Raw genomic sequence first — 922,746 nt, forward strand, 5'->3', positions numbered from 1 at the left:
ATCCTTGTACCACATTCCATAACCTGTAGCAGGGTCTACTCCAGCCCATTCTTGGATATAGTATTCATATAATGAGCGACCAACTTCCCATCTTTTATTTCCGCTAGTGAACGATTCTTGAGTAAGTTCAGAAATTTCATTTGTATCAAAAGTGAAATTCAAGCCAGTAGTCCATAAAAAGTTAGCAGTAGCAACGTTTCTCGTACTCAATGAGAATTCCCAACCATAATTCTTAATGGATCCTACATTTGTTGTAATACCAGTATTACCAGTAGAACCAGGAAGTGGTTTATTGTAAATCAAATCAATTGTCTCTTTACTATAATAATCTACAGTACCAAAAATTCTGTTATTAAACAATCCAAACTCTAAACCAGCATTTGAAGAAGCTGTTTTCTCCCAAGTAATATTTGGGTCAACAGCTGATCCTAATACAACTCCAGTATTATCTAACTCATTCCAACCAGTAGAAAACAACTGTAAATAAGGGAAGTAAGAGGTTAGTCTATTATTTCCTAGTTCTCCATAAGATCCTTTCAATTTCAAGAAGTTAATAACATTATTATCTTTTAAGAAATTCTCTTCAGAAAGCAACCATGAACCACCCACAGCGAAGAAATCTCCCCATCTAACATCACTGTTAAAACGAGACGAACCATCTTTACGATACGAACCTTCAAGGAAATATTTCTCTTTGTAGTTATAACTTAAACGACCTAAATAACTTGAAATTCTTTCCTCAGTAGTCGATCCAGAAACCGACGAAGGAGTTGTACTACCATCTAGAACATATACACCCGGTAAAAAACCTTCACCTTGTGCACCTAGAGCATCAATCTCAAATTTATAAGCTTCTTGAATCAAATTAGCCTCAAAATTATGATCACCAAATGATTTAGTATAGCTCAAACTGTTAATTAAATTTGTAGAAGTTGTAATATCTCTATTTTGAGTAACTCTACCGTCTACGCTTGATGCATACCCAACTTCGTTACTTGCATAGTTATAAGAATCAAACAAATACTTGTCATACGCTAAGTTAGTTTTGAAAAGTAAATCCTTAGCTAAAGTAACTTGCAAATATGCATTTGCAGTAAAATTATCTCTCTTGTTTTTAATTTTGTAATTGAATAAAGAACCATATGCATTCTCATTATTCAATTGAGGACGATTTCCGTTTAAAAGCTGTGCTGAATTTGCACCATAATCAAAAATATTGTTACCGTTACCATCAACAATTAAATCTCCATTTCCATTTCTTTGGTATAAAGGATAGATTGACGGTATAGTATAAATCCATTGAACAGCACTTTGAAAACTGTTCCCACTTTGAGTTGGGAAATTTTGACTAGATGTAGAGTAGAACGAAGTAATTCCGGCAGTCAACCAATCATTAACTTTAGAATCAATACTTAAACGAGTTGTTACACGATCAAAATTCGATGTAACTACATTTCCCTCTTGAGACAAATAGTTTGTTGAAAATGCATAAGAAGTATTATCACTACCACCACTTACAGCAAATGAGTGCTCTGATCTAATAGCCGAATCATTCAACATTAAGTCAGCCCAATTTGTTTCCCATTTTTTTTCTGAAGAAACTAATTTACCGTTAGCATTAACTGGCACAGCTGTCGTGTATGGATTGTAACCTAATGAAGATACTAACGAATTTGACGCGTTTAATCCTGCAGTAGCTGCTGGTTGATTAGCCACATACTGATTCGCATTTCTTATTCCTTCCCAAGTGTATTCCATATATGTATCAGAACTAACCAAGTCATGAAGTTTAACAGCACTTCCTGCAAAACCAACTAAAGTTGAAAAAGTCACTTTTGGAGCTGTCCCTAATTTACCTCTTTTTGTTGTGATAACAATAACACCATTTGAACCTCTAGAACCATACAATGCAGTTGAAGACGCATCTTTCAATACACTCATTGACTCAATTTGATCAGAGCTGATTGAATTAAGGTTACCGCTAAAAGGAGCACCATCCAAAATAATTAATGGCTCAGAAGAAGCATTAATAGAGCCTGTTCCACGAATACGGATCACTGGGTTCTCCCCTGGTTGTCCACCTGCCGAAATGATATTAACACCAGCAACACTACCTTGTAACGCAGTTAATACACTCGTTGCTTGTTGCTTTTCTAAAACTTCTTTACCTACAGTAACAACCGACCCCACGATTGATTTAGCTTTCTGCTTACCGTAAGCAACAACAACAACTTCTTCTAAAGATTTAGCCGTTGATTGCAACTTTACATTTACAGAACTTGAAGCGCCAACTGTAACTGACACATCATTCATACCAATAAAGGAAAACATTAAAACCTCTCCGGAACTTGCTCTCACCGCATATTTTCCATCAAAATCAGTTTGGGCTGACCTATTTGTCCCCTTCACTACAACGTTCACACCAGGAACTGGTCCTGATTGATCTGAAACAATTCCACTAACGGTTTTCTCTTGAGCAAAAGAAAACTGCATAGATAACGCTATCAATAGCGTAAAAATCCATTTGAATTTTAATCTCATATTAATTAATTTGAATTAGTTATTTTACAAATATGTAGAATAAATCCTTAAAAAGAAAGCAAAATCATAAAGTTTTGCCAAAAAACTATAGCCAAAACGTATTTACAGTGTTAATAGAGTCCATCAATGTAGCAAATAACAACATATTAACCAACTGTATAAAACCAATAAAAAAAAATCAATAACTTAATTATCAATTCTTTAACGACACAAAACATCCGACAAACAGTCCCAAATTCAACGATGATCAACCCTAAATATTAGACATTACCAAAAATGTTAAATTTTCACATTAATTAACAGGTTTATCGAAAAAGAAACTTCTATACGGGTTACTAATTGTAGATAACCTTTAAAATTTAATACAAAAAAATAGATACAGCAAAAAAAAACAGCTGCAAGAAATAAATCTTGCAGCTGTTTAGAAAGTAATCCATTTTAAATATGAAGCTTGTTTATAGCTGATAAACTTACCAATCTTTGTTCAAGCTCCTAAAACATTAAATTTAGTAACCAGGGTTTTGTTGTGGTCTTAACGTTGGATTTGCATCTAGTTCCAACTGTGGTAATGGCCAAACAAATTTAAAGTTATCATAAGTAAAGGCATTAACTCCTAATGCTCCTGTATATGGAGTTCCTAAAGCGTAAGCAACCAAAGCCGGTGCCGCAGTAGCAAAACCAGCGTTAGCGATTTTTCCAGGAATACCAGCAATAGGGAAATAAGGATCACTTTGCAATCTAGTGATATCTGCCCAACGGCGGCCTTCGCAAATAAACTCTATTCTTCTCTCTTTTAGAATAGCACCTAATAAATCAATATTATTAGCGAAACTTGCTGCTGTATAAGTTTGAGTTAATGGGTCTGCCAATGAACGATTTCTAACAGCGTTTAACCTAGCCAGACCATTTACAACATCTGTACTTCTCGCATACGCCTCTGCCATGTTTAAAGATACTTCAGCATACCTGATAATTGGAGCGGCATCTGTTTTATTGACAGCATCTTTGTACTTGTTAGTAAACTTTGTATTTGGATAATACCCAGCATTACCTGTAGTGATCATCGTTCCCTCAGTTCTTCTTTTATCATCAGCTAACCAACTTGGATCTCTCCAGATAATTGGACTAATAGCAATTAATCCACGTCCATTTGCAGCAGCTGGAATTGGTGGGTGATACATGCTAGGCAAAGATCCATTAACACCTGGATTGTTTGTAGCTCCATTTGCAATAGAGAAAATAGATTCGCTATTTGAGTTGTTACTTGCAAAAGGAGTATCAGGATTTGCTGTCATAGTGTATTTACCATCTAGTTTAATACCTTCTGAAATTACTTTATCCCATTTACGCATGTGTAAATAAACTCTGGTTTTATAAGCAATAGCTGCCTCTTTAGAAATTCTTTCTATTTGAGCTGCACCTGCTCTTTTCGTTTTAGAATAAAGCAATGTCTCAGCATCATCTAAATCGCTTAAGATTTTAGTATAACAATCAGCAACCGTATTTCTACCTTGAGCTAATCCTAATTCAATATTTGCTGGATTTGTATAAGGGATTTCTCTGTAAGGAACTCCTAAGTTTGCTCCATTATTATCCTGAATTGGTCTTGCAAAGTGAATCAACAATTCGTTATGGGTAATCGCTCTAAAAAACTTAGCTTGACCAATGTAGTCATTTGCTAATTCTTGAGATATAACTCCTGCTGCAGCCGCCTTTGCAACCCCGTCAATTACGATGTTAGCTCTATTGATCAAACGGTAACCATCTGCCCAGTAATATACGTTATTGGCTGATGTAGCATCATAAGTACCTGAATAAGTAAGTTGATAAAATGCAGCTAAGTTAACCACATCTTCACCCCTGTTATCACCCTGTTGAATAAATGCTGAGCCAAAGATATATCCTCTAGCTCCAGCTCCATTATAATTACCCAATTCAGCAGCATTATACATACCCGTAACAGATAAATCGATTAATGCTGGAGTTTGAAACGCAACATTTTCAGAAACACTATTAAAAGGAACTAACTCTATTACACTTTCTTCACTACAAGAAGTAAACAAAAGTGACACCATTACAAACGGAACTACTAACTTAGTAATCGAGTATAATTTAAATTTATTTTTATTTTTCATTTTTTAATTATTTAAAATTAGAAACCTACGTTAAGACCAATACTGAATATTCTAGATCTTGGAGTCCCATTATAATCATTACCCAAAACTTCCATTTCAGGATCTAATCCTTTAAAGTCTGTAATAATCAATAAGTTTTGCCCTTGTACGAAAAGTCTAAATTTCTCTAATCCTACTTTGTCTAAAACTGTTTTTGGCAAATTATAACCTAAAGTGATGTTGTCTAATTTGATGTAATCGCCTTTTTCTACAAAACGGCTAGAAGCTTGATTAATATTAATGGTAGTTTCTCTATCATCTCTTAATCTTGGAGTCCATCCGTCACCAGGATTATCAACACTTTGCCATCTTCCTAAAATTTCTGTACCGTTATTATTGAAACCTTGAGATAAAAGCTCACGTCTTGTTAAGTTATTAATTTTATTTCCACCACTAAAACGGAACATAAAACCTAAATCAAAGTTTTTGTAAGCCATATTAGAGTTGAATGCTCCAAAATAAGTTGGTAATACATTTCCTAAAACCTTTTTATCAGCTGCACCTAAAGAAGAAGCTATAGATACATCAGTTGGATTAGCCGGATCAAACTTTCTATACGCTTGACTATTAATATCTCCTTGAACCAATGTACCATCTCCTTTATTAAAAACAGGATTACCGTTAGCTGGGTTTACTCCCCAATAACTAAAGCCGTATAAAACATAAGGTGATTCCCCTTCTCTCAACAAGTTATTTCCTGTATTGTAAGAATCTGAATCAACAAAATTAATATCCTGTCCATTCACTAACTTCTCAACTTTACTTTTCACTAGAGATAAGTTAGCACTTAACGTCCATTCAAAGTTTTCATTTTTAAAAGCAGAAGCCTCAACTGAAAATTCATGACCTGAATTTTTCAAAGACCCAACGTTTTTAGAAATATAGTTCTCTGGAATACCAAGAGATAAAGGTTGAGGAACTTGTAATATCAACCCGTTTTGATTATTAATGAAGTAATCATATGTAAATTTCAAACGATTGTTCAATAAAGACAAATCAGCTCCGTAGTCATACTTTACTGAAGTTTCCCATTTTAATTGATCATTACCTGCTTGAGAATATCCAATACCATTATACTCCGCATATTTAGCATTGTTATACAAACCTAAGTAAGGATAATTTCCAATACTTGTATTACCAACTTCAGCATAAGAAGCTCTTAATTTAAAATCAGACACTACATCTTCTAAAGAACTCATAAAAGATTCTTTACTTACAGTCCAACCCGCAGAAACTCCTGGGAAAGTTCCCCATTTATTAGCTGTAGGCAAAGATGAAAGACCATCTTTACGAATAGACCCTTGAAGGAAATATTTTCCAGCATAATTATAATTCAATCTTCCTGCATAAGACATAATTCCATTCTCAGTTATACTTCCTCCAGACAATTGGGTAGCATAAGATCCTGTAATTAAACCTTTATTGAAAAAAATATCAGATAAACCATTACCTCCTCCATAAAAACTATTAATTTTTTGCTTTTGAACCTCATATATTGCTACTGCGCTTACATTATGTGATTCCCCAAATGTTTTATTATAAGACAATACATTTTGAGTATTCCAACGTGTTAAATTTGCAAAGTTATTTCTAACTGCTCCAGCAACACTTGCACCATCACCATTAACAGGATTTAAATAATTAAATCCTTCAGTACCAATGGCGTCAACACTTCCTTGTGTTTTAAAACTTAAACTTGGAGCAATTTTGAAATCAGCAAATAAACTTACTAATGATCTATCCACTTTAGATTTATAAATATTATGATCTAATACATAAACAATGTTCGGTAAATTATTCGCAATTACAGATAAGTTCTGTCCTTGCCCCACCGTTGAGCCAGTAATATTATATCCTGTTGGGTTATTAGCATCGTATATTGGCGTGTTTGGCAATTGACGCATTGAATTGAACATAATACCAGACAATCCTCCTGCATTATTATTCAAACCTGTATTTTCTGTCCTAGATAAAGCCATGTTCACACCAACATTTAACCAACTTTTAACTTTTTGATCTACATTTCCTCTAACATTATATCGCGTTTGACTATTAGATTTAGCAATACCGTCTTGTGTATTGTAACCCGTAGAAAAATAATAGTTAGTCTTTTCTGTTGATCCAGAAAGAGATAAATTATGATCTGTTTGAACGGCAGCTTGTCGTAGAACCGCTTTTTGCCAGTTTGTATCAAACTCAGTTCCAACCGCTAAAATTGAAGCTCCTCTATTGGTTCTTTTTTCATTTTGAATTGTAATAAAATCTTTCGTTTTCAACAAATCCAAATAATCAATTGGCTGAGCAATACCAGTATAAGTATTGTAGTTAACTCTGAATTTACCACCTTTTCCTTTTTTGGTTGTAATTAAAATCACTCCATTTGCTGCTCTAGAACCATAAATTGCAGTTGCAGAACCATCTTTTAAAACTTCTGTAGATTCAATATCCGCTGGATTGATATCTCCTAAAGCATTTGTACTGGCATAACCTCCAACATCTCCAGTAAAAATTGGGACTCCATCAACAACAATTAATGGGTAACTACCTGAAGTAATAGAACCAATACCTCTAATTCTAATTCTAGGAGCTTGACCTATAACACCCGAATTAGTTGTTACTTGAACACCAGCAGCTCTACCAGCTAATTGTGACTCAAAACTTGGTGTTGCAAGATTTGCAATAGCATCCCCTTTGATTTGGGAAATCGAACCCGTGACCTCTCTCTTTTTTTGAGTCCCATAACCTACAACAACCACTTCTTCAAGAGACTGTGAACTCGATGTCAATTTAACATTTACAGCATTAGAAGCTCCTACTGTAACAGATGAATTGTTCATCCCTATAAAAGAGAATACTAAAACATCGCCTTGCTTTGCTTTAACAGCATACTTTCCATCAAAATCTGTTTGAACCCCATTATTAGTTCCCTTCACAATAACGTTAGCTCCTGGAATTGGTCCACTAGCATCCGAAACTACACCCGAAACAGTTTTCTCTTGTGCAAAAGAAGACTGCATAGATAGCACTAATATCAGCGCAAAAATCCATTTAAATTTTAATCTCATATACAATTTTGTATTAGTTAGTTAATGGCGCAAACATATTAGTATAATGTTAACAAACCAATATGTTTTTTAACAAAAGCATGCTAGTAATTAAAAAAGATTTTATTATAGAAAATTACAATTTCATAAAAAAACTACCAAATTATCACTATTTCTCAACTACAAACCTTAATTTCGTCAGAAATACTACCAAGTGTTAAAATTATTCTTTTCATCATCTATTTTAGAAGCTGGCACTGATGAGGCCGGGCGGGGTTGCCTTGCCGGTCCTGTTACGGCCGCTGCAGTAATCCTTCCAGTCGACTTTGAGAATACAATATTAAATGACAGCAAGCAATTGTCTGAGAAAGCCAGAGAAAAATTGCGTCCTGTTATAGAGCAACAAGCCATTACATATATAGTCACCCATCTCGAACCATTAGAAATTGACGATATTAATATTTTGAACGCTTCGATAAAAGCAATGCAGGAATGTGTTTTGAAACTAAATCCGCAACCTGAATATATTATAGTAGATGGAAATAGCCCTTTTATTCGAAAAAAAGGAATTAAAAATAATAGTGGCAAAATTTTCACTCCCAAAGAAATTGAAATTTTAACATCTATTCCGAGCAGCAGTATTGTAAAAGGAGACTCTAAATTCATGAGTATTGCTGCGGCATCAGTCTTGGCAAAAACATATAGAGACGAATATATGAATAGGATCCATGAGGAATTCCCAATGTATAATTGGAAAAAAAATAAAGGTTACCCAACAAAAGAGCATCGAGAAGCAATAAGAAAATACGGCGTGACTAAATACCACCGAATGAGTTTTAGATTATTACCCGAACAAACGGCTTTAGCTTTTGAAGGCACAGATTAACTCTTTCTAATAAATTAATAAGCCTTTATTAGACATAAAAAAAGAGGATACTCTTCAGTATCCTCTCTTTTCAAACTAAATTTAATATTTAATTTCTTTATAATAAAACTTCTCTAGTACCCTAATAGTACTCGTTACCCTAAATTATTTTTTAGCCCAAATCAACTTAGTAGTTAATAGATCGCCTCCAATATTTGATGACGCAGCCTTAACACTTTCACCATTTAACTGTTGTAAGTTTACGGGATATGTAAATCTTGCAGGCATAGAAGTTAAACCTCTTAATGCTTCAAAAGTATAAGTAGTCGCAGCTGTTTCTGGATGCGGAGCATTTAAATCATACGATCCTCCTGGCTGAAGTAGCGTGTTAGGAAAACCAGTTCTTCTGTATTCAGCAAAAGCCTCATACGGCTGCATGAAAAGAGCAATATATTTCTGATTTAAAACATTAGCTTGATTTGCTGGCGCTAAATTAGCTAAATAAACACCAATTTTTGCAGCAGAAACTTCCCAACGTTCCATAGAGGCTTTTACCCCTTTTTGGTAATTAGTATTATCCCAGCCATTATTCTCAGACAATAGGAACTCTACTTCAGCGTACTCCATTAAGATTTCAGTGTAATCTTGCTTTAATACATTTGAACTCCAAAATGAAGTGTTTGGCCTTTGTGATGCAGTCAAAGAACTTGGAACACCGTAAGGCATACCAACATACTTAGTCAAATCGTCAGTCTCAGTATAAGAAAAAGTTTTCACATCAGTCTTAGAAGCTGTAGTAGGTGCAGCATACTTTTGCAATCTTGGATCAACCCCAAAGACACCTAATTTCCCTTTTAACAAATCAACAAATGTATTTGCTATAGCAAAATCTGTTCTGTTACCTAAATAAAAATCTCTATAGAAAGGACTTGGGTTGACATCATCTTTTTGATAAGTAAGACCAACGTTATCTTCATTCGATGTCATCACTCCTTCGGCTATCGCTTCAGCAACATGTGCTTCGGCGCCAGGTACGACACCTTTAACTCTGGTAGCAATACGCAATCTTAAAGAGTTTGCGAATTTTTTAAGTTTTATTGCACTCTTGAAAAGATTATCTCCTTTCGTGAAAACTGACTCAGAGGTAACAATCATAGCCGAAGCTTCTTTTAGCTCCTTCATAAGATCTGCATAAATTTTTTGCTGTGAAGCAAATTTAGGCTTGATATATTTAGTTAACTGCAATGCCTGAAAGTCAGCATCTTGATTACCATAAGAATAGTAAGGCACATCTCCGTAAACATCTACTAATTGTAAAAAAGTATAAGCTAACATTACTCTGGCAGCTGCGATCTGGTTGTCATTATTTCCATAAACTGCATTCACAGCTTTGGTTGCAGGATTTGTATTTAAATCAATAATGGTTTTAAAATCCACCGCTGCTAAATAATAGTCCGTATACAAACTTTGGTTTGTACCTTCTCTAAATTGAAATCTATCTTCTTCAGTATAGTTTCTTTGTGCTGAATATTGAATCCATGGCAAAGCCATTCTTCCAGAAGAAAAACTTCCTCTTGATTGCGTCATTAAAAAAGTAACCGCTCCATTAAATACTCCGTAAGCCGGAACCTTTAAAATCTCAGGTTGATTAGGGTTAACATTAATTTCGTCTAATTGATCAGTACAACTTACAGTTGTTGCCAGTAGCGCTACTATTGATATTATTGATATGAATATTTTTTTCATCTTATTTTATTTTTAGAATTTAAATTCTAGATTCATCCCATATGTTCTAGTTGATGGTAGTGAACCACCTTCAAGACCTTGAGTATTTCCGCTACCATAAGAAGCCATCTCTGGATCCATTCCATTCCAATCTATTCCCCAAGTAAATAAATTTCTTGCAAAAAGTGAAAATCTAATAGTAGAAAACAAGGGTCCAATCACTTTTTTAGGCATGCTATATCCAAAAGTAACTTCTCTTAATTTAATATAACCTGCGTCAAAAACATTCAATGCATCAACACCAGCATAGTGTTGTTGAGACCATTCTTGTCCTGAAAGCGTTGAAGTATTTTTTGTACCGTCTTCATAGACTGCATCTACAATAATACCATTTTCTCTGATTCCGTTAGCAGCAGTAGCTTCTAACATACCTGAGTACGTACCCCACATGTGTGAAGTAGAAAAGTAACTACCTCCTTTTTGCATATCAATTAAGAAACCAAAATTGAAGTCTTTGTATTTGAATGCATTTCTTATACCCATATTGTAATCAGGAGTAATGGTACCTAATGATTTTTGTGCACTTGGAATGTAGTATCCATCAGCATCAACAACTTTGCTTCCATTTGCATCATACGTAAAGTCAGTACCAAAAATTTGACCATATGGCTGTCCTGTGATAGCTAATAATCTAGCTTGAAAAGGAGCAGTACCAATTGTTAATTCGTTAACACCATCAATTAATTCAATTAATTTATTGTTGTTTTTAGCAAAATTCCAAGTGATATCCCATCTAAAATCTTCTGTTCTTACAGGATTAAGCATTACTGTTGACTCAATACCTTTATTTTGCATTTTTCCTGCATTGACTAATGTAAAATTATAACCTGTTGATGGATCAACCTGAACAGGAGTTATCAAATCAGTTGTAGTTGCATCGTAGTAAGTGACATCGATACCAACTCTTCTGTTGAACAAGCTTAACTCTAAACCTACCTCTTTTGTCGTTTTTAATTCAGGAACGATAAAAGGATTGTTTAATGTACCTGGCTGGCTATACCTCGGAGCGCCTTGAAAAGGACCTTGAAAAGCAGTACTTGTATCAGTGTAATTAGCTAAGCTGTATGCTGAAGTACTGTTTCCAGCTTGAGCCCAACCTCCTCTAATTTTACCATAATTCAACCATGAAAGATCTGTTAATTCTGAGAAGATAAAACTTCCTGTAGCAGAAGCATAATTAACAGATTTGTAGACAGTACTAAACCAGTCACTTCTATCTGTAACTTCTAAAAACAACATATCTTTATATCCTAACGATACAAAACCATAGATACTATTCGTTCTTGTTTTTTCGTCAAAATTTGTAGCCAATGCAGGGCTAGAACTATTAGATAAATTATAAATATTTGGAAGTACTAATCCACCTACAGTCTGACCAGTTACCCTTGAAAAGCTATAACTTCTTCTATTTGCTCCAGCAAAAGCGTTTAAGCTAAAATCACTGAATTTTTTATCATAATGCAAACGACCTTCATAATTAAAATCAGTCAATGTTCTTGCATTTGTAGAAAAACTTGAAGTTGCTTGAGAACCTATAGCAACTCTTTCATTGATATTAAATGAATAAGTATCTCCATAAACATTACCAACAGCATATAAATCCGGAGTAATATTATAGGTGATTTTTCCATTACCATATACTCTGTTTCTTGTATCAGAAGAAGTATTTTCATTAATAATCCAATAAGGGTTATCAGAGTAGTTAGGAGTTCCATCATCCCAAGCAACTCTATTCCAAGATCTTTGTTGACCATTAGCCAATTTATAATCTTTTAGATCATTGAAATCCAACTGTCTTTGTCCCCATTGAAAGAATTTCTGAGCCAAACCATTATCACCGTATCCTACCTCTGGTCTATTAAAACCTCTTGTTTGAACGTAAGTTGCAGAACCTTCCACTTTAAGCTTATCGCTCAACTGAGCATTAGCATTAAGCGAGAACGTGTTTTTTGTCAAAGTTGAATTAGGAACAATCCCCTCCGTTTTTTGATTAGCATAAGAAAATCTCACACCTGAATCTTTATTAGATCTTGTAAAAGACAAAGAGTTATTTCTTGTAACTCCTGTTCTAAAAAATGAATCAACATCATTTTCAGACGCAATCCATGATTTTTCTTTTAAATAGTCATTAGAAAACTCTGGATCAAAAGCATTCCATGGCAAATATTTTAAGTTAGCATCAAATTTAGGCCCCCAGCTTTCATCTGTTGCATAATCAGCAATATTATATGTTTGACCGTTTATAACTTGTTGCTGAAAAGTCGATGCGCTTCCACCACCGTATTGTCTTTGTAATTTTGGCATGATATAAACAGATTCGAATGTAATACCACTATTAAATGATATCTCCGATCTACCTTCCCCATTTTTACCAGATTTTGTAGTATACAAAATAGCTCCATTACCAGCTCTACTTCCATAAAGCGCCGCAGCTGGACCACCTTTTAATACTGTCACAGATTCTACATCGTCAGGATTAATATCTGCTGATGCATCACCATAATCTCTACCTCCTGCACCTCTTTGAGTAGCACTTGAGTTGTAATTTCCATTATCTAAAGGAATTCCATCAATTACAATTAATGGTCTATTTTCTCCTGTTACGGATCCAATTCCTCTAATAACTACTCTTGTTGAACCTCCCATTGTAGAAGGAGATGTTACTTGCAAACCTGCAACATTCCCAGACAAAGCAGAAACAGCATTATTTGTTCCTCCTTCACTTAGAACACTACCTTTTACATCTTGAGCGGCATAACTAAGAGATTTCTTCTCTCTTTTAATACCCAATGCCGTAACAACGACTTCATTTAACTCATTAGCGGAGTCTTTCATCACTACATTAATTGTAGTCGAAGCACCAACAGTAGCTACGAAATCTTGCATACCTACAAAGGAGAAAACTAAAACGTCACCAGCTTTAGCCTGAATAGCGTATCCTCCATCAAGGTCAGTTTGAGCACTTTTACCACTCCCTTTTACGACTACATTTACTCCAGGAATTGATCCTATCGCATCCGAAACAACACCTTTAATCGTTTGCTCTTGTGCAAAAGCAAGCTGAATTGACAACACCAGTATCAGCGTATAAATCCATTTAAATTTTAATCTCATTATATGTCTTTTTGAATTAATTAATTGACAAAAATCCCAATAAAACCTCAAATAAATCCTAACTCGCTATCATAAAAAACAAAGTTTAACTTTAGCATTCAAAAAAATCACACAATTTGTTAAAAAAAAGAGTTTATCTAATTTTATTATAATAAAAAAGATAGTTAATTAAATTAAATTTTTCACAGCAAACCTCAATTTGCTGGGGATTGCGCATCTATAAGGGTTATTATTATGTTAATTTAACAACATATTTGTGTTAGGTATTTGCGAAAAAAACCAACATTAAGCACTCCACAGATCACAGATAAAAGCGCGAATTTTATTAAATTCGAAAAAAATAGAAGGCATAAAAAAAATAGATTGAAACGGACATGCCGTCGCAATCTATTTTTTCAAAAAGTTAAGCTAACTCTTAGATATACTTTTACTTTTTTATCAATTAATTGAGAAACTCACTTTCAAAAAGTGTCGAAAAATGCTTTACTATTTTTGATTTAATTTCCTCTTCATCCACTTTATCCACACCAAGTTCTACATTTAAAGAAGTTACGGCTTTCCCGCGAATACCACAGGGAATGATATTATCAAAGTAACCCAAGTCAGCATTTACATTTAATGCAAACCCATGCATGGTAACCCAACGCGATGCGCGAACGCCCATCGCACAAATTTTCCTAGCAAATGGAGTCCCTACTCCTAGCCAAACTCCTGTCTCACCTTCGCTGCGAGAACATTCGATTCCATACTCTTGTAAAGTAAGAATAATAGCTTCTTCTAAAAAACGTAAGTATTTATGAATATCAGTAAAGAAGTTTTCTAAGTCGATAATAGGATAACCTACAATTTGCCCCGGACCGTGATAGGTAATATCACCACCGCGATTGATCTTGTAGAAAGTAGCTCCTTTTTCTTCCAATTGTTTTTCTGACAACAGCAAGTTAGTCAAATCACCGCTTTTTCCTAATGTGTAAACATGTGGGTGTTCCACAAACAAGAAATAATTTGGAGTCTCTAAAGTAAGCTCCTCTCGCCTATTCCTGATTTTAAGATCAACAATTCCTTTAAATAGTTCTTCTTGGTATTCCCAAGTTTCTTTGTAGTCTTTCTTTCCTAAATCTTGAAGTTGGATGGTTTTATTCATTTGTCATTGCTAGGAACAAGGCAATCTCTTTTCGTTCCCTTATTTGTTAGCTGCAAAGGTAATACTAATTCTTGTTTTAGGCCAAGAAGACATAAAATCACAATGGATAACTACAGAACAATTCTAAAACTATATTTACTCCAAAACCACTTCTAGCGCTGTACTTTCAGGGTTTTGCAAACAATCGCTTAAAAGAAATTCTACTTTTAAAGCTTTTCTATCTTCACTTATTTTAGCATTGGGATTTGAAACCGACTTAATTTTTCTCGGAAAATGGTAGTTCAAAACATAAGATTGACTGATTTTCACTTTAGAAAATTGCTCCTTTATTTCTGAAAGTTTAGTCTGTTGTTTTTGCAGTTCTACTGAATCAGAAATAGCCACTATTCTCCTGAAAATAATTCCATCAAAAAAATAACTCACCTCATAATAATGTTCTTCAGCAGATAAAGCGTAGTTGTGTGCCAAATCAGAAGCATAGTTCTCTGTTTTATATAAGTCCGGAACCGCTTCGATTGTCTCGAATTTCTGCGAAATAACGGTGCGAAATTCTTTTTCGTAAGAACTTTTTTTGATATGAACTTTTATGTCCTTGAATTTATTAAAAATAGCTTTTTCAAATGCCGGAAGACGAGAATAATTATCAGAATATTTTGTGATATAATCCTTGAAAGCATAAGTAGTCTCGACAAATTTTTCTTCTCGGGAATAATTTCCACCCACTAATTGCATATAACTGTGTTCGTCACGAAGTTGGACTACTTCTATGGTTCCGCTTCCGTCCTCGTTGAGATAAATGGTCTCATTAACTTGGCAACTACTTGTAATAATTAGCACTATTAAAAAGTAAAATATTTTTTTCATTTGTTTTTTAGTCAGTATATGCGGGTTGCGGCTTGGATAAATTTTTTATAAATGTAATTAATTTCCGATGATTTATCGTTTTTGATTTTTGAAAAAGTTTTTAAAATCTTAATCGTCTAGCATAGCCCTGATCGAGTCGATATCCTCCCAGTCCCGACGCTTTGGGACTGGGAGATTAAGGGGAGAGCAGGACAAAATACAATTGAAAAAATACAAATTTATGCTCCTAAATAGAGAACTATTAAGAATGCGATTTTAAGACTTTATGATTTTGCAATTTTAAGACATAAAGACTATCTTTGCGCTCTTAAAAAACAGCACAAAATGGCCTTATCAGAACAAGAAATCATTCGAAGAGAAAAACTTCAAACCTTACGCAACTTAGGAATCAATCCTTATCCTGCCAATCTTTTCCCAGTAAATCATACTTCGAAGCAGATAAAACAGGAGTTTGAAGAAGGTAAGAAGGTAATTGTTGCCGGGCGTTTGATGAGTGTGAGAGATCAAGGAAAAGCTTGTTTTGCCGAATTGCAAGATAGTGACGGCCGTATTCAATTGTACGTCAACCGTGATGTTTTGTGTGAAGGTGATGATAAAACTTTGTACAATCAGGTATTTAAAAAATTAACTGATTTAGGTGATTTTATTGGTATCGAAGGAGAATTATTTACTACGAAAGTGGGAGCACAATGCATTCGCGTGGATGGATTTACTTTTTTGAGTAAAACATTGCGTCCGTTGCCATTGCCAAAAGTGGATGAGGACGGAAAAGTACACGATGCCTTTAACGACGCTGAATTGCGTTACAGAATGCGTTATGTAGATTTAACGGTTAATGAGCATGTGAAAGAAACATTTATCAAGAGAACAAAAATGTTCAACGCGATGCGTTCTTTCTTTAACGATAGAGGATATCTTGAAGTAGAAACTCCAGTTTTGCAACCTATTCCCGGTGGTGCTGCGGCACGTCCGTTTATCACGCACCACAATTCACTAGACATGCCATTATACATGCGTATTGCTAATGAGTTGTATTTAAAAAGATTGATTGTTGGTGGTTTTGAAGGAGTTTATGAGTTTTCTAAAAATTTCCGTAACGAAGGAATGGACAGAACGCACAACCCAGAATTTACCGCTATGGAAATTTATGTAGCCTACAAAGACTACAACTGGATGATGGAATTTGCCGAAGACCTTCTAGAGCATTGCGCGATTGCCGTTAACGGTACAAGCGAAGCTACTTTTGGCGAGCATAAAATCAACTTCAAAGCTCCATATGCACGTGTAACGATGACTGATTCTATCAAGCATTTTACTGGTTTTGATATTTCAGGAAAATCGGAAGCAGAGCTTTTTGATGCCGCAAGAGGCATGGGAATTGATGTGGATGCAACAATGGGTAAAGGAAAATTGATTGATGAGATTTTTGGCGCTAAATGTGAAGGAAATTATATTCAGCCAACATTCATTACTGATTATCCGAAGGAGATGTCACCCTTGTGTAAAGAACACAGAGACAATCCAGAATTGACGGAGCGTTTTGAATTAATGGTTTGTGGTAAGGAAGTAGCAAATGCTTACTCTGAGCTTAACGACCCAATTGATCAACGCGAACGTTTTGAAGAGCAAATGCGATTATCTGAAAAAGGAGATGATGAAGCGACAGGAATAATCGATGAAGACTTCCTTAGAGCATTAGAATACGGAATGCCCCCAACATCTGGTATGGGAATAGGAATGGATCGTTTGATTATGTATTTGACTAATAATGCTTCTATTCAAGAAGTTTTGTTGTTTCCTCAAATGAGACCAGAGAAAAAACAAGTTCAACTAGAAGAAGACGAAAAATTAATTGTTTCTTTATTACAGTCGAATGAGAACCAAATGGAATTTGGATTACTAAAAATAAAATCGGAATTGAGCGGTAAAAAATGGGATAAAGCCATGAAAAACTTATCTGCACTTGGAATGACTGAAGTCGTAGTTGATGGAGAAGGTAAAGCGTGTCGTTTGAAAGCGTAATTCATATTTAACCCGAAAGTTTTTTAAAACCTGCCGGTTTAAAAACATTTAGAAAAGGAACTTCGTAATGGAGTTCCTTTTTTTTATACGATTCGACTTATTCTCACGGTTCCTTGTTACCAAATTCTACCAAATGATTATCTAAATCATTATTCAACGAGTCAAGAGCAACGTATAAAAAACACTTACAAACTGGTAGGTGCTGTATTGAAATCTCTCTCCAAAATCGTATTATTGTGGCTAATTTTTAGTATCTAAAATTCGTTCTTGAATACATTTAGATTAATAAAAACATTTAAATTGATTATGAGTCAAATAGAATTAATTGAAGGGGAAATCTTCAATGATTATCGCGGTCAGATTTCGTCTATGAACAATTTTAAATTTGGTGAAGTAGAACGTTATTACTTTATTCATCATCCCGATCCTTCGATAATTAGAGGCTGGCACGCCCACCAATATGAAAAAAAATGGTTTCAATGTGTAAAAGGATCCTTTACTTTAGCTTTTGTAAAAATTGACGACTGGGACAATCCTTCAAAAGATTTACAGCCTGAAATTTTTGAACTATCAGAAGCAAAAAGCGAAATAATATGCTTGCCTGAAGGATATGCTAATTGCATAAAAGCACATGAAAAAGAAAGCGTTTTAATGGTTTTTTCTGGAAAACGAATTCCAGAAGCTTATGACGATTCTTGGCGTTATGAAGCAAACACCTGGGTAGACTGGTCAAAATATTAAGTTATTTATTCGAAAGTAAAAAAAGACTGAACTAATCATTTAGCACAGTCTTTTTTTCCGAATTAATTACCCTTGAATGTATTTATTTAATCCCAAATAATCTTGGATTGATGTTGACCATGACCCAAACCCAGTTGTTTGTATTGTCAGCATTTCCTCCTTTTAGTCTTTCTAAGGTTGATGAACCAAACATTTGAGAATATCCCGCCGAAGCCACGATGTCTTTTTGCAGCGCATAACTTGTAGTAAAATCGACTTCCGTACCTAAATAGCTGTCCATTTTAGTATTGGAGGCATCCAAAACAGTATTTGGAGCCGAGAAAACATGCGGAATTAAAGCAAACTGCCATTTGTTTTGGGCGTAAGTTAATTTCAAATATGCATCACTTAATCCAACACTATTCTGATGATTTCCTACGTAGAAATAATCCATAAATCCATTAAATCCGTGATTGGTTCCAAAAAGAGGTGCGAAGGATTTAAAATCAGTACTTATGTCGTTTTGGTCTTTTCCAGATAGGAATTCATAGCCTAATGCCGCTTTAAACTTGGATGTAACGGCATATCCTACATTGGCAGCAGCATAAAAAGCATTTACATCATTACCGCTGCTTTTTCCTCTTTGCATATATAAACCCAGATTAGTATCCCAGTTCTTTTCCTTGTAGGAAAGATAGGTTCCAAAAGTTTGCTTATAATCTACCTTCACATCGGTGATGGTTTTTGCATATTCATAACCGGTATTCAACAGCAACAAACTTATGTTCACTTCACTAAATTGAGTATGATACCAAGCATATTGCATGGATTTATAATTAGTAGTGTAAGGAGTCGTGGGCGCTACCAGATTTTCGGCATTTGCATTTAATGCGAAACCCAAATCCAGCTTGTCGCTATTTTTTTGAAAAGAGATGACTGCAGCATCGTGGCTTTGTCCTTGTTGCGCCCAGTCAATTTCTCCTAAGATGCGCTGGTTATCATACGAAATCACTTGCCGCCCTATGCGTGCACTCCAGTTAGAATCAAAATTATATTGTGCCCAAGCTTCAAATACAGCAATTCCATTTTTATCAGAAGTGCTAGTTGTAGCAACGTCTCCCCAAGTGCGTATGTTTTGAAAAGTCAATTTGGCTTTCAGTTTTTCCTGTGCGTAGTTCAAGTTCAAACGGGAACGCTGGGATACAAATGAGGCCGCATCTACTCCGTTTGGCATCAGGTTTTTAAATCCATTTCTATACTCATATCTTGGTCTAAGCTGTAGACTTGCGTCAAATTCTTGGGCATAACTACCTATACTTACCATTCCTAAAAATGATAAACCTATTGTTTTTAATAATTTCATGATTGATTTAATTTAGCTTTTCAGCTTCTAAGGTAATTTTGTTGATAGTTTCATCTGAATTTACTCCTAAACCTTCTTGTTGATAGGCCAGCTCCCCTTCCGCGTTAAAAACGCTAATAATATTAGAATGAGAAAAATCTAAAGGAGATATTTTCTTGTAGTTTACTGCTAAAACCGCCGCAAACTCACGAGTATTCTCTTCGCTAGAACGCAGGAAAACCCATTGATCGCCCTCCATTTTATTTTCGATAGCAAATGATTTTAGCCTTTTTGGAGTATCGACGCTAGGATCAATACTTACTAAAACGAATTTTACATTGTCTTTTATTTTTGCAGGGATGCGCTGTTCAATATTTCTCATATCAGCAACTAATCTTGGACAAGCCGCTTTACAAGAAGTATAAATCATAACCATCACAAGAACTTTCCCTCGTAAATCGACCATTTCAATGTCTGTATTATTTTGGTCTGTCCATTGAGAAGGTAAATTGTAAATCGATAAGTCTGAAATAGATTTCACGGCAGCTTTTTCTGCTTTCTTTTCGTCTAACTTATCTTCTGCTTTTACTTTATTACAAGATTGAAATGATACCAGAAGTAGGGCTAAACCTAAAAACAGTCTGATACTCCTATCACTGTAAAATTTTATATTTTCATTTGATTTCATTACTTTGAATTTTATTAATTTTTCAGTGCTATTTTTTATCTTTTGCACATCTAAAACCAAGGTTTTTAGTAGTGTAACTTGCTTTTAGACTTCCTCTAAAAGCATAACGCATAAAAGCGGCATAATTCATCAAATCGGTTGCATTTACAGATGCGCTTCCGCAAAATAGATTCTTATCTGAATCTTTGTCTTTCCTGGATTCTCCAGAAAGAAAAATACTGTTGAAGTCTGAAGTCCATTCCCAAACTAATCCATGCATATCATAAACACCCCAATAGTTTTTGAATGTTTTCCCTACAGGATAAGCATAAGTATTTGGTTTTTCATACCAAGACATTATATATTTATTGAAGCTTTCTTTGGTACGTGCATCGATTCGTTTTTCATCTGCCATAGCCACATATTCCCATTCGTCCATAGTAGGCAATCGACCACCTTGACATTCGCAATATTTTTTAGCGGCAAACCAGGAAACATTTGTTACTGCTGCATTGCTTAAGTTCTTTTTACCGTAATTAAAATCACTTTCCCATTGCGATAGGTAGCTTTTGTCAGCATAGATTCCTTTTATTTTAGAACGACTGTTCTCTGGGTATTTTTTTAAAAATGCTAAAAATTGAGCATTAGTTACTGGGTAAGCATCAAGATAAAAAGCTTTAACTTCTACTGGTTCTTTAGTTGTGGCACCATAGAGGGGAACAAAAGCTCCCCTTTCTATAGTAACCATTTTAGACTCTTGAGCCCATAGCGATGCTGCTATTAGTGATAGAAATAATGGCAAAACTATTTTCCTTTTTAACATGGCTATTTTTTTATTGGTTTTAAATGTATTATTTTCTTTGGGTTTTAACCATTGCTGGTGTTACAACAGTTTTATTATTTCCCCAGCTTGCATAAACATAGGTCATTACATCAGCCGCTTGTTGATCACTTAAAGTTTGAATTGGCATTTCACCATTAAATTTTTTGCCATTTACTGTAATTGGTCCCTTAAGTCCTTTTACAACTCCTTTAATTGCTCTATTTACATCTTTGTTTAGGTAATCTGACTTAGCCAAGGGAGGAAAAGCACTAGGAATTCCTTGCCCTGTAGTTTGATGACAAGCGATACAAACTTGACTATAGATTTTTTTTCCTTTTTCAGCACTTTGACTGTATCCTTGGACGGCTAGTGCCAACATTGCGATTGAAAAAATATACTTTTTCATGTTTTAATTATTTTAGTATTAGTAATCTTGATTTATTATTCGTGAATATCTTTCACTTTTGGAGTAGGTTTTGCTCTAAGCGCTTTTACTTTTGCAGGGCTTACAACTGTTTTATTATTTCCCCAACTGTTATATACATAAGTGATAACATCAGCTACTTCTTCATCAGTCAGGTTTTGACTTGTCATCACATTATTATACTTTTTACCATTCACCGTAATTTCTCCGCTTAATCCGTGTAATACAGCATTCACTGCTCGATCAGCATTAGCATTTAGGTAATCTGACTTCGCTAGTGGTGGGAAAGCGTTTGGAACTCCTTGTCCTTCTCCTTGGTGACAAGCAAAACAAGTTCTTCCATACAATTCTTTACCAGAACTAATTTGCTGTGCAACTGTTTTTGCTACAGTAGGTTTTGATGTGCCATTCACTTTTGGCATATTTTGAATTGTTCCTCCTTCAGGCAAATAAATTCCTTCTTGAATAGTTCCAGAATATACTTTTTTGTTATCGTCTCCTTCGACTTTTAACATACCCAAAGCTCCTTTATTGAAAGCTCTAAAGATAGAGTGATCTACCAGAATAAATGTACCTGGAACATCTACTTTAAACTCAACTATTGCAGCACCACCAGCGGGAATCAATGTTGTTTGAACATTTGTATTAATCAAATCTCCACCTTCAATGTGCACTTTGTCGAATATCTCACCAATTGCGTGAAAAGAAGACACCAAGTTAGGACCACCATTACCCATATAAATACGCACTGTTTCTCCTTTTTTGGCAGTCAATGACTTATCACCTGTTAAAGCTCCTACACTACCGTTAAAGACTACATAATCTGGTTGTTCTTTAATGGCTTTATTCATGTCGAATGGCTGATTTCCTGGTTCTCCATAAGCACCTTTAGTATAGAAATCTCCTTGCATTACGTAGTATTCCTTATCAACAGGAGGTAAACCACCTTCTGGCTCCACTAGAATCAAACCATACATTCCATTTGCGATGTGCATTCCTACCGGCGCTGTCGCACAATGGTAAACATACAAACCTGGATTTAATGTTTTAAAATTAAATACTTTTTCGTGTCCCGGTGCTACAAGTGAGGAAGTCGCTCCTCCTCCTGGTCCAGTCACCGCATGTAAATCGATGTTGTGCGGCATTTTATTATCCGGATGGTTTTTCAAATGAAATTCTACTTCATCACCAACGCGTGTTCTAATGAAACTTCCAGGAACTGATCCGCCAAATGTCCAATAGGTATATTTCACACCATCTACCATTTCGCCTTCTTGTTCTTTAATTTCCATATTTACCACCAGTTTCATCGCAGCACGATCTCCAACTGGTTTCGGTACAAAGGGCGGAGCTGTAAGCTCTGCCGTCTGTTGCCCTTCCACTTTAATATTTTCATAATATTTTGCATCTTTATCATCTTTCTTAGCACAGGAAAACACTCCGAATGCGAAAAGAAATACAACAGCAATTAGCTTACTTTTTTGGGTAAAATTGAATTGAGTCCTCATAATAATTAGGTTTGAATTTATCTTGATTTATAGCGTAAATTTAAAGGATGTTTTTATCCTTTATTATGACATTTATCATGTTCTTAACTTTATTTTAAGAATTTTATTTCAACAGAATTAAAAGCGCAATAATCAAAAGTAAGGTGGAAATTAAACTCACTTTCCAAAAAGAATTCGCCTTCTTTAATTCCATAAAATCAAAGGCAACTAATAAGAATTTAATTCCTCAAATTCCTATAAAAATTAAAAAAATGACCAGGGTTCTTCCCAAAAAGAATGCTCTTGCTTGTGATTTTGAAAGCATAATTGTCAGTTTTTGTTAGTTAATAATAAGTTGTTTATTTTTAATAAAGGATTAATGTATCTTTTATTAGGCTAGTGCAAATTAATGGCATAAAATAAATTCATAATATGATTGAAATCATATTCGATCTATTCTTTATCTAAAACCTTCTATTATAAAAAATAGAGAAAAAAATTTTTTATAATACTCTGTAAATCACCAATTTATTAGTTAAAAGTTATTTATAATTTTATTAAGGATAAATTTGTCTTTTATTCGAAAATTAGATTACATTTGTATAAATATTTATAATATAAAAATGATAATTATGGAAACTTTAGAGAAAATAACAATTGGAGAATATGTAGCAAAAGATTTTAGAACCGCAGCAATATTTTCAAAATACGGTATTGATTTTTGTTGCAAAGGAAACAGGACGATTGAAGAAGCATGCGATAAAAAAGCTATAGATACAAATGAAATAATGCAACAATTAGATACTGTTTTAGCAACTAAAAATGATAACGCTATTGATTTTAAATCTTGGCCATTAGATTTACTAGCAGATTATATTGAGAAAACGCATCACCGTTATGTAGAAGAAAAAACACAAATTCTACTACCATTTTTAGATAAACTATGTAAAGTACATGGAGCGAGTCATCCTGAACTATTTGAAGTCAACGAATTGTTCCTGGGTTGCGCTGGAGAAATGGCAAAACACATGAAAAAAGAAGAGTTGATATTATTCCCTTTCATCAAAAAAATGGTACAAGCATCACTTACTGATGAACTTATTGCAGCGCCTCATTTTGGAACTGTAAAAAATCCTATTGCGATGATGATGGCCGAACATGAAGCGGAAGGGGATCGTTTTGACAAAATTATTTCATTAACAAATAATTACACACCGCCAGCTGATGCTTGTAGTACATATAAAGTGACTTTTGCAATGTTGTCTGATTTCGAACAAGATTTACACAAGCATATTCACCTTGAAAACAATATTTTGTTCCCAGCTGCTGCACTTTTAGAAAAGAAATTCGCTGCTCAAGAATAAATATACAGTCCCGATAATACATACCCGAAGACTAACCAAAATAATAAGTGGATAATACCTTTTTTACCACATAGAAAAATAGTAAAACAATATAATTTAAGGCATCTAGAGGAATCATTTAATCATAACTATTGGGCTTCCTGACTTAAAAACAATGCCTTTCATTTATTGCTTCAGCTTTATGATTCTATGTGGTTTTTTTTCAAAAATCACAGAATAAAACCTTTTTCAGCTTCGCTCCACTTACTGCGGCAGTAAAGATGGAGACAAAAAAACGAACTAACCAAAAACAACCACTGCTATGGAGAAATACGTTATCAAAAGAAACGGCGAATACAAACCCTTCGAACCCTTTAAAATTAAGGATGCTATTGAAAAAAGTTTTCAAAGTGTTTCCATAGCAATTGATGAAAACATTTTTGAAAATGTTCTTTTTGAATTAGCGTCTAAAGAAACCTGGGCTGTTGAGGAAATTCAAGACTTAATAGAGAAAATACTTTTCGAAAAAAGCTATTTTCAAGTGATGCGTTCCTTTATGCTATTCAGACATACTCGCAAATTACAACGTGAGCACTTGCATGGATTAAATGCAGATACAACCTATGTAGACAGTACTCAAACGATCAAAGAGTATATTGAACAAACAGATTGGCGCATTAATGCTAATGCCAATACCTCCTATTCTAATGCGGGTTTGGTCAACAATGTTGCTGGAAAAATTATTGCTAATTACTGGCTGGATCAAGTATATACTAAGGAAGAAGGTTATGCACACCGAAATGGAGATATTCACATTCATGATTTAGATTGCTTGACTGGCTATTGTGCCGGCTGGAGTTTGCGTGTTTTACTAAACGAAGGTTTTAATGGCGTTCGCGGACGTGTAGAAAGTAAAGCGCCCTCACATTTCAGAGAGGCTTTAGGCCAAATGGCAAATTTTCTTGGGATTTTGCAAAGCGAATGGGCCGGAGCTCAAGCCTTCAGTTCCTTTGATACTTATTTAGCTCCTTATGTATTCAAAGATAATTTGCAGTTTGATGATGTACTGAAAGCCGTTCGCAACTTTGTTTACAACTTAAATGTTCCGGCGCGTTGGGGACAATCCCCTTTCACGAATATCACTTTAGATTGGGTTGTGCCCGATGATCTGAAAATTCAAATCCCAACGAAAAATGATTTGCATTTTTTCGAAAATAATACTAATCAATCCATTTTGGCTAGAGCCAAAGAACGAGGCGTTACAAAATTGACCCATTTGCGCTATGAGCATTTTCAGAAGGAAATGAACCTCATCAATAAAGCTTATTATACAGTGATGACCGAAGGTGATGCTAATGGCCAACCTTTTACTTTCCCCATTCCCACAGTAAACATTACAGAAGAATTTGATTGGAACGGTGAAAACACCGATTTGCTATTCGAAAATACAGCCAAAATTGGTTCTTCTTATTTCCAAAATTTCATTGGTAGCCAATACAACTTAGATGAAAATGGTAATAAAGTCGAAAACCCCAATGCCTATAAACCCAATGCTGTTCGCAGTATGTGTTGCCGATTGCAATTAGACCTCCGCGAATTATTAAAACGTGGAAATGGACTTTTTGGTAGCGCCGAAATGACGGGAAGTATTGGCGTTGTAACTATTAATATGGCACGTTTGGGTTATTTGTTCAAAGGAAACAAAGCCGAGTTATTCCAACAATTAGATCGACTATTATATATTTCGAAATCTACTTTAGAGAAAAAGAGAGTCTTTATCCAAGAAATGTACGACCGAGGTTTGTATCCCTATACCAAACGTTATTTGCAGCATTTTAGAAATCACTTTTCAACCATTGGCGTCAACGGAATGAACGAAATGATATTAAATTTCACTGCTAATAATGATAATATAACCTCTCCTACTGGAATTGAATTTGCTTCTGAAATATTAGAACACATTCGGGGTCGAATGAAAGAATTCCAGGAAGAAACTGGCAATCTATACAATCTGGAAGCAACGCCAGCAGAAGGCACGACCTATCGTTTTGCCAAAGAAGACAAAAAGCGTTTCCCAAATATTTTTCAAGCGGGACAAGAAGAAAACATCTATTATACAAACAGCTCACAGATTCCAGTAAATCACACCGAAGATCCTTTTGAAGCCTTGTTTTTGCAAGATGAATTGCAATGTAAATATACAGGCGGCACCGTCTTACACTTGTATATGAGCGAGAAAATCAGTTCGCCTGAGGCTTGCAAGCAGTTTGTTAAGAAAGTTTTATCCAATTTCAAATTGCCTTATATTACCGTAACTCCAGTATTTAGCGTTTGTCCAGTTCATGGATATTTGAACGGAGAACATGAATATTGTCCAAAATGTGATGAAATTATTATTGTGAAACAGAAAAGTTTAATGGTTTAATCATTTATGGTGGTTTCCTGCAAGTTTTTTTTCAAACCTTGTAGGTATTAGTCATGCATAATTAAGATAGCCTTCTTTTTCAAACCGTAGCCTAAACTCTTTAAAAAATTCATACCTACAAGGTCGAAAAAGACCTTGCAGGATATCAAAGAAACACCAAGTAGCACCTTTAACCTTTTAATCTTATAAACCAAAATAACCATGAAAACAATCACCAATCCAATTTTAGAAGAAAACCAAAATTCTAGAACTAAATGTCTAGTGTACACTCGCGTAATGGGTTATCACAGACCTGTAGAGAGTTTCAATATTGGGAAAAAAGGCGAACATAAACAGCGAACTCATTTCAATGAAGGAAAGTGTAGCTAATCCCATTTATAGCCTAAATCCCTTTACTCTGCTGGATTACCCGCATAAGTCAGCCTGCATTCTCTGGTTTGCAGGCTGTAATATGCGCTGTCTTTATTGCTACAACCCTGAAATCGTACTAGGAAAAGGAACTATTTCATTCGAAAAAGCGCTTTCTTTTCTAAAATCACGTAAACATCTGCTGGATGCCGTAGTTTTTAGTGGTGGAGAATGCCTGTTACATAAAGACATTCTTAAATTGATTACGCAAGTAAAAGAGATGGGCTTTTTAGTAAAAATTGACACTAATGGTTCTCGACCAGAAATTGTGCAAAAATTACTTACGAACCAACTAATCGATTATGTCGCTTTGGACTTTAAAGCGATGCCTGCTCATTTTGAAAAAATAACCCAGTCCAAGTTATTTTCCCCGTTTGAAAAAACTTTACATTTATTGGTAAACGGCAAAATCCAGTTTGAAGTTCGCACCACAGTACATTCTGACTTGATAAATGAAGTCCAACTTCAAGCCATGATCGCTTATTTAGGACAGAAGAACTACACCGGGAATTATTATATTCAGTATTTTGTAAACGATGTGACAACATTAGAGAAACTAGATTATTCCTATCGGGAATTAGATCACAAAAACCTTTCTACTACAAGTATTAATGTACATATTAGAGGCTGATTCCGGAGAAAAATCATGGAGAACGCGTATCTTTAAAAAAAAATAAAATTCAACATGAACCATCATTTATTATTAATTATTCATCTTTTAAGCGCGACAATTTGGGTAGGCGGACATTTGATACTAACATTTGGACATTTACCTCAAGCGCTTAAAGCGAAAGATCAAAATATCATTTTAAATTATGAAAAAAAGTATGAGCCTGTAGGTATGTCAGCATTGGTTTTACTGGTAATTACGGGTATTTTAATGGCATATAAATACGGTGTTAGCCTAGATTATTGGTTTCAATTTTCCAGTCCGATTGAGAAAGTAATTTCTACTAAATTACTTTTATTGTTCCTGACTGTAGCCTTTGCATTGAGCGCACAATTTAGGGTAATACCCAAACTTAAAAGTAATCCCGAAAAGTTAGCTGAAATGGCTTTTCACATAATATCAGTTACCATAATTGGTGTATTGATGTTGGTTTACGGTTCTTTCATCCGTTTTGGCGGAATTTAAATTTTATATTATGATATCAAAAACACCTCTAAAAAGAGCTCCAGAATTACGACCTTTAAGCCATGATCACCATCATGGACTACAATTGTGCTGGAAAATAAGAACCGCTTTTGCAAAGAAAGTGGATCCCATTCGCTTAAAAACATATACAAACTGGTTTTATAACACCCATTTAAAACCCCATTTTGCCTTGGAGGAAAATTATGTTTTTACAGTTTTGGAAAAAGACCATAAACTTGTAATTCGTGCCCTCGAGGAACACCGCCAGCTGGAACATTTATTCTCCCAAACAGATGATCTGGAACCAACATTGCTACTGATTGAAAAAGAGTTAGAGGCTCACATTCGCTTTGAAGAAAGAATTCTATTTGTGGAGATTCAAAAAATAGCCACGGCAGCTCAATTAGCTAAAATTAAGGAAATCCATACCGCAGAGGCATTTGTTGAAAAGGATGATGACCCTTTTTGGATTTAATACTGAATGAATTATTCCAAAGAAAACAAGAATTCAAGGATAATAAATTAATTTGTTTAAATTTGAAAAAAACTAATTATGTTTTCTAAAACATGTGAATACGCGATTCGGGCTACAATTTTTATAGCATCAGAATCGTATCAAAACAAGAGAGTTGGATTAAAAGACATTGCAAAGAGAATCGATTCACCAGAGGCTTTTACAGCGAAGATTTTGCAAATTCTTTCTAAAAATAATATCATCAAATCCATCAAAGGAGTTGGTGGAGGATTTGACATTCCAAAAGAAAGCATGAATCAGATCACTTTGACCCACATTGTCACTGCAATCGACGGCGACTCCGTTTTTACGGGTTGCGGCCTGGGATTAAGTCATTGTTCGGAAATACATCCTTGTCCCGTTCATGATAAATTCAAGGCCATCCGAAATGAATTGGCATCCATGCTAGATAACACTAATCTGGAAGAATTGGCATTGGGCATCAAATCTGGTGATACTTTTTTGAGGTATTAAAATCATATAGAAATAAAAAAATCGGCTTGAAATTTTTCAAACCGATTTTTCATTTTAAGCAAGTTCTGGAATTTTAATCCCAAATAACTCCTCTTTGTAAAAATGCAACAGAGATTGAATCCTGTCATTTTCAACAGCGGCTGCCGGTATAAACAAGGATTGATAATATCCAATTCCCTCTATTAGATTATTTTTAAATGAGTTCCATTTTTTAATTTGTCCCTTAGTAATTTCTTCTGAAACGCCACAAATTTCACTCTGTAAATAATCAATATACATTTTCAATTCTTTGACAAACATGTTTGGACGATTTGCGGTATTCATCACAGAGGCATTTCCATAAATGTGTTGAACCATCTTAGAAAGAGATACTTCTTGGTCAAAATAAGCCATATTTGGACCAGGGCAAATAACTACGCCCTGCGCCTGTCCTTTTATTTTAATATCATTTTCTAAATAAGAAGCATTAGCCAAACCTACACAAAGACAAGATTTCTCAGTGATTTTGTTTTTTGCATTTTCAAACATCGCTGCTGTCAAAGTATCTTTCTTCTCTTCGAGTTCTTCCAATTTAAAATCTTGAAATTTCTTAGAAGCAGAACAAATTCCCTTAGCGCCATATTCTTTGCTTAGCGCCAAAAATTTCTTTGGACATGAACTTCCAGCGTTATTTTCTTGGATTCTTTTTTGCTTCAACTTTTCATTTGTTGTGCCTCTCAATGTATTAAAAGGAATTCCCAAAGGAGAAATATGACTCAAATACAAGTCTTCTTCTTTGGCTTTAGCCAATAATTTACGCGTATCATCATCTACCGAAGTTGCTTCAGGAACTAATAAAAATGGAGTTCCCCAACCCACCGAATCTACTTGATAATGCTCCACTAAAAAGTCATGTTCTGCTGCAGTACCTACTCCACCTTGCACAGTAATTTTTAATTCTAAAGGTATTTCTGGTACGTACTTCCCTTTTATACTTAAGGCTTTTACCATTAATTCATGTGCTGATTGGACCAATTCCTCTTTCTTTTGTTTAAACTCTTCTAAAATAGGCCCTAAAAGGAAGCCTTCAGTAGCAAAAGCATGTCCTCCACAGTTCAGTCCAGATTCAATTCGGTATTCAGAAACCCAAAGTCCTTTTTTTGCCAAAAAATTTCCTTGAATCATCGCCGATCGGAAATCACTCACTTTCAAGATTATTTTCTTGCTTAATTTATTCTTTGAATTTGGAAAAAAAACATCAAAATTTTCAAAATAGCTATACAGCCTTGGGTTCATTCCTGCAGAAAGAACTACGGAAGAAGTCAATGTACTGTTAGCAAAACCGCGAAGTGAAGCATGAGCGTCATTAAATTCAGTAGACAATTGCTCGTTTTTATCAAAATTATCCTTGTCAATTTTAGTCATGATGTTGACGTCAATCTCACCAGCAGTAAGATTGTTTTCCAGAAAATTTTTAATGTTGTCTTTAAAAGCAACACCTTCATCTATTAAATGTTGCAAGCCTATTTTTATCTCAGACTTGTTTGGCAACATATCAATATAATTTTCTAAAGCCAATTTACTCTCGGCTAATTCATTTTTAAAATTATCGAACTTCTCTTTTACAATTTTGTCCACCAAATTCAAATAAGAGGTAATACGTTCTGCACGATAATCGTGAATTTTTTGAGTTATCTCCTGATAAGGTAAATTAAACTTGCTGCTGTAAAAGGCATTCATTTTTTCGATTAAATCATCATCTATAATAGAAATCACAGAGGAAATACCATATTTTGCTACTCTAATGGGACTGTCAATCGTGTATGCCAATCCCATTACAGGGATGTGGAATGTGTGTACCGGTTTAGTTGTTGTCATTCGTTCAATTTATTAATTCTAAATAGTTTACAAAGTTCGAAAAATCAAACTATTTAAAAACTGATAAATATCATACCTTTTTATCCTTTATTAAAATACTTATGCTAAGAAGAATATTGTATCTGAAACGTATTTAGATAAAACAGAATATCTTCTATCTGGTTATGTCATTTAAAAAGTGCAGCATTCTCTTAAAAGAATGGATAATCGTGGTGGTTTTAGAAAAGTTTAATAACTGATAGTAACATTCAAAAAGAAATTTCTTCCCATTCTAGGAATATTATTCCAGTCTGCAAAAGTTGAATAATAAGTGTCTAAAATGTTCTCGACACCTGCTCTTAGATTCCACTTACTGCTATCTAAATGAAAGGAATAACTCGAGGCCAGATTTAAAATAGCGTAGTCAGCGGTGCGGTCTTCGCCATAAAACGGATTGTATTGCGACTGAACTGCATTTCCTTGCACAGAAATTTCCGATGAGAAATGCTGCGTTTTATAGTTCAAGGCAGTTGAATACCTGAGCGGACTTATGAAAGGCAGATTTTCCTTTTTATTGTCTTTTCCGTAGCTGTACACTAGTTGGCCATTCCACTTTAGTTGGCTGGAAATGGCGTATTCTAAATTTAAATCGGAGTTGAAAATAGTGCCATAATCGAGTGCAGTATAAATTTTAACTCCACTTCCACCGATGGTCATCGGACTCAAAGTGGCATCCGGTTTCCCAACAATATAATCGGAAATATGGAAATAAGAAGCCGAAATTCTAGCACTTTTTTTATTAGTAGCATAACTTAAAGAAACATTGGCTTCGGCTGATTTTTCATTTTTCAATCCTGGATTTCCAATGTAATCGTAGCGATCAAAACTATTGAACAAATAGAACCCATAACCTTCAGAAACCGATGGTGCACGCTCGCCATAAGCTAATCCAAAGCCGTACTCAAAACTATTGTGGTTACGAAGATAATTAGAGGATACACTTTTCAAAAGTCTGTTTTTGCTTTTTTCCATATCTGGATAAAAAATCTGCAAACTTTCTAATCCTAATTCACTAGCCACTTCATTGAATTGATTGGCTATACTCGCGGTAAATTTCAAACTAGAGTGTTTTTTTAAAATAATATTGTCTTCAAGAAATATGCCGTTGTATAGAGTACGAACATCTGGCCAAGTGTACATGAACATTAAACTCTCGTTCGGGTCTGTAGGATACATTGTCATTTCGGCAACAGAACTGTTGTAAAAAGAGTTCAAATCAGCAACAAAATGATGGTTTTCGAATATTCCTTTTACTTTCGAATAAAACCCATAAGTATCACTCCAGCCCGGCATATCCATGTGAATGGGAACCGAAGGACGTTTTGTATCATCCATTCTATGCGTAATAGTATTGTAGTATACTTTAGTTTCCCAGTTTTTTATGCTAGAATCCTGTGGTACATATTCATATTTCAAGGAAGTAATTAGGGCTTTCGCCAAAGAAACATCCATTGGAAGCGCAGGATAACCCACATTGATGGCTTTGTCATAGATAATTGAGGCTTCTACTAATTTATTTTCATTGAATTTAAAACCAGAAGTGGCGGAGAAATTAAACTTCGTAAATTGAGAAAACAAAACCTCTTGATTGTTTCCAGCAGTATAATTTCCAACATCGCGATACATCAAATCAGTATCAATATAAAAAGACTGACCTACGTAGTTTATAGCTGTTCCTAGTACTTTTTGATTGGCATTCGTTTCATAACCGATATTTAAAGAAGTATCCCAACCCGGACTCTCAAACCCGCTGCGGTTTCTTTTTAAATCGATGGCACCGCCAATTGTGGATCCATGATTTCCTCCCTGTTGTCCTGAAACAATAGTTGCTTCGGACAGATTAGAAACCTCTACATAAGAAGTAATAGGATCCATTTTATCAGTACATGCTCCAAAAATACGCATGCCGTCTATAGTAATCAAAGTTCTTTCGGTAGCCATGCTGTTGATCATAGGTTCCCAGGCATAGCCTCCTCTTTTAATCATTTCTACTTTGCCAGATTGCTGCAAGTACTCGTCAATGGTGGCCAGCGGTTTTAGCTGCTTTTGATATAGCTGCGATTTTTTGCCAATAACAATCACTTCATTTAAGTTTTTTGGAACAAGAGAATCGTTAGCTTGTTCTTGTGCAAAAAGTAGTGTGCTAGTTTGAAATAATAGCAGCAGCAGAAAAATAATATTTTTCATAGGAATAAGTTTAAAAGATCAGAAAAGCAACTTGTTTTTCTGATCTTTTGTAATTAAGAAAAAGAGATAACGTTAGAATTCTATTTCGAAATAAATACTACTTGCTGTAACATCATCTGTAATTGTTTCTCCTTTTAAAACTTCGTTTGAAGCATTTAAAAGCTGTAGATTAATTTTCCAATATCCTGTCATCGTTAACGACAACTTCCCATGGTACAATTCATCAGAAGCTGATTGTACCAAGTCAACATTATTTGGTGAACTATGATTTCCCATACTTGGCATTCTTGGATCAATTTTCACTTTAAAATTATCGACAACAGGAAACAGCATCATACTTTCCATTCTAAAAACAGCCACCGAGATATCATTTAGAGCTACTTTTGGAGTCACAGGATCAATTAGAGCCATTACATACTTCTTGCCGTCAGTTCCTGTAAAAGAAATCACTCTCCTTTTGGCGGAAGCCGGAACTCTAATTTGGCTATTTGCAGAATAAGCAACGCCGTCAATTGTATAATTTATAGTTAATGTCCAATGCTCCATATCATTTTCAGCCATTTGAAAAACAATGTAGCCGTTGTATAGACTTTCTTTCGCTGCTGTTTTCATAACGTCAGAATACGGACTAGCATGTTGCATCGAAGTCATATTCATCAAGGGAGACCAAGTAATGACAGCATTTTTTACATAGTCATTTGTGGATTTGCTTTTAATGCGTAACGAAAGAGCATTATGTCCTTGCTCTAAAGTTCCCGTCGCAGAAAACAATTCTATAGTATGCGTGTCATTTGTAATTTCTTGTATTTTAGTTAAACCGTCTAACTCATTAGCGGTGGGAACATCGACGTCAGACGAACAGGATGCAAAAACGGATAGGACAACTAGTGTAATTATTCTTAAATATTTCATTTTGTTAATTTTAAATTAGGACAATACGCACCGTCTCGATAAAGAACTTATCGGGGAAAAGCAACGTTAAAAATTGAAAAATTAAGATAAAAAATTGGGCGGATGAAATAAAGAAAAACTACTATTATAAGCATATAGATTGGTATAGCAGTTGCTTAAATCTAACTTATTAAGCTTATTAGCAAAGCCTACTTGAAAGGAGGTTGTCGTTTGAAAAAACAGAATTTCAAATTCTGATGTTGTATTTTTTTTATGAGAAGAAATGGGCGTTTCATGATCAGAAGCTTTTGCCAATTCTTTCATCAAATGGCATTTTCCATTACAACTGAGTTTTGGTTTTTCTTTGTTGATACAAAGCACTTTTGAAATGTAATCGTAATTAACAACGTAGTCCACAACCGGAAATATCGGTTTTAGAAGTAGGAATAATGCCAATAGAATTACTGTAGTTTTCACCTTGCAAAATTAAACATATTAAGCACATATTTTCATGATTTATATCATATTTTCATTCGGACTAAAACCTTTACTTTGAACCTAATTATTTGCCACATTATTAGCAAAAAAAGTTACTTATTTTATGCAGATAGATTTAGATTTACTGATCTCCTGGGGTGCAGTTGCCAAGAAATATAAAAAAAATGAGGTCGTTTTCGACGAAGCTCAAGACGCTCATTTTTATTATCAAATTATGGATGGATCCGTGAGGATGTACCATTCAAATGAGGAAGGTAAAGAGTTCACACAAGGACTATTTTGCAAAGGAGAAAGTTTTGGATCACCTCCGCTATTCATTGACCAGCAATATCCTGCAAAAGCAGTTTGTATTAAAGATTGTATTATCCTAAAATTGTCAAAGGATAAGTTTTTAAAAATTCTTGACGAATATCCTTTAATCTTAAAATCATTTCTGATTTTGCTTGCTAATAAAATTTATTCAAAAGCCACTACATCGAAGGCTATTATCAATCAGAAACCGGAATTCAGGATTCTCGCCTTTATGGACAATCATAAAATAAAATCAGATTTTTGCCCTGTCGAAAAGGTTTTGATTCCATATACTCGGCAACAAATAGCAAATTTCACTGGCTTGAGAGTAGAAACAGTCATTAGGACCTTTATTAAAATGAATGCCTGTAACAAAGTCGAAATCATAAATCACAAAATATTCTATTAAATGAAGTTAGACATAAAATTTTGGCTAAAGTTTTCATTAATAAACCTATGTATCGTTGCCTTTCTTGGTGTTGTGATGCGTTATAAAATAGGCTTTGAATTTCCTTATTTCAATCAAAAAAACATTTTACATTCGCATTCTCATTTCGCTTTTTCCGGCTGGATCACGCATACTTTAATGACTTTGATGGTATATTACCTCCAAGATAAAATAACAAATTTTCAAATACATAAATACAAAACAATACTTATCGTTAATTTGATTTGTTCTTATGGCATGCTTATTTTCTTTGTTCTTCAGGGTTATGCAATGATTTCCATATTTTTCTCTACGACTTCGATTCTGGCTTCCTATGCCTTTGGTTATTTTTATATCAAGGATTTGAAAAAACTAGATTCAGATTTAGCAGCAATAAACTGGTTTCAAGCCGCAGCGATTTTTAATATCATTTCTTCTTTTGGGACCTTCTATTTGGCTTATATGATGGCGAGTAAAAATGTCATTCAGGATTTATATTTGTCATCCATTTATTATTTTCTTCATTTTCAATATAATGGCTGGTTTTTCTTTGCATGTATGGGCTTATTTTTTGCCTTTTTGAAGCTTAAAAAATCAGATCATTCTTTTTACAATACTTCATTCAAACTATTTACTATCGCTTGTGTTCCCGCTTATATTTTATCTATTCTTTGGTTAAAGATTCCAATTTGGGTTTACGCCATTACAGCAATGGCAGCAATAGTACAAGTTTTTGCCTGGTTTAAACTCCTACTAATTTTAATTCGAAGCAAAAAAGACTTTATTAAAAATTTCGCTCCTTTATTACGCTGTATTTTAGTATTTGTTTGCGTTGCATTAAGTATCAAGTTTATCCTTCAATTAGGTTCGACCGCACCGTTTTTAAGCCAACTGGCATTTGGTTTCAGACCAATTGTAATTGCCTATTTACACTTGGTTTTACTAGCTGTAATCAGTTTATTTCTATTATTTTACATCTATGCAAATCATTTACTACTTATCAGTAAAAATATCAAAATAGGTCTACTTCTATTTACTATTGGTGTTTTCTTAAATGAATCAGTTTTGGCTCTTCAAGGAATTGCGGCGTTTAGTTACACTCTTATTCCCTATGTAAACGAACTTCTATTTTTTGTCGCTCTGCTCTTACTTTTCGGGATAGGATTAACTACCTATTTTTCGATCAAAAAGGTCAAAATTAATCCGCCATTGTAATTGATAATAAAGCACTTTGACTTACAAAAACTACATTCTATTGTTAATTGTTGTAGATTTCCTAATCATTATTAAACATAAACAAAACAATAAAATTACAAGTCACATGGCTTACATGATTTCATAAACGATGACTTGTCATAGTAAGTTTAAACGATAGAAAAAAAGCGCAACCTGAGTGAGGTTGCGCTTTTTTACGTTGGTTTTTTATCCTAAAAAGTATTCGAATCTGCAATGACGATTACTGCTTTAACTGAGCCTACTATTTAATGATTCTAATCTAATTTAGGCCATCATTTTTACGCATAAACTCTAGAATTTCACGTGCTTCTTGCTCGTTTAATTTCTGGTCAGGCATTCTTACTAAGCAAAGCTCTAATTGTGACTGAAGTTGTGGATCTTTATCAATCATCGGGTCAGGATTAGTGATGAAATTCATCAGCCATTCTGGTTTATGTTTTGAAGTTACCCCTTTCCATCCTGGTCCTACTAATCTCTCATCAGTAAGTTTGTGACAAGAAGTACATTTCACTCCTGAAATTATTTCTCCTGTCTCGGCCATAGCAACATCAAGCTTATCGTCTAATTGCATGTCTGAAAATTTTCCCTCTCCTCGTTTAGGATCATAAGCAGCGCCGTCTGTAGTCTCAGCAGCAACTCCTTCTTCCACAGCAGTATTTGGCGAAAAATCTTCAGTTGAATCAGCTTTTTTACCACATGAAGTTAACAATGCTAAGGCAACTATAAATAAGGATAATTTGTACATCATAATTTATTTTTAAAATTTCATTTACAAATATCCCATTCTAGTTACAGAAAACTTATGATTAAAATCATAAACTAAAATGTTTAGTAGTGAAATGTTTGAATCGAAAATAGAAAGTGGTAAAGTTTCGTTAATGATTAAACTTTTTTAAAATACTCGCGTCTTACCACTGTAACATAAAAACATTAAAAATGAAAAAATTATTTATTATGGCATTATTGGTTGTGGGAATGACAACAGTTGCCCAAGACAGAAAAGAAAGACCAAACAGAGAAAAAATGGAGAGATTTACTCCTGAGCAAAGAAATCAGCTGATGTTAAAAAAAATGACATTGGAATTAGACTTGAGTGCAAAACAACAAGACCAAATGAAAAGTGTGATTGCTGAAAAATCTGCTAAACAAGAATCCCGAATGAAAGATAGGAAAGCTAACAAAGATAAGGACTCAAAACTTTCAGCAGACGAACGTTTCAACAGACAGAATATGATGATGGATGAGAAAATTGCGATGAAATCCAAAATGAAAAGTATTTTATCTGATAGCCAATTTGAAAAATGGGATGCTATGAAGGCTAAACACCACAAACAAAGATCTCACAGAATGCATAAAAAAATGGGTGATGGAATGAATCATAAAGAAGATGTAAAGAAATAAACACAAGCATCTTCACTAAAAAAAGAGCTACTAGTATATTAAAATGCAAAAAGCTATTGGGAAATTCTGCAGATTGTAGTTTTTACAATACAAGCATTGAACTAGTGTAAATCAAAAAAAGTATAGCATTCGCCTGCTAACGAATTCTATACTTTTGGTGTTTTATGATTTTACTGATAGAAAATAAAGTCTATCAAATCTAAACTTCATAAACCGCAGCGTTCCCTTTTAACAGACAATTTTCCAAAGCTTTAGGAATTAAAAATGCATTTTATTTTTTATTGTCGAATGTTGAATTATTATATTCGATTACAAAATTGCCTTCGATACACCTATATACCGTTAAGTATTAAACCTTTTTTAAATAATAGCATCTTACCTCTAATAACTTTAAAACTATAGACATGAAAAAACTAATTATTGCAGCTTTATTGGTTGTTGGAATGACAGCTTTTGCGCAAGAAAAAAAAGAAAAAACAAATAGAGCAAACACGGAGAGAATGACTCCAGAGGAACGTCAAGAAAGACAATTAAAGAAACTGACTTCTGAATTAAGCTTAAATACCGCACAGCAAGAACAAATAAAAGTACTCTTAACCGCGCAAGCTGCAGGTCGAGAAAAGAGGGTGGATAGAAATGAGGGGACTAAAGAGGAAATGAAAGCAAAGCGCGAAGCATCAATGAACAAAATGCAGAACGATAGAAAAATAATGGAAGATAAAATGAAAGCTATTTTGACTGCTGAACAATTTGGCACTTATAAAAGCAATCAGGATAAAATGAGAGAAAGAGCCGAAGCCCAAAGGAAAGAAAGAATGGGCGATAGAATGAAAAATGAAAATGAAAATTAAAAAAAAAGCTTCGGGAACTCCGAAGCTTTTTTTAGTTTATCTAAAAACCTACAATGTTTTCGACACTTTATCGACAGCCTGTATGGTAAAATCTAAATCTTCATAGCTAAGCGCATCAGTAATAAACCAGGTTTCATAAGCTGATGGTGCAATGTAAATTCCCTCTTGCAATAATCCATGAAAGAACTTTTTAAAGGATTCATTGTCTCCATTTGCAGCCGATTTAAAATCAACTACAGGAGCTGCATCAAAATGCACTGAAATCATAGATCCAATTCTATTGATCGTAAAAACAACATTGTTAGCTTTTAAAACTCTTTCGATACCTTCATGCAAATAAGCTGTTTTCGCTGCAAGTCTATCAAATATTGCAGCATCATTATTTAAAGCTTGCAACATCGCTAATCCTGCGGCCATAGCCAATGGATTTCCTGACAAGGTACCTGCTTGATAAACGGGACCAAGAGGTGCTAGGTAATTCATTATTTCGTTACGTGCTGCAAAAGCGCCCACTGGTAATCCACCACCAATTACTTTTCCGAAACAAACAATATCTGCTTTGATATTAAATAATTCTTGAACGCCACCTTTAGCCAATCTAAAACCAGTCATCACCTCATCAAATATCAATAAGATTCCGTTAGCGGTACACATTTCTCTTAAACCTTCTAAGAACCCTTCATTTGGAGGGATACACCCCATATTTCCAGCTACTGGTTCAACAATAATGGCAGCAATTTGCTCTTTATTAGCTTCAATTAAAGTCTTTACATTCTCTAAATCATTATAAATAGCTAACAAAGTATCCTTAGCCGTTCCTTCAGTCACTCCAGGGCTACTTGGCGAACCAAAAGTAACCGCTCCGCTTCCTGCTTGAATCAAAAAGGAGTCTGAATGACCATGATAACAACCAGCAAATTTTATAATTTTATCTCTCTTAGTAAATCCACGAGCTAAACGAACCGCACTCATACAAGCTTCGGTTCCTGAATTTACAAACCTTATTTTATCAATATTTGGCACCATAGAAACAGCCAAAGCGGCAATTTGTGTTTCTAATTCTGTAGGCATACCAAAAGAAGTACCCAACTTCGCTTTCTCAATTACGGCTTGCACCACTGGTTCAAAAGCATGACCTAAAATCATAGGCCCCCAGGAATTAATATAATCTATTAAACGATTTCCATCTTCATCATACATGTAAGCACCTTTGGCACGTTGCACAAAAATTGGTGTTCCTCCTACTGCTTTAAATGCTCTTACTGGCGAGTTTACACCACCAGGTATTACTTTTTCCGCTTCCGCAAAAAGCTGACTGCTTCTTTTATATATCATTACTTAATTTTAATTGGAATATACTGGATTAAATTTGTAGATCTTTTACTCTAATTTACTATTAGCCTTTGCCCAATAGAAATCGTATTATCTGAAAGATTATTTTTTACTTTTAAGTCGTCTATCATTACATTGTATTTTTTCGAAATAGAATATAAGGTATCTCCTTTTTGAACTTCGTAAAAAGGTCCGTTGTAAGTAGAATTAACACTTGCGATTCTTATTGACTTATTTTCAATTGGAGTATATTTTGTTCCTAATACTTGGGCATCAAATTGACCAAGATTATAGCGTTCGATATAAGAAATCAACTTATCTGGATATTTAGGATCTGTTGCATAACCGGCTGATCTTAATCCTTTTGCCCAAGCTTGATAATCATCTTTTGGTAAATTAAACAACCTAGAATACCTACTTCTACCTGTTAAAAACAAGGCATGATCTTTATAAGATTCAGAAGGATCATTATATTTTCTAAAACATTCTTGTTCAGCATCATCATCGTGTCTTACACTTTCTCCTTCCCAACCTGTATGGCATTTAATACCAAAATGATTATTGGATCTTGAAGCTAAGTCTCCGCGTCCTGCTCCCGATTCTAATATTCCTTGTGCCAAGATTATACTTGCCGGAATCCCATATACTTTCATGTTGTTCATGGCAACGTCTTTGTAGTCATAAACATAACGACCTATTACATCAGTAGGAACAACAGTTCTTGAGGTCGACTCGATCACCTCATTTTCATCAGTTCTTTGTGATTTTACTCTATTATTTATTACAGTGGTTTTTTCGGTCTTAGTATAATTCTTCTTTTTAACTACCGCCTTACTATTCTTTGCCGAAGCTGGTTTTGCAGTAACAATTGGAGATTTTGTTACATTACAACTTATCAGTGTTAATACCGTGAGAATTACTATAATTTTTTTATACATCTATATCAATTGTTGGTAATTGTTTATTTTTTAATTTCATATTCATTCCCTGGATACCTTGAATACCTCCAGTATGAATAAGTAATACATTAGATTTTGGAGGGAATTTACTAGCTCTTATCATATCTATAACGCCAAAAGCCATCTTTCCAGTATAAATTGGGTCTAAAAGAATTTTATTTTCGACATTAAACAAATTGATAAAAGCGATTAACTCTTGACTCACTTTCGCATAACCTCCAAAATGGTAATCCGTTATTAAATCCCAGTTCGTATTGTTTTGCACAAAAGTACTAATTTCATCTTTTAAAAAGTCCCCTTTTAGTGCTGGAAATCCCAAAATTTTTTGATGCGGCAAAGCCGAATTTATTATTCCCGCAATGGTTCCGCCAGTGCCTACTGCGCAACAAACATAATCAAAATGATTGTCTTTCTCTGTTAAAATTTCCTGACAACCTTTGACTGCCAATTCATTAGTACCACCTTCCGGAATCAAGAAAAAACTTCCGAACTTTTGTTTTAAACTATCTAAAAAGGAAATGTCATTTTTTAATCTGTAGTCTTCTCTACTAACAAATTCGAATTCCATACCGCAGCTTTGAGCAAAATCTAAGGTTGGATTTTCAGAAATCTTAGCTCGCAATTCATCCCCACGAATAATTCCGATCGTTTTAAACCCTTTTTCTTTTCCGGCAAAAGCGACTGCAGCAATATGATTAGAGTAAGCACCACCAAAAGTGAGTAGTGTTTTTTGATTTTCGGTAGCTGCCTGAAGTAAATTGTATTTTAGTTTTCTAAACTTATTTCCAGACACAAAGGGATGAATCAAATCTTCCCGTTTTACCGTTACAGAAATTGAATTTGGAAATGATATTTGCAGCGGTTGATTCAAATGTTATACTTTTTTGACAAAGTTAAAATAAATCACTAATGAAAAAAGGCAATCGGAGGATGATTCCATTTTTTAACACTATGAGAATTTGGATTATTTATTATTAATAATCAAACAACTACAAAAATAAATTCGATATAAAGTCTAGTTTTTTTCCAATTTCAAATAACTGGCGAATTTAAAAACAGGTCTCTTTTTAAGATAACCAAGTTCGGATTCTTTACTATAAGCTTCTCGCTCAAAACTAATATTCCTATAAGCCAAATTTCGATTCTTATACTGAATCAACCGAAATAGAAACTCCAAGAAATACCAAACAAAAAACGGAAGTATTAATAATTCTAATTGTTGGCGCAAATGAATTTTTTCGTGATTTATAAAAGTACGATTTTCTTTATCAGCGGGATATCTTATAAAGATGAATGGAAAAGTAGTTAATCCACGAAAGCCTTTCGGAATTAAATATTTAGTGATAATAAGAAACATTCGTTATAAAAATTATAAATTTGCAGTACTAAAATAGTTCTTTTTAATCAAATACTCAATTGTTTGCGTGTTCTAATTAATAGAATTTTTACACATCTTTTTCCAATAGAATAGGCTCGAATATGATTAATGAGAATGACCCAAATAAATTAATCGAAGGCGAAGATTTTTATTACACGCCAGAAGGTTACAAATGCTTTACTGAAAAACACCACTTAAAAAGAGGCTACTGTTGCAAAAGCGGATGCCGCCATTGTCCCTATGGATATGACAAAAAAACAGGGACAATCAAAAAGTAGTTTTCACTAAAAGATCAGCCTTCACAACTATTACTCCGGCCAGTTTCAAAAATAATAACTGCTATCGAAATTTTTACTAAGAAATGTATTCTGTTGAAACTTCGGCTTTACTTGTAAAAGCTTGGTTAATTTTCGATAAAAAGAGGATAGATTGTAATGCTATAGAATCAAAACTATTTTCTGTTTCCAAAGATGCAATTAGACGAAAAGTCCCAATCATTCTGTTTTCATAAAATATTTCAAATAAAAACCGAATAATTGGTACTTCTGCTACTTTTAAACTTCTTTTCGCAACACCTCCAATGGTGGACTATTTAAAACTGATTTTAAATTGCTTAAGCCAATGAGAACCACCAAAAATGTAATTCCAGGCAGGAAAACTAAAAACGGAATTACTGAGGGCACAAAGGGTTCCTTAAACAAAAATAGCGCTAATAATTGACTGCCAATTAAGGACAATAAGACACCTGTCAAACTTCCCAAAATTCCTAAATAGACGTATTCTAATGCGGTTATTTCTAAAATTTGTTTGCTTTTTGCACCCAAAGTTCTCAATAAAACACTTTCTTTTATGCGTTGGTATTTGCTATTTCTAACAGAACCTACAAGCACAATTAAACCTGTCAAAATACTAAAGAATGCCATGAAATTAATGATCCATGAAATTTTATCTAAAATATCTTCTACAATAGTAAACACTTGTCGTAAATCTAAAATGGTCACATTTGGATATTGTTGAACCAAATCTCGTTGTAAGGCAGCAGAACTTTCTTTAGTCGCTACATAAGTAGTCATTACATTAAACTGAGGCGCATTTTCTAAAACGCCTGTCGGAAATAAAATAGTGAAATTTATTTGCATACTCGTCCAGTCTACTTTTCGAATACTACTTACAACAGTTTCCATTAAAACCCCTTGCACATTAAAAACAGCCTTATCTCCAACTTTTAAATTGGCATCATCAGCCATATTATCTGTAATCGATATTGGGATGGGTTTTCCAGGAGTTGCTGTTCCTATCCACTCTCCTCCTATTAACTCTTCGGTTTCTTTTAATGAATCTCTGTAAGTAACTCTAAATTCATGATTCAAAACCCATTTTCGCATGGTAAGCGTGCTGTCTTGACGCATGTCACTTACTGATCTGCCACGAATACTTTCCATACGCATGGTGATAATTGGGACGTTATCAATCACCTCTAAATCTTTACTTTTAAAGGTTTTTAACAGCGCTGTTTCTTGTTCGGTTTGTACATCGAGTAAAATGATATTGGCATCATTCTTTTTATTCTCTAAAGATGTTTTTGCTAATAAAATATCTTTTGTAAAATATAACGTACTTATTAAAAAAGTACCCAAACCAATCGCTAAAACGAGTACCATAGTTTGGTTATTAGGTCGAAATAAGTTGAGTAAACTTTGTCGTTTCGTATAACCCCAAGAACTTGGAAAATAGTTTTTAATCAATTGAATGAATAAATGGGCAACTCCAGCCATTATAGCAATAGTGACGAAAATACCAGCGGTAAAAATCAATCCATCTACGGCATCTTTCAGCATCCAAAAAGAAAATAGAAATATAAAAACTGCAATCGTTACAAAGACTACTATTCGTGCATATTTCGGTTTTTGTAAATTGTCTTCAGCTCCTCTTAAAACTTCTAATGGTGATACATACCAAGTACCTAATAACGGCAATAATGCAAATAAAACCGACATTAAAGCACCTAATGCAACACCCATAATTATGGGTTGAATGGATATAATTATTTCGACATTAAAGGGCAAAAAGTCCTGTAAAATATAAGGAAACGCATATTGTAAACCCGTCCCAATGACTGAACCAATTATCCCACCTATAAGACCAATGCTAATAATTTGTATTAAATAAATTAAAAACGATTGCTTTCTTGAGGCGCCTAAACATTTTAAAACCGCCGCGCTTTTTAGTTTCTCTTTAATATAAATGTGTACAGAACTTGCGATACCAATGCATCCGAGTAAAAGCGCAATAAAAGCCACCAAATTTAAAAAACGACTCACATTATCATATCGTTTTCCTAAACGTTCGCTTGTGCTAATATGCGTATCTAAATCAGCGTTTTCGGCATCGAGAATAGGATTTAGTTTTTCGCTTAAAGCGTCTAAATTTACTTCTGGTGCTTTAAAAAAATATTGGTATTCTTTTCGGCTCCCCAATTGCAACAAGTCGGTTTTTTCTATTAAAGAAAATGGAATCAAGACGGTTGGTGCTACCGACGATGAAATGGCTGTGCTACCAGGAATCGATTGTAAAGCACCAATAATAGGAAGCGTTAATTCCCCTATTTTTATGGAATCGCCTGCAGTCATATTGTATTGCAATAATAAAGTCGCGTCTACCAAGGCTCCGCCTAAACGCTGATAAGTTGCACCAGCGGCAGCAGGTTCAGTGGTGATATCACCATAAAAAGGAAATTGTCCTTCCATAGCCCTCACTTTTAATAATTTCGTTCCGCCACTTTTAGGAAAGGCAGCCATCGAAACAAAGTTAATTTCGGAAGCATCGACACCTAAAGAGTCTACAATAGCTAATACTTTTTCAGACGGTTCTTGTTTGCTATCAATAATAAAATCGGCGCCCATTAAGGCTTTTGATTGTTTTTGAATGTTTTGCTTTAAGTTATCACTAAACAATTGGATGGAAACCACCGCAGCAATACCCAATATGATGGATGCCATAAAAAGCATCAGTCGAGAAAGACTCGCTTTACCGTCTCTCCAAGCCATTTTTAAAAGCCATTGAAAATTCAATTTCGAATTGATATTGCCCATTAAATCGTTCTTGTTTTTTCGTTTGAAATAATCTTCCCGCCTTTTAATCGTAGAATTTGCTGTGTCCGATTTGCTAAATCTAAATCGTGCGTGATAATAACCAAAGTAGTTCCTGCTTCTTTATTTAATTCGAAAAGCAATTGAATAACCTTTTCTCCGGTTTCTTCATCTAAATTCCCCGTAGGTTCATCTGCAAATAAAATAGAGGGTTTGTTAGAAAAGGCTCTTGCTAGTGCTACTCTTTGTTGTTCACCTCCTGATAATTGGGAAGGATAATGGTGCAAACGATCGCCTAAACCAACTTTTTCTAATAAGGCTATACCAAATTTTGCTGCATTTTTCTCACCTTGTAATTCCAAAGGAACAATCACATTCTCTAATGCTGTTAATGTGGGCAAAAGTTGAAAATTCTGAAAAATAAACCCCACTTCTTTGTTCCGCAACGCAGCGCGTTCATCTTCATTTAAATCTTCTAAACGTGTACCGCACAATTCAATAGTTCCAGAACTGGGGTAATCTAAACCTGCACAAAGACCTAATAAAGTTGTTTTTCCACTTCCAGAAGGTCCTACAATTGAGAAAATACAGCCCTTTTCGACTTCAAATGAGATATTGCTAATTACTGTTAATTTTTTAGAACCACTGGTATAAGTTTTCTCTAAATCATTAATCTTTAATATATTTGACATTATTTTTTTTTAATTTTTTTTTATAATATGCTAATGCCGAAAAATAGACAATTGATACTAAATAGCATCAGGACAAATCTAAAGGTTTTCATAAAGTTTTCTCGCATTCTTGTACTGCTCTTGTTAGTCGCCTGTAAATCTGATAACGCTATCAAAGAAAGCAAGTCAGAAACAACCTCAACTGCAGCTAAAACAGAACAGGCTGAAACTAGTAGTTCTAAAAAAATTGTTGTTTTTGGCGATAGTTTGACCGCAGGCTATGGTTTAGAGGATGTTAACGACGCTTTTCCTGGAATAATCCAAGATAAAATAGACGCTTTGCAATTAGATTATACTATTGTTAATTCAGGTGTAAGTGGCGAAACAACTTCTGGTGGAATAAACAGAATTGACTGGGTTTTAAATGAAGAACCAAGCATTTTTATTTTGGAGTTGGGTGCAAATGATGGTTTAAGAGGTGTACCGTTACAACAAACTAAAGAGAATTTACAAGGAATTATTGATGCTGTTAAGAAAAAATATCCATCGACTAAAATTATTTTGGCAGGGATGCAACTGCCTCCTAATATGGGACAAACCTATACCACAGAATTCAAAAATTTATTTCCTTCATTGTCTAAAAAAAACGATCTCTATTTGATCCCTTTTTTATTGGACAATGTTGGTGGTGTCGCTGCTTTAAATCAATCAGATGGTATTCATCCAACAAAAGAAGGCCATGAAATACTGGCAACAAATGTTTGGAATGTTCTAAAACCTATCCTGAAATAAATATAATTATTCCGATAAAAGCACTGATAATTAATAAAAAATCTTTACCAATAATGATTTTCAATAACGTAAACCCCTTTATTTAAGCTGCTTTTTGCTACATTAATATTTTTATTTAATAAAAAAACATCTATTCTACAATAACGAATTAAAACAAAATGACTTTTCAAGACCAAATCCAACAAGGAATCCCTACTATATTACCTCAACCTAAACCGTATGAAATTGACATCAACCATGCGCCTAAAAGAAAAGAAATCCTTTCGGCTGAGGAAAAAAAATTAGCGCTTCGCAATGCACTTCGCTATTTCGAACCGCAGCATCATGCCGAATTACTTCAAGAATTTAGGGACGAATTAGAAACTTATGGTCGCATTTATATGTACCGTTTCCGCCCTGAATATGAAATGAAAGCCCGGCCAATTAACACTTATCCGGGAAAATGCGAGCAGGCTAAAGCAATCATGTTAATGATTCAGAATAACTTAGACTACGCCGTTGCTCAGCATCCTCATGAATTAATTACTTATGGCGGAAACGGAGCGGTCTTTCAAAACTGGGCTCAGTACCTGTTGACCATGAAATACCTGGCAGAAATGACCGAGAACCAAACATTAACCATGTATTCTGGTCATCCCATGGGATTATTCCCTTCTCATAAAGAAGCTCCAAGAGTGGTTGTGACTAACGGAATGGTAATCCCTAATTATTCTAAACCGGATGATTGGGAGAAAATGAATGCCTTAGGCGTTTCTCAATACGGCCAAATGACTGCCGGTAGCTATATGTACATTGGGCCACAAGGAATTGTACACGGAACTACTATTACGGTTCTAAATGCTTTTCGAAAAATAAACCGCAGTCCTTCCGGAGGAGTATTCGTTACTTCTGGATTAGGCGGAATGAGTGGTGCTCAACCAAAAGCAGGAAACATCGCAGGTTGCATCACCGTTTGTGCCGAAGTCAATGCTAAAATCACTCACATTCGCCATAGTCAAGGCTGGATCAATGAAATTGTAGAAGATATTGACGAATTAGTAAAAAGAGTTACTTTGGCAAAAGCCAACAAAGAAATTATATCCATCGCCTACCTCGGAAACGTTGTTGACGTTTGGGAAAAATTTGACCAAGAAAATATTCATATCGATTTAGGAAGTGACCAAACCTCGCTTCACAATCCATGGGCGGGAGGGTATTACCCCGTTGGTATTTCTTTCGAAGAATCGAATGAAATGATGGCAAACAATCCTGATCTTTTCAAAGAAAAAGTACAAAAAACATTACGCCGTCACGCGGCTGCTATAAATAAACACACTGCCAAAGGAACTTATTTCTTTGATTATGGAAACGCTTTCCTACTAGAAGCTTCTCGCGCAGGAGCGGCAGTAATGGCTGATAATAATATCGATTTTAAGTATCCAAGCTATGTACAAGACATCATGGGACCAATGTGTTTTGATTATGGTTTTGGTCCTTTCCGTTGGGTTTGTGCCTCAGGTAAACCAGAAGATCTACAGAAAACAGACAGCATTGCTTGCGAAGTACTTGAAGAAATGGCAAAAACAGCACCTTTCGAAATTCAGCAGCAAATGCAGGATAATATTCAATGGATAAAAGGAGCGCAGGAAAATAAATTGGTTGTAGGATCACAAGCGAGAATCCTTTATGCTGATGCCGAAGGTCGCGTGCAAATTGCCGAAGCTTTTAATCAGGCTATTGCCAAAGGAGAAATTGGAACGGTTGTTCTAGGTAGAGACCACCATGACGTTTCTGGAACGGATTCTCCTTATAGAGAAACTTCAAACATCTACGATGGTTCCCGTTTCACAGCAGATATGGCTATTCAAAATGTAATTGGAGACAGCTTTAGAGGAGCTACTTGGGTATCAATTCACAATGGTGGAGGTGTTGGCTGGGGTGAGGTTATAAACGGAGGTTTTGGTATGGTTCTTGATGGATCTAAAGAAGCATCAAGACGCTTAGAATCAATGCTCTTCTGGGATGTAAACAACGGAATCTCAAGAAGAAGTTGGGCTCGAAATGAAGGAGCTGTTTTTGCTATTAAAAGAGCAATGGAGACGCAACCTTTACTAAAAGTCACACTCCCTAATATAGTAGCAGACGATCTATTGAATTTTTAAAATTTTGAGCGTAACTTTAGTGAACCATTAGCAATTAAATACTATCACCATGAAAGCAATTAAACTTCTTCCGATCTTCTTACTTTTCTTTATTGCGTCATGCAGTTCTGTACAAGTATATTCAGATTATGACTCAAAAGCCGATTTCAATCAATACAAAACCTATGCTTTCCACAAAGCAGGTATTGATAAACTACAAGTTTCAGAATTAGACAAGAAAAGGTTACTTTATGCTATTGATAACGAACTCAGTAAAAAAGGAATGACTAAAAGTGAAAATCCTGATTTACTAATCAATATCCTAACTAAAGAAAGAGAACGTATCGATGTGAATCAGTATCAGGCTGGATGGGGTTATGGCTGGGGATACGGCTGGAACCCTTATCTTTGGGGAGGACGTAATTATGTCTCTAGTTCGACAGAAGGAACGTTATACATTGATTTAATCGATGCTAAGAAAAAAGAACTAGTATGGGAAGGTGAAGGAATTGGTAATTTGACCGAGAGTCGCGATCAAAAAGAAAAACAAATCAATGAATTTGTAGCCAAAATTTTAGCCCAATATCCTCCATCAAATGTAAAAAAATAATTTTTTTTTATTCGAACTAGCCAAATAATCTATACATTTGCACTTGAAAGTCAAAAAAATGACAAATTTAACTAATATTATTATCGCTAAAATTATTATTATTCAACAATAATAGCGGAGCGTTATATAAATTAGCAAAACAAATATATTTATGAAACCTCCTATAACGGGAGGTTTTTTTTATGCCTAAAACAACAATCATGACTATATTCGAACAAGTAGTAAACGCACAAAAACAACTAGAAGGAGTTGTTGCTCCTACGCCGCTTACACAAAGCCTAAATTTATCAGACGAATTCGAATCTAATATTTTATTAAAAAGAGAGGATCTACAAATCGTTCGTTCCTACAAAATAAGAGGTGCTTACAACAAAATCAGCACTTTGACAGAGGCTGAAAAAAGCAAAGGAATAGTATGTGCTAGTGCTGGAAATCACGCTCAAGGAGTCGCTTATTCTTGTAATTTACTAAAAATAAAAGGCAAGATTTACATGCCAAAAACGACACCCAAACAAAAGATAAAGCAAGTACAATTATTTGGGAAATCCTTTGTCGAAATTGTACTTATAGGAGATACATTTGACGATGCCAATGCAAAAGCAGCAGAAGACTCTAAACAAAATAACATCACATTCGTCCATCCCTTTGACGACATACAAGTAATTGCAGGACAAGGCACTGTGGGTTTAGAGATTTTAGAATCTTTCAAAGAGACTATAGACTATGTTTTTGTTCCAATTGGAGGTGGCGGATTAGCCTCTGGTCTTTCGCAAGTATTCCAGGAATTGAGTCCCAAGACAAAAATTATAGGAGTCGAACCTGAAGGCGCTCCTTCTATGAAAACCTCAATTGCAAATGGAAAAAATACTGCATTAGACAGCATCGATAAATTTGTGGATGGTGCTGCAGTAAAGCAGGTGGGCAACTTGACTTTTGAAATATGTCAAAAAAACCTATCCGATATTATATTAGTTCCCGAAGGAAAAGTGTGCACCACTATTTTGCGATTGTACAATGAAGAAGCCATGGTTGTAGAACCTGCAGGCGCACTAACCATTGCGGCATTGGATTTTTACAAGGACAAAATAAAAGGTAAAAACGTGGTTTGCGTAGTCAGCGGAAGTAACAACGACATCGAGCGAACTGCCGAAATAAAAGAGCGTTCCTTATTATATGAAGGACTCATGCATTATTTCATGATTGAGTTTCCGCAACGTCCCGGTTCCTTAAAGGAATTTGTAAATGATATCCTTGGCCCCGATGATGATATAACCTATTTCCAGTTTACAAAGAAAAACAGCCGCGAGGTAGGCCCGGCCGTTGTAGGTCTCGAATTAAAGAATAAAAACGACCTTGTCGCAATCAAAAACAAAATGACATATAAGGGATTTGAATTTAAATACCTTAATGAAAAACAAGGTTTATTCACCCAATTAATTGGATAAAACAATTTCCCTTTCCTAATTTAACGCATACCTTTACAAAGGCTTTTTTACACATAATTATGACAACCCTTACCGACATAAAAAATATAGAAGATATCAAATTAATGGTTGATGCCTTCTACTCCAAGGTTCAAAAAGACGAATTCATTGGTCCTATTTTCAATGAAAAAATAGCGAATCGCTGGCCTGAGCATTTAGAAAAAATGTATCGGTTTTGGCAAACTATCCTACTCGAAGTACACAGTTATTCGGGTAGTCCGTTTCCACCGCACAAACAATTACCCATTACCAAGGAGCACTTTGATCGCTGGATGGAAATTTTCACCGAAACCGTAGATGTACTATTTATTGGCGTTGTTGCTGATGAGGCAAAATTACGCGCCAGAAACATGGCTGAAATGTTCAATTACAAGATTGACTATTTCAGAAATGCCGAAAGAAACAACTCAACGCACTAATCATATATCTAAACCTAATTTAGGCTACTTACCATGCATAAACTTCTAATTGGACTTTTCTCCATTTCCTTACTTTTTTCTTGTTCGAATATAAAACAAGCCACTCAAACCAATTTATCACCTAGTTTAAAATTCATCAATTCAATTGAAATTCCGTACAACCAGAATTTCAAGGAGACTAAAATTGGCGGACTTTCCGGTATTGATTACGATAAAAAACAGGATATTTATTACCTAATTAGCGATGAGCGGTCACAAGTAAACCCTTCAAGATTCTATACCGCAAAGATCCACTTGAAAAACGACGAACTCCAAGCTATCGATTTTCAGGAAACGAATACACTGAAAAATCAAGAAGGTAAGATTTTTGGCAATTGGTTGAGCACTCCAGAAACTTCTGCCGATCCTGAGGACATTCGATACAATCCGAAAAAGAAGTCTTTAATTTGGAGTAGTGAAGGCGCTCGCGTACTTTCTACCGATAAGAACGTTTTACAAAATCCTTCAATTTCCTTTATGGATTTGAAAGGTAATTATCAGAACCAAGTGTCTTTGCCTTCTAATTTAGAAATGCAAAAAGAAGAAAAAGGTCCCCGAAATAATGGAACATTAGAAGGAATCACTTTCGACAAAAATTACAAAAATATTTACACAGTTGTAGAAGAACCGCTTTATGACGATGGTGACAAAGCCACCGTGGAAAAAGGGGGCTTGATTCGTTTTTACAAATTCAATGTAAAAACCAAAAAAAACACAGCCCAATACACGTACCAACTCGAAGCCATTGCTAAAGCACCCAATCCTAAAGATGGTTTTGCCGTAAACGGTGTGTCTGCTATTCAATATTATAGCGAAGACCAGCTATTGGTCGTGGAACGTTCCTACTCTGTAGGAACACAGGCTTGCACGGTAAAAGTTTTTTTATGTGATTTATCGAAAGCGACTGATGTAAAAGATATTGCTTCTTTGCAAAATCAATCAATTGAAGTTGCTTCTAAAAAGCTAATCCTAAACATGGATGATTTAGGGATTTTTATCGATAATATCGAAGGAGTAACTTTTGGTCCAAAGTTATCTAACGGCAAGCAATCGTTGCTTTTTGTCTCGGATGACAACTTCTCTGATAAGCAAAAAACGCAGATGTTGCTGTTTGAAGTGAACTAGAAAATCTTTTTCATGCTCTAAAAAACGCACAAACTTGTCATCCTATTTTTGCAATCATCATGCAATATCTAGTGTCTAATTAGCAAACAACTCCACTAGCCCCGAGTGAAAAGGAAAGCATTTTATAACAAAAGCCTTGTTTTGTTGTTCTAAAAAAGCGACTGGAAGAAGCTCTTTTTAGGGCTTACAAAAACGGCTTTTTTTGTAAAATCTTGTAATGAAAAGCGGGAAATAGCTCCTTAAAGTTGTACTTTTGCAGTATAACTACAACGTTTTCGACATGAAACCAACTATTGAAAGTAATCCTTTATTAGACAGATTGCCAAAGCACTTGAAGCAATTTATTAAACCTCAAGATTATAGCGATTACACACCTATAAATCAAGCGGTTTGGCGATACGTGATGCGCAAAAACGTGGATTACCTTTCAAAAGTAGCTCATAGCTCGTACTTGGATGGATTAAAAAAAACAGGAATAGAAATCGACAATATCCCGAGTATGTACGGCATGAACCGTATTCTGACCGAAATAGGTTGGGCTGCAGTAGCAGTTGACGGATTTATTCCGCCCAATGCTTTCATGGAGTTTCAGGCTTATAATGTACTTGTTATTGCATCAGATATTCGTCAACTCGAACATATAGAATACACGCCAGCACCAGATATTATTCATGAAGGCGCGGGTCATGCCCCAATCATCGCCAATCCAGAATATGCGGAATACTTGCGTCGTTTTGGAGAAATAGGCTGTAAAGCGATATCATCCGATAAGGATTACCAAATGTATGAAGCAATCCGATTACTTTCGATCGTGAAAGAAGCCGAAGATACACCACAGGCAACTATTGATGAGGCCGAAAAAGCGGTTGAAGATTTGCAAAACAATATGGGTGAACTCTCAGAAATGGCACAAATAAGAAATCTGCACTGGTGGACTGTGGAATATGGATTAATAGGAACTGTTGAAAACCCTAAAATTTATGGAGCCGGTTTGCTATCTTCAATTGGAGAAAGTGCTCATTGCATGACGGATCAAGTGGAGAAAATTCCTTATGATATTACTGCTGCCCAAAAAAGTTTTGATATTACAAAGCTACAACCTCAGCTTTACGTCACTCCAACTTTTGCTTATTTAAATTTGATTTTAGAGGAATTTGCAAGTAAAATGGCACTGCGTACCGGCGGACTATCAGGAATAGAAAAATTAGTTAATTCGACTGCTTTAGGTACAATAGAATTAAGTACTGGCTTACAAATTTCGGGCGTTTTTACAAATGTAATTCAGCACGAGGGGAAAGCAATATACATCCAAACTACAGGAAAAACAGCTTTGGCTTCTCGCGAAAAAGAATTGGTAGGTCATGGAACGGCAACTCATGCTGAAGGTTTTGGTAGTCCAATTGGAAAACTGAAGGGCATCAATTTAGCGATTGAAGACATGAGCCCGAAAGACTTAAGCGCCTACAATATCACCGAAAGCAACAGTGTGAAACTGGAATTTGAAGGAGATATTACCGTTGAAGGAGAAATCATTACTGGTTCTAGAAACTTACAAGGAGAAATTATCCTAATTCGTTTTAAAAACTGTACTGTAACGCATGGCGAAACGATTTTATTCCAACCAGATTGGGGCGTTTATGACATGGCAGTGGGTAAGAAAGTAGTTTCTGCTTTTTCTGGCCCAGCTGATGCAAATAGCTTTGACTTGATTACACATATGCCTTCCAGCACCACAATTAAGGCAAAACACACTGCGGAACGCGATGACTTAGAGGTTTTATACCAAATGGTAAGAATAATTAGAGAATCGAAAGATATCTACGCTTCTTTCGCGCCTATTTTTCAAAAACTAAAAACAGATCATCCTAAAGATTGGCTACTTGCTGTTGAAATCGCCGAACTCCTTAAAGACAGAAACGAGACTCAACAACTGGATGAAGTTTTGAATTACCTTGAAAATTTAAAAATAAAGAGACCGGAAGTAACACATTTGATTACTGGAGGACTGGACTTGATTTTTCATAAAGAAAACGTATAAACTCAAAGCCAAGATTCATACTATTAAAAAACAAAACCGCCAATTCGCAATGATTTCCTTTGCGAATTGGCGGTTCTTTATTTTAAAGCTAAAATTATTACAGCTTTATTTGTTGGTCTAGTTCAACATCGCTTTTTATTACTTTTCCCTCGTATTTTAAAGTCCACCCTAAATTACTCGTCGTTATCAACAGCTTAGATAATTCACTTATGAGTCGGTTTTGAGCATTGCTCTTAAGCGAAGATTTCTCTATTTTCTTAGCTAAATTTGCTTTAACCGATTTGTTTATTTTATTGTAATCATCACCCGTAAACGGATTTAATCTACTTTGTTCAACATCATAGATTTTAATATCTGGATTGATCTTTATTTCTTCCTTCGGAATATAAACGATTGAAATTGTTTTGTTAGCTTCGTCGATATCATATTTCATTTTATGTAAATCGTAAGCAACTGTAACTTCTGCATTAACGACAATCACTGCTTTTTTATCAAATGAAACAATACCCATCAGGTATTTTTCCTTATTTTTATAGGTAACGACTTCGGCAAAATGCCCCTCGGTAACGATAAGCTTACCAACGTTTAAAATTTGCTGTTGTATCAAGCCAGCGCTATCCATCGTGGTCGAATCATCCTCTTTTTTGAATTCGCAATATTTAAACATCAGCACCACCGCTAATATCAACCCTATAAAAATAAGTAATCTTCTAAGCATAATTAAAATTTCATGAATGAATATTGAGAGCCCAATTTAACGATTTTATCCCTTAATTTAGCTTCAAATTTTTGATGACTCTCTGAATTTGGGTTAAATGGTTTATGAGATAAGCTTTTCTGGATTATTTCAACTTCCTCCATTGTTGCCAGTGCCGTTTCTAAAATGTTTGTTTCCTTGAAACGTTTCCAAATGTAATCAATTGCAACTTGATTTGGGTGCAACATGTCTTCGGCATAAAACCGATAATCACGAAGCTCATCCATCATGATTTCGTAGGAAGGGAAATAATTTAGGATTTCAGATTTAGGTTTTAGGATTTGTTGTATTGCGGCGATTAAACTGGATTTACTCCATTGATTTTCTACAAAACCGTCTTTGATGTGTCGCACTGGAGAAACCGTGAAAATAATTTTTACTTCTGGATTTATAGACTGAATTAAATCAATTGTTTTTTGGATGCTATTGTGAATTACGTCTGTACTTAACAATTGCTTTTCAAACTGTTTTTGAGGTACTTTATGGCAATTAGCAACAATTTCATTGCTTTCAATATTTCGATAAACCCAGCCTGTTCCGTAGGTTATAATGACGTGTGTTACTTCAGTTAGTTGTTTCTGTGTTGATTGAATAATCCCATTCAAAACAGCTAACAACTCAATTGGATCAGCATTGCTTAAATCAGAATGCGCATTATAAAAATGCCAGCGTTCATTGTGAAAAAAAATATCAGCTTCAGTGAAGATCTTTTTTTCCACTGCATATGAAATAAGTTTTTCGATCGCTAGTGGATGAAACAAAATCCCGAATGGATTACAGGAATTTTGGAATTTAAAATAGTCCAATTTCTCAGCCATATTTACTGCGAAACATGATCCCAAAGACATAATTTTCGAATAATAATTTATCGGACTGTTGGTCTTTTTAATGGGTATTTGAGTTCTGAACTGCATCTTGTATTATTTATTCAAACGTACTAGTCTATTAATAAAAATATTCTGACTTTAAATAACCTGTATTTCCAGTTGTATTTTCGTTGATTTGCACAGAAGGATAATCGTCTGTGTCGTATTCAAAAGTACTTTTATATAATCTAGCTGAAGATATGATTTGGTCAAATGCATTTGTAGTGCTATTCTCCACAACACTGATTACGCTATTATTAATAGACATCAACTGGTTCTGATCTACTAATTTGTCAAACCCTAAAATACTGTGCATTGGATTCTTTTTAGAATCGTACTCAAAACTCAGGTTTTCAGTTGTTACGACGCCAACTGCAGTATCATCTAAAGTACGCTTGTCTTTTATTAAATTACCATCCTTAAAGGAGATAATTCCATGATATAATTTAACTTCTTGATTCTTGGCATTTAAAGTAAATCTCTCATAAACTACTGTTCCATCAGTATTATGAACGAAATTAATCCAATAGTTATCAGAAGATTTAACACTAATTAATTTTTCGTTTTCATATTTATAATCAACTGCAATTATAGATTGGTCACTTTTGTTTTTTGTAATAATTTTAGAGATTAATCCATTTGTATAGGTATAATTAAGCTCCTGTTTCCCATTCTCTGCTTTTACAATTTCATTTCCATTGTATGTGAACAAAGTCGTAACAGATGAACCGTCCTCAGTAGTTTCAATTAGTTTTGTCAACAATTTAGCATTGCCGTTTTTATCATTTGCGCAGGAATAAAACACAAACAACATAGCCGCTAAAACCCAAAATACATTTGCTTTTTTCATTTCGAATAATTAAAAAAGTGTCACTGAAAAACAGAACTGGTATGATTTTATTTACAATGTAAAGGTAACAAAAATCCATTCCCAGAAACACTTCCCAACTAAAAATCAATGAATTACATTACAAAATCTATCGCTTTAGCTAAAGCCTCAGGAATTCCGGCTGCATTTTTTCCTCCTGCGGTAGCAAAGAAAGGCTGCCCGCCTCCTCCACCTTGGATGTATTTTCCTAATTCGCGGACTACTTGTCCAGCATTCAATTTTTTATCAGCAACTAGTTCTTTAGAAATATAACAACTTAACATTGGTTTTCCTTCTTCGGCTGTAGCCAAAACTAAAAACACATTAGTTCCCAAGTTCCCTAAATCATAAGCCAAATCTTTAGCGCCTTCCGGATTAAGATCCACTTGGACTGCTAGAAACTGAACGCCATTAACTTCTTGGACTTGCGTCATCAACTCTGCTTTTAATCCTTTTGCTTTGTCTTTAATTAATTGCTCAATTTGCTTTTTTAATTTTGCATTTTCATCCTGAAGTGCTACAACGGCTTTGATAGTATCTTGTGGATTCTTTAACATCAATTTGATTTCGCTCAACAATTCTTCTTGCGATGCATAGAATTTTTTCACTGCGTCACTAGTAATTGCTTCAATACGACGAATTCCCGCCGCAACAGCGCCTTCAGAAACAATCTTAAAATGCCAAATTTCAGCGGTATTATTAACGTGTATTCCACCGCACAATTCCATACTGTTTCCAAATTTTATGGCACGTACATTATCTCCATATTTTTCACCAAACAAAGCCATTGCACCTTCGTCTAACGCTTGTTGAATAGGAATACTTCTTCTTTCGATTAATGGCAATTGCTCTTGGATTCTTGCATTAACAAAGTCTTCTACTTGTTGTAATTCTTCATCAGTTACTTTTGAAAAGTGTGAGAAGTCAAAACGCAAATTATTTGGATTTACCAATGATCCTTTTTGCTCTACATGCGTTCCTAAAATGGTACGCAAAGCTTCGTGCATTAAATGCGTTGCTGAGTGATTTTTGGAAGACAATCCTCTTAAATCAGTATTCACCTTAGCAACAAAACTAGCATTTACATTTTCAGGTAATTGCTTCGCAAAATGCAAAATCAAGTTATTTTCTTTCTTAGTATCTATAATTTCAATCGTCTCGTTTGCCGAAACTAAAATTCCTTTATCTCCCACTTGTCCTCCACCTTCTGGGTAGAAAGGTGTCGCATCTAGAACGATTTGGTATAGTACGCCATCTTTTTTAGAATCTACTTTACGAATACGAGTTATCTTTACTTCATTTTCGACTTGGTCATAACCTACGAAACTTTCAACATTTCCATCAACCAAAACCTTCCAGTCATCAGTAGAAACTTCTGAGGCAGCACGAGAACGTGATTTTTGTTCTTGCATGGCTTTATCAAAACCAACTTCGTCTAATTCATATCCTTTTTCTCTAAGAATCAAAGCCGTTAAATCAATTGGAAAACCGAAAGTGTCGTACAATTCGAATGCTTTAGCTCCATTTACTTCTTTTCCTTTAGTTTCAGAAATTACTTTGTCTAACAATTGTAATCCTTGGTCCAAAGTTCGTAAGAAAGAAGCTTCCTCCTCACGAATCACATTAGTAACCAATGCTTGTTGTTTTTTGATTTCTGGAAAAAACTCACCCATTTGGTCAGCTAAAACAGCAACTAATTGATAGATAAATGGTTCTTTGGTATCCAAAAAAGTAAAACCGTAACGTATCGCACGACGCAAAATACGACGAATTACATATCCTGCTCCAGTATTAGAAGGCAATTGTCCATCGGCAATAGCGAAAGCTACCGCACGCACGTGATCGACAATAACACGAATCGCAATATTGGTTTTATTTTGTTCTTCAGATTCTTCACTATCGTCTAGAATGACCGAGTTAGGTGTATATTTCAAGCCTGTAATTTCCTCCACTTTTTCGATAAGCGGCGTAAACACATCTGTATCATAGTTTGAAGTTACATCTTGCATCGCCATACACAAACGCTCAAATCCCATTCCGGTATCTACGTGTTTAGCTGGTAGTTTTTCAAGAGAACCATCGGCTTTACGGTTGAATTCCATAAATACGTTATTCCATATCTCGACTACCTGTGGATGATCAGCGTTGACCAAGCTTCTACCTGAAACTGCAGCTCTTTCTTCGTCAGTACGCAAATCGACATGAATTTCAGAGCAAGGTCCGCAGGGTCCTTGATCTCCCATTTCCCAGAAATTGTCTTTTTTGTTACCAAGGATGATGCGATCTTCGGGAACGAATTGTTTCCAAATATCAAAAGCTTCCTGATCGAAAGGCACATTCTCAGCTTCGTTTCCTTCAAAAACGGAAACGTACAAACGGTCTTTGTCTAATTTTAAGACTTCGGTTAAGAATTCCCAAGCCCAAGGCAAGGCTTCTTTTTTGAAATAATCTCCAAAAGACCAGTTTCCTAGCATTTCGAACATCGTATGGTGATAGGTATCAAAACCAACGTCTTCTAAATCATTATGTTTTCCTGAAACACGAAGACATTTTTGAGTGTCGGCAATTCTATTGCTTTTTGGCGTGGCATTACCTAAAAAATATTCTTTAAACTGTGCCATCCCTGAGTTATTGAACATCAAAGTGGGATCATCTTTAAGAACTATTGGTGCCGAAGGAACGATTAAATGTCCTTTGCTTTGAAAAAAGTCTAAAAATTGTTTACGTACGTCTTGTGATTTCATTGTTTTTATTTAAATATTTAAAGATTCAAAAATTTAAAGATTTTTTCAATCTTCAAATCATTTACTCTTTTAATTTCTTTTGCCCCAGATAGTAGTGGAAAGCTTCGAAGTTTTGAAATCTATTTTTTCATGTGGTGGCAGAGCGACCCAGGAAGCTCCTGCCAGCGCAGCAGAAAAAAAGATTTCAAGACGAGAACTTGAAACAAATAGCTGGGAAAGGCACATTATTATATTTATTATTGAAAAAACGCGGGAACAAATGAAACATTTATTAAATTTGTTCAAACTGCATTATACAAGGTGCAAAAATAGGGTATTTTAAAATATGGCGAAAGTAAAATATTATTACGATTCGGAAAATCTGGCTTATCGAAAAATAAAAACAAAAAAAAGAAAGAAATTCGGTTTTATTGTCTTGTTTTTAGTGGCCTCAGCCTTGTTTGGTTCATTAAGTTTCCTAATATTGTTAAACACGCCTTACTTCGACACACCAAAAGATAGATTGATGCAGCGAGAAATTGAAAACTTAAAGCTGAATTATGCCGTATTAAACAGAAAAATAGACCAACTTGACAATGTAATTGAAGCAATTGAAAAGCGGGATAATAATTTATACAGAACCTATTTTAATACCTCACCCATACCAGAAGAGGAACGAAAAGCAGGATATAGTGGAGATGATCGCTATGCTGCATTACAAGGATTTGATAACACACAGCTGGTACTTAATACCACCAAAAGAGTAGATGTTCTTACAAAAGAATTGGCAATACAATCGGAATCGCTGGATTACATTTTAAAACTGGCGAAAGAGAAAAATAAATTATTGTCTGCCATTCCTGCCATTCAGCCTGTCAGGAACGAAAATTTAAAAAGTATGGCCTCAGGTTTTGGATATCGCACTGATCCATTTACTAAAGCACGTAAAATGCATGAGGGTATGGACTTTACGGCTAAAGTAGGGACGCCTATTTTTGCAACTGGTGACGGGGTGATCTCACAAGCAGATAATAGGGCGTCTGGTTACGGGAATCATATTGTCATTAGGCATGGTTATGGATATGAAACTTTATATGCCCATTTGAGCAAATACAATTCTAAAGCAGGACAAAGAGTAAAACGTGGCGACATTATAGGTTATGTGGGAAGCACGGGACGATCCGAAGGTCCCCATTTGCATTATGAAGTTCACAAAGACGGTAAAGTCGTCAATCCGCTTAATTTTTATTATGGAAATATTTCGGCAGTGGAGTATGTTGCTATTTCGAAACTAGCCAACCAAGAGAACCAGTCTCTGGATTAAAATGCTCTGTATCTGTTTGAAAAATTGAGTCATAAATGTTCATTTGAAAAAGTAAAAAAAATATTATATGCATATTGAGCTATCTAAAGATAAAAGATATTACAGCATTGGCGAGATTGCCAAAGCTTTTAATGTAAATGCTTCCCTGATTCGTTTCTGGGATAGTGAGTTTGATATCCTTAAGCCAAAGAAAAACGCTAAGGGAAATAGAATGTTTACCCCTGAAGATGTAACTAACTTGCAACTTATTTATCACCTGGTAAAAGAAAGAGGATTCACATTAGAAGGAGCTAAAACGCATTTGAAAGAAGGACAAAAGAAAACATTGGATAAATTTGAAATTATTCGAAAATTAGAAACCATTAGAACACAATTAACAAATATTAAAAATCAACTTTAAATTAAACAAACATGAAAAGATTTTTGCCTTGGATTATCGGAGCCGTAGTTATATTCGGAATTTACAGCTATGTTAAAGGAATAAATAATACTGCTGTTGTATATGAGCAGGGAATTAAAGAAGCTTGGGGTAATGTTCAAACTTCTTACCAAAGAAGAAATGACTTAATTGGAAACTTAGTAAAAACTGTACAAGGAGCAGCTGAATTTGAAAAAAGTACTTTGACTGCGGTTATTGAAGCACGTGCCAAAGCGACTGCGGTTACAGTTGACCCAACTAATATCACCCCAGAACAATTAGCACAATTTAACCAAGCTCAAAGCGGTGTAAGCAGCTCTCTATCTCGATTATTGGTTAGTGTGGAACGTTACCCTGATTTAAAAGCCAACCAAAACTTCTTGAAATTACAGGACGAATTGGCAAGTACCGAAAATCAAATTCTTACTGCTAGAACACGTTTCAACGAAGCGGTGAAACCGTACAATAATCATATCAAAGTTTTCCCAAATTCAGTTTTTGCAGGAATGTTTGGATTTAAGGAAAAACCATATTTTGAAGCTGTAGCAGGTGCTGAAAAACCGGTTGAAGTACAATTCTAAAAAACGATTTCAGATATTTGATTAACGTCTCGAAGTTTCGGGACGTTAATCTTCATTCAAAAAAAAATACAATGTCAAAAGTAGAAGATTTTTTATCCAAAGAAGAAGAGCAAGAGATTGTGGAAGCTATTCGAATGGCCGAAAAAAACATCTCTGGAGAAATTAGGGTTCATTTAGAAAAAACAACCGCGTTAGATGTTTATGATCGTGCTTTGGAAGTTTTTAATGAATTGAAAATGGATGAAACCCAACTAAAAAATGGGGTTTTAATTTATCTTGCCGTTGAAGACAAAACATTTGTGATTTGCGGAGATTATGGGATTAATGATGTCGTTGCTAATGATTTTTGGGACAGTACCAAGGAGGTTATGGTTGCTCATTTTAAAAATGGCAATTACAAACAAGGTCTTGTTGACGGAATTCTAATCGCTGGAGAACAATTAAAAAAACATTTCCCTTGGTCAGAAGATGACACGAATGAATTATCAAACGAAATCTCAAAAGGCTAATATGATCATATCTAAATTAAATAGCTCCCTTTATTTTAAATTACTTGTTTGCTTTTTTGTTACTCAATTGGGCTTCGCACAATATACCATACCGGAAAAACCTACTTTAGCCACTTCAGTTTACGACTATGCTAATCTTTTAAGCTCGACTGAAAAACTTCAACTAGAAGAAAAACTAATCAAATATTCTGATTCTACCACAACTCAAATTGTAGTAATTACTATTGAAAGTCTAAAAGGAGAAGATGTAAGCCAGCTAGCGACTAACTGGGCACAAACTTGGGGAATTGGCCAGGCCAAAGAAGACAATGGAGTTATAATTCTGGTTTCTAAAACAGATCGAAAAATTGCAATAAATCCTGGTTACGGACTTGAAGATCGCTTAACGGCAGGAATTGGCGGCGAAATCATTAGAAATATAATTACTCCTGAATTTAAATCTGGTAGTTACTACAATGGCCTTGACAAAGGAACCGATGCCTTGATTGATGTTTTTAAAGGCAAATACAAAGGAGAAAGAAAACAGAAAACCAAAGAGAAAGGCTTCCCAATATTACCCTTCATTATTATTATCGTTATTATCCTAGTTCTTATTTCTAAAAATAAAGGCGGAGGTGGCGGAGGTAATTCTGGAAATAGTGGTGGTTTTGGACCAAGCTTACTAGATGTAATTATTTTAAGTAGTCTTGGCCGTGGTGGCGGAGGCGGTGGTTTTGGCGGTGGATCTTCTGGAGGAGGATTTGGCGGCGGCGGATTCGGTGGTGGATTTGGCGGCGGCGGATTTTCAGGAGGAGGTTCAAGCGGAAGCTGGTAAAAAATATTCACAATAGACAATCATAAAAAAAGCTGCGATTTGCAGCTTTTTTTATGGGCACTTCTATTTCATTTAGCAAAATCAAATATAACCCGCCATAATCCAATTCTTATTCACATATAGCTAATCGTACCTTTTTCGGCTAACTACTTATTTATAAACTGATTATCATTTAGTTAACTTTCATTTCTAACTATTAATCGTAAATTTAATAGAAAAAGCCATAAAAAATTTTGCAATACTACTCGTGTGGATTACCACAGTATTTGTTTTTATTTTTGCAGGTTTATCTCAAACAAACATTGCATTCACTATTTCCATAAGCTTACTAATCTTTGGCGTCTTATTAATTTTATTTATGGTATACGCCGTGCTCACTGATAAGTATACCACTACAAAAACGTTTAAAGATTGGTATGAAGACCATTCTATGGACACTTTAGATGATTCGAGATTAACTTTTAAAGAACGTACTACTACCGATTTTGACTAAATAATCAATATTGCACTAAGATATATCTTGCGAATTCCAATCGACAATTGTCATTAATAATACGAATAGAGAGTAGGAATAAAAACTAGATTTTCAAAAAGTTAAACCCAAAAAACCTTTAAAAACCTTTCAATATATTCTCGACTAGATGCATTTTTAGCCTGTGGTGTATATTAACAATCAACATCTCTTAAAAAAGTTCTGTTTTACGGCTATTCTTAATACTAACATTATGTGCAGATCCTATTTGTTTTATAACAATAAATCGGCTGTTACTTAAACTAATACTAAATCGTGCATCCCTTCTAAAATTATCTCTACTAGTTACCCATAAACTGGTAGGCACTAGTGAGATCCATTAATTAAAATATTATATTTTTGATATTCACTCTCAATTAATCAGTTTCAAAAACTTGATACGGTTATATTGCTATTTAAGTAGCATTAGCAAATAAATATCAATACATCAATAAGACAGAAAATAATCCTTTGCATATTAATAAGCAGAAGTCTTTCATTCTTAAAACGAATTAAAAAGAATAATAAGTGAATCTATCTATAACATAAAAAGTATGAATAAAATTAAAGCGATAATCTTCTGCTGCCTATTATCTAGTTCTGTTTTATCTCAACAAAAACCCAACATCATTTATATATATGCCGATGATTTAGGATATGGTGAGTTGGGAAGTTATGGTCAAATGAAAATAAAAACGCCCAATCTTGATCGCATGGCAAAAGAAGGAATGCGTTTTACACAACATTACTCAAGCTCGGCTGTTTGTGCCCCCGCTAGATGTATGTTGATGACAGGTAAACATGCGGGAAGTTCCTATATTAGGGGGAATTATGAACTTGGCGGATTTTTAGATAGTGAAGAAAAAGGCCAGATCCCGTTGAAAGCGGAGGAATTTACCGTTGCCGAATTAGTAAAACAAAAAGGATATACGACTGCATTGGTAGGAAAATGGGGCCTTGGAATGAATGGGACTGAAGGCTCGCCAAACGCCCAGGGTTTTGATTATTATTACGGTTATCTCGATCAAAAGCAATCTCATAATTACTATCCTACACACTTGTGGGAGAATGAAAAATGGGATACTTTAAACCAGCCGTATATCAATGTACATAAAATTTTAGACCCTAAAACAGCAACTGATACTGACTTTGACTACTTTAAAGGGGAAGTTTATGCACCAGAAAAAATGACAGAAAAAGCATTGAAATTCATATATAACAATAAGGAAAATCCTTTTTTCTTGTATTTACCATATACAATTCCGCATGCTTCTTTACAGGCACCAGAGGAATGGATAAAGCAATATATTGGTCTCTTTGAAGAAAAACCTTACTATGGACAAAATGGTTATGCTTCAACTAAATATCCGCTTTCTACGTACGCAGCAATGATTAGTTATCTAGACGCCCAAGTGGGCATTATTATGGCTCGAATAAAAGAATTAGGGCTCGATGAAAACACGATTATCATGTTTAGCAGTGACAACGGAACCACTTTTAATGGAGGTGTAGATGCTGCCTTTTTTAATAGTGTAGATAATTTAAAAGGATTAAAAATGGATTTATACGAAGGCGGTATTCGGGAACCATTTATCGCGAGATGGCCGGGGAAAATCCGCGCTGGATCGATTTCAGATCTTATTTCTGCCCAATATGATTTTTTTGCTACAATTGCTGATTTAACCAATCAAAAAGTTAAAAACACAGACGGCATTTCTTTTCTTCCGGAACTACTAGGGAACAAGTCCAAACAAAAAAAACACGACTATCTGTATTTTGAATATCCTGAAAAAGGAGGTCAAATCGCTATTCGAACGGGCGACTGGAAAGGTGTAAAAAGTAATTTGAAAAAAAATCCTAACGCACTTTGGGAAATTTATAACCTTCGAAGCGATAGAAATGAAACAGTAGATGTCTCAAATCAAAATTCGAAACTAGTGAAAAGGTTTGAAGAAATACTAAAAAAAGAACACCAAACTTCAGCTGTTAAAAACTGGGAGTTTATAAATACAAGAAACAGTAAACTATAAATTGACCAACTAAAATTATAATTAACAATGCATAAAAAAAACAGCGTTTCGATACTAAAAAAGAGCAGTATATTCGTGATATGCCTTTTATCAATAGCTATATTTGCTCAAAAGCGACCAAATGTCATAATCATCATGACTGACGACTTAGGCTACGGTGATTTAAGTTGTTATGGAGCGACCAAGATTAACACTCCTAACATAGACAAACTGGCCAAACAAGGAGTGCGCTTCACTGATGCACATTCCACCTCGGCAACCTGTACTCCTTCTCGTTATGGTTTAATGACAGGACAATATCCTTGGAGAAGAAAAGGCACTGGAATACTTCCTGGAGACGCTGCTTTAATAGTTCCGACAGATAAAACCACGCTACCTTCTTTATTTCAGAAAGCGGGTTATAAAACTGGAATTGTAGGGAAATGGCATTTAGGTTTAGGAAATGAATTACAGAAGAATTGGAACGGCGAAATAAAACCAGGACCGAATGAAGTAGGTTTTGATTACTCCTATATTTTCCCTGCAACGGCTGATAGAGTTCCTACTGTATTTGTCGAAAATCAACATGTAGTTGCACTAGACCCTAATGATCCTATTGAAGTTGATTATAGCAATAAAGTGGGGAATGACCCAACGGGCAAGGAAAATCCTGAATTACTAAAAATGAAATCTTCCCCTAACCATGGACACAACAATACTATTGTAAATGGAATAGGACGTATTGGTTATATGAGTGGCGGCAACAAAGCCCGTTGGACTGACGAGGAAATGCCGATGACTTTTCTATCGAAAGCAAATGAGTTTATCGAGACTAATAAAAAAGTTCCTTTCTTCCTTTATTATGCGTTAACAGAGCCTCATGTTCCCCGCATGCCTTCGACCATGTTTAAAGGAAAAAGCAGTTTAGGATATCGTGGTGATGCCATCTTACAAATGGATTGGACTGTAGGTGAAATCATGAAACAACTAGAATATCAAGGCATAGCAAATAACACCATCGTTATTTTCACCAGTGACAATGGACCTGTACTTGATGACGGCTATGAAGACGGAGCGGTGACAGAATTAAATGGACATACTCCTTGGGGATCTTTACGCGGCGGAAAGTATAGTACTTTTGAGGCAGGAACACGAGTTCCTTTTATCGTTAGGGGGCCAGCGACAATAAAAAAAGGAGCGTCACCAGCTTTATTATCCCAGGTGGATTTACTTCCTTCTTTTTCTAAAATGTTGAACATAAAATTAGAGAAAGATCAAGTAACTGATGGAGAAGATATGTTGCAAGCTATGTTAGGCAAAACCAACAAAGGGCGAACGGTACTTATTAAGCAAGGAATCAATTCCCTAGCAATTCGAAAAGAAAATTGGAAATATATTGAACCGAGTAACGGACCAACAATGAATTTATTAACCAATATCGAAATGGGTAATAACCAGCAACCACAATTGTATGATTTGAATAAGGACATTGGAGAAAAAGAAAACCTTGCCAGTCGATACCCAGAAATCACAAAGGAGTTGGCGAAATTATTGCAACAAATAAAAGAACAATAAAGAATCAGTATTTTTGTAAAAGAAATAAAGAATAAACCAGTCCTTAAATCTAATTTTAGCTTTAGAAACCGGATTAAACAAACTTAAAATGAGATACCAAACGATTACTCTGGGATTGCTACTACTTGCAATAGGCTCCTGTGGCAAAAAAGAGGAAAAGACAAGCGCTACAGCCAGCACAGAATCTATGAGTTGTGCTTCATCGCTCCCCGCGCGTTTTTCGGCTACAAATACGGCTGACCCAATCAGTACATCAAAAACGGTTTCTTATGACGGAATGGTTAAAATTCCTGATGGCGAATTCCTGATGGGTGCTTCTGATGATGAAGGCCGAGAAGATGAATACCCACAACATAGAGTTAAAGTCAATGGTTTTTGGATGGATGCTACCGAAGTGACCAACGCACAGTTTGAAAAATTTGTGAAAGCTACTGGCTATGTGACTACAGCAGAAATAAAACCAGATTGGCAAGAAATAAAAAAGCAATTGCCACCAGGAACACCTAAACCAGATAAAAGTGTATTAGTGGCTGCCTCCCTTGTTTTTGTTCCTACTACTACTCCAGTCGACTTGAATAATGTTGCTCAATGGTGGAGCTGGACCGAAGGAGCCAATTGGAAACATCCAAGCGGACCACAAAGTGACATAAAGGGAAAAGAAAACTATCCTGTAGTACACATTTCATGGGATGATGCAAATGCCTATGCAAAATGGGCAGGCAAGAGATTACCAACAGAAGCGGAATGGGAATTTGCTTCCAGAGGAGGATTAGTTGATAAAAAATACTTTTGGGGGAACGAAGCCCCAGAACAAGGAAAGTCTAAAGCAAATACTTGGGACGGAAAATTCCCTTACCTCAACTCGGCTAAGGATAAATTTGCAGGAGCTGCACCAGTAAAATCATTTCCACCTAATAAATACGGATTGTATGATATGGCAGGAAATGTTTGGGAATGGTGCAGCGACTGGTACACACCAGAATACTACAAAGAATTGTCTGGCAGCATTGCTAATAATCCTAAAGGACCTTCCAAAAGCTATGATCCTATGGAGCCAAGAGTACCTAAAAAAGTGGTTAGAGGTGGGTCTTTTTTATGTAATGCATCCTATTGTAAAGGATATCGCGTTACCGCTCGAATGAAGTCATCACCAGATACTAGTTTAGACCATACTGGCTTTAGATGCGTGGCCGATATTAAATAATAGTACTAAACTTGAAAATGAAAGTATTCTTTTTTCATCACTGAAAAATTTAAACCATAAAAAAGTCCCGATTTCGTCGGGACTTTTTTACTTCTGGTCAATTGTAACTTAAAGGAGAGTAATCTTTTTATCTATAAAAACATAAAACCGTTCCCACTTGATTTCTTTTCCTTTGCCCCGAACTTAGTAAGTTTGTAAGTCAATGAGAACATAAGATACCTTTTTAAAACTACATTTTCTTCATCGCGTATATCTGTTGGAGAAATGGTTCTTGTCGCGCTTTGATTCTGATTCAACATATCATAGACTTTTACTTTTGCTGTCATTTTATTTTCAAAAAAGCTATAAGCTAAACTCGTATTCCAAAGATAAAAATCCTTTTTAAATCCATCTGCAATATTCGAATTATATGTATATCCAAAATCGTTACCGAAAACCCAGTTTTTAGGCCAATAATTAGTTGTTTGTACATTAAAACGATGAATTACACTTGAGGCTCCGTTAGTTCTAAAATTTGTGTACCTAGAATCATTGTAAGTAAAATTATAGGTTGGATTAATAGTGAGCAACTCACCATATTCATAGGTAAAATTAGCTCTTGGATTCAACCTTAATGTCTTGGCTTCATACATTTCATCATTTACAAAACCCTTCGCTAAGCCATAATTAGCGCTAAAGTTCAAGCCATATTTAAAAGTATGAGCTTCTTTTTTAAATGATTTGTTCCAAGAAGAACCAATCCACGTAGAATAAGTTCCTGAGACATTTTCAAACGTAATACGGTTTTTTATACTCGAATCATATTGCACCGAAGAAACCACTTGATTATCATAAATGTTTCCGCCAAAATAAAAGGAGTAACCAGATCGTGTGGCATAATCATAATTATGAAGTCCAACGTATGCTATATGATTCCCACTTGGCTTTAAATCAACATTTCCCACAGTAGTACTTAGAGGGTTTGATAGATCCTCGACGGGTAAAATCTGAGCCGCAGTAGGAAAATCATAATCAAAAGTGTAGTTCACATATATCGATTTAGATTTACTAAATCGATATGAGAGTCGCGAAGTGGCATATGGCAAAACATAATTTTTCGTCAAATTAGTAGGTTGTCCTAGATAAAATGAATAAGTATCATATTTTACTATCGAAGGACCTGCAGTCATATTTATACTATATTTTTTCTTGTTAAGAGAGAACCCAGTTTGAGGACGTAATGTAGTTTTACTGGACGTCAACTCATTTGTTAATTCTGGATTCAAATCAGAATAGGTTTGAGAACCAGAATTAAAATCAAAGGTATTTCTATCATTCGACCTAGATTCATTGTTGTAATTAATACCAACTTTCACTTTTAGAGAATCGGAAACAGGCTCAGCATATTCTACTTCAGCCACATACCTATCCACACTATTCCTATTTTTTCTAATTTGATCTCTAATAATATCTGGATCTGTACCTTGATAGAACTGTGTATTGGTTTTGTTTAAAGAATTTACGTCCTCTACCGAATTATCATTGCTAAACGAAGCGCTTAGAAAGCGACCTTTTTTACTGAATCTCTTATTGAAATTGATTGGAATACTAAAGCTTCCTTTATCACTTTCGTCAAAAACTAGGGCCGTACTCTCATTAACCAGCTGACCGCTCTCATTAAAAGATTTTTCAAAAGAGTCATTAGTAAATTTCGAGTTCGACTTAGAAAATTTTGGTCCAACAAAAATAGTTGCCGTCGAATCTATTTTATATTCAAATTCAAAACTTACATTATGTCCTAAATTATCAGCACTTGTTGTCGCTTCAGATTCTCGGTTTATATTTCCATTAGGCAAAAATGTAATCGTCTTGGTTCTATTTACATTATCAGAATTAGAATTTGTGAAGAAGTAATTACCACTTGTTTCTAATTTTTTGAATAATTCATCCGAATAATTTACCCCTACCATATCGGAACGAGTTATTCCTTGTCCGCCACCGAAACGATTTCCATTAAGCGTAAAAGAACCATTAGCCGAGTTAACTGCCATAGAACTGTTTCTTCCGCCACTCATGTTATCAAAAATTTCATTCATGGAGAATCCAGTAGAATTGATATTATTCGACGAAGCCAAAACACTTACCTTTCTTTTACCTTTAAAATAATTAATTAAAGCGCTACTTTCATAGCGTTCCCCTGTTCCATAACCTCCCATAATTTTCCCAAAGAATCCTTTATTCTTCTTTTCATCAATGGTCAAATTGATACTAGCATTATTTGAAGTAGAAGCTTCTTTACTCAACTCCTCTTTTTTAGTTTTCGTATCTGAAATTTGGACTTTATTAATAATATCCGAAGGCAAACTTTGCAGCGCAATTTTACCGTCTTTATCGAAAAAAGGTTTACCGTTTACTAAAACTTGGTTTACTTCCTTTCCATTAACGGTAATTTTACCATCTGTTCCCACTTCTACTCCTGGCAGTTGCTTTAATAAGGTTTCAACATTAGCATCAGGGCGAACTTTAAAAGAAGAAGCGTTAAACTCTAAAGTATCTTTTTTTATTCGAATAGGCGGTGCCTCACTTTTAATAACTACTTCGGACAGTAAATTTTCATTTTCGAACAAGTTTAAAACGCCAAAATCCTTATTTTCTGTAAGTACTTTATTTTCCAACTTATAAGTCTTGTAACCCATAGATGAAATTTTCAAAAAGAAAGGCTTGTTGATTTTTTTGGTTTCCAAAATAAAGGAACCGTTTTTATCCGAAATCGTATAATCAATAACCGTTGAATCTTGTACTGAAGTCAAAAAGACAGTAGCCGATTCTATGGGATTTTGGGTGTTTTTGTCTAAGATTTTGCCTTTGAGGCTAATATTGCTTTGCGCAAATAAGGAAACACTTAAAAAGAAAGACACGATAAGAAAGTACTTTTTTTCCATAAATAAAAAATTCGCTATTAATGATAAAACATTAACAGCGAATTAAGTAATTTAATATGAATTTATGTAATTTCTTACATAAACTTTAACATATTATTTCTCACGAATATAAATATCGATTGGCACACCTGAGAAGTCCCAGTTGTCTCTAATTTTATTTTCAAGGTAACGCTTGTATGGTTCCTTTACATATTGTGGCATATTAGCAAAAAACACAAACTGAGGCGTTTTAGTAGGCAACTGCATACAGTACTTAATTTTTACGTATTTCCCTTTTGTTGCAGGTGGTGGGTATGCTTCAATCACTTTCAACATGTATTCATTGAATTTTGAAGTAGCGATACGCTGTTGTCTGCTTTCAAAAACTTTTACTGTTGCTTCTAATGCTTTCAATAAACGTTGTTTTGTCAATGCAGAAACAAAAAGAATAGGCACATCAGTAAATGGCATCAATTCTTCTCTAATTTTTTCTTCGTAATCTCTAGTTGACATCGTTTCCTTTTCAACTAAATCCCATTTATTTACTAAGATCACAACGCCTTTTCTATTCTTTTCAGCTAACCAAAAAATACTTTGATCCTGACCTTCAAATCCACGAGTGGCATCAATAATCAAAATACAAATATCTGCATGCTCAATAGCACGTACGGAACGCATTACAGAATAAAATTCTAAATCTTCCTTAACTTTAGCCTTACGACGAATTCCCGCAGTATCAACAAGGTTGAATTCGAAACCAAAACGGTCAAATTTTGTATCAATAGAATCACGAGTAGTCCCCGCAATATCAGTAACAATATATCTATCTTTACCAATTAAGGCATTGATAAAACTTGATTTTCCAGCATTAGGTCTTCCCACTACTGCAAAACGAGGTAACGCAATTTCTTCCTGTGTTGGTTCTGGTTTTATAGGAAACGCATCAATTAAGGCGTCTAATAAATCTCCAGTTCCACTTCCTGAAATACTTGCAAAAGTATAATATTCTCCTAAACCTAAGTTATAGAATTCAATTGCATCTTTCTCCCGCATAGCGTTATCTACCTTATTTACAGCTAGTAAAACCGGTTTTGTCACTTTACGTAAAAGTCTCGCAACGGCATCATCCATTGGAGTAATTCCTTCTTCAACGTCAACCACAAATATGATAACATCAGCCTCATCGATGGCTAACTCAACTTGTTTACGGATTTCGCCTTCAAAAACGTCATCAGAACCGCGAATATATCCTCCCGTATCAATTACGGAAAACTCTTTTCCGTTCCATTCACTTTTTCCGTAGTTTCTATCTCTGGTAACTCCAGAAACAGAATCTACAATAGCTTCTCTTCTTTGTATCAGCCTATTAAAAAGGGTTGATTTCCCCACATTAGGTCTTCCTACTATCGCAACAATGTTATTCATAAGTATTTATTCAAATATTTTGCAAAGGTAGTGTTAAATAGATTGACTATCAATTTTTTTAATATATTAGCGCGGGCTTTCCTTTTAAATGATATAAGTTTACCAATATGGACACTAATAATGAACTAAGACTACGTTTACGATTCTATAAAGATGTTCCAGAAAACAGTGATTCACTGCTTCAAAAATTTGAAAACTATAAAAAATCAAACTGCGACGATTTTTCTGTAAAAACGGGCGGAACGCATATTTGGCTACATATAAAAGACAGTAAAAAGTCCTATTATTCTCCACATTTGCACTTGGAATTAGAATCCAAGAACGAGAACGAAACACACATAAGAGGTCTTTTTGGCCCTGACCCTACCTTATGGACCCTTTTTATGTTTCTTCATTTTATAATTGCAGGAATATTTCTAATTTTCAGTGGTATCGCTTACTCCGACTATGTTTTAAAAAACAGCATAACGTTTGATTTAATCGTAATGGTACTTATGGTATTCGCTTGGTTTCTATTGTATATTATTGCCAAGCAAATTCGAAAAAATGGTCATGACCAAATGAATGAACTAGAAGCCCTATTCTTAAAAATAATAGCATCATAGTTCATTAGGAGCCAACCCATTTGAATACGATATCGGACAAAAAAAAAAAATCAATAATAGAAATTGAATTCTATTATTGATTTTTTAATTATTATAGTAAAACAATTATAAGACTATTGATTGTAACCAAAACGCTTTAACATATTCACGTTACTTCTCCAGTTTTTATTCACTTTCACATACAATTCGATGTGAATTTGTTTACCAAAGAATTTTTCTAAGTCGGCACGAGCATCCATTCCCACTTTCTTTAACGCTGCTCCTTTATGCCCAATAACAATTCCTTTTTGTGTTTCACGCTCCACCATAATCAAAGAACGGATTCTAATGATATTTTCATCTTCAAAGAACTCCTCTGTAACAATTTCTACTGCATACGGGATTTCTTTACTGTAATTCAACAATATTTTCTCGCGTATTGTTTCGTTCACAAAGAAACGCTCTGGTTTATCTGTTAATTGATCTTTTGGATAATAAGCTGGTGATTCTGGTAAAAGTGAAATAATTCTTTGAAAAACTTCTGGAACATTAAAATTCTGCAAAGCAGATATAGGATATATTTCAGCATTAGGCACTTTCTCAGTCCAGAAAGCCACTTGTGTTTCTAATTGTTCCTGATTAGAATTGTCAATTTTATTCAACAACAATAAAACAGGTATTTTAGAATGAATGATTTTATTAAAGAATGCTTCGTCTTTTAGGTCTTGCTCCCCTATTTCGACCATGTAAATTAATATGTCAGCATCTTCAAAAGCGGACTTTACAAAGTTCATCATCGATGCTTGCATTTCATATGCTGGCTTGATAATCCCTGGTGTATCAGACAAAATCATTTGAAAATCTTCTCCGTTTACGATCCCAAGGATTCTATGACGAGTCGTTTGTGCTTTAGACGTAATGATAGAGAGTCTTTCCCCAACAAATGCATTCATTAATGTGGACTTCCCAACGTTTGGATTCCCGATGATATTTACAAAACCTGCTTTATGTGACATTTAATATATTATTTATTTTGCAAAGGTAGTTATATCAAGTGAATAGATAAAATAAAAGATTTTTTAATATTTTAGTTGCAAATATTAAATTTCGTTGTACCTTTGCACCCGAAACAACGCGGGATAGAGCAGTAGGCAGCTCGTCGGGCTCATAACCCGAAGGTCACAGGTTCGAGTCCTGTTCCCGCTACTAAGTTAATTTTATTGAGATTACAAACGCACATCGCGGGATAGAGCAGTAGGCAGCTCGTCGGGCTCATAACCCGAAGGTCACTGGTTCGAGTCCAGTTCCCGCTACTGAGAGAAACCCATCAACATTTTGATGGGTTTTTTTATTTTTAGCACCCTCCTTAACCCCTGTTACCACTGTAATTAACTCAAAAATACCATTCACTTTTTTGGTTAGATATTCCCTATTTTTAGCCCTAATCTATTGCTCGCTTAACCTCCCGAAGTTGGCCTTATATTAGATTTCTGTGCGTCAGAACCGCACTTTTGCTGATGGCTTCTTTCAGATTCTACCTCACAGTAGACACCCTTGCCAATTGCTAACACTTCCTATCAACGCGGCGTGTACATAGACTTACACTCTGCCAGGAAAAGACCATGCCCGACATACAAAAAAGAGGCAGCCATTTTTAGGCTGCCTCTTAACAATTATTATTTTTTGAAATGACTTTTATGTTTTTTACATCTCAATTTTAGTTTCTTATCATATCCGCTTCTTATATACTGTAACATCATCTACCCACATGATAACAGTTGTAAATAAATTTATTTTATTAGGATTGATAAAACTTGAGTCATTTGAACCAACATTCAGGTTTAAAATTATATTATGATTCTCGAATTTATTTAAATTAAGTTTAGGTATAGTACTGTTAGTGTTGGTAGAAACAATTGTATTATCTACCATTATGGTTACCGTTACTACATTGTTTTTTATTTTCCAGAAACATTGATATAAGTGCCATCCATGATTACCATTTACATTAAATAAACGCGGATATTGTTGTTCAGCCATGTTCCCTAATTGGTTCGCACCCGAAGCTGTGCCATAAAAAAGATTAGATGTAAAACGAGGTGCATTTGGTGCAAAAGAATACCCTTCCATAATGTCAATTTCTCCGTACATGGGCCATCCGTCTTCCTGAACAGTCCAGAAAGCAGGCCATGCTCCGTAAGTGTCTGCAAATGATATGTAATTAGATCCATCCATAGCTAATAATTTAATATTAGCAGACAGCATATATTCGGTGTTATTTTCAGGTTTATATTTATAGACAGACTTAATAAGTCCCGATTGGTATTTAGTTGCATTTAACTTTGTAGTCTTAATTTCCAGACATCCTCTCCCGTCTCTTAATTGCACCGTAGGCACAGAAATATCATAATCGCAATATTTAGAGTTATAGTCTGTACGTTGCACCTTTGTCCATTTTGAAAGTGTCGAGCCTACATCAAATGTATCTTCGAATTGTTTTATCCAAGGAGATCCAACAACTTTATTAGTACTTTCTATTATTCTTTCATTTATATTTTTACTAGCTGTTATTTTACTTGTTGCAGTATTTTCAACGCAAGAAGAAAATACCAAAACACATATTAGTATTAATGTAAGCCAACTTAAAATTCTCATAATTCGTGGTTTAGATCTTAGTTTGTAAGATTGTAATACGCTGCTGATTTTTAACTTCTATTGCATAATCCGAAATATCCGGAGGGTAGCTTTTTCAAGTAATGTTTTTTCTCAGGTAGATTTATTTAGTAAAACAGCCTAATTAAAGGCTGTTTTTTTTAATTTAATCTAATCCTTCCAGAAATCCGGTATGTGAACTTTTGATTGCAAAATTGGAGTCATATAATAAAGGCCAATCATTTCCAACATGATTCAGGTCTGTACTGTATGGAATCCATGATTCATTATCCCTCATTCCCCAAATTGTTAAGGCATATTTATTTGCAACTGGAAGCGCATTATAAATTTTTACCATTTCTTTGTATTTTGCTTTTTGGACTAACCTTCTTTCATTTGTAAAAGTGGTGATGTCATTAAATTGATTGACTTGTATATCCAATTCCGAAACATGAATTTTCAACCCTTTTGCTACAGCTTTATTAAGATCGGTTTCTATTTGAGCTTTGGTTGGAGATAAATACGTATTGTGCATTTGAAAACCTAGTCCATCAATAACATTAGCTGTTTTTAAATCATCTACAAGACTAAAAACTTTATCCTGTTTTGGGATATTTGTAGACGTTGCATAATCATTATAAAATAATAATAGTTTAGTGTCACCCGCAGCATTTGCAGCATTTTTTGCCCATTGAAAACAATCTTTTACATAATTAGCTCCCATTCGTTGCAGAAAAATAGTATTTCTCATCTTGCCGTCAGTATCATCTACCGCTTCGTTAACCACATCCCAAGATTTTACTTTTCCAGCATAATGAGTAACCACATCCGTAATGTATTTTTTTACTTCTAAAGCAAATTCTGCATCAGTACCCGAAAAATTTTTTAACCATTGAGGTACTGCATTATGCCATACTAATGCATGACCGTGTACATTGATTCCATTTGTATTCCCGTAAGCCACAATTTTATCAGCTACAGACCAGTTGTACACACCGCTAGCAGTAGAGATTTGATCCATTTTCATTTCGTATTCGGCAGAAATACTGCTGAATTCATTTTTCAAAATAATATCATAAGGGCTTCCAGTTGTTAATTGCGATGCTTTTATGGCCATTCCTACAAAAAATGGGTTGGCTACTTTATTGGCTTTTACCTTTAAAAAAGTAGGATCTTCAGGAATACCGCTAGAACCCGTTGTTACCACACTAATAACATTTGAATAATCGGAAATTTCAGTTTCTGTTTTGGCTCTTACTCTGTAATAGTATTGTGTTCCTCCCAATAAACCAACTACAACTTCATTTAAATCAGTCACAGGTTTTGCGTTGTAGTTTGCTACAAAAGTGTCAAAATTTTCGCTGGTAGAAACGTCCAAGAGATAGCTTTTTGAATTGGAAACATAATTCCATTTTGCTTTAAAACCGTTATCATTGACATCTTTTGGTGCGTTTGCTGTTGGCGTTTCTAAAGTTTCAGCCACATCGTTATCCTCTTTTGAACAAGAGTTCAAAGAAAAGAAGAGACTAACGAGTACTAGTAAAAATTTAATTTTCATACTGTTTTTTTATTATAGCCTATTTTTTCTAATTACGATTGAATAAGCTTATTATAGTTTCTTTTTTTATTGTTTTTTATAAAAGAGGCTGTTTTTGAACTCAACCTCTTTTTTAGCTAAAGCATACAATCCTTAATTATTGGTAACGAATTTTGATATTATCGTATTTTATTGTGGTCGGATTAGGCGTTTCTGCCTGAACGATTCCTACTTTAATTTCATTAACTTTAGAAGCGTCAAGCGCAGTGGCTGGATCTCCGTACCCATAATTATCTTTGAAATCAGCTAGTTTTATGGTCATAGTTGTCCAATTAACATCTGTTATTTTAAAATTATAACCATAGTTTTTATTATCAATAGTATTCAATTGAATAGCGAATTGAGTACCTATAACATTAGCACTTACGTCAATATCTATAAAAGTTCTTGCAGCATCAGTGCTTGATGTACTTAGAAAACTAGTTCCTCCTCCGCCGCTACTTCCGTTATAACCATTGGCAATGGAACCAGTCCACGCAAGTGTTGCATAATTAGCCGTTGGACCGCCTGTAGTATTTGCGTTAAAACTAGCTACATCGCCATAGGACGTCCAGGCAGTTCTAACGCCATTTCCATCAAAATCAGATATTAGAACGATGGTAACAAAATCTATTGTTTTTTTTGCTAAACCACCTGGAGTCGTAATTACTAGTTCTGATCCAGAGACTGCATTTGCTGGTAAACCAACGATAATTGAAGTAGGTGAATTTACAGAATAACTTAGCGCTTTTCCTCCTAAGGTAATCGAAGATACATTATAAAACCAAGTTCCTTCAATGGTTAATGGAAATCCAGGAGTTGCTGCAGCTGGAGTTATTTTTGTAATAGTTGGATTGGGTTGTAAAATCTCAATATCTTTAGTTACAGAGCCAGATGCTGTAATAAAGGTAATAGGCTGTACTCCAAATCTGCTACCGAGTTTATCATCAAATGGAACGGTGAAAATAAAGGACTTATCTGAATTATGGTTGGGATTGAAGCTGACATCAATCTTATTGTCCAACGTGATTTTTTTCAAACCCGCTAAGCCATTGCCTTCCACTCTAACTTTTGTTAGTGGAAAAGTCTGATTTAGCAAATCTCCTGGTTCAGCAACCATTGCATCTATATTTGCAGTAACTGTATCATCATTTTGGCAAGCTGTAAAAGAAGCCATTACCAAAAGAATTAGAATTCTATATTTTATTTTATTAATCATAGTCTAGTTTAATTAAAGTTAAAAGGAACTGGAGGATCTAATAATGATGGATTAGTATCAATAGCAGATTGAGGTAATGGCAATTCAAAATAGTTACTTCCGGGAGTTATTTTTCTAGAAATTAACTCTGTTCTTTCAGGATCAGAATAAAAACCAACTTCTTGTTGGGAAATAATAGCTGTTGCTTCTGTAAGACCTCTACGTTTTAAATCAAAGAAATACTGACCTTCAAGAGCAAATTCTATTCTTCTTTCATTAAACAAATCCTCTCTTGTAAGTTCTGTTTTAATAGGCAATCCTGCTCTTACTCTTACTTCATTGAAAGAACTTAAAGCCGCTGCGGAAGTTGTTGAATTGGCTCCAGCCAAAATAGCCTCAGAATTCATTAATAAAATATCAGAATATCTTAGCAATATTGTGTTTTGTGAGGTTTTCATAAAAAAGACATCATTTCTTTCTGCTGCCGAACCTACAATGTACTTTCTGAAATTGGCAGCCGTAGAAGAGAATGCTTTTTTATATCTAAAACCACCTTTACTTTTTACTAATTCCGGGTAAAAGTCGCCATCAGTCATAATGGTATTCTTTTTTCTGGTATCGTTTGGTTCAAATCCATTTTGCAAGGAAATGGAAGGAAGGTAAACTCCCCATCCGTCACCACCGCCAGTTATTCCTGATTCAGCAGGAGCGATATAAGCCTGATTTGTATTTTGTGTTCCCCATTCAGTAGCAATAGCTTTCCATTGCAAAGCAAACATACTCTCAGAACTATTATTATTTTCTGGACTGCTAAACAAGTTACCGTACTCTTCAATTAAAGTATATTGGTTCCCCATAATTTCCTGAGTTAAAGTGGCGCATTCTGCATATTCATTTAAGGTTAAATGTACTTTTGCAAGAATACCCATAGCAACATACTTAGTTACATATCCTTTCTTTACAGCTGTTTCAGGCAAATTGGTAACGGCATATTCCAAATCTTGTTTGATGAATTTATAAACATCTGAAACCAGATTTCTTTTGGGTTGTGGTGCAGAACCTGCTTTACTAATAATAGGAACAGCACCAAAAGTTCTTACTAAGTAGAAATACGCATTGGCTCTCATAAATCGGGATATGGCTATCGCGTTTTTATAGGATGCATCTGGTAGTTCACTCTTTCTATCTTCGACTAAACTCATTAAATTATTAGATTGATCGATAACCGAAAACAACGAAACGTAACCTTCTGTCAGGATTGGGTTTTGTGAGGTAACCTGAGCATCTTTAAATTGAGCATAAGCACCATCAAAAGTAAAAGTGTTACCAGCGTACATATCGCCTACAGCAATTAGGAATTTATCGTTAAAAGTAAACCAAGGTTTAAAGTATAAACTCTCAGCGATTCCGTCAAAGGCCGTAACTCCTTCGGGTAAATCGGCTGGAGTTAATTGGTTTTCAGAAGGTGCATTCAAAAATTCATCTGAACAAGAAAATAAAGATAGCAATGGTATGAGCATTCCCATCATAAAAAGTTTAAAAAGTTTTTTCATAACTATTTTTTTATGTTAATGACTGTGATTCATTAAGTTAAATGTGTGTTTTTATAATGCTTAGAATTCTAAATTCATTCCTACAGAAGTTGTTCTTGGTACAGGATAACGTCCTAAATCAATACCACTTAGGGTAATATTTTGATCTAAATTTCCTAAGGCAGGGTCAAAACCAGAATATTTAGTAAACGTGTATAAATTTTGGACATTTACATACAATTTTACTTTAGATATAAATGATTTATCAAATATCTTATTAGGCAAATCATAGCTTAAAGAAACATTTTGAATTCTTAAATAAGAACCGTCCTCAACAAATCGATTTGAAATTCGGCCGTTAGCATTTGGATCGTTTAGCGTAATTCTAGGCACATCGGTATTTTCGTTTACTCCAGCCTCAAAAGCTTGTAAGGCTTGAGTACTTACATTTCCAAAACGATCTCCAAATCCTGGATAAATTCCATCAATATAATGGCGGGTAAAGTTGTAAATTTGATTGCCTTGACTTCCTGTTAAAACGATTCCTAAAGTGATGTTTTTGTATTTAAAATTATTGGTAAATGAATACGTAAAATCAGGAATTGCATCTCCAATTGCCTTTTGATCTTTAGCATCAATTTTTCCATCGTTATTAAGATCTTTAAAACGAATATCTCCAATTCCAGTTCCTGTTTCCTGAATTGGTCCTGCGGCTAATTCAGCAGCATTTTTGAATAAACCATCGGTAACATAACCATAAAACTGTCCAACAGGTTGCCCTTCGGATGTTCTGGTAACGTTGTATAAATCAAATTGTACTTTTCCTAATAAAGATTTACCTGCACCCTGAAAACTAGTTAGTTCATTATTGTATTTGGAAAAAATAATAGTACTATCCCATGTAAAATTTTCGCTTTCGATATTTCGGGTATTTAAACTAATATCGATTCCTTTAGTTACAATTTCACCAGTATTTAGGTAGAAATTAAGAGCACTTTGATTGGATTCATCATTAATTTGCTTGGTTAGGAAATCGGATGAATTTTTTACATAATAATCAAAATCTAATTTTACTCTGTTGTTCATTAATCCTAATTCAAAACCAACATTGAAAGATTTAAGAGATTCCCACTTAATATCAGGATTTCCTAAATTGTCAATTGTTGGAGATACACCTCCAAAAGGAGATGAAAGTAGCGATAGAATGGTTTCGTATCTGTTTGATGGAATATTTTGATTTCCTACCGAACCGTAACCCGCTCGAAACTTTAAATAATTGATAGTGTTTGCTAATGGCTCAAAGAACTTCTCGTTACTTACAGTCCAACCTCCAGAAAAAGAAGGGAAATAACCCCATTTGTTTTTAGGACCAAAGTTTGATGAAGCATCTGCTCTTAAAGAAGCAGAAAAAGAATATCGGTCAGAAAAGCTATAATTTAATCTCGAAATATAAGAAGCCATAGACCATCTGCCAGAACCATTTCCGTTTATAGCGGTATCAATGTCACCAATATTTAAATTAGTAAAATCTTTATTTAAAAACTCTCCCGTTCTGTAACCACTTAAATATTCATAACGGCTTTCCTGTGCTTCCTGACCTAATAAAAAAGTAAAGTCGTGATTTTCACCTATCGTTTTATTGTAAGTCAAATAATTTTTAATATTCCAATAATAGCCTTGATCCTGTTGTTTGAATGATTTGTTTAAAAGTTCAGATACTGTTCCTAAAGTATATTTGGGTACAAAAGTGCTGCTTTTTGCAAAATTCAAATCATATCCTAATTCTGATCTAAAAACCAATCCTTTAACCAGCGTAAAATCTGCAAATAAATTTCCATTTATTTTATACCTGTCTGTTGTTGCATTATTGTATTCCGATAAAGCAATTGGGTTAGTCGCTTCATTTGCCGAAGAGCCTAAACCGCCAATAGGACCCGCAAAAGAACCATCAGGATATCTAACTGGTAATTCTGGAGATTGTCTTAGCGTATTCATAACCAAACCACCTCTATCATCATTTCGTACTATTTTTTGAGAGGATCTACTCAATGACATATTATTTCCAACTTTCAACCATGGTTTTACATTTGAATTTACATTTAATCGCATAGACATTCTATTGAAATCAGAATTTAGAACAATTCCTTCTTGATTAAAATAGTTTAAAGAAGTATAATAGCTTGTTCCTTCTTTTTCGCCAGAAAATGAAATTTGGTGATTGTACATATTGGCTGATCTAAAAAGTTCATCTTGCCAGTTTGTTCCATTTCCTAACAAATTAGGTTTTTGATATTGATAAGGAATAGGTTCTCCATTTAATTTAAAAATGGATGCTTGGTATTTAGCATATTCTGGTAAGTTTAAAATAGCAACCGAATTTGTTACTTCCTGATTGGCCAAATAGGTTTCATAAGTGAATTTTGATTTCCCTTTTTTTCCTTTTTTGGTTGTAATTAAAACAACACCGTTTGCGCCATTTGCACCATAGATTGCTGTAGCCGATGCATCTTTTAAAATGTCAATCGTTTCAATGTCTGAAATATTCAAGCCTGACAAAGCCGAATTTTTAGTTTGTCCGTTTCCTCCACCTAAGGTACTAAAGGAAAAGGAGTCATTATTTTTATCCGCAAAAACAGGAGTTCCATCAATTACATATAAAGGTTCGTTGCCATTAATAGAAGTAATTCCTCTAATTTGAACGGAGATTCCTCCTCCTGGTGTCCCTGAATTTTGAGTAACATTTACACCAGCAGCTTTACCAATAAGAGCTTGATCGATAGAAGTAAAAGGTTTGTCTTGAATTTCAGAAGCTTTTATAGACGAAATGGCACCATTGATATCTTTTCTTTTTGAAGTTCCATATCCTATAACAACTACTTCGTTTAATTTTTCCAGATCATCAACCATAACCACCTGCATTACTGATTTTGTATCCGCAGGCATCGTTACATTTCGATACCCAATATAACTAAAAATCAATGGAGATTTTGGTTCGACATTATTCAAAGCAAAAGTACCATCCATATCGGTAGTAGTTCCATTTTTAGTTCCTTGTACTAGCACACTAACACCTGGTAATCCTACTCCTCCAGATGTTACTTTACCTTTAACAGTTTGAGCGTAGAAAAAATTTCCCCACATACACACTATTAAACACAATAGTTTTTTGAATGTTGTTTTCTGCATAAAAATTGGTTGTTTAAGTTAGATTTTAAAATTTAGTTAGTAGAACATTTAATCTTTCGTTTTTTTTCCATCACATTATTGGAGTAATAAAAAAGAAAAATAATTTCTTAAATATTTCTTAACGAAAGTAAAATGTAGCTGGATTTTATTGTAGAACAGATGAAGCATATTGTACAACAAATGATGCAAAAAGAACTCTGAATCCTTGTTAATACTTAAAAAACAGAATTTTGCTATTAAAAAACGACTGATTTATTCCTAAAAAGTTGGTTTAAAAAATAGTATTTGTTTAGAAAAGAATAATAATATTTATTAGAAGTGTATTTTTATTTCAACATAAACGAAGTTTTTCATTAAAAAAATTGACTTACAAAAAAAGAGTTTTGATTTAGAACCAAAACTCTTTTAATAGTATTTGCTTTAAAGAAACTGCTCTTTTGTAGTTTCTTCTTTTGTTTTTTTTTCTTGTGTAGGCAAATGTCCGTATTTAATTTTATAACATTTAGCAAAATAAGACGGAGAAGTAAATCCTACTTTATAGCTAATTTCATTGATATTATTATTTCCTTGCTCAATTAATTGTTTTGCTTTTTCCAATCGTACATTTCTAATAAATTCATTTACCGAAACTCCTGTTAATGTTTTTATTTTCCTATACAATTGACTTCTACTCAAGAAAATTTTAGAGGATAAAAATTCTACGGTTAATTCGGGTTCACTAATATTTTCATTAATTAATTGCAGGACTTTTTGAATGAAATCATTATCCAATGATGTTGTTTTTTCTTTTCCATCTTTGGTAATTCCTCGATAAAATTTCTTAAACATAATTTGTCTGCTGGTAATAAGCTGTGCTAAACTAGATTTTAAAATATCCAATTCAAATGGTTTACTCAAATACATATCAGCACCAGAATCGATACCTTCTAATCGATCTTTAACCAATGCTTTTGCTGATAGCATTAATAAAGGTATATGGCTTGTTTTTAAATCTCCCTTTATATTTTTGCACATTTGCAGTCCGTCCATAACTGGCATGATAACATCTGTAATTATTAAATCTGGTAATTTTTGAACAGCAAGTTCGTATCCTTTTTGACCATTTTCGGCTGTAATTACTTTATAGAACTTACTAAGTTCTTGTTTTAAATAATTTCGTAATTCCGAATTATCTTCAACAATCAAAACCGTATATGATTTTTGATCTACGGCAGGATTTTCTACTGATGAATTATCAAAATCATCTTCATCAGAAAGATTACTAGTAGCTTCATATAAAAAGTTGTTTTTATTTTTTTCTATTTTAAAAACCTCATTAACGATCTCATTTTTTTTGTAAAAAGATTTTCCTAAAGGAAATGTTACTTTAAACTTTGTGCCCTCACCTACTTCACTTTCAACATCAATTTTTCCTTTATGCATTTCAATAAATTCTTTCACAACCTCCAAACCAATTCCGGTGCTGCCATAATAATCTTTATTCAAATTATTGAGCTGATAAAAGCGGTCAAAAATTCTTTTTAAATCTTTTTTGTGAATTCCTGAACCCGTATCTGCAATGGTTATTGAAAATGAAGGGACTTTATTGCCATCAATTAAAAGTTCATTTTCGGAGTAGGATTGATTTATAGCAATGGTAATAAAACCATAATCTGGAGTAAACTTAAACGCATTAGAAATAATATTAAATACTATTTTTTCAAACATTTTTGGGTCTAGCCAATCTTCTAATTCGTCAATAGATGATTCAAAATTAATAGTAATATTTCGGGTTGCAGCTTCTTCATCAAAATAGCTAATAATTGCTTTTGTGAATGCTATAACTTCAATTTTCTTAGCCTGAAGCGAGATTTTATTAAACTCTAGTTTGTTAAAATCCATGAGCTCATTAATTAATCTAGAAAGTCTATCGGAGCTTTTGTGAACGATTTTTAACTTATGATGAATTTCTGGAGATAAATTTTTACTTCTTAAAATATCTTCCAGCGGATTAATAATTAGTGTTAATGGCGTTCTGAATTCATGCGAAATATTAGTAAAAAACTGTAATTTCTTATTATTTAATTTCTTAAGCTGAATCGTTTTTTCTTTTTCTAAGAGTATGGCTTGTTTGGCTATAAAACGATTTTGATACATTTTATTAAAATACAAAACCAGAAAAACCAAAATACAGGAATAGGCTAAATAGGCCCAAATGGTTTTCCACCATGGAGGCAAGATTTTTATTTTTAATTCTAATTGCACATTACCCCACGAACCATCTGCATTAGCCGATTTAACTTTAAAAATATAATTGCCAGGGGCTAGATTTGTATAGGTCGCGGTTCTGTTATTTCCGACATAATTCCAATCTTTTTCAAAACCTTCCAGATAATAGGCATATTGGTTTTTTTTAGAATAATTATAATTAATCCCCACATATTCAATCGTAAAAACAGATTGTGTATAGTTGAGCGTGATTTCTTTGGTTTGAGAAATAACTTTGGTTAAAGGCGACGCTTCTTCATTTGGTTTTACGGATCGGTTGAATAACTTAAAATCACTAAAATACAAACTTGGTGCTTTTTCTGCTTTTTTAATCTCGTTAGGATTAAAAAAATTTACACCTTCATAACCACCAAAATACAACCCGCCATTTTCATCTTTAAAGACCGCATTGTTATTAAAATCATTATCAACAAGTCCATCATCTTTATTAAAATTGGTACTTTTTTTATTTTTAAAATCAAGTTTTGTTAATCCAGATTCGCTACTGATCCATAAAGAACCATTGTTATCCGAAATGATAGCGCGAATAGATTTTTCTTTAAAGCCTGGGAAATCATTTAAACTTGAAAACTTCTTGTTTTTTTTATTGTATTTAAATAATCCATCACCATCTGTTCCTATCCATATTGTTTTATCATTTGACTCATAAATTGACAAAATAGTTTGAATAGTATTATACTTCGTTTTATCACTGTATAATGCATCTCTCATTTTGGTTACTTTAAAACCTGATGGATCTTTAAAACTTACTTGGTATAATCCTAAAATTGTTCCTACCCACAAAATATCATCAGAATCAACAAAAACTTTACGAATAAAAGCTTTGTCTAAAGTATTTTCTGCAAATACTTTAGAGTCACAATGAACAAAGCTGTTGTTTTTATTATCAAAATAATGCAAGCCTTTAATAAAAGTTCCAATCCATATTCGCCCTTTTGAATCTTCCGAAAAACTAAAAACCCGATTCGATTTTAATCCAGCTGTATTGGAAGTGTTGTAATTTATAAATTGGGTTGTACCATTTTTCAAAAAATAGATACCACGATCCCAACTTCCAATCCAAATATTTTGTTTACTATCTAAAAATATGGTCTGAATATCAGCAGCATCTAATCCCGAATAGTACTTTTGATTGTTTTTGTTAACGTGAATATAACTCTTACGACTTAGATTATAAACATCGAGTCCTCCACCTTCATTACTTACTAGTAAATTACCCTTTTTATCTTTTATAACTGAAGTAACATAACCTGTTTGCAAAGAATTTGGATTATTTACAAGTGCTTCAAGCGAATTAAATTTATTATTTGGTTTGTCAAATACGCCAAGTCCTTTATTAAAATAGCCTAACCAAAGTCGGTTTTCTTTATCTTGATATAATGACCAAACTGAATTTGATTTTATACTAAAATTATTATACTTATCGTACAAATATTTTTTGAGTACTTGTCCGTTGTAATTTACAACCAACAATCCGTCATTTTCGGTACCGCAAATGATATAATCCATATTATTTGCAACAATAGATAAAATTTTATTTTTGGTAATAGCATAATTTTCAAATTGGTAGTTATCTGTTTCAGGTTTAATTTTTATCAAGCCATTTTCAGTCGTTCCCATCCAGAGATACCCAAATTTATCTATAACAATACTTTCTATGTCGTCAAGCAATGGTTCTCTTTTAAATTTGTCTTTATAAACCTGCTTAACTTTCCCATTTAAATTGATCTCTAAAAGGCCATAGCTAGTTCCTAAATATATAATTCCCTGTTTGTTTTTCACGGAACATTTTATTAGAAAATTGGGCTTGTCGAGTACTTTTGATTGCACTAACGAAGCTTTTAAAGTCTTTATGTCAAGTTTGAATAGTCCAAAACCATAAGCGCCCAAGATTAAATTGCCATTATTGTCCTCAATAATTGTTTTTACGGTAATTGGCTCATCATACCCTTTTGTTATTACATCCTCGATATTGATTTTGGTAAAATTATCTAAATCCCTATTGTATAAACACAAGCCCTGATCAGTACCAATCCATAAATTATTACTGGAATCAATAAAAGTGGCATAAATAAAGTTGCTGTTTACTGAACCGGGTTTCTTGTCATATTTATATCCAAAATAGTTTACTCCATCATACCGATACAATCCTGCACCGTTTGTACCTATCCAAATAAAACCACTCTTATCCTGAATAATGGTAGATATAGCCCTTTTTGAAGTAGTTTCCTGTATACTTCTGAACTGGTAGCTGTCAAATTTGCCTTGAGAAAAGAGGCAATTTATGAGACTGAAGAAGCATAAAAGAATATATTTTATTTTTTTCATTTACATTTACATTTACATTTTAATATTATTATTTGTCAACTTCATTTAAAAATAAAATTCTGCAAATGATTTTACTTCAGGCTATAGAAAGCAATATTAATAAAACTAAATAAAAACACTTAATTTTTTTTTCTAAAAATCTATCCTATTGCCAAAAACCTGAGTCCAATTAATAACCTCACAGGGATTAATTGAACTCAGGATATAAGGTTATTTTTGTAAAAAAGAAACCTGTTTTTAAGAATTTACTTTTTTGTTTTTAAGTTCTTCGACGTTTTATTTTAGTTCAAATTCGCTGGTAAGTCCTTCATTAGAATTCCAGCCAACCATAACATTAAATAAACCGGATTCTACTAAAAATTTGCCATCGTTGTCATAAAAGCCAAGTTCTTTATCTGTTAATGTAAAATGAATTGTTTTCGTTTCTCCTTTTTTTAATGCAACAAGTTCAAATCCTTTTAATTCTTTAACAGGTCTCACTATGCTGGCAACAGGATCATTTACATACAATTGAACCACTTCTTTTCCGTCGAAATTACCTGTATTGCTAACCTCAATGGTAACTTGTATTTTTTCCCCTTTTTGAAATGAAGGTTTTGCTATTTTTAGATTTTTATATGCAAAAGAAGTATAGCTTAATCCATGTCCAAAAGGATACAAAGGTGTTTTTTCAACATCAGAATAATGTGACCAAAAAACATTTTGATCCTTATCTGTTGGTCTTCCAGTATTGTATAAATTATAGTAAATAGGGCATTGACCTACATTTCTAGGAAATGACATGGGCAGTTTGCCACTAGGATTATAATCTCCGTACAAAACCTGTGCGATTGCATTTCCGGATTGGGTTCCTAGCTGCCAAGCTTCAACAATAGCAGGAATATTCTCTGCCGCCCAAGGTAATGCCAATGGGCGTCCATTATTTAAAACCAAAACAATATTAGGATTCACTTTATAAACCTCCTCCAATAATTGCTGTTGATTGCCAGGTAGACCTAATTCTGTTCTGCTGCGTCCTTCTCCGCTTTGAAAACCAATTTCGCCTAAAACCATTACTACAACATCTGCCTCTTTCGCTGCATTTTTTGCTGCTTCGAATCCAGAAAAATCAGTAGTATTAACTTTTACTTCGTCTAAAAATGTTTGTTTATTTGTAGCGACTTCGGTTCCTTTTTCATAAACTAGTGTATTGTCTTTATATTGCTGCATTCCTTCAAGAACAGATATTGCTGTATTGTCATCCGCAGCAATTCTCCAGCTTCCCAATGGACTATTTTTATCATTTGCCAGCGCACCAATTAAAGCAATTTTAGTTCCTGTTTTTTTCAAAGGAAGTAGGTTTCTATCATTTTTCAATAAAACGATTGACTTTTTGGCCATGTCAAGAACAGCATCATTATTTGCTTTGCTTCCAATATCTGATTTTTCACGGGCTTCATCACAATATTTATAGGGATTGTCAAACAAACCTAATTCAAATTTTACGCGAAGAATTCTGTGAACAGCATCATCGATTACACTTTGTTTGACCGATCCTTTTTTTACTAATTGAACTAATTCTTTTATATAAATATTTGATTCCATATCCATGTCAGAACCAGCGAGAGCAGCTTTTTTAGCGGCATCTGCACCATCAGTAGCGTACCCGTGCGTAATCATTTCGGCTACTGATGCCCAGTCAGAAACAACAAAACCTTTAAATCCCCAGGCTCCTTTTAAAATATCTCGCTGCAAAAAACTGTTTCCAGTAGCTGGAATACCATTTAGAGTATTAAATGAATTCATAAAGGTACGAATCCCTGCATCGACTGCTGCTTTAAAAGGCGGTAGTACGGTATTGTATAACTTAGAATTGCTCATGTCTACACTATTGTAATCGCGGCCTGCTTCTACAAAACCATATGCTGCAAAATGCTTAGCACAAGCTATTATTGAGGTGTTATCACTTAAATTTTCTCCTTGAAAACCTTTAACTCTTGCTGTAGCAATTTTACTTCCTAGATAAGGATCTTCACCAGCGCCTTCCATTACTCTTCCCCATCTTGCATCATTTGAAATATCTACATTAGGGGCAAAAGTCCAGTTTAATCCAGAAGCAGAGGCTTCAAGAGCAGCAACTCGAGAAGAATTTTTAATGGCTTCTAAATCCCAACTCGCAGCTTCAGCCAACGGAATTGGACTAAGTGTTTTATATCCATGTATCACATCAAAACCAAAAATAAGCGGAATTCCAAGTCGAGTTTCTTCAACAGCAATTTTTTGTACTGCTCTTACTTCTTTAACTCCTCTTACGCTTAACATGGATCCTACCCATCCTTTTTTTATATTATTATATTTTTCTTCATTAGAACCGGATTCTGGTTTTGGACCTGTAACATCCCATGACCCATTATATTGGTTCATTTGACCCACTTTTTCTTCTAAAGTCATGTCTTTCATCAAAAGAGATATTCGTTCTTCAATGGGGAGTTTATTATTCAGGTGTTTTTTTGTTTGTGCAAATCCGTTTCCATAAACGATTAGTACTAAAAAGGCATACTTTTTAATTTGTTTTTTCATCATTGTGGTTTAAATTTTATCGTTAGAAGTTGTTAGAATCATCTCTAAAGCATTATCTTTATTTTGCATGATCTATTTTGAATAATATAAATTTATAGATTCAATTTCGTGAAATCAATAAAAAAATAAGATTGTAAATGTAGTTTTACAGTAATAATTAGAATGATAAATTTGAAGCATTATGTGAGACAAATGATGTATTTACAATCTTCAGAATCAATAAAACAAAGAAATTTGCTGCATTGAACAAAAAAGACGTCTTTTAGGTTTTGTATTTTTTACGAAATAGTAATATTAAGGATCAAAAAAAATTGTGCACTAAAAACTATAACTTGTTATAGTTTTTAGTGCACAATTTAAAATTTGGTTTCTGGACATGATAACTTAGCAATTACAGAAATTTAAGAAGAAATCTTAATTTTAATTTATGACAAAACTTTTAAAGAAAAGAATGAAATTGATAGTAATAAATATGTGAGATGAAATACCATTAGAGTAGATACTAAAATTTAAAAACCGTTTAACTTGATTCATGCTATATGTGTCCAAATGTCGGCTTCCCCATTTTAGACCTATTTATAATTCTAATTACTGTTGAAAATATCACTTTAAATTAAGTTCGAATTTTTGAAATTCGAACTTAATTTAAAGTCTACATATTCGATAGCTGATTTTCCTTCCAATGCGTCATGAGGTCTAAAGTAGTTGTAATCTATGAACCATTTTTGAGTTTCCTCTCTCACTTGGTCTAATGATTGGAAAATGTTTATATCCAATATTACTCTTCTGTAACTACCATTAAATCTTTATATAAATGCGTTCTGAGTTGGTTTGCCAGGCTTTATGTATTTAAATTCAATTTGATGCATTTCACTCCGAACCTTGGTAATATTACCTATAAACTCAGGACCATTATCCATTCTTATTCTTGTGGGTTTTCCACGTTTATTGATTAAATTATTCAAAACCAAAACGATTCTATTATTAGTTAAAGAATAATAAATTTCTAAGTGTAAGGCTTCTCTATTAAAATCATCAATCACATTGAAAGCACGAAAACGCCTACCACTTTCTAAGACATCCGTCACGAAATCCATACTCCAAGTATTATTTAAGTCATTTGGAACTTCTAAAGGTTCTTGAATTCTAGTAGGAAGTCTTTTCTTTGCTTTTCTTCTAGTAGCCAACCCCCAGTGACTTATAATCACGATGTACTCGTTTATGATTGTACACAAATTCTTGTTTACGAAGGCCATGGTAAATTTTCCAAAAACCTTCATCGGGCTTAGATTCAGCATGTACTTTTAGTAAATCTTCTATCTCTGAATCATCTTTTGTTTGACAAACATAATAAAAAACACTCTTGCTTAACTTTAAAACTCGATACGCCCTACTAATGCCGTAAAAACTCATTTCTTCCTGTATCTCTCGCTTTTGTCAGGGCTTTAAAGCTTTTTTTCTATAATCTCTTTTGCCATTTGATGGTCTGATGTCAATGTAGCATACATCTGTTTTAGCTTACGTTTTTCTTCTTCAAGCTCTTTGATTCTTCAAAGCGCCGAACCCTTTAAGCCAGCATAACGTTCTCGCCATTTGTAAAATGTGGCTGATGTCAAACCATGTTCTCGACTCAATTCGAGAACAGATTTACCGTTTTCAAACTCCTTTAAAATCTTTGCAATTTGCTCTGGACGGAATTTACTTTTCCTCATATCTACTGTTAAAATTAAAAAATTATTTCTAATTATAAACAACTCTGTTTTTAGGGGAGCTTACAAGATCATCATTACCGCTAACAATTTTGTAGTAATCCTCCAAAAATTCGTTAGATTTTTCAAGATTACTCGCTACTAAGAAAACCTTTCAGAAATGAAAGGTTTTTTTCATTCTATATCATTTAAAAACATTAAAATATCTCATATTCGCCGCGGCGGACTACTAAGAAAAGCTTCATAGAAATATGAGGCTTTTTTTATTTTATATTTACTTTGAAAAACAAAACATACTCTTAAATTAATATTCTTTTTTGTTCACCTAATCATGATTGCAGCAGTCAAGAAACATTCACACATCTTTTCATAATAACTCTTCGTAGACTGCTGCAAAGAAATAAATAAGTCATAAAAGTAATTTCAATCGAAATCTCTTTTACTTTTGCCTAATGTTAGAAATTCTTTACCAAGACGAATACATTATAGCAATTAATAAACCAAGTGGACTGTTGGTTCATAAATCATTTTATGCGCGCGATGCAAAAGTGTACGCAATTCAAGAATTGCGAAATCAAATTGGAGGGCAACACGTTTATCCTATTCATCGTTTAGACCGCAAAACATCCGGTGTCTTGTTATTTGCGTTAGACAAAGAGGTTTTGAAAATTATGAATGATCGTTTTGCCACACGCGAAGTCGAAAAAAAATATTTAGCCATTTTACGTGGTTGGTCACCTGAAGAACTAACGATTGATTATGATTTAACTAATGATGATGACATCACACAAAATGCAATAACCTACTTTCATCGTTTGCAAAATGCCGAAATTGCATTAGAATTTAACCATAAACCCACGTCACGATATTGTTTGGTAGAAGCGATTCCTGAAACTGGACGTATGCATCAATTACGAAAACATTTCAAACATATTTTTCATCCCATTTTAGGAAGTCGTCCACACGGTTGTAACAAACAAAATAAATTATGGTTAGAGAATTACGATCTGAAAGGAATGATGCTTCATGCACATCAGTTAATTTTTAATCATCCAATAAGAAATGAGCAACTAATCTTGAACGCAAAGGTTAATGAAGAGTTTAGCAGAGTTGGCACTATTCTTAATCTAGATTTGAGTAAGTATAAATAGGATAATAATTTGAAAACTATCATCCTATTTTGAAATTTAAAATACACATATTAAAACACTATAATAATAATCAAAAAACTGGTTAAATAGTTCAATACATTATAAATTCTTTAGATTTAGAAATACTCTCAACCAATTAAAACTCTAGTTTAATCTTTAACCATTTGCGCTTTCGCGAAAGCGGTCTTAAGACAATAATCCGCACTACAAAACGGCGGCACTCGTAGCTTTTATTTCTCCCTTAATTTTTTCATTCTTCATAACGTCAAATTCACGCACATACTACCCCTTGTCGATTGTCTTTTAAGACGTTTCGCAACATGACTACACCACGTTTGTCCAAACCATCTAGATTTAGAAAAGAAACATAGGTCAACACAGCACCACCTATCAACACTAGTACTCCATAAATTCTCTTGGTAGAAATCATTAGCGCATTAAGTTTTATAGTCTTGTAATACCCCATTGCAGTTCGTTGTGATATGGAAGAGAAATCCATTTTTCCAGCCATATTAGTAAACGCTTCTAAATTCCAAAAGCCAACGATATAATTAAAAATAAGACTCCACATTCCTGGACCAATCATGGTTCAAACGATAATAAATACTGAGGGGCTCCAAGCATAGCATCTGACGGCAAATTTCCTAGAGTGTATAACCAAACCCCAATAAAAAGTATCGCCATCCCAAAACCACCTAGGATATTTGGAATAATCAATTGCTTTTCCTATCCCGTTTGCTCCACCAGTAATAATGTTCTGTTTACTAATTTAGAGACCTATTAGATACACAGCTATTCTATCAAATTTAACTAAAAAAAGAAATTTTGGATATAATCCAATAAAACTATTATGTTCACAATTTATAAAAATCTAAACACCTTTTTCTAAAGACTACTTTTTTTGACTTTATAATTTGAATTAAGGAGAATACAAGATGCTCATAAGCAAGCTTTCACCAATTACAACACCTTAAAAACAAATTCCTTAAACAACAGAAATATTTTATACGCCTAATTATTCCCAATTCTACCCGAAGTAATAGCTCAAATATGAAGCGTTTTTTATTATATTGCAACCTAACTTTCCACCACAATTGTACCCAAGTTTTATACTTGAGGCTACAATTTCGTAAAACTCATAAAAAATGACATACAAACCAGCAGCAAATAGATATGACTCTATGGAATATCGCCGATGCGGAAACTCAGGACTAAAGCTTTCTGCTTTTTCATTAGGACTTTGGCACAACTTCGGAGAAAATAGTGATTTTGAGAATAGCCGTAATTTGATAAAAACGGCTTTCGATAACGGAATTACACATTTTGATCTAGCCAATAACTATGGACCACCGCCAGGGTCGGCAGAAGAATGTCTAGGTCGAATTTTAAAATTAGATTTTAAAAACTACAGAGACGAAATGATTATTTCATCTAAGGCAGGCTACACCATGTGGGACGGTCCTTATGGTGATTGGGGATCAAAGAAATATTTAATTTCCAGCTTAGACCAGAGTTTAAAGAGAATGGATTTAGAATATGTAGACATCTTTTACCATCACAGACCAGATCCAGAAACACCTTTGGAGGAAACCATGGCTGCTTTAAATTTAATTGTACAACAAGGAAAAGCATTGTATGTTGGCCTCTCAAATTACCAACCCGCCGAAGCAGAAAAAGCGTTCAAAATCTTAAAAGAAACGGGAACACCTTGTTTGATCCATCAACCCAAATATTCAATGTTCGAACGATGGATTGAAGACGGTCTTTTGGATTTATTAGGAAAAGAGAAAGTGGGCTGCATTCCATTTTCTCCATTGGCACAAGGGTTATTGACGGACAAATATTTAAACGGCATCCCAGTAGATTCTAGAGTAGCGACAAGCGGACAATTTCTAAAAGCAGATCATATTACCCCTGAAAGACTTGAGAAAATCAAAGCATTAAACACTATCGCAATAGAAAGAGGTCAGAAACTAGCACAAATGGCACTGGCTTGGATTTTACGCGATAACAGAGTGACTTCTGTATTAATAGGATCTAGTAAACCAGAACAAATAATAGATTCGATAAAAGCATTAGAAAACACCAATTTCAGCAACGAAGAATTAGAGAGAATTGATGCTATTTTAAAATAATGCAACAGCCAATATCCTAAAGCGATATTAATTTGTAAATGGACCTACAGTGTAAAATAGTTACACCCTAGGTTCTTTTATTATTTGCATAAAAAAACCCATGATGCGCGAGCAATATGGGTTTAAAATCACTAAACTAATCAAAAATCTACAAACCAATTGAGAGCAAAAAATTCCTTATTAAATAACTCTAGTCTTCAGAAACTAAAGGTCTTTCGATGTCCATTTTAATACCTAACACAACAGCGACGCCTTTATCATTTATCATTTTCATATTCATCATATCTAACATCGCTAACTTTCTAGATATCAAACCATTAAAATGGTTGTAAGAAATATTCATTTCTTTCAAACTATTTAACTTTTCTAGTTCGAATGGAACCTGTCCTTCTAAGTTATTTTCGAATAAACTTAAGTTTTCAAGCTGTTTTAGATTTGCTATTGCAGGACTTAATTTCCCTGTAAACTTATTACTATTTAATAATACAGTTTTTAAGGTCGCAACTTCATATAGCGTACTTGGTATTTCTCCTTCTAATTCATTGTTAAAAACAGCTAAAGTTTCTAAGTGTTTCAAATTTCCAATTTGAGAAGGCAGTTCTCCAGAAAGTCTATTCATATAAAGTTCAAGCGTTATCAAATTATTCATCTCCCCTATTGAAGCAGGAATTGTACCCGTTAATCTATTAAAAGAAAGATCTAAAACTACGAGTTCTGTTAATTTCTTTAAAGAAGTTGGAATTGTACCTGATATTGCATTTTTATGTAAATTTAATTCTCTTAAATCATTAAGATCTGCGATTTCACTTGGTAATTCTCCCACAAGGTTATTGTCTGACAAATTAATAGAAACTACTTTATTACCTTCCAAAGAAATACCGTACCAAGTTGATACAGGAGAAGATAAATTCCATTTCGTATTCCAATTCTCACCGTTTGTCGCAGCATACAATTTTAAGAGTACTTTTTTATCTGAAACTGAAACTTCTGCCATCATTGATACCGAAGCAAAAACCGTTAGTAGTAAAGTAAATATATTTTTCATCATCTTAAATTTTCAGGTGTTCTAATGATTAAATGTACACACAAAACTGATTATCGACAAATATAATCGACGAATTACACTGTTTTTTAGTTTTTCTGCCAAATAATCCTACAATAAAAACTTCAAAGCATTAATAAAAAAAATATTACATTTGATTTGTTAATTATAAAACTAACCTCATGGAAATCAATTTTTTAGCGTTTTTAGCTGCCGCCTTATCAACATTACTGGTCGGATTTGTTTGGTATCACCCAAAAGTTTTTGGAACAATCTGGATGAAAGAATCTGGCATGACCGAAGATAAAATGAAAGGGAGTAATATGCCCGTAATTTTTGGAATGGCAGTATTTTATGCTTTTCTAATTGCTATTGTTCTACAATTTCTAGTCATTCATCAATGGGGAGCACTTGGCATGATTGGTGGTGACCCAACATTAGCAAAGCCATCGTACGCAAATTTCATGGCTGATTACGGTACTGCCTTCCGTACTTTTAAACACGGTATGCTTCACGGTTTTATGGCTGGTTTGTTTCTTGCGCTACCAATTGTTGGAACCAACGCATTATTCGAAAGAAGAAGTTGGAAATATACTTTAATTTCAGGCGGATTCTGGATCGTCTGCTTTGTATTAATGGGCGGAATAATTTGTGCTTGGGAATAAAATTATCTTTTCTAAAATACAATCTCGTCACTTTATTTATAAAAGGGTGAGATTTTTTTATAAGACTTCAATAGCTTTTGCTAAATCAAAATCCTTATCCGTTAAGCCGCTTGCATCGTGCGTTGACAACCGGATATCAACTTTGTTATAGACATTGAAAAGTTCTGGATGATGATTGTTTTTCTCAGCTAAAATTCCAACTTGAACTATAAAACCAAGCGCCTCACTAAAATTCTTGAAAATAAATTTCTTTTCAATGCCGTTATTCTTAAACTTCCAGTCTTTTAATTCTTTTAAAATCGGTTGTGCCGTTTCTTCACTATATGTTTTCATGATTGCCGTTTTTATTAAAATTAGTTAAAATTCACCTAATTGCATTGCAATTTAACTTTATATATTAATTTAGACAAATACTAATTTATTGACCCATTGAGTTCTACTTTTTCTTTCCAAATTTATTCTTCCGTCAAAAGTATTCCTGCAAGTTGGGATGTTTTGGCAACAAATAACATATTTCTTTCCCGTGAATATTTAGAGATATTGGAGCTTTCTGCTCCAAAAAATATGCAATGCCATTTTATCGGAATATTTCTTAATAAAGAGTTAGTTGGGATTGCCGTTTCCCAGTATATTAATTTGAGTGGGGTAAATTCTTTTGGAGAAAGGGACAATTGCATGAAAACTATAGTTCGCAACTTTGCTTTTAAAAACTTTAGTTCTAATGTACTAGTAATTGGCAACAATATGTTAACTGGACAAAACGGATTTTCTTTTTGTTCTAAATTACCATCTTCGAAAGGATTGCTTTTATTAAAAAACGCAACTCAAGAGTTAAAGAATATATTCGAGGCAAAAAAAATAAAAATACATCTTACCATTTTTAAAGATTTTTCTGAAAAGGATGCTCAATACTTTAAAATTCCAGAATTTAATTCCTTTTTCCAGTTTACAACGCAGCCTAATATGGTTTTCCAAATTAGAGAATCTTGGAACACCTTTGACGACTATATAGCAGACATTAGTAAAAAGTACCGGGATCAATACAAAAGATCTCGAAAAAAAGCAGAAGGAATTTCGAAAAGAAAATTATCTCTCGAAGAAATCACAAAATACAATTCCAGAATATATCAATTGTACATGAATGTGGCTAAAAACGCACCGTTCAACACCTTTTATTTGTCTGAAAATCACTTCGAACTTTTCAAAACAAAATTAAAAGACAAATTTCTTTTTTATGGTTACTTTGTTGGTGAAGAATTAATAGGATTCAACACCCTAATAAAAAACGGAAAGGATATTGATACCTATTTTCTAGGCTATGACGAAGTCTTTCAACGGAAAAAAATGCTATACCTGAACATGCTCTATGACATGATAGGCTTTTCAATTAACAAAGGGTATCGCCGCATTATTTTTGCCAGAACAGCATTAGAAATCAAAAGTTCTGTGGGAGCAAAACCGCTAGAAATGTATGGCATGATACAACATAGCAATCCTGTTATAAATCTATTTGTCTCTAAAATTTTCAGTTACTTTGAACCAAAAATGGAATGGAATGAACGCAATCCTTTTAAATAGAAAAGAGTTTTATGGAATAGCGACTTTGAACTTATTAGGAGAAATTGCCACATTTAGTTCTGTTTCCCTACCAAAATATTCTCCATCAATTTGAAAACTTACCGGCGAATGCAATTTAATATTCGCTACATCAGTGGATATAATCTCTATATCTCCGGATTCTATGGGTAAATTACCGGTTATAATTTGAGCAAAAATACTTAAGTCAAAATTTCTTAAGACTACCAACTCAAATTTTCCATCATTCATGGAACCCTCCGGATTAATAACCACGCCTGTCCCGTATTTTTTAGAATTTGCAATCACAATCATTTGCGCATCGCGTTCAATAATTTGATCATTAGCGACAATTGTAGCGGTAAACGCTTCTTCTTTCTCAGCCAAGGTGCTAAAAACTTGTAGAGCATAACCTAACTTACCACGTATGGTGCTATTCTCATAATTTTTTATGAGTTCAGCGTTTAACCCCAGATCACTGAGATGCAAACTTACCATCCCGTTTATGAGAATTACATCCATTTCCATAAAAGAATTACGAAAAGCAATGGCTAGGTTTTCTTCCAGTTTTTTAGGAATATTCAAGTCGGTTGCCAAGCCATTAGCAGAACCAGCTGGTATTATTCCGAAAATAACATCTTCATTTTCTAATGCTTCAGCTACAAATTTAATAGTTCCATCACCACCGGCTATGATTACTCTTTCTGGCTTGTACTTATCATACAAAGCTTTGATTTTTATAATATCATCATTACCCGAAGTAACATATTGCACAAAATTTAGCCCCTCTTGATCAGCGAAAAGTGAAGTTGCTTCAATAATTTCTGATTTGTCCATCCCGCCAGCAACAGGGTTTACAACTAATATGATATTCTTTTTCAAGGATTTATTTCTTTTATTGATTTAAAATATTTAATTTTCAAGATACTTCAAAAGTAGTAAAGAAAATGAGACCGATTCTAAAATTATATCGCGGATATGCAAATGAGCAAGAACTAATTGTCATGGGACATGTTTTTAAACCTACTACAAAAAAGGATTACGATTTTCTTTCTAAAAATTTAAAAAATGCAAAATCAGTAATTAGTATGTTTCGCATTAAAACACAAGCAAATGCTGACGTTTACTTAAAACACAACGACATCCGAATACATACAAAAACTTTAAATGACGGTTATTTTAAATTTTGCATTCCTTTAGAACAAAATAATAATTTTGGTTGGGTCGATTATGAAGTTAGTATTATTTATAAAAATGAAACGATAGTAAGTAAAGAAAGCTATATCAGACCGAGCGCCGGGAACTTAGGAATCATATCTGATATTGACGACACTTTTTTAGTTTCTTACACTCTTAATCCATTTAAAAAATTATACCATCTTTTATTTCGAAATGTCCACTCTAGAAAAGTTTTTGAAGATGTTGTTCCACATTTTCAGGCATTAAGTTCGGCCGGAAGAACTAATTCAGGAGAGCGTAATGCTTTTTTCTATGTTTCGAGCAGTGAGTGGAATTTGTATCGTTTTTTAGTACTTTTTACCGAAATCCACAAATTACCTAAAGCTGTCTTGCTGTTAAAGGACATCAAAACCAGTTTGACAAATTTTTTATGGACAGGAAGAGGCGGCCACAATCACAAATTTGAAAAAATCAAACATATTTTAGAATTTTACCCAAGTCTAAAATACGTCTTAATAGGAGACGATTCTCAGCATGATCCTTTTCTATATGAGGCCATTAGCAAGATTTTTCCATTGACCGTAAAAGCGGTTTACATAAGACAAACCGGGAAATATAAAAAAGCAAAAGTTATTAAGGTGTTGCAAAATCTGGAGACATTAGAGGTTGCGGTTTGTTATTTTAAAAATAGTGCACAAGCGATTTCTCACTCTAAGAAGGCTGGTCTAATTTCGTAAAGGAAAGATTATTTCATGCAAGGATTCAGTAGCCCAGATGGCAATGAAATCCTTTTACAGCCTCGTTATATTTTTTCTTAGACTAAAAGAGCGACCAGGGGAAGCTCCTTTTAGGATTTAGAAAAAAATAAACGAGACTAGAAAGGATGAAGTGAACAGCTGGAAATAGCTCCTAACTATTACTATCCATTACTTATGCTTTATCAATTTCTTCTTGAACGATTTCCCAGTCCAAAAGTAATTTATCAAGCTCTGCCTTCTTTTTATTGTAAGCTTTAAAGAAAGAGGCATCTTCGATATTTTTATTGTAATTTGAAGCTAACATTTTATCATCATGCTGAATGTCTTTTTCTAATTGCTTAATTTGACTTTCAATCTTGCTCAAGCGATTCTGTAATGCTTTTCCCTTCTTTTGCTCCTCATATGAAGCTTTATTACTGTCTTTTGGAGCTGCCGCTTTAAGTGCATCTTTCTTCTCGACCTCACGCATATTTTCTAAATTACGTTGCTCTAAGAAGTAGTTCACATCTCCTAAATATTCTTTTATTTTTTGATCTCTAAACTCATAAACGATGTTTGACATTCCTTGAAGGAAATCTCTATCGTGCGAAACTAGAAGTAAAGTTCCCTCATATTTTTGTAAGGCAGCTTTCAAAACGTTCTTAGATTTAATATCTAAGTGATTTGTAGGCTCATCCATTACCAACACATTTATAGGCTGCAAAAGCAATTTACAAAGTGCCAGACGGTTTCTTTCTCCTCCTGAAAGTACTTTTACCTTTTTCTCAACATCGTCGCCACGAAACAAGAATGACCCCAGCATATCGCGCACTTTTGAACGATTAGTATCTGAAGCTGCATCTTCCATGGTTTGCAATAAAGTAATCTCTCCGTCTAGATATTCCGCTTGATTTTGCGCAAAATAACCTACTTGCACATTGTGTCCTAACTTTATATCTCCTTCATATTCAAATTCATTGACGATCGCTTTAATGAAAGTAGATTTTCCTTGACCATTTTGACCAACAAATGCAATCTTGCTCCCACGTTCTACCAACAATGAAATGTCTTTTAAAATCGTTTTATCACCGTAGCTTTTAGTAACATGATCTGCTTCTATAACAACTCTTCCTGGAACTTTAGAAAGTGGAAACGAAATATTCATCACTGAATTATCATCTTCATCAACCTCAATACGTTCTACTTTATCTAATTTTTTAATCATCGATTGTGCCATGGAAGCTTTGGAAGCCTTAGCACGGAATTTTTCGATTAATTTTTCTGTTTCTTCTATTTTTTTGGCTTGATTTTTTTGCGTAGCCAACTGCTTTTCTCGTATTTCATGACGCAATTCTAGATATTGAGAATAAGGCTTATTGAAATCATAAGCTTTTCCAAGTGAAATCTCAATGGTTCTATTAGTTACATTATCTAAAAACATCTTATCGTGAGATACGATTACCACAACCCCTGGATAATTACGCAAGAAACTTTCTAACCAAATGATACTCTCGATATCCAAGTGATTCGTAGGCTCATCCAGCAACAGAACATCATTAGCTTGCAATAACAACTTCGCTAATTCAATACGCATACGCCATCCACCAGAGAAAGTCTCGGTTTGATTGTTGAAAACATCTCTTTTAAAACCAAGTCCTAAAAGGATTTTTTCTGTATCTCCAACATAGTTATAACCACCCAATAATTCAAAACGATGGGTATAATCAGATAAATCTTCAATAATTTGGCTGTACTCATCACTTTCATAATCGGTACGAGTGACTAATAAATGATTGATTTCCTCTAGTTTTTTCTCAACAACTTTAATATCTGTAAATGCTTCATAAGCCTCTTCAAGTACCGTTCTTCCTTGCTCAAAATCAATATCCTGACGCAAAAAACCCATTCTCACTTCTTTTTCCTGCGCGATACTTCCTGAATCAGGAGCAAAATCTTTTGCTAAAATTTTTAGCATTGTCGATTTACCTGCACCATTTTTTCCAACAAGACCAACACGATCTCCGGCACCTAATCGAAAGGTAACTTCTTCAAATAAATAAGAACCTCCAAACGACACAGATAAATTATGTATATTAAGCATGTATTATGATTTTATTCCTTTACGAATTCGTAAATTTACGACTCCAAAAAAAGGAAAAATTAAATTTTTTGCAAATGTTAAAAAAAGGATCCAAATTATATAGCATTTTAACAGGAACTTGTCCGAAATGTCAGAAAGAGAGCATGTATTCGGACCCAAATCCACTTCATTTAGGTAATATTTTAAAAATGCACGAAAATTGCAGTCATTGCGGATTGAAATACCAAATTGAACCTTCGTTCTTTTATGGCGCAATGTATGTAAGTTATGGACTAAATGTTGCTGTTGGGACAGCTGCTTTTATAATCTCGTATGTTCTATTACATTCCTCTCTAAAAGTGGCTTTTATTTCGATAATAGTCTCCCTTATTCTATTATTTCCGTTTGTATTGCGATGGGCACGAAACATCTATATTAATATGTTTGTCTCTTATGATCCTGATTTTAAACAATAACTCGATTATCGCTGCGATTTAGGAATAAATCTTTTGATGTCGATTGTGGAATCCAAAGGGATATTATTTTCTAAAGAATCATACAAAGCCTTAGCCATTGAAGGGCCTAAAATCACTCCTCTTGTCCCTAAACCGTTGAGGATGTGAATTGCAGCGTACTCGGAATGAGTTCCTACTAAGGGCCTTCTGTCTTTTACTGTTGGACGAACTCCGGCAAAGTGTTTGATTATTTCAAAATCACAGCTAATAATTTCCTTAATTCGATCAATTAACTCCTGTTTCCCTTCTTCTGTAACCAAGTCCGTTTTATCTTTCCAGTTGTAAGTCGCACCCACTTTGAAGAGATTGTCTCCCAATGGCAAAATAAAGACGCTAGTGTTCACAATAACATCGAGATCAAGCTCAGGAGCTTTTATGATAAACAACTCCCCTTTTGTACCGTCAAGAGGTAAATGATTAAAATACGGGTTAGCATGCAGCCCAAATCCTTCTGCAAAAATAATATGTCTAGCTTCGACTTCTTTATATCGAATACCTCCTGGTATAGCCTCCAACAAGTCATAATCAAAGGACTCTTCAAGAAATAAATTATTCCTAAAAAGATAATCTCTATATCTTTCTAAAAGGACAGCTGTATCAACATATCCCGTCTGTAATACTTCACCATAATTATAGGGCGAATCAATTCCGGAATATTTTTTTGTTATTAAATCGGTAGATAAAAATGGCGCCAATGCAACTTTATCTGAGGCTGCAAACCAATTATTTTGTTCTTCGATAGAAAAGAACTTCCTTAAAATTGGCTTTTTAAAATCCACCTGCGTCTTCAGTTTATCTTCAAGCGTCCTGTAAAACTCCTTCATTACCACTAACTGCTCTTGTGCCTGCCATACTTCACTGAAACGTTTAAGAATAACAGGATTGTATAAACCTCCAGCAATCTTCGAAGAGTTTTGTGAATTATTATCCATTAACAAAATACTCTTATTATTCTGTAAAGCTATTTCAGAAAATCCAATACCTGCGAGCCCAGAACCTATTATTAAATAATCAATCATACTATAAAAGTAACCGTTAAAATAAAATACAAAGAAAGAACAATTAAAGAACACACTTTACGAAACTGACATAAAAAAAACTCTTATCGCTTCCGATAAGAGTTTCTCCTATTATATTAAGACATGAAATTAATAATTCCACATATCTGATTCAAAATCACGTATTTTTTCTTTCACACGATCAGATTCTAACAATTGATTCTGTGCATTGTCTTTCATGTATTCATCAATAGACCTATCACCGTAAACATTTTCTTCTTTATAGATTACGCTATTAAAACGTCTAGAGTTCAATATTTGGTCAAAAGAAATTGGCATTGCTGAATTCTTATCATTAAAAGCTTTTGCTTCATGTAAAACCTCCCTAGCAGCAGGGAAGAAAATCCAGAATAATTCGATATAATCTTTCTCATCACTGTTCATAGAATAAACATCAGGAGTTACTGGACAAATACCTAACAAACGGTATTTTAATTCACTTTGACGTTTGTCAAAATACCAGTATCCTTTTATTTTATACTGCGTAACGTCTTGTGCCGTAATATCAGATCTTAAAATATATTCCGGAGACACACTTGAACCTGCATTTACTTGCTCTCTACCTACATCCGTTGTATCAATACGACTCAATGACGATTGAATATCTTGAAATGATTTTTTAGTATTAAAATAACTGTCTGTATAAACTTCAGTAATTTCACCGCTTCTTACAGCCTTTGTCAATACGTCATACAAGGAACGTCTATCAGAGCCAATGTTAGCAGTATCGATTGGAAAATACAGAGCGAAATTAATTTTTTCACTCAAATCTATTATCTCCCAAACGGTTTTACCCATCAAAATATCTCTATCATGTACATAACCATAAGCCAATGGTCTATCATTGTCTGATATGAGTTGTGCCGCAGTTTTAAGACCTATCTCATCTGGTGTTTTTGCATTTAGCAAATTAGATTGTGCATATGATGCAAAACCTCCAGTAATGGATATAACAACTATTAAAAAATTTCTAACATTCATCATAATATGATTATAAATATTGAAGTAACCTCTCTCCGGCAACTTACGTTTTATTGTATTTCAAAAATAACCGCAGACGTTCTTGGCAATAAATAACTACCCGCTCCAACAAGTTTTGTTTTAATTTCTGAAATTGTAACTTGGTCACCTCTACCTGCTTTAGCAAGCACAGCCTTACATTGTGCATTCAATTTATCACCTTGCACTACCACAGTTCCTTGACCTGATACTTTTAAATTAAAACCAACAACGTTTAAACCAACTTCAAAGTCAAAATCTTCTAGTTTAGCTCCAATGGTAGCAATTTCTAAGTTCGATTTAGGACCTTTTACAACTCCCGTTTCTCCTCTAATAGTTCCAGTTGGACTAGGAATACCTTTAATTCTATATGCTTTTCTATCTGTTGCAACTTTCCCATCAGACATTTTACCTGTTACGCTAATTACAACTTCATTTCCACTACCTGGACTCATGTTGTATTTTCCATTACCTACTTTAGTTAAACCAGGAGCAGATGCAGAAACATCACTATCAGCAATTCCTGCAAATGAAATCGACATTGGATTTACAACTCCTCTGTACACTACGTTCATTTTATCTGCAGATATTGTAGCTGAATTAGGTCTTGGTACAACCACATATTTACCTTCAAATTTTAAAGGAACCGTTTTACCGTCTTCAAGAAAAGCAAACTGTCCAGCAATTTTTTGCTCTCCTACACCTCCAGCAGTCATCGAAATCACCGCTTGTCCATTAACAATTTTTCCTGGACCAGAAAAAGATGTTGGTTTTGTATTATCATCATATCTACCAAGAACCACTTTACCAGTAACAGCTTCTCCTTGAAAATAAGCATTTTTATCCAACACCACGATTGCTTGATAATTACTGTAAGAAGCCGCAGCAACCGCCGCTTTTCCTAGAGCAGAACTATATACATCAGATTCCGCTTTATTAATATCATTTTGCCAAGTTGAAAGCTTAGCTACAGTAGCAATAGCAGGGAAGTTTTTAAAATGATATGATAAGAATTTATCTTGTAACCCTTCTTTATTCTTCACGTCAGAAATATCAAATTTACTCTCAACTTCTTTAATTATAGAAGCATATTTTCGATCCGTACCTAAAGCAGTCTTCATATCTGCCTTATACTTATTTATTGCAGCTTCAATTTCTTTTCCTTTTTTCGAATAGCCTTCACCTACAAACCAGTCATCTATATTATCCCCTTTGTCCATGTCTTCATAGGGTAACTTTCCAGTTTCTGGGTCTACTTCAAAACCTTTAGTCGCTTGTAATTTTAAGTCTGCTATATAATTAAAGAAATTATCGGTTATTGATTTTACTTTATGAGCAGTTTCGGCTGCTATTATGAATTCTCCTTTTGCTTCAGCTGCCTTGGCATCTAACGCAGTTAATAATTGGTCGTTAGATAGTTTAGAACTTTCATTTGAGGCTTCAAATTTTTCATTCATCAATCCAAAACCTGAAATAACTTCCTTTGATACATTCATTGCCAACATAGCGATAAAAACCAAATACATTAGGTTAATCATCTTCTGTCTAGGGGTTAGTTTTCCTCCTGCCATATTTTCTACTAATTAGTTAGTTGTTATTTGTATAGTTCGAAACTAATTATCCTTTATTTCCCATTGCAGAAAGCATTCCACCATAAACATTGTTTAATGATGATAAGTTTGTTGTCAGCGATTGCATTTGTTCTTTTAACTTCATATTGTTTTCAAGAACTTCTTCATTAATTTGAGCATTTCTAGAAGCACTTTGCAATTGCACTTTATACAAACTATTTAACGATTCCATTTGCGCTGCAGCCACAGTTAACTCTTCACTGTATTTTTTAGTAGAAGCCATAGATTCAGCTGTTGGAGCAATACTTTTTGCAGCTGATTCAAAATTTTTGATACTACTTCCTAAACTTGACATTAATTCTCCATCAATTTTAGCTTCTTTAAGCATCGCATCTAACTTTTGGGATAACATCCCTTGCGAATCTGAAGGAGTTTCCACTCTTTTTTTAGTTTCTCCTTTGACACCATTAGACAACTCAGGATATACCAATGTCCAATCTAAATCTTTATCCACAGGCTCAAATGCAGATAATGCAAAAATTAAGGCTTCAGTTAACAGTCCGATCGAAAGCATCAAAGTACCTGTTAAAGGTCCAAGTTCAAAATGTGTGATTTTAAATAAAGCACCTATGATTACAACTGCTGCACCCATTCCATATGCGAAATTCATTGCTTTTTTACTTAATAATGCCATAATTTTTTTGATTTAAGGAGGTTGTTTTTTATCTGTTTTTAACTTTCTTTCCGTTTCCGGTTGTTTGCAATCCCATGTAATCCTGAACAGTTCTAAAACCGATAAAACTGCGAGCAGAATCAGCATATTCGAAATCTCTTGTGCTTACTTGTAGGAAATAAGCAACGTCTTTCCATGATCCACCACGAACTACCTTACGTTTATTAGACGCATCTAATACATTTGGATTCATTGAGGAAACATATTCATAAGCATTAGGGTCATATGAAGAATCTGTCCACTCAGAAACATTTCCTGCCATATTATATAGATTATAACCATTTGGCTCATATGATTTAGCTTCTACTGTATACAGTGCTTCATCAGCGGCATAATCACCTCTATTCGGTTTAAAGTTTGCCAGAAAACAACCTCTATCATTTTTAGTATAAGGCCCACCCCATGGATATGTTGCTGACTCTAAACCTCCTCTTGCAGAATATTCCCATTCTGCTTCTGTTGGCAATCTAAATGAATTAATTTGATCACGACCTTTCTTCTTTGATTTGATATAACTATTTTTATTTAGAGTTCTCCAAGCACAAAAAGCTTTTGCTTGAGTCCATTTCACACCAACTACTGGGTAATCGCCGTAAGCTTTATGCCAGAAATAATCATTGTGCATTGGTTCATTATAAGAATAGGCAAAATCTTTAATCCATACTGTAGTATCAGGATACACTTTTACTTCTTCCGTTTTTATAAAATCTTTTCTTTTCCCTACTTTAGCCTTTGCAGCAGCTTGAATATCCATCCAAGAATAACGAAATTTTAATTTATCAACATCGATAGTTCTTAAACCATTATAAGACGCCTCTATTGGTAAATACATAGAGTCCATTACCTCTACATAATACTCATCTGGATATAATTTAGGGTCAGTAATTAATTTTACTTTTTTATTAAGTCTTCTTCCAGCATAAGGATCGTCATCTGTACCAATACTATAATAGTTATCATACATGTATTTATCGTAAGCAGTCATTTTTTCAGGATCTGAATCATTGAAAGCAAAATCTCCTATACTACCTGCATTTTTTCCTTTACCTTTTGCATCTCCAGCCGTTATACCACTCATGTCTGCAAGAATAGCTAATCGCACTCGCATTGTAGAGTCTTTTACCCATTCCACGAATTGACGGTATTCAGAATTTGTGATTTCAGTTTCATCCATATAGAATGACCTAACGGTTACGGTCTTTGTTGTAGCATCTTGAACTGCAGCTACATCTTCATCAGATTTACCCATAGTAAAAGCGCCACCAGGCACCAAAGTCATACCATAAGGCTTCTCAGGATGCCATTTACCTCCCTTAACTCCGACCAATTCCCCTTTGTCGCCTGATTTACCACAACCGACTAACAGCGCTAATATTGCCATAAATGCAATGAACTTCTTCATATAAATGCGGGTTATATATTCATTAATTTTAACGTTTGTAAACCTATTTATTAATTTCCAAAAAAACAATATTTTTAATCCAAAGATTGTTTTTTTGAAAATTAATTTAGTTGTATAAAAAACAATGGTTTTAAATGCTGTTTTTACGTTGTGCTTTCCACCATCTCTCTGGTAATTCCTGATTGCATGCGCCTAGATATTCATCATAAGAACAAGGTAATAACGTATTTCTTTTTAATTTATTACTTCCATTTGAAATAAATGGTATCTCAATCCACCATCTGTCCGTTTTATCACTTTTATGAAAAACAAGCGTTTCTTCTTCCAGAGGAACACTATATTTTATATAATTTTCCCGACTTCCAAAAGGATATTCATTCGATCGATAATGAAATCCTTCTATAAAATACCAAATTATCTGCGCAATCAAAACAGCTTCTTGAGCTGAATTATTATGGTTAAAGATACCAAAAATAGATACTTTATCACTTATTCCAGCGTATCGTGACAAAGAGCATATTTCTTTTCCGTTAAAACCATTTGGCGCAAACGGACTAAAATTACCGGAATCTGATGATTTTACCGAATTCAAATCAAGACTTACGACGTCTGCATCTCTAAAGACAGGCTCAGCTAAGGCAATGTTGTTAGAAATCTCTCCTAAACGGTAGCCATCAAAAAACAACTTTTCGATTAAATCGATCTCTTCTTGTGAATTATAATAAGTCTGATATCCGATATTACAATAGTTAAACAGATTATTTGGCTCGTCTATTATTATTTTAGTCAAGTAAGAAGAGGCGGATACCTCATCATTTTCTTTACCAAAATCGAACTTACTATCAATTGAAACTAAATTTACCATTTGCTCCAGCTCGTCAAATGCACGGTATAGCGCAAAGGTCAAATCTTGAGAACCACCGATAACTATAGGTATAATTTTTTTCTTAGTTAAATTAGAAACTACTTTTCGCAAAGCAAAATAAGTATCCTCTATAGAATCTCCTGGCAAAATATCTCCTAAGTCGGCGATTGAGGCATCCCAATTCCCAGGAAACATCGTGTATAATTCTTTACGAATTGGATATAAATCTACTGTTTCACTTTCTCTACCACTTCCGCGATTATCGAGAACTCCAATTACAGCGATATTTATCTTGTTTAAATCTGGAAACTGGTCTTTAGTATGAAATACAATTTTACTTCCCAATTGCTGAGAAGTCAGTCCTTGAACCAATTCAAGAATTTCAGTATCGTTAGGCTTTAAAAAATCGAATTCCATTTTATTTCTTTTTTGCTACAGGTTTTTTCGCCGCTGGTTTTTTAACTGCTGCTTTCTTAGCTGGCGCTTTTTTGGCAGCCGCTTTTTTAGCAGGTGTCTTCTTAGCTATCATTTCTTGAACTTCTGCCAATGTCAGTTTTGTGGCATCAACTTCTTTAGGAAGTTCAATTTTGATCTTTCCTTTGGTTATAACAGAGCGCCCCCAACGTGCTTTTTCGACAAGAATTCCTTCTTCTTCCCAGTTATGTAAAACTTTATCTATGTTTTTCTGTAACTTATCTTCTATCAATGCTTCAATATCTAATTGTGATAAATTATCATAATCGTATTTCTTACTCACATTAATAAACAAACCGTTCCATTTGATGAAAGGACCAAAACGACCAACACCTTTCTGAACACCTTCACCCTTATATTGAGCAATCGGTGCATCAGCAATTGCTTTCTCATCAATTAATTCTTTAGCTCTATTAAAATCTACATCTAATGGATTCTCCCCTTTTGGTAACGATACAAAAGCAGCGCCATGACGAATGTATGGACCATAACGACCATTACTCACCTCAACTTCTTCATCTTTATATTGTCCTAGATTTTTAGGAAGTAAAAACAAGTTTAAAGCTTCTTCTAAAGTGATGTTTCCAATATTTTGCTCCGTTAATAAACTGGCGAATTTTTTCTCTTCATCATCTGCTTCTCCAATTTGCGCCATAGGACCAAATTTCCCTAAACGAACAGAGACTTGTTTTCCACTCACTGGATCTTTTCCTAGAATTCTTTCTCCACTTTCTCTCTCAGCATTAGCTTCAACATCTTTAACTGTTGGATGAAATTTATCATAGAATTCCTGCATCATCTCTGTCCAGTTCACATTTCCTTCGGCAATCTCATCAAAATCCTGTTCTACTTTGGCAGTAAAATTATAATCTAAGATATTTCCAAAATTCTTAACCAAGAAATCAGTAACGATGGTTCCTATATCTGTTGGAACTAATTTTCCTTTATCAGAACCTGTATTTTCTTTAAGTAACTTCTCCCCTACTTTATTAGACTGCAATGTAAGCTGCGTGTAATTGCGCTCTTGACCGTCAAGATTTCCTTTCTCAACATAATTTCTGTTGATAATTGTCGAAATAGTAGGAGCATAAGTAGATGGACGACCAATTCCTAATTCTTCCAGTTTCTTTACCAAAGAAGCTTCAGTATAACGAGCCGGAGCTCTTGAGTAACGCTCTGTTGCGGTAATGTAATTGTTCTGCAATTTTTCATTGACTTTCATCGCAGGCAACATTCCTTCTTGCTCTTCCTCATCGTCATCATGACCTTCTAAGTACACTTTCAAGAAACCTTCAAAAAGTAAAACCTCACCAGAAGCTGTAAAAACCTCTTTATGATTATTAGCTTCAATTTTTACGTTTGTTCTTTCCAGCTTTGCATCACTCATCTGTGAAGCCAAAGTTCTTTTCCAGATCAAATCATATAAACGCGCTTGATCTCTATCGATATTTACGGTATGACGCGACATATCTGTAGGTCGAATCGCCTCATGCGCCTCCTGTGCCCCTTTACTTTTGTTAGTAAAAGTTCGAGGAAAAGAAAATTCCTTTCCGTAAGATTTAATGATTTCAGCTTGAGCAGCATCCATAGCGTCCTTAGAAAGATTCACACTATCCGTTCTCATATAAGTAATAAGTCCGGCCTCATATAAACGTTGTGCTAATTGCATTGTAATCCCCACAGGCAAATACAATTTCCTTGCTGCTTCTTGCTGTAAAGTCGAAGTAGTAAAAGGTCCTGTAGGTGACTTTTTTGTTGGTTTTGTTTCTAAATCAGAAACTTTATAAGTAGAACCTATATTTTTATTTAAAAAATCTTCGGCTTCTTTTTTTGTATTGAAATTCTTAGGAAGTTTTGCTTTGAATGATTTTCCTGACTCATTGGTAAACTCAGCAACAATTGAATAACTGGCTACTGCATTAAAATTTTGAATATCTCTCTCACGCTCCACAATTAAGCGAACAGAAACAGATTGCACACGACCGGCTGAAAGTCCGCCCTTAATTTTTCTCCATAAAACAGGAGACAATTCATAACCCACTAAACGGTCTAAAACGCGACGCGCCTGTTGTGCGTTTACTAAATTATAATCAATTTCACGCGGATTATCAATTGCTTTTAGAATTGCAGTTTTGGTAATTTCGTGAAATACAATTCGTTTTGTTTTCGCTTTATCTAATTTTAATTCTTCGGCAAGATGCCAAGAAATAGCCTCACCCTCGCGATCCTCATCACTTGCTAACCAAACCATTTCGGCTTTTTTAGCTAATCCTTTCAACTTGGTAACTAAGGCTTTCTTATCCGATGAAACTTCATATTTAGGTTTAAATCCGTTCTCTACATCTACTCCTATTTCTTTGGAAGGCAAGTCGGCAATATGCCCGTAACTTGACTCCACTTGAAAATCACTACCTAAAAATTTCTCGATTGTTTTCGCCTTTGCAGGGGACTCAACTATAACTAAATTCTTTGCCATTGCTCTATTTTTCTGCAACAAAAGTATCTATTTTTTTTAAATATAGAGATTATGAAGTCATTTTTAAAATAATTAAATCCACAAACATCTATATATAATGAAGGGAAACGACTGTTTTTTTGTCTCAATTTATTTCATTAGGTTTACTTCGTTAACCAAAATAGCGTGGTTAAAACTTAGAAATGAAACGATCAGAACAATTGGAAAAATTCCAACAAACCGAAAGTTGGGATGTCATTATAATAGGTGGCGGTTCCAGTGGTTTAGGTATCGCCGTCGATGCAGCAAGCAGGGGTTACAAGACGGTTTTGTTAGAAGCGATGGATTTTGCAAAAGGTACCTCAAGCCGAAGCACCAAATTAGTTCATGGTGGAGTCCGTTATTTAGAACAAGGAAATATCTCTTTGGTGAGGAAAGCCTTAAAAGAAAGAGAAATAATGGCTCGAAATGCCGGGCATTTAGTATCGAACCAGTCTTTTGTTATACCAATTTACAATTACTGGAGTGGCTTTATGTACAGCTTTGGCCTAATTTTATATGATTTGATGGCAGGCAGTCTAAGTTTTGGAAAATCGAAATGCATTTCGAAGAAAAAAACAATTGAGTTTCTCCCTACTGTGCTACAAAAAGGATTAAAAGAAGGTATTATTTATCATGACGGACAGTTTGACGACGCCCGAATGGCAATAAATTTAGCACAAACCGCAGTGGAAAATGGCGCCTGCGTTTTAAATTACATGAAAGTCATTGACCTAATTAAAGATGACAACCACAAAATAATCGGTATTGAGATTGAAGATCAAGAATCTGGCGAGAAACATAAGATTTATGGCAAGGCGGTAATCAACGCAACTGGGGTTTTTACCAATTCAATTATGAAAATGAATGCGGCCAACTATAAAAAATTCATTGTTCCAAGTCAAGGAATTCATTTAGTTTTTGACAAATCATTTTTACAAAGTGATCACGCTTTGATGATTCCGAAAACGACTGATGGAAGAGTGCTGTTTGTACTGCCTTGGCACGGAAAAATAATTATTGGAACAACCGATACCGAAGTGAAAAAATCAAGTTTTGAACCAATTGCTTTAGAAAAAGAAATAGCATTTCTCTTAGAGAACGCTCAAAAATACTTATCTAAAAAACCTGATCGTTCTCACGTATTATCACTTTTTGCAGGACTAAGACCGCTTGCAGCACCTGAGAAAGAAGGTGAAAGTACCAAAGAAATTTCCAGAAGTCATAAGGTTATCGTCTCCAAAACTGGACTAATAACAATAACTGGAGGAAAATGGACTACCTACAGAGAAATGGCGCAGGACACTGTTGACAAAGCTATAATCGTACATCAATTACCGAAAAAAGAGTGTAAAACTAAAGATATTGCGATTCACGGAAACAAAAAAACGTCCGAAATAGATCGGCAAGATCATCTATATATTTATGGAACTGACCTAGCTGAAATAATAGCGTTGCAAAACAAACAACCCGAGTTAAGAGAGAAATTACATCCAGCCTACGACTATACTATGGCAGAAGTAGCCTGGGCGATTCGTTATGAAATGGCAAGAACAATAGACGATGTTTTGGCAAGGCGAGTTCGACTATTATTTTTAGACGCTCGAGCTGCTATTGAATCTTCTGAAAAAGTATGCGACTTATTAGCACTAGAATTAGCGCATGATGAAACATGGAAGCAAAATCAAATGGCAGCCTTTAAAAAAATTGCCAACGGATTCCTTTTAGCTGAATATAGAATACAATAACAATTAATGAAACATGTTAAAGAAATATCTGTTCAGGGTTTCTATTCCTGATACAAACCCTTTCAGAGTTGCAAACTCTGAAAGGGTTGTTTATTTTAATGAAATAAAAAATCAGGAACGAAATCCTCAACATAACTCAGGTTAACCACAATTATATAAAATACAAACAGGTATAAACACATCCTTTAAAAAGACTCATTCATACCTGTATTTATCTGAAAAGCTTTATCTTTTATTTCCCGCCTTTACCTCTTACCAGTGCAACTATAATTATGATAAAAACGGCAACACCTACAACTATCATCCAGGGCTCTGCATACCAATTGCTCCCTGCTTCTCCCACGGTTAAATTAACATCCACTTTTTTGTCTTCTTGCGCCCACAAAACACTTTGAAAAAAGAAAAGTGCGCCGATCGCTAAATAATTTTTTGAATCCCCGATGATTTTTAAAAACTGTTTCATGTCAAAATTTGTTTAAATTAAATAATACATTTTAGTTATAATCCAAATTTAACACATTTATTCTGAGAAAACATTATATAATTTTAACATTTATTTACACAATTCCTTTTTTATTAACATAATAAAAAAATTATAATTCAATTTCAAGATCTATCAAACTTCTACAAATATTTTCTGAAGAGAAAATACCGTCACTAAAGTAGGTCATCGAAGATTCAGTCCAACCAAATAACTCCACACTTATATTCGAACCCACATTAGAAATAAAAACCAAAAACATTGTTAAATCTTCATCTGACATCTTGTCATATCTGTTGCAATTACCTTATCTTTGTGCCCTGAAAAAATAAGATGGAAAAGATAATTGAAGAAAGCAAACAAGGCGAAAGTCTTGTGTTAGAAAATAAATCTGAGAATACTAAAAAACTCTTTATAGAAAGCTATGGCTGTGCGATGAATTTTTCAGACAGTGAAATTGTAGCTTCCATATTGTCTGGAAACGGATACAACACCACTCAAATTCTAGAAGAAGCTGATTTGGTTTTGGTAAATACCTGTTCCATTCGTGATAAAGCAGAACAAACAATAAGAAAGCGTTTAGAAAAATATAATGCTGTGAAGCGCATTAACCCAAAAATGAAAGTTGGGGTTTTGGGCTGCATGGCAGAACGATTAAAAAGTCAGTTTCTGGAAGAAGAAAAAATTGTGGACCTTGTTGTAGGTCCTGATGCCTATAAAGATTTACCTAATTTATTAGCAGAAGTAGAAGAAGGACGCGACGCCATCAATGTGATTTTATCGAAAGACGAAACTTACGGTGATATTTCGCCAGTTCGATTAATGAGTAACGGAATAACCGCTTTGGTTTCTATTACGCGTGGTTGTGACAATATGTGCACGTTTTGTGTAGTACCTTTTACACGCGGACGCGAACGCAGCCGTGAACCACAAAGTATAATGTCCGAAATTCAGGATTTATGGGATAAAGGGTTCAAAGAAATCACACTTCTTGGACAAAATGTCGACAGTTACCTTTGGTACGGTGGCGGATTGAAAAAAGATTTCGCAACCGCTTCTGAAATGCAAAAAGCAACCGCAGTTGATTTTGACCAATTATTAGAAATGGTCGCTGTTGGTTTTCCAAAAATGAGAATCCGATTTTCGACTTCTAATCCACAAGACATGCACGAAAGTGTATTGCACGTAATTGCAAAACATCCAAATATCTGTAAACACATTCATTTACCGGTTCAATCAGGAAGTAATAGAATATTGAAAGAAATGAATCGCTTGCATAGTCGTGAAGAATACATGACATTGATTGATAAAATTAGAACTATCATTCCAAACGGATCTATCTCTCAAGATATGATTGCAGGTTTCCCAACGGAGACAGAAGAAGATCACCAAGATACTTTGAGTTTGATGGAGTATGTAAAATACAACTTTGGCTATATGTATTCCTACTCTGAAAGACCTGGAACTTTGGCTGGAAGAAAAATGGAAGATGATGTTAGCGAAGAAATCAAAGCGCGAAGATTGCAGGAAATTGTAGACTTGCAACAAAAACACGCTTGGTTGCGCTCTGAAGAATTTATCGGACAAACGGTAGAAGTTTTAGTAGAGAAAGTTTCGAAAAAATCCACAGAAGAATTTTCTGGAAGGAACTCACAAAGCATTACTGTGGTTTTCCCAAAAGAGAATTATAAGATAGGTGATTTTGTGAATGTTAAAATCACAAACTGCACAAGTGGAACTTTAAAAGGAGAAGCAGTAGGGTTAAGTGAAATGAATTAAAAAAAAGTATAAAGTGTAAAGTTTAAAGTTTTCCTCAATTGGCCAACTTTAAACTTTAAACAAAACGACTTTAAACAATATAGAACATGGATACAGTTCAAGCTATAAAACAACGATTTGAGATTATCGGTAATGACCCGAAGCTTAATCGTGCGATAGAAAAAGCCATTCAGGTTGCTCCTACTGATATTTCAGTATTGGTGGTTGGAGAAAGTGGTGTTGGGAAAGAAAGTGTTCCAAAAATCATACATTCCCTTTCGCATAGAAAACATGGAAAATACATTGCAGTGAACTGTGGCGCCATACCTGAAGGAACGATTGACAGTGAACTTTTTGGACATGAAAAAGGGGCATTTACAGGCGCAACAGCAACACGTGAAGGTTATTTTGAAGTAGCTGATGGTGGAACGATCTTTTTGGACGAAGTTGGTGAATTACCACTAACCACTCAGGTGCGATTACTTCGTGTACTTGAAAATGGTGAATTTATAAAAGTAGGTTCTTCCCAAGTTCAAAAAACTGATGTGAGAATTGTAGCGGCGACTAATGTCAATTTATTTGATGCTATCGAAAAAGGGAAATTTAGAGAAGACTTGTATTATCGTTTAAGCACCGTGGATATTCTACTACCGCCATTGCGAGACAGAAAAGATGATATTCATTTATTATTTAGAAAATTTGCTGCTGATTTTGCTTTCAAATACAAGATGCCTCCATTGAAACTGGATGAAGGCGCAGTGCAGGTTTTGCAAAAGTTTCGCTGGAGCGGAAACATTCGTCAGCTGCGAAATGTAGCTGAACAAATTTCTGTTTTAGAAACCAATCGCGATATTACTGCTCCCATTTTACACTCTTATTTACCTGTGGAAGGCAGCAATTTGCCTTCTGTAATAAAAAATAAAAAAAGCGAGAGCGACTTTAGTAACGAACGTGAAATTTTGTACAAAGTCCTTTTTGACATGAAAAGTGATTTACATGATCTAAAAAAACTTACGTTAGAGTTAATGGAAAATGGCAGTTCAAAAGTTCAGGAGACCAATAAAAACCTAATCACAAAAATATATGGTTCTAAAGAAAACGATAGCGAAATCGACTTTGAAGAAGAACCAAGGACAGCGCTGATTACCACCCAAAGCAATGAAGGAACGTATCAAGAGAATGAAGATAATTATCTATTTGCCGAAACTGTCGAAGAGGAAGAAGAAATCCTAAGATTAGAACAAAAAGAGATAGAAATGATTAAGAAATCATTAGAAAAAAACAAAGGAAAACGAAAAGCAGCAGCGGATGAGTTGGGGATTTCGGAAAGAACTTTATATAGAAAGATTAAACAATTTGACCTTTAAAAAGAAAAAATAATTTCAAAATGCAATTATTGTACATTTGAAAACAGAAATTGGAATTTGGGGTTTAAAAAATTGGAATTTATTATTATATGAAAAAAATATATTGTCTTCTATTAGTACTTACAGTATTTATGATAAACAGCTGTTCTGTATATAACTTTACGGGAACTGGAAAAATCGATGCAAAAACATTTCAGGTTAACTTTTTCCAAAACAATGCAGAATTGATCGAACCGGGAATTGACAGGACATTTACACTTGCCTTGCAAGACATTATCCAAAATCAAACGAATCTAAATTTAGTAAAAAGTGGAGGAGATTTGACTTATGAAGGAGAGATTACCGATTATAGAATAAGCCCTATGACGGCAACCGCTGACCAGCAAGCTTCCCAAAACCGTTTAAAAATAAGAGTAAACGTTCGATTTACTAATAGAAATAAAGAAGCCGATGATTTCGAAAAATCGTTTGAATTCTACTATGATTTTCCAGCTACCCAACAGCTTACTGGATCTACTTTAAATAACGCCTTAGAAGAAATTTTTAAAAGAATCACACAAGACATATTTAATGAATCTCTTGCAAAGTGGTAAACTCCGCTTCGCAATTTGATTTAAAAAATCTGAAATCTGCAATCAAAAAATGAACGCAACTACTTATACGACCTTAATTAACAAACCGAATACTATTTCGGAGCAACAAACTTTAGCTTTAGAAAAAGTATTGGATGAATTTCCTTTTTTTCAAAGCGCTAGAGCTTTGCGATTAAAAGGACTATACAACCAAAATAGTTTTAAGTATAATTTTGCATTAAAAGTTACAGCTGCACACACAACAGACAGAACTGTACTTTTTGACTTCATAACTTCGGATGGTTTTGTTGCTATTCAAAAAAAGTTATATGATAAAAAAGCACTTGAGCTTCTTGATATTGATGTAATTGACAGCGAAATAATTACTACTCAAGAGAAATTAGAACCTAAAAAAAATACGGTCGAGCAATCAATTCTTAGTTCAATCAAAGTAGCCTCTCCAGTTGAACCGAATGAAAATATAACGGAAACAGAAGAGAAGCTAAACATTGGAACTCCTTTAGATTTTTCGAAAAATGAAAAGCACTCCTTTCAAGAATGGCTACAATTATCCAGAACTCAGCCTATCGACAGAGAGAACGAAATAGACAGCGTTTCCAAGCCACAGAACGAACACCAAAAGAAAAAAGCCGCATTAATAGATAAATTTATTGAAACTAGCCCGAAGATCTCCCCAGTTAAACATGGTACTCCCTCTACGGTAAAAATTGATATAAATCAGGACGATCATTCTTCATTAATGACTGAAACTTTGGCCAGGGTATATTTAGAACAAAAAAAATATCAAAAAGCCATTCAAGCTTATGAGATATTAATTTTGAAATATCCAGAAAAAAGTAGTTTCTTTGCAGACCGTATAACGGATATTAAGATTTTACAACAAAATAATAATTAAACAATGAGTACATTTTCAATTTTTTTAGTTTTAATAACAATAGTTTGTTTTCTATTGATTGTAGTAATAATGGTTCAAAACCCTAAAGGAGGAGGATTATCATCTACTTTAGGAGGTTCTCAAATGTTAGGTGGAGTTCAAAAAACAACTGACTTTTTAGACAAAAGTACTTGGACATTAGGGACAATACTAATCGCTTTAATATTATTATCAAGTTTAAGTTTCACTGGAACATTAAGTGACTCAGATTCTAAAATTATTGAAAACACAGGAACTACTGCTCCAGTTACACCTGTTACACCAGTACAAGAAGCACCAGCTACTAAATAATTCATCACATATATTTTAAAAAATGCCAGCCTGTCAAAGCTGGCATTTTTTATAAGAAAATATGTCAGTTCAACAAGGATGGCATAATTTCTGACTTTCAATACACACTAATAAAATTAAAAAATAAAATCATGGCTTTAAACATTAAACCACTTTCTGATCGCGTTCTAATCGAACCAGTGGCTGCTGAAACAAAAACTGCGTCAGGGATTTTTATTCCAGATACTGCTAAAGAGAAACCACAAAAAGGAACTGTAGTTGCAGTTGGTAATGGTACAAAAGAGCATACAATGACAGTAAAAGTTGGAGACAGCGTTCTTTACGGAAAATATGCTGGTACTGAATTGAAATTAGAAGGAAAAGATTATTTGATAATGAGAGAAGATGATATTCTTGCAATAATCTAAAAATTAAGAATCAAGAAAACTTGAAACTTTAAACAAAATAAACTTTAAAGAAATTAAAGAAATGGCAAAAGATATAAAATTTGATATTGAAGCACGTGACGGATTAAAACGTGGTGTTGATGCATTAGCAAATGCGGTAAAAGTTACTTTAGGACCAAAAGGTCGTAATGTAATCATTGGAAAATCATTTGGTGGACCAACGGTAACTAAAGATGGTGTTACTGTAGCTAAAGAAATTGAATTGAAAGACCCGTTAGAAAACATGGGAGCTCAAATGGTAAAAGAAGTAGCGTCAAAAACCAATGATTTGGCTGGAGATGGAACTACAACTGCAACTGTTTTAGCACAAGCAATTGTAAAAGAAGGATTAAAAAACGTTGCTGCAGGAGCAAATCCAATGGATTTGAAACGTGGTATCGATAAAGCAGTAGAAGCTATTGTTGCTGACTTAGCGAAACAAGCTAAAGTAGTAGGAAGTGATTCTGAAAAAATCAAGCAAATCGCATCAATCTCTGCAAATAACGACGAAGTAATTGGTGAGTTAATCGCTACTGCTTTCGCAAAAGTTGGAAAAGAAGGTGTAATCACTGTTGAAGAAGCAAAAGGAACAGATACTTATGTAGATGTTGTTGAAGGAATGCAATTTGACAGAGGATACCTTTCTCCGTATTTTGTTACTAATTCTGAAAAAATGGAAGTGGAATTAGAGAATCCTTATATTTTGTTATATGACAAAAAAGTTTCTTCTCTAAAAGAATTATTACCAGTTTTGGAACCAGTTGCTCAATCTGGAAAACCATTATTAATTATTGCTGAAGATGTTGATGGTGAAGCATTATCTACGTTGGTTGTAAATAAATTACGTGGAGCTTTAAAAATCGCTGCTGTAAAAGCACCTGGTTTTGGAGACAGAAGAAAAGCAATGCTAGAAGATATCGCTATCTTAACTGGTGGAACTGTTATTTCTGAAGAAAGAGGATATACTCTTGAAAACACAACAATCGAAATGTTAGGTACTGCTAAAAAGGTAACTATCGATAAAGACAACACTACAATTGTAAGTGGTGCTGGCGAAGCTGACATGATTAAAAATCGTGTAAACCAAATTAAAGGTCAAATGGAAGCGACTACTTCTGATTATGACAAAGAAAAATTACAGGAACGTTTGGCTAAATTAGCTGGTGGAGTTGCTGTACTTTATGTTGGCGCTGCTTCTGAAGTAGAAATGAAAGAGAAAAAAGACAGAGTTGATGATGCATTACACGCAACTCGTGCAGCTGTAGAAGAAGGTATTGTTGCCGGTGGTGGCGTTGCATTATTAAGAGCTAAAAACGCATTAAGCGCTATAAAAGCTGATAACGCAGACGAAGCTACTGGAATACAAATTGTATCTCGTGCTGTTCAAGCTCCATTAAGAACTATTGTAGAAAATGCAGGTCTTGAAGGTTCTGTTGTTGTTGCAAAAGTAGCTGAAGGAACAGGTGACTTTGGATACAATGCTAAAACAGATGAGTATGTTGATATGCTAAAAGCAGGAATTATCGATCCTAAAAAAGTAACTCGTGTAGCTTTAGAAAACGCTGCTTCGGTTGCGGGAATGATCTTGACTACTGAATGTGCTTTGATCGATATTAAAGAAGAAAACGGTGGAGGAAACCCAATGGGTGGAGGTATGCCGGGAATGATGTAATATCAAACTCATTTTATAAAAAAATCCGTCTCGTTTAATAATGAGACGGATTTTCTATTTAAAGTACTCTGTTAATCTCTTTAAATTTTAATAGCAATAACATCTCGTTGAGAATAAGAAAATATTACCTCAGTTAAGAATGACGTTAACCATTAGATCGCAGCTTAATTAACGCCAGAAAAGGAGACACAAAGAGAATACTAATAACTAATCGAGTATCGTATATTATACAACTCATCAAAATTGTTTATAAAAAAAAATCCGCCCAGTTGATTAACGGGGCGGATTTACAATTAATACAAATCAAAAAATAAACTCTCAATTCATTTTCGAACCTTTTTTTTTACTCTTCAGTTACTTTAGTTTTTTTAGCGAATTTAAGAAGTACCGGTGAAAGTGTTAATACTACTAAACCGATAATTATTAATTCAATATGGTTTTTCAAATCTATTTGATACGTATTTAGCAAGAAACCATAAAGGTAATGACCTGCAAAAATCAATGTAAAAGACCATAGTAAAGAACTTACAATGTTATAAAACATAAATTTCTTTTTTTCCATTGATACAATCCCTGCAACTATAGGTGCAAAAGTTCTAAATATAGGCAAGAATCTTGCGAAAATAATGGCTCTTCCACCATGTCTTTCAAAAAAATCTTTGGACTGAACTAGATATTTTTTCTTGAACCAGAATGTATCTTGTTTATTATACAAATAATAACCGCTTTTAGACCCAAACCAGTAACCTATCATATTACCCAAAATACCCGCCAAAGCGACTAAAGAAGACAACAACATAACATTCATAAAATCGCTATCTATAAATAATATGTTTTCTATCAACTCTCTGTTATAAATCCCTGCAAGAAAAAGCAAGCTATCCCCCGGCAAAAAGAAACCCGCAAACAGACCGGTTTCAGCAAACACGATAAACAACACGATGTATATACCTAACTTTATTCCATTAACATCAAAATGGATATAAAAAAGTGGATCTATTAAATTTTTCCAATCAAAACTATTCATTATTCGGGGTTTGTTGCTTAAATTATTTTGTGCGTGAAAGTAGTTATAAATTATTTTAACCGCAATATATTAGAACATTTTAAAGTTTTATTAACTATAAATCAAAAAAAAATCCAAGGTTAAAAACCTTGGATTCTAAAACTATTTTCTTTCATACATACAACAACCATGAAGACTATTGTATTGCTCTTGAGTCGCTTTGACTCCCTTTGTATCGTGTCCCTCCTTTGCAACTGCTTTTTCCACATTTAAAAGTGAAGTTTTTTGCTCATTTACAACCAAGTCCAATACATGAGTATCAACATTCCAAATCGCAGACTTTACGCCTGAAGTTCCATAAGCAGCTTTCTCGATTCGTTTCTTACACATCTCACAATTACCGTTAACTGCAACAGTATATTTGGCATTTTTATTCTTTTTCTCCTGTGCTTGAGCACTAAATCCTATAAACACTAGAGCAATAATAACAATTATTTTTTTCATTTCAATTTTTATTTAATAGTTTATTTAATTTTAAAACGCAATCCTGCATAATACATTTGACCAAAAACAGGTGCATACACAATTGACGTATCAAAAGTAGTTCCAAAAGGATTCGAAGCACCTAAAATTGCTTTTTCTTGTTTGTAATTTCCAATATTCTCCCCTCCTACATACACTTCAAAAGTAGAAGAAAAAGTTCTGGTAACTTGTGCATTCATAACAGTGAAAGAGGGAGAAAAATCAGGCTGTCTGTCTTCTACTGGATTGCCCAGCGTTGAAGGCAATTGCTGTTTTCCAAGCCAATTTAAGGTATAATCAAATTTCCATTGCTGCCCTTTTTCCAAGATATGTGTTTCAAAAGCTAAATTACCAAAAAAACGATGTTTCGCTTGCATAGGTCTTTGAAAAGTTCCCGACAAATAATCTGTTTGAATATCATAGTATTTATAAGCCGTTCTCAGATTTAGATGTTTGGCTAATTCATAATTAAACTCTACTTGCAAACTATTTGCAATCGATTTACCATTCAAATTATAAAACAAAACCTGCTGAGCCCCTTGAAATAGATCAACCACAACTTGATTTTTAAAATCAGTTCTGTAAAAATCAAAACCTACATCTCCGCTTCTGTTAAACAAGTAAAAACCTTGCATAAAACTCAAACCATAGTTCCATGCAATTTCTGGGTTTAATCCATATATCTTTCCATCCGTATTTAAAACATCAAATGTTCTTGAACTTGCAAAAAGCTGTTGATTTTCGGCAAAAATATTAGCACTTCGCTTCCCTCTTCCTGCTGAGAATCGCAAAACTCCTTTCTCCCATGGGTTGTATCTCGCATGTAATCTTGGCGTAATAAAAGTTCCCAAACGATTGTGATTGTCAACCCTTCCTCCTAAAACCAAACTGAAATCGTCAGTATTATCATAAGTATATTCGAAAAAAGCGCCAATCGAATTATCGATTCTACTAAAATCCGTAACACCTACATATTCATCATAAGCATCGTAGGTAAAATTCAAACCCGTAGCAAATTTATTCATAGTATTATTGATTATCGAATTGAAAATCAAATTTGAATAATAGCTTTTCTGTTTGATATTATATTGGTTTAAACCAAAATAAGAATCTTGGTCATGACTGTTAAATGCGTTTTGAAAACCAATACTTTGATACGGCATTTCCGGAAAAACATAACCCAACTTAGTCGATACATCAACACGCTCGGTATTGATTTCTGAACCCCAAATATTAGTAGTTCCCCTATCTCTAGTAGGATCAAATTCTAATTCTCCAGTTTGCTTTTTGTCATTCATGTAGCGTAAGTTGACAAAACTCACCCAACCTTTTTCGGCATCAGTATATTGCCAACGATTCATTACATTGATTTGTTTGGCCAATGGATTATCCAGAAAACCATCATCATTCATGTCGTTTTTAGAAACTCTAGTATTTCCGTGAACAAAAAGACTACTGCTCCATTTATCAGATATCTTTCTATTGAAATGAGTGTTTAACTCAAACCTAGAATCAGTCGATCCATATGCATTCAAGAAAAAAGGAATATCATCTATTGGTTTAATTAGCTCTGTATTGATTTGTCCTGAAATACTTTCGAAACCATTCACGACAGATCCTGCGCCTTTGGTAATTTGAATGCTTTCCACCCAAGTACCGGGAGTAAAAGACAAGCCATACGCTTGAGAAGCTCCGCGCACTGATGGAATATTTTCCTCGGTGATCATCAAATAGGGACTTGTTAAACCTAGCATTTTTATTTGCTTGGTCCCCGTTAAAGCATCCGAAAAACTAACGTCAATAGATGGATTAGTTTCAAAACTTTCGGCAAGATTACAACAAGCAGCTTTAAGCAACTCCTTGCTTGTTAGTGTAGTTGTGTTTGATGTTAGTGTATATGATTTTTTTAAGGCTTTACTGTTTGTGTTAACTTTAATTTCCTGCAAGGTGTCCTGAGAGTAGGAATTATAAGCGCAGAACAAAAACAACAAAAGCATTGTTACTTGTTTATTCATGGTATAATTTTTATGTTTTAAAAAAGTTTTTTGAAGCTAGAAGTTGTAGCTACCTTTTAGAGAAACATAAAAATCAGGCGTAGAAAATGTATTGATGATATAATTTAAAAAAAGGAGGAGCGTTTGCATCGCAAAAATAATAATCCGCCGACTTAATTTTAAAATTAGAAGTCCCAGCATAAATAATAGGACTCCATTCAGGTGTTAAAACAGCGGTTGCTATGTTGAAAAAGAACGTTTTTACTACAAAATTATCCGACTTTTTTTGAAGCTGAACCACTTTGTCCATACAACAGCTCTCTTTCGATTCAGAAACAGAACTGCAACAACCTTTTTCCTTGGTTTGTTCAACGGAGGATGACTTTAGATAAACTGGAGCTATCGAAGCGATTTCTCCACCACAATAGTGCACATTTACAGCCATTCCCATATTGGAAACCAACAGGAAAATAGCTAAAAGTAAACTAATGTGTTTCTTAAACTTCATATCGCAAAATTAACAATTTAATGTCATACTATATTCTAACAGGTGTTAAACTTTAAATTTCAAAGACTTGTCCCATTAAAGGCACGGAACAATCAAAACCATAATTCTCATTTATTTTTATGCGAAGTTCATCTGCTGGCTGGTTTTCGCCGTGAACTAAGAATACTTTTGTAGGTTTATTTTCTAATTCTGAAAGCCAGTCGAGTAATCCCTTTTGATCCGCATGTGCCGATAGTCCTTCTATTTCATGAATCTTTGCTTCAACAGGATAATACTTTCCATAGATTTTAACCTCTTTGGCTCCTTCGAGTAATTTTCGGCCACGAGTTCCTTCTGCCTGATACCCAACAATAACTACTGTCGTTTCAGGCAAACCAATGTAGCGTTCTAGATAACTCAAAACTCTTCCTCCAGTTACCATTCCGCTTGCTGCAATCACAACCTTTGGACCTTTATTATAAATTGCTTCAATTGTATCTTTATAGTCTGTAATCATCACAAACATTCTACTCATTGCCTTACAATCTTCCAATGAAAGTTTATGCCATTTTAAATTATTGAAAAAAATATCGAAGGCTCCTACTCCCATTGGGGAATCAATAATATATGGGATATCTGGAATTTTCTTTTCCTGCTTCAGTTGCCATAGCAAGAACATAATAGTCTGCGCCCGCTCTACTGCGAAACTAGGAATAATAGTTGTACCTCCATTTGCAAAAGTAGCGTTAATGTAGGTTTCTAACTCAGCCTTGGCATCTGTATCGGGATGTAATCGATCTCCGTACGTACTTTCGAGAAATACATAATCCGCTTTTTTAGGTTTTGTTGGCGGGAACATCAAAACATCATTATCACGCCCAATATCACCTGAAAAAACCAATGTTTTATTTTCGAGCATTAGCTCAATACTACATGCTCCTATGATATGTCCCGCATTGACAAAAACAGCGGAAATTTCAGCATCTAAATCAACTGCTTCGTTTGTTTTAACTACTCTAAAATGCGGAAAAACTTTTTCGGCTTGCTCCACCGTATAAAGCGCTTCAGCAACCTCGTGTTTAGAATATTTTTCTTTATTCGCTCTTTCAGCTTCCTCTTCCTGTATTTTGCCACTATCTAGAAGAATAAGTTGAGCGACCTCTTTTGTTGCACTTGAACAATAAATTTTACCTTTGAACCCTTGATTGACTAACCTTGGCAGCCAACCGCAGTGATCTAAATGTCCATGCGTAAGAAGCACAAAATCTATAGAGGAAGCCAAAACCGGCAACGGATTCCAATTCAATTCCCGCAAAGGTTTTATTCCTTGAAACTGTCCGCAATCGATTAAAATCCGAATTCCATTGCTTTCTACTAATGTTTTTGAACCTGTAACAGTTCCTGCCGCTCCTATAAATATTACTTTCATGACCTAGTTTTTAAGGTTAAACAAACGATAATTACATTAAATACATCTAACTAATTCTCGTACTTCTTTTAAAACATTTCTAATTCTATTAGCACTCACGCCTATTTTCTCTAATTTTTCTGAATGATTTACCAGTTCTTTTGCCAAGATTACATCTAATACCAACAATTTATCTTTTTCAGCCAAAGACAAGGTTGTAAGACAAGTTACAGGATAAAGACAATCTCTATCATTTATGGTTTTCAAATTATTGTCTACCGGATAATCCCAACTTAATAAATTCATCCCGGAACATTTGGCAAAATCTACTGCATCCGATGAAAATTGATTATTGGTTACTAGCCAACATTTTGAAATGAATTCATTTTTTGCAAAAACGATTTGTTTTCTTTCTTTCAGATCGTTGAATCTCGCGTAAACGTATAAGGTGTCTTTTATGTTTGACTTATTTTCTCTCGCCGAATGAAATTTACATTCCACCATAGCCAATTCATCGTTTTTCTTAATCAAAACATCAATTTCATGAGAAACGCATTTGCCCGGTAAAGTTAAATTAGTAGTAGTTTGGTAACCTTCAGCCGCAAAAAGTCGTGCAACATATTTTTCGAAGAAAAAACCAGCCGGACCTAATAATTGCAAAGACGACCTTAAATTATACCTTGCTGCATGTGAGTTGGCATCTTTTTTCAATAAAGCGAAAGCCCGTTTGTAAATTTTTTTTGTGGTAATTCCTTCGTAGATATCTTTGCCTATTTCGTTCACGATATTCTCAACAACCAACTTGTCAGCTCCAGATTTCATCAGCGATTTCCTGAGTTTTTGATGATCAAATTCGACCACATCACCAGAATGTTTTATTATCTTCATATCTATAATTATTTGGCTATTAGAGAAATAAAGCCGTTATTAAAGATAGTTAAAAAAAACTATTTATGTAGCTTCTGATAGTAAAATGCCGGGATAAATAAAATCACAAAAATAGGTTGGATAAGAAATCGGCGTACATAAAAAAGCATTAGGTTATTATGCGCTCCGTAGCAATAAATTACAGCGAAAAAGGCAACTATTAAAATGATAAAAAAAAAGACGTATAAAAATGTAGCGAACTTAATCATTGCAATGTCCTTAAAAAGCACATAAATTAAAGATAAAGATAAAGCCGTATTTAATCCATAACGAAACAGTAGTCCCGCTATTAAGTGCAGAGTATCATAAGTAGGTAATGGCAATGCATTATAATCGCTTTTGAAATAATTTAAAAAAGGGTCGTAAAACAACTGGTCCTCATAAGCTCGCACCATAGCAAGTAAAAGCACAAAAATAAGTCCCAAAAGAACTCTTACCTTATTTAACAGTAGTGACTGTAGCATATAATGAAAATTTACGAATCCAGATTAACCACAAGATAAAAACCACTCCATATATAAATAATGGAAATAAAACTCCATGCAGTAAAGACAGCTGCGACGGAAAATGATATATCAAGGCACTCAACAGCGCGATTCGGATCACATTTAATACATAAATAATTACACTACCTGCGAAAATAAAAAGCAGCGTTGGTTTTAACTTTCCCGAAAAGGAAACAACAAATGAAATAAATAAAATAATAATACTCACCGCATTACATCCTTCAATCATCCTTGCAACATATGTATGATTGTATATCAACTTAATAAATGTCCCCGACTTATTTTCTTCTATCGCTGCATCCGCAGGAAACAAATCCAGGAACTGGACTGTATTCTTTGCCACTAATCTTGTAATAGAATCAATTTTATTATTTTCGAACCTACCCAAAAAAACTTGATACACTACTGTAAGAATGATAAAAGTTAAAAAAAACTTTATCAAAAAAAGCAAAAAAGGTTTGTAGCGAATAAAATATTTTTTCAAAATCTATTTTTTTAACAAATTTATATAATTTTTAAAAGGGACTTTAAATACTTTTGCTTAAAAATTATAAACCATGACATTTCAGGAATTACAACCAAAGGTAACTGCAATTACTCTAAATAATAGTCTTTCCAGAGACGAAAAGCTTTTATCTGTTTGCCAACTACTTAATGAGAATATAGAATATTACAACTGGGTTGGATTTTATTTTGCTAATCACGATTCAAAAACTTTGCATTTAGGGCCTTATGTAGGTGCAGAAACGGATCATACTGTAATTCCATTTGGAAAAGGAATCTGCGGACAAGTGGCAGTTTCTAACAATAACTTTGTGGTACCAGATGTTGCTGCACAAGATAACTACATCGCGTGTAGTTTTACAGTGAAATCAGAAATCGTAGTTCCACTATTTGTAAACGGTGAAAACATAGGTCAAATTGACATCGACAGCCATGTAATTGATCCTTTTACAGAGGCAGACGAGCGTTTTTTAGAATTTGTAAATCAGGAAATTGCAAAAACGTTTACAATTTAACAAGCTGAAAACTATTGCAGTAAATCTTAGATAAAATTTATATTGTCATTTTAAAAATAAATATTATCTTTGCACCCGTCTTACAATACATGTATGACATACATAAAAATCATTAAACAAATATTGGAATGTATTTAACGAAAGAGATTAAAGAAGAAATCTTCGCACAACACGGAGAAAAAACAAACACAGGTAAAGCAGAAGCTCAAATTGCTTTGTTCAGTTTCAGAATTAGCCACCTAACAGAACATTTGAAAAAAAATCGTCACGATTATAACACAGAGCGTTCATTAGTATTGCTAGTAGGAAAAAGAAGATCTTTGTTAGATTACTTGAAAAAGAAAGAAATCAACAGATATCGTGAGATTATCAAAGTATTGGGTATCAGAAAATAATCAATATATTAAAGAGGCGCGAGAGTGCCTCTTTTTGTTTTTACCCCCACACCCCCTAAAGGGGCAAAATTAAGAATAAAAAAAGTTTGGTTTTTCATTGGGTTTTAGGCATTAACTACGCAAACAACAACTACAACACAACTAGAACCCATGTTTAACTAATAAATTAAATTTATGATTCCACAATTATTTGTAGAAAGTATCGATTTAGGTGATGGCAGAAACATCACAATCGAGACAGGTCGCTTAGCTAAGCAAGCTGACGGATCTGTAGTAATTAGAATAGGAAAAACTGTAATTTTAGGAACAGTAGTATCTTCAAGAAAAGCAAGTCCAGGTATCGACTTTTTACCATTAACGGTAGATTATCGTGAAAAATTTGCTGCAGCAGGACGTTTTCCTGGTGGTTTCTTTAAGAGAGAAGCTAGACCAAGTGACAGCGAAGTATTAACAATGCGTCTAGTTGACCGTGTTTTACGTCCACTTTTCCCAGATGATTATCATGCAGAAGTACAAGTTATGATTCAATTGATGTCTCATGACGAAGATGTTATGCCAGATGCATTAGCAGGTTTAGCAGCATCAGCAGCTTTAGCTTTGTCTGACATTCCATTCGAAACACTAATCTCTGAAGCTAGAGTTGGTCGTATCGACGGAAAATTCATCATCAACCCAAGCCGTGCACAATTAGAATTATCTGACATCGACATGATGATTGGAGCTTCTATGGATTCTATCGCAATGGTAGAAGGTGAAATGAAAGAAATTTCAGAAGCAGAAATGCTTGAAGCAATAAAATTTGCTCACGAACATATCAAAAATCAAATCTCTGCTCAATTGCGTTTGCAAGCTGCTTTTGGAAAAAAAGAAGTTCGCACTTACGAAGGAGAAAGAGAAGACGAAGCTATTTACGCTAAAGTAAAAGCAGCATCTTATGATAAAATATATGCAATTGCAAGCAAAGGTTCTTCTAAACAAGAACGCACAGCTGCATTTGACGAAGTAAAAGACGAAGTAAAAGCTTTATTTACTGAAGAAGAATTGGCAGTAGATGGAGACTTAGTTTCTAAATATTTCAAAAAAACAAACAAAGAAGCAGTTCGTAACGTAACCCTAGATTTAGGAACACGTTTAGACGGAAGAAAAACTACAGAAATTAGAGATATCTGGTGTGAAGTAGATTACTTACCATCTGTACACGGATCGGCATTGTTTACACGTGGAGAAACGCAAGCATTGGCAACTGCAACTTTAGGAACATCTAGAGAAGCAAACCAAATTGATTCTCCATCTCAACAAGGTGAAGAAAAATTCTACTTGCACTATAACTTCCCTCCTTTCTCAACTGGTGAAGCTCGTCCTTTAAGAGGAACTTCAAGAAGAGAAGTAGGTCACGGAAACTTAGCGCAAAGAGCATTAAAAAATATGATTCCTGCTGATTGTCCTTATACCATTCGTGTTGTATCTGAAGTATTAGAATCGAATGGTTCTTCTTCTATGGCAACAGTTTGTGCTGGAACATTATCATTAATGGATGCTGGTATCCAAATGATTCGTCCCGTTTCTGGAATTGCGATGGGATTGATTACTGACGGAGATCGTTACGCTGTATTGTCTGATATTCTTGGTGATGAAGATCACTTAGGAGATATGGACTTTAAAGTAACTGGAACTTCAGAAGGAATTACAGCTTGTCAAATGGACATCAAAATTGATGGATTGAAATACGAGATTATGGAAGCAGCATTAGCGCAAGCTCGTGACGGACGTTTACATATCCTTGGAAAATTAATCGATACTTTGGCAACTCCAAAAGAAGATGTTAAAGCTTACGCTCCAAAAATTATTACAAGAAGAATTCCTAATGCATTCATCGGAGCATTAATTGGACCTGGAGGAAAAGTGATTCAAGAATTACAAAAAACTACAGGAACTACAATCGTTATCAATGAAGATCCTGCTACTGAAGAAGGAGTTATTGAAATTTTAGGAACAGATCCTGCTGGAATCGAAGCGGTATTGGCAAAAATAAAATCGATCACTTTCAAGCCTCAAATGAATGAGTCTTATGAAGTGAAAGTTATAAAAATGCTGGACTTTGGCGCAGTGGTTGAGTACCTTGACGCTCCAGGAAATGAAGTTTTACTTCACGTATCTGAATTGGCATGGGAACGTACTGAAAATGTTTCTGATGTAGTTAATATGGGAGATACTTTCCAAATTAAATACTTAGGAATGGACCCTAAAACAAGAAAAGAAAAAGTGTCTAGAAAAGCACTTTTACCAAGACCTCCACGTGAGGAAAGAAAAGAGTAATCAGATCTTAGTTTACTAAAGGTTTATTTATAAAAACCCCCTTTTCATTCATTTGAAATGGGGGTTTTGACTTTTAATTAAAGTATTTATAAAATTATTGTAACTTTTTTGCAACTCCATACGTATAACTACTTGTACACTTAAAAGAGGACACAAAAACATGAGACAACTTAAAATCACCAAGCAGGTAACCAATCGTGAAACTGCTTCATTAGACAAATATTTACAAGAAATTGGAAAGGTTGATCTTATTACCGCTGACGAAGAGGTTGAATTAGCACAAAAAATTAAAGCCGGGGATCAAAAAGCCCTTGAGAAATTAACAAAAGCAAATTTACGTTTCGTTGTTTCGGTAGCAAAACAATACCAAAATCAAGGGTTAACACTTCCTGATTTAATTAACGAAGGGAATTTAGGATTGATAAAAGCAGCACAACGTTTTGATGAAACTCGTGGATTTAAATTCATCTCCTATGCGGTATGGTGGATTCGTCAATCAATACTACAAGCTTTGGCAGAACAATCTCGTATCGTTCGTTTGCCTTTAAATAAAATTGGCTCTATCAATAAAATCAACAAAATGTATGCCTTATTAGAGCAATCTAACGAGCGTCCACCTTCTGCTGAGGAAATTGCAAAAGAACTAGACATGACTGTAAATGATGTAAAAGAGTCTATGAAAAACTCTGGTCGTCACTTATCAATGGATGCACCTCTTGTTGAAGGAGAAGATTCTAACCTTTACGATGTATTGCGTTCTGGTGAATCTCCAAATCCAGACAGAGAATTAATCCACGAATCTTTACGTACTGAAATCGAGCGTTCATTAGAAACATTGACTCCAAGAGAGGCTGATGTAGTTCGTTTGTACTTTGGACTTGGAGACCAACACCCAATGACTCTTGAAGAAATTGGAGAAACTTTCGACCTAACTCGTGAGCGTGTGCGTCAAATCAAGGAAAAAGCAATCCGTAGATTGAAACACACTTCTAGAAGTAAAATACTAAAAACCTACCTAGGTTAAAAATATCCCCCAATTAAAATCTTTAAACTATTAAACATTTTAATTCAAAATGAACAACAGTTTGATTGACTGTTCGTTTTTTGATTGATGATTGAAACTCCGGCTGATTACCGGAGTTTTACTTTTTCAGTAAAACCCTCGGTCTGTTCGAGCGAAGCTCTCGGGTTTCCGGAGTTTTACTTTTTTAATCTGGACTTGTTTCAGATTCTCCCCTCCTTTATCCCCTTTTTTTTATTGAAATTGCATTTTGTAATCGCAATTGATTTCGGCGTTACCCTTCATAAAAACTTCGGGTCGGGCTTTCCATTGCAATCTTTTCCTTTTTAAAGAAAAAAGAAAAAGGATTTTCATTGCAATCCCTAACGCAACAACCCTATCCCAATTTCAATTTGTGCTCACAAAAAAATTTCCGCATTTGTTTTAAATAACCTAATTTTGCAAAAACTACAACTTAAAAATCTGAAATAAATTCAGATTAAACAACACTAACAGATTTCAGCAATAACAATATGTTGAAATAAATTCAGCTTAAAATGAAAAATACACTTATTGCACCCTCAGTATTGGCTGCCGATTTTGGAAATCTACAACGCGACATCGAAATGATCAACAATAGTGAGGCAGACTGGTTTCATATTGACATCATGGATGGTGTTTTTGTTCCCAACATTTCGTACGGAATGCCAGTTTTGGAAGCAATTAACAAGCATGCTAAAAAAACGATTGATGTACATTTGATGATTGTAGATCCAGACCGTTATATCAAGACTTTTGCTGATCTTGGTGCTAATATCCTAAGCGTACACCTTGAAGCCTGTACACATCTTCACAGAACGCTACAAGCTATCAAAGCGGAAGGAATGAAAGCTGGAGTAGCAATTAATCCTCATACTAATATCGACTTGTTAGAAGACGTTATCAACGATATCGACTTAGTGTGTATAATGAGTGTGAATCCTGGTTTTGGAGGACAATCGTTTATCGAGAACACTTATGCTAAAGTTCAAAAACTAAAAGCTTTAATCACCAGAAAAGGAGCAACGACATTAATTGAAGTCGACGGTGGTGTTACAAACAAAAACGCAAAGCAACTTGTAGAAGCTGGAGCAGATGTGCTTGTAGCAGGTAGCTATGTATTTAAAGCTGAAAACCCAACTGCAACTATTGCTGACTTAAAAAAGTTGACAGCAATTTAATAAATCATTATATTTTTTTTTATAACATTTGAAAACTCCCGTACTACATTTAATACGGGATTTTTTTTATAGTACTTCCGTGTATTGATCCAATAAGTATTTTATCAAATCTGTAGTAGTAACAATACCAACTAATGCATCGTTATCACAAACAGGCAAAGCATGAAATTCATTTTTAGATAAAATTTCGGCAGCCTCTTTTATGGTCGTTTCAGACGAGATCACGACTATATCCTTAACCATTACTTGATTTATGGCGAACATATTAAAGACAATAGAATCTACCTTTTCAGTTTCATCATCAACCAACTCTGCATAAGAGACCCTCAACAAATCAGTGTAACTGAGTAATCCAACAATCTTATATTCACTTACAACCGGAATGTGTCTGATTTTATTTGCTTTAAATAAGGATTCAGCTTTAGTTAAATCATCAGAAAGATTCAACTTAATTATATTTTTAGTCATAATTGTGGATACTGGTACATTCTGTTTCATAACATCATAGTTTTTAATTGTACTTAAATTTACAACAAAAAAAGAAGAGCGCAACAAACTGAAATAATCCAAAATAATTAGAGGTCACAAATTCTAGTCTTATTCAACGTATATAGATCTTTCGCAACAAGGGAATTTTATAGCTTTAAATCTCGATTATCGAAATTAATCAGCTCCTTAACGTTATCATAAAGCTCTGGAAACTCTTTCTGGAATACTTGAGGTGTTTCAAAAAAATGTTCTAAAATTACTGCCAAAAACTCCATTTGATTAGTATAAGCATAAATTCTGAAATAATTAGACGCGACAAGTTGGTTCAACACGTTAGGTCGCACTAAATACTCTTGTATTTTTACATAAGTACTCGCAAAAACAACACTACTTTGATCCCTACTTCTCAACCCATGAAAATACAATGCATGGGAAAACTCATGTATTCCAAGATTAAGGTTATCATTATCAAAACGATTTCCTTCCATAAAATCCTGCCAAGAAAAAACCAAGGCTTTTAATCTGGGATTGAATTCTCCCTTATGATACTCTTCTCGTACGGTCGATAAATAAGAGTGTGAATAAATGATTATCTTATCAAAAACATTAATCAAATAATGTCGCATCCCAAAAGTCAGCATTACATAAGAAGCAGCAATTAAAACCTTACACTGATCAGTAACTACAAAATTATCTTTCCCGAAAAACTTATAGTTTGTAATAAAGACAGCCATTCGATGTTCAAAAAACAGTTTTCTATTTTCAGATAATCTTTGGTAAAAAGCGCATTCCTTTCTTAGAATATCTCTCTGCGGCAGACTCAATTTTTTTTTAAAAGGATACCAATGAATATATAGCGGCTTATTAAAAACCATGACAAATAGCGGTTCAACAATTAGCCTTACAACAAAAAGAACTATTATGATTCCGATAAATCCAATTAGAAAAACTTGAAATACATCCATCGTTACTATAGCTAAAATCCTAGAGATTTGATTTGGCATTAAATCTACTGTTTTAAAACAAAAAAGCAATAAAATGGCAAAACATATTTTGCTACTTTATTGCTTCTATTATAGTGGCCGCGACAGGGTTCGAACCTGCAACCCTCAGAGTCGAAATCTGATATTCTATCCAGTTGAACTACGCAGCCATATTGAGTAATGAATTAGGAATTTTGATTTAGGATTATTTTCCCAATCCCAAATCAAAATTCCTAAATCCTAAATCTTAAATTATTTAAACCAATAATTTCTTAACTATTGAAGAGATAGTTTTACCTTCGGCTGTTCCTCCTAGTTGTGCAGACGCTAATCCCATTACTTTACCCATTGAAGCTATTCCGCTTGCACCAGTTTCGGCAATGATTTTTGCAATCACAGCTTCTACTTCTGCTTCGCTTAATTGCGCAGGTAAGAATTTTTCAATAACTGCGATTTGTGCTAATTCTGGTTCAGCAAGATCTAAACGGTTTTGCTCTGTGAAGATTCTTGCGCTTTCTTTACGTGTTTTAACTAATCTTTGAAGTAATTTAACTTCATCATCCTCTGAAATTTCTTCTTTTGAACCTGAAGCTGTCTGAGCTAAAAGGATTTCGGATTTAATTGCTCTTAAAGCTTCTAAAGCTACTGTATCTTTGGCTCTCATGGCAGCTTTAAGCTCGTCCATGATTTGTACTGATAAACTCATTTTTGTTTTTATTTGATTAAGCAAGACTGCTTAGTTTAATTACTAGTAACTTGTATAATATTTTTTTTTCTGCCCCTGATTGTAGTGAAAAGCCTTTTATGAGAAATTGCATTTTTCTTGAACTTAAAAAGCGACCGAAGGAAGCTCTTTTAAGGACTTTGAAAAAAGCAGTTTCGAGAAAAAGCTTGAAACGAAATAAGGATTAAGGCCCATAAAATAAAAACCCACATTACATGTGCGAAGATAAAAAAAATAACCCGAAAATTAAATTCAATTTTCGGGTTAAATAATAATGAATTATGTACGTATTAATCTACATTATCATGTAAAAAAGAATTGTTAGAACGCAACTGTAAATCGTTGTTACTATCAGTTCCAACAGATATTCTCGAATTTGTATTGTTTGACTGTGTATTTGAGATGTCAATTCCTAATCTCTTATAAGCAGGCTCTTTTTCGTATTCATCCAATTTAGAAACATTATTATGAAACTTGTAGTTGAATTCTTTCAACTTTTTTCTTCTCTCGTCAGCTCTAAGCTTCAAAGTATCCTCTATTGTCATTTCCATAGGAGAGATTTCCTCGAATCTTGTAGGAGCTTCTACACTAGCTTGAACTTGCTTCATCGTGATGTTCATCTCAGCAGGAATAACTTCTTCAACCACTTTTGCAACTGGTTTAGAAGAGGCGAAATTATCTTCGACTTCCATATACTCTTCAAGAGAATACTTGATAATTCCTTTATCTGACAATTCAGTCACAGGTACAAATTGAACGGGTTGGTTCACCTTGATGTCACGTGTTTCATTAGTCAATTCAAAAAATATTTTTTCTTCTTCTTCTACTTTTTGCACTGGCTCTGGCTTGTATACTGGCTCAGACTTATGAACTGGTAAATCAAAAGAGAAAGTAGTTTGTTCTTGTCTTTCTATCGCTTTTGGCTGTTGCACTTCTTTTACTTCTGCAGCTCTAGGAGAAGAGAAAGTAAAATCAATATCTTTAATAGGAGAAACAATTTCGAAACTAACATCTAGGTTCTTAATAAACTCAGACATTGCCATCAACTCTTCGTTTCCCGCAACAGGAACTACTGGCTCTGGAGTAACCTCGTCTTCCACTAAATCGAAAACAACTCTTTGATTAGACTCTGAAACTGTTTTTTCAGCGTTTAAATCAAATCCCGCTACTGTGTTTTGTGATAGATTATGAAAACTTCTTTGTTCATCCTCTAGTGTATGAATTATTTTTTTTGGCTCTGTGTTTACAATTCCATTTTGTTGTTCAATATCAAACCCCGTTGCAATGATGGTAACTGCAATGGCATCACCTAATGTTTCGTCTTCACCAACACCCATAATAATATTGGCATTGTGACCCGCTTCATTTTGAATATGGTCGTTAATTTCCCCAATTTCATCTAAAGTGATTTCATTAGAACCTGAAACGATGAGCAACAATACGTTTTTGGCACCTGTAATTTTATTATCATTTAGTAAAGGAGAATCTAAAGCAGACACAATTGCCTCTTTAGCTCTGTTTTCACCTTCAGCATTAGCTGATCCCATTATCGCAGTTCCGCTATTAGACAAAACTGTCTTAGCATCACGTAAGTCGATATTTTGAGTATAGTGGTGTGTTATTACTTCTGCAATTCCTCGAGACGCAGTCGCTAAAACCTCATCGGCCTTTGAGAATCCAGCTTTGAAACCAAGGTTTCCATATACTTCTCTAAGTTTATTGTTATTGATAACAATTAAAGAGTCTACTTGCTTGCGCAGTTTTTCGATTCCAATTTTCGCTTGCTCTTGACGCACTTTTCCTTCAAACAAGAATGGAAGTGTTACAATACCAACCGTAAGAATTTCTCTTTCTTTAGCTAATTGTGCAATTACTGGCGCAGCACCTGTACCGGTTCCACCACCCATTCCAGCAGTGATAAAAACCATCTTAGTATTGCGATCCAACATCTTTTCAATTTCAGCGATACTTTCTATAGCTGATTGTTGACCTACGTCAGGATTTGCTCCTGCACCAAGTCCTTCAGTTAGGTTCACACCTAGCTGAATTTTATTAGGAACTGAACTGCTTTGTAATGCCTGAGAATCAGTATTACAAACAATAAAGTCTACTCCTTTAATTCCTTGTTTAAACATGTGGTTTATGGCGTTACTTCCGCCTCCACCTACACCAATTACTTTGATTACATTTGATTGGTTTTTTGGTAAATCAAATGAAATACTTCCAAATTCTGAGTTGCTCATCATTTTATTTGGTTTTTGATATTAATTATTAATTGTTGTATTTTGTTATTGGGTCTTTGCCCTATTCTGCGTTATCTAAAAAATCTTTGATCTTGTCGACATAGCGATCAAAAAAGGAGCGTTTTATTTTGTCTCCAGTAGATTCTTCCTTAGTAACATTCCTAGCCGTTTCTAATTCTTGCTCTTCTTCCTCTCTTCGATCCTGAACCTCCATAACAGGGGCACGATATGGCGCTGCTTTTGGCTGAACAATTTCGTCTTTTCTAACAGCACTTTGCGTATTATTTTCGATGCTGTTCATCACTAACCCTACTGCCGTAGCATATAATGGACTAGAAAATTCCTCATCAGAATCACCTGCTAAATGCTCGTTTGGATAACCTATTCTAGTATCCATCCCAGTGATGTATTCTACTAACTGCTTAATATGTTTTAGTTGCGCACCGCCACCTGTAAGAACAATTCCAGCGATTAACTTCTTGCGTGGATCTTCATGTCCGTAGGCTTTGATTTCTGTAAAAACTAACTCAACAATTTCAACAACACGCGCGTGAATTATTTTTGACAAGTTTTTAAGAGAAATTTCTTTTGGCTCTCTTCCTCTTAATCCTGGAATAGAAACTATTTCGTTATCTCTGTTTTCACCTGGCCAAGCTGAACCAAATTTTACTTTTAATAATTCTGCTTGTTTTTCAATGATTGAACAACCTTCTTTTATATCATCAGAAATTACATTTCCTCCAAAAGGAATTACGGCAGTGTGGCGTATAATTCCATCTTTAAAAATTGCTAAATCTGTTGTTCCGCCACCAATATCGATTAAGGCAACTCCAGCTTCTTTTTCTTCTTGACTCAATACAGCGTCACAAGATGCTAATGGCTCTAATGTCAATCCTGACAATTCGATCCCTGAACTTTGGATACATCTTCCTACGTTTCGAATAGATGATGCTTGCCCCACAACAACGTGAAAACTAGATTCTAGTCTTCCGCCATACATTCCTATAGGCTCTTTAATTTCAGATTGACCATCAATTTTAAATTCTTGTGGCAAAACGTGAATAATTTCTTCCCCTGGCAACATAGCCAATTTATTCACTTGGTCAATCAAAAGCTGAATATCAGCTCCGCCTATAACTTCCTCAGGATTACTTCTACTGATATAATCCGTATGTTGAATACTGCGTATGTGTTGTCCAGCAATTCCTACCACAACATCCTTAATTTTATAACCTGAATTATTTTCGGCTTCTTGAACAGCTTGTTGGATGGATTGTATGGTTTGTGTAATATTATTCACAACTCCTCTGGCCACACCTAAACTTTTAGATTTACCAACTCCTAATATTTCCAACTTACCGTATTCATTTTTCTTGCCTATCATGGCAACAATTTTTGTTGTCCCAATATCTAGACCCACTGCAACATTCTCTTTTTCCATTTATCTATTTATTTAGTGCAAACTACTTGTTTTGTAAATCTGAGGTCTATTTTTTTATACTTATATAACGAACTATCTAAAACTGCTTTTTGAAAAAAGGCCTTATAATCTTTGAATTTTTGCTCCATATTTGCAATATCTCCAAAATCAATTTCATAATTATAATTCCTATTGAGCATTTTCAACCGTCCATTGTGCATAACTTCTATAGCAATGATGTTTTTTTTCAAAAAATCATCGTCATAAATTGCACGGAATAATTGAGAATATTTTTCGCTATTTTTTCTATTAATCACCCCCGAAACAAGCGGAACTCTGGCCGTAAAATTGTCTGAAAGCGGCATGATACCACCCTCGTAATCAACATAAAAAGAACCTTCTTTATCGAAAACCCTTGCTACTGGTGTCTTTTGAACTACTACCGCTTTAAGAACACCATCAATACTTACAAACACATCTGATTTGTCAATCATCTCATTTGAATTCAGTCTTCTTTCTAGCTTATTCAAATCTAATTTATCTTTTCCAATGCTTGAGGCATTCTCTTTATTTTCTATTAACAATTTATTAACCGTTTCTCTTTTTACAAAAAGAGCATTATCTCCTTCAAAAACAACGACAGATTTAGTGAGTTTTCTGTTTTGATTTCGATTAGAAGAAAACGAAAAAAGAAAAATTACAACCCCTAACATGAGCACTAATCTTATGTTTGTCCAGTTAAATATTTTCATTTAGCGCTTTTTTAATTGACCCTACTAATTCTCCAATATCTCCCGCTCCAATCGTAACGATTATTTGAGCATCACTTTCCAGGATTGCCCCTATCACATTTTCTTTTGAAACTAATTTTTTATTTTTATTTTCCACTTTTTTCAACAACCATTCTGATGTTATTCCTTCCATCGGCAATTCTCGTGCTGGATAAATATCCATTAACAACAACTCATCAAACTGCGATAAACTTTTGGCAAAATCATCAGCAAAATCTTTTGTTCTACTGAACAAATGGGGCTGAAACAAGGCTAAAACTTTTCTAGTAGGATATAATTCTCTTACCGCCTGATAAACCGCATTAATCTCTGTTGGGTGATGCGCATAATCATCGATATAGACTAACTCATCTGTTTTTATCTGATAAGAAAACCTTCTTCTTATCCCTTTAAATGAAGCCAGGGCTATTGCAATGGCATCGGTTGGGGTGCCGAAATTTATTGCCATTGCGATAGCCATCAAGGCATTCATTAAATTGTGTTTTCCAGGTAATCCAAAACGGAAATCTTTCAAAATTTCATCTGGTGTTTTTACATCAAAAATATAACTCCCGTTATCGATCCTAACATTAACTGCACTGTAAACAGCGTCTTCACTCACCGCTACGGTAACGCCTTCTAAAGGTAATTCGGTGGTGATAAATAATCTACTTTTATCTTCTACTTTATTTGCAAATTCAACAAAGGATTCTTCTATCGCATCACTGGTTCCATAAATATCTAAATGATCCGCATCCATTGATGTAATACAAGCGATATTAGGATACAAATGTAAAAACGAACGATCAAATTCATCTGCTTCAACAACGGTAACGGTTTTTCCGTTTCCTACTAAATTCGAATTATAATTTTCTACTATTCCTCCAATAAAAGCAGTAACATCTGCACCGCTATCATGCAAAATATGGCCTAAAATACTAGACGTTGTTGTTTTACCGTGCGTTCCCGCAACCGCAAAACAAAAAGTATCTTTTGTAATTATCCCTAAAACTTCTGCTCTTTTCTTAATACTATATTCACGTTCAACAAAATAATTCCATTCCGAATGTGTTTTAGGAACTGCAGGCGTAATAATTACTAAGGTGTTTTCGATATAATAATCTTCAGGAATCAAATCGATCCTGTCCTCAAAATGAATTGCAATACCACTATCAATGAGCTCTTTTGTCAAAGCTGATGGCGTTTTATCATAACCGGAAACTTGCTTGCCGATATTTTTAAAATACCGAGCCAAAGCGCTCATTCCGATGCCACCAATGCCGATGAAGTAGACGTTATGTATTTGCTTTAAATCCATTTTTTATTTTTTCAATTGCAAATCTTACTTGCTATTTTATTAAAGTTACTATCTTATCTACAATCATTTTTGTAGCGTTAGGCATCGCTAATTGTTTGATATTTTCGCTCAATTGACTTTGCTTTCCCTTATCTTTTAACAGCGCTTCAAAAACCAAGCTAAACTCTGAATCAAGTTCTGATTCTTTTAACAATAGCGCACCTTTTTTATCAACAATAGCTCTTGCATTTTTTGTTTGATGATCTTCCGCAACATTAGGCGACGGGATAAAAATTACTGGCTTACCAACAATACATAATTCCGATACTGAGGACGCTCCCGCTCTGGAAATAATAATATCTGCTGCAGCATATACATAATCCATTCTTTCGATAAAGTCAACCACCTGCACTGTCGCAGAATTGTATTTTTTATACTCTTCGAAATACAATTTGCCGCACTGCCATATTATTTGAACATTTTGTTTTTGAAAATTAGCCAATTCTTTTTCGATCAATTGATTTACTCTTCTTGCCCCAAGGCTTCCACCAAGAACTAATAGTGTTTTTTTATCAGCATCTAAATTAAAGTACGCAGTAGCAGCTGCTCTTTTAGTTTCAATATCAATTAAATCCTCACGAACTGGATTCCCAGTTAGAACCATTTTTTCTTTTGGAAAAAACCGTTCTAGATTTTCATAAGCCACACAAATTGTATTTGCATTCTTGCTTAATAATTTGTTTGTAATCCCTGGAAACGAATTCTGTTCTTGAATCACTGTCGGAATCCCCATTATACTGGCCATTTTTAACAATGGTCCGCTGGCAAATCCACCTGTTCCAATAACTACATCCGGCTTAAACTCATTTAATATTTTTCTTGATTTCCATAAACTATCGGCTAATTTCAATGGAAACATTAAATTTTGGGCACTTATTTTTCTTTGCAAACCTGCAATCCACAAACCTCTGATTTTAAAACCGGACTGAGGTACTTTTTGCATTTCCATCTTATCTCTGGCACCAACAAAAAGAAAATCAGCATCAGGAAAGCGAGATTTTAATTCATTTGCAATGGCGATTGCAGGATAGATATGTCCACCTGTTCCACCACCACTTAATATGAATTTATATTGTCTCATCTTGTTGAAAATTTTAGTTTAAAAATTAACTAATTCCTTAGTACTATTATTTATTTAAAACCGCATTCATGGGGTTTGAAGTTTTATCTTGTATCGAATAATCCTCCTCCATCTTATGTTCCGATTCTAACTCAGCATCGATTAATTTTTGAAGTGCTTCTTCACGCTTAGCAGCTGTCTTTAGTTCTTCTTCAATTTCCTCATCCTTTTTAGTTACACTGATAATAATTCCAAGTGCAAAGCAAGTCATCCAAATAGAACTACCTCCACTACTAATTAGCGGTAAAGTCTGACCCGTGACCGGCAATAATTCTACAGCAACAGCCATATTGACCATCGCCTGAAATATCATAGGAAAACCAAGCCCAACGACGACTAACTTTCCAAAGGTTGTATTAGCTTTATGCGACGCTATCACGAATCGAAACAGCAATAATAAATATAAGACTAGAACTCCAAATCCGCCGATAAGACCATATTCTTCGACTATAATTGCATATATAAAGTCAGACGAGGATTGCGGTAAAAAATTCTTCTGAACACTTTTTCCAGGACCTAATCCATAAATTTTACCCGATGCAATTGCAATCTTAGCTTTCTCAATTTGGTAATCATCTTCATCCGGCTTATCCGTACTGAAATTTTCGATTCTACTCTCCCAAGTGCTTACCCTACTAAAAAATCGCGAATCCGGAAAAGCTTTGGCGACAAGCACAAAAAAAACAAGAAACAAAAACCCTGAACCTACAATCGCTCCAAGATATTTTAATGGGTATTTTCCAATAAAAACTAACATAAGTATCATTGCAAAAATTAATGCTGTAGTAGAGAAATTAGCAGGCAAAATTAGAATCAAAGTTACAAATACCGGCAACCACAGTTCCCATAGCGAGGTCTTAAAGCTTATTGGCTCTTCTCTAGTTTTAGATAAATAACGGGCTACAAATATAAACAACACTACTGATGCCAATGTCGACGTCTGGAATGACATCCCTATAAAAGGAACCTGAATCCATCTACTTGCATTTGCCCCAGCAATTACAGTTCCTTTGATTAGAGTATAAAGTAATAATAACCAAACCACGGGTAACGCCACCTTAGATATTGCTCTAAAATAATGATACGGAACTCGATGTACGCCATAAATAATTAGAAAACCGATACAGATATGAACTAAATGTTTTACCAAATACCCCAATGTATTTCCAGTTCCATGTCCTAAATAAGCCAAATTACTACTGGCACTAAAAACAGGCATAAACGAAAACAAGGCTAATAAAGCCACAAATGACCATATTACTTTATCTCCTTTTAATTTACCTATTAGTTGTTTCATTTGCATTATTTATATATTCTTTATAAAATCTAAATCTTAACTCTAAAATTATAGATTATGAACCGCTTGTTTAAATTGATTTCCTCTATCCTCATAGCTTTCAAACAAATCAAAACTCGCACATGCAGGCGACAGCAATACAGCATCTCCCTTCTCGGTTAATCGTTGTGCCATTCTTACAGCATCATTCATATTTGTTACTTCAACCATCATATCAACTACATTCCCAAAAGCATCGATGATTTTCTTATTATCAACACCAAGACAAATAATAGCTTTTACTTTTTCACGTACTAATGACATCAATTCATTGTAGTCATTTCCTTTATCAACACCACCCACAATCCACACTGTAGGCATATTCATACTGTCTAGTGCAAAAAAAGTAGCATTTACGTTAGTTGCTTTTGAATCATTGATATATTGTACATTTTGAATTTTCAATACATTCTCAAGGCGGTGTTCCACTCCTTGAAAATTAGATAAACTTTCACGGATTGTTGCTTTTCTAATTTGCATCAATTTTGCCACAGAGGTTGCTGCCATTGCATTTTTCATATTATGTTTTCCTTCTAATGCAATAGATTCTGTTTCCATTAAAAATTCATCCTGATTGATTTTTACTTCCATTTTGTTGTTTTGTATAAAGGCTCCTTCGTTGAATGTTTTTGTCAAAGAAAAAGGGATTAATTTAGCGTTCGTTTTATTATTTCCTAACCATGCTGTAATGGCCTCGTCATCTGCGTCATAAATGAGGTAATCATCCTCGGTTTGATTCATTGTAATTCTCATTTTAGAATCAATATAATTTTGATAATTATAATCGTATCTATCTAAATGATCGGGACTTATATTTGTAATAATAGCAATATGGGGTTTGTAATCCACGATCCCGTCCAGTTGAAAACTACTCAATTCTAATATGTAAGAATCGTATTTATCTTCAGCAACTTGCAAGGCAAAACTCTTACCTATATTTCCGCCCAATCCTATGTTTAATCCACCCGATTTAAGCAGGTGATAAGTCAACATCGTAGTGGTCGTTTTTCCATTGCTTCCTGTAACTCCTATTGTAACTGCCTTAGTAAAAGGAGCGGCAAATTCTATTTCAGAAATCACCGAAATCCCTTTTTCAACCAGTTTTTTTACAATTGGAGATTTATCTGGAATCCCAGGACTTTTCATGACTACATCGGCATTTAGAATTAAATCCTCTGTATGCTTTTCGTCTTCCCAATCAATACTATTATCTATAAGAACTTTCTTGTAATTCTCTTTTATCTTTCCAAAATCAGATACAAAAACATCATATCCTTTTTTCTTACCCAAAATGGCAGTACCTACTCCACTTTCTCCTCCACCTAAAACTACTAGTCTCATATTATCTTAATTTTAGAGTAATGATCGAAAGTATCGCGAGAAGAATAGCTACAATCCAAAATCGAGTTACAATTTTACTTTCGTGGTAACCCTTCTTTTGATAATGATGATGCAATGGCGCCATCAGGAAAATTCTACGGCCTTCGCCAAAGCGCTTTTTGCTAAATTTGAAATAAGCAACTTGTATCACAACCGATAGATTTTCAACCAAAAATATTCCGCATAATAATGGAATCAGCATTTCTTTTCGAACAGCTATTGCTAGCACAGCTATGATTCCACCAATAGTCAAACTTCCTGTGTCTCCCATAAATACAGATGCAGGATAGGAATTGTACCAAAGAAATCCAATTAAAGCCCCAACAAAGGCAGCAATAAAAACGGTCATCTCCCCTGAATTAGGGATGTACATAATATTTAGATAATTCGAAAAAATAATATTTCCAGAAACGAAGGTGAAGATTCCCAGCGCTAAAACCGATATCGCCGAAGTTCCTGCTGCGAGCCCATCGATTCCATCTGTTAAATTGGCTCCGTTTGAAACTGCCGTGATAATAAAAATAACTACAGGAATAAAAATTAACCAAGCCCATTTTTCATATCCTTCTCCTGTCCAAGCTAATAATTCAGCGTAATCAAATTCATTATTTTTGAAAAAAGGAATTGTAGTAGCTGTCGATTTTTCCTCAACCGGACTCTGCGTTATAACGTTCTCCGTCGAAACTCTAAAAACATCAGCTTTTCCAGTATCAGTACGTACAGTAACTCCCGGACTAAAATAAAGAACAGCACCAACAATAAGACCTAAACCTACTTGCCCAACTACTTTAAAACCACCTTTTAATCCTTGTTTATCTTTTTTAAATATTTTGATATAGTCATCTATGAAACCAATTGTCCCCATCCATAAAGTAGTTACAATCAAAAGCACTATATATATATTTTGCAGTTTTGCAAACAACATAACAGGTACAAGCGTAGCAAATATGATGATCAAACCTCCCATGGTTGGCGTTCCCGCTTTTTCATTTTGACCTGCTAACCCAAGTTCGCGAACAGTTTCTCCTACTTGCTGATTTTGCAAAAAACGGATAATTCTTTTTCCATAAATTGTAGACAACAACAACGAAAGTATAAAGGCTAATGCCGATCGAAACGTTATATATTGAAAAACTCCCGTCCCTGAGACATTCAGTGTCTTGTCTAAGTATTCAAAAAAGTAATACAGCATATTTCTACTATTTATGAAGTTGTTCTAATATCTCTTTTACTATTTTCATGTCGTCAAAATCATGACGCACTCCGTTGACCTCTTGGTAAGTCTCATGTCCTTTTCCCGCAATCAAAATAATATCATTTGGCTGAGCCAATTGACAAGCTGTTTTTATAGCTTGTTTCCTGTCAGTTATTGAAAGTACTTTTCTATAATTTTCTGCAGAAACTCCAATTTCCATCTCCTTGATGATAGTTTCAGGATCCTCATTTCTTGGATTATCAGAAGTAAGAATCACTTTATCACTCAATTGAGAAGCGATGTTCGCCATAATTGGCCGCTTGGTTTTATCTCTATTACCGCCACAACCCACAACTGTAATTAGTTGTTCGTTTTTTGTTCGAATATCATTAGTTGTTTTTAAAACATTTTCTAATGCATCTGGCGTATGCGCATAATCCACAATGGCCGTAATGTTTGTCTTAGAAACAATAAACTGGAATCTTCCAGAAACACTTTCTAGTTCAGACAGCAAGCGAAGTGTCTCTAAACTGTCAAGCCCTAATTCGACAGCAGTACCATAAATTGCCAAAACATTATAAGCATTAAAAGTCCCGATTAGTTTTACCCAAACTTCATTTCCTTCCACCTTCAACAACAAACCTGATAATTGATTTTCGAGAATTTGCGCTTTATAATCAGCGTATGATTTCAACGCATAAGTATGTTTACTTGCTATAGTATTTTGCAACATTATAGCACCATTTTTATCATCACTATTTACCAGCGCAAAAGCGTTTTTAGGAAGGTTGTCAAAAAATGATTTTTTCACATCTCTGTATTCGGCAAACGTTGGATGATAATCTAAGTGATCATGAGACAAATTAGTAAAAACGCCACCTACAAAATGCAACGCTTCAGTTCTTTTTTGATGAATTCCATGAGAACTCACTTCCATAAAACAATATTCGACACCTTCATTTCTCATTTCAGCCAAGTAATGATTGATGGTAATTGAATCTGGCGTGGTGTGCGTCGCTTTGTATTCGATGTTATCAACTAGAATTTTAACCGTCGAGATTAAGCCTACTTTAAAACCTGCTTTTTTGAATAATTGATATAGTAAAGAAGCGATTGTAGTTTTCCCGTTTGTTCCAGTAATACCTACTAATTTTAATTGATCAGATGGATTTCCAAAATAATTAGCAGCCATGAAGGCTAATGCTGTATTTGTATCTTTTAGTTGTATATAAGTAATTCCTTTTTCGAAAACTTCAGGAAAAGTATCACATACAATGGCGATCGCGCCTAGCTCGATTGCCTTTTGAATATAATCATGTCCGTCAGAAACAGATCCACGAATCGCTACAAAAACGTCGTTTTTTTCAACTTTTCTTGAATCAAATTCGATTTTGTTTATAGCAATTTCCGTCGAACCATGTACCGCTTCGATTGCAACTTTGTATAATATATCTTTTAGTATAATCACAATAATTCTAATGTTATAGTTGTGTTTTTTATTATATCCTGACCCGCTTGAAGCGATTGTGCCTTAACTTTTCCCATTCCAACAGCTTTTACTTTTACACCTAAGTTTTCTAGTAAGGCAATTGCATCCATTCCTGGCATTCCTTTAACATCTGGAATTGAACCCTGCTGTTTTTGTAATTTAGCAAAGTAGTTATCGTAATTCTTTTCCTGTTTAGGAATTTTTCTGTTTATATTTTTTATCTCATTTGTCGAAGGAACATCTGTGAAAATCTTTTGTGCAATTCTTTTAAAAACAGGACCGGCAACACCAGCGCCATAAAAGTCCCCTTTTGCAGTACTTGGTTTATGCACTACTACAATACAAGAATATTTCGGTTTATCAGCAGGAAAATAACCAACAAATGAAGATGCGTAATGCATACGCGTACCATCACGTTTTCCGTAATTTACTTGAGCCGTACCTGTTTTACCAGCCATCGAAAAATCTTTCGAATATAATTTAGAGGCAGTGCCTTTTCTAACTACATTTTTCAAAACTTCTCTTAATTTCAAAAGTGTTTCAGTCGAACATATCATTGGATTTAGCACTTCCTTTTCCATTTTTACAATGGTTTTGTTCCACTCTTTAATTTCTGACACAAATTGTGGTTTTACCATCACACCATTATTAGCAACAGCATTATAAAACGTTAAAGTCTGCATAGGCGTTATCGAAACTCCATACCCAAAAGCCATCCAAGGAAGCGAAATATTAGACCAACTTTTGTCACTTGGTTGCGGAATAAAAGGCCTTCCTTCTCCTTTAAAATCCATGTTCAACTTCTTATTAAAACCATAAGAATTGACATGTTTTACAAATTTGGACGGGTTGTTTTTATAATTTTCATAAACGGCTTGTACCAAAACTGTATTAGAAGACAATTCAAATCCTCTCGCTAATGATATTTTACCATAACCGCCTTTTTTCGAATCCCTAACTGCTTTTCCTGAGTATCTTATCTCTCCTCCATTTGTATCATACACCGTACTTGTATCAGCAACTTTATCTTCAAGAAGTACCATTAAATCAACTAATTTAAAAGTTGACCCCGGTTCGTGTGATTCGGCAACAGCATAATTAGTTGTTTCATAATAAGTTCCATCATTGGCTCTGCCCAAATTAGAAATAGCGCGTACTTTTCCCGTTTCTGTTTCCATGACTACAACACAACCATGATCAGCCTCAAACTCTTGCAATTGCTTTAATAAGGCATGATGCGCAATATCTTGGATATAAACATCAATAGTTGATATTACATCGTAGCCATCTTGAGGATCTACTTCGTTAACATCACGAATAGGTTTCCATTGTCCTTTTGCGATTTTTTGTTTCAGAATTTTACCGTCTTTTCCATTCAAGTATTTTCTGTAGGCCCATTCGATTCCTTTTCCATCATACTCACCAGAAGGTGTTTTTCGTTCATAACCAATAGTACGTTCAGCTATTTTACCTATCGGATGTTCTCTAACCGTTTTTTGTTCGATAATAATACCGCCTTTGTAAGCACCTAATTTAAACAAGGGAAAATCTTTGATTTTTATATAATCTGTATAACTTAAACCCCTGGCGATTAAGTAATATCGATTGTTATTTGCTCTCGCTCTTCTAAGTTCGTTTTGATAAAAGCTACTTGACTTACCCAATACAGTCGCAAGTGAATCCGATAATGACTGAACATTTTTCTCGAATACTTCTTTTTTTGGAGCCAAAGCGTCAAAACGTATTACATAATTAGGAATTGAAGTCGCTAGTAAACTTCCGTCAGAAGAATATATATTCCCTTTATTTGCTGGAATAACAAAATTCTTAACCGTTCTTTCCTTGGCTAATTTCCTGTAATAATCTCCTTCAACCCACTGAATATTAGTTAATTTCACAGCAATAGCAATCGCTACCAAAAGGATAGCAAATGCAACGAGATAGATTCTGTATGATATTTGTTTATCTTCTACTGCCATATTTTTTTAAGAAAAGTTTTCTCTTCTTCTTTTTTTACTTTGATTTTAATTGGTGGAACCGTCGATGGAAATATTTCTTTTTCTACCATCTTTTCAGAAACCGTAGATTCCATTTTCAATTTCATTAACTGGGAACGTCTGTCGACAAATTCTGAACGCAATTCTTTTACCTCAGTTGATAATTTTGCTATTCTAAAAACCTTCTGCTCAAACTGCTGTGTATTAGCAATCATAATTATCGCTAAAAGAATAAGAAAAACGATAAAACGCCAATTTTTCATCGCATCATCGTCGATAAGAAACCTCGCTTTTAATATGTTATAAACACCATTTTTCATTCTAAATTATTTCTTTTCAGCTATTCTTAATTTAGCACTTCGGGCTCTATTATTTAACTTAATTTCTTCTTTGTCAGGAACTATTAGCTTACCAACGGTCTTAAATGGAACCGAGAAATTTCCAAAAAAGTCACGCTCAGGCTCTCCTTCAAACATTCCGTTTTTCATGAATCGCTTTACTAATCTGTCTTCTAGAGAATGATACGAGATCACACTTAATCGCCCTTCTGGCTTTAGTACCTCTAATGATTGTTCTAAAAATTCCTTTAAAACATCCATTTCTTGATTTACTTCAATTCGAATAGCTTGATAGATCTGAGCTAGTATTTTATTCCTTACTCTGTCTGGTAAATATTTTGCCAAAACTTCTTTTAATTCGTCGGTAGTCTTAATAAGCTGTATTTCTCTAGCTTCAACAATCGTTCGCGCTAAAACTGGAGCGTTTTTCAATTCTCCGTATTCTAAAAACACCCGTTTTAAATCAGCCTCATCATACTCATTAACAATCTTGTATGCATTTAAGTCGTTTTTCTGACTCATTCTCATGTCTAATCCAGCATCAAAGCGAGTAGAAAATCCTCTTTCAGCAACATCAAATTGATGCGAAGAAACTCCCAAATCAGCCAAAATACCGTCTACACTTTTCAATCCATAAAAACGTAAGAAGCGCTTGATAAATCTAAAGTTCTCATTGATAAGCGTAAATCGCTCATCTTGCAAGGCGTTTGCCAAAGCATCTTCATCCTGATCGAAAGCAAAAAGTTTTCCTTCAGGTCCCAATCTGCTTAATATCTCTTTTGAATGTCCTCCTCCACCGAAGGTTACATCTACATAAACACCATCAGGCTTAATATTTAAACCATCTACTGATGCATGTAGTAAAACCGGATTATGATATTCCATTGTCGTCGTCATTTAAATTTCCCATTACCTCTTCTGCCAAATCAGCAAAATCTAAGTCTTCACCACTTATCGATTTTTCGTAAAGATCTTTATCCCAAATCTCAACTATATTAACAGCGGAAGAAAAGACTACCTCTTTAGAAATACTTCCAAAAGCCACCAAATCTTTAGGGACTAATAACCTTCCTAAAGAATCTATTTCTACTATTTTTACACCCGCCGTGAATCTTCTAATAAAATCATTATTCTTCTTCACAAATCGGTTTAGCTTATTGATTTTAGCCATCATTAAATCCCATTCTTCCATTGGATACAACTCTAAACAAGGTTGAAAAACAGAACGCTTCAAAACGAATCCGCTTTGAAGAGAAGCAGCCAATTGCTTTTTCAAAGGCGCTGGCAACAGCAGCCTTCCTTTAGCATCGACCTTACATTCATATGTTCCAACAATTGTATTCAAAAGAATAGCTTTAGATGATTATAGAGCAAAAATATGAAAAATAATACCACTATCTACCACTATCTCCCACTTTGTTAATAAGTTTAACCACTAGGAAGCAAAACCCCGTAGTAATGAGACATTCAGACTGTCAAGGTGTTAGCTGCTTTATAAGATACCTATAAGAATTCTCAAACTATAGAAATTCTCACCCAATTATTATTAGGATTTTAACTACTGCGTTAATTTATTATTAACAGAAAACACCTTTAAAATAAAGTGATTTTGCACAAAACACAGCTCGTGATAAATAAATGCAATTAAAATGGCCTAATATGTTTAAAAATCGTTTTCAAAAATTCATTTTTATTTATTAAATCATATATTTGTGAAAATTGGAAATCCGTATTCAACAAAATGGAAAAAAACTATAAAAAAGAAGGTAAATACAGCTATTATGAAGCTGGAGAAGGAACGCCGCTTGTAATCTTACACGGGCTAATGGGAGGATTAAGTAATTTTGATGCTGTAGCCAGACATTTTTCTGAAAAAGGATACAAAATTGTTATTCCAGATTTACCTATTTATACTCAAAATATTTTAAAAACAAACGTAAAAAGCTTTGCTAAATATGTAAAGGATTTTATCACTTTTAAGGGTTTTGATAGAGTAATCTTACTAGGAAATTCACTAGGAGGTCACATCGCTTTATATCATACAAAAATGTATCCTGAAAAAGTGGCAGGACTTGTAATCACAGGAAGTTCAGGATTGTATGAAAGTGCCATGGGTGATAGTTATCCCAAAAGAGGCGATTACGAATATATTAAGAAAAAAGCAGAGGACGTATTCTATGATCCCGCAATTGCTACACCAGAATTGATTGAAGAAGTTTATGCAACCGTTAACGATAGAATAAAACTAATCAAAACATTAACTATTGCTAAAAGTGCAATTCGTCATAATATGGCAAAAGATCTTCCAAAGATGCATGTGAGAACTTGTATTATCTGGGGAAAAAACGACAAAGTTACACCTCCGGATGTAGCTGAAGAATTTAATAAATTATTACCCAACTCCTCTTTATATTGGATTGATAAGTGTGGTCACGCAGCAATGATGGAACAACCAGAAGAGTTCAATCGCGTGCTTGAAGAGTGGCTAACAAAATCCAATCTATAAGCATCTCTAAATAACAAGAGATTTTACACAAAAAAATATGAAAATCAATACCGCCGAATTTGTAATTAGCAACTCCGATGTGAGCAAATGTCCAAAAGACCGTTTGCCAGAATATGCTTTTATAGGCAGGTCTAACGTTGGAAAGTCCTCATTAATCAATATGTTGACCAACCAAAAAAAATTAGCTAAAACATCTGGAAGACCGGGAAAAACCCAGCTAATCAATCATTTCTTAATAAACAATAACTGGTTCTTAGTTGATTTACCAGGATATGGTTATGCTAAAGTATCCAAAAAGACAAAATCAGTTTTTCAGCAGTTTATTACAGACTATTTTGAAACAAGAGAGCAACTAGTTTGTGCTTTTGTCTTAATCGATATTCGTCATGAAGCGCAGACTATAGACATTGAATTTATGTCCTATATGGGCGAAAGCGAAATTCCGTTTTGTATTATTTTTACAAAAGCTGATAAAATAAGCAAAGTAAAAATCGACTCTCATATCGCTGCCTACAAAAAGAATATGTTCGCTAACAACTGGGCCGAAATGCCGCACTATTTTGTTACCTCTGCGACTGAATCTACCGGAAAAGAAGAATTACTAAGCTATATTGATGAAGTAAATCAAGAGGTTTTTAAGAATAATAGTCAGTTTTAGAAGTGTTTTAAATCAAGAGAAAAACAAAATATGCATAAAAAAACCATTTATTTCTTCATTAAAACAGTAATTATTTTAGTAGTTTTTATTTCTTGCAAAAGCAATACGTACATTTTAACCAACAACAATTATAAAACAGGAGTTGACTTTACAAAAGGCAGATGGCTTTTAAACCAATTAGATTGTCCTGGCACTAATATCGAAAAACTCAATGAGGAGGCGATTGTTTTCTTTAAAAAAAATTTAAATGATCGTTATTACTACAGAGAGAATACCAGCGGCTTATTGATTCCCTATCAAATACCATTAAATCCTAGTAAACAAAAACTCAAAGAATTAAAAATAGGAACAGGTTTTGATTTTTTCATCAATATATCTTCTAAAAAAAATAAAGACGAACTTAGCACTTTAGGATTATATGAAGATGAAAATTCAAGAGGTAAAAACCAAAGTGAAGTTAGCTTAGAAATATATAATTTAAATCTTCAAGAAATTATTTATTCACAAAGAGCCATTGGCACTGAATCCGCAACAAAAGAAAAATCAGTTTGGGAAACTAAAAAATCTAATAAATTGATTGATAATATTTCTTTTCACAGAAGCTCGAATAAATTAATGATGGGCTCTTTAAAAAAAATATTAAAAGATTTAGAAAAAAAATCTATTACAAACTAAAAAAAGGAGCTTATTAATTATAGCTCCTTTTTTTAAAAACTACTCTTACTTCTTCAATTCTAGTTTTTCAGCAAAATATTCGCAAAAATCCTTCATGGTATCTGCCATTTTCTCATCACCTGTGGCACGGTGAAAAGTATCTGACATCGCCACTAGGGTTTGATGAAAGAAAATTTTCATTTCGTCAACTGGCATATCTTTGGTCCATAAATCAATTCGCATACTTTCTTTGGCTTTACTATCCCAAATAGACAACATAATTGCCTTTGCCTCCTCAAGTTCTACTCCACCGTCTTGAGCGGACCATAATAATTTTTCTGGAACACGGTTTTCATCTAATTCTACTAGGAATTTTATTTCCGATCTGTTTTTATCTGACATTACTTCTTAGGTTTGTATTTTGATTTTTCGAATATTTCTTTCGCACTTATATCTAATAATTGTTGCAAAGATACTTCATTGTTTTTCATATAAGAGCGAACAATTTGCCATCCCATCCAAGCTCCTACTCGTCCAGGAGATTCATTGTCTATTTCTAAATAAAATTTAGAAAAGGGAGCCGGACTTATAAAGCGTGGAATTAGTTTTTGATCATCACTGTAAAGCATTTCTTTTTCAATAAAATAACGCCAAATATAACTCTCGTTTTCGGCACTCCATCCTAGCTGTTCCTCCGTATACCCCATCTTATCAGCATCACTATAATCGGGCAGTAACACATCTTTAAAGTACAATTCTTTTCCTGCAGCAATCATTTTAGACAAAAAATATTTATCTGTATCTGGCGCCACTTTTCGCTGGTAAAAGCTCGATACAACGTCAGGTATAATTTGGCTTTCTTCAAAATTTTGTTTTATATACTTAGGGAACTGATAAAATCGATGCTCTCTCCCTAAATACATCTCAAGCGAAATAATTACAATACTATCCGCATAAATCGCCTTGTTATTATAATCCATTTCCGAAATTACCGTAATTACTTTGGGAGTCTTCGTCTCTGGAAAATAATACTTCACACGTTTAAAAAGCACTTCAAGATTATTTTTGACTTCATCAAAATTTTCGTATTTCTTTTGTACCTCAGTATATAATTCCCTCCAAAGTGGATCCTGCATTTTATTTAACCAAACCGCATCTTCATTTCCAGGAGGAAAAAAAAATGGAAATTCCTTTTTTATTTTATACAGATCTTTTGGCTCAGTTTCGAAAAAAACTTTATCAAAACGCTCTACCTCTAATTTCATAGGGGTGTCATTTATAGCTGCTTCTGCTTTATCTTTTTTACCACAGGATAAAAAAAAGCAACATAGAAAAATACTATATATAAATATTTTCATTTTTTTTTAATTAGATTTGCATCGGAAAAATCAATCAAATCAAAATTCTTCCGAATTTGATTTTGCAAATATACATTCCTACTGTTGAATACGTAAACTATTATGATTAAAAAAAATACGCTTCAGGTGGAGAAAGTAAACATCCAGATTGTTAATTGGTTAAAAAACTATGCTGAAAATGCAAAAGTAAATGGGTTTGTCGTTGGAATTTCTGGCGGAGTAGATTCGGCAGTAACTTCCACTTTATGCGCACAAACGGGGCTAAAGGTTTTATGTGTAGAAATGCCAATACACCAACACGAAAGCCATGTGAGTCGTGGTCGTGAACATATTAAACAATTGAAAAGCCGATTTCCTAATGTTTCAGAATCCCTTGCGGATCTAACATCCGTTTTCGAAACATTAAAAAAAGAAGTTCCGACTGATTTTGAACAAAACAAGCTCAATCTTACTCTTGCAAACACGCGAGCACGCTTACGAATGACAACTTTGTATTATTTTGCTGGTGTTCACGGACTCTTAGTGGCTGGAACAGGAAATAAAGTAGAAGACTTTGGCGTTGGTTTTTTTACAAAATATGGAGATGGCGGTGTCGACCTTAGTCCCATTGCCGATTTAATGAAATCAGAAGTATTTTTATTAGCGGCGTATCTAGAAGTTCCAGATTCCATTTTAAACGCAGCTCCATCTGATGGATTGTTTGGTGATGACAAAACAGATGAAGCACAATTAGGTGCCAGTTACGATGAATTAGAGTGGGCAATGCTTCATGATCAATCAGGAAAATCAATTGAAGAATTCTCTGAAAGAGAAAAAAAGGTGTTTGAAATATACAAACGCCTAAACAAAATTAATCAACACAAAATGAAAGAAATACCTGTTTGTTTAGTTAATCGGGATTAATTACCTTTTATCCGAAAAATTAGAATTAATAGTTAATTTCCTTTATATTTAACAATGAATTGTGACAAAAAACTCTAAAAACTAAAAATCATGATTAAAGTTTGTCTAGCAGATAACTACCCGGTAGTACATTTTGGAGTGAAATCTTATTTTAAAGATCATGCTGAAATATCATTAGTTGCCAATGTTGGTAATTTTTTAATGATTCGCGATATACTCCAAACTAAAGATATTGATGTTTTAATATTGGACTTAGAATTAGAAGGTCTTGCCAGTATTTTTGAAGTCAAATCAATTTTGAAAAATTTCCCAAAAACAAAGATCATCATATTCAGTGGTCTTTCTGAACAGATTTATGCGCCAAACGCTATTAAAGCAGGAGTCTCAGGATTTGTTCATAAAAAAGAAAAACTGGAAACTTTGGGCCAGTCAATAATAAAAGTGAACCAAGGAAAGATAATCATGAATGAAACCGTGAAGAAAAATCTTGCCTTAATCGCAAAACAAAGCAAAAGTGAACGTTTGTATCGCAAACTTTCCAATCGCGAGGTGGAAGTATTGCGTTATTTAAGCGGTGGTAAAAAAAATCACGAAATTGCTGAAATACTAGGTCTTAACGAGAAAACGATAAGTACTTACAAATTGCGTTTATTAACTAAATTGAATGTTACTAATTTAGTAGATTTAGTAAACAAAGCAAAAAAACTAGAAATAGTATAATTAAAAACGAGACATAACTCTTCCTAATTTTTTCGAAAAGGCAGCGGTTAAACCAAGATAGTCTCTAATCATAGTCATTGGCTCCGTATTATCTGATTCAGATGTTATGGAGCTTTTTATTTCTTCAATAATTTTACCTACTAAATACCAGCGTAGGGTTAAAATCGTCTCTGAAACGTTTTGGCTTATTGTATCCTTTTTATATTTAGGAAAAATATTCTGTCCTTCCCAGTTGTGCATCACCAGCCTTTCATCTTCCATTAAAATATCAGTAACCTCTTGAGCAAACTCAGGCTGCAAACGCATCAAGTATTGCTCTAGACTGAAGCCATCATGTTGAAGATAATAATTGATCAAATCATTAAAAATATCACGAAATAAAGGATTTGCGAGTTCTACCTCATCTTCCTGCAAACTCAGATAGATCCTGTGAAATACTTTGTATTCCTTTTTTTCAATCACATGCTCAATTTCGCCTTCACCATTCGATCTTAAAAGTACATCTTCAAATTCTTCTGTTTTATCGCCATATAAAAGTAATATCTCTATTATTTTTCGTTCTAAGCGGTAAAGAATATCCACTTTCTCCGCATCGGCAGGGATTTCATTTTTTATAACTTCTAATGCTTTGTATTCTTGCTTTTGCTTTTTACCTACCTCAGCAGTGTCTTTCTGAACTAACTGTGCCAAAGTACTCACCAAAACCTGCTCTGAAATATCCATAATTCGAGAACATTCCTGTATGTATATTTCGCGTTGAATTCTATCCGGAATCTTAGAAATACTAACAACCATATCCCGAATCAAATCGGCTTTTTTTATGGGATCATTCTTTGCTTCGTTCATTAAAAGCGAAGCTTTAAACTGAATAAAGTCTTTTGCATTGTCTTCGAGATAAGTTACCAAATCATCGTGGGACGTTTTCTTAGCAAAGCTGTCCGGGTCTTCTCCATCAGGAAAAGTACAGATCTTCACATTCATTCCTTCTTCCAAAATTAAATCAATTCCTCGAATCGAAGCTCGCAATCCCGCGGCATCACCGTCAAAAAGTACAGTTATGTTTTTTGTAAGTCGATTTACTAATCGTATTTGGTCTGGCGTTAATGCTGTCCCAGAAGACGAAACTACATTCTCAATTCCGGCTTGATTAAATTGGATAACATCAGTATAACCTTCTACTAAAAAGCAATTGTCGAGCTTGGCGATAGATTGTTTTGCTTGATAAATCCCATACAACACCTTGCTCTTATGGTAAATTTCGCTCTCTGGTGAGTTTAAATATTTAGCCGCTTTTTTATCATTAGTGAGTATTCTCCCTCCAAAACCAAGTACTCTCCCTGACATACTTTGTATTGGAAACATCACGCGACTTTTGAAACGGTCAAAAGGCCTGTCTTCTCTTGGAATTGTTAATCCTGTACTTTCCAGGAATTCTAATTTATAGCCTTTTCCAAGTGCTTCTTTTGTAAAAGCATCCCAAGTATCTGGAGAATAACCAAGGCTAAATTTTTCGATGGTATCATTAGTAAAACCTCGCTCTTTAAAATAAGAAAGACCAATTGCTTTTCCTTCTTCGGAATTTAGCAGAGTTTTGTGAAAATAGGTTTTCGCAAATTCAGAAACCAAATACATGCTTTCGCGAACATCGGCATGGGCTTTTTCTTCATTTGACTGTTCCGTTTCCTCTATTTCTATATTGTATTTCTTTGCTAAGTACCGAATGGCCTCAGGATAAGTAAAATGTTCGTGTTCCATTATGAAAGCAACCGAATTTCCGCCTTTTCCAGAACTAAAATCTTTCCAAATCCCTTTCGCTGGCGACACCATAAAAGAGGGGGAACGCTCATCAGAGAATGGACTCAGTCCTTTAAAATTACTTCCAGCTCTCTTTAATTGGACAAAATCACCAATAACCTCCTCAACACGAGCAGTTTCGAAAACAGTATCTATAGTCGCTTTTGTAATCATTTTTTTAATGGGAAAGCCACAAAGATACAAAGTTGCAAAGTTTATACATCACGCTTTTCATCATTTATCCCGAATTATCACAAGAAAAAAAACGCCTATTTCAAAGCGCTTTTACCGTATAAACTAATTCAAAAGAAACTATTAATTAAAATCGAAACGCAATCCTAAAGAAACGTTGTTTTGCTTTACTGCATTGTCTTTAAATAAAGGATTTAAATCATATTTCAAGTACAAACTGGTAGCTTTATATCCTACGTAAGTACTTAAGCCATATATAAAATTATCAACATTAAAATCCCCTTTAGTAATCTGTCTGGACTTATAACCATCAACATCATAATTGATATATTGCTTCGATTTTAGATTTGTACCAACGTATCCTCCTAAACCAACACGGAAACTATCGTGTGTTTTAAAATAGGTCTTCCCATCTCTTTCTTTGGATTTTGTGAAGTCAAATTCTAAGTGCACTGGAAATACTAAATTTACATTCTTGAAACGAGAATCATCTTGCTGCAATGCATTCACTTCTAGATTTGTTTGATTTCCTTTTACTGCAAAAAACCTATTATCTGTCGCACGCAAATTATTATAGGTTACCGAAAGCCCATATTTTGCATGCAATAAATTATCATTTTTGAAAATTCGGCTGTTATAAGTTACTCCCCATTCATAAAAATGAGAGCCTAAATACCTAAAATCTGATTTTTGAACAGAGCCATCAGTCAATACATTGTTCAATCCAGTAGCTAATACCAATTGTGAAGTGGTTCTTTTGGATTGGCGCTCTTCCTTATCTTCTTGGCCATTATACACCTTCATGGAGGTGATATTAATTTCAGTTTGAGAACCAATTGAATTTGGATTGTTACCTAGAATAATTGTTCGACCTCCGCTTCTATGATCCTTTTCATCTGCTACTTTTCCATCAACTTTATCTTGCACCAATTGATTTAACTTTGCTTGCTCAACACTCACTTTTGTCTCGATAGCTGCAGCATGAATTTTTGCTTTTTGCATTTTAAGGTCACTTGCTTGCTCCTTAGTGACAACCCCTTTTTCTAAGTCATTGTCTATTAATTCCACAGCCGCTTTTAGGGCATTTTTTTCATTATCTGTAATGGCTTTAATTTCGTTGCTAATAGCTTTGGCTTTGGTTTCAAAGGAAATTGCTTTATGGTCTCTTCCTTTATTTTGTCCAGTTTCTTCAAGGGAGTCATCAACTATTTCTATTACTACATCCTTAAACAAAATTTGCCCAGTTTCATTTAATAAAACACCATACGAAATAGCTGTTGCCTCAGTTGAAACATATAAAACCACCTCATATTTAGTCCAATCCTTAGTTCCTTTGATGGGTCTTCTTTGCATATTATCAAAAGCTAACACTGCTGCAGTATAATAATCTACTCGCATCCATAACCCTGCCCATGACTTTACATTTTCATTTTTTACATACGCAGTCATTTTGACTGTTTTTCCTAAAAATGCATCCGGTTGTATGGTTTTCATTATAGTACCAAAACCATTCGTTTTACTTTGAATCGAATTAATTTTGTAAACCGTCTGGTTGTTTTTTTCAGCCCCTGCATCTAATCCCATTTCATAATTTTCTGCTTTTGAACCCCTATAATGCCAGTCTGAACTGTTTTTTATAGCGTCTACTCCTTGAGCGTTTACCTTACTTAGTAAGGAAAGCAACACAATTGTTGTGATTAAAATAATTTTTTGCATGATTTTCGTTTTTTGATTGATGATTTATTCTTCGTAATTTCTATTAACTAAAACTGTTTTTATAGCATTAAAATTCTTGTTGAATTTATTCAATGCAGATTCTCTAAATGATTGATTTAATTCTGTTTCAGCATTTGCCAATAAACTGTTTGGATTTACTGAAATAGCTGTTCTAGTTTTTTCAATTGCTTTATCAGTAGCTTTTGATTCAAATTTAGTATTCGTAACTTCTGCTAATAATTTTTCTGCTGAAATATATTTATTTACACTTATTGATTGGTAATTCTTGTTTTCAGAAGAATTAACTACAGCCTCATTCTCTTTTGACAGATTGACGATTAAAGCCTCATCCTCTTTGTTATTAAGTTGCTTTGGCTGCTTTTTTGGATTATTATTATCAGCGACAACTTTATGCGTCTCTACTGTTGTTTTTTTTACTTGGCTAGGCAAAATACCTTCATTGATTATTTCTGGCTCTTCTAAATTATTTCTATCTGTTTTTTCTTCTAGAACTATGGGAGTAGTTGGATCTATTTTTACAGTGCCAAATCCATTAAAAAAAACGGTCCCTAACAATAAAAACCCAACAAAACTTGCCGCTATAAACATCCAAGGGAATTTAGCTTTTGGTTGTTGCTTCGCCTGTTCGCTATTGCCCGCGTCAGCAGCCGTAAGCATTGCATCCAATTTGCTCCAAGCCATTTCTGACGGTTTGATTTCCCTAGAATTTAATAGCTCTTTGAACTGTGTTTCTAATTTACTCGGTTCCATAACTGTAATTTTTTAACGTATTAATCTGTGCTTGCAGCATTTTCCTGGCATGTGATAATTGCGATTTTGATGTTCCTTCATTAATCCCTAACATACTGGCAATTTCATGATGTTTAAATCCTTCGATAGCATATAAATTGAAAACCATTTTATACCCATCCGGTAAACTATCAATCAAAAATTGGATATCGTCTATTGAAAATTGGCTTTCGATATTATTGAAACTTTCTTCAAAATAGGTTTCATCTTCACTATACTTTAGCTTTTTTTCAACTCGGATAAAAGAAATACATTCATTGACCATAATTCTTCTAATCCAACCTTCGAAACTTCCTTTGTGCTGAAAATTCTTCAGATTCGTAAACACTTTCATAAAAGCAGTAATCATGATATCTTCGGCCTGATGAATGTCTTTTATGTATTGGCGGCAAACGCTTAACATTTTTGGAGAAAACTGAGTATAAATCTGCTGTTGTGCCTGCCGATTGTTTTCGACAGCCAACTGAATTAATTCATTTTCCTCCTGATGTAAGTTGATTACTTTCAAAATTTTTATAAAGTGTTTCTATAAGTATAGACGATTGACGATGCAAAAAGGTTGCATCTTAAATAGAAAAAATTTTGATTTTAAAATTAAAAAAACAAAAAAGTCAATAAGACTGGTAGTTAACGAGAAAAAAATATTTTAAAAAAAATTATTTTTTTCTTTCAATTACATAATTCACCATCAAAATCAGCGCATCTTTAAACTCTGAATCAGGGTAATTATCCAAAAGCAAAAGCGCTTCTTGCTGAAATTCAACCATTTTATTTTCGGCATAAATTAAGCCGTTGTTGTTTTTCACAAAGGCAATCACTTCTTTAACGCGCTTTTTGTCCTTATTATGGTTTTTTATCGAATTGATAACCCAAGATTTCTCTTTAGAAGTACAAGTATTTAAAACATGGATTAGCGGTAAAGTCATTTTTTGTTCTTTGATATCGATACCTGTTGGTTTCCCAATAGCATCCTCGGTGTAATCAAACAAATCATCTTTAATTTGGAATGCCATACCGATTAGTTCACCAAACTTCCTCATGTTTTCTACCTGAACTTCGTCCTCAATCACTGATTTTGCACCGAGAGCGCAACAGGCAGCGATAAGTGTTGCTGTCTTTTTTCGAATGATTTCGTAATAAACATCTTCAGTGATATCGAGTCTTCTGGCTTTTTCGATTTGGAGTAATTCCCCTTCACTCATTTCCCGAACAGCAATCGAAATTATTTTCAATAAATCAAAATCATCGTTATCGATGGAAAGCAACAAGCCTTTGGAGAGCAAATAATCCCCAACAAGAACTGCAATTTTATTCTTCCAAAGGGCATTGATGGAGAAAAAACCTCTTCGGCGATTACTGTCGTCTACTACATCATCATGAACCAAAGTTGCCGTATGAATTAGTTCGATAACACAAGCACCGCGATACGTTCGCTCGTTCACCGTTCCTGCTGAAACCATTTTAGCAGTCAGGAAAACGAACATGGGACGCATTTGCTTCCCTTTTCGATTCACTATATAATAAGTGATTCTGTTCAACAAAGCCACTTGCGAAGTCATCGATTCGTAGAACTTTTTTTCGAAAAGTTCCATTTCTTTAAGTATCGGCTGTTTTATTTGTGAGGTAACATTCATTTAGGATTCAAAGTTACATCTTTTAGTAAAATAATTAGTCTTAAAATTACTTTTAGCACGACATTAAGAAAAATAATTGCCCGTTAGCCCAATAAATTATTTTCAAGCAATTGAATAGGTCAAACATACTATTAAATAAAACAGGGTTGACTTAAATAAAGCCAACCCTGTTTGTATATGGAGTAATTAGTAATTTATTCGATCCATTAAAAAAACTACCCTTCTTTATTTGCTAATTGTCCGCAAGCGGCATCAATATCTTTTCCTCTACTTCTGCGTACTTTAACTACAATTCCGCTCGCTTCTAGCGCCTTTATGTACGCATTTGTAGCTTCTTCAGATGCTTGCTGGAATTCGCCGTCATCAATTGGGTTGTATTCTATAAGATTCACTTTGCAAGGAACATATTTACAAAATTTCACCAATGCATCAATAGATTCTTTATTATCATTGATGTCTTTCCACACTACATATTCGTAGGAAATTTTGCTTTTGGTTTTTCTATACCAATATTCTAATGATTCTCTTAAATCAGCCAAAGGAAAATTTTTACTAAAAGGCATTATTTTAGCTCGAATCTCGTCTATTGCTGAATGCAGCGAAACCGCTAGTTTGATTTTTACATCATCATCAGCTAATTTCTTTATCATCTTTGGCACTCCAGATGTGGAAACCATAATTCTTTTTGGAGACATCCCTAAACCTTCAGTCGAAGTGATCATTTCGATTGCTTTCATCACATTATTATAATTCATGAGCGGCTCACCCATTCCCATGAAAACAATATTTGATAGAGGATGATTGTAATACAAACGGCTCTCCTTATCGATAGCCAAGACCTGATCGTAAATTTCAGCCGGCTCTAAATTTCGCATTCTCTTTAATCGTGCCGTAGCACAAAAATTACAATCTAAACTACAACCTACTTGACTAGAAACACAGGCTGTTGTTCTGGTGTTCGTTGGAATTAAAACAGATTCAACCACTAGACCATCATGCAAACGAACTGCATTTTTTACCGTACCGTCTTCAGAACGTTGCATCTTATCCACTTTTATGTGGTTGATAACGAAGTTACTTTCTAACATGGCACGCGTTTCCTTCGAAATATTAGTCATGTCCTCAAAACTATGGGCGCCTTTGCTCCACAACCATTCATATACTTGATTCCCACGAAAAGCTTTGTCACCATGAGTGACAAAAAATTCACGTAATAATTCCTTAGATACTGCTCGTATGTCTTTTTTCTCAATTTGCATGCTGCAAATTTAATGACTATTTCTCGATTTGTTGTTTTGATAATTTAATAACTTTGCAGCAAATTGAAAAAACCAATACAAATGCACTTCATTTCCCAAGAGTTAGAAGATTATATCGAGCAACATTCTGAAAAAGAGCCCGCTCTATTAGCCGCTTTAAATAAAGAAACTTATCAGAAGATTTTATTACCTCGAATGTTGAGTGGACATTTTCAAGGACGCGTTTTAAGCATGCTTGCAAAATTGATTCGCCCAGTGAATATTCTTGAAATCGGCACCTATACAGGCTATTCCGCTTTGTGTTTGTCCGAGGGAATGCAAGACGGCGGAACACTTCATACCATTGACATTAAAGAAGAGCTGTTAGATTTTCAAAGGAAACATTTTGACAAATCTCCTTGGGGAGAGCAAATCATCCAACATTTAGGTGAAGCAGTAGATATTATCCCAACACTGGATATGAAATTTGATTTGGTATTTATTGATGCTGATAAGGAAAACTACATCAATTATTTTAACATTATTTTACCAAAAATGAACAAAGGAGGAATTATCCTTTCTGACAATGTTTTGTGGAGCGGAAAAGTATTAGAACCACTACACCCGAACGACCTGAGTACAAAAATATTAGTAGAATATAATGAATTATTAAAAAATGATCCAAGGGTCGAAACTGTGCTATTGCCTATCAGAGATGGTTTGACAGTGAGTAGAGTATTATAATTTCTTATTCTAAAAAACATCCTTCTTCCGCAAATTACTGCTTTAGCCCAGATTAAAAAAATATCCTTGTGAATGGAAATGAATTTTTTCTAAACAAAAAAGAGCTACTAAATGAAGCTCCTTCATTGTTATTGAAAAAACCATTTTCATTCATAAGATTGAAATGTAAAGCTGGAATTGCTTCTTAAGGATCTATAACGGAAAATACTTTTTTTTGAAGTGCTTGATAGATTTTAAAGACTAAATAGCCCGAAAATATTCCGAATAAGAACCCGCATAAAATATCGATTGGGTAATGCAATCCTAAATAAATCCTACTGTAAGCGAAGATTAGCGGCCATAAAAACAAGAAATACATATACTTGTAATGACGATGCATCACGCAATAAATAAAGGTTGCAGCTGCCATACTATTTGAAGCATGACCTGAGAAAAAACTAAAAGAAGTGCGGCTTTGCACTACTCGTATAATGGAATTAATTTCCGAATTACTGCAGGGGCGTAATCTTTGAAACCCGTTTTTAAACAAGTTGGTTACTTGATCTGTGAAAGTAATCATAACGGCTATAGCCAAAACAAAATACAGGGTCTGTCTTGCTCCTAATTTTTTATAGACAAGATATAACAGAAAAAGAAAAAAAGGGGTCCAGTAAGCTTGTTTTGTAATTATTAACCAGAGACCATCATAAGTTTCTGAACCCAAACTGTTTAAAAAAATAAGCAATTTAGTGTCAAGAGTCAGGATTTTATCGAGCATTATTTACTGCGTTTTACAGGTCCCGTAATGTCTTCTATATCTTCCTTAACCTTGTTTGCCTGAGTAATGGAATCACCCATAAGGTCATTCTTAACCTTATCGACCTGAGCATTAAAACTACCAGTTAAATCTGTCAAGGATTTAGTATCAAGACCGTTAGCCTCCACTCCTTTTTGAATTTCACTTTTTATGTCGTTAGTAGCATGTTTTAACTGCGCCATAGCTTTACCCATAGCACGCGCCATTTCTGGTACTTTATCTGAACCAAAAAGCATTAGCACAATAAACAATATAAAAACTAACTCTCCTCCTCCTATGCCAAACATAATTATTAATTTTAATTGCTGCAAAGATACCAAATTTAGAATCCATGCCTTTTAATTTTTTCACAAAAAAAAGACTCAAAATTGAGTCTTTTTTATTCTTACCTATTTCTTAGTCAAATTTAGATTTTAACTCTGTTTTTGGCCAAGTATTATTAGTAACATCAATATCGGCTGTTTCTAACTTAGAGTCTATCTGAATCTTTTTTATCGCTTTTTCAGTAGCATAAACCTTCTTAGCGGTATCGTTATTTTTTCTCCAAATTTGAGCTGGATATTTAAAGTTTTCAATTGATCCATCCTCATACGTTAACTCAACAAGGATAGGCATTAGCAATCCGCCTGGTTTATTGAATTCTACTTCGTAGAAATACTTTGGAGACTTAAGATTTCCTTTTTCTTCGGCAGTTAAAGTGCTCACATAGTCTGACAGTAATTTCACATCTTCAATTTCCAAGCCTTTCTTTTGACTTGATTTTAACTCAGTACTATTCTCTGCAATTAAATAAACATACGGCCCTTTATCTGTACCAAAACGTCCTTTTCTTACTTTCGAATCTTTCAGTTCCTTTGTAGGAGTTTCAGAAACGTAATATTGCTTTACCTCTTTAATTCCAATATCTACAAAATCAGTGGAGTAAAACCAACCTCTCCAGAACCAGTCAAGATCAACGCCAGAAGCGTCTTCCATTGTTCTAAAAAAGTCTTCAGGTGTAGGATGCTTGAATTTCCAACGGTTTGAATACACCTTAAAGGCATGATCAAACAATTCTCTACCCATAATTGTTTCTCTAAGTATATTTAAAGCTGTAGCAGGCTTTCCGTATGCATTATTTCCAAACTGGATTATATTTTCTGAATTTGACATAATTGGCTCCAAGAAATTTTGATCACCACTCATATACGGCACAATATTCTTCGCAGGACCTCGTCTAGAAGGAAAATTAGTTCCTAATTCTTCCTCAGCAACATATTCTAAGAAAGAGTTTAAACCCTCATCCATCCAAGTCCATTGACGTTCATCTGAATTCACAATCATTGGAAAAAAGTTGTGTCCTACTTCATGGATCACAACGCCTATCATTCCGTTTTTAATTTGCTCACTTGTTTTTCCATTTTCATCAGGACGACCGAAGTTCCAGCAAATCATAGGATATTCCATTCCTTGATCTTCTGCAGAAACCGATACTGCTTTCGAATAAGGGTAATCAAAGGTCATTCTAGAATAACTTTTTAATGTGTGTGCCACCATTGCTGTTGACGTTTCTCCCCAAAGTGGATTTGCTTCTTTTGGATAAAGCGAAATCGCCATTGAAGTTTTAGAATCTAACTGTACAGCCATTGCATCGAGAATAAACTTTCTCGAAGTAGCGATTCCGAAATCTCTCACGTTTTTAGCGCTGAATTTCCATGTTTTTTTCTTGTCAGAAAAGCCCTTTTCAGCTGCTTCTGCTTCTGCCTGCGTAACAATTACAACCGGCTTATCGAATGTTTTCTCAGCTAACTCATATCGCTTAACTTGAGCTGCAGTAAACACTTCGCTTCTATTCATTAATTCACCAGTCGCCTCCATAACGTGGTCTGCAGGAACAGTTATGTTGACATCAAAATTTCCAAATGGCAAAGCAAATTCTCCACTTCCCCAAAATTGCATGTTTTGCCAACCTTCAACATCATTATAGACTGCCATTCTAGGATAGAATTGCGCAATTACATATAATTTATTTCCGTCTTTTTCGAATAATTCATAGCCAGAACGGCCTCCTTCTTTTTGGTAATTATTAATATTGTACCACCATTTGATTGAAAATGACATCGAAGTACCTGGTTTCATTGGAGAAGCCAAATCAATTCTCATCATAGTTTGGTTAATGGTGTAGTTCATTGGAGCACCTTTGGCATCCTTTACATATTCAATATTAAAACCGCGCTCTAAATCTTTCTTCAAAAATTTATCTACAAATCCAGAAGCAGGAAAAGTTTGTGTGATTCTTTCACTTTCCACTAACGGAGATTGAGAATTTTTAGCAGCTTGATTCTGATCTAACTGCACCCATAAATATTCTAGATTATCCGGTGAATTATTATAGTAAGTAATCGTTTCATTACCGCTTAATTTAGAGTTTTTATCATCTAACTCTATATTAATTTTATAATCTGCTTGTTGCTGGTAATAAGCTGGACCTGGAGCTCCCGCAGCGTTACGAAACATATTAGGTGTTGCTAATAAATCGTACATCTGACTAAATTTGTTCGTATCGTACTTACCTGATTGTTTTGGAGAGACCGTTGTCGCTTTCTCTTGAGCAAACAACATTGCTGGGAGAATAAAAAATAATGTGATTTTTTTCATGGATAGAATTCGAAATTATTTAAGTGCGTGAAAATACTGATTTTTAACAAATAACAATTATTTTATCAAAATTTTAACATTCGTTTAGTGGAAGATACAGTAAAAAGGAAACTTTCCTTAGTACCTAAAACAGTGAAGTGAGCTATATTTTGTTGCTCTGAATTCCAACCAATTAAAATAGTATTGTAAACCTCAAGTGATTTTAATTTAGAAACATCTCTTATGCTTAAATAACAAATAAGAACATCACCTTCCATTTCTTTACTTAAAAATCCCATTGACTTAGATTGCCCATTGACTTTCATTGTAAAGTTTTCAGCGAGATACTTTTTAAGGACAACCACATCTTCAGGAGATTCCGTGTCTGTACCTAAATAAAACTTCTTTTTGTATTTTTTTTCCAAGGAGTTATTCAAGTCATCCACAAAAACTCTAGCAGTTATTTGCAACATTTGCTTTTCTGAAGCATAATTGATTTGATATATCGCCACATAAAATTTATGAAACCCAAAAGATGTTAAACTCACAAAGAAGACACCGAAGATGAGATATGCTATTATTTTTTTCATTTTGTAAAAATAGTAATTCTATCGTACTCTTCCTTTTTTGTTATCAATAAATCAATTAAGCTAAATTAATTCAAAATAACCCAAAAAAAGTGATTGTATTTTTACAACTAAAAAACTGTAATTTTCTTGTATTCCGTATTTTTTGTGATTAGAAAATCCATAAGTTGGAATTCTTCACTAGGCTGCATTAAGGCTCTTGATCTAGGGTCATTTTCGCAAAAAACAAGAAAGAGTTTAATTTCATCATCTTTTAAATTTAATGTATTGGAAAAAAAAGAATAATTAATTTTTTTCAAGACTAGCTCTGAGAAGCTGGTATCTTTATAAAAATCGACTTTTTCAGGATTAGCTTTTCTCAATACCTTTAAAACATCCTTGTATATTCTTACAAAGTCCATCCCATACTCTATACTTCCGTCTCGCGGCATTGCTATATTTTTTGGCGCAGAATGATCATCGCCGTAGTACTTTAAGTCAACATACCTCTGTGAGCCACCGGAAATAGGGTTTAGTTCTTTTTTGGCGGCTATTAAAACCTCCTTCAATTCATTTGTAAACACTTCCAGTTCTACCACAAATTGAGGATTTATGAACTCTTTTTGCGAAAGCACGATTTTTTTTGATTTAAAAGTCAAACTGGAAAAAACCAGCGTATCATTCACTTTTGCCTGCACATCAAAAAAACCAAATTGATTTACAATGACACCCGTTTTTGAATTGACATTAAAAACAATTACGTTTTCAACTGGAGCCAAAACATTTCTTACCTGGCCTTTCAATGTTTTTCTAGAATCAATTTGACTAAAGCAAAACTGACAAAATAAAGAGAAGATTAAGATTCCTATTTTAGTTTTCATTTGCTATGGTTTTATTATATTTCTTGGCTAAACTAATAATCAGAAACTGAGACAATGTCTTGTTCCTCGATTTTAAAGAAGCTACAAATTCATCGTCTTCAACACAGTAATACTGAAATCCCCGAATATACTCTTCAGGAATATTTAGTGTTTCAGTATAATATTCAGGTATAAAAAGATAGTCTAACCTGACTAACATTTGCTCTTTATATTCAATTGTAATTTCTTTTTTTATCATGGCCTTTCGACCTGAAATAGAATTCAAAAGACCATCAATACCGCCGCCCGAGGTTGCTGTGTATAATTTTCTTTCGGCAGGCGTATATTTCTTCTGTCCAAACGGAATGATTCCTAAATTCTCAGCACTAATCTGAGTTCGCTTATCAATAACAACTTCCTGTAAATCAATGCTTTTTGCAGTCATTTTAATTCGCATAAGACTCGAAGTCAAATCGTTTTTTTCAACTCGTTTATGTAAAGTTACAAGATTTATAGCAGAAAAGACTAAAACATCCCCTTCTTTTACAAAAAGAAAAAAATCTCCGCTTTCATCAGAAGTAGTTGAATTATCAGCGGTTAGATTACTAATACTAACCCCTTCGACAAAAACAGAATCAAAACTAATTTTTCCATGAATTTTCTTAGGCTCGACACTTTGTCCCAAAACAAACTGAGAAAATAAAATTAAAAACAAGACAAAAGTACTATTCGTTTTCACAAGCAAGGATTTCATTGTATTTTAGAGCTAACTCTCCTAGTAAGAATTCAGTTGTTATTTTATTTTTTGATTCTAAAATTTTTGCAAATTTTTCGTTGTCTACAGCATAATATTCAAATCCTTTAATGTAGTCTGCAGGAATCTTCAGCTTATCTACAAAATGACTTCTATCAAACACGGCGTCTAACTGTCTCATGTAAGACTCTTTCTTTTCTACTTTAAGCTCTTTTTTAAGCATGGCCGTTCTGCCACTCAAAAAATTAAACAAAGGATCTGCAGAAACAGAGCCGCCAGCCATAGAGCCCGCAGAAGCAGAAGCATTTAAACCCGTAGCGGTTTGTAACTTTCTTTCTGCGGCTGTGTAGGATTTCTGCCCTGATGAAATAATACCCAATGAAACCGAATTGATATTATCATACCGCCGAATTACGACCTCGTCTAACTGATTCATAATCGGCTCCATTTTTACAAAAAACAATGCATCACTAAAGTCTTTGGCCGCCAATACAATTCGTCTTCTTTTAAACTGCACCGCCGAAAACAACAAGGTATCACCAGCTAGTCCCGCAATATTGAAATATCCATCACTAGTCGTTATCAACGCTTTTTCGGTACTTAAATTAATAACATATACTCCATCCACGTTAAAAGCGCCACCATTTATTTTCCCTTTTAGTTCAGAAAAAGCAGATTCCTGTGCCATAGTCACAGTGGTAAAAAGAATCATAAAAAGAAATCTAACCACCATAAATAAATTATATCAGTTTTTTATTCACAACTGGTAAATGTATCCTAATCTCTTCCAAATTAATTACTAAGGAGTTGGTAAAAAAAAGTTAATAAAAAATAAAAAACATTATTATAAGAAACCTGATTTTATATCTTTAACTCCAATAAAATAACACAAGAAATGAAAAATATTATTATTGCAAGCACTTCCACGGTACATGGGAGCGATTATTTAGAATACCTTTTACCTGAGTTGAAAATCCATTTTAGAAACTGTAAAACAATATTATTTATACCGTACGCGCGACCTAGCGGTATTTCCCATGAAGAATATACTACTAATGCATCTTCGGCTTTCGCCAAAATTAATATAGCAGTAAAAGGAATACATGAATACGATGACGCAGCGTTAGCCGTAAAAAATGCTGAAGGAATTTTTACAGGCGGCGGAAGCACCTTTGTTTTAGTTGCTCAATTGTACCAAAACAATATCATAACAGCTCTAACTGAAGCCGTAAAAAACGGAACTCCGTATTTAGGAACTAGCGCAGGAAGTGTTATTTGCGGACTAAGCATGCAAACGACAAATGACATGCCTATTGTTTATCCTCCAAGTTTTAAAACCTTAGGATTAATTCCTTTTAACTTGAATGCACATTATTTAGATCCGGACCTACAATCTAAACACATGGGCGAAACGCGAGAAACTAGAATAAAAGAATTTCATGCATATAATAACATCCCTGTTTTAGGACTTCGCGAAGGAAGCTGGTTAAAAGTAGATGGCGATAAAATAATTCTGAAGGGACAGCTAGCCGCTAGAGTATTCAAACAAAATCAAGCTGCCGAAGAAATAGAAACGGGAACAGATATTAGTGACCTGAAATAGTGAAGCCAAAGACGAGGATTCTCGTCACTTTTGACGAGACGACAACCAAGTCGTAAAACGAAAAAGCCTAACTCTATAAAAAGTTAGGCTTTTTTTAAGAGCGAAAGACGAGGCTCGAACTCGCGACAACCAGCTTGGAAGGCTGGAGCTCTACCAACTGAGCTACTTTCGCATTAACAGGGTGCAAATATAGAAACTTATTCGATCTAACGCAAACTTTTTTTTAAATAAAATAAAAATATTTTGATTTGGGAATTTGAGAAAATTTAAAGTCCCAATCTCGAACCGATTCCAAGGTTATGAAAAAAACTAAAAAATTACATTTCGGTTTTAATAACGAACTTTGGAGTTTTCGTGAATTTTAACGAGAATACAATAACGCTATAAAACAAAGAACCCTAACTTTATTCAAGTTAGGGTTGCTAAAGAGCGAAAGACGAGGCTCGAACTCGCGACAACCAGCTTGGAAGGCTGGAGCTCTACCAACTGAGCTACTTTCGCATTACTGTGGTGCAAATATAGATAATAACTTGGCTTTGAAACAAGTTTTTTAATGGATTTTTTTCAAAAAAAAGAGCAGTTTTTTATAACCATTTTAAAATTAAAATGTTACCTCTTTTATTATTTCTGCTCAATATGTATTTCATTCAAAAAAAACATCCTTAACAAGCTATTTATAACAATAATTAAAGCTCCATCCTGATAATTTAATACTCCTTACTTCAGTTTATTGTCAATGAATTAATCGCAACTTTAAATTCTGATCAGTTTTCGAATAATATATTGACTTAAAAAGTTTAGCTCTTCAATAAATCCAAACGCCTTATTGAATACATGCAGTGCATAGTCAATTCACAGATACTAATAAACACAAAAAAAATGCCGCTTGTAGCTTTACAAAGGGCATTTTTATTATGATTAAATAAATCTTACTAGATTAATTTAGAAGATGTTTTATAGCTATTTGATGGATAATAAATAAACAAACAAGACTTATCCTTTATCGTTTGTATTATTTCATTAGACAAATCCATTGGGAGTGCAGGACAACCTAAACTTCTACCTAATCGTTTGTTGTTTTGTATAAAAGAATCTGAAACATAATTTGCTCCATGAATAACAACCGCCCTATCTCTGGCGTTACTATTGATCCCTTTTTCCAAACCATCTAATCTAAGTGACCTCCCGTGTTTTCCACTATATATTTCACCTGTAGCATAAAAACCTAGGCTACTTTGATAAGATTCGGGTGCATTTGAAAAATTCTTAGCATATTCGTCACCAGTGTTTCTACCGTGAGCAACTAAAGAATTATATAATATTTTATTGGTAGTAAGATCAATTACCCAAAGTCTTTTAGAATTGGACGACATACTAAAGTCAATCAAGGTAAGTATGTTTTTACTAACTAATCCTTTTTCCTTTAATAAATTGAAGCCTTTTAGAGCCTCTTTAAAACTTTGTAAATTAGGTAATGCAAATTGATTTGAATTCAGATTGTTGTAAACCACTTCTGCGGCACTTTCAGCAGTGGCTTTTGTCACTTTTTCAACTTTAATTTCACTTTTCACTTTGGCCTCGGAAAAGAATAAATTACTTGTAGAATTAGAAATAAACAACAAGAAAAGGGCTGGAAATATTTTATAAATCATTGATTTAGATTAGGTTATACGTGAGATGAACGGCTGCAAAAGTATAAAAATTTTCCGAACTAAACACTATACATTAATTTTTAAGGAATCTTTAACCATTACGAATACTATAATGAATCTTAAATATATTTAACAGAAGTTGATAATTATGTGAATTTTAGTACTTTTGTTTTAACCAAACCAGAATTCATGCCAAAATCCTATTACATTACCATAACCTTTATAATCTTATTTAGTGTAAATATATACTGTCAGAAAAAGACTCTCTTTACAAATTTCACGGCAGAAACCATAATTATTGATGGCCATGTCAACGAACAGGCATGGAATACAGTAACGGATGTCGCCACCGATTTCATCATGTTTGAGCCTGATAATGGAAAACCTATTAGTAAAGATAAAAAAACCGAAGTTAAAGTTTTATACGATAATGAGGCGATTTACATTTCGGCAATTTTATATGATAACCAACCTGAAAAAATTCAAAAAGAAATAACAAATCGCGATGTATTTGGTGTGTCTGACCACTTTTCTGTTTCCATAAACGGTTTTAACGACGGTCAACAAGATTTTAGATTCTTTGTAAGTGCTGCTAATGTGCAAATGGATTGCTTGGCAACAGAACAGACTGAAGATTTTTCTTGGGATGCTATATGGGAAAGCAAAGCCGTTATTACTGATTTTGGATGGATTGTAGAAATGAAAATCCCTTATGCAGCTTTGCGTTTTTCTAATGCCAAAGAACAAATTTGGGGGTTGAACTTTATGCGCGAAATAAAACGTGATGTTCAAAAATATACTTGGAATCATGTGGATACTAAAATTGGCTCCGTAATTACTCAAGCGGGAACACTCGAAGGAATAGAAAATATTAAACCACCAACCCGTCTTTTCTTTATTCCTTATGTGTCGACTTATTATCAAGAAGATGATTTTACCTCGGATAGAACTTTGAAAGCAGGACTAGATATTAAATATGGTATCAATGATTCTTTCACATTGGACGCTATTTTAATACCTGATTTTGGTCAGACTAAATTTGATAATGCGATATTAAACTTAGAACCTTTCGAACAAAGACTCGATGAAAACAGGCCGTTTTTTACCGAAGGAACTAATCTATTTAACATTGGAAACATTTTCTATTCTCGTCGAATAGGTGGCGCACCAAGCACTTACCCAAATGTAGCAGCCGATGAGGAAGTGACAAACTACTCCAGCTCTGTCAACTTGATTAATGCCGTAAAAGTATCTGGAAGAACCGAGAAAGGTTTAGGCATTGGCTTTTTGAATGCTATTACCGAAAAAACGTACGCCACAATAGAAAACACAACAACCGAAGAAACACGAAAAGAAGTTATTGAACCACTTACGAATTATAATGTTTTGGTCTTAGACCAACGTTTTAATCAAAATTCATCAGTGTCATTTGTAAATACTAATACCACACGTAACGGCAGTTTTAGAGACGCTAATGTGTCTGCTTTACTATTCGACTTAAGCACTAAAGCCAACTCTTACAACTTATATGGTGATCTTAAATATAGTACAATCAACTCCATTGAAGATTATGACGGTATTAAATCATCTCTAAATTTTGCCAAAACAAGCGGGAAATATAGATATTCCTTTTCAGGACGTTATACCTCAAAGGACTTTGACAACAATGACTTGGGAATTAATTTCTATACTAACTTCTACAATTTGTACAGTAATCTAAGTTATCGAATATTAAACCCTACTAAGACATTCAATACCTTTCGATTTCAAAATGAATTCAATTTAGTGTTTGACAATACTACTGGTAAACTTCAAGAAGGATTATACAAGCCTACGATAAAAGCAACTACAAAACGCAATCATTATTTCGAAATTGGTTTAGACATAAAACCTTTTGAAGCATATGATTTTTATGAGCCAAGAGTCGATGGTCGTTATTTACAATTACCAAGAAGCATAGGTGAATATGTGGGTGTAGAATTTAATCGAAATAATGCTTTCACTTTTGATATTACTCAAAGCGTCACAAAATACGATCAAGAAGGAAGAGTTAATTACGGAATTGCTGTTGGTCCAAAATACAGAATGAACGACAAGTTTTCACTCTATCTCGTAGTAGATTACACAATCAAAAAAAATGACATAGGCTGGGTTGATTTTGAAAATTCTGATATCATTTTTGGTAAAAGAGATAGGGAAATACTACAAAATGATCTTACCGGTAAATATGCCATCAATGATAAAATGGCACTTAATCTAACTGCTCGTTATTACTGGTCCTACTCAGCTATCAAAGATTTTTACGCCTTAGAAAATAATGGTCAATTATCCGAAAACAACACCTACAACTTGAACAGAAACAGAAATTTCAACTCTTGGAATTTAGACTTTTCCTACTCCTGGTGGTTTGCACCTGGAAGTGAATTGTCTATCTTATACCGCAACTATGCGCAAGAAGGCAGTCGTAATGTGGAAAAAAGATTAAACACAAATCTAAAAAATGTGTTTGATAGTAACATGACAAATATTCTTTCAGTAAGTGTTCGTTATTTCATTGACTACAATGTTATCAAAAATAAATTTTAAAATTTCTACAAATTAAGTGTAACAAGGCCATACTAAATCAGTCTATTATCTAAAGCCTTTTTTAGGAGTGTATTTACATTCTGACAAAAACATCTAAAAATAGGTTTCGAATATTTTCGTTTTATCTATTTATCCTTTTATGAAATACATTTTACTGCTATTCTTTGTTTTCGTTTCCCTATTTGGCTACAGCCAAAAAAAAGTTTTACAAACAAAGTTCACTACTGATAATATAACTATCGACGGAAAACTGAATGAAAGCATTTGGCAAACCACGCCCGAAGCCACTGATTTCATCATGTTCCAGCCAGATAATGGAAAACCAATTCCTGATAGTAAAAAAACTATTGTGAAAGTGCTTTACGATAATGACGCGATTTATATTGGAGCATTATTATATGACGACGAACCTGATAAAATTAGAAAAGAAATTTCGCAACGAGACAGTTTTGGCGCATCCGATCTTTTTGGCGTCTTTGTAAATGGATTTAATGATGGTCAGCAGGATTTTCAGTTTTATGTCAACGCTGCCGATGGGCAAGGCGATTGTATTACTACAGACACTAACGGTGAAGATTATTCCTGGGATGCAATATGGAAAAGTAAAGCTATAATTACTGATTTTGGTTGGATTGTCGAAATGCGAATACCATATGCCGCACTGCGCTTTTCGGGAGAAAAAAAACAAACATGGGGACTTAACTTTTTCAGAGAAATAAAAAGAGACCGTCATAAATATACTTGGAATTTTATTGATTCAAAAATTGAAACTTTTACACAACAAACAGGTGTATTGCAAGGCATAGAAAACATAAAGCCTCCTACCCGATTGTTTCTATTGCCGTATTCGTCATTTTACTTAAACGCTAACAAATATCAAAAAACGCTAGGCACTTTAAAAGGCGGCTTAGACATAAAATATGGAATTAATGACGCTTTTACCTTAGATGCCATCCTGATTCCAGATTTTGGGCAGACTAAATTTGATAACCAAATTCTAAACCTTGGTCCATTCGAACAACAATTTAATGAGAACCGCCCTTTTTTTACGGAAGGTACCGACTTATTTAGCAAAGGAGACTTAGTCTACTCCAGAAGAATAGGAGGAAGACCTAGCAGAGGACCTAAAACTGCAGACAACGAAATAATAATCGAAAACCCTGCTAATGTGGAGTTAATTAACGCCTTAAAAGTATCGGGCCGAACAAAAGACGGACTTGGGATAGGTCTTCTAAACGCGGTGACCAAGAAAACAAATGCAACCGTTGAGAATAGCATTACAAAAGAGACACGAACCGAAGAAGTAGAACCTTTAACTAACTACAATGTACTTGTTTTAGACCAACGTTTTCGTAAAAATTCAGCTATTTCTTTTATCAATACAAACGTAACCAGAAATGGTGATTTTAGAGACGCCAATGTTTCGGCGATTGTCTGGGATTTAAACACTAAAAAAAATACCTATAATTTATCAGGTGATATAAAGTACAGCTACGTGAATGATCTTATAGACAAAAAAGGATTATACACTACATTAAATCTGGGAGAAACAAGCGGGAATTACAGATACAATGTTGGAGCAGATCTAGTCACTAAAGATTATGACAATAATGATTTAGGTATCAATTTTAGAACTAATTACTACAGTACTTATGGCGGTGCCAGTTATAGAATCTTAAATCCCACAACACTTTTTACTTCCTTTCGAGTAAGCTCAAATCTGTTTACGCAATTTAATAGAGAAACTAACCAGATACAAGCCAATAGCTTAAGTGTATCTGCAAATATGGAAAACAAAAAAAATCATAGTTTTGGTTTTAATGTAAATACAAGTCCTCTTGAAACCTATGATTACTATGAACCGCGAACAGAAAACAGGTTTTTAATCTCTCCTCGAAGTGTGGGTGGCTATTTTTATATATCTACTAATTACAACAATAAATTTGCTTTTGATATTAGTTCGGGCGTAACCAAATTAAGCGAATCCGGGCGTAATTCTTATGAATTTGAAATAGGCCCTAGATATCGTTTTAGTGACAAATTCTCGCTAAACTTTTCCTTCAATTACTTTGGACAAAATAACGACAAGGGTTTTGTTGATAAAATTGCTACCGATACAAATTCATCGACTTCACCTTCGATTATTTTTGCTAACAGAAACACGGCTACTTATAGCAACAGTCTATCCGGAAAATATTCACTTTCCAGCAAGATGAATTTTAATATGGCGGTTCGTCAATACTGGTCGTATGCTGAAAACAAGAATTTCTTATACTTAAAAGACGATGGAAGATTAGCCGACTATCAAAATTACACCGCAAACAAAAACTCCAGTTTTAATTCTTGGAATCTTGATTTGTCGTATTCATGGTGGTTTGCCCCTGGAAGCGAGATTTCTATTTTATATCGAAATAGCGCAGCAAATTTTGATGAAATAATCAATAAAGATTTCAATAAAAACGTAACTAATTTATTAAATAATGACGCTTTGAATCATACTTTTTCAATCAGCGTAAAATACTTCATCGATTATAACAGCATAAAATCTAAATTTTAAGTTGCGTATATTTTAAAAAAACAATCCTTACACAATTAATTCAGTAGTATTTATTGCTGTTTATTCCTGAATATATAATAGTCAGTTCTTCTGTTGACAAATTTTAGAAAAACTTTACCTTTGTTTAAAATCCATACAAATGAACAAGAAAGTAATTCTAATGATATTAGACGGTTGGGGAAAATCTCCTGACCCTAAAGTATCTGCAATCGATAATGCTAATATTCCTTTTATAAACAGTCTTTATACAAAATATCCGAGTGCACAACTAAGGACCGATGGTTTAAACGTAGGTTTACCTGAGGGACAAATGGGAAATAGCGAAGTAGGGCACATGAACCTGGGTGCAGGCCGTATCGTTTACCAAGATTTAGCAAAGATAAATTTGGCTGTTGCCAATAATAGTCTAGCCAAAGAACAAGTTCTAATGGATGCCTTTCAATATGCTAAAGACAACAATAAAAAAGTACACTTTTTAGGATTAGTTTCTGATGGTGGTGTGCATTCTCATACTTCTCACCTTCGCGGATTAATCGACGCTACTCAATCTTATGGATTAAAAGACGTCTTTATCCATGCGTTTACTGACGGTCGTGATGTAGATCCTAAATCAGGGAAAAATTACATTCAAAATTTAGAAAACTATATTGCAAATAAGTCGGTGAAAATCGCGTCAATTACAGGTCGCTATTATGCAATGGATCGTGATCAAAGATGGGAAAGAGTTAAACTCGCCTACGATTTGATTGTGAATGGTCGCGGAACTCCTGCTCTAGATCCTGTAGTAGCAATCGAACATAGCTACACTAACAATATTACAGATGAGTTCATCGACCCTATAGTGATAGTGGATAATAATGTTAAACCTATCGCAACTATTGAAGAAGATGACGTTGTTATTTTCTTTAATTTTAGAACAGACAGAGGAAGAGAGTTGACTGAAGCTCTTTCACAGCAAGACTTCCACGAACAAAACATGCATAAGTTAAATTTGTACTACGTTACCTTGACTAACTATGATGAAACGTATAAGAATGTAAAAGTGGTTTACAACAAGGATAACATCACAGAAACCTTAGGTGAAGTTCTCGAAAAAGCTAATAAAACTCAAATTAGAATTGCCGAAACTGAAAAATATCCGCACGTAACATTTTTCTTTTCTGGAGGGCGAGAAATACCTTTTAGAGGCGAAAAAAGAATATTAAAAAATTCTCCAAAAGTACCAACATACGATTTGCAACCAGAAATGAGCGCATTTGAATTAACAGAGGCTTTAGTTCCAGAACTTGAAAAAGGAGATGTAGATTTTATATGTCTTAATTTTGCCAATGGCGATATGGTAGGCCACACCGGAATTATGAGTGCTGCTATCAAAGCCTGCGAAGCTGTTGATCAATGTGTCGAAAAAGTAATTACCGCAGCTTTAGCTAGTAATTATACCACGATTGTTATCGCTGATCACGGAAACTGCGAGACAATGATGAATCCTGACGGAAGCCCGAATACAGCTCACACAACTAATCCAGTGCCAATTATTCTAGTTGACAAAGATTTAAAACACATAAACAATGGAGTTCTTGGGGACATTGCACCTACGATTTTAGAATTAATGGGAATAGAAAAACCAGCTGTAATGACGTGTAATTCTCTTTTGTAAAAAACAATTTAGAGATACAAATAAAATAATCCAATAGAAAAGCTGTTCCTTTTTCGGGACAGCTTTTCTATTATCTTCCAATACATTTTAAAAGTTCTTATAAAATCGTACTTTTGCCAGCTGAAAATAACAAATATGATTATAGTTAAATCCCGTGAAGAAATAGAATTAATGCGCGAAAGTGCTTTAATAGTATCGAAAACATTAGGAATGATAGCTTCCGAAATAAAAGAAGGAGTTACCACTCTATATTTAGATAAATTAGCCGAAGAATTCATTCGTGACCATGGAGCTGTTCCTAGCTTCCTTGGTTTATATGATTTCCCGAATTCCCTTTGCATGAGTCCGAACTCACAAGTAGTTCACGGAATACCTAATAATAAACCTTTAGAAAGTGGCGATGTAATATCAGTAGATTGTGGTGCTTTTAAAAATGGTTACCATGGTGACCACGCATATTCCTTTGAAATTGGCGAAGTCGCTCCCGAAACAAAAAAATTATTACAAATTACTAAGGAGTCATTATACGTAGGTATCCGCGAATTTAAAGCCGGAAATCGCGTAGAAGATGTTGGTAATGCGATTCAAAAATATACTGAAGCACATGGTTACGGAGTTGTTCGTGAGTTAGTAGGACATGGACTTGGTCAAAAAATGCACGAAGATCCTGAAATGCCTAATTATGGAAAACGCGGTCGCGGAAAACTTTTTGTAGAAGGAATGGTTGTAGCAATTGAGCCCATGATCAACTTGGGAACAAAAAACATCAAGCAGCACAAAGACGGTTGGACAATCACCACCGCCGATGGAAAACCGAGTGCCCATTTTGAGCACGATGTAGCGCTTGTAGATGGCAAACCAGAAATATTATCCACATTTGCTTATATATATCAAGCATTAGGAATTGTGAGTACTGAAGAGGATGAATTTAGAAAAGTGCCATTGGTGTTATAATTATTTCGCAAAGATTCACCGAGGCTGCACAGAGATTCGCGAAGATTAAAAAATAGCATATGGAAGATGAAAATTTAGAGTTAAACGCTGAAATAAATGCTCTTTCATATAAAGTTATTGGATTAGCAATTGAAGTACATCGACATCTGGGGCCAGGTCTTTTAGAATCTGCATATCAAGAATGTCTGTTCTACGAAATTATTAGAGCTGGATTAAAAGTTGAAAAAGAAATTACTCTTCCAATAATCTATAAAGAAATTAAACTTGATCAAGGATATCGAATCGATCTATTAGTTGAGGATAAATTAGTCATTGAATTAAAAACCGTTGAAAATTTCACTTCAGTCCATTTTGCTCAAATACTTACCTATTTAAAGCTTGGAAATTATCCTTTAGGATTATTAATCAATTATAATAGCACGATTTTAAAAAACAACATTAAACGATTTATTAATTCTAATACAGAAATTTAAAAACTCTTTGCAAATCTCTGCGAATCCTTTGTGAATCTCTGCGTAACAACTTATGAAAAAACTTTTCAAATTAATACTCAATACCATCCCTCGTCCATTACTTATTCGTTTAAGTTATGTAGCTCGTCCTGTTCTGGCTTTAGCTTTAAAAGGAGATAAATTTACGGATCCAATTGACGGCCGAAGTTTCAAAACTTTTTTGCCGTATGGTTATGGAACACAAAGAAACAATGTGCTTTCGCCAAGTACACTTTCCTTAGAAAGACACCGCTTATTATGGTTGTTTCTAAATGAAGAATCGGACTTTTTTACATCAAGTGTAAAAAAGAAGGTCCTTCACTTTGCCCCTGAACAAGCCTTTTACAAATTATTCAGAAACCAGAAAAACCTAGATTACACGACTACTGATTTATTTTCCCCATTGGCAGATGTAAAAGCAGATATCTGCGATTTACCATTTGAAGACAATCAATATGACGTCATTTTTTGTAATCATGTTTTAGAACACATCCCCGACGACACGAAAGCTATGGAAGAATTATATCGCGTTTTGAAACCTGGCGGAATGGCCATCTTGCAAATCCCGCAAGACTTATCTAGAGCAACAACATTCTCTGATGATACGATCACAGACCAAAAAGAGCGCGCCAAGATATTTGGACAATACGATCATGTGCGTATTTATGGTCGTGATTATTTTGATAAATTGAGAAGTATAGGATTTAAAGTTATAGAGGAAGATTACACCAATAAAATTGCTCCAGAACTGGTAGAAAAATATTGCTTGGCAAAAGGAGAAATCATTCCTGTTTGCTTTAAATAGAGCATCGAATACTTATAAAAGTACTGGCATAATAATGGTACTGCTAAATTTGTTATATTTACATATCCAGCAATATAAAACTTATGCCTAATTCTTTTTTTCGAATAGTATTACTTCTTTTCATCTTTACTTCAGCTGCTGCACAAGTAGAAAATGAAGTCGCTCCCCCATTTAACATCAAGACTGTTTCCTTTTTTCAAAACAATGAAAATATTGTTCCGATATTTCCATTAGGCAGCGGATTCCAATTACAATTTGATGATTTGTACGGCAATGAAGCCGATTATTATTACGAAATAATTCATTGCGACTACAACTGGAAACCCTCAGACATTCCGAAAAACGAATACTTACAAGGTTTTGACAACCAAAGAATTCAAGACTACACCAACTCTTTCAACACCTTACAAATCTATTCTCATTATTCCCTATCGCTCCCTAATCAGCATACACAGCAGTTACGCATCAGCGGAAACTACATGCTGAAGATTTTAAATAATGACAAAGAGACCGTATTTACAAGAAAGTTTATTTTGTACGAAGATTTAGTAACTGTTCCCATTCAGGTAAAACGAGCAAGAACAGTAAGCAATGTAGAATACAAGCACAACCTGGACTTTTCTATAAAATCAAAAACTATCAATTTTCAAAATCCTTTGAAAAATGTAAAAGTGGCTATACTTCAAAATGGTAAATTCAATAGTGCAATAAAAAATATTCCACCGCAATACACCATTGGTAATGATCTCATTTATAAATACGATAGTGAAACCCAATATTGGGCTGGTAACGAATTTTTATATTTCGAAAATAAAGATATCAAGGTGGCTAATAATAACATCTCAAGAGTTGATGCAAGTACCGCTATCTATAACGCCTATTTATACACCAACAATGCACGTGCAAATTTCCCTTATTCTAATACAGAAGATATAAACGGTAACTTTGTCGTTCGCAATTTTAATAGTGAAAACAGCGCTGTGGAAGCTGATTATGCCTGGGTTTATTTCAGTCTCTCCGCCCCCACTTTTAACAACAACAATGCTATCTATATCAACGGAATGTTCAACAATTATAGCCTGACTCCTGAATTCAAGATGGATTACAATCCTAAAAAAGGAATTTATGAAAAAGCCCTTTTAATAAAACAAGGATTTACAAATTTTGAATACGTAGCTGTTGATCGAAAAGGAGCGATCGATAGTGAAAATGCAATAGACGGCAATTTTTATCAAACGGAAAATGCTTACTCGATTCTAGTTTATTATCGCGAAAACACAGATCGATATGACCGTGTAGTTGGCAAAGGAAATGCTAACTCCTTAAATATCATCAATTAAAAAAAAGATTTCAAAAAAGAACAATAGGCAATCAAAATTTTGTAGTTTTGTTATCTATTACACACTTAATTAGCATTTTATAATGGTATCTCAAATAACAAGAGGCATAAAAATATCAGTATTGACTAGTTTTGAAGGAACTTACTTCAAGAACTACAAGATCCACTTTGCCTTTAGTTATCAGGTGACGATAGAGAACCATAGTAAAGATTCTGTACAGCTAAATTCTCGCCATTGGGAAATTCATGACTCTTTAAATAATATCGAAATTGTTGATGGTGAAGGAGTAATTGGAAAAAAACCAGTTCTAAAACCTGGCGAACTTCACACCTACAGTTCTGGATGTTTATTAGCCTCTCCTTACGGTGCTATGAAAGGCTATTTTAACATGATTAACTTTACTAGTACAAAATCCTTTAAAGTTTTTATACCTACATTTAAATTATGTGCTCCCTTTGCGCTTAATTAATATTCCCCTTTCCGAATATATTTCGTTTTCTTATCCTTTATTTATCAAATTTTTAAATTATCCTTTGTACTTTTGCTGCAAGATAAATTATTCGTGCTATTTCGAATAATATACCTATACAATTGTCTAATCTTATCTGTAAACTAACAGATTAACAAACTACAATATCATGCTAAAAGGATTTTTTAACGTACCAAAGGCAGTAAACGAACCTGTAAAAAGCTACGCACCTAATTCACCTGAAAGAGTAGCCGTTCAAGCAGCTTACGCAGAAATGTGGAATTCTAAAATTGACGTACCTCTTTATATTGGAAGCGAAGAAATTAGAACTGGAGATACTAAAACAATGTCAGCGCCTCACGATCACCAACATATCGTAGGAACATATCATCAAGCTGAAAAATCACATATTGAAGGCGCCATTGCAACGGCATTAAAAGCCCGAACACAGTGGACTAAAATGGCATGGGAACAACGTGCTGGTATTTTCTTAAAAGCAGCTGAGTTGATCGCAGGTCCATACAGAGCCAGAATTAACGCTGCAACAATGATTGCTCAATCTAAAACTATATATCAAGCTGAGATTGATGCTTCTTGTGAATTGATTGACTTTTTACGTTTCAACGTAGAGTACATGACTCAAATTTACAGCGAGCAACCAAAATCTAATTCAGACATGTGGAATCGTGTTGAATACAGAGCATTAGAAGGTTTTGTATATGCTATTACTCCTTTTAACTTTACCGCAATTGCCGGAAACTTACCATCTTGTGTTGCTTTAATGGGTAACGTAGTAGTTTGGAAACCAGCAGCAACTCAAGTATATTCAGCAAATTTATTGATGCAAATCTTTAAAGAAGCAGGATTACCTGATGGTGTAATCAACATGGTAATGGGAGATTCAGCAATGGTAACTGAAACCTTATTAGCTAGTCCAGATTTCGCAGGAGTTCACTTTACTGGTTCAACAGGAGTTTTTAATGATATTTGGGCAAAAATTGGAACAAACATCAGCAATTACAAAACATACCCAAGAATTGTAGGAGAAACAGGTGGAAAAGATTTTATTATCGCACATCCATCAGCTAACCCAAAACAAGTAACTACAGGAATTGCTCGTGGTGCTTTTGAGTACCAAGGTCAAAAATGTAGTGCTGCTTCTCGTGTATATGTTCCACAAAGTTTGTGGCCAGCTGTGAAAACGCAATTAGAAGCTGATTTAAAATCAATGAAAATGGGTTCTCCAGAAGACATGAGTAACTTTATTACTGCTGTTATTTCTGAAGGTTCATTTGACAAATTAGCTCGTTTTATTGATCAAGCTAAAAAAGATACAGATGCTGAAGTAATCATTGGTGGAAACTATGATAAGTCTAAAGGATATTTCATCGAACCAACCGTTATTTTGACAACAAACCCAAAATACAGTACAATGGAAACGGAATTATTCGGTCCTGTTGTAACTATTTATGTGTATGAAGACGCAAAATGGGCAGAGACATTAGAATTAGTTGATACTACATCAGAGTACGCATTAACTGGAGCTGTTTTCAGCCAAGACCGTTACGCAATTGAAGAAGCTACAGTAAAATTGCAAAATGCTGCAGGGAACTTCTACATCAATGACAAACCAACTGGTGCTGTGGTAGGAATGCAGCCATTTGGTGGAGCAAGAGGATCAGGAACAAATGACAAAGCAGGATCCATGCAAAATTTATTGCGTTGGACATCAGCAAGAACGATCAAAGAAACTTTTGTAACTCCAGTAGATTACAGATACCCTTTCTTAGGTGAATAAACAAGTTTGAAAGTCGAAAGACTTAATGAACTTCACAATCATAAAAAAGCCGAATCTAAATTTAGATTCGGCTTTTTTTACATTATTCTGTTTCCATAGCTACTATCTTTCGACTTTACGACTTTGGACATTATGACTCTAAAACGTTTGCTTCAACGGCAAGTGCACCACTTTCTTCGTCTCAAAAAATTCATCTTCAAAGAAATCAGCTAAGTCATATTGAGTTGCTTTTGGGAAGTCTTTTAATTCCTCTGTCAAATCTCCGCCTTTTAGATAGAGAATACCATTTTTAAGTTCGTGCTTGCTTTTCTTCTTTACTTTATCTTTTATCCAAGACACAAAATCGGGCATATTAGTCACGGCGCGACTTACGATAAAATCAAAATCACCTTTAACTAATTCTGCTCTTAATTGCTCTGCTTTAACGTTTGTAAGTTCTAATCCGTCAACAACTGCCTGAACTACTTTAATTTTCTTCCCAATGATATCAATCAAATGGAAACGGGTTTCAGGGAAAAGAATCGCTAATGGAATTCCAGGAAACCCACCACCAGTTCCCACGTCGAGAACATAAGTACCCGGCACAAAATCTATAATTTTAGCAATCCCTAAAGAATGCAATATATGCTTTGTGTATAAAGCGTCAATATCTTTTCTCGAAATAACATTAATTTTTTCGTTCCAATCGTGGTACAAAAAGTCTAACTTTTCGAATTGCTCCTTTTGGAGATCTGTCAAATTAGGAAAATACTTAAGAATCTCGTCCATCGTTCAAATTTTTTAACAAAAGTACAGTTTTTAACTCTGAAATATTTCACTCAATTTGGCATACTTAAAATTTATAATAATTATCTTTGAAACTTATTACATTTTTATATGATCAAAACACCTCCTACATTTGCTAAGCAAGATAAATTAAAGTTCTTCAGAACGCTTAACTCTCGGGTAAACAATTACTTCAAGGAAAATAATATTAAAAAAACGGGGAATTGGAAACTCCATTTGAAAACTATTATCCTGATAACTGTTTTTCTTGCACCTTACTTTTTAATCTTAACATTAGACATGCCTTTCTGGGCGCATTTATTGTTGACTATAGTTATGGGTATAGGAATGGCTGGAGTAGGTATGAATGTAATGCATGATGGAAATCATGGTTCTTATTCTAATAAAAACTGGGTCAATAAATTCATGGGTGGTACCATTTATATTCTTGCCGGAAACGTACACAACTGGCAGGTACAACATAATGTATTGCACCACACTTACACCAATATTCCTGGTCATGATGAAGATCTAGATGCTGGAAGAATCATCCGATTTACAAAAGATGCAAAATGGCATTCTTTCCATCGTTTTCAACAATATTACTCCGTATTTTTATACGGTTTATTAACTTTCAATTGGGCTATTACAACCGATTTTAAGCAAATGAAAAACTACCTAAAAAGAAAATTATCCTATGGTGAAGCCAAAAGCCCAAAAGTGCTTTGGACAACTTTAATCATCACAAAAGTTATTTACATTTCGATTTGGATCGTATTACCAATCGTTATTGGAATCACTTGGTGGAAAGTATTAATCGGCTTCTTTATTATGCACTACACTGCAGGATTGATTCTGAGCATCGTATTTCAACTAGCTCATGTTGTCGAAGAAACAGAAAATCCTTCTCCAAACGAATTAGGAGAAATGGGAAACACCTGGGCAATACACCAACTTTTTACTACGACTAACTTTGCTCCAAAAAACAGAATAGTAAACTGGTACACTGGCGGTTTAAACCATCAAATTGAACATCATATTTTCCCAAATATTAGCCATATTCATTATGGTAAAATTGCTAAAATTGTAAAAGAAACGGCAGAGGAATGTAATTTACCTTATTACGAATACAAAACAATGCGAAGTGCTGTTATTGCTCATTTCAAGCATTTGAAAGAATTGGGAATGAAGCCTGCAATCTAGAGTCTAACTTTATAGAAATTAGCGGCAGCGCATTTCTATGAAAACAAATAAATAATTAACCTCCCTTGTTTCTATAAAAAACTAGGGCAATCAACACTTTTTTAATGAATCATTTACTTTCAGACAGAATTAACAACCTTGCCACATCACAAACATTAGCAATGGCAGCATTGGCAAGAGAACTAAAAGCACAAGGAAAAGATATTATCAGTTTAAGTTTAGGTGAGCCTGACTTTAACACGCCAGACTTCATAAAAGAAGCAGCAAAAAAGGCGATTGACGAAAACTATAGCACCTATTCTCCAGTAGAAGGATACGGTGAATTGAAAGAAGCTATTTGCCGAAAATTTAAAAGAGACAATGATTTAGATTACAAACCTTCTCAAATTGTAGTTTCCACAGGAGCAAAACAATCTTTATACAACATTGCACAAGTAATGTTAAACGATGGAGACGAAGTAATTTTACCAGCACCATACTGGGTTTCTTATTTTGAAATCGTAAAGCTTTCAGGTGGAGTTCCCGTTGAAGTTCCTACTTCTATTGACACTGATTTTAAAATCACCCCAGCACAATTAGAAGCAGCGATCACACCTAAAACAAAAATGATGTGGTTCAGCTCTCCTTGTAATCCAAGTGGTTCTGTTTACAATAGAGAAGAGTTAACAGCATTAGCTAAAGTATTAGAAAAACACCCTAACATTATTGTGGTTGCAGATGAAATCTACGAGCACATCAATTTCTCAGGTACTTTTTGCAGCATTGCATCTATTCCAGGAATGTTAGAAAAAACAGTTACCGTTAACGGAGTTGCCAAAGCATTTGCAATGACAGGATGGAGAATTGGTTATATTGGAGCACCAGAATTCATCGCTAAAGCGTGTACAAAAATCCAAGGTCAAGTAACTTCTGGAGCTAATAGTATTGCACAACGCGCTACTATTACTGCCGTAGATGCTGATCCATCAGTATTAAACGAAATGGTTCAAGCTTTCCATAGTCGTAGAGATTTAGTGGTGGAATTATTGAAAGAAATTCCTGGAGTAAAAATCAACGTTCCTGAAGGAGCATTTTATGTATTCCCTGACGTTTCTTCTTTCTTCGGAAAAACATTAAAAGGAACCGAAATCAAAAACGCAATGGATTTATCAATGTATCTTTTAGCTGAAGCTAATGTAGCAACGGTTACAGGTGACGCTTTTGGAAATCCAAATTGCATCCGTTTCTCTTATGCAACTAGTGATGACATTTTAAAAGAAGCGCTAAAAAGAATTAAAGACGCATTGGCATTATAGTCAAAAGTCATAAAGTCTACAAACCAACTTATATACTAAATACCTCAGGAGATTTTTCTGAGGTATTTTTTTTGACACATGCAGCACTTAATATAAACTACCGATTTGATTTTTAACACAATACAATAATTTTATAAAAAAGCACTTAAATATTGTAAGAGATACAAACTTTTCAATTCTCATCTTTGTATTATACTAATCATTAAAAATATAGATTATGTCACATACAGATGAAAACAGAAAAGAGATTATTGATACATTAGATGGATTAATTGAAATTCTTGAAGACGGGAAATTAGGATATACTAACGCAGCTGAGCATGTAGAAAACGCAGCTTTGAAAAGCGAATTCTTGCAGCATGCACGTGAACGTGCCTTATATATCGTAGAGCTACAAGATGAGATCAATAGATTAGGAAAGTCTACTGACGCCGCTGGAGGCGGAGTATTAGGAGCGATACACCGCGCTTGGATAGACATTAAATCAACTTTTACAAGCGGTGACACTGAAGCGATTGTTAACGCTTGTATTACAGGAGAAGAAGCTGCGATTGAAAAATACGAATCGGCATTAGAAAAAGAGGAACTTCAGCCCACTCAAAGTGCACTTATTTCAAAACAATTAAATGGCATCAAAGCTGTTTTAATGAGTTTGAAAGCAAAAAATTAACACAAAAATAGGTTTATAGAGTTGCATAGAACGCACATATTTCCAAATATAAAATAGTTTAAGGTTCAGAGTTTCATAACTTTGAATTTTAAACTATTTTTGTTTTAGGCCGTGACCACAAGGGTCGAGCTATATGTTGCAATCTTTTATTCCTTCCGCTAGCGCTTCAGGAATAAAAGGATTCCCACTACTATCCCTCACGCAGAAAACATCACGCTCAAACAATCACATGCAGAGATAAATCACGAACTGTCCCTCCAAAAAATACAATACATGAAAATACTACTTCTAGGCTCTGGCGAATTAGGAAAAGAATTTACAATTGCTGCACAACGCATCGGGCAAACCATAATTGCAGTCGACAGTTATGAAAACGCACCCGCTATGCAAGTCGCTCATGGTTTTGAAGTCATCAACATGCTTGACGGCGACGCCTTAGATCGCATCGTGGCTAAACACAAGCCTGATTTTATTGTCCCTGAGATAGAAGCTATTCGCACCGAACGTTTTTACGATTATGAAAAACAAGGGATTACTATAGTTCCCTCCGCAAAAGCGGCTAATTTCACAATGAATAGAAAAGCAATCCGCGATTTGGCCGCCAAAGAATTGGGCTTAAAAACAGCCGATTACCGCTACGCCACAACTGCCGATGAATTGCGAAAAGGAGTTGAAGCAGTTGGAATGCCTTGTGTAGTAAAGCCATTAATGAGTTCGTCTGGCAAAGGACAATCAACCATAAAAATAGCAGCCGATATTGAAAAAGCATGGAGTTATGCCGTGGAAGGATCAAGAGGCGATGTTGTAGAAGTGATTGTAGAAGCTTTTGTTAAATTCAATTCAGAAATTACGTTATTGACCGTTGTTCAAAATAACAATCCTACTTTATTTTGCCCACCAATTGGTCACCGTCAAGAACGTGGCGATTACCAAGAAAGCTGGCAGCCAGCAATAATTTCTGACAAATACTTATATGAGGCACAAGACATGGCCGAAAAAGTTACAGAAGCTCTCGGTGGCGCTGGCCTTTTTGGAGTCGAGTTTTTCTTGACTGATGATGGTGTTTATTTTTCAGAACTATCCCCTCGCCCGCATGATACAGGAATGGTAACTTTGGCAGGAACACAAAACTTCAATCAGTTTGAATTGCATTTACGTGCGATTTTAAGCTTACCAATATTCGAAATTACTTTGGAAAAAGCAGGCGCAAGCGCAGTAATTTTAGCTTCTGAAAATAGTAGCAGCCCCGGATTTTCAGGATTAGAAAAAATCGCAGCTTTACCTAAAACAGATTTTAGAATATTTGGCAAACCCAGTTCACGACCGTTTCGAAGAATGGGCGTTGCTTTAGTCAATGATAAATTAGAAACTCCAATTGAAGAAATTGTTAATAAAGCTAAAGAAGCCGCTAAATTAATTACCGTTCAGCCATAATTATTTTTTAGAATCCCGAAATGTTTTGGGAGTCATTCCCGTATTTTTTTTAAACAGTCGCACAAAATAGGAATAATCATCATAGCCTAATTTTGTTGCGACTTCATTTACCGTTAGGTTTTTATTCATCAGCATTCGTTTAGACTCCAAAATAACTCGGTGAATAATAACTTCGGTTGTCGTCTTTTTCAAAATCTCATTACATATCCTATTCAAATGTTTCAACGTAATATTAAGATGCGAAGCATAAAAAGAAGCCGCTTTTTCAGTTTTAAAGTTACTTTCTAAAAAGTGCTCAAAATCCTTAATTTTTACATTATAAGAATGCGCTTCATGAACATGATTTTCAATATACTTTCTGGCAAGTTCGATATGAATACTATCTAACAGGTTCATGATTTTATCCTGCTTCAACATTTTATTTGCCTTATTCTCTTCAATCAAACTATTAAAGTAAGGCAAAATCGCTTTTATTTCATCATTATCCAACAAAATCTCAGGGCTATTAGTCACCGAAGAATAATAAGGATACTGGTCAATTGATTTCTGTCCAAAATAAAGATTATACATTTCATAAGAGTAGAAAACTACAAATCCTTCAATATCGTCTGACAAATCCCAATTATGTATTTGTCCCGGTTGTAGAAGAAAAACACTTCCTGACTGGATTGAAAAGCGATCAAAATCAATCTCATGTGTTCCCGATCCATGCGTAAAAAAAACCAAAACATAAAAATTATGCCGATGTGGCTCTTCTACAAAACCATGACTGATTAAATGATTACTAAACGTATTAATATACAAATCACTATTTACTGAATTACAGTTAAATCGCTGGATATCGTAAATAGGGTATTTTTTCATAATTACAGAAATGTCTTTATTGTGCTATAACTAGCGAATATACAAAACAACTAGAACATAGATAATAAATACCTTTGAAAAAAATTACAACATGTCAAACTCACTTGTTCACATCCTTAATAATGATTGTCCAAACTGCTTAAAGGGTAAGGTTTTTAAAGAAAATAACATCTTTTTCAAATTCACTTTTCCAAAAATGAACGAACATTGCCAACACTGTCATTTCAAATTTGAAAAAGAACCAGGTTACTTTTTTGGCGCTATGTATGTCAATTATGGCTTATCGGTAGCACAAGGAATTGCGACTTATGTTATCGCCCATTTTTTCTTTGAAGAAACTTTTGACTTAAGAATGATCCCAATTATCATGGCTGTGATGTTAGCGCTATCGACGTTCAACATACGACTATCAAGACTGCTATGGATTTATATGTTTAAGAATTATTCCAATTAAAAAGTATCTGATGGGTTGAAAAAAATGACTATATTGTCCTTCTAAAATTTTCAACAAATGAAAAAACACATAACGGCATTATTTTTATTTTCAATTTTACTTGTAAATGCCCAAGACAAAAAAGAGCAACAAAAAACCCAAATCGTAGAAGCTTCCTGTGGCCAATGCCAGTTTAAAATGAAAGGCCAAGGCTGTGATTTAGCAGTACGAATCGACGGAAAATCGTATTTTGTAGATGGAACTGCCCTCGATTCCCACGGAGACGCACATGCTAAGGATGGTTTTTGTTCTAAAGTAAGAAAAGCCGAAGTAGTTGGTGAGGTTAAAAACGATCGTTTTGTAGTTTCACAATTCAAATTACTTCCAGAAGCCAAGAAAACAAGGAAAAAATAGTGTCACTACTTCTTAAAAACATTAGCAAACATATAATACTTAGTCCGGAGGAACAACATCTTTTTTTATCTAAAACTGAAATTCATCATTTTAAATCTAAAACGATAATATTGAGCCCTGGACAGGTTTGCAAATACTCCTATTTTGTAAACTCAGGAGTTTTGAGAAGTTTTAACATCACTGACAATATAGTCGAACATGTCTTAAATTTCGCCTGTGAAGGTTGGTGGATTGGCGACATGTACAGTTTGTTTTCACAAAAACCAGCCATTCTTTTTATCGAAGTTCTAGAGGATGCCGAAATCGTTATGCTTTCCAAAGAAAATCAAGAATTTCTTTATGCTGAAATCCCAAAACTAGAACGCTTTTTCAGAATCCTGACCGAAAACTCTTTGGTCGCTAACCAAGAACGTCTCATGGATAATCTAAGTTTATCAGCAGAAGAGCGCTTTGAAAAATTTCGAATAAAATACCCTACCCTACTTCAGAAAATCTCTCAAAAACAAATTGCTTCTTACATTGGCGTGACACCAGAATTTTTTAGCAAAATGAAATCGAAGTTACTTAGAAAATAATAAACAGTAGTCGGTTTTCAGTCGCAGTCTAGCAATGAATAGAACAGTCGAACTTTTCAATTTTCAGTCACCGTATAATAGAGAAATGAAAACTAAGACTGAAAACTGAGTACTTTCTTAACCTGCGTTAAGTAGCCCAGCTCCGCGAAGTATCCTGATTTTTCGGATCAATACCCTTCAGATGTAATTGAGAAGTATAGTACAATAAAATAAATTATATGTCGCAAAACGCCTTTACCAATTCGCAAAAGAAACCCCAATTCCTATGGTGGTCTGGCTTACGTTATAATCAATTAAGGTTTCGCCAGAGCCGTGAAAAACTTGGGCGTGTCCTCTTAAATGTCCATGAATAGGAAACACATAATTAAGCTGAATATTTCCTTTTTCGAAAGTATGGAAGGAATGATTTATTATGGTATAAAATTCGTGCTTACCAAAATTTGCACCTACTTCTAATTCCGCATCTCCAACGTAGGTTGTAATACCAGGGTTTTCATCTTCGGTGTCTGGCATGCGATACCAAGGTCTAAAATTGACATTCCAATTTTTGTATTCATAACCAATATTCATGATAATTCTATTCCAGCTTCTAGAAAGCGGAATGTCTTTTCCGTTTGATTGATGGTTTAGAATAACACCAAAAGTTCTGATTTTCCCCTTAAAGACATCAATATCCATGGGGAAATTCAAAATTATCTCAGGCTCATAATTCAGCTCTCTAAAAGCTCTAGAAAGTTTTTTATTATAGACTTGCCAATGCGCTTTTTGAGAATACCCTATCCACAAATCTCCTGTACCAAAGAGAATATCTTGAAGTAATTTAGTTTTAAAACTTATTTGAAACTTGGCTTCGATATTATTAAAAATATTTTTATCCCTACTAGAGAACTCGCCACTTTCATTAAAAGGTTCTGCATTACGCTTACTAGACCAACGGGCAGCAGCTAAATAAATAGGCCGATAAGAAACCAGTCTAAAAGTTCCTTTTTTATCGATACTATCCAATTCCCATTTTTGAGACAAGCTTTTTTTAATAATTACTTTCGTAAAATCGACTTGTGAAAAAGCAGAAGTAGAAGCCAAAAGCATAAATAGTATCACTTTGTATAATTGCAGCATGCGAGCTAATTTTAGATTATTTAGAAGGAGCAAAGCTATGTCACAACTCAGCAGACTTTGTTGCATAAATCTTCTTTTAATTTATATAATTATCATGCTTTGAACCAGATCAAAAACAAGTGTTTGAACTCATTATAGACTCTAATTGGTTGCTCTTTCTCCCGAATAAAAACATAAATAAAATAGCAGATCGTTGTTTCTTAATCTAGATTAAGTGCAATTCACTGACTACCTACGTAAATTTGTATTATAATAATCATTAAAATTATTTCATCATGGAAAATACAGTATTACATAAAGCAGACACAAGAGGACACGCAGATCACGGCTGGCTAAATGCTTATCATAGTTTTAGTTTCGCGAGCTGGTACAATCCAGAAAGAGTACAGTTTGGAGCGCTACGCGTTTTAAATGACGATACTATTGCTGGAGGAATGGGTTTTGGAACGCATCCACACGATAATATGGAAATAATTACTATTCCCCTTGAAGGAGATCTAGCGCACAAAGACAGCATGGGAAATACAGAAGTCATTAAAAATGGTGATGTACAAGTTATGAGTGCTGGAACTGGAGTAAAGCACAGCGAATTCAATCCAAATGACGGTCAAAGAACGAAGTTATTGCAGATATGGGTTTTCCCAAACAAACAAAATGTCGAACCGAGATACCAACAAATTTCTTTGAATCCAGAAGAGAGAAAAAACAAAATACAACAAATTCTATCACCAAATGCAGACGATGAAGGCGTTTGGATTCATCAGGATGCTTGGTTTCATTTGGGTAAATTTGACAAAGGAGTGAAAGCAACTTACAATTTAAAAAAAGAAGGTAATGGAGTTTATGCTTTTGTCCTTTCTGGAAATGTAACAATTAATGGGCAAGAATTAGAAACTAGAGACGGCCTCGGAATTTGGGAAGTTAATTCACTAACTATTGAAGCGATTTCAGATGCTGAGTTCTTATTGATGGAAATTCCGATGCAATACTAATTAGAGTAAAATGAAATAAAAATTAAGGAATGGAAAATTTATTAGAAAATGATATTACTGGCCATATTGGGATGGAAAAATACTTGTGTACAATTTCTTGGAGAAACGGCCAGATTATTATGGACGAACCGGAAAACATCGGAGGAAAAGATCTTGGTCCAGATCCATTTTCCACACTTTTAGCCTCACTGGCAGCGTGTACATTATCTACTTTAAGAATGTATATTGATCGTAAAGAATGGGATATTCCTGAGATAAATATTTCGTTAAACTTATACCAAGAAAGCAATCCTAAACTCACTACTACAATTTCAAGATCGATAAGTTTTTCAACAGAAATTGAAGACGACATTAAAAAAAGATTATTAATTATCGCCGAAAAATGTCCGGTGTCGAAACTATTAAAAAATAATATTGCCATCAACACAACGCTATAATTATAAGTGCAAAAAATAATGCAAAAGAATATCCAAATGGCAAATTAATATTGTCCCGCAAAGTTCTAAAAACCTTGACTGAGACTAAACTTTTATACATTATTAATTAAAGCTACTCGTTCTCTCTAGCCCCGATTGAGCCGGCATCCTCGTAGTCCCGACTTTTAGGGACGAAGAGATACAGGCGAAAGCGGGACTGCTGTTATTGAAAAGACCAAAAGTGGTACTCCTAAATGTAATCCTGATAAATCCTAAAAAAATAGTATTTTTGCTCAATATAATAACCCTTCAGCATTTTTTAAGATGCTGAAATAAATTCAGCATCAAATGAAAGCATATGTATTTCCAGGTCAAGGCGCACAGTTCACAGGAATGGGCAAAGACTTATATGAAAACTCCACAGTAGCAAAGGAATTATTCGAAAAAGCAAACGAAATATTAGGTTTCCGTATCACAGACATCATGTTTGAAGGTACTCCCGAAGAATTGAAAGAAACTAAAGTAACTCAGCCCGCAGTATTCTTACACTCGGTAATTTTAGCAAAAACCTTAGAAGATTTTAAACCAGAAATGGTAGCCGGTCATTCTTTGGGAGAATTTTCAGCATTAGTTGCCAATGGAACTTTATCGTTTGAAGACGGACTGAAATTAGTTTCTCAAAGAGCTTTAGCAATGCAAAAAGCATGCGAAATAACACCTTCTACTATGGCGGCAGTTTTAGGACTTGCTGACAATATCGTAGAAGACGTTTGCGCTTCAATTGACGGAGTTGTTGTAGCGGCAAATTACAACTGTCCTGGACAATTAGTAATTTCAGGAGAAACAACGGCTGTTGAGGCTGCTTGTGTTGCCATGAAAGAAGCGGGAGCAAAACGCGCTTTAATATTGCCTGTAGGTGGTGCTTTTCACTCACCAATGATGGAGCCAGCAAGAGAAGAACTAGCAGCAGCCATCGAAGCCACTATGTTTACTACTCCAAGTTGTCCTGTGTATCAAAACGTAACTGCAACTGCAGTTTCATCACCAGAGGAAATCAAGAAAAACTTAATTATCCAATTGACTGCTCCAGTAAAATGGACACAGTCTGTACAGCAAATGATTGCTGATGGCGCTACTTTATTTACTGAAGTAGGTCCCGGAAAAGTATTGGCTGGATTAATTGGAAAAATAGATAAAGAAGCAGCTACGGCGAATGCCTAATTAGTATTCTTTTTCGAAAATAAAAATAATCCCCCTCAATAAAATTTTGTAGGGGATTATTTATTTATCTTTAGATGGAATTAATTCACTTCCCTTTTTAATTTACAAAATCCACAAATATGAAAAAAATTCTTTTAGGCTTAACTTTAATTGCCACTTTATCAATGGTTTCTTGTAAGCAAGAAACAAAAGAGGAAGTAGGCGAAGCTACTGACGCAATAGGTGCAGAAATGGATCAAGCGATAGATACCGCTGCTGCTAGAATTGACACTGCTATTGACTCTACTAAATCGAAAACTGGAGCAGCGCTAGAAAAAGGAGCTGATAAAATGAATGCAGCTAGCGAAAAAATGAGAGAAGCCGCGAAAAACTAATCCAAAAAAATGGCTGCCAATTGGCAGCCATTTTCATATAATTAACTTCTTATTTTCTGCTCCCATTTCCAAGCACTTGCCATCGCTTCTTCAAGTGTAGATTGTGCTTTCCATCCTAGAACATTATTCGCTTTATCCGTATTGGCATAAGCGGAAGTAATATCTCCTTCTCTTCGGGCTACAATTTTATAAGGTAAATTCTTTCCACTTACTTTCTCAAAAGCTTTTATAACTTCTAGCACCGAGCTTCCTGTTCCTGTTCCTAAATTGAACGTTTCTACTTTAGCAACATTCTTTTTATTCAATAAACGTTGTAATGCGATTACATGGGCTTTCGCCAAATCAACTACGTGTATATAATCTCTCACCGCTGTTCCATCAGGCGTAGGATAATCGTCACCATAAACAGAAAGTTCATTTCTTAATCCGAAACCAGTTTGTGTAATAAACGGCACTAAATTTTGAGGCACTCCAATAGGTAATTCCCCAATTTCGGCTGTAGGATGTGCTCCTATCGGATTAAAATAACGCAATAAAATAGCATTAATACCTGATACTTTTGCGACATCAGTTATGATTTCCTCTCCTACTGCTTTTGTATTTCCATAAGGCGAAACAGCTTGTTGCAGTGCAGCGTCCTCCGTAATTGGCATTTTTTCTGCTTGACCATAAACGGTACAAGAAGAGCTAAAAATAAAATTAGCTTCCGGTTTTTTCTCTAATTCTTGCAATACGTAAACTAATGCACTGATATTATTTTCATAGTACAACAAAGGATCTTCAACACTCTCACCCACCGCTTTAGAAGCTGCAAAATGAATTACACCTGAGATATCGTTGTTTCTTTTGAAAAAATCTTGCACTTTATCTTTTTCTCTTAGATCCAATTTTTCGAAAGCCGGAATTTTTCCTGTAATCGCCTCGATACCGTCTAAAACATTTAAGGAGGTATTAGAAAGATTATCTACAATTATCACTTCAAAGCCTTCGTTTTGCAATTCAACAACTGTATGAGACCCTATGAATCCTAAACCACCCGTTACTAGTATTTTCATTTTTTATAATTTTGAAATTATATTTATTTATTAAGAAATTCTAAAACGCTATCCGTTATGAATTTTATTTGTTCATCATCTAATTCGGTATGCATCGGAAGAGAAATCACTTCTTTCACTAATTGATTCGTCACCGGAAAATCTTCTTCTTTATATCTTGTATCTAAATATGCTTTTTGCGAATGCAATGGAATTGGATAGTAAATCGCACATGGAATCTCTTTACTTAATAAATGTTTCATTAAACCATCCCTGTCGGCCTCGATAATACGCAAGGTATATTGATGGAAAACGTGACAATCACAGTTATCGCAAATAGTTGGCGCTATGATATTTTTATGCCCTTCAAATGCCGCCGAATATTTACGTGCTGCATCTTGTCTAGCTTCGCTGTACTCGTTTAACAAAGGTAACTTAGCATTTAAAACTGCTGCTTGAACACTATCTAAACGAGAATTTACTCCCACCACATCATGATGGTAACGCTCATACATTCCGTGATTTACAATTCCGCGAAGTTTATGAGCTAAATCGTCATCATTTGTAAAAATCGCTCCTCCATCTCCATAACAGCCTAAGTTCTTAGAAGGAAAAAATGACGTCGAACCTACGTGTCCAATAGTTCCTGCTTTCTTTTTTGTCCCGTCAGAAAACTTACAATTAGCACCAATCGCTTGTGCATTGTCTTCGATAACATATAAATTATGCTCTTTGGCCAAAGCCATAATAGCTTCCATATTTGCAGCACGGCCAAATAAATGTACTGGTACAATTGCTTTTGTTTTTGGAGTGATTGCACGTTTAATTCCTTCGATAGATATATTCATATTATGCAAATCCACATCCACTAAAACAGGAGTCAATTGCAATAAAGCGATCACTTCGACAGTTGCAGCAAAAGTAAAATCGGCAGTAATTACTTCATCACCCGGTTTTAAATCTAAGCCCATCATAGCAATCTGTAGCGCGTCAGTCCCGTTTGCACAAGGAATTACATGCTTAACATCTAGGTATTCTTCTAAAGATTTTTGAAATTGATGAACCTGTGGTCCATTGATATAGGTATTAGAATCTAAAACTTCTTGAATCGAAATATTAACCGTTTCTTTTATTTTTTCGTATTGACTTTTTAGGTCAACCATTTGGATTTTTTTCATTTATATTTTATTTAAACCAATACCACTATGTTTTAAAAAGACAAAAAGCTGCAAGAAAAGCAGTCTGCAAGCACGAGGTTCGTTTGCAACCCTTTTTTAGATCAAAGGTTTTTTTTATACTTTGTTAAAACTCTTAACTGCAAAAATAAGAATTTAAGGGCTAAGATTTAAATGATAAACAAAAGAAACTGTATTTTAGCCAAATAAATTTTCCGGTATGCTTTTTCTTTATAACATAGTAATCCAAATTACTGGTTTAACACTAAACTTCATTGCTCTTTTCAATTCAAAAATCAAGCTTTTTGTTTCTGGTCGAAAAAATGTTTTCGACATTCTAGAAGAAAAAATAAAGCCTTCCGACAAAACAATTTGGTTTCATGCTGCTTCCTTAGGGGAATACGAGCAAGGTTTACCCGTAATAGAAAGAATCAAAGAGAAATATCCGTCGCACAAAATAGTAGTTACTTTCTTCTCTCCATCGGGCTATGAGGTTCGTAAAAACAACGCCGTTGCTAACGTGACTGTGTATTTACCATTGGACACTAAAAAAAATGCACAGCAATTTCTTGAGCTGGTTCATCCTGACATGGTGTTTTTCATTAAGTATGAATACTGGTTGAATTATCTAAACGAACTGTACAAACGAAAAACACCTACTTACTTAATTTCGGGGATTTTTAGAGAAAAGCAAATGTTCTTTAAATGGTACGGCGATTTTTATAGAAAAGCATTAGACAGTTTCAGCTATTTCTTTGTACAGAATGAAGGCTCCAAAAAATTATTGCAGCAGCTAGGGAAAACTAATGTTGCCGTATCAGGCGATACTCGCTTTGACCGCGTTGCCGCCATTTTAGAGAAAGACAACACCTTAGATTATATTTCGAAATTTAAAAACAATACTCTAACTGTTGTTGTAGGAAGCTCTTGGCCAAAAGACGAAGCTTTATTGTTAGATTTTATAAACTCCAATACATTAAATATCAAATTCATTATTGCTCCTCATAATATCAAGAGCGACCAAATTGAACAGCTAAAAAACAGTATCACAAAAAAAACAGTCTTATTCTCAGAGAAACAAGATAAGAATCTAGGCGATTATGATGTGTTTATCATCGACACGGTTGGAATTCTAACGAAAATTTATAGTTATGCAGACATTGCTTTTGTAGGCGGTGGTTTTGGGAATCCGGGCGTTCATAATTTACTAGAGCCAGCTACTTTTGGAGTCCCAATAATAATAGGACCTAATTATTCTCACTTTGCCGAAGCAATCGCCTTGGTTAATATGGGCGGATGCATCTCCGTATCCGATAAAACTGAACTTAACGATGCGTTTAAAGATTTAATTTCCGACGCTAGTTTTCGAAGTGAAAAAGGTCATATCTGCAGCACTTTCGTATCAATGAACAAAGGAGCAACGACAATGATTTTAAAAAATATTCTAAATGATACAATTTAAACCTTTAGCGCATTCTGACATTGACACTATCGTGGATTTGATGCAGCAGTTCTATGCAATCGACAATTATCCCATTGATATTAAAATATCAAAATCCTTGTTTATAGAGTTCCTCGCTAATGAGGAAATAGGAAATGCATGGCTTATTCTATCTGAAAACGAAATTATTGGCTATGTAATTTTAACCTATATCTTCAGCTTTGAATACCAAGGAAAAATTGCTTTCTTAGACGAATTGTATCTGACCGAAAAAGCAAGAGGAAAAGGTGTTGGCAGTAAAACGATTGCCTTTGTAATAGAGGAAAGCAAAAAAAAGGAATTGAAATTAATCTATCTCGAAATAGAAAATCACAATCAAAACGCACAAAAATTGTATCTTGCCAGCGGTTTTGAATTGCATAATCGAAAATTAATGGCATACAAAACTAGATAAAATTGATAACTAAACTTATAATCATGAGATTTTTAAAATTATTCGTATTATTATTCGTCATTCAAACGCAAGCCCAACAAGGCGGAATGTGGGTTCCTTCACTATTAAAAGGAATGAATGAAACAGAAATGAAAGATTTAGGCATGAAAATGTCAATCAAAGAAATTTACGATGTCAATAACTCCAGTTTAAAAGATGCTGTCCCGCATTTTAACGGTGGTTGTACCTCGGAAGTTATTTCGCCAAAAGGATTGATTTTAACGAATCATCACTGTGGATATTCCCAAATCCAGTCTCATTCTACTGTAGAAAAAGACTATTTAACAGATGGTTTTTGGGCTTATAAAATGGAGGATGAGTTAGTAAATGAAAATTTATACGTGACTTTTATTGTAAAAATTGAAGACGTAACTGCTGCTGTATTAGAAGGAACTGCCGCACTTACTAATGAAGCAGAAAAGCAAGCCAAAATTCAAGAGAACATTTCGACTCTTTCGCGCACTTTACCAAAAGAAAGCTGGCAAGAAAACAAAATACGTACTTTTTACGAAGGAAATCAATACATGCTTTTCATTACCGAAACGTTTACTGACGTTCGTTTAGTGGGAGCTCCACCTACATCGATAGGGAAATTTGGATCTGACACAGACAACTGGGTTTGGCCACGTCATACCGGAGATTTTTCTCTATTTAGAATCTATGCTGATAAAAATAACCGTCCGGCAAATTACTCTAAAGACAACGTTCCTTACACGCCTAAACATTTCTTGCCAATTTCACTTGATGGTGTAGCCGAAGATGATTTCACTTTGGTATTTGGATACCCTGGAAAAACAAACGAATATTTGCCTTCAATTGCAATTGAACAAATTGTAAACGAGTTAAATCCAGCAAAAATAGAAATTAGAGACAGAGCATTAAAAGTAGCTGATGGTTTTATGAGAAAAGACAACGCCATCAAAATACAATATGCTTCGAAATATGCGGGAATTGCTAACTATTGGAAAAAATGGATTGGTGAAACTCAAGGTTTAAAAAAATCAAATGCGATTGCAATAAAAAAAGAATCTGAAAAAATCTTTCAAACTAAAGTTGCAAAAGCCGGTAAAGAAAAAGAATATGGCAGCTTATTGTCTAATTTCGAAAAAAACTACACCGAAATTGCGCCTTACGCCTTAGCTAGAGATTACTTTCAAGAAGTAGTACTACGCAACACCGAGTTATTAAGTGTAGCTTTTAGACTGTATCAACTAGAGCAAGTGTACAACGCTAACGGAGAGCAATCTTTTACAGATCGAAAAAACAATCTAGTAAACAGTCTTTCTGGTTTCTACAAAAATTTTAATGCAAATCTAGATCAGAATGTCTTTGAGCAATTGATTGACCTTTACGCTAAAAAATCACCGAAGGAATTTTTACCTCCAAGTATACTGAACGTTGACGCTACTAAATTAGCATCCGAAATCTACAGTACATCAAAACTAAAAAGTTATACCGATTTAAAAACGCTCTTAACTGGAGACACAAAAACAGTTTTAGCTAATTTAAATAACGATAAAGCATTTCAACTTGTAAAAGAGTTGGCCGACATCTATTCGAAAGATATTGCTCCGAAATATGACGAAATCAATTTAAAAATCTCTGCCCTTCAACGAACTTACATGAAAGCGCAGCTAGAATTGAATAAAGACAGTAGAATTTTCCCAGATGCCAACAGTACATTAAGAGTTACTTATGGTAAAGTAAAAGGATACGAACCTAAAGACGCAACCATTTACACGCCCATCACTTATTTAGAAGGCGTTATGGAGAAATACGTGCCAGGAGACTATGAATTTGACATGCCTTCAAAATTAATAGATTTGTACAATGCGAAAGATTATGGGGTTTATGCTGAAAACGGCAAAATGCCAGTTAATTTTATTGGAACAAATCATACTACAGGAGGAAACTCTGGAAGTCCTGCAATTGACGCAAATGGAAACCTAATAGGACTTAATTTTGATAGAGTTTGGGAAGGAACAATGAGTGACATCTATTACGACCCGAGTATCTGTAGAAACATCATGGTTGATGTGCGATATATTCTATTTATCATGGACAAATATGCTGGCGCACAAAACTTAATTGACGAATTAAAATTAGTGCACCCAAAAAAGACTAAAGCACTGAAAAACAAAAAATAAGAAAAAAAATCACCCTTAAAAACAAGAATGCTTTTTCAAAAAAGCCTTAGTTTTAAAGGGTAAATAATAGCTTCCCAATTTCAGGGCAAAAAAAAACGCTATTTTTTCAAAAAAAAAACGAAAAAATAATTTACATGTCAAATATTTTATATCTTTGCCCCGAATTAATAATTAACCTTTATATTAAATTAAGATGAAAAAAGTATTTTTAAGTTTAGCTGCTGTTGCTGTATTAACTGTTGTATCTTGTAAAAAATCTGACGCTGCTGCTGAAGAAACTGTAGCTGTTGATTCTACTGCTGTTGAAGTAGTTGATTCTGTTGCTGTTGATACTACTGCATTAGCTGTTGATTCAGCTGCTGTTGTTACAGAAACTCCTGCTGAGTAATTTTTAATTACGATCAAAAAACTAAAGCCATCCGCGCAAGCGAGATGGCTTTTTTTTATTTGTAGTAATCCCAAAAAAAAGGCATCTGAAATAGTTATTTTTCAGATGCCCTTTTTTTTGATCTATTGCCTACTTACGTTAATCTTCAAAAACAAAGCTATTATTCGAAAAGTCTAATATTTCTGCCCTTGAACCGTATTTTGTTATTTCGACAATCCCTTTTTGAACCATCAACTCTGTACTATACTTTCTACTTGTCGCCACAACCTCATTATCCACCACCACTCTAAAGAAAAACTTTCCTTTAGTAGTTTTAAATTTCACGTAAGAACAAGTCTCTAGAACCGACCTAATGTATTCCGCTGCCGACTCACAATCCATGCGCAACTCATATGCATTACTTGTGAAAATTGTCTTTCCTTTTCGGGAAGTAAATTCAAACTTGTAATCGCCGCTAAATCTTTTACTAATTACAAAAGTTGCCATAAAAATATTATTTGAATAAATTGTTTTAATAAAAACAGCGAGTAGACTTCCCTTCACAACAACAAACCAATCAAAGAAAAACTAAAATCTCTAAAGTACAATCTCAAATCAAAAACCTTAATTTATAAAAAAACAATTCGATTTTAAACAAAAAAAAAAGCTCCAAACATAGTTTGAAGCTTTTTTAGTACTCAGAGCGGGACTTGAACCCGCACGAACATTGCTGTTCACTGGATTTTAAGTCCAGCGTGTCTACCAATTTCACCATCCGAGCATTATGTGGTGTGGAGCGAAAAACGGGATTCGAACCCGCGACCTCGACCTTGGCAAGGTCGCGCTCTACCAACTGAGCTATTTTCGCATTTTCAATTCTTAAAAAGAACTGCAATACTTGTTCTGTATTGCGGATGCAAATTTAGGACATTTATTGAATTACACAAGCCTTTTTTACTAAAAAAACAAATAAAATAGCTAACCTTTTGATAACCTAAACTTTAAAAAACAAATAAATTTATTTCCTGGTAAGCATTCTCTTTATTTCATTGAGTTTCATCAGCGCCTCTACAGGAGTTACGGTGTTTATATCTAAATTTAAAATTTCCTCCTTGATTTCTTCCAATAAAGGATCATCTAAATTAAAGAAACTCATCTGCATTTCGTCTTTTTCAGATTTAATACCATTCAGCACATCGCTGGAATGATTCTTTTCTAATTTCTTCAAAAGCTTTTGCGCTTTCAATATTACGATTTGCGGCATTCCTGCCATCTTTGCAACATGAATCCCAAAACTATGAGCACTTCCTCCTTTTACTAATTTTCGAATAAAAAGCACCGTGTCTTTTAACTCCTTCACGGCCACATTATAATTCTGAATCCTAGACAATGATTCGCTCATCTCATTTAGCTCATGATAATGCGTTGCAAATAATGTTTTAGGTTTTGACGGGTGCTCATGCAAGAACTCTGCAATTGCCCAAGCAATGCTGATCCCGTCATAAGTACTTGTCCCCCTTCCTATTTCGTCTAACAAGACTAGACTTCTATCTGAAATATTGTTCAAAATAGAAGCAGTTTCGTTCATTTCGACCATAAAGGTAGATTCTCCCATCGAAATATTATCGCTAGCTCCTACTCTGGTGAATATTTTATCAACCACTCCCATTCGAACACCATCTGCAGGAACAAAACTTCCCATTTGAGCTAATAGCACGATCAAAGCCGTTTGACGTAGAATTGCCGACTTACCAGACATATTGGGCCCTGTAATCATAATCAACTGCTGTGTTACTCTGTCTAGAAAAACGTCATTAGCAATATACGGCATACCTACTGCCAATTGTTTTTCGATAACTGGATGCCTTCCATTCTTAATTTCTAGTTCGAATGTTTCATCTAGTTCTGGGCAGACATATCGATTTTCGATCGCCAACTGCGTAAACGAACATAAACAATCCAACTGAGCAACTAAATTAGCATTCAGCTGCACCGGTTTAATGTAAGTTGCAATCCAAGCTACCAATTGCTCAAAAAGCTCAGCCTCTATTTTTTGTATTTTCTCCTCAGCACCTAGAATCTTGGTTTCATATTCCTTCAGTTCTTCGGTAATGTAACGTTCCGCATTCACTAAGGTTTGCTTTCGAATCCACTCTGCAGGAACTTTATCTTTATGTAAATTTCTAACTTCTATGTAATATCCAAAAACGTTATTAAAGGATATTTTCAGCGAAGAAATCCCTGTTAACTGAGACTCGCGTTTTTCAATTCCGTCTAAAAATTCCTTTCCAGAAGTTGAAATCGCGCGTAACTCATCTAACTCAGCATGAACTCCCTTCGCAATAGCATTTCCTTTTGCAATAGCGACAGGTGCATCCTGATTTAGGGTAGTTTTTATTTTCTCTCGCAATAAATCACAACTATGCAAACTATCCCCAATAATCTTTACCGCTTCCTGCGGACTTTCTAAAGCCAAAGTCTTTATCGGAATAATAGCATCTAATGATTCTTTCAAATAAACCACCTCACGAGGCGACACTTTCCCTGCCGCAATTTTCGAAATAAGACGCTCTAAGTCGGAAATTTGCTTGATTTGGTGCTGCATTTTATGCAGTACTTCCTGATTTTCTAGCAAATAAGAAACAACTTGATGGCGGTTTCGTATTTTATTAGCGTCTTTTAAAGGTAGCGCCAGCCAACGTTTTAGTAAACGACCACCCATTGGCGAAAGTGTTTTATCAATCACATCTAGCAGCGTAACTGCATTTGGGTTGTAACTGTGATATAATTCCAGATTTCTAATCGTAAAGCGATCCATCCACACATAAGCGTCTTCAGCAATACGTTGAATCGCCGTGATATGTTGTACTCTATTGTGTTGGGTTTCCGACAAATAATATAAAATAGCTCCCGATGCTATAATTCCTTCTTTTAAATCCTCAATACCAAATCCCTTAAGAGAAACAGTTTGAAAATGTTTAGTCAGGATTTCGAATGCGTAATCTTCTTTATAAATCCAATCTTCCAAATAAAAACAGTGGTAGTCATCACCAAAGTTTTCCTTGAAATCCATTTTATTATTTTTTTGAATCAAAACCTCACTAGGATTGAAGTTTTGCAATAACTTGTCTATATATTCTGCATTTCCCTGAGCCGTAAGAAACTCCCCAGTGGAGACATCTAAAAAAGAAATACCAATTGATTTATTAGCAAAAAATACCGAGGCCAAAAAATTATTAGTTTTTGACTGTAAAACCTCATCGTTCATGGAAACTCCCGGAGTCACAAGCTCAGTTACACCACGTTTTACAATTGTCTTCGTCATTTTAGGATCTTCGAGTTGGTCGCAAATTGCGACACGAAGTCCAGCTTTTACTAATTTTGGCAAATAAGTATTTATAGAGTGATGTGGGAAACCCGCTAACGCAGTCTCTGTAGCAGATCCCGCACCACGCTTGGTTAGGGTGATCCCCAATATTTTTGAAGCTCTAACCGCGTCTTCTCCAAATGTTTCATAAAAATCACCTACTCTGAACAGTAAACAAGCATCTGGATACTTCCTTTTGATCTCATTATACTGCTTCATTAATGGTGTTTCCTTAACCTCTTTATCTTTAGATGCCAACTTATATTTTGTATTTAATTAATTTAAAATGTGACAGCGAATTTAAATATTTTATAACGAATAACTATCACTTCAAAAATTAAATCCATTTTTAAGTAAATTTTAAGCTATTGGCATGATTTTTTCTTTAGCTTTGTTGTACTAATCATAAAAACGAAAAGAAATGAAAAAAATACTTTTACTTGCGATGCTTACCGTTCTAGGAGTAACTACTTCTCACGCACAAAAAACTACAAAAATGACAAAGGTAGCTGCTGCTAAAGTGAACGGAGCGGGAATGGCTTTTGCTTCTGAAACGATTGATTACGGAACTGTTGCATACAACTCTGATGGAAAACGTGATTTTGTATTCACTAACAACGGTAACAAACCTTTAATTATAACAAATGCTCAAGGTTCATGTGGATGTACTGTACCAACTTACCCAAGAGAGCCAATTGCTCCAGGCGCAAAAGGAGTTATCAGTGTAAAATATGATACTTCTAGAGGTGGACAAGCCTTTAACAAAACAGTGACTTTGACAACTAACGCTACTCCCTCTACAAAAGTTTTAACGATAAAAGGAAATGTTTTAGCTGCTGAAGGTACGAAAAGCTAAATTTTTATTACAATATAATAAAAAAGCTTCCCTAATTCTGGAAGCTTTTTTTATTTTAAAAAACCAAAAACTAGAATGAGAAAACTAGAAAACAGTGAGTTAGAACGAAAATCAATCGAAGATTTCAAAAATTCACAAAAAACTCCAATTATTATTGTATTAGATGACATACGCAGTCTACACAACATTGGATCTGTTTTTAGAACTGCCGATGCCTTTTTAATCGAAAAAATATATTTGTGTGGTATCACTGCAACACCTCCCAATAAAGAGATTCACAAAACAGCACTTGGCGCCACCGAAACAGTGACTTGGGAGCATCATACAAGCGTTCTGGAAGTAATTGAAAAATTAAAGAAAGAGAATGTGACTACACTAGCAATTGAGCAAGTGGAAAGCGCCATTTTTCTGCAGGATTTTGAGGTCGAAGACAACAAAAAATATGCTTTAGTTTTTGGAAATGAAGTTCACGGAGTTTCTCAAGAAGCTGTTGCATTATGCGATGGATGCATCGAAATTCCGCAGTTAGGCACTAAACATTCTTTAAATATTTCAGTGAGTGTAGGGATCGTTGTTTGGGATGTATTTCAAAAAATGAAATGGCCTAAATGATTTATTCGAAATACAAAGCAGTCCTTTTGTATGCTTTTGATTATGGCTATGTTTTAAAACTAAACAATAACAAACCCGAAATTAGAGGTCACTTTACATTGAAAAGATAAATCAGCCAGCGATTTTTTTTCTTATTTCTTCTAAAACAAACAGATAGTCCTCTTGATTTTTCACGAAATCTTTGTCGGAGACATCAATGATTAAAACATTCAAGTCTGTTTGTGATTTTATATAGTCTAGGTATCCGCTGTTGATTTTATCTAAATAATCCGCTGGAATTTTTTGTTCATAGCTTCTACCCCTTTTCTTTATATTTTGCAAAAGGCGTTCTGAATTTTGATACAAATAAATATACAAGTCGGGCTTGGGCATTTCTCTGTAAACAATATCGAACAGATTGCGATAAAGCCTATACTCATCATCTGCCAAAGTAATTTTAGCAAAAATCAAGGATTTAAAAATATGATAATCGGCAACTATAAAATCTTTAAACAAATCGAATTGCGCTAAATCATCGGACAACTGCTGGTATCTGTCGGCCAAAAATGACATTTCTAGTGGAAACGCATATCTATTTTGATCTTCATAGAACTTTGGCAGAAAAGGATTATCCGCAAAGCGCTCTAGCACCGTTTTAGCATTAAAATCCTCCGCTATTTTTGTCGCTAGAGTCGTTTTTCCCGCTCCAATATTCCCTTCCAAAGCAACATAATTGAATTGCTCTAATGAAATGTTTTGCAATGGATTTTCTAAAGTATGAGCAACTACACAATTACTATCATCCCTACAAACCTCTATTAACTCAGAAATACTCTTCTTTAAAATAGGATGCTTCCAGTCTAAATGCAAATCTTGGACTGGCAACAATACAAATTTTCGATTCTGCATTAACGGATGTGGAACTTGGAGCTTTTCGGAGTCTATTACTTCTTCGTTAAAAGCGATCAGGTCAATATCGATAATACGAGATTGATAACCTTTCTCGTCGTTGCGAATGCGCCCAATTTCCTTTTCAATCTTCAAGGCTTCCTTTAGAATCTTGCGTGGAGAACTAAAAGTGTGCAGCACTAATGCGCAATTATAGAATACATCACTGTCAAAACCCCAAGACGGAGTTTCATATAGCTTAGAAACTTTAATTACCGTTCCAATTTTATTATGAATCAAGGTGACGCAATTCTTCACGTTTTCGAGTCGATTCCCTTGATTGCTGCCTATAGATAAAATTACCTGATGTTGTGATCTCATATTAACCACAAATTAACTAAAACAATTTTATAAATAGCGATATATTTGTACAAAGTGTTAGTAACTAATTTTCAGTTTTTGCAAATACAAAGCTGTAACGTTTCAACATTTTTTACTACTAATAAATAAAAATCTAATTATGAAGTTTTTAGGAAATGTATTGGCGACCATTATTGGTCTATTTATTTTTTTCATGCTGTTCTTTTTTGGAATAGTCATTATCGCTGCAGTATTTGGCGGAGATACTGAAACTGTAACTGTCAAAAATAATTCCGTTATCGAATTGAATCTCGAACACATAAAACACGACTATGCGGGAAAATATGAAGATCCTTGGATTACTATTTTTTCCGATAAAAAAAGTGTGGGATTAAGCGATGTCATCAAAGCGATAGAAGAAGCTAAAACAGATGACAACATTAAAGGAATTTCCATTTTAAATAACCAGTCTACTTTAGGAATGGCACAAAGCAAAGCCTTGAGAGATGAATTAGAAAGTTTTAAAAAATCAGGAAAATTTGTAATGGCTTACGCCAATTCCTATTCCCAAAAAGAATATTATCTTAACTCAGTTGCCAGCCCTATCTACATAAATCCTGTGGGAGATATGGATTTTAAAGGACTATCTGCTGAACTTATGTTTTTTAAAGATTTCCAAGAAAAAACTGGAGTAAAAATGGAAGTTATACGCCATGGAAAATATAAAAGTGCAGTCGAACCATTCCTGGAAAACGAAATGAGCGCTGCAAACAGAGAACAAGTTACCGCCTTATTAAACTCCGTTTGGAATTCTATTACAGTCGACATTTCGAAAAGTAGAAATATCACCGTTGATAAACTAAATGAAATCGCAAATGGTCTTCTTGCTCGAACTCCTGAAATGGCAAAACAACAGAAATTAGTGGATATTATCGCTTATGAAGATGTTTATCACGATGCCATTAGAAAAGCATTGAAAGTAAAAAAAGACGAAGATTACAACAAAGTCAACATCTTTGACTATACTAAAAAGATGACGACTACTTCCACAATTGTCGATTCCAAAAATCAAATTGCAATTATTTATGCACAAGGAGAAATTCAAAGTGGAGAAGGTGACGTTAATACTATCGGGGAAGGCTCCATGCGTCGTTCTTTGCAAGAAGCAAGAAAGAACAAGGATGTCAAAGCCATTGTCCTTCGTATTGACAGCCCAGGAGGAAGCGCACTTACGTCAGATCTAATTTGGAGAGAAGTCGAATTAACTAAAAAAGTAAAACCTGTAGTTGTTTCTATGGGTAATTATGCAGCTTCTGGAGGCTATTATATTGCTTGTAATGCAAACACTATTTTTGCAGAGAACAATACCATTACCGGTTCTATAGGTGTTTTTGGAATATTACCTAATTTTTCCCAATTAACAACTAAACTTGGAATCCACACACAGCAAGTAAAAACACATGAGAATTCTGCTAATTACAGTCCATTTGTACCACTTGATGACAAATTTAAGGCAGTAACGCTAGAAGGCGTAGAATACATTTACAAAACCTTCGTTACGCATGTCGCCGAAGGTCGAAACATGACTTTCGCTCAAGTTGACTCCATCGCCCAAGGTAGAGTTTGGACAGGTTCAGAAGCAATTAAGCTAGGTCTTGTCGATAAAATTGGAGGTCTTAAAGATGCAATAAAGGAAGCGGCAGCTATAGCAAAAATAAAAACCTACAAAACACAAAATTATCCTGAGTATAAAAAAAATCTAGACGATCTTTTTGCCGGCTTCCCTTTTTCAGAATCGAAAGCCAGCTTCATCAAGGAAGAAATAGGTGAAGAAAATTACAGGATTTTACAGGAAATAAAGAAAGTAAAATCTCAAAAAGGCATCCAAATGGCGATGCCGTTTGAAATAAACATTCAGTAAAAGAAATCCGTTTACAATTTAAATCCGTTTGAACATTCTGTCAAACGGATTTTTTTTTTTGAGCAATTCAATTCTTCTTGCCACAAAATTTATTATCTTTTGGAAGACAAAAAAGAAGCAAACTGTTATTTATGAAAACTTTAAAGTCCGCCTACTCTATAAAACGCTATTTTTGTAAATAAATTCGGCTGCATTTTTGCTATATAATCAGAAAACAAAATATCTATACACATATGTTAAGTAAAATATTAAAAATAATTGGGAGTATACTTGTGCTACTTATTGTAACATTATTTGCAGTACCTTATTTTTTCAAAGATCAAATAAAAGCTAAAATTACAGAGGCTATAAACAAGAAAGTAGATGCCAAAGTTAGCTTTAAAGATGCCGACTTAAGTTTGTTTAAAAATTTCCCAAATGCGAATGTCACTTTATATCAGTTAGACATTATCAACAAAGCTCCATTTGAAGGCGACACACTTGTCTCTATCGAAGAAATAAATTTAAAAATGTCTATTAAAGAACTTTTTAAAGGAGAAGATGAAGCTATGGAAATTCAAGGAATAGCAACAAAAAATGGTATGCTAAACATTCTATTCAATAAAGACGGAATTGGGAATTATGACATAGCCATAAAAAAGGAAGAAACCAGTCCCGCAAGTAAACCCTTAACCTTAAATATTAAAAAGTACGAAATTGAAAATTTCAAGTTCAAATACTTTGACGAGAGTTCTAAAATAAAAATGGTTATCGATAGTCTCAATCATCAGGGAACTGGTGATTTTGCTTCCTCAAAATTAGATTTAGTTACAAAATCAACTGCCAAAGTTACCCTTGACATGGATAAGGTCAACTACATGAAAAATGTTGCACTAACTTTAGATGCAGTTTTAGGAATAGATTTGGACCAAAGCAAATATACTTTCAAAGAAAACAAAGCATTAATCAATCAGTTGCCTTTAGAATTTGATGGATTTATCCAACTCGTTGATGCCGGTCAAGAATATGATTTAAAGTTTAAAACACCTACCTCTTCATTTAAAAATTTCTTAGGAGTTTTCCCGGCAGCGTACGCGGCTAGTTTAGATAATGTAAAGACAACTGGAGATTTCACGGTTGTTGGTTTTGCCAAAGGATTGTATTCTGATACTACAGTACCAAAATTCAGTATTGATATTGCATCCAACAATGCTTCCGTTCAATATCCTAATTTACCAAAGTCCATTCAAAATATAATCATTGACAGTAAAATTATAAATGAAACCGGGATTTTAAATGATACCTATATCAATCTTGATAAACTGTCTTTTAGAATAGATCAAGATGTTTTTAATGCCAAAGCAAATGTTAGAAATATTACTAAAAACGCATTAGTTGACGCTGCCTTAAAAGGAACAATCAATTTAGCGAATGTATCTCAAGCCTATCCTATAAAATTAGAGAAACCTTTAAGTGGAATTTTAAAAGCAGATGTAACGACTAAATTTGACATGCAGTCTGTAGAAAAAAGCCAATATGAGAAAATCAATAATGCCGGGACTATGAGTTTGTCTGGTTTTAAATATGCTGATGAAAATGGAAAAACGATGAACATCAGTACCGCTCTGATTCAGTTTAATCCAAGTCAGGTAAATTTAAAACAATTTGACGCTACAACAGGCAAGAGTGATCTAAGCGTCACCGGAATTTTGGAAAATTTTTACGGTTTCATTTTTAAGAACCAGGAGTTGAAAGGAAATTTTTATTTGAATTCAAATCAACTGGCGGTAAGTGATTTCATGACTACCGAAGAAGCTGGCAAAACGGATTCGAAAGCTGTGGCAGAAACAGAGGCGATGAAAATTCCAGCCTTTTTAAATTGCTCGCTTACCGCGAAAGCTAATACGGTGTTGTATGATAATCTAACATTGAAAAATGTATCGGGAAAACTGATTGTAAAGGATGAGAAATTGACAATGCAGGACATAAAATCATCAATTTTTGATGGAATCATTGGCTTGAACGGAGCGGTTTCTACAAAAGGTAAAGTACCTACTTTTAACATGGATCTTTCGCTAAAACAGGTAGATATTGCACAGTCATTTACCCAATTAGACCTATTGAAAAAACTAGCTCCAATAGCAGGAATTATTAATGGAAAACTGAATTCTACCATCAAACTAAACGGAAATCTTGATGCAACTGCAATGCGCCCAGATTTAAAAACACTTACCGGAGATTTATTAGGACAGTTACTTTCTACAACCGTAAACACAACCAACTCAACTTTATTGACTGCGCTAGGCTCTAATTTAAAATTCATTGATGTCAGTAAAATCAATTTAAATGACCTGAAAGCAGCAGTTACTTTCAAGGACGGAATGGTCAGCGTAAGACCTTTTAACATCAATTATAAAGATATTAAAGCGAATATCGGCGGAACACATGGTTTCGATCAAACCATGAATTACAACATCAAATTTGATGTGCCTGCTAAATACCTAGGAACAGAAGCGAATGCACTTATAGCTAAATTATCAGCGAGTGATGCTGCAAAAATGGAAAGTATTCCCGTTAATGCCACATTAACAGGGAATTTTTCGAACCCTAAAATAAGTACTGATATTAAAACTGCGGTGACAAATTTGACTAATCAATTGATAGCACAACAGAAAGAGCGATTAGTGAAACAAGGAACATCTGCCTTGACTGATTTGATCAATAAAAACAAAAAGCCTGGAGACACGACTAAAGCAGTGGTCCCTGTTACCAAAGAAGAAGTGCAAACAAAAGCAAAAGAAGAGGTCAAAGCAAAAGCAGAAGACTTAATTAAAGGCCTGTTTACCAAAAAGAAAAAAGTAGTAGATACTACCAAAGTTAATTAATAGCTATTTCTAAATAGCAATAAAAAAAGAGGAATCTCAAAGATTTAAGATTCCTCTTTTTTTATATAGAATTGATTTTCGAATTAGAAGGCGATACTTACCACATAACCTTCAGAACTTCTAATATTAAAAACAGTTCCGTCTTCGAATAAAAGATACTGCCCTTTTATTCCAGTTAATTTGCCGCTAAAATTTGGAGTTTTTTCTAGGCTTAAGCTTTTCACCTTTGTTGGATAATGCAGCACTGGATAATGCATTTCGTATAAATCACTTTTATTCAAATAGAAATATTCTTTTACTTCATCGGGAATCAAATTTTCCAGCTTAAATCTTTCGGCAATGAGGTCAACATGTTCAATAGAATTAGTCAGCATTTTTCGCCAATTTGTCTTATCAGCATAATGATTTTTCAAGGCGACTTCGGTAATTCCGGCTAAATATCTGTTTGGAACTTCTACAATTGATATGGCTTCGTTTGCGCCTTGATCGATCCAGCGGGTTGGCACTTGTGTTTTTCGAGTAACCCCTACTTTTACCTCGCTAGACAATGCTAAATACACAATATGAGGCTGCAGCTGTACTTTTACCTCATAAGCCAAATCTCTATCCTGAATCCCTAAATGAGCTGTACTCAACTCCGGTTTCATAATCCAATCTCCTACTGCAGCACTTGAATAGAAGCAATCGTAACAAAATCCCTGACGGAATATTTTCTTCTTTTTTCCGCAATTCAAACATTGGTAACCTAAAAAATTAAATTCAATATTTTTATCCAATAATTGGTTGACATTTAGAAAACTATCTTCGAAAACTAAATAATATTGAATTGGGTTTCCAAATTCAGTTTGCATTTTAGTAAGTACTCCTTCGTATTGCATAGGTTTATTTGTAGATTATTTTTTTTATCTTTAGTAGACGTAATTCTGAGAAATGAGTGATTCATGCTTCGAAATGATGTGCAATCATTAGGAATACTAGAATTTTTGACTATTTTTGATCACGTTGTAAAGTTACTATTTGTTATTTGATATTCAAATGCCAAATCTTAAATGCTAAACCTAAAACCTCTTTTTTAAAAATGGCTATTCAACTAATAAATTCATTTGCTTCTTGGGTTCTAAAACAGCGAATCCATCAAATAGAACTATTCTTGAAATACCCTAATGAGGTTCAAGAAGAGCTACTTATGAATTTAATTCAATCCGCAAAAAACACACATTTAGGCAAAGAATATGACTATGCATCCATAAACTCTTATGCTACTTTTGCCGAGAGAGTTCCTATAAGTACGTACGAAGAGTTTCATCCCTTGATTGAGCGCACCCGTAGCGGTGAGCAAAATTTATTTTGGGAAACACCTATAAAATGGTTTGCAAAATCCAGCGGAACAACGAATGCCAAAAGTAAATTTATCCCGGTTAGCCCTGAGGCGCTAGAAGATTGCCACTATAAAGGAAGTAAGGATTTGTTGTGCATGTATTTGAACAACAATGAAAACTCCGAGCTTTTTACAGGTAAAAGTCTTCGTTTGGGTGGTAGCTCACAAATATATGAGGATAATAATTCTTTCTTTGGTGATTTATCGGCTATTCTTATTGAGAATATGCCTATTTGGGCTGAATTTAGCAGCACCCCAAGTAATAAGATTTCGCTCATGAGTGATTGGGAAACAAAAATTGCTGCTATTATCAACGATACCAAAAAAGAAAATGTAACCAGTTTTGCCGGTGTTCCTTCTTGGATGTTAGTTCTAATGAATAAAATGCTCGAAGAAACCGGAAAAGGAAATCTACTTGAAATTTGGCCCAACTTAGAAGTATACTTTCATGGCGGCGTAAATTTTGAACCCTACCGTGACCAATATCACAAAATACTCCCTAAAAAGGACTTTAAATATTACGAAATATACAATGCTTCCGAAGGTTTTTTTGCCATTCAGGATCTCAATAACTCAAGCGATTTATTGTTAATGCTCGATTACGGAATTTTCTATGAGTTTATCCCAATGGATACTTTTGGAACACCAAATCAAAAGGTAGTTCATTTAGCAGATGTAGAACTTTTTAAAAATTATGCGATCGTCATTACTACCAATTCCGGATTGTGGCGTTATCTTATTGGTGACACCGTTCGTTTCACGTCCTTAAGTCCGTACCGCATTCGAGTAACAGGAAGAACAAAGCATCACATAAATGTATTTGGAGAAGAATTAATGGTCGAAAATACTGATTTGGCTATTGCCAAAGCCTGTAAAATCACCCACGCCGAAGTCGTAGATTATACTGTGGCACCGGTTTTCATGATCGATAAAGAAAAAGGAGCACATGAATGGATGATTGAATTTAAAGAAGTTCCAAAATGCATTGACACTTTCCAAAACATATTAGACGAAACATTACAAAGCCTAAATTCTGATTACGAAGCAAAACGTCGCAATAACATGACGTTAAATCCGCTAATTATTAATGTCGCTCGTAAAAATTTGTTTTACGATTGGCTAAAGGAAAAAGATAAACTAGGTGGACAACATAAAATCCCGAGGTTATCAAACCAAAGAGATTATCTCGAACAATTAAAGAATATGCAGGTCAAAATTTTATGCTAAATAAATTATGAAGCAATTGATATACATCTCCATTTCACTATTTATTCTCAGTTCCTGCGGACCAAAGCGCATGGGTTGTGGACCACGAGCACTTTGCAAAAATACCCAACAACTAGAGTCAATACAGCTTGAAAAGACAGCATCTAATATATGTATCAGTTAATAATTTTGTATTAAAAAACAATATTTTGATTAACTCCCTTGTCATATTATAACAAAAAGGGAGTTTTCGTTTTTACAAGGAAAACATTCTTCAATCACAAAAAGCGTATCTAAAAAACGGATGAAGTACATTGGGTTACTTTAATGCATTTCTAAGGAATCGTAAAAAAATAAAAAATAGAGTAAGTTCGCAACTTTAATAATCGGTTAGACAGATTTCTTTAAGCGGACTAGCCTCCAATTCTTATATATAAACACTATTGCAATGGCGAAAAAAATAATTGGCATTCACCAAAAACCTTCAATACTCGAAAGTATACCACTCAGTTTTCAGCATCTTACCGCTATGTTTGGCGCCACAATATTAGTTCCTATTTTATTGGGTGTCGATCCAGCAATCGCTTTATTAATGAACGGAATTGGGACTTTAATCTATACTTGGATTACTAAAGGCGGGATTCCCGCATATTTGGGATCGAGTTTTGCATTTATTGCTCCCGCTTCTCTTATCATTGGCAGTTATGGTGGTTTAGGACATGCGCAGTCAGGATTTATATTTTTCGGATTGTTCTTTATTTCCATCTCTTTCGTTGTGAAAAAATGGGGAATAAAATGGATTGATGTTGTAATGCCTCCGGCAGTAATGGGTGCAGTCGTTGCTATCATCGGACTGGAACTTGCTCCAGTTGCTGCACAACAAGCTGGACTTGCTCCGTGGCCAACAGATATCGGTAGTGTTGTTGCTCCTTTTGTAGCAGACAGTACTGTGATTCTAGTTTCAATGTTTACTTTAGTTATTGGGATTATTGGGACTGTATTGTTCAGAGGATTTTTGCAGGTGATTCCAATTCTATTTGCCGTCGTCGCTAGTTATTTTCTGGCACTCTTCATGGGAATAGTTGATACTGCCAAAATTAGCGAGGCAGCTTGGTTTTCTTTGCCTAAATTTCAAGCTCCGGTTTACGATTTGAATGCCATCATTATAATTGCTCCCGCCTGTATTGTAGTACTTGCTGAACATATCAGCCATTTAATAGTTACTGGAAAAATAACAAATTCTGACTTAATGGAAAAACCAGGACTTCACCGTTCTCTACTTGGTGACGGAATCAGTAATGTATTATCAGGTATGGTAGGTTCTCCGCCTAATACAACTTATGGTGAAAATATAGGAGTCATGGCAATAACTGGTGTTTATTCTGTTTGGGTAATCCGTGGCGCGGCAGTTTTGGCAATCATTTTTTCAGTTATCGGGAAAATTTCTGCCGCTATTTCTACAATTCCCATTCCGGTGATGGGCGGAATTACAATGTTATTGTATGGCGTAATTGCAGTACAGGGTTTCAGGATGTTTGTGGAGCAAAAAGTAGATTTTAGTAAAAATCGAAATATGGTTCTTGGTGCGATTACTTTTATTGTTGGTGTAAGCGGCGCTAGTATAACTGTAGGAACTGTTCAACTAAAAGGAATGGCATTTGCAGCCATCGCTGGAGTTTTGTTATCGTTAATTTTCTGGCTGCTCGACAAGATTGGTCTAATGAACGACGAAGCATAATTATTCGAATGCGATGTCTATTTTTAAAACAACAGCATATTTACTTTCGATAAAAATGTCTTTTTAAATAATTGCTTAGCACAGCAATACCAATCTATCTATAAGAGAAAACCACTCAATATCGAGTGGCTTTCTATTTATATAAATATTTGAAAGAGGGAAATTCGAATCAATCAAAAGATTTCTATTTCTTTCTATATATTATTCTCCATATTCATATCAATGTGTCTATCGTGATATCCTAATAAATATAAAACACCATCTAAGCCTAAGCTCGAAATAGAACTTTCAGCGCTTTCTTTTACCGTTAACTTAGCGTGAAAAGCAATTCCTAAACCAGCTAAATTTAACATAGGCAAATCGTTAGCGCCATCGCCCACCGCTATAGTTTGATTGATATGTATCCCTTCTTTTTCTGCAATTTCTCTTAAGTATTCTGCTTTCTTCTTGCCATCTACAATTTCGCCGAGATACTTACCTGTTAGTTTACCATCTATAATCTCTAGTTCATTAGCATGTACATAATCAATACCTAATTCTTTTTGTAAGTACTTCCCAAAGAAGGTGAAACCTCCCGATAAAATTGCCGTTTTATATCCGTAATATTTCAAAGCTTTCATTAAACGGTGTGCCCCCTTTGTTAAAGGTAGATTTTCAGCAACTGTTTGCAGCACCTCTTCGCTTAATCCCTCTAACAAAGCCATGCGTTGTTTAAAGCTTTCTTTAAAATCAATTTCGCCATTCATCGCAGCTTCTGTAATTTCTCTTACCTGCTCTCCTACACCAGCCAAATCAGCTAATTCATCGATCACTTCTGTTTGTATAAGCGTCGAATCCATATCAAAACAAACCAAGCGCCTATTCCTTCTATAAATATTATCTTCTTGAAAAGAAATATCTACATCCATGGATCTCGATATTTCCATAAAACTAGCCGTCATTAAAGCCTTGTTTTGCATGATTCCGGACACGGATAATTGCACACAAGAACGAGGATTTTCTTCTTTTACAACAACAGAGGCTCTACTGGTTAATCTTTTTATTGTATCAATATTCAGGTTTTGATCAGACATTACTTTGGTCACGGCAGCTATTTGTTTAGCAGCCAATGTTTCTCCCAGAATATTAATGATATACCGTTGCTTGGATTGTGTTTTCACCCAACTTTCATAATCGTCAATAGAAATAGGAACGAACTTCACTTTAATTCCAAGTTCATACCCTTTAAACAATAAGTCTTTTAAAACAGGACCCGAAGAAGAACCTGCCTCAATTTCGAACAAAATCCCTAAAGACAGCGTTTCGTGAATATCAGCCTGACCAATGTCTAAAACTATCGCATTATAGGTAGCTAATACCGCGGTTAAGCCAGCAGTAACGCCTGGTTTATCTTGTCCAGAAACTTTTAATAAAATAATCTCTTTATCTTCCTTTGCCATTTGGTCCTTATTGATTTAGAAGTCGCAAAAATCGGGAATCTATTTGTTTATAAAAAAGAATCGTCTTTGTTTTTTCAAACAATAACAAATACTTCAAATTAGCCTCAAAAAAACCCGTTCAATCGAATGAACGGGCTACTGTTTTTGATAAAAATGTAATATCTATGAAGCAATCTCTAATCGCTTCAATAAATTCTTATTTAAAGTTTCTTTTGCATAGTCCTTATCAATTTCTAATACTTTAGTATCTGAACTTGGTAATTCATACATCGCATCTGTCAAGACTGCCTCACATAAAGAACGCAATCCACGAGCTCCTAATTTGTACTCTAAAGCTTTATCAACAATAAAATCTAATGCTTCGTCAGTGATTGAAAACGCAACCTCATCCATTAAAAACAATTTCTGATATTGTTTGATTAACGCATTTTTAGGTTGAGTCAGAATCGCGCGAAGGGTTTCTCTGTCTAAAGGATCCATGTGTGTCAATACCGGTAAACGACCAATAATCTCTGGAATTAATCCGAAGTCTTTGATGTCTTTAGGGATGATGTATTGCAATAAATTCTCTTTGTCGATGTTATCTACATTCTTTGAAGTAGAATATCCAACGGCTTGACGATTTAATCTTTTCGAAATAATTCTTTCGATTCCGTCAAAAGCACCACCGGCTATAAACAAGATATTTTGAGTATTTACCTCAACGAATTTTTGGTCTGGATGCTTGCGTCCTCCTTTTGGCGGTACATTCACAACAGTTCCTTCTAATAGTTTCAATAATGCTTGTTGCACTCCTTCACCAGAAACGTCACGTGTAATTGATGGATTGTCGCTTTTACGAGCAATTTTATCTATTTCGTCAATGAAAACGATTCCGCGTTCTGCTTTAGCCACATCATAATCAGCTGCTTGAAGCAAACGTGTCAAAATACTTTCAACATCTTCTCCTACATAACCCGCTTCTGTTAATACAGTTGCATCCACAATAGCCAAAGGAACATCCAGCATTTTAGCAATTGTTTTAGCTACTAGTGTTTTTCCTGTTCCAGTTTGTCCCACCATGATGATGTTACTTTTTTCAATCTCCACTTCATCGTCTAGTTGCTGTTGCATCAAACGCTTGTAGTGATTGTAAACCGCAACTGACATTACTTTTTTAGTTTGGTCTTGCCCTATCACATATTGATCTAGAAATGCTCTAATCTCTTTTGGTTTCTTTAATATAAGATCCCCTGCTAATTTTGAACTACCACTAGTTTTTAATTCTTCTAAAACAATTCCATGCGCCTGCTCAATACATTTATCGCATATATGCGCATCAATTCCAGCAATCAATAAATTCGTGTCTGGTTTTTTCCTTCCGCAAAATGAGCATTCTAATTTTTCTTTCGCCATCTTTTTAGTCTAATGTCATAAAGTCAAAAGTGTTAAAGTCCATACTGTACGTTTGACTTTAGAACTTTTGACTTTCGACAAATTCTTATCCTCTTCTTAAAACTTCATCAATCATTCCGTATTCTTTTGCTTCATCAGCAATCATCCAGTAGTCACGCTCACTATCTTTATGCACTCTCTCGAATGGTTGTCCTGAGTGCTGAGAGATAATTTTATACAACTCATCTTTCAGTTTCAACATTTCACGTAAGTTGATTTCCATATCAGTAGCAACACCTTGCGCTCCTCCTGATGGTTGGTGAATCATTACTCTTGAATGTGGCAATGCAGAACGTTTCCCTTCGGCACCTGCGCATAACAATACCGCTCCCATAGAAGCTGCCATTCCCGTGCAAATTGTAGCAACGTCTGGCTTGATGTATTGCATCGTGTCATAAATTCCTAAACCTGCGTAAACGCTTCCTCCTGGAGAGTTCAAATAAATTTGAATGTCCTTAGAAGCATCGGCGCTTTCTAAGAATAGTAATTGTGCTTGAACGATATTTGCAATTTGGTCGTCAATTCCTGTTCCTAGGAAAATAATTCTGTCCATCATCAATCTCGAGAAAACATCTAATTGAGATATATTCAACTGGCGCTCTTCGATGATATATGGTGTCATATTAGTAGGGTTCATTGCCGCAACGATTTTATCGTAATACATTGCATTTACCCCGTGATCCTTTGTAGCAAACTTTTTAAATTCTTTACCGTAGTTCATATTTTATGTGTTCTAAGTTTTACGTTATATCTAGTATTTCTCTTTAATGCAAAGGTCGTACCTCTTTACAAATGATGTCAATATGTCTTCTTTTTTAGCCCAGATAAAAGTGAAAAGCTTTTTGAAAGGGCTGACTATTTTTTGTTGGTAAAAAAAAGCGACCAGAGGAAGCTCTTTTTTTATCTTACAAAAAAAGGCAGCACTAAAAAAACTTGTAACGATTAGCTGGATTAGCTCCTAAAATTAATTGAAACAAAAGAGCGCCAAAAAGAATTTTCCTTTGACGCTCAAATATACTTAATTTTTTAGAAATTATTCTCCGTAAGACGCAGCAATAAATTCGTCGTAAGTAACTTCTTTAGTTGTTGGATTTGCTTTTTCTTTAAACAATTCTAACAATTTCTCAGCTACAACTTGATCCGAAAGTCTTTTTACTTCGTCTTGGTTAGACAATACTCTCGCCACAATTCCTTGAACTTCTTCGTCCGTAGGGTTAGTTTGTCCGTATTGTGCCATTTGTTGACGGATGTTTTTTGTAGTAAAAGTTTTCAAGTCTTCAAAAGTGATTTTGATGTCAGATTGAGCCATTGCTCTACCTTCGATCAATTGAAAACGCAATCCTTTTTCAGAACGTGCATATTCAGCTTCAGCTTCTTCAGGAGACAATTTTTTCTCACCTACAGTTTGCAACCATTTTTTAAGAAATTCTGAAGGCAAATCGAATTTTGTGCTTTCGATTAAGAATTCAGTAACATCACCTAATAATTTTTGGTCTGCTTGAGTTGCAAATTGCGCCTCAGCATCTTCTTTAATTTTTGCTTTCAATTCGTCAAGAGAAGCAACTGCTCCTTCACCAAACAATTTGTCAAACAATTCTTGGTTTAGTTCCGCTAATTCAGCTGTGTTGATTGCTTCAATAGTAAAGTTCACATCAACATCTAATCCATGAACATCATCATGAGCTACTTTCATCACGTCCATCAATTGGTGGTCGTCTTCAAATAAACCTTTAGTATTTACAGTAACAACGTCACCTACTTTTTTACCAATGAATAAATCAAAAGTAGCTTTATCTTTAAAAAGATCAGCAGCGATAGTAGTTGCGTTATTAATTCCTTTTTCTTCGTTTGTAAACGTTCCAGTAACATCAGATTCTGCAGTAACAACATCTTGAGGAATTGCAGTTCCAAATTGTTTTTGGATACGTGCTACTTGACCTTCGATTAATTTATCATCAGCAGTAACTACATATTTCACGATGTCGTTTTTAGCCTCTAAGTCTAATGTAAAGTCAGGAACTAGTCCAATTTCATATTCAAAAACTAATTCTTCAGCATCCCAAGAAAAATCTTCGTTTACTTTAGGAAGCGGAGTCCCTAGAAGGTTTAATCTTTCCGTTTGCAAGAAACGCTCTAAAGCTAAATCAACCACTTTAGTAACTTCTTCTTCTTTTATTTTCTTACCGTATTGTTTTTCAACAAGATCTTTAGGCACAGCCCCTTTTCTAAACCCTTTAACGGTAGCCAAAGGCATTTTTTCGTTTATTCTTTTTGCTACTTGACCTTTGTAATCCATGTGTACAACTGTAATTACAATCGTCTCGTTTACAGCGTCTATTGCTACTCTTTTGATATCCATCTTCTTCTTTAATTTACTTGATAAAATTCGACTGCAAAATTATAAAATTTTTACAAGCCATCCAAGCTTTTTAAGCCCGAACCTTCAGGCTTGAATTTTAGGCCGTTATTTGACAAAATCAGAGGTTTGAAATGGCAAATATTTTGGGCGTGTCCTTCCGTAAAAACTACAGGCCAGGCTGTTCGTTACAATCTTTTATTGCGCTACGCTCCATAAAAGGATTTTCACTGCCATCCTTCACGCTAAATTTGATAAATCAAAATCATAATTACGATTAAAAAGCGTTTTTTTATGTAAAAAAAGCGATAAATTTGAATTAACTTTCCAAGTAAAAGAAGAAGCAAATTACAATAAATAAAAAAAGTTTCTAACTCTATTTGAACCAAACACATTAAAAAAAAATTCATTTAAAAGAATTTGAAAACAGACATAAACATTGAAAAAAAGTCATTTTCTAAAGATGACATCGACTTATTGATTTATGAAATACTTCCAAGAGAAAGAAAAAGCACATTTCGTGCCTGTCTAATCTTTTTTTTATTAATTCCAATAATGCCTTTTCTCCCAGCGCGAATTACGCATAATTCATTAATCCAGCGCATGAGTTTTGAAAATGCCTTACTTGTTTCTACCGTAATTAATGGTCTCACTATCTTTTTAATATATCATTTAGGAATTACGCTTCTTAATAGAGACATAGACGAAGGATACAAATATTGCTACCGCACAAAAATCATACAAAAAGTATGGCGCGGAAACAACGAATTTGAAATGGTAATCAAAGAACGACCAAAAAACGTAAACATGAAGTTTGTTTTAAATAAAGACCTTTGCACTAATTGGATCGAAAATGACATTTTAGAAATCACATTTTTAAAAAGAACTGGAAGAGTTCTATCTTTTAATAAAATTCCCCTGCTAGCGAAAGCGTCCCGCTCGTGAACACAAAGCTAAAAAAGAGCAACAAGAACTTTAGTTAAATAATAATCCTACTATTTGAAAAACAAATAACATTTGATTTAGATTCCAGGCACTACCGAGACGATCGCGCTAGCAGGCATTGTGGTCAATAGCTAATAAAAAAAAGAAAATATGAAAGAGCTTTTTAAGACAGATAACCATCTAGAACCAATATTAATAGTTGATTACGAAATAAACGCAAACTGCAATTCTGTTTACCATGCGTGGACTGAATTAGAGGTATTTAAAAAGTGGTTCTGTCCGACTGGATTTTCTATTGTTCAAGCAGAAATGGATCTGAAAGTTGGCGGATACTTCAGGATTCATATGAAATCCCCAGAAGGAGAAATTTATCCAACAAAAGGAGAATATATTTTGCTTGACAAACCAAATAGACTTGTATATAGAGATTCTTGGGATGACAACAGAGAAAACAACGAACCAATAATTACCGAGATAATTTTCGAGTCTTTAGGAAACAAAACCTTAATGAAGGTATATTCAAGTTTTGCGACAGAGAAACAAAAAGAAAATGTTCTTAGTTTAGGAATTACAGATGGATGGAAAATGTTTTTTGAGAATCTCAATAGAGTGTTTAAAGAACAAGTCTAAAGGCTGGCGCTAGCGTCCCGCTAGTAAACACAAAGCATAAAAAATACAATTATTGCTATTATGAAAAAATTGCTCCAATTAATTCTTTTTATTTTTATTATTGGATGTTGTCCAAAAATAAAATCAATAACTGAATACAATAAAAACGACAACAATTCAACTAAAAGTCGAGTTGCTGAATTTGACAAAAAAGGCAACAAAATCTTAGAAAGAAACTTTGGAAATCAAAGAAGCAATAGTGTTTTTAAAATAGAATATCTGAATGGGAAAAAGACTAAGGAAACCAACTGTGATTATTTCGAAAAGCAAGATACTTGTGTAGTTAGACAATTTTCGTTTTATGAATACAATCCAAAAGAAAATCTAAAAATACAAACGATGCATGAGCCTGATTCGGCAGTACGCTTCATTCGGAAATCTTATAAAACCAGAAATCTAGAAGTTATTACAACTAACAGTTGGGAAATGTTTCCTACCAAAGATCCAAATCCGGAATACGCAATAAAACTAACCGATTCTGTTTTTTATGATTCTAAAGGAAGAGAAATAAAGCGCCTTCATTTTAACGGAAACTTTAAAGAAATTTGGTCAGAAAAATTTCAGTATTCAAAAAATGGTTACACAAAAAAAATATCTGGCAGCAGAATGGACACGACACTATTTCATGTATATTCGAAACTTGAAAAACTGGCTAATAAAAAACATATTGATTTTGAATTTAAAGATGCATCGAGTCATACTTATGAATTTAATTATCATTAAAATCTATTTCACTTTAGAATACAATTAAAATAAAAACCGAACCATACTAAACCTATATGAACCAAATCACAAAATCAGCACTATTACTGTCAATTAGCTTTTTAATATTTAGTTGCTCAGGTAACGGCGACTGTACAAAAACCATTACGATTCCAGAATTAGTAATAACATCACCTACAGGAACCTCTTACAATCCAGCATACAAGATGGAAGTTCCCTGTGATTATGAAGTAACTCCAATAAAAGAACTAGACAAACTGCAGAATTTCACATATGAAGTGATTCAATTTCAATTTACTCCTGACACTGGAAACAATACTTCAAGGTTCCAATTCAAAATAAAACTGAACAACCCCAATAACTATACTGTGAAAGGCACAGCAAAAATAACTGTTGATGCTGACGGCCTAGTCTCTTCAAGTGATTTCGGATCGGCCACTTCACTTCCTTGCAATCAAATTGAAGCAAATTCAAACTGCACCATAACCTTTGACAAGGAATCTTCTCTAAATTTAGGTGTTGTAAAGTCTGTTAAACTAGTAAATGTTGAATTTATAATAACTAAATAGAATCTGACTTTGCAGAATTTCGCAAATGACACACCACATGCTACACAACTAAACACATACTTCGTTCCGTTAGCTAGCGGAACGAAGGAATGACTTTACGCAGCTTACAATAAAACAAAATGAAAAAACTACTCCTACTCATTTTTACAATAATTGCTTCGTCTCAAGTCAAAGCCCAATTTGTAAAAGAAAAATCCATTAACGTTTCTGTTGGCTTAGGATTAAGCGCCCCTACTGACGAGTTTGACGTTATTGGATCCGGTTTTTATTTACAAGGAGAATATGTCGTTGATCTTAAAAGCTGGATAGACATAAGGCCTTATGCCGGACTTATCCTAACAAAAGCAGAAGAAAACAAGGACCAACAAGGCCAAGCAAATTACAGGTCAACTTCTAACGCGTTTTTAATTGGAGGAAAAGCACGAATTAAAGCTCCCATTCCGTGGATCTCACCCTATATAGAAACTGGAATTGGTGCTTCTATAGGCTCGTTTGAGACAGTTACGCCTTACACTAATATCGATAAAAGTGGATTAATTCTACACATTCCTTTCTCTTTAGGATTGGAGCTGGGACCAAAACATAATTTTGACATTGCTTTTACCTATTATTTTCACCCTAGTGCAAAACAATTTGCTGGAGCAGCTGCATTTGGAATTTCGTTTCCGTTATAGATAATAATTACAAGAAAAGAATATATTATGCAGCAAATAAGATTGCTTCGCCCCTCACAATGACTTTGTTTGTAATGTGTTTTCCGAGCGGATATGCGCAAACGTTAGCGCAGGTCTTCACCCTGAAACAAATCGCCTTTGAATTAGGAAAAGCATGCAAAGCGCAGCCGGACGTCCCCTTGCTGCCATGTTGAGGACTAATGCTACCAACTTACTCGCCAAAGACCCGGTTATCGCAATGAGATATTTGAAGGTAATCAAAGAATTATACCAAAATTCGAGTTTTTTTTTTCCAAAAATAAAATAAATCACTTTTATTTTTCTTACAACGATATTTTCCTTAAATTTATACTAATCAATACACTATATTATTATGGGAAAATTTGTAATTACTAAATCGGAAAATGGATCGTTCCATTTTAACTTGAAAGCAGGAAATGGCGAGATTATTCTGGCTAGCGAAGCATATAACTCTCGAGCTGCCTGCGAAAACGGAATGGAATCTGTGCGCAAAAATGCCTCGGAAGACGCGAACTATGAACGCAAAGAATCGTCCATCGGAAAGCCGTACTTCAACTTGAAAGCAGCTAATCATCAGGTTATCGGAACGAGTGAAATTTATTCAAGCGCGGCATCAAGAGACAAAGGAATTGAATCGGTTAAGAATAATGCTACTGAGGCAACAATCGATGATCAGACAGCTTAAGTTGATTTTATAGACTTAAGTTCATAAAAAAATAGTTTAAAATATTAAGATGGCTTTTTTAGTTGTTCTGGTGTTCCCCAGCTGCCCAAAGTCTCCTGACTTTGAGTTCTTCTAAAAATCAGCTTACAAACCAAAGTCGCAATTAAGTCTTCACACTTTAAAACAACATATTACTGATTTCACTCAACAAGTCCATTCGAATATAAAACCGCAAAAGTCAGGAGACTTTATAACAAAAATGCCCCAAATAGCACAAGGCTTTTTGGGGCATACATTTAAACTGATAAATCAGCTTTGTTTATTAAAAATGACTATTTGAACTGCGCATCCACATATTCAATTAAACTTTGATCACTCATTTTATTAGATGTGCTTTCTTTAGCGGCAACATTTTTATATTGTGGAGTTTCATTTAAATAATTAATAAATTGCTCTTGAGCAGTTCCAGTTCCAGTCACATGCAGCTCATCAACATTTTGCATATGTGCAGTAATTTTTTTAAACAATTTTTGGATTAAATCTTTTTCCGCATTGTTTATTGCTTTTTCATCTGTATGAAGAAATTCATCTTCAACCTTTTCATGACCTAATATTACAAAATCACCTGAATCTACATTTTCTCGCCCTACAATAGTTGCGTGATATGAATCCATCCAAACACCAAATTGTTTTTTATTTTTTCCTGACATAATGTTATTTTTATTAAATTAATAATTGATTTTATATTTTATAAAGTGTGTTCTAAAAAAGTTGTTTCTATTTGCTTTCCCATTCCCTATTTTGAATATTCCTTAAAACCTGTAACCTTTAGCCTTTTTCGAAGGTTAGACGCAAGTGGAATTTTCTTTTATAAACTACTTTTCTTTTATAGTCGTCCTATTTCTAGAACAACAAAACCTACAATAAACAGCGCTTAAATAAATGCCGCAACAACATGAACGATTGCATAATAACCGATAATTCCTCGGGGACGAGAAATCAATCCAACACTCCAAGTTATTGTATTTATAGTGAAGCGTCTTTAATAAAAATGTCTTCAACTAATTCATCTAAGCAAATTTAACACCTTTGAATTGCAATGGACTAACACAATTACCTACAATTCTTGTATAATTACCATGTTTTTGATCGTAAACTGGCCCGTTGAACCCGAAGCTCTCCTGCAGTTGTTTTTGTTACAAACAAAATTCTAATAGTTGAAGTACTATAATTTTCGAATAAACAAAAAAAAACCTCGAAAAGTTTAATTTTCGAGGCTTTTTTTTTGTAATATATATTCTGATTTTCGTAGTAGCAATTTTAATTTTCAAAAGAATCTAAATCGCAATTTGTATAATTTTGTAGCCCGTAGCGGAATCGAACCGCTCTTACATGGATGAAAACCATGCGTCCTAACCGATAGACGAACGGGCCTTAATTTTCTATGCAGGTGCAAAAATAGAACTATTTTTGAGATACGCAAAGCCAAATCCTAAAACTAGAGCGTATTATTAGATTTATTTTTATTTCAAATTTCTAATTAATTCATCATTAGCACTTAGCGCTAAAAACGAAGCTGCAATATTTTTATATTGCAGCTTCGTTTCTTTTTAATTGAAATGGCTTAATTGGATAAAAACAACTTAATATTGAAATTCACCCCAAAATCTAACTGTTCCTACTCCTAAAATATAGTTAGAAAGATAACACTTGGGAAATTGAATTAAAAATTAATGAAACGTCAGCTGAGCAGCTATCTTATACTATAAAGTACTGATAACTTTTTCTAGCCTTTCTCTAATTTCTGTTGCGATATCTGCAAGTGCTGTATTTTCTACTGCTTGCATGGAAGCGGCTGGATCAACCGCCGATACTTCTACCTGACCTTTTACTCTCTCCTGAACAATGACATTGCAAGGCAGCATGGTTCCTATTTTATCTTCTGCTAATAATGCTTTGTGCGCGAAAGCTGGATTACAAGCCCCGAGAATCGTATAATTGTAAAAATCTACATCCAGTTTCTTCTTTAAGGTTGCTTTTAAGTCTATTTCTGTTAATATCCCGAATCCTTCCGTTTTAAGGGCTTCAGTAACTTTCTGAATTGCATTTTCGAAACTGTCGTTAATTGTTGTACTAAAATAATATTCCATAATATTTTATTTTTAAATTATTATCTCTTTCCTTTTCTATACCGGTGAGCTATAACTAATAATATAAGTGCAAAAATCAGTATGGAGCCCCACCAAAACCAGTGCATTCCCATAAATGAGTAGCCATCCATATGCATTCCGTCATGTCCTGTATTATTCATAATAGTATAGTATTAGAGTTAAAAATAGTATTGAAGTGCTTTATGATAATCTTTCTTTTCCCCTTTTTTATCCATCCCTTTCATTTTACTCTTGTGCATTTTTTCTGCTTTCAATTTCTCCGTCATTTTCCGTCATCTAATCGTTCGAAATCTAATTAAGCCAAAGTTTTACTATAGCATTAGATTTTTTTTATGCATATCAGCTGCAATTTCATCTTACCCTAATAGCATCGAAATAGTAAAAAATCTCACTCTTATTCTTTATTTTGTAAACGAACAATCATTTCATTCATTTGCTTAATTTCCCGTTCTTGAGCAGCAATAATATCTTCGGCTAATTTTTTGGCTTCTGGGTCTTTAAAGTCCACATTACTACTGGTCATAATTGCCGAAGAATGATGCGGAATCATAGCTTTCATATACTGAACATCCCCAACAAAAGTTTGCGTTCTTAATAAATACAGTGTCCCAAAAAAAGAGATGGCAGCAAAGGCAATTATCCCTAGATTAATTCTACGATTTGGATACATTTTCCACATGAATAACAGCATCGTGATTGCCATTGCTGCAATCATTAAAGTAGTCATATAGAAACGGGTTAAACTATTATAAACATGACTGAATGCTTCTAAATTTAAAAACATGATGAAGTACATGATGACAAATGAAACTGCCATTATTACGGCAAATTTAGCATAAGGATTACTCTTTGAGTGTGAGTTATTATGTTCCATGATTTTAATTTTAAAATAACGTTTTTTACAATATTTTTTTTGCTTGAAATACTATTAAAACAGAACTAAGTTAGGATATTTAAAAATCTTAACCAATTAATAAACAAGTAGATATTACTTGTATTTCAGTACATCATCATTTCTGCAATTAGATTACATCCTTTTGGAAAACTTTATTCCTGCTGCTCACACAGAAACCGAAAAGGATGTTTCTTTTTAGAGCATTTTAATATTTAGAGAAAAATGTTAATGATTTTTTTTTTAATAATTTACATTCACTCCAAAACCAACTCCCATATCACTATCGTAATGCGTAGTTATCCCCAAGTTTTTCCCTACTATGTATTTTAAACCTGCCATGTATTCTTTGTCAGTATTAACCATAAGTGCCGCACGCAGTCGTTTAGAAACTGGGATATCTTCTCGCATCAACTGAAAACGAACGTTACCATCATGAAAAACTTCTGCCTGAGCAATTACTAAAAGTGGCAAGGTATAATTAACCCCTAAACTCATAACCGCTCTATTGTCCTTAGTATTTGATTGTCCAAAGACGTTTTTCTCTATTTCATTCATTCCAAACTTTCGATAACGCCAGTCAAAACCTATAAACGGCATCAACCATTGGTTTCTACCAATGTATCTCCCTATATGTGTTTCAACTTCATATCCATGATCATCATGATAACCTAAGCGCCATTCAGTACCAAAACTCCATCTAGCATTTTGCACCATCGCTTGCCCATCATTTCCATTGGTAGCAAAATCATTCTCGGCCATAACATGTAGTCCGTTGCTCTCCTGTTGTAACTTTTTATAGGCCCATTCTTTATTAGGTAATAATGGATTTGGCTCCGAATTTTCGACACTAAACACCCTGTTCATTCCTGCCATCATGTGGTACAAAATATGACAGTGAAAGAACCAATCTCCATCAACATTTGCATTAAATTCGATGGTATCTGTTTCCATTGGCATGATATCCAGAACGTTTTTTAAAGGAGCAAATTCCCCTTGACCATTCAATACTCTAAAATCATGTCCGTGCAAGTGCATTGGGTGACGCATCATGGAATTATTCGTCAATACAATTCGTACATTCTCTCCTTTTTTGATAAGAATTTTATCTGATTCCGAAAGTACTCTATTATCCATGCTCCATAAATACCTATTCATATTTCCCGTTAACTCAAAACGCAGTTCTCTCACAGGAGCATCTTTAGGAAGTGTAGTTACTGTTGGCGATTTTAGCATTCCATAGTTCAATGTAGTGATATCTTGAGACCCTGAATCCATACCATGCATCGAATGGTCCATTTTATCATCCATATCCATTTTATTGGAAACTTGATCTACTTTCCCGCTTTTCTCTTTTTTCTTTCCTCTTTTCTCTTTATCACGAGTAATTTCAGGATACATAACCGTGTTCATATCCATTTTTTGAAGGCTCATTTTCATACCCATATCATTCATGCTGCCATCCATGTTCATCATGTCGTTCATCATTTTCATGCCAGCGAAATAATTTAATTTTGGTAATGGAGCGATTAGCTGTTTAATTCCGCTTCCTATGTATAACGAAGTAGATTTAGTGCGGTCTTCAGGTGTAGCTAAAAATTCATATGAAGTATTTGCTTCTGGGATAGTAACCACAACGTCATAAGTTTCAGAAACTCCAATAATCAATCGATCTACCTGAACTGGTTCCACATCATTCCCGTCATTAGCGACAACTGTAATTTTTCCACCGGCATAAGTCAACCAAAAATAAGACGAAGCTCCCGCATTAGAAATACGTAAACGCACCTTATCGCCTCCCTTAAATTGTGACAGCTGACTTTCATTTTTTCCATTTATCAAAAACTTATCGTAATACACATCACTAACATCCATCGCCAGCATGCGCTTCCACTCATTATTAAATTTCGTTTTAAAATGCCCGCTTTTTAGTGCTTCGGCATAACTCTGAGTCGTCCCTTTCTTTATTGCAAACCAATCGGACGCATTATGTAACATCCGGTGTACATTATTAGGGTTATAATTAGTCCATTCGCTTAAAACGACAGGGATTTCAGGTAAATCATCGATTCCTTTTCTAAAGGTAGGATCATCCACTTTTTTCTTTAAAATCATTGCACCGTACATCCCTATTTGTTCTTGCATTCCCGAGTGACTGTGATACCAATGTGTTCCGTTTTGTATAATAGGAAAACTATATTTGTGAGTTGTATGAGGCGCGATAGGCATCTGGGTTAAAAAAGGAACACCATCTTCCTTATTAGGCAAATACAAACCATGCCAATGCAAAGAAGTTCCTTCCTCCATCTCGTTATGCACATAGATTTCAGCAATATCCCCCTCAGTAAAAGTAAGGGTTGGCATAGGAATCTGACCGTTTACAGCGATTGCTCTTTTATCTTTTCCTGCAAAATTCACAATGGTGTCTTTTACATACAAATCATAGCGAACCACCTTTTGTGCGTTTACCGAAAAACTCAGTAGCAAGGCAATAATAAATATTCTTATGTCCATTATTTTCTATAATTAATTATTTTCTTTTTCTATAAAAATGAGCCGATACTAAAATTATAAGAGCAAAAATCACTATCGAGCCTCACCAAAACCAATGCATCCCCATAAATGAGTAGGCATCCATATGCATTCCTTCATGTCCTGTATTATCCATAATGTTATTTTCAAAGATTAATAATAACAGTGAACTACTTTACGATCACATTTTATTACAGTTTTAAATTTCGCAGTCGTAATGCATTTGCTATAACAGAAACTGAGCTAAAACTCATTGCTAAGGCAGCGATCATTGGCGAAAGTAATAGTCCGAAAAAAGGATATAAAACCCCAGCTGCAATTGGAATTCCAAGTACATTATAGAAGAACGCGAAAAATAAATTTTGATTGATGTTTTTCATCACCGCATGACTCAATTTTTTAGCTTTTACAATCCCTTGTAAATCTCCTTTTACTAATGTTATTTTAGCGCTTTCAATTGCTACATCAGTTCCTGTTCCCATTGCAATTCCAATATCGGCTTGCGCCAAAGCTGGAGCATCGTTAATTCCGTCCCCTGCCATGGCTACAATTTTGCCTTGGTGTTGTAATTTTTTAATTTCTTTTAGTTTATCCTCAGGCGAACAACCCGCTATAAACGAAGTTAAGTTCAACTCTTGCGCAACTGCTCTTGCCGTATTTTCATTGTCGCCAGTTAACATGATAACTTCAACGCCTTGACTCATTAAAGCAGCAATGGCAGCAACACTCGTTGGTTTTATAGCATCGGTAATCGTAACATATCCTAAAACAGTATTGTCCACCGAAATATATGAAACTGTTTTCCCAAGTTTCTGTTCGACTACTACTTTAGTATCAATTTCTGCGTCAATCAAAGCTCCAACTTGTTCCATCAGACTCTTATTTCCTAGAGCTACTTTTGTATTATCTACCGTTCCAACGACTCCTTTTCCTGTTATAGCTTCAAAGTCTTTTACCTCAGAAAGCACCGTTTCTTTTGCTTTTGCAAAATGGACGACGGCTTCCGCTAATGGGTGTTCGCTATACTGATTTAACGAAGCAATTTTTTGCAACAGCATATCCTCGTTGTTTTGACTAGAATATACTTTTTCAACAGAAGGTTTTCCTTCAGTTATGGTTCCTGTTTTATCAGTTATTAAAACATTTACTTTGTTCATGTTTTCCAATGCCTCAGCGTTTTTTATCAAAACTCCTGATTGCGCTCCTTTCCCAACACCTACCATCACAGACATTGGCGTAGCTAAACCTAATGCACACGGACAAGCAATAATAAGTACTGCGATGGCATTGATGAACCCGTAAACCATTGCCGGCTCTGGACCAAAAGTTGCCCAAACAAAAAATGTTATTATCGACGTGATTACTACAATGGGTACAAAATACTTCGCAATTCTGTCCGCTAGTTTTTGAATAGGTGCTCTCGAACGGCTGGCAGAATTTACCATTTGAACAATTTGAGAAAGTAAGGTATCTGAACCCACTTTCTCTGCAATCATCACAAAAGATTTATTTCCATTTATCGTTCCTGCAATAACGGAATCATCAATTTTTTTGTCGACAGGAATTGGCTCTCCAGAAATCATTGATTCGTCTATAGTTGTTTCCCCATCAGTAATTTTCCCATCAACAGGAATTTTCTCACCAGGTTTCACACGCAACAAATCGTCTTGTTTAATATCATGAACAGAAATCACCTTATCCACTCCATCGCTAACTAAAGTTGCTTCTGTAGGTGCTAATTTCAGTAATTCTTTTATCGCTCCACTAGTTCTGCTGTGCGCCCTCGCTTCTAATAGCTGACCCAGTAAAACCAAAGTTAGTATTACCGTGGTTGCTTCAAAATAAAGGTGAACCGCTCCTGTATGTGTTTTAAATTCATTTGGAAAAAGCTCCGGAAAAAATAAACCAAATAGGCTAAACAAAAAAGCAACTCCAGCACCAATACCTATTAAGGTAAACATATTTAAGTTCCATGAGATAATGGACTTCCAGGCACGTAAAAAAAACATCCAAGTAGCATAAAAAACTACTGGAAGTGACAAGGCAAATTGCATCCAATTCCAACTCGAAGTATCCATTATTTTAAGTAGTGGATTATTCGGAATCATATCTGACATTGCAATGATAAAAATAGGTACCGTAAAAAGTATTGCAATTTTCATTTTGCTTACTAGAGCAAGATACGACTTGTCTTCTTCGCTTTCGCTAGGTTCCATTGGCACTAAATCCATTCCGCATATGGGACAAGAGCCGGGACCTTCCTCGATTATTTCAGGATGCATCGGGCAAGTAAACATAGTTTTCGTCGGAATTAAATCAGGTGCTTTTACGAGGTCCATTCCACAAACGGGACAGTCACCCGCTTTGTCATATACTTTATCACCTTCGCAATGCATGGGACAATAATATTTTCCTGCTGCATTTTTTGGCGGAGCTACAACAACTTTTTCTGTTGGTAACAGTACATCATTTGGATTAAAAACCTTTATCGAATAATTCCCTGAAGTCGCAAGCACCTCTTGAAAATGAGTTGTTTGGATAGGCTTTTGCATGGTAATAGTAGCCATAGGCGGATCTAATGTGACGACAGCCTCAACACCTTCCAAAGCATTCAAGGTTTTTTCAACTTTAGTTCTACAACCATTGCAAGACATTCCAGTAATAGTATAGTTATGTTTCATTATTTAGTATCTTAAATTATTAATCCAAAATTACCATTATAAACGACTAAGACTCTTATACAATTATGGTTGTGTTATGTATCATTTATAGATTTTCAAGAGACAGACGTTTCTGTTCTTCGCTGTTTTTAAAAAAAGTAGGAGTCATAGCTGTGACTTTTTTAAATTGCTTGCTCAAATGAGAAGCACTGCTGTAATGGAGCTGAAATGCAATTTCATTCAAACTTAGTTCATTATACACAAGCAGCTCTTTGACTCTTTCAATCTTTTGAAGAATATAATAATGTTCGATTGTGTTGCGTTCCTGTTGCGAAAATAAATTACTAATATAGCTGTAATCGAGGCCAATGGCTGCTACAATATAATCCGACAAATTCGTTTTGAAGCGATTGTCTTTAAAATGTACCAATTCAACAATCAGGTTCTTTACTTTCTCTACTATTTGACTTTTTTTGTCGTCGATGATTAAGAAACCGAGATTCAATAATTTTATGTTTAGATCTACTATTTTTTCTTTGTTTAAATCTTCAACTATTTCTATTTCCCCCAGTTTTAATGTTATAGTATGAAGTCCAAACTTTTCCAGTTCAGACTTCACGACCATTATACATCGGTTACAAACCATGTTTTTTATGTGTAATTTCAAAATACTATTTTAAAGTTTCCACTATCCCGCCGCAACTTAGCATTTCAGAACCATAATATGGATTTTTAATTTCTTTGGTTTCGCTAATCCAGTAACCGCTTTTCCCGCCATCATACATTGGACAATAATCCTTATATAATTTTCGATCTGTTCCAAAGTTTTTTACTAAATCTGTCACTTCTTTACTAAGCAATGCAAAATATTCTCTTTGATGATCCATTTTCCCTGCGTTACCACTAATGTGTTTTAGATCTTTGATCATTTCTGCCGCAATACCATCAAAGTTGTTTTTACCTTTTGAGTCTAAAGAACTGGAATTCAAATCGCTTAAAGTTACAACTAATTTTTCAGCTGCAAGGGCTGCCGCTTTCGAATCATCGTTTACAAGTGCATTCTTCAAACTCAAATACTCGTTTACTACTCCATTTATACTAAAAGAGGAAGAAGCCGCTTTTTTTATTTCTATTTCCGGCTTAATGTCATTAACATCTATACTTGGAGTTTCCACAGCTGGTGCTACAATTTCAGAATTGAGGTTTTCAACTTCTTTATTTTTCTGATTACAAGCGGTAAATAGAAACACAAATGCGATTGACGAAAGTATTATATTTTTCATTTTTTTTATTTTTTTATTTTAATTATTCGAATGCTATTCTTAATCCAACCTATTTTATAAATTTAATTCAATTTGCTCGATATTTCTAATTACCAACATTAAAAAAAGTATATTCCAATTTCAAATAAAAGCCATCTGAGGCAGTACGAAGCATCGAGTTATACAGTTCTTTTTTGTAAGCCACATCAATTCTTGCTTGGCTGTTGATGATAAATTGTACTGAAGGCACAACATCTAAATAAGACTTTCCACTATCAGTCAATGTTTGCCCTACAAATTCCAACATCGTATTAATATTGGTTTGCTTGAAGCTGGTGTATCGTTTGGGATACATTAATTTCCCAATAGAAAAAGTGTAATTGAATCCACTATTGCTTCGTAATTCTGGAAATTCATAATCTTCTTTATTATCAGTTATTCCGTTGTAACTAACAGAAGTACTAAGAGCTACTTTTTTTATTAATTGCGTAGCAACCACACCCACTTCATAACCTGAGTTCCCGCCAGACAAATCAATTGCTTCTTGCTGCATTGGCAAATTAGCCCAACTGTATCGCCCAAAAGCTGCCATACGAAAATGGCTTTGCAAATCATCTACTGAGAAAAAACGGTATTTAGCATATACACCAGCGCCTTCCCCTTTCAATTCATTACTGCTATTGTTTAAAAAAGCAGAAGCACGCACCATCAAATTTTTATTGACTCCCCAAGTTAACTCAGGCGACAAATTATAAAGAGAACCGCTACCGATTTCTTTTTTCAATAGAGATTGTCCAACACGAACTCCAATAGAACCCGCTGGAACATTACTCGCGGGTTCCGTAACTACAAAAAGTTCTTGAGCACTAATTTGAAACGAAATCAGCGCCAAGAAAACAATACCTAAATACCTCATCTTATAATGTTTTAATATGATAGTTACTATCAGATCCATCTACATAAGTTGGATATTTCGAATACGATTTTACTAATTTTTTATACTCTTTTTGGGTAACAAAACCTTCGTCTAAGATCTTAACCTTAATTTCACCAGATAAAACTTGAGCTTTAGTATCAATGAAAACAAATGTAGCTTCATCCTGTTTAACAACGGCATTATCTTGTGCTTTAACATTATCAAATGGCATTGTCAACACCATAGATCCTACGAAAAATCCAGCTTTTTCAACTGCATTTTTTAACACAATAGGCTGTACTGAATTATTATTCTTGAAATGAACCGTAAAAGTGTTCGTATTCAAATCAGTACTTACACTTTCTACAACTTCCATTGCTTTTAACTGTTTGTTTATCGCATTCGAGCACATCGAACAAGTTAGTCCTGTTGCAATTATTTCGACTTTAGAGATCTGAGAAAAGGCATTTCCACTTGTCATTAAAGTTAAAAGTGCTATTGCTATGAATTTTATATTTAGTATTTTCATCTGTTTATTTATTTATTTGAGCGATAATTTCTTCCTCGGTCGGATTAATCGCAATTAGTATTCCTTCGTTATTAAAAAGATAAGCTGCAGGCAATTCTTCTACCCCAAAAGTTACTGCCGAAGCAGCATCAAAACCTTTGGAATCTATTAATTGCTGGTGCTTCATCTTATCTTTGGCAATGGCATTTATCCATTTTGTTTTATCTGTATCAAGCGATATCCCTACAATTTCAAAGCTCTGGTCTTTATAAGTTTCATAGACTTTTACCAATTTCCTATTGGCTAATCTACAAGGTCCACACCAAGAAGCCCAGAAATCAACTAAAACCGTTTTCCCCTTGAACGACTCAAGATTCACTTTTACATTATTATTATTTTCAAGTGTGATATTAGGAAAAGTATCTCCTAACTTTACTTGTGCACTGGCAGTTGACAACACAAATACTAGACTGCAAGCCAGAATTATATTTTTAAAGTCTATCATTACTCTTTTATTTTAAAAAGGGTTCAATGGATTATTTCTCTATTGTTTCGACCGTTTTACCACAAGTCATCATTTGAGAACCGTAATATGGATTTTTAACTGCATTTTCCTTGCTCAACCAATTGGCACCTTTACCACCGTTTGCCATAGGACAAAATTGATAATAAACAGCAGCTTCATATTTAGCCACTTTTATTAAATCATACATGTTTTTTGACAAAGACATAAAAAGCACTCTTTGTTTCTTGATGTCTTGAGTTTCAGAAATAGACTTAGCATCAGCTTTTAAATCTTTCATTACTTTCATCCAAACCATATGAACGTCCATAGCGAGTTTATCCATTTCTACGGTATTAAGAGACATAAGCAATTCTTTTGACTTTGCTGAGGCTGTTGGACCTTCGGTTTTCACCAATGCATCTTTTAGTGCGAAGTAGGTATCAAAAACCTCTTTCAATTGATCGTTTTCTACAGCAACCTCTTTTGAGCTTGCTGAATGATTTGCGTGATGATCCATTGTGGACGCTTCCACTTTCGCATCTGCAGCTGTAGTAGTTTTTGCTTCTCTATCATATTGACAACAACCGTGTAATTCATCATAAACAGAGTCTGGAGCAAGGAACTTTTCACTGTCATAACCTGCTAAAGCAATACGTTTTAAGATTTCATCCTCTGAAGTTTTTGATGAATCGTAATTAAGTGTAGCCATTTTGGTGTCTTTATTCCAATCCACCGAAGCGACATTCTTTATATTTCCTGCCTTTTCAATCTTGGTTTCGCACATACCGCAGTTTCCGTATATTTTTACAGAATTTGTATTAGAATTCTTCATTTGCGCAGTAACCGCTGCGGCTGATAACAATAGCGTTATTGCCATCAATATTTTTTTTATTGAGTACATAGTATAATAATTTAAATGTGAGTGCGCTAAATCAATAGATAAACGAAAGCATATAAGCTCTGAATAACATCAAGTAATAGCCGATAAATAAATGATTTTAAAGCAAGTTTTGCTTTGAATTTGACAGAGTAGTGGCTGTCAAAAATAGAATTTAGCCTATTTTAGGAATAAGCCAAATGGAAGAATATCCAGCAGATGTGAAGGATGTCAAATGATTGAATTTTTGCTTTTCAGTCGAAAAATTAAAATTAGAACTCTGAATTTCGAATTGAAAAACCGAGTCTATTGCTGTATTTACTGATGAACTGCTGCATAAAGCATGTCCGCATTTCCCGTTACAACTAATGTGTTTGCTACTTTTAGAATGAGAATCCTTCTCGCAGCAATCTTTCTTTTTAGTCTTCGAAGACATTTCCATACCACAGGAACTTGAATCTGAATTTCCACATGCAAAAGTTGTATTTGGCATCAAAAGGAAGCCAAACAAAACGATTAATAAGATGTGGAATTTTTTCATTTTCTTTTTTAATAGGGGTCAAAAGTACTAAAAATCATAATAGCGCCTCGCTAAAGATTTGTTAAAATAAACGCAGCGCTACTAAATTTTTATGAATATTCTTACTTGTCCTCTCCTAATATTTTGTACATAATGGACTGTAATATCGATAATATAATACTGAAAAACAGTGCCGTCCAGAATGAATCTACACTAAATCCTCCTACGATACCGTCACATAATAAAATGATAATCGCATTTATCGCTAATAAAAACAGGCCTAAAGTTACTATCGTTATTGGAAAGGTTAAAATAACTAAAATAGGTTTGATAAATATATTAAGTAACCCAAGAACAATTGCTACAATTAAAGCGGTGGTAAAACCTGCCACATGAACTCCTGACATAAAGTTTGCGATAAGCAATACTAAAGCTGATGTAATAAGAATTTTGATGATTAATTTCATGATTTATATTTTATATTTTTTACTAAAAGTACTACTTTTTTTAATTAATTAATTTCCCTAAAAAAAGAAATGGCCAACTCATGAAATAGAGCTGGGTTTTCGGCATGAAGCCAATGTCCTGTATTTGGGATAGTTTCTACCGTAGCAAGTGGAAAGTGTGTTTGAATATTTTCAAAATCACTATCTAAGATATAATTCGAGTTTCCGCCACGGATAAAAAGAGTTGGTTTTTCAAATGCTGCGGTGGCTGGCAGCGCTACTCCTATTTCTTCCATTTTTTCATTAAAAACAACCAGGTTAAAACGAAAGGCCAATTGTCCTGGCTCTTGCCAATACAAGCTTTTCATTAAAAACTGTCTGGTTCCAAAATCAGTAATGTATTCTTCTAAAATTGCTTCGACTTCACTACGACTAGGTTTTGTAGTAAAATCAACAGCATTTAATCCTTCCAAAATAGTCTGGTGGTGCTGCGGATAAAACTTCGGTCCAATATCAGCTACTATAAGTTTATCTACCATTTCAGGATATTGCGTTGCAAAAAGCATTGCCGTTTTCCCGCCCATGGAATGTCCAATCATATCGACATTTGTTAGTTTATGAGCATTGCAATACTCCAGAATATCCTGGGACATCAATTCATAGCTGAATTCCTCAGAATGAAAACTACGTCCGTGATTGCGGAGATCTAACAAATGTACTTCAAAACCTTCGGTTGCAAATTGCACTCCTAGTGTTTTCCAGTTGTCTGACATTCCCAGAAATCCGTGAAGAATTAAAAGGGGTTTTCCTGAACCTTCTATTTTTGAATATAACATAATGTACGTTTTAACGAGCGCGTGAGGGATAGCAGCGAAAATCCCTTTTTTATTATGCAGCGATAGCGAAATAGAAAAAAAGATTGCAGCGCATAGCCCGACCTCGTTGAAAAAAAAACTTTCTTTTTTTTCAACGAGGGCACGCCCTAATTATTTTATTTTAATTTTTGCAAATACATATTAACCACATTCTCTAAACCTAAGTAAAGCGATTCTGCGATTAAGGCATGGCCAATTGAAACCTCCAATAAACCGGGAATATTTTGACTGAAAAACTGAATATTCTCCAGACTTAAATCGTGTCCTGCATTGATTCCTAATCCGAATTCATTAGCTAAGATTGCCGCTTTTACGTAAGGATCTATTCCGCTTTTGTTTCCTAAACTAAATTGGTGGGCAAAAGCTTCGGTGTAAAGTTCGATGCGATCAGTACCTGTTTCCTTTGCTCCTTCTATCATATCGAGTTGCGGATCAACAAAAATCGAGGTACGAATTCCATTGCGTTGAAATTCTTGAATCATCTCAGTCAAATACGCTTGATTTTTTACGGTATCCCAGCCAGCGGACGAGGTTATAGCACCAATTGCATCTGGAACTAAAGTCACTTGTTCTGGCTTGCATTCTAAAACCAAATCAATAAAATTATGCTGTGGGTTTCCTTCGATATTGAATTCGGTATAAACAATAGATTTTAGATCACGTGCATCTTGATAACGAATGTGACGCTCATCTGGTCGTGGATGTATTGTGATTCCTTGTGCACCAAATTTTTGAATATCGGTGGCCACTTTTAATAAATCAGGAACATTTCCTCCGCGTGCATTACGTAAAGTAGCTATTTTATTGATATTTACACTTAACTTTGTCATTGGAATATTTTTTGATAGTGATATAACTATATAATTGCTACAAAAATACAAAGTAAAAGGTAGGAGTTTTTGCCTTTTTTTGATTATTTTGCATAAAAATTAAGGATCTAGTTAAGATGGAAATTACAAACTACATAACTACTGATTTTAAAGCCATTGACAGCCAGGAGACTATTGCTTCTGTTAAAGACTTTTTTGATGACATCACTTTTTCACACTTTCCAGTTGTTGAAGAGGGAATCTACATTGGCAGTATCTCATCTGAAGATATTGAAACTTTTGACAGTGACAAAAAAGTAATCGACTACAAATATACTCTTGCAACCTTTTTTACTAGGAAAGATTCTATATGGCTTGAAGTATTAGAGGTTTTTGCAAAAAACCATACCAACTTGATTCCCGTTTTAGATGAAAACAACAGCTATGTTGGCTATTATGAATTAGACGATATAATGAGTTTTTTCCACCAAACTCCATTTTTGAAAGAGCACGGACTTATACTAAAGGTAAAAAAAGGAATAGTAGATTATTCTATGGGGCAGATTACTCAAATTGTAGAAAGCAATAACGGAAAACTCTTGGGCTTATTTATTTCTGAATCTGATGGAAATAGCATCGAAGTAACTATGAAAATTAGCTTAGGCGCTATTAACGAAATAATCCAAACCTTCAGAAGGTATAATTACGAAATAATATCAGAACACCAAGAAGACGATTATATCAATACTTTGAAAGAGCGCTCAGACTATTTAGACAAATACCTTAATATGTAAGTGTTTATTTAGTTTCCAATATAGACCGCTATACGAACAAACGATTTTACAAACAAACCATTAAATAAAATAATGAAAATAGCCATATACGGTCAATATTATCAAAATAGTACCGAACCTATTATAAGAGACATATTCATTTTTTTTACTAAAAATAAAGTAGAGTTAGTAATTGAAGCTTCTTTTCTAGAGATGCTATATGAAAAGAAAATCATAAAAGAACAATACAGCACATTTTCTTCCCATACAGAGTTAGATCAAAGTTTCGATATGTTAATTAGTATTGGAGGAGACGGAACCATGCTAAGAGCAGCCACTTTAATACGAAATTCTAGAATTCCTATTCTTGGTATTAATGCCGGTCGTTTAGGTTTTCTAGCAACTGTTCAAAAAGAAAAAATTGATGAGTTTCTACAAATTGTAATTGATAAAAAATACACGCTTTCTAAAAGAACGTTGTTGAGTCTATCCTGTGACCCTGTAAATGACTCTCTTCAGGACATCAATTTTGCTATGAACGAAATTACCGTTAGTCGGAAAGACACTACTTCGATGATCACCATTGAGACCTTTCTTAATGGTGAATATTTAAATTCCTATTGGGCCGACGGCTTAATAGTATCCACACCTACAGGATCTACGGGATATTCTCTAAGTTGTGGAGGCCCTATCTTTACCCCAGATGTAAAAGGTCTAGTTATCACCCCCATTGCACCTCACAATCTGAATGCGAGACCACTAGTTATTCCTGACGAAACTGAAGTTAAATTAAAAGTTTCAGGACGAGAAGAGTATTATTTAGTTTCACTAGATTCCAGAGTCATCTCTGTAAGAAACGAATCCATACTGACTATCACTAAAACTCCCTTTGAAATAAACATGGTAGAGATTCCAAACGAAACATTTCTAAAAACACTTCGTACAAAATTATTGTGGGGCGAGGACAGAAGAAATTAATTTATTATTACTCGCAAAGCATACTATACTATCTAATTTATTCGTTTCCACTATTAACGAATCCCTATCCGTTATCGATTATAGCGGCTATTATCTAAATAATGGACACATTTATAGCAATCGGTATTGATTCGAAACGATAATTATTATATTTGCACGCAATTTTTAATTAAATGAACAAAACCTTTGGCTTATTTATATGTTTACTCTTAACGACGACTCTGTATTCACAAATACATGAAGTTGGAGTTTTCCTAGGAGGAAGTAACTATATAGGCGATATAGGACCAACAACTTATATAGCTCCAAATGAGCCTGCTTTTGGAATATTATATAAATGGAATAAAAGTCCGAGACATTCTTATCGCTTTTCTTATACCCAATCGAAAATCACTTCAAATGATCTTGATTCAAGAGAACCCAGCAGGAATCAAAGAGGTTATCATTTTGAAAATAGCATAAAAGAAGTATCTTTAGGCCTTGAATTCAACTTTTTCGACTTTAATCTTCATCAATTAGGCCGTAAAATCACACCTTATGTGTACTCTGGGTTCAGCTATTTTATAAGTGATTATGATTTAACAACACCATCATCACCAACGACTATAAGTGGAAGAACAGAAAGAAGTAAATCAATTGCCATACCAATGACTATAGGGATCAAGTCAAACATAAGCCGCCGCTTTATACTGGCGCTAGAAACTGGCGCAAGGTATAGCTTGACTGACAATATAGATGGGAGTTACAATCAAAATATTGGAAATATAAATAATAATGACTGGTACGTTTTTTCTGGGATAACCTTAACCTATACCTTTGGAGAAAAACCATGCTATTGCGCAGAATAAAAAAATGGATTTATTAGAACACATTAATAAAAATAACTTACCCTCACATTTAGCCATTATAATGGATGGAAATGGACGATGGGCAAAACAACAAGGTTTCCTAAGAGCGTTCGGTCATGAGAGCGGAACAAAGTCTGTAAAGATTATTATAAAAACCTGTGCTAAATTAGGCATAGAAAACTTAACGCTTTACGCCTTTTCTACAGAAAACTGGAACCGACCGAAACTAGAAGTAGATACTTTAATGAAGATCCTGATAAAATCTTTAAAAAAAGAACTTCCAACACTTCTAGAAAACAACATCAAATTAAACACGATAGGTAATCTTGAACAATTACCACAATCAGCTCAAAAAGAGCTTCTTGACGTTATCCATAAAACTAAAGACAATACTCACATGACTCTAACATTAGCATTGAGTTATGGATCTAGAGAAGAATTAGTAAATGCTGTAAAAAACATCAGTAATAAAGTTAAAAATAATATAATTTCAATAGACAGTATTGACGATTCAATTATAAATGAGCATCTTTACACGCAAAATTTACCAGATGTAGATTTATTAATAAGAACAAGTGGAGAGCATAGAATAAGTAATTTTTTGCTATGGCAAATAGCCTATGCCGAATTATATTTTACTGATGTATTGTGGCCAGACTTTAAAGAACAAAATTTATATGAGGCTATCATTAGTTATCAAAAAAGAGAACGTAGATTTGGAAAAACAAGTGAACAAATTAAATAATTTTTTAGTGTTGAATAAAAGTATAAAAGCAGTCCTTACCCTTTTAATATTGGGAAGTTTTTCACAAGTCAAAGCTCAAGAAAGAGTTCCTTTCGACCAAGGTCAGAAATACATATTAGCCGATGTAGTCCTTACTAATAAAATTAGTTTCAACGACCAAACAGTTATAACCTTTGCAGGTCTTGAAAAAGGTCAGCAAATAACAGTTCCTGGTGAAGAAATCAGTAGCGCAATCAAAAAATTAGGTAAACTAGGACTTTTTGATGAAATTTCATTTTACATTAATAGAATCGAAAATGACAGTATCTATCTTGATCTGGAAATTAAGGAACTACCAAAATTAAACAATGTAAAGTTTGTTGGAGTTAAGAAAAGCAAAACAGAAGCTTTAATTAAAGATAACGGTCTAACGAAGAGCAAAGTCGTAAATGAAAACTTAATCACTACGACAAAAAACTACATAGAAAACAAATACAAAAAAGACGGATATTATAACACCAAAGTAAATATCAACGTTGTACCAGATACTTCTGCAGTGAACCAAGTAAACATGGTTGTGAACATTGACAAGGGAGACAAGGTGAAAATTGCTGAAATTGATTTTATAGGTAACAAAGAGATATCTGACAAAACATTGCGCAAAGCAATGAAAGACACCAAGGAAAAAAATGTATTTCGCGTACTAAAAGCGTCTAAATTTATAAAAGCAAAATACAAAACAGACTTAGAAAAAGTAATCGCTTCTTATAAAGAGAAAGGATATAGAGATGCAAGAATAATTTCTGATTCTATTACTTACCTTAAAGATAAAAATGCATTATCGATTAAGATAAATGTTGAGGAAGGAAATAAATACTATTTTGGTAATATTAAATTCCTAGGAAATACAGTTTACTCAGATCAATTATTAAATCAAATAATTGGAGTTAAAACAGGAGAGACTTATAACGGTGTTTTACTACAAAAAAGAATAGCTGATGCTTCAAAACCAGACGGAGAAGACATTACTAATCTTTATCAAAATAGCGGTTATTTATTTTCAAACATAAATGCTGTTGAAGTACGAACAGTTAATGATACGATTGATTTCGAAATAAGAGTTACCGAAGGACCTTTAGCTTATTTCAATAAAATTACTGTTGTAGGAAATGACAAAACTAACGACCGCGTTATCTACAGAGAACTTAGAACTAAGCCTGGAGAAAAATACAACAAAGAATTACTAGTTAGAACCATTCGTGAAATTGGTCAATTAGGATTTTTCGACCCTGAAGCAATCGATCCTAAATTTAAAAATGTAGATGCAGCAGCAGGAACTGTAGATATTGAGTACAATCTTATTGAAAAAGGATCTAGCCAAATAGAGCTTCAAGGAGGTTATGGTGGTGGTGGTTTCATTGGTACATTAGGCTTGTCGTTCAACAATTTCTCGGCAAGAAATATATTTAATAAAGAGGCATACAAACCTTTACCTATGGGTGATGGACAAAAAGTATCTTTAAGACTTCAGGCAAGTACTTATTTCCAAACCTATAGCGTTTCGTTTTCTGAACCATGGTTTGGACAAAAGAAACCAGTTTCATTTAGTTCTTCTATCTCCTACAGTAAACAATTTTTAAACAATTATATAACGCAAAGAGTAGACAAAGATAAAAGTTTCAATATCTTGACGCTGTCGGTTGGATTAGCTAAAAGATTAACTGTACCAGATGATTTCTTTGTTTTATCACAATCTATAAGTTACCAACATTACGATTTGCAAAATTATAATACTGGATTGTTTACCTTTGGTAATGGAGCTTCAAGAAACTTAGCTTACACTATTGGATTATCTAGAAGTAATAAAGGTGTGAATCCTATCTTCCCAACTTATGGTTCGGAGTTTAGTATTTCAGCAAAATTAACTCCTCCTTATTCCCTTTTAAACGGAATTGACTATGCTACCTTAGGTGATAAAGAAGAGTACAAATTAAAAAATACTGTTGATAGATCAAATCAAGTTGATGCAAATGGAAATACAGTAGCAATTGGTGACTATATTGATGCTGCTGGAAACAAAGTTTTTAACTTCGCAGATGCCGCTGCAGATCCAGCATTAGTGGATCAAAAGAAATTTAATTGGTTAGAATATTACAAAATAAAGTTCAAAGCAGATTGGTATACGAAAGTTTATGGTAAATTAGTACTACGAACGTTAACTGAATTTGGATTCTTAGGCGCATACAATCAAGAAAGAGGAGCTGTTCCATTTGAAAGATTTTATGTAGGAGGAGACGGATTAGCAAATTACTCAATGGACGGTAGAGAAACGATACAATTGAGAGGTTACCCAAATAATTCCTTGACGCCTATAAATAGTGTTGGAGAACAAATTGGAGCAACAGTATACAATAAATTCTCTATGGAGTTACGTTATCCTATAACCTTGAAATCATCTGCATCTATATATGCATTAGGATTTTTAGAAGCAGGTTCGTCATTTCCAGATTTTAAAAGTTATAACCCATTTGAATTAAACCGTTCAGCAGGAGTTGGATTACGCGTATTCATGCCAGCATTTGGATTATTAGGTATCGATTTTGGACATGGGTTTGATGCTCTACCTGGGCAAAATACAGCAAATGGATGGGAAACCCATTTCATTATTGGGCAGCAATTTTAAAAAGAATTGATTAACGATTTTCTAATACCATTAAGTTATGAGAAAACAATTTCTAATACTATTCTTAGCCGTGGTTGTATTCAATACAGCTCACTCGCAAACCAGAGGAACAAAAATAGGCTACATTGACATGGAGTATATTCTAGAAAATGTTCCTAATTATGCCCAAGCAACAGTCCAACTGGAGCAAAAAGCACAGAAATGGAAACAAGAAATTGAGACGAAGAAAATCGAAATCAATAAAATAAAAGAAGCACTTTCCGCTGAAAAGCCATTATTAACAAAAGCGTTGATAGAGGAACGGGAGTTAGAAATCAAGTTCCTTGAAAATGAAATGTTGGACTTTCAGCAAAAAAGATTTGGTGCAAATGGTGATTTGATAATACAAAAAGCTGTTTTAGTAAAACCAATACAGGACCAGATATTCACCGCCGTTCAAGACATTGCAGAAACACAAAAATACGATTTTGTTTTCGACAAGTCTTCCGATTTAACGATGCTGTTTTCTGCAAAAAGATTTGACATAAGCGACCAAGTATTACGAGTACTAACCAGATCAGACAAAAGAGAACAGTTGACAAAAAAACAACTTGAAGCTCAAGAAGAGAAACAAAGTAAGGAAGACGCAATTGCAGACAATCCTTTCTTATCTGAAAGACAAAAAATACTGGACGACAAAAAAGCGCTAAGAGATTCGATACTTGACGGGCGAAAGTTAGCTCAAGAAAAAAAGAAAGCAGACTTTGAGGAAAGACGACAAAAAATGCTTTCGGATAGAGAAGCAAAAAAAAGTGGCACGGTTTCTGAAACATCTAAAACAGTAGACGTAAAAGAAAGCACTATAGTAGGCGACAACAAAGAAGCTGCAAAAACAGCCGCTGAAATTGCAAAACAAGAACAACTTGATGCGAGAAACAAAATACTGGAAGATCGTAAGAAAGTAATTGAAGACCGCAAGAAAGCTGTAGAAGAACGAAGAGTAAAAATCCTTCAAGTAAGAGATTCAATAAAGAAGGCTAGAGAAGAACAATTAAAAACTAAACAATAACTAATTACTTAATATTTTAAAAACGATGAAACAGATTAAAACTTTATTAATTGCTGCACTATTTATTTTCGGAGCAAATCAAACTATTAATGCACAAGCAAAAACTGCACATGTTGATGTAAGTGAAATCATGGCTAAAATGCCTGCTATGCTAGATGCTCAAAAGCAATTAGAGAAATTAAGCGCAACATATGATGGAGATTACAAAAAAATGGTTGAAGAATACCAAGGAAAATTAAAAAAATACGAAGCAGAGTCTGCTACAGTTACTGAAGCTATAAATGCAGATCGTTCTAAAGAAGTTCAGGATATGCAAAAAAGAATTGTTGACTTTAGAGACAATGCTCAAAAAGAATTGCAACAAAAAGAATCTGATATTGTAAAACCATTAATGGAAAAAGTAAGAACTTCAATCCAAAAAATTGGAAAAGCTAAAGGTTTCCAATACGTTTTAGATGGTTCTTCTCTTTTACTTGCTGACGGTCCTAACTTGACTGCTGATGTAAAAAAAGACCTAGGTTTCTAGGAAATAAAAAAGACAGTATAAAAAATACCGCTCATCCTTCACGGGATTGAGCGGTATTTTTTTGCCCTATAAATTCCTTAGGATTATTAATCGATACCACTTAACTTTGTTTTGATGGACAACAACCAACCAATAGGCATTTTCGATTCAGGCATAGGCGGCACTTCAATTTGGAAAGAGATCCATCAGTTGCTTCCCAATGAAAAAACCATATACCTTGCAGACAGCAAGAACGCTCCTTATGGACAAAAATCAAAAGAAGAGATTATTGCCTTGAGCATGAAAAATACTGACTTACTCATTAAAATGAATTGTAAGCTCATTGTTGTTGCCTGCAATACAGCTACCACAAATGCGATTCGAGAATTACGGGCTAAATATGATATTCCTTTTATTGGTATAGAACCGGCCATAAAACCGGCTGCAACAAACTCAAAAACACAAAAGATAGGCATCCTAGCGACACAAGGAACGCTTATCAGCGAGCTTTTTACTAAAACGGCACAACAGTTTCAAAACACTAAAATTATTGATCAAATAGGTCATGGATTAGTACCTCTTATCGAAAGTGGGAAAATGTATTCTGCTGAAATGACACAATTACTTCACTCGTACTTGAATCCTATGATTGAAGCCGATATCGATTACCTGGTATTGGGATGCAGCCATTATCCGTATCTGATTCCACAAATAAAAGCAATCCTTCCACACCATATTCAGATTATAGATTCAGGCCAAGCTGTTGCAAAACAAACGCAAAATCTATTAAAAGAAAAGGTGGGTTTTACAACAGAAAACAATGGCAAACCTATTTTCTATACAAATGCAGATCCAACAGTATTAAGGGAGATCTTAGAAAATAAATATGATGTTATAGAAAGAGATTTTTAATCGAAAGTCTTACTCCTCTTTGAACCAACCAGAATACATTACGTAGTTATTAGAAATGCGTTCTATTTCACCTGCAAAATCAGATTGATCGATATCTTTCACTTTCTTTGCAGGAACTCCAGCCCAGATTGAACCTGATTCGACTGTTGTATTTTGAGTTACAACAGCACCTGCTGCCACAATGGAATTACTCTCAATAGTACAATTATCCATAACTATTGCTCCCATTCCAATCAATACATTATCGTTAATTACACAACCGTGTACAATCGCGTTGTGACCAATAGACACATTGTTACCAATAACCGTAGGGTGTTTTTTATAAGTACAATGAATCACTGCACCGTCCTGAATATTTACCTTATTCCCAATCTTAATAAAATTCACATCTCCTCTAATAACGGCATTAAACCAAACACTACAAGATTCTCCAAAACTTACATCACCAACAATAGTTGCGTTTTCAGCCACATAACAATCCTCGGGTATACGAGGCGACTTTCCGTTCACAGATTTTATTAACATTTACTATATAAATTAGATTTAATTAATGGCAGGACATTTACATTCGTATTTTACAGGCTTGCAGAATAAATTGATCCCTAAGGTAATCTGGTGATAGCCACCATTATCAAATTTAACTGCTCCAGAAAGATGTGAATACGTATATGCAAACATAAAATTATTGAAGTTTACTCCCACTATAGGGGTAATGTATTGTAGTTTTTGATTGGAAACACCATTCCCGTCAGTATATTGTGCACCATCAAAACTTCTGCGATAAGACAGCCCTCCCCAAAGTGTTCCAAAATCTAAGCTTTTATACGCCTTCATGTTTATATCGATTGACTTCTCTTGGGTTTTTTCGACTAGCTGAAATAAAACAGAAGGCTCCCACAAAATTCTATCACTATCTCCAAAAACATAACCGGCACTCAATAAATATTTCCTTAAATTATCACTTTCATACTCCGTATAAATATCTCTTCTAGTCTCAATCGCGTTCTTCACAGTACCGTGTGCATAAAAATCTAAATAATTATATGAGGCTCCAATGTCTACATTGAAATACGAATCCTTTTGCACTACCGTTCCATCAATAATAGGATCAAAGTCTCCAGATTGTAAAAAACTAGTCTCGTCTAATTGACTTTGAATCAAACCTCCACTAATACCAAATGACAATTGATTCAAATCGATCTCGTCCCTTGAAAACATAAGATGATAGGCATAGGTAAGTTTAATTCCTTTTTGGGAATGATATCCATTCTTATCATTGAAAAGAATAATTCCAGCTCCCGCTTTTTCGCTAACTCTTCCATTAAAACTTAAGGTTTGAAGTTCAGGCGCATCCTCTTGACCAAACCACTGTTTGCGCGCTGTTAGTCTAATTTTAGAACAATTAGCCGCACCAGCCATTGAGGGATGAATCAAATAGTAATTATCCGACAAATAGTCCGAATACACCGCTATTCCTTCTTGTGAAAAAGCATAAGATGAAATAAAGAAAAAACAGATTAATAATTTTATTTTTATATACATTGAAATATTATTGAATAAAATTTTAAAATAAAGCCAATTGAATAATTAAAGTTAAGTTAATTTTTTCATTATTATATCAAATATAGTTAATCGTGGAAAATAACTTTAGTAAATTTGTAAAAATTTATATTTATCATGACAAAAGTTACCATAAAAGAAACGCAAAACCCAACTATACTTAAATTTGAATTTGAAGATTTTATCACTCAAAATGAAAGTTTTGAATTCAAAAATATAGACGATGCAAAATCATCTCCTCTTGCTCAACAATTATTTTATTTGCCGTTTGTAAAAACAGTATATATATCGGGAAATTTTATTGCGATAGAAAAATACAATATTGTGGAATGGGAAGATGTTAAAGATGCCGTAGCAGAACAGATCAACAGTTTTGTTGACAATGGCGGAACAATCATTACTATCGAAGAAAATAAAACTAAAAAACAGCCAATCACCGTTTATGGGGAAACAACTCCTAATCCGGCTGCATTAAAGTTTGTTGTAAGTCGAATGTTGACGAAAAACGCAATCGAATTTAAAAACATTGACGATACTGCCGCCTCTCCATTAGCAAAAGAATTATTCAAATTTTCTTATGTAAAAGAAATATTCATTGACGAAAATTATATTTCTGTAACGAAATACGAAATCAACAACTGGGACGAAATTACATTAGAACTTAGAAGTTTCATTAAACAATTCATTGAAAACGGAGGTGTAGTACTTGATGAATCCGTTATTGTTGCTGCAGAAAAACAAGAAAAATCAAAAACACAGGAATTTGACAATTTAGATGTTACTTCACAACAAATCATCAATATACTGGAAGAATATGTAAAACCAGCGGTTGCTGCCGATGGAGGAAACATCGTTTTTGATTCTTATAATGAAGAGGATAAAATTGTGAAAGTAATCCTTCAAGGTGCTTGTAGCGGTTGTCCTTCTTCGACTTTTACTTTAAAATCTGGTATCGAAAACATGTTAAAAAGCATGCTGAATGACGAGAAAATCCAAGTAGAAGCGGTTAATGCATAAGCAATCTTTCAGCCCAAACAAAACCTAACCGCTTGAATTTATAGACATTAAACAATATTATTACTTTCTTTAATGTGTTTTTTCGAAAATAATTACTAAATTTAAGTTCATCTTAAAAAACAGAAATTATGTCAGTATTAAAAGTTATTGAATTACTTGCTAGTTCAAAGGTTAGTTGGGAAGACGCTGCACAAAAAGCAATTGCTAAAGCTTCTAAGTCAGTGAAAAATATTAGGTCGGTCTACATTAAAGATCAAAGCGCTGCTATTTCTGACGGTAAAATCTCAGAATACAGAGCTACCCTTAAAGTGACATTTGAACTTGAATAGTTCAAATTGATAATGCAAAAAAAGCGTTTCTTCGGAAACGCTTTTTTTTATATATGCTATGTAAGCAATAAAGATTCTTCGAAGAAATTCAATAATAAAATTGAGGACGTTACTCTTTAGTCATCTCATATTAAGTTGTATTTTTGCCCCATTAACACAAGCCCTGCCTCTTTGAGAAGGTTTTTTATTAGTAAAAAAATGTATTTAGACACAAAAAATGTCGCTGATTACGCCGCCACTATCATAAAAGTATTTATCGATTACTCACCAAAATTGATTTCTGCATTTCTTATATTATTTGTAGGTCTTTACACCATTCGATTAATAAATCGACTCATCAGAAGAATAATGGTCAAACGAGAATTAGACCCTACGCTGACAAAGTTTCTAGCCGATATTCTCCTTTGGGTTTTAAGAGTATTATTGTTTGTGACATTCATATCAAAATTAGGAATAGAGACTTCCTCTTTTGTAGCTATTCTTGGTGCCATGGGACTAGCTATAGGACTATCGCTTCAAGGCTCACTTTCTAATTTTGCAGGCGGAATGTTAATTATAGTTTTTAAACCATTTAAAGTAGGACATACAATAGATGCCCAAGGTGTTTTCGGTACAGTTAGCGAAATCCAGATTTTTGTAACTAAAGTAATTACAGCAAACAATCAAACCGTATTTATTCCCAATGGTATTTTATCGAATGGCAACATCATTAATTACTCTTTGGAAAAGATTAGAAGAGCTGACTTAACTTTTGCGATTTCTTATAACTCCGACATTAAAAAAGCGAAAGATCTAATTACAAGCGTTTTAAATGAGAATCCAAAAGTGCTTCAATCACCCCCACCAGAAGTTTTTGTAAAAAACCTAACCGATAGTGCTATTCAATTAGCAGTACGACCTTGGGCAAATAGCGAAGATTTTGGCGACGTTTTTACTGACACTTTAGAAAATTGCAAAACAGCTTTTGATACAGCCGGAATAGTGATTCAACCGTACGTAAAAGAAATGTCTAGCACTACAAATTAACTACCAGATTTACTTTTTTGAAGTGGTTACCATAAAATCTTTAAGGTAAAAAGGTTCGAAATAAGCCACGTCGACAGTGTCGTTATTTTTGAATTTTTCAAAACTAAGCGCACTCATTTCGTTTGCAGAAGGAAATACTATTTCTTCTAAGAAGATAAAGTTTTCTTTTGTCAATACAGTTTGCGCTTTCTCTGCACAATCACCTACAAAATAAATAGGACCTTCTATATCTTCAAATGAATTTTCAGCTAAAATTTCAGTTTGAGTTCCTCTTGTATTTATTAATTCAGACGTAAATATGGTGCTATATACTTCCATCCTTCTGGCATCAATCATAGGAATGATTAATCCATTAGAAATGCGTGCCTGAGCTGCCAATATCTGCAAAGTATCTACAGCTATTAGTGGAATTCCTAAAGCGTAACAAAGTCCTTTAGCAGAAGAAACCCCGATGCGAAGTCCAGTGTAAGATCCCGGACCCTGACTCACAGCTATCGCAGTTATATCACTAAATGCAATTCCTACTTCTTTTAGACTTGCTTCAATAAACACATGCAATCGTTCTGCATGAGAATATCCCTCTTCTGCAATTTCATTACAGACAATGGTTTCTCCGTCTCTAGCAATACTTACCGAACAATTTTTTGTCGATGTTTCGATGTTAAGAATATAGGCCAATACTTTTCTATTTAAGATAAAATTAATTATCGCAAAAGTACAAATCTAAAATAAAACTACTTGCTTTTTTATTTATCGTTTTCTGATTTCACAAATACCATATCCCCCGAATTTAATTCTTTAGAAACAGTAGAATAGGGTCCCGTTATGACTACATCTCCTTTTTTAAGACCGCTTAACACCTGGATGTTAGTATCGTCTTGAATTCCGGTTTTAATCACACGAATCGTAGCTTTATCACCTGCTTTTACAAAAACGCATTCGTATTTCTTATCACTTTTAGGCAATGCTTTTTGATCATCTACAGGCTCTAGTACTTTTACTTCACTAACTGCTGCCGTATCAGATTTTACCACTACAGAGCTTATTGGCACCGCTAATACATTCTTTTTTGTTTTGGTGATAATATCTACAGTTGCCGTCATTCCAGGTCTAAACGGAGAATAAGCCGCAGGCTTCCCTTCTAATAAATCAAGATAAGACTCTTTAAGAATTCTTATTTTTACTTTAAAATTGGTCACTTGATCTGCTGTTAAAGCGGAGCTAGCCGAATTAGAAATACTAGTCACCATCCCTTTAAATTGCTTTTTCAAATAAGCATCGACTTCTACATTAGCAGCATCACCTACCTTAATTTTTACAATATCATTTTCATTGACATCAACTTCCACTTCCATGTTGTTCAAGTTTGCCACTCTCAAAATCTCAGTTCCTGTCATTTGCTGCGTTCCTAATACTCTTTCTCCTAATTCTACATTAAGCATCGAAATAGTTCCATCTGCAGGAGCATAAATTACGGTTCTCCCTAGATTATCGCGCGCTTCATTTACAGAAGCCGAAGCACTTTTTACATTAAAATAAGCCGATTCTTTATTGGCTTTAGCAACTTCAAAAGACGCAATAGATTTATCCCAATCTGATTTTGAAATAATCCCCTTATCAAATAAGGTTTTATTTCTCTCATAACTGGATTTAGCTTCTTTAAACTGAGCTTCCGTCTGAGTCAATCCCGCTTTGGAACCAGATAATCCTGCGATTGTTCTGTTTAGGCTTGAGGTATATAAATCAGGATTTATTTTAACCAATAAATCTCCTTTTTTAACTACTTGTCCTTCTTTAACAGGCAATAAAATAATTTCTCCAGAAACTTCCGACGAAATCTTCACCTCAATTTCAGGCTGAATTTTACCGGTAGCCGAAACCGTTTCAATAATAGTAGTCGCATTGACTATCGCTATTTCAACTTCCTTTCCTTTATCCTTATTTCCAATAACGCCTGTTTTTGAAAGTATTAATAATAAAGCAATAACAACAACGGCACCGCCTATTATGAGATAAATTGTTTTCTTTGACATAATGTATTAATTTTTAATGATAGGAATTCCAAAATAGAATTCTAATATTTTGATTTTGAAAATGTAATCGTATTTAGTTCGAAGCACATCAGATTGTGCATTAGAAAGTAAAGTCTGCGATTGATTTAAGTCGAACGAATTCATTAAACCAACATCAAATTTTTCTTTAGCATAATTATAGGCTTCTTGCCTGGACTCTAATGCTACAATCGCAGATTCGTGTGCATTTAAGGCGCCTTTAGCGTCAGTAAACGCAGTATAAACATTTCTTTGCAAATCTAAATCTTGTTGTTCTACAGCAATTTTAGATTTCTCTAAGCTAACCTGTGAACGCTCTACATTATTTCTAGCCGCAAATCCATTAAAGACAGGAATCGATAATTGCACTCCAAACGACTGCCCTTTATTATCTCCAAACTGACTGAAAAATGGAGGTGGAGCCTGCGTTCCTATTACGTTTCCGCTGTTGTCACGCAATGCAATATCAGCATAAGAAATTCGAGTGCTAAAATTGTAGAATCCTTGTAAAGTGGGCTGAAAACCTCCTTTTGCGATTGCTACATTTTTCTCAGCTATTTCTAGATTAGTCTGGGCTATTTTCAATTCTGTTCTTTCTTCTTTCGCTTTATCGTAAATCGCTATTGGAGTTTGCAACAAAATATTATTTTCATCTTTTGCTTCCGTATTATCTACAACGTCAAAATCCTGAAAATCATCCAATTGTAATAATTGCGCTAAACTCAATTTCGAAATCAACAAAGAATTTTCAGCTGTAATCACTTTCTGATTGTCAGATGCCAAAGTAGCTTTTACATCTAGCAAGTCGCCTTTTGGTATTGTCCCCGCATTTACCAATTCCTGAGTACGTATTAACTGCTTTTCATTAATACTCATTTGTACTTCTTGTACCTTTAAATTTTCCTTATTAAAGAGTACTTGTAAAAAAGCATTGGCAACATTAAGCGCAATATCTTCTTGCATTTTCACAAGCTGATATTTAGAGGCAACTATAGAAAGATTAGCTCTTCTAAGTGTATTTTGATTCTGCAAACCTTTGTAGATATCAATTCCTACATTGGCTCCAGCTGAAGTAAACTGCGTAGTTTGATTTTGTAAAAGTCCAGTGGTTATATCTTGGTTTAAACCAATATTCCAAGAATGAGAAGCATTACCATTTAATGAAGGAAGAAAATTCCCGATCGCTCCTCGTTTATCAATAGCTGCAGTTTTAATATCTAATTCAGTTTGTTTTATCGAAATATTATTCTGCAACGCATAATTAACACACTCTTCTAATGTCCACTTTTTAGTTTGAGCGCTCGACGACAAGCCGTAAAGTAGCAATAGGATTAAACTGTAATAAATTTTATTTGACATATATTTTTGAATAAATTTTAATGCAAAGCCTAAATAAATGTAGCTCTTATTTTCCTTAACTATTGAATAAAAATACAAAACAGTATAGGATTTAGCTTATCTTTTAAAATAGATTAGACTTTAAAAATATCCTTTTGTTACAAAAAAACAAAAAAATATAATTGTTTCGTTAATTTTACTATCTCAAATCAGAACAAATGCCAAAATCAACTTCCTTCCTACTTTTTGCGTTCGCATTTATGCTTACTATTAGCTGCTCTCCTTCTCAAAAAATCACCGCACTAAAACCAGAACCAGACGACGCCACTCCTTTAGTCTATGACAATACCCCTTCTTTTATTAATTTACCCATTAGCATCAAACTTAAGGACATTGAAAACCAGACCAACGCACTCTTAAACGGTTTAATCTACGAAGACAACATTATTGAAGATGATGATATCGAAATGCAAGTATGGAAACTGGCTCCTATTAGCGTTGTATCCTTTAACGAAAAAACAGGAGAAAGAATAAAAACTATTTTACCCTTAAAAGTATCTGTAAAATATAGAATTGGCACAAAAACACTAGGAACTGAATTTTACAAAACCCAGCAATTTAACCTTAACGGAGTCGTAACATTATTGAGTGATGTTAATTTGACTAACTGGAAACTAAACACAAAAACAGAATTTCATTCTTTAGATTGGAACGAAAGCCCTACAGCGACTATTCTAGGAAAAAACGTTCCGGTTACTTACCTAATAAATCCCGCTATCAAACTATTCAAGTCTAAAATAGAAAGAAAAATCGATGAAGCTGTTGGTAAATCAATGGATTTTAAACCCAATGTACTTGCTGCTTTAGAAAAAATATGCGTGCCTTTTCAAATGAATGCCGACTATGATAGCTGGTTGCGAATTGTTCCTTTAGAAATTTATACTACAACGACTAAATTAAAAAAAGATCAATTGTCGTTACAAATGGGAATGAAGTGCAATATGGAAACATTAATTGGCCAGCAACCACCATCCAAATTTGACGTGAATAAAATCACATTGAAAGCCGTTAGTAAAATCCCAAATCAGATTTCAGCTAATGTCGTTGCCGTCTCCACTTATAATGATGCTTCTAAGATCATGAAGAAAAATTTCGCCGGACAAGAATTCGAATCAGGAGGAAAAAAAGTAAAAGTACAAGATGTTGCTATTTGGCATAAAAACGGTAAGATGGTTATTGCCTTAGACTTATTAGGTTCTCTAAATGGTAGGATTTATTTATCCGGTTTCCCGCAATACGACGACAAGTCAAAAGAGATCTATTTTAATGAATTAGATTATGTTTTAGACACGAAAAACAAATTAATGCGCACTGCAAACTGGCTTGCTCAAGGACTGGTACTTCGAAAAATTAAAGAGAATTGCCGCTATTCAATACAAGCTAACTTAGAAGAAGGTAAAAAAACAATGATGAACTATCTAAAAAATTATTCCCCGCTACCAGGTGTTTTTGTAAATGGAAAAATGGAAGATATACAATTCCAAAAAGTACAGTTGACAAACAACGCCATTATCGCTTTCATTAAAATCAACGGAGAAATCAACATTGCGATTGACGGTTTAAAGTAGAAAAAGTTGACGTTATTCCGTTTTTTTATTTTTTCTAATTCGATACACACCATACCCAATTACAACCACAAGTAAGTAAGGAATTGCCATCAAGTAAACGATACCGTCGTTTACTGCCTGCGCCTGCTCAGCGTTCCCTTCACCTCCTAATACTGCTCTACACATAGCACATTGTGCTTCTACATTTAGAGAAAAAAAGAAAGCAAGGATAAAAAATAGTATTGTACTGCTCTTTTTCATAATTCTTTTTATAAGTTTTTTAATTCAACTATTTAATAAACATAGTAAGGAGAAATCATCAAATAGACGACAACACCAGTTATTGCAACATACAGCCAAATTGGAAAAGTGATTCTAGCAATCATCTTATGTTTATCGAATACTTGAGCTAAGGCTCTTACATAAGTTATTAAAACCAAAGGAATAATAACTATTGATAAAATAATATGTGTGATTAATATAAAGTAGTAAATAAATTTCACCACCCCTTCCCCACCAAACTTAGTAGAGTCTGAAGTCATATGGTACGAAACATACATTCCTAAAAAAAGGATCGAACAACCAATAGCTCCTTTCATTAGATTCTCATGCAATTTTCTATTTCCCTTCTTAATTGCAATTACAGCTAAGACTAATAAGACGGCTGTAAAACCGTTAATTGTAGCATAGATAGGTGGTAAAAAACTAAGAGGCTCTACTGCAAAACCCATTCTTTTTAAATTAACACCAAAAAGAAGCGCTACAACCAGCGGAATGGCAATTGATAAAATAACGATCCATTTTTTATAACGCTGTTCTAAATTTTGATCCTTCATATCATTTATTCTTTTAATAATATACTAATATCCTGTTGAATATCTCTAACTCCTTTTTTATCTAAACCATCGTAGTATAATATTGGATTTCCAAAATCATCACGTCTGCAACGGATATTTCCATCTTTATCAATTAGAGCAAAAAAACCAGAGTGTTCAAAACCTCCACTTGCCTTATTGTTCTCACCTGCATAAAGATTAAAACCTTTATTAGCTAAATCATATATATAATCTTTATCTCCCGTCAAGAAATGCCAGTTTGAAGATGTTACTCCTATTAGTTTTGCATGTTCCTTCAAAACCGCAGGAGTATCGTTTGCGGGATCAATAGTAATAGCTGCAATACCGAAATTAGGACTACCAAAAAATTTCTTTTCGATCAGCAACATACTTTGATTCATTTTTGGACAAATCGAAGGACAAGTACTAAAGAAAAACTCTAAAACATATACTTTACCTTTATATGTTTCATTTGTAATCTTCACATTGTCTTGATTCACTAATTCGAATTTAGGTGCTGGCCCTATTTTAACTAATTTACCATCAGTAGAAGCGGTAGTTTCAACCTTATCTAAACGACCTCCTTTTACAACATCCCCATTTTGAATTCGAGATATTATTTTAGGGATTGCATATATTCCAAAAACCAGAATTACAAACGAAATTCCGATATAAGCTTTATTCTTAAACATATAATTCAATTTTAAAGTTGTTTTGTAGCATTGCGATTTTTCTTAAGTGCTGCTCGATACTCGTAAAGAATAACTTTAAAATCATCTAACATCTCATTGCTTAATTCAGCAGGGTGAATGGTATTATAACCCTCTTTATATTCTTGAACTTTCTTTCTTCCTCGAAGATTTCTCTCCTTGTCAACGATATACACATTTGGAGTTCCAGAATGTACATCTAGTTTGTCAACTAATTTTAATTGGTCATAAAAGGAATTTATCTCTTGAGGAGTAGTAAATAAAAAATGCCACTGAGAAAGATCTGTAATCTCGTCTAAGGAATTTAAAATATTCTGAACATCTTTTTCAGTTCCTAACGGACAAAGCATCACAAACTGCAGGTCCTTAAAAGTATGGTAACGCTGGTAAATTTTTTGATTAAGGTTAAAAAGATTACCTCTATTTTCTAAAATATTAGCACCACCAAATCCTAAGATTGTTATTTTATTGTCTAATGTAACTTTGTTACCATCTAAAGACTTCCAATCTCCAAAATCATTAACCTTAGGCGTTATAACAGGTAATTTAGTATAACCATTGACTCCCGAAGCGAAAAAAAGATAAGCCACTATCGGTAAGACAAAAAGAACAAAAAGAACGATATTTTTTTTCATTATAATGACAATTCTATTAAAGTGCAAAAATAAAAAAAGGTACGCAATGCGTACCCTTTTTTTTGATTAATATATTGTTAAAAATTCCATTTTATAGTTGAATCTTTAAAAACTCCATAAATATAATCACCTTCAGTCAAAAGAATGAAAAGTAAATATAAAATTAAAAATATTAGAGGATACACAACTGCAGATCTAAGAGAACTTCTTTCTCCCTCCATGTGCATAAATGCATAAACGATATAATAAGCTTTATACACTGTAAGCGCATAAAAAATCCAGTTTAGCAAACTCAGCCCTAGAAAATCAACATAGTGTAATGAGTCTGGTTTATATATACCCAAAATAACCTCTACTATCGTAACTAAAGATAATATTCCGAAAACCTTCCAGATTCTACTGGTATTTGATACATACTCGTGTTCGTGTGACATAATAATAATTTTTTGAAAATTAAACTAGATAGAAAACTGTAAATACAAATACCCAAACTAAATCGACGAAATGCCAGTACAAACCAACTTTTTCGACCATTTCATAGCTTCCTCTTTTCTCATACGTTCCAATAAGCACATTAAAGAAAATAATGATATTTATAATTACTCCTGAAAATACGTGAAACCCGTGAAATCCTGTGATAAAGAAAAAGAAATCAGCAAACAACTTACTACCGTATTCATTTCTAACAAGATTCGCACCTTCTACGACATAATGCGCCTGACTCAATCTCAACTCAGACTCTTCTCTCGAAAGAATTGTCTTATGTTTATTATCACTCAAAACTTCAGTTCGAATTAATATATCAGGATTAGCTTTAAATCCAGCCTGAACTTCAGCTACTGAGTATGATGGCAAACTTGCCTCACCCATAAACCAAGTTCCTTTATCCCTTGTCAATTGAGCTCTTTCTTCGGGCAATGTTGCAGCAAAATCAGCAAGTGCCACTCGCTTCCCTTCTTTATCCACAAATTGAAGTAAACTACCTCCTTTTGTTTCCACTGCACCATATTGTCCTTTTATGAAATTTTTCCACTCCCAAGCTTGTGAACCTACGAAGATCCCTCCACCTATAATGGTTAAAAACATATAAAGCGCCACTTTATCTTTTTTCATTTGATGCCCCGCATCAACAGCCAAGACCATTGTTACAGATGAAAAAATCAAAATAAAAGTCATTAAAGCAACATAATACATCGGTGCATCTACACCATGCAAAAATGGAAAGTGATTAAACACTTCATCGGCTATAGGCCATGTTTCAATAAATTTAAATCTAGAAAACCCGTAAGCCGCTAAAAATCCAGAGAACGTTAAGGCATCTGACACGATAAAAAACCACATCATTAATTTACCATAACTTGCTCCCATTGGCTCATTGCCACCTCCCCAAGTTTTTTCTTCGCTATTCCCAGTTGTAACTGTCGATTCCATAAAAGTTATTCGTTAAAAAGTTCCCAAATTTACGTTTTTTTCTTATTTAAAGAAATATAAAAATACAAATAAATACAACCACAAGAAATCAAGAAAGTGCCAATACATTGCACCTAGTTCTATTCCAAGAGTTTGACTCGAATTGTATTTTTGTTTAAAATGATTATAAATAATAATAATCAATGAAATCAACCCACCAGCAAGGTGAGCTAAGTGCACAATCGCTACAACATAAAGAAATGTAGATGTAATTGAGCTCTCACTTCCTGTGAAATAATGCCCCGCTTTCACGATCTGATCGAAGCCTACAAATTGCAAAATCACAAACAATATCCCTAATGCTAAAGTAGCAAAAAGAAATGTAGTAGTAGCACTTTTATTGTCTTTTTGAATGGATTTTTTAGCTAAATGGAATGTAACACTACACCCTATTATAACAAGAGTACTAAAATAAAAAGCACTCGGTAATTGAAAATCTTTCAACCAGTCCACTCTCGATTTACTCACCACAAACGCACTAGTAAGACCTGCAAACATCATAGTCATACTAACCATAGCAAACAATAAGATCAATTTATATGATCTCCCCGTTCTCATTTTATGCTCTTCAGCTGTCATTGTAACTTCCATAACTATCTTAAAAATTTATCAATTATATATACAAATTGTAACAAAGTAATATACCCAACACTAACCAACATCAAGGTTTTGGCTGCTTTTGCGGTTCTTAACTTATAAAGTTTAACTGCATAAAACAACATCCAAAGACCTAATAAAAATACTGCTCCGGCAGCAATAGGAGTTATAAACAACTTACCCGTATAACCCAATGAAGGCAATAACGAAGCTATAATAAGCCATACTGTATAAAGAATAATCTGCAATGCAGTACCCTTGTCTTTTTTCCCTGTTGGCAACATAAAAAACCCTGCTTTTTCATAGTCTTCATATAAAAACCAACCAATTGCCCAAAAATGAGGGAATTGCCAGAAAAACTGAATTAAGAATAAGGTCCCAGCTTCTATCCCAAAGTCCCCTGTTGCAGCAACCCATCCTAACATAAAAGGAATTGCTCCAGGAAACGCACCTACAAAAACGGACAGTGATGTCATCGTTTTTAACGGCGTATAGACACTTGTATATAAGAATATAGAAATCGCTCCAAACATTGCTGTTTTTGGATTGATCATATATAACAATGTAATACCTATTATGGTAAGCAAACCAGCAACCACTAAAGCTGATGTGGGAGACATTCTTCCCGCAGGAACAGGACGGCTTTTAGTTCTATCCATCAACGAATCTAAATCTTTTTCGATTACCTGATTAAATGCATTTGAAGCACCCACCATACAATACCCTCCGATGGCGAGCATGATCAATACCGACCATTGAAAAGGATGTTCACTATCAAAACCCAAAAAATATCCAGCGATAGCGGAAAATAAAACGCTTATAGCTAATCCCGCTTTTGTAATTTCTTTAAAATCCAAAAAAACTGTTCTAAGGGAAAGTGTATTTGACATACTATTCAAGACGGTTATTATTAAGTTTTCTAAAACTGCTGCAAAGGTACAACTTACAGATAGAAATAAGAATGAAGAATTTATATTTTTTTTCAAGTGCTAGAAGTGCTAAATTCCAACTTTTTTAAGGTCAAAACGAGAGCTTGTCATTTTTTTAAATTTAATACAGATTTTATACTCAATATAGCCTCCAGATTCATTCGAGACACCATTTTCATAGTACACCGAAAAACCAGTACAGCCTATCAGTATTATACCACAATCGCCCTAGTAATCAAAATACCAATTAAAAACGTCCGCACGCAATCCTAATGTGAACCAATTAGTACTTTGGGTAAAAGCAGCAACGGTATTTTTTGTAGGGTCAAAACTTCTGTAGATATAACTTCCGTAGATTTTTAAATTAGTCGTAGGATTTACTAGATACCCTCCTTGAACATCCGCTATAAAAATAGCCGTTTTATTCCCTTGACCCACTTTCACACCACTGTCAAATGGTCGTTTTTCATCATAATCTTTATAAATATTTCCACCATAATTAAAACTATCTTCGGTATCGTCAAAGTCTAAACCACGAGTACCTGCAGTTATTTTTGCATCAGCAAAATACCTGCCTTTATGATAGCGCGCAATCACAATAAATTCTTTAAAATTCCCGCCCCATTGATGTCCAATACTTTGATTATTGTGCCCGTAATTTGTGATAGGCACACTATGAGAATACATGTACGGTCTCACATGATTGTATTCTAACTGCAATAATAAATTATCAACCTTAAAGGCATCGTAGTATTTAACCCCAACTTGATAACCGTATTTATTTTTCCAACTATTATCGCCGGCTTTAATGTCCTCTAATGAAAATTCATCTAAGAGAAACTGACCATACACATTAATTATATCGCTCCATTTATACTTAGCTGTCAGTCCTAAAAGTGCATTTCCTGTTCTAGCTGAAGACGCAAACTCCACTGATCTATAAAATATAATAGGATTGACAAAACTAGCATCAAAGCCTCTATCATTTGTATTGGTCCAAATAACTGATTCGAAAAAACCAAGATTTAATCTATTAGATATATTCCAGCTCAAATAATGGTTTGCCATAAATTTAGTAGCATAAGTTCTCTCCAATGTAACTTCGGGACGTACGTCTTTCAGCCACATGTAAGTATTCGTATACTTTATTTTCCAAAAATTAGTGTTTATTTTAAAATAAGGATACGGACTAGCACCATCACTTTCTAACAACGAACGGTATCCATCTCCTATAAAATTTCTTCCGTATCCTAACTGCAAATCAATATGCTTGCTTGCCGAGAATGTCAAATTAGCCTCCGCTAAAGGAAAATCATAAGAATCAGTTTTAAACCTCTTAGCAATTCCCATCCCTGGAATAATGGCTGGATTACCTCCTGCAGGTCTTATTGACTCCGCATATCGATTAAAATAATCAGCAAATCGTCCTTGACTTTCAAACACAGTTGTAGAAAAGTTAAGCTTGTCGCCAAGACCTCCCCTAAAATTAATCGCTCGCGTATTGACATAGGTGTAAGTAGCATCACTCTTAGAAGCTTTACCCACTTGCAAATCTAGTATCGGGTTCAACGACAACCAATACCCGTCTCCTTGAATTTCAACTGTATTTTCATTCCACAACTTTCTAGCCCACCAGCCAGAAACCTCTTTTTTAAGTTCTTCATTCGCTTCTTTAATATTGTAATATTTTGACACCTCAGCATAGGTATACGGTTTTGAAGCGGTATGATTATTACTCCCTACACGATTTAACGCCCCGTCAAATTGTGCATAATAACTATGCGAAAACGGAATATTTAAATGACTTTCATACTCTGGATTATTGTATTTCTTATATACAATACTATCTAATTCAGTGAGTGGTTTTGTCTTCTTTTCAATTATATCAGCTTTAGCCAATAATTCCAAAGCTCTTGTTTCAGCACTTTTTAACGGAATCGAAATAGTGATATTGTATTTTGAATAGACTGCCTTTCCATTATAAGTCGAAGGAGTAATTTTAGGAAATTTAGCAAAAACTCGCTTCGCTTCCTTGACCAACTCCTCGTCAATAGCATTAACGTAGATTACTTTAAAAACTCCAGTGCCATCGACCTCAAAAAGGACTTTTACATTTCCGTGAAAATTATTTTCAACAAGATTTTCTGGAACAACAAAGTTTTGGAAAACAAAATCTTGAACTTCATTATAAAAACAATTTTCCAATTCCTGATTCTCTAACTTTTCACAAAGCGGAAAAACCGGAAAACGCTCAGGTGATCGATTTGAATCTAATAAGTTTTGGCTTTGCGAATAGGTAAAAAAAGATAGAAATGATGCAACAAAAGCTAAGAAAACCTTTTTCATATGTATTTTGATTGTAAAATTAATATCCATTATTTGCATTCTCTCCGCTCACAATTGCTTTTGCTCCAGAAGTACCGATTCGCTTCACTCCTAACTTTATCATTTCGACCGCCTCGTCATATGTTCGAACACCACCAGCAGCCTTAACTGACAAAGGCGTCGCATTCTCTAACATTAACTTAATTGCTGGAATAGTCGCGCCATTAGGTAAATTATTTTCAGTTTTGAAAAATCCAGTTGACGATTTCACAAATACAGAGGAAAAACAATCTTCCTTAAAATTTGAAATTACAACATTTTTTATCAAAGCTGTCAACTGAACAATTTGCGTATCATTTAAAGCAGCAACTTCGATGATCCACTTTACAACTTTATTATTTTCGACACTAAGTTGTGTTCCTTTCAAAACCTCCGTTTTAACTAAATCAACATCGCCATTTTTAAAGGCTTCATAATTACAAACAAAATCTAAATCATCTACTCCGTTCTGAATTGCCTTTTCTGCTTCCAATAATTTATCGGCTATAGTCGAATTCCCCTCCGGAAAACCGATTACAGTTCCAATTTGTAAATTCGACCCAGCATCAACCACCATTTGCTTGGCTAAAGCAACCATATCAGGTCGAATCATAATCAGTTTGAAATGTTCATCAATAGCTTCTTGAACAAACCCTTTGACCCGCTTAACATTTTCATCATAATCAAGACCTGCCTGCTCCGCAGTTTTCAAATATGTTGAATCTAAATATTTTTTGATATTCATTGCTCTATTGCTTTAACTATCTAATAGTACTGTTATAGAATGTAAAAATACATATTAAATTGGCATTACTTTAACAGAAGTAGATACTTTTAATAGCAAAGGTCACCATTGTCTATCTGAATTTTAATTTTTAAAAAATGATAACAAACTAAATCCAATCAAAACTGCCGAAAACTAAATTATAAAACAAAAAGCAATACCGCTTTAAAACAAAAAAATCCCACCGAAGTGGGATTAGTATGTAAATCAAATTTTACTTAAGCGCTTATTTTTAAAATATAAAATAACTACAAAGACTGCTAAAAATGCTCCTACCATATTTGCTAGAACATCCATCATATCCTCTTTTCTAGTTGTAGTATATTGTCCCTGCATAATTTCTATTGTAACCCCAAAAAGAACGGAAAACAAGAAAGAAATAATATAAGGCGTATAACTAGTTGGATCTTTTATCTCTGTTCTAAAAAACAAAATCCAAAGAAACGTGAATACAAAATGAAAAAAAGCATGAACTACTTTATCCAGATTCTCAATACTCACCGCTGGAATTTTGTCAGATTGAACTAAACATAGAAAAAGAACAATCCCAGTCCACAATAAAGAAATCCAAAAAAAAATTTGTTTAAGCACCTATAAGTTCCTTGTATTGGTCACTTGAAAGTAATGAGTCGTAATCAGCAACATTTGAAACTTTTATTTTTATCATCCAACCTGCTCCATAAGGATCAGCGTTTACTGCTTCTGGAGTACTTTCTAAAGCATCATTAAATTCCACAATTTCTCCAGCTAATGGCAAAAACAAATCAGAAACTGTTTTTACAGCTTCTACGGTACCAAAAACTTCATCTTTTTCTAAAGTTTGGTCTAAAGTTTCCACTTCAACATAAACGATATCTCCTAATTCTTTTTGAGCAAAATGCGTGATTCCCACAGTTGCAACATCACCTTCTAAACTAACCCACTCGTGATCCTTAGTATACTTTAAATCTGCCGGTATATTCATAATAAAAACGTATTGATAATTGATTATTGAATTATTGTTCCGCAAATGTAACAATCTTCTGTTCAAATACAGATTAGATTTTACAAATTAATTCCCAAAATTATATCGAAGCGTAAATCCGGATCGAATGTTTGTAAGCGGGAACGAAGTCGAGATTACTGCTTTTGAAAAGGAATGATCATAATAGAATATAGCAGTCAAGTTTTTACTGAAGGAATAATCAGCCGTCAATTTTAAAGACCAAATATTTTGCCCACCCGCTAATTGATTATTATCATAATCGATATACCTCACAATGGTTTGGTTATTACGGTAAGAGAAGTCCGCTTTCATGTTGATATCACCTTTAATTATGCCCGTAGGATTATCTGCTAGTCTGGAAGAAAAAATCACATCCTTAAAACGATATCCTAAACCAACTACATATTCGACACCTTTTACTTCGGTCAATAAATTATTATCAAAACTCATGGACAAGGCCCTGTCTTTTTTAATTTCAGTAAGTATCTTTAGAGAACTTTGCAGTTCAAAATCCATTCGAATTAGCGGACTAAACTGCTCTACTAAATTGATATTAGACATGATCGTTTTATTAAAAAAGTTACCACTGGCATCAACTCCACCTGGACTTTTATCATAATCGAAATTAGAACGGTATTGATTAATAGTATATGAAGCCCTGTAATTGTGTTGCAAAGAGAATCGTTTAAAATTCCTTTTAAATAAATCATAACGCATCAGCCCACTATATTTTACTGCCCAGTTAGGAATAGGTACACTTCTAAAAATCCCAAGAGAAACTCCGGAAGCATCACTCCCTGAATAAGCTGCCATAAAAGCAGGCAATAATACTGCTTGATTATTTTTACCGTATCCTAGCGGATACCCATCCGAATCAAGGTTACTTGGATTGTTAATATCAATACCGCGATCCGTAGCTAATCGATTTGCAATTACAAGTCTATTCGTCCTGAAGTCATCAAAAGCTGCGGAAGAATTTTCATCACTTGTAGAAAACGATGTTTTTATTAGTACCGTTGATATCGAAAACAGGCCATAGGTGTAAGGTGAAAGCGAGTAATATTGTCTATCTAAAACATTGTACTGTTCAGAATAATTATTAGAATACGACCTATCAGCGGCTAAATCAATTTTTAAATCTGGAAACAAATCTACATTTGCTGTCGCCTTAAACATCTTATTAGTTACCTGAGTGTAGTTTTGGTTGAACTCCTGATAATTAGTCAGCCAACCATTTTTTGCCGCTTCATATCTAACATCATCTTGACTTCCAAATATAAAACCTAGCGATGGTCTTGATGAACCTAAGAACCCTATACTCGGCGTATAACCTGGTAAAACAGTACCGCTATTCTCAGTATAATTAATCTGAATATTTTTTACACTAGTTAAAACTCCCATTAAACCGTCAACAAATTCATTGTTTTGAGCTTGTGGTTTTGCATTTGTATTCACTACTTTTTGCCCTGGTTTTGGAGCGGGAGCCGGCTGTCTATTTGTTGATTTAGCAGCGTTTCTTGTTAATCTTAAATATTTATAAAGTATATCCATATTTAAACTTGTGTTCAAATTATTAGAACGTGCGTTTTGAACGGTATTCCCTAAATCTGGAATTCCAATATCCTCTAATTGAGAAAAAGCATTTGAGGATTTTTGCCAGTTGTAATCTCCAGTATAGGAATAATTAGCCTTCACAAAACTAAATAGTGGAATCTTGTTTATAGGAATCTCATAATTTACAACCAACTGTTGCATATGCTGATTTGGATCTCCAATATCCCAATAACTATCCCAAATCGTAAAACTATCTATGGGTTCGTTGTCCTCATTCAAATAGTTTTTTACAATATTACTCGATGAAGCAGTGTAGCTTAATTTCAAAGATTTTGTCAAGTTGTAATTAAATCCATATTGATAATTGAATCCAAAATTTCTTCGATACAAAGGATCAAGACCAATTCCCTGGACATCGACTTGTCTAAATTGTTGACGGTTGTATTGCCTGTTAATATTAGTATTAAAAGATATATTAGAAGGTAAATAATTAAAATTAAAATCACTTAGCAGCTTCCAATAGTTGCTTTTTTTCAAGAATCCTGTCTTTTTAAATGGCTCAACTGGCTTCGGTTGAAAGCTATAAGCATAATCTACTGATGAGTTGGCTTGCTGATCGATATAATCTTCAATCTCATAATCATGTCTTTCGACTTTGTTATACGATTGAGAAAAAGTAAAATTTTCTACATCATAGACATGTTGCTTTTGCTCAGCTCCTCTTTGCTTTCTAACCCCGATAAAATTAATGCTCATTCGTTTTGTATAATCGATTGCTCTGCTCTCAATATTATCTTTCTCAGCAGCATCAGTTGTATTATCCAATAACTGTTTTAGTTTGATATCCTGATTAAAAGGATCGTATTCTGGAGAAATGATTTCTTCCCCAATGGCGTAATTAAACGGTAAATTAACTCCCCATTTTGAAGGTAATAGTTTGCCCAAATTAACATTTGTCACAATATTATATAGCTGGATATCTTCACGATTTCTCTCGTTTGGTCCTTGTTCCAAGGCTCCAAAACCAATAGTACTTTTCTTTCCTGTCGCAGAAACTGTAGCAAAATCAGCAAGATTAGAGTCTATGTTTAACACAGCTGCCATCCCTCCTTGATTATCCATATCTGCTAAGCGAAGTTCATTGAACCAGACTTCCCCTTTTAAATCCTGATGTGTTTCATTGCTTTTCACCCCTACCATCAAAGTTCTAACTAATCCAAAATTCGGATTTCCTTTAATCCCTAATCTCAATTTACCATCACCGTCACCACCAGGTCTACTAACATCATCATCTGAGTAATAAATCCCACTAAGAGGCAAATCATTTGGATTCACGCTCATGGCCTGAATCTTTAATTGCGTCAATAAAGACAATGCCAAATCGATTTCGTTTTCTTCTGGCCAGACTTCCTCAGCAGTCAATGGACCACAATTTGATGTTCCAGAGGTAGAAGGAACAGTCACCTTTAAAGGAATTTCGATTTGGTAAAAATTCTGTGTAAAATCATTTCCAAAACGAATAAATCCTACCATTTGATTGTCTCTAAGCACCGTTTCATTTGGTAATGATTCCGCATGTAAAAACATTTTTAGTTTTTTAAATTGTCGCATGTCAATACTAACATTTTTAAAAACTGCTCTCGAATCTTCAGTTTCTAGTCCATCACCTGAAACTCTTAACGACAAGGATTGTTCGTTTTGATTAATAAGCGTATTATTATTGTACAATTGCTCTCGCTGTACACCCGGAGGGGTAATGTAATTAATAGGACATCTTTCATTATTTTCTTGCACATTAACAGCTGAGACGTCAAATTCAGTTCCATCATCAATTACATTTGTATCGTTGAAGTCAAGCGTATTTGTATACCTTCTCCATTCTCCTCTTACTAAATCTAGCGAACCGAAACGAACCGTCACTTCCTGATCAAAGCCGGTCATAAACATCCTCATAAACCGAATCGAGCGGAAATCGGAAATATTTCCTATTGTATTCTGCGGCTGGGTAACAGGAATTTTAAACTGAATCCACCTTGCATCTGTTATTTCGCCATTAGCTAAAGTTACCTGCGTATCTCTAATATCGGTAATGTAATTTTGTCCAATAATTGGATTTGGCTTTACATCGATGCTGTATTCATAATAAGCATTGATGGTATTCATGGTATTATCTCTATTAATATCCTCTACATCTGGAACTGTAGACGAACCTCTGTTAGCACTATTGATATCTACATCAGAGTTTCCTTCTACTCCATTATATTTTTTATAACGGTCCAATATACTCCCGGTAGTATTCAAATAATAAGTATAATTATCAGCAGCTGGATCTAATTCTGATGCAAAATTTGTGTACACTTCACCTTCATTAGCATCAGACAATCCGTCTAAACCTATATCTTGATTCGCTCGATTATTAGCATTGGCATCAAAGGCATAGATTAAAGATTGTGAAGCAGGAACATCTCCCCAAAGCGGTCTTGGATTAACCACTATTTGATCAGGTCCAAGTCCATTTTCATATTGTTTTCTTCCATCTTTCAAAATATCTTCCGATATTTCACCTAAATTGAAATATAACTTTCCTGCATTATTTTGAGGAATCGCTCCTTTACCTACATAAGGATCCATCACCCAAAATTGAATGTATTCTACATTTCCTTGTTCGAAATTAGTAGCATTTAAAGACCTCATAATCCCTCCAAAATTACTTTTTGGATCTGTAGCAAAATTTATATTGTTATTATAAGCACCACGTTCGGACGGATAGTAACTTAAATCCAAAGTATTTATGACTTGGGATTGCCCTTGCGCAATGTCGGTCAAAGGATAAAGCTCTTCACTAAAGATTCTTCTTGTTGTATTAAATGACAAGTCGTCGTTAGAAATTCCTGAAGGTTTTTGCGTGTAAAATACGGGATCAATAGAATACCATGACAGTCGAGATCTTTTAAAACCATAACTTAAATCATTGGCATTGCCATTAAAGTCATAGCTACTTCGCGTATTTCTTTCTGGTGTTGACGATAAGCTCCAGGCGTAGGCAGAACGCATGTCTATGGTGGTTTGAGAACCTTCGAAATCATCGACATAAATAGTGGATTCACCTTCAAACTGATCCGCTTTTGGCGAATCTGGTTTTAAAAATGCTATTTCTCCTCTTACAGAAAGGTTTGATGGTACATCAGTATCGACGTTAGGCAACATATTCACTAATCTGGTTAGAAAAGGAACTTCGGTAGAAAAGTTAGTATTGAATCCAAAAATAGTATTGTTGACTGATTCCTGACCAAAACTCGATTTCTGAGTAAATGGTTTTTCAGTCATTTTTAAGAAAGTACCGCCGACCAAAAAATTATCTGAAATCTTATGCTCCACATTTACTCCCATAAATCGCCTGGTTTGCTGCCCGAAAATAGAGTTATTTTCTAAAGAAACACTAATTGGTGTATTTGAAGCTTGAAGTGAAGGATCTAAAATTTGAACTCTCCCTAATTGATAATTCACACTATAATCAATTCCTTCTACTAGAATTCTTCCGCCGGCTGTCACAACAACAGATCCCTGAGGCACGTTGAAAGCTCCAATGGGAATTCCTTCACCACCCGAGGATTTATACTTTCCTCTTAAAAGAAATTTGTTTTTATCACTGTCCTGTAGTGCGCCAGATTGTGTATTTCGATACATGTTTCTAAAAACATATTTCTTTTGATTTGGATTGTATGTACTGGCATCGTTATAATTTTCAGTTGAACCAGTATTCGATAATTTAGAAAACAGCAATTCCCCAAAAGGTTCTTTGGTTGTAAAAATTAATCGCCCATTTTGAGAATCGATTGTAATGCCTTGCATAAAATCAAAAAAACCGTCACCTCCCGTTTGTGGATCATTATTATAATTTAACTTATCGAGGTTGAAGACTTTTAGTAATGGCGTTTCGGCAACTCGATTACTTGGAGTAGGATTTGGAGGAAATGGGCTCCCTGGTACTTCAGTGATATAATTTAAAGGAGATGGATCTGTATAAAGAATATTAAACCTAAAATCTTCTTGTTTTACTTGGTAAGCACCAGGAATCTGATAAATATTTTTCATCATCAAATTCCACACTGGGTTTTTAACATTGGTCAAATTGCTTTTCAGCATTTTCAAAATTAAACTCTGTGTTATTATTGCCTGATTTGAAGGGCTGTCGCCCGTTACAACCGTTGCGTCTATGCCATCGCTCCCAAATTCTCCTACTTGGTATGCTTTATCACCAATAGTATATTGATAAGCTACCGCTAAAACTTCGTCATTAGCTAGCCTTTGTTGCAAGGAAATATAACCCAATTGTGCATTATAGGTATACTCATTAGAATTTAATTTTCTTGCATTTTCTAATTTTGAATAATCTTGCCCCTCGCTTACAGTAACATTAAATCCTGATCTTGAAGTTACAATTTCGCGAATATTATTATTCAGCAAACCTGTTCCTGTTAGAATTTGCGCGGGATCATAATCATTGTTTGAGTTATCAGATGGAGTGTCAAAAGGATTATTGAACATCCCTGTAGAAGGATCTAAAACCACCACTTCATTATCTGGAATCCCTGACAATTGCCCTTCCCCTAAATCTTGCAGTGCAATAATATTTCTTAAATTATTAGAAGTGGTATTTACCCGGGTTTGTTTATTAGTAACCCAAATCTCTAATCTTGATATTTGAACTCTGCTATCAATAAACGGATAGTTTTTTAAGGAAGCATCATATTTATTTCTAAAATATTGAGAAAGGAAAAAGTGCCTATCATTATCATAATCAAGAGCATAAATATCAAAATTCTCGATCGTACCTCCGCCTTGTGCCACCACACTTTTTGTCTGTGATTTTTGTTCAGAAAACACGCCCGTCACTGTTGTTTTTCCAAACTGTAGTTGGGTTTTTACTCCAAATAAACTTTGCGCACCTCTAATTAATGAACTATTTAAAGGCATACTTACGTTTCCAACTTCAATTTTTTGAATAATATCATCCTCAGAAGGAGCGTATTCCAATTTCATTAAATTCTGAAATGCAAAAGTGGATTGCGTATCATAATTCGCATTAACATTAAGCCTTGTACCTACTTTTCCCATTAAACTCATGCTTATCCTTTGATTAAAATCAAAAGATAAATTAGACCTATTTCGTGGAGAAAACGAGGGATTATCTTGCTTTGTGTAACGCATACCTAAGTCCATTTCAACGGAACCAGTAGGTTTAACATCGATTGTATTACTACCAAAAATGGATTCAAAAAGATTAGAATTCACGTAGTATTTTGGTAATAAATCTTTTTTAGCGACTTCACTACCTTCTTTTTTACCATCAATAGCATCAGTCTTTTGTTTAAAATAGTCTCTCATGGACTCTTTAAGCACTAACTTTTCATACTCTTTTGGCGTTAATATAATGGGGTAATTAATTGAAAATCCATCAACTGAATTAGTATAAATATATCTGTCCGTAACAGGGTCATATGTATACGCTGACAAGATACTTTGTGGATCTTTTATCTGAACCTTCCCTAAAGAAAAACCAGTTTTTGTGGTATCTTGACTTTGCTCATTTACCTGAGCTACAGACGCGAAACTGCAAAATAAAACAATCAAAAAAGTACAAATTTTATGCATACAATTCGTGTTACTATGTTTGATTTATAAGTTTTTTAAAGCCTTTTTTATGATCGACTCCACAGAAGCTTCTGGATCTTCTTTTACAATTTTTTCAATAATTTTTTCTGATGTTTTTCTAACAAAACCTAAAACCTCCAAAGCTGATAACGCTTCATCTCTGTTTGTATTGCTTTGCGACATTGAAACTTCATCTAAATCATACAATTTCAGTATTTTATCTTTTAAATCGAGAATTACCCTTTGAGCGGTTTTACTCCCAATTCCTTTAATCGATTGAATTGTAACTACATCACCTGATCCTATTGCATTTGTAATTTGTTTTGGATCTAAAGAAGATAGCATCGTTCTGGCAATACTAGCCCCAATACCTGAAACGGAAAGCAACAATTTAAAAATCTCTCTTTCTGATTTTTCAACAAATCCAAATAAAGTATGCGCATCCTCTTTAATTTGAAGATAAGTATAAAGCTTAATAAAATCAGTTGCTGGAATTAATGAATAAGTATGTAAGGAAATATTCACTTCATACCCCACACCAGCACAATCAATTACTACTTGTGTAGGTGTTTTTTCAACTAGTTTACCTTGTAAATGTGCTATCATTAAATCTTAAATTTATTCCAAAAAAAAAAGCTTACCACAATCAAAAATCATGGTAAGCAATATAGCATTTAATTTAATTATTTTTTTTCTTTTGTTTCTCTTGTGCATCAATAACTGCGATTGCCGCCATATTGACCATTTCCTCTACACTTGCACCAAGTTGGAAAATATGAACTGGCTTACTCATTCCCATCATAATAGGCCCTATAGAATCGACTTTATTCAACTCTTTCAATAATTTATAGGTAATATTTGCTGATTCAAGGTTAGGGAAAATTAAAGTATTTACTTTTTTCCCTGCCAATTTAGAAAATGGAAATTTCTCTTTTAACATCTCTGGGTTCAAAGCAAAATCTGCTTGTAACTCGCCATCGATTACTAATTCAGGATGATGTTCATGTAGATAAGCTACTGCTTCTCTTACTTTGGCAGCGCCAGCACTACTAGACGAACCAAAATTAGAGTAAGAAACCATTGCTATAACTGGTTCTACTCCAAACATTTTCGCCGTTTTTGCTGTCATAATCGCAATTTTAGCTAATTCATCTGCCGTTGGGTTAATGTTTATTGCTGTATCTGATAAAAACATTGGACCACGAGCAGTCATCATAATATTTGTAGTAGCAACTATCGAAGCTCCTACTGCTTTATCAACTAATTGCAGCATTGGCCTAACTACCGAAGAATAGCTTCTAGAATGTCCAGTAACTAATCCGTCGGCCTCTCCTTCGTTCACCATCATAGCGGCGAAGTAATTGCGTTCCCGCATTAATTTTTGAGCATCATAGAAAGAGATTCCTTTTCTTTTTCTAGATTCCCAATACGTAGTTGCAAATCTATTGCGCCTCGCATCTTCTTCTTTTATTTTAGGATCAATAATCTCTATATCGGCATCAAAACCTAATTCTTCTTTTAACTCTAATATAATTTCTTTATTTCCAAGTAAAATAGGATGTCCTATTCCTTCTTCTAAAACAATTTGAGCCGCTTTTAATACATCCAGATGATCAGCTTCAGCAAATACAATTCGCTTCGGCTCCATCTTCGCTCTATTAGTTATCAAGCGAACCATTTTATTATCGTTACCCAATCGGTCTAGTAAACCTTCTTCATATTTATCCCAATCCGTTATTGGATTTAAAGCCACACCAGAGTCCATTGCTGCTTTTGCAACAGCAGGAGCAACGATAGTAATTAATCTTGGGTCAAAAGGTTTTGGAATAATATATTCTCTACCAAAAACTAATTTAGTTTCACCGTAAGCAATGTTAACTTGTTCTGGTACTGATTCTTTTGCAAGTGACGCCAAGGCTTTTACTGCAGCCATTTTCATCGCTTCATTAATTTTTGTTGCACGAACGTCTAACGCGCCTCTAAAAATATATGGAAATCCAAGAACATTATTCACTTGATTAGGATGGTCAGACCTTCCCGTTGCCATGATAATATCTTTACGTGTATCCATAGCCAAGTTATAGTCGATCTCTGGATCTGGATTAGCCATTGCAAAAACGATTGGGTTATCGGCCATTCCAAGCAACATTTGTGGCGTCATAATATTTCCTGAGGACAAGCCTAAGAAAATATCACAGCCTACTAATGCTTCTTCAAGAGTTAATGGCGCAATATCCTTAGCGTATTTTAATTGCATTTCTGACAATGCAGGATTGTCTTTAGTCAGCAATCCTTTACTATTAAACATTAAAATGTTTTCCATCTTAACACCTAATAGAATATATAAATCAGCACAAGCTAATGCAGCTGATCCTGCTCCTGAAACAACCATTTTTACATCTTCAGCTTTTTTATTTGCTAATTCCAAAGCATTTATCAAGGCTGCCGATGAAATAATAGCTGTTCCATGCTGATCATCATGCATGACAGGAATATTCAATTCTTCTACTAATCGACGTTCAATTTCGAAAGATTCAGGAGCTTTTATATCTTCTAAATTAATCCCTCCAAAAGTTGGCGCTATATTCTTAACAGTTTGAATAAATTCTTCAATATCCTTTGTACCAATTTCGATGTCAAAAACATCAATATCAGCAAATATTTTAAACAACAAACCTTTTCCTTCCATAACTGGTTTAGATGCCTCAGGTCCTATATCTCCAAGACCTAAAACTGCGGTACCATTTGTGATAACGGCAACTAAATTTCCTTTGGCCGTATATTTATAGACATTATCAACATCTTTTGCAATTTCTAAACAAGGCTCAGCCACACCTGGAGAGTAAGCAAGAGATAAATCTCTTTGTGTTGCATATTTCTTAGTAGGTACTACTTGAATTTTCCCTGGAGTTGGCTTTGCGTGATAAAGCAATGCCTCTCTTCTTTTACTGTTTTTATTCATTATTTTACATTTTATTGTAGTAGACAAAGATAGAAGACTTGATTTAAAAAGCAGGTATTTATCTTTATCTTTTATAAAAAACCAATCAAATAGTGCTAAAAATTAAATAGCCACAACGATTGCGGCTATAATAATATTTAGTCTCTGCTTGAGCCTATACTTTCGTTCCACTAATATAAGAATCTAAGTGTTGAATTGTTTCTTTTTGCACTTCTATTATCGACTTTACAACATCTCCAATAGAAATAACTCCCAAAACGGATTTGTCGTCCACAACCGGTAAATGTCTGATTCGCTTTGTACTCATCAATTCCATACAAAAATCGAGATGGTCCGATGGTTTCACAGTAATCATATTACGCTCCATGATTTCGTGTACCAAAGTATCCTTAGAGGCTTTATTCTTCAATACAATTTTTCGAGCATAATCCCTTTCAGAAAGTATTCCTTGAAGTCGATTATCCTCAATTACTAAAACAGCACCAACATTCTTCTCGCCCATTACTTTTAAAGCTTCATAAACCGTGATGGTCGAAACAATAGAATAGACATCATGTCCTTTAATGCTTAATATTTGATTTACAGTCATGTCGAAAAATTTTAGTTGACCATAAAGTTAAAAAAAATAGAATATAAACGCTATTTTTCTTAAAAAAAGTATAATTAAATCAGTTTTATCAAATAACTTAAATACTAATTCTAAAATAAAAACATATACAGCATCAATAAATACTGTAACATTTTCATTAAAAAAAACTAAATTAACGTCTAAAAATACCCTTACTTTAGGAAATCTATATTTCGTTTCAACCCCGTATATTTCGACCTATTTAAAGGTGAATCCTTAAATACTGCTTTAAAAGTCTCTTCGGTTATTTCATCCCAATCTTTTTTAGACATCGAAAGAATCTCGGTATTCGGATTAAATAAAGGTTCGTTATGTGGTTTTGAAAACTTATTCCAGGGACAAACATCTTGGCAAACATCACAGCCAAAAGCCCAATCATCAAACTGGCCTTTCATCTCCTGCGGAATATTTTCTTTTAATTCGATAGTAAAATAAGAAATACATTTGCTTCCATCTACAACATAAGGTGCTACAATTGCCTGAGTAGGACAGGCATCGATACAAGCAGTGCAAGTACCGCAATGATCCGTTGTGGCAAAATCATAGTCTAAATCTAAATCAACAATAAGTTCTGCTATGAAATAAAACGAACCTACTTTTTGAGTTAATAGATTGCTGTTTTTCCCTATCCAACCCAAACCACTTTTGGCAGCCCAAGCTTTATCCAGAACAGGAGCTGAATCAACAAAAGCACGACCAGCAACCTCACCGATATTCTCTTGAATAGAAAACAGCAATTCTTTAAGTTTTTCTTTAATTACATAGTGATAATCTGTACCATAGGCATATTTCGAAATCTTATAGGAGTTTTCAACTTGCAACCTTTGAGGATAGTAATTCAATACTAACGAAATTACACTTTTAGCACCATCAACCAGCAATGTAGGATCTAATCGCTTGTCAAAATTATTTTCCATATAGGACATTTGCCCATTATGATTATTATTCAACCATTTTTCAAGCCTAGGTGCCTCTTGTTCAAGAAACCCTGCTTTAGAAACACCACAAGATAAAAATCCGAGGCGTTTTGCTTCGGATTTAATAAATTGCGTGTATTTTGACTTTGAAGTAATAATTACTATGATTAAACGATTTATACTAGCCCTGATGGTAGCGGCATCCTTTTTATGGCTTTTATTGCCATAAAAAGATACAGCGGACAGCAGGATAAAGCTTCAAAAATTTAAAAAAGATTTCCTTGAATATTTGTATTAACTTTTCCTAGATGTCTATAGGCTTTGTCCGTTACTTCACGACCTCGCGGCGTACGCATGATAAAACCTTCTTGAATTAGGAAAGGTTCATATACTTCTTCAATAGTTTCACTACTTTCTGATACGGCTGTCGCCAATGTTGAAAGTCCAACAGGCCCACCTTTGAATTTATCGATAATGGTATTCAATATTTTATTGTCCATTTCATCAAGGCCATGAGCATCGACATTTAAAGCTTTTAAAGCGTATCGAGCAATCTCTATATCAATTGTTCCATTTCCTTTAATTTGGGCAAAATCACGCACACGACGCAATAAAGCATTCGCAATACGAGGTGTTCCCCTGCTTCTTCCTGCAATTTCTATTGCCGCATCCATTGAAATTGGCATTTTTAATATTGATGCACTTCTTTCCACAATTGTCGTTAGAAGTTCTGCAGTGTAATATTGTAATCGAGATGATATTCCAAAACGAGCACGCATTGGTGCTGTCAAAAGTCCCGAACGAGTTGTCGCTCCAATTAAAGTAAATGGGTTAAGATTAATTTGAACAGTCCTAGCATTTGGACCTGATTCAATCATGATATCAATCTTAAAGTCCTCCATTGCAGAATATAAATACTCTTCCACAATAGGACTTAAGCGATGTATTTCGTCAATAAACAAAACATCACGTTCTTCAAGATTTGTTAAAAGTCCTGCTAAATCACCTGGCTTATCCAAAACAGGACCAGACGTAATCTTGATTCCTACTTGTAACTCATTGGCCAATATATTGGCCAAAGTAGTTTTCCCTAATCCCGGAGGACCATGAAAAAGAGTATGATCTAAAGCTTCATTTCTCTGATTTGCTGCTTCCACAAAAACTTTAAGGTTTTCCAATATTTGATCTTGACCTGCAAAATCATCAAAGGATAAAGGTCTAAGTTTTTTTTCGAGATCAAATTCTTCAGAATTGTACCCGTTAGTTGTTGGATCTAAATTTTCATTCATGTAACAAAGATAGCAAAGCAATTTCGAATTATAAATTATAAATTATAAATGCTAAAAGATTAAAAACAGCAATCCAAATAATTAATTCACGAATCACCGCACAAAAAAAAGCCTCTACTTACGCAGAGGCTTTTTAATATTTTTAGTGATGTAAAACTTCTTCACCTGGTTTCATTGGTACATTTTGCGGTACAAAATCTACGTCATGATTTGGATTACTATAATCGTAAGGCCAACGGTGAACTTCTGGAATCTCTCCTGGCCAGTTACCGTGAATATGCTCCACAGGTGCAGTCCATTCAAGTGTATTTGATTTCCAAGGATTCATAACAGCTTTCTTTCCGTAGAAAATACTACTAAAGAAATTGTATAAAAATACTAATTGAAACGCCCCACCAACTAATGCAAAAACAGTTATAAGAACGTTTACGTTTTGTAAATCGTCAAATAAAGGAAATGCTGTGTTTGTATAATAACGTCTAGGCAGACCTGCTAATCCGATAAAGTGCATCGGGAAAAACACACCATAAGCACATATTGCAGTTACCCAAAAGTGTACATAACCTAAGTTTTTGTTAAGCATTCTTCCAAACATTCTAGGGAACCAATGGTAAACCCCTGCAAACATTCCATAAAGCGCAGATATACCCATCACCAAGTGAAAGTGAGCCACTACAAAATAAGTATCGTGTACGTTAATATCAAGTGTACTATCTCCAAGAATAATACCTGTTAAACCTCCTGTTATAAAAGTAGAAACTAATCCAATTGAAAACAACATTGCAGGGTTCAACTGTAAATTTCCTTTCCATAACGTCGTTATGTAATTAAATGCTTTTACCGCTGAAGGAATTGCAATTAATAAAGTTGTAAAGGTAAATACAGAACCTAGAAATGGATTCATTCCTGAGATAAACATATGGTGTCCCCAAACAATCGTAGATAAAAAGGCAATTGCTATAATAGACATAATCATCGCTCTGTAACCAAAAATTGGTTTACGAGAATTGGTCGCTATAATTTCAGAAGTAATACCTAATGCAGGTAAAATAACAATATACACCTCTGGATGTCCTAAGAACCAAAACAAGTGCTCAAATAGAACCGGAGAACCACCTTGATAATGTAAAACTTCACCAGCAATATAAATATCAGAAAGGAAGAAAGAGGTACCAAAACTTCTATCAAAAATCAATAACAATGCAGCAGACAATAAAACTGGAAATGAAACAACTCCAATAATTGCAGTTACAAAGAAAGCCCAAATTGTAAGTGGCAATCTTGTCATGGACATTCCTTTTGTTCTTAAGTTAATCACAGTAACTATATAATTTAAGGATCCCATTAATGAAGATGCAATAAAGATAGCCATAGAAACTAACCATAGTGTCATACCTAGTCCTGAACCAGAAATCGATTGTGGCAATGCACTTAAAGGAGGATAAATGGTCCAACCAGCATTTGCAGGTCCTGACTCAACAAATAAAGACCCAATCATGATTACACTTGATAAAAAGAATAACCAATACGAAATCATATTCATAAATCCAGAGGCCATATCTCGAGCCCCAATTTGAAGTGGAATCAATAAATTACTAAAGGTACCACTTAATCCTGCAGTTAACACAAAGAATACCATGATGGTACCATGTATAGTAACTAAGGATAAATAAATATCATTTGTCATAACTCCATTTGGAGCCCATTTATCACCAAGTAGTATATTAAAAATTCTAAAAGACTCTTCTGGCCATGCTAATTGCATTCTGAAAAGTAATGACATTCCTACACCAATGACACCCATAATAATACCCGTTATAAGGTATTGTTTGGCAATCATTTTGTGATCAATACTAAAGATATATTTAGTAATGAAAGTATCTTTATGGTGGTGTTCGTGATCGTGAACTTCTGCTGACATATATGTGTACTTTAAATATTCTTAATAATTATTTCATTACTACTTTAGAAGTAGCCGCTGTTTCTTTTACTTTTAAGCTATCAGCTTCCATCACACCTTCAACAGGAGCTGGTGTCGCAGCAGCTTTAACTTGTTCAGCTAAAACAGTTTGCTCTTTTAACCAAGCTTTATAATCTTCCGGTGTATCTACAACAATTTTCATTTGCATATTATAATGTGATGAACCACATATTTTATTACAAAGAAGTAAATAATCAAAAGTATAAGGGTCTAATGCAGTTTCTCCTTTGGCAACTAAAGCAGCACTTTTCTTAGTACGAATAGCATTAATGTTCGCTACTTTTTCAATCATATAAGGCAACTCTCTATATTCAGAAGTTGTATAAATTGGTTCGAAAGCAAATTCAGTAACCATTCCGGGAACACAGTTCATTTGCGCTCTAAAGTGAGGCATGTACGCTGAGTGAAGTACATCTTGAGATCTAATCTTAAAATGAATTTTCTTTCCCTTTGGTATGTGTAATTCCGAAACTACAATATCATCTTGCGCATAAGGATCAGCTAAATCTACACCCAAAGTATTAACACCCTCGATATATCTTACATTCGCTTTTCCTAAAACATTATCTGCTCCAGCTACTCTAGCAGTCCATTTAAATTGCTGAGCATATAATTCAACTACTACAGTATCTTCATCTTCGTCAATAAACATAATGTTTGTCCACGCATAAAGACCATAAAGAATCAATCCAGCTAAAACAACCGCAGGAATAACACTCCAAATTGCTTCTAATTTATTATTATCAGCAAAAAACAATGCTTTTTGACCTTGCTTTCCTCTGTATTTAAAAGCAAAATAATGTAATAACACCTGTGTTATTGCTTGAACAATAAAAATTAAAACCCAAGTAATATTCATTAGGAAATCAATTTCCCCACCATGTGCAGATGCTGGCGTATGAAGTACAAGAGGCCCCCAAGTAAACAGACCATATATTGTAAAGATATAAATGAAGGCTAAAAAACCAAACATTAAATAACCTTGAATATCGTTATCCTTATCTGTAGCCACTTCTGAACTATCCACATTTGAACCTACCTGAGTAAGATCAAATATCTTTGTCAACTGCCATAAAGCAACAGCTAATAAAACTAAAACTATAATTACCAACAAACTTGTCATCTGTTTATCTCTTTAAATATTAATAATGAAAATGTTTACTTTCTTCTATAAATGGATTTCTTTTTGGCAATAAAGGAGCTTTAGTTAAGGCTGTAAATACAGAATAAATAAACAATCCAAGAAAGAAAAGAACTGATGCAATTTCAGGAATACCAATAAACCATCTATCACCTACTGTTCCTGGCATAATCATATTAAAGAAGTCAAGATAATGCCCTACTAAAATCACTACACCTACCATACAAATTACCCATGTGATTCTTTTAAAATCACTATGCATTAGAATTAGTAATGGAAATAAGAAATTCATAACTACCGCTCCAAAAAATGGAAGATTATACAATTGTATTCTAGTTATAAAGTACGTTACCTCTTCAGGAATATTAGCATACCATATTAACATGAATTGAGAAAACCATAAGTACGTCCAGAAAACACTAATTCCGAACATGAATTTTGCTAAATCGTGAATATGACTAGTGTTTACGTGCTCTAAGAAACCTCTAGATTTTAAGTAAACAGTAACCAATGCAATTGCAGTGATACCACTTACAAAGAAACTAGCGAAAACATACCATCCAAACAAGGTACTAAACCAGTGTGGATCTATTGACATAATCCAGTCCCAAGACATAATAGATTCAGTAACAATAAAGAATACTAAGAATCCCGCTGAGATATTAAAGTTCTTTTTGTAGTAACTATCATCATTAGATGCATCTTGAGCTAAACAATTTTTAGCGGAATAGTATCTGTATAAATTCCACCCAATTAAAAATATAGCTGCTCTAATAATCCAAAATGGAAAGTTTAAATAACCTGCCTTGTTTGCTATTAATTTATCATGCGCAACCACTTCAGGATCTAACCAAATGAATAAATGATTAAAGTGTAGTCCACACATAATTAATATTACAAAAAATATAACTGATCCTACAGGTAAGTAAGCAGTAAGACCTTGCATCACTCTAAATAAAACTGGAGACCAGCCTGCCTGTGCTACTTGCTGAATTGCATAGAAAGCTAAAACTCCCATAGAAAGTAGTAGAAAGAAAATACAAGCAACATAAAGTGCTGCCCAAGGCTTGTTTTGCAACTGATGCAAAACATGATTTAAATGTTCTTGGTGTTCGGCAGCCTCTTTAACATCATGAGCAGTTGTATGCTCAGCAGCTCCTACATGAGCGTCTTCAGAAGATTTCGACTCACCATGAGTTGCTTCCCCATGAGTTGCCTCTCCGTGACCTCCATGACTTTCTGCTGCAAGAAGATGTTCAACTTCTTGAATATCTTTCGGTGCATTCAAAAAACCATACCCTATTCCTAATAGACCTACGGCCATCAAGATGAAAGAAAAAGTTTTTAATTTATTTGAAAATGTATACATATCTATTACGATCAGTTTGTTCAACAATTATAATTGGCTTTTAAGTTTAAGCACGTAGTCAGCAACTAACCAACGTTCGTGTGTACTTAATTGATTAGCATGAGCTCCCATTGAATTTAATCCAAAAGTTTCTACATGAAAAATACTTCCTTCAGTGATTACTCTGTCTTTATAACTAGGAACCCCAAGGAATTTTTCTCTTTCGACTAATTTCCCTTTACCATCTCCAGCATTACCGTGGCAAGAGGTGCAATAAATTTCATATAGTATTTTTCCTTTTTCAGAATTTCTATCTAAAGAATCCAATGGTGATTTAAGATTCGCTTTCGCTAACTCATAACCAGCAGTTGAATTTTCATAATCATAAGGCTCAAAACCTCTATTGATAGTTCCTTCAGCAGGCAATTGCGCTACTTTACCGTTTTTGAACGCATCCGATTCAGCATATGTTTCATATCCTACTGATTCGTACATGTTTGGAAAGTACTGATAGTTCGGTGCTTTATTATTATGGCAAGATGCTACTAAAATAGTAATACCAAATAATAGTGTTATTTTATATACCCTTTTCATATCTAGATTAATTCTTTTCAATTACTTTAACTTCTACAGCTCCTGTACTTTGGAAAAAAGAAACTAATTCTTCTTCGTTATTGTTAATCGCTACTTCCATTAAGAAGTGGTCATCTGTAGTTCTAACATCAGGATTTTCAGCTTCTTTGAATGGCCACAATCTACTTCTCATATAAAAAGTAATTACCATTAAATGCGCTGCAAAAAACACGGTCATTTCAAACATAATTGGCACAAATGCCGGCATATTTTGAATGTAGCTAAAACTTGGTTTTCCACCAATATCTTGTGGCCAATCTTGAATCATAATAAGATTCATCATCCAAGTAGCAAATGAAATACCAATACAACCGTATATGAACGAACATATAGCTAATCTAGTTGGCGCAAGTCCCATTGCTTTATCCAAACCGTGAACCGGAAATGGAGTAAAAACTTCTTCAATATGGTGATGAGCTGCTCTGGTTTGTTTAACCGCATCCATCAATATATCATCGTCATTATAAATGGCGTATATTACTTTATTACTCATGGTGTGAATCTTTATTTGCTTCTCTTTCTCTTTTGTAATTATCTCCAGTTCCCTTCAATATCGTTTTAACCTCTGCCTGTGCAATTACAGGGAATGTTCTAGAGTACAATAAAAACAATACAAAGAAAAAACCAATTGTTCCTATAAAAATCCCTATATCTACAAACGTTGGTGAAAACATTGTCCATGATGAAGGTAAATAATCTCTATGTAAAGAAGTAACAATAATTACAAATCTTTCAAACCACATTCCGATATTTACAACAATCGAAATGATAAATGAAAACATAATACTTGTTCTTAATTTCTTGAACCACATAAATTGTGGAGAAAAAACATTACATGTCATCATTGACCAATATGCCCACCAGTAAGGTCCAGTAGCTCTATTTAAGAAAGCATATTGCTCATATTCAACTCCTGAATACCATGCAATGAAAAGCTCAGTAATATAAGCAACCCCTACAATAGAACCTGTAATCATAATTACAATGTTCATTAATTCAATATGCTGAATAGTAATGTATGCTTCTAGATTCGAAACCTTTCTCATAATAATAAGCAAGGTATTTACCATTGCAAATCCAGAGAAAACCGCTCCAGCGACAAAGTAAGGAGGGAAAATTGTAGTATGCCATCCTGGTATTACAGAGGTAGCAAAGTCCATCGATACAATGGTGTGTACAGAAAGTACAAGTGGAGTAGCTAATCCTGCAAGAACTAAAGATACTTCTTCAAAACGTTGCCAGTCTTTTGCTCTACCACTCCATCCAAAACTAAGAATAGAATAAACTCTTTTATTAAAAGGAGTGATCGCTCTATCTCTTAGCATAGCAAAATCAGGTAACAATCCAGTCCACCAGAACACTAATGACACTGACAAGTAAGTAGAAATTGCAAATACATCCCAAAGTAATGGTGAATTGAAATTCACCCATAGAGATCCAAATTGATTTGGTATTGGTAAAACCCAGTACGCTAACCATGGGCGACCCATGTGAATAATTGGAAATAAACCCGCTTGGATAACGGAGAAAATTGTCATTGCTTCTGCAGAACGGTTAATCGCCATTCTCCATCGTTGACGGAATAATAATAATACCGCGGATATTAATGTTCCTGCATGTCCGATACCAACCCACCAAACGAAGTTTGTGATATCCCATGCCCAACCAACTGTTTTATTTAATCCCCATGTTCCAATACCTGTAGATACGGTGTAAATTATACAGCCTATTCCCCAAAGGAAAGCTGCTAATGCGATTGAAAATACAATCCACCAATGTTTGTTTGCTTTCCCTTCAACAGGTGCAGCTACATCAACTGTTACGTCGTGATAAGATCTATCACCTATAACTAAAGGTTTTCTAATGGTTGCTTCGTAGTGAGACGACATAATCCTTTATCTTGTTTCTTAATTAATAATTTTTTGTACTAAGTATTTCTAACTTTCACGTGATAAATCACATTTGGTTTCGTTCCAACATGCTCTAGTAAATGATACATTCTATCATCTTCTACTAATTTAGTAATTTGACTTGCTTTATCATTAACATCTCCAAAAGTCATTGCTCCGTTAGAACAAGCATTTGAACATGCAGTTTGGAATTCACCATCAACGATTTCTCTTCCTTCTTTTTTAGCATTTAAAATAGTCGCTTGTGTCATTTGAATACACATTGAACATTTTTCCATAACTCCACGAGAACGAACATTCACATCAGGATTTAAAACCATACGTCCTAGATCATCATTCATATGATAATCAAACTCACTGTTTTTGTTATACAAGAACCAGTTAAAACGACGTACTTTATAAGGACAGTTGTTAGCACAATAACGCGTACCAACACATCTGTTATATGCCATATGGTTTTGACCTTGACGGCTATGTGATGTTGCCGCTACAGGACAAACAGTTTCACATGGCGCATGATTACAATGCTGACACATTACCGGCTGGAATGAAACTTGAGGATTATCTCCTGCTTTTTCCATTTCATTGAATGTAGACAATGAACTTGACAAACCAGAAATATTATTTTTTCTTTGGTTATCACCTTCAAATGTACTTTCAGAAGAATAATATCTATCAATACGCAACCAGTGCATATCACGACTTCTTCTTATCTCAGATTTTCCTACTACAGGAACATTGTTCTCAGCATGACAAGCAATAACACAAGCACCACATCCAGTACAAGCATTCAAATCAATAGAAAGATTAAAGTGATGTCCAACCGAACGATCAAAAGAATCCCATAAATCTACTGTAGTAGCTTCTACTTCTTTATGATCTAAGGATACCATAGGAACTGGGTTCCATAACTTAGCATCTTTAGTATTAAAGATTTCCAAAGATGTTTCTTTGATAATATCTCCTCTACCCATTAATGTTTTTTGACCTTGAACGCAAGCAAACTCGTGATCTCCGCCAGCTTTTTCTAATGTAACAGATTGCACATTATTAAAACCTTTATATAAAGAGTAAGCATTAACACCTACTTGCATTTCTTCTTTCAAAGCCGCTTTGCGACCATATCCTAAAGCCAATCCAATTGTCCCTACAGCTTGACCTGGCTGAACAATTACAGGCACGTTTTCTAATTTTAAACCATCAGCCGTAGTGATTGTAGCATAACTTCCGTTAAGACCTCCATTAGCAACAATTTCATTAGACATTGTTAACTCTCTAGCATCTGCGCTTGAAACAGTAACATAATTATCCCAAGAAACTCTTGTGATAGGATCTGGAAACTCTTGCAACCAAGGATTATTTGCTTGCTGTCCATCACCCATTCCTGTTTTAGTATACAATACTAATTCAAAACCTGGAACAGCTTTTGAACTAGCTAATGCACTTGCAGCTCCACTATAATCAGCAGTACCACCAGCGATAGACTGAGGAGCACCAACATAAACTCCATCATGCAATATTTTATTCCAAGAAGAACCTGAAACTATCGAAGCTGAATTTGATTTGATATAATCGTAATAAGTCCCTGACAAACCATTTAAAGACATTAAAACATCTTGAAATTGTTTTGTATCAAACAATGGACGAATTGTAGGTTGAGTTAAACTATAAGTCCCCTTAGTAAGACTCAAATCTCCCCAAGCCTCAAGATAATGAGGAACCGGAGCAGCAATACTACTAACTAGAGCCGTTTCATCTTCTTTTAAAGATAAAGAAACAGAAGTAGTCACTTTTTTAAGCCCTTCAACAAAAGATGCTGAATCAGCCAAAGTATAAACAGGATTAACACCACTCATTATTAAAGTATGAACGCTTCCTGCTTTCATATCCTTAACTAACTGAGCTACTTTTTCGTTAGATCCTTTTCTTATTTGTCTTGCACCAGTAGTAGTAAAAGCTTCACTAGCTAAAACTTGATTAATAGCTAAAACTAATAATTGAGCATTTTTATCCTGAATACCAGAAACCAAAACCCCTTTTGAACCAGCTGCTTTTAATTGCTGTGCTGCTTTTGTAACTTCAGCTTTGAAAGCCTCGTCTAAACTTACAGCAACTGCAGAACCAGTTACAATATTATATATATGAACTAATGCTTGTTTTTGATTCGCAGTTGACATCGGTAAACGTCTATCAGCAGCAGCACCAGACAAAGTCATATTTGCTTCTAATTGAAAATGACGCGACATTTTTCCGTTTTTAGGAACTCTGCCTTGCGCATAACCTGAGTCATACCCACCACCTTGCCAATCACCAAGAAAATCTGCACCTACAGAAACTATAAGTGAGGCTTTTGAGAAATCATAATCAACTAAAGCTCTTTCACCGTAAACAGTTTCGAAAGCATCCAAAGCCTCAGAAGAAGAAACCGCATCATAAATGACATGTTTCGCACCTGGATTTGAAGCGATAAATTGACCAATTAATTTTTCAGTCGATGGACTTGCTAAGGTATTAGTCAACAATACTACTTGTCCACCCTTAGCATTAGCCTCAACGATACTTGATTTAATTTTTGAATCTACAGCAGACCAATTTGAATCTTTACCTCCAATTTTCGGCTCTTTCAAACGCATATTATCATACAACGACAAAATCGATGCGTGAATTCTTGCGTTAGCAGTAAATTTCGCTCCTGAAATAGTATTGTTATCTATTTTAATAGGACGCCCTTCGCGAGTTTTAACAAGTAGGTTTGCAAAATCAAAACCATCAAAAACAGAAGTAGCATAATAATCTGCTACCCCAGGAATGATTTGCTCTGGCTGCAATACATAAGGAATCGACTTGTTAACTGGACCTTCACATGCAGCAAGCGTAGCCGCTGCAGTACTAAATCCAACGTACTTTAAAAAGTCACGACGTGATGTTGAAGAAGACATTGCCTCTTTACTTCCTAAAAATTCATCAGTAGGAATTGGTTCAACAAATTCGTTATTTCTAAGCGCCTCAACAATAGAACCGTTTTCTAGTTCTTCAACACTTTTCCAGTATTTTTTGTTTGATGACATTGTATATAAATATTAAAATCTTAATAATTTGATTAATAGTGACATTTACCACACTCTAATCCACCCATTTGCGCTGCAGTCAATTTTTCAACACCGTATTTTTTAGAAAGTTCTTCATGAATTTTAGTATAATATTCATTCCCTTCCATTTTTACATCCGTTTTTCTATGACAATCGATACACCAGCCCATTGTTAATGGAGCAAATTGTTTTTGAAGCTCATAAGTTTCAACTGGACCGTGACATGTTTGACACTCAATTCCAGCAACACTAACGTGCTGAGAGTGGTTAAAATAAACAAAATCAGGTAAATTATGAATACGAACCCATTTTACAGGTTGTGATTTTCCTGTGTATGATTGAGATGATTTATCCCAGCCCACAGCTGCATACAACTTATCAATTTGCTCATCATAGAATGCTTTGCTGTATTCTGGTGTAGCAGTAGTTTCAGCAACTTCAGCTATACTTTTATGACAGTTCATACAAACATTCAAAGAAGGAATTCCCGCATTCTTACTAACTCTAGCAGCAGAGTGACAGTACTTACAGTTAATCTCGTTATCACCAGCGTGAATTTTATGAGAAAAATGTATTGGCTGAATAGGCTCATAATTTTGATCGACCCCCACTTGCATTAAGAAGCCATAAACAAAATAGGCACTAACTAGCAATAAAAGAACAGATGAAACCAATACTAAAAATTGACTCTGAGCAAATGCTTTCCAAATTGGAGTAGTCTTAGCTTTAGGCTCAATTACGATACCGTTTGCTTTAGCAACTTTTCGTAAAACATTGTTTACCAACACCAACATAACAACCAACATTGCCATAACTAGAGCAAGAGCTCCTAATATCACAGTATCAGATATCCCACTTTGATTAGATTCGCCTGCAACAACAGCACCTGCAACGGCAGCTGGAGCCTCTTCTTTCTTTTCAGAAGTATAAGCTATGATATCATCTATGTTAGATTCAGATAACGCAGGAAAAGCAGTCATAGGAACTTTATTGTTCTCTTCAAAAACTTTTACAGCAGCTTTATCTCCAGATTTTATAAGTGCAGCACTATTCTGAACCCACTTATACATCCAAGGCATATCGTGTTTTTCAGCAATACCTCTAAGAGCAGGGCCAGTTGATTTAGCATCAAGCTTATGACACGCAGCACAATTAGAATTAAAAAGTTCTTTACCCTTTACCGGGTCACCACCTAAAGCAGCTACTGGAGCTTCAGTTGCGTCAGCTGGAGCAGCATCTTGCGCAAATGAAGTTAAGGAAAACGTAAGCATTAAAGCTAAGCTTACAAATAGTTTCCTTGAGTTCGAATTATGGTTACCCACCTTTTTCATAAAATATAATGATTATCTAATAAAAATTGGCACAGTTTTCTCTATAAACACTTATATAAAAAACAGTCCCTTTATTTTAAACTTCGACAAAAATACGACTTATGAACTATTCTCAAAACCTTAAAATAGTCTTAATTCTAATTTATAACTGTTCTAAATAATAATTATGTTTTACATTCATTCATTAAATACTATTTTTGCTTAAAAACCACTACGTTATGAGAATTTCAATAATAAAAAACATCTTTTTTTACTCCATTTTACTGAGCATTTTATCTACTAATGCGAAAGCCCAGGATCGAAACCTGACAGTTAGCCAAGATTCAAAATTCGAACAATTATTAAATGAAAAAAGAAAAATAAACCCCTCACTAACTGTAAATGAGCGCTATAAAATTCAAGTTTTTAGTGGCGATAGTGACAAAGCAAAAAAGACTTTAAATGATTGCAAACAGAATTTTTCAGATTTAGATGGCACTATTGTTTTCAATACTCCAAATTACAAAGTTTGGGTTGGTAATTTCAGAACTCGAATTGAAGCGGAACGCAATTTAATAGAAATTCGTAGAAAGTACGAAAATGCTTATCTGATAAAACCTCAAAAATAAATATTGAAGTCGACTATCTTCTTTAATAAGTATTCAACTACACTGAATTACAAGTAACCATTCGCCGCGACGAATGGTTTCTTGTTTTAATTGGTTTACAATGCCTTTGTTTGTGGATACAGATGGCAAATCTGCGCTATCGTTTTCAACAAATCGGAGCCATCTGGTTATGGTAATAAAATCGTAAAGCCACTCCGTTTTGAAGTGGCTTTTTTTTTCGATATATTTAATTCTCACTACGACATTACTACAAATAGTTGATTATATGTAAATATTATAAAAACAACTAGACACCAAAAAATCTAATTTGCTAATGCTTCATAAAAGAATTGCGTCAGTAGAATTATGTATTTACAACATCTACTTCCTTAAAAAACAATTAACTTTTGGAAAATCATCTTTAACTAAATGTGATATAACGCATTCTAAACCAACTTCCAGATACGACTCAACTTTATTCTTGTCGTTTTTACTTATATTTTTCAATGAATTAACAAACTGTTGTTCCCCAATTTTGACTAGCAAACTTACTAATAGCTCTCCATGTACATAACCAACCGAGTTCTCGAAGTGCAGTAAACATAATATTCTGATAGATATATTGTCATTGTTAAAACTTTTCTCTACTAGTTTACAGTAATTAACTCCTTGTTTTCTACTTTAGGTATTAATAATGAAACTATTTCTACTCCATTAATGTTACATTTGTTCTCGCATTAAACGCTGCAAAGGCAGATAATCACGATACTTAAAAACCATATCAAACTATTCATCCTTCTATTTTTCTTTAATTATAACTTCACCTATGACAGGTTAATATGCCGAAGTTTGCTAGCCAATAAAATGGATTCCATCCTTGACTACCTCTCTTCTCTGGTACAGTTTCTGTAGTAGTTGAATTCAAAATATTTGTTATAATACTCCACTCTTGAATTCTATCTTCCTTGAATACATTAGACATAACACATCCCCAACTTTCTGTCCCTACATGAAATCTAAATCCGTCTCTATAGCTAACGTCAGCTTTATCATTATAAGGCTTAAAATCTTGCTTAACAAGCCTAAACCAACTATTACGTTTTTATCAGCATTACTACCGAGAATATCATACGTCCCATTTGGAATTGGTTGCTGTTGCGATCTCTCGGGGGCCATGTTCTACAACACCATCGGACGATTTATTAATAACATCTCAGCTTCTAAGTCTTCCAATTCTCTTGCTCCTATGACCCTGTTTTCAGAAAAATTATAAGGTGATTGATAAGCATATTTTTCTGCTAATGGGTCAATAGAAATAAATTGCCCAATTGCCATATCATAATTTCTATACTTAAAGCTATCCCAGTTCAATCCTAGCTCGTCATGACGGTCTTGCCCTTGGCATTTATACTTGTAAATTTATAGCAAAAAAAATCCCGACGAATCGGGATTTTTATATTTATATAAGTAATTAAATTTTATTTCAATTTCTTTTTGATTGCAACTTCATGGTATGCTTCGATAACATCTCTTTCTTCAATGTCATTGAATCCTTTAATTTGAATACCACAGTCATAACCTTTAGCTACTTCTTTAACATCATCCTTAAATCGTTTCAAAGCACTTAGCTCACCAGCGTGAACTACAACACCGTCACGAATAATTCTGATCTTAGCGTTTCTAGCTATTTTACCATCCATAACCATACAACCTGCAATAGATCCTACTTTAGAAATTTTGAATATCTCTCTAATTTCGGCAGTACCTAGTACTTCCTCTTTCATCTCTGGAGCAAGCATTCCTTCCATTGCATCTTTCAAGTCATCGATTGCTGCATAGATAATAGAATAGTAACGGATATCGATCTCTTCTTTATCAGCAAGCTGTCTTGCGTTTCCAGCAGGACGAACGTTAAATCCGATAATGATTGCATCTGAAGCAGAAGCCAACATAACGTCAGTTTCAGTAATCGCTCCAACACCTTTATGTATAATGTTAATTTGAATTTCTTCAGTAGATAATTTAGAGAATGAATCAGATAGTGCTTCAACAGAACCATCAACGTCTCCTTTAAGGATAACGTTTAATTCTTTAAACTGACCTAATGCGATTCTACGTCCAATTTCATCTAATGTAATATGACGTTGTGTACGAACTGATTGCTCACGCATCAACTGAGAACGTTTAGATGCAATTTGTTTCGCTTCTTTTTCTTCTTCGAAAATATTAAACTTGTCACCAGCTGTCGCTGCCCCATCAAGACCTAAAACTGATACTGGAGTGGAAGGACCTGCTGAAGTAACAATATTACCTCTCTCATCATGCATGGCTTTAATTTTACCATGATGCTTACCAGCTAACATATAATCTCCCACTTTAAGAGTACCATGTTGTACTAATATCGTAGAAACATATCCTTTCCCTTTATCAAGGAAGGCTTCAACTACTGTTCCTTGCGCTTCTTTATTAGGATTAGATTTTAAATCTAAAACTTCAGCTTCAAGTAAAACTTTTTCTAATAATTCTTTTACACCTGTACCTACTTTTGCAGAGATATCATGAGATTGGAATTTACCACCCCAGTCTTCTACAAGTAAATTCATACCTGCTAATTTCTCTTTAATTTTTTCAGGGTTTGAATTTGGCTTATCTACCTTATTGATAGCAAATATAATTGGCACACCTGCTGCTTGAGCATGGCTTATTGCTTCTTTTGTTTGTGGCATGATATCATCATCCGCAGCAATTACAATAATAGCAATGTCTGTTACTTGAGCACCACGTGCACGCATCGCGGTAAACGCCTCGTGACCCGGTGTATCTAAGAAAGCAATTTTTTGACCATTATCTAAAGTTACTCCGTATGCACCAATATGTTGTGTAATTCCTCCAGACTCACCAGCGATAACATTTTCTTTACGGATATAATCCAGTAACGATGTTTTACCGTGATCTACGTGACCCATTACAGTAACAATAGGAGCTCTAAAAACTAAATCTTCTTCTCTATCTTCAACGACCGTAATCGCGTCTTCGATATCAACAGTGATAAATTCAACTTCATAACCAAACTCATCAGCTACAATTGTTAAAGTTTCTGCATCAAGACGTTGATTCATGGTAACCATGATTCCAAGAGACATACAAGTACCAATTACTTTAGTAATAGGCACATCCATCATGATTGCAATTTCACCAACAGTAACAAATTCAGTCACCTTAATAGTCTTACTTCCTTCGTCTATTGCTCTTTGCTCTTCATCAGATTTCTGACGGTGCGTATCTCTTTTATCTCTTCTGTATTTAGCCGCTTTAGATTTCCCTCCTTTTTTACCTTGAAGTTTTTCTAAAGTTTCACGAATTTGGTTTTTTACTTCCTCTTCAGTAGGCTCTACTTTTGCAACAATCGCAGGCCTGTTTCCTCTTACAAATCCAGGTCTTGAACTTCTGTTCGCATTAAAACCAGCACCACCAACATTTGGCGTAATCTTATTAGGATTTGGTGCACCAGGAACTCCAGGAGGTCTAGGCGTGCCCGGTTTAGGAGCAATTCTTTTGCGTTTATTTTTATTAGCTGCTCCAGCAGCACCAACAGCACCAGGCTTATTTGGAGTGATTTTTGGCTCTTCTTTCTTCTTTTTCGGTTTATTGAACTGAGACAAATCAATAGTTTGTCCTGTTAATTTTGTCCCCGATAATTTCTGATATTGAGTTGTAATAGCTTCCTCAACCGGAGCTTCGTCCGTTTTAGGAGCCGCTTTTTGTTCAGCAACAACAACTTTTTTATCTTCTTTTACCGGTTCCTTAGCCACTTCTTTTGCTGGTTCTTTAGTTTCGACAACAGGTTTTACCTCTTTTTTGTCTGCAACAACTTTTTCTTGAACCACTTCTTTTTCAACTGGTTTTTCTGTCGAAGTCTTAGCTTTAGGTGCTTCCGATTTTTCGGCAACAACAGGAGGAGCCGGAGGAGTTGGCGTAACTGGCGCTGGAACAGCTGCAGCAGCTTTTTTAGGATTTAGATCGATTTTCCCTACTTGAACAGGTCCCGCTATAACAGCTCTCGCTTTTACAACTTCTTGTTGTTGTTTAAGAATTGCTTCGTCGTGTTTGCGTTTCTCTTCGATTTCTTTCTCTCTCTCAACACGTAAAGCCTCTTTCTCTTTCCTTTTCTCTTCTCCTACTTCTTTTGAAGCCTCTTTTTTACCTCTGTCACCCGCAAATTGACCGCACAAGACATTGTATACATCATCAGAAATTTTTGTGTTTGGATTTGCTTCAATAGCAATTCCTTTATCTTTTAGATAATCCACAGCTCTTTCCAAAGAAATATTCAATTCCCTTAAAACTTTGTTTATTCTAATAATTCTCTCTTCAGACATAAAACCTTTTTATTATTACCTTTTTTGTTATTCCTCGCTTTACTTCCAACTCGACATCTACCAAGTAAGAATCATTTGTAAAGCGGCATGTTTATCGTTGAAGATCTATTGACTAACTGTCAAATTCTTCTTTCAATATTCTCATTACATCTAGAATTGTTTCCTCTTCTAGATCTGTTCGTCTTACTAAATCCTCCACTTCTTGCTTTAAGATACTTTTTGCTGTATCCAAACCAATTTTTGCAAATTCTTCAATAACCCAGCTTTCGATTTCATCTGAAAATTCTGTTAATTCAACATCATCTTCATCAGCAGTTGCACCAGCAACATCGCCTTCACGTATAACATCTAACTCATAACCAGTCAAAAGACCCGCTAATCTAATGTTGTGTCCACCTCTACCAATCGCTTTTGAAACCTCTTCTAGTTTCAAGAAAACCTCTGCTCTTTTAGTCTCTTCATTTATCTTAATAGATGATACTTTTGCAGGGCTTAAAGCTCTTGTAATATATAATTGAATGTTACTCGTATAATTAATAACATCTATATTTTCATTTCCTAATTCACGAACAATTCCATGAATACGTGATCCTTTCATACCTACACAGGCACCAACCGGATCAATTCTATCGTCGTAAGTCTCTACAGCTACTTTTGCTTTTTCGCCTGGAATCCTCACCACATTTTTAACCATAATTAAACCGTCAAAAACTTCAGGAATTTCTTGTTCAAACAATTTCTCTAAAAACTTCTCTGAAGTTCTAGACATAATAATTTGAGGCTTATTCCCTTTTAATTCAACGCTTTCAATAATTCCACGCACATTATCTCCTTTACGGAAAAAATCAGATGGAATTTGTTTCTCTTTTGGCAAAACAATTTCATTCCCTTCGTCATCTACTAAAATAACAACTCTAGGCCTTACATGATGCACTTCGGCAGTATAAATCTCCCCAGTTAAATCTTTAAATTGCTTGTAAAGATTTGTATTGTCATGTTCGTGGATTTTCGAAATTAGATTCTGACGTAAAGCCAAAATTGCTCTTCTTCCTAAATCTATCAATTTCACTTCTTCAGAAACCTCTTCACCAATTTCAAAGTCAGCTTCGATTTTTCTAGCTTCTGTTAACGTAATTTCTTCGTTTTCAAAATCTAAATCTTCGTCTGCAACAATAACTCTTCGTCTCCAAATTTCCATATCTCCTTTATCAGGATTTATTATAATATCGAAATTATCGTCTGAACCATATTTTTTCTTCAATGCATTTCTAAATACATCTTCTAAAATGGCCATAAGCGTTACACGATCAATAAGTTTATCATCTTTAAACTCTGAGAATGAATCGATTAATGCTAAGTTTTCCATGCGAATTCTTTAATTAAAATGTTACTGTAACAATTGCTTCTTTTATATCTGCGTAAGGAATCTGTAGCGTCTTTTCAACAGTCTCTTTCCCCTTACCTATCTTTTTAGGCTCTCTTGCTTTCCACGACAAAATTACAAAATCATCATTAGCTTCCACTAACTCCGCTTCAATATTTTCTGTATTAGTTTTCACAATCAACGTTCTACCTATATTTTTCTTGTATTGTCTGATTTTCTTCAACGGCGAAGAAACCCCTGCTGAGGCCACTTCCATTGAATAATCTTGCTCTTCCCTATCTAAACTTGCGTCTATTGAACGACTGATATCAATACAGTCCTGCAATACCACACCATTATCATCGTCTAAAGTTATAATAACTTTAAAAGCATCAGTGATGGTAAGGTCTATCAAGAAAAGCGATGGCTTTTCTGCAAGAGCTTCAGTCAACAATAAATTTACTTTTTCTTTAAATGTCATATTTTTTATAAAAAGAGGGGACATTTAGTCCCCTCATTATCTAGATTTTAATAAATAACGGTGCAAATATAGTGTTTTTTTTATAATTTAAATTGATTGCGCGCCGTAAAAATAATTCTTATCTTTATGCATGGCAGAAAATAACGAATTTTCCCATAATTTAATCTATCTAATTATGAAACGAATTTTAGTTCCAACGGATTTTTCAGAGCATGCCGAAAACGCATTGAAGGTCGCCGCACAAATTGCAATAAAAAACAATTCCGAAATATTCCTGCTCCATTTATTAGAAATCCCTACCCAATTGAACGATGCCATAACTGGAGCCGCAAGCATTCCTGAAGTCATGTTATTCATGAAAAAAGCAAAAGAAGCACTCCGAAAATTAAAAGAAAAAGACTATCTAAAAAACATTCAAGTAACTGAAAAACTACGGTTTGAAAGAGCGTTTGACGGAATCTTATCTTGCAGTAATGAAAACGAAATTGACTTAATCGTTATGGGATCACACGGTATCTCTGGAATAGAAGAAGTGCTAATCGGATCTAATACCGAAAAAGTAGTTCGACTATCAGATGCTCCCGTTTTAGTAATTAAAAAAGGCACCAAGGAGTTAAAAGGTACAAATTTTGTTTTCGCATCCGACTTTTCGAAAGAAATAAAAAAACCATTTAAGAAAATGATTGAGTTCAGCAAAATATTTGACGCAAAATTAAACTTAGTAATGATTTGCTCTCCCAATAGCTTTAAACCAACCGCTCTTTCTGAAAAAATAATGAATGATTTCATAACTGAATACAATATCACTAACTATTCCACACATATTTATAATGATGTCAATATCGAACAAGGAATTATTAATTTCTCTAATTCAGTCAATGCTAATTTAATAGGACTATGCACCCACGGAAGAACCGGTTTAGCCCATTTCTTCACTGGAAGTATTAGTGAAGATTTAGTGAATCACGCAGTAAGACCGGTAATCACTTTTAAAATATAAAATAATAATTATATAATTCTGGAATTTTCAAATTACGCTTATCTAAAAATCGAATTTTACGATTACTATTTTTTTAAAAAAAAATTTATTCCAAAAAAAAAGCCTCTCCAATTGAGAGGCTTTTGTTGGTCTACAAGGACTCGAACCTTGAACGACTGCACCAAAAACAGTTGTGTTACCATTACACCATAGACCATCAGTGTTGCTTAGCGAGTGCAAATTTATAATTAAATTCAGGTTGCGCAAACTTTTTTTGAACTTTTTTTGAAAAATTTTTCGATTTAAATTAAACATTTCCAAGCAGGCGTCGAAAAACACTTGTAATCAACAGATTACCAAAACGAATACTTTGACAGAAATTTTCGATATTCTTTCTTCCCTTAACTAAAAAAACATTTTCTTTGTAGATCAAAGTATAACTAAAATTCAATACATGAATAAGGCGGCATTTAATTTCAATAAATGGAATACGATTATAGGTTGGTTTACATTTCTAATCGCATTAATAACTTATACACTTACAGTTGAACCCACAATGAGCTTTTGGGATTGTGGAGAATATATCGCTACTGCTGCAAAACTTCAAGTAGGCCACCCGCCAGGAGCGCCATTGTTTCAAATGATTGGTGCCTTTTTTGCCATGTTTGCTTCCAATGACGAAAATATCGCCTTAATGGTAAATATGACCTCTGTCGTTTCAAGCGCCTTTACTATTTTATTGATGTTTTGGTCTTCTTCAATGATTTTGAAAAAATTAATTTCAAGAATTGCAGAACCAAATTTAAAAGAAGAGGACGCCAATCAAATAAACAAAAGCAATGCTATTGTAATTCTAGGAAGTTCTTTTGTTGGCGCTTTAGCTTATACCTATTCAGATAGCTTTTGGTACAATGCTGTAGAAGCCGAAGTATATGCAATGGCCTCCTTATTCATTGCCTTACTTTTCTGGTTAGGATTACGCTGGGAACAAGACATGGATACACCTAGAGGAAATCGATGGTTATTACTTATCTCGCTAGTTATAGGACTCTCGTTTGGAGTTCACTTTATGGCTCTATTAACGATTCCTTCAATAGGATTATTATACTTTTTTAAGCATTACAAAACTGTTACTGTCAAAAACTTCATCATTGCTAATGTTGTAGTAATTTCAATTTTATTGTTTATTTTCAAATTACTATTGCCGTTAACCATGACTTTCTTTGCAAGCACAGAGGTTTTTACAGTTAATAGCTTAGGAATGCCGTTTGACTCAGGAACTATTCTAGTTACCATACTACTAGCAGCTGCCTTTTACTTTGGATTAAAATATACTAACAACAAAGGACTAGTAACTTACAACACCTTAATTCTATGTGTTTTATTCGTTTTAATTGGGTTTTCAACTTGGACAATGTTACCTATTCGTGCTAATGCCAATGTGATTATCAACGAAAACAAACCTTCAGATGCGCGTGAGGTTCTAGCTTATTACAATAGAGAACAATATGGTTCTAATGCTTTGTTTTATGGCGCTCAATATACTGAAGTTTTTGCAGGCTTAGACAAAGACAAACCTTATCTTGACAAAGCTCCGAACTACGAAAGAAACTACACAACTGGGAAATATGAGATTGTAAACAATTTCAAAAATGCCTTACAAAATAGTGACGACAATCATAAAACTATTTTACCTAGAATGTGGAGTACGGATCATATAGCAAATTATATGAACTTTACCAATGCACCTCATTTTAAGCTAAATCCAAATTATCCTTACGAGGATGACTTAGCAAAATACGGAATCGATGTAAACACGCTATCCGAAGAAGACTACCACAAAGCTATTGCTCAGTTAAAAAATGAGATTCAGAAAACAATATCAGAGTTTAGAACTGCATACAATCAAAAACAAATCGATAATGATGGCTATGTAAAATTCCTAAAAAGTTACGGTGAATATCTTATTATAGACAAACCTACAACGATAGACAATTTAAGCTATATGTTCGAATACCAGTTCGGATATATGTACTGGAGGTATTTGATGTGGAACTTTGTAGGTCGTCAAAATGACATACAAGGAAGATACGACAATCAAAACGGGAACTGGATTAGTGGAATAAAAGTCTTAGATGAATTACATGTGGGTTCACAAGACAATTTACCTCAAGACGCACTTAAAAACAAAGGGCGAAACACCTATTATTTCCTACCATTCATTCTAGGCCTTATTGGACTTATGTTTCACGCCACGAAAGATCGCAAAAGTTTTTATGTATTATTGACGCTATTCTTATTCACCGGTATTGCCTTAAAAATATATCTGAATGAACGACCTTTTGAACCTAGAGAAAGAGATTATGCTTTAGTTGGTTCATTTTATATCTTTGCTATATGGATCGGATTTGGAGTATATGCACTTTACGATAGTCTTAAAAAACATCTAGCACCAAAAATAGCAGGCCCAATACTTATTGCAGCAAGTTTATTAGCCGCTCCAGTACTGATGGCGTCCCAAAACTGGGATGACCATGACCGTTCTGGAAAATACACAGCAACTGCAATGGCAAAAGCCTACCTTAGCTCTTGTGATCCTAACGGAATTCTATTCACAATAGGCGACAACGACACCTTCCCATTATGGTATGCACAAGAAATCGAGCATGTAAGAACCGATGTCAAGATCGTAAACACAAGTCTTTTTATGACCGATTGGTACATCGACCAAATGAAAACGAAGACATACGAATCTGATCCGTTACCTATTTCTTTTACTCATGATCAATACGTGGGTGACAAACTGGACTATGTGGTACATATTCCAAAAACGGAAAGCAGATGGGATATCAAAGATTTCATGGAGTTCATTAAAAATCCAAAATCTACTGTTCAAATGCAGAATGGACAGACGATTCACTTCTATCCAACAAATAAGATTAGAGTTCCTGTCGATAAGGAGGCAATCATAAAAAACAAAGTTGTAGCTCCACAATACTATGATTCTATCGTTCCTTACATTGACATCGACATTAAAGGAAACGCTTTGTATAAAAACCGTCTAATGATGCTGGATATCGTAGCTAACAACAACTGGAAAAGACCTATTTTCTTTAGCCCTGGTGCTTTTGACGATGAAGATTACCTATGGATGAAGGACTTCCTTCAACTTGACGGAATGGTTTATAAATTAGTTCCTGTACGAACGGCGATTCAAAAAGATGGTAGCCCTTTAGACATGGGCCAAATTGATTCGGAAAAAATGTACACCAATGTCATGAAATGGGAATGGGGAAATAGTGATAGCGACAAGATCTACCATGATCCAGAAACAAGAAGAGAGAGCATCACTTATAGAACAAATCTAGCCCGCTTGATGGATCAATTGATTCTTGAGAAAAAATTTGACAAAGCTAAAAAAATTATTGAACTAGCTTTAACCAAAATGCCGTTAGATAAATTTGAATATTACTCCTTAGTAGAACCTTTCACAAAAGGATACTACCAAGTGGGCGAAAAAGCCAAAGCACAACAGCTTCTAGAGAAATTGATAGCAAAGTACAAAGACAATCTAAATTACTACAGCAAGATAAAGTCTTCAGAGCAGTCAAGTTTAGCCATTGATATTATCACAGACCTGGAGCGCTACAGAAGCTTACTGCAGGTAATGAAAGACAATGGAGACATTAATTTCTACAACAAAAACAGAACTGTATTTAATACTTATATCGAAATGTTTGAACGTTTCGGAAGAGAAAAAGAATAAATTAAATACTATTAATTTCCTTAAAGAAAAATGCAGCAAAAAATCTATTTTTTGCTGCATTTTTCTTTAAATTTGAGATAAACAGATACCAAGATGAGCTTTTATTGGATAAAAACGCACTCCTTTATAAAGAAGCTATTCTCCCAATATACATGGGACTATCCTACTACTGCAAAAAAAGTTTACTTGACATTTGATGACGGCCCTACTCCCGAAATCACAGAATGGGTATTGAAACAGCTAGACATTCACAATGCCAAAGCTACTTTTTTTTGTATTGGAAAAAATATTGAAGCATACCCCTTAATTTTCGAAAAAACACTACAAAAAAAGCACACTATAGGAAATCACACTTTCAATCATTTAAACGGCTGGAAAACCACCACAGATGACTATCTTTCTAATATATCACTTTGCAAAAATTCGATTAACAACAACACAATTACACCTAACAGTTCAGTCTCTAAGACCTTCCGACCTCCTTATGGAAAAATCAAATCTACCCAAGCTAGAAAATTAAAGAAAGAAGGCTACGAAATTATTATGTGGGATATTCTAAGCGCTGATTTTGACCAAACAATTACTAAAGAAAAGTGTTTGAAAAATGTAATTTCAAATATAAAACCGGGAAGTATTATTGTATTTCATGACAGTGTAAAGGCATTCAAGAATCTAGAATACACACTGCCAAAAGTCTTGGATTATTTAGATAAAAACGACTTCACATGTGAAGCTATTTAAGATCTGACGTAATATAAAAAAATTAAAGTTGCTCTTGTACTATACCAATAAGTGTATTAGCATCTAACTCACCTGATTGTCTCCAAATCATTTGCCCGTCTTTATAGATCATCAAGGTAGGAAGCCCTTTAATTCTTAAAGCAGCAGCCAATTCCTGATTTTTATCAACATCAATCTTTATGACCTTTGCCTTGTCGCCTAGCGCTGCCGCCACATCTCTAATTACAGGATGCATAGAAACAGATGACTCATTCCAATCTGTGTAGAAATCGATTAACACAGGTACTTGTGCACTTATAAGTTCTCCAAATTTTGACATAAAACCAATGAATTTAATTTTTAAATCTACTTAAAAAAACAGATGTTAATCTACAAATGTAGCATTTTTAACTAATTACACTACATTCTTGCCTTTTTTTAACTCAATAACGGTAATTTCTGGCATGATTCCTACCCTGCCAGGGTATGCGTGAAACCCAAAACCTCTGTTTACGTAAACATATCGTCCTAGATTTTCGTATAAACCAGCCCATTGCGCATAAACATATTGAGCCAAACTCCACTTAAAATATCCAGGGATTTCAATACCAAATTGCATTCCGTGTGTATGTCCTGAGAATGTTAGGTGAAAATTCTTTTCGTGATTTTTAACCTCATAATCCCAATGGCTAGGATCATGACTCATCAAGATTTTAAAATCTTCTTGCTTCACTCCTTCCGAAGCTTTGTTAATATCTCCTGCCTTCTTAAAATTATGTCCCCAATTTTCTACTCCTACCACAGCAATTTTATCTGCACCCTTTTCGACGTAAGTATGCTCATTTAACAGCAGCTTAAAGTCAATATCTCCATACAAATTCTTTATCGCCTGAAAATTATTTTCTTTAGCAGCTGGAGTTGGCCATGCCACATATTCGCCATAATCATGATTCCCTAGAACAGCATACTTCCCATACTCGTGCTTCTTAATCCTATTAAAGGTTTCTATCCAAGGATGCATTTCTTTAGCATCTGTATTAACAATATCACCAGTAAACAGAATCATGTCAGAATTTTGTTCGTTGATCAAATCAATTGCATAATTAATCTTCTCTGGATTATCAAAACTACCACTATGAACATCTGATATTTGCGTAATGGTAAAACCATCAAAAGCATCTGGCAAATCTGGAAAAAAGATGCGCTGTTTTATAACTTTGTAATTGTACCTACCAACGGTTATTCCGTAAATCAAAGACATAAACGGAATTGCCGCTAAGCCTAAACCCAGCTGACTTACAAACTTTCTACGAGATGCCAAAAAACTCGTATTTTGATCGTTATCTATAAAATAAGTTACAACCCCAGCACCCAATCTAAATAAATCTTCGCCAAGCAATACTAGAGTCAATATCAATTTGGGCACATAAACTACCAATACTAAACCCATCGTAAAGAGCGTCTGACTAGTTTGCCCCACAGAACGGTCAAATTGCGTAAAAGAATAAACTATATATAGTAGAACTATTATACTAACAGACTGATAAGAGATTAAAATCCATTTTTCCTTTATTAACGTTCTTAATGCCTGAAACACATAAAGTTCTATTATAAGAAGAAAAAGACATAAAAACAGTATACGAAAAATCATTCTAATTTTTTTTTGTCACAAAATAACAAATTAAGGAAACACTGTGTATAGTAATTAATCAAAATTTAACTAAAACAACCCTAAAAAGATCAAACTACTTCTACCAATAAATCTAATGAATAATACTCTATTTCGAAAAAAAATCTCCAAAGCCCTACTCCATTACAAGGATTATCATCAAAAATTAGAACATCAAGAAATTATACAATCTGAGTATTCTTTATCTTTTAAGTTTTGTACTTTTGAAATCTTTACAAAATCACAATCATGTCAGAACAAAAACGTCTCTTTTTACTCGATGCTTACGCTTTAATTTTTCGAGGATATTACGCCTTTATAAAAAACCCAAGAATCAATTCTAAAGGAATGGATACTTCGGCGATTATGGGATTTATGAATTCCTTAATGGATGTTATCAAAAGAGAGAAACCAGACCATCTAGCTGTTGCTTTTGATAATGGCGGAAGTCAGTTGAGAAATGATATATTTCCAGAATATAAAGCGCATCGCGACGCCACTCCCGAAGCCATAAAAATTGCCATTCCGTACATCCAAAATTTGCTGAAAGCCATGCATATTCCTATTATCGAAGTTAAAGGCTATGAAGCTGATGATTTGATAGGGACTATTGCAAAACAAGCCGAAAAAGAAAACTATAAAGTCTATATGGTAACTCCAGACAAGGATTTTGCACAATTGGTTTCTGAAAATATATTTATGTACAAACCCGCCCGAATGGGTAATGGAATCGAAATATGGGGTGTTCCAGAGGTATTGGAAAAATTCCAAATTGAAAGACCGGAACAAGTGATTGATTTTCTAGGAATGATGGGCGACGCCGCTGACAATATTCCGGGATTACCTGGCGTAGGCGAAGTAACCGCTAAGAAATTCTTGAAAGAATACGGATCCATGGAAAATCTTTTAGCAAACACTGACAAGCTAAAAGGAAAAATGAAGGAGAATATTGAAGCCAATAAAGAGAAAGGTATTTTATCGAAAACTTTAGCGACTATTCTTCTTGATTGCCCAGTTGTTTTTGACGAAAAAGATTATGAGTTATCAACTCCAGATGTCGAAAAAACAGATGCGCTATTTAATGAGTTAGAATTTAGACGAATGGCAGAACAGTTTGATGCCATATTTAAAAAAGGCGGAACCGCAACTTCTAGTACTGCAGCTGAAGATAGCAACTCCCCTAAAAAAGTGCAACAAAAAAACGATGATCAGTTTGATCTTTTCGGAAGTGCAATTGCAGATGAATCCTCTGAAGACACACACCTTAAATATTATAGTACATTAGAAGACACTGAACATTCCTACCAAATTATTCAAGGAGATTTAGGTCTTAAATTATTGTTACAAAATTTACTAAAACAAACTTCTGTTTGCTTCGATACAGAAACCACTGGACTAGATGCCTTGCATGCTGAACTAGTGGGGATTTCTTTCTCTTATGAAAAAGGAAAAGGATTTTACGTGCCATTTCCAGAAAACCAAGATGAAGCAAAAGCGCTGATTGAAAAATTTATTCCTTTTTTCGAAAACACAACTATTGAGAAAATTGGACAAAATTTAAAATACGATTTAAAAATACTCTCTAACTATAGTATCACTGTAGAAGGAAAGTTATTCGACACCATGATTGCCCATTATCTGATAAATCCAGACATGCGTCACAACATGGATATCTTAGCAGAGACTTATTTGAAATATTCCCCAAAACCGATTGAAGACTTAATTGGGAAAAAAGGAAAAAACCAAAAGTCGATGCGCGAGGTAGAATTAGAACAAATCAAAGAATATGCTGCCGAAGATGCTGACATAACACTTCAATTAAAAGAAATTTTTACTGCTGAGCTAGACAAAACAGAAACCAAAAAGCTTTTTGACGAAATCGAAATTCCATTAGTCAAAGTATTAGCTGATATGGAAAAAGAAGGCATCCGCGTGGATGTCGATTTTCTACAATCACTTTCGAAAGAATTAGATAATGATATTAAATTATTAGAAAAAAATATATACGAAACCGTAGGTCATTCCTTTAATTTGGCTTCGCCAAAACAATTAGGTGAAGTTTTATTTGACGAATTAAAGATTGGCGGAGCCAAACAAAAGAAAACTAAAACTGGTCAATACGCCACCGGGGAAGAAGTATTGAGTTATTTAGCTAATGACAATCCAATCGTGCAAGACATCTTGAACTGGCGCCAATTGATAAAATTACAAAATACTTATGTTGATGCATTACCCAACCAAGTGGATAAAATCACCGGTCGCATCCACACTGATTACATGCAAACGGTAGCCGCAACGGGTCGTTTGAGTTCGAATAATCCAAACTTGCAGAACATCCCGATTCGCACAGAAAGAGGACGCCAAATTAGAAAAGCATTTGTTGCCAGAGATGAAAACTACACTTTAATATCTGCCGATTACTCCCAAATTGAGCTGCGCATCATTGCAGCTTTGAGTGGCGAGGAAAACATGATAAAAGCGTTTCTAAATCACGAAGACATTCACAAATCTACTGCTTCAAAGGTGTTTGATGTTCCTCTGGAAGAAGTGACCCGCGAACAAAGAAGTCATGCAAAAACGGTGAACTTCGGAATTATATACGGGGTTTCGGCTTTTGGGTTGAGCAATCAAACTTCATTATCAAGAAGCGAAAGTGCAGCTTTAATAGAAGCGTATTACAAAACATATCCAAGATTGAAGTCGTACATCCAAGAGCAAATTGAATTTGCACGCGATAATGGTTATGTCCAAACTATACTTGGACGTCGTCGCTATTTAAAAGATATTAATTCCCAAAATGCAATGGTACGTGGCGGCGCAGAACGGAATGCCGTAAACGCACCAATACAAGGAAGCGCAGCTGATATAATTAAAATCGCCATGATCAACATCCATAAAAAACTAACTTCAGAAAACTGGAAAAGCAAGATGTTGCTTCAGGTTCATGATGAACTTGTGTTTGATGTACATAATTCGGAATTAGAAAAAATCCAACCGATGATCAAACACGAAATGGAAAATGCATTCAAACTTGAAGTTCCCTTAGACGTTGATTTAGGAATGGGTAAAGATTGGCTTGAAGCGCATTAGTAAGTTATATAAATAACATTGTCAAAGTTTAGAACTTTGACAATGTATAAAACCAAAAAATCCATCTGCCGAGGCGATGGATTTTTTAGTTTTATTCAGTCTTTTTATAATTATCTTACTCTACTAGACTCTCTTTCTTTCAGTTTTGTTTTAATGACAACTGTTTCATAAGGAATATTTACCTCTTTAGATTCTAACCGGTCAATAAGTAATTTAGCAGCTACTTCACCTATTTCAACTCCGTGTTGACTTATGGTAGTTAAACTTGGTGTCAACCGGCGCGAAGCTAAAATCCCATCAGCAAAACCAATTATCGAAAGTTCTTCCGGAATTTTATATCCTTTTTTTAATCCAATTTTTAAAGCTGCAACAGAATCATTCTCATCTAAAGCTAAAACACCATCTATGGCATTATTGTCGAATATAGCCTCAATTCTGCTTTTTAAATCTTCTTCTGAATCGGTGCGAAGAATTATATTTTCATTTATTGGAATATTATTATCCTCTAAAGCTTTCAAGTACCCGTCAGCTCTTAATTTCCCAACACTCAAGTTATCTACAGAAGACAATAAGGCAATATCTTTACAGCCCAAATCAATTAATCGCTGAGTAGAATTTAACGCCGAATCAAAGTCGTCTACAATTACTTTATCACATTCAACGCCATCAGCAATTCTATCAAACATTACTATAGGAGTACCATCATTAATTATTTCCTTAAAATGAGAATAATCTTGAAGTTTTTGCGCCTCTTCAGAAACAGATAAAATAAATCCATCGATTGTTCCATTACTCAACATTTCTAAAGTATGCGCTTCCTTGTCCATCGATTCATTAGAAATACACATAATAACATTATATCCTTTTTCATCAGCTACTTTTTCGATACCACTGAATACTTTGGCAAAAAAAGAATTAAGAATATTAGGTATAATAACACCAATGGTCTTTGTTTTACGATTCTTAAGATTTAAACCAATTACGTTGGGCTTATAATTTTTAAGCTTCGCATATTCCTTAATTTTTATTTTTGTTTGATCACTAATTTCAGGACTATCGTTAAGTGCCTTCGAAACTGTGGAAACAGAAACGTTAAGTTCTTTTGCTATTTGTTTAAGAGTTGCTTTGACTTTCATAATTTAAGTATGTATTGACATTATCAATAATATAAGAGAAACCTATTTAATCTACTAATTAAATAAATAATAGCTACTTTTTCTTGCGAATTGCTATTTCTAAGCCCCTGCTTTTTTATTATCACCTCGCAATATAAAAATTTATTTCGACAACAAAAGTAATATAAAAATAGAAACACGCCATAATGTAAATTTACAAAAGAGAAGCAAACCACGGCACATTAAATATACAATTGATAATCAGGTATAAAACGCGTAAAAATTATTCTTTTAAGGTATTTGCTTTTAAAATAAATAATTGTACTTTTGCATCCCCTTTAATGGGGATGGAATGTTTAATTAAAAAAATATTATGGACGCATTAAGCTACAAGACTCAATCAGCAAGCAAAGCCACTGTTACTAAGGAGTGGATTGTTGTAGATGCAGATGGGCACAACTTAGGTCGTCTTGCTTCAAAAGTCGCTATGATTTTGAGAGGTAAGTACAAACCAAGTTACACACCGCACGTTGACTGTGGAGATAACGTAATTGTTATCAACTCAGAAAAAATCAACCTTACAGGTAACAAAATGGACGAGAAAATTTACATGCGTCACACAGGTTACCCAGGAGGTCAAAGAACTTTAACTGCTAAAGTATTGCAATCTAAAAACCCTGCATTACTAGTAGAGAAAGCTGTAAAAGGAATGTTACCAAAAAACAAAATTGGTGCTGAACTTTTTAGAAATTTAAATGTTGTTGTAGGTTCAGAGCACAAACAAGGTGCACAAAAACCGAGAACAGTTAACCTTAACGATCTTAAGTAATGGGAGTTATTCACAAAATCGGTAGAAGAAAAACCGCTGTTGCACGTGTTTATGTTTCAGAAGGAACAGGAGTAATCACTGTAAACAAAAAAGAATTCGCAACTTACTTCCCAACAGCTACTTTACAGTACAAAGTAATGCAACCAATGTCTATGACAGAAAATGCAACTAACTTTGATGTAAAAGTAAACGTTTATGGAGGTGGTTCAACTGGACAAGCAGAAGCTGTAAGAATGGCATTAGCGCGCGCAATGTGCGAAGTTAACGCTGAAAACAGATTAGTTTTGAAACCAGAAGGTTTATTGACAAGAGACCCAAGAATGGTTGAACGTAAGAAATTCGGTCAGAAGAAAGCTCGTAAGAAATTTCAATTCTCGAAACGTTAATATTGCCTGTCTTGAGTACCTTTATTCAAGACTCATTGAGTTTATTATTGAATTTAAAACAATGTTGTTGTTGCCTACCGAGGTAGGAATTAGTTTAGCATCTAAATGTATTTAGCCGAGAAATCGCCATTCATACATTGCTAATCAACAGAACGTAAACTAGTACAAAAAATGTCAAACAAAGTAGAAGTAAAAGAATTACTAGAAGCAGGTGTCCACTTTGGACACATGACTAGAAAATGGGATCCAAATATGGCTCCTTACATTTATATGGAACGTAATGGTATTCACATTATCAATCTATATAAAACTGCAGCAAAAATTGAAGAGGCTAATGAAGCTTTGAAAAAAATTGCTGCATCAGGTAGAAAAATATTATTTGTTGCTACCAAAAAACAAGCAAAAGACATCGTTGCTGAAAAGGCAAAAGCTGCAAACATGCCTTACATCACTGAAAGATGGCCTGGTGGAATGCTAACTAACTTCGTAACTATCCGTAAAGCTGTTAAAAAAATGGCAACTATTGATAAAATGAAGAAAGATGGTACTTTCATGACACTTTCTAAGAAAGAGCGTTTACAAGTTGATCGTCTTCGTGCTAAATTAGAGAAAAATTTAGGTTCAATTTCTGATATGTCAAGATTACCAGCTGCATTATTTGTAGTAGATATCAAAGCGGAACACATCGCAATAAAAGAAGCTCAAAAATTAAACATTCCAGTTTTTGCAATGGTTGATACTAACTCTGATCCTCGTGAAGTAGAGTTCGTAATTCCATCAAATGATGATGCTTCTAAATCAATCGATAAAATTTTAACTTTAGTTACAGCTGCAATCACTGAAGGACTTTCTGATAGAGGTTCTGATAAAGAAGAAGCAACTGAAAAAGCGGCTCCTGCAGCAACTGAAGCAGTAGCAACTGAAACTGCAGCTCCGGCTGCTGAAACAGCGGCTCCAGCAACTGAAGAATAAAACATTATTTAAATTCCAAATTTTAAATTCCAAATTCCCAAAAAAAAAATTAAAAACCTACCGTTTATAATTTGAATAAGTTGGAGTTTGGGATTTAAGAGTTGGAATTTTTACTTTTAACCTTATAAAAAATACACAACATGGCAACAATAACTGCTGCAGACGTAAATAAATTAAGAACAGCTACAGGTGCTGGAATGATGGATTGTAAAAAAGCATTAGTGGAAGCTGATGGTGATTTTGAATTAGCAATCGAAAACCTACGTAAAAAAGGACAAAAAGTAGCTGCAAACCGTTCAGATAGAGAATCTACTGAAGGTGCTGCAATTGCTGTTGTAAATGCTGACAAGACTGCTGGTGTTGTTATCACACTAAACTGTGAGACTGACTTCGTAGGTATGAATGAAAGTTTTGTGAAGATGGCTACTGAAATGGCTAATCAAGCATTAAACTACGATACTAAAGAAGCATTTTTAGCTTCAGATTTCAACGGAATTACTATTGCTGATAAACTTATCGAGCAAACTGGAGTTATCGGTGAAAAATTAGAAATCAGAACTTTTGAGAAATTAGAAGGTGCGTTTGTAGGTTCTTACATCCACTCTGGTAACAAAATCGCTACTTTAGTAGCTTTATCTGCTGCTCCAGCTGGTGCTGACGAAGTTTCTAGAAACGTTGCTATGCAAGCCGCTGCTATGTCTCCTATCGCTTTGAACGAAGCTGGTGTTGATGCAGCAACTATCGAAAAAGAAATTGAAATTGCTAAAGATTTACTTCGTCAAGAAGGAAAACCAGAAGGTATGTTAGACAACATCGCTAAAGGTAAATTAGCTCGTTTCTTTAAAGATAACACTTTAGTAAATCAAGATTATATTAAAGACAACAAATTAAGCGTTGCTGCTTATGTTAAATCTTTAGATAAAGACCTTATCGTTACAGGTTTCAAAAGAGCTGCATTAGGATAATCCCTAGTTCAACTTTAAACATAAAAAAAGAGCGATTTGAAATTCAAATCGCTCTTTTTTTATGTTTTATTTCTTTTTCGAAGGAGAAGCAAAACCTCTTGCTTGCATCAAAGCTTCCGGTTTTGGATCCCGACCTCTAAAAGCTCTGTATGCCTCTTCCTGATCCGTTGTATTACCAACGCTAAACACAGTCTCAAACAATCTCTTCGCAACTTTTTTATCATATGGACCTTCACCTTCTGTGAAAGCACCATAAGCATCAGCACTAATTACATCAGACCACAAATAACTATAATATCCTGCAGCATAACCATCACTAGAAAAGATATGTCCAAACTGCGGTATGCGATGACGCATTACAATTTCAGATGGCATATTAAGTTTAGCTAATGTTTCTTTCTCAAATACAACTGGATCGATAATTACATCACCAGCTAAATGCAATTTCATATCAATTAATGAGCTGGATAACGTTTCAACCGTCGAAAACCCTTCATTAAAGGTAGAAGCTTGCCCTATACGCTCCACTAGTTTATGAGGAATAGGCTCATCCGTTTTATAATGTAACGCAAATCTATTTAGTACTTCTGGAGTTTCTAACCATCGTTCTAATATCTGTGATGGAAATTCAACATAATCTCTTGCTACTGCAGTTCCAGCTAATGTAGGATACGTTACATTAGAACTTAAACCGTGTAAAGCATGTCCAAACTCATGAAACAACGTAGTTGCATCTGACCACGAAATTAAAACTGGTTCATTATCTGCTCCTTTAATAAAATTACTATTGTTAGACACTATAGTCAACACTTCATCACCTAACTTCTCCTGATTTCTGTAAGCATTCATCCATGCACCAGAACGTTTCCCTTTGCGGGCATACGGATCAAAATACCATAAACCAATCTGCTTCCCTGTCGTTTTATTAGATACTTCCCATACACGAACATCTGGATGATATACAGGAACATTATTAATTGGACTGAATTGCATGTCAAATAATTCACCAGCAACCCAAAACATTCCTTCTCTTAATTTCTCTAATTGAAGGTATTCTTTTACCTCATTTTGATCTAAATCATATTTCTCTTTTCGTACTTTTTCAGAATAAAAGCGATAATCCCAAGGAGCAATAGCAAAATTACCACCTTCTTTATCTACCATACTTTGCATCGCAGCTACATCTTTTTTAACTTGCTCCACAGCTGGCTCCCATACGGACTCCATTAATTCTAAAGTACGCTCTGGTTTTTTAGCCATTTTATTGGTTAAGTTCCAATGTGCAAAAGTAGGAAAACCCATTAATTTTGCTTTTTTAGCACGTAATTGTAAAATTTCAACTAAGGTAGATTTATTATCAAACTCATCTTCATTATCTCCCCTATTCACAAACATCTTCCATACTTTAGCACGCAATTCTCTCTGGGTGGAAAAAGTTAAAAAAGGATCAACAAACGAACGTGTATTCCCAATGCAACCCATTACAGATAGATTTCTTTCTTTGGCTTGAGTCATAGCCGCTTTTCTCAAAGCTTCGGGTAAACCATCAAAATCTGCTTCTGAGTTTAATACAACATATTGACCATTTTCCTCGGCTAATAAATTCTGACTAAAACGTGAAAAAAGGGTCGCTAATTTAGTGTTAATCTCACTTACCTTCTCCTTGCTTGCTGCATCTAAATTTGCTCCTTCTTTAACAAAATTGGTGTAGTTTAACCAGATAAGACGCTGCTGCTCTTTGGTCAATTTGGTTTTTTGTGGTGAATTGTACAGCTTTTCAATTCTTTCAAATAATTTCTTATTTTGATAAATCTTATTAGAAAGTGAAGCTAACATAGGTCCTACTTCAGATTGAATAGGCACAAATTCAGGACTGTTTAAATTTGATGAAAATATACCGTACACAGTAGAAACCCGTCTAAATGTTTTTCCAGAACGCTCCATTTGCGCAATCGTATTCTCAAAAGTGGGCGGCTTGGGGTTATTAGCGATTGCATCAATTTCAGCTAGTCTTTCCTTTATTGCAACAACAAATGCTGGTTTAATATCAGCTATCTTATATTCATTAAAAGCGGGAACACCGCCATATGGGCCTTTCCACTTTTGCAAAAGCGGATTGTCAGATTTGTCTTGAGCTTGTATTGCTAGAATCGATGTAGCCATCATAAAAATTGTAAGTAAGTTTTTCATTAACGAAATAGATATAAAAAATTAACAATATTAAATTGATATTTTAAAAACATAAAAATACAGCTTTCCCTTGATTACAAACATAAATAAGTATCAATTAACATAAAACACTAAATTTGGCTGCTAATTACTTTATCAGTAACATTACAAAATCCAAAATCATAAAAAATACGCTCTACTAAATCTAATAATATGGAAACTAAAATAAGATGTGGCTGGTGTTTGTCTAGCGAACTCTACAAAGAATACCATGATAAAGAATGGGGAGTCCCCGTATATGACGACCCAACTTTATTTGAGTTTTTAATACTTGAAACTTTTCAGGCTGGACTGAGCTGGATTACAATCTTAAACAAAAGAGAAAATTTTAGGAAAGCTTTTGACAATTTCGACTATGAAAAAATAGCCAATTATTCTGAAGAAAAAATTCAAGAACTAATTCTAGACGCTGGAATTATTCGCAATAAACTAAAAGTGCGTTCCGCTGTTTCAAATGCGATTGCTTTTATGAAAGTACAGGAAGAATTTGGTAGTTTTTCTAAATATATTTGGGCATTCACAGCAGGAAAACCCATCATCAACAACCCAAAAACACTCAAAGATGTCCCTGCTACTACTCCACTTTCTGATGCGATTAGCAAAGATTTAAAAAAGCGCGGCTTTAAGTTCGTAGGCTCTACAGTTATTTATGCGCACATGCAAGCCACAGGAATGGTTAATGACCATGTTGCCGACTGCTGGACGAGCAAATAGTAAACCATGTTCTGCATCTTAGATGCAATGGACGAACTACCCGAACTAAACCACTATTGCCTAAAAATCCATAGATTCGGTTTGGTAGACTGAATGTCTACAAGATTCGATTACGGATATTGACTGGAAATGACAGGTACGAGGATGGCACATGAGACTTTGCGTAATGAACTGGTTTTATATAAAATTTCGAAGTGGAGGTTTGTGAAGCTTACTTTTTAATTTTTTGGATTAAAAAAATGGAACGCGGATGGAACGGATTTAAGCGGATTTTAAATTTGTTGTGAAGTAATGCTGTGATAATTTAAATGGAGTTACTCTTGACTTTGACTTGGTTTTGCCCCAGATGATAGTGGAAAGCCCAGGCTGAAAAAAACTATTTTTTCTAGACAGAAAAGAGCGACCGCAGGAAGCTCCTTTTATGGCTTTAGAAAAAAGATTTTTGAAGGAGGACTTGCAACGGACAGTTGGATTAGGCTCTAATCAATATGCAGTATATTCATAAAGTCTTCCCTTTCTATTTCGCGACAGCCTAGACTTTCTAAATGTGGGTTGTAGACTTGACAATCTAGCAACTTATAATTATTTCGCTGCAGCTGTTTTACCAAAGTGATAAAGGCCACTTTGGAAGCATTTGAAACTTTAGAAAACATACTTTCACCACAGAAAACATTTCCTAAATCAATGCCATACAAACCGCCGACTAACTCGTTGTTTTGCCAAACTTCGATTGATTTTGCTACTCCCATTTCGTTGAGCTTACAATAAGCCTCAATCATATCAGTAGTAATCCAAGTTCCGTTTTGACCGTCGCGCTTTATTTGTTGACAGTTAGCCATTACGTCTCTAAAGTTTTGATTGAAGGTAACGGCGAAAGTATTTCTATTAAGGATATTTCGCATACTTTTTGAAATAACCAACTCATCCAGAAACAAAACCATTCTGGGATTTGGAGACCACCAAGTAATAGGTTCACCATCTTCAAACCAGGGAAATATCCCGCTTTTATAAGCTAGCAATAGACGATTTGTAGATAAATCACCACCAATTGCTATGATACCGTGTGACTTAGTTTCAGAAACTGGCGGGAAATACAACTCTTTTGATAAATAAAACATGATTCTAGACTTAAATATAAAACTAACTATTAAATTTGGAACAACGTATTGATTTGAATATTTTCAAAATGAAAAAATTAGCTGTCATTTTTCTTATAGCTTTGTTTGTTCCGCAAATGTATGGTCAAAAAATTGATAGTTTAGACATTAATAAAAAACTATCCTACAAGACCTTTATTGCACCAACAGTACTCTTAACTGGTGGCGTCTTTTTATTAAATTCTAGTCCAAACTCTAGTATCCAAGAAAGATCTAATACTTTTTTTGGAACTGACTTTAATTCGAAAATTGATAATTTTACACCTTTGGTACCAATAGCTCAAATATATGCCGGTAGATATATTGGTTTCAAACCTAAAAACACCGTTTTACATCAAACAGTAGATATTTTTTTTGCTAATGCGTTTGCTGTGGCTGTTGTTCAAATCACTAAAAACCTGGTAAAAGAAGAAAGACCTGATCTTTCGGACAAGCTTAGTTTCCCTTCAGGCCATACTGCTGTTGCCTTTACTAATGCTGCCTTGTTATTTCAAGAATACAAAGATTCTAATTTTTGGTATGCCAGTAGTGGATTTGTATTTGCCACTGCTACAGGAATCCTTAGAATTGCTAATAATAGACATTATTCCTCTGACGTTTTAGCAGGAGCGGGAATAGGAATTCTATCCGGAATATTAGTCACTAATTACAACCCTTTTCAGTCAATTAAATTTGGCCAAAAGAAAAGCAACGCTGCGTTTATCTACCCTCAGTTTGGCGCCACTAACGGCTTGGGAATTCTTATAAAACCGAATTTCTAAACTCTATAAAACAAAAAAAGCCTTGAGATTCAAGGCTTTTTTTTGCTATACTAAAAATTAAAAAGGCAAATCGTCTGGTTCGTCTTCATTTAAGTTTGTTGCCGGAGCAAAAGTTTGAGCAGTAGGCATAGGTGCTGATGGCGCTTGAGATTCAGCTCCTGCTTTCTCAATTCTCCATCCTTGGATGCTATTGAAATATTTAGTTTCTCCTTGAGGATTAACCCATTCTCTACCTCTTAAGTTGATAGAAACTTTTACTGGCTCACCAATAGCATAATTATTTAATAAGTCACATTTATCTTGTGTGAACTCAATCATAATATGTTGCGGATATTGCTCTTCGGTAGTAACAACTAATTCTCTCTTTTTAAATGCGGCACTAATTTGTTGCTCTGGATTAACCACTTTAATTTTTCCTGTAACTTCCATCTTCCTTATTTTAATTGTTATTTAATCTTATTTTTCTGCGAGAAGCACTTTCCAAGCGGAAAGAACATCATTTTCATCTAGGTATTTTTTAGCTTCTAAATGCAGCTTATCCTGGTCATCAGCACTTAAAACTCCTTTTAAAGAAAAGTTTTGTTTGACAAATATACTAACTTCTTCTGGGCTAGGCAAGGCTTCTATGTTTCCTAATTTCCCTAAATCATTCCCATCAAAAACATGACTTTCCTTAACGTGCAACGGTATTACATCTACTCCAATTCCTAGTGTTGACAATGGCTTAGGCACTTCAAACAAACCTTGATTTGATCGAGAATACCAGTTCCCACCTAATCTAGAAACCAAATCAATTTTATGCTGATCAATTGCTCCCTCAGCATCCAAAATAGCTTCGTTAATGTGAATTCTTACTACTTCGCAAAGAATTAAATTTCCGGCACCGCCTTCACTTCCTAATGGAATTATCTGGTTCACTTTACACTCAAATTGTACTGGTGACTCTTTTACCCTGAATGGCTTTACAACTTCAGACTCGATTGCGGTAAAACCTGATTTTAAAAACTCATCTACGCCCTCAGCATATTCTGTGCTTGCGAGAGAAGTTTGCTGTACCATGTCAAAATTCACGACGTTGATAACCACCTCTTCCGTAGCTTGACAATTTAGTAAAGTGTGTTTTACCGTATTATCTCGAACCCGCCTTGCCGGAGAGAAAACGAGAATAGGCGGATTAGCACTAAAAACATTAAAAAAGCTGAAAGGCGATAAATTTGGGTTTCCATTTTTATCAACAGTACTAGCAAAAGCTATAGGTCTAGGCCCTATCGAACCTTGAAGATATCCCTGCAATTTAGCTGTTGTTATACTTTTTGGATCAATACTAATCATACTTTTTTGTTTTCCTTATTTAGCTTTTCGATTTACAAAAGTAAGTAAATGGATTAAATTTATAAGGAGCATCTACTATTAATTTGATTCTAAAAAAAGGAACTTGACATGAAAAATTTTCCCTTGTACAAACAACTAAAATAATAGTGTTTATATTTCGTTATATTTATACCTCAAAATCTTTTTTATGCAGTTTTCTGAAAGAAAAAATACGACTCGTTGGTTTATTATTTTCGCTTCTTTTTTAATAATTTCACTGATCCTTTGGAACACCTATACCTTTTTTCAAATATTCAAAAACGAAGAAAGATTAAAAATGAATCTTTGGGCAAAAGCTCAAAAAACACTCATAAATGCAGGCGAAAACACTGATGTTGAGCTTCCTTTGCAAATTTTTAGCAACAACACCTCAATACCTATTATTCTTACCGAGAATGACAGTATTATAAACACCGTTAATATCGACGAAGTAATTGTAAAAGACAATGCTAAAGCGGTCGCATTTTTATCAGATTTAAAAAAAGAAAATGATCCCATAGTAATTGAATATGCTCCTGAGAAATTTCAAAATTTATATTATGGCAATTCAGCGTTGTTGAATAAATTGAAATATTATCCAGTTGCTTTATTACTTATAATCGTGTTGTTTTCTGGTTTGGTCTATTATTTTTATCGAAGTACGAAAAACGCAACTCAAAATAAACTTTGGGCTGGAATGGCTAAAGAAACAGCCCATCAAATAGGCACTCCGCTTTCCTCATTAATTGGATGGGTCGAAATATTGAAATCAGAAAATGTTGATGAATCCACAACTATCGAAATTGAAAAAGACATTGATCGATTGCAAACTATTACAGATCGTTTTTCGAAAATTGGATCAGAACCCATACTAGAAAAGAAAGACATTGTTGAGGAAACCTTGCAGTCATACAACTACCTTCAATCCCGATTTTCCAAACAAATCGAATTTACTTTCGAAGGCCCAAAATCACCAATCTACGTTATGCTTAATCCTACCTTACACAGTTGGACGATTGAGAACCTAGTAAAGAACGCCATCGATGCCATGAAAGGACGAGGTAAACTCGCAATTAAAATAGAACCCGACCATGATACCGTAAAAATTAGTGTAACTGATAGCGGAAACGGAATCCAAAAGAGCCAATTCAAAAGTGTTTTTGAACCTGGTTTTACGACAAAAAAGAGAGGTTGGGGACTCGGACTTTCTTTAACCAAAAGGATTGTGGAGGAATACCATAAAGGTAAAATCAAAGTCTTGAATTCTGAAATAGGAAAAGGAACGACTATGCAGATCAGCCTTCAAAAAAGCAAAATAGTCTAAGCCGCTAAATTGATGTATAAAATAGGGACTCTCTAGCTTTTATAGGCTTACTTAAATAGTTATATGTAAACGCTTCATGCTGTCTCGCCATTTGAACTGTTTCCTGCAGTGACTTTTTTATTTTATTTATATTTGATGTGTTTGATGCACCAACACGCTCTAAATTATTCAATAATTCTTGACAATATTCCAGTTTATTATTTGGACTAATTATCATTTTTCTAATCTCAGCATCTGAATTTAAGGGCTTGAACTGTCTGTTTCTATAATTGATAAAAGCATTCAATTCTGTTACTCCTTCTTGGTACAAATTAATTATATAATTTAAATCTGCAATGGCTTTAGACTCTCTTAAATAGTCTATTTTTTTAGTATTGTATGCTATTTCTTTTTTAATTAATTCATTTTTCACGCCATTTTTTTCAATACGGTCCTTAGCACTAAGTAGTTGACCCACTTCGGCTAATTGATTGTAATTTGCAATTTCAGCTTGAAAATCATATCGGTTTTTGGATTTATCGACCTGTCCAATTCCAGCATAAAATTCTTGATTTGTAATGGGGAAATTTAGAAATTGCCACAAATAATCAAATGGCATATGTGTCGCAATCATTCTACTAGGATTAACTTTGAAATAGCTATCATCCATCTTTTTATAAAACCTCCCTTTATCAACATAGCCAGAAGCCCAAGTTGGGTCAAATAAATACCATTTATTTCCTATTAAAGAAGCGCACCAAACGTGTGACAAAGCATCTACATTTCCATTTTGCTTCGTATATCCACTTATAACGACAGTATTTACGCCCACTTTATTAGCTATATCATTAAATACTGCTGCATAATCACCACAGGTACCGCTCCTAGTTTTTAAAGTCTTATTGATTTTATTTTCTATAGTTTCGGCGGTAGCAACAGCATACCTATTTTCCACATTATAACTGATATTTGATGCTGTCCAATAATAAACTGCCCTTATTTTATCATCATCTGTTTTAAAATTAGAATTGATATAATTAGCGATAGAACTTGTTGAGGACGTTAAATGTTTTGGGATTTCAGACATTCTTGCGTCTACGGAAGTGTATGACGCTGGAGGTTGCCCAATACTAAAGAGAGAAAAAAGTAGAGAAAAAACTAAAAATTTGATTCGCATCATAAACAAAATGGTCATAAAAGTAAAAAAAGGAATAAGCTTACACTTATCCCTCCTAAACGAAAATTATACCAATTTATTTCATTTTTGAATAAATTACATCTTAGATGCGATATTTAAAGCTAAAGTTTCAAATTCTTCTGTCGATAAAGTTACTTTGTTTTGAAAGCGCATTTCGTCCATCTCATTTAAAGGTATCAAATGAACATGTGCATGGGGAACTTCAAGTCCCACGACAGCCATTCCTACTCTTTTACAAGGCACTGTTTTTTCTAAAGCGATGGCAACTTTTCTTGAAAAATGCATCAATCCCAAATAATGAGCTTCGTCCATGTCAAAAATCTTATCGACTTCAAACTTAGGGATACAAAGCGTATGGCCTTTTGCATTTGGATTCACATCCAAAAAAGCCAAATAATTATCGTCTTCCGCTATTTTATAACAAGGAATTTCTCCGTTTACGATTTTAGTGAATATTGAACTCATTTTTTTAAGACTTTATTAAATCTCCCGATAGCTATCGGGACCCTCCAACTTAAAAGTTGATGCGGATTTAGATTGTTGTTTAATTATAACTAATCACTGAAAACTGAATACTGACCACTTCCCTAGTCACGCGAAATCTCCATGATTTCAAATTGAAGCACACCATTTGGCACAGTGATTTCGGCAATATCGCCTACTTTTTTACCCAATAATCCTTTTCCAATAGGAGAAGTAACTGAAATTTTACCTGTTTTTAGATCGGCTTCACTTTCAGCAACTAGTCGATATTTCAGCTCCATTCCGTTAGATTTATTCTTGATTGTAACGTTAGATAAAACCAACACCTTTGAAACATCAAGATGCGTTTCATCAATTAGTCGCGCATTAGAGTGAACTTCCTCTAACTTAGCAATTCTCATCTCTAGCATTCCCTGTGCTTCTTTGGCTGCATCGTATTCTGCATTTTCTGACAAATCACCTTTATCTCTTGCCTCAGCTATATCTGCAGATGCTTTTGGACGCATCACGCTTTTCAAATAATCTAATTCCTCTCTCAATTTTTTTAACCCTTCTGCCGTGTAATAAGATATTGCGCTCATAGTTTCATCATTTATGTAAATAGAAAAAATCCCATCAGGACGGGATTTCTTTTCTCAAAGATACTTTTATTTTTTTAAGTCTATAATTAAATGTTAATCATATTTAATTCAAAGTTAAATAAATTAAATTTGTTTCGCTAATACTTTCAATTTATTTTAAATAATGAAAAAAATCCTACTTCTATCCTTTATTTCCATCCTTTTTTTAGGCTGCAGCGACAGTAATTTTAACAACAAAAACCCTTACCTGCCCAACTATAGTTTTTCGGCAAACCTAAACCTGGCTTTTTATCAAAACCTTACTTATGCTGGGAATGCTATTTATTATTCGGGATCTGACGTAGGACCTAGAGGAATCTATATTTTCAATACTGGAAGTGGCTATAATGCATTCGACGCTGCTTGTCCTAATCAAGCAATAAGCGCCTGCTCCACTATGACTTTAAAAGGAATTAATCTAATTTGCCCTTGCGATAATGAAGAGTACAGCCTGTTTACAGGATTAAGTCAAGGCGGATCACAATATCCAATGAAACAATATCGAGTAGAAGTTAATGGAACTAATTTGAGAGTTTATAATTAGAAAAAAATCCTGACAGCATAACCATAAGGATTTTTAGAAAATAAAACTAAATTAATTTAAAACTTCAATGTCATTCCCGCTAGAAAATTAATTCCAGCTTGTGGGTAGTAACCCGCTCCTTCAATCGTTTTAACAGCTGGCAGATTAGAGTAATCATCATCATAGGTATAGAAATACCCATTAGATATATATTTATAATCAAAAATATTATTCACTAAAACAGAAAACATTATTGCTTTGAATACTGACTTAGGTTTAATTTCATAAGACGCATTCAAATCACTCACAAAATACGACTCTAATTTAGAACCTTCAGAGTCGATGTTTCCCATGTATTGCTCACCAACAAACTTAGACAAAAACGACACTTGAAAATTATTTACTGGCATAAAAGTAATGGTGTTACCTACAATAACATCTGGAGAATAAGCAATATTCGTATTCCCTAAAGCAGTCAAAGCACCATCTCTTTCAAAATGAAAATCTTTGTTTTTATTGGTACTTATCGTAGCATTTGGTCTAATAAATAAATTATCCAAAACTGCAATCGTAGCATCAACCTCAAGACCTAGACGATAACTGTCGCCGCTATTTTCACGAACCGGCGCGCCTACATCGTCAATCGCTCCAGTAAGAATTAATTGATCTTTGTATGCCATATAATACATATTAGCGTTAAACTTTACTTTTTTAGTAGCATGACGCAAACCAAGTTCAAAATCATTTAGTTTCTCTGGCCTCGGACTTCCGTTTTCATAGTCGGTTCTGTTAGGCTCACGATTAGCTTGAGCATAAGAAAAGTACAAGGCATTATTAGTATTAATTTCGAAATTCAAGCCCGCTTTTGGATTAAAAAAATTAAAATTGTCATTAACCAAACCAGCTTCAGCGCTATTGGCTTTATAATGTACATTTCGAAGTTGTAAATCACCAAACAAACTGATCCTTTCTGTAACTTGATAATTGGCTTTCGCAAAAATATTCCCATCCGTTTTTGAAGCAGAATCATCATAATAACGATCATCTAATTCACTTTTAGAAGCATAACGCGCCCAAATTATTTTCCCAAAATGATCACCTTCATATTTGTTATAACCTCCTCCAAAAATTACATCCAGTTTTTCACTTTTATAATTAGCAGAAAAAGTAGTTCCATAAAAATCATTGTTTAACCATTTTTGTCGAATCAGATCAGTTCTATTAATTGTAGCTCCATTAATCACTATAGGAGTTAAACCATAGTTCGCAAATTTTTGATTCTCTTTGTAACTTTCATAAAACCCTTTTCCTTTAGTGTAATGAAAAGCCAAGTTAGTAGTCCAATTTTCAGCTACGTTCTCGCTCCAATGCACCTGATAATGATCTTGCTGGTAATTGTCGGTTTCATTTTCATAAAAACGAGCGTTACCAAATTCATCTGTAAACATTCCAGAAGTATTGAATGTTCGGTCATTTTCTAGCTTATCAAGATCTTCTAACCCGTTCCAAGACTGGTATGTCTTTTCATTTCCTCCAAAAGCCAATGCTTTTATCAAGGTCGTTTTACCCACATATGTTCCTTGTAAAAAATACGATTTCAAATCGGAAAAAGCTCTATCAATATATCCATCAGACTTTAAGGCAGATACTCGTCCTGCCAACTCAAAATGATCATTCATCATTCCCGTACTAAATTTAACGGTATGTTTTCTGGTGTTGAAACTTCCAAGAGAATTAGAAATTTCTCCCGAATTTTCTTTCGAATAAGAATCCGTAAGCATATTTAAACTAGCACCGAAAGCTCCAGCTCCATTTGTCGAAGTTCCTACACCACGCTGCAACTGCAAACTTTCGATCGAAGAAGCAAAGTCAGGCATGTTCACCCAAAAAGTTCCATGACTTTCTGAATCATTGTAAGGAATCCCGTTGATAGTCACATTTACACGAGTAGCATCGCTACCCCGAACCCGAATTCCGGTATACCCTATTCCGTTTCCAGCATCAGAAGTAGTGACAACTGAGGGCAAATAATTCATTAAAATAGGAATATCTTGTCCCAGGTTGCGCGATTTAATATCCTTCTTGTCCAAGTTACTAAAACTAACAGGCGTTTTTGTAGTAACACGAACTGCCGAAACCAAAACCTCATCGAGCTGATTGACTTGTGTGGTGTCTTTTACTTGTGCAAAAGAGAGAAAAGAAAATAGAGAAAAGAAAATAGAGAAAAGAGCTAAGAAAAATGTCTTGAAATTTGCACTTTCTTGCAACTTTGAGACTCTGCAACTTTGAGACTTTGCGACTTTATAACCAATAATTGTATTCATCCGTAAATAAGATTACGAATAAAAGGGGGAATTATTCTTTTTGTTTAATTAATAAATTGATTGTTTCCTACGACAAAATAATAGCGTGCACTCTATGATTGTGTCGTTTTTTCCCTTAGCAACATTACTTGCTCAGGTTCGTTGGGTATGATCTCAGCTCGTTATTTAGAGCACCCCTTTGAGACGGTGCAAATTTAGAAAATAATTTTGAAATTTCCACTCAAAAAAATAAAATTAATCGAGTTTCGGTTTTTGTCTGTTTTGCTTGATTTGAGAGATGTTCTTTTTATTCTTAATCCGTTTTCTAATAGCCGATTTGGGAATCTTAGTCACTTTTCTAATTTTCGGAACCTCCAATCCCTTCTTGATCACATCCAAAAAGCGTTTGATGACAATATCTTTGTTTCTGATTTGACTACGATCTTCGTCACAGTTTAAGATTAAAACTAAATCCGACGTTAATCTTGAAGCTAAATTTGTTTCTAGCAACAACTTCTCCTCTTCAGATAAAGCTTGAGATTTTAGCAGGTCAAAACTCAAAACGACTTTTGACGAAACCTTGTTTACATTTTGCCCGCCAGCACCACTACTTCTAACGGCCTTAAACTGCAACTCTGCTATAATTTTATGTGTTTCCATTTCGTCTGTCTCAAACTTTTGAGATTATTTTATACCCGTTATTTTGCTTGATGTGCTGGTTTCAATAAATCGTTAACCATTTTTACAGGATTAAAAGTAATCAAGGGTACTTCTACAAAAACAGTCAACCAGTTTGCCATCGCTCCATTCCACAATCCGGGCAACTCATAAGCTTTTATACTTTTTCCGGATATGTTTTTTTCGACTATAAAGCCACTATTGCAATTTACAAACTCCTTTAAATCAAACTTTTCATTCTTGTAATTTTTTATCCCACATACTAAGTCTACCGGATTAAAATGAGTGGAACTAGCAAGAATTTCGGCTTGATCGTCACTCTCTAAATCTACTTGCGAGGATTCTACAATTTGCAATGAAACCTTATTTTCCTCGTTTCGAACCCAAAATGGACCGCCGCCTGGCTCTCCTTCATTTTTCACCATTCCGCAAACCCGAATGGGTCTGTTTAATGCGTTTTTCACAAATTCAATTTTAATATCTGCTGCCAAAGTCTCGAAATCAGGATCCATTTCTACATTTAATTTTGCTTCTAAGAAAATCCGAATCTCCTCTATTTGTTCCGCAGTAATTGAGTTTGTTTTTAATAGTCGCAAATAACTAAAAACTTGCGTTTGCAATTCGACTAGAATTCCTGCTAAAGCCTTTTTATAAAGTGCGATTTGCTCGTTGTTATCATGAAGGACATTATCGATATTTTTTATAAAAATGACATCAGCATCTAAATTATTTAAATTTTCGATCAGAGCGCCATGTCCGCCCGGTCTAAAAACCAATTGACCAGCTTCATCCTTAAACGGTTTGTTATCCATATCAACAGCAAGCGTATCGCTACTTTTATTTTGATGCGAATACGATACCGTTATTTTGGTATTAGACTCCTTCTCGACCTTCGTTTTTACAGAACTAACGATTCCTTCAAATTGACTCTGATGCCCTTCGGACACTGTAAAATGCAAATGAGAACCGCCATTAGAATACGAACCACATTCATACAAATGTTTTTCTATAGGTGTCGCAATATTAGTAATGTACTTATGAAAAGGCAAAACGCCTTTTGGTTTATTTGCAAAATCAAAATACTCCGATGACAATAAGAATTTTATAAAATAATAATTTTTATAATTAGAATCCAGGGCGTCAAAATCTGGAAATTCTTCTCTCAGCTTTACATCAATTCCCTTGAAAAACGGAAACTTCTCCATCGCAATAATAAACAGTGACAATTCGTTGTCCTTTTTACGATTGACATAGGCATTGATTGTTTCGTTTTTAATATCAAATTCATTCAAAAAAGTAATTAAAAACTTGAACATTCTGGTCGCAGCACCCGATGCAGGAACAAATTTAAGTAGACTCAATGACTCTTTCTTTCGATCAAAAAAAGCTACTTTCTCGCGCAGCTCTGCTTCAGATAATTTTAGAATCCCATTGTTTAAGGTGGCAGGCTTTACTAAAGTTGCTTTGGGAACTCCATTTTTTATCAATTGCAATTGCTTGCCAATTGTATCTATCGAAAGTCCATACTCATAAATTTGAACAAAATCTAGAGACGACAATCCCATTTCTTTGGCTTTTACCAAATCATCAACAATAGAAATTGCTTTTTCGAGTCGGAGGTCCTTATCTCCTGAAAGCATAATAAAAGGTTTTTTAGCCTCAATTAAAGCTTGTTTAAAAACTTCAAAAACGGTTTCCCTACCTTCGGGTCTATCTCTTAAATCGTCCTTTTTCCAAGGCACGTCAATATCCGTCAGAAAAAACAAATCGTATTCATGTTCTTGAGCGGCTTTATCAAGTAAAGGGTCGCAATAGTTATAATAGACTTCGGAGAATACCTTTGTCACCATTAAATTAGTATCGCAGAAAAGATATTTATTGGCCACAGCCAATTTTTTATTTTCTAATTGTACTTGACCGTAAGCAATAGGTAGCATATCATTAATATCACAAATAAGCTGAGATTTATCCCATTTTTCTTGGAGATAATCCCGGGCAAACTCGGGCGCCCAGACTGTATTGTAATGTGCAGCGAGTTGTATTGCCAAGGTCGTTTTACCGGTGCTTTCAGGACCGAACAAGGCGATTTTTATAATTGCAGACTGCGATTGTTTAAGATTTTTCTCCATTCTAAATAGGCTGAAATAGCCATTATTGTAAAAATTAAATATTGTAAAGATAAGATTCCTAGTCCACGATAAGCGTACAAAGGCGTCACAATTATATCACCGATTATCCATAGTGTCCAATTTTCTATTTTCTTATTGGCCATAAACCACATTCCTGTAAAAAATATTCCAGAGGCAATAATATCAAAATAATTTTCACGGTGAATCTCGTAATCAAAGTGTTTATAGATCCCATAAACTACAAAAATAGTTAGTATAAATAGCAGTAAACCAATGGCCTTTTCCTTTGTATCTGTTCTTGTAATAGGTAATTCTTCGGTATCATTTTCTTTTTTAGACCACTTGTACCAGCCATAAATACTCATAATAGAAAAATAAGCATTAATCATCATATCTCCTAGATAACCTACAGTAAAAAGCAAATACACCGAAACAATCGTCGCTATCAATCCTGTAGGGAAAACCCAAATATTCTCTTTTTTAGCAAACCAAACACTCAAAATCCCGAAAACAAAAACAATAAACTCCAATGTAATTTGGGTCAGCGAAGCGTTTTTATAAGCGTCTAGAAAAAATTCTACCATTTCTTGATCTTTAATTTAAGAATTCACATTAGCCAATTCCTGCAATGAGGTACAGCCGTTAAAAAAATTAGTGTCGTTTTCAAATGCAGTTCCTATTACTACTAAATCTGCCCCAGCATCATATGCATTTGTAATCCCGAACAAATCTACAATTCCGCCACCAACTATTAACGGTATATCTATATTTTTAGAAATTAAGGCAATCATTTTTAAGGGAACCGCTTTTTGAGCACCACTTCCCGCTTCCAGATAAATTAATTTATTGCCCAGCATTTCACCAGCTTGAGCTGTTGCTAGCGCCAAATCAAAATTATTCCTATCAATAGGCCTTGTTTTACTTACTCTTTCTACAGCTGTTTCTTTGCCGCTTTCTATTAAAATATAGCCGGTAGAAATGATTTCGATTTGGGATTTTTTTAAAATTGGAGCAGCTTTTACCTGATGTTCAATCAAATAATCAGGGTTTCTCCCAGATAGTAAAGACAGAAACAAGATTCCATCGGCTTCTCTCGAAATTTGTGATGGATTTCCTGGAAAAAGTACGATTGGCAACTGGCTGTTTTGTTTTATTTTTAAAATCAATTCGTCTATAATATTACTTTCAACGAGGCTTCCGCCAATGAAAATATGTGATGCTGGAGATTGATTGATTTTTAGAATATGATGGTCTAAATTTTCCCAAATAATTTTATCAGGATCGAGAAGAATAGCCAATAGCTTTCTATTTTCTAACTTTGCCTGTGCTATTTGATTGTATATATTCCTATCTTTATTTCCCATAATGACCGTAAAAATAGAAGTTTTTTAAAGATGAGCCTTACTTTAGGAAAAATTATCTTTGCTCTAGCACTGTAAAACACCTCAGAAATTAAACTATGATCGAAATAGCCTTACTTGAAAAATACAATGTTGTGCGAAAGCATTACAAGAAGTTGGAAATCATTTTTGAAAAAGACCATCTCGCTACGCATTACTATCAAATTGTTTCGGGAGCAGTAAAAATGAATAATTACAATGATGATGGCAGGGAATTTATCCAAGGTATATTTTATGCGAATCAGAGTTTTGGTGAGCCACCACTCTTTCTAGATAGAACCTATCCCGCCAATGCCGAAGCTGTTGAAGATTCTGAAATACTTTGCATTTCGAAAGTTAATTTCTTGAAGTTAATATCAGAAAATCCTAAAGTTTCCATCAGCATAATCGAAATTCTAGCGCATCGTTTGCATTACAAATCGGTTATGGCAGCCGAGATTTCGACACACGACTCTGAGCACCGTCTTCTACAGTTATTTGATTATTCGATCAGTTATTTAAATTTCAAAAAAGACAATAATGGCTATGCTATCGATTTGACTCGACAACAAATGGGTGATTTAACAGGACTTCGGGTAGAAACGGTTATTCGAACAATTAAAACATTGGAGAAAAAAGGAGAATTGAAAATTATCAATCGAAAAGTATATCGTTAATACTGAAATTTGAAGCTTTAGCAAAAGACTAAAAATAACTAATTACTCCTTTATGATGTATGTCATAAAACATTGAATCTATGTAGTGGTAAATTTGTCCCAACATAAAATTCAACTATTATGACACTTTACACAAAAACACTTGCAGATTTTGACAACAACTTTATTGGCTACGCAACATTAATCATCATTGGACAAAGTTGTCTAGGAGCAGTTGCTGCCATGAACATTCTAAAAAACGGAACGAGCGTAACTCAAATGATACAACTTGCCCTAATTGTTGTACTTTGCATGCTTGTAAACACTTCGATTTTGGCACAAATGAAACATAAAGTTATTTTTAACCTTACTATTGCCAGCGTAATACTAAGTGCTCTATTAATTTTCATCAATGCCATAATTATATAATGAAGAAACTAATTGAAAACCGAGAAGATGTAAAACTCCTAGTCACTACTTTTTATGACAAAATTAGATCAGATCAGGAAATCGGTTTTTTCTTTAATGAGACTATTACTGACTGGGAGGAACATTTAGAGAAGCTGACTAACTTCTGGGAAATGAATTTATTTGGCACAAAAAACTATACTGGAAATCCCATTATAGCGCATAATGCAGTCGACAAACGTTTTAATCATAGCATTACGCCAAATATTTTTGGCATTTGGCTGAATCTATGGTTTGCCACTTTGGACGAACTTTTTGAAGGTGAGAATGTAGATATTCTAAAACGTAGAGCTAGAAAAATGCAAACTTTTCTATATATGAATATTTTCGAAAGTCGGACTAAGGATTAATCCTTTTCGAATGCATAAACCAAGGTGAAATTATCGATCTCTTCAAAATAAATCTGGAATTCTTTGATTATGCTATCAAAATGCAGTTCGGCTTGACCTAAACAATCCTGCAACTCAAAATCTCCAACTTTAATATGGTCTTTAAAACTGATTCCTTTCTCATTTCGAATTTTGAAAATGGCTTCTTTAATCCCCCAAATCACAGTTAGCTTGCGAATGTATTCTTCTTTATTTTCAGCTTCGAAACTTCGAGATAAAAATTGATTTTCTGAATCGCAAAATTTATCGGCGATGCGAATGATCTTATCTCGTTGCAATTCAATATCAATTCCTACGGTGGCGTCACTAATAATAATAGCCGAAAAATTATGAGAATGTGTAATCGAAATGTATTTATCATCCTTTAGATGCGGTTTCCCAAATGCATCATAATACAAATCTAAATCATTGTAGCCAGCAGTTTGTAATAGTTTTCGAACACTTAAAAAACCACGCTGATGCATCTCTGATTTCATTCCGGCAAGACGAATGCTGTTTTTTTCGTTTAGGATTACAGTCTCGAATAGCTCCTTATAAGACTCGGTGATTTTCCAAACAAAAATTTGTGTCGAAGAATTAAATTGTATCGCTTTGAATAAAGGCATGTTGTTTACTTGATTTCCTAGCCCCGATTGAAACGGCATCCTTTTATAAAGCTTCCAGCTTTTTGAAGGCTGGAAGCTTTATAAAAGATACAGTGCAAAGCGGGATTAGCTCCTGAAAATGAAGCTAAAGGGTATTTTAATTATTATTTTACTGATTTATAAAAGATTACAGTCCTAAACAATTCATAAATAGGCAGGAATGTTTTTATAATCATAAGTTATTCCGTAAATTTGCAAAAAAATTACAATTACAAATATACTATAAATGAGTACTACAACTATGCCTTTTGTGGCTTTCAAAGTAAAAGATATCTCTCTAGCGGCCTGGGGAAGAAAAGAAATTGAATTAGCTGAAGCTGAAATGCCAGGTTTAATGGCACTTCGTGCTGAATATAAAGACGAACAACCACTTGCTGGTTCTCGTATTGCTGGATGTTTACACATGACAATTCAAACTGCAGTTTTAATCGAGACTTTAATCGCTCTTGGTGCTGAAGTTACTTGGTCATCTTGTAACATTTTCTCAACTCAAGATCAAGCTGCTGCTGCAATTGCTGCTGCTGGAATTCAAGTTTACGCTTGGAAAGGTCTAAACGAAGAGGATTTTGACTGGTGTATTGAGCAAACATTATTCTTTGGTGAAGATAGAAAACCATTGAACATGATTCTTGATGACGGTGGAGATTTGACTAACATGGTTATTGACCGTTACCCAGAATTAGTTGCTGGAATCAAAGGACTATCTGAAGAAACTACAACTGGAGTTCATAGACTTTACGAAAGAGTAAAAGCGGGAACTTTACCAATGCCTGCAATCAACGTTAATGACTCGGTTACTAAATCGAAATTTGACAACAAATACGGTTGTAAAGAATCTGCAGTTGATGCGGTTCGTCGTGCAACTGATATTATGCTTGCTGGTAAAAGAGTTGTTGTATGTGGATACGGTGATGTAGGAAAAGGAACTGCTGCTTCTTTTAGAGGTGCTGGATCTATTGTTACAGTTACTGAAATCGACCCAATTTGTGCTTTACAAGCTGCAATGGACGGTTTTGAAGTTAAAAAATTAGACACTGTTGTTGGAAATGCTGATATCATCATCACAACTACAGGAAATAAAGATATCGTTCTAGGTTCTCACTTCGAGCAAATGAAAGATAAAACTATCGTTTGTAACATCGGACATTTTGATAACGAAATTGCAGTTGCTTGGTTGAACGAAAACCACGGCGCTTCTAAAATTGAAATCAAACCACAGGTGGATAAATATACTATCGATGGTAAAGACATCATCCTTTTGGCGGAAGGTCGTTTAGTAAACCTTGGTTGCGCTACAGGTCACCCAAGTTTTGTAATGAGTAACTCATTTACTAACCAAACTTTAGCTCAAATCGAATTGTGGAAAAACAGTGCAAACTACGATAATGACGTTTACATGTTACCAAAACACCTTGATGAAAAAGTGGCTATGTTGCACCTTGCTAAATTAGGAGTTGAATTAGAGACTTTACGTGATGATCAAGCGGCTTACATCGGAGTTGAAGTTACAGGTCCGTTCAAACCAGAATACTACAGATACTAAGTCATTGCGAGGAACGAAGCAATCTTACTATATATCATAGGAAAACCCTTGCAGAAATGTGAGGGTTTTTTGTTTTTGGACATGTCCCGCTTCCACTAAAGTTACAGCAGGTCAGGCTGTGCGCTACAATCTTTATGTTTTTGAAGAAAAACATAAAGGATTTACACTTCCATCCTTCATGCAAACCAAAATAACGACCACGAATTCCATCTAAAAACAAATAATAAGTTAAAATTTAACATTTCCTTTTAAACCTTTCTAATCATTTGGCATCTTAACGTTTACTAAATTCATTTTATCATGTCAAAATATTACGCATTACTATTCATTTTAGGTTTTTCATTTTATGTATCAGCTCAAGAAAATTATACCATAAAGGGTAAAATATTGGGAAGTAACGACAACCTACCGCTCGAGTCGGCGACGGTTTATTTCACCACCGTGAAAGATTCAACCATGCTAGAATATACTTTGACAGATAAAAATGGAGATTTTATGTTCGCAGCAAAAAAACAAGACAACCCGGTTTCGCTGAAAGTGACTTATATGGGGTTTCAAACCTTCACCGAAGAACTAAAAAACATAAATGCCAATAAAGATTTCAGCACAATCTATCTTCTAGAATCCACCAACGCTCTGGAAGGAGTTACCATAAAAGGACAGGAACCACCTATTCGAATTAAGAATGATACTATTGAGTTCAAAGCATCTTTGTTTAAAGTTCGACCAGATTCAAACGTGGAAACTTTATTAAAAGGACTACCTGGATTTGAAGTAGACAGCGATGGAAAAATCACTGTAAACGGAAAAGAAGTAAATCAAGTTTTAGTAAATGGAAAACCATTTTTTGATCGCGATGGCGCAATGGCTTTGAAAAACTTGCCGGCTGAAATTATTAACAAAATACAGGTTTCTGATTTTAAAACAAAAAAAGAAGAATACGCTAAAACCGAATCGACTTCTGATAATGCGAGCATCAACCTGACTATAGATGAAGATAAAAACAGAGGCTATTTTGGCAAGTTTCTTGGCGGCTATGGTACTGACGAGCGTTATGAATCTAGTTTTGTAGTAAACTTTTTTAATAAAAACAGAAAAATAAGCATTTTAGGATCCTCCAATAATATCAACGCTCCCGGTTTCTCTATGGATGAAGTTTTTGACAATATGGGCGGTGGTAGAAACAGTAGAGGCGGTACCACTGGAAGCACAGGCCGCGGAATAACAAAATCAAACTTAGTAGGATTAAACTATTCTGATGAATGGATTAAAGGCATGCAAGCTTCTGGAAATTACAATTTTTCGAATACCGAAACCGACAATTTATACAAATCTAAAGCTATAAACTTCCTGCCTACAGGAAATTTCACTACGGAATCTCAATCGAAAACAAAAAACGAAAACACCAGCAACAAAGCAAATTTCGAACTTGAATACAAAGTAAATCCTAGTATCCGGGTCTTTGCTGCACCAAAATTTTCAACTAGTAAATCAGATAACTTTTCCGAATCAGAAAGTACGTCTATCGAAGAAAACGGAACTTTAAAGAACGACTCAAAATCAAAATCAAGTAGTCAAAATGAATCGAATACCTTTGGAAACTCCATAAACTTCAATAAATCATTCGATAAAAAAGCAAGAAATTTAAGTGTTGTATTGAACAACAGCAATACAAAAACAAATTCGAATGGATTTACAAATTCGGAGACCATCTATTACGCCACACAAACAAATGACAATAGAAATCAAAACAATCTTACTGACAGTACAAATGACACTTATTCGGCCGAAATTGAATATACAGAACCAGTAACAGATTCGCTGCGCTTTAAAATAGGAGTGGAATACAACTTTAAAAATTCGACAAATGAGGTTAAAACATATAATTTCAACACACTAGATCAAGCTTTTTCAGATCTTAATGACCTGCAATCTAATTATACTACTTCGACACAAAATAGCATTGCTCCAAAGGCGGGACTTCGTTTTGAAAAAAACAAGTTCACAGTAGATATCAATTCTTCGTCTTCAATTGTTCAATATGACAATCACTCGAATTACTTAAATCAATCGACTGATTTAAACAAAAAATACATATTGCCAGAGTTAAGTGCACAAATTAGATACCGCATGGATCGTTCTAAAGTACTTACCACTCGATATAATTATTCGGTTTCACTACCATCCTCTACTGAATTACTTCCTATAGCTAACCTTGCAAACCCTTTAAATACCATTATAGGAAACCCTGATTTAAAATTAAACGAGAAACACAGCGCCCGAATCAATTATAGAAATTTTGATTTCCGCAGTCGTTCTGGTTATAGTATTTATATAAATAGTGATTTCTATGCTAGTGATATTATATCATCGTCAATATATGATGAAAACAGAAAACGAACAACTACTTATGAAAACATATCAGGAACCTATTCTGTTTCGGCAGGCGGAAGCTGGAATAAATCCATCAAACAGGAATCTAATTTGTTGCGTTATGGAATAGCCTTAAACACTAACATAAACACCTCCAAAGGATTTACTAACAGCGTACTTTATGACGCCACATCAATGTCAGCCGGACCTAGAATCTATCTGAACTATGATTATGGAGAGCTTTTCACTATTGCACCATCCTATAATTTCAGCTATAGCGAAACTCAATATGAAAATTACTTAATTAAATCTAGCTCAAATGTTGTACACAGAATGAACATTCAAACAACCACTTACTGGCCACAAAACTGGATTTGGGGAAATGATTTCGGCTACACCTACAATTCAAGACTATCTTCTGATTTTAAGAAAGATTTCTACTTATGGAATACTAGTTTGTCCTACAGTTTTTACAACAAGAGCTTTACCGCCAAAGTAAAAGTTTATGATGTTTTGAATCAAAATCAGAGCAGCTCACGAACTATTACAGCGACAACGATTCGTGATGACGAAAATACCATTTTGAAGCGCTACGGCATGTTTTCTTTAACTTATAAAATTCAAAACTTCTCTGGAATGAAAAACCCTCCTGGAAGTAGAAACAATAGAGGAGGTAGTGAGCGTAGGGAAATGCGATCCGACGAATAACTCATAGTATTTCCTATCTCTATCATACCTTAAAAACCCGTCCCGATTTATTTCGAGACGGGTTTTTAGTTTTAAGCGGTACCGTGAATTAAGATTCTTTTCTCTTTCGAATAAAATTACTTTATGTAATTAGCCCAATACTGTAAAAATGACAAAGCCTATTTTGAACCTTAATTTTCTAATTTTGTCAGCGCTGCTTCACTTAGTCATAACATTCAGAAAGTAGTGGAAAAACAAAAAACCCAATCGCAATGCGATTGGGTTTTTTAATAAATTGAGAAAATCAATTATGCTTCAACTTCAAATGGAAGTATAGATACATAAGATTTGTTATCTCTTTTCTTTTGGAAGTGTACAACTCCATCTACTCTTGCGTGTAGGGTGTGATCTTTACTGATGTAAACATTTTCACCTGGATTGTGTTTTGAACCTCTTTGTCTTACGATGATGTTCCCTGCGATAGCAGCTTGTCCACCAAAAATCTTAACACCTAAACGTTTTGATTCTGATTCTCTACCATTCTTGGAACTACCGACACCTTTCTTGTGAGCCATGACGTATTAGTTTAATATTGTTATTATTCTTTAGTATCTTCTTTTTTAGCTTTAGGAGCTTTTTTTACTTTAGCAGCCGGAGCTTCTTCAGTACTTTCTTCTGCTACCGCTTTTTTAGTTGCTGCCTTTTTTGGAGCTCCTAAACCAGTAATACCTTCAATTACAATTTGAGTAAGATATTGTCTGTGACCATTTCTCTTTTTGTATCCTTTTCTTCTTTTCTTTTTGAAAACGATAACTTTATCTCCTTTTAAGTGTTGTAACACTTTAGCTTCTACTGAAGCACCTTCTATAGCTGGGGCGCCTAAAGTGATTGATCCATTGTCGTCTAATAAAAGAACTTTGTCAAAAGAAACTTTTGAACCTTCTTCATTAGCCAAACGATGAACGTAAACCTTTAAGTCTTTGCTTACTTTAAATTGTTGCCCTGCTATCTCTACGATTGCATACATACCAAATTGATTTATTGATTTTTAAGGTTGCAAATATACAATTTAATTTTTATCTCACAACCCTCTAAAACTAAAATTAAATTTTCTTTAGTTTATATCTTATTTTGAAGGAATTACCAGCATAAAAATGCTTCCATTTTGTAATAAAAACAGCTTCGTAAAGGTAGATCATTAAAAAAAGGTATTTTTGAAGCTACAATAATCTGCGTTTTTTTCAATTCTAAATGCATTTTTATTCATATTTATGGAAAAATCAATAATGGGAATTACGAACTCTCTACTCCTTGGCGGAGTCGCCACTGCCCAAAAAATAGCTTTTGAAGAATACAATCTTGATAATGGCATGCATGTTATCCTGCACCATGACTCTTCAGCTCCTGTGGTAACCACTTCGGTAATGTATCATGTAGGTTCGAAAGATGAAAATCCAGAAAAAACTGGTTTTGCCCACTTTTTCGAACACCTATTATTTGAAGGAACTAAAAACATCAAAAGAGGGGAATGGTTTAAAATTGTAACTTCTAATGGTGGAGTTAATAATGCCAATACATCTGATGATCGCACCTATTATTATGAGGTATTCCCTTCTAATAATTTAGAACTAGCTCTTTGGATGGAATCCGAAAGATTGATGCATCCCGTTATTAACCAAATTGGGGTCGATACCCAAAACGGAGTTATAAAAGAAGAGAAAAATTCTCGCTACGACAACCAGCCTTACGGCAAAATTTTATCCATCGTTAAGGAAAACATGTTTAAAAATCATCCGTATCGTTGGTCGACTATTGGATCCATGGAACATTTAGATACAGCCACACTTGAAGATTTCAAAGCATTTCACAAAAAATTCTATACCCCAAATAACGCTGTATTAGTTGTCGCTGGAGATTTCGAAAAAAATCAAGCTAAAGAATGGATCCGCAACTATTTTAATCCAATAGAAAAAGGTGAAGCGCTAAAAAAACAAACTTTTGTAGAGGACCCGATAACGGAAACGATTAAAGCTACCTACGAAGATCCGAACATTCAAATACCAATGGTGGTCGCTTCATACAGAACTCCTTCGATGAAAACAAGAGATGCTCGGGTTCTTGACTTTATATCATCGTATTTAAGTGATGGTAAGAGTTCGAAATTATACAAGAAAATCGTAGACGAAAAAAAGATAGCACTGCAAATAGGCGCCGTAGGTTTTAGTCAGGAAGATTACGGAATGTACATTCTATATGGCTTACCAATGGGAACGCATACTGCCGAAGATCTCCTGCACGAAATCGATGAGGAAATTGTAAAAATTCAAACGGAATTGATATCTGACAAAGATTATCACAAATTGCAAAATCAGTTTGAGAACCAATATGTGAATAAAAACTCTACCGTGGAAGGAATTGCTGAGAACCTAGCAAAGTATTATTTACTTTATGGCGACATCAATTTAATTAATACTGAGATTGATTTGTATCATTCTATTACAAGAGAAGAAATAAGGGAAGTAGCAAAAAAATACCTGAATCCGAATCAGAGATTAGTATTGGATTACATCCCTACTCTAGATACAACTCAGAATTAAGAAAAAAAAATATTCTATTCATCCTATTATTTGTAACAGGAATTATGCAAGCAGAAAATCGCAGCCAACCGAAACCTGGAAAACCACCAGTTGTCAATCTTAAAAAACCACAAACCTTTGCCTTAGCAAATGGACTGAAAGTAATGATTGTCGAGAATCATAAATTACCGCGGGTCACTTTCAACCTGACTATAGACAACCCACCATTTGCAGAAGACAGTAAAAAGGGAGTTGACGAACTTTGTAGCAACTTAATTGGAAGCGGAAACCTTAAAATCACCAAAGACGATTTTAATGAAGAAGTAGATTTTCTGGGTGCCAATATAAATTTTAACTCACATGGCGCTTCCGCAAGTGCGCTTTCTAAATATTCAGGCAGAGTACTTCAACTGTTAACTTATGGCGCACTATACCCTAACTTTACTCAGGAAGAATTCGACAAAGAAAAAGCAAAACTGCTAGAAGCTATAAAATCGCAGGAAAAAAACGTAAGTGCCATTGCTAATAGGGTTGTTAATACTTTAGCTTTCGGGATCGATCATCCTGCGGGAGAATACATCACCCAAGAAACACTTAACAATGTGACCCTTGCTGATGTAAAAGCGAATTACGCTGCACATTTCGCGCCAGAGAATGCTTATTTAGTAATTATTGGAGACATTAAATACAAAGAAGTAAAACCTATCGTTGAAAAGCTTTTTGGATCTTGGAAAAGAGCAAACACCCCAATAACAAACTATACGGCACCACAAAACGTTCCTTTTACACAAATTAATTTTATAGACGTTCCTAACGCTGTTCAGTCGGAAATATCATTAGTCAATACTATAGATCTAAAAATGGCTGATCAAGACTTTTTTCCAGCCGCAATCGCCACCTTTATATTAGGAGGAGATTACAACAGCTATTTAAATATGAAATTAAGAGAGGAACACGGCTGGACTTATGGTGCCAATACAAGTATAGGAGCAGGAAAATATGTTTCGAAATTAAAATCGAATTCATCAATAAGAACCACCGCAACTGACAGCGCAGTAATCGAATTTATAAAAGAAATTAAAAGAATCAGAACCGAAAAAGTATCCGAAGACTTATTAAAAGATGTAAAAGCAGGATACATTGGCCGTTTTGTTATGCAGGTCGAAAAACCAAATACTATTGCACGTTATGCCTTGAATGTAGAAACCGAAGAGTTGGCACCCGATTTTTATGAAAACTACATCAAAAGAATAACCGCAGTAACAGCTGAAGACATTCTCAAAGCAGCCAATAAATATTTCTTGATCGACAATACCCGAATTATAATTGCAGGAAAAGGAGCAGATGTTATTCCGGGACTTGAAAAACTAAATATCCCCCTATTTTATTTCGATAAATACGGCAAGCCAACAGATAGACCTTCGATAAAATAAAGGTATTCGTTGCAGACAATGTCACACTTATAAAGGCTCTTCATCAATAAATTTAATGAAGAGCCTTTTTTGTTTTTTTTTCGAAAAATTAACGCTGCTAACAAATGATTAACTCTCATTTTCTTTAAATACAGACGTAAATTCTTATAAAATAAATTATTTTAGTTGTAACAATATATTTAATTGAACGACCTATACATTAAATTAATCTATTAACTACCTATGAAAAAATCAATAATGGCATTAAGCGCCACGCTATTACTTGGCGGAGCCGTTTCTGCACAAAAAGTAGCTTTCGAAGAATACACATTAGACAATGGTCTACATGTTATTTTACAAAATGATCCTTCGGCCCCAGTTGTAATTACATCAGTAATGTACCATGTAGGTGCAAAAAATGAAAATCCGGAAAGAACTGGTTTCGCCCATTTTTTCGAACATTTATTATTTGAAGGAACTGAGAACATCAAGCGCGGCGAATGGTTTAAAATTGTAACCGGAAACGGAGGAACGAACAACGCCAACACCACCGAAGACCGCACGTATTACTACGAAGTATTCCCGTCTAACAATCTTGAACTAGGATTATGGATGGAAGCCGAGAGATTGCTACATCCAGTGATTAGCCAAATAGGTGTTGATACTCAAAATGAAGTTGTCAAAGAAGAGAAAAGAATGCGTTATGACAACAGCCCGTACGGACAAATGATTCCAGAGGTAAAGAAAAGAATGTTCTCTAACCATCCTTATCGCTGGACAACTATTGGATCTTTGGAGCATTTAGACGCAGCAAAACTAGAAGAATTTCAAGCCTTCAATAAGAAGTTTTATGTTCCCAACAATGCTGTTCTTGTAGTAGCGGGAGATTTTGAGAACGCTCAAGCCAAAGAATGGATCCAAAAATACTTTGGTCCTATAAAAAAAGGAGCTGATATTAAAAGAGAAACTTTTGTCGAGCAACCCATTACCGAAACTATCAAAGGAAAATTTGAAGACTCTAATATTCAAATTCCAATGCTTGTAGCTGCTTACAGAACTCCGTCTATGAAAACTCGCGATGCTAGAGTTTTAGATTTTATTTCAACAATTTTAAGTGATGGAAAAAGCTCAAGATTATATAAAAAAATAGTAGACGAGAAGAAAGTGGCCTTACAAATTGGCGCGTTCAACTACAGTCAAGAAGATTATGGAACGTACATCCTTTATGGGTTACCTCAAGCTCCTAACACATCTGAAAACTTACTTACTGAAATCGATTCTGAAATTGTAAGATTACAAACCGAACTGATATCTGATAAGGAATTACAGAAACTTCTAAACAAGTACGAGAATCAATATGTAAACAGCAATGCTACTATTGAAGGAGTTGCAGAAAATCTTGCTACATTCCACATGCTGTTCAAGGACGTAAACTTAATCAATACAGAAATTGATATGTACCGTACTATTACTCCAGAAGAAATTAGAACTGTTGCAAAAAAATATCTAAATCCAAACCAAAGATTAGTTTTAGATTATGTTCCATCAGCTGATAAAGCCACTAAATAATACAGAACAAACATGAAAAAAACAATATACATACTATCAAGTCTGTTTTTGACTATAGTCTTGCAAGCACAAGTAATTCCACAGCCAACAGCTTCCGCTCCACCAACAATTAAAATTGGTAAATCCAATAATTTTGAGCTAAAAAATGGTCTAAAAGTATTGGTAGTAGAAAATCATAAGCTACCAAGGGTTTCTTACCGACTTTCCCTTGACAACATGCCATATACTGAAGGAGACAAAAAAGGAGTTGCTGCAATGGCCAGCCAGCTTATAGGTAGCGGAACCACGAAAACATCAAAAGATGCTTTTAATGAAGAAGTTGATTTCTTAGGTGCAAATATCGGTTTTGATGCAAATGGCGCCTCTGCCAGCGGATTGTCTAAATATTCTGGAAGAATTCTAGAATTAATGGCTGACGGTGCATTGAACACTGTTTTCACTCAAGAAGAATTTGATAAGATAAAAGAGAAATCTTTAGAGGGAATAAAATCACAAGAAAAAAGCGTTACTGCAGTGGCTGGACGAGTTGAAAATGTGTTGGCCTTTGGAGCGAACCATCCTTCAGGCGAGTTTGTTAGCGCTGAAAGCCTTGAAAAAGTAACTTTAAAAGATGTAGTTTCAAACTACAAAACTAATTTCGTTCCTGGTAACGCATATTTAGTTGTAGTAGGAGATGTGAAAACCAAAGACGTAAAAAAAATGGTCGAAAAGCTTTTTGGCTCTTGGGCCAAAGGTATCGCTCCTCAAGTTAGCTATCCTGATCCTAAAAACGTAACACAAACACAGATTAATTTTGTGGATATGCCAAACGCAGTTCAGTCTGAAATTTCTGTTATTAACACAGTTAATTTAAAACTTACTGACAAAGACTTTTTTGCTGCTATTTTAGCAAATCAAATTCTTGGTGGCGGTGGAGAAGGAAGATTATTTTTAAATTTACGTGAAAAACATGCTTGGACATACGGAGCTTATTCTAATATAGGTTTTGGTAAATATGTGGAGAAATTTCGTTCTTCATCCTCAGTTAGAAATGCAGTTACAGATAGCGCTGTAGTTCAAATTTTAAGCGAACTAAAGAGAATCCGTACAGAATTAGTTTCTGCTGACGATTTGAAGAATGCAAAAGCAAAATACATAGGGAACTTTGTAATGCAAATTCAAAAACCCGCTACAGTAGCGCGTTATGCCTTAAATACAGAAACACAAAATCTACCATCTGATTTTTACGAAAATTATATTAAAAGCATAAATGCAGTTACAGTAGAAGATGTTAAAAGCGTAGCTAACCGTTTTTTCTTAGCTGATAACGTAAGAATACTTGTTGTAGGTAAAGGATCTGAGGTTGCTCCAGCATTGGAAAACCTAAAAATGCCTATGTTTTATTTCGATAAATATGGTAAGTCGATTGAAAAACCAGTTTTCAAAAAAGATGTCCCAGCGGGTGTAACTATCAAAAGCATTTTAGATAATTACATCTCTGCTATAGGTGGTGAAAAAGCGGTGAAAGCGGTAAAAACAATCTCTATGGTAGGTTCAACAGTAATCCCTCAAGCACCATCGCCTTTAACTTTTACTTCAAAAGCAGACACAAAAGGGAAGTTAAGTGTAGAACTTGCAATGGGAACAATGAGCCTAATGAAACAAGTAGTTAACGAAAATAGTGCTTATGTGTTACAGCAAGGACAACGAAAAGACTTTGAAGGAAAAGAGTTAGCCGATATGAAAAGCAGCACAGTCTTATTTGAAGAATTACAATTAGCCAAAAAAGAAGGCATCGTACTTGATGGTATCGAAGCTATTAATGGCAAAGATAGTTATGCGATTAAAGACGGGAAAACTACCCATTATTATGATGTAGCTAGCAGTTTAAAAATAGCTGATGCAAAGACAATAGAGCAAGGAGAAAAATCAATTACTCAAGTAACTAATTATGGTGACTATAGAGCAGTTAAAGGCGTTAAAGTTCCTTTTAATATCATCCAGAATGTAGGTTTTGAATTAGATATTAAAATAGCTGATGTAAAAATCAATGAAGGTGTTACAGATGCTGATTTTAAATAATAAAATCCTGAAATAACAAACAAAGGCTGTCTGAAAAGGCAGCCTTTGTTTGTTTATATAAAAGTCAGTTTATGCAATCACTCCACTCCGTTATTTAGCAATAGTAGATTTCTTAGCAGACAAATACACTCCGATTAAAATAATAAAAGCACCAAAAAACTGTACAGGAGTAAGCATTTCATTATCTAATAGTCCCCAGAAGAACGCCACTACCGGAATCAAATAGGTCACCGAAGTCGCAAAAACAGGCGATGACATTTGAATTAGCTTAAAGAAAAGAATATTAGCAATTCCAGTTCCCACAACACCTAAAATCATGATAAACATGACCGCGTTTTGCACTTTTTCAACATGTATAGCTTCAGAGAAACCACTTAAATACAATATAATAAGAGAAGGAAAAAGCAATACCAGGAAGTTCCCCGTTGTAATACAAAGCGGACTCAAATCAGACAGGAATTTTTTAATTAAGTTGACATTCACGGCATAACAAATCGAAGCAATAACAATTAATAAAGCATAATAATAATTCTGATCCGGATGATTCATTGCGCCATTAAAAACTAAAAGTAAACTCCCCACGAGTCCAATAAAAACACCCCAGACTTGTCTTCTTTCAAAACTAACACCAAAAACCAACGCACCTAAGATTAATGTATTTAATGGTGTTAAGGAGTTTAAAATAGAACTTACAGAACTGTCAATTTCAGTTTGTGCTAAAGCAAAAAGAAAAGCCGGAACAAAGGTCCCGAAAACAGAAGTCATCGCTATAAATTTCCATTTTTCTCTTGGAATTTTAAACAAACTTTTAAAACCAATCAACAATAAAAAAATTCCAGCAAAAACAATTCGTAAGGAACCAACTTGTATCGCTGACAACCCAAGCAATCCTTTTTTAATTAAAATAAATGAACTCCCCCATACCAAGGAAAGTCCCGATAAATAAATCCACTTTAATTGCCTCGATTCCATAATTGCTATTTTACCCCAAAATTGTAATAATTTTATGAATTAGCTCTGCTTTTTTAAGTAATTTTGTTCCTAATTAAATATTTAGTTAAATCACTAAAAATCACATCATAATGAACATTACAAAATCATTGGCGGTAATTGCACTAGCTGGACTTTCGTTTGTAAGCTGTAAAAAAAACACTGAAGAAGCTCCAAAAGAAACGGCGCAAACAGAAACAGAAGCTCCAAAAGTAAAAAAAGAAATTGCTGCTGAAAACTTACAAACCGCTAACTTTTCTGTCGCAGGAATGACTTGCGCAGTAGGTTGTGCTAAAACAATTCAAGAAGATTTAACAAACCTTGACGGAGTACAAAATGCTACAGTAGATTTTGAAACAAAATCAGCAACAGTAACTTTTGATAAAACGATTCAAAATCCAGAAAGCTTAACTAAAGTGGTTCTAGCAAGTGGTGATGGAAAAACCTACACTGTTTCGGATATGAAATCGTAATAAGCACAACGACTTTCCCCCATAAAAAAAGGATTCACCACGGTGAATCCTTTTTTTATGAAATTTTATCTAGCGAATAATTTCAAGTATTACTTCCACTTCAAAGTTTCCATCAAACGCTGCATGTCATTTTTTATATAACTCACCGCAGGCATTATAGAGTCAAAATTAGGTTTAGCATAAAAATAAACAGAACCTGTAACAAAATGCTTCGTACTATCTGTAACATAAAATTGCGAGTTAGTTGCTGCATTCCCATCTACCTGATAAAACATACCATACACTTTTTTAGAAGGGTTCAAATAAGGTTGTTCTAAGATATCATCGGCCTTTATAACGTGCTCGTATGTTAATTTTTGAGCATCCCGCAACAAAGTATTGATATTGTTATTTACAGGCTTATATGTCAAATAAATGGTTGCTTTCATCTTTGGATACGTAATCGTAAATCCGCAATCTTTTTCTCCTTTAATAATAGCTTCAGAATTCATTTCGAATGTAAAAGGACATTCGTTTTCAAAGTTGGCATAATTTGCAACTGGATAATCCAATCGTAAATAACTAGCTGGCTTTGGAAAAACATCCTCCTTGCAGCTTGAGAACAGGAACAATCCCATAAATACAAGTAATATTATAGCAAAGTATCTTTTTATATCGCGATCCAAATTAAACATCAACCGTTACTTTTATCTGTTTTATACGTTTTTTATCCACGGTCTCAATCGTGAACAAGCAATTTTCATAAGAAATTTTTTGTCCTTTCATTGGGAAATTCCCTGATATTTCAAGAATGAATCCCGCTAAGGTTTCAGCTTCGCCTTTTCTTACCTCAAAAATTTCCTCATCTACATCTATAATTCTGTAGAAATCTTTTAGGTTTATTTTACCCTCAAAAAGATAGTTTTTTTCATCAATTTTAGTAAACGTTACATTTTCATCATCAAACTCATCACTAATATCTCCAACAATTTCTTCTATTACGTCTTCCAAAGAAATCAAACCAGAAGTTCCGCCATATTCATCGACAACAATCGCTAGATGACTTTTCATGCTTTGAAAGTCCTTTAATAGGTTATCTAGTTTTTTATTCTCAGGAACAAAAAACGGTTCCCTAATTAAAGCGTTCCAATCAAAATCTTCCTCATCAAGATGGCGCAATAGATCCTTAACAAACAAAACACCTTCTATCTGGTCAATATTGTCACGATAAACTGGAATTCTAGAATATCCTTTTTCGATAATTTTAGAATAAATTTCTGAGAATGATTCCGTTATTTCCAAAGCAAAAATATCAATTCTCGGACTCATAACCTGCTTGGTATCTGTATTACCAAAAGTCACGATACCCATCAATATTTTTTGTTCTTCTAAAGAGGTTTCATCTGATGAAGTAAGTTCTAATGCCTGTGAAAGCTGATCAACTGAAAAATTTGTTTTCTGTTTCCCTAGTTTATTGTGCAAATAAATGGTTGATTCCCGCATAGGAACACTAATAGGTGAAAGCAATTTATCGAGTATCGCAATTGGGTAAGCGATCTTTTTTGCAAACTTAACATTATTTCGACTAGCATATACTTTTGGCAGCACTTCGCCAAACAACAACAACAAAAAGGTAACCACAATTACTTCGACGGTGAACTTTAAAACAGGGGAGCTAATCGCAGCAAATAAGTCTTTTCCAATAAATGAAAATAAAATTACTACTCCGATATTAATAAAATTGTTAGCCACAAGAATTGTAGCCAGAAGTTTTTTGGGTCTGTTTATCAGATCGGCAATAATTTTACCTTTAGAATCATCAGATTGTATTGTTTCGTCAATGTCTTTTTGTGACAAGGAAAACAAGGCTACTTCGGCACCGGAAACTAGTGCAGAGCAAAAAAGCAATACAAATATTCCAATAAAACCAAACACTAGATTTGTATCTAATGTATATGCGAAATTCAAACTGGGCTCTGGGTCCAAATTAAAAAAGATTAGTTAAACAATCAGAATGGTAAATCATTGATAGGCAAACCATTATTTTGAGCGTCAAAGTTAGTGTTTTTTGCGGATTCTGAACTGAGAATTTGTTTGTTGTTTTCAGCAGATTTTTTAGTTGATAAAAAAGTAAACTCTGTAACTTGAATTTCGGTGGTATGTTTTGTCGTTCCATCCTCCGCCTGCCATTGGCGTGATTTAATACGCCCTTCTATATATATCTTATCGCCTTTTGACAAATGTTTTTCACAAATTTCGGCAGCTTTATTCCGCACCACTAAATTGTGCCACTCGGTCGAAGTGATTTTTTCGTTAGTTGTTTTATTAATATAGACTTCATTGGTTGCTAACTGAAACCTACCTATACAGTTACCCCCATCAAAATAATGCATTTTTATTTCATCACCCAGGTGTCCAATCAGCATAACCTTATTTAACGTTCCATTCATAGTGTTTAAATTGCATTTATACCAAAGGTACATTTTTTTAGAAACTTTTTCCGAAGAAAATTTAAAAGTAAGAAAAGACGATCACCATTCTCTAATTTAGAGCTTGGTAATTATGATATTCAACACAATATTTTCACTAAGGCACAATGATCTTAAACAGATTACTTCTGGATGCGATTGCAAATATCAATGTGTAGATACATACTCATAATAAGGAATCTTTGCTTTAGATTTTCCTAAAGTTAAGCCATAATGTTCTAAATCTTTTATAGTATTTTCTATCGAATCATTTCTCAAAATAAAATCGTAATTACCCAGTAGTCCGGTTTCGTCCTTAATTACAGTATTATAAAATCTACTCATAGTATTTAACATTTGTTCAATTTTAATGTTAGCAATCAGAAAATGAGTTCTATTATATCCGTCTGTGCCGCCTTTTTCGTTAAATATTTCTTGTAGTTTATTTTTATTAACTATTTTTAAAACATAAATTGACTCTTCTTTGTATGTTAAATTTTCCTTTAATGACAATGAATTTAAGAGCAAGTTTTTAATTTTATTTCGTTCTTCCTTTTCATTCTTAAATAAACTGTTTTTATAAAACACACTATACAATTTGTCTTTTTGATTTTCCGGAATAATTATATGCTTTTTAAAAGCATTTGTTAAATTTGAAATAAGTGTGATTAGGTCTTGATTCCAATTTTGATAATTTCCTTCGCTATTAAAATCAAAAAGGTAGCCACGACCTTCATTTTCAATTCCTTTAAACAAAGAAAACGAATACATAGTTTCATCAATTGTAGTCGTTTTATAACCTAAATCTATCGTTTTTAATTCTTCTATTTTAGTAGAGTTTTCGCTTATTAGTATTACAGGCCTATCTGAATTCTGACTCATAGAAATTTCATTGCCATCCAAAAAATTATTCAGAATCATATCGTTTAAAGTTTCTGGATTTCCAATCCATTTCAGAATTCCTTTATCGTCTATAAGAATAGTGGTCGGAAAAGCGTTAATGCCAAAGTTTTTAATAGTTTGTTTAGTCTGATCACTTACAACCACTGATTTAAAAGGAATTCGTTTTAATGTCCGTAAAACTTTATCTACTTTTTCATCGGTAATTGAGATTAAAACAAAATCATTTTTGGATTTATATTTCTCTTGCAATTTATTCAAATTAGGCACTTGATCTAGACAGGGGCCACACCAAGTTGCCCAGAATTCTAGTAAAATAAATTTGTTTTTAAAATTTTTATCGTTGGGAATATTCGAAATATAATCCGTTATATGAATATTGGGTGCAATATCTCCAACTTTTAATTTTGTTTGGCTGAATAATGATTTGGACACAAACATTATGAACACTAAATACAAAATATTTTTTTTCATAATTTTTAAATTTTAAAGTTAATTTACTCTTTTAAATATTTATCTAATTCAATCTTAATTTCTGGACTATCAGGACTCGGAGCATTGCTATTAACTAAATTACCTTCTTTATCAAATATAATATAACGTGGAATGGTCTTAAGGACTAATTCTTGATACAAAATTGCTTCGGGATAGTTTACTGCCAAAAAATTATTTTGCAAAGAAGAAAGTTTTTCTTTGATACTTGCTTTTTGCCAATTCTCAATATCGCTATCTATTGATATGTAAACAAACGCTATGTTCTTGTCTTTATATTCTTCATGGAGCATCGCAGAACCCGGCATCGCAGCTCTACAGGGTGCGCACCAACTTGCCCAAAAATCCACATAAACCACCTTTCCCTTATGATTACTAATAATTCCTTTTAAAGTATTTTTGTTTTTATTGGCATCAAAAAGCAAAACCTCTTTTCCACTTTTATCTTTATTAAACTCAAAAAGCAAAGGATATTTATCTTTAAAATAATTTTTGAGTGTTGTGTTTTTTGTTTCTTTTTCAAAAACGGCATAACATTTCAGGAAATTTGCTTTAGAATCTCTATTTGCTATATTTTCTAAACACGAAAACATAAGATATTCTCGGTTAACCAAATTAATAGTTTTTAGAGCTACCGCATTCTCAAATTGCTCTTTAAAATTAGGGATCCTCCCATCAGAAACTCTAATCATTTTTGGTTTATGAATTTTCTCAAAAGCTGTTCTAACCAAAAAAGTATTTCCGATATCGGCTAAGTTATAAGTCTTTTTCAAAAGTTCTAATGGACTTTCATAATTCAGCTTTTCTTTATTCTTCAAATATGACAAATTCAATTTGTAATCTGTTTCACTAATGCTATTTTTAGTTTTCAAAGAATCCAAAAATACAGTTAGTTTTAATTCTCTCTTCTTCTTTGCTATTTTGTCACCTGCTAATTCTTGATCATTTTTATACCTTTTGAATTTAGTAAAAAAAAGATCTATATCATTATCAGTTGGATTTTTTTGATTAAACAATGACCCAAAATTATAATTGTATTCTTTATTCTTTTTGCTTTCTACATAAGGAATCCCATCTTTGTATTCAAATGTCAATGTATCATTGGGATAAAAAGAATAATTGATCAGATAATAATCCTTGTCATAATACTGGTGATACAAATAAATTGGTTTTGAAGTTTTTATTCGCACCTCCTTTTCTTTATTAAAAATTGAAATTGTATTATCGACAAAGTTATCTTCAAGTCTATAAAAAACTTGATTTTCAAAAATTCGATAATGCTTCTTATCATAAAAAATGGAGTCTTTTATCTCAGGATTTTTAAAAATAATAGTAACCCATTTATCTTTATCTATATCTTGTTTTTCATTTTTTTGATTCCCTTTCCATGACAATAATGCCAGAAAGAATAACAGAAATAGATTTTTTTTCATGTTCAATATTTAAATTTCACGGCGTAGACTTTTAATAGCTCTACCTTGAATCAGTTTATAAATATAAAAAAACCTATTAACAATTACACTGAATAAAGAAGTTTTTACTCCGTTTCGATAAAATTATGAATCACGATTGGGAATGGAAACGACTTTAAAGTTTCACTATCTATTCCGTTCGCAATGATTCCTTTTACATTTACTTTCCAAAACTTGATGTGTAAATGTTGGTGCGACAATTTATGAACGATGCTTTTCTCATTGCAAGCCATAATACTCACAACTTCATCATCTGTATAAAAATCCTTTTGAATTTGCTCCGAGACATGATCAAACTCTTCTTCTTTCTCTGTTTCTATCAAAGGGAACTCATATAAGTTATGCCAAATCCCCTTTGCCGTTCGCTTTTGAATCACAGTATTTTCATTTTCGTCAGCAATCACCAAGTAATTAAAGTAACGATTGCGCACTTTTACCTTCTTAGACTTCACTGGCAACTGATCTACTTTCTTCTTCTGCAACGCAGCACAACTATCATTAAATACACATACGCCGCAGTTCGGACTTTTAGGAACGCATTGCAAAGCGCCAAATTCCATAATCGCTTGGTTAAAAGTAGCTGGATTGTCTTTTGGCATTAATTCGAAAGCAAGAGCAGCGAATTCCTTTTTGGCGGAAGCCAAAGCAATATCAGTTTCCACATCAAAATAACGAGACAGTACTCGGAACACATTTCCGTCTACTACTGGAACCACTTCATTATAGGAGAAAGAAGCGATGGCGGCGGCAGTATATTCTCCCACTCCTTTTAATTTTAATAGCTCATTATATGTAGCAGGAAAAACGCCTGATAATTCTTCAGACACATATTGCGCTGTTTTATGTAAGTTCCTAGCACGCGAATAATACCCAAGTCCTTGCCACAGTTTAAGAACTTGTTCTTCACTCGCCGCAGCGAGATCAAAAACGGTGGGAAATGCGGCAGTAAAAGACAAAAAATAAGGTGTTCCTTGAGCCACGCGAGTCTGTTGAAGCATGATTTCAGAGAGCCAAATATGATATGGATTTGTAGTGCTTCTCCAGGGCAAATCTCTTTTATTTTGTAAATACCACTTTATAAGCAAGTTAGAAAATTTCATTATTAAATATTTGTTGACAAAAGTAAAAGTTTATGTGATTAAATTTTAATGAATTAGCTTGAATAATTGTTTTTTAAATTCATATATTTGCACACTCAAAAAAATGATTACAATATAATAAATAAGGAAAGAAAATGACGAAAGCAGATATCGTAGCAAAAATTTCAGAAAAATTAGGTCTTGAAAAAGGTGATGTTCAAGCAACAGTAGAGACTTTTATGAATGAAGTTAAAAATTCATTAGAGACTGGAGACAATGTTTATTTAAGAGGTTTCGGAAGTTTTATTGTAAAAACTAGAGCTGAAAAAACTGGAAGAAATATTTCCAAAAATACGACAATAAAAATTCCTGCACATAATATACCTGCATTCAAACCAGCAAAAGTTTTTGTTGAAGGAGTAAAGATAAATAACGAAGCAAAATAAAATATTAATTAATCATAAAATCGACAAGATATGCCAAGTGGTAAAAAAAGAAAGAGACATAAGGTAGCAACTCACAAACGTAAAAAAAGAGCGAGAGCTAACCGTCACAAGAAGAAAAAGTAGTTTTTAACTACTTTTTCTTTTTTAAAAGTTCATTGAAATCGAAAATTAGTGATCAGTCCGCAGTTTACAGTATACAGTATACTGACAACTTAGAACTGCTTGATGCCAGCTAGTTTTCCCCGGGTACAATACCTGTTAAATTATTGTTTAATCCATCCTTACAATTCAGTTAAGAGTTATAAGTCAAGAGTTATAAGTTTTTAAACTTCAAACCTGAAACTTTAAACCTGAAACTAAAAGTTCGGATAAAAATTTACAACGTGAATAAAGAATTAATCATTCGATCTAGTTCTGATTTTGTAGATTTTGCCTTATTAAAAGATGGAAAACTAATTGAATTACACAAGGAAGAAGAAAAAAGCAACTTTCAAGTAGGTGATATTTTTATCGCTAAAATACGAAAACCTGTTGCCGGACTTAACGCTGCTTTTGTAAATGTAGGCTTCGAGAAAGACGCCTTTTTACATTATCACGATTTAGGTCCTAACTTAACTTCCCAACTGAAATTCATAAAACTTGTAAGCGCAGGTAAAATAAAAGATTTCTCCCTAAAAAACTTTCAGTTTGATAAAGAGATAGACAAAGATGGCATCATTACAGATGTAATCAATGCAAATCAGTCGATCTTAGTACAAGTTGTAAAAGAACCAATATCTACCAAAGGACCAAGAATTAGCGCTGAGCTTTCTCTTGCCGGAAGATTTATTGTTTTAGTTCCGTTTTCTGATCGTGTGTCTATTTCTCAAAAAATAGAAGACAAGAAAGAAAAAGACAGACTTAAAAAACTTGTACAATCCATCAAGCCAAAAGGATTTGGTGTTATTGTTCGCACAGTAGCCGAAGGCAAAAACACAGCCGAATTAGAAAAAGACATGCAGAACCTGCTTAGCAGATGGGATGCAATGTGTAAAAAATTACCGACCGCTCATCATCCGTCAAAAATTTTAGGAGAACTCAACAGAGCTTCCTCTATTTTAAGAGACGTTTTTAATGATACTTTCACTAGTATACAAATTGATGATGAAGAGTTGTACAACCAAACGAAGGATTATTTGCAAGAAATTGCACCTTCAAAACAATCAATAGTTAAGTTTTATCAATCAAATGATACGCCTATTTTTGAGAAATACAACATAGAGAGACAAATCAAGACTTCATTCGGGAAAACAGTGTCCATGAGTAAAGGTGCTTATCTTATTATCGAACATACTGAAGCCTTACACGTCATTGACGTTAACAGCGGAAACCGTTCTAATAAGGCATCTAACCAGGAAGATACTGCCATGGAAGTTAACATGATTGCCGCCGCCGAAATCGCCAGACAATTGCGTCTACGTGATATGGGTGGTATTATCGTTATTGATTTTATCGACTTGTCTAATCCTGAAAACCGTAAAATATTGTTCGACTTCTTGCGAGAAGAAATGAGCGATGATAAAGCGAAACACAAGATCTTACCTCCTAGTAAATTTGGACTAGTTCAGATTACAAGACAAAGGGTAAGACCTGAAGTAAACATTAAAACTAGAGAAGAAGATCCAAACGATGTGAATGGCGAAATTGAAGCGCCAATCTTAATCATCGACAGAATCAATTCTGATTTAGAAAGAATTTTAAAAACTAACAAAGATGTTGTACTTAACGTACACCCCTTTGTAGCAGCATACCTTACAAAAGGTTTTCCATCATTACGTTCAAAATGGTATTTTGAACATAAAAAATGGGTAAAAATCATACCGCGTGACGCTTACACGTATTTAGAATATCATTTCTACGACAAAACGGGAAATGTTATAAAAGAATAAATCAGAAACTCCTCAAGAAATTGAGGAGTTTTTTTTTGGCATTTTTTTTCAGGGAAAAGTTCTATTTTTATGGAGCTAATTCCTGCTGTGCGCTATATCTTTTCTTGTCTCAAAACAAAAGAGACAAGAAAAGGATGCCGCTCCCATCAGGGCTAAAAAACATATCTACATGAAAAATAAAGGCTATATCATTATCGCGACTACAATTCTTTTGCTAATTCCCTTAATCTCGATGCAGTTTACAACCGAAGTAAATTGGACTCCGATTGATTTTGTTGCAGCAGGAGTACTACTTCTTAGCACCGGACTTCTGTGCGAGTGGACATTAAGAAAAATTCCTAAAATGAAATACCGAATTGTAATCTGCTTAAGCTTACTGATAATTCTCATTCTGATTTGGACAGAACTAGCAGTTGGTATTTTTGGATCACCAATTAGCGGTACCTAGAAATCAGTTATTTTCGTTTCTCAGCAAAAAAACGTTTCATTAAGTCTGCAGCTTCATCAGCCAGAACACCTCTTTTCACAACCGTTTTTGGATGTAGTTTCGTACCCATTTTTGAAAAACCGCGACTTTCATCGCTTGCCCCAAAAACAATTTTAGAAATTTGACTCCAATACAAGGCGCCGGCACACATTTGGCAAGGCTCCAGTGTGACATAAAGCGTACAATCTTTTAGGTATTTCCCACCTAGATAATTAGCCGCAGCTGTAATAGCCTGCATTTCGGCATGAGCAGTAACGTCGTTTAACAATTCTGTTAGATTATGACTTCGTGCAATTACAGTGTTATTAACAACAATTATAGCTCCCACAGGAATTTCGTCTTTTTCAAAAGCCATTTCAGCTTCCTGCAAAGCTTTCTTCATAAAATACTCGTCGGTAAAAGGGTTTATCATAGTATTTAACGTGAATTTGCAAATTTTAAAATCTTGGTGAACCTTCTTTTTTTTGTTAATCTTTGCGAAACAACTTATTTTATCGATTGTAAAAATACAATTTCAATTCGTACATTTGCTTTATGCCTGAAAATATACTTTTAAACATCAATAATCCCAATGATTTACGCCAACTTGAGCGAACTCAGCTCCCTCAGCTAGCTCAAGAATTACGCAATTTTATCATCGATGTGGTTTCTGTAAAAGAAGGACATCTCGGCGCCAGTCTTGGAGTTGTAGAGCTAACTATTGCTTTACATTATGTTTTTAATACGCCTGATGATTTATTGATTTGGGATGTAGGCCATCAGGCTTACGGACATAAAATTCTAACAGAAAGGAGAGACAATTTCCACACTAACAGACAATTAAACGGCATATCTGGTTTCCCAAAAAGAAGCGAGAGTATTTATGACGCTTTTGGCGTAGGCCATTCTTCTACTTCTATTTCTGCTGCTTTAGGAATGGCAATTGCTTCAAGGCTCAAAGGAGATTTAGACAAGCAGCATATTGCGGTAATTGGCGACGCCTCAATTGCTTCAGGGATGGCTTTTGAAGGACTAAATCATGCCGGAGTCACTGACGCAAATTTACTAGTAATCTTAAACGACAACGCTATCGGGATTGATCCAAGTGTTGGTGCTTTAAAAAACTATCTCACTGCAGTAAAAACAGGGAAAAATCCGAGGCAAAACAATATGATCAAATCCTTAAATATCGACTATTCAGGTCCTATTGACGGACATGATATTTTTGCTGTAACCAAAGAACTCAAACGTTTACAAAAGATAAAAGGACCTAAATTCCTGCATGTTATTACCACAAAAGGGAAAGGCCTAAAACAAGCAGAAGAAGATCAAGTTAAATACCATGCGCCAGGAAAATTTGATGCTACTACTGGAGAAATCCATAAAAAACTAGAAGAAAACCTTCCTCCTAAATACCAAGATGTCTTTGGTTTAACCATTTTAGATCTAGCCCGAAAAAACGAAAAAATTATAGGAATTACTCCCGCTATGCCTTCAGGAAGTTCCTTAAAATTTATGATGGAAGCTTTGCCTGAGCGTGCATTTGACGTTGGAATTGCTGAGCAGCATGCCGTTACCTTTGCTGCTGGAATGGCGACACAGGGAATGATGGTTTTTTGCAACATTTACTCCACTTTTTTACAAAGAGCCTATGACCAAGTAATTCACGATGTAGCCTTACAAAACTTGCCCGTAATCTTTTGTTTAGACAGAGCCGGACTTGTGGGCGAAGACGGAGCAACACATCACGGCGCTTTCGACCTGGCTTACCTGCGTTGTATTCCCAATATCATCATATACTCGCCACTGAATGAAATAGGACTGCAGAACATACTTTACACCGCTCAATTAGGCTTAAACCATCCGATAGCTATCCGTTATCCACGTGGACGAGGCGTACTTCCGGATTGGCAATCAAAATACTTTGGTAATTATGAAAAAATTGAAATAGGTCGAGCCAATTGCTTAAAACATGGCACTGAAATTGCGGTGTTGTCAAATGGTCCGATAGGTAAAAACGTTTCTTTGGCTTTAACCAATATAAACAATCCAAAAAATATCGCCCATTATGATTTTGCATTCGTAAAGCCCTTGGACGAAAAAAAATTACATTCTATTTTCAGCACCTTCAAAAAGATTATTACAATCGAAGACGGAGCTACAAATGGAGGTTTTGGAAGTGCAATTCTAGAGTTTGCCGCTAGAAATAATTATAATGTAAAAATACAATTATTAGGTATTGTTGATGAGTTCATAGAACATGGAACTGTTGAACAACAACAACAATATAACAATATCGACGTTAAAAGTTTAGAAATACTTTTCTCAATTGAATAATAATAATTATTTTGCATCACTAAAAACTTTGAGCCTATAATGAAATTATCTTCTTCGATCCTCCTACTTTTTATCCTACTTCTTTCTGTAAATATGAATTCCCAGAAAATCATTACGACGATAGATGTCCCTAAGAAAATAGCACCAGATTCCATTTCTAATTGGGTTAAAAAAAACAGCATCGGTTTTGATATTTCGGAAATTGCTTTTGTCAATTGGAATGCTGGAGGAAATAGTTCTATTTCTGGACTACTTAAAGGGAAGTTTAATCGTGTTTACACTACAGAAAACTACAATTGGACCAGTGAACTGATTGTACGTTATGGCTTAAATAAACAAGATGGAATCGAGTTGAGAAAATCAGAGGATGTTTTTCAGCTTAACTCAGCTTTAGGATATCGACAAGACAAATCCTCCAACTGGTTCCACACCGCTAAATTTAATTTCGCTACCCAATTCACAGATGGTTATTCGTACCCTAATAAAGATATCGCCATTTCAAGAACTTTCGCGCCCGCTTATATCTTTCTAGGAATGGGAGCAGAATATGCATCAAAAGACAAACAAAGATTACTTTACTTGTCTCCTTTTACTGGCAAAACTACAATGGTTTTAGACCAACGATTAGCCAACAAAGGTTCTTTTGGTGTTAAAAAAGCCGTTTATGATGCCGACGGAAACTTAATCATTGAAGGAGAAAAGTTAAAAATGGAACTTGGTTTTCTATTGACTGGTTTTTATAAAAAGGAAATCATGAAAAACGTCACTATGGAAAATCGACTGAGCATGTACTCAGACTATATAAATAGATTTGGTAATATTGATATTGATTATGACATGTCTATTGAACTAAAGGTAAATGCTTATGTTAAAACCAATATAGGCGTTCGCGTCATCTATGACGATGATATTAAAGCCAAAGATAATATTGACGGACAACAAGTCACTGTAGGTCCAAAAACACAATTAAAACAAGTTTTAGGTGTAGGACTCGTTTACAATTTCTAGCTTAGCTAATCCTTTTTCTTGCCGTTGATTGTTTCAAATAACTCCAATGCATTTCCGTCTGTTAGTAAAGAAACAAAATGACAGATATGCAGCAATCTTTCATATAAATCTTCTTTTTCAAATTGGTGTTTCTCCGGTAGTAATTTTAGAATTAGATTGTCATAATTAGACGCATTTCCATTATACGTATTATCGTAAGCCGTAATAAATTTATCCAACAAGGTTTGAATAATCTGGTAGCCTACTATCTCTTTCTCGATTACTTCCCGACTCTGATAGATATTATTCACGCTAATGCTAATGATATCATCCATTTGTGCTTTGTACTTACTTTTATCCGTTAAAGCAAAAGGAAATTTTCCATTTAAAATTGCTTCTTCATTTTCGATAAAAACTTTTACCGCATCATTAATTAAACTGCCAATTGCCAAAGCACGTAAATAACTGATACGGTCTTCCTTTGTAGTTAACGTTTTATATTTTGAGCTATCAATACTGTCTTTTACCAACTTAATTAGGTATTCCAAAGCAAAATCTTCCGAGACTAAACCAAGATTAATTCCGTCTTCAAAATCAATAATAGTATAGCAAATATCATCTGCAGCTTCTACTAAATAAGCAAGCGGGTGTCTTTCATAACCAATATCGCATCCAGATTTATTTGGGATTAATCCCATATCTTTTGCAGCTTCTTCAAAGAAATTTTTGTCCGTTTGAAAGAAACCGTATTTTTTATCTGCTATGTTTTTAGTTGGTTTTTTAGGCAAGCTCTCTTTTGGGTACTTCATAAAAGCCCCAAGAGTAGCGTAGGAGATTCGAAGACCACCCTCAATTCCAGGTCGACTTGCTGTCAACACTGAAAATCCATTTGCATTTCCTTCAAAATCAATTAAATCCTGCCATTGTTTTTTCGACAATTTATCTTGGTATTTTTTTCCCTTTCCAATAGAAAAATACTCCCCAATCGCTTTTTCACCCGAATGTCCAAAAGGTGGATTCCCGATGTCGTGTGCCAGCGAAGCAGCTGCTACAATAGCACCAAAATCATTCATGTGAAAGCCATGCACTTCTTTTAAATGCGGATATTTCTCAATGATCTTTTTTCCAACTAAACGCCCTAGAGAACGCCCCACCACCGAAACTTCTAAACTGTGCGTTAATCGAGTATGCACAAAATCAGTTTTAGAAAGCGGAATTACCTGTGTTTTATCCTGCAAGCTTCTAAAAGCAGCCGAGAAAATAATACGATCGTAATCTACTTCAAACCCTAAACGGGTGTCGTCTTGCTCAATACGTAATCTCTTACTTGTGTCGCCTTGGCGCTTTAGTGATAAAAGTTGTTCCCAGTTCATACTGTATTTTTCGAATTTGAATAATTGCATTATTTTTCAAAGATAAAGAAATAGAGATAACTTAAAATAGCTTTGCTGTGATTTGTGAAACGATATATGCAAACAAAATTAATATAAAGCAAGTACCTCCATTTAAATCGTGACAACCCTTTAGACGACTAGAATAACGATGAACCTAAACACCTTACTGCCATTCATAAAAAATGGCTAATGATTAAATAATACGACAACAAAGTAGCACAAAGAGCTTGACATTAATAAACCACTTCCTATCCTGTATGCGAACACATCAGAGAATATTTTCTAGAAACGACCTTATTTTAGTATTTTTGAGAGGCCTTTAAAAATAAACCAATTATAAAAAATGAAAAAAAATCCTCAAAATAGCAGGCTCTATCATTCTTATCCTAATTATCTCAATTGCTGCTTTCTTGTATTTCACAAGCAAGCCTTTGCCAGTTGGACAAGAAGGAATAAAAGCCGAAGCACTTACTGATAAAATCCAGGCAGCAATCAATCAAAAAGCATGGGATTCTACCGCTGCAATTGCTTTTACGTTTATGGGAAATCACCATTATCTTTGGGACAAAAAACGCAACTTAGTTCAAGTGCAATGGGGTGATAAAAAAGTAATTTATAACAACCAAACTTTAGAAGGCGTTGCTTTTGAAAACGAGAAAAAACTAACCAAAGCTGACAAAATAGACGCGATAAAAACCGCTAATAACTACTTCAACAATGATTCTTTTTGGCTTATTGCTCCTTTCAAATTACGTGATTCAGGCACTACTCGAAGTATTGTCATGCAAGAAAACGAAGAAGCACTGATGGTTACTTACGCTTCTGGCGGCAGTACACCGGGCGATTCGTATGTTTGGTTAGTGGATGAAAATTATATCCCAAAAGCATGGAGAATGTGGGTTAGCATTATTCCAGTAGGCGGCATTGAAACCAGTTGGGAAGATTGGAAAACATTCCCAAACAATCTAAAAATTGCGACAAGTCATAAAGGTTTACTCGATTTGAAACTAACAAATGTAAAAACAGGACAATCCATTGAAGCGATTAATAATGGTGTAAATCCTTTTACAACGTTGTAATATTTACAGTAGAATACTAATTTAAAAGGAGACTCATATTGCCTCCTTTTTTTATACCTTCTTGAGTCTGTTTCTAAAAATTCAAAGCCGTACTGTGTTTAATTTCGCCCATTACAAAAATCGTTTGGGTATTTCCTATGTTTTCAATAGTTGATAACTTATTCATTACAAAGTCCTGATAACTAGCCATGTCTTTAACTAATATTTTCAACATAAAATCATAATCTCCAGCAATATTATAAGACTCAATGATTTCAGGAAGTGCCACAATGTCTTTCACAAAATTGCTTCCTACGTTGCGAGCGTGCTCTTTTAAGCGCACGTTGCAAAAAACAATCATTCCTAAATTCATTTTTTCTTTATTTAGCAAAGCAACATATTTCATAATGTAACCTTCTCTTTCCAATCTTTTTATACGTTCATAAACAGGAGTGGATGTCAAAAACAACTTGCTCGCCAAGTCTTTTATGTTAATATGTGCGTCTTCTTGAAGGTGCTTAAGGATTTGTATGTCGGTTGAATCTAAATTTTCCATAGGATAAATTACTGTTAAAGTTATTTTTTAAAACACTTCGCAAAACAAAACTCTGTCTAGCCGCGTAAACGTAGTTAATATTACTTAATTAATTAACAAATTATAGTATTAAATACTAACCAAATAACTTTGCATAGAAATAAATACTAAAAAAATGAAAACAAACAACTTAGGTTATCCAAGAATAGGCAGCAACAGAGAATTAAAAAAAGCGAGTGAACTATATTGGTCAGGCAATATTACAGCAGAGGAACTTATAGCAATTGGAAAAAACATTCGTAAAGAAAACTGGGCGATACAGAGGGAAGCTGGAATCGATTTAATTCCGTCAAACGACTTTTCTTTTTATGATCAAGTACTTGATTTATCTCTAACCCTTGGTGTTATCCCAGAGCAGTATACTGCTTTCGCCAAAGAGAATTCGGTTCTTGACCTATATTTTGCTATGGCTCGAGGCGCTCAAAAAGGAGGTCAAGATGTTGTTGCCATGGAAATGACCAAATGGTTTGATACGAATTACCATTACATCGTTCCAGAATTTACAAAAAACCAAGAATTCAGTATGTTGTCAGAAAAAATAATTGACGAGTATAAAGAAGCTAAAGTAGCGGGATATGAAACAAAACCGGTAATCATAGGCCCGGTTTCTTACTTACTTTTAGGAAAAGAAAAACAGGAAGATTTTCACCGAATTGACCTTATCGATAAATTACTCCCTATTTATTTTGACATTTTGCAAAAACTGCAAGACGAGAACGTGGCATACATTCAGTTTGACGAGCCTTTTTTAGCTTTAAACCTTTCTGATGTTGAGCGCGCAGCTTTAGTACAAACTTACACTCAAATCAACGAGAAGTTTCCTAACCTCAAAATCATACTTGCGAATTATTTTGATTGCTTTGGCGAAAATTTGACTACAGCCTTATCACTTCCCGTCCACGCTTTTCACTTAGATTTAGTGCGTTGTCCTTTGCAGTTAGACGATATTTTAGAATCCAACTTATTAGCTAAAAACACGATCCTTTCTCTAGGAGTTGTTGACGGGAGAAATATATGGAAAAATGATTTTAAAAACTCATTAACATTACTTCAGAAAGCAACTGACGCTTTAGGAACTGATCGTGTGTGGATTGCACCGTCCTGCTCTTTAATTCATTCACCCTGCGATTTGGACTTAGAAACTAATGAAGAAACGCTCACGCCTGAAATTAAGCAGTGGTTGGCTTTCGCCAAACAAAAAATAGAGGAAGTAGTAACACTTCGCAACCTTGCTGCAAATGAAATTACAGAGAATGACCAAGCCCTTTTCGAGGAAAATACCCTGGCTAATATAAATAGAAAAAAAGCGATTATAATTCATAGTGATGCTGTAAAAAACAGAGTTGCTGCGATTGTTGAGAAAGACTCTAAGAGAAATAGTCCGTTTTCCATTCGTCGTCAACAACAAATAGACGCCTTGCAACTACCATTATTTCCTACAACAACTATTGGTTCTTTTCCTCAAACTCCTGAAGTTCGAAGCTGGAGAGCTAAGTTTAAAAAAGGCGAATTGTCTCCGGTAGAATACGACGCTTTATTACAGAAAGAGACGGAGGAAACAATTCGTTTTCAAGAAGAGTCTGGAATAGATGTTTTAGTTCATGGTGAGTTCGAACGCAATGACATGGTAGAATACTTTGGAGAACAATTAGACGGATTTGCCTTTACAAAAAATGGTTGGGTGCAAAGTTATGGTAGCCGTTGCGTGAAACCACCCGTTATTTATGGCGACGTTTCTAGACTAAATCCTATGACCGTAAAATGGTCACAATTTGCACAATCATTGACTTCAAAATGGGTTAAAGGAATGCTTACTGGACCAGTGACGATCTTGCAATGGTCGTTTGTTCGTAATGATCAACCAAGATCCGTAACCTGCACGCAAATTGCATTAGCGATTCGTGATGAAGTAGTAGATCTTGAAAAAGCAGGAATTAAAATTATCCAAATTGACGAACCTGCAATTAGAGAAGGGTTGCCATTACGTAAAGAAGAATGGGCTACCTACTTAGACTGGGCGATTAGAGCCTTTAGAATCTCAGCAAGCGGCGTGAGTGATGATACACAAATCCATACACATATGTGCTATAGCGAATTTAATGACATTATTCAGAACATTGCAGACATGGATGCCGATGTAATTACAATTGAATGTTCTCGTTCCCAAATGGAATTACTAGATGCTTTTGCTGATTTCAAATATCCGAACGAAATAGGACCTGGAGTTTATGACATTCACTCACCACGTGTTCCTTCAAGTCAAGAAATGGTAGATTTATTAGAAAAAGCCGCGGCAGTTATCCCGATAGATCAATTGTGGGTAAATCCTGATTGTGGTTTAAAAACGCGCCATTGGGACGAAACTAAAAAAGCATTAATCGAAATGGTTAAAGCTGCTAAGCATATGCGAGTAGCAGTTCATAATACAGCAACTCTATAATAAAATACCATAACAAAACCCTAGTACTTCCTTCCTACTAGGGTTCTTTATTATATTGATTGTGTAAATTCTTCTTGATCATTAAAAAACCGTACGTTTTTAGCGAGTTTCTTTTTTTTGACCACATAGGTTTCCGAAAGAGTATCGTGCCAGCCACGTGGATTTGTTCCTAAAAAGGAAAAAGGCTCAAATGGAATAAACCGACAAAGACTGCGAATCACTAACATTTTAATATCGGGTTTTGTACCATCCTTATTAACCACAACCGTTTTGGTAATCAGTTGCGCGATAGTTCTCGAGAAATAAATTTCCGTTAGGCTGTAATAGAGTAGCACAATTAATGCGCTATAAAAGGCGATTTCACCATCCGAGAGATTTTCGACCCAGGCAGATACAGTAAATTCGTTTGCCACTTCAGCGATCAGAATAATTGATGTTCCTATACTCAGTATTATAATGTACAGAAATACTAAATCGAAACAAAAATTAAGAAAACGTTGACCACGACTAGCGATTAAGTCATCTGTAATTGCAAAGGAAGCATTTTTCATATTATCAGTTTTTCGTAGATACCAAAAAGAACAAACGACACATTAACCTATTCAAATATAAGGATTTAATCTTAAAATATTTATTGAAATATTCATTATTACGAGGTAGCTATTGGTCCTTAAAAACAATTTCAACAACTATATTCATAGCCCTGACTGAAGTGAAAATCGTTTTTATTTTTTCTTTAAAAATAAAAAGATTACAACGGAAATCAGGAAATAGCTCCAAATACTAAAAAAAGTAAAAAAAACAGCTACCAAAAGTGATAGCTGTTTTTAAATATTATTGAAAATATGATTACTTTATTATTTGCATTAACTTTATTAAGAACCACACATTTCACAATCGTCTGGCCCAGAATTTTTAGCTAGTTCGATCATTGCTCTGTATTCTTCGGCACTCATCTCTACCGCTGCTGGAGCCAATGCCGGAGCAGGTATAGACATTACTTCGATTGGTTCTGCTTTTTTATCGTTGTTCAATGTGAATTTAATTGCATCAACAGCCGCTTTTGTTCTCAAGTAGTACATTCCAGTTTTCAATCCAGACTGCCATGCATAAAAATGCATAGAAGTTAGTTTCGAATAATTGGCGTTTTGCATAAACAAGTTCAATGATTGCGATTGATCTACAAAATACCCACGTTGACGCGACATATCGATAATATCTTTCATCGACATTTCCCATACTGTTTTGTATAATTCTTTCAAGTTTTGAGGAATATTTAGATCTTGAACAGAACCATTATTTCTCATTAATTCTTGTTTTAAGGTTTCGTTCCACAAACCAAGTTCCACTAAATCATGCAATAAATGTTTGTTTACCACAATGAACTCCCCAGACAATACACGACGTGTGTAAATATTAGAAGTATATGGTTCGAATGCTTCGTTGTTTCCTAAAATTTGAGAAGTCGAAGCAGTAGGCATTGGCGCAACTAATAATGAGTTACGAACTCCGTGCTCCATTACTTCTTTTCTCAATGATGCCCAGTCCCAACGGCCTGATAATTCTTCATCTTTAATATTCCAAAGATTATGTTGGAATTCCCCTTGAGAGATTGGCGATCCTTTAAATGTTGAATATGGCCCTTCTACTTTTGCCATTTCCATAGAAGCGGTTACAGCAGCAAAGTATAAGGTTTCAAAAATTTCTTGATTCAACTTTTTAGCTTCATCAGATGTAAAAGGCAAACGCAACATAATAAAAGCATCTGCTAGTCCTTGTACTCCAAGACCAATTGGTCTGTGACGCATGTTAGAATTTTCAGCTTCTTTAACTGGATAGTAATTTCTATCGATAACTTTATTCAAGTTTTTCGTCACACGTTTTGTTACAGTATAAAATGCTTGGTGATCAAATTTACCGTTTTCAACAAACATTGGTAATGAAAGTGACGCAAGATTACAAACCGCTACCTCATCAGCAGAAGTGTACTCCATAATTTCAGTACACAAGTTAGACGAACGTATTGTACCTAAATTCTTTTGATTTGATTTACGGTTAGCTGCATCTTTATAAAGCATGTAAGGAGTTCCAGTCTCGATTTGAGATTCTAGAATTTTCTCCCACAATTCATGTGCTTTAATTGTTTTTCTTCCTTTTCCTGCTTTTTCATAATCAGTATACATTTTCTCAAATTCTTCACCGTACACATCATACAATCCAGGACATTCGTTTGGACACATCAACGTCCAATTCCCGTCTTCCTGAACTCTTTTCATAAACAAATCAGAAGTCCACATTGCAAAGAATAAATCTCTCGCACGCATCTCTTCTTTTCCTGTATTTTTCTTTAAGTCTAAGAAGTCAAAGATATCTGCATGCCAAGTTTCGATATAAATAGCAAAACTACCTTTACGTTTTCCTCCACCTTGATCTACGTAACGAGCTGTATCGTTAAATACTCTCAACATAGGAACAATTCCGTTAGACGTTCCGTTTGTACCACGAATGTAAGATCCTGTTGCGCGAACATTATGAATAGAAAGCCCTACTCCACCCGCTGATTGCGAGATTTTTGCCGTTTGTTTCAGTGTATCGTAAATTCCATCAATACTATCATCTTGCATCGCCAAAAGGAAACAAGAGGACATCTGAGGTTTTGGAGTTCCTGAGTTAAATAATGTAGGTGTTGCATGCGTGAAGAATTTCTTAGACATTAGGTCATAAGTTTCTAAAACTGACTCTAGGTCATCTAAGTGAATCCCAACAGAAACACGCATTAACATATGCTGTGGTCTCTCTACAATTTTCCCGTTTATCTTAAGCAAATAAGAACGTTCTAATGTTTTGAATCCGAAATAATCGTAGTTAAAATCTCTATTATAAATGATATGTGAGTCTAAAAACTCAGCATTTTCTTGAATTACTTTGTAAACATCATCAGCAATTAATGGTGCGTATTGTCCATTTCTTGGATTCACATATTCAAACATTTCGGTCATTGTTTCCGAAAATGATTTTGTTGTATTCGAATGCAAATTTGAAATTGCAATTCTCGCTGCCAACTGAGCATAATCTGGATGCGCAATAGTCATTGAAGCTGCTGTTTCGGCTGCTAAATTATCTAATTCTGACGTAGAGACCCCATCGTAAAGTCCTTCAATTACCCGCATTGCCACTTTCACAGCATCCACTAAATCATTCAAACCATAGCATAGTTTTTTAATTCTATCTGTGATTTTGTCGAACATTACTGGCTCTTTACGGCCGTCTCTTTTTACTACGTACATAATTTTTGTTGGTTTTAAAACAGAGAATCCCTTCACTGTTTTTTGTTATTTGTTAATGCTGAAATCATTTCAGGATCTGTTTTTTTTGCCATTTCCCAAATACATTGGAAGACGCTAAGGCACAAAGTTTTTTATGCCTTAGAAATATGTTTATTGCCCTTCCACGAACAATTGGAAGGCAAGAAAACTCAAAGGTTTTGTTAATCTTATTCGCTATGAAAGCCAACCTAGTCTTATTGACTAGTCACTTTTACGACAAGACCTCTAAAAGTCAGCGTCAAAAGATATTTTCTGAGCATCGCCATCAGTATTCATAACTCCTGATTTTTGGTATTCCGCTACTTTCTTTTCGAAGAAATTAGTTTTTCCTTGAAGCGAAATCATATCCATAAAATCAAATGGATTTGTAGTGTTATATTCTCTGTTACATCCCAATTCAACTAATAATCGATCTGCAACAAATTCTAAATATTGTGTCATTAATACAGCATTCATTCCTATTAAACTTACTGGAAGTGATTCTGTAATAAATTCTCTTTCTATATTTAAAGCATCTACGATAATGCTTCTAATTCTTTCTTTTGGAACTTTGTTTACCAAGTGATGGTTGTGTAAATGCACTGCAAAATCACAGTGAACACCTTCGTCACGAGAAATCAATTCATTAGAAAATGTCAATCCTGGCATTAAACCACGTTTCTTTAACCAATAAATAGAACAAAATGCTCCTGAAAAGAAAATGCCTTCCACGGCTGCAAAAGCAATTAAACGCTCAGCAAATGAATCAGACTCTATCCATTGTAGTGCCCAGTCTGCTTTTTTCTTAATAGCAGGAAAAACTTCCAATGCATTAAACAAATCATCTTTCTCCGCTTCGTCTTTTACATAAGTATCGATCAATAATGAATAGGTTTCACTATGAATATTTTCCATCATAATTTGGAAACCATAGAAAAATTTAGCTTCAGCATATTGTACTTCATTCACAAAATTCTCAGCCAAGTTTTCATTTACAATTCCATCAGAAGCAGCAAAAAATGCAAGAATATGTTTGATGAAATATCTTTCATCATCATTCAATTTATTATTCCAGTCATTTAAATCCTGAGATAAATCAATTTCCTCTGCAGTCCAAAAACTAGCTTCCATTGATTTGTAAAACTCCCAAATATCATGATGTTTGATAGGAAAAATTACGAAACGATTTTTATTCTCTTGTAAAATTGGCTCTAGTTGTGTCATTGTGAGGGTTTATTTTTTATGCGTTTAATAAAATTTATTGCTTTTTGATCTTTACAAAGATTGTGAAATATTGCGGTAATAAAAAGCCAAACTTATCCACAATCCGCCCTAGTTTTTAACAAAGGACTGAAATACAAATAATTTTTAGATTTTCTATAAAGTACTGTTATTGATACGATTACAATAATCAAAAACCCCTAAAGTACCGTGAAATATAGGATTTAGAAAAACAGAAAAAAACGAAAAAAGTAGATTTCTATTTTTGGTTTTTTAAGTCTTGTGCAACCTGCTCTAGCTCTAAGTACCAGTCTTCACCAAACCTTCTAATTAAAGCTTCTTTAACAAATTTGTAAACCGGAACTTCAAGCTCTTGACCTAAAGAACAGGCTGCGTCACAAATATCCCACTTATCATAATTGACGGCAGCAAATTCAGTGAAGTCTTTTACACGAACTGGATAAAGATGACAGGAAACAGGTTTTTTCCAATCAATTATTCCTTGATTGTAAGCTTGCTCAATTCCGCACAAAGCAGTTTTACCATCAAAGATTACATAAGCACAATCTTTATCATCAATCAAGGGCGTTTCAAGTTCACCATCTACACCTTTTGTCCAAGTTCCTTGCGCTTCAATAGCTGCAATTCCCTCCTTGCGTAAAAAAGGTTTTACTTTTGGATATATAGATTCGAGGATTTTAGTTTCCTCAAGACTTAATGGCGCTCCAGCGTCGCCGTCTACACAGCAAGCGCCTTTACAAGCGGTCAAATTGCAAACAAAATCTTTTTCGAGCAAGTCTTCTGAGACGATGGTTTTTCCTAGTTGAAACATTCTGCAAAGGTATTCAAAGAAATTCAAAAAAGCACATTAGCAAATCATAAATTCGAAAACAAAAACGGAACAGATTGAAAACCAAACTACATAAATACATAATCTGATTTATTAAATGCATTTCGTTTCTCGACTAAACTAACACACTTCATCGTGGTAACTGCCCCTTTATTTTTTAAATCTTTCATGCTCATAGTCATCATCAACGGTGCATCGGCTGCTTTAAAATAATTTTTCAACGCATTGGGATTCGTTTGCTTTTGTTGCGCTCTAAATAAATCCGAGAAACTCACTTTAGCTTCATTGGTATAATAAAATACCATTTCATAATCTTCGCTGTTAGCTTGAATTCCCTTACACCTATAACCCATTATTACCTTACTAAGAAGAGCTTTATATGAAAACTCCTTGTTTTCATTTTCTGTTATTTCAGAATAATCAGGCATTTTAGCGGCCATTGCCATCTTTCCTTTTTCCTCACTAAAGGCAGTAATCATAAAGTTGTTTTTACTATCAATAACCATAAATACACCTCCCGCTTCTCTCATTTTGAAACCAAAATACTCCGACCTGGGCTCCAACAAATAATCCACAATCATCGGTTTTTCATTCTCCGCTTGAATTTCTAATGAATATTTCCAACTGAACGGATAAGATTTTGGAATCAATGTAGCATCAATCTTATTTTTCCCATGAACCATTGACATCATACTAGCATTCATAGCCGCCTCATTATCTTTCGTCGAAATAGAATCTTCCAGAACAGCTTTTGAAACTATTTTATCTTGGACTTTCTTGGACAACTTTCTTAAAATTTGCCCTTCTACTGTAGTTACAAAAAACAACGAGAGCACTATACTAAAAACACGAAATATCTGTCTCATCGCAATCTATTTAAAATCATAATCAAATTTAAAGATTGATTTTCAGATAGTTAATCATTATTCAAAAGAAAACGGCTATTCTGCTTTTATTATAAAAAAGACTAATTTACCACTATATAAACTATTAAACGCCAACATAGTAATCAACCAAAGTAAATTCAATACTTTTGCAGAAAATTAACAAGCAAAGTTATGCAATTAGATATAAGAGAGATAGCTACTGTTGGAATGGTATTATTTGCCGTAATTGATATTATAGGATCTATTCCTATAATTATTGATTTGAAGTCTAAATTTGGAATCATTGAATCAGAAAAGGCTTCTATTGTAGCAGCTGTCATTATGATTGTTTTCTTATTTGCGGGTGAGGAACTTTTAAAATTGATTGGTATTGATGTCAATTCGTTTGCCGTTGCTGGATCTTTTGTTTTATTCTTCTTAGCATTAGAAATGATACTGGGAATTCGTATTTATCGTGATGAAGAAGCTAGCTCTGCTTCCATTGTTCCACTTGCATTCCCATTAATTGCTGGAGCAGGAACGATGACCACTTTACTTTCCTTAAAATCTCAATTCCATACTATAAATATCATTATAGCGATCCTATTAAACATTCTTATCGTGTATTTAGTTCTAAAATCATCTTCCAAAATCGAAAGAATGCTAGGTCAAAACGGTCTGGGCGTTGTTAGAAAAACTTTTGGAGTTGTTCTGCTGGCGATCGCTGTTAAATTATTCGCTGCTAATGTTAAAGGTTTGTTTCTCTAATATTTTTTTTTATAAATTTACTCCCTAATATAGCCTGTAAATATAATCTGATTTAATTGGAATATATTTTAATTTAAAATGCTCCTTAAATCTTTTATAACAAATCTGGCTAAAAAACCCATATTATGAAAATTTTTACTAACGTATTAGTATTTCTAGCAGTAGCGCTTATTATTTTCAACATTACATTGCTAGATTTTAGTCAACCGTTTCAAGGAGACAGTATGGTAGCAACTATTGGAATTGGAGCTGCTTTTTGCGCTGTGTTAATTCTTGTTATTTTTAGAATGTCTAAAAAAATAGAAGAAAAAATGAACGACAATCGATAGTTATGTTTGACGTTTTACTTATTGGCGGTGGTGTTTCAGGAATGTCATGTGCTCTAGTTTTAGGCTCTGCAAAAAACAAAAAATTTGCAAGTAATAAAGAAATTGGAATTTTTACCCATCAAAAATCATCATCACTCCAGGAAGCTATTTTCAATAACGCATACGGAATTCCTGCCGGAACTTTGGGCTCAAATTTATTAGTTCAAAGTACTGAACAACTTTCCCATCTTTATCCTCACATTACTCAACTAGCTGATGAAAAAGTATTAAGAATTGAAGGAAACTCCCCAGACTTTACTATTACCACAAATAAAAATACCTATAAAACAAAAGCTATTGTTGTCGCTATTGGCGCAGCAAACACTTTTTCTATTGAAGGATTGATGCAGTTTGTAGAGCCCCATCAAAAATCAATACCCGAAAAACAAAGAATACAATTGCGCAATATTGATCATAAAGTCGCTGAAGGTATTTATGCCGCAGGAACTCTTGCCGGCTGGAGAAGCCAACTCACTATTGCAGCTGGGAGCGGCGCCTCAGTAGCCACAGATATTCTTACACTTTGGAATAACGGAACTCAGACACATGTGCACGACAGCATTAGATAAATCCCTTTATTTATTCGAAAACAATAGAAGTCCCCTCTTTTTTTCGAAAACTAATTAGCTTTATTTTTTTGTAAAAATAACGACTAATCTTTTTATCAGGAAGTCAATTTACTTTTTAAGTACCGCCTTAACCATCGCATCTTCTTTTAAAACAATTTCATAATAGCTGCTTTCTCCATACAATTGACGGGCAAATTCAGCGGCGAGATAACGCTTTACAATGGCTTTACTTTTTGACAAATTTAAATCTAGGCCATTTTTAAAAAGGTATTTTTGGAAGGTGCTAAAATACAAATCAGTTTTACCCATTTTATTTTCAAATTGCGTAAAAGAGAGGCCTTTAAAATCAATTCTATTTTTGTCTAATTGTTCAAAAACAAAATTCACCACAAATCCAGATTTCATTAAATACACGGTGTTTTCATTACCATGCTCTACTTCGAGAGGAACGAAAATATCAGGAACGATTCCACCGCCGCCGTACACAATTTTTCCTTTGGGTGTTTTAAATTTTAAACTATCAGCTATTTTAATGCTGTCTTTCTCATATAATTCACCGTTCTGGAAACGAATTTCAGACTCTTTAAAATACTCTTCATTTCCTTTAACGTATGGTTTTTGTATCGATCTTCCCGTGGGTGTGTAATATCTCGCGACCGTCATACGAACTGCAGAACCATCTTCAAAATCTATTTCGCGCTGTACTAACCCTTTCCCGAAAGAACGGCGCCCAACGATGATACCTCTATCATTATCTTGAATCGCTCCTGCCAGAATTTCACTCGCCGAAGCACTATTTTCATTTTGCAAAACAAAGACTTTTCCACTTTCAAAATCACCTTTTTTGGTTGCGTAGGTTTTTTTAATATTGCCTTTTTTATTTTTAGTAAAAACAATTAACTGCTTGTCTTTTAACACTTCATCTGCGATCTCGATTGCTTCTTCCATATATCCACCTCCATTATCACGGAGATCGATTACAAGCGTTTTCGCTCCTTGATTTTTTATTTTTGCCAGGCCGCTTTTAAATTCTGCAAAAGTTGTTTCTGCAAAGCGATTGATTTTTATATATCCTGTACTATCATTTAAAAGAACTGCTGCATCGACACTTTTTAGTGGAACAACTCCACGTTTAATTTTGAGTTTTATTTGTTTTCCAGCAGATTTTCGATAAATAGTAAGTTCTACTACAGAACCCTGCTCCCCTTTTAACTTAGAGAAAAGGCTATCGCTAGGTAAATTACGTCCAAATAATTTTGTTTTGTCGGCATATAGAATTCGATCTCCTGCCTTTACTCCTGCCTTGGCCGAAGGACCATTTTCGATAGGTCTAATGATTGCGACAGAATCTTTATACATATAAAAATTTACGCCAATTCCCACAAAATCACCTTTCATGTTTTCTGCAACCTGAGCTTGTTCACTTGGCGGAATATAAACAGAGTGTGGATCTAACTGACTTAGAATATTGTCAACCGTAATGTTTACAATAGAATCTGTATTTACATTATCTACATATTCATTATCTATAAAATCAATGAGTTTATTGATTTTAGTTTTGGAGCTATTTTCTATCAAAAAATGATCTCCGTTAAAAGTATTTAACCAGCCACCAATAATAATCCCTAGCGCTAGAGTTGCACCAATGATTATTGGCAGATATTTAACTTCATTTTTCATTTATTCTTCTAATATCGAAATATGCTCTACGATTACGCCTGCTTTCATCAAAAACTGAATCCCTGAATCATCACGGTAACCTTTATGATACACGACTCTAGTTATCCCAGATTGATGTATCAATTTACTGCATTCTTTACACGGAGACAAGGTAATATATAAAGTAGAACCTTCACAGGACTGTGTCGATCGTGCTACTTTTAATATCGCATTTGCTTCAGCATGCAAGACATCCCATTTCGTAATTCCTTCATCATCCTCACAACAGTTTTCAAAACCGCTAGGAGTTCCATTATAACCATCTGAAATTATCATTCGGTCACGAACGATTATGGCTCCTACTTGTTTGCGCTTGCAATACGATAAACTTCCCCATTCAGTAGCTATTCTCAAGTAAGCCTTATCGTATTTATTCAGTTTTTTTGCTTCCATTTTATCTAATCCAAATTTCATTTTCAATTATCATTGGCAATACTACTCCAATTATAAATGCTGACATTACCAAGGTCCAATCCCTTTTAGAAAATCTAAAAACCGTTTGAACAAAATACGACAGCATCAAAACTATAAAAACGACAATAATTTGTGCTGCTTCAATTCCTAAGGCAAATTCGCCCAAAGGCAATAATTTTGATGTCGTGCTACCACCAAGGATAGCCTTAAAATAATTAGAAAATCCTAATCCATGAATAATTCCGAAAAAAAGCGTGACAAAAAATATCAGATTCAAGCCATCTTTTTTGCTTGTTTTTCCAGCAGTAAATAGGTTATAGAAAGCAGTAATTAATATAGTGATAGGAATCAACAATTCCACGACATTTGCCTTAATTACAATAATTTCTAATACAGAAAGTAATAACGCTACTGTGTGTCCTATTGTAAAAAGCGTTACTAGAACTACAATTCTCTGCCAATCTTTAAAAGAAAACGGAACAGCCAAAGCCATTAAAAACAAAACATGATCGTAAGCGTTGATATCCAAAACGTGTTTCAATCCTATTTGGAAATAAATCAAAAATTCTGACATAGGTATTCTTATTATTGTTGATTAAGGGATTGTAAACTTACGATTTATTTTGAAAATGGTGGAATCCAAAACTTAAAACCTATGTTTATATTTCGATAAATAAACCCAATTATGATAAAATAAAATTTAAAACGAAATTAAATTAATAGTTTAAAATTTGATTTATATTTGTAACATAAAAAACACAATTAATTATGTCATTTTCAGATTTATTTGATAGCGAATTCAAACAAAGAAACAAAGGTCACTTTTCTTCTATTGTGAGATTAGCGTTAGCCGATGGGGTTTTTGCCCCTGAAGAAAAAGAGTTTTTAGACAAATTAGCCATTAGGCTAGAAATTTCTTCTGCAGAATACGAAGAGATTTTAGAAAACCCTTCAAAATACCCAATCAATCCTCCATACTTAAATTCAATGAGACTGGAGCGTTTGTACGACTTAGCTAGAATAGTGCGGGTTGACCACGTTTTAGGAGACAACCAAGAAGTTATGTTGAAAAAACTTTCATTAGGAATTGGTTTTACTCCAGAAAACGTAGACCTAGTTGTAGCTAATGCACTTTTATTAGTTGATAAGAATGTAGATAGTGATGATTTCGTTTCAGAAATGGAAAAACACCTTTAAAATATAAAGAGCCCTAATAATTTTAGGGCTCTTATTTATTATTTTAGTACTTACTTAGTTTCGCTTGGTGCATAAACTCCTCTGCTTTCTCTACCATATTATAGCTTCCACAGAAAAAAGGAACTCTTTCATGAAGTTCTTTAGGCTGTAATTCCATTATTCTATTGAATCCATCTGATGCTTTTCCGCCTGCTTGCTCTACAATGAAAGCCATTGGATTACATTCGTACAACAAACGCAATTTCCCTTTCGGCGCTTTAGAGCTTGTTGGATAAATATAGATTCCGCCTTTGATCATATTTCTATGAATGTCAGAAACTAGACTTCCTATATAACGGGATGTGTACGGTCTATCTCCTTCTTCTAATTGGCAGTATTTAATGTAATCTTTAACCCCTTGTGGAAAATGAACATAATTACCTTCATTGATGGAATATATATTTCCATCTTCAGAAAACTGCATATTAGGATGTGATAAATAAAATGTTCCAATTGCAGGGTTTAATGTAAAGCCATTTACACCATGCCCAGTTGTATAAACAATCATGGTAGAAGTTCCATAAATGACGTAGCCAGCAGCAACTTGACTCGTACCTGGTTGTAAAAAGTCCTCTAAAGTTACAGGTGAACCTATTGGCGTTACTCTTCTATAAACAGAAAAAATAGTGCCTACAGATACGTTTACATCTATATTTGATGATCCGTCGAGTGGATCCATTAATACAACGTATTTATTATTGTGGCTATTATCACTCCCTTCAACAGTAATAAAATCATCATTTTCTTCAGATGCTATTCCACATACAATTTCACGATTTATTAATGTTTGAATAAAAACTTCATTGGCATAAACATCGAGTTTCTGCTGGTCTTCCCCTTGAATATTTTGTTCTCCGGCCGCTCCCACTATATCAACAAGCCCCGCTTTATTCACTTTGTAGTTGACTACCTTAGCAGCTAATCGAATCGAATTTATAATTCTGGATAATTCACCTGACGAATATTGAAAGGCATTTTGGTTTTCAATGATAAATTCCCCTAAGGTCTTGTTGCGTTCTTTCATTACGAAATCGTTGTAGTTAATTTGAAGTCACAAATATCGTTTTTTTTGTGAAAATGAATTGAATAAAATTTACTTAGTTTATCAGTATTGTATATTTGCTCATAAAACAGCTAAATTATAGGTTGAAAAAGCTTTATTTTAAGTTTTTAACTTTTAAAACACGAATTTATGATTATTAGAAAAGGAATCCCAGAAGACATGACCGCCGTTCTCGCATTAATTCAAGAATTAGCTGATTTCGAAAAGGAACCTGATGCCGTTTTAGTAACTGTTGATGATTTAGTTCGAGATGGTTTTGGTGCTAATCCCTTATTTAATGTTTTTGTAGCTGAAGTTGAATCGGAAGTTGTAGGTATTGCTTTGTATTATTATCGCTACTCTACTTGGAAGGGAAAAATAATACATCTAGAAGACCTAGTTGTAAAAGATAAAATGCGTGGCACAGGAGTTGGTTATGCTTTATATTCTGAAATTATCAAACAAGGAAAAAGAGATAATGTACGAAGAATTGACTGGCATGTACTAGACTGGAATACACCAGCGATCGATTTTTACGAAAAATCAGGAGCTTCAGTTTATAAAAACTGGTATTTGGCACAAATGGATGAAGAAGCAATCAACGATTTTGTTGACAATAAATTAAGAAAATAAGGTTAAAAATTAAAGGTTGGAATTTATAATGTTGGAATTTATAATGTTGGAATTTTTATTATTATGAGAGTATTCAAATTTGGAGGTGCATCCGTAAAAGATGCTGAGGGAATTAAAAATGTGTATGACGTTTTACAAAAGGTAGGTTATGAGGATGTTTTATTGGTAGTTTCTGCAATGGGAAAAACCACTAATGCCCTCGAAGTAGTGATAAAAGACTATTTTGAGAAGTCCTCAGCTCTAAAATCCTCAGTTCAAGAAGTAAAAAAGTACCACAATCAAGTCCTTTTAGATTTGTTCGAAGATGATAAAAACCCAGTTTTCAAAGCTGTACAAGCACATTTTGTTGAACTAGAATATTTTTTATCACATAACAAATCCCCTAATTATGATTTTGTTTATGACCAAGTTGTGAGCTATGGAGAGTTGATTTCGACAACTATTCTTGCTCATTTCATGAATCATATGGGGATAAAAACAGAATGGATTGATGTTAGAAACTTCATCAAAACCGATTCTAACTATAGAGATGCAACAGTAGATTGGGATCTTACCCACAAGAACATTTCGAAAAACGTAAAAAGAAAAATGTTGAATATTACCCAAGGATTCCTGGGTTCCAATGAAAACAATTTTACAACAACATTAGGACGTGAAGGATCAGATTATACAGCGGCAATTTTCGCTTACTGTTTAAATGCTGAAAGTGTAACCATCTGGAAAGACGTCCCTGGAGTGATGAATGCTGATCCGCGTTACTTTGAAAATGCTAGTTTGCTGAACCAAATTTCGTATCGTGAAGCTATTGAATTAGCGTTTTATGGAGCAACAGTGATCCACCCAAAAACTTTACAACCTCTACAAAAAAAGGAAATTCCTTTGTATGTAAAATCTTTTATAAATCCTTTACTAAAAGGAACAAGCGTTTCAAAAGGCGTGAATCTAGAGCCCTATTTACCGTGCTTCATCGTTAAAAGAAACCAGTTGTTGATTTCACTTTCTTCTATCGATTTTTCATTTATCATGGAAGAGAACATCAGCGAGATATTTTCTTTATTCCATCAATTTAAACTAAAGGTGAATTTAATTCAAAATACTGCAATTAGCTTCTCTGTATGCGTCGAAGATAAATTTGATAATTTCAACGAACTAAATGCTATTTTATCTAAGAAATTCAAAGTCGATTATACACCAGACGTAACTTTATACACCATTAGGCATTTTAACGATTCGGCTGCACAAACGGTGGAACAAGGTAAAAAAGTAGTTTTAAAACAGATTAGTACTGAAACAATGCAAATTGTAACTGTCGAGTAAGAGTTTAATTCTCGTTGCCTGCTTTAAAACACCATTGCTCATAGTTATATAGAATACACTACTTTTGAACTATAGAAGTTATTCTCTTTATGGCACAAAAAGTATTGGTTTTGCTAATGATTATTTGTTTTTCTGGGCTATATGCCCAGGAAAACAATTCATTATACACAACCAAGAAAATTCCAGTTTCCAGAGACACTATTCGCCTTGAAAATGAAAGCCTAAATACTTCTTTTTTTAAATTGCTTGACGCCAATAGCAGAGCGATAGACAGCACTTTATATACAATAGATTTTCTAAAAGGAACTTTACTCTTAAAAAAAAAGCTTCTACTTGCATCTGATTCTATAACGGTACAGTACTTGAAATTCCCTGATTTTTTAACCAAGGAATACCGTATCTACGATCCTAGCAAGGTAGTTAGCAACGATATAAATTCGGATAAATTATATCAAGTAAACACGAAATCTACTGAGAAAAACATCCCTTTTGATGGCTTGACTACTTCAGGAAGCATTACCCGCGGAGTAACCATAGGTAATAACCAAAATACGGTTCTAAATTCAAATTTAGATTTGCAAATCACAGGAAAATTATCAGATAAGGTTAGTTTGCGAGCCTCATTGCAAGACAGTAATATTCCGTTACAAGACGGCGGCTATTCACAGAAACTAGACCAGTTTGACAACATTTTCATGGAACTTTTCAGCGATAAATGGGCTATACGAGCAGGAGATCTCTTTCTAGAAAACCACAGCAGCCAGTTTTTAAACTTTAATAAAAAGGTTCAGGGGCTTTCCGCAAATTTTGATTTTGGAACACCGAAAAATAAAACGAATGTTTTTGCCTCCGTAGCATTAGTTAAAGGACAATATGCCAAAAGTAATTTCACTGGAGTCGAAGGAAGCCAAGGACCCTATAAATTAAAAGGTCAAAATGGCGAATTATATGTACTTGTAATCTCTGGCTCAGAACGCGTTTACGTAAACGGATTGCTATTAGAAAGAGGCGAGAATAATGATTACACTATCGACTACAATGCTGGCGAAATCACATTCACTCCCTTGTTTACCATAACTTCAGAAATGCGTATCGCTATTGAATACCAATATTCCGATCGGAATTATACGCGATTTGTGACTTATGCGGGTGCAACGCATCAAAATGAAAAATGGACTTTTGGAAGTTATATCTATTCTGAAAATGACATTAAAAACCAACCTTTACAGCAAAACCTTACTAAAGATCAAGCGCAAATTCTTATTGACGCTGGAGATAATCAAGAGTTGATGGTCGCTCCATCAGCTTATCCAGATTCTTTCTCTGACAATAAAGTGCTTTATCGAAAAATGATCCTAAATGCCGCTGAAATTTTCGAATATTCAAATGACTCTCAGGAAGAGTTATTCAATGTAAGATTTAGTTTAGTAGGACCTAACAAAGGAAATTACATCTTGAAAAATGCAGCCAGTATCAGTAGAATTTACGAATACATTGAACCAATAAATGCTATTCCGCAAGGAAATTATGCTCCTACAATCCAGCTTGTGGCCCCTACTAAAATTCAAGTGGCTACGCTTTTAGGAAAGTATTCTCCATCAGAGAAAACGGCTGTTGATTTTGAAATCGCGGTTAGTAATAACGATGCTAATCTTTTTTCGGCTATTGACGATTCAAATAATCAAGGAATAAGTACAAAAATAAATGCTCAACAAAGGTTGTATTCGAAAAAATGGATCGTCGATGCTTTTGCTAATTATCAATTTACGCAAAAAGAATTCAGAACCGTCGAACGGCTTTACACCATTGAATTTGATAGGGATTGGAATTTGGGAACAACAGTATTTGGCAATCAAAGTCTATTGGTTTCAGGCTTGAATTTTAACCTAAATCCCAACTATAATCTTATTAACAAGGGAATCTTAAAATACCAATTTGAAAAACTAGATTTCTCTGAAAGCTTTTCCGGAAACAGACATATTCTAAACGGGTATTTTAATTTAAAAAACTGGAGTTTTAAAAATCAGGGAAGTTATTTAAAAAGCGACAGCGCACTCAGCTCTTCGAATTTTATTAGAAATCAATCTCAAATTCGGTTTCACTTTGATAAAAATTGGATTGGAAGCAGCCAACGTTATGAAGACAACCAAGAAAAAAACAAAGAAACAAATCAATTTTCGAATCTAAGTCAGCGCTTTTCTGAATATGGATTGTTTGCAGGTCGAGGTGATAGCACAAAGGTTTATGTTGAACTAGGTTTGTTAAGACGAAGCAATGACAGTATTCAAAATGGCGTATTGCAAAGGGTAAATAATTCTCAAACTTACTATTTGAAATCAAAATTACTTCAGACGGCAAAAAGTGATTTGTCGGTTTATACTAATTATCGGGTATTGGATTTTGAGGATGCTTCGAAGCGAAAAGAGCCTTCGCTGAATTCGAGAATCGTATATAACGACCGTTTTTTCAATCAGCTGATTCAAGGAACAACAGCTTATGAAACCAATTCTGGGACTCTACCGCAGCAGGAATTTACTTATCTCGAAGTGCCCACGGGACAGGGCATTTACACTTGGAATGATTACAATGCAAACGGAATTCAGGAACTCCAGGAATTTGAAGTGGCGCCATTTATTGATCAGGCGAAATATATTAGAGTATATTTACCAAATCGAGTTTATATAAAAACGCATCAGACAAAATTCTCGCAATCGATTATTTTGAATCCAACTCAATGGCAAAACGAAACCGGATTTAAAAAATTTAGTTCGTTTTTTTACAATCAAACTTCTTTTATTATTGATAGAAAAACAAAAAATGAAGGCGGCAATTTCGAGCTGAATCCTTTTAATTCCTCACAAGAAAATGTATTGGGATTGAATTCTAGTTTTAGAAATAGTTTGTTTTACAACAGAGGAAAACAAAAGCACTCCGTCACCTACACTTATATAGAAAATCAAACGAAAAATTTACTTTCCATAGGATCACAGGAGACCACAAATAGCTCAAATCAGTTCCAATATTCTCATATGCATAAGAAAATTTGGTTGTTTGGCGCTTCCGCAAAAACGATTCAAACAGCTATAATCTCCGAAAATTTTCCAGAAAATAATTACACAATCTCAGGTTATCAGCTGGCGCCAAAAATCAGTTACCTATTTTCGAAAAACACCAGTTGGGATGTTTTTTACGAATTGCAAAACAAAGAAAACCAAATTGGGGATTTCGAAAAATTACTTCAAAACCGTCTTGGAACTTCCTTTTCATACGCTGGCGAGAATAAAATCACAATGAATGGTGAGGTTTCCTTTTATCAGAATAAATATATTGGTAATGAATTTTCTGCCGTTGGATTTCAAATGTTGGAAGGTTTACAAACGGGTCAGAACATCACTTGGAGATTGCTGTTGCAAAAAAACATTACCCAATTCCTAGACATTAATTTTAATTATCAAGGTAGAAAAAGCGAAACAAGTCAAGCCATTCATACTGGCAATGTACAATTGAGAGCTTATTTTTAATTCGAATACTAATTTCAAAGTATTGATACTGCAGCGTATCTCTTTTCAAAAGGGTAGTTTGTGTATCTTTCCCTAAAAAAAACAACCATGTCCCTACAGAAGGAAGTGAACAAGGTTTCGAAAAACATTTTGGTTGCTCCATTAAATTGGGGCTTGGGTCATGCAACGCGTTGTATTCCGATAATTAAGGCGTTACAAGAGAGCGATTACATCCCGATTATTGCTTCTGACGGAATTGCACTTGCCATGTTACGTAAAGAATTTCCTGATGTGCAAACCGTCGAATTGCCTTCCTACCAAATCGAATATTCTAAAAAAGGGAGTGATTTTAAATGGAAGACGGTACTAAATACTCCGAAAATGCTGAAAGCAATTTGGAGTGAAAAAAAAATGGTCGCTTCATGGATTAAAAAATACAAAATCGACGGAATAATCTCAGATAATAGATTGGGTGTTTTTAATGAAAATATTCCTTCTGTTTATATAACGCATCAACTGAATGTGATGTCCGGAAGCACGACTTGGCTAACTAGCAAACTACATCAAAATAGCATTAAAAAATTTACAGAATGCTGGGTTCCTGATGTCGCGGGAGAACCAAATTTAGCGGGAGAATTAAGTCATTCGAAAGAGCTAGCCTTTACCCCTAAATATTTAGGCCCATTAAGCAGGATGCACGAGAAAGACGCTGCAAAACAATATGATTTAATGATCGTTCTCTCCGGTCCAGATCCGCAACGAGGAATGCTAGAATCCATCTTAAAAACCGAGTTACAGCACTATGAAGGCAAGGTCGTGTTCATAAAAGGAATAGTGGAAGAAGAGCAAGAAAAAGAAAAGATAGAAAACATTACTTATTTCAACTTTATGACCAGCCTGCAGCTCGAGCAAACTTTTAACGAAAGTAGTCTCGTTCTGGCCCGTTCAGGATATACAACAATTATGGATTTGGCAAAGCTTGGTAAAAAAGCGTTTTTCATCCCCACTCCGGGGCAATATGAACAAATATACTTGGCTAGAAAGCTAAAGAAAGACGGCATCGCTCCATTTTCAGAACAAGATGATTTTAAAATCGAAGACTTGATTGAAACAAAACAAAATTCAGGGTTCGCCGACTTTGAAAACACTCCTGATTGGGAAAAATTATTTGAAGTTTTCGAAATTTAAAAAATTATACTACCAAAGAAAAAGCTGGCTTTCACATCATTATTGATATAAAAACCAGCTTTCTAATTAAATAGTTTGCTTCGTTATTTTTTATCTGAAAATTTTTCGTGCTTAATAGTCTTTGCATTAATCATAAAATACACTGATTCGGCTACGTTTGTACTGTGATCTGCAATTCTTTCGAAGTGTTTTAAAGCAATAATTAAACTGGTTCCAGAGCCAACTGTTTTAGAGTTACTTTTCATTTCACTAATAATATTATCGATCGCATCACTGCTTTTACTTTTAATATCTCTGTTCAGCTTAAAAATTTCTTCAATTGCAGTTTCATCCATATTCTGGAAACACGCATTTGTTTGAATTGTGATATCTTCCACTCCCCTAACAATATCAGCTATTTCAAATTTTGAGATTAGCTCATGTTTCTCCTTAATGCTTTTCGTCAGTTTGATAATACTCATCGATAAATCGCCAATTCTTTCTATCTCCCTGCTTATTTGCATTGCTGAGATGATAAAACGCAAGTCGGATGCGACAGGCTGTTGCAAAGCGAAAACACTTTGACAGATATCGTCAATTTTTACATCAAGTTTATCAATTTTATTTTCAGTTTTCTTTACTTCTTTACTTTCTAAAACGGGCTCTGAAAGTACTGCCTTAACAGCTTCAGCGACCTGACTTTCAGCCAGACTCCCAATTTTTATTATAATCATTCTAAGTTTCCCTAGTTCTGTTTCTAAGTGTGATGCCATTTTATCTAAAGATTTGAAGATTTAAAGTTAATCGATTATTGATACAATTCATAATCATTTCTATCCGAATCTTCCTGTTATATAATCCTCCGTTTGCTTGATAGCAGGTTTTGTAAAAATAGTTTTTGTTTTGTCGTATTCTATCAACTCTCCCATGTAGAAAAAAGCAGTAGTATCACTTACACGACCAGCTTGTTGCATATTGTGCGTTACGATCACAATAGTATATTTATTTTTTAGCTCATAAATAAGCTCTTCAATTTTCGAAGTAGATATTGGATCTAATGCTGATGTTGGCTCATCCATCAATAAAATCGATGGTTTTATTGCCAATGCACGAGCGATACACAACCTTTGTTGCTGTCCTCCAGAAAGTTCAAAAGCTGATTTTTTCAGTTTGTCTTTTACCTCATCCCAAAGCGCCACTTGCTCAATAGTAGTAATAACACGCTCTTCAATTTCATTTTTATCGGTAATTCCGTTAACTCGCAGTCCATAAGCTACATTCTCAAAAATGGTCTTTGGGAAAGGGTTTGGCTTTTGAAAAACCATGCCTACGTTTTTGCGTAAATTATCAACATTAGTATTTTTTGCGTAAATATCTACTCCATCAATAGCAATATTTCCGGTCATTTTAGTACCGTCTATAAGGTCGTTCATTCTATTTAATAAACGCAGGTAAGTTGACTTCCCACAACCTGATGGCCCAATTAATGCGGTAACCGTATTTTCCTTCATTGATAAAGAAATATCGCGCAAAGCATGATTTTCTCCGTAGTAAAAATTTACGTTATTTGATTCTATTTTATGCATATTAGTTCATTTTTACTTTTTTTCCATAATATTTACGAAGTGCATTCGCCAATAAATTAGAAATTAATACAATAATAATTAAGATAAGTGCCGTACCATAAGCCATTGCTCTTGATTTTTCAATATTAGTACCGCTGGTTGCGATTACATATAAATGGTAAGGTAAAGCCATCGCCTGATCAAAAATAGAAGTAGGCAATTTAGGTAAAAAATAAGCAGCTACGGTAAATAAAATTGGCGCAGTTTCACCAGAAACTCTTCCTATGGATAATATTAATCCTGTAATAATATTAGGAAATGCGATTGGGAAAACAATTTTACTCGTGGTTTCCCACTTACTTGCTCCCAACCCTAAACTTGCTTGTCTAAAGGTATCATCGACTGCTTTCAAAGATTCTTCTGTTGTTCGAATAATAACCGGAAGAACTAATAAACCTAATGTCAATCCACCGGCTAAAATCGAATCTCCAAATTCCAACTTATTCACAAATAATGCCATCCCGAAAAGTCCAAATACAATCGATGGAACTCCCGCAAGGTTATTTGTCATTTGCTTAATGATTTTTTTGGGCCAACCATCCTTTACATATTCATTCATGTAAATCGCTGCAAGCACACCAACTGGAAATGCAAATACCATACTTACCAATACCAAACAAAGTGTTCCTACAATAGCGGGGAAAATTCCACCTTCGGTCATTCCGTTTTCAGGCATGGCGCTGATGAATTCCCAGCTGATAACTCCAATTCCATTAATAACTATAAAAGCCAATATTACAAATAGAAGTCCCACAATAGCATAGCTAGTCGCTGTAAAAATCCCAAAGGCAATATTTTGACTTCTTCTTTTTTTCTTTGCTAAATTATTTTCAGTACTCATTTTAGTGTTTTTTTTGTGAGTTTCTATTGGTAACCACTTCTACTAACATATTGATCCCAAAAGTGATTATGAAAAGAATACATCCCAATGCGAATAATGCTTCATAGTGGAGTCCACCGTTTGGCGCCTCACCTAATTCTGCTGCAATAGTTGCGGGAATTGTTCGAATAGGCGCTAAAAAGGAACTCGGAATTACTGCAGCATTTCCAGTTACCATTAAAACGGCCATGGTTTCACCAATAGCGCGTCCAATTCCTAAAATGGCTCCAGCTGTTATCCCAGATGCAGAGTACGGAATTACTACTTTATATATCGTTTGCCAATGGGATGCACCTAAAGCCAAACTTGCTTCTTTCATCGCCCGTGGCGTGTTGCGCATTGCATCTTCAGAAATAGTGATAATAGTAGGCAAAGCCATGATTGCAAGAACCACACTTCCTGCTAAAGCAGTTTCACCCACAGGCAGATTAAAAAGATCTTGAATTAATGGAACAATAACCACTAGGCCGAAGAAACCATAAACTACAGACGGAATTCCGGCTAAAAGTTCGATAAGTGGCTTTAATAAATTACGAGTTCTCTTCTTTGCAATTTCACTTAAATAGATCGCTGCAGCCAATGCTATTGGCAAAGCCAAAAGTATAGCTCCTAAACTTACCCATAAGGTACCGTAAATTAATGGCTTAACTCCCATTTGTGCAACAGGTTCTGCCGTCGGAAACCATTCTTCATCAGATAAGAATTTATAAACAGTGATTTTATTTATATCAAGTTCTTTTCCTTTAAACTCTTCATTTACATACTTATCTGAAAAAAACGCTATAATTCCAGGCGTGTTTGCAATAAGTTCGTTTATTTTATCGGGGAAATTCACAAAATTCTCACCCAGCTCTTCTTCTGAATAATAGTCTGTGATGTCTCCACTTCTAAACAAAACGATAGGCACATCTTTCCCGCCAAGGGCACTCCAGTTTGTAATTTTTTGATCAAAAATGTCTTTTATTTGCGATGGATCTAATTTACTTACTGGATTAGAATTATTTACTGCCAATAAAAAACCCTTCTCTATTGGTTTTTTGGTAAAAACTCCAGCACCTTCTATAAATAGAAAAAAGATAATTAAAATCACCGTAATACTAGTAGCAGCGCTACTTAGCATCAAGATGGATTCAATTACCTTCTCTTTAATCTGTTTAAAATTTGTTTTCAAAAGAGTGTTTTTTTATTTTGAACAAAAATACGTCAGTCAAACTTGACGAATGTATTCCCTTTATTATCCTTATGTTAACTTAATGTTAAGCGATTGATACAAGTTTAACACCACAACTCGTTCTATAAATAAAAAAAGGTTGCTCGTAATCGAACAACCTTTCATTATATATAATAATTAACCTTTTTGTATTAGTTCAATGGAATATATCCTATTTCGCCAACTATTTTTTGTCCTTCAGCAGAAAGTGCATAATCAACAACTGTTTTTACTTTATCAGCATTTTTCTTATCAAACATGTAGAACAATGGTCTAGAGATAGGATACGATTTATCTTTAGCGCTAGCTATAGAAGGCTCAACAAATGTTTTTCCTTGATCATACGACACTGCTAATTGTTTCACTTCTTTTGTTTCATATGCTAATCCGATATAACCGATAGCTCCTTTAGTTTGACCAACTGCTTGAACGATTGCACCAGTTGCTGGTAAGTTTAAAATATCTGTAGCATAGTTTTTCTTGTCCATAACTTCTTCTTTGAAAAACTCATAGGTTCCAGATGAAGATTCTCTTGAATAAGCGACGATTTTTTCATCAGCACCGCCCACTTCTTTCCAGTTTTTGATTTCTCCTGTAAAGATTTTTTCTAACTGCTCACGTGTTAATTTAGAAACCTTATTTGCGGGATTAACAATTACTGTTAAAGCATCATAAGCAATTATCACTTCTTCAATTTCAATTTTCTTATCAGCAAACTTCATTTTCTCTTCGGTCTTTAGGTCTCTTGAAGCCATCGCGATATCAGTAGTACCATCAATCATTGCCGTAATTCCTACTCCAGATCCACCACCTACAACAGTAATGCTTACGTCAGCATTTGTTTTCATTAATTCTTCAGCTTCTTTTTGTGCCAATGGCAAAACAGTATCACTTCCTTTGATGGTTACAGACACTTCAGTCCCAGAAGATGCAGTTGCCTTATCTTCATTTTTTGCTTTACCACAACTTAACATACCAATCAATGGCAACATTAAAAACAATTTAGTTTTATTCATTTTATCTTTTTTATTAGTTCTATTAATTTTTCACGAAAGTACTGCCTGAATGTTAACTCCTTGTTAACTGAACATTAAACAATCTTTATTACTTATGTTTTAAATATCGAAATCAATTTCGAAAAAAACACTCCTTATACATTATATTCCAATCTCTACTTGAAATCGTCCAAACCAATTGTTATCTACACTTCCACTAAAATTCTTTACGTTATCATACGAAACCTCAGCTTGAACTTTTACTTTATGTCCAAATATATATTTAGATAATCCAATCGTGTATTCGTCTACATCTGGACTTAACGTTTGTATCGCGTTATCAACTTTTTGCGTTGAGAATCTACCAATTATTTGATAATCAGAAGGAAAAAGATAACTCAATTGAGTATCAACTCCGTAACCTACATACACCGCTTGTTGTTTAGTAATATCCAGAGGATTTATCGTAATAGGATTATCAGTCGTTCTAGACATATAAGCCGCAGATGCCGCCCAACCATTATATTTAAACATGGTATCAAAAAATAAAGACTGCAGTGTTCTTGACTCATATAAGCTACTACCCAATTGTCCTTGAGAACGTAAAGCATTATTATTTTGGCTAAAAGCCCCAGAAACCATCCATTTCAGTGTTATTTCTCGTGTTAAATCTGCTTCAAAATTTGATCCATTTTTAGTAAATGCTCCAAGAGGAAATAATTCTACTTTTCCAGTTAAAGCGATTCCGTCATCTTTGGTTTTTACCCAGTTTCTACCTTCTCCTTTAGTAATAGCTCCTTTTAATGAATAGGAAAAATTATCCAGATTTTCTTTCGAATAATCTAAAAAAACTCCAAAATCACGATCAATATTAAACTTTGAGTTGTTGATACTACGATCTGTAAGCTCTAATGAATTTGAAGAGATTACACGTTGATTGTTACCTGGGAGTTTTGTTTGACCAAAACCGATTGTAAAATGAGAAGTAGGTTTGTAAAAAAGAACTCCATCTAAAATTACATTTCCGCTATTTCCTACAGCCACAGTTCCAATATCTCTAGCCGAAAAACCTAGTTCAACTTTATATCCAAACTTCGGATTATAAACAAAACCATCTAACTTCAGTCGCATTCTTCTTATTTCTCCTTCTACAACTCCTGACTCGCCTTCTTCTTTACCAAAACCTATTCTACTTTGAACCCTAAAGCCAATTATCACTTGAAACAAACTATCTTTCTCTGTAAAACCCAGTTTTTTAGAGGAGGTTAAATAATGATTTAGCTCTGATTTTTTTGCAGGCAATTCTTTAGTTAATTGTTGTTCTTGAGCCATCGTTATCAATGTAAACATTAGCACGATACTTAATAAAAAATTTTTCATTTTAATAATTAGTTATTGTTGTGTTATTACGAGGCAAAATTAATGTTAATAAACCCTTTTAGTATTAAGCCAAGGTTAACATAACGGTAATTTAAAGTGACATAAAAACTACAATCCACTAAATTAAAGGCGCTTAAGTAAATTTACCTCTTCTTGAAATAGCAATTAATGTCATTTAAGCTCTTCATCATTAAAATAAAAAAGCACCAAATACTCTTGTTAAGTATTTGATGCTTCTTATTTTCGCGAATTATCTAATTCTAAAAATTAAACTGAGCCTGTAACCTCAATAAATTTCCCTGCTGTCTGTTATTTTTAAGTACGCTATCCTCAAAAGTTCTGTCGGCAATTACCCAAGTTGCAGTTAGTTCAAATGCTTTATACGGCTGCCACTCTAAACCTAGTTCATAATCTCTAACAGTATAACTTCTAGCATCTTTTTCAAATTTCTTTCCACCATCATAATATTGAAATTTAGCAAATGGATATAGCAATTGATTTTTAGGAAGATCCCATTTATAGTTTAAAGTAATATAACCTCCTTCTAAGTTAGAGACTTCTACCGAATTTGTAAGTTTATTGTAGCGAGGCCCTTTACCAATGTTGTATTCCGCTTGAACACCAAATGGTTTTGGATACAACACAAAAGAAGCCGCCACTCTTTGATCAATAGTGTATTGTTTATCCTTAACAGAAACACCCGAAGAAATTTCGCTTCCAAAAGCCCATTTACCTGTGTACGCTTGAAGCCCTGGTTCAATAATTTGATTTCCTATTATAAAAGGATAACTTACCCTAGTCACTACATGAAGATTTCTATTACCCTCAGTCTTACTGGCTGTTTGACCATTATATGCCCCAAAGGCAAAAACCCCATAATCTCCTGAACCTTTATACCCATCCTTAATAAGCATAGCGAAGCGCTCTCTTATTTTACTTGGCGCCCAATAAAAGAACGCACCAAGATCTCTTTCATTTGCAATGGCACTATTTAAAGCGTCATTACGGTCTAAAGTTAATCTATTTTGACTTGATTGCATGTTTTCAAATCCAAAAGGAACTTTACTTTGCCCTATTCTTACACGAAACTCTTTCTTTGCATCGAATGACAAATCAAAATAGGCATCACGTAACTGCAAAAAATTATTGACTCCTGTACTCGGTGAACTAGCTAAATCAGGCTGAATGTAGAAAGATAAATTGGGATGAATTTGACCTGAAAAGACAATTCTAGCTCTTCTAATAAAAAAGCCATTATTAGATTTTACATCATCTCCCGTAGCTGTGGTTCCCCACGATTTATCACATTGATCACATGAAACTTTATCATTAGTAGATATTAACCCGTTGTAACGCACCTGAGCATACCCTCTTAGACTAATTTTATCATACCATTGAGACTCTTTTTTCGGCTTCGCTTTTTCTTCAGCTGCCTTAACTTTGTTTATAGAATCCATAATACGAGCCACTTCTCTCGAAATTTCGTTTCTATTTATTTCTTGCGCTTGAAGTACACCTGTACTAACTATAAAAAATGCAATTAAAATTTTTTTCATCTCTAATGATATCAGTATTTTATTTTGCAAATGTCTATTGTTTATGTTAAGCTATTGTTAACAAATCATTATCATGATGATAATAAATAGGATCAATGATCGTCTTTAAGATTACGATTCATTTAGAAACATAAAATCCATATTTCACAGATTGAAATATGGATTCTAAAAAAGAATTATTGTGCCGCAGTTTCCAACTTATTTCTAAGGTCTGCCATTTCACTTTTTAATTTTTCAATTTCTGCTTGCTGCTCTTTGAATGCAGCGACCAAAACAGGAATTAGACCTGCTTCATCAATTGTTTTAATGGTAGCAGTGCGATACGTATTTTTACTGAACAAATAAGAGATCGATTTCTCACCTACAAGACTCGGAAAAACCTCCTGTATATTATCTGCCATAAATCCAAATTGTTCCCCTTTCTCCAGATGGAATTGTTTGAAATTTTGTGTATCATATTCAAACATTTTTGGTTCCAGCCGAATAATACTTTCCAATGGATTTTGTATCAGCTGTGCATTTATTTTTATAGTGCTATCGGGGTAGCTTTGTGAAAATGAAACAGCCGTTATTGCTAAAAATGAAAGTAAAAAATATGCTTTTTTTAATTCTCTCCGTGAATATTTCATGATTAATGTTTTTTGATGTGATTGCAAATATCGTCAAATTATTTTTCTTTACTTACCGTCCACTACCATCATGGCATCTTCATAAAAAGTTACAAGTCCCGTTGTAATATCGTGTGTTCCTCCTACTATACCAATTTCTCCATTTTCAATCATTTGTTTTAAAATCGGGCTGCGTTCCATAATGGCTTGTACTGTTTTTTTAACATTGATCACAGATACTTTATCTACAAAATCGCTATTGGTTGAATTTCTGTTTTCGGTTTCTGTTTTTTCATCGTACACCGCAGGCTGTATTTTACTAAGCAAAGCTGTCAAATTCCCCATTTCGACGTGGTCGCAAGCCCCTTTGATGGCACCGCATTTAGTGTGTCCTAATACCACAATTATTTTTGAACCAGCTACCTTACATCCAAACTCCATGCTGCCCAAAATATCTTCATTCACAATATTCCCAGCAATACGCACGCTAAACACGTCGCCTAAGCCTTGGTCAAAAATTAACTCGGCTGAAGTTCGTGAGTCAATACAACTCAAAATCACAGCAAAAGGATGCTGCCCCTCTACAGTTTCATTAGCCTGTTGCAAAAGGTTGCGGTTTGCTTTTAGATTGTTTGCAAATCTTTTATTTCCTTCTTTTAGAATTTCTATCGCCATTACTGGAGTAATAGCGTCCTGCATTTCTTTAGTTAATGTTTTCATTTTCTAATTAATTGTTGATTATGTCCATTCTTTACTCCAGCAAAAATACACTCTATTTCTTTTCGAGTCTTATTTTTTTTATTCGTTTTGATTTTTTTATTCTTCGTCAATTCAAGCAAATTAAAACTAAAAACTAACAAAACAGCGCTTTAATACACCGCCTTCTCGTAGATATAAGCACCACAGATTCTTAGCTTACACTTTAAAATTAATTGCTTTAATAAAAAATTGAAGTAATAGAAAGGAGAAGTTTCTTATGAAGTAATTTTACTGAATTTCAAAAAAAGTTATTAAACTTGAAATTACATTTATAATCAGAAGACTTTTAAAGCGTTTTATATTATTGCTTCACTGCCTTTGTTAGCGTAAAAGAAAATTGTGAACCAACACCAATTTCACTTTCGACAAATATTTTTTCTTTATGAGCTTCTATAATATGCTTTACTATTGCAAGTCCTAATCCAGAACCTCCTTCGGAGCGGGCTCCACTTTTATCTATTCGATAAAAGCGTTCAAAAAGCCGCGGAATATTTTGCTTTTCTATTCCTTCGCCATTATCTGTTATCCGAATCAAAACTTTTTCTTTTGTCAAATTAACCACCGCAACTTCCGTTGTACCCTTTGGGTTTCCGTACTTTATTGAATTTACGATTAAGTTTTCTACGATTTGTTGAATTCGATCTCTGTCTGCTCTCACATAATTGGGTAAGATGTGATAATTCTCAAACTCAAGCGTGATTTTCTTTTTCTCGGCTTTCATTTCTAGTAGGTCGAAAACGTTCTGAATTAATTCGACAATATCAAATTCAGTAATTTCTAAATTCAGATCTCCAACTTCAAGTTTGGTTATCATGTCTAAATCTTCAACAATATAAATTAGGCGTTCTACCCCTTTTTCGGCACGTTTTAAATATTTTTTTCGAATGACTTTATCTTCCATTGCTCCATCTAGCAAAGTGTCTATATAACCTTGCACGGTAAATAAGGGTGTTTTTAACTCATGTGAAACATTTCCCAAAAACTCTCTTCGGTACTCTTCACGCACTTTCAACATCTCGATTTCAAGTTTCTTATCCGTCGCAAATTTCTTTACCTCTCGAGTCAGTGTTTCCATATCGGTCGCAATGGGTTGATCCAGAAATGTACTTGATTCTAAAAGCGAAACATCGTCATAGATTTTCTTTACACGTCTATATATAAAACGCTCAACTCGATGTTGCAAAACAATAAATGAAAATATATAAATAACTAAAATGAAAATAAAACCAAACAATAGCAGACTGCGCAAAGGCAATTGGAACATAACTGAAACCAATAGCATTACAAATCCAGTTGAAAATAGACTGATATACAACGCTGACTTTACGGCAAACTTATAGGTTTTTTTAAAACTTACATTCATTTTTAAGTACTTATATTGTTTGTTTAAAAGAGCATTATAAAGAAGATCTTACACCTCACAAACAACCTCATTGTTTTATTTTAAACTTCAAATTTATAGCCAACCCCTTTAATGGTTTTAAAAAGATCTTCTCCTATTTTTTCTCGAAGTTTTCTAATATGGACATCAATAGTTCTTCCACCTACCACTACTTCATTTCCCCAAACTTTATCCAGAATTTCATCACGCTTAAATACTTTTCCAGGTTTAGAAGCAAGCAAATAAAACAGCTCAAACTCTTTTCTAGGTAATGCAATTTCGACATTATCCTTTACTATTTTATATTCTTCGCGATTTATTTCTATTCCACCTACATTCAGAGTTTCGCTGTCTTGCTCACTTTCTTTCAGGCGGCGTAGTAATGCTTTCACTTTACTAACTAATAGTTTTGGCTTTATAGGCTTTGCGATGTAGTCATCTGCTCCCGCATCAAATCCCGCAACTTGCGAATAGTCTTCACTTCTTGCAGTCAAGAAAGTAATAATCACATTGCTCAATTCTGGAATTTTCCTAATGCTTTCACAAGCTTCCATTCCATCCATTTCAGGCATCATGACATCCATGATAATTAAATCTGGTAATTCCTTTTTAGCCTTTACAATTGCCTCTTTTCCATTAGCGGCCTTAAAAATCTGATAGCCCTCTTGAGCAAGATTATAACCTACGATTTCTAAAATATCTGGTTCATCGTCAACAAGTAAAATCTTGGTATGTTTCTTTTTCATATTTGGCAAAATTACGTTTGCAATTGTAAATGTAAGAATAAATGAACAGCAAAAAAGCAGTATTAACCGTAATTTAATTTGATAACTATTTAGTAATATTCAACAAACGTAATCGTAACCTGCCAATAACGCAAACTTTACAAAGACCCCATTACTTTGCAAAAAATTAAACAAACTATGAAACTTAAATTATTCATTTTAACGCTTTTTATTAGTACCCTTGCTTTTTCTCAAACTAAAGGGACTATTTCTGGAGTACTAACTGATAAGGATTCAAACAACGAAACGTTACCTTTTGCGAATGTATTATTAAAAGGAACACAAATAAATGGCATAACTGATATTGATGGTAAATACTCACTTAGTGCTCCAGCAGGAAGCTATGTTATACAGTATAGTTTTATTGGTTACGAATCATTAGAAATTCCCGTAACGGTGATTGATAGCGAAACGGTTATTCTAAACAAAGCATTAGGCGCGGCTGGTTACAAATTAAGTGATGTTGTTATCACGACTCATGTAAACAAACAAAAAGAAACCGCCTTATTATTAGAACAAAAAAAGGCTGTCGAAATCAAACAAAGTATTGGCGCGCAAGAACTCTCCAGAAAAGGAGTTAGCGACGTGGCCACAGCAGTTACTAAAACGAGTGGTATTACAAAACAGGAAGGTACTGGAAATATATTCGTACGAGGTTTAGGCGACCGCTACAACTCTACTACTATGAATGGCTTGCCCTTACCATCAGATGATCCTTCAAAAAAGAATATTAAATTAGGAATTTTCAATACTGATATTGTAGAATCAATAGGCATTGACAAAACATACAATTTTAGAAATTTTGGAGATTTTGGAGGTGCAAATATTGATATTGTATCAAAAACGCACACAGGAAGCAAAATGTTAGAGATAGGTTTCGAATTAGGCATGAATACTTTGGCTAACAGCCAAAAAGATTTTCGATTACAAGACGGACCATCTAAAACTGGATTCTCAAATACAAGCTATCCTAAAAACCCATTTTCTTCTTATAATTTCGATACTAATTGGAATACCGCTGCTGCGACTCCTATTAACACTTCGATCTTTATTAGAGGCGGTAGTGAATTCAATGTTGGAGAAAACGGAAAACTCGGCTTTTTTGGAACAGCGTCTTTTGACAATGAATACAATTATACTACTGGAGTTTCAAATGGATCTATTGGCCTAAATGGCATCCCAAGAAGAAATTTAAATTTCGAATCTTTTTCATACAATACAAACACAACAGTAATGGGGAACGTTAATTATAAAATTAACGCTAACAACTCCATAAAATTCAACTCACTATTCGTCAACACCTCGAGCCAAGACCATCAAGAATTTGAAGGTATTATTGATCGTTTTGACATTGCTTCGGATGGCGGTGGATACATTAGAAGGTCTAATTTAGATCAAACTACGGTATTTATAAACCAATTATTAGGAAATCATTCTTTAAACGAAAGAACGAATTTTAACTGGGGTGTTTCTTATAACTCTTTAAAAAACAGTATTCCAGATCGAATGCAAAACACCTTAATTCCGCAGAACGAACAATCTGATCCAGATGTAAAGCAAGTGTCAGACAATAATGACTCTGAAAACCACCGATTTTATCAGAATTTAAAAGACAATCAGCTAGCTGCAAACTTAGCTTTGGATTATAAGTTTAACAAAGAGGATGAAGACTATAGAGGGAAATTTACCTTAGGATACAGTGGATATACTAAAAAAGTAGGTTTTCAAGCAAGACAATTTAATTTTGATATCAACACCGCAGTTGCACAGCCAGTAGTAGACAAGAACAATATTGACGGTTACTTTAACCAAACCAATTTTAGCAATAATCTCTTTAGCATAAAAACTTTTAATGGCGGATTAGCTCCTCAAACTTATGATGGTGATCAAAATATTCAGGCAGCATTTGTGGGAGTTGAATATAAGTTTACACCAAAGCTTACAGTAGTTTTTGGAACAAGAGGAGAATATATTATTCAAAATATAGATTGGTTCACTAACATCAGTAAAGGCACAAACAAGTTTGACAAGTTTGAATTTTTACCTTCAACTAGTATTAAATATGAGTTAAACGAAGATCAAAATTTAAAATTTGCAGCCAGTAAATCATACACTTTACCACAATTTAAAGAGAGAGCACCTTTCCAGTTTGAAGATGTTACCGAGGTTATTATTGGAAACCCGAAATTATACTCTTCGACCAATTATAATGCAGATGTCAAATGGGAATATTTCCCTAAGTCGAGCGAAATAATTTCGTTAACTGCTTTTGGAAAATTAATTCAGAATCCAATCAACGAAATCACGATTACTTCAGCAACTAATGATATTTCTTATGTCAACTCAGGAGAAAAAGCAGTTGTCCTGGGAGCTGAATTTGAGATTAGAAAAAACATTTTCGAAAATAATGCTGAAAACAAAGAATCATTAACTACAGGATTCAACGCATCGTATATGTACAACAATCAAGATTTCAATGGGCAAAAAGTAGAAAATGAAACAGACTTAACTGTTTTCTTTTCTAAAACAGAAGGTAAGCTAACTGGAGCTTCCGATTTATTATTGAATGGTGACCTGAGCTATTTTAAAGAATTTTCAGGTGATAAAAATGTTTTAGCAACAGTAACCTATGGTTATTTCTCAGATCGAATTTATGCTCTTGGTACAAGTGGAAGAGGGGATTTAGTCGACAAAGCTAATGGAACCCTGGATTTTATATTGAAATCTAAACTTACTAAAAACATTGGCCTTGGTTTCTCTGTGAAAAACATTTTAAACCCTACAATAGAAAGAATCCAAGACAAGCAGAACGTATTAGTAGAGTCGTATAAAAAGGGCGTTAACTTTAAAGTAGCTGCGACTTATACTTTTTAAGAAGTTTACGATTGCTTAACAAACTGATAAACTTAACAAAATCAAGCTGCAAAAAAACAGTGCTAGGTTTGCACTGTAATAATAAAACAACACAATTAAAAGAAAACAATTAAAACTAAAAAAAAATGAAAAAAGTATTTTTATCAATGTTGACATTAGTAACATTAGCACTTACATCTTGTAGTAGTAATGATGTTCCTACAGAAACAGATCCAAATGTTGTTTCTCTAGATCCTACAAACTTCAAAGGGACTTTAGAAGCTGGAAAAGAAGCTACATTAGATGCTTCAAAAGTGTATTATTTAACAGGAGCATTTATTGTAAAAAGCGGAGCTAAACTAACTATTCCTGCTGGAACTGTAATCAAAGCAACTGAAAATACAGATAGTACTGTAAGATACATTGCAGTTTCTCAAGGAGGGCAAATCTTCATCAATGGTACAGCTACTAACCCTGTGGTTATGACATCGGCCAAAGCAACACCAGCTAAAAGTGACTGGGGAGGTTTAGTAATTTGCGGTAAAGCTCCAATAAATACATCTGCAACCGCTGGAGGCACGGCTTCTGCTGAAGTTTCAGATTTAACGTATGGTGGCTCTGATGCAACTGACAACTCAGGAGTAATTAAATATTTGAGAATCGAATACACCGGTTATGCTTACACATCTAGTAAAGAATTCAATGGATTATCATTATTTGGTGTGGGTTCTGGAACAACTTTAGAATATGTTCACGCAAATCACAATGGTGATGATGGTATCGAATTTTTTGGAGGAACGGTAAACGGTAAGTATTTAGTCTCAACTGATAGTGATGATGATTCAATTGACTTTGCTGATGGATGGGCTGGAACAGGAGAGTTTTGGTATATCAAAAACACAGCTAAAGCGGGTATCGAAGGATCAAATAATGGAACTAATGGTTATGCAACACCAATGACAAATGCAACTTTAAAAAACATTTCGATTGTGATGGGAACTTTGCCTAACTCTGAGGATGCGATTTACCTTAAAGAAGGTGCTGGAAAATGGACTGCTTCAAATGTATACATTGACGGTACTTTTGCAAAAGGCTTAAAAATTAAATCTGACGATGCTGCAGCTAATGCGAATATAACCAATGGAAATATAAAATTCAATCCTATTCAATTTGCAAACACTGCAACTGGATTTTTACCATCAGAATATACCGGAACAAACACTACTTATTTAACGGTAGGAACTAATATTGGCGCTGGTGCTGGAGCAGCTGCTCCGTCATGGACAACTGGCTGGACTGCAGGATTATAATAATAAAAACAATAAACTTGTTGTAAAAACACCTTTCAAAAGAAAGGTGTTTTTTATTTTGGTACAGTATTTGATTTTTTTTGTATATTTACTAAACAAAATCAAGCTAATGGCAAAAAATTACTTTTATATTGCAATCTTATTGGTTTTTTTCTTCTCCTTGAACCTCAGCGCTCAAGAAACAAAGCAACAACCAAAACTACAAGAAACCTCCATAATTGAAGGTTTAAGCTTGTATCCAAACCCTGTCACTAACGGAAAGGTATATATATCCACCAAAAATGATTCAAATAAAGAAATAATTATATTTGATCTTTTAGGAAAAAAAGTACTGCAAACGTTAATTAGTTCAAGAGAACTAAATGTCTCCAGTCTTAACCCTGGCGTTTATATTATTAAGATTAATGAGGAAAACGCAACTGCTACCAGAAAACTCATTGTAAGGTAAAAATTACTTTCGGAAAATAAATTAAAAAGCTCCAACTACAATTGGAGTTTTTTTTTATTCCGATTGGAATGCCTTTTAATATCTGAAAGCGCTATTAAAATTTATACCTTTGCAAAAAAAAATCTTGATTACAGCTACTGATATATTTGCCATTTCGAATCAAAAGCAATTTGAAAAAATAGCCTTAAAAGTATTTCGTTACCAACACGAAAACAACTTGGTGTACAGAGCATTTTGTGATCTCTTGAAAATAGAACCTCAAAAAGTAAAAACACTGCAACAGATTCCGTTTTTACCCATTCAGTTTTTTAAAAGTCACGCGGTAGTTTCTAATACAAACCCAGTCCAAAATACATTTACCAGCAGCGGAACGACTGGAATGATTACCAGCAAACATCTTGTAACAGACATTTCTATTTATGAAGAAAGTTATCGCCAAGGGTTTTCTGAATTCTATGGAAACATTGAAGATTATGTAGTCTTGGCTTTATTACCCTCTTATCTGGAAAGAGAAGGATCTTCCTTGATTTATATGGTCGAAGATTTGATTCAGCTATCTAATCATCCCGAAAGTGGTTTTTATCTTCACAACCACGAGGAGCTGATTAAAAAACTGACCGAATTAGATCAATCTGGTCAAAATGTAATTCTTATCGGAGTTACTTTTGCCTTATTAGACTTGATCGAAAAACATCAGTTCCAACTGCAAAATACCATTATCATGGAAACTGGCGGTATGAAGGGCAAGCGTAAAGAAATGATCCGAGAAGAATTGCATCAGCAACTTTGCGAGGGTTTTGGCGTGACAGCCATACATTCTGAATATGGAATGACTGAATTGCTCTCACAAGCCTATTCTCTTGGTGAAGGCGTATTTGAATGTCCTTCTTGGATCCAAATCCTCATTCGCGATACCGAAGATGCATTAACTTATATTCCTCAAGGAAAAACAGGCGGAATCAACGTCATTGATTTGGCCAACATTAATTCCTGTTCGTTTATCGCCACACAGGATTTGGGCAAAAAAAATCCCAACAACTCTTTCGAGGTATTGGGACGTTTTGATAATTCTGATATTCGAGGTTGTAATTTAATGGTGATTTAAACCACTCTCACCACAAAATAATTTTTCTTCCCGCTTTGTAACAATACAAATTGGTTGTTGATCAAATCTTTTGTCGAAAGTGTAAAATCTTCTTTCACTTTTTCTCTATTTACTGAAATCGAATTAGCCTTTAAAGCACGTCTTGCCTCTCCATTAGACTTGAAAAACCCTGTTTTTTCATTCAAAACAGCAATAATATCAATTCCAGCTTCAATTTCGTTTCTTGCTATTTCTGCCTGAGGAACACCTTCAAAAACATCTAAGAAAGTAGCTTCGTCCAATTGTTTTAAATCATCTGAAGTAGAATTCCCAAACAAAATATTTGATGCTTTTATAGCATTTTCTAAATCTGCTTGTGAATGAACCATTACCGTAGTTTCTTCAGCCAAACGCTTCTGTAACAAACGCAAATGCGGTGTTTCTGAATGTTTTTCGGTTAATTCAGTAATTTCTTCTTTCGATAAAAAGGTAAAAATCTTGATGTATTTTTCAGCATCAAGATCTGAAGTATTCAACCAATATTGGTAAAATTTATAAGGTGAAGTTCGCGCTGCGTCTAACCAGATATTTCCTCCTTCAGATTTCCCGAATTTAGTTCCATCCGCTTTTGTAATCAACGGACAAGTTAAAGCGTATGCTTTTCCGCCGGCAATTCTTCGCACTAATTCCGTTCCCGTAGTGATATTTCCCCATTGGTCTGAACCACCCATTTGCAGTGTACAACTTTTGTTTTTGAACAAATGTAAAAAGTCGTATCCCTGAACCATTTGGTATGTAAACTCAGTAAATGACATTCCTTCTGCTGATTCAGAAGACAAACGCTTCTTTACTGAATCTTTAGACATCATATAATTTACCGTAATGTGTTTTCCAATATCACGAATAAATTCCAGAAAAGAGAAATTCTTCATCCAGTCGTAATTATTCACTAATTCAGCTGCATTTGGAGCATCTGAAGTAAAATCAAGAAAACGACTCAATTGTGCTCTAATTGCTTCTTGATTGTGACGTAAAGTAGGCTCGTCTAATAAATTTCTTTCATTGGATTTTCCTGATGGATCTCCAATCATTCCTGTCGCACCACCCACTAGCGCTAATGGTTTGTGTCCGGACAATTGAAAATGTTTCAACAACATTACACCTACTAAATGCCCTATATGCAATGAATCTGCAGTTGGATCAATACCCACATACGCCACACGCATTTGCTCCATCAAATGTTCTTCTGTGCCTGGCATAACATCGTGGAGCATTCCTCTCCAAGTCACTTCTTCAATAAAATTCTTCATCTCTTTGTCAATTTCCACAAAGATAGTTTTAATTGCATAATTTGAAAATCAATCGGTCTAAAAATCGAACAATCTAATTATCTTTACAAAATGATTTTAGTAACAGGAGGAACCGGTTTAGTAGGAGCGCATTTATTGCTGTATTTAATAGAATCCGAAAGCATTGGAGCTACTAAAATTCGGGCTATTTATCGAAATTCAGAAAATATCGATAAAACGAAAGCATTGTTTCAGCTTTACAACAAATCAGCTTTATTTGATGCTATCGAATGGGTTCAAGCTGACATAATTGATATCCCTTCTTTAGAACATGCCTTTATAGGAATCGACTACGTTTACCATAGTGCCGCCCTAATTTCATTTGATCCAAAGGACGAAGAGCCACTCCGCAAAACTAATATCGAAGGAACCGCAAACATCGTCAACTTTTGCCTTGCCTACGATATTAAAAAATTGTGTTACATCAGTTCGATAGCTGCTCTGGGCGATCTAGCGGCGCATGAAACGATTATCACCGAAGAAACAGAATGGAATCCCGAAAAACCACATAGCGACTACGCAATTTCTAAATATGGAGCCGAGGTAGAAATATGGCGTGGCCAGCAAGAAGGCTTAGAGGTCGTCGTGGTAAATCCGGGAGTTATTATTGGACCTGGTTTTCAAGATCAGGGAAGTGGACTTCTTTTTCAAAAAGTGGCCAATGGTCTACCGTTTTACACTCTTGGAATAGCAGCTTTCGTAGCAGTTAGCGATGTGGTAAGAATTACAGTTCAATTGATGAAAAGCGAAATTAAAAACGAGCGTTTTATATTGATTGCCCAGAACATCCCGTTTAGAGAAATACAGAATTCGATTGCCGATGCATTGAAAGTTAATAGACCGACACGACACCTAAAACCATCGGTAATGCAAATTGCTTGGAGAGTAGATTGGATTATATCGAGCATCTTAGGCAGAAAAAGGCAACTAACCAGAGCGACAGCTACAGCATCTTATTCGAAACATATCTATTCGAATGAAAAAATAAAAAGAACTTTAAACACTGAATTTGTAGATGTCCATCAATACATCGAGGAGACTTCAAAATTATAAAAAGGGAAACTTATTGAATTCTCAAAGAGTCTTTTCCGTTTTTCAAGATAGTTTTCTTCTTTTTTAATAGTAAAGAATCTTTTTTCACATCGTTGCTCTTGACTTTTTTTAATGAATCCGCTTTTAGTTTCTCTTGCTTTTTCTCTTCTCTTTTCACCAATGAATCTAAGACTGTTTTTTTAGCCTCAATTCGCTGGATAAGCTCGTCATACATTTCTTTATAATCGATATAATTTGAAGCATAATAAGTATTGCTTTGCGCAAATTGCAAGCTATCTATTTTATACTTTTTAAAAATGTACTGAGACGGATTAATTTTAAACGTATCTATTGACGCTGGATTTTGATATTTTATAGCGTCAAAAATTGATAAATCATACATTACATCGATCATCATATCTCTTTCTATAAGATTGTCAGGCTTATGAACTACTTCTTCTTTGCAGCTCATAAACCCAACTAAAACGGTCAATAGTAACATTAATTTTTTCATCTATACTTGTCTTTTAGCGATCAAACAAAAGTCTTTTTCCTGCGCGAATATTTTTTACTTTAAAAGCACTATACACTAATTGTCCATTTACCAAAGTATGTGTAATTCTAGATTTGAAAGTAAATCCTTCAAATGGAGACCATCCGCATTTAGCAAAAATATTTTCTTTCTTAACACTCCAAGGCAAACCCGGGTTTACGATTACTAAGTCGGCATAAAATCCTTCTTTTATAAAACCACGTTTTTCAATTTTGAAAATCTTAGCCGGATTATGGCACATTTTTTCGACAATTTTCTCAACACTTATTTTACCCTGGTGAAAAGCTTCAAACATAGCCACAACAGCATGTTGAACTAAAGGCCCTCCGGAAGGAGCTTCTAGATATGATTTCTTTTTCTCTTCTAATGTATGCGGTGCATGATCAGTAGCAATCACATCAATTCTACCATCCAATAAAGCTTCCCAAAGTACTTTTTGATCATTTGCTGTTTTTACCGCTGGATTCCATTTTATAAGATTCCCTTTAGTAGCATAATCGTCATTGTTAAACCATAAATGATGCACGCAAACTTCGGCAGTGATTTTCTTTTGTTCCAATGGAATTTTGTTTGTGAACAAATCCATTTCTTTGGCAGTTGAAAGATGAAAAATGTGCAAACGAGCACCAGTTTTCTTAGCAAGCGCAACCGCTTTGGAAGAAGAAATATAACAAGCTTCTTCACTTCTAATTAAATGATGCGCCGTAACGGGAACATCATCTCCAAATTCAGCTTTGTATTTCTCTAAATTGTTTTTTATGGTAGTTTCATCTTCACAATGAACTGCAATAAGCATGGGTGTACTGGAGAATATTTTTTCTAAAGTCGCTTCGTTATCAACAAGCATATTCCCTGTTGATGAACCTAAAAATATTTTTATACCAGCAACATTTTTCGGATTTGTTTTTAGAACTTCCTCCAAGTTATCATTAGTTGCACCCATCATAAACGAATAATTCGCATATGATTTCTCAGCAGCAAGCTGGTATTTTTCTTCTAAAATTTCTTGGGTAACCGCATTAGGAACCGTATTAGGCTGCTCGATGTAAGAAGTAATTCCACCGGCAACGGCCGCTCTAGATTCCGTTTCTATATCACCTTTATAAGTAAGACCTGGCTCTCTAAAATGCACTTGGTCATCAATAGCACCCGGCATTAAATAGTTCCCCTCTGCGTCGATGATCACACAATTTGATGATTTCGCGCTTATACTTTCCGAAACCTCAACAATTAAGTCATTTTCAATTAATACATCGCCCTCAAAAATTACCCCTTCATTTACTATTTTGGCATTCTTAATTAAAACCCTATTCATTGTATTTTTGCTTATAAACTATTAACTAATTTTTTTAATCGTAGAGAAATTACCCCAAAAACGGCTTCAATAATTATTGAATTGCTCATTTTTGATTCTCCTTTTGTGCGGTCTGTAAAAATTATTGGTACTTCGACAATATTAAATTTTTTACAAAATGTTCTGTATTTCATTTCAATCTGAAACGCGTATCCCACAAATTTTATTTTATCGAGATTAATCGCTTCAAGCACCTCTCTTTTATAACAAACGAAACCTGCCGTAGCATCATGAATTTTCATTCCAGTTATAATTCGAACATATACCGATGCAAAATAAGACATCAACACTCGATTTAACGGCCAATTAACGACATTTACACCTGTAACATAGCGCGAACCAATCGCAAGATCAGCAGTTCCAAAGTGACAAGCATTGTATAACTTCTCTAAATCATTCGGATTATGAGAAAAATCAGCATCCATTTCGAAAATAAAACCATACTTTCTCTCTAATGCCCATTTGAACCCATGAACATAGGCAGTACCTAGTCCAGATTTTTTTTCTCTATTTTCCAAAAATAAACGACCCTCAAACTCGCCTTGAAGCAATCTGACTTTATCCGCGGTTTGATCCGGAGAATTGTCGTCTACAATAAGGATATGAAAAGGTTTGTGTTGGGAAAGTACCGACCTGATTATGCTTTCAATATTCTCAATTTCGTTATAGGTAGGAATTATAACAATACAGTCGTTCATATTTCTAGTAATTTCAGTGCAAAAGTAACGTTTTTATAGCATTTCATTCATAATAAATTTATAATAAAAAGATTGATATAAAAAATTACTAATTTTGTCACGCTATGATAGAACACCTACTTAATCCAAGAATAACAGAAAGCAAAGATTGGGCAATCCTTTTATTTGTATTGGCATTTGCTATTGTCGCAATTACCAAATCAGTTTATGAAAACCGCTTTAGCGATTTTATGAATTTGATCTTTTCAGATAAATATTCTAAGGTTTATCGCGACGGAAGCCACTTAAGAGACAGTTTCACAATTTCCTTGTTTTTTGTACAAGTTATTTCCATTGCTTTTTTCATTCAGCTTTCACTAAGTTTTTTTGGATATGGTTCTAAGACAGACTTAATATTCTACATTCAAATTATCACTTTACTAATATTCTTTGTTTTATCTAAATATTTAATAGAAAAAATCATTGCTACCGCATTTAATATTGAGGATTTTATAGAGCATTTCAACCTCCAAAAAGTTGCTTATCGAACCTATATTGGGCTATTTATCCTACCCATTAACATTATATTATTCTATTACGATACAATATCGAGAAATATTCCACTTATAATAATATCTACAATATTGATTATCAATGTTTTAATATATATTGTTTCTATAAAAAAATATCAAAATCTAATATTCGGTAAGTTGTTTTATTTTATTTTATATCTTTGCGCTCTCGAAATAGCCCCCTATTTTTTTATGTTTTTTATGTTTAAAAAAGGGGGCGCTTAGAAAAAGTTAAAATATGAAAGTGAAAACAATTTTGGTGTCACAACCTGAGCCTAAAGTAGAGAACTCTCCTTACTTTGAACTCCAACAGAAGCATAAAGTGAAAATTGATTTCAGGCCTTTTATTCATATAGAAGGAGTTAATGCTAAAGAGATTCGACTTCAAAAAATCGATCTTAATCAATATACTGCAATTATTTTAACGAGTAGAAATGCGGTTGATCATTTCTTTAGAGTCGCAGACGAAATGCGCTTCAAAGTACCAGAAGGCTTGAAATATTTCTGCCAGTCTGAAGCTGTAGCCTTTTATTTGCAAAAATACGTTGTTTATAGAAAACGTAAAATCTACGTAGGTCCTAAGGACTTTGCAGATTTATCTCCATTGATCAAAAAATACAAAGACGAAAAATTTCTTTTACCGGCTTCAGATCAATTAAATGCTGATGCAACCATCACACTTAATGCATTAAAGGTAGACTGGACTCCAGCTATTTTTTACAAAACAGTTATGAGTGACCTTTCTGACTTAGCTGATGTGTATTATGATGTTCTAGCCTTCTTTAGTCCTACTGGAATTAAATCATTATTTAAAAACTTCCCGGACTTCGAACAAAACAATACCAGAATAGCTGTTTTTGGGAGCACAACTCAAAAAGAAGCATTGGACAATGGATTAAGAGTTGATATACTAGCGCCTTCACCAAATGCACCTTCGATGACAATGGCCTTAGAAAAATACATTACTGAAGCTAATAAAGGTAAATAGTTTTTAGCTTTTCCTCATAAAAAAAAAACCATCTGTATATTGTACTACAGGTGGTTTTTTTTACGCCTGATTTCTAAGTAATACTACCGCACTTCCTATTCTACAATTCATTAGCGACCTATTGAAATCTTAAACACCTCAACGTTAGAATACTTTTCTAATTAACGTTTAAACACCTTATTATTGTTTGCTTTTGTTTAAATTTGGTTTTCAATTACAACTAAAAACTCTAGTTTTAGTTCTAAAATCAAACTTATGAAATTAAACTCCATGGTCGTAGAAATAGACGGAATCGACAAAGAAATTTTAAGATTCCTTATGGAAGACGCTCGTAAACCGATCCTCCAAATCGCGAATAAAATAGGAATTTCGGGAGCGGCTATTCATCAAAGATTGCGAAAACTCGAAGTGTCTGGAGTAATTTCAGGTTCAAAATTTGTCGTAAACCATAAAGTCCTAGGCTACAACACCATGGCTTTTATTGGGGTTTACCTTGACAAAGCAGCCCGAAACCCAGAAGCTGTAAAGGAATTAAGAAAAATCCCCGAAGTCTTAGAATGTCATTTTACTACTGGAAACTGGTCTATATTGATTAAAATAATCTGTAGAGACAATCAGCATTTAATGCAATTGCTAAATTCTAAAATTCAAGTGATAGAAGGTGTTTCCAGAACAGAAACCTTCATTTCCTTAGATCAGCAAATTGACAGACAAATACAGCTCTAACAAAATCTACTTTAATTAAAATCCAAAAAAAATCCAAATCCCAGCTAATGGAATTTGGATTTTTTAGATATAAAAACTTCTTGTTCCTTACTTCTATTGGAACTTAAAATTCTAAAGTCGGAGCTTTTAAAGGTTAATCTCTTTGACTACTGCCGCCCATATAAATGGAAACATAATACAATAAGGTAGCAATAGAGCCTAAAGCAGCAACCAAATAAGTTCTAGCAGCCCACTTTAAAGCATCTTTAGCTCCAGCTTGCTCTTGTTGCGTAAGCATTCTTTTGTTCTCTAACCAAGCCAAAGCGCGATGACTAGCATCATATTCTACAGGTAAAGTCACTAATGAAAAAACAGTTGTTGCTGCAAAAAGCACAATTCCGAAAAGCAATAACTGCGGAAAAGTATTCATTAATAAAATCCCTCCTAAAAGAATCCATTGCATATAAGTAGAGGCTACATTTACAAACGGAACCAATTTAGAACGCATAGTCAACCATTCATAACCTACAGCATGTTGTACCGCGTGACCACATTCGTGTGCCGCAACGGCTGCCGCAGCTGCATTGCGCTGGTTGTAAACCGCCTCACTTAGATTCACCGTTTTATCAACTGGATTGTAATGATCTGTCAATTGACCAGCTACTGAAATCACACGTACATCGCGAATTCCATTATCTGCCAACATCTTCTCCGCAATTTCAGCACCACTCATACCGTTTTGCAATTGCAGTTTAGAATAATGTGCAAATTTGCTTTTTAGCCTTGCGCTTACCGCCCAGCTTGCCAGCATGATTGCTCCGGCAAGAATTAAATAACTCATTCCCATAATTCAGTGTTTTATTTTTTAAAGTTACAAAGGAAATATCAAATTACGAACCAAATTTTGAAAATGCCAAATTGACATTGGTTAAATATTTATTAAATAATAATTTCGATCGAAAGAATTAAATTCCAAATAGAGAAATTCCAACCTTACAATAAGAACCTTTTATGCAAAAAAAAATCCAAATCCCAGTAATTGGAATTTGGATTTATGAGTATTGATTTATTTAAGAAATTTACCCTACCAAGTTAATGATTTTCCCTGGTACAATAATCACCTTATTCGGCGTTCTTCCTTCTAGTTGTTTTATTGTTCTTTCGTCTTTCATGATGATTTCTTCGATTTGATCCTTGGTTAAATCCAAAGGCAATTCGATAGTGAAACGCATTTTTCCGTTAAAGGAAACTGGATATTCTTTACTACTTTCAATTAAATGCTTGGGTTCGAAAACAGGAAAAGGCACCGTTGCAATAGAACCTTCATTTCCTAATAACGACCACAATTCTTCGGCGATGTGCGGAGCATAAGGCGAAATCACGATAGCTAATGGCTCTAAAATAGCGCGAGAATGACAACCTTGAGTTGACAATTCATTCACACAAATCATAAATTGTGAAACTGAAGTATTGAATGAGAAATTCTCAATATCATCGGCCACTTTTTTAATAGTTTTGTGTAATGTTTTTAAGTTGTCTTTGGTTGGCACTTCATCACTAACAATCATATGGTGCTCGTCAAAATACAAACGACATAGTTTTTTCAAGAAACCAAAAACTCCGGAGATACCTGCTGTATTCCATGGTTTCGCTTGTTCTAATGGCCCTAAGAACATTTCGTACAAACGTAAAGTATCTGCTCCGTATTCATTGCAAATATCATCTGGAGTAACTACATTGTATTTAGACTTAGACATTTTTTCTACTTCGCGACCTACAATATATTTTCCGTTGTCGTCACAAATAAATTCAGCGTCTTTATAATCTTCTCTCCAAGACTTAAATTTTTCAATATCCAATTCATCAGATGAATTGACCATTGAAACATCCACATGTATTGGCTGGACTTTTTGACCTTCAATTTTATTTTTCGAAACATAAGTATTCGTTCCGTCTAATCTATACACAAAAGCGCTCATACCTAAAATCATCCCTTGATTGATCAATTTCTTGAACGGTTCTTCTGTTGGTGCAAAACCTTTGTCTTTCAAGAATTTATTCCAAAAACGAGAGTATAATAAATGACCTGTTGCATGTTCGTTACCACCAATATATAAATCGACACTTTCCCAATATGCCAAGGCGTCCGTACTTGCAAATTCGTTCTCATTCTTTGGATCCATATAACGCATCCAATAAAATGAACTTCCCGCCCAACCTGGCATCGTATTCAATTCTAAAGGAAAAATCGTTTTGTGATCTACTAAATCAGTATTGACCACTTCATTTATAGTCGTGTCCCAAGCCCAAACTTCGGCATTTCCTAAAGGCGGCAAACCGTCTTCTGTAGGTAAATATTTCTCTACTTCTGGCAGAACAATTGGCAAATGCGTTGCATCAATCATTTGCGGCAAGCCATTTACATAATACACTGGAAACGGCTCTCCCCAATATCTTTGTCGAGAGAAAACAGCATCACGCAAGCGGTAATTGATTTTTCCGTAACCTAGATTTAATTTTTCTAATTCTTCAATCGCTTTCTTGGTTGCTTCTTTATAAGTCAAACCATTTAGAAAATCCGAATTAGCAATAATAACATTGTCTTTAGAACCGTAAGCCGCTTCGGAAATATCAATATTGGCAAAAATATTTTTGATTTCTTGCATTCCGCTTTGACCTTTGAAGAAATTAGCAAAAGCATAATCTCTTTCGTCTCCACAAGGAACCGCCATTACAGCACCTGTTCCATATCCAGCCAAAACATAATCCCCAATCCAAACTGGAACCGGTTCTTTAGTAAAAGGATGCTCGGCATAAGCACCGGTAAATACTCCCGAAATAGTTTTAACATCGGCCATACGTTCTCTTTCAGAACGTTTTGACGAGGCTAAAATATAAGCGTCTACTTTATCCTGATATTCTGGAGTGGTGATTTGCTGAACCAAAGGATGCTCTGGCGCCAATGTCATAAACGTAACTCCAAATATAGTGTCAGGTCTTGTTGTAAAGACTTCAATCCCCCTAACGCCCGACGGAGGAACACTTATATTGTCTAATTCTATCGTAATTGTATCTAAAACTCCTGCCAGGTTTCTTAGAATCTCTTCGTTTTTAAAACGAATGATTTTGAATCCTTTCTCATTAAGGGCTTTCGTTCTTTCTTGAGCCAATTTTATTTGATCATCATGAATATCTTCATCAATTTCAATTACAAGTTTTCTTGACAAACACACAAAATCAAAAGTAAAATCGGCAATTTGATATTGTTGTTTAAATTTATAATCTAATGCTTTTGATTTTAAACTTAACCATAACGTTTTCTCTGCTTCGGTGGCATTATCTCTTAATTCTATTGCCGCATCAGACTCCAAATTCTCTTCCACTGCAGGCGATGACAAGACAGGGAATGTTACCATCGCCCCTACTGATTTTCCAATCCAGTTTCTCTGACTTTCTTTGATGCTTTCGCTCCAGTCAATATCATTCAATCCTTGCAACAAACGTTCTGCAAAAGCTGAAATACGCATACTCCATTGGGTCATTTTTTTACGAACCACGGTGAATCCACCACGTTCTGAAACTCCGTTTACGATTTCGTCATTCGCCAAAACAGTTCCTAAGCCAGGACACCAGTTAACTTCAGTCTCTGCTAAATACGTTAATCTGTATTGTAACAAAATTTTCTGCTGTTGCTCTTTTGCGAAAGCGTTCCATTCACTAGATGTAAAAGGCGCAATCTTATCATCACAAACTGCATTGACAGCGGCATTCCCATTTGCCTCGAATAGCGCAACTAAAGTGGAGATATCTTCGGCTTTATCGTTGTCTTTGTTGTACCAAGAATTAAATAACTGAATGAAAATCCATTGAGTATGCTTGTAATAATCCGGATTAGAAGTGCGCACTTCTCTAGCCCAATCAAATGAAAATCCAATTTTGTCTAGTTGCTTTCTATATCCCGCAATTTTATTTCCTTCTTTATCAAATCCTCCATCAATATTAACCGAAGTGGTATCTTCAGGACGTTGTCCGGTTTGAATAGCATACTGTTCAGCTGGCAATCCAAAACTGTCATAACCCATTGGGTGCAACACATTAAAACCTTGATGTCTTTTATATCTTGCATACACATCTGAAGCGATATAACCCAGAGGATGTCCTACATGCAGTCCCGCACCTGATGGATAAGGAAACATATCTAACACATAATGTTTTGGTTTTTCAGAGTTATTTACAGCGGCAAATGTTTGATTTTCTGCCCAATATTTTTGCCATTTGGCTTCTATCTCGTTCGGATTATATTTCATTCCCTTTTTATATTTTTATTTTAACGGAGTCATGCTGTCGCTAAAGCTCAAGTCATTCCCTTTTTATATTTTTATTTTAACGGAGTCATGCTGTCGCAAAAGCTGGAATCATTATCTTAGGCTACTAACCTTTCAAAGTGACAAAAACTATAACGTTCTGCATTTTAAGGTGGCAAATTTACGTTTATTGTACGAAAGTTGAAACTTTGGGCGTTATTAACTTCAAATAAAGAAATTCTTTATTATTTTTACCCCATAATTAAAGTAAACTATGAGTTCTTCATTTGATAGGTTTCAAAAACGCAGGTTAATTTCGTCTTATTTTTCGGTCGTTCTAAGTGTATTCTTAGTACTATTCCTGTTGGGAATATTAGGACTTTTTATAATAAATTCTAAAAAACTAGCGGACGACTTCAAAGAAAAAATTGCCATGACGGTATTTTTCAAAAACGAAGCTAATGACAGCATCTTAAAAACTTTTGGAACCAAATTAAAAACAGCTCCCTATGCAAGATCAACAGACTTTGTAACTAAAGAAGCTGCTGCTAAACAACATACTGATATAATAGGCGAAGATTTCATGACGTTTCTTGGTGAAAATCCTCTACAAAACTCATTCGACATTCACTTAAAAGCTGATTATGTTGAGAAGGATTCTATCGCTAAAATTGAGAAACAATTGCGTACTAATCCTATGATTTCAGATATTGTCTATGACAAACAATTAGTGAATTTAGTAAACGACAATATTAAAAAAGTGAGTTTGTGGATTTTAATAATCAGCGGATTCCTTGCTTTTATTGCAGTTTTATTAATCAATAGCTCATTACGACTATCGATTTATTCAAACCGTTTTATTATCAAAACCATGCAAATGGTAGGGGCAACAAAATCATTTATTAGAAAACCATTTGTGATGCGCAGTATAAAACTAGGAATGCTAGGTGCTACTTTAGCTATTATTGCACTTATCGGTGTGTTACTATATGTAGAAAATAGCTTTCCTGATTTAGGAATTCTTGAGAACAAACCTCTTATTGGGGGAGTTTTATTATCGGTATTAGGAATTGGAATTTTGATTACTTGGTTAAGCACTCATTTTGCGACGCAGAAATTCTTGAACTTAAGAACAGACGACCTATATTAATTTCAGAATTTAAAAAGTAAAAAAGCATACATGAAAGACAAGGACCCAAAACACGAATTTCTTTTTGGAAAAATAAATTATAAAATTCTACTTATTGGAATTGGAGTAATTACCCTAGGGTTTATTCTAATGTCTGGCGGAGGAAGTGATGATCCTAACGTATATAGCGATGCTATATTTAGTTTTAGAAGAATACGCCTCGCTCCAACAACCGTTTTAATTGGTTTTGGAATTACAATTTACGCCATACTAAAAAATCCAAAGAACGCATAAATGAATACTTTTCAAGCACTTTTAATTGCCATTATCGAAGGATTGACTGAATTTCTTCCCGTTTCTTCAACAGCTCACATGGTATTTGTCAGCTCCTATTTTGGAATTCAAGAAGACGATTTTGTTAAACTTTTCCAAGTATCAATTCAATTTGGAGCGATTTTGGCCGTAGTGGCTTTATATTGGAAAAAGTTTTTTGACTTTTCAAAATTTAATTTTTACATCAAATTAATTGCTGCAGTAATTCCAGCTTTGGTTCTAGGAAAATTATTTGATGACAAAATCGAAGCGGTTTTAGGCGATCCAGTCCCTATTGCAATTGTATTAATTATTGGGGGGATCATATTACTATTTGTCGACAGTCGCTTTCAGAACCCAACCGTGCTTAAAGAAGAAGATATTACTGTAAAAAAAGCAGTTATTATTGGTTTCTGGCAATGTTTAGCCATGATGCCAGGAACGAGCAGATCAGCGGCATCTATAATTGGTGGTATGCAACAAGGGCTTACTCGTCATGCTGCTGCAGAGTTCTCCTTCTTTCTAGCGGTGCCAACAATGCTAGCGGTAACCTGTTATTCTGTGTTTTTAAAGACGTACGAAACCTCTCAAATGAAAGGTTACGAGCTAATCTTAAAATCAGATGAGAATATAAAAATGTTTATAATAGGAAATCTAATTGCTTTTATCGTTGCGGTTTTAGCCATTAAATTTTTTATCGAAATCATCAAAAAATACGGTTTTAAACCTTGGGGTTGGTATCGAATTATTGTTGGTTCTTTCTTACTTATCTATTTCACATACCTAAATTAAACTCCTTTGCTAAATCCCGAAGACTACTTAAACGGACAAATTTTATTGATTGACAAGCCTTTGAATTGGACTTCCTTTCAGGCGGTAAATAAATTAAAATATGCGCTGATTAACAAACTAGGGCTTCCTAAAAAATTTAAAATTGGTCATGCTGGAACTTTAGACCCTCTAGCCACTGGATTACTTTTAGTTTGTACTGGAAAGTTTACCAAAAGGATTACAGAACTTCAAGGCCAAGCCAAAGAATACACCGGAACTTTCTTCATTGGAGCCACAACCCCTTCTTACGATTTAGAAACGGAAATAGACGAAACATTCCCTACTTCGCACATAGATGAAGCATTAATCCACGAAACCGTGAAGCAATTTCTAGGCGAAATAGACCAAATTCCACCTATTTTTTCTGCTATAAAAAAAGAAGGCGTTAGACTATATGAACATGCCCGTGCCGGTAAATCCATAGAAATAGAATCTAGGAAAACTACCATTCACGAATTTGAAATTACGAGAATAGCGCTTCCCGAAATTGATTTTAGAGTAGTCTGTAGTAAAGGAACTTACATTCGTTCTTTAGCTTTTGATTTTGGAAAGGCAATGAATTCAGGTTCACACTTAACGGCCTTGCGCCGTACGAAAATTGGTGATTATGATGTGAAAAACGGGGTAGATGTTATAGCATTCGAAGAAAATTTAGAATTAAAATAATCCTATTTTGAAGCTTTTAAATTCGCTTTTATTCCTATTACTATTCAGCGGAAGTCTTTTAGCCCAAGACAAAAAAATTACTTACACTCAATTTGACATTACATTAGCCTTCGCTAAAAACCCAAATAGCGGAGAAATCAACCGATACGATAACGAAAAAGAATCTTGGTTCATTCCCGATGGCATAGGAACAAAACTAGGCTACGGAATCCATTATAAAAAATGGGTGGGATTAGGAATCCATAGCGGATTAAATTGGGACTGGTCAAACAAACTAGTTGTTGCGCCCATTTTTGCCAATTTTCGATTAAGCCCAAAAATCGGAGAAGAAACTAGAATTACACTGCAGCTAGCACTTGGAAAAGCAATCGCATTAGGTCGCGGTGAATTAACCGGAGAATATAAAAAGCTCAGCCTTGGGCTACAATCCTCAGATGACATTTTACTTTTTATCGAAATAAACCATTATGATTTTCCGATTAACAATCAAAGAGATTCAGGAAATATAAGTTTAGGGATTTCCTTAATCAGCTTTTAAATATAATTACTCTACTTCTTTGTCTAAGTCAAGCATCATCCAGATAATTTCGTCTTGAGAAGTCATTCCCTTATCGTGTAAATACCACAATTGCAAATCGGTTTTTGCTTGCTCATCAAGGACTCCATGTTCTTTTTTATAAGCAGCAATTAAATCGCTAGCTCCTTTTGGTCGTGGTCCCCAATGTGCTAATGCTCCACTCGTTTCTTTATTGATAACAATAAGTTTCGGAATCGCTTTGCCTTTATTAGTCAAAAACAAATTCATCAACTCTTCATTTTCGTCGCGTAAAACAATTCTCATCTCTATTTTACCATCAGAAGCAGCAGTCATTTTATCAAATATAGGTAACAATTGTGCCGCATCTCCACACCAGCCTTCCGAAAGTACCAGCCAAATGTATTCGTGCTTGAGAGAATTTAATTTAACAACATTCTCTTCTGGAATTTGTAATGTCTTCTCTAAGCGATTCATTCTAGTCTCATTTAAAAGACTGTAATCAGTTAATTCAGGAGACTGTTCATTACCTGTTGATTTATCTACTTTTAATAAATCTGTAATTAATTTTCTGTATTCGACATACGAATGACTATTAAATAATGCTTTAGCAATCGATTTTTTCATGATTTTTGGATATTTATGTAAAGTTAAAACAATTTAATAATTTTTAACATTACAAAAGTCACTTAAAAATAAGCAAAAGATTAATTTTAGAACAAATTAAAAAGAGAAATGGATTTTAATTCAAAATCAATTGGACTTGTACTTTCAGGCGGAGGATCAAAAGGTATTGCTCATGCTGGTGCGATTAAATTTTTAGAGGAGCAAAACATTCGCCCCAATCGAATTGCTGGCACAAGCGCCGGCGCAATTGTGGGAGCAATGTATTCCTGGGGAAAAAGCCCTGATGAGATTTTAGACTTTTTTAAATCGATATATTTATTTCAATGGAGGCATTTTACTTTTAAGAAAGCAGGCTTAGTAGATTCTGAGTCTTTTAAAGAATACTTTCACTACATATTCCAGGATGCCCTGATTGGAGAATTAAAAATTCCAACACAAATTACGGCAACAGACATGGTAAAAGGTCGCCTGAAGATATTTGACGCAGAAACAAAAATTATTGATGCCCTTCTAGCTTCTTCTGCTTTTCCTGGAATTATATCTCCTTACGAAATTAACGGCGATCTGTATAGTGACGGCGGAATTTTGAACCATTTCCCAACTGACATATTACAAGGACAATGTGACAATATCATTGGTGTTTATGTGAGTCCAATTCAAAAAATAGAAGCCAAGGATTTAAAATCGATAAGAGCAGTGACAACACGAGCTTTTGATATTCTTTCTGCTAATTCTGATATGCATAAATTCAATATTTGCGAATGGATAATCGAACCTAAAGAACTCAGTATTTACAGCACATTCGAGATGAACAAGGCAAAAATGAACGCTATTTTTAAAATTGGTTACGAAGCAGCAAAGAGCTCCTTTGAAAAACTTAATCTATAAAAATTAAGGGACACTATTTAAAAAAAAAGAATATGCCTATATTTGCAGCAAACAACTCAATATAGACATGAAATATAAAAGAATTCTTCTGAAATTAAGTGGTGAAGCTTTGATGGGCGACAGACAATATGGTATTGACCCAGTAAGATTAGCTGAATATGCCGAAGAAATCAAAAAAATTCACGATAAAGGGATCGAAATCGCAATAGTAATAGGCGGCGGAAATATTTTTAGAGGAGTTGCGGGAGCCAGTAACGGAATGGATCGCGTACAAGGAGACTACATGGGAATGCTTGCTACGGTTATTAACGGAATGGCTTTACAAGGTGCGCTAGAAGACAAAGGAATGCTTACTCGCTTACAAACTGCATTAAAAATCGAAGCAATTGCTGAACCTTATATAAAAAGGAGAGCCGTACGTCACCTTGAGAAAGGTAGAATCGTAATCTTTGGCGCTGGAACTGGAAATCCATATTTTACAACAGATACTGCAGCAGTTTTACGTGGTGTAGAAATACATGCCGACGTAATTTTGAAAGGAACACGTGTTGACGGAGTTTATGATTCAGATCCAGAGAAAAATGCAGACGCTGTAAAATTTGATTTTATTTCTTTTGACGATGTAATTAGAAAAGGATTGAATGTAATGGATTCTACTGCATTTACATTAAGCCAAGAAAATAAATTGCCTATCGTAATTTTCGACATGAACAAACAAGGTAATTTATTAAAAATCTGTGACGGAGAAAACATAGGAACAGTAGTAAATATATAATCCCTAAATCCCCGAAGGGGACTTAAAAATTGCAAATTATGACTGAAGAGATTGAATTTATATTAGATAGTACAAAGGAATCGATGATAGGTTCTATTGAACACCTAGAAAAAGAGTTTCTAAATATTCGCGCAGGAAAAGCTTCTCCAGCGATGCTAGGAAGTGTCTTTGTAGATTATTATGGTTCAGCCACACCACTTTCTCAAGTGGCTAAAATAAGTGTTCCAGATGCAAGAACGATTACTTTGCAGCCTTTTGAAAGAAACATGCTTCATACAATCGAAAAAGCAATCATGATCGCTAATATTGGATTTAATCCAATGAACAATGGTGATATCGTTATTATCAGCGTTCCGCCATTAACTGAGGAAAGAAGACGCGATCTTGCTAAACAAGCAAAAGTAGAAGCTGAAGATGCTAAAATAGGTATTAGAAATGCACGTAAAGATGCCAATACTGATATCAAAAAATTAGAAAAAGAGGGAACATCAGAAGACATTTGTAAAAGTGCCGAAGAAGAAGTGCAAATCTTAACAAATACTTATATCAAAAAAATAGACGAACATCTTGCGGTTAAAGAAGCCGAAATCATGAAGGTTTAATGTTTTGACCAACAACTTTAAAATCCGTCTCGTTTAAATAATGAGACGGATTTTTTTTACCTATTTTATGATTTCCCGCATTATTAGATTTAACCTATTTTTGATCTTCGCCAAAACAATAATAAAGAATGTAAAATGACAAAAATATTATTAAAAATGATTTAATTTGAAAAATAATCGGAAACTATGACAAACAAAGAATCTTTATCACTGGACGTAATAACTCCAGAATTCAAACCTACATTCTATTTCGATTATATTTATTTTAGGATTACGAAGGCATATTTTAAATGGGACGGAAGAACAGTAGCTACTGCAATAATAGCCATAATGATGACTCAAATACTGATAATAATTAACCTAGCAGTATTAATTTCAAAATTATTTTATACTAGGGAAGAGATAAACTCCTATCTATCACTTTCAAAAACAACAATTATAATAACCTCATTTATCATTTTGATATATAATTATCGAAAATACAATGGCACATATAACAGACTTCGATCTTATTGGAAAAACGAAAGTAAAAACGAAAGAATATCGAAAGGAATACTGGTAATCCTTAGCTTAATAATTCCGTGGATTCTGCTAATTTCATTTGGAACACTTTTCAAAAGTGACGCTTATTGGAATATGCTGAACAGATAACTCACAAGCCAACAAACTAAAAAAATTCATTAGATTGATTATTAAACAAACTAGAACTTAAGAGCAAATAATTATGATTGATAAATTATTTTACATTATTTATAACTCCTATTACAAGCATGGTGAATACAAAAATGATAATCCATCACTAACGGTTGGCGGAATTTTCGTCGGGTGTTTTTTTGGAATCGGGTTATCAATTAAATCTATAATTAATTTTACTAATCCACTATTTGACCCTGTAAATAATCCGGCAGCAAAAGCAAGTAAACCGTTGATGTTATTGGTAACACTTATTTGTGGAGTACTCGTTTATTTTGTCTTCTACCACAACAAAAGACACCAAAAAATATACGAACAATTCAAAGAAGATGGTTTTCTAAATAGTAAATTAGCGAAATACTTAGCATTTACCACAGCTATTCTTATTATAATATCACCGCTTATTCTAGCATTACTTTATAATAAAATCTGTCGAGGTTATTGGGTTTGATTTTATTTTGAATTGTCTTAAAATAGCAAAACACAATTCGCATCACTTTATTCAAAAACAATATCAGATGCGCATCACGCGGATTTTTTATTCTTATTTTTGCGGCAACAAAACGAAACTGCAATCGTTCTCTAATAAAACGGCATCTATGAAGCATTTTTGGCTATTGCTTTTACTCTTTACACTTTCCATTCAGGCTCAGTTTCAGATCAACGGAATTGTAAAAGATGCTACAGCAAACAAACCACTTGCTTTTGCAACCATTACTTATGCAGATGGAGCGACTACGATTTCTGATGTCGACGGAAAATTTAATATTGTATCAAAAAAAGAAATCGCCTTTTTTAACGTTTCTTATATTGGTCATCTAAAAACAAAAGTCCCTGTGCTTTTCGGGAAAAATTATTATGCGGTTTTCTTAATTCCAAAAACAGACAATTTAAAAGAAGTTGTAGTTTCAAATAAAAATCCCGCCTTAGCAATAATTAAAAAGGCAATTGAAAATAAAAACAAGAATAACCCGCAAAAGAAGTTAAGTAGTTTCGAATTTAAATCTTACAACAAGTTAATTGTTTCGGCTAATCCTGATTCGTTAAAAGGCGAAATCGACTCGGTGTTTATTGAGAAATCCATTGGCAAAACCTTCTCAAAAATCGATTCCTCTGCTTATAAATTTAAAGAGATCGTAAGCAAGCAACATTTATTTCAAACTGAGAAAGTTTCGCAATACCAGTTTGGAAACCAGAAATTAAAAGAAACAATTTTAGGAACTAAAATGGCTGGTTTTAAGCAACCCATCTATGAAATTTTAGGGTTTAATCTACAATCTTTTTCGGTTTACGACTCCAGTTACGAACTTTTTGAAACAAAATACAACAGTCCAATCGCTACTGATTCCCAGCTGGATTATAATTATAAATTACTAGACACCATCGCCATAAACGGCAGACCGTCTTATATGATTTATTTTAAAAACAAAAAGAAAAGTAAAGCATCAGGACTAGAAGGCGTGCTGTATATTGACCAAAATAATTTTGCTGTTTCTAAGGCAGTCATGCGAATAAAAGGCGTTCTTGACATCAGTGGAATCCACGAATTTCAATATATTCCTCAAGAAGAAATTTGGTTTCCCATCAGCAAAACTTTTAAAATTGTAAAAGGAAAAAATGATGATGATATAAAGATTCTTGGCGGAACGGTTCAGTTTGACGGCGATGTAGAAAAAGATTTTAAACCTAGAAAGAAAACAGCTTCTGATTTTACATACCTAGTCTCTAAAACTGATAATTTTGACATCCAATACAACACCCCTATTAAGATTAAACAAAGTTATATTTCTGTCGAAATAAAAGAGGCTGCCATTAATAAACCGGATAGTTTTTGGGAATCCTTCCGAAAGGATAGTTTAGATATTCGAAGCCAAAAAACATATTCTGGCTTAGACAGTATCGCCGTTAAGAGAAGAATTGCTAGCCGAATTCGTTTTGGACGAAAAGTCATCAATGGCTATTTACCTTTAGTCTTTTTTGATATGGACTTGCGCAAAATTATCAGCTATAACAACTACGAAGGCTTCCGATTGGGTTTTGGCGGAATTACAAATGACCAGTTTTCGAAAAATTTCAGAATCGAAGGCTACTCCGCTTACGGAACAAAAGATGGAAATTTTAAATATAACGCTGGTTTGTCTGCACGAGTGGGTAAACTTTCTGATTCTTGGATTGGCGCATCTTATACTGACGATGTCAGGGAAATCGCAAACACCTTATATGTTATCGAAAAAAGGCCTTTTAAACTCTATGATCCAAGACCTATAAACATTAGTACTTTTTACAATTATGTGACTTGGAAAGCCACATTCAAAACTCAAATTCTACCAAAAACAGAAAGTATCTGGACACTGAATCGTTCCGAAATCGAACCTAAATTCGATTATGTCTATAATCTAAACGGCAAGTTATATCCCAATTATATCATGACAACTGCGATGGCTTCGTTGCAATGGAATCCTTTTAGTGATTATATGCAAACGCCAAACGGCAGAGTTGAGGTGGAAAAACGTTTTCCTAAATTTACGCTGCAGTTTACACAATCATTACCTGATGTATTGGAGAATGATTTTAAATTCAGCAAAATCGATTTCAAAACCGAATATGAGAAAAAATATTTAGACGGACAAAAAACAAATTTACTTTTTGAAGCAGGATATGCGACGGGAGACCTTCCGTTAACGCATTTGTACAATACTTCTCCCAATAATATTACTAAAGAATCTATTATTCAAAGAATCACCTTTGGAGGAAAAAATAGTTTTGAAACGATGTATTTCAACGAATTTTTCTCGAGTGAGTTCGTCTATTTCCAAATTAAACACGGATTCAATAGAGTTACTATTTTCAAAAAAGTCAAACCTACCTTTGTATTAGTCTCTAGAATGGCCTGGGGAAATTTGCAAAAACCAGAACAGCACCTCGGCTTAGATTACAAAACCTTGAACGAAGGTTATTTTGAGTCTGGAATAGAACTCAATCAAATTTTTAAGGGCCTAGGTCTCACTGCGTTTTACCGTTATGGCCCAAATCAGTTGCCGAGATTAGAAGACAATATTGCCATCAAATTGAGTTTTACATTGAATCTAGGGCTTTAATGATTCGACACATATTTTAATCCGATAATAGAAGCAATTAAGGTCGTCAAAAAGAAGATTCTCCAAAAAGTAGCTGGTTCTTTAAATATAAAAATACCTACTAAAACAGTTCCTACAGCACCAATTCCAGTCCACACCGCATAAGCAGTCCCGATTGGCAATTCCTGTGTTGCTTTATACAGCAAAATCATACTTATGCTCAGGCAAATTAAAAAACCGAGCATCCAATAAGTCGATTCGACACCCTTTGTTTCATTGGCTTTGCCTAAACAAGAAGCAAAACCCACTTCGAACAATCCACCAATGACTAATAAAATCCAATTCATAATTTACGGTTTGATAATTAAAACAGAAGGAACGCCTATCAACCAGTCGCTGTTTGAGTCTATTAATGATTTCCAACTTTCAAGGCTAATGATCATTAAGTCTTGTTTTTCCAGAAAAGGCACGCTTACCACCTTATCAGTGACTATTGTTAAATTGTCAGGATGTATTTGTTCTAAAGAAGACACTGCGCTTTGAATCACAAAATTGTTCTTAACGTGCCCGTTTACATCTAAAAGCGTGATTGTAGAATTATTATTATAAATTATTTTTTGGGCGTAGTCAATTAAAAATGAATCATCTGATTTAAAAATTGGCATAAAAACGCGGTCAATTTTCTGGAATTCTTTGTCAATCAATATTCCTAAAGGCATTTTTGTTTTGGCCACGACTTGTCGGGTTCTTTCGTCAAAAGGAGAGTTTTCAAACAATCCTTCTTTACCCGTGAATTTATCTATCAATCGATCGGGATTTATGATTCTGGTGGTAAATCCAATTACTTTACCCAGAATGGTTCCGTCAAAAATAGATTGTCCTAAACCAATCAAGAGCAAATCGTAATCTCCTTGATTTGCTACATCAGCAATCTCAGATTCAATATCAGTCGTCGCTTTAAAAATAGTATCAATTTCGAGATTTAACTCCTTTGATTCTTCAAAAATAGGAGAGAAACTTTCTTTCTCTTTTTGTGCCAAATTAAAAGAATGCAGTTCGTCGCTCAAGGAAAGATGCATTGCAGTAATGGTAGAGTTATTTTTTTGTTTTTTGGTCAAACTATTTGCAAGACGCAAAAGCGATTTCCCCTTCTCGTCGTTTCCAAATGAAAATAGGATTCGGTATTTACTTGACTCAGCAATTTCTTCGGCATCAGGTACATTTTTATTTTTGAACACAAAATTAATTAGATCTAAAGCCGGTCCGGTCATAAAAGTGGTTACTAGTGCCATGATCACCATCATTGTAAAAACTTCAGGCGTCAGCACTTTTAGCTCTAAACCTATATTTAGTACAATCAATTCCATTAATCCTCTAGTATTCATCAATGCACCAATCGTTAAGCTATCCTTCCAGTTTTGCCCCACAAATTTTGCGGCCAGCGCGCTTCCCAGAAACTTACCCACAACAGCCACCATAATAATTGCCGCGGTCACTTTCCATAAATAAGGATCGTTTATAAGTCCAATTTCTGTTTTTAATCCGGTAAACACAAAAAACAAAGGCAATAACAGAATCACCGAAACGTCCTCTACTTTATCAATAAATATCATTCGGAATTTAGAAATATCCGGCATAATCGAACCCATCATAAAAGCTCCAAAAAGAGCATGAATACCAATTACTTCTGTAGCATAAGAGGAAAGAATTAGAAATAGAAAGAAAATAGCCATAACCGGTTTGCCAATATTATCTTTCGATCCATGTAAATCGCCTATTCTTTTCAAGAAAGGTTTAACGATAAAAATCATTGCCATAACATAAACTATAGCTAGAGAAACAACATAAAGCGAACTAACAAAATCTCCTGCCTTTACAATTGCGATAACCACTGCTAAGAGACACCAAGCAGTAATATCATCCGCAGCGGCACAAGTAATGACTATGGCGCCAAGTTTAGTTTTATGAATTTCTCTTTCTTGAACGATTCGTGCCAAAACGGGAAAAGCAGTTATACTCATGGCGATTCCCATAAACAAACTAAAAGAAAGAAATTGAACGCCTTCGGGTGCAAATTGATCGAATACAAAATAAGATAAACCAATTCCCAGCGCAAAAGGAAAAACGATACTGGCGTGACTGATCACAACCGCTTCACTCGCTTTGTTTTTAAGCACTTTAATATCGAGTTCCATACCTATGACAAACATGAAAAGAATCAATCCTATCTGGCTTAGGAACTTTAAATTCCCCAAGGATTCAACTGGAAACAAAGTCGCAGAAAAATCAGGAAAATACATTCCCAATAAAGAGGGCCCTAACACAATTCCAGCTATAATCTCCCCAATAACTGTGGGCTGTCCAATTTTCTTGAAAATCCAACCAAAAAGTCGGGCTACCAGGATAATCATTACAATTTGTGCCAAAAGTATTGCTAATGGATCTTGAAAATTATGTACCATAGAAGCTATAAAATCATTCCAAGAACTATGTGGTGTTTCTGAAATGACAACATTATTTCTTTTTTCAAGCAGTTTCCCCTTTGCAATTATCCAATAAATCAATATCGTGAAACCTCCCGTTATTGTTATATAAAACAAAGTATTTTTATATTTTTTAAAATCCATTGTAACGTAGCGTATTATTTTATAAAAGCACACAAAGATGTGAAATTCTACAATATGTTTTACAAGCTAAATATTAATTTTAAAAAAGGCATTAAAAAACTACGAAAACAATGATAAAACCAACTCAAAAACCGATAAAAAAAACAACATAATTTATGGCTTTTGCAGTGGTTTTCACTACATTTGCACCCATTTTTAACAGACTTATGAAAAAGAAATTTAAAGTAGGATTTTGGGAATTTATTGCCCGTATCGTACTTAAAAACAGAATTATCATCCTGGGCGTTATCGCTTTTATCACACTTTTTTTAGCCCTGCAATGGAAAAACATACAGTTTTCTTTTACAGAAGCTAATCTACTGCCAGACGATCACATTGTAAATACAGAATACAATGCCTTTCTAGACATGTTTGGGGAAGAAGGAAATTTAATTGTTGTAGGTGTTAAAGACGATACTTTTTTTACACCAAAAGCATTTGCTGCTTGGACTAAATTAATGAATGAGTTCAAAGCGCAAAAAGAAGTCGACCTGATTATCTCCATAAATGACTTGAAGAAATTGCAGAAAAATGAAAACCTTCAAACCTTTGAGCTTCTGCCATTTGTTGACAGCAAAAAAACTACAAATCAGGATTATTTAAATACTGTCAAGAAGGATTTGTTCGAAAACATGCCTTTTTATGAAGGCTTACTTTTTAACAAAAAAAATGGAACTATCCGATCTGCTATTTATTTGGATAAAGAAATAGTCAACACCGCACATCGTAAAGATTATATCGTTCAAGATTTTATCCCAAAAATAGAAGCTTTTGAAAAAGAGACTGGCATTGATTTACACGTTTCGGGAATGCCATACATTAGAACACTAAATGCGATTAGCATCAAAAATGAAATTAATTTGTTCATTGGCGCTTCTTTATTACTAACCTCGTTGATATTCTTTTTCTTTTTCCGCTCCTTCAGAGCTACATTAATTGCTATTTTGATTGTGATTATTGGAGTAATGTGGACCTTTGGACTTCTAGGATTATTCCATTATCAAATCACCGTACTTACCGCTCTGGTACCTACACTTGTTATCGTAATCGGAATTCCAAATTGTATTTTCCTGACTAATAAATACCAACAGGAATATGTTGCTCATGGAAATAAAGCCCGTGCATTACAGCGTGTAATTACAAAGGTAGGAACGGCAACCTTGATGACGAACTTAACTACAGCTGCCGGTTTTGCCACTTTTATCATTACTAATAGTGAACTGCTGAAAGAGTTTGGTATCATATCCTCATTGAGTATTGTTGCCTTGTTCTTTTTATGCCTTATTATTATACCTATCTATTACAGCTATCAGCCAGTTCCAAAAGATAAACACCTGAAACATTTAAGCCTCAATTACACCAAAGTGTTTATGGCTTGGATAGAAAAAATGGTAAAATACAACAGACGACATGTTTACCTGGTAGCTATATTTCTATTTTTAATAAGCAGTATTGGTGCTTTTAAAATTAAGACATCTGGAAGTTTAATTGAAGACATGCCTAAAAACACAGGTTTCTTTAAAGACATTCTTTTTTTCGAAGAAGAATTTGAAGGTATCATGCCACTGGAAATCACAGTCGATACCAAAAGAAAGAAAGGAGTAATGAAACTATCTACCTTAAAAAAGATAGACGAACTTCAAGAAACAATTGAAGAAATTCCTGAACTTTCTAAACCTGTCTCCATTCTTAATCTAGTAAAATATTCTAAACAAGCCTACTACAATGGTAATCCTGAATATTACGAGCTGCCTACTTCACAGGAGCAAAGTTTTATCTTGGGTTACGCCAAAAACGCAACTAAAGATGCGCAAAACAACATCATGAAAAGTTATGTAGATAGCACAGGCCAAGTGGCTCGCATCACTACTTTCATGAGAGATATTGGAACCGGTAACATGGCGACAATTGAAAATAAGCTTTGGACGAAAATCAATAAAATATTCCCTTCTGATCGTTATAATGTAGTGATGACCGGAAAAGCTTTAGTTTTCGAAAAAGGAACAAAATACTTACTGAACAATTTATTGATGTCTCTGCTTTTTGCAGTATTTCTGATTTCTATGTTGATGGTTTTCATGTTTCGATCCTTCAAAATGGTGATTGTTTCCTTAATACCAAATCTCTTGCCGCTAATGATTACAGCGGGATTAATGGGTTATTTTGGAATTCCGTTAAAACCATCCACCATATTAGTATTTAGTATTGCTTTTGGACTTTCGGTTGATGACACTATCCATTTCTTGGCACAATACCGTCAGGAATTAACTCGAAATAATTGGAAAATTAAGCGCTCTGTTTTTGCTACCATAAGAGAATCTGGACTGAGTATGTTCTATACCTCGGTGGTTTTATTTACAGGTTTTTCTGTTTTCATGCTGTCCGATTTTGGTGGAACCGTAGCCCTTGGTGGATTGATTGCGATTACATTAGCTTTCGGGATGTTGTCTAACTTGATGTTATTGCCTTGTTTGGTTTTAACACTAAACAAATCATTGGCAAACAAACAGGAATTCATCGAACCTAAAATCGATGTTTTGAGTAAGCCAGACACAGATACCGAAGATTCTGATAAGTAAGCAGTACGTTAAAAAAATGAACTTATAGTAATACAAAGCTTCCCTTCTTGATTGAGCGGAAGCTTTTTTTGCTTCATAATCAATGTCTAAAAAAATATAATTGGTAGTTTAATTCGTTTTTTAAACTAATTCCATTATCTTATAGACTTAGATTTTTAATCTAAAAGTGGAGTCCAGTGACCACTAAAATAAACGGGGCGAAATCGAAAAGCCTAATGAGTAGAAAAACAAAAAAGCATAAAAAATGGAGCAACAAGTTATCGTTGTAAACAATTACCTAGAAAAAATAACGGATTTTGGATTTGAATATGCACCTAAATTAATAGGCGCTATTATAGTACTATTTATTGGATTATGGGTAAGTAGTCTAATAACTAAAGGTGTTAGAAAATCACTAGAAAAATCAAATATTGATCAATCTCTTGTCCCTTTTTTAAGAAGTATTACAAACATACTATTGAAAGGATTAGTAGCTATCACGGTCATGGGAATGATAGGTATCCAAATGACTTCTTTTGTAGCAATTATTGGAGCCGCTGGTTTAGCAGTTGGACTAGCTCTGTCTGGAACACTTCAGAATTTTGCGGGTGGAGTAATTATTTTGATTTTAAAACCGTTTAAAATAGGAGATTTCATCGAAGCGCAAGGCTACACAGGAACCGTAAAGGAAATTAGTATTTTTTCTACCCTGTTGAACACGGTGGATAAAAAGTTAATTATTATTCCGAACGGACCTCTTTCAACCGATGCACTAACTAATTTTTCTGCTGAACCTACGCGAAGAGTCGATTGGACCTATGGAATTGCATACGGTGATGACCTGGAGAATTTCAAAAAAGCAATTAATGATTTCATAGCTGAGGACCCAAGAATTCTGCAGGATCCTGCGCCTTTTATTGGACTTTCTGAATTAGCAGGCAGTTCCGTCAATTTTGCAGTGAAAGTATGGGTAGATAGTCCGGATTATTGGGCTGTGTTTTATGATATGAATGAGAAAGTATACACCCGTTTTGGGGAGTACAAACTCAATATCCCGTTTCCACAAATGGATGTATACGTTCACAAAAACCAATAGAAAAATCATAACAATCACTGCAAAGTATTTATTGTGATTTTTTAGAACTTTATAAAACTTCCCGTCAATCTTGACGGGAAGCTCTATTTTAATAGAGAACGCAATTTCGCATTAAGTAAATTGTAAAGATTCCTTTTCACTCTAGCTCTAAAAACCCTACGCTTCGATAGAAATCCTTTAGTTTTTTATTCGAACGACAAACAGCTTTCGAATTAAAAAGTGGAAGATATAGCGTCTTGAAACTACGGCAGCAAGAAAAAGGGTCACATTGGCGCAATCCCGATAATGACAATTAAAACAAATCAATTATATTTGCATTTACTTTTATTCGATATACTATGAAATCATAGATCGTACAGCTAAAAATCTAAAATTAAAATGAGACATACAAGAGTTAAAGACTTACTAGAGAGTACCAAAACACTTCACGAAGTAAATGCAAAAGGATGGGTGCGAACTTTTAGAAACAATCAATTTATCGCTTTAAATGATGGGTCCACCATCAATAATATACAATGTGTTGTCGATTTTGAGAATACTCCCGATGAAACTTTAAAAAGGATTACTACTGGCGCAGCTATATCGGTAACAGGAACTTTAGTCGAAAGTAAAGGTGCTGGACAAAAATTTGAGATTCAAGTTGCAAAACTAGAAATCCTGGGAGATTCGGATGCTGAGAAGTTCCCTATCCAGCCAAAGAATAAACCAAGTCTTGATTTCTTGCGTGAAAATGCACATTTACGTGTTCGTACCAATATGTTTGGTGCGATCATGAGAGTGCGTTCCGTATTATCGTATGCAGTTCATAGTTATTTCCAAGAAAAAGGATTTGTATATGTAAATACGCCTATCATTACAGGATCTGATGCTGAAGGAGCTGGCGAAATGTTTAAAGTTACTGCTTTACCATTTGACGAAACGCCAAGAACGGAAGACGGAAAAGTAAATTACAAGGAAGATTTCTTTGGTAAAGAGACTAATCTAACTGTTTCTGGACAATTAGAAGGAGAAACTTTTGCAATGGCTTTGGGACAGATTTATACTTTTGGACCAACATTTAGAGCCGAAAACTCGAATACTTCGCGTCACCTTGCTGAATTTTGGATGATTGAGCCAGAAGTCGCGTTCAATGATTTGAATGACAACATGGACTTAGCCGAAGATTTCATTCAGTACGTGATTAAGTACACCATGGAGAAATGCCCAGAGGACTTGAAATTTCTAGAAACTCGTTTATTAGACGAAGAAAAATCAAAACCAGTTGCTGAACGAAGCGAAATGGCATTGTTAGACAAATTAAATTTTGTGTTAGAAAACAACTTTAAACGCGTATCTTACACCGAAGCTATTGACATTTTAAGAGAATGTACACCAAATAAAAAGAAAAAATTCAACTACATCATTAACGAATGGGGTGCTGATTTACAATCTGAACACGAACGTTACTTAGTAGAAAAACACTTTAAATGCCCAGTAATCTTGTTTGATTATCCAGCGAATATCAAAGCATTTTACATGCGTTTGAACGAGGATGGAAAAACAGTAAGAGCGATGGACATCTTATTCCCAGGAATTGGAGAAATCGTAGGTGGATCACAAAGAGAGGAACGTTTTGATGTTTTGGTCGAAAAAATGAAAGCTCTTGGAATTGATGAAGAAGAATTATGGTGGTACTTAGATACACGAAGATTTGGTTCAGCAGTTCACTCTGGTTTCGGACTTGGATTTGAAAGACTGGTACTATTCGTAACTGGAATGACAAACATCCGCGACGTAATTCCTTTCCCAAGAACGCCATTGAATGCCGAATTTTAAAAAATAGTTTAATTTGTTTAATGGTTTAAAGTTGTTTGAAACCCAAACAACTTTAAACTTTAAAACCTTAAACTTTTTAATCAAAATATAAAATGCTAAAGCAATTTTTAAATTTAAAATTATCCCAGAAATTATCTCCTCAGCAAATTCAGCTGATGAAGTTAATTCAATTGCCTACGCAAGCATTCGAACAACGTTTGTTGGAAGAAATGAATGAAAATCCCGCTTTGGAAGCAGGGAAAGAGGAAGACGACTACGAAAATGACGAGTTTGATAATGAAGATTATGATGACTACGACGACTCTGAATCAGACAGAGTTGATGCCGAAGACATTAATATCGACGAATATTTAAGCAGTGACGACACTCCTGATTATAAAACTCAAACAAACAATTATAGCGATGATGATGAAGATCGTGAATCTCCATTAGCAGCGCCCGTAAGTTTTCACCAGGATCTAATCAATCAGTTGAATACGTTTATCTTGAACGATGATGAACGCGATATTGCAGAATTTTTAGTAGGTAGCATTGATGATATGGGTTATATCCGCCGCAGTGTTCCTGACATTGTAGATGACATGGCATTTACGCAAGCACTTTACACCGATGAAGCAACCGTAGAAAGAATGCTTACTGTTATTCATGAATTAGAGCCTTCCGGAGTAGGAGCACGTGATTTGCAAGAGTGTTTATTGTTGCAATTAAAACACAAAACACCTACTGAGTCGGTGGAATTAGCAACCGATATTATCGAAAACCAATTTGATGCTTTTACCAAAAAGCATTACGAGAAGTTAATTCAAAAATATAATGTTTCGAATGAGCAGCTTAAAAAAGCAATTCACGAAATAGAAAAACTCAATCCAAAGCCAGGTGGCGCTTTTACTGGAAATAATAAAATCACAGAAAATGTAGTTCCTGACTTTGCTATCAGAATCGTTGACGGCGAACTGGAATTGACATTAAATGGAAGAAACGCTCCTAGCCTGCACGTTTCTAAAGATTATCAGGAAATGATGCAGACGTATAAAGTGTCAACTGATAAATCAGGTCCTCAAAAGGATGCTGTACAGTTTATAAAGCAGAAACTAGATTCGGCTAAATGGTTTATAGATGCGATTAGACAACGTCAGGAAACACTTTTTGTCACCATGAATGCAATCATGCATTATCAAGAAGAATATTTTCTTGAAGGAGATGAGACTAAGCTGAAGCCAATGATTCTAAAAGATATTGCTGATATGGTAGGTCTCGATATTTCGACTATTTCTCGAGTTGCAAACAGCAAGTATGTTGAAACACCTTATGGAACTAAACTGATCAAAGAATTTTTCTCGGAAGCGATGAAAAACGATCAGGGCGAAGATGTTTCTACTTTAGAAATTAAAAAAATCTTACAGAATATCATCGAGGAAGAGGATAAGAAAAAACCACTTCCTGACGATCAATTAGCCGAACTTCTGAAAGAAAAAGGCTACCCTATTGCGAGAAGAACCATAGCAAAATACAGAGAACAACTGGACATTCCAGTTGCTAGAATGAGGAAGAAGATATAGGTATTACGAATAAATTAATATAGATATTTCATCAAACGCGACAGGTTTTAAAAACGGATCGGGTTTCTGATTTTATAGAAAAAGGCTACTTCCCCTCCACATTTATTGCTCGAACCAAAAGTTTATATAAAAAATTAAAAACCCTTTCAAAGTTCTAAACTATGAAAGGGTTTTCTATTATTATATTTCCGTTTAGTCTCCCTCTTCTTCGAAGAGGGCCGGGCTGAGGATCCTACTTTCCCTCATCATCTTTTCGCATGGCATGGTAATATGCTGCGCGACTTAAAGGCTCATATTCTTCTGTTTCTCCAAGCATCACTAATTTCTCATTATCAGTTTTACGGAAACTGTAATTCGCTAAATTCCCAGTGCGTGTGCATACCGCATGCACTTTAGTAACATATTCGGCAGTTGCCATTAAAGCTGGCATTGGTCCAAAGGGATTTCCTTTAAAATCCATATCTAATCCTGCTACAATAACACGAATTCCCTGGTTAGCTAAATCATTGCATACTCTTACAATTTCGTCGTCAAAAAACTGGGCTTCATCAATACCTACAACGTCACAACCTTGCGCTAGAATAGCAATGTTTGCGGCAGCAGGAACTGGTGTAGAGCGAATTTCGTTAGCATTATGAGAAACCACCATCTCATCATCATAACGAGTGTCAATTGTAGGTTTAAAAATTTCGACTTTTTGTTTGGCAAATTGCGCCCTTTTCAGACGTCGAATAAGCTCTTCGGTTTTACCCGAAAACATCGAACCGCAAATGACTTCGATCCAACCAAATTGTTCTTTATGATTTACTGTATTTTCGAGAAACATTTTGTATTTTTCTAACTTAAAAAATGAATAGTTTTTATTACTTTGTATTGTAATAAACCGACTTAAGATTTTATACTTTTACGTAGTCTCAAAAGTAGAAAAATTTTATTAATTCAGTGATTTGAGAACGCTTAAATGCAAATTAAATATTTCCTATAAAAGGACCTTAATTCTTAAGTAGGATAATAATTATAGAAATTAGAAACACACACGCCATACACACCATAATTCAAACGTCATGAAAAAAAGATTGGAAGCCGATTTAGTCAGCATTGCTCACAGAATATTACAACTTAAGAATAAGTCTGACATCAATCAATTGTTTTTGGAAACCCAAAAACTATATGAAAAGCTGTCGGTTTTACGATTTGTCGAGGAGCAATATGGTGAGGTGAGACCTACAATAGGTCAAGCTGAAATTGAAAAAGATATTGAAGCTTTTTATGACAAAAGCGACCACCTACCTGTGGAGACGATGATTGAAATGACCGAAATGGTCCCTGTTGAAGAAGTTTCTGCTGAAGAAATTCCAACAGCAGAGGTAGCAGATGAACAAGCAGCAAGTGAAGAAATTTCTGCTGAAGATGAATCCGTAGAAGAACCAATGGTAACAGAGGAAACTACTGAAGAGAAAAACAATACTGACGCAGAAGAAATTACAGCAGAAGATGTACATGATTTAGGTGATTTTGCAGCCGACATAATAGAACAGCCTGTTGAGGATATAGAAGCTATTGAAGAGGAAAAAGTTTCAAATAATGAAATTGAAAGCGAGGAAATTGCTGAAGAAGCAGAGGAAATCATCGCTGAAAATGAAGAAGTGGAAGACGAAGAAACAGACGAAGAACCAGCAACCAAATTCAAATCTGCTTTCGAGTTAACAGAAGAAATCGAAGTAGAAACTCCGATGAAAGCACCAGCTATGCAAATAACTTTTGAAGATTTGCTAGGAGGTCACTACAGCGAACCTGAGTTTGTAAAAGTTAACGACATAGAGTCGCTACAACCCGAAATGGTATTTGAAGCTGTCGCAAAAACAGAAGAAAAAGAAATTATCCCAACTATAGCAGCCGAAAAAACTCCTGAGACAAAAACGGTTTCTATAAATGACACGTTTTCAAAAGGCATAAATATTGATTTGAATGATCAAATTGCATTTGTAAAACATCTTTTTGGAAACAGCAATGAGGATTACAACCGCGTGTTAAATCAATTAATCACGTTTGATAATTTCTATGAAACAAGAAATTTCATCGAAGAAATGGTGAAACCGGATTACAACAACTGGGACGGAAAGGCTGATTATGAAGAGCGTTTCATGGACATCATAGAAAAAAAATTCCTTTAAAATAATTTATGTCAAAATTATACATCGTTCCCACACCAATAGGTAATCTTGAAGACATGACTTTTCGAGCAATTCGGATTCTTAAAGAAGTCGACTTGATTCTTGCCGAAGACACGCGTACGAGCGGGAAATTATTGAAGCATTTTGAAATTGGCACGCACATGCACAGCCATCATATGCACAACGAACACAAAACAGTCGAGAATTTAATTTCTCGATTAAAAGCTGGCGAAACCATTGCATTGATATCTGACGCTGGAACACCAGCCATTTCAGATCCTGGTTTTTTACTGACTCGTGCTTGCGTGGAGAACGGAATTACAGTAGAATGTCTTCCCGGTGCCACAGCTTTCGTTCCCGCTTTGGTGAATAGTGGATTACCCAATGATAAATTTATTTTCGAAGGCTTTTTACCTGAGAAAAAAGGGCGTCAAACACGATATTTAGAACTAGCCGAAGAAACTAGAACAATGATACTATATGTTTCTCCCCATAAACTAGTAAAAACACTAGCTGAATTTGTGACTTATTTTGGCGAAGACCGCCAAATATGCGTCTCTAGAGAACTCTCTAAACTGCACGAAGAAAACCGAAGAGGAACAGCAAAAGAAGTTCTAGCTCACTTTGAAAAAACAGCTCCAAGAGGAGAAATAGTGGTTGTGGTTGCTGGGAAAACTATCGTTAAAGAAGTGAAAAAAAGTAAATTCCAGAAAGAAGAATAAAACATGAATAAAGCAAAAATCATAATCATCGGTGCCGGTTTATCTGGTTTAATGATCGCTTATTTGCTACAAAAAAAAGGCTTGGAAGTTATTTTATTAGAAGCCGATAACCGCATTGGAGGCCGCATACAAACGATCATTGGTCCAACTGGCGTTACAATAGAAATGGGAGCGACATGGTTTAGCAATCCGCACCAAAACCTTATTGCTTTACTTGACGAGTTCAAAATCGCTTATTTTAAGCAACACACTCGGGGTATCTCTTTTTTTGAAACCATGTCTTTTGTGCCTCCGCAAAAATTTGAAATTTCGGATACAGAAGAGTCTTCGTATCGAATAGTTGGTGGAACAGCAAAATTAATTGAAAAATTAACTGCTGAAGTTGGAATCCACAACATCAAAACACAAACTAAAGTAACCGCAATAAAAGAAGTTGGCAACCATCTAGAAGTTACCACTTCTGACGGAAGTCAATATCTAGGAGATAAAGTTATTTCGACATTACCGCCCCATTTGTTAGTTCAAACGATATTATTCGAACCCATTTTACCTGATTCTATTCAGCAATTAGCCCGAAAAACGCACACCTGGATGGGTGAATCGATAAAATTTGCCGTCGAATATGCAAGTCCATTTTGGAGAGAAAACAACTATTCTGGAACGTTATATAGCCAAGCCAGCATAATTCAGGAAATGTACGATCACAGCACAGCTGACAACATAGGATATGCATTAAAAGGATTCCTAAACGGCGGTACCTATACAATGTCAAAAGACGAACGACAAGAAAAAGTGATTCTCCAATTGACAAAACTCTTTGGCAACGAAGCCGAAAATTATATTGAATATCATGAAAAAATATGGCGTGAAGAACCACTTACTTTTTTTCCATACGAACAATTAGTTATGGGACATGAGAATAATGGTCATGCAGATTATAAAACACCATTTTTGAACAACAAATTATATATTTCTGGTTCCGAAACTGCTTCTCAAAATCCAGGATATATGGAAGGAGCAATAGTGGCCGCCAAAAATATTGTCTCACAATTTTAACGAAACAAGCAGATGAACATAGATTCTTTTTTAGAAAAATTAAATAAAACTCCTGAAACTATTGCTTTCGCAGAAACCATTGCGGTAATTGAGGAAAACTATACTTTCGAACCAACAGCTTTTGAAAATGGAGTATTACACAATGTGGCTGGAGAAAACTCCGGTTCTTGTAAATTATTCGCTTTCGCCGAATTACAAAACTTATCTGAAGTAGCAACATTATCTTGTTTTGGCGCATACTATTACGATGAAGTATTAAAAAATCCTGATGGAACCAATCACCAAAACATTCGTAACTTTATGAAAACGGGTTGGGAAGGAATTGCATTTTACGGAAGTCCATTAACTGCAAAATAATTTCGTTATACCAACTTGAACTTTAAATAAAATTATATGCGTTGGACTATTAAACCAAAACCTTCCGAAGAAAAAATCAAGCATTTGGCGCAAGCCCTGAATGTGGAAGATTTTGTGGCGCAGTTATTAGTGCAACGCGGTATTGAAACTTTTGAAGATGCTAAGAATTTCTTCAGACCTTCTTTAGACCATTTACACGATCCATACTTAATGAAAGATATGGAAAGAGCAGTCGAACGAATAGAAAAAGCGATTGAAAATCAGGAACGAATTCTTGTTTTTGGTGATTATGATGTAGATGGAACCACGGCGGTCTCACTCGTTTCTTCTTACTTAAAAAGCTATTATCCTGATGTAGCAACTTATATTCCGGATCGTTATAAAGAAGGCTATGGCGTTTCATTCATGGGAATTGACTTTGCTGATGACAATGGATTTTCGTTAATCATCGCTTTAGATTGCGGTATAAAATCGATTGATCATGTCGCTTACGCAAAAGAACGAAATATCGATTTCATCATTTGCGATCACCACAGACCCGGAGATACATTACCGGATGCGGTTGCGGTTCTCGATCCAAAACGAGACGATTGCAACTATCCCTATGACGAATTATGTGGCTGCGGAATTGGTTTTAAACTGATTCAGGCTTTAGGAACAAATAGAAACCAAACCATCACGGACTTAGTTCCCTACTTAGATTTAGTTGCAGCCGCTATTGCAGCCGATATTGTTCCTATGACGGGAGAAAATCGAGTTTTAGCCCATTTTGGATTACAAGTTATTAATAGCGATCCGAGACCCGGAATCAAAGCTTTGATACATCAAATAAAAAAACAAACTTTAGATATTACCGATGTCGTTTTTATCATCGCTCCGAGAATTAATGCCGCTGGTCGCATCAAACATGGTAATCATGCCGTTGAATTATTAACCGAATTTGATTTTGAACAAGCACAACAATTTGCTTCCGAAATTGAAGCCTATAATTCAGAGCGCAAAGATTTAGACAAATTAATTACCAAAGAGGCCTTAAAACAAATCGACGAAAACAAGGAGAAAGAGCGATTTACATCAGTAGTTTTTCAAGAAGATTGGCACAAAGGTGTAATCGGAATTGTTGCTTCTCGACTGATAGAAACTTATTATCGTCCCACGCTTGTTTTTACAAAAAGCGGCGATAAATATGCTGCTTCAGCACGTTCTGTAAAAGGTTTTGATGTTTATAATGCACTTGAAGCTTGCTCGGAACATTTGGAACAATTTGGCGGACACATGTACGCGGCTGGAATGACGTTGGCAGCAGAAAATTATTCTGTTTTCAAAGAAGCATTCGAAAAAGAGGTCGGAAAAACCATTCATCCAGATATGTTAATGCCTGAAATTGCGATCGATGCTGAAATCAATTTTTCTGACATTACTCCAAAATTAATCCGGATTCTAAAGCAATTCGAACCTTTTGGACCTTTGAATATGACACCTACTTTTTTGACAAAAGACGTTAAAGATACGGGCTATGGAAAACTAATGGGACAAGAGGACGAACATGTGCGACTTTTTGTAAAACAAAATGGGAGTGAAGGTCTTGCCGCAATTGGTTTTGGATTAGGAGATAAATTTGATTTAACGACCAATCAAAAACCTTTTCAAGTGGCATACTGTATAGACGAAAATGAATGGAACGGAAAAGTCTCCATCCAATTAAGATTAAAAAGCATTAAGTAATGAGCTCAGCAAAACCAAATAAAAAAGATCCCTACGCTGCTTTACGATTTAAAGAATTCAACACTTTTTTACTACTGCGTTTTGCCATGGTTTTTGCTTGGTCTATGCAATTCATCATTATCGAATGGCAAGTGTACAGCATTACCAAAGATCCTCTTTCACTAGGAATTATCGGTTTAATGGAAGTAATTCCAGCTCTTTCTTTAGCTTTATTTGCCGGTCATATAGTGGATCAAAAAGAGAAAAAAGGACTACTTGTAAAATGCATTCTCGCTTTTTCTGTAATTAGTTTTGGCTTGTTTTTATTGACTTGGCCAGTTGTGATAAAAGATATTTCGACAAAAACTATTTTGTATTCTATCTATTTCTTGGTTTTTCTTGGTGGTTTAGTCAGAGCTTTTCTTGGCCCTACCATCTTTTCCTTACTCTCCTTACTTGTGCCTAAAAAAGTATATCCTAATGCAGCGACTTGGAGCAGTTCTGTTTGGCAAATTGCCTCGGTTGTAGGACCTGCGGTAGCTGGATTTTCAATTACATTAATAGGTGTACACTGGTCGCTGTGTACTGTTTTTGCTTGCTCGATTTTCGCTTTATTAGCATTATCTCAAATAAAGAAAAAACCAATTCTGAATCCTAAAATTGGAGAGCCTGTAATGCAAAGTTTATCCGAAGGAATAAAATTTGTATTCAATAACAAGACTGTTCTAGGAGCAATTACATTAGATATGGTAGCCGTTCTTTTTGGTGGTGCTATAGCACTTTTACCCATTTTTGCTCAAGATATATTAAAAGTTGGACCAGAAGGTTTCGGTTTTCTTAGAGCCGCTCCCGCAGTTGGTGCTTTTTTGACCATGATTATTACTGCTTATGTTCCTTTGAGTAAAAATGCTGGAATGAAATTGCTATCGGCCATTTTCGCATTTGGAATTTGTATTATTGTCTTTGGACTTTCAACCATTTTTTGGGTATCGCTTTTAGCCTTATTCTTTAGTGGCGTTTTCGATGGTATCTCTGTAGTAATCCGTCAAACGATATTGCAATTAAAAACTCCTGATCATATGCGTGGTAGAGTTTCGGCAGTAAACTCAATGTTTGTGGGTTCTTCAAACGAATTAGGCGCTTTTGAAAGTGGACTTACGGCAAAACTAATGGGAACGGTAACTGCAGTAGTTTTTGGCGGAAGTATGACGCTCTTCGTTGTATTAACAACAGGAATAATATCACCCACTTTTAGAAAACTGGATCTTACTAAAGACTTAGAAGAACATGAAAATCAGGAATGATTGCGTTTTATTTAGAATTATTATAAATAATAACTATATTTGTTTCAAACATTTTCACATGCAAGATATAAAGCAAATATATTACAACGATTCAGGAACTTCTTTCTACTGGAGAAAAGAGAATGACATACTAATCGATAAAGTCCAATTGATTTTTAGAGAAACTGGATTTTACTTTAGCCAGCACGAACTTCAGCAATTTAGGAGCTGTATTGAAGAAAGTTATAAATTAAATAACTGTTGCGAGGATTGCGAATTAAAAAATAATTGCCGAAAATTTCTATTAAAAACTCCCTGTTCTCAAATTGATTTAGCGGTTTCCATGAAAGAGTTGACCGCCGTAAAAGACTTGGTTGAAGGAACTTTATTCAAAATAAATTTAGACGCTTATTTATTTGGCGAAGGAATGAATTAATACTTTTTTAATTCGAATGTTTCACCATCGAAAACTCCATAAGTGAAATAGCTAATCCAGTCTCCCAGATTCACGTATTCTGAATTTTCGCCTACACTCACTTTCATTGGTAGGTGGCGATGTCCAAAAATAAGATAGTTATAATGTTTGGTTTCCAATTTTCTTTTCGAATAAAGAATTAGCCATTCGTTGTCTTCACCTAAAAAAGTTACATCTTCATCACCCGAAATTAATTTATTTTTTACGGATAGATATTGTGCCAAACGAACACCAATATCAGGATGCAGCCATCTGAAAAGCCATTTTGAAAAAGGATTTGTAAACACTTTTTTCATTCGTTTGTATCCCATATCACCGGGTCCTTTTCCGTCGCCATGGCCAATTAAGAATGTTTTATCTCCAAAAGTATATTCTTGATTGTCATGAAAAACAGGAATATTTAATTCTTTTTGGAAATAATCTTCCATCCATAAATCGTGGTTCCCAACGAAGAAATAGATTGGAACTCCACTGTCTCTAATTTCAGCTAATTTTCCTAAAACTCTAATAAAGCCCTTTGGCACTACCGTTTTATATTCAAACCAAAAATCAAACAAATCACCTAATAGAAAAATCGCTTCGGCATCTTCCTTTACTTCATCCAGCCAAGCCACAAATCGCTTTTCTCTTGGCAAACTAAGTTCTGCTGTTGGCGCACCAAAATGCTGATCGGAGGCAAAGTATATTTTTTTATTGTTGGCTAATTGCATGAAGCTAATGTGTGGGTTTGTGGATTACAAATTATCGCTGGCGTACCATTCAGCAAAAGACGAATCTGTTTCTTGTAATTTCAGAGAAAAAAGCTTGATATCTGCTGGTAATCTGCCAATTATTCTTTGTGCAAAATCAATAACCATATTTTCGCTTGTAGGTTGGTAATCAACCAAAATAACATGATGACCGCGATTCTTTAATTCGTGCGCTAAATCGACATGCGGAGTAGTTTCATTAAAAACAGTAGCATGATCAAATTGATCTACAATCTCTTCTTTTACAATTTTCTTTAAGTCGGTAAAATCGATTACCATTCCAAATTTTACGTCATTTCGGTTCTCGATAGGGCTGCCAATAACGGTTACAGACAGTTTATAACTATGTCCATGAACATTTTTACATTTGCCATCGTAACCATAAAGTGCATGACCGGTTTCGAAACTAAATTTCTTTGTAATCCTGATTTTGCTCATCTACTTATAATTTTGAATGCAAATTTAGTAAATAATTAAACGTTCTTGTCTCTTTTTTTTGCAGAAGCGTACATCCAATAAGCCAAACCCGCCAAAACTACAAATGGAATAAAGGAGCCAATAAGCACTCCAATTTGATAAGTACCATCGGGTGCTGTTTTTAATTTCTCTGCAATATTAACCTCTTGCACTAGCAATACTATTTTCAATGCCATCTATTTTTTAAATTGGTTGAGGGCATTTTTGGTAAAATCGGATAAAACTAACTCACCAGAAATCGCTGCTCTTTTAAGTAATAAGGTATCCCAATCTTCAGTTCCTTCCCAGATTATTTTTTTCATTTCTGTTAAAGCTTTAGGATTGTAACTCGATAATTTGGAACTAAAATCAGTTATTGTAGTATCAAGTTCTTCGAGAGTTTCAAAAGTATTAGCATATAAACCTTTGGAGAAAGCCCAATCAGCTGATTTCCATTCGTGAGCTGCCAAAGTCATTTCGGACATTGCCGTTTTTCCAATTTTCCTCGAAACCGCTGGTTCTATAACGAATGGACCAATTCCTATTGCTAATTCGGAAAGTTTTATGGAGGCGTTTTTTGTGGCCAAAACATAATCACAGGCCGCGGCAATACCTACGCCACCTCCTACTGCTTTTCCGTGAATGCGTCCAATAATTAGTTTAGAACACGATCGCATCGCATTAATCAAATGGGCAAACCCAGAGAAAAACTGAGTACCTTCATTTTCATTGGAAACTGCCAACAGTTCGTCAAAAGAAGCACCTGCACAAAATGCTCCCGTTCCTTCGCTTCTCAAAATAATTACAGAAACCAATTCATTCGAACTTAAATTACTGAATTCAGTCGTCAATCTGTCCAATAATTCCCTTGGAAAAGAATTACTCGAAGGATGACCAAATGTAATCGTTGCGATTTTGTTTTCGATGGTTGTAAAAAGTGAACCAATAGGACTTTGTGATGACATATCAATTATTTTTGGATGTAAAACTATAATTCTCAAGAGGTATGTATCTCTTGAAAATCACTAAAAGCGGAATATAAAAAACTCTTTTAGCAGATGAAATAAAAAAAGGCTCTGCGAAATTGCAAAGCCTTTCATTCTCTTGATGGTGGAGAATATCGGATTCGAACCGATCACCTCTTGCCTGCCAGGCAAGCACTCTAGCCAAATGAGCTAATCCCCCATTATGGCACAAATATAGCATATTATTGGTTTAAAACTAAAAAATTATTTTTATAATTGCTTAAAGCAGTACTTAATACTTTTTTTAAAATCAAAATGATTCTAACGACTAAATCAATTGATAATGAAGTACATTCGATAGAAAAAATTACTTATTTTAAAATATAAAGAATTCTATAATCCAGTGTCCAAATACATTTTTACTATTAATAATTGAAGAAAACTCAATCATAACTCGCTTGTTCCTAACATTGGCAGTATATTCGCAATCTTAAAATAACTTACTACAAGACATCTACCGTATTTTACTAATTTGTATATATTATGAAGCATTTATTTTCGAACTTACTTTTTAAAGTTTTTATCGCCATTGTTCTAGGTATTGTTTTGGGATTGTACTTACCCGAATCTATCAACAGAATATTCTCCACCTTCAACGCTTTCTTCGGACAATTTTTAAGCTTCTCCATCCCTTTAATTATCATGGGGTTAATCATGCCGGCCATTTCTGATTTAGGAAAAGGCGCAGGTAAATTATTATTGATAACCGCTGCTATTGCCTATGGGTCGACTTTGTTCTCGGGCTTTATGACTTATTTTATCACGTCTGGTATATTCCCAGAACTTTTAGCTTCTCATGTTAATGACGTAGCTCAAATTGGTAGCTCAGTACCCGAATTAACTCCTTATTTTAGTATTACCATTCCGCCAGCATTAGACGTTATGACTTCTCTAGTTTTAGCCTTTGTAATAGGATTAGGACTTTCGTATCAAGAAAAATCAAGCTTGAAATTAGTGGTTAAAGATTTTGAGAAGATCATAATGCAATTAATAGAAAATGTAATTGTTCCTCTATTGCCGCTATTCATATTAGGTATTTTTGCCAGCATGTCCTTTAGCGGAAAAGTATTCTCAATCCTTTCCGTTTTTATTAATATTATCGGAGTTATTTTTGCCTTACACATTATATTATTGCTCCTACAATACACTATTGCTGGTATCGTTACAAAACAGAATCCGTTCAAATTGTTACTAACCATGATGCCTGCTTATTTCACTGCATTAGGAACACAGTCGTCTGCAGCTACTATTCCTGTTACCTTAGAGCAAACGCTAAAAAATGGAGTTTCTGAAAAAATTGCTGGATTTGTAATACCATTATGCGCAACTATACATCTGTCTGGAAGTACTATGAAAATTACAGCATGTGCGATCGCATTAATGATTTTACACGGGATACCGTTTGACTTTACACTTTTTGCAGGTTTTATATTTATGCTAGGAATTGCAATGGTTGCCGCGCCTGGAGTTCCTGGTGGAGCAATTATGGCAGCAGTAGGAATATTGCAATCTATGCTAGGATTCAATGAAGAGATGATTGGACTGATGATTGCCTTATATATTGCAATGGATAGTTTTGGTACTGCCTGTAATGTTACTGGAGATGGTGCGATTGCTTTAGTTGTTGACAGAATAACTAAAGCAAAATTGGTTGCTTAAGTCTAAGTATTTCCCCTATACTTTTATACAAACTGCATTTGATTAAAACAATAAAGCCCCAGCAATGCCGGGGTTTTATTGTTTTAAATATAGGTTTCAATTAAAAGAATCCCATTGGTTTTTTGTCGTAAGAGATCAACATGTTTTTTACAACACGGTAATGATCTAATGCCATTTTGTGGTTTTCACGACCAAATCCTGATTCTTTCACACCACCAAAAGGAGCGTGAGCAGGATAAGTATGATATTGGTTTACCCAAACTCTACCCGCTTGGATAGCACGTGGAACTTGGAATAATTCGTGAGCGTCACGAGACCAAACACCAGCACCTAATCCGTAAGGAGTATCATTTGCAATAGCGATAGCTTCTTCAGTAGAACTAAATGTGGTTAAGGCTACAACTGGTCCAAAAATTTCTTCTTGAAAAACACGCATGTTATTTGTTCCTTTCAATACTGTTGGTTGGATGTAATATCCTTCAGAAATATCACCTTCGTAGTTACCAGCGTCACCACCAGCTAATACTTCAGCACCTTCTTCTTTACCAATTTTGATATAATTAAGAATTTTTTCGTACTGTGGTTTAGAAACTTGAGAACCAATCATTGTTTCAGGATCTAACGGATTACCTGTTTTGATAGCACCTAAACGTACTTGCATTCTAGCGATAAAATCATCAGCGATATCTTCGTGTACTAGGATACGAGTTGGAGCTGTACAAATTTCACCTTGATTTAGAGCAAACATTAATGCTCCTTCGATAGCTTTACTGTAGAAATCATCGTCTTGATCTGCTACTGATGGGAAGAAAATATTTGGAGATTTCCCACCTAATTCCATAGTTACTGGAATAATGTTTTCAGCTGCATTATGTAAAACTTTACGTCCTGTTTCAGTAGAACCAGTAAATGAAAGTTTAGCTACACGGTTTGAAGTTGCTAAAGCTGCACCCGCTTCTGCACCAAAACCAGTTACAATGTTTAATACACCTGCAGGTAAAATATCACCGATCAATTCCATTAACATCATTACACTTGTAGGAGTTTGTTCTGCTGGTTTAACAACTGCAGTACAGCCTGCTGCTAAAGCTGGAGCAATTTTCCAAGCTAACATTAACATTGGGAAGTTCCAAGGAATAATTTCACCAACTACTCCAATAGGTTCGTGTAAAACGATACTTACTGTGTTTTTGTCATGCTCAGAGATACTTCCTTCGTCTGCACGGATAACTCCAGCAAAATAACGGAAGTGATCAATACAATAAGGGATATCTGCTGCTCTTGACTCACGGATTGGTTTACCGTTATCAATAGTTTCTAAGGTTGCTAAGTATTCGAAGTTATCTTCCATTACTTGAGCAATTTTCAACAACATATTGCTACGTTCAGTTGCTGAAGTTACACTCCAAGTTGGGAATGCTTCATGAGCTGCATCTAAAGCTAGGTCTATATCTTCTTGTGTAGAACGAGCTGCTTGAGTAAATACTTTTCCGTCTACTGGAGATACGTTGTCAAAATATTGTCCTTTTACAGGAGCTACGAATTTACCGCCAATAAAATTCCCGTATCTTTCTTTGAATACAGGTTTAGTTACATTTGCCATAATTATATATTTAATTTTTAAATTATTTTGATGTAATCTCAAAAGAATTGCTTCTTATTAATTACACTGCAAATGTATGGCGGGAGTTCCCTTAACAAGTTATTGATTCAGTTCAATAACTTATGAAAAACGTTCAATATAATTATAGTACAAAAAATAAGCCAATACATGAGTAATATTTACCTTAAAATCAGTGCTTTAATTAATTTGCTGTCTAATTAGACACTTCTGTTGGACTAATTCCAAATTTGTTTTTAAAGGCTACACTAAAGTTAGACAGGTTGTTATAACCAATATCTAAATAAATATCAGACGCTTTTAAATCACCCGCTTGAAGCAGCTCTTTGGCTTTTTGTAGTCGTTTGTCTTGCAACCATTTCCCAGGAGCTTCATTGTACTCGGAAGTAAAATGACGTTTGAAAGTCGATAGACTCATGTTACATAAAAACGCAATTTCCTCTAATTTTAAATTAGAATGCACATTGCTTTCCACTATATTTTTAAAGGGCGACAGCTCTTTTGATATTAAAGAATGTAAATAATATTCAAACTCATTTCCGTATTTGTTTAGTAAATACAGCATAATTTCTTCAAATTTCAAGACTAGTAAAGCGTCACTATAACTGTGATTTGAAAAAGTATCAGACGACAGCGAGTTGATAAACGCAGCGATATAATCATCGTTTTCAATCACAAAATACGGAACCTCTTCCTTATAAGGTTTCACGTTATTCGTGTATTTACTTAAAAAGTCCGTTAGTTTTTTCTCTGAAAAAAAGAAAAGCTTACAATAGTAAATAGCTTGTGTATCGAGTAATTCTGTCCACAACCAATTTCCCTTTTTTAAAAGCAACGATTGTTTACTGTTTACCGCCACAGAATTGCCGGCAAAATGAACTTGCTTTTTACCCACTTGTAAAAAGCTAAACATATTCATACTCAAATTGACTTTACTTTTTACGACATCGCTAACCATTTTGAAATCATAAACAAATATGTCGCTTGGCATATTATTGTTCTGAAAAAAAATCTCAGGTATGTTTTCTATTGCCATGTAATTCTTTTTAAAAGGATAAAAATAAGAAAATCAGTTGATTTTTAAGTAGCTGAATCCAAATCAACTACTATCACTACCACATTATTTCAATAAATAGGAAACCAATATAGACCCATAAAAATAGCCTGTATTTATTTTATTATGTAGCTCTTTACTTCGGTAGACAAAAGCGTAGGAAAGGTTAAGGTTGTCTTTTCGAAATTTAAAACCCGCCTCTCCATTGAACCGAATGGGAATCAAATCAAAAGTCACTGGACTATTATCATTAATTAAACCGCCTTGAATTGTGGCATCATAAACCTGATATCTAATACTGGGAGCAATATAAAAATAAAACTCTGGCTCCAGTTTCCGAGACTCACTACTAACTGAGGCTCCATACATATTAGAGTCATAAATAGGAACTAATTTTTCGAAACCTATTCGAGACAAAAAACCAGCAGAAAAACCTGTAAACACTGTTCCTAAATCGGCTTCAGATTGAAAATTAAAATCGACATAATTGCTTTCCTTTCTAACGAACAACTTCTTAGCAAACATGAAATGAGTTTGAACAGCCACACTATTTGCAACTTGAGTTTCCCAACCAAAGACAGGCTTATATTTAAAGAATTTGTGAAAACTTCTTTGTGTTTCTTCCGCAAATGATTTATTTCCCACAACGCCCAATACTAAGCCGCCTTTAAAAACTGATTCATTTTGGAAAAACAAACTTTTGCCTACACCCCCAAAAAGGTAACCTGCAAAAGGCCGGTCAATTACCGCTACAGCTCCCTTATTTATAAATTTAGGATTATAGATGTATTGACCCATTTTTAACTCAATAACCTTTTTTCGTACTTTCTCGTCAGTATTCTTAAGTAGAAACCGATAGAAAAGTTCAATACCATTCGTATAATACTTATCATTCTTTGAAGAAGTATATAAATCGTTTTCAGTTATTAGACCTATTTCTCTTGTCCTACTTTGCCCAAAAACAAAAGTAGCAACCATAAATAAGAAAATAATATAAGTCCTTTTTGTCACGTTTTAATATTCAATTTTCCCTACAGTTCGCATAACGCGCATTATTTTTGTCTTTCTATTATTGATGTATGACGACGAACTCGTGGCAGTAAATTTTCTAGGATTAGGTAAAATAGCAGCTATACCAGCCGCTTGGATAGGCGTAAGATTTTTGGCATCTTTTCTATACCAATGTTCAGCCGCCGCTTGAGCGCCATAAATACCCGTTCCCATTTCGATACTGTTCAAATACACTTCCATGATACGTTCTTTACCCCAGATTACCTCAATAAGAACAGTGAAATAAGCTTCTAATCCTTTGCGCAAGTAACTGCGTCCTTGCCATAAGAAAACATTTTTCGCTGTTTGTTGCGATATCGTGCTTCCGCCTTTTATTTTTCGACCTCGTTCATTGCCTTTGTATGCTTTTTGCATCGCCTTAAAATCAAAACCATTGTGAAGTAAAAAGGTGCCGTCTTCACTAGCAACAACAGCTTTTTGCAAGTTCATCGAAATATTCTCGATAGGTTCCCAGTCATGACTAAATGAATTTTCTTTGCCGGCAGAGATATTTTCAATACTTCGCACCACCATTAAAGGCGTGAACACAACGGGAACAAATTTATAAAATACCACAAAAAACAAAGAGATCCCAAAGAACCACAACATCATTTTAAACAAAAACCGACTTAAAATACTCATAAAGCTCCTAGATTGTTTTTTTACCGGTTTTTTAGCGGTTTTCTTTTGTGTTATTCGTGTTGCCATTATACTAAATCTGCTAATTCTGTTCCTATTAAACTTCCTATTGCCACTCCCATTCCCCCTAATCGTACTCCGCAATACACATTTTCTGATAATTGAGAAACGATAGGATTCTTGCTATTGCCAATACCCATAATACCGCTCCAGCGATGGGCAATCTCAAACTTTTGATTGGGCAAAATTACTTCTTTTAATAATTGTTCCAATTTATTTTGCACTATTTCTGTTTGCGCAAATTCAGTAGTTGTTTCTGCGTCGAAATCAAGGTTTCTACCACCTCCCAATAAGATTCGATCTCCGATATTTCTAAAATAATAATATCCTCGATCTAAATGAAATGTTCCTTTTATATCTAAATTTTCAATAGGCTCCGTAATTAAAACTTGTGCTCTGGCGGGCTTTACTGCTCCATCCGTCAATTTACCTGAAAAACCATTAGTGGCAAACAAAACCTTTTTAGACAAAAAGCTAAAATCATTTAAAACCACTTCCACATCTTCTCCTTTGTCTAAAAAAGCGGTAACCGTTTGCTGATTTAAAATCAATATATTACTAGAAATAGCTTGTCGCAACAACTCTTGCATCATATTTCCAGTATCAATTTGAGCTTCGAATGGATTAAAAATCAAATGTTCCCGAACACCCTTAAAACCAAAACGATCTATTTCTTTGGCAAACACATCCGATCTAAAAAGAGGTTTTAGAATCTCATTAATAAACGGTAATTTATTTACACACTCGGTATAACAACTTTCATCTTCGTTTAAAAACAATTCATATCCGCCGTAAGGTTTGAAATCTATCGCTTTGTCTCCAAGGCGTTTCCGCAAAAGTCGAAGTCCTTCCCAACGTTTGGTCACCAATTGAAAAACCTCTTCCTCTGAATGGGATTTTAAGTCGTCAATAATCTCAGAAATACTTCCAAAACAAGCAAAACCAGCATTTTTAGTGCTCGCTCCATGTGGCAACATTCCTTTTTCTAGTACTAGTATTTTACTTTCCGGGTACTTTTCGCGCAAGCGCAAAGCAGTATGTAACCCTACAATTCCGCTTCCTACGACCGTATAATCTACTTTTGTAAACCAATTTTTTAATTCCCAATAACTAAGCTGCATCTGAATAATTTTTATAAAAATAATATTTTTAGTCAAGTAAACGGCCATGAAACACTCTTTATTACTCTAGTGATTATTGAAAAGAGTTAACATAATCCTTTGGCTGTATTTAGATTATTATTGTAATTTAGAAGCTTAAATTTTAGCAAATAATTTATGAAAAAAATACTTCTTACAACCCTAACAATGATGAGCTTAAGCGCCATGGCCCAGAACGTAATGACTCCCGAAACCCTATGGAAATTAGGCCGAGTGAGCGCCCTTGGTATTTCTAAGGACACTAAAAATGTAGTTTACAAGGTGACTACGCCTTCTATCGAAGAAAATAAATCTAGTTCAAAATTCTATATCGTTCCAGTAACTGGTGGAAATCCGACTGAAGTTAAAGAAACAAAAGACTTATTAAAAGATAAAAATATTTCGCCTGACGGAAAATATATTGTCTATAGCGAAGAAGTGAAGATCAGCAAGGTTCATGGAAAAGATTTCTATCCTAATTTGGAAAAATCAGAAGTTCAAATCTACGATGGCTTAGACTACCGCCATTGGGACACTTGGAACGAGGGAAAATACAACCACGTCCATTATAAAGAAAACCGTGAAGATGCAGTAGGAACTGACATAATGGGGAATGAACAATTTGACAGTCCGCAAAAACCTTTCGGTGGTGATGAAGATTACATCTGGTCGCCAGACAGTAAAAAAATTATTTATGTTAGTAAGAAAAAATCTGGAACTCAGTATGCTGTTTCGACTAACACCAATATTTTTGAATACAGTCTAGAAACTGGACTTACTACTAATAGAACTGAAGAAAATCTTGGTTACGATATGGCTCCTCAATTTTCTCCTGCTGGTCACTTGACTTGGCTGCAGATGAAACGTGATGGATATGAAGCCGATAAAAACGACATCATAGTTGATTACAATGGTGCGAAAATAAATTTAACGGCAGCCTGGGACGGTACAGTGGACAGCTATTTATGGAGTAAAGACGGTAAAAAAATCTACTTTGCAGCTGCAGTCGATGGTACAAAACAACTTTTTGAAGTCAATTTCCCTGGTCGTACTAGAATTGCTGTTCAAGTTCAACAGCTTACCAAAGGCGATTTTGACATCAATGACTTAGTTGGATTTGCAGGGAATAGTATTATTGTTACCAGAGGCGATATGAACCATGCTTCGGAGATTTATTCCTTGGATCTAAAGAAAAACACTTGGAAACAAATCACAAATGTAAATAAGGAAACTTATGATTCCTTGGCGTTAAGCAAAACCGAAAAAAGATATGTGACCACAACTGACGGCAAAAAAATGTTAGTTTGGGTTATTCTCCCTCCTAATTTTGACGCTACAAAAAAATACCCAACACTTTTATATTGCCAAGGAGGGCCGCAAAGCGCCTTGACACAATTCTATTCTTTCCGTTGGAATTTTCAGTTGATGGCTGCAAATGGATATATAGTCGTAGCACCAAATCGTCGTGGAATGCCAGGACATGGAGTGGAATGGAATGAACAAATTAGTAAAGATTGGGGCGGACAGGTAATGGACGATTATCTTTCGGCGATTGATGATGTCGCTAAAGAAAGCTATGTTGACAAAGACCGTTTAGGCTGCGTTGGAGCGAGCTATGGTGGATATTCGGCATTCTATTTAGCCGGAATTCACAACAACCGATTCAAAACTTTCATTGCTCATGACGGTGTATTTAACACCCAAAGCATGTTTGGTACAACTGAGGAAGTTTTCTTTAGCAACTGGGATTTTGGTGGTGCTTACTGGGAAAAAGATAATATTGCAGCACAAAAAACCTACACTACATTCAATCCCATTAATCTAGTAGATAAATGGAACTCGCCAATCCTGATTATCCAAGGTGGAAAGGATTTCCGTGTGCCAATAGGACAAGGACAAGAAGCTTTTCAAGCAGCACAATTGCGTGGTATAAAAAGTAGATTCCTTTATTTCCCTGAAGAAAACCATTGGGTTTTAAAACCACAAAATGCCCAAGTTTGGCAAAAAGAATTCTTCAAATGGCTTAAAGAAACATTGTAAAACTATCACTATTTTTTCAAACTAAAATTAGCAAGTAACAATTTTGTTGTTTTGCATACCAACATTAAAATTCAAATAATAGAACATGTACAAATCTCCAATTAAAAGTCTTTTTATTGCCTCGACTTTCCTATTAGGCATAAACAGTATTTCGGCACAAGATGGCCTTGTCAATTCCCTAAAAATTAATGCAAGCGAAAAAAGCAAAGAAAGCTTCAAATTCACAGAAATAATCGACCTAGCGAATACTTCGATAAAAAACCAAGGTTCCTCAGGAACTTGCTGGAGTTATTGCACCAATTCTTATTTGGAATCAGAAATGATCCGCCTCGGAAAGCAACCCGTTGAGTTATCTCAAATTTATTCAGCTCGTAATGTTTATATCGAAAAAGGGAAAAATTATGTACGTATGCATGGAGCAGTAACTCTAGGCGACGGTGGTGCTTTGCATGATGTAATCAATATGTATGCTAAATACGGAGCCTTACCACAAGAGCTTTACACTGGATTAAATTACGGAACGTCTAAAAATAAGTTTGCCGAAATGGGAGCTCTTATGGAAGGTGTATTGGCCGCAACTGTAAAAAATCCAAACGGAGAGTTGACACCAAATTGGGAAAAAGCATATACTGCTGTAATCGATTCTTACTTAGGACAAGTTCCGGAGTCGTTTAACTACAAAGGAAAAAATTATACTCCACACACATTTGCAAAAGAAGTAGTAGGAATAAATCCTGCTGATTACATCGAGATTTCTTCGTTCACAGATTCTCCTTATTATGCAAAATCGATGTTGATGGTTCCTGATAATTGGTCTTTCGACCTAATCTATAATGTGCAGTTAAATGATATGACAAATATTATTGACAATGCATTAAAGAATGGATTTACCGTTGCCTGGGCATCTGATGTAAGTGAAAAAAGCTTTAGCTGGAAAAATGGTGTAGCTTACGTTCCTGCGAAAAACATCGATGATATGACTGCAGCTGAGAAAGAAAATATGTTTAATGGTCCAAAACCAGAATTAGAAATTACTCCTGAATTACGTCAAAAAGCATTCGATAATTATCAAACTACAGATGATCATGCTATGCACATTGTAGGTCTTGCAAAGGATCAAACAGGAAAAGAATACTATGTGGTAAAAAACTCTTGGGGAACAACTAACGACTACAAAGGATACCTTTATGTAAGTAAAAACTATGTAAAATACAAGACCACCGCGTTTATGGTAAATAAAGCTGGAATTCCAGCTGATATTGCTAAAAAGCTAGGCGTGTAATTTCACAATCGAACGGCGCCTAAAACGCACACAATTTTTTGTCCTATGTTATTCTAAAACCGAAAAACCAATATCTTACTCATTACAAGATAGAGCGATTCGAGAGTTTAAACTACACTAGGACATTCTTTTATTAATTAAAGAATATAAAATATCTAAATTCGCCCCACATTAATTCTAAAAAATGGGAAATAAAAACAGTAATATTCCCGTAAAAGTATTTATAAGCTACATCGCTCTAGCGATGCTTGTGGTTAGTGTGGGGTGGATTTTATATACTGAAAACAAGATCTATTCTAAAATTGAAAGCGAAATTGACTTCGAAGAAAATAAGGTTTTAAAAATCAGCAAACTATTTTCAAATGTTTACGAAACGGAAAGCTTAGCTCGAAAAACAATTCAATCCAATTCAGAAGATGATTTTAAAACCTATCTACTAAAAACGGATTCACTGCAAATTCGACTCGATTTACTAAAAAAAGTCGTGTCCAGTACCTATCAGACTAAATTGCTCGACAGCGTTACCGTTTTACTTTCGGAAAAAACTAATAACATAAGGCAGCTCAGGCAAATTAAAAATAAAACAACAGACGAGGCATCTGTAAAAAATGCCATACAGGAATTAAGCATATTAGAGAACTCTTTACGCAAATTAAAATTACAAGATTTTCATTCACGACCTGAGAACCTAAGTAAATACCAATATAATGTATTGCAAAATTACGTTGATTATCTCAATCAAAACATCCCTGATGATAGCTCAAACACCTTAACAAAAAAAGCATCTGATTCTATTTTATCTGCGTCTAAAAGATTATTAAATGATGTAAAAATAGAAACTGAAAAGAAAAAAGCATCTTTAGCAATTCAAGAAAAAAAACTAATCAACAACGAAATTCTAATATCAGATCAGCTTAGAAAAGTACTTCATATAATAGAGCGAGAAATCATCGTTCACTCTTTAAAAAACAATAACGAAAGAGAAAAATCACTCAAAAGAATCAATCAAATAGTTTCTGCAGCGGCTATCGTAGGATTATTACTCACCGTGTTTTTTTCGATACTAATTACTAGCGATTTTTCTAAAACGCAATTGTATAAAAAACAATTAGAGATTGCAAACTTTAAAACCCGAAACTTACTTAAAAGCAGAGAACAACTCATTTCTACGGTAAGTCACGACTTAAAAACGCCACTTAGTACGCTTGCCGGTTATGCTGAATTACTAAGTAATTCTGGCTTAACAAGCAAACAATCTTATTTTACTAACAATATTAAAAACGCATCGGATTACATTTCTAGATTAGTAAAGGATTTATTAGATTTTTCACAACTTGAAGCAGGGAAAATCAAAATCGAAAAATCTCCTTTTTCATTAAAGGAAACAATTAATGAGGTAGCCAAAAACATACAAACGGTACACCAACAAAAGAATATTGATCTCTTAATTACAATTGACGAAAAGCTAAATCAATCCGTCATAGGTGATGAGTTTCGATTGAAGCAGGTTATAATTAATATTATAGGAAATGCCTATAAATTTACACAACAAGGATTCATAGCTATAAACGCGACAGTAGATGTAACAAAAAATATTGTTTTTATCAGCATTACAGATTCTGGAATTGGAATAGAAAAAGCAAGTCAGAACTTAATTTTCGAAGAATTTACTCAAGCAAATGAATCGATTGAAAAAACATTTGGTGGAACTGGTTTAGGATTATCAATTTCGAAAAAAATTATCGCACTATTAGGCGGCGAATTGTACTTAAAGGAAAGCTCTGAAAAAGGAAGTTGTTTTGAGATTAAATTACCAGTTACTTTTGCCAAATCAATCGACGAACGTATAGCGGCTCCAATGATTTACATTCCAATACAAAAAAACAAAACCATTGTTGCAATTGATGACGATGCTAATTTACTTCAATTAACAACCGAAGTTCTTAAACAACATCATACTGTGCTTTCCTTTTCTAATGCACAAGAAGCATTAGATGAAATCCGCATAAACGAGTTTGATTTACTAATTACTGACATACAAATGCCCATAATGGATGGATTTGAATTCGTAAAAGCCATTCAGGGGAAAGAGAATAATAATTATAAAAACCAACCTATAATTGCCGTTACTGGACGAACAGACCTAAGTGATGAAACCTATAAAAAAGCAGGTTTTACTGTAGTACTAAATAAGCCATTTACACCTAACATTCTTCTAGAAACTATTGACGCGATTTTCTCTAAAACTTCACTTCCAATACAAGATAAAACAATTTTCAAAACACATGAAAGACTATTTTCTTTAGCGTCTCTACATTTATTTTTAAATAATGATGCCGAAGCAGTAAAAAACATAATAGAATCCCTTATACATTCTACAGACGCTAACATTATAGAATTAGAAAATAATATTGAGAAACTAGAGCTGCAAAAAATAAAAGAAGTTGCTCATAAAATGGCACCAATCTTCAAGCAAATTGAAGCAACAGATGTCGCACTCATTTTAACGCAGCTTGAATCACAAAATTTTAATTCAACTCAATTAAAAGGGTATTTATCCGATCTCAAATCGAAAATATCGGTGCTTTTTGTAGAAATCAAGAAAGCAATCTAATTGATATCGTATAATTTGAGCTTATTATACAGCGTTTTACGAGTGATTTTCAACAGTTTAGCCGCCTCAGATTTATTGTTTTGCGTTTTACCCAAAGCATAAACAATCGCCTCTTTTTCATTTTCAGACAGCGAAAAATCATTAGTCGTACTTTTATTATTTTGAAAAAACTCCGCTGGTAAAACATTACTTTCTATAAAATCTCCTTGTGTCAAAAGTGTAGAACGCTTAATGCAGTTTTGCATTTCACGAAGGTTTCCGGGCCAAGGATAGTTTTGAAAAATAGTCACAACTTCGCTAGAGAAACCTATAACATCTTTCTGTAATTGCACGTTTGCTTTATCTAAAAAGAATTCTGCAAAAATCATTAAATCTTCGGTACGATCAGAAAGTGATGGAGAATGTATAGAAAACTCATTAATTCTATGGTATAAATCTTCTCTAAAACTACCATTCTTAACTGCTTCGCGCAAATCTTCATTAGTAGCAGTAATAATTCTAATATCTACTTGGATTTCTTTATTACTACCTACAGGTTTTATCTTTCGCTCTTGCAACGCACGCAACAGCTGAATTTGGTTTTCATAAGATAAATTCCCTATTTCGTCCAAAAATATTGTTCCGCCATTGGCCGCTTCAAAATACCCAATTTTATCAGAAATTGCTCCAGTAAACGAGCCTTTTAAATGTCCGAAAAATTCACTTGCAGCCAACTCTTTTGGAATAGCCCCACAATCAACGGCTATAAAATTAGTTCCCTTTCGATTGCTTTTTTGATGAATACTCTTAGCTATAATTTCTTTTCCTGTTCCGCTTTCGCCAATAATTAGAACCGACATATCAGTAGGACTGACCAGCTGAATGTGCTCTGCTAATTTTTTGGAAGCATTAGAAATCCCTTGAATATAATCTGAGCCAGTTGTTTTTTTTGAATTAGAATCACTTGCTTTACTCCTATTAGGTTTATTTTCGAAAGTTTCCATTGCATTAGTAATCACCAATAAGACTTCATCAGGGTTAAATGGTTTCGAAATATAATCCGATGCTCCATTTTTAATAGCCTTAACAGCAGTATTCACGTCAGAATAACCCGTCATTAAAACAATGGGAATATGTGAATTAAGAGCTTTAAATTCAGTCAACAACTCAATCCCATCAGCATCTGGCAATCGTAAATCAGTCAAAATCAAATCAAAAGTCCCCTTTTGTAAAAGTAATCGAGCATCGGTCGCAGAGAAAGAAGTGGTTACTTCGTAACTGCTTTTGGTTAGGAATTTATCTAACAGTTTACAAAACGAAATATCATCTTCAATTATTAAAATCTTTGGCATGAGTCTGGGAGCTTTTTACGCTAAATTAAGTCATATATTATTGTATTTTCATAAAATTATGCAAAAAAAGTGGCTGTAAATACAGCCACTTTTTTTGAACGAAAACTTAAACTTATTTTATTTTTGGATCCAGTTTCCATTTGCATCAGCAAATAAAGAACCTACTTTTTCACCTACTGTAACGTCTAGTTTATATTCTTTTTTGTCGTTTATATAAGCCTTTGAAACAACAGCCTCTGGATACGCTTTCTTTAATGCTTCAGTAATTGCTGCTGGCAATTCTTCCATTTTTATTTCAGTGTAAGCATCAGTAGCAGGAGTCGTTTGCTCAGTAGTTGTTGCTTCTTTCGTTTCTTCTTGTACTTGTGCAGACATTGTTGTTAGACTTCCTAATACGATTGCTGCGGATAAAATTAATTTTTTCATGATAGTATATTTTTAATTGTTGTAAAATTGTGCTGGATATTTATTTTTGAATCCAGTTTCCATTTGCATCAGCAAATAAAGAACCTGTTTTTTCACCTACGGTAACGTCTAGTTTATATTCTTTTTTCTCGTTTATATAGGCCTTTGAAACAACAGCTTCTGGATACGCTTTTTTTAATGCTTCAGTAATTGCTGCCGGCAACTCTTCCATTTTTATTTCAGTGTAAACATCAGTAGCAGGAGCCGTTTGCTCAGTAGTTGTTGCTTCTTTCGTTTCTTCTTCTACTTGTGCAGACATTGTTGTTAGACTTCCTAATACGATTGCTGCGGATAAAATTAATTTTTTCATGATAGTATATTTTTAATTGATTTAAAATTGTGGTAGCTATTTATTTTTGAATCCAGTTTCCGTTTCCATCAGCAAATAAAGAACCTGCTTTTTCACCTACGTTAACATCTAGTTTATATTCTTTTTTCTCGTTTATATAAGCCTTTGAAACAACAGCTTCTGGATACGCTTTTTTTAATGCTTCAGTAATTGCTGCTGGCAACTCTTCCTTTTTTATTTCAGTGTAAGCATCAGTAGCAAGAGCCGTTTGCTCAGTAGTTGTTGCTTCTTTCGTTTCTTCTTGCGCTTGTGCAGACATTGTTGTTAAACTTCCTAATACGATTGCTGCGGATAAAATTAATTTTTTCATAGTTTGTTTATTTTAGATATTTAATTACTGTTTTCTACATCAGACAATGAAATTATTATGCCACTACGTTTTTTAATAGACCCCATTCATCAACTCTCTGACAACTTGTTAATTAACAAAATAACTAATCTTGTAAACAGCGTATACTTGTGTGTACTGACTACAATAAGTGTGTCATTTTTATACACTATCCCAAAAATAAAACCATAAAAAAAGTCGCACATAGGTGCGACTTAGTTATAATAAAAAGAATAAATAAATTATTCCGGAGAAATCATTTTAAAGGTATCCATAAAAGCAGTTGTATAATCTCCAGCAATGTAGCGCGGATCATCCATTAACTGTCTATGAAAAGGTATTGTAGTTTTAATTCCTTCAATCACAAATTCATCTAATGCTCTTCTCATTTTACTAATTGCTTCTTCTCTAGTTTGAGCAGTAGTAATTATCTTAGCGATCATAGAGTCATAATTTGGCGGAATCGTATATCCTGAATACACATGAGTATCTAAGCGAACTCCGTGCCCTCCTGGCGTATGAAGTGTCGTAATTTTTCCTGGAGAAGGTCTAAAATCATTATAAGGATCTTCAGCATTAATACGACATTCAATTGCATGCAATTGAGGCAAATAATTTTTACCCGAAATAGGCACTCCGGCAGCAACTAATATTTGCTCACGAATTAAATCATAGTCAATTACTTGTTCTGTAATAGGATGCTCTACCTGAATACGAGTATTCATTTCCATGAAATAGAAATTACGGTGTTTGTCAACCAAGAACTCTACAGTTCCAGCACCTTCATACTTAATATATTCAGCTGCTTTTACCGCCGCATCACCCATTTTCATGCGCAATTCGTCTGTCATAAATGGAGAAGGCGTTTCTTCAGTCAATTTTTGATGACGTCTTTGTACTGAACAGTCTCTTTCAGAAAGGTGACATGCTTTTCCATAAGAATCACCAATAATTTGGATTTCAATATGACGAGGCTCTTCGATTAATTTTTCAAGATACATTCCGTCATTTCCAAAAGCAGCAGCAGATTCCTGACGCGCACTTTCCCATGCTTTATGTAATTCTTCTTCTTTCCAAACGGCACGCATACCTTTTCCACCACCACCGGCAGTAGCTTTTAACATAACTGGAAAACCAAACTCTCTAGAAAGCTCTAAAGCTTGTTCGTAAGATTCCAAAATTCCAACAGATCCAGGAACACAAGGCACTCCAGCTTCAATCATTGTAGCTTTAGCAGAGGCTTTATCACCCATTCTATCAATCATTTCTGGCGAAGCTCCAATAAACTTAATACCGTGCTCTTGACAAATTTTAGAAAATTTTGAATTTTCAGAAAGAAAGCCGTAACCAGGATGTATCGCATCTGCATTTGTAATTTCTGCAGCGGCAATAATATTTGACATTTTCAAATAGGACAAGTTACTGGGAGGCGGTCCTATACAAACAGCTTCATCAGCAAACCTAACGTGCAAACTTTCTACATCAGCAGTAGAGTAAACAGCCACCGTTTTAATGCCCATTTCTTTACAAGTTCTAATTACGCGAAGCGCAATTTCTCCTCTATTTGCAATTAATATTTTTTTAAACATCTATTTTGAGTTATGAGTTATGAGTTATGAGTTTTTTAAAATTATGAGTTGATTGAGAATCAGCTTACAATTTATAATTCATAATTTATAATTAATTAAGATGGATCAACTAAGAATAAAGGTTGGTCAAATTCTACTGGTGACATGTCATCAACCAATATTTTTACAATTTTACCAGAAACTTCAGATTCAATTTCATTGAATAATTTCATTGCTTCAATTACACATAGAACATCTCCTTTTGAAATAGTAGTTCCTACTTCAACAAACATCGCTTTGTCTGGAGATGGTTTTCTATAAAAAGTTCCAATAATTGGAGATTTTATAGTAATGTATTTGTTTTCTTCTACTGCAGAAGCCTCTACCGCAGCTGCAACTGGCGCAACGTTTTGAATAGGCATTGCTTGTTGAAGTTGGTTGTGAGCTGGCATTTGCTGTACATACGTAGTTTCTGTTGTACTGCCTTCTATTGTTGTTCTAATGGTGATTTTAACATCATCCATTTCCAATTTAACTTCTGCAACTCCCGAATTTGCTACAAATTTGATTAGGTTCTGAATTTCTTTTAAATCCATAATTATTTGTTTTTAGTTTAAATTTATTTTTTGTCGTATGCCCATTTTAAATAAACAGACCCCCAAGTGAAACCACCTCCAAAGGCAGCCAAGATGATTGTGTCCCCTTTTTTAAATAAGTGTTCAAAATCATAAAGCACTAGAGGCAATGTTGCAGAAGTAGTATTTCCATACTTCTCTATATTCATTAAAACCTTGGATTCTTCTAAATTCATTCTGCTAGCCGTCGCATCAATGATACGCTTATTAGCCTGATGTGGAACTAACCAGTCAACATCTGCGTTGCTCAAGTCATTCCTTTTCATAATTAGCTCACTGGCATCAGCCATATTTGTTACTGCATATTTAAACACAGTCTTTCCATCTTGAACAATATTATGTCTGTTCTCTTCCACTGTTTTTATAGAAGTAGGATGTAGAGATCCTCCAGCATCAATCTTTAAAAAATCACGACCTACACCGTCACTTCTTAAATACTCATCCTGCAATCCTAATCCCTCATAATTTGGTTCGAATAAAACAGCACCTGCTCCATCGCCAAAAATGATACAAGTAGAACGGTCTGTATAATCTACAATAGAAGACATTTTATCAGCTCCTATTAATAGTACTTTTTTATATTTTCCAGATTGTATGTAAGCTGAAGCAACTGACATTCCATATATAAAACTGGAACAAGCTGCCTGTAAATCAAAAGCAAAAGCATTTGTAGCGCCTATTGCAGTTGCAACATAAACTCCAGTCGAAGCAACTGGCATGTCTGGCGTAGCTGTTGCCATTACTATTAAATCAATATCTAAAGGATTAATATTTCCTTTAGCTAATAAATCTTCTGCTGCTTTTATGGCTAAATACGACGTTCCTTTGTCTGCGTCTTTAAGAATTCTTCTTTCTTTAATTCCTGTTCGAGAAGTGATCCACTCGTCATTTGTATCGACCATAGTTTCAAGGACTTCGTTTGAAAGTACAAAGTCAGGAACATAGGCTCCAACAGCGGTTATTGCGGCTGTGATTGTATTCATGGTATTTGAATATTTTTTTTCAAATAATGACATTTGAAAAAACGATTAAAAGAGTTGAAAATTACAAAAAAATATCTAAACCTCCTGATTTAGAACTTCTTATTTATGAAAATTATAAACAACAAAAAAACTCTCACGAAGTGAGAGTTCCAATATCATTTGCAAAAAAATGCATTAAGCAACAGCTACAGACTTATCTATAACAACTTGCCCTCTGTAATACATTTTCCCTTCATGCCAGTAGGCTCTATGGTATAAATGCGCCTCACCCGTAATTGGGCAAGTAGCGATTTGTGCTACAGTAGCTTTATAATGCGTTCTTCTCTTATCTCTTCTTGTTTTGGAGATTTTTCTCTTAGGATGTGCCATTTTACTATATTATTTATCCGTTAATAGTTGCTTTAATTTGTCCCAACGCGGGTCAATATTCTCTTCTTTATCTTGTATTGTGTCTTCTTCAACCTGTTCTTCATTCTCTTCTTTATGCTCTTCCAAAACTAATTCCTTTAGTCTTTCAAGAGCTTCCGTTTTTAAACTTCCGTCTTGAACACCTGGATGAACCCGTCTTAAAGGTACAGAAAGCGCAATCATTTCATATATATACTGAGCAATGTCTATTTCAAATTCTCCAAATGGCAGAATCAACAACTCCTCATTATCATTATTATATACGTCACCAAAACGAACTATCAATTTCATCTCGCCTTTTATTGGCAAATCAAAATCTTCACTCGTTAAATCACAAGGTACATTTACTGTTCCTTCGTGCTTGAAAATCAATTCCAGCATCGTGCTTTTCTTCTCTAAAACTACGTTTACTTTGATGTTTGAATTTTCAAATTCATCATAATCAAAGATTTCAAAGAACGCATTACTTATTTGATATTCAAAATGATGTTTTCCTAGCTTCAATCCCACAAATGGAATTAAATATTGTTTAGTCTTATTCATTTCGCCAAAATTTTGCCCCAAACTTCGGGAGTGCAAAGATATAAAATTATTACAAAACTAATAATGTTATTTATCTTTTTTTATTTAGTGCTGTTTTTCCCTAACTTTTAGTGGTTTCTCACTAATTTCTGCATACTCAATTCTGGAACGATAAATATCTAAAGCAAGATAAACCGCTTCCTTAAACGAGTTATAATCCGCCATTCCTTTCCCAGCAATATCATAAGCAGTTCCATGATCTGGAGAAGTTCTTATTTTATTCAAACCAGCTGTATAATTCACCCCATTACCAAAAGATAATGTTTTAAAAGGAATCAATCCTTGATCATGATAAGTAGCAATTACCGCATCATAATTCTCATATTGCCCGCTTCCAAAAAAACCATCCGCCGCAAAAGGTCCAAAAACTAAGGTGCCTTTTTCGAATATTTTTTTCAATGTTGGCTTCAACACCGCATCATCTTCTTTACCTATCACACCACCATCACCACAATGCGGATTTAATCCTAATACCGCAATCTTTGGTTTATTGATACTAAAATCCTGAATAAGCGCTTTTCTTACCGTCTCAATTTTTACTCTAATAAGCTCTTCAGTAAGTCGAGACGCCACTTCACTAACAGGAATGTGATCTGTCAACAAACCCACTCTTAAATTACCTTGAACCATCAACATCAACGCATTCCCTTCCAATTCCCGATCTAAATAATCCGTATGCCCAGGAAACTTAAACTCTTCTGATTGAATATTGTATTTATTTATTGGCGCAGTAACTAAAACATCCACCAATCCATCTTTTAAAGCATTTGTAGCAGCAATAAATGATTTTACCGCATACTCACCTACCTTATCATCATTTACTCCAAGATTCAAATCCACGCCTTCTCTCCAAAGATTGAAAACATTGATCTTCCCAGGAAGAATTTGATCTAACTTATCAATTCCATGCAACGGAACTGCTGAATCTAAATTCTTTTTTATGAATGACATTATTTTCACATTAGCAAAAATAACAGGAGTACACAGTTCTAACATTCGAGAATCCTCGAAAGTTTTAAGAACAACCTCGCTTCCAATACCGTTTAAATCTCCTATCGAAATTCCAACAATTATATTTTCTGCTTTTTTCATCATTACCTCTAGTTATTTATTACTAATTTTGAAGTGCAAATTTAGTAAAATAAAACAAGAAATGTTTACAGGAATCATAGAAACCCTTGGCACTATCCAAGAAATAAAAAAAGAGAAAGACAATATTCACATCACAATCAATTCCTCCATCACGGCCGAACTAAAAATAGATCAAAGCGTTTCCCACAATGGAATTTGCTTAACTGTGGTAGCAATAACAGACAGCTCATATACCGTTACCGCAATTAACGAAACTATTCAAAAAACGAATATAGGAGGCTGGACAGTGGGCGACAGTGTCAACCTGGAAAGAGCCATGAAATTAGGAGACCGTCTTGACGGACACATCGTACAAGGACATGTAGATCAAACAGGTATTTGCATTGAAGCCGAAGAAACCAATGGCAGCTGGCATTACACCTTTGAATACGATCAAGCGCTAAACAACCTTACTATCGAAAAAGGTTCGATTACCGTAAACGGAGTAAGTTTAACAGTTGTAAACTCAAAGAAAAATCAATTTAGTGTTGCGATAATTCCATATACCCACGAACACACGAATTTTAAGAATTTCGTGATTGGTACAAAAATCAACCTCGAGTTTGATGTAATTGGGAAATATGTTTCTCGCTTATACAGTAAAAACTAAAAACTCCTTTTATAAACAAAAGCTTCGATTTACATCGAAGCTTTTGTTTTTAATCTGTGATTATAGATAATATAAATTCCAAATAGAAGCGCAATTATTATTAAAATAAGGATGTTTTCATCAATAGGCAGTCCAGGAGGAGGAGGCCCAGGACCTGAAAAAGTAGTAAGCGCAGAATTATTTTTTCCAGCAGGATTGGGTTGAGGCGGCTCCTTCCCCTTAGCGGCAAAAGAACAAAAAGCCCCCGCCAGGAAAACAAGCAAAAGAAAGAATCTATCTAACATTACCTTCATAATTCCCAAAAATAGTAAATCAATTGATTAAAAAAAAGCAATTTAAGTTGTTTATTCCTATGATTTTACAGAAATCAATAATCTATCCATGAAGACTCACAAAAACAACTATTCCAAGATAAAGATACCTTTTTTTTAATGAATTTTAATGAAAATAGATTTACACGTATATAAAAAACCCCTCAAAATAATTAATCTTGAGGGGTTTTTAAATGTGGTCCCACCTGGGCTCGAACCAGGGACCACCTGATTATGAGTCAGGTGCTCTAACCAGCTGAGCTATAGGACCGGTTAAGAGTGTGCAATATTACTACTATTTTTCGTTTGCTCCAAATATTTTTAGCTTAGATTTCTAACCAACTTACATCTTTTTAAGATTAAAATTACAAAACCATTGATTATTAGCTTTTAAACTTTCGAAAAAAAATTATTTTATTTCTTGACAAAGCTCAATTAAAACCCCATTAGTACTTTTGGGATGCAGGAAGGCGACCAACTTATTATCAGCTCCTTTCTTTGGAACTTCATTTAAGACAACAAAACCCTCATTTTTAAGTCGGGCAATTTCTTCTTCTATGTTTTCTACATCAAAAGCTATGTGATGAATACCCTCGCCTTTCTTTTCTAAAAATTTAGCAATAGGACTCTCTGGATTTGTCGCCGCCAAAAGCTCAATTTTATTAGGTCCGTTCATAAAAAATGAAGTTGTCACTCCTTCACTTTCGACTTCCTCAAATTTATAAGCCGGTGCTCCAAAAAGTTTTTCGAACAATAAATTTGAAACTTCTAAATCTTTCACCGCAATCCCTATATGCTCTACTTTTCTCATTCTTTAAATCTTCTACTTATTTTTAATTGCAAAACGCAGCGAAAAACTACCAACAAATTATTAATACATGCTGCGCCAATAAGTAAAATTAAGCATTAAAAACCAAAATGTAGCAGAAGAGCACTAAAAGTACACCTAATCGATTACCTATAATAATTTTATAAAAAACTTCAATCTCAGCAATTATAATTGTTATTTTGTACACTCTAATACTAATTTGATATGTTGAAAAACAATTTAAGATATATTTCCCTTCTGTTGCTTATAGTTATCGCAAGTTGCGCCAAAAGAGGATCCATCACAGGAGGTCTAAAAGACACGATTGCGCCTGTATTAAAAACGAGTTTCCCTGAAAATTTTAGCACAAATTTTAAAGGAGACGAAATTAAATTAACCTTCGATGAAAACATCAAGCTTAAAAACCTAAATAAGCAATTGATTATTTCACCTCCCATGAAATACGAACCGATTATTTCACCAACATCCGCATCTAAATTTCTTTCGATAAAAATAATAGACACTCTTAAAGCTAACACAACCTATAGCATCAATTTTGGTCAAAGTATCGCTGATAATAACGAAGGAAACCCATACAATCAATTCAAATATATTTTTTCAACTGGGGATTATATCGACTCCTTAGCCATTGGAGGCAGAATTAAAGACGCCTATGATATTGAAGTAGCACCTTTTGTTTCCGTGATGCTTTATGACGTAAATGAAGCCTTTAATGACTCCGTTATTTACAACGAGAATCCCAGATATATTACAAATACCTTAGACAGTTTAAAAACATTTCGACTAGAAAATTTAAAAGCTGGAAAATACCTTCTTGTGGCGCTGAAAGACAAAAACAGTAATAATAAATTCAATCCTAAAGAGGACAAAATTGCTTTCATCAAAAATTTCATCACTATTCCAAATGACACTGTGTATGAATTGGAATTATTCAAGGAAATATTACCATTCAAAGCCTTTAAGCCTACACAAGCATCCGGAAATAGATTAGTCATGGCATATGAAGGAAATATGAGTTTAGCTAATTCTAGACCATCAATAACGCTAAAAAACAACAACGAAAACTTAGCTTCGATTGTTACTCAGCTACCTAAAAAAGATTCACTGCAAATATGGTTTAAACCCCTTAAAGCGGATTCTTTATCATTGGCTGTAGCCAAAAATAAATACCAAAGAGACTTTTCTATCAAAATTAAAGACCAGAAAAAAGACACCTTAAACATCGCTGCGATTTACAACGGCAACTTGCATTTTAGAAATCGGTTTACATTAGAAAGCAACACGCCTTTAGTAAAGTTCGACAATTCGAAAATTAAACTCATCAATAAAGATTCTATCGCAATTCCGTTTACTACTGAATATGATGAATTCAACCAGAAATTATTTATTGACTTCAAGAAAGAACCATTAGAAAAATATACCTTCAGCATCCTACCAGGCGCACTTACTGATTTTTTCGAAAAATCGAATGACACTTTAAAATACAATATTACTACTCAAAACACTTCCGATTATGGGAACCTTAGAGTAAAATTGGAAAATGTAAAACGCTTCCCAGTCATTGTAGAATTAACAAATCTAAAAGGAGACATTTTAGCTTCAGAATATACAGAGAGTGACAATACAGTTGATTTCAACCTGATGGAACCCTCTTTATTCACGCTTCGTGCCATTTATGACGATAATAAAAATAAAGTCTACGATTCAGGAAATTACCTAGAGAAACGCTATTCGGAAGAAGTGATTTATTTTTCAAAAGAAATAGACATCAGGGCAAATTGGGATGTAGAACAAGCTTTTGATTTGAGTATTCCGTACACTCCTGAACCAAAAAAGAAAACGGAAAACAAGAAAAAATCTAGTTTCTAAGCTCAAAATCATCTTGATCGTTTAGAAAACCAAATTTTTTTCGCGCCTCAATTAATTTTGAATTGTCTAATGTAACCTTTAAAACAGCGTCGATTTCATGTGGTTCCACTATATAATCGCCTAAATAATCGACAACTTGTGAATGTCCTATGTAAGCATGTCCATTGTTGTCTACTCCTGTTCTATTCACCCCAATTACATAACTCATGTTTTCTATTGCGCGCGCTTTTAATAAAGCATCCCAAGCATTTGTTCTAATTTTTGGCCAACTGGCAACATAAATCAGTAAATCATAATTTTCAACATTTCTCGAAAAAACCGGGAAACGCAAATCATAACATACAAGCGGACAGATTTTCCAACCTAAATACTCAACAATCAATTTTTTAGTCCCTGCCGTATATACTTTTTCCTCTCCTGCAAGAGTAAATAAATGCCTTTTATCATAATGCTGAATTTCGCCCGAAGGGAACACAAACAACATTCTATTATAAAAATTACCGTTCTCCTCAATAACAACACTTCCCGTGATAGCGCTGTTTTTAGCTTTTGCCAAAGATTGCATCCACAGTGCAGTTTCTCCCTCCATTGTCTCAGCAACAGCCCTAGGATTCATAGTAAATCCCGTGGTGAACATCTCTGGAAGTAAAATTAAATCAATCTTTTGAGAAAGTGCATTAATTTTTTCTTCGAAATAATCACGATTTAACTTTGGGTTTTCCCAAATTAAAGGAGCTTGAATCAATATAACTTGCATTGCTTTAATTTTTTATAAAATTAAGAAATATCACAGTAATTTAAGTTCATTATATTAGCTAAAAAAAAACATGAAAAAGAAACTACTCCTTTGCGCCATGCTAATCTCTGTTTTTGCTTTCGGCCAACAGAAATCAGGTGCAAAACAATTTTGGGAAAACTTACAGAAACAATGCGGAAAATCTTTTGAAGGCCAAGTTACAGAAGGAGCGGACAATGATACTTTTCGAAATAAAAAATTAGTAATGCACGTTCGCAATTGTGGAGAAACTACAATAAGAATTCCGTTTTTTGTAGCTGATGACAAATCTCGAACTTGGGTATTAACCTATAAAAATGACCGCATTGAATTGAAACACGATCACCGTCACGAAGACGGTTCGGAAGATAAAGTTACTCAATATGGTGGAACAACGACTAATTCTGGTTCGTCAACACTACAGTTTTTCCCAGCAGATCAACAAACCTATGATACAATTCCAAATGCCGCGGCCAATGTTTGGTGGATCACTTTAGACGAAACATCGTTTACTTATAATCTAAGACGCATAGGTTCAGAACGATTGTTTACAGTAAAATTTGATTTAACAAAAACAGTCCCTACACCTGCTGCGCCCTGGGGCTGGAAAGATTAACTATTTCAAATAAATTGGACAAAAAAAACGCATTCAAATCAATGAATGCGTTTTTTTAATATTGAAAAACGAGTTATTTTTAACCTTTCATACTTGCAGATAAATATTCTCTGTTCATACGAGCAATGTTCTCTAAAGAAATTCCTTTCGGACATTCAACCTCACATGCTCCAGTATTCGAACAGTTTCCGAAACCTTCCGCATCCATTTGGCTCACCATATTTAATACACGATCAGTTGCTTCAATTTTACCTTGAGGCAATAATGCATATTGAGATACTTTTGCAGCCACAAATAACATTGCAGAAGAGTTTTTACAACTCGCTACACAAGCTCCACAACCAATACAAGTAGCGGCATCAAACGCATCGTCAGCATCTTGCTTGTTAATTGGAATAGCATTAGCGTCGATTGTATTTCCTGAAGTATTTACAGATATAAATCCACCAGCGTGTTGAATTCTATCAAAAGCACTACGATTAACAACTAAATCTTTAACTACTGGAAAAGCAGCTGCGCGAAATGGTTCGATGGTAATTGTATCACCATCCTTAAACATACGCATGTGTAATTGACAAGTTGTTACACCTCTATCTGGTCCGTGCGCCTCTCCGTTAATGAATAAAGAACACATTCCGCAAATTCCTTCGCGACAGTCATGATCAAAAGCAACTGGTTCACCACCTTTGCTCATTAAATCTTCATTGAAAACGTCTAGCATTTCAAGGAAAGACATGTCTGGCTCAATTCCGTCGATTTGATAATCAACCATTGCTCCTTTATCTTGGGCGTTTTTTTGACGCCATATTTTTAATGTAAGTTTCATACTTTTTTAGTTTGAAAGTCATAAAAACGAAAGTCGAAAGTCGATTGACGTGAAGTCATTTCATCTTACTACTTTAGCCTTTTAACTAAATGCTATTTGTAATTTCTTTGAACTAATTTAACGGCATCAAATACCAAATCTTCCTTGTGTAGAACAGCGTCACTAGGTTTTCCTTTGTATTCCCAAGCAGCAACGTAAGCGAAATTTTCGTCATCACGTTTTGCTTCCCCATCTTCTGTTTGATATTCCTCACGGAAATGTCCTCCACAAGACTCGTTACGGTGCAATGCATCCTTAGCAAATAATTCGCCTAGTTCTAAAAAGTCAGCTACACGAGTTGCTTTCTCTAGTTCTTGGTTGAACCCTTTATCTGTCCCAGGAATTTTTACATCCTTATAAAACTCTTCACGTAAAGCAGAGATTTCATTGATTGCTTCGTTTAGTCCTTGAGCATTACGAGCCATACCCACTTTGTCCCACATGATTTTCCCTAATTTCCTGTGGAAATAGTCAACAGAATGTGTTCCGTTATTATTCATGAATCTCTCGATTTGGTCTTTAACTCCTTTTTCTGCAGCTTCAAATTCTGGAGAATCAATTGGGATAGGACCCATTTTAATATCTGGAGATAAGTAATCTCCAATTGTGTATGGCAATACAAAATAACCATCAGCTAAACCTTGCATCAAGGCAGAAGCTCCAAGTCTATTTGCACCGTGATCAGAGAAGTTAGATTCTCCAATTGAGAAACATCCAGGAATTGTAGTCATCAAGTTATAATCAACCCATGTCCCACCCATTGTGTAGTGAACCGCTGGGTAAATCATCATAGGTGAAGTATAAGGATCCTCATCTACAATTTTATAATACATCTGGAATAAATTCCCGTATTTATTTTTTACAACCTCAGTACCTAGTTTAGTAACCGCTTTTTTATCATTAGCATCAATTCCTTTTAAGAAAGCTTGCTCTTTTCCGTAACGTTGTATCGCTGCAGCAAAATCCAAGTAAACTGCTTCACCGGTTTTGTTTACTCCAAAACCAGCGTCACATCTTTCTTTAGCTGCACGAGAAGCTACATCTCTAGGAACTAAGTTACCAAAAGCTGGATATCTTCTTTCTAAGTAATAATCTCTTTCAGCTTCAGATAAATCAATTGCTTTTTTCTTTCCTTCACGAATTGCCTTAGCATCTTCTAGTTTAGCAGGAACCCAAATACGACCATCATTACGCAATGACTCTGACATCAAAGTTAATTTCGATTGGTGGTCTCCAGAAACTGGAATACATGTAGGGTGAATTTGTGTGTAACAAGGATTTGCAAAATAAGCTCCTTTTTTATGGATTTTCCATGCTGCTGTAGCATTAGATCCCATGGCATTTGTTGATAAGAAAAATACATTTCCGTAACCACCAGAGGCGATCACAACTGCATGAGCGGAATGTCTTTCGATTTCACCAGTAATTAAATTACGAGCGATAATCCCTCTTGCTTTTCCGTTTACGATTACTATATCTAGCATCTCGTGACGGTTGTGCATTTTTATTTTTCCACGACCTATTTGACGATTCATTGCTGAGTAAGCACCAAGTAACAATTGCTGCCCTGTTTGCCCCCTAGCATAAAAGGTTCTCGATACTAGCGCACCACCAAAAGAACGATTATCTAATAAACCTCCATATTCACGCGCCAATGGGACTCCTTGAGCCACACATTGGTCAATAATATTTGTTGAAACTTCAGCAAGACGGTGTACGTTTGCTTCACGAGCGCGGTAATCTCCCCCTTTTACAGTGTCATAAAACAATCTAAAAGTTGAATCTCCGTCTCCTTGATAATTTTTTGCAGCGTTAATACCACCTTGTGCTGCAATTGAGTGCGCACGACGAGGGGAATCTTGAAAACAAAATGCTTTAACGTTATATCCTAGCTCTGCCAAAGTTGCAGCAGCAGAACCTCCAGCTAATCCTGTACCAACAACAATAACATCAAGGTTACGTTTGTTAGCAGGATTTACTAAATTAATATGATCTTTATAATTTGTCCATTTGTCCGAAATAGGACCATTTGGAATTTTTGAGTCTAATGCCATTATAATTGAATATTAATGATTGAAATGATGAAATAATGCAATAAAAATGAATCCAAAAGGAATCACAATTGCAAAAGCGTATCCAAAAGCTTTTAAAGATCTTGAATATTTATTATTAAACCCAACTGATTGAAAAGAAGAGCTGAATCCGTGCCATAAGTGTAATGCTAACAAAATAAAAGAAAGTGAATACAATCCTGTTCGTACCGGACTTTCAAATTTAGCCACTAATTCGTGGAAATATCTTGTTTCGTCTAATGGGCTTACCTCAACGTACTTGTAAACCATCTCTGGAAACCAAAAGTCGTAAAAATGCAATCCTAAAAATGCCAGAACTACTACTCCAGAATAGATCATGTTTCTTGAAGTCCAAGAAGAATTTGCAGCTCCGTTGTTTTTAGCATACGAAATTGGTCTTGCGTTTCTGTTTTGAATTTCTAAAACAAAACCCATTGTAAAGTGAAAAATAACACCTACAATTAAAATGGGCTGAATCACAAATTGAACCAGTGCGTTATTTCCCATAAAATGAGAAATCGAATTAAAAGTATCGGAACTAAAAACCGAAGTCATATTAATAAAAAAATGCTGTGCTAAGAACAGCATTAAAAAAATTCCTGAAAGCGCCATAGCAACTTTTTTAGCTATTGACGACTTCAATAATGCAGATTTTGCCATAAGATTTGAATAATTTGTTTTAAAAAATACCACAAAAATAAAGCAAAATGAAATGAACTACAACCTTTTCGCTGTTATTTATAATGATTTTAAAGTGTCGGTTTCCACTAAATTTAAGCCTTTAAAAAACTAATTTCTAATTGTAGTTCAATTCATTAAAACATTTATCACTTCGTTGAAGATTCTTTTTCAGACCTTACAATTTAACAAAATAATAGATATTCTATTTATTCCGTGACAAAAAACCAGATTTCTGTATGTCTTAGACACAATTAACTAAACTTGTCCATGTATTTTTGAACTATTAAATCCGTATTTTCATTTCGGGTTTTGAGTTCTAGTTGAATGGGAGCAGAAACTCTTTCTTCGCAGTTTTTTACAGCACATGTTTCACAAGTAACTCCTACAATTTGCTTTTTAATTGATTTATTATCGATGAATTTAAATTTCTTCTTCATGCTAGACGTAATCAAAATACCAACAGATATACTTCTCAAACAATCTTTTTTGAAAGGATCTTCGGTGGCCGATGAAAAAACAAAATACTCGTTTCCGCTGTTTTCGTAACTCGAAATCTGAGCATCAAAAAAGTGTTTTTTATGCTGCGCTATGGATTGCTCGATTGTTTTAACTGAAACCCAACGACGGCAATAATGCTCGTTCATTTCGTTAGCATGCGGCTCCTGCTGATTAGTAATATGCAGCTCTTTTTTAATCTGATAAGTATCCGCGCCGATTTTATGAGACAATCGAAGAAAAAATATATTTTTTAATTGGAAATCCTTAGGTAAAATATTAGTTAATCGTTGGTAAAACGATTCTGGAGATACATTAAACTTACCCATTAATTGCAGCATTTCTTGTGGCTTAGGATCTGTTTTAGCCAAAAACAAATTCAATTCGCCAACCAATTTTTTTCTAGGTATTAGTAACGCTCCAGCAAAATAAGAAGCATAGAAATTATTTAAAACCTGATCAAAATTGTCGAATTTTATCCAACTGAAAGTATACAATCTTTCGGTTATTTCTAAATAATTATAAGCAATCTCCTTAGCTAGAATGAATGCCTTTTGTTGTTCGTCGATGTCTAATGAAAGTAACAAAGTTTTACTTTTTGGAACATATATAGATCGCAAATCTCCTAATTCCTCCTGCTCTGAAAAAACAATCTCCTGAATTGTATAACCATATTCTTCGATCAACACAGCTGTCAAATCTCCAACAGCAATTTTACTGTCTATATTTATTTGAAATGCTTTTGAGAAGTCTAACACTTTTTGCTCTAAATCCTCAAAATAATTATTATGCGCTTCTTGGTACGAACGTAAGGCGGCCAGAAAAAAACTCTCTCGAGTTAAATTATAGTGCTGCGCTATCTCGATAATCGTGCTAATAAAGGCATTTACTTTTGCAGGCGCATTAGCAATAATATCAATAAGATCATTTTCCTGGATTCCGAAAACATCTAAAGGAATCTCCTTTAGAATCCCAGATTTTAAGATTTCCCCTATTGGAGCCAGATTATTATCCAACTTCAAGGAAACCATATTATCATAAGAAACATCTAACTTTTCCGATAGAAGTATAATCTTATCTGTTTTTGGATATTTTTTACCTTTTTCGATTTCGTTCAAATACGATTTTGACAGATCTGTGATTTTTGCCAAACCAAATAAAGATAAATTCTTATTCGTGCGAGCTTGCTTGAGTTTCAGCCCAAAAATCAATTTAATATATTCTTTTTCTACAGTCATACCGCGGTATATTAATTTTTTAAGAGCAATTGATGAAAGCTTTCTATTTCATTTGGAGCTGCTATTTTTTCTTTTCGAAAAAGACAACAACCCTAAACCCAGACACATTGCACTATTTCAAATATACGCTAAAAAATAAAAATGTAAGAAAAAAGTTTTTTATATTTTTTGCGAACGTTCGCTTGTTTTGTAAAAAACTTTTCGTAACATTGTCATGTAAAACACATTAACCATGAAAGATAAAACTAAAACAACCGAATATTCATTCCAAATCACTGCTAAATCATCTCAGCAGTATGCGAATATTTTAACAGATACCGCAATCGACTTTGTAACCGACTTACATCGTCAATTTAATAACCAAAGACTTTTGCTATTAGAAAGACGAGAAAAACAACAGCTGCTATTTGATGCTGGGAATTTGCCCAGCTTTCCAATAGAAACAAAAAATATCAGAGAAAGTGACTGGCAAGCTGCTTGCACACCCGACGATTTATTAGATCGAAGAGTAGAAATAACAGGCCCAGTCGATAGAAAAATGGTGATCAACGCACTCAACTGCGGAGCAAAAACATTTATGGCTGATTTTGAAGACAGCACATCGCCTACTTGGGACAATCTAATGAATGGTCAGCAAAACTTAATCGATGCGGTGAACAAAACAATTTCATTAGAAGACCCAATCAAAAACAAAAAATACAAGCTGAACGACAAGCCTGCCGTTTTAATTGTTAGAGCTAGAGGATTGCATTTATCGGAAAAGAATATTTTGATAGACGGTACAGAAACTTCCGGTTCATTAATTGATTTTGGATTATACGCTTTTCATAATTTCGACCAATTAATAGAAAATGGATCAGCTCCCTATTATTACATTCCAAAATTAGAGCATTATCTAGAAGCAAGATGGTGGAACGAAGTAATCGATTTTACCGAAGACTACTTAAAAATACCACGAGGAACAATCAAAGTAACGGTATTAATTGAAACGATAACAGCAAGTTTCCAGTTAGACGAAATCATATTTGAGTTGAAAGAACACATCGTAGGCCTAAACTGTGGTCGATGGGATTACATTTTCTCTTACATCAAAAAATTAAGAAACAATCCGGCATTTATTGTCCCGAATAGAGACCAAGTAACGATGACTTCTCCATTTATGCTTGCCTACTCACAATTGGTGATTCAAAGATGTCACAAAAGAAACATCCACGCTATAGGTGGAATGGCAGCACAAATTCCGATAAAAAATGATCCCGAAGCGAACACAATCGCATTCAACAAGGTCATCGCCGATAAGGAACGTGAAGCAAAAAACGGACATGATGGTACTTGGGTAGCGCATCCGGATCTAGTGGGATTAGCCATGACAGTATTCGACAAATACATGCCTACAAAAAATCAGATTCATGTAAAAAGAGAAGACGTTAACGTTTCTGAAGAAAACCTATTAGAAGCACCAGTTGGAACCATTACTGAAGAAGGAGTCAGAAAAAATATAAATGTTTCTATTCTTTACATAGCCTCATGGCTCAACGGCCAAGGTGCTGCCGCCATTCATCATTTGATGGAAGATGCTGCAACAGCAGAAATTTCCAGATCCCAACTATGGCAATGGCTACAAAACAAAGTAACATTAGAAGATGGAAAAGAATTGAATGACAGCTATTATCATCGTATTGCCATGGAGGAATTCGAAAAAATAAGAAAACTTGTAGGAGATGAAAATCATGAAAAAGGCAAATACAAATTAGCCAAACAACTATTGGATATTCTAGTTGTCAATCCTAAATTTATCGACTTTTTAACGATTCCCGGATACAAATACATATAAAACAACCAACCAAAAAACCAATAAATTAGAAATTATGAAAACTACCGAAACAAGAATTCAAGAATTAGTTAGTGACTGGATAACAAACCCAAGATGGAAAGGCGTTGAACGTCCATATACAGCCGAAGAAGTAGTAAAACTTCAAGGCTCTTACAAAATAGAACATAGTATCGCCAAACTTGGTGCTGAAAAATTATGGAACAAACTTAACTCACAAGATTTTGTAGCAGGATTAGGCGCACTAACAGGAAACCAAGCCATTCAAGAAGTTGAAGCTGGACTAGAAGCTATCTATTTAAGTGGATGGCAAGTTGCCGCTGATGCTAACGTGGCAGGCGAAATGTACCCTGATCAATCTTTATACCCGGTAAATAGCGTTCCTTTGGTAGTAAAACGGATTAACAATGCCTTATTGAGAGCCGACCAAATACAGGTTGTTAACGGAGAAAGACACAAAAAAGACTATTTAGTACCGATCGTGGCCGATGCAGAAGCAGGTTTTGGAGGTAATTTGAATGCATTCGAATTAATGAAAGCTATGATTGAAGCAGGCGCTTCAGGAGTACACTTTGAAGATCAATTAAGCTCCGCAAAAAAATGTGGACACCTGGGCGGAAAAGTATTAGTTCCTACACAGGAAGCGATAAATAAATTAATCGCAGCACGTTTAGCGACTGATGTTATGGGAACTCCCACATTAATTGTAGCTCGAACAGATGCTGATGCGGCTAACTTATTGACTAGCGATATAGATCCAAGAGACGCTAAATTTATTACGGGAGAAAAAACAAGTGAAGGATTTTTCCATGTAAATAGCGGCGTACAACAAGGAATTGACAGAGGATTGAGTTACGCCCCTTACGCGGATTTAATTTGGATGGAAACCAGCAACCCGGATTTAGCATACGCAAAACAATTTGCTGATGCCATTCACAAAGAATTTCCGGGTAAATTGCTAGCATATAACTGCTCACCATCATTCAACTGGGCAGCAAAATTATCAGTAGCGCAGATGGAAACTTTTAGAGAAGATTTAGCCGCAATGGGCTATAAATTCCAATTTATCACTTTAGCTGGATTTCATGCCCTAAATACAAGTATGTTCGAATTATCTAAAGCGTATAAAGAAAGAGGGATGGCGGGCTACTCTGAATTGCAAGAAAGAGAATTTGCTTTGCAAAAACACGGTTTTAGAGCAGTTAAGCATCAAAGTTTTGTAGGGACATCTTATTTTGACGCTGTTCAAAACACCGTTACGACAGGAAAATCATCTACAACTGCCATGAAAAATTCTACCGAAGCTGCGCAATTCTAAACAAAGCTATTCATTACTAACTCCATAACGCATTAGTTTAAAAAGTATGTTTTTTAAACCAATGCGTTTTTGTTGTTTTTTCATAAAATTATCAAATTCATAACTCGAAACAATTTAATCTTAGTATTTTTGAATAAATAAAAAGATTAAATAGAAAGAACATGAAATACCATCAAATTGACCGTGACTTATTTATAAAGAACCGTAGTAAATTTATGGCTCAAATGAAGCCAAAAAGTGTTGCCATTTTTAACTCTAATGATATTTATCCAATTAGTGCCGACAGTACAATGCCGTTTGCACAACACCGCGATATCTTTTATTTAAGTGGTGTGGATCAGGAAGAAAGCATCTTATTATTATTTCCAGACGCTCCTTATGAGTATCAAAGAGAGATATTATTTTTGAAAGAAACTAACGATCACATTGCCGTTTGGGAAGGTGAAAAACTAACCAAAGAACGTGCATTGGCAGTTTCAGGAATCAAAACCGTATATTGGTTGCAGGAATTCGAAAAAGTTTTGTTCGAATTAATGACACATTCTGAAACAATATATATCAATACTAACGAACATTACAGAGCTACTGTCGAAACAGAAACTCGCGAGGCCCGTTTTGTTAAATGGTGGAAAGATAAATACCCTGCACATGCTGTTGCAAAGAGTAATCCTATTTTGCAGCGCATCCGTTCTATAAAAGAAAGCGAAGAGATAGATTTGATTCAGCAAGCTTGTAATATTACTGAAAAAGGATTCCGTAGAATTCTTTCTTTTGTGAAACCAAATGTAATGGAATACGAAATCGAAGCCGAGTTCATTCACGAATTCCTTCGCAATCGTTCCAAAGGTTTTGCTTACACACCAATTATAGGTTCAGGAAATAACGCAAATGTTTTGCATTATATCGAAAACAACCAGCAATGTAAAGCAGGGGATTTGATTTTATTAGATGTGGGTGCAGAGTATGCTAACTATTCAAGCGATATGACCCGTACTATTCCGGTTTCAGGAAAATTTACTGACCGTCAAAAAGCAGTTTACAATGCCGTTTTGAATGTTAAAAACGAAGCTACTAAAATGCTTGTTCCAGGAACAATTTGGAAACAATACCACATTGAAGTGGGAAAAATAATGACTTCTGAGTTACTTGGTTTAGGATTGCTTGACAAAGCCGATGTACAAAATGAAAATCCTGACTGGCCCGCTTACAAAAAATATTTCATGCACGGAACTTCCCACCACATGGGATTAGACACCCATGATTACGGAATCTTGACCGAACCGATGCAAGCTAATATGGTTTTCACTGTTGAGCCAGGAATTTACATTCCTGCAGAAGGTTTCGGAATCCGTCTAGAAGATGATGTAGTTATCCAGGAAACTGGAGAGCCGTTTAATCTGATGCGCAACATTCCTGTTGAAGTGGATGAAATTGAAACTTTGATGAATTCTTAATCCCCCTAACCTCCGAAGGGGAAACAAAAAACACCTTAGAACGACTTTCAGATATGATAGTCGTTTTTTTTTATGGAACAAACTCAGTTTTCAGTTAACAAATTACACATAACGATTAAACCTATTCCCAATGTTTTGGGCGCATCCCCGCTTCCGTAAACTCCAACCGGGTCGGGCTATACGCTACAAGTCCTCGTCCCTAAAAATCAGGACTGTGGGCTTTTCACTACTATCCCTTGCGCATTAAAAACTACGTTAATTCTTCCAAAACTACCATCCCAAAACAATCATAAAACTGTAACTTTATAGTAGTACCTACGTCATATAGTAGATCAATAATTTAATAAAACTTAATTTATTTACGGTTAAAAAAAAATCATCTTTTAAAAATCAAAAAAAATCAAAATTATGACAGCACACGAAATAGATTACCAGATATTTGGCGAAGAAATGCAATATGTAGAGATCGAACTGGATCCGCAAGAAATCGTCATTGCCGAGGCAGGAAGTTTTATGATGATGGATAATAACATCCAGATGGAAACCATTTTTGGAGATGGTTCTGAACAAAAATCAGGAATATTTGGCCAGCTTTTAAATGCCGGAAAAAGAGTCCTTACTGGCGAAAGCTTATTTATGACCGCTTTTATTAATCAGCACCACAGTAAAGGAAAAGTGTCATTCGCTTCTCCATATCCAGGAAAAATCCTTCCTATCGATTTAACTGAATTCCAGGGAAAATTCATCTGTCAAAAAAGCTCTTTTCTTTGCGCAGCCAAAGGCGTATCTGTTGGAATTGAATTTTCTAAAAAACTAGGCCGCGGACTCTTTGGCGGAGAAGGATTCATCATGCAAAAACTAGAAGGTGACGGAATGGCTTTTGTACATTCAGGAGGTACCATGGCCAAAAAAGAACTAAGAGCGGGCGAAGTCCTAAAAGTAGATACGGGCTGCATCATAGGATTCACAAAAGATGTAGATTACGATATCGAGTTCATTGGCGGAATCAAGAACTCCATATTTGGAGGAGAAGGTTTGTTCTACGCAACCCTTCGCGGTCCCGGAACGGTGTACGTACAATCCTTACCTTTCAGCAGACTCGCAGATAGAATTATAGCTTCAGCACCAAAAGCGGGTGGAGATAGCCGTGGTGAAGGAAGCTTATTGGGCGGATTAGGAAATTTATTGGATGGAGATAATCGCTTTTAAGGTTTAACTATCCCACATCAATCTAGCCGCAAATTTGTCATCCTGACAAAGGAAGGATCTCATCATGACAATGAACAAATATGAGCGGCTTTTAAAAATATACACATTATATTTATTAACATTATAGCAATCCTGCAAGATTTTTAAATCCTTGTAGAAAACCGCGCTACGCTTCTTAGAATGATTTTTTTTTAAATATCCGATTTTTAAGCTAGCTCAACTCAATATCTTTAACCCTTATTGGTTCAAAACAATTAAAGTTCTAATTTTGCAAAAACAAACCAAAACCGTTGAAACAAATTCTGTTTAAAAATACCAGCATCTCTTATTCTGACTCAGGAAAAGGCACCACTATTGTCCTGCTTCATGGTTTCCTGGAAAACCAAAGTATGTGGGATAATTACATTGCTACCTTTTCGAAAAAAAACCGAGTGATCACAATTGATTTATTGGGTCACGGAGAAACAGAATGTTTAGGCTATGTCCATTCCATGGAAGACAACGCCGATGTCGTGCATGCTGTTTTAGCGGAGTTGCGCATCCGAAAAGCAATTCTTGTGGGACATTCGATGGGGGGTTATGTAGCTTTGGCTTTCGCCGAATTATATCCAGAAAATGTAAAAGGCTTGGTTTTACTAAATTCGACAGCTAGAGCAGATAGCGACGAACGAAAAGTAAATCGCGATCGAGCGATAAGAGCCGTGAAACAATCTTTTGTGAATTTTATCTCTCTCTCTATTGCTAATTTATTTAGTGAAGGAAACCGAGAAAGGCTAAGTGCTGAGATTGAAATTGTAAAAAACAAAGCGCTAAAAACGCCACTACAAGGAATCGTAGCTTCACTAGAAGGAATGAAAATTAGAAATGATCGCGAAGTGCTACTGCATCTTACTGCTTTTCCAAAACTACTGATTCTGGGAGAGAAAGATCCCGTTTTACCTTTCGAAGAATCAAAAGAACAAATTGAGAACACAAAAGTACCGTTAGTCACTTTTCCAGACGGACACATGAGTCATATTGAAAATCAAGAAGAATTGACACAGATCCTATTGAAATTTTTTAAAAATATTTAAAAAAAATCCGCGTTTAAATATCCTTTACTGACTAATTCTTCTTTACATTTAAGATGATGCGCTTTTCCATCTTTCATCAGCATCAATTTAGTTGAGAGTGAAATCACATTTTCATAATTATGATCTGTAATTAGAATGCCTTTTTGTTTAGCATTTACTTTTATCAGTGTATTTACTTTTTCGATCATAAGCGGTGACAACCCATTATAAGGTTCGTCTAAAAGAACAAATTTAGAAGAATTACAAAGTACCAACTTGATTTCTAAATAGCGTAACTCTCCTCCTGACAACTGCGAAATTTTTCTATTAATAAACGATTCTATCATTTCATCATTATAGAAATCCTCCATTTGCAGGCTATTTATGGAGAGTGAAATTGCTTTCTTGACCGAGAATTGGTTCGGAATAAAATTGTCTTGAGAGAGATAGCTTATTTCATTAAATAAATCACTGGTTTTAGTTTTCACCACTCCATCAATTCGCACAAACTTAAAATCAGCAGCTTCAATTCCGAAGATAATTTTTAACAAAGTCGATTTTCCAGAACCATTTCGACCTAACAAACCTATAATATCATTAGTCTCGCATTTCAAATATACGTCGGAAAGAATAGATTGGGTATCGTATCTTTTCTGTACACTATCTACTTCTAAAATATGTTTTTTCAAAATAGTGTAGCGATAAAGTTAAAGGCAAAACTCAGTATAACAAGAAAAACAAAAGTATAAGACCAAGCATACAACCAAAGTTCCATTTTTGAAATAGCATTATTGTAGTAAAATAAATACTCGTTTTTAGACTTGAATTCCTTGACCGCTAAACTAGCAGCATAGCCAACAGTTAAAAAAGTATATTTGAACGCAAATACACCTAAAAAAAGAATTGGTAGAACACAAACAGCCAAGTTAATAACTAAGGTACTTTTAAAGAATTCAAATATGTTATTTACTTTTTGTAAAGTCATACTTTTTTAAGTTTTAAACTTTCTCTTCGAATGGAATACTAACATCCAGAATTTCATTCAACAACAATACAATCTGCTCTAGATAATTATTCATCACCTCTTGGTTTATTATCATATTCCCTTCTTTTTCTTCTTTAAAATTAAAAGGTAAAAAACCCGCTTTTAGATTCTTAAAAGAGATAATTCCGGCTTCAATGGGTTTCGATTTCGCTTCGGTTTCGTACATGTACGCATAAGCTAAAACCTGAATAATTTTATCGTTTTTAATCTCCTGCGTCAGTCCTTTCCATGCCTTCAGCATTACACTAGATTTCTCGACCTTCCCGGTTTTATAATCAATAATCCTGATTACTCCGTTGCGTTCTTCGATTCTGTCAACGTTTCCTTTTATCAATACTGGAAATGGCAAAGTAGGATGATTTAAAATTCTTTCGAAAGTTTTTTCCAATGCTATTATTTTAATCGCATCGCCTGCTTTTATACTTTCTAATTCGACCTTCAAGAAATTAGACACATTGCGTTTCGCTACTTCAAAAGCGAGTAAATTACGTCCTTTCTTAATTTCGCCTTCCTTATAAACTTCTTTAAATTGTTTCAAAACCTCATCATCTATTTGCTTAAAGCAATTTTGAATATCAGCTTCTGAAATAAATTTATCTACAAACGGATCGTACAAAGACTTCAACGTTTCGTGAATAATAGTTCCCAAAGTATTCAAAGCAATATTCTCTTCGACTTCTTCGACTTCCCGGATACGCAATATCTTTTGAAAATAAAACTGAATTGGATTCCTTATATAACTCGTCAACGCCGACGGGGAAAAACCAACATCAGCAATTTCTTTTAAACGCAGCATCACGGATTCTGATTTTTCGATAACCATTGGCGTATAAGCTGTTTCCGGTAATACGGCATTGTAAATTTCGTGCGTTAAGGTATGCTTCGACTGTTTTTCGACTTCTAACTGAGTGATAAACCTGCTTTTTTCCCCTGCATCCAGTCCTTCACTTTCGGTATTATAAAGCAAATAGATATTTTTAGCACGTTGTAATAAATGATAAAAATGATAAGTATAAATGGCATCTTTCTCTTTAAAAGTAGGCAAACCTAATTCTCTTTTTACATCATAAGGAATAAATGAATTCTGCGATTTTCCCGCTGGGAACTTTCCTTCATTCATGGAAGTCACAATCACAGTATCGAAATCAAGCACTCGACTTTCTAGAACACCCATAATTTGCAAACCGTTTAATGGCTCTCCTTCAAAAGAAACGGCGGCCAAGTCAATCACTTGTTTATAAATAGCGTACAGCGTTTCAATCTTATCAATATGTTGGTGTTGTGAGTAATAATTAATCAGCTTATTAATTACTTTAAAAATAGAAAACACAAAGGCCTTTGTGATTTTTTCCTCTTCATTGTCGTTACTTAAATTCTCTTTAATGGTAAGCAACAACTTAGAAACAGTATCCAAAACTGCAATCGAACCATTTTCCCATTTCTGGAACAACAACAAAAATAAGTCCGTAGGATTCGCATTCAGCTCCATCAATTTATGATGGGTTATAAATGTGTAATTGTTCTTATTAATCAGGTTAACTAATTTACCTGTTTGCGCATATGGCTCCACCAAAGGATGTGTTAAAATATCCAGTACATCTTTATAATACAACACATAATTCTTCGCGTTTCTAGCCAATGCATTTGTATGCATCTTGAACAACTTGGCGATTAAAATTTGGGCAGGATTATTTTTACTAGGATATCCCATTGTAATATTCAAAGCACCCACACTCGAGGGCAACGAATATAAAAGTGGAACTAGAAGATTTTCTTCCCCAAGAACTACAGCAACTTTATCGAGCGTTGCATTAGGATTTTCATTAATTATATTTTCGATAATACCACCGGCAATTTTTGCCTGACCAATTGTTTTTGGAGTACCAATAACTTGAATGTTTTTAGTCTGCGAAAAATCGTCTACAATCCATTCAAAAGGATTTGATTTGTACTCTTTCCAGTTTTGTTTAAACCGCCTTACAAATAATCCTGCGTCATGATAGGGATCATTGAGGAATGTTTGATCGGCATCCCAGTATATTTTAGCTTGATCAGTAGCTATAAGATGTTGAATGATTTTTTCTTCGGAGGCATTTAAGGCATTAAAGCCCGCGAAAACATGAGTCTTGCTCGTAATTAATTTCGAAAATTCACCTAAATTCTCTACTGCTTGACGGTAAATTAGTCCTTGATAACCAATGCCTTTTTTAAGCAAGTGCGCATATAAAGTTTGGTAATAATTAGGTAATAATTTCCAAAAGTCAATATAATTTTCGAGTAGTTGAGTTTTGTTTTCGACTTCGATTCCCCATTTCTTGATATCTTCAATGTCTTTTAAATAAGACAAAACATAAGTTGGATCTAACAAATAACGATCGATTTCATTAAAATCTTGCAAGAGTGTTTTAGCCCAATTGGCAAACAATTCAAACGACTGTTGGTTTGCTTTCTCAGTAACTGATAAATATACATCATAAAATTCAAACAACAATTCGATCGGATCTATCGTTCGAATTCCTGCAATGTCTTGAATAAAATCCTCGATACTAATAATTTCAGGAGAAAGAATATTGCCGTCGACTTGTTTTTTCAGGGCTTCAATCAGGAAAATCTTAGCTCTCTTATTTGGTAAAACGACTATCGTATCAGATAGTTTATCAGAGTAATTTTCAATTAAAACTTGTGCAATTTTATCTAAAAAAGAAGTATTTATCATTTCATAAAAATAAAAAAAACGCCCCGATAAATCGAGGCGTTTTCCATAAATATTTTAGAAAAATCTATTCTTCTTTTATTAAAGAAATTTCAACTCTTCTATTTTTCGCTTTACCTTTAGCAGTTTTGTTAGTATCCATTGGTTTAGTTTCACCAAAACCTGTAGATTTCAATCTATCAGCTTGAATACCATTTTCAACTAAGTAATTTTTAACCGCTGCAGCTCTGTTTTCAGATAAAGTTTGGTTCATTTCGTTACTTCCGTCGCTATCAGTATGACCTTCAACTAAGAATCTAGAATAAGGATATTCTTTTAAGATTTCAGTAATTGACACTAAAGTTGGGTAAGTTTGTTTTTTGAAAGATGATTTTCCAGAATCAAACAAGATAGTTCTACTGTACTCATTCAATTTCATCATAACCGCTTCTGACACTTCAGGACAACCTTTGTTAGCAACAGTACCTTTTACTTCTGGACATTTGTCATCTTTGTCTAAAACTCCGTCACCGTCAGTATCAGGCCAAGGACAACCAGCATTTTCTTTTGGTCCTGCAACAGTAGGACATTTGTCATCTTTATCAGCTACTCCATCTCCATCAGTATCAGGACAACCTTTCAATGCAGCTAAACCAAATACGTCTGGACAAGCATCATCTTTATCAGCAATACCATCACCATCTCTGTCTGGACAACCATTTAATGCAGCTGTTCCAGCTTCAGTTGGACAAGCATCAGCACTATCTTGAATTCCGTCTCCATCAGTATCAGGACAACCATTGAATTCTTTTAAACCTGCAACTTCTGGGCACGCATCATCTTTATCGTAAATTCCATCACCGTCAGTATCTTTTCCTCCAAATTTGAAAGTAATACCAGCAGTATGTTGGAAATGAGATGGAGCATCAGGAGTTCCGTTAGCATCTTCTCTATCTCCAAAAGATTTTTTATATGAAGATTCAAGAGATAAACCAATGTTTTCAGTGAACCAAAATGTTAATCCAGCACCTGGGTTTAACGTCCCGTAACTACTATCTCCAAAGAAAGTATAACCTCCACCTACGTGTAAGGAAGGATCAATTACTTTAGAATTAATTAAATTCATGAAGCTGTATTTAACTGTACCGTCAATACCATAGTACATCAAATCTCCAGGATTAGAAACTACCATTCCTCTTGAATCATGCCCTGGTGCAGTAGGATCGAATTTTACATATTTATCAATCTTGTTTACAGAACCTTGAACACCAAAAGAGAAATTATCTCCTAGGTATTTAGATACTTTAATGTAAGATACAGATGGAAGGACATTCCAATTGTCTTTTACTGCGAAAGGTTGAGAAAAATGTTGGTCTAACCAACCATTTCCACCACCTGCACTAGTTCTAGTGTCTACGGCATTAACTCCAAAAGAGATAGCCCATGGATTGTTGCTGTCTTGTGCGTGTGAGCTTAAACCCATCACCATCATTACAGCAACTAAAATTTTGCTAAGATGTTTCATACTTATTTTTTTTAATTACAATTTAGTTAATTACTAACAAAAGTAACTCGATTATTATTATTTACAAAACGAAATGTTAAAAAAAACCCATTTTATTAAGGAAAAATGGTAATTATATAACTTCGACCTATAATTATACAACATTCAGTGCCTTGCCAACCTCAACAAACGCATTTATCGCTCTATCCAAATGCTCTTTTGTATGTGCCGCAGACAGCTGAACCCTAATCCTTGCTTTATCTTTAGGCACTACAGGGAAAAAGAATCCAATAACATAAATTCCTTTTTTCAACAATTCATCTGCCATTGTTTGAGATAATTTTGCATCATATAACATAACCGGTACAATCGCAGAATCTCCTTCAACAATGTCAAATCCAGCCTTTTTCATTCCTTCTTTGAAATAATTGGTATTCCATTCTAATTTATCTCTTAAAGAAGTATCTTTTTCTAATAGTTCGAAAACTTTAATAGACGCACCAACAATCGCCGGCGCTAAAGAATTAGAAAACAAATAAGGTCTAGAACGTTGGCGTAACAATTCAATAATTTCTTTTTTGGCTGTTGTATATCCACCCATTGCTCCTCCCAGGGCTTTCCCCAGAGTTCCCGTGATGATATCCACTCTTCCCATTACTCCTTTTGCCTCAAGCGTTCCTTTTCCTGTTGCTCCAATAAAACCCGCAGCATGACACTCATCAACCATTACCATAGCGTCATATTTATCTGCTAAATCACAAATTTTATCTAAGGGCGCTACAACACCATCCATAGAGAAGACGCCATCAGTAACGATAATTTTAAAACGACTACCAGCTTCATTTGCTTTGATTAATTGTTGTTCTAAATCGGCCATATCACTATTTGCATAACGATAACGTGCTGCTTTACACAAACGAACGCCGTCAATAATAGACGCATGATTCAAACTATCTGAAATAATAGCATCTCCTTCACCTAATAAAGGTTCGAAAACACCTCCGTTAGCATCAAAAGCGGCCGCATATAAAATTGTATCCTCTGTTCCGTAAAACTCAGCAATTTTTCTCTCTAAAGTTTTATGAATGTCTTGTGTCCCACAAATAAAACGAACAGACGACATACCAAAACCATGTGTATCTAATGCGTCTTTTGCAGCTTGTACTACTTCTGGATGAGAAGACAATCCCAAATAATTATTAGCACAAAAATTTAAAACCGTTTCTCCCGTTGAAATTGTTATTTCAGCTCCTTGAGGAGATGTAATAATTCTTTCCTTTTTGAAAATTCCGTTGTCCTCAATAGTTTGCAATTCGTTTTGCAAATGCTCTTTAATTTTTCCGTACATTTTATTGCCTTTTAATATATTTATAATTTGTTCTGTTCTAATTTTCGACTACAAATCTACCACATCAATTTCTTTTCCGATATAGATAAGTGCTTTTTTTACCACTTTGTATCCCATTAATTCTATTGCCGAATGATAGTCTTCTATTTGCTTTTGATATTTTGCATTATGAACTCCTGTTTTATAATCCAATAAAAAAACTTCCTTGTCTTTAGTCACAACCATTCTATCTGGCTTTATCGTTTTCCCTTCTTTTTGAATTATGGTTTGTTCATTTAACACCGTATGTTTTTCAGAAAAAAATGATTCCAAAGCTTCATGATTTACAATGTCTTGAATTGTCTTTTGCACCAATTCCTTTTGTGCAAAAGTAATCAATCCGTCTTCAATGGATTTAGTAACCGCCAGATCAACGTCCTTTTTAGTTTTTACAAAAGATAGAATTTCATGAACCACATTACCATACTCTATAGACTCCTGCTGATGTGTCCCCCACATCAAAGCCTCCCGTTGCGCTATTTTAATATTTTTTGGATTTAAGATTTCATCAACCACACGAATTGCTTTTGAAGTATCAATATGCTTCGCCTTGCTTGATAATTTTGCATTACTTCCAAAATCATAGTCCAATTTATTTTCGTCAAAAACTCCTTTACTCACTAAATAATTAATAAAAAAAGTACACATGTTGTTTTTGGGAACTTCTCCTTTACTTGACAAATTCATATTCGAAATGACATAAAGTTGTTCCTCCGCTCGAGTTAATGCCACATATAGCACATTTACATTATCCAATAATTCTTCTTGTTTCTTTTGATCATAGACCGCTTTTGCTTCGAAACCAAAACCTTCTACCGCACTACTGTTGTCTACCAACACCTTTGGCAGACCAAAATCCATTTCTTCTCCATCGAGCCATAACTTATCCTTAGGCTTTCGACTGTAATCTTCTTCGGCAAAAGGCATGATTACCACGGGAAATTCTAATCCTTTGGATTTATGTATTGTCATAATACGAACCGCATTATTCCCTTCCGGTGACGGGATACTGAATTTCTCGGCGTTTTTATCCCAAAAATTAAGGAAGTCTGCAATTCCTGCCTGGTTTCGCACATCTCGTTCGAGGACAATGTCTAGAAAATATTGTACATACGCTCCACCGCCTTTCGCGAGATTTGGCGATAAGAATTTAGTGATAACGACTTCTACCGCTTCATACAATGATTTTTTTCGAATGTTTTGAAAGGATAGTGAAATATCATAACTCATGAGCCATTTCTCAAAATCGGCTTCTAGTTTTTGCTCCATTCCTTTTGCAATGAAATCATGAACTGGCAACTGATCTTGAATGTTTTCAGCGATATAATGTAGAAAATGGGCTTTCGCCTCTAAATCGGCATTATTTTTCAGGTATTTTAAAAGATGAATAATCAGCCTGACTTCGGTTGCGTTCTGGATCATCAACGTTTCTGAAGACAAAAGCGGAATATTTTGTTCTGTCAAATAATTAGCAATTGCAATTCCCTGACTTCTTTTACGAGTCAAGATCACAATGTCTTTGTATTCAAATCCTTCTTGAAGTACCTTTTGAATCGTATTCATAGTCGCCAGAACAAACAACTCTGTTTTATCCAAAGCCTCTTCGTCCTCTTCTGTCGTTTCGACCTTTGGGATAAAGGAAATATTAACGTAGCCGCCAGTTTTATCATTGGTTTTCTGATGGCTGTGATTTTCATATAAATCTTTGTAGTCAGGCTGTTCAAACTCTGATGACAACAGTTTGAAAAATTCATTGTTAAACTCAATCACCTGCGAATAAGAACGGTAGTTTTTATCTAAATGTTCCAACTTCTTTTCCGGATTAGAGAAAGGATTATTGTCTTTGCTTAGCTCGATAAACTGCTCTGCTTTACCTCCACGCCAGCGGTAAATGGATTGTTTGGGATCACCCACAATCATCAAAGTTCCTTTCTCTCCATAATCGTCCTGACCAGCAAGTGCATTATCAATTAACGGAATTAAATTTTGCCATTGCATCTCTGAGGTATCCTGAAATTCGTCTATGAAGAAATGACGGTAGCGCTCCCCTAATCTCTCGTAGATAAATGGCGCTGGTTGATTTTGAATCTCCCGATGTATAATTGCATTAAATTCAGAAATGGAAAGTACATTTTGCTCTTCCTGAATTTTGGCTAATTCATTGCTCACCGTATTCAGTAATGATAACGGCGTAATGTTTCTAAGAAAGGCTTTGTAGAAATCTCTTTTTTCGAAATTCTTATAAATCGTTCCCAGAATCTGAATCAACTCTGGAATTATATTTTCTATTAATGCGCGATCTTTAGCCGTTTTATTAATGGCAATATCATCAACCTCGTGAAAGGTTTTGTTTTTAGGATTGTATTTTCCGTCTCGAATACTAATTAGGTGATTCGGGAATGTTCCTCTAGAAAACGACTTCAAGTCTATTCCGTTATTTTCTATAAGCGTTAATGCGGCATGAGCAAATTCGGCGTTGTCTTTTTCTAAAACTTTACAGGACTCAATTAATTTCTTTTTGATCTCGACAAAATCAGCAATGGATTTGTCGTGAAAATGAGTGATTTCACTTCGGTGGTTTTCATTGAGTACTAAGCGCCCCGTGTCCAAAATCTCACGCGAAATATCCCAAGACTTGTCATCATCCGTTTTCTCCATAGTGAAATCGATAAGCAACTTGGTCAGCGTTTCGTCTTCCCCAGCTTGTGCGATGATGGCATCAACCGCTTCAATTAATAAATTTTCTGTATCTAAGGTTACCTCAAAAGTCATAGGCAACTTTAAATCATGAGCAAAAGCACGAATCACTTTATGAGTAAATTTATCAATGGTCGAAATATCAAAAGCAGCATAATTATGAATAATATGCTTGATGATTTGTTGTGATTTGGTTTTGATCTGGATAATCGATAACGCTGTATCCTTAGCCAAATCATGCATCAAATCGGCTGCTTTTTGCGAAGGCGTGTCTTTGGCAAATTCGGAAAGACTTCCCACGATACGGCTTTTCATTTCGTGTACCGCTTTATTGGTAAACGTTATGGCGAGAATGTTGCGATACGCATCATTTTTAGGGGCCACTAAAATAATTTTCAGATATTCTTTTACAAGCGCATAGGTTTTACCGGATCCTGCGGATGCATCATATATGGCGAAGGATGGTCGCTCTAACCTTCCCGAAGATGAAGGAGTGGAGACTGAATTTACTTTATGTTCCAAATTGCTGTTGTTTTTTCATTACTATTTTGTGCAGGAACATCATTTTTATTTTCAATAAAAACGATATTCTGATTGTCTTTATACTTTCTGAATTTACACCTGAATTTATGACTAATCCTATTTCCTAGCCCTGATGGAAACGGCATCCTTTCTTGCCAGGGTTTGGCAAGAAAGATAGAGTGTACAGCAGGAAAAAGCTTCTAAAAAACAGCTTAAGTAATAGGTTGCTTTTAAAAATTGTTTGTTTAATGTTTAAAAGTAGTATTTTTGCACTATGGAAACAAATAGACAGAAAAAAATAGGTGGGGTGATCCAAAAAGATTTGGTTGATATCCTACAAGGTGAAGTGAGAAAAAACGGAGTAAGTAATTTAATTATTTCGGTATCCAAGGTTATTGTTACTTCAGATTTATCTGTGGCAACGGTTCATTTAAGTGTTTTTCCTCAGGACAAAGCAAAGGAAATTTTAGAGGCTGTTAAGTCGAATTCTAAAACAATAAAACACGATTTATCACAAAGAGTACGTTTGCAATTGAGAAAGGTACCTAATTTAGTTTTCTTTATTGATGACTCTTTAGACTACATTGAAAAAATTGACAATGCTTTAGCTAATAGAGACAATCCTATTGAAAACAGAGATCTTTTAGAGAAACGCAAGCTGATATAATTTGAATTTCCCCCTTTACATCGCCAAACGTTACATTCTAAGTAACAGTAAAAACAATGCCATAAATATTATCAATCGCATTGCGAGTTTGGGAATTATTGTTGGCGCCATGGCTTTGTTTGTGGTATTGTCTGTGTTTAGCGGCCTGAAAGTGTTTAGTCTTTCGTTCACAAACGACATTGATCCCGATCTAAAAATAAGTAGTACTTTAGGAAAATCATTTTTCATTTCTCCATCACAAGAAGAACAGATAAATAAAATTGATGGGGTAGCTTCTTATAGTAAAATTATAGAAGAACGTGTTTTATTTGTTTTTGATGACAAGCAAGTTGTAACGTACTTGAAAGGAGTTGACAACAACTTCAGTAAAGTAAACGACATCAAAAAAACATTGTACAATGGGCAATGGATCGAGCCTGACACTTATCAGGTTGTTGTAGGCTACGGAATTACACAGAAATTCTCAATGGGACTGCTGGATTTCAATAATCAAATGGAAATCTTAGTTCCTAAACCCGGAAAAGGAGCTATTACAAATCCCGAGCAAGCATTTAACAAATCTGATGTTTTCCCTGTAGGTATTTATGCCATTAGTGAAGACCTTGATTCTAAATACGTTTTTGCAGACTTGGGTCTGGCCCAAGAATTATTGGAATACAAAACCAATCAAATTTCAGGAATTGAGATCAAAGAAAAAAAGGACGCTGATGAAGATGCAATCATCGAGAAACTGCATACCATTTTTAATAATAAAATCACAGTAAAAAACAGAGCCCAACTTAATGACGCCTTGTATAAAATGTTGAATACAGAGAATATTGCTGTGTATTTAATTTTTACTTTGGTTATTGTAGTTGCTCTTTTCAATCTTATAGGAGCATTAATCATGATGATTCTCGACAAAAAAGGAAACCTAAAAACACTTTTTAATCTAGGAACAGAAATCAAGGATTTACGTAAAATCTTTCTGCTTCAAGGAACTTTACTAAGTGTCTTTGGCGGAATTATTGGTTTAGTATTAGGAATAGCAATTGTGCTTTTACAACAGCATTTTCAATTGGTTATGATTACACCTACACTGGCTTATCCAGTTGTTTTCACACTCGAAAACGTATTGATTGTTATGGGAACAATTGTAACTCTTGGATTTATCGCTTCGCTGATTGCAAGTAGTCGAGTGAGTAAGAAGTTACTGGATTAATACTTATCAATCATCCGTTGTAGAGACGCTCTACAGCACGTATATAAACTACGTATATAAGTGTTGGAAACACCGTCGTTTTATTATAAAAACCCGACAGGTTTGAAAAACTTGTCGGGTTTGAAATTAAATTATAAACAACTGCTAATTTATTATTTTTATACAACCTCATATCCTGCATATGCTTCTTCAATTTCATTCAAAGCAGCAAATAATTCTTCGGGACGATCTAAGGTAACTAGTTTTTGTTTGAACGGTTTAAAAGAATGAATTCCTTTAAAATAATTAGTATAATGAGGACGGGTTTCTACAATTCCTAATCGTTCTCCCTTCCATTCCATTGCCCAAGTTAAGTGATTTCGCACCGCTTCGACTCTATCGACAACTGTAGGTTTAGCCAAATGTTCCCCTGTCTTGAAGTAATGTTTGATTTCGTTAAAAATCCAAGGATAACCAATTGCGGCGCGACCAATCATGATTCCGTCGATACCGTATTCGTTTTTATATTGTAATGCTTTTTCAGGACTGTCGATGTCTCCATTTCCAAAAATAGGCATGGTAATTCTCGGGTTGTTTTTTACTCGGGCGATGTGCGACCAGTCTGAATGTCCTTTATACATTTGGGCACGCGTTCTTGCATGAATACTCAAAGCAGCAACTCCAATATCTTGAAGACGCTCAGCCACCTCATCAATATTGATAGAATTATCATCCCAACCCAATCGGGTTTTTACCGTCACGGGTAAATGAGTGCTATCAATTACAGCCTGGGTTAAGCGAATCATTAAATCAACATCCTTTAATACTCCGGCACCAGCTCCTTTGCAAACCACTTTTTTTACTGGACAACCATAGTTGATATCTATAATATCTGGATTTACTGTAGAAACGATTTTTGAAGACAAAGCCATTGCTTCTTCGTCACCTCCAAAAATCTGAATACCAACAGGTCTTTCATAATCGAAGATGTCTAATTTCATTCGGCTTTTTATAGCGTCACGAATAAGTCCTTCAGAAGAAATAAATTCAGAGTACATCAAGTCGGCACCATGCATTTTACACAACCTACGGTAAGGTGGGTCGCTCACGTCCTCCATAGGAGCGAGAAGTAAAGGAAAATCTGGTAATTCAATGTTGCCAATCTTAATCATCTGCTTAAATTTTGTGCAAAATTACGCTTTTTTGATCAAAGCATGAAATAGCAAAGATGAAAGACTTACTACTTAACTCATTAGTTTACTATTTTGTGACTTTGAAACTGTTGAATTTACACTATATTTGCAGATTAATGGTCGTGGTTTAGCAGATTGCGCGAGGGGTTGCAGTGAAAAACCCATTCGCCGTGGCGAACAAACCCTAAAATTAATTTAGGGAAAGCCAAAAATAAAATTGACAGATGGATAAGATGAAAAAAATAAGGAATTTTTGCATTATTGCACATATTGATCACGGTAAGAGTACACTTGCAGACCGATTACTTGGTGCTACACAAACCGTTACAGCCCGCCAAGAAAAAGCACAATTGCTTGATAACATGGACTTAGAACGCGAACGCGGAATCACAATTAAGAGTCACGCGATTCAAATGGAATACACTTATAAAGGAGAAGAATATATTCTGAATTTGATTGACACTCCTGGTCACGTGGATTTCTCATATGAAGTTTCGAGGTCGATTGCAGCCTGCGAAGGTGCACTTTTAATTGTGGATGCAGCACAAAGCATTCAAGCTCAAACGATATCAAATCTATATTTAGCGTTAGAAAACGACTTGGAAATTATTCCGGTTTTGAATAAAGTAGATTTACCATCTGCTAATCCTGAGGAAGTAAGTGATGATATTATTGATTTACTAGGTTGTAAATTAGAAGATATTATTCATGCTTCAGGTAAAACTGGTTTTGGTGTCGAAAATATTTTGGCAGCGATTATCGAAAAAATTCCACCGCCATCAGGAAATGTTGATGAGCCGCTACAAGCTTTGATTTTTGACTCTCACTACAATCCGTTTCGTGGAATTGAAGTTATTTTTCGTATAAAAAACGGACAAATAAAAAAAGGTCAGAAAATTAAATTTATGGCTACCGGAAACGAATATTTTGCAGACGAGATTGGGACATTAAAACTGAACCAAGTTCCGAAACAAGTAATTTCGGCTGGTGATGTTGGATATTTAATTTCAGGAATCAAGGAAGCTAAAGAAGTAAAAGTAGGTGATACATTGACTGATGCAAAAACACCAACTACTAATATAATTACTGGTTTTGAAGATGTGAAACCAATGGTTTTTGCTGGAATTTATCCTGTAGATACTGAAGATTACGAAGAGTTGAGAAACTCAATGGAAAAATTACAACTAAACGATGCTTCTCTCGTCTTTTTGCCGGAAAGTTCGGCTGCATTAGGATTTGGTTTCCGTTGTGGATTCTTAGGAATGCTGCACATGGAAATTATTCAAGAGCGTTTAGAGAGAGAGTTTAACATGACGGTTATTACTACGGTTCCCAACGTTTCTTATTATGCTTACACCAAAAAAGATCCTACAACTCCACTTATAGTAAACAACCCTTCCGACTTGCCTGAGCCTTCCCGTCTAGATCATGTTGAAGAGCCTTTTATCAAGGCGACTATCATTACCAAAGCTGATTATGTAGGGAATGTAATGAGTTTGTGTATCGAAAAAAGAGGCTTGATTACAAATCAAACCTATTTAACTACAGAGCGTGTTGAATTGACTTTTGATATGCCTTTGGCTGAGATTGTATTTGATTTCTACGACCGCTTAAAAACAGTATCTAAAGGATATGCTTCGTTTGATTATACACCAATTGGAATGAGAACTTCTAATTTGGTTAAAGTGGATATTTTATTAAATGCAACAATTGTTGATGCTTTGTCTTCCTTGATGCATACTGACAATGCTTATTCAATTGGTAAAAAGATGTGTGAGAAATTGAAAGAGTTAATTCCACGTCAACAATTTGATATTCCAGTTCAAGCGGCGATTGGTGTGAAAGTTATTTCGCGTGAAACGATAAAAGCCTTACGTAAAGACGTTACCGCAAAATGTTACGGTGGAGATATTTCTCGTAAACGTAAATTATTAGAAAAACAGAAAAAAGGAAAGAAACGTATGAGACTTGTTGGTAATGTTGAAATTCCGCAAGAAGCATTTATGGCTGTTTTGAAATTAAATGACTAGATTTTTTTAGAATAAAGAAAAAAGAGAATAGAATAAAGAGGAAACCTGACGATGTAAAAATTGTCAGGTTTTTTTGCTTGTCTAATTATATTGCTGCCCGGGACTTACTTTGCCAATTCGGTTAAACTTGTGTGGCTAATTTCACTTATCTTTCAACCACTCATACAGCCTTTTAGCATCTTCTACTTTAAATAACCGAGTTCCTTCATTCATCGTCGCCGCCGAACCACAGGCTACTCCCCAGCGAATTACTTCTTTCAGGCTTTTATTCTGAGATAACGCCCATACCATTCCACCCACCATGCTATCTCCAGCACCAACGGTACTTTTCTTTACAACATTTGGAGCAGGAACATAGTCGTAGGAATCTTTGGCAACTAATACCGCACCTTGAGGCCCAAGGGAAACAACCACAATTTCGGCACCACCTTTTCTAATTATTTCTTTTGCCGCTTCATTAACTTCCTCCATTTCTAAGCGTTCCACTCCAATTAGTTTTGCCAATTCACCAACATTTGGCTTAATCATATAAACACCTGTTTCCAATGCTTTTTTTAACGGTTCCCCGCTAGTGTCTATAATAATTTTTGAATTTGACTTTTTCGCCATTTCAGCGATTTCTCTGTAAAAATCTGTCGGTAAGCCCTCACTCAACCCACCACTCAGCACTAAATACTTAAAACTTAATTGTTGAATTGTTGCAATAATTTTATCTCTTTCGAAATTTGTAACGGGTGGCGCAGGAAAAACAAAACGAAACTGAGAATTAGTATTGTCATCGACTGCAACGAAATTTTCACGAGTCCAACTTTGCGTTTCTATTGCCTCAAATGATATCGATTCTGCTACTAAAAGTCCTTTTAACATTTCACCTGTTGAACCTCCGGCAGCCATTATAGCCAGCGAACTTCCTCCTAATCTTGAGATTGCTTTAGAAACATTAATCCCTCCTCCGCCCGCATCAAACAAAGGTGTTTGACAGCGAATCTTTTGCTCAGGAATTAACCCCGAGAAGTGAGCGCTTTTGTCTAAAGCAGGACTTACTGTTAACGTGCCAATGTCAAATGATTTCATTTTGCTTGTGTTTATTACTCTAAAGATGCGAAAAAAAAATTAAATCTCCCATATCCCCATCTAACAACATCCTTTCAGATGATGAATCCAGAATTAATTAGACAAAACCTTTGTACCTTTGCAATCCTGTAGCGCTTTATAATTCTATACAGAAAAACAAATTTAAAAATATGATTGAAGATAAAACACCGCAACGTACTAGTATTGCTCAATTAGGAGAATTCGCATTGATTGATCACCTAACAAAAAACTTCGAAATCATCCAACCTTCAACTTTAAAAGGAATTGGGGACGACGCCGCAGTGCTTGATTTTAAAGATAAGAAAGTTGTAATTTCCACAGACATATTAGTTGAAGGCGTCCACTTTGATTTGGCTTACATGCCATTGAAGCATTTAGGCTACAAAGCAGTGACTACAAATATCTCTGATATTTGCGCGATGAATGCAAAAGCCACACAAATCACAGTTTCAATCGCAGTTTCAAATCGTTTCCCGCTCGAAGCATTAGATGAATTATTTGCCGGAATTACACATGCTTCTAATGAATATAAAGTAGATGTTATTGGTGGCGATACTACTTCTTCACAAAAAGGTTTAATCATTAGCATAACCGTAATTGGAGAAGCTAATGAAGAAGAGATTGTTTATCGAAATGGCGCCAAACAAACCGATTTACTAGTAGTTACTGGTGATATTGGAGCTGCATATATGGGATTGCAAGTTTTAGAGCGTGAGAAACAAGTATTTCAGGTAAACCCGAATTCACAACCTGATTTAGATGCTTATACTTATTTGATAGAGCGCCAACTGAAACCGGAGGCTCGAAAAGACGTTCGTACTTTACTACACGCTTTAGAGATCAAACCTACTTCAATGATTGATATTTCGGATGGACTATCGTCTGAAATCATGCATTTATGCAAGCAGTCAAATGTAGGTTGTAATTTGTATGAAGATAAATTACCACTGGATCCACAGTTGATAAATGTATGTGAGGAATTCAACATTGATTCTACAACGGTAGCAATAAATGGTGGCGAAGATTATGAATTGCTTTTCACTATAGCCATCGAAGATTTTGATAAAATAAAGGGGAACCCTAACTTTTCAATTATTGGACATATGACACAGGAAAGCGAAGGAATACATCTTATCACTCGTGCGGATACAAAAATCCCATTAAAAGCACGAGGTTGGGATCCAATGACTGAGTAAAAAAATAAAAAAACGGCATTTATAAATTTATAAATGCCGTTTTTTTATTCGAACTGTTAAAATAACAATCCAATATTTCTTGCCTCACGCACCAAGTCAATATCACTTCCTTCAGTTACTTTCAACAATTCCTTAAGTTTTAACTTTCGCACTTCGATTGCATTCAATGAAATGGGAATAAATTGTGTAATATCTTTGGCCTTTGTCCCTTTGGATAAATGAAATAAAATTTGCTTATCAAACAGATCAATTTCGATACTGTGATCTTGTGACTCTAACATTTTAATAACCGATTCGCTATAGTACGTCTCATTTTTCATCACTTTATCGAAAGCGAATAACAACTCATCAAATGTCAAATCATTTTTTATAACTAATCCATTTGGATTAATATTCTTAATAATCGTTTTAATCTTCAAAAACTCAGTGAACATGGTAAGCAAGATAATTTTGCAATTTGGCATAAATTCTAAAATCAATTTTGCCAAATCTTCGCCTGAATAAATACCCTTATCTTCATAAGGCGGCATACTAATATCTAAAAACGCAATATCAAAAACTACTGATTCAGGATTTGTAATGACACGATATGCCGATTCACAATCCTTTGCTTCTGCTATAAAAAATTCATGCTCGCTTGGATTGTATCGAGTTATTGCATTTTTATAACCTTGTATTATAAAAGGGTGATCATCCACAATTAGTATATTGCTTTTTATCGTCGTTGGGGCAGCCGATTCAGTTGTCATTTCTATGTAGGTATTAGTTTTTGTTCTATTGGTATAATAACGGTACTAACTGTACCTTCTCCTTTTTTTGATTTAATATGAAAATCACCATTACATTCCTTTGTTCTAGAGCGCATATTCTGAATCCCTATGCCTTTCTTTTTAACTTTTGCATTAAACCCGACTCCATCATCACTAATCACTAACACAAGGTTATCTTCCTTTTTTTTCAGTTCGACTTTAATAGTATTTGCATTAGCATATTTATTAATATTTTGAAGCGACTCCTGTATGATTCGATACAAATTGATCTTCACAACATTTTCTAGTAGTTCCCATTTTATTGAACGATCAATATTTGAAATCAATTTAGATTGGAAGGTTTTTCTCTGTTCCTCAAAAAGATTGTCGACAATAGCGACGAAGTTATTAATTAATTCCGATTTCTCTCTATTTAAATCATGTGAAATTTCACGAATGTCCTGTTCTATATTCTTTAACTCGGATAAATATCCACTTCTTTGATTGACAGCCTCCTCATCTTGATATCTATTTAAGCCATCTAAATTCATACGAACACCAAACATTCGGCCTAGAACGCCATCGTGAAGTTCTTGGGCTACTCTTTTCTTCTCCTCAACCCTATTGGTTTCTATGGTGTTTTGCTGAGATATCATTAGATTATAGATATCCTCATTTGCTTTTTGTTGTTGTTGCTTATATAGAAGTACCCTGTTTTTATTTTTCTGGGCTTTAATGATATATAAAAATAAACCTAAAATCGTTATTAAACTAAATGCATAAACTAAATTCCTGTTTTGTACCTCTAGACTTGAGTTCTGACTTTTTATTTGATCAGTTTCATACTCTATACGCGAGAATTTATCGCCCATACTTCGTTCTGCCTTCTGCAGTTCCTCATTTATGTGAATATATTCTTTGTTGTAAAAATTAGCTTTTTTAGGTTCTAGTACAGCTGAATGTTTTAAAGCCACTAAAATATCTCGGGAAACATTACTCGACTTAGCTAAAAACAGCGCTTCTTTAGAATACTTTAAGGCTCTAATAGTATCATTATTAGCAGCAAAATATTCTGATAAATGGATTTTACTAATAAAAATTCCAGACGTTAATTTTAAACTATCTTTCAACTTTAGTGACTCAAAAAATAGATCTGGCAACCCATTTGCTTCTTTTAACTTAAATTTAGAATACGCCAAATTATCCAAAAGAAGCGCATAAACAAAAGGTTTTTGAATACTCAGATTTTTTTGTTCTAATCCTTTTTGAAAATAGCTTTTGGCAAGTTTATATTTTTTTGCATCTAAATATAAAAATCCAATATTATTATATGAAGTAGCTTTTGATTGAAACTCTTCAGGTATTATCTCGTCGTCAATAACTGCCAATGCTTTATTATTATATTCAAGCGCTCTATCAAAATCACCAAGTTCATTGTATGAAATTCCAAGAAGGTTATATGCGTCATAAAATATCGCATTTGCACGTTTCTCTTCTTTTATAATGCGTAATACATCGTAAACTGATTTTTCACTTCCTAAAAAATCACCAGAATTAAATTGCAAAGATGCTTTGTTTAAAAGAGTTTTGGCTAAATTAATATTATCTCCCTGTTTCTTGTACATCTTTTCTACTTTGTAATAAAATAAATAAGCACTATCTAAAATCCTTTGCGAGTTATAATAATCCCCTAAATAACTATTTGCTTTAATTATATTTAAAGTATCTCCAGCATTTTCTGATTTATCTAAAACAATCAGTACTGTTTTATTATAATATTTCCAGCTGTTAATATTATAATACCTATTGGCAACTTTAAAGAGATTGACCCTATTAAGCGAGTCATTTTCTTGATTCATAACAATTTCTAACGCTTTATGATTATATTCTTGTCGCCTATCTTTATTTAGAGTGAGCTTACTAGCTAAATCAAAGTAAGTCGCAAGACTGTCTTCTGAAGAATTTATTGAATTATTTTCCTTGTTTTTTTGGGAACAGCCAAAAAAAACAAACGATAGTGTTATCAAAATTAAAAAGCAATTATTTTTCAATTGGTAAAATGAATTTTATCAAAAATAGTAAAATAAAATTAGTAGCATAAAAAAAGGCTATCAAATAATTGATAGCCTAAATAATTTCAAGATAATAACTCTTAAATTCAGTCTAATTTCATGTTACCACCGGTCGCTTGACCTCCTATAATATCTAATTTCATATTTCCACCAGTAGCCTGACCTCCTATAATATCTAATTTCATATTTCCACCAGTAGCTTGTCCTCCTATGATATCCAATTTCATATTTCCACCAGTAGCCTGACCTCCTATAATATCTAATTTCATATTTCCACCAGTAGCTTGTCCTCCTATAATACTATTAGTTTCAGGTGTAGTGAAAGAAGTTAAGATCATTACTAAAGAGAAAAGTCCGATTGTTAAGATTGATTTTTTCATAATTTGGGATTTTTTATGTTGTTGTTTTTGTTTCTACTTTTATATAATGACTTAATTTCGATGTCATTACAATGTAAAAGTACACAGGAGCTTTCGGTTTTTCTTACAAAAAAAAGCTTAAATGGTAGAATGCGCTCGTTTGGTTGTGGATGATATCCAAATCTTGGTGAATGGACGTTTTTTAAATTTCTAAATAGTTCCCGTTAGAAATTTCCGAAATTATAAGATCAATATTAGCCTTATATGACTTAGAAAAAGGAATCTTCGCCGTCGTGTTTTTAATATGACACACTGCATTTCCAGTATGAATCCTTGAAATGTAACGCGAGTTAACAATATAACTATTATGAATCCTTACAAAAGGATAAGACAAGACTCCTTCAAAATGTTTCAAGGTCTTGAAAGCAGTAATCATTTCTCCTCCATTAAGATGAATATCAGTAGAATTATTATCTGCTTGCAAATAACAAATATCTCTGGCATCGATATATCTGTGATCACCGTACGATTTTATGCACAGTACCAAAGGCTCTTTTAGTGCTGGCGCTTCATGCTGCACTATAATCGTGGGCTTCTCATCATGAACGGTAGTTTCCTCTAAAACAACTGTAGCGTCAGCATTCGATTTATTCAATTTTAAGATTGTCTTTATAAAATCAATACGCGCCAAAGGCTTCAAAATATAATCGGTTACGCCATATTGAATTGATTCGTAAGCCAAATCTTTTTTTGAAGTGGTAATAATTATTTTGGGAATTACAGTAAGATACCGGTGCAACTCATTAATAAGCATCAATGATAGGTTGCTTTTTTTATCGGAAGGATCGATTTCAAGAAAAATCAATTTCGGATGGTGCTCTAATATAAGGTTTAGACCTTCATCATAATTATTTGCCGAAGCTATAAAGTCAAGTTCCGAAAAACTATCAGCCATGGCTTTTGTTTTCAAAACACTTTCTTGATTGTCGTCAATAATAATGTACGAATAGTTCATTTATAGCTGTTCCTAAATTGTTAGGCATATTAATTAAATGTTTATTGCAGCTTTCACTTCAAAAAAAATAAAATCTATGGTAGTTTTGGGAAACTAATTAAATAAAAATCAACTTTTTATCCTTATTTAACAAAATAAAAATACATGTTTCATTGAGTATTTAAGAAAGTTGTTAATATGTTGTTAATAAATGTTCATAGATTAAGACGAAATACATATAAATCCGATTAACTACACTTTTGCACTGGCCGTAAAAGAGCTCATTTTAAGCACTCTAAGAATTTATGACCTATAAAAACAAAAGGCTTTCCACATTGGAAAGCCTTTTTATACACTATAAAGCAGGTAATTACATTTTCATTAACCAATTTTTCATCGATACTTCATTTTCGATAATCGCATTCAATTCCGAGATCTTAACTCGATCTTGTTTCATCGTATCGCGATGACGAATAGTTACCGTTTGATCTTCTATAGTTTGATGATCAACCGTTATACAAAACGGAGTTCCTAACGCATCTTGTCTTCTATAACGACGACCTACTGCATCTTTCTCATCATATGTCATACTGAAATCCCACTTTAAATCTTCAACAATCTTATGAGCTATTTCAGGTAATCCATCCTTTTTAACTAACGGTAAAACTGCCGCTTTTGTAGGTGCTAATACCGACGGTAATTTTAATACTGTTCTTGTCGAACCATCTTCTAAAGTTTCTTCCTTTAAAGAAGTTGCAAAAACAGCCAAAAACATTCTATCTAACCCCACAGATGTTTCCACTACATAAGGCACATAATTCTGATTCAATTCGGCGTCAAAATACTGTAACTTTCTTCCTGAGAATTTTTCGTGTGCTTTTAAATCAAAATCAGTACGTGAGTGAATTCCTTCTAATTCTTTGAATCCAAAAGGAAAATTAAACTCTATATCAGCAGCTGCGTTAGCATAATGAGCCAATTTTTCATGGTCATGAAAACGGTAATTTTCTTTACCTAAACCTAATGACAAATGCCATTTAAGCCTCGCTTCTTTCCAGAATTCATAATGTTTCATTTCATCACCTGGACGCACAAAAAATTGCATTTCCATTTGTTCAAATTCACGCATACGGAAAATAAACTGTCTTGCTACAATTTCATTTCTAAAGGCTTTCCCCGTTTGAGCAATTCCAAAAGGAACTTTCATTCTTCCAGATTTTTGAACATTTAGAAAATTCACAAAAATACCTTGAGCAGTTTCAGGACGCAAATACAAATCCATTGCTGTATCTGCAGAAGCTCCTAATTTTGTTCCAAACATTAAATTAAACTGTCTTACTTCGGTCCAGTTTCGGGATCCAGTTTCGGGACAAGCAATTTCAAGTTCTTCAATTAGCGCTTTTACATCTTCTAAATCCTCATTACCAAGAGAGCGACCCAAACGTTCAAGAATTTCTCGTTCTTTAGATTTGTACTCCATCACTCTAGGATTTGTAGTTACAAATTCCTGTTCGTTGAAAGCATCTCCAAAACGAGCCCTTGCTTTTTCGACCTCCTTAATTGATTTAACATTTAGCTTTTCAGCATAATCTTCAATCAGAACGTCAGCTCTATATCTTCTTTTAGAATCTTTGTTGTCAATTAATGGGTCATTAAACGCATCAACGTGTCCAGATGCTTTCCAAGTGGTAGGATGCATCAATATTGAAGCATCGAGACCCACGATGTTATCATTCATCTGAACCATTGATTTCCACCAATATTCACGTATGTTCTTTTTTAACTCTACTCCGTTTTGTGCATAATCATATACTGCACTTAAACCATCGTATATTTCGCTTGACGGAAAAATAAATCCGTATTCTTTTGCATGCGAAATTACATTCTTAAATAAGTCTTCTTGCTTTGCCATAATGCAAAAATATGAAAAGCGAACTTAAAAAAAGAAAAATAGCACAACTTTGAAGCATACATTTTCATATTTTTATAAATAAATCAGCCGCTAAATGTTAAAATACCTTTTAAATCTATTCTTTCCTCCCGTTTGTAGCGGCTGTAACTCCTTTTTAATGAAGAATGAAAAGGTAATATGTACGCTATGCAGACACGATACTCCGCTAACAAACCATCATTTAACAATCGAAAATGAAGCTTTCAAAAAATTTTATGGACGATTCCCTTTGGAATATGCCTCTGCCTTTCTTTATTTTCATAAAAAGGGAATCGTACAGGAACTCATTCATAAATTAAAATACAAAGGGCATGAAGACATAGGCGCTGTCCTAGGGAACTGGTATGCCGAAGATTTAAAAGCAATAGAAATCTTAAAAACTGCAGATGTAATTATTCCGGTTCCACTACATAAAAGAAAATTTAGAGAAAGAGGATACAATCAGGTAACCACTTTTGGCTTAGCCCTTTCGACTGAATTAAATATGCCTTATAATGACTCTATTTTATTTCGAACTACCTATTCAAAAACTCAGTCTAAAAAAAATCTATTAGACAGAAGCGAAGGAATCGATACCGTATTTAATGTTGCTTTTGATGAAAAAGATCATAACAAACACTATCTCCTTATTGATGATGTTATCACGACAGGAGCTACATTAGAAGCATGTTCCAGAGCTTTGTTAAAAATTCCTGGCGCTAGAATTAGTATCGTCTGTATGGCAATGGCACAATCCTAAGTTTTTTATTTTAATCGAATGTTAGATTGTAAATTGTACTTTAGAAAATAGCCACAGATCTAATAATCACTTTAATTCGATAAAAACATGATTTTTTTATCGAAAACAATACTTAAAAGATACCTCTAAAGGTAGATAATCGCATGCAAAAATACCGGTATCAATTAAATTAATGTTATAATAGCTAAATAGAATTTCGAATTCCGAAGTTAAATGTTTAAATTTGAATAAATTTTTTATAAATCATTAAACAAATATATCATGGCTTTTGAATTACCTCAATTACCTTATGCGTATGACGCATTAGAACCAAATATTGATGCACGTACGATGGAAATCCACCACTCGAAGCATCACAATGCTTATACGACGAACCTTAATGCAGCAATTGCAGGTACCGATATGGAAGGCAAGACAATCGAAAATATTTTAATTAACCTTGACATGAAAAATGCTGCCGTTCGTAATAATGGTGGAGGATTTTACAATCACAATCTTTTCTGGAATATAATGGCACCAAATGGTGGAGGACTTCCAAACGGAGATTTACTAACTGCTATTGAAAGTGCTTTTGGTTCTTTTGAAGAATTTAAAGCAAAATTCAGTAAGGCTGGAGCTACACAATTTGGTTCAGGTTGGGCTTGGCTATGTGTACATAAAGGTGGAAAACTAGATGTTTGCGGAACTCCAAATCAAGACAATCCATTAATGCCAGGTGTAGGTTGTGGCGGAACTCCAATCTTAGGAATGGACGTTTGGGAACATGCTTATTATTTACATTATCAAAACAGAAGACCTGACTATATTGAAGCTTTTTTCAATGTTATCAACTGGATAGAAGTTTCAAGAAGATACGCATCTGAAAAATAATAAAGAAGGTTAAAAGTTAGAAATGGTAAGTGCGAATTGTGAATCCAACCTTTCTAAACTTTCGGAATAAAAAGTCGAATGAGCTACATAGTTCATTCGACTTTTTTATTTGACTTCTACGCTCTAACTTCATATCTCCACACTTCAATTTTCTCCATAAAAAAGGCGGAATTGCTCCCACCTTTTTTGCCCCAAATCTACCATAAACTTAACCTACTAATTTTATGGTAAAATAAATTTAAGGTAAAAGAATTCTATCAACAAATATTTAAGATGAACAACCAATAAAAGCGTTAATGCATTGATTTATATTGAATTACATAAAATTTAAAGAGAATAAAAACTTCCAAAATTGATTTTAATGACAACAATCCTTACAACTACTATAGCTCAAAATTGCATCTGTATTTTACTCCAATAAAAAAGGCGGAATTGCTTCCACCTTTTTTGCCCCAAATCTACCATAAACTTAACCTACTAATTTTATGGTGAAGTAAACTTAAGGCAAAAGAATTCCATTTACAATTATTAGGGATGAATAACCTATAAAAACGTTAAGCTACTGAATTATAAGAATATACTCTAAAATAAAACGAGCTTTCGTAGATTGATCTAAACTTAAAAAAAGTAAAATACATATTGAACTAAAAACTACATCTGAAACTTGAATCGTAACACTAAAAAAAAGCGGATAATTTCAAAATTTGAAACTATCCGCTTTCTCTCGTCAACTTTATTCCAATAAAAAAGGTGGAATTACTTCCACCTTTTTTGCCCCAAATCTACCATAAACTTAACCTACTAATTTTATGGTGAGCCGAAATTAAAGTAAATGAAAGATAATGGCAAAAAATTCAGACAAACGACCAATATTAACGTTTAAATACATATATTGGACTAATATGCCCTAGCGTCTTTTCCTTCATAAAAATTCATAAAAGCTCTATTAACTACTCGGTTACCACCAGCTGTAGGATAATCTCCCGTAAAGTACCAATCACCTAAGTTTTTCGGACAGGCGACATGTAAATCTTCAACTGTTTGAAATATAATTTTTACTTCGGCATTAATTTCTGGTGAGCTCAACATCTCTGCTATTTTATCTGAAATCTCTTGTGGCTGAAATGGCTCATAAATTGCAGTCACGTAGTTTATTACATCAGGATCTTTATAATTTTCCTGCGCTTTACATTTCAAATAAACTTCATCAACAATATGATACAGGTTTCTGTCTTTAAGAAGCTCCAAAGCAGCTCTAAACGCTACCAAACCTTCTAACTTAGCCATATCGATACCATAACAATCTGGATACCTAATTTGTGGCGCAGATGAAACGATAACAATACTTTTCGGTTTCAAACGATCCATCATCTTGATAATGCTCATTTTTAAAGTCGTTCCTCTTACAATGCTGTCATCAATAATCACTAAATTGTCTGTAGGCTTTATCACACCGTAGGTCACATCATAAATATGAGCCACCAAATCATCTCTACTACTATCTTCGGTAATAAATGTTCTTAGTTTAGCATCTTTAATCGCAACTTTCTCAGTACGTATCTTTACCGAAAGCAATTCATCTAAGGATTCCTTAGTTAATTTAGTTCTATTTTTAAGAATGTAATTTTTCTTTCTTTGATTTAAAAAGTCCTGAGCCGCCTCAACTAGACCATAAAATGAGGTTTCAGCCGTATTTGGAATATAAGAAAAAACAGTATTATCCGTATCTTGATCTATCGCATCCAGAACTGCTGGCAAAATTAACCGTCCAAGATTTTTTCTTTCTTGATATATTTCAGCATCGCTTCCTCTTGAAAAATAGATTCTTTCAAACGAACAGGCTTTCTTAACCGTTGGAGGAAGAATTTCTTTCATAGAAACATTTCCATTTTTCTTGATTATTAAAGCTTTTCCAGGATCTATTTCTTGAACCGCTTCAAATGGAACATTGAATACAGTTTGAATAACCGGTCTTTCAGAAGCAACAACTACCACTTCATCATCCTGATAAAAGTAAGCGGGACGTATCCCAGCTGGGTCTCTAAACACAAATGCATCTCCATGCCCTAGAAGTCCTGCCATAGCATAACCACCATCTAAATTTTTAGAAGCTCTAGTTAATATTTTAGCAACGTCTAATCTTTCTGCAATAACCGGAGAAGCTTCTCTTTTTGTTAAACCTTCGTTTTTACATTCTTGGTACAAATCAGTAACTTCGTCGTCAAGAAAATGACCAATTTTTTCCATTACAGTAACCGTATCCGCCATCTCTTTTGGATGTTGACCTAATTCGATTAGACTTTGAAAAAGTTCCTTTACATTAGTCATATTGAAATTTCCGGCTAATATCAGATTCCTGTGCATCCAGTTGTTTTGACGTAAAAACGGGTGTACACTCTCAATACTGTTTTTACCGAAAGTACCATAACGAACATGTCCTAAAAACAATTCGCCTATGTAAGGAATATTTGCTTTTTGAAGTGCTACATTATCTGCGTATTCAGGATGCGCAGCCATTTCCTCATTTACTCTGTCATTAATTTGAGCAAATACATCTTGGATGGGTTGAGCATGATTCGATCGCACTCGGCTAATATATCTTTCGCCTGGTTCGACATCCAGTTTTATACTTGCAAAACCAGCACCATCCTGTCCACGGTTGTGTTGTTTCTCCATTAGAAGATACATTTTCTGAATTCCGTAGAAAGCAGTCCCGTATTTCTCTTTGTAAAATTCAAGCGGTTTAAGTAGTCTAACTAAGGCTATCCCACATTCGTGTTGTAAAGCATCGCTCATCGTATTGTAGTTTGTTGTGTTGTTTTTTTTTCTATTATAAATTCTTACAAATAATATGTAAAATCCGAACTATTAATCAAAAAAGCCCCGTTTCCGAGGCTTATAATACATTATAATTCTATATCAAATTGTGTTAAAGATTTGAATTGTTTCAATCTTGACACTACTTCTTTTTTCTCTAAATCAACCATTCTTTCTGTTCCAAATTTCTCAACACAAAAGGACGCTAAATTAGAGCCATAGATAATGGCATTCTTCATATTTTCGAATGACACATTTTCACTCTGTGTAATAAACCCTGCAAATCCACCTGCAAAAGTATCTCCTGCACCTGTAGGATCAAAAACTTCTTCTAGTGGCAAAGCTGGCGCAAAGAAGACCTGAAGATCATGAAACAGTAAAGCACCATGTTCTCCTTTTTTAATTACAACATATTTTGGTCCCATAGATTGGATTTTGGCAGCAGCCTTAACTAAAGAATACTCTCCAGAAAGTTGTCTTGCTTCCTCATCATTGATTGCAATTACATCCACGCGTTTCATTACCTCAAGTAATTCCGGTAACGCACAGTCCATCCAAAAATTCATAGTGTCTAAAACCACTAATTTTGGTTTGGTTTCCATTTGATCTAAAACACTGCTTTGCACTAATGGATGCAAGTTTCCCAGCATCACCACATCAGCGTTTTTATAGTTTTCTGGAACTTTCGGCTGAAAATCAGCTAAAACATTTAATTGTGTATCTAAAGTATCTCTAGAGTTTAAATCATTATGGTAACGACCACTCCAAAAGAAAGTTTTCCCTCCTTTAACTACTTCAAGACCAGAAATATCAATATTTCGTTCTGTCAATAAATCTAAATACTCTTGTGGAAAATCATCGCCTACTACAGAAACTATTGCTGATTGCAAATTAAAAAAAGAAGCAGAAAGACCTATATACGTCCCAGCGCCACCTAAAATTTTATCTGTTTTACCAAAAGGAGTTTCAATTGCGTCGAAAGCGACAGTCCCGACAATCAATAATTTGTTCATTTTTTGAGTTTGGAATTAAAGCGCAAAGGTAGTTATAAGTTACAATACTGCAAAGTCTCAATCCCTGAAAATTTTCACAATAATTTACCTTCCTCCTTCTCATAAAAAGCATCTATTGACAAGGGAGTATTTTGCGTAGCCATCACAGCAAGTTCATCACATCGTTCATTCTGCGGGTGATTATTATGTCCTTTAATCCATTTAAAATCTACTTGATGCTTTCGATATATAACCAAAAGACGTTTCCATAAATCGGAATTCTTTCGATCGATAAACTTTTTTTTCTCCCAACCAAAAACCCATTTCTTCAATACAGAATCCACTACATACTTAGAATCTGAAACAACAAGAACTTTTGTATCGGGATTCTTTAATTTTTCTAGCCCAACAATTACAGCTAAAAGCTCCATCCTATTATTAGTAGTTAACCTAAACCCTTCATAGAATTCTCTCCTATAGGTTTTACCCATTTTCACACTTTCCATAACTACACCGTAGCCTCCTTTTCCAGGATTTCCTTTGGCAGCACCATCTGTATATATATGTACATCGTAACTCATTGTAGTCAAAATAGAATTTTAGAAATAAAACTTAAGTACTTACTTTAGCAATCCAGCGATTACCTGAGGAAAAAACTCCTGCTCTAATTCATGGATTTTTTCAGCTATATCCTCCGGGGTTTCATTTCCTGATAATTTTATTTTCTTTTGAAAAATAGAACCACCTTCATCGTAATTTTCATTTACATAATGAATAGTTATTCCCGTTTCGGTTTCCTTATTCTCAACAATGGCTCTATGAACATTCATTCCATACATACCTTTTCCTCCATAATTAGGCAATAAAGCTGGATGTATGTTTATGATCTTATTAGGATAGTTAGCAATAATATCCTCTGGGAATTTAAGTAAAAACCCAGCCAGAACAATTAAATCTGGCGCTATAGCATCAATTTTCTGTAGTACTTTACCTTCATTTAACTCTGTTTTCGAAAAAATCTCTGTTCGTATTTTATGATTTTTTGCTCTCTCGATAACCATCGCAGATGGATTATTTGTAAAAACCGCAACTACAGTTTCGGCGGCACTTTTAGCAAAATATTTAATGATATTTTCAGCATTAGTACCCGATCCAGAAGCAAAAACAACTATTTTTTTCATGACCTACCTCGTTTTGATTACGCAAAAAAAGGCATAAAAAATGAAAATAAATAACATTGCGACCTGTTTGTCAAAATATATTTAATAAATTAGTTGACACATTTATCAACTTATGTGTGGTTTTAAAATAAAGTTTTTTATTTTTGCCAACAAATTAAATTCTAAAATTAAAGATTATGTCAGACATTGCATCAAGAGTAAAAGCGATTATCGTAGACAAATTAGGTGTTGACGAAAACGAAGTTGTAACAGAAGCAAGCTTCACTAATGATTTAGGAGCTGACTCATTAGACACTGTTGAGCTTATTATGGAATTCGAAAAAGAATTTGACATTCAAATTCCAGACGACCAAGCAGAAAACATTGCTACTGTTGGCCAAGCTATTTCTTACATCGAAGAAGCTAAAAAATAATAATTTAAACACCCGCTTACTTTATTGGACGCGGGTGTTATTATTTTTTTAAAATTAAGTTTAAGATTGATCTTTCAATCAAAAAAGATATTTATTGTAATACCCATAGCTCTTTTGTAATAATACAGTGAAGAAAGCATGGGTTTTATTTGTTTAAAGATAACAAAATATACAAGTTATGGTATTAAAGCGAGTTGTTGTGACAGGTTTAGGTGCTCTTACTCCTATTGGAAATAATATTCAAGAATATTGGAACGCTCTTATTAACGGTGTTAGTGGAGCTGCCCCAATAACTTATTTTGATCCTGCTAAATTTAGAACTCATTTTGCATGTGAACTAAAGAACTTTAATGCCGAAGATTTTTTAGACAGAAAAGAAGCTAGAAAAATGGACCGCTATGCACAATATGCTATGGTCGCTTCAGAAGAAGCTGTAACTGACGCTGGTTTCGATTTTGAAAAATTAGATAAAGATAGAGCAGGCGTTATCTGGGGATCAGGTATTGGTGGGTTAGAAACTTTTCAAATCGAAATGTTAAACTATGCAGCTGGTGACGGTACTCCAAAATTCAATCCTTTCTTTATTCCAAAAATGATTTCAGATATAGCTTCTGGCCATATATCTATCAAATACGGTTTTAGAGGACCAAATTTCGCAACCGTTTCTGCTTGTGCATCTTCAACAAATGCAATTATAGATGCTTTCAATTACATTAGATTAGGACATGCAGATGTTATGGTAACTGGAGGTTCTGAAGCCGCAGTAACAATAGCAGGTATGGGCGGATTTAATGCTATGCACGCTCTATCTACAAGAAATGACGATCCAAAAACAGCTTCTAGACCAATGGACAAAGACAGAGATGGTTTTGTTTTAGGAGAAGGAGCAGGAGCATTAATTCTTGAAGAATACGAACACGCAATCGCTCGTGGCGCAACTATTTATTGTGAAATTGGTGGTGGCGGTATGTCAGCAGATGCACATCATATTACAGCTCCACATCCAGAAGGTTTAGGTGCGAAAAACGTAATGTTAAACTGTTTAAGAGATGCTGGTTTAAAACCAACAGATGTTGACGGCGTGAACATGCACGGAACTTCTACTCCGCTAGGAGATTTAGCTGAATCTAAAGCAATCACACATGTTTTTGGCGAACACGCTTATAAAATGAATTTAAACTCAACAAAATCTATGACAGGTCACTTATTAGGTGCTGCTGGTGCTGTTGAAACTATATCTGCAATTCTTTCGATGAAATACGGAATAGTACCTCCAACAATAAATCATCTAACAGATGATGAAAATATTGATCCTAAATTAAATTTCACTTTTAATGTTGCACAAAAAAGAGAAATGAACGTTGTGATGAGCAACACATTTGGTTTTGGAGGACATAATGCATGTGTATTAGTTAAAAAATTAGACTTCTAATTCAAACATGAATATAATAAAAAAAATATTTTCAAAATCCCGTTCTCTAAATCTAGAAGACGGGATTTTTTTTGATAAAATTCAAACTATTTTAGGTTTCCCTCCAAAAAACTTAGACCATTATAGAAAGGCATTTACACACCGTTCTACTAGTAAAATTACACCAGAAGGCAATCCTATAAATTATGAACGATTAGAATTTTTAGGAGATGCTATGTTAAGCTCCGTAATTGCGGCACACTTATTTAACAAAGCACCTCAAGGAGACGAAGGCTATCTTACTAAAATGCGTTCAAAAATTGTCAGTAGAGAACATTTAAATGAATTAGGAAAAGATCTCAATCTAATTCAATTTATCGAAAGCAAAGTTCCAGTACAGCATTTTGGAGAAAATGTACACGGCAATATTTTTGAATCTTTGATAGGTGCAATTTACTTAGATAGAGGCTATATCTATTGCGAAAAATTCATTCAAAAAAGAGTAGTCACGCCTTATGTTGATATTTCCAGATTAGAAGGCAAAGTAATCAGCTATAAAAGCTTAGTAATCGAATGGTGTCAAAAAGAAAAAAAAATATTTCATTATGACATCTATGAAGATAATGGAATTGATGGAACGCGTTACTTTGGAGTTAAATTAAGTATCGACGGAAAGGTAATCGCAAAAGCAAGAGCTACCTCCAAAAAGAAAGCAGAGGAAAAAGCATCGCAACGTACCTATTTTGCATTGCAAGAGAAAATGGACAAGAAATAATATCAAATTAATCAATACTACATCGTTTTCGTTCATAAATTAACGAAATCATTACATTTTTGCACTCTTTAACTTCAATAGAAATGGTATATTTACATCATTATTTTTATTGAATATGGCAATTCATAAACTCGACCTTGGCGAATTTGACGAAATAGATTATTATTTAATTGCTATTCATACTTCATTGGAAGATTATCGATTAGCCTATTTCATCAATCAAAAACTTCCTGTCAATTTAGCAAAAAGCAATGACGAGGTGCAAATCAATATTAAAGAAGGTGAAACTAATTTTGCTCGATTTTCTTATTTTGATTCAGAGAATGAAATTTCTTGGAATTTAATTCAAAATAAAAACGAAGTTCTCCAACAAAAAGAAGAAGCGATCCAGAATTTATTTTCAAATACGGCACTGGAAATTTCTACAAAAGTATATCTGCTTCCAGAATTTAAAAAAGCAGATTATTTTTTAAAAATTGAAAATGCAGAAGACACCTTGGATGTGTCTGAAATAAAAACGACATTAAGTACCATTGATAACGTATCAGCAGCATATATTGTCGATACCAATCAAATAAAATCAAAAAACAATTTAATTTTTTAATACAAATGATTTCAAGCAAGAAAACCAAAATTGTAGCCACACTAGGACCTGCATGTAGCACAAGAGAGACTATAAAAGACATGATTGACGCAGGTGTAAATGTGTTTAGAGTTAATTTTTCGCATGCCGATTATGCCGATGTAAAAGAGAAAATGAAAATCATTAGAGATCTTAATGATGAGTTTGGATATACTACAGCAATACTTGGTGATTTACAAGGACCAAAGCTTCGTGTAGGAGTAATGAATGAAGGAGTTGTTGTAAATGACGGTGATTTAATTACGTTTACAACTGCCGAAGATATTCTGGGAACAGCTCAAAAAGTGTTCATGAAATATAAAAACTTTCCAAATGATGTGAATCCAGGAGAAAGAATTTTATTAGATGACGGAAAACTAATTTTCGAAATTGTTGAAACGGACAAAAATACCGAAGTAATTGCCAGAGTAATACAAGGTGGAGAATTGAAGTCTAAAAAAGGAGTGAATCTTCCAAACACTAAAATATCTCTTCCTGCAATGACAGAGAAAGATATTGAAGATGCTATTTTTGCCATTGGACAAAAAGTAGACTGGATTGCACTTTCATTTGTAAAAACACCTCAAGATTTACAAGACTTACAATATTTGATTGCAGAACATTCTGATTATAAAATTCCAATTGTTGCTAAAATTGAAATGCCAGAAGCACTAGAAAACATCGACAAGATCGTCGCTTACTGTGATGCTTTAATGGTAGCTCGTGGTGACCTTGGAGTTGAACTTCCAGCGCATGAAGTACCATTAGTTCAAAAAGAATTGATTCGTAAGGCTAAAATGGCTCGAATTCCCGTAATTGTAGCTACTCAAATGATGGAGACTATGATTACTAGTTTAACTCCAACAAGAGCTGAAGTAAATGACGTTGCAAACTCTGTAATGGATGGCGCAGATGCCGTAATGCTTTCTGGTGAAACTGCTACAGGAAATTACCCTGTACAAGTAATTGAGAAAATGTCACAGATTATTAAAGCTGTAGAAAACTCTCCATTAATTCAAGTACCTCAAAACACACCACAAATAAAAACAAAACGTTTTATTACTAAAACAATTTGTCGTCACGCTGCAATTATGGCCGATGCTATTAAAGCAAAAGCAATTTGTACTTTGACAAATAGCGGTTACACAGCATTTCAAATATCTGCTTGGAGACCATCAGCCCATATTCTAGTATTTACCTCAAACAAAAGAATTCTTACACAATTAAGTTTGTTATGGGGAGTAAAATCATACTACTACGACAAAATAGTTAGTACTGATGACACAGTAACTGATGTAAATGAAATAGCAAGACAAAAAGGATATGTAACTAAAGGAGATTTCCTAATCAACTTAGCTGCTATGCCTATTAAAGAAAAAGGAATGGTAAATACCATGAGAGTTTCAGAAATAGAATAGTAAAACTATCCAAAATAAATTTATAGAATCCGTCTCGTTACTAAATGAGACGGATTTTTTATTTTCGAAGAATACAATTACTTTTAAATCGATCGCATTTGTACTTGAACTGATGCAACATATGTTTTACACCTTTTACATTACACCTTACTCCATAGAATGCAATCCAATCATATTTCCTTCCGTATCCATAAATAAAGTAATAAAACCATATTCTCCTATAGCCATTTTAGGCCTGAAGATTCTACCGCCAGCTTTTTCAATTCGCAGTTCTTCAGTAATGCAATCGGCACTTCCAAAATAAACAAGAGTAGAATTCCCTCCTGCTTTTACGTCTTGCGCTTTCACTAAAGCACCGTTGGCACCATAGGCATTCATATCTCCAGGAAAAGTCATCATTTGTAATTCATCCTCTGTGGGGTTTGGCAATCCTTCTAATGTAACATCAAAAATAGTTTCATAGAATTTTGTGGCTCTTTCTATATCATCGACATAGATTTCGAACCAAACAATTGGTCTTTTTGTATTCATAATAGTCTGATTTTAGGATTATTATAAAATTAATAAAAAAAATTACACTAAAATTCAATTAGACTATAAATTTCTTTTTGTCGCATTTCTTTTCTAATTCTACTTACCAAAATGTCAGTTGTTGTGTTCCAATCCAACTTGATAAAAAACGTCTCCTAAGAAATTAAGTACGACGGTTATTTTTTGTGCTTAATTTTATTTAGTTTTACCAATTAAAAAATAAAATTTACAGAACATGAATTTCCAATCTAAAAATCCTTTTTTAACCAATAAATCTTTCTCTCCTACAACAGCAGCAGAAAAAGAACAAATTCACCATGCATCTGTTATTGATTTCAATCATCAAATGACTTTGTCTGGAACAATCAACAAGACATTACTTTTATTTTTATTGCTTATCGCTTCTGCAATGGTGATTTGGTGGATGGCTTTTAATGGTACAAATCCATTAGTACCAGCAATGGGTGGCGCAATAGCGGGCTTAGTTTTAGTGGTAATTGCTGCTTTCAAACCGCAATATTCACCCTATTTGGCACCTGGATATGCTTTATTTGAAGGTCTTTTCATCGGAGGAATTTCTGCTATTTTTGAAGCTAAATATCCGGGAATTGTAATTCAAGCAGTTGGTGCAACATTTGTAACCTTTGCCGTTTGTTTAGGTTTATACCGATTCAAAATTGTAAAAGTAACAGAGCAATTTAAATCAGTTGTTGTAGCAGCTACATTAGCAATCGCAACATACTATCTTATTTCTTGGGTGGTATCTATGTTTACGAGCTTTCAGCCTGTCCACCATGGCAACTCAATGATGAGTATTGGAATTAGTGTATTTGTAATTATTATCGCTGCTTTAAACTTGTTTCTAGACTTTGACCGAATCGAAAAAGGAGTACAAGAAAAAATGCCTAAATATATGGAATGGTTTGGTGCAATGGGCTTAATGATTACTCTTGTATGGTTGTACATTGAGTTTTTAAGACTACTTTCTAAACTTTCGAGCAAAGATTAAATTTAAATTTTAGTATACAAAAAAGCGCTTTTTAAACAAAAGCGCTTTTTTTATGCCGCTTTTTCAAAAGCTATAAAATGAGATAGTTTCCCCTTACTATTAAATACAGGAAACCCTTTTATTAGACACAAGTAGGTTTCACCATTCTTATTGTAATTCAAAACTGTTTTTTCAAAAGGTTGTTGTAGTTGAATTGCTTTTCTAATTTCACTAGAAGTGGTTCTATTTGAATCAGTTCCCTGAAACATCTTTGGGCATTTGCCTAAAACTTCTTCTTCGGTATAACCATTCATTTTAGTAAGGTTATGAGAAGCAAATACAATTTCTAATTTTGCATTAGTAACAATTACCACTTCCTCCTTTAACTTGTTTTTGAAATCCCAATCGTAATCACCCCATTTATTAGTCCCTGCGATCAAATTCAACTTATCGCAGTCTAAATAAATTTTCTTTGACACATCTAAATAGTTATGGTGAAAGTTCCATGACAAAATAGGTGCTGCTATTGTATCTAGATTATTATGATGCCTTGCAACTGCAATATCATATTGTTTAAAATCTAACATGATCGTTATTTTTTAACAAATATAATTTTAAATAAAAAAATAAAATGCTATTGGAGCTGTTTTAACTTTTGTTGAAGCACATTAAATTTGCGTTAAAAATCAAATTTCAACTGTACGATAACTGCTTTCTTTACTTCTGTATTTAAATTATTTAAGGATATCCCTAGCAATCGAACGGAATCTTTCATGCGTTCTTGATACAAAAGTTCTTTTACGGTTTCTAAAATCAGCCCTTTGTCCGCGATAAAATAAGGTAGGGTTTTACTTCTAGTTTGCTGCGTAAAATCACTAAACTTAATTTTCAATGTAACTGTTTTACCCGAAATGTTATGTTTTTTAAGTCTTTTGTCTAATGTATTAGCTATAATTTCTAATTCTTCCATCATAAATACCTCCGAGGAAAGATTGACATCAAAAGTATGTTCGGCAGCCACTGATTTCGTTATACGGTTTGATTTGACCTCACTATTATGAATTCCGCGCACAACATTGTAATAAAAACCACCTGATTTCCCAAAATGCTTCTCTAAGAATTCCAATGATTTACTTTTTAACTCCACACCAGTAAAAATCCCTAATTGATACATTTTTTCGGTCGTTACTTTTCCAACACCATAAAATTTCCGAATGGGCAATTTTTCCAAGAATCCAATTACCTCCTCAGGATTTACTGTTTTTTGTCCATTCGGTTTATTATAATCACTCGCTATTTTAGCAACAAACTTATTGACTGAAATACCCGCCGATGCCGTTAGACCGACTTCATTAAAAATGCGTAGTCTAATTTCTTCAGCCAGCTGACTCGCACTCGGATTCCCTTTTTTATTATGAGTTACGTCAAGATAGGCTTCATCAAGTGAAAGCGGCTCCACTAAATCAGTATACTCTTTAAAAATGGCATGAATTTGATTCGAAATCTCTTTATATCTTTCGAATCTTGGCGGGACAAAAATAAGTTCTGGACAATTTTTTTTTGCCATAACGCCACTCAGCGCACTTCTTACACCAAATTTCCTTGCTTCATAACTCGCTGCCGCAACAACACCACGATTTTCTGAGCCGCCTACGGCAATGGGTTTACCACGCAATTCAGGATTATCCAGTTGTTCCACCGAAGCATAAAAAGCATCCATGTCGATGTGTATGATTTTTCGATTTGGAATAAGTTCTAACATAACACAAAATTAAAGAGGTTTTCGATGAAAACATTCCATTGGAGTACAAATATTTGATACATTTGAATTATCAATATCGTATTTCTAAAGAATCGGACAAAATGTCAATATTTCTATTTTATTAGAATCTACATCTATTTCAATTCTTGCATTAAAAGATATAATATACAGCCAGAAATCACTTCAGATAAATAACAACACAAAGTTTAAAATGCTAGAAATAGAACGAAAATTTTTAATCACTTCAGCTGCTTATAAAAAAGAAGCTTTTTCTCAAAACCGAATTAAACAGGGTTATTTAAGCTCAGTTCCTGAACGCACGGTTCGTGTTCGATTAAAAGGAAACAAAGCCTATATAACGATAAAAGGCGTGTCTAATGCAATAGGCATGTCTCGTTTTGAGTGGGAAAAAGAAATTCCCGTTAACGAAGCTGAAAATTTACTATTACTCTGTGAAAAAGGAATAATTGACAAAACTCGATTTGAAGTTAAAATAGGAATTCACACCTATGAAGTAGATGAATTTTATGGCGAAAACGAAGGTTTAGTTATTGCCGAAATAGAACTTCAATCTGAAAACGAAACTTTTGAAAAGCCAAGTTGGCTGGGAAAAGAAGTAACTAATGATAAAAGATATTACAATTCCTATTTAAGCAATAATCCCTATAAACAAAGAGTTGATTAATTCTTAAAGACTTCGATAGTTACCATCATTACTCCCGCACCTTTATTTTTAGCTATTTCCATAAATGCCTTTTTAGACAAATCAATTTCTCTAGATCTTACAAATGGTCCTCTATCATTAACTTCGACAATAACAGACTCTCCATTAGCTTGATTTGTGACCCTTAATTTGGTGCCAAAAGGAAATTTCTTATGAGCTGCAGTATATTTATTCATGTCAAATGGCACTCCGCTCGCAGTTTTCCTACCGTGGAACTTATTAGCATAATAAGAGGCATGCGCATCTTTTTTATAGGGAACTAGAGCACCCATTTTCTCCGCAATAGTATCTTTTTTAATTTCTTGCTGAAGCACTATTGCTTTTGACTTCTTTAAAGTGTCTTTGGGTATTGACGTTTTTTGAACTGGTGTTTTTTGACTGCTTATAATTTGGCTTTGACTACTTACCAAGGCTACAATGGCAAATAAAAAAAGGACTGTTATTGATTTTCTCATTATTAACTTTTTAGTTCGACTCTGTTTAAGCAAAAACCATACCTTGATGAAAAAAGCCCTATAAATAGGGCTTTTTTATTATTTTTAGAACCACATTGACCATGGAATTCTACTCAATATAAGCAATAATCCCAATCCGTAGAAGATCGAAAATGTCTTAAATTTTGACTCACTTGTTGTCATTTTTTTATGTTTTGACCAACCAATAGTGATTAATGTAATCGCAATAATATTAATTAGAGGGTGCTCTAATGAAGTTAAACGCAATGCTTTATCAGACATTTGTCCCAACGAAGCAAAACCTAGTGGCGAAACAAAATACAAAATCAATCCTATTAGTAACTGAGTATGCGTTCCAATCAATCCGAAAATAGCTATTTTCCTGTCTTTGGCAGTAAATTCTTTTTTGGTAAACATTCCCATCAAAGCATTAACAACTGCCACTACTAATAATACAAGAGCAATATAAGCCCACCCCGAATGAAATTCTCTTAAAAATTCGTACATAAATATTCTATTTTGTTAAAAACAAATATAAGAAAAAAAGGCATAAAAAAAACCCTCAATTCGATTTGAAATGAGGGTTTTTTAAAACTTATTAGCAATTAGTTAAAAGTATAACGAACTCCTGTTTGCACTTGCCATCTTGATGAGTTAAGACCCACATCATCAACTTGATTAATGTTATTAGCTACATCTGGGTTGTAACTAAATGTTGGCGTTTTTGTACCTGTTACGAAACCCTCTTGTTTAAGCAATTGAACTTGGTCGAAACCTGTAAAATATCTTTTACCCCAATTTTTGTTCAAAAGGTTTGTGAAGTTAAAAATATCAGCAGTAAATTCTAAAGTATGTTTCTTCTTTCCTGAAGTGATAATAAATTCTTGTGCGAATTTTAAATCTACAACATGCGAAGTTTTTAAACGATCACCATTACGTTCTGCATAGCCACCTTTTTTACCTTTTAAATACTCATTACTTTCAATGAAAGCACTAAGAGCATCCCATTGTGCTTGAGGCGTCAAAGGGTTTGCAGTAGTAGACACTAACCTAATTTCACTTTGTGAAGCTGGAACATAAATCAATGCAGAATTAGAGAATGTATCTTGTAACAAACGACCTGCATCGTTATACACATAACTTATTGGCGTTCCCTGAGCTCCTTCGTAGAAAAAACCAATTCTTGTTTTTGTAAAACTACTCCATTTGAATGTTGCATTACCATTAGAAATAATCCTTCTTCCTTGATCGAAATCAGATCTAGATAGCGCAGGATAATTTGCTCCATTTACTGTTTCTGTATTGTTCCATTGAGAACTGTTTTGAGAAGAAGTTGCGTCTAACAATACTGTAGATTTACCATAAGAATAAGTCCCAGAAATATTTGCATCGATAAAATCAGATCTGAAATTTTTAGTCAATGTAAAAGAATAGTTATGTGCTTTCCCTTCGTCTGTGTTTGAACCTAAGTAAACACCTAAATAAGTAGGATCTACTCTAGTGTTTCCGTTGTATTGAGGTCTAGTATCTGCACCTGTTAAATTACCCGAAGCATTTTTAATGTTTAAGTTCTCATATCTAATCGCACTGATATTATCGTTGTACGTAATTTCAGATGTAAAAACAAAACCTGCTGGTAACTTTTGATCTACTGCAAAACTTGCTTTAAATACCTGTGGTAATTTAAAATCCGCAGCAAATATATCTATGTTCCCTCCTTTTCCTCCCGATCCTGGACGTGGATAAGATGCAGGAAGCGGTTGAAGTTGACTAGCTACACTTGGATTTGGATTAAATACCGGAGTTTGAGCTGAGTTAGTAATAGATATAGCTCCTTGAGAAATTCCATTATTATTATAAGTTCCTCCAGGCCATACTAAAGGCAATCTAGAAGTAAATATTCCTAATCCACCTCTGAACTGAGTTGTTTTTTCACCATTAAGATCATAATTAAATCCTAAACGCGGTGCAATGTGAGCCGTGCTTTTTACAGCTTGACCTACGCGAGCTCCTTTTAAATCTTTACCTGCAGCTTCTAGTAAACCTAATGTTCTAGTATTAAAATCAGCGTTCACTAATCCATCTTCCCATACAGGAACATCAACTCTAACACCATATGAAAGTTTAAAGTTATCACTTACTCTCATTTCATTTTGAACATAAACTCCAAATTGCTTTGTACCAAATTCTGCGGCCCCTAAAGATTCATCACCTTCACCACCAATCAAAGAGTAGTTCATTTGAAATCTGTTTGGCTTAGCACCATTTAAGAAATCATCTAAATTACTATATCTGTATGATCCGAAATTATTTCCAAAAAACACATTACGTGAAGATGAAAATTCATTGTGAGTTCCAATAGTAATTGTACTTATTCCTGCATTAATTTCAAAATTATCAGTAATAGTCAATACTTTTTGACTCAAGAAATTTGCAGTAGAAAAACCTTCCGCTCCGAAATAAATACTTTGATTAGAACCATCAAAAATCTGAACAGATGGAAATGGATCACCTGATGCATCTCTATCATCAATCACGTTAGTATAAGCAACAACTAAATTATTTGAAAATTTGTTTCCAAATCTTGAATTTAACTCTAAAGCTGTTGAGTTAGTTGTTGATTTAAACAACTGGCTACCATTAATAAAACTAATAGAAGTTGCAGAAGATCTACTTGGAGAAAAATTCTCAGCTTTTACATAACTGTGTTTCAAAGATAGTTTATGATTATCGCTGATATTCCAGTCTAATTTACCAATCAATTTGTCACTTACAAGAGTTCTTACGTTATTTTCGAAAGAACCTGGATCATATCCATAAGTAGCAAGCTTAGTTCTTAGTTCTCCTAATCTATTTGCTGAAAGACCTGTATAATTAGATAATTCAAATGGCTGTGGAGTTTCGTTATCCTGCTTTTCGTAGTTTATGAAATAAAACAATTTATCTTCAACAATAGATCCACCAGCTCTTACACCATAAGTTTTTGCAGAGAAATCAGCTAACTTTGTTCTAGGATTTGTTCCCGCTAATGAAGGAGGCGTTTTTGCAGCTAAACCTTCATTTCTATTTAAAAAATAAGCTGAACCTTCAAAGTTGTTAGTTCCTGAACGAGTGATTGCACTAATTGCTCCACCTGCAAATCCAGAAAGTTTTACATCATAAGGAGCAACACTCACTTGAAATTGCTCAATTGCATCAACAGATATTGGACTAACACCAGTTTGACCACCATTTGTACCATTTGCAGCTAGACCAAAAACATCATTACTAACAGCTCCGTCTATATAAATCGCATTGAATCTATTATTTTGACCTCCTATTGAAAGTTGATCATCGCCACGCAATTGAGCTTGTGGTGTTAATCTAGCAAAATCAGCTATATTACGAGAAAGAGAAGGTAAAGATTTAATTTTATCTGAATCAATTACTGTTTGAGCACCTGTCCTTTTTGAATTAAACGTGCTATTCTTAACACCCGTAACTACTACTTCTCTAAGCTCACTAGCTTCATCTTCTAAAATTACTTTAAAGTTTTTTGTCTCTCCTAATTGTAGATAAACATTAGTCTCTTGATATGATCTAAATCCTACAAAAGTAATCACTACTTGATAAGGACCTCCAACTCTCATATTAGAAATTCTAAAATTACCACTAATATCAGTTGACGCTGTATAACGTGTCCCTGATGAAACATGAGTCGCAAGAATCGATGCACCAGGCAAAGATTCTGACCCACTGTCATAAACCACCCCACTAATAGAAGAAGTTGTATTACCTTGAGCATAAATACTAGTCCCCGCACCCATACATGCAACTAGTATTAAAAATAACTTCAATAATTTTTTCATGATATTTAATTTAAAATATTTTCGGCAAAATTATAACATTTTTACCTAATTAAGTTAACACACTGTTAAGAAAATAAAATAAATTTTATTTTATTTAACAAGAAATACGTTGAGCACCTGCCCCCCCCTAGCAATACAACCATCATTGCACTAGCCATTTAGACTGTATCTAATAAAAAAAGCCCATGTTTTCGATCGAAAACATGGGCTTTTTATTGTAAGAAAACAAAAAAATTATTTATTTTTCAAATAATAGTCCAAAAGAAACGCTGTGGAACTATCGTGGCTTTTTATTTCTTTCGAATTTATCTCCTCTAAGATCGAGTTAGCTAATTGTTTTCCAAGCTCTACTCCCCATTGATCAAAACTAAAAATATTCCAGATAATCCCTTGCACAAAAATCTTATGTTCATACAATGCAATTAAAGATCCTAAAGACTTTGGTGTCAGTTTTTCAATCAGAATCGTATTCGTAGGCTTATTGCCCTCGAATACTTTAAACGGCAATAAAAAATTTACCCTCTCGGCATCGAGTCCTTGTTTATTAAATTCAGCCTGCACTTTTGCCTCCGTTTTTCCGTGTAGTAAAGCTTCCGTCTGAGCAAAATAGTTAGACATTAGTTTATCATGATGCTCATCATCACCATACAATGGCTTTACAAACCCAATGAAGTCCGAAGGAATCAACTTTGTTCCCTGATGAATCAATTGGAAAAAAGCATGCTGTGCATTCGTTCCTGGTTCTCCCCATATAATCGTTCCAGTCTCATAGTTTATGGGATTTCCATCTCTCCCTACACTTTTACCATTACTTTCCATGGTTCCCTGCTGTAAATAAGGAGCTAATTTTTGTAAGTATTGCGTATAAGGAATCAGAGCTTCACTTTCGGCACCAAAAAAGTTATTGTACCAAACACTTAATAAAGCTAGAACGACCGGCATATTTTGATCAAATTCAGCAGTTTTAAAATGATCGTCCATTTCATTTGCACCATGTAACAATTCATCAAAATTATCAAATCCTACCGCCAAACTAATGGTTAATCCAACGGCACTCCATAATGAAAAACGACCACCAACCCAATCCCACATTGGAAAAACATTGTCTGGATTAATTCCAAATTCGGTCACTTTTTGAATATTTGTGGAAACGGCCACAAAATGTTTGGCTATATCTTCTTGCTTTGTTCCAAATTCCTGGGATAAAAACCATGCTTTAATGGTTTCCGAATTTGTTAATGTTTCTTGTGTGGTAAATGTTTTAGAAACAACAACAAAAAGTGTCGTTTCTGGATTTATCTTTTTTAAGATTTCATTTACATGATCGCCATCGATGTTTGAAACAAAATGAACATTTAACTGATTTTTATAAAACTGCAAGGCTTCAACCACCATCGCCGGACCTAAATCAGAACCTCCAATACCGATATTTACAACATCAGTAAACGGCTTTCCTGTATATCCAGTTCTTTCGCCTGCAATTATTTCATTCGAAAAAGCTTTTATCTTTCTTTTTACTTCATAAATTTCGGGAACTACATTTTGTCCGTCTACATTTATAACCGCTGATTCTTTTGCTCTTAAAGCAGTATGAAGCACCGCTCTATTTTCGGTTTGATTAATAATCTCCCCATCAAAATAATCAGAAATTGCTTTTTTAAGACCTACCTCATTTGCCAATTCCAGTAAAAGATCAATTGTCTCTTGCTTGATAATGTTCTTAGAATAATCTATTAGAAAATCATTCCATTTCAAGTTGAATTTTGCTGTTCTGGAAACGTCCTCTTGAAACATATCTTGCATAGTGACCTTATGCATATCATCAAAATGTTGCTGCAGCTTGCTCCAAGAAGCAGTATTTGTAGGGTTTATTGTGTTTAAAGCCATTTTATTTTTAGTTCAAGTATTAATGCTATTTTTGCAAAAATACTGAAATTAGTTTTAATTGATTAGGTCTTTTAATTTATATCACAATTTAAAGAAAACCGAAAAGATTATGGTAAAAAGTAAAGGAGCGCAATTATTTGAGTAAATAATCGCGCTCCTTTCTCTATGTCATCTTTAACTAAGCTTTATCAGTATGGATTTCAATTTATAAATTCCCAATACTGTCTAACTCCGCTTTTAATGGTGCAATAGTCGTTAAATAACGTGCTCTATTAGCACTAGTCATTGGCTCACCTCCTGGTAATTTTAATTTTAAAGCATCTACCTGTTTTCCGTTTTTCCAAAAACGATAACATACATGAGGACCAGTCGCTAGACCTGTACTTCCTACTCGTCCTATAACATCCCCTTGGTTTACATGTTGACCACGACGAACCAAAATCTTAGACATGTGTAGGTATTGAGTGGAGTAAGTACCATTGTGCTTTATCTTTACATAATTACCATTTCCTGCAGTATAACCCGTTCTTTCAACAGTTCCTGAGGCTGTAGTTGTTATAGGCGTTCCATGTGGAGCAGCATAATCAGTTCCTTTATGGGCTTTCCATCGGTGTTGTACCGGATGATACCTATTACTTGAAAACCGCGAAGTCAGTCTACTGAATTTAATTGGTGTTTTAAGAAAGAAATTCTTTAAGGTTTTTCCATCCTCGTCATAATAGCCTACTTTTCCAGATGCCGGGTTTTGAATGTATGGGAAGGCATAAATAATTTTGCCTTTGTATTCGAAAAAAGAAGCTTCTAGATTTTCTACTCCATTATAAACGGAATCATTTATAAATCTTTCTGTAAAAGTAACAGCAAATCGGTCTCCCTTTTTTAGTTTAAAAAAGTCAATTGACCAGGAATATATTTTTGCAATTCTACTTGCTAAAGCAGCCTCTACTCCAGCATTACCCAAAGTTTCAGATAATGATCCTTTTAAAACACCACCTATTGTACGTCTTTTAATAGTAATAGGTCTTGTTTTTTTATAAGCCACTACGGTAGTGTCGCGAAAATCAAATATATAATAATTCAACGCATCTGGTTGATATACAAAAACCTGTAGTTTATTTGTTTTGTCTTTAGACCTAAGCATCGTGTATGCCTTATTTGGCTTAATAACACGAACATCAAAAGTATCTTTTACACTGTTTACAATGTCATATACTTTTAGGCTCCCAATATTTTGTTTGCTTATAATTGTACCGAAATTATCTCCCTTTTTAACGGTATCGTGAACGACATTAAATTCCGAAAAATTAAATCCAAAATCAGAGTTCTCTGCAATGGGTTTAACGATCTTAACTTTACTCTCTATTTCTTGATTCTTACTGGATTTATTGCAGGATAGTATTGCTGTTAATACTATAAAAATGATTACTACTTGCTTCAAACCTTGTTTTTTTTTTAATTCAACTTATACTTCTACACCCCAGTTTGCTAATTCCTCAGCACTCCATAACTCAGGAAAAAATATCCTTCGCTGGTATTTTGGGTGCATGTATTTTTTCCAATCACTGCCGCCAGTTGCCTCTCCAGTCCCTTTTCCACTTTGGTCAATGTATTTTATAGCAACGTTTAAATGCTGCATTACCCAGGTAATATTAACGGTATAATCAAAATGACGCATTGCTTTTACTAACTCAGGGTTTTTCTGGTCAAGCTCCGGTAGCTGTTTGAATTTCTGCCAGATATTGATCGTATTGTATTCCTCCATGTGAGCTAAAAACGTTTTTTTGTATTTTCTTTCAAATTCCTCTAGCAAATACGACTTTTTACCAGTTGCATAATCTTTACCCGCTGCTTGCCAATATAAATGTTCAAACGCATGCTCATAAGGCGTATTTCTATCAATAGCGTCTCTATATCTATTATCAATAAGGTTAATTAAATCAGTCGAAGAAAATTCGATTAATCGGTACTGAGCACTTTGAAAACCACTCGCTGGAGTCAAGGTATTTCTAAACTTCATATATTGCTCTACTTCCATTCCATTCTCCATAATACTGAAAGAGGTGGTAAGCATATCAAAATAGCGACTAATTCTCATTAATCTTTCTGCAAAAAAAGAGGCTTCGATATTTTGACAATAGGAAATTTGGCTCATTTCCCATAGAATCATTTTAAAAATCAATTCATTCACTTGATGATACATGATAAAAACCATTTCATCTGGAAGTGTAGTTCTCTGGGTTTGTATATTTAATAAGGCATCAGTCTGAATATAGTCCCAATAGGTAATGGGTTTAGACCAAAGTAAGCCTTCAAGCTGCGTCTCTGTTTTTTGATTTATGGCTGCATATTTTTCATCAATTTTGTTTAAAATAGCCTCTGCATTCTCAGTAATCTTCATTATTTTTTTATTTTAAATGGATGGTTCAGTCCTTTAAATGCATCCAAGTCTGCCTTTATAGATCCTACTGCTAGATCGGCTTTTATTCGAATAGGCAGTCTATTATCATCATCTGAAATCCAGACCGTAAGACTTTCTTTTTCTTTAAAAACACGACCAGATTGTACTAAAGGTTTAAAGATCATGGATGACACGACGCCAAATTTAGTTGTAATATCTTCACGACCTACAAACTTTAACTTAAATTTGGTGGTTTCATCATCGATGAACATATTGATCGCGATAGACTCTCCTGGATTAATTTTATCAATATTAGGGTAATTTCTTAAATAATAAAACGCGGATAAAATATCTTGGGTATCTTGTGGAGTAACAAACGTTTTCTCGTTTCTGTTTTTATAATCTTTAACTAAAACACTGTTGCTTGATTGATTAAAAAAACCTTCTTGATTTTTAATATATCCGCCTTCATTGATCTTCCTTACAAATCGAAGGGGATTACCGGTTGCCTTTTCAATATAACTTTCATAGACATCTTCTACTTTGAAAAAAAAACGAGACATTCCAGTAGTAAATCCTTTTCCTACAACATGAAAAGTTTTTTTATTATTGTACACGGCGTCTTTTACCTCTAGGGTTGCATATCCCGCATTAACAAAACCATAATGGATTCTGAATTTAAACCACTCGCCCACATCGTAAGCATCTTCTTGTGGAGAATCAAAGCTTACGGTTAACATCAATAGTAAGAATAGTACGAATTTTTTCATAGCTTATTTTTGTCTGTTTATTGACTGTAGTTGCAAATTTTGTTCCAAATATATCAAAACAAAAAAACTCAGTCAAATAATGACTGAGTTTTTATGCTATTAACTAACCAAAAAACTATAAATTATGAAATTTATATCAATACGGAAGGAAACCACCCCTTCCATTTTGCGAGTGCAAAGGTATGCAACAAAACTACATTTTTTATCAAAAAAAAAAGTTTAACACATCATTCACAAAAACACCTCTTTTTTGGCAGTTATTTTTTCACATAATGCAAAAAAAACATCTTTTTACAACGTTCCTCGCAATGCTTGTTCTCTCTCTATAGACTCAAATAAAGCTTTAAAATTACCTGCACCGAAACCTTTAGCTCCCATTCTTTGAATAATCTCAAAAAATAAAGTTGGCCTATCTTGGACTGGTTTTGTAAAGATTTGTAGTAGATAACCTTCCTCATCTGCATCTACCATAATCGCCAACTTCTCGATTTCATTTAAATCCTCTTTCATCATTTTCATGTGATCGCCTAATCTTTCTGGAATCGCCTGATAATAAGTATGAGGTGGAGCAGATAAAAATTCCACACCTCTAGCCTTTAACTCACTTACTGTTTTAATAATATCATCAGTGGCGATGGCAATATGCTGTATTCCTGGCCCACCGTAGAAATCTAAGTACTCCTCTATTTGTGATTTCTTCTTTCCTTCGGCCGGTTCGTTAATAGGGAACTTGATGCGTCCGTTTCCATTAGACATCACCTTACTCATCAAGGCCGAGTATTCTGTATTAATTTGCTTGTCATCAAAAGATAGGAAATTTACAAATCCCATTACCTCTTCATAAAACTTCACCCAGGTATTCATCTCATTCCAACCTACATTCCCTACCATGTGGTCAATGTATTTTAATCCCGTTGATTCTGGATTGTAGTCTGATTTCCATTCTTTATATCCTGGTAAAAAAACACCATTATAGTTTTTACGCTCCACAAAAATATGAACCGTTTCTCCATAAGTATAAATTCCGGATCGTATTACTTCACCATGCTCATCTTTCTCTACTGTAGGCTCCATAAAAGAACGAGCTCCACGCTTCATTGTTTCTTCATAAGCACTTGTAGCATCTTCTACCCAAAGAGCCGCTACTTTTACTCCATCTCCATGTTTTCTTAGATGTTCATGTATAGGAGAATCTTGAATTAAAGGCGTGGTAAGAACAATGCGTATCTTATCTTGTTTCAACACATAAGACGTACGGTCTTTTACTCCTGTCTCTAGGCCTGCATAAGCTAATGATTGGTATCCAAAAGCCGTTTTATAATAATGAGCTGATTGTTTAGCATTTCCTACATAGAATTCTACATAATCTGTTCCTAATAGAGGAAGGAAATCTTGTGCTCCTTCAAATATTTTTTCTAGTCCGTATTCTACTGATTTTACTTCTTTTGCCATTTTATTTATTTTTTGTAATTCGGTTTTTTATTATGACCGAAAATGTTGTTGATTGTTCTAAAGCCTAGCCCTGATAGTAGTAAAAATCCTTTTTTAAGGTTTTTTAACCGAAAAAAAGATTACTTCACTTTGTTTATATTTTCATTGGAGTTCAATAAACTTCGTTTGTAACGAATAGCAGGAAAAAGCTCCTTATTTAAATTAATATACTAAGTGTGATTGCTTCGTTCCTCGAAATGACTATTCTACCCACGATTTATAATATTGACCATCATCGATTCCCATTGCCTCTTCGGTTACCATAAGTGTTCTAAAAGTATCGACCATAACAGCCAATTCCTGAGTTTCTGTGTGACCAATACTGCGTTCCATAGCTCCTGGAGCTGGGCCGTGGGGAATTCCTTTTGGATGTAAAGTGATATGTCCTTGTTCGATATTATTTCTACTCATAAAATCACCGTCAACATAATACAATACTTCATCGCTATCGACATTACTATGATTGTAGGGAGCAGGAATTGCTTTCGGATGGTAATCGTACAACCTTGGCACAAAGGAACAAATCACAAAAGTGGATGTTTCAAATGTTTGATGAACTGGTGGCGGCTGATGAACACGTCCTGTTATAGGTTCGAAATTATGAATACTGAAGCCATAAGGAAAATTGTAGCCATCCCAACCTACTACATCAAAAGGATGCGTTGCATAAACAACCTCATGAATCATTCCTTCTTTCTTGATCTTAATTAGAAAGTCTCCTTTTTCATTATGAGTTTCTAATTCATTTGGCAAAATAAAATCGCGTTCACAAAACGGAGCGTGTTCTAGATGCTGTCCTGACTCATTTTTATAACGTTTTGGCGTATAAATTGGCGCGAATGATTCTACATAAAGCAATCTATTGTCTTCGGTTTCAAAATCAATTTGATAGATAATTCCTCTTGGAACAATCAGGTAATCTCCATACTCAAATGGGATGTTTCCCATCATGGTGCGCAATTTCCCTTTCCCTTTGTGAATGAAGATCATTTCATCAGCATCAGCATTTTTATAAAAATACTCGCGCAATGATTTCTTTGGAGCCGCTAGTCCTATTGTACAGTCTTTATTCACAAGCAATGCTTTGCGACTGTCAAGAAAATCATCTTCAGCTTTTAAATCAAACCCTTTTAATAGTAAAGATTTAATATTTTTACCAATGGCAATTTTAGGCTCTACAGAATAAGACTTAATAATTTCTTTTACTTGGGTAGGTCTATTGACGTGATACAGCAATGCAGAATTCCCATGAAAACCCTCTGTTCCAAAGAGTTGCTCGTAGTAAAAACCTCCTTCCGGTTTTTCAAATTGTGTGTGTCTTTTTTGAGGGAAAGTCCCCAATTTATGATATAATGGCATGATTGTTTATTTATAAGTTTAACAGCGTAAAGTAGAGATTACTTTACAACGCACTAAGTTAAATCAAAAAATAGTTACTCACTCAGGATTTCTCTTGATGAGGAATTGAAGATAATCCAATAAACCTAGCCATTTTGTTTTCATTGTAACAAATATCGGAATTAATATTGATATAAATTAAATTTAAAATGAAAAACCTACACTAAACCAAGTATGCCCCATTTTAGTTTCTGGAGACCAAGTGTGCTTAATTTCTATTGGACCAATTATAGTTTCTAAACCATAACCAACTGCGTAACCAGAATATTTTGGCAGTGCTACCCAATTGATGTTTTCAAACATTCTGTCGCCTAAGTTGGCAAAATTTGCCGAAATATTAAAATGATTCTTTTTCACAAACTCATAATCAATTGTCGCTGTAGACTTTACGTAACTATTGGCTGCTATACTTAAAAAATCATATCCATAAAAATGCCTGAAATTATTGATTTGATTGTAACCATAACCTCCCAATACAAAATTGAAGAAATTAACACTGTCATCACCAAATGCAAATCCAGCTTCTGTTTGAATTTTAATTGTAGTGTTTTTTAAAAGTGTTGCTGCAAATCCAAAATCAGTTTTTGCAATAGAAAACGGATTAAACGTTTTTGTATAGTCCGACGAAACTAAAAAAGATTGAATATCTCCAGAAAAATACCATCCTTTTCTAGGAAAAGACTTGTTATCAAAGGAATCATAATTTAAATATCCAAAAACACTTAAATAATCACTTTTGTCGATTGTTGGATTGCTATTGGCTAATGTTTCGGATTTAATCTTCAATAATTTATACTCTAAACCTCCTCCTATTAGAAACTTTTGCACAAATAAGGATTGAAAATAAACCTGATTTGTCATGTCCGAAAAATCTACGTTTATTGCATTTATCCCTAAGTTTTCGAGATCTGCATTACTTATTGCACCAGTTATATTTTTATTGAACTGATTAAAAAAGGATTTAAATCCAAAACTTAGATTGTATCCGTTTTCAATATAATACCCAAAATTATACCTGAAGTTGTCTCCAAGAGCAATATCCAGGGATGCCACATCATTTTTAAACAATGTTTTTTTACGGGTTAAGTTCACTAAGACTGCGCTCTTAAACAAACCGTCATAATGCAACCCAAATTTTAGATAGGATTTTGTTTTATTTTCTTTCAAGATAAGATTCAAGTCGTCTCCTTCATTATTAGAATCAAACGTATAATTAATAGTTCTAAAATTACCCGTCGCATTTATATTATTCATCCCAGTCTCTAACTGCTTATAACTAATTTTAGTTCCTGACTTAAACCGTAATTTCCCTATCACATAATCCTTAGTATAATTATCTAATTCGCTAGAATTTATACCTACAATTTGCAAACTATCTGTTGGAAGTACTAATTTAGGCTTTCGATAGAAATTTGATTCATCTACTAATTCTTTTATTTTTTCATAAACTGCAAATGTAGCTTCCTCCCCTTTTAAAATAATTTCTTTTCCTTTATCGAATGATATAACTCCAAAATCCTTAATATTTGGTTTGATGTAAATATCGGTTTTCAATACATTTCGCTTCATTTTTTCTATCGAATGAAGGTTTGTAATTTGAACTAAAATTTTCGTGGCATCTTTGAGCGAGTTCCGATCTCTTAAATCGTCTTGCACATCTACGCCAATGATTATATCTGCGCCAAGTTTTCTTATTTCATCAATCGGATAATTATTAGTCACACCGCCATCTACTAAAAGCGCACCGTCTATCTCGACTGGAGAAAACAAGGATGGAAATGCAGAACTAGCGATCATGGCTTGTGCAAGATTGCCTTTATCTAAAACCACTTGCTTACCAGTTTCAATATCCGAAGCAATGCATAAAAAAGGGATTGGTAGTTGATTGAAGTCTCGTAAATGCCTTACGTGTCTTGTAAGTCTACTTAATAAATTAAAATTATACATTCCTTTCGAAAGCGCTTCTGGTATTCCAATTTTAAATTTATTGAACGGTAATACAAGGGCATACAATTCATCGTTTTTTTTCTCGTAAAAATTCTTGGAAGACCTTGGAATGAAATCATTTATTAACTCATCAAAATTTGTAGAACCAAATATAGAATCGATCTGAGTTGCAGTATATCCTGAGGCATAAAGTCCACCAACAACTGACCCCATACTTGTTCCTCCAATGTAGTCGATCTTTAACCCTGCTTCCTCCAACACTTTCAAAACCCCGATATGAGCAAAACCTTTTGCTCCACCTCCGCTTAATACCAATCCTACTTTTGGTCTGTGCTGCTCTTGTGAAAACAAGCTCAAACAACTAAAGAAAACTAAAAGTAGAAAAGACTGTTTTTTCATATAAGGAGTACGGATTTTGATGGTATTTCTGATTATTTAAATACTATTTATTTTAAGGTCATTCAGTTACCATTTTGTAAAAGTCGACAATTTTTTTGGCTTTTGAAACACCAATAACGACAGAAATTTCCTTTTCTGTCGCTAATTTCAATCTTTTAACACTTTTAAAATGTTGTATTAACGACAACATCGTTTTTTCGCCAATTCCAGGAATGGATTCTATCGAGGAATTCAGCGCTGCTTTACTCCTTTGATCCCTATGATGTGTGATCCCAAAGCGATGTGCCTCATTTCGCAATTGCTGAATCACTTTCAAAGTTTCTGATTTTTTATCTAAATATAAAGGGACTGAATCTCCAGGATAAAACAATTCCTCCAGTCGTTTTGCGATACCAATTATCGCTATTTTTCCTCTCAATTCTAAATCATCTAAACTTTTTAGTGCTGCCGATAGTTGTCCTTTTCCGCCGTCAATAATTATGAGCTGTGGCAAAGGTTGGTTTTCATCTAGTAATCTTTTATACCTTCGATACACGACCTCAGTCATCGAAGCAAAATCATCAGGACCTTCAACCGTTTTTATATTAAAATGGCGATAGTCTTTCTTACTTGGTTTTCCATCTTTAAAAACGACACAAGCCGCAACTGGATTCGTTCCTTGAATATTCGAATTATCAAAACATTCAATATGTCTTGGCTCGACCGGCAATCGCAAGTCTTTTTGCATTTGCGCCATAATCCTATTGGTATGACGGTCTGGATCTACAATTTGCAATTGCTTCAATTGTTCAATTCTATAGAATTTTGCATTTCGAATAGAAAGATCTAATATTTGTTTTTTATCCCCTAATTGCGGAACGGTAATTTTTAAATTCTCCCCTAATTCAACAGCAAACGGAACAATAACTTCTCTGGACAACAACTGAAAACGCTCTCGGAGTTCGATTATTGCTAATTCTAATAATTCGACATCCGTTTCCTCCAGTTTTTTCTTGATTTCCATGGTATGTGATCGAATAATCGAACCATGAGAAATTTGTAAAAAGTTGACATAAGCGGCACTTTCATCAGAAACTATCGAAAACACATCAATGTTCGTAATTTTCGGGTTTACAATCGTGGAGCGTGACTGATAATTCTCAAGCACTTCAATTTTTTCCTTGATTTTCTGCGCTTCTTCAAAATGCATATCCCGAGCTAACTCCATCATGACTCTCTTGAAGTCTTTCATGCTCTCTTTGAAATTTCCTTTTAGTATTTCTCGAATAGCGTCGACCTGACTCTGATAATTTTCTAAAGATTCAAGTCCTTCACAAGGCCCTTTACAATTGCCAATATGGTATTCGAGGCAAACCTTAAATTTCCCACTTTCTATGTTTGATTTACTTAAATCATAATTACATGTTCTTAGCGGATAAAGCTCTTTTATAAGTTCCAGAATAGTATTTACGGTTTTAAAACTTGTGTATGGACCAAAATACTCCGAACCATCTTTCACCATTCTTCGAGTAGCAAAAATTCGGGAAAAAGGCTCTTTTTTAATACAAATCCAAGGGTAACTTTTATCATCACGCAACAATACATTGTATCGCGGCTGCAAGGTTTTTATAAGGTTGTTTTCTAGTAAAAGTGCATCAGTTTCCGTAGGAACAACAATATGTTTTATACTTACAATCTTTTTTACCAATACATTGGTTTTGGCTGTATCATGAATTTTATTAAAATAGGAAGACACTCTTTTTTTCAAATTCTTAGCTTTCCCCACATACAAAATTTTCCCTTCTTTGTCATAGTATTGATATACACCAGGACCATCAGGTAAGGTTTGAATTTGAAGTTCGAGCGTTGGGTTTTGCATTATAATGTTATTTCACAAAGACACATCTTAATTAAGTGGGATGTATATTGACCTTATTAGTTTGAAGTTATTTGTCTATTTAAGTCCAAATTTACGAATAACAAATAATAATCTCTAATTTTGATTTTTTAATCCACCATGAAAAACACAAAACCCATATTCATTTTAGGAGAATCTATTCTACCAGGCGAAAGCAAAACAGTGGACATGGAAATTGCTAAACTGCACAACACGGCAGAGCTGAAAATTCCAATAATTATCCATCGTTCTAAAATTGAAGGTCCTACTGTCCTTTTTTCAGCGGGAATTCATGGTGATGAAATCAATGGAGTGGAGATTGTTCGCCAACTTATCAGTAAGAAAATTAACAAACCTACAAGAGGGACAATCATTTGCATTCCTGTTATTAACATGTTTGGCTTCCTTAATAAAAGCAGGAAGTTCCCTGATGGCCGAGATTTGAATCGTGTTTTTCCAGGGCGTAAAAAAGGTTCTCTGGCCAGCCGCTTTGCCTACCATATGAATACTGAAATTATGCCCTTAGTTGATTACGCTGTAGATTTTCACTCGGGAGGTGCCAGCCGTTTCAACGCTCCACAGATTCGAATTGCTCCAAATAACCCCGAATTAATAACATTAGCCAATGTTTTTAACGCTCCATTTACGTTATTTTCTAAAAACGTTGCCGGTTCCTTTAGGAATTCTAGTGAAGCGTTGAATGTAAAAATGTTGCTTTTTGAAGGCGGAAAATCGCTTAATATTAATACGGCTGTTTCAGATTCTGGCGTTCATGGTGCAAAAAGAATACTGAGGTATCTTGACATGTTAGGACCAGAACACGCTATTGAGGAACCAGAGTCTAATACCATTTATATTGAAAAATCATCATGGATACGAGCGCAATGTTCCGGTTTATTGCACGATAATGGTTGTATAGGTCGCTATGTTCAAAAAGGAACGCTACTTGCGATCATTACAGATCCATTTGGCGAATTTGAACAAACAGTAAACGCGCCTAATGACGGCTACATCATAAACGCAAATCTTTCTCCAATTGTTTATCAGGGTGATGCAGTTTATCATATATCTAAAAAGATTGCAGATGGAAAACAATAAAAAAGTTTTACGAAAGAAATACAAAAATCTAAGACAAAAACTTTCTATCAGCGAAATAGAAGAATTGAGTTTGGCTGTTGCCAATAAACTACTAACACTTCCTATTTGGCAAAAAACCTATTTTCATATTTTCTTACCCATAACAGAACATAAAGAAGTCGATACCGAATTCATTTTGCATTTGCTTTCTGGCAAAGACAAGGAAATTATTATTTCTAAAAGCGATTTTGAGACCAGAAAAATGATGCATTATCTACTGACAGATAATACCAAAATCAAGAAAAACGAATACAATATTCCAGAACCTGTTGATGGTATCGAAGTGCCTTCTAACAAAATAGAAGTTGTTTTTGTTCCGCTTTTAGCCTTCGATAAAAAAGGACATCGCGTGGGTTATGGTAAAGGTTTTTATGATAAATTCCTCTCTGAATGTAAACCCGAAACGATTAAAATTGGACTTTCCTTCTTTGATGCTGAAGAGCTAATCGATGATGTACATGAAGGAGATATGCAATTAGATTATTGCGTTACTCCAAAAAATAATTATAAGTTCAAATAATAACACTTAAATTCGCAGTCTAAAAAATATTTTAAATTATGAAAGTTACTAAAACTTCAAAATTTGCTGTAACCCTACTGGTTATTCTGTTTACTGTGTCATTGTCAAGCTGTAGCTTCAGAACAACAACACACAGTTCAAATTACAAAGCGAAAAGAATCCCACCAGGGCAAGCCAAAAAAATTAATGGCGATAAAAGTGCAAAACACTACGCACCAGGACATAACAAAAGATAAAAAAAAGACCAATACTATACTGCCCCAAAAAGTTAGACACTATTTGGGGCATTTTTTATGGAAAAAAGTCAAATATTAGCGGCATTTAAACTGGCATGTAGAACTAGTTAGCAAACAGCATTATTGCTGTCTGTTTTTAGCTAAAAAAAGGGCAGTCTATTCAAAAGAAAGTGCTTTTAATTTATTAAATACTTAAGAAATATTTTATGAGAATAACTTTAACAATCTGTAGTCATTATCTGAAATATTATTAATTTAGCTTCGAAATTCAAGAAAAGCTTTAACCATAAAAAATTCCATTTCAACACAATTTACAAATGAAAAGAACAATAGCTTTCCTATTTTTAGGACTAACCTTAGGAGCAAACGCTCAAAATAATTCTGTTGAAAAATCAATGTTTGGAATTCAAACTGGACTTGCCGGAATCTGGCTTAACAACGAAAGTAAGTTATCCAATAGTATTGCTTTAAGAACCGAAATAGGAATTGAACATGATTTTACAGTAGGTGATCATTATGATGGAGCTGGATTCATCTTACAACCGGTACTAACAATAGAACCAAGATATTATTATAATTTAGAAAAAAGAAATACTAAAGGCTATGTAACAACTAAAAATAGTGGAAATTATATTTCGATCAAAACGAGCTATCATCCAGATTGGTTTGTTTTGGGCTTAGATGATAAAATAACAAAAACCGCAGATCTTGCTATTATCCCTACTTGGGGAATAAAACGACAAATAGGCAGCCATTTTACCTATGAAACAGCAATTGGATTAGGTTACCGTGTCGTCTACCTGAAAGACAATTATAACAATGGTAATTACCTGAATGTAGATGGAGCCGATAGAAGAAACCAATACACACCACATTTCCACCTAAGAATTGGTTATACTTTATAAAAAAGGAAATAAGCAAGCTTTGATATTTAGGTTAATTTTTTTTTACACTCGTTCCACACACAATAAAAAAACTAAAAAATTGAGCCTCAGAATAGACCAACAAAAGAGCATTCAAAAAGAAAGAATAATATTCAAACGAAATTGGGAATATGTGCTAGAAAAGATTTTCGAAATTCTTGTTTACTCAACTTGGACTGTCTTTTCTATATTACTGATTTTAAACCCTAAAAATGCAATAAGTGAATCCGCTACAATTACACTTATTTCTTTAAATATTCTTGTCTTAGTTTCTTGGTATTATATCTATAAACTGCTGAAAATTGAAATGCTAAACCCGGAAAAAGACCGGAAAATATTTGTTGAAGTTTTATCAAAAAGATTCCCTGAATTACAGATTAATAACACTGGTTTATATATGTTAAGAAGTAAAAAAAACAATGGTTTATTTAGTTGGGGAAAATCATTAACAGTACTCTTTGACGGAAATCAGATCTTTATAAACTTAATCACTTTAGGTAGAAATGAAACTAAATCTCCTTTTCATTCCATAGCAAATTATCTAAAACTAAAAAGTATTGCAAAAGAATTTAATACTTTGATGAATCGAAAATAGCAATTAGAAATCTAGTCTCTCAATTTTCAGAAATCACTTCCTATTTTTCTGCAATTAGTATTTTAATGACTAAAGTAGTTTTTGTCGTTATCCCCTTATTTTTTCATAACAAATTAGGCCCATTTCCTTAAATTTATCTACAACTAATCAGGAAATTAGATTGCTTCTTCAATTGTGAATGTTATTTTTACGATAAACAAAACAATTATAAATTCGACTTAAAATGACAACAAAATTCTGGAATGGTAAACCTATTGCCAGCGTTTTATTTGCTGTAGCCTCAATCATCTCGATCAGCAATCTTCAAGCGCAACAACTCAACGAAAATCAAACTGTCAAAGCGATATCGCAAACTAAAATACACGTTATTGGAGCAGCGAAAATCAATCCAACAACTATTGCAGTTACTTTTTCAAACAATCAAAAAATGCTTTTCGATTTTTATGGCGAAAACATTTTTAGATTGTTCCAAGATAATTCTGGAAAAGCAATGCGCACTCCAGAAGCAAAGCAGGAAGCACATATATTGGTTGAAAATCCTAGAAAATCGGTTGCTTCTTTGAGCATCAGTGATCAAGCAAAAGAGATGGTTATTGCAACAGCAGCAATCGAAATTATTTTTGACAAAAACACTTCTTTGTTCAAAATCATAGATTCAAAAACTAAAGCCGTAATTGTTGAAGAAACTGCACTTCCTGCATTTGAAGAAAAACAAGTTACCTTAACTTTAAAAGAAAATCCAACCGAATATTTCTATGGTGGAGGTGTCCAAAACGGTCGTTTTTCACACAAAGGAAAAGCAATTTCTATAGAAAATCAAAATAGCTGGACTGATGGTGGTGTAGCGTCGCCAAATCCTTATTATTGGTCTTCTAATGGATATGGAATGATGTGGTACACGTTCAAAAAGGGGAAATATGATTTTGGCGCTAAAGCAAAAGGTAGCGTACAACTTTCTCATGAAACTGATTATTTAGATGTTTTCTTTATGATTAATGAGCCGGTAACGGGCTTGTTGAATGACTTTTATCAGTTGACAGGAAATCCGGTTTTGTTACCAAAATTTGGTTTTTACGAAGGACATTTAAATGCTTACAACCGTGATTATTGGAAAGAATCACCAAAAGGAATTTTATTTGAAGACGGAAAAACCTATTCAGAAAGTCAAAAAGATGATACTGGAATTAAGGAATCTTTGAACGGCGAAAAAAACAATTATCAATTCTCGGCTCGTGGCGTTATCGATCGTTACAAAAAACACGACATGCCCTTAGGTTGGATTTTGCCAAATGATGGTTACGGAGCTGGTTATGGTCAAACAGAAACTTTGGATGGAAATATTCAAAACTTAAAAAGCTTAGGCGATTATGCTCGAAAAAATGGCGTTGAAATTGGTCTTTGGACACAATCAGATCTTCATCCAAAAGAAGGAATTAGTGCGCTATTGCAAAGAGATATTATAAAAGAAGTTAGAGATGCCGGCGTTCGTGTGCTTAAAACAGATGTGGCGTGGGTTGGAGAAGGCTATTCTTTTGGACTAAATGGCGTAGCCGATGCGGGAATTATAATGCCGAAATACGGTAATGATGCAAGACCATTTATCATTTCGCTTGACGGTTGGTCCGGGACACAACGTTACGCAACTATTTGGTCAGGAGATCAAACTGGCGGTGTATGGGAATACATTCGTTTTCACATTCCTACTTATTTAGGTTCGGGATTGTCAGGGCAACCTAACATTACTTCGGATGTAGATGGAATTTTTGGTGGTAAAAATCCAATTGTAAACACTAGAGATTTTCAATGGAAAACCTTTACGCCTATGCAATTGAATATGGATGGATGGGGTTCTAACCCAAAATATCCGCATGCTTTAGACGAACCGGTGACTTCAATCAACAGACATTATCTGAAATTGAAATCAGAGCTTATGCCATACGCATATAGTATTGCAAAGGAAGCCGTAGATGGTTTACCAATTATAAGACCGATGTTCTTAGAATCAAAAAATGCTTATACGCAAGGAAAAGCAACTCAATACCAGTTTATGTATGGGCCAAATTTCTTAGTGGCTCCTATTTATCAAGCTACAAAATCAGATGATAAAGGAAATGATATCCGCAACGGAATCTATTTACCAGAAGGAACTTGGGTAGATTACTTTAGCGGAGAAAAATATGAAGGAAATCGTATCATCAATGAATTTGATAGTCCAGTGTGGAAATTGCCTGTTTTTGTAAAAAGTGGAGCTATTATCCCAATGGTGAATCCAAATAACAATGTGGCTGAAATCAATACGAAGTTGCGTATTTATGAAATTTATCCTGAAGGAAAGTCGTCTTTTACAGAATATGATGACGATGGAATTTCTGAAGCATATAAAGCTGGAAAAGGAACTTTTACAGTAATCGAATCTGAAGTTAAAAAGGATAAAGCTACCATCACAATCCAACCGACAAAAGGTGATTTTAATGGTTTTGTTAAAGAAAAAGCAACCGAATTTAAGATTAATGTAACCCAAGAGCCTAAAAAAATAACGGCTAAAATTGGGAACAGCAAAACTAAATTGGCAAAGGCAACTTCGCTAGCAGATTATGCAAGTAAAGAAAATGTATATTTCTATGATGCTGCTCCAAATTTGAACCAGTTTGCAACAAAAGGAAGTGAATTTGAAAATGTAAAAATCACTAAAAATCCACAGATTTTAGTAAAATTAGCTTCGACAAATACAGCTGAAAATGGAGTAACTTTTGAAGTAAAAGGTTTCCTTTTTGCGCCTTTTGATAATTATAAAATTAGTAGTGGTACATTAACCGCTCCAGCAAATGCAATAGTTTCTGACGCGAATGCAGAACCTTATACTTTGAAACCAACATGGAATAAAGTTACTAATGCCGATTTCTATGAAGTAGAATTCAAAGATATGTCTTATACTACAATCAAAGGAACTGAATTATTGTTTGACGGATTAAATGCTGAAACTGATTATACTTTTAAAGTGCGAGCAGTAAACAAAAGCGGAAATTCACCTTGGACAACTTTCAGTGCTAAAACGAAAAACAATCCTTTGGAATTTGCCATCAGTGGAATTACCGCAACATTAAATGTGGCAGATCAAGACGGATCAGGAATTGAACAGTTATTTGATTATGATGAGGCTAATATGTGGCATACAAAATGGGATGCAAATGCAATTCCTTTTGAAATGGTTATCGACTTAAATACAATCAATCAACTAGATAAATTTGATTATTTACCAAGAATGAGTGGTGGAAACGGTAATTTACGAAAAGGAAAAGTATATTACAGCCATGACAAACAGGATTGGACTGAAGCTGGTGAATTTGAATGGAAAAATAACTCAGATGTTAAAACCTTTAAATTTAGCAACCAACCATCAGTTCGTTTTATAAAAATTACTGTTAGCGAAGGAGTTGGCAATTTTGGTACTGGCCGTGAGTTATATGTTTTCAAAGTTCCAGGAACGGAAAGTTACCGTCCAGGAGACATCAACAATGATAGATTGATTGATAGAAATGACCTTACTTCTTATATCAATTATATGGGACTACGACAAGGCGATGCTGATTTTGAAGGCTATGTAAGTAACGGTGATGTCAACAAAAACAAGCTGATTGACGCTTATGATGCTTCAGTAGTGGCTACTCAAATTGATGGCGGAATTAGCGATGCCAAAATTGAAAATTTAGCTGGAAAACTTGTCTTGACAACAGCTAAGCAAAGCTATAATAAAGATGAGATCATCGAAGTTAAAGTTTCAGGTAAGAATCTAAAATCGGTAAATGCGTTGAGTTTTGCACTTCCCTATAGTACTAAAGATTATGAATTTATTGGAATCCAATCGTTGAATACTAAGAAAATGGAGAACTTAACGAACGACAGACTACACTCTAACGGTGAAAAAGTTTTGTATCCTGCTTTTATAAACCTTGGAAAACAAGAAGCTTTAGAGGGAAGTTCAGATTTGTTTATCATCAAATTGAAAGCGAAACAAAAAGTAAACTTTAGTTTGAAACCATTACAAATGATGTTAGTGGATAAAAATTTGAATACACTAAAATTATAGTAACACCTTTTACTTGTTGAATCAAGTGAATAATTTCCTAAAATTCCTTTCTCATTCGTGAGAAAGGAATTTTTGTTTATTAGAATTCTATTAAAAATAATATTAGGGATACTCTTTAATCACACTTGGACAAACTCACTATAGTTATAAATACTAACACTAATTTAAGCTTGTCCAGATAGAATAAAGCCTGTCCTACATAGAATGCATCATTAACAAAAAACCCTCTCGATCGCTATCAAGAGGGCTTCTATATTTTAGTAAATAACTACAACTATAAGATACTTTAGGCGATTATTCCTTCTCTATCTTCTTCAGTATGAAATGCTTTTTTGTTGAAGAAAATCAATATCCCAACACCAGTTGAAATCGCCATATCGGCAACGTTAAAGATAGCGTTGAAAAAAGTGAAATCTTTTCCGCCCCAAATTGGTAGCCAATTTGGTAAAATTCCATGCCAAAAAGGGAAATAAAACATATCCACTACTTTACCGTGAAAATAAGTACCATAAGGCTGCTCTGAAAATAAAGTCGCTAATTGAGATTGACTATCATCGAAAATTACACCGTAAAAAACAGAGTCTATGATGTTCCCAAAAGCTCCTGCAAGTATTAATGCAACAGCGACAATCAAGTAATTTGAACTGTGTTTTCTTTCTACCGAATCCCAAAGCCAATACCCGATTCCGCAAACCGCTACTAATCTAAATAGAGTAAGGAACAATTTACCATATTCTCCAGGAATTTCAGTACCCCATGCCATACCTTCATTTTCAATGAATAGAATTTTAAACCAATTAAAGACTTCTACTTCTTCTCCTAAAACAAAATTAGTTTTAATATATATTTTCGAAACTTGATCAACGATTAATATAATGAAGATAAGTAAATACGCTTTTCGTAATGACATTTTTTAAATTTTAAGTGGAGCAAAAATAGGTAAATTCTAAAAAAAAAGTAAATTCCAAATCCCAATAATTGTATAAATTATTATTAGAATTTGGAATTTTTAGTAGTGAAATTTTAAATTTCTTATCGTTGCAAATTTTTAGCTTCTATGCTCATCGTTGCATGCGGAACAATTTTAAGTCGCTCTTTACTAATTAGCTTTGCTGTAACTCTACAAACACCGTATGTTTTATTCTCTACACGGAATAATGCATTTTTTAAATCACGAATAAACTTCTCCTGACGGATTGCTAATTGCGAGTTTGCTTCTTTAGACATAGATTCGCTACCTTCCTCAAATGCTTTGAATGTAGGCGACGTATCGTCAGTTCCATTATTCAAATCATTCATGTAAGCACTCTTAATCAAGTCTAAGTCTGCTTGCGCTTTCTGTATCTTATTCAGAATTATCTCTTTGAACTCTGCCAAATCAGCGTCAGAGTATCTTGTTGGTGCCTCTACCATAATCTATTTATTTGTAATTGTTATTTTTGTTTTTATCTCGTCAAATTCAATCTCAACCCCTTCACTCATATAATCTTCAAAAACTAATTCTTCTGTTAGTGTTTCTGATTTTATATATTCGACATTTGGCATTACTGCTTCTTCCAGAGTATCATTTTTTTGCAAATGAACTTTTATTTTATCTGTAACTTCAAATCCAGAATCCTTTCTGATATTTTGAATTCTGTTTACTAATTCCCTTGCAATTCCTTCTTTTTTCAATTCCGGAGAAATAACAATATCAAGCGCTACCGTTATTCCGTTTGAATTAGCAACCAACAATCCTTCAATATCTTGAGACGAAATCTCCACGTCTACTATTGTTAAAGTTATGCTTTTTCCTGCAACTTCCAAGTCTAATGAGCCATTGCTTTCCAATTGATTGATTTTTTCAGCCGAAAAACCTTGTATCTCTTTAGCTATCAGCCCCATATCTTTTCCAAAGCGAGGACCTAAAGCCTTGAAATTTGGCTTAATTTGCTTCACTAAAACCCCAGACGCATCATCTAAAAATAGGATTTCTTTAACATTTACCTCTGCTTTTATGAGGTCGGAAACTGCCTCAATTTCAAGCCTTTGTTTATCGTCAAGTACTGGTATCATTACCTTTTGCAAAGGCTGACGCACCTTAATCATTTCCTTTTTACGGAGTGATAAAACTAATGAGGAGATCGTCTGAGCCTTCTGCATTTTGCTCTCTAACATTTTATTAACAAAGTTTTCAACGTGTTTTGGAAACTCTGCCAAATGTACACTATCAAATTGCTCTGATTGTGTTGCCATCGTTAAGTCTCTGTAAAGCTTGTCCATAAAGAACGGCGCGATAGGCGCTCCCAGCTTACTAATAGTCAATAAACAAGTATATAACGTTTGATAAGCGGCAATTTTATCCTGTGCATACTCTCCTTTCCAGAAGCGTCTTCTACACAAACGAACATACCAGTTGCTTAAATTTTCTTGAACGAAATCAGATATGGCGCGAGCAGCTTTTGTAGGCTCATAATCAGCATAAAAACCATCTACCTCTTTTATCAATGTATTCAATTCAGAAATAATCCATTGATCGATTTCAGGTCTTTCATTTAATGGAATTTCAGCTTCTTCATATTTAAATCCGTCGATGTTTGCATACAAACTAAAGAACGAATAGGTGTTATATAGAGTTCCAAAGAATTTTCTTCGAACCTCAGCGATTCCTTCAAGATCAAATTTTAAGTTATCCCAAGGATTCGCATTGGATATCATGTACCAACGCGTAGCATCTGGACCATATTCAGCTAATGTTTCAAAAGGATCTGCTGCATTTCCTAGACGTTTGGACATTTTTTGTCCGTTTTTGTCCAGAACCAGTCCATTCGAAACTACATTTTTATAGGCCACTTTATCAAAAACCAAAGTTGCAATTGCATGCAATGTGTAAAACCAACCACGGGTTTGATCTACTCCCTCCGCAATAAAGTTTGCAGGGAAATCTTTATTGTCGTCAATTTTATCTTTGTTTTCGAAAGGATAATGCCATTGTGCATAAGGCATTGCTCCACTGTCAAACCAAACGTCAATCAAGTCAGCCTCACGCTTCATAGGTTTCCCAGAAGCAGAAACTAAGGTGATTTCATCAACCACATTTTTATGTAAATCAATTAAATCATAATTTGATTCATCCATATTTCCAATTTCGAATCCTTTAAAAGGGTTTTCGTTTTGGAATCCTGCCTGAATTGATTTTTCTATTTCGTTGTATAATTCCCCAATAGAACCTACCAGAATTTCTTCCTGTTTGTCTTCTGTTCTCCAAATTGGCAATGGGATTCCCCAAAACCTAGAACGCGACAAATTCCAGTCATTGGCGTTTTTTATCCAGTTTCCAAAACGCCCTTCTCCTGTCGATTTTGGCTTCCAGTTGATGGTTTCGTTTAAGTCAAACATTCTGTCTCTTACCTCAGTAATTTTTATAAACCAAGAGTCAAGCGGATAGTACAAAATGGGTTTATCCGTTCTCCAGCAATGAGGATAACTGTGAACATATTTTTCTACTTTAAATGCTTTATTTTCTTCTTTTAGAAGAATAGCAAGCTCGACGTCAATAGAGCGTTCTGGCGCATCACCATCGTCATAATATTCGTTTTTCACATATTTTCCGGCAAATTTACCCATATGCGAGGTGAATTTCCCTTGTAAATCTACTAATGGAACTGGAGTTCCACTTACATCTAAAACCAATAATGGTGGAACTTCAGGTGTCGCTTCTTTCGCTACTTTTGCATCATCAGCACCGAAAGTAGGTGCCGTATGTACAATTCCTGTTCCGTCTTCGATTGTTACAAAATCCCCTGAAATTACTCTAAAAGCATTTTCTGGGTTTTGATAAGGCAATGCAAATGGTAATAATTGTTCGTAACGAATTCCAACCAAATCTGCTCCTTTACATTCTGCAAGAATCTGGTATGGTATTTTTTTATCTCCTTCTTTGAAATTTTCAAAATCAGTAAAGTCTTTACTTTCATAAAAACCTTTCCCAAATTGTTTTCCAACTAAATTCTTAGCCAAAATAACATTCGTTAATGAAAATGTATATTGATTGAAGGTTTTTACTAAAACATAATCGATTTTTGGACCTACAGTCAGAGCTGTATTAGATGGCAAGGTCCAAGGTGTTGTCGTCCAAGCCAAGAAATAAACCTCATCAAGGTCTAAAACTGACAACTTATAATGTTGTAAATTTTTTGAACTGATATAATCATAAAACTTCGAAAGCAATAGTTCTCTTGACGATTCCAAAACTTTGAATTGCGCAACAACCGTTGTGTCGGTTACATCTCTATAACTTCCGGGCTGATTCACTTCATGAGAACTCAATCCTGTACCTGCTTTTGGGGAATAAGGCTGAATGGTATAGCCTTTGTACATCAAATCTTTATTATAGATTTGTTTAAGCAGCCACCAAACCGTTTCCATATATTTAGACTTATAAGTCACATATGGATCTTCCATATCTACCCAATAGCCCATTTTTTCGGTTAAATCATTCCATACATCGGTATAACGCATTACGGTTTTTTTACACGCCTCGTTATATTCTTCGATGGAAATTTTTGTTCCTATGTCTTCTTTAGTAATTTCCAGTTCTTTCTCCGTACCTAATTCCACAGGTAATCCATGAGTATCCCAGCCGGCTTTACGCTTAACTTGGAATCCTTTTTGCGTTTTATATCTACAAAAAATATCTTTAATAGCACGTGCCATCACGTGGTGAATACCTGGCAAACCATTTGCTGAAGGTGGCCCCTCAAAAAATACGAATGGTTCATTTCCCTCACGGGTTGTTACACTCTTCTCAAATATGTTTTCTTTCTTCCAGAAATCAAGTACTTCTGACGCTACAGTTGGTAAGTCAAGTCCTTTGTATTCAGTAAATTTTGTGCTCATTTTATCCTTTTCTTTAATCGAAGTGCGAAAGTAATAAAATTAAGTCGAAAGTGGAAAGTACAAGGTCGAAAGTTGCTTAATGAACTGCTTTTGTTTTGAAGATTATAAACAGATCAAAGCGAACATCATAAAAGGATAGATATTGCTAAAGCAATTCTTCATCTTCTAATTCAAAAAATTCATTAACTGATTTCCCAAATAACAATGATAATTTCAAAGCTAAAACTGTTGAAGGAATAAATCTATTTTTTTCAATCGAATTTATAGTTTGTCTAGAGACTCCAATTTTTTCAGCTAGTTGCTCTTGCGTAAGATCTAATATAGCGCGTTCTATTTTTAATCTATTCTTCATTATACGCTTTTTTTAACTTGCGGAAAGTAAGAATTTGCATGAACAATAAAACCCCAAATATTGGAATATCCTTAACACCTTCCATTTTTGGGGCATCAGAAAAACTACAGGAAATTATATAATTAACAAATGGCAGTGATAAATAGCCTAATACCGTTCCAATAAAAGCGTAATGGTAGGATTGCATCCTAATCTTTGCGATTAACTCATCTTCTACTTTTTCCTTAGAAATTGCAATCATGAGCAAACTTAAAATAGCTAGAGTCGAACCTATCCTTTGAAACAAATCTTGATATTTATTATTTTCTAAATAGATTGAGATCAGTGGAACTGAAATGAATGATACGATAAAAAATATTAATCCAACAATTTTAAATTTATTAGGTAATTGATAACCTGTAAACTTATCAATTTTTTCAATATCTCCTTCTTGTTTTACTTTTGGTTCCATAAAGTTAATTGGTTAAATCTTGCTTTCCATAAAGAATAACAAACTTGATTAAAAGACAAATATACTTTACTTTTTGATACAAAATTAAATTATGAAGGAATTTTTTCCTCCTATGAAAAAACCTCTTTTAAAACATCTAATGATTTTGGTTTTTTAAAACCATCAAGATGCAGTGTATAGTAATCAATTAAAATTTTCAGCACTAGCTGTCTTTCAATTACGTGAAAGATTTTTTGGTCGTTATCAAATCGTAAGGCAATGAGTTTTTTCAACAAATTGGTTTCATGTTCTGTTAGCGAACTAATGGCGTGAAAGGGCGAAAAAACACCTTCGGTCATTTCGAAAAAAGACATGTCCATGTCAGAAATATCAGGATAAAAACCTAAGTATTTTGTAGCTTCCAGCATTAAAATCAAATGAAAATTAGCGATTTCATCGTGATTATCTAACCATAGTAGAGCCGCTTCTAGAAAGTCAAAAAGAGCTTCATTCTTTTCCTCTTCATGGATCGAATGATGCAAAACTTCTGAAACGAACATCACAATCGTACTCTTATAAATATCAGAATGTATCGTTTGAAAAGGCGTGCTTAGTTTAATTTCTTTAAAGTTCTCGAGCGTCCCCTTGTTCTTGTGTACCGCTTCTATTTCGAGAATAGACAAAGGCTGGAAATAAGCAATTTTCTGATTTGATTTTCGACCCGAAAAAGCATCGCGAACGAAATAAGACTTTAATCCATGCGATTGGGTAAAGCATTTTACAATCAAGCTTTTTTCCTGAAATTTTATGGATGAAAGAACTATGGCTTTAGTTTTAACTTGCATTTCTTTTGTTTAAAGTTTAAAGTTTAAGTTTCTAATAAATTATAAACTCATGACCACAAACATTATCTTATTATCATTACTTTTTTAACTTTGGTTTCCACTCCGTCTTGGGCCGATATGAAAATCATATACACTCCCGAAGCAACTTTATATTTCCCAAAAGCGGTCGTATCCCATTCTATTGTACCACCTTCTGAAATAGCTTCGTGAACTAAATTACCAGAAATATCAGTAATTTTTACATTTGCTTTATTGATCAAACCTGCGATTTTAACCGTCCCATCATACTCCGGTCGTACTGGGTTTGGGTAAACATAAGCGCCCGTCAAATCCTCACTGGCTTGAGTTGCCGTCCCTTTAAACGAAACCATTCCTTTAGCTGTTGCTATAAAAACCTCCCCTGTAACGCTATTAACATCTATGTCATTTATAATATTGCTGGGCAGTGGAGAATTGTTTATCGTAAAATGGTATTTAGTTTCCTGACCGTTTGGAGAAACCATAAACAAACCAGAATCTGCGGTTCCTATCCATTTATTGTTTGCGCCATCAACCGCAATATCTGTGATAAACTGTTCATAAAGCAATTCTTGCGCCAGGTTATCATCGACTATAATTATAGGATTTGCCGTTAGCTGATTGTCTGTTTGAAAACTCCCCACATTAGACAAGACGCGCAAGCCTTTTATAGTTCCTATCCATAGTTGGTTTCGATTATCAACAGCTACGGCCCTAACATCTGAAGCTGGCAAATTTCCTTTTTCAGTGCCCATTGTGATCTTTTTGAAGGTATTATTATTTTCGCTAAAACCCACAACACCGTCTCTATTTGTCGCCATCCATTTTGTGCCTTTATTATCAATGACCATTCTGCCAAAACTATTATCTTCACTTGCTTCTAATATTTTTTCTGTCGAAAAACTCTGCCATTGCCCATTCGTTCTCAACACTTTTAATCCGTTTTTCACTCTGCTATTCGTCACCCATAAATCACCAGATTTATCAAATGCTGCTCCATTAATTCGAACATCGATATAATTTGTCCCTGCAAATTTTAACGATTCTAGACCGCTATTGGTTTGATTGTATAAAAAAGTAGGAGCGTCTGCCTCGATTTTCAATAATCCCGAAAAGAACGAACTCGCATAAACCTCATCTTCTTTATTAGGATTCACCGTTATTCTACAGATTGATTTAGCATCTAAAACTGATTTATAAGGAATATTTAACCAGCCTGACTGACTGAATTTACTTATACCATAACTATCTAAATCATACGGATTATAAGAAACGTCATAGTCTCCATAAACTGCCCACAAGGAACTTGAAGTAGTTTGAAAAGCAAAAATATTATTTCTGGACGGTCCTATTGGTGTCGTATTCTCAAAAGTAGACGCTGTAGCAATTGTAGTTGTCAGTAAACCGTTTTCTTTTGTTCCAATGTAAATCACATCGTCAATACTTGCAGCGCAGCTAAAAACGGCGCTGTAATCTGGAATTTGATTGCTGTTTAATTGACGTACCAGCGCAAATTGTTTATTAAAAACGTTAATAGTGTTAGCTGTAGTCAGGATCAAATAATTCTCATTAACTCTAATGTCCACTGCAGACTGAGATAGTGTCACAAACACGATAAATGTATTCGAACTTGCGTTATATCTATTCACATTTCCTGAATCATCAACTGCAATTAGTTCCGTTCCAAAAGCCTCAACACCTGACCAATTTCCAGCTGTAACCAATTCCCATTGCTTGTAATCATTTAAGTTTTTACTCGAAATTGGAGCACGACGAACACCGGTATTTGTAGTAGCATAAATAAATCCGTTGTGAATTGCAGTTTGTCTAGCACTTATTTCTGCACCGCCACCCCCAATGAAGTAGGTATCGCCAAAAAGCATTGTTTTTAAATTAAATTGTACAATACCAAAGTCACAAGAAACATAGACAATTCCCTCAAATTCCATAAAATGATTTACTTTCTTTCTATTTGAAGGAAGTTGTTTGTTGATAATATCAACTACGTTCAACATTTTACTGTCCGACTCATTAATCACTATTACAAGACCATTTTCATAGCCAACAAGCGTTTTATTAAATGCAGTACTGTGGTAAAGAGAACTAATTGTTTGACCGGAAAGCCCATCAACAGTATTGGTAGTTACGATTTGGTTGTCCACTTTATTTTTAGAAAACAAAGCGTTTTCTGAGGCCGCGAAAATTGTGGTTGGAGAGGCAGAAATATCCTTAATCTCGTTATATGAAAAATAGCCTTGCCACAACAAATTGTTTTGGGAAAAACCCATTTGTGTGAGTAGTAAAATAAGAAGGCTGTAAAATAATTTCTTCATTACAAATGGTAGTACTTATTATTCACAAATATAATATAAACGGAAGTATTCGGTTTTTGTTCGAATAAAAAAATACCTTCTATCCTATCCCGAAGTACCGAGATGACAGAAGGCATTTGATTTAATTTAAAAACTGATTTATACCACTCCTTGAGCAAGCATAGCATCGGCTACTTTTACGAAACCAGCAATATTTGCTCCTTTCACGTAATCAATATATCCATTTGAATCAGAACCGTATTTCACACATGAAGTATGAATATTAAGCATGATTTCTTTTAATTTATCATCTACTTTTTCAGAATTCCAACTCAGTCTTAATGAGTTTTGAGACATTTCTAAACCTGAGGTGGCAACACCACCTGCATTTGACGCTTTTCCTGGAGCGAAGAATATTTTTGCTTCTTGGAAAACAATAACCGCATCTGGCATTGTTGGCATATTAGCTCCTTCAGCTACACAAATACATCCACCTTCCACTAAAGCTTTAGCTTCCTCTTCGTTTAATTCGTTTTGCGTTGCGCAAGGTAGAGCAATATCACATTTCACTTCCCAAGGACGTTTCCCAGCAACATATTTTGCTTTTGGATATTTTTCAACATACTCGCTAATTCTTCCTCTTAATTCGTTTTTAAGCTCCATTACAAAAGCTAATTTTTCAGCATCAATTCCTTCAGCATCATAAATATACCCTCCTGAATCAGATAAGGTTACTACTTTGGCACCTAATTGATTTGCTTTTTCAACAGCATATTGTGAAACGTTTCCAGAACCAGACACAACAACGGTTTTACCTGCAAAACTATCTCCCTTAGTTTCTAACATACTTTGCGCAAAATAAACAGTTCCGTATCCTGTAGCTTCAGGTCTGATTAATGACCCTCCGAAAGACATTCCTTTACCGGTTAAAACTCCAGTAAACTCATTTCTCAGTCTTTTATACTGACCAAACAAAAATCCAACTTCTCTTCCTCCAACACCGATATCTCCAGCTGGCACATCCGTATTTGCTCCAATATGCTTTGACAATTCAGTCATAAAGCTTTGACAAAAACGCATTACTTCATTATCTGACTTTCCTTTTGGATCAAAATTAGACCCACCTTTTCCACCACCCATAGGTAATGTAGTTAGGCTGTTTTTAAAAGTTTGCTCGAAAGCCAAAAACTTTAAAATACTCAAATTTACAGAAGGATGAAAACGAAGACCACCTTTATACGGTCCTATGGCCGAATTCATTTGTATTCTATATCCTCTATTTACTTGAGTAGCACCTTTATCATCAATCCAAGCTACACGAAAAGTAATGATTCGGTCAGCTTCGACCATTCTTTCCAAAAGCATTTTATTTTGATATTTTTTATTTTCTTCGATAAAAGGGATTACTGTTTCAGCAACCTCTAAAACCGCCTGTAAAAACTCTGGTTCGTTTAAGTTGTTTTTAGTAACCTCTTCCATAAAGGCAGTAATACTTTGTGACATGATAGTTTGATTATTAACGTTTATGAAAACATTTTAGTTAGTGATTACAAATATACAAGTTATTAAAATATTTCTTAATAACATTCAATGATATCTTGGTAAATTGCCTTTCACAAATCATTCTGCAACATACATCAGGATGTTATATTCCACCTAATATTAGAAAACGATTTGCATTTCTTTCGAAATTTAGCTTTTAATTATTTATTTTTAATGGATGATTGATGTTTTTTATATATTTGTAAGTACATGAAAATTTGACTAAAATGCTCAAATACCTCTCTATCGTTTTATTTGTCTTATTTGGATTTTCATATAATTCAAATGCGCAATTTGGATTTTCGCATGAGATAGGAGTTATCGCTGGTCCTGTGGCGTTCCAATCAGACTATGGAGAGCGCTATGACACAAGAACAAATGCAGGAAATACCGGTATGGGAATCGGAATAATTCATTATATCAATTTTTCATACAAAGCAGAATGTAACTGTTATGCTCCTGAAACTTATTTTAATGACCACTTCAAACTTAGAAGTGAATTGTCTTACAATAAAACCAAGTTAGAACATTTTGGAGAATGGGTTTCACCTAAAAATATCACTCTAAGAGCTGACCAATTGAGAGCGATGAAAGGAAACACAGCTGTTACAAATGTAGGAATGCAATTAGAATATTTCCCTTTGAGCATCCGTGATTTTACAGCAACAATAGGAAGTTTAGGACCTTTTGTTAGTCTTGGCGGTCAGTTTAGTTATTACAACACCGAAGCTTATTCAACGATGGGGACTTTAGGAACAGCAGCTACCACATTTCCAAAATATTTAACCCCCACTGACGATCGTGATTACGGGTTTTCCACTGAGGGAGGTACAGTTTGGTCTGTGGTTTCGAGTGTAGGAACACGTTATAAATTAACCCCATTGCAAGATTTAATGATAGATTTGAGATTTCAATATTATTTCTCCGACTGGGTGGATGGCTTAAAACCTAATCCTACATTGTACAAAGAAAACAAGGCCAACGACTGGTTAGTTTGGCTTAATGTGGGATACATATATTACCTTCAATAGCCATCAAATACTCATAAATAAAAGGATATAAAGTTATAGTGTAATTTCTATACTGCTAAAGCTTGTTTTAAATCGTCTATCAAATCGTATATATCTTCAATACCCACACTCAATCGCACCAAATCATCTGTGATTCCAATCTCTTTTCTCTTATCTTCTGGAATCGATGCATGAGCCATCATTACTGGGTAGTTTGCAAGTGATTCTACTCCGCCTAAAGATTCTGCTAAAGTGAATAATTTTATTTTTTCAAGAAAACCAATTGCATCTTCTTTTTTACCCGATACAAAATCAAAAGAAACCATTCCTCCAAAACCACTCATTTGCTTTTTAGCAATTTCATGAAACGGATGACTTGGTAAACCTGGATAATAGACGGTATTAACTTTCGGGTGATTGTTTAAAAACTCAGCCACTTTCTCTCCGTTTTCACAATGTCTTTGCATTCTTAAATGCAATGTTTTTATTCCTCTTAGCACTAAAAAGCTATCCATAGGTCCTAATGTTGCTCCAGTAGCAAATTGTTGAAAATGCATTTGTTTACCCAATTCTTCTTCTTTCATAATCAAAGCTCCTGCTATAACATCCGAATGTCCAGCAAGGTATTTTGTCGCTGAGTGCATCACAATGTCAGCGCCTAAATCTAATGGATTCTGCAAATACGGGGTCGCGAAAGTATTATCAACAGCAAAAACTATTTTATTCGCTTTTGTGATTTTGGCAATTGCAGCGATATCTGCTAATTTCATCATAGGATTCGTGGGAGTTTCTACCCAAACTAATTTGGTGTTTTTGTTGATCAATGAATTGAATTTCTCCATGTCATTCATATCCACAAAATGGAATTTTATTCCAGAATCTTTATAAATTTTACTAAACATTCTATAAGTCCCACCGTATAAATCATCCATAGCAATAACTTCATCAGCGGCCTTCAATCCACGTAATACGCAATCTGTTGCTGCTAAGCCTGAGGAAAACGCCAATCCTCTTGCCCCATTCTCAATACTGGCTAGCGCATTTTCTAAAGCTGCTCTTGTAGGATTTGCAGTTCTACTATATTCATATTCCCCAATCGGTTGCCCCGGACTTGTTTGTGCAAATGTAGTCGTTTGATAGACCGGCGGCATAACAGACCCTGTACTTGGATCATGATGTTGCCCGCCGTGAATTGCTTTAGTATTGAATTTCATATCCTTTTTATTTTCAAATGTAAATGGTTTCATAAACTTACCCATTATTTTATTCTTAGCAAGCGACAAGTTGCTACCTTTGTATTTAATTAACACTTTTTTTACATGAAAAATTACATCCTTTTTGCATCCCTATTATTTCTATTTATCAGTTGTAAAAAAGAATTGACTTTTGAAAATCAGTCTTTCGAAAAAAAGACAACTTTAGCTTGTAAAGACAAGTGTCCTTATATAAATGTACGGGTTCCTATAGCTAAAGATGTTCCTGTAGTAGCCGACAGCATCAATAAAAAAGTATTCTCTGTTTTGAAAGAGATTGTGTACTTTGGAGAAAAGCCCTATACCGCTACTGATTATAATGGATTAGTGACTTCCTTCATCGAATCTTACGAAAAACTGCAAAAAGATTTCCCTGGAGATTCTTTTGGCTGGGAAGCCCAAATTGATGGCGAAGTAAAATACAGTTCTGAAAACATCATCAATATCGAAATCAAACATTACACCTATACTGGCGGCGCTCACGGTTATCAAGGGATGCGTTCTTTGCTGTTTGACCCAAAAACAGGAAAAATGATTAATCAAAATCAATTGTTTAAGGATCGAAATGCTTTTAAGACTTTCGTCGAAAAGAAATTTAGAACCAAATATAACATCCCCGAAAACGGGTCAATTAATGCCACAGGATTTATGTTTGAAGCCGATACTTTCCAGTTGCCTCAAAACCTATTTTATACCGATAAAGGATTGGTTTTATTTTACAACCCCTACGAAGTCGCCTCTTATGCTGATGGAACAAAAGAATTATTGCTACCCTATAATGAAGTGAACGATTATTTGCTGATTAAATAGTCATAAATGCGAATCAAGGTTTAGCATAAACATTAAACCTTCAATAAATTACACCCGACAGGTTTTCAAAACCTATCGGGTGTTGATCGAGAATCAATTCGTTACTTTTTTTACTTTGATTCACATTATTAGATTCGCAGTGCGTTTTAGCCCCGATTGAAATGAAAATACTCTCGCCCGCTGCCCTATTTTTTCTGGTAGAAAAGAGCGACCAAAGGAAGCTCCTTTTATAGCTTAGAAAAAAAGAGCAGCGGGCGAGAGATTGTAATGGAAAGTGGGATTAGCTCCTAACGCTAATCAGCCTAAATAAACTTTCGGATACTCATTATAATTCCAATGTGAAGGCCTTCGTGAAAATTGTTGAAAGCTATCGCATCTGAAGCGCTATTTAGAACGATCCCCGCTGATGTTGGGTATTCCTGATAATTAATAAAGAGGTTGTTTTCTAAATCGGTTTCCGTTTGATTGATGGTTTCTGCAAGTAATGATTGAATTTCATCGACTTCGGCTTGCGTTGCAATATGTTCTGGCTTGGTTCCTTTTTTATATTTCTCGACCATTTCGTCTGAAATCATCATAGGCAATCCCGATAATTTATAAACCAACATTTGTTGAACTACAATAACATGGGCGATATTCCAAATCAAGTTATTATTGTATCCTTCTGGTATTTTATTCAATTGTTCCAATGTATATCCCGCCAACATTTGAGATAATAAGTTTCTACTTGTTCTGGTAACGTCTATTGTTTGTTGCATTTTTCTATTTTTTTGATAAAAATAATCATTTTCCGTCTTAAATGAATTTTCTTTGCAAAAAGAAAATGCATCTTATTATGAACAAAATATATTACATCGCTTCCTGCGATACTTGTAGAAAAATTATAAAATCGTTACCGAAAGGAAATGACCTTGTGTTCCGTGACATCAAACAAAATCCATTAAGAACAGACGAACTGGAGGAAATGTACCAACTTTCAGGAAGTTATGAAGCGTTGTTTAGCAAAAAAGCGCAGTTGTACAAGTCCATGAATTTGAAAGACAAATCCTTAACTGAGCACGACTATAAAAAATACATTTTAGAACATTATACTTTTTTGAGCCGACCGGTTTTTGTCATCAACAATGCTGTTTACGTAGGCGGAACGCAACAAAACATGCTTCAGGTAATGAAAGCGTTGGCTAATGTCTAAAAGGAATGTCGCGCTGTTTGGCGCTACCATTGTTTCCGTAATTTACGGAGTCACTTTTACCATCGCAAAGGACGTCATGCCGAAGTATATAGATGCCTATGGCTTTATTTTGTTGCGAGTAAGCGGCTCGATGCTTTTATTTTGGCTTTCTTGGCTTTTTATGCCAAAGGAGAGAATAGCCTTCAACGATTTTCCGCGTATTATTGCTGCGGCATTCTTTGGTGTCGCTTTTAACATGCTTACCTTTTTTAAGGGACTAAGTCTTACTTCGCCCATATCAGCTTCCGTGATTATGGTGACAACACCTATGATTGTGTTAGTTCTTTCGGCAATTATTATGAAGGAACGCATGCGAAAACGAATGGTCTCCGGTATTGTTCTAGGATTAATAGGCACAGCATTTCTTATATTATACGGCCAATCCATTGGCAGCGCCACAAACGCGAACCTTGGCAATACGCTTGTTTTTGTAAATGCCGTATCCTATGGTTTTTACTTGATCATCGTCAAGAAATTAATGGAGAAATACAACGCCTTCACCTTTGTGAAATGGGTTTATTTATTCGGTTTTTTAATGGTATTGCCTTTTGGCTGGAGCCAATTTACAGCTGTAGATTGGTCCGTTGTTCCTAAATCTATCTATTGGAAAATAGGATTTGTAGTGGTCATTTCCACTTTCGTAACCTATTTACTGAACCTTATCACCATGAAAGAATTAAAACCAACAACTGTTGCCGTTTTTATTTATCTCCAACCGCTTTTTGCCACAATATTTGCCATTGGATTAGGCAAAGACGAATTGAGTCTGGTGAAAATATTGTCGGCAATATTGATATTTGTGGGTGTTTATATGGTGACATCCTCCCCCCAGACTGCTCTGAAAGAGGGGGAGACTGAAATTGAAAAGTAGAAATTGAAAATTGGAATCGGAAACCCGCTTGTGAAAATTGAAACGCGAAAACAGTGAGTATGACAAAGACTGAATACTAAAAAACGGACCACTGACCACTTTTTTATTACCTTTGAACTCTTTTAGAAAAATATATGATACAATCAATGACCGGTTTTGGTAAAGCAACGATTCAATTACCAACCAAAAAAATAACAGTAGAAGTAAAATCCTTAAACAGTAAAGGTTTAGATCTAAACGTGAGAATGCCTTCGCTTTACCGCGAAATGGAATTGGGATTACGTACTCAAATTGCTTCTACACTTGAAAGAGGAAAAGTAGATTTTTCTATTTTTATCGAAAGTACCGCTGAACAAACCACTACCAAAGTGAATGTGCCAATCGTAAAAGCATACATCAACCAATTGAAAGCCGTTTATGCAGATGCCGAAGAAACTGAGTTAATGAAAATGGCAGTGAGAATGCCAGATGCTTTAAAAATTGAGCGTGATGAAATTGATGAAAATGACTGGGGCCAAATTAAAGTCGTAATCGAAGAAAGCTTAAACAACATTAAGACTTTTAGAAGAGACGAAGGAATGTCATTAGAGAAAGAATTTCAACTGCGCATTGCAAACATTCGTCAATACATGACAGAAGCTTTAGCATTAGATCCAGAGCGAGTACAAGCTATAAAAGACCGTCTACAAACTGCTATCGATGAGTTGAAAGTTAATGTTGATGAGAATCGTTTTGAACAAGAATTAATCTATTATTTAGAGAAACTAGACATTACGGAAGAGAAAGTTCGTTTGACAAATCACTTGGATTATTTCTTAGAAACTATAAACGGAACAGAAGCTAATGGTAGAAAATTAGGTTTCATTACTCAAGAAATGGGACGCGAAATCAATACCATGGGATCTAAATCCAATCATGCTCAAATGCAGAAATTAGTCGTTCAAATGAAAGACGAATTAGAAAAAATAAAAGAACAAGTTTTGAACGTATTGTAATCCCTCTAGCCCCCGAAGTGGGAATTAAAAAAATAAAAAAAATGAATAAAGGAGGCAAATTAATCGTGTTTTCGGCACCTTCAGGATCTGGAAAAACGACCATAGTTAGGCATTTATTAAGTAAAGAAGATCTGAATTTAGAATTTTCAATTTCGGCGGCCTCTCGTGATCCTAGGGGCGAGGAAGTAAGCGGAAAAGATTACTATTTCATGACTACTAAAGAGTTCAAACAACACATCAAGAATGACGACTTCCTAGAATGGGAAGAAGTATATAGAGACAATTTCTACGGGACTTTAAAAAGTGAAGTTGACCGCATCTGGGCCAAAGGAAAAAATGTGATTTTTGATATTGATGTCGTTGGTGGACTCCGTATTAAACATAAATTTCCGGAAGAAACACTAGCCGTTTTCGTGAAACCACCAAGTGTGGATGAATTAAAAAGAAGACTTAAGGAACGCTCTACTGAAAGTGAAGATAAAATCAATATGCGAATCGCAAAAGCTTCCGTTGAGTTAGCCACTGCTCCACAGTTTGATACTACTATAAAAAACTACGATTTAGATACGGCTAAGGAAGAGTCTTATCAATTGGTAAAGGATTTTGTGAAATAAAAACTTTTCTGCAGAGACTCGCAAAGAAAAAAAGAGCTACGCTAAGTAGTTAAATTACTTTGTGAGTCTTCGCGAAAATTTTGTGAATCTTTGTGAAACATAATATTTATGAAAATAGGATTGTATTTCGGAACGTTTAACCCCATTCATGTTGGGCATCTGATAATAGCTAACCATATGGCTGAAAATGCCGACTTGGACCAAGTTTGGTTAGTAGTTACGCCACACAATCCTTTGAAGAAAAAAAGTACCTTGCTTGATGACTCCCACCGCCTTCAAATGGCGCATCTTGCTACCGAAGATTTCCCGAAATTAAAACCTTCTGACATTGAATTTAAATTGTCGCAGCCTAATTATACGGTGAATACACTAGTTCATTTGGAAGAGAAGTTTCCCAATCATGAATTTTCATTAATTATGGGCGAAGACAATTTGAAATCTCTGTACAAATGGAAAAATTATGAGGTGATTTTGCAAAATCATACCATCTACGTTTATCCTCGCATTTCATCTGAACCTGAAAATCTAGAACTTAAAAATCACCCAAAAGTACATTTGATCGACGCTCCCATAGTTGAAATTTCTTCTACTTTTATTAGAAATAATATTAAAGAAGGAAAAAATATTCAGCCTCTTTTGTCGGCTAAAGTCTGGGAATATATCGATCATAATAATTTTTATAAAAAGTAATTATTCCAACGCCTTTTCCAATTCCGCGGCAATAATTGCAAAAGCGGAAGTAAGGGTATCGTTTTTGCCTGAGATTAAAAAAACCTCAGTATTGGGCATTTTCTTGCTATTCCATATTTGCTGTAATTTTTCATCTTTAATAAATCCTTTACTATTACAATCCCAAACTACAGCAAGACCTGTATTTTTTGAAAGTGCTTCCAGCATTTCATATTCAGAAGGAATAAAAAAATTAGGAATCATCGAAGGCCTTTTCTTGCTGAAAACATGCAGCCAAAATAATTTTATATGTGGAATACCTGAATCATGACTGTACCATTTTTGTTTATTTAACCAGTTCTCCACTTCCGAGAATTCTTTAGCTTTAATTTTAGACTTTACATCGGAAGCATCAATATTTGTCGAGCCTACAATAATTTGTTTGATATTGCCGACCTTCTTTTGTACCGTATCGAAAGTGTCATATTGCTTAGTGACGATGGCAAAACTTAGTTTTTTCATGTCAACCAATTCAAAAAGCGTATCATTTTCATGGAAACTAAAATCGATATAATCAAATTTAGAAAGCAAAGAACTCCCGATACTACTGAACAGGTGTTTCGAAATTCCTATCGAAATTAACTGATTCGTATTCACTGCTTTAGAACGAAAACTACTCTCTACATTTTCAAGCCGATCTAGAGCATCAATGATTAAATTATTGAGTAACTTAGCGTATTCTGTTTTCTCCACCCCCTTGGATTTCCTATTGAACAATTTATAACCAACATGCGCCTCCAGCATTGATATGTGCTGACTTACGGCTGGCTGGCTGATATACAATTCTTTAGCGGCTAATGAAAAATTACCGTTTTTATAAACAGATTTAAAGGTTCTGTACCATTCTAGATTGACCATGATATAAATATATTTATCACAAACATAATTTAAATTATTTTTACTAATAACATATTCGCCTTAAATTTGTATAAACAAAAATCATACATGAAGAAAGTTGCATTATTTGCCAGTATAGTATTATTAACGTCTGCGTGCTTCACAGCAGCAGCACAACAAAAAAATAAAAAGACCATGAAAAAAGTATTATTTGTTCTTACCAGCCATAGCGAACTTGGAGACACAGGAGAAAAAACAGGATTTTGGGTAGAAGAATTTGCTGCTCCATATTATGCATTATCTGATAAGGGAGTAGAAATTGACATTGTAACTCCTTTAGGAGGACAGCCTCCAATTGATCCAAAAAGTGATGATCCATCTGCCGCGACAGAAGACACTAAAAGATTTGATAAAGACGAAGCTTTAAAAGCGAAATTAAAAAATACAAAAAAATTAGCCACAGTAAATCAAGCTGATTACGATGCCGTATTTTATCCAGGAGGTCATGGACCAATGTGGGATTTGGCTACAGATAAAAATTCTGCAGATTTAATTTCATCTTTCTACAGTAATAATAAACCAGTAGCTTTTGTATGTCATTCTCCGGCAGCATTAAAAAATGTGAAAGTGAATGGGGATTATTTAGTTAAAGGAAAAAAAGTTACCGGTTTTTCTAATACAGAGGAAGCCGCAGTAGGATTAACAGATGTAGTTCCGTTTCTATTAGAAGATGCCTTACAAGCTAATGGAGCAGCATATTCTAAAGTAGGAGATTGGCAACCTTATGCAGTAGAAGATGGTTTATTAATTACAGGTCAAAATCCAGCGTCTTCTATATTAGTGGCCGAAAAATTATTACAACAATTAAACTCAAAAAAATAAGCATGTTAAACTTTGAATTATACAACCCTACGAATTTAGTATTTGGTAAGGGACAAATAGAAAAATTAGGTGAATTAGTACCAAAAGGAGCTAAAATATTATTGGCTTACGGAGGCGGAAGTATTTTTAAAAATGGAATTCATGAACAGGTCATAAACAATCTAAAAGGATTTGAGATTGTTGAATTTAGCGGAATTGAAGCAAATCCACATTTCGAAACCTTAATGAAAGCCGTTGCTATTGTAAAGGAACAAAAAATCGATTTTATTCTAGCCGTCGGTGGTGGCTCTGTAATTGACGGTGTGAAATTTATTTCTGCAGCAGTTAACTATAATGGAGATCCAATCGAGATTTTGCAAAAGCGTATCTTAATTAAAGAAAATGCAGTGCCTTTTGGAACAGTATTGACATTACCAGCTACAGGAAGTGAAATGAATTCGGGAGCAGTTGTTACAATTGAATCTACTAAAGAGAAACTAGCTTTTGGTGGTTCTGCTTTGTTTCCAAAATTCTCTATTTGCGACCCAACAGTAATTGAATCTTTACCAAAAAGACAATTGCAAAATGGTGTAGTTGATGCCTACACGCACGTAATGGAACAATACTTAACTTATCCTCACGAAGGATTTTTACAAGATAGAATAGCCGAAGGAATTCTACAAACTTTAATTGAAGTGGGGCCAAAGGTCGTAGAAAACCCAAAAGATTACGCTTTAGCGTCTAACTTTATGTGGAGTTGTACGATGGCTTTAAACGGATTGATCCAAAAAGGAGTACCTAGCGATTGGGCAACTCATATGATTGGCCATGAATTGACTGCTATGTACGGAATTGATCATGCACGTACCTTGGCTGTAATTGCACCTAGTTTATACAAAGTGATGTTTGAAACTAAAAAAGGAAAATTAGCACAATACGGAAAACGTATTTTTAATTTAACTGGAACTGAGGATGAAATAGCGAACGAGGCAATCAATAAAACAGTTGAATTTTTCCATACTATGGGAATGGATACTAAATTATCTGATTATACAAAAGACTACGACAAAACCGCAGACTTTATCGTGAATCGTTTTGACGAAAGAGGTTGGAAAGGTTTAGGAGAAAAGCAAAATATTACATTAGAAAAAGTGAAATCTATTGTTGAAATGAGTTACTAGTTAAAGAAAAGTAAAATCTAGCTCAAATAAAAAGGCGTTCTTGAATTAGATTCTAGGACGCCTTTTTCATAACACCAAAACAAAACTAACTAATTCCAAATTCATAAATAACTTAATTAATAGTAAGTTACAACGTTAAAAAAATAACTATATTGTATTAAATTACAAAATATTTGATTTTTTTATGATTTTTACTTTTCTAACTTAACAAAACTTCAAGTATCATTACTTATTTTTTGTTTAATTAATCCATTTTTAAGTACTTTTGGTTAAATTTAGTAAACAAATGAGCGGTAAAATAAAATTTGCAGTTATTGGTGGTGGAAGTTGGGCAACAGCAATTACAAAAATGTTATGCGTCAATCTTTCTGAAGTTTCGTGGTACATGCGAAACGAACCTGCAATTGAACATATAAAAGCACACAAACACAATCCGAATTATTTAAGTTCGGTGGAATTTGATACAAAAAAATTAAAGCTTACAAGCGACATTAATGAAGCAGTTGCTTATGCTGATTACATCATTTTCGCCATACCTTCGGCTTTTTTAGGAGGAGAATTAAAAAAGCTAACCGTTTCTCTAGAAGACAAAGTAATATTTTCTGCGATAAAAGGAATTGTTCCTGAGACGAGTATGATTGTAGGAGAACATTTCCATTTTAAATATGACATTCCTTACCATAACATTGGAGTAATTACAGGCCCTTGCCATGCTGAAGAAGTTGCTTTAGAGCGTTTATCGTATCTAACAATTGCTTGCGGTGATGCCGAAAAAGCAAAAATAGTTGCCAATAATCTTTCTGGGAACTATATAAAAACTAAGATCACAGACGATATCATAGGAACTGAATATGCCGCGATGCTTAAAAATATTTATGCTATAGCCGCAGGAATCGCCCACGGTTTAGGTTATGGAGATAATTTTCAATCGGTTTTGATGAGTAATGGAATTCGGGAAATGAAAAAATTCATCAAGAAAGTCCATAAAATGAAGCGTAACATTAATGATTCGGCTTATTTAGGCGATTTATTGGTAACAGGCTATTCTATATTTTCAAGAAATAGAATGTTCGGAAATATGATTGGAAAAGGATATACAGTAAAAAGTGCTATGATGGAAATGAGCATGGTTTCTGAAGGCTATTACGCTACTAAAAGCGCTTACAAACTAAATCAAGGCTATGGTGCAAAAACTCCAATAATTGATGCCGTTTATGAAATTTTATACGAAGGAAAAGATGCCAGAGCAGTTTTCAAGAAATTGACAGATCAATTGGATTAAAAAATAATTCTTCTTCAAATAAACAAGAGTAAAAAAACAACCGCAGATTCACAGATTTTATAAATTAATCTGCGAATCTGCGGTTGTTTTTTATTGGTATATGAATAAAAAAACTATCTCACGATAATTCCGTCCACGAATAATATTGGCACTTCTTCCACAGAATTTTCATTGATACAATCAGCTTTAAAAATGAATTTTTTATCGTACAATTTGTCTCCTATAAAATAGGTCACCATGAATTCATTGTTGAGTACTAAAACACTTTTTTCGAGCATTTCTATTTTCACCACCGAAACTGCAGGCACTTCTACAAAGGCATGACGCAACAAAGATGTCTTTTTCATTTCGCCATCGATAGTTCCAAATGCTTTAGAAACAACCATCACGCTTTCGATAAGAAAATCACTGTCATTCACTAAATAAGCGTACCAAACTTTCTCCATAAAATCGTCACTCCATTCTTGGACAGCGACAATAAATACATTTTCTACTTCGGGGATATGTATGTCCTTTTTCATAAGATAGTGTTCAGTCCTTAGTTTTTAGTGCTTAGTAATACTAACCTTTACTAGCTACTAATCACTAAAAAAAAAATTATATACTTGATTTAAATTGCTCTAAGAAACGTACGTCATTTTCATAAAACATACGGATATCACCAATTTGATACAGCAACATAGCGATACGCTCTATTCCCATTCCAAAAGCAAAACCATTGTATTCTTCAGGATTGATTCCACAGTTTTTAAGAACATTAGGGTCTACCATTCCGCAACCCATGATTTCTAACCAACCGGTACCTTTGGTAATTCTATAGTCTGTTTCTGTCTTTAAACCCCAATAAATATCTACTTCAGCACTTGGCTCCGTAAATGGGAAATAAGAAGGGCGTAAACGGATTTTTGACTTTCCGAACATCTCTTTAGTGAAATATAAAAGTGTTTGTTTTAAATCAGCGAAGGAAACATCTTTATCGATGTATAGTCCTTCTACCTGGTGAAAGATACAGTGCGAACGTGATGAAACGGCCTCATTACGAAAAACTCTTCCTGGAGAAATCGTTCTAATTGGCGGTTTGTTTTCCTCCATGTAACGCACTTGTACTGATGAAGTGTGCGTACGCAACAAAATATCTGGATCAGTCTGGATGAAGAATGTATCTTGCATATCACGCGCCGGATGGTATTCTGGCAAATTTAATGCAGAGAAATTATGCCAGTCATCTTCGATTTCCGGTCCTTCGGACACATTAAAACCAATATTAGAGAAAATATCTATGATTTGGTTTTTTACCAATGAAATAGGATGACGCGAACCAATAATCATTGGTTCTGACGAACGTGTTAAATCACCATAAAAACCCTTCGTTTCCTCTTTGCTTTCTAAAGAATCCTGAATGCTTTTAACTTTTTCTTCTGCAGAAGATTTTAGCAAATTAATCACCTGCCCAAATTCCTTTTTCTGATCATTAGGAACATTCTTGAACTCAGCAAAAAGTCCTTTTAAAAGTCCTTTGCTACCCAGAAATTTGATTCTAAACACTTCTAATTCTGCTTTATCTTGTGTAGAGAATGCTTGCGCTTCCCCAATATATTCTTTTATCTTGTCTATCATTTTCATCCAATAATTGAGAGTGCAAATTTAAGCATTTTTTATTTATTAAGTACGCAGTGGCAGTCGCAGTTTTCAGTAATGTTGATCGAAGACTGTGAATGGAAATCGGATACAAGTTACGATATCAATTCTCTTTCGATAAAATAACTAACAATAGCTTCTTTCATTAAAACAGATTGCTCGCCTGCCTTTAGTGTTGGTAATTCTTCTTTAACACGATAATGAGGCCAACCTTCTTCATCGAAAAATTCGAATTCATAGAAGCCATACGGCTCTAATAAACGGCAAATCGCGATATGCATCAGGTTTAATTTTTCGTCTTTTTTAAATTCACGGTGTACTTTCCCGAGTTCTTGGACCCCTATCAAATAGATAATGGCATCTAAATCTAGATCTTCACCTTGCGAAAATTGATTAGAAAGTATTTGCACAAGCTGTTCCCAGCGTTCTTTAAGTTGATTGTCTCTTGACATTTTTTTAGAAAATAAAATAAAGAATAAAGAGAAAATACTTCATTCTTTGAGTTTTAAAAATTTAATTCAGGCAAAGATAAGAACTCCGTTTTTGACTTCGGGATTTTCTATTCTCTATTTTCTTCATTCTTTTATAGACTTCTCTCTTTTTCTTAGTTTTTCCCCTATTGTCTGCTGTGTTTTCTTTATTCTTTTATCTTTGCTCCATTCTATTTTATTAGTTAACTATGAGTTTTTTAGATATTGTTTTAGGTGCATTACTTCTTTATGCTTTATTCAAAGGAATGAAAAATGGGCTTTTCATTGAATTGGCTTCCTTAATTTCACTTATTTTAGGAATTTACATGGCTATAAAATTCTCTTATATGATAAGAGCAATGCTTGCAAATCATGTTTCCTGGTCACCAAAATACATTGAAATAATCGCATTTGGACTCACTTTTATAGCTGTGGTACTTGCCGTTCATGTATTGGCAAAAGTTCTAACGGGGATTATGGATTTTGCCTTTTTAGGTATATTTAATAAGTTAGCTGGAGGTGTATTTAGTGTTCTAAAAACCATTTTACTTTTAAGTGTAGTAATTAATCTTTTTCAGAAAATCAACATAAATAATATGATTGCAAAAGAAGAAACGCTTGATAAATCGATGTTTTACAATCCTATTCAAGAAGTTTCGAAATACATTTATCCTTCATTAGAAAAGTGGTATAGCGATTTTAGAGAAACCAAGAAAGTAGAAGAGACTAAACAAACAACTATGGACTAAAAGTCCTTAGTTTTGGTTTGGCAGACCAAAAGTCTGTACGGTTAAATTACAGATCTTGACCGCAAATTCGCTAATTATTATTATTTTTAAATTTGTGAATTTGCGGTGTTAAAGTTTTTAGAAGCTAAAGCCAAACGTACTTAAAGTATATAGTTTTAATCTCTATTTGAGACCAAATAATCCACAAACTATTTCACTTCCTTTAAAGCATCATTTTCAATCCAACCTTCTGTACCGTCGGTTAATTGGACTTTTTTCCAATTATCCACTTCCTCTTCAACAAAAACTTTCGTCCCTTCATGAAGCACAAAAACAACCGAACTTCCGCCTTGTGGCTCGCTTCTTACCTCCGCAATTTCGGCAAAAACAATCGCTGGTTTTTCATTATCATCATAGCTTTTTTCGAAGAAAGCCGCTGCAACTGTAATCACAATAAAAACAATAAGTGCAAACATTATAAAAAACGAAATCCTTTTGGCCAACGTAGTTTCTGAAAAATAATAGCCTAAAAAAGCAAGTAAAAATGAAATGGATAACCCTATCGCAATCCACGACCAAGTATTGTAATGATAAATTCCGGTAAAATCACGAAGCAACTTGGCAAAACCCACCTTTGGCACCACCTTGACTTCATCAATAGTTCGTTTTTGAGCAAATTTAAGGTTGTTAATTACTTCACGATCATTTGGACTCAGCACTAAAGCCTTCTCATAGCTATAAATAGCCGGCGCCACTTTGTTCAGTTTATAATAACAGTTCCCAAGGTTAAAATACAATTCTGAGGAATGTTGATTTAATTTCAATACGCTTCCATAAGCATCAATGGCTTGCTCGTATTTCCCTGCTTTATACAATTCATTCCCTTTTTCGAAGCCTGTTTGGGCAAAGAAAACTTGAGTTGTCAGTAATAATATATATAAAATATTCTTCATTGTTTTGGTTCGTCAATTACAAATTACTTGTTGTCAATTATTGTATCTGCTTTTCTAAATCAGAAATTATCGACACTGCTTTCTCATAATCTTTTTGAATGGTCGCACTCGATGAAGGCGCATATCGCGCAATTTCGCAATTCTCAGTCAGTGCAATAAAATCATCTACCGCGATAGGATTTGCATTTTTAGCTAACAAAATTTCTTTGATATTGTCTTTACTCATCTCCGAAGTTTCAATATGTAATTTGGCTTTCAAAAAGTTGTGCATTGCTTTTTCAAGGGCAACATAAAACGGCTCTTTATTGCTTACTTGCTTTTTCGCTTCTGATAAATATTTCTTTGCTAATTTATTATTTCTTCTTATTCTGTTGCCTACTACATCTCCATCAATTGCTTCTTTTTTCTTCTTAAGCAATACAATTATTGGTAGCATTAAAAAAGGAAAAAACAACAATCCATAGAACAATTGTGAGCCAAAGAAATCGTTCTTTTTACTACCAACCAAATTTGTCTTTAATTTGATGTACTTAAATTGCTCTGTAGCCGAAATTTTATTTTTACCACTTTCTGAATTTGCAGCAGTGGCGTCATTCGCAGTGGGCCCATCTAAAATAGTAATCATAATCTCAGCAGAGCTTATAGTTTTATATTTTCCTGATCCCAGATCAAAATAAGAAAATTGCATCGGTTTTACAGGATAATTCCCTTTGTACTGCGGTATAATGGTGTAACTATCAGAAATTCTCCCCGAAGTTCCAGACAACGAAGTATTCACATTCTCAGTATGCACCGCATCGTACATTTCTAATGCATTTGGAACAACCGGCTTTGGCAAAGTGAATAGCTTCATATTCCCTTTACCGCTTACACTTACAATCAAGTCCATACTCTCGCCGTTTTTCAGACTTGTTTTTGTAGGCGTTACTTTGAAATCAAAACTTCCCACGGCGCCCGAGAAATCAGCTGGTTTCCCTGCTTCTGGAAGTGCTTTTACAGTAATCGTTTTAGCACCCGCAGACACTCTCTTACTATCTTCAGCTATTACAACACGCCCAAAAACATCCCTACGATTCGTAGGCAGTTGCACATCGATATCAAGTGAAAGAGGCTCAATTGTCAATTTACCTGATTTTTGAGGATATAAAACTGCTTTCTTAAGTACAATATAACGATAGCGCTCTCCTTTAAATGTTCCTTCTTCGGCAACTAATTGTTTAATCTCTATGTTTTGGCTCCAAAAATCATTGTATTTCGGTTTATTGAGCTCTCTAAAATTGCTTATCCCAATATTATTACTGAAATACAATTTATAAACAACCGTAATAGGCTCATTTACATAAGGATTTGTTTTAGAAATATCAGCAATTAAATACAAGTTATTATCTGCTGAAATACTAGTATCATTAGGATCTTTAGGTTGTTCCACCGCAGCGGTAACATTTATTTTAACCGGATTAGTTTTATACACCTGCCCATTGTATTCAATTGTGGCTTGCCTGATTGTTAAATTTCCCTTTTGGGTGGGCACAAGGTAGTAAGAGTATATTTTCTCGAAAGAACTTCTTCCGTTTATCCATGACTGACTCACTTGTTGGCTTGGCCCCGCAATGACTCTAAATCCATCAAAAGAAGGTTCGTTAAAATTGTCACCATCAATATTCATAGCAAAATCAACCCGCACTCTTTCATTTAGTCCAAGCGTGGTTTTACTGACTTTAGTCTCAAATTGTACTTGAGCTAAAAGTCCTTGAAAACTTAACAATATTAAAATTAAATATCTTTTCATCTTTTAGTCAATCCTTACTTTCCTTTCGGATTTATTTTAGTCCCTGTTTTATTACTACTTATTTTTTCCACGTCAAAACATACTTAATTACCAATCTTTCTCTGTCTTTGTTGGCTTTCCTTTTACTTTTTGAGCATTTACTTTGTCTTGAATTTTCTTTTCTTCATTGTTAACCGCATCCAAAAGGTTTTCTAATCGTTGCTTAGAAATCCCACCTGGTTTTGGTTGTGGCTTTTGTTGATCTTCCGGTTTTTCGTCTTTTTTGTCGCCGTCTTTTTTATCCTTATCCTTATCCTTATCATCTCCCTTGTCGTCCTTCTTATCTTTATCTCCTTCTTTTTTATCCTTGTCCTTGTCTTTATCTTTTTTATCCTTATCGTCCTTGTTGTCTTTAGGCGGGTTTTCTTTCAGCATTTTTTTTGCTAATGCGAAATTGTATCTTGTCTCCTCATCTGAAGGTTTGTTGCGCAGTGCGTTTTTGTAGGCTTCCACCGCTTGCGTATAATTTTTTTCTTTCATAAACACATTCCCTAAATTATGATAGGCTTTGTGTTTTTGAGGTCTTGACTCTGTGTTTTTAATCGCTTTGGCGTAAGCATATTTAGCTTCAGATGCTTGATTCTGTTTGTAAATTGCGTTACCTAAATTATAAGGAGCAACAGTTCTGTTTGGGAATTTTGAATTTGAAATTCTATAATCTGCTTCTGCATCCACGAATTTATTGTCTGCATATTCTTCGTTTGCTTTAGCTAAGCTTTTATCTTTCGCTTGTGCAAATACGCCTCCCAGCCCTAGAAATAGAATTGAAAAAGTGGTAAGTATATATGTTTTAAAATTCTTCATTTTTATAAAATTAGGCTAGTCCTTCTTGGTTTAATGCCTGAAGGAACAGTCATTTATTTTTCTTCGTTAAATAGATTCATTTTCTTCACCCAATTTGTTTTCTTTTCCAATAAAAACAAATCCAAAAACAATAAAAAGAATGCAAAACCAAGAAACCATTGAAACTGCGATTGGAAATCGGCCATTTGAGTGGATTCAAATTCTGTTTTCTGAATATCATCTAAACTAGCCTTAATGTATTCCAGCACTTCTTTGGTGTTATTCCCGTTGACATATCCTCCTTTAGTTGCTTTAGCAATCGCCTCCATACTGCTACGGTTCAATTTTGTAACAACAACCTCATCATTATTATCTCTTTGATAACTTTCTACAACACCATTCTTCTTTAAAGGAATCGTTCCACCCTTTTCAGTTCCTATTCCTATTGTGATGATTCTCATTCCCTGCTTATTCGCTTCGTCTGCTGCTATTTTAGCCCCTTCAGAATGGTCTTCACCGTCAGAAATTAAGATCAAAAGCTTACACGTTTTACTCTTATCGTCAAAATAGGTTGAAGACAGCTTTATAGCTTCGTCTAAGGAAGTTCCTTGTGAAGACACCATTTCAGTATTCATACTTTGTAGAAACATTTTGGCAACACTGTAATCAGTAGTTATGGGCAACACTGGAAAAGCGCTACCCGCATAAGCCACAATCCCTATTCTATCATTCCCTAATTGATTGACAATTTGCGAAACAATTTGCTTGCTTTTTTCTAATCGGCTTGGCGCAACATCTTCGGCAAGCATACTTTTGGACACATCCATCGCAAAAACGATATCAATCCCTTCTCGTTTTACCGTTTCCATTTTAGTACCAATCTTTGGATTTACCAATCCAAAAATCATTCCTGCCAAAGCCAAAAGAATCACAACCAATTTAAAAAGAGGCTTGAAAAGTGAAGATTCAGGGCTTAGTTTTTTCACCATTTCTAAATCCCCAAATTCCTTCTTCTTTTTTCTTTTCCAATAGGAGGTATAAAGGAATAGTACCACCACAAATGGCAGTATAAAAAGTAAGTATAAATATTTTATTTCGTCTAATTCCATTTTTAGTATTCAGTGTTCAGTATTCAGTGTTCAGTTCGCAGCGGCCAAACAATGCTCAGCATTCTTTTTTATCTTCAAAGCAAAACACCAATAGTTACTCTTTAATAAATTTACAGTTTTCACAAAAAAAATTCACAACCAGTCTTCCTCCCCTTCGGGAGGGATGGGGTGGGAATCCTATATAAAACTTCTATACACAGTATTCCTTAGTCCAATCTCAGCTAATAATAAAAAAGCCGCAAGCCATACAAAAGACCTGTATTTTTCATCATAGTCATAAAACTTTAATTCTTCGATTTCTGTCGTTTCTAATTTATTGATCTCTGCATAAATTTCAGCCAATTTACTATTGCTAGTCGCTCTAAAGTAACGTCCATCAGTTTTTAAAGCGATACTTTTCATCAATTTTTCATCAATTTCGACTTTCATCATTTGGAATAAAAACTGACCGTTCGGACCTATAGCATAAGGCGACTCGGCCATACCGTTACTCCCAATTCCTATGGTATACACTTTTATGCCATATTGTTTTGCGATATCTGCAGCTGTTTCTGGTTCAATAAAACCTGCGTTATTCACCCCATCAGTCAGAAGTATAATTACTTTACTCTTGGCTTTACTGTCTTTTAAACGGTTAACTGCAGTAGCTAATCCCATTCCTATTCCAGTTCCATCCTGCAAAACATTATCGTATTTTATTCCCCTGATAGCCTCCAGAACAACGGCCTTATCGCTAGTAACAGGTGTTTTTGTATAAGCTTCAGAAGCATAAACGACAAGCCCTATTCTATCATTAGGTCTCTCATCTGCAAAATCAGCTGCTACTCGTTTCAGCGCTTCCATTCGGTTCGGTTTCAAATCTTTGGCAAGCATACTCCCTGAAACGTCAATTGCCATTACAATATCAATCCCTTTTGTCGTTTTTGTTTTGTTACTAATATCAACCGTTCTAGGCCTAGCCATCGCCACAATCAAAGAGCTCAACGCTACTAATCTTAATACACTCAAATAAGGTTTAAGCTTTACTAACAAAGACTCCGATGATTTAAAACCTTTGACTGAACTTATTTTTAAAGTCGCAGATTGGTGGTTTCTTTTCACAAACAACCAAAAAATGGCAATTGGAATCAAAAGAAACAACCAGAAAAACTCAGGATTTAAAAATGTGATATTTCCCATTATTTACTTAATTGTATTAATTCGACAGAGCTCAAAACTCGGTCTGAAATTTCATTCGCATATGAATCTGCTTCTTCGTGGAAAAGCATTATTTGCTGTAGTCCGCCTTCTTGACTGAACAATATTATTTCATAGTACAGTTTTTCACTGCTTTTCGAGTTAACATCAAATCTCGAGAAGGATCCGTATGATTTTAAACCGCTTACACCTTCTTTAGTATCAAAATCTTCTTGCTTCACAATCATATTTTGGGCTCCTTGTGACTCTAACGTCTGTAAAGTAACTTCCATCGATTTCTTCAAATCTATTTGAGCGTCCTGTTTGTATTTAATGGTGGAGACCATCAAATAAAAATTATCCAGAAAACTACCATAAGCAAATGATTGCATTTCTTTAACGAGCTGCAATCCGTCTTTAGGAAGTGATTTTGTTAAATCAATTCGCTTCAGCACTTTTGGTGTTTCAATAGTCACACCGGGATTTCCGTAGGTACTTGTTATCCACTCCCCTTCCAATAATTCTTTAGTTGGGTGACCTATTATCGTATCTTTTACATAGTCAAAACCTCTGGTTACAACAAAATAAGTCATTGTTGCTAACAATAAGAAAACAACCGAAGCGACTGCAATCAGTATGCGTTGGCTTCTTTTTTTCTTTAATTGAATTTGGATCTGTTTTTGTTTTTGTGCTTCATTCAATAAAGTATCTTCTTCGATTTCGATTTCTACAGGAATGGAGCTATCGAGTGTTAAAATTGCTTTTTGTATTTTATTTCGATCCTCAGTAATTTCATAATCTAAAGGCTTAGATTTAGCAAACTTCACTAAATCAGCTTGTTTTAAAACGCGCTCTAGATTTTCTATCATCTCTTGCGAAAGCGTCATCTTCTTTCTAACAGAAGCAGCTCTAAGCCCAACAATCAACTCTGAAGTTGTGCTTTCCATAGCTGGAATATCTATCGCTTCTTCGATATAATTACGGGCAATATCCGTCAATTCACTATAATACGCCTTTACTTCCCCTTTTTGCCAAAGTTCCTTTTGTTCTAAGGAATTCAGTAAGCTTGTTGCTTTCTCTATTGGTGTTTTATACACCTCTTCTTCAATCTTTTTCTTTTGTTGTTTCTTAACAAACCAATACACTAATGCACCAATTCCAAGTATAAGCGCGATGATCAAAAGGTATTTCCACCAGTCACCAATTGAACTCTTCACTGGAACGATGTCTTTTATGTCATACATCTTTTGTTTTAAAGTGTCCACCTGAACATTTGCCACTTCCACCAAAATTGAATCCGTTAAATAAGGCTTGTTATTAACGAGAATCTTTATACTCGGAATCGTATATCTCCCAGAATCAAATTGTGTTAGTCCGTATTTCTTGATTAATTCATAACGATCATTATTCCTGATCGTGTCTATGGGATAAGACTGAATCACTTCGAGCGCTCCAATGTTTTTTAGATTTGGAAATTTAACTTTAGAAAAAGTATCCACCGACGTTTTCACCGTTAGTTTAAACTCGGCGCCAATTTTGTTCTTAGTCGTATCAATGCTTGTTACCAATCGCTTTTGCTGAGCAAAAAAGGAAGTTGATAGAAGCAATAAAAGTAAATAAAAGTGTTTTTTCATGTTTTTTGAAACATTTGTTTTTCAACTCCTTCCCTATGGGGAGGCTGGGTGGGAATATTTACCTCGATTTAAAATAGCCTAATAATTTAGTTACATAACTTTCGTCAACTCTAGTGTTTACAACGCCAGCACCTGACTTACTGAATGTTTCCTTGAAATAATTTAATTTCTCATTATAATATTTCTCGTAGTTAAATCGAACGGTTTTAGAACTGGTATCAATTAATTGTATTTGTCCTGTTTCCGCATCGAGCATCGACACCATTCCTACATTTGGCATTTGTTGTTCTCGAATATCATATACTCGAATTCCTGTAATATCATGTTTTTTAGATGCGATTTTCAAGGTATGTTCATAATCTTCCGACATAAAATCAGAGATAACAAATACAATCGCTTTCTTTTTCTGAGTGCTGGATAAAAATTTTAAAGCTTGAGCAATATCCGTTTTATGACTTTTAGGTTCAAATTCGATTAATTCTCGAATGATACGCAAGACGTGTGATCTCCCTTTCTTTGGTGGAATATATAATTCAATTTGGTCTGAAAATAAAATCAACCCTATTTTATCATTATTCTGTGTTGCCGAAAATGCCATTGTTGCGGCTATCTCAGTAACAATATCTTTTTTAAATTGGTTTTTAGAACCAAAACTTTCCGAACCTGAGATATCCACCATCAACATCATGGTCAATTCACGCTCTTCTTCAAAGACTTTTACATGAGCTTCATTGTAACGTGCCGTAACATTCCAGTCAATATTTCGAATGTCATCTCCATATTGATACTGGCGTACTTCACTAAAAGTCATTCCGCGCCCCTTGAAAGAGGTGTGATATTCCCCCGAAAAGATGTGATCACTCAATCTTCGGGTTTTTATCTCTATTTTTCGTACTTTTTTTAAAAGCTCTTTTGTATCCATTTTTTTAGTAATTAGTAATTAGTGAATAGTGAATAGTAACAAACCAAGGCTAATTACTATTCACTTATTACTATTCACTTTATGGTACTTCAACTTCGTTTATAATTTTATTGATAATATCAACAGACGTAATGCTTTCCGCTTCTGCCTCATAAGTAACCCCAATTCTATGACGCAAAACATCGTGAACCACGGCGCGAACATCTTCTGGAATTACATAACCACGTCGTTTTATAAAAGCATAACATTTGGCCGCATTAGCTAAATTGATACTTCCACGTGGGGAAGCTCCAAAACTGATTAACGGTTTCAAATCTGCCAATTTATATTTCTCTGGGTAACGAGTGGCGAAAATTATATCAAGAATATACTTCTCGATTTTTTCGTCCATATACACTTCGCGAACCGCTTCTTGTGCTCTTAGAATTTGTTCTACAGATACAACTTGGTTTACTTTCTCGTAGCTTCCTTTTAAATTTTGACGAACAACCATGCGTTCTTCATCCATTTTAGGGTAGTCAATAACTGTTTTTAACATAAAACGATCGACCTGTGCCTCTGGAAGTTGGTATGTTCCTTCTTGTTCAATTGGGTTTTGAGTTGCTAAAACTAAGAAAGGTCTGTCTAGTTTAAAAGTAGTGTCACCAATGGTCACTTGCTTTTCCTGCATCGCTTCTAGTAATGCCGATTGCACTTTGGCTGGTGCACGGTTAATCTCATCTGCAAGAACGAAATTAGCAAAAATAGGTCCTTTTTTTATGGAGAATTCATTTTGCTTAATGTTGTAAATCATCGTTCCTACAACATCTGCTGGCAATAAATCTGGTGTAAATTGAATCCTGCTGAACGATCCATGTACCGCTTGTGCAAGTGTATTTATAGCTAGCGTCTTTGCTAATCCCGGAACTCCTTCAAGTAAAATATGCCCTTGTCCTAGAAGTCCGATCAATAATCGCTCAACCATGTGCTTTTGACCCACAATCACTTTATTCATTTCCATTGTCAAGAGGTCGATAAATGCGCTCTCTCTTTCTATTTTTTCATTGATTGCTCTAATGTCTAAAGTCGATGTATTTTCTTCCATATTGCTATATTTAAAACCTTGTATTTAATGCCTTCTATTTGAGAGTGCAAATTGAATTTTTTTTTAGAGGTAAGATGTTAAAAAATGGTTAAAACTTCTAATAAACCTCTAATTTTAAGGACTAATTATGATACAATTTTCTTATTTTTAAGAACTTTGAAAAATATATCTGGAATTAGGGAAATTCCGGATTTCCGTAAAAAATAAAAAACATGAGTAAAACGATATTATCGCCTATTATTGCTGGCACAATGAATTGGGGAGTCTGGGATAAAAACCTAACCTCAAAGGAAATGGAAAACATAATCCATGTGTGTTTAGAAAACAAAATTACCACCTTTGACCATGCCGATATTTATGGCAATTATACCACTGAAGCCGACTTCGGAAAAGCATTTGCTTCAAGCAAAATAGCTAGAGAAAAAATGCAGTTAATTTCTAAGTGTGGGATCCAAATGCTAGCTGAAAACCGAGACAATAGAATTAAGCATTATGACTATTCTAAGTCACACATTATCTGGTCTGTGGAACAATCACTAAAGAATTTACAGACGGATTATTTAGATGTTTTTTTGCTTCACAGGCCCAGTCCGCTGATGCAAGCAGATGAAATTGCCGAAGCGGTAGAAAAACTAAAGTCAGAGGGGAAAATTATCGATTTTGGACTCTCGAATTTTACTAGTTCGCAAACGGAATTAATTCGTCAAAAAACAGAAGTAAGCTACAATCAGGTGCAATTCTCGGCAACTAATTTTGAGCCTATGCTTGACGGAAGTTTTGATTATATGCAGTTAAACAACATTCGTCCCATGTCATGGAATCCTTTAGGAATTGTTTTCAGAAACGATATTCCACAAACACATCGTTTAAAAAAAATATTAGCAACATTAGTTTCAAAATACAGTCTGGGTGCTGATACAATTTTACTCGCTTGGGTATTAAAACATCCGGCAAAAGTAATTCCTATCGCAGGAACCGTAAATGTCGCGAGAATACAATCCTTGATCAAAGCAGTTGAATTAGATCTTGAAAAAGAAGATTGGTTTACCATCTGGGCAGAAAGTATGGGAGAAGATGTACCTTAAATTAATGGCAGATTACAGTTCTAAAAAGATAAAAATGAAATCTGAAAGTATTGATTTCGAAAGAAATAAAAATCATGAGTAAAACAGCCTTAATAACCGGTGCAACAAGCGGAATTGGTAAAGCGACCGCACAAATATTAGCAAAAAATAACTATAAAATAATCCTGTGCGGAAGACGTGAAGATAGAATGGCGGAACTTGAAAAAGAACTTTCACAACTTACAGCCGTACATTCCTTGCTTTTTGATGTACGCGATAAACAAGCAGTTTCTGATTGTATCGCTTCTTTACCTGCAGCCTTTGCTACAATTGATATTCTCATCAACAACGCTGGAAACGCACATGGCTTAGACCCTATTCAGTCTGGTAATTTAGACGACTGGGACGCGATGATTGATATCAACGTAAAAGGACTATTATATGTTTCGAAAGCCATTATTCCACAAATGATCGAAAGAAAATCTGGTCATATCATTAATATCGGTTCCACTGCGGCTAAAGAAGTATACCCAAACGGAAATGTATACTGCGCCTCAAAACATGCGGTCGACGCCTTAAATCAAGGTATGCGTATTGATTTAAATCCGTTCAACATACGAGTAGGCGCCATTCATCCCGGAATGGTAGAAACTGAATTTAGCGAGGTACGTTTTAAGGGAGACACAGATAGAGCTGATAAGGTGTATCAAGGGTTCACGCCTTTGCAAGCTGAAGATATTGCTGATATTATTCACTTTGTTGTGTCCAGACCTTATCATGTCAATATTGCTGATTTAGTTGTAATGAGTACTGCGCAAGCTTCTTCTACAATAGTAAAAAGAGATTAATCTAATTTACAGCAATAAAATAAAAAAGAGGATTAAATTCAACATCAATTGAATTTAATCCTCTTTTTTATTATCTAATAATTATAGCTCTATTTTTATAAGGAAATAGCACCCATATTAGTCATCGTTCCATTAACAACTACGATCCCTGGAACCGTTTTAATCGCTTTTCCTGATGCTATTTCTGGAGTTAAAGTAACAGTGTAAGTTCCCGCAGGGATACCATTTAGCTGAAACACTCCCAATTCATTGGCATAAGCCGTAACCTCAACATCACCCACTTGAACAGAGGCCATGACCTGAAAGCCTGTCAAAACAGGATTAATAGTACCGTTGATTACTCCTGAAGTTGCAGTAGTAGAAACTCTAATAACTGGATGTAAATTAAAATTACCCGAACTACCTGCTTGTACAACAATCGAATGTTTCACATCAAAATCCAACAAAAAATCATAGGCAGCTCCTGCAACTAATGTTTGATTAATCTTTAATTTTAACCCGGATTGTTGTGCGCTTGGCGTCTTCAAAGGATAGCTTACACCATTCTTAACAACAGTGTTATTCTCACCTAAAAGCAATCGAACTTGCCCTAAAAAACCAGAAGGCACCAGATTATCAGCTAACAATACATTTACTCCACCCGTTAGCTCTAATAAATTATATATTTTCGGAGAAACATTTCCTATACTTACCCAGCCTTTACTGTCATTATCATCTGTAGCTGCCTTTATCAGAACATCACGTACATCGATATTTACAGCATCATAATCCCCAGGAGCATCTGTCATTCGAACTGAAACTCTAGAAGTTTGTGCCGAATCATCACTTGAATTACAACCTATAATTGACAACAACATAAATACTATTACACTAAAACTTACTACATAAAATTTAATCTTTTTCATATCTTTCCATTATTTAAATTTTGTTACTTTTAATAACGCTTAAATTTAAGATTTAGTACAATTTTAATAGCGATTCTAAACTTTTTTAGCATATGATCAACAAACGTCTTCTTATAAAAAACCTGCTCGCCCAAAATGATGAGAGTAGCTTTTATGATAAAAAACGCCAGTTGAACTTGCACACTCGGGAAGGAAAAGCAAAATTTTTAAAACACATTTGCGCTTTATCTAATTCTAATCCTGCCAATAATTCCTATATCGTGGTGGGAGTAGAAGATCTAGACAATGAAATCGTGGGCGTGGATTTTTTTGATGACAGCCACATTCAGAATTTAGTGAATGCTTATTTAGAACACCCACCTAAAATTCAATACGAAAACGTGCCTTTCCCAAACTTGCCAAAAGACAAAGTAATTGGGCTAGTGACCATAAAACCAAAAAACAATTCCTCCTATTTTAAAAAAGGGATCCATACGATTCTTATCAATAGCGTCTTTATTAGGCACGGCAGTAATACCATGCCAACGGAAGAAAAAATCAAAAAGAATTTTCAAAACTCAGAAACCGTAATTGGGATAGAGAACAATGCCCGAAATAATATAGAATATACCTTGGACGGCGTATTTGATTTTATGAATTTTCGCCATAAAGACATGGCTCCAAAGTATAAAGTATTCAAAGAATTATTTGTGATTTGCTGGGCAGGAATTCCAAAAAAAGTACGTGATAAAACATTTTTGTCCCGTGTTGACATCGAACTGATTAATGAGCAGGTAAAATTGTTTTATTCCGCTCAAGATGTTGTTACCATTACTTTTGACGACCACACGTTTACAATTACTGAATATGTTTCTTTGGGTTTGAATGACAAAACGAGTTATTATCCATTAGAGAAACAAACCATCTATTTTTATGAAAACGGCTATTATAAAATAGAAAATGAGATGCTTTTCCAACCACCGGAATTCAGCCGAAAAATGCTTTATCATATTTACAACTCTAATATTGCTTTGCTGGCGAAACTAAAAAAAGGACTGACATTAACAACGAGCGAACGCAAGGATCTAGAAAATGTACCCTCAACATTTATGATTTGTTATCTCAACGGATTTGAAGAGGCCAAAGAAAAATTAGTGGATGCCAAACCGTACTTAAAACCTTTTCCTCAAATCTATTTGTCCTTTAAAGAGGCCATGCGAATCTTGAGAAAAATGAAGTATGATGTAAAGAAGAAAACATAAGAAAGTTTACTTAGTTTTAGAAGTTTTAAACTGAAATGTATCTATAGCTCCTTAATGAATCGAAGTAGGAATTTCAAAAAAATAATGATACGACTTATAGAAAGACATCAATAATACTGATGTCCTTTAAAAAAAAATACTAAAGCGAGGCTTTAAAAATGCCAGACTGCTAGAAAAAGTTCATTGATGAAACTCGCAACCATTCGAATAATTAAAAGCGACAAAACGATAAGTGTATTCATTGCAGATTTTTTTTGTGAAATTACTTTAAAACATCACGCTAAACAATCACTAAATATAGTGATATTTTGCAAACCAAAAATAGCGATTTTATTTCAAAATCAACACATTATAGAAAGAAAACTATAAATTTACCCGTGTGGTCGAAGCCCAATTTGTCCAATATTGCTATCCAATCACTTTCTTATTGGTGAATTCTGGTTTTTATCGAATTGAATACATTTTCTTTGGTAAAAAATAGAGTTAATAACAATGGCTATTAATTATTACACTTCAACTAAACGCTTTAAAGACAATGAAAAAGCAATTTTACTATTTTACCGATTTCTGTCCTAATTTATTTTAAAGATAAAAAACGAATAAAAAACCAACTCTTCCCAACTCTTTTCCTTATTTTTATGCTTTAAAAGCAGCGACAGTCCTGCTGTTTATATAATCCAGATTGACCAAACACAAAATGAGAACATTAGTTATAGGTGATATTCACGGAGGCTTGCGTGCACTACACCAAATTATGGAAAGAGCCAAAGTTACTGCAGAAGACACCCTGATTTTTTTAGGAGATTACGTGGATGGCTGGAGTCAGTCGCCACAAGTTCTTGACTACTTGATTGAATTGAATACGACACATAATTGTGTATTTATAAGAGGCAATCATGATGAATTGTTACTTCATTGGCTAAAAGATGGTCAAGACGACAATGAACTATGGTATAAACATGGTGGAGAAGCAACAGTTTTAGCTTATGAAAAAGTAGATGCTACCACTAAAAACCTTCATATTGAATTCTTACACTCCTTGCAAAACTACTATCTTGATGATAAGAAACGTCTGTTTGTTCACGCAGGGTTTACAAATATGAACGGAGTGCAGTATGAGTATTATCCTGAACCATTTTATTGGGATAGAACTTTATGGGAAACAGCCTTGTCTTTAGATCGAAGCATAAAACCCAACGATTTACTCTATCCAAAACGATTGATTCTATACGACGAAATCTACATAGGCCATACTCCAGTAACGCGCATTGGTAAGACAGAACCCGTGCAAATGGCTTGTGTTTGGAATATAGATACAGGCGCCGCTTTCAAAGGGCCTTTGACCATTTTGAATGTAGACACAAAGGACTTCTGGCAAAGCGAACCCCTGTACACTTTGTATTTTGACGAAAAAGGTCGGAATTAAAATTTAATGTTCTAATTTTGTATGAATTGTATTAAACATTTAAAAATATGAAAAAAGTAATCACATTATTATTACTAACGTCCGTATGGCTTACCAACGCACAAGCTTTTAAAGGAAATGGAGATGTAAAAGGCCAGGTAGGTTTAAACCTGCAAAATGGTGGTACAGGACTTTACCTATCTTCTGATTTTGGTATTGGCGAAAATATGTCTTTGGGACTAACTGCTAATTATTTATTATCTGTTGCTTCTGATGATTTAGGAAACGAACCAGACTTTGGAGACCGTATCGATTTTAAAGCGCGATTTAATGCTAACCTAGGAAACGTGTTTCAATTAGATCCAAAAATGGATGTTTACCCAGGTTTAGATGTTGGCTTAAGAAATTTTGGTGGACATCTTGGTTTCCGTTATTTCTTTACCGAAGGTTTTGGATTATTTAGTGAAGCTGGATTTCCTATCGCCAAATATGACAAAAACACAACTGGTTTTGAACATTTAAACAACCAGTTTGTTGTAAATATCGGTATGTCATTTAATTTGTAACAAAAACGAATTATTCGAAAAATAAAAAAAGGGCAATTTGAAATTTTCAAATTGCCCTTTTTTGTGTTTAAATGCTTTATACTACAAGTCGAATTTTATTCCTTGTGCCAATGGCAAGGAAGTTCCGTAATTGATAGTATTGGTTTGACGACGCATGTACACTTTCCATGCATCTGAGCCTGACTCACGTCCGCCACCTGTTTCTTTTTCTCCTCCAAAAGCACCACCAATTTCCGCACCAGATGTTCCGATGTTTACATTAGCAATTCCACAATCTGATCCTGCAACAGATAAGAAATGCTCTGCTTCTCTTAAATTGTTTGTCATAATAGCAGAAGATAATCCTTGTGCCACTCCGTTTTGAACGTCAACTGCATTTTCTACAGTTCCCGAATATTTCAATAAATACAATACTGGAGCAAAAGTTTCATGTTGCACGATTTCGAATGAATTGTCTGCTTCTGCAATCGCAGGTTTAACGTAACACCCACTTTCGTATCCTTCTCCTGAAAGCACACCACCTTCAACAAGAATTTTCCCGCCTTGTTCTACTACTTTAGTCAACGCTCTATTGTACATTTCAACTGCATGAGTATCGATTAGTGGACCCACGTGATTGTTTTCGTCTAATGGGTTTCCGATGCTAAGTTGTTTGTAAGCCGCCACAACAGCATCTTTAACTTTATCGTAAATACTTTCGTGTATTATTAAACGACGTGTAGAAGTACATCTTTGCCCTGCAGTTCCTACAGCTCCAAAAACAGCTCCAATAACAGTCATTTTTATATCAGCATCCGGTGTAACGATAATAGCATTGTTTCCTCCTAATTCTAATAATGATCTTCCCAAACGACCCGCTACAGTTTGCGCCACGATTTTCCCCATTCGAGTAGAACCAGTCGCCGAAATTAACGGTACACGTTTGTCATTAGTCATCATTTCACCCACTTTGTAATCTCCGTTTATCAAACAAGAAATTCCTTCTGGAAGATTATTTTCTTTAATTACTTCAGCAATTATATTTTGACAGGCAATTCCACATAGAGGTGTTTTCTCTGATGGTTTCCAAACACAAACATCACCAGCTATCCAAGCTAAAGCCGTATTCCAAGCCCAAACTGCTACTGGAAAGTTAAACGCCGAGATAATCCCTACAACTCCCAATGGATGATATTGCTCATACATTCTATGTTGCGGACGCTCTGAATGCATTGTTAATCCGTGTAGTTGACGAGAAAGACCCACGGCAAAATCACAGATATCAATCATCTCTTGCACTTCACCATATCCTTCTTGTAATGATTTCCCCATTTCGTAAGAAACTAATTTACCTAAAGCCTCTTTATTTTTACGTAATTTCTCTCCAAACTGACGCACGATTTCACCACGTTGCGGTGCTGGCATCAAACGGAATGTTTTGAAAGCTTCGGTAGCTGACTGCATTACCTTTTCGTAATCTGCCGCAGTAGAAGTTTTAACTTTCGCTATCAATTGACCATCTACAGGAGAATAGCTTTCAAGAATTTCTCCGCTTGAAAAGTGATTTAACCCTGTTGAAGTTCCTTCATTTATGTCCTTTATGCCCAATTGTGCCAAAGCCTCTTTCATTCCGAATTGATTTGCTATTGTTATCATTGTAACTTTTTTGTTATAAATTGTTATATTATTTTCGTAAAGATATTGTTTAAAGTATTATTATGCAACGATCATTTTATAAAATATCCATAAGAAGAGACAGTATTTTATTAAATACGACTTCTTCTACACAATTCTTCCCGACTAAAATTTTTTAGATTTATGCGTAAAAATTTACAGCTACAGAAGTAGCCCGTAAACAAAGTAGGGCTTTGATTTTACTTACTTAGTAGCTATGAATCGAGCATCTGCCTCCATCACAGTTCCGCAGTTACTGCATGTTCGCAATGCTTCAGATTTGTAGAAATTTTCAAAATGAGGCAAAAAGTCTTTTTCAATATCCTTTAATTCAAAGTATACTTCATGCAGTTTATGGTTACAGTTTTCACAAAACCATAATAAGCCGTCAGTATAGCCCTGATTTTCCCTTTTTCGTTCGATCACTAAACCAATAGAATTCTCTGATCGCACTGGAGAATGTGGCGTTTTTGCTGGGTGCAAGTACATATCACCAGCCTGAAGTTCTAAAACATTGCGCTGGCCGTCTTCTTGTGTAATGACTTGAATAGTTCCTTCTAATTGATAAAACAACTCTTCCGTCTCATTATAGTGAAAGTCTTTTCGAGCATTTGGCCCGCCAACAATCATCACAATATAATCACCAGAATCTACATATAAGTTTTTATTCCCTACAGGCGGCTTCAGTAATTGACGGTTTTCATCAATCCATTTATTAAGGTTGAAAGGTTTTGAAATTGCCATTTTTTTCGAATTATTAAATTAATGATCCGCTAAGTTACTAAAAAGTCTCTAGCGGTCTAGTGTATAAAAACAGAAAGTATAGCAACGCGTTTCTACTACAGAATTTTTTTACTGAACTTCCTTTATAAGATAAATATAAACCGGGAAATGATCACTGAAACCAACTTCGTTGACCGAATGTCGTTTTGGATATCCTTTATATTGACCTGAAGTTTGTATTAAAAAAGACTTATTGTATATCCCCGCTTTCCAATAACTAAAGGAGGAAAAATCATTCCTGATAAGCGACTGCGAAACCATAATTTGATCAAAAATATCCCATGAATCCCGATATGCGATTGTCCCTAAGCCTTTTTTAGCCATCTCCTCAAAAGGATTGTATATTCCAAAGGGGAGAACCTCGGCTTTACTAGCTTTTGCACCAAGGCCAACTTTTACACTCTTATTATAAGGACCATCATTTAAATCTCCCATCGTTAAGACTTTTGCATTTGGATTTATTTGCTGCAAAGAATCAATTATTATTCTGTTTAAAGCTCCTGCGGCTTCACGAAACGGACTAGATTTCTTCTCTCCACCGGAGCGTGACGGCCAGTGATTGACTATAATATTAATTTCTTCGCCATCTAAAAACCCCGTTACCAAAAGCTGATCGCGGGTAAAAACACGATTATTATAATAGTTTATGGCTAAACTATCGTCTGTTTTTTCGCCTGATTCAACTTTATTCAACGATTCTTTTTTATAAACTATTAGGGGAATATTGGTGTAGGTTGTCGGTCGGAAATACTTCTTTTGATATAAAAGCGCTACGTCTATCCCTCTTTTGTCTGGAGATTCAAAATGGATGATTCCGTAGTCTCTATCAATAAGGTTTGTTTCCTTTATTAAATCTTCCAAAACCCCTCTGTTCTCTATTTCGCAACCCCCAATAAAAGTAGGTGAATTGGTGTTTTCTGAAGAACCTATTTCGAGTAAAACTCGAGAAAGATTCTGTAGTTTTTGCTTGTACTTTTTGGTAGTCCATTTCTGAGCTCCCTTTGGTGTCCATTCATCATCATCTGTATTAGGATCGTTTATGGTGTCAAAAAGGTTTTCGAAATTATAAAATGCAACGGTATGGATTGCATATTTCTTTTGTTGACCAAGTACGTGCGCTATTGGAACAATAAAAAACAACATCAGAAATAATTGTGCAAATCTCATACTTAAAATGTGAAAAGTTCTTATACCCTAACAATCAGTGACTCTACTAGTAAAAATACTTCATTTTAATATCAATCCTTTAATTATTTTCGAAATTCATTATCTTTGGTTTTTAGTCCATTTATTTGACTTCCATTATTCTAACTATTCTCGAAAAACAAAAATATGCGTACTACCCGATTTTGGTCTATAAACAGTAGTTTTGGTTTTTATAAAGCCTTACTTTTATTTTTTGTTTTACAATCGTTCAACAGTCAAGCCCATACAAAAATGACAACACCACCCATTTTAAAAAAAGGAGATACCATTGCAATTTTGGCTACAGCCCGAAAAAATATTGATGACAACCTACAACCTGCAATAGATTTATTGCACAGTTGGGGACTAGAAGTTGTTATAGGAAACACAATTGGTTTAGACGAAAATCAACTGGCAGGAACTGATGCTCAAAGAGCAGCCGATTTACAGAAGCAATTAGACAACCCAAATATTAAAGCGATATGGTGTGTAAAAGGCGGCTATGGCACCGTTAGAATAATCGACTTACTCAATTTTACAAAATTTAAACAAAGCCCAAAATGGATTGTTGGTTTTAGCGATATCACGGTTTTGCACAACCATTTAAACACCATGGGATATAAAACCATACACGGGATTATGCCTGTAACGTTTCCTAGAGCAACTCCTGAGGCCGTTCAAAGTTTAAAACTAGCCTTATTTGGAAATCCAATCCGTTACGAAATTGCTCCAGACGCAATGAATCGATTTGGAACTGCTACGGGAGAATTAGTAGGTGGAAACTTATCAATTCTCTACAGTTTACTAGGTTCGGATTCGGCTATTGACTGCAAGGATAAAATTTTATTTATCGAAGATTTAGATGAATACCTGTATCATATAGATCGCATGATGATGAATTTAAAGCGCAATGGCTGCCTAGAAAATATAAAAGGAATAATTGTAGGATCTATGAATAAGATGAGAGATAACGATATTCCATGGGGAAAAAATGCACTTGAAATTATTGAAGATGTCACTAAACAATATAAAATTCCGGTTGTTTATAATTTCCCCGCAGGACACATTCGCGACAATAGAGCACTAGTCTTAGGAAGTGTAGTTCGTCTTGATGTTAGTGCTGAAAAGAGTGTTTTAGAATTTAAATAAAGGAATCATCTCCTCCCGATAATTATCGGGAAGAGACGAAACTAGGTGGAAATAGATTACAGACGTGTCTTAGTACATTTGTTTTGTAAGCTGAAAACACTAAAAAAACTAAAACGTGGAAACTGAATACTGATTACTAACAAAAATGGCTGAACACAACGATCTTGGGAAATTTGGAGAGGAAATGGCAGTTGAATTTCTTCAGAAAAACGGATATCTTATCTTAGATACCAATTGGACTTTTCAAAAAGCCGAAATTGATATCATTGCGAGAAAAGAAAATACACTAGCAATTGTCGAAGTAAAAACCCGTTCCTCGCTAGAATTTGGCTTGCCACAGGATTTTGTGAAACCCAAAAAAATTCAGCTACTCGTAAAAGCGGTTAACGAATACGTAAATCAAAAAAACCTTGATGTAGAAGTTCGTTTTGACATCATAGCCATTCATAAAGACGATAAATCTTTTGTTATTGAGCACCTTATAGATGCATTTTATCATTTTTAAAGAAAATATATCAATGTTATATTTGTAACAAAATGTTTTTTTATTTATATTTGCGTCTTATTTTATTTCGCCCAATAAAAATTTACTGTTCTAACCAGACAAAAAACATTAAAATTATGAAAACTGTTTCTTCCATTGTTGAAAATTACATCAAAACAAAACCTTTCCTTTTAAACGCACTCTCTCTTGGAATCATTAATCTGACGTCGCTATCTAGAAATATAATGTCAGAATTAGAAAGTGAATTTGGCAAAGAAGTAAAACAAGGTGCAGTTGTAATGTCGTTAAAACGGCTAACTGAAGAACTGGATTTTAGATTAAATCACAAAATAAATAAAGTAATAAAAAACATAGGAGAGATAACCGTACGGTCTGCTTTGACTGACTATGCTTTCTCAATTTCGGAAACGGTATTGAACAAGCAAGGCGAATTAATAGCAGATATTAATGCTTTGCCTGATGTGTTTTATACTTCATCTAGAGGAGTAAATGAAATCAATATTGTAGTAAGCAATAGTGTTAATCACTTAGTGGACAAGCATTTTGCAAATGAAAAATTGATCCAAAAATTAGACAATTTAGCATCAATCACCGTTAAATTACCTAAAGAAAATATTATTGTTCCAGGTATTTATTATTTCATCTTTCAGCGATTAGCTTGGGAAGGAATCATCATCAATGAAGTTATCTCAACTTCTAATGAGTTTACTATTTTAGTAAGTGAAGAACAAGTAGATGTTGCTTTTAAAGTAATCAAGGATTTGAAGAATTAAACATAGCTAGCCTTTGAAAGGCTGGAAGCTTTTAACACCGTAACTCTTATGAATCCAATTCCTCTTGAAAACGGTAAATACTATCATATTTATAATAGAGGTAATAATGGAATTAACTTGTTCTATAATATCGAAAACTATATTCATTTTCTGAGGTTATACGACAAATATATTGACCCAATAGCTGAAACTTATGCTTGGTGTTTGATGAAAAATCATTTTCACATTCTGGTTTACATTAAAGAAACAGAAGAGATTGATATTACAAAATTAGAATACTCATCAACTGATAAACCAAAAGCAATAAGTGCTTCAAAACAGTTTTCAAATTTGTTCAACGCCTATACTTTAGCGATGAATAAACGATATACAAGGACTGGTAGTTTATTTGAAAAAAATTTTAAGAGAAAAGTAGTTACTTCTGACACCTATTTCCAAAAACTTATTTTTTATATCCACAATAACCCTGTTCACCATAAGTTTACAGAAACCATTATAGAATACCCATGGACTTCCTATGGAACAATCCTTTCGACACAAAAGACCAAATTACAAAGAGATAAAATTATAGAATCATTTCATGATTTGGAAAACTTTAAATATTATCACAGCATTAATCAAGATTTAGATGAAATCGAAGATTTGATTATGGAATAAATACGAAAAAGCTTCCAGCCTTTTGAAGGCTGGAAGCTTTGTTTTTAAAAGGCTGGAAACCTTATTTTAATCACTTCCCTCCCAGCATCTCCATCAACTCTAATGCTCTTCTGGTCGATTTTACATTGTCAAAAGTCAGTAACAATCTTAGACCATTCTTCGTTTCTTTTTCTTTTATTTTACAGATTGAACTATTTTTAGTAACAAAATCCATGACTGATGTAAAGCGTTTCGACTGGTAATAATCAGATTGTTGATCAGATACAAAATATCCAATCATTTTGCCTTGTTTCATAACAAGTTTTTCAATTCCTACTTGTGTAGCAATCCACTTTATGCGAATACTATTCATTAAAGCAATTGCTCGTGGTGGCATAGGTCCAAAACGGTCAATCAATTTTGACTGGAAAACTTGCAGTTCCTCTTCGTTTTTAACTGCTGATAATTCACTATACAAACTCAATCGTTCACTTATGTTATTGATGTACTCATCAGAGAATAACAACTCAAAGTCCGTGTCAATTTGCAGGTCTTTTACATATTCTTTGGTTTCAATATCATTCTCAACAGGATATAAATCCTTGAATTCATTTTCCTTCAACTCCTCAATGGCTTCATTCATGATTTTCTGATAGGTATCAAAACCTATTTCGTTGATAAAACCACTTTGCTCACCACCTAATAAATCTCCAGCACCACGAATTTCTAAATCTTTCATCGCAATATTAAATCCGCTACCTAGTTCACTAAATTGTTCCAAAGCCTGAATTCGCTTTCTAGCATCGTCTGTCATCGCTGAATATGGCGGGCAGATAAAATAGCAAAATGCTTTTTTATTGCTACGTCCTACACGTCCACGCATTTGATGCAAGTCTGACAAACCAAAATTATTGGCGTTATTAATAAAAATCGTATTTGCATTAGGAACATCTAAGCCGCTTTCGATAATTGTGGTTGCCACCAAAACATCAAATTCACCGTTCATGAAAGCCAACATCAATTCTTCCAGCTTCTTTCCTTCCATCTGGCCGTGACCAATTCCAACTCTGGCATTCGGTACCAAACGTTGAATCATTCCGGCGACTTCTTTTATGTTTTCGATTCTATTATTGATAAAAAACACTTGTCCGTTACGCTGAATCTCATACGAAATCGCATCCCGAATCATCTCTTCACTAAAACCAACAACATTAGTTTCAATAGGATAACGATTGGGTGGCGGTGTCGTAATTACCGACAAATCTCGTGCTGCCATCAAAGAGAATTGCAAGGTTCTCGGAATTGGCGTTGCAGTCAATGTGAGCGTATCCACGTTAGCGGCAATTGTTTTTAATTTGTCTTTTACGTTGACACCAAATTTTTGTTCTTCATCAACAATCAGTAATCCAAGATCTTTAAAAACTACATTTTTATTAACTAATTGATGCGTCCCGATAACGATATCTAGTTTTCCCTCAGCTAACTCTTTTAGCGTTTCCGCTTTTTGTTTGGCTGTTCTAAATCGGTTTAAGTAACCGATGGTAACTGGCATATCTTTTAATCGCTCGGTAAAAGTTCTATAATGCTGGTAGGCTAAAATGGTTGTAGGAACTAGAATTGCGACTTGCTTGCTATTATCCACAGCTTTAAAAGCAGCACGAATAGCAACTTCAGTTTTACCAAAACCTACATCACCACATACTAATCGATCCATAGGACGGTCGCTTTCCATATCGGCTTTTACCTCCTGCGTTGACTTGGTTTGATCCGGTGTATCCTCATAAATAAAGGAACTTTCTAATTCGTTTTGCAAATAACTATCTTTCGAAAACTGGAATCCTTTATCCAATCGTCTTTTCGCATACAGCTGAATCAAATTGAATGCAACATGCTTAACCCTAGCCTTAGTTTTTTGTTTTAAAACTTTCCAAGCATTCGAACCCAACTTATAAATTTTGGGTGGTGTTCCGTCTTTACCGGTATATTTTGAGATTTTGTGTAGTGAATGAATGCTCACATACACAATATCATTATCAGCATAAACCAGTTTTATGGCCTCCTGAGTCTTATTCTCGACTTGTATTTTTTGCAAACCTCCAAAACGTCCTATTCCATGATCGATGTGCGTTACATAATCCCCAACGGAAAGCGTGGTCAATTCTTTTAAGGTGATATTTTGCTTTTTCGAATAGCTACTCTTAATGTTGAATTTATGGTAGCGCTCAAAAATTTGATGATCTGTATAGCAGGTGATTTGGTTTTCCTCGTCAATAAAACCCTGATATAAAGGCAATACAATAGTATTATATTGCTTTCGAATATCCTCTGAATTTGTTTCGTCTAAACTTTCGAAAATATCATGAAATCGCTTTGCTTGAGCCTCATTAGAACAAAATAAATAATTTTTGTATCCGTTGAACTGATTTTCACTCAAATTATTCAACAACAAATCGAATTGTTTATTGAACGACGGCTGCGGTAAAATGTGGAATTCCCATTTCTTAGCGATCTTAAAAATGGGATTTGTGCTCAATTCAATTATCGAAAAATCTAAGGCTCTTTTTATAAAAGTGCTTTGATTTAAAAACAACTGATCCGGTGTGGAACGTTTTATTTCTTGTGACAATTTCTCAAACGCTTCTTCTGCTCTTGCAAACTGCTTGTCTAATTGAGTAAAAAGATCTTCAGTATTTTGAATGAAAATCACTGTTTTCTCTGAAATATAATCCAGAAAGCTTTCTCTGTTTTCCTGAAAAACCTTGTTCTCTACATTTGGGATTATCGTAATTTTCTTCTGCTTTTCTATAGACAGCTGTGTCGCCACATCAAAGCTACGAATGCTTTCTACCTCATCACCAAAAAACTCAATTCGGTACGGATTATCATTCGAAAAAGAAAATACATCGACGATTCCTCCACGAACAGAAAACTCGCCCGGTTCTGTAATAAAATCTACTCTTTTGAATTCATATTCGAATAAAACCTCGTTGATAAAATCAATAGATATTTTATCTCCAACCGTCACTTTTAAAGTGTTTTTCTCCAAATCTTTACGAGTCACCACTTTTTCAAATAGCGCTTCGGGATAACTTACTATTACAGCAGGTTTCTTGCGGGAATTAATTCGGTTAAGCACTTCGGCGCGAAGCAAAACATTAGCATTATCAGTATCTTCAATTTGGTATGGACGACGGTACGAACCTGGAAAAAACAGCACGTTTTTTTCACCAATCATTTGTTCCAAATCGTTCAAATAATAAGCTGCTTCCTCTTTATTGTTTAAAATAACTAAGAATGGAGCGTCGACTTTTTTAAAAAGTGCACGCACAACAAAAGATACCGATGATCCCAACAAGCCATCAAGATGTAATTTTGGTTGATTATCTTCCTGCAAGCGGTCAACAATTTGTTGCACTTTAGGTGAATTATCGAAGGTGTTATATAAGGCAGTTTTACTCAACTCTAGAAATATTTTGATCGTTTATTACAGGACTACTTTCTGGAATGGCTCTGGAGGCATCCATCATTTTCTTAAGTTCGGATTCTCCTTCTTCTAAAGGAATTTTACTTTTCTCCACAATTATATCCATTTGACGCTGTAGGGAAGCCAACTCTTTATTGATTTCAGCAATGAGAACCACCACTTTTTTATCTGGAATATTGTCCAAATGAATGTACAAGTCTAACAATCTCACTTTAGTAATTAGTGTTGAGATTCGGCTTTTTATTTGCGGTTTGTCAAATTGTAACGGCAAATTCTCGTTCAACGCCATCGCTTTTTTAGAAATGGCTGTTGATTTTTGTTGAAATGCGCCAATAGTCTTATTAGGTTTTTGGGCTAATTCAGCCAAAAACAGACGAAGCTCATTCCAGCTACCTACACTTTCTTCTGCAGCTGTGTTGATGGGTGTGTCATAAAAAACCCAGCCTTTTTTTATATTCGAAAAAATGACTTCCTTTTTCTTGGCGTCTTTTTCATTCTCTGCTATCCTTTTTTGGTTATCATCTTTACAAGAAGAAAGGAAAATAAGCAGAAAAAGAAAGGATACTATTTTATATTTCATAGGGATGTTTTAAGTTCTTTTGTGGCTTCTAATGTAATTAGTGCAGGCGATTTCTTCTCGAGGTATAAAATCTCTCAGGCTCATTTCATTGCGATTACAAGGAAGCGCAAAGTTACAAAGTAAATTTATAATTACAGATTCGAAATTACAAATTAGAATTCGACGTAAAACGCTACATTTCCAGCATCAAAATTGCCAAAATCCCGAATAGAAAATTACTATTTCTGGCGTTTTTATATTGGATTTACAATCCAGTAGGAACACTGCGAATACATTTGTAAAATAGTTATCTTTGTGCTTCAAAAACAATCAATAATGAGCACGAAAATATTAATTATAGGCGCTTGTGGCCAAATAGGAACCGAGTTAACCCATTCATTAAGAAAAATATACGGAACTGATAATGTCATCGCTTCGGATATTAGAAAATTAAATAACGACGTTGTAAATTCAGGTCCTTTTGAAGTAGTAAACGCATTAGATTTCAATCAGATTGAGCATCTTGTGGAACTTCATCAAATTGATGAAGTTTATTTGATGGCAGCGTTACTATCAGCTACAGCTGAGAAAAATCCTGCTTTTGCTTGGGATTTAAATATGAATTCTTTGTTTCACGTCTTGAATTTGGCGAAAGCCGGAAAAATTAAAAAGATATTCTGGCCATCGAGTATTGCAGTTTTTGGACCTACAACACCAAAAGAAAACACGCCGCAATATACAATAATGGAGCCGTCAACAGTTTACGGAATTAGCAAACAAGCGGGCGAAAGATGGTGTGAGTATTACCACAATATATTTGGGGTGGATGTAAGAAGCATCCGTTATCCTGGACTAATCAGTTATTCTTCGCCTCCTGGTGGTGGAACTACCGATTATGCCGTTGATATTTTCCATAAAGCACTTTCTGATAATACTTACGAATGCTTTTTATCTTCGGAAACTAAAATGCCAATGATGTATATGGATGATGCTATTGCGGCAACAATCCAGATTATGCAAGCCCCAGTTGAGGAAATAAAAATTCGTTCTTCATACAATCTTGCAGCAATGAGTTTCACGCCAACAGAAATTGCGGCTGAAATCAAAAAACACGTCCCGGATTTTACTATTACTTACGAACCAGACTTCCGTCAAAAAATTGCTGACAGCTGGCCAGCAAGTATTGATGATAGTGAAGCTAGAGCAGATTGGAACTGGAATCACAAATTTGATTTGGAATCTATGACAAAAGACATGCTGGAGCATTTAAAATAGTCCGGAAAAATAAGAATTTAAAAAAAGTCTAGCTTGAAAAACTAGACTTTTTTTGTTTGAAAGCAATTTATCAACTTGAATTACGAGTAAATGATTCAGGAGATATTTGCGTAGTAATCTGCGCTATAAAGGAACACTTCGGAGAGCAGAGCTTACAGTAGAGTCTTTATATAACCACTATTTTTATTCTTCAGATAAATAGTATGTTTTCCATTTTAAATAAGTGCCGTCTTTTAATTTATGAATTATATAAACACTACTAGTACATTGATAATTATTACTTTGAAATTCTTTTAGTGTTATATAGTTTATTCCTTCTAAAGTTTTTAATTTCTCAGGTTTTTCTGGTTTAGGAGAAAAAATAGTAGAACTATAAAGAGTGAAAATAAATGTAGGAATACCTAGACTAGTCGCAAGACCATTTTTAGATTTTCTAACTCCTTCCTCTCTCGCATGCTTAGTTTCATATCCCTTAAGGTAAAAACTAAATTCAGCTTTTGTCATTGATTTATTAATACAGTAATGTGCTAAAGAAATATCTTTAAAATCAATCAAAACTGTTGTATATTCTTGTTTCTTCATTTCTTGTGAAAACAAGAAATAAAAGCACCCCAAACAAAGAATTGTTATTGTTTTTTTTGTTATTGTTGACATGGCGGATTTGAATTTTGAAAATTAATAATTATATCCACAATTTTTTTGCGCTGAGTTTGAGTCAAATTTTTCCAAGCAACGGTTGGAGATGGTGGTAACAAAGTAACACTATCAAAATTGCCCCCCTTTCCCATTAATCCACTCCAAGCTAACGCATCATAAAACTCTATTGAATGCTGATTATTATCATATTGTTGCAAAACTTTAACTATTACGTCTCTAGAATGTTGTGCCATCAACTCGTGTTGCGTATTTGTGGGTTGTTGTCCCGGAGCGACATTATATTCATATCTTGTATAATATTCAGTAAGTCCGGGATAATCATTTTTTATACTAGTTATAAAATCAGCAGACCAAGGAATGTTGCCCTGTTTAGCAAGAGATAATAATTTTCTATATATTTCAGCATGTAGTAATTCGTGGAAAAACGTTCTCGCAATATCTAACTCTGGTCTTTTCAATTGATCTGGATTAAACATAATATTAATTAAATAATCCACAGGTTCATAAGTTATTGCAGTTGTTGAAGGAGGGTAAGCAGGGTCAACCCCAACGCTTAGTCTCAAATTAGCACCTTTAAAATCAACATCAAATTTGTTTAATTGATTTTTAAAAGTTGAAGACGCTTCTAGTTTATCATATACGCCTTTTAAACAAGGATTATTTGTGAAAGAAGGATCAATGATTATCTCTTTGGGATGATTATTTGTGCCTATAGAAGTACCATGCGGATAGTCATAATGGTTATGATAATTTGCATTGCTGCTGCCTCCTGTGCTTACCCATACGTATTCAGATGAAGTATAATTATAAGTCGAGTGAGTATAGGTATATACACCTTGACTATAATTACTTGTCTGATAATAGTCGGTATAATGCTGTGTTCTGGTGAACATCCAAAAGCCACCAGTATCACCTCCAATGGAAGGTTCTTTAGCCGTTATGCTACTCGCTAACTTGTCTTTATTCAAAAATTTACTTATTACCCTCCCTTTTTTATATGCTATCATTTTGGTGTTTTCTCCATTAAGATTATAGTGATAAAGCGTTCCTGAAAATGAATAAGGAGAGGAATGACTTATAAGATCGATTGGATCTGATTCGCTGGAAAGGAATTTTATTATTTCAAATTTCCAAGGCTCAGTACCGTTTCTAGATGCTAAGAGTTTATATTTAACAGCTAATTTGAATTTTCCATTATCCAGTGAGGCGTTTACTATAAAAGAGGTGTTGAATTCATAAACTTTAGTGTCAGAAATTGTATCCTTATTTATATTTAAAACAAAATCATTCCAATCAACAACAAGATTATTTTTAATAAAATCATCATCAAAATTGGCTAAAGAAAATTTGTTTTGCAGTTGTTGCCTTTCTATTAGTTCAATTTCTTTTGAGTCATCATTAGTACAAGAACAAAACAAAATAATTAAGAAAATTCCTAAGTAAATGGGGGGGGGTAAGTAGTTTTTTTATCATAATGATTTGGTTAAGAGAAAGCTGCTTAAATGGTCTAGCTTTTGCTAATGTAAGAAAAATATTCTTTACAAATATTACCAAGGATAATTTTTTATTGATATTTACCTGAAGATTACAATTTACGATCACTTATGAGCCAGACTTCCGTCAAAAAATTGCTGACAGCTGGCCTGCCAGTATTGATGATAGCGAAGCCAGAGCAGATTGGAACTGGAACCATAAATTTGATTTGGAATCCATGACGGTAGACATGCTGGAGCATTTAAAATAATCCAGAAAATAAGAACATAAAAAAAAGTCTAGCTTAAAAAACTAGACTTTTTTTGGTTTATAAAATGAGGTGAATTATTATTTCACTTCATACATGTTATTCTCTTGCTTCACATCAGCCATTAATCCGCTTGGATCAATAGTGATTTTCTTGATCGTGCTTTTAGATTTCTCAATTGTAAAATCATAATTAGATGCTGCCCATGTCCAGTCATTTAAAACTGTTCTTTTTACAGACGGATTTGGGTTTTCTTTTTCAAAATGCATTAGACGTAACGGAATATAGAAACTCTCCATTGTTCCATCTGTATACTCTACTAATAAGTCAATAGGCATTGGCATTCTTCCAATTCTTTCTAAACTAATAGTAGTTTTCTCCCCGTTATCAGCAACCGTTTTAATACCGTAATCAATAGTATTTGTGGTTTGTGTCCAGTCCATCAAATACCAATCTAAGTTAGCTCCTGACACACGTTCAGCGGTTCTTTTGATATCATTAGGTGTAGGGTGTTTGAACTTAAAGTCGTGATAATATCTCTTTATCGTTTCTGCTAATTTATCCTTTCCAATCACGTAGTTTAATTGGGATAAAAATATACTCCCTTTTACATAAGAAGAAACGCTATACGGTCTGTTTTCATCATAACGATCTCCATGCGTGCTTTGCGCTTGCTCTTTTCCTGACTCTATCAATTTGTAATACGCGTTGTAATTTCCTTTAAACGGGTTCTCCACTTTTTTATCTGACAATTCATTCTCAGCCCAATCTTGAACATAAGTCGTAAAACCTTCGTCCATCCATGGATGCTTTGATTCGTTTGTAGCTAAAACATGTTGGAACCAGGCATGTGCTAACTCATGTGTTGCCGTCCCATAAATCCCAGCAAGAGTTCCGTTTCCTAACATCAAAGTACACATGGCATATTCCATTCCGCCATCGCCACCTTGAATAAACGAGTATTGCTTGTATGGATAATCTCCAATATTTTTATTGAAAAAATCTAGCATATTAACCATTAGCGGCTGTAATTTCTTCCAGTTTTCAGTTGTCTTTGGATTGTTTTTATACAAGAAATGCAAATCAACATTGTTAGCTCCTTTCACCACATCATGCATGTAATTTCTATCGGCAGCCCATGTAAAATCATGAACCATTGGCGCTACAAAATGCCAAGTCAAGGTTTTAGTTCTCTTTGGATAAGTAACTTTTACTCCAGCATCTTCGTATCCGTGACCTATTTCGTTTGGGTTTTGCAAATATCCCGTTCCTCCAATAGTGTATTCTTTGTCAATAGTAATATTCACATCAAAATTCCCCCAAACACCATGAAATTCCCTAGCGATATAAGGATCTGCATGCCAACCTTCGAAATCAAATTCGGCTAATTTTGGGTACCATTGCGACATAGAAAATTCTACTCCTTCAGAATTATTTCTTCCAGAACGACGAATTTGAACCGGAGATTGACCGTCAAAATCAAGCGTAAATGTTGTTTTCGAATTAGGTAATATTGGCTTAGCCAAAGTAACTTCTAGAATAGTTCCCACTTCTTTAGTTGTTGCAGCGACACCATCTTGCTTGAAGTTTGAAATTCGTAAATAACCAATTTCATCTGGCTTTAGAGTTTCAATTCGACTCACTTTCACCTCTTTTCCATCCACTTTAACTTTGTTGACCATTCTTGCGTCAGGATCTTTTATACTGTGTAATCTAGCATCCATTTCGCTTCCCGGCTGGAAGGCGTTATTGAACAAATGATAGTATACTTTTCTAAGAGTATCAGGTGAATTATTAGTGTAAACCAATTCCTGTTTTCCAGTGTATTGGTATTTTTTTGCATCCATGACAACATCCATTTTATAATCGGCATGCTGCTGCCAGTAGCTGGAACTTTGGGCATAAATTGAACCCAAATTTAGAGTGACAATTGAAAGTAAAAGTAATTTTCTCATCATTTTACAAATAAAAAATGGAAGAGCAAATGCCCTTCCATTAAATTAGAATTATTAAAATTATTTTTTAGACATTTTCTCTGCCATCAATATAGCATTGTATGCATTAACCATTTTTCCAGATTTAGATAAGGTTGTGAATGAACGGCTGTCTTTTGGATTTCCTCCCACAACAACAAGATCAGTAATCGCTACACCAGAATCCATCAAAATATGTTTCACTTGTGAGGCAGTTAAATTTGGATAATAAGAGCGAATCAAGGCTGCAACTCCAGCAACATTTGGCGCAGCCATAGAAGTTCCTTGTAAATATCTATAAGTATCATTTGGTGTTGTAGCATAAATTTTTACTCCTGGAGCAAAAACATCTACATTCACTTTTCCAATGTTTGAAAAATTAGCAACTACTTTATCACCGTATTCAAAATTCAAAGCGCCAATAGTAATCATATTATCAGCAAACTCTTTTATTTTATCATCAGAATCAGTTGGAAAATTATCGCTGAAATCAATGTCTTTTGCGTCATTTCCTGCAGCATGAACAATTAGCACGTCTTTCTTTTCAGCATATTTTATCGCATCATAAACCCATTGCTTATGCGGAGAGAAACTTTTTCCAAAACTACCATTAATCACTTTTGCGCCATTATCTACAGCATAACGAATCCCAAGAGCGATATCTTTATCATATTCATCTCCGTCTGGCACAGCACGAACCGTTAAAATTTCTACATTATTAGCAACTCCGTCACCACCCATTGAATTATTTCTGCTTTGGGCTACAATACCTGCAACGTGAGTTCCGTGAAGCGCTTCGTCTTTATCTGGACCAATAACGTTATTGTTACCGTATTTTGTGTCGGTAATATCATTTGGATTATCTCCTACTACTTTTCTATAATCTTGTTTTAGATTATCACCATTTACAGTAGCAATAATTTCTTCAAGATCTTTTTGAATCGCTTTTTCTAAATCTACAATGCTCATACCAAAAGAAAGCATTCTTTGCATTGTCACTTTACTTTCTAAGATTGAAGTATCTTTAGATTCAATTGCATTTACTTCGTCAATAGTGTAGACAGCCTTTCCTAAATGCTTTGCTATCACTTTATCTGCAGTTGCTGTAGCTGTTAAAAGCCCTTCTAAACGTGCTTTTCCTGCTTCTGCCTTAGCTATTTTTTCATCATTAATTTTCTTCGCTTCTTTATAAATTACATCACTTACTAAGCTTTTATCTTTAATGATTCTTTCGTATTCTAAATTTTCTTTGGTGATATCTCCTAGAAAGTTCCAACCATGAATATCATCAATGTAACCGTTATTATCATCATCAACACCGTTCCCCGCAATCTCTTTTGAGTTAGTCCAAACAACCGCTTTTAAATCTTCATGCTCGATATCAACTCCTGAATCTACAATACCAACAATTACTTTAACTCCCTTTTTATCTTTCAGAAGTTCTGCATAAGCTCTATCAACACTCATTCCTGGAATTGTATCGTTTATGATGTCTAAATGACTCCAACGTTTTAATTCATTTTCTTTTAAAGCGGCCGTTTTTTTAACGTTTAAAGGAGCCGAAATTGCTGTTAAAGAACTAAAACTTGAAACTTGTTTTTGAGCTCCACATCCAGCTAGAACTAATACTGCAAAAGCAGAAAGACAAATGGGTTTAATACTATTCATTCTATTAATTTATTTATGTTTAAAATATTAGACTAAAATATATGATTTTGTTACAAAAAAACGTTGGTTTAACACTAAGTTAAGATATCGTCCGCTTTAAAAACTTGCTTCAATCGCACTCCTTTTTCAGTATGTTGCACAGTAATAATCTCATTGTGCGCATCGTGTTCTAAAAACAGATAGTAATCATTATCGGCTGCGGCATGGAGAAATTTTGTTTTCTCAGGCATTGTTAATAATGGCCTTGTATCATAACCCATCACATAAGGAACCGGGATGTGTCCGGCTGTCGCCAATAAATCAGCACAAAAAACGATTGTTTTATCTTTGTATCGAATGTGTGGAATCATTTGTTTTTCGGTATGTCCATCAGCAAAGAATATGCCAAAACCTAGCTCTGATTGCTCTAGAAAATCACTCTCGGACCTTTTGATAAAATTCAGCTGTCCGCTTTCTTGCATTGGCAAAATATTTTCAGCTAAGAAAGAAGCCTTTTCTCTAGGATTGGGTTTTGTAGCCCATTCCCAATGATTTTCATTGCTCCAGAATTTGGCGTTTTTGAAAGCTGGTTCGAAGCCCGTTTTGTCCTTGTTCCATTCTACACTTCCGCCACAATGGTCAAAATGCAAATGCGTCATAAAAACATCAGTAACGTCATCACGATGAAAACCATATTTAGCTAGAGATTGATCCATGGAATGTGTACCCCAAAGTGAATAGTATCCAAAAAACTTCTCTGATTGCTTGTTCCCCATTCCGGTATCAATCAATATCAACTTGTTGCCATCCTCGATAAGCAAGCATCTTGCGGCAATGTCAATTAAGTTATTTTCATCAGCTGGATTGGTACGATTCCAAATGGTTTTTGGCACCACGCCAAACATCGCACCACCATCTAATTTAAAATTGCCGGTTTCTATAGGATATAATTTCATTTTTTTGAGTTGAAAGATTAAAGAATTCTACGATTCTATTTACAATGCCTTACATTTTAACAAATAACAACTTTCTAGCTGAATATTTACGTTTATCATAAAGAGCCTGCAATTTATGAAAATTGATCTGCTTTAATTCAAATTCTATAGTCTTTTTCTATTTTGTCATATATTATAAAAATGTTCTCCATTATGGAAAAACGTTTTTATATACTATCTTTGTGCTTAATTTAGACAAAATCAATATAACAATGATAAAGGTTTCAGATACTGCCAAAAAGAAAATCATCGATTTGATGAAAGAGGACGGTTTTGATGCTGCTACAGACTATGTAAGAGTAGGCGTGAAAAGTGGCGGATGCTCCGGTTTGTCTTATGATCTAAAATTTGACAAAGCTAAAAGTGAAGACGATAAAATATTCATTGACAACGAAATAACAATTGCAGTGGAAAAAAAATCTTTCCTTTACTTAGCTGGGACAATTTTAGAATTCTCAGGCGGAATAAACGGAAAAGGATTTGTTTTTAACAATCCTAATGCAAATAGAACGTGTGGATGCGGAGAGAGTTTCTCTCTTTAGTCAAATGTTGAAAGTCATAAAGTTGAAATACTCTTAATGACTTTATAGCTTTAGACTTTAAAACTTTAAGACAAAAAAAATATGTCAAAATACACAGAAGACGATTTAAAAATCGAACTCGAAACTAAAGAATACAAGTACGGGTTTTACACCGAATTAGAATCGGATACATTCCCTATTGGCTTAAACGAAGATATTGTTCGCGCCATTTCCCTTAGAAAAGAAGAGCCACAATGGATGACCGACTGGCGTCTTGAGGCTTTTCGTGCTTGGAAGGAAATGACCGAGCCAGAATGGGCTAACGTTCATTATACAAAACCAGATTTTCAGGCTATTTCTTATTATTCTGCGCCAAAAGCGGTAGATCCTAATAAGACATTAGACGATGTAGATCCTGAACTTTTAGAAATGTATAAAAAGTTAGGCATCTCGATTGATGAGCAAAAGATGATGAATAATGTGGCGATGGACATCGTTGTCGATTCCGTTTCAGTAGCTACTACATTCAAGAAAACATTAGGAGAAAAAGGAATTATTTTTATGAGTATCTCTGAAGCTATTAAAGAGCATCCAGAATTAGTTCGTAAATACTTAGGAACAGTTGTTCCACAAAAAGACAATTTTTATGCCGCATTGAATTCAGCTGTTTTCTCTGACGGTTCTTTCTGTTATATTCCAAAAGGAGTTCGTTGTCCAATGGAACTTTCGACTTACTTTAGAATAAATCAAGCCGGAACAGGTCAATTTGAAAGAACATTATTAATTGCTGATGAAGGTAGTTATGTAAGTTACCTTGAAGGTTGTACCGCACCAAGTCGTGACGAAAATCAATTGCATGCTGCTGTAGTAGAATTAATTGCATTAGACGATGCCGAAATTAAATACTCAACTGTTCAAAACTGGTATCCTGGAAATAAAGAAGGTAAAGGTGGAGTTTTCAACTTTGTGACTAAAAGAGGAATTTGTGAGAAAAACGCAAAAATCTCTTGGACACAAGTAGAAACTGGTTCTGCCGTAACTTGGAAATATCCATCTGTTATATTAAAAGGTGACAATTCAATTGGTGAGTTTTACTCGATTGCCGTTACCAATAATTTCCAACAGGCTGATACGGGAACTAAAATGATCCATTTAGGAAAAAATACCTCATCTACTATTATATCTAAAGGAATCTCAGCGGGTAAATCACAAAATAGCTACCGTGGTTTAGTTCGAATTTCACCAAATGCTGATAATGCAAGAAACTTTTCTCAATGTGACTCTTTATTAATGGGGAACAATTGTGGTGCACATACTTTCCCTTATATCGAAAGTAAAAATCCATCTGCAAAAATTGAGCACGAAGCAACTACATCTAAAATTGGTGAAGATCAAGTTTTTTATTGCAACCAACGTGGAATCCCTACTGAGAAAGCAATTGCTTTAATCGTAAATGGTTTCAGTAAAGATGTATTGAATAAGTTACCAATGGAATTTGCTGTTGAAGCACAAAAATTATTAGAAATATCATTAGAAGGATCTGTAGGATAATCTTTTTAAGACTTTATATAAAACAAAACGTTTATGTTATCAATTAAAAATTTACACGCCTCAATTGGGGATAAAGAAATATTAAAAGGAATAAATCTAGAAATTAAAGCTGGAGAAGTTCATGCTATAATGGGACCAAATGGATCTGGAAAAAGTACGCTTTCGGCAGTAATTGCTGGAAACGAAACTTATGAGGTGACTGAAGGATCTGTAAGCCTTGAAGGAGAAGATTTAGCAGAATTAGCTCCTGAAGAAAGAGCACACAAAGGAGTTTTCCTTTCGTTTCAATATCCTGTTGAAATTCCTGGAGTTTCAGTTACTAATTTCATTAGAACAGCGATTAACGAATCGCGAAAAGCAAACGGTCAAGAGGAAATGCCAGCAAACGAAATGCTAAAAGTGATTCGTGAAAAATCAGAATTATTAGAAATTGATAGAAAATTTTTATCTCGTTCTCTTAATGAGGGATTTTCCGGCGGAGAGAAAAAACGTAATGAAATTTTCCAAATGGCCATGTTAGAGCCAAAATTGGCAATTCTTGACGAAACAGATTCTGGTTTAGATATCGATGCACTTCGAATTGTTGCTAATGGAGTTAATAAGTTGAAAAGTGACAAAAACGCCATCCTTGTTATTACACATTACCAAAGATTATTAGACTATATCGTTCCTGATTTTGTACACGTTTTATACAATGGAAAAATTGTAAAATCTGGTGGAAAAGAATTAGCGCATGAACTAGAAGAAAAAGGTTACGACTGGATCAAACAAGAACAAGAAGCATAAATTAGTTAACAGTTTTCAGTTAGCGGTTTTCAAAACTTATAACTCATAACTCACAACTCATAACTAAATAAAATGGATTTGAAAGAAAAATTAATTTCGTCTTTTATGGCTTTTGAAGAGCGCATCGATGTTCACACAGAACTTTATGATGTGCGTGCGGCAGCCATGAAAAACTTTGAAGATAAGGGATTCCCAACAAAAAAAGAGGAAGCCTGGAAATATACTTCGCTAAATGCGCTCTTGAAAAATGACTTTACTGTTTTTCCAAAGCAGGAAACCTCAGTTGAATTTAACGACGTAAAAAAATACTTTTTACATGAAATAGACACTTATAAAGTAGTGTTTATTGACGGTGTTTTCAGTTCGCATTTATCATCTACAACACACGAAGGAATCGATGTATGTTTAATGTCATCGGCATTGAATAAACCAAAATACAAAATGATTATTGACAATTACTATAATCAAATTGCTAATAAAGAGGATAGTTTAACTTCATTGAACACAGCTTTTGCTAGTGAAGGAGCTTACATCAACATTCCGAAAAGCAAAGTAGCTGATAAACCTATTGAAATCATGTATTTCTCAACGGGAAATGAATCTGCTTTGATGGTACAACCGAGAAACTTAGTGATTGTGGGTGAAAATTCACATGTGCAAATTATGGAACGCCACCAAAGTTTGAATGAAAATCCAGTATTGACTAATTCAGTGACTGAAATTTTTGCTCAAAAACGTGCCATTGTAGATTACTATAAGATTCAAAATGACAAGCTAACCGCTAACTTAATTGACAACACTTTTGTGTCGCAAAAACAAGAAAGTAGCGTTGCAGTAAACACTTTTTCTTTTGGTGGAAACCTAACAAGAAACAACTTGAATTTCTACCACTTTGGAGAAAGAATAGTAAGTTACTTGAATGGGATTACAATTATTGGCGAAAAACAACATGTGGACCATTATACATTAGTGCAACATTCGACTCCAAATTGTGAAAGCCACCAAGACTACAAAGGAATTTTCTCTGACCGTTCAATCGGTGTTTTCAACGGAAAAATTTTCGTAGAAAAAGAGGCCCAGAAAACAAACGCATTCCAAAAAAACAATAACATCTTGTTGAGTGATAAAGCGACTATAAACGCTAAACCTCAACTAGAAATTTTTGCAGATGATGTAAAATGTTCACACGGTTGTACCATCGGACAATTAGATGAAACGGCTATGTTCTACATGCGTCAACGTGGAATTCCAGAAAAAGAAGCTAAGGCTTTATTGATGTATGCGTTCTCGAATGCTGTTATCGAAAGCATCAAAATACCTGAATTAAAACAAAGAATTACCAAAATTATAGCCGACAAATTAGGCGTTAAAATTGGATTTGATTTGTAGCTTTCAACCGCAAAGTTTAAAATAAAGAATACGCAAAGGGCGCAGAGTTTAATAGATAAACTTTGTGCCTTTTGTATTTTAATTCACTGTCTATTACCTCAATTATTTTTTTACACATGGTAAAATTATCCCTGTCATAAATGAAGCCAATTTTTCATGTGCTACATAGTTAAAATGTCCCATCGTTTGAGTCCTTTCCCAATAATAAGGATTCATTCCACTATCTCGCATAGAATCTAACGTTGGCTTTGTTTCAAAAAAAAGAATTTGATGTTTTAATAGTAACTTTTCTACATCTGGATCAATCGTTTCTTTAAAAATAAAAACAGTGTTTTCTTTTGCGAGTTCGGCTAAAATTTTTGAATTAATCATTGGCATATTTTCAAACATATTCTCCGAAACAATTCTGGTATCAAAAATGGTGCTTCCTTTGTTTTGAATAAATTTATCGAAAATATTTTGATAAGCAAGTCCTCTTTTATGAAGTAAATACAAATCTAAAAATAGGTTAGTATATGACGACTTATCTACAAGAAAATGGATTTTTTGATAAAGTAAATAAGAACTGGATTTACTTTCTACCACCTGAATTTTTTCTTTTTCAATCTTCAAATCGAGAGAATTCAACACACCTTCCGGATAGTCGACAAATTGAATATTATCAACAAAATACACATTCAAATCAATGTCAAATTTACTGGCAAGCATTTTCTTCCTGATATAAATGTCTTTTAACAATACATTACTAATCCCAAAATTCAGCACATCGACCTTTGTCGATTGCACCTTGTTTAATTTTATTTCTGTAATGCTAGTAAAATTATACGGTTCAAATAATTGAAAGGCTTCCGTAAATGAGTCTCCAAAAAAAGCGATATTAAAATTGTTTTTAGAATAACTCCCTAAATCACCTATAAAACCATAAGCATTCGTCTTTCCCAAATAAAACCCTTCTTTACTTATATGAACATCCGCATTAGATTGATAGGTACTCCCTACAGTACCATTCATGGTTTTATACAATGTTTTTATTTCACTGCCTTTTAAATAAAATTCCAGAAACAGCATCATCAAAAGAAAGCCGAAACTAAATTGTAATATGTTTATTATTCTTTTCTTCAAAATTGAAAATAGATAAAGGGATAAGGTTTTTTTATCGATATATAAATAATGCAAACCAAGAAAAGGCTCAAAGCTATTCCAAATGCCAAACTTTGACTTTTGAAATGGATAAGAAAAGCATCACTATTAAATCTTCTTTGAAACCAATCAATTAAAAATAATACGCTGCCAAAAGAGACAATCATTTTCAGAAATCGTAGGTAAAACGGACCCACGGTTAACGATTTCATTTGAATAATATAACTTTCAAACTGTTCCAAAGAATTTAAACGGAAAAGCACCCAACCCAATGAAACAAAAAGAAAAGTAAGTGTTATACTGATATAGTTGAATTTAATCTTTGGCTTAAATACTTGAAAAAGCACTAGCGCAATTGCGTGATAAGCACTCCAAACAACAAAATTCCAACTCGCGCCGTGCCATAATCCTCCCAAAAGCATTACTATTAATATATTTATAAAACCCCTAATTTTCCCTTTCCTACTCCCTCCGAGAGGAATATACAGATAATCTTTAAGCCAAGTTGACAACGAGATATGCCATGTGCGCCAAAATTCCTGAATATTTCGAGAGAAATACGGTTGTTTGAAATTTTGAGATAATTGAACTCCAAAGAAAAGTCCAATTCCCCTTGCCATATTTGAATAACCAGCAAAATCAGCATAAATTTGAAAAGTAAAAAGCAAGGAAGCACTTAGTATTTCAAAAGAAGTGTAGTGCTTTAAATCAAAAAATATAGTATCGACAATTCTGCCACAAGCATCACCAATCATTACTTTCTGAAACAAACCAATTGTGAATAAAAAGAAGCCTTCTTTGAATTGCTCATAGGTTGGCATCAATTTCCCTTTTAACTGAGGATAAAATCTATTTACACGCTCAATCGGACCTGCAATAACCTGAGGAAAAAAACTTAAATACAAGGCAAAATCTAGAAAACTCAAAATTGGTTTTGCTCTCAATTTATAAACATCTACAATATACGATATAGCTTGAAAAGTATAAAATGAAACCCCAATTGGAAGTAAAACTTCGTATGTAAAAGAATTAACACTTAAATCAAAAAAATTAAAGATAGCAACTACAGAGTCACTAAAGAAATTAAAATATTTAAACGCAACCAAAATACCTAAATTCAAAACTATCCCCGCGATCAGATATATTTTTGAATTTTTAATACTAGAAACAATTTTCAATCCAACAACATAATTACAACAAATACAAAATAGCAATATTACCAAGTATTTCCAATCCCAGTATGCATAGAAAAACAAGCTCGCCAATAACAATAGAATTTTTTGCCCAAATGAATTTTTCCGCAACAAAAAATTAAGCCCTAGAATGAGTAGTAAAAAAAGTATAAAAATTACACTATTAAAAAGCATATTATTTTTTAGGCGTTGATTACTACAAACATAATCATTCAAATTATAATTTTACAGTCGAATTGAAAGGAATCATTTTTACCTTTAAGACCATATATGAAAAATACAACAACTACCTCATTTTAGGAGCTGTTTTCCGGTTCAAACTCTTCAGAACATTTCATTTTTTTTAGGTAAAAACCCTGAAAGACATTTCAACTTCTATGAGTGTTAAAAATAAAGTATAGCCGACAAATTAGGCGTTAAAATTGGATTTGATTTGTAGCCAGACTTCGAATCAAAGTCTATACTAGAAAATTTTAATTTCTTTTAGAATCATGAGCTCGATATTGTATCGGGCTCATTTCTTTTTAAGCTGTTTTTTTTTCTTTAGAATTAATTCACTTTTGCAATTTACAATTCGTTTACTTTTAGAATCCAACTTTTACATTTCTTTCAGCAAATGAATGCTTATTTAAAACAACAAAAGCGCGATCTCCATTTCTACACTCATCCCATCACGGCCTAATAAAAAGTGTTAATTTGATGCCATTACTAGGGTTTTTTCAAACAATCATGAGCCAATACTAATTGCTTTTTTGTAACTTTACAAGAAACACTTTATTATGCTATCTAAAAAAATTGAAACAGCTTTGAACAAGCAGGTTCGCATCGAAGCAGAGTCTTCCCAAATCTATCTTTCTATGGCTTCTTGGTCTGAGACTAATGGTTTAGAAGGAATTTCAAAATTCATGTATGCGCAGTCTGATGAAGAACGCGTACACATGCTTAAGCTAATGAAATTTATAAATGAACGTGGAGGTCACGCTCAAGTTACTGAACTTACATCTCCAAAAACAAATTACGAAACATTTCAAGAGATGTTTGAAGAGCTATACAAACATGAGGTATTCGTTTCCAATTCAATTAACGAATTAGTTCATATTTCCCTTACCGAAAAAGATTATGCTTCCCATAACTTTTTACAATGGTACGTAGCGGAACAAATCGAAGAAGAAGCGGTAGCAAAAACAATACTAGATAAGATCAACTTGATAGGCGATGACAAAGGTGGATTGTACTTATTCGACAGGGATATTCAACAACCAAATATAAATGGAGCTAAAAAGTAATTCCCTTTTCGAAAATTCGAAAAATAAGATTGCTATTTTCAAGTTTTAATTTTTTACAAATTGGGTAAAAAGAAGAAAAATAAAGAATCTAAAAAGGATAAAAATAAGCTCCTTGAAAATGGCGAATTTGCAAAAGGTCTTAAGTCTGAATGTTGTGAAAAATATTTAAAAAATGAAGACAAAAGATGCAAACGATGCCCTAGATTTGATTTGCCTAAGGAGTAAATTTGGCTACAAATAGTGATCTCTCCATAAAAATAAAAGTCCCGGTGAACACGTTTATATAAAACGGTAAACCGGGACTTCTTTTTAAACCATATTAGCCTACTTACCTAGCAAAAGCACTTCTGATACGACTACCTCAGTAACGTAGCGTTTCTCGCCATTTTTGTCATCATAACTTCTATGAGTTAACTTTCCTTCAATTGCGATTTCTTTACCTTTAGTAACAAATTTCTCAATGATTTCGGCAGTTTTCCCCCAAGCAATTAATCGGTGCCATTGGGTTTCCTCAACTTTTTCTCCTTTGTCATTTTTGTAGCTCTCATTTGTAGCTAATGTAAAGTTGGCTAATTTTTTCCCTCCATCGAAGTTTTTGATTTCTGGATCATTTCCTAAATGTCCAATCAACTGTACTCTGTTTCTTAATGCATTCATGGCGTGTAAAATTTAAAATTTTTTATCTGAACTCGTTTCAGATTTTTCGTGGTTTATAGAATCGAAATGTTTGTTGTTTGATTCCGACATTGCAAAGATTAGACGCTTACTGAAATTTATTCGGTTAACGTTCAATTACTTTCGGTTGTAAATATTTGTAACCGTTTGTAAACGGATATTATTTTCCGTATCTTAGCGAAAATTAAAACTTATTTATGCCAGCGACTATTAAATCTATTGAGTTACGCAACTTACAAATTGAAGATTATAAAGAATTAAAAAAATCGATGATTCAATCTTATCCTGAGATGGCAGAATCATTTTGGAAAGAAGATCAAATCGAACTTTTATTACAAAAATTTCCCGAAGGACAATTAGTAATCGTAGTAGATGGAATTGTAGTTGGTTCAGCACTATCACTTTTAGTTACAGAAGACTTCGCGTTTAAAACAAGATCTTACAAAGCAATAACTGGAAACTTTACGTTTTCTACTCACAATCCTGAAGGAGAAGTATTATATGGAATTGATGTTTTTATCAATCCGCAATACCGTGGACTTCGCCTAGGTCGTCGTTTATATGACGTTAGAAAAGAATTATGCGAGCAACTAAACTTGAAGTCCATCATTTTTGCGGGAAGAATCCCAAACTACGGAAAATTTAAAGATGAGATAACTCCTAAAGTTTACATTGAAAAAGTAAAGAAAAAAGAAATCTACGATCCTGTTTTGTCATTTCAATTAAGTAATGATTTTCATGAACTTCGTGTAATTAAAAATTATCTAGAAGGAGATACGGAATCTTTAGAATATGCTGTTTTATTAGAATGGAACAATATATACTATGATGACAGTCCAAAACTAATAAACACTACAAAAAGCATTGTCAGACTTGGATTAATCCAATGGCAAATGCGTTCCCTATCTGATTTAGAATCCCTTTTTGACCAAGCAGAATTTTTTATTGATACCGTTTCTGGTTATGGAAGTGATTTTGCTTTATTTCCAGAGTTTTTCACAGCACCATTAATGGCTGATTTCAATCATTTGTCAGAAGCAGAAGCGATTCGAGAATTAGCAAAACATACCGAAGCTGTAAAATTAAAGTTTCAGGAATTTGCTATTTCGTACAACATCAATATCATAACAGGAAGCATGCCTTTTATCGAAAATGAACACGTATATAACGTTGGTTTTCTTTGTAAACGGGACGGTACAAATGAAATGTACCGCAAAATTCATATTACACCAAACGAAGTTTTTCATTGGGGAATTACGGGCGGTGATACCATTCAAACATTCGATACTGATTGCGGAAAAATAGGAATTATGATTTGTTATGATGTAGAGTTCCCGGAACTTTCCCGTCTAATGGCAGATCAAGGCATGAACATTTTATTCGTTCCTTTCCTAACAGACACTCAAAACGGCTATACTCGTGTCAAACATTGTGCGCAAGCCAGAGCAATTGAAAACGAATGCTATGTTGCAATTGCAGGATGTGTGGGAAATTTACCAAAAGTAAATAATATGGATATTCAATATGCACAAGCGGCTGTTTATACACCATCGGATTTTGCATTTCCAAGTAACGGAATTAAAGCCGAAGCAACTCCTAATACTGAGATGACTTTAATTGTAGATGTAGATATTAATTTATTGAAAGAGCTGCACGAACACGGAAGCGTAAATACGATGAAAGACAGAAGACACGATTTATATAGTTTGAAAAAATTAAAATCATGAAAGTCTGTTTAGAATGTAGCGAGAAGATTGTAGGCCGAGAGGACAAAAAGTTCTGCAGCGATGGTTGCCGCAATGCCTATAATAACAAGATTAACAAAGACAGTAATAATTATATGCGCAACATCAACAACAAGTTGCGCAAAAATTATCGCATTCTTTCTGGTCTAAATACCGAAGGTAAATCTAAAACAACGCGAGCAAAACTGCTTAGCAAAGGTTTTGATTTTGAATTTTTCACTAACATCTTGAATACAAAAACTGGAAATACCTACTATTTCCTCTATGATCAAGGCTATATGTTGTTAGATAATGATTTTTATATGTTAGTCAAAAAAGACATTTAACGCCTGCCCCAACTTCCAAATTATGAAAAAAAGCCTCTCCTCTCTTTTTGCCGTTATTTTTATTTTAACTATTCTTGCACTACTTTTCTTTACGATGATGCCACAGTGGACTTCAAACAAAGCTGTTCCGCTTTCTGAATTTTCGATTGCAAGAGCATTAGAAAAAGTAAAAGCAATTTCGAAACAACCACACTATGTTGGTTCTCAAAATCATACGCAAGTTGCTAATTATCTGCAAAAAGAATTACAAAATTTAGGCCTAAAAACGACTATCCAAGAAGGATATACTTTGACAGAATGGGGAAATCTGGTAAAGTCTAAAAATATTTTGGCTCGAATAGAAGGCAGTTCTAATAATCCGAAAGCACTACTTTTACTTTCTCATTATGACAGTGCACCACATTCTTTCTCTCCGGGAGCAAGCGATGCGGGCTCTGGTGTAGCAACAATATTAGAAAATGTTCGCGCCTTTTTACACACTAAGAAAAAACATGAAAATGACATTATCATTCTGTTTTCGGACTCAGAAGAATTAGGACTAAATGGAGCGGCACTTTTTGTAACGCAACATAATTGGGCAAAAGAAGTGGGACTCGTTCTTAATTTTGAAGCACGTGGTACTTCTGGCCCTAGTTACATGCTGATGGAAACAAATGGCGGAAACGCTGGTCTGGTAAAAGAGTTTGCCGCAGCAAACGCGACATTTCCAGTATCTAATTCATTAATGTACAGTATTTACAAAATGCTGCCTAATGATACTGACCTAACGGTTTTTAGAGAACAAAAGAACATTCAAGGATACAATTTCGCTTTTATTGACGACCATTACAATTACCATACTGCCCAGGACGACGTCAAACATTTAAACAAAAACACATTAGCACACCAAGGAACTTACTTAATGCCTTTGCTTAGTTATTTTTCGAATGCTGATTTGAATACCACTGTATCCGAAGAAGATTATGTCTATTTCACCATTCCTTTTACTTTTGTAAGCTATCCTTTTAGTTGGGTTTTACCAATGGTTATTGTAGCATTTATTCTGTTTTTAATATTAGTTTTCATCGGAATTGCTAAAAAAATATTGACCATTCAACGAATTGCCAGAGGATTTATACCTTTATTAGGTTCATTGATTGTAAGCGGACCTATTACTTTTTTTGGATGGAAAGGATTACTGAAACTCTATCCACAATACAATGATCTCCTTAATGGCTTTACCTATAATGGACATGCTTACATAGCCGCTTTTGTATTACTGGCATTGGCTATTACTTTATTATTTTATCAGTTTTTTTCGTCCAAAAAAGCAACTATAAATCACTTTGTAGCACCATTATTTATTTGGTTAGTTCTAAATAGCCTTTTGGCTTTTTACTTAAAAGGCGCCGGATTTTTGATTATTCCTGTTTATTGTGCACTATTCCTATTTGGATATTATGTCGTTACTCAAAAGTCAAATAATGCGATAAATCTCATTTTCAGTATTCCTGCTTTATTGCTATTAGTTCCCTTTATCCAAATGTTCCCAATAGGTCTAGGCTTAAAAGTATTATTCGGAAGTGCTATACTTACTGTTCTAACTTTTGGATTATTGCTGCCAACTTTAGGGAATTTCTCCAAAAAAGGATGGTGGTCGTTTCTTTTTCTAGTGCTCTCCATTGGATTTTTTTCCAAAGCACATTTCGAATCTGGTTATGAAGCGGGAAAGGCAAAATCGAACAGCTTAGTGTATATCTATGATGCAGACACTGACAAGGCAAGCTGGGCGACTTATGATGTAAATCTCGACACTTGGACTAAAAACTATTTGGGTAAAAACCCGACGCCTGCGACAGCTTTAAATCAAAGTCCGTTGTTTAGTAAATACAATTCTGGTTTTACCTATGCTACTCCGGCTCCAATAAAAGCACTCCAAAAACCTACAATCGAATTCTTGAAAGATAGCGTTGCTGGAAATAAACGCTATTTTAAAATTCGAATATCTCCCAACCGAGCGGTAAATCGTTATGATATTTTTGCAAATGAAAAAATAGAATTCTATTCTTTGAAAGCAAATGGCGCCACTCATATCAATCAAAAAGGAACGCAGTTTAATCGAAAAGGAAAGAAACTATTAAATTATTATGTAGTAGAAAATGCGCCTTTAGAAATGGAATTTAATCTCAATATTAGGTCGGTTTTTGATATGGAATTATTAGAAAGTTCCTTTGATCTGCTGCACAATCCACTATTTTCAATTATAAAAAGAGAGCCTTGGATGATGCCAACCCCTTTTGTGCTGACTGATGCTGTTGTGCTCAAACAATCGATAAAAATAGCGCCACAACTAAGAAAGATGCCGGTTGCAGTTCCTACTACGAAAACTCTCAAGAAAGAACGTGTAACAATTGCAGCTGATTCTACAACAATCAGATAGTAAAATTGACTTTAGTATTTTCAAATCTTTGGATAATGCTTATCTGTTGAAAAAAATAGAATATCAAAATGAAAAATATAAGTATTTTGGGTTGTGGATGGTTAGGATTCCCTTTGGCGAAAGCTTTATTAGAAACTGGATTCCAGGTAAATGGCTCGACAACCTCTACAGATAAGATTTCGAAATTAGAAAAAGCAGGAATTCATCCTTTTATAATTTCACTTGAAACCGATAGAGTTCATGGTGCGATTGAAGATTTTTTAAATGACAGCTCGATATTAATCATCGATATTCCGCCCAAATTAAGAGGAGTGAACAAAGAAAATTTTGTTACTAAAATCGAAGCTTTGATTCCTTTTATCGAAAAATCGACTATTGAAAACGTATTATTTATTAGTTCAACCTCCGTTTATGGAGACGATAATGAACTAGTAACCGAAGAAACGATATTAAACCCCGATTCGGAAGGTGGAAAGCAATTAGTCCTAGTGGAAGCACTTTTGCAAAGTAACACTCATTTTAAAACTACTGTGCTTCGTTTTGGAGGTTTGATTGGGGAAGATCGCCATCCAATACACTTTTTATCAGGCAGGGGAAATATTGACAACCCAGATGCGCCTATTAATTTAATCCATCAAATAGATTGTATTGGGATTATCCTTAGAGTCATTGAAAAAAAATCCTGGGGCGAGATATATAATGCGGCAGCACCGGCACATCCTTCGCGCGAAGTGTATTATACACAAAAAGCATTAGAACTAAACATAGCTCCACCAATGTTTAATCACAATCAAGCATCGATTAGAAAAACTATTGTAGCTGACAAACTAATAGCAAAGCTTAACTATAGATTTGCAGTAATGGATCTATAGGGAAAAACCGAGAATTCCATTATTTTATCTCACTTCATATAAAAAAGAAAGCCCCATTATGCAATAATATAATGGGGCTTTCATAAATTAAAATGTAGCTCTAATAAATAGTTTTCTTAGTAATTATGCTTTTATCCTTCATTATCACTTTTACTATTAATACCTGATCACGGGCTATAAGAGTAGTAACTACTAACTCATTTTTATCCACATTTGTTTTAGTATAAATTTGTCTTCCTAATATATCATAAATAAATACCGCCTCGATTTGGTTTTCCGGTGTACTGATTTTAACTTCTTTATTTTTATTGGTAATCATAACCCTATTTTCTACCGCTTCAAAGTCTTCTGTTGCCAAGGTTTTATTAGCATAGCTCAAAACAAAACGATCATTGAAAGTTCCTTTTTCAGTGGTGAAGGTATACGCACCCGTTTTCAAGTTATGGGTAGTACTGCTGAGTTTATCTTCTAAATAAACAGCTTGATTCACTAATGATCCATCTACTTGGTCTATGCTTATTGAAAAAGAACCCGCAATAGTAGATCTATATCCTAAGGGTACAACATCTGTTTCTACAAAAGGCAAAGCCCTTCCTTGTATGGTTAAATTTCGTTTATTATTGATACTATAAAAGTCAATAAATTGATTCCCGTCAAAACTTTCTCCATCAAAACCATTATCATAATTATTAGTTGCTCCTGTAATATAACCCACTAAGGTTTGTTTGAAAGCACCTTCTTTGTTGGTTAAATTCAACCAAATACGGTTTTTCTCTCTTGTTGTAACAGCCGTAGTTGTTTTAGAACTAGTACTCAATTTAAAAAACTGTGAATTATTTGTTCCAGAAACCCCTCCTGTAACTCGCATGCTATTATTAAATACTAGTGTACCTCCAGTAGCACTTGCAGGGGCAAAAAAGCCTTGACCTGCTGCAATTTTCCCTGTTGGAGCAAGTAAATAATTATTATCATTCGGATCATTTTTATCTAAATCCACTTTTGCAGCAGTTGCTACCCCACCAGTTCTATTATAAGTTGCATAATCATTAGTAGTATAATTATACTTGGCAGGATCATTTCCAGGGTAAGTACCTACAGCACTACTTGGTGGCGAATTATGAGTCCAGAAATAAAGCGTTCCTTCTAATACGGCTGGTTTAACTAAAACAGAATCTGAATAAATATCTAAATTAGCATCCAAAAACTTATCCGCATCAATTGCTGATGGATAAGGATTCCCTAGTAAATGCGCTCTATTTCCAGCTAGTGATGGCAAAGTTATCACCCCATTATTAGGCTTACCAATAAACTTAGGATTCGTATCAATTGCAGCAGTATTGATAGCAAATGTTTGTGGCGCTCTAATTAGATAGCCTTCGGCAGTTTTCATAGTATAATTTCCATTGTAATGAATTACCCACTTATTACCCACTGAATCAAAACTATAATATTTATCTCCTAAAGTAAGAGGTGACACATTATACAATTTTTCTCCCACCACTGGAGAAGACCAGTAAGTAAAATCATAACGTTTAACTGCAGCAGTATGACGTTTATAGGTGATACTACCAGAGTTTGTATTTACATTTTCTGCAGCATCGTTAATTTGTACCAAACTTGCGTTGTTTTCGAAAGTTAACGTACTACCACTTACAACATCAACTTGATTAGTCACTGTTAAAGTATGTTCTGAACTAATAACAACTTTAGCTCCATTTGTAACTTGACATGAACAAGCATCTACATTAGACGAAGAATTATAATTTCCAGTAAAAATTATAGGGTTTTCAATTGTTGGATTAATAGTAATACTACCATCATCCAATAGCCAATTTGTACCATTCCATCTTTTTGTATCTGGTGGATTATTGATAATAACATTTACTCCTGTTGAACTACAGCTTCCCGCAGTAGCTATAATAGTATAAGTAGCTGCAGGTGCTGTCACAAGATCACCTGATATAGGCACCCCAGTAAATGGAGTTACAGCATAGGTATAATTGCTATCATAATTAGTGATTTTAAAAGTACCAAATGCAGTAGTACAGTCAGGGTGAGATAATATTTTGATCGTTGGCGCGGCAGGTGTAGCATTGATAGTCAATACCACCGCAGTACGTGTTAAGCTAGAACAAGTTCCATTAGAAGTTTGACCATATAAAGTTTTAGTAGCAGCAACAGTACTTACTAAAGTTGCAGGGCTAACTATATTGCCGCCTGTTGCAGCATCATACCAAGTAATAGTAGATCCTGAAGGAACAGTTGCAGTAGCTGTTAATGTTTGAGAAGCTCCATTTTCGCATACAGTTATATTAACTGGAGCAGTTGGCGCAGCAGGTGCAGAATTGATAGTCAATACTACCGCAGTACGCATTAAGCTAGAACAAGTTCCATTAGAAGTTTGTCCGTATAAAGTTTTAGTAGCAGCAACAGCACTTACTAAAGTTGCAGGGCTAACTATATTACCGCCTGTTGCAGCATCATACCAAGTAATAGTAGATCCTGAAGGAACAGCGGCAGTAGCCGTTAATGTTTGAGAAGCTCCATTTTCGCATACAGTTACATTAACTGGAGCAGTTGGCGCAGCAGGTGCAGCATTGATAGTCAATACTACCGCAGTACGCGTTAAGCTAGAACAAGTTCCATTAGAAGTTTGACCGTATAAAGTTTTAGTAGCAGCAACAGTACTTACTAAAGTTGCAGGGCTAACTATATTGCCGCCTGTTGCAGCATCATACCAAGTAATAGTAGATCCTGAAGGAACAGCGGCAGTAGCCGTTAATGTTTGAGAAGCTCCATTTTCACAAACAGTTACATTAACTGGAGCAGTTGGCGCAGCAGGTGCAGCATTATTTGTCAAAGTAACGTCACTAGTTGATGCAGTACATGTTCCGTTTGAAATTGTCCATCGCAGTGTTGCACTTGTTCCTACGGGAACTCCTGTAACTCCAGATGTATAAGATGTAGGTGTTGTAATTGTTGCTGGTCCACTAACTACTGACCACATTCCAGTTCCTACTGTTGCTACATTCCCAGCAAGGGTAAAAGTAGTTGTATTACATTTTGATTGGTTGGGCCCTGCATTGGCAGCTGTTGGCGCTGCGTTCACTACAACAGTTGTATAGGCAGACGTATCTTTTCCGTCCGCTCTTACCATTTTCACTTTATACTCGCCTGCTACTAGTAACGAAGCCGTTAATATTGGGTTTTGATTTGAGCTAGAAAAACCATTAGGCCCCGTCCAAACATAAGCAAATGATCCAGTAGATGGTGGTGTAGCAATTAAGTTTATACTACTCCCAACACATACCGGAGAATTAGAACTTGCAGAACCTGTTCCTCCTAAACTATTAATATCACCAAAACTAGTATCTGCATTATTTCCGTCACAACTAGCCACTAATTTAGTTCCTATATATATTCTATCAGCCGAATTACAATTTTTACCTCCGTCAAGTTTACCACCCGACTCAACAATAATACTTGAACCCTCCCCAAGAGTTAATCTTTCATTAGCTCCCCCTCCATTTGCATAAGTAACTGTAGCTTTATTTCTAATAATAAATTGAATCGGCCCTAAACAAGTAAGATCAAAATCAGAACTAATTGTTAAAGTCATAGTATTTGTACCATCTCCAATATACAAAATCCCTCCACAGTTACTTAAAGAAGCCGTACCACAATCTAATCCAGTCGTAGCTCTAGAAGCAGTAATCGAGCATTGTGCATTTGCATTCTCGGCAAAGAAAAACAACAGAAAAACCAATACCGTTTTATTAACACTAAGAGCCCTTTTTAACCCTTTGATAGCAGAGAATAACACACAATTCAACAACAAGATTAAAACCGTAAAAATTGTAGTTCTAGGTAATTTTATATTCATATAGTAGGTTTTTATAATAATTTGGGCGAATTATCGGAGAAAAAAATATGTTCTGCACGTGCGAAAAAACATCAAAAAAAAGACATAATAAAATTTTGTCGGTTATCGGCATTTTTCACCGTTTAACTACAGTTTTTATCGCATTTATTCATAATAAGAAACTTACAAATTATCAAAGCGCATGAATTAAAATTCTTACTTACACATTAAGATTCGATAGCTGTCAATTGCTTACCTTCAGCTTCTTAAATACGAGAAACTATTCTTTAGGGTTTTAAAAATGTAAGGTGTTTTTCAATAAAAGTAGAAACGAATAAATGGAGGTTTACAATACTTATGAGAAGCGTGGTAATGAAGAAGTGGATGGCAAATTGCTCCCGAAAGAAGTTTAAGGGAGAATGAAAACAATAAAATTATGGTCTATCTAATTTTCTTAGCAGTACATCTCAACCATATTGTCTATAGTTATGGTTTTTAAAACTCTGCTATTATGAATAAACTAAACCGCTATGGGCTGAAAGTCCATACATTCGGTTTGACAAATTGAAAGCCTATAAGGTTGATTTACTAATATTTACTCCAAACTATTCAAATGATAATTATTTTAAAATTTGCGACTTTGTGGTGGAATAATTTTTAGATCCTAAAAACAAGTTATTTAGTTTAATAAGCAATCTTTTGTGAACTGCGCTTTCCATTTTGAAGTACAACTTCTACTATAAGAATTCGATTTCCAGGCACTAAATTGTGAATTAACAATTGATTGCTATCAACCTTGGATTTCTTATAGATTTGTTTGCCCATAATATCGTAAACACATACTGAATCAATAGAATTAACTGACGATCTTATTTTTATTTCTTTATTTTTATTCGAAACTATAACTTCTTTATCTAAAAAAATATGCTCTTTATTCGATAAGGTTTTACTGGTATAACTTAAAACAAATCGATTATTAAAAATGCCTTTAGCGGTATTAAAATTGTAGGGGCCCTTTTTTAAATTATGGAGAATATTTAATTCTTTATCTTCAAGAAACACCTCTTGGTCCTGAAATAATCCATCTATTTGATCAATCGCTATGGTAAAAGTACCTTCAATAGTCGTCTTATATCCTAAAGACACTTTGTCTTCTTTGTCAAAGGGCAGAGCTCGACCCTGGATAACAAGTTTCTTTTCGTTACTGATACTATAAAAATCGACAAACTTATTTCCGTCGAAACTCTCTCCATCATATCGACTATCAATTTCATTTGTTGCCCCTGTAACATAACCTATCAGCAGCTGTTTAAACGCTCCTTCATTATTAGACAAATTCAGCCAAACTCTATTTTTTTTAACTACCTCAAGTGTTTTACTAGAGCTAAACTTAAAAAACTGAGAATTATCTCCAGAAATTGTACCAACACCAACACGCATACTATTTGTAAAATTAACACTGCCTGAGATTTTTGTACCCGCAAAAAAGCCTTGCCCTGAACCAATTTTTCCTGAAGGAATAGCTGTATTAATAGCTCCTGGGATACTAGCGCTGCCAGCTTTTACTCCAGTACTAGTTGCAGCGCCACCAGTTAAGTTATAAGACGCATAATCATCACCAGAATAAGCATATACACCAGATCCTGGGTTAGATACATTTGTACCAATATTCGTATTATGAGTCCAAAAATAAAGCGTTCCCTCGAGTACGGGATTATTTAATAGGAAAGCATCTGCATCTAGTGCCGAAGGATAGGGATTTCCCAGCAAATAGAGGGCATTCCCTGAAGTAGTGATTGGAACAGAAATAGTACCATTGTTAGGCACCCCAATAAAAGAAGCCAGATATTGAGAAGGAAGATTAGGAGCTGCATAACTTTGCGGGCCTCTTATAATATATCCAACCCCTTTAGTCATTGTAGCCGAAGAATTTTCTTGAACCCAATTATTTACAATCCCATCAAAAGAGTAAAATTTATCTCCAAGGGTGCTAGGAGAAACATTATAAAGTGTTTGTGGTGAAACAGGAGAAGACCAATAAGTATAATCGAAATTGCTTATTGGACTTGTAGTTCGTTTATAAGTTGTATTTCCTGAATTAACCATATTATTTATCTGAACCAAACTCGATTTGTCCTCAAAAACTAAACTACCTCCAGAAACAGTAACCTCATTCGTTATTTTCAAAGTAACTCCAGGATAAACTGTAACGCTTCCGGAACTCACTTGAAAAGAACATACTTCCATGTCTCCTTCTATAGTGTAAGATCCATTAAAAACCACTGCTTGAGTACTTGTTGGTGGACCATTTGTCCATCCAGAACCATTCCAAACTGCTTGAATAGGGGCTATTATTGTAGAATTTGTTACTGGAGAAATACACCCTCCTATATTTTTTATAATTACATTATATGTACCTGCTGTAAGTCCTGATTTAACATTACTAGCTTGATAATTTGCACCATTATCAAAGCTATAAATGTCAGTTGCACTTTGCACCGTTACAGTAATAACACCTGTATTTGTGATACAATCTGGTTGAGAAATCGTTGCAACTGGATTCGTTAACAAAGGATAGAAAGTTAATGACCTAACTTTTGCAAAACTACTGACACTACAATTACCACCAGTCCTATCATAAACAACATCGACTCTGTATTTACCTGATTCAGCTGGTGTACCATTAATTATTTTTAAGATAGCAGTTGTTGCTCCTGAAAAATGAGGTCCATCTACAACATTATTCCAAGAACCAGATGGAATTTGACTTTTCCATTGGTATGTAACAGGACCGTGTGATGGATTTGAAATTACTGCTGTATAGGAATAATTAGATCCATAACAAAGTTTTACATCCACGACAGATTGAGAAGGGGTAAGGGCAGGTGAATTTATCGTCACTATTTCATTTACTGAAAGAACAACCGTATTTGAAGTAACGCTACAAGTACCATTTGACACAACTACCTGAAATTGTGTCCCATTTGGATACTGAGTACTTCCTACATTTGCGATAGTAATTTTACCTGCAGAAGGATAAGTAACATTAGTAGTGGGCATAGCAAGAAAACTACCGTCAGTAGGTTTTTTGTACTGCCAAGTATAACTCAATTCACTTCCAATAGCGACAACATTAAAACTCACAAAAGCACCTTCACAATCTAATTCATTAATAGGTTGTGTAGAAATTATCGGGGACGAACTTACAGTTAAAACCCCATAGTTTCCATTTTTACTACAAGAAGCAACCGTTACTTTAGTCCTGTATTTATAATTATTCATTCCAGCAGTAACCCCAGTAATTGTAAGAGTAGAAGTTGCAACTCCCGAGTAAAGGGTTCCTTCACTCAAGTCTATCCAACCTGAACCCATATTAACCTGCCAAATGAAAGTAGGTGAAGTTCCAGTAGCCGAAGAAGTAAATACCGCATTTCTTGAAGTGCAAGCGTTAATATTAGATATATCACTAATAGTAAACGAACAACTTCCTCCATAAATTACATTATTAACTAAATCCACCAAAATTTGCGATTCAGTTGGAACTACAATCTGATTACCAGGAATCACATTATTGTCTATAGAAGTTGGTGTTATAATTACTGTTGCATTAGGATTTACTGCATAAATCTGCCCAGCTCCATTACCGCCAGTCGTATCAAATTGTCCAATTATATTACCTCCTACAACGACATTGCCCTGTTTTTGTAGTTCCGAGGTTGAAGAACTAAACAAATTTCCACTAATTATAATTGTACTTTTCCAAAAGTCGGTTATCCCACTATTACTATAATCTCCAAAAATTACTAGAGTCGCCACATCATTACCTGAACCCATTGTGAAACTACCTCCAGAATTAACCGTAAAACTACCTGAAGTTAAATTGCTTCCAACAGTGAAAAGTAATCCATCGTTAATTTTCAATGCGCCTGAAACAGAAATACTTTTTACCTCTATATTAGCAGATATAGCAACGATTTTCCCACTTGGTATTACAACATCATCAGAACCTGTTGGAACTCCACTTGGGCTCCAATTTGCTGCAGTATTCCAAAGCCCATTTGCTCCGCTGTAAGTTTTTGTTACTGCAAAAACAAATGTTTGACATAAAACAAGAAAAATGGTAAATATTATCTTCATACCTTAGTTTTTTATAAATAAAACAATACTGTGTTGCAGCATACACTTCGATTTTAATACTAAGTTTAACAAAATAACAACCCTAACAAAACAAACTCGTTCACATGTTCGTTTTATCGCCAACTAACTCATTTACTTATATTTAAAAAAAATTTAACATCTAACGAAATAAAATAACTTACCAATTTTAATTTTTAATCATAATTGTTACTTATTACAAGAAAAAAATGAAGGAAGTCTATTCCATAAAAGAAGCTACCAATAAAATTGAGCATTACTGTGCTTATCAAGAGCGTTGCCATGAAGAAGTAGTTAGTAAATTGCGTAGCATGAAACTGGATTCGAACGAAATTGATGAGATTATCATTCATCTTATCGGTTCTAATTTTCTTAACGAGAGTCGGTTTGCTTGTAGTTTTGCAAGAGGAAAACACCGCATCAAGCAGTGGGGGAAAATTAGAATTGTAAACGAATTAAAATTCCGCAAGATTACGACCTACAATATAAATTTGGCACTCAAAGAAATTCCTGCAGACGAGTATTTAGACACCTTTAATTCCTTGGCCGAAAGGCAGTGGGAAGCGATACGAGAAACAAACACTTTAAAAAAGAAAAAGAAATTTTGCGATTTTCTGTTGCGAAAGGGATTTGAGAGTAATCTCGTTTATGAGAAAATGAAGGAAATGGAGAAGATCTGAATTTTGGGTTGTGGGTTTTCAGTTATCTGTTCTGAGTTCTGAGTTCTGAAATTTAAGTTTTGAAAAGAAAATCCCCTTTAGTATTATAAAAAAAACATTGCCCTGAACTAACAAGGCAATGTCTTCATAAAATAAATTTTCAGTGATCTTATGGTAAAAAAAAAGCCATTTACTACTTAAACGTGTATTTTAATCCAAAAAGTAAATTCCCTTTTGGCATTGGAATCAAACTACTTTCTGAATAGTCTGTATTAAAGATATTATTAGCATAAACTGACAACTCCACGTCGTTCCAGTTATAAGCCGCACTAAGATCTACCACATTGTAACTCGTTCCAGAAGTTCGTTCCATATAACGATACGCAATTGAATTAGTGAAGTTTTCAAACCATTGTATTTGGTACGAACCAACCATTTGATGCTTCAAGGAATTGATGGAATATCTCGATTCGACAGCTGTTGTTTTTTTGATTTCATCGTCAATAAAAGTATACCCCAAGCTGATTTTTTGATTTAGATTGTTCAATGTAAACTTATAATCCAATTGTGTTTCAAAACCTTTGGTATTCACATCCTGAATGTTTTGTGGAGAGAAAACAACATCACTCGCATTTACTCTTACATAATCAATCAAATTATTCGAATCTCTATTAAAACCAGCTACCGAAAGACCAAAACGATTGGTACTCCATCGAATTCCTATCTCTTGTGCTAAGGCATCTTCTGCTTGTAAATTCGGATTTCCTATCGCCTGCGGACCTATGTAATATAAATCAGTGTAAGTAGGAACTCTGTAGGTGTAACCAATGTTTCCGTAAACTCTCACATCATCAGAAACGGCATAACCTACATCGACTCCAGGAAATAATTTATTATCAAAGTCTGAAAAATAAGAAGCAGCAACACCAGGTGTTATATCTAATTTATCATCCAAAAACTGAAAACGATGCTCTAGAAACAAAGTTGCAATTTCCCTTTGATTGTCTCCCAATCGATTACTTGTGATAAAATATTTTGAAAATTCAACACCAAAACCCGTAATTCCAGCATTTGACGTATAAGAACCGTTTAGCTCCACCGCCATTTTATTCGTTAAATGCAAATTCCTATACGCAGCGGGATTGTTCCTAACATATAAATATTCGTCTTGATTTCGCTTCCAATATACTCTTGGTTTCCAAGTGAAATTTCCGTTTTTAATAACAGTCGAAAATCCAATTAAAGTCGCTTGGGTTTCTTCATATTGTTTTGTAGCTGATGGAATTCCGTAGAATCCATTGGCTCCAAATTTCTTTTCAGAATGACTTGCGATAAAATTAATAGGAAGTTTGCTTTTATTGAACTGACTTTTTACAAATAAGTTTTGATTGTCAAAATCAGTATTTTCTCTGTACCCGTTTGAAAAATTTTTGCTAAAATGAACAATATGACTGCTATTGTCTAAATTAATTGAAGCAGTGGCTTCAGCCAAAAATTGGCCATAAGAACCCGTTTGTAATTTGGTTACTAGTGCATTTTTCGGTGCATTTTTAGTAACAATATTTACCGCTCCAGAAAAAGCGTTTTGCCCGAAAACACGAGCAGCCGGCCCTTTTATAATTTCGATTCTTTCAATCACTTCAATTGGCAAAGCCAAGTTTAAAGTATGATGTCCTGTTTGTGCATCATCTACTTTTATTCCATCAATCAGCAATAATGTTTGATCAAAACTGCCACCTCTTATGTATAAATCGGCTTGCATTCCGTTTACACCTTGTCTTCTTACATCAACACCCGCAACTTGCTGTAAAGCATCCGCCACATTTGTCACTCCCAATTTTTTTATGTCACTAGCGGTAACAATTTGAATAGTTCTTGAATTTTCATCAAAAGGCAAATCAATTCTTGAGGAAGTCACTACAACTTCATTCAGTGAGTCCATTTTCTGTTTTGCCTCTTGTGCTTTTCCAACTAAAGCACAAAGTACTAAAGAAGCCACTGCCATTGCATTTTTCATAAATTATATTTTTTGTTTATTTTTAAACCGTTGCAAAATTCGTAACTTTCCGGACGAGTAATCTAGTCCAGTATTTAAATTATGAATAGTCCGGTTGAAACACTTTTAAAACAATTAATCCAGTTCGAAAAAAATACATTGACAGCAGTATTTATTCAAATTTCACATCAAATTATTGATGCCATTCAGCGCGGTTATTTAACAAAAGGAACAGCTTTACCGGGAAGTAGATCGCTGAGTCAGTTATTACAGATTCACAGGAACACTGTTGTCGCTGTTTACGACGAATTGGCATCACAAGGTTGGGTAGAAATCATACCAAACAAAGGAACATTTGTACTTGTCCCAGAACAAAAAACAGTCCCGATCAAAGCCATAACCTATCCTGAAAACCAAGCAAATAGATACATAGAAACAACAGGATTTGATTTTAAACCCTCCTTTCATTTGGCTTCCACTACCGAAACTAAAGAAACAAAATATAGTATAAACGATGGGCAACCCGATTTGAGATTGCATCCCACGCATCAATTTTCGAAATGGTATAGCGCCTCGATGAAACGAAAAACGGTACTGTCCAAATGGAATCAAACTTCAAATAGTTTCTATTCCGTTTATGAAAATCAACTGTGTAATTACTTAAATGCAACGCGTGGCTTTCATATTAAACCAAATAACTTAATCAGCACGCGAAGTACCGAAATGAGTTTATACATCGTTTCGCAGCTCCTATTACAACCTGAAGATCTTGTATTGGTGGGAAACTGGAGTAATTATGCGGCAAACATGATTTTTCAACAAGTTGGAGCAAGTATTCGAACTATTCCAATTGATGAAAATGGTTTAGACATTGATTACATCAGAAAAAATTATGTAAAAAAGTCAATTCGCTGTGTTTATGTTTGTGCGCACAGGCATTATCCAACTACCAATACGCTGAGCGCTCAAAGAAGATTGGAATTATTAGCACTAGCTAAAGAATATGAATTTGCCATAATTGAAGATGATTATGATTATGACTTTCAATTTGAAGGTTCAGCCATGTTACCCATGGCGAGTTCTGATGCGAATGGAAATGTTATTTATTTGGGGAAACTAGGGCAATCTTTTTTTCCTAGTTTTCAAACCGGTTTTGTTGTCGCTCCAACTAATTTAATTATTGAAGCTAAAAACTACTTGCAGATGCTAGATAAGCAAGGTGATGTCATCCAAGAACAAATGCTTTCGGAATTAATTTACGAAGGTGAAATTCATCGGTTAATCAAGAAAAACATCATCAAATATAAGAAAAGAAGAGATTTTTTGTGCGAGATGCTAACACACTATTTTAAAGAAACGATACAGTGGAAAAAACCTAGTGGTGGATTGGCGATTTGGCTAGAATTTGAACCCAAAATATCCTTAGTTCAATTAGCTGAGGAAGTCCATAAAATTGACTTATTACTTCCTAAAACTATTCTTTATCAGAATAAAAACACTTGCGCGATTCGTTTTGGCTTTGGTCATTTGAATGAAGAAGAGATTGAAATTGTAATTAAAAAGTTGAAATTGGGGTACGATAATGTGGTTGCGAGGTAGAATACTTTGGTTGGGGTGTAAATTTGTGGGAGGAATTTAGAACTAGGTATTGCTTGAGGGGGTTCATTCGAAATAGAAAAACCACTCCGCCCTACTGGCAAAGCTCCAAAGTAGTGGAATTTACTATGGGAATTAGAAGTTAGATTAAGGAAAATAAACCGCTCTATAATTAAAGTGTATAAATTTGGTCTGTCAGACTTAAATTATTCATGGTTGGAGCAAGAATTCTTATGACAAAATCACTAATTATCAGTAACAAAAATATTTTAAAATTTCCGAATCAGCGGTTTACAAAGTTCTAGAAATAAAAGCGATATACAATAAAAGCACATAGCTTTATGCCCTATTTGAGACCAAAAAAAAGCCTAACGTAAATTGTTAGGCTTTAATTCTATAATCGAAATTATTTTAGTCAACTAAAACAATTACTTTATTGTCTTTCATTTCTAAGGTTCCAGATTCAATAGCTAGCGTGTAATTCTGGTCATTTACTTTCGTAAACAAAGCAGCAACTTCTTTACTAAATACTAAATTTGGAGCCGTAATAGTAATCGTTCCTTTATTAAGTAACGAAACTATGGGTGCGTGATTATTTAAAATTTGGAAACTTCCATCAACACCTGGTACAGATACTGCCGTTATTTCCCCTTTAAATAATGATGCTTCCGGTGATACTATTTCTAAAATCATAATTTTTTGAGTTATGAACTATAAATTATGAGTTATAAGTTTACTAAAAAACTCATAACTCATAACTCATAACTTATTAAGCTTCTGCCAACATTTTTTCTCCAGCTGCTATAGCTTCTTCAATAGTACCTTTAAGGTTGAAAGCTGATTCTGGCAAGTGATCTAATTCACCGTCAATAATCATATTAAATCCTTTAATAGTGTCTTTGATATCTACTAAAACTCCTTTTAATCCTGTAAATTGCTCAGCAACGTGGAAAGGTTGAGATAAGAAACGTTGTACACGACGTGCTCTAGAAACAGCTAATTTATCTTCTTCTGATAATTCTTCCATACCTAGAATCGCGATAATATCTTGCAATTGTTTGTATTTTTGAAGAATTTCCTTCACTCTTTGTGCACAGTCGTAATGCTCATCACCTAGAATTTGTGGTGTTAAGATACGAGAAGTAGAATCTAACGGGTCAACTGCTGGATAAATACCTAACTCTGCAATTTTACGAGACAATACTGTTGTTGCATCAAGGTGAGCAAACGTTGTTGCTGGTGCCGGGTCAGTTAAATCATCTGCAGGAACGTAAACCGCTTGTACAGATGTAATAGATCCTTTGTTTGTAGATGTGATACGCTCTTGCATCGCTCCCATTTCGGTAGCTAATGTTGGTTGGTATCCTACTGCAGATGGCATACGACCTAAAAGTGCCGAAACCTCAGAACCTGCTTGTGTAAAACGGAAGATATTATCAACGAAAAACAAAACGTCTTTTCCTTGATCTGTTCCTGCTCCATCACGGAAATATTCAGCGATAGACAATCCAGAAAGTGCTACACGAGCACGAGCTCCCGGTGGCTCATTCATTTGACCGAAAACGAAAGTAGCTTTAGACTCTCTCATTCCTGGCATATCAACTTTAGATAAATCCCATCCTCCATTTTCCATAGAGTGCATAAATTCATCCCCGTATTTTATAATTCCTGACTCTAACATCTCACGAAGTAAGTCATTTCCTTCACGTGTTCTTTCTCCTACTCCTGCGAATACAGAAAGTCCACCGTGACCTTTTGCGATATTGTTAATTAATTCTTGGATCAATACAGTTTTACCAACACCTGCACCACCGAACAATCCAATTTTACCCCCTTTTGAGTAAGGCTCAATTAAATCGATCACTTTAATACCTGTAAATAAAACTTCAGATGAAGTTGATAGATCCTCGAATTTTGGAGCTTGACGGTGAATTGACATTCCGTTTTCACCTGTTTTTGGCAAGTCTCCTAAACCATCAATTGCATCTCCAATTACGTTGAACAAACGTCCGTAAACATCCGCACCAATCGGCATTTGGATAGGGTTTCCTGTTCCAACTACTTCATAACCTCTACTCAAACCATCTGTTGAGTCCATCGAAATGGTACGAACGGTGTTTTCACCAATGTGAGATTGTACTTCAAGTACTAATAAAGTACCATCTTTTTTTGTGATTTCTAATGAATCATAAATTTTTGGAAGTTCAACATCTGCGCCGTTGAAAACTACGTCAACTACTGGTCCAATGATCTGGGCAACTTTTCCTATTACTTTTGACATTACTTATGTGTTTATTAAATAGCTATTTAGGTTTATGAATTAGTATCAACCGAAATGTATCGATTACATGCTTTTTTCAGTTTGCAAAGATAATTTTTTAAAATAAAAAATCAATAATTTTTTATATAAAAAACAGTAAAAAATAAAAAGGTGTTTAAAAATATAAAAATACCCCAATAAAGCGGCAAAAAAACAAAAACCATTCGGCTTTCGACGAATGGTTTTTCATATCTTAAACAAACATCTTTAAATTAAAGTGATTTTGGAAACAAGATACGATAATCACCTAAATTAACTCCTTTTAGATTTGAACCGTAAGTCATATTAATTGCTTCAACAAATTTGTTTGCAATCATTGCATAACCTCTTGGAGAAGGATGTACCCCATCTGTTGAGAATCCACCACCTGTAATAAAAGCGCCTGTTACACTAAATCCATTTGCCGAAAATCCACCGCCAGCAACTAAGGTCATTAAAGCATTAGCATCAACAAAAGCCAATCCTTTTGCTGTTGCAACGGCTTTAATTTTTGCATTGTAAGCATCCGTCGCTGTTTTTACCAAAGCTACTTCACTCGCTGTTAAAGTTGCTTTGTCCTCCATAGGAAATGTTATCCCAATAGTACTATTATTAGCTGGATATCCCGGCTGAGCTGTTCCTATTGAACCGCCTGCTGTTAATAATATATAATCTCTTGTTGCTGGCGCATTATTAGCATGGCGCGCTTTCCCATAAAGAGTCCCTAAAAAACTAGCTGTTGCTAACGGATAATTAAATGGAGCTCCTTGAAAAGCGGTAGTAAACAAGGCCGTAGCATCATAAGCTAACATTTCATCAGCAATTAAAAGTGGATTTGTAGAACTTGCTGTTAGTGTTTGAAAACGAGCAGGCTGTGAGGCCATGGCTAAAATACTGTTCATTGCTCCAAATAGCGGATTCAATTGCGCTACCTGCGTTGCGTTTAATGGAACTGGATTTGTCGCGATAAACGTAAAAAAGGGTACTGTATTTACATAAGGAATATTTGCCACAACTCCTTTCGCTCCTCCGGAAGTTAGGGTATTTACTAAAGCATCGTATGTAGCATCAAAACCAGCTCCTGCAGGACCTGCCGAAGGCGTGATTGGATTTGTTCCATCTCCACCTGTTGTTGCATAACCCAAAACATCATTGTTTCCTATCCAAAGAGAGAAGAATGTTGGTGTTTGAGACATCGCATATGCCACCACAGAAGTCGTAGCATTTGGAGCAAAACGAACATAATATGGATTAGCAGTTCCAAGAGAAAGACCCGCTGCACTACCGTAGCTTGGCGATAACAAATGAAAACTTTTAGCCCCTGGCACACCACAGTTATTGTAAGGGCCTCCTGAAACTATAGAGGTTAATATCTCTGTTGAAGGAGTTCCCGCAACTGCTACTGGAGCTACACCACCTGTCGAAGCTAATCTAGGAAAACCCATTACAGTACCGTTAATTTTAAATCCTCCAACATTGTCTGCCATAAAGGGAATTTTAAAAGTTCCACCACCAACTTCAGCAAATTGTTGCGCCATTATATTAGTGTACGATACTTTTTGACCTTCAATAAACAAGGCATTATCAGAATAACCTGCTGTTAAAGAGTTTCCTAATGAAACAAATTTTGAAAAATCTGCAGTCCCAGCCGTCAAAGGCAAACCGTCAGATGAATTTGCATCTACAACTACGGCGTCATCATTATTACATGCTACAAAGCTTAAGGAAACCAGTAGTAGCCATTTGAAATTTTTTATCATGGTTATGTGTTTTTTAATTTTTGTGAAAATTACGGGTTAAGCGTCCAAGAAGCAAAATATTGTTGCCCAATTAGTCCAGCACCTAAAACTTGTGCATACTCTTTTCCACCAAGATTTGAAGCTCCTATTTTAAGAGTTGATTTTAATTTAGGAATATTGTAATTGATTTGAGCATCAATTACCGTAGCAGCATCAATCATACCGTCTACCATTGTTGATTGCCATAAATATTCACTGTTCCATCTTCCACTAATATTAAAACCAAAGTTTTCAAATAATTTTTCGTTTCCAAATGAGGCTTTAACTCTATGTTTTGGCGTATTAAATCCAGCTTCAAAACTAGGATCTTTCGCTTGGTCGAATTTAAATTCAGCATAGTTATAATTTGCTCCTACTTCAAAATCCTTGTATACTTTTCGAGACAAGCCAATACCTAAACCTAAAGATTTAATCTCCAATTCTGTATTAGTATACAATTGAAAAGTTCTTGTATTACCATTTTGTAAAGCGTGTAAAGCTTTTTGACCCTCTGGATTTGTTACTCCACCTCCATCTAAAGCATCTCCATATAAAGGTGTAACAACGTTCAAATTACCAATAAAGTTATTGTAGATATTGTAATAACCATTGATATCGATCGATGTTTTATTTATAAATGATCTGTATCCAAGTTCAAAAGCTTTCACTTCTTCTGGCTTTACAAGATTAGCATTTGTTTTCATCAATAATGCAGGATTTCCAGCTGCAGCAAAAGCGATAACCGAAGAAGCGAGGTAAGAATTATTATAAGCGTTTGTACCATTAATAGTAACCGAAGTACCATTTGCAAATCCTTGACCTACAGTTGTAGCGATTGGTAATGTTTCAGTATATCGGGTCAAGTTATCTGGCGCTGACCCTAATAAAATAGCACTTCCTACATTAAATCCTATGTATTGATCTTGAGTAGATGGATTTCTAAAACCTGTTTGAAATGACGTTCTAAAATTATGCCTTCTACTTTCACCACCTGAATACACAAAAGATACTCTTGGTGAGATATTACCATCAAAATTTTGTGACTTATCATAACGTACAGATCCTGTAAATTTCAAACGATCATCAATAAACTTTTTTGTTAGCTGCGTGTAAGCACCATAGTCGTTATATAGTATTGGTCCGTCAGCGTCAGTATAAATTCGACCATGAGAGTTTAATTGATATTGTCTGTACGATCCTCCCACTTGGATTTCCGCAAAATCAATAAGATCTTTAAAGTTATAATTCGCGTCTGAGTGGTAAATTTTAGAGTTATCCACTAGTTTTGAACCTGTCAAAACACTTGCTTCATTAGTAACTTTATTGAATGCTGTTTTAAACTCTGGCGTACCAGGAAGGAATCTCCCTTGATCAGCTGTTTGCCTCGCTATTATATGAGAGTTTTCAGGAGTTGCACCAGCCAAAGCAGTTTGAACATAAGCTCCCGCATATTGACCAAACCAAGTTTTATCGTCTTTCCACTCTCTATTAATATTGATACCCGTAAACAACATGTCATAGGATTGTCCTCCATCTTCTGTGGTAGTATAACCTCTTAAGAAAAAGTTTTTACCTTTTACTTCTATTTTATGCTGTTGCATAAAAAAATTATTTAGATAATACCTGTTAGCTCCTTGATAAACTGCATTTCCAAAACCAAATTTACTTTGAAAAATAACCTCCACATTTTCATTTCCAAAAGGTCTATAATGAACCGAGAAATCAATTTTTGTATTGGTTGCCTTATTATCCGTCAAGTCAACTTCATTATAACCGGTCCTACTTACATTATAACTTGGCAATAAATTCACAGCCGACGCCGGAATCAAACCTAATGCCGCTAATGATTGACCAACTCCTTTTAAATTAGTACTAACTTCATCACCATAAACATTTATTCCATCATAATTATGATGACTTCTATCTCTACCTTCAATTGTTCTATCATCATAATTAGTGGCGTACCAATCAGTTGCTTTCATGTAAGTGAAGTTAGCTTTAGCCGCAAGTTTAGAACTAAAAGCATGCGCCATACGAATACCATAATCTACATAATCGTTAGTACCTGCAGCCTTTTGAGATGTTTGTCCAAATTTTGCGTAAGCAGTAATTCCAGGACTTGTAAATGGACTTTTACTTGTCATAAACAAAATCCCGTTAAAAGCGTTCGCACCATATAATGCAGAAGAAGCACCAGGTAACAACTCCACACTTTGAACATCAATTTCAGAAACTCCTATCAAGTTTCCAAGTACAAAGTTTAGTAAGGGCGAGGAATTATCCATTCCGTCAACTAATTGCATAAAACGAGTATTAGCTACCGTTGCAAAACCACGAGTATTTATAGATTTAAATGACATACTACTAGTATTCATTTGCACTTCTTTTAAATTCTCTAGACCGTCATAAAAAGTTGGCGAAGCTGATTTCTTTATTTCAGCAGTACCCATTCTCTCAATCGTAACTGGAGATTCTAAAACTCTTTCAGGAGTTCTTGAAGCTGATACTACAATCTCATTTAGTAAGTTCGACTCATCTTTCAGAACAACATTTACCTTTTGATTATTTGAAGTGATCGTTACTTTAACCGAAACAAACCCTACACTTGAAATCTCAATAATATAAGGCAGTTTACTCGAAGCTGTTAAATTAAATTTTCCATCATTATCAGTAACTGTGCCAGCGGCACCCCCAATGACTTTAATGTTGGCTCCAAAAACTGGTTGGTTGTCACTATCAGTAACGGCACCTGAAATTGAAGTCTGAGCAAAACTTATGCTGCAAAAAAACAATGACAAAAAAAGAAAATACATTTTCATTTGGCTGGATTTTATTGATTTAGATCACCAAAGTACAATTAATTTTAATATTATTAAAAAAACGTTAAAAATATTTCATTATTGTTATCTTTTTAATTCTATTTTAACATATTCAATATTATAATATTATAAATTATATTTAATATTTTGGTCTAAAATCATAAAAATACTATGCATACATATAATTTAAGTTAAAATAATGCATTTATCATAAAAGTATTGTGTTTAAAAAATTTTGAGCAAAAAAAAATGCAAGATTTACATCTTGCATTTTTTTAACTTAATATATTGAATTTCTTATTCCACTGTTACTGATTTGGCCAAATTTCTTGGTTGATCAACATTACATTCTCTCATTACTGCTATATGATATGATAAAAGTTGCAATGGTATTGTCGTAATTAATGGCGACAAAGCGTCTGAAGTCTCAGGAATCTCTATAACATAGTCTGCTAATTCTCTTACTTGAGTATCGCCTTTTGTTACAATAGCAATAATTCTTCCGCTTCTAGACTTTATTTCCTGTATATTACTTACAATTTTATCATAATGTCCTTGTATTGGAGCAATTATAATAACTGGCATGTGCTCATCAATCAAAGCTATTGGACCGTGTTTCATTTCTGCAGCAGGATAACCCTCAGCATGAATGTATGATATTTCTTTTAGTTTTAAAGCTCCCTCTAATGCAACTGGGAAATTATAACCACGTCCTAAATACAAACAATTAGGAGCATCTTTAAATTCAGCCGCGATTTCTTTTGCACGATCATTAGTTTTCAACGCTTCTTTAACTTTCTCAGGAATCAATTCTAATTCTTGCAAATACCTGTGAAAATCCGAATGAGACAATGTTCCTTTAGCTTTAGCTAGACGCAAAGCAATCATCGTTAAAACTGTAATTTGAGTTGTAAACGCTTTAGTAGACGCCACTCCAATTTCTGGACCAGCATGGGTGTAAGCACCAGCATGAGTCTCTCTAGAAATGGAAGAACCTACAACATTACAAACCCCAAAAACAAATGCTCCGTTTTCCTTTGCTAATTTAATAGCCGCCATTGTATCAGCTGTTTCTCCAGATTGAGAAATTGCAATTACAACATCTTTACTATTGATTATTGGGTTTCTATATCTAAATTCTGAAGCATATTCTACTTCTACGGATATTCTCGCGAACTCTTCAAAAATATATTCAGCCACTAAACCAGCGTGCCAGGATGTACCGCAAGCAACGATTATAATTCGGTCTGCATTTAAGAACTTTTCTAAATTATCCTCAACACCAGCCATTTGAATAATTCCTTCATTAGGATGTAAGCGACCTCTATAAGTATCTTTTATTACATTAGGTTGCTCGTATATTTCTTTTAGCATAAAATGATCGTAACCCCCTTTTTCAATTTGCTCCAAATTCATTTGAAGCTCTTGAATATAAGGATCAACCAAAGAGTCGTCTTTGATTTTTCTTACTTTCATTCCTTTGTGTAATCTAATATTAGCCATCTCACCGTCCTCTAAATATACCGCATTAGAAGTATATTCTATAAAAGGAGATGCATCTGAAGCGATGAAATACTCTCCTTCTCCAATACCTATCGCAAGCGGACTACCTAAACGAGCCGCCACAATTTCATTAGGATTTTTTTTATCAAAAACAGCAATCGCATATGCACCTACCACTTGATTAAGTGCTATTTGAACTGCCTTTCCTAGTTTTATATTTTCGTTTTTTTGCACTTCTTCGATAAGATTAACAAGAACCTCAGTATCTGTATCTGAATGAAAAACGTAACCTCTTTTTATCAATTCTTCCTTTAATGGAGCATAATTCTCGATGATACCATTGTGAATTATTACTAAATCTCCAGAATTAGATAAATGTGGATGTGAATTTACGTCATTAGGAACACCATGTGTAGCCCAACGTGTGTGCCCAATCCCTATTGTTCCATTAGTTGTAATCTCTTTTGAAGCTCTTTCTTCAAGATCTGCCACCTTTCCTTTTGTCTTACATAGTTTAACAGCATCACCGTCATATATCATAACCCCAGCGCTATCATACCCTCTATATTCGAGTCTTTTCAATCCTTTTATTACAATAGGATAAGCCTCTCTGTAACCAATATATCCAACAATTCCACACATATAGTTTCTACTTTATTTAATTCGGTTTGGTATAGTAAATTTCTAATTTTAATCTTTTATCATCAGCAACGGTTGCTGTACTTCCGTACAAAATTGTTCCCAATGGACTCATAACTGAAGCTCTAGGCGCTTGGCTTATCGTACTGTTAGCCGTTCTTAACTTATTAGAATTTATGATATTTATATCTTCTGTAATTACAACTCCTAACTTAACATTTGTTGAATCAGCATTTTTAATTAAGTTTCTAACATGATTTGTAATCCTTACTTTGTAAGTATTGTCATCTGTTTTGTCTTTATTTAAAATACCTCCAAAAACAAGTTTTCCATTTTTTTCATTTGTCCCCGCAGTTCCATCACTGTAATCTACAATTGGACGATTATTATTAAGATCATACAGATAAATACGATTTGGTTTCGCCGCACTTCCTAAAGTCGTAGCGTCAAGATGAAATACCAGATTAGCTTCATTAATTAACCATCCACTTTCTCTAATTGTTTTTATTTCATCTCCTTTAAAAATTTCCAAGATTGCCATAGATCCCTCGCCACCTTTTAGAAATAATTTTTCGTCGCCTAGAGTTGTATTGATGTTAGCCGGTGTGGTTGCATTAGCATATGCAGTATTAGTATTACTTTGCTCTAATAAACTAACTGTATTTCCAGTAAGATTAAGTACAATTGACTTTTCAACTCTTGTCGCATCTGTATCTGAGGTATCTTCTTTAAATTTGATTGTAATTTTCCCCTTTTTGAAATCTAGTAAAGCCATATTCGAAGGGCTGCTTCCTGATTTCTCTACTTTAAAATACAATCCTCTAAAGTATTCTTTAAACACATCGTTAGTCACTAACTTTCCTGAAGCAGTAGCGTCAATGATTTTAGTTTTAAAAAAAGTAGTATTCAAGTCCAAACGCATTTCCGGAGCCACACGAGTAATCACATCTTTTCCATCTGTAGTGGTTGTCGTCTTAAATTCGGCAGCGCTAAAGAAAAAAGCATCGTTTTGAGCTATACTAGTAGAATTATTCAAACGATTTCCTACTTTCACGTTATCGAAATCAACATTTTGATTCGTGTAGTATTTTTGTGCTTCTTTAAAACTTCCAGCAGGATCTAAATCTCTCATGAAAAAACCAGACTCATAAACACTCAACTTAATTTTACCGTCTAAAGGACCTTGGATTGAATCCAACTGATATGTTCCATCTCCATTAGTATCCGTAGATTTTAAAGTACTGAAATACGGTATTGTCAATACAACACTTTCAATTACAGGGTTCTTACCAATCGTAGGATTAACACTTTCTAAAACTACTTGGGTTGCAAAATTTGCCGTAGTCGTACCAAAAGCTGGATTATCATAAATCCCTAGTGCATTTACATTAAGATTATTTGACTGTATAGGTCCTATTTTTTGATTGTAAGCGACAACATTTGAAGTGTATTTTGCAAAATCAAAATGATTTTCTCCTATTAGATCTCCTCCAATTGAATTATAATCTTTATCACAGGAATAAAGAAAAACAACACACGACACTAATAGAATTTTCTTGAAAAAATTATTGTACATATTCGAAAATAAAAGTTTAAATTGATAGAACCTGGTCTTTATAAAAAATAGTATACGCTTCCGCAAATTCATCTTTAGGGACGAAAGGTAAAAAAGGTTTTCCTGAAGATTCTATAAATTTTGTTAAACTTGGAGACAGACTATCCGAAGCGATTATAACAGCATCAGAATGTTTAATCGTCGCTTTAATGATACTTTCATAATCTGGCGTTTCTAAATCAGCAATTGCATCCAAAGGAACTCCGTCAAGTTTTATTTTATTAATCATTTCTACATCCAAAGTCCCCTCAAAGGACTGACTATAAACAGAAGTAACAATCTTTGTATCAGAAAACAAGGCCTCGTTTTTATAATAATGTTTCATATAGATAGGCAACATTGCCGCCATCCAGCCATGAACATGAATTATATCAGGAACCCAGTTTAGTTTTTTTACTGTTTCAACAACCCCTTTTGCAAAGAAAATCGCACGCTCGTCATTGTCAGCATACATCACTCCCTCTTCGTCAGTAAATGTAGCTTTCCTCTTAAAGTATTCATCATTGTCAATAAAGTAGACTTGAATTCTTTCTTTAGGTATACTTGCCACCTTAATTATTAGCGGCATATCCAGGTCATTCACAACTAAATTCATCCCTGAAAGCCTAATTACTTCATGCAATTGGTGTCTTCTCTCATTAATATTCCCATATCTTGGCATAAAAATTCTGATTTGCCCACCTTGATCATTAATCATCTTTGGCACGTCATAAGACATTAGAGACACTTCATTTTCAGCTAGGTAAGGCACCACTTCAGATGATACATATAATATCCTCTTATCTTTCATATTGTAATTTGCTTAATTCATTGGTAATAAAAACCACGCAAAATTACAAAAATTTATGCAGTTATTAACTAATATATTATGTTTGCACTAAATTTAAACAAAATACCCATGCCTATTTTCTATGGAAAAGCAGCTTTAATAGACTATTTAAAATCTATTAAAACCCCAAATTCTACCATTGGTTTTGTTCCTACGATGGGTGCATTACATCAAGGACATCTTTCCTTAATGCAACAATCATTGACCGAGAATGAAATTACGGTAGTGAGTATTTTTGTCAATCCAACTCAGTTTAACAATCCTGAGGACTTGTCAAAATATCCTAGAACACTCGAAGCAGACATAGAAAAAATAGCGGGATTAAGCGTTGATATTATTTTATACGCTCCTTCTGTTGAAGATATCTATGAGGGAAAAGTATTATCTCAATCATTCGATTTTGATGGTTTAGAAAATCAGATGGAAGGAAAGTTCAGACCAGGCCATTTTAATGGTGTTGGAACAATCGTTAAGCGTCTTTTCGAAATTGTAACCCCTACAAATGCTTATTTTGGAGAAAAAGACTTCCAGCAATTGCAAATTGTAAAGAAGATGGTTTCAAAAAACAATCTTAGTGTCAACGTGATTGGCTGTACTATCTACAGAGAGCCAAACGGCCTAGCAATGAGCTCGAGAAACGAACGATTGACAGATGAACACCGAGCTGACGCCGCTTTAATTTTCGAAATATTAAATCTTGCAAAGGAAAAATTCAAAACAAGTAGCGCTGAGGATGTAACGAAATGGGTTGAAAAATCCTTCGAAACAACTGCTCCATTTGAATTAGAATATTTTCAAATTGCCGATGAGACAACGCTTACGCCTTGCATAAATAAAACAAGCACTGAAAAATACCGTGCTTTTATCGCGGTCATCGTCAATAACATTCGATTGATTGATACCATTTCATTAAATTAATTTACTTTTGTAGCATGCAAATTCAAGTATTAAAATCCAAAATTCATCGAGTAAAAGTAACCGGAGCCGATTTAAATTATATCGGAAGCATTACCATTGATGAAACCCTGTTAGAAGCCTCAAATATTATTGAAGGCGAGAAAGTATCTATTGTAAACATTAACAATGGCGAAAGATTTGAAACCTACGCGATAAAAGGCCAACGTAATTCAGGCGAAATAACGTTAAATGGACCAGCCGCAAGAAAAGTTCAAAAAGATGATATTATCATAATTATTTCCTACGCTTCATTAGAATTCGAAGAAGCAAAAGCATTCAAGCCTTGGATTATTTTTCCAAATGAAAATGACAACTCTTTAACTTAAACGAGAAAAGTTCAAAAATAAATGTAATTTTAGCATTACAATATAAAAGACAATAGTTACTCTATCTATTGTCTTTTTTTATTTCAATTTAAACAAAACAATTAAACTCGCTATGGCTACTAAAGTAAAAACTTCTTTTTTCTGTCAGAATTGTGGCAGCCAATATGCCAAATGGCAAGGACAGTGTAACTCTTGTAAAGAATGGAATACCATAGCCGAGGAAATTATACAAAAACAAGAAAAAGTAGCTTGGAAAAGTGAAGCAACAACAACCAGCAAAGCACCAAGACCTTTAAAAATAAATGAAATTGATTCTACTCAGGAAATCCGCATGGACACTACTGATTCAGAACTCAATCGTGTACTTGGTGGCGGAATCGTGCCTGGATCTCTAATACTACTTGGCGGCGAACCAGGAATAGGAAAAAGTACGCTATTGCTTCAAATTTCACTAAAACTACCTTACAAAACCTTATATGTTTCTGGCGAAGAAAGTCAAAAACAAATAAAAATGAGAGCCGAAAGAATCACTACTTCAAGTGACAACTGCTACATTCTTACCGAAACGAAAACGCAGAATATCTTCAAACAAATTGAAGCTATTAAACCCGAAATTGTAATTATCGATTCGATTCAAACTCTTCATACCGATTATATAGAATCTACAGCGGGAAGCATTTCGCAAATCAGGGAAACCACAGCAGAACTGATAAAATTTGCCAAAGAAACAAACATTCCGGTCATTCTAATTGGTCATATTACCAAAGACGGAAATATTGCTGGACCAAAAATATTAGAACACATGGTCGATACTGTTTTGCAATTTGAAGGAGATCGCAACCATGTTTACCGTATTTTACGCTCTTTAAAAAACCGTTTCGGTTCTACAGCCGAAATTGGTATTTATGAAATGCTAGGAAGCGGACTGCGCGAAGTATCAAACCCATCAGAGATATTAATTTCGCATAAAGACGAAGAACTTTCCGGTACTGCCATTGCTTCAACTCTGGAAGGAATGCGCCCTTTAATGATCGAAATCCAGTCCCTAGTTAGCACTGCTGTTTACGGAACTCCGCAGCGAAGCACCACGGGATATAATGCCAAGAGACTCAACATGATATTGGCCGTTTTAGAAAAAAGAGCTGGTTTTAGGCTTGGCGCCAAAGATGTATTTCTTAATATTACGGGAGGAATAAGCGTTGATGATCCAGCAATCGATTTAGCTGTCGTGGCAGCCATTTTGTCTTCTAATGAAGATATTGCGGTTAATAAAGATTTTTGTTTTGCTGGCGAAGTAGGATTATCAGGAGAAATTCGTCCTGTGAACCGTGTAGATCAAAGAATTCAAGAAGCCGAAAAACTAGGTTTCTCTACTATTTTTGTATCCAAATACAATAAAATTACATTAAAAAATACCGGAATAAAAATTCAACTTGTCGCAAAAATAGAAGATGTTGCCACTATGCTATTGGGATAAAAGTAAAAAACCAACTACCAATTAAGAAGCTTGCCAAAAACGCAGCTTAAATACTGATTTAAAGTTATTTAGATGTTAACACAGTAGTGAATTACAATGTATTGTTGTAAATTTATGTTTCGAGCATTCTACTAATCTTTATATAAAATCATCTTGAAACTTTCTGACAATACAATGGTACGTTTTTACTGCTTATTAGGTAAAACATTCTATAGCATTGCTATGGTAGACAAAACTGTACAAAAAGAAGAGATAGAAAAATTAAAAGAACTTGTTCAAAAAGAATGGCTTCCTGTAGAGGATAGCTCTGATATCTTTGGCTCAGATTCTGCCTATCAAATTGAAATCGTTTTTGATTGGCTAGTAGAAATGATTGTGAATACGAACAAATTGCACCTGAATTCAAAAACTTCAAGTTAGAACACAAAAGCTTGTTTAACCCAGCAGTAAATGCTTCAATTCTAAAAACAGCCTCAGCAATTGCCAGCTCTTTTTCTGGTAAAATAAATCGGAATAGGTTTTAATAAGCCAATTAAAAAGCATCCTTGAAGAAACGGATTAACGACTATTACAAAAAATTAATCTATATAATTTTAAAAAATCAAAAACATGAAAAAGCAAACTGGTATTTGGATTGACTCAAAAAAAGCAGTCATTGTAACTCTTGAAGATGGAAAAGAAGCAGTAAGTGAAATTCAATCTGATTTAGAGAATAGTGTATATCATGACAAAGAAGGCGACAAAGGAAGCTTTTTTGGTGGCCAACACATTGATTCTCAAAAAACTTTTGACGAAAGAAAGAAACATCAAATTAACAACTATTTAAAAGATGTTATAGCCTCTATTAGTGAATCAGATGAATTGTACATCTTTGGCCCAGCAGACACAAAAACAAAACTGGAGAAAAGAATTAACGAAGAAAAATCAACTATTGCCAGCAAACTTAAATCTGTCGAAACAGCAGATAGCATGTCTTCGAATCAAATTATTGCACAGGTAAAAAAATTCTACCATCAAAAATAAGTTAATTTATACAAGCAATTTGTCACACCAATAAAATTAGTAATTTTATAAAACTACAATAAACAACTATTGTAGTTTTTTTATGCCCAAAACGAAAAATCAACTACTGCCCGAGTAATAAACTCAGCTTAAAAAAGAGGTTTAGCATTTTATCATTTAAATTTGTGTTTCAATCGACTCCTAAAATAACCTACAATTCATGAATACCACAAAACAGAAGATAATTATTGTACTGAAATCGCTTGCAGTATTCCTACTACTTATCGCTATCGGTTTTTATGTTTTTAGAGATTATGTACTACAGCAAGCAATTGAAAAAACTTCCACTACAATTGAGCAGCAATACAATAGTAATTTAACTATAAAAAATGCCGGTTTTGAAGGATTTTCGGGAATCAGTCTAACTGAAATCTCCTTGACCCCTAAAGATGCTGATACACTTTTTAGAATTCAAAAAATGAAAACTAGTATTAACTTTTGGAATTTACTGTTAGGCAATGTGCAACTGGGCACTTTGGAAATTCAAAATGGAATGGTACAACTTGTACAAAAAGGGAACGTAAAAAATTTCGCCGCATTCCTCAAGAAAGATAATAGTGAATCCAACAGCGATAACAAAAGAGATTATGCCACTTTTGCTAATAGAATTATTTCGAAAGTGCTAAACTTAGTTCCCACCGATATGAGTGTCGAAAACCTCAAATTTAAATTAGATGATAACGGGAAAAAAGCAACTATTGACATAAAAAAATTAACGCTCTCAAATAAAGAGCTTGAAACTTCGATTGACGTACAAACCAATACTTTTGCTCAACGATGGGAAATTAGCGGTTTTGCAGATCCAAGAAATAAAAAAGCTGATATTAGAATTTTTAATAAAGACACCGGACCAATAAAAGTACCATATTTTGACGAACGATACGGTTTAAAATCCAGCTTTGATTCCATCAGGCTGAACGTTGAAAATATCGAAAAAAGTGGTGGTAAATTACACATTGACGGCTTCACTTCAATTACCAACTTTAGTGTAAACCACCCAAAAATAGCCAATAAAGATGTTGTAATAAAAAATGCGCGATTTGACTATCGCTTCCTGCTGGGCGCTGATTTCATAGCAATAGATAGCAGTTCTATTGCCCAATTCAATCAGGTGAAATTTCGCCCTTACCTCTCTTATAACACAGAAACGGATACAATATATAAACTCAAAGTGGTTATCCCGAAAATGAAAGCTCAGGAGTTCATTTCTTCTCTTCCTGATGGCTTGTTTACCAATTTTCAAGGAATGCAGGCCGAAGGTACTTTCGATTATACACTTGATTTTAAATTCAATCAAAACCAACCAGACCAACTCGTTTTTGACAGTCATTTGAAAAAAGAAAACTTAAAAATCACAAAATACGGGCAAGCAAATCTGACCAAGTTGAACAGTGAGTTTGTGTATCGCGCAATTATAAATAATGTATTGCAACGTCCAGTTTTAGTTGGAGCATCCAATCCAAATTACACGCCAACAGAGCAAATTTCGCCTTATTTACGGAAAAGTGTATTAACTACTGAAGACCCTTCCTTTTTCTCCCATCACGGATTTATAAACGAAGCCTTTAAACAATCGATTGTCAAAAACATAAAAACCAAAAAATTTGCCCGTGGTGCTAGCACGATAAGCATGCAATTAGTAAAAAACGCATTTCTAACCAGAGAGAAAACATTGTCTAGAAAACTAGAGGAAATTCTGTTAGTTTACATTTTAGAAAATAATCGAATAGTCAGCAAGGAACGCATGCTTGAAGTTTATTTTAACATTATAGAATGGGGACCAAATGTTTATGGAATAGGAGAAGCAAGTCGTTTCTATTTCCAGAAAAGCCCAGCCGAATTAACATTTAACGAATGCTTGTTTCTGGCTCGAATTATACCTAGTCCGCGAAAATTCATGTATCAATTTAATGATCAGGGAACGCTAAGAGATTTTGCTGCTAAACAGGAATCTTTTTTAACAAACATCATGATTAAAAGAGGACTACTAACTGCCGATGACACAATTTACAAATCGCAACCACTTCTTATTTCTGGTGCTGCTAAGTCGTATCTTCGTATAAAAGTACAAGATTCAATTCCTGTTGATTCCCTTTCGACTATCAAAGAGTTTGAATTTTGAAAATCCATTACAACAACAAACCCGACAAGTCGTTTAACTCATCGGGTTCGTTGGTATAATAATGCGAATACAAATAATTATGGCGCTGGATCAGGAATAATAGCTTGTACCCCATCAATTGCGTTGAGTATTTCATCTGATAATGTAACTTGAATCGTATCAATATTTTCTTTTAGCTGCTCCATTGTTGTCGCTCCAATAATGGTGCTGGTTACAAACGATTGCTGTTCTATAAAAGCCAAAGACAATTCTGTTAAACTCAACCCATTTTTACGGGCAATTTCCTGGTAAAGTTTTGTTGCTTCCGTGCACTGGTCGCTATTGTATCTTGAATATTGAGGAAACAAATTAAGCCTTGCGTTAGGATGTTTTTCTCCCGTTAGAAATTTTCCAGATAACACACCAAAAGCCATTGGAGAATAAGCTAATAATCCCACGTTTTCTCTAAAGCCTATTTCTGCCGAACCCCCTTCATAAAGCCTATTTAGCAAATTATAAGGATTTTGAACTGTTTTTACCCTTGGTAAATTGTGATGTTTGCTTTCTTCCAGAAAACGCATAATTCCCCAAGGCGTTTCATTAGAAAGTCCGATGTGCTTGATCTTTCCTTCCTTTATAAAATCGCCCAAAGTATCTAAAACCGCATGGACATTATCTTCCCATCCGTCCTCTTGCACTTTGAAACCTCTTTGACCAAAATAATTAGTTTTTCTCTCTGGCCAATGCAATTGGTACAAATCGATATAATCCGTTTGTAAACGTTGTAAACTATTTTCTAATGCATATTTTATACTTTCTGGCGAAAAGTCTAACTTTTCTCTCATGTAACCAAAATTAGCATTAGGACCAGCAATTTTAGAGGCCAAAACTATTTCTTCTCTTTTTCCTGATTTTTTAAACCATGTTCCTATTATTTTTTCCGTACTCCCATAAGTTTCTTGTCTTCCTGGAACTGAATACATCTCGGCTGTATCAAAAAAGTTAATCCCTTTTTCAAGGGCATAATCCATTTGTTGATGTCCTTCGGATTCTGTATTTTGTTGCCCAAAAGTCATAGTACCTAAGCATATTTTGCTGACTTTTATTTCAGTATTGGGTAAGGTTGTATATTTCATAAAGTCTAAAAGTTATAAAGTCGAAAGTCATAAAGTCAAAGCAAATTCTTTAAGACTTTATGACTTTCAACTTTAGACAAAATTTAATTAATTTCATTCAACATTTCAGCGATTTCATCTAGTCTTGGCGTCAAGATAATCTCGATTCTTCTGTTTTTTGCTTTTCCTTCTGCTGAAGAATTACTAGCCAATGGCGAAAATTCTCCTCTTCCTGCAGCAGTTAAATTTTGTTTATTGATGTTTTTATTTTCGCTTAAAATTGCAACTATAGCAGTGGCTCTTTTAGTCGATAAATCCCAGTTATCAGCAATAGGTCCAGAAGCACTGAAACGATCGTCATCAGTATGACCTTCAATTAAAACTGAAATATCAGGGTTGTCACCCAATACTTTTCCTAGTTCTACCACTGCTTTTTTCCCTTCTGAACCTACAGCCCAACTACCAGAATTAAACAGTAATTTGTTTTCCATGGAAACATAAACCTTTCCGTTTTTTTGCTCCACGGTTAACCCTTTTCCTTCAAAACTATTCAAAGCATTTGAAAGCGTTTCTTTCAATTTTTTCATCGCTGCTTCTTTGGCAGCAATCAATGACTCTAATTCTTGAAGTCTTTGTGCACTTTTACTTAATCGCTCTTGCTCAATTGCCAGTGCCTTCCCTTTAGCATCTAATTGACTAAGTAAATCACGATTTTTGCTCATGTTGGTCTTCAATGCTTCGTTACTATTTTTTTCTAATGCATCGTACGATTCTTGCATTACATCCATTTTATTACTTAAAGCACCGTAATCAGCAAGTAATTTGTCGCGCTCCGACTTTACTTTGCTTAGCTCAGTACTTAAGGCATCTTGCTCCAATTGCAGTTGGTTTTTTGCTTGCAAAAGATCTGAATTCTCGTCAGATAAGGTTCTATTTTCTTTCTTTAAGTCCGTGAACTTATTTTCTAATTCGTTGTAAATTTTCTTGGAAACGCAAGAAGTTGAAAGCGCTACAATTAACAGTCCTAGTGAAATTCTCTTTATCATTTTTTATTCTTTAAAAATTATAATCTGTTTTATTCTTAATCTACTCGACCTCCACTAAAACGGGACAATGGTCAGAATGTTTTGCTTCGGGTAAAATAAGTGCCCTTTTTATTCTATCTTTGAGTGGTTCGCTTACCAAACAGTAGTCGATTCTCCATCCTTTATTATTAAGTCGAGCTGTGGGAACACGTACAGTCCACCAAGTATAATTGTCTGGTTCTTTGTTTAAAAAACGAAAACTATCGATAAATCCATTATTTAGAAATAGATCAAGCCAAGCTCTTTCTTCGGGCAAAAATCCAGATACTTTTTTATTTCGAACAGGATCATGAATATCAATTTCCTCGTGGCAGATGTTATAATCACCACAAATAACTAGATTGGGAATCTCTTTCTTCAAGTCAGTAATGTAATTTTGAAAATCATCCATATACATGAATTTATGGCTTAATCGCTCACTATTTGTCCCTGAAGGCAGATACAAACTCATTACTGATAGATCGTCAAAGTCGACACGGACGTTCCTTCCTTCGAAATCCATATGCTCAATACCAGTTCCAAAAACGACATTATTTGGTTTTATTTTCGATAAAATGGCCACGCCACTATACCCTTTTTTTGTAGCTGGGAACCAATAGTGATAAGGATAACCTGCTAATTCAAAATCCAATAAGGGAAGTTGTTCAGGAGTCGCCTTAATTTCCTGAAGGCAAACCACATCAGGATTTGCTTGTTGAAGCCACTCTATGAATCCTTTGGAAATTGCAGAACGAATCCCGTTTACATTATAAGAAATAATCTTCATTTTTTTAAAATTTTGAATTTCAAAAGTACTAAAAAATAAAAATGAAACCATATAAAAAACCACAAAATCCAATACTGCAGTAGGCTAATAATGGACTTTTTAACTATCTTTGTCCCTCGCTCAAAAACAATACTTACATGGGTTTAGTAACCGCAAAAGAAGTTGCAAAGGCAATAAATACTGAAAAATACGGAGTGCTGGGAACTTTTTCCGGTTGGCTATTGATGAAAGTATTAAAGATTTCGAAGCTCAATCAATTCTACGATAGCAATAAACATTTACAAGACGTTGATTTCTTAAATGCGATATTAGACGACCTACAAATAAAATTTGAGATCCCTGAAGAAGATTTTAAACGACTACCAAAAGAAGGTGCTTATATAACCATTTCTAATCATCCTTTGGGAGGAATAGATGGTGTTTTGCTGTTGAAATTAATGCTCGAAAGAGAGCCAAATTTCAAAATAATAGCCAATTTCTTGTTGCATCGAATTGAGCCACTCAAAAAATACATCATGCCTGTCAATCCTTTTGAAAATCATAAGGATGCAAAGTCAAGTGTAATAGGAATCAAAGAAACTTTACGTCACTTAAGCGACGGAAAACCGCTTGGAATGTTTCCAGCAGGAGAAGTTTCTAGTTACAAGGACGGAAAGCACATGGTCGACAAACCATGGGAAGAAGGAGCTATTAAAGTGATTCGAAAAGCACAAGTTCCCGTTGTACCTATTTATTTCCATGCTAAAAACAGCTGGTTATTTTATTTCCTTTCTAAAATTAGTGGAACCTTGCGTACGGCTAAACTACCGTCAGAGGTTTTCAGTCAGAAGCATCGTGTGGTCAAAGTAAGAATTGGAAAAGCAATTTCTGTAGCAGAACAAAACGAATACAAAACAATCGAATTGTATTCAGAATTCTTGAGAAAGAAGACCTATATGTTGGCTAATCCGTACGAGAAGGAGAGTAAATTATTAACTACGCCAAATTTAAAACTACCTAGAAGTCCTAAGGAAATAGCGACTCCTGGAAATGGTGAAAAAATAATTGCCGAAGTAGATGCTTTACGAGATACCGATTGCAGATTGTTACAAAGTAAGAATTATGAGGTGTTTTTTGCGAAAGCAACTAAGATCCCAACAGTACTTCATGAAATTGGTCGGTTACGAGAAATCACTTTTAGAGAAGTGGGGGAAGGAACCAATGAATCCATCGACTTAGACAAATTTGATCAATATTACCACCACCTATTTTTATGGGATGACGAAGCAAAAAAAATTGCTGGAGCTTATAGAATGGGATTAGGATCAGAGATTTTCCCAAAATATGGTATTGAAGGTTTTTATCTGAATGAGCTTTTTCGCTTTGAGCCAGAACTTCATGATATGATGAATAAGTCTATAGAAATGGGACGAGCCTTCATTATCAGAGAATACCAGCAAAAACCAATGCCGCTCTTCTTACTTTGGAAAGGAATTATTCATACGACCTTGCGTTTTCCGGAACACAAATTCCTTCTTGGCGGCGTAAGTATTAGTAATCAATTCTCTGATTTTTCAAAATCTCTGATGATTGAATTCATGAAATCGAATTATTACGATCCTTATATTGCTCAGTACATCTATCCTAAGAAAGCTTATAAAGTAAAACTAAAAGATGCAGACAAAGATTTTATTTTTAATGAAACGGAAGCTGATTTAAATAAATTTGACAAAATTATTGACGAACTCGAACCAGGAGTTTTAAGATTACCTGTATTAATTAAAAAATACATCAAGCAAAACGCAAAAGTAGTTGCTTTTAATGTCGATCCCTTATTCAACAACGCGGTCGATGGTTTGATGTACATTAGAATCGCAGATATTCCTGAAAGTACAATGAAACCAGTGATGGAAGAATTTCAGGCAGAACTAGAAAGAAAATTATCTGAAAAAGAAGATTAGTATAGCCTAATCATCTTAAAACAATAATAATCATAAAAAAAGTCTCGGAATTCCGAGACTTTTTTATGATTAAAACCATGCTTTCTTATTCACCTGATAAGTTTGATAAAACTCTTGGTCTGATTTTGTTAAATATATAATTCCTTCAATAAGTCCAAGGATTGCAGTAACTGAACCACAAGTAACAAGACTAATTACAAGCCAGATTATTCCTTCTGTGGTATACCCTAAAAGGAATTTATGAATCCCAAATGGACCTAGAAGTATAGCTAATATACCAGCGGCTAATTTTTTGTTGTCCTCATGAACTGGCTGTGACGTATTCCAAGCTTCCTTTTTTGAATTTTGCATAGTGGTTGATTATTTGATCAATATTCGAAGAATAAATGTATTGAATTTTATTTAAAAATGTAATCTATTGGTTCCCAAAGTTCAATTTTATTTCCTTCAGGATCTAATATCCAGCCAAATTTTCCATAATCATAGCTCTCCATTTCCCCTACAATGGTCACACCTTCCTCTTTTAATTGTAGCAGCAAATTCTCTAAATTATCCACTCTAAAGTTTTGCATGAATTGTTTTTCACTTGGAGCAAAGTAGTTCGTGTCCTCAGCAAATGGAGACCAATGCGTAGAACAATCATTCCCCTTACCATCTTTCCACCAAAAAGTAGAACCATAATCATCCGTTTTTAAACCTAAATACTTAGCGTACCAAGCAACCAACTCTGTAGAATTTTTGGATTTAAAAAAGAACCCTCCGATTCCCGTCACACGTTTTTCATTGACTACAGCTTTATCCTCAATAAAATACATCGCTTTGATTTTATCTACAATTACTTGAGCCAGTCGTTCGTGACTCTCAAAAGTCCATCCAGCCACATGCGGTGATAATATAACGTTGTCTGCATTTAATAAGTATTGAAATGCTTCTGGCGTATTCTTATCTTGAAATAGCGTTTCAAAGGATAATTTCTCATATTCCAACACATCCAGTCCCGCGCCCAAAACCTTCGCTGATTTTAAAGCATTCACTAAGTCTGCAGTTACTATATTCTTTCCTCGAGAGGTATTAAAAATCCAGAAAGGCTTTGCGAAAGCATTAATAAAAGCTGCATCAACCATTTTATCAGTTTCAGGTGTCCAGGGAAGATGCAAACTCAACACATCTGATTTTTGCTGTAATTCTTCGAGCGTAACCTGTTTCGCATTGGCATCAGCCACATTTCCTTGAATATCATAACACAGCACTTCTACATCAAAGCCACGTAGTTTTTTAGCAAAGGATTTCCCCATATTACCATAGCCAATAATACCTACGGTTTTACCGTCCAGTTCATGACCTCTATTGCTTTCTCGGTTCCAATGTCCCGACCTAATTTCTCGATCAGCCTTATTTAGATTATTAAAAAGCGATAAAATCATTCCTAAAGTATGCTCAGCAACTGCATTGCGATTCCCCTCGGGAGCAGCAATGAGCGTAATGTTTTTTGATACTGCATAGTCGCAATCGATACTTTCCAGGCCAGCACCTACACGGGCTATAAACAGCAAGTTAGTGGCTTTGTCGAGGAAGGCTTTGTCAATTTTAAATCGGCTTCGAATTACAATCCCTTGGTAAGCATGTATTTTGTCCTCAATCTCTTCTTTTGAGGAAGTAAAATCTTCGTGATTTTCAAAACCCATATCTTGCAATTGGCTCATTAAAATGGCATTATTGCTGTCAATATGAAGAATTTTAATATCCATAAAAATGATTTCTAAGTTAGAAATCAAAATTAGCGAAAAAAACACAATTTATTGTTTTAAGAAAAAAAATAGATTTCTATTTCTACCAACTGAATAAATAAAAAAAACCATTTCCAAAATATTTAAATTCAGAAATGGTTTTCAATCTAATAGCATTCAAATTGAAAACTATTTAAATTTTGTCTTTTTAAACACCGTTTTAATCTTTTAAAATGGAGTAGTTTGTCCTCCAAATAAAAAATCAGAAATTCGCTCGTAAAGCATGTAAAGTAGTTTTTTCATCATAATGTATATTTATTGTTGATACTCAATTATACCATTAATAAGAAAAGAAAGAGTAGATTAGTAGGGCTATTACAAATTTACGTTTAATTATATATCAAAAAAAATACTACACGTTGTTCTCGATTAAATGCGTTTTAATCCGATGAATTACAAGCTATTAAGTAGCTTTGTAAATTATAACCTACTAATAATTAGTTATTTAATAGCTGAATGTTTCGAACATAAAATCAGCCTTGTATTTGCTTTAAAGAAGTTTTTATTCCTCTTATCAATGAGGAGCTAAACCCGTGCATCTCCATTTCGTTAAGACCAGCAATCGTACAACCTTTTGGTGTAGTCACCCTATCTATTAATTGTTCTGGATGTACTTGCTCTTCCATGAGCATTTCCGCAGCGCCTTTTACAGTTTGTGCCGAAATCGCCAAAGCCGTTTTCCAATCAAACCCTATTTCGATTCCTGCTTGCATTGATGCTCGAATGTAACGCAATGCAAAAGCAGTTCCGCTCGCTGCCAAAACTGTAGCTGCATCCATTAGTTTTTCGTCAATAACTGGTGCTGTACCTAAATCTTCAAATAATCCAATTACATCCTCAGCATGCACTTTGTTATTTTCAGTAAATGAAATACAGGTTGCAGACTCTCCAAATTGCGCTGCAATATTAGGCATGATTCTTATAGCATGATTTTGATCCCCTATCTTCGCTTGCAGCGCTTCGATAGACAATCCACTTACTGCCGAAGCGATCGTTTTGTTTGTGATTTTAGGTAAGATATCAGCCAAAACTACATCTACTTGATAGGGTTTTATAGTTAGTATAATTACATCAGCCTCTTCAATATTATGTGTATTATCAGATGAAACCGTTATTCCCGATTTTTCAAGATAGGCAATACTAGCCGTATTTCTTCGGGTGATAGTAACCTGATTATTTTTCGAAAATTTAGATATTCCTATTGCAACCGAGGTCCCAAGGTTTCCGCCTCCTATTATATGTACTTTCATTTCAATTTTGTGGTTTTTTATTTTTTTGGTTTATTTAGTCAATAATTTGGTTTTTAGAAACGAATTTTCATTCCGTATTTAAAAGCCTAAAATAATTCTTGCAATGGAGAAATAGATAAGAATTCCGCAGATATCATTACTGGTAGTGATAAACGGACCCGTTGCTAATGCAGGGTCAACCCCAAATTTATCTAACAACAATGGTACAAATGTCCCTATAAGAGATGCAATTATAATTACCGAAACTAAGGCGGAAGTGACAATTACTCCAATGACAATTTCAACATCCAAAAGTAAATAGCTCCCTATGAATAAAATAATTGCGAGAATGAATCCGTTAAGCAAACTTAGAGAAACCTCTTTCATTAATCTACTTAACAAGGAACCAGTTAAAGTATTGTTAGCTAAACCTTGTACAATAATAGCTGATGACTGTACCCCAACATTTCCTGCCATTGCGGCAATAAGAGGTGTAAAGAAAAATAGTTCACCATGCTCTAGCATAGCACCCTCGAATAACCCAAGGACTTTCACGGAGATAAAACCTCCAAGTAAAGCTAAAACCAACCAGGGTAAACGCGCTTTTGTATGCTCTAGAATACTATCATCTGCTTCTACATCCTTAGAGATACCCGCCGCTAACTGGTAATCTTGATCAGCTTCATCCCTAATAACGTCAATTATATCGTCAATGGTGATGCGACCTACTAAACGCCCCATTTCATCTACCACCGGAATAGCTTCCAGATCATATCTCTGCATAATTCGAGCCACCTCAACATCTTCAGTATCTACATTTACAAAATTATATTTCCGGATGTAAATATCACTTATTTGTGTTTTAGTCGAAGTGGTCAACAAATCTTTTAACGATAGTCTCCCTTTTAATCTGTTATCATCATCAACTACATAAATAGAATGAACCCTAGAAACATTTTCGGCTTGGATGCGCATTTCCTTGACGCAGGTTAGCACATTCCAGTTTTCATTGACTTTCACTAACTCCTTTCCCATCAATCCACCGGCTGAATTCTCATCATAACGCAATAAGTCAACAATGTCTTTTGCATGCTCAACGTCATTCAGCTCCGAGATTACTTCGGCTTTTAGATCCTGAGAAAGTTCGGCGATAATATCAGCCGCATCATTCGTATCCAGCTCATCAAGTTCCTCGGCAATCTCTTTTGGCGAAAGCCTACTTAATATATTTTCACGCAAATCATCTTCTAGTTCAAGAAGAATTTCTGCTGTTTTATCACTATCTAATACTTTAAATATATAGGTTGCCTCATCAAAATCAAGCTCATCCAAAATCTCTGCAATATCGGCATGGTGCATGTCATTCAATAAGGCTTCCAGTTCCCTATCGTTTTTATTGACAATGTGCTGCTCTAATTCGAGTATTAAGTTTTTGCTGATTTTAAATTCCATCCGCTTCTATTTTTTGTGTAAGTTCTATAAATTGTGCTACGTCTAATTGTTCTGGGCGAAGATCAAAAACAGGATCTTGTCTTAAACTATCAGATAGGTTCATGGTTTTCAAACTGTTTCGCAAGGTTTTGCGACGTTGTTGAAAAGCAGTTTTAACCACCGTGAAAAATAATTTCTCTCCACAAGGCAGACTATAATTCTCTTTTCTACGCAAACGCAAAACCCCTGATTTTACTTTTGGTGGCGGAATAAATACATTTTCATCTACCGTAAACAAATATTCGGCATCATAAAATGCCTGTACTAAAACCGACAGAATTCCGTAAGCTTTAGTTCCCTTTTTCTCACAAATACGTTGTGCCACTTCTTTTTGGAACATTCCAGCAAATTCAGGAATTTGATCGCGGTATTCTAATGTTCGAAAAACAATTTGAGTCGAAATATTATAAGGGAAATTCCCAATGATAGCGAACTGCTTGCCTTCAAAAATTTCGTTGATATTATATTTTAGAAAATCCTTAGATATAATCTTATCCTTTAGTTTTGGATAATTCTCATCCAAATACGTCACTGATTCCGTATCGATCTCTATTACATATGTCGTAACAGGTTTGTCTAACAAATATTTAGTTAAAACACCCATTCCCGGCCCTATCTCTAATATGTCATCATAGCCATCTAAGTTTAGCGTGTCAGCAATATCCTTTGCTATACTCTCGTCTTTCAAGAAATGTTGCCCGAGGTGTTTTTTGGCTTTTACTTTTTCCATTTTTATGCTGAATTTATTTCAGTATCTTTCTTTACCACAAAGGCATTAAGAGCCAAAATATTTATTATTAAATTTTAAAATTTATCGCTTTTAATTATTCACTTGAAAAATGACGTGATATTACTTGATTTCGATAGCTATCGAAACTCGCAAAAATTCTGATCACTTAAAACTGAATACTGATCACTAAATCAAATGTTCAGAAATCACTTCTAACTCAGTTCTAAACGCAAGCATTTTATCTCCAAACAACTTCATTCCTTCTTCACGAAATCCAGGCGCATCTTCTTGATAATATTTCTCCAATGTTTCCTTACTGTCTGTAGTGTACTGAGTAGAATAAGTTACACCACCCATTTCTTCTTCTATTAAAACACGAACTAATCGAGCAGCAGTAAATTTGCCCGTAGCGAGAATTTCAGGAATGTGTTTGTGTTGCATCCAGATCATCCATTGGTCGTGAACACTTTCGTGTATATTTGTAGTTACGTTGTATATTATCATTTTATATTTAGGATTTAAGAATTTAGATTTAGGATTTTACATTCTATCTCAAACTCGCTATTCTATATTCTATTATTATGCTCTAATTTCCCTTCAGACGTTGCGAGATTTTATAAATTAGTATCGCCTCGCAATTGCCTAAAACTTTTTCTGGCTTCTACAAAGTAGATACTGTCTTCATGATTGAAAATTATCTTTTCGTACAACGGTTTCGCCTTTTCTACTTCTTTCAACTTTTTATTATAAATCTCTGCCGAAAAAAACAAAGCCTCATCGATGTAAATTCCGTCACCGTGATGCTCAATAATTTCTTGATATTGGCCTAAAGCCAAGTTATAGTTGGCGGTTTTCTCATAAATTTGCCCTAAACGCAGTAGAGTGACCGCTTCTATTTCCTGTCCCTTATGCTTTTTCAAGATCGATTGAAATTGATCTATCGCTTCCTGATTTCTATTTTGATATAAAAGATAATCTCCTTTTGCGAATTCTTTTAGGGCTGTTTGAGTCGAATCAGCCACGGTATTATCATTTATCAATAAGAAATATTCTAATGCATCATTTGCAATCAGTTGAGTATTTGCTGATTTTAGTTCCTTAAACTGTTTCAACGCCCACACAAAATCAGTTTTAAAATAACTCGTTTTGGCCGCTTTTAAACTGGCTTCGTGCGCCACGACATCATTTTTCAAATCCATCTCAATCTGAGAATAATAAATCAATGCCTGATTGAATTTTTCTTCGAAAAGCAAAATATCCGCTAATTCCATTTTGGCCTGTGCGACTTTATAATCATCCAATTCTAAGTCAAGCGCTTGTTTGATAATTGCCCTTCCTTTTTCCGAATTTTTTAAATTAAAAGCCACAAAATGTGCCTGAATTATTTGCAAAGATAAGGTAAAAGGGCTGATTTCATATTCTGCTAGCAAACCTTCTATTTCGGCATTGATATTTGCAAAGTCTTTTTCCTTCGCTTTTTCAATTTTCATTTTGATTAGATAAGTATTTGCCTGAACAAGTAATTCGAGATCGTTAGTGTTTTCCAGAACAAACCCTAAAATTTCAACAGCAATTTCCTGATCGTCTTCTTCAACAGCCAGATGTACTAAGTTCACAATATTTGCCAATGATTCAGGATTCCGTTTGTAGATTGCTTTTTCTTGAATAAAGGCTTTCGAAAATTCCTTTTGTTGTACGTAGAACCAGCTTAAAAAATGATTCCAAAATAGGTCTTGATTTTTTTGGACACGAACAATCAATGCTTTTCTAAGTTGGTCATTAAAAGCAGCATCACTATCATCTGACATGAAACGAGACAATTGATTCTGAATTAAAATCGAATTTTGCGGATTTGCATACGATTCATCTAAAAAAGTAGAAATCATCATTTCAGTATTGCCTAACTGTCCGTAAAGCAATCCTTTCTGATAATTAAAATTGTATTTTGATTCTAAATCTGAGGCAGTTTGGTAGGCCTGCAAAGCGTATTCTAACAATACTTTTTTCTCGAATGTGCCAGCAATGCCATACACTTCATTTGGGTTTTTCTTAATTCGATCTATCCCTTGATCGTAATAACTTTTGGCTTTAGCTTCATTCTTTTGCAACTGAAAGTTGTATCCCAATTCTACCAGAAGATTGCCTTGATTGTATTTGTCGAGTCGGATTTGAATCGCTTTTTCTGCGCTTTCAAATTGTTGCAGTTGCTGATAACAATCAATAGTTCTTATAAAATACTGCATGTTTTGAGGAACGCTAAGTAACAACTCCTCATATCCCAATTTCGCTTTTTCAAAATCACCTTTGTCATAATAATACTGTGCTAACTGCTCGTTTTGAGCAAACGAAAACAGCGAGAATAACAAAGTGATATATAGAAAAAAGTGCTTCATGTTAAAAGTGTTCAGTATTCAGTGTTCAGTTTGCGAACCGATGTATTATTCAGAAGCAAACTGAACACCGATCACTGAGGACTGAACACTAATTAGTCTATAATATCAAACCCACAGTAAGGACGCAATACTTCAGGTATTACAATTCCTTCGGGAGTTTGGTAATTTTCTAAAATTCCTGCCAAAACTCTTGGCAAAGCCAATGAACTTCCGTTTAGGGTGTGTGCTAATTGGTTTTTTCCGTCTTTGTCTTTGAAACGCAATTTCAAGCGATTTGCCTGAAAAGTTTCAAAATTAGAAACCGAACTGATTTCTAGCCAACGGTCTTGAGCGGTAGAAAACACTTCAAAATCATAAGTCAAAGCCGATGTGAATCCCATATCTCCACCACAAAGGCGTAAAATTCTATAGGGTAATTTCAATTCGTCAAGAATCACTTTAATGTGTTCTACCATTCCGTCCAAAGCTTCGTATGATTTATCAGGATGCTCTACGCGTACAATTTCTACTTTGTCAAATTGATGCAAACGATTCAATCCACGAACGTGCGCTCCGTAAGAACCTGCTTCACGACGGAAACATGGCGTGTAAGCTGTCGTAAGAACTGGCAATTCGCTTTCGTTTAGGATTACATCTCTAAACAAGTTGGTTACCGGCACCTCAGCTGTAGGAATTAAATATAAATTATCAGTCGCGTCATGGTACATTTGCCCTTCTTTATCTGGTAATTGTCCCGTTCCATAAGCCGAAGCTTCGTTTACAAAATGAGGCACCTGCACTTCATTATATCCAGCTGCAACATTTTTATCTAAAAAATAATTAATCAAAGCACGTTGTAAACGCGCCCCTTTTCCTTTGTAAACAGGAAAACCAGCTCCTGTAATTTTATTTCCTAGTTCGAAATCAATGATATCGTATTTTTTTACCAATTCCCAATGCGGCTGTGCACCTTCATGCAAAACAGGAACTTCGCCCGCTTCAAAAATATTCAGGTTCTCCTCAGGCGTTTTCCCCACTGGAACAATATCTGCTGGAAGATTAGGTAAAGTATAAAGTTTCGCTGTTAGTTCAGTAGTAATTGCATCTGCGGTTTCAGCCAGCTTCTTACTTTTCTCCTTATTTAAGACTGTTTTTTCTTTTAGAATAGCGGCTTTTGATTTCTCACCGTTTTTCATCAGTTCGCCAATGTCTTTGGATAATTTATTAGATTCGGATAGAATTCCTTCCAACTCAACTTTTGTAGCACGACGTTGTTCGTCTAGTTTTATCACCTCTTCCACAATACTTTTGGCATCCACATTCCTTTTTGCCAAAGCCTGGATTACTTTCTCTTGATTCTCTCTAATAAATGCAATTTGTAACATAGCTTGAATTTTATAACTCTTGGGTTTTTATCTCTATAAAGAAAGCAAATTTAAGGAAATGTTTGATAGAAACGAGAAAAAGTTATTTCGCAAAGATTCGCAAAACTAACACAGAGATAATCAAAAGAAGTGTAAAAACACCTCCCTATTTTACTGATCTGACGGAAACCATCGATTTAATATTATATCCTCATAAATAACTTTGTGAAACTCTGAGGAATAATTACTCTCTTTTGATTTCGTGACCGACAAATTCTTCTAAGGTCGCAAACATATCATCAACCGAGAGTACTTCTAAATCAGGATGAGACTTTAAAAATTCAGCATTAAGTTGTACTAAATTTTCTTCTATTTCATAAAAAGTATCGTTGTTCATCAAATCGCGTATTGGATTTACTCCCTCCAATTTTCCTTTAAAGAATTTATCGCGTTTGACACCGCTCATCAATTTAACCTTCTTGCATTGTTGTTGGAATAATTCCAAATGTTTTTTGGCACCCAATAACTGCAAACCTTCTTCTATTAATTCGTTAAGCTCAGTATTCCATCGGGAATTATACACAAATTGCGCAAAATTACCTTCTGTATATTGGGAAGTGTAATAATCTAAATAATAACTCATCAACGCATCTTCATGAATCAAATCATCGTCAATTTTTTCCTCACGCATTAAGTTGATTACAGAAATATTTGAGTTGATTACATCTTGCGGGTTTTCGCTGGCTGCTGCCGTTTCTGAAATAATTATTTTACCAAATTCCATGGAAGTTTGTTTTTTAAGAGTTGAGTGCAAATTTCGGGTAAAATAGTGAGGATTAGAAATGTTTTATTTTAGCCACGGACTACACAAATTAATTAAAGATAGCATTTAACTGGCATCAGTATCCTCACTATTCTTTTTCTGATTCATTTTAGCTACTAAAGCCTTCAATCGCAGTGCTTTTTCCTTCTTTTCTTGTTGAAGCTTCGCATTTTTCCGATTTAGCAATTTGGTATGTAAAGCCTTGTTTTTAGTGTTTTTTTCGGGTCCTTTTGCCATGCTTAAAATTTTAATTAAATCCGTTTACAAAGATAAAGAATGGAACTAAAGTCAATCAAAAATTTAAATATTCTATTTTGAAACTATTTTAATGTCAATCTTTTCACTGTAGAAGAAAGCAAATCCTCCCAAAAAATATAGGACTACATCAATCCAGTCTGCCGTATATCTTGGATTTATTCCAGGAAGGTAATATTCGAAATAAAAAGAATAAAAGCTGGCTAAAAAAACAACAAAAGCAATTGGTAATTTAAACAAACTATCTTTCTTAAATTTTCTAATTACAAATTCAATCGCACCAAGTACTAATGGAACATATAGCAAATCATTGACATAATTATTAACCAAATCTGCTAATGGTACCCTCAATCGCTGCATGACATAAATTGTCAGAGCAGTTAGAAACATTATAATATAAACGACAGTTCTAGACATACAAAATACTAAGCAATAAAGCTGAAACAACCGCAAAAAGCACTAAAAATGCTCCAGACGTACTAAAAGCTTTCATGAATACTATTAAAATATTAATACAGACGATTTTAATTTAATAGCATCATCTCTATTTTATCTTAACCCGCTACAGCCGCTGTAAACAAAGCGATAAGACCTCCAACAATTAGTGCAAAGAAAATCCAAATGGAGTAAACTACTTGAAACAGAATTCGCATTAAGATGTTTGGGTGTTCCGCACCGTTTTTTAAAAACGCTTCAATTTTGTTTGGCTTTTTATTTGTTTTTTCTTGTTCCTCGATTTTCTGCAGCATCTTTTTCTCACTTTCGAGTCTGCGCTTGAGAACTACATCTAGAATTGCACCGCAGTTACTACAATATTCATTGTTAAGATTAACTGTACCACAATCTAAACACTTTATATACGATTTACTCACTCTGCTTGTATTTAATCTGAATTCTGCCTTGTGTTTTTGAAATCAAAGTTATGAAAAATTATCTGTTCCAATAGAGTAGTATTATTTCACTAGATGAGTTGGCCACCAACACCTTGGGATTTTTAATTCTCCAACCCGCATATTCTACTTTAGAGTGCTCCCGCTATCTTGTCTTTCAGAGGGACGAGGAATCAGATAACTAATTCCCAAAGCATGACATACTTTATAAGACTATCCCTTCATCAAAATGACAAGATTGTGAAAAAGTATTATGGAAATCCCAATTCCCTAGCCCCGCTAGCAGTGGAAATCCTTTTCTTTTTTTCTTGAAAAAAGAAAAGATTGCAATGGATAGCGGGAAATTGCTTCAAATAAAAATTCTATTGCTTATTTTTGCACCGAATTCTGAATTAATTTCAGAATCTAAAAATAATTTTATGACACAGAATCCAAAAAGATATACGATTACAGCGGCATTGCCTTACACAAACGGACCTATTCACATTGGCCATTTGGCGGGTGTTTACGTGCCATCCGATATTTATTCCCGTTACCTGAGATTGCAAGGAAGAGACGTTTTGTTTGTTTGCGGAAGCGACGAACACGGTGTTGCTATTTCGATGAAAGCCAAAAAAGAAGGAATTACGCCGCAGGAAGTAATCGATAAATACGATGGAATTATTCGTAAATCGTTTATTGACTTCGGAATTTCGTTTGACAATTACTCTCGAACTTCGGCTAAAATTCATCATGATACCGCTTCGGAGTTTTTTACAACATTATATGAAAAAGGCGATTTTATAGAACAAGTGACGGAACAATTGTATGATGCGAAAGCGGATCAGTTTCTAGCAGACCGTTTTGTTATAGGAACTTGCCCCAAATGCGGCAATGAAGAAGCTTACGGTGATCAATGTGAAAAATGTGGATCGACCTTGAACGCTACAGATTTGATTAATCCAAAATCGACTATTACCGGAGAAACTCCTATTATGAAATCGACAAAACATTGGTTTTTGCCTTTGGATCGTTACGAAGATTTCTTGAAAGAGTGGATTCTCGTTAGCCATAAAAACGACTGGAAACCCAATGTTTACGGACAAGTAAAATCGTGGATTGACGGCGGACTAGAGCCTCGAGCGGTAACGCGTGACTTAGATTGGGGAATTGATGTTCCTGTTCCTGGTGCCGAAGGAAAAAAATTATATGTGTGGTTTGACGCACCTATTGGATACATTTCGGCTTCGAAAGAATGGGCTGCACGCGAAGGAAAAGAGTGGGAACCGTACTGGAAAGATCAAGACACGAAGTTGGTTCACTTTATAGGGAAAGACAATATTGTTTTTCACTGTATCATTTTTCCTGCGATGCTAAAAGCCGAAGGAAGCTACATTTTGCCTGACAATGTTCCTGCAAACGAGTTCTTGAACTTAGAAGGAAATAAATTATCTACTTCAAAAAACTGGGCGGTTTGGTTGCACGAATATTTAGAAGAATTTCCAGGTCAGCAAGATGTTTTGCGTTATGCTTTGACATCAAATGCACCCGAAACTAAGGATAACGACTTTACTTGGAAAGATTTCCAGGCGAGAAACAACAATGAATTGGTTGCTATTTATGGTAATTTCATAAACCGTGTTGTGGTTTTAACCAATAAATATTACAAGGGAGTTGTACCTACGCCAAACGAATTATCTGAGGTTGACGAAGCAACTTTAACGGAATTAAAAGCGTATCCAGCTGTGATTTCGAGTTCAGTCGAAAGATATCGTTTTAGAGAAGCACTTGGTGAATTAATGAATGTAGCTCGTCTTGGAAATAAATATTTAGCTGACGAAGAACCTTGGAAAGTAATCAAGGACAATCCAGAGCGCGTACAAACACAAATGTATGTGGCTTTGCAAATCGCAGCTGCTTTGAGTTCACTTTGTGAACCGTTCTTGCCTTTTACAGCGACTAAATTATCAAGAATATTAAAACTAGAATCTCCGTTGTCTTGGATTACCATTTCAGAAACTTCTAATTTGATTGTAGCGGGACACCAAATTGGGGAAGCTGAATTGCTTTTCGCCAAAATTGAAGACGAGGAAATTCAGAAACAAATAGACAAACTAGAAGCGACTAAAACAGCCAACAAAGCCGAAAATAAAGTCGTAGAACCTCAAAAAGAAGCGATTCAGTTTGATGATTTTTCCAAAATGGATTTGCGTGTTGGAACCATCATAGAAGCTACTAAAATGCCAAAAGCAAACAAGCTTTTGATTTTGAAAGTAGATACTGGAATTGACGTTCGCACTATTGTTTCGGGAATTGCAGAGAGCTTCAAACCCGAAGATATTATTGGTAAGAAAGTGACTGTTTTGGTGAACTTAGCGCCAAGAAACCTTCGGGGAGTAGAAAGTCAAGGCATGATCTTAATGACCACCAATGCAGAAGAAAAACTGGTTTTTGTAAATCCAGATGCTGATGCAGCCAATGGCGAGACAATAAATTAAGAAATAAAATTCAACATGAATTTCACTAATTTACACGAATGAATTTGTGGTAATTAGTGAAATTCGTGTTTTAATAAAAACAAAAATGACCAATGCAAAACCTAGATTAGCATTAGCTTTTGGAATACTTTGTATTTCTATTTTTCCAATATTGGTTAAACTCTCACTTACTCCTGGGCTGATTTCTGCATTTTACAGAATGGCATTCGCAGTAGCATTGCTATTACCCTTTGTACTTATTACAAAAAAATTTACACTACCAAAAACAAATGTTTTACTCCTTGCTATTCTATGTGGAGTATTATTTGCCTCTGACGTTGCTGTTTGGAACATTGCTATACAGACATCGAGTGCCACACAGGCATCTCTATTAACTAATTTATCTCCGCTTTGGGTTGGTATTATTTCATATGTCTTCCTGAAAACCAAACCGGCTACCAACTTTTGGATAGGAACAGCCGTCGCATTATTTGGCATGGCGATGCTAGTAGGTTTTAAATTTTTCTTAGAATTGGATTTTGACACTGCTTTTCTTTTGGCCGTACTATCAGGAGTGTTGTATTCGATATATTTATTAGTCAGTAAAAATGTACTTTCTCAAATGGATGTACTTTCCTTTATGACAATCAGTTTACTGGCATCGACAGTATATTTAGCCGCAGTTTGTCTTTGGATGAACGAACCTTTTTCGGGTTTTTCAGATATGGGTTGGTATGTACTATTGATACAGGCCGTGGTATGCCAATTACTCGCATGGATTTCGATAAGCTATGCTACACAACACATGCGTCCCACTCGAGTTTCACTAAGTTTACTAGGTCAAGCGGTATTAACATCAATTTTGGCGTGGTTGTTTCTAGACGAAAAGATCACATTGCATATGATTATTGGTGGTCTTATTTTACTTGTCGGTATCCGAATCACCTTTTACACCAAGACACTTTCGATAAAAAACATTAAATAGATTTCCACTTTAGCACTAAAAAATAATATGAAAAATTTAAAAGTAATAGCTTTCGACGCAGATGACACCTTATTCATAAACGAAACCTATTTTGCTGAAACAGAAGAGAAATTTTGCAGTTTAATGAGTGATTACCTATCACATCAAGGAATTTCAAAAGAGCTATTTAAAATCGAAATCGACAATTTAAAATTATATGGTTATGGCATCAAAGGCTATATTCTTTCCATGATTGAAGCGGCGATGAAAATCTCAAATAACACCATCTCAATCGAAGTAATTGAGCGTATAATCCAGTACGGAAAAGAGTTAACAGAAAAACCTATTGTATTATTAGAAGGTGTAGAAGAAACACTACAAGCATTGCATGGAAAATATAAGTTAGTTGTTGCCACCAAAGGTGACTTATTAGACCAACGAAGAAAACTACACAATTCCGGACTAGGGAAATATTTTCACCACATCGAGGTGATGTCAGACAAACAGGAAATTGACTACTCTGATTTGATAAAACGTTTAGAAATTGAACCTTCTGAATTTTTCATGATTGGAAACTCATTAAAATCGGATGTTTTACCAGTTCTGGCTATTGGAGGTTATGCTGCTCATATTCCGTTTCATACTACTTGGGAACACGAAAAAATTGACCACAAAATAGTGCATGAAAATTTTATGGCTCATGAAAAAATAACTGAGGTTCTAAAAAAGCTAAAATAAAACCTTTTTTCTTACTAAAAAACTGTTATTTAACTACATATCTATTAAAATAGAATACAAAATTCCGTCAAAATCAGATAAAATTTTATGAAAAATACAATCTCCCCCCACTAAATAAGGGTTATTCCCTTTTTTTTATGTAATTATCTATATTTTTTACATAATTTACTGTTCGAAATTTCTTATTAAACAAAATGTGTTACTTTTGCCTAAATTCTAAATTCTAAATTTAAAGAAAAATGAAAAAAGGTATACTTACGTTGGTTTTTGCTGCGGCATTCTCTACAATTTCAGCTCAAACAGAGCCAGTACAAACAATTAATCCTGAATTTAACAAATGGTCTGTTGAATTAGCTGGAGGTTTAAACAAACCTATGAGACCTATGACTGCTGGATACAGAACTGCAGTAACAAGTGCTTATGTAGCTGATCTAGGAGTTAGATACATGTTTAACAACAAGTTTGGTTTAAAAGCTGACTTCGGATACAACAGCTTTAAAGAAGGAGAAAACTCAATCGGATTTGACTCTAAATATTACAGAGCAGATTTACAAGCAGTTGCTAACTTAGGAAGAATCATGAATTTTGAAACTTGGACTAACACACTTGGATTATTAGGTCATGCTGGTTTTGGTTTAGGTTTTGGTGAAGCTGAAAATAGCACAGGAACAGATAAAATGGGTAACTTTATGGCTGGTGTAACAGGTCAAATTAAATTATCTAACAGAATTGCATTAACTGGAGATTTCACAACAATCCTTAATGCTAAACAAAATCGTACTTTTGATGGTGCAAGTAACGTAAGAACACCTGGATTTGCAGGAGTACTTTTTAACGGAACTGTAGGTTTAACAGTTTACTTAGGTAAAAATGAAAAACATGCTGACTGGGTAACTTTAGTAGACAAAGATGTAATCGCTTTAACTGGTAGAGTTGATAATCTTGAAACTATGTTAATCGATACTGATCAAGATGGTGTTGCTGATTACTTAGACTTAGAAAAAAATACAGTTTCTGGTGTAATGGTTGATACTAAAGGAAGAGCGATTGACTTAAACAACAATAACGTTCCTGACGAATTAGAAAGCTATTTAATGGCTAACTACGTTAACAAAAATGACAAATCTGGTTCTTTTAACGACAATGAAGTAGTTAAAGGTTTAATCAATGGTGGTTATGTAGCTACTTATTTTGATTTTGACAAATCAACTCCATCTAACGTTTCTACTGAAGGTATCGATTTTATCGTGACTTACTTAAGAGCTAATCCTTCTGCATCTGTTGAAATTACAGGTCATGCTGACGAATTAGGAAACTCTGCATACAATGACAAATTGTCTAATGCAAGAGCTAACAATGTGAAAAAGATCTTAATGAAAGCTAATATTGATGCTAACAGATTAAATATTGTTGCAGCAGGTGAAGACAATTCAGTTCAAAAAGATTCTGAAATGGCTAGAAAATTAGTTAGAAAAGTAACTTACAGAATAAAATAATTTATTATTAAATTATAGAAAAACCTAAAATGGAATATTGAACTTCCATAAAGGTTTGGAAATTTAATAAATGCTTTATATAAAATGAGCCCGATATTGTATCGGGCTCATTCTTTTTGTAACTAGTTTCATTATTGTAAAATAAGCTAATTTGTTCGTTTTAGTTTCGGCTTATAACTTTGTCTTTACAATAATTCAGGTTTCATATAGATTAAGGAGGTTTCTATAAATATCACACCTTAATAATACTGTTTGACTTTTGAAGAGAATACAATAAAAAATAAACTCAAACTTTTCATTCTTTTTCATTTTTGGAACGAGACAGCAATTCTAATTACTTGAGTAGTTTATTGAGATTCCTCCTCTGACGAAATAACAAACTAAATGTTAGAATACAGATATGAAAAAAATCACAGTAATTTCGATACTAAGATTTTACAAATCACTGCTCAACTCTCGTTTTGATATATTTTCTTAAATCGAATATCAAATACTATTATTTCCTTTGATGGTAATTCTAAAACTATCCGTTTACACTTTCGATAATTCCTTTTAAAAATGCGTTGAAATCGAAATCAGGACTTTCTTTTAAACCCATGCGTACAATGACCAAATCTAACGATGGAATAATAGCTACCATCTGTCCTTGAAACCCGCTACAATAATACATATCGCGTGGAACGTCTGGGAATTTTCCGCCAGCATTTAACCAAAAATGAGCGCCGTAACCACCTTTTGAAGTAGCAGTAGGAGTTGCCACATACTTCACCCAACTTTCATCCAAAATTTGCTCTCCATTCCAATTTCCTTTATGCAAGTACAGCAAACCAAATTTTGACCAATCACGCGTCGTAGCCCAGCCGTAGGACGATCCTACATAATTACCCGCCATATCCGTTTCGAGCACCATCGAATGCATCCCTATTTTATCAATCAATGCAGAATACCAAAAATCAAGATATTCTTGATGTGTTTTAAACTGATTTCTCAAAATGTACGACAATAAGTTTGTCGTTCCAGAAGAATAGTTCCAATGCGTATTAGATACAAATATTGACGGCTTTTCCAGTTGCACTCTTCCCATATTCTTTGATTGAAAAAGCATTTTTGTAGCATCACAAATTGTACTGTAATTCTCTTCCCACTCGAGTCCAGAATTCATATGAAGCAGATCATTAGTGGTAATGTTTTTGCGCTTATCATTCTGCCACTCTACTATTGGCGCCGACTTGTAAATATCATACTTTCCTTGTTTTTCAAGTATTCCAAACATTGTCGCCGTAATACTTTTAGTCATGGACCAGCCCAGAATTTTGCTGTCTTTGTTGAAACCAATATCATATTTCTCGGCAATAATTTGGTCCTTGTGTATGACTATTACAGAACGTGTTCTTTTATGTTTTTTTCCTGCTTTATCAAAAGCATTGGACACAGCCGCATTTAATTTCGAATAGTCAACTGAACTCAAAACAGTATCTTTCTGATCTAGATTACCATAAGGGAAAGGCAAATCAGAATTTAATTTGCTTCTATTAGGAACCTCATATGCTGCGGATGTATCAAAATCAGAGTCTATCAAAGTAACACCGAGTCCTTCTCGATAAATCGCTTTTCGTTCTTTCAATCCATAAACCGAAGCTGTCGTAAATTGACCGTTTTCATCAATTTTATTTGTAGCCAAATCAATCATCTTAATATCGTTATCGCCTTTTTCAATCGCCTCCATCGAACGATGATCCATGAAATGTCCCGAGGCAATACTTTTGGCTGAAAAGCCTGAAATCAAGTCTAATTTAGGATAAGTAATAGATCCGTAATAAATGATTCCTATTAAAGCGGCAAAACCTATGAGTTTGAAGAATTTTTTCATTTGACAAATATTTAATGCAATTTAACAAAATATCTAATCAATAGACCAATATTATATTTTGATACTAGCATAAGAAACAAAGATAAAAAACAGCAAATTAGCAGCAGAAACAATTTGGATTTTAGTACTTTTGTATTTAGAACTTTTCTAAATAATTATGCTAGATATTCAAAAAATAAGAGCCGATTTTCCTATACTTTCACAAAAAGTGAACGGAAAACCTTTAATTTATTTCGACAACGGAGCCACATCACAGAAACCGCAAGTTGTGATTGATGCTATTTCAAAATACTATCAGGAAATCAATGCCAATATTCATCGTGGAGTACATACTTTAAGCCAACTGGCCACTGATGCATATGAAATTTCTCGTGGAAAAATTCAAAATCATATCAACGCCAAACATTCTCATGAAGTACTTTTTACTTCAGGAACTACTTTCGGAATCAATTTAGTTGCTAACGGATTTGCTGCTATTTTAAAACCAGGTGACGAAGTATTGGTTTCGGCATTAGAACACCATAGTAACATTGTGCCTTGGCAAATGCTGTGTGAGAAAACGGGAGCCGTTCTTAAAGTCATTCCCATGAATGAAAAAGGGGAATTAATCATGGCAGAATTCGATAAATTACTTTCGAAAAAGACTAAAATCGTTACCACAAATCATATTTCGAATGCGCTAGGGACTATCAACCCAATCAAGTACATGATTGATCAAGCGCATGCTGTGGGAGCTGCTATTTTAATTGATGGAGCCCAAGCAGTTCCCCATTTAAAGCCAGACGTTCAAGATTTAGATTGTGACTTTTATGTTTTTTCAGGACATAAAATGTGCGGACCAACTGGAGTGGGAATTTTATACGGAAAAGAGGCTTGGTTGAATAAACTTCCTCCTTATCAAGGTGGTGGCGAAATGATCAAAGAGGTGACTTTCGAAAAAACAACTTATGCGGAACTACCTCATAAATTTGAAGCGGGAACCCCAAATATTGCCGGCGGAATCGTTTTAGGAACTGCAATAGATTATATGAATGAGGTTGGTTTTGAAAATATTCAAAAACAAGAGTTGGAATTATTAGAGTACGGGACTAAACGCCTATTGGAAATTGAAGGTTTGAAAATTTTTGGTACCTCTAAAGAAAAAACTTCCGTAATTTCGTTTAATATCAAAGGCATTCATCCGTACGACATTGGCACCATAATTGACAAATTAGGAATAGCGGTTAGAACTGGGCATCATTGCGCGCAACCGATTATGAATCATTTCAATATTCCAGGAACAATACGAGCATCATTCTCTTTTTACAATACCAAAGAAGAAATTGACGTAATGGTTGAAGCTGTAAAAAGAGCTACTCTAATGTTATCTTAAGTTTACAAACGATGAGAATACTATCTATATTATTACTGACTATTTTCCTTGGAAAAAGCTGTGAAGGTCAAAACAAGCAAGACTTAGAATCGGCAGTTATTGAGTATACCGCTAATTCAAGAGGTTTTTACCAAAAAATAACGGTTCAAAATCAAATGGTCACAATTTCAAAAGATAGGAGCGGAAATGACAAAGTCTTGACTACAAAAATAGAAGAGCAAGATTGGGAACAATTAGTAAATTGTTTCAAAAAAGTCGAATTGGATAGCTTGCCAAAACTGAAAGCACCAACCGAAAAACGTTTTTATGATGGTGCGGCAATTGCTAATTTTAAAATCATTTATAAAGATATAACTTATGAAACGACTAGTTTTGATCATGGTTTTCCACCAAAAGAGATTAAAAAATTCGTAAATAAAATAAATTCATTTGCAAAACAAAACGATGAAAATTAAAGAAATACAAGACGAAATAGTAGACGAATTCTCCATGTTTGATGACTGGATGGAGCGCTATGAATACATCATCGAATTAGGAAAAAAACTTCCGTTAATTAAAGAAGAATTCAAGACCGAAAACAATTTGATAAAAGGCTGCCAATCGAAAGTGTGGTTGCAGGGAGAGCAAAACGATGACAAAGTCGTCTTCACTGCCGACAGCGATGCTATTTTGACAAAAGGAATTATCGCTATTTTGATCCGGACTTTTTCTAATCAATCGGCATCAGATATTCTGGAATCTAATATGGATTTTATCGATGAAATAGGACTTAAAGAACATCTATCACCCACTCGTGCAAACGGTTTGGTTTCGATGATAAAAAACATTAAAATGTATGCATTGGCATTCAACTCGAAGAATTGATTTTAAAATTTATGTCAAATAATAAATTAAAAACTTACATTACTTAAATGTTTGACCACACAAAAACAGAATAAAACTAAAACAAAAATGACACAAGAAATAGACACAAACGAATTAGGAGAAGCAATCGTAAAGAAATTAAAAACAATTTACGACCCTGAAATCCCTGTAGATATTTATGAATTAGGATTAATATACGATGTAATGGTAAATACTGATTATGAAGTTAAAATCTTGATGACACTTACCTCTCCTAACTGCCCCGTTGCAGAAAGTTTACCTAGAGAAGTAGAAGAAAAAGTGAGATCAATCGAGCATGTAAAAGATGCTGAAGTGGAAATTACTTTCGATCCACCTTGGAGTAAAGATTTAATGAGCGAAGAAGCTAAATTAGAATTAGGAATGCTTTAATTAGTTATAAAGTCAAAAGTCATAAAGGCCATAACGATGTACTTTATGACTTTCGACCTTCGACTTTAAGACTTTTATATGGAAGAAATAATTAATAAAGTTGCAAATAGTGCTTTGGAAGTATTCGACTTAGAAGATTACTATCCAAAAGGCATTCGCTCTCAGGTTGACATTTCGCAATGGCTCTTGGAAGGATTTTTATTGAAAGAAAAAGACTTTAGGGAACATCTTAAAAATTACGATTGGACGCAGTACCAAGATCAGTTTGTGGCCATCAACTGCAGCACAGACGCCATTGTTCCGGCATGGGCTTCTATCTTAGTTACAATCCAACTGGCTCCTTTCGCTAAGAAAGTAGTAAATGGAAACATTGACGATTTAAACGCCGCTTTGTATGAAGAGTTACTAGCTAAAATTGACTATTCGTCTTATGCCAATAAATCAATTATTATAAAAGGCTGTTCTCAAAAACCAGTGCCAATGCGTGCTTATGTAATAGCTGCTCAAAATTTACAACCCTTCGCACGTAGCATTATGTATGGAGAAGCTTGTTCAGCAGTTCCCTTATACAAAGCAAAAAAATAGTATCAATTAAAATATTGGATCATGAAAAAATCAATACTTTCTATCGTATTTATTTTAGCTGTGTTTTTTGGAAATGCTCAGGAAACTCCAATAGACACTACTAAAGTTTGGACAAAAAACGGAAATATCTCTTTGCTTTTCAACCAATCAGCGTATAATAAGCAGTGGCTAGGCGGTGGAACTTCGAACATAGCTGGGAATTTCGGTATAAACTATGACTTCAACTATAAAAAAGGTGATGTCGTTTGGGATAATAAATTTATCCTGGCTTATGGTTTAACTAAAATAAAAGGAGCTGAGATGTCCGCAAAAACCGATGATCGTTTGGAATTGAATTCTCTTTGGGGAAAAAAAGCTCGCGGTGACTGGTATTACTCTATATTTTTCAATTTCAAAACGCAGATGGATTCTGGTTATGATAAAGACAACCAGAAGATTTCTCATTTTTTCTCTCCAGCCTATACCCAATTTGGACCTGGAATGTTATGGAAAAAAAGCAATAATCTGAGTGTGAATTTTTCTCCCGCTACTGCAAAATTGATTTTGGTACACAATCACTTTACTGATCTTGGTCCGTCATTTGGTGTTTTACAAGGCGATAATTCTCGATTTGAATTTGGCGCTAGCATTTCTGGATACTATAAATTTAATGTGATGGCAAATGTGTCCATTGAGAATCGACTGAATTTATATTCTAACTATCTAGATAATCCGCAGAATGTCGATATCGACTACCAAATGAATCTGGTGATGAAAATAAACAAGTATCTATCGGCAAACGTAGCTGTACAAGCTATTTATGATGACAATTCAGTAAAAGCAGTTCAGGTAAGAGAAATATTTGGAATAGGAGTGAATTACGGTTTTTAAATAAAATTTCATTTTAAGAAAAATCCCTTTTGAAAATTATTCAAAAGGGATTTCATATTTTATATAATAAAGAAAAGTTATTCCTTTTCTTCTTTCTCAACCGCATCTTTATAATCAGGATATAAAAACTTATTGTAAGGAAAACGAGTAATGTGTATGTGTCTTACCGCTTCGTAAACGCGTTCTCTAAACTCTTCAAAATTTTCTTTGTTGGTTGCCGAAATGAACAAGGCATTATCCTCACCTACTCGACTCATCCAAGTTGACTTCCACTCTTCAAGCGTATTGTGTCTTGGTGTTTTCTCTGTCATTAAATCGTCTTCATCAATGGTCAAATGCTTGTAGGCATCAATTTTATTAAAGACCATAATAACTGGTTTGTCATTTGCTTTGATATCCATTAATGTTTGATTCACTGATGCAATATGGTCTTCAAATTCCGGATGCGAAATATCAACAACATGTAATAACAGATCAGCTTCTCGAACCTCATCCAGCGTACTCTTAAAAGAATCTACTAATTGTGTAGGTAATTTTCGAATGAAACCTACTGTATCAGAAAGCAAGAAAGGCAGGTTTTTAATAACTACTTTTCGAACTGTAGTGTCCAAAGTGGCAAAAAGCTTGTTTTCGACAAAAACATCACTTTTACCGACAGCATTCATCAAAGTTGATTTTCCCACGTTAGTATAACCTACCAAAGCTACACGAACCATAGCGCCGCGATTACCACGTTGCGTGCCCATTTGCTTGTCAATCGCTTTGATTTTATCTTTCAATAAGGCAATTCTATCACGCACAATACGTCTGTCTGTTTCGATTTCTGTCTCTCCAGGTCCACGCATTCCAATTCCCCCTTTTTGACGTTCTAAGTGAGTCCACATTCCAGAAAGTCTAGGCAATAAGTATTGGCATTGCGCTAATTCTACTTGCGTTCTGGCATAAGAAGTCTCGGCTCTTTGCGCAAATATATCCAGGATAAGGTGTGTTCTATCCAGGATTTTACATTCTACAATAATTTTAGAAATATTTTTTTGTTGCGAAGGAGTCAATTCATCATCAAAAATCAATGTTGAAATCTCATTCTCTTTTACATATAAGTGAATTTCTTCTATTTTACCTGTTCCTACAAAAGCTTTAGGATTAGGTCGTTCCATTTTCTGTGTAAAACGCTTCACCACTTCGCCACCTGCTGTAAAAGTTAGAAACTCTAATTCGTCAAGATATTCATTAAGTTTCTCTTCACTTTGATTTTGAGTTACAATCCCAACAATGGCTGTTTTTTCGAAATTTATTACTTCTTTTTCTAACATATCTTTGTATAAGCTACAAATTTAATGATTTGCACGCTACTTATGGAATTTATGTCTTTATAAAAACCAAAAGCCGTGAAAAATGATAGTTTTTCACAGTTTAAAACCAGTAATCGATTTTTCTTTAGCCACTAAAAATTTTGAAAACTATTGATTCTTATTTGTTACAACTAAAAAAGCCTTATTTAATTAGCAATAGGACGTAGTAATTCCTATGTATTTTTATTTAATTTTACGCGACTATAATTTTCTTTTAATGAATCGATTTTTGCCTCTCTTCTTTGTTTTGCTTTTTCCAGCGCTGCTTTTGGCTCAAGAAAATTCAGCGGCTTTACTAAAGGAACTAGATCAAACGATTGAGAATCACCAATTCTATTCGAACCAAAAAGAGCATACAATTGATTCCCTAAAACAGCTTTTAAAACCCACATCGAGTGATCTTCAAAAACAGGAATTGTATGACCAGCTATACGAAGAATACCGAGTTTATAAATCGGATTCCGCTTTAGTTTTTGCTCGAAAAAGTATGCAAATCGCTATTAGACTAAAAGATTCCAAAAGGAGTGATCAAGCCGCCCTTAAGCTTGCTTCGATAATGGGAACTTTAGGCATGTACAAAGAAGCAACTGACATTCTAGCAAAAAACCAAGGCAATAGCTCTCCAGATTTAAGAGGTTCATATTACGCTGTTAATCGAATGCTTTATAGTTACATGTATGATTATGCAACCTCTGCATATGAAAAAGAAAAATATGCTGCCTTAACTCAAAAATACCGTGACTCCACGCTTTCGTATATCCCTAAAAATGCTAGACAGCATATTATCATTCAGACGGAGCAATTAATTAAAAATAAGCAAGAGGATCAATCGTTGCGTCAGCTTCTTAGCATTTTCCCTACTATATCTCTTTCTGATCCGGATCGGGCCGTTTTTGCTTACATCATTTCTAACATCTATCAAGAGAAAAAAGACCGCGAAGCCGAGAAAAAATGGTTGGCAATTTCTGCCATTTCTGATTTGAAGTTGACCAAGAAAGAAAACATTTCGCTGCGAAACCTAGCCTTTTTACTATATGAAGAAGGTGATATCGACAGAGCTTACAAATACTTGCAACGCTCCTTAGAAGACGCACTCTTTTGCAATGCACGGTTAAGAACCTACGAAATTTCTAAAATGATGCCTATCATCAATGAAGCTTATGAACATCAGAATCAAAAGAACCAAAAACAACTTTGGTTATTTCTTATAAGCTTAAGTTTATTGACTATAATCTTATTAATTGTACTGATTTTGCTTTTTAAGCAAATGAAAAAATTAAAGATTGCCCAAAAGGATTTAAACTACGCAAATTCACAATTGACTGAGCTTAATGTTGTCTTACAAACCATCAATTTAAAACTTAAGGAGACGAATAGTTCACTTACAGAAACTAATCTTGTAAAAGAAATCTACATTGGTAAATACATGGATCAATGTTCTGATTATATTGGAAAATTAGAAGGCTATCGCCGAAAATTGAATGTGATGGCAACCGCAGGAAAAATGAATAACCTCATCAGCGCCATTAAATCAAAACAGTTTATTGAAGCCGAATTAAAAGAGTTTTACACCAATTTTGACACTACTTTTTTGCTACTCTTTCCTGACTTCATCACTGAATTTGAATCTTTGCTGATTGATACCGAATTAACTCAGCTGAAAGAAGGAGAACTCCTCAACACCGAATTACGAATCGTAGCACTAATTCGTTTGGGGATTAAGGACAGTGCTAAAATAGCAGTTTTTCTTCGCTATTCTGTTTCAACTATTTATAATTATAGATCCCAAATTAAAAATAAAGCCGCAGGACCCCGCGAGGAATTTGAGGCAAATGTGATGCGAATAGGAACTGGAATAAAGTAACGAGACCTAAATTGCAAACGTACATTTAGCATCTAAAACTGATTAATAGATCTGTTTTTCGAATAAAAACACCCTACTTTTTTTTATTCTAAAATAACTACAATTAAATCATAATCAGTATATTACGCTTTAAAAATACGTACAGAATCTACTTTTTAAAAATCACAAAAACTTTAAAGCGACAAAGGGTATATATTTACTATATCGAAGTTCCCTATGAACTACAAAAAACATTAATAATTAATTTATTCGAAAAATGAAACATTTAATTTTCACGTGCTTTTTCTGTCTTACTTTATTTAGTGGTGCCAATGCCCAACAATTAAAGTCGCCAAATAAAGCTTTTACAATGGACTTTTCGTTGCAAAATGACGGAACTCCAACCTATGCTTTAAAATACAAAAACAAAGAAGTTATTAAAACCAGTAAGTTAGGTTTAGTACTTAAAAATGACGAAAAATCATTGCTGAATGATTTCACAATAGTAGATACAAAAACCGCCACTTTCGACGAAAACTGGAAACCAGTTTGGGGTGAAGTAGCCGAAATACGCAATCATTATAATGAACTTGCTGTTACTTTAAACCAAAAAGGAACAGACAGACAGATCGTAATTCGTTTTCGTTTATTTGACGAAGGTCTTGGTTTCCGTTATGAATTTCCAACTCAAAAGAACCTGACTTATTTTGTAATCAAAGAAGAAAGAACACAATTTGCGATGGCAGGAGATCATACCGCATTTTGGATTCCTGGAGATTACGATACTCAAGAATATGATTTTACGACTTCAAAATTATCTGAAATTAGAGGCTTAAATGAGAAAGCTAGAACAGCTAATCTATCTCAAACTTCGTTTTCTACAACGGGAGTTCAAACTTCTTTGATGATGAAATCTACTGACGGACTGTACATCAATCTTCATGAAGCGGCATTAATCGATTATTCATGCATGCACTTGAATCTAGATGATAAAAATATGATTTTCGAATCTTGGTTAACTCCAGATGCAATTGGAGACAAAGGTTACATGCAAGCGCCAAATAGTTCTCCTTGGCGTACTGTTATGGTAAGCGACGATGCTAGAGCTATTTTGGCTTCAAAAATGACATTGAACTTAAACGAACCTTCAAAAATTGAGGATACATCTTGGATTAAACCGGTTAAATATATTGGAGTTTGGTGGGAAATGATTACCGGAAAAAGTTCTTGGTCGTACACTAATGAATATCCATCTGTACAACTTGGAATAACCGATTATTCAAAAGCAAAACCAAATGGCACACATGGAGCGACAACTGCTAATGTCAAAAAATATATTGATTTTGCTGCTCTACATGGTTTTGACGCTGTCTTAGTAGAGGGTTGGAATCAAGGTTGGGAAGACTGGTTTGGTCATTCTAAAGATTATGTTTTTGACTTTGTAACTCCCTATCCTGATTTTGATGTAAAAGGTATTCAGGAATATGCAAAATCTAAAGGGGTTAAAATGATGATGCACCATGAGACTTCTGGATCAATACGCAACTACGAACGCCACATGGACAAAGCCTACCAATTCATGAATGACAATGGCTACACGTCGGTAAAAAGTGGATATGTAGGGAATATTTTACCACAAGGTGAAAATCATTACAATCAATGGGTTGTAAACCATTATCAGTATGCAATAGAAAAAGCTGCCGACTATAAAATTATGGTTAATGCGCACGAGGCTGTGCGTCCTACTGGAATTTCAAGAACTTATCCCAACTTAATTGGAAATGAATCAGCTAGAGGAACGGAATACCAATCTTTTGGTGGTTCTAAACCCAACCACGTTACCTTATTGCCTTTTACAAGATTAATTGGTGGGCCAATGGATTATACGCCTGGAATTTTCGAAATGGATCTAAGTAAATTAAATCCTGACAATGGATCACATGTAAATAGTACGATTGCAAACCAGTTGGCTTTGTATGTTACTATGTACAGTCCGTTACAAATGGCGGCTGATTTACCGGAAAATTACAATCGCTTTCTAGATGCTTTTCAATTCATCAAAGATGTAGCGATCGATTGGAGCGACAGCAAATATCTAGAAGCGGAGCCTGGACAATATATTACCGCAGCGAGAAAAGCAAAAGGAACTAACAACTGGTTTGTAGGGAATGTAAATGGCGAAACGTCTCGTACTTCGAATATTAAATTTGATTTCTTAGAAAAAGGAAAGAAATATACTGCTACAATCTATGCTGATGCAAAAGATGCACATTATAAAACGAATCCGCAAGCCTATACTATTCGCACAGTTACAGTAACTAGTAAGTCTAAACTATCTCAATTGAGTGTTCCAGGCGGAGGTTATGCCATTAGTATTATTGAACGTAATTAATAATTAATGTATTAAAACTAGAAAAGGCTGTCTAAAATTTAGACAGCCTTTTCTGTTTTTATAATAATCTTAATCTAATTTACTTTGATCAGTTTAACATCAAAAATAAGTACTGAACCACCTGGAATACCATTACGATCGTAACTTCCATATCCTAAGTGAGAAGGTACTAAAAGAATACCGCTACCGCCTTCTTTAAAATAAGGAATCCCTTCTGTCCATCCTCTTATAACTTGTTGTAAACCAATAGTAAGACCTCCCGGTTTACCTCCATCAAAAACAGAACCATTGGTAAAATATCCTCTGTACTCTACAGTTACAGTAGATGAAGCTGTTGGTTGTGCCCCTTCTCCCGCTACATCAATTACATAAAACAAGCCTGAATCGCTTTTTATGGCGGTCAGATTATTTTTAGCAATATATGCCGTAATATCTTTTTCATTTTGAACTGTATAATCAACGGGTTGCGTTTCTATATCTGTATTCATATCTGGAAAACAGGAAACGAACAATAAAGAAACAACTGCTAAAAAAATAGATTTCATAATTAAATTTATTTAGCCGCAAATATAATAAAATTCAACAATTACGATTTATAAAAATTATTTATCTCCATAAACCTGCACATCATCAACCTGAAAAGCTCCATCTAAAGCCAGATTCCTTCCTGAGCCCGTATATCTAAAAGCGATATTAATTTTCCCAGTATAGGAAGACAAGTCCACGCCACCAGATCCCACAAACTGATACCAAGGTGTAGCCTGTTTAGGCAAGATCACTTTTAGCGGAATCCACGTTGCCTTAGTTACATTTAAGCCATCAAAATTATTGGAGACAAATACATCTAATGAATTCAAAGGAGAATCTACATCTAAATGATGTTGCGCTGTTCTAAAAGTCAGTATTTCATTAGTATGTGTATCCATATCAATTTTTGGCGAAATCAGCCAAGCGATATTAGAAATCACTTTGGCTCCCGTAGTATTAAACTCGGCATATCCATTGCCAGAATAGACGGTTCCTTTCCAGAAAATTGTGCCACTCTGAACAATGTTTGACCAGCCAGGAAGACTTAAATTCGTTTTATCGACAACGGTTTGGAAATCTTGCGAGAAAAAAGGAGTTTTTCTTGCTTCCTTCATCGTAACATCTTTTTCAGAGCGAGCGAGTAACTGATAATCGGTGCCAAACTTAGTCAAAATCCCTCGCACTTTCCCGCTTCCGCCAGGAACCATACTTTGGGCAAAGTCAGCATAACTACTGGTTCTAAAAAGTACCTGATTCCCAAACTTATCTATTAAACTCCAATTAGTCGCGCCGCCCACATTATTTGTTTCTTCAAAATAATGTCTACCAAGAGCTGGCTCCGTAAACTGAACATCAGACAATTCGACCAAGGTGTTTAAATTAGAATCAGAAACTAATTCTGGAATCGAAAGCGACCGAACCAATAGACTTTCAGCTAAAGTTGTACAGGAAGCGTTTAGCACGTTTTTATAATCGTTTTGCGAAAGCCGACCCACAGCACCTTCGCTATAGGAATTGACATAAATACCTCCGATGCGCAAACTTCCATAATTTATATCGGTATGTTGGTTTTTTAGTTTTACATACACTTTGTTTCCCACTCTAAAATCAACATAGGTATTACTAACATCTACAGGAACACTAAATCCTATTGCTGGAATAGTTTCGGTTGCTAGAGTTTGAAAAGAAATAGTTTTAAAAAAATTGCCGTTTTCATCACTTGAAACCACGTAGGCTTCAATAATATCGTCAAATGTATATTGTGAAACGATGGCACCGGCATTAGCATGAACTTCCGCTACCGTTTTATTAGTAGTAAAATCAGGCTGCGTACATTGCAGTTTTGGTATCTCTACTGCATCATTTGCACAGCCCGAAAAAATAGCAATACTTACAAACATAAAAAGGAAACTATGGAAAGTAGATTTCATAATACGGATTTTTTTAGTTAAAAATTAAAATTGAGATTGACGAAATACGTTCTGCCGTAACCGTAATAATATTTATTTCCAAAAGAGGGTGTTCCACTAGAAACATCCTGATTGAGTTGTCTAAAGTTGGCGTTTCTAGCTTGTTCGTATCCGCCTGTTTTATAGGTAGTATCGACTAGATTGTTGATACTCACAAAAAGTCCTAAATTTTTTCCGTTGATGCGCCATGATTTTCCTCCAATAACGTTGAGCAGTACTACCGGATCAAATCTTTCCTGCTTTAACAACTCCCTTGCACGCTCTTCTGTAGCTTCTGGAAAAGGAAATCCACTAGCGGGATTGATATAAAAACCATTTGTTCTTGCTATTGGTGAAACGTCAATATAATTATCGGCCAGATAGTTAATATTAGTTCCTATCCACCAATATTTAGGGTCACGGTAATCAATACCAAATCCGTATGCCTGTTGCGGATTGCCGGCTTGTTTGTAGTTTTTTAAAATTGGCTTTCCAAAATCGAATGCGGGTTTGGTGTTTTCTACTGACGCTAATGCATCATTATTGATACTCACATTCGGATTACTATCATAAGTAAACTCACCATAACCAGCAGAAACACTTGTTTTAATGGTACTGGTCAATTGGTATTCAAAACTAAATTCCCCACCAATGTTTTTCCGATCGAAATGCGTTAGCGTTTGACTTACAAAAGCATTGGTATTCGTGTATCCCGCGCCATTGTCAAAAATACCCTCTGCATAGAAAAAGGAAGTTTTAGTAGCATTTTTTATGGTCGAATAATAAGCGGTCAACCGCGCTTTTAACTTTGGTAAACGAAAAACATAAGTCGCATCAAGGCTATTTATCGTTTCACTTTGCAATCCGTCTGTAATAGAATTGTTCAAGCGAGAATTGGGAAATGTATTTCTAATTGTAGGTGCTTTAGTCAAATGCGCTCCGTTGAAATTCACTGATTGCTTTCCTGATATTTTATAAAGAACACCACCTTTAAAGCCAAAATTCTCAAAGCCCACTTTCTGGCTTTTGCCAAAGGAAATCGTTTCATAAATCCCGTTTTTGTACAAGCCTTCTCTTTGATAATTCGTAGCGGAGAAAGACTGCGCCAAGTAGAAATCGATGCGGTCATAGGCAAATCTAAATTGGCTAAAAGCCTCAAAAATAGTCGCCGAATACTTGTAGTTATAACCGTAAGCATCCCCTACAACGACTTGCCGGTTTGGATTATTTAAATCCGATTGTGCTTGATCGCCGCCATAGAATCCATCAATATCTTCAAAATAGGCACCACCTAGCAGGTCCAAAAGTTTCTGGTAATTGTGTGATTTCAAATCCTTAAAAGATCCGCCCACGTTCAAAATCAGATTTTCATTTAGCTGTGTATTGAAGTTAGACGAAGCTACCATGGTTTCATCGTCGGTGCGGTCTTCGTATAAAACATAGTAACTTTTAGCCGCTTCATAGCCCGTGATATTTCCATTAGAATCTGAAATTGGAATTTGATTGGCTTTATACATGGCGTCCCAATCAATTTGAGGATTTGCCAAAAACTGGATTCGGCTTTTCTCCGCATTTTCAAAATCAGGTGTAAAAGCACCCGAATATTCTCCTTCGTCACTGCCGTACAACGAAGTGTAATAACTAGGTAATTTTCTAAAATAAGTAGGATCTGGACTGTTAGCATTTTGATAATCGAGATTGCTATTCCCTATTTTCCCAAACTGATACATCACACTAGAATTCAGATTGCTGTGGTCGTTTATTTTAAAATAATGATTGAGCATCAAGATGGGTTCTTCGATGTTTTTTTCTCTGGCGTTTCTTTGCTTGCCGTTTTGGTATCCCCAATAAGAATTGTAGTTTTTACTCGTTAATTCAGTCACCTCAGCGGTATTTGGTGAATTCTTACCGCGACTGTTTGGCGTATAAAATCCGGTAAAATTTAGAGAATGACTGTCGGTTAATCTCTTCTCGACACTCAGAAACAGTGAATTCGCATCGTAGGTTGTTCCTTCAAAATGTCCTTCTTGCGCGTATCTTTTTCCTGCTGACACTACGAAGGCCCAGCCGCTGCTACTCATTCCTGAAGCAAAGGTTCCCATGACCCGTCCTCTATAATTTGTGTTTGTCCCTGAAATGGTGATTCTGGTTCCTGTCCTATAAATGGAAGCACGGGTGTTAATTTCTTGAGTACCTAAAATCCCGCCAAAAGCATAATCAGATGGTGCGGTACCGATGGTAAACTCCTGATTTCGGGTGGCATCATTTAGTCCGCCCCAATTGCTCCATTGTGGTCGCCCGTCGTACACTTTGTTCATGGAAACTCCATTTATCATGGTAGTTGCATTCTCACTATCCAATCCCCGAATTCGGAAACGTGCCTGTCCCCAATTAAAAGCTGCGGCTTGTTGAAAGGCATCTTTTGAAGACTGCAGCAATCCCGAGGTGCTCTCTGACCCGCTATTATCATCTGTTAAATCATTTTCAAAAAGTCGGATTAAGCTTCGTTGCTGGTCGGAAATTTCATCTTCTTCTAACATTATAGTACCTAGATCAAGAAGTTTTCCTGCTTCGATAGTTACTGGAATTAAGGCGTCTTTATAACCTTGGCTACGAAAAAGCAGCAATTGATCTCCACCGGAATTCTCCTCAAAACTGAATTTTCCATCAGCTGCAGTGAGCTGCATGGCATTTGTATTCTGAATTGAAACCGTCACAAAAGCTAAAGGCAGCTGTGTTTTGGCATCCAATACAATTCCCAGAATTCCCGTTTTATTTTGCGCAAAAGTAAATCCTAATTGAAAAACAACAAAAACGGTCAGTAAAACTTTTTTCATAATCCCATTTTTTTATAGTGTAGCAATGGATTCCCAAAACTGATTTGGGAACTTATAATTGTAAATAAATTAGGATTGGTTTTACTTCCGGACATATAAAAGCATCCATAATAGGATACGGCTTCGGCGATAAAAAAAGATGTTTTTGGAAATTTAGTTTAAAACCAAGAAAGATAAAGTTGAAAGCAGTTTTTAAGAGTGGTATTAAAAAAGCTGTAAAACATTTAAAACCTGTAGTTTAACAGTATAAATATACTTAAATATTTAACATAAATGATAATTTCTAATGTAATAATTTATATGTCAGAAAGTTAAGTGCTAAATACATTAGGGATTTTTATTTTCACCAAAGAAAAAAATCATTGTAGACGGATTCCGTGTCCAAAATCGACTCGCTTATTGTGTAGCTGTTGTTGCTGTAATTAAAACCAGAAAACGCATTAAAATAGCCCTGATCGCAGCGGCATCCCACGCTTTTTTAGCGTGGATATAGCGAAGAGCAGGTGGTGCGTCACTAAAAAAACAAAAAGTACTGCTCCTAAAAAAATTACTGAATAGCTTTGATTCGGCTAACCATAAGTGCAATTAATATTCCGAAAATACCGATAAAGGCAAAGGAAAATCGCAAGCCCATCAATTCTGCAATGTAGCCAATAACGGGTGGGCCCATTAAAAACCCTAGAAAACTCACACTGGTGACAATCGTTAGCGCTTCTCCGGGCGGAACCGTCGTATTTTTTCCAGCAAGACTATATAAGGTGGGAACAATCGAGGAAACCCCGAGCCCAACAAGCATAAAACCGATTGTTGATGGAATTAAATACGGAAAAGCTACGGCTGTAAAAAGTCCTGCGGAGATTAATAAACCGCTGGTTTGTATTACTTTTTTTCTTCCAAAACGAACAATTAGACCGTCTCCCAGAAAACGTCCGGTAGCCATCATAATCATAAAGGAGGTGTATCCTAAAATAATTAACGGACCTGGTGCGTTGACAACATCTTTAAAATAGATTCCGCTCCAGTCAAACATAATTCCTTCGCTCGCCATGCAACCAAAACCAATTATACCTAGCCAAATTAGCGCACTGTCTGGCTTTGTAAATAACTTTTTCCTTTCGACGGTTATAGGAGTTTTTTTGGCTTTTATCAGATATCGATAATTAAATGCAACCAATGTAATAACAAAAAGTCCCACGATTAAAAAATGATAAAACGGCGATAGCTCTAATGAAAGCATCCCTAAACCGATTAAAGCACCCGTAAATCCCGCAAAACTCCAAACGCCATGAAAAGAAGCCATGATCGTTTTTTGATATAATTTTTCGGTGTAAACGCCTTGTGTATTGATGGAAATACTATTCATATTTCCGAATATTCCAAATAGAAATAAGCCGAGTGCTAATTGCCAAGATGATGTGGCTAAGCCCATATTTGAAAGGCTAATCGCATACATTATTAGTGAAAACACCCCGACGCGATGACTACCAAAGCGAGTAACTAATTTCCCTGAAAAAGGCATCATCGCCAACTGCCCTAAAGGAAGTGCAAATAAAATCGTTCCTAGATCGGCTGCGCTTAAATCTAATGCCATTTTGATATCTGGAATTCTACTTGCCCAAGTTGCAAAACACAATCCCATCCCAAAATAAAACGCGGCAACAGCCCAACGAATTCTTCTTAAATAAGAAAGCTTTGATTTTTTGTATGATTTTTTGAGTTTGCCTTCGGTTTTAAAACGGTCTATAAAATTTAATTCTATCAAAACGATATTTTTTACTAATTGAAAGATGCAAAATTACAAAAAAGCTAGACGATGAATTTTACAAAAAAAGCAGTGTTCTGTATTTACAACGTTATTGTTTATAACATTCACAGCTTTGTTGACTTTAAAGGCCGACACTTATGCGGATAATTTAAAAATGCTGATTTTTAAACTTTACAAGTTTAAAATTTGACCACAAATTTCACAATTTAATTAGTGAATATTTGTGAAATTCGCAGCTAAAATTATATTGCTTTCCCCTGAGCGTCTCTTCGAGTGTTTTTGGCTTTTAGATTCATATTTAAGTAAACAGAATATGATGAGCCAAAAAAGGATCGAAAAGCTGTGCTTTCTTAAACAGCAATCGCTTTTCCCTGAGCACTACTTTGAATCGCCGCTTCGATAATTTGCATAACTCTCAGTCCATCTTGTCCGGTAACGGGTTCTTCTTTATTGTTTGAAATGGAATCATAAACCCCATCAAAAAAGTCATAGTAATTCCCTTGCAGCGTTGGAGTTTTTTCAAGCACTAGTTTGCCGTCTATCTCGGTATGTAGTAATCCTTCTTTTTCAATTGACTCTGTTCCCCAGTTTTCCAGGTTTGGTTTCGTGCCTAATTTCAATTCGTCTTCTTGTACATCGCCTCGTGGTTTCAAGAAAGATCCCTTCTTTCCGTGAATGGTATAAGCTGGATTGGCTTCGCGAACAAAAAAACCAGCTTTTAGCCGCACCCTAAAATCGGGATAATACAGTAAAATATCAAACCAATCATCGACCAAAGAGTTTTCGCGAGTGGTTCGGATATCAGCGAAAACCGCTTGTGGAAAACCAAATAGATACAAAGATTGATCAATTAAATGTGGCCCAAGATCTTTCAAAATTCCCGCTCCTGCATTGGCGGTTTCTTTGTGTTGCTTGGGACTCAATAGTGGATTGTAGCGGTCAAAGTGAAACTCCGCTTCGACGATATCACCCAACACGCCATCTAAAAGAACTTGACGCACCGTTTTGAGATCACTGTCCCATCTTCTATTTTGGAAAACGGACAATTTCACTCCTTTTTCAGTAGCTATGTCAACCAATTCTTGCGCTTCGGCCGCCGTGGTGGTAAAGGCTTTTTCGACTACGACATGTTTTCCTGCCAATAATACTTTTTTAGCATATTCAAAATGCGTTCCCACTGGTGTGTTAACAATTATCAAATCAGCATCAGAATCCAGAACTTCTTCTAAAGACCCATAACTCCTTACATTACGATAATCCTGTTGAATTATTTTTTTACTTCGTTCCCAAGATCCTAGCAATTCGAATCCTGGGTGAAGCTCTAGAAATGGTGCATGGAATACTTTTCCAGACATGCCGTAGGATAGTAGAACCGTTTTTATTTTTTGCATATTTATTATTTTATGGAGTTCTAGGATTTTTTTGCTCTATCGTACTGTTTTGGCCATTGCACCTCAACACCTAAATCGGTAGCGAAGGTCAATCCCAGGTTTGGGTTTCTCAATGATTCTCGTCCAAATAGTATTAAATCGGCTTTTCCCATTAACAGAATTTCTTCAGCCTGGGTAGCATCTATGATTAAACCTACAGCTCCAGTCATGATTCCGCTAGCTTTTTTAATTTTTTCGGCGAAGGGAACTTGGTATCCTTGTTCTACTGGAATTTTTTGATAGGGCACTAATGCTCCCGAAGAAACGTCGATTAAGTCAACTCCTTTATCTTTTAAGACTTTCGAAAGTGATACTGATTCTTCGATATCCCATCCGCCCTCTGCCCAGTCGCTTGCAGAAATCCTTACGAATAACGGCAAATCATTTGGCCATTCAGACTTTACGGCTTCCACAACTTCGAGAGTCAATCTTATGCGGTTGTCAAAACTTCCGCCGTAATCATCTGTTCTTTTATTCGATAAAGGCGAAAAAAACGAATGTAATAAATACCCGTGAGCTGCATGGATTTCCATTACCTGAAATCCTGCTTTTACGGCTCTTTTGGTCGCTGCTTTAAAATCGGCAATTACTTTGTCAATACCCGCCTTATCTAAAGCAAGTGGCAAAGTGTCTGTATCTTGAAACCGAATTGCACTTGGCGCCACAGTTTCCCAGCCGCCTTGTGTTGCATCTAGTTTTTTATGTCCGTTCCATGGCGAGGAGCAACTTGCTTTTCTACCTGCATGCGCCAATTGGATTCCTGGAACCGAATTTTGGCTGATAATAAAACTATTTATAGATGTTAATTTCTCGATGTGTTCGTCTTTCCAGATTCCCATATCGTCTGGAGAAATTCTTCCTTCTGGAGAAACTGCGGTCGCTTCCTGAATGATTAAACCTGCCCCACCCGAGGCACGGCTGCCCAAATGTACCAAATGCCAGTCATTGGCAAAGCCATCAACGGAAGAATATTGACACATTGGAGAGATAACAATTCTGTTCTTAAGGGTAAGGTTTTTAATTTGTAAAGGAGAATATAATAATACTGACATAAGGATGATTTTATAAAATTTGAGTTGGATTTTTAATCGCTTTAAATACGATACTGTAAAGTTACATGACATCCTTCGAAGTAAAAAACCTAATGGCATAATTGTTGACTGCCCAATTGTTCTATAGCCAAATTGTAGGGCTTTCAAAATAAAATAGAAAACCCTACTTTTGTGGAATTCAATTAAGAACCTAATATAAAAAATGGATTTATTTATCAAGCTTTCGCAATTTTTAATGAGTTTGTCATTATTAATAATATTACACGAACTAGGACATTTCATTCCTGCTAAATTGTTTAAAACCAGAGTTGAAAAATTCTATTTGTTTTTTGACGTTAAATATTCCCTTATAAAAAAGAAATTTGGCGATACCGAATATGGTATCGGTTGGTTGCCTCTGGGCGGATACGTTAAAATTTCAGGTATGATTGACGAGAGCATGGACAAGGAACAAATGGCTTTGCCACCACAACCTTGGGAATTTCGATCTAAACCAGCTTACCAACGTTTAATTATCATGTTAGGTGGAGTTACAGTCAACTTTATTTTGGCTTTTATCATTTACATCGGGATGGCCTTTGTTTATGGCGATACTTATATTGCTAATGCAGATATGAAAGACGGGATATTGATCGAAAATCAAGCGATGTTGAATGCAGGATTCCAAACGGGTGATAAAATCATTTCAGTTGATGGTACAAAAATCGAAAAATTTGACAATGACATCAATATGAAAATCGTTTTGGGTAAAGAGGTTCTTATCGAAAGAAACGGAGCTCCGCAAACCATAAAAATGCCCAATGATTTTGTCGACCAATTGTCTAAATTTGAAAAAAGCAGTATTGTAGGAATCAGAATGCCGTTTGTAATTGGAGCTGTTAGTGATGAATCTAGCAATACAGAATTAAAAGCGAAGGATGTTGTACTAACACTTAACGGAGAAGCTGCAAAATACTTTGATCAAGCGCAGACTATTTTAGAAAATAACAAAGGTAAAACGATAGCAGCAACGGTATTGCGCGACCAAAAAGAAGAACAAATTCAAGTTGCAGTCGATAATGACGGAAAACTTGGCGTTCAACTTGGCGGATTAGCCATGGCAAACTTAGAAAAACTAGGTTTCTACAAAGTAAGCAAACAAGAGTACGGTTTCTTCGAATCGATTCCAGTAGGAATTACAAAAGGAAAAGATCAATTAGTAGGATACGGAAAACAACTGAAAATGATTTTCAGTCCAAGCACGGGAGCTTACAAACAAGTAGGTGGTTTTAAAGCCATATTTGATATTTTTCCAAGTACATGGAGCTGGGAAACTTTCTGGGCCATCACCGCTTTATTATCAATTATGCTTGGAGTAATGAACTTATTACCTATTCCGGCACTCGATGGAGGTCATGTAATGTTTTTATTATATGAAATTATCAGCGGTAAAAAACCAAGCGATAAATTCCTTGAAAACGCACAAATGGTTGGTTTTGTTTTACTTATAACGCTACTATTATTTGCTAACGGAAACGATATTTACAAATCAATTGTAGGGAGATAAAAAAAAATAAAAAAAGTTTGATTTTTATTTGCACAAACCAAATGATAGCCTATCTTTGCACCGCTTTACAACTGAAACGCACATCACAATAAAGCAACAAATAAAGATTAAAAAGTTCTTACATATAAAAACATACAGTTTCCTTCTTAGCTCAGTTGGTTAGAGCATCTGACTGTTAATCAGAGGGTCCTTGGTTCGAGCCCAAGAGAGGGAGCTTTTTAAAAGCCTGACAGCAATGTCGGGCTTTTTTTTGCTTAAAACTGAAATGAAACCAATACTTCACAACGTTATACTGAGAATAGTGGGTTTTGTCACTTGACAATTTGCCAAGTTATTTTAGGAAAAAAAGGCACCCATTGCGGTACCCATTTTAAAATTCCGAATTGCAATGCCAATTATTTAACTCAAAATCAATTGGAAACATGCACCAAGAAAAGTTAAAATTGTTTTCTTATTACAGCACTATCCATTTCTTATCACTATTTAGTTTAAAAGTACCAATGTGCTCCTTATTCCATTCTTGCGGCCCTATTAACGAAAGAAAGTTTACCCCTGCAGCATCGCGATACAAATGATAAATTTCACCCACAACAGGCTCAAATGAAAATTTAGAATTATAAATCAATTCGTTCCACTCATATTCTTCCATTAAGTTTTGATATTGCTTTTTGAGTTCATTAAACTTATTTTCAAACTCTTTATTAACATTGCTAATCCCTCTACTTTTCCAAGACACCACATCATCCATTCTAATTGCTGGTGCACCCACATTTGTAGCATAAGGCAATATACTTGCATTAAATCCCTCTTCATCTGAATACACAACGTTATCCGGTCTTTTACTTTTCATTTTATTTATATTTTATTGAATCTAACGAATGATCTATCAAACGCCAAATTGTTTAATGTTTTCGGTGTAAAGTTAAACAAAATTATTTAAAGTCTATTGAAGGATTTATTAATAGAAGGAAATTTTATATACAACAAATCATACCTTAATCGAGCAATAGAAAAAAACCTATATGTTTTAAATCCAAACAAATATCCAATCGATAAGAAGAACCAACAATCAATAAAATAAAAACAACAATAGGTACAAACTAAAACAAGGACAAAGCCGGTTTTCCTTTTGCTATTCGTGATTAAATAAATATCTTGCTAGATATTAAATTAAGTTTGCTTGTGGAAATAACAGCCATTGTTAGCTAATTTATCATCCTTTTCCACAACGATATAAACAAATAGCAATACTTTTAAGAACTATTAGATTAAATACAAAAGTAAGATGACCAGATTTATATTTATAATCGTGCTTTCGCTAGGTATATTTAGCTGCAAGAATGATACTGTAAAGCAACAGGAATTAACACTTGAGGCTAAGGAACAGCTATTGAAAGAAAAAGAACTCGAACTCGAACTAAGAGCAAAAGAATTTCCAAATACGGAAGTCGATACAGCCCAATTTAGCGTAGATCAACAAGCGGATGATCAAGACATAGAAAACCCAACAACAACAGAAGAAAAACAGGAAAACCGAAAACTAAGATTCTTGTACTATTCTAGTGTGGGTATGCGTGCCTATTTTAATGATGGAAGCGTTTTCGTTTTTCCAAAACGTAAACTAACAAAAGAAAATATTCAATTTATTCAAAGCAATAGTGCTGAGAAAGCAATTCAGACCTATGGAATTGAAAAGGACGGCAGCTTACTTATTGACGGTTGGAAACATGAATATCCAGTGGTAAATAAAAATGAAAATTTTGAAGGCTGGGCTATGATTGATTATAAATGGCTCGTTAAATTCTAATTATTCTACTATCAGTTTTATTAGATCCAGTAGTGGATTAATCATCAGTGACTTCATCTTCTTTTTATCGAAAATAAAAACTCGCACAGCATTTTCAAAAAAAATCACGCCGTTACGGGAAACCGCAAAGAAAACCCAAAGCAGCCACTTATCTTTGTCTTAGGTAAAACACAAAATTGCTTTGCACAATTCATTATTCTTGAAGGTTTTATGGATATGTAAAGCTAAGGAAAGGCTATCGGGAACGATAGTCTTTGTTGTTTTCACTACTTTCTCTCCTCTTTCTAGTAATTAGGAGTTTTCTCCTTCCCTACGCTCCACTCTTATTTATTCCCTTGCATAAGGAGTTTTGCATCGGCCAGGACTAGGGGATTTGATTTTAGATTACGAAATACTCTTAACATCATACAATTAATAAAACGTAGTCTTTTTATGTTGCTTTTTTCAGAGTATTGTTCTTTATAAGATAATAAATCTACTTATCTTTCGTACAAATAAAAATAAGACTAGATAAAAAATCGAAACCTATAATTATAATATGTCAAATCTCATAAACGTCACTTGCGCCATCATTCTTAAAGATAATAAAGTTCTGGTAGCTCAAAGAAGCGAAAAAATGAAACTTCCATTGAAATGGGAATTTCCAGGAGGCAAATTAGAAAATAATGAAGATGAAGCTAGTTGTGTTAGACGTGAAGTAAGAGAAGAAATAAATATTGAAATAGAAGTAATTAAAAATCTTTCCTCTACCGTTCATGATTATGGTGATTTCAAAATAAGACTAATACCTTTTTTGGCCAATTATGTTTCTGGCGAAATTATTCTATTGGAACATTCTGATTATAGATTATTGGATAAAAGCGAATTGATAAAATTAGATTGGGCAGAAGCAGATATACCAATTGTTGAAGAATTTTTAAAAATAGGATTATGACGCAAGGACTTTATGAGCAATTAATAACCAAATTAATTTCCTCGAAATTAGATACGATTGACAAAGATTTTTTTTTTATTAAGCAAACAGAAATTGAAAAAACAGAAGCGTCTTTAATCTTGAGCAAACACCTTGGCGATGTAATCAATAGAGCTTTACGATTTTTTACCAAAACGGACAGTGTTGAATTACAAATTCAACTTTCGAATAAAATCATTAGATTATTAAGAGACGAACTTGAAAATGAAGAATTTGATGAAGATCTAATAATTACTAATGGAAGGATTTTAAATGCTGTTTTTTCTAAAATCGACTCTGGAATTGCAGATTTTGAAGCACATCTAAAAGAAATTAATCCTTACACCCGCTTAACTCAAAGCGAACTTTTTACAGGTTCAAATGTTGGTTTATCATTAGAAAGTGAGTTAAAGAAGGAAATCCTTTCTTCCGATAGAGTTGATTTTTTAGTGTCTTTCATAAAATGGTCTGGAATAAGAATATTCGAAAAAGAATTACGAGAGTTTACAAAAAACGGTAATAAGCTAAGAGTAATTACCACTTCATACATGGGTGCTACTGATTTGAAAGCAATTGAGTTTTTAGCTAGTTTACCAAACGTAGAAGTTAAGATATCGTACAATACTGAAAACGAAAGGTTACATGCTAAATCCTATTTATTCTACAGAAATACGGGTTTTCATACCGGCTACATCGGTTCTTCTAATTTATCACGAAGCGCTCTAACAAGCGGTTTAGAATGGAATTTAAAAGTCACAACAAAAGAAGTAGAGCATATAATTGACAAGTTTTCAAAAACTTTTGAAACTTATTGGCAAGACAAAGAATTTGAGACTTTTGTAGAATTTGAACATTCAGAAAAATTACAGAAAGCGTTAAAACATGAAAGAATACAGGATCGAAATGATGCCGCTTTTTATTTTGAAATAAAACCATATCATTTTCAACAGGAGATTTTAGAAAAATTAGATGCTGAAAGAAAAGTACATCATCGTTTTAAAAATTTACTTGTAGCCGCAACAGGAACTGGAAAAACTGTTATTTCTGCTTTTGATTTTAAGAACTTCCTAAAAATTAATCCAAATTCAAAACTTCTATTTGTTGCTCATAGGAAAGAAATACTACATCAAGCAATTGCTACTTTTAGAGGCGTATTGAGAGATAATGATTTTGGTGATTTGTGGGTTGAAGGACAAGTTCCTACAAATTACTCTCATGTTTTCGTATCAGTTCAAACTTTGAACAATCAAATTGGTAATTTAAAATTATCTTCTACTTTTTATGACTTCATTATAATTGATGAAGTGCATCATATTGTTGCAAACAGTTACAGACCTATATTAGAAAAATTCACACCACAAATTTTACTAGGATTAACTGCAACTCCAGAAAGAACAAATGAAAATGAAAATATTCTCGATGATTTTTGTGGAGTTATTGCTGCAGAAATTAGACTTCCAGAAGCGCTAAATAAGAAGTTACTTTGTCCTTTTCAATATTTTGGAATTACAGACAGCATCGATTTAAGTAATGTGAAATGGAATATTGGAAAATACGATATTGCCGAATTAACTAAAATATATACTGAAAATGATAGACGAGTAGGCGAAATCATTAATAAATGTAAAGACTATTTAACAGATTATAAAAATGTAAGAGCGATCGGTTTTTGCATATCAAAAGATCATGCCATTTATATGGCAGAAAAATTCTATTCTGCGGGTTTAAAGGCTGATTATATTGTTAGTGGAGATGGTAGAGATTCTTTACGAAAAAAAATTAAATCAAAATTTAGAAGTAAAGAAATCAACTATCTTTTTGTCGTAGATATTTTTAACGAAGGAGTAGATATTCCAGAGATAGATACCGTTTTATTTTTAAGGCCTACTGAAAGTTTAACAGTTTTCCTTCAGCAACTAGGAAGAGGTTTGCGATTACATGACGATAAAGATTGCCTTACCGTTCTTGATTTCGTAGGTAACTCCAGAGCCGAATATGATTTTGAAGGGAGGTTTCGAGCTTTAATAGGTAAAACAAATACGTCAACAAAAGAAGAATTAGAAAACGATTTTCCACATTTACCATTAGGTTGCTCCATTGTTTTGGAGAAGAAAGCAAAAGAAATTATTCTTGCTAATATCAAAAACGCAACGCAGTTTCGGGAAAAAGATTTAATAAATAAAATCATCAATTTTCAATATCAAACTAATGCTGTTCTTTCACTGAAAAATTTCTGTAACTTTTATAATGTCCCTCTAACTGCTATCTATAAAAAAAACACATGGAACAGATTGTGTGTGCTTGCCGAGGTAAAAAAGGAATCTTCTAGTGTAAATGAAAAAGAACTTGCACAAGCTGTTTGTAAAAAATGGTTAGCCTGTAATTCTTCTAACTATCTAAATTACATTTTGCAACTAGCTAAAAACAATTTTAAAGAAATTGTAAACCCTTCAGATAATGATATATTGTGTTTAAATATGTTGTATTATGATTTCTGGCAAACTCCCAGACTGTTTTCAACTTTGAACGAAGCTATTTCAGCTATTGGAAAAAATAAAATAGTTGTCGATGAAATAATCCAAGCTTTAGAAATAATTATTGACAAAATTGCTCACATAGAATTGGATATACGCCTTCCATATCAGCAGCCATTGAAAGTGCATAGCCGCTTTACTCGAGCTCAAATTTTAGCAGGGTTTGGAGTAAATACTTTTCAAAGTAAGACTGGTTCTATAGCAGGTGTTTTAAACATTAAAGAAAAGAACACGGAATTATTATTCATTACTTTAGAGAAAACAGAAGAGAAATATTCACCCACAACAATGTATAACGATTATGCTAAAAGCGAAACTGTCTTTCACTGGCAATCTCAAAATAGCACAAAACCTGACAGTAAAGCAGGACAATCCTATATTAATCAAGAAGAACTAGACAAAAACATTTTACTTTTTGTACGAGAAAAAGAAACGGATATCTATAATAATACGATGTCTTATGTCTTTTTGGGAGAATCTAAATTTATAGATTCGAATGGCTCTCAACCTATGAATATTAATTGGGAGTTAAAAGAGCCTATTCCCCATTACATGTGGAAAGAAACTGCAAAAATGGCTATTGGATAATTGTATCGTATTAGTATAAACAAAACTGCCAAAAACTAAAATTTCCATAATTAACTAATCCGCTGTTATTCTTTTTATTATCTTTAAAATCGCTTTTTAAAAATAGAAAACATGAACAAAATCATTCTGCTTATTTTCCCACTTTTCATACTCAGCTGTCAGGCACAAAAAAATCCTACTGATGTTACCTTACAGGACGAGGTAAAAAACTATACGCTTGAAAACATTGGTGGCGAAATTGCAAATCCATGGGGTATGACTTGGCTACCAGACGGTTCTATACTAGTTACTGAAAAAAGCGGCATCCTATACCACATCAAAAACAACCAAAAAACAGAAGTTAAAAACGTTCCCGAAGTCTATAATCGTGGTCAGGGAGGTTTACTCGATATTGCTGTACATCCCAAGTATGCAACAAACGGCTGGATTTACATCACTTTTTCTTCCACCGAAGGCGGCGGCGAAGGCGGAAACACGAAATTGATTCGAGCTAAGCTAGAGAATGAAAGCCTAGTGCAAATTGAATCTTTGTACAAAGCCATGCCAAATACGACTAAGGGACAGCATTTTGGTTCCCGTATTGCTTTTGACAACGACGGCTATGTGTATTTCTCAGCAGGAGAACGTGGCGAAGAATCTGTCAATCCACAAGATATCACTAGAGACAACGGAAAAATTTACCGCCTGAATGACGACGGCAGTATCCCAAAAGACAATCCCTTTGTGGGAAAAGCTGGTGCCAAAGAAGCTATTTATACCTACGGAAATAGAAATCCACAAGGAATGGTTAAAAATCCTGCTACCGGCGAAATATGGTTGCACGAACACGGACCAAAAGGTGGCGACGAAATCAATATTGTAAAAAAAGGAGCTAATTATGGCTGGCCCGTTGTTACGTACGGCATCGGTTATGACGGCACGACCATCAGTAAAGAAAATCAAAAACCAGGTATCGAAGATCCCATTTATTATTGGGTTCCCTCTATCGCTCCAAGCGGAATGACATTTGTAACGGGCGACCTTTATCCTGCATGGAAAGGACATTTGCTGGTAGGTTCTTTAAAATTCCAATATCTGGAATTGGTAAAACTAAAAGGCAATACAGTCATTGGCCGACAAAAAATTGCAACAGATATTGGCCGTTTGCGTAATGTGGCTCAAGGCCCAGACGGTTACATCTATATGGGAGTGGAAGGAAAAGGAATTGTAAAAATAATACCCAACAAATAAAATGATTACAAAGATAACTTTAGGGATTACCCTTTTCGTTTCGGGAGGATTTTGTGTTTTCAATCCAAGTCCGCTTTTAAATACACAATCTCAAAAAGATTACCTGCCATTGAAAACGGTAGTTCAAGAAAAAACACCATTACAAAAAAGCATCGAAAATGGAAAAGAAATCTATGCTGATTTTTGTATTCAATGTCATGCAGGCAACGGAAAAGGCGATGCGACTGATTTCCCTCCTCTTAATGGCTCTGACTGGCTTACCAGCAAAAGAGCCGAGAGTATTCATGCGGTAAAATTTGGTCAAAAAGGCGAAATTCTTGTCAATAAAAAGAAATATAATGGCAACATGCCGGCAATGGGACTTTCTAATCAAGAAGTAGCTGATGTGATGAATTACATCATGAATTCCTGGAGCAACAAGCAATCTAAAATGGTTACTATTGGAGAAGTCGAAGCGATTAAAAAGTGATTGTAACTTTTAACACAACTATGTGTTTTAATTCTTATCCAATGAAATAAACCAAAATGAACTGAAAGTCTAAATAATTGTGTTATAAATATTGACCACAAATTTGCAAATTATAATTATTTTTAAATTTTAGAATTTGCAGTCTGATAGTTTTTAGTAGCTAAAGCGAGCTGCACCGAAAGCACATTGGTTTAAACTTTATTTGAGGCCACTGAAAATATAAGAAACTGAAAAACCTGCGTAATAATTTCTTGGATTCCCCGGATAATAATAGCGCGGTAACGCTTTACCAAAACCAACAGCATTTGGGAGAATACTTGCGGCATATTTAGTATTTGCTAAGTTGTTGATTCCAGTGGTAAACTCGGTTTTTAAGAATTTTAAAATTGTAATGCTGTAGCCGAATTTTACATTTACAAGACCGTACGCCTTGCTATACTTGGTACTTGAATCATTCATAGGAATAGCACCTATATGTAAATAGGACGCATTCGCTGTAAAACCCGAAGCCGTTTTGGCATCGACACCAGCATTCCATTGCTTATTTGGAACTCCCGTAAGCGCATTCCCCGAATAATCCTTATCGCCATCCACAAAATCTTTGAATTTAAAATCATTAAAAGTACCCGAAAAATAAGGCGTGAGTTGGATGTCCTCTGTATTTACCAACAGATAATTGAAAGCCAATTCTACTCCTCGATGCGAACTTTCTCCTGCATTGATTCCTACAAACTGATCTTCGGCGGTGCGGCGAGCGACTAATAAATTAGTGATTTGGGTACTGAAAAAAGCAACATCAGTGTACAATCGTTTTTGCAACCAGTTTCCTTTAAACCCTAATTCGTAATTATAACCCATTTCTGGTTTTAGATTCGTGTTGATTTCGCCATCTGGTGTCAGCGTTTCAGCAACCGAAGGAACAGAAAAACCTTTGCTCACTGAGGCATATATGTTTTTGGAAGCTGCTACTTCATACGAAATCCCTAATCGTGGCGACCATACATTCCCAAAAGTATAATCTGTTTTCTCAATAGCAGTATTTGACTCAAAAGTGTCTTCAAGTGAATATTGGGTTGTGTTCAATGCCACTCCCGTTTCTAGATGAAGGTTTTGGGTCAGTTCGAAATCCATTTGCAGGAAATAATTTCGATAATTTCTATTTTGCTTCATACTACTAAACTCGGCGCCCTGGATACTTCCTTGATTGGGTTGGGACTGGTAATTATTTTCGAAAAGAGAAAAAGTATATTGCTCTGTCACCCTCTCGATTCCCACACTAGCTTCAAAAGGAATGGCATATAATTTAGATCGAAAGTTTACAGTGGAGCGCAAACCAAGAGAAGTTGTTTTATCGTCTAAAATATCAAAAGGTCGCGGTTCATAAGCATCTTTAAAATTAGAAAATACATTGGTTTTAAAACTCCATTTCTCCGACAATTGATGTTGGTAACCCAATCCTAAAAGTATTTTGTCATAGGATTCATAACCTTGGGCCGCAGCCCAGTTAGCCGCCGCTTTTTCGGGCATGTTTTTAAAATCAGTTTCGCTTATCGAACTAGCGATAAAAGCTTTTAACCGGGTATAGTTCCCTATAAAAGAAAAACTCCCATTATCGCTTATTGATTGTTTTCCGTTCAAAGTAAACGCTTTTCTATCGTAGGCACTGTTAGCTCTAAAACCATCGCTTTGCAAATGGGAATAATTAGAAAAAAGTGTAGATTTTTCAGTACCATATCCACCAGAAAAAGATTGCTGCAATAATCCATAACTACCCACGGTAGTTTTCGATTTCGAAAATGATTGATTACTAAGAATATCTTTCGAAAATAATTGGATAACTCCACCTAAACCAGATCCAAAACTCGTGGAATTAGGTCCTTTGATAATTTCGATTCGGCTAATACTTTCTAAATCGATGTCTTCAATGCTGGTTTCGCCTTCGGCCGTTGTCAATGGAATGCCTTCAAAATAGGCTTTTACTTTGTTTGTTCCATATTGAGTTCGGGATCCAATGCCACGAATTGTGATTCGGTTCGTATTCAAGGCACCTTGCTGCATATAAATTCCTGGAACTGCATTTAAAACAGAAGTAAGAATCACGCCGTCAGTTCGCTCCAGATCTTTGGCCCGAATCACAGCAACGGCGGCAGCCGTTTTTTGAAGAGTGGTAGCAATAGGCGAGGCAATCACTATTTCAGAAAGGGCTGTGGTGTCTTTTCGCACTTGGCTGTAGCTAGAAACACAGCAAAATAACGATAACAATAGGACTGGAAAATTAGGGCTGATTTTGAACAACGGATTCTCTTTAGATGTAAATAAAACTTTGATAAAGTTAGTTTTTTCTATTATGGAATCAAACAGGAATAGCCAGCGCATTCGATTGTGAATATATTAGAAAACCTTGTGGTTAAATTATAATAAATAGCCTATATTTAGGTTTACCTTTGTTTTGAAACCCTTATAGATATTTTTTATGAAAAAGCACATTGTAGTAGTCCTTTCACTTTCCGTTTTAACTCTTGTTAGTAGTTGCAACCAAGGCAAAGCCGCGGATGAAAAAGTAGAAATTGAAAAAGTAAAAACGGAGTCTGCTGACACAGTTAAGAAAAAAGCAGTTTCGACCATCGATACTGTGGACTACAATAAAAGAATGATCGCTTTAAGCAACGACACTACGGGAAGATGGCCGGTAAAAACGCCTTATCCTTTACCTGGCGCGATATTGCCGTACAATAGAATCATCGCTTTTTATGGAAACTTATATTCTACAAGAATGGGCGTTTTAGGAGAATATCCTAGAACGGTAATGATCGAAAAATTAAAAGGCGAAGTGGCCAAATGGAATGCTGCAGATCCTACAGTGAAGGCAATCCCAGCTTTACATTATATCGCAGTAACGGCCCAAGGTGCGCCAGGAAAAGATAACATGCACCGCATGCGTATGCCGTTTAAACAGATCGACACGGTAATTAAATGGGCAAAACCTATTGATGCTTTAGTGTTTTTAGATATTCAAGTAGGACATAGTACTGTAAAAAAAGAAGTGAGCGAATTAGTTGAGTATTTAAAATTACCTAACGTTCATTTAGGTATCGACCCTGAGTTTTCCATGAAAAACGGAGAAATTCCAGGGAAAAAAATTGGAACCTTTGACGCAGCTGACCTGAATGATGCCATCGATATTATGGCTAAAGTAGTTCGCGAAAACAACTTGCCTCCTAAGGTTTTTGTGATACACCGTTTTACTCAAGGAATGGTAACCAATTATAAAAATATTAAAACGCTTCCTGAGGTACAAGTAGTGATGCACATGGACGGTTTTGGTAGCAAGGTTTTAAAAAAATCGACTTACTTGACCTATATAAAGAGAGAACCGGTTCAATTTACCGGTTTTAAATTATTTTACAAAAATGACAATTGGAACGATTGGAAAATATATGAACCAGAAGAATTACTAAAATTAACTCCAAGACCAAGCTATATCCAATTTCAATAATATCTAGTACAATGAAAAAATATTTCGCCTGCCTATTTTTAGGACTTATTATTTTACAAGGTTGCCAATCTAAGGCGGAGGAAACTTCTAAGGATGAAAACCCTGAGAAAGTAACCTTAGTAAATAAAGTCGAAAATAAAACAGAGCCGCAAAAAGTGACTAACGATGCGGCCGCCATTCTTGCAAAAAAAGAGGTGCCTATACTCTGCTATCATCAAATTAAGGATTTTAACACGAGTGCTGGTGCAATGACCAAAGTTTACACCGTAAAACCTGTTGATTTTGCAGCGCAAATGAAAGCATTGTCGGAGGCAGGTTATAATAGTATTTTGCCAGAACAGCTGTATGAGTATTTAGTTCACAACGCTCCACTACCTGCTAAACCCATCATGATTACTTTTGACGATACCCGCGCCGAACAATACAGCATTGGCGCAGGCGAAATGAAAAAATACGGTTTTAAAGGCGTATTTTTTGTAATGACCGTTTCTATTAATCGTCCCGGATATATGGGCAAAGAGGAGATAAAAAGCCTTGCTGATGAGGGACATGTTGTTGCAGCACATACTTGGGACCACCACATGGTTACGAAATATTCTGGTGAAGACTGGAATACCCAATTGGTTAAACCAAAAGCAAAACTGGAAGAAATAATCGGAAAGCCATTGACTGACTTTGCTTATCCTTTTGGTTTATGGAATACTGCCGCAATTCCTGAATTAAAAAAGAGTGGCTATGAGATGGCTTATATTTTGTCTACTAAAAGAGATTCTATTGATCCACTTTATACTATAAGACGAATGATTGTTTCCGGAACCTGGACTACAGAAAGAATGATGAAATCGACAGAATCTACTTTTGAATAAAAAGAAAAATAAGACTATTAAAAAAGATTATACAAGGCAGTACGCAATTCGGAAGAATGGTTTACTGCCTTCATTTTATAACACAAATCTGTTTTCTGAAATTTCAATTACATCCAAAAAGAACTCTTAAATTAAATTATGTGCTTCTATTTAAAAAAAAGTGCATTTTATGGCTTTTGATAACATTAAGTTAACATACAAATAAAAATGTTAATAGACTTTTGTAGAAAATATAACCTTAATTTAAAATGGATCAGATTTACGTAATAATGTTATTGGTTTTAGGAGTTCTAGCCGTCATCGATTTAATGGTTGGAGTTAGTAATGATGCCGTGAATTTTTTAAATTCTGCTATAGGTTCTAAAGCTGTTTCATTCAAAACCACAATGATTGTGGCGAGTCTTGGGGTATTAGTTGGAGCCTTATTTTCCAGTGGAATGATGGAAATTGCAAGAAGCGGTATTTTTGTACCAAGCATGTTTAGTTTTAATGACGTCATGATTATCTTCTTAGCGGTTATGATTTCTGATATTTTGTTATTGGATGTTTTTAACTCATTAGGTTTACCAACTTCTACAACAGTTTCTATTATTTTCGAATTATTGGGAGCAGCGGTCTGTTTAGCACTTTATAAAATATACACTTCAGATGAGACGCTAGACCATTTAGGGATGTATATCAATACAAAGAAAGCCTCAGCTATCGTTTACAGCATCTTGCTTTCTGTGATTTTATCTTTTGCTTTAGGTAGTTTTATCCAGTATATTTCTAGACTTATTTTTACTTTTCATTACGAAAAAAAGCTAAAATATTTTGGGGCTATATTTGGAGGAGTTGCTATTTCAGCGATTACTTTTTTTATTTTAATCAAAGGATTGAAAGGTGTCTCCTTTATTTCAGCAGCACAATTTGAGTGGATTGACAAAAATCAATTCGTAATTCTCGGAGTTAATTTTGTGCTTTTTACACTATTATCTCAATTACTTATTAGCTATTTTAAAGTTAATATTCTAAGAGTCATTATTCTTATTGGAACTTTTGCATTAGCACTAGCTTTTGCGGGGAATGATTTAGTTAACTTCATTGGAGTACCGATTGCGGCATATAATTCGTACCAAATTTTCCAAGGCAGCGGTATTTCTGGCGATGAATTTATGATGGGTGCTTTAGCAAATGATGATATTGTAGCTCCATTTTATTTTTTATTGTTTGCTGGAGTTGTAATGGTAATAACATTATGGACATCAAAAAAGGCAAAAAGTGTTATTGAAACAGGCGTGAATTTATCAAGACAAGGTGAAGGGGACGAGAAATTTACACCTAACACTGCTTCGAGATTTATTGTTAGGTTTGGAGTTTCTCTTGGCCAAGTGATTAATGTTTTTTTACCAAAAAAATTACAAATTAAAATCGATAGCCGATTTATAAACGTAGAGAAATCCAAGAAAAAATCAGCTGACGAACCTGCTTTTGATATGGTAAGAGCTTCTGTAAACTTAATGGTTGCTAGTATTTTAATTTCAATTGGAACATCTTTAAAATTACCACTATCTACTACTTATGTTACGTTTATGGTTGCCATGGGAACGTCATTTGCTGACAGAGCATGGGACAGAGAAAGTGCTGTTTATAGAATAGCTGGTGTTTTTAAAGTTATTGGCGGTTGGTTTTTTACGGCAATAATTGCATTCTTCTTAGCTGTTATCATGGCTTATATTTTAAAAGTAGGCGAAGTTTTTGCGTTTTTTGGCTTGATAATTATGTTAGGAATTATGCTATATAAAAGCTCTAGAAAACATAAAGAGAAGGTAAAAAACGAAGAAGAAGTTAAAAGCTTACGTAGAGAAGATATTGGAACAGTGAAAGATATGATTACTGAAAGTTCAGCGCAAATATCTAAGGTTTTCCGTAAAACTAGCGCATTATATTCTAATTTAGTTGATAACTTAGGTTTAGAAGATTTAGCGAAGTTAAAAGAAAATAAAAAAGACCAGAAGAAGTTAGAAAAGGAAATCGACGAACTAAAAAACAATGTCTTTTACTTGATTAAAAATCTTGATGACAATTCAGTTGAAGCCAGTAAATTCTATATTTTAATCTTGGGTTATTTACAAGATATGGTTCAATCTATAGACTTTATAACCTCAAATAGTTATTCGCACGTTAATAACAATCATAAAAAATTAAAATTCAATCAAATTAAAGGATTGAAAATAATTGATACACAATTGCAACAATTGCTACATTCGCTGGAAGAGAGTTTTAAAAATGAAGATTTTAATACAATTGACCACATTTTAAATGACAAGCAAGTACTATTAGATACGGTTTCTGAATTGATTACTAAACAAATCAAAACAATCAGAACCACTGAAACAAGTCCGAAAAATAGTAAATTATATTTTGCTTTATTGCTAGAAGTAAATGATTTAGTGAAGTCTATTACTAATTTGTTAGAGTTGTTTAAAGAGTTTAATAAGTTGAATAAATAGTAATGTTAGTATAAGAATAGCATTTATGTTGCTGGTTGTTATTCTTAAATCGTCACAGCTCTATTGCTCTCAAGCATTGAGTAGCTTCCAGCGTGACAATGAAACTAGCGTGTATTATTTATAAGTTAGAGCCATAAAAAAAGGCACTATCGAATTTCTAGGAATTCGATAGTGCCTTTTTAATTGAAGCGTAATTCTACACCAAACAAATTTTTAATATAGTTATAAAGCCCTAATATGATAATAGCACAATGCAATTAGATATACTAATATACAATCGGAATCACTCTTTAATCGTTCCAATTCTATTGCTATAGAGCTTTGAGTGTAGCTTTCAGCATGACAATGAAATTACCTTGTATTATTTATAAGTTAGAGTCAAAAAAAAGCACTATCGAATTCCTAAGAATTTGATAGTGCTTTTTTTTGACTCTACTAATATACAGCCGCTATTATTTATTCGACAACCATCCTTGAGGATTTGTATAAGTTGTGTTTTGTAACAGCAGGAACTTGATAACTGTTTTACCAGTATCTCCATTAGTTCTCACTCTACCTAGATTTTGTTTGATGCTTACTTTATCTCCTTTACTAACTGACACAGTACTTAAGTTTTGATAGATGGTAAAATAATCTCCATGTTGTATCATTACCGCTTTATTTACCGGAGACAACACCATAATACTGGATACTTCTCCGCCAAAAACGGCTCTCGCATTAGCGCCTTCATTTGTGGTTATCTCTACTCCACTATTGTTAATTACCAAAGTATGATAAATAGGATGCGCTTGAGATCCATATCCTAATGAAATAAATCCTTTTTCGACAGGCCATGGAAGACTTCCTCTGTTTGCTTTAAAGCTATCAGCAATCAATTTATCTTCTGGTGTCAGCTCTATTCTAGAAGAAGAAACAGGCTTTTTAGCCACCGCAGCAGCAACTTCTTTAGGGCTCGCATTTGACTTTTCGGCTAATGCTCTCGCTTTTGCTTTCTCTAATGCGGCTTTTCTATTTGCTTCAGCAATTGCCTCCCGAATCAAACGGTCAATTTGTTTATCGATTGTTTTAGACTCTCTTTGTTTTTTTCGAATGTCAGATACTATTCTATTTTTATCTTTCTTAATCGAATTTACCAGTTTTTCCTGTTCTACTTTCTCCTTTACAAGACCTTCTCTCTCCTTTTTGTTTTCTACTAAAAGTTTTTGTTTGGCTACTTTTTGAACTTTTAATTTATCATTATAAGTAACCAGTTCAGTAGATTTTGATTTAATTTCTTCCCCTTGGTTTTTTCTGAAACTGGTATATTGTTTTAAATATTGTGCTCTTTTATAAGCTTGTAAAAAGTTCTCAGCCGAAAGTATAAACATCGCCCTACTTTGCTCTGAACGGCTTTTGTATGACTTTACAATCATCTGGGCATAATCTTCTTTAAGAACCTCAAGCTCTTTATTAAGCTTGTTGATTTTCATTTGATTAATATACATATCATTGGCCAAAAGCTTAGTTTGCTTTTCAGTAGTATTAATCAAAGTTTCCTTTAGTCTGATCTTGTTTTTTTGGATCACATACACATTCATCGCTGATTTTTCCTTTGATTGAACGCTTTTCAACATTTTCTCATTCTCTCTAATCTCCTTTTGGATTTCGGCTTTTCGTTGTTCTAACTTTTCTTGTTGAGAAGACTGACTCGACATCACAGAAGTCATGCATATAAACAGTAGGCTAAGGAGAAATTTTGGCATCTTAAAAATATATTTGTGCAAATTTACTTAATTATAATTCTATTGTAACCATTTGGAACACTATAAGGGAAAGAAAGTTCCTCATTGAAGGTTATATTATTGTACTCTAAATTAATTTCTGATTTCCCTTTGGGTTGAAACGTCTTAATTTCAACATTAGTTGGCAATTTTGACACCTTAAAATCCTTGATATTTGCATAAGCCACCTGAATCATTCTACCTTCGGCTGTTTGTGTGATTTCTTGTCTTTGAACAGTAAAATCGGCTGCGCTAATATAGAATGTTTTTTTTGTATTATCGTTTGCCAAATCATCCAATCGATACAGCTGTTCCACTAATGATTCTTTGTATTTTCCTTTTGTCAAATCATCCAAAGCTTCCCCTATCAACATGTTTTGAATCTTATTAAAATCCAAATCAGTACCGAGCCATTGACTCAAAGCGCTAAAATCACCTTCAAAATAAGTACCTTTTATTTTTTCGTAATAACTAACTGATGTTGGTGTAATACTTGCTTTAGCCATTGTTATTCCAAGAAAACGAACACTTACTAAAATTTGTTCGTCTTTTTTAATTTTGATTTCGGCGGTAACATTTTGCGTCTGTTTATCATCAGAATATCTGGCATTAGCCTTTATATATAATGTCGAAAAATCGCTTTTATTGTCATAGTGCTTTGCTATTATTTTATTTGCTTTTAAATAGGTCGCTGGCGTCGTGGCTTCTGTAACAACCGATTTTGATTTGCACGAGAATAGTAGAACAACTGCTAATAATGCTAAGAATTTATTCATTTTAATTTTATTATTTTAATAATTGATTGGCTTTGGAAAAATAGAAATCTTTTTTCTTTTGATCTCCCAAACCATGGTATGCTTCGCCAAGTTGTATGTTGAAGTTTATTTCTAATGCCTTATCCTCAACCAAATAATCCAGTCCCATTTCTAACATTTCCTTTGCTTTTTTAAACTGAGAAAGTTGGTTGTATGCTAATCCAGCATAATAATAAAACTGTGACTGAGCAGGAAATAAATCTACCATATCGATGGCTTTTTTTGCTGCTTTTGTGAAGTCTTTTGATTCTGTATATGCTTGAAGCAAAAGTAAATTCGTTTCTATATCTACATCCGCGTTTCTAGCATTTGCTTTTTCATAATACCCAATGGCTTTGTCCCATTGTTTTTTATTTTGATAAAACTTGCCTATTTCCTTGGCTACATTCACATCTGGATCAGCATCAAAATAACCAACAGCTTTTTCTAAATCAAGAGCAAACTGCGGATTTGCATTTACATAAATCAAGAACTCATTCAGAATTCGGTGTTTAATTTTAGAATCTATTTTGGCGCTAGCCAAAGCAATATTCATGGCGTTAATAGCCTTTTCTCCTTCATTTTTCTCTAAATGGTATTTGAACAAGCTGATTTGCTCCCATTCGGATGTGGGTATGGCTATTTCCAATTTTCGTGCCGTTTCCAACACTTTATCGGTTTCATTGTTTTTAGAATACAGATAAATCAGCGAAATATAGTTGGATTCCTCATTCGGGTATTTTTTAATTTGCTCAATTAAATTGGTAATTTCTGCGTTCTGATATTTCCCTTGGGACAAAATCTGAATTTTGTAGGCTTCCCTTCTATCCGACTTTCCAGAAGTTTCATTGAGTTCATTAATGAGATCTAATGCTTTGTCAAATTGACTCGTACTCATGTAGAGCGAGGTCAAGTCTTCCTTGAATTTAGCGTCAAATGGGATGAGTTTGTTGATCGTTTTTATGGCGCTGACGTAGTCCTTAGTTGCATAATCGACATCATACATTCCTACCCAAAACCATTTGTTTGTAGGGTCAATTTGTGTGGCATGTTCAAAGGCGCTGTAAGCCTTTTGATACTCTTTTAAAGCCAAGTAATTTTTTCCTAATTCGAAATGAATAGTAGCATTCTGAGGTTCGATTTTCAAACATTGCTCCAAAGCTATGATCGCTTTATCGTAGTTTTCGATTCCCTTTTGCTTTAAGGATTCATAAAAATAATCCTGAAACTTATCTGTATTTAACTTTATGTCTTGCGGTTCTGTTTGCGCCAATAGCAATGCTGAATTGCTTAGCAAAACAAGAAATAAAATACATAAAGCCGATTTTTTCATTGACTCCTTTTTTTAAATCGCAACAGCTCTGTTTAAGCTGTTGCAAAATAGTTGCTTGTATGTTCCCATTGAAAAACTTGACAACGGGGAAAAGACCTTATTCTAACACCGAATAATCGCCAATGCTAATGCTAGTAAATTCACCATTAAAACTGGCGTGATTCCCTATCATAGCATTGTCTAAATTAGCATTGCTAATGTGTGCATGTGTTTGTATCAAACTATTTTTAATAACACTCCCGGTAACATGAGAACCTTTTCCTAAAGAAACATTAGGCCCAACCGTTGAGTTAATTAAATATACATCTTCTCCAATATAGCAAGGTGGAATAATTATCGAATTGTCTAACCTTACATTTACCGCCACTAAATTTTTATCTTCTTTCTCTAAAAAACCTAACATTCTGGAATTCGTCTCCACGGTTACATTTTTATTACCGCAATCCATCCACTCGTCGACTTTACCAGGAACAAACTTCATTCCTTTTGCCATCATTTGTTTGATTCCATCATTAATTTGGTATTCACCACCATGGATAATGTTGTTGTCTAACACTAACTGTAACTCTTGTTTTAATATTGCGATATCTTTAAAATAATAAATACCTATTACTGCAAGATCTGAGACAAATTCTTTTGGTTTCTCAACTAATTCTACTATTTCGTTAGCTTCATTTAAATTGATTACACCAAAAGCTTCTGGCTGATCTACTTGTTTTACCCAAATAACACTATCAGCATCTTTGTCTAAATCGAAATCGGCACGAATTAAAGTATCTGCATATGCGATAACTGCTGGTCCGCTTAAAGAATCTTTGGCGCACATGATAGCGTGACCCGTTCCTAGAGCTTCGTTTTGGTAATAAATTGTTCCCTTAGCGCCTAATTTTTCTGCGATTTCGATTAATTCTTCTTCTACTTTTTTGCCAAAACTTTCATGAATGATAAAAGCTACTTCTTCAATTTCTTGATTTAGCACAGCTGCAATATCTTCTACTAGACGGTGAACAATTGGTTTTCCTGCAATAGGAATTAGCGGCTTAGGAATGGTTAAGGTATGAGGACGAAGGCGAGATCCACGTCCAGCCATTGGTACTATTATTTTCATTGTATTTTTCATTGCGAGGAACGAAGCAATCTCGTTCCTGATTGTTATTTTTTTTTAAACTAATTTTATTTCCCCATAAAGGATTAGGAAGCTTTACTTTACGCCCGTACTCCCAAAACCGCCTTCACCTCTAGAAGTTTCAGATAATTCCTGAACTTCAAACCAGTCCGCGCGTTCGTGTTTAGCGATAATCAGTTGGGCAATACGTTCACCGTTTTGGATCACAAAAGCTTCATTTGATAAATTTACTAAAATCACGCCAATTTCACCACGGTAATCAGCATCTATTGTTCCTGGGCTGTTTAATACTGTTATTCCGTTCTTGAAAGCCAGACCGCTTCTTGGACGAACCTGCGCTTCAAATCCTATTGGTAATTCGATAAAAAGACCTGTTTTAACGATTGTTCTCCCTAATGGCTGCAATGTTATTGATTCACTAAGATTTGCCCTTAAATCCATTCCCGCTGAAGCTATGGTCTCATAGCTAGGCAAAGCATGTTGTGATTTATTGATAATGTTTATTTTCATTTTTTATATTTTAATTTAGGGAGTGTTCATTAGTTTTCCCTTCAAATTGATTTTATTTCTTTAAAATTTTCATCAACATTTCTTTTTCATTGTGATAGATGAAATAAAGAAATGCGATTAATAAACTGATTCCAACATAATAATTTTCTCTGAATCCATAAAAGGATACGGCTGAAAAAAGTATCGATAGCGAGAGATAAGCTCCTATTTTCTTTAAATCGTATGGAATGGGATAGTATTTATTCCCTAAATAATAGGAAATAAACATCATACTTCCGTAAGCACCAATTGTTGCTATGGCCGAACCGTAATAACTCATTGTGGGAATCAACAAAAAATTTAATACCAAAGTGATTATTGCACCAACGATCGAAATATAAGCGCCAATGTAGGTCTTGTCTATTAATTTGTACCAAACCGAAAGGTTTGTATAAATCCCCAAAAAGAAATTAGCCAGAATAATCAAAGGCACAACTTTCATTGCAACCCAATAAGAGCTGTCTCGAATCATGAGCAGTTTAAAAAGATCAGCAAAAACGATAACTGCAAGTAATATAAAAGAGCCAAAAATGACAAAATATTTGGTCACCATAGCATAAGTCTGCGGTGCGTTTTTATCTGCGGCGTGACTAAAAAAGAAAGGCTCGATTCCTAAGGTATAAGCTGTTCTATACAAAACCATAAACAATCCCAGTTTGTAACAAGCCGAATATACTCCTACCTCTGCTTCGGCAATATTTGCTGGCAATAATTTTGATAATAGAATTTTGTCAAATTGCTCGTTGATGGCAAAGGCAATTCCTGCTACCATAATGGGCATTCCATAACGCATCATGCGCTTCCACAACTTAGTGTCTAGCTTCCAATTTAAATATACATAATCTGGAAAAAGCGCTACAAAAGTTAATAAGCTTGCGATTATATTAGCCAAGAATATATAGCCAATTTGAAAATTGTCGACATAAATAGATCGTAAAAATCCATGTGGATTTGCTTCGATTAGCATTGGGATGTATAACAAAAATAGAAGGCTGAGAATTAAGTTAACCAATACATTCCCAATTTTTATCGCCGCATAGACCATCGGTTTCTGGTAAGCTCTTAATTTTGAAAAGGGGATAATAACCAAAGCATCTAAAGCCAGAATCCAAATTGTATAAGATATGTACTGGGAATCGATTCCAGACCATGCTGCTAACGAATCTCTAAACAGCAACGCAATAAACAAAAAAGATATTGTGGTCCAAAAAATAGAAACCATAGAAGTTTCCAGTACCGCCTTTTTATCAGATTCCTTGTTAAAAAACCTAAAGAAAGCTGTTTCCATTCCATAAGCCAGAAACACGTTGATAAATATCATGTACGCGAATATAACTGACACTTTTCCATACTCTGCCTTTGGAAGCAAATCAGTATAAAGCGGAACCAACAAAAAACTAAACATTCTCGGTAAAACTGTTGCGAGTCCGTATATGGCTGTTTGTTTAAAAAGTCTTTTATATAATCCCAAAATGGTGCGTCTTATTAATATTTAGAAAACAAAAATAACTAATTCTTTGGTTTAATCCCTGATGGATTAGGATTCATTGGCCTTTCTTTAACTCCTTTGATTTTGTAGAAAAAAGTTTTCTCCTTATTTCTATATTCTAATACTGCTTCGGAGGGTTCCAATTCAAATTTTGGCTTCATAATAACAGGTACTTTGTTGCCATACTCCTTTGTAGAATCGCTGTCTAAAATTAAATCTTTGTTCAATTCAACTTCCTGAAAATGCGCAACAAAAGTGCGATCATTTTCCTTTTCGACAATAGCAGTTTGATTTTTGAAGTAAATTTTATCTAAAAAAGTTCCTTGCTCTATTGGATTATCTAACACAATAAAAAAATCGAATGCAACTTCAGCATCTCCTTGGTTGCTATTTATCTTTTGGAAATAAGTCGCTGTGATTTCTTGTGGAAAATACATTTCGTTATTCTGTTTTAGAGCACAAAAAGAAAGACTAAATGCACTCAAAATTAAAACCAACACTTTATAAATATAACTCATATTAATCTTTTTTATGACAATCCGCTTTCGTTTACTATCTTTAAAAAATGAAACCCTTTAGGAACATATCCTTGGTTATAATAAAACTTATGCGCAGTGAAGTTACTCGTAAATGCATCCAAAACAATCATGGTACAACCAGTTTCCTTAGCTATAACATCAATAGAATCTGTCATCATTTTACCAATGCCTTTTAAACGATGGTCTGGGTGCACAATAAAATTGTCGATTTCTAAATACTTACCTGACCAGAGTTTAGTTCCGGACCATAATCCAGAAAGTCCCACACAAATCTCTCCTTCAAAAACGCCGACTTGTGTATAATTATGCGGAATCATTTCGATGAGATAAGACTGGTACTTTTCCATTGTGAAGTTGGGATATAAATACTTAATAATCTCAAATTGAGCAAGCATTTCATCTATTATGGTAAGTTTTCTAATTTCTAGTTGCATTTTTTGGATTCTTTATTAAGATATAAAATTAAGCAAAAAAAAGAGCCAACAAATGTTGGCTCTTAGATATTTAAAAAAAATATTTTTTATCCATTCAACGCTTCTGCTCCACCAACGATCTCTAAGATCTCATTAGTAATTGCAGCTTGACGGGCTTTATTATAAGTCAATTTTAATTGATTTCTCAACTCCGTTGCGTTATCAGTTGCTTTGTGCATAGCAGTCATACGAGCACCATGTTCTGAAGCAAATGAATCTCTTATTCCTTTGTACAATTGTGTTTTCAATGATTTTGGAATCAAAGTCAATACAATTTCTTCTTTCGAAGGCTCAAAGATATAATCACCAGGAGTAACGTTTAAATTACTTTTTAACGGTGCTAATGGTAAAAACTGTTCTACTTGAACAATTTGTGTGGCAGCATTTTTAAATTGGTTATAAATCAACTCAATTTTATCATATTCACCAGATAAAAATTTCTCTGTCAAAGTATCTGCGATTGCAGCTACATTATCAAAAGTTAAATTATCAAAAACTGAACTTTGATTATCAACTACACTATTTGTTTTAACTAAAACATCATTTCCTTTTTTACCTATTGCAAAAATATCAACTTGTTTTCCTGAGTAATACTCCGAACGAATTTTAGCTGCCTTAATAACATTCGAATTAAATGCACCACATAAACCTCTATTTGAAGTAATAGCAACAACTAATACTTTTTTAATTTCACGTTGTGTCGTAAACTCATCACCTACACCACCTTCAAGTGTCGAAGATAGATTTTGTAATAATTCCGTCAATTTTTCGGCATAAGGACGCATCGCTGTGATTGCATCTTGTGCTTTCTTTAGCTTTGCTGCAGAAACCATTTTCATTGCCGATGTAATTTGCATCGTCGATGAAACGGAAGTAATTCTATTACGGATTTCCTTTAAATTTGCCATCTTTATTTATTGTGAAAAGCGAGAAATGAAAAGTGAATAGTTTAGAACTACTCACTTTTCACTATTCACTAGTATTAGTTATATTTTGCTGAGATTTCTTTTGCTACATTCTGAATTACATCTGTAATTTCATCTGTAAGCTTACCTGCTTTTAAAGCATCTAGAGTAGCTCTGTGTTTGTTGTTAAGGAATTCCAAGAAATCTTTCTCGAATTCTTTAACTTTGTTCACAGGAACATTTTTCAAAAGATTTTTTGAACCAGCATAGATAATCGCAACTTGATCTTCAACTGTATAAGGATCGTTCAAACCTTGTTTCAAGATTTCAACATTTCTTCTTCCTTTTTCAATTACATTCAAAGTAACTGCATCTAAGTCAGAACCAAATTTAGCAAACGCTTCCAATTCACGGAATTGTGCTTGATCTAGTTTCAAAGTACCTGCTACTTTTTTCATTGATTTAATTTGTGCATTTCCTCCAACTCGAGATACCGAGATACCTACGTTAATTGCAGGACGTACTCCAGAGTTAAACAAATCTCCATCAAGGAAAATTTGACCATCTGTAATCGAAATTACGTTTGTTGGAATATATGCAGAAACGTCACCAGCTTGAGTTTCAATAATTGGTAAAGCAGTCAATGAACCACCACCTTTAACAATTCCTTTGATAGAATCTGGTAAATCATTCATGTTTTTAGCAATTCCGTCATCAGCGATAACTTTACAAGCACGTTCTAATAATCTACTGTGAAGGTAGAAAACGTCTCCAGGATATGCCTCACGTCCCGGTGGTCTTCTCAATAAAAGAGAAACCTCACGGTAAGCAACAGCTTGTTTAGATAAATCATCATAAACAATTAGAGCTGGACGACCTGAATCTCTAAAATATTCTCCAATTGCAGCACCTGCCATAGGAGCATATACTTGCATTGGAGCTGGATCAGAAGCATTTGCAGCAACAATAACTGTATAAGCCATTGCACCTTTTTCTTCTAACATTTTAGCGATTCCTGCTACAGTTGAAGCTTTTTGCCCAATTGCAACATATATACAAAATACAGGTTTTCCTGCATCGTAAAATTCTTTTTGATTTAAAATAGTGTCAATACAAACAGTTGATTTACCTGTTTGACGGTCACCAATAACCAATTCACGTTGTCCACGTCCAACAGGTATCATAGCATCTACTGCTTTTATTCCTGTTTGTAATGGTTCAGTAACTGGTTGACGGAAGATAACTCCAGGAGCTTTTCTTTCCAAAGGCATTTCGTATAAGTCACCACCGATTGGTCCTTTTCCATCAATAGGAAAACCAAGTGTGTTTACTACACGTCCTACCATTTGCTCTCCCACTTTAAGAGAAGCGATACGTTGTGTTCTTTTTGCAGTAGAACCTTCTTTGATTCCTGTTGATGGTCCTAAAAGTACCACACCAACATTGTCTTCTTCAAGATTCAATACAATAGCTTCTAAACCATTGTCAAATTCTACTAACTCACCGTATTGAACATTCGAAAGCCCGTAAATACGAGCAATACCATCTCCAACTTGAAGTACTGTTCCTACTTCTTCTAGCGTAGCGCCAGATTCAAAACCTTCTACTTGCTTTCTTAATATTGCTGAAATTTCAGCAGGTTTGATTTCCGCCATCTTAATTTATAATTTAGACACTTAAATGTGCAATAAAACTAGTTACTTAATTCTTTTTTTAATACTTGTAAACTGTTAGCTAAAGAAGCATTATACTGCTTGTCACCAATTCTTAAAATAAATCCTCCAATAATCGACGGGTCTATTATGTTTACTATTGTAATCTTTTTATCTGAAAATTCCTTTATTTTAGCAGAAACTTTTGCTTCTAATGCAGAATCCATAGGAGTTGCAGTAGTTACTTTTACTAACTGTAAACCATTACTTTCATCTGAAAGAGCGATATATTGAGAAACAATTTCCTCTAAAATTTCAAATCTTTTGTTTTCGAATAACAAACGGAAAAGACTTTTGATCAATCCTGTTGTGTTTGCAAAAACTTCTGTCAAAGCACTTTCTTTAACACTCACAGAGATTGTAGGATTTTGAATAAAATTATTCAGTTCCTCATTTCCCTTAATTGTTGAAGAAATTAAAGCCATGTCTTTATAAACCTCTTGCTCATTTCCTGCAGAAATAGCTAAGTCTAAGAATGCTTTTGCATAACGAATTGCTGCTCTAGTTCCTGACATAATTTTAGTTTAATTTTACGGCACCTAACATTTTCTCAACTAATTTAGTTTGAGCTTCTTTATTAGATAATTCCTCTTTCAATAATTTCTCTGCGATACTCAATGACAACGTAGAAACATGAGATTTCAATTCAGCCATAGCTGCATTTTTCTCAGATTCAATAGCTGTTTTTGCTTGAGCAATCATTCTAGCGCCTTCTGCTTGTGCATCAGCTTTAGAATCAGCAATCATTTTTTCTCTCATATCACGCGCTTCTTTTAATAAAGAATCACGTTCCATTCTAGCTTCTTGTAAAATGCGTTCGTTGTCAGCAGTTAAATTCTGGATTTCTCTACGGGCAGACTCTGCAGATGCTAAAGCATTGTTAATCGATTCTTCACGACCTTTTACTGCTCCCAAAATTGGTTTCCAAGCAAATTTTCTCATAAGTAGAAAGAAAACAAAGAAAATGATCGACGTCCAAAAAATTAAACTCTCCGGTGCTGTAAAATTCATATGTATATATTTAAAATAATTTTTTTGTTTTAGAAATAAAAACTCCCTGTAGCCAACCGCTACAGGAAATTTTAATTTTTAATTACTTTGCAATTAAAGCAACAACTACTGCAAAAAGTGCAACACCTTCAATAAGTGCAGCAGCGATAATCATAGCAGTTTGGATTTTTCCAGCAGCTTCTGGCTGACGAGCTATTGCATCCATTGCAGATCCACCAATTTTTCCAATTCCAAGACCTGCTCCGATTACAGCTAATCCAGCTCCGATTCCAGCTAATACCATAATAATAAATTTATATAGTTAATAATTAATAAAACACATGTTAATGATGATCGTGCTCTGCTACAGCTTGACCAATGAATAATGCTGATAACAACGTAAACACGTATGCTTGTAACGCCGCAACTAACATTTCTAATACACTCATAAATAAAACGAATGCTCCAGAGATAGGAGAAACCCATGCCGTTTCAAATATAAAGATTAAGGAAACTAAACTTAAGATAATAATATGCCCCGCAGTGATGTTAGCAAATAAACGAATCATCAATGCAAAAGGTTTTGTCAATATTCCAATGATCTCAACAGGAATCATAATTGGGTATAATGCTTTTGGTACTGGCGGAGTAAAAATATGCCCCCAATAATCTTTATTCCCACTTAAAGAAGTAACAATAAATGTAATGAAAGCCAATACAAAAGTAAAGTATATATTTCCAGTTAAGTTTGAACTAAAAGGGAAAAACGGAATCAAACCAATAAGATTGTTAATCCAAATAAAGAAAAAGATAGTCAGTAAATACGGCATATACTTAGCGTATTTTTTTTCACCAATATTTGGTCTCGCAATATCATCTCTAACAAAAATTACTAATGGTTCAATAAAACCAGCAATCCCTTTAGGTGCCATTTTATTATTGTTGTAAGAACGTGCAACCGCTAAAAACAATAGGAATAAAATAATTACCGAAATAAACATAGAGAAAACATGTTTTGTGATAGAGAAATTCAAAGGACGCGTATCAAATTCAAAAGCACCGTTTTTTCTTTGATCTTCTGTTAAATTTTCAAATTTATCAGCGTAAAAGATTACCTCATTAAAACGAACTAAATTTTGACCGTTTACAGAAACAACATGTTCTCCAGAATTATCGTGGTGAAATTCTTCTGATGAGAAGATCTCTAAACCGTTATCTGTCCATAAAATTACTGGCAAATAAAAAGTAATAGGATGTCCACCCCAGTCTGCGACATGAAATTCATGCGAATCTCCAATATGAGAATTAATTAAATCTGTAGCGTTAAATTCCTTTTTTTCTTGTGTTACTGGAGCACTGTGTTCTGCAACAGCTTCATTAACAACAGAAATACTATCAATGACAGGATTTGCAAATCCAAAGTAAGGAATACCGGCTAGTAAAGCAACTAATAAGAATCGAACAGGTTTATTTGAAAATACCATTATTAAATTGTGTGTCTAATTTTACGTTTTAAACTTTTTTGCAAATGTACATAATTTATTCACAATTGAAAATATATCATTTTGTTTTTAATCGTTAATTTCCAATTATAGAAATTTGATCTAAAAAAAACAGCCTTTATTGTTTATTTATAAGGCGAATCGCGAATAAAGTTTCGAAAAACAGGAATAAAAAATAAGGAATAAAAAATGCACTTACGTCTGGAACCTGACTTTTAAGGTCTGCTTGTAGCAAAGGGATTAGGAAAACAATAGCCGCCATCATCTTAATTAGGCTAAATCCCATAAAAGCAAAGCCTGTTTTATCAGGAAAAGTTTTATTGACAAAAATTAGAAAACTATAACTACACAAGGTAATTACAAGATGAAAAACATAAATGCTCCAGGTGGAATAAAAAAAGATCGCATTTTTAAAAAAAGATTCTACTATGTAATATTGTATGAAAAACAATACAAGGGAAAAAGGGATTATTAATTTTAGAAATTTGTAAAATTGGCGCATTAGTCTTCTTTGTTTAAATTCTTAACCTGCCTAATAACATTGTATAATGCTATAAAAACCGCTAAAAGTGATAATATAATAGTAAAAATAGAGGTTCCAGTGTACTTTTCATCGAGCCAAGTCCCTAAATAGGTAAAGAAAAAAATGATAATTCCCATTTGAAAAGGAATATTCATCAAGGCTATCCATTTACTACTGGTTTTTTTGTTGGGTTTCTGTTCCATCAGTTAACAATAATTTTGTTTCGTTAATTTTCATCACACAGGACGCACTAAAAGCAGCGCCAGGTTCCACTGATAATTTTCCAACAGTAACTTCGCCGCTAATACTAGCTTTAGATTTTACGTTTAGGATTTCGGTAACCTGAATAATTCCTTCAAACTTACCTTCGATATCTGCATTTTTACAATTAATATCGCCTATTACACTTCCGGCGGGACCTATAACTAATTTTCCAGTTGATTGAAAGTTCCCAATCAGTTCCCCATCCAGCCTAAAATCTGCTTTAGACACTATATCTCCTTTTATAACTGTTCCTTCTACGATTCTATTGGTTTTTCCTAATAGCTCTGTATAGGGCTTTGCTTTTCTACTAAACATTTTTATTCTTTTTTTAATCCTGAATAAACATCAAGATTTTTTTTAATTTGGATTATTTTATAATTTTCATTGCTAAGAATAATCGCAGGCACTACTACTTTAAAATCATTGTTTTCTCTTAGAGTTCTACTAATATTTCTAGCATATTCTTCCGAATTTATTCCGTGAATCACAATCAAATTTTCGGCACCACTATACTCATCTACAGAATAACTTAAATCCTTATAACTAGCGATGCTGGTTAATTTCTTAATCTTTTCTTCTACTAATTTTGTCGAATTAACATCTGATGCGGGCACTCTATAAAGAATTTTCCAGTTTTTACTTTCTGCAGTCGTTAACTCTAATTTTTCTAAAAATGGAATCTGATCTTTCAAGATTTCTTGTGCTTTTTTACCTTCTTCACTATTTGGATAATTATCTGCCACAAACTGTAAGGCGTTTTTATAAGCTTTTAATCCTTTAAGTTTCCCTAAGGTATTTGCTTTCAAAAATTCGAATTTAGAAACGATTTCATCACCTGAAAATTGATTGATCATCTCATCACATTGTTCTAAAACGGCCAAAAACTCTTCGTTTTCATATCGTTTGTACAGTTTATCATAAGCTTCTTCCGGGCTGTCGCTCAATGCTGAACCCTCCAGATTTGTCTTGTTTATTATCTGTGCATAGCGTGAATTTGGATATTGGGAATTAATTCTGTCTTTCACTGCCGCCGCTTTACTGCTATTTGTGATTTGGTAGATCTTATACAAATTATACATTGCCGGAAGAATCAATTTTTCTTCTGGACTATTTTGTAGTAGTTGCTCGAGCCTGTTAGAGGCTAATTCATACTCTTTGAACTTTTCTTTGTAGATTACACCAAGCTGATAATAGGCTGAATTACGTTCTTTTGCAATACTGTCGATTGAAGTTGGCTTGCTTGGCAGCTGTTTTAGATAAAAACCACTAGTGTATTCTTCAACAATACTTACTTCTTCCTCTTTTAATTGCTCTTCTGGGATTTCTGGATTGGCTTTTAAATTATCTTTCGAAACTTCAGTAGAATTAGTGATTGATGACAATCTCCAGTTTCCTTCTGAAGACCGGTTTCCCCATATTTTTTTGAATTCCAATTTCCCATAAGAAACGGTCGTGGGATTATAAAAATAGAAAACACTTGCTGGGGCATTTGATGCGCTTATAGCAGGCGGAGCAAATGGTGATCTAGGCTCAGAATTTTGCGCAGAAACAGCAGGGTCATTCGATACAGTCTTATTATTTCTTTCTCTGTTATCTTGCTTTTCTTTTAGTTTTTCTTCTAAAATTCTTTTGGCTTCGTCCTTCTTTTTTAAAGTATCGATATAATTTTCGAAATAGGAAATTCTCCCAGTTTCTGACATAGAAACGATGCGTAAAATGCTGTCGTTTCGAGAAGCAATGTCCTCATAAAGAATTACTTCGTCTAGATCTTTTCGCACTTTTTGAATTTGAATAAACTCTCTTGTTTTAAGATTAAGATTTGTTAAAGTACTATCATAATATTTTGCAGCAACTGGATATTCCGCTTTCCTGAAATACATATTGGCGATATTTCTATAATTTGAAGCAACTAAATACTTGTCGTCACCTGCTTTATCCAGTGAGAAATTATAAAAATTCAACGCCTTTTTCTGATTATCCTGTTTGTCATAAAAAACACCCATTTCATAATTTAACACATCTAGAAAAAGTCTGTTTTCTCTGTCGGCGATTAGTTTTTTATAGGTTTTTACAAAGGCAGTAGTATCTCCGTTTTGATAATCAAACAACTGCGCTTTTCTGGCCTGTGCCTGAATAACATATTTTCTTTCTGATTTTCTATTCATCCTGATTACGGACTCATAGCTGTAAATCGCGCTGTCTTTCTTGCCTAACTCTTCATACAGCTGACCCAAAATAAATCGATATCTTGCTTTTTCCTTGTTTTTTTTGCTGAATTTCTCGGCTAATTTTAAATTATATAGCGCAGAATCCTTCTCTTCCAAGTTTAAATAGGCTTCTGATAATAAGGCATTAACATCAGCAACAACCTGTGATTTCAATTTTTGCTCTTTTAAAAGAGTCGTCATATTATTTACAACTAGCGCATCGTTACTCAATCGCATATTAGTTTTTCCACTCCAAATTTTAGCTTCATAAATCCTGCTGCTATTGGGGTATTTATATAAAATATAATTGAATGCGTCTAATGCCGGAATAAATCTTTGATCGTAGTATCTCGCTTTACCTAAAAGCAAATAGGCCTCATCGATTTGATAGTTTCTTTCTTTTCCATCAATATTCATGGAATGCTTCTGAATCGCTTTAGTTGCCTTTGTTTCGGCCAATTCAAAATCAGAATTTTTAGTTTTTTCTGCTGAAGTAAAATCATCATTGATTTGCATTCTTTCGATAGGCAATCTTTTCCAGAAATTATCTTTGTTATTCCCTTCAATACCTTGAATTCCTTTATCTAATCCAATTCCGCCGTTGTATAAAATATTATATTTTGTACTTAGTGCGTGAGAATTTCGAGACAAAAAACTATTATTCCTAGTAGAGCAAGCCACCACAAAACACAGGAAGCCTAATGGAATAGTATATTTAAATATATTGGTTTTCAAATGCTACCGCTTTTAACATTAAACTTTTAAAAAGGCTTTTTAGTATAATGACTGGTAAAAATACATTTCTTTTTGATATATAGAACTTTAAACCGCGAAAAACATTTCTAACTCCTGCAGGGTTTCTGTAGAGGTTTGAATATCTTTTACGATTTCCCCTTTATTTAAAGCTACAATTCGATCACATACATCTACAGTATGCTGTAAATCATGGCTTGAGACTAAAATTGTGATCTCAGGATTTTCAGCAAGTTCTTTAATAACTTTTTTTAATCGATTCACAGTAGTAGGATCTAAATTTGCAAAAGGCTCGTCTAGAATAACTACCTCTGGATTCCCTATTAACGTTGCAATTATACCAACTTTCTTTTGGTTTCCTTTCGATAAATCACGTAAGTACTTTTTGTTTTTCAGAATTTCTCCGTTAAAAAATTCTTCATATTTTTCTAACAAAGCGTCTATATCAGCCTTGTTTTGACCGCGTAAATCGCCAATAAAATAAAAATATTCTTCTGGTGTCAAATATCCTATCAAGAAACTTTCGTCAATAAAAGAACCTGTAAAAGACTTCCAGTCCTCGCTGGCGTTTACAAGAATTCCATTATTACTGATATTCCCCGTTGAAGGTTGGATTAAATCCAATAGCAAACTAAAGAAAGTCGTTTTTCCGGCACCGTTATTCCCCACCAGACCCAAACTTTGTCCTTTTGGGATCTCAAGGTTTTCGATATTTAAAACTGTAGTTCCCTTATATTTTTTTGAAAGTTGATTTACTTGTATCATTATTTTTTATTTGTTTAATAACGCTGAAGTTATTATTATTAATTTTCCTGTTGTTTGAAACCGTTTAGAGTCGCGTATTTTCTTTTGGTATAACCAGCGGCTATTTTGTTCAAAAGATAATTCCGCATTAGCAAACCCACAATTCCAATTATTGCTATTGCGATTATAGCGGCCTCAGCATTTACGAATTTATAAAAGCCGTAAAAAATTAAGGTAGGTATCAACATCAAAGGTAATCCTACAATCCACTGCGTAACACCTGTTCCCTGGTAATTCATAAACGGACTTTTCTCTAAATCAATTCTTTTTTTATTGTAGGAACCCGCGAATAATAAAATGGGGATGTTAACACCTAAATTATACACCGCACAGGCTAAATTTATCGCTAAAATTTTCCAACCAAAATAAAGATAAGGCGTACTTAAAATTGCCAAAATAACTATAGAAACTGACATTAATCCAGCCTTGGAAGCTAAATATTGTTTCATTGGAATGTTTTGTGACATCATCATTCCGTAATAATTACTATCCCAAGAGGGAATAAATTGTCCGTAATTCAACATAAAAACTCCAGTCATTAAAATTCCAACCAATACAAAAAATGGAGAAAAACCATCGTAAGCAGGATTCGGATAAATTATTAAACCATAAGCTAAGAAAATTAAAGAAATCCAAACAGTCGTTTTAGGCCTTTTGTTCCTCCAAATCATTTTTAGATCTAGTTGTAAGAAAGGCGCAATTTCACCAAAACGTTTAGTCCAACTCAAATCAGTCGTTTTTGCTTCTTCTACTTTCGATTGTAAGGAACTGTCCAGAAAGAAATTAGTTTTTAGATATTTAAAATTTAAAAGGTAGAATCCCACTAAAATTATAATTGGAATCAAAATCAAAACAGGCTGTAAAACTAAGGTATCAAGAATAGTCCCTGAAAGTGTGGTGATTTTAAAAACCTCAAAATAATCTAAACCGAAAAATACCATTCCTAAAAATACAAAAGGGAGAAAGGCTTTTATGTTTTCGGCAAATTTCTTTTTGATTAAAAAATTAGCATAATTGACTATTAAGGCCAAAACATACATTGCAAACATCCACCCAATCATGTTTAGCGTGCCATAATTCCCTTTCACAATATTAAAAATCCCGAAAGGGACGATAACCAGTAAGGGGAAAATATTATAGATAGAAATCAAACTTTTTAAAAGCACAAAGTGAATGACTGACTCTTTCTTTATGGGCAATACTAATAATGGTTTGATATTCATTACCGGTAAACTCTGCATAAAGAAACGGAACACAAGTTCAATAGCCAGCCAAAAAATCACAAAACTATTTACTATTTCCAAAGGACTTTGATCTGGGAAATTTTTTTCTAACAAGGGATATAAAGCAATTCCTAATACTAAGAAAACTAGTAAAAAGTAAACTACTAAAAAGCCCATTAAAATTTTTAAGCCAATACTTTTTCCAACACTCGCTGAACGGAAAAAGGCTTTCAATTCTAAATTTATAAAATGTTTAAACATGGATTTGGTTTTATAGTAAGTAATCAAAAGTAAGAAAATGTTACAGGTTTACTAATTTATATTCGGGATAATTAGTCTCTAAGTATTCTGAAATCCTGCGCGGTATGATTTTAAAAATTATAAAAACAGCAATGGATAATAATACTAAAAAGAAGCATAAACCTATTACCCAGTAATTATTTGCAAACAAATCTGGAATGTTATTAAATAAATGAAGTATAATATTGAACGGCACAATAGCAATTACTGATAAATTACCATAGTGATTAATTATTTCCTCAAAAAGCCATTTTTTCTGATTGGCTTTTGATGTTTTTTTTCGCTGCTTTTTATTTCTAATCATTGCATAAATTGAAAATACAATTAAGGCGCCAAAAAGACCCATAAAAATCCATTCCTTAAAATCGCTCAATTTGATAACAGTAAATAGTGCAAATGTCATGGCTAGAGTAAGTACAATTTTTGGAATACCAAAAAAACCTTTGAAATGATGCCAGACAATTCCGTTGTATTTTTTGCCTAAAACTGCTTGTCTTTTTTCTACCACATCCATAAATCCAAAAACGCCAAATTTTTTAAACTCTGCATTCAAAGCTTCGCCAAAAGTAAGCTTAGGATTTTCTTGCCATTGGTCTTCGATAGCATTCGCCAAATGATCGACTAGTTCTGATTGCAAGTCAAACCATTCCACATAGTGCTGGTGCGTGAAAGTAAAGAGATGGTCTATTTGTTGGTTGGTTAGTTTCATTTCTTAACTTTAAGAAAGTTGATATTGTTTTTTATTCTTTTAATTTTTTGCTTTTGGTACGAATTACCAATGACAAAAAAACTCCTCTATTTGTCATGCTTAGGAACGAAGCATCTCTACTCTATTCTTCAAACAAGTAATTAAAAAAATTCAACTCAGGATTAATTGTTTTTATTAATTTAATTTTTTTGTCTTTTTTCCATCCTTCAATTTCTTTTTCTTTAGCAATTGCTATTTGTTTCCATGAAAACTTTTCGAAATACAATAAATAATGAACATTATATTTCGTTGTAAACGAATTAGGATTCAAGGATTCCTTGTGTTGCTGTAGCCGAATTTTTAAATTATTAGTAACTCCTGTATACAAAACAGTTTTAGCTTTATTGGTTAGAATGTATACGTAATAAGTATGATAGCCTTCTTGAAATTCCATCATATCGTTTTATTTTTAAGATGATTTCCTAATTTTGGAGAGATGCATCGTTCCTCAGCATGACAAAGTATTGGTTGGATAATTCTAACTGAGTTGGTATTGTTTTTTGATATCAGAAACCACTTTATTTGTTAAATGTCTACCCGTAATTTGGACTAAAATTCCTAACACCCAAAGGCAACAAAAAAACATAATAAATACATAACTATTTCCAACAGTATCTTTCCAAGATTTTATTAAAAATATAGAATAAAAAGAAATACCCAAGGTACTATTATTCATTATATATGCCGTTTCTAGCGATAAGAAACGTTTCCCGTTTATCTTTCGAAAACGGTACCAATTTAAAATTGAAAAGGCTGATAAACCAAGTAATATTCCAAACAGAACCCTAATAAATACTACACTATCATCAAAATAGAAAGAGCTTTTATAGACCAAAAATACTGCTAACATGCTTAAAAGTATTTTGGGTAATTTGAAATATTCTTTAATTAATTTAATGTGACAGTTTCTGTGTTCTTTTCTTAATATTTTAGTTCGCTCTTCTTCAATAGCTTTAAAGCCATTTCGTCCAAATTTATCCTCAGCATATTGTTTAACTTGATGAAATGTTAGCTCAGGATCGTTAGCCCAAAACTCTTCCATACTCGAAGCCATGTGATCAGATAATTCTACTTGTAATTCATACCACCTGATGTCTTGCGAAGCGATATAATCCAATATATATTGTATTTGTTGGTTGGTTAGTTTCATTGGAGGAAAATTTAAAATTCTAAATTGGGTTTTGGATTCACTAAACTTTGCATTGTTCTAATAAAATCTTCTAGTTCCGCGAGTCGGTTAACGGTTTCTTTAGTGCCAGCTTCGGTCAATTTGTAATACTTGCGCATACGGTTATCTACTTTTTCAATTTCTACATCTAAGATTCCTTCTGCCTCGAGTTTATGTAAGGCAGGATAAAGCGCACCTTCGGTAATATTGAGCTCTCCTTGCGTAATTACTTTAACTTTTTGTGTGATTTCATAGCCATACATCTTACCGTTTTCTTCTAGTAATTTCATGATGATGGTATTTAAACTTCCTTTATACAATTGTGAATTTTTCATTTGCCTTCTCATTTTAAAAATCAAATATACATAAGATTCTTATACATAACCTATCGATGCATGTAAATTTTCAAAGACTTTGATTTAAGAAACCTATTCTGTTTAGTATATTTGCAAAAAAAAATATCCCATGCCTTCATTTTTAAAACTAATTATAAAAGAAGTACGACGCGAAACCAAAGATGCGGTTTCGATACTCTTCAATGTTCCAGAGCAATTAAAGCCCAATTATACTTATATTGCCGGACAATATCTTAATATTCGATTAACACTAGACGGTCAAGAGATTCGTCGTGCTTATTCAATATGCTCATCTCCAGAAAGTGGCGAATTGCGTATCGCAGTAAAAGCAGTAAAAAATGGTGCTTTTTCTCAATTTGCAAATACCAAACTAAAAGCGGGAGACGCACTTGAAGTGGGAAAACCAGAAGGGAAATTTATATTTGAACCGCAAGCTGACCGACAAAAAAACTACGTCGCTTTTGTATCTGGAAGCGGGATAACACCTGTAATTTCGATCATCAAAAGCGTGTTAAAAAGCGAACCTAAAAGCTCTTTTGTACTTGTTTATGGTAACAAAACAGCCGAAGAAACAATCTTTAACGACGAATTGCACGATTTACAATTACAATACGTAGGTCGCTTGTTTATGCACTTTGTTTATAGTCAAGCCAAAGTAGAGAATGCTTTATTTGGCCGAATAGAAAAATCAACGGTGAATTATGTTTTGAATAACAAACACAAAGAACTAGAATTTGATAAATTCTATTTGTGTGGTCCTGAGGAAATGATCGAATTAGTTTCGGGAGTTTTGAAAGAGAAAAATGTAAAAGAATCAGCTATAAAATTTGAACTTTTTACGGCCTCTTCTCACGAAAACGTAATCACAGAATCACTAGAGGGACATTCGAAAATTACCGTTATGGTAGACGACGAAGAAACCACTTTTGAAATGTCTCAAAAGCAAACCATACTTGAAGCCGCATTAAAACAAGGCCTAGATGCTCCTTACTCCTGCCAAGGCGGAATTTGTAGTAGCTGTCTTTGTAGAGTAACATCTGGTACAGCCGAGATGAAAAAGAATTCGATTCTTACTGATAAAGAAATTGCTGAAGGATTAATTCTTAGTTGTCAAGCACACCCAACATCAGAAACGATCTATGTGGATTATGATGATGTATAGTAAATAAAGTGTTCAGTCGCAGTTCTCAGTATCCAGTTCGATACTAAAAACTGCGACTGAAATTTACTTTAAACTTCCAGCTGCGACCGAACAGTGCGCACTACACTTTCGGGTAAAATCGTTTTCATGGCATCTTCATAACCGGGAACTACTTTGTTTCCGTAAATAGAAGTGGGTAACATTGGGTATTTTTCCCTATCAGAAACTAAAGAATTAGTTAGCGGTTGATTAAAAGGTGCAAATCCAGCATACGGATGCGTAGCACCCCAAAGCGAAATTACTTTCACTCCCAGCATCGCCGCAATATGGGCATTCCCAGAATCCATAGAAACCATAACATCCAGATTGCTAATCAACTGTAATTCCTGCTGAAATTTAATTTTTCCGGCCACGTTGATCACATTCTCATTTGAGCTTGAAAGTGAATTTAATAACTCAATTTCTTTCTTTCCTCCACCAAAGAGTAGAATCTTATAAGTTGGATTTTCCGCTAATTGATGAATGACTTTTTGCATTAAGTCCAAAGGATAGACTTTGGAATCATACTGTGCAAAAGGTGCAATTCCAATTAATTTTTGATTATTCGCTCCAATTAATTCCAAAACATCAGCATTTAACACTGCTTTTTTAGGAAAAATAGTCCCCATATCTCGGGACGATAAATCTATTGGAAAACCGAGTTCTTCAAACACTTTTGCATGTCTTTCAAAAACCGTTGCAAGGGGCTGAAAAAACTTGTTTTCGGCACGCGTCAAAGCTTTTTTAGCTTCACGTCCCTTGTCTGTAAACGCTGTTCTTTTTCTGCTCAAGGCAAATAATGTTCTGACGATTTTGGAGCGTAAAACATTATGCAAATCAGCAAATGCATCAATGTTAAGTTTACTTACATCTTTAAACAATCGTATCAAGCCTAAGAAGCCTTTATGACGGTTTTTTTCATCGAAAGCAAAAAAAGAGACATTAGATATTCCTTCAAAAAAAGACTTGAAGAAAGGACGTGAAATGACGGTAATCTTTACCTCAGGATATTGATTTACAAAAGCACGTAAAACAGGAACCGTCATGGCGACATCTCCCATTGCGGAAAGTCTCATGACGGCTATATGCTTAATTTTATTTGGCAAATTACTACTTACCAATTATTTTTTCCCTTGGTACAAAACAGGATTTAACTCATCATCATTGTACATTTTCATTTGCTTGTACACTTTCATGAACTTATCTCCGCTAGAAATGTCAATTAATAAATCATCAATTGCAGTAGACAAATCTGTTCTTTGTTCTAAAAGGATGTTTAATTTAGTCTGGCATTTATCTCTATGATCTTGAGAGGCTTCTGCACGAGTCGCTTCTTCATTCATGTGATAAATTTTTAATGCTAGAATCGATAATCTATCAAATGCCCAAGCTGGACTTTCTGAGTTGATTTTTGCATTTTCTTTTACTTTTACATCACTGTATTTCTGTAAAAAATAACCATCGATATATTCTACCATATCAGTACGTTCCTGATTAGAAGCATCAATTCTTCTTTTTAAGGTCAATGCCGCAACAGGATCAATATTTGGATCACGAATAATATCTTCAAAATGCCATTGAACAGTGTCAATCCAGTTTTTTAGATATAATAAATGTTCAAATTGATCTTTAGGAAAAGGGTTATTTATAGGCTGATCTACATTATCAAATTGATGATAATCTTTGATACTTTGTTCGAAAACGGAGTAGGCTAATTTTGAAAACATATTTTTTATATTTTATAATTACAAAGATACTTTTTATACTATTATAAAAAAATATCAAATCATAATTCTAAACTATAACTCCAAATATCAGGATTAAACCTAATTTTGCAGCTCAAAAAGTAAATACTATAAATCATGCAAATTCACAATTTATCAGAAATCAATAGCGTTCTTAATCATTTTTTGGGTCAAATAAGAAATGTAAATGTTCATACCGACAGTATGCGTTTTAGAAGAAACATTGAACGCATTGGAGAAATAATGGCGTATGAATTGAGTAAAACATTAGAGTACAACGATATTGAAATTAAGACACCTTTAGGTACTAAAAATACCACCGAAATTGCCAATCAAGTGGTTATCTGTTCTATTTTACGCGCTGGTTTACCTTTGCATACTGGATTTTTAAATTATTTTGATGCTGCAGAAAACGGTTTTATATCGGCTCGCAGACATCATCCAAACAACGATGACTATTTTGATATTCTTGTCGAATACCAAGCTATCGCTGATTTTAACGGCAAAAATTTAATATTAGTAGATCCTATGCTTGCCACAGGACAATCGATTGTAGCAGTCTTTAAAAATTTGATCGAAACAGGAACTGCTAAAGAAATTCATATTGCCGTTGTAATTGCTGCTCCAGAAGGAATCGCTTATCTGGAACAGCACTTGCCAGACAATTGTCATCTATGGATAGCCACATTAGACGAAAGCCTAGACGAGAATAGTTATATTGTACCAGGACTTGGCGATGCAGGTGACTTATCGTATGGATCTAAATTATAACTGCGAGAAAAAAGTAAATAAGCTACAAGCTATAAGTACGAACAAAACCATTTCTTGTTTCAGTTTCAACTGCGGTATTTCGATATGACTGGTTGCCATTATAGCCAAAGGTGCTATAGTAAATAGCAATAAATCGTTGCTTTTGTTGGCAGATACTAAGAAAATTAGTATTCCAATGAAAAAGGAAGCAATGATTTTTTTGAAAGAAGCATGCGTGATCATTGGTCTGCTGGATAGCGTAGAGAACATAGAAATAACAAAAAATAAAGCCACAGTCGCATAAATAGACAAGGCGCCATTTTGATAATTATTAGTAAAATAATTAATTTCAAAACTGGTTTTTACACTTCTATTTATATACTCAAATGCGCTAATGTCAAAAATTATCGAACTAAGTGCAAAAATAATTCCGACTGCAAAAAAGGCAATAAAGGGCAGTATCCAATTTCTATAATCTCTAGCAACGTGGAAAATTATCGAAATAAACACCAAAACTAAGTATAGAATACACCAGAAATGGAATAAAGAAGCCACAAAAATCCATAGTGAAGCATCAAATATTTTTTCTTTCGAAGCTTTTGGCGACTGTAAAGAAAGTAACCTACGAAGCGCTAAAAGGATAAAAAGATTAGCAAACATTAAATTAACGTTATCTAAAACCGAAGGAAAAAAGACTATAAATAAAAAGTAGAAAAAGATCGTGTAGCTGCTGTCTTTACTCAGTCCGTTCTTAACTGAGATGAAATTTGCCATAAAAACAGAAGCCATCAATACAAACAAAATTCCAATTTTTTGACTAATTAAAAAAACGGAATCTGTCCAGGCTAAATCCTGAAATTGGTATATTAAATAAAAACCCAATAATAAAATTACAACCAAAGAAAAATTTAATGGCGTAGATTTTTTAAAAAGACTTGTAATCATAAGGATATTTTATACTTTTGTGACTGTTAAACTGTAAATATAATACTTGTTTAAAAAGGAAACCCTCAAGTTGAAAAAGATTCTTAACAAAAGAGTTTTTTACTGCTGGGAGATTATAAAAGAACAACAACATTAATTAAACGATATGAAAGCATTTTTTGAAGGAATTGACTACCTATTTGTAAATATTTTATTTGCTCCACTAGACTTTTTACGTTCATTGGAACTTGGATCATGGTTTGCTGCTAACGCTATCAATTGGATTTTCATGATTATTTGTGCAGCTGCAATGGTTTACTGGATCTTGCAATTGAAAAAACATGAAGAAAACGGTGAAGAGAACCAAGATACTACAGCGCACTCTTTTTTTAAATAAAAAACATTTAACCCTAAATTATATTTAGGGTTAAACTTAGGAACTTATCTACAATAGATCGTTCCCTATATCTTTTCTAAAATTCATCTTATCAAAATGTAACTTTTCTATATTTTGATAAGATTTTTTTATGGCCTCTTGGAAGTCATTCCCATAAGATGTAATGGCTAATACTCTACCTCCATTTGTAACAACGGTATCGTTATCTAGCTTAGTACCAGCGTGAAAAACAATAGAGTCTGTAATATTTTCCAGTCCAGAGATCGTTTTTCCTTTTTCATAATCTTCAGGATATCCTCCAGAAACAAGCATAACAGTTGTCGCGCTTCTCTCATCGATTTCTAGTGTGATTTCGTCTAATTTTTCATTGGCTACAGCCAAAAATAATTCTACTAAATCTGTTTTTAACCTCGGAATAACCACTTCTGTTTCTGGATCTCCCATTCTCACGTTATACTCAATAACAATAGGTTCGTTATTCACATTAATTAAGCCAATGAACACAAAACCTTTGTACGGAATCCCGTCTTTTTGGAATCCATCAATTGTAGGTTTTACGATGCGTGTTTCGATTTTTTCCATTAAAACAGCGTCAACATAAGGAACTGGAGAAACAGCTCCCATTCCGCCTGTATTTAATCCAGTATCACCTTCACCTATGCGTTTGTAATCTTTGGCAGTAGGTAGGATTTTATAACTTTTACCGTCAGTAAGGACAAAACAACTCAATTCTATACCGTCAAGGAATTCTTCAATAACTACTTTTGAACTAGCTGCACCAAATTTTTGGTGCACTAGCATGTTTCTTAATTCTTCTTTGGCTTCGGCCAAATCATGAATAATCAACACTCCTTTTCCTGCTGCTAAACCATCCGCTTTTAGAACATATGGAGGTTTTAAAGTTTCTAGGAAATCACATCCTTTTTCTACCGTTTCTGCTGTAAAACTGTCGTAAGCAGCAGTTGGTATATTATGTTTAACTAAAAATTCTTTAGCAAATTCTTTACTCCCTTCAAGCTGAGCTCCTGTTTTTGATGGTCCAATAACTGGAATATGACACAATTTTTCATCATTTAGAAAAAAGTCATAGATTCCTTTTACCAATGGATCTTCAGGACCTACAACAACCATTTCGACTTTTTCAGCAAGTACAAACGTTCTTATAGCGTCAAAATCAGTAATACTTACATTCACATTTGTTGCTATTTCAGCAGTTCCAGCATTCCCCGGTGCAACAAAAAGTTTGTCACAAAGTGGACTTTGAATCATTTTCCATGCAAATGCATGCTCTCTTCCGCCTGAACCTAAAAGTAAAATTGTCATCTGTTGTATTGTTTAGTTGTCGTGCAAAAATAATTGCTTTTGAACGTAAAAAATAATTAATTTCTAAAAACTTGTTGGTTGTTACCAATTAGTTGTGCTTATAGATTATTTTTGAAGAAACAAAAACTAAAAATGCTTCCTCTTTTTGACTTATCGCTTCAATTTAATGGCTATCCAATTAAGGAGGCTAAAGCTGAACTGCAAAAAATTGTAGCTTTAACTTCGATCGAAAAAGAGCATTTCATCGAAAATAAAAAAAGAGAAATTGTTGAATTTCATTTAAATAACAATCCTTTTTATCAAGAATTAGTTGGTGCCAAATCATATACGAACTGGAATGATTTGCCTATTTTAAACAAACACAATCTACAACAGCCATTAATAGAAAGACTTTCTACCGCTTATACTCTTAAAAATGTATATGTTGGCAAAACATCCGGATCAAGCGGAAACCCTTTTATTTTTGCCAGAGATAAATTCACCCACTCACTATTTTGGGCTTCGACAGCTTACCGTTTTGGTTGGTATAACATTAATTTAAATACTTCTTATCAAGCTCGTTTTTATGGAATTCCATTGGATTTTATGGGTTACCAAAAAGAAAAGCTTAAAGATTTCCTAAGCAATAGGTTGCGATTTCCCATCTTCGATTTATCTGATGACTTTTTAGAAAATATAGTGGGAAAATTTAAGCATAAAAAATTCGATTATATCAACGGTTACACTAGTTCAATTGTTTTATTTGCCAAGTTTTTAAAACAGAAAAATATCGTTTTAAAAGACCTTTGCCCTTCATTAAAAGCTTGCATGGTCACTTCTGAAATGCTTTTCGAAGAAGATAAAATACTTTTGGAAAAACAACTGGGTATTCCAATCATCAATGAATACGGCGCTTCAGAACTGGATTTAATAGCATTCCAGAATACACAAGACGAATGGCAAGTCAATGCCGAAACACTATTTGTGGAAATTCTCGATGATAATGATGCTGTTTTACCATACGGTCAAGAAGGCCGAATTGTAGTCACTTCCTTGTTCAATAAAGCGCATCCGTTTATTCGGTATGACATTGGTGATATTGGGATTTTAGACGAAAAAAGTACGCTGCAAAAACCTATTCTAAAAAAACTTATTGGTAGAACCAATGATGTTGCAATTTTGCCAAGCGGTAAAAAATCACCCGGTTTGACTTTTTATTACATCACAAAAAGCGTGATCGAGGACGATGGAAACGTGAAAGAATTTACAATCAAGCAGATTAAAAGTGACACTTTCGAAATTGAATACATAAGTGAAACCAAATTAACAGCGGCGCAAATCCAGAAAATTGAACAAGCAATAGCCTTGTATCTAGAACCAAATCTAAAATTCAGTTACATTCAAAAAGAAGTTTTGAAAAGAAACAAACGCGGTAAATTAAAGCAGTTTACATCGATGGTTTAATATTCTTGATGTACAAAGGTTTGATGAATAGCTGCACAACTAAAAACAGCGACATACAAGCTACTGCAATAGGGAAATTAAATCCGTGAAATCTTCTATAAACCGCAAAATTATACTTAATCAAATCGAATTTAGAAATAGAAAGCGAGTTTTCCCTAATTCTGTAAAAAGCCAAACTTTCTGGAACGGGTTGAGCCGTTTTAATTTTTTTAAGAACTGTTAACCATAACATCCAATCTTGGCGTTTTCGAATAGCGGAAATCGGTATTTTACCAAAATAATCAACATCGTAGATTCCAGTAAGATTACCTATATAATTACAAAAAAACAATTCCCTGTACGAAAGATTCAGCGGCGCTTCTACTCTTTTGCTCAATGGCTTTCCCTCTTCATCAATACAGTCATAGAACGAAAAAGTGAACGGAACATTATTTTCTGTTAGAAAATCAATTTGCTTTTCAAGTTTCTCCGGTTTCCATAAATCATCTGCGTCCAAAAATGAAATATACCTTCCCTTAGCAATAGCAAGTCCCTTATTTCTGGCAACACCAGTACCTGAATTTTTTTCGAACTGAAAAAGCTGAATTCTATCATCTTTTTCAATCATTTCTAAAATAATAGCTACCGTAGCGTCTGATGAACAATCATCAACTGCGATAATTTCCCAGTTTTGATAGCTTTGATTTTGAACTGACTGAATGGTTTCCGAGATGAATTTCTCCGAATTAAAGCAGGGAATTATAATCGATACTAAAGAAGTTTCCATATTTAATATGCTTTTTCTTCGCCTCTATAAATGTTCACTAACGTTTGGTATATAATTTTTAAATCCAAAATCAAGGACCAATTTTCGATGTAAAAAACATCAAATTTTATTCTGTTGATCATGTCTCTGTCTTTTTCAATTTCGCCTCTAAATCCGCTTACTTGCGCTAAACCGGTAATACCCGGTTTCACACAATGCCTGATTGGATATTTTTTAATTTTACTTCCATAAGACAGATTTTGCGACCACAAATGTGGACGTGGACCAACGACTGACATATCACCAAGGAGAACATTAAAAAACTGTGGTAATTCGTCTACGCTGGTTTTTCGCATTAGCTTTCCTATTCTGGTAACTCTAGGGTCGTTTTTAGAAGCTTCGGTTTCTGAGATTGCATTTATTTGCATGGATCGAAACTTATAGCAATGAAATTCTTTTTCATCGATTCCTGGTCGTCCTTGTCTAAAAAATACTGGACCTTTTGATTCTAATTTTATCAAAATAGCCAAAAGTGGCATCAACCACGATAACAGTCCAATGATAACAATTAGCGAAAAGGCAATGTCAAATACACGTTTAAATATTTTTATTGTAGGATCGTTTAAAACTGTTTTTTTCAACGAAAGTACCGGAAATGAATCGTAATAATCAATTTGCAAGTTCTTTGAAAAGATCTCTTTCGAGTCTGGAATAAATTTTATGGTTTTATTATTTTCGTCCGAAAAAGCGATGATTTCCTTTAGTTGCGCATTCGAAACTTCTTTTAAGGAGCAATAGATTTCATCAATTTCGTTTTCTATAACAAACGATTTTAGCTGCTCTAACTTTCCCTTAATTTCGACGCTCACTTTCTTATTCGAAAAAAATCCGAAAAAATGATATCCAAAATCATTTCTTGATTCAAATAGCTTTTTTAATCGAATGGCTTCCGGGCTATATCCAATAATAACGACATTCCGAAAATTACTTCCCGTTGCTATTCTGTATTTTTTTAGAAAATAAAACAGTGTAAATTTCGAAATTGAAACTAATCCGATACTTACCAACATAAAAACAACCACTTTTTTCTCATTAAAAACATATTGTTTTGAAAACGGAAAAAAAGCAATGACAATTAAAAGAAATAGAATGCATTGTTTGATGATTTTAGTAACGATTACAATGGGTGCTGTAAATCGATATACATCATAAAAATCAATAAAAACAGCCACGGCACACCAACCGACCATTAGATAGACACTAAAAAAACCAATGTTGAGAACTGGATATTCAAACAAATAGAAACACAATGTAGAAACAATCATTAAGTCCATTAGAATACTAATGGGTCTGATGTATTTTGAATATCTTCCTATATTATATCCAGTCATGTTTAGCTATTATGTTCTATCTACTGCATATTATTTGATTCAACTACTTATTTAATATAACTCGAAAAGTCCTTGTGTTCCTCTTTAGAAAGTTCTTCTTTAGACAATGATTTGAAATAATCGTAGGTAATTTTCATTCCTTCGGCTCGGTTTATTGTAGCTTCCCAGCCCAACAATTCTCTTGCTTTTGTAATATCTGGTTGGCGCTGCAAAGGGTCATTCACTGGTAAAGGGAAATAAACCACTTTCTGATTCGTTCCAGTCAACTTGATGATTTCCTCAGCAAAATCTTTAATTGTAATTTCATCCGGGTTTCCAATATTTACCGGATAAACATAGTCTGAATGCAACAATCTGAAAATACCTTCTACCTGATCATCAACATAGCAAAAAGAGCGCGTTTGCATTCCGTCGCCAAAAATAGTTAGATCTTCTCCACGCAAAGCCTGGCCAATAAATGCAGGAATAACTCGGCCGTCATTGAGTCGCATTCTTGGTCCATAAGTATTGAATATACGCACAATTCTGGTCTCTACACCGTGAAAAGTATGGTAGGCCATAGTTATGGATTCTTGGAAACGTTTTGCTTCGTCATATACTCCTCTCGGGCCTATGGTATTTACATTTCCATAGTATTCCTCCGTTTGTGGATGAACTAATGGATCACCATAAACCTCCGATGTGGAGGCGATAAGAATTCGCGCTTTTTTTACTCTTGCCAAACCTAAAAGATTATGCGTTCCAAGAGAACCCACTTTTAGTGTTTGAATTGGAATTTTTAAATAATCGATAGGACTTGCCGGTGAAGCAAAATGCAAGATGTAATCCAACTGACCTGGAACATGGACAAATTTTGTAATATCATGATGATAAAATTCGAAATTTTCCAGTTTGAACAGGTGTTCTATATTTTTTAAATCTCCAGTGATGAGATTATCCATACCAATAACAAAATATCCTTCTTTAATAAAACGGTCACATAAATGTGATCCTAAAAATCCAGCTGCACCAGTGATAAGTATCCTTTTCATAAATAAATTTTACAGTTGCAAGGTATTAAAAAACATTTAATAAAATAGTAGATGCGACACCTCGTTCAAATAAGAAAAACCGCTACTAATTTTATATTATCACCCATATAACATTACTGAATAACATTAATCCTAGGCTAATTTTATATATTTTTACAAAAACAAAACTACCAAATTTGAAAGTTGTCCATATAGTTGAAGCACTTGCAGGAGGAGTTCATACTTATTTCAAGGAATTATCCTTTTTTTTTGGTGATGCTGAAATAAAGGAAGACATCGATACCACGATTATTTATAGCGCAAACCGCGTAGAAGTTGACTCGAAAAAAATAAATACAGAATTTTCTAAAGGAGTATCGCTTGTACAGCTAAACATGGTTCGTGAATTTTCCCCTTTTCAAGATTTTAAATCATTATTGCAATTAATTAAAGAATTGCGAAGAATTCAGCCAGATGTCATTCACCTTCATTCTTCAAAAGCGGGTGTTTTAGGACGTATTGCTTGCTTTCTTTTATTCAAAAAAACAAAATTATTCTATACGCCGCATGGTTATGCATTTCTTAGAACAGACACTTCCAATCTTAATAAAAAGTTTTACCGCGCTATTGAAAGTAGTTTCCAACGAATATTTGGTGGTGCGACCATAGCTTGTGGTGACACCGAATACGAAATAGCCAAAACCATTGGAAAATCGCATCTGCTAAGAAACGGAATTGATATTAAAAAGGTACAAAAATACGGTTCTAAAAACGACAATGCAATCTTAACGATTGGAATCGTTGGGAGAATAACTTCCGCTAGGAACCCGGAATTATTTAATGAAATTGCCTTAAAACATTCTAATCTAAATTTTGTCTGGATTGGAGACGGAGAATTACAACCGCTACTAACTGCCCCAAATATTAGAATTACTGGTTGGTTCCTAGACAGAGAAGATGCACTTACAGCGCTTAATACTATTGATATCTACATTCAAACTTCGCTATGGGAAGGATTACCCATTGCGGTTCTCGAGGCAATGGCTATGCAAAAGCCTGTTTTAGCGACAAATATTATTGGGAATAAAGATGTAGTGGTACATAATGAAACTGGTTTTCTTTTTAACGACCTTGCTGAATTAGACAATTATATCGAAATTCTAAAAGACGAAGAAGTGCGACACCGTTTTGGAAAAAAGGGTTTAGAAAGGTGCAAAGATTTATTTGACAGCACAAAAAATTTTAAGCAATTAATCACTCTTTACAAGCAGTAGCTTTCACATGGAGCCAAAAACTGCCGAAGACCGAAAACCAAAATCCGCTGAAGGCTATTCCATCAAAGCGCAACAGAAAATCATCGGTTAGATTAGAAGTAAAAAAGAGAAAGAAGAAAGAAATGACAATTGCATTTTTTAAGTCATAACCTAAATATCCGATAGTAAAAATGTACAAAAAGACTACTAAAGGTCCCAGGACTCCAAATTTTAATAGAAAGTCCAGAAACTGATTGTGTGTTGGGAATTGATATTTCTCTAGAAAATGCTGGTTGGTTTGTTTATAATAGTTGAATAATTCTGGTTTTCCATCTGAAGCACCAACTCCAAAAGGCAGATGATCCAAGGACAGTTCCCAGGCAGATTTCCAAATAGACACACGCGTAACAAATGAATTAAAAACTTTTGCTTCCGGGTTTTCAATCTCATCTAATTTGCCCACTTTATCCATAAAAGCAAATGTTACCGTGCTATATTTCTCCTGCATATAAGGATTATTTTTGACGAAAAGAAAAAGGATTCCTCCTAATATAACGACCCCAAAACTTAGACTTAAAACAACTTTCTTAAAATCATAATTTCGTATGACTTCGTATAAAAAAATGATAATTGTACCTACTATAACATTAAAAAGAGCCATTCGGGTATTTACAAAAAGTACAAAGAAAAAAGAAAGTGCAAAAAGCAATATTCTAAATAATTTATAAACTAGATTCCTTTTTCTTCGAAAAGCATAAAAAACAAAATACATACTAATAATCGCCACAAAAGCAAGGTGCATATTTAGTGCTGGTGCATGAATTCCGACTGAATTAGAGAAACTGTATCCCATTTCCCATAAATCTATTCCGTTTAAATACTTATCCATCAACTCGGGATAAACGACAATAAACCGAATGAAGAAAAACAATACAATCACAGTTGTTGCATAGCTATAATATTGCAGTAATTTATTAAACTGCACGCGCTGATAATTACCCAGAATAAACAGCGGAAAGAATAGCAGGGAAATACTTTTTTCCAATGATTTCAATCCTTCTCTTAAAGAATCATTATTCCAAAAAAGTAAAATCTCTAAAAGTAAGGGTGAAGCGATCACCAAAACCAATAGTACTGCTAATCGACTGAGTTTTATTTTTTTTATAAAGCATAAATTAAACAAGACAAATCCAATAATAATCCAAGTACATGGTTTTCTAAAAATCATGGTACTTGCTATTAGAATCAGAAAAATATTGAAAATTTTATTGAAGTTTTTTTCTGAAATGTTCATAGTATAAGGCATAATAAATTAAAGGAAACACTCCTATTTTATGACGAATGGCAGTTCCTAAATCAGGCTCAAAAACCCCTTGAACAATAAAATATGAAAATAAAATAAGCAATATCCACAATTCATATTCATATTCCTGTTCTTTTCTATTCTTTAAACAACGAGAAAAGCGCACAAAGAGAATATAAAACAATAAAATCTGCCAAATCACGAACGCAATAATTTGAGGTGATAAAAGATATTTTAAGCCATTTACAGGGAAATTAACCGTGAAAAAACCATAAATAATACCCACAGCTTCACCATACCAAGTGTCTGGTTTAAGCGGCGAGACAATCATAGAATTAGCATCTTGAGACTGTAACCTGGCACTGTTAACGACTTCTCGACTACTTTCGGAAAGGTATTTTCCTTTCACTAATCCGTAACTTAGGGACAAAAAAACAGCGATAAAAAGTCCGTAAAAAATCGTAGTTAGTGTTTTACTTTTAAAACTAATAAAACTTACGAGATACATTCCGAATGCAATAATAGGCATTAATAAAAAGTACGGGCGATAGAAAGCACCTAAAATTGCCAATAAAAATAGAGACAAAAACACTGATTTTCTGAAAGAGATACTCTCATTTTTAAAAATAAATACAATGAGTGCTAAATATAAATAAGTAATAAACTCCTTGGAAGGCATCGACATAAAAATAGCCATCATAAAAAACCCTAAATAAACCAGAAGATTTTTTACATTAATTTTATCAAAATTAGCCGGAATTCCTACTTTATATAAAACATAAGCAAGAACGGGATATTGAATTAATGCAATTAAGGGAAAAGGTAAATAGCGCAAACCTGTAACTTTATAAAACAAGATAGTTAACGGATAACTTCCAAAAAAACCAATCTCATTTCCTCTGTCGAATGCAATAATGGCAGCGTCATAAAAAAAGCGCTTTGGCAAAATATAAAAAGCCGTTACTGCCACAAATAAATTGGCTATAAACAAGAAAAGAAACCTCGCTTTATTTTTCTGAACTAAAATTTTCATGATCAACTACCTTGTTTTGTATCTCTTCTCTCCTATAAATCAATTTAAAAAAACTTTTACTTTATCTTTTCTATAAATAACTATCGCTGAAATAAAATTCCAAAAGAAGGAACTACACACAAAAGCAATTGCGGCACCATTCATTCCATATTTTGGTACTAACATTCGATTTAAGACAAAATTAATGATTACTGCAACTATTAGTATTTGCTGGAAAACAGTCTGTCTTCCGGTCATATTTAGATAAACTGATGCTGAACCAAATATAGAACATAATCCCTGCCCTACTATCAATATTAGTAAGGTCTCTTTTGCAATAAGATAATTTTCTCCAAAAAAACGCAATAGATATTCTGAAAAAAAAACTATAAATAAAGCAGACGGTAAGGTTAATATGAAAATTAAACGGGCACTTTTTCTAATAATTCTATTTAATTCTAATGTATTATTAGCTGCGAAATACTCGGAAATTTTAGCCGAAATAGTAATGTTTACTGTTAATATAACCATAGTAAGCATGGTCATTATTTTTATGGCAACAGAATAATAAGCAACAGTTGCATCATCCCGATACTTTTTTAAGAATATAATATCAAAACTCAGTAATAGAAACATGGCCATTCCGCTTAATGCGATAGGGTAAGACTTTAGCGTAATTTCTTTTAACGAAAATGATTCTTGTTTAAAATTGCCTTCCATTTTACTAAAATAATAAAAGATAATTGCGGTGGTTACTACTGCTAAAACAATAAATCCCAAAAGAAAAACTTCTGCTAAGTAAGATTCTTTCCCATAAAACAAGAGTAATATTGCACCAATCATAATAGGGATATACTTAATCGTATTTCTAAATAATTCTGCAACATACAAATGTTCCAAAGCTCGAAAAACTTCTGTGTTTAAAACTGTTATCGAATAAAAAAAAAGAATTCCGGTAGATTTTAAAAGAATCGAATACAACTCAGGGTCTGAGAAATAAGAGTTAATCCATTCTTTATTGACGACCAAGACAATTAAAAATAAAATTACAGCCATTGAAAAAAGCAGTAGCACCATTTTCTTGTAAGTGTTTTTTAAACCACTTGCTAAATTTAAGCCGTTTAATCTGCCTTTAAAATACAAAATAGACTGGTCGCAACCCAATAAGCAGATACTGCCAACTACGAAAAGGAAAGACCGTACAAAATCATATTGCCCTATTATTTTAGGGTCGTAATTGTTAGTGAGAAATAATGTAAATCCAAATAAAACAACAACTCCAAAAACCCTTAAAAATAAAGTGATCAAGCTTTGAAGAACGAAGGTATCTTTATTGATTTTTTGAAGAAAATATCGCATTATTTTTGGGCTGTTTGTTATTCTCATCAAAGCTTTGATGTATGCAAAAATCGGATATATTCTTACAATTTTCACCTTCTTCGAAGTTGCAAAATATTTTTTATTGGAAGCTAATTATTAGCTATTTCTTGTTGTCTAATGGACTGTTTCTTATAAAATAAAACACACAACCGAATGAAAATAAATAATGAAATTAATAATAAGGGAAGTACAAATTTTATTTTCCCATTGATTAATTTATTGTTTTTAATATTCAAAATCACAGCGCTGTCATTGATCACTTTTCTCGAGTTAAACAAATCAATCTTTAAAGCTCCCAAAACATTTACCAATGAATCTTTTGTCTTAATCATGCTATTTAGCTGTGTATTTTCATTGTAATAAATGAGTTTATCGCTGTTTTGCGCGTTTCCAGCTCTATTAGAAAATGAATTTACAATTCCATCGATTTGTACAATTGCCGTTTCCTTTTCCTTAATTTTTTGTTCAATATTACCAACTGAAATCTTTTGTATTTCTTTGAAATAGCTATTACTGTTCAAATAATTCAATATTGGATCCACAACGTTATTTTGGCTTGTTACTCCATTTGTAGAAAGAATAATAGTATGATAATTGTAATTTTTTCCGGTCGTAGTTTCTTTAACGATTGTTTTTAAATCCCCGTTTTGAGCCAATAATTCCAAAAGTTCAAAGTTTTGCTCATTACTGCTTATTAATTTATAAACATCAACAATGGGTTCAATTGAAATTTTGGTTAGTTGTGAAGGGTCTTGAATACCGATAGATTTGAAGAACTGAACGTCTTTTTCGGAAATTTTAGAAGCCAGTAAATCAATTTTGGAATACAAATAATCTGTTGACTGAAAATTTGGCGCTACTATAATTTGATGATCGTATTTTTTTTGATTTTTATCTAAATAATATCCTAACCCAAATCCGAAGATTAATAAAATTAAAATAATTAGCCCGTTTTTTATAAAAAAATGAATGCATCTAAATATAAATGCATTCAATTCTTGAAAAAGACTTCCTATTTTTTTTGAAATTTGAACCAAATCAATTTCTTGATTTTCGTGATTTTGGGGTACGTTTGTACTCATCCTAAATTGCTATTTTACGTTGAAAATCTGCGCCAATATTTTTATGGTAATCAAATAAGTAGGCTTTACACCCGTTGTTCCCAGTCCACCTGAAGCTAAAGTACTTCCAGTTTCCAAAGGATTATCTGATGCATAATAAGCATATCTTACTTTGACATCATGGGGAACACTTTTTCTGATTTTAGAGGCTGATTGAATGGCTTTTTGGTAGTAAGAACCTTCCATCTCTAAACCTATTACACCCCAAGTTGATTCATGGAAAAACTTTAATAAATCCTTGTTTTGCAATGATGTTCCAAGAACTGTAACCATTGGTCCAGCAAAAACTTCGATTCCATTCCCTACGAACATATCAGCAGTTAATTCATTATGGAAAAAATAATTATCCGCAGTTCCCTCATTGATATGGGCATTTGGAATCATGATATCTCCTTTGCCACCTTCTAGAATTCCCGCTTTTCCCATTATAGAAACCGATTCTACATTCAGTAAAATATCTTTTTTGAACGGTTTTAATAACTCGTCAATCGTTTCATAGGCTTGTTCACCAAATGCGTAATCCATTACGATCAGCACCGGTTTTTTATCTCCTAAATTAGCTGTTGGAAAGGATGAGTTTGCCCAATTAATTTTGGCAGTGTCAAAAATTTGTACATCTATATTAGTTCCAGAAGTATCTGGTATCGAAATCATTCCTTGTTTTAAAGCTACTTCTTCAACTTTGCTTCGCACCTCATGCGCTCCAGATCTACTCAACTCTTCGTAAATGAAGAAATCTGATTTATCCTTAAACTTGGTTTTTAATACAGTCGTGGCAAAAATAGAATTCATTACACTGTGCATATTGGCACTAATAACATGAATTGGTCGGTCTAAAAGTCCATTCTCTTTCAAGACTTCCTTGATGCTTGTAGCCCATTTTTCACCATGAATATGATGTCCTAAACGCTCACGCAAAATAGGACTGAAAGTGATGGTTCTCTTATTATTATCGGTAATTTCTTCAATTGCTAATTTTCCCAACCAGAAAATCACATGTAAAAAACGATCCGGTGCAGCATCTGATCCAAATGCATCATAAATATCTAATACTTCTTCAAAAGTTCTTCCAAGGACATTGGCAGCATGCGAAATTGCTTTCTCTTTTTCGATAAGAGGCAATTTTTTATTTTGAGAAACTGCCTGTTGCAGTTTCATCCAATCACGAGATACTTCGCCAGAATCATCAAGCAAAACTCGATTTCGTATTTTATGCGATTCAATGAAAATAAAGGTCAAATGCGTCAAAATATCATATATATCTGAACGACCTCTTGTAATCTCCACATTCATTTGTTCTTCGTCGATGCGGTAACAATTTCTTTTCCTTTTTGGAGGAACGATGGCCTGAAAATGAGACCTAGAATATCCTTCATCAGAAGTAAGATTAATAAATCTACATTCTTCAATCCCTAGAGGAAGTCGTTCAATAACGTACAAAAGTCCGTTTAATTCTACTTTTTCTTCAGCGATATTCCCATATATTTCTGGGCGTAGTGTTAATAATGCTTCACGCAAGGTATCTCCAGAAATACCCATTGGTTTGTAAAACCCTCTGTTAAACAAATGGCGCATTGTAATGTACATTTTCTCAATGGCTGCCGATGATTCTTGTGCACGCGATCGAGATATATTTTTAGTTTCTTTCATTTCTTTACTGTTTGTAACCAACGAATATAATTATTTTATTTTATGTTCAATACATCAACTATTGTTCTGTTATCTGAAAGTCGGGGGATTTTATTCTGACCTCCTAATTTCCCTATCGATTTCATATAATCTTGAAAACCATTTTTGGCGACTTTTGTGATAACCGCTTTCTGCAGAATATTACCTACAATCAAGTCGTCATAATATATATTTTGCTTTCTCATTGCATGATCTAGCGCTTCCTTAAAAGCGGCTTCGTCTTCTGGTTCATTTTCAAATTCAATAAACCATTCATGATATGGCAAGCCTTCTAGCGGACTTATTTGCGGTGCAACAGTAAACTCATTTACCCTTGCCTTTGTTCCTTCCATCGCTTCTTTTAAGGCAAATTCTACTTCCTTTCCAATCACGTGCTCCCCAAAAGCAGAAATGTAATGCTTAATTCTTCCAGAAACGATAATTCGATACGGTTTTAAGGAAGTAAACTGGACTGTATCTCCAATGTTATATCCCCAAAGTCCGGCATTTGTAGAAATTATCAAAACATAATTTACACCTAATTCTACTTCGCCAATGGTATATCGTCTTGGCCCCGAGCCTTCGGAATCTGAATAAAATTCATCGCTTTTGATAAATTCATAAAATATTCCAGCATTCAATAAAAGTAACATTCCTTTCTCCTTCTGCGAATCCTGATAAGCAAAAAATCCCTCCGAGGCTGGAAATAGTTCAATACTATCCACTTTCCTGCCTATTAGATTTTCGAACTTGGCTCTGTATGGCTCGTAGTTTACACCACCATAAATAAATAAATTAAAGTTTTTAAAGATTTCACCTACTGTCTTCCCTCCTTTTTGCTGCAAACGCTCAAAATACATTTGAACCCAAGATGGAATTCCAGAAATTACGGTCATGTTTTTATCGAATGTTTCTTCGACAATCGCATCAATTTTAGTCTCCCAGTCTTCGATACAATTAGTAGCCAAACTTGGCATTCTATTTTTCTGCAAATACTTTGGAACAAAATGCGCTACAATTCCTGAAAGTCGGCCAAACTGTATTCCATTTTTTTCTTCTAAAATTGGACTCCCTTGCAGAAAAATCATTTTTCCGTCCACAAAATCCGCCTTACCCGTTTCCTGAATGTACAGAAGAATAGCATTTCGAGCTGCTTCGATATGATACGGCATCGATTCCTTAGTAAGCGGAATGTATTTTGCTCCAGAAGTTGTTCCTGATGTTTTGGCAAAATAAAGTGGTTTTCCTTTCCAAAGAATATTCTCTTCTCCTTTGACCACTTTTTGAATATAGGGTTTTAAGTCCTCGTAATCCCTAACTGGAACTTGTTTTGCAAAATCCTCAAAAGTTTTTATTTGGTCAAAATGATGATCCATTCCAAATTGTGTCTTCTTCGCCTCTTTGATTAACGAATTAAAAACAGCTTGTTGACTCCCAACGGGATTACTTGCCCAAGCTTGGGTTTTCTTATATATTTTTTTTGCAAACAGTTTTGCTGCGGCTGATTTTACTGACATAGTTTTTGGGTTTTGCCCTAACGGCACAATGCTTTTATTTTTTAGAGTTTGTAATCTTCCCTTTGGTAGCGGTTTGTTGGGAATTTTTCTCTTCTTTAGCGACTTGTTCTCTTAACTCCAATTCTTCTTCTGATGCCGATAACTTTACTTGTGGAACCACTTCCTCACTTGTCGCAAGTATCGAATCTTTGTTGAATTTTGCATATTCTAATTCGCCGTTAAGTACCTTTTGAATAGATTGAATATAGGCCTCGTTTTTCTTCAATGCAATCGTTAATGAATCTGATTTTAAGGCTAATTCAGTAGCATCTCTTTTTAATTTCGAAGAGGAATATCCCGGAATAAATTCTCTTAATGGGGTAAAAGCGATAATAAAAGTAGTGACAGAGATTAAAAATATAGCTCCAATAGTCGCAACAACAAAAACATTCATTAAATTTAATTTTAAAGAAAATATTTCTTCAAAGGAATCCTCATTCAAAATAACCAATCGGTTTTTAGTGAATAATTTACTGTGAAGTTTTTTCCTTTTCAATCTTTTTCCTGACATACTTTTTCTTTATCTTACAAATATAATAATTAATGTCGACCAAAGGGCTTTGGTTAGTTACTTCGACTTAAATCCTGGAAATGATTTTATTTTAATACACTTTTAACTATAACTCATTTAAATAATTGAACTAAATTGAATTCTTATTAAGTTATTCTATTTACCTTTGTCCCAAGATTTATTACAAATTTGCTTCGGCATAAACTATTCAATCATGGGAAGATTTGGTGTTACAGAGATCCTTGTTATATTAGCAGTTGTTTTATTACTTTTTGGAGGTAAGAAAATTCCAGAATTAATGAAAGGCTTAGGAAGCGGAATTAAAGAATTCAAAAATGCCGCTAAAGAAGAGCCTTCAGCTGATAAGAAAGACGAAACTGAAAACGAAAAAAAATAAAAAAAGTCCCGATTTGAATCGGGACTTTTTTTATCCTCTTAAAGTATCATCGTCAACTGAATCCTTTTTCGATCCTCATCGACTTCCGTTACTCTAACTTCTACGTGTTGGTGTAACTTCACCACTTCGTTTACGTCGCTTACAAAGCCTTCTTTGAGCTGCGAAATGTGAACTAAACCGCTTTCTTTTACTCCAATATCTACAAAACAACCAAAATTAGTAATGTTGTTGACAATTCCCGGGAGAATCATTCCTGACTTTATGTCCTTAATTGATTTAACAGTAGGGTCGAATTCAAAAACCTTTGCCGACTTTCTTGGGTCTAATCCAGGTTTTTCAAGCTCTTTAATGATGTCTTTTAAGGTCAAAAGACCTATTTCAGCAGTGATGTAATTCTCTGGCTTTATTAAGGCTGTTTTTTCTTTATTAGCAATTAAATCATTAACGGTCAATTTCAAATCTTTGGCCATCTTTTCTACTATTCCATAGGCTTCTGGATGAACAGCCGAATTATCCAACGGATTTTTAGCATTCGAAATTCTAATAAAAGCAGCACCTTGTTGGTACGCTTTTTCACCTAAACGAGGGACTTTTTTTAGTTGCTTTCTATTTTCGAAAGGGCCGTTTTCTGAACGATAGTTTACAATATTTTCGGCAAGCTTCTCTCCTATTCCACTTACATAACTTAGCAAATGTTTACTTGCCGTATTGATGTTTATTCCCACTGAGTTTACACAACGAATTACCGTATTATCTAATTCTTCTTTTAATTTTGTTTGATCTACATCGTGTTGGTACTGGCCTACGCCAATAGCTTTTGGATCAATTTTTACCAATTCAGCCAATGGGTCCGAAAGTCGTCTCCCTATAGAAACCGAACCACGAACAGTAACATCGAAATTAGGGAATTCCTCACGGGCAATTTTAGAAGCGGAATATACAGAAGCACCTGCCTCTGAAACGATAAAAACTTGGACCGGCTTATCAAAAGCTATTTTCTTGATAAAAAATTCGGTTTCGCGGGACGCAGTTCCGTTTCCTATCGAAATGGCATCAATTTTATAAGAATTCACCATCGAACGAATTTTTTTCATTGCCATAGCACTTTCGTTTTGAGGCGCATGCGGATAAATCGTTTCATTGTACAATAAATCTCCTTTTTCGTCCAAACAAACGATTTTACAACCGGAGCGAAATCCTGGATCAATTGCCAAAATACGTTTTTCACCTAATGGCGGGGCTAGTAACAATTGCCCAAGATTATTAGCAAAAACCTGAATCGAATTGGCATCAGCCTTTGCTTTTGCTTCTTGCAAAGCTTCATTAGAAATGGCAGGATTCAACAAGCGTTTGTAACTGTCCTCAATAGCTAGTTGCACATGTGGAGTCGTTTTATTTTGTCCTTTTAAAACTAATGCATCAATAATATCATAAGCTTCATCTAAATCTACTTCGACTTTAAACTTAATAAAACCTTCATTTTCGGCACGTAACATAGCCATTAAACGATGTGAAGGCGCTTTTGTTAACGGCTCTGACCAATCAAAATATTGGTTGAATTTTTGGGCTGCCTCATCGTCTTTTTTTGTTTTTACAACCTTAGTTGTAATCGTAGCTTTACGTTCGTACAATCGTCTCAATTGTTTTCGAACATAGCTATTTTCGTTAATCCATTCGGCTACAATATCTCGCGCTCCTTGAAGCGCTACATCTTCATTGATCACATTGTCATTTAAATATTTTGTCGCAATAAAATCGACATCATCATTGTTTTGCGCCATGATAATTTTGGCCAAAGGTTCTAACCCGTTTTCACGAGCCACATCAGCTTTGGTTTTCTTCTTCTTTTTATAAGGCAAGTAGAAATCTTCTAACTCTTGAAGGTCGAAACTTTTATCAATTTTAGCAAACAAAGTTTCGTTCATCGCGCCTTGCTCCATAATTGATTTTAAAATGGCTTCTTTGCGTTTTACTACAACTTCGTACTCTTTTTGCAGCTTTGCGATATTTTCAATTTGTACTTCGTCAAGGTTTCCTGTAGTGTCTTTTCGATACCTAGAAATAAACGGAATCGTACAATCTTCTTGTAATAATTGAACTGTTTTTTGAATGTTGATTGCTGCCGTGGCAACGGACTTGGATATGAATTGTATGTTAGTCATTTTAGTTTTTTTCGAAGAGCTAAAATAATATCTTTGAAACTTAAATTAAGTTAAATGATTCCTTTTTTCTACGTTTTTTTAATTATAAATACTCTTGGCTTTTTAGTAATGGCTTACGATAAATATTTAGCCAAAAACCATAAAAGACGCATTTCTGAGAAAACACTTTTAACTTTAGTATTAATTGGAGGAACATTAGGTTCAGGATTGAGTATGCTTATTTTTAGACATAAAACAGCCAAAAGAAGTTATCTTTTAAAGTTTTGGGCAATTATTTTATTACAAATGCTGGTTTTTTACTTTTTGTATCGTTATGATATAAGAGAAAAAATCACGTTATAAAATCTAAATAATGCTGCTTGTTAATCACTTCAAAACTCGCCTCAGGATAGGCTTTTGCGAAAGCTGTAGGAATTTTTGCTTTTCGGTTTTCATTCCATTTGAATTCGTATCCTCGTAAAACTCCATTTTCTTCTTCTAGCCAATCCAATTCTTGTTGATCATAAGTGCGCCAAAAATAATTGGTAACATTTTTTTGAGTATAATTTTGATGTTTAATTCGCTCTGAAGCGAGATAATTTTCCCATAATGCACCCACATCAGTTCTTGAATCCAAACGACTAAAGTTGGCTATAATGGCATTACGAATGCCGTTATCATAAAAATACCATCTGTTCGATTTGGTAATTTCCTTGCGTAAATTTCTACTAAAACCAGGTACTTTATAAATTACAAAAACTTTAGAAAGTAAGTCTAAATAACTTTCGACCGTATTTTTAGAAATACCTAATTGTCTGGCCAATTCCTGTAACGAAACCTCCTGCCCTACTTGAAAAGCAATCAATTTCAATAAATCCAGAATTTTATTAGATTGTTTAATGCCTTCATAAACCAATATGTCTTTTAATAAATAAGAGTTCACTATCTCCTTTAAATAATTGATTTTATCTTTCCAATCCGGATATTGTTCAAGTTCAGGATAAGATCCAAAAAGCAATCGTCCTTCTAATTTTTGAGTAGTTTCCTTGAAATTTTCATATTTAGCAAATTCCATCTGAGCCATTGGAAATAAATAGATCGTATTTTTCCTTCCAACCAAAGGTTCACCCAACTTATTCGATAAATCAAAAACAGATGATCCTGTTGCAATAACTTTTATATCATCAATAGAATCGACAATCAATTTTAAAATCAATCCAATATCAGAAATATTTTGTGCTTCATCAATAACTAATAATTTTACATTAGCCAGTAGACGTTTATAATTAGTAACTGAGCGTTCTTTTAATAAATCAGCATCTTGAATATCTTCGCCATTTAATTGCAAATAATCTTCTTTTGGAACTGTAGAAAGATAATTTTTGATGAAAGCAGTTTTACCCACTCGTCTTGCTCCCAATAAAATCAATACTTTATTAGGTAAAACTTTTTTAGAAAACACTGAATCTATCCCTCGTTCTAAAAAATTCATCTCCTTAAATTTTAATGATTAAAATACAAATATAATTAAAAAATGTAAATTCAGTCAGTTCGTTGACTGAATTTACATTAATTCAGTCAACGAACTGACTGAATTAATGCAAATTTAGTCCATAAAAACAAAAAAAGCCCGGTAATTACCGAGCTGAACTTTAATATTATCAGGTGCTTCTCACCTATATTTTTTTAGCAAGCAATTTTATTCACTCTGTTTTGGTGTCTTCCACCTTCAAATTCTGTGTTTAAAAAAGTTTCCACCATTTCTAGCGCTTGTGGGATAGAAGTATAACGAGCAGGAATACTAATAATATTAGCGTCATTGTGTTGACGAGCTAGAGCCGCAATCTCTTTCATCCAGCATAAAGCAGCACGTACTTTCGAATGTTTGTTAGCACTCATGGCAATTCCATTTCCGCTTCCGCAAATAATAATTCCAAAATCAACTTTTCCTTCTGCTACATCAGTTGCAACAGGATGTGCAAAATCAGGATAATCTACACTATCACTAGAATCAGTACCGTAATTAGTTACTTCGTACCCTTTTGCTTTAAGCATGTCAACAATGGCTTTTTTATATTCTGGACCTGCATGGTCATTTCCAATTGCTATTTTCATTATATATATGTTAAGTTGTGTGCTGCAAATTTACCAAAAACAATTTTGTATATCTAAAGTCTGGAATTCTTTATTTTTAAAAAATTAAAACGAAGCTAAGCCTCATGTTTAATCCAACTGTAATACTCAGATTTTGAGTAAGTTTGGTAGTTATCAACAATTATCATTATTTCATAAAACATTGATAATCAATAAATAATTTAAATTTATTTTGTTAAAAAACAGCATTGTTAATAGTAAAACCCAACCACTTGATATTCAGTTAACTTTAAATTAACATTGATTGTTGATAACTTGAGATAGAATATTAGAACTATATTTTTGTAGTATGGAAAAAATAAGTAATCAAAAACCCACATTAGAAATCCTAATTTACTTTCATGAATTTTTAGAATAGTTATCAATACTTAAAATTGGTTTATCAACAAATTTTAAAGAAATACTTATTTACAAATTCAAATGATTTTAGTTTATCAACCATTGTTAATTAAAATCTAAAATCTCTTTAGAACTAGATATTTAAGTAAATATAACATTGTTGATAACTCCGAATAAACTACTAAAACTTGGTTTCAATACTTTTTTTCAAATATTTATAGCCACTATTAACAAGCTATAATACCCATTAATAAATAATTTAAATTTAATTTTTCTTTTTGTTGTATTATATATGTGTTGACAACTTTAAAGAAAGATTAAACAATTTTTAAATTGTTATCGTACTTCATTTCCTGTAAAATTGCTGTTACACTAGAAATGTCATTAGGATGAATTTTAAGTTTGATTCCGCCTAGAGCAGTTGAATACATGGGAACAATCGATGACATCAATTCATTCTGAAAATAATACTGTAAACCCTCCTGATCCAATCGATGTTTTAGAATTTCTATTTCATGGATGTAATCGAAAATGGCTATGGTGATAAATGCTTCCATTTTTTATTGTTTTAATAAAGATACAACTATTCTGTAAAGTTATATTTTCTTTAAATCTGTCTCTTTTTCTTCATAACTGCCTAACTATTTCGTAATTTTCGACTTTTAAGAAAAGATTTATGAGTAAAAGATTAAGAAAGCCGGTAAAAAAAGAGAAAGATTTCTCTGAAAAAATTATAAAAATATTATCGCAAAGTGCTAATAAAGCATTCAATTATAAACAAATAGGAGCAAAGCTAGAGCTCGACGATACACAAAGTAGAAACCAAATTATAAAGGATTTAAAGATTCTTGCCAGCCAAAGTAAAATAATCGAATCAGAGCCAGGAAAATATTTAATCAAAGCTGAAAGTAAAGAGTACTACGAAGGTAAGATTGATATGACAGGTAGAAAAACTGCCTATTTCGTATGTGCTGAATTAGAGGAAGATGTTTTCATTCCTACTAACAACTTAAACCATGCCTTAGACAAAGATCTAGTAAAAGTTTATGTTTATAACCGCCGAAAAGGGAAAAGACCTGAAGGTGAGGTTATTGAAGTTATCGAAAGAAATAAAACCGACTTTGTAGGAGTAATTGATATTCAGAAGAACTTTTCTTTTGTTTCTACAGCCAATCCAAAAATGTATACTGATATTTTTATTCCAAAGGATAAAATAGGAGAGGCAGAGCAAGGAGATGTAGTTTTGGTTCATATCGAAGACTGGCCTTCTAGAGCTGATAGTCCTTTTGGTAAAGTAATAAAAGTTTTAGGAAAACCAGGAGAACACGATACCGAGATTCACGCTATTCTTGCTGAATACGGTTTGCCAGCTGAGTTTCCGATTGAAGTGGAAACCTTTGCCCAAAAAATTGATACTTCGATTCAAGAAAGCGAAATTGCAAAGCGTCGCGATATGCGTGATACCTTAACTTTTACTATTGATCCAAAAGATGCTAAAGATTTTGATGATGCCTTATCATTTAAAAAATTAGAAAATGGAAACTATGAAATAGGTATTCATATTGCCGATGTTTCCTATTATCTCGAGGAAGGAACTATTTTAGATGATGAAGCTTATCAAAGAGCAACTTCTGTTTATTTAGTTGATAGGGTAGTACCTATGTTACCAGAAGTGCTATCTAATTTTGCTTGTTCTTTGCGTCCCAATGAAGAAAAATATACTTTTTCGGCAGTTTTTGAGATCACAGATAAATGTGAGGTTGTTGATCAATGGTTTGGAAGAACAGTAATGTATTCGGATCAACGTTTTGCCTACGAAGAAGCGCAATATATCATAGAAACTAAGGACAATACTATTCCTGAAGAAATTTCCATTACAGGAAGTTCTTATGTTGTTTCTGATGAGATTGTAGCTGCTACTTTAAAAATGGATGAATTAGCTAAGATTTTTAGAAGAAAAAGAATGAATGATGGAGCGATTTCTTTCGATAAAGTTGAAGTAAAATTCAATTTAAATCAAGAAGGAGAACCAGAAGGCGTTTACTTTAAAGTTTCGAAAGATGCCAATCATTTGATTGAAGAATTTATGCTTTTGGCCAATAAAAAAGTAGCTGAATTTATTGGAAAACAAAAGAAAACCTTTATTTATAGAATTCACGATGAGCCTAATGCTGATAAATTAGTAGCATTACAAACGGTTATTGCAAAATTTGGTTATAAAATTGATTTGAGAAGTAAAGACGATATTTCGAAATCATTGAATAGCTTATTGAGTGAAGTAGTAGGTAAAAAAGAGCAAAATTTAGTAGATACTTTAACCATTAGAACAATGAGTAAAGCGAAATATTCTACGGATAACATAGGTCACTACGGACTAGCATTTGATTATTATTCACATTTCACATCACCTATTCGTCGTTATCCTGACATTATGGTGCACCGTTTGCTACAGCATTATTTAGACGGCGGAAAATCAGTAGATGAAGAAACTTATGAAACTAAATGCTTGCATTCTTCTTCTATGGAAAGTTTAGCAACTAGTGCCGAAAGAGATTCTATCAAATACATGCAAGTTAAATACATGCAAGACCATAAAGATCAAGAATTCTTGGGTGTAATTTCTGGTGTTACAGAATGGGGAATTTTTGTCGAAATCATTGAAAACAAATGTGAAGGTATGGTTCGTATTCGTGATATAAAAGACGATTATTATACTTTTGATGATAAACAATATGCACTGGTAGGTGCGACTTCTCAAAAATTATTGCAATTAGGGGACGAGATTTACGTTAAGGTTAAAAATGCTGATTTAGTAAAAAAACAACTGGATTTTAATTTTATTAGAAGAATCGAAGAAGCAGTTAAATAAAAAATAAATTATGAAAAAAGTAGTGTTGGTATTAATTGTACTTGTTGCTCAAACCACATTTGCACAAGTCACTAAAAACTTAGGTGACTTTAATACTGTGAAAGTTTATGACAAACTAAATGTTGTATTAATCGCGTCTTCAGAAAACAAAGTAGTTATTTCTGGAGGTAGAGAACAAGAAGTAGAGGTGGTTAATAAAAATGGGGAATTAAAATTAAGAATGCCATTTCCAAAATTATTGTCAGGAAATGATATTTCTATCAAATTATATTATAAAAATATTGATGGAATTGCAGCTAGTGAAGGTTCTTATATTTCCAGTGAGGAAACTTTTGAAGCTACGATTATGGATTTAAATGCAAGAGAAGGAGCAGAGATTCATTTAAATCTAGATGTAGATAAAGTTAATGTAAAAGCGGTTACAGGAGGAATAATTGAATTATCAGGAAAAGCTTTAAATCAAGATGTAGTACTTATGTCTGGCGGGGTTTTGAATTCGAAAGAATTACACACCTTACAAACCACTATAAACGTTGCTGCGGGAGGAAATGCTGAAATACATGCTACAACCCTTGTAGATGCAAAAGTTAAAGCAGGAGGCTCGATTTACATTTACGGAAGTCCAAAGCAAATCAATAAAGAAACATTGTTTGGTGGAACTATTATAGAAAAAAAGTAATCTATAGTTATAAATTTTAATGATAAACGATATTTTATCCGGAATTCCTTGGGGAATTTTCTTAAGTTTTATGATTGGTCCTGTTTTCTTTATCTTACTTGAAACGAGTATTATAAAAGGATTCAGGGCTGCAATTGTGTTTGATTTGGGAGTTATTTTAGGAGATATTGTTTTTATAGGTATTGCTTATCTAGGGAGTTACAGGTTAATTCAATCACTAAAAGACAAACCCGCTCTATTTATATTTGGAGGTATAATAATGTTGGCTTATGGAATAATTTCTTTTATTAGTTTACGAAAAGAACAGAAGGTAGATACTAAGAAAATCGATAACGAAATCATTCGTAAAGATTATCTCAGCCTTTTTATTAAAGGATTTTTCTTGAATATTATTAACATTGGAGTATTAGGTTTTTGGTTAGCAATAATCATTTCAGTAGGACCAAAATTAGACATGCAAAACTCTAGAATGTTTACTTTTTTTAGTGCAGTAATTATCAGTTATTTGTTAGTAGATTGTATTAAAATACTATTAGCTAAACAGTTAAAATCCAAAATGACTCCAGAAAATATCCTTAAAATTAAGAAAGGAATTAGTATTGTTTTAATGGTTTTCGGATTGGTTTTAATAACTCAAGGCTGGTTTCCAAAAGAAAAAGAAATGGTTAAAAATGCATTTCAAAAAATAGAAGAATAGTTTATTTTTGTTTAGAATATTTGTAAACCGCTCAATTAGAGCGGTTTTTTTTGTCATTTAGGATTGTTAAATCTCCTAAGATATGAAGAAGTCTTATAATTGTAATTGATTGAATTGAAGTATTCACGCTATAATATCATTCCGATGAACGAGGATTCACATTAAATCGGTTTTTATATTTGATTGTTAATTACTTTAAGGAAATTATTAATGAGATTTCTCCTTTGTCGAAAAGACAATTTTGAGAGTTTAATCCATAAAAAAAACCTCCAAGTTTCCTTGAAGGTTTTAGAGGCATCGTGCGGATTCGAACCGCAGTAGGAGCTTTTGCAGAGCCCAGCCTAGCCACTCGGCCACGACGCCATCTGTTGAATGGATGGCAAAAGTACTTAAAAAGTTTAGAGTTTAAAAGTTTAAAGTTTAAAATTTTAAAAAAAATACTGTTTGATGTAACTATCGCTTTCCTAAATCTTCTTTGTTTAGTAAGATTTTAATTTCGATATTCTTCTAATTCAACTGTAACCGATTCAACATCACCACCAATAGGAGGATTTAATTTTGATACACCTAAAAGTATTCTAGAAACCTCAGGAATTTCATTAAATACACGACTAATTATTCTTTGTGCTACATGTTCTAGTAAATGGGAACGAATTTCCATTTCTTCGACCACAATCTTGTTCAATAAGACATAATCTACGGTGTCATTTAGATCATCTGAAAGACAAGATTTTCTTAAATCGGTTTTTATTTCGAGATCAATCGAATAGTCGGAACCAATTTTTCCTTCTTCGATCAAGCAACCATGATAAGAGTAGGTACGGATATTTTTTAGTTTAATTGTTCCCATAATGAGTATAGTGTTTTTATTAGTTTGTTCATTTATTTTATAAAAGTACAACATATTTAAAATTTATTGGTCGAAATAGAAATATGCAAATCCTGCATTCGCTATTTAACCAACAATTTTGATAACTTTGCTTCTTTAATACAACATTATGTCTACAGAAGAAAAATCACTTCATTTTATAGAACAAATTATAGAAGAAAATATCGCAAACGGTTTTCCAAAGGAGCAACTTCGTTTTCGGTTTCCACCAGAACCAAATGGTTATTTACACATTGGCCATGCTAAATCGATCTGTCTTAATTTTGGTTTGGGATTAAAGTACAATGCCCCAGTAAATCTGCGTTTTGACGATACAAATCCGGCTAAAGAAGAGCAGGAGTATGTTGATGCCATAAAGGAAGATTTATTGTGGTTGGGATTCAATTGGACTGAAGAACGTTATTCTTCTGATTATTTTCAGCAGTTGTACGATTGGGCAGTCGAAATGATTAAAAATAATAAGGCTTATGTGGACAGTCAGTCTTCTGAAGATATGGCAATTCAAAAAGGAACTCCTACAAAACCAGGAGTAGATGGACCTTATAGAAACCGATCTATTGAAGAAAATTTGACTTTATTTGAAGCAATGAAAAATGGTGATTATCCAGAAGGAAGTCATGTTTTACGGGCCAAAATAGATATGAAATCGACAAATATGTTGATGCGTGATCCTTTAATGTACCGTGTTTTACACCGTCATCATCATAGAACAGGAAACGATTGGAATATTTATCCAATGTATGATTACGCTCATGGCGAAAGTGATTATGTTGAGGAAATTTCGCATTCGATTTGTACCCTTGAATTTGTGATGCACCGTGAATTGTACAATTGGTTTTTAGACCAAATTTATGATGAAAATAGGGTTAGACCACATCAATATGAATTTGCTCGTTTGAACTTGAATTACACCGTAATGAGCAAGCGAAAATTATTGCAATTAGTTCAAGAAAATATAGTTAAAGGATGGGATGATCCTAGAATGCCTACGATTTCTGGTTTGAGAAGAAGAGGATATACAGCTGCTTCTATTCGTAAGTTTTGTGAAATTATAGGCGTTGCAAAACGTGAAAATGTGATTGATGTATCGCTTTTGGAGTTTTGTCTGCGCGAAGATTTAAACAAGACAGCACCAAGGGTTATGGCAGTTTTAGATCCAGTAAAAGTGGTTATTACAAATTACCCTGAAGATAAAGAAGAGTCATTAGATGCTGAAAACAACCAGGAAGATGATGCTGCAGGTTTTAGAAAATTACCTTTTTCTCGTGAAATATACATCGAAAGAGAAGATTTTCTTGAAGAAGCTCCAGCCAAATTTTTCCGTTTGAGTATCGGAAATGAAGTGCGTCTTAAAAATGCGTATATAATTAAAGGTGAAAGCGTTGTAAAAGACAATGAAGGTAAGATTACTGAAATCCATGTAACCTATGATGAAGACAGCCGAAGTGGAAGTGGGAGTGAAGCTTCACAGCGAAAAGTAGCAGGAACCTTGCATTGGGTTTCTATCAAACACGCTATTGAAGCCGAAGTTCGTTTGTACGATCGCTTGTTTATAGATGAAGCACCAGACAGCCATAAGGAAAAGAACTTTCTAGAATTTATGAATTCTAATTCTCTCGAAATTGTAAAAGGTTTTGTGGAACCAAGTTTAGCAGCTAGTAAAGCTGGGGATAAATTCCAATTCCAACGTTTGGGTTATTTTAATACAGATAAAGACAGCACTGAAGGTAAATTAGTTTTCAATAAAACGGTTGGTCTTAAAGATGCATGGGAAGAAAAAGGAAAGAAAGAAGGTAATTTATTGATGAATACTCAAAAGGAAATCAATAAATATGTAAAGGAAAAAGACAGCTCTAATGCCGACTTGATCCTTGAGAATATTGTTGCAAATATTAGAAGTATCGATAATTTTAGCCTGATTAACCAGACAGTTGTTAAGAATGTTAAGAACGATAATAATTCTTTATTGTTTGCTAATTTAATTTTACTTCATTCTGATAAGGTAGAAGCAAAGGATATTGAAAAGGAAGTTTTGACAAAATTATATACAATGTCATTAAAAAGTCAGTTGGCTGCAGTTAGAATTTTAGCAATTGGTAATCTAAAAAATGACAGCCTTACTTTTGATGATTTTAAAGTTCAACTTTCAGAAATGAAAAAAACTGAAAAGAATGAGAAAGTTTCAGAATTATTAAATAATCTTAATTTGTAACTTTATTTTTTAAGAATAGATTTTAATAATACAAAAGCGCCTTTTTTAAGGCGTTTTTGTATTATTACAAAATTCTATTGTAATTTATGTATCTATAAATTTAATCAATTAAAATTGCCTTTTATTTAGCCGTTTTAAGCTATAATTAGAATTTTGTCACAGCAGAAGATAATGATGTAGGACATTTAAGCTGAAAACCTCTTATTTCAAGCACATGACTTGTAGAAACTATTTTAACGGCTTGTTAACAAGAAGTTGTTCATAAATATCGTATATTTCATTAATATTAATTAAATCAAAAAATTATGTCAAAGAATACAGGAAATACAATTTTAGCAATTTTAACGGGTGCAGCAATTGGAGCTGGAGTAGGAATTTTATTTGCTCCGGATAAAGGTTCACAAACGAGAGTAAAAATTAAAGAGGGATATAAAGACGCTCAAAAAGATTTAGAAAAGAAATATAAAGAACTTTCTGAGGAAGTAAAAACAAAATTTTCTAGCAGTAAAGTTGATTTTGAGGGAAGCTATGACGATTTACTTTCTAGCATGAGTCATAAAACGGAAGATGTAATTACTTTCCTTGAAAGTAAATTAGCAGAACTGAAACAGAAAAACGCAAGACTTCAGAAATAATTGAAAGTCTTTAAATTTGAAAATAAATAATTAATACATGGCTTTTGAAGAATTAAAAGAGAATGTAGGTGATATTCAAGATCAGGCGCAAGCGTATATTGAAAATAATCTCGCTTATTATAAATTGCGAGCATTCAAAATGGCGATGAAATCGTCTACGACGATTTTAAAGTTCACTTTGATACTATTAGGTTTTAGCATGGTTTTGCTATTTTTTTCTTTCGCACTTGCTTTTACGATTGGAGATTATTTGGATAGTTATCCTTTAGGTTTTCTGATTGTTGGTGGGATTTACCTTGTATTGACAGGACTTTTATTTTTAGTAAGAGACAAGATAGTGGAAGGGCCGTTATTAGAAAAATTTTCAGAAATATTTTTTAACGACTAAACTATGGGATCTAAAAAATATTCATCTTACGCACAAATCGACAGAGAACTGGAGATATTAAAGATTGAAAAAGAAATCAGCTATCAAAAGATTGTTTTAGGCTATCATAGAACTAAGGAAGGTCTTGCACCACATCATTTGCTAAACAATTTCCTAGGGTCCTTTAAAACAGCCTTTAGCGGCTCTTTTGGAGCCATATTAAACATTGCTGTTCCATTTGCACTCAATTGGATAATAAATAGAAAAAGAGGCCGCTAAGCCTCTTTTTTCTGTTATAATAGTAGAAAGTATTATTCCTCTCTTTCAGAGGTATCTTCTTCCTCTTCGTCTTCTATTGGAATAATAGTTTCAGTTTTTGCTTTCGATTTTCTACTTGCTTTTTTCATAGATTCACCCACCATATTACTTGCAGAGAAACTTGCAACCATGTTGTTCAACATATCACTTCCAGCTTGTGGTGAATTAGGTAATAGGATTAGGTTAGAATTAGTATCTGCACCAATGGCTTGTAAAGTATCGTAATGTTGTGTAACCACAATTAATGCAGACGCTTCCTGTGAGTTAATACCAACTCTATTAAGGACATCCACACTTTCTACTAATCCTCTAGCAATCTCTCTTCTTTGATCAGCAATACCTTGTCCTTGTAAGCGCTTGCTTTCTGCTTCTGCTTTAGCTTTGGCTACAATTCTAATTCTTGATGCTTCTGCTTCAAATTCGGCTACTGTTTTTTCTCTATCGGCAGCATTAATTCTATTCATTGCATTTTTTACTTGAATATCTGGATCGATATCAGTTACCAAAGTATTGATAATTGTGTAACCGTAAGTGGTCATTGCTTCGTTTAATTCTCTCTTTACGGCAATTGCGATATCATCTTTTCTTTCAAAAACATCGTCCAATTTTAATTTAGGAACCTCCGCACGAACTACGTCAAATACATAAGAAGTAATTTGGTCATGTGCATATTCTAATTTGTAGAAGGCATCATAAACAGTGTCTTTAACAACCATAAATTGCACAGAAACTTTAAGTTTTACAAAAACATTGTCTTTTGTTTTGGTTTCGATAATTACATCTAATTGTTGGATTTTAAGATTTACTCGTCCAGCCACACGGTCTATTAGTGGTATCTTTAGATGCAATCCAGATTGTCGCACGCTGTGAAATTTTCCAAATCGTTCGATGATAACTGAGGTTTGTTGTCTTACAGTAAAAAAAGAAGACATAAGAATAAATAATCCAAGTACAAGAAGGACAATTAAAATAATGTTCATAATAAATATAATTAAATTAAAATTAAGCTGTTAAAGTACAAAAAAACTTTAATTTTGTTAGTATTTAGTCTAACAATATGAAAAAGCTATATTTTACATCAGTTCTAGTTTTGGTTGCAAGTAGCATTTTTGGACAATATGGCTATCGGGATTCTAATAGGATTGGGGTAACATTAGGAGCAAACCAGCTTAGTTTGAATACCGATAATTTTCAAACAAAACCTGAGCTTGGTTGGAATGCGGGATTATCTATTAGAGGAAATTTTTATGATATGTGGGATATGGTTTATTCACTGCAATTCAGTGAGAATAATTTCTCAGTTCCAACAAAGAAACTTATTGTTCAAAATGTAGATGTCAATTACAAATTGGCTTCGGCTCAAATATCGTTGCAATTAAGTTATATTCTGGTCGAAAACCATTTGAGTGTAGAGTTTGGTCCAATTGTTCAAGTGAATGGAAAGTTCAAAATTGATCCAGAATATAATAAAAACACGATTAATGGCACCACTTTGCTAGCGGAGGACATTTTCGATATTTCTAAATTTAATTTTTATCCAACAATAGGAATCACATCTGGAGTGCGTCATTTTAGATTTAATGTTTCCTATCAATATGGAATCAATAACATGCTTGGAAATTTAAATACTAAAGATTCTGGGATTAATTTTAATGGACACGCCGGAATACTCAATGGAAATATAATTCTATATTTATAAAAAAAGCCTCCGCATTAACGGAGACTTTTCGATTTTTATAAAGTTTCAATTGCTTTTTGAATTCTTTTAATTGTTTCTTCTCTTCCAATGAGTTCTACAATGTCAAATAGGTGAGGGCCTTTTAAAGCGCCAACCAAACTCAAGCGGAAAGGTTGCATTACTTTTCCCATTCCAATTTCATTCTTGCTCATCCAATCTTTTACAATTGTTTCGATATTGACAGAAGTAAAATCAGCGATTTCTTCGACTACAGAAATCAATTCTTGCATTAAAGCCGGAGTTTCTGCCTTCCAGTTTTTACTTGCTTTTTCATCAAAAGATGTTGGAGCAACAAAAAAGAAATCAGCTAGATCCCAAAATTCAGATACAAACGACGCTCTTTCTTTGATTAGGGAAACAATTTTTATTGTCACATCCATCGTAGTCGAGATGCCTTTAGATTCTAAAATAGGAGTGAAGGCTTTCGCCAAATCTTCGTCTTTTTGCTTAATTAAATATTGGTGATTGAACCATTTATTTTTCTCGGGATCAAATTTTGCTCCAGCTTTGTGAATTCTATTTAAATCGAAAGCTTCGACTAATTCTTCTAAAGTATAAATTTCTTTGTCCGTTCCGTCATTCCAACCTAATAAGGCCAAGAAATTAATTACTGCTTCAGGAAAAAATCCTTTTTCTCTGTAACCTGATGAAACTGCATCTTCCGCTTTCCATTCTAATGGAAATACAGGGAATCCTAGTTTGTCTCCGTCACGTTTAGATAACTTTCCATTTCCAATTGGTTTTAAAATCAATGGCAAATGTGCAAATTCTGGAGCGTCCCAACCAAAAGCTCTGTACAGTAAAACATGTAACGGCATGGACGGCAACCATTCTTCACCACGAATTACATGCGAGGTTTCCATTAAATGATCATCCACAATATTTGCTAAATGGTAGGTTGGCATTCCGTCGCTTTTGAACAACACTTTATCATCTAGCAAGCTAGTTTCAAACTTTACATCGCCGCGAATGATATCTTTTAAATGTAATGTTTCATTAACCGGAGTTTTAAAACGGATAACATAAGCAGCTCCATCAGCGATTCTTTTTGCTGTTTCTTCGCTAGAAATTACTAGAGAAGTATCTAATAATTCTCTATTAGTGTGATTATAAATAAAAGTATTACCTTGTTCTTCCTGTTGTTTTCTGGCCGCATCTAAGGTTTCAGGAGTATCAAAAGCATAATAGGCCCATCCAGTATTGATTAATTGGTCAGCATATTGTCTATACAATGGTTTTCTTTCGCTTTGACGATACGGACCAAATTTTTCATTTTTTCCAATCGTTTCATCAGGAGCAATTCCTAACCATTCTAATGCTTCGATGATATAAGCCTCGGCACCGGGAACAAAACGATTTTGATCTGTATCTTCAATTCGTAAATAGAAAACACCATTATTTTTTTTGGCAAACAAATAATTGAATAGGGCAGTACGCACTCCGCCAATATGTAACGGTCCAGTTGGACTAGGTGCAAAACGCACACGAACTTGCTTCGACATTTTTATAAATTTTGATGCAAATATACAATTTCAATCGCTTTAAGTGGAGATATTGAAAACTAGATTATTATAAGATTTTTGAGATTGATTTGCTTTTAACATTTCTTTAATCATATAAATTATTACTTTTAATGGTTATATCAAATATACAGTAGCTTTGGAATCTTCAAATAGTATTTATCGAAAGTTAGAATCATTTATTAGGAAGTATTACACTAACGAATTGATCCGAGGAATAGTACTCTTCATCGGTTTGGGATTGTTGTATTTTCTGTTCACGCTTTTTGTGGAATATTTTCTTTGGCTTAAGCCAACGGGAAGATCTATTTTGTTTTGGACGTTTATTGGAGTAGAAATAATACTTTTATTTCGCTTTATTCTCTTTCCTATATTTAAGTTGTTTAAGTTCCAAAAAGGAATTGATTACGACCAAGCTTCAAAAATTATAGGAAATCACTTTTCTGATGTCAATGATACTTTGACTAATTTTCTTCAACTTTCAAAATCAGATACTGATCAAGCGTCCTCTGAATTGCTTTTGGCTTCGATCGATCAAAGAGCAAAAGCACTGCAACCAATACCTTTTGGTAATGCCATCAATTTTAATTCTAATAAGAGGTATTTGCCATTTGCGATTGTTCCCATTTTTCTTTTTCTGTTTTTATATTTGTCTGGAAATAATGCCGTGATTTCTCAAAGTCTGCATAGAGTAGTTCATTTTAACGATAGTTTTTTACCGCCCGCACCTTTTAAATTTGTTGTGCTAAACAATAATTTGCAAACGGAGCAGAATAAAGATTTCATGCTAAGAATTAAAACGGAGGGAAAGGTAGTCCCTGAAAATGCTATGATTTTCATTAATGGCGAGAGTTATTTTATGGAGAATATCAAACCTGGTGAGTTCCAATTTAAAATTACAAAACCTACCACTGATGTATTGTTCCACGTGGAGGGTAACAAAGTTTCTTCGGAAGATTATGAGTTGAAAGTTATTGCTGTTCCTGCGATTGCTAATTTTGAAATGCAATTAAATTATCCATCCTATTTGAGTAAAGAGTCGGAAGTGGTGAAAGGAACTGGAAATGCTGTAATCCCTGAGGGTACGAGAGTTACTTGGAGAATTAGCTCAATGGCGACTAAAGATATTTCATGGTCTAATGAAACTGTACGTTTTCAATTTAATAAGAACGATAAATTGTTTTCATTATCTAAAAAGATTACTCAAAATACAGAATACCAAATTATTACTTCTAACGAACGGGTAAAAGAGTATGAGAAACTGAATTATCAGCTAACAGTTATTAAGGATCAGTTTCCTACGATCACTGCGGGTAATGCACCAGACAGCTTAAAGGTCGATAAAAGTTTTATTTTGGGACAAATTGCTGATGATTATGGTTTGTCTAGACTACAAGTAGTTTATTATCCTAAGAACAAACCAGAGGCGGTTAAACGTGGAACTATACCGATTAAGAATGTTCCTTATGAGCAATTTCTATTTTCTTTCCCTAGTTCGCTAATTGTAGAGCAAGGAGTTTCTTATGAGTATTATTTTGAAGTTTTTGATAATGATGCCCTACATGGTTTTAAGAGTTCTAAATCTTCTGTGTTTTCTAACCGTATTGCGACAGACGAGGAAGAGAAAAGTCAATTATTGCAGGAACAAAATAATACGATTAATAGCCTTCAAAAATCTTTAAAAAAACAAGACAAGCAATTATCTGATATAGATAAATTACAAAAGACTGGGAAGGAAAAGGATCAATTTGAATTTAAAGATCAACAAAATGTAAAAGATTTTATTGAGCAGCAAAAGAGACAGGATGAAATGATGAAGGAGTTTGCTAAGAAAATGAAAGAGAATTTGGAACAGTTGAAAACTGCGCCAAAAGATGATGCAAAGGAAGAGTTGAAGAAACGTTTAGAAAAAGCAGATGAAGATTTAGAGAAGAATCAGAAATTACTTGAGGAGTTAAAGGAGTTGAACGACAAAATTAAAAACGAAGAGTTACTAAATAAATTAGATCAGTTTAAGCAGAATAGTAAAAATCAGGTTAAGAATTTAGAACAGTTAGTGGAACTGACGAAGAAGTATTATGTAGAAAAAAGGGCGGAGCAATTAGCCGATAAATTAGATAAGCTTTCAGAGAAACAAGATAAGTTAGCAGATAATGAAAAAGATAATTCTGCTGAAAAGCAAAAAAATATTAATGCTGAATTTGATACTATTAGAGACGAACTAAAAGAATTGGATAAGGATAATTCCGAATTGAAATCACCAGTAGATTTGCCTGATGATGCTGCCACAGAAAAATCCATTGTTGATGATTTGAAGAAAGCGAGTGATGAACTTCAAAAAGAAAACAAAGGCAAGGCTAAACCAAATCAGAAAAAGGCCGCTGATAAAATGAAGAAAATGGCTAAGATGATGGAAGAAAGTTTAGCAGGAAGTGAGAAGGAACAGATGGAAGAAGATGTTAAAATGTTGCGACAAATTTTAGATAATTTACTTGCTTATTCTTTATCACAGGAATATGTAATGTTGCAACTAAAAGACTTGAAAAAAGGCTCTCCGTCCTTCAATAAAAGCATTAAACTACAGCAGGATTTAAAACTACAATTCAAACATGTTGATGACAGTTTGTTTGCGTTGTCTTTGCGGAACCCAAAAATTGCCGAGGATATTACTAAAGAGATTGGGAATGCGCATTACAATATTGATAAATCCTTAGTGAGTTTATCAGACGCTCAAGTTCCAAAAGGATTATCTCATCAACAGTATGCGGTATCGTCTGCTAACAAATTGGGAGATATATTGAGTGACATTATGAATAGTATGCAAATGTCTTTATCTGGAATGGATAGTGGAAAACCCAAGCCAGGCAGCGGTGAAGGAATGCAGCTTCCTGATATAATTAAAAAGCAACAAGGGCTGGGGGAGAAGATGAAGGAGGGAATGGGAAAAGGGCAAAAGCCTGGTGAAGGTAAAGATGGTGAAAAGGGAGAAGGAGGGAAGAAAGGTGAAGGAGGCGCTCAAGATGGTGGAACGGGAGAAGGTGATGCAAAAGCGTTATTAGAAATCTACAAAGAGCAACAGCAAATCCGAGATGCCTTAGAGAACGAACTTAAGAAGCAAGGCTTAGGTGGTAGTGGCCAGAATGCTCTAGAACAGATGAAGCAGATTGAAAAACAATTACTGAACAAAGGTTTTAAGAATGAAACTTTGCAAAAAATAATTAATGTAAAGCAAGAATTGTTAAAATTAAACACTGCCATTCAGCAGCAAGGAGAAGAAAAGAAGCGTCAAGCAGAGACTAATATAAGAGAGTTTAATAATCATTCTAAAGCGTTGCCAGAGGGATTGTTAGATTATTTAAATAGCATTGAGATATTAAACAGACAATCGTTACCTTTGCGCTCCAATTTTAACCGCAAGGTTCAAGAATATTTTAATAAAAAATGATCAATTTTAATTACGAAAGCGAATTCAACTTAGAGAATGAAGAGGCTATTGGAAACTGGCTATCTGCTGTTATTTTGTCTGAAGGTAAGAAGGAAGGCGAAATCAATTACATCTTTTGTGATGATGAGTACTTACATAAAATTAATTTAGAATATTTAAATCACGATGATTTGACTGATGTAATTAGTTTTGATTACACGATGGGGAATGAAATTAGCGGAGATGTTTTCATTTCTGTTGAACGTGTTCAGGATAATGCAGGGGATTTTAAGGTGGCTTTTGAAGAAGAATTAAGAAGAGTAATTGTTCACGGAGTTTTGCATTATTGCGGATACAAGGACAAAGGAGAGAAGGATGAGCAGTTGATGCGTTCTAAAGAAGACGAAAAACTAGCGCTGTTCCACGTGGAACAGTAAGTGACTAATCCCTTTTAAGTTTAGTAATGTTTCACGTGGAACAAAGTACTGTTGGTTTAGATTTTATCTTAATTGTTTTAAAATGTTTCACGTGGAACAAACAGTAAGAGTGTTGTAATTAAACCAGGGTTAATAGTCGTAATGCAAAATTAGTAAATAAAGATTTCAATTCTAGCAATGCTTTGGTGTTGGGATCTTACCCCCGAGTCTCGGGGTAAATTAATATAATAAAATGTTTCAAGAAGAATATGATGTGATTGTAGTGGGTGCTGGACACGCCGGTTCTGAGGCTGCTGCTGCTGCTGCAAACTTGGGTTCGAAAACCCTATTGGTTACCATGAGCCTACAAAACATTGCACAAATGTCTTGTAATCCCGCTATGGGCGGAATTGCAAAAGGACAAATTGTGAGAGAAATTGATGCGCTTGGTGGATACTCTGGAATTGTGTCAGACAGAACGGCAATTCAATTCAAGATGTTGAACAAATCGAAAGGTCCTGCAATGTGGTCCCCTCGTGTTCAAAGTGACCGTATGCGTTTTGCTGAGGAGTGGAGGATGATGCTAGAGGGAACTCCAAATCTTGATTTTTATCAAGAAATGGCTAAAGGCTTATTGATTGAGAACGGAAAGATAAAAGGAATTGTTACTGCGCTCGGAATCGAAATTAAAGCAAAATCTGTGGTACTGACCAATGGTACTTTTTTAAACGGATTGATCCATATTGGCGATAAAAATTTTGGTGGTGGTAGAGCGGGCGAAAGTGCTTCTCATGGAATTACCGAAGATTTAATTAATGCGGGTTTTGAAGCGGGAAGAATGAAAACGGGAACGCCTCCAAGAGTTGATGGACGTTCTTTAGATTATTCGAAAATGAATGAAGAAAAGGGAGATGCCAAACCAGATAAATTTTCTTATTCTGATATTACTACTCCGTTGGTTCATCAAAGGTCGTGTCATATGACCTACACTTCTTTGCAAGTACACGACATATTGAGAGAAGGTTTTGATCGTTCGCCAATGTTTAATGGAAGAATTAAAAGTCTCGGCCCTAGATATTGCCCATCGATCGAAGATAAAATTAATCGTTTTGCTGATAAAGAAAGACATCAATTATTTATCGAGCCAGAAGGATGGAAAACTTGTGAGGTGTATGTGAATGGTTTTTCTACTTCACTTCCAGCCGATATTCAGTATAAGGCGATGCAATCTGTAGCTGGTTTTGAAAAAGTAAAATTCCTTCGTGCTGGTTATGCAATCGAATATGATTATTTTCCGCCAACGCAATTAAAACATACTTTGGAAACGAAGTTGGTTGAAGGTTTGTATTTTGCCGGGCAAATTAATGGAACTACGGGTTATGAAGAAGCGGCTTCTCAAGGTTTGATGGCAGGTATTAATGCGCATTTAAAAGTACACGAAAAAGCGCCTTTGATCTTGAAAAGAGATGAAGCTTATATCGGAGTTTTAATTGATGATTTAATTACCAAAGGAACAGAAGAACCTTATCGTATGTTTACTTCAAGAGCTGAATATAGAACTTTGTTGCGTCAAGATAATGCCGATTTTAGATTGACGCCTATGTCGCATGAAATAGGCTTAGCTTCTGAAAAGCGTTTGCGCCGTATGGAGCATAAGCTTAAAGAATCAGAAAAAATGGTTTCGTTTTTTAGAGAGACTAGTGTTAGTGTTGCAGAAGCGAATCCAATATTAGAATCAAAGGATACTGCGCTAATTAGTCAAGGTGATAAATTGTTTAAAGTGTTCTCTCGACCTCAAATTGATATGGAAGATATCATGAAGTTTGAAAAAGTGAAAACATATATTGAAGAAAATGATTTAGATCAGGAAATTCTAGAGCAAGCAGAAATTCAAGTTAAGTATTCGGGTTATATCGACAAGGAAAGAAACAATGCTGATAAATTAACTCGTTTAGAAGACGTGAAAATTCCTGAGGATTTTGATTACGAAAAAATTAAATCAATGTCTATTGAAGCAAAACAAAAGTTGAGTAAAATTCGACCAGTGACAATTTCACAAGCATCTAGAATAAGTGGCGTTTCTCCAAGTGATGTTTCGGTACTGTTGATTTATATGGGAAGATAAGGAAGTGTTCAGTATTCAATTTGTTGGGATACTTGATATAAATTTAGTTTAAGAAATATTTGATTTCCGGAAACTGAAGACTGACAACTGTAAACTGAATACTAAATATATGTTCCACGTGAAACTACGGCCGAAAGCCTTGTTATTACTAAGAAAATTGTATTTTAAAATAATAATATTAATTTAATGTTTGTTTTTCAATCTTAAAAATTGAACTGAAGACTGAAAACTGCGACCGATTACTAAAAATGGATATTTCGAATAAAAAACATTTCCTCTCTGTAAAAGACCATTCTGTTTCTGAAGAAACATTTGATTTGTACCACGATGAAACAATGGATATGTTAATTACATCTCCGCAACCAAGCCTAGAAAACTTGGGTAAGTATTATGAAAGTGAAGATTATATTTCGCATACAGATTCAAAACGATCGTTATTTGAAAAAGCATATCATTTTGTAAAAAACATTGCTTTAAAAAATAAATTGGATCTTATCAATTCGCAGCAGCCTAAAAAAGGAAGAATTTTAGACATTGGCGCTGGTACTGGAGATTTTTTGGCTGTGGCCAAAGACAACGGTTGGCAAACAGTAGGAGTGGAGCCAAGTGATAAAGCCAGAGCAATTGCTTTCAAAAAAGAAGTTTCCTTTGTTGAAAATACTTTGGAAGTAGAAAGTCATTCATTTGATGTGATTACAATGTGGCATGTTTTAGAACACGTTCCTAATTTGAATAATCAGATAAAAGAATTAAAAAGGTTGTTAAAACCTTCTGGTACTTTAATTGTCGCTGTTCCTAATTTTAAATCTTTCGATGCAAAACATTATGGAGCTTTTTGGGCAGCTTATGATGTGCCAATTCATTTCTGGCATTTTTCGAAAAAAGCAATAAAACTGCTTTTCGAAAAAGAAGACATGAAATTAGAAAAGGTACTTCCTATGAAATTTGACTCTTTTTATGTGAGTCTGTTGTCAGAAAAGTACAAATACGGAAAAATGAATTTTATTAAAGCATTTTTTATCGGATGGCAGTCGAATATTAAAGCCAAGCGAAATTTTGAATATTCGTCCCATATTTACGTTCTAAAAAACAACTAAATTGAATTTTAGACTTATTTAAGCTATGATTTTCCGCGTAACGAGTATTTGTGTTGCCTATTTTTAGTTTGCAGCTTATTTAGGCGCTATTAAAGTCGATTTTTATAGGGATAAGTTATAAGTTCATCTTTTTTAATAATAAAATCTGATAGTATAATTTTAAGCCAATTTTTATAGTTTTTTAGGATACTATCTATTTTTTTATATTTTTGCTATACATACATAAATTAGAAACAAACCAAAATGAAAAAAGTATTATTAATTATCGCAATTTCTATTTCAGTTATTGCTTGTAACAAAACCGCAGAGGTCAAAGAAGTAAAAACGGCATACGTTGACACTTCGGAATTGATGAAAGAATATACGGAGGCGAAAGATCTTGAAGCGAAATATAAAGCACAGTCTGAAGAAAAAGGCCGACAATTAGAAGCGGAGATTAATCGTTTTAAACAAGATGCAAGTAATTTTCAATCGCAAGCACAAGCTAACGGACAAGAATGGGCGCAGAAAAAAGGTGCTGAATTGCAAAAAAGAGAGCAGCAATTGAGTTATGCACAACAAGCATTAGCGCAACAATTGCAACAAGAAAGCGGTACAGAAATGGATTCTCTAGTAAGTGGAGTAAAAAAATTCATTAAGGCATACGGTAAAGAAAAAGGATATGCTTATATCTACGGTACAGGTGATGCAGCTTCAATCTTATATGCTGAAGATAAGTTTGACATTACAAAAGAAATTATTAAAGGATTAAATGACAAATACAAAGCGACTGCTAAAACAGAAGCTAAATCGGAAGATAAAAAAGAAGAGAAGAAATAATTTTCTATTTTTATAAAACTCAAAAGCCTTCATTCTTACTTTAGAATGAAGGCTTTTTTATTGTTTTTCGAATTATAATTGTGAATTTTTACTCTCAGAAATAGCGTACTTTTACGTTTTTATTTTTCTCAAATATATACGCCTAATGCAAACCGTTTCTGAAGCAGCTGCTTATACCTTACAATTCATCAACCAAACCCAACGCTCCGTTTTTTTAACTGGAAAAGCGGGAACGGGAAAGACCACGCTTCTAAAGGAAATCATAGCAACTACTCACAAAAATACGGTTGTCGTGGCGCCTACGGGTATTGCTGCTTTAAACGCGGGTGGTGTTACCATTCATTCTATGTTTCAGTTACCGTTTGGTGGATTTATTCCTGCCTTTGGAGTGGATTCTCAGTTTACAGATACCGTGAAATTTGAATCTAAAGATACTTTACGTCGCCATTTTAAAATGAGCGGGTTGAAGAAATCGGTTATTCGAAATATGGAATTACTAGTGATTGACGAAGTGAGTATGCTACGCGCTGATTTGCTGGACGCTATGGACTACATGATGCAAACAGTGCGTAAGAACGCAACTCCTTTTGGAGGGGTTCAAGTATTATTTATAGGAGATTTATTACAATTGCCTCCGGTCATTCGCGATGAGGAATGGCGTACGCTGCGGAATTATTACAAAGGAAAGTTCTTTTTCCATTCGCATGCGGTACAGCAAAGTCCGCCATTGTATATTGAATTATCAAAAATATACCGTCAAACCGACACTGAGTTCATCTCAGTTTTGAATAATTTACGGAACAATCAGATTACAGCAGTCGATGTTCAGGTGCTGAATAAATATGTTAAACCGGATTTTGATTTAAAAAATAACAAAGGTTATATCACGCTAACGACCCATAATAACAAGGCCGATGCTATGAACTCACAAGCCTTGGAAGATTTGAAAGGGGAGTTGATTACCTACAAGCCAGATATTGTAGGTGATTTTCCAGAGAAGATTTTCCCAATAGAGGAAAGTTTACAGTTAAAATTAGGCGCACAGGTGATGTTTGTGAAAAACGATCTTTCTTTCGAAAAAAACTATTTCAACGGAAAAATGGGAATTATTAAATCACTTTCGAGCCAGGAAATTCTGGTTCATTTTCCCGAAGAAGATAAAACCATAGAAGTTGAAAAATACGAATGGCAAAACATTCGTTATAAAATCGATCCTGCGACAAAGGAGATAGAGGAGGAGGTCTTAGGGACTTTTGTACATTACCCGATCAAGTTAGCTTGGGCGATTACTGTACATAAAAGCCAGGGATTAACTTTTGAAAAGGCTGCAATCGATGTTTCACAAGTTTTTATGCCGGGACAAGCGTATGTTGCATTATCTCGTTTGCGTTCGTTAGAAGGGCTTATTTTGCTTTCTCCGTTGCGTATGAACGGCATTTCTAATGACCAGGATGTCATGGATTACTCTTTAAACAAGGCTTCAGAAGAATTGTTGAAGAACTCGCTGCATTTTGAAACTAAGAATTTCATTCATAACTATCTGATGCACAGTTTTGACTGGGCTAATCTAGCGCAGGAATGGCGCAACCACAAGTACAGCTATGGTGAGCAGTCGGAAAGTTCTGCTAAATCGAAACATGCGCTTTGGGCCACAAAGCAAATGGAAGCTATCGATTTTCTTTTGAATCCATCCAAAAAATTCATGGGCCAACTCAATAAAATATTCAATAATGAAACCGTCGATTTAATTCATGTTTCTGAGCGGATTGAAGCTGCTATTGGTTATTTCTTAAAACCCATGGACGAGCTAGTTTTTGAAATCCTCTGGAAACTGGAGGAAGTGAAGCGCGTCAAGAAAAGCAAGGCGTATTATGACGAACTGATCGTGCTCGAAGAATTACAAACTAAGGCCGTTTTGCGATTGATGAAAGCCAAGCTATTGATAGAAACCGTTGTCGCAGGTGAACCTATTTCGAAGGAAAAACTAACCTCTGACGAGATCAAGAAATATATCAGCAGAAAAACTGAAGCGATTCAGAACCAATTTAAGAAAGCAAATGTCACTTTGATCGAGGACGAAGCCGACTTGCAACGCTATACTTCTAAAAAAGCGACCAAGAAAGCACCTAAAAAATCGACCGTTCAGGAAACCTATGAGTTGTGGGTAGAAAAAAATTCAATTGCTGATATTGCTAACATTAGAGTGCTAACAATACAAACTATTTACTCGCATTTTGTCCAACTGATACAAACAAAAGCCGTGTCTATTACGGACGTTTTACCCGAGGATAAAATTCAGACATTAGCGCAAGCTTTCCAAGGTTATAAAGAGGAATCGCTAAACGCATTAATGGAAAAAAACAGCGGTAAATTTACTTGGGACGAAGCCCGAATGTACAAAGCGACTTTGAATTAGTTTGTTTATTGGGAGCTGAACGTTTATGAATTCTTAGAATGAATGCTCGCGTTAAACGTTTCAATCTTTTCTTTTTTTAAAAAAAAAGAAAAGGATTTTCTCCCTGCGCTTCGGGACTATCGGGGCTATGGAGGAAGTTTGGTTTTCTTGAATCAATTTAGCTTTAACTAGTCATTGCTTCGCCTATTCGGGGAAACCTTCGAGTCCGACATAGGAGGAATCTAATCAAACAAATCTGCAACTCTCGGCTGCGCTGATAATTTTGTAGACGAATAGTTAGCGCGGATTTAAGGTACAATTCTGCGCTGTCTTGGTTAAAAACACATTATTTGGAATGATATTCTTGTCGTTATTCAATTGTCTAGCCCAGATAAGAGCGGCATCCTCTTGTGGTCTCCTCTTTTTGAGACCACAAGAGATATAGCGGTTAGCTGGAGATTGCTCCTAAAAAAATACCCCAAATAGCTTTTCGCTTTTTTGGGGTAGTCTAAACCATTACGGTTTTAATTTTATAGTGACTCTATTAAAAGCCAAGCTTCTGGATTGTCATTTTTTTGGATTTCTCGCTTCGCTTTATCTGCTTCGGCAAATGTGGCATAACTTCCATAAAGGACAGGGTATAAACCATATTTGTTAATTCCGATGCGTCTGGCTTTGTAACCTTGGTCAGAAAGACGCTTGTATATTTTTTCAGCATTTTTTTCCTCTCTAAAAGCGCCTGCCATAATATGATAGGACATTTTGCTTTCTTTTACAGAAAGAGTTACAGCTGGTATTGGACTTTTTATAAAGAAAGTTGCCTCTTGAATTTTATTATTTACTTGTTTCTGAACTGATTTTTCAACCAAAACAGTTTCTGAAGCAATCTGGTTTTGATACGCGGTATAACCCACGCTACCTGCTAATCCTAATCCTAAAACAAAAATTGCGACATATTTTAGATACGAACGGCCGCTTCTTTCTTCAGTGTCTAAAGTGATTACAGTATTCTCTTCTAGTGCGTCGATTTTTTGTTCGAAAATTTCTCTTTTTACAACTGGAGAAACAAAGGCGCTTAAACCGAAAGAGCTCGATAAATAATTGGTCTGATCTGATGGTTTGAAAATAATATTATTGTCAGCGTTAAGACTGATGTCTCCAATGTTTTTTATCGAAAAACTACCGTTTGCCTCCAATGCTTTTTTCCAGTTCAATACTTCGTATTGAATAGCGCTTACGGCATAGTCATAAGAAGTTTTTTCTGCTTGGGCAATGTGGTTGGCTAAAAGGCCATCGTTATTTTTTAAATTGGCATTGAAAGAAATCATCTTTTTTGGAGGAAAAAATGAATTTGCACTTTCAATCCACTGAGCCGATTGGATTTCAGTCAAAAATGCACCGAATCCAGGAACGGTAACACATTGATAACGATATAAAAGCTGCGCGATGTAAGGTTCGATGTTCATACAGACAAAGTTATACAATGAAAATAGTTATCAAAATTTTATTCACAATTTTTATTAACAATCTGCGCGATTTTTTTATACATTTCAGAAACAATTATTTACGATGTCAGAACAGGATTTATTTTATTTATTGGCCTTGCAAAGGGTAGAGGGAATTGGCGATATCATGGCCAAAAAATTGCTGATGCATTGCGGTAGTGCCGAGGTTGTTTTTAAAACCAAAACCACGCAACTTGCCGCAATTGACGGTGTGGGTTCGATGACGCTTAAAAATCTAAAAGACAAATCTGTTTTTGACAAAGCCAATGCAGAACTGGAGTTTATCAAATCCAATGATATAACTACTGTTTATTTTCAAGATGAAAAGTACCCAGACAGATTGAAACATTGTATTGACGGACCACTTTTATTATTCACTTCTGGAAATATTGATTTAAAAAACCGAAAAATAATCAGTATTGTGGGAACCCGTCAAATCACTTCTTACGGTATGGAGTTTTGCCGGAAGCTGATTGAAGACTTGGCGCCGCTAGATCCCATTATTGTAAGCGGTTTTGCTTATGGAGTGGATATCGTGGCGCATCAAATGGCTATGGAAAATAATCTGCAAACGATAGGAGTGGTGGCGCACGGTTTGAACCAAATTTATCCCAAAACTCACAAAAAGTATGTAGCTAAAGTAGAGGAGAATGGTGGGTTCATAACGGAATTCTGGAGTTCCTCCAATCCTGATAAGGAAAATTTTGTGCGTCGCAACCGAATCGTTGCGGGAATGAGTGAAGCTACGATTGTAATAGAATCAGCGGATCGAGGTGGTTCGTTGATCACGGCTAATATAGCCAATGATTACAACCGTGATGTTTTTGCGGTTCCAGGTCGAGTAACTGATAAGTATTCTCAAGGCTGCAATAACCTAATCAAAACCCAAAAAGCAAATGTACTTACCAGCGCCGCTGATCTAGTATATATCTTGAATTGGGATATTCAGAAGGAATCTAAACCAGTACAAAAACAATTGTTTGTCACTCTGGACGAGGACGAGCAAAAGGTATACGATTATCTGTTGAAAACAGGTAAAGAAGTTATGGATATTATCGCTCTTCGTTGTGATTTTCCTATTTACAGAATCTCAGGATTATTATTGAATATGGAGCTCAAAGGTGTGGTACGGCCTTTGCCGGGGAAATTATTTGAGGCGATTTGATTTTATATAATAAATCCCCTTCAGGGTTTTAATCCCTGAAGGGGATGAGTGGAAAGAATTGTAATTATAAAAACAAAACCCTTTCCGTTTTGAAGGGAAAGGGTTTTGTTTTCAAGAATGATTTGTAAATTAATTTACTTCATACCCTAATTTTACTCTTACTCTAGCAAGTACTGCATTTGCAACTGTGGCTGCTTTAGCCGCACCAATTTTCAACAGCGCATCTACTTCAGCGTGATTGTTCATATAGTAATTGTATTTCTCTCTTTCCGTTTTGAAGGTTTCGCAGATTAACTCAAACAAGGCTTGTTTGGCGTGTCCATAGCCGTAATTTCCGCCCAAGTAATTAGCAGTCATAGTTGCTAATTGCTCTTCTGATGCTAATAATTTATAGATTGCAAATGCGTTACAGGTTTCTGGATCTTTCGGGTCTTCCAGTGGTGTGCTGTCGGTTTCAATACTCATCACCTGTTTGCGAAGCGTTTTATCGTCTAAAAATATATTGATAAGGTTATTGGCTGATTTGCTCATTTTTCCGCCATTTGTTCCAGGAATTAGTTTGCTATCCTCCTGAACTTTAGCTTCTGGAAGTACAAAGGTTTCTCCCATCTGGTGGTTGAATCTTGAGGCTACATCACGGGTGATTTCAACATGTTGCAATTGATCTTTCCCTACCGGAACAAACTCGGCATCGTATAGTAATATATCGGCAGCCATCAACATTGGATACGAAAATAAACCTGCGTTTACATCATCTAAACGATCCGCTTTATCTTTAAATGAATGTGCTAATGTCAAACGTTGAAAAGGGAAAAAACAACTCAAATACCACGACAATTCTGCTGTTTGCGGAACATCAGACTGTCTGTAGAAAACTACTTTGTCGACATCTAGTCCACAAGCCAACCAAGCTGATGCTGTGCTGTACGTGTTTGTACGCAAGGTTTCGCCATTTTTTATTTGCGTAATCGAATGTAAATCAGCTATAAAAAGGAATGATTCGTTTTCAGGCTTATTCGATAATTGTATTGCCGGTATAATTGCGCCAAGTAAGTTTCCAAGATGTGGAGTTCCTGTACTTTGAACGCCTGTAAGTATTTTTGCCATTTTGATTTATTTCTAATTCGCAAAGTTCGCAAAGTTTTTTATTTTTTTGTGGTAAAATTAAAAAACTTACTCAAAGCTTCTCAGAGGTTAAAGGCAAAGAAAATTCGCGAGGATTTGTAGTTTTTTTGGTGTATAGCTATGATTTTAATTTGTGGATATATGCGAAATATAATTATAGCAATAAATTCTCTTGCAGGTTAACAGAGTAAAAGTATATTGGATACAGGCCAAGACTGATAAAACCATAGATTTTGTGCATCTTTGAGTCTTTCTTTGCGCATCTCTGCGTAATATCAGTCAATATACTTATTCTATAATTCGAAATTTTATAATGAAGATAACATTGCATTCCTTACTTTTGGGCTTATGAAAGGAATAAAAATAATTTTTTGGACTTTATGGCGGATGTGGTTTTATGTATTATTTACTATTCCCATAGTGGTTATGTTGCCATTTTTAGTGTTGTCCATTATTTCTGAAAAAGGCTATCCTTATTATTTTAAAATGTCGCGAATTTGGGCCAAATTCATTCTCTTCGGAATGGGGTTTTATTATAAAATCGAAAAAAATCAAACTTTTGAACCCAATGAAAGCTACATGATTGTGGCCAATCATACTTCGATGGCTGATATTATGCTCATGCTTGCTACGGTAAAAAATCCTTTTGTTTTTGTCGGAAAGTCGGAGCTGGGTAAGATTCCGTTATTTGGTTTTTTCTACAAGCGAACTTGTATTTTAGTAGACAGAGGTTGTTCTAAAAGCCGTTTGGAAGTTTTTAATGAGGCACAAAAAAGATTAGATCGCGGCTTGAGTGTTTGCATTTTTCCCGAAGGTGGTGTTCCAGATGATGAGTCCCTACTTTTGGATACTTTTAAAGACGGGGCTTTTCGCCTCGCGATTGAACACCAAATTCCGATAGTCCCTATCACTTTCGCTGACAATAAAAAGAGACTTTCTTATACTTTTTTCAGTGGTGGTCCCGGATTAATGCGCGTAAAAATTCATCCCCAAATTCAAACCCTTGGAAAAACTGGAGCTGACAGAAGACAGATCAGAGAGGAAGTTCGGGATGTTATCTACAATCAGTTAGTAGAATTTGAAAGCAGTAATTTAAAAACGGTAACTGATACCGGAATATAATCCAATGTAAATGGGGTTGAAATTACTCGAATCATTAGAATAACTATTCAGTTGGTATTTGATCATCGGTTCAAAATTAATTTGGAATGATTTCACAAATTCATATTCGAATCCAAGTCCAAAATTAGTGCTGAAATGTATTGGATTCAAATTGCTTGCCTCTCCTAATTTCACATTTGCCTGGGGAGCAACTAATGAAATTTCGTTTTGATTCAAAAACAAAGTACTAACACCACCAATGATATTGATAGCAAATTTTTTGTCCAAAATTGCGTAGGAAAGCTCAACTGGAATTTCATAGTACCCCATTTTTTGATTGATTGAACCTGTACTAGTTTTTTGTAAATCTTTTTCCAATAAAGTTAGTCCGTTAAAACTTGCTTGATTTAGGATTTCTATGGATTCATTTGAGGTATAATTAACGTTGGCTAAGCTGTGTGTATTTAATCCAGCTGCATAAGCGACGTCATTAGTGTTATATCCCACTGAAAACGCATTAATTCCTGAACGTAAGGCAAGTTTATTACTCAAAGCATAGTTAACCCCAATTCCCACACTAAAGCCATTATCGGCGGTTTTATTGTTGGTAGATAATTGTGGGTCGATTGCTGAGCCGCTAGCCTTTGTATTAATATACATTGCGGCTATATTTGGCACTATTTCCCATTTATTTTTTGCCTCTTTAAGAACAACTTGTTCTTTTGCCTTAAGAAGTTCCTCAAGCTCATTAGGACCAGATTGTTTTACTTCAATGTTAGTTTGAGTAATTTTAGAATCTTTTTTATCTTCTAAAATGATCTCGTTATTATCTTTTTTCGAAAGAGATGCTGTTGACGAAGCATTCCTTGGATTGCTTTCTTCAGTAATAGCTTGATCTGCAGTAGTTGTTCCGTTTATAAATGTAGGTTCTATTTGAAAAGCGGTAGCCTTATTTTTATGTACAGTTGCATTAGCCTTGCTTTTTTGTTTCCTCTTTGTAGAAGCCGGAGGTAGCTTTTTTCCTTTTATTTGCTCATCATTAGACAATGCTATTTGGGCTGCTTTTTGTGGCTGTGATTCTTTGGCATCGTTTGTTGATTTAGTAGCAATGGAATCAGTACGTAATGGGGGAGTTATGACAATTTCAGGATCTAAAATGATAGGACTTTTAGGTTCGTTACTCGTTTTGAAAATAGTATTCAAAGCGAAGAAACAAAAAAATAAAGCAGCAACCATACCAGTATATTTAAACCATATTGGTAGTAGCTTTCGTTCCTTATTCTCTTCCTGCAAAGCAGCTTTAATGTTTAACCAAGCTTGCTCATTAGGTTCTGTTTCAAAATCTTTGAATTTTTCTTGAAACAATCGGTCTATGTTTTTTTTATTTTTCATTTTGCCGATGATTCGTATTTATTTTCAGTAATAATTTCTATTTTTTCTTTCAAAATCATTCGTGCTCTAAAAAGATTTGATTTTGTTGTTCCTGTCGAAATGTTTAACATTTCACTTATTTCTTTATGCGAATAGCCATCGAGTACATACAAACTAAAAACAATTCGATATTGATCTGGTAATTCATGAATGATTTGCATTAGGTATTCGAGAGAGATGTTTTCGTCGTCAACTTCCGCTTGTACATCTTCAATTGTATCGTCTACAACCTCCATAAACCGAACTCCTTTGTATTTTTGGAGTGCATTATTTATAAGTATTCTTTTGGCCCAGCCTTCAAAAGAACCTTTGCCACTGTACTGTTCTATTTTTCGAAAAATAATTAGAACACCATCCTGTAGATTGTCTTGCGCATCTGCATAGCTGGCTGAATATTTTAAACATACCCCAAAGAACTTCTTCGCAAACAATAGATATAGTTGCTCTTGAGCCTTGGGGCATTTTTTTTTACATTCACTAATTATTTGTTCTAACACCACAGAATTACACTATATTTAGTCGACAACCTGAATTTCTACTTCTTCAAATAGATCTTTTCCGTCAATATCTTTTCCTTTATAAAACTTAAAAATATAAGTTCCTGTATTTGTTACACTAAAATTAAAAGAAACTTCTGACTCAGCAGGAAGTTCGGTAGTACATGTTTCATTGGTTTTTACTGCAGCTTGTATTGCAATAGTCCTAGTATTTAAATCTTTAGCATAATAGATTCCTTGATATAAATGGCATGCTGTAGGTTTTTGATACTTCAATTTAATTTCATAGGTTTTTCCTAATTGGAAGCTTTCAGGAAGTGTATAGCTCTCAATAGCTAGAACTTCATATTGATAATTATCTTGGTAATCATCATTGATACTGCAACTTAAAAAAGTTGTAACTGTTACTAATAGTAAAATAATTCTTTTCATCTTTTCAATAATTTAATTTATTATAAATAAGGGAGTTTTATTAGAAAATAATCCGCCCACTTTTTCATAGATGCTAGTTTTTATAAAAGGTTGCGTTAGAAAAGCGCTTTTTTTTTAATTGGTCTAATTTTATATTCAATTGAGAAAATTATTCCTTTAAAATTTATACAAAGGTTATAAAAAAAGAGGTTGTTAAGTGAATAACAACCTCTTTTAAAGAATTATGAAGCAGCGCTTACAGTTATGGTTTGCGTTACAAACTCTGTTTCTGATTTTTTAAAGTTTAGAATGTAAGTTCCTTCAGTTGCAGCTTTAAATTTGTAAGTTGTTTTTTTAGTAGCTGGAGTGGTGTCACAAGTAGTTCCTTCTTGTTTTGTTTCAACTTCAATAGTCTTTGTTTTTTCGGCAGAAGTTTCAATAAATTTATTAAATACTCCACAATTGTTTTCTACTGCATACGTTACTTCAAGAGCAATTTCTTCATTTAATTTTGCGGTTGTAGGTCCAGTTACCTCCGTTACAAATGTCTTTTTAGTTACAATTGTTGGCGCATCATCGTCATTACTACAAGAAGCTAATCCAGCTGTTACAAATAATACTAACGCCGCTGCTTTTAATCTTAAATTTTTCATTTTTTTCATTTATAAGTTAATAATCATATACAAGATGATTACAAAATGAAAAGGTTGCTTCAAAAGTATTTTTTCTTTCGAAAAAGTGATAAATAGCTAAAAAAAAGATGCTCGAATAGTATCCGAGCATCTCTTATTATTTGCCATAAAGAACTATTAAGCGTCAGCTAATTCTTTTATTCTAGCTTTAATTTTTAGTTCAAGTTCATCCGCTAATTCTGGGTTGTCTTTTATTAAAGATTTTACAGCATCACGTCCTTGTCCTAATTTAGTTTCACCGTAACTAAACCATGAACCTGCTTTTTTAATGATTTCAAACTCTACAGCAAGATCTAAAATCTCTCCTGTTTTTGAGATTCCTTCACCGTACATGATATCAAATTCAGCGATTTTAAAAGGTGGAGCTACCTTGTTTTTAACAATTTTCACCTTTGTTCTATTACCAAGAACGTTATCACCATCTTTAATTTGTGTAGAACGACGAATGTCTAAACGTACCGAAGCATAAAACTTCAATGCATTTCCACCGGTAGTCGTTTCTGGATTTCCAAACATTACACCAATTTTCTCTCTCAATTGATTGATAAAGAAAACGGTACAATTTGTTTTACTGATTGTTCCTGTTAATTTTCTTAACGCTTGAGACATTAAACGCGCATGAAGACCCATTTTAGAATCTCCCATTTCACCTTCAATCTCACTTTTTGGAGTCAAAGCAGCAACGGAGTCAATAACCACAATATCAATTGCACCTGAACGGATCAAGTTTTCAGCAATTTCTAATGCTTGCTCTCCATTATCAGGTTGAGAAATAATTAGGTTTTCGATATCTACGCCTAGTTTTTCAGCATAATTTCTATCGAAAGCATGTTCGGCATCAATAAAAGCGGCGATTCCACCTGCTTTTTGAGCTTCTGCAATAGCGTGCAGAGTTAATGTAGTCTTTCCAGATGATTCTGGACCGTATATTTCGATTATTCGACCTCTTGGATAACCATTAACACCTAATGCTAAATCTATTCCTAAAGACCCTGAAGAAATAGTTTCTACTTCAACAATGGCTTTGTCGCCCATTTTCATTACCGTTCCTTTTCCGTAGGTTTTATCTAGTTTGTCAAGGGTAAGTTGTAGCGCTTTTAATTTTGCTTCTTTTTCTGTACTCATCTTCTCTTTCTCTTTTACTTTTTCTACTTTTTCTTTCATCTATATGTATTATTTTTCTATCTTTAACAAACTAACAGCGTGTATTTTTACGCAGTTAGTTTTATTTAAAATCAATTGTACCTTATCGTAAAAATACTTCTTTTTACGATGTGAAAATTCCCTTTCAAGATTATTTTTAAATCCTTGGATTTCTTCTAAAAAGACAGTGCTAAATTCTCAATTCTTACATAAACAATGCTTTCAATTCTGTAGCGTCTGCGGGTTTGATTTTTCCTGCCAATAGTAAACTCAATTGCTTGCGTCTTAGCGCAGCATCAAAACGCTGTTGCTCTAATTCTGTTTCTGGGATTATTTGGGGTACTTCTACTGGTCTTCCCGTGTCATCGACGGCAACAAAAGTATATATAGCTTCGTTAGCCTTGGTTTTATTTCCAGATTCTCTGTCTTCTACCCAAATGTCGATAAAAATTTCCATTGAACTCTTGAAAGCTCTTGTAACTTTGGCCTCAACAGTAACTACACTTCCTAGCGGAATAGCTCTATTAAAAGCCACGTGATTTACTGATGCTGTAACCACTATTCTTCTCGAATGTCTTCTTGCGGCAATACTTGCAGCACGATCCATACGTGCTAGTAATTCACCACCAAAAAGATTATTCAATGGATTTGTTTCACTTGGCAACACTAAATCAGTTAGTATAGTCAATGATTCTGAAGGATGTTTTGGTCTCATTTTATATGTCAATGTAATTACTTTTCTTAATTTTTTATTTCTAATTTAACCAATACACGGCCATTACTGCAGGTATAAAATAGATTACTATGGTTCTTGCTCCGTCATAATCTTTTGCTAATCGTTGTCCGAATAGTAACATTATTAGAGTGATACAAGAAAAAATTGCTCCGTAAAATCCAAATAGCCTACCGTTATTAATTAATAATTCAATGCAACCTACAATACACAAAATTCCAGATATCAATTCTAGAACTAAGATATTTGCTAATGCCAAAGGCACTTTGTTTCTTAATGGAGTTTTCGCAAAATGACCTTTTAACCAATCGATATTATCTTTCCAATAAAACAGTTTGTCATAACCAGATTGTAGAAAAGAGATTGCTAAAAAAATTAATATTAAAATGGAGGCAACGTTGTTCATATAATTATTTTTTATGGATTAGACGTGTGAGTTTGATTGATAAATCTGTTAAAATAATTTTTGCACTTCCGTTGCGTTCAATGTGATACATGGCATCGGAGAGTTCTTTAAAAATATCGTGAATGTTATTCCCATTTACAAAAGGAGCAAAATTTTCTAGTTTAAATTTTTCGACTTTTGGTTCAAAATAAACTAAACCTTTAGTCTCATAATTCATCATTAAAGCCTGACGGAACATTTCGATACAAAACTGAAGAAATTTCTTTTGTGTTTCTCTTCCCAATGCAGCAATTTTTTCACTCCAAAGAATCAAATCTTGAATCGCAGCAGCGTTTCCTTTTGCTTTAAATGCCGCTCGAACCCAGGTAACAAACCATTGTTCAAATGGATGTTCCTCGTCATCAGAACGAAGTAAATGTAAGGCAATGTTATAATTCCCTTGTGCCTGATGTGCGATTTTTGCCGCTATATTTGGATCAACTTGTTCTCGAGCCACCAGGGCTCCTGCGATAATTGGTTCACTCAAACCATTAAAATGTAAAATCTGGCAACGGGAACGAATCGTTTGAATTAAATCCTCTTCATTTTCAGTAATCAAAATAAAAACCGTCTTTTCTGGTGGTTCTTCCAGCAGTTTTAATAATTTATTGGAAGCAGAAATATTTAGTTTATCGGCCATCCAAATAATCATAATTTTATAACCGCCTTCGTATGATTTTAAAGATAGTGATTTTAGAATTTCCTGAGCATCATCCACTCTTATTTCGCCCTGCTTGTTTTGAACGCCTAATATGGCGTACCAATCAAATAAACCACCATAAGGAGTTTGAGTTATGAATTGCCTCCAATCAGTAATAAAATCAATACTTTTTGGGTTTTTCTTCACTTCTTCAGTCGTTACAGTAGGGTAGGCAAAGTGTAAATCAGGATGTGATATTTTTTCGAACTTTAGATTGCAGGCTTGGTTACTACCTGAATTTTCTCCGTTTTGATTGCTACATAAAATATATTGGGCATAGGCAATCGCCATAGGCAAAGTTCCCGAACCTTCTGGGCCAACAAACAATTGTGCGTGCGGGATTCTACCCAAATCGGCACTGCGTGTCAGATGATTTTTAATGTGTTCTTGCCCTAATATTTCTGAAAATTGCATAAAGCAAAGATAGAAGAAATTGGGTTAGTCTAAAATTTTAGTTGGCAAAGTTTATTTAATATACGGATTGGAAAAGACGGTACATTCTTGTTATTTGGATTAGCTGAAATCATGCGTTTTTTAAATAAAAATCATATTCATGATTAAAAGAATAAAGTAGTTGTTGATTTACATCGTTTTCGTTACGAATAATCACTAGTTTTTGACTTTTTCGAATATAGTAATACCCTAAAAGTTCTATATTTGTTACACTTTCAAAAAACAATAAATTAAAAATATACCTGATGAAGACTTTAAATGATTTCGATTTCAAAAATAAAAAAGCAATAATACGTGTTGATTTTAATGTGCCTTTGGACGAAAATTTCAATGTTACTGACGCTACTCGTATTGAAGCGGCAAAACCTACAATAGATGCAATTTTAGCGCAAGGTGGAAGTGTGATTTTGATGTCTCACCTTGGTAGACCAAATGGAGCTGAAGAAAAATACTCGTTAAAACATATTTTAAATACAACTTCAGAAGTTCTTGGAGTACCGGTTAATTTTGTTTCAAACTGTATTGGTACTGAAGCTGAAAATGCAGCTGCTGAATTACAGCCAGGTCAGGTTTTATTATTGGAAAACTTGCGTTTCCATGCTGAAGAAGAAGCCGGAGATGTTGCTTTTGCAAAACAATTAGCTGCTCTGGGAGATATTTATGTAAATGATGCTTTTGGAACGGCGCACAGAGCACATGCTTCAACGACTATCATTGCTCAATTTTTCGAAAACAAGAAATGTTTCGGATTGCTATTAGCAAAAGAAATAGAGAGTTTAAATAAGGTATTAAAAAATAGTGAAAAACCAGTAACAGCTGTTCTTGGTGGATCGAAAGTGTCTTCTAAAATCACCGTTATTGAAAATATCTTAGACAAAGTGGACCACATGATCATTGGTGGCGGTATGACATTTACGTTTGTAAAAGCATTAGGAGGAAAAATTGGTGATTCTATTTGTGAAGATGACAAACAAGAATTAGCACTAGAAATTTTAAGATTGGCAAAAGAAAAAGGAGTTCAAATTCACATTCCAGTAGACGTAGTTGCAGCAGATGATTTCTCAAACACAGCAAACACAAAAATTGTTGATGTAAAAGAAATTCCTGATGGATGGCAAGGTTTGGACGCAGGTCCAAAATCATTAGCCAATTTTGAAAAAGTAATTATGGAATCTAAAACGATTCTTTGGAACGGACCATTAGGAGTTTTCGAAATGGAAAGTTTTGCAAATGGAACTATCGAATTAGGTAATTTTATCGCAGCTTCTACTGCAAAAGGTGCTTTCTCACTAGTAGGTGGTGGTGACTCAGTAGCAGCAGTAAAACAATTTGGACTTGAGGACAAAATGAGCTACGTTTCTACAGGTGGAGGCGCAATGCTAGAAATGCTTGAGGGTAAAGTATTGCCAGGAATAGCGGCCATTTTGGACTAAAGATTTCATTTTTAACAATTTTTAGTGATTATATTAGTTATAACATATTAAGTTTGTAAAATAATCAGTCCTTAATCGTTTAGAATTAAGGATGTTGACAACAATAATATGACTATAAAAAATATCGCACTATCCTTCATTTTTTTAACATCAATTCCTTCGTTTTCGCAACAAGTTGTAGAAAGTGAAGGAATTGTTAGTATAGAGACAAATCTATCTTATTTAGATTCTATCAAAAAGACCTTCGTTAAAAATGAAATGGCTGCTCAAATAGACAGTTTATGGATGAAGGAATTGACAAATCTAGAGCTCTACAACGACATCACGTCTGATATTGAAAACATCAATTTAGACACGAAGGTAGATTATGAATTGTCGACAGAATTGTTGAAATCAAGGTTAGAGGCCATGAATGCCAAATCGCCTTTCAAGATTGTTTACAATGAGAGTCTAGAAAACGTAATTAAATCGTTTTTAAAGTACCGTAAACAATCATTTGGGCGATTAATGGCAATGTCTGAATATTATTTCCCCATGTTTGAAGAGGCTTTCGCCAAAGGAAACGTGCCTTTAGAAATAAAATATTTGTCCATTGTCGAATCAGCATTAAACCCAAAAGCAGTTTCCAGAATGGGTGCTACTGGACTTTGGCAATTTATGTATCACACCGGAAAACAATACAATTTAAAGATTGATTCTTATGTAGATGAACGCAGCGATCCATTGAAATCGACAGCCGCAGCGGCAAAATATATGTCTAATATGTATGCTGTTTTTGGAGACTGGGAATTGGTATTAGCATCTTACAACTCAGGACCAGGGAATGTGTCGAAAGCAATCAGACGATCAGGAGGAAAACAAAGTTATTGGGACATTAGAAAATACCTACCAAAAGAAACGCAAGGGTATGTTCCTGCTTTTTTAGCAACCATGTATTTATACGAATACCATAAAGAACATGGAATAAAAGCAGATAAAGCAGTGGTGCAGCACTTTGCCACAGATACTATAATGATCAAAAAGCAAATGTCATTCAAGCAAATTGCTGATTTATTAGATGTTCCGGTTTCGCAATTGCAATTATTAAATCCATCATACAAACTAAATGTGGTTCCTTTTTATCATGATGAGAATCATTATATAAGATTGCCGCGAGAAAAAATTGCGACTTTTGTTTCTAATGAAGATAAAATGTATGCTTATGTTCAACACGAAATCGATCGCAAGGAAAAACCTTTCCAACATTCAAGCGCAATTGCAAAAAATGATGAAAGTAATTACGTAACCAAAACGATTTCTCGATCAAAAACAAAATATTACAAAGTAAGACGTGGAGATAATCTGGGTTCAATCGCTAACAAATATGATGTTGATGTTGCCGCAATTAAAAAATGGAACGGACTACGAAGCAATACCATCGCCTACGGAAAAACGCTAAAAATCATTTCTACAGAAAGTGTTGTTCAGGCTATTAAGAAAGAACCTAAAGTGGAAATTGCTGCTGTTGACATAAAAGCAGCTAAGGCTGATACTTTATCGACGAAAACCGCGATGGTATACGTTGTTCAAAAGGGGGATAATCTAAATAGTATTGCGCAAAAAAACAATGTTACAGTAGCTGAAATTAAAGAGTGGAATAATCTCTCGAGTACAACAGTTCAATTAGGCGCTTCTTTGACGGTTGCCGAAGTAATCACCGACAAAAAAACGGAAGCTGTTGCAGAACTTGAACGTAAAGATATTGAGTATACAGTCAAAAAGGGAGACAATCTGGGAAATATCGCCAAGAAATTCGGTGCTTCTGTAACTGATTTAAAAGAGTGGAATCAGTTATCAGATAACAATGTCGTTTTAGGCAAAGTTTTGATTGTTGCCAAAGATGAAATCGTGATCAATACGGCTCAAGCTTCGGTAGATTCATTCAAGAAAAAAGACAATGCAAATAAAAAAACAGCAAGTAATTATTATGTTCAAAAAGGTGATTCTTTGTATAGCATTGCCAAAAAATATCCTGGGGTAACAATATCCGATATTAAAAAGTGGAACGATATTCGCGATGAAAATATTAAACCTGGAATGAAATTAAAAATTAGCGGATAATAAGTTTAACTTCTATAAATTTGGGTTTTATTTCATAAATATTTTAAAATGAATAAAGCCCATTTTTTATTTCTACTTATTTCTCTTCTGTTTTTTTCCTGTAAAAAGGAAAATACTGATATTATTCAAAAAGCAACTGGAAAAATCAATAATATCTCTGTAATTATTGATGATCAGTTGTGGAATGGCGAGGTAGGGGACAGCATACGAAATAAGTTTGCTGCTCCAGTAATTGGGTTGCCTCAAGAAGAGCCTCTGTTTACTATAAATCAATATCCCGCCAAACTTATGGAAGGGTTTATGACGGACAGTCGCAACATCATTATCGTAAAAAAAGAAGACAAGAATCAATTTGAAATAAATAAAGATCAATATGCTACTCCCCAAAATGTTTTCCATATTTCGGGGAAAACAGCTGCTGATATTTTAAAAATTATTGAAAAAAACACCTTTCAAATTATTCAAATTATCAGACAGACTGAAATTGAGGAATGCCAAAGACTTTATAAAAAGTCGCTCCTTGATCCTAAGATTATTAGTAAAAAGTTCAATATTGCCTTAGATATCCCATCGGATTATGAATACATGATTCAGGATTCTAATTTTGTTTGGCTGAAGAAAGAGTTAATAAGTGGGAACACCAGTTTATTAATTTACCAAGTTCCATTTTCTGCTATAAAAAACAAAGCTAATTTGGTTTCGAATATCATTAAAACCAGAGATTCGATTGGCGCTTTATACATTCACGGTAAAGAACCTGATACTGATATGATTACCGAAGAAGCCTACTCCCCCTACTTTTTTAAGATCAAACTCGACGGAAAACTTACCTATGAAACCAAGGGAAATTGGGAATTAAGGAATGATTTCATGTCTGGGCCTTTTATTAATTATGCTATTTTTGATGAAGAAAGTAATAGAGTGCTGTTTCTAGAGGGGTTTTGTTATTCTCCATCCAAAGAAAAAAGAGATTTAATGCAGGAATTAGAATCCATCATTAAATCAGTTACAGTATTTAAGAAGGAGCTGTAAGTTATAAAAATCACTAAAATTTAAATATAAAAACTATCAATGGCAATACAATGGAAAATAAAGCCTTTTGAGGCACTTTCGGTTAATGAGTTATACGATTTGCTTAAATTAAGAAGTGAGATCTTTGTAGTAGAGCAAAACTGCGTCTATCTTGATCTTGATGGCAAAGATAAGTTTGCCTTGCATCTTTTTGGTGAATTTGAAGGGAAAATTGTGGCTCATGCACGCCTTTTTAAGGCTGGAATTAGTTTTGACAACGCTTCAATTGGTAGAGTTGTGGTAGATGTTAATTACCGTGACAGGAAATGGGGACATGATTTAATGCGCGAAGCAATCGCCGGAATTGCTAAGAATTACGATGAGGTTAAAATAACCATTGGTGCGCAGTTGTATTTGAAGAAATTCTATGAAAGCCACGGCTTTGTGCAAAGCAGCGAAATGTATCTGGAAGACGATATTCCACACATTGAAATGAAAAGAAATTAATTATACCATCTTAGTATAGAAATTACGGTAAAATTTTCCTACCCAAAATTAAATATTTATTTTGTCATTCCGTCTCGTTGCAAAAAACGAGACGGAATGACAATTTTGTGGTTATGATTTATAGTAGCATTTTCAAAAGTCAAATAGTATTGTTTTTAATTCAATAAATAATAAGCTTCTCGTAAAGGACTATTTTTTCAAGATGCTGTTGTACTCTGCGCTATTGTTTAAAATGCTAACTGATTTTTTAATTTCAGAATTTGTTTTGACATAATATTGATAAAGTCCTTCTTGATATTGGTATCGTTTAATGATTTCGTCAACAATCAATCCTTTAATTTCTTCCTGGTTTTTATCTAATAAAGTCTCTTCGCTTTTTTGAAGAGCAGAAAGAAGTTGTTCGTATTCGGTGTTAATTGTAGCGTCAATATTTTCTTTTTTGGCTACAGCCAAAGTATTTTTTAATGCCTTTTCTGTTTCTGTATCGAAAGAGATTTTTTGGGTTTTTAAAAACTGTTTGAAGTTTGCAAAGTCCGAATTTGAAAATGTAGGTATCTGTGAACCCAAATTCGGATTTTTATAATAATAATCGGTAGCGTAATTAAAAATCCCGTCGTTGTTCAGCAATGCTTTGGCAATGGTGCTGGTTTTGGTTTCTTCCAGTTGTATATCTGGCAAAACTCCGCCACCGTCATAAACGGTTCTTCCTTTTCGGGTTTTAAAACTGTTGTAATTTTTTTTATCGGTTCTAGTCGCTACGCCATCTTTGTCTTTATGAGCATAGTCTAAAGCCTGAATGCATCTGCCGGAAGGCGTGTAATATCTTGAAATCGTTACTTTTAGTTGGGTGTTGTATGTTAAATCAATTGGTTTTTGAACCAGTCCTTTTCCAAAACTACGGCTTCCCACCACCACGGCGCGATCCAAATCTTGTAAGGCACCAGAAACAATCTCTGATGCCGAAGCACTTCGTTCATTGATAAGAATCACTAATGGGATTTCAGTATCTACTGGTTCCATCATTGTTTTATAGGTGTTATTATGCTTTTCGTTTTTCGATTTTGTGGTTACAATAACTTCGTTTTTTGGTACAAATAGATTGCAAATATTTACAGCTTCATGTAACAGTCCGCCAGGATTTCCTCTTAGGTCTAAAATAATTCGATCAGCGCCCTGTTTTTTTAGTTCTTCTAATGCTTTTTTGGTTTCAAAGGAGGCTTTGTTATTAAAATGTGCCAAAACGATGTAGCCTGTTTTCGCATCTATTTTCGAAAAAAACACTACCGATTTTATTTCGACTTCATCAAGAACAATTTGTGCGGTATTTGTTTTTCCCTGACGGATAAATTTCACGTCGATTTTAGTGTTTTTAGCGCCTTTCATCAGTTGAGATGCATCATCTTTAAAATCAGATAAAAGGACATCGCCAATTTGAATGATTTCATCTCCGGGCTTCAAACCAGCTTTATCGGCAGGGAAATCTTTGTAAATCTCGCGAATAATTATTTTATCGTCTTTTCTAGTAATTAGAGCACCAATTCCGGTATATTCTCCAGTATTGTTAATTTTAAACTTTACCACATCCTGCTCGTTGAAGTAGACCGTGTAAGGATCTAGACTCGCTAACATGCCTTTGATGGCACTATCCATTAATTCGCCAGGATTTGCTTCGTCCACATAATTAGTGTTCAATTCCTTGAAGAGCGTTGTGAATATTTCGATTTGCTTTGCAATTTCGAAAAAGTCGTCTTTAAAACTGGCACCTAGAAACAATAAGCCCGAGGCAACAACAGGAAGGATATATTTTTTTTTCAGTATCGAAATCATGATCTTAATTTAAGGAGTACTAAAATAGCAATAAATCATGAATTATTAAGAGCGAAGACGAGTATTCTCATTTTCATTGGTTTAAAATAAGGAAGAATTATTCCTTTTCAGAATCGTTTTTTACTTCGACGGCTTCTTTTTTAGCGTTTTGCGCTATAAATTTTTCAAATAATTGGATGGTCTTGGTGTTGATTTCTGCATAAGACAAGCGGTCTTTCGTCTGGTAAAAAAACATGAAAGAACAGGGTTGGTCTAGGTTGTCAATAAGGATATGTTTGTTTAGACGATAGGTCTCGCGAAGGAGACGTTTAAAATAATTCCTGTCTACCGCTTTTTTAAAGTTCCTTTTAGAAACAGAAACTCCCATTTTAATTTTCGATCCATCACTTATCGGTCCACAATGGTAAACGAGTCGCAAAGGATATTTTGAAACTGATTTCCCTTCAGAAAACAATAGGCCAATTGTGATCTTACTTTTTAGTTTTTCTTTCTTTGGATAAGTGAAATTCATTTGTATTAAAAGACAGGGATTAAAGCAGACAAAGGTACGATTAATACTAATTATAGTTATTTATTAGTTGAAAAATGTAGAGTATGATGCCGATATAGTATGAAAATAGTCCTCCCGATAGCTGTCGGGATTATTGGACTATCATTGAATACATAGTCGGTATAAACACCAAACCTATTATTGTTTCGAAAATAAATAGCGGTAAAAATATAATTTCCTACTTTTGTCGCTAATTTTTTAAGCATGGAAAAGATAATATCGTATCCGATATCTGTAATTTATTATTTATTATTTGGTCTTACGTTGGTCATTTTTCACCCTATTCAATGGGTTTGTTTGAACGTTTTTGGATACCAAGCTCATAAAAAGAGTGTGGATTACATGAATTTCATTTTGTTGAAATGTACTAATCTTCTAGGAACGACTTTCCATTTTGAAAATATAGAAGCAGTTCCAAAAAATGTACCCATCATATTTGTCTCCAATCATCAAAGTATGTACGATATCATTGCCATGATTTGGTATTTACGTAGATTTCATTGTAAATTTGTAAGTAAGAAAGAATTAGGGAAAGGAATTCCAAGTGTTTCCTTTAATTTGCGTCACGGAGGTTCTGTTTTAATTGATAGAAAAGACCCAAAACAAGCAATTCCTGCAATTAAAGGTTTGGCTAATTATATCGAAAAATACTGCCGTTCAGCAGTAATTTTCCCCGAAGGAACCCGCAGTAAAACAGGGAAACCAAAAGAGTTTGCACAAACTGGTTTGAAAATATTATGTAAGAACACTCCAACGGCTTATGTTGTTCCGATCAGTATCAACAACTCTTGGAAAGTGGTAAAGTTTGGATTTTTCCCTTTAGGTTTAGGAAATCGCCTTACCTTTGTATTACATAAGCCATTAGCGGTGAGTGAATATGACTTTGCTGAATTAATGGAAAAGACGGAAAGTGCAGTAGTGAAAGGAATAAAATTTTAATTTATATAAAATGTCAATAAAAAACATTCGATTAGAAGTAATGCAGTTTTTAGAAAAAAACGTGACTAGCTATGTGGATCAATATTTGATACCAGTTGAAGAAATTTGGCAGCCATCTGATTTTTTGCCTAATTCTGAAAGCGATAATTTCTTAGAAGAAGTAAGAGAACTACGTGAAATATCTAAGGACTTACCTTATGATTTTTGGGTAGCAATGGTAGGAGATACTATTACAGAAGAAGCTTTGCCAACCTATGAAAACTGGTTGATGGAGGTAGAAGGAGTAGACAATTTAGAACGAAATGGTTGGTCAACTTGGGTTCGTCAATGGACAGGTGAAGAAAACCGCCATGGTGATTTGTTGAATAAGTACTTGTATTTATCAGGTCGTGTAAACATGCGCGAGGTCGAAATTACAACTCAGCACCTTATCAATGATGGATTTGACATAGGTACCGGAAGAGACCCTTACAAGAACTTTGTTTATACTAGTTTCCAGGAATTAGCAACTTATGTATCGCACAATAGAGTTTCACAATTGGCTAAAAGCTACGGAGATAAAAAACTAGCTAAAATGTGCAAAATGATTGCTGGTGACGAAATGCGTCATCATCATGCCTATAGCGAATTTGTAAATCAGATTTTCAAGGTAGATCCTAGCGAAATGATGCTTGCTTTTCAATACATGATGAAAGCTAAAATCGTTATGCCAGCGCATTTCTTAAGAGAATCTGGACAAAAGATAAGTTCTGCTTTCGAGCATTTTTCAGACTCGGCACAAAGAATTGGGGTTTATACTGCCAATGATTATGTCGATATTATGCAAAAATTGATTGAAAAGTGGGAAATAGATAAAATTACCGGTTTAACAGATGAGGCCGAAAAAGCACGTGATTATCTAATGAAATTACCAGCTAGAATGGCTAGAATTTCTGAAAGAATAGTTATTCCACAAGAATCTCATATTTTCAAATGGGTAGAGCCTGCAAGACTTTAATTTTTTGAAATACAAGTCTCGAATGCGGGTAATGGAATCACCATTAAATTAAAATACAGATGTTGGTTTTTAAAGTGTAACTACTTTAGAAACCAGCATTTTTTTATAAAATTATAAAAAATGAACAACGCAGATATCATTAGCAAAACAATAACTTTTGTTAAAGAAAAATTGAAAAATGCCGAAGGTGGTCACGACTGGTTTCATATCGAAAGAGTCTATAAAAATGCCTTGTTGATTGCAAGTGATGAGGTTTGTGATGAAACTGTTGTTAAGCTAGGAGCTTTGCTTCATGATATTGCAGACAGTAAATTTAATGATGGCGACGAAGTTGTAGGACCAAAGACTGCAAGAGTATTTCTAGAGTCAGAAGGTGTTGAAGAAGAAATTATAAATCGTGTGATTAAAATCATCGAGAACATCTCTTATAAAGGCGGTAATGTCAAAAAGGATTTCTCTTCTATCGAATTAGATATAGTGCAAGATGCAGACCGTTTAGACGCCATTGGAGCCATAGGAATAGCTAGAGCGTTCAATTATGGAGGTTTTAAAAATAGAGCGATGTACGACCCTAAAATCGCGCCCAATTTAAAAATGACAAGAGAGGAATATAAAAATAGTACTGCTCCAACATTTAATCATTTTTATGAAAAGCTATTGTTGTTGAAGGATAAAATGAATACAGCAACTGGAAAACAAATTGCATTAGAAAGACACCGTTACATGGAAACATTTATGGCGCAGTTTTATGCAGAATGGGACGGGGAGAAATAAGATTTTTGATTGCGGATTAACGATTTTAGATTTCAGATTCCTTTGGATTGCTAATTTTTAAATCAAAAATCAGCAATCGTTAATCAAAAATCTTAAATTGAAATTCCTTTTTCCTTCATTTCTATAATCACATCCGAAGCGTTTTTAAACGTAGGCGGCTGTTCAATAATACTCCCCACTCTTTTTTTGTTGAGTTTGAAGGTGATGTCATTTTCTGTAGTGAATAATAGCGCCGTCAAAAACGGATTATTCATATACGGTGCTAATACTATAAAAGCTTCGTCAAGGGTATGAAAACTTTCTATTTCCTCGGTTTTGTACTTTGCGCTAAGGGAAAGACTAAAAGCATCATTTTCCAGTAATACAGGTCGCACATAGATATTTTTCAGTTCCGTATCACCTATGGTCTTCGCCAAAGTTAATTTGGCGTAGGTACCGTTTTGGATACTTTCTTTAACTTTTTCCCAAAATTGAACGAATACTGGTTGAAATGACATAAAATTATTTTTTAGGCCCGAAGCCTCGGGGTTTATTGATTCTCAGATTGAAATTGCAAAATTAAGTTTTGTGCGGCTAAATAACGGGATAATATTTAAAAAATTCATATTCTATAAAGAAAACCACAGATTCACGAATCTTATGATCTATGAGTCTGCGGTTAAAAGTTATTTATATTTATCAGAATAGTAAATTATTCTCCTGTAAAAACAGCTTTTCTTTTTTCTAAAAAAGCGGTAGTTCCTTCTTTAAAATCTTCGGTGCCAAAGCATTTTCCGAACGATTTTATTTCGGTTTCAAAACCATTTTCTCCGTCTTTGTAATTAGCGTTAATCGCTTTTATGGCTTTGCTAATCGCTAATGGAGAGTTTTTCATGATTTTTTGAGCCATTGCATTACAGAATTCCAAAAGTTCTGCCTGCGGCACTACATGGTTTACTAAACCAGTTCTGTAGGCTTCGTCAGCCGTCACCATTCCTGCAGTAAGTATCATTTCCATGGCGCGACCTTTTCCAATTAATTGCGGCAAACGTTGGGTTCCACCGTAGCCTGGAATTACTCCTAAAGACACTTCTGGCAATCCCATTTTAGCATTATCTGAAGCAACTCTAAAGTGACAAGCCATAGCTAATTCTAATCCTCCTCCAAGAGCAAATCCGTTAACGGCAGCAATAACGGGGATTTTTAGATTTTCGACAAAATTGAATAAAATATCTTGTCCTCGCGCTGCTAATTGCACACCTTCTTCTACAGAAAAATCTGCAAATTCCGCAATGTCAGCTCCGGCCACGAAAGCTTTTTCACCGCTTCCGGTTAAAAGAACTACTCGGGCTTCATAATTTTTTTCCAACTCTTCAAATGCCTGATGCAGTTCTTGAATAGTGGCTTTGTTTAGGGCATTTAGTTTTGTAGGGCGATTTATAGTGATGGTTGCAATACTATTTTCTATTGCAACTAGAATGTTTTTGTAGCTCATTTTGGTAATTTAAGAGTTAATAATAGGAAGTGAAACCGTAAATCGGGTTCCTTTTCCATATTCTGTATCAAAGGTAATTGTTCCTTTATAATTTTCAATTATGTTTTTAATAATACCCAAACCTAATCCCATACCGCTATTTTTAGTGGTAAATTTTGGTTCGAATATGCGACTAATGTCTTCCTCCTTAATCCCGATTCCATTGTCACCAACGATAATCAAGACATTGTTCAAGTCTTTTTTTACGGCTACAAAAACGGTTTTATTTTCCTGTTGCTCCGGGATCGACTGAATTGCATTTTTAACTAAATTAGTGATAATTCGGATAAGTTGTGTTCGATCCATCTTAGAAATTATTTCAGGAGAATCACTTTCAAAAATAATATGCTCCTCATTGAATATATCTAATGCTAGTTCGACCACTTCCACGACGTTTAGCGTTTCATTTTGTTGTGCAGGCATCGAAGCAAAATTAGAAAATGCAGAGGCAACCGCATTCATAGTGTCAATTTGCTGAATCAATGTTTCCGAGTAATCTTTCATTTTCTGTATGATGTCTGGATCTTCAGGATTGAATTTTCTTTCGAAACTTTGTACAGTCAAACGCATGGGCGTCAACGGATTTTTAATCTCGTGAGCCACTTGTTTTGCCATTTCGCGCCAAGCTTCTTCTCTTTCACTCTGTGCTAATTTCACGGCGCTTATCTCGAGCTCTTCTACCATTCGATTATAAGCTGTAATTAGTAAGTTGATTTCTTTGCTGCTTGCTTCTAATACTATTTTCTTATTTTTTTGACTCAAACTAGTCTCGTTTAAACGGTCAGAAATAGTCTTTAATGATTTTGTAATGTAAGAAGATAGAAAGTAAGCCAGTGCAAATGCCACAATCAACATAAAGGAATAAACTTGTCCTAAACGGATTAAAAAGCTGTTCAGTTCCTTTTCATAAAAGCCGTCATCCTCTAGGTAAGGCAAGTTTAAAACACCTAATGGTTTGAATTTATCATCCTTTATTTGGGTAAAAGAAGAGCGGTTTTTAACTCCATTTATGGTTTTTATGTCCACGTATCTTTTTTCGATTGAAGAACGAACTAGTTTTAATATGTATTTTGGAATAGGAAGTGAAACCTTATCAACAGAAAAGGATTCTTTGGAGGATTTTAATAGTTTTCCTTCTAAGCAATAAATATTTATTTCAATATTGTGAATGTGCGCCAGTTCATGGATTTTATCCTTGAAAATTAAGTCTAGATTTTCAGTGGTTAGCGGGTAAGTCGTTGTCGAAAGAACGTAATTTATATGTTCGCGCACCGCGTTTTCTTTCCTTTCTAGTCGTTCTTGATGGTATTCTTTGGCTTCGTTTTTAAATTGGATAATCGAGATTGAAGCTAGCAAAACAGAGGCTACAATTATCAGTACGATCATCGAAAGAAAAATCCGAATTCGTAGTGACAACATAGACATTCTGAAACTTTTTAGCATATTGTTCTGGTTTTGGTATTCTGACTTTTAATTTTCAGCGATCAGGAAAACTGAACTCTACAAACTTATTATTGATTACTATTTTTCTCTCGTATTCTTTTGTAAAATTTAAAACCTAACATGATAGTTATCGAAAATAAAAATATTCCGAGAACGCCATAAATCCAGTTGACTGCATTTTTTAGTACCACCAAAAAAACTACTGCAAAAAGAATGATGGTAGCTCCTTCATTCCATAAACGCATAAAATTAGTTGTGTATTTCACTTGGTCGTTTTGCAATTGCTTGAATATTTGCTGGCATTTACCATGATATAAATACAACACAAATACAAAGCCAAGTTTTACATGCATCCATGGCATTTGCAACCAAGACTTTCCTAAATCAGTAAAAAACAGCATCCAAAATGCGAAAATACTTGCTAAAACTGCCGAAGGCCAAGTGATAATATACCACAAGCGATAGGTCATTATTTTGTATTGTTTTTGTAAAATTTCTTTCTCTGGAGATGGTTTGTCAGCAGCTTCAATTTGGTACACAAACAATCGCACAATGTAAAACAAACCTGCAAACCAGGTGATGACAAAGATGAGGTGTAGGGATTTAAGGTAGTTATAATATTCCATCAGTGGTTTTAATCAATTTTGTATTCATTTCTTTTTTTAGAAAATAGGCCGTTAGTAATGTTGACAAAACATCAGCAATAGGGAAGGCAACCCAGACTCCAAAAATACCGAAAAAATTTGGTAGTAGTAGCACTAATGGAATTAAGAAAAATCCTTGTTTACTGAGCGTTAGTAATAATGCTTTTTTAGCTTTTCCTGCTGCTTGAAAATATGCTGCTCCAATTAATTGAATGGCAATAATAGGAGAAGCGGCAAATACCCAGCGCAGTGCATTAGGTGTTTCGGCAATAACCTTAGCATCAGTAGTAAAAATCGCTACTATTGGTGTGGCATAATAGAGAATGACAACAAAAATTAAGGACGCTAGTAGTGCCGCATATTTAATGGATATTTGGACACTTTCTTTTACTCTTTCATAATTTTGGGCTCCATAATTATAACCAGCAATTGGGATGAAACCTTGGGTGATACCAAGAATAGGGAATAGGGCAAACATTAACATTCTGCTGATTATCCCGTAAACGGCAATTGAATGTTCGCCACCGTAGGAGTACAGAGTATGATTGAGAATAATTGCCAAAACAGCTATTACTCCTTGTCTTGAAAAAGTAACAAAGCTTAGCCCGGTAATTTCTTTTAAAATTGGAATATGGAGTTTGAAATGCCTCGGTTTTAGTTTTAATTCGCTTTTATAGGCAAAAAACCAAAGGACAAACAAGAAGCATATAAAATAAGAAATGGATGTCGCTAATGCCGCTCCAAACATTCCTAGTCCCATCACTTTTATAAAAACAATATCTAATATTATATTGACAAAAGCGGGAATAATCATCGCAATCATTGCAAAGGAGGCTTTGCCCTCTGCCCTAATAATATTATTTCCCATCATGCAAAGCGCCAGAAAAGGAACTGCAATGATAATAGGTTCGAAGAACTCTACCGCTGGAGTCATTATAGCTCCTTTTGCACCAAAAAGCAATAGCATTTCAGTACTGAAAAAGAGACCGAAAAGCACAAAAACCGATGCAAGAATAAAGGTCATCATGATCTGATTAGCAAAAGTAATTTTTGCTTTTTCAGTGTCTTTCGAACCTAAAGCCCGCGATAAAACAGAACCACCACCCACGCCAATAGCCATTCCTAAGGATGAAATCAAGAACGTTATTGGTAAGACTACGGTAACGGCCGCAATTGCAAGCGAACCGATCCATTGTCCTACAAATATAGTGTCAATAAGAATATTGACGGACATAAATAAAATCCCAATAGAGGCTGGCACAGCCTGCTTTATCAAGAGTTTTTTAATGTCCTGAGTTCCTAATTCCTCGGCTGAAATTGCCATTTATGCAAGCGTTTTTTCGACAGCTACCCATTCGCTAATCCAATTTCCTACGGTATTACACCAGTCATCACTATCATTCAAACAAGGAATAGCTAAGAATTCCTCGCCTCCATGTTCTTTGAATTCGTGGTTGGCTTCCATCGCAATTTCTTCTAATGTTTCTAAACAATCAGACACAAAAGCTGGAGTTACTACCGCTAATTTTTTGATTCCTTTTTCAGGCATTTTATTTACTTCGACATCTGTGTAAGGTGTTAGCCATTTGTCGCCCGCTAATCGCGATTGAAAAGTCTGGCTGTATTTTCCTTCGGGTATTCCCAATAATTTAACGACTTGTTTTGTGGTTTCATAACATTGGTGACGGTAGCAAAATTCATGTGCCGGTGAAGGCGTGTTGCAACAAGAACCGTCAATCTTACAATGTGATTTAGTAATATCCGTCTTGCGAATGTGACGCTCGGGAATTCCGTGGTATGAAAATAATAAATGATCGTAATCAAAATTTTCTACGCTATTTTTTATAGAATCAGCAAGGTTTTTTATGTAGTCTGGTTTGTTATAAAAAGCAGGAACGATGGTAAATTTCATTTCTGGAAAGTGCTTTTTACGTAAATCTTCGGCTAGTTCTAAAATGGTAGTTGTAGAAGCCATCGCATGTTGCGGGTATAATGGAAAAAGCATCACTTCGGTCACACCTTTATCGTGCAATTCTTGTAAACCAGATAAAATAGATGGATTTCCATAACGCATAGCCAATGAAACTGGAACGTCTACTAATTGCTTTACTTTCTCGTGCATTCTTTTAGAAATAACTACAAGTGGCGAACCTTCGTCCCACCAAATTTTTGCGTAAGCAGCAGCTGACTTTTTAGGTCTTGTTTGTAAAATGATACCGCGAACTAATAATGCTCTTAACAAAAACGGAACGTCAATAACGTATTTGTCCATTAAAAACTCATCTAAATACGGTTTTACATCTTTGGGAGTTGGACTTTCCGGCGAACCTAAATTGACTAATAATACACCTTTCATTTTATTTTTTTTAGTGGGTTCAAAAGTAATTAAACTTACTTTTTTATAATTTGTGATTAACTATTTTTTATTTATTGTTTAATATATAAAACTGATAACTAATTAAGTATTCGGATTTATTGACATTAAGTATTTCTTTGGAGTTGTGGCAAATTTCTTTTTAAATGCTGCGATGAAATGACTTCCGGTGCTGTATCCTATTTTTAATCCTACCTCATTTACATTATAAGAACCACTGTCGAGTAACTTTCTAGCAAAATCCATTTTGTAATCAAAAAGAAAACCATAAACAGTATCACCATAAATTTGTTTGAAACCCATTTTTAGCTTCTTCAAATTCAAGCCTATTTCATCTGCTAATTCTTGCAATCCAGGCGGTTCGGCCATATTAGCGATGATGATTTCTTTGGCTTTTCTAATTTTCATTACATTATCTTCATCAATCAAAAACGGACATTGTTCTGCGTTTGGATCCTCCGTTCTATTGAAGTACAAACTTAATAATTCGTATCCTTTTCCTTTGTAATATAGGTTTTTTATAGATGGATGCAGGCTGTAATGAAATAATTGCGACAAGACAATAGCCATAGAAGGGCTGATATTTCCCTCGTTATAATATTTCTTGTCTTTATTATCACCACTTAAAAAGGTGATGTAATCTGCTTCTGTCGAAAATAAAGCGTGAAATTTCTTAATCGAAATAATAACCGAAATCACCCAGGAATTGGGTGCTAATTCTAGATTTAGTGGCAGTTCCTTTTGTGGATTGTATAAAAGCAATGATTTTTCTTCTTTCAATTCCAGAGCATAACTGCCTTGGTTGAATAAAAATTTAGCACTTCCTTTAAGTCCAAAATGAAATTGAATGAGTCCGCTGTCCAATTCCCGTTGCGCATTAAAAGATTCTAGACCGTCATTTTGGAACCGAATTAACGTAAAATCGTCTTCAATTTTTATAATTTCCTGTGAACCCATAGCGATATTTTTTAGGTGAAATCCTGACAATTATCAGATCGTTTTATTTAGAACAACTCTAAATAGGGCGCTTAGAATGACTTGATTTCATTGCAAAAATAGATTTTTTTACTAGAAAATAGGCAATTAGAATCAAAAAAACATTTAGCGATACAAAAAGAACTTCTAGCGTTACTTTTATAAATACTATAGTGATAATTTTGTTCCACTTTCTTGAAAAGTGCAAATATGGAAAACAACAACACAGCAAAGCATCAATATTTTTACTCCGTTGGACTGAGTTATAAAAAAGCAGATGCTGAGATTAGAGGAAAGTTTAGTTTAGATACCGCAGCCAAAACGCGTTTATTAGAGCAAGCTAAGCTAGAAGGTATAGAGAGTTTAATAGTTACTTCTACCTGCAACCGTACCGAAATTTATGGATTTGCAGAGCATCCTTTTCAATTAATCAAATTAATTTGTGAGAACAGCCAAGGTACAGTTGAAGCATTTCAAAAAGTAGGTTTTGTTTATAAAAATCAAGAAGCAATCAGTCACATGTTTCGTGTAGGAACTGGATTAGACAGTCAAATTCTTGGTGATTTCGAAATTATCGCTCAAATAAAATCCAGCTTTAGCCAGTCAAAATTTTTAGGTCTTGCCAATAATTTTATGGAAAGACTAGTAAATGCAGTAATTCAAGCCAGTAAAAAAATAAAAACAGATACGGAGATAAGTTCGGGTGCCACTTCGGTTTCATTTGCGGCTGTTCAATATATTTTTAAGAACGTAGAAGACATTGGAAACAAAAATATTCTATTGTTTGGTACGGGGAAAATTGGTAGAAATACCTGTGAAAATTTAGTAAAACATACTAAAAACGAACATATTACTTTAATAAACAGAACCAAATCTAAAGCCGAAAAAATAGCTGGAAAGCTGAATTTAATTGTAAAAGATTATTCAGAATTACATCTTGAACTTCAAAAAGCGGATGTTGTAGTTGTGGCTACGGGTGCTCAAAACCCAACGGTAGATAAAGCGATTTTGAATTTGAAAAAACCATTATTGATATTGGATTTATCAATTCCGAAAAATGTAAATGAAGATGTACAGGAATTAGAAGGCGTTACATTAATTCACATGGATTATTTGTCTCAACTTACAGACGAAACTTTAGAAAACAGGAAAAAAAGTATTCCCGCTGCTGAAGCAATTATCGAGGAAATAAAGGAAGAATTTATTACTTGGACCAAAGGCAGAAAATTTGCTCCTACAATTAATGCTTTGAAAGCAAAATTGAATGCAATAAAAATCTCAGAATTGGATTTTCAAAGTAAGAAAATCTCAAACTTCAATGAAGAGCAGGCAGAAATTATCAGCAACAGAATTATCCAAAAAATAACAACTCATTTTGCCAATCATTTGAAAGATGATAATACTATGGTAGATGAAAGTATCGAATGGATTGAGAAAGTTTTTAAAATTGGCGTTACCGCAAAATAAAACCAGTAAGTAATTTTAGTTTCTTAAGGGTTTAAAAAATAAAAATGACAGAAAAAATCATACGTATAGGAACTCGAGACAGTGAACTCGCGCTCTGGCAAGCTCATACAGTCGAAAAAAAACTAAACGATCTAGGTTATAAAACCGAAATTATTGCGGTAAAATCACAGGGTGACATTATTCTTGACAAACCGCTCTATGAACTTGGAATCACAGGAATTTTTACAAAAACATTAGATATTGCCATGATCAACGGTCAGGTAGATATTGCGGTTCATTCCATGAAAGATGTTCCTACGGCTTTGCCAATAGGAATTGTGCAGGCGGCTGTTTTAGAAAGAGCCAATACTCTCGATATTTTAGTTCACAAAGGAAATCTTGACTTTCTTAATGGAGAAGGAACAATTGCCACAGGAAGTTTACGTCGTCAGGCACAATGGCTTAATAAATATCCTGCGCATAAAGTAGTTGATTTGCGTGGAAACGTAAATACCAGAATGCAAAAATTGAAGGACAGCGAATGGAGCGGAGCCGTTTTTGCTGCAGCAGGACTAGAAAGAATCAACTTAAAACCATCAAATTATATTAATCTTGATTGGATGATTCCAGCACCAGCTCAAGGTGCGATGGTTATTGTTGCGATGGCAAATGATGATTTTTGTAGAGATGCAGTTTCTGAATTAAATGATATAGAAACCGAAGTGTGTACACACATAGAAAGACAGTTTCTAAAAACACTTGAAGGTGGTTGTACAGCTCCGATAGGTGCTTTAGCAGTTTTTGAGGAAGATGAAATTATATTCGATGGTGTTTTGTTTTCCATTGATGGAAAAGAAAAAATCGAGGTAAATAAGAGAGTTCCATTACAAGATTGGAAAAAATTAGGGTTTTTATCAGCAAAGGAAATTTTAGATAATGGTGGAATTGGTTTAATGGAAAACATTCGTAAAGATTTAAAAAAGTAATTTTATTTCAATATGAAGAAAGAATCCTTACTCAATTATTTATATCGCTTTTTTGATATTATAGTATTGCTTTTTATAGTTTTTGACTTCGGATATGACTTTGAAGAAAACTATAACTCGCCTCATGTTGTTGGATTAATTCTTCTTTCAGTTGGTTTATTAGCTTTTAATTCCTTTAAATTTTTTAATTATTCATTAAGAAGCAATAAAAAAGTAGTGCTAATCAATATGGTATTACTATCCATAATGTTGCTAATATGTGGGTTTATTTCATTGGTAAACAGTAGTTTGCATTCCGTTTTTATCCTGCAAAAAATTAAACCATTTCTCGAAGGCGGATTGATTTTATATTTCTTATTAAGGCTAATGGTTTTTGTACGTCATATTTATGACATCTATTTTAATCCAGCCATCGTTTTTGTTGGAAGTTTTATGATTTTAGTTTTAATAGGTGGCTTTTTACTCATGCTTCCCAGTGCTACTACAAACGGAATTACCTTTACAAATGCGCTTTTTACCGCCACTAGTGCCGTTTGTGTTACCGGTTTAACCGTAGTTGATACAGCAGTCGATTTTACCATTGTAGGCCAATCCATAATTATTGTTTTAATACAATTAGGCGGTATAGGAATTCTGACATTTACATCTTTTTTTGCCTTCTTTTTTAGAGGAAGTACTTCCTTTAAAGAAGGTTTAAATACTAAAGATTTTATCGCTCATGAAGGTCTTAAAGATGTTTTTAGAGCAGCTCTAAACGTTGTGATTTTTACTTTAGGAGTTGAGCTGGTAGGAGCGATTTTTATCTATTCTTCGATTATAGACAATCCAGCCATCAGTAATGAATTTTATTTTTCAATTTTTCACTCCATATCTGCTTTTTGTAATGCAGGATTTTCCATTTTACCAGGAGGAATAATTAATGAAACAGTTCGTTTTAATTATTATTTACAATGGATTTTAATGTTGATGATTGTTTTGGGCGGATTAGGACATAACATCGTATTCAATTTTTTTCATTATATAAAAACTTATGTAATTGAGTTATTTAAGCAAAAAGTAATCCATAAAAAAATAAGAATAATTACCTTAAATACTAATATTGTAATTTATACTACACTGATATTATTAGTAGGTGGTTTCCTTTTTCTTTATATCTCAGAGTACAACAATACCTTGCTAGAACACAAAACTGTTTTCGGAAAAGTAACAGCAGCAAGTTTCAACGCTGTTTCACCAAGAACTGCCGGTTTTAATGCTGTTGATTATACACAGATGAATGTTCCATCTTTGCTTTTTATTATTTTTTTAATGTGGATAGGTGGATCGCCAGCTTCTACCGCTGGTGGAATAAAAACGAGTACTTTTGCACTAGCAACTTTAAATATATTTACTGTAGCTAGAGGAAAAAGTAGAATTCAATTGTTCGGAAGGAGAATATCGTCAGAATCTACTGCGCGTGCGTTTGCAATTCTATCAATTTCGCTAATTACTATTGGTATTTCGATTATGGCTCTTTTAATTTTCGAACCAAAAGATACGCCTTTATTAACGGTAGCTTTCGAATGTTTTTCAGCATATAGCACGGTAGGGTTAAGCTTGAATTTTACTCAAACGTTAACAGAACCGAGTAAATATGTTCTGATTGCATGTATGTTTATAGGTCGAATAGGAATGCTCAATTTAATGGTAGGATTATTACGTAGATTGAACCATCAATTTTACGAATATCCAAAAGCGAATATATTAATTAACTAAACTTGACTCAATGAAAATAATCGTATTTGGTTTAGGAAACTTCGGAATGTCACTTGCAATAAGTCTGACCGAAACTGGAAATGAAGTTATTGGTGTAGACAAAAACATGGAAAAAGTGAATCTAGTGAAAGATAAAATTTCACTTGCCATCGCGATGGATTCTACTAACGAATTGTCATATGAAGCTTTACCTTTAAAAGATACTGATAAAGTTGTGGTCGCCATTGGAGAGAACGAAGGAGCTGCGATTATCACTACTGCAATTATTAAAAAATTAAGTGATGTAAAAATCATTAGTAGAGCTTTATCGCCTATTCACGACACGGTTTTAGAAGCGATGGGAATACACAGCATCGTACATCCTGAGCAAGAATCAGCGGATAGATTGACAAAGCAAATTAATTTTAAATCGACTCTCGAAAATTACCAATTAGACGATAATTATACTATTTCTGAAGTAAAAGCAAAACCAGAATTTTACGGTAGAACATTAGCTGAATTAGATACAATAGATAAATATCGACTGACTTTAATTACAATTATTCGAAAAAGAGAAAAGAAAAATTTAATTGGAAAAAAATCTATTGTAAAGGAAACCATTGGCCGTCCCTCTCCTGATACTATTATATTAGAAAACGATATTTTGGTCGTTTATGGATACAATAAGGATATAGAAACCTACTGCCTAGGGCAAGAAGAACATCAAATAAGAAGTTAATAATGATTCAGATACTATCTACAAAAACGCTTTTAGACAATCAAAGGGGAGCATTGACAAATGCAAATTTCAATGTCATTGAAGTGGACTTTATTGAAACAAAAAGTCAAGCTTTCGAATTAAATGAAATCAATGATAATTTGATTTTTACGAGTCAAAATGCAGTTCAAAGTTTTTTATTGGATCCAAAATCGGAAGATCTAAAAACAAAAAATGTTTTTTGCGTGGGTTTAAAAACCAAGATTTTGCTATCAGAAAGTGGATTTAATGTGATTGCTTACACTGGGTATGCAGAAGATTTAGCTGAAATTATCACTTTGATTTACTCAAGTGAAAGCTACACTTTCTTTAGTGGAAACTTAAGAAGAGAGACTTTACCGCAAGCCTTAAAAGAAGCGAAAGTAAAGTTTAATGAAATCCAGGTTTACGAAACTAAGTTGACACCACAGAAGATTAAAACGCCTGTTGACGCCATTTTGTTTTTTAGTCCGTCTGGTATTGAAAGTTATTTGAAAGAAAATAAAATCAAAAATGAAACCTGTTTTTGCATAGGAACAACTACTTCCAGTACTTTGGACGGAATAACAAAAAACATAATAATTGCTGATCAGCCAACAATTGAAGATGTGATTGAAGAAGTAATTGCCGAGTATAAATAAAAATTTGCCTGTAGCTTTTAGCTTTTGGCAACAAAAAATAATCAGAATGCTTTAAGTGAATAACTTTAAGCCAATAGTCAATAAATTATGATAAAGAACGACCTATTTTTAAAAGCATTAAAAGGAGAAACAGTACAACGTCCCCCAGTTTGGATGATGCGTCAAGCGGGAAGATATTTGCCAGAATTTATCGCTTTACGTGATAAATACGATTTTTTCACTCGTTGTCAAACGCCAGAATTAGCTGCCGAAATCACCGTACAACCTATTCGTCGTATTGCCCCAGATGCTGCGATTTTATTCTCAGACATCTTAGTAATTCCACAAGCTATGGGAATTGAAGTGTTGATGAAGGAAAATTTTGGTCCGTTTGTGCCTAATCCTATTCGTACGATTCAGGATGTAGAGCGCGTAATTGTACCAGATATTCATGAAACTTTAGGTTATGTGATGGACGCTATTAAATTGACTAAAGAAATGTTGAACGATGAGGTACCGTTAATTGGTTTCGCTGGTTCACCTTGGACAATCATGTGTTATGCAGTAGAAGGACAAGGGTCTAAAAGCTTTGATAAGGCAAAAGGATTTTGTTTCCAACATCCAGAAGCGGCTCATGTTTTATTACAAAAAATTACCGATACCACTATTTTATACCTAAAAGAAAAAGTAAAATCGGGTGTAGATGCTGTTCAGATTTTTGATTCTTGGGGTGGAATGTTGTCTCCGGCTGACTACCAAGAATTCTCTTGGAAATACATAAACCAAATCGTTGAGGCTTTGGCCGATGATGCTCCTGTGATTGTTTTCGGAAAAGGATGTTGGTTTGCCTTAGGCGAAATGGGAAAAAGTAGAGCTTCTGCATTAGGAGTGGATTGGACTTGTTCTCCAAGAAATGCAAGATATCTATCTGGAGGAAACATTACTTTACAAGGTAATTTTGATCCATCACGATTGTTGTCACCTATTCCGGTTATTAAGAAAATGGTACACGAGATGATTGACGAATTCGGAAAAGACAAATACATCGTGAACTTAGGTCATGGTATTTTACCACATATTCCAGTAGATCACGCGAAAGCATTTATTGACGCGGTGAAGGAATACAATCAGTAGTATAAAGAATTAAGTATTAAGTATCGAGATTTTTCTTGCTACTTAATACTCGATACTCAATTCATTTATAATGAAAAATAAATTTTACGCATACATACAAAACTTACAAGACCAAATCGTCGCAGGACTCGAAGCGGTTGATGGTCAAGCTAAATTCAAAGAAGACCTTTGGGATCGCCCGGAAGGCGGCGGAGGAAGAACACGCGTGATTGAAAGCGGAAAGGTTTTCGAAAAAGGCGGTGTGAATATTTCTGCTGTTCACGGTAAATTACCGGATTCCATGCAAAAATTATTCAACGTAGGCGAAGCTGATTTTTTTGCGTGCGGATTGAGTTTGGTTTTACATCCTAAAAATCCAATGGTGCCAACGGTTCATGCTAACTGGCGCTATTTCGAAATGTACGATGACAATGGCAATGTCATCAACAGTTGGTTTGGTGGCGGACAGGATTTAACGCCTTATTATTTGTTTGAAGAAGATGCAATCCATTTTCATCAAACCTGTAAAACGGCCTGTGATAAACACAATTTGGACTTTTATCCAAAATATAAAAAACAATGTGATGCCTATTTCTGGAATGCACATCGCAATGAAGCCAGAGGAATTGGTGGATTGTTTTTTGATTATTGCAAAGCGACTGAGCAAATGAAAATGGAAGATTGGTTCCATTTTGTATCTGAAGTAGGAAATAGTTTCCTAGAAGCTTATGTACCGATAGTAGAAAAAAGAAAAGACTTACCGTATTCAGAATCTCAAAGAAGTTGGCAGGAAATTCGACGTGGTCGTTATGTAGAATTCAATTTGGTACACGACAAAGGGACTTTATTTGGATTGAAAACTAACGGAAGAATCGAGAGTATTCTAATGAGTTTACCACCGCGGGTGCAATGGGTTTACGATCATCATCCAGAAGAAGGAAGTGAAGAAGAAAAGCTTATAAACGTATTAGAAAACCCAATAAATTGGCATTAATTTATTTTAAATTCTGAATTTTAAATTTTAAATGGGTTTAACATTAAACTTTTAAACCTGAAACTTTAAACTAAAAATATATGTTCCCATTACACAGAGGCCGAAGATTAAGAACAAACGAATCCATAAGAAGTCTAGTTCGAGAAACGACTTTAAGTCCGTCAGACTTTATGTTTCCTATGTTTATTGCAGAGGGAGAAAATGTAAAAATTGAAATTCCTTCCATGCCGGGGATCTTCCGTCGTTCGATTGATTTGACCTTGGAAGAAATCAAAGAATTATACGCTTTAGGTATTCGTGCCGTGAATATTTATGTAAAAGTAAGTGAGAACTTAAAAGACAATACGGGAAAAGAAGCTTGGAATCCACATGGATTGATGCAGCGCGCCATCAAGGAAATCAAAGCGGCTTGCCCGGAAATGATTATAATGCCCGATGTGGCATTGGATCCTTACTCTATGTATGGTCACGATGGAATCATAGAAAATGGATATGTTGCAAATGATCCTACAAATGATGCTTTGGTAAAAATGGCCGTTTCACATGCACAAGCAGGAGCCGATTTTGTTGCGCCATCTGACATGATGGACGGACGTGTTTTGCGCTTGCGCCAAGGACTTGATGCAGCAGGATTTCACAATGTGGGAATTATGAGCTATTCGGCGAAATATGCTTCTGCTTTTTACGGACCATTTCGTGATGCTTTAGACAGTGCACCAGTGGACAATAACGAAATTCCAAAGGATAAAAAAACCTATCAAATGGATTATGCTAACCGTATTGAAGCTATCAAAGAAGCGCTTTGGGACGTTGAGGAAGGTGCTGATATGGTTATGGTAAAACCAGGAATTGCTTATTTAGACATCGTTCGTGAAGTGAAAAATGCCGTCAATGTTCCCGTAACAGTTTATCATGTTTCAGGTGAATATGCAATGATCAAAGCCGCTGCCGAAAGAGGTTGGCTCGATCATGATAAAATCATGATGGAGCAATTAATGTGTATTAAACGCGCTGGAGCAAGTTTGATTTCGACTTATTTTGCAAAAGAAGCTGCCGTAATTTTAAATAAATAATAAAGTAATATTCTGATAATTAGCAGTATATTAGTACTTCTATTTAAGAAACTAAACACAACTAAAATGAAAAAATTACTAATTATTGCCATTGCATTTGTTGCGTTCTCTTGTAAAGGAAAGGATGAAGAGTCTTTTGGAAAAGACGATAACACCAAAAAATCAGAAGCTGTAGTTTCTGAGGGAATGCAAGCAGAAACTAAAACACCGGTAGAACTGGGAGAATCTATTTATTTAGGTAAAGGAACTTGTGTAGCCTGTCATAAAGTTGATGAAAAGCTGATTGGGCCAAGTTTACAGGAAATTGCCAAAATCTATAAAGAGAAAAACGGAAGTATCGTCGCCTTTTTAAAGGGGGAAAGTGAGGCTATCGTTGATCCTGCGCAGTTTGCAGCAATGGAACCTAACTTAGCGCTTACTAAAACATTTTCTGATGAGGAGTTGCAAGCCTTAGAAGCTTACCTTAATTCGACTCTAAAATAAAGGAGAAAAATCAAGCAGGTTTATAAAAAGTCCACAAGAAATTAATTTTCTTGTGGACTTTTTGCTTTGATAGAGTTTGGTGCGATTAAATTTATTTACTTTTATACTATGGAGACAGCATTTATAAAAACACCATTAGGTACTGCAAGGATTGTGGGCGATGAAAATGGCATTGCGATAATCTCAGTGCAGGATGGAGGCGAAGCTTCTGTACTAATTCCCGAAGTTTTACAGGAATGTGTAAATCAATTGGAGTCTTATTTTGCAGGAAAAAGAAATGATTTTAGTTTAAAGCTCAATCCAAAAGGAACAGAATTCCAACAAAAGGTGTGGAATGCATTATTAGAAATTCCCTATGGCAAAACCAGATCCTATTTAGAACAGTCGAAAATTTTAGGAGATGTCAAAGCCATTCGGGCTGTGGCTTCCGCCAATGGAAAAAATCCACTTTGGATTATTGTGCCTTGTCATCGCGTCATTGGTGCCGATGGTTCGCTAACTGGATATGCTGGAGGTTTATGGCGCAAAAAATGGCTATTGGAACATGAAAACCCAACCAATCAGCAAAGTTTATTTTAGTGTCGGTAGGCATTTCCAAAATTGACACAAATTGTCATTTTTTACTTATATTTGGAATACTCAATTCCCTACAGTTTATTTTGTTTTAATAAATTGATGACAATGTATAAAATAGAAAGTTATGATCGAAAAAATAAATCTCAATAACATCTTGTTTTTAGACATAGAAACTGTTCCAGAAGCTGCCGATTATAGTGAGTTGGATTCGGAGATGAAAGAGCTTTGGGAGCACAAAACCCAATACCAGCGGAAAGATGAATATAGTCCAGAAGATTTTTACGAACGTGCAGGAATCTGGGCCGAGTTTGGAAAAATCGTTTGTGTCTCTGTTGGTTATTTTACCATAAAGGGTGATATTCGGAATTTTAGAGTGACTTCTTTTTTTGGAGAAGAAAAAAAGATTCTGAAAGATTTCAATAATTTACTAAACAATCATTTCAATGGACCACAACATGTTTTATGTGGTCATAATGCTAAAGAATTTGATTTTCCGTTCTTAGCGCGCCGAATGATTATCAACGGGATTGCTATTCCAGACAAACTTAATTTATTTGGAAAAAAGCCTTGGGAAATTCCGCATTTAGATACTTTGGAGCTGTGGAAATTCGGAGATTATAAACATTATACGTCTTTAAAATTAATGTGTAAAGTACTTGGTATTCCATCTCCAAAAGGAGATATTGACGGCAGTCAAGTAGGATATGTTTTTTATGTAGATAAGGATATTGACCGCATTGTTAGCTATTGTGAAAAAGATACTATCGCAGTTGCTCAGATTTTTCTTAGACTTAGAAGAGAAGATTTGTTGATTGAGGACGAGATAATCCATGTTTAAAAACCGCTTTGTGACACTTAAATAATAGGACCATAGGTAGTTAATTCGAATGTTGCTTTTTTTTAATTTGTCTGTTGGATAGTCTTTAAAATAAAGCGTGTTTTCAATGGTTAAATTTTTATTTTTACATTTATGAATAAGCCCCTACTGTCCGTTCAAAATCTCGAAATCTCCTTTAAAAAAGAAGGGATTTATACCGCTGTTATTAAAAACATCAGTTATGATTTACAACAGAATGAAATCCTCGGAATTGTAGGGGAATCTGGTTCTGGAAAATCAGTTTCCTCGTTAGCGATTATGGGCTTATTGCCTGTAAATATTTCGAAAATATCAGAAGGCGAGATTCTTTTTGACAGCAAAGACGTTGGTGATTTAAGTGAAAAAGAGTTGCAGCAACTGAGAGGAAATGAAATCGCGATGATTTTCCAAGAACCAATGAGTTCCTTAAATCCTTCGTTGAAATGTGGTTTTCAGGTGCAGGAAATATTGTTGCAACACACAAAGTTATCCACAGCAGAAACTAAAAGTGAAACACTTTTATTATTCGAAAAAGTAAAATTACCCAACCCTGAGATATTATTCGATAAATATCCCCATGAAATTTCAGGCGGACAAAAACAACGTGTCATGATCGCTATGGCGATTGCTTGCAAACCAAAATTATTGATTGCAGATGAGCCTACTACGGCTTTAGACGTAACTGTTCAAAAGGAAATTATCCAGTTGTTGAAAGACATTCAGCTAGAAACTGGAATGAGTATTATTTTCATTTCCCACGATTTGTCACTGGTTTCTGAGATTGCACATCGGGTATTAGTGATGTATCGAGGAGAAATTGTCGAACAGGGCGAAGTAAAGCAGATATTTAAAAATCCCCAACATAATTATACAAAAGCCTTGATTGCTTCTCGGCCCTCTTTGGATTTCCGATTGAAAAGATTGCCTACTATCCAGGATTTTTTAGATGACACTATAAATGCTGAGGTTGTAACGCCTGAAGACAGAACACGCTTTCATGATAAACTGTACAGTCAGACACCTATTTTAGAAGTCGTTAACGTAGAAAAAGAGTATTTTTCTACTGCAGGTTTCTTTGGAAAAAAATCAGGATTTAAAGCCGTGAATCACGTGAGTTTTAAATTATATGAAGGTGAAACATTAGGATTAGTAGGGGAGAGTGGTTGCGGGAAATCGACTCTTGGGAATGCCATATTGCAATTGGACAAAGCCACTGCAGGACAAATTTTATACAGAGGTCAGGATATCACTAAACTTGGAAAGTCGGAAATTAAAAAACTGAGAAAGGAAATTCAAATTATTTTTCAAGATCCTTATTCTTCTTTAAACCCAAGGATTCCTATTGGTCAAGCCATCATGGAACCCATGAAAGTGCATGGATTATATAAAAACGATAAGGAAAGAAAAGCTAAAACCCTTGAAATTCTCGAAAGAGTAGGTTTAGGAGCAGATTATTTTAATCGATATCCACATGAATTTTCTGGTGGACAAAGACAACGTATCGGAATTGCGAGAACCATCGCGTTACAGCCAAAATTAATCGTTTGTGACGAATCAGTTTCGGCATTGGACATATCTGTTCAGGCCCAGGTTTTAAACCTTCTAAATGAGCTAAAAGAAAATTTTGGGTTTACTTACATTTTTATTTCACACGATTTGGCTGTCGTGAAGTACATGAGTGATCAAGTTTTGGTCATGAATAAAGGAAAAATTGAAGAAATTGCCGATGCTGATGAGCTGTATGCCAATCCACAAAAAGCATATACAAAGATGCTAATTGACGCTATTCCTAAAGGGAGTTGAAATCTACCCAAATATTCCTATATTCTGTAAAGGCAAAACAGTGCGAAAACAAATGTTATCTTTGCAATTTTATAGAGGTTTTAAAAAAGGTATATAATACTTATATTTTTAAAGTGTTTAGTAAGTTGAAACTTTCTTACTAAAGTATAGATCGCTTAACTTAAAGTTTTTGTAAATCCCCACTACAATTTTTCAGATAAAATGATTATAGATGACAAAACATATTCAATTTTAGTTGTTGAAGATAATTTGAGCGACATAGCGAAAATTCAAGAGTTGTTAGAAGAACTTTTTTTTGATGTAGAAATTAAGTTCGCAAAAAATTTCGAACAAGCATCTGCGTTTCTATCTTCTGATGATAAATTTTTTGACGTTGTTCTTTTGGACCATACTTTGCCAGACATTAGTGCGAAAGTTTTGGTAACTGAAATGGTAGATAAGGTATTATTGTGCCCCATAATAGTACTTACTTCAGTTGAAGGTGTAGATTTCAGTATCAACTCAATTTCGAAGGGTATTTCAGACTATTTAGTAAAGGATGGCTTAACAGCTGCAATGTTGTATAAAAGTATTGTTTGTAGTATCGAAAGGAAAAAAATATTTTTTTCATACGATGATGCAAAAACTCGATATAGCGATCTTTTTCACTTGAGTCCTTTGGCTATGTGGGTTTATGATTTAGGGAGTTTCTATTTTTTAGATGTAAACGAGGCCGCCATTAAGAAATTTGGTTACACCAAAGAAGAATTTTTAAAAATGACTATTAAAGAAATATGGCCCGTAGAGGACTATCCTATTTTTGACGCGGGAGTAAATTCTTTTAGTCAGTATAGAGATAATTTTAAGAAGCGATACTTAAGACATCAGAAAAAAAATGGAAAGATAATTGACGTCGAAGTTCAAAGTAATATTATTTTCTTTAATAACCAGAAAGCAAAACTGGTTATGACAAATGATATAACGAAGCAGATGCAACATATCAATACTATCGAGGACCAAAACAAAAGCTTGAAGGATATTGCTTGGACGCATTCACATGTTGTGAGAGCGCCATTAGCCAAGATGATGTCTATTATTGATTTTATGAAAGAATCTGACCGCATGCCTGCGGAATTTGAAGACTTATTGAATCACTTTTTTGCTTCAGGTACAGAACTAGATACTATAATTAGAGACATTGTTAAGAAGACGGAAACAATCAACAAAATAGAAGGTAAATGAGTTATAAAGTGGTTGTTGTCGATGATGATGAAATTATTCTATTCTTGCACAGTAAAATTATTCAAGCGGTTGGGCTTCATAATTCGCCGAAAACCTTTAATTCTGCGCTTAAAGCTTTGGAGTTTTTCGAAAGTCTATCTATAGATGACGAACCTATATTATTGTTTTTGGATATTAATATGCCGGTTATGGACGGCTGGGGTTTGTTGGACATTATTCACAATGAAGGTTTTGATAAGAAAATCGAAGTGATAATGGTTACTTCTTCCGTAGATCAAGAAGATAAAGATAAAGCAGCTTGGTATTCGAAAATTATTCATTTTGTCGAGAAGCCATTTAGCAAAGCTAATTTAATTGACCTGAAGTTAGATTTTTAATGAATAGAGTGTTTTGTTAAAAACAGAAAGAGCACCTTTTAAAGGGTGCTCTTTGTATATAGATTAGAATTTAAACTTTAATCAATAACCATCTCCGGAATCTCTCCTTCAATAATTAACTCGGCTTCTGTTGAAGCAATTATATGTTCTACGGTTACTCCTGGTGCGCGTTCTAGTAATTTAAAGCCTTTTGGCGTTACTTCTAAAACAGCCAATTCAGTCACTACTTTTTTTACGCAACCTACACCTGTCAATGGTAAAGTACATTTTTTAAGAATCTTAGATTGCCCAGCTTTATTTACATGCATCATGGCAACAATAATATTTTCTGCAGAAGCCACTAAATCCATTGCGCCACCCATACCTTTGACCATTTTGCCTGGGATTTTCCAGTTTGCGATATCACCATTTTCAGCCACCTCCATCGCACCGAGAATGGTTAAATCAACATGCTGACCACGAATCATTCCGAAGCTCAAGGCCGAATCAAAGAAAGAAGCTCCTGGCAAGGTTGTTATCGTTTGTTTTCCGGCATTGATGATGTCAGCATCTTCCTCTCCTTCAAAAGGGAAAGGTCCCATACCTAAAACCCCGTTTTCACTTTGAAATTCGACGTCAATTCCTTTTGGTATATAATTAGCTACCAATGTTGGAATACCTATTCCTAAATTCACGAAATAGCGGTCTTTCAATTCTTGTGCGATACGTTTTGCGATTCCTATTTTATCTAACATAATTTATTTTTTTAAAACATATAAGTCATTTAAGTTTTCTTTATAAACAAAAAACTAAATCTAGATTACCTTTTCTACCTTATAAGATATGTAGGGTTAATTGAGTTTTTAGTCTAAAACTTAAAGCTATTTTTGCCTTACCGTACGTTGCTCTATTCTCTTTTCATATTTCTCTCCTTGAAAAATACGTTGCACGAATATTCCAGGAATATGAATTTGATTTGGATCCAATGCTCCAGCTTCAACTAATTCCTCTACTTCAGCAACAGTAATTTTAGCAGCTCCAGACATTGCAGGGTTAAAGTTTCTGGCTGTTCCCTTAAAAATTAAATTCCCAGCAGTATCTCCTTTCCACGCTTTTACAATAGCAAAATCAGCATTGAAAGCATGTTCCATCACGTGCATTTTACCATTAAATTCGCGAACTTCTTTTCCTTCAGCGACTTCTGTTCCGTAGCCTGCAGGAGTAAAGAAAGCTGGAATTCCAGCCTGAGCAGCACGACAACGTTCTGCTAATGTTCCTTGTGGAATCAATTCTACATCCAGTTCTCCTGAGAGCATCTGACGTTCGAATTCGGCGTTTTCTCCCACATATGATGAGACCATTTTCTTGATTTGTTTTTTGTGTAATAATAAGCCAAGACCAAAATCATCAACTCCTGCGTTATTAGAGATGCAGGTTAACAACTTAGTTTCTTTTTGAACTAACTCTGCAATAGAATTTTCGGGAATTCCACACAAACCAAAACCACCTAACATAATAGTCATTCCGTCTTCAATTCCTTGAAGCGCTTCTTTAACATTACTTACCTTTTTATTAATCATATTGTGTTTTTTAAGAAGCTCAATATTATTTAATATTGAAATTATTTAAAATTCAAATTCATCAGTGTTTTGTACTTCGGTGCTATCTTTTACGGGACGAGCTTGGTAACAATCTACTTTTATAGAAAGATTAGCTGGTCTTTCAAATTGCCCTTTAGACACTTTTAGTTCAGAATCAGCATAACAAAGCTTCATAAAGTAAGCCCAAACCGGTAATGCGGCTGTAGCTCCTTGTCCGTAGGTAATACTTTTAAATCGGGCTGAACGATCTTCACAACCTACCCAAACACCTGTTACTAGATTTGGAACCATTCCCATAAACCAACCGTCAGATTGGTTTTGTGTTGTTCCGGTTTTACCAGCAATTGGATTTGTAAATTTATAAGGATAACCTGTAATTCGGTTATAACCATAACCTCCGCCTTCAGTTCTTAATCTGTTTCCTGAACCTCCCTCAGTTACACCTTCTAATAATTTAATAATGGCAAAAGCAATATCCTTGTTCAATACATCGTGTGATTCAGGTATTGGCTCATAGATGATAACTCCGCTTTTATCTTCGATTCTCGATAAGAATTGAGGCTTTGTATAAACACCTTGATTTGCAAATGTACCGTAAGCCGCGACCATATCTTCCACGGTAATATCTACTGCACCTAATGCAATGGATGGTTGAAGTGGGATATCAGATTTAATTCCTAATTTATTTGTTAACTTCACTACTGCCTCCGGTCCTACTTTATCCATTAGCTTTGCCGATACAGTATTAATGGAACTTGCTAATGCTTTTTTCAAGGTAACCATACCTCTGTATTTATTATCCGAGTTTCTAGGTGTCCATGCTGCTGTAACGTGATGACGTCCCACAGGCATTGTAAACGGAGCATCAATTATAGAGTCACAAGGAGACATGTTCAATTGTTCGATAGCCGTAGCATATACAAAAGGTTTAAATGTAGATCCCACTTGTCTAGCACCTTGACCCACGTGGTCATACTGGAAATATTTATAATTAATTCCACCTACCCAGGCTTTTATGTTACCTGTTTGTGGTTCCATCGCCATAAGTCCAGATTGTAGAAAATGCTTGTAATAGCGTATGGAGTCCATAGGAGTCATGATAGTGTCTTTTTCTCCTTTCCATGTAAAGACGGTCATTTTTGCCTTTACACTAAATGATTTTATAATGTCCTCATCACTCATGTCAGCTGATTTTAAAACAGCCCAACGGTTAGATGATTTCATTGCTTGAGTTAAAATACGCTGTGTTTCCTTATCAGATATACCTACAAAGGGAGCGTTTTTATTATTTTTTGCTTGAATAAAAAACTCTTCCTGAAGATTAGCCATGTGCGCCTTAACTGCTTCTTCGGCATGTAGCTGCATTCTAGAATCAATAGTAGTATAGATTTTTAATCCATCTTTGTAGATGTCATAATCAGATCCATCTGGTTTCTTGTTTTCATCAACCCATTTTTTCATGTAATCACGAAGATACTCTCTGAAATAAGTAGCTGTTCCTTCTCTATGACTTTCTAATTTAAATTTTAAAGTAATAGGTAAGCTTTGCAGTCTTTCTTTCTCTTTTTCAGTGATCATTTCACTTTTTTCCATCTGTGCAAGCACGACATTTCTACGATTTTTTACACCAACAGGATTTCGAATCGGATTGTATAAGCCAGAGTTTTTGAACATCCCAACTAATATTGCCGACTCTTCGATCGATAAATTTTTTGGTTCTTTCGAAAAATAGGTTTGTGCCGCTGAACTTACTCCCACTGAATAGTTTCCAAAATCATAGATGTTACAATACATGGCCAAAATTTCATTTTTGGTATATTGTCTTTCTAATCGAATGGCAATAATCCATTCTTTTGCTTTTTGTACAATTCGAAAAGGCAAAAACTTCGAACCTTCACCGTGGAATAATTGCTTCGCTAGCTGTTGTGTTAAAGTACTTGCCCCTCCACTTGTTCCAAGACTTAAAATAGCTCTTAAAGTTCCTCTTCCATCAATACCTGAATGTTCAAAAAAACGCTCGTCTTCAGTTGCTACCAAGGCTTGAACTAAATTTTGAGGTAAGTCAGAGTATTTTAATTGCGATCTATTTTTCTGAAAATACTTTCCTAAAACCACTCCATCAGACGAAATAATCTCAGTAGCTAAATTTGAGTCTGGATTTTCCAAGTCTTCAAAAGAAGGCATTGAACCAAAAAGCCCCCAAGAAGCAAATAAGAAAAACAGAACGATACCGCCCATTCCGTATAGAAAAAACTTCCAAAATGCTTTAGTGTAATACTTATAATCTTTATCAGCAGCGTTGCTCTGATTGTTGTTTTTTTTAGCAGCCATAAATTATCCTAGTCTTTTTTTTCTATTCGTAATCCCACTTCTGTAATTCCTTCTAACAGAGTCACTCCAGGTACTTTACCCGTCTCTCTGACAGCCTGTTTGATGTGGACTTTGTATTTCCCTTTGAATTTTACATTCTCTTTAAAGAACAATTTACTTTCTTTCATGTCGGTAAATCCGTTGCCTAGAAGCGTTCCATCAGGATTTGCCATTTGGTATTCTAAGGTGTCTACTTTTGTATATCCATTTGGTTTTTCGACAGACACAATCAAGAAGAGATTGTTGTATTGATAATTGTTATTGTCTCGTAAATTGATGAATAAATCATATCGTTTTGTGGAATCTAATTCTGGCAAATCGAATGTTATGATACTGTCTTTATGCCAAGCACTTCCCACAGATTTATATTCGTCAAACGCTCTTTTTTTATCACATGAAAAAAAGAGTATCGCAATCAAAACGAAAAAAACGCTATTTCTTAGCCTCATTCTTTGTTATAATTATTGGTTTTCTTGCTATTACAGGTTTCTTATCGTTTGAAGGTGCAGCACCATTGTTTGCAGGCTTTTTATTGTTTGCTACAATCTTATTGTCAGTTGCTGGTTTGTTTTCGCTTGTTGTTTTCGCCTTTTTGTTTGGTTTTTTTCTCTTTTTAGGCTGGTCAAATCGCGTTAAGCTTTCTTGACCCATTGCATTATTGAAATCTTTCTCCGTTTCCTGGATGATTTCTATTGCATAATCCTCAAGTGAAGATACTTTGTTTTTCAACTTATTTTCAGCGATGATCTCCTGTACTTTTTCGATTTTAAGTACATGCCAATTAGCAAAATTATTAGTATAAGCAAACCACATTAATCCCTTAAAAATATCTTGTTTTTGACAAATAGCATCTCCTTTTTCGGTAACTAATTTTGTTTCGAAATCAGGAAAACCTTTCAAGGCATCCATATAAGTGTCTAACTCATAGTTTAGGCAACATTTTAATTTACCGCATTGTCCGGCTAATTTTTGTGGGTTCAATGACAATTGTTGGTAACGAGCCGCTGAAGTATTCACGCTTCTAAAGTCGGTTAACCAAGTAGAACAACATAATTCTCTTCCACAAGAACCAATTCCTCCTAAACGAGCAGCTTCCTGACGGAAACCAACTTGTTTCATCTCGACTCTGGTGCTGAATTCTTTGGCGAAATCCTTAATTAAAAGTCTAAAATCGACTCTGTCGTTTGCTGTGTAGTAGAACGTAGCTTTCGATCCGTCTCCTTGAAATTCAATATCGGAGATTTTCATTTCTAATTTTTGAGAAATAGCTAATTCACGTGCGCGAACTTTCATTGGTTCTTCTCTTTCACGCGCTGCAGACCAGATATCAATGTCTTTCTGCGATGCTTTTCTATATATTTTCGGTACTTCTTTGCTGTCAGGATTAACTCCTTTTTTCTTCATTTGGATTTTTACCAATTCACCAGTCAAAGTAACAATTCCGATATCATGTCCAGGAGAAGCGACAGTAGCCACAATATCTCCCATACTCAAAGTCAATTTTTCAGTATTGCGATAAAATTCTTTTCTACCATTTTTAAAACGAACTTCAACACAGTCAAAAGGTGCTTGTCCTGTAGGTAAAGACATATTAGAAAGCCAATCGAAAACAGTTAATTTGTTGCAGCTATCGGTGCCGCAAGTCCCATTATTTTTACAACCCTTTGGTGCGCCACCATCAGAAGTTGAACAACTTGTACATGCCATAATTTTATATATAGTGTTGTGACTGGCACAACTTAAGTTCTTAAAAAAGATTAATGGGTAAAGATAGCATTTTTTAAGCGAATGATACAAAAGATGGAAACGTATGAATGTGATAAAATTTTTATAAAAAAAGCCCATTTCAAATCGATGAAATAGGCTTTTTAGGAATTTTATATTAAAAACAACCTTTTAAATCTTATATATCTTATCAGATAAGCGAATTCTAAAAGGTAATTTAAATGTACAAGTATCTCCAGAAACGGCTTTTTCAGCTGCTACATCGTTCACTAACATTTCTTCGATAACTAACTTTTGCTCTCCAGTAGTTGTGCCAATAATCAAAATAGTATCACCTGTATTGATTTCGTTTTCTTCGATTAAAAACTGACCAATACTTGGTTTCGGGTAAAAATGTGTTCCTTTCCCTATGTATTGTTTTTTGATTTTTGGTAATTTTTTAGCCAGCGCTTTCGATTTTGATAGATCAGTAAGATTGGGAATCGCAGCCAAAGGATCAAGATTTGCTTCTCTGTTTTTAAAAGTCAACACATCTGATTTTCCTTTTTTGAAAATCTTATTACCATTTTTAATTCCTCTGCGAATGGCTTTTTGCTCTTCTTCAGGAAGATGAATAATATCCGAACATTCTGATGAACAACAGCCTTCCATAGCCTGAGCACATTCCTCACATTGGATAAAAAGTAAATGGCAACCTTCATTCAAGCAATTCGTATGAACATCACATGGTTTTCCACATTGGTGGCATTGCGAAACGATATCGTCTGTAATTCTTTCGCCTAAGCGGTGATCAAATACAAAGTTTTTACCAATGAATTTGCTCTCCAGATTTTCTTCCTTAATTTGCTTTGCATAATTGATAATTCCTCCTTCTAACTGGTATACATTTTTGAATCCTTGGTGTTTAAAATAAGCAGAAGCTTTCTCACAACGAATTCCTCCGGTGCAGTACATCACCAAGTTTTTATCTTCCTTAAAATCTTGTAATTGTTCGTTGATGACAGGTAGTGATTCTCGAAAAGTATCTACATCAGGCGTAATTGCGCCTTTGAAATAGCCAATTTCACTTTCGTAATGATTTCTAAAATCGACAACAATCGTATTGGGATCATCTAAAATGTCATTGAATTCTTTGGCTTTCAAGTGAACACCAATATTAGTCACATCAAATGTTTCATCATTCAATCCATCAGCCACAATCTTGTCACGAACCTTTATCGTCAGTTTTAAGAACGAGTGATCGTCATGCTCTACGGCAATATTCAAGCGCATGCCTTTCATGAAATCATAGGCTTCAATAGTGTCTTTAAAAGCATAAAAATTATCCGCAGGAAGTGATAATTGAGCGTTAATTCCTTCTTTGGCTACATATATTCGACCAAGAACCACTAGTGGATCCCAAGCGCGGAATAAATCGTTACGAAATTGTGTTGGATCTTGAATTTGCGCATAAGCATAGAACGACAAAGTAAGTCTTTGTTTTCCGGCATCATCAATCATGATGGCTCTTTCTTCTGCGCTTAAAGTGTTATACAGTTGCATGCTATAAACGGTTTAAGTGTGAAAAATTATTTTTGCAAAAGTAAGGAAAAGTGACAGAGTGACAAAGTTTTTGAGGTTCTAAGTTTTTAGGAGCTATTCCCGCTAACCGTTACAATCTTTTCTTTTTTAAAGAAAAAAAGAAAAGGATTTCCACTTTTATCAGGGCTAGGAGATTTGTGTCAGTTAATAATTTGTTTTCATTAGAAGAGTTATATAAAATGCAAAAAGCCCAGAATAAACTTCTGAGCTATTTTTATTATTTTAATCACGTTACTTATTTGCGGTTATTTACCACGTTTTCAGTAAGTATTTGGGAAACCTCTTTTAGTTTTCCTTGTTCGTATAATTGAGGTAAATCTTTCAAAGCCGTTTTTACAGGAGCTTCATAATTGATGTAATCCTGAAAAGTAACATTGTCAATAACTCTAGTATTAAAAGCCGACCTAAACCGAACGCCGCCATCATTAACTAAATAACTGTAAGCCAAATAATCAATTTTATGCGTGTCCTTATTTATCCAATAATGGTATTGGTCATCAAAATCCTTTCCGCCACCTTCTTGACCAAAAGTTACTTTTATCACATCATAATTCTTTCCTTTTATCTTTGTTTCTTCAACAAATTCATTATTGACCGATGCATCTTGTAATTTGTGAGGCAGCGTAGCAAAATAAATAACTGAATTGATAGCCTCAGAATATTTGTCAGCCTCTTTTTTACTCAAAGATTGCAAGCTGTTGTTAATGCTTCTTTCAAATTTATCAGCAGTCATAACATCTTTAATCAATGAGTCTCCTTTTTGTATTTCAGAGGAGTAGGTATAAGCACCTCCGTCATTCTGAAAACGGTATTTTTTGCCTCTAAATTCAAAAGAATAATCGGCATTGTCATACAGTTTTCCACCGTGTGCTTCGATGGCGCGATTTACTATAGAATCTGCTTTTGAGAGCGGTTTTTCGGTTATGATAGTGTCGTTTGTTGCATCTTTGCTTTCTTTTTTATTGTTGCAAGACAGCGAAAGCGCTGCAGTAAAACAAAGTAGGATTAGATTTTTTTTCATTTTTTAAAAGTATTACATTTTATAAAGTCAAGGTCTTTACTTTTTCTTTTCTTCGTCAACAATTAATTTCAAAGAGTTGATATAATCAGTGTCAAATTCTATCACTCTTATTTTGTTTGGCTTAAAACTCATTTCGCCTTCAAACTCGCCTTCAGATCCCAAAAAGTCAATAACAACTTCTTCCTCGTCCATTTCTATGAGTTTGCCTAGATAAACGGCTTTATCCGACTTAGTCGCAATTTGGAAAATCTCATATTTACTTGCTAAAAAATAGATAATTGCAGCTATATCTGTAAGCGGAATTATTTCGGCGGCACTTGTTTTTAACCCTTTGAGTTTAATTACTCTTTCGGTAAATTCATGATCCTTATCTTGGATAATTGCCTTCACATTTTTGTTTCTCAATATCGTATAACCATCAATTATAAAATCGACAGGATTATTTTTAAGTAAGATCCAATCTTCAGTCCAATCAATAAGAAAACCACTAAAAATTTCTTTTTTGTCGTCAAATTCTATTGTAATTAATTGTCGTAAGTATTTGTCCATGCTGTTTTTTTTAATTTTCGAAAGCAGTGTTGCTTCTACCAAACCATTTTCTGAATCGTCACGATAAAAATTTCTCGCTATTTTATAACTACAAAGATAGCGCAGATTTTTAATCTGTGCCCGCACCGATTGCTAAGTATTTGATTGGTATATAAATTTAAAACCTCAAGCCTTAACATTATAGTGCAATAATCGAAACGCCAATTCTTTCCCCTTGTACAACGGAAGTTTCAAAACCTTTTAAGGTGTTACTTAATAAATCGGCATCGATGCTAATTTTATTTTTTTCAAACAACAGTACTACCGTGGATCCGCCAAATTTAAAATATCCTTTCTCGTCGCCTTTTTTAACAACATCCCCAGAATAGGTTTGTACCATACTTCCCACCATGGTTGCGCCTACTTCAGCCATGACAACATCTCCAAACACAGGGTTTGAAACGATGGTGAATTCCCTTTTGTTGAGGCAGAATATTTCAGTCATTTTACGCAAAGCAAGTGGGTTAACTGAATAATAATCACCGTCAATCTTGGTGTTAGCTGATACATTTCCACTAACAGGAAAATGGTAACGGTGGTAATCGGCAGGGGCAAGGCGGATGATCACTAAGCTACCATCAATGTATTTTTTAGCAAGTTCGGCATTATTTAAAAAAGATACTATATCAAATCGATAGCCTTTTACAATAAAATCGCTGTTGCTGATATCTGCATAGGCCAATATTTTTCCATCAGCGGGCGACACTGTAATAGTTGCGGTAGTATCCAACGGTCTAGCATTATCGTTTATTTTTCGAGTAAAGAAATCGTTGAATGAGCTGTATTCCTGTTTTTGGAAGACGTTCATGTCGATACTAAATTCTTTAATAAAGGGTTGTATTTTTTTAGTCGATGAAGGACGATCCATCATATCGCCATAAATAGACGAAACGAATTTTCTTTTCACCAACGTCCATAATGTTGCTTCGCCCACAGGATTATTATACAGCCAAACCAACCACTTTTCTGCAGCAACCTTTTCTGTTTTTAACTCCCCACTTTCCCGATCGTAATATTGTATTGGAGCTTGTGGCGGCAATGGGTAAAAAGCCAGTATGCTAACAATCGTCAGTAATAACAAAATGATGCCCCAGCTTTTTTTAGTTTTTGTACTATTCATGTTTGTCTTTCCTTTTTGTTTCGTGTCTTTATGTAGCAAAATTTTGACTGTTATTGTCTCGTTCTCTTTTTACCGAGTGCAACTGCTTGCCGTAAAGATAGCGCAGATTTTTAATCCGTGCACGTAAAGATGGTCAAGTATTTAATTGTGATCTAAATATAGAAGTGCAGTTTTTTGTGGCTAACTGTTGTTGAAAAATCAAAATCTATTCGCAAAGATTTTCACGCAATATACACCAGATATGTCATTTCGTAGGAATCTCAAATACTGTAAATCTTTTATCTAAGTAAAATGCGGGACGGTAAATTAAGAGGATGTCAGTTGGTATGCTCGCTTTAGAAGATTGATAAAACTTTAATATTGAATCAATTAGTGCTTTTGCCTAACTTCAAATAATAAATCAAAAGTTTGCAAAATGAAAACTTTAGAGTGTCTTTGTCAAATAAAAATTCTTGTAAAGAAAATAATTTTGTACTATATCGAGAGATATCCATTTGCTAATATGCAAGTGCTGATTTGGTATAATGAATTTACAAAATTAGACTTTAAGAATTTCAATGAACTTAGAAGAGTGTATGGAAATGCAAGTATTATAAGTAATAATAGCGTTGTTTTTAATATAAAGGGAAATGATTTTCGGTTAGTGGTCTCAATAAATTTTTCGCAAGCAGCTTGTTATGTGATTTGGTTTGGAACTCATAATGACTATGATAAAATGAATGTGAAAACTGTTGCTTTTGACACAGCAATTTTAAACTTCAAAAAAAAATAGCGATGAATTGGAAAGTATTAAAAACGGAAGAAGATTACAATAAAGCTTCGATGCGATTGATGGAACTATTTCACGCAAAAGAAAATACCCCCGAAGGTGACGAACTCGATTTGCTTATAGTATTAATTAAAGATTATGATGATAAGCATTATGACTTACCAGAACTTGATGCTTTAGAAGTGATCAAATATAAAATGGAGGAAATGGGAATTAAGGCCAAAGATCTTGAAGGAATAATTGGCAGTAAGGGGTATGTTTCAGCAATTCTTTCTGGAAAGCGTGAAATCACCTTAAAAATGGCTCAGAAGCTAAAAAACTATTTCAGTATTCCTGCAGAAGTTTTTTTTGCACTCGGCTTAAAAACTCAATTCTTTACTGTTTTGGTCGTGACCCTCATGGTTATGAGATTTCATTTAGCTCAGAATTGTAATCTGTGCCCACAAACCGAATCGAGATAGTTATTCACATAATCTGGCATGAGTAAAGTTGTACTAGCATTTTATAGGTAAAATAGATTAAGGTAATCGCACTTTTTAGTTGCTAATTGGAACGGGCGCAGAATGCAATTCTGCGCTAACTGTTGAGATATATCTGCGCGATCTGGTGTAGAGCGGTTCCGTTCAACACAGCTTTCATTGTTCGTGCTGCGCACGCAAAGAAAACTTAGCTGTTATAGGCTGTGTTCTAGTGAATTTCTTGTTTTTGAGTTATGTCACTTCGAAAGTTATAGTTACTTTTCGCGAACCTAACGCAGTTGCTAAACCTGTTGTATCATCTACCGAACCTAATTTTGTATAGCTGTACGATGTGGAAAAAGACTGGTAAAAAAGCACTAAAGTTTTTGAGCCGTACAACATTAAATCACCATTTTTTATTGTTCCAAGATTGGAAGCATTTGCTGGCAAATTATTTGTAAAATCATAATATTTTTCGTTTCCATTTAGCTCATTCATATTAATTTTCAAGGGTAACATTTCCTTAAACACTTTTGCCGAATTATTATCTAAAAGCGTTGCTGTAAAGATTTTAGAATTGACTGTGATTTTTATTTTTCCGTTGGTCATTGGCGTGCTATTTTCGATAGCTGCAGGTTCATCTTCTTTGTTGCAAGTTGATGCACTGGAAAAAAGAACTGATACAAAAGTTAGGATGATTAAAAGTGAATGTTTCATAATTATTTTAAGTTTCTCTTGAAGAAATTTTCCAATTTATCAAAAGGAATTAAATTCACATTATCATATAAATCAACGTGAACAGCATTCGGAACTATTACCAACTCCTTTGGTTCATTGGCGTTTTGAAATGCTGTTTCACTGAAATATCTTGAGTGTGCTTTTTCTCCTGCAATAATCAAAACTGGTCTTGGCGAAATTTCTTTAATGTACGTTAAAATCGGCATATTCATAAAAGATAATGGCGTTGTAGCCGTCCAAGAATTTCCTGAATTTACCGAACGCTCGTGAAAACCTCTTGTAGTGCGATAATAATCGTAATATTCTTTTAAAAATTGTACCTCATCTCCGTTCGGCGCTTTATTGTATTCTGCTCCATAAGCAAATGTTCCTGCTTTGGCATCTTTCCAACGTTGCTCGCCTAATTGTTCTAATGTTTTGGTACGTTGTTCTAAAGTTACTGCATCATTATATCCTTTAGACAGTACCCTGGTCATATCATACATTGTAGAAGTAGCGACCGCTTTCACACGTTTGTCAATAGCAGTAGCGTTTAAAGCAAAACCACCAAAACCACAAATGCCAATGATGCCAATTTTATTTCGGTCAATATTGTTCTGTATTCCCAAAAAATCTACTGCGGCACTAAAGTCTTCTGTATTTATTTCTGGCGAACCAAGATTACGAGGTTCGCCACCGCTTTCGCCTGTGTAAGATGGGTCGAAAGCGACTACTGCGAAACCACGTTCTGCCAATTGATTGGCGTACAATCCAGATGATTGTTCTTTTACTGCTCCAAAAGGTCCGCTAATGGCAAGAGCAGATAGTTTTTCAGCTCGTTCATTTTTTGGAAGGTATAAATCGCCTGAAAGGGTAATGCCGTACCGATTTTTGAAAGATACTTTTTGGCGAGTAACTTTATCGCTTAACTTAAAAGTATAATGTTCTGTTGTTTCCAATTTTTTTGATTTAGAGTGTTTATTTTGTGCAAATATTTGTCCTGTTAAAAGAAACATCATTGCGATTATCAAAACTTTTTTCATTTTTATTAAATTAAATTGTTTTTAAAATTTTTGCCGGAATTCGACCTACAATTGTATTATCAGGAACATCTTTTGAAACCACCGAACCAGCTGCTACAATTGCATTTTCGCCAATGGTTACGCCTTGTAAAATGGTGGCATTGGCGCCAATCCAAGCATTTTTTTTGATGTGAATAGGTTTTGGAATTAAAGAATGTCTATTTTCTGGAGAAATGGGATGACCTTCAGATAATAGACTGACTTTTGGAGCAATCAGCACATTATCTTCAATGGTTATTCCGCCTAAATCTAAAAACACGCAATCAAAATTGATGAATACATTTTTGCCGATTTTGGTGTGCTTTCCGTAATTGATGTTTAAAGGCGTAAATAAAGTTACGCTTTCGTCAATTTCAGTACCTGTAATTTGGCTTAATAAATCTCTGATTTCTTCAGGATTAGATGAATTATTCATCAGAACGGATAATTTTTTTGTTTCAAACGAGACTTCACGCATTTTGTACGCTTCTGGGTCGGTTGCCAAAATTATTTCTCCGTTTTTTAATCTTTCGAAAATATCTGTGGTTTGCATTGTTTTCAATAATTTATATTGCAAAGATAAATTTCTTAAAAGGCGTTTTGTTACATTTATATCGCAAGTAATGTCAAATATTACTTATTTTTGTCCAATGTTTCTCTATTGGAATGAATATGTTAGAAAATAAAAAAGTTATCTTATTTAAAACGGCATCAACTGCTCAATTTCCCGAAGATTTTCAAACCCGGTTTCACACGCATATTTATTGTGAAAGTGGAAGTGTGAAATTTGTTTTCAATGGTCAGCAACACCAATGTAAAAAAGGGGAATTTATCTTTTGGTTGGCAGGTCTTAATGTTTCGGACTTGTCTTTTTCAGCAAATTTTAAAGCAACATTGTTGTTTGTGGACAGTGATTTATTGACTACAAATTTACCGAATGCAAATGCGAGTATTGACAGCATTATTCATTCCAAAGAAAACCCGATTTTGCACCCTGATAAAAAAGACAAAGAGAAAATTTTAAAAAATTTTCAGTTGCTATACGATAAATCACAAGAAACAAACCACCGATTTTATGATGAAATATTGAAGCTTCAAATGCAACTTTTTCTTTTAGAAATGTGGGATATTTTTGAAGTTGAACTCGATCGGCGAAAACGAAGTTTACAAAGCGGAACTTTGTACGAACGGTTTTTGCAATTGGTGCAGGAACATTGTATGAAAGAGCGAGAAGTGCAGTTTTACAGTGATAAGCTGAATATCACACCCAAATATCTCAATTATATTTGCAAGGTCAATACCCGTATTACCGCTTCTCAATGGATACAACGTTATGCAAAAGAACGGATAATACTACTATTGCAAAACAAGAACCTGAATATTTCCGAAATTGCCGATGAAATGGATTTTTCAAGTCGTTCATTCTTTACTCGTTATGTGAAAAAATTACTTGGGGTAACTCCGAAAGAATATCGGGAGCGGATATGAAATAATTTACTCTGCGTTTTTTTGTCGAGCTACTGTCTAGTAAAGTCTCAAAGTGTCGGTTTGAACGGTCGTCTTGCCATAGTCTACAACGTTATGCCACTTTGAGATGGCTGGAAATTCGTAACCACTCAATTCTCGGATTAACGAAAACTTGATGCGAAACGATAATTCCACTAAATTCCAGCTAGCTCAATGGCGGTTGTGCGATGTTTTTTTACTTGTCAATTGTTTCTATTATCCAATTCAGGCAAACATCGGAATTCATAATTGACCAAGAATGTGGGTTTTTCGTTCCGTCTAATCGAACTCCTTTTCCTTGACTAACTATTAGTTTTGCGTTTTCATTTCCCATTATTTTTAATTGGTTAATCATTGAGATTATATCAATTCCATTCCAGTCATTTAAATCACGATGTCTTTGATTAATTAACCAATCTGTATCCAAATCAGTAAACATTAAAAGAGGCATTTTTTTTAAATACTTTGCATTTCCACCATCTTTTGCTCCATAAGAATAAATAGAATTTTCCACATATTTTTCAGGAAATTTTTCTGGAGAACCTCCATAAATACTGTCGTAATTATTCTTCATCCATTTTGCTTCATCTACTGCTGGTTTATAAATATTTCTTTCAATTTCTCTTTCGCAATATTTATAAAATCTTGCCTGGTCTAAAGGTGCATCTAATGCAAAAACACCTTTTGGAATTAGAAAAAACTTTTCAGGGTTTTTAGTTGCCATTTCAGCATAAGTTAAAGAAATCATTGCTCCGTTTGAAAGTCCACCGATTATAAATTTATTTTTTGGAACTTTGTACTTTGCGACAATTTCACTGAAAATTTCATCTAGTAGTTTGAATTCTGCTTCTCGATTGTCAGTTCCCCAATTAATTGATGGAACAATTACCATAATTCCTTTTTCAACTGCTATTTTTTGAAGAGTTATTTGTTTTAATGTATTTTCAACAAGTTTACCACCAGATGGAATAATAACTAAAACGCCTTTAATATTAATTTTCGGAAGATATTTATAATAAAATAATTCTGTAGAATTTTCATCATTAACGTACAATTCGGAATTATCAGTTTTTGAAACAGATATTCTCTCAAATTCTTGTGCTTTACAAGATAAAAGATTAAAAATTAAAGCAAAAATTAGTAAGTTTTTCATTTTTAGGTTTTTTCGGCCAAAATTACTGCCAACTTGCATATACCATCAAATATATACATCTTTTTCGTACTAAAAGTTATTTGGTAAATAGAATAGTAGAACAGTGTTATAGTAAACTACCGGAATAACTTTATAGAATAGTTGATTATGAACGAGAACGTTTTTAGCCCAGATAGCAGTGGAAATCCTTTTTTATCCGCTTTTTAGCGGAAAAAAAGATTGTAACGAATAGCTGGAAATAGCTCCAAAAACAACAACAATCCGCGGCCTAGTTTTAAATTTTAGTCAGAACGCCATTCTTTAATAAGTATTTTATAATTTTGCAGCTTGATTTCGGGAGTGAAATGCCGTTATCTCTTTTACTTCGTGTGCAATAAGCAAATGGGAGTTTTTGGTTTAACCAAAAGCTTGAATGTTCATTACAAATGATGCCTAACAACAATGATTAAGAAGGAAGTTATGAAAAAGAAAGTTGAAATTCTTGCGCCTGCAAAAAACTTGGTTCAAGGAATAGCTGCTATAAATGCTGGTGCAGATGCTGTGTATATTGGAGCACCATTGTTTGGAGCACGAACGAATGCAACGAATTCCGTGGAAGATATTGCCGAATTGGTGAAATATGCCCATTTGTTTAAGGCTCAGGTTTTTGTAGTTATCAATACCATTTTGTACGATAAAGAACTGGAATCATGTAGAAAATTGATTCACGAGTTATATGATATTAAAGTGGATGCGCTTATCGTGCAAGACATGGCAATTATGGAAATGGACTTGCCGCCAATAGTGATTCACGCCAGTACTCAAGCGAATAACCGCGATCCTAAGCATGTGAAATTCTTGAAAGATGCCGGAATGCAACGTGTGGTTTTGGCCAGAGAATTAAATTTAGACCAAATTAAGGATATTGCTGCAGAGACGGATGTCGAGTTAGAATTTTTCGTTTCGGGAGCATTGTGTGTTTCTTTTAGCGGGAATTGTTATATGAGTATTGCTGGTGGAGAGCGAAGTGCTAACCGCGGTTCTTGTGCACAAAACTGTCGTCTTCCGTACAATTTGACTGATGGAAATGGAACGACCTTGCTTACTGAAAGTCATTTACTTTCGATTAAAGATTTAGACTTGAGCGATCAATTGCCTAATTTAATTGAAGCTGGAATTTGTTCGTTTAAAATCGAAGGCCGATTGAAAGATATCGTTTATGTAAAAAATAACACCTCGTTTTTAAGAAAGAAATTAGATTCTTTTTTGGAAAATAATGATTCGTTTCAAAAAGCGTCCTCGGGAAGAACGTTCTATAATTTTGTGCCAGAAATGGACAGAAGTTTCAATAGAGGGTACACGGATTATTTCGTGAATAAACGTACAGAAAAAATTGGAAACTGGGATAGTCCAAAATCACAAGGACAGTTGATAGGTGCAATTACTGAAATTAAAGCCAATGGTTATGTGATTGAGAATCATGAGCTATTGAACAATGGTGATGGTTTGTATTTTATCAATGAAGATGGCGTGGCCGATGGGGTACAAATTAATATTATTGTGAATGATATTGTAGTGCCTAATACATTTAAAAACATTGCAGTAGGAACGGTTATTTATCGAAATTCAGATGCAGAATTCAACCGTATTGTTGAAAAAGAAAATAGTGCTGTTCGAAAAATAGGTGTTAAGCTTCATTTTACCGAAACGGCTGATGGTTTTCAATTGCGTGCGATTGACGAAGATGGACATGAAAGTGTTGCTACTTTGGAAACCGAAAAAGAGGCTGCGAAAAGTGAAGAATCTGTGATTCCGAATATCAAAAGAAACCTTTCTAAAACAGGAAATACTCCGTTTATAGTGGATGAAATTGAAGTGGAGTTTGCTAGCAATTGGTTTTTGCCTATTTCGAAAGTAAACGAAGTAAGAAGAACTGTTTTAGAACAGTTAATCGATATTAGAATCAATGACTATCATAGAGAAGAGTTCCAAATCACGAAAACTGATCATCCTTATCCAACGGAGAAATTAGATTTTACTTTTAATGTTTCGAATAAGCTGGCGAGAGCCTTTTATAAAAGACACGGTGTAACTGAGATTGAAAAAGCATTTGAATTGCAATGGGATCCCGGAAAAGCACGTGTAATGACTACTAAATATTGTGTGAAATACGAACTAGGGAAATGCGCCCGTTTTCAAAGAGCCACAATGGGTGAAAAAGTAGTGGAGCCGTTGACTTTAAAACACGGAGAAAACGAATACAAATTGAAATTTAACTGCAAACCGTGTGAAATGGAAATTTGGGAAAAAGATGCCGAATTAGAGTTTATCGACGAAGACGAGCAACTGGATTATGTAAAGAAAAGATAAGTTTAAAAGAACTAAATATAAAGAAAGCTACAGTAGAAATGTTGTGGCTTTTTTGGTTTTAAGTAGTCACTAATTCACCGTTTAAACCTTCTTTTTTTACCGCAAATCCCACAAATTCCAATGATTTCTTTTACGATGCAAGCTTTATAGCAATTTACGTTAAAGCGTTTCTCGAAATTATATTTCTAGAATCGTAATCTCCGCATCGTTTAAATCTTTTGTGATGTACAATTGACAGGAAAGACGTGTAGATTCGTCTGTGTAGCCTAATTTTGATAAGGTGGCAGGTTCGTTTCGTTCCTTTAACAAAGAAGCGCCTGAGATTCCTTTTGTGGTTACAAGGCAGGTGGCACATCGGCCCACGCCGCCACATTCACCAAAAGAATCCAATTGGAGTTCATCCTTTAACAAAAACATCAAATTGGCATAGTCGCCGTGATGTGTACTAATGTGGTGTTCGCTGCCGTTTTCTATAACAGTGAATGTAATGGGAGTTTTCTTCTCATTCAAAATAAAAGGACTTTAAACAAAAAACGTTCCGAGTGATCGGAACGTTTTCGTGTTGTTTATTGTTTTAGCAATACTCGTTGTATGCATCTTGTAAGTTCTCAGCTATTAATTCAGCTGGGCGACCTTCAATATGGTGACGCTCTAACATATGAACTAATTCTCCGTTTTTGAACAAAGCCATAGCTGGCGAAGATGGAGGGAATGGAAACATGTGTTGTCTTGCAGCATCAACAGCATCTTTATCAACTCCTGCAAAAACAGTAATTAAATGATCTGGTTTTTTTGCTCCTTCTAAACTCATCTTAGCTCCTGGACGCGCATTTCTAGCAGCACAACCACAAACAGAGTTTACTACAACTAGCGTAGTACCTTCTAATTTCATTGCATTTTCAACTGCTTCTGCACTATGTAAATCTTGAAAACCTGCCGCTGTTAATTCAGCTTGCATTGGGTTTACCATTTCTTGTGGATACATATCGTTATATTTTAAATATTAATTTTGAATGTGCAAAGTTACGAAGTTTATAATGAACTCCCTTGTTTGCATAATAAAGTTTTGTTATAGTTTAATAGTCGTTTTCGAAGCAGTTTTTTATTTTAAATATAACGGTAACTTCTCGCTAAAGCCTTAATAAAAAGTAGTTTGGGACATTTTAATATTACTTGGAGGTCTTCAAAATAAGTAGTTTCTTCATCTAAAAACTTAAAAATTACCGATGGATTTCCTTTTTCGAACATAGCCGAAAAGATGCTTGCACCTAGTTCGTTATTTCGGTCTAAAATATCCAATAATAGCAAATCATAAAACCAGAACTTACTCTTTTTGTGAAATTGTCGCAAATCTTTTTCTTCTTGTAGGAAGGCGACTAATTGTGTTGAGCGCTTGTCTGCCTTTTTGAAGGTGTAGCCAGTGCTTGCTTTTGTCCATCCGCCTGCTGTTCCTATATTGAGAACGCGTTTAGTTGTTTTTTTCCAAAAAGGATAACATGTCATGGGAATGCTACCTTGTTCTTTTTCGATTATTTCGAAATCTGTGATTCCGAGTTCTCGAATGTAATTCTCAATCTCCTGTTCGTATTCTTCTTTTGGCAAAAGAAGGTGGGAAAATAAAGTATATTCTAATAGAGCTTCATTAGTTGAGGTAGGCAGTACATACATAAAACGGGTATTTCCTTTTTGCTCCACCGAAAAATCCATAAAAGTAGCTTGGTCAGGATTGAATACAGCTTCTTTACTTTTTATAAACCAACCGATAAAATGCTGTTGCAATACGGGATATTTACTTTGATTTTTAACTTCGGCTTTGTTGTAAATACTATTAAAAACGGTGTCACAGGTATAGCTGTCTGTTTCTGTGGCTACAAAAACATGTTCTTTTAATTCATTGATATCAGTCACTTTTTGATTGACATAGCTGATATTTTTTTCGTTCAAGATAAACTCAAAAACTTGATTGTAGAAATCCAAGCCTTGAATCATGTTGTATTGATACGGTTGCAAGTCTAAATCGCGCTTAAAATCAGCATTAGCAAAAAGTGCAGAATCCCATCTTTTTGAAACGGATTGTTCCCAATTTCCTACTTGTTTTTGCCAGAAACACCAGGTGCGATCATTTGTTTTTTTTGGATTTTCTTCGCATTTTTCACCTTTTGTATTGGGTTCGTCCAATAACAAAATGGAGCTTTCCTTAAATTTTCCAGACCGTGCCATTTTATACACTGTCATTAAAGCCGCTAAACCGCTGCCTGTAAAAATATAATCGTAGTGTTTCATTTTAGTTTGAAGTATTATCCTCAAAAATAGGAAATTCTTTTATTCTCTCAAGGATAGAAATTAGGTCTTTTGGTTTAAGGTAAGACTGTTTTTGGAAAAGAATCGAATAATCAACGTCTAGAATACTAAATGTAGGATACGCAATCTGACCGTTTATTGTCGCTAAAGCAGTTGCTAATTCATGGACTCCAGTTTTTTGTCCTGTTGGTTTATATTTGAAAATGTGCTTGTTAAAAGTAATGTCGCTATTATTTTCGGCATCTAATTCAACGAAATAGAAATTCGCATTTAACTCTTTGATTAACTCTTTATTTTTAAAAGTGGTGTTCTCCATCATTTTGCAGTACTTACACCAATTAGTATGAACAAAAATGACAATGGGTTTTGGTTTTTTTACTGATAGTTGCTCCACTTCTTCGAAGGAATAGGTTTTTAACTGAGTAAAACCGGATGGGATTGCCAGCATAAATAAAAATAATATGAAAATCGATTTTTTCATTACTGTTTTATTATTTAAACAGATAAGTTATGTAAACGGTACAAATCATTTTTATTTATAATCTAAGAAAAAACTTAAATGAGTTATATGCTTAATAAAATTATTTCAACGTATAACGCAACCCAAAAAAGCTTCTAATTCCTTGATTAGGACCATAAACATAACCTGGGTCAAACGTTAAACCATAAGGATTGTTCGGGGTTACTTGTGCATTTCCACTAGTGTCATATTGTACATCGTTGTCAAAAGGATCATTTGCTCTGGCGATAATAAAAGGATTTCCTTTGTTTGGAGTCCAGTTTAATAAATTTTTGACTCCCGCATACAATTCTAAGTTTTTGAACTTATTGAAAGTGAATTGTATATTTTGAATACTCCAAGTTGGAGAGTATTGTTCTCTTGGATCTAATGCGCCAAGTAGCGGCAATCGCATAGGGCCATACACATTTCCAGTATAGTCAATGTCTAAAAACATCGTATTCAAGCGGTAGGATATGGCCCAGGTTCCAGTGAATTTTTCGGTTAGCATTTGTCTTGTTTTTATATCATCTTCTGTTTTAGTAACATCCATAAATGTAATGCCTAAAATCATTTTAAGACCATTATTGAAAACTAAATCAACATTAGTGCTAATCCCTTTTGTAACAGCATAACCATTAAGATTTTTGTAAATAATCTGATTTGGATTACTATCGTAATCGGGTATAATTGAATTGGTAAAATGGGTGTACCAAGCTGTTGTTTCCAGCCCTATGAAGGTGCCATTATTAGAATATATCTTCTTTAAATAATTAAAATTAGCGTTGTAAGAGCGCTCCGGTTTTAATTCTTCTAATACGATAACATCGCGAGAACCGGTTAATGCCGCATGTTCTTCAGTAAAAAGATTTACAATTCTAAAACCAGTTCCGGTATTAAATCGAACAACATTGTTTTCGTTAATTTTCCATTTGTAGGCTAGGCGGGGAGTGAAAATAGAGCCATGGTTGTTGTTGTAATCGTAACGCGCTCCCAAAAGAACGGTGTGTTTTTCAGCTAAATTGATTTCGTCTTGAAGAAATAAACTCGGAATCCAGTTTACATCTTCTTCGACTGTTGCCGTGGTGTTATCATCGTAATATTGGTAACGCAAGGCAGTTCCAAAAAGTAAATCGTGTTTGTTTATCTTTTTGTCCCAGGTCAACTGTCCAAAACCAATGTGTTGCTTAGCGAGATACGGCATGTCACCATAAACAGAATTTTGGTCGTGATCTGTATAAGAAAATGAAAATAACATCTTTTCGGCAATAGGAAGTTCATAAGCTCCTAGCAATTCCCAGCGTTTAGTATAAATACTTTCGCCATATACTTCTGTGCCGCCGCGGTATTTTTTCTGCCATTGTAATTCGCCTCCCCATCTGTCTTCATAAAAGTAACGACCCGCAAGAGAGAGTAATTTATTACTCTTTCTATTAAAGCTCCATTTTTGGAAAATTGAAATACGGTCTTGTAATGTCAAATCAGTGAAGTTATCTTTGTTGTTATCAATTGGGTTGCTGTAATTGAAGTAATTAATGCCAGTTAGAACAGAGGCCGCTTTACCAACATTTGCTTTAAATCCAATATCAACATTCACTTCACCCCAATCCGTAGTAAAGGCATCTGCAGAAAACACAGCCGCGTTTTTAGGATTTCTAGTAATGATATTGATTAATCCGCCTACTGCTTCACTTCCATATAAAGAGGAAGCAGGTCCTTTGACAATTTCGATACGTTCTAATAAGGAATTTGGAATTCCTGACAAACCATACACTGTCGAAAGTCCGCTAACAATGGGCATTCCGTCAATTAAGACTAAAGTATAAGGTCCTTCAAGTCCGTTGATATGAATGTCACCTGTGTTGCAGACATTACAATTCAATTGCGGTCTAACACCATTTACATTTTGTAAGGCTTCAAAGATATTCGCGGTTGGATTTTTTTGGAAAAACACTGGTTTATAAACTTCTACGGGAACGGGACTTTCTAAACGACTGACTGGTTTTAAAGTTCCGGTAATAACGACCTCGTCGAGAGTATTGTTTTCTCTTAGATTAAAATTCAAAATCACGTCAGTAGAATCTGTAAATCGAATGAATTGACTTTGTGATTTAAAACCAGTATAGGAAGCGACCACCTCATAGTTTCCTAGTGGGATAGTTTTAAATAGGTACGAACCATCAGCTTTACTGCTGGTGGAATACTTAGTGTTTTTCAGTACAATATTAGCTAATGGTAAGGGCATATCGTCAGATGTTACAGTGCCTTTTACGGTAGTTTGCGCAAACGAATTGTTAGTGATTGCAAAACAGAAAAGTAAAATTAGATTCTTCACAACTATATTTTAGACATGGTTTAATTAAATATTTAGACAAAGCTAAAAATTATATTTGATATAACAAAAAAACCTAACTACATTTGCCTTAAATTGTTATAGCGCTGACAAGTGCTTTTGAATTAGAATAGGCAAAAAATATATAAAATGACATTTTCAGAAGAAAATTATCTTAAAGCAATTTACCATCTTACGCTGGTTTCAAATTCCGAAGTGAGTACTAATGCTATTGCCGAAATGATGGAGACCAAAGCCTCCTCAGTAACGGACATGCTCAAGAAATTAGCCGAAAAAGATTTAGTGAATTATAAAAAATACCGAGGTGTTTCTCTAACAGAACCAGGCAAGTTAGCCGCCAAAATGATTGTTAGAAAACACCGCCTTTGGGAAGTTTTCTTAGTAGAAAAGTTAGATTTTTCTTGGGATGAGGTGCATGATATCGCAGAGCAATTAGAACACATAAAATCAGAAAAATTGATTAACAAACTGGATGACTTTTTAGGGAACCCTACAGAAGACCCACATGGCGATCCAATCCCAAATGCGGAAGGACAAATTGTAAAAATTGAAAAGCATTTGCTTTCAGAACTAGAGGTGAATCAAATAGGAATCTGTGTGGGAGTCAAAGATACTTCGTCAGAGTTCTTGAAGTACTTAGACAAGCAAGGAATTGCTTTAGGTTCTAAAATAGAGGTGGTGGGCAAAGAAAGTTTTGATTTGTCCGTAAGAATAAAAGTCGATGAAAAGGGATTGTCGATTTCAAATAAAATAGCTAGTAATTTATATATTAAGTAATTATGTTTCAATCTATAATTGATTATTTCACAAGTATTGACCCCATTTTAGCTGCTTTATATGCGAGTTTGTTTACCTGGTTTCTAACGGCTTTAGGAGCGTCTTTCGTTTTTTTGTTTAAAACTATGAACCGAGTGGTTCTTGACGGAATGCTTGGATTTACTGGAGGTGTAATGGTTGCAGCCAGTTTTTGGAGTTTATTGGCTCCAGCCATAGAAATGACAGGCGGTGAAGGTTTTGCCAAAGTGATGCCGGCAGCCTTTGGATTTTTCCTTGGTGCCTTGTTTATCTTTGGGATCGATAAAGTACTACCGCATATTCATATTAATTTTAAAATTAGCGAAGGAATTAAATCACCATGGCAACGAACGACCTTGTTAGTTTCTGCAATTACACTACATAATATTCCGGAAGGATTGGCAGTTGGAGTTCTTTTTGGTGGTGTGGCAGCTGGAATTCCAGAAGCTTCGATTGCTGGAGCAGTAACATTGGCAATTGGTATCGGAATTCAGAATTTCCCCGAAGGAATTGCCGTAGCAATGCCATTGCGACGTATGGGAATGAGTAGATGGAAAAGTTTTATGTATGGACAATCTTCGGCAGCAGTAGAGCCTATTGCAGCTGTTTTAGGAGCTTTTGCAGTTACATTTTTTACTCCAATTTTACCTTACGCACTGGCTTTTGCAGCTGGCGCAATGATTTTTGTAGTGGTAGAAGAGGTCATTCCAGAAACGCAACAGGATAAAAATACAGATATTGCTACGATGGGATTCGTAGGTGGATTTATTATTATGATGGTGCTAGATGTGGCACTAGGGTAATAATTTCCGTTTTTTACTAAAGTAAGTCAATAAATAATAAAAATATTAGTGACAACCGCAGTCGTCGCCACCGCAACTCTTATCTTTTTTTTTCTTTTTAAAGAAGAATTTTTTAATTAAAAATACAACTGCAACTCCTAGGGCTGCGAAAGCTAATATTTCTTGAAACATATCGCTTTATTTTAAAATTTGGTAAGTAACTAATGCGACGATGTAAGCAAACGTACTCATAAAAATAAGTTGTCCCAAAGGCCATTTCCATGAATTGGTTTCTTTTTTTGTTATCGCGATGGTACTAGCGCACTGCAGAGCAAAAGCATAGAATAACAATAAAGATATTCCCGAAGCAAAATTGAATATTTTCTTGCCCGTTACTGGATTGACCTCAGCGGCCATTTTATTTTTAATAGTATCGTCGTTTCCAGTGCTTCCCACACTGTAAATAGTCGCCAATGTACCTACAAAAACTTCTCTGGCAGCAAAGGAACTAATAATAGCAATTCCAATTTTCCAGTCGTATCCTAAAGGAGAAATCGCGGGTTCAATAGTTTTCCCCATGATTCCGATATAGGAATTTTCCAGTTTGTAGGCTGCCACTTTGTTATCCAGTTCATCTTGTGATATACCTGTGTTTTCTGTTTTTGAAATCTGAATCGCTTCGGCATTTTTAAAGTTTTTTCCCGGTCCATAAGAAGCCATGAACCATAGAACGATTGATATTGCAAGAATTATTTTTCCCGCACCAAAAACGAAAGCCTTTGTTTTTTCAACAACATTAAGAGCTACGTTTTTAAATAAAGGAAGTTTGTAGTTTGGCATTTCTACCACAAAGAAAGTTTTGCTTTTTATTTTCAGAATTATATTTAAAATATAAGCCGAAAAAATAGCCATTCCAAAACCAAGAAGGTACAGCAACATTAGTGTTAATCCTTGTAGGTTGAGAATTCCTAGTACGTAGGTGTCTGGAATTACTAAGCTTATTATAATAGCGTAAACAGGCAATCTGGCTGAACAGGTTGTAAATGGGGTTACCAAAATCGTTATTAATCTTTCTTTCCAGTTTTCAATATTTCTAGTTGCCATAATCGCCGGAATCGCGCAGGCTGTACCCGAAATTAAAGGAACTACACTTTTTCCTGATAAACCAAAATTACGCATGATTTTATCCATTAAAAAAACCACTCTACTCATATAACCACTTTCTTCCAAAATGGAAATAAATAGAAATAAGAAGGCTATTTGCGGAATAAAAATCAGAATTCCACCGATGCCGGGAATAATTCCTTGTGATATCAAATTAGTTAAAACTCCCGCTGGCAGTTCACTATTTGTTAATGCGCTCAGGGAAGCAAAAGTAGTATCTATATAATCCATTGGAATTTTCGACCATTCGAAAATAGATTGGAAAATTAAAAATAATATGGCAAAGAAAATTACATATCCCCAAACTTTATGCGTCAAGACGCGATCAAGTTTAGAGCGGAAATCCTTGGCAATAGATGCGTCTACTTGCAAACCTTCTTTCAATACATCATTGATAAATTGATAGCGTTTAATGGTTTCTTTTTGTTGCAATCTCTTTAAATCCGAATGCGATTTAGTAAAAGTACCTTGAATCTCTTTTCGTTCTAAATTCAAGAAATTGACGTCTTGTGTTATAACTAGCCACAATTTATACAGTAATTGATTCGGAAATGCTTTACGAAGACTATTGAAGTATTCTGGTGCTATACTGGAAGCATTAAGACAAGCTTCGGTAGGAATAGATTTGTAGGAAACAATCAAATTTTTTAACTCCTCGATACCGTATCCTTTTCGAGAACTGATAAGCGCGATTTTTGTTTTTAAATGTTCCTCTAGATAGGGTATGTCTAATGTTATCCCTTTATATTCCATTCTGTCCGCCATGTTAATGACTAAAATAGTTGGAATTTCTAAGTCTTTTATTTGAGTAAAAAGCAGTAAATTACGTTTCAGATTTTCTACATCGGTCACTACAATCGCTACATCTGGATATAATTTATCGTTCTTGTTGAGTAATAATTCAATAACTACATTTTCATCAATAGAGCTAGCATTAAGACTGTAAGTCCCAGGTAAATCTAAAATATTTCCTTTAACGTTATTGGGTAATTTGCAAAAACCAATTTTCTTCTCAACGGTGATTCCCGGATAATTTCCTACTTGTTGATTAAGTCCTGTTAGCTGATTAAAAACGGAAGTCTTTCCTGTATTTGGATTGCCTATTAGAGCAATATTAATATTTTGATTGATCATTTAGAGCTTGATTTTGATTAGTTCAACTTCAATCTCTTTTGCTGTTTCTACTCGAATAGCCAAATGGGAACCGTTCACGTTTAAATATAAAGGATCGCCAAAAGGTGCAATTTGAAGTAATTCAACCGTATTTCCGGGCAAGCAACCCATTTCCAGTAGCTTTAATGGAATAATGTCAATATCAAAATCCTTGATAATGGCTTTCTCCCCTTTTTTTAGTGAATTTATCGTTGTTCGCAAGTCTTATTTAGATTGAATTAATATTGCAAAAATACATATTATAATACTAAAACAAATGATAATTATCACTTTTATAACACATTCTGATTAAAATCGGAGTGCTAAAAATGTGTTAAATAGTTTGGAATTGAAGATTTGAAAAATTGGAAGTATTATTCGTTACTCAGAAAATTAATGTCGACAATTAACTTTTCAATGTCTTCTTTATTAGTCCCGTCATAAAAACCACGCACTCTTTTTTTAGCATCTACTAATATAAAATTTTCTGTGTGAACCATATCGTAAAGTTCGCTCGGTTTTCCTAATTTAACCGCGAGGTACGATTTTCTTGCCATGGTGTAAATCTCTTTTTTATCTCCGGTGACCAAATTCCACTTTGAATCATCAACTCCATACTTCAATGCATACTCTTTTAAAACGGGCACGCTGTCTGTTTCTGGAAATACGCTATGAGACAGCAACATCACTTTTGGATTATTGATAATGGCTTTTTGTACTTCGAATAAATTTGCGGTCATTTTAGGGCAAATGGAACCACAGGTTGTAAAGAAAAAGTCAGCAACATAAATTTTTCCTTCATAATCATCTTGGGTTATGGTTTTCCCGTTTTGATTGACAAATGAGAAGTCGGCTATGGTGTGGTATTTACTGATGTATTGTACGGTGCTGTCTACCAATTCTGGATTTACATCAGAAGGATTGAAGATCGGTAGTGTTTTACGAGGTGTAAGGGCATTTTGAAACAAGTAAAGCGTGATCACGGAGAAGACTAAGAAAACACCAAAAAAGATTCGGTATTTCATAAAAATAGATTTCATAAAAATAATTTTCGCAAAAATACAAAATCGGTAATTGGTTTTAAATCAAATTAACACAATCTTATCCCATTGTAAGCTCCTTTAGTAGGTTTGATTATAGTGCGATCGGTTTTACATTAGTATTAAAGGTAGACTTAACACTAAGTTTGTCATTCCGGAGGAATCTCTTCAAGTATTGTGAATGTTTATGAGAGATTCCTGCGGAATGATAAGTTTGGGGGTAGTCTTAATTATTTGCAAGACTGTATAAAATAATATAAAACACAAACCTCACTGTTTTTTATAAAAAGGAAGTTTCAACAAATGTTAAAATTATTTCAAATGAAAAATACTTTTATATATTTATGAACTATTTTTAATATTCCCAAAAATAGTAGGGATATTTATAATGAAACTAACTAATTATTAAAAAAAATGAAAAAAAACAGCAATAGGCAGCTACTTTTTGTGATTCCTGCACTTTTGGGTCTGACGGTTACTCAAGCACAAACAGCACCCACTGTAAAAGAGCCAGGTATTAATGTAAACTACATGGACAAGGCAGTGAAACCTAGTAATAACTTTTTCCGTTATGTAAACGGCACATGGTTAGACAATACAGAGATTCCATCTGACAGAACGCGTTGGGGAAGTTTTGACGAACTTAGACAAAGAACAGATGCTGATGCTTTGGCCATATTAAAAGAAGCTGCAACTAATCCAAAATACAAATCGGATACGGATCAAGGGAAAGCTATCAATTTGTATAAAACGATTCTCGACACTGTAGGTCGCAATAAGTTAGGGATTACACCATTAAAGCCTTACTTGAAAAAAATTGACGCTGTTAAAAACACAAAGGATTTAGAAGCTTTATTAATCGAAATGGAGCCTTTGGGAGGAATAGGGTTTTTGGGTGCTTATATTGGTCCAGATGCTAAAAATAGTAATCGAAATGTAATCAGTGTTGGGCCGGGAAGTGTAGGTCTGCCAGATCGTGATTACTATGTTTCTGAAGATGCAGATTCAAAAGAAAAAAGAGCAAAATACGTCCTTCATGTTGCTAAAATGCTAGGGTTTCTAGGCGAAAAACCAGCCGCAGCAAAAATGCATGCCGAGCGAATTTTAGCGCTTGAAATCGAAATGTCAAAACCAAGATTTGACCGTGTTGAAAGAAGAGACAGAAGAAAATCGTACAATCCTATGACGGTTAGTGATTTACAAAAACTGACTCCTTCATTAAACTGGAATACTTATTTTACAAATATAGGATTGAAAAACGTGGATTCATTAATCGTTTCCCAGCCGAAATACATGACGGCTTTTGAGTCTATTTTGAAAGAAAATAAAGTAGAAGACTGGAAAGCATATATGCGTTGGTCATTATTGAATAGATCATCAAGTCAATTATCAACTGCAATTGAAGAAGCAAATTTTGAGTTTTACGGAAAAACCTTAACAGGTGCGGTAAAACAAAGACCAAGTGATGAGCGCGCTTTGCAAGTTATCAATGGAAGAATAGGTGAGGCTTTAGGAAAATTATATGTGGAGAAAAAGTTTCCTGCTGAGGCCAAAGCCAAAGCAGAGAAAATGATTAAAAACATCTTTATTGCTTTTGAAAACCGAATCAACAATCTAACTTGGATGTCACCAGAGACTAAAGTAAGTGCGGTTCAAAAATTACACAAGTCAAAAATTAAAATTGGATACCCAGACAAATGGAAGGACTATTCGGCTTTAGTTATTAAGAGTCCAGAAGAAGGAGGAACCTACTTTGAGAACACAAAAAACATGGCCAAATGGCGTTTTGAAGAAGACCTAGCCGATTTGAATAAGCCAGTTGACAAAACCAGATGGGGAATGTCTCCTCAAACAGTGAATGCATACTACAATCCTTCGTATAATGAAATTGTATTTCCAGCAGCTATTTTGCAACCGCCATTTTACAATTACCAAGCTGATGAAGCGGTAAACTACGGTGGAATTGGAGGAGTTATCGGACATGAAATTTCTCACGGATTTGACGATTCAGGATCACGTTACAATGCCGAAGGAAATTTAGTAGACTGGTGGACAGTTGAGGATTCAAAACAATTTGCAGCCTTAACTACAGCGCTTGCTAATCAATACAGCGCTCTAGAACCTTTACCTGGAACTTTTGTTGATGGTAAATTTACTTTAGGAGAAAACATAGGTGATTTAGGAGGAGTAAATGCAGCTTATGATGGTTTGCAATTGTACTTAAAAGAAAATGGAAATCCAGGCTTAATTGATGGTTACACTCCAGAGCAACGTTTCTTTATTTCTTGGTCAACGATTTGGCGTACTAAATCTCGAGATGAAGCAATAAAAAATCAGGTAAAAACTGATCCGCACTCTCCTGGAATGTATCGTGCTTATGTGCCTTTGCAAAATATCGATACTTTTTATCAAGCTTTCGATATTCAATCAACTGATGGTATGTATATTGCTCCAGAAAAAAGAGTTAGAATCTGGTAGAAATACCTAGCAATTATAGATATAAAGGCTGTTTCAAATTTTATTTGAAGCAGCCTTTTTGCTATCTGTTTTTTAAAGAAGTGCAGTCCACTTTTAATAGTTTCGCTATGAGGAGTTGCAATATTTTTGGCATTCACGATTTATATTACTGATCAAAAGTGTATTCATTTATTATGGAATATTGCGACAAAAAAAATGGGCTGTCTCTAATACACTACCCGTTTTTTTAAATCTAAGTATATTTTATTTTCCTTTAACAGATGCTTCTAGGTTTTTCTCGATTGTATGACTTGGTCTCGACCATTTTGGTTTTTCATCAAGGGTTTTGAATTGAGAGTTTTTAGTTTCAACTGTTGCTGGTTGAGAAACTGTAGTAAAAGGTTTCTGTGGATTTAAACCCAACCTTTCAAAAATTTTCATGTCTTCATTTACATCTGGGTTTGGAGTTGTCAACAATTTATCTCCTGCGAAGATTGACTTTGCATCAGCAAAAAAGTACATTGATTGTCCTTCGTGACTCATATTCATAAATCCTGCTGATAAGCGTACTTGTGTTTCAGGCATGGTAACTCGGGTTGTGGCTCCCATTTTGATCATTTCCTTCAACTGAAGTAAGGTAGAGTACTGCTTGCGGGCAGTAACCACAATCTTCTGGACAACTACCGGTTTTAATAGATAATAAAGTGGAAGCCTGAATTACATTAGGGTCATGGTATTCTCTATGTGTTGGGTCTGCTTCAGAAAGCAAATCCATCATAGGTTTATTATATATTGCAATAATTTCTTCTCTCGTATATTAATGCTTATAAATGTTATTTTTTATTTGCTAAAAAGTAGTTAAAATGTACTAATGACACAACGCATTATAGTTTAAAAAGATAGGATAGATAATTTTGAAAAGTGGGCTAGTCAGATGTTAGGCGGTTGTTCCAATAAAGCATGAGTAGCATTGTAACAATGACAGAGGCTGCTACGCCTTCAAAAAGTAGGGACGCAGAATAGGTGAATATTGAAGGGTTGCCACCAAATAAAAATGTTTTAGACAAAGTTTCTACATAAGCATCACCTCCTTGTAGATAACTGTAAATAATTAAGCCAATAATACTTAGAAAAACACCTATAAGTGCAGTAATCATTGCTGAAACAGCATTATTAACAAAGTTATTTTCGCCGTCAACGATGTTCATTTGTACAGATCTATTAACGCCATAAAGAACAAAAATCACATTTATTAATCGCAAATAGAATAAATCGCCATAACCCATGGCATCCATTAATAGGAAAAAGGCTCCCGTTGTAGCAGCGATTATAAAACCATTCAAAAATTCTTTTCGTAATTTCATATTGTTTGTTTTTAAAGAATATAAATCGTGTCGGTACTAAAAATCTTGTTTATTTTGGCTGATTCGATACTGAAAAACTAGAAATATTTTCGCTAAATTCCCTAGTCAGACGGATATTTATTCTTCCAAAATAGCATCAATGAGAAAGTAACAATTAAGGCTGAAACGATGCCTTCAATAAGAAGTGTGATAGTATAGGTAACTGCAGTAGGTGTTCCTACAAATAGAAAGGTTTGTGATAAATTTTGAATATAAGCGTCACCTCCTTTTGCATAGATATAGGCTAATAATCCAGCGGTGCTTAGAAAAATACCTGCTAATGAAGTGAGAAATGCAGAAACTGCGTTAGTAGCAAAAAAGATTTCGCCCTCACGAAAATTTGATTGTAAAGTCCTGTTTGCTCCATAATAAACAAAAAGAATATTTAAGAGCCTTAGGTAGTATAAATTAGATAAATGTAATAGCTCCATTAGTAAGAAATATAGGCCTATTCCTGTAAAAATAACAATTCCATTTAGTAGTTCTTTTGGTAGTTTCATATCCTTTAATATAAAAAGTTAAGGTTATTTCTTTGAAATACAGGGTGATGCCTATCAAATTTACGTAAAATCTTGATATGTTCTATGAAAAGTACTAATAAATTTTAGATTAATTATCGAAGTTCATTCAGGTAAGTCAGAGCGGTATTTTTATCTTTTTCCAGCTGTTGAGTCAATAAATCTACGGAGTCAAATTTTTGCTCAGAACGAAGGTATTTAAGTATAGAAACAGTTAATTTTTGGTCATATAAATTAGTGTCGAAGTCTAAAAAATGGATTTCAATAGCTAGTTTTTCTCCTGATACTGTTGGATTAAATCCAATATTCATCATTCCAAATACCGTTTTTTTATTGATCATACTTCGTACAACATAAACACCATTATGGGGAATCAGTTTATAGTCTTCTTCTATTTTTATGTTAGCAGTAGGGAACCCAATAGTTCTTCCCAATTGCTTTCCTTTGACAACAGTTCCTGACAAAAAATAGTTGTATCCTAAGTATTTGTTTGCCAATGCCATATCGCCTTCAAGTAGTGATTTTCTAACTTTAGTGGAACTTACAGAAATGTCGTTTATTTCTTGCACTGATATTTGCTCGACCTCAAAGCCATATTTTTCTCCGAAACCGATAAGGTCATCAATATTTGCTGTACGATTTTTCCCAAATCGATGATCATGACCAATAATAATTTTATGAATGTTAAACTGATCGACTAATACCGTTCGAACAAAATCTTCGGCTGTTAATTGAGAAAAAATTTCATCAAAAGGATGAATAACGAGGTTCTCAATCCCAATAGCTTCTAGTAAATAAATTTTTTCCTCTATTGTATTCAGTAATTTTATATCGGAATTCTCTTGTAAAACCATTCGGGGATGTGGGAAAAAAGTCAGTACTAAACTTTCGTATTTTCCATTTTCAGTGCCTTGCGTAATTTTTTTCAGAATTTTTTGATGCCCCTTGTGAACACCATCAAAAGTGCCTAATGTGAGGATTGTTTTTTTATCTGAACTGAAATCTTTTATGGATTTAAAAATCTTCAAGGGAATTGTTTTATGATTTTGCAAATTTATACTATCTAATTCAAATGTGATAGTAAATAGAATCGATTTTGAGTGAAATTCTTAAATTAAAGTATTTATTCAAATTTTAGATTTAAATACTTTATTTTTGAGGATGTAATACGCTGAATCCATGAAAAAAAGTGTTTTATTTCTGCTAGTTATCATATGGTATTTACCAATGCATGCTCAAAATGACGCGCTTTGGAAAAAGATAGAACAGCCCCAGACATCAAATAGTGCGAGAAACACTGGTAAATCCACTTTGGGAAAACCGTTAGTATTCCAACTGGATGAAGAAGTATTAAAAAAAGCCTTGCTTTCGAGTCAGAATACTACTTCAAAAAACAAAGGAGTAGAGATTACAATTCCAAATTTAAATGGAGTGTTTGAAAAGTTTTTGGTTTGGGAATCTTCAAATTTCGCGCCAGAACTGCAAGCTGTGTATCCTGAAATTAGAGCATATGCGGGAGTAGGAATAACAGATCCTAAAGCTACGCTTAGTTTTAGTTTTTCGCCAAAAGGAATACAAACGATGATTTTACGAGCCGGTAGCGGTTCAGAATTTATTGAATCTTATCAAGAAACCCCATCTTTATATGTTCTTTTTTCTTCGAAAGACAGAGAGCGAGGAAGTTTGCCATTTGTCTGCAAAACGGATGATTTGGCTCTAAATAAACAATTGCTAAATAAGACGGCTAAGACAGCGGCTAACAATAAAGTTTTTAAAACCTTGCGATTGGCTTTGTCTTGCACAGCTGAATATACAACTTTTCATGGCGGAACAAAGCCCAAAGCCCTCGCGGCGATCAACGCTACCATGACTAGAGTGAACGGTATATTTAATAAGGATTTGGCTTTGAGACTTGTAATCATTGTTAATAACGACCTTGTCATATTTACTAATGCGACTACTGATCCTTATTCTGATGCTGTAATTGGAGTAGATGGGGAATGGAGTGATGAGCTTCAAACTACTTTAACAAATGTGATTGGTGACACTAATTACGATATTGGTCATTTATTTGGTGCAAGTGGGGGTGGTGGAAACGCTGGTTGTATCGGTTGTGTATGCGGAACTGGAAAAGGAAGAGCCTATACTTCACCTGGAAATGCGATTCCACAAGGAGATGATTTTGATATTGACTTTGTAGCGCATGAAATGGGACATCAGTTGGGTGCTAATCATACATTTTCTTATGAACTGGAAGGTACAGGTGTCAATGTTGAGCCCGGTAGTGGATCGACAATTATGGGTTATGCAGGAATTACAGCTGATTATGATGTTCAAGAGAAATCGGATGATTATTTCGCTTATGCCAGTATTTTACAAATTCAAAATAATCTTGCCACTAAAAACTGCCCTGTAAGTACTGCTATTACTAACAACCCACCAGTAATAGATGCCGGTCTAGATTATACTATTCCTAAAGGAACGGCTTTTATATTAAAAGGTACCGGTACAGATCCTGAGGGTAATGTACTTAGTTATACTTGGGAGCAAAATGATGCAGCGATTACCGCTAGTGGAGACAATAGTATAGCTGTTCCTACAAAACTTGATGGGCCTTTGTTTAGGTCTTTATCTCCTAGCGCTAGTCCTATAAGATATATGCCAATGTACAGTAATGTACTCTCGAATAAATTGACAAGTAAGTGGGAATCTGTATCAACTGTGGCTCGAGCACTCAATTTTGTTCTGACAGCTAGGGATAACGCTGGTCAAGGATCTGCTCAGACAAATTCAGATGGAATGATTGTGAATGTTAGTGGAACTGTAGGGCCTTTTGCTGTTACTTCACAAAATACTGACAATATAAGTTGGACACGGGGATCCGCTCAAACCATTACTTGGTCTGTGAATGGGACTAATGCGCTTGTGGGTTCTGGAAATGTGAATATAAAACTTTCTACTGATGGTGGCTTGACGTTTCCAACTCTGCTAGCGGAAAATACTCCGAATGATGGCGCTCAATTGATTACTGTTCCAAATATTGCTGCAAAAAACTGCAGGATTTTAATAGAGCCCGTGGCTAATATTTATTATGCAGTAAACAGTGCAGCTTTTGCAATAGGATATTCAGTAAACTCAGCATGTAATACCTACACCATTGGGGCTCCATTTGCTATAGCCGAGCAAGCGGCTTATACCACACGAACTATTACTGTACCTTTTACAACTGGTTCCGTTGCGGATGTAGATTTTAATGTGAGTTTTACTCACACTTATTTATCTGATGTCGAAATGGAAGTTATAAGTCCGCTGGGAACTACGGTGAAATTATTTGATAGAAGCTGTGCCAGTAGAAGTAGTACTTTGCAATTGAAATACGATGATTTGGGAGGCAATCTTGATTGTGCTGCAACTACTGTGCAAACTGTAGCTCCTTTTCAGCCCTTAGCGTCTTTTAATGGAGAGGATCCAACTGGGACTTGGATTTTTAGAATTCGGGATGCTTATGTGGGGGATTCTGGAACTTTAAATTCTGCGTCTATTGCTATTTGTACAAAAGAATACACTTTAGGCACAGAAGATTTTAAGAATGTTGACTTTGTACTGTATCCCAATCCAAGCAAGGGGAATTTTAATATTCAATTTACAAGTCAGACCGAAACGATAGTAAAAGTCTTGGTTCATGATTTGTTAGGCAGAAAATTATTTGATAAAGAGTATGAAAATAACGGAGATTTTAATAAAAATATTCAATTGCCACAGCTGCAAATGGGTGTTTATTTAGTGACGGTGATTGACGGTGATAGAAAAGAAGTTAAAAAAATTGTGGTTGAATAAGCTTTACTGATTGAAAATGAAAAAGGGAAACGTATTATCACGTTTCCCTTTTTTATTTTCCATTAAATGTTGTCATGGTATTTTCCAGTCCTGCAGTTCCAAATGACTTTATGATTTCGGAGGCTACTTCTAATCGTTCTGGAAGTGCGGTTTTCTCGGCTTCATCCCAGTCTCCAAGAACATAATCCACTTGTTTTCCTTTTTTAAACTCATCACTGATTCCAAAACGGAAACGGGTATATTGATTGTTATTTAGAACTAGATTGATGTTTTTTAAACCATTATGGCCACCGTCGCTTCCTTTTGGTTTGATGCGAATCGTTCCAAAAGACAGATTCAAATCATCAGTAATCACGAAGAGGTTTTCTAGCGGAATGTTTTCTTTGTCCATCCAGTATTGTACGGCTTTTCCACTTAAGTTCATGTAGGTGTTTGGCTTTAGAAGAAAAAAGGTTCTTCCTTTAAATTTGTACTCTGCCAGAGCGCCTAATTTCACAGTTTGAAAGGATAGTTGTTCTTTTTTGGCAAAATTATCGAGTATTTTAAAGCCTATGTTATGGCGTGTATTGACATATTCAGCACCTATGTTTCCTAGTCCTACAATTAAAAATTTATTACTCACGCTTTTCATATTGTTTTTTTGGTGTTCGTGAACCTCCGGTTTCATACAATCGGTGTTGACTTCTTTTTGTTTTGATGTAAATATATCTGATATCCATTTTAGCATGCTGCAAAAGTAAACTTAATTACATAATTAGTCAATGAGATATTTAGATAATTTAGTGGAGCAGGGTCTGGGGATTTTCTAAGGGTGAAGAAACGCTGTTAAATAGCCCCGATAGAAGTAAAAATCCTTTTATCCTGAACTTGTTTCAAGATCCTGAAATAAGTTCGGGATAAAAGATTGAAACGGATAGCGGGACAGTTCCTGTGAGAAAAACAGGTGTTTGTGCTCCTTAAAAATTAAAAACGGGAAAGTAGGGATGAAGTTGAGTAGCTGAGATAATCCCGAAAGCTTATGAGGGCGATTAACCGAGTGTGAGAATCTGAAACGAGTTCAGATTAAATAAAAAAAGCACCAGTTTTACAACTGATGCTTTTAAATATGAGTGAAAAAATATTATTTTTTCTTTCCTTTTGCAGGAGCTCCTTTTGCTGCTTTCGCTGCTTCTTGAGCTGCTTTCATAGCTGCACGAGAGATTCTTACTTGAGCAACAACAGTGTTGTCTTGGTGGATCAATTTGTATTTGTCAGAAACAAGTTTCGTAACGTACAATTTGTTCCCCATCATAAGTGGAGTAATGTCAGCTTCAATAAAATCAGGAAGATTTTTTGGTAAAGCTTTTACTTTCAATTTACGAGTGTTTAAACGTAAAACACCACCTGCAAGAACACCTTTAGATGTACCTACGATTTTCACTGGAACTTCCATAGTGATTTCTTTGTCATCATAAAGTTGAAAGAAGTCAATATGTAAAATTTTGTCAGACACCGGGTGAACCTGAATGTCTTGTAGAATTGCATTGAATGATTTTCCACCTTCTAATTCAATCACAACTGTGTGAGCGTTTGGAGTGTAAACCAAGCTTTTGAATGCTTTTTCTTCTGCTGAAAAATGTACTGGTTGATCTCCTCCGTATAACACGCAAGGAACCGCTCCAGCATTACGTAAGGCTTTAGTCGCAACTTTTCCCACGCTTTCTCTTTCTGATCCTTTAATTGTAATCGATTTCATTGTAAAAATTATATAGTTATTAAATATTCTAATTGTTTGTGATTACATGATAAACTTCCCACTGATGGAGTTGTTATGATGTACCATGTGCATAACTTCGGCAAAAAGTGGCGCACAACTCAACACTCTTATTTTTTTTGATTCTTTCTTTAAAGGAATAGAATCAGTAACGATCAATTCTAATAATTGAGAATTTTCTATTTTTTCGTAGGCATCACCTGATAAGATGGCGTGAGTACAAATTGCTCTTACGCTAATTGCTCCTTTTTCCATCATTAAATCAGCGGCTTTCGCCAAAGTTCCTCCGGTATCGATCATGTCATCTACTAAGATTACATTTTTACCTTTCACTTCACCAATCAATTCCATGGTGCCAATAACATTAGCAGCTTTTCTTTGTTTGTAACAAATAACTACATCAGATTCTAAGAATTTAGAATAAGCATACGCTCTTTTTGAACCTCCCATATCTGGAGAAGCGATCGTTAAATTGTCTAATCCTAAGCTTTTTACATAAGGTAAAAAGATAGTTGAGGCAAAAAGGTGATCCACTGGTTTTTCAAAGAACCCTTGAATTTGATCTGCATGTAGATCCATTGTCATTACTCTAGTTGCTCCGGCAGTTTCTAACAACTTTGCTGTTAGTTTTGCTCCTATCGGAACTCTAGGTTTGTCTTTTCTATCCTGTCTTGCCCAACCGAAGTAAGGTATCACAGCTGTAATATGTCTTGCAGAAGCACGTTTTGCAGCATCAATCATAAGTAACAATTCCATCAGATTATCTGAATTTGGAAAAGTAGAGCAAACAATAAATACGCGAAGTCCTCTAATAGACTCTTCGTAAGAAGGTTGAAATTCCCCGTCGCTGTATTTCGACATGGTTACTTTACCTAACGGAATTCCGTATTCTGCCGAGATTTTTTCAGCTAGATAGACACTTTGTGAACAAGCAAAAATTTTAGCTTCTGGTTCTAGGTGTGACATTTAATTTGTTGTTTTTGTTCCGCTGCTTTCCATATTGTTGGGCAATGTCTTGTGACAATCGCTTTGTTTATGTATTCGCCTCGTTTGTAGTTAGTTAGTGTGTTCCGTTTTATCGAGGTGCAAATTTATGAAATTTATTCAACTCTGAAAGGAAAATTTTAAGTATTTTTAGTAGAACTTTTAATATTATTTTTTACATTTGCACCGTGTTAAAGGAATCGATGGTTGGTTTAATTACAATCACCTCTTTTATTGCGTTGAAATAATTGCTGTTATTTCATGTCTGCTAAGCCCGGATGGCGGAATTGGTAGACGCGCTGGTCTCAAACACCTGTGGGAAACCGTGCCGGTTCGACTCCGGCTCCGGGTACAAAAACCTCTTCGAAAGAAGAGGTTTTTTTGGTTTTATACTAAAGTGAATTGCGTAGTATTAATGCGCATTTGTTTTCTATTTGTTCTTCCTTATTTTTTAAAATCATTTGGGCCAGTATTCTTCCCATGGCGTCAAAATTAGTCGAAATGGTGGTAATCCCATTCCCTACTACCTTTTTAAGCGGAGTGTCATTGTAAGATACAATTCCATAATCAGTTCCTAACTCTAGATTTTGAAGTTTAGAAGCTTCAATCACACGTACTAGATCGCGATCATCTGGTATGATATAGACTTCTCCTAAGGTGATATTTCTATTAGTGAATTTTGTTATAACCTCATGATCAATTGAAAATTCTTCACAATATTTTTTAAAACCTTCTTTCATACCCACTGGCTCTCTGAAACCTGGGAAAATCATTACTAATTTCTTGTATTTGTTCAACTTAGACTTTCCTTTAATTAGAGCGTCATAAATGTCTTTGCGGTGATTTTGATAGACTGCAGGATATGATTTTAATTCTTCATTTGTTTGATCTAAAATGTAAACGTCTTCAACTGGTAGGGTTTTTATAATGGAAGCTGCCTCCGTAAGGTAGGTGGGCATTATTATGTATTTCGTGTAGTTGCCATTGTTATCGGTTATTAATTTTTTAAAAACCTTTACATTAAAGTGATGGAAGAAGATATCCACCTGAACGTTGTCGCCAATATTTTCTAGAAACGAACTGTAAAGATCTTCCTTGAAACTGTTCAGCTCATCAAAAAGTAAAAAGATTCTTTGCTTAATACTTACTTGAGTGCTTTTTATGTAATAGCCTTTTCCAAGAATGGCATAAATAATCCCTCTCTTTTTTAATTCATCATAAGCCTGTAAAACCGTATCTCGTGATAAACCAAACTCCAGACATACTTTATTGATCGAAGGTAATTTTTCGTCTTTTTTTAGATGACCATCTTTAATTGTTTTTTCAATAGAAGAGATGATCTGCTTGTATTTTGGGATTCCAACGTTATTTTTAATTAAGATAGGTTTCATATGCTTAAATTTTGCGCAATATACAAAAAACCGGTAGGTACAGGTATGTAAAAGGCAACAATTATTTTACTTTTGAACATTACTATTCAATAAGTAAAGTTCAAAAACAAAACATATATCGCATTTTATGTCTAATTCTATAATAAAATTGTTTGGTTTATTGCCTAACGAAGATGTTGCTCATTCTTGTGAATTAACGAATAAAAAGGGAATGTGTTTGTCGATAATTAACTACGGCGCTACAGTTTCCTCATTAAAAATTCCTTTAGAGAATGGTCAAATTGCAGATGTGGTTTTGGGTTTTGATACCTTAAAAGACTATGTAGCATCATTTAGCCTGCCCGGTGCACCTTATTATGGATCAACCGTAGGAAGGTTTGCTGGAAGAATTAACAAAGGTAAATTTACATTAAATGGGAAAGAAATTCAGTTAAATATAAATAATGAGCAAAACACGCTTCATGGCGGAATCCATAATTTTAGTCAAAAAGTTTGGGAAATCGAAGAAGTAAACGAAGCTAATAATCCGTTTATAAAACTAAAATTGTTTAGCCCAGACAATGAGGAGCATTTTCCAGGAGATTTATCAGTGGAGCTAAAATATACCTTGTCTGAAGAAAATGAGGTAATTATCGAATACAAAGCAACTGCTACTGAAGATACAATCATTAATTTAACGCATCATGGTTATTTTAATCTTGATGGTCATCAACATGCTGTATCTGAACAGGAGTTAACGGTAAATTCTCAAAAAATAGTAGAGCTGAAAGCAGATAATATCCCTACAGGAACTATCTTAGATGTGTCAAATGGCTCATTTGATTTTAGTAGCCCCAAAAAATGTCCTGTAAAAATTGATAATACGTTTGTTTTAGAATCAAAAGAAGAATTTGCAGCGACGCTTTACAGCAAAAAAAATAATTTAAAAATGTCCGTGTTTACAGATCAGCCGGGTGTTCATATTTATGTTGGTGGAGATTGTGGAAATGTTCTCAAAGGAAAAGAAAATACAAATTATCATGCGTTAAGTGGCATTTGTTTCGAAACTCAAAATTTTCCTGACGCTCCCAATCATAAGAATTTCCCAACTGCATTATTGAAAAAAGGGGAAGTTTACCAACAGAAAACGATCTACAAATTTGAAACTTTTTAAGTCTACGTAATGAATGACATTTTAATACAAAATACCACGAAATATTTTCAAGAAACCTTTGGTTCACAGCCAAGTCAAGTGGTTCTTTCTCCGGGTAGAATAAATATTATTGGAGAGCATATCGACTACAACGACGGTTTTGTGTTGCCAGCGGCAATCGATAAGATTATATGTTTTGCTTTCGAAAAAAACAATTCAAATACCTCAAAAATAGTTGCAATAGATCTTGATGATACTTTTGAAATAGATCTTTCGGCCGAAGTTCAACACGACGATAAGGTTTGGACAAATTATATTAGAGGAGTTATTCAGCAATTAAAAAACAACGGCTTTCAGTTTGAAGGCGTGAACTGTGTTTTTAGTAGTTCCATTCCAGTAGGTTCTGGTCTGTCTTCATCGGCAGCATTAGAGTGCGGATTTTTATTTGGAATGAATGCGTTGTTTAATTTAAATATCAAACCAGTTGACATCGCTTTAATGGGTCAAAAAGCCGAACATTGGGTAGGAATCAACTGCGGAATTATGGATCAGTTTTCTAGCGTGATGGGTTTAGAAAATAAAGTCATAAAAATTGATTGTAGAACATTAGAATACACCTATCACGACGCTAATTTTAGTGATTATTCCTTGATTTTATTTGATTCGAATGTAAAACACTCCTTGATGACGTCAGCTTATAACGAAAGGCGACAACAATGTGAGGAAGGAATTGCCATTGTAAAAAGTAATTTTCCAGAGATAAGCAGTTTTAGAGATTGTACGCCACAAAACATCATAGACTTAAAAGATAAAATGAGCGCTGATGTCTTTAAACGTTCTCTTTATGTAGTGAAGGAAATCAATCGCGTAATTCTGGCTTGTGAGGCTTTAGATAATGGGAATATTGAATTATTAGGCCAGTTAATGTTTGAAACGCATGACGGATTATCTAAGGATTATGAAGTGAGCTGTGATGAATTAGACTTATTAGTCGATTTAGCTAAGAAAGAAGAAGCGGTTATTGGCGCTAGATTAATGGGAGGTGGTTTTGGTGGTTGCACTATAAATTTAGTTAAAAAAGGAAATGAAGAGGCAATCAAAGCACAATTTGCAAAACGTTACTTTGATGCTTTTGGGATTGAATTAAAAATATATGATGTCAAAATAGGAAACGGAACATCAATTTATAAGTACAATTAAAATGAAAAATTTCGATATTAACGAAGATCCGCACAGACGTTATAATCCGTTAATCAACGAATGGGTTTTGGTTTCTCCACATCGTGCTAAAAGACCTTGGCAAGGTCAAAACGAAACGGTTTCATCAAATTCGTTACCTGAGTATGACACAAGTTGTTATTTATGTCCAGGGAATGTTCGCGCAAATGGGATGGAAAACCCAGCGTATGAAAACAGTTTTGTATTCGAAAATGATTTTGCTGCTTTAAAACAAGAAGAAATCGCTTTTGAAGGAAATAAAGAGGAAAGTTTTTTTAGAGCACAACCCGAAAGAGGAATTTCTAGAGTGGTTTGCTTTTCGCCAAAACACAACTTGACTTTACCGGAAATGAGCGTGAATGCTATTGAAGATATCATAAGTACTTGGCAAAAAGAATATACTAATTTAGGTAGTGTAGATTATATTAATCACGTTCAAATTTTCGAAAATAAAGGAAGTGTGATGGGTTGCAGTAATCCGCATCCTCACGGGCAAATATGGGCTCAATCTTCTTTACCTACGGAAGTGGAAAAGACTCAAAATAATTTGAAAACTTATTTTAACAAGCACGGTAGTACTCTTTTACTAGATTATTTGCAGGAAGAGTTAAAACTGAAAGAGCGTATTGTTGTAGAAAATGATCATTTTGTGGCCTTAGTTCCTTTTTGGGCAATTTGGCCATTCGAAACTATGATTATTGGAAAACGCCACGTAACTAAAATAACTGATTTTACTCCAGCGGAGAGCACTGCTTTTGCTACTATTTTGAAACAATTGACCATAAAATACGATAATCTTTTTGAGACTTCGTTTCCTTATTCGTCAGGAATCCATCAAGCACCTACTGATGGAGAAGCGCATCCAGAATGGCAGTTTCACATGCATTTTTACCCGCCATTGTTGCGTTCAGCTACCGTAAAAAAATTTATGGTAGGTTATGAAATGATGGGAGAATCACAAAGAGATATTACTCCTGAGAAAAGTGCAGAGATGTTGAGAAATTTATCGGATGTTCATTACAAACAAAAGGCTTAAGCTGGAAGGGTAGGAATGGCGATTGGTTTTTATTAGTTAACGATTGTCGAAAATAAGTATATTAGGGCCTTAAAATTAAAATAAAATTTTATAATTAGAAACAGTAGATAGTATGGCAACAGAATTTGGGTTTATTGATTACTTGGTTTTCAGTGCTTATGCAGTGTTAATCTTAGGTGTTGGATTATGGGTGTCTCGTGAAAAAGACGGACAACAGAAGAATGCAGAGGATTATTTCCTTGCCAGTAAATCATTACCATGGTGGGCAATTGGTTCTTCATTAATTGCTGCTAATATTTCGGCTGAGCAATTCATCGGAATGTCTGGTTCTGGTTTTGCTTTGGGTTTAGCGATTGCCTCTTATGAATGGATGGCTGCTTTTACTCTTATAATAGTAGGAAAGTACTTTTTACCTATTTTTATCGAAAAAGGGATTTATACTATTCCTGAATTTGTTGAAAAGCGATTTTCAACTAACCTAAAAACAATTTTAGCCGTTTTCTGGATTGCATTATATGTTTTTGTTAATCTTACTACGGTTTTATATCTAGGAGGTTTAGCAATTGAAACAATTTTAGGAGTGGACATGATGTATGCCATTATAGGATTGGCGCTTTTTTCGGCTGCCTATTCATTGTACGGCGGACTTTCGGCTGTGGCTTGGACAGACGTAATACAAGTTGTTTTTCTTGTTCTTGGTGGACTGGTAACAACCTATTTAGCCTTAAACACCGTTTCTAACGGAGCAGGAATGTGGCAAGGTTTAACGACAATTTACGAGGCTGCTCCAGATCGTTTTGTAATGATCTTAGATGAAGCAAATCCAGAATACATGAATCTTCCTGGAATTGGGGTATTAGTAGGTGGGCTTTGGATAGCAAATATCTATTATTGGGGTTTCAACCAATATATCATTCAAAGAACTTTGGCTGCAAAATCATTGCGTGAAGCTCAAAAAGGAATTTTATTGGCTGGATTTTTAAAATTAATTATTCCATTTATTGTTGTGGTACCTGGAATTGCAGCCTATGTAATTGTAAATGATCCAGTAATTATGGCTCGACTAGGAGCTTCAGCAATGGAGAACTTACCTGGAGTAGGTACTGCAGATAGAGCGTATCCTTGGTTGTTGCATTTTTTACCAACAGGTCTTAAAGGTTTAGCGTTTGCCGCTTTGGCTGCTGCAATTGTATCTTCTTTGGCTTCAATGTTGAACTCGACATCTACCATTTTCACGATGGATATTTATAAGCAATATATTAATAAAGAGGCTAACGATAGAACAACCGTTAATGTAGGTCGTCTTTCTGCAGGTATGGCATTAGTGATTGCTGTGATAATGGCTCCGCTTTTGGGAGGGATTGATCAAGCATTCCAATTTATACAAGAATATACTGGGATCGTGAGTCCGGGTATTTTGGCGGTCTTTATTCTAGGATTATTCTGGAAAAAAACAACGAACAAAGCAGCAATATGGGGAGCTTTGTTTTCTATTCCTATCGCGATGTTCTTTAAGGTGGGACCAAAATCCTGGGCAGCAGGAAGCGGAATGGAGTCTTTCTTTCCAACGCTACCTTGGATGGACCAAATGGGATATACAGCGGTTATAACTATGATTCTAATCGTGATAATCAGTTTAACTCAGAATAAAGGAAATGATGATGCTAAAGGAATTCCTTTAACGAAAGAATTGTTTAAAACAAGTCCACTATTTAATGTGAGTGCCTTTGCTATAATGATTATTTTAGTGGTGTTGTACGCAATATTTTGGAAATAAAAAGTAGTAAATGTTGTATTGATTTGCAATATTTAATTCGAATAAAAGAACATTAGAAACATAGGTTTTGTAGTTAAAAAAAAACAGCTCAATTATTTGAGCTGTTTTTTTTGTGCTTGTTACTTGGTAATTCGGTCCATTACCCAGCTGGTGTGAGTAGCTGATTTTCCAGTCGAATGATGTGTGCTATTGCCTAGTAAATGCTCGCGTATTGCTTGCGCATGATAGTACTGAATATTTTCTGGATGTTCGATAAGGAGTTGTGTATTTCCATCTTCATTTGAAAGGATTATTGGCTCTTCGCCAAATACAGAAAATTCGATTTTACCTTGACTACCGTAAATAGTTACCTTGTCTTCTCGTGCTTGACACCCAAAGTTCCAACTTCCGGTTCCCGTAACTCCTGATTCGTGAAACCAGGATGCAGCGGTTGCGTCATTTGAAGTGTATAAACCCTGCTGGTTAAGGCTTATTCCAGTTGCATTTTTAATATCTCCTAAAAGGTAGCTGAATAAATCCAACCCATGACTTGCTAAATCATCAAAGTAACCAGCAGATGCGATAGTAGCATCTGTGCGCCAGTTGTAAGGACCTGATAAATCCTGCTCAGAAGTAGGTTTGCTAAGATGCCAATTTATATGTCTTACTTCACCGATTCCATTTGTTTCAAGCCAAGCTTTAATTTGATTAAAACGCGGCAAAGAGCGACGGTAATAAGCTACAAATAGCGGGATATTCTTTTTGTTAAAAGCTTCATTTATAGCGAGACATTCCTCATGACTTGGAGCCAATGGTTTTTCGATGCAGCATATTTTTCCTACTTCGGCTACTTTAAGTCCGTAAAATTTATGAGTATCTGGTGGTGTAGCGATGTAAATAGCGTCTACTTCGGGATCATTTATTAATTGATCGGCATCCGTGTAATATTTTTTTATTCCGTGTCTTTTAGCATAGTCGGCTGCTTTATCGCCGTCTCTTCTCATGACCGCTACTACTTCAAACCCCGCTGTTTTTTGGTAAGCGGGACCACTTTTTTTCTCAGTGACAGCACCGCAACCTAGTATTCCCCAGCGAACAGTAGTTGTTTCTTTATTTGTATCGGACATTGTATTTTTTTTTAGTCGCAACCGTCTATGCCACAGCTGCCTTCTGTTGAAGAATTCAATATAGTAATTTTTGAATCGAAATCGCCTTCTTCCCAAACTTTTTCTAATGTCTTTATAAATGTTTCCTGATGTTGTGCGCCAGAAACAGCATATTTATTGTCGAAAACGAAAAAAGGTACTCCTTGTACTCCAATGTTTCGCGCCATTTCAATGTCCTGTTTTACATCATTTGCGTAGGTGTCAGAATTTAAAACAGTGACAATTTCTTTCGAATCAAGTCCTACTTGAATTCCTAATTCGTGTAAAGTGGTTAGGTCGTTAATGTTTTTACCGTCTGTCAAATACGCTTTGAATAATAATTCTTCTAATTCATTTGATTTATTGTGTTTTTTTGCGAAGTGTAATAGCCTATGCGCGTTGAAAGAATTGGCCATTACGGCTTTTTCAAAATGAAAGTCCAATCCTGAGTTTTTAGCATTTCGAGTCATGCTATCCATCATTTCTTGTGCCCATTCTTTGTCTTTTTGGTATTTTTCGGCAAGATGTTCGGCCATATTATCGTCTGCTGATGCCACAAAGCTAGCGTCTAACTGGAAGCTTTTCCATTCGATTTCTACACTCGCTCCATGAGGAAATTCAGCTAATGCAGCTTCAATTCTTCTTTTTCCTATATAGCAGTAAGGACACATAATGTCCGACCAGATTTGTATTTTGAGTTTATTTTCCATTTCGAAATTATTTTTTAATTCATTGTTTGTATATACAAATTTAGTAAAATGCTTTTGTAATAGGGTAGCGTTTATGGATTTATTGGGAATTGATATGGTTTCTATTAGCTAATTTTTTCTGATAATGAACTGAATGCGCTGCTAACGAAGGATGGTTGGAGCGTTTCTTTACACGCCATAATAAGCAATCTCTTTTTTCGAAAGCCGAATAATTACTCATTTCTAAAAAAGAGTTTTGCTTAAAACATAGTTAAGATTTGATTTTGAATCAAGTTAAGTTTCGAATTAATCTACTATTTATTGTTCTGTTAATGAGGTGATTAATGTTAAAAGTGGTTCTTAGGTTCTAATTAGCCATCTTTGGGATACTATTTTTTGGCACGCTAGTTGAATATCCCATTTCAAGTAACAATGAAATAGCGGAAGCCGAAAAGCTCATGAGTAGGCAAAATACAAAATAATAATACCATGAAAAAAATTACCCTTTTAGTAGCTAGTATCCTCATAATGGGAGGTGGTGTAGCAAATGCAACAGAGAAAAGTAACTTGTCTATAGAGAGAAGAGTAGCTGTTGATCTTAGACATGCCGATCCGATTGTTTTTACGGAGGGCGGAATTGAGTTCTACATTTTTGCCGATGGACAATTTGATTTTAATGCGCGTACTTATGGTCGTGATAAAGCTTTTAAGGCAAATAAAAGAGGGAACGGTCATAGAAATTATGGTGCAGCTTCTACTTATCGAGAAAATGGGCACGGCGTAAAAGTGCAGTACGATAGAAGAGGTAATGTAACTCGTGTTGGAAATGTTTCGGTTTACTTCGATTCTAACGATAGAGTTAGACGAGTAGGTGCTGTACAAATGACATACAATCGTTTTGCTTTAGAACGCGTAGGTGGTTTAGAAATTATTTATAACCGTCGTGGTCAGATTGTGGATGTGGTTGGTAGAGTAAATGATCGTAGAGGTTATGCGTACAACCAACAGAATGATTATGATGACCGTGACTATAGAGCGTATGATTCAAGAGTTGTAAAACAGGATAATAGAGTAGCGGCGTCTGTCGATGTAAGAATTGTTAAAAGGAATTAGTTTGTATAAGATGATTGGTGAATGATCCCGCTGGTATTCGTATCGGCGGGATTTTTATTTTCTATTGTTATAGTATTTTTTATAAGTTTAGTTTGTGACAAATGATTTAGCAGGATGTACTTTGATGTATTTAGCTGGGTTTTAAACAAAAAAAACCATTCGCCGCGACGAATGGTTTGTTATATAGTTTGAATATAAAAATTATGCTAGTAAATCCAATACAAATGACGGGAATAAACCTAGTGCAATATTCAATACAATTGCGATTACGGCAACGGCATAAATAGTTACAGGAGTTCCTGTTCTTTCTTCATTAGGCTCCTTAGTGTACATCGCCAGGATGATTTTAAAGTAGTATCCAACGCTTATAATCGAATTGATAACTGCTACTATTACTAAAGCAACAAAGCCCGCTTGTAGCATGTTGTTGAATAAAAATAATTTGGCAAAGAAACCTGCGAAAATTGGAATACCCGCCATAGACAATAAAGAAGCTGTTAAAATAGCGGCCAATAAGGGGTTAGTTTTTCCTAATCCGTGGAAATTAGCCATATCCTCATTTTCGTTGTTTTTACACACATAAATAATAACACTAAAAGCAGCGATACCTGCCAATGCATAAGCTGAGGTATAATACAATAATGTTCCCGCTGTATTTACTGTACTTAGTAAAGTCATTATCATAAATCCGGCATGGGATATTCCTGAATAGGCCAAAATTCTTTTTACATTGACTTGACGCAATGCCATAATATTTCCTACAGTCATCGAAGCCATAGAAATAATTACAATTACAATTTGCAATGAAGGTGAAATATCCGCATTCATGATTGTAAGCAATTTAAATAAAGTTGCGATTGCTACTACTTTAGCCAATGTACTCATTAAAGCAGTTGTCAAAGTAGGAGATCCTTCATAAACATCTGGAGCCCAGAAATGAAATGGTACTGCAGCAATTTTGAAAAACATTCCAATCGTTACTAGAACAATTCCAATAGGAAACCAAACTGGTAATTCAGCAGATTGTGATAATTCACTAATTTCGATAACATCAAAACTTCCCATCGCTCCGTAGATCAGACAGATTCCGAAAAGTATAATTCCTGAAGCAAAAGATCCCATCAAGAAATACTTTAAACCTGCTTCGTTACTTTTGGTACTCAATCTATTGCTTGCCGCCAATACGTATAGGGCAATAGATAATACTTCGATTCCTAAAAAGAACATCGCTAAGTTTCCAAAAGAAACCATGGCAACAGTTCCCGCCAATAAAAAGATTTTTATGGCAATAAAATCGGAGATTTTGCTTTGTTGATGCTCATAGAATTTATGGCTTAATGCCACTAAGAATATTGTTAAGATTATAAATAACCCACTAAATGCAGTAGAAAATTTACTCACAATAATCATATTGTTGTAGTAGGCAGCAGGTGAATTGAATTCAGAGATATCAAGTCCTAGAATGGCAAGTAGTCCAATAATTGTTATTGGAATAATGGCTTTTCTTAATTCGAAAATTTCAAATAAAAGGCATAAAACACCTAATCCTATTATAGCTATTAATGTATTCATTTTTTTTATTTGACTAGTTAATTCTGTTGATTTGAGTTATGATATTTTCCAGACTTGGTGTGATTAAGTCTGTAATTGGTTTTGGATACATTCCAAAAAAGAATAAAATCGCTAGGATAATTACTAACGCTAATCCTTCTTGAAAAGTAACATCCATAAATGCTTTTGTATTCGTTTCTCCAAGCATTACTTGCTGGTACATTTTCAACATGTAATAAGCTCCTAATATGATCGTTGTTCCACCTAGTAAGGCAAACCAGATATTAATTTGGGAAAGACCGTACAATACTGTGAATTCTCCAACGAAGTTGAAAGTAGTAGGTAGCGATACAGATGCCAATACTAAAAGCAAGAACATCGAAGCGAATTTTGGTGCTTGTGTACGAATTCCGCCCATTTCAGAAATAGTTCTGGTTTCGTATCTTCTAAATATAATTTCAGAGATGAAGAATAATCCAACTACCACAAAACCGTGAGCGATCATTTGTAATACTGCACCACGTAATCCGTCAATTGTGAGTGAATAGGTTCCAGCTGCAATTAATCCAACGTGTGCTAATGAAGAGTACGCTAATAACTTTTTTAAGTCTTTTTGGCGTAAAGCCACAATCGAACCATAGATTACTCCTGCAATTCCTAAGCTGATGAAGATGTATTTGTATTCTTCAGCGGCAAGTGGAGCAAGAGGCAGTTGCCAGCGAATGATGCTGTATAATCCCATTTTTAGCATAATTCCTGATAGCAACATAGTTCCTACTGTAGGTGCTTTTTGGTAAACATTTGCTTGCCAAGTATGGAATGGGATTAAAGGAATTTTAATAGCGTAAGCTAAGAAAAATACCAAGAATATCCATAATTGTTCAGTTGCTGATAAATTTAAGTTGTATAGATCTTCTAATAAAAAGCTTCCTGCTTGTTGGTATAAATAAACAAAACCAACTAGCATAAATAAAGATCCAGCTAAGGTATAGATGAAGAATTTCACCATTGCTTTTTTACGTTCTTCAGCATCGCCATTACCCCAAAGTAAAGCAATGAAATAAATAGGTATTAATGCTAATTCCCAAAAGATATAGTATAAAAGACCATCTGAAGCTAAGAATGTTCCTGCCATAGCAAAAACCATAAAAAGAATCAGCGAGTAAAACGCTTTTGCATTTTTATATTCATTTCCAAAAGAAGAAAATATAATAATTGGTGCTAATGCCAGTGTTAAGAGAATCATTGCGATTGATAGTCCATCTGCTTGTAGAGCAAATGAAATATTAGGTTGGTTGATCCATTGGCTTATAAAACTAATGTTTTCTCCAGCGTTGAAATTGTTTAACAATACGATTGCACATCCTAAAGACGAAAGGCTAAAGAACAATGCTACTTTTGAAGCCAGTTTGTCACCAGCCAGGTACGTTGCAAAGGCTCCAACAAAAAGTATAATTAACAGTATAGATACATTCATAGTATAAAATTATTGAACTAAAAATAAATAGGTTACAATGGCGCACATGCCGATAACAAAAGCAAAAAGGTAAAAACCGATACTTCCGCTTTGTAATTTTTTTCCTTGAAATCCTATTTCGTTGGTTACTTTCGCTAATCCAAAAACCATCGAAGTTAAAGTAGTCTCCACGTAGTCTCTAAAGAATCTTGATAAGCCATTAATTGATTTCACGAATAAAAAGTCATAGATTTCATCTACATAATATTTATCGTATAACACTTTTGTAAAACCTGTAATCTCTGCATCTTCTGCAGGAACTTGATTTTGCTTGATGTATTTTGCATAAGCAATAGCTATTCCAACTAATCCACCGATAACGGCAATAAACATCAATGCATATTCAGTTGTTCCAAAATGGTGTTGCTCTGTCGCTACTTTTGTAAATAAAGGTGACAGATAATTGTTCAACCAGCTATTAGTTGGTAAACTAATCAATCCACCTAAGGTTGCTAAAATTGCTAAAACAATTAAAGGAAACGTAATTAAAGTAGGACTTTCATGTAAGTGGCTTTTTTGTTCTGCAGTACCTCTAAATTCTTTGAAGAAAGTAAGGTATAACAATCTAAACATATAGAAAGCCGTCATTAAGGATGCTAAGGAAGCAATGAACCAAAGTATTTTGTTGTGCTCAAATGCCACTAATAGAATTTCATCTTTCGAGAAAAACCCTGAAAAAGGAGGGATTCCTGAAATCGCCAATGAAGAGATCAAGAAGGTAATAAATGTGATTGTCATTACTTTTTTCAATCCACCCATTCTGCGCATGTCTTGTTCTCCATGTAAAGCGTGAATAACAGATCCAGATCCTAAGAATAAACAAGCCTTAAAGAAAGCATGTGTGATAACGTGGAAAACAGCAACTTCATAAGCTCCTAAACCTAATGCTAAAAACATTAATCCTAATTGAGAAACGGTAGAGTAGGCAAGTACTTTTTTAATATCTGTTTGAACTAAAGCAATAGTTGCAGCTACTAATGCAGTAATAGCACCAACAATAGCAATGATGTTTTGAACATCTGGAGCTAAATCAAACACAAAGTTTAATCTTGTAATCATAAAGATACCTGCAGTTACCATCGTTGCAGCATGTATTAATGCCGAAACTGGTGTTGGCCCTGCCATCGCATCGGGTAACCAAGTGTATAAAGGTATTTGTGCTGATTTTCCACAAGCTCCAATGAATAGAGCAAAAGCAGCAACAGAAATCCAATACATGTTTAAATCTGTAGCGCCAGCGATAGCTGTTTTTAGTGTTGCATAGTCTAAAGTAGAAAACATTGCGCCAATGATGAAGATTCCAATTAATAAACCTAAATCTCCAATTCGGTTCATGATGAATGCTTTCTTAGCTGCGTCATTGAATTCTTGGTTTTTATGCCAAAAGCCAATAAGAAGATAAGAACAAAGACCAACACCTTCCCAACCGATGAATAAGACTAATAAGTTACTTCCTATTACAAGAGTAATCATGAAGAAAATGAACAAGTTTAAATAAGCAAAATACTTATTCATGTTCTCGTCATCATGCATGTAGCTGATGGAGTACATATGTATCAGTGCGCCAATTCCAGTTACAAAAAGTAACCATAAGATCGAAAGTTGGTCTAAAAGAAAACCAAAATCTACTTTGAAGTTACTTATTTGAATCCAATCAAATAACTGAATTTGGATGGCTTGTTGCGTTTGATTTATTTCGAGGAAAAAATAAACTGATAGTGCAAATGAAAGTGCCACTGTAAGGGTTCCAATTGTGCCAGAAGCTGTTTTTCCAACACTTTTGCCGAAGAAAACATTAAATAAAAACCCTAAAAAAGGAGCTAATAATAAGAGTAAAGCTAAATTCGTATTCATTATAATTTATCCTTTTAAGTTTTTTAAATTATTGATGTCAATTGAGCCTAAATTTCTAAATATGGAAACTAGAATTGCTAAACCTACAGCAACTTCGGCAGCAGCTACAGCCATCGAGAAAAAGACGAAAATTTGTCCTTGTGCATCTTGGTGATAAGTAGAAAATGCTACAAACAAAAGGTTGACTGCATTCAGCATAATCTCAATAGACATAAATACGATAATTGCATTTCGTCTGTATAAAACTCCAAAGACCCCAATACAAAAAAGTATCGTAGAAAGGAAAATGTAGTTTTCGATGCCTATTTCATTTAAAATATTGTTCATGTTATTTCTCTGTTTTTTCTTTTTTAGACAATAAAACCGATCCAATCATTGCTACTAAAAGTAAGATAGAGGCAAATTCAAACGGCACCATATACTCGTTTAATAGTACTAGACCTAATACTTTTATAGATTGGTAATCTTCTCCAGTGCTAATGTATTCGCCAACGATAGGTTTTGAATTTATGAAAATGGCAATTAAAACCAAGCTTATCAAACAAAAAGAAACAATAGCACCTAGTCTAGTAATTCTAGGTTTGTGAACTTCATTTTCTTTATTTAAATTCATCAACATGATGGTGAATAAAAATAAAATCATAATTGCACCAGAGTACACAATGATGTGCATTATGGCTAGAAATTGAGAGTTCAACAACAAATAATGCCCTGCAATTGAGAAAAAAGAAATTACAAGATATAAAGCACTATGAATTGGGTTTCTGCTATAGATGGTTAAGAAGGCCGTAGCTATAGTTACAGCTGACAAAACGCAAAATATAATAAGGATAGTCGACATTAGTTAGCGTTTTTAAGTTGTGTGTTTTTCATTGCGATATCTAAAGGCATCACTAATCTGTCTTTGCCATAAATAAAATCTTCTCTGTCATAGCTGGATTCAACTAGTGTTTTTGAAGTTGTCAAATAGATAGCGTCTTTTGGGCAAGCTTCTTCACACAAACCACAAAATATACAGCGCAACATATTGATTTCATAAATCGAAGCGTATTTCTCTTCTCTGTATAAATGTTTTTCGTCAGATTTGCGTTCTTCAGCTTTCATTGTGATCGCTTCTGCAGGACATGATAAAGCACATAATCCACAAGCAGTACAGTTTTCACGGCCTTGCTCGTCACGTTTCAACTGGTGCTGGCCACGGTAAATCGGACTCATCTCACGTACCTGTTCAGGATATTTAATGGTAACTTTTCTCGTAAACAAATGCTTAATCGTGATTATCATTCCTTTGATAATCGCAAGTAGATACATTTTTTCCAAAAAAGTCATCTCTTTGTTAGAGACTACTTTTTTTCTTCCAGATAAGGATATGGTTTCTATTGACATTTTTTTATTTTATTAGTAGCTTATTCCTGCTATTCTCTTCAATCTTTCATCCTGAACTTTGTTCAGGATGAAAGAATTTTCGTTTCTATCAGGGCTAGCCCTTTTTTACTCCTATTTAAAATCCTAAATAAATTGCTATTTCTGCTCTCAACATTACAATTCCTGTAATGATAATATTAAGGATTGATAATGGTATTAATATTCTCCATCCAAGGTGCATCAATTGATCGTATCTAAATCTTGGAATAGTCCATCTTACCCACATGTAAAGAAAAATGAAACCACAAATTTTGATAAACAATGCGATAATTCCAAGTACGTTAGCCAAGTTTACGCCCCAGTTTTCTACTGCCCAGCTCATTCCTGGATAGTTATATCCACCAAAGAATAAAACAGCAAGAATTGTAGAAGAGATAAACATATTTGCATATTCAGCAAATAAGTAGAATCCCATTTTCATAGACGAATATTCTGTGTGGTATCCACCCACTAATTCCGTTTCACATTCCGCTAAATCAAATGGCGTTCTATTCGTTTCTGCAAAAGCACAAATTAAGAAAATGAAGAATGATAAAGGTTGGTAAAAAACATTCCAATTCATACCAGCTTGTTGCATTGAGATTTCTCTCAAGCTCAAAGTTCCAGTCATCATCAATAATGCGATTAACGAAAGTCCCATTGCAACCTCATAAGAGATCATTTGAGAAGCCGCACGAACCGCTCCAATCAATGAGAATTTATTATTGGAAGCCCATCCACCTATCATGATTCCGTAAACACCAATTGACATTACACCTATAAGATATAACAAAGCGACATCAATGTCAGTTGCCTGTAAGATAATATCTCTCCCAAAAAGGTGAAATTTATCACCCCAAGGGATAACGGCACTTGTCATTAAGGCTGTTGTCATTGCAAGAGCAGGTCCTGCAAAAAACAAAAAGCGGTTTGGAGTATCAGGCTCAAATTCTTCTTTCGAAAATAATTTTAATCCATCAGCAAGGGGTTGTAATATTCCACCTTTTCCAGCTCTGTTAGGACCAATACGATCTTGAAGCCAAGCGGCTACTTTTCTTTCAGCTAATGTGGAATACATCGCCATAAGCATGGTGATTGCAAACACAACTAAAATAATAACGCTTTTCTCTATAATTATACTACTATCCATTTTCTAAATGTTACCATGTTTAAAATCTTCCTCTTCTTCTTTATCCAAAGGGATAGCAGGCATGCTTATTTTCTTACGGTCTTGCTCTCTACCTTTAAGAATTCCTTCTTCGGTTTCGATTACAACTGTTTCCAGTTCCTGAGTGTAATTATTTTGATTGATAACAGAATCTTTGTCAAATGCTCTTGGACCTTCAATAACCCAATGAGAAGGGTCTTTATGGTCAAAACGACATCCGTTACAGATGAATTCGTCAACTTCATGATAAACGTCTTTACGACCAGTAACTCTTTGTATTTCGTCACCAAACATCCAAAGTGTTGTTTTTCCTGAACATTTATCACAGTCTCTATGTGCATTGTACGGTTTGTTGAACCAAACTCTAGATTTAAATCTAAATGTTTTATCAGTTAACGCACCTACAGGACATACATCAATCATATTTCCTGAAAACTCATTGTCGATCGCTTTAGAAATACAAGTCGAAATGTTCGAATGATCTCCTCTGTCCATTACACCATGTACACGATTGTCTGTCAATTGATCAGCAACCATTACACAGCGGTAACAAAGAATACAACGATTCATATGCAATTGAATATTTGGGCCTATATCTTCAGGCTCAAATGTCCTTTTTTCTTCTATAAATCTACTTTTAGCTTTTCCGTGCTCAAAACTTAAATCTTGTAAATCACATTCTCCCGCTTGGTCACAAACTGGACAGTCGAGTGGGTGATTGATCAGTAAAAACTCAGTTACTGATTCTCTAGCTTCTTTAACTCTAGCAGAAGATTTGCTGTTTATCTCCATACCGTCCATGCATCCTGTTACACAAGAAGCCATTAATTTTGGCATTGGTCTTGGATCTGCATCACTACCTTTTGCAACTTCTACTAGACAACAACGACATTTACCGCCGCTACCTTCTAATTTAGAATAATAGCACATCGCTGGTGGCACAGATTCTCCACCTATCTTACGTGCTGCTTGTAGAATGGTTGTTCCTGGTTCTACTTCAATTGCTTGACCGTCTATTGTTACTTTCATTTCTTACTTTTGTTTTTTTAGTTTAAAGTTTGAAGTTTCAGGTTGCTACAATTGAAACTAAAAAAAAACTTGAAACTTGAAACTATTTTAAACTGTTTGTTTTGTTACTAAGTGCTTTACTTGAGCAAATGGTTCTTCAACAAAATGGTTTCTATTTTTTATTTTTTCTGGGAAACGAACGTGATATTCAAATTCATCTCTAAAGTGACGAATAGCTGCTGCTACTGGCCATGAAGCTGCGTCACCTAATGGACAAATTGTGTTTCCTTCAATTTTACTTTGAATACTCCATAGCAAATCGATGTCTTCTTCACGTCCTTGACCATTTTCAATACGCCATAAAACTTTCTCTAGCCAGCCTGTACCTTCACGACATGGTGAACATTGTCCACAGCTTTCATGATGATAAAAACGAGCAAAGTTCCAAGTGTTACGTACGATACAAGAAGTATCGTTATAAACGATGAATCCTCCAGAACCTAACATAGAACCAGTTGCAAATCCACCATCACTCAAAGACTCGTAAGTCATCAAACGGTCTTCACCATTTGCTGTTTTATAAATCAAATCAGCTGGCAAAATTGGCACTGATGAACCTCCGGGCACTAATGCTTTCAAAGGGCGGTCAGAACTCATTCCGCCTAAATATTCATCTGAATTCATGAATTCGTAAACGCTAAGTCCCAATTCAATTTCATAAACACCAGGATTTTTCACATGTCCTGAAGCCGAAATTAATTTAGTTCCAGTACTTCTCCCGATTCCGATTTTTGCATATTCATCACCAGAATTATTTACAATCCATGGCACTGATGCGATAGTTTCCACGTTATTAACTACTGTAGGATTTGCCCATAAACCTGAAACTGCAGGGAATGGTGGCTTGATACGAGGATTACCTCTTTTTCCTTCCAATGATTCAATAAGAGCAGTTTCTTCACCACAAATGTAGGCACCGGCACCACAGTGAACATAAAGTTCTAAGTCGTATCCTGTTCCTAATATGTTTTTACCTAACCAACCAGCGGCTTTCGCTTCTGCAATAGCTCTTTCTAGGATTTTGTAAACCCACATGTATTCTCCACGAATGTAGATATATGATAGGTTAGCACCCAAAGCAAAACTTGAAGTAATCATTCCTTCGATCAATAAATGAGGAATAAATTCCATCAAGTAACGATCTTTGAAAGTTCCCGGTTCAGACTCATCTGCATTACAAACTAAATGCCTTGGTTTTCCTGATTTTTTATCAATAAAACTCCATTTTAATCCAGCAGGAAATCCAGCACCACCACGACCACGAAGTCCTGATGTTTTTACTTGCTCAACAACTTCGTCTGGAGTCATTGATTTCATTGCTTTTTCTACAGACGCATAACCGCCATTCTGGCGATATACTTCGTAGGTTTTTATTCCTGGAATGTTAATCTTGTCTAATAATATTTTTTTTGACATCTTATTTATCGTGTAATATTATTTTATCATCTCTACAATCAGTTATTAACTGATCGATTTTTTCTTTGGTAAGATGCTCTTTGTAAAAATCGCCAAGCTGCATCATCGGAGCATATCCACAAGCACCTAAACACTCTACACCTTTTACTTCAAAAAGTCCATCTGCGGTAGTTTCACCAATTTTCACACCTAGTTTTTCACAGGTGTAGTCCATTAGATCTTCCGTTCCGTTAAGGCAACATGGTGATGTTTGACAAAACTCAAACATGTATTTTCCAATAGGTTTTTGATTGTACATCGAGTAAAAAGAAACAACCTCATACACCTCAATTGGTAATATTTGGATGATCTCAGCTACCTTATCCATTAATTCGATACTCAACCAATTCTCGTGAGCATCTTGAACTTCGTGTAAAACAGGTAATAAAGCTGATTTTCTTTTATCTTCTGGGTAATGACTAATGAGTTCATTGATGCGATTCATCAATGTTTCGGTCATATTTATTTCTTGCTTGTAATGTGTTCTTTCCATCTTTCTTTTAAATCTGAAATCTAAAATCGTTATTCTTCAATCCTCAATCTCTAAGCGTCTAATTCTCCTGCAATTACATTTAAACTCGATAAAATTACAATCGCATCAGAAAGCAATGCTCCTTTTATCATGTCTGGATAAGCTTGATAGTATATAAAACAAGGTCTTCTAAAATGCAGTCTGTAAGGAGTACGACTTCCGTCAGTTACTAAATAGAAACCTAATTCTCCGTTTCCACCTTCAACAGGATGGTATATTTCCGCAACTGGAACGGGAACTTCACCCATTACAATCTTAAAGTGATATATCAAAGACTCCATGTTTGTGTAAACATCCTCTTTTGGAGGAAGGTAATAGTCTGGAACTTCAGCATGATATTCATTTCCTGCTGGCATTTTTGCCAAAGCTTGACGAATAATACTTAAGCTTTCCCAAACTTCTGCATTTCGAACGCAAAAACGATCGTAAGTGTCTCCAGATTTTCCAACGGGAACTATAAAATCAAAATCTTCGTATGAGCTATAAGGTTGTGCTACACGTACATCATAATCAACACCTGCTGCACGTAAGTTTGGACCTGTAAATCCGTAAGAAATAGCTTCTTCAGCAGTTATTGCTCCCACGTTTATGGTTCTGTCCATGAAAATTCTATTTCTTACGAATAGATTTTCAAATTCTTTCCAAGCAACTGGAAATTCTTCTAAAAATAAATCTAATTTTCTAAAAGCTTCAGGAGACCAGTCTCTTTCGAAACCACCAATTCTTCCCATGTTAGTCGTCAATCGAGCGCCACAAATTTCTTCGTAGATCTCATATACTTTCTCTCTAAATTGGAAAACGTAAAGAAACCCTGTAAAGGCTCCAGTGTCAACTCCTAAAATAGAGTTACAGATAAGGTGATCAGAAATTCGTGCCAATTCCATTACAATAACCCTTAAATACTGAGCACGTTTTGGCACTTCAATATCAAGTAATTTTTCTAAAGTCATCCACCATCCCATATTGTTAATAGGAGAGGAGCAATAGTTCATTCGGTCTGTAAGTGGAGTAATTTGGTAAAAAGGACGATTTTCTGCGATTTTTTCGAAAGCACGGTGTATGTAACCAATAGTTGGCTCGGCTTCTAAAATGCGTTCCCCATCCATCAACAGAATGTTTTGAAAAATTCCGTGCGTAGCGGGGTGAGTAGGACCTAAATTAAGAATAGAAAGCTCGCTTCCATCGTCATTTAGCTTCTCTTTCATGATTTTAGCATATCGATGCTCTGGTGGTAATAATAGTTCTGACATTTATAGAATGTGAAAAATTATATATTGTGTTTTTAGCAATTGTCTATTGTTCTTCCGAAGAAACGGTCGTCTTTATCTGTACGTCCACCGTCTTCTAATGGAAACTCTTTACGCATAGGAAATGAAACCATTTCATCCATGTTCAAGATACGTTTCAATTGTGGGTGGCCAATAAAGTCTACGCCGTAAAAATCATAAGTTTCTCTTTCCATCCAGTTTGCACTTTTGAAAATGTTACAAATTGTTTTTATTTCCGGTTTGTCGCCGTTGATAAAAGCTTTGATTTTCACACGTTTGTTATCATACCAATTGTGCATGTGATACACCATTGTAATTTGTCTGTCTACTTCATTATCTGGATAATGTATCGCACATAAATCAGTTAAAAAATTGAAACGCAATATAGGATCGTTTTTCAAAAAAAGAATGACCGCTGTGATTTTGTCAGCAGTAATTTCAAATGAAAAGATATCTTTTTCTTGATTAAAGTGAAAAACATTCTCGCCAAAGGTTTCCGTTAATTTATCTTGAATAACAGTATTTTCTAATGCCATGTCGTTATTTGATGTTATAAGAGGCCATTAATGCTTCGTACTCTGGCGAACTTCTTCTTCTTACAGATTCAGATTTAACCAGTTCTTGTAATTTCATTACGCCATCTAAAATTTGCTCTGGCCTTGGAGGACAACCCGGTACATATACGTCAACAGGAATTACTTTGTCAATTCCTTGTAACACTGAGTAAGTATCGAAAATACCACCTGAAGATGCACAAGCACCAACAGCAATAACCCATCTAGGTTCAGACATTTGTTCGTAAACTTGACGTAAAACAGGAGCCATTTTTTTCGAAATAGTTCCCATTACCAATAACATATCTGATTGACGAGGAGAAAAACTTAAACGCTCAGAACCAAATCGAGCGATATCATAATGTGCTCCCATGGTTGCCATGAACTCAATACCACAACAAGAAGTTGCAAAGGGTAAAGGCCAAAGGGAATTGGCACGAGCCAAACCTACAACATCATTTAGTTTTGTGGCGAAGAAACCTTCTCCAACATAACCTTCTGGTGCCTCAACTATTTTTATATTTGAATTACTCATCTTAAATTATAGATTATAGGATTTACGATTTAGGATTTTTCCTAAATGAAATCTTTTATTATAAATCGCATTCTTAGTTTTATTCCCACTCTAAAGCTTTCTTTTTGATGATGTAGAAAAACCCCACCAAAAGTAAAAGCATAAATATCACCATCTTAACCATTCCTTCCATTCCTAGCTCCTTGAAATTGATTGCCCAAGGGTATAGAAAGATAACTTCAATGTCAAAAAGAACAAACAATATCGCAACAAGAAAGTATTTTACTGAGAACGGAATACGTGCATTTCCTATACCTTCAATACCACATTCAAAGTTTTTACCTTTTACTACTGATTTTCTTTTAGGTCCTAATTTTCCAGAAACGAAAATAGTTCCTACTACAAACCCGGCAGCCAATAAAAACTGTAACAAAATCGGAATATAACTTAACTGATCAGATTGCATAATTAATGATTTAAATGTGCTAAAATTAGCGACAAAGATAGGTTTCAATGAATTAAAACACAAGTGTAATACGGAATTTAGTTGTGTTGAAAATCCAATTGCTTCCTAATTTTTAATGATTATAAATAATAAACTCAAATCTTATTTTTAGAAAGGAATTTTTAGAGTTGAAACCAAAAAAAAAACGTTCCGAAGTAAATCGAAACGTTTTAAACATTCGTAGCAAAAAATAATTTTTTGCTTAGATAACTGCTACTTTCGCAGCAACTTTTCCTTTTCTTCCTTCTTCTTCTTCATAGCTAACTCTGTCACCTTCGCGTAATTCTTCCGCGTTGATTCCTGAAGCGTGAACAAAAATGTCTTTTCCTGTTTCTTCGTCTGTAATGAATCCGTAACCTTTTGACTCATTGAAAAATTTAACTGTACCTGTACGCATTGTAATTGTAATAATAATTTATAATGAAGCAAATGTAATATTTATTATCATATGTTTGTTAATAAATATTCTTTTTTTTTGAAAATATTTGATTTTCAGCGTTTTCCACCATTAGTTACTGATAAAGTACTACAGATTCAATTTTATGTGAAGCTCTTTTAATTGTGTGTCATCAATAGCTGATGGAGCGTCAATCATGACATCTCTTCCAGAGTTGTTTTTTGGAAAAGCGATAAAATCACGAATGGTTTCCTGTCCGCCTAGAATAGCTACTAATCTGTCTAATCCAAAGGCTAATCCTCCGTGTGGTGGCGCTCCAAATTGAAATGCGTCCATTAAGAATCCAAACTGTTCTTTTGCTTGGTCTTCTGTGAAGCCCAGGTATTTAAACATAAGTTGTTGTGTCGCTTTGTCGTGAATACGAATAGAGCCACCTCCAATTTCATTCCCGTTCAATACCATATCATAAGCATTTGCGCGAACTTTTCCTGGATCGGTTTCTAATAAATGCATGTCTTCCGGTTTAGGGGAAGTAAACGGATGATGCATGGCGTGGTAACGGGCAGTTTCCTCGTCAAATTCTAATAATGGGAAATCAACTACCCAAAGTGGTGCGAATTCGGCTGGGTTTCTTAATCCTAAACGTGTCGCTAATTCCATTCGTAAAGCAGAAAGTTGCGCTCTAGTTTTATCAGCAGGACCAGAAAGTACAAAAATCATGTCGCCAGCTTTTGCTTCGGTTGTCTTTGCCCAATTAATTAAGTCATCTTGTTCGTAGAATTTATCTACAGATGATTTATAGGTTCCGTCCTCGTTGCATTTTACATAAACCATTCCTGATGCGCCTACTTGTGGACGTTTCACCCATTCGATTAAAGCATCGATTTCTTTTCTAGTATAACTTCCTGCGCCTGGAACTGCAATTCCCACCACTAATTCGGCAGTATTAAAAACTGGGAATTCTTTGTGTTGCGCAAATTTGTTTAGTTCGCCAAATTCCATTCCGAAACGAATGTCCGGTTTGTCATTTCCATAAGTTTTCATCGCATGCTCGTAAGTCATACGTGGAAATTTATCTACTTCGATACCTTTAATTTGTTTCAGTAAATGTCTTGTTAAGCCTTCAAAAACGTTCAAAATATCTTCTTGTTCCACAAATGCCATTTCGCAATCAATTTGTGTAAACTCGGGCTGTCTATCAGCACGTAAATCTTCGTCACGGAAACACTTCACGATTTGGAAGTATTTATCCATACCACCCACCATCAATAATTGTTTGAAGGTTTGTGGCGATTGTGGTAAAGCGTAAAATTGTCCTTCATTCATTCGAGAAGGAACAACAAAATCACGAGCTCCCTCAGGAGTTGATTTGATTAAATAAGGCGTTTCTACTTCGCAGAAATCCAAATCAGAAAGGTACTTGCGCACTTCCATTGCTACTTTATGACGGAATAATAAACTGTTTTTTACAGGATTTCTTCTAATGTCTAAATAGCGGTATTTCATTCGAATATCTTCACCGCCATCAGTTTCATCTTCGATAGTAAAGGGCGGTGTTAATGCTGCATTCAATATAGTTAGTTCTGTAACTAAAATTTCGATTTCTCCAGTTGCGATGTTTTTGTTCTTCGCTTCACGCTCAATAACGGTTCCTTTAACTTGAATTACGAATTCGCGACCCAAAGTTTTTGCTAATTCAAAAACTGATTTTTCAGTACGACCTTCGTCAAAAATTAATTGTGTAATTCCATAACGGTCACGTAAATCAATCCAATTCATGAATCCCTTGTCTCTAGATTTTTGAACCCAACCGGCAAGTGTAACTTCAGTATTTATGTGTGAGGCGTTTAATTCGCCACAATTATGACTTCTATACATTATCAAAATTTTAGATTATTCCATCTTTTCGCCTCTTTGGGCTTAGCTGCAAATTTAGAATTTATTATGAACAATGAATTGAGAAAAATGGTTTTTTAGTAACGGTAATTGAATATGTTAAGAATTTACAATGTTAAGCTTTCGTCTAATGTTACTAAATTGTTACCAAATTATGTTTTTAATGTAAAATTATTTATATATTTGATGAAGGAACCATTAAAACTTTACAAGATGAAAAAATATATAGTTATCGGAGCAATGTTAATCTCAGGAATGATTTTTGCACAGAACACCGCTATAAAACCTAAATTGGAAGCAGTTGGGAATTTAGTTAAGGCTACTTATGTATATGAGAATGGCCAAGTGAAACAGGAAGGTTTTTACAAAGACGGGAAACTACAAGGACAATGGTTATCCTTTGATGTAAATGGAAATAAAACTGCTCTTGCGGAGTATAATAAAGGACAAAAAGTAGGCAAGTGGTTTTTCTGGAATGGTTCAGTTGTAAGTGAAGTGGATTATTCAGATAATAGAGTTGCTTCCGTGAAAAACTGGAAACAAGATGCAATAGTTAATGTGGATTAATTAAATTTATTTTAGTAAAAAAAAAAGGCTTCCGGAATTTACCGGAAGCCTTTTTTTTGCTGCAAACAACTTGTCAAATACGATTTTTCAAAGGAAAGGCCGTCTATCCCATGTTTGGAAAGACGGCTTTTTCTATTTCAAATTTATAGTTAAAGTGTATGTTCAGGATTAAATCCATCTTCACTTAGTGCCTTTGGTTCATAATCAGCGACTATCAAAGCTTCAAAATCTGTTTTCTTACCTTTCGTAAACTTGTAGATCAATTTTTCCATGATTTCATAAATTACCGGAACGATAATTAAGGTTAGGAATAAAGAACTGATTAATCCTCCAATGATTACCCAAGCTAGTCCATTTTTCCATTCGGCACCAGCACCAGATGCTAATGCGATTGGGAACATACCAAAAGCCATTGCGATTGTCGTCATTAAAATAGGACGCAAACGAGCATGATTGGCTTGGATCAATGCGGTTCTAATGGTTTCACCGGCAGCTCTTCGCTGGTTCGTGTAATCCACAAGCATAATCGCATTTTTACAGACCAGACCAATAAGCATAATAACTCCAAGGATGGTAAATATATTTAAGGTGTTGTTGGTTAAAGCCAAGGCTAATAACGCTCCAATAAACGAAAGCGGAATTGCAAATAATACTACAAACGGGTGAACAAAACTATCATACAATCCTACCATTACAAGGTAAACCAAGATAATTGCTGCTAATAAAGCAAAACCTAAGGTTCCGAAACCTTCACTTTGATTTTCTTGATCACCACCCCAAATGTAGTTAACACCAACCGGTTTTTTCATTGTCGCTAATTTTGATTCAAGTTGCGCAACCACATTCCCTACTGGTACTCCAACAGTTTGTCCTTTTAAGGTAACTGATGCAGTTTTATCTCTACGCTCTAATTGACTTGGTCCAGAACCTTCTTTTACTGTCGCAAATTGAGACAATTTTATTTGTTCTCCTTTATCGTTTATAAAAATAAGATTACTTACATCATTGATGCTTTTACGGTCAAAGCTGCTGTATTTGATGTTGATGTCATACTCGTATTCACCCGCTCTAAATTTTCCGTCCGTGTTTCCGCTGTAAGCAGTTTGCATGGTCATACCTACAGTTTGTAGAGTCAAGCCAAGTGCTGACATTTTATCTCTGTCCACCTGAACATTAATTTCAGGATTTCCAGTTTCTACAGATAGTTTTACTCCCGTTGATCCAGGTATTTTGATAAGTTCTGCTTCGGCTTCTTTGGCAAAAACCATCGCGCTTTCTAGACTTGTACCCGTAACAATTAAGGCAATAGGTGCATCTTCAGCAGTTCCTAAAATACCTACTGGTACTGTTTTTACTTTGGCACCAACCAATATTTTTTCTAATTGCAGCTTCATTCTAGCGGCATAGACATAGGAATCATCTGTCCTGTCTTTTTGATCAATCATTTTTACATTAATCTCTGACTTGTATGCGGTAGATTGTGAAGCTCCCATTCCTTCGCTGGTTTCACCAACTTTAGTAATTAAACTTTTCACATATTCTTGTGTGTTCAAGAAAGCTTCTGCTTTTTGGGCCATGAAATTACTTTGTTCTAAGGAAGCATCTTTTGGTAATTCTATTTGAACCAAAAATTCTCCACTGTCTGATTTGGCAAAAAACTCTCCACCAATAAATCCAAATGGAACTAAAGCTACTGAGCTAAAGAATAGCACAAGGACAACAGCTAAAGTTGTTTTGTAATGATCCAAACACCATTTTAATAAATTAGTAACCCAATTCGTAAAACGAGTTAATAATTTTTCGAATCCAAGAATAACTCTACCAAAAGCATTTTTACCTTCAATATGTTCAAGTTTTCCAAAACGGGAAGACAACCATGGAATAATTGTAAAAGATGCTAAAAGTGAGAATAATGTCGAAATAATTACGGTAACACAAAACTGTGTAATAATATTCGAAACTAATCCTGTACTCATTGCAATAGGTAAGAATACAACAACAATTACTAAGGTGATCGAAGTTACCGTTGCGCCTATCTCGGCTGTTCCTTCATAAGCTGCACGAACCTTATTTTTCCCCATTTCCATGTGCCTGTAAATATTTTCTAATACTACAATGGCATCATCCACAAGAATACCTACAACCAGCGATAGTCCTAATAAACTCATTAAGTTTAAAGTATATCCCAAATAGTAAAACCCGATAAAGGTCGAAATCAAGGAAGCAGGAATAGCAACCATTACGATCAAGGAGTTTCTTACACTGTGCAAGAAAAATAACATTACAAACGCTACTAAAAATACGGCAATCAGTAAATCGTGAATTACAGAGTCTGCAGCTTCTAATGTAAATACCGAACTGTCGTTAGCGACATTCAATTTTACATCATCCTTTTTATAGTCGTTTTCTAATTTAGTGATGGTTTTATGTACTTCCTCACTAACCGCAACCGCATTAGCATCTGATTGTTTTACGATTTGTAAAATAATAGCACTTTTTTGGTCAACGCGAGCAATCTTTTCAGCAGTTTTTTGTCCATCTTGAACATCGGCGATATCGCGCAAACGTACTTGAATACCGTTGTTAGAAGAAACGACTAAATTTCTTAATTCATCTACGTTTTTATATTTACCCGCTAAACGAATCAATATTTTTTGATCGCGGGTTTGAATGTTTCCAGTTGGGAAATCTAAATTAGAAGATAGAATTATCTGCTGTACTTGCGGAATTGAAAGTCCGTAACCTTGCATTTTTATGGCATCAAGGCTAACTTGTATTTCGCGTTCTTGTCCACCAATAATATTTACCTGAGCGACTCCATTTACACGGGATAAAACAGGCGCTATTTTTTTATCAATTAAGTCATAAAAAGCGACTTCATCCATGTTACTATTGGAACCAATAGTCATAATTGGTAAATCACTTAAGGAGAATTTACTTAAAGATGGTGTTTTTGCATCGTCTGGTAAATCGCTTATGATGGCGTTTATTTTACGTTGGGCATCGTTGAGTGAAAGGTCAACTTTTGCTTTTGTGTTCAGTGTGATGGAAACCGTAGATAAACTTTCGTAAGAACGAGAGTCGATTTTTTTAATGTTTTCCAAAGAAGCAACTGCGTCTTCAATTTTCTTGGTAACTGTATTTTCGACCTCAGAAGGGGAAGCGCCAGGATAAATGGTCGCCACCGTAATTACATTTTGCTCAAATTTTGGTATTAATTCATAGCCTAATTGACTGTAGCTAAAGAGACCGCCAAGAATCAAAATTGTAAAGAGCACAATTACTAACGACGGACGTTTTATGGATATTTCTGCTATTTTCATATATAATATAATTTCAGGTTTCAGAGAAAAAATCTAGTTTTAAAAACTCGAAATTTTTCATCTGGAACAAATTTTTGATTTATTTGATAAAGTCCACTTTTGTTCCGTCAGTCAAGTTAATTTGTCCCGTTACAATTACAATTTCATTATCTGAAAGTCCGTCTATGATTTCTACTTTGTCACCAAGAATTCTTCCTGCGGTTACTGTTTTTAATTTAGCAACACCATTTTCTGCAACAAAAACCTGATTGCTGCTCACACTTCCTATAAATGCATTTCTCGGAACTACCATCATCGATTGCTTTTGTTGCTTGGATGCAAACACTGCAGTTCCATACATTCCGGCTTTTAAGTCATTTGTAGAATTGTTTGCAATTTCGATTTCTACAGGGAAGTTCAAGCTTGCATCTGCCTTTGGAGCGATGAAGGTGATTTTCCCAGCAAAATTAGCATCAGGATATACGCTGGCAGTTACATTTACTGCGTTTCCTATTCTTAAACCAGCAACCTGCGTTTCGTTGATGGCTACTTTTAGTTTTAATTTCGAAACATTTACAATTTCAAACATTTGCGTAGCAGCACCTAAAACAGAACCGGGCTCGATATATTTTTTATTTACTATTCCGTTTATAGTTGACTTGATATTAGTGTCACCTACATTTATTTTTGCTTGTTGTAATCTTGATTTTGAAGTAACCAAGTTTAATTTAGCCTGATCTACTTGTTGTTTTGTTACACCACCAGTTTGGTATGCGTTTTCAAAACGGTTAAAATCAGTCAACGCATTTTGATAAGCAGCCTGCGCTGTAGTTAAGTCAGAAGTAATTTGTTCGCTTCTTACTATTGCTAGTGTTTGTCCTATTCTTACTGAAGATCCTTCCTCTACTAGTACTCGTACAACTCTTCCTGGTTTCTCAGCAGAAAAGTTTAACTCTTGCAATGGTTGAAAAACACCATTTACTGAAAAGTCTAAAGAAACTTCTTCCGTTGTAACGGATTCTGTTTTTACGGATACGCTTGCATTCTTTTGAGCTACAACAGCCGTTTTTGCTTCATTTTCTTTTTTGTTATTCATTAAAGTAAAAGCAATAAGACCTAAGGCTGCAAGTATTACAATTGTAATTATTATATTCTTTTTCATTTTGATTAGTTATTTAGTAGTGATTTTAGTTCTCCTTTTGATTTGATTAATTGAATTTCTGCTAGTTTGTAGTCTAATACTGCAGCGGTATAGTTGTTTTGTGCTTCGGTAAATGCATTTTCAGCATCTAATAAATCAGTTAACGTAGCTAAACCTTGTATGTAGTTATTATTGGTGTTTTTTAGTACATCTTGCGCTAATTGTGCATTTCCTTTTTGATTTTCGATCGTTATGATGCTATTGTCAATTTGAGTTTTTGCATTGGCGTAAGCTAAATCTAGAGATAGTTTTGTGTCTATTAAATCTTCCTTTACAGATCGTAATTCGATATCTGCTTTTCTAACTTTAGATCTAGTGTCAAAACCAGAAAAAATGGGAACTCTTAAATTCAATCCTACTGATGAGAAATCAGTCCAGTAAACGCCATCAGACGGTTTTGCTCCCCAAGGCATTTTTGGACCTTGACCTATATAATTATACCCTGCCGAAAGTGATAATGTAGGGTAGTAGCCTGCTATGATTGACTTTTTTTGGAATTCTAGTAATTGTTCCTGTTTTTTCATCAATAAAAACTCTGTTCGCATTTCGGTATTTGGAGTTTCTGTAAATGAGTGAGGTGTTACTTCAAAAGCAGTTTGTGGAATTTCAATTTGTGATTCAATAGGCATTCCCATATAAAACTTCAATGCATTTTCCTGAATTAAAACCGCATTCAATACTTGTTGACGTTGTGTTTTTATATTCGAAAGTTTTACTACAATTCGATCCAAATCAATTTTCTTAGACAATCCATTGTCATAAAGTCCTTTGATAATGTCTCTAACCTTGGTAGTGTTAGCATAAGTGCTGTCTAAAACGTTTAGATTTTGTCTTCGTACATAAACTTGGTAATAGTTATTTGCCACTCTTTCTATTACTTGCTCTTCTGTTAACTGCTCATTAATTTGGTAAAACTCTCTCGTAGTTTTGGCCGCTTTTAAACCAGTAAAAACAGATTGATCAAATAAATTTTGAGTTAAAGAAACGCCGGCAACGGAAGTCCATTTTTGACCAAAATTAGCCTTAATAGTAGTTCCTGGATCTCCACCAAAGGATGCTGCGTCAATAAAAGTTGTTTGCAAAATTGGGTTATAAGTTAGTCCTCCATTAGCAGTAATTTGCGGTAAAGCTCTAGAGCGAACTTCCTGGATTTGGTACTCGCTATTCTCTACTTTTAGTTTTGCTTTTTTAGCATCAGATTTGTTTTCTAAAGCATAAGCAATAGCGTCCTTTAAAGTAAGTGTCTTTACTTCTTGCGCATTTGCTGCGTAAGCAAATGTTAGGAATGTTAGTAAAATTAATCTTTTCATTAGATGGTCGGGTTTAGTAAATGTTTTTCTAGTTCAATAATTCCAGCAGCTGTAGCCATAGCTCTGGTGTGGTATTCTAATATTTCAAGTTCTAAGAGTTGGCCTTCTTTTTCAGAACTGGTACTTCCTTTAATGCTAAAAATAAGATTGTAGTAAAGTTTTGTGTAATTGTCAATATTAATATTTTCTCGATACAATCCTTGACTTATTCCTTTTGCTATATTATTTTTAAATACCGAATTGAATTCAGTGGTTTCTCGTTTCATTACCTTATCATAAATCTCAGGATAATGTTTTTTTAATTGAAAGCTTGGAGAATCATCTGAAGATTGAAACATTTCTTTGAACATTTTTTTGATCTCAAAATTTTCTTGAATTGCATTGTAGCCTTTGCTTACGATACTGTCAATTATGGTGTGTATTTCAGTATGTATTGCTACAGTGCTTTCCTCAATTAGAATTTCTTTATTACAGAAATATTTGTAAATCGTTTTCTTAGAAATGCACATTTCACCGGCAATATCGTCCATTGTAATGCTCTTAAAACCTAGTTTTAAAAACATCTCGCTTGCTTTGTTAATTATTTTCTCTTTCATTATCTATGTCGAAATTAATTTAGTTCTTTTTTTTTATCCAATAAAAGGCAGATCGTATAAATAAAGCTTTAGAAAATCAAGAAGTTGCTGTTAATTTATATGGTAAATTCTAAGTTGGCAATTAGTTTTATATCTTGGCCTAAAGCAATTCCAGCATTTTGAGCGTAGGAGTTTGTTCTAAGGTTAAAATCGCTACGGCTTATTTGTCCCGTAACTTCAAACAATGCTTTTTTTCTTCCTTCATAAGTGGTGATTCCTATTAACTCAGCATCAAGTTCAACTACTTTCGTGATGTTTTTAATGGTTAAGTTTCCTTTTAAGAAATTGATGTTCTTACTTATTTTTTGAAATGAAGTCGACTTGAAATTGATTATTGGAAACGTTTTAATGTCTAAATAATCATTTAGTATTAAATTTGTGTCGATGCGGTCGATACTCATGTCTTTATTATTAACATCTAATTGAAATTCAACAGAAGCATCTTCTAGCTCATCTTCATGAATATCTAAATGGCCATTAAACTTATTGCGAGAACCCGCTATATATGCGATAATGGAGTGTCTCGCTTTAATTAAAACATCAGATTGACTCGAGTCAATAGTCCATTTTGTTGCTGTAAGAGGTAAGGTTGCATTCATGACAATAAATTACAATAAGTTAATTTTCGGATGCAAAGATACGATGGAAACTTTGAAAACGTTTAAAGTTTCCATGTTTTTTTTAATTTATTTTACATTTCATTGAAATACAGAGTTTGTAATCAAGGCTGAATGCTGTAATTTAGCCCCAAAAATTAGTTTTATGCACTCCATCGACCAGTTCCGAGATTTTTTCATCACTTATTTAGAAAAGCAGACTATTACTAAAGAGCCTGAAAACTTATATGAGCCTATTGCCTATATTTTAGGGTTAGGAGGAAAGCGAATTCGTCCTCTTTTAACCTTAATGGCTACCGAGGTTTTTAATGGTGATTATAAAAAAGCACTTCCTGCAGCAATGGCAGTGGAGGTTTTTCATAATTTTTCCTTAGTTCATGATGACATTATGGATGCCGCACCTTTGCGAAGAGGAAATATCACGGTTCATGAAAAATGGGGGGTTAACACCGGAATCTTATCGGGTGATGCAATGCTTATTTTAGCCTATCAATATTTCGAACAATATGAGCCTGCAGTTTTTATGCAATTGGCAAAATTATTTAGTAAAACTGCGCTTGAAGTTTGTGAAGGACAACAATGGGATGTTGATTTTGAAACTCGAGATGATGTTACTATTCCGGAATATCTCAAAATGATCGAATACAAAACCGCAGTTCTTGTTGCCGCAGCCATGAAAATGGGAGCGATAGTAGCCGAAACCTCCCTGGAAAATGCGGACTTGATTTATGAGTTTGGGTTAAATTTAGGTTTGGCTTTTCAACTTCAGGATGACTATCTAGATGCTTTTGGAGATCCAGAAACTTTTGGAAAGCAAGTAGGTGGAGATATTATCGAGAATAAAAAAACATATTTATACTTAAAAGCGTTAGTGTTTTCTTCTAAAGAGGAAGCACTTCAATTACAAGATTTATTCTCCTTACATTTAGAGGATAGTTCAGCTAAAATTGCAGCTGTCAAAGAAATTTTCAATATTTCAGGAGCATCAAAAGCGACTCAGGAAGCAATACATGACTATACTTTTAAGGCTTTTGAAACCTTAGAAAAAATGAATATCGAAGCGGATAAAAAAGATTTGTTGCGCACTTTTGGTGAAAACTTAATGGGAAGAAAGGTGTAAGCAGTCTCAATTGCAATTGAATTTACCACAGAAAATTACATACTATGTTTATAGCTCCCAAAAATGCTGATTTACTACTTTCTGAAGCAGAAAACGAATCCTTATATCTTAAATTAATTGAACAAATTAATAAGGACTTCAATTTAGCAAATGAAGGGATCGATTTTCCGATGAGTGTTTCTCCTAATGAATTGAAAATTCAATTGCATGAAAAAATCTATCGATTGATTCAGCACAAATTTGCTGAATATCTCAACCTACTTTATATCATCGATGTTTCTGAAGATGAAGTCAAAAAAATGGACGGCTCAGATGTGGTTGTACTGGCAGAGCAAGTCTCTTTTTTGATTCTAAAAAGAGAGTGGCAAAAGGTTTGGTTTAAAAACAAGTACCGGTAAAATGGAGAAGTTAAGGACTTGATGTTTTTGAAGATGCGCTTCAATCACCTCAAATTTTTAATTCTATACTCTATTTCTTTATTCTATTTTCTCTCTCAAAAATACACTCTGACAAACGGCATGAAAGCGGTGCCGTAGATGTTATTCTTATCGCTTAATACGTTATATCGTGCTCCTATTGTGGCATATCCGCTGCGGTATCCTGCTCCTAAAAACAAACCCGTATTCCAAAAATCTTGAGAATTACTGTTGGCATCATAAAAATTGACATTTACACGCAATTGCTCTAATTCGGCTGAAAGCTGAATTTGCGGAAAGGGATTTAATAACCCAATAACACTACCTCCATATAGGTTGGCATTGTAAAAGTTTTTTTGTTTAATGTAAGTGTATTGAGCGCCAAGACCCAAGGCAGCGTATTCGTTAAAGTTGTAAATGGCGCTTGGCGATAAAGAGATATTGGTATATCCAGTGCTGAAGCCTAGGCCAATTCCTCCTCCAAATTGTACGTTTTTCCAAAAATCACTGCTGGAATTTGTTGTAATTGTTTGCTGCTGTGCATGCAAAGTATTAGTAATTAATGCGATTATGGCAATGAAAACGGACTTTGAAATGGTGTAAGAGTTGTTTTTTCTCATAACTATCTATTTTTTTAACATATTAATATATAAAATTAAATATAAATTTACGGGATTATTGTACTTTTGCGAAACTATTTTAACAAAAAGTATATTCACTAATATTATGGATAGGTTTTCATTTCTAAACGCAGCACATACAGAGTTTTTCGCACAATTATACGATCAGTACCTTGACAATCCAGATAACGTAGAGCCAAGTTGGAGAAGTTTCTTTCAAGGTTTTGATTTTGGGATGGAAACGTACAACGGGGAACAGCCCGTACAAAACAATGCCAGTTTTATTGCTGGAAATGTGGACTACGATCAAATGTCAGAAAAAATTCATAAAGAATTTAAAGTATTAAATCTGATTGAAGGCTACCGTTCCCGTGGACATTTGTTCACTAAAACGAATCCTGTTAGAGATAGAAGGATTTTTGAGCCTTCACTTGATATCGCTAATTTTGGACTTTCAGCAGCAGATTTAAATACTGTTTTTGACGCTGGGAAGGTAGTTGGTAAAGTACCTTCGACACTTACAGAGATCATAAAGCATTTGGATACAATCTATTGCCAGCACATTGGTGTGGAGTATATGTATATCAGAAAGCCAGAGATCGTTCAATGGATACAGGAGAAAATAGGACTTAACGATAACTTGCCTAACTTTTCAAGTGAGGAAAAGAAATCAATTCTATATAAATTAAATGAAGCAGTTTCTTTCGAAAACTTCTTACATACTAAATATGTTGGTCAAAAACGTTTTTCACTGGAAGGTGGAGAATCAATAATACCAGCCCTTGACACATTAATTGAGAAAGCTGCCGACATGGGAGTGGAGCAATTTGTAATGGGAATGGCACATCGTGGTCGTTTGAATATATTGGCAAACATATTCGGGAAATCTACTCAAGATATTTTCGGAGAATTTGACGGTAAAGATTACGATCAAGAATATTTTGACGGTGACGTGAAGTACCACTTAGGACTTACTGCCGACAAAATAACAAGAACAGGAAAGAAAATTAATATCAATTTGGCTCCAAATCCTTCGCACCTTGAAACAGTAGGTGCTGTAATCGAAGGAATTACAAGAGCAAAACAAGATAAGTATTTCCCAGATGATTTTTCAAAAGTATTGCCTATCGCCGTTCATGGTGATGCTGCGATTGCAGGACAAGGAATACTGTATGAGATTATCCAAATGGCCCGTCTAGATGGATATAAAACGGGTGGTACAATTCATATTGTAATCAACAACCAAGTTGGTTTTACAACAAACTACCTAGACGCTAGATCTTCTACTTATTGTACAGATGTTGCTAAAGTAACTTTGTCTCCAGTATTACACGTGAATGCAGATAATGCTGAAGCAGTAGTTCATGCGATGATTTTTGCATTAGAATTCAGAATGCAATTTGGACGTGACGTTTTTATTGACTTATTAGGATATAGAAAATACGGTCACAACGAAGGAGATGAACCTCGTTTTACACAGCCAGTATTGTATAAAATTATTGCAAAACATCAGAATCCTAGAGATATCTATGCTGCAAAATTAATGGCTGACGGAGTTATTGACGCTAATTATGTGAAAGGACTTGAGAAGGAGTACAAATCTAATTTAGAAATGAATTTAGAAGCTTCTCGTAAAAAGGACTTGACTATCATTACGCCATTTATGAAAAATGAGTGGTTGGGCTTTGAGCAGGTTACTGACGTACAAATGCTTCAAAATGTTGATACTTCTTATTCAAGAGAGGGATTGACTCAGGTTGCAAACGCAGTTTCTAACTTACCTACAGATAAAAAGTTTATCAATAAAATCCAAAAGCTAATCAACGACAGAAAAACAATGTTTTTCGAAACAAATAAGCTTGATTGGGGAATGGCTGAGCATTTAGCTTATGGTTCCTTGCTACAAGAAGGTTTTGATGTTCGTATTTCTGGGCAAGATGTAGAGCGTGGAACTTTCTCTCACCGTCATGCCGTTGTAAAAGTAGAGGATTCGGAAGAAGAAGTAACTTTAATCAATAGTTTAGAAGGTAAAAAAGGGAATTTCAATATTTTTAACTCACTATTGTCTGAATACGGAGTTTTAGGATTTGATTATGGATATGCATTGGCAAACCCCAATACTTTAACAATATGGGAAGCGCAATTTGGAGATTTCAGTAATGGAGCCCAAATTATGATTGACCAATACATCTCTTGTGGAGAGGACAAATGGAACAACCAAAACGGGATTGTTCTATTATTACCACATGGTTATGAAGGACAAGGAGCAGAGCACTCTTCAGGAAGAATGGAGCGTTATTTGCAACTTTGTGCAAGACAAAATATGTTTGTTGCTGATTGTACAACGCCAGCTAACTACTTTCACTTGTTGAGAAGACAAATGAAAACAAAATTCCGTAAGCCACTTATTGTGTTTACACCGAAGAGTTTGTTGCGTGATCCAAGATGCATCTCTACAATCGAAGAATTAGAAAACGGAAGTTTCCAAGAAACAATCGATGACGATGCAGTAAATAAAGCTGAGGTGAAAACTTTAGTTTTCTGTACGGGTAAATTCTACTATGACATTACTGCCGAAAGAGAGAAAAACGGACGTAACGATGTAGCAGTTGTGAGAATAGAACAACTATTTCCATTACCAGTAGAGCAATTAAAAGCTATCATCGCTAAATATCCAAATGTTGATGATTACGTTTGGGCACAAGAAGAACCTAAAAACATGGGAGCTTATAGCTTTATGTTGATGAATTTCAACTTAGTGAAATGGAGATTAGCTTCATTAAAAGCTTATTCAGCATCAGCATCAGGAAGTTCGACAAGAGCAAAACGCCGTCATGCAGATGCAATAAAAATGGTTTTTGACAAAGATTTATTTAGAAATTAATTTGTTCTTAGGTATGAAAAAAATCGTTTTATTAATTGTTATTCTGTTTTCGACAGTAAGTTATTCCCAAGAATTAAGAAAGCCTAGCGAAGGAAAAGCGCTAGTTTATTTTACAAGAGTATCTTCGGTGGGATTTCTAATTAACTTTAAGTATTTTGACAATGACAAATACTTAGGAAAATTCAACCATGGGAAGTACTTAGCTTATGAATGTGAGCCAGGGAAACACTTGTTTTGGTCAAAATCTGAAAATGTAGATTTTTTAGAAGCAGAATTAGAAGCTGGTAAAGTTTATATAATCGATTCAGAGCCTCAAATGGGAGCGATCAAAGCGGGCGTTAAGTTAGTGGCTTTTGATAATAATCAGGACAATTATAAGAACATTAAAAAGTTCGAAAGAAAAAAAGCTGATATACTAGATGCTATCGTGAAAGCAAAAGAATTTAAAATTAGTGATGAAGATTTAGCCGAAGCGGAAAGCGATCAAGAGAGTTTAGTAAAACGCTCGATTGAGAAGTATGAAAAAAGAAAAGCTAAAGGAGACGCATATCCTACATTGACTGCTGATAATAATTATATTTCGAATACAGTAGAAATAAAATAAATAGATTATTTATCCTTTGCAGGAATTAGATAATCAAAAGAAAATTAAAATTCATAATTTAAAAATTATACAAGATGATTTTAGAAATGAAAGTCCCATCACCAGGGGAATCTATAAAGGAAGTTGAAATTGCAACTTGGTTGGTAAAAGACGGAGACTATGTAGAGAAAGATCAAGCAATCGCTGAGGTTGACTCAGATAAAGCAACTCTAGAACTACCTGCAGAGGCTAGTGGGATTATCACATTAAAAGCGGAGGAAGGCGACGCAGTTGCAGTAGGTGCCGTAGTTTGTTTAATTGACACAGCTGCAGCTAAGCCAACAGGTTCTGCATCAGAAGCGGCTCCAGCAGCTCCGGTTGCCGAAGCGCCAAAAGCAGCGGCTACAGCTCCAGTAGTGGTAGCTCCAGCAGCAACTTATGCTTCAGGAACTCCTTCTCCAGCAGCAAGAAAAATATTAGATGAAAAAAATATAGATTCTAGTTCAGTTTCAGGAACTGGAAAAGATGGAAGAATCACTAAAGACGATGCTGTAAACGCTACGCCATCTATGGGAACTCCTACAGGAGGAAGCCGTGGATCTGAGCGCACAAAATTGTCAATGTTGCGTCGTAAAGTAGCAGAACGTTTAGTTGCTGCCAAAAACGAAACAGCGATGTTAACTACTTTCAACGAAGTAAACATGACGCCTATCAACTTGATCCGTAATCAGTATAAAGATGAGTTCAAAGCGAAGCATGGTGGTGTTGGTTTAGGATATATGTCTTTCTTTACAAAAGCGGTTACAAGAGCATTAAAATTATATCCAGATGTTAACTCTATGATGGATGGTGATTATAAAATTGCTTACGATTTCTGTGATATTTCAATTGCAGTATCAGGACCAAAAGGATTAATGGTTCCTGTTGTTCGCAACGCAGAGAATTTAACTTTCCGTGGTGTTGAAGCAGATATCAAAAGATTAGCTATTAGAGCTCGTGATGGTCAAATTACTGTTGATGATATGACAGGAGGAACTTTTACAATTACTAATGGTGGTGTTTTTGGAAGTATGTTAAGTACGCCAATTATCAATCCTCCACAGTCTGGAATCCTTGGAATGCACAACATTATCGAGCGCCCAATTGCTGTAAACGGTAAAGTGGAAATTCACCCAATGATGTACGTTGCACTTTCTTATGACCACAGAATTATCGATGGTCGTGAGTCTGTAGGTTTCTTAGTAGCAGTAAAAGAGGCTTTAGAAAACCCAATGGAACTTTTATTGGATAACAATCCTAAGAAAGCATTTGAATTGTAATATTCATTTCTAATTATAAAAAATTCCCATTTGACAGTAGATGTTAAATGGGAATTTTCTTTTTCTAAAAATTACTTTAATAAATACAAATAGTGATTGTAATAATCTACAATTGCTTTTCCTTTCAGTAACACATCAGCACCAATAATTCCGTGGACTGGTTTTGTTTTATATTCGATTAATGCTTCGTTGACATGTGATAAATCAAAAATAACGAGATCAAAGTCACGGTTTTTCCAATTGCCTAATTGCAAGTGATTTTTGGTAGCTATTTGTGTAAGCATTCCGGTAGCTCCCGCTCCAGAAGCTTTTGTTTTTGATGTTTTGGCTTCCAATAAAAATAAATCAACGCTTTCAAAGCCGATGCAACTGCTGGAGGCGCCAGTGTCTAAAATAAAATTCCCTGAAACACCATTTATTTTTGCCTTTATCAGCAGATGCTGAGTTTTGGTAATTTTAAATTTTATTTTTTTATAGTTTTCCTTTTTAAGGATGTCGTGTAGGTTTTTCATAAATCCAAAAAAAAAATGAAATCCAAATGTAATCTAAAAATCTAAAGATTGACCAATCAAAATGCTAACTTTGTGCCTTTCAAATTAAAATAAATGACAATTACTGATACGCATACCCATCTTTATAGCTCAGAATTTGACCAAGACAGAGATGAAATGATTCAACGTGCCTTGGATGCCGGTGTTTCTCGATTCTTTATCCCAGCGATTGATTCTAGCTACACTAAAGCGATGTATGAATTAGAAAAAAACTATCCTGATAATGTCTTTTTAATGATGGGTTTACACCCAACATATGTAAAGGAGAATTATCTTGAAGAATTAATGCACGTGGAAAACGAATTGGCGAAAAGAAAGTTTTACGCCATCGGGGAAATAGGGATTGATTTGTTTTGGGATAAAACCACTTTAGAAGAACAAAAAAATGCTTTCAGGAAGCAAATTCAATTGGCAAAGAAATATAAATTACCCATTGTAATTCACTGTAGAGATGCCTTTGATGAAGTATATGAAGTTTTAGAAGATGAGAAATCTGCTGATTTATTTGGTATATTTCACTGTTTCACTGGAACATACGAGCAAGCTTTACAAGCGATTTCATATAATATGAAATTGGGAATTGGCGGCGTAGTTACCTTCAAAAATGGAAAAATTGACCAGTTTTTGAACCAAATTGATTTGAGCCATATTGTATTAGAAACGGACTCTCCGTATCTTGCTCCGATTCCTTATAGAGGGAAAAGAAATGAAAGTAGTTATTTGTTAAATATAATTGATAAATTGGCTGCTATTTATAATCTTCCGGCAAGAGATATTGCAACGATTACAACCGAAAACTCTAAAAGGATTTTCGGAATTTAAAATAGAATTAATTTAAAATTTAATATTTTTTTTGTTCATTTGCCACTTAAAATAACCAAAATGCAAAAATTTGACGCTATTCGGCCATTTTATGACTCCGAAATAAACGAGGCTATACTAAATGTGGTTCACCATCCGATGATGAAGGCATTGATGAACTTTACATTTCCAGAAATGCGCGATGAAGAATGGAAGGAGCAACTTAGTAAAACGCATTCTATTCGAGATTTTCAATGTAAATTTATCTATCATTCGCTACTGAAAGTGCTTGAAAAAAGCTCTGACGGTTTGACTACCTCAGGTTTTGAAAAGTTAGAGAAAGGAGAATCCTATTTATTTATATCAAACCATAGAGATATATTGCTAGACACAACATTGCTAAACGTGGCTTTGTTTGAAAATGGTTTAGTAATGACAGCCTCAGCGATAGGGGATAACTTAGTACAAAAAGATTTTCTAAATATCTTGGCTAAGTTGAACCGTAATTTCTTAGTAAAAAGAGGTTTGACCCCTCGTGAGATGTTAGAAAGTTCGAAAACATTGTCTGAATATATTGGTCATCTATTAATTCATGAAAGTCGCTCTGTATGGATTGCACAACGTGAAGGTAGGACTAAAGACGGTTTAGACGCTACAAATCCAGGCGTGTTAAAAATGGTTGGGATGGGAAGCGATGAAGCTAACCTAATGGATTATTTCAAAAAAATAAAAGTTGTTCCGGTATCCATTTCTTATGAATATGACCCTACAGATGTTTTAAAAATTCCGCAGTTGTTGGCTGAGGCCAATAATGAAGTGTATATCAAGGAAAAGAACGAAGATTTCATGACGCTTTTAAGTGGTGTTATGGGTCAGAAGAAAGGTATTCACATTCATATTGGTGATGTTCTTGATACTAAAATTGATGCTATAAAAGAAGAGTTCACTAACTCAAACAAGCAAATTCAAGCACTTGCTCAAGTAATTGATGATTCTATAATAGGGAATTATAAATTGTGGTCTACTAATTATATCGCTTTTGATATCTTAAATAAAACCGACACCTATTCTCAGTTTTATACTGCAGATGAAAAATCGTTGTTTGAACGACGATTAGAGATGCGAATTGATGCTGATAATCCTGTTGCATTGCAAGGATTACTGGACATGTATGCTAATCCGGTGGTTAATAAACTAAAATATACGGATGCACTCAAAAGCTAAAATTCTTTTAATTTATACTGGGGGAACTATCGGGATGCGTAAGGATTTTGATACTGGAGCACTGAAAGCATTTAATTTCAGTAAGCTTTTGCAAAAAATTCCCGAGCTGAAACAATTGGACTGTGAAATCGAAACGATTTCATTTGAAGAGCCAATTGATTCGTCCAATATGAATCCGAGTGAATGGGCTAGAATAGCAACGATTATAGAATCAAATTATTTAGAATTTGATGGATTTGTGATTCTTCATGGATCTGACACCATGTCCTATTCTGCTTCGGCATTGAGTTTTATGCTTGAAAACCTGGCGAAACCAGTCATTTTTACGGGTTCTCAGCTGCCAATTGGTGATTTGCGTACTGATGCTAAAGAAAATTTAATTACCGCTATACAAATTGCTTCATTGCGAGAAAATGGCTTGCCAGTTATTGCTGAAGTCTGTCTTTATTTCGAATATAAATTATACAGAGGAAATAGAACAACTAAGATAAACGCAGAGCATTTTAAAGCATTTACATCGCCTAATTACCCTGATTTAGTAGAGTCGGGCGTGCATCTAAATTTAAGTTCGAAATTGTTTTTACAGCCAAAAAGTGATAATAAGCTCCAGGTGCACACTAATTTAGATAATAACGTAGCTATTATCAAAATGTTTCCTGGAATAAGCGAAGCGGTTTTGTCGGCTATATTAGATATTTCCAGCCTTAAGGGAATAGTTTTAGAAACTTACGGAGCAGGAAACGCCCCTACAGAAGAGTGGTTTTTAAATTTACTGAAGAAAGCGATTGCTAAGGGCTTATATATTGTCAATGTGACGCAATGCTCTGGCGGAAGCGTCAATATGGGACAATATGAAACCAGTACAGGAATGAAAGAAATAGGTGTGATTTCTGGAAAAGACATCACTACTGAAGCGGCAATAACAAAATTAATGTATTTATTGAGTCAAAATATTCACCCGGATGACTTCAAGTCGGTTTTTGAAACTTCTTTGCGAGGCGAAATGATATAATAGTTAGATTTTATTTTTCTAACTCATTTTTTTTCATGTTCTTTGCAGCCCTAATGAAATAGAGAGGTGTCCGAGTGGTTGAAGGAGCTAGCCTGGAAAGCTAGTATGTGGGTAACTGCATCGTGGGTTCGAATCCCATCCTCTCTGCTAAAGTGTATTTAAAGTAAGACAAAACCCCTAAAAACGTATGTTTTTAGGGGTTTTTTGTTTCGTAATCCTTCAAATCAATTCATTTAGTACTAATGCCTAGGGGTACAAATCGGAGTACCTATTTTATGAAATAAATTGTGCTCCTATTTTTTTATAAACCCCAGTAAAATTAGGATGTTCAAGAGATGAACATCTTGTTATACTTTGATATTTAATATAATTTAAATAATCATTAAAGGTTACCAAAAATGGATGCAAAAATTTCAATTCTCTTTTTCTTAAAAAGAGCTAAAGTCAATTCAAAAGGGTTAGTGCCAATTTTTCAACGAATCACAGTATGTGGTAAGCGCATTGAAAAGAGTACAGGCAAATATATTGACCCGAATAAATGGTCAGTTGAAGGCGCCAAAATGAAAGGTGTTTCAACAGAAGCTAGAACAATTAATAGTCATCTGGATATTTTAAAAGTAAAAGTCATAGATGCCGAGAGAGATCTGTACAATAGAGGAGAAGAAATTAATGCCGAATCAATTAATAACAAATTACTTGGTATTAAGAAAAGGGAACGATTACTCATTCCAATCTTCGAAGAACATAATCGAAAAATAAAAGAGCTAATTGGACTTGAATATGCAGCTGGCACTTATGAACGTTATGTGACCTCTTTAAAGCATACAAAAGATTTTCTTTTCTGGAAATACAATCAGAGTGACATAGCCATCAGTAAAATAGATCATGCATTCATAACGGAGTATGAATTCTATTTACGTAGTGAGCGGAAATGTGCTAATAACACAGCTGTTAAATACATTAAAAACTTCCACAAAATAATCAATCAATGTTTGGCCAATGGGTGGATAGACAAAGACCCTTTTGCGAATTATAAATCCAAAGTGAAGGAAGTAATTCGGGAATACCTGGATGAAAGCGAAATTGAAAAAATAATCAATAAAGAGTTACTTATTGAGCGTCTGGCAGTAGTACGCGATATTTTCATCTTCAGCTGCTTTACTGGATTGGCTTATATCGACGTTAAGCAATTAACCCCGGATAACATTGCGATGGGTATCGATGGAGGAAAATGGATCTATAAGAATCGTCAAAAAACTGATACCACTTCTAAAATTCCACTGTTACCTATGGCGCTGGAAATATTAGGAAAATATGAAAACCATCCCTTGTGTATAAATAAAAACAGATTGTTACCAATTCTGAGCAATCAGCGAATGAATGCTTATCTAAAAGAAATAGCTACACTTTGTAATATCTCAAAGGATTTGACTTTCCACATCGCCCGTCACACTTTTGCAACAACCATAACTTTAACTAATGGAGTTCCGATTGAGAGCGTGAGCAAAATGCTAGGACACACCAATATCAAAACAACACAGCATTATGCAAAAATTATCGATAAGAAAATTAGTGATGATATGATGGCATTAAGAGCAAAATTTGATACTAAAATCCAAGAGAAAAAGAAACAATCAAATTAATGAATATTATTACATAATAATTTATTTTGTGACTTTTTAGTAAGAATTAGATTGGTAATATTTTTTACATTTGCCATCAATACGAACTAAACACAAAAGAACAATGATTTCATTTCAATATGCTTTTAGAGATGAATTCTTAGAAAAGAGTATCCAATTAAGTAATCTAAAAAAGGATAAAATTAAACATTCTAAAGAATTCATCTTATGGGCTGATACTAAAATTGAGGAACTATATGATTGGTTAAAACAACACAATTTCGAAAACGAAAATGAAGAAATTGAATTTTTCAAAGAAATTAAACCACGTATTTTTTCAAGATTAATATTTCAAAAGGAAATTTTACGATTAGCTACAAACATTCCTAGCGGGAAGAAACTAAGTCTGCGATTTTATGAAGATGAATTGGATAAGTTATCTAAGAATCTAAATATAGACCCTAAATTTTATAACTACTTTCGTTCTGATTCGAACGAATGTGATCACTTATATTTCACTAGAAAAACCAAGAAAAGTATTTTGGAAACAGAAAACTCTCATATTGGTTTTGATACAAAAATCTCGACTTGTTATGATAATAAGATTTCTACGATTCTAGCACATGATATTTTAATCATATACATTGAAAATCAAATTAAAAAGAATGAATCCAAAATCAAGGTTAAAAATAAAATGCTTCCTAATGCATTAGAGGCTAAATCAAAACTACATTGGACCAGGAATAAAACAGAACTTATCGAGTTAGTCTATGCCTTGCATTATTCAAAAGTGATTAATGATGGTAATTCAGATTTAAAAGAAATTGCAAAAGAAATTGGAAGAACATTTAATATTGACATCAAAGAGAATTTATACAGAATCTTTACCGATATCAAAAAACGAAAAAATTCGAACTCAAAATTCATTCAAGGTTTAGCAGATACCTATCAAAAAAAGCTAGAAGAAGAAAATTACTAAGAATCTCAACTTAGACTTAAAACCCCAAATACCACATTTTTTCTTCTTTTTACTAAAATTCCACCTTGTGTTCACCTTGTGAATTTTTAATAATTCGACCAAAACAAATCAAAACCCATCAAAATTTAAGAATCAATCTTAAACTCAAAAAACGTGTTTTTAGCATTTTTTAAAAAATTAAGCCCGTAAACACTAGCGTTTAGTTCAATTTGATACAAAAAAACACCCACCTTGTGTTCACCTTGTGAATTTTATTCAGCCATTTGAAATTAATTTGCTCTTGTAATCATAACAAAACAAATCATGAATTTAAATGCAAAAACACTCTTCCCGGAAGTAGACAATCTAGAATTGCTAAACCACCAACTAATCACTAAAAAAGATTTACTGAATTTCAGTAACCTCCTTTTTGAAACCATCAAAGAAGCGACTAGTACAAAAACACAAATTCCTCAATGGTTAAAATCATCAGAGGTACGCAAACTACTAAAAATCTCTCCCGGCACTTTACAAAACCTGCGCATTAACGGAACGCTTCAATTCAACCGAATTGGCGGTATCATTTATTACAAATACGATGATATTTCTAAAATGCTTGATAAATAAACTCTTATCATAAAAACTTAGAATCCTAGCCCCTAAGATCCTCAACAACTAAGAACATGAACTACATCAAACACCTCACAGGGTTTTTCAACAAATCCAACCAAGATGCTTCCATTAGCCCAACACATATTAGTTTGTATCTGGCACTATTTCAAAGGTGGAACCTCAACCGTTTTAAAAATCCGATCATTATTTCTCGAGAAGAAATGATGACTACCGCCAAAATAAAATCCAAAGGCACCTATCATAAATGTATGAAAGAATTACACGAGAAGAAATATGTTATTTACAAACCATCTTTTAATCCGTATGAAGGAACAGAGGTTATTTTACCCGACTTGTCTAATATATGTGATAGTAAAAATAACAATACAAGTCCAAATTTTAACCAAACCGAAACAAAGAATGAACTACCGGAACTCACTAACACCAGTAAAAGTGAAAGAAGTTCAACTATTACCCAAAATAAACCTAAAAAAGATGAGGTTAAAAATCGAACTAGTTCAAAAAATATAACTAGTCTAAATTTTGAGCAAAGCGAATTAAAAAACGAACTACCTAAATCAGAAACCAGTACAAATTTTGATTTAACCGCTTCAAATAATGAACTTCAAACCCCAAAAAACGACCAAAACACTTCAGCCAGTCCAATTTTTGAACAAACCGTACCGATAAATGAACTTGTTCCACCTGCAACCATACCAAATTTTGAACGAACCGAACTAAAAAATAGTCAAGTTGATGAACAGGTATATATAGATAATAATAAAACATTAGTAAACAGTATTAAAACTATATATTCTCCAGAAGAAAAAACAGAAATAAAAAAAGAGGGAATAAAATCAGAATTTATCGCTCCCACGATTGAATTAGTCAAACAGTTTTTTCAAGAAAAAAAAGTAAGTACCATAGAAGCTGAAAAATATTTCAATTACTACAGTAGCAAAGGTTGGCTAGTGGGAGGAAAAACGCCGATGAAAGATTGGAAAGCAGCGGCGCGAAATTGGATCCTTAACCTGGACAAATTCAATCCAAAAAAAGAAACCAACAATCTAAGCCCAAAAAACCTCAACGTTTCAAATTCTAAAGACTATGCAGAACCACTCTAATTTTCAAGATACTTTCAAAATAGTTAATAATTGTAAAGTCTATGACCCAAAAAAATGTTTTCAATTTCTCGAAGAGCAAGGAAAACTACGTTACAGTTCCAATTTCAAAATTGATCCCAAAGACATTCCAATCATCTACAAGCTTTTGATTTATGCCATACAAGACAATAAAAACGCATTTAAGCTTGGAATTGATCTCAACAAAGGATTGCTTCTTACGGGACCCATTGGATGCGGCAAAACGTCTTTAATGAAATTAATCAAACCATTCTTTCATCCTAAAAACGATTACAAAATAACAACCACACGCTATGTTTCCTTTGAATTTGCCAAATCAGGTTACGAATCATTAGCCCAATACACCCTAAAAACACCTCAACAAAACCGATTATCAGGCTATTGTTTTGACGACTTAGGAGCCGAGCAACAAATCAAACATTTCGGAAATGACTGTAACGTAATGGCTGAAATTCTAATCACACGTTACGAACATTTTATTGAAAATGAAGCCGTAACTCACATCACTACAAACCTGTCGGCCACAGAAATAGAAAAAGCTTATGGCAATCGGGTGCGTTCTAGGTTGAGGCAAATGTTTAATTTGATAGCTTTTGATAGAGACGCAATAGACAAGAGGTAAATTAAACAATCATGAACTCCAAAAAAACAAAATAAAACAGTGAATAAATGTTCAATTTAATTGCATTTGATAATGGAAAACGAAAAAGCTCGTTATGCCCGAAACAACAAAATATGTTAAGCGTTCCCATTGCAATTATAGTATGCCTATAAACTTAATTTAGGTAGTGAGTTTGAATAAAGTCAATATAGGCTGGAGAGGCTCAGTAAAAAAGAGTCATACAAATACACTTAACAATTGTATAATGGATACGCTAATTTGAGAACTTAAATTTAGCACCTAGTTGATTCTAACGAATTGACGAAGTGTTTTTTAGATTATAAAATGACATTATAGTATTAATTCTGAAGTTATAAAAACTTTAATTTTACATTATTACTATTTAAACTCCATATAAAAATGATTTTAAAAAAAAACCTCTTATTCTTACTTCTTTATCTTAATTTATCTTGTGCTTCTCAAATAAAGGAAATAAGACAACCTTTTCATTTTTTGGGAAGGGTGGAGCAACTTTCCGACAATAAAGCACTCTTAATTGGTTCAGCATCTTCGGTTTCTTTTGATTTTGAAGGGAATTCTTGTGAAATAAGTTTGCAAAGTGTGGATTCTTATGAACACCATAATTATGTTACACTTGAATTGGATGGAGAATATATAGGAAGAGTTCAAATTAAAAAAGGGGCTATTCAAAATTTCCCTATAGCTGTAACTAACAAAAACAAAAAGCATCATTTAGGTATTTATAAAGCTACAGAAGCTGCAAACGGCGCGGTTTTGTTTGTAGGTGCTACCACAAAATTAATAAAAAGTACTACTCCAAAAAGAAAGAAGATTGAATTTATAGGCGATTCTATTACTTGTGGTTTTGGAAACGACACAACCGAAATCCCATGTGGGGCTGGCGACTGGTACGATCAACACAATGCATATTTAGCTTATGGGCCAGTAGCTTCACGTGCTTTGAATGCTGATTTTGTATTGAGCGCTGTTTCTGGATTTGGGATGTACCGTAATTGGAATGACGAACATAAAGACGAAGCTATTATCCCTGATGTTTATGAAAATTTGTATTTGAACACAGACAAATCTAAACCCTATGATTTTGCTTTTCAGCCAGATTTAGTAAGTATTTGCCTGGGAACAAATGACCTTTCAGATGGAGACGGTGAAAAAGAGCGATTGCCTTTTAATGAAGATAAATACGTTTCGAATTACATCAACTTTATCAAAACAGTTTATAAACATACTCCTAATACCCGAATTGTAGTATTGAATAGCCCAATGGTTTCTCAAGATAGAAATGTCACATTAGTAAGTTGCCTAAAAAAAGTGATTAAGGCGTTTGAGAATGACACACAACATAAGCCTATTGCTTTATTCGAATTTCAACCGATGAGTCCAAATGGTTGTGGCTCGCACCCTGATATAGCCGATGACAAAATCATGGCAGACCAATTAACTCCTTTCTTTAAAAAATTACTAGATGAAAAATAATAATATTGTCTTCGTTCTATTTCTAATACTGTCTCATACCGCTTTCGCAAATGTAACACTTCCGAATCTGTTTTCGGACAATATGGTGCTACAACGCAACACCGAAGTAATAATTTGGGGTTGGGCTGATCCACAGGAAGAAGTGGTTATAACTCCTAGTTGGAATCATCAAGAGTATAAAATAAAAACCAGTAATCAGGCTAAATGGGAAATAAAGATTCCAACTCCAAAAGAAGGTGGGCCTTATACCATTTCCATAAAAGGATACAACGAAATTGTATTGAAGAATATTTTGATTGGCGAAGTCTGGATTTGTTCAGGACAATCGAATATGGAAATGTCAGCGAACTGGGGAATTGAAAATGGAGAAGAAGCTGTAAAAAATGCAACGAATTCGAATATCCGATTTTTTTCTATACCTAAATTAACAGCTACTACACCGCAAAATAATGTAACTGGGAACTGGAAAGAATGTACGCCTGAAACGATGAAAAATTTTAGTGCCACTGGGTATTTCTTTGCCAAACGGTTACAGGAAGAATTAAAAAATGTGCCTATAGGTTTGATTTCATCTAGCTGGGGTGGAACTCCAGCAGAGATTTGGACTCCAGAAGAAATCATTCAAAACGATGCCGTTTTACTAGAAAGTGCCAAAACTAGAAAAGAAGAATCTTATGGTCCCAACCAACCAGGACGCGCTTTTAATGCCATGATTTATCCTTTGGTAGGATTCAAAATGGCAGGGGTGCTTTGGTACCAAGGCGAATCAAATGTAGGCTCTCCTGTCTATGATAAAACCTTTTCGGCTTTGATTACTTCTTGGAGAAAATTATGGAATTATGAATTTCCTTTTTATTATGTTCAGATTGCACCTTATCAATATGGAGAAGATCATTTTGGAGGAGTTGTCATTAGAAATGCACAACGTAAAGTGTTGCAAGCAATCCCTAATACTGGAATGATATTGACAACTGATATTTCAACAATTGATGACATTCACCCAAAAAACAAAAAGTCGGTAGGAATCAGACTAGCTAATTTGGCTTTGGCCAATACCTATAAAACCAATTCTGATTTGGTAAACGGGCCTTTATATAAGGGAATAAAAACAGAAAAGAATAAAATCATTGTTGCTTTTGATTATGCCGAAGGCTTGTATTTCAAAGATAAAAGATCAAGACAATTTGAGATTGCCGGAACAGACAATGTGTTTTATGAAGCAGATGCCCGTATCAAGGGGAATACTGTGCTATTGCAATCTAAGAAAGTGAAACATCCTGTAAAAGTTCGTTTCTCTTGGAAAAACACAGCGCAATCTGATTTGTTCAATAAAGCAAATTTACCCGCTTCGTCATTTATAACAGAATAAAGTCATTTAATAATAATACTGCGTGAGGGATTCCTTCACTTTACTCTTATTTTGAAGAGGAGTTCAGTGAATGTATTTGAGCTGTATCCTCATAGTTCTGACCCTTCGGAACTACGAGATAAAGCCGAAAGCCCAACCCGAAGTTTTTACAGAGGGACACGCTCTAACCAAACCAAAAAAACTATGAACACTAAAAATTTAATTGCCACAGGGGTGTTTACCCTGATTACCATTGGAAATATGAACGCACAAAAAAAACCACATCTAGACAAAACAAAACCTACTGAGGAACGTATTAATTTGTTGATGAAACAAATGACACTGGAGGAAAAAGTGGGACAAATGAACCAATACAACGGATTTTGGGAAGTGACTGGACCAGCGCCACAAGGTGGAAATGCCGAGTTGAAATACGAGCATTTGCGTAAAGGTTGGGTAGGTTCGATGTTATCCGTACGTGGTGTGAAGGAAGTAAAAGCAGTACAGAAAATTGCAGTTGAAGAAACGCGTTTAGGGATTCCGTTAATCATCGGGTTTGACGTAATTCACGGATATAAAACCTTGAGTCCTATTCCACTGGCTGAAGCAGCAAGTTGGGATATGGAAGCGATAAAGAAATCGGCTCAGGTGGCTGCAACAGAAGCGTCGTCAGTAGGAATCAACTGGACTTTTGGACCTAATGTAGATGTTTCACATGATGCCCGTTGGGGTCGCGTGATGGAAGGTGCTGGTGAAGATCCTTTTTTAGGAAGTAAAGTGGCGATTGCCAGAGTTAGCGGTTTTCAAGGAGATTCGAAAGCTGATTTAGGTAAAATAAATACAATTGCGGCTTGCGCCAAACATTTTGCCGCCTATGGTTTTGCCGAAGCAGGTAGAGATTACAATACTGTAGATATCAGTAATTCAAGGTTATATAACACTGTTTTACCTCCGTTCCACGCTGCTGTTGATGCTGGTGTGCGTACGTTAATGAATTCATTTAATATCTTGAATGGTGTTCCTGCTACAGGAAATGCCTTTTTACAAAGAGATATTCTAAAAGGGAAATGGAATTTTAATGGATTTGTGGTTTCTGACTGGGCTTCGATTCGTGAAATGATGGCTCATGGTTTTGCTAAAGATGGTGCTGAGGCAACACAAAAAGCGGTAACTGCAGGTTCTGACATGGATATGGAATCTCATTTATATGTGGCTGAATTAACAAAATTAGTTCAAGAAGGTAAAGTAAAAGAATCATTAGTTGATGATGCCGTTCGCCGAATTTTAAGAGTAAAATTTGAGTTGGGCTTATTTGATGATCCGTATAAATATTGTGATGAAAAACGTGAAAAAGCGACTATTGGAAATAAAGCCAATAATGATGGCGTTTTGGACATGGCCAAAAAATCAATCGTGTTGTTGAAAAACGAGTCAAATTTACTTCCGCTAAAAAAATCAGGACAAAAAATTGCTTTGATTGGTGCTTTGGCAAATGATAAAAACAGTCCGTTGGGAAGTTGGAGAATTGCCTCTGATGATAATACGGCAGTCTCTGTTTTAGAAGGAATGCAAAAATACAAAGACAACCAATTGACTTTTGAAAAAGGAGCGGATTTGATTGTTGGCAAAGCAGCCTTTATTGATGAATTGGTTTTCAACACAACTGATACAAGTGGATTTGATGCAGCTAAAAAAGTGGCAGCTGATGCTGATGTTGTGGTTATGGTATTAGGAGAGCACGGTTTTCAATCAGGTGAGGGACGTAGTAGAACGAATCTTGATTTACCTGGTGTACAACAAGAATTATTAGAAGCCATTTACAAAGTGAATCCAAATATTGTTTTGGTTTTAAACAACGGAAGACCATTGGCTTTGCCTTGGGCTGCGGAACATATTCCTGCTATTGTTGAAGCTTGGCATCTGGGAACACAAACTGGAAATGCTGTGGCTCAAGTTTTATATGGGGATTATAACCCAAGTGGAAAATTACCTATGTCGTTCCCAAGAAACGTAGGTCAAGTGCCTATTTATTATAATAATTTCAGCACAGGAAGACCGACAAATAGCGAGGGAAATGTGTTTTGGTCTCATTATACTGATGTGGAGAAAACACCGCAATTTCCTTTTGGCTTTGGCTTAAGCTACACAACTTTTGAATATAAAAACCTGAAAGTAAACAAATCTGCTTTCGCAAAAGGAGAAGCCGTTAGTGTATCAGTAGACGTTACTAATTCTGGGAAATATGATGGTAAAGAAGTTGTACAACTGTACCTACATGATGAAGTTGCTAGTTTAGCTCGTCCTGTAAAAGAATTGAAAGGATTTGAATTAGTTGACTTGAAAAAAGGAGAGACTAAAACGGTAACACTTACTTTGACAGATAAAGAATTAGGTTTCTTTGATAATGACGGTAATTACATCGTTGAGTCAGGCACTTTCAAAATAATGATTGGAGGAAGCTCAGACAAAGGATTAGAAAGTGGTTTTGAAATAAAATAATTAAAAAAAAATTTTACAGATTTATCTAAAAATAAAATAAATGGATTACAATAGATGTGGGAAAAGTGGTTTATTACTGCCGCAAATTTCTCTAGGATTATGGCATAACTTCGGTTCAGTAGATAATTTTGAAAACGGAGAAAGTATCGTTAAAGAAGCTTTTGATAAAGGAATTACACATTTTGATTTAGCTAATAATTACGGACCAGTACCAGGTTCCGCAGAAACTAATTTTGGTAAAATTCTGAAGAATAATTTCCAAGGAAATTTACGTGATGAAATGGTAATTGCGACAAAGGCAGGATTCAAAATGTGGGAAGGTCCTTATGGTGAATGGGGATCTCGTAAATATTTACTAACCAGTTTGAATCAAAGTTTAAAACGAATGAATTTAGAGTATGTGGATATCTTTTATTCGCATCGCTATGATCCAGATACCCCTTTAGAAGAGACAATGATGGCATTAGACTATGCGGTACGAAGTGGCAAAGCTTTGTATGCGGGAATTTCTAATTATCCAGCTGAACAAACGAAACAAGCTACTGAAATTCTGAAACAACTAGGAACACCTTGTTTGATTCACCAAGAAAAATATTCGATGTTTGTACGTACTTGTGAGGAAGGTTTGCTAGACGTTTTGGAAGATAAAGGCGTAGGCTGTATTGCGTTTTCTTCGTTAGCACAAGGATTGCTTACAGATAAATATTTAAATGGAATTCCGGAGAATTCACGAGCTTCAAATCCGAATGGATATTTACAATTAGAGGAAGTTTCAGAAGAGAAAGTTCAAAAAATTATTGCTTTGAATGCAGTTGCAAAAAACAGAAACCAATCTTTGGCACAAATGGCCTTGGCTTGGCTGCTCAAAGACGATCGAATAACTTCAGTTTTAATTGGAGCGAGTTCAGTAGGACAGTTAAACAACAATATTGATAGTTTACAAAATCTTGATTTTACGCAAGACGAGTTGAATGCAATTGAGCAAATTTTGAAATAAACAAACGCTATTCGATAAAGTGGGCAACTAATAAAGTAAGGCTTCTGTTTTTATAACCGGAGCCTTTTTATATTTAAAAGTAAATTGATACATAATGATGCCCAATTTTGAATTGGCAATGACCATTTTTGGCTAGCTCCTCTACAGCACAATATAACCATTTCAATACAGTAAACAAGTACACGAGAATTTGCCAATCAATGGCCTTTTACTTTGGTATATATTAACTTTATGACAGTATTAAATTAGCGGACTGCCATACTAGAATGAGGAAGATACCTAAACGATAGATGTAAATTCTAAATGAAGAAATGTGTGTTATTATCGGCAAACCTATTGACAAAAAAGTATTATAAAACTTAGTCTTATAAGCTTAATTTTCATAATTCAAATAAATATTTTAATTATGAATAAAAAAGCAATTTATAAAACTGTATGTACAATAACATTTGCATTGATGGGAAATATTATTTTCGGTCAAATCGACAAAGATGCAACTAAAGAAACCAAAGCATTATACAAAAACCTAAAGGAAATTTCTAAAAAGAATATTCTTTTTGCACATCAACATGCTACTGAATATGGTCATGGTTGGAATGGAGATGTCAATCGCTCGGATGTTAAATCGGTAACTGGATCTTATCCTGCGATGGTTGGAGTTGATTTTAGCGGGTTATCTGGGAGACCAGAAGCAGATATCGAAAAAACTAAAGAAGACTTAAGAAAAAATGTGGTAGACACTTACAATAGAGGTGGAGTAACGACAGCTGCATGGCATTTTTCAAATCCAGCTTCTGAGGGTGGGTTTTATTGGAAAGATGGGGTATCTTTAGCTTCAATGGCACTGATCAAACCTGGAGGTTCAAAACACGAAGAATATAAAGAAATTCTAAAAAATATAGCTGATTTTGCTAATTCTGTAAAAGGGAGAAATGGTAAATTGGCTCCTATAATCTTTAGGCCTTATCATGAATTTGATGGGGAATGGTTTTGGTGGGGAAAACCATACACCTCTCGTGAAGATTTTATTGCTGTCTGGCAATTCACCGTTTCTTACTTAAAAGATACGTTGGGGGTTCATAATTTCATATATGCATATTCACCCGATAACAAATTCAATACTGAGGAAGAGTTCTTAGAGCGTTTTCCTGGTAATGACTATGTAGATATGGTAGGAATGGATAACTATGGTGACTTTGGAAGAGATGGGGATTATAACATTGAAAGAGCCATCATGAAACTTAAAATTGTTTCAGATTACGGTATTAAGAATAATAAATTAGCGGCATTAACAGAAACTGGATTAGAAACGATTCCAAATCCAACGTGGTGGACAGAAACTTTACTAAAAGTGTTGAAGTCTGAAAACATGCAATTATCATATGTGTTAGTTTGGAGAAATGATACTCAAAGTCCAACACATTTTTATGCACCATTTCCGGGACAAGTTAGCGCTCCTGATTTCTTGAAATTCTATAATGATCCTTATACTATTTTTGAAAAAGATTTAAAGAAAATATACAGACGTAAATTTTTAGGGATTTTCTAATTTCGCCTGATTTACAGCCTACTCCCGAAATAGTGATGTAGAATTAAAAAAACAGTAATAACCATTAGTTATACACTGCCCCAATATAGTTAGACGCTATTTGGGGGCATTTTTAATCTAGGAATAAATATGAGGTTAAAAAAAGCAGTAGTACTAGGTAGTTGACTATTATGAATAGTTAATTGAATCTTTGATAATTAACTTAAAAAAAACTTACTAACACTTATCATAATATTGAAGTCTTCCATTTGGAGAGCGAAATATAATAGTTCCTTTTTTTTTGTTTTCTGCTGTTTTAATAGTACCAAAAACACTGCTTTGAATCATGCTATCAATAGAATAATATATAATCAATTGTTTAAAATTAAAGATACGCAAAATAAAAAATCCTAATTTCCTTTAATTTTTCGGATTAATGTCCTCCAGTAATTTTGGCATCAAAACTAATTCCTTGACCTCTAAGAATTCCGCTTACTTTCCATGCATAAAAAGCCAGATAGACAAAACACATCACACCTACAATATAACTGTTTTGGATACCTATGATTTCAGAAATAAATCCCTGAAACCAGCTGACAACCCCACCACCCATAATCATCATGATAAGGAAACTACTTCCCTGACTGGTTTTGTCACCTAGTCCGCTTACAGCAAGAGTAAATACACAAGGCCATAATGTACTACAGAATAGACCAACACTAGTAATAGCATATACACTTACCATACCGTTAGTGAACATTCCTATCAAAAGAGCTGTTATTCCTAAAGACGAAAAGATAAGCAACATTCTGGCTGGATTTCCTTTGCTGGCTATGTCTGCGGCAATAAGAACTAGAATAATCAATCCATAAATATAAAATGGAATCAAATCGTGTTTAGCAATTGCATTTACAGCAAGAAAAACACCAAAAGCCAAATAGGGAGCAATAAAACGCAGAATTTTTTGCAGACTGATATCATTTGTAAAAGCTTCAACAGCCCCAGTCCAACGACCAATCATTAAACTTGCCCAGTACAACGAAATATAAGGAGCCACATCCTGTGTCAGAAACCCAAGATGTGTTTCCATGTAGGCTGGTAAGTTACTAGCGGTAGAAACTTCGACACCAACATAAACAAATATGGCTATCATACCTAAAACCAGTTGAGGATATTGCAAAGCTGATTTTCTAGTAGGATGTGATTCGTCTACTATTTCAATTATTGTTTTTGGTCGATCAGGAAGTGAAGAAAATTTTAATAAAACAGCCACAACAAAGAATGCTAAACCTAATATTAAATAAGGAATTTTTACACTCTCGATACTTAAGTTGCTGGTGCTATTTGGATGAGCTCCGAAAATGGCAAAACTTACAATCAGTGGACCAATTGTGGTTCCAAAATTATTGATTCCTCCTGCCATGGTAAGGCGTTGTGAACCAGTTTTGATTGGGCCAAGAGCAATTGCCAAAGGGTTGGCCACAGTTTGTTGCAATGAAAAACCAAGGGCAACAACAAACAATCCCGAAAGCATTAATAGAAACGAACCTGTATTTGCTGCTGGATAAAACAGTAAAGTTCCTATAGCCGAAATCGTTAATCCCAAGGACAAACCGTTTTTGTAACCTATCTTGTTTACTATATCTTCTTTGATTAGTACCGAAACACCATTGTAGATTAAAGCTCCAACGGTATAAGCAATATAAAAAGCCAAAGACACAAGTTGACTTTCTCCCTGAGATAAATCAAAGGCTTGTTTAAACACAGGGATTAAAATGTCGTTACTGGCAGCTACAAACCCCCAAAAGAAGAATACAATAGCTAAAGGGATAAATTGTCCCCATTTCGTTTTTGTGGTTTCTGAATTCATTATATTTTAGACTACGTGTTTTATAATTAACCACACCAAGCGTTAAGTTTCTATTTTAGTCGAAAATTATACTTTTTTACAATTTTCAATGTTGATTTATCAGATGAGAAAACCGAATTCAATCCTTGCGGTTCTTGCGGTGGGTCCGTAGTTAAAGGATCACCAGCGCTCCATTTACCATCTTTGTTCACTGCTTTTCCTTCACCTCCAAAGCCCCAGAAATTTGCGGCTTGTAAAGAGCCATTGTTCTTTTTGCTTTTTACGATTCTGCTAAATATATAGCTGTAAAAGACATCTCGATAGGCAACTGAAGCCTCTGCTAGTAAACTTTCACTTGCTCTTGGCAAACCAAATTCTTCAATAATAATTGGCCTATTTAAGTTATTAGCAACTACAACATGTTCATCAATATAGGCTTCCGCTTTTTCCAAAGTAGATTCTATTGTCCTTTCAGGATCTTCCGCATTAAACCATCCCCAATTTTTTGGCCAAATATGCATGGTCAAATAGTCAATATTTGGATTCTCATGTGTTCTTTGGAATGTCTCCATACTGTCATTTGAACTATTTCTTCCTTCAGAGCCAGTCGAAATCAAGTGGTTTTTATCTAAACTGTCAATCAAATTAACAATATTGTTCAGCCAGTCTGTGAATTTTTTCTCATTTTCAGCTGTAAAGGTGCGTGGTTCATTACCTACTTGCCAAGCCATAATTGTATTGTCTTCGGTGTATTTTTTGTTCGTATAAGCGTTAGTTCTTCCAATAATAAATCTTACATGATTTGCCAAGGATTCCATACAAGGTTCACAACTATGAAATTGCTCAGTATAACTCATGAATTCAGGCCAAGTGTTTGGAGCAATATTTGGAATTGGAATTGCTCCATGACCATTCCACTCTAAATATTGTGACATACCTCCAGACCATTCCCAGTTATTGGTTAGGTAAAGTACTGCATACATTTTGCGCTTACCCATTTCGGCCATTAAATAATCCAGTCCGTCAAGTAAATCTTCATTATATTTTCCCTGCTCGTATTGTAAAGCAGGGGTAACAGTATAATCATAGGTCCCTCCTTCGGCCCCAACTAATATTCTTAAGTTATCGATTTTGTTTTTTTTCATTAAGTCCAATTCACGACCTAAACGTTTTCTATCTCCAACCGATTTTGAAGCAAGTAACGAACCATACCAATAGTTTGTTCCAACATATGAATAAGGTTTTTTACCTTTGAAAAACTGAGTGCCTTTTACTGTAATTCGTGCTTGATTTTGTGCGGTATTCTTTGTTGATGTAAAAAAACAAAGAAGTAAAAAAATAAGAAATAGTACTTTTTTCATGATTTTTTATTTAAGAGCTTTGTCCTACTATTCATTGAAATTCAATGAAAGTAATTTACTGTTTCAGGACTATAGCTTAAAGGTTACATTGTTAATTTGGCAACACATACATTTGAGGTAAAGAATTCACCAATACCGATTTTGGTTTCGTTGCAAAACTTTTAAAATCTGCAGCATTTGAAACCTCAGGTGTTGGAACATAATAGCCGTTTGAGGTATTATTCCAGAACATGACAAAACTAATTTCGGTACTATTTGCAGTTAATGCATTGTATAAAAAGGTGGAGAACCATCCTGAAATTGCAGCGTTAGTAGAAGTAACCTGATAACCTGTTTCAGTCATAGCTGCAATTTTCACTTTGGTTTTAGCCAATTCAGAAACCACTTTAAGTTTAATATTTGCACGATCTGAACCAAGTTGACCTTGATTGTTAAAATCACCGTAGTTATCCATTCCAAGAATATCAACATAGGCATCACCTGGGTAGCGACTTAAATAAGCTGCTGCAGTCGAATAGGAATTATCAGGTGAAAATGCATATAAAATATTATGAACTCCTTTAGTGTTTTTTAGGTAATCCACTGTGAATTGAAAAGCAGTTTTATACTCCTCAGGAGAACAATAATTTGCTCCCCACCAGAACCAGTTTCCGTCAAACTCGTGAAACGGTCTAAAAATAATAGGGATTAATTCTCCCTTACTTCCTTTTAGATTAGAAACAACAGAGGCTATTTTATCTAATTTTGCTATGTACCAATTGTGATTAGAGCCTCCAGGTAAAATACTTCTGAAAGCTGTCGCTTTTTCCTCAGGAGTCATGTCATTGGCATAAAAACTATATTCTTTGTTTGGTTCTCTTAGATGCCAGCAAAACACATTTATCATTCCCTTGCTGTAGGCCAGTTTAGTGTCATCAGTAATCTTTTTTTCTTGTTGGTAAAACCAATTGTTTGCTTGGCCATTATTGTTTTTATCTGTAATAAACATAAAGTCAGAGCCAAGAAGAGCAGGGTCGTTTCCCGTCGTTTTTTTAATGTCAGATAGTAAAGAAGAGCCATTGTTGTAAAATGCATTGAAAGCATCTTGCTGACCAATGGCAAATTTGGTTTTAGCCAGTTTTTTTAAATTATAAAACATAGCAACGGTTTCCGCAGTTGCATTGGCATCTACCATATATGTTTTAACATTGATTGTAGTTAAAGCATCCGCTTGAGGGACAGGTACAGTAGTTGGCGGTGTTTCAATAGCATCATCATTCGAACAACTGGAAATCAGAAAAACGAAAAAAATAACTATTAAACAAAAAGGGGATTTATTCATATTTTATAGTGTTAATACGGTTAATTACTTCAATACAAGCTCGACCATTATGATATGGGCATTTCCAAAATCCAGCTTTGTCTTTTTCTATTAAAGAATAATCCGCATTTACTCCCCAATGCCATTCTCCATTTTTTGCATCAAGAATATATTTCTTTGTGAATTCCCAATTTTTAAGAACGGTATCTAGATAAGTTGTGTCACTAGTTAATTGATACGCATTGAAAAAGCCAATCATCAATTCTGCCTGGGGCCACCAGTGTTTCTCCGCAATTAGTTCATTGTTTCCAGGGTCTAATTCATACCACAGCCCACCGTCTTCATCAATTCCTTCATAGGTTGCATCTGTAAGTTGTATGGCATGCTTTTCATAACGTTCAATTAAAGTAGAGTCTCCAGAAATCTCTGCACATTGTAGTAATAGCCATGCTGCCTCGATATCATGTCCATATGAAATAACATCTGGATTTTCATTCCAGTTTTCATCAAAAAACAGTTTTAAATGACTAGTTTCTTTGTTTATAAAATGGACATCTATAACTTCGAGTAATTCAACAATGTCTTTGAGTAAGGTTTTGTCTTTCCAAACAGTGTACAAGTTTGCATAGGCTTCTACGATATGCAAATGTGTATTCATTGTTTTCTTTTCGTTTGCATCTTTATCACTCAAACGTAAATCGTCAATGTTTTGCCAATCGCGTGTAAAAGCTTCCAAGTATCCTTTGTTTATCGAATCATAACTATGCTTTTGAATTTTGTTGTACAAATTAATGGCTAATTCAAGTGCCTTTTCATCTTTAGAAATAGAATAATATTCAGACATGCCATATATTACAAAGGCAATTGCATAAATTTGGTTCTTGGTGTCTTTTGGAGTCCCATCGGGATGGAGACTCCAAAATATTCCGCCAAATTTGGTGTCGTAAAAATGCGTTGTAATATAGTTAAAAGCTCTGGTTGCATTTTTTTTATGTTCTTCGTTCTTAGTCAGTTTATAGGCTGAGGAATATGTCCAAAGGATGCGTGCATTAAGGACAGATCCTTTTTCGGATTCAGCATTAATAATCTCATTAAAATCGATTTGACCAATAAATCCATCGTTTTTATTATCCAAAGTAAATTTGGACCAATATCCCAAAATAGCATCGAGCTCAGTAGTAAGCTCTGCTTGTAATTGTTTTAATTGCATAGACACGCTTATAAAATTGCTTTGTTTTTATTTATTTGTTCAATAATAGTATTTACTGAACCTGCAGATGTAAAACTGTCTTCGGGAGTGTTCATTACATAATCAACTAGTTTCTCAACTGATGAAACAGCTACATGCATTCTTGTATCTGAAGAGGCATAATAGATAAACACAGTTCCATCTTCATCTTCAATCCAACCATTAGAAAACAATACATTCGAAACATCTCCAACTCTTTCTATTCCTTCTGGAGCCATAAAATGTCCAGCTGGTTTATGAGTTACTTTCGAAATATCATTTAGATCAGTCATAAACATATACAAGGTATAGCGTAGTCCTGCCGCCGTGTTTCTCACACCGTGTGCTAAGTGCAACCATCCTTTTGGCGTTTTAATTGGAGCTGGTCCTAGACCATTTTTTAGTTCGTAAACGGTATGATACTGCTTACCGTAGATTATAGTTTCGTCTTGTACAA

Annotated in this window: 804 protein-coding genes, 15 tRNA genes and 4 pseudogenes (2 of these 823 cut by a window edge); 348 read left to right on the top strand and 475 right to left on the bottom strand. The window is 34.5% G+C overall.

The genetic code is table 11. The features are described 5' to 3' along the window. From FQU23_RS00770 to FQU23_RS00780, 3 genes are all read right to left on the bottom strand, one after another. A protein-coding gene (locus FQU23_RS00770) for a SusC/RagA family TonB-linked outer membrane protein (RefSeq protein ID WP_147672165.1) crosses the window boundary here: on the bottom strand, positions 1 to 2,541 show its 5' portion. The gene continues 576 nt to the left of window position 1, outside the view; the window shows 2,541 of its 3,117 coding nt (coding positions 1–2,541); it begins with the start codon at positions 2,539 to 2,541; its stop codon lies off the left edge, out of view. 506 nt (positions 2,542 to 3,047) lie between these two features. Next, the gene (locus FQU23_RS00775; RefSeq protein WP_147672166.1) at positions 3,048 to 4,676 is read right to left on the bottom strand and encodes a RagB/SusD family nutrient uptake outer membrane protein; all 1,629 of its coding nucleotides are present in this window, start codon (positions 4,674 to 4,676) and stop codon (positions 3,048 to 3,050) included. Positions 4,677 to 4,693: 17 nt separating this feature from the next. Then, complete coding sequence (locus FQU23_RS00780; RefSeq protein WP_147672167.1) at positions 4,694 to 7,780, bottom strand: SusC/RagA family TonB-linked outer membrane protein; 3,087 nt, start codon at positions 7,778 to 7,780, stop codon at positions 4,694 to 4,696. Between the two features lie 193 nt (positions 7,781 to 7,973). On the opposite strand from FQU23_RS00780, the gene FQU23_RS00785 reads away from it, so the two are divergent. Beyond that, positions 7,974 to 8,645: a ribonuclease HII gene (locus tag FQU23_RS00785; RefSeq protein WP_147672168.1), complete on the top strand. Its 672-nt coding sequence runs from the start codon at positions 7,974 to 7,976 to the stop codon at positions 8,643 to 8,645. A 144-nt stretch (positions 8,646 to 8,789) separates the two neighbouring features. On the opposite strand, the gene FQU23_RS00790 is transcribed toward FQU23_RS00785, so the two are convergent. The 4 genes from FQU23_RS00790 to FQU23_RS00805 form a co-directional block, all read right to left on the bottom strand. After that, on the bottom strand, positions 8,790 to 10,370 hold the full coding sequence (locus FQU23_RS00790) for a SusD/RagB family nutrient-binding outer membrane lipoprotein (RefSeq protein ID WP_147672169.1): 1,581 nt from the start codon (positions 10,368 to 10,370) through the stop codon (positions 8,790 to 8,792). 12 nt (positions 10,371 to 10,382) lie between these two features. Next, positions 10,383 to 13,523 carry a SusC/RagA family TonB-linked outer membrane protein gene (locus FQU23_RS00795; protein WP_147672170.1) on the bottom strand — a complete coding sequence of 1,047 codons (3,141 nt, stop codon included), beginning with the start codon at positions 13,521 to 13,523 and terminating at the stop codon, positions 10,383 to 10,385. A 442-nt stretch (positions 13,524 to 13,965) separates the two neighbouring features. Then, positions 13,966 to 14,667, bottom strand: a complete 702-nt coding sequence (gene lipB / locus FQU23_RS00800) for a lipoyl(octanoyl) transferase LipB (RefSeq protein WP_147672171.1) — start codon at positions 14,665 to 14,667, stop codon at positions 13,966 to 13,968. Positions 14,668 to 14,802: 135 nt separating this feature from the next. Continuing rightward, positions 14,803 to 15,531 carry a hypothetical protein gene (locus FQU23_RS00805; protein WP_147672172.1) on the bottom strand — a complete coding sequence of 243 codons (729 nt, stop codon included), beginning with the start codon at positions 15,529 to 15,531 and terminating at the stop codon, positions 14,803 to 14,805. 324 nt (positions 15,532 to 15,855) lie between these two features. On the opposite strand from FQU23_RS00805, the gene lysS reads away from it, so the two are divergent. Then, positions 15,856 to 17,553, top strand: a complete 1,698-nt coding sequence (gene lysS / locus FQU23_RS00810; protein ID WP_147672173.1) for a lysine--tRNA ligase — start codon at positions 15,856 to 15,858, stop codon at positions 17,551 to 17,553. 306 nt (positions 17,554 to 17,859) lie between these two features. Next, a complete protein-coding gene (locus FQU23_RS00815) occupies positions 17,860 to 18,294 on the top strand; it encodes a WxcM-like domain-containing protein (RefSeq protein WP_147672174.1) in 435 nt (144 codons plus the stop codon). A gap of 82 nt (positions 18,295 to 18,376) precedes the next feature. On the opposite strand, the gene FQU23_RS00820 is transcribed toward FQU23_RS00815, so the two are convergent. From FQU23_RS00820 to nirK, 5 genes are read right to left on the bottom strand one after another with little or no spacing between them, the layout of a single operon-like run. Further along, positions 18,377 to 19,636, bottom strand: coding sequence for an alginate export family protein (locus tag FQU23_RS00820; protein ID WP_147672175.1), 1,260 nt, complete (start codon positions 19,634 to 19,636; stop codon positions 18,377 to 18,379). Between the two features lie 7 nt (positions 19,637 to 19,643). Then, the gene (locus tag FQU23_RS00825; RefSeq protein ID WP_147672176.1) at positions 19,644 to 20,303 is read right to left on the bottom strand and encodes an SCO family protein; all 660 of its coding nucleotides are present in this window, start codon (positions 20,301 to 20,303) and stop codon (positions 19,644 to 19,646) included. A 28-nt stretch (positions 20,304 to 20,331) separates the two neighbouring features. Beyond that, the gene (locus FQU23_RS00830; RefSeq protein WP_147672177.1) at positions 20,332 to 21,105 is read right to left on the bottom strand and encodes a formylglycine-generating enzyme family protein; all 774 of its coding nucleotides are present in this window, start codon (positions 21,103 to 21,105) and stop codon (positions 20,332 to 20,334) included. Between the two features lie 28 nt (positions 21,106 to 21,133). Further along, positions 21,134 to 21,511 (bottom strand): c-type cytochrome, encoded by a 378-nt coding sequence (locus FQU23_RS00835; RefSeq protein ID WP_147672178.1) that lies wholly within the window; start codon positions 21,509 to 21,511, stop codon positions 21,134 to 21,136. 35 nt (positions 21,512 to 21,546) lie between these two features. Next, the gene (gene nirK / locus FQU23_RS00840) at positions 21,547 to 23,037 is read right to left on the bottom strand and encodes a copper-containing nitrite reductase (protein WP_147672179.1); all 1,491 of its coding nucleotides are present in this window, start codon (positions 23,035 to 23,037) and stop codon (positions 21,547 to 21,549) included. A 611-nt stretch (positions 23,038 to 23,648) separates the two neighbouring features. Here nirK and ric point away from each other — a divergent pair. From ric to FQU23_RS00880, 7 genes are all read left to right on the top strand, one after another. Continuing rightward, on the top strand, positions 23,649 to 24,380 hold the full coding sequence (ric, locus tag FQU23_RS00850; protein WP_147672180.1) for an iron-sulfur cluster repair di-iron protein: 732 nt from the start codon (positions 23,649 to 23,651) through the stop codon (positions 24,378 to 24,380). 301 nt (positions 24,381 to 24,681) lie between these two features. Further along, on the top strand, positions 24,682 to 26,784 hold the full coding sequence (locus FQU23_RS00855; RefSeq protein ID WP_147672181.1) for a ribonucleoside triphosphate reductase: 2,103 nt from the start codon (positions 24,682 to 24,684) through the stop codon (positions 26,782 to 26,784). A gap of 201 nt (positions 26,785 to 26,985) precedes the next feature. Next, positions 26,986 to 27,153, top strand: a complete 168-nt coding sequence (gene nrdD / locus FQU23_RS00860) for an anaerobic ribonucleoside-triphosphate reductase (RefSeq protein ID WP_147672182.1) — start codon at positions 26,986 to 26,988, stop codon at positions 27,151 to 27,153. Next, positions 27,134 to 27,823 (top strand): anaerobic ribonucleoside-triphosphate reductase activating protein, encoded by a 690-nt coding sequence (locus FQU23_RS00865; protein WP_147672183.1) that lies wholly within the window; start codon positions 27,134 to 27,136, stop codon positions 27,821 to 27,823. Before nrdD ends, FQU23_RS00865 begins: the two co-directional genes overlap by 20 nt. A 54-nt stretch (positions 27,824 to 27,877) precedes the next feature. Next, positions 27,878 to 28,327, top strand: coding sequence for a CopD family protein (locus FQU23_RS00870; protein WP_147672184.1), 450 nt, complete (start codon positions 27,878 to 27,880; stop codon positions 28,325 to 28,327). Positions 28,328 to 28,337: 10 nt separating this feature from the next. Continuing rightward, positions 28,338 to 28,802 (top strand): hemerythrin domain-containing protein, encoded by a 465-nt coding sequence (locus tag FQU23_RS00875; protein WP_147672185.1) that lies wholly within the window; start codon positions 28,338 to 28,340, stop codon positions 28,800 to 28,802. A gap of 78 nt (positions 28,803 to 28,880) precedes the next feature. Further along, entirely contained in the window at positions 28,881 to 29,315 is a 435-nt protein-coding gene (locus FQU23_RS00880; protein WP_147672186.1) for an RrF2 family transcriptional regulator, read from the top strand. A gap of 54 nt (positions 29,316 to 29,369) precedes the next feature. On the opposite strand, the gene FQU23_RS00885 is transcribed toward FQU23_RS00880, so the two are convergent. The 4 genes from FQU23_RS00885 to FQU23_RS00900 all read right to left on the bottom strand — a co-directional run bounded on the left by FQU23_RS00885 (position 29,370) and on the right by FQU23_RS00900 (position 34,766). After that, a complete protein-coding gene (locus FQU23_RS00885; protein WP_147672187.1) occupies positions 29,370 to 31,172 on the bottom strand; it encodes a hypothetical protein in 1,803 nt (600 codons plus the stop codon). Positions 31,173 to 31,400: 228 nt separating this feature from the next. Beyond that, the gene (locus tag FQU23_RS00890; RefSeq protein WP_147672188.1) at positions 31,401 to 33,398 is read right to left on the bottom strand and encodes a TonB-dependent receptor; all 1,998 of its coding nucleotides are present in this window, start codon (positions 33,396 to 33,398) and stop codon (positions 31,401 to 31,403) included. Positions 33,399 to 33,470: 72 nt separating this feature from the next. Continuing rightward, on the bottom strand, positions 33,471 to 34,310 hold the full coding sequence (locus FQU23_RS00895) for a hypothetical protein (RefSeq protein ID WP_147672189.1): 840 nt from the start codon (positions 34,308 to 34,310) through the stop codon (positions 33,471 to 33,473). 81 nt (positions 34,311 to 34,391) lie between these two features. Further along, on the bottom strand, positions 34,392 to 34,766 hold the full coding sequence (locus FQU23_RS00900; protein ID WP_243699177.1) for a hypothetical protein: 375 nt from the start codon (positions 34,764 to 34,766) through the stop codon (positions 34,392 to 34,394). Between the two features lie 124 nt (positions 34,767 to 34,890). On the opposite strand from FQU23_RS00900, the gene FQU23_RS00905 reads away from it, so the two are divergent. Both FQU23_RS00905 and FQU23_RS00910 read left to right on the top strand, forming a co-directional pair. Next, positions 34,891 to 35,487 (top strand): Crp/Fnr family transcriptional regulator, encoded by a 597-nt coding sequence (locus tag FQU23_RS00905; protein WP_147672190.1) that lies wholly within the window; start codon positions 34,891 to 34,893, stop codon positions 35,485 to 35,487. After that, positions 35,488 to 36,720 carry a hypothetical protein gene (locus FQU23_RS00910; protein ID WP_147672191.1) on the top strand — a complete coding sequence of 411 codons (1,233 nt, stop codon included), beginning with the start codon at positions 35,488 to 35,490 and terminating at the stop codon, positions 36,718 to 36,720. Between the two features lie 280 nt (positions 36,721 to 37,000). Here FQU23_RS00910 and FQU23_RS00915 read toward each other — a convergent pair whose 3' ends face one another. Then, positions 37,001 to 37,489, bottom strand: a complete 489-nt coding sequence (locus FQU23_RS00915; RefSeq protein ID WP_317165176.1) for a c-type cytochrome — start codon at positions 37,487 to 37,489, stop codon at positions 37,001 to 37,003. Positions 37,490 to 37,677: 188 nt separating this feature from the next. Between FQU23_RS00915 and FQU23_RS00920 the strand changes: the two genes are divergently transcribed. Together FQU23_RS00920 and FQU23_RS00925 are read left to right on the top strand one after the other, a co-directional pair. Further along, entirely contained in the window at positions 37,678 to 38,142 is a 465-nt protein-coding gene (locus FQU23_RS00920) for a hypothetical protein (protein WP_147672192.1), read from the top strand. Positions 38,143 to 38,546: 404 nt separating this feature from the next. Beyond that, positions 38,547 to 38,993 (top strand): hypothetical protein, encoded by a 447-nt coding sequence (locus FQU23_RS00925; protein ID WP_147672193.1) that lies wholly within the window; start codon positions 38,547 to 38,549, stop codon positions 38,991 to 38,993. A gap of 48 nt (positions 38,994 to 39,041) precedes the next feature. Here the strand turns inward: FQU23_RS00925 and hemL are convergent, their stop codons facing one another. From hemL to FQU23_RS16130, 4 genes are all read right to left on the bottom strand, one after another. Then, entirely contained in the window at positions 39,042 to 40,328 is a 1,287-nt protein-coding gene (gene hemL / locus FQU23_RS00930) for a glutamate-1-semialdehyde 2,1-aminomutase (RefSeq protein ID WP_147672194.1), read from the bottom strand. Positions 40,329 to 40,378: 50 nt separating this feature from the next. After that, on the bottom strand, positions 40,379 to 41,263 hold the full coding sequence (locus tag FQU23_RS00935) for a glucosaminidase domain-containing protein (RefSeq protein WP_147672195.1): 885 nt from the start codon (positions 41,261 to 41,263) through the stop codon (positions 40,379 to 40,381). Continuing rightward, positions 41,256 to 42,155: a 1-aminocyclopropane-1-carboxylate deaminase/D-cysteine desulfhydrase gene (locus FQU23_RS00940; RefSeq protein WP_147672196.1), complete on the bottom strand. Its 900-nt coding sequence runs from the start codon at positions 42,153 to 42,155 to the stop codon at positions 41,256 to 41,258. Before FQU23_RS00940 ends, FQU23_RS00935 begins: the two co-directional genes overlap by 8 nt. A 144-nt stretch (positions 42,156 to 42,299) precedes the next feature. Next, on the bottom strand, positions 42,300 to 42,641 hold the full coding sequence (locus FQU23_RS16130) for a hypothetical protein (RefSeq protein ID WP_147672197.1): 342 nt from the start codon (positions 42,639 to 42,641) through the stop codon (positions 42,300 to 42,302). Between the two features lie 122 nt (positions 42,642 to 42,763). Between FQU23_RS16130 and FQU23_RS00945 the strand changes: the two genes are divergently transcribed. After that, complete coding sequence (locus FQU23_RS00945) at positions 42,764 to 42,940, top strand: DUF5522 domain-containing protein (protein WP_165425707.1); 177 nt, start codon at positions 42,764 to 42,766, stop codon at positions 42,938 to 42,940. Between the two features lie 276 nt (positions 42,941 to 43,216). Here the strand turns inward: FQU23_RS00945 and FQU23_RS00950 are convergent, their stop codons facing one another. Together FQU23_RS00950 and FQU23_RS00955 are read right to left on the bottom strand one after the other, a co-directional pair. After that, positions 43,217 to 45,709, bottom strand: coding sequence for an ABC transporter permease (locus tag FQU23_RS00950; protein WP_147672198.1), 2,493 nt, complete (start codon positions 45,707 to 45,709; stop codon positions 43,217 to 43,219). 44 nt (positions 45,710 to 45,753) lie between these two features. After that, complete coding sequence (locus tag FQU23_RS00955) at positions 45,754 to 46,443, bottom strand: ABC transporter ATP-binding protein (RefSeq protein WP_147672199.1); 690 nt, start codon at positions 46,441 to 46,443, stop codon at positions 45,754 to 45,756. 33 nt (positions 46,444 to 46,476) lie between these two features. Here FQU23_RS00955 and FQU23_RS00960 point away from each other — a divergent pair, with 33 nt between their 5' ends. From FQU23_RS00960 to FQU23_RS00990, 7 genes are all read left to right on the top strand, one after another. Further along, positions 46,477 to 47,214, top strand: coding sequence for an arylesterase (locus FQU23_RS00960; protein WP_245181054.1), 738 nt, complete (start codon positions 46,477 to 46,479; stop codon positions 47,212 to 47,214). 158 nt (positions 47,215 to 47,372) lie between these two features. Beyond that, complete coding sequence (locus tag FQU23_RS00965) at positions 47,373 to 49,355, top strand: urocanate hydratase (RefSeq protein WP_147672201.1); 1,983 nt, start codon at positions 47,373 to 47,375, stop codon at positions 49,353 to 49,355. Positions 49,356 to 49,404: 49 nt separating this feature from the next. Beyond that, positions 49,405 to 49,944 (top strand): DUF4136 domain-containing protein, encoded by a 540-nt coding sequence (locus FQU23_RS00970; protein WP_132108305.1) that lies wholly within the window; start codon positions 49,405 to 49,407, stop codon positions 49,942 to 49,944. A 200-nt stretch (positions 49,945 to 50,144) separates the two neighbouring features. Continuing rightward, positions 50,145 to 51,389: a threonine ammonia-lyase IlvA gene (ilvA, locus tag FQU23_RS00975; protein WP_147672202.1), complete on the top strand. Its 1,245-nt coding sequence runs from the start codon at positions 50,145 to 50,147 to the stop codon at positions 51,387 to 51,389. A 59-nt stretch (positions 51,390 to 51,448) separates the two neighbouring features. Further along, entirely contained in the window at positions 51,449 to 51,847 is a 399-nt protein-coding gene (locus FQU23_RS00980) for a group III truncated hemoglobin (RefSeq protein ID WP_147672203.1), read from the top strand. A 33-nt stretch (positions 51,848 to 51,880) separates the two neighbouring features. Then, a complete protein-coding gene (locus tag FQU23_RS00985) occupies positions 51,881 to 53,011 on the top strand; it encodes an esterase-like activity of phytase family protein (protein ID WP_147672204.1) in 1,131 nt (376 codons plus the stop codon). 280 nt (positions 53,012 to 53,291) lie between these two features. Continuing rightward, complete coding sequence (locus FQU23_RS00990; RefSeq protein ID WP_147672205.1) at positions 53,292 to 55,049, top strand: aromatic amino acid hydroxylase; 1,758 nt, start codon at positions 53,292 to 53,294, stop codon at positions 55,047 to 55,049. Positions 55,050 to 55,146: 97 nt separating this feature from the next. Here FQU23_RS00990 and FQU23_RS00995 read toward each other — a convergent pair whose 3' ends face one another. The 4 genes from FQU23_RS00995 to alaS form a co-directional block, all read right to left on the bottom strand. Then, a complete protein-coding gene (locus tag FQU23_RS00995; protein ID WP_147672206.1) occupies positions 55,147 to 55,767 on the bottom strand; it encodes a DUF4230 domain-containing protein in 621 nt (206 codons plus the stop codon). Between the two features lie 2 nt (positions 55,768 to 55,769). Next, entirely contained in the window at positions 55,770 to 56,720 is a 951-nt protein-coding gene (locus FQU23_RS01000) for a GSCFA domain-containing protein (RefSeq protein ID WP_147672207.1), read from the bottom strand. 31 nt (positions 56,721 to 56,751) lie between these two features. After that, positions 56,752 to 57,522 carry a hypothetical protein gene (locus FQU23_RS01005; RefSeq protein WP_147672208.1) on the bottom strand — a complete coding sequence of 257 codons (771 nt, stop codon included), beginning with the start codon at positions 57,520 to 57,522 and terminating at the stop codon, positions 56,752 to 56,754. A 113-nt stretch (positions 57,523 to 57,635) separates the two neighbouring features. Beyond that, a complete protein-coding gene (alaS, locus tag FQU23_RS01010; protein WP_147672209.1) occupies positions 57,636 to 60,284 on the bottom strand; it encodes an alanine--tRNA ligase in 2,649 nt (882 codons plus the stop codon). Between the two features lie 325 nt (positions 60,285 to 60,609). Between alaS and FQU23_RS01015 the strand changes: the two genes are divergently transcribed. From FQU23_RS01015 to FQU23_RS01055, 9 genes are all read left to right on the top strand, one after another. Then, positions 60,610 to 61,587: a M23 family metallopeptidase gene (locus FQU23_RS01015; protein ID WP_147672210.1), complete on the top strand. Its 978-nt coding sequence runs from the start codon at positions 60,610 to 60,612 to the stop codon at positions 61,585 to 61,587. A 67-nt stretch (positions 61,588 to 61,654) separates the two neighbouring features. Further along, entirely contained in the window at positions 61,655 to 61,987 is a 333-nt protein-coding gene (locus tag FQU23_RS01020) for a MerR family transcriptional regulator (protein ID WP_007137763.1), read from the top strand. An 11-nt stretch (positions 61,988 to 61,998) separates the two neighbouring features. Continuing rightward, entirely contained in the window at positions 61,999 to 62,586 is a 588-nt protein-coding gene (locus FQU23_RS01025) for a LemA family protein (protein ID WP_147672211.1), read from the top strand. Between the two features lie 71 nt (positions 62,587 to 62,657). Further along, complete coding sequence (locus FQU23_RS01030; RefSeq protein ID WP_147672212.1) at positions 62,658 to 63,095, top strand: TPM domain-containing protein; 438 nt, start codon at positions 62,658 to 62,660, stop codon at positions 63,093 to 63,095. Between the two features lies 1 nt (position 63,096). Further along, positions 63,097 to 63,909, top strand: a complete 813-nt coding sequence (locus FQU23_RS01035; RefSeq protein WP_147672213.1) for a TPM domain-containing protein — start codon at positions 63,097 to 63,099, stop codon at positions 63,907 to 63,909. A gap of 358 nt (positions 63,910 to 64,267) precedes the next feature. Next, positions 64,268 to 64,402, top strand: a complete 135-nt coding sequence (locus FQU23_RS16285) for a hypothetical protein (RefSeq protein ID WP_262887261.1) — start codon at positions 64,268 to 64,270, stop codon at positions 64,400 to 64,402. Positions 64,403 to 64,974: 572 nt separating this feature from the next. After that, positions 64,975 to 66,450, top strand: a complete 1,476-nt coding sequence (locus FQU23_RS01045) for an arylsulfatase (protein ID WP_147672215.1) — start codon at positions 64,975 to 64,977, stop codon at positions 66,448 to 66,450. Between the two features lie 27 nt (positions 66,451 to 66,477). Further along, positions 66,478 to 68,004, top strand: coding sequence for a sulfatase family protein (locus tag FQU23_RS01050; RefSeq protein WP_147672216.1), 1,527 nt, complete (start codon positions 66,478 to 66,480; stop codon positions 68,002 to 68,004). Between the two features lie 88 nt (positions 68,005 to 68,092). Continuing rightward, entirely contained in the window at positions 68,093 to 69,208 is a 1,116-nt protein-coding gene (locus FQU23_RS01055) for a formylglycine-generating enzyme family protein (RefSeq protein WP_147672217.1), read from the top strand. A gap of 131 nt (positions 69,209 to 69,339) precedes the next feature. Here the strand turns inward: FQU23_RS01055 and FQU23_RS01060 are convergent, their stop codons facing one another. Continuing rightward, positions 69,340 to 72,129, bottom strand: a complete 2,790-nt coding sequence (locus FQU23_RS01060; RefSeq protein ID WP_147672218.1) for an outer membrane beta-barrel protein — start codon at positions 72,127 to 72,129, stop codon at positions 69,340 to 69,342. A gap of 93 nt (positions 72,130 to 72,222) precedes the next feature. After that, entirely contained in the window at positions 72,223 to 73,533 is a 1,311-nt protein-coding gene (gene der / locus FQU23_RS01065; RefSeq protein WP_147672219.1) for a ribosome biogenesis GTPase Der, read from the bottom strand. A gap of 107 nt (positions 73,534 to 73,640) precedes the next feature. Between der and FQU23_RS01070 the strand changes: the two genes are divergently transcribed. Next, positions 73,641 to 74,138 (top strand): hypothetical protein, encoded by a 498-nt coding sequence (locus tag FQU23_RS01070; protein WP_147672220.1) that lies wholly within the window; start codon positions 73,641 to 73,643, stop codon positions 74,136 to 74,138. 113 nt (positions 74,139 to 74,251) lie between these two features. Here FQU23_RS01070 and era read toward each other — a convergent pair whose 3' ends face one another. After that, on the bottom strand, positions 74,252 to 75,133 hold the full coding sequence (era, locus tag FQU23_RS01075) for a GTPase Era (protein ID WP_132108347.1): 882 nt from the start codon (positions 75,131 to 75,133) through the stop codon (positions 74,252 to 74,254). Positions 75,134 to 75,250: 117 nt separating this feature from the next. Between era and FQU23_RS01080 the strand changes: the two genes are divergently transcribed. Beyond that, positions 75,251 to 75,323: transfer RNA gene (locus FQU23_RS01080), tRNA-Met, on the top strand. Between the two features lie 34 nt (positions 75,324 to 75,357). Beyond that, positions 75,358 to 75,430, top strand: a tRNA-Met gene (locus tag FQU23_RS01085). Positions 75,431 to 75,845: 415 nt separating this feature from the next. Here the strand turns inward: FQU23_RS01085 and FQU23_RS01090 are convergent. From FQU23_RS01090 to FQU23_RS16135, 8 genes and pseudogenes are all read right to left on the bottom strand, one after another. Beyond that, positions 75,846 to 76,772 carry a family 16 glycosylhydrolase gene (locus FQU23_RS01090; RefSeq protein WP_147672221.1) on the bottom strand — a complete coding sequence of 309 codons (927 nt, stop codon included), beginning with the start codon at positions 76,770 to 76,772 and terminating at the stop codon, positions 75,846 to 75,848. Positions 76,773 to 76,935: 163 nt separating this feature from the next. Beyond that, positions 76,936 to 78,327, bottom strand: coding sequence for an endo-1,4-beta-xylanase (locus tag FQU23_RS01095; RefSeq protein WP_147672222.1), 1,392 nt, complete (start codon positions 78,325 to 78,327; stop codon positions 76,936 to 76,938). Positions 78,328 to 78,463: 136 nt separating this feature from the next. Continuing rightward, complete coding sequence (locus FQU23_RS01100) at positions 78,464 to 79,564, bottom strand: IPT/TIG domain-containing protein (protein ID WP_147672223.1); 1,101 nt, start codon at positions 79,562 to 79,564, stop codon at positions 78,464 to 78,466. An 8-nt stretch (positions 79,565 to 79,572) separates the two neighbouring features. Further along, on the bottom strand, positions 79,573 to 81,096 hold the full coding sequence (locus FQU23_RS01105; RefSeq protein WP_147672224.1) for a RagB/SusD family nutrient uptake outer membrane protein: 1,524 nt from the start codon (positions 81,094 to 81,096) through the stop codon (positions 79,573 to 79,575). Between the two features lie 60 nt (positions 81,097 to 81,156). After that, positions 81,157 to 84,261 (bottom strand): SusC/RagA family TonB-linked outer membrane protein, encoded by a 3,105-nt coding sequence (locus FQU23_RS01110; RefSeq protein WP_147672225.1) that lies wholly within the window; start codon positions 84,259 to 84,261, stop codon positions 81,157 to 81,159. A gap of 420 nt (positions 84,262 to 84,681) precedes the next feature. Further along, complete coding sequence (locus FQU23_RS01115; RefSeq protein WP_147672226.1) at positions 84,682 to 88,857, bottom strand: two-component regulator propeller domain-containing protein; 4,176 nt, start codon at positions 88,855 to 88,857, stop codon at positions 84,682 to 84,684. A gap of 276 nt (positions 88,858 to 89,133) precedes the next feature. Next, entirely contained in the window at positions 89,134 to 91,416 is a 2,283-nt protein-coding gene (gene bglX / locus FQU23_RS01120; protein WP_147672227.1) for a beta-glucosidase BglX, read from the bottom strand. A gap of 656 nt (positions 91,417 to 92,072) precedes the next feature. Next, positions 92,073 to 93,128: pseudogene (locus tag FQU23_RS16135) on the bottom strand (IS3 family transposase); the annotation flags it as partial. Between the two features lie 449 nt (positions 93,129 to 93,577). Between FQU23_RS16135 and FQU23_RS01140 the strand changes: the two are divergent. Then, positions 93,578 to 94,276 carry a pseudouridine synthase gene (locus FQU23_RS01140; RefSeq protein ID WP_147672231.1) on the top strand — a complete coding sequence of 233 codons (699 nt, stop codon included), beginning with the start codon at positions 93,578 to 93,580 and terminating at the stop codon, positions 94,274 to 94,276. Between the two features lie 271 nt (positions 94,277 to 94,547). Here FQU23_RS01140 and FQU23_RS01145 read toward each other — a convergent pair whose 3' ends face one another. Next, on the bottom strand, positions 94,548 to 94,862 hold the full coding sequence (locus tag FQU23_RS01145) for a hypothetical protein (RefSeq protein ID WP_147672232.1): 315 nt from the start codon (positions 94,860 to 94,862) through the stop codon (positions 94,548 to 94,550). Positions 94,863 to 95,421: 559 nt separating this feature from the next. Between FQU23_RS01145 and mgrA the strand changes: the two genes are divergently transcribed. Continuing rightward, positions 95,422 to 96,411: an L-glyceraldehyde 3-phosphate reductase gene (gene mgrA / locus FQU23_RS01150; RefSeq protein ID WP_147672233.1), complete on the top strand. Its 990-nt coding sequence runs from the start codon at positions 95,422 to 95,424 to the stop codon at positions 96,409 to 96,411. A 190-nt stretch (positions 96,412 to 96,601) separates the two neighbouring features. On the opposite strand, the gene FQU23_RS01155 is transcribed toward mgrA, so the two are convergent. Beyond that, the gene (locus FQU23_RS01155) at positions 96,602 to 97,456 is read right to left on the bottom strand and encodes a Two component regulator three Y domain protein (RefSeq protein ID WP_165425709.1); all 855 of its coding nucleotides are present in this window, start codon (positions 97,454 to 97,456) and stop codon (positions 96,602 to 96,604) included. A 179-nt stretch (positions 97,457 to 97,635) separates the two neighbouring features. On the opposite strand from FQU23_RS01155, the gene FQU23_RS01160 reads away from it, so the two are divergent. Then, positions 97,636 to 98,118: a DUF1761 domain-containing protein gene (locus FQU23_RS01160; RefSeq protein WP_147672234.1), complete on the top strand. Its 483-nt coding sequence runs from the start codon at positions 97,636 to 97,638 to the stop codon at positions 98,116 to 98,118. Positions 98,119 to 98,175: 57 nt separating this feature from the next. Here the strand turns inward: FQU23_RS01160 and FQU23_RS01165 are convergent, their stop codons facing one another. Next, the gene (locus tag FQU23_RS01165) at positions 98,176 to 98,451 is read right to left on the bottom strand and encodes a 4a-hydroxytetrahydrobiopterin dehydratase (protein WP_147672235.1); all 276 of its coding nucleotides are present in this window, start codon (positions 98,449 to 98,451) and stop codon (positions 98,176 to 98,178) included. A gap of 96 nt (positions 98,452 to 98,547) precedes the next feature. Between FQU23_RS01165 and FQU23_RS01170 the strand changes: the two genes are divergently transcribed. Further along, complete coding sequence (locus FQU23_RS01170) at positions 98,548 to 99,696, top strand: peptidogalycan biosysnthesis protein (protein ID WP_147672236.1); 1,149 nt, start codon at positions 98,548 to 98,550, stop codon at positions 99,694 to 99,696. A gap of 9 nt (positions 99,697 to 99,705) precedes the next feature. Here FQU23_RS01170 and FQU23_RS01175 read toward each other — a convergent pair whose 3' ends face one another. Then, entirely contained in the window at positions 99,706 to 100,575 is an 870-nt protein-coding gene (locus tag FQU23_RS01175; protein ID WP_147672237.1) for a diacylglycerol/lipid kinase family protein, read from the bottom strand. Between the two features lie 65 nt (positions 100,576 to 100,640). Between FQU23_RS01175 and FQU23_RS01180 the strand changes: the two genes are divergently transcribed. Continuing rightward, positions 100,641 to 101,609, top strand: coding sequence for an App1 family protein (locus tag FQU23_RS01180; RefSeq protein ID WP_147672238.1), 969 nt, complete (start codon positions 100,641 to 100,643; stop codon positions 101,607 to 101,609). Positions 101,610 to 101,802: 193 nt separating this feature from the next. Here the strand turns inward: FQU23_RS01180 and FQU23_RS01185 are convergent, their stop codons facing one another. Beyond that, complete coding sequence (locus FQU23_RS01185; RefSeq protein WP_132108368.1) at positions 101,803 to 103,710, bottom strand: ABC-F family ATP-binding cassette domain-containing protein; 1,908 nt, start codon at positions 103,708 to 103,710, stop codon at positions 101,803 to 101,805. Positions 103,711 to 103,784: 74 nt separating this feature from the next. On the opposite strand from FQU23_RS01185, the gene FQU23_RS01190 reads away from it, so the two are divergent. Next, positions 103,785 to 104,165 (top strand): DUF983 domain-containing protein, encoded by a 381-nt coding sequence (locus FQU23_RS01190; protein ID WP_147672239.1) that lies wholly within the window; start codon positions 103,785 to 103,787, stop codon positions 104,163 to 104,165. Between the two features lie 5 nt (positions 104,166 to 104,170). On the opposite strand, the gene FQU23_RS01195 is transcribed toward FQU23_RS01190, so the two are convergent. From FQU23_RS01195 to topA, 7 genes are all read right to left on the bottom strand, one after another. Next, complete coding sequence (locus tag FQU23_RS01195; RefSeq protein ID WP_147672240.1) at positions 104,171 to 105,223, bottom strand: NAD(P)/FAD-dependent oxidoreductase; 1,053 nt, start codon at positions 105,221 to 105,223, stop codon at positions 104,171 to 104,173. A gap of 129 nt (positions 105,224 to 105,352) precedes the next feature. Next, the gene (gene gldN, locus FQU23_RS01200) at positions 105,353 to 106,243 is read right to left on the bottom strand and encodes a gliding motility protein GldN (protein WP_147672918.1); all 891 of its coding nucleotides are present in this window, start codon (positions 106,241 to 106,243) and stop codon (positions 105,353 to 105,355) included. 50 nt (positions 106,244 to 106,293) lie between these two features. Beyond that, positions 106,294 to 107,832 (bottom strand): gliding motility protein GldM, encoded by a 1,539-nt coding sequence (gldM, locus tag FQU23_RS01205; protein ID WP_147672241.1) that lies wholly within the window; start codon positions 107,830 to 107,832, stop codon positions 106,294 to 106,296. 46 nt (positions 107,833 to 107,878) lie between these two features. Continuing rightward, complete coding sequence (gene gldL / locus FQU23_RS01210) at positions 107,879 to 108,526, bottom strand: gliding motility protein GldL (RefSeq protein WP_132108376.1); 648 nt, start codon at positions 108,524 to 108,526, stop codon at positions 107,879 to 107,881. Between the two features lie 28 nt (positions 108,527 to 108,554). Beyond that, positions 108,555 to 109,967 carry a gliding motility lipoprotein GldK gene (gene gldK, locus FQU23_RS01215; protein WP_147672242.1) on the bottom strand — a complete coding sequence of 471 codons (1,413 nt, stop codon included), beginning with the start codon at positions 109,965 to 109,967 and terminating at the stop codon, positions 108,555 to 108,557. 130 nt (positions 109,968 to 110,097) lie between these two features. Beyond that, entirely contained in the window at positions 110,098 to 111,249 is a 1,152-nt protein-coding gene (locus FQU23_RS01220; RefSeq protein WP_147672243.1) for a formimidoylglutamase, read from the bottom strand. A gap of 1 nt (position 111,250) precedes the next feature. Next, a complete protein-coding gene (topA, locus tag FQU23_RS01225; protein ID WP_147672244.1) occupies positions 111,251 to 113,782 on the bottom strand; it encodes a type I DNA topoisomerase in 2,532 nt (843 codons plus the stop codon). A gap of 182 nt (positions 113,783 to 113,964) precedes the next feature. Here topA and FQU23_RS01230 point away from each other — a divergent pair, with 182 nt between their 5' ends. Next, positions 113,965 to 115,548, top strand: coding sequence for a glycerol-3-phosphate dehydrogenase/oxidase (locus tag FQU23_RS01230; protein WP_147672245.1), 1,584 nt, complete (start codon positions 113,965 to 113,967; stop codon positions 115,546 to 115,548). Positions 115,549 to 115,780: 232 nt separating this feature from the next. Here the strand turns inward: FQU23_RS01230 and FQU23_RS01235 are convergent, their stop codons facing one another. Together FQU23_RS01235 and FQU23_RS01240 are read right to left on the bottom strand one after the other, a co-directional pair. Further along, complete coding sequence (locus tag FQU23_RS01235) at positions 115,781 to 116,011, bottom strand: hypothetical protein (protein ID WP_147672246.1); 231 nt, start codon at positions 116,009 to 116,011, stop codon at positions 115,781 to 115,783. A gap of 130 nt (positions 116,012 to 116,141) precedes the next feature. Next, positions 116,142 to 116,312, bottom strand: coding sequence for a hypothetical protein (locus tag FQU23_RS01240; RefSeq protein WP_165425710.1), 171 nt, complete (start codon positions 116,310 to 116,312; stop codon positions 116,142 to 116,144). 50 nt (positions 116,313 to 116,362) lie between these two features. On the opposite strand from FQU23_RS01240, the gene miaB reads away from it, so the two are divergent. From miaB to groL, 7 genes are all read left to right on the top strand, one after another. Next, entirely contained in the window at positions 116,363 to 117,808 is a 1,446-nt protein-coding gene (gene miaB, locus FQU23_RS01245; protein ID WP_147672247.1) for a tRNA (N6-isopentenyl adenosine(37)-C2)-methylthiotransferase MiaB, read from the top strand. Positions 117,809 to 117,894: 86 nt separating this feature from the next. Further along, complete coding sequence (locus FQU23_RS01250) at positions 117,895 to 119,154, top strand: sigma-54 interaction domain-containing protein (protein ID WP_147672248.1); 1,260 nt, start codon at positions 117,895 to 117,897, stop codon at positions 119,152 to 119,154. 89 nt (positions 119,155 to 119,243) lie between these two features. Then, the gene (locus tag FQU23_RS01255) at positions 119,244 to 119,747 is read left to right on the top strand and encodes an LptE family protein (protein WP_147672249.1); all 504 of its coding nucleotides are present in this window, start codon (positions 119,244 to 119,246) and stop codon (positions 119,745 to 119,747) included. A 49-nt stretch (positions 119,748 to 119,796) separates the two neighbouring features. Beyond that, positions 119,797 to 120,642 (top strand): tetratricopeptide repeat protein, encoded by an 846-nt coding sequence (locus tag FQU23_RS01260; protein WP_147672250.1) that lies wholly within the window; start codon positions 119,797 to 119,799, stop codon positions 120,640 to 120,642. A gap of 3 nt (positions 120,643 to 120,645) precedes the next feature. Next, complete coding sequence (secG, locus tag FQU23_RS01265) at positions 120,646 to 120,972, top strand: preprotein translocase subunit SecG (protein WP_147672251.1); 327 nt, start codon at positions 120,646 to 120,648, stop codon at positions 120,970 to 120,972. A gap of 131 nt (positions 120,973 to 121,103) precedes the next feature. Next, complete coding sequence (gene groES, locus FQU23_RS01270) at positions 121,104 to 121,379, top strand: co-chaperone GroES (protein WP_074721502.1); 276 nt, start codon at positions 121,104 to 121,106, stop codon at positions 121,377 to 121,379. A gap of 61 nt (positions 121,380 to 121,440) precedes the next feature. Next, positions 121,441 to 123,069, top strand: coding sequence for a chaperonin GroEL (groL, locus tag FQU23_RS01275; protein ID WP_147672252.1), 1,629 nt, complete (start codon positions 121,441 to 121,443; stop codon positions 123,067 to 123,069). A 343-nt stretch (positions 123,070 to 123,412) separates the two neighbouring features. On the opposite strand, the gene FQU23_RS01280 is transcribed toward groL, so the two are convergent. The 8 genes from FQU23_RS01280 to xrtF all read right to left on the bottom strand — a co-directional run bounded on the left by FQU23_RS01280 (position 123,413) and on the right by xrtF (position 130,403). Further along, positions 123,413 to 124,096 (bottom strand): DedA family protein, encoded by a 684-nt coding sequence (locus FQU23_RS01280; protein ID WP_147672253.1) that lies wholly within the window; start codon positions 124,094 to 124,096, stop codon positions 123,413 to 123,415. Between the two features lie 141 nt (positions 124,097 to 124,237). Beyond that, complete coding sequence (locus FQU23_RS01285) at positions 124,238 to 124,579, bottom strand: heavy-metal-associated domain-containing protein (protein WP_147672254.1); 342 nt, start codon at positions 124,577 to 124,579, stop codon at positions 124,238 to 124,240. Positions 124,580 to 124,599: 20 nt separating this feature from the next. Next, entirely contained in the window at positions 124,600 to 126,612 is a 2,013-nt protein-coding gene (locus tag FQU23_RS01290; protein ID WP_147672255.1) for a TonB-dependent receptor plug domain-containing protein, read from the bottom strand. 73 nt (positions 126,613 to 126,685) lie between these two features. After that, positions 126,686 to 127,099, bottom strand: coding sequence for an HYC_CC_PP family protein (locus FQU23_RS01295; RefSeq protein WP_147672256.1), 414 nt, complete (start codon positions 127,097 to 127,099; stop codon positions 126,686 to 126,688). A gap of 52 nt (positions 127,100 to 127,151) precedes the next feature. Then, the gene (locus FQU23_RS01300; RefSeq protein WP_147672257.1) at positions 127,152 to 128,507 is read right to left on the bottom strand and encodes an MBL fold metallo-hydrolase RNA specificity domain-containing protein; all 1,356 of its coding nucleotides are present in this window, start codon (positions 128,505 to 128,507) and stop codon (positions 127,152 to 127,154) included. 36 nt (positions 128,508 to 128,543) lie between these two features. Beyond that, positions 128,544 to 129,374 carry a restriction endonuclease gene (locus FQU23_RS01305; protein ID WP_147672258.1) on the bottom strand — a complete coding sequence of 277 codons (831 nt, stop codon included), beginning with the start codon at positions 129,372 to 129,374 and terminating at the stop codon, positions 128,544 to 128,546. Positions 129,375 to 129,433: 59 nt separating this feature from the next. Next, positions 129,434 to 129,877 (bottom strand): exosortase F system-associated membrane protein, encoded by a 444-nt coding sequence (locus FQU23_RS01310; protein ID WP_147672259.1) that lies wholly within the window; start codon positions 129,875 to 129,877, stop codon positions 129,434 to 129,436. After that, a complete protein-coding gene (xrtF, locus tag FQU23_RS01315) occupies positions 129,852 to 130,403 on the bottom strand; it encodes an exosortase family protein XrtF (protein ID WP_147672260.1) in 552 nt (183 codons plus the stop codon). The genes FQU23_RS01310 and xrtF overlap by 26 nt, the downstream gene beginning before the upstream one ends. A gap of 73 nt (positions 130,404 to 130,476) precedes the next feature. Here xrtF and FQU23_RS01320 point away from each other — a divergent pair, with 73 nt between their 5' ends. The 5 genes from FQU23_RS01320 to rpe all read left to right on the top strand — a co-directional run bounded on the left by FQU23_RS01320 (position 130,477) and on the right by rpe (position 135,869). Then, positions 130,477 to 130,938 carry a GAF domain-containing protein gene (locus FQU23_RS01320; protein WP_147672261.1) on the top strand — a complete coding sequence of 154 codons (462 nt, stop codon included), beginning with the start codon at positions 130,477 to 130,479 and terminating at the stop codon, positions 130,936 to 130,938. Between the two features lie 128 nt (positions 130,939 to 131,066). Continuing rightward, positions 131,067 to 131,333 carry a 30S ribosomal protein S15 gene (rpsO, locus tag FQU23_RS01325; protein WP_132108418.1) on the top strand — a complete coding sequence of 89 codons (267 nt, stop codon included), beginning with the start codon at positions 131,067 to 131,069 and terminating at the stop codon, positions 131,331 to 131,333. A gap of 174 nt (positions 131,334 to 131,507) precedes the next feature. Continuing rightward, positions 131,508 to 133,649: a polyribonucleotide nucleotidyltransferase gene (locus FQU23_RS01330; protein ID WP_147672262.1), complete on the top strand. Its 2,142-nt coding sequence runs from the start codon at positions 131,508 to 131,510 to the stop codon at positions 133,647 to 133,649. A gap of 160 nt (positions 133,650 to 133,809) precedes the next feature. Continuing rightward, complete coding sequence (locus tag FQU23_RS01335) at positions 133,810 to 134,673, top strand: RNA polymerase sigma factor RpoD/SigA (protein ID WP_007137700.1); 864 nt, start codon at positions 133,810 to 133,812, stop codon at positions 134,671 to 134,673. 533 nt (positions 134,674 to 135,206) lie between these two features. Next, the gene (gene rpe, locus FQU23_RS01340) at positions 135,207 to 135,869 is read left to right on the top strand and encodes a ribulose-phosphate 3-epimerase (RefSeq protein WP_147672263.1); all 663 of its coding nucleotides are present in this window, start codon (positions 135,207 to 135,209) and stop codon (positions 135,867 to 135,869) included. Positions 135,870 to 135,935: 66 nt separating this feature from the next. On the opposite strand, the gene FQU23_RS01345 is transcribed toward rpe, so the two are convergent. The 17 genes from FQU23_RS01345 to FQU23_RS01425 all read right to left on the bottom strand — a co-directional run bounded on the left by FQU23_RS01345 (position 135,936) and on the right by FQU23_RS01425 (position 154,055). Then, complete coding sequence (locus tag FQU23_RS01345; RefSeq protein WP_147672264.1) at positions 135,936 to 136,367, bottom strand: CBS domain-containing protein; 432 nt, start codon at positions 136,365 to 136,367, stop codon at positions 135,936 to 135,938. A gap of 137 nt (positions 136,368 to 136,504) precedes the next feature. Beyond that, positions 136,505 to 137,362 carry a zinc-dependent peptidase gene (locus tag FQU23_RS01350; protein WP_147672265.1) on the bottom strand — a complete coding sequence of 286 codons (858 nt, stop codon included), beginning with the start codon at positions 137,360 to 137,362 and terminating at the stop codon, positions 136,505 to 136,507. A 75-nt stretch (positions 137,363 to 137,437) separates the two neighbouring features. Beyond that, a tRNA-Arg gene (locus tag FQU23_RS01355) sits at positions 137,438 to 137,511 on the bottom strand. Between the two features lie 86 nt (positions 137,512 to 137,597). Next, positions 137,598 to 138,047, bottom strand: a complete 450-nt coding sequence (locus FQU23_RS01360) for a GatB/YqeY domain-containing protein (RefSeq protein ID WP_132108427.1) — start codon at positions 138,045 to 138,047, stop codon at positions 137,598 to 137,600. 308 nt (positions 138,048 to 138,355) lie between these two features. Continuing rightward, positions 138,356 to 140,311 (bottom strand): cell division protein FtsZ, encoded by a 1,956-nt coding sequence (gene ftsZ / locus FQU23_RS01365; protein WP_147672266.1) that lies wholly within the window; start codon positions 140,309 to 140,311, stop codon positions 138,356 to 138,358. Between the two features lie 58 nt (positions 140,312 to 140,369). Further along, positions 140,370 to 141,749, bottom strand: coding sequence for a cell division protein FtsA (gene ftsA, locus FQU23_RS01370; protein ID WP_132108431.1), 1,380 nt, complete (start codon positions 141,747 to 141,749; stop codon positions 140,370 to 140,372). A gap of 8 nt (positions 141,750 to 141,757) precedes the next feature. Next, entirely contained in the window at positions 141,758 to 142,480 is a 723-nt protein-coding gene (locus FQU23_RS01375; RefSeq protein ID WP_147672267.1) for a cell division protein FtsQ/DivIB, read from the bottom strand. Continuing rightward, entirely contained in the window at positions 142,467 to 143,816 is a 1,350-nt protein-coding gene (murC, locus tag FQU23_RS01380; protein ID WP_147672268.1) for a UDP-N-acetylmuramate--L-alanine ligase, read from the bottom strand. Before murC ends, FQU23_RS01375 begins: the two co-directional genes overlap by 14 nt. A 31-nt stretch (positions 143,817 to 143,847) precedes the next feature. Next, entirely contained in the window at positions 143,848 to 144,936 is a 1,089-nt protein-coding gene (gene murG, locus FQU23_RS01385; RefSeq protein ID WP_147672269.1) for an undecaprenyldiphospho-muramoylpentapeptide beta-N-acetylglucosaminyltransferase, read from the bottom strand. Between the two features lie 46 nt (positions 144,937 to 144,982). Beyond that, positions 144,983 to 146,272: an FtsW/RodA/SpoVE family cell cycle protein gene (locus tag FQU23_RS01390; protein ID WP_147672270.1), complete on the bottom strand. Its 1,290-nt coding sequence runs from the start codon at positions 146,270 to 146,272 to the stop codon at positions 144,983 to 144,985. A gap of 48 nt (positions 146,273 to 146,320) precedes the next feature. Continuing rightward, positions 146,321 to 147,652, bottom strand: a complete 1,332-nt coding sequence (gene murD, locus FQU23_RS01395; protein ID WP_147672271.1) for a UDP-N-acetylmuramoyl-L-alanine--D-glutamate ligase — start codon at positions 147,650 to 147,652, stop codon at positions 146,321 to 146,323. A 1-nt stretch (position 147,653) separates the two neighbouring features. Beyond that, the gene (gene mraY / locus FQU23_RS01400) at positions 147,654 to 148,883 is read right to left on the bottom strand and encodes a phospho-N-acetylmuramoyl-pentapeptide-transferase (protein ID WP_147672272.1); all 1,230 of its coding nucleotides are present in this window, start codon (positions 148,881 to 148,883) and stop codon (positions 147,654 to 147,656) included. Positions 148,884 to 148,890: 7 nt separating this feature from the next. Beyond that, the gene (locus FQU23_RS01405; RefSeq protein ID WP_165425711.1) at positions 148,891 to 150,354 is read right to left on the bottom strand and encodes a UDP-N-acetylmuramoyl-L-alanyl-D-glutamate--2,6-diaminopimelate ligase; all 1,464 of its coding nucleotides are present in this window, start codon (positions 150,352 to 150,354) and stop codon (positions 148,891 to 148,893) included. After that, positions 150,351 to 152,354, bottom strand: a complete 2,004-nt coding sequence (locus tag FQU23_RS01410) for a penicillin-binding protein (RefSeq protein ID WP_147672273.1) — start codon at positions 152,352 to 152,354, stop codon at positions 150,351 to 150,353. The genes FQU23_RS01405 and FQU23_RS01410 overlap by 4 nt, the downstream gene beginning before the upstream one ends. After that, positions 152,345 to 152,692, bottom strand: a complete 348-nt coding sequence (locus FQU23_RS01415; RefSeq protein WP_132108447.1) for an FtsL-like putative cell division protein — start codon at positions 152,690 to 152,692, stop codon at positions 152,345 to 152,347. The genes FQU23_RS01410 and FQU23_RS01415 overlap by 10 nt, the downstream gene beginning before the upstream one ends. 6 nt (positions 152,693 to 152,698) lie before the next feature. After that, positions 152,699 to 153,607 carry a 16S rRNA (cytosine(1402)-N(4))-methyltransferase RsmH gene (gene rsmH / locus FQU23_RS01420; protein ID WP_209282304.1) on the bottom strand — a complete coding sequence of 303 codons (909 nt, stop codon included), beginning with the start codon at positions 153,605 to 153,607 and terminating at the stop codon, positions 152,699 to 152,701. Beyond that, on the bottom strand, positions 153,582 to 154,055 hold the full coding sequence (locus tag FQU23_RS01425; protein ID WP_147672275.1) for a division/cell wall cluster transcriptional repressor MraZ: 474 nt from the start codon (positions 154,053 to 154,055) through the stop codon (positions 153,582 to 153,584). Before FQU23_RS01425 ends, rsmH begins: the two co-directional genes overlap by 26 nt. A 396-nt stretch (positions 154,056 to 154,451) precedes the next feature. Between FQU23_RS01425 and FQU23_RS01430 the strand changes: the two genes are divergently transcribed. From FQU23_RS01430 to FQU23_RS01440, 3 genes are read left to right on the top strand one after another with little or no spacing between them, the layout of a single operon-like run. Beyond that, complete coding sequence (locus tag FQU23_RS01430; RefSeq protein ID WP_132108453.1) at positions 154,452 to 155,216, top strand: alpha/beta fold hydrolase; 765 nt, start codon at positions 154,452 to 154,454, stop codon at positions 155,214 to 155,216. A gap of 37 nt (positions 155,217 to 155,253) precedes the next feature. Next, positions 155,254 to 155,874 (top strand): ribosome biogenesis GTP-binding protein YihA/YsxC, encoded by a 621-nt coding sequence (gene yihA / locus FQU23_RS01435; RefSeq protein WP_147672276.1) that lies wholly within the window; start codon positions 155,254 to 155,256, stop codon positions 155,872 to 155,874. A gap of 30 nt (positions 155,875 to 155,904) precedes the next feature. Then, complete coding sequence (locus FQU23_RS01440) at positions 155,905 to 156,549, top strand: hypothetical protein (protein ID WP_147672277.1); 645 nt, start codon at positions 155,905 to 155,907, stop codon at positions 156,547 to 156,549. A 45-nt stretch (positions 156,550 to 156,594) separates the two neighbouring features. Here FQU23_RS01440 and gldC read toward each other — a convergent pair whose 3' ends face one another. Beyond that, positions 156,595 to 156,930 carry a gliding motility protein GldC gene (gene gldC, locus FQU23_RS01445; RefSeq protein ID WP_147672278.1) on the bottom strand — a complete coding sequence of 112 codons (336 nt, stop codon included), beginning with the start codon at positions 156,928 to 156,930 and terminating at the stop codon, positions 156,595 to 156,597. Then, positions 156,930 to 157,886 (bottom strand): gliding motility lipoprotein GldB, encoded by a 957-nt coding sequence (gene gldB / locus FQU23_RS01450; RefSeq protein ID WP_147672279.1) that lies wholly within the window; start codon positions 157,884 to 157,886, stop codon positions 156,930 to 156,932. Before gldB ends, gldC begins: the two co-directional genes overlap by 1 nt. A 102-nt stretch (positions 157,887 to 157,988) precedes the next feature. Here gldB and nadE point away from each other — a divergent pair, with 102 nt between their 5' ends. Then, on the top strand, positions 157,989 to 158,789 hold the full coding sequence (gene nadE, locus FQU23_RS01455) for an NAD(+) synthase (protein ID WP_147672280.1): 801 nt from the start codon (positions 157,989 to 157,991) through the stop codon (positions 158,787 to 158,789). A 90-nt stretch (positions 158,790 to 158,879) separates the two neighbouring features. After that, on the top strand, positions 158,880 to 159,509 hold the full coding sequence (locus tag FQU23_RS01460) for a response regulator transcription factor (RefSeq protein WP_132108463.1): 630 nt from the start codon (positions 158,880 to 158,882) through the stop codon (positions 159,507 to 159,509). Here the strand turns inward: FQU23_RS01460 and dnaG are convergent, their stop codons facing one another. From dnaG to rlmN, 6 genes are all read right to left on the bottom strand, one after another. Further along, positions 159,510 to 161,477, bottom strand: coding sequence for a DNA primase (dnaG, locus tag FQU23_RS01465; RefSeq protein ID WP_147672281.1), 1,968 nt, complete (start codon positions 161,475 to 161,477; stop codon positions 159,510 to 159,512). It lies immediately after the preceding gene. 141 nt (positions 161,478 to 161,618) lie between these two features. Next, entirely contained in the window at positions 161,619 to 163,211 is a 1,593-nt protein-coding gene (locus FQU23_RS01470) for a hypothetical protein (RefSeq protein WP_147672282.1), read from the bottom strand. A 24-nt stretch (positions 163,212 to 163,235) separates the two neighbouring features. Continuing rightward, complete coding sequence (locus FQU23_RS01475; protein ID WP_147672283.1) at positions 163,236 to 163,982, bottom strand: hypothetical protein; 747 nt, start codon at positions 163,980 to 163,982, stop codon at positions 163,236 to 163,238. Beyond that, entirely contained in the window at positions 163,969 to 164,529 is a 561-nt protein-coding gene (locus FQU23_RS01480; RefSeq protein WP_147672284.1) for an RNA polymerase sigma factor, read from the bottom strand. The genes FQU23_RS01475 and FQU23_RS01480 overlap by 14 nt, the downstream gene beginning before the upstream one ends. A gap of 148 nt (positions 164,530 to 164,677) precedes the next feature. After that, the gene (locus tag FQU23_RS01485; RefSeq protein WP_147672285.1) at positions 164,678 to 165,655 is read right to left on the bottom strand and encodes a polyprenyl synthetase family protein; all 978 of its coding nucleotides are present in this window, start codon (positions 165,653 to 165,655) and stop codon (positions 164,678 to 164,680) included. 215 nt (positions 165,656 to 165,870) lie between these two features. Further along, entirely contained in the window at positions 165,871 to 166,914 is a 1,044-nt protein-coding gene (gene rlmN, locus FQU23_RS01490; RefSeq protein WP_147672286.1) for a 23S rRNA (adenine(2503)-C(2))-methyltransferase RlmN, read from the bottom strand. A gap of 81 nt (positions 166,915 to 166,995) precedes the next feature. On the opposite strand from rlmN, the gene FQU23_RS01495 reads away from it, so the two are divergent. Beyond that, complete coding sequence (locus FQU23_RS01495) at positions 166,996 to 167,637, top strand: O-methyltransferase (protein WP_147672287.1); 642 nt, start codon at positions 166,996 to 166,998, stop codon at positions 167,635 to 167,637. Between the two features lie 184 nt (positions 167,638 to 167,821). Here the strand turns inward: FQU23_RS01495 and FQU23_RS01500 are convergent, their stop codons facing one another. The 7 genes from FQU23_RS01500 to FQU23_RS01530 all read right to left on the bottom strand — a co-directional run bounded on the left by FQU23_RS01500 (position 167,822) and on the right by FQU23_RS01530 (position 173,941). Continuing rightward, positions 167,822 to 168,394, bottom strand: a complete 573-nt coding sequence (locus FQU23_RS01500) for a phosphatase PAP2 family protein (RefSeq protein ID WP_147672288.1) — start codon at positions 168,392 to 168,394, stop codon at positions 167,822 to 167,824. Further along, on the bottom strand, positions 168,394 to 168,720 hold the full coding sequence (locus tag FQU23_RS01505) for a twin-arginine translocase TatA/TatE family subunit (RefSeq protein WP_147672289.1): 327 nt from the start codon (positions 168,718 to 168,720) through the stop codon (positions 168,394 to 168,396). The genes FQU23_RS01500 and FQU23_RS01505 overlap by 1 nt, the downstream gene beginning before the upstream one ends. A gap of 109 nt (positions 168,721 to 168,829) precedes the next feature. After that, positions 168,830 to 171,070, bottom strand: coding sequence for a M1 family metallopeptidase (locus tag FQU23_RS01510; protein ID WP_147672290.1), 2,241 nt, complete (start codon positions 171,068 to 171,070; stop codon positions 168,830 to 168,832). A 65-nt stretch (positions 171,071 to 171,135) separates the two neighbouring features. Further along, positions 171,136 to 171,639: a DUF6702 family protein gene (locus FQU23_RS01515; RefSeq protein WP_147672291.1), complete on the bottom strand. Its 504-nt coding sequence runs from the start codon at positions 171,637 to 171,639 to the stop codon at positions 171,136 to 171,138. A gap of 107 nt (positions 171,640 to 171,746) precedes the next feature. After that, positions 171,747 to 172,496 (bottom strand): hypothetical protein, encoded by a 750-nt coding sequence (locus tag FQU23_RS01520; protein WP_147672292.1) that lies wholly within the window; start codon positions 172,494 to 172,496, stop codon positions 171,747 to 171,749. Beyond that, positions 172,486 to 173,229 carry a hypothetical protein gene (locus tag FQU23_RS01525; RefSeq protein ID WP_147672293.1) on the bottom strand — a complete coding sequence of 248 codons (744 nt, stop codon included), beginning with the start codon at positions 173,227 to 173,229 and terminating at the stop codon, positions 172,486 to 172,488. Before FQU23_RS01525 ends, FQU23_RS01520 begins: the two co-directional genes overlap by 11 nt. Further along, positions 173,201 to 173,941 carry a carboxypeptidase-like regulatory domain-containing protein gene (locus tag FQU23_RS01530; protein ID WP_245181056.1) on the bottom strand — a complete coding sequence of 247 codons (741 nt, stop codon included), beginning with the start codon at positions 173,939 to 173,941 and terminating at the stop codon, positions 173,201 to 173,203. The genes FQU23_RS01525 and FQU23_RS01530 overlap by 29 nt, the downstream gene beginning before the upstream one ends. 183 nt (positions 173,942 to 174,124) lie before the next feature. On the opposite strand from FQU23_RS01530, the gene pepE reads away from it, so the two are divergent. Continuing rightward, positions 174,125 to 174,832 carry a dipeptidase PepE gene (gene pepE / locus FQU23_RS01535; protein ID WP_147672295.1) on the top strand — a complete coding sequence of 236 codons (708 nt, stop codon included), beginning with the start codon at positions 174,125 to 174,127 and terminating at the stop codon, positions 174,830 to 174,832. Between the two features lie 99 nt (positions 174,833 to 174,931). Here the strand turns inward: pepE and FQU23_RS01540 are convergent. The 3 genes from FQU23_RS01540 to FQU23_RS01550 all read right to left on the bottom strand — a co-directional run bounded on the left by FQU23_RS01540 (position 174,932) and on the right by FQU23_RS01550 (position 176,484). Then, positions 174,932 to 175,004: transfer RNA gene (locus tag FQU23_RS01540), tRNA-Gly, on the bottom strand. 256 nt (positions 175,005 to 175,260) lie between these two features. Next, positions 175,261 to 175,333: transfer RNA gene (locus tag FQU23_RS01545), tRNA-Gly, on the bottom strand. A 431-nt stretch (positions 175,334 to 175,764) separates the two neighbouring features. After that, positions 175,765 to 176,484 (bottom strand): murein L,D-transpeptidase catalytic domain family protein, encoded by a 720-nt coding sequence (locus FQU23_RS01550; RefSeq protein ID WP_147672296.1) that lies wholly within the window; start codon positions 176,482 to 176,484, stop codon positions 175,765 to 175,767. A 189-nt stretch (positions 176,485 to 176,673) separates the two neighbouring features. Here FQU23_RS01550 and FQU23_RS01555 point away from each other — a divergent pair, with 189 nt between their 5' ends. The 9 genes from FQU23_RS01555 to pruA all read left to right on the top strand — a co-directional run bounded on the left by FQU23_RS01555 (position 176,674) and on the right by pruA (position 189,141). Next, entirely contained in the window at positions 176,674 to 179,070 is a 2,397-nt protein-coding gene (locus FQU23_RS01555) for a DUF5916 domain-containing protein (RefSeq protein ID WP_147672297.1), read from the top strand. Positions 179,071 to 179,209: 139 nt separating this feature from the next. Beyond that, positions 179,210 to 181,627, top strand: coding sequence for a DUF5916 domain-containing protein (locus tag FQU23_RS01560; RefSeq protein WP_147672298.1), 2,418 nt, complete (start codon positions 179,210 to 179,212; stop codon positions 181,625 to 181,627). Between the two features lie 139 nt (positions 181,628 to 181,766). Then, on the top strand, positions 181,767 to 183,284 hold the full coding sequence (gene gpmI / locus FQU23_RS01565) for a 2,3-bisphosphoglycerate-independent phosphoglycerate mutase (RefSeq protein WP_147672299.1): 1,518 nt from the start codon (positions 181,767 to 181,769) through the stop codon (positions 183,282 to 183,284). A gap of 135 nt (positions 183,285 to 183,419) precedes the next feature. Further along, on the top strand, positions 183,420 to 184,238 hold the full coding sequence (gene map / locus FQU23_RS01570) for a type I methionyl aminopeptidase (RefSeq protein WP_147672300.1): 819 nt from the start codon (positions 183,420 to 183,422) through the stop codon (positions 184,236 to 184,238). Positions 184,239 to 184,297: 59 nt separating this feature from the next. Continuing rightward, on the top strand, positions 184,298 to 184,711 hold the full coding sequence (locus FQU23_RS01575) for a GxxExxY protein (protein WP_147672301.1): 414 nt from the start codon (positions 184,298 to 184,300) through the stop codon (positions 184,709 to 184,711). Between the two features lie 52 nt (positions 184,712 to 184,763). After that, a complete protein-coding gene (locus FQU23_RS01580) occupies positions 184,764 to 185,534 on the top strand; it encodes a class I SAM-dependent methyltransferase (RefSeq protein WP_147672302.1) in 771 nt (256 codons plus the stop codon). 83 nt (positions 185,535 to 185,617) lie between these two features. After that, positions 185,618 to 186,874: a DUF5103 domain-containing protein gene (locus tag FQU23_RS01585; RefSeq protein WP_147672303.1), complete on the top strand. Its 1,257-nt coding sequence runs from the start codon at positions 185,618 to 185,620 to the stop codon at positions 186,872 to 186,874. Positions 186,875 to 186,956: 82 nt separating this feature from the next. Next, positions 186,957 to 187,343: a Co2+/Mg2+ efflux protein ApaG gene (gene apaG / locus FQU23_RS01590; RefSeq protein ID WP_132108515.1), complete on the top strand. Its 387-nt coding sequence runs from the start codon at positions 186,957 to 186,959 to the stop codon at positions 187,341 to 187,343. 169 nt (positions 187,344 to 187,512) lie between these two features. Continuing rightward, positions 187,513 to 189,141: an L-glutamate gamma-semialdehyde dehydrogenase gene (pruA, locus tag FQU23_RS01595; protein ID WP_132108517.1), complete on the top strand. Its 1,629-nt coding sequence runs from the start codon at positions 187,513 to 187,515 to the stop codon at positions 189,139 to 189,141. Between the two features lie 138 nt (positions 189,142 to 189,279). Here the strand turns inward: pruA and rsmG are convergent, their stop codons facing one another. Beyond that, a complete protein-coding gene (gene rsmG, locus FQU23_RS01600; RefSeq protein ID WP_147672304.1) occupies positions 189,280 to 189,909 on the bottom strand; it encodes a 16S rRNA (guanine(527)-N(7))-methyltransferase RsmG in 630 nt (209 codons plus the stop codon). A gap of 108 nt (positions 189,910 to 190,017) precedes the next feature. Here rsmG and FQU23_RS01605 point away from each other — a divergent pair, with 108 nt between their 5' ends. The 4 genes from FQU23_RS01605 to purT all read left to right on the top strand — a co-directional run bounded on the left by FQU23_RS01605 (position 190,018) and on the right by purT (position 194,508). After that, positions 190,018 to 191,109 (top strand): fatty acid desaturase family protein, encoded by a 1,092-nt coding sequence (locus tag FQU23_RS01605; RefSeq protein ID WP_132108521.1) that lies wholly within the window; start codon positions 190,018 to 190,020, stop codon positions 191,107 to 191,109. Between the two features lie 104 nt (positions 191,110 to 191,213). Beyond that, positions 191,214 to 192,404: a pyridoxal phosphate-dependent aminotransferase gene (locus FQU23_RS01610; protein ID WP_147672305.1), complete on the top strand. Its 1,191-nt coding sequence runs from the start codon at positions 191,214 to 191,216 to the stop codon at positions 192,402 to 192,404. 217 nt (positions 192,405 to 192,621) lie between these two features. Further along, on the top strand, positions 192,622 to 193,074 hold the full coding sequence (locus tag FQU23_RS01615) for a ferritin-like domain-containing protein (RefSeq protein ID WP_147672306.1): 453 nt from the start codon (positions 192,622 to 192,624) through the stop codon (positions 193,072 to 193,074). 273 nt (positions 193,075 to 193,347) lie between these two features. Next, positions 193,348 to 194,508, top strand: coding sequence for a formate-dependent phosphoribosylglycinamide formyltransferase (gene purT / locus FQU23_RS01620; RefSeq protein ID WP_147672307.1), 1,161 nt, complete (start codon positions 193,348 to 193,350; stop codon positions 194,506 to 194,508). Here purT and FQU23_RS01625 read toward each other — a convergent pair whose 3' ends face one another. Beyond that, positions 194,509 to 195,372 carry an AraC family transcriptional regulator gene (locus FQU23_RS01625; protein WP_147672308.1) on the bottom strand — a complete coding sequence of 288 codons (864 nt, stop codon included), beginning with the start codon at positions 195,370 to 195,372 and terminating at the stop codon, positions 194,509 to 194,511. A 91-nt stretch (positions 195,373 to 195,463) separates the two neighbouring features. Between FQU23_RS01625 and FQU23_RS01630 the strand changes: the two genes are divergently transcribed. The 3 genes from FQU23_RS01630 to FQU23_RS01640 are packed head-to-tail and all read left to right on the top strand — an operon-like array spanning position 195,464 to position 196,794. Further along, positions 195,464 to 195,826, top strand: coding sequence for a DUF983 domain-containing protein (locus FQU23_RS01630; RefSeq protein ID WP_147672309.1), 363 nt, complete (start codon positions 195,464 to 195,466; stop codon positions 195,824 to 195,826). A 57-nt stretch (positions 195,827 to 195,883) separates the two neighbouring features. Further along, positions 195,884 to 196,219, top strand: a complete 336-nt coding sequence (locus FQU23_RS01635; protein ID WP_147672310.1) for a DUF6370 family protein — start codon at positions 195,884 to 195,886, stop codon at positions 196,217 to 196,219. Continuing rightward, the gene (locus tag FQU23_RS01640) at positions 196,219 to 196,794 is read left to right on the top strand and encodes a Crp/Fnr family transcriptional regulator (RefSeq protein ID WP_147672311.1); all 576 of its coding nucleotides are present in this window, start codon (positions 196,219 to 196,221) and stop codon (positions 196,792 to 196,794) included. The genes FQU23_RS01635 and FQU23_RS01640 overlap by 1 nt, the downstream gene beginning before the upstream one ends. Before the next feature lie 234 nt (positions 196,795 to 197,028). On the opposite strand, the gene FQU23_RS01645 is transcribed toward FQU23_RS01640, so the two are convergent. Continuing rightward, the gene (locus FQU23_RS01645; protein ID WP_209282306.1) at positions 197,029 to 197,979 is read right to left on the bottom strand and encodes a phospholipase A; all 951 of its coding nucleotides are present in this window, start codon (positions 197,977 to 197,979) and stop codon (positions 197,029 to 197,031) included. Between the two features lie 209 nt (positions 197,980 to 198,188). Between FQU23_RS01645 and FQU23_RS01650 the strand changes: the two genes are divergently transcribed. From FQU23_RS01650 to FQU23_RS01665, 4 genes are all read left to right on the top strand, one after another. Further along, on the top strand, positions 198,189 to 198,905 hold the full coding sequence (locus FQU23_RS01650; protein ID WP_147672312.1) for a pirin family protein: 717 nt from the start codon (positions 198,189 to 198,191) through the stop codon (positions 198,903 to 198,905). A gap of 29 nt (positions 198,906 to 198,934) precedes the next feature. Continuing rightward, the gene (locus FQU23_RS01655) at positions 198,935 to 199,342 is read left to right on the top strand and encodes an OsmC family protein (protein ID WP_147672313.1); all 408 of its coding nucleotides are present in this window, start codon (positions 198,935 to 198,937) and stop codon (positions 199,340 to 199,342) included. Positions 199,343 to 199,669: 327 nt separating this feature from the next. After that, the gene (fabD, locus tag FQU23_RS01660; RefSeq protein WP_147672314.1) at positions 199,670 to 200,542 is read left to right on the top strand and encodes an ACP S-malonyltransferase; all 873 of its coding nucleotides are present in this window, start codon (positions 199,670 to 199,672) and stop codon (positions 200,540 to 200,542) included. 119 nt (positions 200,543 to 200,661) lie between these two features. Next, the gene (locus FQU23_RS01665) at positions 200,662 to 200,916 is read left to right on the top strand and encodes a hypothetical protein (protein ID WP_147672315.1); all 255 of its coding nucleotides are present in this window, start codon (positions 200,662 to 200,664) and stop codon (positions 200,914 to 200,916) included. Between the two features lie 41 nt (positions 200,917 to 200,957). On the opposite strand, the gene galE is transcribed toward FQU23_RS01665, so the two are convergent. Continuing rightward, positions 200,958 to 201,971, bottom strand: coding sequence for a UDP-glucose 4-epimerase GalE (gene galE / locus FQU23_RS01670; protein WP_147672316.1), 1,014 nt, complete (start codon positions 201,969 to 201,971; stop codon positions 200,958 to 200,960). A 23-nt stretch (positions 201,972 to 201,994) separates the two neighbouring features. After that, positions 201,995 to 203,128 (bottom strand): DegT/DnrJ/EryC1/StrS family aminotransferase, encoded by a 1,134-nt coding sequence (locus FQU23_RS01675; protein ID WP_147672317.1) that lies wholly within the window; start codon positions 203,126 to 203,128, stop codon positions 201,995 to 201,997. A gap of 217 nt (positions 203,129 to 203,345) precedes the next feature. Between FQU23_RS01675 and FQU23_RS01680 the strand changes: the two genes are divergently transcribed. From FQU23_RS01680 to FQU23_RS01695, 4 genes are all read left to right on the top strand, one after another. Next, positions 203,346 to 204,587, top strand: a complete 1,242-nt coding sequence (locus FQU23_RS01680) for a 3-deoxy-D-manno-octulosonic acid transferase (RefSeq protein ID WP_147672318.1) — start codon at positions 203,346 to 203,348, stop codon at positions 204,585 to 204,587. Then, entirely contained in the window at positions 204,574 to 205,020 is a 447-nt protein-coding gene (locus FQU23_RS01685; RefSeq protein ID WP_147672319.1) for a GNAT family N-acetyltransferase, read from the top strand. Before FQU23_RS01680 ends, FQU23_RS01685 begins: the two co-directional genes overlap by 14 nt. A gap of 23 nt (positions 205,021 to 205,043) precedes the next feature. After that, positions 205,044 to 207,206 carry a S46 family peptidase gene (locus FQU23_RS01690; protein ID WP_147672320.1) on the top strand — a complete coding sequence of 721 codons (2,163 nt, stop codon included), beginning with the start codon at positions 205,044 to 205,046 and terminating at the stop codon, positions 207,204 to 207,206. A gap of 193 nt (positions 207,207 to 207,399) precedes the next feature. After that, positions 207,400 to 207,594 (top strand): hypothetical protein, encoded by a 195-nt coding sequence (locus FQU23_RS01695; RefSeq protein WP_147672321.1) that lies wholly within the window; start codon positions 207,400 to 207,402, stop codon positions 207,592 to 207,594. Positions 207,595 to 207,732: 138 nt separating this feature from the next. On the opposite strand, the gene FQU23_RS01700 is transcribed toward FQU23_RS01695, so the two are convergent. From FQU23_RS01700 to mutS, 4 genes are all read right to left on the bottom strand, one after another. Then, a complete protein-coding gene (locus tag FQU23_RS01700) occupies positions 207,733 to 208,080 on the bottom strand; it encodes a DUF1508 domain-containing protein (RefSeq protein WP_147672322.1) in 348 nt (115 codons plus the stop codon). 188 nt (positions 208,081 to 208,268) lie between these two features. Beyond that, positions 208,269 to 208,354, bottom strand: a tRNA-Leu gene (locus FQU23_RS01705). An 11-nt stretch (positions 208,355 to 208,365) separates the two neighbouring features. Then, positions 208,366 to 208,441, bottom strand: a tRNA-Gly gene (locus FQU23_RS01710). Between the two features lie 150 nt (positions 208,442 to 208,591). Further along, positions 208,592 to 211,198: a DNA mismatch repair protein MutS gene (gene mutS, locus FQU23_RS01715; protein WP_165425712.1), complete on the bottom strand. Its 2,607-nt coding sequence runs from the start codon at positions 211,196 to 211,198 to the stop codon at positions 208,592 to 208,594. A 163-nt stretch (positions 211,199 to 211,361) separates the two neighbouring features. Here mutS and FQU23_RS01720 point away from each other — a divergent pair, with 163 nt between their 5' ends. After that, positions 211,362 to 211,796 carry a DUF1573 domain-containing protein gene (locus tag FQU23_RS01720; RefSeq protein ID WP_132108561.1) on the top strand — a complete coding sequence of 145 codons (435 nt, stop codon included), beginning with the start codon at positions 211,362 to 211,364 and terminating at the stop codon, positions 211,794 to 211,796. Between the two features lie 75 nt (positions 211,797 to 211,871). After that, the gene (locus FQU23_RS01725) at positions 211,872 to 212,408 is read left to right on the top strand and encodes an RNA methyltransferase (RefSeq protein WP_147672323.1); all 537 of its coding nucleotides are present in this window, start codon (positions 211,872 to 211,874) and stop codon (positions 212,406 to 212,408) included. Between the two features lie 111 nt (positions 212,409 to 212,519). On the opposite strand, the gene folK is transcribed toward FQU23_RS01725, so the two are convergent. Beyond that, complete coding sequence (gene folK, locus FQU23_RS01730) at positions 212,520 to 213,656, bottom strand: 2-amino-4-hydroxy-6-hydroxymethyldihydropteridine diphosphokinase (RefSeq protein ID WP_147672324.1); 1,137 nt, start codon at positions 213,654 to 213,656, stop codon at positions 212,520 to 212,522. Between the two features lie 139 nt (positions 213,657 to 213,795). Here folK and sppA point away from each other — a divergent pair, with 139 nt between their 5' ends. Then, a complete protein-coding gene (sppA, locus tag FQU23_RS01735) occupies positions 213,796 to 215,556 on the top strand; it encodes a signal peptide peptidase SppA (RefSeq protein WP_147672325.1) in 1,761 nt (586 codons plus the stop codon). 233 nt (positions 215,557 to 215,789) lie between these two features. After that, complete coding sequence (locus FQU23_RS01740) at positions 215,790 to 218,420, top strand: AsmA-like C-terminal region-containing protein (protein ID WP_147672326.1); 2,631 nt, start codon at positions 215,790 to 215,792, stop codon at positions 218,418 to 218,420. An 83-nt stretch (positions 218,421 to 218,503) separates the two neighbouring features. Here FQU23_RS01740 and FQU23_RS01745 read toward each other — a convergent pair whose 3' ends face one another. Further along, entirely contained in the window at positions 218,504 to 219,298 is a 795-nt protein-coding gene (locus tag FQU23_RS01745; RefSeq protein ID WP_147672327.1) for a DUF2797 domain-containing protein, read from the bottom strand. Between the two features lie 200 nt (positions 219,299 to 219,498). Here FQU23_RS01745 and FQU23_RS01750 point away from each other — a divergent pair, with 200 nt between their 5' ends. Together FQU23_RS01750 and uraA are read left to right on the top strand one after the other, a co-directional pair. Continuing rightward, positions 219,499 to 221,025 carry a GH3 auxin-responsive promoter family protein gene (locus FQU23_RS01750; protein ID WP_147672328.1) on the top strand — a complete coding sequence of 509 codons (1,527 nt, stop codon included), beginning with the start codon at positions 219,499 to 219,501 and terminating at the stop codon, positions 221,023 to 221,025. Between the two features lie 427 nt (positions 221,026 to 221,452). Next, a complete protein-coding gene (gene uraA, locus FQU23_RS01755) occupies positions 221,453 to 222,742 on the top strand; it encodes a uracil permease (protein WP_147672329.1) in 1,290 nt (429 codons plus the stop codon). Positions 222,743 to 222,936: 194 nt separating this feature from the next. Here uraA and serB read toward each other — a convergent pair whose 3' ends face one another. The 4 genes from serB to FQU23_RS01775 all read right to left on the bottom strand — a co-directional run bounded on the left by serB (position 222,937) and on the right by FQU23_RS01775 (position 227,974). Then, the gene (gene serB / locus FQU23_RS01760) at positions 222,937 to 224,181 is read right to left on the bottom strand and encodes a phosphoserine phosphatase SerB (protein ID WP_147672330.1); all 1,245 of its coding nucleotides are present in this window, start codon (positions 224,179 to 224,181) and stop codon (positions 222,937 to 222,939) included. Positions 224,182 to 224,343: 162 nt separating this feature from the next. After that, complete coding sequence (clpX, locus tag FQU23_RS01765; RefSeq protein WP_132108579.1) at positions 224,344 to 225,576, bottom strand: ATP-dependent Clp protease ATP-binding subunit ClpX; 1,233 nt, start codon at positions 225,574 to 225,576, stop codon at positions 224,344 to 224,346. Positions 225,577 to 225,661: 85 nt separating this feature from the next. After that, the gene (gene clpP / locus FQU23_RS01770; protein WP_147672331.1) at positions 225,662 to 226,336 is read right to left on the bottom strand and encodes an ATP-dependent Clp endopeptidase proteolytic subunit ClpP; all 675 of its coding nucleotides are present in this window, start codon (positions 226,334 to 226,336) and stop codon (positions 225,662 to 225,664) included. A 312-nt stretch (positions 226,337 to 226,648) separates the two neighbouring features. Continuing rightward, the gene (locus FQU23_RS01775; protein ID WP_147672332.1) at positions 226,649 to 227,974 is read right to left on the bottom strand and encodes a trigger factor; all 1,326 of its coding nucleotides are present in this window, start codon (positions 227,972 to 227,974) and stop codon (positions 226,649 to 226,651) included. 417 nt (positions 227,975 to 228,391) lie between these two features. Between FQU23_RS01775 and FQU23_RS01780 the strand changes: the two genes are divergently transcribed. From FQU23_RS01780 to FQU23_RS01805, 6 genes are all read left to right on the top strand, one after another. After that, on the top strand, positions 228,392 to 228,916 hold the full coding sequence (locus FQU23_RS01780; RefSeq protein WP_147672333.1) for a hypothetical protein: 525 nt from the start codon (positions 228,392 to 228,394) through the stop codon (positions 228,914 to 228,916). A gap of 150 nt (positions 228,917 to 229,066) precedes the next feature. Beyond that, positions 229,067 to 229,546, top strand: a complete 480-nt coding sequence (locus tag FQU23_RS01785; protein WP_147672334.1) for an SRPBCC domain-containing protein — start codon at positions 229,067 to 229,069, stop codon at positions 229,544 to 229,546. Positions 229,547 to 229,606: 60 nt separating this feature from the next. Further along, entirely contained in the window at positions 229,607 to 230,308 is a 702-nt protein-coding gene (locus FQU23_RS01790; RefSeq protein WP_147672335.1) for a hypothetical protein, read from the top strand. Positions 230,309 to 230,364: 56 nt separating this feature from the next. Then, positions 230,365 to 230,877 carry a hypothetical protein gene (locus FQU23_RS01795; protein WP_147672336.1) on the top strand — a complete coding sequence of 171 codons (513 nt, stop codon included), beginning with the start codon at positions 230,365 to 230,367 and terminating at the stop codon, positions 230,875 to 230,877. 119 nt (positions 230,878 to 230,996) lie between these two features. Further along, positions 230,997 to 231,551, top strand: a complete 555-nt coding sequence (locus FQU23_RS01800) for a hypothetical protein (protein ID WP_147672337.1) — start codon at positions 230,997 to 230,999, stop codon at positions 231,549 to 231,551. Positions 231,552 to 231,921: 370 nt separating this feature from the next. After that, positions 231,922 to 232,257 (top strand): YegP family protein, encoded by a 336-nt coding sequence (locus tag FQU23_RS01805; protein WP_410503906.1) that lies wholly within the window; start codon positions 231,922 to 231,924, stop codon positions 232,255 to 232,257. Positions 232,258 to 232,568: 311 nt separating this feature from the next. On the opposite strand, the gene FQU23_RS01810 is transcribed toward FQU23_RS01805, so the two are convergent. The 16 genes from FQU23_RS01810 to FQU23_RS01885 form a co-directional block, all read right to left on the bottom strand. Next, the gene (locus tag FQU23_RS01810; RefSeq protein WP_147672339.1) at positions 232,569 to 232,946 is read right to left on the bottom strand and encodes a hypothetical protein; all 378 of its coding nucleotides are present in this window, start codon (positions 232,944 to 232,946) and stop codon (positions 232,569 to 232,571) included. A gap of 652 nt (positions 232,947 to 233,598) precedes the next feature. Then, a tRNA-Glu gene (locus FQU23_RS01815) sits at positions 233,599 to 233,670 on the bottom strand. A 329-nt stretch (positions 233,671 to 233,999) separates the two neighbouring features. Continuing rightward, positions 234,000 to 234,386, bottom strand: coding sequence for a DUF302 domain-containing protein (locus tag FQU23_RS01820; protein WP_147672340.1), 387 nt, complete (start codon positions 234,384 to 234,386; stop codon positions 234,000 to 234,002). A 415-nt stretch (positions 234,387 to 234,801) separates the two neighbouring features. Further along, positions 234,802 to 235,281, bottom strand: coding sequence for a DUF305 domain-containing protein (locus FQU23_RS01825; RefSeq protein WP_147672341.1), 480 nt, complete (start codon positions 235,279 to 235,281; stop codon positions 234,802 to 234,804). A 261-nt stretch (positions 235,282 to 235,542) separates the two neighbouring features. Then, entirely contained in the window at positions 235,543 to 237,813 is a 2,271-nt protein-coding gene (locus FQU23_RS01830; RefSeq protein ID WP_147672342.1) for a multicopper oxidase family protein, read from the bottom strand. 209 nt (positions 237,814 to 238,022) lie between these two features. Beyond that, entirely contained in the window at positions 238,023 to 240,512 is a 2,490-nt protein-coding gene (locus FQU23_RS01835; RefSeq protein ID WP_147672343.1) for a heavy metal translocating P-type ATPase, read from the bottom strand. Between the two features lie 85 nt (positions 240,513 to 240,597). Further along, a complete protein-coding gene (locus tag FQU23_RS01840) occupies positions 240,598 to 241,161 on the bottom strand; it encodes a helix-turn-helix domain-containing protein (RefSeq protein WP_147672344.1) in 564 nt (187 codons plus the stop codon). Between the two features lies 1 nt (position 241,162). Then, positions 241,163 to 241,774: a DUF3347 domain-containing protein gene (locus tag FQU23_RS01845; protein WP_147672345.1), complete on the bottom strand. Its 612-nt coding sequence runs from the start codon at positions 241,772 to 241,774 to the stop codon at positions 241,163 to 241,165. 85 nt (positions 241,775 to 241,859) lie between these two features. Then, positions 241,860 to 242,669, bottom strand: a complete 810-nt coding sequence (locus tag FQU23_RS01850) for a hypothetical protein (RefSeq protein ID WP_147672346.1) — start codon at positions 242,667 to 242,669, stop codon at positions 241,860 to 241,862. Between the two features lies 1 nt (position 242,670). Further along, positions 242,671 to 243,198, bottom strand: a complete 528-nt coding sequence (locus tag FQU23_RS01855; RefSeq protein ID WP_147672347.1) for a heavy-metal-associated domain-containing protein — start codon at positions 243,196 to 243,198, stop codon at positions 242,671 to 242,673. Positions 243,199 to 243,202: 4 nt separating this feature from the next. Further along, entirely contained in the window at positions 243,203 to 243,682 is a 480-nt protein-coding gene (locus tag FQU23_RS01860; RefSeq protein ID WP_147672348.1) for a TlpA family protein disulfide reductase, read from the bottom strand. 31 nt (positions 243,683 to 243,713) lie between these two features. Continuing rightward, on the bottom strand, positions 243,714 to 244,559 hold the full coding sequence (locus tag FQU23_RS01865; protein WP_410503902.1) for a DUF3347 domain-containing protein: 846 nt from the start codon (positions 244,557 to 244,559) through the stop codon (positions 243,714 to 243,716). 175 nt (positions 244,560 to 244,734) lie between these two features. Continuing rightward, a complete protein-coding gene (locus FQU23_RS01870) occupies positions 244,735 to 245,100 on the bottom strand; it encodes a hypothetical protein (RefSeq protein ID WP_147672350.1) in 366 nt (121 codons plus the stop codon). Positions 245,101 to 245,201: 101 nt separating this feature from the next. Beyond that, positions 245,202 to 245,546, bottom strand: a complete 345-nt coding sequence (locus tag FQU23_RS01875; RefSeq protein ID WP_132108599.1) for a phage holin family protein — start codon at positions 245,544 to 245,546, stop codon at positions 245,202 to 245,204. A gap of 44 nt (positions 245,547 to 245,590) precedes the next feature. Next, positions 245,591 to 246,361 (bottom strand): alpha/beta fold hydrolase, encoded by a 771-nt coding sequence (locus tag FQU23_RS01880; protein WP_147672351.1) that lies wholly within the window; start codon positions 246,359 to 246,361, stop codon positions 245,591 to 245,593. 155 nt (positions 246,362 to 246,516) lie between these two features. Then, positions 246,517 to 247,230, bottom strand: a complete 714-nt coding sequence (locus tag FQU23_RS01885) for a pyridoxine 5'-phosphate synthase (RefSeq protein ID WP_147672352.1) — start codon at positions 247,228 to 247,230, stop codon at positions 246,517 to 246,519. 116 nt (positions 247,231 to 247,346) lie between these two features. On the opposite strand from FQU23_RS01885, the gene FQU23_RS01890 reads away from it, so the two are divergent. The 8 genes from FQU23_RS01890 (at position 247,347) to murI (ending at position 255,680) form a co-directional block, all read left to right on the top strand. Continuing rightward, positions 247,347 to 248,003: a CBS domain-containing protein gene (locus FQU23_RS01890; protein ID WP_132108605.1), complete on the top strand. Its 657-nt coding sequence runs from the start codon at positions 247,347 to 247,349 to the stop codon at positions 248,001 to 248,003. A 72-nt stretch (positions 248,004 to 248,075) separates the two neighbouring features. Continuing rightward, positions 248,076 to 248,960: an NAD kinase gene (locus tag FQU23_RS01895; RefSeq protein WP_147672353.1), complete on the top strand. Its 885-nt coding sequence runs from the start codon at positions 248,076 to 248,078 to the stop codon at positions 248,958 to 248,960. Between the two features lie 173 nt (positions 248,961 to 249,133). Then, positions 249,134 to 249,808 carry a DUF6089 family protein gene (locus FQU23_RS01900; protein ID WP_147672354.1) on the top strand — a complete coding sequence of 225 codons (675 nt, stop codon included), beginning with the start codon at positions 249,134 to 249,136 and terminating at the stop codon, positions 249,806 to 249,808. 4 nt (positions 249,809 to 249,812) lie between these two features. Further along, positions 249,813 to 250,553, top strand: coding sequence for an isoprenyl transferase (locus tag FQU23_RS01905; RefSeq protein ID WP_132108611.1), 741 nt, complete (start codon positions 249,813 to 249,815; stop codon positions 250,551 to 250,553). After that, positions 250,486 to 253,215, top strand: coding sequence for an outer membrane protein assembly factor (locus FQU23_RS01910; protein ID WP_147672355.1), 2,730 nt, complete (start codon positions 250,486 to 250,488; stop codon positions 253,213 to 253,215). Before FQU23_RS01905 ends, FQU23_RS01910 begins: the two co-directional genes overlap by 68 nt. A gap of 37 nt (positions 253,216 to 253,252) precedes the next feature. Next, the gene (locus FQU23_RS01915; protein WP_147672356.1) at positions 253,253 to 254,263 is read left to right on the top strand and encodes an OmpH family outer membrane protein; all 1,011 of its coding nucleotides are present in this window, start codon (positions 253,253 to 253,255) and stop codon (positions 254,261 to 254,263) included. Positions 254,264 to 254,288: 25 nt separating this feature from the next. After that, positions 254,289 to 254,789 carry an OmpH family outer membrane protein gene (locus FQU23_RS01920; protein ID WP_132108617.1) on the top strand — a complete coding sequence of 167 codons (501 nt, stop codon included), beginning with the start codon at positions 254,289 to 254,291 and terminating at the stop codon, positions 254,787 to 254,789. A 114-nt stretch (positions 254,790 to 254,903) separates the two neighbouring features. Further along, entirely contained in the window at positions 254,904 to 255,680 is a 777-nt protein-coding gene (gene murI, locus FQU23_RS01925) for a glutamate racemase (RefSeq protein WP_147672357.1), read from the top strand. 9 nt (positions 255,681 to 255,689) lie between these two features. Here murI and FQU23_RS01930 read toward each other — a convergent pair whose 3' ends face one another. Both FQU23_RS01930 and FQU23_RS01935 read right to left on the bottom strand, forming a co-directional pair. Next, a complete protein-coding gene (locus tag FQU23_RS01930; RefSeq protein ID WP_132108621.1) occupies positions 255,690 to 256,205 on the bottom strand; it encodes a gamma carbonic anhydrase family protein in 516 nt (171 codons plus the stop codon). 18 nt (positions 256,206 to 256,223) lie between these two features. Continuing rightward, a complete protein-coding gene (locus FQU23_RS01935) occupies positions 256,224 to 257,222 on the bottom strand; it encodes a type IX secretion system membrane protein PorP/SprF (RefSeq protein WP_147672358.1) in 999 nt (332 codons plus the stop codon). Between the two features lie 135 nt (positions 257,223 to 257,357). On the opposite strand from FQU23_RS01935, the gene FQU23_RS01940 reads away from it, so the two are divergent. The 3 genes from FQU23_RS01940 to FQU23_RS01950 all read left to right on the top strand — a co-directional run bounded on the left by FQU23_RS01940 (position 257,358) and on the right by FQU23_RS01950 (position 259,612). Beyond that, positions 257,358 to 258,257, top strand: coding sequence for a NifU family protein (locus FQU23_RS01940; RefSeq protein ID WP_147672359.1), 900 nt, complete (start codon positions 257,358 to 257,360; stop codon positions 258,255 to 258,257). Positions 258,258 to 258,385: 128 nt separating this feature from the next. Then, the gene (locus FQU23_RS01945) at positions 258,386 to 258,586 is read left to right on the top strand and encodes a dodecin family protein (protein WP_132108627.1); all 201 of its coding nucleotides are present in this window, start codon (positions 258,386 to 258,388) and stop codon (positions 258,584 to 258,586) included. 198 nt (positions 258,587 to 258,784) lie between these two features. Next, positions 258,785 to 259,612 carry a mechanosensitive ion channel family protein gene (locus tag FQU23_RS01950; protein ID WP_147672360.1) on the top strand — a complete coding sequence of 276 codons (828 nt, stop codon included), beginning with the start codon at positions 258,785 to 258,787 and terminating at the stop codon, positions 259,610 to 259,612. 9 nt (positions 259,613 to 259,621) lie between these two features. Here FQU23_RS01950 and tsaB read toward each other — a convergent pair whose 3' ends face one another. From tsaB to FQU23_RS01965, 3 genes are all read right to left on the bottom strand, one after another. After that, positions 259,622 to 260,290, bottom strand: a complete 669-nt coding sequence (tsaB, locus tag FQU23_RS01955) for a tRNA (adenosine(37)-N6)-threonylcarbamoyltransferase complex dimerization subunit type 1 TsaB (RefSeq protein ID WP_147672361.1) — start codon at positions 260,288 to 260,290, stop codon at positions 259,622 to 259,624. 68 nt (positions 260,291 to 260,358) lie between these two features. Then, entirely contained in the window at positions 260,359 to 261,645 is a 1,287-nt protein-coding gene (locus FQU23_RS01960) for an efflux RND transporter periplasmic adaptor subunit (protein WP_132108631.1), read from the bottom strand. Between the two features lie 6 nt (positions 261,646 to 261,651). Further along, the gene (locus FQU23_RS01965; protein WP_147672362.1) at positions 261,652 to 263,022 is read right to left on the bottom strand and encodes a TolC family protein; all 1,371 of its coding nucleotides are present in this window, start codon (positions 263,020 to 263,022) and stop codon (positions 261,652 to 261,654) included. A 197-nt stretch (positions 263,023 to 263,219) separates the two neighbouring features. On the opposite strand from FQU23_RS01965, the gene FQU23_RS01970 reads away from it, so the two are divergent. After that, complete coding sequence (locus tag FQU23_RS01970) at positions 263,220 to 264,629, top strand: DUF4403 family protein (protein ID WP_147672363.1); 1,410 nt, start codon at positions 263,220 to 263,222, stop codon at positions 264,627 to 264,629. Between the two features lie 12 nt (positions 264,630 to 264,641). Here the strand turns inward: FQU23_RS01970 and FQU23_RS01975 are convergent, their stop codons facing one another. The 26 genes from FQU23_RS01975 to FQU23_RS02100 form a co-directional block, all read right to left on the bottom strand. After that, positions 264,642 to 264,869: a hypothetical protein gene (locus FQU23_RS01975; RefSeq protein WP_132108634.1), complete on the bottom strand. Its 228-nt coding sequence runs from the start codon at positions 264,867 to 264,869 to the stop codon at positions 264,642 to 264,644. Positions 264,870 to 264,901: 32 nt separating this feature from the next. Next, positions 264,902 to 265,444, bottom strand: a complete 543-nt coding sequence (locus tag FQU23_RS01980) for a DUF420 domain-containing protein (RefSeq protein ID WP_147672364.1) — start codon at positions 265,442 to 265,444, stop codon at positions 264,902 to 264,904. Positions 265,445 to 265,449: 5 nt separating this feature from the next. Continuing rightward, entirely contained in the window at positions 265,450 to 266,136 is a 687-nt protein-coding gene (locus tag FQU23_RS01985) for an SCO family protein (protein WP_147672365.1), read from the bottom strand. A gap of 11 nt (positions 266,137 to 266,147) precedes the next feature. After that, positions 266,148 to 266,789 (bottom strand): hypothetical protein, encoded by a 642-nt coding sequence (locus FQU23_RS01990; RefSeq protein ID WP_147672366.1) that lies wholly within the window; start codon positions 266,787 to 266,789, stop codon positions 266,148 to 266,150. Between the two features lie 77 nt (positions 266,790 to 266,866). Continuing rightward, positions 266,867 to 267,223, bottom strand: coding sequence for a cytochrome C oxidase subunit IV family protein (locus FQU23_RS01995; protein ID WP_147672367.1), 357 nt, complete (start codon positions 267,221 to 267,223; stop codon positions 266,867 to 266,869). A 19-nt stretch (positions 267,224 to 267,242) separates the two neighbouring features. Then, entirely contained in the window at positions 267,243 to 268,220 is a 978-nt protein-coding gene (locus tag FQU23_RS02000) for a cytochrome c oxidase subunit 3 (RefSeq protein WP_147672368.1), read from the bottom strand. Between the two features lie 42 nt (positions 268,221 to 268,262). Further along, positions 268,263 to 268,850, bottom strand: a complete 588-nt coding sequence (locus FQU23_RS02005; RefSeq protein WP_132108644.1) for a heme-copper oxidase subunit III — start codon at positions 268,848 to 268,850, stop codon at positions 268,263 to 268,265. A gap of 2 nt (positions 268,851 to 268,852) precedes the next feature. Then, positions 268,853 to 269,755, bottom strand: a complete 903-nt coding sequence (cyoE, locus tag FQU23_RS02010; protein ID WP_209282317.1) for a heme o synthase — start codon at positions 269,753 to 269,755, stop codon at positions 268,853 to 268,855. A 258-nt stretch (positions 269,756 to 270,013) separates the two neighbouring features. Next, the gene (locus FQU23_RS02015; RefSeq protein ID WP_147672370.1) at positions 270,014 to 272,131 is read right to left on the bottom strand and encodes a capsule assembly Wzi family protein; all 2,118 of its coding nucleotides are present in this window, start codon (positions 272,129 to 272,131) and stop codon (positions 270,014 to 270,016) included. A gap of 19 nt (positions 272,132 to 272,150) precedes the next feature. Then, positions 272,151 to 272,894 carry a deoxyribose-phosphate aldolase gene (gene deoC, locus FQU23_RS02020; RefSeq protein ID WP_147672371.1) on the bottom strand — a complete coding sequence of 248 codons (744 nt, stop codon included), beginning with the start codon at positions 272,892 to 272,894 and terminating at the stop codon, positions 272,151 to 272,153. A 246-nt stretch (positions 272,895 to 273,140) separates the two neighbouring features. After that, complete coding sequence (locus tag FQU23_RS02025) at positions 273,141 to 273,524, bottom strand: VanZ family protein (RefSeq protein ID WP_147672372.1); 384 nt, start codon at positions 273,522 to 273,524, stop codon at positions 273,141 to 273,143. Next, a complete protein-coding gene (gene gcvH, locus FQU23_RS02030) occupies positions 273,517 to 273,897 on the bottom strand; it encodes a glycine cleavage system protein GcvH (RefSeq protein ID WP_132108652.1) in 381 nt (126 codons plus the stop codon). The genes FQU23_RS02025 and gcvH overlap by 8 nt, the downstream gene beginning before the upstream one ends. Before the next feature lie 87 nt (positions 273,898 to 273,984). Beyond that, complete coding sequence (gene sprA, locus FQU23_RS02035) at positions 273,985 to 281,127, bottom strand: cell surface protein SprA (protein ID WP_147672373.1); 7,143 nt, start codon at positions 281,125 to 281,127, stop codon at positions 273,985 to 273,987. 24 nt (positions 281,128 to 281,151) lie between these two features. Next, on the bottom strand, positions 281,152 to 281,733 hold the full coding sequence (ruvA, locus tag FQU23_RS02040; RefSeq protein WP_132108656.1) for a Holliday junction branch migration protein RuvA: 582 nt from the start codon (positions 281,731 to 281,733) through the stop codon (positions 281,152 to 281,154). 73 nt (positions 281,734 to 281,806) lie between these two features. Beyond that, complete coding sequence (locus tag FQU23_RS02045; protein WP_147672374.1) at positions 281,807 to 284,089, bottom strand: NADP-dependent malic enzyme; 2,283 nt, start codon at positions 284,087 to 284,089, stop codon at positions 281,807 to 281,809. A 154-nt stretch (positions 284,090 to 284,243) separates the two neighbouring features. After that, a complete protein-coding gene (locus FQU23_RS02050; RefSeq protein ID WP_147672375.1) occupies positions 284,244 to 284,678 on the bottom strand; it encodes a CBS domain-containing protein in 435 nt (144 codons plus the stop codon). Between the two features lie 191 nt (positions 284,679 to 284,869). Next, a complete protein-coding gene (queG, locus tag FQU23_RS02055) occupies positions 284,870 to 285,793 on the bottom strand; it encodes a tRNA epoxyqueuosine(34) reductase QueG (RefSeq protein ID WP_147672376.1) in 924 nt (307 codons plus the stop codon). 107 nt (positions 285,794 to 285,900) lie between these two features. Further along, a complete protein-coding gene (gene ruvB / locus FQU23_RS02060) occupies positions 285,901 to 286,923 on the bottom strand; it encodes a Holliday junction branch migration DNA helicase RuvB (protein ID WP_147672377.1) in 1,023 nt (340 codons plus the stop codon). Positions 286,924 to 287,065: 142 nt separating this feature from the next. Next, a complete protein-coding gene (locus FQU23_RS02065) occupies positions 287,066 to 288,844 on the bottom strand; it encodes a cbb3-type cytochrome c oxidase subunit I (RefSeq protein ID WP_147672378.1) in 1,779 nt (592 codons plus the stop codon). A 28-nt stretch (positions 288,845 to 288,872) separates the two neighbouring features. Further along, positions 288,873 to 290,027 carry a cytochrome c oxidase subunit II gene (locus FQU23_RS02070; protein WP_147672379.1) on the bottom strand — a complete coding sequence of 385 codons (1,155 nt, stop codon included), beginning with the start codon at positions 290,025 to 290,027 and terminating at the stop codon, positions 288,873 to 288,875. A gap of 19 nt (positions 290,028 to 290,046) precedes the next feature. After that, the gene (locus FQU23_RS02075) at positions 290,047 to 291,414 is read right to left on the bottom strand and encodes a quinol:cytochrome C oxidoreductase (RefSeq protein WP_147672380.1); all 1,368 of its coding nucleotides are present in this window, start codon (positions 291,412 to 291,414) and stop codon (positions 290,047 to 290,049) included. A 27-nt stretch (positions 291,415 to 291,441) separates the two neighbouring features. After that, positions 291,442 to 291,987 carry a c-type cytochrome gene (locus FQU23_RS02080; protein ID WP_132108672.1) on the bottom strand — a complete coding sequence of 182 codons (546 nt, stop codon included), beginning with the start codon at positions 291,985 to 291,987 and terminating at the stop codon, positions 291,442 to 291,444. A gap of 7 nt (positions 291,988 to 291,994) precedes the next feature. Then, on the bottom strand, positions 291,995 to 292,519 hold the full coding sequence (locus FQU23_RS02085) for a DUF3341 domain-containing protein (protein WP_132108674.1): 525 nt from the start codon (positions 292,517 to 292,519) through the stop codon (positions 291,995 to 291,997). After that, positions 292,512 to 293,915 carry an NrfD/PsrC family molybdoenzyme membrane anchor subunit gene (gene nrfD / locus FQU23_RS02090; RefSeq protein WP_132108676.1) on the bottom strand — a complete coding sequence of 468 codons (1,404 nt, stop codon included), beginning with the start codon at positions 293,913 to 293,915 and terminating at the stop codon, positions 292,512 to 292,514. The genes FQU23_RS02085 and nrfD overlap by 8 nt, the downstream gene beginning before the upstream one ends. A gap of 38 nt (positions 293,916 to 293,953) precedes the next feature. Beyond that, a complete protein-coding gene (locus tag FQU23_RS02095) occupies positions 293,954 to 297,004 on the bottom strand; it encodes a TAT-variant-translocated molybdopterin oxidoreductase (protein WP_147672381.1) in 3,051 nt (1,016 codons plus the stop codon). Between the two features lie 32 nt (positions 297,005 to 297,036). After that, the gene (locus FQU23_RS02100) at positions 297,037 to 298,356 is read right to left on the bottom strand and encodes a c-type cytochrome (RefSeq protein WP_147672382.1); all 1,320 of its coding nucleotides are present in this window, start codon (positions 298,354 to 298,356) and stop codon (positions 297,037 to 297,039) included. 218 nt (positions 298,357 to 298,574) lie between these two features. Between FQU23_RS02100 and FQU23_RS02105 the strand changes: the two genes are divergently transcribed. Then, positions 298,575 to 298,964, top strand: coding sequence for an SPOR domain-containing protein (locus FQU23_RS02105; RefSeq protein WP_147672383.1), 390 nt, complete (start codon positions 298,575 to 298,577; stop codon positions 298,962 to 298,964). Positions 298,965 to 300,122: 1,158 nt separating this feature from the next. On the opposite strand, the gene FQU23_RS02115 is transcribed toward FQU23_RS02105, so the two are convergent. The 4 genes from FQU23_RS02115 to rimP form a co-directional block, all read right to left on the bottom strand. Continuing rightward, a complete protein-coding gene (locus tag FQU23_RS02115) occupies positions 300,123 to 300,278 on the bottom strand; it encodes a hypothetical protein (protein ID WP_165425702.1) in 156 nt (51 codons plus the stop codon). 143 nt (positions 300,279 to 300,421) lie between these two features. Then, a complete protein-coding gene (gene infB / locus FQU23_RS02120) occupies positions 300,422 to 303,322 on the bottom strand; it encodes a translation initiation factor IF-2 (RefSeq protein WP_147672385.1) in 2,901 nt (966 codons plus the stop codon). 112 nt (positions 303,323 to 303,434) lie between these two features. Then, positions 303,435 to 304,688: a transcription termination factor NusA gene (gene nusA, locus FQU23_RS02125; RefSeq protein ID WP_147672386.1), complete on the bottom strand. Its 1,254-nt coding sequence runs from the start codon at positions 304,686 to 304,688 to the stop codon at positions 303,435 to 303,437. A 13-nt stretch (positions 304,689 to 304,701) separates the two neighbouring features. After that, positions 304,702 to 305,166: a ribosome assembly cofactor RimP gene (gene rimP / locus FQU23_RS02130; RefSeq protein WP_132109331.1), complete on the bottom strand. Its 465-nt coding sequence runs from the start codon at positions 305,164 to 305,166 to the stop codon at positions 304,702 to 304,704. Between the two features lie 175 nt (positions 305,167 to 305,341). Between rimP and FQU23_RS02135 the strand changes: the two genes are divergently transcribed. After that, positions 305,342 to 306,166, top strand: a complete 825-nt coding sequence (locus tag FQU23_RS02135) for a universal stress protein (RefSeq protein WP_147672387.1) — start codon at positions 305,342 to 305,344, stop codon at positions 306,164 to 306,166. Between the two features lie 125 nt (positions 306,167 to 306,291). On the opposite strand, the gene FQU23_RS02140 is transcribed toward FQU23_RS02135, so the two are convergent. Further along, a tRNA-Gln gene (locus FQU23_RS02140) sits at positions 306,292 to 306,362 on the bottom strand. Between the two features lie 237 nt (positions 306,363 to 306,599). Between FQU23_RS02140 and FQU23_RS02145 the strand changes: the two genes are divergently transcribed. Both FQU23_RS02145 and FQU23_RS02150 read left to right on the top strand, forming a co-directional pair. Continuing rightward, positions 306,600 to 309,911, top strand: coding sequence for a DUF2723 domain-containing protein (locus FQU23_RS02145; RefSeq protein ID WP_147672388.1), 3,312 nt, complete (start codon positions 306,600 to 306,602; stop codon positions 309,909 to 309,911). 93 nt (positions 309,912 to 310,004) lie between these two features. After that, positions 310,005 to 310,652: a polysaccharide deacetylase family protein gene (locus FQU23_RS02150; RefSeq protein WP_147672389.1), complete on the top strand. Its 648-nt coding sequence runs from the start codon at positions 310,005 to 310,007 to the stop codon at positions 310,650 to 310,652. A gap of 22 nt (positions 310,653 to 310,674) precedes the next feature. Here FQU23_RS02150 and FQU23_RS02155 read toward each other — a convergent pair whose 3' ends face one another. Together FQU23_RS02155 and FQU23_RS02160 are read right to left on the bottom strand one after the other, a co-directional pair. After that, positions 310,675 to 310,971: a thioredoxin family protein gene (locus FQU23_RS02155; RefSeq protein WP_132108694.1), complete on the bottom strand. Its 297-nt coding sequence runs from the start codon at positions 310,969 to 310,971 to the stop codon at positions 310,675 to 310,677. Between the two features lie 75 nt (positions 310,972 to 311,046). Continuing rightward, positions 311,047 to 312,282, bottom strand: a complete 1,236-nt coding sequence (locus FQU23_RS02160; protein WP_147672390.1) for a metallophosphoesterase — start codon at positions 312,280 to 312,282, stop codon at positions 311,047 to 311,049. A gap of 267 nt (positions 312,283 to 312,549) precedes the next feature. Between FQU23_RS02160 and polA the strand changes: the two genes are divergently transcribed. Then, a complete protein-coding gene (gene polA / locus FQU23_RS02165; protein WP_147672391.1) occupies positions 312,550 to 315,390 on the top strand; it encodes a DNA polymerase I in 2,841 nt (946 codons plus the stop codon). A 110-nt stretch (positions 315,391 to 315,500) separates the two neighbouring features. Here the strand turns inward: polA and FQU23_RS02170 are convergent, their stop codons facing one another. Then, positions 315,501 to 316,526: a LacI family DNA-binding transcriptional regulator gene (locus FQU23_RS02170; RefSeq protein ID WP_147672392.1), complete on the bottom strand. Its 1,026-nt coding sequence runs from the start codon at positions 316,524 to 316,526 to the stop codon at positions 315,501 to 315,503. 352 nt (positions 316,527 to 316,878) lie between these two features. Here FQU23_RS02170 and rplM point away from each other — a divergent pair, with 352 nt between their 5' ends. From rplM to tsf, 4 genes are all read left to right on the top strand, one after another. Further along, positions 316,879 to 317,334, top strand: a complete 456-nt coding sequence (gene rplM, locus FQU23_RS02175; RefSeq protein ID WP_007137451.1) for a 50S ribosomal protein L13 — start codon at positions 316,879 to 316,881, stop codon at positions 317,332 to 317,334. Then, positions 317,334 to 317,720, top strand: coding sequence for a 30S ribosomal protein S9 (gene rpsI / locus FQU23_RS02180; RefSeq protein ID WP_132108702.1), 387 nt, complete (start codon positions 317,334 to 317,336; stop codon positions 317,718 to 317,720). The genes rplM and rpsI overlap by 1 nt, the downstream gene beginning before the upstream one ends. 171 nt (positions 317,721 to 317,891) lie before the next feature. Beyond that, positions 317,892 to 318,692 (top strand): 30S ribosomal protein S2, encoded by an 801-nt coding sequence (rpsB, locus tag FQU23_RS02185; RefSeq protein ID WP_132108704.1) that lies wholly within the window; start codon positions 317,892 to 317,894, stop codon positions 318,690 to 318,692. Between the two features lie 140 nt (positions 318,693 to 318,832). Then, a complete protein-coding gene (gene tsf / locus FQU23_RS02190; protein WP_147672393.1) occupies positions 318,833 to 319,657 on the top strand; it encodes a translation elongation factor Ts in 825 nt (274 codons plus the stop codon). Positions 319,658 to 319,723: 66 nt separating this feature from the next. Here the strand turns inward: tsf and FQU23_RS02195 are convergent, their stop codons facing one another. Next, positions 319,724 to 321,847 (bottom strand): M3 family metallopeptidase, encoded by a 2,124-nt coding sequence (locus FQU23_RS02195; protein WP_147672394.1) that lies wholly within the window; start codon positions 321,845 to 321,847, stop codon positions 319,724 to 319,726. A gap of 192 nt (positions 321,848 to 322,039) precedes the next feature. On the opposite strand from FQU23_RS02195, the gene FQU23_RS02200 reads away from it, so the two are divergent. Then, positions 322,040 to 322,600: a DNA-3-methyladenine glycosylase I gene (locus tag FQU23_RS02200; protein WP_147672395.1), complete on the top strand. Its 561-nt coding sequence runs from the start codon at positions 322,040 to 322,042 to the stop codon at positions 322,598 to 322,600. 479 nt (positions 322,601 to 323,079) lie between these two features. Here FQU23_RS02200 and aat read toward each other — a convergent pair whose 3' ends face one another. Further along, positions 323,080 to 323,718, bottom strand: a complete 639-nt coding sequence (aat, locus tag FQU23_RS02205) for a leucyl/phenylalanyl-tRNA--protein transferase (RefSeq protein WP_147672396.1) — start codon at positions 323,716 to 323,718, stop codon at positions 323,080 to 323,082. A 68-nt stretch (positions 323,719 to 323,786) separates the two neighbouring features. Here aat and FQU23_RS02210 point away from each other — a divergent pair, with 68 nt between their 5' ends. After that, positions 323,787 to 324,518, top strand: a complete 732-nt coding sequence (locus FQU23_RS02210; protein ID WP_147672397.1) for a phosphatase PAP2 family protein — start codon at positions 323,787 to 323,789, stop codon at positions 324,516 to 324,518. Between the two features lie 57 nt (positions 324,519 to 324,575). On the opposite strand, the gene FQU23_RS02215 is transcribed toward FQU23_RS02210, so the two are convergent. Continuing rightward, complete coding sequence (locus tag FQU23_RS02215; RefSeq protein WP_147672398.1) at positions 324,576 to 324,947, bottom strand: DUF3127 domain-containing protein; 372 nt, start codon at positions 324,945 to 324,947, stop codon at positions 324,576 to 324,578. Positions 324,948 to 324,974: 27 nt separating this feature from the next. Further along, entirely contained in the window at positions 324,975 to 325,850 is an 876-nt protein-coding gene (locus FQU23_RS02220) for a flavin reductase family protein (RefSeq protein WP_147672399.1), read from the bottom strand. A gap of 187 nt (positions 325,851 to 326,037) precedes the next feature. Here FQU23_RS02220 and FQU23_RS02225 point away from each other — a divergent pair, with 187 nt between their 5' ends. Next, positions 326,038 to 327,192: a sensor histidine kinase gene (locus tag FQU23_RS02225; protein ID WP_147672400.1), complete on the top strand. Its 1,155-nt coding sequence runs from the start codon at positions 326,038 to 326,040 to the stop codon at positions 327,190 to 327,192. 4 nt (positions 327,193 to 327,196) lie between these two features. On the opposite strand, the gene FQU23_RS02230 is transcribed toward FQU23_RS02225, so the two are convergent. The 3 genes from FQU23_RS02230 to greA all read right to left on the bottom strand — a co-directional run bounded on the left by FQU23_RS02230 (position 327,197) and on the right by greA (position 329,433). Further along, entirely contained in the window at positions 327,197 to 328,351 is a 1,155-nt protein-coding gene (locus FQU23_RS02230) for a transglutaminase domain-containing protein (protein ID WP_165425713.1), read from the bottom strand. A 93-nt stretch (positions 328,352 to 328,444) separates the two neighbouring features. Then, on the bottom strand, positions 328,445 to 328,834 hold the full coding sequence (locus tag FQU23_RS02235; RefSeq protein WP_147672402.1) for an HIT family protein: 390 nt from the start codon (positions 328,832 to 328,834) through the stop codon (positions 328,445 to 328,447). 122 nt (positions 328,835 to 328,956) lie between these two features. Further along, positions 328,957 to 329,433, bottom strand: coding sequence for a transcription elongation factor GreA (greA, locus tag FQU23_RS02240; protein WP_147672403.1), 477 nt, complete (start codon positions 329,431 to 329,433; stop codon positions 328,957 to 328,959). 163 nt (positions 329,434 to 329,596) lie between these two features. On the opposite strand from greA, the gene FQU23_RS02245 reads away from it, so the two are divergent. Further along, entirely contained in the window at positions 329,597 to 330,016 is a 420-nt protein-coding gene (locus tag FQU23_RS02245; RefSeq protein ID WP_147672404.1) for a Rieske (2Fe-2S) protein, read from the top strand. Positions 330,017 to 330,072: 56 nt separating this feature from the next. Here the strand turns inward: FQU23_RS02245 and FQU23_RS02250 are convergent, their stop codons facing one another. From FQU23_RS02250 to FQU23_RS02270, 5 genes are all read right to left on the bottom strand, one after another. Continuing rightward, positions 330,073 to 332,319: a TonB-dependent receptor gene (locus tag FQU23_RS02250; RefSeq protein ID WP_147672405.1), complete on the bottom strand. Its 2,247-nt coding sequence runs from the start codon at positions 332,317 to 332,319 to the stop codon at positions 330,073 to 330,075. A gap of 234 nt (positions 332,320 to 332,553) precedes the next feature. Beyond that, positions 332,554 to 332,958 (bottom strand): alternative ribosome rescue aminoacyl-tRNA hydrolase ArfB, encoded by a 405-nt coding sequence (arfB, locus tag FQU23_RS02255; RefSeq protein ID WP_147672407.1) that lies wholly within the window; start codon positions 332,956 to 332,958, stop codon positions 332,554 to 332,556. Between the two features lie 38 nt (positions 332,959 to 332,996). After that, complete coding sequence (locus FQU23_RS02260; RefSeq protein ID WP_147672408.1) at positions 332,997 to 335,105, bottom strand: DUF4301 family protein; 2,109 nt, start codon at positions 335,103 to 335,105, stop codon at positions 332,997 to 332,999. Continuing rightward, entirely contained in the window at positions 335,066 to 335,689 is a 624-nt protein-coding gene (gene pnuC / locus FQU23_RS02265) for a nicotinamide riboside transporter PnuC (protein WP_147672409.1), read from the bottom strand. The genes FQU23_RS02260 and pnuC overlap by 40 nt, the downstream gene beginning before the upstream one ends. Positions 335,690 to 335,704: 15 nt before the next feature. Further along, entirely contained in the window at positions 335,705 to 336,469 is a 765-nt protein-coding gene (locus FQU23_RS02270; RefSeq protein WP_147672410.1) for a geranylgeranylglyceryl/heptaprenylglyceryl phosphate synthase, read from the bottom strand. Between the two features lie 95 nt (positions 336,470 to 336,564). Between FQU23_RS02270 and FQU23_RS02275 the strand changes: the two genes are divergently transcribed. The 3 genes from FQU23_RS02275 (at position 336,565) to FQU23_RS02285 (ending at position 337,958) form a co-directional block, all read left to right on the top strand. Beyond that, complete coding sequence (locus FQU23_RS02275) at positions 336,565 to 337,161, top strand: Crp/Fnr family transcriptional regulator (RefSeq protein WP_132108745.1); 597 nt, start codon at positions 336,565 to 336,567, stop codon at positions 337,159 to 337,161. A gap of 120 nt (positions 337,162 to 337,281) precedes the next feature. After that, positions 337,282 to 337,569 (top strand): hypothetical protein, encoded by a 288-nt coding sequence (locus FQU23_RS02280; protein WP_147672411.1) that lies wholly within the window; start codon positions 337,282 to 337,284, stop codon positions 337,567 to 337,569. Next, positions 337,569 to 337,958, top strand: a complete 390-nt coding sequence (locus FQU23_RS02285; RefSeq protein ID WP_132108748.1) for a group III truncated hemoglobin — start codon at positions 337,569 to 337,571, stop codon at positions 337,956 to 337,958. Before FQU23_RS02280 ends, FQU23_RS02285 begins: the two co-directional genes overlap by 1 nt. Here FQU23_RS02285 and FQU23_RS02290 read toward each other — a convergent pair. Beyond that, on the bottom strand, positions 337,955 to 338,602 hold the full coding sequence (locus FQU23_RS02290; RefSeq protein WP_147672922.1) for a 4'-phosphopantetheinyl transferase family protein: 648 nt from the start codon (positions 338,600 to 338,602) through the stop codon (positions 337,955 to 337,957). The genes FQU23_RS02285 and FQU23_RS02290 overlap by 4 nt on opposite strands. A gap of 265 nt (positions 338,603 to 338,867) precedes the next feature. Here FQU23_RS02290 and ahcY point away from each other — a divergent pair, with 265 nt between their 5' ends. Continuing rightward, the gene (gene ahcY, locus FQU23_RS02295) at positions 338,868 to 340,184 is read left to right on the top strand and encodes an adenosylhomocysteinase (RefSeq protein ID WP_132108752.1); all 1,317 of its coding nucleotides are present in this window, start codon (positions 338,868 to 338,870) and stop codon (positions 340,182 to 340,184) included. A 300-nt stretch (positions 340,185 to 340,484) separates the two neighbouring features. After that, on the top strand, positions 340,485 to 343,265 hold the full coding sequence (locus FQU23_RS02300) for an outer membrane beta-barrel protein (protein ID WP_147672412.1): 2,781 nt from the start codon (positions 340,485 to 340,487) through the stop codon (positions 343,263 to 343,265). 287 nt (positions 343,266 to 343,552) lie between these two features. Here the strand turns inward: FQU23_RS02300 and rpmA are convergent, their stop codons facing one another. Together rpmA and rplU are read right to left on the bottom strand one after the other, a co-directional pair. Then, positions 343,553 to 343,819 (bottom strand): 50S ribosomal protein L27, encoded by a 267-nt coding sequence (gene rpmA / locus FQU23_RS02305; protein WP_066333538.1) that lies wholly within the window; start codon positions 343,817 to 343,819, stop codon positions 343,553 to 343,555. 23 nt (positions 343,820 to 343,842) lie between these two features. Then, positions 343,843 to 344,271: a 50S ribosomal protein L21 gene (rplU, locus tag FQU23_RS02310; RefSeq protein ID WP_132108756.1), complete on the bottom strand. Its 429-nt coding sequence runs from the start codon at positions 344,269 to 344,271 to the stop codon at positions 343,843 to 343,845. Between the two features lie 244 nt (positions 344,272 to 344,515). Here rplU and FQU23_RS02315 point away from each other — a divergent pair, with 244 nt between their 5' ends. From FQU23_RS02315 to FQU23_RS02330, 4 genes are all read left to right on the top strand, one after another. Continuing rightward, the gene (locus FQU23_RS02315; protein WP_147672413.1) at positions 344,516 to 345,841 is read left to right on the top strand and encodes a M16 family metallopeptidase; all 1,326 of its coding nucleotides are present in this window, start codon (positions 344,516 to 344,518) and stop codon (positions 345,839 to 345,841) included. Between the two features lie 44 nt (positions 345,842 to 345,885). Then, on the top strand, positions 345,886 to 347,253 hold the full coding sequence (locus tag FQU23_RS02320) for a M16 family metallopeptidase (RefSeq protein WP_147672414.1): 1,368 nt from the start codon (positions 345,886 to 345,888) through the stop codon (positions 347,251 to 347,253). A 222-nt stretch (positions 347,254 to 347,475) separates the two neighbouring features. Beyond that, entirely contained in the window at positions 347,476 to 348,801 is a 1,326-nt protein-coding gene (locus FQU23_RS02325) for a M16 family metallopeptidase (protein WP_147672415.1), read from the top strand. Between the two features lie 12 nt (positions 348,802 to 348,813). Then, on the top strand, positions 348,814 to 350,862 hold the full coding sequence (locus tag FQU23_RS02330) for a M16 family metallopeptidase (protein WP_147672416.1): 2,049 nt from the start codon (positions 348,814 to 348,816) through the stop codon (positions 350,860 to 350,862). 90 nt (positions 350,863 to 350,952) lie between these two features. On the opposite strand, the gene FQU23_RS02335 is transcribed toward FQU23_RS02330, so the two are convergent. After that, on the bottom strand, positions 350,953 to 351,834 hold the full coding sequence (locus tag FQU23_RS02335) for a DMT family transporter (protein ID WP_147672417.1): 882 nt from the start codon (positions 351,832 to 351,834) through the stop codon (positions 350,953 to 350,955). A 110-nt stretch (positions 351,835 to 351,944) separates the two neighbouring features. On the opposite strand from FQU23_RS02335, the gene FQU23_RS02340 reads away from it, so the two are divergent. Continuing rightward, positions 351,945 to 352,325 (top strand): heavy-metal-associated domain-containing protein, encoded by a 381-nt coding sequence (locus tag FQU23_RS02340; RefSeq protein WP_147672418.1) that lies wholly within the window; start codon positions 351,945 to 351,947, stop codon positions 352,323 to 352,325. A gap of 89 nt (positions 352,326 to 352,414) precedes the next feature. Here the strand turns inward: FQU23_RS02340 and gldD are convergent, their stop codons facing one another. From gldD to mutY, 6 genes are all read right to left on the bottom strand, one after another. Further along, positions 352,415 to 352,999, bottom strand: coding sequence for a gliding motility lipoprotein GldD (gene gldD / locus FQU23_RS02345; protein WP_209282307.1), 585 nt, complete (start codon positions 352,997 to 352,999; stop codon positions 352,415 to 352,417). Beyond that, the gene (locus FQU23_RS02350; protein WP_147672419.1) at positions 352,992 to 354,290 is read right to left on the bottom strand and encodes a gliding motility-associated protein GldE; all 1,299 of its coding nucleotides are present in this window, start codon (positions 354,288 to 354,290) and stop codon (positions 352,992 to 352,994) included. Before FQU23_RS02350 ends, gldD begins: the two co-directional genes overlap by 8 nt. A 23-nt stretch (positions 354,291 to 354,313) precedes the next feature. Then, positions 354,314 to 354,754 carry a single-stranded DNA-binding protein gene (locus FQU23_RS02355; protein WP_132108772.1) on the bottom strand — a complete coding sequence of 147 codons (441 nt, stop codon included), beginning with the start codon at positions 354,752 to 354,754 and terminating at the stop codon, positions 354,314 to 354,316. 186 nt (positions 354,755 to 354,940) lie between these two features. Further along, a complete protein-coding gene (locus FQU23_RS02360) occupies positions 354,941 to 356,146 on the bottom strand; it encodes a redoxin family protein (RefSeq protein ID WP_147672420.1) in 1,206 nt (401 codons plus the stop codon). Positions 356,147 to 356,169: 23 nt separating this feature from the next. Next, positions 356,170 to 357,597: a TlpA family protein disulfide reductase gene (locus FQU23_RS02365; protein ID WP_147672421.1), complete on the bottom strand. Its 1,428-nt coding sequence runs from the start codon at positions 357,595 to 357,597 to the stop codon at positions 356,170 to 356,172. Positions 357,598 to 357,701: 104 nt separating this feature from the next. Beyond that, a complete protein-coding gene (mutY, locus tag FQU23_RS02370; protein ID WP_147672422.1) occupies positions 357,702 to 358,736 on the bottom strand; it encodes an A/G-specific adenine glycosylase in 1,035 nt (344 codons plus the stop codon). Between the two features lie 134 nt (positions 358,737 to 358,870). On the opposite strand from mutY, the gene FQU23_RS02375 reads away from it, so the two are divergent. The 3 genes from FQU23_RS02375 to FQU23_RS02385 all read left to right on the top strand — a co-directional run bounded on the left by FQU23_RS02375 (position 358,871) and on the right by FQU23_RS02385 (position 361,537). After that, positions 358,871 to 359,161 carry an HU family DNA-binding protein gene (locus FQU23_RS02375; protein WP_016989051.1) on the top strand — a complete coding sequence of 97 codons (291 nt, stop codon included), beginning with the start codon at positions 358,871 to 358,873 and terminating at the stop codon, positions 359,159 to 359,161. 383 nt (positions 359,162 to 359,544) lie between these two features. Further along, a complete protein-coding gene (locus FQU23_RS02380) occupies positions 359,545 to 361,089 on the top strand; it encodes a ribonuclease E/G (protein ID WP_132108776.1) in 1,545 nt (514 codons plus the stop codon). 169 nt (positions 361,090 to 361,258) lie between these two features. Beyond that, positions 361,259 to 361,537 carry a hypothetical protein gene (locus FQU23_RS02385; RefSeq protein WP_147672423.1) on the top strand — a complete coding sequence of 93 codons (279 nt, stop codon included), beginning with the start codon at positions 361,259 to 361,261 and terminating at the stop codon, positions 361,535 to 361,537. Between the two features lie 7 nt (positions 361,538 to 361,544). On the opposite strand, the gene FQU23_RS02390 is transcribed toward FQU23_RS02385, so the two are convergent. Beyond that, on the bottom strand, positions 361,545 to 361,988 hold the full coding sequence (locus tag FQU23_RS02390; protein ID WP_147672424.1) for a nucleoside deaminase: 444 nt from the start codon (positions 361,986 to 361,988) through the stop codon (positions 361,545 to 361,547). 122 nt (positions 361,989 to 362,110) lie between these two features. Here FQU23_RS02390 and FQU23_RS02395 point away from each other — a divergent pair, with 122 nt between their 5' ends. Both FQU23_RS02395 and FQU23_RS02400 read left to right on the top strand, forming a co-directional pair. Beyond that, positions 362,111 to 363,892 carry a 1-deoxy-D-xylulose-5-phosphate synthase gene (locus FQU23_RS02395; RefSeq protein ID WP_147672425.1) on the top strand — a complete coding sequence of 594 codons (1,782 nt, stop codon included), beginning with the start codon at positions 362,111 to 362,113 and terminating at the stop codon, positions 363,890 to 363,892. Positions 363,893 to 363,931: 39 nt separating this feature from the next. Continuing rightward, complete coding sequence (locus FQU23_RS02400; protein WP_147672426.1) at positions 363,932 to 364,900, top strand: DUF3078 domain-containing protein; 969 nt, start codon at positions 363,932 to 363,934, stop codon at positions 364,898 to 364,900. A 5-nt stretch (positions 364,901 to 364,905) separates the two neighbouring features. Here the strand turns inward: FQU23_RS02400 and FQU23_RS02405 are convergent, their stop codons facing one another. After that, positions 364,906 to 366,252 (bottom strand): deoxyguanosinetriphosphate triphosphohydrolase, encoded by a 1,347-nt coding sequence (locus tag FQU23_RS02405; protein WP_147672924.1) that lies wholly within the window; start codon positions 366,250 to 366,252, stop codon positions 364,906 to 364,908. A 431-nt stretch (positions 366,253 to 366,683) separates the two neighbouring features. On the opposite strand from FQU23_RS02405, the gene FQU23_RS02410 reads away from it, so the two are divergent. Further along, complete coding sequence (locus FQU23_RS02410; protein WP_245181058.1) at positions 366,684 to 367,352, top strand: hypothetical protein; 669 nt, start codon at positions 366,684 to 366,686, stop codon at positions 367,350 to 367,352. Positions 367,353 to 367,425: 73 nt separating this feature from the next. Here FQU23_RS02410 and FQU23_RS02415 read toward each other — a convergent pair whose 3' ends face one another. Continuing rightward, positions 367,426 to 367,887: an Lrp/AsnC family transcriptional regulator gene (locus tag FQU23_RS02415; protein WP_132108788.1), complete on the bottom strand. Its 462-nt coding sequence runs from the start codon at positions 367,885 to 367,887 to the stop codon at positions 367,426 to 367,428. 154 nt (positions 367,888 to 368,041) lie between these two features. Between FQU23_RS02415 and metE the strand changes: the two genes are divergently transcribed. Further along, complete coding sequence (gene metE / locus FQU23_RS02420; protein WP_147672428.1) at positions 368,042 to 370,366, top strand: 5-methyltetrahydropteroyltriglutamate--homocysteine S-methyltransferase; 2,325 nt, start codon at positions 368,042 to 368,044, stop codon at positions 370,364 to 370,366. 50 nt (positions 370,367 to 370,416) lie between these two features. Here metE and FQU23_RS02425 read toward each other — a convergent pair whose 3' ends face one another. From FQU23_RS02425 to FQU23_RS02445, 5 genes are all read right to left on the bottom strand, one after another. After that, a complete protein-coding gene (locus tag FQU23_RS02425) occupies positions 370,417 to 370,917 on the bottom strand; it encodes an RDD family protein (RefSeq protein WP_147672429.1) in 501 nt (166 codons plus the stop codon). 324 nt (positions 370,918 to 371,241) lie between these two features. Then, positions 371,242 to 373,653, bottom strand: a complete 2,412-nt coding sequence (locus FQU23_RS02430; protein ID WP_147672430.1) for a ribonucleoside-diphosphate reductase subunit alpha — start codon at positions 373,651 to 373,653, stop codon at positions 371,242 to 371,244. 264 nt (positions 373,654 to 373,917) lie between these two features. Then, entirely contained in the window at positions 373,918 to 374,895 is a 978-nt protein-coding gene (locus FQU23_RS02435; RefSeq protein ID WP_132108796.1) for a ribonucleotide-diphosphate reductase subunit beta, read from the bottom strand. Between the two features lie 256 nt (positions 374,896 to 375,151). Next, on the bottom strand, positions 375,152 to 375,724 hold the full coding sequence (locus FQU23_RS02440) for a DUF3109 family protein (RefSeq protein WP_147672431.1): 573 nt from the start codon (positions 375,722 to 375,724) through the stop codon (positions 375,152 to 375,154). An 86-nt stretch (positions 375,725 to 375,810) separates the two neighbouring features. Beyond that, entirely contained in the window at positions 375,811 to 376,608 is a 798-nt protein-coding gene (locus tag FQU23_RS02445) for a hypothetical protein (RefSeq protein WP_147672432.1), read from the bottom strand. Between the two features lie 192 nt (positions 376,609 to 376,800). Here FQU23_RS02445 and FQU23_RS02450 point away from each other — a divergent pair, with 192 nt between their 5' ends. The 3 genes from FQU23_RS02450 to FQU23_RS02460 all read left to right on the top strand — a co-directional run bounded on the left by FQU23_RS02450 (position 376,801) and on the right by FQU23_RS02460 (position 378,313). After that, positions 376,801 to 377,376, top strand: coding sequence for a MarC family protein (locus FQU23_RS02450; RefSeq protein WP_132108801.1), 576 nt, complete (start codon positions 376,801 to 376,803; stop codon positions 377,374 to 377,376). Between the two features lie 125 nt (positions 377,377 to 377,501). Beyond that, positions 377,502 to 377,705: a hypothetical protein gene (locus FQU23_RS02455; protein WP_132108804.1), complete on the top strand. Its 204-nt coding sequence runs from the start codon at positions 377,502 to 377,504 to the stop codon at positions 377,703 to 377,705. 2 nt (positions 377,706 to 377,707) lie between these two features. After that, on the top strand, positions 377,708 to 378,313 hold the full coding sequence (locus FQU23_RS02460; RefSeq protein WP_147672433.1) for an FAD-dependent oxidoreductase: 606 nt from the start codon (positions 377,708 to 377,710) through the stop codon (positions 378,311 to 378,313). 108 nt (positions 378,314 to 378,421) lie between these two features. Here FQU23_RS02460 and FQU23_RS02465 read toward each other — a convergent pair whose 3' ends face one another. From FQU23_RS02465 to FQU23_RS02475, 3 genes are read right to left on the bottom strand one after another with little or no spacing between them, the layout of a single operon-like run. Then, a complete protein-coding gene (locus FQU23_RS02465; RefSeq protein WP_147672434.1) occupies positions 378,422 to 379,993 on the bottom strand; it encodes a S41 family peptidase in 1,572 nt (523 codons plus the stop codon). Further along, positions 379,994 to 380,425: a deoxycytidylate deaminase gene (locus FQU23_RS02470; RefSeq protein ID WP_147672925.1), complete on the bottom strand. Its 432-nt coding sequence runs from the start codon at positions 380,423 to 380,425 to the stop codon at positions 379,994 to 379,996. A 1-nt stretch (position 380,426) separates the two neighbouring features. After that, entirely contained in the window at positions 380,427 to 381,020 is a 594-nt protein-coding gene (locus FQU23_RS02475) for a HupE/UreJ family protein (RefSeq protein ID WP_147672435.1), read from the bottom strand. A gap of 194 nt (positions 381,021 to 381,214) precedes the next feature. Between FQU23_RS02475 and FQU23_RS02480 the strand changes: the two genes are divergently transcribed. After that, positions 381,215 to 381,643, top strand: coding sequence for a TerB family tellurite resistance protein (locus FQU23_RS02480; protein WP_147672436.1), 429 nt, complete (start codon positions 381,215 to 381,217; stop codon positions 381,641 to 381,643). Between the two features lie 43 nt (positions 381,644 to 381,686). On the opposite strand, the gene fbp is transcribed toward FQU23_RS02480, so the two are convergent. Further along, entirely contained in the window at positions 381,687 to 382,706 is a 1,020-nt protein-coding gene (gene fbp, locus FQU23_RS02485) for a class 1 fructose-bisphosphatase (RefSeq protein WP_147672437.1), read from the bottom strand. Positions 382,707 to 382,874: 168 nt separating this feature from the next. On the opposite strand from fbp, the gene FQU23_RS02490 reads away from it, so the two are divergent. The 4 genes from FQU23_RS02490 (at position 382,875) to FQU23_RS02505 (ending at position 389,362) form a co-directional block, all read left to right on the top strand. Then, positions 382,875 to 383,357, top strand: a complete 483-nt coding sequence (locus FQU23_RS02490; RefSeq protein WP_147672438.1) for a GNAT family N-acetyltransferase — start codon at positions 382,875 to 382,877, stop codon at positions 383,355 to 383,357. Positions 383,358 to 383,420: 63 nt separating this feature from the next. Next, on the top strand, positions 383,421 to 384,674 hold the full coding sequence (locus FQU23_RS02495) for an aspartate kinase (protein WP_147672439.1): 1,254 nt from the start codon (positions 383,421 to 383,423) through the stop codon (positions 384,672 to 384,674). 89 nt (positions 384,675 to 384,763) lie between these two features. Then, complete coding sequence (locus tag FQU23_RS02500) at positions 384,764 to 388,195, top strand: hypothetical protein (RefSeq protein ID WP_147672440.1); 3,432 nt, start codon at positions 384,764 to 384,766, stop codon at positions 388,193 to 388,195. Between the two features lie 87 nt (positions 388,196 to 388,282). Then, positions 388,283 to 389,362 carry a glycosyltransferase gene (locus FQU23_RS02505; protein ID WP_147672441.1) on the top strand — a complete coding sequence of 360 codons (1,080 nt, stop codon included), beginning with the start codon at positions 388,283 to 388,285 and terminating at the stop codon, positions 389,360 to 389,362. An 83-nt stretch (positions 389,363 to 389,445) separates the two neighbouring features. Here the strand turns inward: FQU23_RS02505 and phoU are convergent, their stop codons facing one another. The 11 genes from phoU to FQU23_RS02560 form a co-directional block, all read right to left on the bottom strand. Continuing rightward, the gene (gene phoU, locus FQU23_RS02510; protein WP_132108824.1) at positions 389,446 to 390,114 is read right to left on the bottom strand and encodes a phosphate signaling complex protein PhoU; all 669 of its coding nucleotides are present in this window, start codon (positions 390,112 to 390,114) and stop codon (positions 389,446 to 389,448) included. Between the two features lie 60 nt (positions 390,115 to 390,174). Next, positions 390,175 to 390,927, bottom strand: coding sequence for a phosphate ABC transporter ATP-binding protein PstB (gene pstB / locus FQU23_RS02515; RefSeq protein ID WP_132108826.1), 753 nt, complete (start codon positions 390,925 to 390,927; stop codon positions 390,175 to 390,177). A 1-nt stretch (position 390,928) separates the two neighbouring features. Then, positions 390,929 to 391,807 carry a phosphate ABC transporter permease PstA gene (pstA, locus tag FQU23_RS02520; protein ID WP_147672442.1) on the bottom strand — a complete coding sequence of 293 codons (879 nt, stop codon included), beginning with the start codon at positions 391,805 to 391,807 and terminating at the stop codon, positions 390,929 to 390,931. A 1-nt stretch (position 391,808) separates the two neighbouring features. Further along, a complete protein-coding gene (pstC, locus tag FQU23_RS02525) occupies positions 391,809 to 393,017 on the bottom strand; it encodes a phosphate ABC transporter permease subunit PstC (RefSeq protein ID WP_209282308.1) in 1,209 nt (402 codons plus the stop codon). A gap of 191 nt (positions 393,018 to 393,208) precedes the next feature. Then, positions 393,209 to 394,072 carry a PstS family phosphate ABC transporter substrate-binding protein gene (locus FQU23_RS02530; protein ID WP_132108830.1) on the bottom strand — a complete coding sequence of 288 codons (864 nt, stop codon included), beginning with the start codon at positions 394,070 to 394,072 and terminating at the stop codon, positions 393,209 to 393,211. Positions 394,073 to 394,213: 141 nt separating this feature from the next. Next, entirely contained in the window at positions 394,214 to 395,431 is a 1,218-nt protein-coding gene (locus FQU23_RS02535) for a porin (protein ID WP_147672443.1), read from the bottom strand. A gap of 260 nt (positions 395,432 to 395,691) precedes the next feature. Further along, positions 395,692 to 396,987: a porin gene (locus tag FQU23_RS02540; protein ID WP_147672444.1), complete on the bottom strand. Its 1,296-nt coding sequence runs from the start codon at positions 396,985 to 396,987 to the stop codon at positions 395,692 to 395,694. A gap of 176 nt (positions 396,988 to 397,163) precedes the next feature. Continuing rightward, positions 397,164 to 397,616 (bottom strand): tail fiber domain-containing protein, encoded by a 453-nt coding sequence (locus FQU23_RS02545; RefSeq protein WP_147672445.1) that lies wholly within the window; start codon positions 397,614 to 397,616, stop codon positions 397,164 to 397,166. A 48-nt stretch (positions 397,617 to 397,664) separates the two neighbouring features. After that, the gene (locus FQU23_RS02550) at positions 397,665 to 398,315 is read right to left on the bottom strand and encodes a carbonic anhydrase family protein (protein WP_132108838.1); all 651 of its coding nucleotides are present in this window, start codon (positions 398,313 to 398,315) and stop codon (positions 397,665 to 397,667) included. A 340-nt stretch (positions 398,316 to 398,655) separates the two neighbouring features. Further along, positions 398,656 to 399,717, bottom strand: coding sequence for a sensor histidine kinase (locus FQU23_RS02555; RefSeq protein WP_147672446.1), 1,062 nt, complete (start codon positions 399,715 to 399,717; stop codon positions 398,656 to 398,658). An 80-nt stretch (positions 399,718 to 399,797) separates the two neighbouring features. After that, a complete protein-coding gene (locus FQU23_RS02560; protein ID WP_147672447.1) occupies positions 399,798 to 400,481 on the bottom strand; it encodes a response regulator transcription factor in 684 nt (227 codons plus the stop codon). Positions 400,482 to 400,658: 177 nt separating this feature from the next. Between FQU23_RS02560 and FQU23_RS02565 the strand changes: the two genes are divergently transcribed. The 4 genes from FQU23_RS02565 to FQU23_RS02580 all read left to right on the top strand — a co-directional run bounded on the left by FQU23_RS02565 (position 400,659) and on the right by FQU23_RS02580 (position 406,236). Further along, on the top strand, positions 400,659 to 403,394 hold the full coding sequence (locus tag FQU23_RS02565; protein WP_147672448.1) for a TonB-dependent receptor: 2,736 nt from the start codon (positions 400,659 to 400,661) through the stop codon (positions 403,392 to 403,394). A 125-nt stretch (positions 403,395 to 403,519) separates the two neighbouring features. Beyond that, complete coding sequence (locus FQU23_RS02570; RefSeq protein ID WP_147672449.1) at positions 403,520 to 404,683, top strand: hypothetical protein; 1,164 nt, start codon at positions 403,520 to 403,522, stop codon at positions 404,681 to 404,683. A 109-nt stretch (positions 404,684 to 404,792) separates the two neighbouring features. Beyond that, the gene (locus tag FQU23_RS02575; protein WP_132108848.1) at positions 404,793 to 405,131 is read left to right on the top strand and encodes a T9SS type A sorting domain-containing protein; all 339 of its coding nucleotides are present in this window, start codon (positions 404,793 to 404,795) and stop codon (positions 405,129 to 405,131) included. Between the two features lie 124 nt (positions 405,132 to 405,255). Continuing rightward, positions 405,256 to 406,236 (top strand): acyl transferase, encoded by a 981-nt coding sequence (locus FQU23_RS02580; RefSeq protein WP_165425731.1) that lies wholly within the window; start codon positions 405,256 to 405,258, stop codon positions 406,234 to 406,236. On the opposite strand, the gene tyrS is transcribed toward FQU23_RS02580, so the two are convergent. Continuing rightward, positions 406,233 to 407,525, bottom strand: coding sequence for a tyrosine--tRNA ligase (gene tyrS, locus FQU23_RS02585; RefSeq protein WP_147672927.1), 1,293 nt, complete (start codon positions 407,523 to 407,525; stop codon positions 406,233 to 406,235). The genes FQU23_RS02580 and tyrS overlap by 4 nt on opposite strands. 90 nt (positions 407,526 to 407,615) lie before the next feature. On the opposite strand from tyrS, the gene FQU23_RS02590 reads away from it, so the two are divergent. Then, the gene (locus FQU23_RS02590) at positions 407,616 to 408,617 is read left to right on the top strand and encodes an NAD-dependent epimerase/dehydratase family protein (protein WP_147672451.1); all 1,002 of its coding nucleotides are present in this window, start codon (positions 407,616 to 407,618) and stop codon (positions 408,615 to 408,617) included. A gap of 10 nt (positions 408,618 to 408,627) precedes the next feature. Here the strand turns inward: FQU23_RS02590 and FQU23_RS02595 are convergent, their stop codons facing one another. The 3 genes from FQU23_RS02595 to FQU23_RS02605 are packed head-to-tail and all read right to left on the bottom strand — an operon-like array spanning position 408,628 to position 411,201. Continuing rightward, positions 408,628 to 409,110, bottom strand: a complete 483-nt coding sequence (locus FQU23_RS02595; protein ID WP_147672452.1) for a DUF4296 domain-containing protein — start codon at positions 409,108 to 409,110, stop codon at positions 408,628 to 408,630. A 13-nt stretch (positions 409,111 to 409,123) separates the two neighbouring features. Beyond that, complete coding sequence (locus FQU23_RS02600) at positions 409,124 to 410,464, bottom strand: dihydroorotase (RefSeq protein WP_147672453.1); 1,341 nt, start codon at positions 410,462 to 410,464, stop codon at positions 409,124 to 409,126. An 11-nt stretch (positions 410,465 to 410,475) separates the two neighbouring features. Beyond that, positions 410,476 to 411,201 (bottom strand): polyprenol monophosphomannose synthase, encoded by a 726-nt coding sequence (locus tag FQU23_RS02605; protein WP_132108862.1) that lies wholly within the window; start codon positions 411,199 to 411,201, stop codon positions 410,476 to 410,478. A gap of 104 nt (positions 411,202 to 411,305) precedes the next feature. On the opposite strand from FQU23_RS02605, the gene FQU23_RS02610 reads away from it, so the two are divergent. From FQU23_RS02610 to FQU23_RS02620, 3 genes are all read left to right on the top strand, one after another. After that, positions 411,306 to 411,977, top strand: a complete 672-nt coding sequence (locus FQU23_RS02610; protein ID WP_147672454.1) for a DUF4271 domain-containing protein — start codon at positions 411,306 to 411,308, stop codon at positions 411,975 to 411,977. 13 nt (positions 411,978 to 411,990) lie between these two features. Further along, on the top strand, positions 411,991 to 412,740 hold the full coding sequence (locus tag FQU23_RS02615; protein WP_132108866.1) for a uroporphyrinogen-III synthase: 750 nt from the start codon (positions 411,991 to 411,993) through the stop codon (positions 412,738 to 412,740). 255 nt (positions 412,741 to 412,995) lie between these two features. Next, positions 412,996 to 413,466: an Lrp/AsnC family transcriptional regulator gene (locus FQU23_RS02620; RefSeq protein WP_132108868.1), complete on the top strand. Its 471-nt coding sequence runs from the start codon at positions 412,996 to 412,998 to the stop codon at positions 413,464 to 413,466. Between the two features lie 133 nt (positions 413,467 to 413,599). On the opposite strand, the gene FQU23_RS02625 is transcribed toward FQU23_RS02620, so the two are convergent. Both FQU23_RS02625 and FQU23_RS02630 read right to left on the bottom strand, forming a co-directional pair. After that, positions 413,600 to 414,292, bottom strand: coding sequence for a zinc metallopeptidase (locus FQU23_RS02625; RefSeq protein WP_132108870.1), 693 nt, complete (start codon positions 414,290 to 414,292; stop codon positions 413,600 to 413,602). 232 nt (positions 414,293 to 414,524) lie between these two features. Beyond that, positions 414,525 to 417,752 (bottom strand): leucine--tRNA ligase, encoded by a 3,228-nt coding sequence (locus FQU23_RS02630; RefSeq protein ID WP_147672455.1) that lies wholly within the window; start codon positions 417,750 to 417,752, stop codon positions 414,525 to 414,527. A gap of 271 nt (positions 417,753 to 418,023) precedes the next feature. Between FQU23_RS02630 and FQU23_RS02635 the strand changes: the two genes are divergently transcribed. The 5 genes from FQU23_RS02635 to FQU23_RS02655 are packed head-to-tail and all read left to right on the top strand — an operon-like array spanning position 418,024 to position 421,225. Next, positions 418,024 to 418,899, top strand: coding sequence for a cell division protein FtsX (locus FQU23_RS02635; protein WP_132108874.1), 876 nt, complete (start codon positions 418,024 to 418,026; stop codon positions 418,897 to 418,899). Positions 418,900 to 418,929: 30 nt separating this feature from the next. After that, on the top strand, positions 418,930 to 419,172 hold the full coding sequence (locus FQU23_RS02640; RefSeq protein WP_132108876.1) for a DUF3098 domain-containing protein: 243 nt from the start codon (positions 418,930 to 418,932) through the stop codon (positions 419,170 to 419,172). Continuing rightward, entirely contained in the window at positions 419,173 to 419,982 is an 810-nt protein-coding gene (locus FQU23_RS02645; protein WP_147672456.1) for an undecaprenyl-diphosphate phosphatase, read from the top strand. It abuts the gene before it with no gap. A 6-nt stretch (positions 419,983 to 419,988) separates the two neighbouring features. Then, positions 419,989 to 420,687 (top strand): tRNA pseudouridine(55) synthase TruB, encoded by a 699-nt coding sequence (gene truB / locus FQU23_RS02650; RefSeq protein ID WP_147672457.1) that lies wholly within the window; start codon positions 419,989 to 419,991, stop codon positions 420,685 to 420,687. A 7-nt stretch (positions 420,688 to 420,694) separates the two neighbouring features. Continuing rightward, on the top strand, positions 420,695 to 421,225 hold the full coding sequence (locus FQU23_RS02655) for a hypothetical protein (protein ID WP_147672458.1): 531 nt from the start codon (positions 420,695 to 420,697) through the stop codon (positions 421,223 to 421,225). 6 nt (positions 421,226 to 421,231) lie between these two features. Here the strand turns inward: FQU23_RS02655 and FQU23_RS02660 are convergent, their stop codons facing one another. After that, positions 421,232 to 421,849 (bottom strand): thioredoxin family protein, encoded by a 618-nt coding sequence (locus FQU23_RS02660; protein WP_147672459.1) that lies wholly within the window; start codon positions 421,847 to 421,849, stop codon positions 421,232 to 421,234. A gap of 108 nt (positions 421,850 to 421,957) precedes the next feature. Here FQU23_RS02660 and FQU23_RS02665 point away from each other — a divergent pair, with 108 nt between their 5' ends. The 6 genes from FQU23_RS02665 (at position 421,958) to FQU23_RS02690 (ending at position 427,905) form a co-directional block, all read left to right on the top strand. Next, positions 421,958 to 422,737 carry a patatin-like phospholipase family protein gene (locus FQU23_RS02665; protein WP_147672460.1) on the top strand — a complete coding sequence of 260 codons (780 nt, stop codon included), beginning with the start codon at positions 421,958 to 421,960 and terminating at the stop codon, positions 422,735 to 422,737. 67 nt (positions 422,738 to 422,804) lie between these two features. After that, positions 422,805 to 423,512: a UMP kinase gene (gene pyrH, locus FQU23_RS02670; protein ID WP_132108886.1), complete on the top strand. Its 708-nt coding sequence runs from the start codon at positions 422,805 to 422,807 to the stop codon at positions 423,510 to 423,512. Between the two features lie 38 nt (positions 423,513 to 423,550). Then, entirely contained in the window at positions 423,551 to 424,114 is a 564-nt protein-coding gene (gene frr / locus FQU23_RS02675; RefSeq protein WP_132108888.1) for a ribosome recycling factor, read from the top strand. Positions 424,115 to 424,300: 186 nt separating this feature from the next. Then, positions 424,301 to 424,765: a hypothetical protein gene (locus FQU23_RS02680; protein ID WP_147672461.1), complete on the top strand. Its 465-nt coding sequence runs from the start codon at positions 424,301 to 424,303 to the stop codon at positions 424,763 to 424,765. A gap of 73 nt (positions 424,766 to 424,838) precedes the next feature. Next, positions 424,839 to 425,258, top strand: coding sequence for a hypothetical protein (locus FQU23_RS02685; RefSeq protein ID WP_147672462.1), 420 nt, complete (start codon positions 424,839 to 424,841; stop codon positions 425,256 to 425,258). A gap of 148 nt (positions 425,259 to 425,406) precedes the next feature. Next, complete coding sequence (locus tag FQU23_RS02690) at positions 425,407 to 427,905, top strand: DUF5686 family protein (protein ID WP_147672463.1); 2,499 nt, start codon at positions 425,407 to 425,409, stop codon at positions 427,903 to 427,905. Here the strand turns inward: FQU23_RS02690 and FQU23_RS02695 are convergent. Continuing rightward, positions 427,902 to 428,231, bottom strand: a complete 330-nt coding sequence (locus FQU23_RS02695; RefSeq protein ID WP_147672464.1) for a DMT family transporter — start codon at positions 428,229 to 428,231, stop codon at positions 427,902 to 427,904. The two genes, FQU23_RS02690 and FQU23_RS02695, sit on opposite strands and share 4 nt — an antisense overlap. Positions 428,232 to 428,234: 3 nt before the next feature. Continuing rightward, positions 428,235 to 430,511, bottom strand: a complete 2,277-nt coding sequence (locus FQU23_RS02700; RefSeq protein ID WP_147672465.1) for a cation:proton antiporter — start codon at positions 430,509 to 430,511, stop codon at positions 428,235 to 428,237. A 206-nt stretch (positions 430,512 to 430,717) separates the two neighbouring features. Here FQU23_RS02700 and FQU23_RS02705 point away from each other — a divergent pair, with 206 nt between their 5' ends. The 4 genes from FQU23_RS02705 (at position 430,718) to rpoN (ending at position 437,578) form a co-directional block, all read left to right on the top strand. Continuing rightward, positions 430,718 to 433,129, top strand: coding sequence for an efflux RND transporter permease subunit (locus tag FQU23_RS02705; protein WP_147672466.1), 2,412 nt, complete (start codon positions 430,718 to 430,720; stop codon positions 433,127 to 433,129). A 244-nt stretch (positions 433,130 to 433,373) separates the two neighbouring features. Next, a complete protein-coding gene (locus FQU23_RS02710) occupies positions 433,374 to 434,204 on the top strand; it encodes a mechanosensitive ion channel family protein (protein WP_147672467.1) in 831 nt (276 codons plus the stop codon). 378 nt (positions 434,205 to 434,582) lie between these two features. Then, positions 434,583 to 436,019 carry an asparagine--tRNA ligase gene (asnS, locus tag FQU23_RS02715; protein WP_147672468.1) on the top strand — a complete coding sequence of 479 codons (1,437 nt, stop codon included), beginning with the start codon at positions 434,583 to 434,585 and terminating at the stop codon, positions 436,017 to 436,019. Positions 436,020 to 436,111: 92 nt separating this feature from the next. Further along, positions 436,112 to 437,578, top strand: a complete 1,467-nt coding sequence (gene rpoN, locus FQU23_RS02720; RefSeq protein ID WP_132108902.1) for an RNA polymerase factor sigma-54 — start codon at positions 436,112 to 436,114, stop codon at positions 437,576 to 437,578. A gap of 232 nt (positions 437,579 to 437,810) precedes the next feature. On the opposite strand, the gene FQU23_RS02725 is transcribed toward rpoN, so the two are convergent. Then, complete coding sequence (locus FQU23_RS02725; protein WP_147672469.1) at positions 437,811 to 438,404, bottom strand: thymidine kinase; 594 nt, start codon at positions 438,402 to 438,404, stop codon at positions 437,811 to 437,813. 238 nt (positions 438,405 to 438,642) lie between these two features. Between FQU23_RS02725 and FQU23_RS02730 the strand changes: the two genes are divergently transcribed. From FQU23_RS02730 to FQU23_RS02760, 7 genes are read left to right on the top strand one after another with little or no spacing between them, the layout of a single operon-like run. After that, complete coding sequence (locus tag FQU23_RS02730; protein WP_147672470.1) at positions 438,643 to 439,752, top strand: hypothetical protein; 1,110 nt, start codon at positions 438,643 to 438,645, stop codon at positions 439,750 to 439,752. Between the two features lie 8 nt (positions 439,753 to 439,760). Continuing rightward, positions 439,761 to 440,474 carry a 16S rRNA (cytidine(1402)-2'-O)-methyltransferase gene (gene rsmI / locus FQU23_RS02735; protein ID WP_132108908.1) on the top strand — a complete coding sequence of 238 codons (714 nt, stop codon included), beginning with the start codon at positions 439,761 to 439,763 and terminating at the stop codon, positions 440,472 to 440,474. Positions 440,475 to 440,477: 3 nt separating this feature from the next. After that, positions 440,478 to 441,530, top strand: coding sequence for a flavin monoamine oxidase family protein (locus FQU23_RS02740; RefSeq protein WP_147672471.1), 1,053 nt, complete (start codon positions 440,478 to 440,480; stop codon positions 441,528 to 441,530). 12 nt (positions 441,531 to 441,542) lie between these two features. After that, positions 441,543 to 441,887 carry a HopJ type III effector protein gene (locus FQU23_RS02745; RefSeq protein WP_147672472.1) on the top strand — a complete coding sequence of 115 codons (345 nt, stop codon included), beginning with the start codon at positions 441,543 to 441,545 and terminating at the stop codon, positions 441,885 to 441,887. 36 nt (positions 441,888 to 441,923) lie between these two features. Beyond that, a complete protein-coding gene (recJ, locus tag FQU23_RS02750) occupies positions 441,924 to 443,612 on the top strand; it encodes a single-stranded-DNA-specific exonuclease RecJ (protein ID WP_147672473.1) in 1,689 nt (562 codons plus the stop codon). Next, complete coding sequence (locus FQU23_RS02755; protein ID WP_147672474.1) at positions 443,612 to 444,895, top strand: MFS transporter; 1,284 nt, start codon at positions 443,612 to 443,614, stop codon at positions 444,893 to 444,895. Before recJ ends, FQU23_RS02755 begins: the two co-directional genes overlap by 1 nt. Positions 444,896 to 444,953: 58 nt before the next feature. After that, positions 444,954 to 445,310: a hypothetical protein gene (locus tag FQU23_RS02760; RefSeq protein ID WP_147672475.1), complete on the top strand. Its 357-nt coding sequence runs from the start codon at positions 444,954 to 444,956 to the stop codon at positions 445,308 to 445,310. Here FQU23_RS02760 and FQU23_RS02765 read toward each other — a convergent pair. The 5 genes from FQU23_RS02765 to FQU23_RS02785 all read right to left on the bottom strand — a co-directional run bounded on the left by FQU23_RS02765 (position 445,307) and on the right by FQU23_RS02785 (position 447,739). Next, on the bottom strand, positions 445,307 to 446,059 hold the full coding sequence (locus tag FQU23_RS02765; protein ID WP_147672476.1) for a UDP-2,3-diacylglucosamine diphosphatase: 753 nt from the start codon (positions 446,057 to 446,059) through the stop codon (positions 445,307 to 445,309). The two genes, FQU23_RS02760 and FQU23_RS02765, sit on opposite strands and share 4 nt — an antisense overlap. Positions 446,060 to 446,083: 24 nt before the next feature. Further along, positions 446,084 to 446,536 carry a 6-pyruvoyl trahydropterin synthase family protein gene (locus FQU23_RS02770; RefSeq protein ID WP_132108922.1) on the bottom strand — a complete coding sequence of 151 codons (453 nt, stop codon included), beginning with the start codon at positions 446,534 to 446,536 and terminating at the stop codon, positions 446,084 to 446,086. A gap of 35 nt (positions 446,537 to 446,571) precedes the next feature. Next, complete coding sequence (locus FQU23_RS02775; RefSeq protein WP_147672477.1) at positions 446,572 to 446,751, bottom strand: hypothetical protein; 180 nt, start codon at positions 446,749 to 446,751, stop codon at positions 446,572 to 446,574. Next, a complete protein-coding gene (locus tag FQU23_RS02780; protein WP_147672478.1) occupies positions 446,752 to 447,519 on the bottom strand; it encodes an enoyl-CoA hydratase/isomerase family protein in 768 nt (255 codons plus the stop codon). 143 nt (positions 447,520 to 447,662) lie between these two features. Next, positions 447,663 to 447,739, bottom strand: a tRNA-Ala gene (locus FQU23_RS02785). Positions 447,740 to 448,062: 323 nt separating this feature from the next. On the opposite strand from FQU23_RS02785, the gene FQU23_RS02790 reads away from it, so the two are divergent. Beyond that, the gene (locus tag FQU23_RS02790; protein WP_147672479.1) at positions 448,063 to 449,238 is read left to right on the top strand and encodes a dicarboxylate/amino acid:cation symporter; all 1,176 of its coding nucleotides are present in this window, start codon (positions 448,063 to 448,065) and stop codon (positions 449,236 to 449,238) included. Between the two features lie 100 nt (positions 449,239 to 449,338). On the opposite strand, the gene FQU23_RS02795 is transcribed toward FQU23_RS02790, so the two are convergent. The 5 genes from FQU23_RS02795 to FQU23_RS02815 all read right to left on the bottom strand — a co-directional run bounded on the left by FQU23_RS02795 (position 449,339) and on the right by FQU23_RS02815 (position 454,783). After that, positions 449,339 to 450,841 carry an aldehyde dehydrogenase family protein gene (locus FQU23_RS02795; RefSeq protein WP_147672480.1) on the bottom strand — a complete coding sequence of 501 codons (1,503 nt, stop codon included), beginning with the start codon at positions 450,839 to 450,841 and terminating at the stop codon, positions 449,339 to 449,341. Positions 450,842 to 451,055: 214 nt separating this feature from the next. After that, a complete protein-coding gene (locus FQU23_RS02800; protein ID WP_147672481.1) occupies positions 451,056 to 451,895 on the bottom strand; it encodes a helix-turn-helix domain-containing protein in 840 nt (279 codons plus the stop codon). An 84-nt stretch (positions 451,896 to 451,979) separates the two neighbouring features. Beyond that, a complete protein-coding gene (locus tag FQU23_RS02805; protein ID WP_317165178.1) occupies positions 451,980 to 452,924 on the bottom strand; it encodes a lipid A deacylase LpxR family protein in 945 nt (314 codons plus the stop codon). Positions 452,925 to 452,927: 3 nt separating this feature from the next. Then, positions 452,928 to 453,671, bottom strand: coding sequence for a monofunctional biosynthetic peptidoglycan transglycosylase (mtgA, locus tag FQU23_RS02810; RefSeq protein ID WP_147672482.1), 744 nt, complete (start codon positions 453,669 to 453,671; stop codon positions 452,928 to 452,930). Next, positions 453,671 to 454,783 (bottom strand): NAD(P)/FAD-dependent oxidoreductase, encoded by a 1,113-nt coding sequence (locus FQU23_RS02815; protein WP_147672483.1) that lies wholly within the window; start codon positions 454,781 to 454,783, stop codon positions 453,671 to 453,673. Before FQU23_RS02815 ends, mtgA begins: the two co-directional genes overlap by 1 nt. A gap of 156 nt (positions 454,784 to 454,939) precedes the next feature. Between FQU23_RS02815 and FQU23_RS02820 the strand changes: the two genes are divergently transcribed. From FQU23_RS02820 to FQU23_RS02830, 3 genes are all read left to right on the top strand, one after another. After that, entirely contained in the window at positions 454,940 to 456,841 is a 1,902-nt protein-coding gene (locus FQU23_RS02820) for a S9 family peptidase (RefSeq protein WP_147672484.1), read from the top strand. A gap of 85 nt (positions 456,842 to 456,926) precedes the next feature. After that, positions 456,927 to 458,123 (top strand): aminopeptidase C, encoded by a 1,197-nt coding sequence (locus FQU23_RS02825; protein WP_147672485.1) that lies wholly within the window; start codon positions 456,927 to 456,929, stop codon positions 458,121 to 458,123. Positions 458,124 to 458,307: 184 nt separating this feature from the next. Next, on the top strand, positions 458,308 to 460,737 hold the full coding sequence (locus tag FQU23_RS02830; RefSeq protein WP_147672486.1) for a hybrid sensor histidine kinase/response regulator: 2,430 nt from the start codon (positions 458,308 to 458,310) through the stop codon (positions 460,735 to 460,737). Here the strand turns inward: FQU23_RS02830 and FQU23_RS02835 are convergent. The 10 genes from FQU23_RS02835 to pdxA all read right to left on the bottom strand — a co-directional run bounded on the left by FQU23_RS02835 (position 460,734) and on the right by pdxA (position 468,481). Next, entirely contained in the window at positions 460,734 to 462,068 is a 1,335-nt protein-coding gene (locus tag FQU23_RS02835) for a sigma-54-dependent transcriptional regulator (protein ID WP_147672487.1), read from the bottom strand. The genes FQU23_RS02830 and FQU23_RS02835 overlap by 4 nt on opposite strands. A 117-nt stretch (positions 462,069 to 462,185) precedes the next feature. Beyond that, on the bottom strand, positions 462,186 to 462,494 hold the full coding sequence (locus FQU23_RS02840; protein WP_147672488.1) for a hypothetical protein: 309 nt from the start codon (positions 462,492 to 462,494) through the stop codon (positions 462,186 to 462,188). 40 nt (positions 462,495 to 462,534) lie between these two features. Beyond that, positions 462,535 to 462,843, bottom strand: a complete 309-nt coding sequence (locus FQU23_RS02845) for a hypothetical protein (RefSeq protein ID WP_147672489.1) — start codon at positions 462,841 to 462,843, stop codon at positions 462,535 to 462,537. 40 nt (positions 462,844 to 462,883) lie between these two features. After that, positions 462,884 to 463,192 (bottom strand): hypothetical protein, encoded by a 309-nt coding sequence (locus FQU23_RS02850; protein WP_147672490.1) that lies wholly within the window; start codon positions 463,190 to 463,192, stop codon positions 462,884 to 462,886. Positions 463,193 to 463,452: 260 nt separating this feature from the next. Beyond that, positions 463,453 to 464,799: an acetyl-CoA carboxylase biotin carboxylase subunit gene (accC, locus tag FQU23_RS02855; RefSeq protein WP_147672491.1), complete on the bottom strand. Its 1,347-nt coding sequence runs from the start codon at positions 464,797 to 464,799 to the stop codon at positions 463,453 to 463,455. Positions 464,800 to 464,894: 95 nt separating this feature from the next. Next, on the bottom strand, positions 464,895 to 465,374 hold the full coding sequence (gene accB, locus FQU23_RS02860; RefSeq protein WP_147672492.1) for an acetyl-CoA carboxylase biotin carboxyl carrier protein: 480 nt from the start codon (positions 465,372 to 465,374) through the stop codon (positions 464,895 to 464,897). Between the two features lie 23 nt (positions 465,375 to 465,397). Continuing rightward, positions 465,398 to 466,396, bottom strand: a complete 999-nt coding sequence (locus FQU23_RS02865) for a beta-ketoacyl-ACP synthase III (protein WP_147672493.1) — start codon at positions 466,394 to 466,396, stop codon at positions 465,398 to 465,400. A gap of 174 nt (positions 466,397 to 466,570) precedes the next feature. Then, positions 466,571 to 466,765: a 50S ribosomal protein L32 gene (rpmF, locus tag FQU23_RS02870; RefSeq protein ID WP_007137315.1), complete on the bottom strand. Its 195-nt coding sequence runs from the start codon at positions 466,763 to 466,765 to the stop codon at positions 466,571 to 466,573. Positions 466,766 to 466,774: 9 nt separating this feature from the next. Then, complete coding sequence (locus FQU23_RS02875; RefSeq protein ID WP_132108950.1) at positions 466,775 to 467,347, bottom strand: YceD family protein; 573 nt, start codon at positions 467,345 to 467,347, stop codon at positions 466,775 to 466,777. 84 nt (positions 467,348 to 467,431) lie between these two features. Then, the gene (pdxA, locus tag FQU23_RS02880) at positions 467,432 to 468,481 is read right to left on the bottom strand and encodes a 4-hydroxythreonine-4-phosphate dehydrogenase PdxA (RefSeq protein ID WP_147672494.1); all 1,050 of its coding nucleotides are present in this window, start codon (positions 468,479 to 468,481) and stop codon (positions 467,432 to 467,434) included. Between the two features lie 58 nt (positions 468,482 to 468,539). Here pdxA and FQU23_RS02885 point away from each other — a divergent pair, with 58 nt between their 5' ends. Further along, positions 468,540 to 469,127: a riboflavin synthase gene (locus FQU23_RS02885; protein WP_147672495.1), complete on the top strand. Its 588-nt coding sequence runs from the start codon at positions 468,540 to 468,542 to the stop codon at positions 469,125 to 469,127. A 29-nt stretch (positions 469,128 to 469,156) separates the two neighbouring features. Here FQU23_RS02885 and FQU23_RS02890 read toward each other — a convergent pair whose 3' ends face one another. The 3 genes from FQU23_RS02890 to mce all read right to left on the bottom strand — a co-directional run bounded on the left by FQU23_RS02890 (position 469,157) and on the right by mce (position 470,249). Next, on the bottom strand, positions 469,157 to 469,420 hold the full coding sequence (locus tag FQU23_RS02890; RefSeq protein ID WP_147672496.1) for a hypothetical protein: 264 nt from the start codon (positions 469,418 to 469,420) through the stop codon (positions 469,157 to 469,159). A gap of 215 nt (positions 469,421 to 469,635) precedes the next feature. Continuing rightward, positions 469,636 to 469,709, bottom strand: a tRNA-Ile gene (locus FQU23_RS02895). 138 nt (positions 469,710 to 469,847) lie between these two features. Continuing rightward, the gene (gene mce, locus FQU23_RS02900) at positions 469,848 to 470,249 is read right to left on the bottom strand and encodes a methylmalonyl-CoA epimerase (RefSeq protein WP_147672497.1); all 402 of its coding nucleotides are present in this window, start codon (positions 470,247 to 470,249) and stop codon (positions 469,848 to 469,850) included. A 222-nt stretch (positions 470,250 to 470,471) separates the two neighbouring features. Between mce and FQU23_RS02905 the strand changes: the two genes are divergently transcribed. Continuing rightward, a complete protein-coding gene (locus FQU23_RS02905) occupies positions 470,472 to 472,136 on the top strand; it encodes an Ig-like domain-containing protein (protein WP_147672498.1) in 1,665 nt (554 codons plus the stop codon). On the opposite strand, the gene FQU23_RS02910 is transcribed toward FQU23_RS02905, so the two are convergent. After that, entirely contained in the window at positions 472,126 to 472,893 is a 768-nt protein-coding gene (locus tag FQU23_RS02910; protein WP_147672499.1) for an amidohydrolase, read from the bottom strand. The genes FQU23_RS02905 and FQU23_RS02910 overlap by 11 nt on opposite strands. A gap of 70 nt (positions 472,894 to 472,963) precedes the next feature. On the opposite strand from FQU23_RS02910, the gene FQU23_RS02915 reads away from it, so the two are divergent. Further along, a complete protein-coding gene (locus tag FQU23_RS02915) occupies positions 472,964 to 473,527 on the top strand; it encodes a hypothetical protein (protein WP_147672500.1) in 564 nt (187 codons plus the stop codon). A 79-nt stretch (positions 473,528 to 473,606) separates the two neighbouring features. Here the strand turns inward: FQU23_RS02915 and FQU23_RS02920 are convergent, their stop codons facing one another. The 4 genes from FQU23_RS02920 to FQU23_RS02935 all read right to left on the bottom strand — a co-directional run bounded on the left by FQU23_RS02920 (position 473,607) and on the right by FQU23_RS02935 (position 478,878). Then, positions 473,607 to 474,353 carry a succinate dehydrogenase/fumarate reductase iron-sulfur subunit gene (locus FQU23_RS02920; RefSeq protein ID WP_132108964.1) on the bottom strand — a complete coding sequence of 249 codons (747 nt, stop codon included), beginning with the start codon at positions 474,351 to 474,353 and terminating at the stop codon, positions 473,607 to 473,609. Positions 474,354 to 474,445: 92 nt separating this feature from the next. After that, on the bottom strand, positions 474,446 to 476,446 hold the full coding sequence (locus tag FQU23_RS02925) for a fumarate reductase/succinate dehydrogenase flavoprotein subunit (protein ID WP_147672501.1): 2,001 nt from the start codon (positions 476,444 to 476,446) through the stop codon (positions 474,446 to 474,448). Between the two features lie 12 nt (positions 476,447 to 476,458). Beyond that, entirely contained in the window at positions 476,459 to 477,124 is a 666-nt protein-coding gene (locus tag FQU23_RS02930; protein WP_147672502.1) for a succinate dehydrogenase cytochrome b subunit, read from the bottom strand. Between the two features lie 272 nt (positions 477,125 to 477,396). After that, positions 477,397 to 478,878, bottom strand: a complete 1,482-nt coding sequence (locus FQU23_RS02935; protein WP_147672503.1) for a helix-turn-helix domain-containing protein — start codon at positions 478,876 to 478,878, stop codon at positions 477,397 to 477,399. Positions 478,879 to 479,110: 232 nt separating this feature from the next. On the opposite strand from FQU23_RS02935, the gene aceB reads away from it, so the two are divergent. The 5 genes from aceB (at position 479,111) to FQU23_RS02960 (ending at position 485,763) form a co-directional block, all read left to right on the top strand. Beyond that, a complete protein-coding gene (aceB, locus tag FQU23_RS02940) occupies positions 479,111 to 480,712 on the top strand; it encodes a malate synthase A (protein WP_147672504.1) in 1,602 nt (533 codons plus the stop codon). A gap of 31 nt (positions 480,713 to 480,743) precedes the next feature. Continuing rightward, positions 480,744 to 482,027 (top strand): isocitrate lyase, encoded by a 1,284-nt coding sequence (gene aceA / locus FQU23_RS02945; RefSeq protein WP_410503907.1) that lies wholly within the window; start codon positions 480,744 to 480,746, stop codon positions 482,025 to 482,027. Positions 482,028 to 482,188: 161 nt separating this feature from the next. Then, entirely contained in the window at positions 482,189 to 483,481 is a 1,293-nt protein-coding gene (locus tag FQU23_RS02950) for an aminopeptidase P family protein (RefSeq protein WP_147672506.1), read from the top strand. A 408-nt stretch (positions 483,482 to 483,889) separates the two neighbouring features. Next, the gene (locus FQU23_RS02955) at positions 483,890 to 484,690 is read left to right on the top strand and encodes a TIGR00266 family protein (RefSeq protein WP_147672507.1); all 801 of its coding nucleotides are present in this window, start codon (positions 483,890 to 483,892) and stop codon (positions 484,688 to 484,690) included. 290 nt (positions 484,691 to 484,980) lie between these two features. Continuing rightward, on the top strand, positions 484,981 to 485,763 hold the full coding sequence (locus FQU23_RS02960; RefSeq protein ID WP_147672508.1) for an alpha/beta fold hydrolase: 783 nt from the start codon (positions 484,981 to 484,983) through the stop codon (positions 485,761 to 485,763). Here the strand turns inward: FQU23_RS02960 and FQU23_RS02965 are convergent. The 6 genes from FQU23_RS02965 to FQU23_RS02990 form a co-directional block, all read right to left on the bottom strand. Next, a complete protein-coding gene (locus FQU23_RS02965) occupies positions 485,760 to 486,431 on the bottom strand; it encodes an ATP-binding cassette domain-containing protein (RefSeq protein ID WP_209282309.1) in 672 nt (223 codons plus the stop codon). The genes FQU23_RS02960 and FQU23_RS02965 overlap by 4 nt on opposite strands. After that, on the bottom strand, positions 486,428 to 486,727 hold the full coding sequence (locus tag FQU23_RS02970; protein WP_147672509.1) for a hypothetical protein: 300 nt from the start codon (positions 486,725 to 486,727) through the stop codon (positions 486,428 to 486,430). Before FQU23_RS02970 ends, FQU23_RS02965 begins: the two co-directional genes overlap by 4 nt. 13 nt (positions 486,728 to 486,740) lie before the next feature. Further along, entirely contained in the window at positions 486,741 to 489,503 is a 2,763-nt protein-coding gene (locus tag FQU23_RS02975; RefSeq protein WP_147672510.1) for a PD-(D/E)XK nuclease family protein, read from the bottom strand. 64 nt (positions 489,504 to 489,567) lie between these two features. Further along, on the bottom strand, positions 489,568 to 491,004 hold the full coding sequence (locus FQU23_RS02980) for an OmpA family protein (protein ID WP_132108984.1): 1,437 nt from the start codon (positions 491,002 to 491,004) through the stop codon (positions 489,568 to 489,570). A gap of 133 nt (positions 491,005 to 491,137) precedes the next feature. Next, complete coding sequence (gene kbl / locus FQU23_RS02985) at positions 491,138 to 492,331, bottom strand: glycine C-acetyltransferase (RefSeq protein WP_132108986.1); 1,194 nt, start codon at positions 492,329 to 492,331, stop codon at positions 491,138 to 491,140. 48 nt (positions 492,332 to 492,379) lie between these two features. Beyond that, entirely contained in the window at positions 492,380 to 495,589 is a 3,210-nt protein-coding gene (locus FQU23_RS02990; protein WP_147672511.1) for a UvrD-helicase domain-containing protein, read from the bottom strand. Positions 495,590 to 495,863: 274 nt separating this feature from the next. Between FQU23_RS02990 and rbfA the strand changes: the two genes are divergently transcribed. Next, positions 495,864 to 496,256: a 30S ribosome-binding factor RbfA gene (gene rbfA / locus FQU23_RS02995; protein ID WP_147672512.1), complete on the top strand. Its 393-nt coding sequence runs from the start codon at positions 495,864 to 495,866 to the stop codon at positions 496,254 to 496,256. Between the two features lies 1 nt (position 496,257). Further along, positions 496,258 to 497,457, top strand: coding sequence for an ABC transporter permease (locus FQU23_RS03000; RefSeq protein ID WP_147672513.1), 1,200 nt, complete (start codon positions 496,258 to 496,260; stop codon positions 497,455 to 497,457). 158 nt (positions 497,458 to 497,615) lie between these two features. Here FQU23_RS03000 and dusB read toward each other — a convergent pair whose 3' ends face one another. Beyond that, positions 497,616 to 498,608 (bottom strand): tRNA dihydrouridine synthase DusB, encoded by a 993-nt coding sequence (gene dusB, locus FQU23_RS03005; RefSeq protein WP_147672514.1) that lies wholly within the window; start codon positions 498,606 to 498,608, stop codon positions 497,616 to 497,618. Positions 498,609 to 498,862: 254 nt separating this feature from the next. Between dusB and lepA the strand changes: the two genes are divergently transcribed. Beyond that, positions 498,863 to 500,659, top strand: a complete 1,797-nt coding sequence (lepA, locus tag FQU23_RS03010) for a translation elongation factor 4 (protein WP_132109340.1) — start codon at positions 498,863 to 498,865, stop codon at positions 500,657 to 500,659. A gap of 141 nt (positions 500,660 to 500,800) precedes the next feature. Here the strand turns inward: lepA and FQU23_RS03015 are convergent, their stop codons facing one another. Further along, on the bottom strand, positions 500,801 to 501,733 hold the full coding sequence (locus tag FQU23_RS03015) for a 1-phosphofructokinase family hexose kinase (RefSeq protein WP_147672515.1): 933 nt from the start codon (positions 501,731 to 501,733) through the stop codon (positions 500,801 to 500,803). Between the two features lie 170 nt (positions 501,734 to 501,903). Here FQU23_RS03015 and thiL point away from each other — a divergent pair, with 170 nt between their 5' ends. Further along, positions 501,904 to 502,950: a thiamine-phosphate kinase gene (gene thiL / locus FQU23_RS03020; RefSeq protein WP_147672516.1), complete on the top strand. Its 1,047-nt coding sequence runs from the start codon at positions 501,904 to 501,906 to the stop codon at positions 502,948 to 502,950. Positions 502,951 to 503,006: 56 nt separating this feature from the next. On the opposite strand, the gene FQU23_RS03025 is transcribed toward thiL, so the two are convergent. From FQU23_RS03025 to FQU23_RS03045, 5 genes are all read right to left on the bottom strand, one after another. Next, on the bottom strand, positions 503,007 to 503,699 hold the full coding sequence (locus FQU23_RS03025) for a response regulator (protein WP_147672517.1): 693 nt from the start codon (positions 503,697 to 503,699) through the stop codon (positions 503,007 to 503,009). 2 nt (positions 503,700 to 503,701) lie between these two features. Beyond that, a complete protein-coding gene (locus FQU23_RS03030) occupies positions 503,702 to 505,750 on the bottom strand; it encodes a tetratricopeptide repeat protein (protein ID WP_245181059.1) in 2,049 nt (682 codons plus the stop codon). A gap of 107 nt (positions 505,751 to 505,857) precedes the next feature. Further along, the gene (locus FQU23_RS03035; RefSeq protein WP_147672518.1) at positions 505,858 to 506,151 is read right to left on the bottom strand and encodes a 3-oxoacyl-ACP reductase; all 294 of its coding nucleotides are present in this window, start codon (positions 506,149 to 506,151) and stop codon (positions 505,858 to 505,860) included. Between the two features lie 181 nt (positions 506,152 to 506,332). Then, positions 506,333 to 507,145, bottom strand: a complete 813-nt coding sequence (locus FQU23_RS03040) for a LytR/AlgR family response regulator transcription factor (RefSeq protein ID WP_147672519.1) — start codon at positions 507,143 to 507,145, stop codon at positions 506,333 to 506,335. A 349-nt stretch (positions 507,146 to 507,494) separates the two neighbouring features. Next, positions 507,495 to 509,036, bottom strand: coding sequence for a glycine--tRNA ligase (locus tag FQU23_RS03045; protein ID WP_147672520.1), 1,542 nt, complete (start codon positions 509,034 to 509,036; stop codon positions 507,495 to 507,497). Between the two features lie 157 nt (positions 509,037 to 509,193). Between FQU23_RS03045 and FQU23_RS03050 the strand changes: the two genes are divergently transcribed. Further along, positions 509,194 to 509,814 carry a ComF family protein gene (locus FQU23_RS03050; RefSeq protein WP_147672521.1) on the top strand — a complete coding sequence of 207 codons (621 nt, stop codon included), beginning with the start codon at positions 509,194 to 509,196 and terminating at the stop codon, positions 509,812 to 509,814. 261 nt (positions 509,815 to 510,075) lie between these two features. Continuing rightward, a complete protein-coding gene (locus tag FQU23_RS03055; RefSeq protein WP_147672522.1) occupies positions 510,076 to 510,684 on the top strand; it encodes a superoxide dismutase in 609 nt (202 codons plus the stop codon). 897 nt (positions 510,685 to 511,581) lie between these two features. Here FQU23_RS03055 and FQU23_RS03060 read toward each other — a convergent pair. From FQU23_RS03060 to FQU23_RS03075, 4 genes are all read right to left on the bottom strand, one after another. Continuing rightward, positions 511,582 to 513,480 carry an amidophosphoribosyltransferase gene (locus FQU23_RS03060; RefSeq protein ID WP_147672523.1) on the bottom strand — a complete coding sequence of 633 codons (1,899 nt, stop codon included), beginning with the start codon at positions 513,478 to 513,480 and terminating at the stop codon, positions 511,582 to 511,584. Between the two features lie 110 nt (positions 513,481 to 513,590). After that, positions 513,591 to 514,514, bottom strand: a complete 924-nt coding sequence (locus FQU23_RS03065) for a PfkB family carbohydrate kinase (protein ID WP_147672524.1) — start codon at positions 514,512 to 514,514, stop codon at positions 513,591 to 513,593. Positions 514,515 to 514,588: 74 nt separating this feature from the next. After that, positions 514,589 to 515,074: a ribonuclease HI gene (gene rnhA, locus FQU23_RS03070; RefSeq protein WP_132109342.1), complete on the bottom strand. Its 486-nt coding sequence runs from the start codon at positions 515,072 to 515,074 to the stop codon at positions 514,589 to 514,591. 39 nt (positions 515,075 to 515,113) lie between these two features. Beyond that, positions 515,114 to 515,674: a phosphoribosylglycinamide formyltransferase gene (locus tag FQU23_RS03075; RefSeq protein ID WP_147672525.1), complete on the bottom strand. Its 561-nt coding sequence runs from the start codon at positions 515,672 to 515,674 to the stop codon at positions 515,114 to 515,116. 176 nt (positions 515,675 to 515,850) lie between these two features. On the opposite strand from FQU23_RS03075, the gene FQU23_RS03080 reads away from it, so the two are divergent. The 5 genes from FQU23_RS03080 to pyk all read left to right on the top strand — a co-directional run bounded on the left by FQU23_RS03080 (position 515,851) and on the right by pyk (position 520,313). Continuing rightward, a complete protein-coding gene (locus FQU23_RS03080) occupies positions 515,851 to 516,087 on the top strand; it encodes an acyl carrier protein (RefSeq protein WP_007137004.1) in 237 nt (78 codons plus the stop codon). A gap of 178 nt (positions 516,088 to 516,265) precedes the next feature. After that, positions 516,266 to 517,519: a beta-ketoacyl-ACP synthase II gene (fabF, locus tag FQU23_RS03085; RefSeq protein ID WP_147672526.1), complete on the top strand. Its 1,254-nt coding sequence runs from the start codon at positions 516,266 to 516,268 to the stop codon at positions 517,517 to 517,519. A gap of 7 nt (positions 517,520 to 517,526) precedes the next feature. Continuing rightward, positions 517,527 to 518,273, top strand: a complete 747-nt coding sequence (rnc, locus tag FQU23_RS03090; protein ID WP_132109017.1) for a ribonuclease III — start codon at positions 517,527 to 517,529, stop codon at positions 518,271 to 518,273. A gap of 115 nt (positions 518,274 to 518,388) precedes the next feature. Next, complete coding sequence (locus FQU23_RS03095; protein WP_147672527.1) at positions 518,389 to 518,877, top strand: IPExxxVDY family protein; 489 nt, start codon at positions 518,389 to 518,391, stop codon at positions 518,875 to 518,877. Positions 518,878 to 518,882: 5 nt separating this feature from the next. After that, positions 518,883 to 520,313, top strand: coding sequence for a pyruvate kinase (pyk, locus tag FQU23_RS03100; RefSeq protein WP_147672528.1), 1,431 nt, complete (start codon positions 518,883 to 518,885; stop codon positions 520,311 to 520,313). Between the two features lie 147 nt (positions 520,314 to 520,460). On the opposite strand, the gene FQU23_RS03105 is transcribed toward pyk, so the two are convergent. Next, the gene (locus FQU23_RS03105) at positions 520,461 to 520,844 is read right to left on the bottom strand and encodes a VOC family protein (protein WP_147672529.1); all 384 of its coding nucleotides are present in this window, start codon (positions 520,842 to 520,844) and stop codon (positions 520,461 to 520,463) included. 235 nt (positions 520,845 to 521,079) lie between these two features. Here FQU23_RS03105 and FQU23_RS03110 point away from each other — a divergent pair, with 235 nt between their 5' ends. Continuing rightward, positions 521,080 to 521,853, top strand: a complete 774-nt coding sequence (locus FQU23_RS03110; protein WP_147672530.1) for a Bax inhibitor-1/YccA family protein — start codon at positions 521,080 to 521,082, stop codon at positions 521,851 to 521,853. A gap of 50 nt (positions 521,854 to 521,903) precedes the next feature. On the opposite strand, the gene FQU23_RS03115 is transcribed toward FQU23_RS03110, so the two are convergent. Beyond that, positions 521,904 to 522,419: a PAS domain-containing protein gene (locus FQU23_RS03115; RefSeq protein WP_147672531.1), complete on the bottom strand. Its 516-nt coding sequence runs from the start codon at positions 522,417 to 522,419 to the stop codon at positions 521,904 to 521,906. A 92-nt stretch (positions 522,420 to 522,511) separates the two neighbouring features. Continuing rightward, positions 522,512 to 523,594 (bottom strand): DNA polymerase IV, encoded by a 1,083-nt coding sequence (dinB, locus tag FQU23_RS03120; protein ID WP_147672532.1) that lies wholly within the window; start codon positions 523,592 to 523,594, stop codon positions 522,512 to 522,514. Positions 523,595 to 523,805: 211 nt separating this feature from the next. Here dinB and FQU23_RS03125 point away from each other — a divergent pair, with 211 nt between their 5' ends. Next, positions 523,806 to 524,279, top strand: coding sequence for a CYTH domain-containing protein (locus tag FQU23_RS03125; RefSeq protein ID WP_147672533.1), 474 nt, complete (start codon positions 523,806 to 523,808; stop codon positions 524,277 to 524,279). On the opposite strand, the gene FQU23_RS03130 is transcribed toward FQU23_RS03125, so the two are convergent. The 11 genes from FQU23_RS03130 to uvrC all read right to left on the bottom strand — a co-directional run bounded on the left by FQU23_RS03130 (position 524,276) and on the right by uvrC (position 540,769). Continuing rightward, the gene (locus tag FQU23_RS03130) at positions 524,276 to 524,773 is read right to left on the bottom strand and encodes a septal ring lytic transglycosylase RlpA family protein (protein ID WP_147672534.1); all 498 of its coding nucleotides are present in this window, start codon (positions 524,771 to 524,773) and stop codon (positions 524,276 to 524,278) included. The genes FQU23_RS03125 and FQU23_RS03130 overlap by 4 nt on opposite strands. 84 nt (positions 524,774 to 524,857) lie before the next feature. Next, positions 524,858 to 525,280, bottom strand: a complete 423-nt coding sequence (locus FQU23_RS03135; RefSeq protein ID WP_147672535.1) for a hypothetical protein — start codon at positions 525,278 to 525,280, stop codon at positions 524,858 to 524,860. Between the two features lie 98 nt (positions 525,281 to 525,378). Continuing rightward, positions 525,379 to 528,621: a carboxypeptidase regulatory-like domain-containing protein gene (locus tag FQU23_RS03140; protein WP_147672536.1), complete on the bottom strand. Its 3,243-nt coding sequence runs from the start codon at positions 528,619 to 528,621 to the stop codon at positions 525,379 to 525,381. Between the two features lie 234 nt (positions 528,622 to 528,855). Beyond that, positions 528,856 to 530,508, bottom strand: a complete 1,653-nt coding sequence (gene pgi / locus FQU23_RS03145) for a glucose-6-phosphate isomerase (protein ID WP_147672537.1) — start codon at positions 530,506 to 530,508, stop codon at positions 528,856 to 528,858. 205 nt (positions 530,509 to 530,713) lie between these two features. After that, complete coding sequence (locus FQU23_RS03150) at positions 530,714 to 531,946, bottom strand: M23 family metallopeptidase (RefSeq protein ID WP_147672538.1); 1,233 nt, start codon at positions 531,944 to 531,946, stop codon at positions 530,714 to 530,716. Between the two features lie 24 nt (positions 531,947 to 531,970). After that, positions 531,971 to 532,906, bottom strand: coding sequence for a tryptophan 2,3-dioxygenase family protein (locus tag FQU23_RS03155; protein WP_147672539.1), 936 nt, complete (start codon positions 532,904 to 532,906; stop codon positions 531,971 to 531,973). Beyond that, on the bottom strand, positions 532,906 to 533,676 hold the full coding sequence (locus tag FQU23_RS03160) for a DUF3108 domain-containing protein (protein ID WP_147672540.1): 771 nt from the start codon (positions 533,674 to 533,676) through the stop codon (positions 532,906 to 532,908). The genes FQU23_RS03155 and FQU23_RS03160 overlap by 1 nt, the downstream gene beginning before the upstream one ends. Before the next feature lie 291 nt (positions 533,677 to 533,967). After that, positions 533,968 to 535,128 carry a 4-hydroxyphenylpyruvate dioxygenase gene (gene hppD, locus FQU23_RS03165; RefSeq protein WP_147672541.1) on the bottom strand — a complete coding sequence of 387 codons (1,161 nt, stop codon included), beginning with the start codon at positions 535,126 to 535,128 and terminating at the stop codon, positions 533,968 to 533,970. A gap of 240 nt (positions 535,129 to 535,368) precedes the next feature. After that, complete coding sequence (locus FQU23_RS03170) at positions 535,369 to 536,526, bottom strand: homogentisate 1,2-dioxygenase (protein WP_147672542.1); 1,158 nt, start codon at positions 536,524 to 536,526, stop codon at positions 535,369 to 535,371. Positions 536,527 to 536,709: 183 nt separating this feature from the next. Then, positions 536,710 to 538,911 carry a patatin-like phospholipase family protein gene (locus tag FQU23_RS03175; protein WP_147672543.1) on the bottom strand — a complete coding sequence of 734 codons (2,202 nt, stop codon included), beginning with the start codon at positions 538,909 to 538,911 and terminating at the stop codon, positions 536,710 to 536,712. 58 nt (positions 538,912 to 538,969) lie between these two features. Further along, positions 538,970 to 540,769: an excinuclease ABC subunit UvrC gene (gene uvrC, locus FQU23_RS03180; RefSeq protein ID WP_147672544.1), complete on the bottom strand. Its 1,800-nt coding sequence runs from the start codon at positions 540,767 to 540,769 to the stop codon at positions 538,970 to 538,972. A 138-nt stretch (positions 540,770 to 540,907) separates the two neighbouring features. Here uvrC and FQU23_RS03185 point away from each other — a divergent pair, with 138 nt between their 5' ends. From FQU23_RS03185 to FQU23_RS03210, 6 genes are all read left to right on the top strand, one after another. Further along, entirely contained in the window at positions 540,908 to 541,885 is a 978-nt protein-coding gene (locus FQU23_RS03185; protein ID WP_147672545.1) for a succinylglutamate desuccinylase/aspartoacylase family protein, read from the top strand. Continuing rightward, positions 541,872 to 542,444, top strand: a complete 573-nt coding sequence (locus tag FQU23_RS03190) for a 5-formyltetrahydrofolate cyclo-ligase (RefSeq protein WP_147672546.1) — start codon at positions 541,872 to 541,874, stop codon at positions 542,442 to 542,444. Before FQU23_RS03185 ends, FQU23_RS03190 begins: the two co-directional genes overlap by 14 nt. A gap of 38 nt (positions 542,445 to 542,482) precedes the next feature. After that, positions 542,483 to 542,680, top strand: coding sequence for a hypothetical protein (locus FQU23_RS03195; protein ID WP_132109059.1), 198 nt, complete (start codon positions 542,483 to 542,485; stop codon positions 542,678 to 542,680). Between the two features lie 317 nt (positions 542,681 to 542,997). Next, positions 542,998 to 543,585: a hypothetical protein gene (locus FQU23_RS03200; protein ID WP_147672547.1), complete on the top strand. Its 588-nt coding sequence runs from the start codon at positions 542,998 to 543,000 to the stop codon at positions 543,583 to 543,585. A 79-nt stretch (positions 543,586 to 543,664) separates the two neighbouring features. Further along, a complete protein-coding gene (locus FQU23_RS03205; RefSeq protein ID WP_147672548.1) occupies positions 543,665 to 544,198 on the top strand; it encodes a hypothetical protein in 534 nt (177 codons plus the stop codon). Between the two features lie 223 nt (positions 544,199 to 544,421). Next, a complete protein-coding gene (locus FQU23_RS03210) occupies positions 544,422 to 548,285 on the top strand; it encodes a TIM-barrel domain-containing protein (protein WP_147672549.1) in 3,864 nt (1,287 codons plus the stop codon). A 286-nt stretch (positions 548,286 to 548,571) separates the two neighbouring features. Here the strand turns inward: FQU23_RS03210 and FQU23_RS03215 are convergent, their stop codons facing one another. The 8 genes from FQU23_RS03215 to gdhA all read right to left on the bottom strand — a co-directional run bounded on the left by FQU23_RS03215 (position 548,572) and on the right by gdhA (position 558,623). Then, on the bottom strand, positions 548,572 to 549,195 hold the full coding sequence (locus FQU23_RS03215; protein ID WP_147672550.1) for a lipoprotein signal peptidase: 624 nt from the start codon (positions 549,193 to 549,195) through the stop codon (positions 548,572 to 548,574). A gap of 122 nt (positions 549,196 to 549,317) precedes the next feature. Next, positions 549,318 to 549,698 (bottom strand): TraR/DksA family transcriptional regulator, encoded by a 381-nt coding sequence (locus FQU23_RS03220; protein WP_132109069.1) that lies wholly within the window; start codon positions 549,696 to 549,698, stop codon positions 549,318 to 549,320. Between the two features lie 3 nt (positions 549,699 to 549,701). Then, positions 549,702 to 553,163: an isoleucine--tRNA ligase gene (gene ileS / locus FQU23_RS03225; RefSeq protein ID WP_147672551.1), complete on the bottom strand. Its 3,462-nt coding sequence runs from the start codon at positions 553,161 to 553,163 to the stop codon at positions 549,702 to 549,704. Between the two features lie 145 nt (positions 553,164 to 553,308). After that, positions 553,309 to 553,515 (bottom strand): helix-turn-helix transcriptional regulator, encoded by a 207-nt coding sequence (locus FQU23_RS03230; protein WP_147672552.1) that lies wholly within the window; start codon positions 553,513 to 553,515, stop codon positions 553,309 to 553,311. After that, a complete protein-coding gene (locus FQU23_RS03235) occupies positions 553,505 to 553,966 on the bottom strand; it encodes a hypothetical protein (protein ID WP_147672553.1) in 462 nt (153 codons plus the stop codon). Before FQU23_RS03235 ends, FQU23_RS03230 begins: the two co-directional genes overlap by 11 nt. A 110-nt stretch (positions 553,967 to 554,076) precedes the next feature. Beyond that, the gene (gene recO / locus FQU23_RS03240) at positions 554,077 to 554,790 is read right to left on the bottom strand and encodes a DNA repair protein RecO (protein WP_147672554.1); all 714 of its coding nucleotides are present in this window, start codon (positions 554,788 to 554,790) and stop codon (positions 554,077 to 554,079) included. Between the two features lie 62 nt (positions 554,791 to 554,852). Then, positions 554,853 to 557,141: a T9SS type A sorting domain-containing protein gene (locus FQU23_RS03245; protein WP_147672555.1), complete on the bottom strand. Its 2,289-nt coding sequence runs from the start codon at positions 557,139 to 557,141 to the stop codon at positions 554,853 to 554,855. Between the two features lie 138 nt (positions 557,142 to 557,279). Then, positions 557,280 to 558,623, bottom strand: coding sequence for an NADP-specific glutamate dehydrogenase (gene gdhA, locus FQU23_RS03250; protein WP_147672556.1), 1,344 nt, complete (start codon positions 558,621 to 558,623; stop codon positions 557,280 to 557,282). Between the two features lie 266 nt (positions 558,624 to 558,889). Here gdhA and FQU23_RS03255 point away from each other — a divergent pair, with 266 nt between their 5' ends. Continuing rightward, on the top strand, positions 558,890 to 559,693 hold the full coding sequence (locus tag FQU23_RS03255) for a THC0290_0291 family protein (protein WP_147672557.1): 804 nt from the start codon (positions 558,890 to 558,892) through the stop codon (positions 559,691 to 559,693). Between the two features lie 47 nt (positions 559,694 to 559,740). Here the strand turns inward: FQU23_RS03255 and FQU23_RS03260 are convergent, their stop codons facing one another. Continuing rightward, the gene (locus FQU23_RS03260; protein ID WP_147672931.1) at positions 559,741 to 560,886 is read right to left on the bottom strand and encodes a cystathionine gamma-synthase; all 1,146 of its coding nucleotides are present in this window, start codon (positions 560,884 to 560,886) and stop codon (positions 559,741 to 559,743) included. A 105-nt stretch (positions 560,887 to 560,991) separates the two neighbouring features. Between FQU23_RS03260 and FQU23_RS03265 the strand changes: the two genes are divergently transcribed. Next, the gene (locus FQU23_RS03265) at positions 560,992 to 561,735 is read left to right on the top strand and encodes a DUF3298 and DUF4163 domain-containing protein (protein ID WP_147672558.1); all 744 of its coding nucleotides are present in this window, start codon (positions 560,992 to 560,994) and stop codon (positions 561,733 to 561,735) included. Positions 561,736 to 562,037: 302 nt separating this feature from the next. On the opposite strand, the gene FQU23_RS03270 is transcribed toward FQU23_RS03265, so the two are convergent. Further along, the gene (locus tag FQU23_RS03270) at positions 562,038 to 562,493 is read right to left on the bottom strand and encodes a DinB family protein (RefSeq protein ID WP_147672559.1); all 456 of its coding nucleotides are present in this window, start codon (positions 562,491 to 562,493) and stop codon (positions 562,038 to 562,040) included. Positions 562,494 to 562,570: 77 nt separating this feature from the next. Between FQU23_RS03270 and FQU23_RS03275 the strand changes: the two genes are divergently transcribed. The 5 genes from FQU23_RS03275 (at position 562,571) to nadD (ending at position 566,136) form a co-directional block, all read left to right on the top strand. Then, positions 562,571 to 562,927, top strand: a complete 357-nt coding sequence (locus tag FQU23_RS03275) for an arsenate reductase family protein (RefSeq protein ID WP_147672560.1) — start codon at positions 562,571 to 562,573, stop codon at positions 562,925 to 562,927. Continuing rightward, positions 562,920 to 563,837, top strand: a complete 918-nt coding sequence (locus FQU23_RS03280) for a DMT family transporter (RefSeq protein ID WP_147672561.1) — start codon at positions 562,920 to 562,922, stop codon at positions 563,835 to 563,837. Before FQU23_RS03275 ends, FQU23_RS03280 begins: the two co-directional genes overlap by 8 nt. A gap of 134 nt (positions 563,838 to 563,971) precedes the next feature. Next, on the top strand, positions 563,972 to 564,832 hold the full coding sequence (locus FQU23_RS03285) for a YicC/YloC family endoribonuclease (protein ID WP_147672562.1): 861 nt from the start codon (positions 563,972 to 563,974) through the stop codon (positions 564,830 to 564,832). A gap of 41 nt (positions 564,833 to 564,873) precedes the next feature. Next, positions 564,874 to 565,446 carry a guanylate kinase gene (gene gmk / locus FQU23_RS03290; RefSeq protein WP_147672563.1) on the top strand — a complete coding sequence of 191 codons (573 nt, stop codon included), beginning with the start codon at positions 564,874 to 564,876 and terminating at the stop codon, positions 565,444 to 565,446. Positions 565,447 to 565,554: 108 nt separating this feature from the next. Then, entirely contained in the window at positions 565,555 to 566,136 is a 582-nt protein-coding gene (gene nadD / locus FQU23_RS03295) for a nicotinate (nicotinamide) nucleotide adenylyltransferase (protein ID WP_147672564.1), read from the top strand. On the opposite strand, the gene FQU23_RS03300 is transcribed toward nadD, so the two are convergent. Continuing rightward, complete coding sequence (locus FQU23_RS03300; protein WP_147672565.1) at positions 566,137 to 567,033, bottom strand: LysR family transcriptional regulator; 897 nt, start codon at positions 567,031 to 567,033, stop codon at positions 566,137 to 566,139. Between the two features lie 87 nt (positions 567,034 to 567,120). Between FQU23_RS03300 and FQU23_RS03305 the strand changes: the two genes are divergently transcribed. From FQU23_RS03305 to FQU23_RS03315, 3 genes are all read left to right on the top strand, one after another. Next, complete coding sequence (locus tag FQU23_RS03305) at positions 567,121 to 567,894, top strand: type 1 glutamine amidotransferase domain-containing protein (protein WP_165425716.1); 774 nt, start codon at positions 567,121 to 567,123, stop codon at positions 567,892 to 567,894. Positions 567,895 to 567,896: 2 nt separating this feature from the next. Then, a complete protein-coding gene (locus FQU23_RS03310) occupies positions 567,897 to 569,054 on the top strand; it encodes an iron-containing alcohol dehydrogenase (RefSeq protein ID WP_147672566.1) in 1,158 nt (385 codons plus the stop codon). Between the two features lie 286 nt (positions 569,055 to 569,340). After that, on the top strand, positions 569,341 to 570,336 hold the full coding sequence (locus FQU23_RS03315; RefSeq protein ID WP_147672567.1) for an NAD(P)H-dependent glycerol-3-phosphate dehydrogenase: 996 nt from the start codon (positions 569,341 to 569,343) through the stop codon (positions 570,334 to 570,336). Positions 570,337 to 570,449: 113 nt separating this feature from the next. Here the strand turns inward: FQU23_RS03315 and FQU23_RS03320 are convergent, their stop codons facing one another. From FQU23_RS03320 to FQU23_RS03330, 3 genes are all read right to left on the bottom strand, one after another. Continuing rightward, positions 570,450 to 570,857: a hypothetical protein gene (locus FQU23_RS03320; protein WP_147672568.1), complete on the bottom strand. Its 408-nt coding sequence runs from the start codon at positions 570,855 to 570,857 to the stop codon at positions 570,450 to 570,452. Positions 570,858 to 570,933: 76 nt separating this feature from the next. Next, on the bottom strand, positions 570,934 to 571,953 hold the full coding sequence (gene pheS, locus FQU23_RS03325) for a phenylalanine--tRNA ligase subunit alpha (protein ID WP_147672569.1): 1,020 nt from the start codon (positions 571,951 to 571,953) through the stop codon (positions 570,934 to 570,936). A 116-nt stretch (positions 571,954 to 572,069) separates the two neighbouring features. Beyond that, complete coding sequence (locus FQU23_RS03330) at positions 572,070 to 572,426, bottom strand: hypothetical protein (RefSeq protein WP_132109107.1); 357 nt, start codon at positions 572,424 to 572,426, stop codon at positions 572,070 to 572,072. A 227-nt stretch (positions 572,427 to 572,653) separates the two neighbouring features. Between FQU23_RS03330 and FQU23_RS03335 the strand changes: the two genes are divergently transcribed. Further along, positions 572,654 to 573,193, top strand: a complete 540-nt coding sequence (locus tag FQU23_RS03335) for a CvpA family protein (RefSeq protein ID WP_147672570.1) — start codon at positions 572,654 to 572,656, stop codon at positions 573,191 to 573,193. Positions 573,194 to 573,381: 188 nt separating this feature from the next. Here FQU23_RS03335 and FQU23_RS03340 read toward each other — a convergent pair whose 3' ends face one another. The 8 genes from FQU23_RS03340 to FQU23_RS03375 all read right to left on the bottom strand — a co-directional run bounded on the left by FQU23_RS03340 (position 573,382) and on the right by FQU23_RS03375 (position 582,661). Beyond that, positions 573,382 to 574,125, bottom strand: coding sequence for a tetratricopeptide repeat protein (locus tag FQU23_RS03340; RefSeq protein ID WP_147672571.1), 744 nt, complete (start codon positions 574,123 to 574,125; stop codon positions 573,382 to 573,384). Positions 574,126 to 574,162: 37 nt separating this feature from the next. Then, positions 574,163 to 575,914 (bottom strand): BatD family protein, encoded by a 1,752-nt coding sequence (locus FQU23_RS03345; RefSeq protein WP_147672572.1) that lies wholly within the window; start codon positions 575,912 to 575,914, stop codon positions 574,163 to 574,165. Between the two features lie 87 nt (positions 575,915 to 576,001). Beyond that, a complete protein-coding gene (locus FQU23_RS03350; protein WP_147672573.1) occupies positions 576,002 to 576,757 on the bottom strand; it encodes a tetratricopeptide repeat protein in 756 nt (251 codons plus the stop codon). Positions 576,758 to 576,810: 53 nt separating this feature from the next. Beyond that, positions 576,811 to 577,845: a VWA domain-containing protein gene (locus FQU23_RS03355; RefSeq protein WP_147672574.1), complete on the bottom strand. Its 1,035-nt coding sequence runs from the start codon at positions 577,843 to 577,845 to the stop codon at positions 576,811 to 576,813. A gap of 177 nt (positions 577,846 to 578,022) precedes the next feature. Next, complete coding sequence (locus FQU23_RS03360; protein ID WP_132109119.1) at positions 578,023 to 579,024, bottom strand: vWA domain-containing protein; 1,002 nt, start codon at positions 579,022 to 579,024, stop codon at positions 578,023 to 578,025. After that, positions 579,024 to 580,655: a protein BatD gene (locus FQU23_RS03365; protein WP_147672575.1), complete on the bottom strand. Its 1,632-nt coding sequence runs from the start codon at positions 580,653 to 580,655 to the stop codon at positions 579,024 to 579,026. The genes FQU23_RS03360 and FQU23_RS03365 overlap by 1 nt, the downstream gene beginning before the upstream one ends. A gap of 58 nt (positions 580,656 to 580,713) precedes the next feature. Continuing rightward, entirely contained in the window at positions 580,714 to 581,577 is an 864-nt protein-coding gene (locus FQU23_RS03370; RefSeq protein ID WP_147672576.1) for a DUF58 domain-containing protein, read from the bottom strand. Positions 581,578 to 581,656: 79 nt separating this feature from the next. Beyond that, positions 581,657 to 582,661, bottom strand: a complete 1,005-nt coding sequence (locus FQU23_RS03375) for an AAA family ATPase (protein WP_147672577.1) — start codon at positions 582,659 to 582,661, stop codon at positions 581,657 to 581,659. 212 nt (positions 582,662 to 582,873) lie between these two features. Here FQU23_RS03375 and FQU23_RS03380 point away from each other — a divergent pair, with 212 nt between their 5' ends. Together FQU23_RS03380 and FQU23_RS03385 are read left to right on the top strand one after the other, a co-directional pair. After that, positions 582,874 to 583,746 carry an aldo/keto reductase family oxidoreductase gene (locus FQU23_RS03380; RefSeq protein ID WP_147672578.1) on the top strand — a complete coding sequence of 291 codons (873 nt, stop codon included), beginning with the start codon at positions 582,874 to 582,876 and terminating at the stop codon, positions 583,744 to 583,746. A 74-nt stretch (positions 583,747 to 583,820) separates the two neighbouring features. After that, a complete protein-coding gene (locus FQU23_RS03385; protein ID WP_147672579.1) occupies positions 583,821 to 584,573 on the top strand; it encodes an SDR family NAD(P)-dependent oxidoreductase in 753 nt (250 codons plus the stop codon). A 95-nt stretch (positions 584,574 to 584,668) separates the two neighbouring features. Here the strand turns inward: FQU23_RS03385 and FQU23_RS03390 are convergent, their stop codons facing one another. Beyond that, positions 584,669 to 585,478, bottom strand: coding sequence for a DUF4382 domain-containing protein (locus tag FQU23_RS03390; RefSeq protein WP_147672580.1), 810 nt, complete (start codon positions 585,476 to 585,478; stop codon positions 584,669 to 584,671). Positions 585,479 to 585,570: 92 nt separating this feature from the next. Here FQU23_RS03390 and FQU23_RS03395 point away from each other — a divergent pair, with 92 nt between their 5' ends. The 3 genes from FQU23_RS03395 to FQU23_RS03405 all read left to right on the top strand — a co-directional run bounded on the left by FQU23_RS03395 (position 585,571) and on the right by FQU23_RS03405 (position 588,690). Then, complete coding sequence (locus FQU23_RS03395) at positions 585,571 to 586,719, top strand: ATP-binding protein (protein ID WP_147672581.1); 1,149 nt, start codon at positions 585,571 to 585,573, stop codon at positions 586,717 to 586,719. A gap of 697 nt (positions 586,720 to 587,416) precedes the next feature. Further along, positions 587,417 to 588,145, top strand: coding sequence for a metallophosphoesterase (locus FQU23_RS03400; protein WP_147672582.1), 729 nt, complete (start codon positions 587,417 to 587,419; stop codon positions 588,143 to 588,145). Positions 588,146 to 588,192: 47 nt separating this feature from the next. Then, entirely contained in the window at positions 588,193 to 588,690 is a 498-nt protein-coding gene (locus tag FQU23_RS03405) for a DUF6646 family protein (protein WP_147672583.1), read from the top strand. Positions 588,691 to 588,771: 81 nt separating this feature from the next. Here FQU23_RS03405 and FQU23_RS03410 read toward each other — a convergent pair whose 3' ends face one another. The 3 genes from FQU23_RS03410 to FQU23_RS03420 form a co-directional block, all read right to left on the bottom strand. Next, complete coding sequence (locus FQU23_RS03410; RefSeq protein WP_132109138.1) at positions 588,772 to 590,325, bottom strand: aldehyde dehydrogenase family protein; 1,554 nt, start codon at positions 590,323 to 590,325, stop codon at positions 588,772 to 588,774. Between the two features lie 222 nt (positions 590,326 to 590,547). Next, positions 590,548 to 591,087: a 3-hydroxyanthranilate 3,4-dioxygenase gene (locus tag FQU23_RS03415; RefSeq protein ID WP_147672584.1), complete on the bottom strand. Its 540-nt coding sequence runs from the start codon at positions 591,085 to 591,087 to the stop codon at positions 590,548 to 590,550. A 108-nt stretch (positions 591,088 to 591,195) separates the two neighbouring features. After that, positions 591,196 to 592,293: an endonuclease/exonuclease/phosphatase family protein gene (locus FQU23_RS03420; RefSeq protein ID WP_147672585.1), complete on the bottom strand. Its 1,098-nt coding sequence runs from the start codon at positions 592,291 to 592,293 to the stop codon at positions 591,196 to 591,198. Between the two features lie 165 nt (positions 592,294 to 592,458). On the opposite strand from FQU23_RS03420, the gene FQU23_RS03425 reads away from it, so the two are divergent. The 4 genes from FQU23_RS03425 to FQU23_RS03440 all read left to right on the top strand — a co-directional run bounded on the left by FQU23_RS03425 (position 592,459) and on the right by FQU23_RS03440 (position 595,395). Further along, a complete protein-coding gene (locus tag FQU23_RS03425) occupies positions 592,459 to 593,460 on the top strand; it encodes an LD-carboxypeptidase (RefSeq protein ID WP_147672586.1) in 1,002 nt (333 codons plus the stop codon). A gap of 145 nt (positions 593,461 to 593,605) precedes the next feature. Beyond that, positions 593,606 to 593,965, top strand: a complete 360-nt coding sequence (locus tag FQU23_RS03430; RefSeq protein WP_147672587.1) for a YraN family protein — start codon at positions 593,606 to 593,608, stop codon at positions 593,963 to 593,965. Positions 593,966 to 594,081: 116 nt separating this feature from the next. After that, the gene (locus FQU23_RS03435; RefSeq protein WP_147672588.1) at positions 594,082 to 594,738 is read left to right on the top strand and encodes an aspartate kinase; all 657 of its coding nucleotides are present in this window, start codon (positions 594,082 to 594,084) and stop codon (positions 594,736 to 594,738) included. 48 nt (positions 594,739 to 594,786) lie between these two features. Then, a complete protein-coding gene (locus tag FQU23_RS03440) occupies positions 594,787 to 595,395 on the top strand; it encodes a hypothetical protein (RefSeq protein WP_147672589.1) in 609 nt (202 codons plus the stop codon). Positions 595,396 to 595,465: 70 nt separating this feature from the next. Here the strand turns inward: FQU23_RS03440 and mfd are convergent, their stop codons facing one another. Both mfd and FQU23_RS03450 read right to left on the bottom strand, forming a co-directional pair. After that, a complete protein-coding gene (gene mfd, locus FQU23_RS03445; protein ID WP_147672590.1) occupies positions 595,466 to 598,834 on the bottom strand; it encodes a transcription-repair coupling factor in 3,369 nt (1,122 codons plus the stop codon). Further along, positions 598,827 to 599,438 (bottom strand): hypothetical protein, encoded by a 612-nt coding sequence (locus tag FQU23_RS03450; RefSeq protein WP_147672591.1) that lies wholly within the window; start codon positions 599,436 to 599,438, stop codon positions 598,827 to 598,829. Before FQU23_RS03450 ends, mfd begins: the two co-directional genes overlap by 8 nt. Positions 599,439 to 599,753: 315 nt before the next feature. Between FQU23_RS03450 and FQU23_RS03455 the strand changes: the two genes are divergently transcribed. Further along, positions 599,754 to 600,692, top strand: coding sequence for an L-threonine 3-dehydrogenase (locus FQU23_RS03455; protein ID WP_147672592.1), 939 nt, complete (start codon positions 599,754 to 599,756; stop codon positions 600,690 to 600,692). Positions 600,693 to 600,875: 183 nt separating this feature from the next. Here FQU23_RS03455 and FQU23_RS03460 read toward each other — a convergent pair whose 3' ends face one another. Then, entirely contained in the window at positions 600,876 to 601,346 is a 471-nt protein-coding gene (locus tag FQU23_RS03460) for a hypothetical protein (protein WP_147672593.1), read from the bottom strand. Beyond that, positions 601,334 to 602,767, bottom strand: a complete 1,434-nt coding sequence (locus FQU23_RS03465) for a hypothetical protein (RefSeq protein WP_147672594.1) — start codon at positions 602,765 to 602,767, stop codon at positions 601,334 to 601,336. Before FQU23_RS03465 ends, FQU23_RS03460 begins: the two co-directional genes overlap by 13 nt. 170 nt (positions 602,768 to 602,937) lie before the next feature. Between FQU23_RS03465 and FQU23_RS16140 the strand changes: the two are divergent. After that, positions 602,938 to 603,093, top strand: a pseudogene (locus FQU23_RS16140) (NAD-dependent epimerase); the annotation flags it as partial. Between the two features lie 77 nt (positions 603,094 to 603,170). Here FQU23_RS16140 and FQU23_RS03470 read toward each other — a convergent pair. The 3 genes from FQU23_RS03470 to FQU23_RS03480 form a co-directional block, all read right to left on the bottom strand. Beyond that, a complete protein-coding gene (locus FQU23_RS03470) occupies positions 603,171 to 605,045 on the bottom strand; it encodes a M1 family metallopeptidase (RefSeq protein ID WP_147672595.1) in 1,875 nt (624 codons plus the stop codon). 60 nt (positions 605,046 to 605,105) lie between these two features. After that, positions 605,106 to 606,731, bottom strand: a complete 1,626-nt coding sequence (locus FQU23_RS03475) for a S8 family peptidase (protein ID WP_147672596.1) — start codon at positions 606,729 to 606,731, stop codon at positions 605,106 to 605,108. A gap of 74 nt (positions 606,732 to 606,805) precedes the next feature. Further along, on the bottom strand, positions 606,806 to 607,666 hold the full coding sequence (locus tag FQU23_RS03480; RefSeq protein ID WP_147672597.1) for an MBL fold metallo-hydrolase: 861 nt from the start codon (positions 607,664 to 607,666) through the stop codon (positions 606,806 to 606,808). Positions 607,667 to 607,917: 251 nt separating this feature from the next. On the opposite strand from FQU23_RS03480, the gene FQU23_RS03485 reads away from it, so the two are divergent. The 4 genes from FQU23_RS03485 (at position 607,918) to sufD (ending at position 611,952) form a co-directional block, all read left to right on the top strand. Next, entirely contained in the window at positions 607,918 to 608,247 is a 330-nt protein-coding gene (locus FQU23_RS03485) for a HesB/IscA family protein (RefSeq protein WP_132109172.1), read from the top strand. Between the two features lie 81 nt (positions 608,248 to 608,328). Beyond that, on the top strand, positions 608,329 to 609,777 hold the full coding sequence (sufB, locus tag FQU23_RS03490) for a Fe-S cluster assembly protein SufB (RefSeq protein ID WP_147672598.1): 1,449 nt from the start codon (positions 608,329 to 608,331) through the stop codon (positions 609,775 to 609,777). Positions 609,778 to 609,810: 33 nt separating this feature from the next. Beyond that, the gene (gene sufC, locus FQU23_RS03495; protein ID WP_132109175.1) at positions 609,811 to 610,563 is read left to right on the top strand and encodes a Fe-S cluster assembly ATPase SufC; all 753 of its coding nucleotides are present in this window, start codon (positions 609,811 to 609,813) and stop codon (positions 610,561 to 610,563) included. Positions 610,564 to 610,635: 72 nt separating this feature from the next. Further along, complete coding sequence (sufD, locus tag FQU23_RS03500) at positions 610,636 to 611,952, top strand: Fe-S cluster assembly protein SufD (RefSeq protein WP_132109176.1); 1,317 nt, start codon at positions 610,636 to 610,638, stop codon at positions 611,950 to 611,952. 102 nt (positions 611,953 to 612,054) lie between these two features. Here sufD and FQU23_RS03505 read toward each other — a convergent pair whose 3' ends face one another. Then, entirely contained in the window at positions 612,055 to 612,963 is a 909-nt protein-coding gene (locus FQU23_RS03505) for an SGNH/GDSL hydrolase family protein (RefSeq protein WP_147672599.1), read from the bottom strand. Between the two features lie 107 nt (positions 612,964 to 613,070). Then, on the bottom strand, positions 613,071 to 614,198 hold the full coding sequence (locus FQU23_RS03510; protein ID WP_165425717.1) for an MBOAT family O-acyltransferase: 1,128 nt from the start codon (positions 614,196 to 614,198) through the stop codon (positions 613,071 to 613,073). An 866-nt stretch (positions 614,199 to 615,064) separates the two neighbouring features. Between FQU23_RS03510 and FQU23_RS03515 the strand changes: the two genes are divergently transcribed. Together FQU23_RS03515 and FQU23_RS03520 are read left to right on the top strand one after the other, a co-directional pair. Then, positions 615,065 to 615,571 (top strand): ferritin, encoded by a 507-nt coding sequence (locus FQU23_RS03515; RefSeq protein ID WP_147672601.1) that lies wholly within the window; start codon positions 615,065 to 615,067, stop codon positions 615,569 to 615,571. A 60-nt stretch (positions 615,572 to 615,631) separates the two neighbouring features. Continuing rightward, a complete protein-coding gene (locus tag FQU23_RS03520; protein WP_165425718.1) occupies positions 615,632 to 615,796 on the top strand; it encodes a hypothetical protein in 165 nt (54 codons plus the stop codon). A 99-nt stretch (positions 615,797 to 615,895) separates the two neighbouring features. Here the strand turns inward: FQU23_RS03520 and FQU23_RS03525 are convergent, their stop codons facing one another. Then, a complete protein-coding gene (locus tag FQU23_RS03525) occupies positions 615,896 to 616,228 on the bottom strand; it encodes a single-stranded DNA-binding protein (RefSeq protein WP_147672602.1) in 333 nt (110 codons plus the stop codon). A 215-nt stretch (positions 616,229 to 616,443) separates the two neighbouring features. Between FQU23_RS03525 and FQU23_RS03530 the strand changes: the two genes are divergently transcribed. The 4 genes from FQU23_RS03530 (at position 616,444) to FQU23_RS03545 (ending at position 621,608) form a co-directional block, all read left to right on the top strand. Beyond that, positions 616,444 to 617,973, top strand: coding sequence for a carbon-nitrogen hydrolase family protein (locus FQU23_RS03530; protein WP_147672603.1), 1,530 nt, complete (start codon positions 616,444 to 616,446; stop codon positions 617,971 to 617,973). Further along, positions 617,970 to 618,317 (top strand): hypothetical protein, encoded by a 348-nt coding sequence (locus tag FQU23_RS03535; protein WP_147672604.1) that lies wholly within the window; start codon positions 617,970 to 617,972, stop codon positions 618,315 to 618,317. The genes FQU23_RS03530 and FQU23_RS03535 overlap by 4 nt, the downstream gene beginning before the upstream one ends. Positions 618,318 to 618,411: 94 nt before the next feature. Further along, positions 618,412 to 620,736: a M28 family peptidase gene (locus FQU23_RS03540; protein WP_147672933.1), complete on the top strand. Its 2,325-nt coding sequence runs from the start codon at positions 618,412 to 618,414 to the stop codon at positions 620,734 to 620,736. 68 nt (positions 620,737 to 620,804) lie between these two features. Further along, positions 620,805 to 621,608 (top strand): SDR family NAD(P)-dependent oxidoreductase, encoded by an 804-nt coding sequence (locus FQU23_RS03545; protein ID WP_147672605.1) that lies wholly within the window; start codon positions 620,805 to 620,807, stop codon positions 621,606 to 621,608. Between the two features lie 100 nt (positions 621,609 to 621,708). On the opposite strand, the gene FQU23_RS03550 is transcribed toward FQU23_RS03545, so the two are convergent. Next, positions 621,709 to 625,491 carry a T9SS sorting signal type C domain-containing protein gene (locus FQU23_RS03550; protein WP_147672606.1) on the bottom strand — a complete coding sequence of 1,261 codons (3,783 nt, stop codon included), beginning with the start codon at positions 625,489 to 625,491 and terminating at the stop codon, positions 621,709 to 621,711. 663 nt (positions 625,492 to 626,154) lie between these two features. After that, positions 626,155 to 629,607, bottom strand: coding sequence for a T9SS sorting signal type C domain-containing protein (locus FQU23_RS03555; protein WP_147672607.1), 3,453 nt, complete (start codon positions 629,605 to 629,607; stop codon positions 626,155 to 626,157). A gap of 227 nt (positions 629,608 to 629,834) precedes the next feature. On the opposite strand from FQU23_RS03555, the gene FQU23_RS03560 reads away from it, so the two are divergent. Beyond that, entirely contained in the window at positions 629,835 to 630,305 is a 471-nt protein-coding gene (locus FQU23_RS03560) for a regulatory protein RecX (RefSeq protein WP_147672608.1), read from the top strand. A 172-nt stretch (positions 630,306 to 630,477) separates the two neighbouring features. Here the strand turns inward: FQU23_RS03560 and FQU23_RS03565 are convergent, their stop codons facing one another. Next, positions 630,478 to 632,301, bottom strand: a complete 1,824-nt coding sequence (locus tag FQU23_RS03565) for a TonB-dependent receptor plug domain-containing protein (protein ID WP_147672609.1) — start codon at positions 632,299 to 632,301, stop codon at positions 630,478 to 630,480. An 81-nt stretch (positions 632,302 to 632,382) separates the two neighbouring features. Between FQU23_RS03565 and FQU23_RS03570 the strand changes: the two genes are divergently transcribed. Continuing rightward, a complete protein-coding gene (locus FQU23_RS03570) occupies positions 632,383 to 633,879 on the top strand; it encodes a PLP-dependent aminotransferase family protein (RefSeq protein ID WP_209282310.1) in 1,497 nt (498 codons plus the stop codon). Positions 633,880 to 634,287: 408 nt separating this feature from the next. On the opposite strand, the gene FQU23_RS03575 is transcribed toward FQU23_RS03570, so the two are convergent. The 7 genes from FQU23_RS03575 to FQU23_RS03605 all read right to left on the bottom strand — a co-directional run bounded on the left by FQU23_RS03575 (position 634,288) and on the right by FQU23_RS03605 (position 645,319). Further along, on the bottom strand, positions 634,288 to 634,569 hold the full coding sequence (locus tag FQU23_RS03575) for a F0F1 ATP synthase subunit epsilon (RefSeq protein WP_147672611.1): 282 nt from the start codon (positions 634,567 to 634,569) through the stop codon (positions 634,288 to 634,290). Between the two features lie 76 nt (positions 634,570 to 634,645). Then, on the bottom strand, positions 634,646 to 636,157 hold the full coding sequence (gene atpD / locus FQU23_RS03580; protein ID WP_132109188.1) for a F0F1 ATP synthase subunit beta: 1,512 nt from the start codon (positions 636,155 to 636,157) through the stop codon (positions 634,646 to 634,648). Between the two features lie 251 nt (positions 636,158 to 636,408). Beyond that, on the bottom strand, positions 636,409 to 637,935 hold the full coding sequence (locus FQU23_RS03585) for a G-D-S-L family lipolytic protein (protein ID WP_147672612.1): 1,527 nt from the start codon (positions 637,933 to 637,935) through the stop codon (positions 636,409 to 636,411). Positions 637,936 to 637,964: 29 nt separating this feature from the next. Beyond that, entirely contained in the window at positions 637,965 to 640,772 is a 2,808-nt protein-coding gene (locus FQU23_RS03590) for a TonB-dependent receptor (protein ID WP_147672613.1), read from the bottom strand. Between the two features lie 297 nt (positions 640,773 to 641,069). Beyond that, complete coding sequence (glmS, locus tag FQU23_RS03595) at positions 641,070 to 642,917, bottom strand: glutamine--fructose-6-phosphate transaminase (isomerizing) (RefSeq protein ID WP_147672614.1); 1,848 nt, start codon at positions 642,915 to 642,917, stop codon at positions 641,070 to 641,072. Positions 642,918 to 642,933: 16 nt separating this feature from the next. Next, positions 642,934 to 644,490 (bottom strand): DUF4270 domain-containing protein, encoded by a 1,557-nt coding sequence (locus tag FQU23_RS03600; RefSeq protein ID WP_147672615.1) that lies wholly within the window; start codon positions 644,488 to 644,490, stop codon positions 642,934 to 642,936. A 16-nt stretch (positions 644,491 to 644,506) separates the two neighbouring features. Then, positions 644,507 to 645,319, bottom strand: a complete 813-nt coding sequence (locus tag FQU23_RS03605) for a glycogen/starch synthase (RefSeq protein WP_147672616.1) — start codon at positions 645,317 to 645,319, stop codon at positions 644,507 to 644,509. A 78-nt stretch (positions 645,320 to 645,397) separates the two neighbouring features. Between FQU23_RS03605 and panC the strand changes: the two genes are divergently transcribed. From panC to FQU23_RS03635, 6 genes are all read left to right on the top strand, one after another. After that, the gene (gene panC, locus FQU23_RS03610) at positions 645,398 to 646,276 is read left to right on the top strand and encodes a pantoate--beta-alanine ligase (RefSeq protein ID WP_147672617.1); all 879 of its coding nucleotides are present in this window, start codon (positions 645,398 to 645,400) and stop codon (positions 646,274 to 646,276) included. 14 nt (positions 646,277 to 646,290) lie between these two features. Further along, on the top strand, positions 646,291 to 646,641 hold the full coding sequence (gene panD, locus FQU23_RS03615) for an aspartate 1-decarboxylase (protein ID WP_147672618.1): 351 nt from the start codon (positions 646,291 to 646,293) through the stop codon (positions 646,639 to 646,641). Positions 646,642 to 646,753: 112 nt separating this feature from the next. Further along, complete coding sequence (gene radA / locus FQU23_RS03620; RefSeq protein WP_147672619.1) at positions 646,754 to 648,118, top strand: DNA repair protein RadA; 1,365 nt, start codon at positions 646,754 to 646,756, stop codon at positions 648,116 to 648,118. 222 nt (positions 648,119 to 648,340) lie between these two features. Next, complete coding sequence (locus FQU23_RS03625) at positions 648,341 to 648,538, top strand: hypothetical protein (RefSeq protein ID WP_147672620.1); 198 nt, start codon at positions 648,341 to 648,343, stop codon at positions 648,536 to 648,538. 189 nt (positions 648,539 to 648,727) lie between these two features. Further along, positions 648,728 to 649,141, top strand: coding sequence for a hypothetical protein (locus FQU23_RS03630; protein ID WP_147672621.1), 414 nt, complete (start codon positions 648,728 to 648,730; stop codon positions 649,139 to 649,141). A gap of 199 nt (positions 649,142 to 649,340) precedes the next feature. Beyond that, positions 649,341 to 651,302 (top strand): transglycosylase domain-containing protein, encoded by a 1,962-nt coding sequence (locus FQU23_RS03635; protein ID WP_147672622.1) that lies wholly within the window; start codon positions 649,341 to 649,343, stop codon positions 651,300 to 651,302. 77 nt (positions 651,303 to 651,379) lie between these two features. Here the strand turns inward: FQU23_RS03635 and FQU23_RS03640 are convergent, their stop codons facing one another. The 3 genes from FQU23_RS03640 to FQU23_RS03650 all read right to left on the bottom strand — a co-directional run bounded on the left by FQU23_RS03640 (position 651,380) and on the right by FQU23_RS03650 (position 654,247). Continuing rightward, positions 651,380 to 652,417, bottom strand: a complete 1,038-nt coding sequence (locus tag FQU23_RS03640; protein WP_147672623.1) for an aldo/keto reductase — start codon at positions 652,415 to 652,417, stop codon at positions 651,380 to 651,382. 83 nt (positions 652,418 to 652,500) lie between these two features. Beyond that, a complete protein-coding gene (locus tag FQU23_RS03645; RefSeq protein ID WP_147672624.1) occupies positions 652,501 to 653,442 on the bottom strand; it encodes a flagellar motor protein MotB in 942 nt (313 codons plus the stop codon). Positions 653,443 to 653,482: 40 nt separating this feature from the next. Further along, the gene (locus tag FQU23_RS03650; RefSeq protein WP_147672625.1) at positions 653,483 to 654,247 is read right to left on the bottom strand and encodes an exodeoxyribonuclease III; all 765 of its coding nucleotides are present in this window, start codon (positions 654,245 to 654,247) and stop codon (positions 653,483 to 653,485) included. A gap of 137 nt (positions 654,248 to 654,384) precedes the next feature. On the opposite strand from FQU23_RS03650, the gene FQU23_RS03655 reads away from it, so the two are divergent. Beyond that, positions 654,385 to 656,187 (top strand): GNAT family N-acyltransferase, encoded by a 1,803-nt coding sequence (locus tag FQU23_RS03655; protein ID WP_132109203.1) that lies wholly within the window; start codon positions 654,385 to 654,387, stop codon positions 656,185 to 656,187. Positions 656,188 to 656,256: 69 nt separating this feature from the next. Here the strand turns inward: FQU23_RS03655 and FQU23_RS03660 are convergent, their stop codons facing one another. From FQU23_RS03660 to FQU23_RS03715, 13 genes and pseudogenes are all read right to left on the bottom strand, one after another. After that, positions 656,257 to 656,538 carry a TM2 domain-containing protein gene (locus FQU23_RS03660; RefSeq protein WP_132109204.1) on the bottom strand — a complete coding sequence of 94 codons (282 nt, stop codon included), beginning with the start codon at positions 656,536 to 656,538 and terminating at the stop codon, positions 656,257 to 656,259. 47 nt (positions 656,539 to 656,585) lie between these two features. Further along, positions 656,586 to 657,002 (bottom strand): VOC family protein, encoded by a 417-nt coding sequence (locus FQU23_RS16380; RefSeq protein WP_410503908.1) that lies wholly within the window; start codon positions 657,000 to 657,002, stop codon positions 656,586 to 656,588. Continuing rightward, positions 656,997 to 657,935, bottom strand: a pseudogene (locus tag FQU23_RS03665) (2-hydroxyacid dehydrogenase); the annotation flags it as partial. The gene FQU23_RS16380 and the pseudogene FQU23_RS03665, both read right to left, overlap by 6 nt. Positions 657,936 to 658,447: 512 nt before the next feature. Further along, positions 658,448 to 659,224: a pyrroline-5-carboxylate reductase gene (gene proC, locus FQU23_RS03670; protein WP_147672626.1), complete on the bottom strand. Its 777-nt coding sequence runs from the start codon at positions 659,222 to 659,224 to the stop codon at positions 658,448 to 658,450. Between the two features lie 78 nt (positions 659,225 to 659,302). Beyond that, positions 659,303 to 660,655: a magnesium transporter gene (mgtE, locus tag FQU23_RS03675; protein WP_147672627.1), complete on the bottom strand. Its 1,353-nt coding sequence runs from the start codon at positions 660,653 to 660,655 to the stop codon at positions 659,303 to 659,305. Further along, positions 660,645 to 661,424: a 16S rRNA (adenine(1518)-N(6)/adenine(1519)-N(6))-dimethyltransferase RsmA gene (rsmA, locus tag FQU23_RS03680; protein WP_147672628.1), complete on the bottom strand. Its 780-nt coding sequence runs from the start codon at positions 661,422 to 661,424 to the stop codon at positions 660,645 to 660,647. The genes mgtE and rsmA overlap by 11 nt, the downstream gene beginning before the upstream one ends. A 186-nt stretch (positions 661,425 to 661,610) precedes the next feature. Further along, positions 661,611 to 661,928, bottom strand: a complete 318-nt coding sequence (locus FQU23_RS03685; protein WP_147672629.1) for a DUF4286 family protein — start codon at positions 661,926 to 661,928, stop codon at positions 661,611 to 661,613. A gap of 110 nt (positions 661,929 to 662,038) precedes the next feature. Beyond that, positions 662,039 to 663,817, bottom strand: a complete 1,779-nt coding sequence (locus FQU23_RS03690; RefSeq protein ID WP_147672630.1) for a tetratricopeptide repeat protein — start codon at positions 663,815 to 663,817, stop codon at positions 662,039 to 662,041. Positions 663,818 to 663,909: 92 nt separating this feature from the next. Next, the gene (gene serS / locus FQU23_RS03695) at positions 663,910 to 665,181 is read right to left on the bottom strand and encodes a serine--tRNA ligase (protein WP_147672631.1); all 1,272 of its coding nucleotides are present in this window, start codon (positions 665,179 to 665,181) and stop codon (positions 663,910 to 663,912) included. Between the two features lie 223 nt (positions 665,182 to 665,404). Next, positions 665,405 to 665,944, bottom strand: coding sequence for a DUF4375 domain-containing protein (locus FQU23_RS03700; RefSeq protein WP_147672632.1), 540 nt, complete (start codon positions 665,942 to 665,944; stop codon positions 665,405 to 665,407). Between the two features lie 105 nt (positions 665,945 to 666,049). Next, positions 666,050 to 666,220, bottom strand: coding sequence for a hypothetical protein (locus FQU23_RS03705; protein ID WP_165425720.1), 171 nt, complete (start codon positions 666,218 to 666,220; stop codon positions 666,050 to 666,052). Between the two features lie 72 nt (positions 666,221 to 666,292). Further along, the gene (locus FQU23_RS03710; RefSeq protein WP_245181060.1) at positions 666,293 to 666,598 is read right to left on the bottom strand and encodes a hypothetical protein; all 306 of its coding nucleotides are present in this window, start codon (positions 666,596 to 666,598) and stop codon (positions 666,293 to 666,295) included. Between the two features lie 194 nt (positions 666,599 to 666,792). Then, positions 666,793 to 667,110 (bottom strand): hypothetical protein, encoded by a 318-nt coding sequence (locus FQU23_RS03715; RefSeq protein WP_147672634.1) that lies wholly within the window; start codon positions 667,108 to 667,110, stop codon positions 666,793 to 666,795. A gap of 437 nt (positions 667,111 to 667,547) precedes the next feature. On the opposite strand from FQU23_RS03715, the gene metG reads away from it, so the two are divergent. From metG to FQU23_RS03735, 4 genes are all read left to right on the top strand, one after another. After that, positions 667,548 to 669,605: a methionine--tRNA ligase gene (metG, locus tag FQU23_RS03720; RefSeq protein WP_147672635.1), complete on the top strand. Its 2,058-nt coding sequence runs from the start codon at positions 667,548 to 667,550 to the stop codon at positions 669,603 to 669,605. A gap of 85 nt (positions 669,606 to 669,690) precedes the next feature. Then, positions 669,691 to 670,569: a DMT family transporter gene (locus FQU23_RS03725; protein ID WP_147672636.1), complete on the top strand. Its 879-nt coding sequence runs from the start codon at positions 669,691 to 669,693 to the stop codon at positions 670,567 to 670,569. A 27-nt stretch (positions 670,570 to 670,596) separates the two neighbouring features. Continuing rightward, positions 670,597 to 671,286: an HAD family hydrolase gene (locus FQU23_RS03730; protein ID WP_147672637.1), complete on the top strand. Its 690-nt coding sequence runs from the start codon at positions 670,597 to 670,599 to the stop codon at positions 671,284 to 671,286. A 239-nt stretch (positions 671,287 to 671,525) separates the two neighbouring features. Then, positions 671,526 to 672,782 (top strand): OmpA family protein, encoded by a 1,257-nt coding sequence (locus FQU23_RS03735; protein WP_147672638.1) that lies wholly within the window; start codon positions 671,526 to 671,528, stop codon positions 672,780 to 672,782. Between the two features lie 523 nt (positions 672,783 to 673,305). Here the strand turns inward: FQU23_RS03735 and FQU23_RS03740 are convergent. Continuing rightward, on the bottom strand, positions 673,306 to 674,652 hold the full coding sequence (locus FQU23_RS03740) for a serine hydrolase domain-containing protein (RefSeq protein ID WP_147672639.1): 1,347 nt from the start codon (positions 674,650 to 674,652) through the stop codon (positions 673,306 to 673,308). A gap of 157 nt (positions 674,653 to 674,809) precedes the next feature. Between FQU23_RS03740 and FQU23_RS03745 the strand changes: the two genes are divergently transcribed. From FQU23_RS03745 to FQU23_RS03770, 6 genes are all read left to right on the top strand, one after another. Continuing rightward, on the top strand, positions 674,810 to 676,024 hold the full coding sequence (locus FQU23_RS03745; protein ID WP_147672640.1) for an aminotransferase class V-fold PLP-dependent enzyme: 1,215 nt from the start codon (positions 674,810 to 674,812) through the stop codon (positions 676,022 to 676,024). 11 nt (positions 676,025 to 676,035) lie between these two features. Continuing rightward, a complete protein-coding gene (locus FQU23_RS03750) occupies positions 676,036 to 676,479 on the top strand; it encodes a hypothetical protein (protein WP_147672641.1) in 444 nt (147 codons plus the stop codon). Next, a complete protein-coding gene (locus FQU23_RS03755) occupies positions 676,469 to 676,888 on the top strand; it encodes a SufE family protein (protein WP_147672642.1) in 420 nt (139 codons plus the stop codon). Before FQU23_RS03750 ends, FQU23_RS03755 begins: the two co-directional genes overlap by 11 nt. Positions 676,889 to 676,975: 87 nt before the next feature. Continuing rightward, a complete protein-coding gene (locus tag FQU23_RS03760; protein WP_147672643.1) occupies positions 676,976 to 677,299 on the top strand; it encodes an SUF system Fe-S cluster assembly protein in 324 nt (107 codons plus the stop codon). Between the two features lie 78 nt (positions 677,300 to 677,377). Next, entirely contained in the window at positions 677,378 to 677,884 is a 507-nt protein-coding gene (locus FQU23_RS03765; RefSeq protein WP_147672644.1) for a DUF2480 family protein, read from the top strand. Between the two features lie 21 nt (positions 677,885 to 677,905). Further along, positions 677,906 to 678,754 (top strand): DUF3078 domain-containing protein, encoded by an 849-nt coding sequence (locus tag FQU23_RS03770; RefSeq protein ID WP_132109224.1) that lies wholly within the window; start codon positions 677,906 to 677,908, stop codon positions 678,752 to 678,754. 77 nt (positions 678,755 to 678,831) lie between these two features. Here FQU23_RS03770 and hflX read toward each other — a convergent pair whose 3' ends face one another. Next, the gene (gene hflX / locus FQU23_RS03775; protein WP_147672645.1) at positions 678,832 to 680,067 is read right to left on the bottom strand and encodes a GTPase HflX; all 1,236 of its coding nucleotides are present in this window, start codon (positions 680,065 to 680,067) and stop codon (positions 678,832 to 678,834) included. A 256-nt stretch (positions 680,068 to 680,323) separates the two neighbouring features. On the opposite strand from hflX, the gene FQU23_RS03780 reads away from it, so the two are divergent. Both FQU23_RS03780 and FQU23_RS03785 read left to right on the top strand, forming a co-directional pair. Then, complete coding sequence (locus FQU23_RS03780; protein ID WP_147672646.1) at positions 680,324 to 681,970, top strand: DUF6377 domain-containing protein; 1,647 nt, start codon at positions 680,324 to 680,326, stop codon at positions 681,968 to 681,970. Positions 681,971 to 682,226: 256 nt separating this feature from the next. Continuing rightward, positions 682,227 to 684,341, top strand: a complete 2,115-nt coding sequence (locus tag FQU23_RS03785) for a glycoside hydrolase family 97 protein (protein ID WP_147672647.1) — start codon at positions 682,227 to 682,229, stop codon at positions 684,339 to 684,341. Between the two features lie 74 nt (positions 684,342 to 684,415). Here FQU23_RS03785 and FQU23_RS03790 read toward each other — a convergent pair whose 3' ends face one another. From FQU23_RS03790 to FQU23_RS03815, 6 genes are all read right to left on the bottom strand, one after another. After that, positions 684,416 to 684,886, bottom strand: a complete 471-nt coding sequence (locus FQU23_RS03790; RefSeq protein WP_147672648.1) for an FKBP-type peptidyl-prolyl cis-trans isomerase — start codon at positions 684,884 to 684,886, stop codon at positions 684,416 to 684,418. A gap of 57 nt (positions 684,887 to 684,943) precedes the next feature. After that, positions 684,944 to 686,299, bottom strand: coding sequence for a DUF5689 domain-containing protein (locus FQU23_RS03795; protein ID WP_147672649.1), 1,356 nt, complete (start codon positions 686,297 to 686,299; stop codon positions 684,944 to 684,946). Positions 686,300 to 686,316: 17 nt separating this feature from the next. Further along, complete coding sequence (locus FQU23_RS03800) at positions 686,317 to 689,154, bottom strand: TonB-dependent receptor (RefSeq protein ID WP_147672650.1); 2,838 nt, start codon at positions 689,152 to 689,154, stop codon at positions 686,317 to 686,319. 547 nt (positions 689,155 to 689,701) lie between these two features. Continuing rightward, positions 689,702 to 690,916, bottom strand: a complete 1,215-nt coding sequence (locus tag FQU23_RS03805; RefSeq protein ID WP_147672651.1) for an MFS transporter — start codon at positions 690,914 to 690,916, stop codon at positions 689,702 to 689,704. A gap of 353 nt (positions 690,917 to 691,269) precedes the next feature. Continuing rightward, positions 691,270 to 692,310, bottom strand: a complete 1,041-nt coding sequence (locus FQU23_RS03810) for a Gfo/Idh/MocA family oxidoreductase (RefSeq protein ID WP_147672652.1) — start codon at positions 692,308 to 692,310, stop codon at positions 691,270 to 691,272. Between the two features lie 20 nt (positions 692,311 to 692,330). Further along, positions 692,331 to 693,401 (bottom strand): NADH:flavin oxidoreductase/NADH oxidase, encoded by a 1,071-nt coding sequence (locus FQU23_RS03815; protein ID WP_147672653.1) that lies wholly within the window; start codon positions 693,399 to 693,401, stop codon positions 692,331 to 692,333. Positions 693,402 to 693,603: 202 nt separating this feature from the next. Here FQU23_RS03815 and rseP point away from each other — a divergent pair, with 202 nt between their 5' ends. Together rseP and FQU23_RS03825 are read left to right on the top strand one after the other, a co-directional pair. Continuing rightward, positions 693,604 to 694,947, top strand: coding sequence for an RIP metalloprotease RseP (gene rseP, locus FQU23_RS03820; RefSeq protein WP_147672654.1), 1,344 nt, complete (start codon positions 693,604 to 693,606; stop codon positions 694,945 to 694,947). Positions 694,948 to 695,087: 140 nt separating this feature from the next. Continuing rightward, positions 695,088 to 695,161, top strand: a tRNA-Asn gene (locus FQU23_RS03825). Between the two features lie 240 nt (positions 695,162 to 695,401). On the opposite strand, the gene FQU23_RS03830 is transcribed toward FQU23_RS03825, so the two are convergent. Continuing rightward, complete coding sequence (locus tag FQU23_RS03830) at positions 695,402 to 695,797, bottom strand: DUF2452 domain-containing protein (protein WP_147672655.1); 396 nt, start codon at positions 695,795 to 695,797, stop codon at positions 695,402 to 695,404. Between the two features lie 435 nt (positions 695,798 to 696,232). Here FQU23_RS03830 and FQU23_RS03835 point away from each other — a divergent pair, with 435 nt between their 5' ends. From FQU23_RS03835 to FQU23_RS03855, 5 genes are all read left to right on the top strand, one after another. Continuing rightward, positions 696,233 to 696,754, top strand: a complete 522-nt coding sequence (locus tag FQU23_RS03835) for a hypothetical protein (protein WP_147672656.1) — start codon at positions 696,233 to 696,235, stop codon at positions 696,752 to 696,754. Positions 696,755 to 697,292: 538 nt separating this feature from the next. Then, the gene (locus tag FQU23_RS03840; protein ID WP_147672657.1) at positions 697,293 to 697,688 is read left to right on the top strand and encodes a (deoxy)nucleoside triphosphate pyrophosphohydrolase; all 396 of its coding nucleotides are present in this window, start codon (positions 697,293 to 697,295) and stop codon (positions 697,686 to 697,688) included. Further along, positions 697,685 to 700,828: a DUF3427 domain-containing protein gene (locus tag FQU23_RS03845; RefSeq protein ID WP_147672658.1), complete on the top strand. Its 3,144-nt coding sequence runs from the start codon at positions 697,685 to 697,687 to the stop codon at positions 700,826 to 700,828. Before FQU23_RS03840 ends, FQU23_RS03845 begins: the two co-directional genes overlap by 4 nt. Before the next feature lie 111 nt (positions 700,829 to 700,939). Further along, entirely contained in the window at positions 700,940 to 702,058 is a 1,119-nt protein-coding gene (locus FQU23_RS03850) for a PQQ-dependent sugar dehydrogenase (RefSeq protein ID WP_147672659.1), read from the top strand. Position 702,059: 1 nt separating this feature from the next. Continuing rightward, positions 702,060 to 702,527 (top strand): c-type cytochrome, encoded by a 468-nt coding sequence (locus FQU23_RS03855; protein WP_147672660.1) that lies wholly within the window; start codon positions 702,060 to 702,062, stop codon positions 702,525 to 702,527. Positions 702,528 to 702,725: 198 nt separating this feature from the next. On the opposite strand, the gene FQU23_RS03860 is transcribed toward FQU23_RS03855, so the two are convergent. After that, a complete protein-coding gene (locus tag FQU23_RS03860) occupies positions 702,726 to 704,903 on the bottom strand; it encodes a TonB-dependent receptor family protein (protein WP_147672661.1) in 2,178 nt (725 codons plus the stop codon). A gap of 97 nt (positions 704,904 to 705,000) precedes the next feature. On the opposite strand from FQU23_RS03860, the gene FQU23_RS03865 reads away from it, so the two are divergent. The 3 genes from FQU23_RS03865 (at position 705,001) to FQU23_RS03875 (ending at position 709,381) form a co-directional block, all read left to right on the top strand. Next, on the top strand, positions 705,001 to 706,023 hold the full coding sequence (locus tag FQU23_RS03865) for a hypothetical protein (protein WP_147672662.1): 1,023 nt from the start codon (positions 705,001 to 705,003) through the stop codon (positions 706,021 to 706,023). A gap of 11 nt (positions 706,024 to 706,034) precedes the next feature. Further along, on the top strand, positions 706,035 to 706,889 hold the full coding sequence (locus FQU23_RS03870) for a polysaccharide deacetylase family protein (protein ID WP_147672663.1): 855 nt from the start codon (positions 706,035 to 706,037) through the stop codon (positions 706,887 to 706,889). A 248-nt stretch (positions 706,890 to 707,137) separates the two neighbouring features. Beyond that, positions 707,138 to 709,381 (top strand): inorganic phosphate transporter, encoded by a 2,244-nt coding sequence (locus FQU23_RS03875; RefSeq protein WP_147672664.1) that lies wholly within the window; start codon positions 707,138 to 707,140, stop codon positions 709,379 to 709,381. Between the two features lie 452 nt (positions 709,382 to 709,833). On the opposite strand, the gene FQU23_RS03880 is transcribed toward FQU23_RS03875, so the two are convergent. The 23 genes from FQU23_RS03880 to FQU23_RS03990 form a co-directional block, all read right to left on the bottom strand. Beyond that, entirely contained in the window at positions 709,834 to 711,123 is a 1,290-nt protein-coding gene (locus FQU23_RS03880; protein ID WP_165425721.1) for a murein hydrolase activator EnvC family protein, read from the bottom strand. A 23-nt stretch (positions 711,124 to 711,146) separates the two neighbouring features. After that, positions 711,147 to 711,917 (bottom strand): DUF4292 domain-containing protein, encoded by a 771-nt coding sequence (locus FQU23_RS03885; RefSeq protein ID WP_147672665.1) that lies wholly within the window; start codon positions 711,915 to 711,917, stop codon positions 711,147 to 711,149. Between the two features lie 10 nt (positions 711,918 to 711,927). Further along, on the bottom strand, positions 711,928 to 713,268 hold the full coding sequence (locus FQU23_RS03890) for a tetratricopeptide repeat protein (RefSeq protein ID WP_147672666.1): 1,341 nt from the start codon (positions 713,266 to 713,268) through the stop codon (positions 711,928 to 711,930). Positions 713,269 to 713,365: 97 nt separating this feature from the next. Then, positions 713,366 to 714,376 carry a sugar phosphate nucleotidyltransferase gene (locus FQU23_RS03895; RefSeq protein ID WP_147672667.1) on the bottom strand — a complete coding sequence of 337 codons (1,011 nt, stop codon included), beginning with the start codon at positions 714,374 to 714,376 and terminating at the stop codon, positions 713,366 to 713,368. Between the two features lie 93 nt (positions 714,377 to 714,469). Beyond that, on the bottom strand, positions 714,470 to 714,904 hold the full coding sequence (gene dut / locus FQU23_RS03900) for a dUTP diphosphatase (RefSeq protein ID WP_147672668.1): 435 nt from the start codon (positions 714,902 to 714,904) through the stop codon (positions 714,470 to 714,472). Between the two features lie 52 nt (positions 714,905 to 714,956). After that, complete coding sequence (locus tag FQU23_RS03905) at positions 714,957 to 716,414, bottom strand: lipopolysaccharide biosynthesis protein (protein ID WP_147672669.1); 1,458 nt, start codon at positions 716,412 to 716,414, stop codon at positions 714,957 to 714,959. A gap of 38 nt (positions 716,415 to 716,452) precedes the next feature. Continuing rightward, positions 716,453 to 716,950, bottom strand: coding sequence for a hypothetical protein (locus tag FQU23_RS03910; RefSeq protein WP_147672670.1), 498 nt, complete (start codon positions 716,948 to 716,950; stop codon positions 716,453 to 716,455). A gap of 11 nt (positions 716,951 to 716,961) precedes the next feature. Then, on the bottom strand, positions 716,962 to 717,405 hold the full coding sequence (locus tag FQU23_RS03915; RefSeq protein WP_147672671.1) for a GNAT family N-acetyltransferase: 444 nt from the start codon (positions 717,403 to 717,405) through the stop codon (positions 716,962 to 716,964). An 86-nt stretch (positions 717,406 to 717,491) separates the two neighbouring features. Further along, positions 717,492 to 718,352 (bottom strand): ATP synthase F1 subunit gamma, encoded by an 861-nt coding sequence (gene atpG, locus FQU23_RS03920; protein ID WP_147672672.1) that lies wholly within the window; start codon positions 718,350 to 718,352, stop codon positions 717,492 to 717,494. A gap of 74 nt (positions 718,353 to 718,426) precedes the next feature. Then, complete coding sequence (gene atpA / locus FQU23_RS03925) at positions 718,427 to 720,004, bottom strand: F0F1 ATP synthase subunit alpha (RefSeq protein WP_132109270.1); 1,578 nt, start codon at positions 720,002 to 720,004, stop codon at positions 718,427 to 718,429. Positions 720,005 to 720,042: 38 nt separating this feature from the next. Next, the gene (gene atpH, locus FQU23_RS03930; RefSeq protein ID WP_147672673.1) at positions 720,043 to 720,576 is read right to left on the bottom strand and encodes an ATP synthase F1 subunit delta; all 534 of its coding nucleotides are present in this window, start codon (positions 720,574 to 720,576) and stop codon (positions 720,043 to 720,045) included. A 4-nt stretch (positions 720,577 to 720,580) separates the two neighbouring features. Beyond that, on the bottom strand, positions 720,581 to 721,072 hold the full coding sequence (locus FQU23_RS03935; RefSeq protein WP_132109272.1) for a F0F1 ATP synthase subunit B: 492 nt from the start codon (positions 721,070 to 721,072) through the stop codon (positions 720,581 to 720,583). Between the two features lie 82 nt (positions 721,073 to 721,154). Next, complete coding sequence (gene atpE / locus FQU23_RS03940) at positions 721,155 to 721,355, bottom strand: ATP synthase F0 subunit C (protein ID WP_031453874.1); 201 nt, start codon at positions 721,353 to 721,355, stop codon at positions 721,155 to 721,157. 40 nt (positions 721,356 to 721,395) lie between these two features. After that, the gene (atpB, locus tag FQU23_RS03945; RefSeq protein WP_147672674.1) at positions 721,396 to 722,535 is read right to left on the bottom strand and encodes a F0F1 ATP synthase subunit A; all 1,140 of its coding nucleotides are present in this window, start codon (positions 722,533 to 722,535) and stop codon (positions 721,396 to 721,398) included. 519 nt (positions 722,536 to 723,054) lie between these two features. Continuing rightward, positions 723,055 to 723,231 (bottom strand): AtpZ/AtpI family protein, encoded by a 177-nt coding sequence (locus FQU23_RS03950; RefSeq protein WP_317165179.1) that lies wholly within the window; start codon positions 723,229 to 723,231, stop codon positions 723,055 to 723,057. 16 nt (positions 723,232 to 723,247) lie between these two features. Continuing rightward, entirely contained in the window at positions 723,248 to 723,655 is a 408-nt protein-coding gene (locus FQU23_RS03955) for a polymer-forming cytoskeletal protein (protein ID WP_147672677.1), read from the bottom strand. Positions 723,656 to 723,657: 2 nt separating this feature from the next. After that, positions 723,658 to 726,282, bottom strand: coding sequence for a tetratricopeptide repeat protein (locus FQU23_RS03960; RefSeq protein WP_147672678.1), 2,625 nt, complete (start codon positions 726,280 to 726,282; stop codon positions 723,658 to 723,660). 87 nt (positions 726,283 to 726,369) lie between these two features. Further along, positions 726,370 to 727,065 (bottom strand): ABC transporter ATP-binding protein, encoded by a 696-nt coding sequence (locus FQU23_RS03965; protein ID WP_147672679.1) that lies wholly within the window; start codon positions 727,063 to 727,065, stop codon positions 726,370 to 726,372. Between the two features lie 38 nt (positions 727,066 to 727,103). Continuing rightward, positions 727,104 to 728,588 (bottom strand): DUF5687 family protein, encoded by a 1,485-nt coding sequence (locus FQU23_RS03970; RefSeq protein WP_245181061.1) that lies wholly within the window; start codon positions 728,586 to 728,588, stop codon positions 727,104 to 727,106. Between the two features lie 40 nt (positions 728,589 to 728,628). Further along, positions 728,629 to 729,336 carry a hypothetical protein gene (locus FQU23_RS03975; protein WP_147672680.1) on the bottom strand — a complete coding sequence of 236 codons (708 nt, stop codon included), beginning with the start codon at positions 729,334 to 729,336 and terminating at the stop codon, positions 728,629 to 728,631. Positions 729,337 to 729,457: 121 nt separating this feature from the next. Further along, the gene (locus FQU23_RS03980) at positions 729,458 to 729,772 is read right to left on the bottom strand and encodes a GIY-YIG nuclease family protein (RefSeq protein WP_147672681.1); all 315 of its coding nucleotides are present in this window, start codon (positions 729,770 to 729,772) and stop codon (positions 729,458 to 729,460) included. 81 nt (positions 729,773 to 729,853) lie between these two features. Continuing rightward, entirely contained in the window at positions 729,854 to 730,525 is a 672-nt protein-coding gene (locus FQU23_RS03985; RefSeq protein WP_147672682.1) for a hypothetical protein, read from the bottom strand. An 11-nt stretch (positions 730,526 to 730,536) separates the two neighbouring features. Continuing rightward, the gene (locus FQU23_RS03990; protein WP_147672683.1) at positions 730,537 to 730,878 is read right to left on the bottom strand and encodes a PadR family transcriptional regulator; all 342 of its coding nucleotides are present in this window, start codon (positions 730,876 to 730,878) and stop codon (positions 730,537 to 730,539) included. A gap of 130 nt (positions 730,879 to 731,008) precedes the next feature. On the opposite strand from FQU23_RS03990, the gene FQU23_RS03995 reads away from it, so the two are divergent. Then, positions 731,009 to 732,061, top strand: coding sequence for a ferredoxin--NADP reductase (locus FQU23_RS03995; RefSeq protein ID WP_147672684.1), 1,053 nt, complete (start codon positions 731,009 to 731,011; stop codon positions 732,059 to 732,061). Positions 732,062 to 732,129: 68 nt separating this feature from the next. On the opposite strand, the gene FQU23_RS04000 is transcribed toward FQU23_RS03995, so the two are convergent. Both FQU23_RS04000 and FQU23_RS04005 read right to left on the bottom strand, forming a co-directional pair. Then, positions 732,130 to 733,155 carry a glycosyltransferase family 9 protein gene (locus FQU23_RS04000; protein WP_147672685.1) on the bottom strand — a complete coding sequence of 342 codons (1,026 nt, stop codon included), beginning with the start codon at positions 733,153 to 733,155 and terminating at the stop codon, positions 732,130 to 732,132. Between the two features lie 45 nt (positions 733,156 to 733,200). Beyond that, positions 733,201 to 733,806 carry a DUF4254 domain-containing protein gene (locus FQU23_RS04005; RefSeq protein WP_147672686.1) on the bottom strand — a complete coding sequence of 202 codons (606 nt, stop codon included), beginning with the start codon at positions 733,804 to 733,806 and terminating at the stop codon, positions 733,201 to 733,203. A 135-nt stretch (positions 733,807 to 733,941) separates the two neighbouring features. Between FQU23_RS04005 and upp the strand changes: the two genes are divergently transcribed. Further along, positions 733,942 to 734,595, top strand: coding sequence for a uracil phosphoribosyltransferase (gene upp / locus FQU23_RS04010; protein WP_147672687.1), 654 nt, complete (start codon positions 733,942 to 733,944; stop codon positions 734,593 to 734,595). Here the strand turns inward: upp and FQU23_RS04015 are convergent. Beyond that, positions 734,590 to 735,519, bottom strand: a complete 930-nt coding sequence (locus FQU23_RS04015; protein WP_147672688.1) for a DUF6427 family protein — start codon at positions 735,517 to 735,519, stop codon at positions 734,590 to 734,592. The two genes, upp and FQU23_RS04015, sit on opposite strands and share 6 nt — an antisense overlap. A 145-nt stretch (positions 735,520 to 735,664) precedes the next feature. Between FQU23_RS04015 and FQU23_RS04020 the strand changes: the two genes are divergently transcribed. Further along, a complete protein-coding gene (locus FQU23_RS04020; protein WP_132109289.1) occupies positions 735,665 to 735,895 on the top strand; it encodes a DUF6341 family protein in 231 nt (76 codons plus the stop codon). Between the two features lie 48 nt (positions 735,896 to 735,943). On the opposite strand, the gene purD is transcribed toward FQU23_RS04020, so the two are convergent. Next, the gene (gene purD / locus FQU23_RS04025; RefSeq protein WP_147672689.1) at positions 735,944 to 737,218 is read right to left on the bottom strand and encodes a phosphoribosylamine--glycine ligase; all 1,275 of its coding nucleotides are present in this window, start codon (positions 737,216 to 737,218) and stop codon (positions 735,944 to 735,946) included. A gap of 132 nt (positions 737,219 to 737,350) precedes the next feature. On the opposite strand from purD, the gene FQU23_RS04030 reads away from it, so the two are divergent. Continuing rightward, complete coding sequence (locus FQU23_RS04030; RefSeq protein WP_147672936.1) at positions 737,351 to 738,661, top strand: phenylacetate--CoA ligase family protein; 1,311 nt, start codon at positions 737,351 to 737,353, stop codon at positions 738,659 to 738,661. Here the strand turns inward: FQU23_RS04030 and FQU23_RS04035 are convergent. Genes FQU23_RS04035 through FQU23_RS04045 form a run of 3 tightly spaced genes read right to left on the bottom strand, consistent with a single transcriptional unit; the run spans position 738,645 to position 741,828 of the window. Further along, the gene (locus FQU23_RS04035; RefSeq protein ID WP_147672690.1) at positions 738,645 to 739,427 is read right to left on the bottom strand and encodes a glycosyltransferase family 2 protein; all 783 of its coding nucleotides are present in this window, start codon (positions 739,425 to 739,427) and stop codon (positions 738,645 to 738,647) included. The genes FQU23_RS04030 and FQU23_RS04035 overlap by 17 nt on opposite strands. A gap of 2 nt (positions 739,428 to 739,429) precedes the next feature. Next, a complete protein-coding gene (locus tag FQU23_RS04040) occupies positions 739,430 to 740,797 on the bottom strand; it encodes an undecaprenyl-phosphate glucose phosphotransferase (RefSeq protein WP_245181062.1) in 1,368 nt (455 codons plus the stop codon). A 47-nt stretch (positions 740,798 to 740,844) separates the two neighbouring features. Further along, positions 740,845 to 741,828 carry a UDP-glucuronic acid decarboxylase family protein gene (locus FQU23_RS04045; protein WP_132109292.1) on the bottom strand — a complete coding sequence of 328 codons (984 nt, stop codon included), beginning with the start codon at positions 741,826 to 741,828 and terminating at the stop codon, positions 740,845 to 740,847. A 176-nt stretch (positions 741,829 to 742,004) separates the two neighbouring features. Here FQU23_RS04045 and FQU23_RS04050 point away from each other — a divergent pair, with 176 nt between their 5' ends. Next, a complete protein-coding gene (locus FQU23_RS04050; RefSeq protein ID WP_147672691.1) occupies positions 742,005 to 743,081 on the top strand; it encodes a glycosyltransferase in 1,077 nt (358 codons plus the stop codon). Here FQU23_RS04050 and FQU23_RS04055 read toward each other — a convergent pair. The 7 genes from FQU23_RS04055 to FQU23_RS04085 all read right to left on the bottom strand — a co-directional run bounded on the left by FQU23_RS04055 (position 743,062) and on the right by FQU23_RS04085 (position 751,611). Next, a complete protein-coding gene (locus FQU23_RS04055) occupies positions 743,062 to 744,288 on the bottom strand; it encodes an O-antigen ligase family protein (RefSeq protein WP_245181063.1) in 1,227 nt (408 codons plus the stop codon). The genes FQU23_RS04050 and FQU23_RS04055 overlap by 20 nt on opposite strands. Positions 744,289 to 744,325: 37 nt before the next feature. Then, the gene (locus tag FQU23_RS04060) at positions 744,326 to 745,396 is read right to left on the bottom strand and encodes a hypothetical protein (RefSeq protein WP_147672693.1); all 1,071 of its coding nucleotides are present in this window, start codon (positions 745,394 to 745,396) and stop codon (positions 744,326 to 744,328) included. Between the two features lie 39 nt (positions 745,397 to 745,435). After that, positions 745,436 to 746,734, bottom strand: coding sequence for an MATE family efflux transporter (locus FQU23_RS04065; RefSeq protein WP_245181064.1), 1,299 nt, complete (start codon positions 746,732 to 746,734; stop codon positions 745,436 to 745,438). Positions 746,735 to 746,844: 110 nt separating this feature from the next. Continuing rightward, a complete protein-coding gene (locus tag FQU23_RS04070) occupies positions 746,845 to 747,837 on the bottom strand; it encodes a hypothetical protein (protein ID WP_147672695.1) in 993 nt (330 codons plus the stop codon). A gap of 9 nt (positions 747,838 to 747,846) precedes the next feature. Further along, positions 747,847 to 749,526: a DUF6909 family protein gene (locus FQU23_RS04075; protein ID WP_147672696.1), complete on the bottom strand. Its 1,680-nt coding sequence runs from the start codon at positions 749,524 to 749,526 to the stop codon at positions 747,847 to 747,849. A 35-nt stretch (positions 749,527 to 749,561) separates the two neighbouring features. Then, complete coding sequence (locus FQU23_RS04080) at positions 749,562 to 751,061, bottom strand: GH3 auxin-responsive promoter family protein (protein ID WP_147672697.1); 1,500 nt, start codon at positions 751,059 to 751,061, stop codon at positions 749,562 to 749,564. Positions 751,062 to 751,095: 34 nt separating this feature from the next. Continuing rightward, positions 751,096 to 751,611 (bottom strand): peptidase, encoded by a 516-nt coding sequence (locus FQU23_RS04085; RefSeq protein WP_147672698.1) that lies wholly within the window; start codon positions 751,609 to 751,611, stop codon positions 751,096 to 751,098. 214 nt (positions 751,612 to 751,825) lie between these two features. Here FQU23_RS04085 and tatA point away from each other — a divergent pair, with 214 nt between their 5' ends. Further along, complete coding sequence (gene tatA, locus FQU23_RS04090) at positions 751,826 to 752,008, top strand: twin-arginine translocase TatA/TatE family subunit (RefSeq protein ID WP_074720351.1); 183 nt, start codon at positions 751,826 to 751,828, stop codon at positions 752,006 to 752,008. A 38-nt stretch (positions 752,009 to 752,046) separates the two neighbouring features. Here tatA and FQU23_RS04095 read toward each other — a convergent pair whose 3' ends face one another. Continuing rightward, the gene (locus FQU23_RS04095; RefSeq protein ID WP_147672699.1) at positions 752,047 to 754,170 is read right to left on the bottom strand and encodes a Tex family protein; all 2,124 of its coding nucleotides are present in this window, start codon (positions 754,168 to 754,170) and stop codon (positions 752,047 to 752,049) included. A 54-nt stretch (positions 754,171 to 754,224) separates the two neighbouring features. On the opposite strand from FQU23_RS04095, the gene FQU23_RS04100 reads away from it, so the two are divergent. Beyond that, entirely contained in the window at positions 754,225 to 754,512 is a 288-nt protein-coding gene (locus tag FQU23_RS04100) for a DUF1294 domain-containing protein (protein WP_147672700.1), read from the top strand. Here the strand turns inward: FQU23_RS04100 and FQU23_RS04105 are convergent. The 3 genes from FQU23_RS04105 to FQU23_RS04115 form a co-directional block, all read right to left on the bottom strand. Next, positions 754,502 to 755,641, bottom strand: a complete 1,140-nt coding sequence (locus FQU23_RS04105; RefSeq protein ID WP_147672701.1) for an ATP-binding protein — start codon at positions 755,639 to 755,641, stop codon at positions 754,502 to 754,504. The genes FQU23_RS04100 and FQU23_RS04105 overlap by 11 nt on opposite strands. A gap of 194 nt (positions 755,642 to 755,835) precedes the next feature. After that, positions 755,836 to 756,264 (bottom strand): ribose 5-phosphate isomerase B, encoded by a 429-nt coding sequence (rpiB, locus tag FQU23_RS04110; RefSeq protein ID WP_147672702.1) that lies wholly within the window; start codon positions 756,262 to 756,264, stop codon positions 755,836 to 755,838. A gap of 695 nt (positions 756,265 to 756,959) precedes the next feature. Beyond that, entirely contained in the window at positions 756,960 to 757,199 is a 240-nt protein-coding gene (locus tag FQU23_RS04115) for a DUF2007 domain-containing protein (protein WP_132109305.1), read from the bottom strand. A gap of 119 nt (positions 757,200 to 757,318) precedes the next feature. Between FQU23_RS04115 and rnr the strand changes: the two genes are divergently transcribed. From rnr to FQU23_RS04130, 3 genes are read left to right on the top strand one after another with little or no spacing between them, the layout of a single operon-like run. Then, on the top strand, positions 757,319 to 759,511 hold the full coding sequence (rnr, locus tag FQU23_RS04120; protein ID WP_147672703.1) for a ribonuclease R: 2,193 nt from the start codon (positions 757,319 to 757,321) through the stop codon (positions 759,509 to 759,511). A gap of 10 nt (positions 759,512 to 759,521) precedes the next feature. After that, the gene (locus tag FQU23_RS04125; RefSeq protein ID WP_147672704.1) at positions 759,522 to 760,190 is read left to right on the top strand and encodes a head GIN domain-containing protein; all 669 of its coding nucleotides are present in this window, start codon (positions 759,522 to 759,524) and stop codon (positions 760,188 to 760,190) included. Positions 760,191 to 760,209: 19 nt separating this feature from the next. After that, a complete protein-coding gene (locus FQU23_RS04130) occupies positions 760,210 to 760,887 on the top strand; it encodes a LysE family translocator (protein ID WP_147672705.1) in 678 nt (225 codons plus the stop codon). A gap of 292 nt (positions 760,888 to 761,179) precedes the next feature. On the opposite strand, the gene FQU23_RS04135 is transcribed toward FQU23_RS04130, so the two are convergent. Beyond that, positions 761,180 to 761,250: transfer RNA gene (locus FQU23_RS04135), tRNA-Cys, on the bottom strand. A gap of 127 nt (positions 761,251 to 761,377) precedes the next feature. Then, positions 761,378 to 761,737 carry a dihydroneopterin aldolase gene (gene folB, locus FQU23_RS04140; RefSeq protein WP_147672706.1) on the bottom strand — a complete coding sequence of 120 codons (360 nt, stop codon included), beginning with the start codon at positions 761,735 to 761,737 and terminating at the stop codon, positions 761,378 to 761,380. 148 nt (positions 761,738 to 761,885) lie between these two features. On the opposite strand from folB, the gene FQU23_RS04145 reads away from it, so the two are divergent. From FQU23_RS04145 to FQU23_RS04160, 4 genes are all read left to right on the top strand, one after another. After that, complete coding sequence (locus FQU23_RS04145; RefSeq protein ID WP_147672707.1) at positions 761,886 to 763,988, top strand: glutamine--tRNA ligase/YqeY domain fusion protein; 2,103 nt, start codon at positions 761,886 to 761,888, stop codon at positions 763,986 to 763,988. 305 nt (positions 763,989 to 764,293) lie between these two features. Next, positions 764,294 to 764,623: a YtxH domain-containing protein gene (locus FQU23_RS04150; RefSeq protein ID WP_132109702.1), complete on the top strand. Its 330-nt coding sequence runs from the start codon at positions 764,294 to 764,296 to the stop codon at positions 764,621 to 764,623. Positions 764,624 to 764,660: 37 nt separating this feature from the next. Next, complete coding sequence (locus FQU23_RS04155; protein ID WP_147672708.1) at positions 764,661 to 765,011, top strand: phage holin family protein; 351 nt, start codon at positions 764,661 to 764,663, stop codon at positions 765,009 to 765,011. A gap of 3 nt (positions 765,012 to 765,014) precedes the next feature. Continuing rightward, on the top strand, positions 765,015 to 765,269 hold the full coding sequence (locus FQU23_RS04160; protein ID WP_147672709.1) for a DUF6327 family protein: 255 nt from the start codon (positions 765,015 to 765,017) through the stop codon (positions 765,267 to 765,269). 32 nt (positions 765,270 to 765,301) lie between these two features. Here the strand turns inward: FQU23_RS04160 and FQU23_RS04165 are convergent, their stop codons facing one another. Beyond that, positions 765,302 to 766,288 carry an SPFH domain-containing protein gene (locus FQU23_RS04165; RefSeq protein ID WP_132109705.1) on the bottom strand — a complete coding sequence of 329 codons (987 nt, stop codon included), beginning with the start codon at positions 766,286 to 766,288 and terminating at the stop codon, positions 765,302 to 765,304. Positions 766,289 to 766,365: 77 nt separating this feature from the next. On the opposite strand from FQU23_RS04165, the gene FQU23_RS04170 reads away from it, so the two are divergent. Next, positions 766,366 to 767,007, top strand: a complete 642-nt coding sequence (locus tag FQU23_RS04170) for an outer membrane beta-barrel protein (protein WP_147672710.1) — start codon at positions 766,366 to 766,368, stop codon at positions 767,005 to 767,007. A 35-nt stretch (positions 767,008 to 767,042) separates the two neighbouring features. Here FQU23_RS04170 and gltX read toward each other — a convergent pair whose 3' ends face one another. Next, the gene (gene gltX / locus FQU23_RS04175; protein ID WP_147672711.1) at positions 767,043 to 768,548 is read right to left on the bottom strand and encodes a glutamate--tRNA ligase; all 1,506 of its coding nucleotides are present in this window, start codon (positions 768,546 to 768,548) and stop codon (positions 767,043 to 767,045) included. Between the two features lie 157 nt (positions 768,549 to 768,705). On the opposite strand from gltX, the gene FQU23_RS04180 reads away from it, so the two are divergent. The 6 genes from FQU23_RS04180 to FQU23_RS04205 all read left to right on the top strand — a co-directional run bounded on the left by FQU23_RS04180 (position 768,706) and on the right by FQU23_RS04205 (position 778,863). Further along, complete coding sequence (locus FQU23_RS04180) at positions 768,706 to 772,011, top strand: DUF4175 family protein (RefSeq protein WP_147672712.1); 3,306 nt, start codon at positions 768,706 to 768,708, stop codon at positions 772,009 to 772,011. Continuing rightward, positions 772,008 to 772,427 (top strand): rRNA maturation RNase YbeY, encoded by a 420-nt coding sequence (ybeY, locus tag FQU23_RS04185; protein ID WP_147672713.1) that lies wholly within the window; start codon positions 772,008 to 772,010, stop codon positions 772,425 to 772,427. The genes FQU23_RS04180 and ybeY overlap by 4 nt, the downstream gene beginning before the upstream one ends. 232 nt (positions 772,428 to 772,659) lie before the next feature. Beyond that, positions 772,660 to 774,531, top strand: a complete 1,872-nt coding sequence (mnmG, locus tag FQU23_RS04190) for a tRNA uridine-5-carboxymethylaminomethyl(34) synthesis enzyme MnmG (RefSeq protein ID WP_147672714.1) — start codon at positions 772,660 to 772,662, stop codon at positions 774,529 to 774,531. A 248-nt stretch (positions 774,532 to 774,779) separates the two neighbouring features. After that, positions 774,780 to 775,628 (top strand): class I SAM-dependent methyltransferase, encoded by an 849-nt coding sequence (locus tag FQU23_RS04195; RefSeq protein ID WP_147672715.1) that lies wholly within the window; start codon positions 774,780 to 774,782, stop codon positions 775,626 to 775,628. A 243-nt stretch (positions 775,629 to 775,871) separates the two neighbouring features. Further along, positions 775,872 to 776,447: an OmpH family outer membrane protein gene (locus FQU23_RS04200; RefSeq protein WP_147672716.1), complete on the top strand. Its 576-nt coding sequence runs from the start codon at positions 775,872 to 775,874 to the stop codon at positions 776,445 to 776,447. Between the two features lie 145 nt (positions 776,448 to 776,592). Then, positions 776,593 to 778,863 (top strand): helix-turn-helix domain-containing protein, encoded by a 2,271-nt coding sequence (locus FQU23_RS04205; protein ID WP_147672717.1) that lies wholly within the window; start codon positions 776,593 to 776,595, stop codon positions 778,861 to 778,863. Positions 778,864 to 779,372: 509 nt separating this feature from the next. Here FQU23_RS04205 and FQU23_RS04210 read toward each other — a convergent pair. Beyond that, positions 779,373 to 780,308, bottom strand: coding sequence for an SPOR domain-containing protein (locus FQU23_RS04210; RefSeq protein ID WP_147672718.1), 936 nt, complete (start codon positions 780,306 to 780,308; stop codon positions 779,373 to 779,375). A 103-nt stretch (positions 780,309 to 780,411) separates the two neighbouring features. Here FQU23_RS04210 and dprA point away from each other — a divergent pair, with 103 nt between their 5' ends. Beyond that, positions 780,412 to 781,512 (top strand): DNA-processing protein DprA, encoded by a 1,101-nt coding sequence (gene dprA / locus FQU23_RS04215; RefSeq protein ID WP_147672719.1) that lies wholly within the window; start codon positions 780,412 to 780,414, stop codon positions 781,510 to 781,512. Positions 781,513 to 781,641: 129 nt separating this feature from the next. Here the strand turns inward: dprA and trpS are convergent, their stop codons facing one another. After that, on the bottom strand, positions 781,642 to 782,619 hold the full coding sequence (trpS, locus tag FQU23_RS04220) for a tryptophan--tRNA ligase (protein WP_147672720.1): 978 nt from the start codon (positions 782,617 to 782,619) through the stop codon (positions 781,642 to 781,644). A gap of 366 nt (positions 782,620 to 782,985) precedes the next feature. Between trpS and FQU23_RS04225 the strand changes: the two genes are divergently transcribed. Then, positions 782,986 to 783,759, top strand: coding sequence for a lysophospholipid acyltransferase family protein (locus FQU23_RS04225; protein ID WP_147672721.1), 774 nt, complete (start codon positions 782,986 to 782,988; stop codon positions 783,757 to 783,759). On the opposite strand, the gene FQU23_RS04230 is transcribed toward FQU23_RS04225, so the two are convergent. The 8 genes from FQU23_RS04230 to FQU23_RS04265 all read right to left on the bottom strand — a co-directional run bounded on the left by FQU23_RS04230 (position 783,730) and on the right by FQU23_RS04265 (position 790,204). After that, on the bottom strand, positions 783,730 to 785,130 hold the full coding sequence (locus FQU23_RS04230; protein WP_147672722.1) for an outer membrane protein: 1,401 nt from the start codon (positions 785,128 to 785,130) through the stop codon (positions 783,730 to 783,732). The two genes, FQU23_RS04225 and FQU23_RS04230, sit on opposite strands and share 30 nt — an antisense overlap. Continuing rightward, positions 785,127 to 785,669 carry an RNA polymerase sigma factor gene (locus tag FQU23_RS04235; protein ID WP_132109719.1) on the bottom strand — a complete coding sequence of 181 codons (543 nt, stop codon included), beginning with the start codon at positions 785,667 to 785,669 and terminating at the stop codon, positions 785,127 to 785,129. The genes FQU23_RS04230 and FQU23_RS04235 overlap by 4 nt, the downstream gene beginning before the upstream one ends. A 15-nt stretch (positions 785,670 to 785,684) precedes the next feature. After that, positions 785,685 to 786,098 carry a hypothetical protein gene (locus FQU23_RS04240; RefSeq protein ID WP_147672723.1) on the bottom strand — a complete coding sequence of 138 codons (414 nt, stop codon included), beginning with the start codon at positions 786,096 to 786,098 and terminating at the stop codon, positions 785,685 to 785,687. Between the two features lie 221 nt (positions 786,099 to 786,319). Next, positions 786,320 to 786,730: a hypothetical protein gene (locus FQU23_RS04245; RefSeq protein WP_147672724.1), complete on the bottom strand. Its 411-nt coding sequence runs from the start codon at positions 786,728 to 786,730 to the stop codon at positions 786,320 to 786,322. A gap of 156 nt (positions 786,731 to 786,886) precedes the next feature. Next, positions 786,887 to 787,894: a recombinase RecA gene (gene recA, locus FQU23_RS04250; RefSeq protein ID WP_132109983.1), complete on the bottom strand. Its 1,008-nt coding sequence runs from the start codon at positions 787,892 to 787,894 to the stop codon at positions 786,887 to 786,889. A gap of 223 nt (positions 787,895 to 788,117) precedes the next feature. Then, positions 788,118 to 788,627 carry an acyl-CoA thioesterase gene (locus FQU23_RS04255; RefSeq protein WP_132109722.1) on the bottom strand — a complete coding sequence of 170 codons (510 nt, stop codon included), beginning with the start codon at positions 788,625 to 788,627 and terminating at the stop codon, positions 788,118 to 788,120. 40 nt (positions 788,628 to 788,667) lie between these two features. Beyond that, complete coding sequence (locus tag FQU23_RS04260; protein ID WP_147672725.1) at positions 788,668 to 789,051, bottom strand: DoxX family membrane protein; 384 nt, start codon at positions 789,049 to 789,051, stop codon at positions 788,668 to 788,670. Positions 789,052 to 789,055: 4 nt separating this feature from the next. Continuing rightward, a complete protein-coding gene (locus FQU23_RS04265; protein WP_147672726.1) occupies positions 789,056 to 790,204 on the bottom strand; it encodes an ATP-binding protein in 1,149 nt (382 codons plus the stop codon). Positions 790,205 to 790,488: 284 nt separating this feature from the next. Here FQU23_RS04265 and FQU23_RS04270 point away from each other — a divergent pair, with 284 nt between their 5' ends. The 4 genes from FQU23_RS04270 (at position 790,489) to FQU23_RS04285 (ending at position 795,294) form a co-directional block, all read left to right on the top strand. Continuing rightward, complete coding sequence (locus FQU23_RS04270) at positions 790,489 to 791,676, top strand: phosphoglycerate kinase (RefSeq protein ID WP_132109725.1); 1,188 nt, start codon at positions 790,489 to 790,491, stop codon at positions 791,674 to 791,676. Positions 791,677 to 791,784: 108 nt separating this feature from the next. Then, entirely contained in the window at positions 791,785 to 793,776 is a 1,992-nt protein-coding gene (locus FQU23_RS04275; RefSeq protein ID WP_147672727.1) for a LysM peptidoglycan-binding domain-containing protein, read from the top strand. A gap of 48 nt (positions 793,777 to 793,824) precedes the next feature. Continuing rightward, positions 793,825 to 794,808 carry a DUF4837 family protein gene (locus FQU23_RS04280; protein ID WP_147672728.1) on the top strand — a complete coding sequence of 328 codons (984 nt, stop codon included), beginning with the start codon at positions 793,825 to 793,827 and terminating at the stop codon, positions 794,806 to 794,808. A 39-nt stretch (positions 794,809 to 794,847) separates the two neighbouring features. After that, positions 794,848 to 795,294: a GNAT family N-acetyltransferase gene (locus tag FQU23_RS04285; RefSeq protein ID WP_147672729.1), complete on the top strand. Its 447-nt coding sequence runs from the start codon at positions 794,848 to 794,850 to the stop codon at positions 795,292 to 795,294. Between the two features lie 189 nt (positions 795,295 to 795,483). On the opposite strand, the gene FQU23_RS04290 is transcribed toward FQU23_RS04285, so the two are convergent. Both FQU23_RS04290 and FQU23_RS04295 read right to left on the bottom strand, forming a co-directional pair. After that, positions 795,484 to 797,121 carry a S41 family peptidase gene (locus tag FQU23_RS04290; protein WP_147672730.1) on the bottom strand — a complete coding sequence of 546 codons (1,638 nt, stop codon included), beginning with the start codon at positions 797,119 to 797,121 and terminating at the stop codon, positions 795,484 to 795,486. Positions 797,122 to 797,218: 97 nt separating this feature from the next. Continuing rightward, positions 797,219 to 797,632 (bottom strand): ribonuclease P protein component, encoded by a 414-nt coding sequence (locus FQU23_RS04295; protein WP_147672731.1) that lies wholly within the window; start codon positions 797,630 to 797,632, stop codon positions 797,219 to 797,221. A gap of 243 nt (positions 797,633 to 797,875) precedes the next feature. On the opposite strand from FQU23_RS04295, the gene FQU23_RS04300 reads away from it, so the two are divergent. The 3 genes from FQU23_RS04300 (at position 797,876) to FQU23_RS04310 (ending at position 800,381) form a co-directional block, all read left to right on the top strand. Beyond that, on the top strand, positions 797,876 to 798,610 hold the full coding sequence (locus FQU23_RS04300) for a lysophospholipid acyltransferase family protein (protein WP_147672732.1): 735 nt from the start codon (positions 797,876 to 797,878) through the stop codon (positions 798,608 to 798,610). A 10-nt stretch (positions 798,611 to 798,620) separates the two neighbouring features. Continuing rightward, complete coding sequence (locus FQU23_RS04305; RefSeq protein ID WP_132109732.1) at positions 798,621 to 799,607, top strand: acyl-ACP desaturase; 987 nt, start codon at positions 798,621 to 798,623, stop codon at positions 799,605 to 799,607. A 120-nt stretch (positions 799,608 to 799,727) separates the two neighbouring features. Beyond that, positions 799,728 to 800,381 (top strand): HD domain-containing protein, encoded by a 654-nt coding sequence (locus FQU23_RS04310; RefSeq protein ID WP_147672733.1) that lies wholly within the window; start codon positions 799,728 to 799,730, stop codon positions 800,379 to 800,381. 92 nt (positions 800,382 to 800,473) lie between these two features. Here FQU23_RS04310 and FQU23_RS04315 read toward each other — a convergent pair whose 3' ends face one another. The 7 genes from FQU23_RS04315 to FQU23_RS04345 form a co-directional block, all read right to left on the bottom strand. Continuing rightward, a complete protein-coding gene (locus FQU23_RS04315; RefSeq protein ID WP_147672734.1) occupies positions 800,474 to 800,878 on the bottom strand; it encodes a hypothetical protein in 405 nt (134 codons plus the stop codon). A gap of 194 nt (positions 800,879 to 801,072) precedes the next feature. Next, positions 801,073 to 801,855 carry an enoyl-CoA hydratase/isomerase family protein gene (locus FQU23_RS04320; RefSeq protein ID WP_147672735.1) on the bottom strand — a complete coding sequence of 261 codons (783 nt, stop codon included), beginning with the start codon at positions 801,853 to 801,855 and terminating at the stop codon, positions 801,073 to 801,075. Positions 801,856 to 801,864: 9 nt separating this feature from the next. Further along, positions 801,865 to 803,280: a sensor histidine kinase gene (locus FQU23_RS04325; protein WP_147672938.1), complete on the bottom strand. Its 1,416-nt coding sequence runs from the start codon at positions 803,278 to 803,280 to the stop codon at positions 801,865 to 801,867. Between the two features lie 125 nt (positions 803,281 to 803,405). Then, positions 803,406 to 803,963, bottom strand: a complete 558-nt coding sequence (locus tag FQU23_RS04330) for a CopD family protein (protein ID WP_147672736.1) — start codon at positions 803,961 to 803,963, stop codon at positions 803,406 to 803,408. Further along, complete coding sequence (locus FQU23_RS04335) at positions 803,950 to 805,305, bottom strand: MATE family efflux transporter (RefSeq protein ID WP_147672737.1); 1,356 nt, start codon at positions 805,303 to 805,305, stop codon at positions 803,950 to 803,952. The genes FQU23_RS04330 and FQU23_RS04335 overlap by 14 nt, the downstream gene beginning before the upstream one ends. Next, the gene (gene hemH / locus FQU23_RS04340; protein WP_147672738.1) at positions 805,306 to 806,337 is read right to left on the bottom strand and encodes a ferrochelatase; all 1,032 of its coding nucleotides are present in this window, start codon (positions 806,335 to 806,337) and stop codon (positions 805,306 to 805,308) included. A 102-nt stretch (positions 806,338 to 806,439) separates the two neighbouring features. Beyond that, entirely contained in the window at positions 806,440 to 807,312 is an 873-nt protein-coding gene (locus tag FQU23_RS04345) for a helix-turn-helix domain-containing protein (RefSeq protein ID WP_147672739.1), read from the bottom strand. Between the two features lie 228 nt (positions 807,313 to 807,540). Between FQU23_RS04345 and hemA the strand changes: the two genes are divergently transcribed. The 14 genes from hemA to FQU23_RS04415 all read left to right on the top strand — a co-directional run bounded on the left by hemA (position 807,541) and on the right by FQU23_RS04415 (position 821,369). After that, a complete protein-coding gene (gene hemA / locus FQU23_RS04350; RefSeq protein WP_147672740.1) occupies positions 807,541 to 808,797 on the top strand; it encodes a glutamyl-tRNA reductase in 1,257 nt (418 codons plus the stop codon). Between the two features lie 44 nt (positions 808,798 to 808,841). Continuing rightward, positions 808,842 to 809,762, top strand: coding sequence for a hydroxymethylbilane synthase (gene hemC / locus FQU23_RS04355; RefSeq protein ID WP_147672741.1), 921 nt, complete (start codon positions 808,842 to 808,844; stop codon positions 809,760 to 809,762). Positions 809,763 to 809,774: 12 nt separating this feature from the next. Further along, positions 809,775 to 811,517 carry a TrkH family potassium uptake protein gene (locus tag FQU23_RS04360; protein WP_147672742.1) on the top strand — a complete coding sequence of 581 codons (1,743 nt, stop codon included), beginning with the start codon at positions 809,775 to 809,777 and terminating at the stop codon, positions 811,515 to 811,517. Positions 811,518 to 811,527: 10 nt separating this feature from the next. Then, positions 811,528 to 812,235 carry a potassium channel family protein gene (locus FQU23_RS04365; RefSeq protein WP_132109746.1) on the top strand — a complete coding sequence of 236 codons (708 nt, stop codon included), beginning with the start codon at positions 811,528 to 811,530 and terminating at the stop codon, positions 812,233 to 812,235. A 2-nt stretch (positions 812,236 to 812,237) separates the two neighbouring features. Next, a complete protein-coding gene (locus FQU23_RS04370; RefSeq protein WP_147672743.1) occupies positions 812,238 to 812,894 on the top strand; it encodes a uroporphyrinogen-III synthase in 657 nt (218 codons plus the stop codon). Between the two features lie 87 nt (positions 812,895 to 812,981). Then, positions 812,982 to 814,007, top strand: a complete 1,026-nt coding sequence (hemE, locus tag FQU23_RS04375) for a uroporphyrinogen decarboxylase (RefSeq protein ID WP_132109748.1) — start codon at positions 812,982 to 812,984, stop codon at positions 814,005 to 814,007. 70 nt (positions 814,008 to 814,077) lie between these two features. Continuing rightward, positions 814,078 to 814,980 (top strand): oxygen-dependent coproporphyrinogen oxidase, encoded by a 903-nt coding sequence (gene hemF / locus FQU23_RS04380; RefSeq protein WP_147672744.1) that lies wholly within the window; start codon positions 814,078 to 814,080, stop codon positions 814,978 to 814,980. Positions 814,981 to 815,060: 80 nt separating this feature from the next. Then, positions 815,061 to 816,053 (top strand): porphobilinogen synthase, encoded by a 993-nt coding sequence (hemB, locus tag FQU23_RS04385; protein WP_147672745.1) that lies wholly within the window; start codon positions 815,061 to 815,063, stop codon positions 816,051 to 816,053. A 66-nt stretch (positions 816,054 to 816,119) separates the two neighbouring features. Beyond that, positions 816,120 to 816,536: a c-type cytochrome gene (locus tag FQU23_RS04390; protein ID WP_147672746.1), complete on the top strand. Its 417-nt coding sequence runs from the start codon at positions 816,120 to 816,122 to the stop codon at positions 816,534 to 816,536. 108 nt (positions 816,537 to 816,644) lie between these two features. Further along, complete coding sequence (locus FQU23_RS04395; RefSeq protein ID WP_147672747.1) at positions 816,645 to 817,115, top strand: methylated-DNA--[protein]-cysteine S-methyltransferase; 471 nt, start codon at positions 816,645 to 816,647, stop codon at positions 817,113 to 817,115. A gap of 121 nt (positions 817,116 to 817,236) precedes the next feature. Then, positions 817,237 to 817,950, top strand: a complete 714-nt coding sequence (locus tag FQU23_RS04400) for a 3'-5' exonuclease (protein WP_147672748.1) — start codon at positions 817,237 to 817,239, stop codon at positions 817,948 to 817,950. Positions 817,951 to 818,082: 132 nt separating this feature from the next. After that, positions 818,083 to 819,771: an ABC transporter ATP-binding protein gene (locus tag FQU23_RS04405; protein WP_147672749.1), complete on the top strand. Its 1,689-nt coding sequence runs from the start codon at positions 818,083 to 818,085 to the stop codon at positions 819,769 to 819,771. A 201-nt stretch (positions 819,772 to 819,972) separates the two neighbouring features. Then, positions 819,973 to 820,992 carry a PAS domain S-box protein gene (locus FQU23_RS04410; RefSeq protein ID WP_147672750.1) on the top strand — a complete coding sequence of 340 codons (1,020 nt, stop codon included), beginning with the start codon at positions 819,973 to 819,975 and terminating at the stop codon, positions 820,990 to 820,992. Continuing rightward, a complete protein-coding gene (locus tag FQU23_RS04415; RefSeq protein ID WP_147672751.1) occupies positions 820,989 to 821,369 on the top strand; it encodes a response regulator in 381 nt (126 codons plus the stop codon). Before FQU23_RS04410 ends, FQU23_RS04415 begins: the two co-directional genes overlap by 4 nt. A 77-nt stretch (positions 821,370 to 821,446) precedes the next feature. On the opposite strand, the gene FQU23_RS04420 is transcribed toward FQU23_RS04415, so the two are convergent. The 9 genes from FQU23_RS04420 to FQU23_RS04460 all read right to left on the bottom strand — a co-directional run bounded on the left by FQU23_RS04420 (position 821,447) and on the right by FQU23_RS04460 (position 831,354). Further along, positions 821,447 to 822,103 (bottom strand): CoA transferase subunit B, encoded by a 657-nt coding sequence (locus FQU23_RS04420; RefSeq protein WP_165425723.1) that lies wholly within the window; start codon positions 822,101 to 822,103, stop codon positions 821,447 to 821,449. A 126-nt stretch (positions 822,104 to 822,229) separates the two neighbouring features. After that, a complete protein-coding gene (locus tag FQU23_RS04425; RefSeq protein WP_147672753.1) occupies positions 822,230 to 822,928 on the bottom strand; it encodes a CoA transferase subunit A in 699 nt (232 codons plus the stop codon). A 45-nt stretch (positions 822,929 to 822,973) separates the two neighbouring features. Continuing rightward, positions 822,974 to 825,280, bottom strand: a complete 2,307-nt coding sequence (locus tag FQU23_RS04430) for a penicillin-binding protein 1A (protein WP_132109760.1) — start codon at positions 825,278 to 825,280, stop codon at positions 822,974 to 822,976. An 8-nt stretch (positions 825,281 to 825,288) separates the two neighbouring features. Then, on the bottom strand, positions 825,289 to 825,768 hold the full coding sequence (locus tag FQU23_RS04435; RefSeq protein WP_147672754.1) for a gliding motility lipoprotein GldH: 480 nt from the start codon (positions 825,766 to 825,768) through the stop codon (positions 825,289 to 825,291). Next, entirely contained in the window at positions 825,752 to 827,026 is a 1,275-nt protein-coding gene (locus FQU23_RS04440; RefSeq protein WP_147672755.1) for a stage 0 sporulation family protein, read from the bottom strand. Before FQU23_RS04440 ends, FQU23_RS04435 begins: the two co-directional genes overlap by 17 nt. A 189-nt stretch (positions 827,027 to 827,215) precedes the next feature. Continuing rightward, positions 827,216 to 828,586 (bottom strand): rhodanese-related sulfurtransferase, encoded by a 1,371-nt coding sequence (locus FQU23_RS04445; protein ID WP_147672756.1) that lies wholly within the window; start codon positions 828,584 to 828,586, stop codon positions 827,216 to 827,218. 274 nt (positions 828,587 to 828,860) lie between these two features. Continuing rightward, positions 828,861 to 829,646, bottom strand: a complete 786-nt coding sequence (locus FQU23_RS04450; RefSeq protein ID WP_147672757.1) for a DUF6503 family protein — start codon at positions 829,644 to 829,646, stop codon at positions 828,861 to 828,863. Between the two features lie 36 nt (positions 829,647 to 829,682). Then, a complete protein-coding gene (locus tag FQU23_RS04455; protein ID WP_147672758.1) occupies positions 829,683 to 830,195 on the bottom strand; it encodes a hypothetical protein in 513 nt (170 codons plus the stop codon). Between the two features lie 178 nt (positions 830,196 to 830,373). Next, complete coding sequence (locus FQU23_RS04460) at positions 830,374 to 831,354, bottom strand: phosphatidylserine decarboxylase (protein ID WP_147672759.1); 981 nt, start codon at positions 831,352 to 831,354, stop codon at positions 830,374 to 830,376. Positions 831,355 to 831,769: 415 nt separating this feature from the next. On the opposite strand from FQU23_RS04460, the gene FQU23_RS04465 reads away from it, so the two are divergent. Then, positions 831,770 to 832,126, top strand: coding sequence for a type II toxin-antitoxin system HigB family toxin (locus FQU23_RS04465; protein WP_209282312.1), 357 nt, complete (start codon positions 831,770 to 831,772; stop codon positions 832,124 to 832,126). Positions 832,127 to 832,128: 2 nt separating this feature from the next. Continuing rightward, positions 832,129 to 832,584 carry a type II toxin-antitoxin system HigA family antitoxin gene (locus FQU23_RS04470; RefSeq protein ID WP_147672760.1) on the top strand — a complete coding sequence of 152 codons (456 nt, stop codon included), beginning with the start codon at positions 832,129 to 832,131 and terminating at the stop codon, positions 832,582 to 832,584. A 249-nt stretch (positions 832,585 to 832,833) separates the two neighbouring features. On the opposite strand, the gene FQU23_RS04475 is transcribed toward FQU23_RS04470, so the two are convergent. From FQU23_RS04475 to FQU23_RS04485, 3 genes are read right to left on the bottom strand one after another with little or no spacing between them, the layout of a single operon-like run. Then, positions 832,834 to 833,298 (bottom strand): cyclophilin-like fold protein, encoded by a 465-nt coding sequence (locus tag FQU23_RS04475; RefSeq protein WP_147672761.1) that lies wholly within the window; start codon positions 833,296 to 833,298, stop codon positions 832,834 to 832,836. 2 nt (positions 833,299 to 833,300) lie between these two features. Further along, complete coding sequence (locus FQU23_RS04480; protein ID WP_147672762.1) at positions 833,301 to 834,341, bottom strand: alpha/beta hydrolase; 1,041 nt, start codon at positions 834,339 to 834,341, stop codon at positions 833,301 to 833,303. A gap of 10 nt (positions 834,342 to 834,351) precedes the next feature. Next, the gene (locus FQU23_RS04485; protein WP_147672763.1) at positions 834,352 to 834,912 is read right to left on the bottom strand and encodes a sugar O-acetyltransferase; all 561 of its coding nucleotides are present in this window, start codon (positions 834,910 to 834,912) and stop codon (positions 834,352 to 834,354) included. Between the two features lie 119 nt (positions 834,913 to 835,031). On the opposite strand from FQU23_RS04485, the gene FQU23_RS04490 reads away from it, so the two are divergent. Continuing rightward, positions 835,032 to 835,847 carry an AraC family transcriptional regulator gene (locus tag FQU23_RS04490; protein WP_245181065.1) on the top strand — a complete coding sequence of 272 codons (816 nt, stop codon included), beginning with the start codon at positions 835,032 to 835,034 and terminating at the stop codon, positions 835,845 to 835,847. A gap of 214 nt (positions 835,848 to 836,061) precedes the next feature. Here the strand turns inward: FQU23_RS04490 and FQU23_RS04495 are convergent, their stop codons facing one another. Further along, positions 836,062 to 837,018: a hypothetical protein gene (locus FQU23_RS04495; protein WP_147672765.1), complete on the bottom strand. Its 957-nt coding sequence runs from the start codon at positions 837,016 to 837,018 to the stop codon at positions 836,062 to 836,064. A gap of 459 nt (positions 837,019 to 837,477) precedes the next feature. Between FQU23_RS04495 and FQU23_RS04500 the strand changes: the two genes are divergently transcribed. After that, positions 837,478 to 839,367: a peptidase U32 family protein gene (locus FQU23_RS04500; RefSeq protein ID WP_147672766.1), complete on the top strand. Its 1,890-nt coding sequence runs from the start codon at positions 837,478 to 837,480 to the stop codon at positions 839,365 to 839,367. Between the two features lie 177 nt (positions 839,368 to 839,544). Here the strand turns inward: FQU23_RS04500 and FQU23_RS04505 are convergent, their stop codons facing one another. The 5 genes from FQU23_RS04505 to FQU23_RS04525 all read right to left on the bottom strand — a co-directional run bounded on the left by FQU23_RS04505 (position 839,545) and on the right by FQU23_RS04525 (position 844,502). After that, positions 839,545 to 839,877, bottom strand: coding sequence for a 2Fe-2S iron-sulfur cluster-binding protein (locus FQU23_RS04505; protein ID WP_165425724.1), 333 nt, complete (start codon positions 839,875 to 839,877; stop codon positions 839,545 to 839,547). A 64-nt stretch (positions 839,878 to 839,941) separates the two neighbouring features. Further along, positions 839,942 to 840,352: a BrxA/BrxB family bacilliredoxin gene (locus FQU23_RS04510; protein WP_074720125.1), complete on the bottom strand. Its 411-nt coding sequence runs from the start codon at positions 840,350 to 840,352 to the stop codon at positions 839,942 to 839,944. A gap of 122 nt (positions 840,353 to 840,474) precedes the next feature. Then, a complete protein-coding gene (locus FQU23_RS04515; protein WP_147672768.1) occupies positions 840,475 to 841,650 on the bottom strand; it encodes a lycopene cyclase family protein in 1,176 nt (391 codons plus the stop codon). Position 841,651: 1 nt separating this feature from the next. Beyond that, the gene (locus FQU23_RS04520) at positions 841,652 to 842,149 is read right to left on the bottom strand and encodes a thioredoxin family protein (RefSeq protein ID WP_147672769.1); all 498 of its coding nucleotides are present in this window, start codon (positions 842,147 to 842,149) and stop codon (positions 841,652 to 841,654) included. Positions 842,150 to 842,249: 100 nt separating this feature from the next. Continuing rightward, on the bottom strand, positions 842,250 to 844,502 hold the full coding sequence (locus FQU23_RS04525) for a TonB-dependent receptor (RefSeq protein ID WP_147672770.1): 2,253 nt from the start codon (positions 844,500 to 844,502) through the stop codon (positions 842,250 to 842,252). A 147-nt stretch (positions 844,503 to 844,649) separates the two neighbouring features. On the opposite strand from FQU23_RS04525, the gene FQU23_RS04530 reads away from it, so the two are divergent. Both FQU23_RS04530 and FQU23_RS04535 read left to right on the top strand, forming a co-directional pair. Further along, positions 844,650 to 845,297 (top strand): metal-dependent transcriptional regulator, encoded by a 648-nt coding sequence (locus FQU23_RS04530; protein ID WP_147672771.1) that lies wholly within the window; start codon positions 844,650 to 844,652, stop codon positions 845,295 to 845,297. A gap of 2 nt (positions 845,298 to 845,299) precedes the next feature. Beyond that, positions 845,300 to 846,118, top strand: coding sequence for a ZIP family metal transporter (locus FQU23_RS04535; protein ID WP_147672772.1), 819 nt, complete (start codon positions 845,300 to 845,302; stop codon positions 846,116 to 846,118). 45 nt (positions 846,119 to 846,163) lie between these two features. On the opposite strand, the gene FQU23_RS04540 is transcribed toward FQU23_RS04535, so the two are convergent. The 4 genes from FQU23_RS04540 to FQU23_RS04555 form a co-directional block, all read right to left on the bottom strand. Then, on the bottom strand, positions 846,164 to 846,289 hold the full coding sequence (locus tag FQU23_RS04540) for a FeoB-associated Cys-rich membrane protein (protein ID WP_147672773.1): 126 nt from the start codon (positions 846,287 to 846,289) through the stop codon (positions 846,164 to 846,166). A 6-nt stretch (positions 846,290 to 846,295) separates the two neighbouring features. Then, entirely contained in the window at positions 846,296 to 848,395 is a 2,100-nt protein-coding gene (gene feoB / locus FQU23_RS04545) for a ferrous iron transport protein B (RefSeq protein ID WP_147672774.1), read from the bottom strand. After that, positions 848,396 to 848,635, bottom strand: coding sequence for a ferrous iron transport protein A (locus tag FQU23_RS04550; RefSeq protein ID WP_132109779.1), 240 nt, complete (start codon positions 848,633 to 848,635; stop codon positions 848,396 to 848,398). Between the two features lie 152 nt (positions 848,636 to 848,787). Further along, the gene (locus FQU23_RS04555) at positions 848,788 to 849,453 is read right to left on the bottom strand and encodes an SCO family protein (RefSeq protein WP_147672775.1); all 666 of its coding nucleotides are present in this window, start codon (positions 849,451 to 849,453) and stop codon (positions 848,788 to 848,790) included. Between the two features lie 414 nt (positions 849,454 to 849,867). Between FQU23_RS04555 and FQU23_RS04560 the strand changes: the two genes are divergently transcribed. Next, positions 849,868 to 851,931 (top strand): M13 family metallopeptidase, encoded by a 2,064-nt coding sequence (locus FQU23_RS04560; RefSeq protein WP_147672776.1) that lies wholly within the window; start codon positions 849,868 to 849,870, stop codon positions 851,929 to 851,931. Between the two features lie 243 nt (positions 851,932 to 852,174). Here FQU23_RS04560 and FQU23_RS04565 read toward each other — a convergent pair. The 4 genes and pseudogenes from FQU23_RS04565 to FQU23_RS04580 all read right to left on the bottom strand — a co-directional run bounded on the left by FQU23_RS04565 (position 852,175) and on the right by FQU23_RS04580 (position 854,859). Beyond that, positions 852,175 to 852,688: pseudogene (locus FQU23_RS04565) on the bottom strand (hypothetical protein). 148 nt (positions 852,689 to 852,836) lie between these two features. Next, positions 852,837 to 853,274, bottom strand: a complete 438-nt coding sequence (locus FQU23_RS04570) for a hypothetical protein (protein ID WP_147672777.1) — start codon at positions 853,272 to 853,274, stop codon at positions 852,837 to 852,839. Between the two features lie 101 nt (positions 853,275 to 853,375). Further along, positions 853,376 to 853,813: a hypothetical protein gene (locus tag FQU23_RS04575; protein WP_147672778.1), complete on the bottom strand. Its 438-nt coding sequence runs from the start codon at positions 853,811 to 853,813 to the stop codon at positions 853,376 to 853,378. Between the two features lie 113 nt (positions 853,814 to 853,926). Then, positions 853,927 to 854,859, bottom strand: coding sequence for a bifunctional riboflavin kinase/FAD synthetase (locus FQU23_RS04580; RefSeq protein ID WP_147672779.1), 933 nt, complete (start codon positions 854,857 to 854,859; stop codon positions 853,927 to 853,929). A 151-nt stretch (positions 854,860 to 855,010) separates the two neighbouring features. On the opposite strand from FQU23_RS04580, the gene FQU23_RS04585 reads away from it, so the two are divergent. Beyond that, positions 855,011 to 857,668, top strand: coding sequence for a reprolysin-like metallopeptidase (locus FQU23_RS04585; protein ID WP_147672780.1), 2,658 nt, complete (start codon positions 855,011 to 855,013; stop codon positions 857,666 to 857,668). Positions 857,669 to 857,720: 52 nt separating this feature from the next. Here the strand turns inward: FQU23_RS04585 and pth are convergent, their stop codons facing one another. From pth to FQU23_RS04600, 3 genes are all read right to left on the bottom strand, one after another. Beyond that, positions 857,721 to 858,395, bottom strand: coding sequence for an aminoacyl-tRNA hydrolase (gene pth / locus FQU23_RS04590; RefSeq protein WP_147672781.1), 675 nt, complete (start codon positions 858,393 to 858,395; stop codon positions 857,721 to 857,723). A gap of 393 nt (positions 858,396 to 858,788) precedes the next feature. Next, a complete protein-coding gene (locus FQU23_RS04595; protein ID WP_147672782.1) occupies positions 858,789 to 859,403 on the bottom strand; it encodes a 50S ribosomal protein L25/general stress protein Ctc in 615 nt (204 codons plus the stop codon). Between the two features lie 42 nt (positions 859,404 to 859,445). Next, a complete protein-coding gene (locus FQU23_RS04600) occupies positions 859,446 to 860,387 on the bottom strand; it encodes a ribose-phosphate pyrophosphokinase (protein ID WP_132109788.1) in 942 nt (313 codons plus the stop codon). 290 nt (positions 860,388 to 860,677) lie between these two features. Between FQU23_RS04600 and FQU23_RS04605 the strand changes: the two genes are divergently transcribed. Beyond that, positions 860,678 to 860,757, top strand: a tRNA-Leu gene (locus FQU23_RS04605). 40 nt (positions 860,758 to 860,797) lie between these two features. On the opposite strand, the gene FQU23_RS04610 is transcribed toward FQU23_RS04605, so the two are convergent. Then, on the bottom strand, positions 860,798 to 861,796 hold the full coding sequence (locus tag FQU23_RS04610; RefSeq protein WP_147672783.1) for a GntR family transcriptional regulator: 999 nt from the start codon (positions 861,794 to 861,796) through the stop codon (positions 860,798 to 860,800). A gap of 127 nt (positions 861,797 to 861,923) precedes the next feature. On the opposite strand from FQU23_RS04610, the gene FQU23_RS04615 reads away from it, so the two are divergent. From FQU23_RS04615 to FQU23_RS04630, 4 genes are all read left to right on the top strand, one after another. Beyond that, positions 861,924 to 862,949, top strand: coding sequence for an aldose epimerase family protein (locus FQU23_RS04615; protein WP_147672784.1), 1,026 nt, complete (start codon positions 861,924 to 861,926; stop codon positions 862,947 to 862,949). Between the two features lie 9 nt (positions 862,950 to 862,958). Beyond that, positions 862,959 to 864,128 carry a galactokinase gene (gene galK / locus FQU23_RS04620; RefSeq protein WP_147672785.1) on the top strand — a complete coding sequence of 390 codons (1,170 nt, stop codon included), beginning with the start codon at positions 862,959 to 862,961 and terminating at the stop codon, positions 864,126 to 864,128. 1 nt (position 864,129) lies between these two features. Next, a complete protein-coding gene (locus FQU23_RS04625; protein WP_147672786.1) occupies positions 864,130 to 865,182 on the top strand; it encodes a UDP-glucose--hexose-1-phosphate uridylyltransferase in 1,053 nt (350 codons plus the stop codon). Between the two features lie 112 nt (positions 865,183 to 865,294). Then, positions 865,295 to 866,959, top strand: coding sequence for a sodium/sugar symporter (locus FQU23_RS04630; RefSeq protein ID WP_147672787.1), 1,665 nt, complete (start codon positions 865,295 to 865,297; stop codon positions 866,957 to 866,959). A gap of 119 nt (positions 866,960 to 867,078) precedes the next feature. Here the strand turns inward: FQU23_RS04630 and FQU23_RS04635 are convergent, their stop codons facing one another. Beyond that, positions 867,079 to 868,065 carry a Gfo/Idh/MocA family protein gene (locus FQU23_RS04635; protein ID WP_147672788.1) on the bottom strand — a complete coding sequence of 329 codons (987 nt, stop codon included), beginning with the start codon at positions 868,063 to 868,065 and terminating at the stop codon, positions 867,079 to 867,081. A gap of 11 nt (positions 868,066 to 868,076) precedes the next feature. Next, positions 868,077 to 868,793 (bottom strand): DsbA family protein, encoded by a 717-nt coding sequence (locus FQU23_RS04640; protein ID WP_147672789.1) that lies wholly within the window; start codon positions 868,791 to 868,793, stop codon positions 868,077 to 868,079. Between the two features lie 468 nt (positions 868,794 to 869,261). Between FQU23_RS04640 and FQU23_RS04645 the strand changes: the two genes are divergently transcribed. Then, positions 869,262 to 869,885, top strand: coding sequence for a hypothetical protein (locus FQU23_RS04645; RefSeq protein WP_147672790.1), 624 nt, complete (start codon positions 869,262 to 869,264; stop codon positions 869,883 to 869,885). Positions 869,886 to 870,086: 201 nt separating this feature from the next. On the opposite strand, the gene FQU23_RS04650 is transcribed toward FQU23_RS04645, so the two are convergent. From FQU23_RS04650 to aspS, 16 genes are all read right to left on the bottom strand, one after another. Continuing rightward, positions 870,087 to 871,457 (bottom strand): NADH-quinone oxidoreductase subunit N, encoded by a 1,371-nt coding sequence (locus FQU23_RS04650; protein ID WP_147672791.1) that lies wholly within the window; start codon positions 871,455 to 871,457, stop codon positions 870,087 to 870,089. A 13-nt stretch (positions 871,458 to 871,470) separates the two neighbouring features. Continuing rightward, positions 871,471 to 872,913: a NuoM family protein gene (locus FQU23_RS04655; protein WP_147672792.1), complete on the bottom strand. Its 1,443-nt coding sequence runs from the start codon at positions 872,911 to 872,913 to the stop codon at positions 871,471 to 871,473. Positions 872,914 to 872,922: 9 nt separating this feature from the next. After that, entirely contained in the window at positions 872,923 to 874,806 is a 1,884-nt protein-coding gene (gene nuoL, locus FQU23_RS04660; RefSeq protein ID WP_147672793.1) for an NADH-quinone oxidoreductase subunit L, read from the bottom strand. A gap of 6 nt (positions 874,807 to 874,812) precedes the next feature. After that, positions 874,813 to 875,133 (bottom strand): NADH-quinone oxidoreductase subunit NuoK, encoded by a 321-nt coding sequence (gene nuoK / locus FQU23_RS04665; protein ID WP_074723985.1) that lies wholly within the window; start codon positions 875,131 to 875,133, stop codon positions 874,813 to 874,815. Between the two features lies 1 nt (position 875,134). Next, entirely contained in the window at positions 875,135 to 875,647 is a 513-nt protein-coding gene (locus tag FQU23_RS04670) for an NADH-quinone oxidoreductase subunit J (protein ID WP_147672794.1), read from the bottom strand. After that, positions 875,647 to 876,192, bottom strand: a complete 546-nt coding sequence (locus tag FQU23_RS04675) for a NuoI/complex I 23 kDa subunit family protein (RefSeq protein ID WP_147672795.1) — start codon at positions 876,190 to 876,192, stop codon at positions 875,647 to 875,649. The genes FQU23_RS04670 and FQU23_RS04675 overlap by 1 nt, the downstream gene beginning before the upstream one ends. A 115-nt stretch (positions 876,193 to 876,307) precedes the next feature. After that, positions 876,308 to 877,360 (bottom strand): NADH-quinone oxidoreductase subunit NuoH, encoded by a 1,053-nt coding sequence (gene nuoH, locus FQU23_RS04680; protein ID WP_147672796.1) that lies wholly within the window; start codon positions 877,358 to 877,360, stop codon positions 876,308 to 876,310. Between the two features lie 3 nt (positions 877,361 to 877,363). After that, a complete protein-coding gene (locus FQU23_RS04685; RefSeq protein WP_147672797.1) occupies positions 877,364 to 878,407 on the bottom strand; it encodes a 2Fe-2S iron-sulfur cluster-binding protein in 1,044 nt (347 codons plus the stop codon). Between the two features lie 87 nt (positions 878,408 to 878,494). After that, entirely contained in the window at positions 878,495 to 879,862 is a 1,368-nt protein-coding gene (nuoF, locus tag FQU23_RS04690) for an NADH-quinone oxidoreductase subunit NuoF (protein ID WP_147672798.1), read from the bottom strand. A gap of 1 nt (position 879,863) precedes the next feature. Then, positions 879,864 to 880,394 (bottom strand): complex I 24 kDa subunit family protein, encoded by a 531-nt coding sequence (gene nuoE, locus FQU23_RS04695; protein WP_132109860.1) that lies wholly within the window; start codon positions 880,392 to 880,394, stop codon positions 879,864 to 879,866. Between the two features lie 50 nt (positions 880,395 to 880,444). Next, positions 880,445 to 881,683, bottom strand: a complete 1,239-nt coding sequence (locus FQU23_RS04700) for an NADH-quinone oxidoreductase subunit D (protein ID WP_147672799.1) — start codon at positions 881,681 to 881,683, stop codon at positions 880,445 to 880,447. Between the two features lie 32 nt (positions 881,684 to 881,715). Further along, entirely contained in the window at positions 881,716 to 882,237 is a 522-nt protein-coding gene (locus FQU23_RS04705; protein WP_132109862.1) for an NADH-quinone oxidoreductase subunit C, read from the bottom strand. 4 nt (positions 882,238 to 882,241) lie between these two features. After that, positions 882,242 to 882,790, bottom strand: a complete 549-nt coding sequence (locus tag FQU23_RS04710; RefSeq protein ID WP_132109863.1) for an NADH-quinone oxidoreductase subunit B — start codon at positions 882,788 to 882,790, stop codon at positions 882,242 to 882,244. Between the two features lie 79 nt (positions 882,791 to 882,869). Continuing rightward, a complete protein-coding gene (locus FQU23_RS04715) occupies positions 882,870 to 883,235 on the bottom strand; it encodes an NADH-quinone oxidoreductase subunit A (RefSeq protein WP_147672800.1) in 366 nt (121 codons plus the stop codon). Positions 883,236 to 883,476: 241 nt separating this feature from the next. After that, positions 883,477 to 883,671 (bottom strand): cold-shock protein, encoded by a 195-nt coding sequence (locus FQU23_RS04720; RefSeq protein WP_007137066.1) that lies wholly within the window; start codon positions 883,669 to 883,671, stop codon positions 883,477 to 883,479. A gap of 129 nt (positions 883,672 to 883,800) precedes the next feature. Continuing rightward, on the bottom strand, positions 883,801 to 885,549 hold the full coding sequence (gene aspS / locus FQU23_RS04725; protein ID WP_147672801.1) for an aspartate--tRNA ligase: 1,749 nt from the start codon (positions 885,547 to 885,549) through the stop codon (positions 883,801 to 883,803). A 231-nt stretch (positions 885,550 to 885,780) separates the two neighbouring features. On the opposite strand from aspS, the gene FQU23_RS04730 reads away from it, so the two are divergent. Further along, entirely contained in the window at positions 885,781 to 886,134 is a 354-nt protein-coding gene (locus tag FQU23_RS04730; protein ID WP_147672802.1) for a toxin-antitoxin system YwqK family antitoxin, read from the top strand. Positions 886,135 to 886,283: 149 nt separating this feature from the next. Here the strand turns inward: FQU23_RS04730 and FQU23_RS04735 are convergent, their stop codons facing one another. The 5 genes from FQU23_RS04735 to FQU23_RS04755 all read right to left on the bottom strand — a co-directional run bounded on the left by FQU23_RS04735 (position 886,284) and on the right by FQU23_RS04755 (position 893,181). Beyond that, positions 886,284 to 889,457 carry an efflux RND transporter permease subunit gene (locus tag FQU23_RS04735; RefSeq protein WP_147672803.1) on the bottom strand — a complete coding sequence of 1,058 codons (3,174 nt, stop codon included), beginning with the start codon at positions 889,455 to 889,457 and terminating at the stop codon, positions 886,284 to 886,286. A 79-nt stretch (positions 889,458 to 889,536) separates the two neighbouring features. Continuing rightward, complete coding sequence (locus FQU23_RS04740; protein ID WP_147672804.1) at positions 889,537 to 890,598, bottom strand: efflux RND transporter periplasmic adaptor subunit; 1,062 nt, start codon at positions 890,596 to 890,598, stop codon at positions 889,537 to 889,539. A 5-nt stretch (positions 890,599 to 890,603) separates the two neighbouring features. After that, positions 890,604 to 891,947 carry a TolC family protein gene (locus tag FQU23_RS04745; RefSeq protein ID WP_147672805.1) on the bottom strand — a complete coding sequence of 448 codons (1,344 nt, stop codon included), beginning with the start codon at positions 891,945 to 891,947 and terminating at the stop codon, positions 890,604 to 890,606. Further along, entirely contained in the window at positions 891,947 to 892,543 is a 597-nt protein-coding gene (locus FQU23_RS04750) for a TetR/AcrR family transcriptional regulator (protein ID WP_147672806.1), read from the bottom strand. Before FQU23_RS04750 ends, FQU23_RS04745 begins: the two co-directional genes overlap by 1 nt. A gap of 95 nt (positions 892,544 to 892,638) precedes the next feature. Then, the gene (locus FQU23_RS04755) at positions 892,639 to 893,181 is read right to left on the bottom strand and encodes a YceI family protein (protein ID WP_132109995.1); all 543 of its coding nucleotides are present in this window, start codon (positions 893,179 to 893,181) and stop codon (positions 892,639 to 892,641) included. Positions 893,182 to 893,344: 163 nt separating this feature from the next. On the opposite strand from FQU23_RS04755, the gene FQU23_RS04760 reads away from it, so the two are divergent. Beyond that, a complete protein-coding gene (locus FQU23_RS04760; protein ID WP_147672807.1) occupies positions 893,345 to 894,319 on the top strand; it encodes a polyprenyl synthetase family protein in 975 nt (324 codons plus the stop codon). Between the two features lie 44 nt (positions 894,320 to 894,363). Then, positions 894,364 to 894,717: a hypothetical protein gene (locus FQU23_RS04765; RefSeq protein ID WP_132109872.1), complete on the top strand. Its 354-nt coding sequence runs from the start codon at positions 894,364 to 894,366 to the stop codon at positions 894,715 to 894,717. A gap of 95 nt (positions 894,718 to 894,812) precedes the next feature. Here FQU23_RS04765 and FQU23_RS04770 read toward each other — a convergent pair whose 3' ends face one another. Then, complete coding sequence (locus tag FQU23_RS04770) at positions 894,813 to 895,355, bottom strand: hypothetical protein (RefSeq protein ID WP_147672808.1); 543 nt, start codon at positions 895,353 to 895,355, stop codon at positions 894,813 to 894,815. A 106-nt stretch (positions 895,356 to 895,461) separates the two neighbouring features. Between FQU23_RS04770 and FQU23_RS04775 the strand changes: the two genes are divergently transcribed. From FQU23_RS04775 to odhB, 3 genes are all read left to right on the top strand, one after another. Continuing rightward, the gene (locus FQU23_RS04775) at positions 895,462 to 898,239 is read left to right on the top strand and encodes a 2-oxoglutarate dehydrogenase E1 component (RefSeq protein WP_147672809.1); all 2,778 of its coding nucleotides are present in this window, start codon (positions 895,462 to 895,464) and stop codon (positions 898,237 to 898,239) included. A 13-nt stretch (positions 898,240 to 898,252) separates the two neighbouring features. Beyond that, positions 898,253 to 898,843, top strand: coding sequence for a hypothetical protein (locus FQU23_RS04780; protein ID WP_147672810.1), 591 nt, complete (start codon positions 898,253 to 898,255; stop codon positions 898,841 to 898,843). Positions 898,844 to 898,917: 74 nt separating this feature from the next. Next, positions 898,918 to 900,141, top strand: coding sequence for a 2-oxoglutarate dehydrogenase complex dihydrolipoyllysine-residue succinyltransferase (gene odhB, locus FQU23_RS04785; RefSeq protein WP_147672811.1), 1,224 nt, complete (start codon positions 898,918 to 898,920; stop codon positions 900,139 to 900,141). A gap of 71 nt (positions 900,142 to 900,212) precedes the next feature. On the opposite strand, the gene FQU23_RS04790 is transcribed toward odhB, so the two are convergent. Then, on the bottom strand, positions 900,213 to 900,653 hold the full coding sequence (locus FQU23_RS04790) for a retropepsin-like aspartic protease (protein WP_147672812.1): 441 nt from the start codon (positions 900,651 to 900,653) through the stop codon (positions 900,213 to 900,215). A 93-nt stretch (positions 900,654 to 900,746) separates the two neighbouring features. On the opposite strand from FQU23_RS04790, the gene FQU23_RS04795 reads away from it, so the two are divergent. From FQU23_RS04795 to FQU23_RS04860, 14 genes are all read left to right on the top strand, one after another. Further along, a complete protein-coding gene (locus tag FQU23_RS04795) occupies positions 900,747 to 901,514 on the top strand; it encodes a TatD family hydrolase (RefSeq protein ID WP_147672813.1) in 768 nt (255 codons plus the stop codon). Positions 901,515 to 901,574: 60 nt separating this feature from the next. Beyond that, complete coding sequence (locus FQU23_RS04800) at positions 901,575 to 902,717, top strand: 1-acyl-sn-glycerol-3-phosphate acyltransferase (protein WP_147672814.1); 1,143 nt, start codon at positions 901,575 to 901,577, stop codon at positions 902,715 to 902,717. Next, the gene (locus tag FQU23_RS04805; protein ID WP_147672815.1) at positions 902,701 to 903,729 is read left to right on the top strand and encodes an asparaginase; all 1,029 of its coding nucleotides are present in this window, start codon (positions 902,701 to 902,703) and stop codon (positions 903,727 to 903,729) included. The genes FQU23_RS04800 and FQU23_RS04805 overlap by 17 nt, the downstream gene beginning before the upstream one ends. Before the next feature lie 60 nt (positions 903,730 to 903,789). Next, a tRNA-Ser gene (locus FQU23_RS04810) sits at positions 903,790 to 903,876 on the top strand. Positions 903,877 to 904,127: 251 nt separating this feature from the next. Then, positions 904,128 to 905,372 (top strand): site-specific integrase, encoded by a 1,245-nt coding sequence (locus FQU23_RS04815; RefSeq protein WP_147672816.1) that lies wholly within the window; start codon positions 904,128 to 904,130, stop codon positions 905,370 to 905,372. 103 nt (positions 905,373 to 905,475) lie between these two features. Continuing rightward, on the top strand, positions 905,476 to 906,330 hold the full coding sequence (locus tag FQU23_RS04820; protein ID WP_147672817.1) for an RteC domain-containing protein: 855 nt from the start codon (positions 905,476 to 905,478) through the stop codon (positions 906,328 to 906,330). 303 nt (positions 906,331 to 906,633) lie between these two features. Then, positions 906,634 to 906,936: a helix-turn-helix domain-containing protein gene (locus FQU23_RS04825; RefSeq protein WP_147672818.1), complete on the top strand. Its 303-nt coding sequence runs from the start codon at positions 906,634 to 906,636 to the stop codon at positions 906,934 to 906,936. Positions 906,937 to 906,992: 56 nt separating this feature from the next. Continuing rightward, on the top strand, positions 906,993 to 908,045 hold the full coding sequence (locus FQU23_RS04830; RefSeq protein WP_147672819.1) for a transcriptional regulator: 1,053 nt from the start codon (positions 906,993 to 906,995) through the stop codon (positions 908,043 to 908,045). Beyond that, on the top strand, positions 908,029 to 908,685 hold the full coding sequence (locus FQU23_RS04835; RefSeq protein WP_147672820.1) for an ATPase: 657 nt from the start codon (positions 908,029 to 908,031) through the stop codon (positions 908,683 to 908,685). Before FQU23_RS04830 ends, FQU23_RS04835 begins: the two co-directional genes overlap by 17 nt. Before the next feature lie 399 nt (positions 908,686 to 909,084). Further along, a complete protein-coding gene (locus FQU23_RS04840; RefSeq protein WP_147672821.1) occupies positions 909,085 to 910,179 on the top strand; it encodes an SGNH/GDSL hydrolase family protein in 1,095 nt (364 codons plus the stop codon). After that, a complete protein-coding gene (locus FQU23_RS04845) occupies positions 910,169 to 911,548 on the top strand; it encodes a sialate O-acetylesterase (RefSeq protein WP_147672822.1) in 1,380 nt (459 codons plus the stop codon). Before FQU23_RS04840 ends, FQU23_RS04845 begins: the two co-directional genes overlap by 11 nt. 183 nt (positions 911,549 to 911,731) lie before the next feature. Then, positions 911,732 to 914,026, top strand: a complete 2,295-nt coding sequence (gene bglX, locus FQU23_RS04850; protein ID WP_147672823.1) for a beta-glucosidase BglX — start codon at positions 911,732 to 911,734, stop codon at positions 914,024 to 914,026. A 40-nt stretch (positions 914,027 to 914,066) separates the two neighbouring features. Further along, positions 914,067 to 915,023: an aldo/keto reductase gene (locus FQU23_RS04855; RefSeq protein ID WP_147672824.1), complete on the top strand. Its 957-nt coding sequence runs from the start codon at positions 914,067 to 914,069 to the stop codon at positions 915,021 to 915,023. Positions 915,024 to 915,429: 406 nt separating this feature from the next. Further along, positions 915,430 to 916,572 (top strand): glycoside hydrolase family 26 protein, encoded by a 1,143-nt coding sequence (locus FQU23_RS04860; protein ID WP_147672825.1) that lies wholly within the window; start codon positions 915,430 to 915,432, stop codon positions 916,570 to 916,572. 412 nt (positions 916,573 to 916,984) lie between these two features. Here FQU23_RS04860 and FQU23_RS04865 read toward each other — a convergent pair whose 3' ends face one another. The 5 genes from FQU23_RS04865 to FQU23_RS04885 form a co-directional block, all read right to left on the bottom strand. Further along, a complete protein-coding gene (locus tag FQU23_RS04865) occupies positions 916,985 to 918,421 on the bottom strand; it encodes an MFS transporter (RefSeq protein WP_147672826.1) in 1,437 nt (478 codons plus the stop codon). A gap of 50 nt (positions 918,422 to 918,471) precedes the next feature. Next, positions 918,472 to 919,761, bottom strand: a complete 1,290-nt coding sequence (locus tag FQU23_RS04870) for a glycoside hydrolase 5 family protein (protein ID WP_147672827.1) — start codon at positions 919,759 to 919,761, stop codon at positions 918,472 to 918,474. 91 nt (positions 919,762 to 919,852) lie between these two features. Continuing rightward, positions 919,853 to 921,082 (bottom strand): glycoside hydrolase family 26 protein, encoded by a 1,230-nt coding sequence (locus tag FQU23_RS04875; RefSeq protein ID WP_147672828.1) that lies wholly within the window; start codon positions 921,080 to 921,082, stop codon positions 919,853 to 919,855. Further along, complete coding sequence (locus FQU23_RS04880; RefSeq protein ID WP_209282313.1) at positions 921,075 to 922,271, bottom strand: AGE family epimerase/isomerase; 1,197 nt, start codon at positions 922,269 to 922,271, stop codon at positions 921,075 to 921,077. Before FQU23_RS04880 ends, FQU23_RS04875 begins: the two co-directional genes overlap by 8 nt. 8 nt (positions 922,272 to 922,279) lie before the next feature. Further along, positions 922,280 to 922,746 carry the 3' end of a glycosidase gene (locus tag FQU23_RS04885; RefSeq protein WP_147672830.1) on the bottom strand. The gene runs 730 nt beyond the window's last position, so only the last 467 of its 1,197 coding nucleotides appear in the window; its start codon lies off the right edge, out of view; its stop codon occupies positions 922,280 to 922,282.

The organism is Flavobacterium sp. XN-5, assembly GCF_008033395.2.
Taxonomy (GTDB): Bacteria; Bacteroidota; Bacteroidia; order Flavobacteriales; family Flavobacteriaceae; genus Flavobacterium; species Flavobacterium hiemivividum.

Bases quoted from the DNA above. Each gene is read 5' to 3' on its own strand.
- FQU23_RS01745 (WP_147672327.1), bottom strand. From the start codon at position 219,298: ATGCAATACGAAGGAGTACTTACTAAAATGCAAACTGAATTTGGAAAC.
- FQU23_RS02085 (WP_132108674.1), bottom strand. From the start codon at position 292,519: ATGAGTAATAAAGTAATATACGCCATTTATAATGACGATGATATATTG.
- mce (WP_147672497.1), bottom strand. From the start codon at position 470,249: ATGAGAAAAGTAGAGCATATAGGGATTGCGGTGAAAGATTTAGAAGTT.
- atpA (WP_132109270.1), bottom strand. From the start codon at position 720,004: ATGGCGGAAATCAAACCTGCTGAAATTTCAGCAATATTAAGAAAGCAA.
- pstB (WP_132108826.1), bottom strand. From the start codon at position 390,927: ATGCATAAAATAGAATCAAATAACGTAAATTTTTACTACGGAGAAAAT.
- FQU23_RS01195 (WP_147672240.1), bottom strand. From the start codon at position 105,223: ATGATTGATTATTTAATAATAGGTTCTGGGCTCGCAGGTATTGGATTT.
- FQU23_RS04675 (WP_147672795.1), bottom strand. From the start codon at position 876,192: ATGTCAATAGAAACCATATCCTTATCTGGAAGAAAAAAAGTAGTCTCT.
- FQU23_RS03115 (WP_147672531.1), bottom strand. From the start codon at position 522,419: ATGTTAGATTTTAAACAATATGATATTGCAGTTGCAAGGCATCATAAT.
- murI (WP_147672357.1), top strand. From the start codon at position 254,904: ATGGACAACAACCAACCAATAGGCATTTTCGATTCAGGCATAGGCGGC.
- tsf (WP_147672393.1), top strand. From the start codon at position 318,833: ATGGCAACAATAACTGCTGCAGACGTAAATAAATTAAGAACAGCTACA.
- FQU23_RS02600 (WP_147672453.1), bottom strand. From the start codon at position 410,464: ATGAATAGGGTTTTAATTAAGAATGCCAAAATAGTAAATGAAGGGGTA.
- FQU23_RS02465 (WP_147672434.1), bottom strand. From the start codon at position 379,993: ATGAAAAATGAAGTTAAATATCTGCCAATAATCATTGGTGCAACTCTA.
- FQU23_RS02385 (WP_147672423.1), top strand. From the start codon at position 361,259: ATGAAAAATAAAGGCTATATCATTATCGCGACTACAATTCTTTTGCTA.
- FQU23_RS01870 (WP_147672350.1), bottom strand. From the start codon at position 245,100: ATGAAAAAATTCCACATCTTATTAATCGTTTTGTTTGGCTTCCTTTTG.
- FQU23_RS02565 (WP_147672448.1), top strand. From the start codon at position 400,659: ATGAAACTTAAATTATTCATTTTAACGCTTTTTATTAGTACCCTTGCT.
- FQU23_RS04750 (WP_147672806.1), bottom strand. From the start codon at position 892,543: ATGAAAGAGAAAATAATTAACAAAGCAAGCGAGATGTTTTTAAAACTA.
- FQU23_RS02605 (WP_132108862.1), bottom strand. From the start codon at position 411,201: ATGAACGACTGTATTGTTATAATTCCTACCTATAACGAAATTGAGAAT.
- FQU23_RS03540 (WP_147672933.1), top strand. From the start codon at position 618,412: ATGATGCCACAGTGGACTTCAAACAAAGCTGTTCCGCTTTCTGAATTT.
- FQU23_RS02760 (WP_147672475.1), top strand. From the start codon at position 444,954: ATGCAAGATATAAAGCAAATATATTACAACGATTCAGGAACTTCTTTC.
- rlmN (WP_147672286.1), bottom strand. From the start codon at position 166,914: ATGCAAATTGAGAAAAAAGACATACGAGCAGTATCTAAGGAATTATTA.
- greA (WP_147672403.1), bottom strand. From the start codon at position 329,433: ATGAGCGCAATATCTTATTACACGGCAGAAGGGTTAAAAAAATTGAGA.
- FQU23_RS02290 (WP_147672922.1), bottom strand. From the start codon at position 338,602: ATGCCTTTATTCAAAGCGATACAATTTAATTCTTCGACACAAATTTTT.
- FQU23_RS03160 (WP_147672540.1), bottom strand. From the start codon at position 533,676: ATGAAAAAATTCGTACTATTCTTACTATTGATGTTAACCGTAAGCTTT.
- FQU23_RS03950 (WP_317165179.1), bottom strand. From the start codon at position 723,231: ATGAATATTCCTTTTCAAATGGGAATTATCATTTTTTTCTTTACCTAT.
- FQU23_RS04055 (WP_245181063.1), bottom strand. From the start codon at position 744,288: ATGATTTTTAGAAAACCATGTACTTGGATTATTATTGGATTTGTCTTG.
- FQU23_RS04510 (WP_074720125.1), bottom strand. From the start codon at position 840,352: ATGTATCCACAAGAAATGGTAAACCCAATGCAAGCTGAATTAACAGCG.
- rpsI (WP_132108702.1), top strand. From the start codon at position 317,334: ATGGGAGTTATTCACAAAATCGGTAGAAGAAAAACCGCTGTTGCACGT.
- FQU23_RS01485 (WP_147672285.1), bottom strand. From the start codon at position 165,655: ATGAATGTTACCTCACAAATAAAACAGCCGATACTTAAAGAAATGGAA.
- FQU23_RS03600 (WP_147672615.1), bottom strand. From the start codon at position 644,490: ATGTACAATAATTTTTTCAAGAAAATTCTATTAGTGTCGTGTGTTGTT.
- FQU23_RS03415 (WP_147672584.1), bottom strand. From the start codon at position 591,087: ATGGCAATTTCAAAACCTTTCAACCTTAATAAATGGATTGATGAAAAC.
- dprA (WP_147672719.1), top strand. From the start codon at position 780,412: ATGTCAGAACAGGATTTATTTTATTTATTGGCCTTGCAAAGGGTAGAG.
- FQU23_RS01610 (WP_147672305.1), top strand. From the start codon at position 191,214: ATGAATCATTTACTTTCAGACAGAATTAACAACCTTGCCACATCACAA.
- FQU23_RS02915 (WP_147672500.1), top strand. From the start codon at position 472,964: ATGAAAAAGAAACTACTCCTTTGCGCCATGCTAATCTCTGTTTTTGCT.
- FQU23_RS04150 (WP_132109702.1), top strand. From the start codon at position 764,294: ATGTCAAAGAATACAGGAAATACAATTTTAGCAATTTTAACGGGTGCA.
- FQU23_RS02820 (WP_147672484.1), top strand. From the start codon at position 454,940: ATGAAAAAAATACTTCTTACAACCCTAACAATGATGAGCTTAAGCGCC.
- FQU23_RS03430 (WP_147672587.1), top strand. From the start codon at position 593,606: ATGGCTGAACACAACGATCTTGGGAAATTTGGAGAGGAAATGGCAGTT.
- folB (WP_147672706.1), bottom strand. From the start codon at position 761,737: ATGGGAACAATTAAACTAAAAAATATCCGTACCTACTCTTATCATGGT.
- FQU23_RS01965 (WP_147672362.1), bottom strand. From the start codon at position 263,022: ATGTCAAATAAAATTTATTACAGTTTAATCCTATTGCTACTTTACGGC.
- FQU23_RS04170 (WP_147672710.1), top strand. From the start codon at position 766,366: ATGAAAAAGCTATATTTTACATCAGTTCTAGTTTTGGTTGCAAGTAGC.
- FQU23_RS04560 (WP_147672776.1), top strand. From the start codon at position 849,868: ATGAAAAAAAACAGCAATAGGCAGCTACTTTTTGTGATTCCTGCACTT.
- FQU23_RS04825 (WP_147672818.1), top strand. From the start codon at position 906,634: ATGAATTTAAATGCAAAAACACTCTTCCCGGAAGTAGACAATCTAGAA.
- FQU23_RS03525 (WP_147672602.1), bottom strand. From the start codon at position 616,228: ATGAATGCATTAAGAAACAGAGTACAGTTGATTGGACATTTAGGAAAT.
- FQU23_RS02430 (WP_147672430.1), bottom strand. From the start codon at position 373,653: ATGTACGTAGTAAAAAGAGACGGCCGTAAAGAGCCAGTAATGTTCGAC.
- phoU (WP_132108824.1), bottom strand. From the start codon at position 390,114: ATGGCATCACACTTAGAAACAGAACTAGGGAAACTTAGAATGATTATA.
- FQU23_RS04020 (WP_132109289.1), top strand. From the start codon at position 735,665: ATGAAAGCATTTTTTGAAGGAATTGACTACCTATTTGTAAATATTTTA.
- tatA (WP_074720351.1), top strand. From the start codon at position 751,826: ATGGGAAGATTTGGTGTTACAGAGATCCTTGTTATATTAGCAGTTGTT.
- FQU23_RS04460 (WP_147672759.1), bottom strand. From the start codon at position 831,354: ATGAATAGTACAAAAACTAAAAAAAGCTGGGGCATCATTTTGTTATTA.
- FQU23_RS02955 (WP_147672507.1), top strand. From the start codon at position 483,890: ATGACAGCACACGAAATAGATTACCAGATATTTGGCGAAGAAATGCAA.
- FQU23_RS03060 (WP_147672523.1), bottom strand. From the start codon at position 513,480: ATGAGCGATGCTTTACAACACGAATGTGGGATAGCCTTAGTTAGACTA.
- FQU23_RS01655 (WP_147672313.1), top strand. From the start codon at position 198,935: ATGGAAAATTTATTAGAAAATGATATTACTGGCCATATTGGGATGGAA.
- FQU23_RS04450 (WP_147672757.1), bottom strand. From the start codon at position 829,646: ATGAAAAAAAATCTAATCCTACTTTGTTTTACTGCAGCGCTTTCGCTG.
- FQU23_RS03390 (WP_147672580.1), bottom strand. From the start codon at position 585,478: ATGAAAAAGATTAAATTTTATGTAGTAAGTTTTAGTGTAATAGTATTT.
- FQU23_RS04255 (WP_132109722.1), bottom strand. From the start codon at position 788,627: ATGAGACCAAAACATCCTTCAGAATCATTGACTATACTAACTGATTTA.
- hppD (WP_147672541.1), bottom strand. From the start codon at position 535,128: ATGGCAAAAGAAGTAAAATCAGTAGAATACGGACTAGAAAAAATATTT.
- FQU23_RS03300 (WP_147672565.1), bottom strand. From the start codon at position 567,033: ATGGTCAATCTAGAATGGTACAGAACCTTTAAATCTGTTTATAAAAAC.
- FQU23_RS04625 (WP_147672786.1), top strand. From the start codon at position 864,130: ATGAAAAATTTCGATATTAACGAAGATCCGCACAGACGTTATAATCCG.
- FQU23_RS00870 (WP_147672184.1), top strand. From the start codon at position 27,878: ATGAACCATCATTTATTATTAATTATTCATCTTTTAAGCGCGACAATT.
- FQU23_RS03635 (WP_147672622.1), top strand. From the start codon at position 649,341: ATGAATACCACAAAACAGAAGATAATTATTGTACTGAAATCGCTTGCA.
- FQU23_RS03970 (WP_245181061.1), bottom strand. From the start codon at position 728,588: ATGTTTAAACATTTTATAAATTTAGAATTGAAAGCCTTTTTCCGTTCA.
- FQU23_RS03370 (WP_147672576.1), bottom strand. From the start codon at position 581,577: ATGGATACAAAAGAGCTTTTAAAAAAAGTACGAAAAATAGAGATAAAA.
- gpmI (WP_147672299.1), top strand. From the start codon at position 181,767: ATGAACAAGAAAGTAATTCTAATGATATTAGACGGTTGGGGAAAATCT.
- FQU23_RS01635 (WP_147672310.1), top strand. From the start codon at position 195,884: ATGAAAAAACACATAACGGCATTATTTTTATTTTCAATTTTACTTGTA.
- gltX (WP_147672711.1), bottom strand. From the start codon at position 768,548: ATGTCGAAGCAAGTTCGTGTGCGTTTTGCACCTAGTCCAACTGGACCG.
- FQU23_RS04000 (WP_147672685.1), bottom strand. From the start codon at position 733,155: ATGAGACTTTCCGCAATGGGAGATGTCGCCATGACGGTTCCTGTTTTA.
- rpmA (WP_066333538.1), bottom strand. From the start codon at position 343,819: ATGGCTCACAAGAAAGGTGTCGGTAGTTCCAAGAATGGTAGAGAATCA.
- FQU23_RS01790 (WP_147672335.1), top strand. From the start codon at position 229,607: ATGAAAAAATTGCTCCAATTAATTCTTTTTATTTTTATTATTGGATGT.
- rsmA (WP_147672628.1), bottom strand. From the start codon at position 661,424: ATGGAAAAAGTAAAAGCCAAAAAACACCTCGGGCAACATTTCTTGAAA.
- FQU23_RS01985 (WP_147672365.1), bottom strand. From the start codon at position 266,136: ATGTTTAAGAATAAAGCTTATATCGGAATTTCGTTTGTAATTCTGGTT.
- FQU23_RS01915 (WP_147672356.1), top strand. From the start codon at position 253,253: ATGAGAAAACAATTTCTAATACTATTCTTAGCCGTGGTTGTATTCAAT.
- FQU23_RS03835 (WP_147672656.1), top strand. From the start codon at position 696,233: ATGACCAGATTTATATTTATAATCGTGCTTTCGCTAGGTATATTTAGC.
- FQU23_RS02615 (WP_132108866.1), top strand. From the start codon at position 411,991: ATGAAAGTGAAAACAATTTTGGTGTCACAACCTGAGCCTAAAGTAGAG.
- FQU23_RS03955 (WP_147672677.1), bottom strand. From the start codon at position 723,655: ATGTTTAGTAGAAAAGCAAAGCCCTATACAGAGCTATTAGGAAAAACC.
- FQU23_RS01500 (WP_147672288.1), bottom strand. From the start codon at position 168,394: ATGCTCGATAAAATCCTGACTCTTGACACTAAATTGCTTATTTTTTTA.
- FQU23_RS01190 (WP_147672239.1), top strand. From the start codon at position 103,785: ATGTTAAAAAAAGGATCCAAATTATATAGCATTTTAACAGGAACTTGT.
- FQU23_RS04600 (WP_132109788.1), bottom strand. From the start codon at position 860,387: ATGTCACACCTAGAACCAGAAGCTAAAATTTTTGCTTGTTCACAAAGT.
- infB (WP_147672385.1), bottom strand. From the start codon at position 303,322: ATGTCTGAAGAGAGAATTATTAGAATAAACAAAGTTTTAAGGGAATTG.
- FQU23_RS03440 (WP_147672589.1), top strand. From the start codon at position 594,787: ATGAATCCAATTCCTCTTGAAAACGGTAAATACTATCATATTTATAAT.
- FQU23_RS00925 (WP_147672193.1), top strand. From the start codon at position 38,547: ATGAAAAAACTAATTATTGCAGCTTTATTGGTTGTTGGAATGACAGCT.
- FQU23_RS04430 (WP_132109760.1), bottom strand. From the start codon at position 825,280: ATGGCTGCTAAAAAAAACAACAATCAGAGCAACGCTGCTGATAAAGAT.
- rsmH (WP_209282304.1), bottom strand. From the start codon at position 153,607: ATGACGACGACAATGGAATATCATAATCCGGTTTTACTACATGCATCA.
- FQU23_RS04210 (WP_147672718.1), bottom strand. From the start codon at position 780,308: ATGAACATCGAACCTTACATCGCGCAGCTTTTATATCGTTATCAATGT.
- FQU23_RS01050 (WP_147672216.1), top strand. From the start codon at position 66,478: ATGCATAAAAAAAACAGCGTTTCGATACTAAAAAAGAGCAGTATATTC.
- FQU23_RS04155 (WP_147672708.1), top strand. From the start codon at position 764,661: ATGGCTTTTGAAGAATTAAAAGAGAATGTAGGTGATATTCAAGATCAG.
- ruvB (WP_147672377.1), bottom strand. From the start codon at position 286,923: ATGAATGAAAATTTAGATCCAACAACTAACGGGTACAATTCTGAAGAA.
- FQU23_RS03380 (WP_147672578.1), top strand. From the start codon at position 582,874: ATGAGTAAAACGATATTATCGCCTATTATTGCTGGCACAATGAATTGG.
- sufD (WP_132109176.1), top strand. From the start codon at position 610,636: ATGGATTTGAAAGAAAAATTAATTTCGTCTTTTATGGCTTTTGAAGAG.
- FQU23_RS02920 (WP_132108964.1), bottom strand. From the start codon at position 474,353: ATGAAACTTACATTAAAAATATGGCGTCAAAAAAACGCCCAAGATAAA.
- FQU23_RS04495 (WP_147672765.1), bottom strand. From the start codon at position 837,018: ATGAAAAACTTACTAATTTTTGCTTTAATTTTTAATCTTTTATCTTGT.
- FQU23_RS03045 (WP_147672520.1), bottom strand. From the start codon at position 509,036: ATGGCAAAGCAAGAAGACTTATTTAAGAATGTAATTTCGCATGCAAAA.
- FQU23_RS03285 (WP_147672562.1), top strand. From the start codon at position 563,972: ATGATACAATCAATGACCGGTTTTGGTAAAGCAACGATTCAATTACCA.
- ric (WP_147672180.1), top strand. From the start codon at position 23,649: ATGGAAACTTTAGAGAAAATAACAATTGGAGAATATGTAGCAAAAGAT.
- FQU23_RS02480 (WP_147672436.1), top strand. From the start codon at position 381,215: ATGTCATTTTCAGATTTATTTGATAGCGAATTCAAACAAAGAAACAAA.
- FQU23_RS02770 (WP_132108922.1), bottom strand. From the start codon at position 446,536: ATGAGCAAAATCAGGATTACAAAGAAATTTAGTTTCGAAACCGGTCAT.
- FQU23_RS02275 (WP_132108745.1), top strand. From the start codon at position 336,565: ATGATCGAAATAGCCTTACTTGAAAAATACAATGTTGTGCGAAAGCAT.
- FQU23_RS01625 (WP_147672308.1), bottom strand. From the start codon at position 195,372: ATGAAAAAATACCCTATTTACGATATCCAGCGATTTAACTGTAATTCA.
- FQU23_RS01260 (WP_147672250.1), top strand. From the start codon at position 119,797: ATGAACGCAACTACTTATACGACCTTAATTAACAAACCGAATACTATT.
- FQU23_RS02570 (WP_147672449.1), top strand. From the start codon at position 403,520: ATGAAAAAAGTATTTTTATCAATGTTGACATTAGTAACATTAGCACTT.
- FQU23_RS04240 (WP_147672723.1), bottom strand. From the start codon at position 786,098: ATGAAAAGAATTATTTTACTATTAGTAACAGTTACAACTTTTTTAAGT.
- FQU23_RS01555 (WP_147672297.1), top strand. From the start codon at position 176,674: ATGCCAAAATCCTATTACATTACCATAACCTTTATAATCTTATTTAGT.
- rnhA (WP_132109342.1), bottom strand. From the start codon at position 515,074: ATGAGTTACGATGTACATATATATACAGATGGTGCTGCCAAAGGAAAT.
- FQU23_RS03345 (WP_147672572.1), bottom strand. From the start codon at position 575,914: ATGAAAAGATATTTAATTTTAATATTGTTAAGTTTTCAAGGACTTTTA.
- FQU23_RS03455 (WP_147672592.1), top strand. From the start codon at position 599,754: ATGAGCACGAAAATATTAATTATAGGCGCTTGTGGCCAAATAGGAACC.
- gldB (WP_147672279.1), bottom strand. From the start codon at position 157,886: ATGAAAATATTTATATATAGTATTTTTCTATGTTGCTTTTTTTTATCC.
- panC (WP_147672617.1), top strand. From the start codon at position 645,398: ATGTTTGCACTAAATTTAAACAAAATACCCATGCCTATTTTCTATGGA.
- FQU23_RS03450 (WP_147672591.1), bottom strand. From the start codon at position 599,438: ATGAAATATAAAATAGTATCCTTTCTTTTTCTGCTTATTTTCCTTTCT.
- FQU23_RS03075 (WP_147672525.1), bottom strand. From the start codon at position 515,674: ATGAAAAAAATAGTTGTTTTTGCTTCTGGATCGGGTACTAATGCTGAA.
- FQU23_RS03865 (WP_147672662.1), top strand. From the start codon at position 705,001: ATGAAAAAGCACATTGTAGTAGTCCTTTCACTTTCCGTTTTAACTCTT.
- FQU23_RS02850 (WP_147672490.1), bottom strand. From the start codon at position 463,192: ATGAAAAAATTAATTTTATCCGCAGCAATCGTATTAGGAAGTTTAACA.
- FQU23_RS03190 (WP_147672546.1), top strand. From the start codon at position 541,872: ATGGAAAACAATAAAAAAGTTTTACGAAAGAAATACAAAAATCTAAGA.
- FQU23_RS03530 (WP_147672603.1), top strand. From the start codon at position 616,444: ATGCCAGCGACTATTAAATCTATTGAGTTACGCAACTTACAAATTGAA.
- FQU23_RS04480 (WP_147672762.1), bottom strand. From the start codon at position 834,341: ATGAAAAAAGTTTTGATAATCGCAATGATGTTTCTTTTAACAGGACAA.
- FQU23_RS03690 (WP_147672630.1), bottom strand. From the start codon at position 663,817: ATGAAGCACTTTTTTCTATATATCACTTTGTTATTCTCGCTGTTTTCG.
- FQU23_RS02160 (WP_147672390.1), bottom strand. From the start codon at position 312,282: ATGATTTTTCGTATACTGTTTTTATGTCTTTTTCTTCTTATAATAGAA.
- FQU23_RS04645 (WP_147672790.1), top strand. From the start codon at position 869,262: ATGAAAAAAATTACCCTTTTAGTAGCTAGTATCCTCATAATGGGAGGT.
- FQU23_RS03425 (WP_147672586.1), top strand. From the start codon at position 592,459: ATGCGTACTACCCGATTTTGGTCTATAAACAGTAGTTTTGGTTTTTAT.
- FQU23_RS00965 (WP_147672201.1), top strand. From the start codon at position 47,373: ATGACTTTTCAAGACCAAATCCAACAAGGAATCCCTACTATATTACCT.
- FQU23_RS03740 (WP_147672639.1), bottom strand. From the start codon at position 674,652: ATGAAAAAATTCTTCAAACTCATAGGTTTTGCCGCTTTAATAGGAATC.
- FQU23_RS00855 (WP_147672181.1), top strand. From the start codon at position 24,682: ATGGAGAAATACGTTATCAAAAGAAACGGCGAATACAAACCCTTCGAA.
- FQU23_RS02005 (WP_132108644.1), bottom strand. From the start codon at position 268,850: ATGGAAGTTACAATGACAGCTGAAGAGCATAAAATGAGAACGGGGAGA.
- FQU23_RS02745 (WP_147672472.1), top strand. From the start codon at position 441,543: ATGAACATAGATTCTTTTTTAGAAAAATTAAATAAAACTCCTGAAACT.
- hflX (WP_147672645.1), bottom strand. From the start codon at position 680,067: ATGTTAGAAAAAGAAGTAATAAATTTCGAAAAAACAGCCATTGTTGGG.
- FQU23_RS02135 (WP_147672387.1), top strand. From the start codon at position 305,342: ATGAAACGAATTTTAGTTCCAACGGATTTTTCAGAGCATGCCGAAAAC.
- pruA (WP_132108517.1), top strand. From the start codon at position 187,513: ATGCTAAAAGGATTTTTTAACGTACCAAAGGCAGTAAACGAACCTGTA.
- FQU23_RS01585 (WP_147672303.1), top strand. From the start codon at position 185,618: ATGCCTAATTCTTTTTTTCGAATAGTATTACTTCTTTTCATCTTTACT.
- nadE (WP_147672280.1), top strand. From the start codon at position 157,989: ATGATTAAAAAAAATACGCTTCAGGTGGAGAAAGTAAACATCCAGATT.
- FQU23_RS03570 (WP_209282310.1), top strand. From the start codon at position 632,383: ATGAATAGTCCGGTTGAAACACTTTTAAAACAATTAATCCAGTTCGAA.
- FQU23_RS04300 (WP_147672732.1), top strand. From the start codon at position 797,876: ATGGAAAAGATAATATCGTATCCGATATCTGTAATTTATTATTTATTA.
- FQU23_RS03560 (WP_147672608.1), top strand. From the start codon at position 629,835: ATGAAGGAAGTCTATTCCATAAAAGAAGCTACCAATAAAATTGAGCAT.
- FQU23_RS01890 (WP_132108605.1), top strand. From the start codon at position 247,347: ATGGAAATTACAAACTACATAACTACTGATTTTAAAGCCATTGACAGC.
- FQU23_RS01515 (WP_147672291.1), bottom strand. From the start codon at position 171,639: ATGAAAAAAATAATAGCATATCTCATCTTCGGTGTCTTCTTTGTGAGT.
- metG (WP_147672635.1), top strand. From the start codon at position 667,548: ATGACACAGAATCCAAAAAGATATACGATTACAGCGGCATTGCCTTAC.
- FQU23_RS03130 (WP_147672534.1), bottom strand. From the start codon at position 524,773: ATGAGAAAATCAATAACAGTCCTTTTTTTATTTGCCATTGTAGCCTTG.
- atpD (WP_132109188.1), bottom strand. From the start codon at position 636,157: ATGTCAAAAGTAATAGGAAAAGTTGCCCAGATCATTGGACCAGTAGTT.
- FQU23_RS02665 (WP_147672460.1), top strand. From the start codon at position 421,958: ATGGATTTTAATTCAAAATCAATTGGACTTGTACTTTCAGGCGGAGGA.
- FQU23_RS04875 (WP_147672828.1), bottom strand. From the start codon at position 921,082: ATGAATAAATCCCCTTTTTGTTTAATAGTTATTTTTTTCGTTTTTCTG.
- FQU23_RS02545 (WP_147672445.1), bottom strand. From the start codon at position 397,616: ATGAAATATTCACGGAGAGAATTAAAAAAAGCATATTTTTTACTTTCA.
- FQU23_RS01030 (WP_147672212.1), top strand. From the start codon at position 62,658: ATGTCAAAAGTAGAAGATTTTTTATCCAAAGAAGAAGAGCAAGAGATT.
- FQU23_RS02150 (WP_147672389.1), top strand. From the start codon at position 310,005: ATGAGCTTTTATTGGATAAAAACGCACTCCTTTATAAAGAAGCTATTC.
- FQU23_RS02925 (WP_147672501.1), bottom strand. From the start codon at position 476,446: ATGGCATTAGACTCAAAAATTCCAAATGGTCCTATTTCGGACAAATGG.
- pheS (WP_147672569.1), bottom strand. From the start codon at position 571,953: ATGATAGACAAGATAAAAGAATATATTGGGGAAGCGCAAGCATTCTCT.
- FQU23_RS02980 (WP_132108984.1), bottom strand. From the start codon at position 491,004: ATGAAACATCTTAGCAAAATTTTAGTTGCTGTAATGATGGTGATGGGT.
- FQU23_RS02475 (WP_147672435.1), bottom strand. From the start codon at position 381,020: ATGTCAGAATTTTTGATTTATTTCCAAATAGGATTGAAACACGTTTTG.
- FQU23_RS00970 (WP_132108305.1), top strand. From the start codon at position 49,405: ATGAAAGCAATTAAACTTCTTCCGATCTTCTTACTTTTCTTTATTGCG.
- FQU23_RS04650 (WP_147672791.1), bottom strand. From the start codon at position 871,457: ATGAATACATTAATAGCTATAATAGGATTAGGTGTTTTATGCCTTTTA.
- FQU23_RS02495 (WP_147672439.1), top strand. From the start codon at position 383,421: ATGAGAGTATTCAAATTTGGAGGTGCATCCGTAAAAGATGCTGAGGGA.
- FQU23_RS03845 (WP_147672658.1), top strand. From the start codon at position 697,685: ATGACGCAAGGACTTTATGAGCAATTAATAACCAAATTAATTTCCTCG.
- FQU23_RS01155 (WP_165425709.1), bottom strand. From the start codon at position 97,456: ATGAAAAATATATTTACTTTACTACTAACGGTTTTTGCTTCGGTATCA.
- gldC (WP_147672278.1), bottom strand. From the start codon at position 156,930: ATGTCAGATAAAAACAGATCGGAAATAAAATTCCTAGTAGAATTAGAT.
- FQU23_RS01845 (WP_147672345.1), bottom strand. From the start codon at position 241,774: ATGAAAAATATAATACTTTCGTCAATCGCATTTGTGTTTCTATTTACC.
- FQU23_RS03990 (WP_147672683.1), bottom strand. From the start codon at position 730,878: ATGAAAAATTCACAATTGTATAAAGGAAGTTTAAATACCATCATCATG.
- FQU23_RS03545 (WP_147672605.1), top strand. From the start codon at position 620,805: ATGAAAAATATAAGTATTTTGGGTTGTGGATGGTTAGGATTCCCTTTG.
- FQU23_RS04310 (WP_147672733.1), top strand. From the start codon at position 799,728: ATGAACAACGCAGATATCATTAGCAAAACAATAACTTTTGTTAAAGAA.
- FQU23_RS04400 (WP_147672748.1), top strand. From the start codon at position 817,237: ATGATCGAAAAAATAAATCTCAATAACATCTTGTTTTTAGACATAGAA.
- FQU23_RS04635 (WP_147672788.1), bottom strand. From the start codon at position 868,065: ATGTCCGATACAAATAAAGAAACAACTACTGTTCGCTGGGGAATACTA.
- FQU23_RS02285 (WP_132108748.1), top strand. From the start codon at position 337,569: ATGAAGAAACTAATTGAAAACCGAGAAGATGTAAAACTCCTAGTCACT.
- FQU23_RS03770 (WP_132109224.1), top strand. From the start codon at position 677,906: ATGAAAAAATCAATACTTTCTATCGTATTTATTTTAGCTGTGTTTTTT.
- FQU23_RS01725 (WP_147672323.1), top strand. From the start codon at position 211,872: ATGAGAAAACTAGAAAACAGTGAGTTAGAACGAAAATCAATCGAAGAT.
- FQU23_RS01070 (WP_147672220.1), top strand. From the start codon at position 73,641: ATGGACACTAATAATGAACTAAGACTACGTTTACGATTCTATAAAGAT.
- FQU23_RS02800 (WP_147672481.1), bottom strand. From the start codon at position 451,895: ATGGCAATAGAAAACATACCTGAGATTTTTTTTCAGAACAATAATATG.
- gldK (WP_147672242.1), bottom strand. From the start codon at position 109,967: ATGAAGAAGTTCATTGCATTTATGGCAATATTAGCGCTGTTAGTCGGT.
- radA (WP_147672619.1), top strand. From the start codon at position 646,754: ATGGCTACTAAAGTAAAAACTTCTTTTTTCTGTCAGAATTGTGGCAGC.
- FQU23_RS01865 (WP_410503902.1), bottom strand. From the start codon at position 244,559: ATGGCAATAACGCTATTGTTATCAGCCGCAGCGGTTACTGCGCAAATG.
- ftsZ (WP_147672266.1), bottom strand. From the start codon at position 140,311: ATGATGAGCAACTCAGAATTTGGAAGTATTTCATTTGATTTACCAAAA.
- FQU23_RS01695 (WP_147672321.1), top strand. From the start codon at position 207,400: ATGAAAAAAGTATTTTTAAGTTTAGCTGCTGTTGCTGTATTAACTGTT.
- FQU23_RS02200 (WP_147672395.1), top strand. From the start codon at position 322,040: ATGGAAACTAAAATAAGATGTGGCTGGTGTTTGTCTAGCGAACTCTAC.
- FQU23_RS01830 (WP_147672342.1), bottom strand. From the start codon at position 237,813: ATGGACATAAGAATATTTATTATTGCCTTGCTACTGAGTTTTTCGGTA.
- serS (WP_147672631.1), bottom strand. From the start codon at position 665,181: ATGTTACAAATTGCATTTATTAGAGAGAATCAAGAGAAAGTAATCCAG.
- pth (WP_147672781.1), bottom strand. From the start codon at position 858,395: ATGCTAAAATGGATATCAGATATATTTACATCAAAACAAAAAGAAGTC.
- FQU23_RS02415 (WP_132108788.1), bottom strand. From the start codon at position 367,887: ATGGAAAATTTAGATTCAACCGACATACAAATCCTTAAGCACCTTCAA.
- FQU23_RS04105 (WP_147672701.1), bottom strand. From the start codon at position 755,641: ATGAATTTTTTAGAACGAGGGATAGATTCAGTGTTTTCTAAAAAAGTT.
- FQU23_RS03895 (WP_147672667.1), bottom strand. From the start codon at position 714,376: ATGAAAATAATAGTACCAATGGCTGGACGTGGATCTCGCCTTCGTCCT.
- FQU23_RS00935 (WP_147672195.1), bottom strand. From the start codon at position 41,263: ATGTATAAAAAAATTATAGTAATTCTCACGGTATTAACACTGATAAGT.
- FQU23_RS01820 (WP_147672340.1), bottom strand. From the start codon at position 234,386: ATGGAATATTATTTTAGTACAACAATTAACGACAGTTTCGAAAATGCA.
- FQU23_RS01015 (WP_147672210.1), top strand. From the start codon at position 60,610: ATGGCGAAAGTAAAATATTATTACGATTCGGAAAATCTGGCTTATCGA.
- FQU23_RS01740 (WP_147672326.1), top strand. From the start codon at position 215,790: ATGTTAAGTAAAATATTAAAAATAATTGGGAGTATACTTGTGCTACTT.
- FQU23_RS04630 (WP_147672787.1), top strand. From the start codon at position 865,295: ATGGCAACAGAATTTGGGTTTATTGATTACTTGGTTTTCAGTGCTTAT.
- FQU23_RS01055 (WP_147672217.1), top strand. From the start codon at position 68,093: ATGAGATACCAAACGATTACTCTGGGATTGCTACTACTTGCAATAGGC.
- ybeY (WP_147672713.1), top strand. From the start codon at position 772,008: ATGATCAATTTTAATTACGAAAGCGAATTCAACTTAGAGAATGAAGAG.
- FQU23_RS04465 (WP_209282312.1), top strand. From the start codon at position 831,770: ATGAAAACTTTAGAGTGTCTTTGTCAAATAAAAATTCTTGTAAAGAAA.
- FQU23_RS04445 (WP_147672756.1), bottom strand. From the start codon at position 828,586: ATGCAACTGTATAACACTTTAAGCGCAGAAGAAAGAGCCATCATGATT.
- FQU23_RS02765 (WP_147672476.1), bottom strand. From the start codon at position 446,059: ATGCAATTAGCCAACAATAAAAAAATATACTTTGCCTCCGATCAGCAT.
- FQU23_RS03655 (WP_132109203.1), top strand. From the start codon at position 654,385: ATGGGTTTAGTAACCGCAAAAGAAGTTGCAAAGGCAATAAATACTGAA.
- FQU23_RS04415 (WP_147672751.1), top strand. From the start codon at position 820,989: ATGAGTTATAAAGTGGTTGTTGTCGATGATGATGAAATTATTCTATTC.
- FQU23_RS04335 (WP_147672737.1), bottom strand. From the start codon at position 805,305: ATGGCAATTTCAGCCGAGGAATTAGGAACTCAGGACATTAAAAAACTC.
- aat (WP_147672396.1), bottom strand. From the start codon at position 323,718: ATGTTTTATTTATCAAAAGAGTTGTATTTCCCGCCAGTTTCTGAAACT.
- trpS (WP_147672720.1), bottom strand. From the start codon at position 782,619: ATGGCAAAAATACTTACAGGCGTTCAAAGTACAGGAACTCCACATCTT.
- bglX (WP_147672823.1), top strand. From the start codon at position 911,732: ATGAACACTAAAAATTTAATTGCCACAGGGGTGTTTACCCTGATTACC.
- FQU23_RS02910 (WP_147672499.1), bottom strand. From the start codon at position 472,893: ATGCAAGTTATATTGATTCAAGCTCCTTTAATTTGGGAAAACCCAAAG.
- FQU23_RS01300 (WP_147672257.1), bottom strand. From the start codon at position 128,507: ATGAAAGTAATATTTATAGGAGCGGCAGGAACTGTTACAGGTTCAAAA.
- mutY (WP_147672422.1), bottom strand. From the start codon at position 358,736: ATGAAATTTTCTAACTTGCTTATAAAGTGGTATTTACAAAATAAAAGA.
- FQU23_RS01900 (WP_147672354.1), top strand. From the start codon at position 249,134: ATGAACAAAACCTTTGGCTTATTTATATGTTTACTCTTAACGACGACT.
- FQU23_RS03195 (WP_132109059.1), top strand. From the start codon at position 542,483: ATGAAAGTTACTAAAACTTCAAAATTTGCTGTAACCCTACTGGTTATT.
- FQU23_RS04360 (WP_147672742.1), top strand. From the start codon at position 809,775: ATGAAGAAAGAATCCTTACTCAATTATTTATATCGCTTTTTTGATATT.
- FQU23_RS00890 (WP_147672188.1), bottom strand. From the start codon at position 33,398: ATGAAAAATATTATTTTTCTGCTGCTGCTATTATTTCAAACTAGCACA.
- FQU23_RS03640 (WP_147672623.1), bottom strand. From the start codon at position 652,417: ATGAAATATACAACCTTACCCAATACTGAAATAAAAGTCAGCAAAATA.
- gcvH (WP_132108652.1), bottom strand. From the start codon at position 273,897: ATGAATATACCGGCAGATTTAAAGTATACTAAGGATCACGAGTGGGTT.
- lipB (WP_147672171.1), bottom strand. From the start codon at position 14,667: ATGAATAAAACCATCCAACTTCAAGATTTAGGAAAGAAAGACTACAAA.
- FQU23_RS01995 (WP_147672367.1), bottom strand. From the start codon at position 267,223: ATGTCACACGAACACGAGTATGTATCAAATACCAGTAGAATCTGGAAG.
- dusB (WP_147672514.1), bottom strand. From the start codon at position 498,608: ATGATTAAGATTGGCAACATTGAATTACCAGATTTTCCTTTACTTCTC.
- FQU23_RS01615 (WP_147672306.1), top strand. From the start codon at position 192,622: ATGTCACATACAGATGAAAACAGAAAAGAGATTATTGATACATTAGAT.
- FQU23_RS02405 (WP_147672924.1), bottom strand. From the start codon at position 366,252: ATGAACTGGGAACAACTTTTATCACTAAAGCGCCAAGGCGACACAAGT.
- FQU23_RS03760 (WP_147672643.1), top strand. From the start codon at position 676,976: ATGACACAAGAAATAGACACAAACGAATTAGGAGAAGCAATCGTAAAG.
- FQU23_RS02435 (WP_132108796.1), bottom strand. From the start codon at position 374,895: ATGACACAACTAGAGCCAATTTTACAAGAGAATAAAAATCGTTTCGTA.
- FQU23_RS03705 (WP_165425720.1), bottom strand. From the start codon at position 666,220: ATGGCAAAAGGACCCGAAAAAAACACTAAAAACAAGGCTTTACATACC.
- accC (WP_147672491.1), bottom strand. From the start codon at position 464,799: ATGTTTAAAAAAATATTAATTGCAAATAGAGGAGAAATTGCGCTTCGC.
- FQU23_RS04200 (WP_147672716.1), top strand. From the start codon at position 775,872: ATGAAAAAAGTATTATTAATTATCGCAATTTCTATTTCAGTTATTGCT.
- lysS (WP_147672173.1), top strand. From the start codon at position 15,856: ATGGCCTTATCAGAACAAGAAATCATTCGAAGAGAAAAACTTCAAACC.
- FQU23_RS01335 (WP_007137700.1), top strand. From the start codon at position 133,810: ATGAGACAACTTAAAATCACCAAGCAGGTAACCAATCGTGAAACTGCT.
- FQU23_RS01885 (WP_147672352.1), bottom strand. From the start codon at position 247,230: ATGACAAAGTTAAGTGTAAATATCAATAAAATAGCTACTTTACGTAAT.
- FQU23_RS01060 (WP_147672218.1), bottom strand. From the start codon at position 72,129: ATGGAAAAAAAGTACTTTCTTATCGTGTCTTTCTTTTTAAGTGTTTCC.
- hemA (WP_147672740.1), top strand. From the start codon at position 807,541: ATGGAAAACAACAACACAGCAAAGCATCAATATTTTTACTCCGTTGGA.
- FQU23_RS00875 (WP_147672185.1), top strand. From the start codon at position 28,338: ATGATATCAAAAACACCTCTAAAAAGAGCTCCAGAATTACGACCTTTA.
- FQU23_RS03810 (WP_147672652.1), bottom strand. From the start codon at position 692,310: ATGCAAAAAATAAAAACGGTTCTACTATCCTACGGCATGTCTGGAAAA.
- FQU23_RS01330 (WP_147672262.1), top strand. From the start codon at position 131,508: ATGATTCCACAATTATTTGTAGAAAGTATCGATTTAGGTGATGGCAGA.
- FQU23_RS04570 (WP_147672777.1), bottom strand. From the start codon at position 853,274: ATGAAATTACGAAAAGAATTTTTGAATGGTTTTATAATCGCTGCTACA.
- FQU23_RS01750 (WP_147672328.1), top strand. From the start codon at position 219,499: ATGGCTATTCAACTAATAAATTCATTTGCTTCTTGGGTTCTAAAACAG.
- FQU23_RS04285 (WP_147672729.1), top strand. From the start codon at position 794,848: ATGGCAATACAATGGAAAATAAAGCCTTTTGAGGCACTTTCGGTTAAT.
- FQU23_RS04290 (WP_147672730.1), bottom strand. From the start codon at position 797,121: ATGATTTCGATACTGAAAAAAAAATATATCCTTCCTGTTGTTGCCTCG.
- nirK (WP_147672179.1), bottom strand. From the start codon at position 23,037: ATGAGGACTCAATTCAATTTTACCCAAAAAAGTAAGCTAATTGCTGTT.
- FQU23_RS02535 (WP_147672443.1), bottom strand. From the start codon at position 395,431: ATGAAAAATTTTTTATTAAGTATCGTGCTAATGTTTACATTGATAACG.
- FQU23_RS04165 (WP_132109705.1), bottom strand. From the start codon at position 766,288: ATGAACATTATTTTAATTGTCCTTCTTGTACTTGGATTATTTATTCTT.
- FQU23_RS01980 (WP_147672364.1), bottom strand. From the start codon at position 265,444: ATGAAGGATCAAAATTTAGAACAGCGTTATAAAAAATGGATCGTTATT.
- nadD (WP_147672564.1), top strand. From the start codon at position 565,555: ATGAAAATAGGATTGTATTTCGGAACGTTTAACCCCATTCATGTTGGG.
- FQU23_RS03350 (WP_147672573.1), bottom strand. From the start codon at position 576,757: ATGAAGAATTTTAAAACATATATACTTACCACTTTTTCAATTCTATTT.
- FQU23_RS02555 (WP_147672446.1), bottom strand. From the start codon at position 399,717: ATGAATGTAAGTTTTAAAAAAACCTATAAGTTTGCCGTAAAGTCAGCG.
- FQU23_RS03235 (WP_147672553.1), bottom strand. From the start codon at position 553,966: ATGGAACCAAAAGTAAAACAAGAAGGAGATATTGAAAAAATTGATAAG.
- FQU23_RS02105 (WP_147672383.1), top strand. From the start codon at position 298,575: ATGAGAATTTCAATAATAAAAAACATCTTTTTTTACTCCATTTTACTG.
- metE (WP_147672428.1), top strand. From the start codon at position 368,042: ATGAAAACAAACAACTTAGGTTATCCAAGAATAGGCAGCAACAGAGAA.
- FQU23_RS01185 (WP_132108368.1), bottom strand. From the start codon at position 103,710: ATGCTTAATATACATAATTTATCTGTGTCGTTTGGAGGTTCTTATTTA.
- FQU23_RS02220 (WP_147672399.1), bottom strand. From the start codon at position 325,850: ATGATTAGTATTGATCCAAAAAGTATAACAACAGCTAAATTGCAGGGA.
- hemH (WP_147672738.1), bottom strand. From the start codon at position 806,337: ATGAAAGGTGTATTATTAGTCAATTTAGGTTCGCCGGAAAGTCCAACT.
- FQU23_RS04870 (WP_147672827.1), bottom strand. From the start codon at position 919,761: ATGAAAAAAGTACTATTTCTTATTTTTTTACTTCTTTGTTTTTTTACA.
- FQU23_RS04005 (WP_147672686.1), bottom strand. From the start codon at position 733,806: ATGTTTTCAAAATTAGCCTACTCCGTTTTCGAACAAAGTATCAAAGAT.
- rseP (WP_147672654.1), top strand. From the start codon at position 693,604: ATGGATTTATTTATCAAGCTTTCGCAATTTTTAATGAGTTTGTCATTA.
- FQU23_RS04125 (WP_147672704.1), top strand. From the start codon at position 759,522: ATGAAAAAAGTAGTGTTGGTATTAATTGTACTTGTTGCTCAAACCACA.
- FQU23_RS02050 (WP_147672375.1), bottom strand. From the start codon at position 284,678: ATGACTGTAAATCAAATATTAAGCATTAAAGGACATGATGTCTATTCT.
- FQU23_RS03505 (WP_147672599.1), bottom strand. From the start codon at position 612,963: ATGAATGGTACTGTAGGGAGTACCTATCAATCTAATGCGGATGTTCAT.
- FQU23_RS03405 (WP_147672583.1), top strand. From the start codon at position 588,193: ATGAAAAAAGTAATCACATTATTATTACTAACGTCCGTATGGCTTACC.
- aspS (WP_147672801.1), bottom strand. From the start codon at position 885,549: ATGTATAGAAGTCATAATTGTGGCGAATTAAACGCCTCACACATAAAT.
- FQU23_RS01560 (WP_147672298.1), top strand. From the start codon at position 179,210: ATGAAATACATTTTACTGCTATTCTTTGTTTTCGTTTCCCTATTTGGC.
- FQU23_RS04575 (WP_147672778.1), bottom strand. From the start codon at position 853,813: ATGAAACTACCAAAAGAACTACTAAATGGAATTGTTATTTTTACAGGA.
- FQU23_RS01680 (WP_147672318.1), top strand. From the start codon at position 203,346: ATGCTTTTTCTTTATAACATAGTAATCCAAATTACTGGTTTAACACTA.
- FQU23_RS01525 (WP_147672293.1), bottom strand. From the start codon at position 173,229: ATGAAATCCTTGCTTGTGAAAACGAATAGTACTTTTGTCTTGTTTTTA.
- FQU23_RS02610 (WP_147672454.1), top strand. From the start codon at position 411,306: ATGATAGAACACCTACTTAATCCAAGAATAACAGAAAGCAAAGATTGG.
- FQU23_RS01505 (WP_147672289.1), bottom strand. From the start codon at position 168,720: ATGTTTGGCATAGGAGGAGGAGAGTTAGTTTTTATATTGTTTATTGTG.
- FQU23_RS04515 (WP_147672768.1), bottom strand. From the start codon at position 841,650: ATGAAACACTACGATTATATTTTTACAGGCAGCGGTTTAGCGGCTTTA.
- FQU23_RS02335 (WP_147672417.1), bottom strand. From the start codon at position 351,834: ATGGAATCGAGGCAATTAAAGTGGATTTATTTATCGGGACTTTCCTTG.
- FQU23_RS04500 (WP_147672766.1), top strand. From the start codon at position 837,478: ATGAAAAAGAAAGTTGAAATTCTTGCGCCTGCAAAAAACTTGGTTCAA.
- FQU23_RS02560 (WP_147672447.1), bottom strand. From the start codon at position 400,481: ATGAAAAAGAAACATACCAAGATTTTACTTGTTGACGATGAACCAGAT.
- atpB (WP_147672674.1), bottom strand. From the start codon at position 722,535: ATGGTATTTTCAAATAAACCTGTTCGATTCTTATTAGTTGCTTTACTA.
- FQU23_RS03660 (WP_132109204.1), bottom strand. From the start codon at position 656,538: ATGCAAAATTCAAAAAAGGAAGCTTGGAATACGTCACAGCCAGTTCAT.
- FQU23_RS02355 (WP_132108772.1), bottom strand. From the start codon at position 354,754: ATGAATGGAACGTTAAATAAGGTTATGCTGATTGGACACCTGGGTGAT.
- FQU23_RS01360 (WP_132108427.1), bottom strand. From the start codon at position 138,047: ATGAGTTTATCAGTACAAATCATGGACGAGCTTAAAGCTGCCATGAGA.
- FQU23_RS01240 (WP_165425710.1), bottom strand. From the start codon at position 116,312: ATGTCAGATGAAGATTTAACAATGTTTTTGGTTTTTATTTCTAATGTG.
- FQU23_RS03650 (WP_147672625.1), bottom strand. From the start codon at position 654,247: ATGAAGATTATTTCTTATAATGTAAACGGGATTCGTTCTGCAATTTCC.
- ruvA (WP_132108656.1), bottom strand. From the start codon at position 281,733: ATGATAGCACATTTACAAGGTAAACTAGTTGAAAAAACACCTACACAA.
- FQU23_RS00780 (WP_147672167.1), bottom strand. From the start codon at position 7,780: ATGAGATTAAAATTTAAATGGATTTTTGCGCTGATATTAGTGCTATCT.
- bglX (WP_147672227.1), bottom strand. From the start codon at position 91,416: ATGAAAAAACAAATTAAAAAGTATGCCTTTTTAGTACTAATCGTTTAT.
- FQU23_RS01430 (WP_132108453.1), top strand. From the start codon at position 154,452: ATGGAAAAAAACTATAAAAAAGAAGGTAAATACAGCTATTATGAAGCT.
- FQU23_RS04755 (WP_132109995.1), bottom strand. From the start codon at position 893,181: ATGAATGCAACCTTACCTCTTACAGCAACAAAATGGACTATTGACTCG.
- FQU23_RS04365 (WP_132109746.1), top strand. From the start codon at position 811,528: ATGAAAATAATCGTATTTGGTTTAGGAAACTTCGGAATGTCACTTGCA.
- FQU23_RS02590 (WP_147672451.1), top strand. From the start codon at position 407,616: ATGATTTTAGTAACAGGAGGAACCGGTTTAGTAGGAGCGCATTTATTG.
- FQU23_RS04260 (WP_147672725.1), bottom strand. From the start codon at position 789,051: ATGAACAACGTTGCCTCCATTTTAATATTAATTTTTTTAGCAATCTCT.
- FQU23_RS04790 (WP_147672812.1), bottom strand. From the start codon at position 900,653: ATGAAAAACCTACACGACATCCTTAAAAAGGAAAACTATAAAAAAATA.
- FQU23_RS03170 (WP_147672542.1), bottom strand. From the start codon at position 536,526: ATGCCATTATATCATAAATTGGGGACTTTCCCTCAAAAAAGACACACA.
- FQU23_RS00915 (WP_317165176.1), bottom strand. From the start codon at position 37,489: ATGATGTACAAATTATCCTTATTTATAGTTGCCTTAGCATTGTTAACT.
- nuoF (WP_147672798.1), bottom strand. From the start codon at position 879,862: ATGTCAAAAAAAATATTATTAGACAAGATTAACATTCCAGGAATAAAA.
- FQU23_RS01835 (WP_147672343.1), bottom strand. From the start codon at position 240,512: ATGAAACATAACTATACTATTACTGGAATGTCTTGCAATGGTTGTAGA.
- FQU23_RS02325 (WP_147672415.1), top strand. From the start codon at position 347,476: ATGAAAAAATCAATAATGGCATTAAGCGCCACGCTATTACTTGGCGGA.
- FQU23_RS01775 (WP_147672332.1), bottom strand. From the start codon at position 227,974: ATGGATATCAAAAGAGTAGCAATAGACGCTGTAAACGAGACGATTGTA.
- FQU23_RS00955 (WP_147672199.1), bottom strand. From the start codon at position 46,443: ATGTCAAATATATTAAAGATTAATGATTTAGAGAAAACTTATACCAGT.
- FQU23_RS03470 (WP_147672595.1), bottom strand. From the start codon at position 605,045: ATGAGAAAATTACTTTTACTTTCAATTGTCACTCTAAATTTGGGTTCA.
- FQU23_RS03590 (WP_147672613.1), bottom strand. From the start codon at position 640,772: ATGAAAATGTATTTTCTTTTTTTGTCATTGTTTTTTTGCAGCATAAGT.
- atpH (WP_147672673.1), bottom strand. From the start codon at position 720,576: ATGTCAGGAACTAGAGCAGCAATTCGTTATGCAAAAGCATTCTTAGAC.
- nrfD (WP_132108676.1), bottom strand. From the start codon at position 293,915: ATGTCGTCTCACTACGAAGCAACCATTAGAAAACCTTTAGTTATAGGT.
- FQU23_RS01310 (WP_147672259.1), bottom strand. From the start codon at position 129,877: ATGCTACAGTCACTACTGTTAAATAAGGTAAGAGTTCTTTTGGGACTT.
- FQU23_RS01650 (WP_147672312.1), top strand. From the start codon at position 198,189: ATGGAAAATACAGTATTACATAAAGCAGACACAAGAGGACACGCAGAT.
- FQU23_RS01910 (WP_147672355.1), top strand. From the start codon at position 250,486: ATGAGGCTATCATTAGTTATCAAAAAAGAGAACGTAGATTTGGAAAAA.
- FQU23_RS01940 (WP_147672359.1), top strand. From the start codon at position 257,358: ATGACAAAAGTTACCATAAAAGAAACGCAAAACCCAACTATACTTAAA.
- FQU23_RS04555 (WP_147672775.1), bottom strand. From the start codon at position 849,453: ATGAAATCTATTTTTATGAAATACCGAATCTTTTTTGGTGTTTTCTTA.
- FQU23_RS01665 (WP_147672315.1), top strand. From the start codon at position 200,662: ATGAAAAAAATTCTTTTAGGCTTAACTTTAATTGCCACTTTATCAATG.
- FQU23_RS04475 (WP_147672761.1), bottom strand. From the start codon at position 833,298: ATGAAACATTCACTTTTAATCATCCTAACTTTTGTATCAGTTCTTTTT.
- gldL (WP_132108376.1), bottom strand. From the start codon at position 108,526: ATGGCATTATTAAGTAAAAAAGCAATGAATTTCGCATATGGAATGGGT.
- FQU23_RS02780 (WP_147672478.1), bottom strand. From the start codon at position 447,519: ATGTCATCACAAAGTCCTATTGGTTCACTTTTTACAACCATCGAAAAC.
- FQU23_RS02315 (WP_147672413.1), top strand. From the start codon at position 344,516: ATGGAAAAATCAATAATGGGAATTACGAACTCTCTACTCCTTGGCGGA.
- ilvA (WP_147672202.1), top strand. From the start codon at position 50,145: ATGACTATATTCGAACAAGTAGTAAACGCACAAAAACAACTAGAAGGA.
- pstA (WP_147672442.1), bottom strand. From the start codon at position 391,807: ATGAGTACTGAAAATAATTTAGCAAAGAAAAAAAGAAGAAGTCAAAAT.
- FQU23_RS01005 (WP_147672208.1), bottom strand. From the start codon at position 57,522: ATGAAAAAAGCAAATGTATTTTGGGTTTTAGCGGCTATGTTGTTTGTG.
- FQU23_RS02425 (WP_147672429.1), bottom strand. From the start codon at position 370,917: ATGAAAAATGCTTCCTTTGCAATTACAGATGACTTAATCGCTAGTCGT.
- FQU23_RS02330 (WP_147672416.1), top strand. From the start codon at position 348,814: ATGAAAAAAACAATATACATACTATCAAGTCTGTTTTTGACTATAGTC.
- FQU23_RS01970 (WP_147672363.1), top strand. From the start codon at position 263,220: ATGCCAAAATCAACTTCCTTCCTACTTTTTGCGTTCGCATTTATGCTT.
- FQU23_RS03410 (WP_132109138.1), bottom strand. From the start codon at position 590,325: ATGATAACAATAGCAAATCAATTCGGAATGAAAGAGGCTTTGGCACAA.
- FQU23_RS02950 (WP_147672506.1), top strand. From the start codon at position 482,189: ATGAAATACCATCAAATTGACCGTGACTTATTTATAAAGAACCGTAGT.
- FQU23_RS01920 (WP_132108617.1), top strand. From the start codon at position 254,289: ATGAAACAGATTAAAACTTTATTAATTGCTGCACTATTTATTTTCGGA.
- clpX (WP_132108579.1), bottom strand. From the start codon at position 225,576: ATGGCGAAAGAAAAATTAGAATGCTCATTTTGCGGAAGGAAAAAACCA.
- tyrS (WP_147672927.1), bottom strand. From the start codon at position 407,525: ATGAAGAATTTTATTGAAGAAGTGACTTGGAGAGGAATGCTCCACGAT.
- rnr (WP_147672703.1), top strand. From the start codon at position 757,319: ATGAGTAAAAGATTAAGAAAGCCGGTAAAAAAAGAGAAAGATTTCTCT.
- FQU23_RS01470 (WP_147672282.1), bottom strand. From the start codon at position 163,211: ATGCAAAAAATTATTTTAATCACAACAATTGTGTTGCTTTCCTTACTA.
- FQU23_RS16380 (WP_410503908.1), bottom strand. From the start codon at position 657,002: ATGTATTTTATTGAGGATAAAGCTGTAGTCAATGAAAAACGTGTGACG.
- era (WP_132108347.1), bottom strand. From the start codon at position 75,133: ATGTCACATAAAGCAGGTTTTGTAAATATCATCGGGAATCCAAACGTT.
- FQU23_RS03485 (WP_132109172.1), top strand. From the start codon at position 607,918: ATGATAAAGGTTTCAGATACTGCCAAAAAGAAAATCATCGATTTGATG.
- FQU23_RS03890 (WP_147672666.1), bottom strand. From the start codon at position 713,268: ATGAAAAAATCGGCTTTATGTATTTTATTTCTTGTTTTGCTAAGCAAT.
- FQU23_RS03800 (WP_147672650.1), bottom strand. From the start codon at position 689,154: ATGAAAAAAGTTTTACTGACCGTTTTTGTTGTTTTTCAATTAGGATTT.
- FQU23_RS03135 (WP_147672535.1), bottom strand. From the start codon at position 525,280: ATGTACGAATTTTTAAGAGAATTTCATTCGGGGTGGGCTTATATTGCT.
- FQU23_RS04485 (WP_147672763.1), bottom strand. From the start codon at position 834,912: ATGCAAACCACAGATATTTTCGAAAGATTAAAAAACGGAGAAATAATT.
- FQU23_RS03330 (WP_132109107.1), bottom strand. From the start codon at position 572,426: ATGTCAAGAGACAATCAACTTAAAGAACGCTGGGAACAGCTTGTGCAA.
- secG (WP_147672251.1), top strand. From the start codon at position 120,646: ATGAGTACATTTTCAATTTTTTTAGTTTTAATAACAATAGTTTGTTTT.
- atpG (WP_147672672.1), bottom strand. From the start codon at position 718,352: ATGGCAAATTTAAAGGAAATCCGTAATAGAATTACTTCCGTTTCATCG.
- FQU23_RS02830 (WP_147672486.1), top strand. From the start codon at position 458,308: ATGGGAAATAAAAACAGTAATATTCCCGTAAAAGTATTTATAAGCTAC.
- FQU23_RS01165 (WP_147672235.1), bottom strand. From the start codon at position 98,451: ATGAAAACATATAGTGAAGAAACGGCACAACCGATTTTAAAAGAATTA.
- gldN (WP_147672918.1), bottom strand. From the start codon at position 106,243: ATGAATGTTAGAAATTTTTTAATAGTTGTTATATCCATTACTGGAGGT.
- FQU23_RS03260 (WP_147672931.1), bottom strand. From the start codon at position 560,886: ATGAAATTCAATACTAAAGCAATTCACGGCGGGCAACATCATGATCCA.
- FQU23_RS03855 (WP_147672660.1), top strand. From the start codon at position 702,060: ATGATTACAAAGATAACTTTAGGGATTACCCTTTTCGTTTCGGGAGGA.
- FQU23_RS01800 (WP_147672337.1), top strand. From the start codon at position 230,997: ATGAAAAAACTACTCCTACTCATTTTTACAATAATTGCTTCGTCTCAA.
- FQU23_RS04100 (WP_147672700.1), top strand. From the start codon at position 754,225: ATGATTCCTTTTTTCTACGTTTTTTTAATTATAAATACTCTTGGCTTT.
- FQU23_RS02270 (WP_147672410.1), bottom strand. From the start codon at position 336,469: ATGGGAAATAAAGATAGGAATATATACAATCAAATAGCACAGGCAAAG.
- FQU23_RS04855 (WP_147672824.1), top strand. From the start codon at position 914,067: ATGGATTACAATAGATGTGGGAAAAGTGGTTTATTACTGCCGCAAATT.
- FQU23_RS02530 (WP_132108830.1), bottom strand. From the start codon at position 394,072: ATGAATAAAACTAAATTGTTTTTAATGTTGCCATTGATTGGTATGTTA.
- FQU23_RS03935 (WP_132109272.1), bottom strand. From the start codon at position 721,072: ATGAATTTTACAGCACCGGAGAGTTTAATTTTTTGGACGTCGATCATT.
- FQU23_RS02170 (WP_147672392.1), bottom strand. From the start codon at position 316,526: ATGAAAGTCAAAGCAACTCTTAAACAAATAGCAAAAGAACTTAACGTT.
- FQU23_RS00905 (WP_147672190.1), top strand. From the start codon at position 34,891: ATGCAGATAGATTTAGATTTACTGATCTCCTGGGGTGCAGTTGCCAAG.
- groL (WP_147672252.1), top strand. From the start codon at position 121,441: ATGGCAAAAGATATAAAATTTGATATTGAAGCACGTGACGGATTAAAA.
- FQU23_RS02625 (WP_132108870.1), bottom strand. From the start codon at position 414,292: ATGGGAATGAGTTATTTAATTCTTGCCGGAGCAATCATGCTGGCAAGC.
- FQU23_RS04410 (WP_147672750.1), top strand. From the start codon at position 819,973: ATGATTATAGATGACAAAACATATTCAATTTTAGTTGTTGAAGATAAT.
- ftsA (WP_132108431.1), bottom strand. From the start codon at position 141,749: ATGGAAAAAGAGAATGTTGCAGTGGGTCTAGATATTGGGACAACAAAA.
- FQU23_RS01115 (WP_147672226.1), bottom strand. From the start codon at position 88,857: ATGAAAAAAATAAAATATATTCTTTTATGCTTCTTCAGTCTCATAAAT.
- FQU23_RS00865 (WP_147672183.1), top strand. From the start codon at position 27,134: ATGAAGGAAAGTGTAGCTAATCCCATTTATAGCCTAAATCCCTTTACT.
- FQU23_RS02260 (WP_147672408.1), bottom strand. From the start codon at position 335,105: ATGGAGAAAAATCTTAAACAATCGCAGTCTGCAATTATAAAAATCGCC.
- FQU23_RS02635 (WP_132108874.1), top strand. From the start codon at position 418,024: ATGAGTTCTTCATTTGATAGGTTTCAAAAACGCAGGTTAATTTCGTCT.
- murD (WP_147672271.1), bottom strand. From the start codon at position 147,652: ATGAGACTAGTAGTTTTAGGTGGAGGAGAAAGTGGAGTAGGTACTGCC.
- FQU23_RS03255 (WP_147672557.1), top strand. From the start codon at position 558,890: ATGCTCAAATACCTCTCTATCGTTTTATTTGTCTTATTTGGATTTTCA.
- FQU23_RS04370 (WP_147672743.1), top strand. From the start codon at position 812,238: ATGATTCAGATACTATCTACAAAAACGCTTTTAGACAATCAAAGGGGA.
- FQU23_RS03515 (WP_147672601.1), top strand. From the start codon at position 615,065: ATGCTATCTAAAAAAATTGAAACAGCTTTGAACAAGCAGGTTCGCATC.
- FQU23_RS03375 (WP_147672577.1), bottom strand. From the start codon at position 582,661: ATGGAAGAAAATACATCGACTTTAGACATTAGAGCAATCAATGAAAAA.
- FQU23_RS01795 (WP_147672336.1), top strand. From the start codon at position 230,365: ATGAACCAAATCACAAAATCAGCACTATTACTGTCAATTAGCTTTTTA.
- FQU23_RS02710 (WP_147672467.1), top strand. From the start codon at position 433,374: ATGGAGCAACAAGTTATCGTTGTAAACAATTACCTAGAAAAAATAACG.
- FQU23_RS00980 (WP_147672203.1), top strand. From the start codon at position 51,449: ATGACAACCCTTACCGACATAAAAAATATAGAAGATATCAAATTAATG.
- FQU23_RS03575 (WP_147672611.1), bottom strand. From the start codon at position 634,569: ATGATTTTAGAAATAGTATCACCGGAAGCATCATTATTTAAAGGGGAA.
- FQU23_RS02875 (WP_132108950.1), bottom strand. From the start codon at position 467,347: ATGAATAAGACTAAACAATATTTAATTCCATTTGTGGGATTGAAGCTA.
- FQU23_RS02550 (WP_132108838.1), bottom strand. From the start codon at position 398,315: ATGAAAACATTAACTAAAGAAATGCAGGACGCTATTACTCCAGTAATG.
- mraY (WP_147672272.1), bottom strand. From the start codon at position 148,883: ATGCTGTATTACTTTTTTGAATACTTAGACAAGACACTGAATGTCTCA.
- asnS (WP_147672468.1), top strand. From the start codon at position 434,583: ATGAGACATACAAGAGTTAAAGACTTACTAGAGAGTACCAAAACACTT.
- FQU23_RS03460 (WP_147672593.1), bottom strand. From the start codon at position 601,346: ATGTCAACAATAACAAAAAAAACAATAACAATTCTTTGTTTGGGGTGC.
- FQU23_RS03875 (WP_147672664.1), top strand. From the start codon at position 707,138: ATGGATCAGATTTACGTAATAATGTTATTGGTTTTAGGAGTTCTAGCC.
- sprA (WP_147672373.1), bottom strand. From the start codon at position 281,127: ATGCATAAAATTTGTACTTTTTTGATTGTTTTATTTTGCAGTTTCGCG.
- FQU23_RS03040 (WP_147672519.1), bottom strand. From the start codon at position 507,145: ATGAACTATTCGTACATTATTATTGACGACAATCAAGAAAGTGTTTTG.
- der (WP_147672219.1), bottom strand. From the start codon at position 73,533: ATGAATAACATTGTTGCGATAGTAGGAAGACCTAATGTGGGGAAATCA.
- FQU23_RS03155 (WP_147672539.1), bottom strand. From the start codon at position 532,906: ATGAAGATTACTGAGAATGCAGAGGCTATTTTAAACAAAATTGATGAA.
- FQU23_RS03270 (WP_147672559.1), bottom strand. From the start codon at position 562,493: ATGCAACAAACAATAGACGTTACCAGAACAAGTAGAAACTTATTATCT.
- FQU23_RS02360 (WP_147672420.1), bottom strand. From the start codon at position 356,146: ATGAAAAAAAATATTTTGTATTTAGTGTTCATAATGTTTGTGTCCAAA.
- FQU23_RS03765 (WP_147672644.1), top strand. From the start codon at position 677,378: ATGGAAGAAATAATTAATAAAGTTGCAAATAGTGCTTTGGAAGTATTC.
- FQU23_RS04795 (WP_147672813.1), top strand. From the start codon at position 900,747: ATGACAATTACTGATACGCATACCCATCTTTATAGCTCAGAATTTGAC.
- FQU23_RS01320 (WP_147672261.1), top strand. From the start codon at position 130,477: ATGACATTTCAGGAATTACAACCAAAGGTAACTGCAATTACTCTAAAT.
- FQU23_RS01520 (WP_147672292.1), bottom strand. From the start codon at position 172,496: ATGAAAACTAAAATAGGAATCTTAATCTTCTCTTTATTTTGTCAGTTT.
- FQU23_RS00990 (WP_147672205.1), top strand. From the start codon at position 53,292: ATGAAACCAACTATTGAAAGTAATCCTTTATTAGACAGATTGCCAAAG.
- ahcY (WP_132108752.1), top strand. From the start codon at position 338,868: ATGAGTACTACAACTATGCCTTTTGTGGCTTTCAAAGTAAAAGATATC.
- FQU23_RS04195 (WP_147672715.1), top strand. From the start codon at position 774,780: ATGGATATTTCGAATAAAAAACATTTCCTCTCTGTAAAAGACCATTCT.
- FQU23_RS03750 (WP_147672641.1), top strand. From the start codon at position 676,036: ATGAGAATACTATCTATATTATTACTGACTATTTTCCTTGGAAAAAGC.
- FQU23_RS04860 (WP_147672825.1), top strand. From the start codon at position 915,430: ATGAATAAAAAAGCAATTTATAAAACTGTATGTACAATAACATTTGCA.
- FQU23_RS00995 (WP_147672206.1), bottom strand. From the start codon at position 55,767: ATGCTTAGAAGATTACTTATTTTTATAGGGTTGATATTAGCGGTGGTG.
- FQU23_RS01100 (WP_147672223.1), bottom strand. From the start codon at position 79,564: ATGATTAATAAAATAAAATATAGAATTCTAATTCTTTTGGTAATGGCT.
- mnmG (WP_147672714.1), top strand. From the start codon at position 772,660: ATGTTTCAAGAAGAATATGATGTGATTGTAGTGGGTGCTGGACACGCC.
- FQU23_RS04805 (WP_147672815.1), top strand. From the start codon at position 902,701: ATGCACTCAAAAGCTAAAATTCTTTTAATTTATACTGGGGGAACTATC.
- FQU23_RS04530 (WP_147672771.1), top strand. From the start codon at position 844,650: ATGACATTTTCAGAAGAAAATTATCTTAAAGCAATTTACCATCTTACG.
- FQU23_RS04325 (WP_147672938.1), bottom strand. From the start codon at position 803,280: ATGATCGTACTGATAATTGTAGCCTCTGTTTTGCTAGCTTCAATCTCG.
- FQU23_RS03790 (WP_147672648.1), bottom strand. From the start codon at position 684,886: ATGAAATCTATTTTTTTAGCAGTTGTTTCTTTATTGTTCGTTTCCTGT.
- FQU23_RS04270 (WP_132109725.1), top strand. From the start codon at position 790,489: ATGAAGACTTTAAATGATTTCGATTTCAAAAATAAAAAAGCAATAATA.
- recJ (WP_147672473.1), top strand. From the start codon at position 441,924: ATGCGTTGGACTATTAAACCAAAACCTTCCGAAGAAAAAATCAAGCAT.
- panD (WP_147672618.1), top strand. From the start codon at position 646,291: ATGCAAATTCAAGTATTAAAATCCAAAATTCATCGAGTAAAAGTAACC.
- FQU23_RS03355 (WP_147672574.1), bottom strand. From the start codon at position 577,845: ATGGAATTAGACGAAATAAAATATTTATACTTACTTTTTATACTGCCA.
- FQU23_RS04065 (WP_245181064.1), bottom strand. From the start codon at position 746,734: ATGCGATATTTTCTTCAAAAAATCAATAAAGATACCTTCGTTCTTCAA.
- FQU23_RS02505 (WP_147672441.1), top strand. From the start codon at position 388,283: ATGTCCCTACAGAAGGAAGTGAACAAGGTTTCGAAAAACATTTTGGTT.
- FQU23_RS00815 (WP_147672174.1), top strand. From the start codon at position 17,860: ATGAGTCAAATAGAATTAATTGAAGGGGAAATCTTCAATGATTATCGC.
- FQU23_RS04640 (WP_147672789.1), bottom strand. From the start codon at position 868,793: ATGGAAAATAAACTCAAAATACAAATCTGGTCGGACATTATGTGTCCT.
- FQU23_RS01415 (WP_132108447.1), bottom strand. From the start codon at position 152,692: ATGAAAAATGGTGTTTATAACATATTAAAAGCGAGGTTTCTTATCGAC.
- FQU23_RS02115 (WP_165425702.1), bottom strand. From the start codon at position 300,278: ATGGCAATTGGGCAATTTATTTCTATTGACCCATTAGCAGAAAAATAT.
- feoB (WP_147672774.1), bottom strand. From the start codon at position 848,395: ATGATCAATCAAAATATTAATATTGCTCTAATAGGCAATCCAAATACA.
- FQU23_RS03220 (WP_132109069.1), bottom strand. From the start codon at position 549,698: ATGGTAGAGGCACCAACAAGATACTCTGACGCTGATTTGGCAGAGTTC.
- FQU23_RS01855 (WP_147672347.1), bottom strand. From the start codon at position 243,198: ATGAAAATACTAAATATAAAATTCATAGCAATAGCACTTTTAACTTTA.
- FQU23_RS01280 (WP_147672253.1), bottom strand. From the start codon at position 124,096: ATGAATAGTTTTGATTGGAAAAATTTAATAGATCCACTTTTTTATATC.
- rpmF (WP_007137315.1), bottom strand. From the start codon at position 466,765: ATGGCACATCCTAAGAGAAAAATCTCCAAAACAAGAAGAGATAAGAGA.
- dinB (WP_147672532.1), bottom strand. From the start codon at position 523,594: ATGTTAGAACTTATTCCAAATCGAAAAATCATACACATCGACATGGAT.
- FQU23_RS04280 (WP_147672728.1), top strand. From the start codon at position 793,825: ATGAATAAAGCCCATTTTTTATTTCTACTTATTTCTCTTCTGTTTTTT.
- FQU23_RS01035 (WP_147672213.1), top strand. From the start codon at position 63,097: ATGATCATATCTAAATTAAATAGCTCCCTTTATTTTAAATTACTTGTT.
- atpE (WP_031453874.1), bottom strand. From the start codon at position 721,355: ATGGTATTAGCTGGAATCGGAGCTGGATTAGCTGTAATCGGAGCAGGT.
- FQU23_RS04225 (WP_147672721.1), top strand. From the start codon at position 782,986: ATGAAAGGAATAAAAATAATTTTTTGGACTTTATGGCGGATGTGGTTT.
- FQU23_RS04775 (WP_147672809.1), top strand. From the start codon at position 895,462: ATGGATAGGTTTTCATTTCTAAACGCAGCACATACAGAGTTTTTCGCA.
- ileS (WP_147672551.1), bottom strand. From the start codon at position 553,163: ATGAGCACAAAATTTACTGAATACAAAGGACTTGACTTACCAACTGTA.
- FQU23_RS00825 (WP_147672176.1), bottom strand. From the start codon at position 20,303: ATGAAATCAAATGAAAATATAAAATTTTACAGTGATAGGAGTATCAGA.
- FQU23_RS02645 (WP_147672456.1), top strand. From the start codon at position 419,173: ATGAATACTTTTCAAGCACTTTTAATTGCCATTATCGAAGGATTGACT.
- FQU23_RS04275 (WP_147672727.1), top strand. From the start codon at position 791,785: ATGACTATAAAAAATATCGCACTATCCTTCATTTTTTTAACATCAATT.
- FQU23_RS04670 (WP_147672794.1), bottom strand. From the start codon at position 875,647: ATGTCGACTATCCTTATTATATTTTGCGTTTTGTCAGCTGTAACTATA.
- FQU23_RS00880 (WP_147672186.1), top strand. From the start codon at position 28,881: ATGTTTTCTAAAACATGTGAATACGCGATTCGGGCTACAATTTTTATA.
- galK (WP_147672785.1), top strand. From the start codon at position 862,959: ATGAATGACATTTTAATACAAAATACCACGAAATATTTTCAAGAAACC.
- FQU23_RS02685 (WP_147672462.1), top strand. From the start codon at position 424,839: ATGATTGATAAATTATTTTACATTATTTATAACTCCTATTACAAGCAT.
- deoC (WP_147672371.1), bottom strand. From the start codon at position 272,894: ATGAATATCAAAAAATATTTAGATTCAACATATTTGAAAACTGCGGAG.
- FQU23_RS03830 (WP_147672655.1), bottom strand. From the start codon at position 695,797: ATGAAAAGTAAAAGACCGGATAACGTTGTGTATTCAGATGAAGAGGGA.
- frr (WP_132108888.1), top strand. From the start codon at position 423,551: ATGACTGAAGAGATTGAATTTATATTAGATAGTACAAAGGAATCGATG.
- FQU23_RS04405 (WP_147672749.1), top strand. From the start codon at position 818,083: ATGAATAAGCCCCTACTGTCCGTTCAAAATCTCGAAATCTCCTTTAAA.
- gldD (WP_209282307.1), bottom strand. From the start codon at position 352,999: ATGTTTAATTTGGATCGCGATATAAAAAGATACTTTGCTATAATATTA.
- FQU23_RS03360 (WP_132109119.1), bottom strand. From the start codon at position 579,024: ATGGGAAATATCACATTTTTAAATCCTGAGTTTTTCTGGTTGTTTCTT.
- FQU23_RS01580 (WP_147672302.1), top strand. From the start codon at position 184,764: ATGAAAAAACTTTTCAAATTAATACTCAATACCATCCCTCGTCCATTA.
- FQU23_RS04455 (WP_147672758.1), bottom strand. From the start codon at position 830,195: ATGGACAAATACTTACGACAATTAATTACAATAGAATTTGACGACAAA.
- FQU23_RS03555 (WP_147672607.1), bottom strand. From the start codon at position 629,607: ATGAAGATAATATTTACCATTTTTCTTGTTTTATGTCAAACATTTGTT.
- map (WP_147672300.1), top strand. From the start codon at position 183,420: ATGATTATAGTTAAATCCCGTGAAGAAATAGAATTAATGCGCGAAAGT.
- thiL (WP_147672516.1), top strand. From the start codon at position 501,904: ATGATTGAAGATAAAACACCGCAACGTACTAGTATTGCTCAATTAGGA.
- FQU23_RS03535 (WP_147672604.1), top strand. From the start codon at position 617,970: ATGAAAGTCTGTTTAGAATGTAGCGAGAAGATTGTAGGCCGAGAGGAC.
- FQU23_RS01960 (WP_132108631.1), bottom strand. From the start codon at position 261,645: ATGTCAAAGAAAACAATTTATCTCATAATAGGCGGTGCCGTTGTTGTT.
- FQU23_RS00795 (WP_147672170.1), bottom strand. From the start codon at position 13,523: ATGAGATTAAAATTTAAATGGATTTATACGCTGATACTGGTGTTGTCA.
- uvrC (WP_147672544.1), bottom strand. From the start codon at position 540,769: ATGCAAAACCCAACGCTCGAACTTCAAATTCAAACCTTACCTGATGGT.
- nuoH (WP_147672796.1), bottom strand. From the start codon at position 877,360: ATGGATAGTAGTATAATTATAGAGAAAAGCGTTATTATTTTAGTTGTG.
- nuoE (WP_132109860.1), bottom strand. From the start codon at position 880,394: ATGGAAAGAACACATTACAAGCAAGAAATAAATATGACCGAAACATTG.
- sufC (WP_132109175.1), top strand. From the start codon at position 609,811: ATGTTATCAATTAAAAATTTACACGCCTCAATTGGGGATAAAGAAATA.
- FQU23_RS03140 (WP_147672536.1), bottom strand. From the start codon at position 528,621: ATGAAAAAATTATTGAAGTTATTTTTAATACTAGTTGCATGTATGGGT.
- rpoN (WP_132108902.1), top strand. From the start codon at position 436,112: ATGCTAAAGCAATTTTTAAATTTAAAATTATCCCAGAAATTATCTCCT.
- rbfA (WP_147672512.1), top strand. From the start codon at position 495,864: ATGGAAACAAATAGACAGAAAAAAATAGGTGGGGTGATCCAAAAAGAT.
- FQU23_RS03125 (WP_147672533.1), top strand. From the start codon at position 523,806: ATGCTAGAAATAGAACGAAAATTTTTAATCACTTCAGCTGCTTATAAA.
- FQU23_RS03340 (WP_147672571.1), bottom strand. From the start codon at position 574,125: ATGAAGAATATTTTATATATATTATTACTGACAACTCAAGTTTTCTTT.
- purT (WP_147672307.1), top strand. From the start codon at position 193,348: ATGAAAATACTACTTCTAGGCTCTGGCGAATTAGGAAAAGAATTTACA.
- groES (WP_074721502.1), top strand. From the start codon at position 121,104: ATGGCTTTAAACATTAAACCACTTTCTGATCGCGTTCTAATCGAACCA.
- FQU23_RS02455 (WP_132108804.1), top strand. From the start codon at position 377,502: ATGAAAATTTTTACTAACGTATTAGTATTTCTAGCAGTAGCGCTTATT.
- FQU23_RS01690 (WP_147672320.1), top strand. From the start codon at position 205,044: ATGAGATTTTTAAAATTATTCGTATTATTATTCGTCATTCAAACGCAA.
- FQU23_RS03035 (WP_147672518.1), bottom strand. From the start codon at position 506,151: ATGAAAAAATCAATCTTAACAATCGGACTTTTCTCTTTAGTAATGATC.
- apaG (WP_132108515.1), top strand. From the start codon at position 186,957: ATGGTATCTCAAATAACAAGAGGCATAAAAATATCAGTATTGACTAGT.
- FQU23_RS00835 (WP_147672178.1), bottom strand. From the start codon at position 21,511: ATGAAAAAGTATATTTTTTCAATCGCAATGTTGGCACTAGCCGTCCAA.
- FQU23_RS00885 (WP_147672187.1), bottom strand. From the start codon at position 31,172: ATGACAACAACTAAACCGGTACACACATTCCACATCCCTGTAATGGGA.
- FQU23_RS03215 (WP_147672550.1), bottom strand. From the start codon at position 549,195: ATGTCATTACGAAAAGCGTATTTACTTATCTTCATTATATTAATCGTT.
- FQU23_RS03310 (WP_147672566.1), top strand. From the start codon at position 567,897: ATGTTAAACTTTGAATTATACAACCCTACGAATTTAGTATTTGGTAAG.
- FQU23_RS01410 (WP_147672273.1), bottom strand. From the start codon at position 152,354: ATGGCAGTAGAAGATAAACAAATATCATACAGAATCTATCTCGTTGCA.
- FQU23_RS04015 (WP_147672688.1), bottom strand. From the start codon at position 735,519: ATGATTACAAGTCTTTTTAAAAAATCTACGCCATTAAATTTTTCTTTG.
- nusA (WP_147672386.1), bottom strand. From the start codon at position 304,688: ATGGAAAACTTAGCATTAATCGATTCATTCTCAGAGTTTAAAGATGAT.
- rimP (WP_132109331.1), bottom strand. From the start codon at position 305,166: ATGACATTTAAAGAAAAAGTAAATTTATTGTTGACTGAAGCTCTTGCA.
- FQU23_RS04040 (WP_245181062.1), bottom strand. From the start codon at position 740,797: ATGACTGGATATAATATAGGAAGATATTCAAAATACATCAGACCCATT.
- purD (WP_147672689.1), bottom strand. From the start codon at position 737,218: ATGACAATTTTACTTTTAGGTTCAGGCGGAAGAGAGCATGCATTTGCA.
- FQU23_RS02445 (WP_147672432.1), bottom strand. From the start codon at position 376,608: ATGAGACAGATATTTCGTGTTTTTAGTATAGTGCTCTCGTTGTTTTTT.
- FQU23_RS03780 (WP_147672646.1), top strand. From the start codon at position 680,324: ATGAATCGATTTTTGCCTCTCTTCTTTGTTTTGCTTTTTCCAGCGCTG.
- dnaG (WP_147672281.1), bottom strand. From the start codon at position 161,477: ATGATTACAAAAGCGACTATAGATACTGTTTTCGAAACTGCTCGTGTT.
- FQU23_RS02640 (WP_132108876.1), top strand. From the start codon at position 418,930: ATGAAAGACAAGGACCCAAAACACGAATTTCTTTTTGGAAAAATAAAT.
- FQU23_RS04845 (WP_147672822.1), top strand. From the start codon at position 910,169: ATGAAAAATAATAATATTGTCTTCGTTCTATTTCTAATACTGTCTCAT.
- FQU23_RS04075 (WP_147672696.1), bottom strand. From the start codon at position 749,526: ATGAAAGAAACTAAAAATATATCTCGATCGCGTGCACAAGAATCATCG.
- pyrH (WP_132108886.1), top strand. From the start codon at position 422,805: ATGAAATATAAAAGAATTCTTCTGAAATTAAGTGGTGAAGCTTTGATG.
- FQU23_RS04815 (WP_147672816.1), top strand. From the start codon at position 904,128: ATGGATGCAAAAATTTCAATTCTCTTTTTCTTAAAAAGAGCTAAAGTC.
- FQU23_RS01220 (WP_147672243.1), bottom strand. From the start codon at position 111,249: ATGGAATTCGATTTTTTAAAGCCTAACGATACTGAAATTCTTGAATTG.
- FQU23_RS04085 (WP_147672698.1), bottom strand. From the start codon at position 751,611: ATGTCAGGAAAAAGATTGAAAAGGAAAAAACTTCACAGTAAATTATTC.
- FQU23_RS02250 (WP_147672405.1), bottom strand. From the start codon at position 332,319: ATGAATACAATTATTGGTTATAAAGTCGCAAAGTCTCAAAGTTGCAGA.
- uraA (WP_147672329.1), top strand. From the start codon at position 221,453: ATGGCGAAAAAAATAATTGGCATTCACCAAAAACCTTCAATACTCGAA.
- FQU23_RS02690 (WP_147672463.1), top strand. From the start codon at position 425,407: ATGAAGCATTTTTGGCTATTGCTTTTACTCTTTACACTTTCCATTCAG.
- FQU23_RS02280 (WP_147672411.1), top strand. From the start codon at position 337,282: ATGACACTTTACACAAAAACACTTGCAGATTTTGACAACAACTTTATT.
- FQU23_RS04595 (WP_147672782.1), bottom strand. From the start codon at position 859,403: ATGAAATCGATTACAATTAAAGGATCAGAAAGAGAAAGCGTGGGAAAA.
- FQU23_RS01095 (WP_147672222.1), bottom strand. From the start codon at position 78,327: ATGAAAATTAAATTTTTACTAGTACTCGTTAGTCTCTTCTTTTCTTTG.
- glmS (WP_147672614.1), bottom strand. From the start codon at position 642,917: ATGTGTGGAATTGTTGGATATATTGGTTACAGAGAGGCTTATCCTATT.
- dut (WP_147672668.1), bottom strand. From the start codon at position 714,904: ATGAAAATAAACATTATCAATAAATCACAACATGCTTTGCCTAGCTAT.
- FQU23_RS04740 (WP_147672804.1), bottom strand. From the start codon at position 890,598: ATGAAAAAGAATATAATAATTACAATTGTAATACTTGCAGCCTTAGGT.
- fabD (WP_147672314.1), top strand. From the start codon at position 199,670: ATGAAAGCATATGTATTTCCAGGTCAAGGCGCACAGTTCACAGGAATG.
- FQU23_RS04205 (WP_147672717.1), top strand. From the start codon at position 776,593: ATGCAAACCGTTTCTGAAGCAGCTGCTTATACCTTACAATTCATCAAC.
- FQU23_RS04535 (WP_147672772.1), top strand. From the start codon at position 845,300: ATGTTTCAATCTATAATTGATTATTTCACAAGTATTGACCCCATTTTA.
- FQU23_RS01230 (WP_147672245.1), top strand. From the start codon at position 113,965: ATGAAACGATCAGAACAATTGGAAAAATTCCAACAAACCGAAAGTTGG.
- FQU23_RS04820 (WP_147672817.1), top strand. From the start codon at position 905,476: ATGATTTCATTTCAATATGCTTTTAGAGATGAATTCTTAGAAAAGAGT.
- FQU23_RS01250 (WP_147672248.1), top strand. From the start codon at position 117,895: ATGGATACAGTTCAAGCTATAAAACAACGATTTGAGATTATCGGTAAT.
- FQU23_RS03860 (WP_147672661.1), bottom strand. From the start codon at position 704,903: ATGCGCTGGCTATTCCTGTTTGATTCCATAATAGAAAAAACTAACTTT.
- FQU23_RS01375 (WP_147672267.1), bottom strand. From the start codon at position 142,480: ATGAAAATATTTAACTGGACAAACATAAGATTAGTGCTCATGTTAGGG.
- FQU23_RS01295 (WP_147672256.1), bottom strand. From the start codon at position 127,099: ATGAAGTTTAAGAAACACATTAGTTTACTTTTAGCTATTTTCCTGTTG.
- FQU23_RS04585 (WP_147672780.1), top strand. From the start codon at position 855,011: ATGAAAAAAAGTGTTTTATTTCTGCTAGTTATCATATGGTATTTACCA.
- FQU23_RS03275 (WP_147672560.1), top strand. From the start codon at position 562,571: ATGAACAAAATATATTACATCGCTTCCTGCGATACTTGTAGAAAAATT.
- FQU23_RS01255 (WP_147672249.1), top strand. From the start codon at position 119,244: ATGAAAAAAATATATTGTCTTCTATTAGTACTTACAGTATTTATGATA.
- rpsB (WP_132108704.1), top strand. From the start codon at position 317,892: ATGTCAAACAAAGTAGAAGTAAAAGAATTACTAGAAGCAGGTGTCCAC.
- FQU23_RS03210 (WP_147672549.1), top strand. From the start codon at position 544,422: ATGACAACAAAATTCTGGAATGGTAAACCTATTGCCAGCGTTTTATTT.
- FQU23_RS02245 (WP_147672404.1), top strand. From the start codon at position 329,597: ATGAAAAAAATCCTACTTCTATCCTTTATTTCCATCCTTTTTTTAGGC.
- FQU23_RS04715 (WP_147672800.1), bottom strand. From the start codon at position 883,235: ATGCAATCTGATCAGTTAAGTTATATTCCGATTTTGTTACAGTTTTTA.
- FQU23_RS02390 (WP_147672424.1), bottom strand. From the start codon at position 361,988: ATGATAAACCCTTTTACCGACGAGTATTTTATGAAGAAAGCTTTGCAG.
- FQU23_RS02740 (WP_147672471.1), top strand. From the start codon at position 440,478: ATGAATAAAGCAAAAATCATAATCATCGGTGCCGGTTTATCTGGTTTA.
- FQU23_RS02195 (WP_147672394.1), bottom strand. From the start codon at position 321,847: ATGAAAAACTTACTTACAATTTTTATGATGGCTACATCGATTCTAGCA.
- FQU23_RS01700 (WP_147672322.1), bottom strand. From the start codon at position 208,080: ATGGCAACTTTTGTAATTAGTAAAAGATTTAGCGGCGATTACAAGTTT.
- FQU23_RS04305 (WP_132109732.1), top strand. From the start codon at position 798,621: ATGTCAATAAAAAACATTCGATTAGAAGTAATGCAGTTTTTAGAAAAA.
- nuoK (WP_074723985.1), bottom strand. From the start codon at position 875,133: ATGAACAATATTTTAAATGAAATAGGCATCGAAAACTACATTTTCCTT.
- mgtE (WP_147672627.1), bottom strand. From the start codon at position 660,655: ATGGAATTTAAAATCAGCAAAAACTTAATACTCGAATTAGAGCAGCAC.
- FQU23_RS01880 (WP_147672351.1), bottom strand. From the start codon at position 246,361: ATGTTATATTCAAAAATAGAAGGTTCAGGAAAACCCCTTTTAATTCTT.
- FQU23_RS04030 (WP_147672936.1), top strand. From the start codon at position 737,351: ATGCTTCCTCTTTTTGACTTATCGCTTCAATTTAATGGCTATCCAATT.
- serB (WP_147672330.1), bottom strand. From the start codon at position 224,181: ATGGCAAAGGAAGATAAAGAGATTATTTTATTAAAAGTTTCTGGACAA.
- FQU23_RS01180 (WP_147672238.1), top strand. From the start codon at position 100,641: ATGAGACCGATTCTAAAATTATATCGCGGATATGCAAATGAGCAAGAA.
- FQU23_RS03550 (WP_147672606.1), bottom strand. From the start codon at position 625,491: ATGAATATAAAATTACCTAGAACTACAATTTTTACGGTTTTAATCTTG.
- FQU23_RS03725 (WP_147672636.1), top strand. From the start codon at position 669,691: ATGACCAATGCAAAACCTAGATTAGCATTAGCTTTTGGAATACTTTGT.
- FQU23_RS01975 (WP_132108634.1), bottom strand. From the start codon at position 264,869: ATGAAAAAGAGCAGTACAATACTATTTTTTATCCTTGCTTTCTTTTTT.
- hemB (WP_147672745.1), top strand. From the start codon at position 815,061: ATGTTCCCATTACACAGAGGCCGAAGATTAAGAACAAACGAATCCATA.
- FQU23_RS03475 (WP_147672596.1), bottom strand. From the start codon at position 606,731: ATGAATAGTATTAAACCCATTTGTCTTTCTGCTTTTGCAGTATTAGTT.
- FQU23_RS00910 (WP_147672191.1), top strand. From the start codon at position 35,488: ATGAAGTTAGACATAAAATTTTGGCTAAAGTTTTCATTAATAAACCTA.
- FQU23_RS04245 (WP_147672724.1), bottom strand. From the start codon at position 786,730: ATGAAAAATTTAAGATTAAAAGCAGCGGCGTTAGTATTATTTGTAACA.
- FQU23_RS03265 (WP_147672558.1), top strand. From the start codon at position 560,992: ATGAAAAATTACATCCTTTTTGCATCCCTATTATTTCTATTTATCAGT.
- topA (WP_147672244.1), bottom strand. From the start codon at position 113,782: ATGGCAAAGAATTTAGTTATAGTTGAGTCCCCTGCAAAGGCGAAAACA.
- FQU23_RS03055 (WP_147672522.1), top strand. From the start codon at position 510,076: ATGGCTTTTGAATTACCTCAATTACCTTATGCGTATGACGCATTAGAA.
- FQU23_RS04700 (WP_147672799.1), bottom strand. From the start codon at position 881,683: ATGTCAGAACTATTATTACCACCAGAGCATCGATATGCTAAAATCATG.
- FQU23_RS02630 (WP_147672455.1), bottom strand. From the start codon at position 417,752: ATGAAATATAATCCGAACGAGATAGAAGCCAAATGGCAAAAATATTGG.
- FQU23_RS02300 (WP_147672412.1), top strand. From the start codon at position 340,485: ATGTCAAAATATTACGCATTACTATTCATTTTAGGTTTTTCATTTTAT.
- FQU23_RS01530 (WP_245181056.1), bottom strand. From the start codon at position 173,941: ATGATTCTTTTTACCACTGTGACTATGGCACAGGAATCTGCTTTTTCT.
- FQU23_RS03685 (WP_147672629.1), bottom strand. From the start codon at position 661,928: ATGATAATATACAACGTAACTACAAATATACACGAAAGTGTTCACGAC.
- FQU23_RS02320 (WP_147672414.1), top strand. From the start codon at position 345,886: ATGCAAGCAGAAAATCGCAGCCAACCGAAACCTGGAAAACCACCAGTT.
- FQU23_RS02660 (WP_147672459.1), bottom strand. From the start codon at position 421,849: ATGAAAAAATCGATTGCTAAAGCATTATTTAATAGTCATTCGTATGTC.
- FQU23_RS02835 (WP_147672487.1), bottom strand. From the start codon at position 462,068: ATGCCAAAGATTTTAATAATTGAAGATGATATTTCGTTTTGTAAACTG.
- mgrA (WP_147672233.1), top strand. From the start codon at position 95,422: ATGACATACAAACCAGCAGCAAATAGATATGACTCTATGGAATATCGC.
- kbl (WP_132108986.1), bottom strand. From the start codon at position 492,331: ATGTACGGAAAAATTAAAGAGCATTTGCAAAACGAATTGCAAACTATT.
- FQU23_RS01475 (WP_147672283.1), bottom strand. From the start codon at position 163,982: ATGGAACCGAGTAAATTAGAAACACAGTTCAAAGAGCTATTAAATTCT.
- FQU23_RS04490 (WP_245181065.1), top strand. From the start codon at position 835,032: ATGTTAGAAAATAAAAAAGTTATCTTATTTAAAACGGCATCAACTGCT.
- FQU23_RS02885 (WP_147672495.1), top strand. From the start codon at position 468,540: ATGTTTACAGGAATCATAGAAACCCTTGGCACTATCCAAGAAATAAAA.
- FQU23_RS02730 (WP_147672470.1), top strand. From the start codon at position 438,643: ATGAAAAAAAGATTGGAAGCCGATTTAGTCAGCATTGCTCACAGAATA.
- mtgA (WP_147672482.1), bottom strand. From the start codon at position 453,671: ATGGCAACACGAATAACACAAAAGAAAACCGCTAAAAAACCGGTAAAA.
- FQU23_RS02065 (WP_147672378.1), bottom strand. From the start codon at position 288,844: ATGTCAGCAGAAGTTCACGATCACGAACACCACCATAAAGATACTTTC.
- murC (WP_147672268.1), bottom strand. From the start codon at position 143,816: ATGGATTTAAAGCAAATACATAACGTCTACTTCATCGGCATTGGTGGC.
- FQU23_RS01675 (WP_147672317.1), bottom strand. From the start codon at position 203,128: ATGAAAAAAATCCAAATGGTTGACCTAAAAAGTCAATACGAAAAAATA.
- sufB (WP_147672598.1), top strand. From the start codon at position 608,329: ATGTCAAAATACACAGAAGACGATTTAAAAATCGAACTCGAAACTAAA.
- FQU23_RS02450 (WP_132108801.1), top strand. From the start codon at position 376,801: ATGCAATTAGATATAAGAGAGATAGCTACTGTTGGAATGGTATTATTT.
- FQU23_RS02825 (WP_147672485.1), top strand. From the start codon at position 456,927: ATGTACAAATCTCCAATTAAAAGTCTTTTTATTGCCTCGACTTTCCTA.
- FQU23_RS03420 (WP_147672585.1), bottom strand. From the start codon at position 592,293: ATGAGATTTGCACAATTATTTCTGATGTTGTTTTTTATTGTTCCAATA.
- FQU23_RS04080 (WP_147672697.1), bottom strand. From the start codon at position 751,061: ATGTCAGTAAAATCAGCCGCAGCAAAACTGTTTGCAAAAAAAATATAT.
- FQU23_RS01550 (WP_147672296.1), bottom strand. From the start codon at position 176,484: ATGATTTATAAAATATTTCCAGCCCTTTTCTTGTTGTTTATTTCTAAT.
- FQU23_RS03080 (WP_007137004.1), top strand. From the start codon at position 515,851: ATGTCAGACATTGCATCAAGAGTAAAAGCGATTATCGTAGACAAATTA.
- FQU23_RS01860 (WP_147672348.1), bottom strand. From the start codon at position 243,682: ATGATAGACTTTAAAAATATAATTCTGGCTTGCAGTCTAGTATTTGTG.
- FQU23_RS03385 (WP_147672579.1), top strand. From the start codon at position 583,821: ATGAGTAAAACAGCCTTAATAACCGGTGCAACAAGCGGAATTGGTAAA.
- FQU23_RS01990 (WP_147672366.1), bottom strand. From the start codon at position 266,789: ATGAAAAAAAATATCGTTCTTTTTGTTCTTTTTGTCTTACCGATAGTG.
- FQU23_RS03230 (WP_147672552.1), bottom strand. From the start codon at position 553,515: ATGAAGAATAGATTAAAAATAGAACGCGCTATATTAGATCTTACGCAA.
- FQU23_RS01105 (WP_147672224.1), bottom strand. From the start codon at position 81,096: ATGAAAAAACTTTTTAAACTTTTTATGATGGGAATGCTCATACCATTG.
- FQU23_RS02440 (WP_147672431.1), bottom strand. From the start codon at position 375,724: ATGTTTCAACTAGGAAAAACCATCGTCTCAGAAGACTTGCTCGAAAAA.
- FQU23_RS04705 (WP_132109862.1), bottom strand. From the start codon at position 882,237: ATGGCATTAGAAAATACTGTTATTCAAGATAAATTAACGGAAACCTTT.
- FQU23_RS00775 (WP_147672166.1), bottom strand. From the start codon at position 4,676: ATGAAAAATAAAAATAAATTTAAATTATACTCGATTACTAAGTTAGTA.
- FQU23_RS02225 (WP_147672400.1), top strand. From the start codon at position 326,038: ATGCAGTTTTCTGAAAGAAAAAATACGACTCGTTGGTTTATTATTTTC.
- FQU23_RS02575 (WP_132108848.1), top strand. From the start codon at position 404,793: ATGGCAAAAAATTACTTTTATATTGCAATCTTATTGGTTTTTTTCTTC.
- FQU23_RS04345 (WP_147672739.1), bottom strand. From the start codon at position 807,312: ATGGGTTCACAGGAAATTATAAAAATTGAAGACGATTTTACGTTAATT.
- FQU23_RS03975 (WP_147672680.1), bottom strand. From the start codon at position 729,336: ATGAAACTAACCAACCAACAAATAGACCATCTCTTTACTTTCACGCAC.
- FQU23_RS03630 (WP_147672621.1), top strand. From the start codon at position 648,728: ATGAAAAAGCAAACTGGTATTTGGATTGACTCAAAAAAAGCAGTCATT.
- FQU23_RS03980 (WP_147672681.1), bottom strand. From the start codon at position 729,772: ATGATGGAATTTCAAGAAGGCTATCATACTTATTACGTATACATTCTA.
- FQU23_RS04610 (WP_147672783.1), bottom strand. From the start codon at position 861,796: ATGAAACCTATCTTAATTAAAAATAACGTTGGAATCCCAAAATACAAG.
- FQU23_RS02935 (WP_147672503.1), bottom strand. From the start codon at position 478,878: ATGACTGTAGAAAAAGAATATATTAAATTGATTTTTGGGCTGAAACTC.
- FQU23_RS02540 (WP_147672444.1), bottom strand. From the start codon at position 396,987: ATGAAAAAAATTTTAATTGCATTTTTTATAGTTAGTACAGGTGTACTT.
- FQU23_RS03305 (WP_165425716.1), top strand. From the start codon at position 567,121: ATGAAGAAAGTTGCATTATTTGCCAGTATAGTATTATTAACGTCTGCG.
- FQU23_RS01720 (WP_132108561.1), top strand. From the start codon at position 211,362: ATGAAAAAAATACTTTTACTTGCGATGCTTACCGTTCTAGGAGTAACT.
- FQU23_RS04830 (WP_147672819.1), top strand. From the start codon at position 906,993: ATGAACTACATCAAACACCTCACAGGGTTTTTCAACAAATCCAACCAA.
- FQU23_RS04420 (WP_165425723.1), bottom strand. From the start codon at position 822,103: ATGTTAGATAAAATAGGAATCGCAAAACGTATCGCACAAGAATTGAAA.
- FQU23_RS01810 (WP_147672339.1), bottom strand. From the start codon at position 232,946: ATGTCAGGAAAAAATAAAAAACAATTTGGTGTTTGGATGGATTCATAT.
- FQU23_RS01685 (WP_147672319.1), top strand. From the start codon at position 204,574: ATGATACAATTTAAACCTTTAGCGCATTCTGACATTGACACTATCGTG.
- sppA (WP_147672325.1), top strand. From the start codon at position 213,796: ATGAAGTTTTTAGGAAATGTATTGGCGACCATTATTGGTCTATTTATT.
- FQU23_RS01605 (WP_132108521.1), top strand. From the start codon at position 190,018: ATGATCAAAACACCTCCTACATTTGCTAAGCAAGATAAATTAAAGTTC.
- FQU23_RS03050 (WP_147672521.1), top strand. From the start codon at position 509,194: ATGAAGAATGAAAAGGTAATATGTACGCTATGCAGACACGATACTCCG.
- FQU23_RS03480 (WP_147672597.1), bottom strand. From the start codon at position 607,666: ATGAAATTATATCCTATAGAAACCGGCAATTTTAAATTAGATGGTGGT.
- FQU23_RS01510 (WP_147672290.1), bottom strand. From the start codon at position 171,070: ATGAAAAAAATCACATTATTTTTTATTCTCCCAGCAATGTTGTTTGCT.
- gdhA (WP_147672556.1), bottom strand. From the start codon at position 558,623: ATGTCACAAAGTATTACTGCCTTTATGGAAGAGGTTACTAAAAACAAC.
- FQU23_RS04395 (WP_147672747.1), top strand. From the start codon at position 816,645: ATGGAGACAGCATTTATAAAAACACCATTAGGTACTGCAAGGATTGTG.
- FQU23_RS03400 (WP_147672582.1), top strand. From the start codon at position 587,417: ATGAGAACATTAGTTATAGGTGATATTCACGGAGGCTTGCGTGCACTA.
- FQU23_RS01025 (WP_147672211.1), top strand. From the start codon at position 61,999: ATGAAAAGATTTTTGCCTTGGATTATCGGAGCCGTAGTTATATTCGGA.
- rpsO (WP_132108418.1), top strand. From the start codon at position 131,067: ATGTATTTAACGAAAGAGATTAAAGAAGAAATCTTCGCACAACACGGA.
- FQU23_RS03795 (WP_147672649.1), bottom strand. From the start codon at position 686,299: ATGAAATCTACTTTCCATAGTTTCCTTTTTATGTTTGTAAGTATTGCT.
- FQU23_RS03185 (WP_147672545.1), top strand. From the start codon at position 540,908: ATGAAAAACACAAAACCCATATTCATTTTAGGAGAATCTATTCTACCA.
- recA (WP_132109983.1), bottom strand. From the start codon at position 787,894: ATGAGTACAGAAAAAGAAGCAAAATTAAAAGCGCTACAACTTACCCTT.
- FQU23_RS02460 (WP_147672433.1), top strand. From the start codon at position 377,708: ATGTTTGACGTTTTACTTATTGGCGGTGGTGTTTCAGGAATGTCATGT.
- FQU23_RS01235 (WP_147672246.1), bottom strand. From the start codon at position 116,011: ATGAAACAGTTTTTAAAAATCATCGGGGATTCAAAAAATTATTTAGCG.
- rpiB (WP_147672702.1), bottom strand. From the start codon at position 756,264: ATGAAAATAGCAATTGGAAATGACCATGCAGGTCCAGAATATAAAAAA.
- folK (WP_147672324.1), bottom strand. From the start codon at position 213,656: ATGAGATCACAACATCAGGTAATTTTATCTATAGGCAGCAATCAAGGG.
- FQU23_RS04265 (WP_147672726.1), bottom strand. From the start codon at position 790,204: ATGCAATTTTCAGAAATATTAGGGCAAGAACACATTAAAAATCATCTG.
- FQU23_RS03915 (WP_147672671.1), bottom strand. From the start codon at position 717,405: ATGCAACTAGAAATTAGAAAACTTACCATAATAGATGAAATGCTTGCT.
- FQU23_RS01875 (WP_132108599.1), bottom strand. From the start codon at position 245,546: ATGAAATTAATCATCAAAATTCTTATTACATCAGCTTTAGTATTGCTT.
- nuoL (WP_147672793.1), bottom strand. From the start codon at position 874,806: ATGAATACGAATTTAGCTTTACTCTTATTATTAGCTCCTTTTTTAGGG.
- FQU23_RS04710 (WP_132109863.1), bottom strand. From the start codon at position 882,790: ATGAGTAATTCAAATATAAAAATAGTTGAGGCACCAGAAGGTTATGTT.
- FQU23_RS01945 (WP_132108627.1), top strand. From the start codon at position 258,386: ATGTCAGTATTAAAAGTTATTGAATTACTTGCTAGTTCAAAGGTTAGT.
- FQU23_RS04070 (WP_147672695.1), bottom strand. From the start codon at position 747,837: ATGAGTACAAACGTACCCCAAAATCACGAAAATCAAGAAATTGATTTG.
- FQU23_RS02815 (WP_147672483.1), bottom strand. From the start codon at position 454,783: ATGCAGCTTAGTTATTGGGAATTAAAAAATTGGTTTACAAAAGTAGAT.
- FQU23_RS02015 (WP_147672370.1), bottom strand. From the start codon at position 272,131: ATGAAAAAGGTTTTCTTAGCTTTTGTTGCATCATTTCTATCTTTTTTT.
- FQU23_RS04730 (WP_147672802.1), top strand. From the start codon at position 885,781: ATGAAAAAATATATAGTTATCGGAGCAATGTTAATCTCAGGAATGATT.
- FQU23_RS03710 (WP_245181060.1), bottom strand. From the start codon at position 666,598: ATGCAGCGATTGAGGGTACCATTAGCAGATTTGGTTAATAATTATGTC.
- fbp (WP_147672437.1), bottom strand. From the start codon at position 382,706: ATGAAAGAACGCAACAAGACCTTAGGGGAATTTATCATTGAAAACCAA.
- FQU23_RS04425 (WP_147672753.1), bottom strand. From the start codon at position 822,928: ATGATTAATAAAAAGGTAAGTAATGTTAAAGAAGCGCTTCAAGGAATT.
- FQU23_RS04865 (WP_147672826.1), bottom strand. From the start codon at position 918,421: ATGAATTCAGAAACCACAAAAACGAAATGGGGACAATTTATCCCTTTA.
- FQU23_RS03735 (WP_147672638.1), top strand. From the start codon at position 671,526: ATGAAAAAAGGTATACTTACGTTGGTTTTTGCTGCGGCATTCTCTACA.
- miaB (WP_147672247.1), top strand. From the start codon at position 116,363: ATGGAAAAGATAATTGAAGAAAGCAAACAAGGCGAAAGTCTTGTGTTA.
- FQU23_RS03110 (WP_147672530.1), top strand. From the start codon at position 521,080: ATGAATTTCCAATCTAAAAATCCTTTTTTAACCAATAAATCTTTCTCT.
- FQU23_RS01290 (WP_147672255.1), bottom strand. From the start codon at position 126,612: ATGAATAAACAAGTAACAATGCTTTTGTTGTTTTTGTTCTGCGCTTAT.
- FQU23_RS01140 (WP_147672231.1), top strand. From the start codon at position 93,578: ATGTTAGAAATTCTTTACCAAGACGAATACATTATAGCAATTAATAAA.
- FQU23_RS03850 (WP_147672659.1), top strand. From the start codon at position 700,940: ATGAACAAAATCATTCTGCTTATTTTCCCACTTTTCATACTCAGCTGT.
- pnuC (WP_147672409.1), bottom strand. From the start codon at position 335,689: ATGGTAGAATTTTTTCTAGACGCTTATAAAAACGCTTCGCTGACCCAA.
- FQU23_RS02155 (WP_132108694.1), bottom strand. From the start codon at position 310,971: ATGTCAAAATTTGGAGAACTTATAAGTGCACAAGTACCTGTGTTAATC.
- FQU23_RS04840 (WP_147672821.1), top strand. From the start codon at position 909,085: ATGATTTTAAAAAAAAACCTCTTATTCTTACTTCTTTATCTTAATTTA.
- FQU23_RS04060 (WP_147672693.1), bottom strand. From the start codon at position 745,396: ATGAAAATTTTAGTTCAGAAAAATAAAGCGAGGTTTCTTTTCTTGTTT.
- hemL (WP_147672194.1), bottom strand. From the start codon at position 40,328: ATGATATATAAAAGAAGCAGTCAGCTTTTTGCGGAAGCGGAAAAAGTA.
- FQU23_RS03280 (WP_147672561.1), top strand. From the start codon at position 562,920: ATGTCTAAAAGGAATGTCGCGCTGTTTGGCGCTACCATTGTTTCCGTA.
- FQU23_RS16130 (WP_147672197.1), bottom strand. From the start codon at position 42,641: ATGTTTCTTATTATCACTAAATATTTAATTCCGAAAGGCTTTCGTGGA.
- FQU23_RS03730 (WP_147672637.1), top strand. From the start codon at position 670,597: ATGAAAAATTTAAAAGTAATAGCTTTCGACGCAGATGACACCTTATTC.
- FQU23_RS04720 (WP_007137066.1), bottom strand. From the start codon at position 883,671: ATGCGTACAGGTACAGTTAAATTTTTCAATGAGTCAAAAGGTTACGGA.
- FQU23_RS02795 (WP_147672480.1), bottom strand. From the start codon at position 450,841: ATGGCAAATGTAACTAAACCTGTATTCAAAGAAAGATACGGGAATTTT.
- FQU23_RS02970 (WP_147672509.1), bottom strand. From the start codon at position 486,727: ATGACTTTACAAAAAGTAAATAACATATTTGAATTCTTTAAAAGTACC.
- FQU23_RS02365 (WP_147672421.1), bottom strand. From the start codon at position 357,597: ATGAAAAAAAATCTATTTCTGTTATTCTTTCTGGCATTATTGTCATGG.
- FQU23_RS03585 (WP_147672612.1), bottom strand. From the start codon at position 637,935: ATGATAAAAAATTTCAAATGGCTACTACTGGTTTCCTTAAGCTTTGTA.
- pdxA (WP_147672494.1), bottom strand. From the start codon at position 468,481: ATGATGAAAAAAGCAGAAAATATAATTGTTGGAATTTCGATAGGAGAT.
- rsmI (WP_132108908.1), top strand. From the start codon at position 439,761: ATGTCAAAATTATACATCGTTCCCACACCAATAGGTAATCTTGAAGAC.
- FQU23_RS03175 (WP_147672543.1), bottom strand. From the start codon at position 538,911: ATGAAAAAACAGTCTTTTCTACTTTTAGTTTTCTTTAGTTGTTTGAGC.
- FQU23_RS04655 (WP_147672792.1), bottom strand. From the start codon at position 872,913: ATGAATGTATCTATACTGTTAATTATACTTTTTGTTGGAGCCTTTGCA.
- FQU23_RS03565 (WP_147672609.1), bottom strand. From the start codon at position 632,301: ATGAAAAATGCAATGGCAGTGGCTTCTTTAGTACTTTGTGCTTTAGTT.
- FQU23_RS02930 (WP_147672502.1), bottom strand. From the start codon at position 477,124: ATGGCAAAATCTGCATTATTGAAGTCGTCAATAGCTAAAAAAGTTGCT.
- FQU23_RS02865 (WP_147672493.1), bottom strand. From the start codon at position 466,396: ATGAATACAATCACAGCCGCAATAACCGCTGTTGGAGCCTATGTTCCT.
- FQU23_RS16285 (WP_262887261.1), top strand. From the start codon at position 64,268: ATGGTATACGCCGTGCTCACTGATAAGTATACCACTACAAAAACGTTT.
- FQU23_RS01825 (WP_147672341.1), bottom strand. From the start codon at position 235,281: ATGGAACATAATAACTCACACTCAAAGAGTAATCCTTATGCTAAATTT.
- FQU23_RS00805 (WP_147672172.1), bottom strand. From the start codon at position 15,531: ATGAAAAAAATATTTTACTTTTTAATAGTGCTAATTATTACAAGTAGT.
- FQU23_RS02375 (WP_016989051.1), top strand. From the start codon at position 358,871: ATGACGAAAGCAGATATCGTAGCAAAAATTTCAGAAAAATTAGGTCTT.
- rpe (WP_147672263.1), top strand. From the start codon at position 135,207: ATGAAAAATACACTTATTGCACCCTCAGTATTGGCTGCCGATTTTGGA.
- FQU23_RS01950 (WP_147672360.1), top strand. From the start codon at position 258,785: ATGTATTTAGACACAAAAAATGTCGCTGATTACGCCGCCACTATCATA.
- FQU23_RS04035 (WP_147672690.1), bottom strand. From the start codon at position 739,427: ATGGAAACTTCTTTAGTATCGATTATAATTCCCTGCTTTAATTCGGAG.
- FQU23_RS04295 (WP_147672731.1), bottom strand. From the start codon at position 797,632: ATGAATTTCACTTATCCAAAGAAAGAAAAACTAAAAAGTAAGATCACA.
- FQU23_RS02490 (WP_147672438.1), top strand. From the start codon at position 382,875: ATGATTATTAGAAAAGGAATCCCAGAAGACATGACCGCCGTTCTCGCA.
- FQU23_RS04800 (WP_147672814.1), top strand. From the start codon at position 901,575: ATGCAAAAATTTGACGCTATTCGGCCATTTTATGACTCCGAAATAAAC.
- FQU23_RS00895 (WP_147672189.1), bottom strand. From the start codon at position 34,310: ATGAAATATTTAAGAATAATTACACTAGTTGTCCTATCCGTTTTTGCA.
- FQU23_RS00950 (WP_147672198.1), bottom strand. From the start codon at position 45,709: ATGGCTTGGAGAGACGGTAAAGCGAGTCTTTCTCGACTGATGCTTTTT.
- FQU23_RS01440 (WP_147672277.1), top strand. From the start codon at position 155,905: ATGCATAAAAAAACCATTTATTTCTTCATTAAAACAGTAATTATTTTA.
- FQU23_RS03880 (WP_165425721.1), bottom strand. From the start codon at position 711,123: ATGCCAAAATTTCTCCTTAGCCTACTGTTTATATGCATGACTTCTGTG.
- FQU23_RS00920 (WP_147672192.1), top strand. From the start codon at position 37,678: ATGAAAAAATTATTTATTATGGCATTATTGGTTGTGGGAATGACAACA.
- FQU23_RS00820 (WP_147672175.1), bottom strand. From the start codon at position 19,636: ATGAAATTATTAAAAACAATAGGTTTATCATTTTTAGGAATGGTAAGT.
- alaS (WP_147672209.1), bottom strand. From the start codon at position 60,284: ATGAAATCACAAGACGTACGTAAACAATTTTTAGACTTTTTTCAAAGC.
- FQU23_RS04440 (WP_147672755.1), bottom strand. From the start codon at position 827,026: ATGGCATGTACAAGTTGTTCAACTTCTGATGGTGGCGCACCAAAGGGT.
- odhB (WP_147672811.1), top strand. From the start codon at position 898,918: ATGATTTTAGAAATGAAAGTCCCATCACCAGGGGAATCTATAAAGGAA.
- FQU23_RS03870 (WP_147672663.1), top strand. From the start codon at position 706,035: ATGAAAAAATATTTCGCCTGCCTATTTTTAGGACTTATTATTTTACAA.
- FQU23_RS04735 (WP_147672803.1), bottom strand. From the start codon at position 889,457: ATGAAAATAGCAGAAATATCCATAAAACGTCCGTCGTTAGTAATTGTG.
- FQU23_RS04230 (WP_147672722.1), bottom strand. From the start codon at position 785,130: ATGAAAAATAAAAAAAACATAGACCGATTGTTTCAAGAAAAATTCAAA.
- FQU23_RS02210 (WP_147672397.1), top strand. From the start codon at position 323,787: ATGAAAAAATTAGCTGTCATTTTTCTTATAGCTTTGTTTGTTCCGCAA.
- FQU23_RS02400 (WP_147672426.1), top strand. From the start codon at position 363,932: ATGAAATTATCTTCTTCGATCCTCCTACTTTTTATCCTACTTCTTTCT.
- FQU23_RS01350 (WP_147672265.1), bottom strand. From the start codon at position 137,362: ATGCCAAATCAAATCTCTAGGATTTTAGCTATAGTAACGATGGATGTA.
- FQU23_RS02905 (WP_147672498.1), top strand. From the start codon at position 470,472: ATGTTGAAAAACAATTTAAGATATATTTCCCTTCTGTTGCTTATAGTT.
- FQU23_RS01090 (WP_147672221.1), bottom strand. From the start codon at position 76,772: ATGAGAATTTTAAGTTGGCTTACATTAATACTAATATGTGTTTTGGTA.
- FQU23_RS03885 (WP_147672665.1), bottom strand. From the start codon at position 711,917: ATGAATAAATTCTTAGCATTATTAGCAGTTGTTCTACTATTCTCGTGC.
- FQU23_RS01495 (WP_147672287.1), top strand. From the start codon at position 166,996: ATGCACTTCATTTCCCAAGAGTTAGAAGATTATATCGAGCAACATTCT.
- FQU23_RS01575 (WP_147672301.1), top strand. From the start codon at position 184,298: ATGGAAGATGAAAATTTAGAGTTAAACGCTGAAATAAATGCTCTTTCA.
- FQU23_RS01390 (WP_147672270.1), bottom strand. From the start codon at position 146,272: ATGAAACAACTAATAGGTAAATTAAAAGGAGATAAAGTAATATGGTCA.
- FQU23_RS04770 (WP_147672808.1), bottom strand. From the start codon at position 895,355: ATGAGAAAAAACAACTCTTACACCATTTCAAAGTCCGTTTTCATTGCC.
- FQU23_RS03985 (WP_147672682.1), bottom strand. From the start codon at position 730,525: ATGAAACTAACCAACCAACAAATACAATATATATTGGATTATATCGCT.
- FQU23_RS03605 (WP_147672616.1), bottom strand. From the start codon at position 645,319: ATGAAAGATAAGAGGATATTATATGTATCATCTGAAGTGGTGCCTTAC.
- FQU23_RS04145 (WP_147672707.1), top strand. From the start codon at position 761,886: ATGTCTACAGAAGAAAAATCACTTCATTTTATAGAACAAATTATAGAA.
- pgi (WP_147672537.1), bottom strand. From the start codon at position 530,508: ATGGCTTTAAACACAATAAACCCTACAAATACTGCTTCTTGGAGCAAG.
- FQU23_RS00830 (WP_147672177.1), bottom strand. From the start codon at position 21,105: ATGTTAAAAAGGAAAATAGTTTTGCCATTATTTCTATCACTAATAGCA.
- FQU23_RS04540 (WP_147672773.1), bottom strand. From the start codon at position 846,289: ATGTTTCAAGAAATATTAGCTTTCGCAGCCCTAGGAGTTGCAGTTGTA.
- FQU23_RS02680 (WP_147672461.1), top strand. From the start codon at position 424,301: ATGACAAACAAAGAATCTTTATCACTGGACGTAATAACTCCAGAATTC.
- FQU23_RS03995 (WP_147672684.1), top strand. From the start codon at position 731,009: ATGCCTTCATTTTTAAAACTAATTATAAAAGAAGTACGACGCGAAACC.
- FQU23_RS04760 (WP_147672807.1), top strand. From the start codon at position 893,345: ATGCACTCCATCGACCAGTTCCGAGATTTTTTCATCACTTATTTAGAA.
- FQU23_RS02845 (WP_147672489.1), bottom strand. From the start codon at position 462,843: ATGAAAAAATTAATTTTATCCGCAGCAATCGTATTAGGAAGTCTAACA.
- FQU23_RS02100 (WP_147672382.1), bottom strand. From the start codon at position 298,356: ATGAAAAAGGTGGGTAACCATAATTCGAACTCAAGGAAACTATTTGTA.
- gldM (WP_147672241.1), bottom strand. From the start codon at position 107,832: ATGGCAGGAGGAAAACTAACCCCTAGACAGAAGATGATTAACCTAATG.
- FQU23_RS04160 (WP_147672709.1), top strand. From the start codon at position 765,015: ATGGGATCTAAAAAATATTCATCTTACGCACAAATCGACAGAGAACTG.
- FQU23_RS03095 (WP_147672527.1), top strand. From the start codon at position 518,389: ATGGCAATTCATAAACTCGACCTTGGCGAATTTGACGAAATAGATTAT.
- FQU23_RS01045 (WP_147672215.1), top strand. From the start codon at position 64,975: ATGAATAAAATTAAAGCGATAATCTTCTGCTGCCTATTATCTAGTTCT.
- polA (WP_147672391.1), top strand. From the start codon at position 312,550: ATGTCAGAACAAAAACGTCTCTTTTTACTCGATGCTTACGCTTTAATT.
- FQU23_RS04685 (WP_147672797.1), bottom strand. From the start codon at position 878,407: ATGAAAGTAACAATAGACGGTCAAGCAATTGAAGTAGAACCAGGAACA.
- FQU23_RS02595 (WP_147672452.1), bottom strand. From the start codon at position 409,110: ATGAAAAAATTAATGTTACTATTGACCGTTTTAGTTGGGTTTATGAGC.
- proC (WP_147672626.1), bottom strand. From the start codon at position 659,224: ATGAAAGTACATATAATAGGAGGCGGAAACCTTGGGACCTCGGTTGCA.
- FQU23_RS03755 (WP_147672642.1), top strand. From the start codon at position 676,469: ATGAAAATTAAAGAAATACAAGACGAAATAGTAGACGAATTCTCCATG.
- FQU23_RS02340 (WP_147672418.1), top strand. From the start codon at position 351,945: ATGAACATTACAAAATCATTGGCGGTAATTGCACTAGCTGGACTTTCG.
- FQU23_RS03015 (WP_147672515.1), bottom strand. From the start codon at position 501,733: ATGAAATCATTTGACATTGGCACGTTAACAGTAAGTCCTGCTTTAGAC.
- FQU23_RS04745 (WP_147672805.1), bottom strand. From the start codon at position 891,947: ATGAAAAGATTAATTTTACTAACATTCCTAACATTTGCTTACGCAGCA.
- FQU23_RS02705 (WP_147672466.1), top strand. From the start codon at position 430,718: ATGAAAAAGAAATTTAAAGTAGGATTTTGGGAATTTATTGCCCGTATC.
- FQU23_RS01935 (WP_147672358.1), bottom strand. From the start codon at position 257,222: ATGTATATAAAAATAAAATTATTAATCTGTTTTTTCTTTATTTCATCT.
- pepE (WP_147672295.1), top strand. From the start codon at position 174,125: ATGAAAAATATTATTATTGCAAGCACTTCCACGGTACATGGGAGCGAT.
- FQU23_RS04130 (WP_147672705.1), top strand. From the start codon at position 760,210: ATGATAAACGATATTTTATCCGGAATTCCTTGGGGAATTTTCTTAAGT.
- FQU23_RS01000 (WP_147672207.1), bottom strand. From the start codon at position 56,720: ATGCAGTTCAGAACTCAAATACCCATTAAAAAGACCAACAGTCCGATA.
- hemE (WP_132109748.1), top strand. From the start codon at position 812,982: ATGATAAAGAACGACCTATTTTTAAAAGCATTAAAAGGAGAAACAGTA.
- upp (WP_147672687.1), top strand. From the start codon at position 733,942: ATGCAAATTCACAATTTATCAGAAATCAATAGCGTTCTTAATCATTTT.
- aceB (WP_147672504.1), top strand. From the start codon at position 479,111: ATGAAAGATAAAACTAAAACAACCGAATATTCATTCCAAATCACTGCT.
- FQU23_RS01930 (WP_132108621.1), bottom strand. From the start codon at position 256,205: ATGTTAATAAAATCTGTGAACGGAAAGTCGCCTCGTATACCCGAGGAT.
- FQU23_RS03315 (WP_147672567.1), top strand. From the start codon at position 569,341: ATGAGCGGTAAAATAAAATTTGCAGTTATTGGTGGTGGAAGTTGGGCA.
- FQU23_RS03065 (WP_147672524.1), bottom strand. From the start codon at position 514,514: ATGAACAAATTATTGATTGTCGGGACTGTCGCTTTCGACGCAATTGAA.
- FQU23_RS04470 (WP_147672760.1), top strand. From the start codon at position 832,129: ATGAATTGGAAAGTATTAAAAACGGAAGAAGATTACAATAAAGCTTCG.
- FQU23_RS01785 (WP_147672334.1), top strand. From the start codon at position 229,067: ATGAAAGAGCTTTTTAAGACAGATAACCATCTAGAACCAATATTAATA.
- fabF (WP_147672526.1), top strand. From the start codon at position 516,266: ATGGTATTAAAGCGAGTTGTTGTGACAGGTTTAGGTGCTCTTACTCCT.
- FQU23_RS02230 (WP_165425713.1), bottom strand. From the start codon at position 328,351: ATGATGCGAATCAAATTTTTAGTTTTTTCTCTACTTTTTTCTCTCTTT.
- FQU23_RS01160 (WP_147672234.1), top strand. From the start codon at position 97,636: ATGGAAATCAATTTTTTAGCGTTTTTAGCTGCCGCCTTATCAACATTA.
- arfB (WP_147672407.1), bottom strand. From the start codon at position 332,958: ATGGAAACACATAAAATTATAGCAGAGTTGCAGTTTAAGGCCGTTAGA.
- FQU23_RS03815 (WP_147672653.1), bottom strand. From the start codon at position 693,401: ATGTCAGTATTATTATATTCTCCTTTACAAATTAAAAACCTTACCCTT.
- FQU23_RS02235 (WP_147672402.1), bottom strand. From the start codon at position 328,834: ATGAGTTCAATATTCACTAAAATCGTAAACGGAGAAATTCCTTGTTAT.
- FQU23_RS01345 (WP_147672264.1), bottom strand. From the start codon at position 136,367: ATGAAACAGAATGTACCAGTATCCACAATTATGACTAAAAATATAATT.
- FQU23_RS04835 (WP_147672820.1), top strand. From the start codon at position 908,029: ATGCAGAACCACTCTAATTTTCAAGATACTTTCAAAATAGTTAATAAT.
- FQU23_RS03785 (WP_147672647.1), top strand. From the start codon at position 682,227: ATGAAACATTTAATTTTCACGTGCTTTTTCTGTCTTACTTTATTTAGT.
- FQU23_RS02000 (WP_147672368.1), bottom strand. From the start codon at position 268,220: ATGGAATCGACAGTTACAACTGGGAATAGCGAAGAAAAAACTTGGGGA.
- FQU23_RS04320 (WP_147672735.1), bottom strand. From the start codon at position 801,855: ATGAGCTACAAAAACATTCTAGTTGCAATAGAAAATAGTATTGCAACC.
- FQU23_RS03840 (WP_147672657.1), top strand. From the start codon at position 697,293: ATGTCAAATCTCATAAACGTCACTTGCGCCATCATTCTTAAAGATAAT.
- FQU23_RS02045 (WP_147672374.1), bottom strand. From the start codon at position 284,089: ATGAATAAAAACAGTAAAAGAAGAGAGGCATTGCTTTATCACGCAAAG.
- FQU23_RS04765 (WP_132109872.1), top strand. From the start codon at position 894,364: ATGTTTATAGCTCCCAAAAATGCTGATTTACTACTTTCTGAAGCAGAA.
- FQU23_RS03025 (WP_147672517.1), bottom strand. From the start codon at position 503,699: ATGACAACTGAATCGGCTGCCCCAACGACGATAAAAAGCAATATACTA.
- FQU23_RS02975 (WP_147672510.1), bottom strand. From the start codon at position 489,503: ATGATAAATACTTCTTTTTTAGATAAAATTGCACAAGTTTTAATTGAA.
- FQU23_RS02215 (WP_147672398.1), bottom strand. From the start codon at position 324,947: ATGGAAGTTACAGGAAAAATTAAAGTGGTTAATCCAGAGCAACAAATT.
- FQU23_RS02790 (WP_147672479.1), top strand. From the start codon at position 448,063: ATGAAGCATTTATTTTCGAACTTACTTTTTAAAGTTTTTATCGCCATT.
- FQU23_RS01145 (WP_147672232.1), bottom strand. From the start codon at position 94,862: ATGATTGGTCCAGGAATGTGGAGTCTTATTTTTAATTATATCGTTGGC.
- FQU23_RS04330 (WP_147672736.1), bottom strand. From the start codon at position 803,963: ATGGAATATTATAACTACCTTAAATCCCTACACCTCATCTTTGTCATC.
- FQU23_RS01850 (WP_147672346.1), bottom strand. From the start codon at position 242,669: ATGAGGTATTTAGGTATTGTTTTCTTGGCGCTGATTTCGTTTCAAATT.
- rnc (WP_132109017.1), top strand. From the start codon at position 517,527: ATGAATATAATAAAAAAAATATTTTCAAAATCCCGTTCTCTAAATCTA.
- FQU23_RS02070 (WP_147672379.1), bottom strand. From the start codon at position 290,027: ATGACAAGTTTGTTGGTAATTATAGTTTTAGTTTTATTAGCTGTTGCT.
- FQU23_RS02080 (WP_132108672.1), bottom strand. From the start codon at position 291,987: ATGAAAAGGGTATATAAAATAACACTATTATTTGGTATTACTATTTTA.
- FQU23_RS03700 (WP_147672632.1), bottom strand. From the start codon at position 665,944: ATGGAATTTGGTAAAATAATTATTTCAGAAACGGCAGCAGCCAGCGAA.
- FQU23_RS00985 (WP_147672204.1), top strand. From the start codon at position 51,881: ATGCATAAACTTCTAATTGGACTTTTCTCCATTTCCTTACTTTTTTCT.
- gmk (WP_147672563.1), top strand. From the start codon at position 564,874: ATGAATAAAGGAGGCAAATTAATCGTGTTTTCGGCACCTTCAGGATCT.
- yihA (WP_147672276.1), top strand. From the start codon at position 155,254: ATGAAAATCAATACCGCCGAATTTGTAATTAGCAACTCCGATGTGAGC.
- FQU23_RS03965 (WP_147672679.1), bottom strand. From the start codon at position 727,065: ATGATACAAGTAAATCAACTTTCAAAAAAATATAAGGGAACTACAGTT.
- FQU23_RS03105 (WP_147672529.1), bottom strand. From the start codon at position 520,844: ATGAATACAAAAAGACCAATTGTTTGGTTCGAAATCTATGTCGATGAT.
- FQU23_RS04615 (WP_147672784.1), top strand. From the start codon at position 861,924: ATGTCTAATTCTATAATAAAATTGTTTGGTTTATTGCCTAACGAAGAT.
- FQU23_RS02470 (WP_147672925.1), bottom strand. From the start codon at position 380,425: ATGGAAGCAAAAAAACTGAATAAATACGATAAGGCTTACTTGAGAATA.
- FQU23_RS00960 (WP_245181054.1), top strand. From the start codon at position 46,477: ATGCCGAAAAATAGACAATTGATACTAAATAGCATCAGGACAAATCTA.
- FQU23_RS00790 (WP_147672169.1), bottom strand. From the start codon at position 10,370: ATGAAAAAAATATTCATATCAATAATATCAATAGTAGCGCTACTGGCA.
- FQU23_RS04520 (WP_147672769.1), bottom strand. From the start codon at position 842,149: ATGAAAAAATCGATTTTCATATTATTTTTATTTATGCTGGCAATCCCA.
- FQU23_RS02890 (WP_147672496.1), bottom strand. From the start codon at position 469,420: ATGAAGGTAATGTTAGATAGATTCTTTCTTTTGCTTGTTTTCCTGGCG.
- FQU23_RS01305 (WP_147672258.1), bottom strand. From the start codon at position 129,374: ATGAAGATAATAAAACATTCTGGTGATGTGGTCGAATTTGATCATCAA.
- rplM (WP_007137451.1), top strand. From the start codon at position 316,879: ATGGACGCATTAAGCTACAAGACTCAATCAGCAAGCAAAGCCACTGTT.
- FQU23_RS04780 (WP_147672810.1), top strand. From the start codon at position 898,253: ATGAAAAAAATCGTTTTATTAATTGTTATTCTGTTTTCGACAGTAAGT.
- hemC (WP_147672741.1), top strand. From the start codon at position 808,842: ATGACAGAAAAAATCATACGTATAGGAACTCGAGACAGTGAACTCGCG.
- nrdD (WP_147672182.1), top strand. From the start codon at position 26,986: ATGAAAACAATCACCAATCCAATTTTAGAAGAAAACCAAAATTCTAGA.
- FQU23_RS04390 (WP_147672746.1), top strand. From the start codon at position 816,120: ATGAAAAAATTACTAATTATTGCCATTGCATTTGTTGCGTTCTCTTGT.
- FQU23_RS01285 (WP_147672254.1), bottom strand. From the start codon at position 124,579: ATGAAAAAAATAATTGTTATTATTGCTCTAGTGTTTATAGGATTTAGT.
- lepA (WP_132109340.1), top strand. From the start codon at position 498,863: ATGAAAAAAATAAGGAATTTTTGCATTATTGCACATATTGATCACGGT.
- FQU23_RS02695 (WP_147672464.1), bottom strand. From the start codon at position 428,231: ATGAATTGGATTTTATTAGTCATTGGTGGATTGTTCGAAGTGGGTTTT.
- FQU23_RS04315 (WP_147672734.1), bottom strand. From the start codon at position 800,878: ATGTCATTTCAACCAGTATTCGTTCAATTTTGGGAAAAAGTTAAAGAA.
- FQU23_RS03335 (WP_147672570.1), top strand. From the start codon at position 572,654: ATGAGTTTTTTAGATATTGTTTTAGGTGCATTACTTCTTTATGCTTTA.
- FQU23_RS01110 (WP_147672225.1), bottom strand. From the start codon at position 84,261: ATGCAGAAAACAACATTCAAAAAACTATTGTGTTTAATAGTGTGTATG.
- FQU23_RS02775 (WP_147672477.1), bottom strand. From the start codon at position 446,751: ATGGCATTGAAAATAGTATTGCTAGTGCAAGAGGTTAATATTGCAGAG.
- FQU23_RS04095 (WP_147672699.1), bottom strand. From the start codon at position 754,170: ATGACTAACATACAATTCATATCCAAGTCCGTTGCCACGGCAGCAATC.
- accB (WP_147672492.1), bottom strand. From the start codon at position 465,374: ATGGATTTAAAAGAAATTCAGAACCTAATCAAATTTGTAGCAAATTCG.
- FQU23_RS04435 (WP_147672754.1), bottom strand. From the start codon at position 825,768: ATGAGGCTAAGAAATAGCGTTTTTTTCGTTTTGATTGCGATACTCTTT.
- pyk (WP_147672528.1), top strand. From the start codon at position 518,883: ATGATTTCAAGCAAGAAAACCAAAATTGTAGCCACACTAGGACCTGCA.
- FQU23_RS03910 (WP_147672670.1), bottom strand. From the start codon at position 716,950: ATGAGTTATATTTATAAAGTGTTGGTTTTAATTTTGAGTGCATTTAGT.
- recO (WP_147672554.1), bottom strand. From the start codon at position 554,790: ATGCAAGTTAAAACTAAAGCCATAGTTCTTTCATCCATAAAATTTCAG.
- rplU (WP_132108756.1), bottom strand. From the start codon at position 344,271: ATGTATGCAATCGTAGAGATAGCAGGGCAACAATTTAAAGTAAGCAAA.
- murG (WP_147672269.1), bottom strand. From the start codon at position 144,936: ATGAGACAATATAAATTCATATTAAGTGGTGGTGGAACAGGTGGACAT.
- FQU23_RS01895 (WP_147672353.1), top strand. From the start codon at position 248,076: ATGAAAATAGCCATATACGGTCAATATTATCAAAATAGTACCGAACCT.
- FQU23_RS03745 (WP_147672640.1), top strand. From the start codon at position 674,810: ATGCTAGATATTCAAAAAATAAGAGCCGATTTTCCTATACTTTCACAA.
- FQU23_RS00945 (WP_165425707.1), top strand. From the start codon at position 42,764: ATGATTAATGAGAATGACCCAAATAAATTAATCGAAGGCGAAGATTTT.
- FQU23_RS02725 (WP_147672469.1), bottom strand. From the start codon at position 438,404: ATGTTTCTCGAAAATACAGTAAATCATAAAGAACAATTTGGTTGGATC.
- clpP (WP_147672331.1), bottom strand. From the start codon at position 226,336: ATGAACTACGGTAAAGAATTTAAAAAGTTTGCTACAAAGGATCACGGG.
- FQU23_RS03435 (WP_147672588.1), top strand. From the start codon at position 594,082: ATGAAAACTGTTTCTTCCATTGTTGAAAATTACATCAAAACAAAACCT.
- FQU23_RS01645 (WP_209282306.1), bottom strand. From the start codon at position 197,979: ATGCAACAAAGTCTGCTGAGTTGTGACATAGCTTTGCTCCTTCTAAAT.
- FQU23_RS01630 (WP_147672309.1), top strand. From the start codon at position 195,464: ATGTCAAACTCACTTGTTCACATCCTTAATAATGATTGTCCAAACTGC.
- FQU23_RS03365 (WP_147672575.1), bottom strand. From the start codon at position 580,655: ATGAAAAAACACTTTTATTTACTTTTATTGCTTCTATCAACTTCCTTT.
- FQU23_RS02395 (WP_147672425.1), top strand. From the start codon at position 362,111: ATGCCTGAAAATATACTTTTAAACATCAATAATCCCAATGATTTACGC.
- rsmG (WP_147672304.1), bottom strand. From the start codon at position 189,909: ATGGACGAGATTCTTAAGTATTTTCCTAATTTGACAGATCTCCAAAAG.
- FQU23_RS04880 (WP_209282313.1), bottom strand. From the start codon at position 922,271: ATGCAATTAAAACAATTACAAGCAGAGCTTACTACTGAGCTCGATGCT.
- FQU23_RS02095 (WP_147672381.1), bottom strand. From the start codon at position 297,004: ATGTCATCAAACAAAAAATACTGGAAAAGTGTTGAAGAACTAGAAAAC.
- FQU23_RS03625 (WP_147672620.1), top strand. From the start codon at position 648,341: ATGGTAGACAAAACTGTACAAAAAGAAGAGATAGAAAAATTAAAAGAA.
- FQU23_RS02700 (WP_147672465.1), bottom strand. From the start codon at position 430,511: ATGGATTTTAAAAAATATAAAAATACTTTGTTTTATATAACAATAACG.
- FQU23_RS02500 (WP_147672440.1), top strand. From the start codon at position 384,764: ATGGCACAAAAAGTATTGGTTTTGCTAATGATTATTTGTTTTTCTGGG.
- FQU23_RS03395 (WP_147672581.1), top strand. From the start codon at position 585,571: ATGATCAACAAACGTCTTCTTATAAAAAACCTGCTCGCCCAAAATGAT.
- FQU23_RS03200 (WP_147672547.1), top strand. From the start codon at position 542,998: ATGAAAAGAACAATAGCTTTCCTATTTTTAGGACTAACCTTAGGAGCA.
- FQU23_RS01020 (WP_007137763.1), top strand. From the start codon at position 61,655: ATGCATATTGAGCTATCTAAAGATAAAAGATATTACAGCATTGGCGAG.
- FQU23_RS04045 (WP_132109292.1), bottom strand. From the start codon at position 741,828: ATGAAAAGGATACTTATCACTGGTGCAGCTGGATTTTTAGGATCACAT.
- FQU23_RS02145 (WP_147672388.1), top strand. From the start codon at position 306,600: ATGAATAAGGCGGCATTTAATTTCAATAAATGGAATACGATTATAGGT.
- FQU23_RS01460 (WP_132108463.1), top strand. From the start codon at position 158,880: ATGATTAAAGTTTGTCTAGCAGATAACTACCCGGTAGTACATTTTGGA.
- hemF (WP_147672744.1), top strand. From the start codon at position 814,078: ATGAAAAATAAATTTTACGCATACATACAAAACTTACAAGACCAAATC.
- FQU23_RS03245 (WP_147672555.1), bottom strand. From the start codon at position 557,141: ATGAAGAAATTATTTTACAGCCTTCTTATTTTACTACTCACACAAATG.
- FQU23_RS02620 (WP_132108868.1), top strand. From the start codon at position 412,996: ATGAAATTAAACTCCATGGTCGTAGAAATAGACGGAATCGACAAAGAA.
- FQU23_RS02840 (WP_147672488.1), bottom strand. From the start codon at position 462,494: ATGAAAAAATTAATTTTATCCGCAGCAATCGTATTAGGAAGTCTAACA.
- galE (WP_147672316.1), bottom strand. From the start codon at position 201,971: ATGAAAATACTAGTAACGGGTGGTTTAGGATTCATAGGGTCTCATACA.
- FQU23_RS03320 (WP_147672568.1), bottom strand. From the start codon at position 570,857: ATGAAAAAGGACATACATATCCCCGAAGTAGAAAATGTATTTATTGTC.
- FQU23_RS01905 (WP_132108611.1), top strand. From the start codon at position 249,813: ATGGATTTATTAGAACACATTAATAAAAATAACTTACCCTCACATTTA.
- FQU23_RS04115 (WP_132109305.1), bottom strand. From the start codon at position 757,199: ATGGAAGCATTTATCACCATAGCCATTTTCGATTACATCCATGAAATA.
- FQU23_RS03645 (WP_147672624.1), bottom strand. From the start codon at position 653,442: ATGATAAAGAGAATTTCACTAGGACTGTTAATTGTAGCGCTTTCAACT.
- FQU23_RS02075 (WP_147672380.1), bottom strand. From the start codon at position 291,414: ATGTATACATTTTCAAATAAATTAAAAACTTTTTCTTTCATCTTGATG.
- FQU23_RS02755 (WP_147672474.1), top strand. From the start codon at position 443,612: ATGAGCTCAGCAAAACCAAATAAAAAAGATCCCTACGCTGCTTTACGA.